We start from the raw sequence: 738557 nt of genomic DNA, 5'->3' as shown, positions 1-738557 counted from the left end.
TGTAGCTCAGGTGGTTAGAGCGCACCCCTGATAAGGGTGAGGTCGGTGGTTCAAGTCCACTCAGACCCACCAACACATCCCCAAATGTGTTGGTCAAAGCAATATCAATGTGGGGCTATAGCTCAGCTGGGAGAGCGCCTGCTTTGCACGCAGGAGGTCAGCAGTTCGATCCTGCTTAGCTCCACCACTCTTTAAAGGTTTTTGCTTAAGAATCTTTAAAAAGTGGCTTGCCTGATGGCAAACCCATGCTCTTTAACAATCTGGAAAGCTGACAAGTCATTCTTTAAAGAGTGACAGTAAAGTTCTCAATCAGTGACAGAAATGTCACTCACACAATCAAGTGTGCTTGGGCTTTGTCTTAGTGATAAGCAAAGTCTCTATTTTGAGTCCGGCAAAAACAAAACCTTAATTAGTTGATGATTCAACACTCAGTGGTTTTGCGACGTAGATTTCTTTTTTAGGCAATCTCGAGCAAAAAAGACCTCTTGGGGTTGTATGGTTAAGTGACTAAGCGTAGACGGTGGATGCCTTGGCAGTCAGAGGCGATGAAGGACGTATTAACTTGCGATAAGCCCAGATAAGGCAGTAAAAGCCATTTGAGTCTGGGATTTCCGAATGGGGAAACCCACCTGCATAAGCAGGTATCTTAGCGTGAATACATAGCGCTAAGAGGCGAACTCGGGGAACTGAAACATCTAAGTACCCGAAGGAAAAGAAATCAATTGAGATTCCGGCAGTAGCGGCGAGCGAACCCGGAGCAGCCCTTAAGCGGCTTAGGCGTTAGGTGAACAGGTTGGAAAACCTGGCAATAAAGGGTGATAGCCCCGTAACCGACAGCGCCTTAGTCGTGAAAACGAGTAGGACGGGACACGTGATATCTTGTCTGAACATGGGGGGACCATCCTCCAAGGCTAAATACTCCTGACTGACCGATAGTGAACCAGTACCGTGAGGGAAAGGCGAAAAGAACCCCTGTGAGGGGAGTGAAATAGAACCTGAAACCGTCTACGTACAAGCAGTGGGAGCCTCCTTTGTGGGGTGACCGCGTACCTTTTGTATAATGGGTCAGCGACTTAATGTTAGTAGCAAGGTTAACCGCATAGGGGAGCCGTAGGGAAACCGAGTCTTAACTGGGCGTGTAGTTGCTAGCATTAGACCCGAAACCGAGTGATCTAGCCATGGGCAGGTTGAAGGTTGAGTAACATCAACTGGAGGACCGAACTCACTAACGTTGAAAAGTTAGGAGATGACCTGTGGCTAGGGGTGAAAGGCCAATCAAACTCGGAGATAGCTGGTTCTCCCCGAAAGCTATTTAGGTAGCGCCTCGGACGAATACTACTGGGGGTAGAGCACTGTTAAGGCTAGGGGGTCATCCCGACTTACCAACCCTTTGCAAACTCCGAATACCAGTAAGTACTATCCGGGAGACACACGGCGGGTGCTAACGTCCGTCGTGGAGAGGGAAACAACCCAGACCGCCAGCTAAGGTCCCAAAGTTATCGCTAAGTGGGAAACGATGTGGGAAGGCTCAGACAGCCAGGATGTTGGCTTAGAAGCAGCCATCATTTAAAGAAAGCGTAATAGCTCACTGGTCGAGTCGGCCTGCGCGGAAGATGTAACGGGGCTAAGCGATACACCGAAGCTGCGGCAATGTCCTTATGGATATTGGGTAGGGGAGCGTTGTGTAAGCTGTTGAAGGTGTGCTGAGAGGCATGCTGGAGGTATCACAAGTGCGAATGCTGACATGAGTAACGATAAAGGGGGTGAAAAACCTCCTCGCCGGAAGACCAAGGGTTCCTGTCCAACGTTAATCGGGGCAGGGTAAGTCGGCCCCTAAGGCGAGGCCGAAAGGCGTAGTCGATGGGAAACGGGTTAATATTCCCGTACTGCTGCTTACTGCGATGGGGGGACGGAGAAGGCTAGGTGGGCCTGGCGATGGTAGTCCAGGTTCAAGTGCGTAGGCTGATTTCTTAGGCAAATCCGGGAAATCAAGGCCGAGACACGATGTCGAGCCACCAAGGTGGTGAAGTCATTGATGCCATGCTTCCGGGAAAAGCCTCTAAGCTTCAGGTAAGTAGCAACCGTACTCCAAACCGACACAGGTGGTCGGGTAGAGAATACCAAGGCGCTTGAGAGAACTCGGGTGAAGGAACTAGGCAAAATGGTACCGTAACTTCGGGAGAAGGTACGCTGCCCGGGGTGAAGTCCCTTGCGGATGGAGCTATGGGCAGTCGCAGATACCAGGTGGCTGCAACTGTTTATTAAAAACACAGCACTGTGCAAAATCGAAAGATGACGTATACGGTGTGACGCCTGCCCGGTGCCGGAAGGTTAATTGATGTGGTTATCGCAAGAGAAGCCATTGATCGAAGCCCCGGTAAACGGCGGCCGTAACTATAACGGTCCTAAGGTAGCGAAATTCCTTGTCGGGTAAGTTCCGACCTGCACGAATGGCGTAATGATGGCCACGCTGTCTCCACCCGAGACTCAGTGAAATTGAAATCGCAGTGAAGATGCTGTGTACCCGCGGCTAGACGGAAAGACCCCGTGAACCTTTACTACAGCTTGGCACTGAACATTGAGCCTACATGTGTAGGATAGGTGGGAGGCTTTGAAGCGGCGACGCCAGTTGCTGTGGAGCCATCCTTGAAATACCACCCTTGTATGTTTGATGTTCTAACTTAGCCCCGTTATCCGGGGTGAGGACAGTGCCTGGTGGGTAGTTTGACTGGGGCGGTCTCCTCCCAAAGAGTAACGGAGGAGCACGAAGGTGGGCTAATCACGGTCGGACATCGTGAGGTTAGTGCAATGGCATAAGCCCGCTTAACTGCGAGAGTGACGGCTCGAGCAGGTACGAAAGTAGGTCATAGTGATCCGGTGGTTCTGAATGGAAGGGCCATCGCTCAACGGATAAAAGGTACTCCGGGGATAACAGGCTGATACCGCCCAAGAGTTCATATCGACGGCGGTGTTTGGCACCTCGATGTCGGCTCATCACATCCTGGGGCTGAAGTCGGTCCCAAGGGTATGGCTGTTCGCCATTTAAAGTGGTACGCGAGCTGGGTTTAGAACGTCGTGAGACAGTTCGGTCCCTATCTGCCGTGGGCGTTGGATGATTGAGGGGAGCTGCTCCTAGTACGAGAGGACCGGAGTGGACGAACCGCTGGTGTTCGGGTTGTGTCGCCAGACGCATTGCCCGGTAGCTAAGTTCGGCACAGATAAGCGCTGAAAGCATCTAAGCGCGAAGCTGGCCCCGAGATGAGTCATCCCTAGAGCTTCGAGCTCTCTAAAGGGTTGTCGTAGACTACGACGTTGATAGGCAGGGTGTGTAAGCGCTGTGAGGCGTTGAGCTAACCTGTACTAATTGCCCGTGAGGCTTAACCATACAACACCCAAGAGGTTTTGGGTTGGACTTGAAATAAGCCAGTTGATTGTGGCGAGAACGAACAGCTTTCTAGATTAAGTGTTTTGACTGAAAAGTGAAGACACACAAAATTTTGCTTGGCGACCATAGCGCTTTGGACCCACCTGACTCCATGCCGAACTCAGTAGTGAAACGAAGCAGCGCCGATGGTAGTGTGGGGTCTCCCCATGTGAGAGTAGGACATCGCCAGGCTTTGAATACAATTGATTAAAGCAAAGAGATATAAGCCTTTAATCATACAGAATTGGTGCGGAGTGGTAGTTCAGTTGGTTAGAATACCGGCCTGTCACGCCGGGGGTCGCGGGTTCGAGTCCCGTCCACTCCGCCACTACTTAGAAACCCTAGCTGAAAAGCTGGGGTTTTTTGCGTTTAAGGCGTCCCTAATTCAAGAGCTTATTCATGTTAGAGAATTGCACGGCGTGGAGTGTTTCGCTCGCCTTTCACTATACGTTTTTACTAACGCATGCTTAGTCGCGGCTTGATGAATGCATAAACTGCGATATGTGCGAGCCTGAGTGTCTCAATGCAACGTCGTTACTCTAGACTGTCATGCATTATTGCTACGCGCTTATCAATAGTTCACCGTTGTAGGTTGATATAGACATAAAAAAAGCGCCTTGCGGCGCTTTTAATGGTTTAGGCCATCCCTTGAATGACCACAAACTTTTCTAGGAGTTGCTCCTCGGTCTCGACATTATCAGGGTCGGTGATAATGCATTTGGAGATCGGGCAGACTGACTGGCACGTCGGCTTTTCGTAGTGACCTTTACACTCGGTGCATAAATCTGGCTCGATCTCAAAGATCTCGGAACCCATAGAGATAGCCCCGTTGGGACACTCGGGTTCACACATATCGCAGTTTATGCATTTATCCGTGATGAGTAATGCCATACTACTTTCCTGATGGATTACGCGTATCTTGACCTGATTGTAGGTTACGCATCAGTAGTGCGTATTCCAAGTCCATATCTTCTGGCACAGGAATAAACACAAAGTGACCATTACCTTTGGCATCGTCGATAGACTCTGATTTGCGGTTTTCCATGACTTCAAGAGTGAAGTGGACGTTGCCTTTCGGCGTCATGAGCTCAAGGCTATCACCTAAAACAAACTTGTTCTTCACGGCAACTTCCGCTAAATCGCCACGGCGCTTACCGGTAAACTCACCCACAAATTGCTGTTGGTCAGAGACCGAATAGCCGTAATCATAGTTTTGGTAGCTGTCGTGTGTATGGCGACGTAAGAAACCTTCGGTATAACCGCGGTGCGCGAGGTTTTCCAGTGTGCTCATGAGGCTTTCATCGAAAGGCTTACCGGCCACGGCATCATCAATCGCCTGACGATAAACTTGGGCTGTTCGAGCGCAGTAGTAGAAGGACTTCGTCCGACCTTCGATTTTCAGCGAGTGAACGCCCATTTGGGTCAGGCGTTCAACGTGCTGAATGGCACGGAGGTCTTTTGAGTTCATAATGTAAGTGCCGTGCTCATCTTCATAGGCGGCCATTAATTCACCGGGGCGACGGCCTTCTTCAAGCAAAACCACATCGTCGACAGGCTGACCTTCACCCAATGTTGGCGTGACTTCCTGTACTTGTACCACTTGGCCGGCATCGTCTTCTTTGGCTTCGTGAACCTTATAGTCCCAGCGGCACGCATTGGTACAGGTACCTTGGTTAGGATCGCGCTTGTTGATGTAGCCGGAGAGCAGACAACGACCCGAGTAAGCCATGCACAGTGCGCCGTGCACAAATACTTCAAGCTCCATCTCTGGGCATTGTTTGCGGATCTCTTCGATCTCTTCAAGCGACAGCTCACGTGAGAGGATTACGCGTTCAACGCCTTGCGAATACCAGAACTTCACTGTCGCCCAGTTCACCGCGTTGGCTTGTACTGACAAGTGAATTGCCATATCGGGGAAATGCTCACGCACCATCATGATAAGGCCTGGATCTGACATGATCAGCGCATCAGGACCCATATCGATGATAGGTTGTAAATCGCGGATAAAAGTTTTCAGCTTGGCATTGTGCGGCTGAATGTTACAGACCACATAGAACTTTTTGCCCTGAGCGTGGGCTTCATCGATCCCGATTTTCAAGTTCTCGTGGTTAAATTCGTTATTACGCACACGTAAGCTGTAACGCGGTTGTCCGGCGTAAACGGCATCAGCCCCATAGGCGAATGCGTAGCGCATGTTTTTAAGGCTACCGGCGGGTGAGAGTAGTTCTGGAGTAAACATAATTCCTAGCTAAAGTCTGAGTGTAAGTCAGGCACCTTCATAGTGAAGGTGAGTGTGGGCGCTATTTTACTGTGACAGTGCCCACACTACCAGCAGGAATTACCTAGTCTTTGTGTGGATTAAGCCTGTTGCATCAGTATGCAAAGGCTCACTCGGGCGACTAGTCGGTTTGTAAACCGCCGAGGGTCGTGAATAATCCATCAAGTAATACATCGAGCTCACCGCACATCAACGACAAGTCAGCATCCAGTCGGGCCGCGATATCTTCGCGGTCGATATCCGCGTTTTGATCGCGTAACTCTTCTGAAAACTTCAGGCGTTTAAGGCTGAGATCATCGCCCAACACAAAATGGATTTGTTCTTGCCAGTCCATGGCGAGTTTGGTGACTTGTTTGTCGGCATCGAGGTGAGCGTGAATTTCTTCACTGGTGAGATCTTGCTGTTTGCATTTAATCACCCCACCTTCTTCAAGCAGTGCTTTGAGTTCAGCCTCATCACCAAGGTGGAAGCCCTGAGGCGCGCTGCTTTGTTTAACCCATTCTGTCATGGCGTGTTCCACCGGTGTTTGGGTTTCGACGGGCACAACCGGTAAGCTACCGATGGATTTACGGAGTAAGGCAAGTAGCTCTTCGGCTTTTTTAATACTGGCCGCATCGACCAGAACCAGCCCTTTTGCCGGCATGAGAAGGGCGCACATCTGGCTTTGGCGGGTAAAAGCGCGCGGGAGCAACTCCATGACAACATCATCTTTTAGGCTGTCTTTTTCGCGTTTTTTCAAACGTTGGCCTTGGGCTTGCTCCATGGCATCAACTTTTTCTTCTAACGCATCTTTGATCACTGAGGCAGGGAGCAGCTTTTCTTCTTTGCGTGCCCGGATCAAAATATTGCCGCCGCTGACATGGGTCAGCATGTCGCCGTGCTTACCCAATGCTTTATCCCAGCCGAACTTCTGCATGTCCTGGCTGCCGCAAGGGGTAAAGTCGAACTCTTTGAGTTGGCTTTCGAGCTGTTCGGGATCGAGAGGAATGTCACGGGTGAGGCGGTAGACGAGTAAGTTCTTAAACCAAATCATGGCGAGGCTTTATCCATCCAGTTGTGAGAAAGCCAACATGGTATTGCATTCATCCTCGAATGTCGCTGCAATTAGCGTAGAATTTTACCCGGCTCGCGACATTGGCGAGTGTCCATGACCTCGTCTTTTTTCAACCAACGGATAACCCCAGCAGTGTTAAAAATCATTCATACCTCAGATTGGCACCTTGGCCACCAATTGCATGGCTATGATCGTCAGCAAGAGCACCAAGCGTTTCTTGATTGGCTACAGCAGCAATTGATAGATGAAGAAGCGGATGCCTTGTTGGTTGCCGGAGACATCTTCGATAGTGCCAATCCGCCTGCCAGCGCTTGGCGTATGCTATACCGCTTCTTAGCGGATATGGCTAAGGCATTGCCCCAACTGAATGTGATTATTACCGGTGGGAACCATGACTCACCTAGCAAACTCGATGCGCCACACGAGCTACTCAAAGCCTTTGATTTACACTTAATTGGTGCTATCTCACGGCACAGCGATGGTAGTTTAGATACTGAGCGTATGATGGTGCCGGTGACGGACAAACAGGGGCAAACCGCCGCTTGGGTGATGGCTGTGCCTTTTTTACGTAGCAGTGATTTACGCACGGAAGGATTGGGGGAAGACGATGATCGTCTCATCGAAGGGGTGCGACAGATTTATCAGCAAACTGAACAAGCGGCGCGCGCCAAATGCACGGGGAGCCAAGCGCTGATTGCGATGGGGCATGTTTATATGGCGAGTGGGCAGCTATCAGAAATGTCTGAGCGACGCATTCTCGGGGGCAACCAGCATGCGCTGCCGGCTGATATTTTTGCCAAGGATGTTGCCTATGTGGCACTTGGACATTTGCACCTTGCCCAGCGGGTCGCGAAGCAAGAGCGAATTCGCTATTGTGGTTCGCCGATCCCACTGTCTCTGTCAGAGCGACACTATCGCCATCAAGTGCTCGCTGTCACGTTAGAGGGGGCGCAGCTTGCCGATATTCGCTCTCTTGAAGTACCGCGACAGGTCGACTTACTGCGTGTGCCAGACAAGCCTGCTCCGCTTAATGAAGTGATAGAAGCGCTGCAGGCGCTGACCCTTTCCTCACTATCGCTGGATATGCAGCCGTTATTGGAAGTGCCTGTTCTATTGGATGCCCCGCAACCGATGTTGCGTGAGAAGATCCTCGCGGCGCTAGAGGGGCAGCCTATCCGTTTGGCGAAGATAACGCCGCACTATCGTGACCGCACCCACGAGCGCCAATTTCGTGAGCAGCGCTTGTCTGATGTCGAGCCGTTTCAAGTTTTCCGTCACGGCTGGCAGCAAAAATATCAAGGTGAGCCGGATCCGGCTATCGCAGCGACTTTTTCACATTTGCTTGAACAACTGGAACAGGATGAGGACCAATAAACGATGAAAATTCTGGCATTACGTGGCGAGAACCTGGCCAGTATTCAACACCCGTTTGAGTTGGACTTTTCAAAGGGCCCTTTGGGTGATAGCGGTTTGTTTGCGATCACCGGCAAAACGGGGGCCGGTAAATCCACGTTGTTAGATGCTATCTGTCTTGCGTTATATGACAAGATCCCGCGCTTTCAAGCCAACAAAAAGAACGATGCGGATATTGGTCTCGGCGATCCTGCAACCCGAGTTAAAGCCAACGATGTGCGCAGTATTTTGTCGCGAGGAAAAGGTGAAGGTTACGCAGAAGTCGACTTCTTTGCCCATGACGGCAGTCGCTGGCGTGCCCATTGGTCGGTACGTCGCGCGCGAGGAAAAGCCGATGGCCGGATCCAAGCCAGTGAGCATTGGCTCGAAAACCTCACCACCGGCCAACGTTTTGCAGGAAAGAAACAGGAAGTGCTCAGTGAAATTGAGCGTCTGGTCGGGCTCAGCTACGAGCAGTTTCGTCGTGCGGTGATGCTCCCCCAAGGGGATTTCGCGGCTTTTTTGAAAGCGTCAGCAGATGATCGCGCAGCACTGCTGGAGCGGATGACTGGCACCGAAATTTACAGCCGTTTATCCCAAATGGCCCATGAGCGTGCCCGTGATGAAAAACAAGCACTGGATCAGCTCATGCAACAGCTCGGTGACATTCAGCTCCTGAGCGAAGATGAAGAGCAGCAATTGGTAGATGAACAAGCCCAATGCCAACAGGCGGTCAAACATCATCAACACCAACTCAAAATGCTGAACGACTACCGCCAGCAACATACCCACTTAGCGCAGGCGCAACAAGCACTTGATGACGCGCAAGTGGCACTGGATGAGGCGGAACAAGAAAAAGCGGGTGTGGAAGCGCGCCGAGAGACATTGGCACAGATTGAACGTGCCCAAGCGGCGCGAGAGGATCTCAATGCGCTGCAGCGTTACCAGTGGCAGTCCCTATCCTTGGGGAAAGATCTAGCTGCACTAGCCCGAGATGAACAGGCTGTTGCCGCCGACTATGAGCGACAAGCGGATCGTTGGCGAGAAGCCAATCGCGCATTGACCGATGCCGAGCAAGCGTGGGCTGATATAGAGCCGAAGGTGCGTGAGGCTCAGCAAATCGAGACCCAATTAGCCAGTCTTGATGAGCAAATGCGTGAGCAAAACATTACCCTCAATGAAGAACAGCAAAAATGGCGTCAAGCGCAACAGACCCTTGAACAAACCCGTGCCCATGCACAGCATTTGGTGCATCGTGAAACGATCATTGCTGAGCAACTGGCAGCGTTTGGCGATTTCGGTCACGTGGCTGAGCACTATCAGCCGGTGTTTGACAACCTCAAGCAGTTTCTTGATTGCCAAGATGCGCTAGCCGCACTGAGTGATGAGCACAGACAGCGACAGCAGCAAGCCCAGCAATGGCGCCCTCAGCGCGATAAGCTTGAGCAGGATATTGCGCAAGTGGATGCCAGCAGCGACCAGTTAAAAACAAAACGAGCGGCTGCAGAACCCGATCGCCTGATCGCGGAGCAAGAAGCCGAACAAGCGCGCTATAGCCAATTGCAGTCTACCCGTCGCCTACAAGAGGCGGTTTTAAATGAAGCACATAACTGGCAATACTGGGACGAGCGCTGTCAACATAATCAGTTGGAGTTCGAAAAATTTGATGCCATTTTCCGCAATAGCCAAACCCACCTAACGCGTTTGAAAGACACGGTAACGCGCCAACAAGCTCAGGTTGACGAAGCACGTCACAGTTTGCAGCAAGCGATGGCCGTGATGGAGTTGGAAGACTTGCGTCAGGCGCTTAACGAGGGAGACCCTTGTCCGCTTTGTGGGGCGACTGAGCATCCTTACTTACACCATGCGCCCGTGGTGGAAAGCTTGATTGATCAGCAGCAAACGCGTCTTGCTGAGCTGCAAGCGACACTCAATCAAAGCCAAGCAGAATATTACTACTGGCAAAAGCAACACCAGCAAAGTGAGCATGCATGTGCTGAGTTGCGAGAGCAGGGACAAGTATGGCAGGCGGAGCGTGATCAATACGAAAAAGGGCTGCGTGTTGCCATCGCTGAATTGGATAGTGACATCGACAGTCAGACGCCACTGCGTGATGTGCTCATCGATATTGAAGCTCGTGCCCAACAGACGCAAGCGGACTATGTGGCCTGTTATCAAGGCATGACCGAACGTCAGCAACAGCTTGCCCATATTCAGCAGATTGATGCGGCACTCAGTGAGTTGCAACAAGCTCGAGAGCAGCTTGTTGCCCGTCGTCATCACTTAGACCAAGCGCTAACCGAATGTGAAACACGCCTTAGCGCCATTGACGAACAATGGCACCAGCAACAAGCTCAGCGTGATAGTCGCTGCGAAGCACTCGATAAACAGCTAGGCAAAGGCCAATGGCAGGCCAGCTTACAACAAGTTGGCTCCGCACGTTACATTCGGCAAATGGAGCAAAAAATCCAGCAATACCGCGCTTTGCAAGCGGAGCGTGAGGGGATGGCGGAAGAAAAGCAGCGTACCGACACCGAGCTTGCCACGCTCACACAGCAGTGTCAGAGCTTGTCAGATGCCATTCAGTCACGTCAGACGCAATTGGTGAACTTGGCCCAACAACATCAGCAGCGTATGGCGGCGCGACAAGCGCTGGTGGGGGATCAGGATCTTGCGAGCTTAGAAAATGAGTACAAATCACGCATAGACGCGCAGCGCCAGCGTCGAGCTGAGGCGGAAAAGGCGTATACGCAAGCCAGTGAACAACGCGCCGGCTTGCAAGCCCGTCAGCAAACTTTGCAGCAGCAACGGCAAGATGCTAATCAGCACTATCGTACCGCCGTTAGGCGTTGGATCCATTGGCAACCTGCGCTGGGAATGAGTCAGTATACTTTGATGGCGCATTTGTCATTGAGCGAGGCTTGGCGGGCGGATGAACGCCAAGCTTTAAACCAGATTGAGGCGCGCTATCAGGAAGCAAAAACACGCTTTGAAGAACGTGAACAGCAGCTAAATCATTGTCATCAGGCCATTGCGACCGCCAAAGCGTGGTTTGATGAACAAGCGCTGACAGATGACGAGACAGTCTTGGAGACGCAGCAAGCCGAGTGGCAACACGCGCAAGAGCAGGCTGAACAGCGTGTGTTCGATATTCGTCATCGGCTGACGCAAGCCGAGCAGGCACGTCAGCAAGCGGGGAGTTTAACGGACAAAATTGATACCCAGCGCAGCAAAACGGAACAATGGCTAAAACTGGCCGACTTAATTGGCTCGGCCAGCGGTGCCAAATTTCGTAACCTTGCCCAATCACTCACACTCGCCCAGCTGGTGGAGATTGCCAACGAGCACCTTGCTTCGCTCTCCCCTCGCTACGCGCTGCAAACCGTACCCGACAGTTTGTTAGCATTGCAGGTGGTGGATCATGATATGGGAGATGAAGTGCGCAGCGTGGAATCCCTCTCTGGAGGAGAGAGTTTCTTGGTTTCTTTGTCGCTGGCACTGGCGCTCGCCTCATTAGCGGCAGATACTCGTCAGTTAGGATCGCTGTTTATCGATGAAGGCTTTGGCACCTTGGACCCCGACAGCTTAGAGATGGCGCTGTCGTGTCTCGATACCCTGCAAGCGGATGGACGCCAAATTGGTGTGATCTCTCATGTGAGTACGTTGGTCGAGCGGATTGGCGCCCAAGTTCGCGTAGACAGTCAGGGCGGAGGTGCAAGTCGCGTGCTGGTCACACAGCAAGGTGTTGGCTAGGTCACAGCATGCACAAAGGGCGGGGAATTTGCTCGCGCTGGGTCACAAAAATGTCATAATAAATCCACATAATGGCGCCAGTTAAATGATAACACTAGGTAATTATCATGGTTAGAAGGATTCTAGTTGTTGAGGACGAAGCGCCGATCCGAGAGATGCTGTGCTTTGTGCTGGAGCAAAAAGGCTACCAAACGGTAGAGGCCGAAGACTACGACTCAGCGCTGGCGCAAATTTGCGAGCCTTATCCGGAAATGATCCTCATGGATTGGATGTTACCGGGCGGATCGGGGATTAACTTGATTAAGCACCTCAAGCGCGATGAACTGACCCGACAAATTCCTGTAGTAATGCTGACCGCGCGTGGGGAAGAGGAAGATAAAGTCCGAGGCCTAGAAGTTGGCGCGGATGATTACATTACCAAACCTTTTTCACCGAAAGAGCTCATGGCACGCTTAAAAGCGGTGATGCGTCGCGTATCACCGACCACACTGGACGATGTGATTGATGTACAAGGCCTCAAGTTAGACCCTGTCTCGCACCGTGTGACGGCTAATGATGAACCGCTCGATATGGGGCCAACCGAATTTAAAATGCTGCACTTTTTTATGACGCACCAAGAGCGTGTCTACAGCCGTGAGCAGCTTTTGAATAACGTTTGGGGTACCAATGTGTATGTTGAAGATCGTACCGTTGATGTGCATATCCGGCGTTTGCGCAAAGCGCTTGAAGCGGGTGGCCATGATAAGTTAGTGCAAACCGTACGTGGCGCAGGATATCGCTTCTCGACACGCAACTAAAAAGATAGAAAGCGCTCCACATACGTTGGGGTGGATGGAGAGTAAATGGTCGAACGACTGTCTTGGAAGAAGCTAGCTTGGGAGCTGGCTTTTTTTTATTTGCCTTGGTTTATTATTGGCTGGCTGTTCGGTGGCCTGCCTTGGTTGCTATTGGGTGCAACGGTTGCCATGTTGCTTTGGCATCTGCATCAACAAATCAAACTGTCCGACTGGCTATGGAAAGATAAAAGCCTGACCCCGCCTTCAGGCACAGGCTCTTGGGAGCCATTGTTTAATGGCATTTATCGGCTTCAAAAACGTAATCGCCGCCGTCGCAAAGAGTTAGCAAACCTGATCCGTCGTTTCCGCAACGGGGCCGAATCCTTGCCCGATGCGGTGGTAGTCTTTGAAAGTGATGGCTCGATTGTGTGGTGTAACAAGCTGGCACAAGAACTCCTTGGCTTGCGAATGCCAGATGATAATGGCCAACATATCAGTAATCTTATTCGAGCGCCCGAGTTTGTCAGCTACATCGCCGAGGCAAATTACGATATACCGTTAGAAATGCGCTCCCACATCAACAGTGCGCGTACCTTAGAATTTCGTACCATGCCCTATGCCGAGGGAGAGTTCTTGATGGTGGTGCGTGATATCACCCAACTCAAACAGCTGGAAGGAATGCGACGCAACTTCTTCGCCAATGTCTCACATGAACTGCGTACACCAATGACGGTGTTGCGCGGATATCTCGAGATGACAGAAGATCCTGACATGGTGATAGGACCGATGTGGCCGAAAGCGCATGGTGTTATGACTGAACAGCTATCGCGCATGGAATCACTGGTTGAGCAACTCCTGACGTTATCCAAAATTGAGGCGGCCGCAAAACCAGAATTAGATCACGATGTTGATGTGCCAGCCATGCTGGATGTTTTGCAAAAAGAGGCGCAAACCTTGAGTGGTGATCGTGAGCATGTGCTGACGTTTGATGTTGATAAGAGCCTAAAAGTAAAAGGCAATGACGACCAACTCCGCAGCGCGATTTCCAATTTAGTCTATAACGCGGTGAAGCATACCCCAGCGCAGGCGGCGATTTCCGTCAAATGGTATCGCACCGACAAAGGTCCGCGTTTAGAAGTCACGGATAGTGGCGAAGGCATTCCTCCGCAACACCTCGATCGCTTAACCGAACGCTTTTATCGTGTCGATAAGGCGCGCTCTCGTGAAACCGGTGGCAGCGGCCTGGGTTTAGCAATCGTCAAGCACGCCCTGAGCCATCATGATGCGGAGCTCGAGATCCAAAGTGAGGTAGGGATGGGCAGTACCTTTGCATTTACGCTGCCGGAGCGATTGGCATGTTAAGGTGGGGCATACTCTGTGTCAGCCTGCTTTGGACTGCACTGGCCCAGAGCCATACGACCCAGTCAATGCTGCCGGAATATCAGCGTATCAGCGGGGTTTCGGGGAACCTAAACTCCGTAGGTTCGGATACCCTAGGCAACATGATGGCGGCGTGGTCCGACGGGTTTAAGCGTTTGTACCCGGGCGTAAATGTCCAGCTGCAAACCCCCGGCTCTGCCTCGGCGGCCCCCGCGCTGGTGGAAGGTACAGCACAACTTGGCCCAATGAGCCGTCCGATGCGGGTCAGTGAAGAAAATGCGTTCCAAGCTCGATTCGGTTATCCACCCACCGCTGTGCCGGTAGCGATTGATGCCATGGCGGTTTATGTCCACCAAGATAACCCACTACAGAGAATTAACTTCAATCAGCTGGATGCTATCTTTTCGCGAACGCTCTGGTGTGGGGCGAGTGAGCCTATTACCCGCTGGGGGCAGTTAGGGCTTACGGGGCGTTGGCAACATCGCGATCTACAATTATTTGGGCGTAACTCGGTATCCGGCACCTATGGCTACTTTAAACAGGCGGCATTGTGTCGTGGTGACTTTCGCGCCAATGTCAACGAGCAACCGGGATCGGCATCTGTGGTGCAGTCCGTGGCCTCTTCATTAAATGCGATCGGATACGCGGGGATGGGTCACCAAGCGTCGGGGGCGAAAATGCTCGCCGTCGGTCATCCCGGCAAGCCCGCTGTTCTGCCGACTCAGCAGTCAATTCGCGACGGTGATTACCCACTAACACGGTATTTATACCTCTATATCAATAAAGCACCCAACGCGCCCCTAGCTCCGCTTGAGGCCGCGTTTATGGGGTATATCCTCTCTGCTCAAGGGCAAAAGGAAGTAAGCCGAGAAGGGTATATTCCCCTCCCGGCGCAAGTGGTGCATGCGCAGCGCCACGCACTTGGATTGAATTAGTCGCTAAAACGAAGCGACCAGCCGGCCGCTTGCCAGTAGTCTTGCTCTGCGGTCAGGTCGGCCGCAAGTAAGCGATTATCACCCAGCCAGCCTTTGGGAAACTGCAGCTGCCAACCGCCGTTTTTATCGATAGTCACCGTAATCTCGGGGAGAGCTTCGTCATTGCGCTGTGAGTGCAACACACAGGCGAGCCGCAGTGCGCAGATAAGCGTTTCGATCAGTTTGGGTTTAAACAAGGTGAATTTGGGCATTTCTCCCAGCTTTAACGCTTTACGATGAAAGCGCGCGAGGGTTGCCAAGACGGTTTGTTGCTCTTGGTTAAAACCAGGTAGGTTAGTATTGCTGAGAATATACGCCGAATGTTTGTGATAGCCCGGATATCCAATGCTTAACCCCACTTCGTGCAATAAAGCAGCCCAATTGAGTAAGCCAGCCAATTCCGTTTTTTTACTGCCTTGTTCGGGCTCGGCTTGTGCATAGAAGTGGGCGGCTGTCTGTTGCACCCGCCGAGCATGATCAAGGTCGACATTGTAGCGTGCAGCCATATCATCTGTGGTTCGGCCACGGATGTCGGTGCGTTGGAAGCGCTCTTCCATCTCATACAGCAAGCCTTCACGCAGAGCACCATCTGAGAAGCGCAATTCATCAATTTTGAGCGCGTCGAGAACACCGGATAAAATCGCCACCCCAGCGGCAAAGACCGGCTGCCTGTCTTCGGTCAATCCCGGTAAATCGATGCTGTCACTGTGTTTGAACTTTAATAGCTTTTCAATCACATTATCCAAGCGCTTGCGCGTGATAATGCCATCCTCATCGCCCAACCCAATCACCACCTCGCGAATGGCTTTAATGGTGCCCGATGCGCCTAACGCGACTTGCCATCCTGCTTTGCGATATTGACTCGCCAGGCTTTCCAATTTTTGTTGGGTAGCCGTTTGGGCTGCGAGAAATTGCTTTTCACTCAGCGCGCCTTGTGGGAAAAAGCGTTCGTTATAGCTGACACATCCCATACGTTTGCTATTGACGAGCAGGGGCTGAAAGTCTTCACCAATCACAAGCTCGGTTGAGCCACCACCGATATCAATCACTAAACGGCGACCCAGATTTTGCTGAGTGTGAGAGACCCCCAGATAAATCAGGCGTGCTTCTTCTTCACCCGCAATAATTTCAATCGGGTAAGGGAAGACTTGATTCGCCCGTTCAATAAATTCATGTGCGTTTTTGGCTTGGCGTAACGTATGGGTTGCTGCGATCCGTACGTTGTCTATCTCAATGCCATTAAGGCGTTCGGCAAACATGGCTAAACAGTCGACACCACGTTGTATCGCTTCGTCGCTTAGGCGCTGCTTTTTATCCAGCCCTGCGGCTAATCGCACCCGCTGCTTGTGGCGACTGATAATTTGTAGGCCTTGCCCGACCACGCGGGCAACCACCATATGAAAGCTATTAGAGCCAAGATCGACGGCCGCAATCTCTCGCGGCTTATCATTACTTGCTTGGGGGAGTGTCATGCTGCAACTTTTCCGCGTGTTTGAGTTCCTGTCTCTCCAACTGCTTGAGGAAATCGTAAGTTTCGATTTGCGATCGAATTTTTTTCTTGTTCCCTCGTTTAACATAGGTATTCGACATCTCCTTGTCGATGATACGCGCCTTGGTCCGATCGGAAAATTGGATCTCAAGGATGTCCATGATGCGATCTTTTAAGCGCGGATCGCGGATGGGTGCCCCAACCTCGATACGGTTATCGATATTGCGGGTCATCCAGTCGGCGGAAGAGATATAGACATCACGCTCACCGCCATTTTCAAACGCAAATACACGTGGGTGTTCTAAAAACCGATCAACGATACTGATTGCCTTGATATTTTGACTCACGCCTTTTACGCCCGGCACTAAAGAGCACATACCGCGCACAATCATGCGGATTTTTACCCCTTCGCTACTGGCTCGGTAAAGTAGGTTTACCAAGCTTTTATCGACAAGGTTGTTCACTTTTAAGGTGATCCCGGCCTTACGCTTGGCTTTCGCGTGTTCGATTTCGCGCTCAATCAGCTTTTGAATGCGGCGTCGAGAGTTACGTGGTGACACGATCAAATGATTGAACTTGACCGGACGATAAGGGTTTTCGATAAACTCGAAGACCTTACGAATTTCAGACGTGATCTGCTGATCGGCGGTAAAGAGTGCAAAGTCGGTATAAATACGGGCCGTTTTTTCGTGGAAGTTACCGGTGCCAATGTGGCCATAATCACGTAATTCGCCATTTTCTCGGCGTGAGATCAGGCAAAGCTTGGAGTGAATTTTAAGCCCTGGGGTACCAAATACGACCTTGACGCCAGCATCGGTGAGCACGCGCGACCATTCGATATTGGCTTCTTCATCAAAACGGGCTTGTAGCTCGACTACCACGGTCACACGCTTGCCGTTATTGGCTGCATCAATCATGGAGTTAATGATCCGCGAGTTCTTTGCCACTCGGTACACGTTAATGCGAATGCTGCGCACGGACGGATCAAAAGAAGCCTGACGGACCAGCTCTGTCATATGACGGAAGGTGTGGTACGGATAGTAAAGCAGGATGTCGCGCTCACGAATGGCATCGAAAGCATTGTTATGTAATTGAAAATCGGCCGATTCGAATGGCGGCAGTGGCGGGTTTTCCAGATATTTTCGCCCGACGTTAGGAAAGCCGATAAAGTCGCGAAAATTATGATAACGCGCACCGGGTAGGACGCTGTCATAATCAGAAATCTTCAGCACTTGGATGAGTTTACTCACCATTTCCGGCGGCATATCCCGTTGGTAGACAAAACGCACTGGGAGGGCGGTGAGGCGTTGGTCCAAGCTTTCCGACATATTTTCGAGTAGGCTGTGCTCCACCTCATTGGTGAGATCGTACTCTGCATCTCGGGTCATTTTCATGGCATAAGCATCGATCGTGTCGTAGTCGAAGAAGCCGCTGAAAATTTGGTCGAGACATAGGCGAATGATGTTGTCGAGCAAGATGATGGTTTTGCGCTGTCGTTTCCCCTTGGGCTCAGGGACTTTAATAAAACGGTCAAGGTCATCTGTTGGGATCTCAATCAACGCATACTTGGGCTCTTCCCCTTCTTTTTTAAGCTGTACGGCGAGGTACGAGTAGGCATCTTTCAGAAAGCTCAATACATCGACGTCTTTGGTCAGCATAATAGGCGTAATGTAGGGCAGAATATTGCTGCGAAAATAGCGCTTTAGCCATTGAGATTGGTTATCGGTGAGCTGACGTTCGTTGACCAGAAAGATATTGCGGCGCGCCATCTCCAGCAAGATATCGTTGTAGAGGTGGTCGAAATCTTGGTTTAGCTTGACGACTTTCGCTTGAATTTTACTTAAAAGCTCTTTGGCATGACTGTCGACCCCACGCTCTTCGTCAATGATGATACGGCGTTTAACGTCCGCGAAACGCACTTGATAAAACTCATCAAGGTTGGAGGAGAAAATCCCCAAAAAACGAACACGTTCGATAATGGGGACGCTCTTATCGGCGGCTTCTTGGAGGACGCGTTCGTTAAAAGATAGCCAACTTAATTCTTTGTCGACGTGGTAAGTATCTAATGTCATAAAGCGTGAGAAAATCCTGTTCTACTGGGTGAAATTGCTGTCAAACTCGACGATCAAATCGTCGGACAGTGCTTCAAGGGCTTCGTGTAACATGGAGATATCCGCATCCGGCGGAATATCCAGATAAAAATCAGCAGTAAAAATTTGCCCACCGGTATTGGCTGCGCTTTGTGTTTGCGCATTGAGTTTATTAATAGTGATGCCGTGAGCCGCCAGTAATTGGCTGAGTGTTTGAACAATGCCGCGACGATCGTTGCCCGTAACCGACAAGGTATGTGTGGTCGGGTTAGGGGTGACTGGTTTGGCGTCGGTGATCAGCAGCTGTAAGCCATCCAATTCGCGAAGCGCATGGACGAGCGCATCCGCATGGGTATCAGATACAGATAGATGGATGATCCCTGCGAATTGTCCGGCGAGTTGGCTAAGGCGGCTGGCTTGCCAGCTCCCGTGATACGTAAAAATGGTCTGTGAGATTTGATCAACCAGCCCAGCGCGATCGGGACCCATCAGTGTGACAACAAAATGTTTCATGCGTGATCCTTACGGCGATTGTCGGGTCAATTATTGAGGCCGGTCAAGGTGTTGTCTATGCTGCTTTGCAGTAAAGTCGCTAAACTGTGCCCAATATCAACCTGCGCCAGCCTAAAGCCCGTTTGTTTCATTTTTATTGCGTACAGCCCTCGGTGGTATCCCTGTTCAGAGTAGGGATGTCATAAAAATGTCATTGTAATGACATACAATTAAGGGCTTGATCTAAAACAAGAGGCACGAATGACTCACACTTCACCATCACTCAAAGATGCCAATCGAGTAAGACGTTTAAAAGACACGTTTACACGGCATACAGTACGTCTTGGTGGCGTGATGGTATTGGTCACTTTACTGCTCTTGTTCTTTTATTTACTGACCGTCGTGTTACCGCTTTTTCATCAAGCGAGTATGACGCCGACCGGCCGTTTTAGTGTGCCAACACCAGCTACGCCGCACTTTATTGGCGCTGACAATCGTGAGCAGCTGGTTTATGCGCTTGATGACAGTGGCACCTTAACCGTAGCTCGTCGTCCTTTACAGGTCGACCAAGTTGCCACTGTGATGTTGGCGCGCAACTTATCAGATATTCCTCGTCCTGCGATGGCGACAGTGCCTGCCACGGCGCCCTTTATGGCTGTAGAAATCAAACCGGGGCAAGTAGGTGTTTGGCAGCTACGTTTTCGCGCTGAGTATGGCGATAGTACCTCGGTATTACCCAAGCTGCGCCGTATGGCGGCATTTCCTTTACCTGTGATACTGGACTCGTCGGCGCTACGCCAATTAGCGCTCGCTGTGCCAGACAGTTTACACGGCGAAAATATAGCCCCTGTTTTGGTGGCGGTGACACACACACAGGAGTTGGTGCTTTATCGCAGTGGACGAATTGAACGGCACTCGCTGAGTGAGCCGGTTGATAATATGGCGCTCTCGCCTGACGGACAGCGCCTCTTTGTTCGCCAAGGCAGCACACTGACGGTGTGGCGAATTCACGGGCAACAGATGGCCGTGCGTGAAACCATTAATCTTGCCAATGTGGTGGAGAGTCCGGTTCAGGCGATGACCTTGCTCGCAGGTGGGCGTTCGTTAATGTTACACCATCAAGATGGCGGCTTGAGTCAGTGGTTTGATGTGGTGAAAAGTGGCCAGCCATCGCTGACCGAAGTGCGGTTATTTCAGCCAGCCAAAGGGAAGTTTGTGGCCTCACCGGAGTTGCATCGTAAAAGTATTGCGGTTGCGGATGAGCAAGGGGGGCTGAGCTTGCTGCATGCGACCAGCGAAAAGCAACGTTATTTTGCGGCCATGCTCGATACCTTGCCGCAAGCAATGGCATTTTCTCCTCGTGCACAGGCACTGATTACCGCCACCGATGGTGTATGGCAATGGTTTGCTGTCGATAACCCACACCCAGAAGTTAGTGTTCACTCACTCTGGGAGAAAGTCTGGTACGAAGGGTACGCAGAGCCCCAATATGTGTGGCAATCCACTTCTGCGGATGACACGTTTGAAGCCAAATTAAGCGTGGTTCCGGTGATTTTTGGCACCCTGAAAGTGGCACTCTTTGCGCTTGCATTTGCCGTCCCGATGGCGATTGGTGCGGCGATTTATACTGCCTATTTTATGTCTTCGGGGTTACGTAAAGTCGTGAAGCCGACGGTTGAAACCATTGAGGCACTGCCAACCGTTATTATCGGCTTTTTAGCCGGGCTCTGGTTAGCCCCTTGGGTTGAGCAACACCTGCCCACGGTATTTTTACTGTTGCTGATGGTGCCACTTTGTTTGCTGGGCCTTAGCATGATTTGGCGAATGATCCCGCGCTATGTACGCCGCCGCTTACCGGACAACGCACAAATCTTGGTGATCATTCCGGCCCTGTTACTGATTGCCTTGGTGGCTTGGCAATTAGGGCCTTGGTTAGAGCACCTATGGTTTGGCGGCGATGCGCGTCGCTTTATCACCCATGAATTAGGGATAGGCTATGACCAGCGTAACGCACTGGTAGTCGGTATTGCGATGGGCTTTGCGGTAGTGCCAACCATTTTCTCGATTGCGGAAGATGCCATTTTCTCTGTACCACCGCATTTAAAAAGTGGCGCGTTGGCCCTAGGGGCCACTCACTGGCAGACATTGACACGTGTGGTATTACTCACCGCAAGCCCTGGTATTTTTTCGGCGGTGATGATGGGACTAGGACGAGCGGTGGGCGAAACCATGATTGTATTGATGGCGACCGGGAATACGCCCATCATGGATTGGAATCTGTTAGAGGGATTGCGCACTTTGTCCGCCAATATCGCGGTTGAAATGCCCGAGTCTGAGGTGGGGAGTTCCCATTATCGCGTGTTATTTTTAACCGCATTTATTCTGTTTGTATTTACCTTTGTATTTAACACCTTAGCTGAACTCGTACGCCAACGCTTGCGTGACAAGTACAGTAACTTATAGGTGGGGATGAGAGCTCTTATGCGCGCATGGATGAAATCAGGAACCCCTTGGGTGTGGATAACCGCAGGCATGGTCAGTGTCAGCTTGATTGCGATCCTTGGTGTGTTGCTTCTTATTGGTGCGCGCGGGTTGGGCTATTTTTGGCCTACGCCCATTACCCAGTTCACGCTCAATACACCCGAAGGCCAAGAAACGGTGATTGGGCAGATTTACCAAACGGACCGTGTCGACGCGACGCAACTGCAAGATGCAGGCATCACATTACCGGATGATGCTAACCCAGATTATGCCCGTTTAGTGGTCAAGATCGGTAATCGCGAGCGTGAGGGAGTGGACTTCCGGCAGTTGTTGGCGTTTAACATTCGCAGCCAATTTACACCGGCATCATTAGCCATGATAGAGCGGGTCGAGAATGGGGTTTTCTATGGGTGGCCTGTTGCGCTGGTAGATGAGAAAGGTACGCGCCATCGTTTAGATGAGGCAGATCTTGAAGCGCGCCTTGACGCCTTGTCCGCGCGACGTGATGTGATTGATGACATTGAACGCGTCCACCTAGCCAGTGTCAATTATCAACTGGAACAGCTGCGTTTAGAGGAAAAACGCTGGGCCTTGGCCCATGCCGCAAATCGTGAGCCCCCAGCCCATATCGCAGAGCAGCGCGCGCAGCTATTGGACCAATATTTCCAGCTCGAGAGGAAGCTGGAAAGTTTACGCCATCACCAAGATGATGCCATGTTGGTGGTCAAAGATAGCCATCATGAAGAAGTGCTATTGCCACTTCGTAACGTCTTGGCGGTATGGTACCCCAACGCAATGAGCGGGATTGAGAAGCTGCTCTTTTGGGGCCATCAAATTGGTGCGTTTGTCTCAGAGCCACCACGAGATGGTAATGCTTCTGGCGGTGTGTTCCCGGCCATTTTTGGCACCGTGTTTTTGGTGCTGTTGATGGCTGTGATTGTGACACCGCTTGGGGTTATTGCCGCGGTGTACCTTCATGAATATGCGCCAAAAACCGCGTTTACACGGATGATTAGGATTGCGGTCGTTAATTTGGCCGGGGTACCTTCGATCGTCTATGGCGTCTTTGGTTTGGGCTTTTTTGTCTATTTCATTGGTGGTTCGATTGATGAGCTCTTTTATCAAGCCGCTCAACCTGCCCCTGTCTTTGGAACGCCGGGCGTACTGTGGTCAGCGTTAACATTGGCGATTTTGACGCTGCCCGTGGTCATTGTGTCGACGGAGGAAGGGTTGGCACGTATCCCGACCAGTGTTCGTCATGGTGCGTTTGCATTAGGTGCCACCCAAGCCGAGACACTGTGGCGAGTTGTGCTGCCGATGGCAAGTCCGGCGATGATGACTGGGCTGATCCTCGCCGTTGCGCGTGCAGCCGGTGAGGTTGCGCCTTTGATGCTGGTGGGGGTAGTGAAAGTGGCACCAGCTTTGCCGGTGGATGGTAACTTCCCCTTTTTGCACCTCGAACGTAAGTTCATGCATCTGGGATATCATATTTATGATCTTGGCTTTCAGAGTACCCATATTGAATCGGCACGCCCTCTGGTATATGCCACCTCGTTTTTACTGGTGTCTGTGATTGTGGCGTTAAACCTTGCCGCTATCGGGATCCGCCATTACTTGCGTGAAAAGTATCGCGATTTGGAACAATAATGATGAGGCTCGACAACCTATGTTTTCGATAAACTCCCGAATTGGCCTGACGCCCGAGCTCGATTTGACAAATTTGCCTGAAGAGCAAACCGCGCTGTCGATCCGTCATCTCAATTTGTACTATCAGCAAACACAAGCCTTGTTTGATATTAATATGCGGATCCCTAAGGGAAAGGTCACGGCGTTTATCGGCCCGTCCGGCTGTGGTAAGTCGACCTTGCTACGCTGTATTAATCGGATGAATGATCTGGTTGATGGCTGTCGTGTTCGCGGGGAAGTGACCCTGCATGGGCAAAATATTTACGATCGCGACGTTGATGTGCCCGCATTACGCCGCCAAGTTGGTATGGTGTTTCAGCGGCCCAACCCTTTTCCTAAATCTGTTTATGAAAATGTGGTGTTCGGGTTACGCCTGCAGGGTATCAATGATCCGCGGGTGCTCGATGATGCGGTAGAGCGAGCGCTGCGAGGGGCGGCTTTGTGGAATGAGGTAAAAGACAGACTCAATGATAATGCATTTGGCTTGTCAGGCGGTCAGCAGCAGCGTTTGGTTATCGCCCGTGCGATCGCGATTGAACCAGAGGTATTGTTGCTCGATGAGCCCTCATCAGCGTTGGATCCGATTTCAACGTTGACGATTGAAGAGTTGATTAATGATTTGAAAAGCCAATACACCGTGGTGATCGTCACCCATAATATGCAACAAGCCGCGCGTGTCTCGGATCAAACCGCATTTATCAATATGGGGCGTTTGGTGGAATACGCGGACACGGACACCTTGTTTACGACGCCGAAAAATAAACAAACTGAAGACTATATAACTGGTCGCTACGGATAAGGAGCAGGCCTTGGACAACCATAACATCAGTCGCCACATTTCAGGGCAGTTTAATGCCGAGCTTGAAGCCATTCGAACCCATGTTTTAACCATGGGGGGGTTGGTCGAACGCCAACTGACCGATGCACTGCGTGCCATGCATAACCAAGATGTCGATCTGGCGCGTCATGTTATTCGTGAAGATCACAAAGTCAATGGCATGGAAGTAGCGATCGATGAGGCGTGCACGCGAATTATTGCCAAACGTCAGCCGACCGCCAGTGACTTGCGACTGGTGATGGCGATCATCAAAACCATTACCGATCTTGAACGTATTGGTGATGTGGCGGACAGCATCGCGAAAATGGCACTGGATAACTCCAGTCACTCTCAGCAGCCTTTTCTCGTCTCACTGGAAGCGCTAGGGCAACGTGCAGCGAAGATGCTGCACGAGGTACTGGATGCGTTTGCCCGTATGGATATTGAGGCGGCGATGCGGGTGTATCGCAAAGATGACTCCTTAGATCGTGAATACGAAGGGATCTTGCGTCAACTGATGACCTACATGATGGAAGACCCACGCTCAATTCCTAACGTGCTGAAAGTGATGTGGTCAGCACGCGCCATTGAGCGTGTTGGCGACCGCTGTCAGAATATTTGCGAATACATCATTTACTTTGTGAAAGGAAAAGATGTTCGCCATATTCAAAAAGAAGAGCTGGAAAAACTGCTTAAATAAGGGTTAATCGTCTGGCTCATTATTGAGCCACTCACTAACTTGATCGGGCACAAAACTTTGCTCTTCAAGTGGCATGCGTACATAGCCTTCTTTATTGATTTCAGGTAGCTCGACCTCGGGGTAGGTGATTTCTTGATACGGGATCTGCGATAACAAGTGCGCAATGCAATTGAGCCGTGCGTGCTTTTTATTGTCCGCTTCGACCACCCACCAAGGACTGTCTTTGGTGTCTGTGTAAGCAAACATACGATCTTTGGCCTCGCTATATTGCACCCAGCGGCTGCGAGACTCTAAGTCCATCGGGCTGAACTTCCAGCGCTTAATGGGGGTGCTAATACGTTCGGCAAAGCGTTTTTCTTGCTCGTCATCAGAAACTGAAAACCAATATTTAATCAAGATGATGCCAGCACGCATTAACATGCGTTCAAACTCGGGGCAGGTACGTAGAAACTCTTCGTATTCTTCGTCGGAGCAAAATCCCATCACCCGCTCAACCCCCGCCCGGTTGTACCAGCTGCGGTCAAACAGAACGATTTCACCACCGGCAGGCAGGTGCTCAACATAGCGTTGGAAATACCATTGGGTACGCTCGCGCTCGGTGGGCTTATCTAGCGCGACGACGCGACATACACGTGGGTTGAGTTTTTCGGTAATACGTTTGATCACGCCACCTTTGCCCGCGGCGTCTCGCCCTTCGAATAACACCACCACTTTGAGGCGCTCTTGCTTGACCCACTCTTGCAGTTTGACTAGCTCGGTTTGTAGCTCCGTCAGTTTCTTTTCGTAGTGCTTTTTGCTGATTTTGCTTGATGTTTTATCCGACAAGGGAAACTCCTTTTCACACCATTGTTCTTTTACGGTAGAAAACTCGCCTTTACGATGCAACGCTACCGCCTCGAGGACGGCGATCGCGCATCAAAATATCCGAGTCAGTCACAGTTCAATGTTGTGCTATAGCCTGTTGCACGCACTTACAAGTGTGCGGAAAGGGCTTTTATTTGCCGGATAATGGCAGGGTTGGTCATTGGGTAACAGGCATCATCACCTTCGCCCATGGTGGCCACGGCGCGGTGTTGCATGGCACTGGGTTGATCCATACGGGCAGATAAATGAATTTCACGCGCGCCGCAGTGGGAGAGGATCGCGGCAGCATTATCAGGCGTGACCCCCGCGCCAGGCATGATCTGTAAAGCAGCCTGTCGGGTCATTTCTACCCAGCGTTTCAGTGCCTCTTTACCTTGCTCTGCGCTGCTGGCTTGGCCCGAAGTAAGTACCCGCTCAATCGCGGGACGCGCTAAAAGCGCTTCCAGTGCTGATTCAGGATCGGCGCAGTGGTCAAACGCGCGATGAAACGTCACGCCCATGCCTTTGGCTTCTGCCAACATGTCATCGATAAGTGGCAAGTCGATCTGTCCTTGGGCTGTCAGTGCGCCGATCACCACGCCTGCACATCCAGCTTGGCGTGCCATCGCAATATCCTTGAGCATGACTTCTGCTTCGTCACTGCTGTATAAAAAGTCTCCCTCACGTGGCCGGATAATGGCATAAATGGGAATATTCGCTTGTTGGACGGCAAGTTGCATATAGCCGTAACTGGCCGTGAGTCCACCAAGGCGCAGTGCACTACACAGCTCGATGCGGTCAGCGCCAGCGCGCTCTGCCACCTTTAAAGAGCCAATACTATCAATACAAACTTCGACCAAGACAGACATACCACCCCTTAGTGAGCAACACAGTGTCAATAATAAAGGCTGTATTGTGACAGCAGGCAGGGGAATTACCTAGTAGAAGCGGTAGAAAGGAAAGGGAAGCGTGACAATCCAAGTCAGGTGTCATGGGGGAATAGATACAAAAAGGGCCCGGTTTAACCGGGCCTCATTATTATCTCACATTGTCCAGTGCGTAGGGCACGTCACCTTTTGACCGTTAATAATTACAGGTCAGCAGAGTGCTCAGACAGGTATGCAGCAACACCTTCTGGTGAGTCTTTCATACCTGCTTTACCTTCTTCCCACTGTGCTGGGCATACTTCACCGTTCTTCTGGTGGAAGCTCAGTGCATCAACCATGCGCAGCATCTCGTCGATGTTACGGCCAAGTGGCAGATCGTTCACGACTTGGTGACGTACAACGCCTTCCTCATCGATGAGGAAAGAACCACGGAAAGCAACACCTGCTTCTGGATGCTCTACGTCGTACGCTTTGCAGATTTCGTGTTTAACGTCTGCAACCAGTGGGTATTTAACCGCACCGATACCACCGTCTTCGATGGCAGTTTTACGCCATGCGTTGTGTGAGAACTGAGAGTCGATAGACACACCGATAACCTCAACGCCCTTCGCTTGGAAGTCTTGGAAACGCTTATCGAATGCAATCAGCTCTGATGGGCACACGAAAGTGAAGTCGAGTGGGTAGAAAAAGACAACAGCTTTTTTGCCTTTGGTGAACTCTTTCAGGTTGAAGTTTTCAACGATTTCGCCATTACCTAGAACGGCTGCGGCAGTAAAATCTGGTGCTTGACGACCTACGAGTACCATAACTCAGCTCCTAATTAAAAAGTTTGCCTGAAGATCAGGTTCCTATATAAGCGAGACAAACTATAGCTGACTTGCTACATTGAAAAAAGTGGAATTAATAGATTGTTATAATCGAAAAAAACGATTGTATAAAGTTTGACAGAATGAACAAATATCCATCACTTAAGCAGCTACACTATCTGGTTACCTTGTCAGAAACTCGCCATTTTGGCGAGGCGGCGAAACTGTGTTTTGTTAGCCAATCTACCCTCAGTGCCGGGATCCAAAACCTAGAAGAGTTGATTGGTGCCCAGCTCATTGAAAGAGACAATAAAACTTTGGTGCTGACTGGCATGGGAGAGGAAGTAGTACGCCGCAGCCGCGAAATTCTTGCCCGAAGCCAAGATTTAATGGAGCTCACCCACGTTCAGTCTGATCCTATGCATGGCAAAGTCCGTTTAGGCTGTATTCCGACTATCGCTCCGTTTTTACTCTCCGACGTCGTCCAGCAGGTTAACCAGCGCTATCCCAATTTGGATCTCTTGTTACGAGAAGATACCACCGCGAACTTGCTTACCGCGCTCAAACACGGCGAAATGGATGTGCTGATTTTGGCCTTACCGATGGATATCGGCGCCATGACCAGCCGCATTGTTGGCCGTGATCCTTTCAAGATGGTGATGAGCCGCAAGCAAGCCGCGCAATTAACGCTGCCGGTGGATTACGATGCCTTGCCCGATGAGTCGGTGTTTTTGCTCGAGCGCGAACACTGTCTCACGGACCATGCGGTATCTGCCTGCCAAATGACGGCCTCACAGAAGATTAACCCGTTTATGGCGACCAGCTTACATACCTTGATCCAGATGGTCGCCAACGGCAATGGCGTTACATTTATTCCGCAAATGGCGATTGATCATGGCTTAATCGATAATCTCGACGTGCACCTAGAAATTCCCCCCGGACGCGCCGCGTATCGTGAAATCGGTATGGTGTGGCGTCCATCATCGAGTCGTATTGATACCTTTAATAAATTGGCGGATCTGGTGGCGGCATTACTCAATCGGACTGACTAGCTAGCGCTCATCTTCTATTTGGAGTTTTATCTCGGTTAATAGCAAAATGATTAGCACATTCCTCTACAATAAAACCTCATCCAGTGAAATAGAATCGTTGGATTATTATCACGGCAGTGAGTCGGTTTATAATCTACGCATCTTGCTGTTTCGATTAACTGGCTGATAATCATAAATTTATTACATCTCCCACACATCTTTTGTCGCTTAATGTGTAATTAAATTACGTAATGAGTTACAAAGAGGTGACAAAAATATGATCTGCGTAGCAGGTTTATATCCTCCTAATAATTCGTACAAAAAAATCAATTCGAGCTAATGCTCTATTTTGTTTAAATGCCTGTTTTATTTATGTTTATGTGTTTTTTGTTGCGAGGTTGAAATGAATCTCTAGTTGATTTTTACGCCAAACTACGCCAACTTGATTAAACAGTGACCACATTGTCTAGAAAAGTTGCAGTGTGGCGGAATAATCATTTTTGTTGTGATTGGATTACAACTGAGGCCAGGGAGGCAACATGACTGAAGCGTGTTCAACGTTACGTGAATCGCTGGTGCTGACAGAAGCGTTATCACCGGAACAAGCTGAAATACTCACCGATGATGCGTTATGTTTCGTGGCGAGTCTCGCTGATAAGTTCGCATCACGCGTGCCTGAGCTGCTCGCGGCGCGAGAAGTCCGTCAGCAGCGCATTGACGTAGGCACCTTGCCAGACTTTTTACCCGAAACCGAATCAATTCGCCAAGGGGACTGGACCATTCGTGGGATCCCCAGCGATCTGCAAGATCGCCGGTTAGAAATCACCGGACCTGTCGATCGCAAAATGGTGATTAACGCACTGAATGCGAATGTGAAGGTGTTCATGGCAGACTTTGAAGACTCATTTGCACCGGCGTGGCCGCAAGTGGTTGAGGGGCAGCGGAATTTGCGTGATGCGGTCAACGGCACCATCAGTTATACCCACCCTGATACCGGTAAGCGTTATCAGCTCAATGATAATCCGGCTCGGCTGATCTGCCGCGTGCGTGGCCTTCACCTCACTGAAAAGCATGTAGAGTGGCAGGGCAAACCCATTCCAGGCGCTTTATTCGACTTCGCTTTGTATTTTTTCCACAACTATCGTCGCTTATTGGAGACCGGCTCGGGTCCTTACTTTTATGTGCCGAAGTTACAAGCCTATCAAGAAGCCGCATGGTGGAGTGACGTCTTCTCATTTGCTGAAGATGAATTTGGTCTAAGCCGTGGCACCATTAAAGCCACCGTATTGATTGAGACCCTACCTGCCGTGTTTGAGATGGATGAAATTCTTTACCATCTTCGCGACCACATTGTGGCTCTAAACTGCGGCCGCTGGGATTACATCTTTAGCTACATCAAAACCTTGCGTAATCATCCGGATCGCGTATTGCCGGATCGCCAAGTCGTGACCATGGATAAACCTTTCCTCAATGCTTACTCCCGTTTGTTGGTAAAAACTTGCCACAAGCGCGGTGCATTAGCGATGGGCGGTATGGCTGCGTTTATTCCCAGTAAAGATCCGGCTGAAAACCAGCAGGTGCTGGATAAGATTGAAAAAGATAAAACCCTCGAAGCCAATAACGGCCACGACGGTACATGGATTGCGCACCCGGGGCTGGCAGATACCGCTAAAGCGGTGTTCGACCGCGCACTGGGTGACAAGCCTAACCAGTTACATATCTCCCGCGAGCAAGACGCGCCGATTACCGCCGCCGATCTCCTTGCTCCTTGTGACGGAGAGCGCACCGAAGCGGGAATGCGACACAACATTCGGGTCGCGGTGCAATACATCGAAGCATGGATCTCAGGCAATGGGTGTGTGCCGATTTATGGATTAATGGAAGATGCGGCCACTGCCGAGATTTCACGTGCGTCGATTTGGCAATGGATCAAACACCAAAAGCCATTGAGCAATGGCCAAGTAGTTACCAAGGCATTGTTTGAGCAATACCTCAGTGAAGAGATGAAAGTACTGGAACACGAGTTAGGGGCCGATGTCTTTGCCCGCGGGCAATATCAGCAAGCAGCCGCCTTGATGGCACAGCTGACGACCAGTGATGAGTTGGTCAACTTCTTAACCCTACCTGGGTATCAGTATTTGCCATAGTGGCACGGAAGCAACACAACAAAATGGATTGACAGGACTGGGCTTGCGCCCGAGAAATAAGAGGAATGGAACATGACTTTAACTCGCCAACAACAAATCGCTCAACTGGAAAAAGAGTGGGCAGAAAATCCACGTTGGAAAAACGTAAAACGGACTTACAGCGCGGAAGAGGTGGTGAACCTACGCGGCTCTTTTGTCCCAGAAAACACCATTGCCAAGCGCGGTGCCGCTAAGCTTTGGGATCTTGTCAATGGTGAGGCCAAAAAGGGCTATGTGAATTGCCTTGGTGCACTCACTGGTGGGCAAGCTGTCCAGCAGGCCAAAGCGGGGATTGAAGCCATTTACCTCTCCGGCTGGCAAGTGGCGGCGGATAACAACACTGCCTCAAGCATGTATCCAGACCAATCACTGTATCCCGTCGACTCTGTGCCTGCGGTGGTGAAGCGCATTAATAATGCTTTCCGCCGTGCCGACCAGATCCAATGGTCGAAAGGGGGCAGCCCGGAAGATGGCATTGATTACTTTTTGCCGATTGTTGCCGATGCAGAAGCAGGCTTTGGCGGCGTACTCAACGCGTATGAGTTGATGCGCAGCATGATTGATGCAGGTGCCGCTGGGGTGCACTTCGAAGATCAGCTCGCGTCGGTGAAAAAATGTGGCCACATGGGGGGTAAGGTATTGGTGCCGACCCAAGAAGCGGTGCAAAAACTGGTGGCAGCGCGTTTAGCTGCGGACGTTGCAGGGACAGATACCTTAGTCATTGCGCGCACCGACGCCAATGCGGCAGACTTGCTGACGTCGGATTGCGATCCCTACGATAAGGACTTTATTGTCGGCGAGCGTACGGCCGAAGGCTTTTACCGTGTACGAGCGGGGATTGAGCAAGCCATTTCTCGTGGCTTGGCCTATGCGCCGTATGCCGATTTAGTTTGGTGTGAAACGGCCAAACCTGATTTAGAAGAAGCGCGTCAATTTGCCGAAGCCATTCACGCCAAATACCCCGATCAATTGCTGGCTTATAACTGCTCTCCGTCATTTAACTGGGAGAAAAACTTGGATGCAGACACGATTGCCCGTTTCCAACAAGCGCTTTCAGACATGGGCTATAAGTATCAGTTCATCACCTTAGCGGGTATTCATAACATGTGGTACAACATGTTTGATTTAGCCCACGCTTATGCGCAAGGTGAGGGGATGCGTCACTATGTCGAAAAAGTGCAGCGCCCAGAGTTTGAAGCGGCTGAACGAGGCTACACCTTTGTGGCGCACCAGCAAGAAGTGGGCACGGGTTACTTTGACCAAATGACCAACACCATTCAAGGTGGTCAATCGTCGGTGACAGCGTTGACTGGCTCAACCGAAGAAGATCAGTTCTAACCCATGCGGATGGGACGAAACGGGGAGTGGCGACACTCCCCTTTTTTATTCGTCGGCCTCCATGGGCTCAGTTTCTTCTTGGATTTCCAACAAGGTTGAGGCTATGGCGACAAAATCGCTGTCGGTAATAATGCCAACCAACTTCTGATTTTTAATCACAGGCAAACAACCGATTTTGCGCTCTAGCATGGTCAAGGCGGCTGCACGTAGAGAGGCTTCTGGATCCACCGTCACCAGTTGACGATGAGCAAAATGCGACAGGGGCGTATTCATTTCGTTGTCCCCGTTAGTCGCTTTACCTAGCGAAGAGGCTTGAGCGGATAGCACGTCGCGTTGCGTCACGAGTCCTACCAGTCGCTGCGCATCATCAACCACAGGTAAATGACGAAAGCGTTCGGCACTCATCAGCGTATGAGCGTCGGCCAAGGTGTGTTCCGGGGAGAGCGTATGTGGATGCCGGGTCATCATGTCATCAACGATAAACATGGCACCTCCTTACAGTCAGACAGGGAAGGGAAGCTATACTTACACTCTAGTCTACCTAGCACTAATTCGACGTGATACGCATCAAGGATAGTTGTTATAAAAGGCAGGCGAAGTGCAATAAGATGTGACAGTTTAAGCGGCGACTAATCCTCCACCTTGCTTGATATTCACCGTGGTGAACCTATACTAGCGGCCTGCTTTTTATCTAGGCAAATGTCATGCAATTATCCGATTTTCACTTTGAACTTCCCGATGAGTTAATTGCACGCTATCCGCAGCCGGATCGCAGTGCAAGTCGCTTATTGTCACTCGATGGCACAAGCGGTGAGGTGGTACATCGTCAGTTTAAAGATATCCTCGAGCTGGTTGAGCCTGGGGATTTGATGGTGTTCAACAACACACGAGTGATCCCCGCGCGTGTGTATGGCCGCAAAGCGTCGGGCGGTAAAATAGAGGTGCTAGTGGAGCGCGTGCTCGACGAACGTCGTTTCCTCGCCCACGTGCGCGCGTCTAAAGCCCCCAAACCCGGTGCCGAATTATTCCTTGGCGATGACGGACAGATCCCTGCAGAGATGGTGGCACGCCACGATGCTCTGTTCGAAATCCAGCTAAACGGCGATAAAGGCGTGGTAGATACGCTTAACGACATCGGCCATATGCCGTTGCCGCCATACATCGACCGCCCTGATGAAGAGAGCGATAAAGAACGCTATCAAACTGTGTATAACCAAAAGCCCGGGGCAGTTGCTGCGCCAACGGCGGGGTTACACTTTGACGATGCCATTATGGCTGCGCTTAAAGAAAAAGGCGTCAATATAGCGTTTGTTACCTTGCACGTCGGCGCCGGAACATTCCAGCCCGTGCGCGTTGATAATATCGAAGAGCACGTAATGCATGCAGAGTATGCGGAAGTGCCACAAGAGGTTGTTGATGCGGTGAACCACACACGTGCGCAAGGTAAACGCGTGATTGCGGTGGGAACCACCTCGGTGCGTTCACTGGAAAGTGCGGCACAAGCGGCGAAGCAAAACGGTGAGCCGTTGGCGCCATTTTTCAACGATACTCAGATTTTTATCTATCCTGGTTATCAATGGCAGCTGGTGGACGTGCTAGTGACCAATTTTCACTTGCCGGAATCAACCTTGATCATGCTGGTGAGCTCTTTTGCCGGTTACGAACATACGATGGCCGCTTATCGTACGGCAGTTGAAGAGCGTTATCGCTTTTTCAGCTACGGCGATGCCATGTTTATTACCCGTCAGCAAGACGCTGACTCATCTACAACGACACGAGATTAACTGCTCGTGCGATGCTTGCGGCAGGATAAACCTTGCACGCATAAGACACACGCCAGACTGTTTCTCTGGCACTGAGGAGGATTCGTGGAATACGAACTGAAGAAAACCGACGGACGCGCCCGCCGTGGCCGTTTGATCTTTGAGCGCGGGACTGTAGAAACCCCAGCATTTATGCCGGTAGGAACGTACGGGACCGTAAAAGGAATGACCCCAGAAGAAGTCAAAGGAACCGGTGCCGAAATCTTGCTTGGCAACACCTTCCACCTTTGGCTGCGTCCGGGTCAAGAGGTAATGCGACTGCACGGGGATTTGCATGACTTTATGCAGTGGCAAGGACCCATCTTGACCGACTCTGGCGGCTTCCAAGTCTTCAGCTTGGGCGATATCCGTAAAATCACCGAAGAAGGGGTCCATTTCCGTAACCCTGTGAACGGTGATCGCATCTTTATGGATGCGGAAAAATCGATGGAGATCCAATACGACCTTGGCTCAGACATCGTGATGATTTTTGATGAGTGTACCCCTTACCCAGCGACGCACGCCGAAGCGAAAAAGTCGATGGAGATGTCACTACGCTGGGCAAAGCGCAGCCGTAATCACTTTGACAAATTAGGTAACAAAAATGCGCTGTTCGGTATCGTGCAAGGTGGTGTATACGAAGACCTGCGCGATGTATCGGTCAAAGGGCTCACTGAGATTGGCTTTGACGGTTATGCTGTCGGTGGTTTGGCTGTGGGTGAGCCAAAAGAAGACATGCACCGCATCTTGGAGCATACCTGTCCGCAACTACCAGAAGATAAGCCCCGCTATCTGATGGGCGTGGGTAAGCCTGAAGATTTGGTGGAAGGCGTTCGTCGTGGCGTAGACATGTTTGATTGTGTGATGCCAACCCGAAATGCCCGCAACGGCCACCTCTTTATTACCGGCGGTGTGATCAAGATCCGTAATGCGAAACATAAAAGTGATACCTCGCCACTGGATCCAGAGTGTGACTGTTACACTTGCCGCCATTACAGCCGTGCTTACTTGCACCATTTAGACCGCTGTAACGAAATTCTTGGCGCGCGCCTCAATACCATCCATAACTTACGTTACTATCAACGAGTGATGGAAGGTTTGCGTCACGCGATTGACGAAGGTAGATTAGATGCCTTTGTAGAGGATTTCTACGCGCGTCGTGGCAAGGAAGTGCCGCCGCTCGACTGATTTCGAATTCAACAACTAGAACGAGGACGTGATTGAATGTTTATCTCACAAGCTCACGCAGCCGCTGAAGCCGGACCACAAGGTGGTGGTATGCAACTATTTATCATGCTTGGCCTTTTTGCGGTGATTTTCTACTTTATGATTTACCGCCCGCAAGCCAAACGTGTTAAAGAGCACAAGAACTTGATGGCTTCTATGAGCAAAGGGGACGAAGTACTGACCGGTGGTGGTTTGGTGGGTAAAATCACCCAAATCGCTGAAGACAATGATTTTATTGTCATCGCCCTGAACGACGACAACGAAGTGACGATTAAAAAAGACTTCGTGACCGCTGTTCTACCTAAGGGTACCATCCAGTCTCTTTAATTCTCGCAACCATAAAGGATGCATGCTGTGCTAAACCGTTATCCTTTGTGGAAGTACATCATGTTGCTGGTAATCTTGGTTACCGGCATCGTGTATGCGCTTCCCAATTTATACGGTGAAGATCCAGCAGTACAAATTTCCGGGGCGCGTGGCGCCTCGGTAGATATGACTGCGCTGGACTCCATCAAACAAACCCTCGAATCCAACGATCTCTCCTATCAATCTATCGCGCTCGAAGACGGCACCGTGTTGGCCCGCTTTAAAGACACTGAGACCCAAATCAGTGCTCGCGATCTTCTGATGTCCCGTTTTGATAGCAACGACTATGTGGTGGCTTTAAACCTGGCTCCGGCGACGCCGACTTGGCTAGACGCGTTGGGTGCTACGCCAATGAAGCTTGGTCTTGACTTGCGTGGCGGTGTGCACTTTCTCATGGAAGTGGACATGGACGCGGCACTCGAAAAGCTGATGACGCAGCAGGAAGACAGCTTCCGTACTGATCTGCGCGAAGCGCGTATTCGCTACCGCGGCATTCGAATTGAAGATAATACCCGCGTTGTGGTGCTGTTGCGTAATGCGCAAGACACAGACAAAGCACTTGAGCTGCTGTCGAATAACTATCTGGATATGAACTTCTCGGTAGATGACGATCAAGGCAAACTGACCGCCGTCTACAAAGAAGAGCGCCTGAAAGAAATTCGTAATTACGCAGTGGCCCAAAACATCACCATTTTGCGTAACCGTGTGAATGAGTTAGGTGTGGCCGAGCCATTGGTGCAACGTCAAGGCGCAAGCCGGATTGTGGTTGAGCTTCCGGGTGTACAAGATACGGCGCGTGCGAAAGAAATTCTTGGCGCGACGGCGACCTTGGAATTTCGCGAAGTGGATCAAGACGCCGACTTGTCTGCTGCCATGGCTGGCCGAGTGCCGCCGGGTAGCGAGCTGATGATGACCCGTGATGGTCGTCCAACCGTGTTGAAGAAGCGCGTGATCCTGACCGGGTCTCATATTACCGATGCGAGCTCGTCGCGTGACGAATACAGCCGTCCTCAAGTCAATATCTCGCTAGATAGTGAAGGTGGCGACAAGATGTCGGACTTCAGTAAACGCCATATTGGTGAACTGATGGCAACGGTTTTCGCTGAGTACAAAGACAGCGGAGAGCGCGACGAAAACGGCAAAGTGATCTTGGAAAAGCATGAAGAAGTGATCAACCAAGCGACGATTCAATCGGCGTTGGGGCGTAACTTCCGGATTACTGGCATCGACTCGCCTGCAGAAGCGCACAACCTCGCGTTGCTGTTACGTGCAGGTGCCTTGATTGCTCCCATCTCTATTGTTGAAGAGCGCACCATTGGTCCATCTATGGGGCAGCAAAACATCAATATGGGTGTGCAAGCCTGTATCTGGGGATTGGTCGCGGTGATGGTTTTCACCTTGATTTACTACCGTCGCTTTGGCCTTTTTGCTAACTGTGCGTTATTTGCGAATATCGTGCTGATCATCGGTATCATGTCTTTGATTCCTGGGGCGACCATGACGCTACCCGGCATTGCCGGTATTGTCCTCACCGTGGGGATGGCCGTGGATGCGAACGTACTTATCTTTGAGCGTATCCGCGAGGAGCTGATTGAAGGGCGTAATCCACAACATGCGATTGATCGGGGTTACTCCAATGCCTTCAGTACCATTGCCGATGCCAACATCACCACATTGATCACTGCCATCATCTTGTTTGCAGTGGGTACAGGTGCAATCAAAGGCTTTGCTGTGACGCTGTCGATCGGTATTTTGACCTCAATGTTTACGGCCATTATCGGTACACGTGCGCTGGTTAACCTGGTGTACGGCGGTAAACGCGTCAAGAAACTGTCGATTTAAGGGAGCCAAGCATGTTTCAAATTTTTAAACCAGACATGTCGATCAACTTTATGCGTTGGTCCAAGTTGGCCTTCGTTTTTTCGCTTGTCATGATTGCCGCGTCTGTGGTCACCCTGTCAACCAAATGGTTGAATTGGGGGCTGGACTTTACTGGCGGAACCCTGATTGAAGTCGGCTTCGAGCAGCCGGCAGATTTGCCTGCAATTCGTGAAGCCTTATCCGCTGATGGGTTTGACGATGCGGTGGTGCAAAACTTCGGCAGCGCTACGGATGTGATGGTCCGTTTGCGTCCGCGCGATGATATGCAGGGCGAAAATCTGGGTAACGAAGTGCTCCGTGCGATCAAAGAAGGCACGGGTGAAGCAGTTGAAATGCGCCGGATTGAGTTTGTGGGTCCAAACGTCGGGGACGAACTGACCGAAGCGGGTGGTCTGGCGATCATCATTGCCTTGGTTTGTATTTTGATCTACGTCTCATTCCGCTTTGAGTGGCGTCTGGCTGCCGGTGCGGTTATGGCGTTGGCGCATGATGTGATCATCACCTTAGGGATCTTCTCACTGTTCCAAGTTGAAGTAGACTTGACCATTGTTGCTGCGTTGCTAACGGTGGTGGGTTACTCGTTGAACGATACCATCGTGGTATTTGACCGGATTCGTGAAAACTTCCGTAAGCTGCGTAAAGGCGAGTCGGATGAGATCATCAACGCCTCTATCTCACAAACCTTAAGCCGGACCACGATTACATCCGGGACCACGTTGTTTGTGGTCATCGCCCTATTCACCTTGGGCGGTTCAATGATCCACGGGTTTGCCATGGCATTGCTGATTGGTATCACGGTAGGTACGTATTCTTCGATTTACGTTGCGTCAGCGTTGGCGCTGAAACTGGGGATTACTCGCGAGCATTTGCTGGTACCCGAGGTGGAAAAAGAAGGTCAAGAGTTCGACTCTATGCCTTAATGCTGTCGGCTACCGACTCGGTGGCCGTGGCTTTAGCATTCAGTTTGGTAATAAAAAAAGCGGCGCTCGATGAGCACCGCTTTTTTCTTGTTTCGTCTGTCGTGTCGATTATTTCTTCATCGACTCAGGCGCATTCTCACGCACTTTTGCCAGCATACCTTTCACGATACGTGGGTTACCACTGACAATGTTGCCTGAGTGCATGTAATCGGTGCCGCCACTAAAGTCGGTACAAATCGCACCCGCTTCACGAGCAATCAGCTCACCGGCCGCAAGGTCCCAAGGCTTAAGGCCAAGCTCAAAGAAACCGTCTACACGGCCAGCGGCCACGTAGCACAGATCCAAGGCTGCTGAACCGGTACGACGGAAGTCTGCACAATCAACAAACAAAGCACTGATCACGGCCATAAAGCCTTCAGCATGTTGCTTCGCTTTGAAGGGGAAACCCGTCGCGAGGATAGTGCCGTTCAGATCTTTTGCGCTGCCGGTACGGATACGTTTGTTGTTAAGTTGCGCGCCAGCACCGCGTTGTGCGGTGAATAGCTCGTTACGCATTGGGTCATACACGCAGCCGATTTCGGTGCGGCCTTTAATGCGCACAGCGATAGAAACGCTGAAGTGAGGTAAGCCATTAACGAAGTTAGTGGTGCCATCCAGTGGGTCGATGATCCATTGATAGTCGCTATCTTTACCTTCCGCAACGCCAGATTCTTCACCAACGATGGTGTGGTCAGGGTAGGACTTTTTGATGATGTCGATGATGATTTGCTCAGCACCTTTGTCCACATTGGTGACAAAGTCATTGGTGCCTTTTTGCGCGGTTTCGATGTTGTCTCTGTGTTCTGCAGATTTAGCGATAAAGTCGCCAGCCTTCCGTGCAGCACGGACGGCGATGTTTAGCATCGGATGCATACGATTTTCCCAACGGATGTTAAAGAACGAAAGCGGGCGCGAGTATAACAGAGCTGGATGAAAAGGAAAGTGGTTATTTTTTCATCGCCACGGATCAGGCAATTAGCGCGGTAACATGTTTTTCGTCAATAGTCGCTCTTGTCCTAGCTGAGAAGTATTATCGATTGCACTGTGATAAACTGCGCAGATCTTTCAGACCTCTGCTTGCGGGTAGTCAAAGCCAATGGTTACCCCGGTAGTGCAAGAGACGACGATAACACCATGCTAGATCAAATTCGCGTAGTGCTAGTGGGCACTTCCCACTCCGGCAATATCGGCTCGGCGGCACGAGCCATGAAAGTAATGGGCTTAAGCCGTATGACCCTAGTGGCACCTCAATGTGACGTTGATGGACAAGCCATTGCACTGGCTGCCGGTGCCAGTGATATCGCCAATAACGCGCGAGTGGTGGACACGCTTGAAGAAGCCGTGGCCGATTGTGGCTTGGTGATTGGGACCAGTGCACGCAGCCGAACGCTAGAATGGCCGATGCTAGATGCCCGCGAGTGTGGGAAAAAGGCCTTGTCTGAAGCACCGTCTCATCCGGTTGCGATTGTGTTCGGCCGTGAGCGCACAGGACTCACAAATGAGGAGTTGCAAACCTGTCATTATCATGTCGCCATTCCTGCCAACCCAGATTATAGCTCGTTGAATTTGGCCATGGCGGTGCAAACACTCTGCTATGAGCTGCGTATGGCATGGTTAGAAAGCCAAGCGTATCAAGGCGAGAGTCAGGTTCAAGACTATCCGCTTAATGAAGAGCTGAGCCGTTTTTACCAACACCTTGAAAAGGTGTTAACCCAAACCGGTTTTATTCGTAAACAGCATCCTGGCATGGTGATGACCAAATTGCGTCGTCTGTTTAATCGCGCAAGGCTGGAGAGCCAAGAGCTTAATATTCTGCGAGGCGTCTTGTCGTCGGTTGAAAAAGGGACCCAGCCAACAGGCGCATCACCATCCAATAAAGAGAATTCATAACGGCATTGATCGATTTCATTGGCACGACGTAATAGGGCAAATAAAACCTGACTAAATTACTCAGGTAAATACTTGACCAAAACACTCAAGTATGTAACCATTTGACCATCTATTCACCACAGGTAGCGTGTTATGAGACTGACTTCGAAAGGCCGTTATGCGGTAACCGCGATGCTCGATGTCGCCCTTCATTCTGAGCAGGGCCCGGTGCCACTGGCGGACATTTCTGAGCGTCAAGGCATTTCATTGTCTTACCTTGAGCAACTTTTTTCTCGCCTACGCAAGGCGGGGCTAGTGAGCAGTGTTCGTGGCCCAGGCGGTGGTTATCGTCTTGGTGTAGAAGCCACTGATATCGCGGTAGGTGCCGTGATCGCGGCGGTTGACGAATCCGTAGACGCCACTAAGTGCCAAGGTAAAGCTGATTGTCAAGGCGGTACTCGCTGTTTGACGCATACCTTGTGGCGCGATTTAAGTGCCCGTATAAGCGGTTTTCTAAATGACATCACGCTCGGTGAGCTGATGCAAGATAACGAAGTGAAGCAAGTAGCAGATCGTCAGGACGCTAAACTGGATGCCACCTTGGCGCCCAGACATTCTTTTAGCTCACAAGTAAAGCAAGACAGTGCCACCATTGGTGTCAATGTTCGCTCCTGATGACCATGTCGGTGTAATTGGAGAAAAACATGAAATTGCCCATTTATTTTGATTACTCAGCCACGTGTCCGGTTGACCCGCGTGTGGCTGAAAAAATGAGTCAGTACCTGACTATGGACGGGTTCTTTGGTAACCCGGCCTCTCGCTCGCACCGTTTTGGCTGGCAGGCAGAAGAAGCGGTGGATACCGCTCGTGAGCACATCGCGAACTACTGCAATGCTGATCCTCGTGAAATCGTCTTTACCTCTGGTGCGACCGAGTCTGACAACTTGGCAATTAAAGGCATCGCTCACTTCTACGCGAAGAAAGGCAAGCACGTCATTACTTGTAAAACCGAGCATAAAGCGGTGTTGGACCCATGCCGTCAACTCGAACGTGAAGGTTTTGAAGTTACCTACCTTGAGCCAGAAGAAAATGGCTTGGTAGACATGAAAAAGCTCGAAGCAGCGATGCGTGACGACACAATCTTAGTGTCTATCATGCACGTGAACAACGAGATCGGTGTGATTCAAGATATCGCGGCCATTGGCGAACTGTGCCGTGAGCGCAAGATCATGTTCCATGTCGATGCGGCGCAATCTATCGGTAAACTGCCTATCGATGTGCAAGAAATGAAAGTGGACCTGATTTCATTCAGCGCCCACAAAGCCTACGGACCTAAAGGTATCGGGGCGCTGTATGTTCGCCGTAAACCTCGCGTGCGTATCGAAGCGCAAATGCACGGTGGTGGCCACGAACGCGGTATGCGTTCAGGTACACTCCCTACCCACCAAATCGTGGGCATGGGTGAAGCGTTCCGTATTGCCAAAGAAGAGCGTGAAAAAGATTACCAACACGCACTGGCATTGCGTAACCGCTTCTACGAAGGCGTTAAAGATCTGGAAGAAGTCTACGTCAACGGTGATATGGAACAGCGTGTTCCACACAACCTAAACGTAAGCTTTGCGTTTGTTGAAGGCGAATCTTTGCTGATGGCATTGAAAGACCTTGCCGTTTCTTCAGGCTCAGCCTGTACGTCAGCAAGCCTTGAGCCTTCTTACGTATTGCGTGCACTGGGACGTGACGATGAGCTTGCACACAGCTCACTGCGTTTCTCATTTGGCCGCTTCACCACTGAGGAAGAAGTGGACTACGCGGTTGAAAAAGTCCGCGAAGCGGTTAACAAACTGCGTGAAATGTCTCCATTGTGGGATATGTACAAAGACGGTATCGACCTAAGTACCGTTGAATGGGCGCACCACTAATTCAAAAAACGCGCCAGCTGGCAACAGTGAGCAATCATATTTGAGGAAACGATTATGGCTTACAGCGATAAAGTAATTGACCACTACGAAAACCCACGTAACGTCGGTGCGTTTGAAAAAGATGATCCGTCTGTCGGTAGCGGCATGGTGGGTGCGCCGGCTTGTGGTGACGTTATGAAGCTACAAATCAAGGTGAACGACCAAGGCATCATCGAAGACGCCAAATTTAAAACCTACGGCTGTGGGTCAGCGATTGCATCAAGCTCGCTGGTGACTGAGTGGGTAAAAGGCCGCTCAATTGATGATGCCGCCGCGATCAAAAACTCAGAGATCGCTGAAGAGCTAGAACTTCCGCCGGTAAAAGTGCACTGCTCTATCTTGGCAGAAGACGCTATCAAAGCGGCAGTGAGTGATTACAAGAAAAAACACCAGCAGTAAAACCAAGGGGTTGTTGTAACTATGGCGATTACCATGACACAAGCGGCATCTGATCGCGTCAGAGCTTTTTTGGATAACCGAGGCAAAGGCATTGGCCTGCGACTGGGTGTCAGAACGTCAGGTTGCTCAGGCATGGCTTATGTCCTTGAGTTTGCTGATGAGCTGCAAGAAGGCGATCAGGTGTTCGAACGTGACGGTGTAAAGGTGATCGTCGACAGCAAAAGCCTGCTTTATCTCGAAGGGACAGAGCTGGACTTTGTGAAAGAAGGCCTAAATGAGGGCTTTCAGTTCAACAACCCTAACGTGAGCAGCGAGTGTGGTTGTGGCGAAAGCTTTAACGTGTAATTCGTGAGAGCACATGAATCATTTTGAACTCTTCGAGCTACCGTACCAGTTTGAGCTGGACGGTAGCTCGCTTTCTTCCACATTCCGGGAACTGCAACGTCAGTACCACCCCGACAATGTGGCTAGCCAAGACGATAAGACTCGTCTTCAGGCGGTACAGAAAGCATCCCAAATAAACGATGCGTTCCAGACCCTAAAAGATCCGGTGAGTCGCGCAGAATACATGCTGCTCCTGCAAGGCATTGACTTGAAAGACGAGCAACAGACCATGCAGGATCCGGAGTTTTTAATGCAGCAAATGATGCTGCGCGAAGAACTTGAGTCAATCACCGACAGTCATGACGACGCGGCATTGTTTGATTTTGGTGAGAAAGCCCAAGCGCTTTACGACAGCTTGATTGCGGATGTTAAAACCGCGCTAGCACAATCGCAGTGGCAAGATGCTGCGGTGATCGTTCGTAAGCTCAAGTTTGCGGTCAAACTTCGTCAAGAAGTGGAACGCGTTGAAGATCAGCTCATGGGCTGATGTTGCACTTATTCGCCTGTCAACGCAGTAAAGTTTAAGGATTCGACATGGCACTGTTACAGATTTCAGAACCCGGTCAAAGTGCTGCGCCGCACGAGCACAAACACGCGGTGGGCATTGATTTAGGGACCACCAACACCTTGGTAGCGTCGGTGCGAAGTGGCAAGGCGACCACCTTGAACGACCATCAAGACCGACCTTTGATCCCCTCCGTCGTCCACTACGGTGAAGAGACTGTTTCTGTCGGTTACGATGCGCTAGACAAAGTGCAGACAGACAGCGCGAACACCTTGGTGTCCGTGAAACGTATGATGGGACGCTCATTGGAAGATGTCCAAGCCCGCTACCCTAATTTGCCTTATCAGTTTTCTAAAACCGAAAACGGTCTTCCACAAGTCGAGACACGTCGAGGGGCGATTAACCCTGTTCAAGGTTCGGCCGATATTTTACGTGCCGTGCGTGAGCGCGCAGAGGACAGCCTAGGCGACGCCTTAGAAGGCGTGGTCATTACGGTGCCTGCTTACTTTGACGATGCGCAGCGCGCAGGGACCAAAGATGCGGCCAAACTTGCAGGCCTTAATGTCTTGCGCCTGCTTAATGAGCCAACTGCGGCGGCGATTGCCTACGGCCTCGACTCTGGTCAAGAAGGCGTGATTGCCGTGTACGACCTTGGCGGCGGTACCTTTGATATTTCTATTTTGCGCCTTTCGAAAGGGGTGTTTGAGGTCATGGCCACGGGCGGTGACTCGGCACTGGGTGGCGACGATTTTGACCACTTGGTTGAACAGTGGATCTGCGAGCAAGCCGGATTTGAAACCCTGAGTGGTGATGAGCGTCGTACGGTGCTTCACGCGGCGACACAAGCCAAAATTGCGCTATCGTCGGCGGACACCACTGCCATTGATGTGCTTGGTTGGCAGGGCGTGCTGACGCGAGAAACGTTCGATCAGCTGGTGGCGCCACTGATCAAGAAAACCTTGATGTCGTGCCGTCGTGCACTGAAAGATGCCAGTGTCAGTGCTGATGAAGTGCTGGAAGTGGTTATGGTGGGCGGTTCAACCCGTGTGCCTGCGGTTCGTGAGCAGGTTGGCCAATTCTTCGGGCGTGAGCCCCTCACCAGCATTGACCCGGATAAAGTGGTTGCCATGGGTGCGGCCACTCAAGCGGATATTTTAGTTGGCAACAAGCCAGACTCTGACATGTTGTTGTTGGATGTGATCCCCTTGTCACTCGGTATTGAGACCATGGGTGGCTTGGTGGAAAAAATCATTCCACGTAATACCACGATTCCTGTCGCCAAAGCGCAAGAGTTTACGACCTTCAAAGACGGCCAAACTGGCATGAAAGTGCATGTGGTACAAGGCGAGCGTGAGATGGTCGACGACTGTCGCTCACTGGCCCAGTTTAGCCTGAAAGGCATTCCACCCATGACGGCTGGCGCCGCACATGTGCGCGTTACCTATCAAGTGGATGCTGACGGCTTGCTGTCTGTCACCGCGATGGAAAAATCGACCGAGGTTGAAGCGTCCATCCAAGTGAAGCCGTCTTACGGGCTCAGCGATGACGAGATCGCTACGATGATCAAATCATCGTTTACCCATGCGGCAGAAGACAAAGACGCGCGCTACTTAGCGGAGCAGCGTGTTGAAGCTGACCGCGTGATTGAAGGGCTGCTTGTTGCGATGCAACAAGATGGCGATACCTTGCTTGATGCCGATGAGCAACAAGCACTGGTGAATGAAATAGAAAAACTGATCGCTCTGCGCAACGGTGATGATGGCGCTGCGATAGAAGCCGGAATCAAAGCGCTGGATAAAGCAAGCCAGACCTTTGCGGCACGTCGCATGGACCAATCGATTCGTCATGCGTTGGCCGGCCAATCCATTGATGAGGTGTAATCATGCCTAAGATTATTGTTCTGCCACACCAAGATTTGTGTCCAGAAGGCGCAGAATTAGAGGCCAAAGAAGGTGAAACGGTTCTCGACGTGGCGCTAAAAAACGGTATTGGGATCGAACATGCCTGTGAAAAGTCCTGTGCCTGTACCACATGTCACATCATTGTTCGTGAAGGCTTCGACTCACTCGACGAAAGTGACGAGCTAGAAGACGATATGCTGGATAAAGCGTGGGGGCTGGAGCCTGAATCACGTCTCGGCTGTCAGGCAAAAATCACGGATGAAGATCTCGTGGTCGAGATCCCACGTTATACCCTCAACCATGCGGCAGAAAACCATTAATCCAAGCCGCTAAGGACGGAGAAGCAAGATGAGCTTGAAATGGACAGACTCACGCGATATCGCGATTGAACTGAGTGATACCTACCCAGATGTAGACCCTAAAGCGGTACGGTTTACGGATTTACACCGTTGGATCACTGAGTTAGAGGATTTTGATGACGATCCGGAGCGTTCTAATGAGCGTATCCTAGAAGCGATCATCATGTGTTGGATGGATGAGCTAGACTGAGGGTTAACTCTCGTGAGTGGCTGATAATACTTGTATTTTAGCCACTGCCTCGGCACAGTATCTGTGGCCAAATACCTAACACATTATTAAAAGCGGGCCAATCGGCTCGCTTTTTTACATTCAACTGGCTGTCATCGACCTCGATTAAGATAGCCGGATGACGCTGCGCAGCAAAAAGCAGCGCGATAGTACAAGGAGTGCAACTATGTCTGAAACATTAATGGTTACTTTGTCGCATGAACCGGCAGCCGCGCATTGGGGCGAGAACGCCTTGGTCTCATTTGAGGCGGATAAAGCGGTTGTACACGCGCCAAAAGGCGAGACGCAACGCGATAAAGTACAGCAAGCCGCTCGCAAGCTTGAAGGGCAAGGCGTACCAGCATTAACGCTTGGTGGTGACCAGTGGGACTTGGAACTGGCGTGGGCGTTCTATCAAGGTTTGCGCGACCCGAAAAATACCGTCGCATTTGAACAGGCGGTGCTCAGTGGCGCCGATGCCGATGAGTTCGCCCTGCGCCAGCAAGTGGGCGATTGGGTGCGCGACATTATCAACCAAACTGCCGAAGAAGTGGGCCCTCATCAACTGGCTGCCCGCGCGGGGGAGTTTGTCAAATCCATGGCCCCAGAGGCGGTCAGTTATAAAATTATTTCTGGCACCGATTTGCTTGAGCAAGGCTGGAACGGCATTTACACCGTTGGACGTGGTTCGGCGCGTAAACCGACCATGCTGCAGCTTGACTTCAACCCAACTGGTGATGAATCTGCCCCTGTCTATGCGTGTTTAGTGGGGAAAGGGATCACCTTCGACTCGGGCGGTTACAGCATTAAGCCGTCTGACTTTATGGCGTCGATGAAAGCCGATATGGGGGGGGCTGCCACCGCGACCGGCGCATTAGCGATGGCGATTGCTAAAGGGCTGAATAAGCGCGTCAAACTGATCCTATGCTGCGCAGAAAACATGATCTCAAGCAGCGCTTATAAGCTTGGGGATATCATTACCTACAAAAACGGTGTGACGGTTGAAGTGCTCAACACTGATGCGGAAGGCCGATTGGTCTTAGCCGATGGTCTGATGTACGCCAGTGAACACAAGCCTGAACTCTTGATTGATTGTGCGACCCTAACCGGTGCAGCGAAAGCCGCGCTGGGTAATGACTATCACGCTTTATTCAGTTTTGACGACTCACTGGCGCATCGCACCCTTGAAGCGGCGCAGCAAGAAGGTGAAGGCATGTGGCCGCTGCCACTGGCAGAATTCCACCGTAAACTCTTGCCTTCATCGTTCGCGGACATTGCTAATGCGTCTTCTGGTGCATACATGCCAGGCGCGAGCACCGCGGCTGCGTTCTTGTCCTACTTCGTGGATGATTATCAAAAAGGTTGGATGCACGTTGATTGCTCCGGTACCTATCGTAAAGCCGCGAATGACAAATGGGCGGTGGGCGCGACCGGTATGGGTGTGAAAACCCTCGCTCGTGTGTTGTTGGATGAGGCGAAATAATCGCTCATTGACTGAAAACAGGCGAAGCATGTCACTGATTTTTTGTGCCAGTTAACGCTTCGCCTGATTAGGCTTAGGGCGCACGGATAAAGTCTGCTAGGGTAGGCCCGTATCGTCCCTTGAGGCCCATTATAGAGAGTGAAAGGAAAAGCGAATGACCATTGAACGCACTTTTTCTATCGTCAAGCCTGATGCCGTAGAGCGTAACCTCATTGGTGCTATCTATCAGCGTATCGAAAGTGCTGGTTTGCGTATTGTCGCAGCGAAAATGCTGCATCTGACCAAGGAGCAAGCAGAAGGGTTTTATGCCGAACACCAAGGCAAACCGTTCTTTGCGTCACTGGTCGAGTTTATGACCTCGGGTCCCATTATGGTCCAAGTGCTAGAAGGTGAGGGCGCGATTAGCCGTTATCGCGAGCTAATGGGGAAAACCAACCCAGAAGAAGCGGCCTGTGGCACCTTGCGCGCCGATTTTGCAGAAAGCATGCAATACAACTCAGTGCATGGCTCGGATAGCCCCGCGTCTGCTGAGCGTGAAATTGCTTACTTCTTCACAGCCGATGAGATCCATCCTCGTTGCTAATCCCGCTTTTAGCGCACGAGTGTTTTAAAAAGAGGCGTTGGCCTCTTTTTTTACGTCTTAAGTGCAAATAACCCTGCTCGCTGAGAGTGGAAACTGTGATCTAAAGCTTGTACAATTTCGCGCCTTGAGCGCGCACGCCAGCTCCTTGTTAGCACAACAGGGTGGACAAGCAGCGTGCCGCAATGGCGAATATACTTGTCTTTACCACACAGCTAGTTCTTACGAGGCAACCCCCAATGACAACAGAGAAAGTTAATCTGCTTGATTTTGACAGGCAGGCACTCCGTGCATATTTTGCTGACGAGCTCGGCGAAAAGGCATTCCGTGCCGACCAAGTCATGAAGTGGATCTATCACTTCGGTTGCGACGACTTCGATGAGATGAACAACATCAACAAGAAGTTGCGTGAGAAACTCAAGCGTGTGGCGGAGATCCGCGCACCAGAAGTGGCATCGGCCCAGTACTCAAAAGATGGCACCATTAAATGGGCCATGCGTGTGGCTGGTCAAGATGTTGAAACCGTCTATATCCCAGAAGATGACCGGGCTACCTTGTGTGTGTCTTCGCAGGTTGGTTGTGCGTTGGACTGTAAATTCTGCTCGACCGGTGCCCAAGGCTTTAACCGCAACTTGCGCGTGTCTGAGATCATCGGTCAGGTATGGCGTGCGGCGAAAGAAATCGGGATTGAAAAAGAAACTGGTCGCCGTCCGATCACCAACGTGGTGATGATGGGCATGGGCGAGCCGTTACTGAACATGAAAAATCTGATCCCAGCGTTGAACCTGATGCTAGATGATAACGCCTACGGCCTATCGAAGCGTCGCGTGACGGTCTCAACCTCAGGGGTTGTGTCAGGTCTTGAGCAAATGATCGGTAAAATCGACGTGGCGTTGGCGATTTCTCTGCATGCGCCGAATGATGAGCTTCGTAGCCAGATCATGCCAATCAATGACCGCTGGGACATTGAGGCATTCCTTGATGCCGTGCGCCGTTATATTGCGACATCGAATGCGAACCGTGGTCGTGTCACGGTTGAGTATATTTTGCTCGATCATGTCAATGATTATATGGAGCATGCGCGTCAGCTCGCAGAGCTACTGAAAGATACGCCAGCGAAGATTAACCTTATTCCATTTAACCCGTATCCTGAATCTCCGTACAAGAAACCGAGTAATTCTCGTATCGATAGGTTTATGAAAACCTTGATGGAATACGACTTTACCGTGACGGTACGCAAGACGCGTGGAGATGATATTGATGCCGCTTGTGGGCAATTAGCCGGCGATATCATTGATCGAACCAAACGCGCCGAGAAGCGACTGGGTGCACAGGAGGTTATCCCTGTTCGTCCAGTCTGACCGTTAGGCTCAGAAAAAAGGATAGGGACATGCACCGTACTGGCTGTGTACTCTTACTCATCATGACGTTGGCTGGATGTGCCACGCCAGTAGAAAAGCAAAAAAGTTCAGAATTTGATAGTATTCGGGCAGCGGATGCCCGAATATCACTGGGATTAGGCTACCTAAACAGTGATCGCTATCAACAAGCGCAGCAAAACTTACAACAAGCGCTACGATATGCGCCAGACTACTATCGTGCCTTGCTGTCAATGGCGTATTATCAACAACGTGTCGGTGAAAGTGAAAAAGCCGACCGTTTTTATCAACAAGCATTGCGCCAGGCGCCCGATAATGGCGACGTATATAACAATTACGGTGTATTTTTGTGTGAGCAGCGGCGTTTCGCTGCGGCGAAGCAAGCATTTTTGCAAGCCATTGCGCAACCGTATTATCATCGGGTGTCAGACAGTTATGAAAATGCCGCCTTTTGTCAGCTAACGGCTGGGGAAAGGCAAAGTGCAAAAGCCTTGTTTGAAAAAGCCGTCGATCATGACCCACTTCGAGTACGGTCAGGATTGCAACTTGCCAAACTTGAAATCGAAGATGGGCAAGAGACGCGTGCTATCGCACGTATTCAACGTCTGCAAAGACAGGTCGGCGAGCGCCCTGCGGGGTTGCTGCTTTTAGTGAAGGCACATCAACAACAAGGCAACGCGGAGCAAGCTGCCCATGATGCACAACGATTGGCGCAACAGTTTCCAGAATCCAAAGAATATCAATTGTACCTAGCGAATGAATACTGAACAGACGGAAGAACAAGCGCAAACGCATACTCAACCTGCGCCCGGGGAAGTATTAAAGCAAGCGCGTGAAAAAATGGGCTGGAGTGTTCGCGATGTTGCCGACAGGCTGAGATTGCGCGTGAGCGTGATTGAAGATCTCGAAAACAACAATCCAGATACCGATCAATTGGCCACGTTTACACGTGGCTATTTGCGATCCTACGCCAAACTGATGCAAATTGATGCCGATAGCCTGATTGGTACCAGCGATATGGAAGCCAGCAGTGCTGAAACGGTGCAAAAAATGCAGAGCTTTTCACGCAAAACACGTCGTCAGAAAAGCGAGAGCCGTTTGATGATGCTCTCAGGAGTGATTGCGCTGATCTTGGTTGGGATCACTGGTGCTTGGTACTGGCAAAATCAACAAACCGTTGAACCCATAGTGCCACAGCAAGCAGCGGACGAGTTGGTGACCACGCCGAATGACACCGATACCATGCCGGTGGCTGAGCCACTTCCAGAAGCCGCGCCGCAAGAAACACAAAGCGATGAGCCTGCACAAGCACCTATCTCGGACGCTGAACCAGAGCCATCGGTGCCGGCCTCTAGCGAAGGACAACAAGCGACACAAGCCGTGGCGCCAGAGTCAACGACCAGCGAACCGAGCATCAGCGAACAAATCGATGAAGCCCAGCGCGTTGCCAATGACAGTGTCGGCAATGATAACGAAGCGCCGGTCGCTGCGGACAACACATTGGTCATGCGCTTTAGCAGCGATTGCTGGATTGACGTCCGTGATGCCACCGGTGCGCGCTTGGCCACGGGCATTAAAACCAACGGCGATGCACTGACTTTAAACGGTGAGCCGCCTTATCAACTGGTATTGGGCGCCCCGAGTGCGGTGACCATTACTTTTAATGGCGATAATATTGATCTTGATGGCTATCCAACCGGCCAAGTGGCACGGTTGCGCCTTCCGCAGTAATCAGAGAACGTCGACATGCATACCGAATCCCCGATTAAACGCCGTCCGTCTAAACGTATTTACGTCGGTAATGTTCCCATTGGTGATGGTGCGCCGATAGCGGTGCAATCGATGACCAATACACGCACCACAGATGTAGATGCCACAGTAGCGCAAATTAAAGCGCTAGAAAAAGTGGGCGCCGACATTGTACGTGTCTCGGTACCGACGATGGATGCGGCTGAAGCCTTTAAATTGATCAAGGCGCAAACCTCGATCCCGTTGGTCGCGGATATCCACTTTGACTACCGTATTGCCTTAAAAGTCGCAGAATACGGTGTGGATTGCTTGCGCATCAATCCCGGTAATATAGGCCGTGAAGAACGCATTCGTGCCGTGGTGGATGCTGCGCGAGATAAGAATATCCCGATCCGTATTGGCGTGAATGGCGGCTCACTGGAGCGTGATTTACAAGAAAAATATGGTGAACCGACCCCAGACGCGCTAGTTGAGTCAGCGATGCGCCATGTCGATATCCTGGATCGGCTCAACTTTGATCAATTTAAAGTCAGCGTGAAAGCCTCAGACGTATTCTTGGCCGTCGAGTCATATCGAAAATTGGCGCAGCAAATCGATCAACCGCTGCACCTTGGCATTACCGAAGCGGGTGGCGCCCGTGCGGGTGCGGTTAAATCTGCGGTGGGCCTAGGGATGCTATTAGCGGAAGGCATTGGTGATACCTTGCGTGTATCCCTTGCCGCTGATCCGGTAGAAGAAATCAAAGTCGGTTTTGATATTTTAAAATCACTGCGGATCCGTTCACGCGGGGTGAACTTTATTGCCTGCCCAAGCTGTTCGCGTCAAGAATTTGATGTGATAGGAACCGTGAATGCGCTCGAACAGCGCCTTGAAGACATCACCACGCCGATGGACGTTTCTGTGATTGGCTGTGTGGTGAATGGGCCCGGTGAAGCCGAAGTCTCTCATCTAGGCTTGGCGGGTGGCAACAAACGCAGCGCCTATTACCTCGATGGCAAGCGTCAGAAAGAGCGTTTTGATAACGAGAACCTTGTCGACGCACTTGAGGCAAAAATTCGCGCGAAAGCGGCGATGATGGATGAAAAGAACCGCATCGACGTCTCACAAATTGAAAAGGAAGGCGAAGCCTAACGGCCGCCTTCTCCATTCTCACTCTTTAATCGGTAACGGAAGTTAACGTGGCTAAAACAATTCAAGCAATTCGAGGCATGAACGATTGCCTCCCGTCTCAGTCTCCCCTATGGCAAAAACTAGAGAACACGGTCAAGCAGGTGGTCAGTGCTTACGGGTATAGCGAAGTACGCATGCCAATCGTGGAAGCAACCCATCTTTTTAGCCGCGCCATCGGTGAAGTCACTGACGTTGTCGAAAAAGAAATGTACACCTTTGATGATCGCAATGGTGACAGCCTCACACTGCGTCCTGAAGGGACAGCGGGTTGTGTGCGTGCCGGTATAGAAAATGGCTTGCTTTATAACCAAGAACATCGCCTTTGGTACACCGGCCCAATGTTCCGTCACGAGCGTCCACAAAAAGGCCGCTATCGTCAATTCCACCAATTTGGTGTGGAAGTGTTTGGCATCGATGGCCCAGACGTCGACGCTGAACTGATCATGATGACGGCGCGTCTCTGGCGTGAGCTAGGCATTGCCGATCACGTCCGTTTAGAGCTTAATTCAATTGGCTCGCCACAAGCGCGTGCTGACTATCGCCAAGCCTTGGTGGATTTTTTGATGCAGCATGAATCTGTTTTGGATGAAGACAGCAAACGCCGCATGAAAACCAACCCATTACGTGTGTTGGATACCAAAAATACTGACATCCAAGCCATTCTGGTGGATGCTCCTAAGCTGAGCGATTACCTCGATGAGGAATCGAAGCAGCATTTTGCCGGCTTGTGTGAACTCTTGGACGCAGCAGGCATCCAATACGAGGTTAACCACCGTTTGGTCCGTGGCCTTGATTACTACAACCGCACCGTGTTCGAGTGGATCACAGACAGCCTTGGCGCCCAAGGTACAGTATGTGGCGGCGGTCGCTATGATGGTCTGGTTGAACAACTCGGCGGTAAAGCGACGCCTGCGGTTGGATTCGCGATGGGCCTCGAGCGTCTCGTTCTGATGCTCGAAACCCTGAACCAAGATGATGTGCGTCCTGCAGTGGATGTGTATGTTGTCACGGTTGGAGAAGGTAGCCTCGTTGCCGGTATGCAGCTGGCTGAGCGCTTACGTGAGCAAGTCCCGGGCCTACGTGTTATGTCGCACTTTGGCGGGGGTAACTTCAAAAAACAATTTAAACGTGCGGACAAAGTCGGTGCGTCTGTGGCACTGGTGCTTGGCGAAGATGAAGTCGCGAATGGCACCGTGGCAGTAAAAGATTTGAAAGGCGGCGAGCAGCAAACCTTGAAACAAGACGAGGTCGCCGCGACACTCGCAGATTTGATTTAGAGAGGACAGATCGTGGACGTCTACACCACAGAAGAACAGCAAGTTGAAGCGATTAAAAAGTGGTGGCGAGATAACGGCAAAGCCGTTGTTATTGGCGCTGTAGTCGGATTGGGTGTGCTATATGGATGGCGTTACTACCAAGCACACGTGACTGAGAGCAAGGAACAAGCCTCACAGCAATATGTTCAAGCGCTTAGTGGTCTGGACAAAGGCGAAACCGCCGCCCTTGAGAACGTGGTTAAAAGCGAAGACCACGAAGGCTATCGTGCGTTAGCTGCTATGCAATTGGCGAAAAAACTGGTTGAACAAGGGGAGCTTGCGCAAGCGAGCGAACAGCTGCGTCAAGCCAGTGCTTGGGTTAAAGACGATGCCATTCATGGTTTAATTGCCACTCGTCTTGCGCGGATTGAGGCGGAGTTAGGTAATTATGACACCGCAGTGACTGAGCTCGATAGCGTGAAGGCACCAAGCTGGCACGCGAAGGTGGAAGAGATCCGTGGTGATATCATGCTGCTTAAAGGCGACAAAGATGCGGCACGTAGCGCCTATGCGGCGTCACTTGCAGCGGCAGAGAACCCAACCGTCAATATGAAGCTTAACAACCTCAGTCAGTAAGGTCGCGGTATGACAAAAGGATTATGGCGTGGGGCGGCGATGGCAGCTGCCTTGGCGTTGCTCGCCGGTTGTGCCGGTGAAGAAGATGTGGTGCAAATGGCACCATTGCCGACGGTGAATAGCCAATTTACCCCAAGCTTGCAATGGAAAGCACAAGTCGGTGATGGCGTCGGTCATTATTACTCTGCACTGCGTCCGGTCGTGGCTTATGACAAAGTCTTTGCCGCAGATCGTAACGGCCTTATCGGTGCGTACGATTTACAGACCGGTCAGTCGGTATGGGAACAATCAGTGCAAACCGATGTACCTGCGTTGCTCTCGGGCGGTTTGAGTGCGTCTTACGGGAAAGTCTATGTCGGCGCGGAAACTGGGGTGCTTTATGCACTGGATGCCGAAAACGGTGAGCTCGTTTGGCAACAAAACGTCAACGGCGAAATCCTGTCAAAACCCTTGGTTGAAGCTGGACTGGTCGTGGTCAATACCAGCCGTGGTGAACTAGTTGCGTTGGACGCCGAATCGGGTGAAGTGCAATGGAACAACACCAACGATGTGCCCAATCTCAGCTTGCGTGGTGACAGTGCGCCCGTCACTATCTCCGGCGGTTTATTCTGGGGCATGGCCAATGGTCGATTGGGCGCGGCGATGATCCAAGATGGTCGCTCGCTCTGGCAAATTCCGATTGCCACGCCGAAAGGGGCGACCGAAATTGATCGTCTGGTCGATGTGGATGCCACTCCGGTGATTGAAGGCGACCGCCTGTACGCGGTGGGGTATAATGGTCAATTGGTGTCGATTGATTTGCGCTCTGGTCAAGCGGCGTGGAAGCGTGATTTTTCGACAGCGACAGACTTTATGGTTGCGGGCAACACCGTTTATCTGATTGATGATAAAGACGATGTCGTAGCATTGGATGCGCGCAACGGCCTAGAAAAATGGCGTAACACTGAGCTGGAATACCGGATTCTCACGCCGCCTTCGGCGAGCAGCGGTTATATCATGGTGGGTGATAGCCAAGGTTATTTGCACTGGCTTGATCCACAAACCGGCGAGTTTGTTGCTCAGCAGTCACTGGAAGGTAATGGCATCGCCGTTGCGCCAGTACAAACGGATAACGGCTATATTGTGATCACACGTGATGGTCAAATGAGAAAACTGACCATCGAGTAGAATTAGCCAACATAACTATTTTGGGCTCCTGACTGCTCTGACAGTGAGGAGCCTTGTTCATTGATAAGAGAATGAAAGAGAAGAGGTCTACATGATTCCTGTTATTGCCCTTGTAGGGCGCCCGAACGTAGGGAAATCGACGCTCTTTAATCGTCTAACCCGTACGCGTGATGCGCTAGTAGCGGACTTTCCGGGACTGACCAGGGATCGAAAATACGGTAAAGCGATGCTAGGTGAACACGAGTTCATCGTGATCGATACCGGCGGTATTGATGGCACCGAGGAAGGCGTAGAAACCAAAATGGCCGAGCAATCTTTGGCCGCCATTGAAGAAGCGGACGTTGTCCTGTTTATGGTTGATGGTCGTGTGGGTTTAACCCCGGCCGACCAAGAGATTGCGCAGCATATTCGCACCCGTGAAAAAACATCTTTCTTGGTGGTGAATAAGGTCGACGGGATGGATCCGGACACCGCCGCATCTGACTTTTGGCAACTAGGCATGGACAACATGTACCAAATTGCGGCCGCACATGGTCGCGGTGTAAGTACCTTGATCAACCGTGCGCTGATGCCGTTCGCGGAACAAGCCAAAGAAGACCAAGAAGCTGGTTTGGTTGATCTCACCGGTGAGGATGATATCGAGCCGGTAGACGAAACTACCATGACCGAAGAGGAAGCGGAAAACGAGTACGCGCGCCTCCAAGCTCAGCCGATTAAAATTGGCATTATTGGCCGTCCAAATGTGGGTAAATCGACCCTAACCAACCGCATGCTCGGCGAAGAGCGCGTAGTGGTTTACGATATGCCGGGCACCACACGTGACTCTATCTACATTCCTATGGAGCGTGATGGACGCGAATACGTGATGATTGACACCGCCGGTGTACGACGTCGTAAGCGCGTGACGGATAAAGTCGAGAAGTTCTCGGTTATCCAAACCCTTAAAGCGATTGAAGACGCCAATGTGGTGTTGCTGGTGATTGATGCGCGCGAAAACATCTCTGACCAAGACTTAAGCCTGCTGGGTTTTGCCTTGAATGCCGGACGCTCTATTGTGCTAGCGGTCAACAAGTGGGATGGATTGGATAGCGAAGTGAAAGAGCGTGTCAAATCAGAGCTCGACCGCCGTCTGGGTTTTGTCGACTTTGCGCGTGTTCACTTTATATCTGCCCTGCACGGTACGGGTGTGGGTCACTTGTTTGAGTCGATTCAAGAAGCCTATGAGTCAGCGACCAAGCGTGTAGGCACGTCGATGCTGACGCGCATCATGAAGATGGCGCAGGACGACCACCAACCGCCGATGATTCGAGGTCGCCGAGTGAAGCTGAAATACGCACACGCCGGGGGTTATAACCCGCCGATTGTGGTAATTCACGGTAACTTGGTTAATGAACTTCCGGACTCTTACAAGCGCTATTTAATGAACTACTATCGCCGGACGCTCGATATTATGGGCACCCCGATTAAGATCCAGTTCCAGAATAGTGAAAACCCGTATGAAGGGAAGAAAGAGAAGCTGACACTTTCTCAGTCCAGACAGCGCAAGCGCTTGATGGATATGGTGAAAAACCGAAACAAAAAGTAATCACTTGCCCAGCCATCGCGCTGGGCTTTTTTTGATCTTCTATGCCGGTCTACGATCTTTTTCATGATCTTTTACTGAATTTAAGTGATCTAAATCACATTAAAGTGCTGGTTAAAGTCAGTGACACGATCCGCTGTCATACCGCGCTAGGCGGGTTTTTGAGCGGTGAGAATTCAACCATCACCTGACGCTATTCTCTTTTCATTAATTCTGGATCACGTCCAAAACACACACCAAAATAGTTTTTTATATCGATTAAAATCCAAATGCAGAACATGTAACTTATGCTTTCGGGAAGTGTATTGATAAATATTCTTTTTAGGGTAGGAAGCTGATCAAGGGGCATTAACCCCTCGATCAGGCGATCACAATCAGATCAGAGAGAAGTCGGTTGTACAGAGGTTAATCCTGTGCGGGGGAGACAGAAGCCGGTGTCAGCGCGGTGACCGTACTTGTGATGTCGCCCTCACGCAGATGGGTATGTAATGTTTGACCCACGCTAAGCTGCTCGGTCTGGGTCACCACTTTGCCATCGTCCGTACGAGTGATGGAATAACCTCGGGTTAGGGTGGCCAGTGGGCTAACGGCATCTAAGGTTGCCATCAGGGTATGCAGCCGCTGTTGTGCGTGCTGTAAGTGAGCGTCCATGGCGTGATTAATACGCTGCTCAAGCTGGCTCACATGCCCTTGCTGGCGATGAATGGTGTGGATTGGCGTTGCACGCTGCAATCGGCCGTCCAACTGGCTACATTGCGCCTGAGCACGACGAATTTTGGTCATCATCGCCTGTTGCATGCGCCGTTGTAGCTCATCTAATCGCTGGCTTTGCTGTTGTAAGCGCGTGCGCGGATGCTGGTGGGACAAACGGTGCGACAATTGGGTGAGATGGCGTTGCTGACGATAAAGCACATCGGCCATCGCGCGACTGAGTGCCTGCTCGCGTTGCTGGTATTGCTGAAGCCGATAACTCAGATCGCGGCTAACCAGCTCCGCAGCAGCTGAAGGGGTTGGGGCGCGCATGTCAGCGACAAAATCAGCAATGGTCACATCCACCTCGTGGCCCACCGCACTGACGATAGGAATTGTACTGGCAGCGATGGTACGGGCGACGATTTCCTCATTAAAACACCAGAGATCTTCTAGCGACCCCCCGCCACGACCCACAATTAAGACATCACACTCTGCACGGCTATTGGCACGACCAATGGCTTGCGCGATGCTGACCGCGGCATCGCGCCCTTGCACCAGCGTAGGATAAATAACAACGGGTAGGCTAGGATCGCGGCGTTTGAGCACATGCAGAATATCATGCAAGGCAGCGCCGGTTTTGGAGGTAATAATGCCAATACGGCGTGGTTGAGCGGGTAACGGCTTTTTCTCGCTTTGAGCAAAAAGCCCTTCGGCCGCAAGCGCCTGCTTACGTTGCTCAAACTCTTGTTGTAACCGTCCATCCCCTTCAGGTTGCATACTTTCGAGGATCAACTGATAGTCACCGCGTGGCTCATACAAGGACACTCGGGCGCGGACTAACACCTGGTCGCCATTTTTCGGTTTGAAGGTAACACGACGGTTGTTACCGCGGAACATGGCACATTTCACTTGGCTTTGGTTATCTTTTAGCGATAAATACCAATGCCCCGAGACTGCGGCGGTAAAATTGGAAATCTCCCCGCTTAACCAGACAATGCCGATATCGCGCTCAAGACACAGCCGAACTTCGGCATTCAGCCGAGACACCGTCAAAATGTTGCGATTGTTTGTGCTCACGTCGCCAACCTTTTTCATTCACCTGCACGCATACTACCTGTCTGGTTTGAGGATGCCAATTGCTAAGCGTATGCCGTGCGTGAGTGGGCGTTTTCACCCGAAGTGATTGAATATTAAGCGCCTAAAATCAAAGACACCAATAAATGAAAATTCTCAGTAAAAACCTGTAGCCAAACGTTTGCGCTATACGTATAATGCTGCGGCAATATTTTGTTCCCCTTCACAAATTTTGGTGTGAGATATTGCAATGCTGAGAATCGCGAAAGAAGCGCTAACCTTTGACGATGTACTCCTCGTCCCTGCCCATTCCACTGTTCTTCCGAACACTGCGGATCTGCGAACCCAACTGACTCGTTCTATTAGCCTGAACATCCCTGTTTTATCAGCAGCGATGGATACGGTGACAGAAGCTCGTCTGGCGATTGCACTTGCGCAAGAAGGTGGCCTTGGTTTTATCCACAAAAACATGACCATTGAACAGCAAGCTGAGCAAGTTCGCTTGGTTAAAATTTACGAAGCGGGCATGGTCACAAACCCTGTGACAGTGACGCCAGAAATGACCATTGCGGATGTGAAAGCACTCACCGAACGCAACGGTTTCGCCGGCTATCCAGTGGTTAACGCACAAAAAGAGCTTGTCGGCATTATCACCGGCCGTGATGTACGTTTTGTGTCTGACTTGAGCAAGCGTGTTGATGAAGTGATGACTCCGAAGTCGCGCTTAGCCACGGTGCAAGAAGGTGCCGATCGAGAACAAGTTCAGCAAATGATGCAGCAACACCGCGTGGAAAAAATCTTGGTCGTCAATCAAGACCACCACCTAAGCGGCATGATCACCGCAAAAGACTTCCAGAAAGCAGAAAGTAAACCAAACGCCTGTAAAGACGAGCAAGGCCGTCTGCGCGTGGGTGCCGCCGTCGGTGCTGGCGCGGGCAATGAAGAGCGTGTGGCCGCCTTGGTGGAAGCCGGTGTTGACGTTCTTTTGATTGACTCATCACATGGCCACTCTGAAGGCGTGTTACAACGCATTCGTGATACACGCGCCGCGTATCCAAACCTGCAAATCGTGGGGGGGAACGTTGCCACGGCAGACGGTGCTCGTGCCCTGATTGAAGCTGGTGTTGATGCCGTTAAAGTAGGGATTGGTCCAGGGTCGATTTGCACCACCCGTATTGTGACCGGGGTTGGCGTACCACAAATTACTGCTATCAGTGATGCAGCAGCGGTTGCGCAGGAATATGGTATTCCGGTCATTGCTGACGGTGGCATTCGCTTCTCGGGCGATATGTGTAAAGCGATTGCCGCTGGCGCATCCTGTGTGATGGTTGGCTCCATGCTGGCAGGAACGGAAGAATCACCGGGTGAAGTTGAGCTTTACCAAGGCCGCGCGTACAAATCGTACCGTGGTATGGGATCGGTGGGCGCGATGTCAAAAGGCTCATCTGACCGTTACTTCCAAAGCGACAATGCTGCCGACAAATTGGTCCCAGAAGGCATTGAAGGCCGCGTAGACTACAAAGGCATGATGAAAGAAATCATCCACCAACAAATGGGTGGTTTGCGTTCATGCATGGGTCTGACTGGCTCTGCTACCATCAACGATTTACGCACCAAAGCGCAATTTGTTCGCGTGACCGGCGCGGGCATGAAAGAGTCACACGCTCACGATGTGACCATCACCAAAGAAGCGCCTAACTATCGCCTCGGATAATGTATGGCGGTGTGGCTTAAGGGTCACACCGCTTTCTATTCGTCCAAGAGGGCTAACAACGCCCCTTTGTTCCACTTAATTGAGAAAGCCAGATAATGACCAAAAACATTCATGCTCAACGTATTTTGATCCTCGACTTTGGCTCCCAGTACACGCAACTGATCGCACGTCGTGTCCGTGAAATCGGAGTGTATTGTGAGTTGTGGAGCTGGGATGTAGAAGAGCAAGATATTCGTGATTTTGCCCCTGATGGCATCATCCTTTCCGGTGGCCCTGAAAGTGTCGCTGAAGCTGGCTCACCGCGTGCGCCTGAGTATGTCTTTAATGCTGGCGTGCCGGTGCTTGGCGTATGCTACGGCATGCAAACCATGGCTGAGCAACTGGGCGGTAAAGTGGCCGGCTCTGAGCACCGCGAATTTGGTTATGCCCAAGTTAAGCGTGTTGCCAACAGTGCTTTGTTTGATGGTATTGAAGATGCGATCGCAGAAGATGGCACCGCGCTATTGGATGTGTGGATGAGCCACGGTGATAAAGTGGTCGCTATCCCAGAAGATTTCGTCAAAATCGCTGAAACCGACACCTGTCCGTTTGCTGCGATGGCTAATGAAGAGAAGCGTTTCTACGGCGTACAGTTCCACCCGGAAGTCACGCATACTCGCCAAGGCAAACGCATGCTAGAGCAGTTTGTGATGACCATCTGCGGTTGTGAGCGCCTATGGACCCCTGCATCTATCATCGAAGACGCGGTTGAGCGTATTCGCGAGCAAGTCGGTGATGATGAAGTGATCCTTGGCCTATCTGGTGGCGTTGATTCCTCAGTAGTGGCAATGCTGGTTCACCGCGCGATTGGCGACAAGCTCACGTGCGTATTTGTGGATAACGGCCTGCTACGCCTTAACGAAGGCGAGCAAGTACTGGAGATGTTTGGTGACCACTTCGGTCTCAACATTGTCCATGTCAACGCCGAAGACCGCTTCCTTGACGCGCTGAAAGGCGAAGCTGACCCTGAAGCTAAGCGTAAAATCATTGGCCGCGTGTTTGTTGAAGTATTCGACGAGCAAGCCACCAAAATGAAAAACGCCAAATGGTTGGCGCAGGGCACCATCTATCCGGATGTGATTGAATCAGCAGCCTCGAAAACCGGTAAAGCACACGTGATTAAATCGCACCACAATGTGGGCGGTCTTCCGGAAGAAATGAAAATGGGCTTGGTTGAACCGCTCAAAGAGCTGTTCAAAGACGAAGTCCGTAAGATTGGCCTTGAGCTAGGCCTGCCTTACAACATGCTTTACCGTCACCCATTCCCAGGGCCTGGCCTTGGTGTGCGTGTGCTGGGCGAGATCCAAAAAGAATACTGTGACCTTTTACGTCGCGCGGATGCAATCTTTATCGAAGAACTGCGCAACGCCGATCTGTACGATAAAGTCTCACAAGCCTTTGCCGTTTTCTTACCGGTACGTTCCGTTGGCGTGATGGGCGATGGCCGTAAATACGATTGGATCATTGCCTTGCGTGCCGTCGAAACCATCGACTTTATGACCGCGCACTGGGCACACCTGCCATACGATTTCCTTGGCAAAGTGTCGAACCGCATTATCAACGAAGTCGACGGCATCTCCCGCGTGGTTTACGACGTCTCCGGCAAACCGCCTGCGACGATTGAGTGGGAATAAGACTCGCTAGGTAGCGAAGTAAGCTTTGCCAACTAATAACAATGCCAGTCAGTTTTCTGACTGGCATTTTTTATGGGGATAATGACTGTTGGTTTTCAGAAATCAGTGTATCCAGAAAATCGACAACAGCTCTAACTCTGCGTGAGTGAGCTAAATCTGAGTGAATAGCCAACCAAATCGGCTGATCACACCCCACATTTCCTTGCACACAAACCAAGTTTTTTTTCTTGGAGGTAAAATGAGGGAGTATCGCCATCCCAACCCCTGCTTCTACAGCGCTCATTTGTGCCGATAGGCTGGTTGTGGTTAAGCGAAAAGGCTTTCCTTTTAACATTTTGGTTAACCATTGTGCTGCTGGCAAATTTTGCTGCAATTCAGACCACCCGATGAAATCATCATGTTCGAAAGATAGGCTAGTGGTGTCTGAGCTCTTTCTATTGTTTACGTAGTCTTGTGAGGCGTAAAGCCCAAACCCTAGTGTACCTAGTCGGCGGATGCTCACATTACCCCGTTCCGGTCTTACCATACGCAAGGCAATATCAGCATCGCGTCGGTGCAGGTTAACTGTGGACACGCCCGTGACTATCTCTACGGTTAAATTTGGATGAGCAGCAATAAGTTTTGGCATGGCTGGAATAATGAGGTGATCAGCTAATCCTTGCGCTGTTGCTAGGCGGACATTACCCATCACTTGATCATTATTACGATAAGTAGCATCTCCAAAAGCAAAGCCAGCTTGCTCTAGGGCTTCAGCCGGTGAAACCAGATCTCTGCCTTCATCGGTTAATGTATAGCCCTGCTGATCACGTGTAAATAAGCAAACCTGTAGCGCCGACTCCAGACGTTCTAAACGTCGAGAAGTGGTGGCAATCCCCAACTTTAATCGCTTTGCTGCGCGACTTAATGTGCCTTCTCTAGCGATGGCGAGAAATATCCTGGCATCATCCCAATTCAAAGACGGGGGGGGCTGATTTCCATTTTCGGAAAGCTGATTGCGGTTTGTGTGCATATAAACCTCCACTTTCGGAAAATATACTGAATATCTCAACGTAAACCAAGGGATATCAATCATGAAGAAACGTGTATTAGGTCAAAGTCTTGAAGTCTCCGAGATAGGGTTAGGCTGTATGGGCATGAGTGAATTCTATGGGCCCAGAAATGACGCCGAATCCAAGTCGGTACTCCATAAAGCTATTGATCTTGGCTGCACTTTTTTAGATACCGCAGACACTTATGGCCATTATCATAACGAGCAGCTACTTGGAGAGTTTTTGAAAGAAAGCCATGCTGCAATTAAAGTTGCGACTAAGTGTGGAATTGTACGTCGTCCTGAGGAGTACCAACGAGTAATTGATAATAGTCCAGATTATATTCGCCGTGCTTGTGAGAGTTCACTACGCCGCTTAGGTGTTGAATGCATCGACTTATACTATATCCATCGATTAGATCCTAATGTGCCTATAGAAACAACCGTTTTTACGTTGTCTCAATTGGTTAAGGAGGGGAAAATTGCAAATATTGGCTTATCTGAGGTCAGCGCAAGTACACTGAGAAAAGCGCATGCTGTTCATCCAATTAGTGCCGTGCAGACCGAGTATTCACTGTGGACCCGTGATGTGGAGCAAGATGTTTTGCCAACTTGTAGAGAATTAGGTATTGGTTTTGTTCCTTATTCCCCATTAGGGCGTGGTTTTTTGACAGGGAATATTACGCCTGACAGTGACTTTACTCCTCAAGATGCAAGACAATCATTACCGAGATTCACGCCTGATAACCTAAGAGCAAATCGGCCGCTAACAGAGGTGGTTGCTAGCATGGCCAGTAGTAAGTCATGCTCTTCGGCACAAATTGCATTGGCATGGTTATTAGCACAGGGGCCTGACATCGTACCTATTCCGGGCACAAAGAAAATGAAGCATTTGGTCGATAACTTGGGGGCTCCTGATGTCGTATTAACGGCAGAGGATTTGGCCCGCATTGAATCAGCAGTGCGAGAATTTCAGCCCGCAGGGGAGCGTTATACAACTGAAGGTATGAAAGGAGTGAACGCTTGAGCCCGTTAAACTACACAAATTGGCGCAGCTGGGTCGCTGTTTTTATGCTTGGTATTGCGTCATTTACGGTTGTTGCTACTGAGTTAGCACCAATAGGTATGTTGTCTTCGATTGCACAAGATATGCAGCAGAGTGCTAGCTCTACAGGGTTAGTTGTTACTTTGTATGCATGGCTTGGTGCCGCTGCCGCTTTAATTTCAGTCATGATGATTAGTCATTTACCCCGTCGACCATTGTTAGTCGGACTGATGCTATTGTTGGGGCTGTCCAATGGCGTGGCGGCTGTCAGTCATAGTTTTAGCGTATTGTTAGCTGCCAGGCTTGTCGGTGCTCTTGCTCATGGTGCTTTCTGGGCAATGATTGGCACTTTGGGCGCACAGCTGGTCTCAGAAAGTAGCGTGGGGAAAGCCACTGCCATTATTTTCGGGGGTGTTTCAACCGCGAGTGTTTTAGGTGTCCCACTTATTAATTGGATAAGCGCTGATGCTGGCTGGCGATTATCATTTTCACTTTTAGGAATATTATCTGTTGTTACGGCATTAACTCTGGCTCTAAGCCTTCCGCATGTATCAGGTACACCGCGTTTGGGAAGGGGGCAACTCTTCTCTGTGTTTCGAAATTCGAAGTTGAGAATCGTATACCTCATTGCGGCTTGTGGTATCGTTTCACACTTTGCTGCATTTACTTATGTTGAGGTGCTACTTTCTTCAGTGATTGCCCTGCCAAACAGTTGGATCTCTATCTGTCTGTTGACATTTGGTATTGCTGGCATAGTCGGCAACTTCATGTGCGGAATGTATATAGACAACCACTTAAAGAGAGTCCTTGGCACAGGGCTTCTACTTATTTCGTTGTGTTTGATGTTAATTAGCCTTCCGACTGTTAACAGCAAAATCATGACATTGCTGCTCGTATCCGGATGGGGCATTGGTGTTGCGATACTATTCGTTGGTCTTCAAACATGGATCATCCGATTAGCCAAAGACGATGCATTACCAGCTTCAGCTATTTATGCTGCTATTTTCAATGGTGCTGTTGGTACGGGAGCCGTATTAGGAGCAGGAATTTTAGACCATTGGAATATTAGTACGCTTTATTTATCTGCTTCATTAATTACGCTGCTAAGTCTTGCTTTGGTGGTTGGTAGTCGTAAAAGAACTACGGAACAAGCTACTATGGTATGAGTTTGTAATGTTATGAAATACTTCGACAATCAGCAAAAAGTTAAAAAAATTCTGCGCATGGTATAGATGATGGTATCGATAAAGGTAGCATCCCTAACCATCTGTTATTTAGATGTATTTTGTTCTCGTTGATATTCGAGTGGGAATAAGGCTCGCTAGGTAGCGAAGTAAGCTTTGCCAACTAATAACAATGCCAGTCAGTTTTCTGACTGGCATTTTTTATGATCGCTACCCATCAACTATTGACGTCATGGCTGTCCAACACCGGACACGGCCCAAAGATGAAAGCTATTGCCGACAAAATGGAGGTATTCCAAAACAAGCTGGCCGGGCGTGCCTATAAGGACATGACGAGATCGGTCGATCAAATCGACAAAATGAGACGCTAGCCGCTTACGTTTTATCTGAAGGCCTTTGCTGTTTGCGCCAAAATCAAAAAACCGCAATTGGGTATTTATTACAAATTGCAAATAGAACGTGACACATAAACCTGCCATAACCTCGAATAACTCGCATGTCTGCTAAATTGGCAAGGCTTGCACAATAAACGTGACATATCACAATGCTTGTGACGGTGCTTTTAAGGCATAGTTGATCGTTTTAACAACAAACTTCAGGATTTCGAATGGATACGGGTACATTAATAGCATTAGGCGTTATTTTCCTCCCTTGGATTTTACTCATCGTAGCGAGAGTCAAGCGGAAAAAACTTCAACGACAACTGGATAAAGCTAACGAACGCGTTGAAGAGTCGTTATCTCGACTTGCTAAGTTTGAGGAAAAATATGCGCCTATTACAAACATAGAGCGACATGCCAAAGAGCTTCTTGATGAAGCTGAAGAAGATGCTCAATCCACTAGGCATGAAGCTGAACGTATCCTTTCCGAAGCGACAGCTACTCTCAAAGAATCGAAAGAACAGGCACAATCATTAAAGACAGAAGCCTCCAACGAAGCGAAGCGAATTACCAACTTCGCGGAAGAGCAAGCGAAGGAGATAGCAGGTAGTGCCTTGGAAGCAAAAGCAAAAGCAGACTCTTACGAGAAAGCGATCATCGCCATGCGCAATACGATTGAAGGGTACCGGGATGAATACATCATACCGAACCACTCAATACTGGATGATTTAGCCGAGGAGTTTAGCCATAAAGAGGCGGGAGAAGAGCTTAAATCAGCTCGAAAACGCGTGAGGGAAATGGTCAAAGATGGACGTGCGGGTAGCTGTGATTACGCAGAGGTAAACCGTAGAACCTATGCTATTCACTTCGCCGTTGACGCTTTTAATGGAAAGGTTGATAGCGCACTATCAAAGGTCAAACACGATAATTTTGGAAAAATAAAGCAAGAGATCATTGATGCTTTTGCGCTTGTGAACCATAACGGTGCTCCGTTTAGGAATGCGCGCATCAACCAAGAGTACTTAGATGCACGCCTTACCGAGTTAAAGTGGACCGTGGCAACCTTTGAGTTGAGAAAAATTGAGAAAGAAGAACAGGCAGCGATAAAAGCTCAGATCCGCGAAGAAGAAAAAGCCATTCGTGAAATGGAAAAGGCTAAAAAAGAAGCAGAGAAAGAAGAGCGCATGCTACAAAAAGCGCTCGAAAAGGCGCGTTCAGAGCTAAATCAAGCCACTGAAGAACAAAAAGTCGAATATGAGGCGCAACTCGCAGAGCTAGAGGCAAAGCTGAAAGATGCAGAAGACCGAGGCCAGCGAGCTATTTCTATGGCACAGCAAACTCGTCGTGGTCATGTTTATGTGATCAGCAATATTGGCAGCTTCGGTGAAGAAGTGTTCAAGATTGGTATGACACGTCGGTTAGAGCCCATGGATCGCGTAAAAGAGCTTGGCGATGCTTCTGTTCCGTTCGCTTTCGATGTCCACGCCATCATTTATAGTGATGATGCCCCCTCTCTTGAGAAAGCACTCCATAAGCGGTTTGAGTTAGCATCAGTTAACAAAATCAACCCAAGAAAAGAGTTCTTTAGAACCACGATTTCAGCGATTAAGCAAACCGTTGAGGAGCATGGCATCAACGATGTGCACTGGACTTTAAAAGCAGAGGCTACGGAATATAAAGAGAGTTTGGCAATACAAAAAGATATTGATAAGGCTGCAGAACCTCATCCCGAAAGAGTTAAAGAAAACAGCATCTCTATGCCTTCAGCATAGCACGATAAAACGCACGGCAACGCAGTTGCGGTGCGACGTTCATAGCCTTGCGAAGCAGGGCGCCCCAAGATTGGGGTAGGGGTTGAGAAGAGAAAGTGTGCCCGCGATGTGCGGCGGTGGCCATGACGCTGCCCAGCGTGGTGCGCTTGCTGACCGTTGTTCGCTGGGCGATGTGCGTGATGGCCAACTTGCCGTGGAGCGCGGGCGCGGCTTTAGTCCTGTAGTGTGAGGCAGACCAAACACAGCGGCTCACAAGCTCTTTCAAATAACAGAGGTAAATCAGATAATAAGCGCCATGATTGCAGTATTGGCAGGAAGCCAGTTAACAGGGAAGTAAGGGTAGTATGGCAGGCAAGAACAAACTCGATACCTTCGAGAAAAGACTGGAATATGCTCGAAAGCGCCAATCACTCAGGGCGAGATTACGTATGCTCAAATTTCAGTCAACCCTTTGATTCCGGCCAGTACAATTTGCTCTAAATAAGCAACATTCATCGATGCCATCTTCTGCTTGCGTCTAATACTTGCCTTTTTGCTGCTCTCTAACCGAAGCATATTAAGAGCCATGTGACGCACGCCAGCGAGAATCTCCGCCGCATGCCCACGATAAATTTGGCACGCATCCTCATTCATGGTCACATCGAGAACCCAGTGGAGTCGGTTTTCTATCTCCCAATGACCACGAACTGCCTCGGCAAATCGTTCCGGTGTCAGTGTCGCTGAACTAATGTAATAGCGGTATTCCAGTGATTCTTCTCCCTTTGAGTCAATGCGATAGCTAATAGCAACACCGACCGTTTGAAGCGCTTGCCAGTCGGGGAAATCTATCGCCAGTTTCTGCGCTGGCATGACGTAATATTCGCGTGCTTCGATGCGTCCATGCCCGTGCTCAATGTCGCATTCTGGGCTTATTTTAACTAACGGTGCCAGGGCTTTTTGAACCGCTTTCTCCAAGCTTTTTTGATTGCCTTTGACTGCGAGTAAATAGTCACCACCTTGCTCAACAACTTGCTTGGCGATACCTGTTTGGCAACCCATAGCATCGATGGAAACCAAGCATCCCTTGATGTCCAACAGGTTGATGAGTTCGGGTATCGCTGTGATTTCATTCGACTTGTCTTGAGTCTTAACCTGGCCCATTACCACACCATTCGCTGTCGCAAAGGCACTGACCATGTGGAGAGTGGATTGCCTATCTTCTCGGTTATAGGAGCTACGGAGCACCTTCCCGTCGATAGCAATCAGAGCGCCGTTAGCGTGCACGTTGACGGCCTGCATCCATTTCAAAAAACAGTCCTGAAACTGGTCAGGTTCGATGGAAGAAACCACTCTGGCAATCGTGTCATGAACGGGAATGCCTTGAAGGAACAGGCCTTTATCTTGCAGCCAATCAAGGTGTGCTTCGCCAAAGTCTTCAATGTCTTCCCATCCCTCCATGCCAGCAATGGTGGCGCACACCGTTAGGAATAAGATATCGAACAAAGGGTACGAAATTTTGGCTGATTGTCGTGTGTCTTGGATAACAGAAAAGTACTGAGAAAAAGCATCGATGGACATCGTGAACTCCCGTCAAAAAGGGAGTATATGATCACAGCGATAAGTGATCGTCAAACTGATCTACTTTGCTCAAAATTCGTTCGTGATCTTGCCCTGGCCAATCACTCTCGCAAGTTGCTGCAGCGAAATCACTTCGCGTTGCGCGGATGACCTATATTGATTGGGAAAAAGGAAAGCGCTCCCCCACTCTCGAGACCGTGGTCAAAATCAGTCACTGCTTAGACATTGATAAACACTGGCTCGCATTTGGTGTATTCGGTGTCGAGAATAAACAACAACTTGAAAAGATCTACGAATAGTAGCACTGCAGGAAAGGAAGCGGGTTTCATGGAGTAAAGGATTGATAGTAATTATAAGAGAACAAGAATATCTTTAATTATTAAGAGCATTCTTGTTCTCTATAAAAGGTTTATGTTTATAGTAGAAATCACTCAGAAGAACATATATCAGGTGACAAAGCATAAGTCCGGCTAGAGTATTTTAGTCCTAAATCTCTTTTCGATTCACACTCAACATAACCACGCTCGTTAAGTTCTTTCTTTGTTTTTTCTGTTATATACCAGCCATATGTAAATGAAAGGACGACCAATGATAAAAAAATCATCAAAAATATTTTCGGCAGCCAATTTAAAGATCGACCTGAAATGAAGGTAACAACCATTATCAGAAATAAAATAACTGATAAACTAAACATAGCCAGCAAAGAAGCATTGTTAATAGGAGCGTAAACCTTAACAACACTTTCATAAGAAGAGAGTGAAGTTAACATCCTCAGAGAGAAATATCCACTTCCCCATAAAAACGGAATTAATAAAACCAAATACCCTGACGACTTGAAACGATTAATTTTCATTGATTAATTTCTCAATTTCTCTTTTCATCGGTTCGGTGAAATTATACTCGTCATCAATTTCTGAAACAATAAAGCCAATACCAAAAGCAGCGATAGTAAATACACCTAATACTGCTACAGTAGGCGGCGCAATGAAAGTCGCTATTACACCGCTAACGAGTAATGTAAAGCCTTGCGCGATGACTCCCGCCACAACGCCTTTAGCAACATCTGCAGAAAATTGACCAACCACTTCGCCTAATGTTTTTTCATTGTGAAGCATATAGTCAACGGCATTTACAGCGCCACTAAAAACAACTTCGACATAAACATTGCCTTTAAGGAAGGTGATATTACCTTTCACTGTATTGAGTGCATGTCCCAACTTTAGCATCTGGGGAGTGGCTGCTTGCCAGCGCGGGCCAATATCTAGGTAACGGGGTTTGTAGTTTTCAACCACTATGTTCATCACACCGTTGATGTTAACGGCTTTCGCTGTCGCTCCCAATCCTCCCAGCTCTTTCGCAACTTCATAGGCTCCTTTCAAGCCAGTTGCTACGCCGGTGTAGTCCTTACCCGCTGATAGCTGCCCATGCGTATCTTGCATAAAGGCGTCTAAATACTCATTTGCTTCTTCTAGCGTTAATACAGCAAGGCGAGTGTTCCTTTGTTGCGAATGATCCCATTGGTACTCTTTTGCCACTTCGCGTGCGTCTTCGAGCAACGCTTCATCTGTAAACGGATAAACCTGTTCTGACGGCTTTCTTTTGGCAAGCACCTCTGCTCTGTGCTTGGCATAGCGATCTTCGTTGGCTTGCACATACTCCCATGCTTGATCGCTTTGTTCGAAGCGAGCCTTGCGGTGGCGAGCGAGTTTTTCTTGTTGTGTTTCTTTGGCCGCTGGAGCTTCTGGCTGTGTGTCCCCTTCAATCCAGCGCGTGTTTATTCGACTGATGTCCACTTTCATCATCTCGTGTTTCTACATAACGGCATGATATAACAGAAATTCCTGAGGCAAAAACTTGCCCGAGTAAGCCAACATAAAAATAAGTGCTTATATAACAGATGTTTATGGTGGGGGATGGGGCAGCGAAAAAACGGCTATTAATTTTCTATAAATTCGAAGCTTCTCCAATTAACGCCCAAACAAGGAGAGTTATTCAGCGAATAAAAATTGGCAATAAGAAGATAGCCAGTCAACACAGCGCTCAAGGTGAGCATCAAAGAGTCACTGTGCGACGTTTATTCTCTATTACTACGTGCTTTTTTGTTTCTAAATGTTTCAGGGTTATCCCGTCATTGCGGTTTTTTGTGCTGAAAAGCAAATATATCTGATGGTTAACATTTTGCTAACAGGGTGATGTGTAGCTAACTATGCTGATTTTTGCTTTACTGGGGCCGATATTTCATTAATTTGTCATTAAAGGCAGCGTCAGGGCATGTGCTGTGGCGACATTGAAACTATATGGAGTGAGCTGTGAGCAGTCAACTTAGTCAGTCAGCCGATGCTGACGGCCCGCGAGGGTTAGACCGTTTTTTAAATATGATTGAACGGGCAGGAAACCGTATTCCTGATCCGGCACTGTTGTTTTTCTGGGGCTTGATTACCGTTTGGGTACTGTCGGCCATTTTATCGCAAGTTGAGTTCGATGCCGTTCACCCGCTGACGGGGAATGCGGTGCAAGTGAACAACCTACTGACCGGCGATGCGCTCGCACACTTTTTAGCCAACATGGTTAACACTTTTACTGGTTTTGCGCCGCTGGGCATTGTTTTGGTTGCGATGCTGGGGGTGGGAGTGGCTGATCAGTCAGGCTTTATCACCACCGGTCTGAAGAAAATGTTGAGTGTGACGCCGAAGCAAGCGCTTACACCAATACTGATTTTGGTAGCGATTGTATCCCACACTGCCGCAGATGCAGGCTATGTGCTGGTGATCCCACTAGGCGGGATTATCTTCCATGCGGCGGGACGCCACCCATTGGCGGGGATTGCCGCCGCGTTTGCCGGTGTCTCGGGGGGATTTTCAGCGAACTTTATTCCGTCTGGCATTGATCCTTTACTCGCTGGATTTACCGAATCAGCCGCTCACGTATTGGATGATACCTATCAGGTGAATCCACTCGCAAACCTCTACTTTACCGGCCTGTCATCGATTTTGATTGTGGCATTAGGCTGGTTTGTAACTGAGAAAATCATTGAACCGCGCCTTAGCCGCACGCCGATTGATGAGGATGCTGAAGACGCTCCTGACCTTGGTTCATTCACGGCGATTGAAGGCAAAGCCTTTAACCGCGCAGGCTTGGCCATGTTGGTGGGAATTACTGCGCTTGTTGCTGCTGCGTTGCCGGAAACATCGCCGCTTCGCTCTCCGTCAGGGGAACTGACCGCATTTGATGCGCCGATTATGCAATCAATCGTACCGCTGATTTTCGTGCTCTTTATTATTCCGGGCATTGTCTACGGCAAAACTGCAGGTACCTTTAAAACCAGCCAAGACGTAATCAAATCCATGTCGGATACCATGGCGACTATGGGGGCGTACATGGTGATGGCGTTCTTCTGTGCGCAATTTTTGGCTGCATTTACCCAATCCAACATTGGTACTTTGTTAGCACTCAACGGCGCTGAGTTGCTGCAATCGATGAAATTGCCGGGTGAAATGACGATTGTGGGTATGATCCTGCTCACCGCCATGGTCAACTTACTGATCGGGTCGGCATCGGCAAAATGGGGACTGATTGGTCCGATTCTGGTACCAATGCTGATGGTTGTCGGCATTTCGCCTGAGCTATCACAAGCGGCGTATCGTGTGGGTGACTCTGTCTCTAACATTATTTCGCCATTGATGGTGTTCTTCCCGCTAGTGGTGGTGTATTGCCAGCGCTATGTGAAATCGACCGGGATTGGCACTGTGGCTTCGTTAATGATCCCATACTCCATCACTATGCTGGTGGGCTGGACGCTTTTCCTTCTGGCTTATTGGGCGGTTGGGTTGCCGTTGGGCATTCAAGCAAGCTATCAATACTTGGTTCAATAACGCGTTCCTACGTGACGACAGACAAGCCGGCCTTCGAGCCGGCTTATTTGTGTCGTATACTTGGCGCCATCTCAATGGGTGAAGTTACAGGGTTTTGAATGAGCGAGTTGCAAACGCCATCAAACGAGCACGAAAAATACATGCGCCACGCCATGACGCTGGCGGAAAAAGCCGAGCAAGAGGGTGAGGTGCCGGTCGGGGCTGTGGTGGTGTACCAAGGGGAGATTATCGGGACCGGATGGAACCGTTCAATTACCCAACATGATGCTTCTGCGCATGCGGAAATCATGGCACTGCGCCAAGCAGGTCAAGTGCTGGGTAACTATCGCCTGATTGATGCTGACTTGTATGTCACTTTAGAGCCTTGTCCGATGTGTGCGGCGGCTATGGTACATAGCCGTATTCGCAACGTGTATTTTGGCGCCTCCGACCCTAAAACCGGTGCGGCAGGATCGGTGATGAACTTGCTCAGTTACGAGGGCGTGAATCATCACGTGGCATCGCAAGGGGGGGTGCTTGAGGATGCTTGCCGTGAGCAGCTTCAAGCGTTTTTTCGTCGTCGCCGAGCCGAAAAAAAAGCCGCTAAAAAAGCGGCTCGAGAGCAGGGCGAGGGTTAAAACGCATCGTCAAAGGCGGCGAACTCGCGGATGGCAAACGTACGTTGTCGCCAAAGCACTTTCTTGTGCATATTTTGACGCATGCGCTTACGCCGGTTAGCGGCGGAAATCGTGTTTTTACGGAAGTTACTTCTCACGAGCCGTTTTCTCGGAACCATACTGCCCTCATTGCTGTTGCTGGTTAGCGTCGCTTTGTGGTGACGTTTCGTCAGTGTCTGTGACGGTTTCAGACTCTTGCTCAGGCGCTGGCGCGACAATGGTTTGTAGGCCGCCTAAGTCTTCAACCTGCTCATTGTCGAGCGCTTCAATATGCGCTTTTTCATAGCCTAGAATACTTTGATAATAACGGCGGATATTTTCGACGTAGCTTAACGCCTCGTATCCACGCGCATAGCCGTAGCGTGTTTGGGTATAGTATTGGCGCTTGGCGAGCATGGGCAGACGCTTCTTCACATCACTCCACGAGTTAGGGTTGGCCCCTTGTGCCTCCGTGAGGCGGCGTGCATCCATCATGTGGCCAAAACCGATATTGTACGAGGCAAGCGCGAACCAAATACGTTCATGCGGGTTCACGCTATCCGGTACGCGTTCCAATACCCGTTGCAGATAAAGGGCGCCGCCTTTAATGCTCTGCTCGGGATCAAGTCGGTTGCGTACGCCGACAGATTTTGCGGTCGGTAAGGTCAGCATCATCATGCCGCGCACACCAGTCGGTGAAATAGCGCGCGGGTTCCAATGTGATTCTTGATAAGACAGGGCGGCGAGTAAACGCCAGTCAAATTCATTGGCGTATTTTTTAAATAGCGGCTCCCACTTGGGCAGTTTGCTCTCAATCGCGCGCAAAAAGGCGCGGGTATCGACGTAATCAAACTGATCCACGTGACCAAAGTATTTCTCTTCCAAAATCGCCAGTTCACCGCTTTGAGCAAGGTCACCAAAAAATTCCACCATCAGGGCGTAAACGCTGCTATCGCCTTGCTTTTTCATAAACCAAGCGACTGGCTCGTCTTCGCTCAGTTCCATCGCGACGGTGATATCAGGGTGGGTGCGTTGGATCAGCGCAATGTCGACGGAGTCGGCAATGGTAAAGTCGATGTCACCATTCGCGACTTGTTTGAGGAGTTCGTCGTCATCGGCATCTTGGACGACTTGCCAAGACAGTGCAGGATGGGCTTGTTTCAGTGATTGCAATGTTAAGTCATGACTGGAGCCTTCAACCACTGCCATTACAGCATCATCTCGGTTGAAATCATCGACATCACGCGGTCGCCAGTGGCCATTTTTATACACGACTTGTTGGCTAACAAAATAGTACGCAGGACCGGGGCGAAAGGCGTCAAGGCGTTGCGGTGTGATGGTCAGGCCTGCGGCAATAATGTCAACATCGCCGCGCTCAAGGGCGGGAAAGAGCCCGGAGAGCGTGTAGGTAGGCGTCATTTCCAATTTTACGCCCAGCTTATCGGCAAAGCGCTTGGCTAAATCATAATCTAGGCCGGTTGGGCCATTAGGACCGATGTAATAAGAAAGCTGATTATTGAGTGTGCCCACTCTTAGCACGCCGCGATCGCGGATTTTTTCGAGAGTCGTACGGTCATCAAAATGCCAATCACAGCCCGCCAAAGGCAGGGTTAGCAGCACAAGGGCCACGCAGGCAATCCAAGATGGCAGAGTAAATCGACGCTGTCTCAAAGGCTGTTGCTCTTGTTGCGGGCCGGCGTGAAGACACAGGCCGTGATCAATGGACCCTCCATTCTACGTGAATAGGCGTCCGACCGATAGAGGGGAAATTTTTTGCGCAAACGGTTGCGTCAGGTGTGTTGCCCGCGAGGATTTTCCCCTATAATGGCCGCCGCTTGCTTAAAAGGCCAGCAAAAAATGGGCGTAAACCTGCAGACAGCAAAGGCTGCCAGTGTGAGTTGTGATACCCAAGTTTACATGCCAACGCGTGTTAATTTGGGTATACCCCTTTCACTAACTGCTAACGAGAGACGTACGCACATGGATATTTTGCGTGGTTCCCCCGCACTGTCTGAGTTTCGTGTCAATAAACTGCTGGCTAGCTGTCAAGCGCATCAGTTGCCAGTCACGGCACTGTATGCTGAGTTTATTCACTTCGCTGATTTGCATCACCCCTTGGATAGCGCGAGTCGCGAAAAGCTCGAAAAGTTGCTGACTTACGGGCCCACTTTACCGCCGCATGCGCCTGAAGGGACGCTGTTTCTCGTTACGCCTCGTCCCGGCACCTTGTCGCCGTGGTCATCCAAAGCAACCGATATTGCCCATAACTGTGGCTTGGACGCGGTGAAACGCTTGGAGCGCGGTACGGCGTACTATATTCAGTTATCTGCTCCTTTGACCAGTGAGCAACACGCAACCTTAACCGGATTGTTGCACGATCGGATGATGGAAGCTGTGTTCAGTGAGCTTGAGGCTGCCGCGGTGCTATTCGAGCAAGCGGAACCTGCGCCGATGCATAGCGTAGACATTCTATCAGGTGGCCGCGCCGCCTTAGTCGAGGCCAACCAAGCCCTAGGGTTGGCACTGGCAGAAGATGAAATTGACTATCTGGTCGAGAACTTCACCCAGCTGGGGCGCAATCCTAACGACATCGAACTGATGATGTTTGCGCAAGCCAACTCAGAGCATTGCCGACACAAAATTTTCAACGCCGACTGGACTATTGATGGTCAAAAACAGCCTAAGTCGCTGTTTAAAATGATTAAAAACACCTATGAGCAAACCCCAGATAACGTGCTGTCGGCGTATAAAGACAACGCAGCCGTGATGACGGGCTCAAACGTTGGGCGCTTTTTCCCCAGCCCTGACAGCCACACTTATCAATATCACCATGAGCCGGCTCATATTTTGATGAAGGTGGAAACCCACAACCATCCTACCGCGATTTCACCGTGGCCAGGCGCGGCAACAGGCTCTGGCGGTGAGATTCGTGATGAGGGGGCAACCGGTGTCGGAGGCAAACCCAAAGCAGGATTGGTCGGTTTTTCCGTCTCTAACCTCAAAATTCCCGGCTTTATTCAGCCGTGGGAGCGCGATTATGGCAAGCCTGAGCGCATTGCTACTGCGCTCGATATTATGCTGGAAGGCCCGCTAGGCGGCGCGGCGTTTAACAACGAATTTGGCCGACCTAACTTGCTGGGTTATTTCCGCACCTATGAGCAATTGGTGACCTCGCATGCCGGTGAGGAAGTGCGTGGCTATCACAAACCCATCATGATCGCCGGTGGTATGGGTAACATCCGCGACGGTCATGTGCAAAAAGGCGAGATTGACGTGGGCGCTAAACTGATTGTGTTAGGTGGTCCGGCGATGAACATCGGCCTTGGCGGCGGTGCAGCATCGTCGATGGCATCAGGCCAGTCGGCGGAAGACTTAGACTTTGCCTCGGTACAGCGTGAGAATCCAGAAATGGAGCGTCGCTGCCAAGAGGTGATTGATCGTTGCTGGCAGCTTGGCGACGATAATCCGATTGCCTTTATCCACGATGTGGGCGCGGGGGGACTGTCCAATGCGATGCCAGAGCTGGTCGATGATGGCGGCCGCGGTGGACGCTTTAACTTGCGTGACATTCCTAATGATGAGCCGGGAATGAATCCGCTCGCCATCTGGTGTAACGAGTCACAAGAGCGTTATGTCTTGGCGGTTAAACCGGAAAATATGGCGCTTTTCGAAGCCTTATGCGAGCGTGAACGGGCGCCGTACGCGGTGATTGGTGAGGCCACCGATGCGCGTCATCTGTCGCTTGAAGACAGCCACTTCGACAATACTCCTATCGACATGCCGATGGATATCTTGCTGGGTAAAGCGCCCAAAATGCACCGGGATGTGACGCGTCAGCAAGTGACAGGTACCGCGCTTAACACCCAAGGCATTGAGCTAGCGGAAGCCTGTGAGCGTGTTTTACGCTTGCCGGCGGTGGCGGAGAAAACCTTCTTGATCACTATCGGTGACCGTTCGGTGACCGGACTGGTTGCGCGTGACCAAATGGTCGGCCCTTGGCAGGTACCCGTCGCTAACTGTGCGGTGACGGCGGCCAGCTATGACAGTTATCACGGCGAGGCGATGGCGATGGGTGAGCGTACCCCAGCTGCCTTGCTCGACTTTGCTGCTTCTGCCCGTATGGCTGTCGGCGAAGCACTTACCAATATTGCCTGTGCCGATATTGGCAGCCTGACTAACATTAAACTGTCTGCGAACTGGATGTCCGCGGCAGGTCATCCGGGCGAAGACGCCGGCTTGTACGAAGCGGTTAAAGCCGTTGGCGAGGAGCTGTGTCCTGAGCTGTCACTGACCATTCCGGTGGGTAAAGACTCGATGTCGATGAAAACCCAGTGGCAGCAAGACGGTGAAAACAAAACCGTCACCGCTCCGATGTCGCTGATTATCACCGCCTTTGGCCGCGTGGAAGATGTGCGTCGTACCGTGACCCCACAACTGCGTACCGATAAAGGTGATAGCCACTTGATTGCGATTGACCTCGGTGAGGGCGCGCAGCGTCTGGGCGCAACCGCGTTGGCTCAGGTTTACCACCAGTTGGGCGATAAGCCTGCCGATGTCACCAGCAGCGCCCGCCTAAAAGGCTTTTTCAATGCGATGCAAACCTTGGTAGCAGAGCAAAAGCTACTGGCGTATCACGATCGAGCTGATGGCGGATTGTTCGTCACCTTGGCAGAAATGGCGTTTGCCGGTCACACCGGTATTGACGTCGACATCGCCCGTTTAGGCGACGATGCCTTGTCGGTACTGTTTAACGAAGAACTGGGCGCGGTGATCCAAGTGGCAGCGTCAGCTCTCGAGCGTGTTAATGCGGTGTTGGATGAACATCAATTAACCGCATGCAGTCACCTGATTGGCGGCTTAAGCGATAGCGATGAGATTATCTTGCGTCACAGTGAGGAGCCTATCTATCAAGCCAGTCGCCAGCACTTACGTCAGATTTGGGCTGAAACCACTTATCAGATGCAAGCGCGTCGCGATAATCCGGACTGCGCTCGTCAAGAGTTTGACGCCAAGCAGGAGGCCGATCCTGGGTTGCACGCCAGCCTGAGCTTTGACGTGCACGAAGATATTGCTGCGCCATATATCGCGACCGGTCAACAACCGACCATGGCTATTTTGCGTGAGCAAGGCGTGAACTCGCATGTGGAAATGGCCGCCGCCTTCGATCGCGCTGGATTTAACGCTGTGGACGTTCATATGAGTGACATTCTCTCAGGACGCGTTAGTTTGGACGGTTTCCAAGGGCTGGTGGCCTGTGGCGGTTTCTCTTACGGTGACGTGTTAGGCGCTGGTGAAGGCTGGGCGAAATCCATTCTGTTTAACAGCCGTGCGCGCGACCAATTTAGTGCCTTCTTTGGCCGTGAAGACACGCTAGCACTTGGGGTGTGTAATGGCTGCCAAATGCTATCGAACCTGCATGAACTGATCCCAGGCGCCGCACACTGGCCACGATTTGTTCGTAATGAGTCGGAGCGCTTTGAAGCGCGCTTTAGCCTGGTGGAAGTGCAATCAAGCCCCTCCGCCTTCTTTGCTGGGATGGCGGGTTCACGGATGCCCATTGCGGTATCGCATGGTGAGGGACGCGTTGAGGTGCGTGATGCAGAGCATCTGGCGGCTATTGAGGCGTCAGGCACGGTGGCGTTGCGTTACACCGATAATCACGGCCAGCCAACACAAGCGTATCCTGCCAACCCGAATGGCTCACCAAATGGCATTACCGCGCTGACCACTGAGTCGGGCCGCGTCACCATTATGATGCCGCACCCTGAGCGGGTATTCCGTACGGTTGCTAACTCTTGGCACCCTGATGATTGGGGCGAAGACAGTGCGTGGATGCGCATGTTCCGCAACGCGCGGGTCACACTGGGATAAGCCTTATACCAATCAAAGCCGCCAATCTATGGCGGCTTTTTAGTGATAAGCGTGAATCGATGGATGATTTTTTATCCGGCTGCGATACAATTTCAGCTAAACAACTGATCCATCAGGACCGGCTGCGGCCAACGAGAAGGATAACGGAATGAAAAAAATTGAAGCCATCATCAAGCCATTCAAACTCGATGACGTACGCGAAGCACTTGCCGACGTGGGCATCACGGGGATGACTGTCTCAGAAGTAAAAGGTTTTGGTCGTCAGAAAGGTCATACTGAGCTTTACCGAGGCGCTGAATACATGGTGGACTTTCTGCCTAAGGTCAAGCTGGAAGTCGTGGTCGCGAATGATGTCGCAGAACAGTGTGTTGAAACCATCATTGATACCGCACAAACCGGTAAAATTGGTGATGGTAAAATCTTTGTCTTCGATGTTGAACGCGTGGTGCGTATCCGTACCGGTGAGGAAGACGAAGAAGCGATTTAATATCGCGAGTTGGACTAATTCGGTAAGAAACAAAAAGCCAAGCGCGATGCTTGGCTTTGTTGTTTGTGTGGTGATTGGCTACGCGCCAGGGTTGGCCGGATGCGCTTGATAACGACCCGGCTTATGATTCATCGCCAAGACTAAGTTGAGCACAATCGCGCCAACCACCGACCACATCAAGAGATTGAGGTCAATGAGGAAGAAAGATAACGCCAGGATGGTACAGTCGATACCCATTTGCAGTTTTCCTGCCGAGATCCCAAACTTGTCCTGACAATAAAGCACCAGTACGTTAAAACCGCCTAAGCTGGCATTGTGGCGGAAAATCATCAACATGCCGACGCCCATCAGCAAGCCACCAATGACCGCACAATAGGCGGGGGCCAACCAAGTGATTTGAAAAAAGTAGGCGATATGGTCGGCCATCACGGACACCGCGCCACCGGCGAGTAAACTGCGTAATGCAAATCGCGGACTCATACGAAACCAAGCCATTACATAAAACGGGCAATTGCAAAGAAAATACAAAGTACCGAACGATAGGTCGGTAAATTGGCTGACTAATAACGCCAGGCCTGTGGTCCCCCCGGTTAAGAGTCCGGCCTGTTGCAAGAAAAATACCCCCTGGGCGACTAAAAACGCGCCCGAGGCGATAGCAATAATGTCTTCTTTAAAGCTGTGTTGATACTGACTCACACGGCTTCTCCCTACTTAATTAGCGTGATAAAAACAAAAACGTGTTAGCAACAAAAGCCCCGCCAAAACCCAATAGGCTGGCGGTTAAAAAAGGTTAATGGGAATTGCGGGCGCGGATTTTATCGCCAAATGAAAGTAATAAAAAGTCAGCCAAGTAAATCACTGGCTGATAGGATGTCAGCAATTTGATACTCGCGTGTAAATTGTTTACAGCGCACAATCTGCGTTTCTGTATGGCGGACTAATCTGGCACAACCGACGTATAAAAAAAACGGCCGATTGACACTACCTGTTGCAGTGGTTTTTTTGTAGAATGACGAACGCAGTAATGGCGGTAGCGTAAACGTTTGCGTCAGGCTTTTAAAACGCCGACTTTTCCGCCTGTTTGCCTTGGTTTAGTCACTTTAAATGTGTAAGGCGACTAACCCAAGGTGTGGTGCACTATGCCATATCAAAACCATTCGAGCTATCGGGCCAACTTGGGTACGGATAGCATTCGCTTTAAGGGTAATAGCCCGCCACCATTGAGTCAGGAGAGACAAATGCTAAAGCGTGACATGAAAATTGCGGATTACGATCCGGCACTGTTCGCAGCCATTGAAGAAGAAACGGCTCGTCAGGAAGAACACATTGAGCTGATTGCGTCAGAAAACTATACCAGCCCACGCGTCATGGAAGCGCAAGGCTCTCAACTGACCAACAAATATGCCGAAGGCTACCCCGGCAAGCGTTATTACGGCGGCTGTGAGCATGTCGATAAAGTGGAAGCTCTTGCGATTGAGCGTGCGTGTGAATTGTTTGGTTGTGAATATGCTAACGTGCAACCTCACTCTGGCTCACAAGCTAACAGTGCTGTGTATATGGCGCTGCTAAACCCAGGCGATAAGGTTTTGGGCATGAGCTTGGCGCATGGTGGCCACTTAACGCACGGCTCTCCGGTCAACTTTTCAGGCAAACACTATGAAGTGGTTGCGTACGGCATTGATGAAGCGGGTAAGATTGATTACGAGCAAATGGAACAGCTCGCGCTGGAACATAAGCCGAAAATGATCATTGGTGGTTTCTCTGCCTATTCGCAAGTGGTGGATTGGAAGCGTATGCGTGAAATCGCCGACAAAGTGGGCGCTTGGTTCATGGTGGACATGGCACACGTTGCTGGTTTGATTGCAGCAGGCGTGTATCCAGATCCATTACCACATGCACACGTGGTTACCACCACCACCCATAAAACCCTTGCAGGGCCGCGCGGCGGTTTGATCCTGTCTAATGCGGGTGAAGATCTCTACAAAAAGCTCAACTCTGCGGTGTTCCCAGGTGGCCAAGGTGGCCCACTGATGCATGTGATTGCGGGTAAAGCTGTCGCGTTTAAAGAGGCGATGGAACCTGAGTTTAAAGCCTATCAAGCGCGCGTGATTGATAACGCCCGTGCAATGGTGAAGGGATTCCAAGCACGCGGTTATAACATCGTGTCAGGGTCAACTGACAACCACTTGTTCTTGGTTGATTTGATTGACAAAGACATCACTGGTAAAGAAGCGGATGCTGCGCTCGGTGCCGCGAATATCACAGTGAACAAAAACAGTGTGCCGAACGATCCACGTAGCCCGTTTGTCACCTCAGGCATTCGTGTGGGGACGCCAGCGATTACACGCCGTGGTTTTACCGAGCAAGACGCTGAACAGCTCGCGCATTGGATGTGTGATGTGTTAGATAACATCAACAATGAGCAAGTGATTGCTGAAACTAAAGAAAAAGTTCAGGCCATTTGCCGCCGCCTACCGGTTTATGCGTAACCGGTGAGCGTTGTAAGTGAAACAGCAAAGGCGCCTTCAGGCGCCTTTTTTGTGCGTGGTTAGCCACCGATTCTTAGCGAAATCAGCTTTGCGCACAGAATCGTTACAAACTCGCCGTTTGCAGGCTTTTTCATAATCGCAAATCGGTTACACTAACGGGATGATATTGAGGAGGCTAGCCCCATGCACTGTCCATTCTGTGGTGCAACCGACACCAAAGTGATCGATTCTCGACTCGTCGCCGATGGCCATCAAGTTCGTCGTCGTCGCCAGTGTTTGGCGTGCGCAGAACGCTATACCACGTTCGAAACGGCAGAGCTGGTGATGCCACGCATCATCAAAACCAATGGTAATCGTGAGCCTTTTGACGAAGAAAAGCTGCGCGGTGGCATTCAGCGCGCACTGGAAAAACGGCCTGTCAGTGCGGACGATATTGAAAAAGCGATCAATAGCATTAAATCACGCCTTCGCGCGACCGGTGAGCGAGAGATTAGCTCAGCCTCGGTTGGTAACTTAGTGATGGAAGCACTCAAAGAGCTCGATAAAGTGGCGTATATCCGTTTTGCCTCTGTCTATCATAGCTTTGAAGATATTCGTGAGTTCGGTGAAGAAATTGCACGGCTGCAAAAATGAGTAACAACCAACGCGATAACACCATGATGGCGCGCGCACTCGCGCTTGCCGCTCAAGGGCGCTTTACCACGACCCCGAATCCCAATGTGGGCTGTGTGATTGCGCATGGTGACGACATTGTTGGTGAAGGGTTTCATCTTGCTCCCGGCGGGCCACATGCCGAGGTACACGCTTTAAAGGCGGCGGGGGAACGTGCACAAGGGGCGACAGCTTATGTCACCTTAGAGCCTTGCTCTCACTATGGTCGCACGCCACCGTGTTGCGATGCCTTAATTGCCGCTAACGTCAGTCGCGTAGTGTGTGCCATGCAAGATCCCAATCCTCAAGTGGCAGGGAGAGGCATTGCGCGCTTACAAGAAGCAGGTATTGAGGTGGTCGTCGGTGTGATGGCGGAGCAGGCCAAGGCGCTGAATCCCGGCTTTATTAAGCGAATGCTCACCCAAATGCCGTATGTACAGCTTAAGCTGGCAGGGAGCCTCGATGGCCGGACCGCCTTAGCCAATGGCCAAAGTAAATGGATCACCGGTGAGCCCGCACGCGCCGATGTGCAAGCGTTTCGTGCTCAAGCCAGTGCCATTTTATCGACCAGCGCCACGGTATTGGCCGATAACCCCAGCCTCAATGTACGCCAAAGCCAACTTCCTCGAGCCACACTTGATGCTTATCCGCAATCGACTGTGCGCCAACCGACACGTGTTGTGCTAGATAGAGACAATAAAACTTCACCGGATGCAACCGTCTATCAGCTTGACGGTGATGTGATCCGTATTGTTGATTCACCGAGTAATCATGCGTGGCCGGATAACGTGCAAGAATGGGTGATGCCCGATGCGTCACTCACCGCTATCCTTCGCGCATTGGCGGAACATGACATTGACAAAGTGTGGGTCGAAGCGGGCGCAAGGCTAGCGGGTCAGCTTCTCACTGAATCGTTAGTCGATGAACTGATTGTTTACCAAGCCCCCGTCTTGTTAGGAGGCGATAGTCGCCCCTTGGTTGCTTTAGATGGGATGCAACGGATGGACGATGCACCGCGCTTTCACTTTAATCACGTGACGAGGATCGGTGACGATGTTCGCTTAACCGCCATGCTCTCTGAGCATGCCGTGATCACGCAAGAGTACGAATAACGATGTTTACTGGAATTATCGAAGCGGTAGGCCGAGTAGAACGCTTGACTCGCCGCGGGCAAGACATGACTTTGACTATCGACAGTGGTGAGCTTGATCTCTGTGATGTCAAACTGGGTGACAGTATCGCCACCAATGGGGTGTGCTTGACCGTGGTAGCATTGAGCGCAACGGGCTACAGCGCAGATGTGTCATCTGAAACCCTTGCGCGTTCATCACTAGGGCACTTGTCGGTCGGAGACAAGGTCAATCTTGAAAAGGCGATGCTACCCACCACGCGATTTGGCGGCCACATGGTGGCAGGCCATGTTGATGGCCTCGGTGAAGTGACCTCAGTGAACCAAACCGGCCGCGCGTGGGAATACTGGATTAGATTACCGTCTGAGCTCGCCAAATATGTGGCGTTAAAAGGCTCGATCACAGTAGATGGGATTAGCCTGACGGTGAACGATGTCAATGGCAGTGCATTTAAGCTCACCATCGTGCCGCATACTGCTGAACAAACCACGATTCAAACGTTTGCCCCTGGGCGCAAAGTGAACATCGAAGTTGATGTGATCGCCCGTTACCTTGAGCGATTAATGCTCGGTGACAAGGCGGCTGAACCCACACAATCAACGGGAGTCAGCCTTGATACGCTGGCCCGTTCCGGCTTTTTGAAATAAGGAATCCAAGATGGCAATAAGTAGTGCCCAAGAAATCATTGACGATATCCGCCAAGGTAAAATGGTGGTATTGATGGATGACGAAGATCGCGAAAATGAAGGCGATTTGATCATTGCGGCCGAAGCGATCACGCCAGAAGCTATCAATTTCATGGCCACCCATGGTCGGGGCTTGATTTGCTTAACGCTGACCCAACAGCGCTGTCAGCAGCTTGGATTACCTTTGATGGTGTCTGACAATAACGCGCAATTTTCCACTGCTTTCACGGTGTCAATTGAAGCGGCGGAAGGGGTGACCACCGGCATTTCTGCGGCCGATCGTGCACGTACCGTACAAGCTGCGGTCGCGCCTAATGCGAAAGCTGCCGATTTAGTTCAGCCGGGCCATGTGTTCCCCTTAATGGCACAAGAGGGTGGTGTTCTGACCCGTGCCGGTCACACCGAGGCTGGCTGTGATCTGGCCCGCTTAGGAGGCTTTAGTCCTGCGTCCGTGATTGTGGAAATCCTCAACGAAGATGGCACCATGGCGCGTCGCCCTGATTTGGAAGTGTTTTGTGAAAAGCACGGTATCAAGTTGGGCACCATTGCAGATTTGATTGAATACCGAAACCTTAACGAAACCACCATTGAGCGTGTCGCGTCTTGTAAATTGCCCACCGAATTTGGTGAGTTTGATTTGGTCACTTACCGTGACACCATTGATAACCAAATCCACTATGCGATGTGTAAAGGCGAAGTGACCGCTGACCCGACCTTGGTTCGCGTACACTTGCAAGATACCTTTACCGATGTGCTTCAATCTGACCGAACGGCTGAGCGCAGCTGGAGCCTAACCCGTGCGATGCAACGGATCAGTCATGACGGTGGTGTGTTGGTGATTTTGGGGAAAGAAGAAACCAGCGATGCCATTATCAATAAGGTGAAAGCATTTGAAGCGCAAGATAAAGGCGAGCAGCCAGCTAGCGCCAAATGGCAAGGCACGTCACGCCGTGTTGGCATTGGCTCGCAAATCTTGGCAGACCTTGGCGTTAAGCAAATGCGTTTGCTTTCGTCATCAACGAAACGCTATCACGCACTATCAGGCTTTGGTTTGAACGTGGTGGAATACGTCACCGAATAAAGTAACAAGAAAGGCCGCGCGATGTGCGACAGGGTTGGCGGGCACGGAACATGGTGCCATTCGCTAAAAATGTGGTAGAATCGCGCGGTTTCTCATTCCGGAAAGCAAGTCACAGGAAGGCTCATGAACGTAATCGAAGGTGCATTTGCCGCGCCCAACGCGCAGGTTGCTATTGTTATCTCTCGCTTTAATAGCTTTATCAACGAGAGTTTACTATCAGGTGCGATCGACGCACTGAAGCGCCAAGGCCAAGTCAGCGAAGATAATATTACCGTGGTCCGCTGTCCCGGTGCCTACGAGTTGCCTTTGGTGACCCAGAAACTAGCTAAAAGCGGTCGCTACGATGCGATTGTGGCGCTAGGTTCGGTGATCCGCGGTGGCACGCCCCACTTTGACTATGTGGCCGGAGAATGTAATAAAGGGTTAGCACAGGTTGCACTGGAGTTTGAAACCCCAGTCGCCTTTGGCGTGCTGACTGTTGACACCATTGAGCAAGCCATCGAACGCGCAGGTACCAAGGCTGGTAATAAAGGGGCAGAGGCTGCACTGAGCGCGCTTGAAATGGTCAATGTCCTGTCCCAGATTGAATCCTAAACGGGGGTTAGAGTGAAACCAGCCGCACGACGTAATGCACGCCAATTTGCATTGCAAGCCATCTATTCATGGCAACTGGCGCAAGGCAATATCGCAGATATTGAGGCACAATTCCTTGCAGCCGAAAAGTACGAAGAAGACGACCACAAAGACGCAGAGCCACTTCTGCGTGAGCCTGAAACCGATGTGGAATATTTCCGCAATCTGTTTAGCGGCGTGGTACTGAGTCATCAAGAGCTAGACAGCAAAATGCGTCCTTACTTGTCACGTCCATTGCAAGACTTGGACGACATGGAGCACGCTCTGCTGCGTTTGGCGATGTACGAATTGGTGAAACGTGAAGATGTGCCGTATAAAGTCGTGATTAATGAAGCGGTGGAACTGGCGAAGCGTTTTGGCGCCGAAGACAGCCACAAGTTTGTGAATGGTGTGCTTGATAAAGCGGCCCCACGACTTCGTTAATTACCTCCCTTTCAAGGCCAGCCCCGCTGGCCTTTTTATTTTTAGATGCGATACCACGAAAGCCATTATGACGCGCAACGAATTTGATCTGATTCGCGATTATTTCGCTCGTCAGCCAGTGAGCCGCCGCGATGTGGCGCTAGGCATTGGTGACGACTGTGCCATTACCCAAGTCCCCGAGGGCTGTCAGCTCGCCATTACCACAGATACTATGGTAGAAGGTACCCACTTTCTTGCCACAGCCAGTGCTTCCGATGTTGCGCACAAAGCGTTGGCATCGAATTTAAGCGACTTAGCAGCAATGGGGGCGATGCCTGCATGGTGCTCGTTGGCGCTGACTTTACCTGAACCGGATGAAGCGTGGGTGGCAGGATTCTGCCAAGGTTTCTCTGCGCTTGCCGAATACTTTCAAGTCCAGCTGATTGGCGGTGACACCACACGTGGGCCCAAAAGCATTACCATGACCTTACATGGCCATGTCCCTCATGGAAAGGCATTAACTCGCGATGGTGCTAAGCCTGGGGATTGGTTATATGTCACCGGTACCTTGGGGGATAGCCAAGCAGGACTGAACTATGTCCTTGGTAAGCCGGTGACCGATGAGGCACGGGCGGCCACATTGATTAATCGGCATTATCGCGCGCAGCCTCGCGTAGCGGCAGGCCAAGCTTTACGCGGTATCGCCTCGGCAGCGATTGATATTTCCGATGGGCTGGTGGCTGATATTCAGCATATTCTCAAAGCCAGTGGTGTGGGCGCATCCATTGATGTGACCCAACTGCCGCTGTCGGAGGCGTTATTAGCGGATGTGGACAGCTATGAAACCGCGCAAAAGCTTGCCTTAACCAGTGGCGAAGAATATGAATTGTGCTTTACCGTACCGGAAATGTATCGCGGGACGTTAGAGACAACACTGAAACACACTGGGGTCACCGCCGCTTGTATTGGTCAAATTAATGGCAGTCAGTCTTTACAATTGATGGCCGATGGTAATCCCCTAGACTGGACGCTATCAGGATGGGATCACTTTAAGGAGTTGGACAGTGACAGATCCTAAGCAGCGTTTATCGCTTAAAAACCCGTTGCATTTGCTGGCCGTTGGGCTGGGGAGTGGGCTCTCTCCGGTGGTACCGGGGACGGTTGGTACCTTGTTTGCGGTGCCTTTTTATTGGCTACTGGCAACCTACACAGCGCCAGTTGGTTTATGGATAGCCATTCTTGTCGGTAGTCTTGCAGGCATTGTGATTTGCGGTCGTACCTCTGCGGATATGAAAGTGCATGATCACGGCGCGATTGTGTGGGACGAATTTGTTGGCTTTTGGATCACCATGGCATTGGTGCCAAGCACCGACTGGCAGATTATCTTAGCAGGCTTCGTGATGTTTCGACTCTTCGATATGATTAAGCCATGGCCTATCAGTTGGTTGGACAAGCATGTTCATGGTGGGCTGGGGATCATGCTCGATGATATCCTTGCCGGCGTGATGGCCATGTTGAGCCTTTGGGCGTGGGTGACTTACGTTTAATCAACCAACCTTTAGCCACGAAAAATGCCGCGTTGAACACGCGGCATTTTTGTATCTTGGGTCAGTCGCAGCGGTTAGCGCATTGTCTGGCTGAGCTTTTTATCGACAGAGAGATTGCCAGCCCCACTGAACAGCAATGAGACGGCGGCAGCCAGTAATGCCAATCCAAACTCATACCCGTTGTTGCTTAGAAATAGGCCGTTATCCCAGTGCACGGTAACAATCGCGACCAGCATGGTGATTGAAGTGACAGCCGCAGCAGGGCGCGTCAATAGACCAATCAACAGCAGCACACCGCCAAAAAACTCCGCACTACCTGCCATCAACGCCATTAGTACACCAGGCTCAAGACCAATCGATGCCATCCATTGGCCCGTTCCTTCAAGGCCATAGCCGCCAAACCAACCAAACAGTTTTTGCGCGCCATGAGCGATCAAAATCACTCCGACAGGAAGGCGCAAAGCTAAGGGGGCAAAGCTTGATTGAGTGGAAAGCAGAGTGTGTAAACGTTGACGCATAATGGGCCTCTTCGAAAAAGTTGATAGATATTGGCGTTACTCGCCGGATTGAGAGCCATAATAAAGGTGAGACGTCGGAATAATAAGTAGTAGAGCTTGATGGATATGTTCGGATATTTTGAACAAAAACCAAATGAAACGAGGTAAAGAACAGCAAATAGCGACTAAAGAAGGAGGGGATAATGGTTTACTGGCGCTCCCACAGGGACTCGAACCCCGATCGGTCGCTTAGGAGGCGACTGCTCTATCCTGTTGAGCTATGGGAGCGCGGGCAGCCATTATACGTAAAAACAGGCGCGATTTAAGCGCCTGTTTCAATTTAGTTTACTCCTTTGGTGACAATATCACCGATCTGAATGCTGCCTATCAAGCTGTCGGGTTGGATAACCGCTTCGGCACTGCTTTCATAAACACGCGCAACGGTTAATGTCATTCCGCTTTTACGGCGCTGCGTGCGCACAATCCCTAAATCATCAGTGAAAGAAGCGAGATGCCACAGTTGTAACTGATCACCCTGTTTCACCCCATTGATTCGTCCAACGTTGATTTGTGCGATATTGTCTTTTAGTGCCACAATTTTGGGTTTGCTGGCGCGGCAGGATAGGGCCGACTCTAAATCCAGCAAGATGTTACGACTCATGCGTCGTGCCATTTGCCCGTAAGGCGATTGCCAAAAACGCGCTGTTTGGGTATCCACTTGGCTATGGCGCTCAAAAGGCCATTTGGCAACATCACGATAGCGGCGCTGGAAAATGACTTCACCGCTTTCAGCGTCCATCGCTTGTACATTGACCGCCAATTGCCGATTGTCTTGCGAACGGCCGAAGCTGCCACTGTCTGTGGTCGCAGAGAGATCGGTAATGGCTCCAGTCACGACAAATTGTGCATCTTTATCTTCCGCCAGCATCGCGACAGCTTGCGGGGCGTTTGGCGAAACATCGACATTCGCAATACCACGGCCAACAAAGCTTTGTCCGTGTTGAGTGACTTCTCGACTAAGCAGCACAGAAAAATCATCACCAAATTGGTAAATTCCTCCTAAGGCCGCTTGCTGAGGCGACACAATCGGAAAGCGTGTCATCACCATTCCTTTCTTATACTGTGTCTTGTGGCAAGCATTTGCCGATGGATAGATATCCACCCGCACATTGACCACATAATTGCCACCTTGAGTGCCTTCTTCCAGAATTAAGATCTCGCGGACTTCACTACCATTGAACTGGTAACCGGGCTTAACGGAGGTAAGAAATCGTTTGATTTGCTGCAAACTGCCTACATCGGCGCCGGAGAACTGCATGGCATCGAACGTGGCGGCTTCTAACGCGCGGACGCGTGCCGCTTGCTCGCTTTCAAGGATGGGCGAGCTGGCAGACACTTCATACCAAGCTGCCTGTGTGAGCGGCGTGATAAATAGAGAAAAAAGCAGGCCGAATCGCGCCAAACGGGTTTTCATAGTCAAGTTCTCACTTAGTAGGTATGGAAATTGCTTCGTTAACATAACAGGTAGGGTGGCAACCCTAACAAGAGCATGACGCATGAGAGATTGATGCAAGTTGTGTTCCGGAACACAAGGGTGACAATTCAAGGTAAAGGTTTGTGGTCCTTGTCCGATACTCTAAGAAGACACTTGTCTCACATCGATGACTGATCGCGGAGCATGATACGATGAAAAAGTGGATAGTGGCGGTATTAGCGCTGTTGACAGCAGGCTGTGCATATACGCCTATTTACAACGGGAAAGAGCCCTACTCGGGGAGTGAGTTCTTCCTCAAGCAGCGTCCTCGCCACACGCTGGACTATTTTTTAAATAGCATGGCCGACGAATTACTGGCGACAAATGCTTATTTAACCGCACGTACCCCGTTGGCGATCACGTCGTTTGTAGACTTGCAAGACATGTCTGAAACGAACTGGTTAGGCAATACAGTGACCGAAGGGCTGATTTATCAGATGCAAAGCCGTGGCTTTACCGTCATAGACTTCAAATCGACCGGCGCTATTCGTGTCACCGAAGAAGGGGACTTTGCCATCAGCCGTGATTGGAAAGAGTTAAACCCCGAACAGCAGATTGATTATATCTTGACAGGCACCATGCTACGACAAGGTGGAGGTGTACTGGTCAATGCGCGTATTATTGGTATGGAGTCGCGTGTTGTGGTCGCTTCTGCGCAAGGGTTTTTACCCGCAGACCGTATTGGTCGAGATATTGACACGCTTTATAAAGTGCGCATGCGTGATGGCGTCATTATTCGTGATGATCAAAACCGCATCAAGCGTGAAACAGTCGTTCTTAAGCCTTAACCAAGACAGGATGATTCATGAGCATAAAACATGGACTTTGCCTTTTAGCCCTGATGGCTTTAACCGCGTGTCAGCCTCTGACCAAGATGAAAGAGGAGAATGTTATTTCTGCGGTTGGTATGGCTTCAATCAGTGCTCAACAAGGGGCCACGCAAGAAGAGCGTGAAACACGTGCAATGCGAGCGTCAAAAGTCGAGGCATATAAAGAGCTCAGTGAGCAGGTGTATGGGCTTCGAGTCAGTGGTCGTACGCGTGTGGAGGATCAAAGTCTTGGCCGTGATAGCACACAAGGCGCTGTCGACGGGATTATCCGCGGTGCTGAAGTGGTGGCAAGCTATAAAGTCGGTGACAGCTACGTGACCGAATTGGAGCTGGATTTAGACTTGATGCAAAAAATGAAGCGTTATGGCGAGTCACAAAACATCCCCCGTAACGAAAACATTATCTTTTAATCCAACTTTTCTCCGCGCAATCAGCGAGCCAGACGGCTCGCTTTTTTATTAACTGTTATTGGTCAGCTAAGCCGCGTTGTTTTACAGATCGAGTTGTATCATTGGGAGGTGTGCACGCGCAGTGGGCATACGCGCTACGACCAATTTAAAGCGGTTAAGTAAGGAGACGTCAGTGCGCAATGTCAGGTGGCTCGGCGTATACTAAAGCGCGAGCTACGCTTTTACATTTGTGCCAAGGGTTTTCCGGCCTGACGCATTGCCGTCATGGTCATAAGTCAGCTCTGACTTGCCGCCGCTTTCTTGGAACAAATTACGTAACCGATGGATGCTTAAACTTGCGCGTTGTAGCGCCATCCCATTGGTCTCGTTTTGTTGCTTACAGGCTTGAATGTGCTGTTGGATGGTGTTGACGTATTCAACGCATTGCGGGTCGCCTTGAAGCTTTTCTCGCTCAGGGTGCTGTGCGAGTTGGCTATCAGCACGCTGTATTTCATTCACCAAGATTTGCTTTTGTTTGGCGGTGGCTTCGATGTCTTCCGACACTCGGCTGGCAATGGTTTTGGCTTCTTGCTCGAGCAGCGTTTTTAGCGACTGAACTCGCTCTAGCTGCTGCTCGAGAAGGACGGACAGGGGCGCATTTTGACTCATAAACTATCCCGCCAGATTAACTGTCGTTCAAATCGTTCTCAAAGCGCATCATATTGGCAGCGAGTTTGTCAGCATCGACTTTATACGAACCATTGGCAATGGCTTGTTTAATTTCAGCGACTTTCGCACTGTCAAAATACGGCTCAGAGGCCATTTGCTGATTCATTTTTCCGATCTCTCGGCTTTGATGGCTCAGCGACACTGCATCATCTTGACTGGTCGTACGTTGCTGTTCACGCACGGCGCTCCCTTGCGCCTCTTGTGTCTTATTCTGGTTCCCGCTATTGCGGGTTGTGGTCAGCGGTTGCTGGTTACCACGTAGTTGATCAATACTCGCCATAAACGTCGCCTTACTGTCAGTCGCTTTTGAGTCCGTTGCTCAGCGTATCGGCATTCCTTTTGCTAACTTTAGCATTTGGGCGTAAAAAATTAGAAATTTACCGTCACTTCGCCCACCGCCGAGATTGTAGCATCGACAATCCGATTGGATTTATCGTTCTTGACTTTTATTTGCTCTCCTAGAGCACCGTCACTTAATGCCGTACCTTTTGCAACAATATTGAGTCCGTTTCCACGTGCAGTGATAACAACGTCATCATTTCGACACACGGCACACACATCGTTACTGCTGATGGGCTGACCAATCCCGACCGTTCTTTTTACTTTCGAGCCTATTAGGCGCGCTGGACTGGTGTAGGTTTGGCCACGTTGAAACCGACTGTCAACCATTTGAATGGTCATATCACTCGCTGCAAGAGGCATGCCACGATCTAACGGGCGCTTGGCAACGACCAGTGGGATCATTAAGCGAATTTGGACTGGGATATACACCTGCCAGTCATCTTGAGGACACGAGACCATGACCGTTACCGAGGTATTCATACGTTGTCGCCCTGGCACTTCGGTATCCAATGGCAGCGGGCAATCGGTCAGGCGTAATCTCGAGTCAAGGTTGCCGGCTGTGATGTCGAGCTCACCGTTTTTGGGCACCGAAATGATAGACTCGACATGTCGTTCTGCCGCTTCTCTGACCGCATCCATTTGACTTACCGTCGCAGCGGCTATACTTACGCTAAAGCTTGCTAATAAGCTGACGATAAATAAACGTAATAACTGATACATAGATCCAAACCATTGATGACGACTAAAGAAGAAATTTTCCCTTCTTTCTCGAGAGTAGTGCAATAACCCACTACTATTATCATGCTACTCTACATAAAAAACGGGGCAACATGGAGTTTATCTTATGACAGGTGGTGTTCTTGATTCGGTCAACCAGCGCACGCAGCTGGTAGGACAAAACCGGTTAGAGCTGTTGACTTTCCGCCTGATGAGAAACCAACGCTTTGGCATTAACGTCTTTAAAGTAAAGGAAGTTCTTCAGTGCCCTAAGTTAACCGCGATGGCAAATTTACATCCCTTAGTAAAAGGGGTCGCACACATTCGTGGTCAAACAGTCTCAGTCATTGATATGAGCCTAGCAACTGGCGGGCCTGCTATTCCGGATCCCGAAAATCGTTTCGTGATCATTTCTGAGTTTAATCGTTCGATGCAGGGCTTTTTAGTTGGGTCGGTCGAGCGTATCGTGAACATGAATTGGGAAAAAATCCTCCCACCGCCTCAAGGCACAGGCCGTTCTCACTACTTGACCGCTGTCACTGAGATTGACAATGAACTGGTGGAAGTGCTGGATGTTGAAAAAATCCTGAATGAAATTGCACCCGTGAATGAGGAAATCAGTGAAGAGGTGCTTTCTAAGCGTCAAGAACGTGAGGAAAGCGCTCCGAGCCAAGTACTGGTCGCGGATGATTCGAGCGTGGCGCGTCGCCAAGTGAAGCGCGCTGTAGAAAGTGTCGGTTATGATGTTATCTTGGTACAAGATGGCAAAGAGGCACTGGATAAACTGAAAGAAATGGCAGCAGAAGGCAATATATATAGCCAGCTGGCATTGGTGATTTCAGATATTGAGATGCCGGAAATGGACGGTTACACCCTCACCACTGAAATCCGAAAAGATGCGAGCTTAAAAGATCTTCATGTAGTATTGCATTCATCTTTAAGTGGGGTATTTAACGAGGCCATGGTGCAGCGCGTGGGCGCCAACTCGTTTATCGCGAAATTCGACCCTGATGAATTGGGCTCTGCCGTCATCGAAGCGGTTAAGTCGTAACCCAAACAGAGCGATTGAGTTGATTAATGACAAATGTAGCAATCAGTGACCAAGAATATCGAGACTTCTGCAAGCATCTCGAATCGAAATGCGGCATCGTGCTTGGGGATAGCAAACAATACCTAGTACGAAGCCGACTTAGCCCATTGGTCAATAAGTTTGGTTTGGCGTCACTCTCTGAGTTGGTGAAATCGGTTATTACGGGCCGAAACCGAGAGCTGGCAGTGGCAGCAATCGATGCGATGACCACCAATGAAACCCTGTGGTTTCGTGACACCTACCCGTTTGAAGTGTTGGCCCATCGTCTACTTCCTGAATTAGGCAAAGCCCGCAAACCGATCAAAATTTGGTCGGCGGCGAGCTCATCCGGGCAAGAGCCGTATTCTATTGCCATGACAGTGGCTGAAACGCAGCAACGTAAGCCGGGCATGCTAGGCAGTGTGAGCATTACTGCTACCGATATATCAACGTCGATGTTGGAGGCTTGCCGTCAGGGAATTTACGATAATCTTGCCCTAGGGCGCGGACTCTCACCTGAGCGTCGTCGTACCTTCTTTGAAGATGTCGGTGATGGCAAGATGCGGGTGAAAGAGAATATTAAGCGCATGGTGACATTCCGCCCGCAGAACCTGATGGAAAGCTATAGCTTATTGGGTAAGTTCGACATTATTTTTTGTCGTAACGTCTTAATTTACTTTTCGCCAGACATGAAGGCTCAGGTCTTAAATCAGATGGCGGGAGCGCTTAACCCGGGCGGACACTTAATTCTTGGGGCGTCTGAGTCGCTGACTGGGCTCACTGATAAATTTGAGATGATCCGGTGTAACCCCGGTATTATTTACAAACTCAAGTAATCCTTTTCAAAAGCGGCATCTTTCTTGCCGCTTTTTCTTTTCTGTTTGCCTCTTCTTTAGTGAGTATTGCCGCCGTCTCATCCAGATAATCCCGCGGCTTGGTTTCTATCTCATTGAAAATATAGCGTTTAGACTGGAAGTAAAAAATTGGCATCAAGATTGCTTTGATGTGATGAGAAGAGTTTTGGAGGTTGCCCATGGCGATTACATTTGACAATGCATTAGGCGTACACCAGCACACTGTCGGCGTACGCGCTACACGGGCAGAGACGCTGTCTAGCAACATTGCTAATGCCAATACGCCAGGCTACAAAGCACAAGATATCGACTTTAAACGTGCTTTGCAGGCGGCAACCTCAGGGGCAAGTATTGGCCTAAGCCGCACTAATGAGCGGCACATTGCTGCCACCACCCACGTGGCGGGCGAGAAGAAGTACCGCGTGCCTACGCAACCTGATACTGGGGATGGCAACACGGTTGATGCTCAGCTCGAAAAGAATTTGTTTATGCAGAATGCATTGGAATACCAAGCCTCACTGGATTTTCTTGGCTCAAAGTTCAAGAACATGAAAAAGGCATTGAAAGGGGAATAACCGATGAGCTTGTTTAATATCTTTAACGTGTCTGGTTCGGCGATGAGCGCAGAGTCAGTGCGGTTGAACACCACATCAAGCAACCTAGCCAATGCCAATTCGGTAAGCAGTTCTGCGCAGGAAACCTACCGTGCACGGCATCCGATTTTTGCTGCAGAGCTTAATCGCTTCAAGCAGCAAAGTGGTGAGAGTGTGCCGGTGCATATTAAAGGTATCGTTGAGAGCCAAAAGCCTTTACGTGCCGAATATAACCCTGACCACCCGATGGCGAATGAAGAGGGTTATATTTTTAAACCCAACGTCAACGTGATGGAAGAAATGGCGAATATGATCTCCGCGTCGCGCGCCTACCAAACTAACGTGCAGGTTGCCGATGCGAGTAAACAAATGCTGATGCGTACGCTTCAGATGGGTCAGTAATGTAGGAGGCGATAATGGCCGGAATCGACGGTACAGGTTCGACTAGCGGACTGTCCTACATTGACCAGCTCAAGGCGCAGCAGGAGAAAAAACTGCAAGAGAGCCAGGAGAAAGTCACCGGACAGACTGAGCTCAAGCAGGAAGACTTTCTCTCACTGCTCACCAAGCAGCTGTCACAACAGGATCCGTTCAAGCCTGTCGACAATGACAAAATGATCTCCCAGATGGCGTCATTCGCGACGGTAGAAGGGATCGGCAAGATGAACAATCAATTTGATGCGTTCAATGAGTCGATTACTTCAAACCAAGCACTACAAGCGTCATCTTTGGTTGGCCGAGACGTACTGGTTCCTGGCTCGATGGGCGTCAAGCCTGAAGCGGGCGGAATCGCGGGCATGGTAAAACTGCCTCGCGCGCTCGATAACGTGAGTGTTCGGGTGGAGAACGAACAAGGCCAGCTATTACGAACCTTCAGTATGGGGCCGAAGCCGCCCGGCGATCACCGGGTTGAGTGGGACGGCAACGATGACAACGGCAATCCGATGCCGGAAGGTCGCTATCGATTGAAAGTCAGCGGCATGGTTGATGGCAAAACTCAAGAGTTTGATTTATCAACCTATGCCAATGTGAACAGTGTCTTGCTGGGGAATGGCGACGGCAACGTGATGTTAAATCTTGCCGGCTTCTCCTCACCGTTCAAGCTCGCTGAAGTGCTAGAAGTCGGTAATGCCGACGTCGGTAATGTGACGAAAGGCTAACCGATTTATTAGGAGTGGAAAGCAATGGGTTTTAATATTGCGTTAAGTGGCCTTGGTGCGGCCCAGAAAGACATGAATACCACCAGTAACAACATTGCGAACGCCAATACCTATGGCTTTAAAGAGTCGCGTGCTGAGTTCGGGGATGTGTATTCAACGTCGATTTTTTCGAACTCGAAAACCACCAATGGTACAGGTGTGCAAACCTCGGTCGTTGCGCAGCAGTTCCATGAGGGCTCGAGTATCTACACCAACAACCCGTTGGATTTACGGATCAGTGGTAATGGGTTCTTTGGCGTCTCGAATGATAAGCTTCAAACCAGTGACTATCACCTGACGCGTAACGGTGCCTTCCACCTTGATAAAAACAACGACATTATCAACTCGGAAGGTCAATATCTGCTGGGTTATAAAGTAGACCCTGACACGCAGCAAGTGGGATCGTACGAACCCCAAGCCCTGAATGTGCCCGATCAGTTTGGTCAGCCTCGTGCCTCGCAAAACGTTGATATTGGCTTGAACTTACCAGCCGGTGGCGCAGAGAAAGATCCGGCGCAGTTTAATTTTGAAGACCCAGAAACCTACAACAAGCAAACCTCTGCCACTGTGTATGATTCATTGGGTCAGCCTTATAAGCTTTCCACCTACTATGTGAAAGGCAATGATCCCGCCAACCCGAATAGTTGGTCGGTGTACTACACCATGACGGATCCCGAAGGGGAAAAACCGGTTAATATTCAAGGTGGTAACGTCACCAACGCCACAGGACACACGGGGCATACGGTCGATTTTAACTCAGATGGCTCCGTTAACAGCATCAACGGTGGCAACCCAATAGTGACCGATCCACTCGGCCCTGCGGGGGCGGCGCTAGAGATGAACGGTGCAAATGGTGATCAGCAGTTGACGATTAACTTCGACAACCCAACCCAATATGCCGCACCGTTTGAAATGCGTAAGTTTAGCGACGATGGCGCGACGACCGGCTATTTGACCAAGGTCGATATTGATCCCAAAGGCACCATCATGGCCACCTATAGTAACGGTGAAAACATCGCACTAGGGCGTGTCGCCATGGTTCGTGTGGCCAACCAACAAGGCCTCGCGCAAGTGGGCAACACCCAATGGGATGTGACACAAGACTCTGGCGATCCTATTTTTGGTGAAGCGATGCAAGGTGCGTTTGGCCAAGTAAAAAGCGGAACGATCGAGCAATCGAATATCGATATGACTCAAGAGCTGGTGGACTTGATCACTGCACAGCGTAACTTCCAAGCCAACTCGCGAGCCTTGGAAGTGAGCAACCAGATGCAACAAAACATCTTGCAAATTCGATAGCCGTGCTTTCCTTGCCGTCCACCCCTTGGGCGGCAAGGCTTTTCCATTCTCTCCTTCTCTTTAGCGTCTTCTTGGCGCTAAATCTTCATAATCACCTGATAAACATCAAGTTTTAATAATGGCATGCTCTTTGCTTTGTTCTAGTTAGAACGATTGTGGAGGCAACCAATATGGATCGCGCGTTATACCTTGCCATGAGTGGTGCGAAGCAGGACATGCAAGCGATGCAGCTGCGCGCAAATAACTTGGCAAACGTGAGCACAACAGGCTTTCGAGCCGATCTTGAGCAGTCTCGCTCCATGCAAGCGTATGGCGAAGGACTTCCCAGCCGTGTGTTCAACATGACAGAGCGTCCTGGCTATCGTTTTGAGCAAGGCTCAACGATTACCACCGGCCGTAGCCTCGATGTTGCCGTACAGGGACAGGGTTGGTTAGCGGTACTCGATAGCCAAGGGCAAGAGGGATATACCCGCGCGGGCCACTTGAAAGTCGACCAGACAGGGCTGCTGCAAAACAGTAACGGCAACCTAATCTTAGGGGAAACCGGCGGTCCGATTTTTATTCCACTCCCGGCAGCAAAAATTGAAGTGGGCAAAGATGGCTCGGTGTCGGTGCTTCCGCAAGGGGCGCCTGCTGATGCGATGGAAGTGGTGGATAGGATTAAATTGGTTCGTCCCGACAATCAAGACTTATTCAAAGACAAAGACGGGGTTTTCAAAGCCAAGCAACCCGGCACTATCTTTCCTGCTGATGCGGGCGTGACGCTACTCACCGGTGCATTAGAAGGCAGCAACGTTAATGCTGTGGGCGAAATGACCGGCTTAATCGACTTGCAGCGTCACTTTGAAATGCAAGTGAAGCTGATGAAAACTGCGGAAAAAATGGACGAGTCGTCTGCATCACTGTTGCAGCTTGGCTAAGTCATCTTAAGAGGAACACACTATGCATCCAGCATTATGGGTCAGTAAAACCGGACTTGATGCGCAACAGACTAACATCTCGACCATCTCGAATAACTTAGCGAACGCATCCACCATTGGCTTTAAAAAGTCGCGTGCCGTGTTTGAAGATTTGTTTTATCAAAACATCAACCAACCGGGTGGCCAGTCTTCGCAGAACACAGAGTTGCCCAGTGGCTTGATGCTAGGCGCGGGTTCTAAAGTGGTTGCCACGCAGCGTGTTCATACCAATGGTAATGTGCAAACCACCAATAACGCGCTTGATATGATGATCCAAGGCGATGGTTTCTTCCAAGTATTGTTGCCGGACGGCAATATCGGTTACCAACGTAATGGTCAGTTCACCCTAAACGATGAAGGCACCATAGTGACATCGGGTTCTGGCTACGTGCTGCAACCTGAAATCACCGTACCGCAAGACGCGGTGCAGATTACGGTGGGTACTGACGGTGAAGTGTCAGCCCGTTTGCGTGGGCAGCAAGAAAACCAAGTGTTGGGTCAGATCACCACGGTCGATTTTATCAACCCAGGTGGGTTGGAGCCGATTGGGCAAAACATTTACTTACCGACAGGGGCCAGTGGCGATCCACAAGAAGGGGTGCCTGGTCTGGATGGCTTCGGTGAAGTGAAGCAGTCGATGCTAGAAACCTCGAACGTGAATGTCACCGAAGAGCTGGTCAACATGATTGAAGCGCAGCGTGTCTACGAGATGAACTCAAAAGTGATTTCGTCTGTTGACCAAATGCTGAGTTATGTGAATCAGCAGTTATAAACAAGGTTAAGGGTTACAAGGGGGCGCTGATGACTTTCCAACGTGTTTTAATGCCAAGCTTGTTGCTTATGGCCTTGTTCGGTCTGAGCGGCTGCTCTTTGCCGGGTCAGCAAGACACAGGTAGTGATCTTGACCAAGCAACCTCAACCACGGATGCGGTCGAGGGCGAGACAGCGCCAGACAGTGAGGGGCTGATTGGCTTACTCCGCCAACGCGAAGATCCCAAAGCAGGTGATCCGGCTTGGTCACCCATTCGTCCTCAGCAACCCCCAGAGCATTACGCGACGGCGACAGGCTCCTTGTTTGATAGTACTCGCCAGCGTGACCTTTATGACGGGTCTAAACCGCGCGGTTTGGGGGATATCGTCACCGTGATGCTCGAAGAGAACACGCAAGCACAAAAAAGTGCGAGCTCTGATTTGGCGAAATCCAATGACCTTAGCATGGATCCGCTCTCGTTGGGGGGGGAAGAGATCACTATCGGCGAGCGGACCCTTTCTTATGAAGTGAGTAACGATAACTCCTTCACAGGCTCTGCCTCAGCCGATCAGAGCAACAGCCTACAGGGATCAATCTCAGTCCAAGTAATTGATGTTCTCTCGAATGGCAACCTCATGGTTCGAGGTGAAAAGTGGCTGACATTAAACTCAGGGGATGAATACATACGCCTCAGCGGTACCATTCGTCCGGCCGACATTAGCCCAGATAACACGATTGCATCGACACGTATTTCTAACGCGCGTATTCAATATTCAGGAACGGGTGATCGCCAAGATACGCAAGAGCAAGGCTGGTTGGCACGATTCTTTAATGTCACTTTATAGCGCAATAACGTGCCGGAGAGTTGACGTGAAAAAGTGGTTGTTATCGATTGTATTGCTGGTGGTGGCGTTTCCGAGCCTCGCGGCACGCATAAAAGATGTGTCGGAAGTGGCAGGCGTGCGCAGCAACACCCTGACAGGCTATGGTCTGGTCGTGGGTTTGCCGGGCACCGGTGAGAGCACGCCGTTTACCGATCAAAGTTTTAAATCTATGCTGGAAAACTTTGGCATCCAGCTGCCACCCGACATCAACCCTCAGGCAGCCAATATTGCGGCGGTGGCTGTTACGGCAGATTTACCCGCTTTTGCGAAGCAGGGTCAAAAACTTGACGTTACGGTTTCCTCGATTGGTTCGGCTGAAAGCCTGCGCGGGGGAACGCTGTTGCAAACCTTCCTGAAAGGTTTGGATGGTAACGTCTATGCCATTGCACAAGGCAACTTGATTGTGGGTGGCTTTAGCGCCACGGGGGCGGATGGCTCACGATTAGTGGGGAATACACCAACGGTTGGCCGTATCACTAATGGCGCGTCTGTTGAGCGCGAAGTGCCCAATCCCTTTGGTCGCGGCGATTTCTTGACCTTCAACTTATTCCAAGCAGATTTCACCACTGCCCAACGTATGGCGGATGCCATTAATCGCTTCTTAGGCCCTTCAATGGCCTCAGCGATGGATGCGACGTCTATACGTGTTCGAGCGCCTCGTGATGTCAGCCAGCGCGTCGCGTTTTTATCGACGGTGGAAAACATTGAATTTGAGCCGGGCGATGCCGCCGCCAAGATCATTGTAAACTCCCGCACGGGGACGATCGTGGTGGGACAAAATGTTCGTTTGCGACCTGCGGCGATCACTCATGGTGGGATGACAGTATCCATTAATGAAGATTTCAATGTGAGTCAGCCTAATCCGCTCGGGGGCGGGGAAGCGATCGTTACGCCGGATACTGATATTGAAGTGCAAGAAGAAGAGGGGCGGATGTTCCACTTTAAGCCGGGCGTGACCTTGGACGACTTGGTACGTGCCGTTAATGGCGTGGGGGCAGCACCGTCAGATCTGATGGCAATACTGCAAGCGCTGAAACAAGCAGGTGCCATTGATGGCCAGTTGATCGTGATATAGGGCAGAACAATGAAATCACCGGTTGATAGCCAGTTTGTGCATGACATTAGCCAGCTCGATTCACTACGGCAAAAAGCCGTAAGTGGTAAAGATGGTGATGAAAAAGCGGCATTGCGGGCGGCGGCAGAACAGTTTGAGTCGTTGTTTACACAAATGCTGTTCAAATCGATGCGAGAAGCGAATGAAGCCTTTGAATCGGATTTGATTGATAACCGCACGTCGAAATTTTACGAGCAAATGGCCGATGAGCAACTTGCCAGTGAACTGAGCCGGGAGGGTTCCCTCGGCCTGGCAGATATGATTGTGCAACAGCTAGGCAGCGCGCAATCGGGTGAGCCCCAAACCAACTTAAAAGAGGCCGCTTTCGCATCCGCGAACGCGCTGCCCATGAATAAAGATCAAAGTCGGCAAGCGGCAGAGCAAGCGATGGCCGAACTGGATAGACAATCTATTGCGCCGCCAAGTATTCCAGAGCGTCCTATACGTAAAGAATCGTTTGATTCGCCAGAATCGTTTGTGCAAACCCTCACGCCTCACGCACGTCGAGCCGCTCGGGCGCTAGGTACCGATCCTGCGATTATTCTTGCGCAAGCGGCGCTAGAAACGGGATGGGGTAAAAAAGTGATCGCCAACGCGCGCGATAACAGCCATAACCTATTTAATATTAAGGCCGATAAGCGCTGGCAGGGCGATAAAGTCGCGACGCAGACCTTAGAAGTCTATGATGGCATACCGGTTCAAGAAACCGCGAGTTTCCGTGCCTACCCATCGTATCAAGATAGCTTTGACGACTTCGTCTCTTTCCTCAATAGCAACCCTCGCTATCAGCAGGCACTGTCCCAGTCTGCACAACCAGAGCAATTTATTCGCGAGTTGCATCAGGCCGGTTATGCGACCGATCCGGATTATTCGAACAAGGTGCTCCGCGTGCTCGATCAAGTCCGCGGCATGATGGATCAATAACGGCAGGCAAGGGCTTGCCGTTGTCCTTTCCTTTCTTTGTCTGATGTTGAAAAATTATATTAACTCACTGATTTTTATAAAATAAAAAGCCTATATTTCTATTGGCTCAATTCTTGCTTTGATTCCTGTATCTCGTTTCTATTGCCGGGTTTTCTGGAGGCACAATGGGCTTTGACCTGCTTTCCCTTGGGTCGCAAGGTGTACTCACCGCGCAGCGACAACTTAATACCACAGGTCACAATATTTCCAATGTGAACACTGAGGGTTATAGCCGTCAGTCTGTTGAGCAACAAGTTAACGATCCTCATTATTGGGGAGGGAATAACTACGGTGACGGCGTACACGCCGCTGCCGTGCGCCGTAATTACGATAAGTTTGCCGTTAATGAGCTCAATATTGCTACCTCCAATTTAGAACATGCCGCCGCGCGTAATGATCAGCTTGGGCGCCTTGACGATATGATGGCGCACTCAGCGCGGAAAATTCCTGACAATATGAATGAGTTCTTTGGTGCAGTAAAAGGCCTCACCGATAGCCCGAGTGATATGGGAGCGCGTAAGGTGGTGCTAGAGAAAGCGCGCATGGTGTCTGCTGGATTAAACGACGTATATGGCGTACTTCAGCAGCAGTCGATTGATACCTCCTCGCAAATCGATGCCACGGTCAAGCGTATGAACGATATTGGCCGCGAAATTGTTGATATTCATAAAGCTATTCTGAAAACACCGGGCGAGCCGAACGATCTACTTGACCGTCATGACAAGCTCATTCGTGAGTTAGCTGAATACACCCAAGTCAGTGTTAATGCGCGTGAAGATGGCTTATTTAACGTCATCATCGGCAGTGGTCATATGTTAGTGTCAGGGATGAACAGCAGTGAACTCACAACCTTACCGGGAAAGCCTGATCACCAAGAACGTCAGCTGGCCTTAGTTGAAGGGAAAAGCGTGAAAGCGATTTCTAATCGCGATATTCGCGGTAAGCTCGGCGCGTTATTTGAATATCGCGATCAGACACTGGGGCAGGCGCGTGACGAACTCGGCCGTATGGCGATTGGCTTTTCTCAAGCATTGAACGATTTGCAAGGACAAGGCTTCGATCTAAATGGTGAGGTTGGCAAGAATATCCTGACCGACTTTAATGACGACCGTATTGCGGCATCCCGGGTGATCAAAAGTGGTGATTCGACCGCCGATCTTAAAGTGTACATCGATGATCTTCAGAAGCTTAAAATTGGTGACTATCAATTAAAATTTGATGGGGCGCAGTACACACTCACGTCACCTGATGGCCAGCAATCAGCGGTGACGCCAAGCGGAACACCGCCAAGTTTTAATGTAGATGGCATGCGCGTTCAAATCGACGCTAACCTTGCGCCTAACGAACGGGTCTTTTTGCGCCCCGCGCGTGCAGCTGCGGGGCAAATCCGCATGGTGATGGATGATCCTGCTGGCATTGCCGCTCAAAGTTATGTCAGCGCCAGCTCAATTAGCCATGGTGAGGGGGATGTGCGCGTACTGCAGTCTGGGGCTCAGAAAGAATTCCAAGTTCGCATATCACCCGATGGGAGTCAGTTTGCGGTCACGGATACAGACGGACAAGTATTGCTTGCTCCGCAAGCATATCCGCCAACAGGGCCGATTAACGTCAATGGCACCTTGATTGAGATTAACGATAAAGCGGCGCCTGACGACATTCTTGCCATCAGTCTGATCCCAGCAGATGGCGACAACAGTAACCTGATCCGAATGCAAGAATTGCAAACGCAAAAGCTAATGGATAACGGACGTTCTACCTTGTTGGATGTGTATGAAGGGTTGAATACCGACCTTGGCGTACAAAAGGCGTCGTATGAACGACTGCAAGATGTCAGCTTGGTGGAGCATGATGCGGCCGAAGGACGCGTTGCTGAAATCGCTGGGGTCAATCTGGACGAAGAAGCCGCGAATATGATGAAGTTTCAACGTGCCTATATGGCGGCGTCGCGCATTATGACAGCGGCAAATGAGACGTTTGATTCACTGCTCAATGCGACACGATAAGGATAGCGATCATGATTAGCCGTATTGCCAGCTTTCACAACTACCAGTCAGTGTCTAACGATATCATGCGCCAGAATATTAAGGTGCAAGATAATCAAGAACAAATGGCGACCGGTAAGCGGGTGATCACTGCAGGTGATGATCCTGTGTCGTCAATTTATATTCAGAATTTCCGCCAGCAAGACGAACAAATTGATCAGTTCATTGACTCGATAACGTTAGCGAGAAACCGCCAAACGCGTGAAGAGATCGCGATTGATGAGTCTGAGCAATTGATGGACAGTGCGAAACGCAAAGTGATGGCGATGATCAACGGGTCGCTATCCGATGACGATCGCACCGCGCACCGTCAAGACTTGCAAGGTATGTTTGATAATTTTATGGACTTGGTGAATACCAAGGATGAATCAGGCAACTTCTTGTTCTCAGGGACCCAAACCAGCACGCAACCTTTTTATCGCGACAGTCAAGGCAATGTCCGTTATGCCGGTGATAGCTATTTTCGTACTGCGCAAGTTGCCCCCGCGGTAGAAGTGCCCACATCGGATCCGGGCGATAAAATGTTTATGGAAATTGATAACCCTTATGGGGATTATCAGCCCGAATACGATTTGCAAGATGGCTCCTTGTTGCTGCTTGCTCGCGCAGAAAACAGCAATAATGCAGACAACGCCGCGTACGCCGTGACCTTTGATGTAAATGCCAGTGGAGATACAACCTATTCATTAACCCAAAACGGGACCGAAGTGAGCACTGGGCTCTACGATCCTCAAAATGGGATTGAGTGGAACACGCTTAAAATGACCTTTGAAGGTGAGATGAAGCCCGGCGATACCATTGCACTCGAGCGTCAAGACACCTTCACTATCTTTGATGCGTTTAAACATGGTGCCGCGTTGTCGTATGCTGACATCGATGATGCGTCTGCAACCGCAGAGCTGCATCAAGTCACCGATCAGTTTGCAGCGGCCTTCAAACACTTAAACAAGGCCCGTTCTGAGGTCGGGACACGTTTGACTACGCTAGATCGGCAAGAGAGCATGCACAAAGATTTCAAATTGGTGCTAAATCGCTCATTGGGCACTATGGAGGACTTGGACTATACCCAAGCTGCGATCGATATGAATGAAGACATGTTAGCCCTACAGGCATCGCAACAAGCGTTTGCGAAAACGAAAGACTTATCGCTGTTCAACTATATCTAATCCGCATCGTCAACGTGCTTTAACGGTGAGACGTTTCTATGAAAAGGGCAGTATTGACTGCCCTTTTGCTATTAGTGGTATTGAGACAACGTCGGTTATCCGGTCAATAAATCGCGATACATGGCCTGTGCCATGGCGTCCAATAGCGGCTTTTTATCGTTCAGTAAGGGTGGATAGCAGAACGCATACTCTTGATGGCCAGACATTGCGACCGCTTGCATCGGATCACTGTCTTTGTGGCCGGCAAAAAAGACATAACAAGGTGCCCCTACCGCAACGGCGGTCCGGTGAACAGCGGTACCTGCGGTAAACACGCCGTCAATGGATGCCATAACATTCGCACTCCCGACAAAATCATCCTTAAGATCCAAGCCTGGCAATTGCACAACCTCGACCCCAGTTTGCTTTTTAACTTTGGCCAGCTCTTTTGAGCAGTCGCCATACTGTAGGTTCACAAACTGAACCTTAGGATGAAGGGAGCGCATTTTTGTTAACCATTGCCCCAGTTCATCGGCAATCAAATAGTGGATATTCCGTGTTGCCGCCGCCAAGCCACTTCGCCAGCAAACGCCAATAACTGGCCCTTGTGCTTTCAGTTCATCTAGCACCGATTGCCAAGGTGTCTCTTGAGTCGCCGACGCATGAATATAGGTTTGCTGGTAAAGGTGGCGTTCGAAGTGCTGATAACAAATTCCCGCCAGTGAGCCGCCCGCGACCCAGCTATTGATATCGGCCAACACGTGATCAGGAATATGGATATCTTTCCCATCAGTACGTGAAATAGGCACGATCTCTGTGGTGGGAAAGGCAGCTTTGAGCACGGGCTCAAGACGAGGATCACAGCCAACGTAGACCTTTCGGGCACGTTCCACCACCATAGGCACATTATGAAAATAGGCGAGCTCATCCCCGACACCTTGTTCAGGCATAATGAGTACAGCATCGCTTTCGGGACGAGAAAGGTCCCAACGTGGTAACTCACCGTGATATTTCAGTCGACGCCCACATTCAATGCCAGCTTCGTTGGCCTCATAAAATGCGGGCCATGCCATCTGAGTACGATAGACAAACGCTAAGTTAAAGCGCAGCGCGTGATCATCCGGGCTGTCAGCCAATAGCGATTCGAGACGCTTTTGCGCGCTATCAATGTTGCCTAAATACCAATCTAATTCGCCTAATTGCGCTTGCAAGGTATTCGCATGCTTACCCACGACGTATTGGCAGGCTTTTTCGTGAATATGGTAGCAATGGGTCAGTTTTTCGTGGGTAAATTGGTGATGTTGTTTCAAATGCTCAAATGTGGCACGCGCCAGCGCATAATGTAACTCTCCGCGCTCAGGGTCTTCCCGCAAGCACTGCTTAGCAAGTTTACTGGCTTCTAACCAGTTTTGCTCATTGAGGTAAATCACCAATAATTGTCGGAGAAACGCTGGATCTTGGCTTTGTTTATACACGCTCAGGCAGCGTCGTCTCGCGTGGGCATAGTGGCCTAATCCCGATTCGGCTTTGATCAGAAGCAGTTGCCAAACTGGGTGAGCTTGCGCTTTATCACTGCCACGGAGTAACAACTGATGGGCTTTTCCGAAGGCTTCATCATCTAGCGCATACTGCGCCAGTGCCATCAGTGCCGGCGGGTAATCCGGCTCAAGCGTTAAGATCGTTTGATAGAGCTGTTCGCCTTGCTCCACATGCCCATCAGCCATGAAGTTCGCCGCTAATGTCATGGTTTTCTCAATTTCTTCGGCGAGCCCTTGATTTTTGAGTTGGTGTAACTCGTCACGTAATGCATGGGTACGACGGCTTTCGCCTTTATGGCCGAGTTTGTCAGTCAGTTGGGCACGTAGGTTCAGAATGTCAGGGTTGGTTGGCGCGGCAACAAATAGACGTTCGACGATCTCCATTGCTGCCGTGTTCTTTCCTTGTTGAACCAGCAGCTGCGCTTTATCAAACAGTAATGATAAATCGTCGGGAGTGAGTGCCAGTGCATGGTTGATATGCGCCATCGCCTGCTCGAGATTGCCTTCCTCCGCATCTAATACGGCGAGGACTTGCCGCACTTGTGCCGCATCGGGCGCATGAGACAAAATTTGCTCGAACACGTCGCGGGCGTCCGCTTTATTTCCTTCTTGATAAAGGTTTATGCCGAGTTTAAATGCCTCATCCAACGTCATATTGGTATGGCCATCGTTATCTTGGGTCATAGATTGCGTCGTCCTATTCTAGCTGTGGTGAGCACGGCCGTTGGCGCTGCCTGTCAAGGCAATGGCGCTGTATGGCAAGCCAAGGTTAATGCAAAAAATGTTCCTTTGATCTGTGGGTTAGCGTGTTTGGCAACTTACTTGCAGGGTAACAAAGCAAATAAAGTTGGATAGGCATTGCCGCTCGTTTGCCGCTTTCGCCGCATTTTATGGTTTAGGCGTTGCCTCTTAAGATGATTGGTTGAGCAATAAAGGTCAATAAATCATTGATTAAAATAAACTTTATAAAGTTGGCACACATATTGTATTAAATTCATCAAGCGGCCAGTTTTTGAACGGGCTGATCTTGAAACTGATTAACAAGCTGTTCCCGCAGCACCGCAAACAAACAGTGCAACACGTCGCGGGTAGGCTGTTTCGCAAAGCAAGCGAAAGTCAAAGGAGAGCAAAATGGGTGTAACAGTTAACACCAACGTGTCTGCGATGACTGCGCAGCGTTACCTGAATAAAGCGACTGATGAGTTGAATAATTCAATGGAACGTCTGTCGTCAGGTAGCCGAATCAACAGTGCTAAAGACGACGCGGCGGGTTTGCAGATTTCTAACCGTTTGGTTGCTCAGACGCGTGGTCTGGATGTGGCAATGCGAAACGCCAACGATGGTATTTCGATTGCGCAGACCGCTGAAGGCGCCATGCAAGAATCCACTAACATCTTGCAACGTATGCGAGATCTCTCACTGCAGTCAGCGAATGGCGCGAACGGTAAATCCGAGCGCATCGCGATTCAAGAAGAGGTTGCAGCCTTGCAGGATGAGCTAAACCGTATTGCAGAAACTACAGCATTCGGTGGGCGACGCCTACTCAACGGCTCTTTCGGGGATGCGTCTTTCCAAGTCGGTGCCGATGCCGGTGAGGCGATCATCATGGGCTTAACCAGTATCCGCGCGGATGATTTCCGCATGGGTGGGGTTGAATTCGTTGGCACACAGCCAAAATCGGCTGACTGGCAAGTTGACCCGACCGCATCAACACTGCAGCTACAGTTTACCACCAAAGACGGTGAAAATGTCAGCTTAACGATCGGTGCCAAGCCAGGTGATGATGTTGAAGAATTGGCCAGCTACATCAATGGTCAATCCGATGAAATGCTCACCGCGTCTGTCGATGAAGAAGGGCAATTGCAAATCTTTATCGAAGAGCCCAAAGTCGAAGGCACAGTTACCTTCGGAGGCGGACTTGCGACATCGTTAGGGTTAGTTTCCGGTAACGGTGACTTGATCACGACCAAAGACATCGACGTATCGGATGTGGGCGGTGCACAAATGGCCGTTGGTGTGATTGACTCTGCGATGCGTTATATCGACAGTCAGCGTGCTGACTTGGGTGCGAAGCAAAACCGCTTGAGCCACACCATCAGCAACTTGTCGAACATTCAGGAGAATGTGTCTGCGTCCAATAGCCGGATTCGCGATACTGACTTCGCGCGCGAAACCACGGCCATGACGAAAGGGCAGATCCTTCAGCAAGCGGGTACGTCGATGTTGGCTCAGGCCAAACAGATGCCTCAAGCTGCACTGAACTTGCTTCAGTAACACTGACAAATCAAGCAACTAAAAAGCGGCAACTGATTGCCGCTTTTTTTTATGTCATTTTTTTCGCGAATCACGCTAAAGATATTTCTCCTGTGGACGTTAACTTCCATAGCACCATGAAGCGACGGTGGTTTAGCCATCGTCAGCACGCAAAAAATATTAAAGCTTTTTGACTGTGCGCCGCTAAATGGGTTGTGAAAGATTTTCGAACTGGTTTTCCCTGGTCAGCTGGGCGAAGCCGGACCTAGAACCAAAGGAGAATAGTTATGGCTATTACAGTTAACACTAACGTCCCTGCAATGACTGCTCAGCGTTACTTGAATAACTCAACCGATGCGCTGAACAACTCAATGGAACGTTTGTCATCCGGTTATCGTATCAACAGCGCCAAGGATGACGCAGCGGGTCTGCAAATTTCTAACCGCTTGATGTCTCAAAGCAGTGGTCTGGATGTTGCCGTACGTAATGCCAACGACGGTATCTCTATGGCGCAAACCGCCGAAGGGGCGATGGAAGAGTCAAGCAACATCTTGCAACGTATGCGTGACCTATCCTTGCAGTCCGCTAACGGTGCAAACGGCGACTCTGAGCGTGCAGCTATCCAAGAAGAAGTGGTGGCCTTGCAAGACGAATTAAACCGTATTGCAGAAACCACATCATTCGGTGGTGCGAAACTACTGAACGGCACATTTGGTACGCGTTCATTCCAAGTGGGTGCGGATGCCGGTGAAGCCGTGATGATGGAATTCAAAAACATCCGTGCTGATCATGCTGAAATGGGTGGTGCTAGCTTTACTGCAGCAAACGCAAAATCTGCAGGTTGGACAGCAACAGACGGTGCAACCTTAGCCATTACTATTACGGATGCGGACGGTGCAACGACCTCTATCAACGTGACAGCAAAAGGCGGCGATGACATTGAAGAAATTGCTACCTATATTAATGGTCAGTCGCAAGACAAACTGAGCGCATCGGTTACTGAAGATGGTGAGCTTCAGATTGTCACTGCAGCAGGTTCAGATGCTACCTTTACCGGTGCATTGGCAACGTCATTGGCAATGGGTACCAAGGTGGATGAAACCATCAAAGATGTGGATGTTTCGACTATCGGTGGTGCACAGAAAGCTGTGGGTCTTATCGATAACGCGATGCAGTTTATCGACTCACACCGTGCTGAGCTGGGTGCGAAACAGAACCGTCTAAGCCACACGATTGCGAACTTGGACAACGTGAACGAGAACGTGACCGCCTCTAACAGCCGAATCCGCGATGTGGACTTCGCTAAAGAGACCACTGAGTTCACTAAGTCTCAGATTCTGCAGCAATCTGGTACGTCGATTCTGGCACAGGCCAAGCAGGCGCCGTCAGCGGCACTGAGCCTGTTGGGTTAATCACGCTTTATAACCCAGTAGCGGCGGACACTCCGCCGCTACGCTAACAGGAGGTGAATCGTAATGGACATTTCATCCGTTTCAACTTCATCCCTGCCTCATACCGGCTCTTCCGACGGCACAAAGATTGCAAGAGAAGAGAGAGTAGGAAAAACTCGGTCTGACCAGGTTAGCGTGAGTCAAAACCAGCAGGCCGTTCGTCGAGAAACGCGTGAGTCTATGCAGCAGCGACGCGTTGAACAAGCGGAGCGTCTTAACGAAACCCGCGAAATGCAACGTGAGCAGCTGGAGAAGTTGGTCGAACGTCTCGATGAGTTTATGTCCTCTTTTAACAAAGGCCTAGCATTCCGGCTTGATGAGGATACGGGCAGAAGTATCATCACTGTTTATGAAATGAGCAGTGGGGATATCATCCGCCAAATCCCAGAAAAAGAAATGCTAGAGCTGGCCAAGCAATTGTCGCAACATGCGCGAGGGCTGGTGGCAGAAAAGGTATAACGAGGTGAGAGAATCGTCATGGGTGTAAACGCAGCAGGCATGGGTAGCGGTATCGATATCAATGCCATGGTCACTAAGATCGTGGATGCTGAGCGTGCACCCAAACAAGAGCGAATCGTCAAACGCATGAATGATGTCGAAACTGACATCAGTGCGTTTGGCCGCTTAAAAGAATCTCTCGATAAACTCAAAAGTCAAATGTATGACTTTCGTCGCAACGAGTCTTATGCGGCAAGGACTGCCTCAGTCAGTAATTCTGACGCTTTAAGTGCATCAGCGAGTCCTGATGCGATCCCCGGAAAATACCAAATTAATGTTCAGCAGCTAGCGAGCACGCATAAGCTCGTTTCTGCTGGCATGGATTCTGATGCACCACTCGGTACTGGTAAGCTCACCATTACCATGGGCAACCGGACAAGCATCATTGATATCCCGCAAGGTAAAAATAGTTTAACCGACGTTGTCCGTGCGATTAATAGCGACCCAACCAACCCCGGTGTGCAAGCGTCACTGATCCAAGATGACAGTGGTGCAAGATTGGTTCTAAACGGCACTAAGACGGGGGCGGGCAATCAGATTGCAGTGAACGTTGATGCTCAAATGGGGAGCGCCCTGCATCAACTGGGATTTAAAGTCGGTCAAGCTGGCAATGGCTTGACGCAAATGCAAGCTGCGCAAGATGCGCAGATTATGATTGATGGTATTGCATCTGTCTCCAGTGAAACCAACACCTTTACCAATGCGATTGAAGGGGTGTCACTTGACGTCAGTCAAGCTGGGGCGTCACCCATTACCTTGTCTGTTGAGCATGATCGTGAGTCGGTACGCTCCACGCTGGAAAGCTTTGTTGATAACTACAACGCCTTTTTCCGTGTGGCACAAGCCGTGGGTAAATACGATCCCGAGACACAGCAAGGTGGGCCATTAGTCGGAGAAAGTGTAATCCGTACGGCCACAAGTCGCTTACGGAACTTGTTTTCATCGCCCATTGAACAAGCACCAGAAGGGATGAAGACACTCAGCGAGCTGGGTGTAACGACCACGATGGATGGGCGGTTAGAAATTGATAGCAAGGTGTTAGATAGACAGCTGCGTCAAAATTTTAACGCTTTAGAAGGTTTCTTTGGTGGAAACAAGGGGTTTGCTCGCCAGCTGGAAGAAGTTGTGAATGGCTTTACCGGGGCAGGTGGCGCCATCAGTAACCGCGAGAATACCTTGTCTGATCAGAAGCTGCGCTTACGCGATGAGCAGCAGGAGCTGGATAGACGGATGGAAAACCTTGAGGCGCGGACCATGAAACGCTTCTCTGCCATGGAAGAAGCGACAGCGCAAATGCGCTCACAGCTTCAAGCAATGCAAAACATCATGCCAGCATGATGACGAGTGAAATGACACACTGGCTTCAGCAATTAGAAGCGATTGATGAGGCGATTGCGCATTCACTAGCCGAACGTGATGCTGATCCCGAAAAACTGGCTCAGCAATTGCATGATAGAAAGGCATTACTCGACCAGATTGCAGCGTCTTCGGAGCAGCCTGATGGTCAAGCATGGGCAAAGGCATTATCAAGAACCGAACAGCTGGTTCAAGCACTCGATAATGAAAGAGCTGATGCTGCCAAGACGTTGTTGCAGCAGCGCAAGGGTAAGCAATCTGTGCAGCTGTATAAGAAATTTCAATAGGTGAGGAAGACTATGAGAGGCTCACTACAGGCCTATAAAAAGGTCTCTGTTGACAGTCAATTAAGCGCCGCGTCGCCTCATAAGGTCATACAGATGTTGATGGCCGGTGCGATTGAACGCTTGATTCAGGGCAAGGCCGCCATGGCACAAGGCGACTTATCCGTCAAAGGTGAGCGGTTAGGTAAAGCGTTGGATATCATTATTAATCTCCGCGCTTGTCTATCAATGGATGATGGAGGCGAAATTGCCAACAACCTGGATGCGCTTTATGACTTTATGATTCGCCAAGTCAGTGAGGCGAATTTGGAAAATAAACCGGAACCCATCGACGATGTGATTGAGATTTTACGTGAGATAAAATCGGCGTGGGACCAGATTCCGTCCGAATACCATAATCTGACCCAAGCGACCAGCTAAACAGCCTACCAAAAGACTGACATGGCACTGGAGTCACAGGTTTACTGTGTCTCCGGTTGCCTTATGTGCGTTCTCTATTACAATGTCTTGATTAAAATTGAGTTTGTTGCGGCTTTTTAGCACGTGACAACAATAATATATCTATCAGGGCAGACGTATCTCACACATGCAAGATTTAGCAAAAATCCTTGTTATCGATGACGATGACCAGTTTCGTCACGATCTCGGCGTGATACTCGACTTTATTGGCGAGCGTTACGCGCTTCACTCGACAGCAGATGTCAGTGACGCACTTTGGGAGCAAAACTGGGGCGCATGTTTTCTTGGCCACGTCCGCTCTTCTGCCTTGCTTGAAAAGGTACTTGAGCAGCTTGCTACCTATCATCATGTTCCTGTTATCGCGATACGTCGCCACGACCGTGAGCTTTCAGGACTGCCAAACTATGTCGGTGAACTGGGTCTCCCCCTTAACTACCCGCAATTATTTGACGCGCTTCACCACTGTCGAGAGTTTGCAGGAAAACAGGCATTTAGCATTCCGCAGCTTAGCGGTGACAATACCGCCTTTCACAACATGGTCGGTAAGAGTGAGGCGATGGGGCAAGTCCGTCGTTTGGTAGACCAAGTGGCTGCCACCGAAGCGAATGTATTGATTCTGGGTGAGTCGGGTACTGGTAAAGAAGTGGTCGCTCGACACATTCATCATGCTTCCTCACGAGCATCCGGTCCTTTTGTGCCGGTCAACTGTGGTGCCATCCCAGCAGAGCTTTTAGAAAGCGAGCTATTTGGTCACGAAAAAGGCGCGTTTACGGGGGCGATTTCCGCGCGTAAAGGACGCTTTGAGTTGGCCGAGGGCGGAACCTTATTCCTTGACGAAATTGGCGATATGCCCATGCCGATGCAAGTTAAGCTGCTAAGAGTGTTGCAAGAGCGCACCTTTGAGCGAGTCGGGGGAAATAAGAGTATTCGCGCGGATGTCAGAGTGGTTGCGGCCACACACCGCCAGCTTGAGCAAATGATTGAAGAGGGCGATTTTCGCGAAGATCTTTACTATCGCTTAAACGTGTTTCCGATCGAAATGCCGCCGCTTAGAGAGCGTCTTGACGACATCCCAATGCTGATACACGAACTGATGTCGCGTCTCGATAGTGAAGGAAGCAGCCGTGTGCACCTCTCACCACGCGCGATCAACTCGCTCATGGAGCATGAGTGGCCCGGTAACGTGCGTGAGCTCGCCAACCTCATTGAACGTCTTGCGATTTTGTATCCGGGACAGCTTGTTGACGTCAACCACCTTCCTGCTAAATATCGTTATAGTGATATTCCAGAATTTCAGCCGGAAGCGTATTCGGTGGAAGAAACCGCTGTGGCTGAACGTGATGCCTTAACGGCGATGTTTAGTGAACCCGACGATGATCCTATGATGGATGAGATGCCAGGCTTTCACGATAGTCCAGGCGCGGTCGTGCTACCGCCGGAAGGCGTTAACCTAAAAGAAATGCTGGCGGATTACGAAGTTGATTTGATTCGACAAGCTTTGGAGGCGCAATCAGGCGTGGTTGCTCGCGCGGCAGACATGCTGAGTATGCGAAGGACGACGCTAGTCGAAAAGATGCGGAAATACGGGTTAAATAAAGAAGAATTGATTTAAACCGACCGTGTGTCAAAAAAGCGGAGTCAAAAAAATGACTTCGCTTTTTTGTTTCTAATTGCATGATATAAATAGCTATTTTTATGGCATAATCCCTGCTTAATTGGATAAAACCTTTATCAAATCGTGTATTGCCGAGATGGAAAGCCAATCGTCGCCACTGGGATCAGTGGACCAACAAGTTACGCGTTATAAACAAGTATTGGATGTCATGCCTGCTGGTGTGATTTTGCTTGATTCAAACGGCCGAGTGGCAGAAGCCAATCCAGAGGCTCGTCGCTTGTTGGGTGAACCACTCACGCAAGAACGTTGGTTTGACGTGATCCAACGCGCCTTCTCTCCGCGTGATGATGATGGGCATGAAGTATCGCTAAAAGATGGCCGCCGAGTAAAGCTTGCCATATCGGCATCAGATTCTGGTCAACTGATCTTGATTACCGATATGACAGAGACCCGCTTGCTGCAATCACGGGTCAGTGATCTGCAGCGGCTTTCATCCTTAGGGAAAATGGTGGCTTCCTTGGCACATCAGGTGCGAACACCGTTATCCAGCGCCATGTTGTATGCGGCGAATTTAGGTGCACCCAATCTGAATGAAGCCACCCGACAGCGTTTCCAGTTGAAATTGCTCGATAGGCTGCACGATCTCGAAAAGCAAGTGAATGACATGCTGTTATTCGCTAAAGGGGGCGATAACAAAGTGGTTGACCGGTTTACGGTTGAGCAGCTCTTTAATGAGTTTGAGCCTATGGTGGACGCGGTCGTTCAAGGAAAGAATGTTGATTTTGCCATCAATAGTGATGACGAAAGCGTGACCTTGCTGGGAAATGTGAATGCCTTAGCGAGCGCACTAAGTAACTTAGTGGTAAATGCTATTCAGGTTGCGGGAAAGGCGTGCCAAGTCGTGGTCGATGCGCGCACGCATGAAAGCAATCTCTTGTTGTCGGTTGCCGATAATGGCCCAGGTATCGCACCTGAGCTTCAGGCGAAAGTGTTAGAGCCCTTTTTTACCACCCGTCAGCAAGGGACGGGCTTAGGGCTTGCCGTTGTTCAAATGGTTTGCCATGCCCACAAAGGCACCTTGACGCTGCAGTCAGAGCCGGGTCAAGGCGCTTGTTTTACACTGTGCTTGCCGTTGGCAGACACCCCTGCTGCAAAAAGCAGTGATAGCGTAGGAGAAACACAATGAGCCAAACAACTGTCCTGATCGTCGAAGATGACGAAGGTTTGCGTGAGGCCCTCGTCGATACGCTTGCCCTTGCCGGATATCACTGGATCGAGGCTGATAGTGCCGAGCAAGCCTTGCTGACCTTAAAATCAGAGGCGGTCGATATTGTCGTTTCCGATGTCCAAATGGCCGGAATGGACGGGCTCGCTTTGCTGCGAACCATCAAAAATAACACCCCGAATTTACCGGTGTTATTGATGACAGCCTACGCCAACATTGAAGATGCAGTGGCCGCGATGAAAGAAGGGGCGATTGACTATATGGCCAAGCCGTTCGCGCCTGAAGTGCTACTCAACATGGTCAGCCGTTATGCTCCGGTTAAAGCGGACAGCTCGGACGCCATTGTCGCGGATCCTAAAAGTGTCGCATTGATGGCGTTGGCTGACAAAGTGGCCGCGACCGATGCCAATGTGATGATCTTAGGGCCGTCAGGCTCGGGTAAAGAAGTGATGGCGCGATATATCCACGATCATTCTGTGCGCGTGGCGGCGCCTTTTGTCGCGATTAACTGCGCGGCCATTCCAGAAAACATGCTGGAAGCGACACTGTTTGGTTACGAGAAAGGTGCATTTACTGGCGCCGTACAAGCTTGCCCAGGGAAATTTGAGCAAGCTCAAGGTGGCACCATTTTGCTGGATGAAATTAGCGAAATGGACTTGGGTCTCCAAGCTAAGTTATTGCGGGTACTTCAAGAGCGTGAAGTTGAACGCTTAGGGGGCCGTAAAAGTATTCAACTGGATGTTCGCGTATTGGCCACCAGTAACCGCGATCTCAAAGAGTATGTGGCCGAAGGGCATTTCCGAGAAGATCTGTATTATCGGTTAAACGTCTTTCCTATTACCTGGCCTGCGCTCACAGACAGGCCCGGTGATATTATCCCACTGGCGAGTCATTTGTTGTCACGCCACTGTCAAAAACAAGGCATGCCGTGCCCTACATTAAGTCAAGATGCAGAGCAGAAACTCCTCCACTATCCATGGCCCGGCAACGTCCGTGAGCTCGACAACGTGATGCAGCGCGCTCTGATTCTGGCGAGCAATGCCTGCATTCAAGCGAGTGATATTTTGCTAGAGGGCCATGATTGGCATGATGCCTCTGGCTTACAGCATCGAGTGATGGATAGCCAGCCGGTGGCACCATCGGTTGCGACATCAGCGGCATCCTTTTCCGATCCAACGATAAACGGTAATGCTGGATTGGGGAATGAGCTTCGGGATCAAGAGTTTGCTATCATTCTAGATACTATTCGTGCTTGTGAAGGACGCCGCAAAGAAGTGGCTGAGCGGTTAGGGATCAGCCCGCGAACATTGCGTTATAAATTAGCCAAAATGCGTGATGCTGGGATTGAAATTCCAAGCTAACGCCCTAGGATGTGAGGCCTTTGCCAACGTGGCCTCAAAGTTGCAAGTTAGCTGTCATGGCGGAGAAAATCTGACCAAGTTGACAAAAAATTGACACAGTAAGGATCGACGATGAAAGTCAATGCCCTGTCCCAAGAGATGCAAGCCATGGCGGTGGCCGCGAAAAACGTGTCGCAACCAGCGACGGGCCAACAAGTGAGCCAAGAATTTGGCGATATGCTGGCCAGCGCGATCAACCATGTTAACGGATTACAAAAAACATCGGGTGAACTTGCCACGCGCTTTGATGAAGGCGACCGTAGTGTCAGTTTGTCGGATGTGATGATCGCACGTAATAAGTCGAGTGTGGCATTCGATGCAACGGTTCAAACCCGCAACAAGCTGGTTGAAGCGTACAAAGAACTGATGAATATGCCAGTGTAATGTAGGAATTAACCAGTGGCTGAAGAGAATCAAAACACCGATCTGGCAGTCTCCGAAGGGGCGGCAGCATTGCCATCCACGGAGCTTGGGCCAGAGATGGATCAAGACGTACAAGACCCGGATGCGTTAGAGCAGTCTGCCAAGTCTGACTCGCTATTCGGCGACTTGGACATGGTACGTCAGATGATCCTCGTGTTAGCGGTCGCTATCTGCGTCGCGTTGATTATGATGCTGTTTTTCTGGGTTCAAGAACCCGAAATGCGTCCACTGGGCTCGTATGAAACCGAGGAGCTAATTCCGGTGCTTGATCACCTCGATCAAGAAAAGATTAATTATCAGTTAGATGGTAATACGATTCGTGTCCCTGCGGATGAATACTCATCGATTCGTTTGGGACTGACTCGGGCAGGATTAAACACCGCAACCGCTGAAGGCGATGATATCCTTCTTAATGACATGGGATTTGGCGTCTCACAACAGCTTGAGCGCGAGCGCTTGAAACTGAGCCGCGAACGTCAACTTGCTGCCGCGATTGAAGAAGTCCGTCATGTCCGCAAAGCGCGCGTGCTGCTGGCGATGCCAAAGCAAAGCGTGTTTGTGCGTCACAATCAAGAAGCCTCAGCAACTGTATTTCTCACGCTTGGCGGCGCGAATACACTCGGACAAGAAGAGGTGGACTCGATTGTCGATATGGTTGCCTCTGCCGTTCCATCCCTGAAACCGACCCGTGTAACGGTAACCGATCAGCATGGACGTTTGTTGAACTCGGGGAGTGAAGATCCTGCCACGGCAGCACGCCGCAAAGAATATGAGCTTGAGCGTAAGCAAGAGCGCCAGTTACGCGACAAAATCGATTCTATTCTCATCCCAGTATTGGGTTTGGGTAACTATACCTCGCAAGTCGATGTGTCGATGGACTTTAGTTCGCTAGAAGAAACCCAAAAGCAATTTAATCCCAATACGCCCGCCACGCGCAGTGAGTACACCCGTGAAGACTACAATAGTAGTGATATGGTCGCAGGGATCCCGGGGGCGTTAAGTAATCAGCCACCGGCGGATGCATCGATTCCTGAAGACGTTCAAGATTTGAAAAATGGTGGCGCAGGAGACACGGGCTCGGTCAGTCGTGAAGCCACGCGAAACTTTGAATTGGACACCACCATCCGTCACCGTCGTGCACAGTCTGGCATTATTGACCGCCAAACCGTCTCGGTCGCGGTCAACTTTAAGCAAAGTGTGGATCCGGAAACCGGTGATGTGGTGAAAACGCCACTGACCGATGATGAAATCGCAAAAATTCGTCGTTTGTTGATGGGCGGTGTCGGTTTCAGTGAAGCGCGTGGGGACGTGATTGAAGTCATCGCGGTGCCCTTTGTTGAGCCTGAACAAGATATGGCGATGGATGTGCCAATTTGGGAGCATCCAAACTTCAACGACTGGGTGCGCTGGATGGCGGCGGCATTGGTAATTATCGTGGTTATCTTGGTGCTTATCCGCCCAGCCATGAAAAAGCTGTTGTACCCAGCGCTCGACGAAGATGGCAATACCGTGGGGCCCAATGGCGAGATCTTGGGACCCGATGGCTTACCCATCTCTCCTGACGGTGATGACATTGGCCTGATTGGCTCGGAGCTTGATGGCTCAAGTAACTTTGCGATGTCTTCATCGGATGTGTCCTTGCCAAACTTACACAAAGATGAAGACTTGTTGAAAGCGGTGCGGGCATTGGTGGCGAACGAGCCAGACCTAGCCGCACAAGCTGTGAAGAACTGGGTAATGCAAGATGGCAAATGAAGTCGCGACAACCGACGGTGAAGAGCAACCGGGCACCAGCTTTGATGTCAACTCGTTGAGTGGCATTGAAAAGGCAGCAATTTTGTTGTTGAGCCTGAGTGAGCAAGATGCGGCGAGTATTATTCGCCACCTTGAGCCAAAGCAGGTGCAACGCGTCGGTGCGGCCATGACCTCAATGACTGACCTTAACTCTGATAAAGTGGCCGCTGTTCACCGCGCCTTTCTCGAGGAAATCCAAAAATACACCTCAATCGGGATGGGTAGTGAAGACTTTGTCCGTAATGCACTGGTGGCTGCGTTGGGTGAAGACAAAGCCAACAACTTGGTCGATCAGATTTTGCTTGGCAGTGGCTCGAAAGGCTTGGATTCACTCAAGTGGATGGATCCTCGTCAAGTGGCGAGCATCATTATCAACGAGCACCCGCAGATACAGACCATTGTACTTTCGTATCTCGACCCCGAGCATTCCGCGGAGATCCTCTCACAGTTTGTTGAACGTGACCGGTTAGATCTGATGATGCGGATTGCCAACCTCGAAGAAGTTCAGCCTGCTGCATTGCACGAGTTGAATGAAATCATGGAGAAACAGTTCGCTGGCCAAGCGGGGGCGCAAGCTGCCAAAATTGGTGGCTTGAAGGCAGCAGCTGAGATCATGAACTATATGGACAACAGTATTGAAGGCGTGTTGATGGACTCGATTCGCGATCAAGACGAAGAGATGGCCTCGCAAATCCAAGATCTGATGTTCGTATTCGACAACCTTATCGATGTCGACGATCGCGGTATTCAAACCATGCTGCGTGACGTGCCGCAAGAAGTCTTGCAAAAAGCGCTTAAAGGTGCGGAAGATAATCTACGTGAGAAAATCTACCGCAACATGTCTAAGCGTGCGGCAGAAATGCTGCAAGACGATATCGAAGCCATGGGACCGATCCGTGTCTCAGATGTAGAAGGGGCTCAGAAAGAGATCCTGTCTATCGCGCGCCGTCTCGCGGATGCGGGTGAAATCATGCTTACGGGTGGTGGCGGCGACGAGTTCGTTTAGGCCATTCACGTATCAGAGGTAAATCATGAGCCTAGATAAGCGTCGTGGCTACATTCGTGCTGACGAAGCACAGACAGAAACCATTGATCGATGGGAACTGCCTCCTTACGGCGATAAGCAGTCTTTACCCAAAGAAACCGCACTCAACTATGACCCGAGTTGGGAGCCGGAGCCCGAACCGGAACCCGAAGAGTCGGAGCTAGCGCCTGAACCTTTAACCGCGGATGCGCTCGAAGCGATTCGTCAGCAAGGCTACGACGAGGGCCATGAGGAGGGCAAGCAGCTTGGTCATCGTGAGGGGTTAGAAGCGGGCCTTGAAGAGGGACGCGAGAAAGGCCACGAAGAAGGTAAAAAAGCAGGCTTTGACGAAGGCGTTGCCGCTGGGCAAGCGCTAATAGAGGAGCGCTGCCAGCATCTAGATAGAATTTTAAATCAGCTTACGCACCCGCTCGAAAAGGTTAATGAAGATGTCGAGCAGCAGTTGCTATTGATGGTGCAAGCGTTGACCAAATCTCTGATTGGCGTCGAAGTGCAGACCAATCCGCACGTGATCTTACAAACCTTACGCGCCGCCATCGAGGCACTGCCGATTGCTGATCACCCCGTTACTGTATCCCTACACCCAGATGATCACGCGGTAGTCAGTGATGCATACGGGCCAGATACCCTTGCCGCGCGCGATTGGACGTTACAATCCGAGCCAGCACTGTCTCGTGGCGATGTGCACGTAAAAGCGAAAGACTCGGTGGTGGATTACCGTCTTGCCGAGCGTGTGGACACCTTGTTACGAGAGTTTCATGGTAAAAACCAAGCGCGCCCGTCGGACGCAGTGTCCCAACAAACGGATCCTGTGACAGAATCTGAGCAAACCATGCCTGATCACGCGCAACAGGAGGCGGACGCACCGCAAGAGCATGCGTCGTCAGAGCTAGACTCTCAAGCTAGCTCACAGGATAAGCAAGCACCGTCGGCTGAGCAAAACGAATCCGTGGATCAGGGCAAAGGTGAGTCATGAGTGCATTGGCAGAGCGACTCAAGCACTGGCAAGTTGATAACCTCGCCCCCAAACCCGTCGCATCGGGGAAATTGGTCCGTATGGTGGGATTGACACTCGAGGCCATTGGCTGTCGCGCGCCGATTGGCTCTGTCTGCTCGGTCGATACCCTTAATGGCACCATTGAGGCCGAAGTGGTTGGTTTTGCCGGTGAGCTACTTTATCTGATGCCCAATGAGCAAGTGTCTGGTGTGCTTCCTGGTGCACGTGTGACGCCGCTGGCAGAGCGGGGCCATTTGGCGGTGGGGATGGAATTACTCGGCCGAGTGATCGACGGTATGGGCAACCCTTTGGATGGAAAGGGCGATATCTATACTGATAAGCGTGCTAGCTTAGAAGGGACGCCAATCAACCCCTTGGCGCGCCAGCCGATTCGTGAACCTTTGGATGTGGGTATTAAGGCGATTAATGGCCTTTTAACCGTCGGCAAAGGGCAACGTATCGGCTTGTTTGCAGGCTCGGGGGTAGGTAAGTCTGTCACGCTTGGCATGATGACACGAGGTACGACCGCACAAGTGGTTGTGGTGGGGCTCATTGGCGAGCGTGGTCGCGAAGTCAAAGAGTTTATTGACGATATCCTCGGAGAGGAAGGACGCGCGCGTGCCGTGGTGGTTGCAGCCCCTGCCGATGCGTCACCACTGATGCGCCTCAAAGGGTGCCAGACTGCGTTGACCATTGCCGAATACTTTCGCGATCTAGGGCTCGATGTGCTCTTGTTAATGGACTCTTTGACTCGTTTTGCGCAAGCGCAGCGTGAAATCGCTTTATCGGTTGGTGAGCCACCGGCCACCAAAGGGTATCCGCCGTCGGTTTTTGCGCGTTTGCCTTCGTTGGTTGAACGTGCCGGTAATGGCGCGGTTGGGCAAGGTTCGATTACGGCGTTTTTCACTGTACTCACTGAAGGTGATGACTTACAAGATCCGATTGCAGATGCAGCCCGCGCCATTCTTGACGGGCATATCGTGTTATCGCGCGAGTTGGCTGACAGTGGGCATTATCCTGCGATTGATGTTGAGCGTTCGGTCAGCCGTGTGATGCCAAACATCACCAGTGAAGAGCAAATTCTGATGTCTAAAGCGGTGCGGCAAGTGTTGTCCGTTTGCCGAAAAAATCAAGACTTGGTCTCGATTGGCGCGTACAAGCCAGGCTCAGATGCAGCGGTTGACCAAGCATTTAGTATTAAGCCGCGATTGGATGGGTATTTGCAGCAAGGTATGAAAGAAGTGGTTCCCTATGATATGTGCGTCAACATGTTACGCTCAACCTTGCAGGGGTAATCGATGGCTGATCATGCACTGACACTGCTGTTGGATAAAGCCCAAGAAGATGAAAAGCAGGCGCAGCTTGCCGTTGTCGCGGCGCAGCAATCTTTGGATAATTACTATCGTCAGCTGGAGCAAATCGAGCAGTACCGCTTGGAGTATTGTCGGCAAATGAGTGATCGCGGCCAGCAAGGTTTATCGGCCAGTGCATTTGGCCACCTAAACAAATTCATAGTCCAGCTGGATGAAACCCTAGCAAAACAGCGAGATGCAGAACATCAGTTTAAAGAGCATCTCGATAACTGCCAACAAACCTGGCATCAAGCGCGGCAGTATCGGCAATCGATAGAGTGGCTAATTGAAAAGCGTGAACGTGAGCAAGCGGAGCGAGAACGCTATCAAGAGCAGCGCCAAATGGATGAAATGGCAGCGATTATTGCTCGCCGTCGTCCTTCCCCCTTCTCTTAATCTCATAATGGCGCGATAATTGCTTTGTCATTACCACGACGAGCGAGTATTCGCCTCGCGAACAGGTGGTTTACACGGTAATGATGAGAGACCTATGACGCAGTCTAACCTGACGCTTTCTAATCTATCTGCCAACATCGCGCCAACGCCAAGCGAGGGCCAGCCTTTAGCTGGACAAGCTAAGGCGTCGCCAGAAGCGGGCTTTTTAGCGACATTACGCCAAACGCTTCAGCAAGATGGCGCGGATGGCGAGTTGCCCATTGAGTTGATGGCGGATGGCAAAACCTTACTGGTTGATGGCCAAATGATCGATGCCGAGGCAATGCTGGCCGATGGTATGTTCAGTGAAGCAGAAATGGCCCAAATTGCCGATATGACCGCGATGGAGGAAGGGGAAGCACTGCTTGCACGCTTGAATCAAGCTGCCGCAACGCTGAATGGCAAAGATTTGCCTGTCAAAGCGGGTAGTGAATCACTGCTCAATGCTGACAACATGACAGGCGCCGACAAAGAGGCGTCAAATGACAAAGCGTTAGCATCATTGCAGAAACAGATGCACGAGCATGCCCAAGCGCAAAAGGTCTCGCGAGAAGCACTGTTAGAGACGTTGTCACGGCAGCTGCCTGATGATGTCGATCCAGAACAGGCGCTGGCGCAATTGTCGCCCAACCAGCTAGCGGCACTGGTAGCGCAAGTGAGAGCGAATCAACAGGCGCGCAGCGGGACCAGTCTCAGCAGTGACGAACAAGGGATGGCATCTGCACAGCCAGACAAAGCGATGAAGCTCGCGTCGGCGTCGATCCCTTGGGCCGAGGCCAAAGCCGGCGCGGATGAAACTGAAAAAAAGGGTAAAGAGTCGGTTGTGGCTAAAGATATCGCCGCAGCGTTGGCTGCGCGTTCGGCAGACAATCTGGACAAGCAGCGTCAAGCTAATCAAACGACTTATCAATTGCATGCCGGTGACGGGGAGAGCAGCAGTAAGGCCTCTTCATCGTTGACCGCTCAATTAGGACAGGCGGGCGCGAATGCGCTAGCCAGTCAGCAGGCGCAAGCGGCAGGGTTGAGCAAAGCTGCGGTAAAAGCCATGACTGAGAAGGCGGCAAACGCGGATAAAGCAGCGGGAGTGGATGGTAGTGGGTCGACACGCTCCGATACGCTGATGCAGCAGTTAGCGACTAGCTTAGGAACGTCATCGGCGCAAGCACATACTGCGCGTCAAGATATGCAAGCGGCACAAAATGCTCAAGCCCCCTTACCCATGGGACAATCGCCTGCAGAAGCGGGCGCGGCACTCAGTGAGCGCGTTAATGTAATGCTGTCGAAAAATTTGAAACAGGTTGATATTCGCCTTGATCCACCTGAATTAGGCCGGATGCAAATTAAGCTGGGTATCAACAATGACCAAGCGACTGTGCACATTACCGTCGCGAACCATCAAGCACGCGATCTCGTCGAACAAGCGATGCCGCGTTTGCGTGAAATGTTACAGCAGCAAGGGCTACAATTAGCCCAAGGCTCGGTCCAACAGCAAGACAGTGGTGCCCAACAAATGGCATCGGGTCAGCAGCAACAAAGCGGCGCAGGCCAATCGAGTGGGGCTGCATCCGGGATGTCGGGGCTCGATGACGGTGTTGACGAGGTATTAACCAGCCAAACCATACAGGTTTCACATAGCGATAGAGCCGTTGACTATTACGCTTGATGTGGGTGTAAAGATGAGGAGCACGAATAACGATGGCCGATGATAACAATCCAGAAGCGCCTGAAGGTGGAAAGAAAAAGCTGATCATCATTATTGCTGCAGCTGTGTTGCTGCTGTTAGTGGCCGGTGGTGCAGCGTTTTTCTTCTTATCTGGAGGAGATGACAGCCAAGACGATATTGTGCTTGAAGAGCAAGCAATGTCACTGCCAGCGATTTATGTCACCTTACCGCGCCCGTTTGTGTTCAATGTGACGGGCGACGAGCAGCAACGTCTCGTTCAAGTTAAGGCTCAGCTGCTGGTGCGAGGCAATGAAATGGAAGCGCTTGCCAAAGAAAATTTGCCCTTGGTGGAGCACGCGCTGTTGAATACCTTTGGGGCGGCAACCGCTGAGCAATTGCGTACACCGCAAGGCCAACTCGAAGTGAGGCGGCAAGCGGCCGAGAATGTGCGTGCGGCCTTGATTAAAGTCACCGGTGAACCTGTGGTAGAACGGGTCCTGTTTACCGGTTTTGTGATGCAATAGGTGATGACGTGACCGACCTACTCAGCCAAGACGAAATTGATGCGCTCCTTCACGGTGTTGATGACGTCGAAGAGGATGATAACGAGCCCGAAGCCGGCGAAGGTGGTGCGGTAGGGTTTGATTTCTCTTCGCAAGACCGTATTGTGCGCGGTCGCATGCCGACGCTTGAACTTATCAATGAGCGCTTTGCGCGTCACATGCGCATTAGTTTGTTTAACATGCTGCGTAAAACCGCCGAAGTATCGATTAACGGCGTGCAGATGATGAAATTTGGCGAGTACCAAAACACGCTCTATGTCCCGACGAGCTTAAACATGGTGCGTTTCCGGCCATTAAAAGGGACCGGGCTTATCACCATGGAAGCACGATTAGTCTTCATCTTGGTGGAAAACTTCTTTGGTGGTGACGGACGTTTTCATGCTCGGATTGAAGGGCGTGAATTTACTCCGACCGAGCGACGAGTGATTCAAATGCTGCTCAAGCTCGTGTTTGAAGATTACAAAGACGCGTGGGCACCGGTGATGGAAGTGGCCTTTGAATACCTCGACTCAGAGGTAAACCCGGCGATGGCCAACATTGTTAGCCCAACAGAAGTAATTGTGGTGAGCTCGTTCCATATCGAGCTTGACGGCGGCGGTGGTGATTGCCACATGGTTATGCCGTACTCCATGCTAGAGCCGATTCGGGAGTTGCTAGATGCGGGTGTCCAAAGTGACAAAATGGACACGGATGTACGCTGGAGTAAAGCGTTACGCGATGAAATCTTGGACGTTAATGTCGAGCTCAGTGCCAAGCTGTTAGATACTACGCTGTCATTACGCGATTTGATGGAGTTGCAAAAAGGGGACGTGATCCCTGTCGATATGCCAGACGCGTGTACAGTCTTTATTGAAGATTTGCCGACCTATCGTGCCAAAATGGGTCAGTCTAACGATAAGCTAGCACTCAAAATCGTTGAAAAATTGAAACGGCCAGATATGGCTAAATCAGATATTTCACTGCTTCAGGACAAGCCAGAATTGCTTGACGACTTAGAAGAAGATTTACCGATTGATGGTAAAGGTGGCAGTGATACCAGTAATCAAAACCAGTAAACAGGGGTGAGACGTCATGGATCAAAATGATGTAGATGATGATTGGGCTGCCGCCCTGGCCGAACAGTCAGAAGTGGAAGGCTCTGATGAAGTGCAAGCGGCACCATTAGAAGAGCTGACGGACGACAGTGAACAGAGAATTGGCCCAGAAGAGCAACGCAAGCTGGATGCCATTCTCGATATCCCTGTGACCATATCGATGGAAGTCGGGCGCACACAAATAAATATTCGTAATTTGCTGCAATTAAACCAAGGCTCTGTGGTCGAGCTAGATCGATTGGCAGGGGAATCGCTTGATGTGCTGGTGAATGGCACCTTAATTGCGCATGGCGAAGTGGTTGTGGTGAACGATAAATTTGGTATTCGGTTGACGGATGTGATCAGCCAGACTGAGCGAATTAAGAAGTTACGATAAGGAAAATCATGCATCGGCTTTTGGGAGGCTTGTTGTTTGCGCCGCTGCCTGTATGGGCCGCGGCGCCTGATATTAGTATCGCGACCATGTTGGTATCACTGACATTGGTGCTTGCGCTTATTTTTGCGCTGGCGTGGTTGTTGAGACGATTAAAGCTGCCTGGATTGGCTGGGCAAGCTAATGGCATTCGTATCATCAGCCAACTGGCCGTTGGGCAAAAAGAGCGTATTTTAGTGGTCGATATCAATGGCGAGCAGCTTGTGATCGGCGTGACAGCCACCAATATTCGGTTGCTAAAAGCGCTGGATTCGCCCATGCCGACGTCGTCAAATGCGCCAGCACCGAATACGAGATTTGCTGAGCAACTCGGCCAACTGTTGAATCGAAAATGACTATCAAAACGTTACTTGCGGCTTGGCTTTTTGTGTGGGTGTCACTGTTTTCACCTGTCACATTTGCCCAACAAGAAGCAACGCCAGCACAAGAAACCATTACCACCGAATCGATTGATGAGGCCGGTGAGGCAGTGCGACTGCAGACAAGTCGCAACACCGGAGGCGGGATCCCTGCCGTGACGATGCGCGTCAATCCTGATGGCAGTGAAGACTACTCGGTGACATTGCAGATCCTCGCTCTGATGACCGCGCTGGGCTTTTTGCCCGCCATCGTGATTTTGATGACCTCATTCACCCGAATTGTGGTGGTGATGGCGATTTTGCGGCAGGCAATGGGACTTCAGCAAACACCGTCAAACCAAGTCATCATCGGGATCGCTTTGTTCTTGACACTGTTTATTATGTCACCGGTGATCGATCGCATGAACACGGACGCCATTCAACCCTACATCAATGAGCAAATAACGGCGCGAGACGCATTTGACCGTGTGCAAGTACCGTTACGCGAGTTTATGTTGCGACAGACACGCGTCAAAGATCTTGAGACCTTTGTCAACATGTCGGGTGCGCAAGTCAGTGAGCCAGAGCAAGTCCCGATGACGGTACTCATCCCTGCGTTTGTCACCTCAGAGCTGAAAACGGCTTTCCAAATTGGTTTTATGCTATTTTTGCCGTTTTTGGTGATTGATTTGGTGGTGGCATCTGTCCTGATGGCAATGGGTATGATGATGCTCTCGCCGATGATCGTCTCCTTGCCATTTAAGCTGATGCTGTTTGTCTTGGTTGATGGGTGGAACCTCATTCTTTCTACCTTAGCGGGTAGTTTTGGCTAAAGGAGGCAATGATGGCCCCGGAAGCGTTTGTTGAATTATTTCAAGATGCCTTGTATCTGGTGTTACTGCTGGTGTCGGCGATTGTCGTACCCGGTTTGTTGGTTGGCTTGATTGTGGCGATTTTCCAAGCTGCAACCTCAATCAACGAGCAAACACTCAGCTTCTTACCGCGTTTGATCGCCACGTTTGTGGCCCTTATGTTTTTCGGCCATTGGATGACGCGCATGCTGATGGAGTACTTCTACCGCCTGGTAGAAGAGATCCCAACCCTGCTTTACTAGGGCGACGGCATGGAATACCCCGCCTCTGTTATCTTGTCATGGATGGCCAATTACTTTTGGCCGTTCACTCGCATCTCCTCGATGATGATGGCGATGACGTTCTTTGGCGCGCGGTTTGTGCCGGTACGCATTCGCTTATATCTGTCACTGGCGATTACCTTTGCGGTGATGCCTGCGCTTCCTGCCGTGCCAGAAGAGATCGAATTGGTGTCGTTTGCAGGATTTATGGTGTTGGCACAGCAAATCGTGATTGGCGTGGCCATGGGCATGGTCACTCAATTTATTACTCAAACGTTTGTGGTGTTGGGGCAAATCCTCGGCATGCAATCCAGTTTGGGTTTCGCCTCCATGGTTGACCCCGCCAATGGTCAAAACACCCCATTGCTAGGGCAATTCTATCTGTTCTTGGCGGTGATGCTCTTTCTTGCCACTGATGGGCACCTGCAAATGCTTAATTTAGTGGTTATGAGCTTTAAAACGCTCCCTATCGGCGAGATGATTGGTGCAGCGGATTATCGCAGCCTCGCGGATTGGTTTGGTATCATGTTTCAGGTCGCTTTGAGCATGTCATTGGCGGGCATTATCGCGCTATTGATTGTTAACCTGTCGTTCGGGGTGATGACGCGTGCCGCTCCCCAACTAAATATTTTCTCTCTTGGCTTCGCATTTGCATTGCTGATGGGCTTGCTGATCAGTTGGTATTTACTGTTCGGTATTTTGACGCATTACGATAACCACTGGCAGACCGGGCTCAACCAAGTCTGCTCTTTGATTCGCATTAACTGTGAGCCGAACTGATGGCAGAGAGTGACGGCCAAGAAAGAACAGAAGACGCTACACCCCGAAGGCAGGAGCAGGCGCGGGAGAAAGGCCAAGTACCGCGCTCAAGAGAACTGGCATCGGTCGCTGTCCTTATATTGGGGGCGGTGAGTTTGATGTGGTTTGGGCAATCGCTCGGGGAAGCGTTAATGGCGTTGATGACGAGGCTTTTTACGTTGTCGCGCGCCGAGGTGTTTGATACCTCCGAGTTGATGCTCGTGGTAGTTGGCGAGCTATTGCACCTTATTCTACCACTCGGGCTCGTGCTGTTATTGCTGTTTTTCTCTGGTTTAGCTGGATCGGCAGGCCTTGGTGGGATCAGCTTCTCGTGGGAAGCGGCGCGCCCTAAGTTATCTAAAATGAGCCCCATTGCGGGGGTGAAACGGATGTTTGGCACCCAAGGCTTGGTCGAGCTTTTGAAATCGATTCTTAAAGTCTTGTTGGTTGGGGGCGTAGCAACCTATTTGGTGTATATCAATCTCCAAGACTTCTTCGAACTGACGATTGAAACCTTCCCGCAAAACCTCTATCACGCGATGGATATTCTGCTTAACTTCGTGTTGTTGGTATGTTGCTCACTGTTGATTGTGGTTGCGATTGATGTGCCGTTTCAGATATGGCAGCACAATGAGCAACTAAAAATGACCAAACAAGAAGTGAAGGACGAGTACAAAGAAACCGAGGGTCGCCCTGAAGTCAAAGGTCGAATTCGCATGTTGCAGCGTGAAATGGCGCAACGACGAATGATGGCAGAAGTGCCACAAGCCGATGTCGTGGTGACTAACCCCGAGCACTACTCGGTTGCACTTCGGTATAACAGTGACATGGATAGCGCACCTGTGGTGGTGGCAAAAGGCTCTGACTTTACGGCATTGAAAATTCGTGAGATTGCCGCTGAGCATGATGTAGCGATTGTCCCTGCACCGCCGTTAGCGCGAGCACTGTACTTTAGCACAGAGCTTGAGCAACAAATTCCAGATGGTTTATTTACGGCAGTTGCACAGGTACTGGCGTACGTTTTCCAGCTCAAGCAATACAAAAAAGGGCGAGGCCGTCGGCCGACGCGTCCAGAAGACGCTTATTTGCCGATTCCGCCAGATTTGCGCCACGACTAGCACTCCCTTGTCCTTTGGGCTGCGTGTTTTTGTCTGAGAAGTGACAAAATGCTGACACTTTCGGGGTTGTTTGTTGGCGCAAATATTGCTTTCTCCCCTTCCTCTTATGTTTGACGAGCGCGTCGCTTTTTCCGCCGTTCACCTATCATGGATTTGAGCTTGTAACATGCTAAAAGCCAAGTGGCAGCTGCCATTCTCAGACAAAGTTCCTTACCACCGCTTGCGTGCGATGCCCGCGGTTGGGGCACCCATTCTAGTACTAGCCACCCTCGCGATGGTGGTATTGCCCGTTCCGCCCATGCTGTTGGACTTGATGTTCTCGTTCAACATTGCCTTGTCGCTGGTGGTTTTGCTCGTCACGATTTATACCCGTCGTCCACTTGATTTTGCCGCGTTTCCCACGGTGTTGTTGATAGCGACCTTACTACGCTTGGCGTTGAACGTTGCGTCGACTCGGGTGGTGTTGCTCTATGGCCATGAAGGGCCGGATGCCGCGGGTCAGGTGATCGGCGCGTTTGGTTCGGTGGTGATCGGGGGCAACTATGCCGTTGGTCTGGTGGTGTTCCTTATCCTGATGATCATCAACTTTATGGTAGTAACCAAGGGTGCCGGACGGATTTCGGAAGTGAGTGCTCGCTTTACCTTGGATGCCTTGCCCGGTAAGCAAATGGCCATTGATGCAGACTTAAATGCTGGGCTTATCGATCAAGAACAAGCGAGAACGCGCCGCCAAGAAGTGACCAAAGAAGCGGACTTCTACGGTTCCATGGACGGTGCGTCTAAATTCGTTAAAGGGGATGCGATCGCAGGTATCCTTATCCTGCTAATTAACATAGTCGGTGGTCTGTCTATCGGGATGGGTCAGCACGACCTCCCTTTCTCTGATGCAATTGAAGTCTATACCTTGCTGACCATTGGTGACGGCTTGGTGGCACAGATTCCGTCGCTCTTGCTGTCGATTGGTGCCGCCATTATGGTGACGCGTCAAAATACTGATGAAGACATGGGGCAGCAACTTGTCTTCCAACTGTTTGATAACCCGCGCGCGCTGATGATTGCTACCGGCATTCTTACCGTGATGGGTATCGTGCCGGGCATGCCACACATCCCGTTCCTGCTGTTAGCGATTATTTGTGGTGGTTTGTCCTATTGGAAATACCAGCAGTATCAAAAAGCGCAACAAAAAGCGGATGAGCCCGAGCAGCTAGAGACGGCACCTATCACACCGAAAGAATTGTCGTGGGATGATGTGCAGCCAGTGGATGTGATTGGTCTAGAGGTGGGTTATCGTCTAATTCCAATGGTAGACAGAGACCAAGGCGGTGAGTTGCTTGACCGAGTAAAAGGCGTACGTAAAAAACTCTCACAAGACTTTGGATTCCTCATTCCTCCTGTTCATATTCGCGATAATCTGGAGTTACCGCCGCATAACTATCGAATTACCTTAATGGGTGTTGCGGTCGGTGAAGCGGAAGTCCGTCCAGAGCATGAACTTGCCATTAATCCGGGACAAGTGTTTGGACCGATTGAAGGAGAGCCGACGCAAGACCCCGCGTTTGGACTCGAAGCTGTTTGGATTGAACCAAGCCAACGCGAGCACGCACAAGCGTTGGGGTATACGGTGGTCGATTCTGCGACCGTATTGGCGACACACCTTAGCCAAATGCTGACGAATAATGCCGAGCGCTTATTGGGCCACGAAGAGGCACAAAACCTTGTCGATATGCTGGGTAAACAAGTCCCTCGTTTGGTGGAAGGGCTCATCCCTGACCAGATCCCACTAAGTGTTTTGGTGAAGGTATTGCAAAACTTGCTCAGTGAGGCGATTCCCATTCGAGATATTCGTACCATCGTGCAGACCATGGCGGAGTATGCAGGAAAGAGTCAAGATCCCGACATTCTCACCGCAGCGGTTCGGATTGCGCTGCGTCGATTGATCGTGCAGGAAATCAATGGTATTGCGCCAGAACTGCCAGTCATTACGTTAGTGCCTGAGCTGGAACAGATGTTGCATAAAACCATGCAGGCCTCCGGTGGTGAGTCGACAGGCATTGAGCCTGGGTTAGCAGAACGCCTGCAATCATCATTAGCCGAGGCAACGCAGCAGCAAGAGCTGCAAGGCGAGCCCGCCGTGTTGCTAACGTCTGGCGTGCTTCGAGCGACCTTAGCGAAATTTGTGAAGAATACCATTCCGACGCTACGTGTCTTGTCATATCAAGAAGTGCCGGATGAGAAACAAATTCGTATCGTCAATGCGGTCGGTAATAATTAATACCGTTTTTTGAGTAGGGCAGAGCTTTGAAAATCAAACGTTTTTTTGCTAAAGACATGCGTACTGCACTTGGCCAAGTCAAAGAAGAGCTCGGTGCGGATGCGGTGATCATGTCTAACAAAAAAGTGACTGGTGGTGTGGAAATTGTTGCTGCCGTCGATGCCGATACAGATCCTGTTCCTGCCAAGCCGCAGCCACAGGCTCATGCACAAGAGCAGGCGGCGCAGGCATACTCAAATGCACACCGCCAGCTCGCTGACGACAAGGTCCAATTGCGCCAACGCCAACAAGCGGCGCCGCGCAATCAGCGACCGCCCCGTTTTTCGGCCATGCTCGATGAATATCGAGATAAATCAGGCCCAGCAGACCGTGCGCCTCAAAACGAAGCCGACTCCCTGTCTGCGTTGTTGCAACGACAACAAAAACAGTCATCTCGCCCCGACCCTCAACGTCATTCGAATTCGAGAGAACCTGAGCGGCCTGCCGCATTAGGGCGAGGTTATGAACCTCGTCGCGAGTTGAAGAGCAATGGTCGTGGCAGTTGGCAAGATGCAGGGCGCCAGCATCAACAGCCGGGTAGCAAGCCTAAACTGGATCCTTCCCGGTTCGAAGCGCGCCAGTCGCAATCGTCCAATGAAGAGATTGAAGCGATGCGCCAAGAAATGGCCTCCATTCGTAGCTTACTTGAACATCAGCTGTCAGGCTTGATGTGGCAAGAGGTTGAACGTAGAGAGCCGCTGCGTGCCATGCTGATTAAACGCTTGGAGCGCATGGGATTATCGTCTGACCTATCGGATCAGCTCGCGTGTTATATCCCAGAAGACACGCCTCCCACTGAAGCTTGGCAAGCGTTGCTTGATTTGGTCGCTGACCAAATCATCACCGTGGATGAAAACATGCTTGAAACAGGCGGCGTGATTGCGCTTTTGGGCCCCACCGGAGTAGGAAAAACTACCACGATCGCCAAGCTTGCGGCCCGTGCCGCCATGGACTTTGGCCCTGAAGAAATCGCGTTAGTCACCACAGATACGTTTCGTATCGGGGCGCATGAACAACTTGCGACCTATGGACGTATTCTTGGCTGTCCGGTCAAGGTGGCTAAAGATGCCGATGAACTGGCCGACATCCTTTATCAACTGCGTCATAGACGTTTGATATTGCTTGATACTGCCGGTATGGGTCAGCGCGATCTGCGCCTTTCAGAGCAGCTCGATACATTAATGCAAAACAGCGGTTCGCATATCCGCAGCTTGCTGGTTTTGCCTGCGACGTCCCAACGTCGCGTATTACAAGAAACCATTGAACATTTTCGTCGTATTCCTTTGTCCGGCTGTGTGCTGACAAAGCTGGACGAATCTCTAAGCCTCGGTGAGCTGTTGTGTGTCACCATCGAAAATGCCCTGCCTGTTGCTTACTTAGCTGACGGGCAACGTGTGCCGGAAGATATCCGCCAAGCGACAGGACACTTCCTCGTGTCAAAAGCCAGCGAAATGCTGGAATCAGGCGCGGATCAGCACAATCACTTCTGGAGCAGTGATGTCCCAGAGTCGAATGGGGCGGACTTTTATGATTGAGACAACCATGCAAGATCAAGCAAGCGGCCTTCGCCGTCTAACCAACCCCTCACGGACTAAAGTCATCACAGTGACTGGCGGTAAAGGTGGTGTGGGGAAAACAAATGTCACCCTAGGAATGGCAGCCTCTATGGCGCGCCAAGGCAAAAAAGTCATGGTGCTTGACGCAGACCTTGGCTTGGCGAATGTCGATGTGTTGCTCGGATTACGAGCCGGCAAGAACTTGTCTCACGTCCTTCAAGGTGTTTGTGATTTGAAAGACATCATCATTGAAGGGCCGCACGGTATGAAAATTGTGCCAGCATCGTCTGGAATGCAAGGCATGACCGAGCTAACTCCCGCGCAACATGCTGGTTTGATTCGCGCTTTTGGTACACTCGAAGAAGAGGTTGATGTACTCTTAGTAGATACCGCTGCGGGGATCTCTGATATGGTACTGAGCTTTTCGCGTGCAGCGCAGGATGTGGTGGTCGTGGTGTGCGATGAGCCCACGTCAATCACTGATGCCTATGCTCTGATCAAGATTTTAAGCCGTGAACATGGCGTGAATCGATTTAAAATCGTGGCAAATATGGTCAGAAGCTACCGTGAAGGGCGAGATTTGTTCACAAAATTAACGCGAGTCACTGAAAGGTTTCTAAATGCTAATCTAGAATTAGTGGCATGTGTTCCTGTGGATGAAAGAGTGAGGCAAGCAGTGAGAAAACAGAAAGTTGTTATCGACGCATTTCCTCGCTCGCCAGCGTCGTTGGCTTTAAACGCTCTGGCGAATAAAGCACTGACGTGGCCAGTACCGCGTAACCCTGGTGGTCATCTGGAGTTTTTTGTTGAGCGTTTGCTGATCAAAAATGATGACGCAGGAGAGTTAATTCGTGAATAAAGCGCTCACCTATAGTCGCACGGGTGATAATGGCCAAGGGGTACTCGAACGATACTCAACCTTGGTCAAACGGATAGCGCACCACTTAATGGGGCGCTTGCCGCCGAGTGTACAAGTCGAAGATTTAATTCAAGCAGGCATGATAGGTTTGCTTGAAGCGCAGCAAAATTATGATCCGAGTAAGGGCGCAAGTTTTGAAACCTATGCCGGTATTCGGATTCGCGGTGCTATGCTGGATGATATGCGCCGTGGTGACTGGGTGCCACGCTCGGTCCACAAAGCAAGCAGGACAATCAGTGATGCGATAGCCTCACTGGAAAAGGAATTAGGCCGTGATCCCACGGATGTAGAAGTGGCACAACGGCTTGATATGAGCCTAGATCAGTATCATCAGGCACTGAATGACGTTAACTGTGGCCGATTAATCGGCATGGACGACTTAGGTGTCTCCGAAGATGCATTTACAACCGACAGTCATCGCAACGACAATCTTCCCTTTCAGGATGTTGCGGAGGATAATTTCAAAGCGGCATTGGCCGCGGCGATAAAAAGTCTTCCCGAAAGAGAAGCACTGGTGCTATCTCTTTATTATGATGAGGAATTAAACCTCAAAGAGATAGGGGCAGTGATTGGGGTGAGTGAATCCCGGGTCTGTCAGATTCAGAGTCAGGCCACGCAACGATTGAGAGCCAAGCTTTCCGCTTGGCATAGTGAGTAAGTAACAGTTTCGACAATAAAACGAGACCTCACCGGAGGCAACCTTGGATAAAAACATGAAAATTCTCGTTGTTGATGATTTTTCAACAATGCGCCGTATCGTAAAGAATCTTCTTCGTGACTTAGGTTTCAACAATACCGTTGAAGCGGATGACGGCTTAACAGCGCTGCCAATCCTCAAAAAGGGCGGTATTGATTTTGTCGTGACCGATTGGAATATGCCTGGGATGCAGGGAATCGATTTGCTCAAAGAGATCCGAAAGGATGACTCCCTGAAGCATCTCCCTGTACTGATGATCACTGCCGAAGCGAAGCGTGAGCAGATTGTTGAAGCTGCGCAAGCAGGCGTGAACGGTTATATCGTAAAACCTTTTACTGCTGCCACACTGAAAGAGAAGCTCGATAAAATTTTCGAGCGCATGTAATTAGCAAGCGCACAGTAAAAGGTAATCGTCATGATCAATCTGGACCAAGCGAAACAATTGGTCGCGTATCTTGAGAGTGGAGAGCAAGATAACGCTAATGCGCTTCTCGCTGATATCGCGAAAGAGGCGCGAGACCCACTGTTTAATGAAGTGGGCAAACTCACCCGCCAATTACACGACTCTATCTCCAACTTTCGCTTGGATCCCAGAATTGGTGATTTGGCGACTGTCGATATTCCTGACGCTCGCGATCGCCTCACTTATGTGATGGAGAAAACCGAGCTTGCGGCCAACCGCACCATGGATGCGGTTGAACGTACCATGCCTATTGCCAGTGAGTTGCAAGATAATTTGCAAGCGGTTAGGCCGAATTGGAACAGCTTGATGCGGGGTGAAATCGCCCTGGATGAGTTTAAAGGCCTTTGCCACAACATCGACGAGTTGTTGACCCAGGTGGAAGGCGGAGCGACAGAGCTTCACGGCCATTTAACCGATATTTTGATGGCTCAAGATTTTCAAGATCTCACCGGCCAAGTGATTCGACGTGTTATCGAACTTGTGCAAGAAGTCGAACAACAACTCGTCGAAATTCTGACTGCATTCGGCATGGAAAATGACGAGACGGCGGGAGAAGCGCCGTCTCAACAAGAAGATACCGTTGACAAGTCAGCGCCGGAAGGACCGATTATTCATCCTGAAGAGCGTGATGACGTGGTCCACAGCCAGGATGATGTCGATGACTTATTATCGAGTTTGGGTTTTTAGAGGTGCGCTATGAGCTTTGAAATGGATGAAGAAATCCTTCAGGACTTTTTGATTGAAGCGGGAGAAATCCTTGAGCAGCTGTCTGAACAGCTGGTCGACTTGGAGCGTGCCCCTGACGATTCAGACTTGCTGAATGCCATCTTCCGTGGCTTCCACACCGTAAAAGGCGGGGCGGGCTTTTTGGGCCTTAATGCGCTGGTTGACACATGTCACGGTGCGGAAAATGTCTTTGATACGCTGCGCAACCATGGTCGAGAGTTGACCTCAGATGTGATGGATACCATTTTGCAAGCGTTGGATACCATCAATGATCAATTCTCAGCGGTTCAAAGTAGTGAGGAGCCGACAGCGGCCTCGCCTGAGTTGCTAGAGGCGCTGCACCGCTATGCGAAACCTGCCAGTGCAGACGAGCAAGCGCCTGAGCCAGAAGCAGAGCCCGAACCAACGCCTGAGCCAGAACCAACGCCTGAGCCAGAACCAGAGCCGACCCCAGAACCGGAAGCTTCAGCATCGAGTGATGATGCAATCAGTGGTGATTCGGTCGATGAGATCACCCAAGATGAATTTGATCGCTTACTCGATCAACTGCATGGCGAAGGGAAAGCGCCGACAGCAGGCGGCGATAGCCAAGACAAGCCCGATGTGGTTGCAGACACAGAGGCCGACAGTGGTGATATCACCGATGACGAATTCGAGAAACTGCTAGACGATTTACACGGTGCGGGTAAAGGCCCCGCGGCAAATAGCAATGACACACCGGAGCAGTCCGCTCCTGAAAAAGCGCCTGCGAGTGGCGGTGGTGATGAATTCATCGATGATGATGAGTTCGAAAAGCTGCTCGATGATTTACACGGGAAAGGCAAAGGGCCTGCAGTGGGCGATACGCCTCCAGCAGCGGCAAAAGCAGAAGCGCCTAAAGCCGAACCTAAACCTGAGCCAAAGCCTGAACCCAAAAAAGCGGAACCTGCTAAACCCAGTGCGCCTGCTAAGGCGGGGGCCGGCAATAAAGCGCCCGCTGCGACAGAAAAAGCACCGGATAAAAAACCACCTGCTGCCCCACAACAGGAGCAAACCGTTCGCGTTAATACCTCAACCCTCGATGCCATCATGAACATGGTGGGTGAATTGGTTCTGGTACGCAACCGCTTGGTGAGTTTGGGGCAAAGTAGTAACAACGAGAGCATGTCCAAAGCGGTCACTAACCTCGATGTGGTCACCGCCGATCTTCAAGGCGCGGTCATGAAAACGCGAATGCAGCCAATCAAAAAAGTTTTTGGCCGCTTCCCACGCGTGGTACGTGATTTAGCACGTAGCTTGAAGAAAGAAATCGTCCTTGAGATGAAAGGCGAAGAGACCGACTTGGATAAAAACTTGGTCGAGGCATTGGCCGACCCCATGGTCCACTTGGTGCGTAACTCGGTTGACCACGGCATTGAAATGCCAGACGCGCGTGAAAAGGTGGGTAAGCCACGGGTGGGTACCATCACCTTGAAAGCGTCGCAAGAAGGTGACCATATTCTGCTGACTATCGAAGACGATGGTGGCGGTATGGATGCGGAGAAACTGAAAGGCATCGCGGTCGATCGTGGCGTCTTAGATGCGGATGCTGCGGCACGACTGACTAACAGTGAAGCGTATAACCTGATTTTCGCGCCCGGTTTCTCGACCAAAACCGAGATCTCAGATATCTCCGGACGTGGTGTTGGCATGGACGTGGTGAAAACGGGGATCACCAAACTCAACGGTTCGATTAACATCGACTCTGAATTGGGACGCGGTACCATTATTGAAATCAAGGTTCCGCTAACGTTGGCTATTCTCCCGACATTAATGGTGGGCGTCGGTGATAATCCGTTTGCGTTCCCACTGTCGAACGTCAGTGAAATTATCAGTTTAGATATGTCACGTACCAATACGGTCGATGGGCAGCTTACCTTGATTGTTCGAGATAAAGCCATCCCTATCTTCTTCTTACAAGATTGGTTGTGTAAAGGTCAGTCTGGTATCGATAAAACCAAGGGCCATGTGGTGATTGTGCAAATTGCTCATCAACGCATTGCGTTTGTGGTGGACACCTTGTTTGGCCAAGAAGAAGTGGTCATCAAGCCGCTAGATGAACTTCTACAAGGGACTCCCGGTATGGCAGGGGCAACCATCACAAGTGATGGACACATTGCTCTTATCCTCGATGTGCCCAACCTGCTAAAACATTACGCGGGTTAATTTGAGAAAAGGAAGCGCATGGCAGTGAAAGTTCTGGTGGTGGATGATTCAAGTTTCTTCCGCCGCCGCGTCAGCGAGATTATTAACGGCGACCCTAGGCTGGAAGTGATTGATACCGCGGTGAATGGTAAAGAAGCGGTAGAGAAGGTTGCTCAGCTCAAACCTGACGTCGTGACCATGGATATTGAGATGCCTGTTCTAGATGGCATCTCAGCGGTACGTCAAATCATGGACCAAACGCCGACGCCAATCTTGATGTTTTCATCTCTGACTCATGAAGGCGCAAAAGCAACCCTTGATGCGCTCGAAGCGGGAGCTTTGGATTTCTTACCCAAGAAATTTGAGGATATTGCGCGCAATCGTGATGAAGCGACCAGTTTACTTCAACAGCGTGTCCTCGAAATTGCGCGCAAGCGCTCTTTCTTGCGTCGTCCTAGTAAACCAGCACCGAGTGCGACAACAGGACAAACGGCCTCACCTGCGGGCGGCGCACGTGCGCCCGTCCGTCCTGCGGCGCCAAGCCCAGCCCCTGCGGCAAAGTCAAAGGCGCCTGCGCGATTTACCTCAAGCGGTAAGCGTTATCAACTCGTGGCGATCGGCACATCGACTGGTGGACCAGTCGCACTGCAAAAAGTGCTGACCAAGCTTCCCGCCAACTTTCCATTACCGATTGTGCTTATCCAACACATGCCAGCAACATTTACGGCAGCGTTTGCACAGCGTTTGAATGGGTTGAGTCAGATTACAGTTACCGAAGCCAAAGACGGTGATGCATTAAAGCCGGGCCATGCTTATTTGGCGCCGGGTGGCATGCAGATGATGATAGATGGCCGACCGGGCGCAGCGCGCTTGAAAATTTTAGATGGCGGTGAGCGCATGAACTATAAGCCTTGTGTCGATGTGACCTTTGGCTCGGCGGCCAAAGTCTATGGTGACAAGGTCCTTTCGATGGTGTTGACAGGCATGGGGGCAGATGGCCGAGAAGGCGCACGAATGCTGAAGAGCGCAGGCTCTACCATTTGGGCACAAGACGAAGAAAGCTGTGTCGTTTACGGTATGCCTCAAGCGGTGGCTAAAGCGGGTATTTCATCGGAGGATTTACCGCTCGATCGTATCGCAGAGCGTATTCTGGTTGAGCTGAATTTAAAATAAGGAGTGGGGCTTGATAGTCTGGAGTATCGCCAACCAAAAAGGCGGTGTCGGTAAGACAACCACCACAGTGACACTGGCCGGTTTAATTAGCGAACGAAAAAAGCGCGTTCTGCTGGTGGACACGGACCCGCACGCCTCCTTGTCGACCTATCTAAATTTTGACTCTGAGCAGTTGCCTGCGAGCTTATTCGATCTTTTTCAGCTGCAAACCGTGAATAAAGAAACGGTGAAGCCACTGATTGTGCGCACCCAGTTCGACAACATGGACTTGATTCCCGCGCATATGTCCCTTGCGACACTAGACCGAGTGATGGGCAATCGCGGTGGGATGGGGTTAGTGCTTAAAAAGGCGCTCGATTCACTGGCTGATGAGTACGATTATGTCCTCATTGATTGCCCGCCTATACTGGGGGTAATGATGGTGAATGCATTGGCAGCGAGTCACCGTGTGTTGATCCCAGTACAAACAGAATTTTTGGCAATGAAAGGGTTAGAGCGTATGATGCGCACCCTGCAGATCATGCAGAAGTCGCGAACCTCTAATTTTAACTTAACGATCATACCGACCATGTATGACAAGCGAACTCGCGCATCGTTAGAAACATTGCAAGAGCTTAAAGTGCGTTATAGCGATCAGGTTTGGGCATCGGCGGTGCCCATCGATACCAAATTCCGCGATGCGAGCCTAAAACATATGCCCGCGTCGTTTTATGCAAAAAATTGCCGTGGCGTTTTTGCCTACAAGACACTGTTAACGTATTTGGAGCGACTGGAGCAGGATGAACAAGCATAATGCCCTATCCAGTGGTCAGGCGCTCGATGACTATTTTGAAGCCTTACTGGATGACTTAGACGAGACCCGTGCACCTCAGCAAGATGCCGTTGCTGAAGATAGCGTGCGTCAGTCAGACAGTGAACCAAGTTGGCAGAAAACGGCGACGCCACTTGACCCAGATTATCAGCTCGAGCCTCAGCCTAAGCTTGCCCCTGATGAGACCGACGTTGAGCCGGTGGCATTTGCTGAACCAGAACGCGATCTCGCTGAGGTTGAGCGCTTGCTTGCGCAACTGAAAGTGGATGAAGAAGCCGAACTGGCGCAAGCCGAAGCGGAGGTTGAGCCTCAAGTAGAAACGGCGACTGAAACAGACACCCCTGATGTGGATACGGTGGTTGAGCCCGACCTTGAGGTTACCACTGAGACAGACATTGAGAGCGACACAGAGGTGGCAACCGAGACGTTGCTGGATGAGCCTATCGTGGACACCGAGGTGACCGAAGAGGTTACGGTTGAAACCGAGCAGGCACAGGCAATCGATCTTGATACTGAAATGATGGTTGAGCCCCAGACCGATCTGGAGGCGGATATTGCCACTGATGCTGAGCTTGACACTGAAGTGGATCTTGAAACCGAGGTAGATCTTGAAACCGAGGTGGAAGTCGAGCAAACAGTCGATGTCGAGTCAGCAGTGGAGCCAGAGACCCAAGCCGGAGAGGACCTGCCGCCAACCCAATGGGAAAATGTGGAAACCGCCTCTGAGTTTCAGGTGTTATTTTTTGAGAGTATGGGCGTGACCTATGCGGTGCCGCTCGCGGAGTTAGGCGGGATCCACCAATTGGGAGATTGCAATCACTTGATTGGTCGTCCTGACTGGTATCTGGGTTTGCAGACAGAAAAACACCAACAGCTTGATGTGGTCGATACCGCCCGTTGGGTGATGCCAGAAAAACTGGCAGATAATAGCCACAGAGATGACTATAATTACATAGTATTACTGGGTGATAGTAAGTGGGGACTGGCCTGTAATCGCTTATTGGGTACTCAGGCATTAAGTGGTAAAGCAATTCGCTGGCGCAAGCAAGCCGGAAAGCGGCCTTGGTTGGCGGGTATGGTCAAAGAAAAAATGTGTGCCCTGATCCATGTTCAAGCATTTATTGCTATGTTAAATCAGGGGATTGACGCCAAAGCGATGGCGTAATGATAAATTGCACAGCGCGTAAAGAGGAAAATCAATGTCTCAGGTAGCTGAAGTTCAAAAAGAAGGCGTCAATGACGAGGTATTGCAGTGGGTCACTTTTCAGCTCGAAGAAGAGACCTACGGCATCAACGTCATGCAGGTGCGAGAAGTGTTGCGCTACACCGAAATTGCTCCTGTTCCTGGCGCACCTGACTATGTGTTAGGGATTATCAATCTGCGTGGTAACGTGGTAACCGTCATCGACACTCGCTCTCGATTTGGTTTGATGCCAGGCGAAGTCACCGACAATACCCGTGTAATCGTGATTGAAGCGGAAACACAAGTGATCGGTATCATGGTCGACAGTGTGGCTGAGGTGGTGTACCTGAAAACCTCAGAAATTGACACCACACCAAGTGTCGGTACAGAAGAAAGCGCCAAATTTATCCAAGGCGTAAGCAACCGCAATGGCGACTTGCTAATCCTCGTTGATCTCAACAAACTGTTGACCGACGAAGAATGGAATGAAATGGCAATGCTGTAATGGTTGCGCTGTTATTGACTTGGTTACCTGTCGCAGTGACGGTGGTTTTTGCCATCGTCGCTTTGTGGCGTTTGCGGATTGAGCGACGCGCCAGAGAGCGACTTGAAAACAAGTTGCAGGCCATGGAAACGGTGTTGAAAAGTGCGCGTCAGCGCCATGACAGCCTTGCCAAACAGTTCAATGAGCTGCGTGCGGGCAGTATGGGCATGGGACAAAAACTGGCAGACATTGCTACAAATGTTGACGAGTTACTGGAAAAGCAGGTGGAACTTGAAATGCAAGATCCAGGCAGTCGCCTTTACAGTCGTGCTAGCAAAATGGTTGATCTCGGCGCCGATCTCGATGAGCTGATGCATGAGTGTGATTTGCCCAAAGCCGAGGCTGAGTTGCTACTTAGTCTACGCAAACGCCAAGCGGCCAATCAACAACGGTAGTTAGACTTTAGTGTTGATGGGCTTAGGTTCCTGCCACCCGGGTGGGGTTTTTCCTTCTAATACCCAAGCATAAGCGATCAATTCTGCAACCACACGGTACAAACTGGGTGGAATCGCTTCGCCAACCTCTAGGCGTTCTAGCCATTTAAGCAAATTCTCATCTTTGTGGATCAAACAGCCTTGGTCGGACAGTGCCTCAATGAGGGCATCTGCCAATTCATTGACTGCCTTTGCTTTGACGCTGGGCGCTTGATAGCCGTCATACCCTAGCGCAATGGCTCGTTTTGTTTTTTTCATGATCACACCTTTATCGATAAGCCTGCACGACGTGTATCTTGCTCGGGCGGCTGGCTGTCATGGTGAGGGTTGATGGCGATGTTGAGCGGGATGTGTTGCGAAGCCAAGCGCTCTTCTAGCCAAGGCAATGTTGCTTGTATTCGTCGTTTTAGCGCGTCCGTCGGCGCCGTTAGCAGTAAGCTTCCTCCTTTTCCCTCAAGGTTTACGTCTGCGCGGACATACTGCTTGCCCACAGGTAGATATAAACGTATCTGCCACTGTTGCTTCTCTGGCTTCGCCTTTTTTTCTGACTGACGCCGTTTAACATGTACCCGTACCGGAGGTTTCTCTGGTTCGGCAAATGGGAACACCCATTGCCACTCGCCACTCCGTGCAGACTCTGAGACGCGCTGTTCGGCCATCAGACGTAATACGCCGATTAAGGGACCCGCGTCTTCGTTACGATTTAGCCATTGACGCAATAGGGTTGTTAATGGTTTGTCAGCAGGGCGATGCGTCAGCCATTGCATCAGTGTCTCAGGATCGAGAGGCGGATGGCTTTTGCTACCGGGTAGTGTCCACAGCGCCAGTAACGACTGCATCATGGCTTGAGTGGCAGGGGGCTGATTCTTTATCGCATTCAATACCGCAGGGAAGAGATGAAGTTGTGCCAATGTATCAGATAGCGGTGTCGAGCTGCCCGGCGTTAACAGGGTAAATTGGGCATTGGCAAGCAAAGACGGGTCAAGTTTTTGGGCAAGTGCTGGTATCGACATTGGCGGTTTTAACACCAATTGTTGAGGGTTCGTTGTTCCGATCTTCATGGTTTCTCACAATTATTTACGCGAGTCACACTTTGCAACCCTGTGGTAACTAACAGTCATTTTGACCAATGTGGTACTATGCGTCCAATTTTGTAACACAAAGCAGGATGCAACATTTGTCATGTTGGAAGTGAAACAGCTTTGCTGTGTTCGTGATGACCGAGTGTTGTTTGATGCGCTGACATTCTCTCTTTCTCCCGGCGACCTTGTACAAATTGAAGGCCCAAATGGGGCGGGTAAAACCACCTTGTTGCGGATTATCGCGGGGCTGGGACTCGCAGATAGTGGAGAAGTCTGTTGGCAGCAACAGGCGATTACCCAGCAAAGAGATGAATTTTATCGTCACTTACTGTTCTTGGGGCACACCACAGGGGTTAAGCGCGAACTCACCGCGTTCGAAAACCTCTCGTACTACATGAAAATGCATGGCCGAGACGATCAAGCGGCTATTTGGCAAGCGCTGGCCAAAGTCGGTTTAGCGGGACGAGAAGATATTCCTGCCGCACAGTTGTCTGCGGGACAAAATCGCCGTATTGCGCTTGCACGTCTTTGGCTGAGCAGCCACCGTAAACTGTGGGTACTCGATGAGCCGCTAACCGCGATCGATAAGCAAGGGGTACAGGTGCTCGAGTCGGTATTTGAACGTCATGTCGAGCAAGGCGGGATGGTGCTTTTCACCACTCACCAAGATATGTTTGTCGGCCACCCGTTACTGCAACGTATCCGTCTGGGGGCCCTATGATCAATGCGATGTGGCTGATTATCCGCCGAGAATTGAAAGTGGCCTTCCGACAACCATCGGATAGCTTAAATCCGCTGTGGTTTTTTATCATAGTGATCACCCTTTTCCCACTTGGCGTGGGGCCAGATGCAAATTTGTTACAGGAGATTGCGCCGGGAGTGATTTGGGTTGCGGCGCTGCTGTCAGCCTTGCTATCTCTAGAGCGTCTTTTTCGTGATGACTATCTGGATGGCTCGCTTGAGCAAATGATGCTGATGCCGGTGCCGTTGCCTCTGGTGGTGATGGCAAAGGTAATCGCACACTGGTTACTGACGGGGCTACCGCTGTTGGTAGTCAGTCCGCTATTGGCGTTATTGCTATCTTTGGACTGGAACAGTTACCAGGCCGTATTGATGACGTTGTTGTTAGGGACCCCAACCCTGAGTTTTGTTGGGGCGATAGGTGTAGCGTTAACGGTTGGATTACGTAAAGGCGGCGTACTGCTGAGCTTATTGATCTTACCGTTGTACATTCCAGTACTGATTTTCGCGACATCTGCCATCGATATGGCAAGTTTTGGCGCCAACATTAGTGGGCAGTTGGCTATTCTCGGTGCTTTGCTCGCGGGATCCGTGACCCTAGCACCCTTTGCTATCGCCGCAGCATTGCGTGTGAGCGTGAATTAATAATTAATCAGGAAGTAGAGCAATTGTCATGTGGAAGTGGCTTCACCCTTACGCAAAACCGGAAAATAGTTATCGTTTATGTGGGAAACTCATCCCATGGTTTGCGGTGCTCGCCGGGCTGAGCTTAGTCATTGGTTGTATTTGGGGCTTGGCGTTCGCGCCTGCTGATTACCAACAAGGCGATAGTTTTCGCATCATTTATATTCACGTGCCCGCGGCCATTTGGTCAATGGGCGCCTATCTGTCGATGGCCATTGCCGCCTTTATTGGGCGAGTCTGGCAACTCAAAATGGCAGACTGGGCGGTGGGCGCGATTGCCCCTGTTGGTGCTGTCTTTACCTTTATTGCTTTGATCACTGGGGCGATTTGGGGCAAGCCCATGTGGGGAGCTTGGTGGGTATGGGATGCGAGGCTCACCTCAGAATTGATCCTGCTTTTCCTCTACATCGGTGTCATGGCGCTGTATAACGCGTTCGATGATGCGCGAATGGCGGCCCAAGCGGCGGGAATATTGGCAATGGTGGGGGTGATTAACCTGCCGATCATTCATTTCTCTGTCGAGTGGTGGAACACCTTGCATCAGGGCGCCACGATTACCAAATTTGCCCGCCCGTCAATTGATCCAGATATGCTCTGGCCATTGTTAGTTTGCTTGGTTGGGTTTGCTAGCTTTTTTGCCACGTTGACCTTAATGGGGCTGCGGAATCAGATTGTGTTGCGTGAGTCGCACCGCCCTTGGGTGCGAGCCTTGGTGGAGGACAAATAATGCATTTTGATAGCATGAGTGCTTTTTTGGCGATGGGAGGTTATGCCGGTTACGTGTGGAGTGCGTTTGGCATCACAGCATTGGCATTAATTGCACTGGTTATTGGTTACCATCGTACCCATAAGAAACGGCTTGAAGCCGTCAAAAAACAAATGGCGCGAGAAAAACGCATTAAAGATGCCCAAGCACTGGAGAACACCTTATGACCCCTCGTCGTAAAAAAAGGCTTTGGATCACGCTTGCCTTATTGGTGGGTGTATCAACCACAATGGGGTTAGTGCTTTATGCGCTGAACCAAAATATGGACTTGTTCTATACGCCAACCGAAATTGTTCAAGGTAAGCCGGATGGCAGTAAACCTCAGGTTGGGCAACGACTTCGCATTGGCGGCATGGTCGTAGAAGGGTCGGTCAAACGCGATCAAGAGTCGCTGCAAATTCAATTTGATGTCGCTGATGTTGGCCCTGCTGTTACCGTTACGTACGAGGGTATCTTGCCGGATTTGTTCCGCGAAGGGCAGGGGATTGTCGCGCAAGGTGTGCTGGTGGATTCGCGTACGGTGAAAGCCAGTGAAGTGCTGGCAAAGCATGATGAAGAATACATGCCACCAGAGATTGCTGAAGCGATGCAAAAAAGCCATCAACCGCTCGAATACACTGACCAACAAAAGCAAGGTAGTCAATTATGATTGTTGAGCTGGGGCATTTTGCGCTGATCCTCGCCTTGGGATTAGCGCTGTTATTGAGTTTTTATCCCCTTTATGGGGCCAGCCAAGGCCATGAAGGTATGATGAAAATGGCACGGCCTTTATCGGTCGCCATGTTCGCCATGTTGCTCTTTTCATTCATCGCATTAAGTTGGGCGTTTTATACCAATGATTTCACCGTTGCCTATGTGGCAAGCAACTCCAACAGTGCATTACCTTGGTACTATCGGCTGACCGCTGTTTGGGGCGCCCATGAAGGCTCTTTGTTACTTTGGGTGTTAATTCAAGCCTTGTGGACCGTCGCGGTAGCGGTGTTTAGTCGCGGGATGCCACTGTCTTCCATTGCGCGTGTACTCGCAGTGATGGGGATGATCTCGGTCGGCTTTTTGCTGTTTATTATTTTGACCTCAAACCCTTTCGATCGCACCTTGCCTTACTTTCCTGTTGATGGGCGCGATTTGAATCCGCTTCTGCAAGATCCCGGCTTAATTGTTCATCCTCCGATCCTCTACATGGGCTATGTAGGTTTTTCGGTGGCATTTGCCTTTGCGATTGGGTCTTTAATTGCTGGCCGGTTAGATACGGCCTGGGCGCGCTGGTCGCGCCCTTGGACAACGGCGGCCTGGTTGTTCTTAACCCTGGGTATTGCGCTGGGCTCTTGGTGGGCTTACTACGAACTTGGCTGGGGCGGCTGGTGGTTCTGGGATCCGGTAGAGAACGCGTCGTTTATGCCTTGGCTTGCGGGAACGGCATTAATGCATTCCCTAGCGGTGACGGAAAAGCGCGGCACCTTTAAAGCGTGGACCGTTTTACTCGCCATCGCAGCGTTCTCATTGAGCTTACTGGGCACCTTCTTGGTGCGCTCTGGCGTGCTTGTATCTGTTCACTCGTTCGCGTCAGACCCTGCGCGCGGGCTATTCATTTTAGGCTTTTTGGTTGTCGTTATTGGCGGGTCTCTGCTGCTTTATGCCTTACGGGCATCGGAAGTGCGGGTACGAACGAAAGTGTCACTCATCTCACGTGAAAATGCGCTACTCGTCAATAACACCCTGTTGATGACTGGGTTAGTGGTTGTCTTGATTGGTACCTTACTACCCCTGGTACACAAGCAACTCGGATTAGGGTCGGTCTCGATTGGTGAGCCCTTCTTCAATTTTCTATTCGCATGGTTGATGTTGCCTTTTGCCTTCTTCCTTGGCATCGGGCCTCTGATCCGCTGGAAGCGAGACAAGCTGAGTACCATCGCTAAACCGATGTGGATAAGCGGTCTGGTCTCGGTTGTGTTTGGAGTGGCGACCATTGCCCTCCTCGCAGACAGCTTCAAAGCGATGGCGGCAATGGGCATCACTATGGCCGCGTGGATCACCCTTCTTCACGGCTATGAGCTTTATATTCGTGCGACCCACCGACATGCCTTTATGGTTGGGATCCGTAAGCTCGGCCGTAGTCACTGGGCGATGGTCCTCGGCCATATTGGTCTTGCCATCACCATCATTGGGGTCGCAATGGTCGAAAATTACGATATCGAACGTGATGTGAAGATGGCGCCGGGGAGCAGTGTCACGTTAGAAGGTTATACCTTTAACTTCACCGATTTGTCTCACAAAGACGGCCCTAACTACGATGGCTTTGTGGCGTCGTTCGATGTCTATCGCGGCGAGCGTTTTATTAATCACCTTGAAGCGGAGAAGCGTTTTTATCGTGTTCAGCGTTCAATGATGACCGAAGCCACCATCGATCGCGGCTTAACGCGCGATCTCTATATTGCCATGGGGGAAGAACTTCCTGATGGGGCGTGGGCGATGCGTCTTTACTACAAACCTTTTGTGCGTTGGATTTGGTTTGGCGCCATTGTCATGGCGGTGGGTGGCGTTTTGGCGATCAGTGATAAACGCTATCGCTTCCGTCGCCAGACCAAATCAACTCACGTGAAGGAGGCGCGGGCATGAGATTTTTACCGCTGGTGATCTTTGCCGCCTTGGCGTTCTTTTTTGTTTCGCAATTGGAGAAGAATGCCCAAGGGGACGATCCCACCAAACTGGAGTCGGTGTTGGTCGGACAGCCTGTGCCTGAGTTTCGTCTTGAAGATCTGAAAACGCCAGACAAAGCCTACGATCAGGCCATTTTTAACGGCGAGCCTTTATTGCTGAATGTTTGGGCAACCTGGTGCCCGACTTGTTACGCTGAGCACCAATTCTTGAACAAATTGGCGTCGCAAGGCGTGAAGATCATCGGCCTTAATTACAAAGATGATCGTGCGAAGGCAGTAAAATGGCTAGATAACCTAGGCAATCCCTATCAGATCAGCTTGTATGACGGCGATGGGATGTTAGGGCTTGATCTGGGAGTGTACGGTGCGCCTGAAACCTTCCTCATTGATGCCAATGGCATCATCCAATATCGTCATGTGGGTGACGTGAATGCCTCCAATTGGGCGCAGACCTTAGGTCCGATGTATCAGTCACTCAAGGAGGAGGTGCAATGAAACGATTCGCCTTACTGTGCGTGCTATGGATGAGTGCGGCATTTGCATTGGCCAATGCTATTGATGTCTATGAATTTGATTCGCCAGAGCAAGAAGCGCGTTTCAGAGCCCTGACCCATGAGTTGCGTTGTCCTAAGTGTCAAAACAACAGCATCGCTGACTCTAATGCAGAGTTAGCGCAAGATCTGCGTCAAAAGGTACATCAAATGCTTCAGCAAGGACGTAGCGATGAAGAGATCTTAAGCTTTATGGTGGCACGCTACGGTAACTTCGTGAGGTACAACCCACCGCTGACGGCATCCACCTTGATCTTATGGTTAGCACCCGCACTGGTATTGGTGTCGGGTATCGGTGTGGTGATTGTGCGCAGCCGTCGCCATAAACAGGCTGAACAGGCCACGCTGAGTGAGGATGAACAGCAACGCTTGCAGGATTTGTTAGCGTCGTCAGACGATTCAGAACAGGCAGATAATAATCATAACAAGGAGCCCAAATGATGGAGTTTTGGAGTGCCACCTTGGTGCTGTTTATTCTTGGTGCAGTGATGTTTCTGTGGCCGTTATGGCAAAAAAAAGACCATGATCATCAAGCAAGCCGAGATGCTCTGAACAAAGCCTTTTATTTTGATCGCGTGAACGAAATTAAGGCGGAGAGTGCGGAAGGCTTGATTGAGAACGAGCAAGATCTCACCCAGGATTTACAGCAATCGTTACTGGACGATATTCCGGAAAAGGAAAAAGCACGACAAGCGCGCCATTTGCGTTTATCACCCATGCAGTGGATTCCTGGATTGATTGTGTTGGCGGTGGTGAGTTTTGGCTTATATGGCGTCAAAGGCAGTGCTAACCAAGTAGCTGATTGGCAGGCCACTGCGGAAAACTTACCAGCGCTGTCTAAGAAGCTTTTAAATAATGATCAGCCCATGTCACAGCAGGAGATGCAAGATCTGACCTTAGCGCTTCGTACCCGTTTGCAGTATGAGCCAGATGACAGCACCGGTTGGTTGCTATTAGGCCGTATTGGCCTTGCTAATCGCGACAGGGAGACGGCCAAAGGAGCGATGGAAAAAGCCTACGCGTTATCACCCTCTCGTCCCGAAATTCAGATAGGGTTGGCGCAAGCCTTATTGTTTGCCGGATCGGAGGTCGACAGTGGCCGTGCAGAAACCTTACTAAGATCGGTAGTGAGTGAAGACCCGTTTAACTTGCAAGCCATGTCGTTACTGGCCTATCAAGCGTTTGAGCAAAGCCGATTTAATGATGCGATTGCGACGTGGAAAGCAATGAAAACCTTGATTGGCCCTGATGACCCACGAAACGAAACACTGGATCAATCGATCGCGCGCGCTCAGTTGGCTCTTAACGCCGCGCAAGGAGCGGCGGTAGAGGTGAAGGTGAGCCTTGGCGAGGATGTCACCCTCCCTGACAATGGGGTACTTATCGTGTCTGCCCATGAGTCGGCGCAAGCGCCTATGCCGTTGGCGGCAAAGCGCTTACCGCTTTCTAAGTTTCCGGTAACCGTTCGTTTGTCTGATACCGACAGCTTAAATCCCAATCGTGCGCTATCTTCTCCAGAGACGTTAGTGATCAAGGCGCGCATTGACGCGGATGGCAATGTTGCTACAAAAAACGGTGATTGGGTAGGAAGCAGTCAGCCTGTTAAAATCGGTCAAGCAGCAAGCGTGACAATCGACAAACAGCAATAATCACGACAAAATAGACTTCTTTGCGTAAAAGGCTGGGCTTGCCCAGCCTTACTATTAGGGAAATGAATTTGATGTGGAAACGTCTTTGTTTGATAGCGGTCGTGCTCGGTTTGCTATCTGGGTGTGCCTCGCGACCTGAAGGTGCCGAGCCCCATCCTGAAGACCCGTTAGAAGGGTTTAATCGTGCGATGTGGACTGTCAACTATGACTATTTAGACCCTTACGTTGCACGGCCTGTTTCTATCGCCTACGTCGATTATGTTCCCAGTCCAATGCGGACCGGTATTTCGAACTTTTTAGGCAACCTTGAAGAGCCTGCGAGCTTTTTAAACAGCTTATTGATGTTGGAAGGGGAGAAAGCTGTCACTCACTTCAACCGTTTCTGGATCAATACCTTGTTTGGGCTCGGTGGCATTATTGATATTGCCTCGGATGCGGATATTCAGAAATACGATCAGCGCGAATTTGGTGACGCGATGGGGCATTATGATGTTGGCCACGGCGCCTATTTGATGCTACCAGGGTATGGGCCAACGTCTGTGCGAGAAGGCGCAGGGGAGTTTGTCGACGGTTTGTATCCGCCACTTGCCTTGCTGACTTTGCCGCAATCGGTACTCAAGTGGATGTTCGAGGGGATGGAGTCACGTGCTGCACTCGTCTCACAGGAATCGCAGTTGGATAACTCGCCAGACCCTTACGCTTTCGCGCGAGAAGCCTATTTGCAAAACCGTTTGTATCGCGCGAAAGGCGATGAGGCGCTGAAAGAACAACCTGCGCTCAACGATGAGTTCTTGGATGATTTTATCGATGACATTGACGCCGCGCCGTAAATCTTCATAAGCCGCTTGCGCGAAAAGGGATAAAAAACACCACGGCCAAAACCGTGGTGTTTGTATTTCGTCAAATCAAAATATTAGAAACGGTAGCTAGCTTGCACACCCAGCAGCCACACATTACCTGTGGTTTCACCTTCAAAATTGCCGCCAAACACAGATCCTGATTGATCGGACGCAATTCCATCACGAGGCTCCTTCACGGGAGCATCTTTGGCAAAAACATAAGTAAAGGCTGCATCTAAAGTCAGTTGTGACGTCACGTCATAGCCAGCACCCACACTCACCCAAGTCCGGTCGGTTTCAGGGATGGTCAGGGTACGGTTTTTATCGCTCACTGCTGAGGTATCGTAAGCAACGCCTGAGCGCAACGTCAGTTTTTGATCCCACTGGTAGGTAGTTCCCACGGCAAAGCGATAGTTGTCTTCCCAGTTTTCTACTTTCACCATTTTTGGATCGCTAGACAGCGAGGGGATATTGGCTTCAAGCTTGTCAAAGCTGCTCCAATCGGTCCAATTAAGGCTGGTATGCACTGCCCATTTTTCCGATAATTGATGCAGGGAAGATAATTCTGCAGTCGCTGGCAGAGTCAGATCCATGCTGCCAGAAAAATGACGGTTTGGATTGGCTGAGTCATAGCTCAACCCTTCAGCATGGCCTTCAAGTGTTAGCTCGACTTCAGAACGATAGTTAAAACCGATGCGGTTATTGTCGTTGATGTCATAAGCAACACCGAGTTGCCATCCCCATGCGCGGTCATCCCCTTCCATATATTTGAGGGTCGTCCCTTTCGGGTAAGGGCCGTATTGCGCGCTGCTTTTCGCTCCAATACTGCCTTCACCCAACACATAGCGAAGGCCGGCGCCGACGCGCAATTGCTCGGTGGCTTTCCACGCAAGGTTTGGATTGATTTCAAACGTAGTGACGGCCGCTTCATTACCAAACTGAGTACCGGTAAAGTCATTGCCCAAATCGGTTTCCATACCAAAGTTGGTGGCGAGAGCTAGGCCGGCGGTAAAGCGGTCATTGATCGGATGCGAAAAGTAAAAGTTAGGAATAACCGCATCATGAGCGACGTCACTGGCAGATGTCTTACCGTAAGTCGCATTATCACCTTCAATATCGACATTTGGGTTGACGTAAATGCCGCCGGCAGAAACTTGGGTGTCTGCTAGATAGCTCAACAAGGCTGGGTTACGAAACTGGGCGCTGGCGTTATCGGCCATTGCGGCTTCACCGGCAAATGCGCGGCCTAGGCCCGTTGCGGAGGTTTCGGCTAATTGAAAACCTGCACTGTACGCGGAGGTTGAAAGAGAGCCCAATGCCGCAGCGACGGCGAGATAAACGATCTTATTATTTTTCATCGGCTTACTTGTTCGCTATAAAAAGGGACGCTCAGCCTAAACTCTCTTGAGGTTAAATCAATTTTCCTGTCGTATATGGTGAGTAAAACAGAATAAAAATCTATTTTTAATTTTTAAGCTAGTTTTTGTTACTAATTTTAGTGGTTGGTTAGTTAGCGATGATCAGTATTTCAGCGTACATCTGTGTACACGCGTGTTCGCTAAAAAGGGACGGGCCAACCGCTATCAACGAGTGGAGCATGAAAGAAAAGCGGCGAGTATGATCGCCGCGTATTTTGTTATATCGCTTGTGGGTGCAAATGGCTTTGCAGTTGCTGGGCAAGCGGTGACAATGTCTCGTTCGCTTCACCGACGACAATGACGCTCGCATTATGAGCCGGCAGGCTTACCGACATCATATTACCATCACGCTGCTGAGCAGGAGATTGACTGGACATGGGAACCACAAAAACCGTATAGGCCTGCCCATCAGCTTCCATCACCATATGCAGCGCATGTTGGTCACCAAAACTGCAATGGTTGATATAGGTGACTTGGCCGGGGAGCTGGGTGAAGGCTTTGCCGAAAGGACGTAACTTAGCGTTAACCTGTTGAATGCTGGCATTTTCATTAACACCCTCGATAAAGGCATGTTCATGATAGTAGTGTGCCAAGGCCACACGGTTGATATCCACGCTACCCAATCCCCAGTTAAATTGCCCCAAAGCTATCCCAAATACAAACGCAATCGATGCGGCGATCGCCAGATGCCAGCGAGGTCGCTTCGTCTGAGCAGCGACATGGGATGTTTGTGCAAATACGATTTTATCCGCCAAATCCTCAGGCACATCGACCCGCAAGGCTTGGTCGATTTTACTGTCGAGATCGGCAATATCGTCGGCATACTGTTGATGGCTTGCTGACGCTGACTTATGTGCTTGGACATCTGGATCTGTGGTATGCGGATCAGCCAGAAGACGGCGACGGAATTCAAGATCGTCCATAGTGTTTGCCTCCCGGGTTGGCGTTGGTATCGAGTGCTTCTTTGAGTTGCGCTCTTGCTCGGAATAAACGTGTCATCACTGTGTTTTTATTTAAATCAAGGATCTGAGCGATTTCATCGCCACTAAACCCCGCGATCACTTGCAGCACTAGCGGCTCTCGGTACTCAGGGGCGAGGGCTGCGATTTGACGGTGTAACCAGCGCTGCTCCATCGAGGCTTCTTCACTTGGGCGAGTATTATCGACCCACTCTCCCTCTTCGACCTCGACGGTATCGAACTGTTTACGTTCGAAACGTCGCGCATTTTCTCGGCGTAAAATAGTAATAAGCCAGGCTTTTGCGGCTTTATCATCGTGCAAACTGTCCAGTGCTCGCCATGCGCGCAAACAGGTTTCTTGCACTAAGTCTTCCGCGATATGCGGGTCTTTCGCTAGCCAGAAAGCATAGCGATAGAGGTCACGGTGCCAAGCGCGCACCAGTGCCTCATAACGGGCTTGTCGGTTCATACCTGACTCGACCTTATAAGGTGACGATTAATTTCATACTGACCGTGAAAAGTGTCATTAAATTTCATCTTTTCACGAAAAGCGGCGTAACTTTGATCTGTTTCAATATAGCGTACTCACAAGTCGGTAAAGTGAACCCTGTCGTTATCGGCCATGTGTCGACACTCGTGAGGTTGAGTGAACGGCGTTTCCTTTTTGAATGATATGACTTTCTGTTCGGATCTGGGTGCGGGGAAAAGCACTGCACACTTCCCAGATTATCGTTTTGCTTTCCAATCTTTTTTGGGGCTCACGCTAGCGTGTAGCCCCTTTTTTTATTGCGTATTTTCTTTTCAATCCTCTGAAAATAAATCACTGTGATCAGCCTAGGCGCTGAATTGTGCGCCTGTTGGCAATCTTACCAATCAATTAAAACGGATGTTTTAAGCTGGTAACATTTTAGTTACACTCGTGGTCAGACCTGTAGAACATCCTAAGGAGCAGTGATGACGTCTCAGCAACACCTTAAAACCAGCAAGGGCGATCGTATCGCCATTGTGTCTGGGCTGCGCACGCCATTTGCCCGCCAGTCAACCGCCTACACAGATGTCCCCGCGGTTGACCTCGGAAAAATGGTGGTTCAAGAAATGCTCAATCGCAGTGCGATTTCGCCGAAAGACATCGATCAAGTCGTGTTTGGTCAAGTGGTACAAATGCCGGAAGCCCCAAACATTGCCCGTGAAATTGTATTGGGGACAGGTATGGACATCCATACTGACGCCTACAGTGTCACACGTGCTTGTGCGACCAGTTTTCAAGCGGTGGTAAATGTTGCTGAGAGCATGATCGCGGGCAATATCGAAGTGGGTATTGCTGGGGGCGCGGACTCGTCGTCCGTACTGCCCATTGGTGTGAGCAAGAAGTTAGCACGCACTCTGTTGGACTTGAGTAAAGCCAAAACAATGAGCAAGCGTTTGAAGCTGCTCAGTAAGCTTTCGGTGAAAGATCTGGCACCTGTCCCACCTGCGGTAGCGGAATATTCAACCGGCCTGAGCATGGGGCAAACCGCAGAGCAAATGGCAAAGTCACATCAAATTAGCCGCCAAGAACAAGATGCCTTAGCGCTACGCTCGCACCAACTGGCGAGCAAAGCGTGGGACGAAGGCTTGCTCAGTGATGAGGTGATGACGGCGTATCCTGAGCCTTACAAAGCGTGGATTGCACAAGATAACAACTTACGCCCGCAATCCACTCTTGAGGATTACGCGAAACTGCGTCCGGCTTTTGACCGCAAGCATGGCTCGGTCACCGCGGCAAACAGTACGCCGCTCACTGATGGTGCCGCTGCGGTATTGATGATGCCAGAAAGTCGTGCCAAAGCACTAGGACTCGAGGTATTGGGCTATATCCGCTCGTATGCATTCTCAGCCATTGGGGTGCAAAAAGACATGCTGATGGGACCGTCTTACGCGACGCCGCTTGCGCTCGATCGTGCCGGTATTTCACTGTCCGATTTAACCTTGATCGATATGCACGAGGCCTTTGCGGCACAAACCCTCTCGAATGTAAAAATGTTTGCATCCGAGACGTTTGCACGTGAGCACCTTAATCGTGACCGCGCGATTGGCGAAATTGATATGGATAAATTTAACGTCTTGGGGGGCTCGATTGCATACGGCCACCCATTTGCGGCAACCGGTGCCCGTATGATCACCCAAACACTGCGTGAACTGAAACGTCGTGGCGGCGGACTGGCCCTTAACACCGCATGTGCCGCAGGTGGCCTTGGCGCAGCAATGATTTTGGAGGCGGAATAATGACAGTCGAAAACCATCAAGCCTTTACGTTACATATCGCTGACAACCAAGTCGCTTGGCTAAAAGTGGATGTTCCCGGAGAAAGCATGAATACCCTACAGGCAAGCTTTGTCGAAGGGGTCTCCGAGGTACTGGATCAACTGGAAAACAACACTAATATCAAGGGGCTTGTGATCCATTCTGGCAAGCCTGATAACTTTATTGCCGGTGCGGATGTGCGCATGCTCGATGCGTGTGAAACAGCTGAACAAGCCGCAGAGATTGCCGCACAAGGACAAACGCTGTTTGCACGTATTGAGAAGCTGCCCTTCCATGTTGTAGCTGCAATCCATGGCCCATGTTTGGGGGGCGGATTGGAGCTCGCGTTGGCGTGTCATAGCCGTGTCGCGACCGATTGGGACAAAACCCGACTCGGGCTGCCAGAAGTGCAACTGGGGTTATTACCCGGCTCGGGCGGTACGCAGCGACTGCCACGTCTGATTGGTGTGCCAAATGCGCTAGATATGATCCTAACCGGCAAACAACTGCGAGCGAAAAAAGCGAAAAAGCTCGGCGTGATTGATGACTGTGTTCCGCATACCGTATTGCTGGATGTGGCAGAAGCCTTGGCGCAAAAATCAAAGCCCAAGCGCCCGCGTAGCTGGCAAAGCTGGATGCTCAGCGGTAATGCGGTGGGTCGTAACTTTGTCTTTGACCAAGCAGGAAAGAAAACTCGCGCGAAAACACGGGGGAACTATCCTGCTGCGGATGCGATTCTCGCGGTGGTGAAAAAGGGGTTAGATAAAGGCATCCAAGCAGGTCTTGAAGAGGAAGCGCGCCGTTTTGGTGAATTGGTGATGACCAGCGAGTCCAAAGCGTTGCGTAGCATTTTCTTTGCGACCACGGCAATGAAAAAAGAAAACGGTGCAGATGCTGAGCCGGGCGAGATTAAACGGATTGGCGTCTTAGGTGGCGGCTTGATGGGCGCCGGGATTGCCCATGTATCAGTCGCAAAAGCCGGCTATCCTGTCCGAGTGAAGGATGTCAGTGAAGACGGCATCTTAAACGCGCTTCGCTACAGCTACAATTTGCTCAACAAAAAGCGCAAGCGTAAGCAGATCAGTAAAGCGGAACTGCAAGCGACCATGATGCAACTGTCTGGCGATACGCAAGCGACCACCTTGTCGAATGCAGATGTGGTGATTGAAGCGGTGTTTGAAGATTTATCACTCAAGCATCGTATGGTCGAGGAAATGGAGTCAATCACAGGAAACGAGGCAATTTTTGCCACCAATACCTCGTCATTGCCTATTCACCAAATAGCTCAAGGCAGCCAGCGCCCGGAGAACATCGTGGGCTTGCATTACTTTAGCCCGGTGGAAAAAATGCCGCTGGTGGAAGTCATCCCGCATACAGGTACCAGTGAGAAGACCATTTCGACGGTGGTAAAACTGGCTCGTCAACAAGGTAAAACGCCTATCGTGGTTGGTGACAGTGCGGGCTTTTATGTCAATCGTATTCTAGCGCCCTATATGAACGAAGCGGCGCGAGTGTTATTGGCTGGCGAAAGCATTGAGCATATCGACAATGCTTTACTCGACTTCGGTTTCCCAGTTGGTCCGATCACCCTATTGGATGAAGTCGGAATCGATATTGGGGCTAAGATTGCGCCCATTTTGACTCAAGAGCTGGGTGAGCGTTTTGAAGCGCCAGATGTGTTTGATGTGTTGCTGAACGACGACCGAAAAGGGCGTAAAACAGGCAAAGGATTTTACTTATACGATACGGGCAAAAAAGGCAGCAAGGGCAAACAGGCCGATAAAAAAGTGTACAGCCTGCTCAATATCAAGCTGAATCCAACGCTCTCTGGCCATGACATCGCACAGCGATGTGCGCTGATGATGCTCAATGAAGCGGCGCGTTGTTTGGATGAAGGGGTGATCCGCTCTGCCCGTGATGGTGATATCGGTGCGATTTTCGGCATTGGGTTCCCTCCTTTCCTAGGTGGCCCTTTCCGCTATATGGACCAAGTGGGAATAGAGCGCATTGTGAGCTTGCTGCAATCTCATCAAGACCGTTATGGGGACCGTTTTGCACCGTGCGAGCGTTTGGTGATGATGGCAAAAGAAGGGCAACAGTTTTATCCCTAAGCTCGGCGTGTCACCTGAATCGAAAGGGCAGCGTTACGCTGCCCTTTTTTATAGTGGCCTGACAAAGGACCACTGTGGTTTCGCAGTGACGCGCTTATTCTTCGCTACGGCCACAAATGGCGCGAAATGCGTCAATATCGCGAATAGGATGCGCACCGTCTAATTCGGCATGTTCACGGTGCTCGCTGCCGCAGCTATGCATGACAAGCCTATCCGCGGTTCGCGGTTTGAGACGATTAACCACAAAACGCACCATGTCGGCTCGGGTTAGCGACTCCATGGCCTCGGCCACCTGTTCACGGCGTTCGTAGTGATAGTCTTTATTGCCGATACTGATCCAATAGCGCTGCGCGCGAGCGCGCAGGTTATTATCTGGCTCGCGAATTTGCGCTAACAGGCTTTGCTTACTGCTTTGCCAGCGCGCTTCGCTCATTTCCAGCAAGATCATAAATAGCGCATTGAGGAAATCATCCACGGCGGCCATCAGTTGGTTAGGGCCTGCCATTGGCGATTGGACGTAAAAGATCAGCCCTGGGTGGCGATTTAACGGTAAATTGCCAGCGCCTACCATGTATCCCAATTGTTGGCGCGTGCGCAACTCGTTAAAAAAGGTGGCTGACATCAGATGATTGGCAAGCGTGTAGGTGGCGACCGCTTCAGAGGAGGTGTCTGGACTTTGGTAGTACACCAACAACGCCGACTCCGCATGATCGAGTGCTAGCTCGTAGCTCACGGTGCCGCAGTCGTCTAATAGGGTCAGCGGCCGGACCGATTCTTGATAGGTTTGGTCGTCTACCCGCAGCGCATCTTTAACGGTTTCGGCCAAGGCCTTCGCTTGGTGACGGTGCCAGTTGCCGTAGACAAACATATCCACATGCAGCGTGGCGAACATGGCCTCAACGAACTCGGGTAAATCGGCGAGCGTGACGGTGTCGAGCGCGTCGAGTAAGGCTTGATAGGGTGGGTTATTGGGCTGCAATATCCCCGTCATGCTGTTATATAGCTGACTTAATGGCTTATTTTTGGCCCCGTTCTCCCAATTACGCTTAAGTTGGCTTTTGATCACTTCAAAGCGTTCGGGCTTAAAGTTGCGCCGTGAAAAGGTGTCGAGGATCAAGGCCAACAGCAGCGGCTGTTTATCATTAAAGCCACTGATGTTTAGTGTAACGCCACCTTGATGGGCATATAAGTTGTAATTAATGCCTGCAATTTCTGCTTGGTAGGCATGTTCGTTTAGCGCTTCAAGTAGCATTTCGACGCTCAAGCGCGTCATGACAATGTTTTTGACGCTGGCGACGGCATGTGGACTATCAATGGCAATGTAGACATGCCCTTTGGGCACCCGAAAGTGAGGCTCTTGACCATGCCAGAGCCGGAACCCTGGCAGCTCTTCTATCAATATTGGCGTATCGCTCGCATCATCTTCAAGCGGCAAGGGACGCAGCGCATCGGCAATGTAGGGATTTGGATCAGGTAACGTCAGCGCAGGAGAAATATAGGTGGTGCGCCATTTCTCACACTGCTTTTCGCTAAAGTGCTTCACCGCGTAGGGGGTGTCATACCATTTGGCTAGTTTGTCGTATTTAAAGCCTTTGGCAATCAAGGTTACCCTGAGGTTATCGACCGTCATTTGCTGCAGCATGGCTTGGATTTGGGCGTGGTCAAATCCGGCCATCATGTAATCCCCGTATACCACCTCAATCGGGTCATAATGCTGCATATTCATCACCAGCTGACTCACTGTATCAATCGGGCGCAGCGGCTCTTGATAGTAAAACGCAAGCTCTTGGACTTGGCGTTTTTCTTGGTAACGCCACGCTTCCACACCGTATTGGCGGATAAGTTGAATGGCTTGAAACACATAGGTGATAATGTCGTCGAGCTTGCTCAAGCCCAGCTCGGTGAGTGCAAGGCTTAAGGTAAACTCACGGAAATCTTTGCCACTGATGCCGCCGCCTGCAGAGAGGGTATTGATGTAGCCTTTGCTTTTGAGCAGAGACATCAAGCTACCGGGGCCTTCGTAGCCGAGAAGGTGGGCGATGTAAGATAGAGGTTTCGTGCGGTATTGATATTCGCTTTCGGGCAGTGAGAACGCGAGGGTTAACTTGCGTACCTCTTTAAGTGGCTCCACCGTGACCCACTGGCGTCGCTGTGCGGCACTAATCAGTGGTTCATGGATGCGCAGTGGCGAATAGTCGTGATTGATAATGGCACTAAAATGCTGCTGTGCCATCGCTTCTAGCTCATCAAGCGACTGTGGGCCCGTGACGGCTAACGTCATCAGGTTAGCGCTGTAATTGGCGTGATAAAACGCAATCAGATCGTCTCGCACCGACTGACCCGCTCTGTCTGCTAAGGTCTCCAAGCTTCCGACTGAGAATTTTGCGAAAGGGTGAGCAGGATTAATGGTTTCTTTATGGACTTGATAGATGCGTCGCACATCGTCGTTGAGCTTCATGCGATATTCAGCATCCACGGACTGACGCTCTTTATCGACAGCATCGGCATCAAAGCGAGGCGAAATAAAAAACGCGCTGAAACGGTCGAGAGCCGCGCGGAATTGGCTGGGGCGAATATCGAAAAAGAAGGTGGTGTTTTCAGTCCCTGTCCACGCGTTATTATGGCCACCATGCTGGCTAATAAAGCGCTGAAAGTCACCTGCTAGCGGATACGCATCCGTGCCCAAAAACAGCATATGCTCGAGAAAGTGTGCCAAGCCTTCTCGGTCGGCTGGGTCATGAAAATGGCCCACATTAACAGATAAGGCTGCCGCGCTGCGGTGTGCCGCAGGATCGGAGACTGCCAAAACGCGGAGTGCGTTGGGCAGGGTGAAATAACGGTAGCGCTTATTGTCATTTGGGCTAACATGCACAGGCAACTCGATATCGTTTAAACAAGTTATGCCTCAATTATGACTACCAGTGACCTGAGTCGCAAACCACTTCTTTGGTCTTTTGCGATATACATTGGTAGCATGCGGCTAAATCACAGATAACTGTTGTGAGTATTTCTGGCTATGAAACTGATCATAATGCGTCATGGGGAAGCACAAGCGTTTGCTGCAAGCGATAGCGAACGCGGTTTAACCGCGAATGGCGAGCGACAAAGTGAGCAAATGGCAGCTTGGCTCAGTCAACATTTGGCTGGCGAGACGATCGATAAAGTGTTGGTAAGTCCTTACTTACGTGCCCAGCAAACATGGCAAGTCTGTGCGCCGCACCTTCCTGCCCGTGAGGTTGCCACTGAGCCAGACATCACGCCTTATGGTCAGAGCGACCAAGTTTATACCTATCTGCAAGCCATGTTTGACGTAGAAGCACCGAATGTCGTCCTCGTGGTATCTCATTTGCCGCTGGTGGGCTATTTGACCAACGAGTGGTTGCAAAATGGTCAGCCGCCAATGTTCTCGACGTCAGCCATGGCGATACTTGGTATCGATGATCAAAACGATACGGCCGAGCTTATTGCAATGATGTCACCGCGCGAGCTACAAGGCTAAACCGGCTCGGGAGCTAGCGGTCGGAAACGTCGATTAACACCAAGAGTGCACCATTACCGCCGAACTCCAGTGGGGCCTGATGAAATGCCAATACATCCGGATGCTGTGCGAGCCACAGCGGGATTTTTTCTTTGAGGATCCCTTTGCCGATGCCGTGCATGACACTGGCACACTGGACGCCGTCTTTGACACAGGCAGCCAGCATCGCGCCGAGTTCACGTTTTGCTTCCATCTGTGTCATGCCATGTAAATCTAAATAGATATCGGGCACATAGACGCCACGACGCAAGCGCTTCACCTCATATTTTGAGACGCCTTGGCGAGCGTATTGCATAGGGCCAGATTCACTGAGTAAAGGCTCAAACTCATCAGAAAAGTAAAAGGCATGATCGCGGCTTTGTTGCTCGAATCGCTGCTGTTTGCGCGGTTTGCTCGTCTGGCGTTGTGGCGGGTTTATGGTATCCTGCTCCAACTTTTTTGCGCCTTTGACGGCATCACGGAATAATGCAAAATCCTCTTCCGTTATTGATGGTTTTTTGCTCATAAAAACTGTCCCCGAGGTGATAATCTGAATTGTACATTCAACCAGCTCAAAATGCTGCTTATTGTACTGACCTCGCGTCAAAGGGCGACCCTAAATTGCATGAAGCCGATGGAGGCCAATGTGGATACGATTTTTACTGAAGAAGTGGTCAGCGAATTACATACGCTGCAAGACATGCTGCGCTGGACAGTCAGTCGTTTCAATGCGGCAGGGCTGTTTTACGGTCATGGCACAGACAATGCTTGGGACGAGGCGGTACAGCTTGTGCTTCCTACCTTATATCTTCCTGTCGATGTCCCGTCTGAGACGCGTTTTTCGCGCCTGACCACCAGTGAAAAACATCGTATTGTTGAGCGTGTCATTGCACGGATTAACGATAAAACCCCTGTTGCGTACTTGACCAACAAAGCCTATTTCTGTGGCCTCGAGTTTTTTGTTGACGAACGCGTCTTGGTGCCACGTTCACCAATTGGTGAGCTGATCCAACAAGAGTTTGCCGGCATTTTACCGCATGCTCCAAGCCGCATTATGGACCTATGCACCGGCAGTGGCTGTATTGCCATTGCATGCGCCTATGCGTTTCCTGAGGCGGAAGTCGATGCGGTTGATATTTCTACCGATGCGTTGGAAGTGACCGAAATCAACATTCAAGATCACGGCTTGGAAGAGCAAGTGATCCCGCTTCGATCTGATTTACTAAAAGACGTCCCGCAAGATAAGTACGATTTGATTGTTAGCAATCCTCCGTACGTGGATGCAGAAGACATGGCTGATCTGCCTGACGAGTTCCGCCATGAGCCTGAATTAGGGCTGGCTGCCGGGACGGATGGATTAAAACTGGTTCGTCGTATCCTAGCCAATGCTCCGGATTACCTCACCGACGATGGTGTACTGATCTGTGAAGTGGGTAACTCGATGGTGCACATGCAAGAGCAATATGGCCACCTACCGTTGCATTGGATCGAATTCGAAAACGGCGGTCATGGCGTGTTCATGATCTCGCGTCAGGATTTGGTTGCCTGTGCTGAGGAATTTGCGCTTTATCGCGACTAGTCACACGTGCTTCGCATACTTTTCTAGCCAGCCTTTGTGCTGGCTTTTTTTATTTTGGCACTGACGACCAGAGGTGGATTTTTTTTGCGTCTTTGACTGCTTTGTGGTTAATTGCTAACAAAGTACGCAAAAACACAACAATGCCCATCAGGCAAACAGAGGAAGGCATGGCAGGCAACACGATTGGACAAATTTTTCGCGTGACGACGTTTGGAGAAAGCCACGGTATCGCACTGGGCGCGATTATTGACGGCTGCCCTCCGGGGTTGGCGCTGACGGAAGCGGACATGCAGCATGATCTTGACCGTCGTCGCCCCGGCACATCGAAATACACCACACAGCGTCGCGAGCCTGACGCTGTTAAGATTCTCTCCGGTGTGTTTGAGGGCAAAACCACGGGGACATCGATCGGCTTGATGATCGAAAATACCGACCAACGCTCAAAAGATTACTCCAAAATCAAAGATGTGTTTCGTCCCGGCCATGCAGATTTTACTTACCATCATAAATACGGCATCCGCGACTACCGCGGCGGTGGTCGTTCGTCAGCGCGTGAAACCGCGATGCGTGTTGCCGCCGGGGCGGTGGCTAAAAAATACCTAGCCCAAGTCCACGGTATTCAAGTCCGTGCCTACTTGGCGCAGATGGGCGATGTGACCATAGACACAGTTGATTGGGCGCAAGTTGAACAAAATCCTTTCTTCTGTCCTGACCCAAATAAACTCGATGAGTTAGACGCACTTATCCGTCAGCTCAAAAAAGACGGCGACTCGATTGGTGCGAAACTGACCGTAGTGGCGGAAAACCTGCCGGTAGGCTTAGGAGAGCCGGTGTTTGACCGTTTAGATGCTGATATCGCCCACGCACTGATGGGGATCAATGCGGTGAAAGGTGTCGAGATTGGCGATGGTTTTGATGTGGTAACCCAGCGCGGCAGCGAGCATCGTGATGAAATTCACCCTGACGGCTTTGCCTCAAACCATGCCGGTGGCATTCTGGGGGGAATTTCTTCAGGCCAGCCGCTGGTTGCCCATTTAGCCCTAAAGCCGACGTCTAGCATTACGGTGCCGGGAAAAAGCATTGATATTCACGGGGAGTCCGCGGATGTGGTTACCCGAGGCCGTCATGATCCTTGTGTAGGGATCCGCGCGGTACCGATTGCTGAAGCCATGGTGGCGATTGTGCTTATGGACCATTTGCTGCGTCATCGTGGCCAAATGGGGGCGAACCCCAGCATATAGTTTTGGAATCAGTCGATTACCCAAAAAAGCCGCACCCAGTTGTGCGGTTTTTTATGATCAGTGCAGCGATGAAGGCGCTTCAAAGCGGAAAACCGGTAACGACCAACCAAAGCGAAGGGCGGCCATTCTAAATCCAAAGCCGATCACTAAACTGACAACCGTCGCAATCAGTTCACCGACATCGAGACGAATCAAGCTAAAGTAAAGCGCACCGGTGACAAAGGCGACCAAGGCATATAGCTCTTTATGCAAGACCATCGGCGATTGACGACAGATTAAGTCACGCAATAGTCCGCCAAAAATACCGGTTATCAGAGATGAAACCATGCAAATCAGAGGATGTAGCCCCATATCCATCGCAACGCGGCAGCCAATAATACTGAAGGCGGCAAGGCCCAGTGCATCTAGGGTGACAAACAGTTTATAATTGCGTGCAACCCAGCTGGCAATCCACGGGGTAATCAAGCCTGCGACGCAAGTAATTACGAGAAAATGCGGGTTAGCAACCCAAGTGAGAGGGTAGTGGCCAAAAAGAATATCGCGGACTGTTCCGCCACCGATAGCGGTGGCGCTGGCGACAAACATCACCCCAAACCAGTCCATGTGTTTTCTGCCTGCGCAGAGCGCACCTGTCATGGCTTCCGCGGTAATGCCGATGACATAAAGCGTCAATAACAACATACAACCCGACACCTTATACTGAGATTAGAAATTGACGCGCATTGTAGTGGCCTTAACGGCCTCACACAATCAAATTTGTGATGAGGAATAAATAAAAAAGAGTGTTTAGATTGAAAGGCTTAGCTAATAGAGATGCTACTTTTTATCGCTAAAAATGTCTTTTTTGTTACTGATTGATATTTAATCCTATTAAAGTGCTGTATGACCCACGATTATCACGACTTAATTCGGCTTTTTAACCAAACATTTCTTAGCACGTTCAATACTGAACTCTTACTGGGCGGCGATGAACCCATTTATCGGCCCGCGGATGCAACGTACCCACATCATCGGGTGATTTTTGCGCGCGGTTTTTTTGCTTCTGCGTTACATGAAATTGCACATTGGACCATTGCCGGCGAGAAACGCCGTCAATTGGAAGACTATGGCTATTGGTATCACCCCGATGGCCGTGATGCTGACACGCAAGCCGCCTTTGAGGCGGTGGAAGTGAAGCCACAAGCGATTGAGTGGGTACTGTCTGCAAGCTGTGGGTTTCGTTTTCAAGTCAGTTGCGACAATTTAAGTGGTGTCGAGCCAGATCGCCATGCGTTTACTGCCAAAGTGCGTCAGCAAGTGGTGGACTACCTGAGCGAAGACAGCACAAGCCCCGCATTACCCGTGCGTGCTAAGCAGTTTTCTGATACCTTGCGAGGCTTTTACGGCATTGCCCCGTTAACGCCCAACGATTTTGCATTGCCCGAGTCAGGCTAAGAGAGACATGATGATCCAAGACTACGAAGAACGTATTTTGACCTTGATTGATGAGATGGTAGAAACCGCCTCTGATGATGAGTTATTTGCCAGTGGTTATTTACGTGGCCATGTGTCTCTTGCCGCTGCAGACTGCGAACTGGAAGGTCTTGATGACGTTGCTTCGCTCAAAGCGCGTGTGGATGCCAGCCTTAATGACAATGCCAGTGAATTGTCTCCCGGCGATCAACGTTTGGTGGGCGCATTGTGGGACTTGCTGCAGCAACAAGTAGAAAAAGACCAATAGTCTTCGCCGCTGAGCGCATGAAATAAGCGGCGCCGACAGTAAACAGCCATCGTCGAGACGATGGCTGTTTTGTCTCGTACCCGTGGTTACAAGGCTTTACCTTTTAACAGTTTACGTACCCACATTCGGCCTGGGTGCAGGCTGTCGAGCACCGTTTGTGGTAATGGCAAAGGTTCATCACACAACTGTGCGGCGAGTATTTCCGCGGCAAGCGGCGCGGACGTAAGACCACGTGACCCCAAGCCGAGTAAGCAAAATAGCCCCGGATAGACAGGCACGGAGCCTGCTTTTTCTTTGTCCTTTTGCAAATTCTGGTACGCAGTAATCAGTGCGTGATAGTCGCAAACATTGCCCACAAACGGAAGGTGATCGCGACTGGCGCAGCGTACGCCCACACGTCCTTCTTTTGCAACTGGCACGGCACGCGCCCAGTCGGTATCAATACAACCGGTGAGACGCTGTTGGTTCTCGGTTTGCTCGTCAGCTTGGAAAGTGAGGTCTGCATTATTCCGGCTGTAACTGGCCCCCAAGCAATGCTCTCCTGCTTGATTGACCGGCGTTAAATAGCCTTCGAAACACAGCACTGTATTGAGTTGACGCAGCTCAGCATTGGTGGGGACATGGCTCACTTGACCTCGCACCGGATAAACAGGAATCGGCTGTGTTTGGCCAAATTGGGCGGATTGGTGGCCATTTGCGATTACGACATTATGATGCCAAACCTCACCAAGTGCTGTACTAAGCGTCCAGCCATTGTCGGCTTGCGTCAGTGCATCCACGTGGCAATCAAAATGTGCGCGCAGTTGTCCACTCGCGATAGCCGCATCAATCACAGCGGCCGTAAATTGTTGTGGGCTCATCCACCCACCCAATGGATAAAATACGCCTGCATGACCGGTTTCTAGGCCGACCGTCTCAGCCACATCAGCCTTATCGATTGGCTTGACGAGTGTGTCTGGAAAGTCACCCTTGGTCATTTTAGCCAGCTTGGTCGCACTTTTCTCATCGTAACCCAGTTGCGTCACGCCACACCATTGGTGTTCAAACGCGATCCCTTGCTCGTGTTGTTGCTCAACAAACTGGCGAGCAAACAAAAACGCAGGAGCAAAAAATTGGCTTAAATTGTCGTTATTGCCATTTAAAAGTGGATAAATGGCACCTTGGCGGTTACCTGATGCTCCCGCCGCAGGATGTGAGTCTTGGCTATAGAGGGTGACGCGTTTTCCGCGTTGAAGTAATGCCGTGATCAATGCGGCACTGGCAACCCCTCCGCCAATCACTGCAATATCATCTGCCGATATAGCGGGAGTCCGTGCGTACCATGGTTGAAAGCTGGTCGCCGTTTTCCGCGTGGGTAATCGGCCTGCCAGCATTTCGCGTTTGTGGCCAAACCCTTTCACCTTTTTCATGTCAAAACCGGCAGCTAATAGACCACGACGGACAAAACCAGCGGCGGTAAAGGTGGCGCAAGTACACTGCTCACGGGCAAGCCTAGCCATGCCATCAAATAAATCTTGATTCCACATCTCCGGGTTTTTGCTCGGGGCAAAACCGTCGAGATACCAAGCATCGACAATCCCTGCAGCGCCAGTCGGCACCTGTGGTAACCAATCTTTAATATCACCAAACCACAAATCGAGTGTAATCTGACCTTGTGCCAGCACGATCCGTTGACAGCCCGCCAAAGGGACAGGGTAGTGAGAGCGAAGCTGCTCTGCATACGGGACAAGCTCAGGCCAAGCTTGATGCGCACGGTCAAGATCTTCTACGGTCAGAGGGTATTTTTCGAAACTGATAAAGTGCAGTTGCGTGACCGCCGCATCGGGTTGGGCTTGGCGGAACTGCGCAAAGGCGTGCCAGGTCGCGAGAAAGTTTAATCCGGTGCCGAAACCGGTTTCCGCGATCACAAAGCGGGGCGATGAGTGGGTCTCCCAGCGGGTGGGGAGTTGGTTTTGAGCCAAAAACACATAGCGGGTTTCGGCGAGGCCGTCAGCGTTAGAAAAATACACATCGTCAAACTGGTCGGCGACCGGTGTGCCAGTGTCGTTCCAACTGATTTGCGCATGTTTAATTGAGGGAGAGCTCACAAATGCCTCATACAAAAATGTCGTAAAAGCGAAATTGTACTGACTGAAAGGAAAGCTGACCACTTATCAGCTTTAAAAACGCTATCATCCACTGCGAAATTAACGTCTAGGAAAGAATCATGAAACGAGCTGTCATTACAGGCATGGGGATTGTTTCCAGTATTGGTAACAACGTCAAAGAAGTGCTGGAGTCGCTCAAAGCGGGAAAATCTGGCATTAACTTCTCTCAGCAGTTTGCCGATATGAAACTGCGCAGTAACGTTTGGGGTGACCTCAAACTGAACCCCGCCGACCATATCGACCGCAAAAAAATGCGCTTTATGGGTGACGCGGCTGGCTTTGCTTATCTTGCCATGGAGCAAGCGATTGAACACGCAGGTCTTGCACCTGAACACGTCTCTAATGAACGGACCGGCCTTGTCGCAGGCTCAGGCGGTGCGTCTTCTGTTAACCAAGTAGCCGCGGTCGATATTCTTCGAGAAAAAGGGGTTAAACGCGTTGGCCCTTACATGGTGCCACGCACTATGTCCTCGACGGTCTCTGCGTGCTTGGCCACCCCATTTCAAATTAAAGGGGTGAACTACACCATGAGCTCTGCCTGTGCGACGTCGGCACACTGTATCGGTCATGCACTCGAGCTCATCCAATTGGGTAAGCAAGATATCGTATTTGCGGGTGGCGGCGAAGAGCTTGATTGGTCATTGACCATGATGTTTGATGCCATGGGTGCGTTATCAACGAAATACAATGACGATCCACAAAAAGCTTCACGGACCTATGACGCAGACCGCGATGGGTTTGTTATCTCTGGCGGTGGCGGCATGTTGGTGGTCGAAGAGCTTGAGCATGCATTGGCGCGTGGCGCGACCATCTACGGTGAAATCGTCGGTTATGGTGCGACTTCTGACGGCTACGACATGGTTGCCCCGTCAGGCGAAGGCGCTATCCGTTGTATGAAGATGGCGATGCAAGATGTGGACGGCGACGTGGATTATATCAACACCCACGGTACATCCACGCCAGTCGGTGATGTCAAAGAGCTTGGCGCGATCCAAGAAGTTTTCGCAGGTAAGAGCCCAGCGATTTCAGCGACCAAAGCCATGACGGGCCACGCATTAGGCGCGGCAGGTGTGCATGAAGCCATTTATTCGACGTTGATGCTGGAGCATGGCTTTGTGGCGCCAAGTATTAACATCGAACAACTCGATCCTGCTGCAGAAGGGTTGGATATTGTCACTACACCGCGTGAGCAAGCACTGACGCGAGTGATGTCGAACAGCTTTGGCTTCGGTGGCACCAATGCGACCTTGGTGATCGAAAAATATCGCGGTTAATCCGCCCCTCGTTTTCCAGGTTTGCAGAGCAATTCTGCCATCAGACGCGGGCTATTATCGTTGAGAGCCGGTAATAGTCTTTTCAGGTCCTGGATTTACCCGGCTTCGGCCGGGTTTTTTTATGCCGGTTCCTGCCATCGATAATTCCACCGTCCCCCGTTGAGCAAGGGTGTTTTCTTGTAACGAGCCAGATACAATATTGCTTTCGCATTTTGCATCGGATACGCGGTGCACCGACTCACACAGGACGTTGAACGTGAAAATTGTTGTAGACGAAAACATGCCTTATGCCCAAGCCTTGTTTAGCCAATTGGGTGAGGTCGTGGCATTACCCGGGCGCGCAATTAGCGCGGCGGATTTGATTGATGCTGATGCATTAATGGTAAGAAGTGTGACACAAGTGAATCAGGCCCTAGTCAAAGGCGCGTCTCGGTTACGTTTTGTCGGCTCTGCCACCGCGGGTGAAGATCACCTTGATTTTAACGCCCTGCATGCACAAGGTATTCACGCGACGGCTGCGCCCGGCTGCAACAAAGTTGGGGTTGCTGAGTATGTGATCAGCGCGCTGCTTGTCTTGGCCCAACAACAAGGATTCTCGATTACAGACCGGACGGTCGGTATTGTGGGAGTCGGGCACGTGGGCAGTTATCTAGCCGAGCGCCTTGATGCGCTAGGGATAAAAACGGTGTTGTGCGATCCGCCTCGCCAAGATGCCGGTGATCCACGCCCAATGGTTGATATTGATACACTTATTGCATCGTGTGATGTAGTGACTTTTCACACACCATTAACGCGCGATGGCCAATACCCCACCTACCATTTGATGAACGCGACACGTTTAGCGGCATTGGGCGCGGGCAGTATATTGATTAATGCGGCGCGCGGCCCTGTGGTTGACAATCAGGCCTTGAGTGCACGACTCGATCAAGGCGACATGGATGCAGTGCTTGATGTGTATGAGCATGAACCCGAGGTTGATCTGGACCTCATGGACAAGCTGACCTTTGCCACGCCGCATATTGCAGGCTATGGCTTAGAAGGAAAAGCGCGCGGCACTACCATGGTATTTAACGCACTGTGTGAACACCTTGGCCTGCCTCATCGTGCCCACGCCAGTGACTTGCTACCGACGGCCCCCATCCCTCATGTGACGCTTGCCCAGCCATGGCAACAAAGCGATCTAATGGCATTGACACAATTGGTCTACGATATTCGTCGGGACGACAGTGATTTTCGTCGCGCAATGCATGGCGCTGGGGACAATAAACCCGCGCAACGTACAGCCTTTGACCAATTACGAAAAAATTACTGGGATCGACGTGAGTACAGTGCGATCACAGTAGCCGGACAGACGGATTTCGGGTTACAGTCGCTGGCTAAGCTCGGCTTTAGTATTGAGGAGCAAGCATGACACAAGCATTTGACGTTGCGGTTTTAGGCGCAACAGGCGCGGTAGGACGCGCGATTATTGATAGCCTAGAAGAGCGCGACTTTCCGATTGGGACACTGCACCTGCTCGCTAGTGAGCGCAGCGAAGGAGAAACCATCAAATTTAAAGGCGAAAGCCTACGTGTTCAAAACGTAGAGAAGTTTGATTGGACCCAAGTGCAAATCGGCCTGTTTTCAGCCGGCGCACAAGCGTCTGCGCAGTGGGCGCCGATAGCGGCAGACGCAGGTGTCGTCGTGATTGATAACACCTCCCAGTTCCGTTATGACTTTGATGTCCCTCTTGTGGTCCCCGAAGTAAACCCGGCCGCGATTGGCGATTTTCGTAACCGCAATATCATCGCTAACCCCAATTGTTCCACCATCCAAATGCTGGTAGCGTTGAAACCGATTTATGACGCAGTGGGAATCGAGCGTATTAACGTGTCGACCTATCAATCTGTCTCGGGTTCCGGTAAGTCGGGCATCGACGAACTTGCCGGACAGACGGTAAAACTGCTCAATAGTCAAGACGCTGAACCAGCGCTATATAGCAAACAGATCGCGTTTAATTGTTTGCCGCAGATCGATCAGTTTATGGATAATGGCTACACCAAAGAAGAAATGAAAATGGTGTGGGAAACGCAGAAGATCTTTGCCGATGAAATGATTGGCGTGAACCCTACCTGCGTGCGTGTTCCTGTTTTCTATGGCCATGCCGAAGCGGTGCATATTGAATGCCGTCAACCAATTGACGCTACAGAAGCGGTGGCAATCTTGAGCCAACATGAACATATCGAAGTGTTCGAGGGTGAGGACTACCCGACGCAAGTGAAAGAGGGCACTGGCACTGACAAGGTGTTAGTGGGTCGGATCCGCAATGATATTAGCCACCCGAATGGCTTAAACCTTTGGGTTGTGGCGGATAATGTCCGAAAAGGGGCTGCAACGAACTCAGTGCAGATTGCGGAACTGCTGGTACGCGATTACTTGTAAAATTGCCACAGCGTTTATCGCAACGATCGCAAGACGCCATGATACCCTGTCATCATTGACAGGGTATTTTTTTTAGGCACTATTTTTGCTTTGAACTCGGTGTGTCGCGGCAAATTGCCGGTAATCGTAAAGTAAAACTGAGGCCAAGCGCCCACAGTTTGATCGCACAACACACTTTTATATCATCAAACTACAGTTTTTAGCATGGCTTCCGATATAGTTAGATATTTAGTGAGGCCATTTCTGCCATAAGGGGTGCGGGTGTGTCCGACGCACAGCAAAGTGAACAGTCTTCTCATCGTAAAACGTGTATGACTACTGGAAAGTTCAGTCAGCGTCTTGCTGTCTTGCTAGCCATGGTCGCGTTTATTGTCTTCAGTTTTTCTACTGTTTCTGTGGAAGCGGCGATTCGTATTCTTGGACCGCAGGATGAAATGACCACTGAGGCGCAATCAGCGCCGCAACCAGTGAATACGCCGACACCGCAGCGTTATGGACCAACAGGGGCGAATGAAACCTTGTGGTCTATTGCCACTCAAATGCGGCCGAATAACCAAGTCAGTGTTTATCAAACCTTGGGAGCGATTTTTCGCTTAAATCCGAATGCGTTTGCGGATAACAATATCCATAGTTTGCAGCCTGGCAGTAACTTATTAATGCCCACCTTGGCGCAAATTCAGCGTGAAAGCACTAACGATGTTGTTGCGCGCCTCGAAATCGACCAAGCGAGAAAGCAAGCACAGGCAACTCCGCAAACGCCACTTAGCACCCAAGTGAGCGCACCTCGAGAACCTCAGCAACCGGCTGCCTCTCGTCCTGAAGCAACGCCTCCTTCACCAGACACTGAAGACGCCGATGCATCTTCGATGGCGGAGCCGTCAAGCGATGACATGTCACCACAGCCACAAGTGGTTGAGAATTTGCAGTCACAATTGCAAGCATCTGATCAAGAAATGACGCGCTTGGTAGAAAGTAACCATGTGCTCAAAGTCCGCTTATCGGAAGTTCAACACGAGCTTTCTGCGCTGAAAGAGCAAGTGGGCAATGATGCTGAATTGAACCAAGAAATCCGCGCGTTCTTAGAGCAACAACGCCAAGCAAAAGTCGCAAAAGAAACCCAGCCGCCATCAGCGGTGGAGTCATTGATGGATAGCCCGTTATTGCTGGCTATGCTAGCGATTCTGCCTGGCGCTGCGATTGCGGGGGCGATTTTCTTCTTCCTCTCGCGTCGTAAAAAGCAAGAGGATGACGTCGAAGAGCCAGCAGCGCTCGATCATGATGAAATTGACGATGATATGCCGGTTATCATGGTGCCTGATCCTGAAGAGGAAGAAGCCAATGAGGAGCCGCAGGATGATGAGTTAGAAATTGCCGACGACTTTGGTAGCGATGAAGACCAAATGTTCGGTGATGACACGGACCTCGACGATCTTGACTTGGATGATGACCTCGATGATATGTCGGGTAACGAGTCGAGCGTGGCACCCAATGGGGATGATGCTATTGGCCTGGAGGACATGGAGCGAGCGCTGGATGAGCTAGCGGAGGCTCCCCCAGAAGAGACGCCTGAACCATCGGTCGAAGAAGAGTCGACCCCAGAAGAGTCAGACGCTGCTCCTGAAGAAGAAATGAGTGCGGATGAAGCACTGGCTGCAGAATGGGCAAAATCACTCGAGGAAGATAATGGCGGCGATGTTGATGATATCGACGCCCTGTTAGCCGGTGAACAAGGTGAGGGTGCTGACCAGCCGGAAGAAGCAACATCAGACACAGACAAGGCTGCTGAGGAGCCAGAAGACGCACCAAATGATGCCTTGTTTGACAAGGTTCTCGAAGACGAGCCTGAGCTTGACCTTAGCCAAGACATTGATCTATCGGATGACGATAGCGACGATGACGACCTATCCCTCGATAACACCACCGAGTTGCTCGATGAGCTGGTTGGTGATGAAGAAGAGGCTGATGACGAGGCTTGGATCAACGATGACGATGATGATATCGACGAGTTTGATGAGAGCAGTGACGCACTGTTAGACGAAGTGCTGGATAAAGATGATCCTCACCTTGAAGACTCGGATGCGCTGCTTGAAGAAGTGGTAGGGGATGATGATATCGACCCACTGGCTGAGGATGATGATCCGGCTCTTTGGGGGGAAGACGACACCGATCCGAATGAAGCTGAACTAGAGCACCTGCTTTATGACAGCGACGATGGCGATGAGACTGATATCGAAAATGATATACCAGAGCCAGACAGTGACGATAGTGACGAAGCTGAGGAAACCGCCGAAGCGGATGCGTCAGCAGAAGATATCAGCGAAGAAGAGGTGCCAGCAGAAGACGGTGACGATGATCTAGATACTGAGCCAGCGGACAATGACACTGCGGATGCAGATGAAGCCGCAGAAGATGCTAGCGAAGATGATGCGCCAACAGAAGACGGCGACGACGATCTAGACGCCGAGCCAGCAGATGATGACACTTCGGATGCGGATGAAGCCGCAGAGGATGCTAGCGAAGACGAGGCGCCAACAGAAGATGGCGACGATGATCTAGACGCTGAGTCAGCAGATGATAAAACTGCGGATGCAGATGAAGCCGCAGAGGATGCTAGCGAAGACGAGGCGCCAGCAGAAGGCGGCGACGATGTTCTAGATACCGAGCTAGCGGATAATGACACTGCGGATGCAGATGAAGCCGCAGAAGATGCCAGCGAAGAAGAGGCGCCAGCAGAAGATGGCGACCATGATCTAGACGTTGAGCCAGCAGATGATGACACTGCGGATGCAAATAAAGCCGCAGAGGATGCCAGCGAAGATGAGGCGCCAACAGAAGATGGCGACGATGTTCTAGATACCGAGCTAGCGGATAATGAAACTGCGGATGCAGATGCGGATGCGGATGAAGCCGCAGAAGATGCCAGCGAAGAAGAGGCGCCAGCAGAAGATGGCGATCATGATCTAGACGCCGAGCCAGCAGATGATGACACTTCGGATGCGGATGAAGCCGCAGAGGATGCTAGCGAAGACGAGGCGCCAGCAGAAGGCGGCGACGATGTTCTAGATACCGAGCTAGCGGATAATGAAACTGCGGATGCAGATGCGGATGCGGATGAAGCCGCAGAAGATGCCAGCGAAGAAGAGGCGCCAGCAGAAGATGGCGATCATGATCTAGACGCCGAGCCAGCGGGTGATGAAACTGCGGATGCAGATGAAGCCGTAGAAGATGCCAGCGAAGATGACGCGTCGGCAGAAGATGGCGATCATGATCTAGATGCCGAGCCAGCAGATGATGACACTGCGGATGTAGATAAAGCCGCAGAGGATCCCAGCGAAGAAGAGGCGCCAGCAGAAGATGGCGACGATGATCTAGACGCTGAGCCAGCGGATGATGAAACTGCGGATGCAGATAAAGCCGTAGAAGATGCCAGCGAATACGATGCGCCAACAGAAGACGGCGACGAGGATCTAGATGCCGAGCCAGACGATGATGAAGGCGAAACTCTTGACGATCTCAGTGAGGAGGACCTTCTCGACCTAACCAGTTTGCCAGAGTATGACGAAGAAGCTGCATTAGCAGATGCTGAACCGCTTGATCCTGAAGAGCAGGCCGCGTTCGATAGCATGCCAGAGCCAGAGCCAGAGCCAGAGCCAGAGCCAGAGCCAGAGCCAGAGCCAGAGCCAGAGCCAGAGCCAGAGCCAGAGCCAGAGCCAGAGCCAGAGCCAGAGCCAGAGCCAGAGCCAGAGCCAGAGCCAGAGCCAGAGCCAGAGCCAGAGCCAGAGCCAGAGCCAGAGCCAGAGCCAGAGTCAGAGTCAGAGTCAGAGCCAGAGCCAGAGCCAGAGCCAGAGCCAGAGCCAGAAACCAGCAACCGAGACTATGAGTTTGACTCACTCTCTCTAGATGAACTTGGCGAGTTTGACGAAGACGATGCATTGAGTGCCGCTCTGGATGAGCAACGTGAGCTCGAGTCTTACTTCGATGAACAAGGCCGTGATGCGGGTCAAGGCGATAGTCGCGATATTAGTGAGCTGGATGATGACGACCATCAAGTGGGTGGTCTCAATATGGATGCTCTGTTGTCTGAACCGGATGGCGATGAGCCTCTTGATCTGTCCGGGCTCTCTGATGAAGAAGCGGCGGTGTGGCAAGCGGATAATGAACCAGAGCCCGAAGCTGAAAGCGAGGACTGGAGTCAGCAGCCTGCTATGGACCCAGAATCGCTTGAGAAATTCGAATTAGAGCAAGCGCTTGATGACGATTTGCTGAATGAAGGGGAAGCAGAGAGCGAACTCATTGATGAAGGGGAAGAGGAGCGTGATTACATCAGCATCGAGGAATTGATGCGCGATGATGGTAGCGCACCGGATATTGACCCGGATAAAGCGGAAATGAACTTAGACGTGGGGCTGGATGAATTTCCTGATGTGCTGGAAGATATCAGCGCCATCGATGTTGATGGTGATACGGCCAGTACAGAAGCGGCCACGAATCTCGATCTGGCCAAAGCCTATCTAGAGATGAACGATGTCGATGGTGCGATTTCATTGCTAGAAAAAGTCATGCAATCAGGGAATAAAGCGCTTCAACAAGAGGCACGACAGCTGCTTGAGCAGCTACGATAAAAAACAGGCAGCTTCGGCTGCCGTTTTTTATCTTTGCGTTGGCGACATCGATGATTAAAGAGGCCCGGTATCGGACCTGCACATCGCATGTATTACGTATATAATGCGGCGCCTTGATAGTGAGTAAACGAAAAGGCACAAGCATGAGAGTCGCGTTAGGCATTGAATATGATGGAGCGCAGTTTTACGGTTGGCAGCGCCAACGAGAAGTTACCAGCGTCCAAGCGCACTTGGAGCGTGCTTTATCCATCGTGGCTAACCAAACTATCGATGTTCAATGTGCTGGACGAACCGATGCTGGTGTGCATGGGACTGGTCAAGTGGTGCACTTTGATGTGGATAGCCAGCGGCCGTTAAAAGCATGGACACTAGGTGTGAACGCTAATTTACCGGATGCGATTGCTGTTCGCTGGGCAAAAGAGGTGCCTGACAGCTTTCACGCTCGGTTTAGCGCGACCGCTCGTCGTTACCGTTATATCATCTACAATCATCCTCTGCGTCCGGGCATTTTAGCCAAGGGGGTCAGCCATTATTATGGTGAGTTGGATGAAACCTTAATGCATCAGGCCGGTCAGTACTTATTGGGGGAAAACGATTTTTCCTCGTTCCGTGCTGCGCAATGTCAGTCAAAATCACCGTGGCGAAATGTGATGCATTTGTCGGTGAGTCGTCGCGAGCGTTACATTATCATCGATATTAAAGCGAATGCATTTGTTCATCATATGGTGCGAAATATTGCAGGTAGCTTGATGGCTGTGGGCCGAAAAGAACATCCTCCCGAATGGATTGAATGGCTGCTGGCCCAAAAAGATCGCACCTTAGCGGCCGCCACCGCCAAAGCGGAAGGCTTGTATTTGGTTGAGGTTGATTATCCGCAAGAGTTTGCGCTGCCCGATGCGCCGATTGGCCCCCTGTTTTTACCCGATGAGGTCATTGAACGGGCCTAAATAGTAGCGCGTCAAAGGGTAGAGCGAAGAATAGGTAGTACCAGTTTTTTATCCCAAGTCTGACTGACTTGTGATTTAATTCGGTCTAATTTGTTACGAATCCAAGATGGACGTCCTATGCGGACGCCCATGATTAAGTAAAGGTTGTCCATGAGCTGGCTTGAAAAAATCCTAACGAAAAGCAACATTGGTTCATCGCGCAAAGCATCCATTCCTGAAGGGGTGTGGACCAAGTGTACGTCCTGTGACCAAGTGCTTTATCACGCAGATGTAGAGCGTAACCTAGAGGTATGCCCTAAGTGTGATCATCACATGCGCATTCCTGCTCGTCGCCGCCTTGATGTGTTTCTCGACAAAGACGGTCGCGAAGAGATTGCCGCTGAGCTTGAGCCGAAAGATGTGCTGAAGTTTCGTGACTCGAAAAAATATAAAGACCGCCTTTCTGCGGCACAAAAGTCGAGTGGTGAGAAGGACGCACTGATCGTCATGAAAGGAACCGTGTTAGAGGTTCCCGTGGTTGCCTGTGCCTTTGAATTTAAGTTCATGGGTGGCTCAATGGGTGCCGTTGTAGGTGCACGTTTCGTGAAAGCAGTAGACACTGCGATTGAGAATAACTGTGGTCTGGTATGTTTTTCTGCCAGCGGTGGCGCGCGTATGCAAGAAGCCTTGATGTCGCTGATGCAGATGGCGAAAACTAGCGCTGCGCTGGAGCGTCTTTCTCGCCATAAGCTGCCGTTTATCTCGGTGATGACCGATCCAACTTATGGTGGCGTCACCGCCAGTTTCGCAATGCTTGGCGACGTCAATGTCGCGGAACCTAAAGCCATCATTGGTTTTGCGGGCCGTCGCGTGATTGAGCAAACGGTACGTGAAAAGTTACCTGAAGGCTTTCAGACCAGTGAATTCTTGCTCGAGCATGGTGCCATCGACATGATTGTTGATCGTCGCGAAATGCGTCAGCGCTTGGCAGGGCTGCTTGCGAAACTGAGCAATGTGAAATCACCATTGGTGGTTGACGTTGAACAAGACAAACCACAAGAAGACGAGCAATCTGCCTCTCAAGAGTAAGATTTGACCGTGTTCCTCAGCGTTATCCTTGGTATTATCTACCCATCATGTAGCAACTGACCAAGTTAATGTCTGAACAATGCATTCCTACAGCCACGTCCCCGCTATCGACGTGGCTGTCTTATCTTGAATCCATCCATACCAGCGCGATTGACTTAGGTTTAGAACGCGTTGCCCACGTTGCCGAGCATGCGCAATTGACCAAACCTGCCCCAAAGATCATAACAGTGGCGGGTACCAACGGTAAGGGAACGACTTGTGCGCTGCTCGAGGCGATCTTGCAGAATGCGGGCTATCGCACTGGCGTATATAGCTCTCCTCACCTTGTTCATTACAACGAACGCGTGCGTATTAATGGCAAACCATTAGACGATGCGGCGCATTGCCAAGCATTCGCCGCCATTGAGCAAGCGCGCGGAGAAACCAGCCTGAGCTTTTTTGAGTTTGGTACCTTGGCGGCGTTGCAGCTATTTAAGCAGCACGAGCTTGATGTCGTGATCCTTGAGGTCGGCCTTGGGGGACGCTTAGATGCAACGAATGTGGTCGAGCATGACGTATCAGTGATCACCAGTCTAGCGCTGGATCATTGTGATTGGCTCGGCGATGACATCGACCAAATCGGTTATGAAAAAGCGGGGATTTTCCGTGCGGGTAAACCGGCGATTTGTGGTCAACCTGCGCCTCCTCCGAGTGTTGCTGCGCATGCGGACGCGATTGGTGCAGACTTGTATCAAATTGGTTATCAGTATCACTATGTACAGCAAGGTGATACCTGGTGTTGGCATGCCGGTGCCTTTGATATGGATGCGCTGCCAGTTCCTCATATTCCTATGCAAAATGCGGCAACGGCATTAATGGCGCTTGGGGTCGCAGAGCTGAATATCGCTGACACGCATATCTCCGAGGCATTGCGAACCCTCACTGTGCCTGGCCGGATGCAAGTTATTTCAAGCCAGCCTTACACCGTGTTTGACGTCGCCCATAATCCGCACGCCGCGCAATATTTGGCGGATAGGTTAGCGACCATTAAGCAGGATAAAGGCGGAAACATCCATGCTGTGGTTGCTATGCTGGCAGATAAAGATATTGCCGGCACGTTAGCGTGCTTTGAGGGAATTGTTGACCATTGGTATCCCGCTTCCTTGAGTGTCGCACGGGGGGCTCCGGCGAGTGCTTTGTCCGTAAACGCAGAGGAGCGATTTGACACCCCTTATCACGCTTATCAAGCGGCCTACCAAGCGGCGGAACCCGAGCGTGATTGTGTGGTCGTATTCGGGTCGTTCCATACCGTGGGGCAAGTGAGTGAACAGATTAATTAAAACGGAGTCGATGTGGCCAGTAAGTTGCAAAAACGATTAGTCGGTACGCTGGTATTGGTGTCAATGGGGGTGGTTTTTTTGCCAGATGTTCTGGATGGCAAAAAAGAGCACTATCAAGAGAGCTATCAAAGTATTCCTCTGCGCGATGACTTTGATGCGTCTGTGACAGAAACTCCCATTGCTGAACCACAGGTGGCTGATGTTGCTGTGCCTGACACCTCGGTAAAAACAACCGACGAAGAAGGGGGCGCATCAAACCAGCGTGAAACGCCCCCTGATTCAAAGGCATCTGAGTCGATCGCCACGGTAGATGGCGCGTGGATGATTCGTCTTGGTACCTTCCGCAATCAGGACAATGCGCGCCGTTTGGTCAGCCAATTGCGTGACAAAGGTTACCAAGCCCATATTTTGCCACGGGATCTGAAACCTAATGACCTTGCCAAAGTGGTTGTGGGTCCAGATGTGTCTAAAAACACGCTGGAATCTCAATTGGCAGACTTAGAATCTCTCACCGGGCTGAAAGGGCAATTGCGCAAATTTGACCCACTTACCCAATAAGAAAACGTTTGCGTGAGCATTTTTTCTGTTAGAATGCGCGCGTCTCGAGCAAGTGAATAACATGATTTGGATTGATTACCTGATTCTTGGCGTCATTGGTTTTTCGGCGCTGGTTAGCGTTATCCGAGGCTTTGTCAAAGAGGCATTGTCTTTGGTGATTTGGTTTGGTGCTTTTTTTGTCGCCAGCCAATTTTATCCGCAACTTGCGGTGTATCTCACCAACATACAGGATGCGGTGATCCGTAACGGAACCGCTATTGCCTTACTGTTTATTGCTACCCTCGTTGTGGGTGCAGTGGTCAATTATGTGATTGCCCAGTTAGTGCAAAAAACAGGACTATCAGGGACAGATAGAGTGTTGGGGATTGTGTTCGGAAGTGTTCGTGGGGTGTTGATTGTCGCCGCCGTCTTGTTTTTCTTGGATGCGTTTACGTCAGTCTCTAAAACCCAAGCATGGGGACAATCTGAACTGATTCCTAATTTTGCTGTAGTTATTGAATGGTTCTTTAACTACCTCGAGAACAGTTCCAGTTTCTTACCTAAGATCGCGGGGTCTTAGGCTGGTTTACGCGTAACAAGGAATAGCTGACATGTGTGGTATTGTTGGAATCGTAGGGGCCAATCCGGTCAACCAGTCCATCTATGATGCGTTAACGGTGCTACAGCACCGCGGCCAAGATGCAGCCGGGATTGTCACCATCGACGACAATCGTTTCCGTCTTCGCAAAGCAAACGGCTTGGTGAAGGATGTTTTTCAACTTAAACATATGCAACGTTTACAAGGTCATGTCGGTATTGGCCATGTGCGTTATCCGACCGCCGGCAGCTCTAGTGCCTCAGAAGCGCAGCCGTTTTATGTCAACTCTCCCTATGGAATAACTTTGGCGCACAACGGGAACTTGACCAATGCAGAAGCACTCCGTCATTCCTTGTTTGAAAAAGACCGCCGCCACCTAAATACCACCTCAGACTCTGAAATCCTCCTCAACGTTCTTGCGCACCAGCTTTCTAACGCCGTGTCACATCCGCTTACCGCCGATGATATGTTTGCTGCCGTCCGCTCGGTGCATGAGCAGGTATCGGGTGCCTACGCGGTGGTATCCATGATTATCGGTCATGGCATGATTGCCTTCCGTGACCCGCATGGTATTCGTCCCCTGTGTTTGGGCAAGCGTGAAGAGCAAGGCCAAGTTGAATACATGGTTGCTTCAGAGTCGGTTGCCCTTGATGCAGTTGGTTTTGACTTTGTCCGTGATGTGGCCCCAGGTGAAGCCGTCTACATTACTTTCGATGGTCAACTTCATACATGCCAATGTGCGGCCTCACCAAGTTTGCACCCGTGTATTTTTGAATTCGTTTATTTCTCTCGCCCTGATTCGTTTATCGATAAAATTTCGGTGTATGGCGCGCGCGTTCGTATGGGACAAAAATTGGGTGCGAAAATACAGCGAGACTGGGAAGAGATGGACATTGATGTGGTCATCCCGATTCCTGAAACGTCCTGTGATATTGCGCTCGAAATTGCGCAGGTGCTCGGCAAGCCCTATCGACAAGGGTTTGTAAAAAACCGCTATGTAGGCCGCACGTTTATCATGCCCGGTCAACAAATGCGCCGTAAATCAGTGCGCCGCAAGCTCAATGCAATTCGCTCAGAATTTAAAGATAAGCGCGTTTTGTTGGTGGATGACTCGATTGTGCGTGGCACGACGTCGGAGCAGATCATTGAAATGGCGCGTGAAGCCGGTGCGAAAGAAGTGTATATCGCTTCCGCAGCACCAGAAGTGCGCTTCCCCAACGTGTATGGTATTGATATGCCCAGTGCCAATGAGCTGATTGCTCATGGACGAGAAGTGGATGAAATTACCAAATTGATTGGTGCCGACGGTTTGATATATCAAGACTTAAGCGATCTTGTTGCCGCTGTCGGTGAGGCTAACCCCGCCATCGAACGTTTTGAAACCTCTGTGTTTAGTGGTGAGTACGTGACCAACGATGTCGACCAAGCGTATTTGGAATACATACAAAGCTTGCGTAGTGACAGTGCGAAAACAGTTCGTGAACAACAACAAGAGCTCGCCAATTTAGAGATCCATAATGAAAGCTAAAAGCCCGTGGATAGCGTGATGATAACGAAAAAAGCCGCATCGATGCGGCTTTCTTATCTTTGTTGGCCCGCGCCAACGCTTTGGGCGCGGGTGGTCCAGAACACAGTGGTACGCTAGTGCGTAAATACAGGCCCAATTCCAACGTTCCACAGAATCACCGACGATGCCAATATGGCGACCAGTAACACTAAACCACAAGTGACGACTGAACTTGCGTAGATAAAGCCGCGCTCTTCGGGGATCTCCATAAGAATGGGTACACCGGTGTAGAGTAAATATACCGAGTAGGCGATACCAATCAGCCCGACGATCATCACAAACCATACAACCGGATATAGGGTTGCCAGTCCAACCATAAAGATTGGCGTGGCGGTGTACGCTGCCAGCTCCAAGCATTGGGTGTAAGTGGGAGCGGAGCCAAAGGTTCGACTCATCCACAACGTGAGGTAGGCAAGCGCACACACACCACCAATAAGTGCTAGATACATCGCACTGGCGATAAACAGTGCGCTTTGTGCAGTGAGAAAGATCGGTTCTCCTACCCCGATTTTCCAGCCGATATTTACACTGGAGTAATAAGCGCAAACTGGCGGGATCAGCGCCAATAACAGCGCATGACCGATGCTGTGTGACGCGCCTTCATGGCGCTCACCAATGGTCTTCCATTCTTTTTTCGGGTGCGTATACAACCCGATAAGATGACTCAAAATCATAGCTACCCCCACATATCCTTCCTGAATCCGTGCAAGCGCCACCACAAAAAAGGTTGCCCTGTTTGAGACTGTCCATGCACTGTGATTAACCGACGCCAATTTACTTTACATACAGTTAACATCTAGTCGGAAAGGTTTGAATATGCAAGTATTCGCACTGTAGAGCAGATAAAGTGCGCTACACCTGTATGCACGAGACAGGCAGAAAGTGTGGTGCTGCCTCTAAACGCAGACAATCAATGTACGTTGTGTGATGGCTCTCATGTTTCAGATAGACTTTTTGCCGTGTTAATACCGAGTAGCGTACTGTGATAGAGTAATTGATTTGCAAGCCTTTTTTATGCTGCCAACCATTGGCTTGAGTAAGGTGTCTAGCAAAGTGGTAATAAAAACTCCATTTTAAACAGCTGTTTATATTCCTTTATTGATTTAATTATCATTATTATCTTCCCGGGAGTTTGAGTTCAACTATTCTTATCGGGTATTGTCGAATGGGAGACAGCCGCTGCTTTGCAGTCCTGGAGGAGAGAGCATCGTGTTGCATAATAAAGAAATTTTGATTGTCGAAGACGATCCCGTGTTTAGTCGTATGATCGCATCCTTTCTCGAGCGTGAAGGGGCAACAGTGCGTGAGGTTGAAAACGGACTAGAGGGGTTGCAAGCGCTTCGCCAATCCATCCCAGACTTACTGATTAGCGATTTATCCATGCCGGTGATGACTGGTCTTGAGTTTGTTGAAGAAGTAAGTGTGGAATACCCGATGTTGCCGATGATCGTCATTTCAGGCACGGGAGGTATGGCGGATGTTGCCCAGGCATTACGGTTTGGCGTGAAAGACTTTCTGATCAAACCGATTGAAGATATCAATGTGGTCAAAAAGGCGATCGAGACAGTGATCGATGATGCTAACGATGATGTGCACGCCAATGACGACTTCAGTCAGCAGTGGTTCAAAGTGTGTGAAGATGCCGATCGCGGTGCCTCTGAAAATGAACTCAAGTGGCATTTGGATGCACTGAAGCATAATCCGGGCAGCGCGCGAGAGCTTTTAATGGGGCTGATGCCTGAGCCAGACTCCCAACAAGGCGCGTGGCGCTTGTCCTATCATTCGCTCCAATCGGCCGACGCGAATCCGATCGTGCTCGATTACACTTGGCTGATGGGAGGAAAAATGGCTTTTTATGTTGTCGATTCTGCCTCGGCTGGAGAGGATGGAACGGCAACAACATTAATGATCCGGGCATTCTTTAATGAGTTTGTACGGACCCAAGATGTCAATGAGCGTGGTTTTCTCACCCTGGTAAAACGAATCGAAGATGCAATTCGGGCTTCTTCGTATGCATCCCCCATCCGTGCCATGTTTGGGGTATTGAACACCGCCGACAATCAGCTGGAGATCTTTCCGGCGGGACTGACCGCGACGGTTGATAGTTGTGGCACAACCAGTTTATTGCATAGTGCGCACTGGTTAGGGAAAGATGCCATTCACAGTCAGTTCCAATATGTTGATATGGGGGCGGGCGATGCACGTGTGTCACTAAGCGAAGTAGGGCTTAACAGCTTTAGTGTTGATATCCAAAGAATTGCATAAAAAATAGAGCGGGAGACTCCGTATAATGGGGCTTGCGCCTTGCTGCGTTGTGTGAACATCCGTATACTCATGTCGCTGTGTTGCTATGATTAAATGGCGTAATGCGAAAGCCGATCTCAAGGACAGAACGACATGAAGCATTGGTATCTGCTCTACTGTAAACGCGCGGAACAACAACGCGCTGAGCAAAACTTAAAGCGCCAAGGCGTAGATTGTTATTATCCCATCGTCACGGTTGAGAAGCTTCGCCGTGGTAAGTGCCAGCAAGTTGAAGAGCCCCTTTTCCCTAATTATGTGTTTGCTCACTTCGATCCTGAAGAGGTGCAATACACGTCCGTCCGCTCAACGCGAGGCGTGGTCGACTTTGTTCGCCAAGGCGCGCATCCTATTCGAGTTGACCAATCGCTTATCCAGCAGCTTATGATCATGGAAGATAGCGACGAGCAGCGTGACAAGCTTAATGATGGCTTTAAACCCGGCCAAGCGGTCACGATCCAAGCGGGGCAATTTGAAGGGGCGGAAGCGATTTTTAAGGAAAAAGACGGTGAGATGCGTTCCATTCTGCTGATCAAAATTCTCAATAAGCAAACGGAGTTGCGCGTCGACAATCGTCACGTCAGAGCTGTCTAATCCACGCCGCACATGACTGCTACACTTTCTATCTAAGGACACGAGATAGTGGGGGAGTGTGTGGAAAAGGTGCTGATCGTTGAAGACAGCCGCGCTTTTCGGATGTTGGTCGAGTATGAAGCTCGTCAGCATGGCTTAGCGACCGTGGCGGTGGCCTGTATGGCCGATGCAGAAGCGGTTCTGAATCAAGACGTCGATTTTTTGTGCGCGGTTTTAGACTATAACCTGCCTGATGCGCAACACGGTGAGGTAATTGATCTTTGTCTTGCCAACCATTTAAAAGTCATTGTCTTGACGGCTTCTCAAACGGAGACCATTCGCAAGCAAGTGCTTGCTAAGCCGGTGATTGACTATATACCGAAAGACAGCAGCCATTGTGTGCAGGCAGTCTGTCAACTGCTGTTACGATTATCGCGCAATAAAGATCACCAAGTGCTCATTGTCGACGACTCTCCCTCAGTACGAAAACATGTTGCGGCCACGCTTGAACGCCAATATCTCAAAGTCCATGAGGCCAATGACGGTGAGCAAGCGCTATCTATGTTATCGATGGCGCCTGGAATTACCTTGGTCATTACTGATTATGCGATGCCGAATATGGATGGGATTGCCTTGGTCCATCAGATCAGAAAGCACCATGAAGGCGCCATGCTCGCAATCATCGGGCTATCTGGCCACCATGATGATACTCTGACGACCCGTTTCCTTAAGGCGGGCGCGAATGACTATTTACAAAAGCCATTTAGAACCTATCCCAAAAGGGATTTATTCCAAACAATGAGGCCACAAGCAAAATGCAACATGGCCTCGTAGTTTTCGATTTTCTTTTCCCAACGAACAAGCAATCTACGATAACGGTTTAGCCAGCTATGAGTTCGCTCCACAACCCAACGATGAGCCTTAAAATCATCCGATTGCTTCAAGCTCGCGGCCTCTTCAGCACGTGATTGAACATGGGGAATGTAGTTCAAAGCAACCAGTTCATCATGTAACCACTGGCCTGTATAACCTTTGTCTAGGTACAAAGGTACTTTCAGCGGCGGCCGATAACACTCTAGTGCATCTAATGTTTGAAGTACCAGCTTAATGTCGTGGACGTTTGCGCCATCGCTAACAACAGCCAGTGGCAATCCATTCGCATCCGTCAACAAACTGCGTTTTACGCCTTGTTTCGCACGGTCTGTTGGGTTCTTACCTGTTTTTTTGAGCCAGCTAAAGGTGCTTTAGTTTGGCACCCGTCCATTGATATGGAACTCCAATCAACCCCTTCGTAAATCAGGCCATTTTGCCAAAATCGCTCAAAGACTCCTGCATCTCGCCACTCTTGAAAACGACGATGTGCAGAGCTAGAGGAACAAATACCTGTCGCGTTAAGCGCATTCCACTGACAACCAGTTCTGAGAACAAAGAGGATGCCGTTCATGGCATCACGATTATCGACTCTCTTTCGATGTGTTCCTAGAGGATGGTTCGTCTTGTGGATTGGTAAAAGCGGCTCAATTTTTGCCCAAAGGGCGTCAGAGATTAGGTATTGTGTCGAATTCATTTACAGTATTTTCAATAGGTGTTGATTTACTCAGACAACACCTATTGAGATAGGTTCTTAATCAAGAAGAGTTCTATTGCCGCGTGCACTCTTGCCTAAACGCGATCGATAGCGAGCGGAGTTTATTCACATTAGCCAATACCGACTTTTTAACAGCACTTTGGAATCGACGTTACTTTTTTTCCCAGAGCGAGAAGCTGCCGGATGAGGAGATTAAACATCTAGCCATTATCGATATTGATCACTTCAAGCGCATCAATGACCAGTATGGACATCATGTTGGCGATGAGGTGTTGTCTCACGTAGCTGCAACGCTAAGTGCACACTTCGAGAATGATCTAGTCGCGCGGCTAGGTGGGGAAGAATTTTGTGTCTTATCGACCCGAGAGCAGTCTACCTTTCAACAGGCGTTAGAGCGCTATCGACAACAGCAAGCGGACATCATCATTCCTGTTTCTGGATTTGAAATAACGGTCACTGTCAGTATTGGTGTTGTCTCTGCGCAAGGTGGGATTGAAGCCATGTTGCATGATGCGGACCGAGGTTTGTATCAAGCCAAAGAAATGGGGCGTAATTGCCTGATCGCACTATCGTAATAAAGCTGACAGCCTGACTTTTAAAGCAGACAATCTGGGCGTTTTTTCGGCACAAACAATCGTCTCTGTCCCCTCACTCGGTACAAAAATGTCTCAATGTTGAGATTTTCCATCATATTTAACATTCAACCTCTTGATTAAGCGTAAGCTTGGCCGCTTCTTGCCCAAATTGCGCATTTCTCGCGCACAACTTATGCCAGATATGGTGCTTTGCTTATGGAATACAAAGTGTTGGTTGTGGAAGATAGCCGACCTTTCAGACGGTTACTTGAAACTGAAATCCGTACAGCCGGTTATATTCCCTGTATTGCAAGTTCGATCGCACAAGCAGAAACGATTTTAAATCAAGAAACAGATTTTCTTTGCGCGATACTGGATTATTGTTTGCCCGACGGTCAGGACGGTGAAATCATTGATGTGTGCTTGTCACTTGATATCAAAGTCATTGTATTAACGGCCATGATGGATGCACGTACGCGGGAGCGTGTGCTGGCGAAGACTGTGATTGATTACATCCCCAAAGACAGCCCAGCTTGTGTCTCATCAATTGCACCGTTGCTGCATCGCCTCGAGAAAAACCAGCAGCATCATGTATTGGTGGTGGATGACTCACTGACCTCGCGTCGTTATGTGCGCAGTTTACTGGAGCGCCAGTATCTAAATGTGATGGATGCGCAAGATGGGCAGGAAGCACTCGCGATGGTGCGTGCCGACCCGCGTATTTCATTAGTGATCACCGACTACACCATGCCAGAAATGGATGGGGTACAACTGGTCAAGGCACTCCGTCAGCATAAAGTCGATGGCCAGCTTGCCATTATTGGTTTATCCGGCGATGACGATCCGAGTTTGACGGCCCGTTTTCTAAAAGCAGGTGCGAACGACTTTCTGGCAAAGCCATTTAACCAAGAGGAATTTTACTGCCGTTTGCACAGCACATTAAATGCGCTGGATACAGAAAGGCGTTTGTTTCATTTGGCAAATACCGACTATTTGACCCAAACCTGGAACCGTCGTTACTTTTTCGAGCATCCTCAAACGCGGAAAAACAATGGCCCACGAGGGCTAGCCTTGATTGACATTGACCACTTTAAAAAAGTGAATGATAGCTTGGGTCATCACATTGGCGATATTGCGCTGATTGAGTTGGCCAAAGTGTTGAATCGTTATTTCCCAGACGCGTTGGTTGCACGATTTGGTGGTGAAGAGTTCTGTGTACTGTACGGTAACAATGACCAAGGCTTTGAGGCCCGCCTAAACGCGATGCGAGAAGAGCTAGCAGCGACAACGTGGACACCTTACGATCAGGCATTTCAATTTACGGTGAGCATTGGCATGGTGCACGGGGATGCGTCTATCCATCAGTTGATCCAGCGTGCTGACCATTGTTTATATCAAGCCAAAGCGAAAGGGCGTAATCAACTCGTTAAAGCGTCAGAGCCGCAACCTGCGCTGTTGGTGTAAAAAAGCCGGCGGTCAGCCGGCTTATTATCATCACACGATTAGGCGTCGTGGTATTGCTCGCAGGCCATCAAGGTATTCTCAATCAATGTTGCCACCGTCATTGGGCCAACACCGCCGGGAACAGGCGTGATATGACTTGCCTTTTCATATGCCACGTTATAGTCAATATCACCGATTAGCTGGCCGCTATCCATGCGATTAATTCCTACATCAATCACAATCGCACCAGGCTTAATCCACTCGCCAGGAATAAATTTAGGTTTACCGACAGCGACCACTAACACATCGGCTTGACGAACATGCGCTTCGAGATCTTGGGTAAAACGATGGCAAGTGGTCGTGGTACATCCGGCAAGGAGCAACTCTAGTGTCATCGGACGGCCGACAATGTTTGAGGCACCGACGACAACGGCATGTTTGCCACGCAAAGGTACGTTGTAGCGGTCAAGTAAGGTGATGATCCCTTTTGGGGTACAGGAACGCAGCGTTGGCATACGTTGGCACAAACGGCCCACATTGTAAGGATGGAAGCCGTCGACGTCTTTGTCGGGACGGATACGTTCAAGGACAGAGGTAGCATCAATGCCCGCAGGTAAAGGCAGTTGCACCAAGATACCATCGATGGTGTCGTCATCATTGAGTGTATCGATCAGCGTCAGTAATTCATGCTGAGAGCAGGTTGACGGCAAATCGTAAGAGCGAGAGACAAAGCCCACTTCATCACAGACGCGACGCTTACTGCCCACATAAACCTGTGACGCTGGATCGTCACCCACTAAAATCACGGCAAGCCCGGGCGCACGGCGTCCCGCTTCTCTACGGGCAGCAACACGTGCTGCGACTTCTCGACGCACCGTTTGCGCGATCAGTTTTCCATCAATGATTTGTGCGGCCATAAGTATCCTTTGGCTAAGAGAGCAAAAAACGGGTCGATATTGTGACAAACTTCGGGCGTAAAAGCTATTGCGCAAACGTTTGCTTTGAGTGGTTTGGTGGCAGAGAAACCGTCAAAGTCATTGTGAATCAAAGGTGTTGTGCTAGATATCGCCTTATATTGATTGGAGGAGCTCCACACAACAGGGCTTTTATGCCGCGCGAACTGGCGTGCTTTTGAGCAACTGATTAGACATTTCGGTGAAAACCGTTGACGACGCCTGACCTCGCTTTATAATCCCCGCTGCATATCTATTTTGCGCCCTTAGCTCAGTTGGATAGAGCAACGGCCTTCTAAGCCGTGGGTCACAGGTTCGAATCCTGTAGGGCGTGCCATTTCTTTCGTTTTCGCTAGCGAAGATAATCTCCCGTTTCTGCTCAAAAGCTAACCAAACAGTGCAAAAACACAAAAAGATGTGATCTTGCCCGGTTGAATTGTGAGATATCACCCCAATTTCGATATTGAAACGCCATCGGTCGCCCCTTGTCTCGACTCAGTTGACGGGTGCCGCTATAATAGCGCGTCTTAATTTTCAGTCTCGGATGAGATAGCTCGATACGCCAATTGCGTGTATCCGGATTCGCAGGGGCTATGACGGATTCATAGCTCGGATGATGACACCAGTAAAAACTGGTCAACATCACTCAGTACCCCTGAGTAAATTTGAGGTTAATTTTATAATGCAAGTTACCGTTGAAACCACCGAAGGCCTAAAGCGCCAAATGACCATCACTGTGCCTGCTGCAAACATTGAAGACGCAGTCACGAAAGAGCTACGCAACATTGCTAAAAATCGTCGTTTTGATGGTTTCCGTAAAGGTAAAGTACCTTTGAAAATGGTTTCTCGCATGTATGGCGATGCAGTACGCCAAGACGTGCTGGGCGAGGTAATGCAGCGTCATTTCATCGAAGCCATCATCCAAGAGAAAACTAATCCAGCAGGTGCGCCAACCTTTACACCGGTAGAGAATGAAGCGGGTAAAGATCTGGTATTCAAAGCTGAATTTGAAGTGTACCCAGAAGTTGAACTGCAAGGTTTGGAAGCGATCGAAGTTGAAAAACCGCACGCAGAAGTACAAGACAGCGACGTTGAAGAAATGCTGACTACCCTGCGTAAGCAGCAAGCGAACTGGGTTGAAGCTGACGGTGAAGTAAAAGAAGATAGCCGTGTAACGCTAGACTTCACAGGTACCATTGACGGCGAAGAATTCGAAGGCGGTAAAGCGGAAGGCTTCCAGCTAGTCATGGGCCAAGGCCGCATGATCCCTGGTTTCGAAGACGGCTTGGTTGGCAAAAAAGCGGGTGAAGAATTCACTATCGACGTCAACTTCCCAGAAGACTACCACGCTGAGAACCTAAAAGGTAAAGCGGCGCAGTTCGCGATCAAACTTCACACTGTTGAAGCGCAAGAATTGCCAGAGCTAACTGAAGAGTTCGTTCAGCGCTTCGGTATTGCGGATGGCAGCGTTGAAGGCCTAAAAGCCGAAGTCCGTAAGAACATGGAACGCGAGCTGAAGCAAGCGATCAAAAACAAGATCAAAGAGCAAGTCCTTGACGGCTTGGTTGAGCAAAACCAAATCGACGTACCGTCTGCCTTGATCGATCAAGAAATCAATGTTCTGCGTCAGCAAGCGGCTCAACGCTTTGGTGGCAACATGGACAGCGCATCACAACTGCCACGTGAGCTGTTTGAAGAACAAGCCAAACGTCGTGTTAGCGTTGGCCTGCTGCTGGGTGAAGTGATCAAAGCAGAAGAGCTAGAAGCAGACGACGAGCGAGTTAAAGCTCTGATCGAAGAAATGGCTTCTGCATACGAAGATCCAGCAGAAGTGGTTGCTTACTACGAAAAAGATCAGAAGCTGATGGAAAACATGCGTAATGTCGCGCTTGAAGAGCAAGCGATCGACGCGCTGTTGGGTAAAGCGAAGGTTTCTGAAGCCAACGTTGGCTTTAGCGATCTGATGAACGCAGCACCACAAGCGTAAAACGCAATAAAAAACGTGGGTGTTGTCATTGACACCCCGTTCATGTATCTGCATAAAATGGCCCTAATGACTTGTCATTTGGGCCATTTTTTCCGTCTAAGGTTCTATTCGACTGTCCGCCAATCATGCGATAGCGAAGGTAACTTTTGCTTAGAAAATTGTCGATTAATCATCCAGCTGCGATCAACGACATAACATTTTAGTGACCTGTTACAGCGTTTTATGCTAAACCTTGGTTAAGGCGAGAGTTAACGAATTCGATTAGGGATATTACGCTATGAGCAATCAAGATAAACACGCAATGCCCCCCATCATGGATGCTTTGGTTCCCATGGTGGTTGAACAAACATCGCGAGGAGAGCGTTCCTACGATATCTACTCCCGCCTGTTGAAAGAACGCATCATTTTTCTCACTGGTCAGGTAGAAGATCAAATGGCCAACCTGATTGTGGCCCAGATGCTGTTCTTGGAGTCGGAGAATCCAGAAAAAGATATTTATCTATATATCAACTCCCCAGGTGGTGTGGTGACCGCCGGTATGGCAATTTATGACACCATGCAGTTCATCAAACCGGATGTGAGCACACTGTGTACAGGCCAAGCCTGTTCAATGGGTTCTTTCCTGCTTGCGGGTGGTGCAAAGGGTAAGCGTTATTGCCTACCAAACTCACGCGTGATGATTCACCAACCACTTGGCGGTTTCCAAGGGCAGGCGTCAGATATTGAAATCCATGCCAAAGAAATGATCAAAACCAAGCATCGCCTGAATACCTTGCTGGCAGAGCATACGGGTCAGCCGATGGAGATTATCGAACGTGATACGGACCGCGATAATTTCATGTCTGCTCAAGAAGCGGTGGACTATGGCTTGGTTGACGCCGTACTCAATCAAAGAGATTAAACCAGACGAATACCCTACATGCTTGGCGTGACAGCGGAAAAGACCATGGCTCGCCGGATTACATCCAAACATGGATGTAATGCTAGAGCGCACGGAATCCGGGATTGTTGCGCCAAGTAGAAAAGGTATACCGCTATGCATTGAAATGAGAGGATAACTTCTCATTCCCACACATGTGAGCGGGTGTCGGGTCGGAAAAAGTGGCCGATTTGTTGTAAACTCAACAAAAGGCAACGATGGGCAAACGCCCCAAAGAGGTTAGCGAATGACAGACAAGCGAAAAGACGGTGGAAGCGGCAAGCTGCTTTACTGCTCGTTCTGTGGTAAGAGCCAACATGAAGTTCGCAAGTTAATTGCTGGGCCATCGGTCTACATTTGCGACGAGTGTGTCGACCTATGTAACGACATCATCCGTGAAGAAATCAAAGAAGTGATGCCAAAGCGTGAGGGGGATGCTCTTCCTACGCCGCGTGAAATCCGTGAGCATCTGGATGATTATGTTATCGGCCAAGAGCAAGCCAAAAAGGTACTGTCGGTTGCCGTGTACAACCACTACAAACGCTTGCGAAATGGCGATAAAAGCGCCGACGGCGTTGAACTTGGCAAAAGTAATATCTTGCTGATAGGCCCGACGGGTAGTGGTAAAACCCTACTGGCTGAGACGCTTGCGCGTTTCCTGGATGTACCATTTACCATGGCGGATGCCACCACACTGACCGAAGCGGGTTATGTCGGTGAAGACGTCGAAAACATTATCCAAAAGTTGCTGCAAAAGTGTGACTATGATGTCGCCAAAGCAGAGCGCGGTATTGTATATATTGATGAGATTGACAAAATCTCACGCAAATCCGATAACCCATCGATCACGCGAGACGTATCGGGTGAGGGTGTGCAGCAAGCCCTACTGAAATTGGTAGAAGGGACAGTCGCATCGGTTCCACCTCAAGGTGGCCGCAAGCATCCACAACAAGAGTTCTTGCAAGTTGATACCTCGAAAATTCTCTTTATCTGTGGCGGTGCATTCGCTGGGTTGGATAAAGTGGTTGAGCAGCGTGTCGATAAGGGATCTGGCATCGGTTTTGGTGCAGAAGTCCGAGGTGCAAGCGACAAGTCAGCAGACGAGTTTTTCGGTAAAGTTGAACCAGAAGATCTGGTCAAATACGGCTTGATCCCTGAGTTTATCGGCCGTTTACCGGTCACAGCGGTTCTTAAAGAACTGGACGAGCATGCGCTTGTACAGATTTTGCGAGAGCCGAAAAACGCGCTAACCAAGCAATACAGTGCATTGCTAGAGTTAGACGGGGTTGAACTTGAGTTCCGTGATGACGCGCTTCGTGCCATCGCTAAGAAAGCCATGGAACGCAAGACAGGTGCTCGCGGTCTACGCTCAATCGTAGAAGCTGTGTTGTTGGATACCATGTACGACTTGCCATCGAGTAAAGAGGTAAGCAAGGTGGTGATTGACGAATCAGTGATCCGAGGTGAGTCAGCGCCGCTATTGATATATGAACACGCTGATAGCCAAGCAGCTGGTGGTGAATAACCGCGAGTATTGCGTGTAACCTTATCAGTGGTAAAAGAAAAGGGAGTGATTGCTCCCTTTTTTATTTTCTGGCGGTGGAGCCGTTGAAACCTGTCCAACAGTCCCCATATACTCTTAATCAGATTGAACGGAAGAGAGAAGCATATGAACTTGGAGCGTTCCGAGCGCATTGAAATTCCGGTGCTGCCACTTCGGGATGTGGTGGTTTATCCTCACATGGTGATACCACTCTTTGTGGGAAGGGAGAAATCGATCCGCTGTTTAGAAGCGGCGATGGACAATGACAAACAAATTCTGTTGGTGGCGCAAAAAGATGCCGCCACCGATGACCCGAGCATCTCTGACTTGTACACCGTTGGTACGGTGGCGACGATCCTTCAGCTTCTTAAACTTCCGGATGGTACGGTTAAGGTGCTGGTTGAGGGGATGCAACGTGCACGTATCGACCAGTTTAGCGAAGACGACTTCTTTACGGCGGAAGCCGAGTATCTCACCACGCCAGCCATGGACGAACGTGAGCAAGAGGTATTGGTTCGCACTGCGATCAGCCAATTTGAAGGCTTTATCAAGCTGAATAAGAAAATCCCACCGGAAGTGTTAACGTCACTGAATGGGATTGAAGAAGCTGCTCGCTTAGCTGATACCATCGCGGCTCACATGCCGTTAAAACTGCAAGATAAGCAAAAAGTTCTCGAAATTATCGACATCGCTGAGCGCCTTGAATACTTGATGACCATGATGGAGTCAGAAATTGACTTGCTGCAGGTCGAAAAGCGTATTCGTGGCCGCGTGAAAAAGCAGATGGAGAAAAGCCAGCGCGAGTACTATCTCAATGAGCAGATGAAAGCCATCCAAAAAGAGTTGGGTGAGCTGGATGATGCTCCCGATGAGTTTGAAGCGCTGAAGCAGAAAATCGAAGAATCTAAAATGCCGCAAGAAGCTCGAGAAAAAACCGAGCAAGAATTGCAGAAGCTGAAGATGATGTCGCCAATGTCGGCAGAAGCGACCGTTGTGCGCAGCTATATCGATTGGATGATCAGTGTGCCTTGGACCAAGCGTTCTAAGGTGAAAAAGGATCTCGCCAAAGCTGAAGAAGTACTCAATGCCGATCATTATGGCTTGGAGCGCGTTAAAGACCGTATCCTTGAGTACCTCGCAGTGCAAAACCGAATGAACAAGCTCAAGGGCCCCATCTTGTGCTTGGTTGGTCCTCCGGGGGTAGGTAAAACCTCTCTGGGACAGTCGATTGCACGCGCCACTGGGCGTAAATATACCCGTATGGCGTTGGGTGGAGTGCGTGATGAAGCGGAAATCCGTGGTCACCGTCGTACCTACATAGGGTCGCTACCGGGTAAATTGATCCAGAAAATGGCGAAAGTGGGGGTTCGCAACCCGCTGTTCTTGCTCGATGAAATCGACAAGATGTCATCGGATATGCGTGGTGATCCGTCTTCGGCATTGCTTGAAGTTCTCGATCCTGAGCAAAACAACGCCTTTAACGACCACTATCTGGAAGTGGATTACGACCTGTCAGACACCATGTTTGTGGCAACGTCGAACTCCATGAATATTCCTGGCCCGTTATTGGATCGGATGGAAGTTATTCGTTTGTCTGGCTACACAGAAGACGAAAAACTGAATATCGCTAAACGTCACTTGATTGACAAGCAAGTGAAGCGCAATGGCTTGAAGCCTCACGAGATCACCATCGAAGACTCTGCCATTATCGGCATTATTCGTTACTACACGCGCGAAGCGGGCGTGCGTAACCTCGAGCGTGAAATCTCGAAGCTGTGTCGTAAAACCGTGAAAGAGATCTTGTTGGATAAAGATCTTAAAGCGGTCACGGTCACCGCGGATAACCTGAAAGATTACTTGGGTGTGCGCCGCTTTGACTACGGTAAAGCCGATGAGCAAAACCGAATTGGTCAGGTGACAGGACTTGCGTGGACCGAAGTGGGCGGCGACCTACTGACCATCGAGACTGAATCGATGCCGGGCAAAGGCAAACTCACCCACACAGGGTCGTTGGGTGATGTGATGCAAGAATCTGTGCAGGCAGCCATGACAGTGGTGCGTAGCCGTGCAGATAAGCTGGGCATTAATAGCGACTTTTACGAAAAACGTGACATTCACGTGCACGTTCCTGAAGGGGCAACGCCTAAAGACGGCCCGAGCGCAGGTATCGCTATGTGTACGGCGCTGGTGTCGAGCTTGACCGGCAACCCAGTCCGTTCTGACGTAGCAATGACGGGTGAAATTACTCTACGCGGCGAAGTGCTACCCATCGGCGGCTTAAAAGAGAAACTGCTGGCGGCACGTCGTGGTGGCATCAAAACTGTGGTGATCCCAAAAGAGAATGAACGGGATCTTGAGGACATTCCTGACAATGTGAAAGAAGAAATCGACATTCATCCCGTGCGTTGGATTGATGAGGTTTTGACCATTGCGTTGGAAAATAATCCACTCGGTATTGAGCTAGTTAAGCCCGAAAAGAGTGACATGCAGCAAAATTAAGCAACGTAAAACGCTGACAGACCGCAAAAGGCTTGTCAGCGTTTTTTTTGCTAGCTAACGTTAATTCGAAGCCTTGGCCTGCATGGGGTGGGCAAGGAAGCTTTCAACGTCTTTCGTCGATAAAGCGTCTTTTATTAATACCGCAAAAGAATGGGATTTGCGGAGAAGTATTGTAAGGGGATGAAAAAGTGAATAAGTCGCAACTGATTGATCAAATCGCAGAGGGTGCCGATATTTCTAAAGCGTCGGCGGGCCGTGCACTGGATGCCTTCGTAGAAGCGGTTTCTGATACGCTGAAGTCGGGTGACCAAGTTGCTCTGGTTGGCTTTGGTACCTTCTCTGTACGTGAACGTGCAGCGCGTACTGGCCGTAACCCGCAAACCGGTGCAGAGATTCAAATTGCTGCTGCCAAAGTACCTGGCTTCAAAGCAGGTAAAGCACTGAAAGACGCCGTGAACTAATCACAGCGTGAGCCATTGCCGAATTATTCAAGTTTGACTGGGTGTTAGAGCTGCAAAGCCAATAACAACCGCGTATAATCCGGCAAGAAGAGCGTAAAGGCGCATCATTCGATGCGCCTTTTTAGTTGATAAACCACCAGCCCAAATCAGTTGGAGTACCGGCCAGTTATGATGGAACGTATACGCGAAGGCACCAACAGCCTTGCGGTGAAGATCATTTTAAGCCTTATTATCTTTTCCTTTGCTTTTGCCGGGGTCGGCAGCTATCTGGCAGGGGGTTCCAACCCGCCCGCGGCAACGGTAGGCGATAAAGAAATTAGTCGTGCACAGCTTGAGCGTGCATACCAAAACGAACGCGCGCGCATGCAGCAGCAAGCCGGTGAGCTGTTCAATCAACTTCTGGGTGATCCTGAGTATGTGAAGCGTTTTCGTCAAAACATTCTCGACCGGATGGTTGACGATCTCTTGCTTGAACATGAAGCCAGTGAACTCGGGTTACGCGTCAGTGACGCGCAAGTCAAAGATGCCATTCGTGCAATGCCGCAATTCCGTCAAGGCGGACAATTCAACAATGAGCGTTATCAAGCCGCATTGCGCCAGACTGGGTTAAGCGCGGATGAGTTTGCCAACTATGTACGGACTGACTTAGTCCGTCAGCAGCTGCTTACGGCGTTGCAAGCCTCTGAATTTGTGCTGCCAAGTGAACTGGAAAGTCTTTACCGTCTAGAAGCGCAAAGCCGTGAAGTGCGTACTATCACGCTGCCGGTGGATGCATTTGCTGCCAAGGTTTCTTTGTCAGACGAGGAGCTTGAAGCTTACTATCAAGCTAATCAAGACGACTATGTGCAACCTCGCATGGTAAAAGTGGCGTATGTGGAGTTAACCGGTGAAGGGCTGGCTGACGATATTCAAGTCACTGACGAAGACATTGCCGCTTACTATCAAGAAAACCAATCGCAGTATGGTTCTCAAGAGCGTCGCAAAGTCAGTCATATTCTGATTGAAGGGACTGGTGACGACGCCAAAGCTCGTGCTGAGGCAGCACTTGAGCGCTTGAACCAAGGTGAAGACTTTAGTGAACTGGCACAGCAAGTCTCTGATGATACTTACAGTGCCGAACAAGGTGGATCACTGGATTGGATTGAGCCCGGTGTGATGGATCCTGCATTTGAAAAAGCGGCGTATGCGCTAGCCAACAAGGGTGACTATAGCCAAGTAGTAAAATCAGACTTTGGCTATCACATCATTCGTCTGGATGACATTGATGCTGCGGATATCACGCCACTGAGCGAGGTGAAAGACGATATTCGCGTTACGCTGCAACAAGAGCGCGCGGCGGATCGTTTCTATGCTCAATCAACAAAGCTTGCCGAAGTCGCGTTTGAAGATGCCAATGGTCTTGAGCCAGCTGCTGCTGCAATCAATGGTAAGGTACAAATCACTGACTTCTTTGCCCCAGAGCAAGCGCAAGGGGTAATGGCACGTCCAGAGGTGCAACAAGCGCTGGACAGCTATGACGTACGTGAAAATGGCCTGAACTCGGAATTGATAGAGCTTTCGGGTGAACATGCCATTGTGGTCCGCTTGGATGACGTCAAACCAGAGAAACAGCTGAGCTTTGCCGAAGTGAAAGATCAGGTGGCACAGACCTTGGCCGCACAAAAAGGCCAGCAGCAAGCCCAAGAGCAAGCAGATGCTTTGCTGACACAGCTTGAAGCCAATGGTGCTCTGACTGACAGTGAATACACATTCAGTGAACCACAAACCTTAAACCGCGTTGCTCAACAACGTGCGATTTCAGAGCTGGCCTTTACCTTACCTAAGCCGGAAGCGGATACCTCGAGCTACGGGGTGACCACTGATGAGCAAGGTAATGTGGTGGTTGTGGCACTGGATAAAGTGATTGAGCCAGAGGTGCCTGAAATTAGCCCGCAAAGCCAAATGGCAGCCCGTGTTGCCCGTGCGATGAGCAATATGTCTTTATCAGCAACCTTGGAAGAGCTACGTAACCAAGTGGATGTCAGTTACGCGGACTCAGACAGCCAATAAGCAGATAATGGCTCACCGCGAGAGTTAGATGTCTCTCGCAGTAAAGTGTGCGAAACAACAAAAACGGCGTAGGACTTTTGTCCTGCGTCGTTTTTCTTTTTTTGAGCACATGCAAGGCTTGTAGGAGTGGCGTAGGTTGAGAGCGAAAATTAATCAACAGAGGATATCTGATGAAACAGCTACTCACTTGCCTAATGTTTGCTCTCTCTTTGGTCTTGGCACCCACGGCGTGGAGCGCGGATGACAGCGCGACCCCTGAGGCGGCTCAAGCGCAGACCATACAGGTCAACATCAATACCGCAGATGCTAAAACCCTCGCCGAAAAGTTAGAGGGCGTGGGGCCATCAAAAGCCGCCGCGATCATCGAATATCGCGATGATCACGGCGCTTTTCGCGCACCGGATGATTTGATTAAGGTTAAAGGGATTGGGAGCGCGACGCTAAAGAAAAACCGGGATCGTATCAAAGTCTAAGTGACCCCCACGCGCAAAGGTTTTGCACAACCTTTGCGCGAATAAGGCTTGAGTCTTTGCCTGCCAAGACACACAATGACTCCATAACCGTCAATGTAGCAGGATGCGATGACTCAAAAACAAAGCCACTTTTTTGCCCACCTCGCGCGGATGAAGCTGATTTATCGTTGGCCGCTAATGCGCAATGTTTCCGCAGAAAACATCTCAGAGCACAGTTTACAAGTTGCCTTTGTGGCACATGCACTCGCGCTTATCAATAACAAGCGGTTTGGCGGCCATTATCAGCCTGATCGGATCGCGGTGTTAGCCATGTTTCATGACTGCAGTGAAGTGATTACCGGAGATTTGCCGACGCCGGTGAAGTATTTCAACCCTTCTATCGCGACCGAATATAAAAAGATCGAGAAAATGGCGGAGCAAAAACTGATTGCGATGTTACCGCCGGAGCTGCAAGACGATTACCGAAGCCTGATTGATTCAGACACGATCGATGCAGATGATTATTTGCTAGTCAAGCAAGCCGACACGCTATGTGCTTACCTCAAGTGTTTGGAAGAGATTGCGGCTGGCAATCATGAGTTTGAGCAGGCTAAAAAGCGCTTAGAGACGGCGATGGAAAAGCGCCGTTCGCCAGCGACCGATTACTTTATGGCGACGTTTGTTCATAGTTTTACCTTATCGCTCGATGAGATCAGTGACGATGGACTTTAATCTTCCTGACGCGTGGCAAGCGCGTCGCATGCGCAATGAAAATAAAAAGCGACGCAATGATAAACGCTCAGTCTATCAGCGCGATAGAGCGCGCATTTTACACTCGGCGGCCTTTCGCCGCCTGCAAGCGAAAACGCAGGTGTTGGGGGCTGAACACAGTGATTTTTATCGCACTCGACTCACGCATTCATTGGAAGTGTCCCAAATTGGTACTGGGATTGTCGCGCAACTGAAAGAAAAGCAGCCGACCTTTCGAGCGCTGTTGCCTTCAACCGGACTGATGGAAAGTTTGTGTCTAGCGCATGATATTGGTCATCCGCCCTATGGCCACGGTGGCGAGATCGCACTGAATTACATGATGCGTGAAGAGGGTGGGTTTGAAGGCAATGCCCAAACGTTCCGTATTGTCACCTTGCTAGAGCCTTATACTCAGCATCATGGTATGAACTTAGCGCGACGAACCTTATTGGGAGTGATGAAGTATCCTGCCTTAATCAGTGCTGCCCATAACGGACAATCACCCACGCCGGTGACGGACTTTCGGCACTTGAAGGCGCGCGATTGGCAACCTGCTAAGGGCATTTATGATCATGATAGTGCGCGGCGCGATTGGGTCCTCGAACCATTATGTGACGCGGATAAAGCCCTCTTTTTAACCTTTCGTGATAACCAGCCTGATGGCGAACACCGCAAAACCCGCTTTAAATCTTTAGATTGCTCCATCATGGAGCTGGCGGACGACATCGCTTATGGCGTTCATGATCTTGAAGATGCGATAGTGATGGGCTTAGTGAACCGAGAACAGTGGCAAGAAGCGGTTGCCAGTGTGCTCGCCGAGTGTGGCGATCCATGGTTAGAAAGCCATATTGGGGAGCTGAGTGAGCAGATGTTTGGCCCTCCTTATGAGCGCAAAGATGCGATTGGCGCGTTAGTGAATACCTTGCTCACGTCGGTTGAGATTGCGCCCACCGTGCAAGATGGGGCACAGTGCTTTCAATCACCGTTACTGGCGTGGAATGCGTTCTTGCCGGATGTGATGGCAGGTGTACTGGAGACACTGAAACGCTTTGTCAGTGAGTTTGTGGTTAAACAGCCAGAGCTTCAAGTAGTGGAGTACAAAGGGCAACAATTGGTGATGGAGCTTTTTGATGCGTTTGCCTCCGACCCGGAACGTCTCCTGCCCAAAGATTACCGGCAAGATTGGCTGATAGCGCAACAGGCGGATGAGTCAGGAATGCGTGTCATTGCGGATTATTTGTCGTCGATGACCGACAGTTTTGCCCAGAAGCTGCATAGCACCATGTTTACCGCCGCCAGCAATGGTCCGCTTTATGCGATTCGCTAGTCGTCCTGCCCGCCGGATGGCGTGCGTGATGCCGGCATAAATGCCAGTTGGCGCGCGATCATGGACTCAAAGCTTGCGAGCAATGGCTGATAATACTCACTGTCACCACTGAGTTCGCTAAGTGCGGCAAATCCGGCTTCTAGGGTAGACAAGGCGCCCGGCTTACGGCTTTTACGTATCCTGTATTGGCTCGATGGCATGGTGTTGATGGTGGCGGTGGGTAAATCATGCAAGTTGGTTGAAAGCTGATACATCTTGTAGGCTTTTTTCCACGTCCCGTCGAGTAAAATGATCCCCCACGGCGGCTGCTTGTCGTTCTCATCCAATGACTCGGTCAGTGATGAAAGAGAGCAAGCGTGCTCGCCCGGATACAAGACGGCATAGCGTCGCTCCGATTGCGCGAGTGCATCGTTAAGCGCGGCATGTTGGCTGAAATCCTCGCCCACCCAACACTGGCAATTATCCAGCGCAAGCGCGAGCAAACAAGCACTGTTCTTAGGGTGTGAGACCTCATCGGGATGCTGCAGAATAATCACGGGAATGGTATTGGTCAGCGGTGTGACGGCATCGCACACACAAATCGCTTTCGCTTTATGACAAGACGAGCAGTATCGAGACATGATGATCGCTGGTTGAGAACGGAATCAAGCAGCGTTTTACCGCTGCTTGATGAAAAACGCAAGTATCACGTAGCCACGGTCGTGACCTGGCTGTAGCCCGAGAGGAAGCGTTCAAAGCGGCTAATAGCCATTTCTAAGTCATCCACGCGAGGCAAGGTGACAATCCGAAAATGATCCGGTTTGGGCCAGTTAAAGCCGGTGCCTTGTACCATCAAGACTTTTTCTTGCAATAAAAAGTCGAGCATCATCTTTTCGTCATTGTGAATGTTGTAGCGCTTAGTATCGATCTTCGGGAACAGATAGAGCGCTCCTTTAGGCTTTTTGCAGCTCACACCAGGGATTTGATTAATCAGCTCGTACGCTTTATCGCGCTGTTCTAATAAACGGCCACCGGGCAGAATTAACTCGTTAATACTTTGATAACCGCCCAATGCCGTTTGGATGGCATGCTGCATCGGCACATTGGCGCAAAGGCGCATCGAAGCCAGCATTTCCAAGCCTTCAATGTAGCCCCGAGCGTGCTGTTTGGGGCCAGTGACCAGCATCCAGCCAGAGCGAAAGCCGCAAACTCGATAGGCTTTTGACAAGCCGTTAAAAGTTAAACACAACACATCAGGGGCCAAGGTGGCGATAGAATGATGCTGCGCGCCGTCATAAAGGATCTTGTCGTAGATTTCGTCGGCAAAAATAATCAGATTGTGCTGGCGGGCTATCTCAACCACCTGCAGCAAAAAGTCGCGACTGTATACCGCACCCGTTGGATTGTTTGGGTTAATGAGCACGATGCCGCGTGTTTTAGCCGAGATCTTCGCCTTGATATCATCAAGATCTGGATACCAGTCCGATTCTTCATCACACAAGTAATGCACCGGCTTGCCACCCGACAGTGACACCGCCGCGGTCCACAGCGGATAGTCCGGTGACGGCACCAATAACTCATCGCCATTATTGAGCAAGGCTTGCATCGCCATCACGATAAGCTCTGAAGCACCATTACCCAGATAGACGTCTTCAACATCTAAGTCCATCAAACCGCGTTTTTGATAGTGCTGAACCACCGCCTTACGCGCGGAATAAAGGCCTTTTGAATCGCAGTAACCTTGTGAGGTGGGAAGGTTACGGATCACATCGACCAAAATCTCATCTGGCGCATCAAAGCCAAAAGGCGCAGGGTTGCCGATATTGAGTTTTAAAATGCGGTGGCCTTCTTCTTCAAGCCGTTTGGCTTCTTTCATCACTGGGCCACGGATGTCGTAACAGACGTCATCCAGCTTGGCGGACATCCCGATGTGTTGCATTGACTTTCCTGTTTAGTAAAAGGTGAATATTGTTATTAGGCTTTTTTGGTAACTTACACTATTCGCGGTCTGATTCGAAAGAGATAAACGAATAAAGTTTTACCGGTGGCTGTCGGGCAAAAAAATCGACCAAGTTCGACAGAAGACTGATCTAGCGCATGTTTATCCCCGCAGGGGACAGGTAGACTGACAAGCATTAATTACGTGCTACATAAAGCCGTACACGATTTGCGAATAGGACTGCCGCCCGATGCGGTTGGAGGATGTCGTGACTACCCTGATTCAAGCGGCCAATCAGTTACAGAGCCAGTTGGCAATATGCCAAGCCCCCGCTCTGTTACAAGCAGACTTTGACTGGCCGAGTAACCTTTCCCCGATTGCTTGGCTGGATGCCCAACCTGTCTTTCCTAAAATGTATTGGCAGTCGCGCGATGGCCGCGAAGAGGCATTGGTGTTAGGGGCGTGCCACCGTTTTTCTCAGCTACATGAAGCGCAAGCTTCACTCACGCCACAGCAGCGAATTTGGGGATGTGTGGCGTTTGATGATGGCGCTGGGGATGGTGATTTTTTCCTGCCGGTCGTCGAGTTGATCCGCCGCGATGCCCATTGGCAGCTCTCTGTTAATGTGCAGGCGGGTGTGGATAGCCAAGCGATATTAAGCCAAGTGATCTGGTTGGGGCGGCCATTGGCCCCCATGCAGAGTCAAGTCAAATACGAAAACCATACCCCGACGTATCAGGGGTGGTGTCAATCGGTGACCACGGCGTTGGAGAAGATGGCATCGACATCGCTTAAAAAAGTGGTTTTAGCGCGACAAACACGGCTGACGTTGGATGCTCCCATTAGCGCCGGCCAGTTACTCAGTCACAGCCAGCAGCATAATGCAGAAAGCTTCCACTTTTTATTTGCGACTAGCGAGCAAGATGCATTTCTTGGCTCGACGCCCGAACGCTTGTATCGGCGCCGCGATTGTCGTGTCAGTACCGAAGCGGTCGCGGGGACCGTCAAGCGTGGCGCGACCTTCAGCGATGATCACCAATTAGGTGAGTGGTTGCTACACGACGATAAAAATATTCACGAAAACCAATTAGTGGTTGACGATATCTTGGCGGGAATACGCCGTCATGCACTCACGGTAACTGCCGATCCTGCTCCGCACTTAATGGTATTGCGTCATTTACAACATTTGCGCCGCCGCATCAGTGCGATTGTCGGCCCCGGTGTGGACGATACGGTATTGTTAAGCGCCCTTCAGCCTACCGCCGCTGTCGCGGGGTTGCCGCGTGATTTGGCGCGCGCATTTCTTGCTCAACATGGCATTGTTCGCGGACGCTACAGTGGAGCGGTGGGGTATATCTCACAGCGTGAAAGCCAGTTTTGCGTTGCTATTCGCAGTGCGCAGCTTTCAGGCCATACCATTGATCTCTATGCAGGGGCAGGCATTGTGCCAGGCTCAGATCCGGATACCGAATGGCAGGAGCTAGATAATAAACTCACGACACTGCGCCAATGTTTACCGGATGCTCCAGTGCCCCTCTCAGCCGAAAGAATGACAGGAGTGTGCGGATGACGCTGGCGCTCACCCACACATGGGCCGAAGTGATTATTGATGAGCTTACGCGACAGGGCGTGCAGCACATATGTATTGCGCCGGGTTCTCGCTCTACACCGCTCACGCTCGCTGCTGTAAAGCAAAGCCAGCATCCGCGACGCGGTGTCACTTTGCACAGTCACTTTGACGAGCGCGGGTTAGGCTACTTAGCGCTAGGGCTGGCAAAAGCGCATGCGTGTCCGGTTGCGGTAGTTGTCACCTCTGGCACCGCGGTGGCGAATCTTCTCCCTGCGGTGGCGGAAAGCCGCTTAACCGGCGAACCTTTGGTGATCTTATCGGCCGACCGACCGTTTGAATTGGTTGACTGTGGTGCCAATCAAGCCATTGAGCAATCCCGCTTGTTTTCTTCCCATGTCACGCAAACGCTCTCTCTTCCAGCCCCTGAGACTGCGATGCCCTTGTCAGCACTCCTGAGCAAGATTGATCATCTGATGGCTCAGCAGGCCCAGCATGGTGGCAGTGTGCATATCAACTGCCCGTTTCGAGAACCTTTCTATGGCGAGCGTGACCGAACGAGTGAGCAATCATTGCGGGCAGGATTGGGACAATGGCTTACTGATGACAAGCCGTATGTAAGCATGATGCCAACCAGAACGCAGTGGCAGATGCCTGCCTCTTGGCAACATATCGCGTCGCAAAGCAGCAAGGTGGTATTGATTGCTGGTGCGCTGCCGGCCAACGTAGGCGCTCAGGTGGCGCGGTTGGCAAGCGTCCTCGATGCGGTGGTGCTGGCCGACCCTCAATCCGGCGTCAAAAGCACGGCGCCGGGGCATGATTTGTGGCTCAACGCGCCCAGCGCTCGCGCGCTATTGGATGAGGCTGAGTGGGTCATTCAACTCGGTGGCCGTTTGGTATCCAAACGGTTAGGGCAGTGGCTGGCCAACATAGAAGTGCCGTACTGGCTGATCACCGATCGGGAACAAGCGCTCGATCCTGCTCATCGGCCCAGTGAATACATACGGTTTATGCCCCAGCAATGGGAGGAAGGTCTAGACGCGTTATCGGATGCGCTCACTCAGCTGCAACGACCAGTAAGCGGCTGGGCGCAGGCGGTGACCACAGCGGCACAGATACAACGGCAACACGTGTACGCAAAGGTGGAAGACAGCCTATCCGAACATCGCCTTTTTCAGTCTCTGACTAAGTGGCTGCCCTCAGAGAGTGATGTGTTTTTAGGCAATAGTTTGACGATTCGCTTAGCCGATATTTGGAGTGAGCTGAGTGATTATCGCGTATACGCCAATCGGGGGGCGTCGGGTATTGATGGCTTACTCGCAAGTGCCGCGGGCGTGCAGCGAGTGAACCAGCACCCGATGCTGGTGGTGTTGGGAGACACCAGCGCCTTGTATGATTTAAACAGCTTTGCGCTGTGGCGTCATGCACCTGCCCCAGCGGTTATTTTGATCCTTAATAACGACGGCGGTGGGATTTTCGATATGTTACCGGTTGAGCCATCTTTGCGAGATGCTTACTACCGCATGCCGCATGGCTTGGGCTTTGAACCGGCAGCAACCATGTTTGGCTTGCCTTACCACCAGCCCAAAGATTTAGTGAGTTTGAGCGAAACCTTGCAAGGGGCGTTACAGTCACCCGGCGCAGAGGTCATCGAAGTCAATACACCTGCAGGCGAGGCGGGAAGTGTGCTGAACCGTTTATTGGCGGAGGTTGCGCATGGCTAGTCGACTCACCTATCGCCAAGGCGGAGATCCCAATGGGCCGCGGGTGGTGTTCTTACATGGGTTACTGGGTTGCGGCGACGATTGGCAAGCCGTAACTGCTGCGCTCTCCCATTGTCACTGGTTATGCCTTGATTTACCCGGACACGGCGCGAGCTGGACACAGCAGTGTCAGCATTTTGACGATGCGTGTGACGCCATTTTGACAACTTGTGAGCAGGTATGGGAGCGGCAGCCAGCGCTATTGGTCGGTTACTCCCTCGGTGCGCGTTTAGCGATGCATTGCGCTACCTACGCACCCACTCGCTGGTCTGGCGTGTTGTTAGAAGGCGGTCATCCGGGACTTGCTGATAACGAGGCCCGTCAGCAGCGACTCGCACATGATAAGCAATGGGCCACACGCTTTCGTCATCAGCCGTTAGACGCGGTGCTAGACGATTGGTATCGCCAGCCTGTCTTTCAATCTCTTGATGAATCGGCCCGTTGCGCGATGGTCCAACGGCGCTTATCGAATCACGGATCGGCCGTAGCGGATACCTTATTGGCTACGTCGCTAGGTCATCAAGCCGACTTACGCAGTGCGCTTAAACACTGTTTTCAACACGGGCTCGTCATTGACTACCTTTGTGGTGAGCACGATAAAAAATTCCATGCACTTGCCAAACACTTGCATCAAACCACTGGGATTGGTGTCACGGTGATCCCTGAAGCGGGTCACAACTGTCACCAATCAAATCCACATGGCTTTGTACACGCATTACTCGCAAGTGCAGCTTTTCAGGGCGTTGCCCCAACCAACCTATAAAGGGGAGATCCTATGGCTATTACGCCGGGTATAACCGAACAAGAACTGTATGCACCCATTGAGTGGGTAGAGGCTGATCAGACATTCAGCGACATTCTTTACCATAAATCGGCAGACGGTATTGCGCGTATTACGATTAATCGCCCCCAAGTTCGCAATGCCTTTCGTCCCCAAACTGTCAAAGAAATGATGCAAGCGCTTGCTGATGCTCGTTACGACAGTGATGTAGGAGTGATCATCTTGACCGGTTTAGGCGAAAAAGCCTTTTGTTCAGGAGGCGATCAATCCATCCGTGGTGACTACGGCGGCTATCAAGACGACGAAGGCACCCATCATCTTAATGTGCTGGACTTTCAGCGTCAGATCCGTACCTGTCCAAAGCCTGTGATTGCTGCCGTGGCCGGTTATGCTGTAGGTGGAGGTCACGTGCTACATATGATGTGCGATCTGACCATCGCGGCCGATAACGCCCAATTCGGCCAAACCGGGCCCAAAGTGGGCAGCTTTGATGGTGGCTGGGGCGCCTCGTACATGGCTCGCATTGTGGGTCAAAAGAAAGCGCGTGAAATTTGGTTCCTATGTCGGTTCTATAACGCGCAAGAAGCGTTGGATATGGGACTAGTAAACACTGTGGTGCCACTTGCCGACTTGGAGCGCGAAACCGTGCGCTGGTGTCGTGAAGTGCTGCAGCACAGCCCGGTGGCACTGCGTTGTTTAAAAGCCGCGTTGAATGCTGACTGTGACGGACAAGCTGGGTTGCAGGAGTTGGCAGGGAACGCAACCATGATGTTCTATATGACCGAAGAAGGGCAAGAAGGGCGCAATGCGTTCAACGAGAAGCGCCGTCCGGCGTTCAATCGTTTCCCACGCAATCCATGAGGTGAGTATGAGGCAGGCACGGATCTACCACTATAGGTTACCGATCCAGTCGGGCGTATTTGTGCGCGACCAGCGACTGGCTGAGCGGGAAGGGTTAGTGGTTGAGCTGAGCGAAGGCGCACGTCGCGGCTGGGGCGAAGTGGCCCCTCTGCCGGGGTTTAGCCAAGAGAGCTTTGCACAAGCACGCCATGCGTTGATTGCCGCTACCGCGGCATGGTGTGATCACCGCCATGTAGCGATGACGCAATTACCGCCCTCAGTCGCATGGGGAGTGAGTGTGGCGCAAGCGGAGTTGGACCAAAAGCTACCGACGGAGGCGACGTTTGCGACTGTGCCTGTCTGTACGGGCGATCCTGATGCGCTCTTACAAGCCTTGAGTGGACCAAGTCAAACGCCATCACCGCAAGCCAAGGTAAAAGTAGGCGAATATGAGGTGGCGCGCGATCGGTTGATGGTCACGACCTTACTGGAGGCGATTCCGACATTAACCTTGCGACTGGATGCCAATCGGCGTTGGCGGCCAGAGCAGCTAAGCCAGTTTTGGCAAGGTTTGAGTGAGGCACATCAACAGCGGATTAGCTGGATTGAAGAGCCCTGTGCCGACCCCTTGCAATCACTGCGCTGTGCGCAACAGCTGGGCTTTCCTCTCGCTTGGGATGAGACATTGCGCGATCACGATGACAGTGAATTGATTGAAAGTGAATACGCTTCAGTGTGGGTGCTCAAGCCCACCTTGATGGGCGATCTTGCGTCACTAACAAGCTGGATTGATAGCGCGAAAACGCTTGGCAAGCAGGCTGTGATCAGTGCTGCGCTAGAATCAAGCCTTGGACTCACACAGCTATCACGCTTTGCCACCTGGTTAACGCCTGATGTGGTTCCTGGGCTTGATACCCTGAGTATCTTTGCTCATCAACTTGACCGTACGTGGCCGGGTGCACCGCAGCCATTAGCGCCTCTACATGACCAGCCCCTTATCTGGGTGAATACATTGTGACGGCCTCGGCGTTCGGATTTAAGGTGTGGCCGTGGCGGCACTGGGCTGGCTGTGCGCCAGACTCGCTTGCCATCGAGAGTGACACCTCACTGACGTGGCAGGCGCTGGTGGCGGATGTGGACCGTCAGCAAACGCAGTTTAATGCCGCGCCAGTGGTGGTGTTCGACAGTCGTCTTGCTCCCCAGCGCTTAGTGGTGGGCCTGCTTGCTGCATGGCAAGCGGGCAAGATCACCTTAGTGCTCAATCATGCTTTAAGTGACGACGTGAAAGCCGCCGTGTTGGCTGAACTTGGCGAATTTCAATGGCTGGACTGCGATCAAAATGAGGCAAGGGGAGCCGACGCGATATCGATAGCGCCTTGGCAACCACAGCAACCGCTCACCATGACGCTAACATCGGGATCAACAGGAAAGCCCAAAGCCGTGGTACATGCCGCGCATCAACACCTTGCCAGTGCGGCAGGTTTAACCCAGATGCTGCCGTATCAAGGGTTGTCTGAGCACGAGGAGAGGCCGAGCAGTCGCACCGATAGTTGGTTGTTATCGTTGCCGCTTTTTCATGTGTCGGGGCTGGCTATTGTGTGGCGCTGGTTATTCAAAGGTGCCACCCTCGCCATTTTCCCTTGTCAGGGAGAAGCTTTACCCGAATCACTGACTCGGGTGACACACGCCTCCTTGGTGCCCACACAGCTCTATCGCGCCTTACCTTGGTTGGCGGCGCGGCAAGTGCCTTCTCGACTTAAGCATGTATTACTGGGCGGTGCAGTGATTCCCGCACGATTGACGCAACTAGCTGAGCAACAGGGCATTGCTTGTTGGTGTGGCTATGGCATGACAGAAACCGCATCGACCGTCACGTTAAAGCGTGCCGATGGCCATGACGATGTCGGTGAGCCTTTGCCGTATCGCGCCGTTGCGCTGGCGAGCGATGGTGAAGTGATTCATCGTGGCGACACGCTCGCGTTAGGATATTGGCAAGCGGGACGGTTAAAGGCGCTTTCGGCAGAACAAGGCTTAGGCTCCCGGGATCTGGCGAGATGGGAGACGCGCCGCCAGCGGCCTGTGTTGCGCCTTATCGGGCGTAAGGATAATCAGTTTATCTGCGGTGGAGAAAATGTTCAGCCTGAGCGTATTGAAAATCACTTGCTCCAGCGAGACGAGATCAGCCAAGTCGTGGTTGTCCCGGTTATTGACCATGAATTTGGCGCGCGTCCAGTGGCGATAGTGCAAAGCACAGCGCAACTGGATCAGGCGCAATTAACGGCGCATTGTCATTCGCTAGCGCCTTATCAACGTCCCATTGCTTTTTTGCCGTGGCCGATATTAGAGCAGGGTGTCAGTATCAAGCCGTCACGTGTGCAGCTTGCCCAATGGGCAAGCCAGCAAATCGAACACTAAGGCCGGTCGGCACGTAAGCGAATCACCTCGTCGCGCATATACGCGGAGGTGGCTTTTTCCGGCTCAACGGCGGGGCCGGCCACCACAGTCACCTTTGACCAAAAGCGTTTTGGCAGTTTTAACATGGCTTTTCCTCCATGTCGGCTAAAATAACTGCCCCACAAGCCTTGCAGTGCCATGGGTACGACAGGGACCGGTGAACGCTGCAGAATCATATCCATGCCACGACGGAACTGGTCTATTTCACCATCAAAGGTCAGGTGCCCTTCTGGGAAAATCAACACCACTTCGCCATTATCTAACGCGCGTTGGATCTCATTCATCGCGGCGCGAATGGTGCGTCCTCGGTGACTGATGGGGATCACTTTTGAGGTGCGGAAGAACCAATGCAGCACGGGTAATTTGTACAAGTCTTCAAACATCACAAAGCGAATCGGACGATGACAAGCACCCGCCAGCAAAAGCGCGTCCATGTAGCTGACATGATTACAAATCAGTAAGGCTCCCCCTTGTTCGGGAATATGGTGTAAATCTCTATGCTTCACCCGATACAAGGTGTGCGTGATCATCCACGTAAAAAAGCGCAGTGCAAAAATCGGCACCAACTGACTGACATAGATAGCCACCAATAAATTGAGCACTGTCAGCAACAGGAAAAACTCGGCAATGGAGATTTTGATCACCACCAAGAGGGTGATGCCAAGAATGGCACTTGCCACCATAAACAACGCATTGAAGATATTGTTGGCGGCAATAACGCGTGCACGCGCGGCTTTATCGGCGCGCTGTTGCATCAAGCTATACAAGGGAACAATAAAGATCCCACCGAACACGCCAATCATCAATAAATCGATGAACACCCACGTCAGTGCCGGATCGGTCACAAAGGCGATTAAATCGCTGTGCACAGTTGGGCTGGCGGGCGTGGCAAAAAATAAATGCAACCCAAAGCCGGTAAGCCCAAGGCTTCCCAAGGGCACGATACCGGGCTCGATACGGTGGCCGGACAGCTTGTCACACAGCAGCGCGCCCACCGCGATACCGATTGAAAATAGGGTCAGTAAGAAGGAAACGCCGGTTTCATTCCCGCCCAGCAAGGCGGTGTATTTAGGAAACTGGGTCAGGTAGCTTGCACCAAGAAACCAAAACCAGCTGATACCTAAAATGGCCTGTAAGGTCACTTTGTCTTGGCGTGCAAAACGCAAGGTTTGTTTCATCAGTGCGATGGGTTTATAGCGCAGATTGAGGGTTGGATTACCGGCAGGCGCGGGAGGGATCGCATGTGCCGATAGCACGCCCAGCAGTGCAAAGGCTAATACCGCGGCGCCGGCAACCACATTGGCATGTGGGTGATGAGCGATAAATCCAGCGAGTAAGGTCCCGAGTAGAATAGATAAAAACGTGCCGGTTTCGACGAGCGCATTGCCCGAGACCAGTTCTTTATCGCTCAAGGTTTGTGGTAGCAGTGCGTATTTTACCGGGCCAAAAAAAGCGGACTGGGTGCCCATCATAAACAATAACCCTAGCAGCACTGTCCATGATTCGTAATACAAGGCAATCGCGGCGCTCGACATAATCACGACTTCCAGCCATTTCACGCGCCGCATGATAAGGGCTTTATCGTATTTGTCGGCGAGTTCACCGGCAAAGGCAGAAAACAGGAAAAAAGGCAGAATAAATAACCCTGCCGCGGCATTAATAAACAGAGTTGCATCCATTGGCAATTGCTCGGCGGAAGCAAATGCGACCATGATCACCAACACGTTTTTATAAACGTTATCGTTAAAGGCCCCTAACGCCTGTGTGATGAAATAGGGCAGAAAGCGTCGCTCACGCAGAAGTTGAAACTGTTGGCTCATGAGTACATCGGTCCGTTTAGCGGTGCAATAAGCGACTTATACTAGCAAGGCGAGGCGAGTGCGCAACCTTTAAACGGGTTGCGCATCATTAGGTTATGCGATTGGCAATAAGTATGCACACCCGATATTGGCTGTGTCAGCGACAAATAACGGTTATTGATTACTGCCAGTCGATAGTGGCGTTAGGCAAATTTTTGGCTGTTTTTTATCGAGACTTGATCATTCAACGTCCAAAAGTCATATAGCACGCCGAGTAAGAAGAAACCGCCCGTAAACAGGTAAATGACCCCAGTGATCCATTTCCCCATGTACATACGGTGGACCCCAAAGATACCTAAAAATGTCAGCAGCAGCCAAGCGACGGTGAAATTGGTTTGTCCGCTACGAAAACGTAGATCCGCTTCCTTATCCATTAGCGGGATCAAGAAGAGATCGATAATCCAGCCAATCCCGAGCAGGCCGAGGGTAAAAAACCAAAGCGTCCCAGTGACAGGTTTACCATAGTAAAAACGGTGTGCGCCAAGAAAGCCAAAGATCCAAAGCAGATAACCGATAAACTTGCTGTGGGTATCATTCATGGTCCAGTCCTATCAATGTAAATAAATGCGTTGTGAGCTTGGAGTCGTGACAGCGTAAATGGTTCCTTGAGTGCGCCAAACTTCGAGATGGTTCCCGAATCCGGTGGTGACGTTTGGTAACAATTAATGTCAGTCATAGGATTGACTTCACTTCCAGACACTCTAGCATGACATCAGTCATAAACCACAGATGAAGCAATCATGAAAAAATTACTCTCTGTCGCAGCGTTGATGTTTGTCTTCGTTGTTTCAGCGCCTTACGCAGAAGCCAAGCGCTTTGGTGGCGGTAAGTCATTTGGCAAAAGCTTTAAAACCGCCCCCGCCCCTAAGCAAAAAACAACCGATACCAACACCATCAAACAAAGCCCGACCAAAAGCAGCAGTAAAAAAGGCTTGATGGGTGGTTTACTCGGCGGCTTACTCGCCGGTGGTTTGTTGGCGGCCTTTTTTGGTGGTGCCTTTGAGGGTATCCAATTTATGGATATCTTAATCCTTGGTTTAATTGCCTACCTGATTATGAAGTTCTTGCGAGGCATGACACAGGCCAAAGCCAGTGCTCAGGCGCAAGGGCCCGCTTACGCGGGACAAAACAAAGGCTATTATCACGAACAGCCCTCAGCGTTTCGTAACAATGCTACAGAAACCAGCGCGACGTCGGGTGGTTTCGGGGAAACACAAACCGATGTCCCCTTTAACTTCCCGCCACAATTCGACATGCAAAGCTTTTTGAGTGGCGCGCGCGAACACTACCGTATTTTGCAAGGCGCTTGGAACCATAACGAATTGGAGAAAATCCAAGAGTACGTGACGCCAGCGCTGTATAACGACTTAGCCGCCGAACGTGCGCGATTAGGTGGGGAGCAACACACCGAAGTGATGTATGTGGATGCTGAGATTGTGCGTGCCGATTACGACAGTCGCACTGCCCAACTGAGTTTGAAATTCACCGGTCGTTACTGTGATCGTGTCGAGGGTGTAGAAGAAGATATCTCGGATATTTGGCATCTAGAGCGTGATTTGACCCAGTCCAATGCACCTTGGTTGATCGTAGGTATTCAAAGCTAAAGCGAGAACACGCGTTTCGCTACAATAACGCTAGCTCATCACTGGGCTGGCGTTTTTTATGTTGCCGCCTCGAGGTAAATTAAATTATCTAACGCTTGCTGGGTACTCTCACCGCACACGTCTTTGTCAGCGCTAAAGGCACTACACACCGCAGGTCGCTCAGGACGACCAAACAGTTTACATAAATTATGCTCGTCGAGTTGGACACATCGTGTTCCAGCGGGTTTACCGTCAGGCATACCGGGTATTGGAGAGGAAATACTCGGGGCAATACAACACGCGCCGCAGCCTAAACGGCACGAGAATGTCGGCGTAGTGGGCATAAAACCTCGGTATCGGAGAAAAACGGGCAGGCACTCTACCATTGACGTTGGTTGTCGCCAAGTCGGGAAGGGAAGGTCGCTTGCACTTTAGCGCTATGATGGTTATAACAGCGGCGCAATGTCGTTACCGCCACAAAGCGGAAAAATATAAGAGAGTACACATCATGAGCACGCCTTTTTGGCAACAAAAAACCTTGGCGCAAATGAGCGACGAGGAGTGGGAAGCTTTATGTGACGGTTGTGGCCGTTGCTGTTTACATAAGCTGATCGACGAAGAGACCGACGAGCTCTACTACACCAACGTGGCATGTAGTCTGCTCGATGATAAAACGTGCTCATGCAAAGACTATCCCAATCGCTTTTCTTATGAAGAGTCATGCCTCAAGCTTACCCGCGATAAAATAGATGAGTTCTACTGGTTGCCAGAGACTTGCGCATACCGCTTGTTGGCGGAGAATAAACCGCTGCCTGAGTGGCATCCTCTGATCACTGGCTCAAAAGCGGCAATGCACCAAGCAGGGATTTCGGTCAAAGACAGCGTGGTATACGAAATCGATGTGATTGATTGGGAAGATCATATTCAAAACTTACCTGATAGACTAAAACCTCATAATTAACTTTAAAAGTTGAGAGTGCTGTATATTCTGATTTTATGTACAGCATGAGGTTTAGTATGGTTGATAGTGATAAAAATAAGACAAAGGTCATACGAAAAGAGATAGAAATTTCGACTATCCCTAACTTTGTTTACGAGAAACCACTGGTGTCCATTGATGAAAATGGTGAACCTCAGGTTACATACCGTGCCAATGGCAATAAGAGCTCAATCAAGAAACTCCCCTTACTCTATATCGCTGGATATGACGACAAAGACAACCTGATCAGCTACCAACCATTAGATATGGTCAATGAGTTCTTATTGTTGAAAGCAATCGATGATGGAGTACTTGAACTCGGTACAGATGCACAGGGGCTTGCCCATTACTTCAGCTTTGTATTAGACAAACAGGCCGAGTGGGATGCTGAATACGATGAAGAGGACTTTGACCCTCTTTATGATGACCCCCGCCCAGAATGGAGTGCCTTTCCTCGCAACAAGCAGGAGCGGTTAACCTACCAATATCGCGATGGAATAAAGCAGCTCGCTATTGATGGTGTATTGGCTAAAACTACGGCTAGGCAATATATGAGCAGTGTCACCGGTTTCTATAAACACTGCCTTCGCCAAGGCATTCGTTTTAATAACCCTCCCTTCCAGTTTGAGACAGTTAATATCCATTTCGAGGCGTCTGCATCAAGTATGAAAGCTTACCAACGTAAGCAGGTGCATACGACGGATATGCGGATCAAGTTTTCTAAGTCATCTCGCAGTGGTGGCACAAGCCTCAGCAACATTCGCCGTGACTTAAAACCGTTTACAAATAGTGAATGGAACATTCTGCAAAACATATTAATGAAGTCTCGCAGGGTGGTTCGTCATGGTGACAATAATACATTGCACTCGTTACCGATTGAGTTTTGCCTGCACCCAATGATTTGCCGTTATACAGGGTTGCGGCGAGAGGAAGCCGCGAGTCTTCATTTGGGGCAGATAGTTAACCCAGAAACAATGATTCAGGACGGCAAAGAGGTCTTCAAAAGACCTGTGATGGATTTAGGCGTCGGTGATAAATACCAATCACTAACTAAGACTGCTGAGGGCTGTGCAGAGAAGAATAAAAGCCGTGTTACCATTATCCCAGCCTCGTTAATGAAAATGCTTTATGACTACTCGCAGACTGACAGGTATAAAAAGCGCCTTGATAAGTTCAAAGCATGGTGCAAGGAGCAGGTTGAGGCAGGTAATACGCATCTCTTTGAGGGTGATGATGCCATTAACCCTGAACTGGAATACCTGTTTATTACCCAGTCCGGGAAACCCATGTTTATCCGGCTACAAGACTTTACTGGGCGTTGGGTGGAAATTCGTAACACTGCAAACCTAACCCAAGGTCTCGACCAACCAATTGTTGGTTCCTTGCATAATTTACGGTCAACGTTTGCTGTGAATATCTTCCGCCACCTTTTAAATAAAAAGGATGAGTATGGTAATCCATCAATCACACCCGATGAGGCATTGGATAGGGTATCGGCTTTGCTAGGCCATGAAGATAGGGCGACGACCATAGAATACATGAAAATAGCACAGGACACCCCCTCTGCTGACGAAATCTACGAGGATGTACTGGACTATATTGGCGCTTTTGAGGACTTGGAAGGGGCACTATGACGCAAGGACGTAAACGTACCAAAATAGCACTTAATAAACCAAGTGCGCCTGTTATCCCACTTCGCTTTAAAGATATGGTTTTAGATTGTGGCAATGGAAATAAATCCTACACTCACCGCCTGCGTTATCTGAATGTCCCGACAGTAAATCAAATAAAATCAGGAAATGGTGTGTTGGCGAATCGGGATGATATCGTCAGGGATATTCACCAATGGCTAAATCCCTTACCTGAAAACAGATCCAAGCAGAGTTATTTTACTGGGCTTGTGAGTTACTTCCAATATCTTGACGCCATTGATTATCACGGTGACCTTTTCGCAAATGCCGTCATGATTGATTGCATTAAGCACTTCAATAAATTACGCGAAAAAGGTGAGAAGGTATCATTAGCTGTGCAAATTAAAAACAGCTTATCTATTCTGTTAAGGCTGTGGAATCGAGAGTCTGACCTTAAGGTACTGCCAGCAGTTGCAGGACGCCCTTTGGCTGCAAATAAAGCGTTTCATGTGGAAACAGAGCTGAAGCCGTTATCCAAGGTATTGGTTAAAGGCGCACTGGCCTTTCAGGAAGCGATTGAGAAAAATGAGTTGCTAGAGATTCACCCGTTCTTTGATGAAGAGCGGTTTAATGAGCAAGCAAGACGCAATGGCTGGACACCACGTCACATTGGCCTTAAAAGGCATGGCTTTAAGACGTGTATGAAACCTCAAGCTGGAACAATAAAGATTAGCCCGCTTCCACTTGAGCAACTTAATCGGCAGGTATTTTATAATCAGGGATCGCGTAATTGGTTTTTCGTGTTCTCAATGCTGACAGGCATGAATACATCGGTGCTCGCTAATGTACAGCATAAGGACGTTTCATTTAAAAGCATTGGCAGTGGGCGGTTTGTTTTTGACGGTGAGAAGTTTAGGGCAGGCTATAAGGATTTAGATAATAGCTGTGGTTTTAGCCAGCGAACTAAAGAGTTGATTACCCGCTGGCTAAAAACATCTAAAGAGATGTACCAATCTCTGGGTATCCCGCTGTCAAATGAGCTGCCACTTTGCCCTTTCTTTAATGCCAATGGTGAGGTTTGGACATTTAATGTCAATGGCTCAAATATTGGTTACATCAATGTTCAGCTAGAGAAAATTTCTGGCTTAACGGTTACTACAAGCCGATTCAGGGCAACAAAATCTGATGTACTGATGCGAGTCACTGAAGATATCTTCCTTGTGTCACAGGGGCTGAATAATTCCATGAATGTTGTCGCCATACGGTACTCTAGCGGTGTTCAGGCAGACCATGATAATAACCTCAATGCCACGTTTGGCGCGTTAAGCGCGGTTGCCAAGGGCGAGGACATTGGTGAAGCTATCGAGAATGCAAAGGCGATGCGCAGCGATATTTTGTCAGATTATGATTATAAGAATTTGCGCAGCCGTGAAAGCAAAGAGCAGCCATTAATGGCAACGCCCAGTGGTATCAAATGCGCAGGGGCAACACCAGAGAAGCTTATTGCGGAAGCGAGGCGGATGAAGCAGCTGGGCATTGATTTTTCCAAAGATACGGGGCGTTGCACGGATTTTCTTGCTTGCTTTGATTGCGACAGTCATAAATTGGTGGCGTCAGAAAATGATATCTGGTTGATGCTGTCATTTTTAGATCAAATTGAAGACCTCAAAGAGATGGTGGCGAGTAATTCCGCACCTAAAGATGAGTATTTCGTGGTGGAAGGCCTATTGAAAAAAGTCCTTCTCAGGCTGAAACAGAAAGCACCTAAAAACTACGCTCAAGCAAAACAGAAAGTGGATGACGGCGATTTCCACCCGCTTTACCAAGACCGAGCCAGCGCAAGTCAATTCTTTAAGGGGTAACTTATGTCTGAAAAGCTTATACAGCTTCGCCAAGAAGTTGCTGAAAATCCGTATGTGACGTTTGACTCTGACGGGAAAGGTGTGTCACGTGTCTTTGATATGGACTGGGATTTTCACGCCCTGAACCAGAATAAAAAAACAATCTCTTTTGGGTACATTGATGAGAAATACCGCCGCGATATTCAGTCTTACCTCTATGCGCTGATGCAATGGCAAAAGAAACAATCAAACTCTGACTCCCATGTGGCTGTTAGCACGCTCGTAGGCACAAGGAATAAATTAAACACCATCGCAACACGCTGGGGAAAAAGTGACTTCAGCTTGCTTTCGAGTGAACGAGAGTGGAAAAGGTGCAGTAAAACATTACATGGGGTCGGCAGTGAAGGTACTTGCCGAAATGTTGCCTCGTATATTAATTCACTGCATAAGGCTGGCCTTGTAACGCGTTATGTCCATAAAAGAGAGTATATCAAGTGGGCTAACCCTGATGCGGAGCGCGGTCAGGCCATCGCATTTCCTGAAGTGATTCATGTCAGTATTTTAAAAACAGTTATTGAGTTTGTAGAAACCTACCACCCCTATCGCCATCAGATTTCAGAGGCGATGGAAAAGCTATACACCTATCAGGATGATATGTTGAGTGCTGAGCTAAAAGCACTTGATGTAAGTACCTTAACCGATAAGCAAATGTTGACATTCATCACAAGGATATCTCGCAAAACAAGTATGTGGTCTGAACGAAAAGCCATTCCTAATTTTTCGTTTCACAGACGTGGAGGTTGGTTAGGCACGCTGCTCAGGATGTGCTTTATTTGTGTCGGTTTGTTCTCGGCTGCCCGAAGGGAAGAGCTGCTTTCCATGAATAAAGAGAGCTATGATGATTCACTGGCTGCTGTACCCAAGGTCTCAGGGTTTACTACAAAAGGAAATAAGGGCGAAAAGATTTATACGACGTGGAATACTGCCCCTATCGCAAAGCTGGCGCTGGAGCTGGCTTTTGATGCCACGCAAGCCGCGAGAAAATACAGTTTAAAACGACTGGATGACGGTTATCAAAATGGTCTGTTAACCCAAGACCAATATAATGCAAAGAAACAAGACCTTGAGAGTGCCTTTATTTCTTCTGAAATCCCTTATGACTGTGAAACTCTCATAAATAAAACGTCGCTAAAATACAGTATTGACGGTGCTGATGATGCATTGAATTTGAAAGAATTCAACATTATTGCGACCGCCGAAGACGTTGAGGAATTCGACCTGCTAAATCCAGACCGCGCAGGAAGCTTAAAGGTCGGAGGCGGTTTACCAAGGCTTAGTCCACATGACTTACGGCGGAGTTTTGTGGTCTTTATGGTGAAGAACCGACTTGGCAACGCGCTTACAGTCAAATACCAGCTTAAGCACCGCAATATAAACATGTCCAATTGGTACGCGAATTATTCCGAACTGGCGCGTACCAACCAACTGTTGATGGATACTCAGTTAATGAGTGAATTTGATGAAGCCATTGAAAGTTCAGCGGTCGACGCATGGGATGAGATTTACAACGTATCCGATACCTTAAGCGGTGCAGAAGGTGAGCGCATAGCCCAGAATAAAGCAGAGAGGCTAGCACAGGGGGAGGAAATTGTTATGTCCCGAAGTGAATTGGTAGCCTTGGTAAGGTCTGGTGATAAATCCATTGTGTTACTTCCTACAGGGGGCTACTGCACCAACCGTAACTGTGAGCGCCTTTGCTCACTGATGGATATTGTTGAAGCGCCCTGCGAGCATAAGGTCGTCACGGATAAGGCGGCCAAAAGGCTGTCGAGGGAGCGGAAAAAACTCATTGCGTCATTCAGGGCAATCAATGATATGGGTGATTATGCCAATGAATTGATTCTGGATGCCAGAAAAAAGAAGATTCAGTCCATTGAACCAACATTGGTCAAACACAGCATCCCATTTGATAGCTTCAATGATGATATTAAGGCGGTATGGTCATGAAAGTTGAGTATAAGGCAACCTGCAAGGCAGAAGGGTTACTGGTCAATGCATTCCAGCGCTTATTAGATGGCAAGCCGCTTCATATTAAGGCGACTGGCAAGCTGACGTTGAATCGAATCAATAATGAAGCCCAATTTGGCAATAGCTATGTCCATAAGTTTAAAGAGTTCGTGGCCTACGCCAAACCTGTTATCGATGAATACAACCACAACCGCGATAAGGCGATGACAACAGGCTTAGATATTGAGCTAGATGTCCCTTTGTCTGAGCTGGATAGGCTAAAACATGATTTGAAAAAAGCTAATGAGCTTAAAGATAAATACAGAGTGCAACGAAACAATGCAATTGAGGCCCGGAAGCAGTTAGAGGCTGAAAATGCCAGGCTCCGTTTCAGGGTGTTTGACTTGCAACAAGAGTTACTGGATGAAAATTCAGTTGTGACCCCCATAAAGTAACACTTTCCCACGCTCAAAGTGTAATGGGGCTAAGGATCGTAACGCGTTTCTGCCCCTTTCCGTGCTAGCACGCTTAACCTCACAAACCACAGTGAGGCGGTTTGACCTACTTTTTCTAATGCCATCGATCACGCCAAGACAATTGCATTGAGCGGTCAATAAACTACGGTGTTTTGGAAGGGATGTGAAACCAATTAATCTAAGGTGGTTCTAGGAATGTCTCGATTTAGTCGTCATATACAGTAAGTGTTTACTTATATTGCGGTTTATTTGTGTTTTCTATCAATAGGTAAGTGTGGTTGACTTAACTTGTAAAGATAATTTGAATACGATATGTTGTGTTTTATCCAATGGCGGGTTACTACATATAGTGCTATCACATTCGAAAGATCGAGGGGTCCTATGAGCATTCAAGCAAAATTTATCAAGTTTCACGATAAGATTAAGATAAGCCGTGAAGATAGCGAGTACAAAGATGCTCGTGAAAAGGATGACAGCATCTTAAAGACTATTAAAAGTACTTTGAAGGACGAAGGCTACCCAGTGATAGAAGACTTTCTTCAAGGATCTATGTCAATAGGTACAGGGGTCAAGAATCCGTGTGAAGATTTCGACATTGATAGAGCTATAGTGATTGCTTTTGATGGTTCACCAGATGACCCTATCAAAGTTAAAAAAATCGTTCTGAAGGTCCTGGAGGACCGAGGCTTCAAAAACGCAAAGATTAAAAAGCCATGTGTAACCGCCGACTACGCTAGTAAAAATCTACATATCGACATCCCGGTTTATCGGGAGCAATACGGTGAGTATGAGTTAGCTGTAGGCAAAAAGAACTCTAGCGAAGGCAATAGGGAATGGTCTGACTCGGATCCTAAAGGGCTAAAGGACTGGATAAATGACTCTTCAGCCTACCTTGGTTCAGCGAGTAAAAAGCTTGGGCAATATAAGCGTATTGTTAGGTACCTAAAGCGCTGGAGAGATAACAAATTTAGTACAGATGTTGCTAAGAAAGTGTTTTCCATCGGCTTAACAGTGATGGCAAAAGAGCAATTCTCGCCAAGCTTGGATGATAGTGATAAAGCTAACGATTTAGTTGCACTTAGAAACACAGTAGATGCCATGTTGAGTGGTGGTTATTTTAGTTATCAAGGTGACGATCTTTATAAGGTACGGGTTCATTTACCGAAATCACCATGGAGAGATATCTTTGATGGTAGCAGTCTAAATACCGGCACTCAGTTCTATAACAAGCTGAAGTCGTTAAGAGATAAGTTAGATAAAGCTATTGATGAAACAGATTTGGTTAAGCAGTGCAAGATACTGAACCAAGTGTTTGGCAATGATTTTGAAGTACCTAGTAGTTCATCCAATGTTAAAAAGGCTGCATACGCCACAGCCGGAGCCTCGGGCACATCACAGGGGGCTTAATGGTAGCATCTGAGCAAATTGTCGAGCATTTAAGCCGTAAAGGCTTTGATTGCAAAGCACTGGACTTTAATGGGATTGGCGCTATTGCAGTCAGCCTTGAAATTGAAGAAAAAAAAATAGATCTGATACACTTCCTAACATCAGAGATCACTGGTTTACCTGTTTTTCTTCTTATAAATCCGCGCGATGTAGGGCATTTGGCGCATGTTCTAATTTTCAAAATTGCTGATGTTGAGTATGGCAGTATCTGTGTCAATGATAAGGATTCTGTTTCAGTAAATTTCAATATGCCATTGCTGGCGATTGAGGAATCTCTTAATCGCCACATAGGTATTTTGGATAGAGCGGTTACTGATCCCGACTGGAACCGGAAAGAGCTGTTACGAGAGTTCAAGTCTTGCTGGTTAAATGTTTGTGATTTTGATGAAAGACCCGTACTTCTTACCAATGATAGCGGGGCACTGGAAGAGATAGATGTTTATAAGCCTGTAAAAAATGTTAAGTTTGGCGTTAGGTCTTACTATTTGGCGCAATCTGAAAATACTGATCTAGCAGCTGCGGCGAAAGTTTACTGGCAGGATAGTTCGGGAAGAAATCTTGCTGGTAAAGCTGTAGTTTTGCCTCTAACTGAAATGGAGCCAGCACCGTTAGAAAAAGAGCAGCTTACAACTTGGTACTTAGCAGTCTTGTTGAAGCAAGAACCTGACCTTCTGAAAAAGTTACGTGAGAATTATGGGAGGTGGAAGACTCATGAGTACTGGATTGTTTTCAATGCTCAAGTACCATCAGGAACGGTCTGGTTTTGCTTATATTTCAAAAGCAAAAAAGGTAAAAAGCAATCTCTGCCGTTAACTGAAGCTCAGTTAAGACACTGGAAGGTTAAGGCTGTTCCTATAAGGCTTTTCAATAAAGAAGCTGTGCTGCCAAGAGGTGGTGCAAATTTAGATCTAGCGACAAGCAAGGTTGCCTTGATTGGAGCTGGATCTGTTGGGAGCGAGATAGCACACAAGCTTTCTGCGGCCGGGATTCAAAACCTAGATATATATGACAATGATATTTATCAGATAGATAACTTATACCGGCATATCTTGCCCGAGGAGTATTTGAATCTAGAGAAATCTTATGGCCTCAGTTACCACCTAGCACGCCAGTTCTTATGGTCCAAAGCTGTTCCTTCGAAAAAGAAACTGCTGGAACTCAGAAACTCTCAGTTAATTAGCTCTTATGATTTGATTGTTATAGCCATTGGTAGCCCGACTCATGAGCGACTTTTTAAAGAGTATCTTTTGGAAAATGGCATAAAAGTTCCGGTCATTAACACTTGGCTTGAAGGTTTTGGCGTAGGTGGGCATGCTGTACTAGATATACCAGATAGCACTGGTTGCTTACTTTGCGCCTATGTTTGTCCTGATACGTTGACCAGAGGGCTTAACTCTAACCTTAACTTCATCGAGCCAAACCAAGATGTCACTATTAACATGGCAGGCTGTGGTGAGCAGTTTATTTCCTATAGCGCTATTTGCTCTGCGCAAACGGCTTTAATTGCGAGCGATTTGGCTATCAAATACCTGGAAGGGAAGATTACTGCCAGTTCAAAAGTTAGCTGGAAAGGCAGTGAACATGATGCAGTAGCTCATGAAGTATCGCTGACTAATAGGTTCTATCAATTTAGCGACTCTTTGCAGGTTAAGCCTTTGATTCATGAGGATTGTGATGTCTGTAACTGATGAAGATGTCTTGTTTGTCGGTTCAAGCGTCGAACTGCGAGTCAACAAGCAGGTCTATGAATGTTGGCTGGAACACCGCCAAATCAAACGGAAGGATAAGGAACAGTTTGGGGCGTTGATTGGTTCACGAGCTGAAGGTGAATGCAAGATTTGGATCGACAGGTGTACAACACCAAAGAAAAAAGATATTAGCCAGCGATCAAGGTTTGTGATGAGAGACCCATTTCATCAACAGGCAATAGACAAAGCATTTGAACAATCAAATGGTGAGCTGGGTTATATTGGAACTTGGCATACGCACCCACAATGTGTACCAGAACCCTCAATTATTGATTTGAATGACTGGGCTCAATGTACGTTGCGGAACCCTGACAGGCAACTTGTGTTTGCAATAGTGGGTAATGAGCAAGTAAATGTTTACATTAACATTAACGGTAATTTAGAAATAGCAAAGAGGAACATTGATGGATAACAAGGCGGATCAATTCTGTAATCAGGCGGCAAGCTCACCAATAGATTCGATGGATACTTTTGATCAGTACTTCGACAATCTGCAAAACTTGGTCAGTTGGAACCGTGTAGGGATTTTAACTGACGAAGGTGATAGGAATACCATCATTTTGCTAATGTTAAACGAAGAATTAAGCGCCACAATGCGCCTTTGCCTTGAGCCGAATCTGATTAAGTCTTGTGTAAATACCTTATCTGCTGAATCTGAAACAGTTACTTACAGATGTCTTCAAGGTTATGCAATAACGCGCGATGATTTAACTCATTTACATAGTATAGCGAGTATCTGGGGGAAAGCGGAGGCACAGAGCGATGAGCTAACGCTAGATGAGTTAGAATCGTTGTTCACTCGTTTTGAAGGAAAAAGGAAAAAAACGGGCCGTGGTCCAGACTTCACAAAAGGCACAAAGGAGACAGTTTGGCGGGATAGTTTTGGCCGTTGCATGTTTACGGGGTGCGGTGAAAAGCTTGATTACGATGAGGTTTCAGGTACGTCAGGTAACTATGCATACTTGGCTCACAATGTTGCTTCGTCTGAACAAGGCGCAAGAGGGATTACCGAGTTATCAGAAAAACTGTCAAATGATCCGAACAATGTGTTGCTTTTATGTGATAAACACCATCGGTTAATTGATAAGGTTGCCGCTAGTGACTATCCTGCATCGACACTGTCTGCGATGAGGAAGGAATTCGGTCTTATTGCAAATAGTTTATTGGATGGCTTGAAATACCAACCAATCCCTGTTTACGCTGTATTGTGGCCTGTAAATTCTCAAACAGTTTCTCCCCCTTCATACCTGCAAGTTGCCAACAGTCTTTCTAGAATTAAAAGAAGGATGCACCAGCAGATCAACATATTAAGTCATAATGAAGAGCTTTTAGTTGAATCACCAGACGTATTTTGGGCTCTAATGCCGAATATTATTCAGGCTTCCGCCGATAAGATTATCCAACAAACCAAAGAGTTTGGATTTAATGCTGCGTTGTTTGGTTTTGGACCAACTTCAGCGCTTATTGGCTTCGGCGCAAAAATAGGGAACAAGAATGCGGTTACTCCGATGCTTAGATTTAGAGAATCTGGTAGTTGGTCATGGCCTGCAATAGATCCTGTCGGTGAGTTTTATGAAGTGGTTGGGTTTGATGATTTAGAAAAAGGAACTGATTTTGTAATAAATATTTCCTTGACGGCTGAACCAGAAAGCTTAGTTCAAGCTTCTAATTCAGTTTGTGAGAAAACAGGTGCCCAAATGATTACAATTCGCGCGAAGGAACAGTTTATGGGCAATGGTGCCGTATCGCATCCAGATGACGGAAAGGCTTTTACTTCTGTTCTTCAGTCAATGTTTCATGTCCTCAAATCAGAGTATGGCGCACAAACTATCCATTTGTTTCCTTGTGCATCAAACGCTGCATCAGTGTTTATTGGACAAGCATATGATGTACATCACCCTAAGGTGATTGTTTATGATTTTGACAGTGGAACGATGGTGCCAAGAATATGTTTAGAAAGTGAGAACCACAAGTGTACCATATCATCAATTTGATACTGTTGTTGAACCTGTCCTATTAAATAGTAAGATCGTGGCCCCCACTGTCTGGATAGTTGTTCAGATATTAAAGTGTTCTGTTCCAATTAGACTGGGCACTTTACGACGCGATTTTATGATACAAAAAGTTATCCATATTTCTCTAATTTAAGTGGTTACTCTAAGAAGGTTCTGTCCAAAAGTTTCTTACGCGGGGTTATGGTTGTATGATGCAAAGGAGTTGCTATTAGGCAGAGTACTTTCTCGTATAGCAGAGCGCTGACTAGCAATAAAATGTCGAGACTTTCTTAGATCGAATTGGCGGGATAGTTGAGAATTTTGGGGTGATTTTCTCAGGTTTTGGTTAGAGAAAGGGCTTCTTGTAGAGAAAGTTGTGAATCCATTGGTATTACTGGCCTCTCTCATGATTCATAAAAACAAAAATTAATTCTTGTGGAGATTGAATCATCCTGCCGGGCGTTAGTGGCGGCAGACATATGATGACGTTGTTTAGCTAGGCACCGACACTTGCGGTGCCTTTTTTGTTAAGACGGCACTGTATCGACACGCAAGCCACGGTGTAAGGCGATGTTTCTTCGCGGATAACCCATTGTTTATTTTCTGTTGTTGGGCATAATGATCGCCAACTCGACAGGAGGTGGAATGCAAGAGTATGCACGTCGTTCTAAAGCTGGCTGGGCCCTCGCGGTAGCGATATGGGTTCTGGCAGTGTGCGCCTTGCAAAACCAACTGAGTTGGCAATCAGGTGTGCAAGCCGCTTGCCAAGCATTGAGTATGCAAGACCAAAGTGATGATGCGAGTGCGGTCGGGAAAAAATGTGCCCTGTCTGAGCAGCTGGTTCAGCCTACCGCGTTGACGCTCGATTGGCTTCCCGCGCCACTTTGGTGGCTGATTGTATTACTTGCGGTCATGGCGACGGTGAGCGTATCGATTACCTTACCCACTCACGACCCACCCACCTATCGGCGACGGCACCTTTGTTTTTGTGTGTTCCGAGAATAAAGCGCCTGCTTTTCAAATGGCGTATTTATTCTTAACAAGGAACAGACTTATGAATCGAATCAATGACTATTGGCACACTGTTAAACAAGGTCGCGCTTGGCCAACTTGGGTCTTGCTGCCGCTATTGTCTTTGTGCTTACTGCTACTCACTCCAACGGCACGAGCCAATGCTCCGGATACCGGCTGGCTCAGCAATCCTGATCATCCGCCGGTGACGGCACGTTTAGCGTTAACTGGGCAAGGGAGTCCAGACACACTGCGCCTCGATGGTTTACTTTCTATCCGCTTGCAAGGTGATTGGAAAACATACTGGCGCTCGCCCGGCGAAGGGGGCGTGGCTCCCGAATTGATTATCAATGACAGCCAAAACCTGAACCAGATTACTTGGCACTGGCCGGCGCCGAAGCGCTATGAGCAGCTCGGGTTGACCATGCTCGGCTATAAAGGGCAGGTTGCTTTCCCTCTGACATTGGATGTTGAACACTGGCAACAGCCGGTTTCACTGGATGCAACGCTGCGCTTGTCATCGTGTACCAGTGTGTGTGTGATCACTGACTATCCTATCTCGCTCGACTTTACGCCTAGTGCACTAGAGGCCGATGGCGAGCGGATGTATCAGTTTAACCAAGCGATGAGTCAGGTGCCCAAGCCACTCCCAAATGTGACGCTTGATTCTGCGGTTTGGGATGCCAGTAAACAGCAGCTCGCCGTCACCGTGACGGGCAACCAAGCTTGGCAGCAACCTGACCTCCTAGTGGATGGTGAGGCGGTGATTGATGACACCTTTGGGGTGCCGAGTATCCACCGTGATGGCAATACGCTGACCGCGACCTTTGATGTAACCAATTGGATTGAAACTCCCAATCTTACCGACAAGCCGATTCAGGTTACCGTCATGGATAAACAGCTACTCGCCGAGCATAGCATCACGGTACGAGCAGGCCATGTGGTTGCACACGCGGGACTTTCTATTTGGGTGATTGGCGGGATTGCACTCTTGGGCGGTTTGATCCTGAATGTGATGCCTTGTGTACTCCCTGTTCTGGGACTCAAACTCAACAGCATTGTTGCGAACCCTAACGCCACTCGTGGTGTCATTCGTGGCCAGTTTTTGGCCTCAGCAGCTGGGATACTCGTCTCCTTCTGGGCGATTGCTGGATTACTGATGGCGCTCAAGCTAACAGGACAAGCGGTGGGTTGGGGCATCCAGTTCCAAAGTCCGATCTTTATCGGGGTCATGACGCTGGTGATTTGGCTCTTTGCCCTGAGCTTATTCGACGTGCTGCGTATTGATTTACCCTCAAGCTGGCAGACGTGGCTAGCAACACGCGGGGGTCACACCCACAGTGGTCATTTTGTGCAAGGCGTGTTTGCGACCTTACTGGCCACACCGTGTTCGGCCCCTTTCCTTGGCACGGCTGTGGCGTACGCACTGGGCGGCTCTTTGACGGCACTATGGCTGATTTTTACCGCGCTGGCGATTGGTATGGCGCTGCCGTGGCTGTTGGTCGCCGCTTTCCCGGGGCTGACTCGCGCATTGCCAAAACCCGGCCCGTGGATGAACCATGTCAAACGGGTCTTTGCGCTGTTGCTGGCTGGCACCACAGTGTGGCTATTCTGGTTATGGATGCCTTATCTTGGCGTCTTAGGTGCAATAGCAGTGGGAACACTGTTGCTAGTTGCTACTGTGTGGCTGACATATCGGACCCTTGGCAAGCTGGCAGCAATTAAAGGCTCGGCTGGGTTGCTGGTTATTATTGTGCTTGGGCTGATAGGAGCGTCCTTGACCGCGCAGCAGTGGGCAACGCCCCTCAATCCTGAACCAGATTGGGTAAGCCTTGATGAAGCGGCAATCACGCGCGCCGTCGAACAGGGACAAGTGGTGTTTGTCGATGTGACCGCCGATTGGTGTATTACCTGCCACGCCAACAAAGTAGGGGTGATGCTACAGTCGCCCGTCTATGATGCGATTACCGCGCCGAATGTAGTGACGATGCAAGGTGATTGGACCCGTCCGAGTGATACCGTGACGCAGTATTTGCAAAAGCACCAGCGCTATGGCGTGCCGTTCAATATTGTCTATGGTCCGGGTGCACCTGATGGGATCGCGTTGCCGGTGATTTTGACCGATAACGCGGTGATGGCCGCGATTGAGCGGGCGAAAACACCATGACGGCCACTCAAACGAAACTGTCATGGCGTCAGCGGGTCAAACGTGGTGCGCGTGATCTGTGCTGGCTCATCGTGTTTGTATTGATATCGAGCACTGCCGTCGATTGGTGGCGAAGCCGTGATATCGATACCAGTCAGGTGCCGGTGACATCGATGCGTTTACTAGATGGTCGCCAACAAGATTTGGTTGCCATGTCGCAACAAGAGCCGGTGCTGGTCTATGTGTGGGCAAGTTGGTGTGGGGTATGCCGTTTTGTGACCCCCTCGGTAGATTGGCTAAGTGGTCATGCGCAAGTGGTCTCGATCGCGTTACGCTCGGGCTCGGATAAACATGTGGCCGGATACCTTGCTCATCATGGTTATGATTTTCCTGTGGTGAACGATCAAAGCGGGGCGCTTTCTAATGCCTTTTCAGTGAAAGTAACGCCTACCGTGATGGTGATCGAACAAGGAAAAATTACTTCAATTACAACCGGATTCACCACGCCCCTTGGCCTATGGTTGAGACTGTTGTAATGCATTTATATCAATAAAAAGGAAACCCAATGTCCTTCACTCGTTATATCGCGCCATGTGTTGCGCTCATGATGCTAGCCATGCCTGCTAGCGCCAAGAATTTAAGCGATACACAGCAAGCGCAACTGGATGAAATTGTTAGCTTGTTGGAAGATAACCCCAAGCTAATTGCCAACCTTAATCAGAGTTTGCAGAAGTTTGTTGAGCAGCAGCAAACGTTTAAGCAGAACCTTGCCAAACGTCGCGACTGGTTTGAGTCTAAGACCCATAGTTGGATTGGTGCCGAAAACCCAGCCGTCACTGTGGTGAACTTTATGGACTACAACTGCCCGTACTGTAAAAAGTTGGAAGATGAACTGCAAAAACTGGTGGCCGCGCATGATGATGTCAAAGTCATCAATATTGCCGTGCCACTTAAACAACAAACCATTGATGAGCTGGGCACCAACTCTGCGGTATATGCCATGAATGTATGGCTAGAACAGCCAGAGGCTTTTGCACAAGTTCATGAGTTGCTGATGAAAAAGCGCGGTATGCATGATGCGCGCTCGCTAGAGAAAATCGCCAAGAAAACCAAGACCGAGCAATGGCTAAAAACGCCAGAAGAAACAGGAAAAGCGGTGGCGGATAACTACCGAGCCTTTGTTGAGCTGGGGCTGCGCGGCACGCCAGCGATGATCATTGGCGATCAAGTCGCGCCGGGCTATTTACCTTATCCGCAGCTAGAGGCCATGGTTGAGGCAGCGAAGGCAGAGGGCTAGGTCTGTACCACTAATGCTAACAGTATGAAAGCCAGTCATATTTTGACTGGCTTTTTTTGTTAGCTGCGCTTTGCGGCAAAAGCTGGCAAAATAGCGCGCCTTACTGGTAAAGGTCATGGCATGAGTCAAACATATCCATCTGCCCCTCGCGTGGTTTTAGGCCCAATGGAAGGGGTACTCGATCCCTTAATGAGAAACCTGCTTACGGAGATTAATCATTACAGTCTCTGTGTGACGGAATTTGTGCGTGTGGTCGATCAGCGTTTACCCGAGAAGGTCTTTTATCGCTTGTGCCCTGAATTGCATCAAGGAGGCGTCACCGCCGCCGGCACGCCGGTGCGTGTGCAGCTGTTGGGACAAGATCCGGTGGCGATGGCGCGCAATGCCGTCCGAGCCATTGAGCTTGGCTCTCACGGGATAGATATTAATTTTGGCTGTCCGTCAAAAACGGTGAATGGCAACCGAGGTGGTGCGGCCTTGCTCAAGACCCCAGAGCATATGTTTGATGTGGTGAAAGCGGTGCGCGATGCGGTGGACTCAGCCCATGTGGTGAGTGCCAAAATTCGTCTTGGCTACAACGATTTGGATGACTACCCGGAGATTGCTGATGCGGTATACCAAGCTGGTGCCTCTGAGCTTGTTGTCCACGGTCGAACTAAGCGTGATGGCTACAAAGCGGGTACCATTCGTTGGGATTTGATCGCAGAGATAAATCAACAACTGCCTATTCCTGTCACCGCGAATGGCGATATTTGGCACCGAGAGGATGCGCTACGCTGCCAAGCCATCACGGGGTGCGACACCTTAATGGTTTGTCGTGGTGCCCTGAACATGCCCAACCTTGGCGCTCACATTCGAGACAATGTTGCACCAATGGCGTGGACAGACGTGCTTACGTTATTGGTACGCTATACCGAACTCGAGCTACAAGGTGATAAGGGCCAGTATTTCCCGAACCGAATAAAACAGTGGTTCAAATATTTACGTCAGTACTATCCGCAAGCAGACGCTTGTTTTAAAGCGATTCGCGTGCTCAATCGCGCCGATGAGATAGTGCGTGAGCTGGATAACGCTCGCCTCGCTGACGCGACTCAACAGATACGGGAGACAGAATGTCAACACTAATCACGCTTTCTTCTGAATGGGAAGGCATGCCAGCCAGCTTTGTAGAAGGCGCCCTGCTGGCCGCCAATATCTGTCCCGCACCGCTATCACCGGACACATGGTTATCGGTATTGATGACGGCAGGCCTTGATGAAGACGATGTCCATTTACCTGACGCCGATAAAAAGACGATCCTCGCGCATCTTGACGCGCAGTATAACGCTCTCATGCGCAACGACTATGAGTTGCCAGACGCGTTGATGCTGTCGTTACGTAGCGAACCGGCTCAAGCGTTTGCCGAAGGTTTTCTTGCGGTATGGCCTTATGTTGAGCCGCATTGGCAAGAAGCGACCGTCGGCGATGGAAGTCGCCGCATGTTATCCGCACTGGTGACCTCGATGCTGTTGCTGCATGACGAGGCGGGGACGCTGGCGCAAATGAAAGAAGTTGGCTTAGATATTGAGCCCGGTCGCTACATCGACCAATTGGACTTAATGATCCAAGAAGTCGCCAAAGCAGCAGATGAAGTGCAGCAAGGCAGCCATGGCGCCCATCAAATTAACCCGTTTAAGTCGATAGGGCGTAACGACCCTTGTCCGTGTGGCAGTGGCACCAAGTTTAAAAAGTGTTGTGGGCGATAAGCGATTGCAGGAGAGAACGATGACGCAAGTAAACACGCAAGCGGCGATTCGTGTGGTCGCCGGTGTGATTGGGCAAGCAAACCAAGTGCTTGTTGCTCAGCGCCACCCAGACAAGGCCTACATTAGCTGGTGGGAATTTCCGGGGGGTAAAGTAGAAGCGGATGAAAGCGATCAACAAGCTCTCGCGCGTGAGCTAAAAGAAGAGCTGGGAGTGACGGTAGCCGTCGGCGCGCCGATTGTCGAAACAGAATATGACTACGGTGATAAGCGCATTTTGTTGTGTAGCTATTGGTGCACCCTCGCCAAGGGAGAGCCTGAAGCCTTGAGTCATCAGGCCATTCACTGGAGCGAACCAAACCGACTCGATCCCGCGGTATTTAGTGCAGCGGATAGACCTTTGCTAGCCAAGCTACAAGCCGATACGCAAATCGTCTGCGAAGCCTAAGTGGCTGCAGATGCGCCGCCCTCGATTTGGAGGCGGCGCGTCAAGGTTACTAAGAAAAGATACGGCGCGGTGGTCGGCCAATAAATTGGGCGACGACGACCAACCCCCACACCACCAGCATGGCCGAGAAGATGCCTACCAACCATTGTGGCATCGAAAAGCCAAGCCATTGCCATACCACCTTGCTGCAATCACCATAAGCTTCAAATACCTGTGGAAGCCATTGATTGAGTGGGGCCCAAGCCGGGAAGTTCACCGCGACATCACACGTCGGGCCGAACAGTTGATTCGGATCCGGAAATTGGTAACTGACATGCTCAAGTGCCAGTTTTAGCCCCCAGGCAGCGGTCACCCCATAGCCGAGTAACCCCAAGGTGCGTAATGCAGCATTTTGCGGCGCAATCACGCCAACCAGTGCGGCTGCTCCCACGCCAAACAGTGCAACCCGTTCATAAATACACATCACACAAGGCGCGAGTGACTGGTGGTATTGGAAATACAGCGCTGTAGCCTCAAGACCGACAACACTCACGAGCAACAGCAGCCAAGAAAAACGACTGCGAGAAAACTGGTTTAAGGCGCGCCACATAACTCAAATTACTCCTGATACAAAAGAAGGCCCTAAACAGGGCCTTGCTATTCAATCGTTTGTTGAGCCTAAGGTCAATGGTAGAAGTGCGTTAGTGCGCACTCGGTAAGGCTTGTTGGGTCATATGAATGGTTTCAGAAATCCATCCTTGATGTAGCATCCATTCAGTGGCCGGCACCAAGAAAAACTCGATCCCCACCACGCCGAGTAGGCCCATTACGATGGTGTAAGGCAATGCCATATAGACCATGCGTCCGTAGGAGAGGCGAAGTAACGGTGCCAATGTGGAGGTGAGCAAAAACAAGAAGGCGGCTTGACCATTCGGAGTGGCGACCGAAGGCAGGTTTGTCCCAGTATTAATGGCGACGGCCAGCATGTCGAATTGTTCACGGTCGATAACGCCGTTGATAAGCGCGGATTTCACTTCATTAATATACACAGTGCCGACGAAGACATTATCAGACACCATGGACAGCAACCCGTTCGCGATATAGAACATGGTGAGCTGCATATGGCCCTCCAACGACAGGACGAGATCGATCACAGGCGCAAATAAGTGTTGGTCGATAATCACGGCGACTACCGAGAAGAACACCGCCAACAGCGCGGTAAAGGGCAGCGCCTCTTCAAATGCTTTGCCGATGTGGTGTTCATCGATTACCCCGGTAAATGCGGTTGCCAAGATGATAATACTGAGACCAATCAAGCCGACTGCGGCTAAGTGAAGGGCAAGAGCGGCAATCAACCAAACGGCGATCAACGCTTGAACCACCAGTTTAGCCACATCTTGTGGCGTGCGTTTGGCGCGTTGTGCTTTATCGTATTCCACCAGAATTTTAAGAACGTTATCTGGAAGCTGTGCGCCGTATCCGAATAGACGTAACTTTTCCACCAACACACAGGTGAGGAGGCCTGCGACAAAGACCGGCAGAGTCACTGGTGCCATCCGCAGAATAAACTCACCAAAATGCCAGCCAGCTTGATCGGCAATAATCAGGTTCTGAGGTTCACCTACCATGGTCATGACGCCACCGAGCGCGGTACCCACGCCCGCATGCATCAGTAGGCTGCGCAAGAAGGCGCGATAGTTTTCCAAATCGTTGCGACTGAGATCATCACTCAGGCTTTCATCTGAGGTGTGGTCATGCGCGGCGCCAAACTCTTTCCCTGAGGCAACGCGGTGATAAATCGAGTAAAAGCCCACGGCGACACTAATCACCACGGCAATCACGGTTAGTGCATCTAGGAAGGCGGATAGCGTCGCCGCCGCGACACAAAACGCGAGAGAGAGTGCAATTTTGGAACGGATCCCCAATAAGATTTTTGTGAAAATATACAGCAACAGCTGCTTCATAAAGTAAATCCCTGCCACCATAAAGACCAGTAGCAGCAAGACTTCAACGTTGGCGACCAATTCATGCTTTACTTGCGCGGGGCTTGTCATACCGATAGCGACGGCCTCAATCGCAAGCAGACCGCCCGGTTGCAGAGGATAGCATTTTAGCGCCATGGCTAAGGTGAAAATGAATTCGACCACCAGTAGCCAGCCGGCAATGAAGGGGTCAATCGAGAATACAATCGGGTTGATAATTAAAAAGGCGACAATGGCCAGTTTGTACCAATCTGGCGCTTTACCGAGAAAGTTCTTCAAAAACGCGGTTCTGAGTGTCATGGTCTTAGCCATAGTGAAAGTCTCATGGTTATGTATGCATCGTACAGGCGGCGCATGGCGAGAAAACACACGTACACAGAAACCATAGCAGCCCGTTTGAGAGAGCGATGGATCCAGTACGAGGAGCGGGTCACTGTACAAATTCGGTGTTCGGCAATGGCGAGCAGCGTAGGCGGTTGGTCGCAACTGCATGACGGATGTGCGCTATTTTGCCTTAGACATACTTTGTTACATCTTGTATGACATAATTTTGCGAATTATGCCCAGATTTTCATTGATCTGGTACAAAAATCTGCAGGATGTCACTTCATTGGCCCTGAAAACACGTAGCGGTTTCTGCCTGAAAAGACTAGTGGTATGATGAGTTATTAATCAGAGCAAGAAGCAAATTGGAATTAAGATTCAATGGTTATAAAGGCGGATAGCCCAGCAACGTTTGCTGAAAAATATATAATTGAAAGTATTTGGAATAATCACTTCCCGAAAGGGTCGATTCTACCGGCTGAGCGTGAATTATCAGAGCTTATCGGTGTGACCCGAACCACATTACGTGAAGTCTTGCAGCGCTTAGCGCGCGATGGTTGGTTAACTATCCAACATGGCAAACCGACCCGCGTAAACGATTATATGCGCACCTCTGGGCTGAGCATTCTCGATACGTTAGTGACGCTGGAAGGCCAAGACGTCCACGGAGTGCTGGAAGACCTGCTGGCTGCACGCACCGATATTAGCGGTGTTTACATGCGCTATGCTGCAAAAAATCGCCCGCAAGAGTGTATTAATCTTATCGATCATGTGATTAAACGCTGTGAGCAAGTGCTTGAAAGTGAGAGCTTTGAGCAGTTTATTGCCTTGATTGATGAGCAAGCCGAGGTGCTTAAAGACGTCAAGAAGATTCAAGATAAGTACGGCAAACAAGATCCCGCACTGTGTGAGCGGATTTCAATGGGACGTGCCTTTAACCACTTCGACTACATGCTGTTCCAAGGCATGGCACATTATTCTGGCAATAAAGTGTATGTATTGACCATTAATGGTATGCGTCAGATTTATTCGCGAGTGGGTGGCTACTACTTTATGGATCGCCGTGCGTGTGAGATTGCATTACGCTTTTACAGCGACTTGCGCGGTTTGATTGAAAACAATCAACATAATGCCATCAGCGATCGAGTGAAGCAGTACGGTCGTGAAAGTGGTGCATTGTGGTTTGGCAATCGTGAAACCATTGCGGCCAATATGGCCGAAGAAGAGGCCTAACCGACGCATTGCTTCAACCGAGGTGTAATGCTGTTTTGCGCCTCATCGGTTTAAACAGCAAAAAGCCAGAGGCCTTGTGCCTCTGGCTTTTTTGTCTATCTATCTTAGGGCGGACAGGTGGCAAGACTAGCTCCCGACTAACATGTCTGGGTCAAACTGCGGCCGTTTCGGACAGCTACTCAGTATTTTCCCTCGCCCTTCACTGGTTTCCTCTTCGAGGATCACTTCAAATCCCCAGAGTCGATGGACATGTTTCAGCACTTCCTCATAGGAATTGGCTAATGGGATGCGGTTATGAGGCACATAGCGCAGGGTGAGTGACCGATTACCGCGTAAGTCTACATCATAGACTTGGATGTTGGGTTCACGATTACTGAGGTTATATTGAGCAGAGAGTTTTTCTCTCAGCTGGCGGTAACCTTGTTCATTGTGAATACTGGTGACTTCGATGTAACTTTGCTTATCGTCATCATTGACGGCGAAAAGCTTCATATCGCGCATGACCTTGGGCGATAAAAACTGGCTGATAAAGCTCTCGTCTTTAAAGTTCGCCATCGCAAAATGCACCGTATCGAGCCAATCTTTGCCTGCAATCTCTGGGAACCAGTACTTATCTTCTTCGGTTGGGTTTTCACACATTCGCCGAATGTCTTGGAACATGGCAAACCCGAGTGCATAGGGATTGATCCCTGAATAATACTGGCTGTTGTAAGGCGGCTGTGCGACCACGTTGGTATGGCTGTGTAAAAACTCCATGATAAAGCTATCCGTCACCAAGCCCTCATCGTAGAGATGATTCAAAATGGTGTAGTGCCAGAAGGTTGCCCAGCCTTCATTCATCACCTGAGTTTGCTTTTGTGGATAAAAATACTGGCTAACCTTGCGCACGATCCGCACGATTTCACGCTGCCACGGCTCTAGCAATGGCGAGTGTTTCTCAAAGAAATACAACAGGTTTTCCTGCGGCTCGGCGGGGAAGCGCCGTGTCTCTTGCTCCTGTTCTTTCTTACCGCCCGGAATGGTACGCCACAGTTCATTCACTTGGGTTTGTAGGTAGTCTTCGCGGGCTTTTTGTCGCGCTTTTTCTTCAGCGAGAGAAATTTTCTGCGGACGTTTGTATCTGTCTACCCCGTAATTCATCAGCGCATGGCAAGAGTCGAGCAAGTTTTCGACTTCGGCGAGGCCATACTTCTCTTCGCATTCACTGATGTAATTTTTCGCAAACAGCAGGTAGTCGATGATCGAGCCGGCATCGGTCCATGTTTGGAATAGATAGTTGCCCTTAAAAAAAGAGTTGTGGCCATAACAGGCATGTGCCATCACCAAGGCTTGCATGGTGATGGTGTTTTCTTCCATTAAATAGGCAATACAGGGGTCTGAGTTGATCACTATCTCATAGGCAAGCCCCATATAGCCGTGCTTATAGTGACGTTCGGTCTCGATAAATTTTTTGCCAAATGACCAGTGATTATAATTAATCGGCATGCCGACGCTTGAGTAAGCATCCATCATTTGCTCGGCAGCGATAATTTCAATCTGGTTGGCGTAGGTATCGAGCCTGTAGTGCTCGGCAACGCGTTTAATTTCCTTGTGATACTGCTCAAGCAAGTCAAAGGTCCAATCCGGCCCATCATGGAGCGGCGTCTTACGTTTGCCTTTAGTGACAGCCATACCTAATCTCCCTGAAAAAACATACCGATGCAGAGATGGCGTCAGGCTTCGACCTGACGCTTAAACAATTCGCGGAACACGGGGAAGATATCTTCCGCCGAGCGAATATTCTGCATCGCAAAGTTGTCATGGCTTTCCGCGAGTGCCTCATATTCACGCCATAACGTTTGATGCGCGCGGCGCGTAATCTCGATATAGGCGTAATAGCGGCTGACCGGCAGTAAGCTTTTCTGCAGTAGCTCACGACAACCCGGTGAATCGTCTGCCCAGTTGTCGCCGTCAGACGCTTGGGCGGCATACACGTTCCACTCTGTGGGGTTGTACCTGTCTTTGATGATCTCATCCATCAAGCGCAATGCACTGGAGACAATGGTGCCGCCGGTTTCTTGCGAGTAAAAGAATTCGTGCTCATCGACTTCTTTTGCTTGAGTATGATGGCGAATAAAGACCACCTCTACATTTTTGTAGGTACGGGTTAGGAACAGATACAACAAGATATAAAAGCGTTTTGCGATATCTTTAGTCGCCTGATCCATTGACCCTGACACGTCCATCAGACAAAACATCACCGCTTGGCTACTGGGCTGTGGCCGTTTTTCGTAGTTTTTATAGCGAAGATCGAAGGTATCAATAAAAGGTACCGCGGCGATCTTGCTTTTCAGTGCTGCAATTTCCTCTTCAAGTCGCTTCATTTCCAAAGGCTGTGCTGGCTCAGAGTGACGCAAGCTTTCCAGCGCTTCCTCTAGCTCTGCCAGCTCTCGGCGCTTGCTCGCAGACATCGCGGTGCGACGCGCCAACGAGTTTTGCAATGAGCGCACAATGGCGATATTCGAGGGCACACCATTGGAGGTATACCCCGCACGGTGGGTCTTATACTCCACCATTTTTTGCATTTGATTTTTCTTCAGATTGGGTAGCTCGAGATCTTCAAACAACAAATCGAGATACTCATCTTTCGAAATTTGGAAGACAAAATCGTCTTGGCCTTCACCGTCTGGACTCGCTTGTCCGTCACCTGCGCCACCACCGCCTTCGCCACCGGGGGGACGTGCAATACGATCGCCGGGGCTAAATTGGTCGTTGCCAGGATGGACAGCATCACGCTGTCCTCCTTTGCCTTGGTGAAAGGTCGGTTCACGGATGTCGCGTGATGGAATCGAAATATCCTCGCCACTTTCGACATCAGTGATTGACCGGTTGTTGACGGCGTCGGCGATTGACTCTTTTATCTGCCTTTTGTGGCGGCGTAAAAAGCGCTGTCGATTGACGGTGCTTTTATTTTTGCCATTGAGCCGACGATCAATAAAATGCGCCATAACTCTCTCCCGTCACGTGTGTCCGCCCTGAAAGGGATGTGCTACGACGATTTACGTACGCGCAAATACCATTCAGATAGCAAGCGAACCTGCTTGCGGGTATATCCTTTTTCCATCATACGAGCGACAAAGTCGTCGTGTTTTTTCTGCTCGTCGCTAGACGTTTTGGTGTTGAATGAAATCACCGGTAGCAAGTCTTCGGTATTGGAGAACATTTTCTTCTCGATGACCGTTTTCAGCTTCTCGTAGCTGGTCCAAGCAGGGTTTTTTCCCTCATTATTGGCACGGGCACGTAGGACGAAATTGACGATCTCGTTACGGAAGTCTTTCGGGTTGCTGATCCCGGCAGGCTTCTCAATTTTCTCCAGCTCGCTATTGAGTGCCGAGCGATCGAACAGTTGGCCGGTGTCTGGGTCGCGGAACTCTTGGTCTTGAATCCAAAAGTCTGCATAAGTTACGTAGCGGTCAAAGATATTCTGACCATACTCCGAGTAAGACTCGAGATACGCCGTTTGAATTTCTTTGCCGATAAACTCGATATATTTCGGGATTAGATAGCCTTTTAGGTGCTCGAGGTAACGCTCTGCAATTTCTTGTGGGAATTGCTCACGTTCAATTTGTTGCTCAAGGACGTAAAAGAGGTGGACCGGGTTTGCGGCGACTTCTGCGTGGTCAAAGTTAAACACACGAGACAGGATCTTGAACGCAAAGCGGGTTGAGAGCCCATCCATGCCTTCATCGACCCCTGCGTAATCGCGGTACTCTTGGTACGACTTCGCTTTGGGATCGGTGTCTTTGAGGGTTTCACCGTCGTAGACGCGCATTTTCGAATAAATGGACGAGTTCTCAGGATCTTTCAAGCGAGAAAGCACCGTAAAGCGAGCGAGAATATCTAGCGTACTTGGTGAACAAGGCGCTTGTTTTAGCTCACTGTGCGACAAGAGTTTGTCGTAAATACGGATCTCTTCGGAGACGCGTAAGCAATAAGGCACCTTGACGATGTAAACACGGTCGAGGAATGCTTCATTGTTTTTGTTGTTGCGGAATGACTGCCATTCCGATTCGTTGGAGTGAGCGAGAATAATACCATCAAACGGCAGGGCAGACAGACCTTCGGTCCCGTTGTAGTTGCCCTCTTGCGTCGCAGTCAATAAGGGGTGTAGCACCTTGATAGGCGCTTTAAACATTTCGACAAACTCCATTAACCCCTGGTTGGCCTTACATAGTGCGCCAGAGTATGAGTAAGCGTCGGGATCATCTTGCGAAAAGTGCTCAAGCTGACGGATATCGACCTTACCCACCAAGGAGGAAATATCTTGGTTGTTTTCATCGCCGGGCTCGGTTTTCGCCACGGCCACTTGGTTGAGCACTGAGGGGCGAACTTTTACGACTTTGAATTGGCTGATATCGCCACCAAATTCTTTGAGTCGTTTGGCTGCCCAAGGCGACATAATGCTGCGAATATAACGTTGTGGAATCCCGTACTCTTTTTCTAATAGGTGGCCATCTTCTACGACATCAAAGAGACAGAAAGGATGATCATTCACCGGACTGCGTTCACCGTTTGCTGTCAGCACATAAATAGGTACTTGCTGCATCAAGCTTTTCAGTTTTTCTGCAAGCGAGGATTTACCGCCGCCGACAGGGCCGAGTAAATAAAGGATCTGTTTTCGTTCTTCCAGCCCTTGCGCGGCGTGTTTGAGGTAGGAGACGATTTGCTCAATCGACTCTTCCATGCCATAAAAGTCTTCAAAGGTCTTATAGCGTGAAATAACACGGTTGGAGAAAATACGACTGAGCCGTGGGTCGAGGGAGGTGTCAATCTTCTCTGGTTCACCGATGGCCATCAACAGGCGCTCGGCGGCATTGGCATAAGCGCTGCGATCGTCTCGGCACAGATCCAAGAACTCCTGAAGGCTCAATTCTTCGTCTTTTGCATCTTCGTAACGCTGACGATAATGATCGAAAATAGTCATGGTCCTGCCCCCTAAATCGTCTGATAACTCATAAAGAAAAGGTGGTCCTTTGGCTGAATTTCCCTTTTCCTCATAATAATGTTAGACCCCAATCCACGTTTTTGCGTGAAAGAATTGATTGTTTTTTCGATATTTTTTCCCCTACCATTGATAGGTAAATCAAATAGCCACTTGCAAGACAGCTTAGATTCAAGTTGTTGTAGTAGGCTGTCACGTTGAGAGGGTAATATCAGTGATGGTGTCCACGATAAGTGTGGTGTATGGACAGCTACTGGCCTAATTCTAAATTGTGCGTTGACCAGCAAATTAAGGAAGAAGAATGACTGAAAAGCTTGTTAAAGCGGCGGTAGCATCATGCCTACTACTCGCCGCGGGAAGTGTTTCGGCAGAAACACGTGTGTCAGCCGGTGTCCTCGCCGCCTTTTCTCCCCAACCTTATAAGGACACTGATACCGACCCGCTGATTGTACCGACCATTAATGTCGATACTGACCATTTCTATTTCCGAGGACTTACCGCAGGCGCGCGTTTGGCTCCCAAGGATGCTACGCATAACCTCGTCCTATCGACGACCTATGATCCACGTCGTTTTGATCCTGCAGATACCGATGACCCACAGCTAAGTTTACTTGATAAGCGCGATACGTCGGTTGTTTTGGCTCTAGCGTATCAATACCACTCGCCAATCGGCCGATTCCAAGCATTAGTCGGTGAGGGTGTGACCCATGATAGAGATGGTTTGTACGGGGAAGTCAGCTGGAAATATGGAATGAACCGCCAGCGATGGGGGATTTCACCCGAGGTGGGGTATTCCTACAACAGTAGTGACCTTAATCAACACCTTTATGGGATCAGCGCCGCGGAGGCCTCACGCTCTGGACTATCCGCCTACGAGCCCGGCTCTGCGGGACACTATTTTATCGGTGCTAGTGGTTATGTGATGCTGACAGAGCGCATCCAGCTGCTTGGTGGTGTTCGTTACACCAATTTAGATGACAACATTGCAGATAGCCCGATGGTAGACCAATCAACGGCCGCATCAGGCTACCTTGGAATGAATTATATTTTTTATTGATTCAGGCCCCAGCGAGCGGTCAGCCTATTCGCTTGGCCGCGACCAATATGCAAAAAGGCAGCGCAGGCTGCCTTTTTCGTGTTTGCAGATTATCTAGAACAGCAACTCACCATGTTTTTCGTCATGAATACAGGTAGTCAGTGTGTGGCTTTCTCCCGGTGCCAGCTGAATACTGGGTTGCTCAATGGCGGCTTCAATACAGACGAAATGTAGATAGCCGTCATCGTCCATATCAGACATTTGTACCGAAGCCGCTTGGCCTGGATTCCAGACGACTGCGCTCGTCTCGCCTTGATTATTGACGACAATACGTCGATATCCTGCCGTATCAGTCAGGGTTAATGACGAGGCTGAGTCGGTATAAATGCGGTCGACGGGCTCTTCAAAAGTCACGGTGCCAGAAGCGGGCTTTCTCTGTCCGTGGCTGAAATTGTCGAGATAATGGCTTCCCACACCCGCTACGGTTGCTTGTTCACTATCCGCAACGGAAAGGTAACTGTGCAGGGCGCCTCCGATCTTAAATGGCAGTGAGTCGGTGTTTTTTACTGTTAAAGCGACATCGAGTGTGTGGGTGAGCCTAAATGTCATAATGGCTTCAAAATCGTGTGGCCACAGTGCACGGGTTTTCGCAGAGGGGAGCAGCGATAATTGAATCGTCACACCTTGTGCATCTTCTTCAATGTGTTGAATGTCCCACATCACGCGGCGTGCAAAGCCATGAGAGGGAGAGCCCGTTTGGCCGAACCAAGGAAAGCAAACAGGAATGCCACCTCGTAGAGGCGTTTTTGCATCGTAGACTGCATTGCCACTCATCCAAATTAGTGGCGCCGCATCGCGTGGAGAAAATGACAGTAAGTGTGCCCCAAATTGACTGATAGTCGCATCACAGGCTGGATGTTGAATCCGAAGAACGGGGACGGCTTGGCGATAACATAAATCAACTGACGCCGAGAGCCGGCGCTCGAAGTGCAGAGTATGAGAAGTCATAATCGCGTCCTTTATTGCGCAGAAACGGCATAGAGCCCATAAACAAAAGGCGGCCAACGGCCGCCTTTAATCAATACTAGGCTAATTGCAACTTACTTAGAGATGTGTGCAACTAGGTCAAGTACTTTGTTTGAGTAGCCGATTTCGTTGTCGTACCAAGATACAACTTTAACGAATTTGTCGGTCAGTGCGATACCTGCTTTGGCATCGAATACTGATGTTTGTACTTCACCGATGAAGTCTTGAGAAACAACCGCATCTTCAGTGTAACCAAGAACACCTTTCAGCTCACCTTCAGACGCTTCTTTCATCGCGGCACAGATTTGCTCGTAAGATGCTGCTTTCTCTAGGTTGACAGTCAGGTCAACAACAGAAACGTTGGCAGTTGGTACGCGGAACGCCATACCAGTCAGTTTACCGTTCAGCTCAGGAAGTACTTTACCTACTGCTTTTGCTGCACCAGTTGAAGATGGGATGATGTTCTGAGACGCACCACGGCCACCGCGCCAGTCTTTCGCAGAAGGACCGTCAACAGTTTTCTGAGTTGCAGTGGTTGCGTGAACAGTGGTCATCAGGCCAGACTCGATACCGAACTTGTCGTTCAGTACTTTCGCGATTGGCGCTAGGCAGTTAGTGGTACAAGACGCGTTAGACACGATATCTTGACCCGCATACTCGCTGTGGTTAACACCCATAACGAACATTGGTGTTGCGTCTTTAGATGGACCAGTCAGAACAACTTTCTTCGCACCCGCTTGGATGTGCTGACGCGCTGTTTCGTCAGTCAGGAAGATACCAGTTGCTTCAGCAACAACGTCAACACCAGCCTCATCCCACTTAAGATCTGCTGGGTTGCGCTCTGCCGTTACACGTACTTTCTTACCGTTAACGATCAGGTTGCCGTCTTTCACTTCAACAGTGCCGTTGAAGCGGCCGTGAGTTGAGTCGTACTTCAGCATGTAAGCCATATACTCAACGTCAATCAGGTCGTTGATTGCTACTACTTCAATGTCGTCGCGCTCTACAGAAGCACGGAATACGAAGCGGCCGATACGACCAAAACCGTTAATACCTACTTTGATAGTCATTATGTTGCTCCACAACTTAATTTCTAGTGAGATGAAACTGGTAGTAAAATTACAGAATAGGACCCGTCCATGCAAGGGTAATCGCGCCCAAAATTGTTTAAAGTCAAAAAAAAGTACGGATTTTTTTTACATCACCTAAACATTTTGCGCCCCTGCGACTCTACCTGCCCCTTCTTTGACCAATAGGTACAAAACGAAAGGGTGAGGTATTGGATGACTGCTGGTGTACTGAAAAGCGTAGAAGCAGATGCGCAATCGTGAAAGGCAAGCACATCAATTCCGTTATTTATTGGCGAGCAATGGGTTGGTAAATTACTGACAGATAGAGGGAAGCGCCCGCATTCGCAGGCGCTTTGAGGTTAGGTCGGTTCTTTGGGGTCTAGCGCGTTGACTAGCGTGGCTTCGAAATCACCGTCTCGGATCGCTGAAGAGATGTCTTTTGCTAAGCTTTCCAACTGGTTGCGGCGTTCCTCTGACAGAGGATACAGCCGTGCTAACTGATCGCTATCGGCAATGGGTAAGTTATAGTCTTTACCCACTTTGGCCCATAGATACGCATGATCGAAGCGCTCTAATGCATGGTTAGTGGTCGCTAAGGATTTAATCGCTTCAGGGATCACTTCGTCACGTACCTCTTCATCGTTGCCGTCATACAGCTCAAGCACATGCAATAAGATACGAACGGTTTTGTGTCTGTCTCGGGTGACGTAATAGGTGGCGAGTCCAAGTTGAAGCTGGGGCGTTTCAAGATGCTGTGTTCCCTCAAGTTTTAGAAATTGAGGTAAAGCGCTGTTATCGCCTTGTGACCAGCGATAATAAATCACCGGTGGCTGATACGAGTCTTTCAATTCACGTTCTAAGCGTTCGATAGAATCATAGGCGTGATAGACCGCTTCGGTGCGCTTCGTTTTTCGCTCTTTTAGAGTGGTTGGTTCGATTCCCGCAACCAGCTCCATGCAGCGTAAATAGACTTGCGTCTGTTTGAGTTCGGCCAGTTTATTGAGATCACTGGGCTTTTCATCCACAGCTAACCGTTTGAAAATCAAGTCTGAACGCTCAAAACGGCATTGGCCATCACCAATGTTTAACCCTTCGCACAATTCAGGATGCGTATCACACACTTGGTTGGTGGTCGGTTCCCCCTCACAGCCAGCCAGTAGCAAAAGCATTACGCCAGCAAAGGGAGCAGCAGTGAGTGATTTAGGTAATCTCAAATGCATGGTTGTTCGTATCCTCAGTCAGTTGCGGTGAGTATACTTCAAATCTAAGTGTAGTTTATGTCCTAAAGCGTGATTTTGCGCACTGAACTCGAGATGCCGAAAGGCAGGTCGGTTAAGGCATAATAGGGACATGTCAAAAAGCGGAGCCATCCATGGATATTGAACAACTGTTAAAAGCGATGACACCAGAGGTTTACGATCGCTTGTGTTATGCCGTCGAAACGGGAAAGTGGCCCGATGGAACAGCGCTTAACCAAACCCAACGTGATCAAGCACTTCAAGCGGTGATGCTTTACCAATCGCGACATAACGAACAGCCTCAGCATATGACGGTTGCTAAAGGTGGACAGGTAACGTTCAAATCGAAAGCAGAGTTAAAACGTGAGTTTGCGAAGCCGGACGAAGTGCGTATTGATGTAAAGACGAAGCACTGATGAGTCGCTGCGACCGTGGTACGCGCCGCCTGTTAAAGCGGCGCGTTTTTGTATCATTTAGCCGGCAATGAGCAAGGCGAGGGGGATGGAAAGCATCAAACTTAATGCCGTGCGTAATGCCCAAATTACGACCAACCGGAACACGCTGATCGGAATGCTGGTAGCGAGAATGCAGGGAATCGATGCGGAGAAAAACAGTACACTCGACACGCAAGTAATCGCCGCACTAAAACGTAATACAAAGTCTGCCTCACTCAGTAACAGCGCAGGCAGAAACATTTCTGCCAAGCCAGCAGATGCAGCTTGGGCAAGCTGGTGGCCGTTATCTAATCCCCATAGCGCAGTGATGGGGTAAAAAATCCAGCCTAACCACTCAAAGACGGGGGTGTATTTGGCAGCTAACAGCCCTAACAACCCTACCGACATGATCGCAGGCAAGATTGTCATCGTCATCAACAAGCCATCTTTCACGGTGGCAAGCAGGTTGTGACTGACTCGGCCTGCTTGAGCGGCTTGAGATAAGCCAGTTTGATAAGCCAGCCCCCAGCGCTGTCCCTTGATAGCTTGTGGTTCCGGCGCTAGCACATTGTCACTTAAGCCTTTAATAGGCGGTAGCCGCACTGTAATGGCGGTGACAATAAAAGTGATGATTAACGCACTCCAAAAATACAGGTTCCAGTGAGACATTAAATCGAGGGTACGGGCCACAATAATCATAAATGTGGCTGAGACGGTCGAGAAACCGGTTGCGATAATGGTGGCCTCTTTGACCGAATATTGCCCATTTTTGTAGACCTTATCCGTAATGAGCAAGCCGAGTGAATAACTGCCAACAAACGAGGCGACCGCATCAATGGCAGAGCGGCCTGGGGTTCGCCAGATGGGACGCATAATCGGCTGGAGCAAAATACCGATAAGCTCAAGTAGACCGTAACTGACCAAAAAGGACAGAAAAATCGCACCGACGGGGACAATCACGCCGACTGAGACCACTAGTTTGTTGAACAGAAAGGGCAGGATATCAGGCTCATGGAGAAAGGCTGGGCCAATTTTGGTGAGCGCCATGAATGCGCTAACGGCACCAATGCATTTCAATAACGTGAATAGCTTTTGACCGCCGCTTTGCCGCCACTGCCCCGTCCATAGTGGCATAATGGCACCGGCTAAAATAATCATGAGCACATACAGGTTGATCAGGTTGCCAAAGGTGTTTTTTATCCAACTAACAAGGTGATCGAGCGGAATGGTGGTGTTGCCATCAATAGAAATAGGGACGAAGAAAAACACAATGCCAATGGCACTCAGTCCGAACAGGCGCCATAACACCTGCGAATGGGAAGTAACTTGTCTGACGTGCTCCATGTCAGTCTCCAGCTATACAATATCCTAAATTTGTATATACCAGAATACAGACTGTAAGGAATGCTAGTCGGTGAAAACCGTAAAGCGACTCACAGTTTCCACCAAGGGTGAGCATTGGTGCCAACTAATCATTTGGCGCAGAGAGACTGATTGGACTGGCGAAAAAAGGTGTCAGTTGGTGGTTCTCTTCCTGTGCATAATCGCCAAACAGCGGGTGCTGGCTGAGTGCTTCGAGATACTGATTTAGCTGGGTGTAGCTGCTGTCGAGCACCAGTCCTGCCATTTGAGCACAACGAAATAGACTCCACACACTGATGGTGGCCATATTGACCTTATCCGCAGGAATATGGGTAAGGAGTTGTGAAAGGTATTGGCAAGCTTCTGGTAGCGTTTTTAACGCATCATTGACGGCTTGGTGGTCTATGTCTTTTTCGAGCATATGACCCCGTACTACACGCTGATAAAACAAGGTATCCACGATTAAAGGGCTGAGATGGTGACGACAATACCACTCAATCCAGCGTATATCGGCACGGTGACGAGCATTGCCGGGATACAGCAAAGGATCAGGGTACGCATCATCAAGGTACTCGGCCACGATGGTATCGTGATAAATCGTGTGCCCGCCATCGAGCAGTGCAACGATTGTTTGCATGGGCGGGTGGCGCAGCACGACTTCATGCGCTTCAAACGGAGAAGCTGGGACCAGTTCGTAATTCAGTTGTTTAAATCGTAAAGCCAGCGCAATTTTTCGCGTTTGTGGTGATAAAGAATCACCGTGCAACACCATCATTGTGGAACACCCTGATCGGCGAAATGTATGAATAAATTAGCAGATAAAAAAGCCGACATCATTGTCGGCTTCACAAACTCATGATTTTTTGACCAAACTTGAGACGAGCTAGTAATAGCTTAGCTCACCACGTAGATCCTTTTGTACCATGGTGCGAAGGGTCTCAAAAGGCAAGTCTTGACTGAGCAAGAAATGGAGTTTGGCGAGGGCTGCTTCAGGCGTCATATCATAGCCGCTGAGTACGCCGGCATCAGCAAGGGCACAGCCAGTGGCATATCCCCCCATATTGACACGTCCAGCCAAACATTGGGTTAAGTTCAGTACCAACACCCCGCGTTCTGTTGCTTGTTTGAGTAGCGACAGTAGCTCAGGGTTCTGCGGTGCATTACCCACCCCAAACGTAAGTAAAATCATGGCATTAACAGGTTGCTTTAATGCATTGCGTACCACGTCGGGTGAGATCCCCGGATACATCATAATCACAGCCACTGGTTGGTCGTTGATGGTATGTACTTTAAACGGACCTTGTGCCGGCTGATTAAGATCGGTGGCTTTCACTTCGATATGAATGCCCGCTTCCAACAGTGCGGGTAAATTCGGTGAAGTGAACGCATTAAATCCATCTGCATGCGATTTGGTACTACGATTACCGCGCAGCAATTGATTATTGAAGAATAAAGTCACTTCATTTACCGGATAGTTCGCTGCAATATGCAGGGCGTTCAATAAGTTCGCCTGTCCGTCAGAGCGAAGCTCGGCAATGGGGATCTGAGATCCGGTGACAATCACAGGTTTTTCCAAGTTCTCTAGCATGAACGACAACGCCGAGGCGGTGTACGCCATGGTGTCGGTACCATGTAAGATCACAAAACCATCGTAGTCGTCGTAATTCGCTCCAATATCGTCAGCAATGCGTTGCCAATCCTCTGGCGTCATATCCGATGAATCAATGAGTGGTTCGTACTCATGAATGGTAAAACGAGGCATTTCTGGACGATGGAATTCTGGCATGTTTTCGAGCTGTTGCTGTAGAAACCCAGAAACAGGCACATAGCCATGATCGGATTTCTGCATGCCGATGGTGCCGCCCGTGTAGGCGATATAAATATGTTTACGTTCCATCATGACAAATCTGCATTAAATGAGCGTGAGCACAGTATACATGTAACCGTTACATGGTTGGTACTGCGTAACCACACAGAATCGAGGAAAACTTTGGGATAAAGCTCCGACCAGGACGGCCGGAGCAAAGCGTGCTACTGATACTGGCAATTTAAGCAGAACAAGTAACGCCCTTGAGGATCGTTAAATTGTTCGAGCATTGTCACCGACTGTAACTGCGGTGACGCCAGTAACTGGCTTGCAAACGTCGGGAGGTTCGCCTGCATCGCTTGGCCAAAAACCGACGCGGTTTGGCCGAGCATCTCAGTCATAAACTGCTCGAACGGCGTCAGCGGTTTTTGCATCCAATCTAGCTGATAGTTTTCCAAGCCCGCCAATTCTGCTGCTTGTATCACCGCATCATCAAAGTCGCCCAATTGATCGACTAATCCGAATTTCAGCGCATCGCTACCGGTCCATACGCGACCTTGAGCCACCTTATCTGTTTCTTCCAAAGACAGGTTACGGTGCGTGCTAACCAAGGAAATAAAGCGGTGATAGCCGTGCTCAATGCCCAGTTGCATGATTTGGCTGACATCTTCAGGCAAGGCCCGAGTTACACCAACTCCCGAGAAAGGGGTTGTGCCTACGCCATCTGTGTGGACACCAATATCTTCCAGCGTGTTCTCAAAGGTGGTGAACAGGCTAAAGATACCAATAGAGCCGGTAATGGTGGTTGGTTGTGCGACGATGCGATCCGCGCTAGCAGAGATCCAATAGCCGCCAGAAGCCGCGACGCTAGACATAGAAACCACCACAGGCTTACCAGCTTCGCGCAGTGCATCGACCTCATTGCGGATAATTTCAGAAGCAAACGCACTACCGCCTGGGCTATCTACACGCAACACAACTGCTTTAACACTGTCGTCAAGGCGAGCATCGCGTAGCATCGCCGCCGTGGTATCACCACCGACGGTTCCTGGGCGCTGAACGCCATCCATAATCGGGCCACTGGCGACAACGACGGCAATATTATTGTCACCGGGGATGGCAAAGCGAGATTGAATTTTGGGTAGATAGTCGTAGTAGCTGGTGTACTCAAAACTGTCTTCCCCGTCGCTGCCAAATTTATCGGCAAGATAACGACGGATCTCTTGACGGGTCATCAACTCATCAACAATGCCAATATGTTTGGAAAGCGACGCAAAATCTCCCCCAAACGCCTCCAATGACGTAATGAGTGTATCGGCAGAGGGAGAGAACATCGCCGCTTTAATGCCACGGTTTTTCGCCACATCGCTTACATACGCGTTCCAAAGCTGGTCGAGCCATGCTTGATTCGCTTCACGCGCCTGTGGAGACATGTCGGTGCGTGTATAAGGTTCGACAAAGGACTTATAGGTGCCGACTCGGAAAACGTGAGTCGAGACATCTAATTTATCGAGTAGATCCTTCCAATACAGGTTGTAACTGCCATACCCTTGGAGCATCACCATGCCATCTGGTGACATCAGAATTTCGTCAGCATAGCTCGCTAAATAGTACTGGCTTTGGCTATACATCCCACCAATCGCCACGACCGCTTTACCACTTTGCTTGAACTCATCGATAGCTTTGGCGATATAGCGAAGCTTGGTCAGGCTCGTGGATGGCATGTCGCCTAGGCTAAGCACTAACCCGTTAATCTTATCATCCGTCGCGGCATGGCGGATGGTATCGACGATATCAAAGAGTACGTTTTCGGTTTCAATCGGTTGTCCGAGCGCGTTGCGTGAGAGGGTATCGATCGGATCGATACGACGGCGCTGTTCAACAATGGGGCCGTTTATATTCAGTAACAACGCGTGTGGGGCGGGTTCAGCTTGAACGGCTTTTTTCGCGGTTGTGTCACCGGTTGGCAGCGGCGAGTCGGCGGTTATCGCCCAATAAATGCCCACAATAACAGCAATGAAAAGCACATTTAACAAAAGCTGACGCACGAACCCGATGGCAACCCAAAGCCATCGGAACAAAGATGCAATGAAGCGAAACAGTTTTTTCATACTCTAATCCATCGATATATGTCGCTGATATCCTAGCTGATCACTGCAAGGATCGATAGCCCAAGCTTATCCCGTATCCGACAGAGTGGGGAGGAAATTCCTACTGAGATCAACTATTCGACAATCGATGTTGCTGGTTTGTAAACGAACGTTTGAAAAACAGTAGCCGACAGCGCTATAGTCTGGTCAGACCACAACAATAAGTGAGCAAGCAATGGAACAGCACTCTTACCCCCATATGCTAGCCCCGCTAGATCTCGGGTTTACAACATTGAAAAACCGCGTTCTGATGGGCTCGATGCATACCGGATTGGAAGAAGCCAATGACGGTTTTAAAAAGCTCGCAGCCTTTTACGCAGAGCGCGCGAAAGGCGACGTTGGCTTAATTGTCACTGGTGGCTTTTCGCCGAATTTTCGCGGTCGATTGACTCCATTTAGCGCACAGTTTAGTTCTGGACGCGCCGCTCGTGCTCATCGAGCCATCACAGATGCGGTACACGCTAATGGCGGAAAGATAGCACTTCAATTGCTTCATGCCGGGCGTTATGCCTTCCATCCGTTTGCCCAAAGTGCCTCCGCAATCCGCGCTCCAATCAGTAAGTTCACGCCTTTTGCCATGAGCGAGAGGTCGATTTGGCGTACGATCAAAGCCTTCGGCCGCAGCGCCGCGCTCGCGCGAGAAGCGGGTTATGATGGGGTTGAAATCATGGGATCTGAAGGTTATCTCATCAACCAATTTTTCTGCCATCGTGCCAACCGCCGTTATGATCAATGGGGCGGCTCGGTGGAAAATCGCATGCGTTTTGCCGTGGAAGTCATGCGTGCGGTGAGAAAAGCGGCCGGTGACGATTTTATTGTGATCTTCCGATTATCGATGTTGGATTTGGTCGAGCAAGGCAACACCTTTGACGATGTGGTCGCGCTAGCGAAAGGCCTAGAGCAGGCCGGTGTCACCATTATTAATACCGGTATTGGCTGGCATGAAGCGCGCGTTCCAACCATCGCAACGCAAGTTCCTCGCGGCGCCTTTAGTTGGGTGACAGAAAAACTCAAAGGTGAGGTGTCGGTGCCTCTGGTTACCTGCAACCGAATTAATACCCCAGAGGTGGCCGAACAGATTCTCGCCAGCGGTCAGGCTGATATGGTTTCGATGGCACGTCCTTTCTTGGCCGATGCTGCCTTTGTTGCCAAAGCTAAGGCTGGGCAATCGGAGGACATCAATACCTGTATTGCCTGTAACCAAGCGTGCTTGGATCATGTGTTTAAAGGCAAGCGAGCCAGTTGCTTGGTGAACCCGAAAGCTTGCTACGAAACAGAGTTGGTGGCGACGCCAGTTCGGCAAGTGAAAACGGTGGCTGTCGTGGGAGGCGGAATGGCTGGGATCAGCTGTGCCACCGAAGCGGCTGAGCGAGGCCATACAGTGACCTTGTTTGAAAAATCTGATCGCTTAGGTGGGCAGTTTAATTTAGCGATGACCATTCCCGGCAAAGAAGAGTTCCAAGAGACCATTCGCTATTACTTGCGTCGTTTGGAGAAAGCCGGTGTCACCGTCCATCTTAATCACAGTGTTGAGGTCGACACCCTCAGGGAATTCGATGAGGTAGTGGTTGCAACCGGGGTTAAGCCTCGCCGTCCCGCGATTGAGGGCATTGATCATCCTAAGGTGATTGACTATCAAACCTTTATTCGTGAGCAACCTGAGTTGGGGAGTCACATTGCGATTATCGGCGCGGGCGGGATCGGCGTGGATGTGGCCACTATGATCACTGAACCTGCGAATCAACAACTGGATGACTGGTTGAAAGAGTGGGGGATCGATAAAACTATTTCCCACGAAGGAGGATTGTACCCTGCCCATGACACTAAGAGTGACAAGCAAGTATGGGTCCTGCAGCGTCGGGAAGGCCGCGTTGGCAAAGGCCCAGGGAAAACCACAGGTTGGATCCATCGTAAAACTTTGCAAAAACGAGGTGTAAACTTAGTGGGCGGTGTGACCTACCATAAAATTGATGATGGGGGATTACACATCAGCATCAAAGATGAGCCTCATGTCATTCCTGCCGACCAGATTATTCTCTGTGCCGGTCAAGAGTCTGTGAATGCGTTGGCCAAGACACTTGAGTCGGCAGGTTTGCCATTCCATTTGATTGGCGGGGCGGAGCATGCGGGAGAGCTAGACGCTAAACGGGCCATTCGTCAGGGCATTGAAACCGCACTCGCGCTGTAAACCCGTATAAACTGCGCGACTTTGTCGCGCAGTGGCTGTGTTAGCATAAAGCAATCAGTACGATACGCTGCGGTGATACCGTGGTTGCATATACGGGTTACAAGGAAAAGACCATGAACGCACTTGATTTGCTATTACAGCGCCGCTCTATTCCACGTTTAGCCGAGCCAGCGCCAAGCGGCCAAACGCTAGAGAACATTCTTCAAGCTGGGTTGCGCGCCCCTGATCATGGCGCATTAACGCCTTGGCAGTTTGTGGTGTGTGAAGGTGAAGGATTAACGCGGCTATCTCAGATTTTAGTGGAGGCCGCGAAAGCCGATGGCGCGGACGATACTGCGATAGAAAAAGCCAAACAAGCACCGTTTCGCGCACCGATGGTCATTGCGGTCATTGCGCGTACACGCTTTCATGAAAAAGTCCCGACGATTGAACAGCATATCTCCGCCGGTTGTGCCACCCAAGCAATGCAAATGGCAGCAGTTGCGCAAGGTTTTCAAGGGTTTTGGCGTACCGGCACCTTTGCCTATCACCCTGTTGTGCGCCAAGCGCTAGATGTAGATGGTGATGATGCGATTGTCGGCTTTTTATATCTCGGTACCCCAGATTGCGCACCGGCCAATGCGCCAACGCGTGATACCAGCAAATACGTGAAGTATCTCTAATTCACTTTTAAAGACCTGTGCATATGTACAGGTTTTTTATTGCGCCCGCCATACGCTTTGCATAACATGTGGTTCATTGCACAGAGTTAGAGAGTGATATGGCGCGCCTATTTATCGCCGAGAAGCCCAGCCTCGGCAGAGCCATTGCCGCCGGTTTGTCCAAACCGCAAAAAAACCACAAAGGCTATATCGAAACCGCCAACGGTGATGTGGTGACATGGTGTATCGGCCACTTGCTTGAGCAAGTCGAGCCGGACGCGTATGACAGCCAGTACAAGCAATGGAAGTTAGCACATCTGCCTATCGTGCCTCAGCAATGGAAACTGCGTCCGCGTAAATCAGCGGCTGGTCAATTAGCGATCGTGAAAAAACTGATCAAGCAGTTTGATCACCTCGTACACGCAGGTGATCCTGATCGTGAAGGGCAACTACTGGTTGATGAAGTCATTGATTATGCGGGAGTGAGTTCAGCGAAAAAGGCACGTATTCAGCGCTTGTTAGTCAGCGATCTAAACGTGTCGGCCGTGAAAAAAGCGCTCAACAAAATGGGTGACAATCACGCCTTTGTTCCTCTGTCCGTGTCAGCGTTGGCGCGCTCTCGCGCTGATTGGCTCTATGGGATGAATTTGTCACGTGCCTACACGTTACTCGGTCAACAAGCGGGTTACCAAGGCGTGCTGTCTGTAGGACGTGTTCAAACCCCAGTACTGGGTTTGGTGGTCCGTCGTGACCAAGAAATCGAAGACTTTGTCCCTCATCCTTTCTATCAACTCGATGCTCTGTTGCCGTATCAAGGTGAAATGATCCGAGCTAGATGGCAGCCTAGTGACGCGTGCGCGCAATGGCAAGATGCACAAGGGCGCGTAATTTCTCGCGCTCTGGCCGAGAATGTTGCTAATCGTATTACTGGCCAACCGGCAAAGGTGACAGAGGCTGAGCGTCAAACCCGCAAGCAGGCTGCGCCGCTGCCCTATAATTTGTCGGCCTTGCAGATTGATGCATCTAAACGGTTTGGCTTTAGTGCGCAAAAAGCGCTAGATATCTGCCAGCAGCTTTATGAGCGACGTAAATTGATTACCTATCCGCGTTCGGACTGTCGATACCTGCCTAAGGGCCACTTTGCGGAGGCAGGTAAAGTCGTGCAAGCGATTCGACAAGGGTGCGAACCGCTTATCGATGCGTGCGATCAGGCAGATACCTCTAGAAAGAACAAAGCATGGAACGATGCAAAGGTCGGCGCGCACCATGCCATTATTCCCACCGCAAAAGCGGCGCCTGCTGGGCTTTCTAGTGATGAAGCCAAACTTTACCAGCTCATCGCGCGCCAGTATCTCATGCAATTTTATCCACCGGCGGAATATGCAGAAGGTAAACTGGTGTTTGATATCGCGGGCGGTTGCTTTATTGCCAAAGGAAAAGTCTTGACCGTTGCAGGTTGGCGTTCGCTACTGCCGAATACGCAAGTGGCTGAGGCGTCAGCGAGCCCCTTGCCTCACTTACAGCCGGGCGAGCAACTAGTGTGTGAGCGCGGTGAGATAAAAGGTTGTATGACAGAACCGCCGGCCGCCTTTACCGAATCGAGCCTGTTGCAGGCGATGACGGGGATCGGTCGCTATGTGCAAGATAAAAAACTGAAGGATATTTTACGAGAAACCGATGGCTTAGGGACTGAAGCAACCCGAGCCGGGATCATCGAGTTGTTGTTAAAGCGTGGCTTGTTACAGCGCCAAGGCAAAACCTTACATGCGACACCGAGTGGAAAAGGACTGATTGCCGCGTTGCCGGATAGCGCGACCTATCCAGATATGACCGCGCAATGGGAGCGCCAACTGCAAGACATGGCAGAAAAAAAATGCGCCTATCAACCTTTTATGCATGCATTGACCGAACAATTACAAGGTTTGATTGAGATGGTAAAAACCGCACCGCCCCCCACATCGTTGAAGAATTTATCGCCGCCACCTAAGCGTCAATTTACCCGTAAACGTCGCACGGGGGATAAAACACCCCGGCGCAAGCGGGCACCCAAACGACAAGCGTCTACAGGCTGATACTTTGGGATTAAAACGCATAAGCGGCAATACAGCCCACTAACGTCATGACAAACAAAAAGAGTTTGAGCGTCTTTGGATTGGCAGAAATCGCAAATTTGACGGCTACGCGTGCGCCAGTCATGGTGCCGACGGCAAGGAGTAGCCCCGGCAGCCAATGCACCAGATCATCAGCAATAAAAACCAGTAACGATAAGGTGGTGAATGCAAGTGTACAAGCCAGCTTAAGCGCGTTGCCGCGCACCAGATCATAATTCAAGGTGCCGCATAAGGCCGCCAGTAACACAAAACCAACCCCAGCTTGGACAAAACCACCGTAGAATCCTGCTAAACATAAACCCAGCCATGCACTCGGTGTGTCTTTCACTTTTTTAATTGGTGTTCTCGGTGGCGGGGTGAGGGTGGCCGGTTTGACTAACATCACCACTGTCATGGTAAGTAGCGTCCCCAGTAAAAGAGGTTTCACCCAGCTGGTGGGCAGCCAAGCGGCGGCAAGTGCGCCAAGTAAGCCACCAATCAAGCTGGGTACCAGCACTGGCCAGATATCTTGCGTATCAAGTTTGTCGTGGCGTTTAAAGCCAGCCATCCCCGAGGCGCATTGTAACCACACGCCAACGCGATTGGTCGCATTGGCGACGTCGGCAGGCATCCCCATGACCATTAACGCTGGAAGTGTCAGGTTGGATCCACCGCCGGCTAAGGTATTTATAATACCGGCAATAAACCCAAGCGCGACCAATATCGCGCCATACTCCATGGTCAGTGTCATCCTTGTCTCCTGATGTCTAAAAAGCCAGCATCTCTTACTATGTCAATACGCATTATGTGTCGTGCAACGTCTTTGATGTGTTACTTGATCTAAACCATGTTGTCGGACACCATTCATCACAAACCGGCCCTAAGTGCTGGCGATTCTACGCGGCGGTTATATAATCCCGTGCTACGCCTGAAGTTGTTCATCATGTTCGCCTAAAAAAGTGGGCGAAATAAGGTTGTATTGCGTCATGCAGCAAGCAGTTCCCTCGGCGCTAGACTCTGTCGCCCGTCGTTCGGCCCGAGTAGGGTTTATATACAATATACTGATTTCTATCATGGTCTTCGTGCTTGTTGTCGCGTCAGTGGAATTCTGGCTATACCAACAAGAGCATGATAAACAGATAGATAAAGTGCGCGCGGCATTATTGGCCTATCGGTCTCGTATAGAACTTAACGTGACACAAAACATGGATTTAAGCTACGGCCTAGCAACCTATATCAGTTTAAATCCTGAGCTTACCCAAGAGGCATTTGCCGAGTTCGCGGCGCAATTGATGTCTCAATCTACCCATATTCTTAATTTTGGTGCCGCGCGAAATTGGGTGATTAGTCATGTCTATCCGGAGTCGGTGGGTGAAACCCTGCTCGGTACGGATTATCACGATGTTCCGTCACAACTAGAAAGTGTGCGTAACGCCCATGCCTCTGATAAACCCGTAATCTCAGGGCCTGTTGAGTTGCTGCAAGGTGGAACGGCGTTAATTGCGCGACAAAGCATTACCAATGCCCGTAAGCACCTGCCGTGGGGCGTGCTTTCCACGGTGCTAGACATTGAGGCGTTGTTTACCGACAGCTTTACCCAAGGGGAGCGGTTACCCGTTCAAGTTGCCTTAGAAGGGCGCCGACGGCTGACTGAGTCGTTTAAGCCTATCTATGGGACGCCGCAGATACACACGCAGGATCCGGTCATCGTGACGATGAGTTTACCATCAGGTCAATGGCGTTTACTCGGGATCCCTGAAGATGGCTGGCACGGTGTGCGTTGGCACCCGAGAGTCTGGCTAATGGGTGTCATTGTACTCGGCTTTTGGCTAGGAGGACTCTACGGTCGCTATAATGCTGGCCGCAGCTTTGCACAATCAATTGGTCGGGTTGTGGATGATAGCCATCGTTTCCGCAGTATTTTTAAGCGTCACGACGCTGTGATGTTACTGTTGGATGCCAAAAGTGGCGACATTGTCGATGCCAACGACAGTGCTCAGCAGTTTTACGGCTATGATCATGCGACACTGACATCCATGCGGATCAGCGATATTAATACTCATACCGAGAGTGCATTGCGTCAAAGCCTTTCCCAAGCGCGTCAGCGTGATAAAAACTACTTTATCTTCACTCACCGTTTAAAAAGCGGTGAGGTGCGTCAGGTTGAGGTGCACTCTTCACCCATCACCATAGGTCATGTCAAATTACTCTTTTCCGTGATCCATGATGTTTCAGAGCGACTTGAGGTTGAGCGTAAGCTGATGCTCAACGCAAAAATCTTCGAACAATCGAGCGAAGGGGTACTGGTGACGGATGCAGACGCCAAGATTGTGGCAGTCAATGGCGGCTTTAGCGCCATTACCGGCTATCAAGAAGAGGATGTTCTAGGGAACGATCCGTCCATTCTTAACTCGGGGCGTCATGATAAAGCCTTTTTCCGCGCAATGTGGGAAGAGGTTGCCCAACAAGGCCGATGGAAAGGAGAAATATGGAATCGGCGCAAAGATGGGGTGGTATATCCACAACTGCTTTCTATCAGTGTGGTAAAGAACGACGCCGGTGAGGTGGTGAACTATGTTGGCGTCTTTTCAGATATCTCCAAGCTAAAAGACTCAGAGAAAAAGCTGATTGATTTGGCGCACTATGATGCACTGACCGGCTTGCCGAATCGCTTACTATTGGCATCTCGCACTAGACAAGCACTCAAGATGCCCATGGGGGCTCATGGCAAACTGGCTCTGATGTTCCTCGACCTTGACCAGTTTAAATTTGTTAATGATAGCCACGGACACGCCGTGGGCGATGAGCTGCTAAAGCTGGTGAGTCAACGCTTGTATGGTTTGTTAAGAGAAGGGGACACCTTAGCGCGACTGGGCGGGGATGAGTTCGTGGTGCTGCGTTTAATTCACAGTGACAAAGCCGCATGTGTCAGTTTGTCCGAAGACATTATTCAGGCGATGAACCGCTTGTTTGTGCTCAGCGGGGGGGTTGATGCTCAGATCGGTGTCAGTATCGGCATTGCCCAATACCCAGACAATGCCGCCAATACCGAAGAACTACTAACCTTTGCCGATTCTGCGATGTACTTCGCCAAAAAATCGGGTCGCAACACGTATGCGTTTTATAATGATGCGCTAACCGTCGAAGCCAACAATAAATTGCGCTTAGCGGTCGAGCTACGGCAATGCGTGCAAAACGAAGAGCTTGAGCTTTTCTATCAGCCACAAGTGGATCTTGTGACCGGCAACATTATTGGTGTTGAGGCGCTGCTGCGTTGGCACCATCCTGAACGAGGCGTGCTCTCGCCGTTTCATTTTATTGACGTGGCTGAAGAGCGCTCGATTATTCACGATATCACCCAGTGGGTGGTGGAAACTGGGTGTCGTCAGTTAAAACAGTGGCAAGATGCGGGTCTGATGGTCTCGTTGGCGGTAAATATTTCACCACGCAATCTAGCGGATATTACCTTTACGCAGGTCGTGGCCGAAGCACTGGAAAAAACGGGCGCCGATCCGCGCTTTCTCGAGTTGGAGATCACCGAAAACACCCTAATTGAAAATCAAGCCAGTGCACTGAAAGTGTTGGAGCAGTTGCGAGAAAAAGGGGTGGGTATTGCGATTGATGACTTTGGGACTGGGTATTCGTCGATGGCCTACTTAAAACGATACCCGATCTCTAAGTTAAAAATCGATCGACACTTTATCAAAGATATCCAAAGTGAAGCACCGGATGAAGAGGAAGTGGCGATCGTGTCTGCGATGATCGCAATGGCCGATAGTCTCGGCATGGGCGTGGTGGCAGAAGGGATTGAAACCACTCACCAACAAGCGATATTGCGTGAGCTGGGCTGTACCTTCGGACAAGGCTTTCTGTATAGCCGACCTGTGCCCGCAGACGAGATCGCCGAGCTATTCGGCATTGATGAGAGTCTATGAAAACCGATTAACTCCGCCCTCTCTGGTTAGCCCTCACACTTTTAGGGCTGAGAGCCAAGAATGATGTTATCACCTTGCTGTTTTTTTACCCTAGTAGAAAATGGCAAGGAGCACGATCATGATCCCCTTATTTTCTTGGCGGCGCATTGCATTGGCTGTGGCGGTTGCTTGTTCAGCCTCGGTGTCTGCAGCGCCACATATCACGGTTTCAACGTCAACCACGCAAACGGATGGGCCGCTTACTGACCAGCATCCCACTGTGTTCTCATTGGGTAAAAACACTTACAAGGTCTCGGTCAGTGGGCTTGACGGTGAATGTGACGCGACCTCACCGAGCCAAGTCAAATTCAACACGCCAATTCCTTTATCGTGCCACGCGGAGAGCCACTTTGAGGTCAATATTCGCTTTGCCGGTGATTATGGCTTTTATTTCGATCCTAGCACCCACACACTGAGTATTAAGCGGGAACCTAAAAAAACCGCGACTGTATTTAAACGGCCTTTGCCCAATGTGCAATGCCCTGTTTATCGCGGTGGCCCTGTCACCCTTACTGTTGGTGAGGCATTCGCCGATGGCACACTATTGAAAGAGGCGCTCAGCGGTCAGGTTGTACGTGTTCGCGACCATCAGGTGACGCTGACCCCAGCATCAAATAGCGGTGGATTGATATTATTAGCGCCGACCGAGCGCGAACCTCAGGCATTTACCTACCGCAATGCCAATATCTACTTTGTAATGGTTGATCGCTTTCACAATGGCGATCCAAGCAATGATCACAGCTACGGTCGCCACGCCGATAATCAACAGAACATTGGTACCTTCCATGGTGGCGATTTGCAGGGGGTGCTCGAAAAGCTCGCTTATATTCAATCACTGGGTACGGATGTGATTTGGCTGTCACCCATTGTCGAGCAGGTACACGGCTTTGTTGGAGGCGGCAGTAAAGGCGCGTTTCCTTTTTATGCTTATCACGGCTATTGGGCGCGAGACTTTACGCAAGTAGACCAAAACTTTGGCGATGATGCGGTGCTGAAAAAACTGGTAGAGGCCGCACATCAACGTGGCATGAAGGTCTTTCTTGATGCAGTGGTTAACCATCCTGGTTACGCCACCTTAGCGGACTTACAACAAGATGGCATTGAGGTGGTGAATGCGGACGCGTTACCACCGCAATGGCAAGATTGGCACCCCAAAAAAGGGCAAAGTTGGCATGATTTTCACCAAGCGGTGGATTATCAAAGCGCAAACTGGCAGCACTGGTGGGGTAAAGATTGGGTACGAGCGGGACTACCGGGCTACGATGCACCTGGATCGAGCGATCAAACCCTGACTTTGGCAGGGCTTCCTGATTTTAAAACCGAATCGACCAAGTCAGTGACGCCGCCTCAGTGGTTGCTCGACAATCCCGGCACACGTGTAAAAGCTCAAGATGGCTATACGGTTAGCGATTATTTACTTGAGTGGCAAACTCAGTGGGTTGAACGCTTTGGGATAGATGGGTTTCGCGTCGATACGGTTAAACATGTCGATGGTGAGATCTGGCGAGCACTTAAGCAGAAAGCCAGTGCCGCTTTGGCATCGTGGCGACAGAAGCATCAGCAGTCCGGCGCGCCTTTTTGGATGATGGGAGAAGTGTGGGGCCACAGCGCCTATCGCAGCCCGTATTTCGATCAAGGTTTTGATGCGCTCATCAACTTTGACCTGCAAAAACAGATGGACAAAGGTGCGTACTGTCTTAGCCAAATGGAAGACACTTATCATGCTTACGCCCAAACCATGCAAAACGAAGCGGATTTTATTCCAGTGAGCTATATGTCGTCACACGATACCGAGCTGTTCTTTAGCCGCTTCAAAGATATGGCGATGCAACGCGGCGCGGCTAATGCACTCTTGCTCACACCGGGGGCTATTCAAGTGTATTATGGCGATGAGGTTGGGCGAGACTTGGGTCCCTATGGAGATGATTTCCACCAGGGCACGCGATCTGACATGGTGTGGTCACGTACTCCAAAGCAACAGCGTTTGTTAGCCCATTGGCGTAAGGTGGCTCAGTTTAGACAGCAGCATCCCGCCGTAGGCGCAGGGGTACATCGGGCCATTGCCCAAGACAATGCTTATGTCTTTTCTCGACAGCTAGGCGATGACACCATTGTTGTCGCCTTTGTCGGTCGAACCGCAAGCCAACCGTAGAAATGAAAAAGCCCGCCACTCAGAGAGTGGCGGGCGAGAAGATTGGTCGGTCTGACTGGATTTGAACCAGCGACCCCTGACACCCCATGACAGTGCGCTACCAGGCTGCGCTACAGACCGACTAAGCGCTATATTACGAATCACCCTCACAGCTGTCAATTACTCAACGACATTGTTTTCCTGTTTTTCAATCGTTTGGCTATTAATGCGCCACTTCGTGATTGAAATTAACGGTCATGCTCTTCTGGGTGATAGAAACGCTTCAATTCATGCATGACTTGCATCAATACAGACAGCTGCGGCTTGCCTTCCGGCAAAGGGGTATAGTGCTTATCATACACTTTATAGTTACCAAATTTGTCTACCACCGTGGTCTTTTGTGGCTGCACAACCACGATATCACGGCTATCTCCAGCAATAACCCATTTACGCGGGCGATTTTTCAGCTCGAACAAATTGGTCCCACTACTGTAGTTTTCAGCGGGTGAGCTCACTGACAGCATGGACTCCATCAAGGTGGGGGCCACATCTAGGTGACTGCTGTAATGGGTAATTTGTTCTGGGGCTTGGTTTGGCCAATGCATGACCAAGGGCACTTGCAACTGATAACGGCTGTAATTGGTGTTAGAACCCCATGTATTTAAACCGGTTTCGTTAAACTCCATACCATGGTTGGACGTAATCATAACCACCGTGTTTTCGAGCTGTCCCGATTGTTTCAAGTCTTCCAATAAAGCGCCAAGCTGATCATCGATATAGTGCGCGGCATTGTTGTAGCTGTTTTTCAATACCAGCGCCGTTTGGGTATCGACGCCGGCCATCGCGCTATCTAATGACGGCTGGAATGGTTGTGGATAGTCACCGCTTTGCTCGTAGTCACTCACGGTAGCGAGCTCCAGATAACCAAACCAAGGCGATGTATCACGCGCCGCAAGCCATGCTTGCATCTGAGAGACCGCTTCGGCATCGGCTTGCCAAGCGGGGAGATCGGGCAGATCATCGCTTTGTAAGTCGGCGCTAAAGATACTTTGGTAATAAATTGGATTGGTAAAGCCATCGCCACTGAATAGTCCAATCTGGTAGCGACGATTATTCAATGTATTCATGAGTACCGGACGCAGGCCTTCCGTGCGTGCACTTTGTGCATAGCTGCCGGGAAGACCATAGAAGAGCCCAAACAGCCCAGCCATATCGTCATTGCTGCTGCTGAAGTGATTTTTAAACCACAGGTTCTCATTGGCAAACTGGTAAAGGTGCGGCATGGTCACTGGGTTGAGCATGTCGGCGCGCAGCCCCTCGATCATTACCATCAATAGGTTTTTCTGATATTTACTCGCATCCGGTGCAAACGCGAGAGGCTCTAGGGGATAGCGAATGACCTCGCTATTTTCCTGACCCCGCTGTTCGCGGAGACGTTGGTATTCTTGCCTATCCAGCAAGCCATATTTTTCCATAAAGGTCTTCGCCGTCATTGGATAGGAGACAGGGAAGGTCGAGCGTTGCGCAGTCACGGGACTATAGATAAATGCGTCGGCCCAAATATGGATCAGATGGCTAGAAATAAAGCAGATTGCAAACACGGTCGCGACCGGGATCCCGATGCGCTTGCGCGTCAGTTTACGAAGTTTACGCCACACCCATTCTGACATGATTAATTGGAGAATAAAGATAGCTGGCACGGCAACAAAGAGGTATTGCCAGTGTGCATTCATGTCAGTTTTTTCGCCGCTTAACAACAGCTCCCACACCAAGGGGTTAAGATGGAGGTGGAGGGTTTCGTAGGCATAAATATCGAGCAGCAACACCATCATGCCCGTGGTTGCCACCAGTACGGCAAACAAGCGCATTAAGCGCTGTGAGGGAATGATAAAACTCGCCGGGAAGATGATCAGTATGTACAACGCAAACACAAGAAAGCCAAAATGGCCGACCCAGTTAAAAATCAGGTACGTTTGTCCTAACAGCGTTTCGGGCCATCCTGACTGGCTGATATAGCGTGTGCCAAGCAACATAGCGGCAATGATGTTAAAAAAGCTAAACCAATGCCCCCAGCTAATCAGCTGAGATACTTTGTCACGATACGATGTTCCGCTATCAACCATACGTCTTTATTCTTCTCTTTTAAGATGCTGCTGCACGGTGCGTTATTGTTTGTCGATAGAAGACAACAACGCTTGGGCGAATTTCTCGGCAAAAGCCTGACGTTGCGCGGCAGGAATATTCTGATTCAGGATATTGGTGGCGACGTTACCGACCACCATGAGCGACAAATCTGTTGACGCATCGTGTTGTTCTAACACATTGACAACATCACTGATGATGCGTTCCACTTGTTTGTCGTCATACTTTGAAGTTACAGGCATAAATTCGTCTTGTCGTAATAAAACCAAAGCTGCGTATAATAACCCACACTTTAGTCTTACTGAAAATCTTTTCAATCATGAGCCTCACGCTTTCTAACGTAATATTGCATCAAATCGTTAAGCAAGATGATGATTCGCTTAACGTTCATCTTCGTGACGGACCGTTACCGCTCAACGATCAAACTGACAATCTGATGGCCGATGTACATCGGGTATATCACGCAAAAGCAGGCAAAGGGTTTGCTTTATTTGACACTGACAGTGAATTTCAGCAGTGGTTAAAGGAATATCGTGACCAAGCCCTCGACTTTCGCACTTTTTCTGAAAAAGCTGTCGAACGTCTGCGTAATGAACTTGCTAAGTATCCCTTTGCCGACAGCGGTACTTTAATCATGGCGCATTATCGTGCGCTTGCGACCGATTATCTGTTTATTGGAGTGGTCGAATCTAAGCACAGTTTGCGGGTGACGGATGAGCTTGACGTCAATGCGACTGAGTACCTTGACGTGAGTAAGATGGATATTGCGGCGCGCATCGATCTCTCCACATGGGAGACCGACGCAGACTCCAACCGATATTTGTCCTTCATCAAAGGCCGAGTCGGACGCAAAATTGCTGACTTTTTCCTCGACTTCTTGCAAGCGCAAGTGGGCATGGACAGTAAACAGCAAAACCAAGTGTTGATGCAGGCCGTGGAAGATTACTGCGATGATGCGCGTTTGGAAAAAGAAGAAAAGAACGCGTATCGCAAGCAGGTCTTTGATTATTGTAATGATCAACTTAAATCAGGTGATGAAGTGGTAGTGAAAGAGCTTGCTCAAGAATTACCGCCAACGCCTGACGGTGTCGATTTCTACCAGTATGCCAATCAACAAGGTTATGAGCTTGAAGAGCAATTTCCTGCCGATCGGACGACCATGCGAAAACTTACCAAATTTGTAGGGGCTGGTGGCGGCTTATCGGTAAACTTCGATGCCATGCTGTTAGGTGAACGCGTCTTTTATGATCTAGAGACCGATACCCTGACTATCAAAGGCACCCCGCCTAATCTGCGTGATCAACTGCAGCGACGATTAACCAGTCGCGACGACTAATCATCAAGACCAAAGTGATCGATGAGGCTAATCAGTAATGGGTGAATTTTCGCCCATTTCTTTTTGGTCCGATCCCGTTTTCGTCGATCCACGCTGAATTGTTCCTTCTTCCTTGTTCACAGATTGACCTTGAGTGCCTAAAACGTAAACGAAACGTTATTTAAACGTCACTCAAATGTCATGAGTGACCTCACTGGCACAAGGAAAGAGGTTGAACAATGAAAAAGCTGACATTGTCTGCAATTGCACTATCGATCACGTTAGCGAGTGCAGCTCACGCTGCCCCTGAAGTGATTAAGTTCTCCCACGTGGTGGCAGAAAACACGCCCAAAGGACAAATGGCGCTGCATTTCCGAGATCTTGTCGCTGAGCGTATTGGTGACAAATACGAAGTGGAAGTGTATCCAAACTCACAATTATTTGGTGACGGCAAGGAGATGGAAGCGCTCCTACTTGGTGATGTCCAGTTTATTGCCCCTTCTTTATCAAAATTCTCCAAGTACACCAAAAAACTCCAAGTCTTCGATTTGCCATTTTTGTTTGAGGACATGGAAGCGGTTGACCGTTTTCAGCAATCAGATGCGGGGCAATCGCTGCTGCAGTCGGTCAAGGGCAAAGGCATGATCGGGCTGGGCTATTTGCATAACGGCCTCAAGCAATTGTCTGCCAGTGAACCACTACGGGTACCGAGTGATGCGTCTGGTAAGAAATTCCGCATCATGAGCTCAGACGTGTTGGCAGCACAATTTGATGCGGTAGACGCAGTGCCGCTTAAAAAGCCCTTCTCAGAAGTCTTTACCCTTCTACAAACCCGAGCCATTGATGGCCAAGAGAATACCTGGTCAAACATTTATTCGAAGAAGTTTTTTGAAGTTCAGCCTTATATTACAGCGTCAAACCATGGTGTGCTTGATTACATGGTTACCACCTCGGCGGAATTTTGGACGCAACTCCCAGATGCTGACCGTGAAGTGCTGAAAAAAGCGTTGGATGAGTCAGTGGCTTATGGCAATCAAATTGCGCAACAAAAAGCAGATGATGACCGCCAGAAGATCATTGACTCGGGACGCAGCCAAATTCTCACGTTGACCGATAAAGAGCGCGGTGAGTGGGTCGAAGCCATGCAGCCAGTGTGGCAGCAATTTGAGGATGAGATTGGCGCTGACTTGATTCAAGCGGCGGTACAAGCCAATCAATAATATCTAGCCGGGGATGCCCCGGCTTTTGTTTTGTCTCCGGTCTGACCGGGTTCATCCGTAGGGAGTGTAGGATGATCAAGTTCTTGCATCGATTCGAAGAAACCGTCATTGGGCTACTGCTGGTGGCGACGACCTTGTTGGTCTTTGTGGAGGTGGTGCTGCGTTTCTTCTTTAACGAAGGCTTACTTTGGGCACAAGAGGCCACCTTGTATTTATCGGCCTGGATGGTGCTGATTGGCGCGTCATGGGGGATCCGAGAAGGCGCGCATATTGGGGTAGATGCCTTGGTGAAAACATTTTCACCGTCACTGCAAAAGACAGTGACCTTAATTGCACTGGCGCTCGCCATGGTGTACTGCGTGCTGTTTTTCTATGGCAGTTGGGTCTACCTGAGCAAGATGAAGCTGATTGCGATTGAAATGGAAGATATTCCGATAGAAAAGTGGAAAGCCATGCTGTGCTTGCTGATCGGGTTCGCTTTGCTTGGACTGCGCATGATCACTGTGGCTATAGAAGTCATTCAAGGTAAGCGTCTTGGTTTTGGCTTTGCTGATGAAGCGAAGGAGAGCATGCATCTTGCTGAAGAGGGTGTTGAGGGTATGCCAACAAGCCGTCCAGCGGAAGGCAAGGAGGAATCAAAATGACCATTGCGGTTTTGTTTGGGTTATTGTTTTTGTGTATGTTCATGGGCATGCCCATTGCCATTGCGCTGGGGTTATCGAGTGTCAGTACCATTTTACTGTTCTCCAATGATTCCCTTGCCTCTATTGCTCTGAAACTTTTTGAAGCGACGACGCACCATTACACGCTGTTGGCGATTCCTTTTTTTATCCTATCTTCTGCCTTTCTCTCAACTGGAGGAGTGGCGCGTCGGTTAATTAATTTTGCGGTTGATTGCGTTGGCCATGTACGTGGTGGATTAGCGATGGCATCTGTCATGGCGTGCATGCTGTTTGCGGCAGTCTCTGGTTCATCGCCTGCAACGGTTGCAGCCATTGGCTCGATTGTGATTGTGGGGATGGTAAGAGCAGGCTATCCAAAAGCGTTTGCCGCTGGGGTGATCGCCAATGCGGGCACCTTGGGGATATTGATCCCTCCGTCAATTGTGATGCTGGTATATGCGGCGGCAACGGAAGTATCTGCCTCGAAGATGTTTATGGCGGGCTTTATTCCGGGTTTAATGATGGGCGGGATCCTGATGGTCGCGATTTATATTGTCGCACGCATTAAAGGCTTACCCTCGCAACCTTTCCCAGGCGTTAGCGCAGTGCTTGGCTCAGGGGCGCGAGCGATGGGCGGACTAATGCTTATCATTATTGTGTTGGGCTCTATCTATGGTGGCATAGCCAGCCCGACCGAAGCGGCTTCAGTTGCGGCTGTGTACGCATGGTTGGTGAGTGTGTGGGGATACCGTGATATCGGACCGCTGAAAGACACCCCGTGGCGTTTTGAGGGCGAGTCATCAATTCGTGCTTGGGGACGTAATATCGTCCAGCTGCCTTGGGTGATGATACGCTCGGTAACCGATAAAGAAGTGGCCCATGTGGTAAAAGATGCCGCCAAGGTTAGCATTATGCTGCTCTTTATTATCGCCAATGCGATGTTGTTTGCCCATGTGCTGACCACTGAGCGTATTCCACATACCATTGCCGAAAGCATTGTGGCATGGGGGCTGCCCGCATGGGGCTTTTTAATCGTGGTCAATATCCTCCTATTGATTGCGGGAAATTTTATGGAACCGTCGGCGATTTTGTTGATTATGGCGCCGATTTTGTTCCCTATCGCCATGCAGTTGGGCATCGACCCCATTCATTTGGGGATCATTATGGTGGTCAATATGGAAATCGGGATGCTGACCCCACCGGTTGGGCTAAACCTATTTGTGACGGCGGGGATTACTGGTGAGTCCATTGGTTGGGCAATCAAGGCGGCGCTGCCTTGGCTAAGCTTGCTACTGGTGTTCTTAATGCTGATTACCTACATTCCGCAAATTTCGCTCTTTTTACCTGAGTACCTCGATTCATTGCGCTAGCGAGAGTTGAGTACTTGGTATGCAAACAAAGAAGGCGCCGAATCGGCGCCTTCTTTATCTTCAGATTGCTCGCGGCGAGCGTCTTGCTTCGCCGCGTGGCAAAAAGATTATGCTTTCTCTGCAGCAGGCGTCATGGTTTCCGCCGCAGTTTGTTTGTCATCTACTTTGTCAACAAACCATCCCATGTAGCTGGTTACGATGGTGACAGCGATACACACAAAGCTTAACCACATAAACGGGGCGTAAGACAGGGTTGCAACACCCAGAATGCTGGCCATGTAGATACCATTGTCACTCCACGGCACCATGCCTGATGTCAGCGTGCCACCGAACTCAGCATTTCGTGATAGGTTTTTGCGTTGATAACCTAAGCGGTCGTAGTTTTTGGCACAGATTTTTGGTGTCAGGATCAGTGATACATACATCGCTGAACCAAAAATGTTCCCCATAAACGCCGTGCCAATGGTTGAGGTGGCGAGGCTTCCTGCGCTGTTAACGCGACGCTCAAACAGATTTGCGATGGTATGTAAGACGCCGACTTTTTCCAGCAATCCGCCGAAGCCAAGACCAAACACGATCACCGCAACCGAGCCCAGCATCGATTCCATGCCGCCACGGTTTAAGATGGCATCAATAAAGTCGACGCCCGAGGAGATATGAAAAGGCGCCCATGCGGTGTTAATTGCCTGCACGGGAGTCATGTCTTGCAGCATCACCGCCCATACAATACCGAGTAACGAACCAAAGCTAATTACAGGGAACGAGGGTAGACGCATCGCAAGCAATACCAACACCGCCAAAACAGGAATGAAAGAGAGCGGCGTGATCACAAATTGCTCTTCCATGGCCAACATCACGGTCTCAACTTGGCCCATGTCCACGTTGCCCGCGTAGTGCCACCCTACAGCGGTAAAGAGAATACCGGTGATGATGTAGCTGATAAGTGCAATAGGCAGCATGCCTTTAATGTGCTCAACGATCTCAACGCCTGACATTGATGAGGCCAAAATGACCGAATCTGAGAGCGGCGACATTTTGTCACCAAAGTAACAACCAGAAAGCACGGCGCCTGCGGTCATGGGGGCAGGAATACCCAACCCTTGTCCAATGCCCATCATGGCGATGCCGGCTGTACCTGCCGAGCCCCAAGAGGTTCCGGTAGCCAATGCGGTGAGGGAACAAATCAACATGGTCGCAAGAAGGAAAATAGAAGGGTGAATTGCTTTTAGACCATAGAAGATAATGGTTGGAACGATACCACCTGCAATCCATGTACCGACTAAGGCACCGACCGAAAGCAGAATAAGCACAGCGCCTAAACCATTTGAGATCCCTTTCGTGGCAGCAGCCTCAAGGTCTTTATATTGATGACCGAGTTTTAGGCCTAATACCATGATCACGAACCAGCCGATAAACAGGGCCAATTGGATCGGGAGATCGAGTTTTGCCGTAAATGAAAACGCTAGCGCGAGAAATATACCGAGCGAGAGAATCACTTGAAAGACTGATGGCAGTCTTGCTTGTTGTGTTGTCATAACCTTAACCTTCTTCACGTCGCACTCCTTGCAAAGCCGTGGGGCGAACGTATCGACATCATTATTGGAAGGTGGACCTAATGTGATAACGCGACTACTCCCTGCGCAATTTACCCCCTTTAACCAGGGCTAAACTCACATCACTCTCCGTGTGTCAGTATCCTATTCCGTTTGTGAGGCGACATACTCTAGCTAACACCACAAAGAGATGGGAAACATTTTTGCCAGTAATGTGAGTCTTCCGCGAATTAGGTTGCGATTACCGTATCCAGGTTAAACCTAGGGAAAGACTTGGTTTTAAATTGATTAAAATACAGTTTTCATTTTGTTGTTGATTGTGTGTTTTTTCGTCGTGCATACGTTAAATGTCTTCATACACGTCTGTCTGGATTCCTTTGGTTTGATGAGGAATTGAACAGTTAACGACCTTGACCTGACTATCGTAAATCGACGTGTTAGTATCAAAAGCGTTTTTTCACTGACCGAACCGTGCTTATCTGGTTAAGCGTTTGGTTCAGTCACACAACATGGAGTGTGAAATTATGATGCGAGTAGGTTTAATTGGCTGGCGTGGCATGGTGGGATCTGTGCTGATGCAGCGTATGGTAGAAGAAAAAGACTTTGACCATATTGAGCCTGTCTTCTTCAGCACCTCACAAGTTGGCATCGCGGCCCCGAATTTCGGCAAAGATGCGGGCATGCTTAAAGATGCTTACGACATTGATGCCCTCAAAACCCTAGATGCTATTATCACCTGCCAAGGCGGGGATTACACCAACGCGGTTTATCCTAAGTTGCGTCAAGCTGGCTGGAAAGGCTACTGGATTGATGCAGCCTCATCATTGCGAATGGCAGATGATAGTATCATCACCTTGGATCCGATTAACTTTAAACAGATTCAAGCGGGGATCCACGGCGGTACACGCACGTTTGTGGGCGGTAACTGCACCGTTAGCTTAATGCTAATGGGCCTAGGCGGTCTTTACCAATCAGGTTTAGTCGAGTGGATGACGGCACAAACCTATCAAGCCGCGTCTGGCTCTGGCGCGAAGCATATGCGCGAGCTGATCAGTCAAATGGGTGTGATTAATGATGCGGTTAACACCGATCTGGCCAGTCCCGCGACCTCGATTCTCGACATCGACCGTAAAGTCGCCCAGACCCTTCGCTCCGATGATTTCCCTGCCGATAACTTTGGCGTGCCACTAGCGGGCTCACTGATCCCTTGGATTGATGTGAAACGTGATAATGGTCAGAGCAAGGAAGAGTGGAAAGCGACTGTTGAAACCAACAAAATCTTAGGTCTACAAGACAATCCAATCCCTATCGATGGCACTTGCGTACGTATTGGTGCAATGCGTTGTCACAGCCAAGCCTTAACGGTGAAGCTGAAAAAAGCAGTACCAATGGATGAAATCGAAGAGATGATTGGTTCGCACAATGATTGGGTGAAAGTGGTACCTAATGAACGTGAAGTGACCATGACTGACTTGAGCCCAGCGAAGGTGACAGGCACGTTATCGATCCCGGTAGGCCGCCTACGTAAACTGGCAATGGGTGATGATTTCCTCAACGCCTTTACGGTGGGTGACCAACTGCTTTGGGGGGCGGCTGAGCCACTGCGTCGCTCGCTGCGCATTATCTTAGCGGAAACCGCGCAAGATTAATGATGGCTATTTCGCCAAACCAAGCCGCCTATTTGGGCGGCTTTTTATTGCCCATCATTTAATGGTCGTCGCCGGTGAGCTTTAGCCATTGTGTAATGATGAACATGAACCACAAAAAAGGAGGCGATTATCGCCTCCTTTTGACTGGGTATGTGACGTTACGTCATTAAGCGGCGAAGTTTTTCGCGACAAATTCCCAGTTGATCAGTTTCCAGAACGCAGCCATGTAGTCTGGACGTACGTTACGGTAATCGATGTAGTAAGCGTGCTCCCAAACATCAACAGTCATCAGTGGCGTTTCACCGTCGTGAGTCACTGGTGTTTCGGCATTCGAGGTGTTCACGATTGCCACAGAACCGTCCGCTTTTTTGACCAGCCACGTCCAGCCAGAGCCAAAGTTGTTCACTGCTGAGGTAGTGAACTGAGTTTTGAACTCTTCGAAAGAGCCAAACGCTTTGTTGATTGCATCTGCTAGCTCACCAGTTGGCTCGCCACCGCCGTTCGGGCTTAGGCAATGCCAATAGAAGGTGTGGTTCCACACTTGAGCTGCGTTGTTGAAGACACCGCCTGAAGAGGTTTTGATGATGTCTTCAAGTGATTTACCTTCGAATTCAGTCCCTTCGATCAGACCATTCAGCTTAACCACGTACGTGTTGTGGTGTTTGCCATAGTGATACTCGAGGGTTTCTTTTGAAATGTGTGGCTCTAGCGCGTCTTTCGCGTAAGGCAGTTCAGGTAGTTGGAATGACATTGCTTATATCTCCGTTTTTATATGGGGAGTGCTTCCTGTAGTCCGACACCGACAGTATCAAAAGAGGGAATGCTCTCAGCTGATACCACTGTAAAACATTACCTCATGGCGGTGTGGCTACTCTTTTTCGTTTTGCTCCGCCTAGTTTAGCAAGTTTTTACTTTATTAAAAGGATGGCGGCAAAATTTTTGTTGCTAATCCCACAATGGATTTAGGCATTTTTTTCCAATCGGTTAGCAAGTAGAATCAAGGGTAAGACTCAAAGACAGTGTTCGAGGAAGCAATGGAAACGATTGATAAGATTAAGCAGCAAATCGAAGAAAATGCGATTCTGCTGTATATGAAAGGCTCTCCTAAGCTGCCAAGTTGTGGTTTTTCATCACAAGCATCACAAGCGCTGATGGCATGTGGTGAAAAGTTTGCTTATGTAGACGTACTCCAAAACCCAGATATCCGCGCTGAACTACCCGTTTATGCCCAGTGGCCAACCTTTCCACAGCTGTGGGTTGAGGGTGAATTAGTCGGCGGTTGTGACATTATTTTGGAAATGTTCCAAAAGGGTGAGTTACAGCCACTCGTCAAAGAAGCGGCAGAGCGTCGTGACGCGAGCGAAAATGAGTGATTGAGAAGACACTCATTCGCTGAAGCATGCAAAAAGCCACGTTGAGAAACGTGGCTTTTTTATCGCTGACAGAGGCCTTTGCGATTACAGCACCATCGCCGCTAACCAGCCAAAGGCAATCAGAGGTAGGTTATAGTGGATAAAGGTAGGAACCACTGTATCCCAAATATGCTCGTGCTGTCCGTCGGCATTGAGCCCTGATGTTGGACCTAAAGTCGAGTCGGATGCCGGGGAGCCCGCATCACCAAGCGCGGCAGCCGTGCCGACCAATGCGATAGTCGCCATTGGTGAGAAACCAAACGCCAAAGACAATGGCACATAGATGGTTGCGATAATCGGAATGGTCGAGAACGATGAGCCAATGCCCATGGTCACCAACAAGCCAACGACCAACATCAGAAACGCGGCTAGCGGCTTGTTGTCGCCAATTGAGCCAGATAAGGAGCTGACGAGCGATTCAACGCCGCCGGTGGCCTTCATCACCGCCGCAAATCCCGCCGCCGTGATCATGATAAAGCCGATCATAGCCATCATATGGACCCCTTTGGTGAACACATCTTGGGTGTCTTTCCAGCGGATCACGCCGCCAAAGGTAAATACCATAAAGCCGGCTAATGAGCCCACAATCATTGAGCCCGCCATCAGCTGAACGCTTAGGGCGGCGACAATTGCGACGCCAGCGACCCAAAGATTTCGTGACTCAACCTGATTGTTTTCAGGTTCTGCATCGAGAATTGCGCCTTCCTGATACTGCCGTGGCTTGCGATAGCTAATAAAAGTGGCGATCAGTAAGCCCACGACCATGCCAGCGGCGGGAAGCAACATTGCAGTTGGTACTTGAGCAGCAACCACATCGAGGCCATTTTCATTCAGGTTTTTGAGCAAAATGTTGTTCAAAAAAATGCCACCAAAGCCAACGGGTAATACCATATACGGCATAATTAAACCGAAGGTCAGTACACAAGCCACCAAGCGGCGATCGAGCTTTAAGCGTTGGAACACATGCAGTAACGGTGGGATCACAATAGGAATAAATGCAATGTGTACGGGGATCGCGTTCTGAGACGAAATGGCGAGTAAGCCGAGTAAAATTAAGACAAGATACTTGAATGTGGTTGTCGCAGCGTCGGTTGGGCGTGCATTGAGTTTACGGATGACCGCATGGGCGAGCACATCTGTTATCCCTGAGCGGCTAATCGCCACGGCAAATGTGCCAAGCATGGCATAACTTAGAGCAATAGTGGCGCCGCCACCTAGTCCACCTTCAAAGGCGCTGATGGTGTCTGACAAGCTCAAGCCGCCAACCAATCCACCTAAGACGGCGCTAAATGTCAACGCAACCACGACATTGACGCGCATTAGCGCCAGTGCCAGCATGACACAGACCGAAATAACTACCGGGTTCATGAAAACTTTCCTGTTATGGGCATTGTGACTGCAGCTATGCTGCGGGGTCTATCTATGGTTTTGTAATTAAGCCACCCAGTTTGCGCAAAAATTTGTCTGTGTCGAGGGGGAATCGACTTTTTTTGTTATTTTATTTCATCAAAAAAAGAGAAGGTCGCTAAAGCGCTAAAAAATTGGCTTGCCCGTTTACTTGATTGTCTACCTACGCGGCAGGTTGATTGATGCAGCAGAAAAGGTTTTTATTATTTCGACGTGAACAAAAAACGGCCAACATAAAGCTGGCCGTTTGATACGAGTATTTGCTGATTGAGGTTAGAACAAGTAGTTCAACTGCAACCCGTAGATATACGCGTCACCACCGGCTGAGAAAGCAAAGCCATCTTCGCTCCCGTCTACTTGGTCACCGTCTAGGTACGCGAAACCTGCGTCGATAGAGAGGTTATCATTTGCGGTATACGTAGTGCCTAAACTCCACCAGTGACGATCTGAGTCGGGAATGCTTAATGTACGATCCTCTGCACTGACAGGGCTTTCATCATACGCATAACCTGCACGGAACGCCCAGTGCTTATCCAAGGTATAAGTGGCACCCAGTGAATAACGCCAGCTGTCATCCCAGTTTTCATCTTTTTGTAGACACTGCCCGGCGGTGCCGTCATTACAATTTGATGCGGAGCTGGTCGCTTTTAGCTCTTGGAAGCTATCCCAGCCAGTATACATGGCACTATAGTGTAGCGCGATTTGTTGGTTAAGTTGATGGAAGCCAGAAAATTCAATGACTTCTGGAAGGTTGAGTTCCAGTTCCCCTGCAACTGATTGCCCAGACTTGCCAACGGCTATCGTCGATGTTCCTTCATAGTCACCTTCTAGTGTTATATCTGACTTAGAGCGGTATGAAAGACCGAATCGGTTGTCTTCATCCAATTCCCACAGAACACCGAGGTTCCAACCAAAGCCCCAGCCATCACCTTTAAGGTGAGCGACGCGACTCGTTGCTGTATAGGAGGTGCCCAACTTAGTATTAAGGTTTGATGCGGCAGCACCAGCAAAACGGTTCAACTCTGCATCCGCATAAATCGCGCTGATACCGGCACCGATACTCCATTGCTCGTTGATTTTATAAGCGATGTTAGGGTTAAAGTTCATTGTGACGAGCGCTGTATCCCCTGCACCGACACCAGCTGCAAAATCTTTAGGATACTCGGTCGACAAACCGAAATTAGAAAATGCGGAAAAACCAACTGCAAGTTTGTCATCGATAGGATGGATTAAATGAAAGCTAGGCACGTACTCCGTCGGCGCAATATCTTTCGCTTCTGTGGACATTCCTAGAGCTTCTAGAGTCGCTTTTGGTACTGCACCATTATTAGCGCTTTGCACATCAGCATGCACGTCTGGGTCAATGATACTTAAACCACCCGAAAACGCGGTGGTATTGAAGCGGGTTAGGGCGGCAGCATTTCGTGCGCCGACTGCTGCATTATCCGCAATCGCGGCTTCACCTGCAAAGGCTCGCCCCAAACCGGATACCGAGGTTTCTGACACTTGGAAGCCGGCACTATGAGCTTGCACGGCTAGCAAAGATAAACTGGTTGCCACTAGCGATTTTTCAAATAGTGATGACATAGCGCGCCTCACTCCTTTATTAATTTAGCTTCTTGTCCTTTGGGGCCGCCCCCTTCCGCGCCCATGTTCTCTGAGCTACAAAAGTGGTCGGATGTTATTCACGACTAATAGTGGCACCGATTTGCTATTTGTTAAAGGGAGGTTTCAAAAGGGAAAACTAAGTGATATGCGAGAATTGTTAGCATGCGTTTGTATTGGACGTTTTAAGTAAAAACTCTACTCAGTGATTTAGTGAAATCTTTATTGATTTTACGCCTTTTTTCTAGCTGTGCTTTGTTGCGCATGCTTTGTGTGCCTGTTTAAGTTCTCTCTGTGGAAGTGTTTAGGTAAGGTGATAATTAGATCGCAAAAATGTGACGCCAAACATATTGTTAACAAACTGAGTAGGGCGTATTTAAGGCTTAAGAGCGCAGAGTCGAGGGAAGGTGTCTGAGTGAAAAAAGCGACCCGATTGGGTCGCGTCATGCATGGATTAATAATCTTATGTCTCCGATGTGGTCGATGTATCGCTGTTCTCGGGCGTGATGGCAAGTGGCCAGCCGCCTAGGCGTTTCCAGCGATTAACTATCTCACAGAAGAGCTCTGCGGTGCGCTCAGTATCATAAAGGGCGCTATGTGCTTCTTTATTGTCGAATGCAATCTCAGCGGCTTGGCAGGCTTTTGCTAATACCGTTTGCCCGAGCGCAAGCCCACTGAGAGCCGCCGTATCAAATGTCGCAAAAGGATGGAAAGGGTTGCGCTTTAATTGCGCGCGTTCAGCGGCGGCCATGACGAAGCTGTGATCAAAGTTTGCATTGTGGGCGACCATGATCGCGCGCTGGCACTCTGCCGCCTTTTGCTCTTTGCGGATCAGCTTGAAAATTTCGCGCAGTGCTTCCCCTTCATCAACCGCGCCGCGCAGTGGGCTAAATGGGTCTCGAATGCCAGTAAATTCGAGCGCCGCAGGCTCAAGGTTTGCGCCTTCAAATGGCGTGACATGAAAGTGAATAGTTTTATCTGTGGTCAGCCAGCCTTGTTCATCCATTTTAAGGGTGACGGCGCAGATTTCTAACAAAGCATCGGTTTTTGCGTTAAATCCTGCGGTTTCTACGTCCACAACAACAGGAAAATAGCCGCGGAAACGGGCTTTAAGACTATTTGGATCGAGATCTTGGCTCATGCAGTCGTCACTTTACTGGGAAGAATAAAAGCGTGATTATCGCAAATCGCGGCGTTAAGCTAAAGTCGGCGTGACTCACGTCGATATCTTAAGTTACACACTGCGCTAAAGCGTAAAGAGAGTATGATGCGAAAATCGGTTTTTAGGACAATGAGTCGCCCGTCGGTGCTCGGGATAGTGTTTGCAGTCAGCGGCCTATGGTTGGCGTCACCGGTGTGGGCGAACAAGCTTTACGTCGCGCCATTAGGGGCGTCTAATTGGACGGTCACGATAGATACGCCGATTGAGTGTCGCTTGGAGCACACCATCCCTCGCTATGGGCAAGCATCATTTACCTCTCGCGCCAGTAAAGAGATGAATTTAGACTTTGAGCTGGATATGCAACGTCCGATGGGAAAAACCGCAGATGTTTCTTTGCTCTCTATGCCCGCAGACTGGATGCCTGGTGAGCCGGCGAAATATATGGATCAACTGAAGTTCTTCAAGCAATTTGATGGTTATGTTGGCGGACAAACGGCGTGGGCGATGCTCAGTGAGTTAGAAGATGGGCGCTTCCCTACCTTTAGCTTTCAAGATTGGCAACGACAACAGCAGCGTGTTGATATTGCGCTGTCTGCAGTGGCGTTTGGTGCGCCATATCATGAGTTTAGCCGTTGCTTAAATAGCCTACTGCCGTATGCGTTTGAAGATATTTCATTTACGGTGCTGCGGTATCAGGAAAACAGTGATGAACTGACGAAAGCGAGTATGCAGCGCCTGACACAGATTGCAGAGTTTGTTCGTTACAGTGACGATATCGATCTTATCCTTGTGGCAACGTATTCGGACTCTCGCGGGACACGTGCCGCTAACCAGCAAATGTCTGAACGGCGAGCCAAAAAGCTACGCGACTATTTTACGTCTCTTGGACTTCCTGAAGATAGGATTACGGTGGAAGCCTATGGGGAGCGACGTCCAATTGCGGATAATGAAGACCCGATTGGGCGAAGTAAGAACCGACGCGTGGTGATCTCTTTGGGACGGACCTTGCTGTAGCCCTGATTGAATGTCAAAAAGCCCAGCATGACTGCTGGGCTTTCGATTCTCACCACGGTCTAAGAACCTATCTCAATAGGTGTTGTCTGAGTAAATCAACACCTATTGAAAATACTGTAAATGAATTCGACACAATACCTAATCTCTGACGCCCTTTGGGCAAAAATTGAGCCGCTTTTACCAATCCACAAGACGAACCATCCTCTAGGAACACATCGAAAGAGAGTCGATAATCGTGATGCCATGAACGGCATCCTCTTTGTTCTCAGAACTGGTTGTCAGTGGAATGCGCTTAACGCGACAGGTATTTGTTCCTCTAGCTCTGCACATCGTCGTTTTCAAGAGTGGCGAGATGCAGGAGTCTTTGAGCGATTTTGGCAAAATGGCCTGATTTACGAAGGGGTTGATTGGAGTTCCATATCAATGGACGGGTGCCAAACTAAAGCACCTTTAGCTGGCTCAAAAAAACAGGTAAGAACCCAACAGACCGTGCGAAACAAGGCGTAAAACGCAGTTTGTTGACGGATGCGAATGGATTGCCACTGGCTGTTGTTAGCGATGGCGCAAACGTCCACGACATTAAGCTGGTACTTCAAACATTAGATGCACTAGAGTGTTATCGGCCGCCGCTGAAAGTACCTTTGTACCTAGACAAAGGTTATACAGGCCAGTGGTTACATGATGAACTGGTTGCTTTGAACTACATTCCCCATGTTCAATCACGTGCTGAAGAGGCCGCGAGCTTGAAGCAATCGGATGATTTTAAGGCTCATCGTTGGGTTGTGGAGCGAACTCATAGCTGGCTAAACCGTTATCGTAGATTGCTTGTTCGTTGGGAAAAGAAAATCGAAAACTACGAGGCCATGTTGCATTTTGCTTGTGGCCTCATTGTTTGGAATAAATCCCTTTTGGGATAGGTTCTAAGTCGTGGTAATTAACCGCGTGAGTTAGCCGTTTAGGCCGGCAGACGCGCTTTTGTTCTGGATCAGCTCGAGCTTGTAACCGTCTGGGTCAGTCACAAAGGCAATTTCAGTACTGCCACCTTTTACTGGGCCTGGCTCACGGGTAATGTTTCCACCAGCCTGACGGATTTGCTCACAGGTCGCGTAGATGTCGTCGACACCAATAGCGATATGACCAAATGCGTTGCCATGATCATAGTCGCTCTCGCCCCAGTTATAAGTGAGCTCAATCACCGCCCCTTCAGATTCATCACTGTAGCCGACAAAAGCCAAGCTATATTTGTATTGCTCATTTTCATTGGTGCGCAGTAGGCGCATTCCCATCACCTCAGTGTAGAACTTGATGGCACGATCAAGGTCTCCTACACGGATCATGGTATGTAAAATTCTGCCGTTCGACATGACGTTGCTCCTTTTTTCGTTTACCAGTCACTAACCTGTAGCGGTTAGCTTTCGGGGTAGACTTTCTCTTTGTATTCACACAGATCTTCAATGATGCAACTCCCGCAGCGCGGCTTGCGCGCCAGGCAGGTGTAGCGTCCATGCAGAATAAGCCAATGATGAACATCAACTTTGAATTCTTTTGGCACCACCTTGAGCAGCTTTTCTTCTACGTCGTTCACGTTTTTGCCCACAGCAAACTTGGTGCGATTGGAGACGCGGAAAATATGCGTATCGACCGCAATAGTGGGCCAACCGAATGCCGTATTGAGCACCACGTTGGCCGTTTTACGACCGACACCGGGTAGGGCTTCCAAGGCTTCTCTGTTTTCAGGCACTTCGCCTTGGTGCTTTTCGACCAAGATGCGGCAGGTTTTAATCACGTTTTCTGCTTTTGAGTTAAACAGCCCGATGGTCTTGATGTACTGTTTAACGCCTTCAACGCCTAAATCCAGTAACCCCTGTGGTGTATTGGCTACCGGGTAGAGCTTTGCCGTGGCTTTATTCACGCTCACGTCTGTTGCTTGTGCTGAGAGTAACACTGCAATAAGCAACTCAAAAGGGGTTGACCAGTTCAACTCCGTTTGAGGATTAGGGTTATTGTCTCTCAGTCTTTCTAGTATCTCTTGACGCTTTTGTTTGTTCATCGTGCTACTCAGTTACTGATTCCCTGTGATCCGCGCGCGCTCGATAACAGGTTTTTGGTCTTTTTCTGTTTTGCTGGCCAAGTGCTTATCAATAATATTTTTCAGCGCAATGAGAAACCCGACCGCAAGGAAAGCGCCGGGGGGCAAAATGGCGAGCAAAAAGCTGGTGTCAAATTGAAAAATCTCAATCCTGAGCGCAGCGGCCCAGTCCCCGAGCAATAGGTCAGCACCATCAAATAAGGTGCCATTGCCCAAGATTTCGCGGATGGCGCCAAGAATCACGAGAGCGGCGGTCATTCCTGTTCCCATCCAAAAGCCATCACTGATTGATAGTCCTACAGGATTTTTAGAGGCGAAGGCCTCTGCACGACCAATAATGATGCAGTTGGTGACGATTAACGGGATAAAAATCCCAAGCGATTGATAAAGGCCGAAGGCATAGGCATTCATCACCAACTGCACACAGGTTACCAAAGAGGCAATAACCATCACGAAAATCGGGATGCGGACTTCTTTGGGCACCCAATCTCGAATGATAGACACAATGAGGTTTGAGCCGACGAGGACCGCGAGGGTGGCCACTCCCAAACCGAGAGCATTAGTAACGGTTGCTGATACCGCCAACAGCGGACATAGACCTAACAGTTGCACGAAGGCCGGATTGTTGCTCCACAAGCCGTTTTTCATCAACTCTTTATGGGCGGCGTTCATCATTGACCTCCACAATTAATCGGCTGATTGATCAGTACATCTTGATTTTGGCTGACATACCAAGCAGCCTTTTTCACCGCTTTAACCACGGCTCGAGGCGTGATTGTCGCACCGGTAAATTGGTCGAATTGTCCGCCATCTTTGCGCACAGCCCAACGATTATCGTTCTCTGCCGTCACTTTTTTACCCGCAAAGCTTTGCACCCAATCTGAAACACGAATATCGACTTTATCACCCAGCCCGGGGGTTTCGTTGTGGGCAAGAACACGCACACCCAGTACATTATGACTGGTGGCGTCCATCCCAATGAGCACGCTAATCGCGCCATTGTAACCATCGGGAGCAATGGCTTGGATGGCCACTGCGGTGACTGTGTCATTTTGGGTGGCAACGTAAAAAGGCTGTGCTTCGTCGGTACCTAGTGCATCGGCATTTTGAATCAAACGACAGGTCTTGTGTAAGGCGTTGTCGTGCATTGACTCAGGGATCACTTGGTTCAGGGCCTTCGCCAATTGTCTTTGTTGTTGCTCTTGAATCGTGTCTTCGGTGAGCGTATGCGTAATAGCAACTAACGCGGTGGAGAGCAGTGCCGCTATCGCAAGGATCCCACCGTGTTTGCGAATGGTTTCAATCATGATTGTGACTTCTTCTCTGCACGTTTATGGGTGTGGCCATAGGTACGTGGCTTGGTGTAATAATCAATCAAAGGGACGCACAAATTGGCAATAATCACGGCGAAAGCGACACCGTCTGGGTAACCGCCCCAAGTACGGATTAAGAAAACCAATACCCCAATAATACCGCCGAACCACAAACGCCCTTTATCGGTGGTGGAGGCAGAAACAGGATCCGTGGCGATAAAAAACGCCCCGAGCATGGTTGCACCCGATAAGAGGTGAACGAGCGGAGAGGCTAACTGGTCGGGCGCAATCAAATGGCCGAGTAACGCGCAGGCCAGCAAGGCGGATAGCATAGCAACTGGAATATGCCAGTTGATGATACCGCGTTGAATCAGCACCAATCCGCCCACCAAATATAGGGCATTTACCCATGCCCAACCTTCGCCAGCAATGGCACTGAAAATAGGCTGTTGAAGCGCTTCGCTGACCGTTTTACCCCCAGCGAGTGCTGTTTTAATCGTATCGAGTGGCGTGGCCATAGTGATGCCATCAGCGGTCATGCGTAATTGGTTAACGCTAAAGCCGTCTAAGGTGAAACCACTGAAAATTGCAGATAACGCATCGCCTAAGGTGAGTGGATAGGCGGCGAGACTCTCTGGCGGAAGCCAAGTGGTCATTTGAACAGGAAATGAGATCAAAAGTACCACATAGCCAACCATGGCAGGGTTGAATAGATTCTGCCCCAAGCCGCCATAAATATGCTTCGCTACAACAATTGAAAACAGCGTACCAATCACGATGACCCACCAAGGCGCGAGCGGTGGAATGGCCACAGCGAGCAGAAATGCGGTGAGTAACGCACTATTATCACGTAAATAAGCAAGCGGGGGGCGTTGACGAAGTCGCATAACGACCGCTTCAGCTGCCCATGCTGTCGAGATGGCAAGTGCCAACTGAATGATGACTCCCCAACCAAAGAAGTACCACTGGGCCGCCAAACCAGGTAGCGCACACAGAAGGACTGTAAGCATGATTTGACTGGTTGAGCGCTTGTTGTGGGCGTGCGGAGAGCTAGCAATAAAAAACGCCACGGCAATTATTCCTTATCTTCACTGGTTTGTTGGGCAGCTTTTCTCGCTTTAGCGCGCGCGACGGCGGCGGCGACAGCTGCTTTCTTATCGTTTTGTGGATCAGCAGATGGTGTTGGCGCTTGATGGCTTACCTCACTATCCGTTGATTCTTGCTGTGCTGCTTTACGGGCTTTAGCGCGGGCGACGGCCGCGGCCACCGCCGCTTTTTTACCATCCGCATCGGTGCTGTCTGACGTCGCAGAAGCTGGTTTAGCAGGCGCATCGGATTGCTCAGCCGCTTTGCGTGCTTTGGCACGGGCGACGGCCGCTGCGACCGCCGCTTTTTTATCACTTGCATCGGTGCTGTCTGATGTCGCAGAAGCTGGTTTCGCAGGCGCATCGGATTGCTCAGCCGCTTTGCGTGCTTTGGCACGGGCGACGGCCGCTGCGACCGCCGCTTTTTTATCACTTGCATCGGTGCTGTCTGACGTCGCAGAAGCTGGTTTAGCAGGCGTATCGGATTGCTCAGCCGCTTTACGGGCCTTGGCTCGGGCGACGGCCGCGGTCACCGCCGCTTTTTTATCATCCGCATCGGTGCTGTCTGATGTCGCGGGAGCTGGTTTAGCAGGCGCATCGGATTGCTCAGCCGCTTTGCGTGCTTTGGCACGGGCGACGGCCGCGGTCACCGCCGGTTTTTTATCATCCGCATCGGTACTGTCTGATGTCGCGGGAGCTGGTTTAGCAGGCGCATCGGATTGCTCAGCCGCTTTACGCGCTTTGGCGCGGGCGATTGCAGCGGCGACTGCATCTTTCTTTTCGCTGCTTTGATCTGCCTCTACAGAAGTTGCGGCTACTTTTGCTGCTTTTCGCTCGCGAGCTTGCTGCTTGCGAGCCTCTCGCAGCTTCATCATTTCGCTATTGTCGGGCGTTTCTTGTCCCGCTTTAGCGGCTTCCGCTTGTTTTGCTTTGGCGCGAGCAATGGCTGCAGCTACGGCAGGTTTTACGTCACTGTTTTGCTGGGCGGCTTTTTTCGCTTTAACACGTTCAACAGCGGCTGCGAGTGCATCATTGTTGCCTGCATTCTGCTGAGCGGCTTGCTTGCGCCGTTCTGCAGCTTGGCGGTGTCGCTCTTCACGCTCTTGCTTTTCGCGCTCCATACGTGCTTTTTTAGCCTCAAAGCGCTGACGTGCGCGCTCGGCGGCCTCTTTCTCTGCTTCTATTTCACGTATTTCAGCTTTTGCTTGGCGATAGTATTGCACCAAAGGGATTTCGCTTGGGCACACGTATGCACAAGCTCCACACTCGATACAATCAAATAAATCGTAATCTTGGCACTTGTCGTAGTCTTGATCTTTGGCGTACCACTGCAATTGCTGAGGAAGCAAATTGACAGGGCAGGCGTCAGCACAGGCGCTACAGCGAATACAGGCCATTTCCTGCTGAGCAGGGGCGATTTCACGGCGAGTGGGGACCAATATACAGTTAGTGGTTTTGGTGACGGGAACCTCGTCATGAGGCGCCGTAAAGCCCATCATGGGGCCGCCGATAATCACACGGGGTAATTTTTTATCTTGCTTGTAGCCATGCTGGGCAAGCAAAAACGCTATGGGTGTGCCTAATAATGCCCAGCGGTTTTGCTGTGTTTGTAACGTTTTCCCTGTAAGGGTGACGACACGTTGAATCAAGGGCTCGCCATCGATCACCGCACGCTTAATCGCGTAGGTCGTTCCGATGTTTTGCATCAGCACACCAATACTGGCGGGAAACGCTTTGGCGGGTACTTCTTTACCCGTGATCAGTTTGATCAGTTGCTTTTCACCGCCTGATGGATACTTGGTGGGCACTACTTGAATTAAGATCTCTTGCTCAGCTTGTGCTGCCGCTGCTTTTAATGCTGCGATGGCCTCGGGTTTATTGTCCTCAATGCCAATGACGGCAAGTTTGGGTTTGACAATATGCATGAGGATCTGGGTGCCGGTGATGATTTCGTTGGCACAATCTTGCATCAAACGATCATCTGCCGTGATGTAAGGCTCGCACTCTGCCGCGTTGATAATCAGGATCTCGGTGCGGGCGACGCCACTTTGTAGTTTGCGTGCAGTCGGGAAGCCTGCGCCTCCCATGCCGGCAATGCCCATGGCACGAATATGGTTGATCAGCTGTTCTGGAGCTTGTTCGCGATATTGACGTAAATGTGGCTTTGGTCCCCAAGTATCTTTGCCATCCGGTGCGATAACCACACATTGATCCGATAAGCCCGATGGGTGCGCGATGGTTCTGTCTTCAATCGCGATCACTTTTCCTGACGTTGGGGCGTGGATGGGAACGCATTGCTGCATATCGGTTTCGGTCAGTGGCTGGCCGGCTAAGACCTGATCGCCAACCTTGACCAGCAGTTTACCCTTGCTGCCAATGTGTTGTTTAAGCGGTAGCACCAAGGTTTCTGGCATGGCTACCGGTAAAATGGCGCTGTGATTGGACTGTTTTTTGTTTTCAGGAGGATGAATGCCGCCATGGAAGTCCCAAACTTGGCCGTGTTTGATTTGCTCAATAAGGCTTAACATCAAGCTTGTGCTCCCTGTTTATTTGTTACGTCAACCACAGGAATTTGTTCCAGTTTCCACTTCCAAGTTTCCGGTGTGTCTTGTACCGGAATCATTTCAATACAATCCGTGGGGCAAGGGGCCACACACAGGTCACACCCGGTACAGTCTTGCTCGATAACGGTATGCATCGCTTTTGTACTACCCACGATGGCATCCACTGGGCAGGCTTGGATACACTTGGTGCAACCAATACAGTCTTCTTCGTGGATAAAGGCGACTTTTTTGACGCTTTTTTCTTCGTCATGCGCAAGTTCTGTTGCTTCGACACCCATCAAGTCGGCTAAGTTCTCAATGGTTTGTTGGCCGCCGGGCGGGCACTTATTGATATCGTCGCCGTTTGCAATGGCCTCGGCATAGGGACGGCAGCCCGGATAGCCACATTGGCCGCATTGGGTTTGGGGTAAAATCGCGTCAATTTGATCCACGATTGGGTCCGCATCCACTTTAAAGCGGATCGACGCAAAACCGAGGATGGCACCAAAGATGGCTGCCAGTGCCGCAATAACCACAACGGCAATAACAATTCCACTCATGACAACTTCACCAATCCTGTAAAGCCCATAAAGGCGAGAGACATTAACCCGGCCGTGATCATTGCCACTGAGGCGCCGCGAAACGGAGCGGGTACGTCAGCGGCCGCAATACGCTCACGCATGGCGGCAAAAAGCACCAGCACCAGCGAGAAACCACAAGCTGCACCGAACCCATAGATGATGGACTCGATAAAACTGTGTTGTTGCTTGATATTAAGCAGCGCGACCCCAAGAACGGCGCAGTTCGATGTAATCAAAGGCAGGAACACGCCAAGCAAGCGGTACAGAGTGGGACTAGTTTTGTGCACTACCATTTCGGTAAATTGCACAACGACTGCGATGACCAAGATAAAACTCAGCGTTCGCAGATAACCCAGCTCAAGTGGGACCAGTATATAGGTTTCAACCAAATATGAGCTCACCGAGGCAAGGGTCAGCACAAACGTCGTTGCCAGACCCATACCTATTGCAGTTTCCAGTTTTTTTGAAACGCCCATAAATGGACACAGGCCCAAAAACTCCACCAGTACGAAGTTGTTGACCAATACCGTGCCCACTAAAAGCAACAAATACTCAGCCATGCTGTTTAATCATTTAATGTTTTTGTGATCTGCCTATTATCGGCCTTTGGCGCGGCTATAACAACCGCTGTAAAGCAGGGTTTTTGTGTTGGTTCGTGTAAGCACTGCGTAACGGACCATCACAACGCTTACTAGAGGGTAGTGGATAAGACATTGAGACGATCAGTTTTGTGGTGATGTAAAAAAGCGCAGCGGCTTGGAGAGTGATTGAGAAAGACCTGCGACATAATCTGCTCCGCAGATAGGGTAAACACTTATGGACAATATCGGTGTGATAAGGAAGGTGGCTCCCCCTGCGGGAGTCAACGGGGACGCCATGTAATGGACGCCTAGTCCTGCGACATAATCTGCGCCGCAGATAGGATAAACACTTACAGACAGTATCAATGTGATAAAGAAGGTGGCTCCCCCTGCGGGAGTCAACGGGGACGCCTAGTCCTGCGACATAATCTGCGCCGCAGATAGGATAAACACTTACAGACAGTATCAATGTGATAAAGAAGGTGGCTCCCCCTGCGGGAGTCAACGGGGACGCCTAGTCCTGCGACATAATTTGCGCAGCAGATAGCGTAAACACTTAGAGACAATATCGGTGTGATAAGGAAGGTGGCTCCCCCTGCGGGAGTCAACGGGGACGCCTAGTCCTGCGACATAATCTGCGCCGCAGATAGGGTAAACACTTACGGATAATATCGATGTGATAAAGAAAGTGGCTCCCCCTGCGGGAGTCAACGGGGACGCCTAGTCCTGCGACATAATCTGCGCCGCAGATAGGATAAACACTTACAGACAGTATCAATGTGATAAAGAAGGTGGCTCCCCCTGCGGGAGTCAACGGGGACGCCTAGTCCTGCGACATAATTTGCGCAGCAGATAGCGTAAACACTTAGAGACAATATCGGTGTGATAAGGAAGGTGGCTCCCCCTGCGGGAGTCAACGGGGACGCCTAGTCCTGCGACATAATCTGCGCCGCAGATAGGGTAAACACTTACGGATAATATCGATGTGATAAAGAAAGTGGCTCCCCCTGCGGGACTCGAACCTGCGACATACGGATTAACAGTCCGCCGTTCTACCAACTGAACTAAGGGGGAACAGATTTTTTGAAATTGGCTCCTCCGATTGGACTCAACGGGGGCGCCTAGCCCAGTGACACATTCCGCATAGCGGAACGGTTAGCTTGCATAACTAAGTCTGTCATCGGACAAAAAATTGGCTCCCCCAACTGGACTCGAACCAGTGACATACGGATTAACAGTCCGCCGTTCTACCAACTGAACTATGGGGGAATTGCTTTTCAACAATAACGCTCACGATGTGGTGAAAAGTGGCTCCCCCTTGGGACTCAACGGGGACGCCTAGTCCTGCGACATATTCTGCATAGCAGAAATGATACAGGCAATGCGAAACGCATAATTTCTCACAAAAGTGGCTCCCCCTGCGGGACTCGAACCTGCGACATACGGATTAACAGTCCGCCGTTCTACCAACTGAACTAAGGGGGAATTGCCTTGAAAGCGGGGCGAATCTTAGCGAGCAGATTTAGGGGTGTCAACGGGATGCAGTGAAGAATTTTGACCTTTTTGACTGAGTGTTGAAAAGGTGAACGCTATATGTTGACAATTCGTGCAAAACGGCAAGTTTTCCATCTTTGGCTTGTATGGTATGTCTTGACTGGTGAGAAGGCAGAGTGCACAAGGCTTCTGCGGAGTTACCCACAAATTCTGTGGATAAGTGTGTGTGCAGATCTTGAGGAAGTCACTATGGTGTTGATTTTATGCGTGCAGCGAAAATCAATCCATTTATGTTTTTTGGTTAAGGTAATGAAAATTGGTGTTTTTTCCTAAGAATGAACGTTGTGAGAGTACGGCCCGATGTATGCTTATGCACAGTCTAAAAAACAAGCGATGAGTGAATAGCGGGGATAGATTATCGAAAAAAGTCTGTGACTTTGCCTAGGTGTTGGCGTTTTGAAAGTGTCTTTAGCGGAGATTTCCTAAAGCGGAAAGACAGTCTATCTAGGTCGTTTTTTAAGGTCAACGTTTATGGATAAAAAAGATCGATTTGTCGTTCGCTTTGGTAAAATGGCTCGACAGATTGACTCGATAAAGTGAGTCCGGACAATAGCGTGATTGGCTTGTGGCCCAAAAGGATAGCTTGATGAGTAAAACATTTTCTCTTCGTTCTTCGTTCCAACCATCCGGTGATCAACCTGAAGCAATCAATAAATTATGTGAGGGGTTGGAAGCTGGGCTTGCACATCAGACCTTGTTAGGGGTCACGGGGTCGGGAAAAACCTTCACCATGGCGAATGTAATTGCAGAGCTTAATCGTCCGACCATGATTCTTGCCCCTAACAAAACATTAGCGGCGCAACTTTATGGCGAGATGAGAGAGTTTTTCCCTGATAATGCGGTTGAGTATTTTGTTTCCTACTACGACTACTATCAGCCGGAAGCCTATGTACCCTCTACCGATACTTTTATTGAGAAAGATGCATCAATAAACGATCACGTAGAGCAGATGCGACTCTCTGCAACAAAAGCGCTGATGGAGCGACGCGATGTGGTAATCGTGGCCTCTGTGTCAGCTATTTATGGTTTGGGGGATCCCGATTCCTATTTAAAAATGATGCTGCATATTCGCCGAGGCGACTTGCTTGATCAGCGTACTATCTTAAAGCGGCTCGCCGAGCTTCAGTATACGCGCAACGATCTCGCGTTTGAGCGAGGCACATTTCGGGTGCGCGGTGAAGTCATTGATATTTTCCCCGCCGAGTCTGATCAAGATGCCATCCGCGTTGAGCTATTTGATGATGAAGTTGAAACCATTAGCGTATTTGACCCCTTAACTGGCCAAGTCAGTGCCAGAGATATTCCGCGGTGTACGATTTATCCCAAAACGCACTATGTCACACCGCGAGAGCGGATTTTGGATGCGGTCGAGAAAATCAAAGTGGAGCTTGCTGACAGGAAAAAGTATCTACTCGACAATAACAAACTTCTCGAAGAGCAGCGCATTACTCAGCGGACGCAGTTCGATATCGAAATGATGAACGAGTTGGGTTATTGCTCAGGAATTGAAAACTATTCGCGCTATCTGAGTGGACGCGCTGAGGGTGAGCCACCTCCGACGCTGTTCGATTATCTGCCTGCCGATGGACTGTTGATTATCGACGAGTCGCACGTGACTGTCTCTCAAATCGGGGCAATGTTTAAAGGCGACCGCTCAAGAAAAGAAACCCTCGTGGATTATGGCTTTAGGTTGCCATCAGCACTTGATAATCGCCCGCTAAAATTTGATGAGTTTGAAGCCCTGGCACCGCAAACGGTCTATGTCTCCGCAACGCCGGGTAATTATGAGCTTGAGAAGTCCGCGGGAGATGTGATTGATCAAGTAGTGCGTCCTACCGGCCTGATTGACCCTGAGATTGAGGTACGGCCTGTTGCGACGCAGGTCGACGATTTGCTTTCCGAGGTTCGAGCGCGCCGAGAGCGCGATGAGCGGGTGTTAGTGACCACGCTCACCAAACGCATGGCCGAAGATCTGACTGAGTATATGCAAGAGCATGGCGTTCGCGTTCGGTATCTTCATTCTGATATTGATACGGTGGAACGTATGGAAATCATTCGTGACCTACGCTTGGGGGAGTTCGACGTATTGGTCGGGATCAACTTGCTTCGTGAGGGGCTTGATATGCCAGAAGTCTCTCTGGTCGCTATTTTGGATGCCGATAAAGAAGGCTTCTTGCGCTCTGAGCGTTCTTTGATTCAAACCATCGGGCGGGCGGCGCGTAACCTCCACGGTAAAGCGATTTTATATGGCGACAGTATTACAAAGTCGATGAAACGGGCGATTGATGAAACCGAACGACGTCGAGCTAAACAAATTGCCTATAATAATGAACATGGCATCACCCCGCAGAAATTGAACAAAAAAGTCATGGATGTGATGGAAATGGCGGCGGGTAAACGCGTGAAGAAAGGTAAGCCAGCCATGAAGTCGCTTCGCGCTGTGGCAGAGCCGGATGCAGATTATACACTGCAATCGCCTCAAGCCATTGATGCTCAAATTAAGAAGCTGGAAGGACAGATGTATGAAGCGGCGCAAAACTTAGAGTTCGAAAGCGCGGCACAATTACGCGATCAAATTCAAGTGCTGCGAGAGCAGTTTATCGCGAATAGCTAAATAAAAAAAAGCCAACCTAAAACGACAGGTTGGCTGTAGTGTTTCAGTGAGCATGTACTCACAAACAACGTCAGTTGGCTAGGTGACCCCAAAAGGGTCATCCTCTGTTATGCATTCAGCGTGCCAACTATTATAATGCGGCTTTACATGGACAAACCGTGTGGTTTTAGTGAGTTGTTATCATTAAACTGCAAATGTGATTGCATAATGCAACGCATTTCGCATACGCTCGCGCAATTATTATGAGCGTGACGCATAACAATTTCATCGATTATGGGATGCGAGACGCCACCCTCGGAGGACAAATGCCAACACTATCACACAGTAAACGCATACTGATGGTAGAAGACACCGCGTCAGTGGCTGCCCTTTACAAATCTTACCTAAACCCACTTGATGTGGAGGTAGAGATCGTTGGGACGGGTCAGGAAGCGCTGAATTTCTTTGCACAACAGGGTGATCAGCTCGCGCTAATTATACTCGATCTTCGTTTACCGGATATGTCGGGGATCGACGTATTGGCTCATGTCCGTGCGAACGCGCCAAGTTTGCCGGTGATCATTATGACCGCGCATGGGTCTATTGACGCGGCGGTGGATGCGATGCGCAATGGCGCCAACGATTTTCTGATCAAGCCGTGTGAAGCAGATCAACTTAGGGTGACGGTGAATAAATCACTCAAGCCAAAAGTAGCGAGTCAATCGCAGTCTGAACGGCAAGAGGGAGAATATCATGGCTTCATCGGTCGCAGTTTACCCATGCAAGCGGTCTATCGAGTTATAGAATCGGCGGCGCCCAGTAAAGCCACCGTCTTTATTACCGGGGAAAGTGGCACGGGTAAAGAAGTGTGTGCCGAAGCAATCCATGCGGCAAGTACGCGCAGCAATAAACCTATTATTGCCTTGAACTGTGCGGCGATTCCCAAAGACTTGATTGAAAGTGAGCTATTTGGTCACGTGAAAGGTGCGTTTACAGGTGCAGCGGCTGAGCGTGATGGGGCAGCGGAGTTAGCGGATGGCGGCACCTTGTTCTTGGATGAGATTTGCGAAATGGATTTGGATTTGCAATCCAAATTGCTGCGATTTATCCAAACCGGCACGTTTCAAAAAGTCGGCTCTTCAAAGGTAAAAAAAGTGGATGTCCGTTTTGTGTGCGCCACAAACCGGGATCCTTGGTTAGAGGTTCAGCAAGGAAAGTTTCGCGAAGACTTATACTATCGACTCCATGTGATCCCACTCGCGCTTCCACCATTAAGAGACAGAGGCAGTGATGTCCTAGAAATTGCCAATGCCCTGTTGGCGCTGTTTTCTGCCGAGGAAGGAAAAGATTTTTGTCGCTTTAATGAAGCCGTTGTAAAACAATTGCTTGAGTATGATTGGCCCGGAAATGTTCGCCAACTTCAGAACGTAATTCGCAATATAGTGGTGCTGCACAATGGTGAGGAAGTCACTGCCGAAATGCTTCCGCCTCCTTTCGCGCGCGCATCTGGTGTCGAAATTGCATCGTCCCATCCGAACACTCGGTCAGAGGTGGCACTGCAAACGTTGACGGCACGCGAACAGAGTGATGATAACCTGACTGTAATCAGTAAATCGGATATCGAACCGCTTTGGAAAACGGAAAAGCGTGCCATTGAAGTAGCGATTGATGCCTGTAATGGCAACATTCCGCAAGCAGCAGGGTTATTGGAAGTTAGCCCCTCGACCATTTATAGAAAATTACAAGCTTGGCAAAAAACTGCGGCGAATTAATGATAGGAAGCGGATGTATGGCCACCACAGTGAACACTGAAACATTACGTCGACTGGCTTTGGAAGTAGGGGAAGATACTGTCACCGTGCTTTTAACGGTATTCAGCGATGAGCTTTCCCAATATCATTCTCAGCTTTCAGGCTCACCGTCTATTGAACAGGTACGAGAAATTAGTCATGCGATTAAAAGCAGCGCCGCCAGCTTTGGCGCAGACGATTTAGCGGAAATGGCCCGTGAATGTGAATCTCGTGTCCGTCAAGGACAAGATGAGTGGATGTCACACCATTTGGACGAGCTGACCGATATGCTGCGCGGCACAGCCTCGACTTACCGAGACTTAGCTGTTGAGCAGGACTTCATCAATAGCTTGACGTAGCTTGTCTCTGTCATGACGCCAACTGTGATTTGAAGAGGCCAATTGGGCCTCTTTTTGTTGATAACGCTCAGCTAAACTTGCCTCTGCGGTTTCACCCAGCACCCAGTTGATTTCTCGTCCGCCCATCGCTCGTTCACACCATGTCAGCATGGTTGCCAAGGGCATCGCGCCGGCAGGCCCCAACTCTTTACCTAGGTTACGAATAAAGACGATTTTGGCTTGGCTCTGTTTGAGAGCGCGACTGAGTTCAGGAACCAGTAATGGGGGCATGACGCTGGTCAGAAAGCTTCCTGGTCCGAGCAAAATGACATCCGCCAACTCAATCGCTTCGACGGCCTCGCGTGTCGCAGGCACTGTCGGTGATAAGAATAGTCTTGAGGGTGGTTGAGGAAGCTCATCAATATGGGTTTCTCCAGCCACCGTCTCCCCATCGGCGGTCAGCGCAGCGAGATCAGAAGGGTGCTCTGACATAGGGAGAATATGTGTTTTTACATTCAGCAAATCACGGATCAACTGAATGGCTTCGAGCGGACGAACCGACAGGTTATCTAATGCGGTTAGGATCAAGTTCCCGAGGTTGTGACCGTTTAATTCCCCTTTACCTTTAAAACGGTACTCAAAGAGCATGGAGCCGACAGACGGTTCCGTGATGAGTTGATTAAGACAGTTACGCATATCTCCCCATGCGATCCCGCCTTGGCAAGCACGGATACGGCCCGTCGAGCCGCCATTATCTGTAGTGGTGACTATGCCTGTGACACGACTGCCATGCTCGCTTAGCGCCGACAGCACGCGACCAAGTCCGTGTCCGCCGCCAATGGCGACAATGCGGGTTGTTCGATCAGAAAGAGGCGATAAGGTCATGAGTAACCGTTCGATGTGCTATGTTCGTAAACGCTGAGTTTACTGAATAAGTGACCGAAAGTGTAAAAGTCAGAGCAGGGTTTTGTGAATTGGCAATAAAAAAGGGTAACTGTGGGGGTTACCCTTGCCTATAAAATCACCAAATTAAGTGAATAGGCCAAATCGCAAGGCAGCACTAAAAATAGGGGGATAAAGAGGTGACGCTCGACCCGTCACCGCTTTTCCGTTTTTTTGGCCGCGTTAATGCGGATCTTGCATCATGCTAAGAAGGTAATCCCGCGTGGTGCCACAAGAGTTGTTGGCCATCAGCTGCTGTTTCTCTGTAGTCGGAAGCGGCAGCAATTCGAGCCAACGCTGACACAGCCAGCTTAGGTTAGAAAACTCGGTTTGGCGGTGCATTTTTTGCAACTCTGGATACCGTTCAAACATCGACTGTAATCGCTCGACAAGGGGTTGGCTTTGGTCGTCTACTTGACAATCGGGCCAGCGAGGCAGCGCACGCACAGAAGCAAACAGCATCTCGCTCTGTTGTTGGTTAAAAGTTTGGATTGAAAAACGTGCAGTGCCGCGGGCGGTGACAACTAAACATCCATCTTCCTGGCTGGTGGTGAAGTCTTCGATATCGACAAAGGTGCCAATATTGGTGTGTTGCCATTGGCTGTTGCTGTCCGCCATACACACGCCCAACGGTAACCCATGCTTCATGGCGAATACGAGCGTATTCAGCGCATTGCCCGCAGGGATACGAAGCGGAATTCTACCTCCAGGTAGAATGTGGCGGTCGTTAAACAAAATCGGTGTAGATTGAGCCATAATGCACCCCCTGAGGAGCAAATAAATCGGTCTAGTAATCTAGATACTGCAAAAGGGGTGCCTACTTTTCTAAATGCCCATGTATCCTAGTAAGGACAAGAGAAGCCGGTGTTTTTAAGACAAGTAGAATCGGTTTAGTCGCATTTTGCGACGCAAATGTATGAGCTTTTGTACTATTCTGCAATGACGCTTATGAAGACGGTTGGCGACTCCACTTGCTGAGTTGACGATAACACTGAGTTTCGGCGCGATTGAGCTCGTCCATGATGGCTTGGATGTCTTCTTGTTGTTGCTGCAAGCGACGTTGACGTTGCTGAATGGCTTGAATCATTTGTTGGAGTGCGCGTGGTGTGTTTTTTTCCGCGTCGTACAGTTCAAAAAGCTCTCTCATTTCTGCCAAAGAAAAGCCGAGGCGTTTTCCCCTCACAATAAGAGACAGGCGTAAATAGTCTTGATATCGATATAAGCGCTGCTGACCTTTACGCTCAGGCGCGATTAATCCTTCAGCCTCATAATAGCGAATGGCTCGATGTGACAGGCCAAAGAGTGTTGCCAGTTCAGAAATTTTGTAGCGATGGTTGACCGAGGTTGCCATGGCATCAATGTCCCTATTGTTGCACGTTGCTGCATAGTAACCGAGCTCAGCGACATCGCAAGGTATGGCGTCGGTATTTTTGGATAAAAAAATAGCCTCCAAGGGAGGCTATTAATTCTTTACTTTCACTCGCAACTGTTAGCTGTCGCGTTGTGGTTTTTTACCCTTATTTGGGTTGTAACCATGACGAACGCGCGCGCACAGTGGGCGAGAGGTTGAACCTTGTGGTCTCATTGTCAGTTGTAGCTCTTTGTCGGAAGTGAAAACTGTGATGGTGTCGGGAACAACTCACCATCACGTGTATGATGGGCTAGATGTAATCGAATAACAATCTTATTTGCTCAAAAAAGCAACGATATTGGTATTTCGTCTAAACAGAGACTTATTATCATTTAATGTTATTAAAACAATCCGGTAAGCGGTCGATAACGCGCGGTGGAGTATCCATTGACAGTGTTTTGCTTTTCCTGTGATAAAAGTGTAGCTTAAATGTTGCACAAGCGGTTTGTACTCAAACGTCTTTTAGGGCGCCAATCGCCTTAGTTTGAGTGTCTGTGCCGAATGGCTACTTGTTCAGGAGGACACAATGAAGCACAAGCGCTATAGCAATAAGAAAATCAAAGAAATGATCCACGACGCAGTACCACAAATGGAAAAAGCCCGGGAAGAAGGGCGTTCTTTATACGATCAGGATAGAGACTCGGCTCAGGAGGACCATCCCGCTTTCGAAACCGATGAAGCCAAAAAATAGGATTTGATTTCTTTGACCTAGCCAGCGAAATTCGCTGGCTTTTTTATATCTAGGCTGAGGTGAAGACTCACTGCTCCTAACTAACATATTGATGAATATGTTATTTATTTGGTCGCTCCTATCAGCGCTGAGAGCGGTTGTTTTGTGACCGTGGTACCTCTCTGACATTATGGTAAAGCGTTAGGGTTGAGTTTTATTGACAAATAGCGTTTAGTGGCATCATTTACATATGAGTAACATTTTCGGGTTTGAGCTGAGTGTGATCGTCTGCAGATAAATAGTGTCATAGCGGTTTGTCCGTTTTTAGAGCGGAATGATAGCCGCAAATGGCTAGCCAGTACGCAGAAACAGTATAAATGGAAATTTATTCGGTTTTTTTATTCTTTCTGTGAATAAAGTGCTATCTGCGACAGCTCTTACCAGCGTAATATTCTTATTCTATGTTTTTGCCTAGTTAAATATGAGTTTTTATTGCCGTTTTATGGCAAAATACTTCAGTGTTGTGGCAAAACACAGCGCTGATTGGTAATGTTTTGCCATTAATCCGCACAGGTCGGTGAGCAATACGTGTTTAGGCACGAAGGACGCTTTATCCCCTGTGTTGATTGTCACGGATGCATATAGCGATTGTTATGGAGTTACACGATGAAGCTAAACACGATCACCCGAACCCTCTTTATGGGCGCTGGCCTATCTCTGGCTCTTACAGGATGTAGTGAACCAGAGCAAAAACAAACCTCCCAAACGAGCCCTGAAACGAAAACTGAAGCGCCTGCTGGTGAGCCGAAACTTGCTGAAGTGCAAGAGTTGGTCCGTGGTAATGGTGCAGAAGTCGCTTCACTCGACCCGCACAAGACTCAAGGCGTGCCTGAATCTCACGTCATTCGTGATTTGCTGGAAGGCTTGGTTAACCAAGACGCCGACGGCAATGTGATCCCTGGGGTCGCAGAGCGCTGGGAAAACAAAGACAACAAAGTGTTCACCTTTTACTTGCGTAAGGATGCTAAGTGGTCAAACGGCGATCCTGTCACCGCACACGACTTTGAATACAGCTTTAAACGTGTTGTCGATCCGAATACCGCGTCACCATACTCATGGTATGTCGCTTATACCCATATGCTCAATGCCAAAGATATTGTTGATGGCACCAAAGACAAAGACACTTTGGGTGTGAAAGCGCTCGACGATCACACCCTGCAAGTCACCTTAGATACAGCGGTGCCTTATTTGGTGAAAATGATGGGTCATACCACCATGAAGCCAGTCAACCAAAAAGTCGTTGAAAAGTATGGCGATCAGTGGACAAAACCCGAGCACTTTGTGGGTAATGGCGCTTATGTCGTTGATAACTGGGTAATCAATGAGCGCATTGATCTCAAGCGTAACGAACAGTATTGGGATAATGAAAACACGACGTTAGATAAAGTGACTTTCTTACCCATTGAAAACCAAGTTTCGGAAATGAATCGTTTCTTGGCCGGTGAGATTGATATGACGTATGAAATTCCCAACGAGCATTTCCGTCGTCTTAAACAGGAGCACCCTGAAGATCTTTCGATCGTCGGTAACCTGTGTAGCTACTATTACCTGTTCAACACTAAACGTGAACCCTTTGATGACGTTCGTGTACGTAAAGCCTTGTCTTACGCCATTGACCGTAATGTTGTGACTGATGCACTACTTGGCCAAGGCCAAAAGCCTGCTTACTTCCTCACGCCAGAAATTACAGCGGGCTTCTCACCAGAGTTACCGGCTTATGCGAAAATGACCCAAGAAGAGCGTGATGCAGAAGCAAAACGTCTTCTCAAGGAAGCCGGTTTTGACGAAAGTAATCCACTTGATTTCTCATTGCTCTACAACACCAGTGAGAACCACAAAAAACTGGCCGTTGCGATTGGTCAAATGTGGAAAGACAAGCTGGGTGTGAATGTAGAGCTCAACAACCAAGAGTGGAAAACTTACCTGAGCACCAAGGATGAAGGTGACTTTGATGTGGCACGCGCCGGTTGGTGTGGTGACTATAACGAAGCCTCTACCTTCTTAACACTGATGCGTAGTACCAATACATCAGGCGGTGTGCATTACGACAGCAAAGCCTACGATGCCATCATGCAAAAAGCGATGGAAACCACGGATGATGCTGAGCGTGAGCAACTGTACCTAGACGCAGAAGCGCAAATGGCGAAAGACATGCCTATCGCGCCTATCTATCAGTATGTTAAAGCGCGTCTCCTTAGCCCGAAAGTGGGCGGGTTCCCTGCGAATAACGCTGAAGAGAAGATCTACTCTAAAGATCTTTACATTAAAGCGGAATAAACTCCTGATTCACAGCTAACTAAGGGAGTCGCCATCGGCGACTTCCTTGGCTGGCTGTCGCTGTCTGTGAGGTCTATTCAGACAGCGCTCGCTGTGATTCTCAAAACGATACGGTACAGCTATGTTGAAATTTATCGCTAAGCGAATTTTGGAAGCCATTCCAACTTTGTTGGTATTGATCACTGTTTCCTTTTTCTTAATGCGGTTTGCGCCCGGCAACCCTTTTTCAAGTGAGCGTCCGTTACCCCCAGAGGTAATGGCCAACATTAATGCTAAGTATGGCTTGGATAAGCCGGTGTTCGAACAATACACCACCTACCTTGGCAATATTTTACAGGGTGACTTTGGTCCCTCATTTAAATACATCGATTTCTCGGTGAACGAACTGATCGCGGGGGCATTTCCAGTATCTGCACAAATCGGCGCATTGGCGTTTTTGTTCACTTTAGTGTTTGGGGTCACGATTGGCACCATTGCGGCACTTAAGCAAAACACCTGGATTGACTATGCCATCATGTCGACAGCCATGCTTGGGGTAGTAATGCCATCATTTGTTCTCGCCCCGGTGTTGATTTACATCTTCTCGATTAATCTCGGTTGGCTTCCTGCTGGTGGCTGGCAAGGTGGTGGCTGGCAGTTCATGATCCTACCCATGATAGGCATGTCGCTGCTTTACGTGGCAACATTTGCGCGTGTCACTCGAGGCAGCATGATTGAAACCTTGAACAGTAACTTCATTCGTACCGCTCGCGCGAAAGGACTGAGCTACCCCAAAATTATTGTTAAGCATGCACTGAAGCCGGCGATGCTACCGGTTGTTTCCTACATGGGGCCTGCGTTTGTGGGGATTATTACCGGTTCGGTTGTGATTGAAACCATCTTTGGTTTGCCTGGCATCGGTAAGTTATTCGTGAACGCAGCGTTTAACCGCGACTATTCACTGGTACTGGGCTGCACCATCTTAATTGGTACGCTCACCATTCTGTTTAACGCTATCGTCGATATCCTGCTGGCGTATATCGATCCGAAGATCCGTTACTAGGGGTGACATAATGCTGACGAAAAAAGAAAATATTGACGCCCTCGAGAGCTTCTCTGAACAAGTCGATGTGAAGGGTCGAAGCTTATGGCAAGATGCTGCGGTGCGTTTTCGACGCAACCGTGCGGCGATGGCAAGTTTGGTCATCCTGTTTTTGATTGGTCTTAGTGTAATTATTGGGCCGCACCTAAGTGCCTATGCCTACGATGCGACCGACTGGTATGCTATTCATGCTGCGCCATCATTTGGTATGGAGGGGCATTGGTTTGGTACCGATGCGCTAGGACGTGATTTGTTTACCCGCACCATGATGGGCGGACGCATTTCGATTATGGTCGGTGTCATGGGGGCACTCGTCGCGGTGTTGATTGGTACTCTATATGGTGCCACATCTGGCTTTATTGGCGGCCGCACCGATGCTGTCATGATGCGTTTGGTCGAAATCCTCCAATCTATTCCATTCATGTTCTTCGTGATTGTATTGGTTACCTTCTTTGGCCGTAATATCGTTCTGATCTTCGTGGCCATCGGCTGTATTGCATGGCTAGACATGGCGCGTATTGTTCGTGGTCAAACCCTGAGTTTACGCAGCAAAGAGTTCGTCGAAGCCGCGCATGTTTCAGGGGTGAGTACGCGCCATATCATTACGCGCCATATCGTGCCAAACGTGCTCGGTATTGTTGCGGTTTACTCGACCTTGCTTGTGCCCAATATGATTTTGTTTGAATCATTCCTAAGTTTCTTGGGACTCGGGGTGCAAGAGCCGATGACCAGTTGGGGGGCGTTGTTGCAAGAGGGCTCTCAAACGATGGAGCTCGCGATTTGGCAATTGCTTTTCCCTGCGGCCTTTATGGTGATGACACTGTTTTGCTTTAACTATGTCGGTGATGGTTTACGCGATGCGTTAGACCCGAAAGACAGATAAGTCATTTAGGGTTCTTACCGTAAAAAAGCAAAATATGGGAAAGCGCAGGTTTATCGCCTGCGCTTTTTTGTTATGGTCTAGTTACAAGTGTTTCAAGGATGAGAATAGCGCTGGCGTTATGCGAGTGCGTTGTAATGACAAGGAGCTGTCATGAAATCCCTTTCAATCCAATGGAAAGTCACGCTAGTGGCTGGCGCGTGTGTTGCCATTACGGCAGCAGCGCTGCTGAGTTTTTCGTCGTACGTGAATCAGCAATTCCATCAAACCGTCAGCGCTGCGAGTACGCAGAGCTTAAAACAATCCGCACAGCGCTTAGCGACAAGCCAAGCACAAGTGCAAGCCACCCATGTTCAACGTTCGCTTGATGAGGCGGTGTACCGCGCACAAATGCTGGCCCAAAGTGTGGTGTATTTACAGTATAACGCGGAGCAAAATTTTACGGATAGTGGTGAGCTTCGCGGCTCGATTAATGAACTCGTCCGTCGCTCGGTCATGAACTTCGACAGTGTACAAGCAGCGTTTGTCGTGTTTAAGCCCAATGCACTTGACCAAGAAGATGAGTTTTACCAATTAGACAGCGAACGTGGCGCCAATGCCGCTGGCCGCTTTGCCAGTCTATGGCAAAAGCGTGGTGACCAGTTGACGCCATCAGTGCTGAGCGAATCACAAATTAATGATACCGCCCGCACCGCCTCCGGGCAGCCCAGCAATTATTGGTATCAATGCCCACTCAGCCAAGGTACAGCTTGTGTGTCTGCTCCCCAAAGCGACACAGAAGGCTTACATGTTACGATTTCCTCACCGCTGATGCGTGATAGTGACGTGCTCGGTGTGCTGGGGATTGAGATCCAATTGAATGATCTACAAGCCTTGATTGAGCAAGCGGACCAAGCACTCTTTGACGGCCGTGGGCATATTAGTGTGATCAGCCAGCGTGGTCAGCTAGTGGCAACCGATGAGCCGAATGCATTGGGGAGTGATATCTCGCAATTGCGTTATGCACCATCTCAGCTGTCAGAGTGGGTAAGTGCAGGGGACGCGAAAACGCAGTGGCAGCAAAGCCAATTAATGACCTATGTGCCGATTGCGTTACCCAGAGCAACATGGGGAGTGCTCATTTCGCTGCCGGAACAAGCATTGCTGGCGAGTGCGACACAGCTAGCGTTGCAGATAACCGCGCAACGCGCGCAAGCCGCCACAACTGAGCGTACCTTGGGCGTGATTGCCATTCTACTGGCTTTAGTCGTCGTGAGTCTTGCTGCTCGGCAAATCGTTAAACCATTACGCTTTTTAGCCTCTCGGTTAGCGGAGATTGCGGATGGTGATGGCGATCTGACTCAGCGCATTGTCCTCAAAAACCGCGATGAAATTGGCGTATTAGCTGGGCGGTTTAATCGCTTTCTCGATAAGCTCCAGCCCATCATGGCAAATGTGATTGATAGCGTTAAAGAAGCGGAACACACCGCTAAAGAAGTATCACGCGTGGCGGCGCAAACTCGAGATGGTAGTCGTGAACAAGTCTCAAGCTTGGACGCGGTGGCAACGGCCTCGGAACAAATGACGCAAACGGCGACGCAAGTCGCCCGCCATACCGAATCCGCGCTAAGCGCGGCCAGTGCCGTGAACACTGCGACGGAGCGTGGAGAGGCGATTGTCACAACCTCGTCTGAAGCGATGGCGCGCTTGGTCGAGACCCTCAATGGTGCCACGCATGATGCGCAAGCTTTACATAAAAGCAGCCAAGACATTACCGAGATTTTAACCGTTATTGATACCATGTCAGAGCAAACTAACTTGCTTGCGTTAAACGCGGCCATTGAAGCGGCGCGCGCAGGGGAGCAGGGACGCGGGTTTGCGGTGGTCGCAGATGAAGTCCGAGAATTGGCCCAGCGAACCAACCAGTCTATCTCGCAGATCCGTACCGTTATTGACTCGCTGCAGTCAGGGGCTGACTCCGTTGTCTCTGCTATTCACGATGGCAATCAACTGGCAGATCATACCGCGGAAAAAGTGCAAGAAACCGTAACTAGCCTAGATCAAATACGTGCGGCGATGCAGGAGATGATGGATCTGAATAGTGAAATAAGTGCTGCGGCTGAACAACAAAGTGCCGTCTCAGGCGATGTCACCCAAAACGTGACGAATATTCGTCAGCGCAGTGATGAACTCTTGTCGCATGCTGAATCCACCGCCAGCATCGCTAGCCAGCTTGAAGGGTTAGCAGGCCGCCAGCGTGCGCTCACGGCCCAATTTAAAGTATAACCTTGATGAGACGCGGTTACTCTGGTGCTTCCTCTAGGGGGTACCAGTAGCCGCGATTGACCCAAAGCGTGAGCATCGGCCAAAACAGGCTATTGTCAGCGGCATCGCCGAGGGTTTCCCAATCAATAAAGCGCTGATTACATAACGCTGGGGTGAGTGACTCACACCCTGCGGGTAAATCAAAGCTTTCACCGAGCATAAAAATCATTTCAGGCTGGTCTGGGTGATAAAACGCACGCAAGCCACTGAGTTTTTCTAAGCAAAGCCCATCTTGCATGGCGGCTTTGAGGCTATCAGGCTGCCACTGCGGATCGGGGCTGAGCAAGTCGAGCTCGTGTCGAGCCTGAGAGAGAAACTCGCCAATCCAGCGCTTTTTACGGGTTTCGTCGTGCATTAACGCCATCATCATCTCATCCATTTGCGCGAGATGTTGTGGATCCAATGCTGCCGGCGCGTCGGGTTGTGCTTGCATGGCTGGCCAATGGAAATGATGGTCGCCTGCTTCATCGACGATAACTTGGTCGGCATAGCTACTCAATAGCTCGCGGGCTTTTGGTGAGCGATAGCCAATTGAGTAACTGAGCGAGGGCTCTAGCGTATCCCCTTCATGCGGAAAGCCCGGTGGGATATAAAGAATGTCGCCCGGCTCTAACACCACATCGATGATGGCATCGAAGCCGGTAATTTGCTTAAGACCTGTTTCCAAATTGGCTTCTTGATACTGTCCCTTGGGTCCGACACGCCAGCGACGACGCCCTTGGCCTTGCACAATAAAGACATCATATTGATCAATATGAGGACCAACGCCGCCATGCGGTTGGGAATAGCACACCATAAGATCGTCGAATAACCACTGAGGCAGTGTCGAAAAGGCACTGGCTAACTCGCGGGCGCCCGGGTGCCAGTGGTTGGCTGCCTGAACAATCAGTTGCGCGTGAGTATCAGGAAAGTCGCTAAAATCCTCAAACGGTCCGTGGGCAACCTGCCATTGACCATTCGCGTGTGTCACCATGCGAGAATCAATATCGGCTTCCATCGCCAAGCCTGCGACTTCCTCTGGGTCGATGGGATCCTCGAAGTCTATAAAGCCTTGGCGGATAACGGTAGGCGCTTGGTGCCAATAGGTGGACATAAAGTCGGCAATGGAAAATTGAAACTGATACATAGCATCACAGGTTAAGAAATTTGCGGCAGTATAACGCGCTGAGCGGGGCGGTGCGAGGGGGATAAAAAACGGCCTCCAAATGGAGGCCGTGAGGTATGGGAGTGTTTTGCTTAAAGTTTGTCAGTGAGCTTGACCGCATCACCAATATAATTGGCAGGCGTCATTTGCTTAAGACGCGCTTTTTCATGCTCTGGTAAATCAAGGCCATCGATAAACTGGCGCATGCCTTCACCATCGACACGTTTCCCGCGCGTAAGCTCTTTCAGCTTCTCGTACGGCTTCTCAATCCCATAACGACGCATTACGGTTTGAACGGGCTCTGCCAGTACTTCCCAGTTTTTGTCCAATTCAGCTTCGAGCGCCGCTTGGTTCACTTCCAGTTTGCTGATCCCTTTAAGGGTCGAGGTATAAGCAATCAAGGTGTAGCCTACACCCACGCCCAAGTTACGCAGCACGGTGGAGTCAGTCAGATCTCGCTGCCAACGAGAAATCGGTAGCTTTTGGCCCAGATGAGAGAAAATCGCGTTCGCCAACCCTAGGTTGCCTTCCGAGTTTTCAAAATCAATCGGGTTCACTTTATGTGGCATGGTCGATGAACCAATTTCGCCCGCAACGGTTTTTTGCTTAAAGTGACCCAGTGCAATATAGCCCCAGATATCGCGGTCAAAATCGATCAAGATAGTATTAAAGCGCGAGACGGCATCAAAGAGCTCAGCAATGTAATCATGCGGCTCAATTTGGGTTGTATACGGGTTCCAATCAATACCAAGCGAGGTGACAAAGGCTTCGCTGTAGGCGTGCCAATCAATCTCTGGATAGGCTGAGAGGTGCGCATTGTAGTTACCGACTGCGCCGTTGATCTTACCGAGAATTTCAGTGCTCTCGACTTGTTTGATTTGGCGCGCCATGCGGTAGGCAACGTTCGCCATCTCTTTACCCATGGTCGAAGGAGACGCAGGCTGGCCGTGGGTGCGAGAGAGCATAGGCACATCACGGAACTGCTGAGCCAGATCTTTCACCGCCGCTTCAAGGCGCTTCATCTCAGGCAAGATAACGGTATCGCGCGCTTCTTTAAGCATCAGCGCGTGAGACAGGTTATTGATGTCTTCAGAGGTACAAGCGAAGTGAATAAATTCGTTAACAGCATTCAGCTCAGGGTTGTCAGCCACTTTTTCTTTTAAAAAGTATTCAACCGCTTTGACGTCATGGTTGGTGGTGCGCTCAATCTCTTTGATGCGCGCAGCGTCTTGCTCACTAAATTCAGCGGCAATGCGATCCAATAATGCATTGGCCTCATCACTAAACGCAGGCACTTCTGTGATGCTGTCAGTCGCAGCAAGCTTTTGCAGCCAGCGGATTTCAACGATGGTGCGATACTTTAGCAATCCAAATTCACTGAAAATCGATCGTAACGCAATCGTTTTCGTACCATATCGGCCATCGACCGGGGAAACAGCAGTCAGCGCTGACAGTTCCATTTTATGTCTCCTGAGTTCAATCTGATTAGCTACGGGCTAGAATAGTTTTGGCCTGCTCAACCATTTGTTTACGACCAAAAATGAGATGTCGGCGTTTACCGCCTACTTGGCGCCATAGTACGGTACTACGGATACCAGATAACAAGAGGGCACGCACACGATGTTGCACGCCGGTTTGTTGTAGGTGTTGCGGGTCGCCAGAAACCTGAATACGCGGGCCCAGTGGGCTGATGACGTCGAGATAAATACTGGCAAGATTACTGATCATTTGCTCATCAAGCAGATCAAAGTGGCTCGATTGGCGCTCGATGGTTTCGATCCGATCGCCCAATTGCGCCATGGCATCACGACGGCTGGCAAGCTTGCGCTCTAAGGCGAGCAAATTGATCAGATAACGCATTAGCTCGCTACCGTTGCTGCTATTATCCAGCTGGCTGATCAGCGCTTCCAAGCCTGAATGGAGCCCTGACTCACCGCCGCCAGTGACATTACCGACCTCACCGCGAAACACATCGAGCGTCGAGGACGGGTTCGTCATCACGATGCTGCTTAAGCTGGTACTGAGCGCGTCTTGGTCACAATAGCCCTGACGGGACACATCTTGCACCAGTTTCGCTGCCTGACAAATGCTCGCAAAAGCGAGGGTGCGATCATAAATCGTCTCTGCCACTGATCACGGCTCCTTAAATACGTTGCTCGATAATACCACCACCTAAGCACACGTCGCCGTCATAAAAAACAGCGGATTGGCCAGGGGTGACCGCAATTTGCGGCTCGTCGAATGTCACTTTTATGGTGTCATTATCAACAGGCGTGATAGTACATGATATATCGTGTTGACGATATCGGGTTTTGACTGTGCAACGGCGTGTCTCGGTCACATTCTCGCGATCGACCCAGTGTAATTGGGCAGCCATTAAGCCTGCAGAGAATAAGCGTGGATGATCATGGCCTTGACCTACAATCAGTACATTGCGTTCAACGTCTTTATCGACCACATACCAGGGCGCTTCGCTACCGTTACCGCCTTTTAATCCGCCAATCCCTAAGCCTTTACGTTGGCCCAGGGTATGATACATCAAGCCTTGGTGCTCACCGATGTTCTCGCCATCGGTCGTTTCGATGGGCCCCGGTTGCGCGGGTAAGTACTGCGATAAAAAGTCAGTAAATTTGCGCTCACCAATAAAACAGATCCCGGTGGAGTCTTTTTTCTTTGCGGTCACCAAGCCTTGTTCTTCGGCAATTTGGCGTACTTGTGGCTTTTCGAGATCGCCAACTGGGAATAAGCTACGTGCAATCTGATCGTGGCTGAGTGTATATAAGAAGTAGCTTTGGTCTTTATTGCTATCAAGGCCACGCAGCATCTGTACTTTTTCACCATTGTCGGGGAAAGATCGACGCACATAATGGCCCATAGCAATATAATCGGCGTCTAGCACTTCGTCGGCAAACTCGAGAAATGCCTTAAATTTAATTTCTTTATTGCACAGAATATCTGGATTCGGCGTACGGCCTGCTTTGTACTCGGTCAAAAAATGCTCGAACACATTGTCCCAATACTCAGCGGCAAAATTAATGGTATGTAGCTCAATGCCCAACTTATCGCAGACATCTTGCGCATCGGCCAAGTCTTCTGCAGCAGAGCAGTATTCTTCGTTGTCATCTTCTTCCCAGTTTTTCATAAACAGGCCTTCGACCTGATAACCCTGTTGTTTCAACAAGTAGGCAGAAACGGACGAATCAACACCGCCGGACATTCCGACAATCACTTTTTTGCTGCTGTTATCTGACATGGTGATCACAAATGCTGCTATCAATAAACGGACGCTGAGTTTAACAGAATCAAATCGCCGGATACAGATGTGATAAGGCTCACACGTTAACCGTTATCTAAAGTAGATAGATGGTTGCGTGGACGGCGACCGATGCAGCTTATGTTGATGCGATTAAATATCAATGGCGGACATAGTCTGTGATTGGGTGCCGCGCAAAGACCCTCCGCGCCATGGATGGCGCGGCGGAGCCTCCAGGGATGGATTCACGGCGTGTCTGTGCGTGGTATCTAATCTCAGAGCGGTGACGACAATTGCTGTGAAGCTTGGCTTTATCGAGCCTTCTTCGACGGTGCGCGCTTGGACGATCGAGTGCGCCCACGCGGTGCTTTCCCTTTTGGCCCTTTGGGTTTAGGGGTGAACTGCTCAAAGCCTTTCGGCGGATCAACCTCACACCACTGGCCTGGCTGCAAATCATCCAGCTGCCAGGCGCCGAGTTGGGCGCGAATCAAGCGCAGCGTCGGGTGGCCAATATGGGCAGTCATCCGACGTACTTGTCGATTTCGCCCCTCGTGCAGCACCACCTTTAACCAGGTAGTGGGAATGTTGGCGCGATAGCGTACCGGAGGATGGCGTTCCCACACGGCGGGTGACGCCATTTTTGATACCTCAGCGGGTAGCGTTAGACCATCTTTTAGCTCCACACCGTCGCAAAGCGCTTGAATCGCTTCATCGCTGGGCTCACCTTCCACTTGGACCCAATAGGTTTTGGGAGATTTAGATGAAGGCTGGGTTAATCTGGCTTGTAAGGCGCCGTTATTGGTAAGGACCAGCAACCCCTCGCTGTCCTTATCAAGCCGACCGGCTGGATAGACATCTTTGACTGATACGATGTCGGCTAATGTGCTATCGGCGGGTTCGCCACTGAATTGCGTTAACATATTATACGGTTTGTTAACGAGAATAACGCGTGTAGTGCGTGGGGATGAAGCTTGAGTGGGCGGTGCTGTTAGCGCTTTTTTCGTTGTGTTTAAAACAGTGTTCGATGCTGGCTTGGCGCGGGGTTTCTTGGTCATAAGGACTGTCAAATAGATTAAACGGCAAATGAGACTTCCGTATTATACACGTAATAATCTGTTTGGCGTGTTGCGTGAATTCAAGTATCCTCAGTGCGCATCTTACACAAAGATAACAAATGGACGCTAGGAGATTAAAATGGAAAGTAAAGTAGTTGTACCGGCGGAAGGTCAGAAGATCACGCTCGACGGCACAAAACTGGTAGTCCCTAACCACCCAATCATCCCTTACATTGAAGGGGACGGCATCGGGATGGATGTTAGCCCTGCAATGATTAAAGTTGTTGATGCAGCAGTTGCTAAGGCCTACAACGGTGAGCGTAAGATTTCATGGATGGAAATCTACACCGGTGAGAAATCCACCAAGGTATACGGTGATGATCAATGGCTGCCTGCTGAAACACTTGATTTTATTCGTGAATATAAAGTTGCCATCAAAGGCCCACTGACAACCCCTGTGGGTGGTGGTATTCGTTCTCTGAACGTAGCCCTTCGTCAAGAACTCGATCTTTACATCTGCGCGCGTCCTGTTCGCTACTTCACTGGCGTTCCTAGCCCACTGAAAAAGCCAGAAGACACTGACATGGTGATCTTCCGCGAAAACTCAGAAGACATCTACGCGGGTGTTGAGTTTAAAGCAGGCACCGCGGAAGCGGATAAAGTGATTAAGTTCCTGCGTGAAGAAATGGGCGCCAACAAAATCCGTTTCCCTGAGCAGTGTGGTGTAGGCATTAAGCCAATCTCAGAAGAAGGCACTAAGCGCCTGGTTCGTGCGGCGCTTGAGTACACCATCGATAACGATCGCGACTCACTGACTATCGTCCACAAAGGTAACATCATGAAGTTTACCGAAGGGGCGTTTAAAGACTGGGCGTATGAAGTGGCCAAAGAAGAATTTGGTGCTGAGTTGCTGGACGGCGGTCCTTGGATGACGATGAAGAATCCAAAAACCGGCAAACAGATCACCATCAAAGACTCCATCGCGGATGCGTTCTTGCAGCAAATCCTGCTGCGTCCGGCGGAGTATGATGTGATTGCCACTATGAACCTGAATGGCGACTACATCTCCGATGCATTGGCAGCGCAAGTTGGTGGTATCGGTATTGCTCCTGGTGCCAACATTGGTGACGGTGTGGCGCTGTTTGAAGCTACCCACGGCACGGCGCCGAAATACGCCGGTCAAGATAAGGTGAACCCAGGTTCACTCATTCTTTCTGCAGAAATGATGCTGCGCCATATGGGCTGGTTTGAAGCCGCTGATCTGGTGATCAAAGCAATGGAAAAAGCGATTGCGAACAAAACAGTGACCTATGACTTTGAGCGTCTGATGGAAGGTGCAAGCCTGCGTAAGTGCTCTGAGTTCGCAGATGACATGATTGCGCAAATGTAATCGCATTATCGCACGATGATAAAACCCGGCTCGCTAGCCGGGTTTTTTGTTTGTGGTCTTGGGAATAACAATAACCTACTCAGGCTATCAGTCTATATCTTCCCACGACAACGGAGTGCCTTTAGTTAACGCGCGTGTTGCGCGCTTTCCGAGCACGGTATCATAGTGTTTCGGTGCCAACCCAAAGCCCGGACGAATACTGCGCACATTATCGGGCGTCAGTGGCTCACCGAGTGCGATATCCTCACAGACATACAAAGAACGCCTAAATTGACGGTTGCTCGACTCGGCCTCTCGTATAGTGAGGGCGCTTTCTCCTAACGCTTGCCACGCCGCGTGGGTTTGCTCACAAAGCGCACTGAGTGCAGGTGGCGTAAGCGAGAAAGCGGCATCCGGGCCTCCCGAATCTTCAGAGAGCATCACATGTTTTTCAATCACGCACGCGCCGAGTGCGATGGCTGCGATCGCGGCGATGTTAGTCAGCGAATGATCGGATAAGCCCGCCAAGGTTTGATAGCGTGTGGCTAAGGTTGGGATGGTTCGCAGATGGCTTTGTTCAATCGGCGCAGGGTAGGCGCTGATACAATGAAGCAACACCAGCTCACGACAGCCGTTATCACGGGCCGTCGCCACCGCCTCGGCAATCTCTGTCTCGTCAGCCATGCCGGTTGAGATGATCATCGGTTTACCGGTTTGCGCGGCATAGTGAATCAAGGGCAAATCAATCGCCTCGAACGAGGCAATTTTATAGGCAGGAGCGTTAAGATCTTCGAGCAAATCAATCGCTGAGCAATCAAAAGGAGAGGAGAATAAGGTGATGCCTTCTTTTCTCGCGTGATCAAATAACGGCTTGTGCCACTCAAACGGGGTTTGTGCCCAGCGATATAGCTGGTGGAGACTATAACCATCCCATAGTCCGCCCTTGATCTGAAACTCATCGTGGTCGCAATCAAGGGTAATGGTATCGGCGGTATAGCTTTGCATTTTGACGGCATCGGCACCGCAAGCTTTGGCCATGGAAATGGTTTGTTTGGCAAGCTCAAGGCTACCATTATGGTTCGCCGACATTTCGGCAATGATATAGGGAGGATGCTGGGGGCCGATCAAACGGCCTGCAATCTTAATGTCGTTCATAAACCGTATCGATATTCAGTTTGGTTTGAAGGGCGCTGGCGCCTTGCTGCCACTCATCCGCGGACAAAGACAGGCATACAATCTCGACTGTCTTTCCCTCAGGCAGGGAAAAGGTGCGTTGCCGACTTTGCGGCGTTTCACGAAAGCCAAAGCGTTGATGTAGCCGAACCACCCCCTGATTATGACTGAGCACCTCACAGTTCAATTGGGTCACGCCCAAGGTCTCAAATGCTAAACTTAATGCGCCAAACTCCATGAGTGCGCCGCTGCCACGCGGTGCATCCGGAGCCGCATAAAAAGCCCAGGTCGCACTTGTCCTATTCTCGCTATCGAGGTCAAGATTGACCACGCCAAGTGGCTTGTCCGGTTGGCCGTCTACGCACTTGTAAACGATATAGAAATAACGGTGCGTGTTGGCGAGCATATGGCTGAACCATGCTTTGTGCTCATCATGGCTAATTTCATGCTGGGTGTACATAAACTGGCGGACAGTGGGACGGTTGCGCCAATGCCATAAAGTGTCACTGTCCGCGTGACTCACCGCTTTAAAAATCAGTTGCATAAGTGATGCTCCAAGGCCGCGACCACGCGCTCTGCGCCTTTTCCATCAGTGATCGCTGGTAGGGTAGGAAGCTGATGCCAGTTTGCCGCAAGGTGCTGCAGTGCAGATGCGTAATCTTGCCAGCGGGTGTGCTCACCGCGTCCTAAGTATTGATAGCCCGGCTGTCCGGCGAGATACTCGGCCATGGCGTGTTGGTTTTCCGCCACACACACCAAGGTGCTCGGGACCCCCAAGCAGCTGCGCTCAATGGCAGTCACACCGGCCGCCCCAAACGCGTAGCGCGCCCGTGCCATGTGGGTATCAAAGTTCGAAAGAGCTTCCACTACGCGAACCCCATCGGGGACAGGCGCTTTACACAATGCTTCGCGGTCTGGGTTACGCCGTCCGGTGACAATTAATAGCGAGAAAGGCAGTCTCTCGCACTTCTGCTCTTGTGCTAGGTGTTTGACCGCGTCAACGAGCTTGCGGTTTTCACCGGTCGGGTCCGTGCCGGAGAAAAAGGCGATCACCTTATCTTCCCGCGGCGGCGGAGACTGATGTAAGGCGGCAAATGCTGGACGCAATAGTGCATAGTCTGGCCCCAATAAGCATCGGGTTTGTGAATTTAAAAGCTGTGACGCGTAGCGCGTAGTCAGGTCAGGCCAAGGATTTTGATCGAGTAAAAACGCGCAATCGTGGGGCCGATTGGCTAAATCATCGACCACCATCACCGGACAGCCCAATTGGGTGTAAATTGATTGCTCCCAGCGGGCATCTAAGGCGTAATGATCCACCACCACTAAATCCACCGGCTGGTTAGCCACGCATGCGCTTGTCTCTTCGGCATCTTGCCGCTGGCTCACACCCAGCCAATCGGTGTTGCTAAGCGAGTTTTTGGGGGCAGGCAACGCCGCCACCGTTAAGCCTTGCTCTTGGCTGACCGCTATCAAATTGCCGGGTAAATCGCGACAGACCAAGGTTACCTGATGACCAGCCCTTTGTAGCATGTTAGCCAACACGTGCATGCGGCTGACGTGTCCGGTGCCTATCGCTTGGGAGGCATCGACTCGAATGGCAATATGGCTCATAGCAAGGCTTGTTGCTCCAACAGTTGATACATTAGCTCAGCGCGTAGCCAGTCATCCGGTTCATCAATGTCTTGCACGCGGTAATGAGGGATCAACACGGCTTTCGAATGGGGGGCAAAAACCGGCTCGCGCGCTAAAAACGCACTTGGTGTGCCCCAGTAAAACATTCCCGCATCGTGGTACGCCGGTTGTAAGTCTTGTGAACGGGTGGTGAAGTGCTCGGGCCACAACATGCTGACACTGCCATCGGCATCGACATGAATACTGCGCTGAATTGGAAAGGCGTAGCGGGTGGCGGCAAAACTGTATTTGACGGTGTCGCCGTTCAGTAACGCTAAGCCTTGGCGCAAGTCATCCGTGGTGACAAAGGGAGTGGTCGCATACAGGCAGCATACCGCTTGCAAAGGCGTGTGCTGTGGCGACTGGTTCAGCCACTGGATCGCATGCTCAAGCACATCCAAGGTCGTGGCGTGATCACCGGCAATCTCGGCGGGACGTACAAAAGGCACTTCAGCTCCTGCATCGCGCGCCACACTGGCAATGTCGTCGCAATCGGTGGAAACCAAGACGCGATCGAATAGCCCACTTTGACGTGCTGTCGCAATGGCATAAGTGATAATGGGCGCACCGTTAAACAGTTTGAGGTTCTTGCCCGGAATGCGCTTGCTGCCACCTCGGGCGGGAATAATACATACATTCATCGGTCACGCGTCCTCAATGGCTTTTTGTAGCGCAGCAATCACTGTATCTTGCTGTTGCTTGGTTAAATCGGGGTAAAGCGGCAAAGTGAGTGCGCCCGCGTAATACTGTTCGGCAAGCGGGAAGTCTCCGGGCTCGAAGCCCAGTGCCTGATAGTAAGGTTGCGTATGCACAGGAATATAGTGCACGTTCACGCCAATGCCTTGCGCACACATTGCTTCAAAAACGGCGCGGCGTGTATCGGCGTGCTCAAGCTCAATCAAATACAAATGCCATGCCGACTCAGGGTCTAAAACGGGCCGCTTGACGGGCAAATCCGCCAGTGCCTGATGGTAACGCTCGGCGAGTGCAAACCGTCTGGCGATAAAGGAACGAAGCTGGGTTAATTGTGAACGGCCAAGTGCAGCATGAATATCCGAGAGGCGATAGTTCATCCCCAATGCATGCTGCTCATAACCCCAAGGCGGCAAGGCTGCGTGGCAGTCTTCTGCATCACGGGTGATCCCGTGGCTACGTAACTGACACAGCGCTTTCGCCAATGTGGCATTTTGGGTAGTGGCAACCCCTGCCTCTCCCGCGGTAACCACTTTGACAGGATGAAAACTAAATACGCTAATATCGCTGTACTGGCATCCACCCACCGCCGCTTCTTGATAGTGGGCGCCCATCGCATGTGACGCATCCTCAATAATGGCCACCTGATAACGCTTGGCAAGCGCGGCAATCTCGGCCATTGGCGCACTGGCACCGGCCATATGCACCACCACCAGCACTTTGGGCAAGGTGTGAGTAGCGGCCGCTTGCGCTAGCTTTTTCGCGAGCTGCTTGGGGCATAGGTTACGTGTGTTCGGGTCGATATCGACAAAGTCCACCTCGGCACCACAGTATCGACCACAATTGGCTGACGCGACAAAGGTAATGGGCGAGGTCCATAAACGATCGCCTGGGCCTAGTTCTAGGGCCAGACAAGCGAGATGCAGGGCAGATGTCGCGCTATTGACGGCGACCGCATGCGCAGCCCCGGTGAGTTCGGCGACGGCGGCTTCAAAAGCCGGAACTTGCGGGCCTTGCGTCAGATAATCACTTTTTAGCACCTCAAGCACAGCGGCGTAGTCTTGCTCACTAAGATGCTGCTTTCCGTATGGGATCAACGCCATACTCCTTTACTGCTCGGCGTCGAGTTGCAAAATGGCCTCGACGGTTAACACATCTGGGTTAGTGCCTGATTGATACTCAAAGCCCTCTGGCACGGGCTGTCCTTTTTCGCCCAACGCATTTTCTCGATAGTCATCATCGGCATCGTAGAACTTAATGGTGGGACAAATCACGTAATGATCGGCAAATTCGAGCGTCAGGTGCGCATCATCAGCCGGACACATCACTTCATGCATTTTCTCGCCGGGACGAATGCCTATCACCTTGACGGGAGTATTCGGGGCATAGGCGCTGGCGAGATCCGTCAGACGAACCGATGGGATCTTAGGGACAAATATTTCACCGCCATACATGCGCGAAAAGTTTTTCAGCACGAAATCCACCCCTTGCTGCAAGGTAATCCAAAAACGGGTCATTTCAGGATGGGTAATGGGCAAATGATCCGCGCCTTCCGCTGCCTTTTTCTTAAACAAAGGCACCACAGAGCCGCGCGAGCCGACCACATTGCCATAGCGCACCACCGAAAAACGTGTCTTTTGGCCCCCGGTCATATTGTTAGCGGCGACAAACAATTTATCTGAACACAGTTTGGTGGCGCCATAGAGATTATTGGGGCTGGCGGCTTTATCGGTCGAGAGCGCAATCACCTTTTCCACCCCGTTGGCAATCGCAGCGCGAATCACATTCTCTGCACCGTGAATGTTGGTCTTGATACACTCCATCGGGTTGTATTCGGCGGCAGGTACCTGCTTGAGTGCAGCGGCATGAATCACATAGTCAATGCCTTGCATCGCTTGCATTAAACGATCGCCATCACGCACATCGCCAATAAAATAGCGCATGCAAGGGGCGTTAAAGGTTTGCTGCATTTCATATTGCTTGAGCTCATCGCGAGAGAGCACCACGAGGCGACGTGGTTGATAGCGTTCAAGCAGGGTGCGGACGTACTTTTTACCAAAAGAGCCAGTACCGCCGGTGATCAGAATGGATTTGCCGTTAAACATAGGACGCCTTGTCACTAACTGTCGGGAATACAGGCAGTTTAACTGATCTGAGCTGGATTTGGCGATCTGCTACGGCCATGACGCGCGATTAAGCGACATCAAGCGGTTTTATTTTTTCTACCTCGTGTTTAATTGATTGCGACGCCTCCCAAAGATCAACGGCCCTTTGCGCATTGAGCCAAAACTCAGGCGAGTTACCAAACAGACGTGCTATAGCGATATCCACGGTATCTACCCCGAACTATTTTAGAATCGGCCTATATGATCACAGCCAGAGGAGATCATCAAACTGATCTTTTTTGGTTTAAAAGACGTTCGCGATCTCGCCTAGGTCTAGGGGCAAGCCAGCATAAATAGAATCCACCTATATCAAGGTCAACAAACCCTAGTAGTATGAAAATTTAATTGCCTATATAAATCTAATAGATACCTAATGTTACAAACCCTATTAGGAATCCAAATGAAACACCCCACACATCTGCGTTTGTTTCCAATTTTATAAGCTTACCCCATACGTATTTATTTTCTATAATCACCGATATAGCAATAATTGGAACTAAACATATGAAAAGCATAGATTTATCTTGAAAAAACGGAAACTCTCCAAGCAGTAGACGATGGAAACCTTCGCACTGCCGAGCTAAACAATAACCAACTACCGACCCGGCAATGCTGGGAATAATACACCTTTTTGGTATCAAGATAATGATCCTTCTTTGTTATTTTTATGATTTCTATTAGTCAAATATGACTCGATAATTAAGCTAACCAGTATTGACTGAAAAATTGCCAAAGTCACAAGCAATAAGCTGATTATTATAACAGGGCCACCAACAACCAATCCAGTACCAAGTGTAGAAACCAAGTAACTAGAAAGTGCATAAGAGCCAACAAAAGCAGCGGTATTTATGACTACCTGACCGACCTTTTGACTAGTGCTATATCTGGGTTTAGTATAGTGTTAATGATCGATATTGCTAAGCTTGCAGTTCCTAATATCTTTGCAATGATGCTCTAAATATCGCTAGATTAATAAATTCGATCATGTAGGGAATTGCACCGTTTTACTCATGTGTTTTTATTGCTTACTCATCAATCTGGAAGTGTTAAAGCCATTATTTATCAGTATGTTACTGTATAGGTTCTAGTTAGTTGTTTTGTAAAAGGTTTAGACTTAAGGCAACGACGATTGATGGGTTTTTCCGATCATGTTTTAGCTTATTAATTTAGTTTAATAGAATTGAAGAATAAATAATTTATAATCATTTGCAAACCTAAACTTCTATCGATCATACGGATGGGAAAATAAAAAAATAAAAACCACCATAGAAGAAAATAAACATAATGAATGTCACTAATCCAGCAAAAAAATGCGATTTATTTTCATGATAACTAATCCAACCACCAGCAAAAAATATTTCTTTTGTTACAAAAGCACATATTACATTTAACAGCGACAACGCAAAAGCAATAAAAAATAGTATTTCCATTATTCACCTTGTTTTATAAAACATAAAATAGATAGAAGAATTTCGCCTTAATATATTAGTTTGAATAACTGATTAACTACTTCTATCAATCCAGAAATAGACACTGAGAGAATAAAGCCCATAGTCTGGGGGCAAGCCAGAACGAATAGAATATCCACCTATTCCGAGATTTTACCCAACTGCCAGTCCGCGCTGACTGTTGCCGGAACCGGAGTTGAAGTCACTAAAAACATAACTACTAAAGTTAGTGGCAGGCCAAAGTAAATCATCATTTTCAGCGTTAGCAGAACAAGATGTTACAAAATTTAATAATAGTAAGAGGGGTTTCCTTTTCCTCGTAGAATAGCCTTCCTTTATAGTTTTATTTCTATAGCTAGGAGCTATTGATTTTTCGTGGTTTATTTCTACTGCGTTATCGGCTTTTCATATAGGCTAGCTACACGTCAAAAGCTCGTCTTTGTATAAATTTACCACAAAGTGCTATAAAAGATAGATAGAAAGGTCAATACCCCCTAGTAACAAGTTGATTGTTTTGTGTAAAGTTATATTTTTCTATGTTTAGTACATTACATTAATCAACAATCTCGAACATTTACAAATCGAAAATTTTCGACCAACAACACCCGAATATTGAATAAATAGACATGTGATTTACATAATGCTGCGAGCTAAAAATGTTATATAACATTTTCCTTAAATGTCAGCATTTAAGCCATGATTGGGCTAGACCGCGAGCGCTTTTTGACCCAAAAGATCGGTTTGACGAGGCGTTGTTGTTCAAGTTAGTCACCTAACTCACTGATAAGAGTGAGGTTGTTCCCATCAGTCAACTTGGCAACTAACAGGCATATCGAGTTGATTGACTTTGTTCATCACTTTTATGTTGGCCAATGCTTCGCCAACTTGTGCATCGTAATTACGTAGTGTCAGCTGAGGGATGAGTAACTTTTTGTATCGAGTTATCCCTGTTTCCGACAGAGAGCGTTGGTGATAACCCGCTTCTTGTTTCCCATCTTCCCTGTCACCGGGTTTCAAGGATTTGACGGCTGCATTGCGAGGACGGCCGTCCTCCCAGTAACCCGCATTGCTGCGCGGTGGAATGGTCGGTTTAATGCCTTTTCTCCTGTGACCTATCTTGAGGCTTTGATGATCTGATCGCCGCTAGAGTGACAAGTTCAATGATTTAGGAAACAACACCGTTTTAAGCAACTTAGCACAACTTAAAAAGCGCCGCATGTGGGCAGCGCTTTGGAGGGACCTTGTTTACACTAACGCGCGTGGCCGTTAGCCTTGATGGCGAGAGGCGAGGACTTCGGTCACTTGATGGAGGCTAAGCTCTTGGTCTTGCAGTAATACCAACAGGTGATAGAGCAAGTCGGCGCTTTCGTTTAATAGCTCGGCCTTATCGCCTGCCGTGGCCGCGAGGGCGACTTCGACGCCTTCTTCTCCCACTTTTTGCGCGATACGCTTGGTGCCTTTGGCAAATAAGCTTGCAGTGTAAGACTCATCAGGCGCGGCGTCTTTGCGGCTGGCAAGTACTTGCTCTAGGCTCGACAAAAAGCCGGGGCCGGTGTGTGGCGGTTTATTGTCACTGTCAAAGCAGGTGGTCGTGCCGAGGTGACAGGTGGGTCCATGCGGCGTCGCCGTGACCAACAAGGTGTCTTGATCGCAATCGAGTGCAATGTGCTCAAGGCTTAACACATGACCGGAGCTTTCGCCTTTTACCCAAAGACGCGACTTGCTGCGCGACCAAAAAGTGACGCGACCGGTTTCGAGCGTCGCGTTCAGTGCATCGGCATTCATATAGCCCAGCATTAACACTTGGCCGCTATCGCTGTGTTGGATAATCGCAGGCACCAAGCCGGCGTTTTTCTCCCAATCGATACGTTCTACCCACGCTGCCGTCATACTCTTACCTCGATCCCTTGTTGTTTTAATGTTTGTTTTAATTCGCTTATCGCGATGATTTGTTTGTGAAACACCGAAGCGGCCAGCGCGCCATCGACATTCGCTTGTAAAAAGGCGTCGGCGAAATGCGACATTTCACCGGCACCGCCGGAGGCAATCAGAGGCACCTGACAGCGCTCTCTTACCATGTTGAGTTGGGTTAAGTCATAGCCTTGGCGCACGCCATCGCGGTTCATCATATTGAGTACGATTTCGCCCGCGCCTCGCTGTTGGACTTCCTCAACCCAGGCAGCGGTTTGCCAAGGCGTGGCCTGAGTACGGCTTTCATCGCCGGTAAATTGATAGACTTGATATTGCCCGGTCGCTTCATCGAAGAAAGAATCAATCCCAACCACCACGCACTGCACGCCAAACTTATTGGCCAGCCGAGTGATCAAACTTGGGTCGGCCAAGGCGGGTGAGTTAATCGATATTTTATCCGCACCGAATTCCAAGATTTGCTGGGCATCGGCTTCGCATTTAATCCCACCGGCAACGCAAAACGGGATATCAATTACTTCCGCGACGCGACTGACCCAGCTTTTATCGACCACCCGGCTGTCACTGGAGGCGGTGATGTCATAAAACACCAACTCGTCAGCGCCTTCTTCGGCATAGCGTTTGGCGAGCGGGACGATATCGCCGATGATTTCGTGATTGCGAAATTGCACGCCTTTGACCACTTGTCCGTCGCGGACGTCCAAACAAGGAATTATCCGTTTTGCCAGCATGCGATCGCCTCCTCTGCGCTAAAGTTGCCTTCCAGTAGGGCGCGGCCGACGATCACGCCTGCGACGCCGGTATTGCGCAAGGCGCGAATGTCTTCGAGACTGCCAATGCCGCCTGATGATTGAAACGCAATGCTCGGATAGCGCTGACACAAGTCGCGGTAAAGCGCCACATTGCTGCCTTGCAAGGTGCCATCGCGGGAGATATCGGTGCACAGCACATGCTCTAGCCCGACGGACAAATAATCGTCGAGGAGCGCTTCAATGGTGACGCCGGAGTCTTGTTGCCAACCGGACACCGCCACGCGTCGCGTCCCGTCGCTGTCGATGTGAATGTCGAGTGCCAATACAATCCGGTCAGGGCCGTAGGTTTGCATCCAGCCTTTAACCAAATCGGGGGATTTAACCGCGGTGGAGCCGATCACTACGCGCTGCGCGCCGGTGTTCAGCAGCTCAATCACGTCCATTTCGGTGCGCACGCCACCGCCAATTTGGATGTTGGCAGGCGTTGATTGCAAAATCTCGGTGATTAAATCGACCTGACGCGCGGTGGGATCTTTAGCGCCGGTTAAATCCACGAGGTGCAACCAATCCGCGCCCGCTTGATGGTAACGCGCAAACTGCTCACGCGGGTCAAAACTGTAGTCGGTTTTTTGCTGATAATCTCCTTGATAAAGGCGCACCACTTGGCCGTCTATCAAGTCGAGTGCTGGTATAATCATCCTTGCTTACATCTCCAAAAAGTTCTGAATCAAACGCGCGCCCACTTTGCCCGAGCGCTCAGGGTGAAACTGAACCCCGAAGTAATTGCCTCGATTGATGGCCGCACTGAACGCATGACCATAATGACATTGTGCCAAGGTGTAATCACCGACCGGCATAGCGTAACTGTGGACAAAGTAAAAGTGGCTGCCTGCGGGAATGCCATCGAATAAGGGATGGTCATTGACGGTGGCGACTCGGTTCCAACCCATATGAGGCAGAGGCTGCCCAGCGGTATCCATCAGTTTGGTGGGCGCGGGGATGTGGCCGAGGCACTCAACGGGACTATCGCCTTCATCGGAGTGCATCCCCAACATTTGCATACCAAGACAAATTCCCAGTAGCGGTTGCTCTACTTGCTTAACCAAATCTACCAAGCCGCGCTCGGTGAGGTTTTTCATCGCTTCGCTGGCCGTGCCGACGCCGGGCAAAAAGAGTTTATCTGCCCCTAGCACCACGTCCGGATCGCGGCTTAGTGTGGCTTGATACCCCAAACGCTCAACAGCAAAGCGTACTGAGGCCACATTGGCGCAACCGGTATCGATAATGACAGTCTGTTTGCGCATTACAGCACTCCTTTACTGCTTGGCAGGGCGTCGCCTTCGACCTTGATGGCTTGACGCAAGGTGCGGCCAAAGGCTTTAAATAAGCTTTCCACCAAGTGGTGGGTGTTTTCGCCCGACACCGTCAGGTGCAGAGTACAGGCCAAGGTGTCGGTCAATGAGCGGAAGAAGTGTCCCACCATTTCGGTCGACATATCGCCCACTTGTGGCTGCGGGAAGCTGGCCTCAAATTTCAAATAGGGGCGTCCGGATAAATCCAACGCACATTGCGCCAAGCACTCATCCATCGGCAGGCTAAAGCCAAAGCGGCCAATGCCGCGCTTATCTCCCAGCGCCCGTTTGAGCGCGTCGCCCAACGCGAGGGCGGTATCTTCAATGGTGTGGTGGTCGTCGATGTGCAAATCGCCTTTAACGCGTACGTTGAGCTGAAAGCCGCCGTGGGTGGCAATTTGATCCAACATGTGGTCAAAAAAGCCCAGTCCGGTTTCAATGCGACTGCCGCCACTCTTATCTAGATTAACATCCACCTGAATATCGGTTTCTTTGGTGGTGCGAGTAACGCTGGCCAGTCGCGGCTGCTGGGTGAGGCGCTCGACAATCTGTGGCCAGCCCATCACCTCACGTTGATATTTGATGCCTTGTAGCGCCATATTGTTCGCTAAGGTGATATCGGTGTCGCGATCGCCAATCACAGCCGATTGGGCGAAATCAATCCGGCCTTGCTGCAAATAGTCTTTTACTAAGCCCAATTTGGGTTTGCGACAGCTACAGTCATCGCTGTCAAAGTGCGGGCAAATCAGTACGTCTTCAAAATGGATCCCTTGCGAGCGAAACAGCGCCATCATCATGTTGTGTGGCGCATCAAAGTCCGCTTGCGGGAAGCTCTCGGTTCCCAGACCATCTTGATTGCTCACCATCACCAAGGTGTAACCCGCCGCTTGCAGGCTAAGTAGTGCGGGGATCACGTCCGGCTCAAAGGCCAATTTATCCAGACGATCTACTTGATAATCTTCAGGCGGTTCCACAATCAAGGTGCCATCACGGTCAATAAATAAAATCTTGTCTTTCACAGTGGTTGTCCTTATTCACTGAGCTGCTGGCGGATAAAAGCCAACACTTTTTCACATTCGTCACGGTTGCCAATACTGATGCGTAAGCTGTTCTCGACTGCGGTACGGCGCACAATAATCCCCGCATTACCCAAGTGCTCGAACACCGCATCGGTGTCGTCCAGGCTTATCAGCAGGTAGTTACCAAATCCTGGATGTACCTTGATGCCGGGCAGCATACTAAGGCCGGCTTGCAGGTAGGCACGGTTGGCGGTTAAGTCTAAAACTTGATATTTCATCCGCGCTAAACCGGCCTCGGAGAGCGCTTGTTCAGCAATGTCTGCTACGGGGACCGGCACGGGATATGGCGGGATCACCTTGAGCATCAGGTTAATAATCGCGGGACTGGCGAGGGTAAAGCCGCAACGCAGTCCCGCCAGAGCGAACGCTTTTGATAGGGTGCGCAAAATGGCCAGATTATCAAAGCGTGCGAGCAAGTCGGCGCAGGTCGCTTCTGGACTAAATTCAATATAGGCCTCATCCAGTACCACAATCGCGCGATCTTGAGTGCGGGTAAGTAGCGCTTCTATGTCGTCGCGGTTAATGAGATTGCCGGTCGGATTATTGGGACTACACACGAAGATAAGCTTGATGCTGGCATCTGCCTCCAAGGCGGAATCAATTCCTGCCATGTCCAGCTGCCAGTCCGCGGTGAGAGGCACTTGGGTGGTCGCGATCCCTTGGTTTTCTGCACTGACCGCATACATGCCATAGGTAGGCGGGCAAATTAGCACGCTATCTTGGTTTGGCTCGCAAAAGGCACGCAGCAACAGATCAATCCCTTCATCGGCGCCACGAGTGGTAATCACTTGGCCCGTGTCTACCCCCGCATAGTTGGCATAGGCATTAATCAATGATGCCGGCTGACAGCTGGAGTAGCGATTGAGCCCTTGTCCACTTACGGTGTAAGTATTGTCAAAGGGTGACTCGTTGGCATTGAGCCAAACATCCCCGCTACCGCCGATACGGCGGGCTGACTGATAGGGAGTAAGCGCTTGTACTTGCTCACGGGCGAGTTTTTCGATGCTCATGCTAACGGGTCCTCTGAGGCTTGAGTTTGTTGTAGTTTAGTCAGACGAATTTCGACCGCTTGGCGGTGTGCATCCAAGCCTTCTGCTTCGGCAATACGCATCACTGTTGGGCCCAGTGCTTGCAAACCCGTGTCGCTAAGCTGTTGCACTGTCATTCGCTTGGTAAAGTCGGCCAGCCCAAGGCTGCTGTAGGTGCGCGTATAACCATAAGTGGGGAGCACGTGATTGGTGCCAGAGGCGTAATCGCCCACAGACTCGGGCGAGTATGCGCCCAAGAAAATCGAGCCAGCGTTATCCAATAGGGGCAATAAGTCCCTTGGCTGTTGAGTTTGCACAATCAAGTGCTCTGGCCCATAACGGTTAGAAATCGACACGCACTGAGTGAGGGTGTCGGCAATAATAATCACACTGCTGCCCAGCGCTTGTTTGGCAATCGCAGCGCGGTTGAGCGTGGTTAATTGCTGCTGCACTGCATCCGCCACTTTCTCTGCCATTTCTGGCGCGGGGGTCACCAGCACCACTTGCGAGTCGGGGCCGTGCTCCGCTTGGCTGAGTAAATCAGCGGCAACAAAGTCCGGATCTGCGCCAGCATCAGCAATCACTAACACTTCCGAGGGGCCAGCAGGCATATCCATGGCTGCGCCATTGGCGGCCAGGCTCACTTGCCGTTTGGCTTCGGTGACATAGGCATTACCCGGGCCAAAAATTTTATCCACCTTGGTCACGCTTTGGGTGCCAAAGGCCATCGCCGCCACCGCTTGTGCGCCGCCCAGGGTATAAATCTCATCAATCTCGCACAGTTTGGCGCAGTATAAAATTTCATCGGCCACCGGCGGTGGGGTACACAGCACCACTTTACGACAGCCGGCAATTTGTGCGGGTACGCCCAACATCAATACGGTAGAGGGCAAGGGGGCACTCCCGCCAGGAATATACAGACCGACGCGGTTAATCGGGCGAGTGATGGATTCGCACACTACCCCCGGCATGGTTTCGACTTTCAACGGCTGCGCTTTTTGCGCACGGTGAAAGGTGCTGATGTTATCGTAGGCTTGGCGTAAGGCGAGTTTGATATCTTCTCCCAAGCGCGCTTCAGCCTCGGCCAAGGTCCCTTTGTCGAGTTTGATGCTATCCAGTTCGACACCATCAAACTTTTGGGTCAATGCTTTTAAGCTTTCATCTCCCCGTTCACGGACATCGGCGATAATCTCCGCGACGCTCGCTTGGGTTTGGGCGCCGGTTGTGATTGCAGGGCGGCGCATTAAGCCTTCTTTTTGTGACTCTCCGAGTGATTTCCAGACTACTGTACGCATGGCGACTTACTCCATCATCTTTTCAATCGGCAGGACCAAAATTGAGCTTGCGCCCAACTGCTTCAATTTTTCCATCGTTTCCCAGAACAGATTCTCGGTGCTCACAAGGTGCACAGCAACACGGTTTTTCTCGTGAGCCAACGGCAAGATGGTGGGATCTTCCGCGCCGGGGAGTAATTCGACCACTTGCTCTAGGGTGTCGTTTGGCGCGTGGAGCATGATGTATTTAGACTCTTTGGCTTGGATGACCCCTTGCATGCGAGTGAGCAAGCGTTCAATCAATGCGGTTTTTTCGTCACTGAAGCGGCCCTCGCGCTGGATCAATACCGCTTTGGAGCGGAAAATGACTTCCGCTTCTTTCAAGCCGTTCGCTTCTAAGGTGGCGCCCGTTGAGACCAAATCACAAATCGCATCAGCGAGCCCTGCACGCGGCGCGACTTCGACTGAGCCATTGAGCATACAAGTGCTAAAGCTCACACCTTGTTTGTCCATATAGGCTTTAAGGATGTTGGGGTAGGTGGTGGCAATGCGTTGGTTGGCCAGATCTTGTGGGCCGTTATAGCTTTGGTCTTTATCGAGGGCGATGGAGAGACGACAGCCGCCGAAATCGAGTCGGCGCAGCAGTTGATATTGGCTAGGCTCGCCCAGCTTGATGCGCTCAAGGCGTACTTCCTCTAGTTCGTTTTCGCCAATTACCCCTAAATCAACCACGCCGTCCATGATAAGGCCCGGGATATCATCGTCACGGACCAGCAGCAGATCGAGAGGCATGTTTTCGGCGTGGACCACTAAACGTTCACCGGTGTAATTGATTTTTACCCCGCAGCGTTTAAGCAGCTCTTGGCATTCTTTGGCGAGGCGCCCCTTTTTTTGGATGGCGATACGTAGGCGTTGTGTTTGCATGTGTGCTTCCTTGTCTAAAAATGAAAAGCTAAAAAAGAAAAAACCCTCGGAAGACGGTGCTCCCGAGGGTCTGAATTTGTTAGCTGGCTAATGACCGACGGAAGCGCTTTTTACTCGTCTTCCAGTCGAAACCATTCCTCCCGAAAGACTAGTCAGGATGATGGTGGTGATGCATTGTCATTAGCGTTGGAGTCATTTTTTGATGTCCATTTACGTTGGTCAATCTCGTCTCTTTTTTGACAATATCAAAGTGAGCTTAGATTGCAACTCCCAATGTGGAGATTTTTTCACCGCCTACAGCGGTAAGCGGTGACGCCGAATCAAACGGTGGCGCCTATACGTAGACATCCAGCGAGCCATCATCTTTTTTGCGTGGCGCGTTCTCTTTTTCAGCTTTTGGTGACGCATCATGATCCGATGGGTCATCCAAGCGGCGTTGTTTGCGCTCTTCAATGCTAGCCTGTTTCTTAATCGCCCAAACTTTGGTGGGTGGTGCAGAGGGCTTTCGGTACACAGGACTTAGGTTGCCAAGCCAATTCATAGTGCGTCCTCCTAGCGTCTTAATTAGAGTATCGACCAGAGAACGCAAAGCTTGATTGTTTTTTGAGCAGCTTAGGGTGGGTTAGCCACAACACTTTTTAAATTTGCGTCCGCTGCCACACGGGCAGGGGTCATTACGTCCCGCTTTGACATGACCGGGGAAGACACCATCGATATATCGCCACTGAAGCTGTCCATCGATCGTTTCTTTGACAAAACGAGAGCGCTCGAACAGGCACTGAGGCTCACCGTCGGCAATAAAGTGAGCTTTGAAGGTCACAAAGCCAAGTGCACCTTGTTGCAACACCTCGCTATCGAGCACCTCGAGAGACTGCCACTGATGTTGGGTCATGGTGGCAATGTCTTCACGAAACGAGCTGGCGCCACATTCACTGTGATAGGTCGCAACAATAAAATCCACCAAGCCTTTGGGGTGTGCACTATAACGAGCGCGCATCAATTGCTCAGGATGAGACGCATTGGCAGGGTTTTGGTGAATAGGGGCGCAACAGTCTTGATAGGTTTTATGACTGCAACAAGGGCACAAGTCAGTTTGCATAGCTTTCTCTTAACAATAGGCTGAATGGCTTAACGATGGATAAAGTTGCGGGTTTGTAAGTCACACCCTTGGGCACTACACATCAAGACAGAACCGTGATCATACCAGTCGCCTAACACAATCCGTTGGTACGCGGTGCCGTGTTGGTGCCACTGATGAATATGAGGGCGGTGAGTATGGCCGTGAATCATGTTAGTGACTCCCGCTTTATCCAACTGGCGCTGCACTTCTTGTGGCGTCACATCCATGATGGTGGATGACTTTTGCTGGTTGGCATTGGCACTGCCTGCGCGCATTTTGGCCGCAATCTTACGGCGCCATGTTAGCGGCAAGCACAAAAAGAGTCGCTGCAACCAAGGCTGGTGGACTTTGCGGCGAAACGCTTGATAGTCAATATCCTCTAAACACAAGGTATCCCCGTGTAAGATCAGGGTAGGGGTGCCATATAAATCGATGCACTCGAGCTCGTTTAACAGGGTTACGCCGGTTTCCATAGCAAAGCGTTGACCAATCATAAAATCGCGATTGCCATGAATAAAATATACCGGCACGCCGCGCTCCGTCACCGCAGAAAACGCCGCTTTAATTTGTTGGTGAAACGGGCTGTTATCATCATCACCAATCCATGCTTCGAATAAGTCCCCGAGTACATAGAGCGCGTCGGCGTGTATCACTTCCTGCTGCATAAAACGTTCAAAGCAGTCGGTAATATCGGGCCGCGTTGGGCTTAAATGGAGGTCGGCAATAAAGAGGGTATGTGGCATGCGTTGGCTTTATGATGGTAATAAAAGAAAGGGTAGCCTGAGCTACCCTTGTTGACGAGTGCGGCTTAGTCTTCGATAGTCACGCTATCGATCAAGACTTCTTCAACCGGCACGTCTTGGTGGACATAACCCCAGTTACCGGTGGCAACGCCTTTAATCTTGTTCACGACGTCCATACCATCAACCACTTCTGCGAATACACAGTAGCCCCAGCCATCTGGCGTTTTAGCTTTGTGATCGAGGAACAGGTTGTCATTAACGTTGATGAAAAACTGCGAGCTTGCTGAGTGCGGCTCCATAGTGCGCGCCATCGCAACCATACCTGTGCGGTTGCTTAAGCCGTTATCCGCTTCGTTTTTAATCGGTGCGCGGGTTGGCTTTTCTTCCATGCCAGAGGCCATGCCACCGCCTTGGACCATAAAGCCGTCAATCACGCGGTGGAACAGGGTTCCGTTGTAAAAGCCGTCACGGCAGTATTGTAAAAAGTTCTCGACCGTAGCCGGTGCTTCGTCCGCAAACATGCGTAATTTGATGTCACCGAACGTGGTATGAAGAGTCACCATGATGTAATCCTGTCATTGGCTTGGCTATAAGGAGCCAAGATTTTAGCCTAACAACGTCTCTGATCAAGCTCGATCCGTGATACAAACCGAATTAATCCATATTCTCTGGTTCAAAATGATGCAGCAAGGTCTTCAAAAGGCCGGACAATTGGTCTTGTTGTGCTTGACTCAACGGGCTCAACATTTTGTGTAAGTTATCGGTGTGCGCCACCACTGCATCATCAATCAATTGCAGTCCAGCGTCGGTCAATGAAACATAAACACCACGGCGGTCATTGGGATCTGGACTGCGTGCAACCAACCCTTTCTGCTCGAGGCGATCAATTCGATTGGTCATTGCACCTGAGGTGAGCATCAGCGATTGCAGCAGCTGGTTGGGTGTAAGCGTGTGCGGTTTGCCTGAACGGCGCAGCGTTGCGAGGACGTCAAACTCCCCCGGGTTTAAGTTGAATTGATTGAACACCTGCTGAAGGCGCGGATTGATATGCCCTACCACGCGCGCCAACCGCCCGGTAATGGCCATCGGAGAGGGGTCGATATCAGGGCGTTCTTGATGCCACTGAGACAAAATCATATCGACTTTATCGGGCGAACCGAACTCGGCTGAGGATGGCGTGGCGACTTGGTGTTGCTTGGTTGATCGTGTCATGAAAATACCGTGGTTTATTTATCGGTAAAGATTCTTTACAAAAAGCTAAGCGATCTTATCCATGAGCTCAACCACTCATGACAGTTTTTAGTAACGAGATGTGAGTGAGATCGTAGACAACAATTCGCGCAAGACAGCCTGTTGCGTGTCTGTCGTGCTTGCGTCAAGCAGGTATAAAAGGTGTAATAGTCCATTCATTCTAATTTTGTCACTATCGTAACGAGTAACCAAAACCACTATGTCGACGCCAACTAACACGTTAAAGATATACAACTCATTGACGCGAGAGAAAGAGATCTTTCAACCCATCACGCCGGGAAAAATCGGCATGTATGTCTGTGGGGTGACCATTTACGATCTTTGTCATATCGGTCATGGGCGTACTTTCGTGGCGTTTGACATGATCTCACGTTATTTGCGCCATCGTGGTTATGACTTAACGTTTGTCCGCAATATTACCGACATCGACGATAAAATTATCAAACGTGCGGCGGAAAACGGCGAAAGCTGTGAGTCACTGACTGAGCGTTTGATCAGTGAAATGCATCAAGACTTTGATGCGCTCAACATGGCACGTCCCGATATCGAACCGCGCGCCACCGACTACATTGATGAAATTATCTCGCTAGTCGAAAAGTTGATTGAGCGAGGCTTTGCTTACGTTGCAGACAATGGCGATGTGATGTTCGAAGTCGCGAAATTTGACGATTACGGCAAGCTATCCAAGCAAGATCTTGAACAACTGCAGGCCGGTGCCCGTGTGGATGTGGAAGCCGCGAAGCGTAGCCCTCTCGATTTTGTATTATGGAAAATGTCTAAGCCGGGCGAACCAACTTGGGAGTCGCCATGGGGAGCCGGTCGTCCGGGCTGGCACATCGAATGTTCGGCGATGAACTCCGCGATTTTAGGTGATCACTTTGATATTCACGGCGGCGGCTCTGACTTGCAGTTCCCACACCACGAGAATGAAATTGCACAGTCTTGCTGCGCGCACAACACCCAGTATGTGAATACGTGGATGCACAGTGGCATGGTGATGGTTGACCGTGAAAAGATGTCCAAATCTTTGGGGAACTTCTTTACTATCCGCGATGTGTTGGCGCACTACGATGCTGAAACCGTGCGCTACTTCTTGCTGTCCGGTCACTATCGCAGCCAGCTCAATTACAGCGATGAAAACCTCAATCAAGCCCGTTCAGCGCTCGAGCGTCTGTACACTGCATTGCGAGGGCTCGACGAGGCAACGCCAGCCGGTGGCGATGAATACGTGGCACGCTTTGAAGCGGCGATGGACGATGATTTCAACACGCCAGAAGCCTACTCCGTGCTCTTTGATATGGCGCGTGAGGTTAACCGCTTACGCGGCGATGATATGGCAGCGGCATCCGCACTGGGTGCGCAAATGCGTAAATTGGCGTCGGTTCTTGGTTTGCTTGAGCAAAATGCCGATAGCTTCTTGCAAGGCGATGCAGGCGCGGACGATGAAGTGGCAAAGATTGAAGCCCTCATTCAAACACGTAATGACGCCCGTAAAGCCAAAGACTTTGCGGCTGCCGATGCGGCGCGCGATGCGCTCACCGCGATGGGCATTGTGCTAGAAGACGGCCCGCAAGGCACCACCTGGCGCCGTAAATAAGCAGGTAAAGCGCCATCCGTTTGAGGATGATAGCTATTTAATAAGAGCGGAGCCCAACAAGGCTCCGTTTTTTATCGCGTGTTCAATGCCGCCATACAGACGTCGCTTGGGAGGCGATCAGCTAAGGCCGGGGAACAAGGCGCGCATTCCTGAGGCAATAAACTCAATGCCTAACGAGCCTAGAATAAGGCCCATGATCCGAGTAATGACGTTGATACCCGTTTGGCCGAGAAAGCGCACTACCGCAGGGCCGACCCGGAACAGTCCCCAAATACCGGCGGCAAAGATCACTAAGGTGGCAATCAGTGTCAGCGTGCTCCACGTATCTGGGTATTGAGAGCCGTAAACAATGGTGGAGCTGATCGCGCCCGGGCCAGCTAGCAAAGGCATCGCCAGCGGCACTACACCGACTTGTTCCCGACTGATCGACTCAGACTGCTCTTGCTTGTTTTGCTTACCTTCGCCGAGCTTCCCGTTCATCATGGTAAAAGCAATACTCAGCAATAGCATGCCTCCCGCCACGCGGAACGAGTCCAGCGAAATACTGAACAAATCCAACAACATTTGTCCGGCCAGCAAGGAAACAATCAAGATGACAGCGACGGCGATCGCGGCAGTATATGCCGTGCGATTGCGTTCTTGTTCATCGAGATGGGCGGTCAAGGTGACAAAAACGGGCATGATACCAATGGGGTTAACAGCGGCAAAAAGCCCGACAAAAAACTGTACGAAGATCATGGGGTCGAAGGCTGCCATGGCGACTCTCGTAATGCGGTGAGGAAGTCCAGTTTCTCTCGGGTTAATGGTTGCGTCAGTATAGCGAGCTCAGCCCAAAAACCAACCGCTTGAGCTTGCATTTTATGCATTTACTGATTGCGTTTCTTTAAACGGATTTTTTGATGTGCTACAGGTGGCCGATCACTGTCACGCAACTTTCTCTCAGCAAACTATACTGAGGGTCGAGTGACGTGGACATAAATAACAACTTCAGCGGCTATTTGTTGAAAATTTCATACAATACCCGCCTTTGGTACTGAGATGTAATGTAAATTATATGTTGCATTGGTGAAAAATTTAGACACATACGCAGTGTGCTACAAAAATAATAAACCCAGTAACAATGGGGATTAAACGCAGAGATTATTGATATTGATTTGATAACAAATGATCGAGATCAAGTTGTTGATGCTGTGAAAATTTATACTCAGTTTTGAAAGTTATTTACTAAATGCCACGCACCAAACCGCGTCGCTAACTGTCAGAAACATCGGTTAGCCCGCAACAATGCTGCGGCAAGCAATTACTAAATGATTTTCAAATATGAACCAGGAGATGACTATGCCTGTCACTAATATTGCTGAACTCAACGCCATGGTTGAGCGTGTCAAAAAGGCACAAAAAGAATTTGCCACCTACTCACAGGAGCAAGTTGACAAAATCTTCCGTGCAGCCTCGCTTGCCGCGAACAATGCGCGTATCCCTCTGGCCAAACAAGCTGTTGAAGAGTCAGGCATGGGTATCTTGGAAGACAAGGTAATCAAAAACCACTTCGCGTCTGAGTTTATCTATAACAAATACAAAGATGAGAAAACCTGCGGCATTCTAGAAGAGAATGACGAGTTCGGCACCATCACTATCGCTGAGCCTGTAGGCCTTATCTGTGGTATCGTTCCAACCACCAACCCGACTTCTACCGCGATTTTCAAATCACTGATTTCTTTGAAAACCCGTAACGGTATTATCTTCTCGCCACACCCACGTGCGAAAAACTCAACCAATGATGCGGCTAAACTTGTGCTGGAAGCAGCGGTTGCAGCAGGTGCACCGAAAGACATCATCGGCTGGATTGACCAACCTTCAGTTGAGCTTTCTAACGCATTGATGAAGCATGATGACATCAACCTGATCCTTGCGACCGGTGGTCCAGGCATGGTTAAAGCGGCTTACTCATCAGGTAAACCTGCGATTGGTGTAGGTGCGGGTAACGTGCCGGTCGTGATTGACGAAACAGCGGATATCAAACGTGCGGTTGCATCTGTATTGATGTCAAAAACCTTCGATAACGGTGTGGTCTGTGCGTCAGAGCAAGCGGTTATCGTGATGGACGAAGTCTACGACGAAGTGAAAGAGCGTTTTGCTTCTCACAAAGCTTATGTCCTGAGCAAAGCCGAAGCAGACAAAGTGCGTAAAGTTATCCTGATTAACGGTAACCTGAACGCAGACATCGTTGGCCAGCCCGCCACTAAGATTGCCGATATGGCAGGTGTGAGCGTGCCGTCTGACACCAAGGTACTGATCGGCGAAGGCCTTGAAATCAGCATCGAAGAAGAATTCGCCCACGAGAAACTCTCGCCAACCTTGGGTATGTTCCGTGCGAAAAGCTTCGAGCACGCCGTGGATATGGCATGCAAAATGGTAGAAATGGGCGGTATCGGTCATACCTCTGGCCTATACACCAACCAAGACGTTAACCAAGATCGCATCAAGTACTTCGGCGACCGCCTGAAAACAGCGCGTATTCTGGTGAACATCCCAACCACCCACGGTGGCATCGGTGACCTGTACAACTTCAACGTTGCACCATCACTCACACTGGGTTGTGGCTCTTGGGGCGGTAACTCGATTTCTGAAAACGTTGGGCCTAAACACCTGATGAACAAGAAAACTGTTGCGAAGCGAGCTGAGAATATGCTGTGGCACAAACTACCAAAATCTATCTACTTCCGTCGCGGCAGCCTGCCAATCGCGCTGAGTGATTTGGAAGACAAGAAACGTGCGATGATCGTGACTGACCGCTTCTTGTTCAACAATGGTTACTCTGACGATATCGAAAAAATGCTCAAAGCGCAGGGCATGGATGTGACCACCTTCTTTGAAGTGGAAGCCGATCCTACCTTGAGCGTGGTACGCAAAGGTGCCGACGCGATGAAGAGCTTCCAGCCAGACGTGATTATTGCCCTAGGTGGTGGTTCACCAATGGATGCAGCGAAAATCATGTGGGTTATGTACGAGCACCCTGAAACTGCGTTCGAAGAGCTCGCAATGCGCTTTATGGATATCCGTAAACGTATCTACAAGTTCCCGAAAATGGGTAAAAAAGCAGAGCTGGTTTGTGTAACGACCACATCAGGTACAGGCTCAGAAGTAACGCCGTTTGCAGTTGTTACCGACGACGAAACCGGTGCCAAATACCCACTGGCTGATTACGAGCTGACACCACAGATGGCGATTGTTGATGCCAACTTGGTAATGAACATGCCGAAGTCTCTGACTGCCTTTGGTGGTTATGATGCGATTACGCACGCTTTGGAAGCTTATGTGTCAGTATTGGCAAGCGAATACTCTGACGGTCAAGCGCTACAAGCACTGAAACTGCTGAACGAGTATCTACCAGCGAGCTATGCACTCGGTGCGAATGACCCAATTGCACGTGAAAAAGTGCACAATGGTGCGACCATTGCCGGTATCGCGTTTGCTAACGCCTTCTTGGGTGTGTGTCACTCAATGGCGCACAAAATCGGTGCTGAGTTCCACTTACCACATGGCCTTGCTAACGCACTGCTGATTTCAAACGTGGTTCGTTTCAACGCCAACGACAACCCAACCAAACAAACTGCGTTCTCACAGTACGACCGCCCACAAGCACGTCGTCGTTATGCAGAAGTTGCGGATCACTTAGGTCTGTCTCAAGACGGTGACCGCACAGCGCAGAAGATTGAGCGTCTCCTCGCTTGGTTGGAAGAAATGAAGCTAAAACTGGATATCCCTGCGTCTATCCAAGCAGCCGGTGTCCCAGAAGCTGACTTTATTGCCAAACTTGATGAGCTTGCGGAAGAAGCGTTCGATGACCAATGTACTGGTGCGAACCCACGCTACCCACTGATCAAAGAGCTAAAAGAAGTGCTGTTGGCCTCTTACTACGGTAAGCCATATGTTGAAGGTGAAACCTTCGAAGGCACCACGGTTATCAAGAAAAAAGATGACCAACCAGCGGCCGCGCCAACTAAAGCGGGTGCAGACAAAAAAGGTGCGAAAGCAAAAGCCTAATCGCGACGCTTTCACCGAATAAAAATCAAGACCCGCCTCGGCGGGTCTTTTTTGTGCGTTTAATGGCTTAACTTGGCGGGGTGAACATACGTCTCAGCATCAGGCCTGAATCGGGATCTTGAATACAGAGCCCTTTGGTTACGGAATACGGAAAGAGACGAGATGCTTCGCTTACGAAGTACGGGAAAAGCATAAAGCCGTTTCTAGGCCCTAGGGCCTAGGTCCTCGATCCCTCTACCCACTTGCCTCTAATAATCGGCCGTTGAAAGAATCGTTGGAGACGATATATTCCGCATTACGAATCAGCTCATCATCCATTCCTCCGCTTGCGCGATTCATCGTGCGTCCGCGAGGAACAATACCGCCAACGCGAATTTTGAGCCCAGATAATTCTTTAGCCCACCGCTGAGTGAGCCCTCCAATCATGGCATTAGCGACGGTATCTGGGGTTAAATGATGGCCGGCAACATTAATAATCACACCGGGGCGTCCACGCTGTTGCATGCAAACGGCGGCGCGTTGCACGACGACATAATAATGCGAAGTAGAATCGGCGACCGTTTGTGGCATATCACCCAAGTTTCCATTGTCTAAAAGACTAGGCAGAACATCCCCTTGCCAATGATTGATGAGCACATCAATACCACCAAACAGTGTGACGATTTGAGCAAAGGCATCATTGATGGATTGAGGCTGATAATCGGCTAAACAGATCGGCTGGATCCGGCCGGGATAATCTCGGCACTGATCGGCGCTTAGGCGTAGCGTCGGCCACTCGGTATCAAGCAGTACGACATCGGCGCCTAATGAGCAAAAATGTTCAGCCATGGCACGCCCGGATGGCGAGCCGCCTGCTGTGATGACGACCACCGCGTTATCTATCTTCATGGTCATTTCCTCAATCACATCAATCCTTTACGAAAAATCACTGTCTCTACAATATGTTACGAATTTCATTCACGAGAAAGTGACAACTTACCCCCAGCTTGTTCAAGCGTGGGAAGTTAATACTGGTACAGAAATACGCGGGGTGCGCAAAAAATGTTCAAAACAAGTGGGTAAATTGGGGATCGATTGCTCGGAATATATAGAGGATCACATTTTGGAAAAGGATCGCTATTTATCGTCGGGATCGACTTGCGATCTTGGTGGTTATGCGCTCACACGCATTTTGTCTTGGCAGTGTGCGGTGGTGAGATTTTCATACAAGGTCGTCGGGTTGAGTGAGAGTCGTGCTGACTCGCTATCTGCCAATTTACGACGCTGGTGGCCAGATAAATTGTGATAGACCGCCTCATCAAATCCGTGAGTGCCTTGGGGCGGGTAGTGCATGGCAGCAGGTGCGAGCTGAAAGCGCAGATGTGCACTGGCAATCCCGCCACGGTGAAAGGCATCGGCTTGCGCACCAGCACGAACGTAATCCTCTTCATTACTGGCAGACAACGGCTGAGGTGGGGCAAGCTGAAATTGACGACGTAAAACCTCGTCATTAATGGTCTTTTCGTCAAGCGGTGTGAGTGGCGTTGACTCATTGGCATCACCGGACATCAGGGCGAGCATCAACGCAAAATCAGAGCGACGTCCTTGCGTCACTGCATGATTCAGATTGTCTCCAAACTGCACATCACTGATGATGCGTGCTTTGTCGATGGTGTGCACTGTCACTGTGGGCGCCTTACCTTAAGTATCAAACCAATGAGCCGGTTACTTTGGTTATCGGCAAGGCGCAGAGAACTTTAGCTTTTTTTCGCCGATTGAGCGTTTTAGGGCGATTTAACCTTTTAGCTGACTTTCGCTAACCGCGGCTTCAGGGGCTGAGTTTGTTGGCCGGCAAAGTGACGCATGGAAAACGCAACGCGCGCTTCGGGTAACGGTGGATAGCGACATGGCGGTAAAGACTCGATCAACCTTAGTCGGGGTAACAAGCCACAGCCGTTGGCGATTTGAATCGCAAGCCCGGGGCGGGCATTTAACTCTAACACCATTGGGCCTTTGTCTTTATCAAGCACCATATCGGTGCCCATGTAACCTAGCCCAGTCATCTCCCACGCACTGGCGGCAAGGGTGAGCAATTGCTGCCAATGTGGGACCCTAAGCGTATACAAGTCTTGGTGCGTATCAGGGTGGTGAGTGATGGGGCTGTTAAATTGAACCGCTTTTAATGCATGACCGGTCGCAAGATCCAGCCCAACCCCAACCGCGCCTTGGTGCAGGTTAGCCTTACCGTCTGACGCCGAGGTTGAGAGACGCATCATCGCCATCACAGGATAGCCTTGAAACACAATCACACGAATATCAGGCACACCTTCATAACTAAAGCCGCTAAAGCTGTCATCGAACGCGATTAAGTTCTCGACCACCGCCACATCGGCTTTACCGCCGAGGGAAAACAAGCCCGCCAAGGTGTTGGTAATATGGCGCTCAACATCATCATGACTGACTTCTTTGCCGGAGGCTTTAAAATAGCGCCCTTGGTGATTTTGCGTGATCACCATGATCCCTTTACCGCCAGAGCCTTGGGCCGGTTTAATCACAAAGCCCGGCCAGTTTGCGACCATGGCGTGAATGCGTTTAACATCCGCTTGGCTATCAATCACACCAATCAAGTCCGGCACCGTCGCGCCGGCTTGTTGTGCAATCAGTTTGGTTTTGAGCTTATCATCCACCAGTGGATACAAGCGTCTATCGTTGTAGCGACCAATATAACGAATATTACGTTGGTTCATGCCCATCACGCCCGCTTCATTGAGACGGAAGGGCGACGCCAGTTTAGCGAGGAGTGTTCGCATCATCACCTCCCGAGGTGGGCGCAAGGCCGAGACTTTTTTCATTAGCTGCAAGTGGGCGGAAGCGCTTCAGCTCAGAGAGGCGATAGCCCGTGTAGTTACCCAGCATTAAGATCAGGGCCAGAATCACTAACTGCACACCAATGAAATTAAAGGTCAGATGGCGAACTAACTCATTGGTCATCGCGAGATAGACCAGTACGGCGGTGAGAAGCGAGCCGCCGCCTTGAATAACCACTTCTTTAGCGCCTTCTTCTTCCCATAGAATCGACATCCGTTCAATCGTCCATGACAAGATGATCATCGGGAAGAAGGTAATGGTTAGTCCTTCGATTAGGCCGATGTGGAACGCAATCACACTGAACACGGCGATAATCAAAATCACGGTAATAATCACCGCGGAGATCCGCGCCACCAGCAATAAGTTGAGCCGGGAGAGATAACTTCGGATCACCAAGCCCGTACCGACAATCAGTACAAAGCCAACAATGCCGGTGATTAATTGGGTTTGTACAAACGCGACCGCAATTAGTACAGGCATAAAGGTGCCAGACGTTTTTAAGCCAACAATGACCCGCAAGAACACCACAATCAGCGCGCCAATTGGGATCAGCATGATGGTTTTGAACATCGCTTGCTCTTCAATCGGCAAGCTATGAATCGAAAAGTTGAGCAGATCGTCGGCGTTCACTTTGGCGGTGGTCGCCTGCTGTGGGCTGATATCCTGAGAAATGATTGAGAAGTTGACATGACTGTGCTCACCGCCTGTCACTTCCAGCAAAGGGCCGCCTCGTTGGTTCCATAGGAGAACGTCGTCGCGATGGCCATTTTGTCCGGTAGTGAGATCGAATAAATGCCACTGTGTGTCTTGCCACACTTGGATCATTGGTGAGATGCTTTGGCGACGGCGACCGTCTTCTAACTTCAAACCACCCACAATGCGGGCATGGATCCCTTCTAGCGCCAATGTCTTTTGAACCGCATCTGGCTTATCAAAGGCGTTAAGCAACAATGCCGCGTTTTGGCTGTCGGTGCTGTTAAATTGTTTGATCAGTTCACGGGTCAGGGTGATGTTATCCGCCGAGCGGGCGCGAGCACGGTCGAGTAAGGCGAGCGCAGCGTTTTTAGCCGCACTGTCCATTACTGGGGCTGCAACAGTGTCGTGCTCCGGCGGCGTCATGGTATAGCGAGCACTGTCATCCACCAGCATTTGGTTTTTGAAATAAAGGGTTTGTTCGCCGGTGGCGGTGCGTGTTGACCATTGCGCTTGACGGCCGTAGTCGGTATCAAGCAAAGAAAATCCATAGCCAGATGACGAGGTGCTTTCGTCAATCAGAGTCAGGCCGGGTTGGCTATCGGGCGCGGCAAGATTCACCTTCACCGGCCCACCGGTGGCATCAAAATTGATGCGCGCTTCAATCTGCCACACTTGGCGAGTTTCATCAGCGAGCCATGGCACGCCGTAAACCATATGACGGTATGCGCTTAACGCGATACCCGCCAAGATCAGAAAACCGATTAAAAAGTAAAATGGAACACGTGAAACCATAAGGTGACCTATTTTTGGTTAGCGTCGTTACTGCTAGCGTCCGGTTGCGTTTCAGGCTCGTACTTGGGGTGAATATGTTCTTGGCTGACATCGACCACTGCGAGATCTTTGAAGAACTCTCGGCCCAGTAGGACGGGATATTCCATGTTGGTGCGATCAGCGAGCGTAAATTGGGTTTTTTCGTGGATACTGCCGACACGGACCCAAGCTTCCACAACTGGACGGCGATCGGTTTTATCGGTGGAAGATTGGCGAATACGCACCCAGCGCTTCACCGGCATTTCCATAAACACGGGCTCGTCATTATTTTCGCTATGGTTAACGTTAAACTTCACCCAAGTATCACCATCGCGCTCAAATTCTTGAATCTCCACAGCATTCAATGAAGATGTTTCCGCGCCGGTGTCAACGCGAGCTTGGAAAGTGCTTTCTACCGCGTCAAACCATACCCATTCACGGGCACCCAACAAGACTTTATCGTCGTTGACCGGGACACGAACCACTTTCTCTTTCACCTTCACTTCCGGTTTGGCCTCCGCCATGTTGGCGTACACTTTCGCTTGGGTGCGCTGCATCACTTTCAGTTGGCTTTCGATCGCACTGATTTTGTCAGATAGGCGAGAAAGTGCCTCATCATGATTGGATAATGACGCGGATAGATTTTGCTGTTGCTGATTGGTTTGTGCGGCAACATGGTCGATTTTGTCCAATGTTTCTTGGTGTTGGTGCTGTGAGGTGAGGGTACAACCTGACATCGTTAACAAGAGCGCACTAATCAGTGAGCAGCGAAATAACATCATAATCTCCAACCGGTGCAAAAATGGTTCAGTCACGTCTCAGTCAAGGCGCCGAACGGTGAGCGCAAATTCTAATCGATGCGGCGAAGATGGGTAGAGGGATTCTGTCAAAAGTTAGTCAGGATTGACTGAGTGATGGTTTTATCGACGTTTTCTGTCACTTTTTGCCCGTTATCTTTTTGATCTGGATAGAAAATATGGCGTGAATGTGAAAGAAAGTCGAGGCGGTTAAATAATGTTCTGCTTGCTGAACGTCAAGCAAAGGTGCGCCCCTAGTCAAAGCAAGAGGCGCGCAATCATTAATCAGGGTTACGTGCGACCAAAATGGCACGTTTAGGGGCGGGATAGCCTTCTACCGTAAGATGCGGATTGGCAGGGTCAAGGTAATCGGGCAGCGAATTATGGGTCATCCACTCGGTGCTGCGTTGCTCGTCAGTGGTAGTGACGCACTCATCGACAATCCGAACGTCTACGAAACCGACCTTTTCTAACCAGACTTTCAGTGCACGAGCTGAGGGGAAGAAATACACATTACGCATTTGCGCATAGCGGTCAGTTGGAACCAACACCGCGTTTTCATCGCCGTCGATCACTAAGGTTTCCAACACCAGCTCGCCATCTTTACGCAATTGATCTTTAAGTTGCATCAGATGATCGAGCGGGGAGCGGCGGTGATATAACACACCCATACTAAACACGGTGTCGAATGCACGCAGGGCTGGTAGCTTTTCGATTCCCAAAGGCAGAAGGTGGGCGCGTTGGTCGTTGCCCATCAAGCGGCGGATGGCATCGAACTGCATCAAGAAAAGCTCTGATGGGTCAATACCGACGGTCAGCGCAGCGCCTTCTCCCAACATACGCCACATGTGATAGCCATTACCACAGCCAACATCCAAGATGTAACGGCCTTTGAGTGGCGAAATATGAGGAAGCACACGATCCCATTTCCAGTCGGAGCGCCATTCGGTATCAATATCAATGCCATGCACCTGATACGGGCCTTTGCGCCACGGATGGAAGCTACGTAATAAGTTTTCGAGCTTTTTGCGTTCACCAGATGGCAGGCTTTGGTCATCGCCAATACGCACCGCGTCTTTCAGCTCAACCGTCTCGGGCGCGGTAGTTGGGATCTTATTAAGCACCTTAATCCACTTCGGCATATCGCCATGCGGCTGGGTTTGCCAGTCCGCTAATTGGGCCGGGAGAACCTCCAACCAGTGGCTTAGACGGTTTTTGGCAATAAGCTGATAGAAGTCAGAAAAATCAAACATGAAACTACTCGTACCGGTTGGCTTACTTGATGGCTAGCATAGAGCCGAAGTTAAAACACTGGAACCACATGGCAACACTACTAAAACCGATATCACTCAATCGGGCTTTGTGGGTGCCAATACTGTCTGGACGCATGACGTTTTCAAGGGCGCTACGCTTTTGGCTAATTTCCAGCTCGCTGTATCCATTGGCACGTTTAAAGTCATGGTGTAGGTCAATCAAAAGCTCGTTGGCGGTGTCATCATCAAAGCAGTACTTTTCCGATAAAATCAGGATGCCACCGGGATTAAGCCCTTGGTAAATTTTGCTTAATAAGGCTTGGCGGTCGTCAGGACTTAAAAATTGCAGGGTAAAGTTAAGTACAACCATAGACGCATTTTGGATCTCGATATCTCGAATATCCGCTTCTTTGACCTCTACGTCAGCAGCACCACGGTATGCGTTCACATGGAGACGACAGCGTTCGACCATCGCCGACGAGTTATCTACCGCGATAATCTGGCAGCTTGCGTGTTCGATATGGCGACGCATCGATAAGGTGGCCGCGCCCAATGAACAGCCCAAATCGTAGATATTGGTATTTGGCTTGGCAAAACGCTGCGCCAACATCCCAATCGCCGAAATGATATTGCTATAACCCGGTACGGATCGTTGAATCATGTCCGGAAAGACTTCGGCGACGTTCGCGTCGAAGGTAAAATCACCCAGTTTTTCAATGGGCGCCGCGAAAATTTTATCCTGATTAGCCATGAGAGCCCCTACAAATCAGCCAATGCCCAGCAGTAAAAGCGGCGTATTGTAGTGAATTTTTCCCCGTCTGTCTTTATTCTGCCTTGCCATTGTCCCTAGGTGATTACAGCAGCGAGAACTGCTGTGACTGTGCCGCGCGTTGCACACTGGCGAGAGGGGTTGATAATTCAAGGCGTTGGTAGAGCGCTGCGGCAAGCGCAGGAGCCTGATCATTATCTGAAGTATGGATCATTAAATAAGGTGTTTTCCCTTCATTCATCCAGTGCTGCAATTTGGCGATCCACGGCGTAAAGAAAGCGGCATTTTCATCGAGCGTGGGGTGACCAATAAAGCGCACCATGGGCGCTTCATGGGTGGCGATAGCATGAACCGGTACGCGTGGCTTTTTCTGTTGGGCGTCAATAATCGCCGGCGAGTCCGGTTTGGCGGCGAACACGGGGCGGCTGTCCATGATCACCCGATTCGCTTTCTGTTCGAGTAGCAGGCGATTCAATTGACGCTCGGCGTCGCCTTTGGCAAAAAATGCTGGGTGACGGACTTCCACGCCAACCGAAAAATCCGCGGGTAGTTGCTGTAAGAAAGTAGCCAATGCCGGCAAGCCTTCGGGACCAAAACGGGCAGGGAGTTGGATGGTCCATTGCCCCACCTTTTCATGGAGCGGCGCCATCAGGGTGATGAAATCTTGCGTCAATGTCTGCGCATGGCGCAACTGGCACTGATGGGTAATGGTTTGCGGAAATTTAAAGGTAAACCGAAACGCATCCGGCGTGGCCGCGGCCCAATTGGCAACTGATGAGCTTGAGGGTGAGGCATAAAAGGTCGTATTGCCTTCAACCGTATTAAACACCTCCGCATAGCGCGCTAAACGATCGGCCGTTTTGGTGCCCGGAGGATAAAAGTGATGTTGCCAGCTGGGGTGGGACCATTGTGTCAGCCCAAGGCGTAGGGGCGGCACGGAAACGTGATTTAACGTCAGGGACATGGCTTGGCTTTTATCGGTCAATCGAGATGGTGATAGCCTAATCGGAAGTGCGCCAAAAAACCATTCATCGGCCAAACAGAATAAAAAAGCGCGATCGCTTTACCAAGGGAGGGGCTTTTCCTTTATAATGGCAGGTCTTTGACAGTAACGGCACCAATGGGGGCGTACCGTCAGGTACGACAGACGCTGTTACCCGAATTCCCCTCAGTATTTGGCAGGCTTGTGCCCAAGGGGGCAAGCGGAATAATCAGAATCAGATCAGGAATACTCTATGCGCACCCAATATTGTGGTCACCTGAATAAAGCCCATGTCGGGCAAGAAGTAAGTCTTTGTGGTTGGGTTAACCGTCGTCGTGATTTGGGCGGATTGATTTTTATCGATATGCGAGACCGTGAAGGGCTCGTACAGGTCGTGATCGATCCTGATATGGGTGACGTTTACGAGCAAGCGAACAAGCTACGTAACGAATTCTGTATTCAAATTCGCGGTGAAGTGCGTGCGCGTCCAGACAGCCAAATCAACCGTGATATGGCGACCGGTGAAGTTGAAGTAGTGGCAACTGGGTTAGACATCATTAACCGCAGTGCCCCGCTACCGATCGATTTCAACCAATTCATCTCTGAAGAACAGCGTTTGAAGTACCGCTATCTTGACCTGCGTCGTCCAGAAATGAGTGACCGCATAAAATTGCGTGCGAAAGCGACCAGCTTTGTCCGTCGTTTCTTGGACAGCAATGACTTTTTGGATATCGAAACGCCGGTATTGACCAAAGCAACGCCAGAAGGCGCGCGTGATTACTTGGTTCCTAGCCGTGTGCACAAAGGCAGCTTCTATGCCTTGCCACAATCGCCTCAGCTGTTTAAGCAGTTGTTGATGATGTCTGGCTTTGACCGTTACTACCAAATCGTGAAGTGCTTCCGTGATGAAGACTTGCGCGCTGACCGTCAGCCAGAATTTACCCAGATCGATATCGAAACCTCGTTCATGAGCGCCGAGCAAGTGCGCGAAGTGACCGAGAACATGATCCGCGAAATGTGGCAGTCGCTGCTTGACGTCGACTTGGGTGCCTTCCCAATCATGAAATATGAAGAAGCGATGCGTCGCTTTGGCTCTGACAAACCGGATCTGCGTAACCCGCTTGAAATCGTCGATGTGGCGGATCTGGTCAAAGACGTTGAATTTAAAGTCTTCTCAGGCCCGGCAAACGATGAAAAAGGCCGCGTTGCCGTCATTCGTGTACCGGGCGGTGCCAGCCTGTCTCGCAAGCAAATTGACGAATACACCAAGTTTGTGGGTATCTATGGCGCCAAAGGACTTGCATGGCTGAAAGTCAATGACCGTGACGCGGGCTTGGAGGGTGTTCAGTCACCGGTAGCGAAATTCCTTAATGCGGACGTGGTTGAAGGGATCCTTTCACGTACTGAAGCACAAACCGGTGATATCATCCTGTTTGGCTCAGATAAAAAGTCGGTAGTCACCGAAGCGTTGGGCGCATTGCGCGTGAAGCTTGGTCTGGATCTCGAAGTGACAGACACCCAAGCATGGGCACCGCTGTGGGTGGTTGACTTCCCAATGTTTGAGGAAGACGACGAAGGGAACCTTCATGCAATGCACCACCCATTCACCGCGCCAACTGACGTGACCCCAGAAGCGCTGAAAGCGAATCCGGCAGCGGCGAACTCGAATGCTTACGACATGGTGATCAATGGCTATGAAGTGGGTGGCGGCTCGGTGCGTATCCACAACCCAGAGATGCAAGCGGCAGTATTCGAAACCCTTGGTATTGGAGAACAAGAGCAGCGCGAGAAGTTTGGCTTCTTGCTGGATGCACTGAAATTTGGTACTCCACCACACGCAGGTTTGGCGTTTGGTATGGACCGTTTGGTGATGCTGCTGTCGGGTACTGAAAACATTCGTGACGTGATTGCTTTCCCGAAAACCACGGCAGCGGCTTGTTTGATGACAGATGCGCCTAGCATTGCTAACGAAGCAGCGCTTGAAGAACTGGCGCTTAGCATTACTGCGGCGGCGGAACAAAGCGAGTAACGTCATCCAGAGACGATAAGTCCGATCACGGGCAACAGCGTTTGCCCGTTGACCCCATGATTAAGAGCGATGCCTATCTCGCGGTATGGCCTTAGCATGCGGGAATTTTCATCAACGCGCCTCCGACTGCAAAGCCAAGGCGCGTTTTTTCTTATTACTCCTTTCACGTGAGGGGAGCGCAAAAAACGGAGAGTCGATATGGCAGGTCACAGTAAGTGGTCGAACATTAAACACCGTAAAGCCGCTCAAGACGCGAAGCGCGGTAAGATTTTCACCAAACTAATCCGAGAAATTGTGGTGGCAACCAAAGAAGGTGGCCCCGAAGCAGAAACCAATCCCCGCCTGCGTGCCGCGGTGGATAAAGCGTTGTCTAACAATATGACCCGTGACACCATCAATCGTGCGATTTCGCGCGGTGCGGGCGGTGATGGCGACGACAACATGGAAACGGTGATCTACGAAGGCTACGGTCCGGCAGGGACGGCGGTGATGGTAGAGTGCATGACTGACAACCGTAACCGTACCGTGTCTGGTGTGCGTCACGCATTCTCAAAATCAGGTGGTAATCTGGGTACAGATGGTTCGGTGAGCTTCTTATTCGAGAAAAAAGGCGTGATCACCTACGCTTCAGGGCTTGACGAAGATGCGGTGATGGAAGCTGCATTGGAAGGGGGAGCCGATGATGTGGTGACTTACGACGATGGCTCGATGGATGTCTACACCACGCCAAATGATTTCGGCAATGTAAAAGATGCCTTGGACAAAGCGGGGTTCGAGGCTGAGCGTGCTGAAGTCACACAAGTGCCGTCGACCAAAGCGGAGCTGGATGCGGACACCGCCCCTAAGCTACTGCGTCTTATCGATATGCTAGAAGACCTTGACGATGTGCAAGAAGTCTACCATAACGGTGATATCTCCGACGAAGTGGCAGCGAGCTTAAGTTAAATGGCAATCATACTGGGCATTGACCCAGGTTCGCGGATCACCGGCTACGGCGTGATCCGCCAACAAGGCCGGCATTTGGAGTACCTTGGCAGCGGCTGTATTCGTACCGACAGTGAGGATTTACCCGGCCGGCTCAAGCAAATTTATGCGGGGGTGAGTGAAGTGATCACCCAATTTCAGCCGGATAACTTTGCAATTGAACAAGTGTTTATGGCGCGTAACGCCGACTCCGCGCTGAAGCTGGGTCAAGCTCGTGGCAGTGCCATTGTCGCTGCCGTGAATGCAAACTTACCGGTGTCAGAATATGCGGCCCGTTTGATCAAACAAGCCGTCGTGGGGAAAGGCAGTGCGGATAAAAAGCAGGTGCAGCATATGGTCACCCATATGTTGAAACTCAATGCTACTCCACAAGCCGATGCTGCCGATGCGCTTGCCGTGGCGATTTGTCATGCGCATACCTATCACACCATGATAGCGATGGCAGGCAAAGCCAGCTCTGCGCGTCGCGGGCGGTATCGGTAAAAGCGCCTAGGGATTTCGAATACAGAGCGCTTCGCTTACAGAATACGGGAAGAGCAGGAAGTAGTGCCTAGGCCCTAGGAACTTTTTCTACAGGTACGATACGCTTTTCCGTAATCCGTATCCCCCTCAATCCGACTGGATATAGATCCAGTTATTATTTATCCTTGTCGACAAAGTAAAAAACTGAGAGCACATTGTGATAGGCCGATTACACGGAACCCTGCTAGAAAAGCAGCCCCCTGAGATTTTGATTGATGTGAATGGCGTTGGCTATGAAGTGAGTATGCCGATGAACTGTTTGTATCAATTGCCCGAAGTCGGTGAGGTGGCCACTATTTATACTCATTTCGTGGTGCGCGAGGATGCGCAGCTTTTGTTTGGCTTTAGTGGTAAACGTGAGCGTGCCTTGTTTCGAGAAGTGATTAAGGCCAATGGCGTCGGACCCAAGCTGGGCTTGGCGATTTTGTCCGGCATGACGGCTCACCAGTTTGTCGATAGTGTTGAGCACAACGATGTGTCTACCTTGGTCAAAATTCCTGGCGTGGGTAAGAAAACGGCAGAGCGTCTGGTGATCGAAATGCGCGATCGGTTGAAAAACTGGGAAGCGTTTGATCTCTTTACGCCTTATACCGATGCCGCCGATGGAAGCGGCGCACCGACGCGTCAGGCGCCGACCACTGTCTCATCTGCTGCTGACGAAGCAGTGAGCGCGCTGGTGGCGTTGGGCTATAAAGCCGCGCAGGCCGAGAAAGTGGTGAAACAAATCGCAACCGACGAAATGAGCAGTGAAGACGTCATCCGACACGCACTGCGTTCAATGGTGTAATCCATGATAGAAGCTGATCGTTTAATCTCCGCGCAAGCCAATCATGATCGGGAAGAAGACGTGATTGACCGCGCGATTCGTCCCAAATTATTGGACGATTACCAAGGGCAAGATCATGTCCGTGATCAAATGGAAATCTTCATCCATGCTGCACGTAAGCGACAAGAGGCGTTGGATCACCTGTTGATTTTCGGCCCGCCGGGGCTGGGGAAAACCACTTTGGCAAACATTGTCGCCAATGAAATGGACGTTAATATTCGTACCACCTCAGGCCCCGTATTAGAAAAAGCCGGCGACTTAGCGGCGCTTTTGACCAACCTTGAACCGCATGATGTCTTATTCATTGATGAAATTCACCGTCTAAGCCCAGTGGTTGAAGAAGTGCTTTATCCGGCAATGGAAGACTATCAATTAGACATTATGATTGGTGAAGGACCAGCGGCACGCTCCATCAAGATTGATTTACCACCGTTTACCTTGGTTGGTGCGACAACACGGGCAGGCTCCTTGACTTCGCCACTGCGCGATCGTTTCGGGATCACCCAACGGCTTGAATATTATAATGTGCATGACTTAACGGGGATCGTAAAACGCAGTGCTCACTGCCTCGCGCTGTCGATGGAAGACGAAGGCGCAGTAGAAGTAGCACGCCGCTCTCGCGGGACACCACGTATTGCGAACCGACTGTTGCGCCGTGTAAGAGACTATGCCGAAGTGAAAGGCAGCGGCCACATTTGCGCGGATATTGCGCAACGAGCACTGGATATGCTGGATGTGGATAGCCAAGGGTTCGATTACATGGACCGTAAGCTACTCAATGCCATCATTGAAAAGTTTGATGGTGGACCGGTTGGGTTAGATAACTTAGCGGCCGCGATTGGCGAAGAAAAAGACACCATTGAAGATGTGATTGAGCCGTATTTGATCCAACAAGGCTATTTGCAGCGCACGCCGCGAGGACGCATCGCCACCCAACGCGCTTACCTGCACTTTGGCTTTGATCTACCGCAGCCCTAAAACAGGTCAAGCAAAATAATTGATAAATCGCCCTATTGGCCGCCAACCAATGGGGTTTTTTGATCTAGATTAAGGTTATGTAGCACGTGACCCCGTATTGTGGCGACAACTGCCCGTGTCAGTCGCATCGCGTGAGTGAGAGCTAGCTTCAATAGCTGCGCCATCATCATCGCTTTTCTTTGTGGTTAATCACATTTTTATAAATTATCGTCATTAGCATGCTGGTTTTGCAGCTTGCTCGACAAACCGATAACGACAAAGTTAACGACAACACATTGTGCGTCTAACATTAGAAATGGCTTAATTAGATTTGTTTTAACTATAAAGCAACGTTAGCGTTTCAAGCGTGTAACAAGCGAGCGGTTATTGAGAAAGTGTGTGTGGCTTTCCCCGCGTCAGCAGTGGTGACAACTGCGCGCAGGGTGAGAAAGAAAAACGAACGATACCTCGTATCGGCACCGAGAAACGGTGTGAAGGAGTGACCATGATTACCGATATCGTCGATTTATCGCGGCTGCAGTTTGCGCTGACCGCGATGTATCACTTCCTGTTTGTTCCCTTAACACTCGGCATGGCATTTTTGCTGGCCATCATGGAATCCCTGTACGTGATGACCGACAAGCAAATCTACAAAGACATGACCAAGTTTTGGGGCAAATTGTTTGGTATTAACTTTGCGCTCGGTGTGGCAACAGGCCTCACTATGGAGTTTCAATTTGGTACCAACTGGGCGTACTACTCCCACTATGTAGGAGATATTTTTGGGGCCCCACTTGCCATTGAAGGACTGATGGCCTTCTTCCTTGAATCCACTTTTGTGGGCCTATTCTTCTTTGGTTGGGACCGGCTCAGTAAGCGCCAGCACCTGATGGTGACTTGGCTGGTGGCCTTAGGCTCAAACTTTTCTGCGCTTTGGATCTTGGTGGCTAACGGTTGGATGCAAAACCCAGTCGGCGCTGAGTTCAATTTTGAAACCATGCGAATGGAAATGGTTAGCTTTGCCGAGGTGGTCTTTAACCCCGTCGCCCAAGTGAAGTTTGTCCACACCGTCGCGGCTGGTTACACCACCGGCGCGATGTTCGTATTGGGCATCAGCGCTTACTATCTGCTAAAAGGGCGTGACTTGTCGTTTGCTCGCCGCTCGTTTGCGATTGCCGCGTCGTTTGGTATGGCGGCTATCTTGTCAGTGATTGTGTTGGGTGATGAATCTGGCTATGAGCTTGGCGATGTACAAAAAGTGAAGCTGGCCGCCATTGAAGCGGAGTGGCATACCGAAGAAGCGCCGGCGGCGTTCACGGTACTCGGTTTGCCGAATCAAGAAACCATGCATACTGACTATGCGATTAAAATTCCGTATGTGATGGGCATTATCGCCACTCGCTCGCTGGATAAAGAAGTGACAGGTCTGCGTGATTTGGTGACTGAACACGAGCTGCGTATTCGTAATGGTATGGAAGCTTATGCATTGCTTGAAAAATTACGTGGCGGTGAGAAAACACCAGAGAACATCGCAGCCTTCAATGAAGTGAAAGGCGATCTTGGCTATGGGCTACTGCTAAAACCCTATACCGATAAAGTTGTAGATGCGACAGAAACCCAGATCCAGCAAGCCGCGCAAGACTCAATTCCACACGTTGCGCCTTTGTTCTGGAGCTTCCGCATCATGGTGGCCTGTGGGTTTGCGATGTTGTTTATCTTCGGCATGAGTTTCTGGCAAACCACCCGTCAGCGTATTGGTGAGAAGCCATGGCTGCTAAAACTGGCGATGATCGGTATCCCGCTTCCTTGGATTGCTTGCGAAGCTGGCTGGTTTGTTGCCGAATACGGCCGTCAGCCTTGGGCGGTGGGTGAGATCTTACCTGTGCACATGGCAGCTTCAAACCTGGCTGCAGGCGATATCATTTTCTCGATGATCGCTATCTGTACCTTATACAGCTTGTTCTTGGTGGCAGAGCTTTATCTGATGTTCAAATTTGCGCGTCTAGGGCCAAGTAGCCTAAAAACAGGACGCTATCACTTTGAGCAGCAAGGCAACCGAGAAGCGGACTTTAGCCGTCAGATTGAAGCATAAGGAGAGACAGCATGTTTGATTATGAAATTTTACGGCTGATCTGGTGGGTCCTCATCGGGGTGCTACTGATTGGTTTCGCCGTAACGGACGGCTTTGATATGGGCGTCGGCGCGCTGCTTACGGTGATCGGTAAAACCGACAGTGAACGTCGTGTGATGATCAACTCGGTGGCGCCGCACTGGGACGGAAACCAAGTGTGGTTGATTACCGCAGGGGGCGCGCTGTTTGCCGCTTGGCCTTTGGTCTATGCAACTTCGTTTTCGGGCTTTTATGTCGCGATGATCATCACTTTGGCGGCATTGTTCTTCCGTCCAGTTGGGTTTGACTATCGTTCTAAGATTGAAGATACCCGCTGGCGAACGCTGTGGGATTGGGGCCTCTTTGCGGGTGGATTCGTGCCACCGATTATCTTCGGGGTGGCATTTGGTAACTTGCTGCAAGGCGTGCCTTTCCAGCTCAGCGATCTGTTGATCCCAACGTACACGGGCAGCTTCTTTGCGCTGCTTAACCCATTTGCCTTGGTGTGTGGCCTAGTGAGCTTAGGCATGATTGTGTTGCAAGGTGCGACATGGCTGCAAATGAAAACCACAGAAGCACTGCATGAACGCGCACGTGCTGTCGCGCAAATCAGTGCATTGGCAACCACGGTTTTGTTTGTACTTGCTGGTTTTTGGATCCAACACATCGATGGCTACGTGATTGTGGGCGAGATTGCCAAACAAGCCCAATCCAACCCACTGGTTAAAGAGGTTGCGGTACAAAGTGGTGCGTGGATGCAAAACTATCAAGCTATGCCAATCTTGTGGCTTGCGCCGTTAGCCGGTGCGCTGATGCCGCTGTTGGCACTGATCGCATCGCGCGTTGAGCGCGGTGGTTGGGCGTTCCTGTTTTCAAGCCTGACCATTGCCGGTGTGATCCTGACGGCAGGCATTGCAATGTTCCCCTTCGTGATGCCATCAAGCACCTTCCCAGGCCATAGCTTGACCTTGTGGGATGCCACCTCAAGCGAACTGACCCTGTCTATTATGACGGTGGTGGCGTGTATCTTTGTTCCCTTGATTTTGTGTTACACCCTGTGGTGTTACATCAAAATGTTTGGTCGCTTAGATGCCAAGTTTATTGAAGATAACAAACACTCACTGTACTGATTAAGGAGCCTGCATATGTGGTATTTCACTTGGATTCTCGGCGTCCTGCTGGCTTGCGCGTTCGGTATTATCAATGCCCTTTGGCTTGAACATACCGAGGCGATGGATAAAGACAATGAGTGATCACACTCACGCACCGAAGGGGCGGGATTTCCCCGGCCCTTGGCGCCTGCTGTCACTTGCCTCAGCCTTGTTCTGGGGCGGTCAAGTGATGTGGCACCCTCAAGCGCTTGCCACGCAGATGGGGGGCTTTAATGTACTCATCGGGTTGGGATTGCTATATGCAACCTGCATTGGCGTTATTCATGCGGTGGGCTTTAGCGCCCAAGGGCGCTGGAGCCAGTGGCTAACGTGGCCGCCTTTAGGGTGGCTGGCGAGCATGATGCTGCTTTGGGTATGGCTGATGCGTTAAATAGCGTTCTACATACGCTTAAGCAAACGTGGCATCGGCGTCAAGGTGCGTAAAGTGACATCCAAATGACAAAAGCACCCAAGTGGTGCTTTTTTCTGCATTTAAGTGCCGAAAAAGCGCGAAAGTTTGGGGCATATCACTTCTCTTGGTAAGAATTGTTCAGAATCCGAGACTCGTATCGTGCGAGCATTTCTATGCGTAAACAACTTAGGTATAGTATTTGCCTATCTCTAAGCGACAATGGGTAAAGAAATGACAGGATCTGTGCCGTTTCGCTGGCCGATTCGCATTTATTACGAAGACACCGACGCGGGTGGGGTCGTTTATCACGCCAACTACCTCAAGTATTTTGAGCGCGCGCGCACTGAACTGCTGCGCGAAGTGGGTGTCAATCAACACACACTCTTTGACGACAATATCGCTTTTGTTGTTCGCCACATGGATATCGACTTTCAACGTGGGGCGCGATTAGACGATGCCCTCGAGGTTGTCACTACAGTGTCAGGCATCGGGCGAGCGACCTTGACGTTTTGTCAAACTTTGGTGAATTCTGAGCAACAAACATTGTGTGCGGCGACGGTTAAGATAGCCTGTGTCGACCCAACAGTGATGAAACCCAAATCGATTCCAACACAGATAAAATCGGAGATATTACGTGACCGCTGAACTTTCCATTCTCGACCTGTTTTTGCAAGCAAGCCTGCTTGTTAAGGGAGTGATGTTGATATTGCTGGGTATGTCAGTGGTGTCGTGGGCGATGATTATCAAACGCTCTAAAGTCATGCAGCAGGCTTTTGGCAAAGCAGAACGCTTTGAAGACCGATTTTGGTCGGGGATTGACCTTTCTCAGCTTTTCCAAGAAGTGCAAGCACGAAAAGACGCCCTGACGGGGAGTGAGAAAATCTTCTATTCAGGCTTTAAAGAATTTGCCCGTTTGCACCGCAGTAATGGCAAAGTGCCGGAGGCGGTCATGGAAGGGACTGCACGTGCCATGCGTGTATCGCTTTCTAAAGAAGTCGAGGAGCTCGAAACGCACTTGCCTTTCCTTGCTACAGTGGGCTCGATCAGCCCTTACATCGGTCTTTTCGGGACTGTGTGGGGCATAATGCACGCATTTATTGCGTTGGGCGCAGTTAAACAAGCCACCCTTGCGATGGTTGCCCCAGGTATTGCTGAAGCCTTGGTAGCAACCGCCATGGGTCTGTTTGCCGCGATCCCTGCGGTGATGGCCTATAACCGACTGACTGCGAAAGTCTCCAAGCTTGAACACAATTACATAAACTTTATGGAAGAGTTTTCAAGTATCTTGCACCGTCAAGCGTTTGCGGCAACCCAGGAGTAATCCATGGCGTACCAACCGAAACGACGCAAAATGACGGCAGAAATCAATGTGGTGCCATACATTGATGTGATGCTGGTGCTGTTGATTATCTTCATGGTGACCGCTCCCTTTGTAACGCAAGGGGTGGATGTTGAGCTACCCAAGACGGCGGAAGCGAAAACCGCCGCAGAGCTGGCTAAAGAAGAAGACAGTGGCGCGTTTATCATTGTTGAAGTAGATAAGGACGGCCAACTCGGCTTGAGTGTGAATAATGGCGACATGGTCCGCGGATTAAGTTTGCAAGATACCTTGGTGCGCGTAAAAGCCGAGTTGCAGCTTAATCCTAATTCTCCGGTCTTAGTGGGAGGTGATGGCCGCGTGCCTTACTCGGAAATCATCTTAACGCTCGATGCGCTCAATCAGGCTGGTGTGTCATCGGTAGGCCTAATGACTGAACCTTATGAGTCATAGGGAAAAGCGATGAGCGAAACAAAGAAAGTCACCCATAAAAAAGACTCGTTAGCGCCTGCGCTGGCGATATCTGCCGCGCTCCACCTTGTGCTCGTAATTGTTCTTCTCGTTGGCGCGGACTTTGGAAAAACAGCCACGCCAACCCCGAAAGCGGGGAGTACGATTGATGCGACTGTGATTGATCCTGCGGTGGTGAATGCTCAAGCACAGAAGATCCGTCAACAGCGTGCCCAAGCCAAGCAAGAAGAAGCGGAGCGACTTAAGCGATTAGAGCAGCAAGCGCAGCGTCTTGAGCAGCAACGTGAACAAGAAGAGCAGCGCTTACGCGAGGTAAAACGGCAAAAGCTTGAGGCTGAGCGCCAAGCACGTGAAGAGAAAAAACGTCTTGCCGAGCAAAAAGCCCAAGCAGAAGAGCAAGCGCGCATCGCGCGTGAAAAAGCCCAACAAGCAGAGCGCGAGCGTCAGCGTAAGCTGGAAGAAAAACGTCAGGCTGAACTCGCCGCGGAGCAGGCAGAAAAAGCGCGTCAGCAAAAACTAGCGGAACAACGCAAGGCCGAAGAGGCAGCGAAAAAAGCAGAGGCGGAGCGCCAACGCAAGCTCGCAGAGCGTAAGAAAGCGGAAGAGGAAGCCCGCAAAGCCGAGCAAGCGCGCCAAGAGGCAGAGCGAAAAGCCGAAGAGGCAAAACGCCGACAGCAAGAGCAAGAGGCGGCCTTAAACGATTTGTTCTCTGGCCTTGAATCTGAGGCCAGTCAGCGGCAAAGCGCACGCGGACAATTTATCCAAGATGAAGTGGCGCGTTATGGCGCCATTTTTACCCAAATGATCCAGCAACGCCTGCTTGTTGACGACGGATTAACGGGACAAGAGTGTGTGGTAAATATGCGCCTTTCGCCAACCGGTCTGCTTTTGGATGTAAAAGAGAAAGCGGGCAATACACGCTTATGTCGCGCAACTAAAACCGCGGTGGTATCTGTATCTCAATTTCCCATGCCAGATGATGGTGACATTATTGCCAAACTGCGTGAGATTGAGTTAACGGTTAGACCTAACTAATTGACAGGAAAAAGACATGATGGAAGTGAGCCTAGCTGGTGGCACAAACACGATGACAAAGAGGCGTAATCAGGCCGCATGGCAGCGTGCCCTAACGCGTGGTATGGCATTGATGGCCATGCTATTTGCCTGCCTGCTTTTAGCAACGCAACCTGCGCGCGCAGCACTCAAGTTGGTGATCACTGAAGGGGTAAACTCAGCCCGTCCTATTGGCGTGATCCCCTTTCAGTGGAAAGGGCAGGGTGAATTACCGGAAGATGTGTCGGGCGTGGTTGGGTCGGATTTACGCCGTAGTGGTAAGTTCAACCCATTATCGGTGAGTGAAATGCCGCAAACCCCTTATCGCGACAGTGATGTCGACTACAACGCTTGGACTGCGTTGGGTGTGGATTCAGTACTCACTGGCACCATCACGCCAACCGCTGACGGCCGCTATCAAATTGATTATCAGTTGATTGATATCGTCCGTGGTCAACTCACCGGCGGAGAAAGCAAAGGATTGGGCGCGGACGGCCAGCTGGTCAAAACCGACGATCATTTATTGGTAAATAACCGCGCAACCGTGAAAGCCAGCGATTTACGCCGTTATGCGCATCGTATTTCAAATATTGTCTATGAAAAGCTGACTGGCGAAAAAGGCGCTTTCCTCACACGCATCGCATACGTGGTGATTGAGGAGGAAGCCGATTATCCGTATCAGCTGCGTTTGTCTGATTACGACGGATTTAACGAGCGCTTGGTGTTGCGTTCAAAGCAGCCGCTGATGTCTCCAGCATGGTCTCCAGACGGTCGCCAACTGGCTTACGTGAGCTTTGAAAATGGCCAAGCGGAAATCTTTATCATGGATATCTACACCGGTGAGCGTGAAAAGATTTCTTCGTATCCGCGCCACAATGGGTCACCGCGTTTTTCTCCAGATGGTAGCCAATTGGCACTGGTGCTTTCGAAAACCGGCAGCCTGCAGGTGTATACCTTCGATTTGAAAACGAAGAAGCTCACTCAAATTACACATGGCCGCGCGAACAGCACCGAGCCATTTTGGGATCCAGATGGTAACTCGCTCATCTACACCTCTGACCGGGGTGGCAAACCTCAGATTTATCGCGTAAATTTAGCCGACGGGACCAGCAGACGTATCACTTGGCAGGGCAACCAAAACATGGGTGGGCAACTCACGCCAGACGGTCGCTTCTTGATTATGGTGAATCAGTCAGCGTCGGGATATAACATTGCCAAGCAAGACTTAAACAGCGGGGCGGTGCAAATTCTGACCAAAACCTTGTTGGATGAGTCGCCAAGTATTGCGCCAAATGGCAGCATGGTGATTTACAGCTCGGTATATGGACGTAAAAACGTGTTGTCGCTTGTCTCAGTAGACGGTCGCTTTAAAGCGCGGCTTCCGGCAACCAACGGGCGCGTGCGTGCACCAGCCTGGTCACCTTACTTATAAGTTTTTAATTTTAAACAACGTGCGCTAACTTTCTAGAAAAGGAAAATAGAATGCAAATCAATAAAGTACTAAAAGGTCTGGCGGTGGCACTGCCGATGTTTACCTTGGCCGCTTGTAGCTCAAGCGACAGCGCAACGGGCAGCGGTGCGGGTCAATCAACTAACCAAAACGGCACCACCGTCGTTTCTCCGGTTGACGGTCAAGGCTCAATGACTGAGCAAGAAATCCGCAACCAAGAGCTACGTCAGTCGCAAACCGTTTACTTCAACTTTGACGATTCGTCAGTTCTGCCACAATACGAAGACATGCTGGATGCGCACGCGACTTACCTGCGTAACAACCCAGCGATGGAAGTTGTGGTTGAAGGCCACACCGATGAGCGCGGTACCCCTGAGTACAACATCGCGCTGGGCGAGCGTCGTGCAGAAGCGGTATCTAAGTACCTGCAAGCACTGGGCGTTCCTGCAAGCCAGATTTCAATCGTAAGCTACGGTGAAGAGAAACCATTGGTTCTTGGCCAAAGCGAAGACGCGTACGCGAAAAACCGTCGCGCAGTATTGGTTTACTAATCCTCCCTTTGGGTGATGGATAAAAGGTATGACAATGAACAGTAACTCTGTGCGAACTCTCGCGCTGGCGTTACTGGTGAGTGTGGCAGCCCCGGTGGCTGCCGCACCTGCTCCGGTGACAGAAGTAGGGTCAGGTGGCACCGCCATTGAGCGCCTAGAGCGCATGCTTCAAGCGCGTAATCAAATGCAGCTCGATATGCAGCGTCAACTTGATCAAATGGCGCAAGAATTGAGCAATTTACGCGGTAACGTTGAACGAAATAGCTACGACATTCAACAAGTGGTTGAGCGTCAACGGGACCTCTATCGAGAAATCGATGATCTGCGCACGGCGAAATCCTCAGCGCCGAAAGAAACAAAATCCACTGATGAAAACCCGTCAGTGAACTACACCAACGATCAAACCGAGAATGCGGCGTATGAAGCGGCCGTGAATCTAATCTTAAAAGAGAAAGACTACCAAGGGGCAACCAAAGCGTTTAATGCGTTTTTGCAAAAATACCCAGAGTCTGTCTACACCGCAAATGCCCATTACTGGCTAGGCCAGCTGTTCTTCTCCAAGCGTGACTTTGAACAGGCGAGCAAGGAATTTACTGCCGTAAGCCAGTTTAAAGATTCCAATAAACGCGCCGATGCCTTACTCAAACTGGGTTTAATTGCTCAGAAGCAAGGCAACACAGCGCAAGCCAATCAGTATTTCCAACAAGTCATTGATACTTATCCGGATTCTACCAGCGCTAAACAAGCGAAAAATGCGATGTAGGCAATAAGGTCCTAGGAGCCTAGGGCCTTAATGAATACAGAGTGCTGTGCTCGAGGGATACGAAAAGCGGGGACATGAGCGAGACAAACACAATGAGGTTAAAATGACGGGTATGCACCAAGAGCGCTGGCAGCTTAGACTTCAAAACTTGATTAAAGCGCAATACCGGCTTGCTAAAGCTTGTAGCCAAGAAAGCTACAATGAGCTTGAATTAGCCGGTTTGGTGCAAACGTTCGAGTTTTCATTTGAGCTAACGTGGAAGACGCTCAAGGATTTACTGAACTATGAAGGGTTCGATGTGGCATCTCCACGGAGTGTGATTCGTACAGCGTTAGAGGCAAATCACCTGTCTTCTGAACAATGTGAAACCTTGCTTGATGCGCTGATAAAACGAAACTTGCTATCACATACCTACGACGAACAAAACGCACTCGAGGCACAAAGGCTGATCGTCAAACATTACGCACCGATCATTGCCGACGTTATGCATTATTTGGAGAAAAAAAGTGGAGAATAATGCCACGCTTGCAAGGGGGATGGGGCTAAAGCCACACCAATACCAGCTGATCCATGATTTTGTATTCAGTCACCCTAAAGTCAGATATGCTTGGGTGTTTGGCTCTCGCGCAACCGGTTCATTTAGAGACAATTCCGATATCGACATTCTGATTGAGGGCGATACGTTGACACTTAATGATGTTGCCATCATTCAAGATCAGCTTGAACAATCGACACTCCCCTACACTGTTGATATTGTACTCAAAAATCAAGTCCAATCGTCTGAACTTATCAAGCGGATCAAAGAAGAAGCCAAGCAAGTCAAGTAAATAAAAAGTCCTATTAGCGGTGATGGTATAAAACTGACTACGATATACTTTTTCCGTATTCCGTTGTCTAGGACCTAGAACCTCCGCCCTAGGACTCCAGCCCCACTCACGTTATACTACCCGGACTGGAAGTAAGCATGAGTAATCCCATGAGCCAAGTGATTGAAACGTCGCAAAGGGTTTATCCCTTTCCGCCGAAACCTGTGGCATTGAGTGACGCTGAGAAAAAACAACATGTTGCACGCATTAAACAACTGCTAAAAGAAAAAGATGCTGTGCTGGTCGCTCACTATTACACGGACCCAGAGATCCAAGCGCTCGCCGAAGAAACAGGCGGGTGCGTCGCGGACTCATTAGAAATGGCCCGTTTTGGCAATCAACATCCAGCCAAAACCCTGATTGTGGCTGGCGTTCGCTTTATGGGCGAAACAGCCAAAATTCTGACTCCCGAAAAAACGGTATTAATGCCTACACTGGACGCGGAGTGCTCACTGGACTTGGGTTGTCCGGCGGATGAGTTCACCAAGTTTTGTGATGCGCACCCTGATCACACCGTCGTTGTCTATGCCAATACGTCTGCCGCTGTAAAGGCGCGTGCCGATTGGGTAGTGACCTCGAGTATTGCGTTAGAAATTGTCGAGCACTTAGACAGTCAAGACAAGCCGATCATCTGGGGCCCCGATCGCCATCTCGGCGCTTATATTGAAAAAGAAACCGGCGCTGACATGCTGCTATGGCAGGGTGAATGTGTGGTGCATGATGAATTCTCGGCCCAAGCGCTTGAGAAAATGAAGCGTCTTTATCCAGACGCGGCGATTTTGGTTCACCCGGAATCACCGGCGAGTGTGGTGAAAATGGCCGATGCGGTGGGCTCGACCAGTCAGCTGATTAAAGCGGCGCAAACCTTGCCGAACAAAAAACTGATTGTGGCCACCGACAAAGGCATTTTCTACAAAATGCAGCAAATGGTGCCGGAAAAAGAGCTCGTTGAAGCACCCACAGCCGGCGCGGGCGCGACCTGTCGAAGCTGTGCCCATTGCCCTTGGATGGCCATGAACGGCTTGAAAGCGATAGAAAACGCGCTAGAAAACGGTGGCAAACAGCATGAAATCCACGTAGATGCAGCATTACGTGAAAAGGCGTTAATCCCTCTTAACCGGATGCTTAACTTTGCCGCGGAAATGAAAGGGCAATAAAAGAAGCGCACTGCTACATGTTATGTTGCTAGCGGTGAAGCTTGAATAGAAAAAGCGTTCCTATGGGCCAGCCTTGGGAACGCTTTTTTATTATGGTAGCGACACTGATGGTTTTAATGCCATCGCATAAGTAGCGGCGTTATTCTTGCGCTTCAGCCAATGCTGCTCCATGATGTGTAAGGCCACATAACATGATTGGCATCGCATTATATATTTCTTCAAACTGTGCTAACTCTTCTGCGCCTTGTGCTTCCATGGTGGATAGCGCCGTTTCTGGATCATAGAGCAAGCTGATTGACAGCACGACACCGCCGAGAAGGGCATTACTTTCGGTGTTTTCCGGCATCAAGGTTTCCCAATCATCACGCGTTAAACTCCAGCCTTGGAGCAAGCCTTCGGCAAAATCACGTGTTGCTTGGTTGACGATCTCTGCATCATCAAGGGCACAACCTTCTGGCCAGTGCCATTGTTTGTCTAACAGCTGTTGGCGCTGTTCATTCCAAATATCGACAATCAGGTTCGCGTAGTCTTCAAATTGCTCGTGATTTTCAAACGGCGCTTGTTCTTCACCGCCCCAAAGTACAGGTAGCCACTCACTCGGGCTAATCACATGGGGGGCAGCCGCCATGGCGGTAACGACGCCACGGGTTTGCATCTCATTCAATAGCTTGTCGCTATCGGTATGTTGGGCAAGAAATTCAGATAAAGTCATTACAAGTCTCAGCCAGCTGTTATCGTTGATGGGCGGAGTTTAACAGTTTTCGTTCTCGCTTGCGTTGTTACATCATGGATTCCCACGTCTTTCCATTCCAAATGCGCCTGCGAATAAGCGAATTAGGGTGGATGTGGTGAGAAAGCAGTCATTCGCACCGATAAAGATGCTTAACCGGTTGACCCCAAGGCGGCAACTCACTATAGTACACCCCCGTTAGCGCAGATGGCTTTAGCTTATTAGCGCTAAAACAATATGGTGAGGTGTCCGAGTGGCTGAAGGAGCACGCCTGGAAAGCGTGTATACGGCAACGTATCGAGGGTTCGAATCCCTCTCTCACCGCCATATTAAAAGAACCGCCCTCGTGGCGGTTTTTTGCTATCTACCGTTCTCTTCTTACAACCACTCGCATAATGCTTGTGCGCGAAATACCAATATTCAATATTACCGGAACGCTTACATGTCGCGGTGATGTCTTATGCGGGTTTCACATTTGGTTACTGTTACTCATTGGTAGTGGTTTGAGTAATGGGTTTGCGTCTCGGCACTGATTATTGATCAGTGAAAAGCGCGGTACTGGCTTAGGCTGACAGTGTGATGCAATAGGACGTAGCTCCTGAATAAACTGATCCAGCTGATTATATTCCTCAACCTGCTGTAATAGCTTGGCTTGTTCTGCTGAGCTCATCGTTTTTATGGAGTAAACAATATAGCGAGCCGGACCTTCACATGGTGAATAACCCATTGGGAAATACCGACATTGATCGAGCGTTTCTGCGTACGTTTGATGGCTCACGGCAAGAAGCGTTTCCCTTAGGCGTTTATGCTGTACTTTAGGTGGCACACTTTCACTGACTTGGTTGTTATTAATAGCGGAATTACTCGCAGACTCTGGGTCTTTGGGTGCGATTGATTGGCATCCTAATAACATAAAACTCATTAATAGAGTGAGTGTAATCGTTTTAATGAGTGAAAATAAATTAATAGATTTCATAATAAACCTAAATAAAGCATGGAATAAAACATCCTGACATCACTAAGGATACACCAAATAACAGAAAATTATTTCAAATTGATATTTTTATGTTGAGTTTTTGTTTGACGTTACGTAGTTTAATTTTTCCTTTTACATGGAAGTGAATAATAAGGGAATTAAATGCAAAACAATGGAATGAAGCGAGGACTGCTCGCAGTACTCGTGTTATCAGCCATTTCAGGCTGTAATACGCAAGACGAGGATACCAAACCGGTTACGACCATGGAGCCTCAAACATTTGAAGCAACAGAAATGAAGCAGGGGGTGGGATTGCCACTGCAAATTCTCCCTCAAAACACCACGGTAGAGGCTATAAAATTCTTCGAGAAAAATACCGAAGTGACGAAGAATACTCGCGACCAATACCTCTTCTCACACGGTCTCGTGAATGCCGATCTCACCAATAAAACGGTGCTCTATGTGCCAATCAATGCCACCCAAAACCGAACAATCTCTTATGAGCTGACGACGGCAGATCAAATATTACGTGGGTCGGTCACTATTAGCGGCGACTTGAAGTCCGATCCGTTATTTTCCGAACAGTGGCATCTCAATAACACCGGTCAGACCGGTTACGCCATGCAAGCGCAAACGTATCAAGCTTGGATAGATTTACGTACGGCACAAGGAATGAGTGAAGAGGAAGCGCGTCGCCGTTATCAATACGACCCGAGCATTCTTGTCTCGGGTGAAGACATGAATGTGTTGGCGGCACATCAACAAAACATTACCGGCCAACAGGTAACGACTGTTGTGGTGGATTCGGGAATGGCGATTGCCCATGAGGATCTGGTTGATAATGTATTGCCGAATCGTTCGATTAACTTTGTGGATGACTCTAGTGACCCAACAGCGACCGGTACCGGTGGCGACCATGGCACATCCGTCGCCGGTTTAATTGCGGCAAAAGGCTGGAACGGCTTAGGTGGACGCGGGGTCGCGCCCGACGCCAATCTGATTGGTATGAATTATCTTGAAGAACAGTCCAGCGCAAGCGAAGCGGCAAGCTATGGAATGACAGGTTCAGGGATTAGTGAAAGCGAAAACATCGCCGCGTTCAACCGCAGTTATGGTATTTCAGCGCCAGCGTTTATTCCGACAGAGACGATGGATGAAACCATGTACCGTTACCCTACACAATACCTTCGCCAAGGCTTGGGGGCGTTGAATATTAAATCGGCAGGGAATGCCTTTGAGTCGACGCAAAGCTGGGCTGAAGGCAATCAACTTTGCGATGATGCTCAAAACGGTATTGTATCTGGACAATCACGTGTTCTTAGTTGCTATGACAGCAACTGGGATCCCGCTAATGCTAGCTTTTACACTGTGACGGTGGGGGCGACGACCACGGCAGGTAAAAAATCGAGCTACTCGACGGCAGGTTCCAGTCTTTGGGTTGCTGCGCCAGGCGGTGAATACGGTACGACAGAGCCCGCCATGGTGACAACTGATCTAATGTCGTGTCAGCGTGGTTATGCCAGTCAAGCGGCTGTCGATGAATTTGAACAATCGAACGGGGCCTTTTTGGCATCGCTTGGTGTTGAGGATTTTCATGCCCGAGTTTGGCCTTTTAATACACCGGGGACCGACCTTAATCGTGACGTGAATCCATCATGTAATTACACCAATACCTTCAATGGTACCTCTTCTGCTGCGCCGAATGTGACTGGTGTGGTTGCGTTGTTAGTGCAGGCCAATCCGCAGCTTACGTGGCGACAAATCCGTTATATTCTCGCGGCAACGTCTGACAAGATTGATGTCAACGATAAGCCTATCTCACTGTTGGTAGGGGGAGAAGACAGTCAGCGTACCGTCCCCGTCCATTTGGGATGGGTCGATAACGCAGCAGGGTTCTCGTTTAATAATAAGTACGGTTTCGGGCGTGTGAATGCCGGAAAAGCGATTGAGATGGCGACCCAGAACTCGATCAAATTACCGCCATTAGTAGAAAGTGAGTGGATTGATGTGTCCCCATCCGTGTCGCTCAGCATCCCTGATGCGGATGCAAAAGGGGCCAGCTTACGCTTTACGCTTGATGAAAGCCGTCTCGATAAAAATCTGACCATTGAAGGACTGCAATTTGGCTTTAATATTGAAAATGCCGATTTAACCGCCGTTAGCAACGGCGACCTGACTGGAAGCACAGCCGCTTCAGATATCGCAATTAAAGTGACGTCTCCGTCGGGTACCGAAGCAATCCTCGCTACGTCGCGCACGTCTCTAGGTGCCTATCAAGGGTTAGGTAACAGTGACCATCCAGGATATGCGTATCATATTAGTGGACCTATGTTGGCCAATGCATTTTTAGGCGAAACCGTATATGGCCAATGGACGGTTGATATTGTCGATACAAATCGCGCCGATTTTGGTGAGATATACAATAATCGCGTACCCAGCCAATTGACTGCAGCACAAATTCGCGTCTATGGCCACTGATCCCATTGACAGCAACCAGATTGATAGAAAGGAGTTCATCATGAAAACAGCCGTAATGATTGTTATCACTGCAATGGGAATAAGTGGTGCTGCAAACGCAAGTGACATGGGTAGCATTCAGCAACCGGCGCAATCTTCGATTGTGCAACCTATCGAGCTTAAAGCGACCACCGCGGAGCAAGCCATTGCCGAGAAGCTCGGAGAGAATGCCACCTTATCCGATTTACCTGAACTGCAAAGTTACAAAGGGGTAAACCTAAATAACCAACCGCTGCAAGCGGGGAGTACGGTTTATAACGAAGTGACTCGCAGCGTAGGGAAAGTGACAGGTAATATCACCGTTTTGCTGAGCCATGGATCCATTTATGACTTGGCAGAAAGCCTCAAGCTCAACGTCACCTACTTTGACGAGCGTGCGAAGTTAGGGCAGCTCAGTGCTGCGGGCCAGCATGATATCCTCGCCACCTTGGATAAAGTGCGCCAGTCTCCACAAGTTGCCTCGGCGCGCCTTGATATTGCAGAGAGCCGTAATCGTCCTCAGTAAATCTCTTTACGCATAATTAGGATACCCAACGGGCCATGGCGGCCCGTTTTTTATAGGGTATACGTTTGAGTTTTGTATCTAAAAACATGTTTACGTAACAATAAACTGTTTATTCGAGGTACACTCAACACTGTTGACTTGCTAATCGAAGGGAGTACCAATGCTAAAAATTGCCGTTGCAGGAACAGGTTACGTCGGGTTGTCGAATGCTATGCTATTGGCGCAACACAACCAAGTGGTTGCCCTTGATATCCTAGAAGAGAAGGTCAACCTGTTGAATAACAAGCAGTCGCCGATTGTAGACGCGGAGATCGAGCATTTTCTGAAAGAAAAACCGCTCGATTTTGTCGCGACGCTAGATAAAAAGCAGGCCTATCAAGACGCTGATTTTGTTGTGATCGCAACACCCACTGATTACGACCCCGAAACCAACTACTTTAACACCAGCTCTGTTGAGGCGGTTATTCAGGATGTGATGGCGGTTAATCCGGATGCGGTCATGGTGATCAAGTCGACTGTCCCAGTCGGCTACACTGCAAGCATTAAAGCAAAATTTGGTTGCGATAATATCCTTTTCTCGCCGGAGTTCTTACGTGAAGGCAAGGCGCTCTACGACAATCTTTATCCTTCACGCATCATTGTCGGTGAAGACTCAGAGCGTGCGCGCACCTTTGCCAGCTTACTTCGACAAGGAGCCATCAAAACAGATATCCCGGTACTATTCACGCACTCCACCGAGGCGGAAGCGGTCAAACTTTTTTCCAATACATATCTAGCGATGCGCGTTGCATACTTTAACGAGTTAGATAGCTATGCCGAGTCTCATGGTTTAGATGCAAAGCAAATCATTGAAGGCGTCGGACTCGACCCACGCATTGGCGATCACTACAACAACCCCTCGTTTGGCTACGGCGGTTACTGCCTGCCAAAAGACACCCGACAACTGCTGGCTAACTATCAAGATGTGCCTAACAACATTATCCAAGCGATTGTCGATGCTAACACTACTCGCAAAGACTTTATTGCCAATGCCATTATTGCTAAAAAGCCGGCGGTAGTCGGTGTATACCGTTTAGTGATGAAAGCAGGGTCAGATAACTTCCGCGCTTCAGCCATTCAAGGGATCATGAAGCGCATTAAAGCGAAAGGGATTGAAGTTATCGTTTATGAACCTGTACTTGAAGAGCAAAGCTTTTTTAACTCCGAAGTGATCATTGATCTGGACAGCTTTAAACAGCGCGCGGATGTGATTGTTGCCAACCGGATGGTCGACGAAATTCGAGACGTAGCAAGCAAAGTCTATACGCGCGATCTGTTTGGCGAGGATTAAGCGATGAGTGAGGGTCTAGGATCCGAGTTAGGATTCTAGACGCTATCATCTTACTTACTTTCGTATCCTGCTTCGCAAAATCCCCCAAATATCATACAAATTAACCATCGACCTTACGTATCCTCACTGTACATTCATAATCCGTCGATGATGCTATGTTATTTATCACCAGTCGTATTCCTGAACAGGGACCGAAAAGTGAGGCCAGCCGTTGGTTGAGTTTTGATCATCAAAACACCGATATATCGAAATGGGTGTATTTTTGCCAGCGCGCGGGACAGGGTGAATATCAAGAGCTGACAGCGGCGCCGTTTATGGCGAGATTAAAAGCCTTACCCACCCAAACCCAGATCCTCTTTTTACTTCATGGCTATAACAATCACATGGAGCGCCATGTTTTTCCGATGGCCCACACGCTTCAGGTTCAATTTGACAGAATTGCACCCAACGCCATTATAGTCGTACCGATCATCTGGCCTTGTGATGACGATGGTCGGCTCGGCATGATTGATGATTATTGGGACGATCAACTGGCGGCCACGGCGTCTGGTCTGGCTTTTAGTCGCTTACTGGCGATGTTTGATGAATGGCGTCGCGCTCCAGAACAACAAGCAAGCCCTTGCAAGCGACGTATGAATATACTGGCGCATTCTATGGGAAACCGAACCTTAATCAGTACCTTTCACCACTGGCATCAACACGCGGGGCTGGATACCATGCCACAATGGTTCCGACATATTTTTATGGTGGCGGCGGATGTTGATAATCAAGCCTTAGAACCTCAGCAGCCGGGCAGATCTGTGCTGGATGCGGCTAAACAAGTCCACATTTATTATGCTGCAGATGATTTAGCCATGGCTGCCTCCAAAGTGGTCAATATGCGTCATCGCACCATCACTCGGCGCCTAGGGATGACAGGGCCAGAAAACCTTGATGTGTTGCCTGCTCACAAGGTGACGGTAACCGACTGCGATGCCTTTAACGACCAATTCGACCCAAGCTGGGGACACACTTACTTTCTTACCGACGACAATGGCCACCCAAGCCCATTGATAGAACAAATGATGAATAAGATGATAAGAGATTGAATATGGGAAGAGACGCTCCAAAAAGGACAGCCTATGCCCAATACTTCCATCGATAACGACATCCTCACCGTCATCCACCATGGTGGCTATCGTACGGTGACGGGATCATGCCATCAGCTAGATATTAAACCGAGTGGTTTGCGTTTGTTGATTGATTGCGGCCAATACCAGGGTGACGAAGCGCGAGAGGCGAGAGTGCACCTCAATGGCAAGGGTATCGATGCGCTTATTCTTACCCATGCGCATATTGACCACTGTGGCTTGCTGCCTTGGTTACTGGCGGCGGGGTTTTCTGGACCCATTTACTGCACCGAAGCGACGGCGGCACTGGTGCCACTGTTGATTGATGATACATTAAAACTGCAATTGAACATGCGCCATGGCGATCGCCAGCGGATACTAGAGCGTATTAGCCAGTTGATGGTTCACCTACCTTACAATACTTGGCACCGACTAAAACCAAAGCAAAAAGGGCAGTCAGCGACGTATTTGCGCCTTCAACCCGCCGGGCACATTTTGGGTTCAGCGTATGTGGAGTTAAAACTGCCTGATGAGCGGCGCGTGGTGTTCTCAGGAGATTTAGGCCCATGCAATACGCCACTATTACCCGATCCTAAACCGCCTGCGCGCGCAGACATTCTCTATCTCGAATCCACTTATGGAGACAAAACACATCAATCCGTCGCGACGCGTTCACAGCGGCTCGAGGCAATTATTCAGCATTCATTGCAAGATGGAGGCGCGATATTGATCCCCGCGTTCAGTGTCGGCCGTACCCAAGAATTGCTCTTTGATATCGAACAGCTGATTTATCAAAAGCAGCTCGATAATGCGCTCCCTATCATTCTCGACTCCCCCATGGCCCAACACGTCACGCGCCAATATCGCCACTTTAAAAAATTGTGGAGCAAAGAAGCCAACGCTAAACTGAATCAACACCGCCATCCGTTAGCGTTTGACCAATGCATTACCATTGATGCACACAGCCAACACCAAGCGCTAGTGAATCGCCTCAAACAGACCGGAGAACCCGCCATTGTGGTGGCCGCTTCCGGCATGTGCCAAGGCGGGCGGATCATGAACTATCTGAATGCATTACTCCCTGACCCGCGCACGGACCTCATCCTTGCCGGCTACCAAGCCCAACACACCCTAGGGCGTGAGCTTCAACAAGGAAAAAAGCAAGTTTGGATAGACAACGAAGCGATAAACGTTCAAGCCCAAATTCATACCCTATCGGGCTACTCAGCCCATGCTGACCAAACCGACTTAGTCAACTTTGTGCACGGCATTCAGCCTCCCCCCGAGCAAATCCACCTTATTCACGGTGAGCCAGACAGTCAGCGCGTGCTGAGTGCTCTTTTGAAGGGCTAAAATAAAAAGGGGAAAAGCCTCATTAGTCTATCGTACTACTCTATTTCATCCCCAAGTTACTGCACAGCTTGCGTAATGTCGACTTTTTGATACTAGGCCTTTTGCTCACAAAAATTAGCAGCTAGACTGAAAGCCAATTTGACCGCTGTGTTTCTTACTCAGCTAACAACCAAGCAATGCGCGCGGGGGGAGCGAAACCTCAAAGCGGTAGCGTTAGTAAAGTCAAGGCTTACGTCCTGCTCGAAGGGAATTCTAACAATGAAATTTATAGTCACTGGTGGAGCAGGTTTTATTGGCTCTGCGGTCGTTCGTTATATTATCCAAAATACTAATGACTATGTGGTTAATGTCGATAAACTGACGTACGCTGGCAACCTTGAATCGTTAGCGTCAGTCTCTGAAAGCGATCGCTACGCGTTTGAGCAAGTGGATATTTGTGACCGTGCCAAATTAGACCGCGTCTTTGCTCAGCATCAACCCGATGCGGTGATGCATCTAGCGGCTGAATCGCACGTTGACCGCTCAATCGACGGTCCCGCGGCCTTTGTCGAAACCAATATTGTGGGTACCTATACCCTACTAGAAGCGACTCGCGAGTATTGGAACCAGCTTGATGACAGTGCTAAACAAGCGTTTCGTTTCCATCATATCTCCACCGATGAAGTCTATGGTGATCTCCCACATCCGGATGATGTTGAACAGGGCAAGGAGTCAGCGAATAAACCGCTGCCAATGTTTTTAGAAACCACGCCTTATGCACCTTCAAGCCCTTATTCAGCGTCTAAAGCCTCAAGTGATCATTTGGTTCGTGCTTGGATGCGTACTTACGGACTACCAACCATAGTCACCAATTGTTCCAATAACTATGGTCCCTATCACTTCCCTGAAAAGCTGATCCCGCTTGTTATTCTGAATGCCTTAGCAGGTAAAGCATTGCCTATCTATGGTAAAGGCGACCAAATTCGTGATTGGCTCTATGTCGAAGACCATGCTCGAGCGCTATATAAAGTCGTCACGGAAGGCGAAGTTGGTGAAACCTACAACATAGGTGGTCACAATGAAAAGAAAAACGTTGAGGTAGTCGAAGCGATTTGTGCCATTTTAGACACATTAGTGCCTAAAACGACTTCCTATGCCGAGCAAATCACTTACGTGCAAGACCGTCCTGGGCATGACCGCCGTTATGCGATTGACTCGAGTAAAATGCAACAAGCGCTTGGCTGGACACCGGTCGAGACTTTTGAAACCGGCTTGAAAAAAACGGTTCAATGGTATTTAGACAATCAAACCTGGTGTCAAAATGTTCAGGATGGTAGTTACCAAGGTGAACGCTTAGGTGTTGCTTTATCGGAGAGTAAATAATGAAAGGTATTATTCTAGCGGGCGGGTCAGGTACACGCTTATTCCCGATTACGATGGGTGTCTCTAAACAACTGCTACCCGTTTACGATAAACCAATGATCTACTATCCGCTGTCCGTGTTAATGCTAGCGGGTATTCGTGAGATTTTGATTATCACCACCCCTGAAGACCAAGATAGCTTTCAGCGCTTGCTTGGTGATGGTAGTCAATTTGGTATTCAGCTTGAATACGCCGTGCAGGAATCACCTGACGGCCTAGCGCAAGCATTTATCATCGGTGAAGAATTTATTGGCGACTCGTCAGTCTGTTTGGTATTGGGTGATAATATTTTCTGGGGGCAAGGGTTTAGCCCTAAGCTTCAACAAGCAGTTGCTAATGCAGAAAATGGGCAGGGGGCAACTGTGTTTGGTTACCGAGTGAAAGACCCTGAGCGATTCGGTGTGGTCGAATTTGACGAAGCCCAATGTGCAATTTCGATTGAAGAAAAGCCGAATTCCCCGAAGAGTAACTATGCTGTCACAGGCTTGTATTTTTATGATAATGATGTGATTAAGCTGGCGAAAGAAGTGCAGCCTTCGGAACGTGGTGAGTTAGAGATAACTTGCTTGAATGAAATGTACCTTAAACGCAAAAAGCTCAATGTTGAACTACTTGGTCGTGGTTATGCGTGGCTTGATACTGGTACTCATGAAAGCTTATTAGAAGCCGCCCAATTTGTGGAAACCATTGAAAAACGCCAAGGTTATAAAATTGCGTGTTTAGAAGAGATAGCCCACAGCCAACATTGGCTATCTACAGCGCAAGTAGCTGCGCGTGCTGAGTTAATGGCTAAAAGTGGCTATGGGCAGTATCTTTCATCACTTCTAGAAGGTCATGCATGAGTTTAATTAAATGGATCGAATTTCCTAGCTTAGGAGATGAACGCGGTAATCTGGTAGCGCTGGAGGGGTTAAAAAACATCCCTTTTGAAATAAAGCGAGTGTATTACTTGTTAGACATGCAAGCTAATGTACCGAGAGGGTTCCATGCACACAAAGAAATCGTACAAGTTGCAATTTGTGTTAAAGGCTCTTGTGATATTTTAATGGATAATGGGCAAGATAAAGAAATAGTTACTTTAGACTCGCCGAGCAAAGGCTTGTTAATTGATGTGATGCAATGGCATGAAATGAGCAATTTTAGCCAAGATTGTGTGCTGTTGGTGTTAGCCAGCGAGCATTATGATGAAACTGATTATATTCGTGATTATCCCAGATTTTTTCAAGAGGTGAATAATGAAAATACATCCACTCAGTGATGTTGCCTCTTCATCGATAGGAGAAGGAACAACTATCTGGCAATTTTCGGTTGTTCTTGCAGGAGCAAGAATTGGCAAAGATTGTAATTTGTGTGCGCATACCTTTGTAGAAAACGATGTCGTATTAGGCGATAGGGTGACGATAAAAAATGGTGTGTATCTTTGGGATGGTATTACGATTGATGATGATGTGTTTATCGGTCCATGTGTAGCGTTTACCAATGACAAGTTTCCCCGTTCTAAGCAATATCCCAATAGCTTCCCTAAAATCTATATTCAAGAAGGTGCGTCAATTGGAGCTAACGCAACAATATTGCCAGGTATAACCGTTGGCAAAAATGCCATGGTTGGTGCTGGATCAGTTGTTACAAAAGATGTACCGGAAAAAGCAGTTGTGGTTGGTAACCCAGCAAAAGTGATCAGATATATCGAGGCTTGAAAAAGTGATTTCATTTTTAGATTTGAAAGCAATCAACCAACAGTATCAAAAAGAACTAAAACAAGCTTGTGCACGAGTGATCGATTCTGGTTGGTATATTCAAGGTCAAGAGTTACAACAATTTGAAGCGGAATTTGCAACCTATTGCGGTACCAAGTGCGCAATTGGTGTGGCAAATGGTTTAGATGCGCTCACATTGGTGCTACGAGCGTGGAAAGAACTAGGTAAGCTGCAAGACGGCGATGAAGTTATCGTACCAGCTAATACCTATATAGCCAGTATTTTAGCCATTACTGAGAATCGCCTAAAGCCGGTACTGGTTGAACCGGCTATTAATACCTATAACTTGAGCGGAGACAGCATCAAAGCTGCGATTACACCACGGACAAAAGCAATACTTCCTGTACATTTGTATGGATTAATCTCACCAATGCCAGAGATTATGCAAATTGCAGAAGAACACCGGTTGCTCGTACTTGAAGACTGTGCGCAAGCACATGGTGCAGAAATTGGTGGCAAGCGTGCGGGGAATTGGGGCCATGCGGCTGGGTTTAGCTTTTATCCAGGCAAAAACCTTGGCGCACTAGGTGATGCGGGTGCCATTACTACCAACGATGCTGATCTCGCCGAAACCTTGAAAGCGTTAGGTAACTATGGTTCACACAAAAAATACCAAAACCTTTACCAAGGTATAAATAGCCGTCTAGATGAAATACAAGCTGCTATGCTCCGTGTAAAATTAAAGCATTTAGATAATGAAACTGAGAGGCGTCGGAAAATTGCTAGACGTTATATAAAAGAAGTTAAGAATCAAAAAATATCACTGCCAGTGTGGGAGAATAATGAAAGTCATGTGTTTCACTTGTTTGTGATTCGGCATGAACAAAGAGAGAAGCTACAGCGCTACCTTCAAAATAATAATATTCAGACTGTAATTCACTACCCAACAGCACCTCATAAACAAAAAGCATATAGTGAACTCAATGAAATGAAGCTTTCATTAACTGAAAAAATACATGATGAGGTATTAAGTCTACCAATTAGTCCAACGCTTTCAAAAGAAAACGTTACCTACATCATTGAAAAAATAAATGGATTTGCGTAATGCTAAAGCTGATTAAAGAGCTGTTTTATTTACTTACGCCACAGCAGCGAAAAAGATTCTATCTTTTGCAGATACTTGTGTTAGCAATGGCAATGCTGGAAGTTGTTGGAATCGCATCCATTGGTCCTTTTATGGCCTTAGTTGGCGATATTTCTTTGATTGAAAAAAACGATTTTCTCTCATCGTTTTATGCATATTCTAATTCAGAAAGCCCCTATGACTTTCTTTTTATCTTAGGGGTTTTGGTTTTATTAACTCTAGGGGCGGCATCGGCTGTTTCGATGATAACTACATGGCTGATATCGATTTTTTCTTTTAAAATAGGAACCGAAATATCAGATCGCCTTTTTCGGCACTATTTAAGGCAGAATTGGTTGTTTCACTCTTCCGGAACAACTGCGCAGTTTATTAAGCAAGTATCAACAGAGTCTATTAGAATAACCAACCAAGTTATTCTTCCCTTGATTCAAATGAACGCAAGAATTGTGCTTGCCGTCAGTATTGTGGTTGCTATATTTGCGTACAATCCAAAAATAGCTCTTTCACTTTCTATTCTTTTTTTTGTTGCGTACATCATATTATATCGGACGATTAAAAATCGTCTAAAATTAAATGGTCAAGATATTTCTGACATGTCGGTACTTAGATTTAGACTCATGAATGAAGGGTTCGGAGGGATCAGAGATGTACTTCTTCTTAATCGAGAGAAAAACTTTATAGATAAATTCGAAGAAAGTGGTGTGAAATTTGCTGAAGCTAATGGCCAAAATAATGCGCTGAGTTTAGCTCCTCGATATATTATGGAGTTCATTGCATTTGGGGCAATGATAGGGCTGATACTTTTTCTTATTCAAACGCATGATGGTAAATTAAGCGCGATTCTTCCGTTATTGGCTGTCTACGCTCTCGCTGGTTTAAAACTATTGCCTGCAGTTCAACAAATCTATGCGAGCATCGCATTAATTAAAGGGAATATTGCTGCTTTTGAGGAAATTAGGCCCGAATTGATAGCATCCCAAAAAAGTGAGTGGGAGCGCTCTAAGTCTGACGATGATGAAATAACCAGTCGTATCGAGCCTATTCAGACTATTGAGCTAAATGGCATAAACTTTAAATATCCTAATAAAAGTTCTCCGGCAGTACATAGTTTAGACATGGTTTTTCCAGTCAACAAAACAATTGGGATTGTGGGGCCGTCAGGCTCTGGAAAATCAACAGTAATTGATATACTGCTGGGACTACTTGAAGCGAATACTGGAACACTAAAAATCGATGACAAATTAATAAATTCTGATAATGTTCGGTCGTGGCAAAATATAATTGGTTTTGTACCCCAAACAATTTTTTTGTGTGAAGGCACCATAGCTGAAAACGTTGCTTTTGGACTCCACAAGAATGAAGTTGATATGAATCGAGTCTATCGTTCACTTAAACTAGCGCGGCTTGAAGACTTGGTCGAGCAGCTACCCCAAGGAGTAGATACAAAAGTAGGTGAACGAGGAGTACAGTTATCTGGTGGGCAGCGACAGAGAATTGGTATTGCACGGGCGCTATATCAGGACGCATCTGTTTTAGTATTTGATGAAGCCACTAGTGCTCTGGATGGAATTACTGAAAAACTCATCATGGAAGCAATCAACGATTTCAACGGAAGAAAAACAATTATTATGATTGCCCATCGATTGAAAACAGTTAGTAAGTGCGACATCATTTATTATTTAGATAGAGGGACAGTGAAAGATTCGGGTACCTATGATGAACTCTTTTCACGAAATCCAGACTTTAGGGAGATGGTAAACCATGCTTAGCCAAGAACAATGTTTAAGCATCAACAAAACCATATCGGAATCATGCGTACTTGTTGTTCAGTCATGTGATGCGTATGAAGATGTCTGGGATATGTTCTTTTCTGCTTTGTCAGAGAACTGGCCAGGATGCACATTAGATATTATTCTTAACACTGAAACTAAAGTTAAAACATTTGGGTCTTTGAAGCTAAATACGGAAAATGTAAATAGAACATTAAGCCAGCCTCACTGGGGGCAACGACTGTTAAATGTATTAAACCACGTAGAAAAAGATTATATAATTACATTGTTTGATGACTTCATTCTCGAGGACAAAGTTAATATTCTAAAAATCAAGCAATGCATTGAGTTAATGGAAGAAAATCGGAGGTTAGGAGTTTTTTACTTCAATAATATCCCAAACACACATATCGCGTCTTATGATGGATTCTTCAGGATAGGAAAAACAACTGATTATAAAGTTAACTCGAGTCCTGCTCTATGGAGAAAGACTGTATTGCAAGAGATGACTGGCGAAATTGATAATGCTTGGGCTTGGGAATTTTTTGGAAGTGCTAGAGCATATGGCGACAAGTATGAATTTCATTGTGCAATTCCTTCTCAAGAGGATGTGTTTGTTTACCAATATGATTTAGGTGGAGCGATTCGTAGAGGTAAATGGGTAGAAAAGGTTGTATCCCCTGCTGTCAAAAAATATGACTTGTCCTTAGACCCTGAATTAAGAGGCTATGCAAATGCATTTTCTCGTGAGGATAAGTATAGCTTTAAGTGGAAAGTTAATTTTGTTTTACTCGGACTCAGGATGGTTGGAGTGAAGGCTTTCGTTCCATTAATACGAGCAGTATACACAAAAATCCGTGTTAGATTATGTTGAGTAGTCAGAAATATAAACAGAGAAAATCCTTTTCAAAAAAGTAAAACTTGTCTTTTTCTTGTATGCTGTGCGTAAGTATATGATTTATGATGATTTTAAATGCCAAGGTCACTGATAATGTATTATCGATAACTTCTATCCTTTCATAAATCGTGAGATAAAAATAACGTTAACTATTATATGAAATGGAATAACAATGTTCTGTCAGAAAGTTCACATTGAAGCAAGCGTATTTATCTATTTTCTCTTGTGAACATGCACAGATTTAATTATATCCATTAGATGCTTAAGTTTTATGATTAACTAGAGTTAAGCCTCTACCGACCCAAAATCATTTTTGTAATAATTATATTATAAGACATACCTATCGTTGATGAATTTAGTTTTTAAAGAAGAAATAGAACGATTCAAAAAGAGAATAAGAAGAGTTCATGATTTTTAATGTTAGATGAGAGTGTTGACGGACTAGGGGTTTCAATTCTTTCTAGAGATTTAAAGAGTATGGAAAATAGAATAGACTTTACATTTGGAATAATCACATATAATCATTCTGATTATATTCTAGAGCATTTAGAGAGTATTAAGTATCAAATACTAAATTATGGAAAAGGAGCTGGAGTCAAGCTAGTTGTCTCAGATGATGGTTCTAGCGACAACACTTTAGAGATCATCAAAAAATGGATCAGTTATAACGCTGATCTTTTTATGGAATGTATAATTCTAGGCGATGGAGTTAATAGAGGTGTTGGCCATAGTTTTACAAACATTTGGAAACATATCGGTGATGAGGCTTTTAAAGTTTTAGCTGGTGATGATGTCTATTCGTACGAAAACATTTTTTTAGAAGCTAACCTTCTAGAAAAGTATGATTTTGTTTCAGGCTTGCCTTTATTACTCATTGATGGAAAGATTTTATATAAAAAAAATCTAATGTTTCACTTGTATGCGACTCAGCACATTTATAAAAATAAAACTCTTCTCTCTAAAATTAAGAATATTAGTGTTATAAATACTCCAAGTCTTCTTTACAGAAATAAGTTTATAAAAGACAAATCTGTTTTTGATTTTATCCGTCAGTTTCGTGTCACTGAAGATTTTCCCATGATGGCATCATTGTCGTCAATTTATCCTAAGTTAAAATTCTTCACGTCAGATAGAGTATACATTTATTATAGAAGAACAAAAGGATCAATTTATATTGTTGATTCTGAGAGGTATAATAAAGATAAAGAAGACGTTTTTAAGTATTTAATTAATGTTGACAAAAGCTATATTGGAAGATTTTTAACAAGAAATAGATTGTTTTGTTATAAAGCTGGCGGGCGTATAGGTAAAGTTCTCAATATTGGCTACTATATTTATCTTTTAAGACTATTAATGGCGTTGCCAAAAATAACATCTTCGATGAGAGGGTTACGTATTGACGAAGAGAAACATAGAACTCATTATAAAAAAATCGTAGAGCGTGCTAGACGTGCGAGGTGGGAACTAAAAATCTAGGAAGGAACCTGTGCAAAAATATAGAACTCTATTACCATTACTGTTAGTTGAATTATACCTAATCATAACTATCTGGTTAGTTTTTTATGGGCCGGTGAATTGGAATATAACTAATGCACCAACGTTAATTGGTTTTATTGCTTTTTACCACATTGCTTTTATCTTAGGTTACATTGTTCAATTGAGATATGGTAGGAACAATCAAAATAAAGCAAAACCTAACTTTTCCAAATTAGCAAATAAATACTATTGGACAATATTGACTTTAGCATTTTTGGGATGCTTGATTTCTTTTAAAAATATTACTATGTCAAATAGTTTCGATGTATTTAGAGTGATAGACTTGATAAAGTTAGGTTTTATTGATCCTGCTCAAGCAAGAAATCTTTACGCTGAAAAACTTTATTCGGGTGACTATGTTGGGAATAAATATCTTACTGCTCTGATGGTTTTTTTCGGTGTGTTTAAATACGCGCTTCTACCGATTTTGGTGTTCAATTGGAGAAAGCTAAATTTTTGCAAACGCTTATTTGGGATTTTGGTTTTAATCATTCCGATATTAAGTGGTGTAGCCATGAGCTTGAGTTCTATTAACTTTTTCTACCTGTTTACTATTCTGGTAAGCTTACTGGTAATATTTATGTCGAATGATTATGAAGATGGAGGTATAAAAGGAATATTACGAAGGAAAGGCGTTTTATTTTCCTTGTTAGTTATTTTCTTCTTCTCGTTTTGGCAGTTCTATGCGGTAAAGTCTGGAGCATCGTTATATAATGTCGTTGTACATGGCGCGCGGACAGCGTCATTTGATTACATGACCGCGAATGGCATAGAGTTTAAACGCAAAGATGACTCTAGTGTTCTGTATGATTTCTATGAAAAACTGACTGTATACATAGTTCAGGGTTATAAAGGAATGTCTATATCTCTAAATGAATCTTGGGACTCAACCTATGGTTTAGGTCACTCTGTTTTTCTACAACGAGTTTTTGAAGATTATTTGGGGTTTGATATACGCGAGAGAACATATCAAAGAAAAATAACAGAAATTTGGGACGAGAATATTTATTGGCATTCGGCATACAGTTACTTTGCTAATGATGTTTCTTTTTATGGTGTTATCGTGGTCATGTTTTTCATAGGATACTTTTTCTCAAGCACTGTAACTTCCGCTCTTTTCTATAACAATTTCATCGCGAAAATATTGCTTCCCCTGTTTGCTTTAATGTTTTTTTATCTCCCAGCTAATAACCAAGTGTTTAGCTTTCTAGAAAATATGATATCTTTTTGGGTCCTCACATTCGTTTATATGTATTCTTTACGCAAGAAAAGTCAGATAAACTCATGTGAAGAATTTAATTATAAGTAAAGCTACGAAGGATGACTCTACATGAAATGTAATGTATTTAATGACAAGGTTTTATTAATTACTGGTGGGACAGGATCATTTGGAAACGCTGTTCTAGAACGTTTTCTTACTACAGATATAAAAGAAATAAGAATATTCTCTCGCGATGAAAAAAAGCAAGATGATTTACGTAAGAAGTATAATAGCGATAAGATAAAATTCTATATTGGTGATGTTCGAGATTATAGAAGTGTTTTGAATGCTACTCGGGGCGTTGATTATATCTATCATGCCGCCGCGTTAAAACAGGTACCTTCGTGCGAATTTCATCCTATGGAAGCTGTGAAAACAAACGTTGTAGGTACTGAAAATGTTCTTGAAGCAGCGATATTAAATGAAGTTAATCGCGTTGTCTGCTTAAGTACTGATAAAGCTGTCTATCCAATCAATGCAATGGGAATTTCTAAGGCAATGATGGAAAAAGTGATTGTTGCTAAATCTCGTAATGTAGATCCAAATAAAACGGTAATATCAGCGACACGGTATGGCAATGTAATGGCTTCTCGTGGGTCCGTAATCCCGCTTTTTTTACGCCAAATTATCAATGATGTTCCTATTACTATTACTAATCCTAATATGACTCGCTTTATGATGACCCTTGATGATGCCGTTGATTTAGTACTTCATGCATTTATGAATGGTAGTAATGGTGATATTTTTGTTCAAAAGGCACCCGCGGCGACGATCGAAACGTTGGTTGAATCATTGCGCTATATAACGCAAAAACCAGATCATACCGTTAACGTGATTGGAACAAGACACGGAGAGAAACTTTATGAAGCATTATGCAGTCGCGAAGAGATGTTTGTCGCAGAAGATCAAGGCAAGTATTTTAGAATACCTTCCGATAACCGTGATTTGAACTATGCTAAGTATAATGATGAAGGTGACAAGAATCTATCCGTTATTGAAGATTATAATTCGCACAATACCAAACGCTTAGATGTAGACGGTATGATTACACTGCTAAGAAAGCTCGAATTTATAAGAGACATTGAAGCTGGCAGTTTAGTTGTACCTGAGGGGGTATAAATGAAAATTGTTGTGACCGGATCTAAAGGATTTATCGGAAAAAACTTGTGCATGATGCTTCGTGAGTGTGGCTATGAAGACGTTATCGAAGTTGATCGTGCAACTCCGAAGGGCGTGTTATGTGAGTCACTCCACTCAGCAGACTTTGTATTCCACCTTGCGGGTATTAACCGGCCCAAAGATGAGGCAGAATTTCACTATGGGAACACCGAATACACCCAGTTTATTCTCGAAGAATTAAGTTGTAGCGGTAAGCGTGTACCGGTAGTGTTGAGTTCCTCTATTCAGGCAAAACAAGATAACGCGTATGGGATAAGTAAACGACTTGCTGAGCAGTTGGTGGAGAAGTACGGAAATAAAACACAGTCACCTTATTTTATCTATCGCTTTCCCAATGTATTTGGCAAGTGGTGTCGCCCTAACTACAATTCTTTTGTGGCTACATTTTGTCACAATATTCTAAATGAACTAGATATCAAGATTAACGATCCAGAAGCAGTTGTTACCTTGGTTTATATCGATGATGTTTGTAGCAGCCTCATTGCGCTATTGAAAGGTGAAGACAAAAGTGGCTACAAGCGTATAACGCCAGAATACTCTACCACTGTAGGCGATGTTGCCAGATTACTACAAAATTTCAAAGAGAGTAGAACTAATTTAATCACTGAAGATGTTGGCTCAGGCTTAACGCGCGCGCTCTACTCCACGTATCTTAGCTATATGAAGCCAGAACAGTTTAGCTACTCTATCCCAAGCTACGGTGATCATCGAGGTGTGTTCAGTGAGGTATTAAAAACTAAGAGCACGGGCCAGTTTTCGTACTTTACCGCTCACCCAGGTATTACACGCGGAGGCCACTATCATCACAGTAAAAATGAAAAATTTTTGGTCCTTAAGGGCAAAGCATTATTTAGATTTGAAAACATAGAAACAAGTGAGCGTTATGAGCTTTATGCTGATGGTGGATCACCTCAAATAATTGAAACTGTTCCTGGTTGGTCACATGACATAACTAATATCGGTGACGAAGAGATGATTGTGATGCTTTGGGCTAATGAAATCTTTGACCGTGAAGCACCCGATACCGTTGCCTTTCCTTTATCTTGAACCGAGAGTAGTGAAGTGAAAAAACTTAAAGTAATGTCCGTTGTGGGCACACGTCCTGAAATTATTCGACTGTCTCGCGTATTATCTAAACTCGATCTGTATTGTGATCATGTTTTGGTACACACAGGCCAAAACTATGATTATGAACTGAACGAAGTATTTTTTAGTGATCTGGGAGTACGTAAACCAGACTACTTTCTTGACGCTGCCGGTAAAAGTGCCGCAGAAACCATTGGCAATGTTATTATTACAGTGGACCAAGTCCTTGACGAAGTCCAACCAGAGGCGATGTTAGTGCTGGGTGATACCAACTCTTGTCTCTCAGCGATACCCGCTAAACGGCGTAAAGTTCCAGTTTTTCATATGGAAGCAGGTAATCGCTGTTTTGATCAGCGCGTTCCGGAAGAAACAAATCGTCGTATCGTTGACCACACCGCAGATATTAACTTAACGTATAGTACGATTGCCCGAGACTATCTACTCGCTGAAGGCTTACCAGCCGATCGTGTGATCAAGACTGGCAGCCCGATGTTTGAGGTACTTAATCACTATATGCCTCAAATTGATCGTTCAGACGTTCTTACTCGCTTAGGTTTGTGCAAAGGCCAATTTTTTGTAGTTAGCGCACATCGTGAAGAGAATGTAGATTCTCCTAGACAGCTAGCGAAATTAATAGAAACTCTTAATACGGTCGCCCAGCATTATGATTTACCTATTATTGTATCAACACATCCCCGAACACGCAGTCGAATCGAAGCGCAGGAGTTAGAGTGCCATCCGCGCATTCAGTTGCTTAAGCCATTGGGCTTTCACGATTATAACCATTTACAGAAGAATGCCAAAGTGGTCCTATCTGATAGTGGTACTATAAATGAAGAGTCATCAATTATGAACTTTCCGGCGCTAAATATGCGAGAAGCACATGAGCGACCAGAAGGCATGGAGGAAGCCTCAGTGATGATGGTTGGCTTGGGTGTTGAAAGAGTTATGCAAGCACTGCAAGTTCTTGAATCGCAGCCAAGTGGTAATGAGCGTCTCCTTCGCCAAGTCTATGACTATAGTATGCCTAATGTATCCGACAAAATGGTGAGAATCATTCTTTCATACACTGATTATGTCAAGCGCGTAGTTTGGAAAGAATACTAAAAGTATTTCACTATAATATTTTATATTATATCTGGAGTTAAATTGAGAATTCTCGTCGTTAGCCAATATTTTTGGCCTGAAAATTTTAGAATCAATGATTTATGCATCTCTTTAACAGAGAGAGGGCATGATGTAACGGTACTTACTGGGAAACCTAACTATCCAGATGGAGAACTATTCCCAGAATATATATCTGAACCGGAATGCTATGATAACTTATCTGGTATTAAAATAATCCGCGCTAGTATATTGCCACGTAAAAAAGGAGGTTTGAACCTTTTTCTCAATTATATTTCTTTTGTTGTCTCGGCAGCATATAAAGGAGCGAAAACCCTAAGAAAAAGAGATTTTGACGTTGTACTAGCTTGTCAGCTCAGTCCTGTAACTTCAGTATTACCGGCTATTTTTATAAAAAAGAAAAAGAAAATACCTTTAGTCATGTGGTCATTAGATTTATGGCCTGAGTCATTACAAGCAGTGGGAGCGGTTAAATCTGATAGGGTAATAGGGATTATTGGGCGTTTAGTATCATATGTTTATAAGCACTGCGATCTTATTCTCGCCCAGTCTGAGGAATACTTATCTGCCATAGAAAAACGTGACGCTTCGGGTACACCAAAAGTTATTTTTCCTAATTGGGCAGAAGATATTTTTTCTATAAATAGAAAAGATAATTATGATAGAGATAATATTAATATTATCTTTGCTGGAAATATCGGCGATGCACAGGGCTTCGATGCGCTTGTTGAGTGTGCAAAGCTAATTAAAGAAAGTGATTTAAGAGTCCAGTTCAGTATCATTGGCGATGGTCGTCGACGTCAGCGCCTAGAGGAAGAAATAAAAAAATTCGACCTCGAAGAAATTATCATATTGTTTGGAAAACATCCTCTAGATGCTATGCCACGTTTCTATGCAAAAGCCGATGCAGCTTTAGTATCACTAAAGAGTAATGATGTTTTTTCTCGGACTATTCCAGGTAAAGTACAATCATATATGTTGGCATCTTTACCAATTTTGGGAATGATTGATGGATCTACTTCTAAGCTGATTGATATCGCCAAATGTGGAATTACTTGTGGGTCCGATGACTATCGTGCTTTGTTTAATAATATAAAAATATTCTGTAATTTAAGCAGCGAAAAGCGTCGTGCTATGGGATTGAGTGGCTATAGATACGCGTCGACGGAGTTCAATAAAGAAAAATTGATAACTCGGTTGGAAAAGTCCCTCAATTCATTAATCGAAGGATAAAGCGATGTCTCTTCTAGTAACTGGCGCGACTGGTTTTATTGGTCGCCACTTTGTAAAAGATGTACAGGTTAAGCGTTTAGTCGTGAGAGAGTTTTGTCCTGAGCTGGCCCGTTATGAACAATATATAATAAAGGATATTGTTCAATGTCCAGATGATGGGCTTATATTTGAGGGCTGCGATACTGTAATGTATTTTGCTGGAATTGCTCATGAAGCATTATCTAATGCTACAGACGATCGTATTGATAAGGTTAATCATCAAGCCGTATGTGATTTTGCCCGCCTAGCTGCGAGCTATGGAATAAAGCGGTTTGTTTTTTTAAGTTCAACCATTGTATATGGTATCACCACTTCTTCATCACCTATATCAGAAAAAACATCAGTTTTTCCTAACAATACTGCATCTAGAGCGAAAATAGAATGTGAGCAGAATTTATTAGAAATTTCGCAGTCTTGTGATATGGAAGTTGTTATCATTCGTTCGCCATTAGTATACGGAGAAGGAGTTAAAGGGAATCTTTTTAGACTTATCAAGTGGATTGAAAAAGCAACTTTTCTTCCATTTGGAAGAGTGAGAAACAAAAGACACTATATTTCTGTTGAGAATCTAGTGAAAACACTTGAGAACTTCACCTGTCTATCTTTCCCAGTTTCAAATGAAATCTTTGTAGTAGCCGACAGAGATGCTATCTCGACAAAAGAGCTTGTTGAGCGTTTGGCAATAATCCAAAAAAAGAATATAAAAAATTTACCTATTCCTATTGTTTTTTTTAAGTTGGCTTCATTGTTACTCGGTAAAAAATCAGAGTTTGAATTAATCTTTGGTGATTTGACTATTGACTCTGGTAAGTACAGAAAAAGATTAAGTGAAAGAGTAAAAAATGATTAGATTAATTGATTTTTTATTAGCCGTTTTGGGGCTGATTTTTTTATTTCCAGTTATCGTTATTGTAGCTATTACGGGGTATTTTGATACCGGCTCACCTATTTTTATCCAAACTAGAGTTGGTCGAAATAAGAAACCGTTTAAATTAATAAAATTCCGAACTATGAAAATTGATACTGAATCGGTTGCTAGCCATCTTGCTAACAAAGAATCGATTACCTTTTTTGGGAAAATACTAAGGAAAACAAAATTGGATGAGCTCCCTCAGCTCATTAATGTTGTGAAGGGAGATATGAGCTTGGTTGGGCCACGTCCCAACCTTTTCAATCAAGAAGAATTGATCAAAGCGCGGGACGAGCTCAATATCTATGATTCTCTACCAGGTATTACTGGCTTGGCACAAGTTTACAACATTGATATGTCTACTCCTAAAAAACTGGCTGAGATGGACAGAGAAATGTTAGACACTCTTTCTACAAAAAACTACTTCCGATATATATTTATGACGTTAAAAGGTATGGGGAGTGGCGATGCCGTAAAAAATAGAGGAGACGAATAATGACCCCCCTCATTTCTGTTGTCGTGCCTGTATATAAGGCAAAGAACTGCCTTGATGAACTTTACTCTCGTTTGGTTTCTTCTCTTGAAATTGTTAGTAAAAACTTTGAAATTATTCTTGTTGAAGACTGTGGACAGGATGGTTCTTGGGAAAAAATAGAAGAAATGTCACTCTATGACAAAAGGGTAAAGGGATTTCAGTTTAGCAGGAATTTTGGTCAGCATTATGGAATTACTGCAGGATTAGATCACGCAGAAGGTGACTGGATTGTGGTTATGGATTGTGATCTTCAAGATAGGCCTGAGGAGATTCCAAGATTATATGAAAAAGCTCTAGAAGGCTTCGATATTGTTCTTGCGTTAAGAGGAAAAAGAAAAGATCCTTTAGTGAAAAGGATCACTTCAGAGATCTTTTACAAGTTCTTTAGTTATTTGGCTGATGTGAAATTTGATGGAGACAGTGGGAATTTTCGTATAATGTCTCGACAAGCAGTAGACAGCTTCAGAGATATGCGAGAAAAGTTGAGGTTTTTTGGCGCGTTAGTATCTTGGATGGGTTTTAAAACCACTTCAATTCAAGCTCAGCACTCATCTCGATATGATGGCAAATCAAGTTACACATATCGAGCATTGTTTAAGTTAGCCTCCGAGACGATTATTGCTTACTCCGATAAACCACTTAGGCTTTCGATTCGTTTCGGCTTCTTGATGTCATTTCTATCGCTAATCTATGGTATATATGTGCTAACTTATTCATGGTTAAATGGGGTTACCGTTCCGGGTTGGACAAGTCTTATTGTGTCTTTATATCTCATAGGAGGCGTCATTATATTCAATCTGGGTATTATTGGAGTGTATGTTGGAAAAACATTTGATGAAAGTAAAAAAAGACCGCTCTATATAATAGGGAAGAGGACACATCAAAAGTGAAAACTTTCCAAGATATACGTTCATGTATATATATATTAGGTGTAGATGTTGTTAAGTAAACAGTTTTTAAAGTTTTCATTAGTTGGTATGGCGAGCAATACTGTCGTCTACTTCACCTACTTAACAGTGACATATTTAGGTGGAACACCCAAGGTAACGATGACAATATTGTATCTATGCGCTGTATTTATTAGTTTCTCAGCTAATGCAATCTGGACTTTTGAGTATAAGTCAAAGAAAAAAAAGGCTTTTAATAGATATATTGCTTCTCACGCAGTTGGTTATGGTGTTAACTTTATAATTCTTTATTTGTTCGTAGATGTCTTTCTCTTGGAGCATCAATATGTCCAGGCTGTATCTATGATAGTTGTGGCGATAATTATTTTTACTCTCAATAAGTGCTTTGTATTTAAAGAAAAGTAATTTTTTATAATTTATTCTATATGGAACTGAAAATTTCATGGAAGAGGTAAGGAATGAAGATTAATAATAGAAAAATACCATTTAATGTGCCTTACATGACAGGGAAAGAGCTCGACTATATTTCAGAGTCCAAGCAATTAGGACAATTGGCAGGGGATGGTGTTTTCACCAAAGGGTGCCATAAATGGTTAGAAAAGTATTGTGGTAGTGCTAAAGCGTTGTTAACTCACTCTTGTACAGCTGCACTTGAAATGTCAGCAATGTTACTAGATTTAGAGCCAGGAGATGAAGTAATAATGCCTTCTTATACATTTGTATCTACAGCGAATGCATATGTGTTGAGAGGTGCAGTGCCAGTTTTTGTTGATATTCGACCCGATACGTTGAACATTGATGAGGAATTGATCGAACCCGCTATTAGCGAAAAAACAAAAGCCATTGTTGTCGTACACTATGCGGGTGTAAGCTGTGAAATGCAGACGATCTTATCAATTGCTAAAAAACACGGATTGAAAGTGATTGAAGACGCCGCCCAAGGAGTATTGTCTAGCTATGAGGGTAAGCCTTTAGGAAGTTTGGGGGACTTAGAACCTATCTCAATAGGTGTTGTCTGAGTAAATCAACACCTATTGAAAATACTGTAAATGAATTCGACACAATACCTAATCTCTGACGCCCTTTGGGCAAAAATTGAGCCGCTTTTACCAATCCACAAGACGAACCATCCTCTAGGAACACATCGAAAGAGAGTCGATAATCGTGATGCTATGAACGGCATCCTCTTTGTTCTCAGAACTGGTTGTCAGTGGAATGCGCTTAACGCGACAGGTATTTGTTCCTCTAGCTCTGCACATCGTCGTTTTCAAGAGTGGCGAGATGCAGGAGTCTTTGAGCGATTTTGGCAAAATGGCCTGATTTACGAAGGGGTTGATTGGAGTTCCATATCAATGGACGGGTGCCAAACTAAAGCACCTTTAGCTGGCTCAAAAAAACAGGTAAGAACCCAACAGACCGTGCGAAACAAGGCGTAAAACGCAGTTTGTTGACGGATGCGAATGGATTGCCACTGGCTGTTGTTAGCGATGGCGCAAACGTCCACGACATTAAGCTGGTACTTCAAACATTAGATGCACTAGAGTGTTATCGGCCGCCGCTGAAAGTACCTTTGTACCTAGACAAAGGTTATACAGGCCAGTGGTTACATGATGAACTGGTTGCTTTGAACTACATTCCCCATGTTCAATCACGTGCTGAAGAGGCCGCGAGCTTGAAGCAATCGGATGATTTTAAGGCTCATCGTTGGGTTGTTGAGCGAACTCATAGCTGGCTAAACCGTTATCGTAGATTGCTTGTTCGTTGGGAAAAGAAAATCGAAAACTACGAGGCCATGTTGCATTTTGCTTGTGGCCTCATTGTTTGGAATAAATCCCTTTTGGGATAGGTTCTTAGGGGCGTTTAGCTTTCATGAAACGAAGAATATTATATCTGGAGAAGGTGGTGCTCTTATTGTTAACAATGAAGAGATGTCACTGCAAGCCGAAATCATCCGAGAGAAAGGGACTGACAGAAGTAGGTTTTTTAGGAATGAAGTAGATAAATATACGTGGCAAGATAAAGGCTCATCTTTTCTGCCAGGAGAGATTATTGCAGCATTTTTGATGGCACAGCTTGAAGACGCATCTGAGATAACAAATCGAAGGATAGCTGTGTGGAATAATTATCATACGATGTGTGAAAATGTTGAGAGTCAGGGGATTATATCTCGCCCCTATATACCAGAAAACTGTCAGCATAATGCTCATATGTACTATGTTTTACTCCCTCGCAATGTGTCAAGACAGCCAGTTTTAGAAAAGTTGAGAGACGAGGGTATCTGCGCAGTATTCCATTACATTCCTCTTCATTCTTCGCCTGCTGGCAAACGGTTTGGAAGGAGTTTTGGAACCTTGGAAGTTACAAATAGTGTTTCGGATCGATTGATAAGACTGCCATTGTGGATTGGTATTACCGAGGAGCAGCAACAGTTCATAGTTAATACCCTAGAGAAGGCGATTAAAGATGAACTTAGAGAATATCCCTTCAGGTAATCATAAAATGATGAGAAGACTCCATAATTCATTACGAATACATAGTGTTAGCAATGTAGCTTGCTTGAGTATATGCTTTCTATTCTCCTTTACCTTACTCTATTGCTATCTGATATTTCAGCAGTTTTCCCTTAAAGAGGTGATGTGGGCATCCGGACTATATCTTTCTCTTGTTATCGGCTTGGCGATAATGTTGGGCCATGAATTGAAAATTTCCTTGTCAATAAAGTCCGATGTTATTTATGCTTTTCTTTTATTTTTGCTACTCGCCTTGCTGATGACAATGCCGCTGGGTATGCATCACGCAGATTATTTTCGAACCTTTCCATTATTGGAAGCAGAGAAAGGTATAGGAACTGTTTTAAGAGGTTGGTACGATGATACCGTGTTTCATGTATCAATCATTCAGAGTATTCTGAACTTTGGCTATCCGAGTATTGGGCAACATGGTGCTCCACCAATGATATATCATGTTTTGAGCCATTACTTTGATGCTTTTATTGTTTTCGCAACGGGGTTAGACCCATTTGATGCTTATGGTATGTTCGCCTTATTAAAGCGTTTCGCACTGTTGGCTATGTTATGCCTTTTAGTATCAAAGCTAGTAGGGGAAACTCCATTTATCGCGATGTTTGGTTTTACTGTATTTATACCTCTAAACATTGACATGTGGCTTCCTGTTATTTCACATGGATTATGGTTGCCCACTCTTATTTTTCTTGGAACGCTTCCTTGGGTATATAGAAAGCTATTTATACAAGAAAGTAATTCACTAATTGACTTGATTAGTTTTTTTCTCTTGGTAATCGTTATTTCTTTCGGTAAAGTTTCTTTTGGGTTTATATACGCAGCTTTTATAGGCTGTGTTGTATTGTTCAAGCACCCTAAAAGCAGTTCAACATACGTACTCGGTGCATTATGGTTATTATTCTTTTATCTTTATTCTATGAATATGCCGATTGAGAGCAGCGCCACACACGGATTAAATCTGAGAAATGTGACGTTTTCGAGTGTATTAGATTTAGTGGCTTCTTCCCACTGGATAGCATATGCAATATGTTTTTGCGTTTTACCAGCTCTGATTATTCGTAAAACAAATATTCAACAGTGTTATTTTTTCTCGTCTTCTGGCTTTCTCATCATTATTTGTGCCATTGTCGTAAGTGTATGCACTAATTTGGGTCCGGCGGACAAAGGCTATTTTCAGTTAGCCACTTATACAGTATTGTTATCATATAGTTTTATACTTATTGGCTTGAATATTCCTATATTTGTAGATAATGCAAACAAGAATAAATTATACGAAAGTGTTCTTTATGTATTGTTAGTGGTAGTAATGTCTATATACTCGATAGTGAACTTTTCAACTTTTTCGGAAAAATTATTAGATAGAAACAGAGAACCGTACCGTGTGTTGAACAACTCACTCATGCAGCCAAATCTATCATTATTTTCGTCTATTAAAAACTGGCGTAATCGTGGGTGGTTTATTTCCGAGTCTGGAGAAATATATACTTTTAGGCGAAAAGTTAATGAAACTATTGATAGGAGTAATCACTCAAAAGCAGAGTCAGCATTATATTTACCTAGTGAGGTTTATCATGAGCTTCCTCATGATTACGGTGAGAAATGGGCTGCTGGAATGTTTTTATACTCGGTAACCGGTGTGCCTTTGCTCAATGCCATTAAAGAGGAAAAAGTAAGAGGGTACGGAATATATCTATATGGTAATGATGCAAAGAGAAAGCGTGCGGGAGACTTCCTGCTTGAGGAGGCTTGCGACGTCTCAAAGGTTAAGCAGGTTCTTGTAGTAAATTCGTTCTCCCCACCAGTGATTGAATCATTAAATTGTATTGGTAAGAACAGAAGTAAGGAAAAGCAATCTAAGCAAGGAAAAGCGTGATGAAAGATATAAGTGACATCAGTAATATTCTAGAATTAGGTGAGAATGGTATATATTTCAGTGAAACATGCGAGACTGTTTCTTTTCCTGATGATGGACACCAAATCTACGCCAGGATCGAAGATAGATCATTTTGGTTTAAACATAGAAACGACTGTATTATTTCGGCGGTATCTAATTTTCGACCACCTAATGATGGAGTAATATTTGATGTTGGTGGTGGAAATGGATTTGTTTCAATGGGTTTAAAAAGTAAAGGTTTTAAGGTGGCTTTGCTTGAACCAGGCATACAAGGTGCATTAGTGGCGAAACAGAGAGATATCGATACAGTCATTTGTGCAACGGTAGAGTCTGCTAAGATACATTCTGAATCACTTCCTGCTGTCGGTCTATTTGATGTGTTAGAGCATATCAAATATGATAAAGAGTTTTTATTCTTACTTCAGGATTTGTTAAAGAAGAATGGCCGCCTTTATATAACCGTTCCAGCTTGGAAATCTCTTTGGTCGCATGAAGATATTATCGCAGGGCATTATCGAAGATACTCGCTAAGAAGTATTGAAGAGTTAATTAAGAAAGTTGGATTTGAAATTGAATATTCGAGTTATTTTTTTAGACCGTTGCCATTACCTATTTTTTTGTTAAGAACATTGCCATTTAATTTTGGGCTTAAGTCAGTGTCATCTGTATCTAGTCCGAAAAAGGATCACCAACTTAGTTCTGGTGTTTCCACTTACATTATTAATAAGCTTCTTTCTTCAGAGGTCACTTCAATACGTAATAAAGAAAAGATGCGCTTTGGTGCAAGCTGCCTGATTGTTGCAAAGAAATTATGAAATAGACAGAGATAAATATGGCTAAAGTGACTTTATTTTGTATGACAGAAAAAAGTATTAATGTTCTAGACAACATCTTACCTCACTACTCAAGCTGGGTTGACAAAGTCGTAGTAAGCCGTGATAAAAATGTTCAATATGACTATTATGAAGAAATAACAAAAGTTTGTAAGCATTTTGGCGTCCCGTTTTTCGATAAATCAGATGTATTTACTGTGGATAGCGATTACTGTATTGCGATTGGTTGGCGTTGGCTTATAGATGCTAAACAATCGAAACTTATAGTTTTTCACGACTCTCTGCTACCCAGATATAGAGGTTTCTCTCCTGTTATTTCTGCATTAATAAATGGGGAAGAAAAGATAGGGGCAACAGCGTTGTACGCATCTAAAGATTACGACAGAGGTGCTATTCTCTATCAAGAATCAGTTAACATTACTTACCCGATAAAGATTCAACAAGCAATTGATATTATTTCTTCACTTTATGCAAAGATTGCAGTAAAGATTTTTGAGCGCATTTTAATGAACGAAATAATACCATCGCTAGAGCAAGATGAATCGTATGCAACATATAGCTTATGGCGCGATGAGAACGATTACTTTGTGGACTGGAGTTTGGATGCCAGAGTTATTCGCAGATTTATAGATGCGGTAGGATTCCCCTATAAATATGCTAAGACTATTGTTGGCGATAATTGCTACCGAATACTGGAAGCAGAAGCGCTAGAAGATGTAGTCGTCGAAAACAGAACTCCAGGGAAAATAATTTTTAAAGAAGAAAATAATCCTGTGGTTGTGTGTGGATCTGGTTTGTTAAAGATCACTAAAATGAAATGTGACAAGACTGGTCGAGATCCATTGCATGAAATTAATTTCAGGAGTCGATTCTCTTCCTACAAATAGTCTGGTAATTAGTCGTTGTTATACGATTTACTATGTCTGCGAATTTTATAATTATGAGCGAAAATTGGTAAGAGAGTTAGATGGTTATATCGAATGCATTATATGACAATAGGCGATGAAAATGATAAAAAAATGAGTTTAAAGTATTGCTCTCGTTATCATATCTTCACTACGTTAAATCGTGATGTTGTCGACCCAGTTAATAGATAGAGTAAAATAAGTCAATATGATTATAGGAAATCTGAAATTTATTTGGTCTTTACCCCGTGTTTACAAACGCTTGATTAGTATTTTTATCGATACTCTACTAATTATTGGATGTTTGTTTGGTGCGTTAGTTGTTCGATTAGGTGAACTGCCCGTCGCGTTACCAAACAATATGGTCTTAGTAGCCATTGGTACGGTGGGTGTTACAATTGTTGCCTTTTATCATTTAGGCTTGTATCGCGCGGTGCTGAGGTATCTTACTTTTCATGCGCTACTTGTGGTAGCGATAGGCGCATTTATTTCTGCAGTCACAGTCGCAACGTTATCTTTCTATTCACAAGCGGCTATTCCTCGCACTGTTCCCTTTATCTATTTTACCTTTTTAGTGCTCGTATGTGGCAGCGCTCGTCTTGCCGTTCGTCAGCTAATTGTGCAAACGCAAAAAGACAGACAATTTGATAAAGTAGTTATCTATGGGGCTGGAGAAACAGGCCGCCAGCTAGCTAATGCTTTGCGTAGTTCAAGCCAATACCAAGTTAAAGCTTTTGTTGACAACAACCCGGCCTTGGCGAGAACGGTGGTGCAGGGGATAAGTGTTTATCCCGCGACGTCTGTCGAAAGTGTGGTCACGCGTTTTAATGCTGACAAGATTCTGCTAGCTATGCCGCGAGCAACCCGTACAGAACGTAAAGAGATTATCGATAGCTTGATTCATTTACCTGTGAAAGTACTTACGGTGCCTGATTTTGACGATATTGTGGAAGGAAAAGCGTCTGTTGATCAACTTAAAGATGTTGCGATTGATGACTTGCTTGGGCGTGAGCAGGTAGCGCCGGAGCCCACGCTTATGGGAGCGAATACGTCTGGTAAAGTAGTCATGGTCACCGGCGCGGGAGGCTCAATTGGTAGTGAGCTGTGTCGCCAAATACTCGCGCAATCACCCAAAACGTTAGTGCTTCTCGAACTGTCAGAATACTGCTTGTATCAAATTGACAAAGAGTTAAATCAACTGACTAAACAGTTAAACGTTGCGACGCAAATAGTTCCTCTGTTGGGCTCGGTACAAAGGCCAAACCGATTAACTACCATCATGAAAGCATTTGACGTTCAAACGGTCTACCACGCGGCGGCGTATAAACACGTTCCCTTGGTTGAATACAATGTGATCGAAGGGGTTCGTAACAATGTGTTCGGAACCTACCACTGTGCAAAAGCGGCGATTGCTGCCAACGTTGAATCCTTTGTGCTAATTTCAACCGATAAAGCTGTGCGGCCTACCAATGTGATGGGGGCGACCAAACGTATGGCAGAGTTAGCCCTGCAAGCGTTGGCAAGAGAAAGCGGCCACTCTCATCAAACCCGATTCACCATGGTGCGGTTTGGTAATGTATTGGGCTCTTCAGGCTCGGTTATCCCTTTATTCAAGCGCCAAATTGCCGAGGGCGCTGCGGTCACCGTCACGCACCCCGATATTATTCGTTATTTTATGACCATCCCTGAGGCTGCACAGCTTGTGATTCAGGCAGGCGCCATGGGCAAGGGTGGCGATGTCTTTGTATTGGACATGGGTGAGCCGGTCAAAATTGTTGATTTAGCCAAAAACCTCATTCGCCTTTCCGGGCTCGAGGTAAAATCAGCGGATAATCCCAACGGCGATATCGAAATTAAATTCACCGGCTTGCGTCCAGGTGAAAAGCTGTATGAAGAGCTATTAATTGGTGACAATGTGGCAGGAACAGGCCACGAGCGTATTATGACGGCAAACGAAGTCTCGCTTTCATTAGTGGATTTTGAATCCATCATCACCCAACTTGACAGCGCCTGCCAAGCGTTTGATTACCCACGTATTCAAAAAATGCTTCAAGACGCACCGACGCAATTTTGTAAAGACCACACCCTCGGTGATTTGGTTTGGAAAGCGTCTGAAGCATCCGTTAATCCGAACGAGAAAAACGTCGTTAAGTTTGATGCGAAGACAAATTTTTGAAGAGCGGAAAGCAGGGCCTAGGTCCTAGGAACTTTATCTACAGCGCCTGTCACGATCGAAGTCAATATTTGGCTTTAATGTCGGATGGCGCGCGGCCGGCTTGGGTATTCATGACTCACATTGTGCTGGCGCTTATGCCGACCTACGCCAATGGTGGCATTGGTGTTTGTCCGACCTTGATTCGGGATATTGAATACGGAGAAGGGCGGAAAGCAGTTCCCAGGATCCTAGGCCCTAGGAACTTTATCTACAGCGCCTGTCACGATCAGCGCCAATTTTAACACCGGCGCCAAATTTGGCTTTGATGTCCGATGGCGCCGTGCAACGGGCGCGCGGCCAGTATTGAGATAATTATTGGCATTGTGCTGGCGCTTATGCCGACCTACGCCAATGGTGCCACGATCTACGCGAGATTCGGGATCTTGAATACAGGAAAGAACGGAAAGTAGTGTCTAGGACCTAGGATCCTAAGATCTTTCTAGTCTCTAGTCTCTAGTCTCTAGTCTCTAGTCTCTAGTCTCTAGTCTCTAGCTTCTGCCCTCAACGCTATGCTCGCGAATATCACCACCCCAAGAGAGAAAAACAGAATGCCGGAGTGGTGGTTAAGGTAATGTTGCGTCAGCATATAGCCAGCAATCAGGATAAGATGGCTGCGCAGCATCATGGTGGCAAAATGTTTGTCTGGCGTGTCGCCTGTGTTGTTTTTTTTGGTTGCTAACCAAGGAGCGGCCATTAGCACAATCAAGGTTAACCCGCCAATCAATCCTTTGACTTGTAGTTCTTCTAACAACTGGTTGTGGGCACGACTAAAGCGCATTACGATTGAGTCAACTTGGTGTTTGTCAACTAATGCCTGTTTTTTGTCAGTAAAGTCGGTATAGCCTGTTCCTGTGATGACGTTGTTGGTAAACAAGTGTAACGCCGTTTTCCATAACTCAAGTCTAACTCCTGAAGAGCTGCCAACACGCGGTGTAGAAGGTGTAGTCGCTGCTACTGGGGATGTTTGCGATGATGGTGTTGTATTCGCCTTTGTTGATTGACTTTTGTCTTGAGGTGACGATGCTTTTGGTTGACTAACAGGTTCCGGGTGCATTGGCGTTTCGGTCACTTGCTCGTATCTTGCCAAATCCGATAAGACCAAGCCAGCGCGGTTTAACGCAGGCACGAGGGCGGTGGCTATAATGAGCGCAATACTGGCTCCCATGGCGACATAATCGCGGCGCGAGAAAACCTTGCGATAATAAACCAGCGCCCACAAGGCGATAAAGGGCGTAATCACCCATGAGCCACGGCCGCCACTAAGTAGCGTGGCGATAAAGCCAAGGGTGATGCCTAGAAAGGCGATGGCCTTTAAGGTCGGTAACCTTCGTTGACAACTATAGATATAGGCAAAAATGCTAAAAACGCTTAAGCCGGCCGCCATGCCTGCCACTTGGATCGGCATAAATCCGCCGGTCGAAAGCGCGCGAATATCGAGTATGTAATGCTGATACAGTGCGATGCTTCCCGCTACAGACGCCCCTATACCACAGCCATATAAAATGGCTTTCAGCGAGGGGGGATACGTCAAGAGCAACGCAAAAATCAAAATGGCTAACAGCACACGGCTAGGCATATCCAGTTGCGTATAATGCCCGCCCGGCAGGGCAAAGGCGAGTGTGACCAAAAAGTAGAGCACCAATGAGCCACTAATCAGCATGGCGGGGCGTGTTTTTAGCGCCTGCCACGTACTCGGCAACATTATCAGAGCGGTGACCGCCAATAAAATCGCGCCATATTTGTACGAGTCGGGCGTGATAAGCAAGGTGGTGAAGTAAATCAAACACAATAAGCTGGTGAGCCGTTGGCGAGAAGTAAGCAGCAAGATCCTTTCCTTTATCTTTTGTCTGGTTTTGGTGTATCGCTTTGATTTTGGTATATCGCATGGTGCGGAAATGCGTTTGCATTATACATAGATGTTTGATGGATGCACGATTTTTGGCGGCCCTGTCGCTTGCACCAAGTGAGTGTACTGTAAGATAATCTTAGCTCGGCGCGCATCTCATGATGTGGATTAATAACAAAGGATTAATGATGAAAGTGTTAGTTACCGGTGTGGCGCGGTTTATGGGTAATGTGGTGGCGTGATATAAAGAATACGATCAAATGTAAACGCTTAAGTATGGGACATAGCTTGTGAATCACATAAACGCATCAACTTATTTTTGGGGATAACTAGCATGGCAGATTCAATGCCAACACTCGCGGTGGCGCTGATTGTAAAGAATGAAGATCAGCACTTACAAGCGTGCTTAGAGACCGTTGTTGATTGGGTCGATGAAATTGTGATCCTTGATTCAGGCAGTACCGATAACACGGAACAGATCGCTCGCCGTTTTACCGATAAATTTTTTGTTAATTGTGATTGGCAAGGTTTTGGTCCTCAGCGACGCCTAGCTCAGCAATATGTGGCCGCCGATTACGTATTGTGGCTGGATGCCGATGAACGCATTACTCCAAAGCTAAAGCGCTCTATTCAACAAGCGGTGCAAGCCAATGAAAAACAGGTACTCTACAGTATTTGCCGTTTAAGCTGGGTTTTTGGGCGATACATTCGTCACTGCGGCTGGTATCCTGATCGTGTTGTCCGTCTGTATCCCACCGCATTGACGCGCTATGATGAATCACTTGTGCATGAAAAGGTCATTATTCAGCCGGGCATGGAAGTAAAGTACTTGCAAGGTGATGCGATTCATTACACCTATACTGATATTCATCATTACTTGGTTAAGTCTGCTGGCTATGCGAAAGCATGGGCGGAGCAACGGGAAAAGCGCGGTAAAAAAAGCAGCATCAGCCAAGGTATTTTGCATGCACTGGGCTGTTTTCTTAAAATGTATGTTATTAAAGCTGGCTTTTTAGACGGAAAACAAGGTTTCTTACTTTCACTGCTATCAGCGCATTCAACCTTTGTTAAATACGCTGATTTATGGGTTAGAACCCAAACTGAACCATCCAAGGATTAAGCTCGACAAGCACCTGAGCAATATCGATTCGGCTCATGTCCGCTTGAGCCTGTTTTGGTCCTGATGGTGGTGGAGTAAACGCGATATGACGGCCTGATGAATTTAAAGGCTGCCAACGTAATGGGGTTGATGAGCGTTTGGCGGGATAAAAACCAACCGTGGGCACATCCAAAGTAGCGGCAAGATGCAACGGCCCTGTCGACCCTGCAATAAATAGATCTGCACAGGCAATCGAGCGCGTAAAATCCACCAGTCCATCATTTTTATCGTAAAGAGCTGGGTGGATTCCCTCTTGCTCAAGCAAAGCTTTCAACGCCGCCGCTTTCGCCTCTTCTCCTGGTCCAGCCGTCAGAACTACCTCTTTGTCTCCTTGAATGCCGCACAGTAGCTGAGCATATTGCGCAAGAGAAAGGTTATTCGCTGAACCCCCGCTGCCCGCATGAACAAATAACCACGGCTGATTAATGTTCAAGCTCAACTGCTCAGAGAGTTTCTGCTTCTGCTTGGCGAGCAATGCTGGCTCAAATTGTAAATACGGCGCTTGAGGTTCAATGATCGGTTGGCCAATGTCCTGCAAAAAAGTCCGAATCAAATCGAGATTGTATTGATACTCAGGTTTCGCGGATTGAGAACGCTGTTGCTTAAGCCGTTTATTATAAAAAATCTGCGCTAACTTTGTTGCAGGCGCGAGGCGATAGGGTATTCCCGCTTTCCACACTAAAAGCGCGTTGTAAGTGGTTGAGAAAAGATTAATCGAGGCATCAAACTGATGGGCTTTTATCGCTTGTAAACACTGTTTTTTTTGCTCAGGAGAGCCATTTTTCGTTGGATCAATCAACACTTCATCAATCCATGGACAGAGTTTGGCCAGCTCCTCTGTATAACGTGGCACTAATGCTGTTATATGGCAATTTGGCATCGCCGTTTTTAACATCGCAAAACTTGGCCAAGCGAGCATAAAGTCGCCAATCTTATCATTGCGAATTACCAATATTTTTTTCATATCCTCTCTTCTCACAAGCTCGATTGCGCGTTGTATCATACCGAGTTCAATAGGTTATTGTATAGAGCGTCAATTACCCTGGCCGGTCAGTTGGCGGAGGTCAGTTGGCGGGACAGGCACTTTAGTCTGAATACGGAGTACGGGAAAGAGACGAGACACTGCGCTTCTAGAGACTAGAAACTAGACAGCGCAGATCGTGCTCGCATCGGGTTCTTGCTTTTTCTGTACTCTGTATTCCGTCATCGGTATTCGGGATCTTGGATACGGAGCGCTTCGCTTACGGAGTACGGGAAAGAGCGAAAAGCAGTGCCTGTCACGATCAGCACCAATTTTAACACCGGCGCTAACTTTGGCTTTGATGTCGGATGGCGCGCGGCCGGCTTGGGTATTCATGATTTACATTGTGCTGGCGCTTATGCCGACCTACGCCAATGGTGCCATTGGTGCTTGTCCGATCTACGCGAGATTCGGGATCTTGAATACAGAGCGCTTCGCTTACAGAATACCGAAAAGAGCAGCTGGTGCTCGCATTGAGGCTCTACGCTCTTTCCGTATTCCGTATTCCGTATTCCGTTTCCTAGGATCTAGGACCCTAGGATCTTTCTAGTCTCTAGTCTCTAGTCTCTAGTCTCTAGTCTCTAGTCTCTAGTCTCTAGCCTCTAGCCTCTAGCCTCTTCATACCCATTTGGGTTCATTGATTGCCAACGCCAGGTATCCGCTACCATGGTTTGCAAAGACCGTTGTGCGCGCCAACCTAGAACAGATTCTGCATAGGCAGGGTCCGCCCAACATTCGGCAATGTCGCCGGCACGACGAGGCATGATCTCGTAAGGAATGGGACGATCTGCAGCGGCTTCAAAAGCATGCACCATTTCCAACACGCTGTTACCTTGGCCAGTACCCAGATTAAAAATATGCGTGCCCGCCTGATGCGTCATCCTATCCAATGCCGCTAAATGCCCGTCGGCTAAGTCCACCACATGAATATAATCACGTACGCCGGTGCCATCAGGTGTATCGTAATCGTTACCAAACACGCCCAATTTCTCGCGCCGGCCGACGGCGACTTGCGCAACGAACGGCAACAGATTATTCGGTGTGCCTTGTGGATCTTCGCCCAACAGGCCAGATTCATGCGCGCCGACGGGGTTAAAATAGCGCAGCAAGGTCACACTCCACTCAGGGTTAGCGGCTTGGAAATCCCGTAAACATTCTTCGACCATGAGCTTACTACGGCCATAAGGGTTGGTGGCGGAGGTAGGAAAGTCTTCACGGATGGGCACAGACGCGGGATCGCCATAAACGGTAGCGGATGAGCTGAAGATCAGTGACTTCACGTTAGCTTGCTGCATTGCTGCGACCAAGTTCAGCGTACCTGACACATTATTATCATAATACTTCAGCGGCAGTGCGACGGATTCTCCCACTGCTTTTAAGCCAGCGAAATGGATCACGCTATCAATTTGGTGCGCGGCGAACACTGAATCTAAAAAGGCACGATCGCGAATATCACCTTCAAGAAAGAGTGGGCGCTTACCGGCTACGCGCTCAATGCGATCGAGCACCAAGGGCTTACTGTTCGATAAATTATCTACCACAATCGGCGTATGGCCGGCGGCGAGTAATTGAATGCACGTATGGCTGCCAATATAGCCAGTGCCACCTGTGACGAGAACGTTCATAATGCTTGCCTAGTTTCTTGTTCAGGCGCAAGAGTTTAGCAGGCGAAAAACGAATAAACTAGCCAAGCAGAAAGATTTACCTCAGTAATATCTCTCTGCTTATTGTGTTAGTACTGTCACTAAGGCTGAGAATCCAGCAATGTCATCTCTGTCACATGCTCATTGTGGGCAATATCTTGTTCAACGGGTAAAGCCAAGGGGCTCAGCCCGCCATAGCGTGCAGCTTTGGTTTCAAGCCATGCATGAATATAGTTAATCGAAACAAAAATCGTCATTCGCGCCAAATCTAACCGCTCACCGTTATCGAGCGTGGTTTTCTCTGGGTGTGCAAACCCAACTAAAATTCCCACCAACTCGCCATTGCTGTTAAAGGCACCGCCACCACTCATGCCGCCGCGTACTGGCGCATCGGTAATGCTCGAAGGGCAATTTTCCACTTCTTTAAAGCCCGAGATCATTAAATCCATATAATAGTGGCCGCTCGCGTTAAGCACATTCCCCGCACTTGATTTACCATACACCTCTATTGCATCACCTTGATAAACTAACCCGAGTGGTGGCAGCGCTAAGCCTCGATTATCGGCCTCGATCAATGCGACATCGCATCGCGGATGCACCGCGATCACTTTATCGCGAGAAAAGTCGGCAACATGCGCCGCAGTGAGACTCAATGTTGGTGTAATCGGCACGCTGGTACCGAATTTACCACGCGCTAGCAGGGAAGAAGGTTTGACCATGTCAATCGGAGGATGGGTGGTAACTACGCGGTGATCGCCATTCGATACCGTACAACCCGCCATCCATATAGATAGATTTAATATACCGAATGCCATACCTAATTTTTTCCACAACACGAGGCGGACAAGGGACATAGGCCCTCCTTACTCTTAACCACTGCTTAAAGGTCAAGCCCCGATGCGCATCAAACGGCTTACATACATTAATAATAGATAAATAACTTAATAACGCTTCAAAAATAAGACAGGCAGGAGAAAGGAGCAGTAACTTACTAAAAAAGATAAAAAATTTTAATAGAAAAAAATGAAACAAAGATTAGAAAAAGGTGATGTATATCACGATATATAGACAGGAGTATGAAAAGCCATTCAGTCGAAATGATGAGATGAGCATGAAACTAGATAGTGTCAGCGAATAGCTAGAATTGTCAGTGGTAAGTAAGCCTTTGTTTAATATATGAACATAAAGCAAAATCAGTACATAAAATAACCGCCATATTCTTTCAACCGAAGCAAAAATGTGTAGAATACCGCAGGCATTTTTTCCACCGTGCTAGGCATCATTTTGCCAGCATTGTGAGATCACAAACAAAACGACTCAAAAAACATACAAAATCTGTGATCACCGCGCAATGGGGAGCGATACCTCCGGGCGGTAGCGTGTCTATTTACCACGGTTAAGTCCAATAACTCTCTTTTACAGCTAGGTAACCCAAGGAAAAATAAATGAAAATTGCAGTTGCAGGCACCGGCTATGTGGGCCTTTCTAACGCGATGCTGCTCGCCCAACATTTTGATGTGGTCGCGCTCGATATTAATGAAGAAAAAATAACGCAGCTCAACCAAAAGCAATCCCCTATTGTTGATGCGGAAATCGAAGACTTTCTGGCCAAAAAATCACTGCGCTTTACTGCTACCTTAGATAAACATCAAGCCTACCAAGACGCTGATTTTGTTATCATCGCCACGCCAACTGACTACGACCCAGAAACCAACTACTTTAATACCCGCTCTGTCGAGGCGGTGATTCGTGATGTAATGGCCATTAACCCGCAAGCGACTATGGTGATTAAATCGACTGTGCCTGTGGGTTATACCAAACAGATCAAAAAAGAGATGGGAAGCGATAATATCCTTTTCTCGCCTGAGTTCTTGCGTGAGGGCAAAGCCCTATACGATAACCTGCATCCTTCGCGCATTATTGTGGGTGAGCAAAGTGAGCGCGCAAAGACTTTTGCTAGCCTCTTGCTCGAAGGCGCGCTGAAAAAGGACGTGCCGGTACTCTTTACCGACTCGACCGAAGCGGAAGCCGTTAAGCTGTTCTCTAATACCTACCTTGCTATGCGCGTTGCCTACTTTAACGAGCTTGATAGCTACGCTGAAACCCACGGTTTGAATACTCGCCAAATTATCGAAGGGGTAGGGCTAGACCCACGCATTGGCAACCACTACAACAACCCATCGTTTGGTTATGGCGGTTACTGCTTGCCAAAAGACACCCGCCAACTGCTTGCCAACTACAACGACGTGCCAAACAACTTGATTAAAGCTATTGTTGACGCCAACACTACCCGCAAAGATTTTGTCGCCAACGCCATTTTGCGTCGTGAGCCAAAAACGGTGGGCATATACCGGTTAATCATGAAGGCGGGCTCAGACAACTTCCGTGCTTCATCCATTCAAGGGATTATGAAGCGCCTTAAGGCTAAAGGCGTTGAAGTGATTGTGTACGAGCCAGTCTTAAAAGAAGACACCTTCTTTAACTCAGAAGTCACTCACGACCTTGAAGCGTTTAAACAACGTGCTGATGTGATTGTCGCCAACCGCATGGTTGATGAAATCCGCGATAGCGCCGAAAAAGTCTATACGCGTGATTTGTTTGGGACGGATTAATACGCTGTTATCCTTAATTTAGGTTCGAGTAGTGTTTTTTATTGTTTTATAATAAGGGTTTGTTTCTAAAAATAAAACATTCTTTAGAGTCTGTATTAAGTTTAGATGATAGTGAGTGTGATGTGAAAATTTATCTAGCGAAGATATAAATAATCACGTCACAAAGTGATTTTTACGTCTCTGTAAATTTAAATGCGAAAATAAGATATACAATAATTATGCTTGATAATGCTAATAATAAATATATTAAAGCAATAGTCCAAACTGGCTTGTATGGAGTATTGACTAGATTTTTAGTTCAGGGGGCTCAATTAATTATCGTTCCAATTATGATAAAAACTTATGGAATGGACTACTTTGGACTGATTGCGACACTTATTGCATTTACTACAGCATCATCTATTGCAGGTTTTGGGATTAGCAAAGGGATGGTAAATAGGATTCCACTGAAAATCGCTGCAGGCTCTAATGTGGTAGACTACATCCGTCAAAATGTTTTCCTATCAATATATATTTCTATAATTATTTTTCCTGTCGTATATTATATTATTTCTTATTTCTATAGTAATGAATTAAGTACCATGAAAATGGTCGGAGAAATAATAACGATATTTTGTATCTCATTTTCGCTTTCAGTAGTAATAAATACACTATCCGACGTGTATCGCGGACTAGGAAAACAAGTCTATGTTAACCAAGTCCAATTTTCATCATCATTAATATCAATGATTTTTACTTTTTCTATCTTGTTCCTAGAGTTAGATGTGATTTACTATGCTATATCTTCGATGATACTTCCTAACTTTATTACAGCAATATACTATATTAGACGTCAAACTGGACTGAAGCATGTCTTTAATAGCTTTACTCTAAGTTTGTCGAAGTTAGAATACACAATAAAGAATTTTCAGTTTTTCATGTTGGCTATGGTTCAGTTTCTAATGACTAATGTAGGATTAGTCATTGTTTCAAGGTTTAATGGAACTGAGTCAGCAGGGGTATACAATGTTATAAATAAGTTCAATCTTATATCTATTGCTATATTTTCAGCATTTACCGCCTCTCTTTGGCCTGTTATAAGTGAGATTAAATCAAAAAATGGTAACATATCAGTAATATTAAAAAAAGGTAAACAAAGCACATTTATATATGCACTAATCTCATTTTTCGGGATGTCTTTTATAGTGCCAAACATAATATATTATGTTATGAGCATAGATCTTAATCAGCCTTTTTATATATACGTTTTGTTCGCTACACAAAATGTTGGGGTGATTGTAAGTTCATATTTAATACCGCTATTTAATTCTTTCGAGTTATTAAAGGTACAGATAGTATTCGGTATATTGTCAGTGGTGGTGAACTTGACATTAAGCGTTATATTAGTTGATGCATATGGACTGTCTGGTGTTCTAATCGCTTCAATAATATCACATTATTTTCTGGTCGTTTTACCGTTTTATTTTATTTACAAGAGAAAGATTGATGTGGGTTACTCGTAAACTAAAACTATTGAATAAAAAGTCCGAAAACGAATATATAAAAAATATTGGTTTTAGAGATTTTAATCAGAAGTCAATTTTGGTTTGTTATCTCTCCGATTGCTTTTCTAATGATATTTCAAAATTTAAAAATAATTCTAACAGACATGAATGCTTAATAATTGTCTCAGCCCTTGTCGATTTAGGGTATTCAGTGGATATTATTTACTGCAATTCTACTCTTGAAGTAGAAAAGAAATATGATGTAATTTTGGGGTTTGGTCGTTCATTTAGACAAGCATGTTTAAATAACCCCGAAGCAAAAAAAATATTGTACTTAACTGAAGCTCATCCATTAATCTCTATAGAAAATGAGATGAAGCGGATAGATAGATTTAATAAAAGTTATCTAAATAAAAAGAAAGTAAGTTTGGAACGAAGTGGGCAGTATTACCAAGAGAGTGATTTTGATCTTGCAAATGATATTATATGCATGGGGGAGAAAAATAAATATTTTCTAGTTCATAAATACCCTGATAAAAATATCTATGAGTTATGTCCTACTGGTATTGATATTGAGTTTCAACGTGTCGAATCACAATTAAATGTTTCGAACAGCAATAATTATTTATGGTTTGGTTCTAGAGGCATAATTCACAAAGGTTTAGATGTTCTTTTCGAAGTCTTTGATAAAAAAACAAACATGAAACTTTTTGTCGCAGGTGTTGACTCTCGAGAGCTTAAGAAAGTGTTTCGCTATATCCCACCAAATGTTGAAGTGTTGGGAGTAATTGATCCCCTGAGTGATAAATTTATAGAAATTGCTAAACATTGTAATTATATGATATTACCTTCAGCGTCTGAAGGAATGTCTACGGCCGCGATTACGTGTATGAAGGCTGGATTATTTCCTATACTTTCAGATTCCTGTGGTAGTAATTTTGATGATAATGCTATTATTCTTCCAGAATGCAATATTAATAATATCGAAAAAATAATCGATCAACTATCATGCAGGAAAGTCAGCCTCCGAGAAAAGAAAATTCTTAGTAGGTACGCTAATGCTAAGTTTAACAGATATGCATTTCGTGAGTCTTTCTTGAAAATTTTTGAAGTGATTAGTAACCCAAAACTTAAAGATTACGATTGAATGAAGAATAAGATGAGAGTACTGATTTCTGATTTTTATAATCATGTTAACTGTATGAATAGTGCTGTCCAGCTCTATAGTAAGTTTGGCGATATTGATTTGCATGCTCCAAAAGGTTGTGATGGATATCACGATATAAATACCTTAACTAGTTATAGCCTCATTTTTTATTTTGATCTTATAATTAAAGCGATAAGATATGAAAAGGTGGTAATTTTAACTGGTCCTGAACATCTTAAAGGACTAAGAGGTTTAATATACGCTATTTCATTTTATATCTTTGCTTATATTCATAAACGAAAGCTCATTTTGAACATAAGAACTGTTGATTCTTACGTAAGAAGAAAAGGAATTTATAAACTTCTTAAGGCTGCATCTAACAATATGGGCTTGTTGACTTTTGAATCAGATGCGTGCAAAAAAGAGTATTGTACTCAAAATAAATGTAAGAATGCTTTAGTTACATACATCTATTATCCTTCAGTTGAAAGAGTAACGTTCCTTCCTGGTTGCGAAACTACGATAGGCTTGCTTGGTATGGTAAACTCAAAAAAACGAGATTATAAAATCGTATATGATGCGCTTAATTATATTTTATATAATAAGGGTATCAAGTTTACTGTCTATGCAATAGGCGCATACAGGGAAAAAGATTGTATATTCGAATCATTAAAAGAAGTCTGCAATTTAGTATATGTAGAGCATTTTTTGTCTGAAAATGAAATGTTAGAAATGGTTAAGAACTGTGGATTTTTCATTAGCCCAAATAAGGCAGAGATGAGGTACGGTTATTCGAAAGGTACAGGAGCATTCGGAGATGCAATTAAGTACAATAGGAAGCTAATAGTACCTTCTTTTACTGATCCAATAAAAGAGTTTTCGTCTTTCTCGAGCTATTATAATAATGTAAATGAACTTGTTTCGAGCATTCTTTCAAATTATAAGAAACAAGATGATAATAGTGTCTTTGAGAAATATGAGCTTGCAGAAATCCAAAAAAGATTATCTGGGCTAATTGTTAAGGGTTGAAAATGTTCGATGTGTACAGGTTTGTTCCTTACGCAATTTTGTTTCTGTCATTTTTGTTAACGTTGATGCCAAGTAATACTAAACTTAACGCATTTAAGTATGCGTTTATGCTGTTGAGTATTTTATCTATGGCTTTGATTGTTGGATTCCGCGATCTGTCTGCTGGCTCTGATACTATAAGCTATGCTCGTGCATTCGAAGAGCTATCGGGTCTTATTTCATTTGAATGGATTGAGATAAAAAATGCGTTTGTTACTAATAATATACATTTTGTAGATTTCCTTTTTGCTATTTTTACTTTTGCTATATCTAGAATTACCGATAGCTTTAATATATATCTATCTTTTTTGCTTGTTGTCTCACTTTTTATTCTGGCTAAGTCATATAAAAGAGTATTGCCGGAAGATTATTTTTTTTCGCTAGCGATTTTTTTCTGCTCCTTTACTTTTGTTTTTATTTTTGGAAACGCAGTTCGACAGTCTTTGTCTGTCAGTATCATCGCTCTAGCGCTTATTAAGCTCTTTTTAGATAGAGACTACAGAGCATATTTTTTTCTTGTTTTCATAGCAAGTCTTTTTCACATTTATGCTGTTTTGTTTTTTTCTGTGATAATTATTTTAAGACTAAAAAACGCATCAGTTTTTCTAATGCCTTTTTACTGTATGATTCTTTCTTTTATTATACCTAAATTAGGTGTTTTAATTTTTAACTTTTTAGGTTTGCCGATATTTTCGTCAAAGCTATCCGCATACTTTAATGAACCTGCGTCCCTTAGTTTTAACTTTATCTCTGGTGTTTTTTTTCTATCGGTTTCTTTTCTACTGTCAAATTTGTTTGATGATGCCAGAGTCAACATCATTTTTAAAATATACTCTGCAACTTGCTCAATTCAATTTCTTGCATTAGGTAGTGAAATAGCTTTTGCGAGGCTCGGTGGATACCGCTTTATTTGGGAGCCAGTTTTAGCTATTATTTTGATAGCAATAATTTGTGAGTCTAAGCTAAAGAGTACCATAGCAAAATATATATTTATGTGTGTGACATGTATATACTTTTACTGGGTTTCCAGTTCGGAAAGTGTAATGTATACTTTAGGCGTTTGATGATGAATTTTAATGAAAGTAGACCATTGGTTTCCGTATATATACCAACTCGTAATAGATCAGAACTGTGTAAACGAGCGGTCAATTCTGTATTAAGTCAAGACTATGAAAATTTTGAAGTTATTGTTGTTGATGATGCAAGTACTATCGACGATTATAACTCTTTGATAAAAGCTTTTGACGATAATCAATATGTTAGTATCTTCCGTATGGAAACTTCTCAGGGAGCTTGTTTTTGTCGTAATTTTGCTATAAGTAAGGCAAAAGGAAGTTTTATTACAGGATTAGATGATGATGACTATTTCGAACCTGATCGTATTAAAAAGTTTGTTGATTCATGGAACCCCAGTGATAGCTTTCTTTATACCGAATCAAAGATGTTACGTAGAGATGGATTAAAAATCACATCTAGGCCGCCGATGGTTGGTTTTTTCGACTTATTACCATCAAACTCTATTGGCAATCAAATCTTTAGTCGTAGATATAATTTTATTAAAGCAGGTTGTTTTGATACCCAGCTCCCAGCGTGGCAAGATTATGATTTGTGGCTTAGAATGACTTATTTGCTTGGGCCAGGACGTAAGATTAATGTAGTAAATTATGTGATGGATATATCCCATGAAGAGGATAGGATATCGAAAAAGATTGAAAGAATATCTTTTGCTAAAGACTATCTTATAAAAAAATACATTGATTTGGGATATGTGACAAGATCTCAGGCGTTTTATTTTCAGCACTCTTTCAATAACTATCCTGGTGTAAGTATTAAAGACATCAATTGGTTAAGCTATCTAAATAAAAGTTATTTTAAATTTGGTTCTAGATTAATGGCTAAAAAAATAGTTGAACTATTTGGCTATAAAATTTTTTCTTAGAGGTAGTCTTGATTATTCTAATAGGTCCAAAAAACAGTCCGATCACAGGGCAATCATTAGCTTTTTCTGTTTTGGTTGACAGTCTAGATGTTGACTCTAAAGTTATATTTTATCCGGTTTTTTTTCGTTCTAAATTAGTCCTGGCTTTTTCTACATTATTTTTTTTAATTCGATGCCTGGCTATTTTTTTAAAAAATAGCTCTAGAGTGAGCACTGTCTATATTACAACAAGTAGGACTCATTTTGGGTTTCTTCGTGATTTTGTAGTAGTATACTTATCTAAAGCTTTGGGGTTTAAAGTTGTTAATCACCTTCACGGTTCCGACTTTTTGGAGTTTCACAAAAACGCTACTCCTCGCAAAAGGAAATACATCGATTATTTATATAACTTAATTGATACGTCTATTGTATTATTGCCTAATATGAAAGAGCAGTATTCAATGTATCCTAATATGGAAATAAAAGTAGTGTCTAATGGATGTACGCTTCCGAAAAATGTTTATGAATTCGAAGAAAAGAATAAGTTAGAGATACTCTACCTTTCAAATATTATGTATTCTAAAGGTATTGTGCACTTGATTGAAGCTGTAGCAAAGTTGAATGCTAATGGGAAAAAATTTAAGTTATTAGTGGCTGGTAAGATTTTGGGAGATGAATATCTTTCTCAACAGGAGATGTCCGACAAGTTTTATCATTTATTGGATAATTACGGGTTTATAGAATATCTGGGAGTTGTGAAAGGAGATAATAAAGAGAATCTTTATAATCGCTCAATGTTTTTTGCACTACCTACGTTTTACAAGACAGAGGCTCAACCACTTTCGATTATCGAATCAATGATGCACGGAAACGTAGTTATCTCTACAGTCCACAAATATATGCCTGATTTTCTCTCTGAAAAAAATGGTGCATTGGTTGATGTCATGAATGAAGATCAGATTGCTTCATCAATCGCATCACTCGTAGAGGATAATGATAGATTGCATAAAATTTACGAGCATAATTTGGAATACTCAAACTCTAATTTCTCTTCTAAAACGTATGTTGAAGAGATTGCTAAAGTACTTAGGTGAAAACAATGAAAGTAGCTTTTATTACAGGTATCACAGGTCAAGACGGTTCTTATTTGGCTGAATTTTTGGTGGAAAAAGGATATGAAGTTCATGGCCTAGTCCGTCGCGCTTCATCGTTCAATACAGAGCGCATCGATGCTGCGATTGCTGAATCTAACCACATCCATTTGCACTACGGTGATCTAACAGATTCATCAAATTTGATTCGCTTAGTGAAAGAAATTCAGCCTGACGAGATCTATAATCTGGGTGCCATGTCCCACGTCGCGGTGTCGTTTGAGTCGCCTGAGTATGCAGCGGATGTCGACGCCATGGGTACCATTCGTTTGTTGGAAGCTATCCGCATCAATGGTTTAGAAAAGAAAACCCGTTTCTACCAAGCGTCTACCTCTGAGCTGTATGGTGAAGTGCAAGAAATTCCTCAACGAGAAACTACGCCATTCCATCCTCGCTCGCCTTACGCAGTGGCAAAAATGTATGCATATTGGATCACGGTTAATTATCGTGAATCTTATGGTATGTATGCTTGCAACGGCATTTTGTTTAATCACGAGTCCCCTCGTCGTGGTGAAACATTTGTAACCCGTAAGATTACACGCACCTTAGCTAATATCTCTCAAGGGTTAGAGTCGTGCTTACATCTTGGCAATATGGATGCATTACGCGATTGGGGTCATGCAAAAGACTATGTGCGCATGCAGTGGATGATGCTACAGCAAGAAGTTGCCGATGATTTTGTTATTGCCACCGGCAAGCAAATTTCGGTACGAGAATTTGTTCGAATGTCTGCTAAAGAGGCGGGGATCGAACTTGCATTCTCTGGTGAAGGTGTTGACGAAATTGCGACAGTTGTATCAGTCGATGAGCATAAAGCACCAGCGGTGAAGGTGGGTGACGTCGTTGTTCGTGTTAATCCTAAATTTTTCCGTCCTGCTGAGGTCGAAACGCTCTTGGGAGATCCAAGCAAAGCGAAAGCGAAGTTAGGTTGGGTACCAGAGATTACTGTTGAGGAGATGTGTGCGGAGATGGTTGCGGCTGATATAGCAAAAGCGAAACAGCATGCGCTGCTAAAATCACACGGCTTTGATGTCGCCATTTCTAAAGAAAACTAAGAACGGGTGATTGTTGTGAAAACACGTATTTTTGTCGCAGGACATAACGGAATGGTAGGGTCTGCTATCGTTCGTCAGCTGATGAAGCGCGATAATGTTGAAGTGATTACGCGCTCGCGCCAGGAACTAAATCTCCTTGACCAAGCCGCCGTCAATGCTTTTTTTGCGACTGCGAATATTGACCAAGTCTACCTCGCTGCTGCAAAAGTAGGTGGCATCCATGCGAATAACACTTACCCTGCTGACTTTATTTATGAAAACCTAATGATGGAGTGCAATATTATTCATGCTGCACACCAACATGACGTTCAGCATTTGTTGTTTCTAGGGTCATCCTGTATTTATCCCAAGTTAGCAACTCAGCCTATGAAAGAAAATGCGTTGCTAACTGACACGCTTGAGGCGACGAATGAGCCTTATGCGATAGCGAAAATTGCGGGTATCAAACTGTGCGAGTCGTACAACCGTCAGCATGGCCGCGACTATCGTAGTGTGATGCCGACCAATTTATATGGAGAAAATGATAACTTTCACCCCGAAAATTCTCACGTAATCCCTGCACTAATGCGACGTTTTCACGAGGCGAAACTCAACGGTGACGCTGAAGTTGTTGTGTGGGGAACGGGTAAGCCTATGCGAGAGTTTTTGCATGTAGACGATATGGCTGCTGCCTCTGTACATGTGATGGAACTTGACGCTAAAACGTATCAAGCTAACACAGAGCCTATGCTATCGCATATTAATGTTGGTACTGGCGTTGATTGCACCATTCGTGAAATGGCAGAGACCATGGCTAAGGTTGTCGGTTATGAAGGGAAGCTTGTGTTTGACAGCTCTAAGCCAGATGGTACACCCCGTAAACTTATGGATGTGTCCCGGTTAGCCGCGCTAGGTTGGCGTTATCGTATTGGTTTAGAACAAGGCTTGGCAAGTACCTATCAGTGGTTCCTTGATAATCAAGACAATTTCCGGCAATAACAAGCGAGAAATTTATGCAACGATTGGAGCATAATTTATTTAAAACCATCGTTGCCGCTACGCCGCTAATATCTATGGATCTGATCATCCGTAATGCGAATGATCAGATCTTGCTTGGTTTGCGAGCCAATCGACCAGCACAAGGATCTTGGTTTGTACCCGGCGGCCGAATAGGCAAAGATGAAACATTCGAACAAGCATTCTCTAGGTTAACACGTGAAGAATTAGGGCTGACGCTTGCGTTAAGTGAAGCAACATTTCTCGGGCCGTATCAGCACTTTTATACTGATAACTTTTCAGGCAATGACTTTTCAACTCATTACGTTGTGCTTGGATATCAACTATTCTTAGATATTGATCTTACGACGCTTCCGAATGAACAGCATCAACACTACCAGTGGTGGAGTGAGGAAGCATTGCTTAGCTCTGATGATGTGCACGCCAATACCAAAGCGTATTTCTCTGAAAAATATAAATAAAATTAGGTAAGTAATATGTTATTACCTGTCATTATGGCTGGTGGCTCTGGAAGCCGATTATGGCCACTATCACGAAGCTTATACCCTAAACAGTTTATCCGCTTAACCAGTGATAAAAGCATGCTGCAAGAAACGGTTGCGCGTTTAACGGGTATAGAGCATCAGGCCCCGTTATTTATATGTAACGAGGATCATCGGTTTATTGTGGCCGAACAACTCAGAGAGACGAAGCAAGCGCATACGGGAATATTGCTAGAGCCGGTTGGGCGTAATACGGCTCCAGCCATCACGCTCGCGGCATTACAAGCTCGCCATCAAGGCGATGATCCCTTATTGCTCGTTCTCGCAGCTGATCACGTTATTGAAGATGAACGAGCATTTCAGCGAGCCGTTCTTGAAGCGCAGCATATTGCTGAAGAGGGAAAGTTGGTGACGTTTGGTATTGTTCCAAATGCACCTGAGACGGGCTATGGCTACATCAAAAAAGGTAAAGCTTATTCTGCCACGAGTTTCCACGTTAATGAATTTGTGGAAAAACCCTCCCTCAAAACCGCGCAACACTATGTACAAACAGGTGAGTATTGTTGGAACAGTGGAATGTTTATGTTTAAGGCATCCCGCTTTCTTGAGGAACTCAAAGTACATCGACCTGATATTCTCGAAGCCTGTCATCAAGCGATCGAACATGCTAAGCCAGATCTCGACTTTATACGCATTAACGAAGCGATTTTCCAAGACTGTCCTGCAGAGTCGATTGACTACGCGGTAATGGAGAATACGCAAGATGCGGTAATGGTTCCCATGGATGCTGGTTGGAGTGATGTAGGCTCATTTAGCGCGCTCTGGGAAATATCGAAACGTGACGAGGCAGGAAATGCGCTTGTAGGTGATGTGCTGACAGCGTCCGCAAACAATAACTACATCTATTCCCAAGACAAACTCGTGTCAGCCGTCGGCGTTGATGATCTTGTTATTGTTGAAACGAAAGATGCCGTTCTTGTTGCTAATCGCCATAAAGTTCAGGACGTAAAAAACATTGTTAGCCAGCTCAAACAATTAGATCGTACTGAATATCAACAGCATCGCGAGGTCTACCGCCCTTGGGGTTCACACGACGAAATCGCTGCGGGTGAAAGGTATCATGTTAAGCATCTGAAAATTAAGCCTGGTGAGCGAACAGCGTTGCAACAACACCATCATCGTGCCGAACATTGGGTGGTCGTTCAGGGCACTGCGAAGGTCACCAATGGTGATAAAAGTTACCTCGTTGCTGAAAACGCATCAACATTCATACCGGTTGGTGCCCCTCATCGGATAGAGAACCCTGGTAAAATTGATTTGCATTTAATTGAAGTCCGTTCTGGGTGCTATCTAAATGAAGACGATGTGGTTCGGTTAGAAGAATATGGTGTAGGCTATTAATGAAAGTCACTATTATAACGGCAACCTTTAATAGCGAGAATACTATTAAAGATACGCTGGCCTCATTAGATAGCCAAGACTATCCAGATATAGAGTATATTGTTATTGATGGGGGGTCGACAGATAATACAGTCCAGCTTGTAAAGAATCAGTCTAAGCGTCTTACAAAAATTGTTAGTGAACCAGATCAAGGCATATATGATGCATTGAACAAAGGGATCGCTCTTGCAACGGGCGATATTATCGGCTTTCTACATTCAGACGATATCTTAGCATATCCTACAGCAATATCAGACGTGATCACACAGTTTTTAAGACATGATGCTGACGCAGTGTATGCTGATTTAGATTATGTTGAGACAGATAACGTTGCTCGTGTAGTAAGACGCTGGCGGTCTGGTGAGTATAAACGAGCAAAGTTAACGAAAGGCTGGATGCCACCGCATCCTACATTTTATATGAAGCGCTCGTTATATCGAACTTATGGTGGGTTTGATCTTAGCTATCGAATCGCGGCCGATTATGAGTCGATGTTAAGATACTTATTTGTCAACCATGTTAAAGCCGTCTATTTACCGAAGGTTACAATTAAAATGCGGCTTGGCGGTATTAGCAATCGTAGTTTAAAGAGTGTGTTAAAGAAGACTCAGGAAGATATAAAAGCACTCAAGGCGAATCGTATCGTATGGCCTTTCGCTCTAATATGGAAAAATATTTCTAAAATCCCACAATTCTTTTGAGAAACTTATGTTGTTATCCAATAGTGTAATTGCTAACTCTAACATTCAATTCGGTACCAGCGGTGCGCGCGGGTTAGCTACTGACTTTAGCAATAATGTGTGTGCTGCGTTTACTGTGGCGTTTGTGGCAAGCTTGGAAAATAAAACACCGATAAAGCAAGTGGCGCTGGCGATTGATAATCGTCCAAGTAGTCCAGATATGGCCCGAGCTTGTGCCGCTGCCTTGCTGCAACAGGGTATTGAACCTGTTTATTACGGAGTAGTGCCGACGCCCGCGCTGGCTTATGTTGCGATGCAACAGGGGGTTCCCGCTATTATGATCACTGGTAGCCATATTCCTTTTGATCGCAATGGTTTAAAGTTTTACCGCCCCGATGGTGAAATTACAAAAGCAGACGAAAAAGCGATTTTAGAAGCTGATGTGGCTTTTTCCTCAGTGGACGAACTACCTGTGTTGTCTGTAAATGAAACTGCTGCTAAACAGTATATTGAACGCTATACCAGCTTGTTTTCAGACTCAGTTTTACAAGGTAAACGCGTTGGTATTTATGAGCACTCCAGTGCCGGCCGTGATTTGTATCGAGCAATTTTTGAGGCTTGCGGGGCAGAAGTGGTAGCGTTGGGCCGCAGTGATGAGTTTGTCCCAATTGATACTGAAGCTGTTTCTGATGAAGATAAGGCTAAAGCTGTTGAGTGGTCAAAAAGTTATCATTTGGACTTTATTTTCTCGACAGATGGTGATGGTGATAGGCCACTGCTTGCTGACGAGCAGGGTACATGGCTACGAGGTGATACCTTATGTGCATTGTGTGCGCAAGATTTAGGTATTGAAGCTATTGCGATGCCTGTTAGCTGTAATACCATGATCGATGGCTTGGCTGGATTCACGCACGTAGCGCGAACAAAAATTGGCTCGCCATACGTGATTGAAGCTATTAATGCACTCAATCAGAGTGGTGCTGCGGTAGCAGGCTTTGAAGCGAATGGTGGATTTCTGCTTGGTAGTGATATGCAGATCAATGGGCAAACGCTCAAGGCATTGCCAACACGGGATGCTGTATTGCCGGCGATTATGGTTATGGCAAGTACGGTTGGTCAGTTAGAGAATCGTGTTGCGGCATTACCTACCCGTTATACAGCCAGTGATAGATTAAAAGAGGTGGATAAATCTATCAGCCAAGTATTGATCAAAGAGGGGATTGAATCACCGCAATCACTTTTGGCTAAGCTTGATATAGCAAGCTCGGCTGTCGCCCATGTTGATACAACCGATGGATTGCGTCTTACGTTAAGTAACGATGATATTGTTCACCTACGACCATCAGGTAATGCACCGGAATTACGGTGTTATGCGGAAAGTGACAGTGCTGACAAGGCGCAGATGCTTGTTACAACAGTACTAGAAGCGATATATCGAAGCTTGCTCGTTTCTTAAACCGTTATTGTTATTAGGGTGGGAATTTCCACCCTTTTTCTTTCCGCTTTCCGCTTTCCGCTTTCCCTTTATATAAATACCTCTCGACTATACCTTTCTGCCTTAGGTTGACGCTTTTATTTCATTGGGTCTCACGTACCTGCATTCTTAAAAAAGGAAGCAGCACCAGTCCGATGGTCACTGCGCATAGCGCTATGGCGATAAAAAAGCCTTGCCACGAAAAAGCTCCAATAATCAGTGCTAACGGATAGCCAGCGGCAGCTGCACCCAAGTAGGCAAAAATCCCGACAAAGCCTGTTGATGCGCCAGCCGCTTGTTTGTGCGAGCATTCGGCTGCCGCCATCCCAATAAGCATTTGCGGACCAAACACAAAAAAGCCGACGCAAAATAGCAACAGCGCGTGAATGACGATATCGCTAAACGGAAATAACCAGAATGCTGCTACGGAGAGAAATATACCAGTAGCAAATAGAATACACATAGGCCCTCTGTTTCCGGCAAAGACTCGGTCAGAGCCCCAGCCTGCGACAAGTGAACCGAGTATTCCACCCACTTCGAACATGGCTAAAGCGATATTGGCTTGAATCAAGCTGTAGTGGTGTTGTTGCGTAAGGTAGATATTACCCCAATCGTAAATTGCGGTGCGGACGATATACACCATTATATAGCTCACGGCGAGTAGCCATAAATAACGGTTTTTAAGCACGTACCGATAAAAAATGGTGCGATAAGTGAAGGAAGGGCTGTCCTTCTCGTGAAACAGTTCGAGCTTATCTTTGCGCCACTCACCAACACTCGGTAACCCGAGTGACTTAGGCTTATCGCGCAGATAAAAAAGCAATAGCAGCCCAATGACTATCGCCATGACGCCGGGTAAGGCAAACCCTGCTTGCCAGTTCACATGGAGGACCAAATACGCGACAAGCACCGGCACAACAGCACCGCCAACATTGTGAGCGGTATTCCAAATAGCCCACCATACGCCTCGCTCGTTGCGCGAGTACCAGCTGGTGGTTTGCACATGCTGGCCATCCCCATCCTTGAAACCAAGCATTTGCCACCCACAATGTGGTTAACGCTGCCACACTCTGCATCTGACTAAAGATAAGGCTAATTACGCCTGTTAATATCAGCCCGATACTCATGAAAAAACGAGAATTCGTTTGGTCAGCAACCATGCCTGACACAAACTTCGAGACGCCGTAAGTCAACGAAAATAGCGTGCCCATAAGGCCGATATGGGCTACATCAATCTCTAGGTTGGCAATAAGCGCTGGTGAGGCAGCACTGAGTGTCTTGCGGGTTAAATAGAATCCTGCATAGCCCAGATACATACCTACCATAATATGGCGGCGCCAATAGGTATAGAGTGAGTCGTGGTATGTCTGTATTGTCATACTATTCATAGGTTACGGAATGTGTGGCAATGATACGGCAAGGTGAGTTCCGCTCGGTGTCGATTGAATATTACAAGCACCGCCCATGGCAACCACACGCTCACGGATCCCTTTTAGACCAAAGCCGTTAACCGCATCTCGTGGTTCAAAGCCGCAACCATCGTCAGTGACTTGCAACTGAGAGATTCGATCGAGTGTTATGGTGACTTCGACACGTTTGGCATTAGCGTGCTTGTGGATATTGTTTAATGCCTCTTGGCAAATACGATACACAGTGACGCGCACAGTATCACTGACAGGGTGGTGTGTGATTGTAAGGTCGACCTCAACGTCTTTAGCAGCAAATCCCATTTCATGAATGAGTTGCGCGATAGCATCATCAAAACCCACGTCATCTAAAACGGTAGGTCGCAACTGTGATAGGAGTGTTTTGGTGGATTGATAGATGTTCATCGACATATCGTCAATGACTTGAAGGTAAGGCATGTAAGTTTTAGCACCATCGAGCCGTTTAATGATGCTTGCGTGGGTTTTGATGGCCGTGATGTTTTGACCCACTTCATCATGCAACTCACGTGCAATATGGCGGCGGATTTTTTCTTCGGTACTGACGAGTTGGCGCGATAAATACTGGTTTTTGTTTAGCTGTTGTTGCAGATCTTGAGTGAGATTTTGCTGACGTTGAACCGCAAGCCCCAAGCCAATGCCGGTGACGGTTTGTACTGAAAGGGATAACAATAATTCTATTGTTTGCGCGGTTGCATCGCCACCTACATGCGCTGAAATTAAGGCTAAGCTATTAAATAACGTCGCAAGAAATGCGCCTTGCCAGCCATATTTGAGTGCGAACAGAATAATAGGAATCGTTAAACAAAATGGGGCAAAACGGTTAAGTGCCGGCGGTAATTGAGTTTGAATCAATAAGTTAAGAATAAACGCTGTGGTGCAAATTAGGCCGTTTCGCCAATGAAAATGTATCGGCGCGTCTGCAATACGCGCAGAAATGACGCCCCACGGCTTTGAGAATAAGTAAAATTTTATTAAATAACAGCATGGTAGAGCAATGAGCATTGCTGTTAATGGTGCGAGCAGTAACAGTGTTTTATCGTCTGTTAAACTGTACCCTACAGTGATAATGGCGGCACTATGGATAATCGTGGCAACACTTGCGAGTGACAAAAACGACCAGTGACGCGGAGTGGTATAGACGATCAGCTGATGGCAGATTGGCCAAGAAAGTACACTCAGCAACCACAAGTGGAACGTACTTTGAGCCGGAAGGTAGCGATAGAGTGTTATTAATGCGAGCCACTCGGCTAAGTATGTTGCGGCCCAATAAATACGACGGCTATTCAGAATAAGCCCAAGACGGAGCGCAAAAGGAAAAAACACGACCGCAAGTGTATCTGATGGCAGTAAAAAACGACCGATCACCCATAGGCTTATCCAAGCACAAAAGACAAAGCATAGAATGCCGAGCGTGTTGATAGCCCAAGTCATCGTTGTTCTGTTCATACATCCTGCTGGAGTATTTTCGCTAAACATACGTTATTGTCGACTGCGAGTTTTTCCATCGCGTTAGCACGGTGAACATGTACAGTTTTCGGGCTAATCCCTAGTTCTTCAGCAATGTGTTTGGTGGTATATCCCTTGGCTATTAAGGTAGCGACTTGTTGTTCGCGACGTGTGAGGCTCGAGAGTGGGTTAGACATCGCTTTTTCGGGTGAGGCCAGCTGTAAGGCGATCTCTTTGGTGACAAAAAAGCCGCCATGTGCGACGGTTTTCACCGCTTGAATAAGTTCATCTGGATGGCAGTTTTTACTTAAATATCCTTTCGCGCCTAACTGTAGCGCTCTTTCTATCATGCTCGCTGAGTCATGTACGCTTAGCATTAGCGCGTTGATGCTAGAGGGGAGTTGCTCGAGCAGGTGCAGGCCGCTTTCTTCAGGCATGGAGATATCCATGATACAAACGTGTACCGGTAAGCCGGGAAGCTGGTGATGTGCTTCTTTTGCCGAGCCAAATTCACCGATCACGGTAATATCAGGTTCAATGTTTAACAGTTGAGCAAAACCGGACCGTACGATTCGATGATCGTCAATCAGTACAACGTTGATCATAGTTTGCCTGCAAAAAGCAGTACATTAGCGCCAGTATGACGCTAATGCAATGTGGTATATCAATAGATAGCTATCTAGCCTTGAGAGGCTCTCATCATGAGTAGCTAGAGTTGAGCATTTAGCTTCATGGCTTTTTTCTTTTTGCGGATTTTATGCTCTTCAGCAATCGCCACCATCGCGAGTAGACCCAAGCAGATGAGTGCTGACGCATCGAGTGCAGCAAAGGTGCCTTTCCATCCTGTCAGTCCAAAAATCGGCGTACCGTCGGCTACCATCCCTAATCCCAGTTTCGCAAAGCTATCGCCAATCAAATAAGCAAAGGTACCTTTTACGCCATCAGCGACACTGATCGCCTTTTTCGGTACAAAGCCTACGGCGGCAACGCCGATCAATAGCTGTGGGCCAAATACCAAAAATCCGAGTGCAAACAGTGCCGATAAGTACATAAATTCACTTGTCGCGTACTGATAGAACTCTAGGGTCATCACAATCAGCCCCAGTGAGACACACGCCACAAGTGCTCGGCGCCCGTTAGCAAGATCAGAGAGATAGCCCCACATCAGCGTACCGACCAACGCTCCGACTTCAAACATGGTAAAGCCAGAAATAGCGGTTTCTTTCGAAAAGCCAAGCTCTTGATAGGCATAAACGGTCGACCATTGGTCAATACCAATACGTACGATGTATAAGAAAATATTGGCAAAACAAAGTAGCCAGATCACCTTATTTTTCAAGACATACTTGAGGAACATCTCCTTCTTGGTCATCTTGGTCTCTTCGGCTTCTCGGTCCTCATCACTGATTGGTTCTTCGAAAAGCTCCTCGACAGGACCGAGTCCATAGGCTTCCGGTGAGTCACTGCCATATCGCATCCCTATGGCACCAACGATAATCGCGATAACTGCAGGGAAGACAAACATGCCAATGACATGACCGTCGAAAAAGACGTTAGCGCCAAATAAAGCGACACCCGCAGCACCTGCACCGCCGACATTATGCGACATATTCCAGAGTCCAAGGTATGAACCACGCTTATTGCTCGGTGTCCATTTTGTAATGGTTGAGTAGCTTGATGGCCCGCCTGTGCTCTGGAAGAAGCCACTAAGAGAGTAAAAGGCCACCATTAAAAAGAGGCTGATGCTTCCGCCCCCCAAGCTCAAACTGAAGCCAAGCATACAAAGACCAGATAGGATCAGCATAAACGGGAGGAACTGCTTTGTATTCTTGCCGTCGGCGTAGTAGGAAACGACCGTTTTACCAATGCCGTAGGTGACGGAAAACCCTAGGCCTATCATACCCAACTCGGTCATGGAGAGACCGTATTGATTGATCATGTCGTTCTGGGCAACATTAAAGTTTTTGCGCACCAGGTACATGGTTAGGTAGCCAATAAACACCACTAGGTAGGATTGTAAGAAAGGCTTTAGCCACATTTTTCTGCGCTGTTCGACAGGCAAATCTAATGTGGGCTTTCTGACTTGGTCGAGAAAGTTCAACATAAGTACGCTCGTTAAGTAAGTAAATAAGACGCTAGGCAGTATACGGCGATAGAAAGCCGTGCTCTTGAGAAGACGGCTTAGTTGAACTAGGAAAAACTCTTAGTTTTTATTGAGTGAGTTGTAAATCGTGAAAGGCATCACAGGGAGTTTGTGGCTACGTACGTTAAGTGGGTTGCCAACTGCCAACTGCCAACTGCCAACTGCCAACTGGATACTGAGCTTGCAGGCCCCAATCGCAACCTTGATCCTCATGGGGCATACTCATCCAGTTTTATTGGCCAGCGACCGAGTTTCAGCGCGTTAGTTTACGCGCTGGTGGTATTACTGACCCTAACTGCATCTCCGTCACAATGCAGTGTGTAGACTTGGGTGCACGCGGGAATAAAAATTGACTCACCTTTTTGAATGGTGAGTTCGTGGTCGCCGTGAACCACTGTGAGCGGTGCGTTGACGGCAAACAAAATTTCAGCGCTTTGCATATTGCACTGCACATGCTGTGCTTGGCTGTATCGAACAATATTAAAGTCAGGCACTGTCACTGGATAATATTCACCCTGTTCAGTCGGTTGAGCGGTAAGTTTTATCTGTGTCTCAGCGATAGGCGAGAAGCTTGTACATGCAACTAACTCGTTGACGTCAATATGCTTTGGCGTCAGTCCAGCGCGTAACACATTATCGGAATTAGCCATCACTTCTAAACCTACGCCATGGATATACGCATGGGGAGTGCGTGCGTGTAAAAACATAGCTTCGCCGGGGTTTAGCGTCACGACGTTGAGCAGTAGCGGCGCGAACAAACCAATATCGCCCGGATACTGTTTTGCCAAGCGTGCAATAGTACTAAACGGTGCAACAGTTTCGTTCTCAGTCGCCGTTGTCATTAAGGCGTCAAGGGCTGCCATTTTTTCTTTTTGTTTGAGAGCAAGGAGTTGACCGAAGGCGTGCTCAAGAGACGTTGCTGTTGGTGCGTCGATAAAGGACTTGAATAAGGCGTTTAGGGTGTCGTTATTGATTGTCTGGATATGGTCGATAATGACGGGATAGTCGCGGAATCCATTCATTGCTTCAAAGCTCGTAAGCGCATAGATCAACTCAGGCTTGTGGTTCGCATCTTTGTAGTTGCGATGCGCGGCAGAGAGTGGAATACCTTGTTGGTTTTCTTTGTGGAAGCCAAGTTCAGCTTCTTGTTTGCTCGGATGCACTTGAATAGATAGCGCAGTCTCGGCTGCGAGCACTTTAAATAAAAATGGCAACTCACCAAACTGCGCGAAGGTTGCTTCGGACAGAGCTGCTTGTGGGAATGCTGAAATTGTATCATGGAGTGATTGCCATGCGTCGCCGACTTTGATTTCGGAACTGGCTTTAGGATGAGCGCCCATCCAAACTTCCGCTTGTGGTTGCTGGGTTGGATTTGGAATACCAAACAGTGCTGTTAGTGCCGTTTGGCTACCCCATTGATACGTTTGGATTGGGTTACGCATTAGATAAAAAGGCTGAGAACAAAATAGGTTGTTCATGAGATGATGACCTTTGGAAAAGAAAAGCGGCCTCTTGGGAGAGGCCGGAAGATGAAAATATAAACCAAGTATTTATATCATGTTTAGGCGGCTGATTGCAGCCACTGGGCTTTTCGGGCTTTTTTTAGGCTGACACAAACAAGCGCAGTGACAACCGCACCCACTACCATACAAATTAATGCAATGAATGGCTTGTTCATTGCGCCCAGCAATGCAACCACGGGACCTCCGTGTGCAACACTGTTGGTGACACCAAAACTAAAGGCCATGACTGCTGCAACCATAGAGCCGATCATATTGGCTGGAATGACAGCAATAGGATCTTGAGCGGCAAAGGGAATTGCCCCCTCTGAAATACCAACCAATCCCATTGCGCCTGCGGCTTTGCCTGCCTCGTGCTCTGTCGCTTCAAAAATATTAAGCTTGCGGCCTAACACGGTCGCCAAGCTCATCCCAAGAGGAGCAACTGGAATGGCGCAGGCCATGGCTCCCATAAACTGAGTTTGACCACTGGCAATCATTCCAACCGAGAACAGGAACGCAACTTTGTTGAAAGGGCCGCCCATATCAAAACCGGCCATGCCACCGAGCACAATACCTAGCAAGATATAATTACCGGTACTCATCGCTGTTAGCATGGCAGTGAGAGAGTCCATTAGACTTGCGATAGGGGCGCCAATTACAAAGATAAATAATGAAGCAATAAATAGCGTGCCTGTAATAGGGGCAATCATAATGGGCACGAGTGGTTGGAGAAATTTATGGTAATTGATTCCGCTAACCCATTTAACAAAGTAACCGACCAGTAGACCGGCAATAATAGCGCCAATAAAACCTGTGCCGGCTTCCGCGCCGTAAAAGCTGCCAGTGTTCGCTATCCATCCGCCAATTAATCCCGGAGCTAAAGCTGGTCGGTCGGCAATGGCATATGCGATGTAGCCAGCAAGGACAGGAATCATTAGTTGGAAAGCAATCACACCGACATCAAGCACTTGTTGCCATGCGCTCCCCTCTGGAATAGCCATACCGGCTTCGGTAGGTTTACCACCAATGGCAAGGGAAAGCGCAATTAACAGCCCACCAGTGACCACAAAAGGAATCATATGCGAGACGCCGTTCATCAAATAACGATATAGATTACTCCGCCAGTTTTGTGACCCTGAGGACGATGAACTTGTTGCTGCGCTCTGCGTAGACTCACCGGTGGTCTGATAAGGCGCGGCATTTAGCGCTCGGTTAATTAAGCCTTTGCCATCTCGAATAGCCTCTTTAACACCGACTTCGATAACAGGTTTGCCTTTAAAGCGAGTCATATCGGTTTGTTTGTCACAGGCAACAACGATGGCATCAGCACGCTGAATTTCCTCTTGAGTTGGGGTGTTTTTTACACCGATAGAACCATTGGTTTCGACTTTAATATCAAAGCCTAACTCATGAGCGGCTTTCTCTAGCGCTTCCGCTGCAAGATAGGTGTGCGCGACGCCTGCCGGGCAGCCAGTGACGCCAATAATCAATCCCTTTGTGGGACCATTGTGGTCGGTCCGCTGGCTCGGCTTGGTTAAGAGCGCCATAACGTCACATGGAGTATTCGCGGCGAGTAGTGCTTGAGTGAAGCCGGGCTCGATTAACTTGGAAGATAAGGATGCGAGCACTTCAATATGATGGTCTCCGCCATTTGTAGGAGACGCTATCATGAAAAAGATGTGTGATAAGCCGCCATCTTCGGCACCATAATCAATACCTGCACGACTAATCCCAATGACAACACCAGGTGCGATAACCGCATCACTTTTTGCATGGGGGAGGGCGATGCCATCCTCAAAGCCTGTGTTCCCCAATGCTTCGCGGGCATTTACATCGTCGACAAACGCTGCTTTATCTTTAACTCTGCCATTGTCAACAAGGGCTTGACTGAGTTCATTAAATACATCTTGCTTGCTGGTGGCATTAAGGTTGAGGAGTATTAATCGCTCGTTAATCAGTTCAGCTATCATGGTGGGCTCCTGCCAATTCGTTTTGAACACAGTGATTAGTTTGCGCCTACCAGTAGGTGGAAAATAGTGCAAAGAAATAGCATTTACTGGATGATTGTGACCAACCCTTTTTAGTGTGATCTTGCTCATTAGTCGAGAGGTGACATGAAAGAGGTATAATGGCGGTATTGGTGATACGCGGGGCGCGCGCGCCCTCACATTAGCCTAAAACATCAGATAGGGGTATCGATGAAAGCCACAACACCGACAAGTTTTTCTAACTTACTTGCATTGCTAAAGTCTCCGGACGAGATCTTTGGTTGTGTGGTTTTCGCGAATGATTGGCAAGCCCCTGAACCATTTAGTTATCAAGTTAACTTCCCGCGTTTAGAAATTGTGGTCTCTGGTGAGTATACAAATACTATTTCGACACCTGAGGGAATTCAAACACATACGTTGACTGGCGGTGACGCCTTGTATGTCGCACCTAACTGTTGGAATAAGCCTGATTGGCTGCATTCTTGCTCGGTACTTAGTTTGCTTTATGGTCGCCGGCAACTGGGCTTTAGCTTGGTGAATAAACGTAGCAATGTGGCAGGATTTTACGGTGTACAAAAGTTTTCTGTCCCCATGCGGGCGGGCTTTGCCGTCGATAATATTCTCGAAGCGCTCAATGCACTGGCAAAAGAGCCAAATAAAGCGTTTACCGATGAGTACTTAATCAAGGCTTTATTAGCCTATACCCACCAACTCGTTGATAGGCCTATACTTACTGCACACTCTCGCGGTGAAGATCTCTATCAAGGGATCTGTATTTATATTCAAGAGCATTATCAGCAAGCACTATCCCGTAACGAAATTGCGTCTCACTTTCATATTAGCCCTAGTCATCTGTCGCGCTTGTTTAAACAGTATGGCCATATGACCCTTGCAGATTACATTGTATGGGTACGCATCGATCGAGCTAAGTTTATGTTGATGCGGTATGAGTTTCGTTTAGTTGATGTTGCATGCCGATGTGGATTTAATGATGTGAACTATTTCTGTAGAGTATTCAAGGCGAGAACAGGAAAAACCCCTTCTGAATATCGAAGGTTGAGCCATCAATCTTGATCTAACACAGCGCCGAGTAGAGTCAACTGGGTGGGTGCATCATCGCAGTGTGTTAACCATTGTCGGAATGCTGATGACGACAAATGACGAGACAGCTGGCTAATGGCACGTAATGTTTCTCGCTCACTCTGACTCGGCAGCGCGATCGCAATACAGAGTACAACGGATTTGTCGTTCGACCATATAATCGGCTGCTGACAGCGAGTCAGCACGATGGTGGGATAGACAATACTAGTGTCAATAATGTGAGGTAATGCTATATGATCATCAATATAGGTGGACGACTGCGCTTCTCTTCTCTGAAAAGCGGCGCAAGTTTGCTCTAAAATATTTGCCGGCGCGACAAGGTTAGCTATTTCCCTTAAGAGAGTGTCGTATTGTGTAGATTGAGCCTGAAGGCTCTTTAGCTGTATGGTTGAGTTAGCGACGTTGAATGGCGGTACCGACTGGCGGCTTGCTGAAGCAGCAAAAGCGGATGTGCTAAGCAAGTGCCAATGCTTACTGGTGTATTCTGCAAGCACCAAGCACATTAACTCTGCGTCATCACCTTCAATCAAGAGTAAGCAGACATCGTTAGGGCGTGTGCCAGTAGCGAGTATCGACAAGGTCTCAGTACAGGAAACCTCACGGCCTTTACGAATATTGACAAAAGTGCTGTGGCTTTTAAAGAGTGAGCATAGCCTTGCTAACTCCCTAGCTTGCCAGCTCACTATACCTTGTTCTGGGGAACAAAAGCAGACAAAGGCGCCTGTCATTGGGGAAGTTGCGTTTTTAGCGCCGTTTCGGCGTCCGTAAGGACGTCCTCCATGGCAAGATAAATGATCGTTGAGTTACTGAATCGTTCTGCTTTTTCAAGCGCGATATCAGAGACGACCACTACGCAGTCTGCTTGCAAGATCTCGTCAAGCGATAGCGTGTTTTCAATGCCCATCGCACCTTGCGTTTCCACTTTAATATCGATACCTAAGCTTTCAGCTGCTTTCTCCAGTTGTTCTGCAGCCATATAAGTATGAGCAATGCCGGTCGGGCAGGCAGTGATTGCGACGATTCTCATCATTTATATCGTATATAAAAAGATAACGTTAACCATTAAGCGCATGTTCTGGCTTATCTTGTTTGCGAAATGCGCGGATAAATGTGGTAATGCGCCACACGTAGCTTAGCAGAGTCGCATAGAGAATAAAGCAGAGAATAAAGCTTGCAAACATGATGCTTTCACTGATTTCAGCTAACTCGCCATAAATGCCGAAACCTGCGAAAAGTGCAGCAAAGCCACAAATAACTAGCAAAGTTTGTTTCGAGCTTAAACCTAAGCGTTGGAAAATATGGTGTAGATGTTCGCGATCTGGCTTAAAGGGCGAGTGGCCGCGACGTATACGACGGATCATAATCGCTGCCATATCCATGAGCGGAATCGCGATGAGCCACAAGCAGGTGACAGGACGAATCGAGGCCTGTTGACCGGTTTGGCTTGAGAGTAGCAAAAACCAGACGATGGTAAAGCCAATCACCATGCTACCTGCATCACCCATAAACACTTTACGTTTGCGGCCAAGTAGGCCCAGGTTAAATAGAATATAGGGTGTCATCGCGACAATAATGGCGATAGATAGATAAGCCAGATCGTAATGGTTGACGGTGGTCATCATAAAGGCGATACCCGCAAATGTGACAATAGAAAGACCACCCAGCAAACCGTCAATACCGTCTACCATATTAAAGGCATTAATAGCACCAATCACGGCAAATACGGTGATAATATAGCCAGCAATTCCTAAGTTTATATTGCCTGTGCCTAATATATTGCCAATCGTGCTTAATTCAATATTCCCGACCACTATCATGGCAATAGAGAGCAAGGCCTGTACAAAAAAGCGAATTTTATAACTAATATCAAATTTGTCGTCTAGGGCGCCAATAATAACAAGAACAAGTATACTGAGACTGTATAAATCTGTATGCGGAATTAGGTCGGCATTATCCCAAAGGAAATATAATAATGAGATGCAGATAGAAATGCCGCCTACCAATGGAACCGCGCCTGAATGTAGCTTACGGGCGTTGGGCTTATCGACGAGTCCCACAATCCTAGCGAACCTACGCATTAAAAAAAGCACACACGTTGACAACACGAAGAGTGTTATCAAGTCCGTTGCAGAAAAATACACAGTGTCTCTCCTTTATAGTTTGTGGCGCGATGTTACACCAGTCTGTGATATTAATAAAGCTGGGCAGTGTGCATGGTATTTTTTTGACCAACATTTGACAAAAAAATCACCAATTGATGGCAGTGCCTTCGCTGATATAAATGAGAGCGATGTATTTGTCTCAAAAATAAAACACTAATGATGTTGTTAATAATAAAAAAGCCCGCATAAAGCGGGCGGTTTTATTATTGAATAGGGCGAGTGCTCCAAGGCGATCGGGCATCTGTCATATCATAAAGCGAATATTTTTTGCCCAGTTTTTGTCCGCCATCGCGTTGTAGCGGCAGCCAAGAAATGGTTGCACGGCTGGTGTTGGGTTTAACAGACAATAAGTCGAACGGAATCGAGATGTAAAAGCCTTTGGTAAAGCTACCTTCGCCAAACTCTTCGGCAGAGAGATCGGTTTTGGTTGCAAATACGCCAGCAATGATCCCGCTATCAAACTGTTTGGAGGCATCAATCGTGACACCAATATCATCGGTGAGGTAGCGCCCCGCACTTATTTTCGCCATAGTGCCTTCAAACAGGCCAAGTGGCTCTCGCCAATATAAGGTCGCATGGCCGGTCGTAGTGCCGGTTTGAACGCGGTAATAGCGTTGGTCTTCGTCACTGTACTGGCGCTCTTGGCTGAACAAGCCAAATACGGAGCTTGGATCACGCTGTTTTACATAGTTAATGTCTACCCCTAGCGCAAAGTCACTGTTGTAAGGACGATAAAGCACTTCGCCACCCACACCAGCAAACATATCTTCAAGGTAGCCGCCGTACGCTTGGGTATACCAATTGGCGCCAAACTTATCAAAGTAGGTGAGCTGTAAATTGGTGATGCGGTAGCGCTCATCAATGTACTGGCGGGTGAGTGTGCGGACTCGTTTTAAGTCTGTACCATCGGGCGGCACGGTGTAATTGAACTTGTCATAGTTATCGAACAGGTTGGCGTACACCTCGCCAGAGGCGACGATGTGATCGTTCATAAACCATTCCGCGGTTCCGAGTACCCCGACAGCATAAAGATAAAAGTCTTCCGCCCCACCAATCGATTGGCGCAGTTTAGGCGCAAGGCCGGCGCGGAAATTATCATCGGCATGGCCCATCAACGCACCTTGTGGTGAGCGTGCAGCGATAGTTCCAGTGGCATCCTTGATGTCGGCGCCGACGTAATCGTAGCTCGCGATTTGCGCGTAACGGTCGGCATCAATGATGGTTTCTGTCATGGGTTGGCGATTTTTGGTTTCAATCAGCTTATAGCGCGTGGCATCAATGCCGGTATTCGCCAGTAAGCGCGCCGCACGATTATGGGCTTCACTGCGTTCTCGGTACTTATTTTGCTCGCCAGCGACGGTAATTTGTTCACCATCGTAATAAACGCGATTGTCGGTGTAACCGGCATTTTTCGCGAGCTGCTCACTTAACTGCTGCCATTCGGCCTCGCTTAACTCACGGGTTGTCGCGTTTGGGTTGTAAGTTGCTATCGGGTCGTCAAGCCAAAAAGGATCCGCTTCACTGAAGTTATTCACCAGCGTTAGTCCTGCGGTGAACGTATTCCCACGTTCATAGCTAAGGCGCATATCGGCCCACGGCGCAAGCTGATAGACCAAGCCTACATTCCATGGCGAGTCGGCTGGCAGTGATACGCCTTCTCTTGAGGTTGGAAAATCTGAGCGATAGTCATTGCCATCGTATTCAAGCTTGAGCGACAGGGGGGCAAAAGGAGTTTGATATTCTACCCCGCCAAACAGTGCCACACAGCCTGTAAACATACGATCAAGGTCGACGTTGCCGCCAGTCCCCGTATAACCGGTATTACGGTCGCAATCGTTGCCAAGGGTTTTATCGCCGCGTAGGTTGGCACGGTTGCCTAAATATCCCCAACCCACTCCCAGGGTAAAGTCAAAGGGGCCGGCGCGTTTGGAGCTTACGATGTATTCGCCGTCAAATAAGCCTGTACCGCCTAAGTCGCGCACCCCAACTGCCAGTTCAGGCAGCCAGTAGCTTTCGTTCAGCAAAGTGAGCTTGGCATCGATACTTTTATCGGTATAGCTGTTGTCGTCGCTAAAGTCGGGGTTGGGGCTATACAGCACATCGTGCACTTGGGTATAGCGAATAGTCGTTTCTAGCCAAGGAAACAGTTGCAGTGACGCATGATAGTGCAAGTAATCTTCGTTGTAGGTGGTGCCTAGGCTAAACCCCCCTTCGGGCGCGGTACGAGCCGAGGGCATTTGCATTAAGCCAACACCGCCAAAGTCTGTTTGTGAATACGAAAGACTTGGATACGAAAAACTGTCTGCATGCGCGGAATATGCACAGATCAATGCGGCTGCTAGAGCAGAATGGGTAAATACAGCGGTTTTCATTCTGGAAGCCTGTTACTGAGATAGTCGAGAACAAGTTGATTGGCATCAACCGTGTCAGGATAGGACGCCAGTCCTTTTACTGGCAGGGGCAGGTAGACCACCGCACCCGGCGCAATATCTTGGTGTGATGCATTCCAATATGCGATAGCGTGTTTTTCAATCGCGCCATCAGGCTGTACCACCCAAGCGTAAGATTTGCCCAGTGTATTGGCATTGGCGTGATCGAGATAATCAGCCGCACCTTGTCGCACTTTCCAAGGGTATTGACCGGGAGCCGCGACGTTACCCAATACCCATACATGATCAGGACGCCGAGGAAAGACGAGTCGCCACTGGCCATCTAAACGTGGATTTTTACTGATGTCGACGCGCGTGAGATCAGGGTCGAGTGAGACTTTGGCACGACGCTCCACGGTAAATGTTTTCAGCGTGCGGACCAGTTGTCGCCAGCGTTGCTGTGGCTGGCCGGTTTGGATGATCACTTGGTTCTCAGCGGCAGCCATCGCTGTTAGTGCGAGGCGGCTAGGTAGGGTAATGTCGTACAAGCCCGCGCCGGGCCAGTAAACATCAGCGATGTTGGTTTGAGTGCGTTTGAGCGCTTCCATCACCGCATCGCTGAGTCGTGGCGGCGTGTCGTAGTCGATGGTCTGATCGCCAACGGTGATTTGATGTTGCAGCGGGGCAGGCTGTGCGATCGCCTGTGGTGACAATATCAACCCGACGGCCATACTGCTCAAGAGCACGAGATTAAAAAAACACCGTATGATGGGGTGAGACGAGGTTTTAAAAAAGTCTGTTGTCATTGACTGATTCGTCATTTTATTGCGCCCCCTGATACGCTTTTAGGAAGCTGATGCTTATCGCGTCCATATTGGGAGCGGGGTACTGAATGGTTTTGAGCACTTTTCCTGAGGTTGGCGCAAGCCAATACTGATTGGTGTAAGTGTGATTCAGTGCGGAGATAGTGACGGTTTCTTCAAAGAAAACAGCGTCACGCATGATGCCATTAATGGCCACTTGGTCCGCGCCTTTGTTTTCAAAGGTACTGGATGCGTCGTAGCCGAAATGATAACCGGGGACAAAGTCGATGCGAAATTGCCAGTTAGCAGGCGTCGTCGGGTTAAGCAGACCGAGCGCGAGTGGGTCGGGCGTGTCACTGTCGAGCTTGGCTAAATTGGTCCCAGGAAGTTTTAATGTTTTAACAATACGACCAGAGACAGTTTCAATCACCTCGCTGTCGGCAGACATCCATTTTAACGCGGTTTGGTTGTGCGAGAAGGGCTCAGCGTAGGCTAAGACCAAAAAACCGCGTGGGCCATCTCCTAAGCGTGCATAGATACTGGCATAGGGCAAGGCTTGGATCTCTTCTTGGCTGTATTGCGCGTCTGGGAAGCCTTTGTATAGCAGGCTATAAGTGTCGGCTAAGTTGCTGGCTTGCTGTGTACAGCCGCTAAGCGTGAGAAAAAGTAACGTGGAGAAAAAAAGCTTGAAGTGTGTCATGTGGGTAGATACGTCGAGGTTTAAGCAAAAAACAGCCGCCCGAAAGCGGCTGTTGGGTTGAGCATCACGATTACTGAGAAACAGTCGTTGTGGTGCCAGTGGTACCAGTAGTACCGCTGTCGCCCGCTGCTGCAACCACTGAACCGACTGCTGCTACAGCGGCAGTGCCGGCTGCAACTGCACCGATGCCTAGACCACCAAATGCAGCTGAACCTGCACCTGCAGCACCTGCCGCGCCTGCTCCTGCAGCGCCAGCAGTACCGGCTGTGCCTGCGCTTGCTGAAGTGGCAGCACCGCTTGCGCTAGCACTTGCACTGCTGCTACCTGCTGCGGTTGAGCTTGACGCTTCACCGGCAGCCATGGCGCTTGCAGCAAACAGCATGGCAATAATGCCCGTTGCTACTTTTTTCATAATTCTCTCCATGGAAGATTTGCTTAAACAACGTCTACTAATGCAGACAGAGCATTAACCTAACGATTTAACTTTAGCTTGTAAATGCAAAGTCTACGTCTTTTGCGCATTCTGCCATAAATATCGATAAGTTACAGCAGTATTATATCTTGCGGTCGGGCTTTGAGATGAAATCTGGTGGGGTTTATTTCATTCACTAATGTCTGTATTATCCGCACTCTGACATGACTGGGCATAGACCCAGTACCACTTTTTGTCAAAAAAATTGGCTGTTTATTGTTCGATTTGACTCTGCAAATGCATGTGAAAAAGCACTTTTGTCAAGAAGACAACAATAACAAGCCTTTGAATTAAAAGTATTTCAGCGGAATAAACAACAAAAATTAGGATGACGTTGTGCTAAAACCTATTTGTTTTGTCGCTATGAGCTCACTGGCTCTGGCAGGATGTACAATGCCGGGTTCTCATTTTGATCCGAGCGATAAAAATATCGTGGGCCAGCCCGCTGAGGATTTATCTACTCAGGTAAATATCTATCCACTGACTCCGTCTTATATCAAGCAGCTTAATAGCCAGCGTGCTCGCGCGCTAGCGCAGGTGAATCCTGAACTGGATTCACAAATTCAAAACTATGAATATCGCATTGGTCCCGGTGATGTCCTGAATGTCACTATTTGGGATCACCCTGAGCTGACCATTCCAGCGGGCTCGTACCGTAGCTCGGCTGAAGCAGGTAACTGGGTACATGCTGATGGCACCATTTTCTATCCATACATCGGTCAAGTTGCCGTCGCGGGTAAAACGGTACAAGAAGTGCGCGATGATATTGCTAAGCGTCTGGCGACTTATATTGAAAAACCGCAAGTTGATGTCAACGTGGCGGCGTTTCGCTCGCAAAAATCTTATATCACGGGTGAAGTGAAAAAGCCGGGCTATCAGGCGATCACGAATATTCCAACCACCATTTTGGATGCGGTCAACCGAGCTGGTGGGATCACCGAGTTTGCAGATTGGCGCAATGTCACCTTGACCAAACGCGGCGAAGAAGAAAGTGTGTCTTTGTATGCATTAATGCAAAAAGGCGACTTAACCCAAAACCGCCTACTCAAAGACGGTGATATCTTGCACATCCCTCGTAATGATGGCCAGAAAGTCTTTGTGCTTGGAGAAGTGAACGATCCGAAAATGTTGAAGATTGATCGTACCGGCATGAGCTTGACTGAAGCCTTAACCTCTGTGGGTGGCATTGATGAGCTAGAAGCCGATGCAACTGGTATTTTTGTGATTCGTAGTACAGCTCGTCAGACGCCAAACAGCCCACGTTACGACAAATCTGAGCCCGTTGCGGATGTGTTCCAGTTGAATGTTAAAGATGCGACTGCCTTGGCGGTCGGCACTGAATTTGATTTACAACCGTATGATGTGGTCTATGTAACCGCCGCCCCGATTGCGCGTTGGAACCGTGTCATCCGTTCACTACTGCCAACTATCTCTGGCTTTAATGAGCTGACCGAAGGTGCGCTTCGTGTCGATACTTGGCCACGATAAGCGAGTCCGTCATGTTTAATAAGATTCTTGTCGTGTGTGTTGGTAACATCTGCCGCTCTCCAACTGGAGAGCGGCTATTACGCCAAGGCTTACCGACTAAAACCATTTATTCTGCGGGTGTCGGTGCTTTAGTTGGCAAACCGGCCAACGAGCAGGCATCACGTATTGCTGCCAAGCATGGAGTAGATTTAGGCGGCCACGAAGCTCGACAGCTGACCGCATCGATGTGCCATGAATATGATTTGATCCTGGTGATGGAATCGAAGCACAAAGAAGACGTGTGTCGCATCGCTCCTGAAGCCCGAGGGAAGACCATGCTATTTGGTCACTACCTGACGCAAACGAAAGATATTCCAGACCCTTATCGTCAAAGCGATGAGGCGTTTGATTATGCGTACGATTTGATCGCCCAAGCGGCACAAAAATGGTGTGATGTACTGCGTTAACCGGGCCCTCTGCGTTGCTGCAGTGGTCATAACGGGAAAGTGAGTGCCTTAGAGGACCCAAGAGCATAAAATGAACCAAAATATAAAAAATACAGCGTCATCAGACGATGAGATTGATCTAAGTAAACTGCTTGGCCATTTGATTGATGGCAAATGGATAATTGTTGCCTGTACCTTGTTGTTTGCTGTGGTGGGAGTGGCGTTCGCGATCTTAGCGACTCCAATCTACAAAGCCGATGCATTGATTCAAGTCGAGCAAAAAGAAGGTGGCATGTCTTCGCTACTCGGTGAAGGGGCGAGTGGTTTGTTTGCCACCGACAGCTCGGCGAGTACTGAAATTGAGCTGATCCGCTCACGCATGGTGTTAGGCCAAACGGTCGATAAGTTTAATCTTACCACTGTGGCGTCTCCGGACTATTTTCCTCTGGTAGGCAAGGGGCTGGCACGCCTCACTGGCGACCAAAATCAGATCGCGATCAGCCGGTTCGAGATCCCTCAAGATTATCAGCAGCAACCCTTCCATCTAACCGTTGATGCCCCGAGGCAATACTCGCTGTATAACAGTGATGATGAACTTGTTCTGAAAGGGCAAGTGGGCAAAGCGGCAATCAATAACGATTTTCATCTATTTGTTACTGAGCTTACTGCTGACCAAGGTGACTCGTTCACGGTGTCTAAAATGAGCCGTCTGCGCGCCATTAAAGCGATCCAAGACGAGTTGTCCGTCAGTGAGCGTGGTAAGCAAACCGGTATTCTGACGCTTTCCTATCAAGGGGAAGATAAAGCCCTGATTGAAAAAGTGCTCAGCGACATTGCGCAAAACTATTTTATGCAAAACGTGAAGCGTGATGCGGCGGAAGCGGAAAAAAGCTTAGAGTTTTTGAAAGGGCATTTGCCTGGGGTGAAAGCCGAGCTGACGACAGCAGAAAACAAGCTCAACAAATTCCGCCAAGAAAACGACTCGGTTGATTTGTCGCTAGAAGCGAAAGCCTCACTTGACACTATGCTGTCGGTGGAAAAACAGCTCAACGAGCTTACGTTCAAAGAAAGCGAGTTGGCGCAAAAATTCACCAAGGAACACCCGGCCTACTTAGCCTTGTTGGATAAGCGTCAAACCTTGCTGGGCGAGAAAAAGCGTGTTGAAGCCCAAACACAAAAGCTTCCCAAAACGCAGCGTGAAATTTTACGCATGACCCGTGATGTTGAGGTGAATCAAGCCATTTACGTGCAGCTTTTAAACAAGGTGCAAGAGCTCAACATCATGAAGGCGAGTACCGTTGGTAACGTGCGTATTATTGACGATGCGCAAACCTTTGAGCTGCCGGTTAAACCGAAAAAGCCGCTTATTGCTGTGATTGCAACCTTGCTTGGCGGTATGATCGGTGTTGGTGTGGTGCTATTAAAAGCGGCGTTCCATCGTGGTGTTGAAAACCCAGACGATGTTGAAGCCATTGGCTTGCCCGTCTATGCCAGTGTGCCGCTTTCCGAAACCCAGCAAGAGATAGAAAAGAAACGCCAGAAAAAGGCGCTGCATACAGCCGGTGAAAGCTTGCTTGCTTCCGCGAATCCGGCGGACTTGTCTATTGAGGCATTGCGTGGTCTGCGAACCAGCTTGCATTTTGCGATGATGGAAGCCTCAAACAATATCTTGATGTTCTCGGGGCCAAGTCCCGGCATCGGTAAGTCGTTTGTTTCTGCCAATATGGCGGGTGTGTTGGCGAAAAGCGGACAGCGCGTGCTGGTGATTGATGCGGATATGCGCAAAGGCTTCTTGCATCAGCAGTTTAGTAAGAAGGCAGACAACGGACTTTCCGACTATCTAGCTGGCAAGCTCGATATTGACGGCGTTGTGCAAAAGCAGGTCCTAGAAAACTTGGATGTGATGACGCGTGGTCAGGTGCCGCCGAACCCGTCAGAACTACTGATGCATCCGCGTTTTAAAGAGCTGCTCGATTGGGCGAGCGCGCACTACGATATTGTCATTATCGATACACCGCCGGTATTGGCGGTGACAGATGCCGCGATTGTTGGTGCTCACGCGGGAACAACCTTGCTGGTGGGACGCTTTAGTGTGAACCCGATTAAAGAAATTGAAGTCACTAAACAGCGTTTTGAGCAAGCCGGCGTCAACGTGAAAGGCTTCGTGCTCAATGGGGTCGTGCGTAAAGCTGCAAGCACCTACGGTGGGAATTACGGCTACTACAACTACAGCTATCAGTAAGTTACCCCTCTCTATGCAGCAGGCAATGTATTGATGCATTGCCTGTTTTTTCTAACGGAACACTGAACGATTCCGAACAATAACAAATGTTAGACAGCTAGGAGCGAACATGATCAAGCACTGCTTATTCCCTGCAGCAGGCTATGGAACGCGTTTTTTACCGGCCACCAAATCTATGCCTAAAGAAATGATGCCGATTGTGAATAAGCCTTTGATTGAATACGGCGTTGACGAAGCCATTCAAGCTGGCGTAAAACATATGGGCATTGTGACTGGTCGCGGCAAGCATGCCTTGATGGATCATTTCGATAAAAACTACGAACTCGAGCATCAAATCAGTGGCACCAAAAAAGAAGCCTTGCTGACAGACGTGCGTGCGCTGATCCAATCTGCTTCATACACCTATATTCGCCAAAACGAAATGAAAGGGTTAGGCCACGCGATTCTCACGGGCAAACAGTTGGTGGGGGACAATCCGTTCGCCGTCGTGCTTGCTGACGACCTTTGCTTGAATCTTGGTGGTGACACTGTGCTTAAGCAAATGGTGGAGCTATACAACCACTATCGTTGCTCGATTGTGGCGGTGCAACGTGTTCCCGAAACTGAGACGCATAAGTACGGGGTAATTAGCGGCAGTAAGTTAGAATCAGGTTTGTTCCGGGTGGACAACATGGTCGAAAAACCCGCGCCAGAAGAGGCACCGAGTAATATGGCAATCATAGGTCGCTATATTCTGACGCCGGATATTTTTGAGATTTTGGAAAACACGCAGCCAGGCAAAGGTGGCGAAATCCAAATCACTGACGCCTTACTCGAACAAGCGAAACGCGGCTGTGTGCTTGCGTATGAATTTGAGGGCGAGCGATTCGATTGTGGTTCGGTTGAAGGCTACATTGAAGCCACAAATTACGCGTATCAGCATGTATATCTCGGTAAGCCAACCGAAAGCGCTGAGCAAGGCCAAGAGACACCTGTCCCCGCGTAACGCAAGACTCTTCTATTGACCGATTATGGCGCCTTAATGGCGCCTTTTTCATGCTCATTTTATGAGGACAGACACTCTTTCGTCGCTTTTTCGTTTACCGTTTATTGGGACAGACACTCTTATGGCCGCTAATCGCTTATAGGCGCTTATAGGCGCTTATGGGGAGGGACAGGCACTTTTATAAAAGTCGCATATCACTCGAAACTGCGCTTATGGGGACAGACACTTTTATAAAAGTCGCATATCACTCGAAACTGTGGTTTTATCTTGGCTATCTTTCCGGTTAGTAGTCTTATACTAGCGGGCAATTTTAACGACGCCTTGGCGTGATAGAGTGTAATGATAAGGGGGCAATGATGACTAAGCTTTTACTACCAGCATTGGTAGCGATGATGATTACCGGTTGCGTGAGTCAACCCACCTCAGACGTTGTTGATACATTGATAAGCAAGACATGGGTAGTAGAGTATCTAAATAACCAAGGTATCATCGACAACTCACGTATTACGCTAGATTTTAACAATGAAGGGCGAGTAGCCGGTATGGCCAGTTGTAATCGGTATTTTGCAGGCTATTCGATTGATAATCGCGCGATCAAGGTTGAGCAAGCTGCTTCTACGATGATGGCATGCTCCGATGCGTTGATGACGCAAGAAAATCACTTCCTAGATACACTGCAAAGTGTTCACTCTTTTGATATTGATGGCACAGGTGCACTGATACTGAGCGGAGACAACATTCGCATCTTGGCACGCTAGTTTAAGACGGTTCACCGGCTTCTGATGGTGGGCGAATGAGGTAAATAATGACTGATAGGCCTACTAAAAACATCGTCCCCGAGCGTGACCAGCGGCGGTTTGCGGTGTCGGCTAACCGAGGCAAAGCGAGTCATCGTATTCGCTACGTCGAGTCGGGTGGCGCCTCGGTGGATAATGATGAGTGCACATTTTGCCAAGCGGTGCCGAGTGAACCACGGGAAGCAGACAACGAAGCCGAACACGATAATTAACTAAATTAAATTAATAAATTAACGGGACAGGCACTTTTTCTGCTTTTCATTATCTCTCATCCATCGTTTATCGGGCGCAAGATATTCTCGGGACAGGCACCTCACTTTTTCCGCAACGCGCAAAACTGTACTGCCAACACAGACTGTGTGATTTATCTCTCTCTTTGCTAATGACTCCAATATCAATAGTCGATCTTTCTCACATCTGTGATGTTTACAGATGGTGAAACTTTTCTTTCATCTGCATTATTCGTCCATATCGAAACGTTTCGATAGCGTTTTTCCTGAGGGAAAACGCTGATCATAAGAAAACGTGCCAGCGCACAGTGAGCGCTGATTAAGTCCATCGTGAGTGAGAAGGTGATGAATGAATAAGCATGGTTTGCTCCATCCAGAGCTTGCACGGCTCGTAACCCAAATTGGACACACCGATGAATTGACGGTGTGTGATGCGGGGCTGCCGATCCCCAGCTCGGTGACGCGTATTGATTTGGCGCTAACCCAAGGGGTGCCGAGCTTTATGCAGACGGTCGACGCGGTGTTAACTCACACCTGCATTGAGTCGGTGGTGATTGCAGAAGAGTTTGCAGCGGCCAGCCCGGCGCTGCACCAAGCCTTGCTTGCGCGATTAGAGCAAGAGAGTGCTGCGCGTCAGCAGCCGATCACTGTGACCACTATTAGCCACGAGGCGTTTAAAGCACGCACGGTGCAGAGCAAAGCGGTGGTGCGCACCGGAGAGTGCACGCCTTATGCCAATGTGATTTTTCAAGCCGGTGTCACCTTTTAGGTGGGCCTAAGTGAGTAACCACAATGACGCAACCTATATTACAACTCAGCCAAGTCGTAAAAACCTTTCCCGGGGTGCGCGCCCTCGATGAGGCGAGCTTAAATGTCTATCCCGGTGAGGTAATGGCGCTACTCGGCGAGAACGGCGCGGGTAAGTCTACCTTGATGAAGGTCCTCACCGGGATTTATCACGCCGACAGTGGCGACGTGAACTATCAAGGCGAGCCGGTTTCGTTTAAAGGTCCGCGTGATTCACAGCACGCGGGGATCAGTATTATTCACCAAGAGCTCAATTTGATCCCAGAGCTGACCATTGCAGAGAACATCTTTTTAGGCCGTGAGTTTACTAACCGGTTTGGCAAGATTGACTGGAACAAGATGGCGGAAGAAGCCGATAAGCTGTTGGCACGTTTAAATGTGAAAGCCCGCAGCACTGTGCCACTTGGTAGCCTGAGCTTGGGCGAGCAGCAAATGGTGGAAATTGCCAAAGCGCTGTCGTTTGAGTCGCAGGTGATCATTATGGATGAGCCGACCGATGCCTTGACCGACACGGAAACCGCCTCGCTGTTTGCGGTGATCAACGAGCTACGAGCGCAAGGCTGCGGCATAGTTTATATCTCTCACCGTTTAAAAGAAATTTTTGAGATTTGCGATCGGATCACCGTATTACGTGACGGCAAGTTTATTGGTGAGTGTCCCGTGAGTGATACCGATGAAGACGGCCTGATTGAAATGATGGTGGGCCGCAAACTCGCTGAACAATACCCACGAAGTGATGTCACCCCTGATGGAATAAGCCTTGAGGTGGAAAATGTCAGCGGTCACGGGGTAGAAGCGGTGAGTTTTCAGCTGCACCGTAGTGAAATTCTGGGTATATCGGGCCTGATGGGCGCCGGGCGCACGGAATTAATGAAGATTATCTATGGCGCCATGCCGCGTGAAGCCGGCACGATTCGACTGGATGGCAAAGTGATTAACCCCGTGAGCCCACAAGATGCGCTGGCCAATGGGATTGTTTACATCTCTGAAGATCGTAAAGGCGAGGGCTTGGTGCTGGGTTTATCGGTGAAAGACAACATGTCACTCAGTGCACTCGATAAGCTCACGCATTGGGGAAAAATCCAGCCGCGTGATGAAGTGATGGCCGTCGATGATTTTATTCGTCTGTTTAACATAAAAACCCCAAGCCGTGACCAAATCATTGGCAACTTATCGGGCGGGAATCAGCAGAAAGTGGCGATCGCCAAAGGGCTGATGACCAAACCAAAAGTGCTGATCTTGGACGAGCCGACGCGCGGTGTTGATGTTGGCGCCAAAAAAGAAATCTACCAGTTAATTAATCAATTTAAAGCCGAGGGCATGAGCATCATCTTGGTGTCGTCAGAAATGCCCGAAGTGCTTGGCATGAGTGACCGCACCTTAGTGATGCACGAAGGCCGCGTATGCGGTGAATTTGATGCCAAGGACGCTAACCAAGAAACTCTGCTTGCCTGTGCGGTAGGCAAAGATGCCAATGAGGATGCAGCATGAGCTCAAATGCAATGAATAAGTCCCAGCCGTCAGAAGGTGGACGCAAACCCCTGTTTAGCAAAGCGTGGTTGATTGAGCAAAAATCACTCATTGCCCTGCTGGTGCTGATCGTGGTGATGTCATTTTTAAACAGCAACTTTTTCATGGTCGACAACCTGCTTAACATCCTACGTCAAACCTCGGTGAACGCCATTATCGCCGTGGGGATGACATTGGTGATTTTAACCGCGGGTATAGACTTGAGTGTTGGCTCGGTGTTGGCGCTGTGCGGCGCGTTTGCCGCGAGTTTGATTGCAGTCGAAGTACCGGTGCTGGTGGCTGTGCCAACGGCTTTGTTTGCAGGCGCGGCAATTGGTGCCATGACAGGCGTCGTGGTGGCCAAAGGCAAGGTGCAGGCATTTATTGCCACCTTGGTCGCAATGACGCTCTATCGTGGCGTGACCATGGTGTATACCGATGGCCGACCTATTTCCGCGGGCTTTACTGAAACGGCGGACGCCTTTGCCTGGTTTGGTACCGGCTACCTGTTGGGCATTCCTGTCCCCGTGTGGCTGATGGCTATCGTGTTTATCGGCGCTTGGTATCTGCTTAATCACACCCGTTTTGGCCGTTATATTTACGCTCTCGGTGGCAATGAATCGGCGGCTCGGTTGTCAGGCATCAATGTCGATCGGATTAAAATTGGTGTTTACAGCATTTGCGGCATGCTCGCAGCTTTGGCTGGGATCATCGTCACCTCGCGCCTGTCCTCCGGACAACCGACTGCCGGTACAGGCTATGAGCTTGATGCGATTGCCGCAGTGGTGCTGGGCGGCACCAGCCTGATGGGCGGTAAAGGCAAGATCATGGGCACATTGATTGGTGCGCTGATTATCGGCTTTTTGAACAATGCTCTCAACTTGCTGGACGTGTCGTCTTACTACCAAATGATTGCCAAAGCGGTAGTGATTCTGCTCGCCGTGCTGGTGGATAACAAAAACAAATAGCTGTTTGAGACAGCGCTTTTTGCAGAGCTTATTGGGACAGGCACTTTAAGTTAGCGGGACTAAGTTAGAGGGACAGACACTTTAAGTTAACAGGACAGACACTTTTATTTCTGTTGAATTAGCAATTAAAAACAATACCCTACAAACACAAAAGGACTGAACGCATGAAAAAACTGACTACCTTGATTACCACTGCGCTTTTGTCGTCCACGCTGAGCATCAGTGCGCAAGCGGAAGATAGAATGGCAATCGTGGTTTCAACCTTAAACAACCCATTTTTTGTCACCATGAAAGAGGGTGCGGAGCAGAAAGCGCAAGATCTTGGTTATGAGCTCTTGGTGCTTGATTCGCAAAACGACGCCAGTAAAGAGCTATCGAATGTGGAGGATTTAACCATCCGTGGCGTTAAAGCCATTTTGATTAATCCGACTGACTCTGACGCGGTCTCGAACGCCATTCGTATTGCAAATCGCGCGGACATTCCGGTTATCACCCTAGACCGTGGCGCGAGTCGAGGGGACGTGGTGAGCCATATTGCTTCTGATAACGCTCAAGGGAGTAAAATGGCGGCGGAATACATCATCGGCAAAGTCGGTGAGCGCGCCAAAGTGATCCAACTTGAGGGTATTGCTGGCACGTCAGCAGCACGCGAGCGTGGTGAAGGCTTTATGGATGCCATTGAAGGTACCGACGTTGAACTGCTCGCCAGTCAGCCGGCGGATTTTGACCGCACCAAAGGTCTGAACGTGATGGAAAATCTGCTTGCCGCACACCCAGATGTGGAAGCGGTATTCGCCCAAAACGATGAAATGGCATTTGGCGCGTTGCGCGCGGTGCAGGCATCAGGCAAAGATGTCACCATTGTGGGTTTTGATGGCACCAAAGATGGTATTGCGGCCGTTGAGCGTGGTCAACTGGCAGCCACTATTGCCCAGCAACCGGGTATGATTGGCGAATTGGGTGTTGAAACTGCCGATAAGGTGCTGAAAGGCGAGTCGGTAGACAGCTACATCCCTGTACCGCTAAAAGTGATTAGCCAAGAAACGATCGCTGAATAAGCCGTCAGGGAAACGTATAGTGAGCACCATCGGGTTCGCACTGGGTGGTGCTTTTTTGATTTAAAAACGGTAAGGAATAGTAATGAGCCGATTGGTTGTTCTTGGCAGCGTCAATGCTGATCATGTTTTACGTGTCCCTCACTTTCCGCGTCCGGGCGAGACATTACACGGCCACGATTATGCCGTAATTGCCGGTGGCAAAGGGGCCAATCAAGCGGTCGCGGCGGTGCGTTGCGGTGCCGATGTTGCCTTTATCGCCAGCGTGGGTGATGACTCATATGGACAAAATATTCGTCAATCTTACGCGCAAGAGGGGATGGATGTCAGTGCGATAAAGGTACAGCCTGATACGCCGACTGGGATTGCGATGATCCAAGTGACTGATCAAGGTGAGAACAGTATTGCGCTTTCGGCAGAAGCCAATGCGGCTTTGACAGCAGAGACCATCACCGCCGATCTCGACAAAATAGCTGAGGCTGACTATTTGCTGATGCAGTTAGAAACGCCGATGTGTGGTATCGAAAAGGCGGCGTTTCATGCCAAAGCGGCAAAGACTCACGTGGTGCTTAATCCCGCCCCAGCCGCACCGCTGAGCGACGTGCTTCTCACCGTGGTCGATATTATTACCCCGAATGAAACAGAAGCCCAAAGCCTGACCGGTATCGCGGTAACTGATACTGCCAGTGCGCAAGCGGCTTCGGACGTGCTCCATGAAAAAGGGGTAGGGATTGTAATGATCACCCTCGGCAAACAAGGCGTGTGGCTGAGTGAAAAAGGCGAACAAGCGGGCCAGCTTATTCCTGGGTTCCGTGTCGATGCCGTCGATACCACTGCCGCTGGCGATACCTTTAATGGAGCATTGGTGACAGGACTGATAGAGGGACAGACACTTTATCAGGCGATTCGCTTTGCGCATGCCGCGGCGGCATTATCCGTAACTCAGCGTGGCGCACAAACCTCGATTCCTTCTCGTGCAAATGTTGAGGCGTTTTTGGCCCACCAAGATGCTTAATCGTTATTTTACCTTAGTCAGCGGAGCGCGATAAATGGCGACCATGAAAGATATTGCCAAACGGGCGGGCGTGTCGACATCGACGGTCAGTCATGTCATTAACAACACCCGTTATGTGAGTGAGGCCATTGCTGAGAAGGTAAACCAAGCCGCGAAAGAGCTTAACTATTACGCTCCGTCGGCGTTGGCGCGCAGCCTGAAAGTGAATCGTACTAAAACCTTTGGCATGCTGGTGACCACTTCCACCAATCCGTTTTTTGGCGAGGTAGTAAAAGGCGTCGAGCGCAGCTGTTACCACAATGGCTACAGTTTGATTTTATGCAACACGGAAGGCGACGCTGAGCGTATGCGTGCTTCAGTTGATACGCTGTTGCAAAAGCGGGTCGATGGCTTGATTTTGATGTGCTCGACCTTGGAAGGTGAGCGGATTGAAGGCTTTGATCGTTATCCGGATATTCCCGTGGTGGTAATGGATTGGGGACCGATTGATTTTGCCTGCGATAAAATGCAAGACAATTCCTATCAAGGCGGCTATTTAGCGACCCAGCACTTGATTGACTGTGGCCATCGCCAGATTGGTTGTATCAGTGGTCCTTTGCTTAAACAACAAGCACAGCGGCGTTTTCAAGGCTTTAAAGATGCGCTGCGTGATGCTGGACTTACTGAGAACGCTGATTGGATGGTAGAAGCGGACTTTGAGTGTGAAGGCGGCTATCAAGGCATGCAAGCGATCGCTGCGAGCGGCTCCTTGCCGAGCGCGATTTTTGCAGGCAATGATATGATGGCGATGGGCGCGATCAATGCTGCTAATGCACTCGGCATTCGGGTACCCGAGGATCTTTCTATCATGGGATACGATGACATCCACCTCGCAAAATTTGTCTCGCCCTCCCTGACCACCATCCACCAGCCCAAGTACCGTCTCGGTCAAGCGGCCGTCGAAACGCTACTCCACAAACTGGATGACCCTCAAAGTGATAGCCAAACTGTGCAGCTCGAGCCAACGTTAGTGGTGCGCGAGAGTGTGAAGCGGGTATAGCTACCGGGCGAGCTATAACTAAGCTATCGGGAGCTATCGGGAGCTATCGGGAGCTATCGGGGACAGGCACTTTAAGCTAACGGAACTAACGGAACTAACGGGACAGACACTTTTGAACACTCGGGGGACAGTCACTTATATGATTGCCCTAGCGGTGTAAGGGTGAAGCCGTTATGATGCCTGTCCTCAATGATCAACCGGTAAATCGCCTCGTTATGTTTTCAATTGTCGACCAAAACCAACACTTTGTGGTGATCAACAAGCACCACGGCGTTAGCGTGCAAAAAGAAGCCGATCACGCGGCACTGCTGCCGGCGGTCGCGGCGCTCATTGGGGTTGAGAAAGTCTACCTTGTGCATCGGTTAGATAAGATGACATCGGGCTTGCTGCTGCTGGCAACCTCTTCGCATGCGGCGTCTGTCCTCTCAGGGTTGTTTGCTTCGCGCGAGATAGAAAAGTTCTATTTGGCATTAAGTGCCAAAAAGCCGCGTAAGAAGCAGGGGCTGATCGTTGGGGATATGACGAAGGGACGGCGAGGTAGCTGGAAATTGTTAGCCAGCAAAGATAACCCGGCGAGAACGCGTTTTACCTCTATTGCTGGTGGTGAGGGGCGGCGACTTTTCCTCTGTCGGCCTTACACAGGCAAAACCCATCAAATTCGCGTGGCGATGAAAAGCATTGGTTCTCCGCTTATCGGTGATGATTACTATGGCGGCGAGCCTGCCGATCGTGGCTACTTACACGCTTATGGACTGCAATTTACGTGTCGTTTTTCCGACGATCAGCCTGAAACACGCTATCGCTATGTGCTGCCCCCGAGCCAAGGCGAGTTGTGGCCAGCCTTACCAGTAGAGTGGGAGCAGCCTTGGCACTTAATTAGCTAGCACACCCGGGGGCATCGATAGCGTTTTTGAGGATTTGTCGGCCGCGGGTGTCGCGAACCAAAATGGTATAGCTGATACCAATGTCTAACATGCTGCGGATATCGTTATCCTCGCAATATCGACGTTTTAAGCCGGAAAAGAGCTGCCCCGGTGCTTTTTTGGCATTCTTCTCCAGAAGTGTCAGCTCGATGATGGCATCTTGCGCACGAGCGCGAACCAGTGAGTAGCCTTCAATATCCATCGGCAGTAACTGTGCAATCATGTCGGCACGTTGGATTGCGGCTTCTGCGGCTTTATCATGCTGGGTGCTACTACAGGCACTGAGCACTAGCCCCAGGCAGGCCATCATCAGTATTTTTACATATTGCATTAGGCAGGATCCTGAGGAAGTACTTTTTTGAAAGGTTTAACGGTCACGTCTGCATAGACGCCAGCGGCTACATAAGGGTCTTTGTCAGCCCAGGCTTGGGCGGCTGATAATGACTCAAACCAAGCAATAACGGTCGACCCCGTAAACCCAGCTTCGCCCGGCTCGTCGCTATCAACGGCAGGGTTTGGTCCTGCAATCATCAAGCGGTTTTCTTTTTCCAGTTGGCGTAAGCGCTCAAGGTGTGCGTCACGCGCTTGCTTGCGTAGCGGTAGGCTGTTCTCTACGTCTTGCGAATAGATGAGATACCACATCGTCATTGTCCTTGCTAGATGTTAATAACCACTAGGATACAGAGTCCAGATTTCTGAGTACAGTGTATTAGTGAGTGTATTGGGGGGACAGGCACTTAAGCATCTAAAGTGTCTATCCCACGATCTACCTAGTCGAAAATAGGTGGTACTTCTTCTTTTAATCTCTGATTCACTTCGTTCTTATCAAAGAATTTTGCGTCCCAGTCCTGCATGTTAAAGAGGTCCAGGATCTCTCGATCATCGTCGTTGAGTGGAGCGCGTTTTGAGAGTCTGAGTAGGTCTTTGTATCTGTCTATACCGCCGCAATCTTCTGGCGGGCATACGCCATTACCTGCCGTGACTTTAGGCTGCGTGTAATTGCGGGTATTCAGTTTCTCAAGGGTGATGGTGTGGTGCCAGTTATCACCAAAATCATACACATACGCGATGGTGTCTCCGGGTTCTCGCAGTACTGCCCCAATGGGTAAATACGCCGCTTGGGTATCGGATTCATCGTCAAGGTCAATATGACCAAAGGGTGTGATGAACATGGCAAGGTGTTGGTGCTCCCAACCCATAATAGCCTGAATGTAATCGTGTAGCGCGATAAAAGGTAAGGCGTTTGAAATGGTAAAACGGCGCCATATTTTGGGACGGCTATTATCGAGCTCAATGTGCAGTACGATGCCTTGGGGGCGTTCTATTTCCTGCGGGCCGTGCGCCATCGGGTGATACTCCGCTTGCTGTTGTATACTCAGCTCTGTGAGTTGGTCGAAAAGCGGAAAGGTTTTTCTCATGCGATCAGGTGCTTGCAACGCATACGCTGCGGCAAATATAAATAGGTTGCTCGGTGAGAACGGTGTGCTTTCTTGTTTGCTGTAATGCGTGATTAGCCCACTCAACGCGAGTGCTTTGATATAGGGGTCAGGGTGTTCGAGATAATAGCGGTTCCGGACTTTGCGTATGCTCTCCAGGGCTGGGTCGATCGATTCAGCGATCGTCCATGTCTCTATCAATGGGGTATTGACTAACAGTTTGCTGGATCGATGTCCTCGCGCTATCGCGTCGGGATGTTCTCCTGGGAAGTCACACGTGGAGGCGAGTTTATCTAATGAGAACGGTTGCGGCTCGGTCCATTGGGACGGGAGAAGCGCCAACATATGTAGCGTGTCAGGATCGAGGACCTCATGCTGTTCGTCCAGGGCCCAACAAAGTATGTGTCGCAATATATTGGGATGGCATTGAACGACGTCGACAGCGGTGTCCATTTCTGCGGTCATTTTTTTATATTGCACAGTGTCGACGGGATTGGTATCAAAATAGCTATCCACTAAACCGAAACCTAAGCGAAAAACGCCACCGAATACGTGTGCATTTTTAGTCGTTGGGTCGATGAGCAGTCCGTTAAATAGTATGGCATGGTTGCCGTCTGGATAGGACAGGTAAAGCTCGGTCACTTGATGTTGTTCTGCTTGTTTGCTGTATTGCATGGCTGACTTTTGCCACGCTGGTAGGTGATTTTTTACGCTATCGTGACCAAAGCGCTGGATTAGGGTCAGGTATTGACGCTGACCAAGGGACTCCCATCTTTTTGCTGGAAGGCTACTGAGTACACTCGCTGCGCTGTCGGCGACTTTAGGCTCGGGATTGAGGCTCAAAAGCAAAAGCGCATCAATTGACCAAGGTTGACGGCTCATCATCGTGAGCAGCCCTTGAACCTCCTGTTCGGTGAAAAAGATAAGCTCACCGCCCACAAACTGACAAAAAGCAAGCCCAGTGTCGACGCCAAATTTATTGAGGTCAGCGACAAGATTCTCGGTAACCTTTTCAGGGTCTTGTGCCAATTGTTCTTGTTGCTTAGTGATCGGCTGCTGACTGCGCTCACGCACTTTCATAATGATCGCATCGTCGACATGCAGTTTAAGGTGTTTCATGCATCTGATGATTTCTCTGGTGAGCATCAAGTTAATTTGAGCATCGTCTAGCTCAAGTGCGTTAGTGAGTATTTCATTCGCGATATTGATGATTTCAGAGACGTCATTACTACGCGAATAAATACGTAGGTCATTGGCCATTTGTGAAAAGTAATCGACAAAAAGCTCCTCTTGGCTTTCGTCGAATGTCGTTGATAGTGATAGACCAATCGGTAGCGCGGCAATAAACGACTCTGGTGAACCATTTATCAACTGACGTTGATCTGCGCTGATATCGGTGATGGGCGTGTAGTGTTGGATAGCCTCAAGGAGCGCTTGCGCAGACGGTGGAAGTTCCATGTTCTTGGCCTAGGTTGAGATTAATTAATTGTTTAAGCGTACAAAAAATCACTCTGAAACACGACTGCTTTTTGTTGGGACAGACATGGTACGTCTGATATGTCTGGTATCGATCGAACCGAGCCATCTGGGACAATTATCAGTATTGCGAATGTGCCTGTCCCAACAAGCTCTAAAATCAAACCTGAATGTCTCTTTACCTTCCTGTTACTGGAAGGCTTATTCTTCTGGGAAAACGGTCAGGAGATAATATGGGATGTTGTAATCAACCCCCGGAAGGTGGAGCTAAAGGGCTAAAGCCGCTCTTAAAAGCGGTAGGTGTTTTGTTCGTGTTTATAATGGTGCTGGCTTATTGGGTAGGGTAGATTTTCGGGCTAGTATGACGATTCCCTTACGCATTGATGCGTGTTTTAGTGCTAGCCTCAACGATTTGGGATCATGACGCCTGTCATGCGTTTTAGGCCCAGTGTCGGTAATACGGCTTGGATACTCGACAGTGAGCCCACAACATTTCCGCACTCTAAACGAGCGCATGTGGCCAGCCAGGTTTCACTCGACATATTCAGCTGTGTGAGTAGGGGAGGCCGCTGATTTGAGCCCGCGTCTTGTCTCTTGTGGCAGGTCCATTCAACAAGTGCTAAATAGTCCATTAGCCGAAACGGAATGCCGTCGGGCATAGATTTCCTCGGATTTCCTGCAAAGGCGAATAAGCCTGCTGGGGTCGCTTTATTTTGCTCGAGTGATTCAAGTCGCTTTTTTATCGATGTATAATTCGAATGCTTGGGCTGTTTGGCGATACCTGCTCTCACGGGGTTTAAATCGACATAGGCCATTGCCGCAGCAAGAGCTTTGTCATCCAACAAGGCCTGACTTTTAAAGCGTCCCTCCCAAAAATGCCCTGAACATTGATCCTCTCGGTTCGCTTGCGTCGAAATATATTGATTAAGCAGCTTCATAAACCAGCTGACAGACATCAAACGTTCGCGCCAGTTCTCAATGATCCGACAGCACGCTTTGTACTCCGATTTGGAGAGGGATTCTCCCTGACGAAAACGCTGGATGAGTACCGGAGCCTGGTGAAAGGCTAGCCAGCGGTCGATAACGTCGGTATTTGTCAGGGATTGGGCGGCTTTTGCATTGATATGTAGGACAACGTGATAGTGATTGCTCATAATGGCGTAAGCGCAGATATCGATGCAAAAAGCTTTGGCTAGTGTAAGTAAACGCGTTTCTATCCATGCGCGACGATGCTCATAGCTTTTTTGCGACTGAGCATCATAGCCGCACAGGAAAGAGCGGCGCACGCAGCGTGAGACGCAATGATAATAGGGTGTGGCTGATAGGTTCACTAAAGATGCGCGAGCTTTGGTCATCGTCAGTCCCTTTTGGTATATGGGTATATGTAAAAGGTACTGTATAAATGAACAGCCATCATCTTTTCTGGCCTGGTTTTTCGTGACAGTACAAGAAATACTGTAACTGTGAGATTGGTTAGTTACTAAAGGCGTCTGTCCCGATTAGTAAACAACGGGGACAAAGTAAACAACGGGGACAGGCGAGCTATAAAGCAAACTACCAGGACAGTCACCAAGAGGTGTTTGTATCCGGCGAAAACTAAAAGTGCCTGTCCCTGGAAAGGAAACTTAGTAGGGACATGTGTAAAGGTGCCTGTCCCCGCAGGAAATCCCCACAGGAAATCACGTTGAATAAAAGTGCCTGTCCCCACAAAGAGAAGCTGCCATAAGAAGTTAGGCAGGGGCGCCGCTGTGAAAGCGGAATTGGTTGTCGGGCGCTTGGATCAACTCGGCTTCGCGCTCGCCGATGGCTTGAATGCGGTCGCGAATGTCTTCGCCGGCGATGGTTTCTGCGAGCGTCAGGTAATCTTGATAATGGCGTGCTTCCGAGCGCAGTAGCGAGATGTAGAACTTTTGTAGTTCATCATCGAGGTGTGGGGCGACTTTGGCAAAGCGCTCGCAGGAACGTGCTTCAATGTAGGCGCCAATAATCAGTTTATCGACCAAGGTTGCCGGTTCGTGAGTACGTGCCGCGCGCATTAATCCTTTGGCGTAGCGACCTGCTTCTAACGGTTGATAAGGAATACCGCGTGCGTCCATGATTTCAATCACTTGCTCAAAATGATGAAACTCTTCTTTGATTAACCGGACCATTTTATCAATCAAGGCTTGGCCGTGGGCAAAGCCGGCTTTAGGGGTTAAAGGCGCGCTGAGGCCGTTTTTGCGCGCGTGGAAGATCCCATCGCGAATGCGGCGATAAACAAAGTCTTCATAGGGTTTGGCCCATGCCAGCAGTTGCTCGCCACTCGCCGCGTCGACTGCATATTTACGGATCAGCCACATCGCGGTTTGGCTGGCTTTTAATTCGCAGTTTGCGTGATCGCGCAAAAGAATCGATTGATTGTCAGGCTGAATGGCCGCGTCAATCCAACTGTCGGGGGTTTGACAGTGCAGAAAACCATGAATAGGGGTGAGTAGGGTATTAATTTCTTGGCGTAGCATGCCGGAAACACTCTCAGACTGACAACAATGGCTGGGCATTATAAACAGATGGGATGCGAGCGCAAAGAGCTGGCAGCGCAGGAGGCACTGCCAGGTGGGCGAATTCGGCCTACTTGTTCGATGCCCAAGGGGAACGGTATTGAATACCGAACTTGTCTAAACGCGGTAATTGCGCTTTGAGTCTGGCCAGATAATCGAGCCAGTCACGGCGCTCACTGTGGCTCCAGGCCGCTTCTGCAATGGCGGTAAGCCTTGGAAACACCATATAATCGAGCCTGTCCTGATTAGTGATCAGTTCACTCCAGAGTGCACATTGTACGCCTAGCATATGCTCACGAGCTGGGTCATCACTGGCGAGGCTTGCTAGCGGCTCATATTGGTAGGCTTTTTCTAATGGTGTGACGCCCGCCCAGTCGAGCCCGGGCTCGGTGGCAGCATAATCTTGCACCATATCGAGATAGGTCGCTTGACCCGGGGTTAAAATCACATCAAACCCATGCTGCGCACAATGCAATGCGGCGTCTTCGCTTTGCCATGAATAGATCACGGTGTTTTTGCTGACTTTATCGCCGTGCTGCACTTCTTCCCAGCCAACCATACGTTTGCCCAAGGCGCGAAGCTTTTGCTCCGCATAGGTCAGTATCTGTCCCTGTAGCGAAGCGGTCGTTTCTCCGTTCATGCGCCTGTCCCGATAAATTGGGCTATCGGTCCATACCCCGTCAGGGACTTCATCGGCACCAATATGAACCCATGAGGCGGGGAAAAGCTCGGCGACTTCACTTAATACCGTATCTAAAAATCGATACGTGCCATCGAGGGCTGGCGATAATACGTTATCGGTGTAGTGTTGTACGCTGCGGTAAGTAGAGCGGTCGTCGGCATCGTGTAGCCAATCAGGCAGTGCTTTGATGGCTGCGCGACAGTGACCGGGAATATCAATTTCTGGAATGACGGTAATACCGCGGGCTGCGGCGTATTCAATCACGGCACGTACGTCTTCTTGGCGATAATAACCTTCGTGACGTTCTGCAATATGGCTGAATTGCGGGGCAAGGCGGGTATTGGGGCCGCGTTGACTCCCATAGCGCGTCAATTCAGGCAGGGCTTTAATCTCCAGTCGCCAGCCTTCATCGTCGGTTAAATGCCAGTGAAAGGTATTGAACTTAAAATAGGCTAGCTGGTTAATCAGTCGCTTTACCGTGTCCACCGAATGAAAATGGCGCGCGCAATCGAGCATCATCCCTCGGTAAGCAAAGCGTGGTGCATCGCTGATTTTTATTGCCGGTATTCGAAGCTGTGTGTTTTGCTCTTGGCAAAGTTGTAACAGCGATGCGCAGCCGTGAATAAACCCGCGTTCAGCACAGGCTTGGATCACCACGCCTTGGTCGGTGACGGTGAGCTGATAGGCCTCATCACGGTGTGTGATATCTCGAAGTGCAGAGTCGGGTAAAGGCCGTAAGATAATGGCATGATCGCCAGTGACCGCATCTTGGTGGCGTGGGTCGAGTGCAATATCAGCTTGCGGATACATACGAACCCATTCGTTGCTTAGCCACTGCGCGGCGGGAAGGGCCTGTGAATCCACCGCGATTAACGGTGTTGTGGGTGAAAGCGTAAAGTATCCTGGCTGGTGGCGCACCGATTTGGGCACCGGAATAATGGCGTGCTCGGCGGGATGAACATCTGGAATCGTTGATCGTGTGGTATGAGTATGCGTCAAGTTAATGGGGGTGAGCATCACTGAATATTGCTCGCCATTGGCATAGAGCAGTGCATCTTTAAAGCCCGCACAAAGAAACCGCAATGGCGGCGTGTGGGCATCAAACTCGATGTATAAGCTTTGATTGGCATCGAGAGTTTGATGCGCCGGTGTGATGACGCAATAGCTGCCAACTTGCTCAATACTGCCTTGTGACAGGGTATTGGGGTTGATGAAGCGATCAAACAGTACCGCAATGGATAGCGCTTCCAACGAACGGTCGGTGAGATTATGCAAGGTTAACCCCATTCGACTACGTGGTGGGGTGTCATTGGGATACTCGTTGATCACACTAAGATCGAGGCGGTAAGTCATCACGCGTTCTCCTTGTTCGAGTGGCCGTTGCCAATCAGTGTTTGCGCACTGATGGCGAGCATAAACCAGCTTGCATGTGGCAACCACTGCTCGCCCCATCGCCAGTTTTGCGCCATATCATCGCAATATGGTGCGGGGTTGAATGCAATCTGTGTTTCATCCTCCATTCCTGAGGTAATGCCATTGCAGATCCCCCCTTTGGCATTAAAAAAGCCCAAGTGCGGTAGGTAATCTGGGTTGTTGTGGCCATGTCCATCGAGCATACAGATATCAAATGGGTTTAAACCGAGGATCCAATTAAGCGCCCGTTGGCTAAAGGTGTGGAGAGCAGCATTTAGCGCATCGTCTTGAATATGGCGCGTGGCATGACATGCAAAGGTCGCCAGTGACCCCAAGCGTGCATTCTCGCCTTGCCACCAATAGCCGGTTTCATTGTGGTGAGGAATAAAGTGACGCACCTGTTTAACGCCATCGACGGGTTTGACGTACTGACGCGGATATGCGAATGGATTATCGGCGGTTTGTGTTAGGTTGAGCTCAAACTGGCAGGCGCGTTCCAGGGCTGTTTGTGCGATAGCCTGATGGCTGGGGTCGGTTTCCACATCGAGGTAGCGAACTAATGCCAACCCGGGTAGACCCGCATCGGCGGCATGGTAAAAGGGGCGGCTCCCATCAGCATTTGCTGACCAATAGTACTGGCAAGTTTCATCACTGCGTTGCCGTGCGACCAGCTTTTGCATCCAGCCTCGAGCCTCGCTCAAGAAGGGACCGCTCAAGAAGGGACCGCTCAAGAAGGGACAGGCACCGTTCGCACTAATGTGTCTGTCCCCAGAACCTAAAGGTGCCTGTCCCATTAAATAAGCGTGACTGTCCCCGGTAGATTGCCCGGTAGATTGCTCCTCGGTAGATTGCCGAGTGGCGTGATGTAACTCGCATGCGGCGAGAAGGGCGCAGGTTTCGTCAATAATGTTTGGCTCACCGTCATCAATGTAATGATGGTTATGTTCAACCAAATGCCAGTAGCCGCGAATGGCGGCGTCTAAATAGTGTGTTTGTTGGTCTGGCTCGGCGCAAAGCGGGGCTCGGCTTGCGGCGGCAAGGGCAGCAATCGCCATGCCGCCGCCTTGACGAAAACCGGCTTGGTAAGCCTCACGCATCACGCCATCTTGCGTCTCATAAGCGCAAAGGGTGCGGCGCTCCGGATCTTTCGACCATTGATCAAACACCGTCATGTAAAAGAAGCCACTGGGGTGTTGCATACGGAGAAGAAAATCGGCGCCGTGTTTCGCTTCATCGGCTAATCGCGTACGCATAAACGCGGGCAGCGTGTCCGAGCTAAGTTGGCTGGCAAGATCGGCCAGCCCCCAAGCCAACAGCGGGATTTGTTGCGGATTAAAGTAATTGGCATAGGAAAGGTGGCTCAGGTATTTGCTCACATCGCCAGAGGCATCGTACCAACCGCCGGATACATCCACACGTTCATCAGAGCCGAATACCTTAGCGTGCTGATCCGCGTGTTCATAGATGCCGCTACACCGCTGCGATTTAAAGTAATGGAGCAGATCGGAAAACGTAGTGTGAAACAGGCAATTGTCCCTTATCTCAAACGGATGGGAATATACCGGTGTGTCTGTTAACAGCACGAGTTGATAGCGTCCGCGATGCGCAAAGGCAGAAAAATCGAGGGTATAAGCTGTGCCCATCTGCCAGTTGTTTAACTGTGTTCCTTGGTGTAATTCAAACTGCGCGACCACGTTATCGAGTGATACTGCGTCTGTCTCAACAACAAAAGTGTCTGTCCCGGTAAGATTCTCGCTTTTTTCTGCATGTTCTGCGGCATCGTTAAAGTGCCTGTCCCCAGAAGAGGAGGCAGTTTTACCGGCAGTGCTAAATGTGCCTGTCCCCTTAAGAGGAGGCAGAGAAATCAGTGCCACGGGCGTGCCGGTGAGGCGGTCGCTGTCACTGACGATCACCGCGCATTTGTCTCCGCGTAACGAGTAGCCAATGTGATTGGTCAGCACTTGCATGATGGTATCCTTATTGGTCGCTATTGCTCGTACAAATAGCAGCGCACGTAGTGGTTGTCGGCGAGCTTGGTCACGCCGGGTAGCTGCTCGGTGCATTTAGCGGTGGCATGCGGGCAGCGGCCGGAAAAAGGGCAGCCGACGGAATCTGGTGTCCACAGTGGGATCTCACCCTTGTTGCCCTTTAATTCTTCATGAATGGATTTGCTGGGGTCGGGCACGGCCGAGACCAACAACTGGGTATAAGGGTGTTGGGGATGATGAATAATCTCTTCGGTGTCTCCCCATTCGACCATATGGCCGACGTACATCACTGCCAAGTCTTCGGCAATGTAGCGCGCGGTGGCGATGTCATGGGTGATGTAGAGCAGCGACATTTGCTTCTCCACTTTCATCTCTTCCATGAGGTTAAGCACACCGGCACGAATCGACACATCCAGCATCGAGGTTGGCTCGTCGGCAAGTACCACTTCCGCGCCCACGGCGATGTTACGTGCTAGATTTATTCTCTGACGCTGGCCGCCCGACAGCTGGTGGGGGAATTTCTCCGCCGTTTCTTTGGCTGGAGTGAGGCCCACTTGCTCGAGCAGCTCGAACACCCGCTCTTTCAACTGCGCTTTATCGCGCTTGGCGACTTTTTTGTGGATCAATAACGGACGCGCAATATGGTGAAACACATTATGGGTGGGGTTGAGCGAGCCAAAGGGATCTTGCCAGACCATTTGCAGGCCTTCGCGATAGCGCATCAGCTCATCACGTTTTTTAATGGTGGTGATATCGCGGCCCCGGTATTCAATGCAGCCGTCGGTCGGGGCGTACATTTTTGCAATCATTTTCGCGGTGGTTGATTTTCCCGAGCCCGACTCACCCACCACGGCAAGTCCACGGCCTTTGTACATTTTGAACGAGACATCATTGATCGCTCGCATCATGGGTTGTTTAAGGGCGTGGCTGTTAATGGGGAAATCTTTCACCACGTTTTTCCCTTCAACCAGCAGTTCTCCAAGACCTGTACTCATCACTGACTTCCTCACATTGGCGCGTTATTAGAGTTTTTGTTGGGCGATGGGCTCGCCGTATAGATGGCAGTTGGAATACCGGCCCGGTTCGATTTGGCGCAGCGCCGTTTGCGTGGTTCGACACCGCTCATGCACCTGAGCACAGCGCGCTTGAAAGCGGCAACCGGTCGGGATTTCGAGCAAGTTGAGCGGGTTGCCTGGGATCCCAGTGAGCTGGCGCTTAGGTCCGGTGAGTGAGGGGAATGAGCTGCCCAGTCCTTCGGTGTAAGGGTGGTAGGGGTTGTTGAGCACCTGTTTGGACGGCGCGACCTCAATCAGCTCACCGGAATACATGATCCCAATCCGATCGGAAAACTCGACCATGAGCGATAAATCATGGGTGATAAACAGAATCGAAAAGCCAAACTCTTCTTTTAACGCGTAGATTTTTTGCAAGATCTCACGCTGCACCACCACATCTAATGCTGTGGTGGGCTCATCCATGATGATCATTTTCGGGTTGAGGGCCAGTGCAATGGCAATTACCAAGCGTTGACGCATCCCGCCCGAAAACTGATGCGGATAATCGGTCAGACGGCTGGGATGAATATCGACAATTTCTAGCAAGCCTTGAGCCCGCTTCACCGCTTGTTTGCGGGTCAAGTTGGTGTGGCGCATCAGTACATCGCAAAACTGTTCTTCGAGCGTCAGCACTGGATTGAGGGCATTCATGGCGCTTTGAAACACCATCGACATCTCGCGCCAGCGAAAGTCGCGCATCCGAGCGTCGCTGTAATCGAGGATATTCTCGCCGTTAAAGATGACTTCGCCGCCGGTGATAAAGGCAGGTGGCTTATGCAGACGCATCAGCGAAAAGGCAACGGTGGATTTACCGCATCCCGATTCGCCAGCCAGGCCGAATACTTCACCGGGGGCAATGTCAAAACTGACGTGATCGCAGGCTCGGACATCACCAGCATCAGTAATGTAGTCGACGCACAGGTCACGGATTGAGATAAGTGGGGTGCGACTCATGATTTATCTCCACTGATCAGCATGTGTTCGGCAACGGGATTCTCGTCGCGGGCTTTCTTTTCTTGCTGGCTGAGTTTTTTCCAGCGCTTCATCCCTTTTTGCGCACGTAATTGCGGGTTGGCAATTTCATCCACCGCGAAGTTGAGTAACGCAAGCCCCGTCACCAGTAAGGTCAGCGCAATACAAGGCGCGAGCAGCTCCCACCAAGCGCCGATCAGCATGGATGAGGAGGTTTGTACGTTGTAGAGCATGATCCCCCAGCTGATGGTGTTGGGATCGCCAAGGCCTAAGAAAGAGATAATCGACTCCATGGCAATGGCATACATCACCGAGCCAATAAAGCTAGCGCCAACAATGGGCACGAGATTAGGCAAGATCTCGACAAAGGTGATACGAAAGCGCGATTCCCCCAGCACTTCGGCGGCTTTCACGAACTCTTTTTCGCGCAGGGCAAGGGTTTGTGAGCGAACCACTCGTGCTCCCCAAGCCCAGGAGGTACAGCCAATAATGATGGCGATCGTCAGCGGTCCGGCTTCGCCGATAAACGCGGCGAGCACGAACAGGAGTGGGTATTGCGGGATCACCAACATAATGTTCATTGCGGCGGTGAGCACATCGTCAACCCAACCGCCTAAATAGCCGGCGGTAATGCCGATTAAGGTGGCGAGCACACACACGGTGATGCCGGCCCCAAAACCCACCGCTAACGAAACACGGGCGCCATGCACTAACTGGGACCAGACATCGCGGCCCATACGGGTAGTGCCGAGGGCATGCTCCGCGTCTTTTGACATTAGCAAGGTACGAGGATGGTCTGCTAAGTGGGTGGCGACCCAGCCATCTGGGTTGGCTTGTGCGGCTTTAACCACAAAGCTTGGGTATTCATGCGGATTGCCGGTGCGTTTGTCTGGCGCATGCTGGGTCAACAACGGCGCGAAGACCGCCATCAAAATAAACAAGCCAACAATGATCGAACCGGCGCGGGCAATCTTATTGCGCACGATAAGCGTGAGGAGATCTTTCATATTATTTGCCTCCTTTGCGCAGGCGAGGGTCAAGGACCACGTACAGCATGTCAGCAATTAAGTTAAACGAGAGCATAAACAAGGTCATAATGAGTAGCTGGCCTTGTAGGACTTGATAGTCGCGCGCGTTGATCGCATTCAAAAGCACCGAGCCAAGACCGGGATAGTTAAAAATAATTTCCACAATCAGCTGGCCACCGATGGCGATACCCAGCGACATCGACAGCGCAGTGACACTGGGCAAGAGCGCGTTACGGGCCGCATAGTTAAACACCACGCGGTTTTCGCTTAACCCTTTGCCGCGAGCCATGGTGATGTAGTCTTCCGCAAGCAGGTTAATCATGTTGTTACGCATGTTGACCAAAAAGCCGCCGACTTGAATGATGGAGGCACAAAAAAGCGGGAGTACAGCGTGATAGGCCACATCTTTAATAAAGGTCCAACTGGTCCAGTCTGGGGTCACGCCTGGCGTGTAGGCGTATCCGGTTGGAAACCACTTCAACCCAATCGCGAAAATAAACAGCGCCAGCATCGCGATGACCACTTGAGGCACTGCTTGGATAATCAGCATGCCTGGGGTGATCACAGCGTCGTATTTCCCGCCGCGCTTCCAAGCGGCAAAAATGCCCAAAATCGAACCTAGCGAGAACGACAGCAGCACCGCACTGCCGGCGAGAAACAGTGACCAGCCAAAGGCTTTGCCGAGGAGCTCGTTAACCGACAGCGGATAAAATTGGATGGAGGTGCCTAAATCCCAGCTCAACACGTTTTTCATGTAGGTGAAATACTGCATATAGAGGGGACCATCGACAAAGCCCAGCAGTTGTTTCATTGCCTCAATCCGCTCTGGAGTGACTTGCACCGAGGCGTTGGCAAACATCATGGTGACCGGATCACCGGGCATGGCACGAGGAATAATAAAATTGAGTGTTGCTGCCACTAAAAGGGCAATCATGTAAAAAGTTAGCCGTCGGAAAAAATAACCCATAACCCACACCTTACACAGCGAAGTGGTGATGTTCGTGGCGTGAACACCGTGGAAAAGCGGGCGCGCAAGGCGCCCGATAGTGGTTACTGGACGGGCTTAAGGTCCAGCACGTGAAGAAGACGCTCAGGAATGCCGGCCCAGATAGAGGGGCGACCTTTCGGGTTGTCTTCGTTCCACCAACCGGTGAAGCGGGCTGTGTTGTATTGATACATTTGTGCGCCAGAAAGCACCGGAATGGTGACCTGATCCTTGGCGATAATCGTTTGGATTTGGTGGGCAATTTCCAGTTGCTCAGCTTTATCCGCGGTTTTGTAGAAGCTGTCTAACAGCTTGTCGAGCTCAGCACTTTGGTAATAATGCATCGCGAACCGCGGCATGCCATCCCCTTTCTGTAGGTTGGAGTTATACGCGCTATTCCAATAGGTGTAAGGGTCCGCACCGTGGAAGTAGTTGGTGTAGGCGACGTCGTAGTCGGCTTCAAGCATCGCTTGGTTATACACCGAGAAATCAGGCGTACGTGCCTTGGCTTTGATGCCGGCCTCGGCAAGTTGCTCAACCGCAAGCTGAACGGTGTTGTTGAAGTCGGTCCAGCCATTAGGGGATTGGATTTCGAGCTCAAACGATTTGCCTGATGGGGTTTCCACAAAGCCATCACCGTCTTGATCTTTAAAGCCGGCTTTCGCAAGCAGTGCTTTGGCGCCGTCTAGATCGTAGGTATTGTATTGGCGATATTTCTCATGCACCGCTTCGTCGGACCATGACTCAAACGCATAACCTAAGCCAGACGCGAAGTCGTTCACTGTACCACCGCCATAAAACGCGATATCAATGATGGTTTGACGGTCTAGCGCCATCGAAAATGCACGACGGAAGTCGACATTGGTCAGTGCTTCACGCTTGGCCGGATCAGGGTCATTAAAATTGACCATAAAGGCTTGGGTGCCGGCGGCAGGATACCAATAGTGATGGTTTGGATTGGCCGCGGCATAGGTGCGATCAATGTCAGGAATAAACGAGGAGGTCCAGTCCATTTCGCCACTGATCACTTTACTTAAGAACTGGTCGTTATTGGCGATTTGCGGCACGCGCAGACAGTCGACATCAAGGTTGTCGTTATCCCAATAATAGGGGTTACGACATTGAATATAGAGCTGAGAGGTGAAGGTATCGATAGTGGTGAAGGGGCCAGAGCCTACCGGGTTTTCATTGGTGTAAGATGCTGGGTCTTCGATGTTTTTCCAAACGTGCTCGGGCACCACTGGCACTTTGACGATCTCGTACGGTACGTTGGAATTGGCCTCGGTGAGTTCAAAGCGGACGGTATAGTCGTCGACTTTTTTCACATCATCAATCCATTTATTAATCCCAGATTGGTCGAGCTCCGGATGGTTTTTAACCAAATCAAATGAATACACCACATCGTCGGCAGTGTAGGCTTCGCCGTCTGACCATTTCACCCCTTTGCGTAGGGTAAAGGTGACACTTTTCAGGTCATCCGCCATTTCATAGCCGCTCGCGATACGAAAGACAGGCTGGTTGCCTTTCATTTCGTTAAACACCACTAAGGGCTCATACACGAAATCAGTCGTGGTGTGCAGATAGGTTGCGCCAAGGAAAGGGTTGAAGTTACGGACAAAGGTATTGAATTCTTTCGGGTGGATAGTGAGCTCACTGCGCTCGGCGGCACTGACGCCAGCACTTGCGCTCAGCGCACCAATAATTGCAGAGGCAAGTAGGGTCTTGCTGGCAAATCTAATGTTACTCGAAAACATAGCCATTCCTTACTGTTGCTTTCAGTTCACGTGATGGATAGTGAGCTCGTTGCTTACAACCTTCGCGAGCTCAAGCTTGCCGATGCACCGGCATCTAGTTGTCTGTTGTCTGGTCATCGTATACATCAGCAATCGATAACACAGCGGCCGGTGAACCTCTTCAAATAAGCATGCCGATAGAACGCCTCGCAACGTCATTAATCGTTAAAATCGTAAAAAACCACTTTCATGACGTTAAAACCGTTAAAATCGATCGGGATAAATTGAAGATGTATTCTGACTCGCTTTCTCTTCTGAGATAAAAACCAGAAACGGAACTAGATTATACCAATAAATATCAATGACTTATTTGTTACCCTCTCAAGGGCGACACATGTCACATGTTTCTTTGAGCTTATTTTTAATCAAGAATTTAATCTTGCCGTTTTGTTGTGACACCCCCCACAATCTTGGTTTTTAGCGCCAACTATCGCTCAGGCTTGGACTGATATCGGCATCAAAGGCCCCGTTTATTTGCGTGAATTATTATCGCGTAGGTTGGTGGATCCTTGTTGGGACAGGCACTTTAGATTTATGGGGACAGACATTTTTGTTGCTCTTTTGTTGCTTTTGTTGGAGTGCTTAATGGGACAGGCACTTTAAATGTATAGAGTCTGAATATTTAAAGTGTCTGTCCCCATTGGAAAGATAAGAGTGTCTGTCTTGATTAATTGCTTATTGGGCAAGGAAAGAGAAAAGTGCCTGTCCTCAATAGGAGAGGCACGTTGGGGAGAAGGTGGTACGGGGTGTGTTAGTCTTCGAGCAGCAGCTGACGCAGCTGTCGGTAGTAGGTTTCTAACTGAGTACGATCGGTATTGTGTTTGTCACAGTGGTCAAGAATATAGCGAATAGAGCTGAGTACTGTGCGCCACCTTGGTGTTTTGGGTAAGGTTTCCAGCAGTAAGTACTTATCCAATGTGCGGGTTTGTAGGCTACTGCGGTCGAGGTAGACCCGCCAAAGCCCGCTTTGTTCGGCAAAATCGAACTTACTTTTGCCCGTCGTTTTTTCCCAATATTCGAGTCCAGCCACCATCGCATCGACAATGAGTTGTCGGCGCGCTTGCGCTTTATCCTCTTGCTGGCTCTGGGCTTGGCTCACTAAGGCTTCAAACTCACCGCCCATGGCTTTTAATTTATCCAGTTGGCGCGCATCACCGCGGAATGCATAGCCAGACAAAGCCTCAATCGCACTTTCTAAACTTTGGATCCGCGCTAGCGAGACGGGCGTATCAGTGTTCATCACATATAAGGTGGTTATCTCAGAAGCCGCCGGGAAACGCAAAATCATGCCTTCTAGATCACGATGCTGGTCGCCGATATAAACAGTCAACTTACCTTGATAGCGCTCGAGCTGTTGGCTCTCATCCGGCTCGTGGATCAGGGCATGACTATGCATACGCTTGAGGTTGGCATCTTGCTGTTGAAATAACGCAGCGGCAGACGCATTGGCAAACCGGATTTGACCATCGCTGCCTGCCCCGATAATCGCTTCAGGGGCGAGGGATAATTGTGAAATCAGCCATGACTGGGTTTCGAGTAGACTCGCCTGTCGCTCTGCACTTTGCGCTAATGCGGCTTCCAATCGTTGATTTTCTTGCTGACGTCGCTCGGCATCACAGGCGGCAAGGTGCGTGGCAATACGAGCGGCAAGTTCTTGCTTATTGAACGGTTTACTCAAATAGTCATTAGCACCCACGTTAAAACCATGAATGCGATCATCAGGTTGATTAAGGGCAGTGAGCATGATGATGGGAAGCGCCCCATGATGATACTGCTGGCGTAATCGCTCACAGACTTCAAAGCCACTTATCCCGGGCATGAGTATATCGAGCAATACCAGCGCAGGACGTTCTTTTTCGACCTGTTGTAGCGCCGTTTCGCCATCGCTAGCGGTAATAACCTGATAACCCTCCATTTGCAAAAAGCTGGTTAATACTTGTTGATTGGTGGGTTCGTCATCAACCACCAAGATCAGTAAGCCATCATCGCAAGTGGCGGTGGTTGCGTTCGCCTTATTCTCGACGTCCTGTGGGGTAAAGGGTTGCCAGAGGGGAGAAGGCTGTTCGTCATTGGGTAAATGAGCAACCGGTTCGTCAGGCGCTTCGATCGCGGGTAGGGTAAAACTAAATGTGGTACCGATTTGTGGCTGACTGCTTACATAAAGCTGACCGCCCATAAGCTCAATCAGCTGACGTGTGATCGATAAGCCCAGCCCGGCACCATGCTGATAGTGGTAGTGATCGCTGACCGCTTGAGTGAGTGGCTCAAAGATCACGTTCAGTTGTTCGGGCGGGATCCCTTGCCCGGTATCGACTAACTGAATACGAACCCTGTCATCAATTTTTTCCGCACTCAACACTATCTTACCGGCATCAGTAAACTTCACTGCATTACCAATCAGGTTATACATCACTTGCTCAAGGCGCTGGGTATCGGCACAGACCCACAAAGAGGACGAGGGGAGCTGATTGATGATACGGATTGGCTTATCTTTTTTGAGATGTTCAGCCAAAGAAAGGACAAGACGCGCTAGGCTGGTGATATCGACCGCTTCGTTTTCGAGCGAGAGCTGACCATAACGCATTTTATGATAATCGAGCAGATCATCGACTAATTTCGCCAACCGTTGGCCGCTGTTGACAATGATCGAAAGTTGATACTGATGATCACGACTAATTGGACCATTCGCACCAGCAATCAAGGCGTCGGCAATCCCAATCATGCCATGCAAAGGCGTGCGCAACTCATGCGAAGTGGTAGCTAGAAACTCGTCTTTGAGCTTGTTAGCCAACTGCAACTCTTGGTTTTGCTCTTGAATCGTCGCCAAGCTTTGCTCAAGTGTTTGATTTTGCTGGTGGATAAGCTGAAGCTTCTCACGGATAGCGCGCCGCATACGAGAAAAGCTGACCGCCAACCGCCCGATTTCATCATGCCGACGCGTGTGATGAATTTTTGTATCTAGATCGCCTGCACTCACTTTCTCTGCGGCCCATGTCAGCTGCAACAAAGGGCGAGTAATAAAGTTCGACATACTGTTCGATGCAGCCACCACGGCAAAGCCAGCCAACAGCATCGCAACAATAAACAGCTGTTCGAGTTGGCGAACTCTCGCAAACGCAATGTCGATTGGCACTTCAGCGACAAGCGCCCAATGCAATCCATGGGTTGAGATAGGCGCAAAGGCCGCCAGCATGGTGTCGCCGGATGCATTGTCATAGCGTTCAACACCTGTGTGATTGCCCAGTGCCTTTTCAATCACTGCCAGACTGTTGGCAATCGTCTCTGGGGTCGATGAATGGCCGCGCACTTGCAGATCGTCTCCGACTAACAAGGTTTGAATGTCGGATGAAGAGGAAGGGGTCATTAACGCGGTCAGCGCGTGATTGGGAAGCCGAAACAAGGCATAACTGTGCAGGTAGCCTTGCTGAATAATGGGAGCGCCGAGCCATGCATAGGCGTTGCCATCCGGATCTTGGGCAAAGTCTGACATGACGACATTAGGGTGAGGGTCGCGTTTACCTTTCACCTGCCTATCTTGGCGCTTTAGCGCGGCAAAGGTGCGACCCAGCTCGCTATCTTGGTAAGGGCCCGTCAATAAATTGGTCCCATAGTTCGAATGCTTTTTGACTGAATAGGTGACATTACCTTGTTTATCGACGAGTAGAAGATCGTCAAAGTCTGCGCGTGCCAATAGTGCCAAATAGGCGCGATGATAACGTTTGTGCAGTAAGCGGTAGCGTTCTACACCGGGGTAATTCGGCGAGCCTTTGCTAACGGGCGTCTTTATCGCGTGACCTGAACCGGGATGGTAGCGAGTTTGTGCATACTGCCGGGCGGAATCAATATCAGGGCCTAGGCTGCGGAAGGCATTCACTAAGCCATAAAAGTGACCGCCACTGGCATAGGCGAGCTCTGATGCGACGAACCCTAACACTTCAGATTCTTTAGCATCAAAGTAATCACGCACTTGTTGTTGTTTGCTATCGCGTACAGAAAGTAAGTGTGCGGTGCTTTGCTCTTGCAAATCCTTGCTGTGAGCATTGAGAAAAAAAAGTGCCACGAGAATCAGAGGCAATAAGCTCAGCAGGAGAAAAGCCAACATCAAGGTGTGATGAAGGCGCTTAAACGGGGGAGCGATAAACAGCTTTCTCATGATCAACAGCCTTGTCCTTAAAGCAGCTATTTGATGATTCTGTCTGCAACGCTAAACAGGCAGAAGGAATGCTACACAGTGACGTTACTTCCTTTTTTGGCTTTGACAAGCAAGTTGGTCGAGAAGCGTGTGGATCGGCGCATTTTTATCACATTTCCCGATAGTTAGTGGTTTTGTTGAAAAAAAAGCCCCAGCGCTGCTGGGGCTTTCTCATCACGTTTAAGCGTCAGTATCGATTCAATACTGAGGCTTAGTTGCCGGTGCTTGAGCCGCAGCTCGCGCTTCAGCACTGCCAGCCGCTTTCGCGTTGGCATTGGGCACTTTAAAGGCGGCGATGCGCACTGGCGCATGATCAACCACTTGGTTTGGTGCAGGCGCTTTCATCATTGGTGATGTTGCGCGACGATAACGAATGGTTGATTGAGGCGCTGTGATAACCGCTTCACGCTCAATCACTTTCTCCGTCACCAAGGCCACATTTGGATCATGTTCTGGCGTGGTCGCTGGTGCCGGTGATGCGGCTACCGATGGCGTAGCCTCAACCACAGGGGGTGTTGGCACTGGCTCAACGACTGGCTTCTTCTCTGGCGTTGGCGTTGCGGCGACACTCGGTGTGCGCATCACAATCACTTTACCCATCGCCATTTCAGGACGTGCAACACCGCTTGCAATCACAGGTGCGGCTTGGCGTTTGTCTTGGCGACGACGGTCCTGTTTGACTTTGATAGGTTGCTCGGTCGACCAGACTTTACCCATCGCCATTTCTGGCGAGGCCATGCCGGTGGTGAGTGGCATCGGGCTTTTCACCATTGGACGGCGACGACGACGCTGGCCGCTCGCGCGCAGGTGACGAGGAGAACGACGATTACGGCGCTTCTCTTCACGTGCAGGCTTGTCTTGCTGACTTTGGCCGTTGTCTGTTTGTTGCTGTTTAGCTTGCTGCGCCACATCGGCACCGACTTGTTGGAGATCTTTCCCTTTTGCCGGTTCTTGTGGTTGTGCTGACGCGGTCACTGCATCGGGCTGGTCTTTGTTGACACGCACGCTGCGGTTTAGCTTACGGCGTTGGCGACGTTGTTTCACCTTCTCCGTTTTTTCTGCCTTGTTATCCGCGTTATTGTCCGCTTTCTCAGGCAGTTTCTTCGCGGTTTCTACCTTGTCAGCTTGGGCTGACTTTGGCTTCTCGTTACGGTTTTTCTTGCCTTTACGGTTATTGTCGCGACGCTCATCTTGCGACTTGTTACTACGGCGTGGCTTGTTGTTACGGTTGCGATCTTGTGCGTTGTCATCTTGCTCGTCTTTTTGCGGCGCGGCCTGATTTTGACGAGGTTTATTGCGTCCACTTTGATCACGTTTGCTACGTTGTTGACGCGTCGATGAACCCGATTGGCGGTTGCTCGATTGCGTGCTCGCTTGACTTGGCGTTGCCTCAGACGTGTTTTTGCGTGCAAACAGGCAAGACAAGAACTTACCTAACTTGGCCAACAGACTTGGCTGTTTAGGTGCTGTCTCGGTGGAGGGCTTCGCGGCTGGCGCTGGTGAGCTTGGCGCGGCAAATCCTTGTAACACAGGTTCTTCACGCTTTTTCGCCGGACGCGCTTGTTGTGGTTCTTCGCGCGTTTCCGCTTCTTTTAGCGACTCAAGCTGGCCTGGCAGATGATACGACAAGCTTGCCATTTCTTCGCCGCCGCGGATGCGCACCACATCGAAGTGTGGGGTTTGCAGATCCGCGTTTGGTACCACAACCACTTTAACATTGTGGTACTTCTCAATATGTTGTACCGACCGACGCTTCTCGTTAAGCAGGTAAGAGGCGACAGGCACAGGGACAATACCTAGAACTTGCGCCGTGTTTTCCTTCATGGCTTCTTCTTCCATGAGACGCAGAATCGACAAAGAAAGCGATTCGTTGTCACGGATAACACCCGTTCCTTTACAGCGTGGACAAATATGGTGGCTGGCTTCGGCGAGAGACGGGCTCAAGCGTTGGCGTGACATTTCCAGCAGACCAAAGCGTGAGATACGGCCAATTTGCACACGTGCACGATCCATGCGAACCGAATCACGTAGCTTATTTTCCACTTCACGTTGGTGGCGCACAGGCGTCATATCGATAAAATCGATAACCACCAAACCGCCCAAATCACGTAAGCGAAGCTGGCGAGCGATCTCTTCCGCGGCTTCTAAGTTGGTTTGTAGCGCTGTTTCTTCAATATCACTGCCTTTGGTGGCCCGTGCCGAGTTGATATCGATAGACGTCAAGGCTTCGGTCGGGTCAATAACAATAGAGCCGCCTGACGGGAGACGTACTTCGCGTTGGAAGGCCGACTCAATCTGGCTTTCAATTTGGTAGTGGCTGAACAGCGGCACTTCGCCTTCATACAGTTTGATGCGGCTGACAAAGTCTGGGCGTATTAACTGGATGTGTTCTTGAGCGCGTTTGAAGACTTTTTCGCTGTCGATCAAGATCTCACCAATATCGCGACGTAAGTAGTCACGAATCGCACGTGCAATCACGTTACTTTCTTGATGGATCAGGAAAGGGGCAGGGTTGGATGATGCCGCTTCTTTGACTGCTTGCCAGTGGTTGAGTAGTACTTTCAAGTCCCACTCTAATTCTTCGGCCGATTTACCGACACCAGCGGTGCGTACAATCAGGCCCATACCTTGCGGTAATTCAAGACCTGACATGGCCTCTTTGAGCTGGTTACGTTCTTCGCCTTCGATACGACGCGAAATGCCACCGGCACGTGGGTTATTTGGCATCAAGACCAAATAGCTACCAGCTAAAGAGACAAAGGTCGTCAGTGCCGCGCCTTTGTTACCGCGCTCTTCTTTGTCCACTTGGACAATCACTTCCTGACCTTCTTTCACCACATCTTTGATGTTAGGACGGCCTTGATAGGTATAACCGGAAGGGAAGTATTCGCGGGCGATTTCTTTTAGCGGGAGGAAACCGTGTCGTTCAGCGCCGTAATCAACAAATGCCGCTTCCAGGCTAGGTTCAATACGGGTGATACGTCCTTTGTAGATGTTAGCTTTTTTCGATTCATGGCCAGGGCTTTCGATATCAAGATCGTACAGCCGTTGACCGTCAACCAATGCGACGCGCAACTCTTCCTTTTGAGTTGCGTTAATCAACATTCTTTTCATCAGATTGTTCTCATTTATTTATCGTTGTTATTAGCGGTTGATGACGAGAGCAGTCGCCAATGTTGCCTGACCCCAAGTCTGATATGGTGCAACCTCTCGGCTGGAGAAAATCAGGGGTGCGCTCGGGCAAATTTTTATCGGCCAGCTGCGACGGTTATTGTGGCTCACCGGATTATGCAGTTGGCGTCCGCCGTGTTTAAACTCATGACGGATATCTCTGACACTGGCAAACAGCCATCGTGTCAACACACTAACGGGTGCTTTTGGCTTACGTCTTACGCCGAGTGCTGCGTAAAGCACGAAAAGCATTCGAAATTATGGATATTTTAACAGGCAAGCCCGTTATGTCGCCGAAAAGTGATTCCCTTTTCTGACTAACGGCGCAACTATAGCAGCCAGACCAGAGTCCAGCAATCGGCTTTCGCTGCTTGTGTCGGGTTGGTAGAAAAAGCGGACGAATGTGCGCGTTTTTTGCACGATTATCTTTGCTGCCATGTATTCAGCGGTGTTGAGGCCAGGGTTTAGATAGGTGCATGTCCCGTCGCTTAGAGGTACAATCACTCGCTATGACAGAACAAAAATCAAAAGTGCGATTTATCGAAATTGACGATGACATCGCCGGCCAACGTATCGACAATTTTCTGCGAAATCAGCTGAAAAATGTCCCAAAAAGTATGATTTATCGCGTTCTTCGTAAAGGAGAGGTGCGAGTTAACAAAAAACGAATAAAACCAGAATATAAGCTTCAAGCGGGCGATCTGATCCGCGTGCCGCCTATTCGGCTTCCTGAGCGCGATGAGCAAGTGGCGCCAAGTACAAAGCTAGACAAAGTGGCAGAGTTAGAAAACTGCATTCTTTATGAAGATGACCATCTTTTGGTGTTGAACAAGCCATCGGGTACAGCGGTGCACGGCGGAAGTGGGCTACAATTCGGTGCGATCGAAGCCATGCGTGCGTTGCGCCCTAAAGCGCGTTTTTTAGAGTTGGTGCATCGTATTGACCGTGATACCTCTGGGATCTTGTTGATTGCGAAAAAACGCTCGGCATTGCGGCATCTTCAAGCACAATTTCGTGAAAAGACAGTGCGAAAAGATTACTACGCGCTCGTCATGGGGGAGTGGCCTGCGAAACAGCGTAAAGTTACGGCACCTCTATTAAAAAATGAAGTAAATAGCATTGTGCGTGTGAACCCCAATGGCAAGCCGTCGGAAACTCGCTTTAAAGTGATTGAGCGTTTTGCTGAGGCGACGCTGGTGCAGGCTAGCCCAGTGACAGGACGAACGCACCAGATTCGCGTACATGCACAGTACATGGGTCATCCACTCGCGTGGGATGACCGCTACGGTGATCCGCGCTTTGATGCGTATACCAAACAAGTCGGACTTAATCGACTCTTCCTACATGCGGCGAAAATTCGCTTTGTGCATCCGGGCCGTGAAGAGACCATGGATCTCGACGCGCCGATGGAAGCAAAGTTACAACGTGCGCTTGAGGGGTTGCGGAAGAAAACCGATAAATAAGTGCAACCGGACGGTCCCTATCTGGCACTTTCCGTTAATCTGGCACTTTCCGTTAAGTAGTGGAATAACGAGGCAAGCATGAGTGAAAGCGGACAAGTGATAGCGCAAGACGTGACGGCGATGAGTGAGGGTGAGCAATCACTCTCTGTGCATCCGTTACTTAGACCCTATTCGCTGCTTATGTTTGATTGGGATGGCACCGTGATGGACTCTATCGGACGGATTGTCTCGAGCTTAGAGGCCGCCGCTGCGCTCACCGGTCATCTACCCACGCTTGCGCCGGAACAACTCAAACAAATGATCGGGTTGAGTTTAGAGAAGGGCTATTCGTTGTTGTATCCAGACGCGGATCCTAAATGGTATCCGCACTGGATTGCGCATTACCGTCAACAGTTTGTGCATGATAATCCAACCCCTTGCCAGCTTTATCCTGGGGTGAAGGCCACACTCAGAGCATTAAGGTCAAACGGATTCAAGCTCGCCGTGGCCACTGGAAAATCGCGTGCAGGGCTTGACCGTGCGTTAGCCGAAACAGGAACGGCTGACCTGTTTGATGTGACACGCTGTGCCGATGAAACAGCCTCTAAGCCTGATCCGATGATGATCGAAGAAATATTGACACAAACAGGTGTCGGCGCAGCGCAGGCGTTGATGGTGGGTGATACACATCATGATATGCAACTGGCAGCGAATGCGATGGTCGACCGTCTTGGTGTGACATGGGGAGTGCACGACCAAAACACCTTACAGGCTTACGCGCCGATTGCGGTGGTTGACTCACTAAATCGCCTCATTCTATGAGGCCCCAGTAAAACGGCGATCTTTCACACTATACTCCGGCGCACAGTCTATGAAGGGCACTGGACCAAGCGTCAGGCTTGCCCGGGGCATGGGATGGCGCCTTAGCCACTCATCTAGGCACGGCGCTACTTTTAATCGGCAGTATTAAATAACTGAGACGCCTTCTTTCTCGAGCATTTCGCGCAGGCGGATCAGCGGCAGTCCAATTAAGGTGTTGGGGTCGCGGCCGTGCATGGCATTAAATAACGCAATGCCCAATCCTTCGCATTTGAAACTACCGGCGCAATCTAACGGCAATTCTTTATCGATATAACGTGTGATCTCGGCTTCGCTGAGATCACGAAAGTCGACATGAAAGGGCTCGACATCGGATTGATGGTGGCCGGTTTTACTGTTAATGACTGCAATGCCGGTATAAAAAGTGACTTGCTTGCCACTGGCTCGCAGCAATTGCTCAATGGCCTTTTCACGTATGCCGGGTTTTCCGAGCACCTCTTCATCAATCACACAGACTTGATCAGAGCCAATGATCAACGCGTCACCATACAAAGGCATACCGGCCATGGCTTTCTCTAATGCGAGACGTTCGACCAAGTCAGTCGGGCGCTCATTTTCTTGCCGGCTCTCATCAATGGCGGGTGAAAATGCGGTAAAGGGTAGGGCGAGTTTCTTAAATACCGCTTGTCGATAAGGGGAACTGGATGCCAACACGATTTTAGGTTGCATGACATGTCCTTTCATGTATGTGAGTCTTTATGCGCACAAAAAGCTTGGTTTATCTTCATGTTTCAGTCTAACCTGAAAGTCGTCAACGTGCGATGTGCATGATGCAGTATGGCCGGATCTCGGCTAGAACCAAGGCGTTGATGGTAAGATGGTGAGAGGAAAGCCTTCTCACTCTCGTGATTCGTTGTGTCTTTTGCCAAGAAGACAACAAAGGGCCTGAGCACAGGCAACATTTTCTTTGACTCCAGCGCATTTGGAGGCTAATATTCGCGCCCTATGCAGAAGGTAAAGCTACCGCTGACGGTTGATCCATTCCGCAGTGCACAAAAGCGGCTTGACTACGATGGCATCGTAGATAAATCGCGTTTGGCGCGCCTCGGTGAGGCAGCCCAAAGCATTGATAGTGATGCTGAGGTCACGCTTTCTTTCGACATTGATGCCCAAGGGTTAAAAACCGTGTCTGGCCATGCGGCCGTCACAGTAAGTCTTGAGTGTCAGCGTTGTTGGGAATCGTTCTCCTATCGCTATGAAACTGAATTCGTTTATAGCCCGGTTTTCAATGAAGACCAGGTTGGCAACTTACCGGATGCTTATGAGCCGGCATTAGTCGACGAAAACGGTGAGATTGATCTGATTCAGCTCGTCGAAGACGAGTTGATTGTGGCCTTGCCACAGGTCGCCATGCACGAAGACACTGACTGCAAAGTGAGTGCTGACAACATGGTGTATGGGGAAATCCCACTTGCTGATGAGCGTCCAAATCCGTTTGCCGTACTAAAAAACTTAAAGCAAAGTAACGAGGAGTAGGGTCAATGGCCGTACAAAAGAACCGTAAAACCCGTTCTAAGCGTGGTATGCGTCGTTCACACGATGCACTGGGTACTCAAGCAGTATCAGTAGACAAATCTAGTGGTGAAACTCACCTGCGTCACAACGTGACTGCTGATGGTTTCTACCGTGGCCGCAAGGTTATCAACAAGTAAGGTTGAACCTTGACTGGGCTAACCATTGCACTTGATGCGATGGGCGGGGATTTCGGTCCCCAAGTGACAGTGCCTGCCTCCGTGCAGGCATTGTCTCGTTTTGCGGACCTAAATGTGATTTTAGTGGGCGACCAAGCACAAATTGTCGCACAGCTCACTCGATGCGACGCACAAAATCACTCCCGACTTTCCATCGTTCATGCCCCAGACGTGATCCCTAACGACATGCGCCCGTCAACGGCGTTACGCCGTAGCACTGGCACATCCATGCGTATCGCGCTAGATAAAGTGGCGCATGGTGAGGCAGACGCTTGCGTCAGTGCCGGAAACACCGGCGCACTGATGGCACTTTCCAAACACCTTCTAAAATTGCTTCCCGGCGTTGACCGCCCCGCGCTGGTGACCGCCTTACCCGGCGCAAACCAACAACGTAAATGGTTGTTAGATCTCGGCGCGAATGTGTCTTGCGATGCAGATACGCTGTTTCAGTTTGCGGTCATGGGCGCGGTGTTGGCCCAGGCAGAGCTCGGGCGTATGCCACGTATTGGCTTATTAAATATCGGTGAAGAAGAGATCAAGGGAAACGACTTGGTAAAGCGATGTGCCGATATGTTGCAATCTTGCCAAGCAGTGAACTACACCGGCTATATAGAAGGGGATCAAATATACACGGGCCAAACTGATGTCATTGTTTGTGATGGCTTTGTCGGTAATGTCGCGCTTAAAACCAGTGAAGGAGTCGCCAGCTTGGTGATTAACCAAGTAAAAACACATCTCAATCAGCATCCCATCAAGCGCTGGATCGCGAAATGGCTATTTTCTGATCTTTTTAATCAACTAAAACAGCTGAAACCCGACCAGTACAACGGCGCAAGTTTGCTAGGATTGCGCGGCATCGTTGTCAAAAGCCACGGACGCGCTGATATCGCCGCTTACGAAAATGCTATTTGTGAAGCGGTGCACGAGGTCGAACGGCAGATACCAACCAAGATAAGTGACCGTTTAGAGGCAGTTCTTCTCGAGAGGCATTAGTAGTCTTCATGTATAGTAAGATTTTGGGCACAGGCAGCTACTTGCCTGAACAGGTTCGCACCAATGCTGACCTTGAACAGATGGTAGAAACCAGTGATGAGTGGATTGTCACTCGCACCGGTATTAAAGAACGTCGTATTGCTGCGCCAACAGATACGGTTGCCTCAATGGCTTATCAAGCTGCTGTGCAAGCAATTGACATGGCTGCCATCGATAAACATGACATCGACCTGATTATTGTGGCGACCACCAGTGGTGAACGCGCTTTCCCAGCGGCGGCCTGTGATGTGCAAGCCATGCTAGGCATTCAAGGCTGCCCGGCGTTTGATATTGCCGCAGCCTGCTCTGGCTTTGTGTATGCGCTGAGTGTCGCTGACCAATACGTTAAAAATGGGCTGGCTAAAAATGCCTTAGTGGTAGGGTCTGATCGCCTTTCACACACCTGTGATCCTGATGATCGTTCAACCATCATCTTATTTGGTGATGGTGCTGGTGCCGTGGTGCTTTCTGCCGATGAAAATGATGGCATCTTGTCCACTCACCTCAAAGCCGACGGTAAATTTGGTGAGTTATTGAAACTTAAATACCCTGAGCGTGGTCAGTCCTTACCAGCCGATGAGGCTTGGCTGTATATGGCCGGCAATGAGGTATTTAAAGTCGCGGTAACCCAGTTGGCGAATATCGTGACCGAAACACTTGCCGCCAACCAACTCGAAAAATCAGACATTGATTGGTTGGTGCCGCATCAGGCTAATTACCGGATTATTAAAGCGACGGCGAAGAAGCTGTCGATGTCGATGGATCAAGTGGTGTTGACGTTAGACCGCCACGGTAATACGTCGGCAGCATCGGTACCGACCGCACTCGATGAAGCCGTACGGGATGGGCGTATTCAACGCGGACAAACCGTGTTACTCGAAGCCTTTGGCGGTGGTTTTGCGTGGGGTTCCGCGCTGGTCAGGTTTTAAAATTAATAGGAAAACAGCTATGTCTGCTACTGCGATTATTTTTCCCGGTCAAGGTTCACAAGCCGTAGGTATGCTGAGTGAATTGGCCGACCAATATGGCGTTGTGCAACAAACGTTTGCCGAGGCGTCAGAAGTCTTAGGGTACGATTTGTGGGCGCTTGTGCAACAAGGGCCAGAAGCGGATTTAAATGAAACGCATCGCACGCAGCCTGCGTTGCTGACCGCATCTGTGGCTATCTGGCGTGTATGGCAATCACAAGGTGGTGCAACACCGTCATTGCTTGCAGGCCATAGCTTGGGCGAGTACTCAGCCTTGGTTTGTGCAGGTGTATTGGACTTTAAAGAAGCCGTTAAGCTTGTCGAGCTGCGCGGTCAGTTGATGCAAGAAGCCGTCCCTGCAGGCGTAGGGGCGATGTCAGCGATTATTGGCTTGGATAACGATGCGATTGCGGCAGCCTGTGAGCAAGCAGCGCAGGACCAAGTTGTTTCACCCGTTAACTTCAACTCGCCTGGTCAAGTTGTGATTGCAGGTAATAAAGAAGCGGTTGAGCGTGCCAATGTACTGTGTAAAGAAGCAGGCGCTAAGCGTGCACTGCCATTGCCGGTGTCTGTTCCATCGCATTGTGCGTTGATGAAACCAGCTGCGGAGAAATTAGCGCAAGCACTTGAGCAGGTGAGCTTTAATACCCCTGACATCCCTGTGATCAATAATGCGGATGTAGAAACACCGACTGATCCAGCGGCGATCAAAGACGCTTTGGTACGTCAGTTATACGGCCCTGTTCGCTGGACAGAAACTGTGGAGCGTATGGCTGCAGAAGGCGTTGAGCAGTTACTAGAGTTTGGTCCGGGCAAAGTGCTGACTGGGTTAACAAAACGCATCAATAAATCGCTAAGCAGTGCGGCGGTTAATGATAGCGCGAGCTTAGCGTCTGCCAACGCCTAAGCGTTGAGCTGGCAATAACATTCTGTGACTGCCGACCGAGGTCGGCAGAATCAACTAAAAGGGTAACCGAATGAAACTAGACGGAAAAGTAGCGCTAGTGACTGGCGCGAGTCGAGGCATCGGCCGTGCAACGGCAGAGTTACTTGCTGAGCGTGGTGCCACTGTGATTGGTACGGCAACCAGCGAAAACGGTGCAGCAGCGATTAGCGACTATCTCGGTGAAAAGGGTAAAGGGTTGGCGTTGAATGTCACCTCACCGGAGTCGGTCGCTGAGGTGCTCGACACAATTAAAAAAGAATTCGGCGATGTTGACATTCTGGTTAACAACGCAGGCATCACGCGTGATAACCTATTGATGCGTATGAAAGACGACGAGTGGCAGGACATTATGGACACCAACTTGACGTCGATTTTCCGTTTATCTAAGGCGGTATTACGTGCGATGATGAAAAAACGCTGTGGCCGTATTATTAATATTGGCTCAGTGGTTGGTGTAATGGGTAATGCGGGTCAAGCAAACTACGCTGCAGCGAAAGCGGGTGTGATAGGCTTTACCAAATCCATGGCACGAGAAGTGGCTGCACGTGGGATCACCGTTAACACAGTTGCACCTGGTTTTATCGAAACCGATATGACCAAAGCACTGAACGATGATCAGCGTTCAGCAACATTGGCACAAGTGCCAGCTGGTCGTTTGGGCGACCCTCGAGAAATTGCTGCAACTGTTGCATTCTTAGCCTCTGACGATGCTGCCTATATCACAGGCGAAACATTGCACGTCAACGGCGGTATGTACATGATTTGATCTCTAACGTTGCAATCTCGAATGACACACGTCAAACTCCGATTGATTTGTCCCCAAATCGTGGTTTGACCAGCGGTGGGGGTCTTGCAACTTCCACATTAATGAATAAACTACAGCACATATCGCATCTGCGAATCTTGTAAGGACTAGTATTAATATGAGCAACATCGAAGAACGCGTAAAGAAAATCATCGTTGAGCAACTGGGTGTAGACGAAGCAGAAGTGAAAAACGAAGCTTCTTTCGTAGACGACCTAGGCGCGGACTCTCTGGATACCGTAGAGCTAGTAATGGCTCTAGAAGAGGAATTCGATACAGAGATTCCAGATGAAGAAGCCGAAAAGATTACCACTGTTCAAGCGGCTATCGACTACGTAGTTAGCGCTTCTGAGTAATCCCTGATTCCCACCAGGCGGTCTCCTTGACCGCCTGTGTTCTTTTTAAGCTATTCTAATTTCCAAACTTATATTCTCCGGAGAACATCATCGTGTCTAAGCGTCGTGTTGTTGTGACTGGCATGGGTATGCTATCACCCGTGGGTAACTCAGTTGAGTCGTCATGGAAGGCCCTGCTGGCTGGCCAAAGCGGTATTTCGGCTATCGAGCACTTCGATACCACCAACTTTGCCACTAAGTTTGCCGGCATGGTAAAAGACTTCAACTGTGAAGATTACATGTCGAAGAAAGATGCACGCAAAATGGACTTGTTCATCCAATACGGCATTGCTGCCAGTGTTCAAGCCATTCAAGACTCCGGACTAGCTGTAGATGACAACAATGCACACCGTATTGGTGTGGCAATTGGTTCTGGCATCGGTGGTCTTGGTCTGATTGAACAAAACCATCGTGCATTGGTGGAAAAAGGCCCACGTAAAATCAGTCCTTTCTTTGTTCCTTCTACCATTGTGAACATGATCGCCGGTCATGTTTCTATCAACTATGGCATGCGTGGCCCGAATATCTCGATTTCAACGGCCTGTACCACAGGTCTTCACAATATTGGTCATGCTGCTCGTATGATTGCGTACGGTGATGCCGACGCAATGGTTGCCGGTGGCGCAGAAAAAGCCTCCACAGAGCTCGGTATTGGCGGTTTTGCGGCAGCGAAAGCACTGTCAACCCGCAATGACGATCCGCAAGCGGCGTCGCGTCCTTGGGATAAAGATCGGGATGGTTTCGTGCTCGGTGACGGCGCCGGTATTATGGTGCTGGAAGAGTACGAACACGCCAAAGCGCGTGGCGCGAAAATTTACTGTGAGCTGGTTGGCTTCGGTATGAGTGGTGATGCTTACCACATGACCTCACCGAGCGAAGACGGCTCCGGCGCTGCATTAGCGATGGAAGCGGCGATTCGTGATGCGGGTATTACGCCAGACCAAATCGGTTACGTGAATGCTCATGGTACATCGACGCCTGCGGGTGACGTGGCTGAAAGTAAAGCCGTTCGCCGCGCGATGGGTGACGCAGCAGACCGTGTTCTGGTGTCTTCGACCAAGTCGATGACAGGACACCTTCTTGGTGCGGCCGGATCCGTTGAGTCGATTATCACTGCGATGTCATTGATTGATCAGGCGGTACCGCCAACGATTAACCTCGAAAATGTCGACGAAGGTTGCGATCTGGATTATGTTCCGCATGAAGCCCGTGACGTGAAAATGGATTACGCATTGTGTAACTCATTCGGCTTTGGTGGCACCAATGGTTCTCTGATCTTCAAGAAAATCTAATTGTACGCGTGTTGAGCGCAAAGTGATTAAAGATTTTGATATAGTAACGGTCCGATTTATCGGGCCGTTTTTATTTGTGGAGTGACGAGGCATCATGCAGTGGGTCAATGGACAACCGAGCGCAACAGTACCGATCACCGATCGGGGACTGCAATTTGGTGATGGTTGTTTTACCACGGGCCAGAGTGCTCAGGGTGTGCTGCAGCATGCTGATGCGCACTTCGAACGATTGATGTCGACCTGCCAACAGCTCGCGATCGATGGTGTCGATTGGTTACGGCTACAGCAAACGGTCGCTTACGCTTGTGCGCAGTCAAACCAAGAGCAGGTGGTCAAAATCGTGATCACGCGTGGGCAAGGTGGACGCGGCTACAGCCCCGCGGGGTGCCAGCAGCCAACCGATATCGTGACCCTTCATGCTTTTCCTCAGCATTACTATCAATGGCAGCAGCACGGGATTTCGTTGGCGACCACTGAAAGACAGCTGGGTGCCTCCCCGTTGGCAGGCCTGAAACATCTGAATCGGTTGGAGCAAGTGTTACTCAAGCGCGAACTTGACCAACGCAATAAGCAATCTTCAGCCACTGTCGACGATCTGGTGGTATGCGATCTGTTTGGCAACCTTGTCGAGACCACAGCATCGAATCTATTTTGGCGTCAAGGCGCCGATGTGTATACGCCCGCGCTGCACTATGCCGGCGTGGATGGGCTGATGCGTCAGCGCGTTATGGCGATGCTTGAGGAAATTCCTGGTTATCGCTGTCACTTGGTGCAACAGGGACCGGATGTGCTTGATCAAGCAGAGGAAGTCTTTATCACCAATACCTTAATGAAAGTGGTCCCTGTGAATCACATTGACCACATATTGTATTCTGATCATACGTTGGCAAGCGCATTACAGCAGAGGTTAAACGCGTGCTAAAAAAGCGAATATTCGGGCTGATCAGCCTATTTATGTGTCTGCTTGTCGCGCTGGCAGGCTGGACGCTTTGGCAGACAAAAGCCTATGTGGCGTCACCGTTAAATCTTGAGTCACCACAACTGGTGACGATTGCGAAAGGGGCGCATTATCATAAAGTTATCAATCAGTTTGAAGATAAAGGTTGGCTGACGGCGACAGTATGGGCCAAGGTAGCACCTCGGGTGTATCCTGAGTTGACAAGGATTCAAGCGGGTACCTTTCAAATTCAGCCGGGGCAAAGCTTAGGTGAGGTGTTCGCAACTTTACGTGAGGGGCAGCAATATCAAGATGCCATCACCTTTATTGAGGGAAGCACCTTCGCACAGTGGCGGTTACAAATGGCATCGGCACCGCATCTCGAGCAGACATTGACGGCGCTTGATGAAGCTGACATCGCCAAGCGGTTAGGGGCGGAGTACACCAAGCTTGAAGGCTTGTTACTCCCCGAAACCTATGCCTATGATGTGGGGGATACGGATTTGTCCTTGTTGCGTCGCGCATACCAAGCGATGCAAGCGTCGCTCGATAAGGCATGGCAAAATCGGGCCGATGACCTGCCGATCGACTCGCCGTATGAGCTGTTAATTTTGGCCTCCATTATCGAGAAAGAAACCGCGATCGATGCCGAGCGCACCAAGGTGGCTTCCGTCTTTGTCAATCGGCTGCGTCGGGGAATGCGTTTACAAACCGACCCGACGGTGATTTATGGCATGGGCGACAACTATGATGGCAATATTCGTAAGCGAGATTTACGCACCCCGACGCCTTACAATACCTATGTGATAAAAGGGCTACCGCCAACGCCGATCGCCATGCCGGGTATGGCATCACTGATGGCGGCGGCACAGCCTGCCACCACTCAATACTATTATTTTGTCGCGACAGGGAAAGGCGGCCATCAATTTTCTACCACGCTGGCCGAGCATAATCGAGCGGTGCGTGATTACCTAAAAGTGTTAAAGAGCCAATGAAGAACCATTTTATTGTTGTAGAAGGCCTCGAAGGGGCGGGTAAAAGCACGGCTATTGCAAAGGTGAAGCAGGTGCTACACCAACATGGCATCGATGACGTGATCACCACCCGTGAACCCGGTGGCACACCGCTGGCCGAGCAAATGCGTACCTTGGTTAAGCAAGGTCACCCGGATGAGCCTCTCACCGACAAAGCCGAGCTATTACTTTTGTATGCGGCGCGCGTACAGCTGGTAGAAAACGTCATAAAACCGGCTTTAGCGAACGGCCAGTGGGTGATTGGCGATCGCCATGATATGTCCTCGCAAGCCTATCAAGGTGGTGGCCGTGGCATGGATGCTGCGCTGATGCAAAGCCTTAAAGCCACGGTATTGGGGGATTTTGCGCCCTCGCTGACCTTGTATATGGATATTGAGCCTAGTCAGGGGCTTGCTCGTGCTCGCGGTCGTGGCGAACTGGATCGGATTGAAACCATGCAACTCGACTTTTTTGAACGGACACGAGCACGTTATTTGGCCCTTGCTATGGCGGATCCGAGCGTGGTGACTGTCGATGCGGGACAGCCACTCGACACGGTTTCTCGCAGCATTGAACAGGCCTTAACCCAATGGCTAACGACACAAAACACGCCATGAGTGACACAGTAACGCCATCTATCCCAGCACCGGAGGTGTTGCCTTGGTTTGCACCGATGTGGTCTCACTGGCAACACTTACTGACGCAACAACGTTTGCCGCATGCGCTATTGCTCGCGGCGCCAATCGGCAGTGGCCGTGGCGAGTTGGTAAGCGTGCTGGCAAAGACACGCTTATGCCAAACACAGACAGAGCAGTCTTGTGGGCACTGCCATAGCTGTCAGCTTTATGCAGCCGGCAATCACCCGGATGTACATTGGCTAAAGCCAGAAAAACCCGGCAAACAAATCAGCATTGATGCGGTGCGTCAAAGCCAGCGTAAAGCGACTGAAACGTCTCAACTGGGTGGCGCACGATTCATTATTATCGAATCGGCAGAAATGCTCGGTGAAGCTGCCGCCAATGCATTACTCAAAACGCTTGAGGAGCCACCCTCAGCCTGTCATTTTGTCTTGCTCAGTGATTCGCTAGACACCTTACTGGCGACAATCATCAGCCGTTGTAGCGTGTGGAAAGCTCCCCAACCGGAGATGCAGGTGGCTAAGCAATGGGTCGAGCAAGCATTACAGCGAGATGTGCCTTATCATGCGGTTGCGCTATATCGTGGCGCACCATTGGCGGCAAAAGAATTTGTGGCCTCAGGGGGATTGGATCATCACCATGCGGTTGTGACTCAGCTAGCGGACTACTTGGTCACACGCTCGGGCCTATTTGACACGCTCGACCAGTTGGTTTCACACTATCCCGCTTCATTGGACTGGGCCAGCTACTTTTTGCTTGATGTGATGAAGTGGCGTCAAGGGGCGACCAACGCGCTCATTCATCACCATCACCAACCCGTGGTAGTAAAAGTGGCTGAGGCGCTAGAAACCCATCAATTACACAGTCAGCTGCGCGCGCTACATCATATGCAACGGCAACTGACCAAGCATTCAGGGCTAAACACGGAACTTGTGATTAGCCAGTGGTTATTAACGATTGGAGAATAACGTGTTAATAGACTCTCATTGCCATCTCGACAAACTGGATTATGACGCACTACACCAGAATGTCGCCGATGTATTAGATAAAGCGAAGGCAAGGGGTGTCGATTACTTTCTCTCGGTGGGGGTTACGCTGGATAGCTTCCCCGCGATGTTGGAGATGATTCGTCCTTACCCCGAAGTCTTTGCTTCGTGTGGTGTGCACCCACTCGATATTGAAAACGGGTTCGATTATGACCGTTTAAAGGCCCTTGCCGCTGATGATCGTGTGGTGGCCATTGGCGAGACAGGATTGGATTACCATTACCAACCTGAGTTAGCCGAACAGCAACAAGAGATTTTCCGCCAGCACGTACGTTTAGCGGTAGAGCTTAATAAACCACTGATTATTCATACCCGCGCGGCACGTGAAGATACACTGACGATTTTACGTGAGGAAGGGGCTGAACGTGTGGGTGGCGTGCTACACTGTTTTACAGAGAGTTACGAGATGGCCGAAGCGGCTATTGAGCTAGGCTTTTATATTTCTATCTCAGGTATCGTAACCTTTAATAAGGCGACCGAGCTTAAAGAGGTGGTACGTCGTTTACCGCTAGAGCGCTTGTTGGTAGAAACTGACTCGCCTTATTTGGCGCCGGTGCCTTATCGCGGTAAGCAAAACCAGCCTGCTTATGTGCGGGAAGTTGCTGAGTATATCGCGCTGCTCAAAGGGGAAACGGTTGAGACGGTTTGTGATGTCACAAGCCGCAACTTTTTTGCGCTTTTTAGCGGCGCGAAAGCTAATTAATTCAAATAGCCCGGCAATAATGCCGGGCTTTTTCTTCTTTTGCCATTTCATTGGATATCGGGTGAGTAAAATAAAATCGTTTCACGCCGTATGATGCATGTAACCCACCTGATGACGTGCAGATACGGCTGTTATTTTTTGGTCAAAATCACGTCATATTGACGTCAAAGTCACCACACAGACAATGTCGTTATCGATTTTTGATTTGAATCAAAAACACCGTAAACGGTTGAAATTAAACAGTTAATAGGTGTTATTGCATCGCTATTACGCAATGTATTAATTCGTTACGTAAAATACCATATGAATCATAACCTCATGTTTTTAATGCTATTTACGATCTTTTGATTTTCCAATGGGGCACGTATGGGACACGCTTGCAAAGCGTTTGTTTAGCTTTTCAACCTGCACACCGCTCTGACTAGGCATAAACTTGCCATATGTTGTCATCACCATTCGCGCATCTTTATGACCCATCTGGCGAGCTATCCAACTTGGGTTCGCGTCTTCGGTCAACATCCAACAAGCATATGTATGTCTCGTTTGGTAAGGCGTCCGGCGTCGTATACCTGTTCGTCTCATGCAACTATCCCAGACGATTGCCAAGCCGTTTTTGCTGTAGTGGCTTCCAGCATTGATTTTTGGTGCTGCATTCCTTGTTGGCTTAAATACCCATCGACAATAGTCCTGTCTCTTCTTGCCGGGCTCACGGAGTAAGACCGTTACACTTTCTTCGGGCATCACGTAAGTAAGGGCCTTTTGCCGAGTCAACGCATCAATAGCAGGGCCAAGCAAGTTGATAGTGCGTTCACCGGCTTTGGTTTTTGGCACCTTAAAGTAACCGGCTACCGACAAATTACGACTTACTCTGATCACGCCTTCACTAAGATCAATATCTTCCCATGACAACGCGCAGAGTTCGCCGTGACGTAATCCGGTGTATACCGCTACTGTCCAAAGATTTCTCTCTTGTTCAGTAATGGAGGGATGATTAATCAGCGACAGGAATTCATCATATTCAAGTGGGTCCGGCTCGGTATCGTCACTACGTACTGGCTTGATTGTCTCGAACGGGTTTGAGTTTATATAGCCTGATAGGCAAGCGAAGCGCCACACCTCGGCGCACAATGACATGTAAGAGTTAACCGTCCCCGCTGAACGCCCCCTCTTATTGCTCCGATGGCTATAAAGGGTCTGGCCAGAAATGAGCTGGCTTCGTAGAAGCAACCCATCTTCATAGTTGACGTTAATGGCTAGCTTCTCTGGTTCAAGAATTTGAATACAGGTCTTGGCCACTGAACGCTTATTTCTCAGCGTTGTTATCGAGTAATCCGCTGCTTTTGCGTTGAGCCACTTCTCAAAGAGCTCCTCTACTGTCATTGATTTACTAACTGATGCCACATTGCCGAGCTCTCTCGCTTTCTTGGAATTTGGGAATCGTGCGAGATAATCAAATGTACCATCAGAGATCTCAGAGACGATGACGGCGCGCAACCGTCCCGCTTTACGAATATTAGCTGGCGTTGAGTACCAGCCTTTAAGAGTCTCCTTGCACCGTTTTCCTTTATACAAAAACCAGATACGGATTGATGTGCCACGTACTTCTATGCCTTCCGGTGTCATCACGCAATCCTCTGGTAGTTGTAGAACGATTTATCGATAGCTTTACGGTTGTATAGCACCTTTCTTGCATTGAGGCGTCCAGAAGGAGATACCTTGATGAACTCAACACCTTCAATCCAGACGTTGAGTCGAAATTCTTCTATGGTCTTCCTGCCAAGCCCGGTCAATTGACTTAGCATCTTTTCTTCAACCCAATCGTTGGGTTGCACTAGTTCTACCAGTGTGGTCATTTGGTCGTTACCTCGAAGAGTTGTAAAAGCCGTTTCCGGCCGTAGTCGTTGTACCAAAAGGTTTCGATTTGCTTTTTGCTATTGGCGGCCTGGTCGAGCCGCCACTCACCGAACTCTTGGCGTTTAAGTTGATTTGCATTGGCCACTCGGCCCACTTTCTGAGGAGAGACATCGATCTCTTTTGCTATGTCAGTTGCAGAGTAGTGGGGGAGTGTGATGACTGGCATATCCCAGCCAGACGCAATCAGGGCTTTGATTGCGGTATCAGATAGCCGACAAGCAGAGAGCAGGCCCAGTGCTAAGTCTGAGCTACAGTTTTCGCAGTATGAGTCGAAGCGTGTATGGGCAATGGCTTCGCTGGTTTGGCATCGAGTGCAGAGCATGGGCTACCTCCTTGGGCGAAGGTAAGCCCCGTCATGTGGTTATGGAAGGGGCTCTGATTTAGATTTCTCGAGATGCATTTCTATTACATTACAGGATCTTTGATGTTTATATTCATTTCATGTTTTTTAAAATATCTAGTAATGAATTATCGCAAAATGAAGATATCTATCATTTTTTGAAAGGTATAATGATTTATCTCTTAGCTTTTTTAGATGCCTATCACGTAACTATATATTTGTTTGTGTTTTCCAAAAAAATACGTTAATAGTCTATTTTTATAGTGAGACTGAGAAGTTCGACGTTCAATTCTTAGAATACGAAAATCAAACCTCACTAAAAGGATAATTGCTATGGATACAAAAATAGTCGAGCCTACTTCTCACGAGGATAATGCAACAAACACAAAGTGCGATATATGTGTTACAAATCAAAGTACGGTAGAACTACATAATGTTGTTGCTAAGTACTGGCAAAGTAACTCAATAACAGGTCATCCTGGAGAGAAATTAGCTATTGCTGATGGTATAACTCTAGATAAAAATGAAGAATCACCAATCGTAAAGAATGTATCTTATGATTCAACACCTAACCCTAGATATGATCATTGGAGCATATCTTTTGAATTCTCGGGGGAAAAATATCAATATAAAGACAAGCGATGCAATATAGCACCAGAAGATAATAATCAACTAGTCAAGGTGAAAGTTACTGGAAGCCCTAAAAAAGGCTTTAAATTTCATGTCGATATGCCTAAGTCAAGCAGTTGTTCTGGAAGTATTAGTTAGTAATCACGAAAATGAGGAGCATTTGCTCCTCATTTATACTTATCATAGCCTATCAAAAATTGAGCCTTTTTGAGGTGTGAATATTTTCTCATAAAATCGTGTTGCATAGTCATCTGTCATTCCCGATATAAAATCACAGATCACTCTTTCCTTCATGTGCCGATTTTCATTTTCTTCCAATTTTTCAAGTGTTACTTTTGGTAAAAATCGCTCAGGATCACTTGATAAAACTTCAAATAGCTCAACAACAAGCTTCTGCCCTTTAAACTCAAGTTGTTGAACATTCTCATGTTTTATTACCTTTTTATTCACTAGAGAGAAAATTTCCTCACGAAGACTCTCTGTTTTTTTGTCTAAAAAAACACCATATCTGAGTATTGGATGAGAGCAACCTGAACCATTATATTTTATCTTAGAGTTAGAGATCATTAGGTTGACAAGTGAACCGATTGCATTTTTTCTTCTATAGCTATCACTAAATAGATCTTCAGTTATTTCTTTATAAGAAATTCCAACTTTTTCAAAAGAATCTTTGTTGTGTCTGAAGTGATGCTTCCAGTCGTTTTTTGTTATCATTTTTAGAGAAAGAGCATCTTCTAAATCGTGTAGACTGTAAGAGATGTTGTCCGCCAAGTTCATTATAGATGCATCTAATGATTTATACCTGCTATCGCTATGTTTATCTTCGATATCATCTTTTTCAGTGAACTTTTTTATGTCCTCAGAGGAGAAAGGTTTGAAAATGAAATCTATAATATCCTGATCACAATCGTGATAGCATTTTGGAGGTTTTTGATATTTGGATTTAAACAGCCAGTTAGGCAGTCTAAAATCTTTATCTTGATAGAATGAATTGTTAACGACAGAACTGTATTTGTTTGGATACTTTAAGACGCCTAATAACATTCTTCTAGTTGGGTCCATGCCATATCCACGCTTGTATTTATCCAATTTCCCCAATATTCTTAATGTCTGCCCATTACCTTCGAAACCGCCATGTTCTCGCATACAATAGTTAAGAGCAACTTCTCCACCGTGGCCGAAAGGAGGATGGCCAATGTCATGGGCTAGGCAAATAGCACTAATTAGTGATGTGTCAGGCAAATATTTTTTTTGCTTTGGGTTGGTTTTGGATAAATTTAGGACAATACCTCGCCCTATTTGAGCAACCTCCATTGAATGAGTAAGCCGTGTCCTGTAAAAATCACTTTCACCCAGACCTAGAACCTGGGTCTTAGACTGCAATCGTCTGAATGCTGCTGAGTGGATTAGTCTTGCTTCATCTCTATCGTACTCGCTCCTAACATCTTGCGACCTTTTCTTTGTATCACCAGATCTCCTTGCTCTTAATTCCTTATCTGACCAGCCCATGCTATCTCCCTGAACTTTTGATATGTTTACAGAACCTTCAAAGCACTGTACCACCAGACATATAAAGAGACTGTCTCATTTGTTGGACTTTATGTGTTTTTTGGTTGACATTTTGTGTTGTGGATGGCGAACATACCGCATTCCATCAATATTGATAACCGCTGGCTGATAGATCTCGCCAGAGCTCTCTCCAAACGCAAGCCAGTTTTTATCGACGCCAATAATTTTGGATAGCGCCTCGATGCTGCTAAGCCGCGGCTCTGTTTTTCCCGTTTCAAGATCTAGATAGGTTTGACGGGCGCAGTCGAGCTGCTTAGCCACAGATACTTGAGTGAGTCCGGCGTCAATGCGCGCTTGATGTAGTCGTGCTGAAAATGGTGTGGTCATTGGTCGTTACCTCATGTAGGTCGTTTGAAAAGGGGCCGGAGCCCCAGGCTTGGTTTAGCTTGCGAATTGGCCGATAAACGTCTTGATGTGTTTAGCGTCTTCGTTGGATAACTTATCGATGATGATGCCCTTGAACTCTTCGCCCATGGCCTCCACGTGCGTTTCGATCTTCTTGATGCGAAGCACTAAGGTTTGATTGCCGATTGTGCTCATGCGCAGCTCGAAGCCACGCTCTGAAAGTCCGTGGTAGGGTATGCACGTGAATTTGAATACTGCAGGCATGGGATATTCTTCTTTGGTGCGAATAGCCATAGATTCGTATTCAGACTGGCTGGCACTAAAATCATCTACCGATGACTCTCCACCTCTTTTGTGTTCAAACGTCATGTTTCGAATAGCTGCGCTCGCTACTGCTATATCAATTGTTGTTCCATCGCGCTCGAATGCTTGCAGATTGTCACTGAAATCTTCAATCCATTCGGCTAGTACTTTCTGAGACAGACGTTCGTCGTTTATGTCTTTGAGCTCCTGAAAGTCGGCTGTTGGCTTGAGCTTTAGATGAGCTTTGTGATTGCAATGGCCGGGCATTGATTGGGTGCCTAGGTCGAAGATAGCTTCAGCTGTCATTACGTCTGGATTGATGAAGCACTGTGATCCGTCAATTTCATACTTGATGGAGTAGTTAACGAACTCTTCGATATGACTTGTTTTCATCGTGCCACGAAACTGGTTTCGTTGTGGCATGAATGGTTCAAGTGAATGAAGATGAAAATTCTCTGGTAGTGCTGCAACTGGAAAGCCCGTTTTCGCAAGTTGCTCTAAGAGTACCGGGGCAGAGCCAAGTGTTTGTATTTGTGTGATTGCAGACTTATCCATCATTATTAGCGCACCTCTTTAAGTTTACGCGGTTGATTATCAAATGTGAGTTGGCCATTTACGTCCTCTTTGGGGCGGTCATAGGTCAACTTTCCGCCTTTGCCTACATAGGCGATTGACCGATATTGAAAATCTTCTTTCTTTTGGCCGAAATTCATCTTTGGCTCATTAACCGTGATGCCAGCGATAAGATCTAGGAAGGAGTTATCGCTGCTACCTCCGGGTTTGAGCTTTATTTTTACTGTGATTTCCCCTTGTTTGTTCGATGCGGCGACTGCGCGGCCAACGTTTGATAGCGCTAGTCCAAGCACGTTTGATACAACCCCTCCATCAATGTCTTGCATTAGTTTGGGGAAGTTCGTGATGCGCTCGTTTTCAAGGGGTCTCTTTTCCTCAGTCATGGTCGTTACCTTGTTAGTGTTGGAATTGACCGCCAACGCCGAATCCGGCGGCCGTATGACTTGGCTTGTATTCGGTTGTGTTCCAAATTGTTAAAGAGCGGGATTTAGAAACACACTCACCGAATGCATTTCTAAATACCCCTGAACAACAGGGGCCGTTGTTTTATGCTGCGCGGTCGTTTAGTGATGCCATTGCATCGGCGTAGCCAGACCAGTTGTCAACGCCAAAGGCTTTTAGGGCCTCTAGTTCTGCCTCGCATTGCTGCAAGTGGCGGTATTCGCGCATCGAGATTGAAACCATGCCACTCTCTAGTTGGTGTTGAGTCGTTGATACTAAGCTCGCACGCTTGATGGCGGGTGTAGCTGATTCAACTTGCTCGCTGTTCAGCGTGATAGGAGTAGAGCCTTGGCTTTCCTCAGATTTTGAGTTGAGCAGTATTTGTAGTTGCTGCAAGGACGTATCCGCCGCCTGCTGCGCCTCTGTAAGGCGATCACCAAACGAATCGGCAGATAGACTCATGCTTTTTTGTTTTAGTTCACTGATCATTAGAGCAATTTCGCTAGCACACTTAGAGAACGCTTCTGTCGGAATAAGTCTGATCTCATTGATTGCAATAGTGACTTGTTGCTCTGCTAGTGCATTGGCGCGAGCTTCCTCTTGGACTTGATGAATAATGGCGTCGTTAATGCTTCTTAACGCCTCATCACGAGCTGAAATCGCGTCAACGACGAACTCCTCAAAGTGCTCTATGGTGATCGGCATAGCTTCGAGAGCGTTAGCCATATCTTTCAACTCAGAAAGATCAGCGATGTATTGAACGTTGCCCATTTGTCGAATGTTTTCGATGCGTAGGAAAATTGCTTCCTCTCGCTCTTTCTGTATACGAGCCTGTTCCTCTTCCCAAGCTTTACGCGGAGCCAGTACTTCATCACGTATTTTATTCAGCTCATCTTCTGCATATTTGCAGGTCGCTTTGACATCTCTGACCTTTGTTTCCATATCGGCAATCGCAGCCTTGATTGCCTTAACTAGCGTCGTTTTGCTAGTGCTAACCGTCCGAGCGAGTGAGCCCATGCGTTCGCGGTCTTTCTTTTGGTTTACATCTAGGACTTCACTGGTAGCCTCTACTCGAACTCGTTCGATAATGGACGTCAGGCTGTCCTTGTTGCGGAGCACATCAACAGCCTTAGAAGGAGGCATGTGCGTAATTTGGTCTAGGGTGATTAGTGCAGTGTTATTGGTCATGGCTGTTACCTTCATCCATTCGGTGTTTCAGTGATTTATAGGTTTCTCTCAGTGTCTCGATTGCACCTACCGAGGAGATACCGTCCTTTTTGCCTTGGTTCGTCAGTTGAAGAACGCCCTTTTCAAAGGCATTAAACAAAGCTCCCTTAGTCGGGATGTTCCGAAGCAGTGCTGATAGATCGAGTGACTTGGCCATAAGCTCTCTAGTTTTCTGTTCTTGTCGCTCACTATCTTTCGATTCAAGTTCTTCGATTTTCTCAGCGCGGAGTATTTGTAGTTCTGCCTTTGCTTCCATGTCTTGCGAGGCTTTGATTGCTTTAATGGCCTCGCTAAGTGCCATGGAAAGCTGGTCCATATCGGTCGCGGCGCGAATATCGTCGAAGTAGACAGAAAAGTTTCTTCTCGGAATCGCCCAGTGGGGTAGGTTAGGTGTGCGCCAGTCGATATACATATCCGGCTTACCTTTGCTCTTGACCACATGGATATTGCCCATCACCTTGTCTCGAAAGCTCAATGCTTGTCGGCACTCTGCAAAAGTGGTGTCCATTTGATAGAGGTACCGACCCACGCCCCATTGAACGGCAGCACGTTTCATCGAAGTAGAACGACCACTCTTTATCGCGTCGATGTTGGTGTTGTTGGTATTCTCACTGGCATCCCACTTAGTAATGCTACGTGCTTCGGTGTGGACGGTAATACCGCATTGACAACCGATGATCCGGCCCTCGGATACTATGTCCCGAAAGGCGGGTTCCCAGCCGAAAGCACCAAACACATCATCAAAGCGTTCTTGCACTGCACGAGCTGTTATATAAGGGACTGCCATTACCCAAGGTTTATCGCCGAAAAAGCCAGCGCGCTGAACACGCCACTCAATATCCTCGGGTTCGAACATGGCTTGGAGCAGCTCTTGTTGTTGGCTTGCGTCCATATCAAGCAGCCTCAGTCATTTCACGATCGAATTCTGCTTCGATACGTTGGCGCTGTTCGTCCATAAATGAATCGAGAGCGCTATAGGCGAATGCCTGAAGGCTTAATAGTTTCTGCATTACATGAGGTTGGTCGGGGTCGTAGTCCATTAAGAACTTAAGCAGACCATCGGCGGCGCGTCCCTCATGGAAGTCGCCAAAGTAGAAAGATCCAAAGTCGCTAAATGAAAGTCGGCAGAATTCTTGATTACCCAGAATTCGATCTTTTCCGTGTGTGATAAATGCTTTGATGGCCTCTTCACGAGCGTCTTGGCGATCGAGTTGCTTAGTGTGCTCTGTAAGTTGTGTATCTAAGTAGTTATCAAATCCAGAAATCATGATAAAATCCTCGTGTTTATGGGCTTTCTTGGTCGTTAGCCCGTGAGCTGACCAGATTTTCTTGGTCGTTAATCTGGTTAATCCAATTCCTCTAGTTGGGATTGGTTGTTACCTTTAGTTGCGTAAGCAACTGGGAGAGCATGATTTGGTCGTTATCCTCTCCCCGAATAGGCCCCGCCATAGTGCGGGGCTTTTTCGTATGTGTATTGAACTGCTCTTGTTACAGTGGTGGTTAGTTTCCCTACATCGAAATGTACATAAACCTACATCTCTGTGTCAACGATTATTGTAGGTAAACTTACATTTTTATCTGGGGCAGCGGTTTTTGAACAAAAAAAGCCCGCAAAGGCCTGGCTTTCCTACACAAATCCCTCGATGAGAATCGAGGGATTTTTTTTGAACCTTTATCTGCCTGACTGATCTCAACAAAAAATCATAAGTTGAGGTAAGTGACTATGTTTTCAACAGATGCTGAGCAATGGGCCAAGGATACCTTCTACCATACCGAATTAGGTGATAGCCGCCGAACCAAGCGTCTGGTTAAACTTGCCTCCTCTCTGGCCAACCACTTAGGACAGTCCCTCGTGCAGTCTTTAAAATCTCCCGCCGATATTGAAGCGGCCTATCGTTTTACTCGGAATCAAGCCATTGATCCACAAGCCATTGCTGAAGCGGGTTTTGCCGCAACAGTTGAACATACAAAGCACTATGATTGCTTACTCGCCCTTGAAGATACAACTTCGCTCGAGTTTTCCCATCAGACCGTTCGGGGAGAAATGGGGCATACCACATCCAATAAGCGCTCCCGAGGGATGCATGCCCATTCTGTCTTGCTGTTTGCGCCAGAAGAGCAACATGTCGTTGGTCTGATTGAGCAAGAACGCTGGACCAGAGATCTCCAGGCCTACGGGCAGAATCAGCGCCATGCGAGCAGGCCTTACATAGAAAAAGAAAGCTATAAATGGGAACGCGCTTCTCGAGCTATGGAAACTCGTCTCGGGAACGGAATTCAGAAGGTTATCTCGGTCTGTGACCGGGAGGCTGATGTTATCGAATACCTGACCTACAAGATCTCGCATCAGCAACGCTTTATTGTGCGTTCAATGCAAAGTCGCTGCATCAAGGAAAGTGAGGAGAGACTTTACCAGTACAGCGACTCCTTGGCGCATGCTGGCACTAGGACGGTTCAGGTTAGGCAGAAAGGCGGTCGCAAGGCTCGTAAAGCCAGCTGCGAAGTGCGTTACGCACCGGTGACGGTGAAGATCCCTGCCAATAAAACAGGTGAGCCTGTGCCGTTATATTACGTGGGTTGTCAGGAAGTTGGCCATGAGAAAGGCCTGAACTGGCATATTCTGACATCAGAGCCCGTCCGGACGAAAGAAGATGCTGCACGCATATTGGATTACTACGAAAAGCGCTGGTTGATTGAGGAGTTTCACAAAGCATGGAAGAGCGGCGGAACTCAAGTCGAAGGCCTGCGGATGCAAAGTAAAGAAAACTTAGAGCGAATGGTCGTGATACTGGCTTTCATCGCGGTGCGGTTGCACCAACTGCGTTACCTCGGACTCAATAAAGAAGAGGCCGAAAAACAGAGTTGTGAAACGATATTAAGCCCGCTGGCTTGGAAGCTTCTGTGGTCTAAACAGGAAAAGAGTAAGCCGCCAAAGCATGCTCCCAGTCTGTATTGGGCGTACATTAATCTCGGGAAGTTAGCCGGTTGGCATGACTCAAAACGTAATGGCCGAGTTGGCTGGGAAAGGTTATGGGAAGGATGGTTTATGTTACAAACCATCCTTGAAGGTTACCTACTAGCCCAGTCTCTTGACCTCTGAGATGTGATCAAGAGACAGGCAAAGGCGGGCTAAATGACAGAACTGCGAACTATATAGATGTTAGATCGGTCTAACGTGGGCGATTACTGTACCCACTAGTCTGCAGTTACCATTGATCTGTATATATTTAAGTTCAGGCGGATAATCTGGGTTAAGAGCTTTAAGTAGCTTCCGTCCATCCATGACTTGAAGCTGTTTAAAAGTTGCCTCAGGGGAATCCTCTAGTTGAGCGATAACAAATTTTCCGTGATCGGCTTCTACTTGGTCAGGGTCCACATATATTAAGTCCCCTTCTTCGAAACGAGGCGACATCGAGTCCCCTCTAACTTCCAGTATATAGGTTCGTGGGCCACACCGAGTGGGACAAGGGTAGTAGGAGTAATCTTGTTCCGGAAACTCTTGAATTGATGTAAATACACCAGCTTGTACCCAACTGATTAATGGACACTTTTGTTCTACTTTTGGTCCGGTTGATACGTTGTTTCCAAACGTTGCAAGTTCCTTATCTCCTTCCCCATAGACTAGCCAATCAGGTGAGCATTTTAAAACTTTTACTAGTGCCAGAAGGATACGGTCTTTAACGCTCTTTTGGGTTCCATTTTCAATATTGGATAGCGTTACTCGGTTAAAAGAGAGTTCAGGAACGAGCTTTTTGACGCCAGCCGCAACTTCGTCTTGGGTCAGCTCAAGCTCGTCCCTTCTTTGTTTTAGCCTACCGCCGAAATCCAGCATTTGGCCGCTCCTAAGTTAAACCATAAATTATCTACATTTTCACATATTCTATGAATCAAAAACCTACGAAAGAAAACTTGCGCGAAAATGTAGAGAAACATACAATTGGTTTGGATGCCGGAGGTAAATATGGATTCTAAAAACGACCAACTGTATGACCTATTGCTCTGTACTTTTGGGACAGAGGCAAACATTGCTAAAGCCTTTGACGTTGAAAGAGCCACACACTGGAAGCGTAAAGTCCCTGAACGCGTAGCTCTTTTATGCCACCTAAGTGAGGCTATCCCATACAGATATGATCCTATCCAGTATGGAAGAAATATGAAGGGACTCAAACTTGTTTTAGAAAAACAAACGACCAACGAGGTAACGACCAATGACCAAACCATACATTCAGCGGCGGCTTGATCAGCTTGAGAGAAACAGGCTGATCGGTAAACCCGGGCTATCGATGAAAGATGTACGAGATAGCCAAGTAAAAGTTCGGTTTACTGAGCAAGAAAGCGACTTGCTCTCAGTATTGAGTAAACAGCTTGGGCAACCCAAAGCAGTGCTTTCAAACGTTTTACTTATTGACGCAATCATCGATCTTCTTGCTGAAGATCCTGAGCTACATCGTGAAGTGTTGGCCGCATGGCGCGACCAAGGCTTTCCTGACCTCGACTTTTTCCCTGAAATTGACAAACGAGCCAAACGCCAAGCTGAGCCAATAGAGGGTGAATTCGTTCACATGCCTCCGGCAAGCCATCGCTTGGAGCTAGTTCGTCGTGAGGAGGAGCTGTGAGCAGCATCCTTATGCAGTATGTACGTGGAGTACGTAAGATCGACAACCTAGATGCACATGATGCATTTAGCGAGTTAGTCATCAATGCTGCGGCTAATCGCCGCGGCGTTCGTCCTGACCAAATGCGACTCTCTCTTACCATCAAATCTATTTCAGCCCCTTCAATGATGGGGCCTGAAAACTATGTCTGTATGCCACATACGAATCAATGGCAGGGGCTGCACTAATGAAAGATCACGTCATCATAGGCGAACTGCTGGGGCAGGGCGCGAACCTTTCCATATCGCGTGTTGTTGTTCGCATGTGTGGAGGCAACTACACCGTAGCGGCCGTTCTGAGTCAGCTTATATTTTGGTCGAATCGCGCTTCTCAAAAAGGTGGGTGGTTTTACAAAAGCCAAGTTGAATTGGCAGAGGAACTGGAGCTTAGTCGTGATCAGGTTAAGCGTGCCATTTCTAAAGCTAAATCACTGCACTCTGATGTTATTGAAACGAGAGTTAGGCGCGCCAATGGTGCACCGACAACGCATTTCAAAATCAACTTTGAAGCACTAATAGAAGCTGCAAAAACCGTTTTGGCGAAATCGCCCAATCGTTATGGCGAACCCGCACAATCCATTGGGCGGAATCGCCCAAACCACGGGGCGGATGCGCCCAATCCACAGGGCGGAACCGCCCAATCAATAACAGATCCGATCACAGATCCGATCACAGATCCGAACAACAGTAATACGCGCAAGCCTGCGTTCGATTTCTCAACTTGGCCGAGTGAACCCTCTTCGGAGATTTTCAAAGACTGGAAAACTCTTCGGGATAAAAAACGTGCTCCCATCACCCAGACCGTGATTAATCGACTCGGTACAAAGCTCACGGAGACAAATCAGCGTCTCGGGCTCACCGTCGATGACGTTCTAGGTATTTGCGTCGAGCGTGGATGGCAGGGCTTTGAAGTTGCTTGGCTTGAAAACTACCAGAAGCAAGCAGTTGGGCAATCAATGGGCAAACAAGCGCAACTCGAACAGCGAAACCGCAGCGCTGTTGACGAGTGGCTGGGCGAGAGTGACTGCGGAATCGTGTACGACCACGAATAAAACACGAGGTAACGACCAATGACTAACAACGACCGAAAACAGTTTGCTACTGAGCTTACCGATGTGCTCGCAGTGTATGGCCGAGAGGCCTCCAAGGGTGTGCTGCGTGTGTATTGGGAAGCCCTAAAACACTACGACTTGAGTGCCGTTACCGAGGCACTATCAAGGCATACCCAAAACCCTGATAACGGCCAGTTTGCACCGAAACCAGCAGATCTCATCAAGCTGATGGGTGGCACGAGCAACGATAGGGCCCTTATCGCTTGGGCAAAAGTTAGCCGCGCAATTGGTGCCGTCGGTGGGCATAGCTCCATCGTGTTCGACGATGCGCTAATTCATGCAGTGATCCATGATATGGGAGGCTGGCCAGCAATTTGCCGCTACCCAGAAAGTGAGCTCAAGTTCGTCGCGAGAGAGTTCGAAAACCGGTACCGGACTTACTTGTTTCATCGGCCACAAAACTATCCGCCCAAGCTGGTTGGCATCGCTGAAATGGGAAACGTACAAGCTGGTTTTCCCATCGACCCACCGCTAACTGTTGGTAAAACCGATGCCTGCCGTTTGGTATTCAAAGGCGGCTTCGAAAAGTGCTCTGCACCAACCGCACTAGCCAATACTTGCAAACTGATCACTGGAGGTAGCCATGCAGCCTAAAAATGAAGAAATGCGCCGAGAGTTGGCGTCTGATGCTTTCCTAGCATATATGCGTTTGTTGTCGCTACACGCTGGCGATAAGACACAAGCGGTGAAAGATATCGCGGGTTGCACCGGCAAGTCTGAGATCACAGTTCGTGGTTGGCAACGACGAGGAGTCCAAGGCCGGGATAATGCAATCCTCATGTGTCAGCTGGCCAAGTTGCGTGGTTTCTATTTTGGCATTCATATGTTGATGCCAACAAAAGCCATTGTTTCGCGTCACGTTGCTATCGAGAACGCCCGCTCTGGGCTAGTCGCGTGAGGGATAAGTATGCCAATCACTAAACCGCATCCAGTGAAAACACCAATCCGCGAGGTTGTAGACATTCGCAAACATATTGCGCGTTGGATTAAGTCGGGCAGGTATCCTATCAATTCTAAGACGCAGTTCGGCCGCGTTGTCACACTCACGCGAGGCCCTGCTTGGAAGACGCTTCGAGAAATTGAAGCCGACATTCAATATTTCTTCCCAGAGACACCCGATACCCAAGCCGCGATATCTGCTCGTTTACGCGACGTTCGACCTTTCAAACATGGTCTGGTGAAGCAGCGCGTCTATTACACAAGTGACCGAGGCACGATCGTACATGTTTACCGGTTGGTACCGGTGACTTGGTTGCATGCTCAAATAGAACAGGAGGCAGCATGACGGCACAGAGTATTGGCCTGATTGTATGGGCCGTCATCGTGTTAGTTGCTTATTTGCTATGGCTTGGGACGTTCTTCCGCAGCGATGAGAGAGACCACGACTGATGCAATTGTCTCTAGTTAAGTTGCCGGGCGGTGCCCTCATGCCGCTAACCGACGACGATAAAGCCTTAATCGATAAAAAACGTGTTGGCTCGGTATTGGAAGGGATCATCAAAGAAAATCGGAACCCGCGGTTACATAGAAAGTACTTTGCTTTATTGAACCTTGGATTTGACTACTGGACTCCTTCTGGCGGTGCTATCTCACCACAAGAAAGGAATTTAGTGTGCCGGTTTGCAAGAGAGCTTTCAAAACTAGGAGGCGCGGAGAATGTTTTATTGAGCCTTGCAAACGACTACCTGAATGCATTGGCGGGAAAGCGTGCCAACATCGAGGTCGAAAAGAGTTTTACCGCGTATCGAAAATGGGTAGTGGCCGAAGCTGGTTTCTACAAAACGGTGACGTTACCTAACGGCACTGTTAAACGCGAAGCCAAGTCGATTTCTTTCGCCAATATGGATGATCGCGAGTTCGACGAGCTCTACACAGCCTCATTGACGGTTATCTGGAATCACATACTGCATAGCCATTTCACAACTGAGGCCGAGGTGGACAGAGCAGTCAATATATTGTTGGGGTTTGCATGAAGGCGAAAGCACCTGCGTTACGCAGCAAAAAACTTACCGACGCGGCGCGTGGACAGCAGTGCGCATTGCAGGTTTTGGGAGTATGTAATTACAACCCGGAAACTGTCGTGTTTGCGCACTTGCCAAGCGAGACACATGGAATGGCTTACAAGTCGGATGATATCTGGGGCGTTGATGCGTGCTCTGCTTGTCATGATGTCATCGATGGTCGAATCGGTTACGAGTTCGAACCGGGCGAGCGTGAGCAGTATATGCTGCGCGCATTGCACATAACTCTGATGCGCCGTGTGCGTGACGGCGTTATTGAGATTAAGGGGGCCAAGTATGTTTGATGACAACGTTTATTCCCTAGAGCGCCAGCTGGGACGGATTAAGCAACAGAGTGGCAGTGTGAAGAAAGTGCGCCGCGAGGCCGAAACCGAAGAGTGCGCAGAACTGGTAAAGTGGGCGCGCAAAACCATGCTCGCTGGCATTACCGTGGGTGATTTTCTAACGCATATACCGAATGAAGGTAAGCGCGGCAAAAAAGCACGAGCCGACTTCTATCGCCTTGGCGGCCAGCCAGGCTACCCGGATTACATTCTCGACGTGGCTGCGTGTGGCTATCACGGCCTGCGCATTGAAGCGAAAGAGCCAAATGGCGGGCGCATTAGTGTTGAGCAACGCAAATGGGAAATGCGCCTGACAAACCAAAACTATCTATTCGTCTACTGCTACAGCGCAGACGAAATGAAAACACTTATTACTGAGTACTTAACTGGCCAATTGCAGGGGCCGACATTGGGAGGTGCCGCATGAGCCGAGGGTTAGAGCTATTTATTCGTATGCATTTGGAGAAGACGCCGAGTATGCAGCGTGGGCGCCAGACACTTACGGGTGATGTGATTTTGGGTGTGCTGGGTAAATTGCAGCGTGAACACCCGTTGGGCAGTGATGCGATCATGTGGCGATGGCTTGATGATGCGCAGGCTCGGGAGCGGATTGAGCAACGACTGCTTAACAAGCTGAAGCTGGGAGAGACTGTCCGTAAAGATCTAGGTAAGTACATTGTTCTGACCGCGATAGATGCGTTTCACGGTACCCCGACTCCTAGCCAGGCGCGCAAGCTGAAGACGCTGTGGAAAGCGCACAGTGAGCAAGCCAAACGCAGCAAGCGGCTTATTCGTGGCTACAAATTGAGCATAGCTAAAGTTGAGAAGCAGGAGCTAGCGGCGACGAGCGAGTTTAGGCAAAAGCATTATCAGGGAGAAATTTCTCGGCTTAATGGGCTTGTAGAGGCAGAGCGGGCGCGGCTTGATACATACGCAGAGAAGCAGGCGAGTAAGAGTACGAAGTGTCCGAAATGCGCCGGGACGGGGCAAGTGAAGATGAATGCCTGTGGCGCATGTGAAGGGCATGGTGCCTTGTGGCTGACAGCGGATGGCTTGAAGAAGGTGCTCCGAAGTAATGGGATGCGATTGTCGGAGAAACTTTGGCGTGATGAGCTGGAGCCTGCGTTTACGCAGACGCTGTGGTGGCTTGATGTGGCGCACGATGAGGCGGCGCATGCGTTGAGTAAGTATTTGATGGGGGAGAAGGCGGCTTAAAAGCCGCTTTTATATAACTTTCTATTGTAGATTGCGTAGTAGATAACAAATTGGGCATATATATAATGAAAGGCATACAGATAGTTTGTTATTTTGTCCTTCCATTTAAGTAACTTACGGAAATATAGAAAGTGTTTTTTGCTTTTTCTTTGAAGGTGCGTGAATGAATAATCTAATAAGCTTTCTTTTGACAATTATGTTAATTGGTACGAGCTGCAATGCATTTGCCCAAACAGGGAAAAATGGTGTTAACAGTTCAAAAAAAAATGTCATCATTATATATGCTGATGATTTAGGATATGGTCAAGTTGGATGGAATGGGCAAAAAAGAATCATCACTCCAGAGCTTGATAAGTTTGCAGCTAATGGTATTAGATTTAACAACTTTTATACATCAGCTCCATTTTGCCCACCTGCACGTAATAGTTTGCTTACTGGCTTACATACGGGAGAGTCGGTATGGAGAGTCAATGACAGCGCTTTTGGTAGAGAGCCTACGATCGCTCAAATGTTCAAGCAATATGGCTATGATACGAGTGTGTGGGGAAAGTATGGGATGGGGATCCCTAAAGGGCACCCTTCTGATCATGTTAATTGTTCTAATATGGACAATTTGGGTGATTTACCTGATGAGTGGGAGCGCCTTGGAGATCCTATTGATGCAGGTTTTGATCACTTTGTAGGCTTTATGAGTCATCGAGACGCTCATGTATACTACCATGACAGTCCAGAAAACCCCAGTGAAGGGACACCTGAGCGTCCTTATTACGGAGACGCTATTAGGCAAGACCTATTTCAAATAAAAGATGGACGTATCCAGCGATTTAAGACTCGTCCAGATGATTACCTTCCTGATTTGATTATACATAAGGCATTACTCCATATTAATAAAATGGCAGATCAGGGTAAGCCATTCTTTATGTATTTACCTAGTCAACTTCCCCATGCAGAGTTGGTAACTCCACCCAACTATGAGATGTTATATACAGACGGAAAAGGCAACAGTAACTATCCTGAAAAAGCATGGAAAGGAAGCGATATATTTCGTCGCCATGTAGACGATCCAAGAGCAACGCTAGCGCGCATGATCACTCGACTTGACGTCCATGTAAAATGGATTGTTGACGTATTAAAAGAGCGAGGCTTATACGAGAATACCATTATATTTTTTAGTAGTGATAATGGACACCATACTGCTGGAGGAGTAGGAAGCTATGACTATTTTGACAGCAACGGAGGCTTGCGTGGACATAAATGGTCGCTGCATGAAGGAGGCATTCGCGTACCTACGATTGCCTTTGGCGGCGGCTTACAAAGTAGAGATATAGATACACGCCTAGCACAATATCAAATAAAGGATACCTTGGACCAGATGTTATCTGGGATCCATAAAGCTAAGAGTTTCTGGAATGTGTTTAGAGGGGGCAATGCCCAGCAGCTTGATTATTTATACTTTCAGTTTCTCCATGAACCAAAGCTGTACCCAACTGATGGGAGCGTCCAAGCTGTCATTAAAGGTGACTGGAAGCTTGTACGCTATGGGAAAGAGGGGTCTTATACTCGACTATATAACCTCCGAAATGACCAATACGAGAATAAGTCCTATAACGGTGAAAGATGTGACATAGTGCTGGAACTGAAACAAGTTATGAATCAGTATGCTCTAAAAGATGGTCTTGAGCTATTGAAAGATAATTGTGACTAGCAGGCGGCATGCTTGAAGTATACCAATGCTATCCAGCTTTAGAACATGTGTTAGTTGTACTCTACGCTAAAAATTAAATTTCGTTGCAAATAAGGCGGCCTGAAGGCCGCTTTTTTTGTTTGCCCAGCGAAGCTGGCAAACGGCAGGGTCTGAAGGAAGTGATAGGAAGTTAGAGGCACACAACGAGAGTGAACTTGTTTCGGCTTGATAGGTGGATAAGCGTGCAAAATAACGCGAAGCCTAGTACTTCAGAACGAAATTGCTTGGCTGAATGGATTTGTCGAGGCTGAGCGAGTAAAGCAGGCGAGCAAGAGCACTAAGTGTCCGAAGTGCACCGGGACTGGGCAAGTGAAGATGAATGCCTGTGGCGCATGTGAAGGGCTCGGTGCGTTGCGGCTGAATGCGGATGGTTTGAATAAGATGTGCGGTGCGTGTGTTGAGTAGGATCTTGAGGAGGGAAAGATCTTCAGAAGATATTGTGTTAGCAACCTAACTTTGTGAGCATTCTTGCTGAAAAAACTAGACTGAATGATAGAATAACCCCATCTTTTACTGTTCAAAAAAGTTCTAATGGCAATCTTTAAATTTTATAATATTCAGTTACTTCCGATTGATAAGCAGTCTTCAGAGGTTGGCTCTGAAGGCTACTGTAAACTTTTCAAATCAGTGGCGGATTTAGTTGATCAAACACGAGCTAACAAAGATAGGTTAAGTGCTATTGGTGTTGGCTTGAGCGGGGGCTTATTCTTTTCTCCATTCCATGTAGAGCTCGTAGAGTTTAAAGACCTGGATGTTAGAGACCTAATACATGGACACTTTCTGAAGTTTGATGATGTTAATGAATTAGTGGATACGAATAGTGGGGAGCTAGAGTATAAATCTAGTGGCAATACGAGCAGTAAAAGGTTTGAGTTTGAGTTTGTTTTCGATCCAGTTTGCCACATTATGGCTATTCATGATGTCGCAGGGTTGCCGACAAATCGCCCACTTATGAATGCCTTGTCTAAAACGCTAGAAGGCCATGCTAGACGATTATACCCGAATCATAGTTTAGAGGTTTCGGAGTTGACGGAAGCAAACTCTGTTGAAGCGTTCTTACATGAACCTAAGCAAGGCATAACAAGTTATACCGGCTCTATCTCATTCTCTAACTCAGATGACTGGGATGAAGAGATAGGTAAGGAGTTGATACCTAAAGCAAAAGAAGTTGAAGAGGAACTAAAATCAAAGCGTGTTGGTAAATGGGAGGCTAAGTTCAGAGCTTTTAAGGGGAGCCTAATGAATGATTTGCCTATGAACGCAAAAATACAGCTTGTACTCGCTACCCTATACGGTAACGCAGAGGCTGCATATACTGCTGAAGATGGAGAGAAGAAAAAGTATCATATGGACGACCACCCCGTGAGAGAGAAGTTGACTCATCATAAGGGTGGTATGAAGAATCGAATATTGGCGATAGCAGACCTTATTAAAACTGCCAAGAGGAAAACTAGAGTTTCCTCAGCGTCTTTATTAGAGAATAAAGGCTTTATATCCGAATATGAAGATAAAGAGTAAAAAATGACGCTGCAAAAACCGTTCTCGGTATATAAAACTATAAAAAAAGTCCCAGTAATAGGGTCGGTTTTTGCCATAGCTAATTGTTATGCACATAAAGGGAGCTACTTTTCTGAGGTTTCGGTGGCCGGTTTTAGTATGTGGTGGAAGAGAATACTAAAAAAAATGCTTTATGTTTTTCTCTTTACACTCCTATTGATTTATTGGTCGCCTGGTTCTTCAAATTGGTCGCCTGCAGATACGATCCTTTCTGCATTCCCCAGCATTCTTGGTTTTGGCATCGGTGCTTACGCCCTATTGTTTATAATGCCGAGAGAGTTTCTACAGTTTTTATGGAAGATGAAAAATGAAAAAGGTAGTTCAATTGGTCCAGAAATGGTACCAGCAGATATGGCCTACCCACTCACAACTTATGCTGTAGTAATTATCATAGCGGCTGTTGCAAAAATATTTGAAGATAGTTATTCACTATACGTTTTCTCGATGTGGAGTCTCTTCTATGGGCTTGCGATGACTATTGAGTTGATATCATTTTTATTTAACTCGTCAAAGATGATTAATAGAATAAGGCTTGATGCATCTGAAGATGGCAAGGAGGATGATTGAGTATATAGTGATCGCCGGTTAAGGGAAGCACTTGGTTGATAACCACATATCTATTGAAAAGTAAACTCAATAGATAGGCCTGCTCTTAAAACGAGTTTTATTATTTAATTTCTGACTGCTTGGAAGGTTTAATAGTATCATATGACAACAACGATATCTTTGCTTGCTGGTTATGTGATTGCAGTTTCTATGTTCTACCTTATGGGTTACTGGACAGAGTTTGGAATTAATTATCTGGAGTATATAACTCTATCAGAGATAGCAATTATTTCTTTAGATTCTATCTTTTCGGCGTTTGGTTTAACGGCCTTTGGTGGTTTACTCAGTTATATATATTTAGGCAATCTTTTTCGAGTTGGTGCAGGCAGAAATACCCCTGAAGGGAAATTCGCACTAAAGTGGTGGAAGGCAGCTCTTGCGCCCTTCGTTATTGCAATCTTTTATTCAATATACATCGGCAGCCCCTTGGCAATGTTTTTGATTGCGCTTATCTTCTCTCCTATTGTAGGACTTTGGGTTGCGAATCAGGGTTTTTTGACTGAGTTTATAAATAATGATGAGATTAGATTTTTGTTGATCAATATGGCTGTTCTTGTACTATTCATGTCTTACCCTAAAGGTTTTCTAGATGCGTACTCATTAAAGAATGGTGGAAGCGAAAATCAAGTTGTAGTGGCCGGAGAGCAGTACACTTATTTGGGGAAGCTAAATACAAGTGTATTTTTATATAAAAAAGAATCAAATAGTGTTCTACAACTAACAAAAATGCCCCAAAAAATACAGTATCTCTCGACTCAATCTAAAAATGGAAAAAGTAAAGATTGATAGGGACGCTTCCAGCCCGAACGTTCTTGTGGCATTCTTGTCAAGAGAATGGTTTTTTACCCACCTCACTAAAAGCCCCTTTCGTAGCCTGGAAATTGGCGGTCAAAGTTATAAAAGTATTTGAAAGCATTAATGACTTGGCTTGTACGCTATGAATACGTGATTTATGCCCAAGATTTCGTTGCGTATGTTGATTGTAAGCGCAATAGTGCCTTCAATGCTACTGACGATGAGGTTTATGGGTTTTTATTATCAATTGGAGTTGTGCAGTGGGAAATTTGGCTGATGTCATACATTTTATTTCTTTTTCTTCTATTATTTTTTTTGTCTTTATTGGGCTGCTCGCAGGAACTTTTACGAAGTTTACTCTAGTAGTAATAGGTGTTCTTTCATATCCAGCTTATCTGGTTCTCTATGGTGTAGAGCTTGTTTTTAGTTGGAAAGAAAACAGAAAACTATTCAGATTCAACCTTCCTCGGAGTGGCAACCTTCGGTACGCGAGTCACAGCCTAGCAGCATTCTTTACAATTACACTTGTTTGGCCGATGGTTTACGCTCTTTGGTTTTTACCAGTATCATCACTAGAAAACATGGAATTAATGGGCAACGTCGTGTACGAAAAACTTTTTCCTCCAATTCTATTATTTTTCCACTATGCCTTTTTGATCGGACTTTACTCTATCAGTTGGCGAGCAGAGTATGATGAGCGGAGCCCGCTAGAGAAAATTACAGCTTTGTCGATTCCTGCTATCTGGAAGTCTCTTAAGATTAGCTGATCTAGGTATACAGCCAAAATGTGACGACACGGATTGCTTCGTGATACTACCAGGCGTCATCTGCAGAGAATTAACGTAGGCTTCAAGGCACGAGTTTAGCTATATTGGCAGGGCTTTGGTTTATTTAATTACGACGAGATGATTTGGTGCATGCGTTGAGTAAGTTCTTGGAGGGGTATTACAAGAAGAAAAAGTAATATAGGGTTGGCTATATTTAAGGTTTCATTATATGGAATCACCACCAATAGCCAAACATTATATCGTTTGGGTCTTTGGGTAAACGTAACATTGATTCTCGATTTTTCATATAACGCTCTCGGAAGTTAAGACGTTTTGCACCAATAGGAGCAAGTCCTATTATTTTTTCTATAAGCCTTTTTAACTGTGGATCTGACATAGGAATATCATTTCTGAGTGCTTCATGAAGTTCTGGTACAAGTGTTTTGTACCACTCATTGGCATCCTTTTTTCCTGATATTTGTTCATAAATCATTTCTGCAGTTGTAAAAATAAATGATATTGACATGATAATTGTTTGCCTGATTTTTTATCGTTTAGTCTAAATTAGCTATTTGCAAGAAACAATACGAGATATTTATGCTTGAGTTAATCCGCTAAAAATGACGTCAGTAGGAACCTTACGACTACAACCGATGAGATGTCAGAAAGTCTTTATCTGCCCGCCACTACACAGTATCAAATAGCATCATCATGATGAATAGCTAATTGCCACAGGTGTGATTATCACATCGAAGTTCTGAGATGAAGGGCTCTGTAGAGCCCTCGATACTCAGCTGGTATGGCATGGTTCGCAGCAATAGTAGCAGCCATTTACTCTTTTCCCTGGCAGCTTGTTTTTAGCGCTTTTTACCGCGTCAGAGCATGAGGTGTGGAATCCTAGATCCATTCTGTTGACCGTGTCTGGCAAATGATTACAGCCAGCGGTGGTGTTGTGCACTTCGTGATCTCCATTGGGTTGGGGGTTCTTGTTGACAATGAACTTTGGCATTCCTCTATCTCCATTTAGCGTTGAAGGAATGACGATCCTAACTGCTTTTTGTATGAATTCTTTGACTCGCGTGACTGATTTGGTAGTTTTGTTAGGTAAAATATCTTTGTGTGACTGATTACTCATACTTGAAGTGTTCGCAAGGACTTTCAAGGAGCTTACAGGTGTGAGTGCCAATTTTGATGAGTAAATATGACTACGGTAAAGCGAATTGAGGCCGGACAATACTCTGTCTCAGATGGAAGGATGATTGTAAAAAGAGGATCCGGATGGTTCGTGCTGACTGCTGAGGGCGGACATGATTTTGGGCCACTTACTACACTCGCTTCAGCAAAAGAGTATGTTACGAATGGGACTATTTCTCTTGGTAAGCACGACGCACGATCAGCTTATGGACGGAAGCAGAGTAAGAAGGAGTTCAATGCTTACTTAGGTGCTGAGGCAAAGAACGGAAATCCGGGACCACTAATTCTCTACTTGATTACATTGATAGCGATCGGAGTTTTTTTCACAGTTATCGATTCCTAGAACTTGCGAGCGATTCGTATTCTTCCTTGTGTACCACTACGTCATTTTACTTGATCGGAAAGTCTAACTAGTTGGTCATATATAGACTAGTATCTAATGCGAATATCGTTGTGTGGTTTTTGCGGTTGCCTAGAGGGTAACATCGCGATTGCTTTATGTTGTCTAGTTATAAGTCGCTAAGAATTATTGAAATTTTAATATAAAAGGAGATTATATATGGCTTATGTCTTTGCACAGGCTCAAGACGTTATGCGCATCGCAGAGCAGGAATATGGCTCCGGGAATGCCATTAGGTTTTCGGCGTTCACCTCATGCATAGGCTTGATTGCTAGACATGGCGATCAAGTTACCGGTGTTCACTTGGTTATGTTTTCGAACGATGATAGTCCATTCGATAATAATGCCGCCAACGCAGCGGTGAACCTCCTACCCCCATACACTGAAGTAGTTGTCATTGGTCAGGCAAACATGTGGGCGGATAACCTACCAGGTCCATATAATCATTTGTTAGGCTTGCTGAACAACCCTATTGTGATTGATGTGAATGATGGCACTTACGGCGGGAGAGTGGCCGGTGGCGTTTTCCAAACTTATCAAAATGGGAACTACATCAATGTATGACGCTCGTTTCGATGAGTGCGTTTCATCAGTTTAAGGATATCTAATACACAAGTTGCATGCTCAATTTGTACTTAGTCGCATCTCATCTATACAAGGTTTTACTCAAAGTGACTCTTGAGTAGGGTGGTCATGCAACACGCTGTTTGTAACTTCTATATTCTCTTTTGCCCACCCTCGGTGGGCTTTTTTCTTGATGACACTAGATGATTCTATAATACTGTTCATATATACAGTATTGTGGTGTCGTATGAGACGGACTAAGACAGTTCAAGCTAGATTTATCGAGTACATCTGCGATTCGTGCACACACGGAGTTTATCGCGTTGACGGTGAACCAGAGGTTAGAGAGGAAAGCCCCTTCCTTAAGTCGTCAACCAAGCTATGGAAGCATGTTTGCACCAACTGTGACAGCGTCGCTTATCTAGCAGCGCCATATCCACTTATTGAGTATCGCGATAGACCATTCGTTCTTGCGAGTCGGGCAGGGGTTAAAGGGAGCCCGATATTGAAGATTGGTAGGGCTAAGTAGCGATCAGATCTGTGTCTTTGTTTCTCTCACTCCAATGTGTTATTTATTAGTCATTCCCCATGGAACGACTGCTCTTATATGACTAAACAGCTTTTCTCTGTCCTTCCGCTGCTATTTACCTTGGCGCTGTTTTCTAACCATGCTGACGCCGCTACGGTGAAAAAGAGCAAGTCTGGCATTTGTCATGATACGTATAGCTCTTACTACGGCCGCACAAAAAATTTCACTCCTTTCGATACCCTTCAAGCTTGCTTAAACAGCGGTGGCCGGTTACCCAAAAATTATTCTGGTCCAGGTGTCAAAGCAGCCGTGAGTCAGGCTACTGACGAGGCCGAGTTAGAAAACCGAGCATACAGTAAGCTTTACAATCGCGATGACTGGCCACATTGGTCTGATCATGATGGAGATTGCCAAGACACACGCGCTGAGATTTTAATTGAGCGTTCAGAGGTTCCTGTGACGTTTACCAATGACCGTGATTGCACGGTTAAGACCGGTCGTTGGATAGGGCAATTCACCGGTAAGGTATATACGCAGGCCAGTGATGTTGATATTGATCATGTTGTTGCTCTGAAGTGGGCACACGGCCATGGCGGTCAAGATTGGTCACGCAGCCAGAAAGAGCGGTTTGCGAATGATCCGGACAACTTGATTATCGTCGATGACGGGCTCAATTCTCAGAAGGGCGCAAAGGGGCCGGATGATTGGTTGCCTGAAGCGCAGCCGTATCGCTGTGATTATCTGCGGCAGTTTACGAGTGTTATAACCGAGTACGGGCTTGCTTATGTGGATGTTGAGCGAGCGAAGGTGGCTGAGTTGCGGTTGAAATGCTCTTTATAACGCCAAGCAGATAAGAATTATCCATGGAGAGGTGTCATGAAAATACTATTCAATTTGCTTAGAAACATTACTTTCTATCCAATGTTGTGGCTGAGAGGGATATTCGTGGGATTGGGGAGGCTTATAAGTGCGCTTTTCATGATAGCAGCAGCCATATCTTTTTTCTTCAAGGAAGTTGAAGCGTCTTTGACTGTCTGGATGGCTACAGCAAGCTTCGGTTTTTTATGTTTGGAATGATATACGACACGATTTTGTTAAAGCTCAATCCGACAGGGAATATGCTGATCTTAGATTGAGTTTATGTAACGCATTGCAAGCCATAAGGAAAAGATATGAGTCAGATCATCTTGGTTCGAAGCCCTGAAGAGTTAATTTCAGAAAGCCTGGCTGGATACGGGTGGGGCTGTATTGATATGTCATCTTTCAGTGAGTTTAGCGACTTGATGCAATATGTAGAGGATGAAAATATCGATATTGGTCGTCAACGGAATCAGATTTATCGATTTTTTCATGCCAAACCAGGGGACGTAGTCGTGGTTCCAATATCTAGGGCTATTGTTATCGGGGTTGTTCGAGAAGGGAAGGTTCATAAAGAAAATGGTGGATATGGCTCGAACTGCATCAACGTTGATTACTTCAAGGATGAAAATGGCGAGCCGATTAAAATCCCTCGAGCACAGCTATCAGAGCGACTGGAAAGTCGGTTAAAAATCAGAATGACTATCGCTCCGCTGAATGAATTTGCAGATGAGATTGATGAGTACGTCAGGGAGCTGAAAGACAACAAGAAAGTTTGTTTTGACAGCATTTTTCAACAGAAGAAAGATGCGCAAGTCGCTGAATTTAAGCGTGGTTTGCTGTCTAGACTGAGAAACGGTGAGACAACGCTAGAAAGTGGCGGCTATGGCTTAGAGAAGTTAGTCAAAGAGCTTATGGAGCTAGAAGGCTACTCAGCTCAGATAGCTGCCAAAAACAAGACTTCTGATATTTCCGATGTTGATATCGAGGCGAGTCGTACTGACCCTGTATCTAGCAATAGGGTCTTCATTCAAGTGAAACATCATCGTGGTGAAACTGATGGGTTAGGAATTCGTCAACTTGCCGCTATCGATGAAGATGAGCATGTTGATAAATGGCTTATCACGACGGCAGACGTAGCTGATGAGACTTTGGAGTTTGCCACAACAGCTAGCGTCTCGGTAATGGATGGCTCAAAGCTTGTCGATTGGATTTACGATAGAATTGATGAGCTATCTGTTTCCAGCAAAGAGCGGTTGGGAATAGGAGTCTTGCCCCAAATCATTGCATCTTAAGCACTTGTGTATTGTATGGAAACGGATGATCGGCTGCCTGAAGCGCAGCCGTATCGCCGTGGTTGCCAGCTGTAGTTTACTGGCATTACGACTGAGAACTGGCTTGATTATGCGAATGGGCAGAGGATATGGTAATAGGGATGCTGATATTATGGTTCTTATAAAAACGAGTATTGCATTAGATAGTATTTATGCCCATTTTAACGCTAATATATAGGTGAAAATATTGATACTAATACTCATGCTAGTATTACTTACCTCCACCAACATAGCCTTAGCCGAAGAACGGACCGCTGAGAGGGTAATGGAGATAGCTACACGCAATCTAGAAACTCATCCTAAAGACTTTATTCAGCTGTGTGACGAAAAAAGTAGCGTTGAATGGTGCAATGGCTTTTTTTCTGCAACTATTCTATCCCTACAAGCTAAAGGGATAGAGTTGTGCATCCCAAGAAATAAAGCAGGGCGATACATTTTTGACGGCGTATGGACTATAACAAAGGCTTGGCTATACCGGCAAAACACTACGAATAAAGTGACTTTTTTCAATGCTATAGAGCGCTCCCTATCTGACAAGTCACTTTGTAAGAAGAAACAATACTTTCCGATAACTGAATCTCATTCATAAAACAATGCTACATGATTTTCACAGTTCATAATGATTGCGTTCTAGGATAGTATTTTGGGTTTTAGGATTATCAAGTATTTATTGTAACTCTTATGCGTGGAAGCATACAAATAATCGGAGAAGTAATGCAGTTAGACGAGTACATAAAAGAGACTTTGGTACAGATAGCAAAAGGGGTTAGAAACGCTGCTGAGGAGGTGAAAAGCTATGGTGGAAGAGTTAATCCAGCTCAAGAAAAAAATGAATATGGTGTAGGAGGGTATGATAACAACCTGACGGTGAGGGCAATTGAAGAAAGACCTGAAAGGCAGATGGTTAAATTTGATATTGGCCTCAAGGTTTCTGAAAAATCAGGAAAGGGAGCAGGTGCAAAAGCTAGCGTGTCTGTGCTGTCTTTCTCGGGAGGGGTCAATAGTTCTGACGAGGCTCATTCGGCTCATCGAGTACAATTTGATATTCCGATAGACCTTCCATCTCAATTCTCTGAGTAGCTTAGTAGTATGAGAGATGTGAATTTATGTCATTAATATACTATATAATGGTTGCATTATTCCGTTGGGACTTGAAATGGATTTTCAGACTAAAAGCAATGTGGGGCATTACTAGGTTATCGTTAGTTATTGCAATGACTTTAACGCTGATAATCGATGGGTATTACCTCTATGAAAGAGCTAACAGTATTTATCTCGTCAGCGCTCAGTTAGATCGTCAGGAATCCTGTAGTCGTATAATTAAAGAAGATCCTAGTTATATTCTTGATAGAGAAGCAATTAAACATGATTATGACTCTTTTGGGGCTATAAAGGATCTTACGGATAAGTTGTGTCGAAAAGCGAGAGCTGCAAGACTTTCAAGAGCCATATCAGAGGTACTAGGAGCTCACAAGTTACCAACTGATCGTGGCACAATATCGGTTAGGCTTCCCAACGGAGAGGTGATGGAGCAGATTCCAGAAAATGCCACGAAGCAACAGGTAAAAGAGATTGCTATTAAAGCGGGCCTAGCTAAAAAGACAGACTTCATAGGTTTTTACACCGAAAACTAGTGTTGGTCCGTATTCAGGACAATCCATTCCTCGCTACTTTTGTTTGTAGTATTGAGTCGTAACGACTAGTGCAGTATTATTTACCCATAATGTTGAAGCCTCGACCTTAACCCGGTCGGGGCTTTTTTTATGCTTAATCGGGACAGATTATGAACGACCTATTCGACAAAGTGACTGGGTACCTCACGTACTTCTTCAGTGCTCTTGGTATGGTGGTAGGCGGCCTATCGCTAGAGCAGTGGTACTTCCTTTCATCCATCATTATCGGCTTAGCCATGTTTATTAGTAACCAATGGCATAAGCGTGAAATGCGAAAGATTGCCCGTGAAAAAGGCATTATCCTCGAGCGAGACTAAGGATTAACTTATGCGCTTCAATAAGCTCACGAAAGCGTTGCTTGTGGGGGCTGTCGCGTTAACCGGAGGGTTTGAAGGGTACCGGCAAGTCGCTTACCAAGATAGCGGCGGCGTATGGACAGTTTGTTACGGTGAAACCCTCGGTATAGAGCAAGGCGACGAGTTCACAAAAGCCGAGTGCGATAAGATGTTTGGTCAGTCACTAGAAAAACACAACACCCCAGTCGAAGACATTCCCCAGCAACTACCCGCGAACGTCCACCTGGCATCCCTCGACATGGCTTACAACATTGGTACCGGTGCGTTTCAACGCTCAACGTTGTATCAGTACCTGCTAGCTGGCCAATATCCCGAAGCATGCATGGAAATGCCGCGGTGGCGCTACGTCACTATCAAGGGTAAGCCACGAGATTGCCGAATAGCCAAATGGAATTGCCGCGGCATCGTCACGCGAAGAGAGATTGTATCGCAGCTGTGTTTGGGTCAGCTATCTATCAACGATGCGCTAGCGCGGTTGGGGCAGTTGCCTCTCGATGAAGAGATTATCGAACGGATTAAAGCCGATGCTGATACCGAGTAAGACGACGCTTATCACCTCTGTCGCTGCTATAGCTATCGTGGGTTTTCTTTGGCTGAGCATAGACACACTGTCCGCTCGCAACGAAATGCTTACCGCAGAACTGCGCAATGCAAAAGCCACAAGCCAAGCCCGCAAGAACATCATTACGCAATACAGCTCAGAGCGCGCGTACATGACAACGCTACTCACCAAGCGCCAACAGCGCGCAAACAAAACACAGGAGAAGCTACGCAATGACATCAAAGCGATGGAAGCGTCGATGGCTGACGATGCATGTCTATCTCAGCCTTGGCCTAGCGCTGTTATTGAGCGGCTGCACGAGCCGTACTGAGACAGTCGTCGATACTCAATACATCTTACCGCCTGCCGGCCTAATTGTTCCCTGTAATAAACCTCAACTTACAGGCATCACCCCAGAAGAAACAGCCAAAGAAATCCCTTACCTGAAGTCAGCCCTGAGCCAGTGCGCAGCTCATGCTGATGAGTATCTAGAGTGGCGAAAGCAGCGAGAAGACGGGCACTGACACGAATAGTAATGAGTAATGCGCATAACAGGGCGCTCTCGCGGGAGAGAGCGCCCGATTATGTTCATCACAAGTCACATGCTGATTAAGCGAGAAGCCATGAATACAGGAGTCATTGTGTCAGTACTTGGCTGGAACGGTGAATCAGCCTACGTAGAGCTATCAAGCGGCAGCACTATCAGCATCAAAGCCTCGCATCGTCCCAAGTTAGGTGACTGGGTCGTCGAGGGAGAGTTAAGTACGGAGTTATAAGTAGTAATGGCAACGCAGGATTGGAAAGCGCTACAAGCTCAATTCGAGCATGACCATGCTAAATACGGCACTGGCGCTAAAGAGTGGTGCGAGGCAAAGGGGCTTAATTACTCGAGTGCTAGACGTTATATCAAAGTGCGCAAAACTGCGCAGAAAAAGACTGCGCACTCGCAAACTGCGCAGCCAGTGCGCAAATCAACTGCGCAAAAGAAAGCGCGCAAAAATGTTTCTAAAGACAAATCCAATAAACCATCCGCCCCCGCAAAATCCCCCGAAAAACCGCACATGGCTGAGTCTGAGCGTGATGAGGGTGGACGGTTTAAGCCTGGACACACTGTGTCAGTGGGGAATGCTGGCAATACGAACGTGCCGGTGAATGCGTTTGAGATGGGTAATCAGGCGGCAAGAAAAGGCGGCATCTATGCGCGGTACTTTCCCGAGCAGAAACAGCACATGTTCGACTTGTCGCAGATAGCAACGCTCAATGATGAGCTGATGCTAACGCGTGCGCGGTTGCAAAGTGGCATTGAGTATCTTGGGAAGATTCACTCTGACATGGAGAACGCGAGTTCGCTGGACGAGCGCATTGCGCTGTACGAGTCGTTTACGCGTGTGAATACTCAGCTGGATACGTTGACGGGTCGCATTGAATCGATGACACGCACGCTTAGCAGCCTCGGTATTGATGCAGTGAACAAAGACAAGATTATTGCTGACACAAGCCGATTGAGAAGCGCGACACGCAAATTGACTCTCGAAGCCGATCGTTTGGCCAAGGAAGGGAAGGGTGACGACACACCGATTAGTCAAATGCTTGATGACTTGCAGGACAGCGGTACAGGCGGGTTGATGTCGAAATGATAGCTGTAGCCGAAGAGCAAGAGCTGGCAGAGATTGAGCGACTACTTAGCGACAAATGGTGGCGCATGGACAATCTCTACAAAATAGAGAACGAACGCGGCGAGCTGGTCACATTTAAATTGCGTCCCGCTCAACGTTTGCTATTTGAGCTTATGCACTGGCTCAACATCATACTGAAAGCGCGTCAGCTTGGTTTCTCGACAGCCATTGATATCTACCTGCTAGACGAAGCACTTTTCAATAAGAACATGAAGTGCGGGATCATCGCCCAAGACCAGCAAGCGGCGGGCGAGATTTTCCGTACCAAGATTGAAATCCCATTCGATAACTTGCCAGCTTGGCTGAAATCTCGGTTTAAAGTCAAAAGCCGTCGCTCTGGTGCGCACGGTGGTTACATTCTTTTTGAGCACGGGTCGAGTCTGCAAGTCGCCACCTCATTCCGTTCCGGCACAGTCCAACGCTTGCACGTTTCGGAGTACGGCAAGATATGCGCGAAGTATCCGCAGAAAGCTAAGGAAGTGCGCACGGGTACGCTTAACGCGATTCATGAAGGCTGCGTGGCGTTCATCGAATCAACGGCAGAGGGTGTTGGTGGCGATTTCTATGGCATGACCATACGTGCAATTGAACTGACAAAGCTATGCCAAGCGCTCAGCCATTTAGATTGGAAATTCCATTTTTTCGCGTGGTGGCAAGATCCCAAGTATCGCAGCCCTGTTCCTGCTACTGGTGTCACGATGAGCAAAGCTCAGCGTGAGTATTTTGAAGCGGTTGAGGAAGCCATGGGCTGCACCATCGACGATGAACAGCGTCAGTGGTATGTGCTCAAAGAAGTGGAGCAAGGCGCGGAGATGAAGCAAGAGTTTCCGAGCACGCCGCTCGAAGCATTCCTTGTATCAGGTCGCCGTGTATTCAATGCCCAAGATGTGATGCGCGCTGAATCTCGATGCAAAGCGCCACTGATTGTCTATGACATGGACCCGGTTACCGGTGAACGTCATAAAGTGAGCAAACCAGAGCGCTTGGACGAACAAGGTCAGCGCAGCTTGGCGAACATGACGCTAGTTTGGGAACTGCCGGACGAGGATGAGGAGTATGCGATTGGTGTCGATATCGCAGAAGGCTTAGAGCACGGTGACCGCTCTAGCATCGACGTTGTTAAGCAATCCAATGGTGAGCAGGTATTGCACTGGTTTGGACATATCGACGTGGAATTTCTCGCAGAGCTCACTGCGCACATTGGCCGTTGGTACAACATGGCTTACATCGGCCCAGAGCGTAACAACCATGGCCACGCCTTTATCCTCAAACTTAAAGACATTTACCCGGGCTCGCGCATTTACGCAGAGCAGTACATCGATCGCGAAGATGAAGACGAAACCGTCAAACTTGGTTGGCTCACTACGCGGCACAGCAAACCGATACTCACCGAAGGCATGAAAGTGCTACTCAAAAATGGTCAGTCGGGTATGCGCTGGATTGGCACCGTCAGCGAGGCACATACGTTCGTCTATGACAAACGAGGCAGCATGAATGCACAGGAAGGCTGCTTCGATGATCAGCTTATGAGCTACATGATTGCGCAAGAAATGCGAGTACGCATGCCGAAGCGCGTGAAGAAACAAGAAACACAGCTTGAATATAGGCATTGGATGACGCGATGAAACTGAATAAGAGCTCAATTGATACTGAAACTCTGATGAGCATTATGGCTGATATAGATGGACAGCCTAACTGGCGCACCAATGCGAATAAGGCTTGCGCGTACTACGATGGCGATCAGCTTCATCCAAAAGTGGTAGCAGTCTTGCGAGAGCGGGGCCAACCGGAAACGATGCATAACTTAATTGCGCCGACAGTGGACGGTGTCTTAGGCATGGAGGCGAAGACACGCACCAACTTACTTGTCATGGCTGATGATCCGGATGATGAAACTGAGCAGTTAGCTGAAGCTATCAATGCACAGTTCTCTGACGTTTGCCGTCTTGGCCGGCTAGATAAAGCGCGCTCGGATGCTTATGCAGGCCAAATCAAGTGTGGCATTGGGTTTGTAGAGGTCTATCGAAACCCTAATGCGTTTGGTCCTCGTTATAAGATTAAGAATGTGCCGCGGGACGAAGTCCACTGGGACTGGTTATCCGTCGAGCCAGACTGGTCTGACTGTCGCTGGGTGATGCGTGAGCGCTGGATTGATGCTGATGAGCTCAAGTCATTGGTGCCAAATAAGGCGGAAATAATCGATCACGCAGTTAATGAGTGGAAGGGATTCGTTGACGTAGACAGCATTGAAGGTCACGAGGCTGGGCTAGTGTCAGCGTGGGAAGAATACCAGAGCTGGAGTCGCCGCGAAGCTGAGTATCTAAGTTCTGATCGCAAACGACTTAAGTTACAAATCGTCTATTTCCGTAAGATTGAGCGTAAGCCGATCATTCGCCTGAGCAATGGCCGCGTGATTGAGTACGACAAGAACAATACCATGCATGCCACGGCAGTGGGTATGGGGAAAGTGCAGGTCGAGATGACGCAGGTATCACGTATTATCGAAACGTGGTTTGCTGGGCCACACAAGCTGGGCGAGCGTAATTGTGATGCGCCCAACGGCATGTTCCCGATTGTGCCTTTCTTTGGTTACCGGAAAGACTCGACAAATGAACCCTACGGCCTGATTGCGCGTGCTATTCCCGCACAGGACGAAGTGAATTTCCGTCGTATCAAACTGACCTGGTTACTGCAAGCGAAGCGAATCATTGCAGACGAGGATGCGACGAACTTGAGTCGCCAACAGGTCATTGAAGAAGTAGAGCGCGCTGACGGCTATATCCCACTTAATCCCGACCGTCGCAATAAAAAGACGATAAGTGAAGCATTCAAAGTCGAGCAAGACTTCAACATTGCGAACCAACAGTTCGCAGTTATGCAAGAGTCCATGAAGCTTATTCAGGATACGATGGGGATTTATTCAGCATTCCTTGGCCAAGAAAGTAGTGCGGATTCCGGTGTGGCTATCGCTAACCTAGTGGAGCAGGGCGCAACGACACTCGCTGAGATTAACGATAATTATCGTTATAGCTGCCAGCTTGTCGGTGAGTTGATCTTGGGTTATCTCATCGAAGACATGAAGAAGCAGCGCAATAAGAAAGTGACGCTTCATAAAGAAGACAGACTCAAACGCAAAGCCATTGTGATTAACCAAGAAACCGATGATGGCGGACTCACTAACGACGTTACTAGACTACGTGCACATATCACATTAGCACCAATACAGCAGACAGCTGCGTATAAATCACAGCTTGCTGATCGCATGATGCAGCTTACTGCTCAGCTGCCTCCTCAAGTTCAGGCAGCCGTGATCGATTTGGTCGCTGAGTTATCCGATATTCCGAACAAGTCCGAGTTCATGGAGCGAGTTAGGGGGGCGCTGCAGGTACCAAAAGATCCAGAAGATATGACGGATGAAGAACAACAGGCCTATCAGCAACAGCAAGCTGAACTGCAAGAGCAGAAAGAGTTAGCGATGCGTGAGATGGTGGCTAAAGTTGCGAAGCTAGAGGGTGAGGTTGAGAAAGTTCGGGCTGCGGCTAATAAGGACACTGTAGATGCCGATAGCAAGCGATACTCGAATGCTAAGATGCAGGCAGAGACTGGTAAGATACTCAAAGAGATGGAGCGGCTCTCCCAAGAGATTAGGCAAGCGAGAGCCGGCTATGAGGCGTTACTGAGTCAACAGATTGAGTCCTTAACGCTATAACTCGTTTCTGGGAGGGTTGATCCTATTGTTTATTTCGGGCGCGTATACATAGCCATCTAGGTAATTCGAAGTGAATCCGCAACCATGTGCAATTCCGATCCAAGCTAGCGCGGGGTAGACCATGAGCAACATCAAACATTTCGCTGTATCAACTGATAGGAGGCCGGCGTTGTAATCGAAGTGAGTTGCTATGTCGATGATGGTTCGAGTACTTTCAGTAGATACAAGCCAGTTACATACTGAAACCAGTACAAAAGCAAAGCTATATTTTTCCATTTGGCGCTTTTCTTGGTTTTCAACGCTTTGCTTTGTGGCCATCTGATACGCGACTTCATTGCAATTGTTCAAAGCGTATTGAGATAGGGAAAATGGAGATAAATAATCTCTACCGTGTTTGCGAGTTGCACCAAAAGCATCAACGACCTTATAAGCACGTGTCTCGATCACAATGAATGTGATAAAGCTCATGATACTTGGTATAACAAATACCATAAAAAGACTGAAAAAACAGAGAAATACGAGTGCAGCCCCTAGTGTGAATGATGAACTAATGTAGTCCCAGCTGATACTCAACACTGATACATTCCGAGTGTAAACAAGGACAGAATCGAGTAATAATGTAAATGTTGATAAGGCAACGAAATAACGTATGTCATTAGCTCTGCTCATCACTGTTTCCATCTGTTCTAGTAGCTTTCCCATCTTGATACCTGTCCCTCTATTAGTTCTTTTAAGACTATTGTTTATCTCAATTTGTTGAGATAAATTAATCCCATATTGCCAAGGCCTCACCTGTACGGGTGGGGCTTTTTTGTTGCCGGTATAAAAAAGTTTGAGTAGGGTTCCATTTTGGCTAGGTTTTTAGGCTTTAGTGTCTGAAGGGTAACCATAAATAGGCTAGGATTGTTGCCATGTAGTTCCCGCTGCATATCTACTCCATGAGTGAGAACTGCTTCTTGTACTCCACTCACACCTAATGTTCGTTCTGGATTTCAGAGCTATCCCTAATTTTTGTGTTCGCCTCGGTTTTTACCGAGGCTTTTCTTTATTGAGATCCGTTTGAACATCGGTGGGGTAAATAGTTTATGCAACTGGTTATTTGGGCCGGTTGTTGAGTTCCTTGGTGGACAATTCCTTATTGTTTCAAACCACAATTGGCTCTGCTTATTGGAGCAACACGTTCAGCCTCGGCATTTGCCGGGGCTTTTTTGTATGTGTCGCTAAGCGCTTTCACGAGAGGGCTTAACCGCACAGACAGCGATACGTCTACACACAGGAGAGGCAAATGTTTGAAGTAACCGGTAATGAAACAGTTGAAGAGCTAGAAGCGCTAATGGAACAGTTCGATGATGCTGAGTTAGCAGACGATGACGATAGCGAATCTGAGCAACCAGCGTCTAACGCGGAACAACCAAGCGTAGATAGCGAAACACAGTCAATATCAGACAACGTCGATAAAGCGGATTCGGCACCCGCATCTGAAAAAGACGGTGGAGATACTGAAGAAGGCGAGAAACCAGAGGGTGTTGCAACTAAAGACGGTGCGCACGTTATTCCATTTGATGTGCTAGAACGTGAGCGTCGAGAGAAGCAACAACTGAAAGAGCAGATTGAAGCACTACAGAAACAGCAAAGTGAGTGGGAGCAATCTCAACGCTTGCTTGATGTGCGCAACAAGCAGCTTGAAAAGCTTGGCGTCGAGCCTGAAGACTTACCAGAAAACTTCAAAATCTCAGAGGAGCAGCTGGACACGCTGGCAGAAGACTACCCCGAAATCGGTCAAGCCATTCGAGGTCTATTCGCCAAAGTCGAAGCTGTGAGTCAGCAAACACAATCCGCACCAGAAACGAAGCCAGCCGACACCGATCCGGCATCTGAACGAGACGTCGTTGGGGAAGCCATTGCCAAACATCCCGATTTAGCAAAGTGGTCAAACGAAGGCGGCGAACAGTGGAAAAAGGCGATTGAGTTTGATGACAAGCTGCGTGCTGACCCTAACTGGGCTGAAAAGTCCATTGATGAGCGATTTGCTGAAGCAGCTCGACTGACCAAAGAGCACTATGCCGAAAGCGCAAAAGCCAAGGCAGCTAAGGCTGAAGCAGACGCAAATAATTCGCTCCCCCCATCACCGAGCGAGACTGGCTCCACGACCAGCCATAAAGGATCTATCTTGGACAAAATCGCCAACGCTGACGAGAGTGAGCTTTACGGCCTTATGTCTGAAATGACCGAAGACCAGATCGAGGAGCTTCTCTCTCAAGTTTAACGCCGTAGACGGCATCGAGCACCCGCCCATTGTGGCGGGTGTTTTTGTTTGAGGGTTTTATTAACATGACCACGATTACCAAAGCGCAAGCTAAGAAGCTGCAGGAAGTCGCGCTATTTACCGCGGCAAACCGTAATCGAAGCATGACAAACATGCTGACAGACTCTGCGCCGCAAAAAGCGCAAGGCGATAAGAAAGGAAATAAACAATCATCACCCGGTGCGCCAATTGTCACTGTGAATGACCTGACAAAAACAGCTGGCGATACCGTGGACATGCAGATTGTTCACAAGTTGTCTAAGCGCCCAACCATGGGTGATAAGCGTATCGCTGGGAACGGTGAAAGCCTTGATTTCACCAGCTTCGAGCTTTCCATTGACCAAGGCCGACATCAGGTTGATGCCGGCGGCAAGATGAGCCAGCAGCGCACCGGTCATAACTTGATGAGCACAGCGCGCACGTTGCTCGGAACCTACTTCAATGATGTTAAGGATCAGCTTGCTACGGTCCATATGGCGGGTGCACGGGGTGATTACATTCAAGATGACATCATCGTGCCGCTGAGTAATCATCCAGATTTTGGCGACATGCTGGTCAATCCCATCATGCCGCCAACTTACGATCGCCACTTTTTTGGTGGTGACGCGACAAACTTCGAGCAGATTGACCAGGCTGACGTGTTCGGCATGGAAACGGTGGACAATATCTCGTTGTTCATCGATGAAATGGCGCACCCGCTCCAGCCTATCCGTTTCAAAGATGACAAGCTGGCGGGCGATGAGCCTTTCTTTATTCTTAACGTCACGCCGCGCCAATGGCACGACTTTAAGCGTACATCCACTTATAAAGACTGGCAGCAGCTGATGGCGAACGCGATGAAACGTCGTAGCAGCTTCGATCACCAAGTGTTCCGCGGTGAGTGCGTGATGCACGGAAACATCTTAGTGCGTCAGTACAAGGGCATGCCAATTAGATTCAACCCTGGCTCAACCGTCGATGTGTCGAAAAACGACAATAAAGCGACAGTTAAGCAAGTTGAAGCCGGCACAACTATCGATCGCGCAATGCTCATCGGTGCACAAGCACTGGCTGATGCGTGGGGTAAAACCAAAAACGGCAGCCAGTTCTCAATTCATACCGAGAAAACCGACGCGGGTAACCGTGATGAGGTCACCATTGCTTGGATGAACGGCCTCAAGAAAGTGCGCTTTGCGGACAAGACTGGTCGCCTCAATGACCACGGCGTGATCGCGCTCGATACCGCGGTTTCAACCGGCTACTAATCGGGATGCGGTATAGCGCCGCACCCTTTTGCCCAATTCATTTAAGAGGTTTATCTCATGGCAACGATTAAAGCACCGAGCATGCACGACCGCATTTACGTTGGCGCGCATGGCAATGTATCAATGGCACTGACCAATGTGTCACTCAAAGCAGCCGCCATTGGCGATGTAGTGGAAATGGTTGAGCTGCCTATCGGTTTATCGCTCACCGGCTTCCGTGTTCACACAAACGGCCTTGGCGAGTCAGTCAAAATTGATATCAAATCTGGCAGCGACGTGCTTGCTGCTGACGTGGATGTGTCTGGCAAAACCGATGAAGCCTTGGTGATCCCACCTACCTACAACGAAGAAAAGCGAGTTTTGAATGTGGTGGTCAAGGGCGGTAAAGCAACGGGCACACTGCAAATCAATCCTGAGTACCGAGTGATCGGCTACTAAATCAAACCTGGGGCGCAATCGCGCCCCTTTTGTTTCTGGATAAGCAGGTACACCAATGAAAATCGCAATTGCCTATGTCGGTCCCAAAGAATTTAAGCGAGACACTATCACTGGCTCTCGCCAAGTATTTCCGCAAAACAAGCCTATCGAAGTATCAGAAGAAGTCGCCGCAGTATTGATGCGTTTTGACAAAGTGTTTGTAGAAGCGGATCAGGTTGACGATGTGCTGAAAGCGCGAGAAGAAAAAGAGCAGGTGCGCAAAGAAGCGGAGGCCAAAGCCGAAGAGGTACGCAAAGCGGCTGAAGCTGAATCATCCATGGTCGTCACCCTTGGCGGTGAAGAAATAGACTTGAACAAGCTAAATGGGGCGCAAGTTGCCACCTTGGTCGAGTCGCACGACTTAGATATTACTAAGGAGCCACAAGAGAAAGTAGACGCATTCAAAAAGCGCGTTCGTGACGCTATCCGAGCAAGCGAGGGCGAGTAATGCGCACCGTCCCCGTTGATGACTTCCTACCTGCACTGCGGCAGATTGCGCCGGCAGCTATGCCTATCACCCTCAAGAAAGCGATTGTCTACAGCGCAGGTCGCTTTTGCCGCCTGACCGGCATTATAAGAGTGGAACACACCATTGGCCCTGTTGTTGAAGGGCAGGTAACTGATGTCTTTGGGCAGTTAGGCCTAACGACATTTAATCTGACGGGTGAAGTTGATGTTGTCACAAAGGGGGAGAGGTTAGCCGTTGGCATGGACTTCAAGAGTCCCTCAATGGGAACCATTCAATTCCTCCGTGATGTTAGCAGTGATGTTCGAATTAGGGCTGCGATTGAGCCAGTTACCGATGCCACGCAGCTACCTACTCCGCTTATGGATCATTGGCTCATAGCAATATGTGAAGGCGCTGCGTCATGGCTGTATGTGTTGCCGGAGTTCTTCAATGGGGATCTGCATAGCTACCATGAGCGAGAATTCGTTGAGCATACGCGTCGTGCTAAACGCTGGTTGCTCGATAATACGTCTATGACAACTCGGCCAGTCGCACCAAGGGAGTTCTTTTAATGGCAAAGGTAATTTCGTTGATAGAGCGCGTTGCCGATGAGTTGATTGATCAACGCTATACGCGTTGGACCAAAGCCAACCATCTACACAATTTGAACGACGCCATTGCTGTTATTTTGATGTCTCGGCCAGATCTGGGAAGAGAAACGAAGAGCCAAACGGTAAAGAAAGGCCAATCGCGTGTTGATCTACCTGATGACGCCTATCGGCTATTAAACGTAAATCATGCGAATGGCTACGGCCTGCAATTTGTAGACTTATACCGGCTCAATCAGAACTATCCGTTATGGCGAACGATGATTGATGCACAGCCCACGAACTGGACCAGAAACGACAACGACAGCCTTAGCTTTTATCTTTTCCCTGTGCCGGAGCAGGATGTTGATATTGAGTATGACTATTCGAGACAGATCATCATTAAAGTAGATAGTGATCCTTTTCCACTGCCACCTATCTACGAAGCTTTGGTGTTTGATTTCATGCTTTTTCGAGCATATTCAAAAGACGGTCGCTCCGAAGCAGAAGCTGCCAAAGCAACATACCACCTCAACAATTTTCAGAACGCGTTAGCGGGTAAAACAAATACCGATAACGCGGAAACGCAGCGTATTCATAGCACTGAGCGCCGAATCTAGTCGCGGCTAGTGAAATCCGTTCACGTCTCAATGGTCTGAAACCTCAATATGCTCATCGATATTTTTATGATGCGTGGCGAAGTACCTCGCCTCAAAGATTACTTGTTGCCCAATGAAGCAGCGACGCTGGCAAGAGATTGCGAATTTGAGCGAGGGGTGATCATGCCGATAAACGAAAACCTCCATGCGCGGTCTCTTCCTTTTCCGGCAAAGACACTGCATCGCTATGATGATGCTTGGTTGCTCTGGCCAGATAGTGTGGTCAGCGCCATAGATAGCCCGCTCGGGCAAGATCAGTGGCAGCGAGTGTATTTTACTGGAGATGGGAAACCCAAGGTTACTGCACAAGATATTGCCATTGATGGTTCAGGCTTTGGACCTGCGGCAGCCTATGATCTGGGCGTTCCTCGACCTGAGTTTCCGCCGGCAGTGATCAGTATCGATACATCTACCGGCGAAGAACCGCCCTTAGGTGAACCAGCACTGATTGACGATGAAGATCGTGTCTATATCCAGACATATGTGACGCGATTTGGTGAAGAGGGCGCCCCGGGTGAACCGTCTGGTTCGGTGTTGATTGAGAAGCCTGGCTCGACAATCACACTTGGGCTCTCTCAACCGACAACAAATACACATAATATTACTCATACTCGCGTATATCGCTCAGTAACGGCAGCAGGTGTGGGCGCCTATATGTTGCTTGCGGAACTTCCAATTTCAAACACCGAGTACAAAGATTCAACACGTGATCTGAATAGCGCAGTGCTTGAGACATGGGATTACGACGAGCCTCCTGAGAACATGCAAGGCTTATGTACCATGGCCAATGGCATTTGTGCTGGCTTTGCAGGCAATGAAGTTATGTTCTCTGCTGCTTACCTGCCTTATGCATGGCCGAAGTCTTATCGACTGACGACTGAACATACGATTCAAGCAATTGTGCCAGTTGGTACTTCTTTGGTAGCTGTAACGAGAGGGTACCCTTACGTCTTTTCGGGTGTAACTCCGGATGCCATGACTGCTACCAAACTAGACATAGAACAATCATGTGTCAGCGCGGATTCCTTAGTTGTTGTTTCTGGTATGGCTATGTATGCAGCACCAGATGGTCTCGTAGTAGTCAGTTCTGACGGTGCAGCTATTGCCTCTGAGGAAATCATTGATCGCAAGCAGTGGCAGGCATTGAAACCTGAAACCATTCGGGCGGTCGCCGTAGAAGGGTGGTATGTTGCCCAGTCAGAAACTGGCGGTTTCATTTACGATCCCTTATCTAAAGCGTTCACTCGAATTAGCGATAGATGGGACGCTACCTATGTTGATTTGCTCACCGATACACTATTCATCGTGCATGGCGATAAAGTCAGCATGTGGCGCCAAAGTGAAGCATTGAAGTCGATGACCTGGCGATCCAAGGTATTTTGGGTGCCAGATGATGCAGCCCTAACTTCCGCTAGAGTTCGCTCCTCTGAACCGGGAAAACTCACCGTGAAAGTCATTGCAGATAACCAAACCATTCTCACTGTTCCGCAAGGCGAACTGACGAATATGCCATTCCGATTACCTCCCGTTCGGGCGAGTTATTGGCAAATAGAAGTATCAGGAGCTGCAGGTGTAGACCGCTTGATGTTGTCAGACTCAATGCAGGAGTTGGCCTAATGCATAAGTCAGGGTTTCACAGTGGTCGCAATCAAGCCGCTATCGTAGAGAATGTCGAAAAGCTAACAGGACAGCGCGGGAATGGCCTTGATAGAGCAATTACCCTGAGAGAGCTAAACGCACTCGGGTTGATTACTGTACGTCGCGGAACGGGTGGCAGAGTACTTCCTATGCCAGCACCGTCATCAAGTATTAATGCTACTAAGCCCGTTGAAATGCCAACTACGCCTGAGCGATTCGCTGGATTCGGGGGCTTTAGTTCAATCATGCTTGAGTGGGATCGGCCAGCATATTCCGGTCATTCTTACACAGAAATTTGGCGTTCTGATAAAGACGTTCTTGATGAGGCTGTACTTATTGCAACCGTCTCGGCAACGGTTTTTGGAGATAGCGTTCGTCCAGGCTCACAGTATTTCTATTGGGCTCGGCATATTAACATCAAAGATATTGCGGGTCCCTTCAATGACCGCCATGGCCTATCGGTAAAAACAAGCACAGACATTTCGGAAGTGATCAATGAAGTCGCGGAGCAGCTGCGCGACTCAACGCTTTTCAAAGATCTCAACGCGGGCATTGGCCAAGCCTCCGAATCTGCCAGCAAGGCAATAAGGGAAGCGCGCAGTGACCTTGAACGCGTTAATAACGTTTTAGATTCGCGTATTAAGGAGACGCAAAAAAGCATCGAACAGTCTCGGCAAGAGTTAGCCGAAACGGATAAAAGCCTCATAGAGAGCATTCACGGTACTCAAGAGCAATTATCAGAAGCTCGAAATGACCTCAAGTTAGCAGATGAGCGCACCAGTAAGCGGCTCTCTGAAACAAATCAAACACTTGAACAAACCCAAAAAGAAATTGCATCGGCAAAGAAAGCACTGAGCCTAGCGCGCTCAGAGTTCACAAGTTCTTTGTCTGATGCGAAAAAGCTCATCGCGGGGGAGACTGCCAGACTAGAGAAACTGAGTAGGGAAGGAGACCAATCAAACGTTGCTCAGATCAAAGGTGTCGAGCACGCATTAGCCAATGCTGAACGTGCTTTAACCGAACAAGTGGAGCAATTGAGTGCATCCTTGATTAGTAGTAGTGAGGAACAGCGCCAATTTACGACAGCAATGGTAACCAAAGCCCAGAAGGCTTTTTCTGACGCTAATACAGCACTAACGCAAGTGATAAGTGCGCTTGAAGCTGCAATGCAGCGTGGCGATGCGACTATGGAAAGCAGCATAAAAGACCTAGAAAAGGTAGTTACGACTAATAAAGACACAGTTGCGAAACGCCTAAATGAGATCAACGCCAACTTCTCTAGTGCACTGGCAGGTACCAAGGGTCAAATCCAGTCTTTGTCTAAAGCTGTCGCAGATAGAGAATCAACGACCGTTCAACAGCTTGGCGACATCCGTGCTGAGTATAGGGAATCCGATAGCAAGCTTGGTGCAGAGCTAAATCAGATCAGTCGGGCTTTCGCCGACGGTGATAAAACGTTGGCCACAAGAGTCGATAAACTCAATAGTGAGTTTACGCAAGCCAATGCCAAAACAAACGCGTTGATAACGGATACACGCAAAACTATCTCGCAGAAAGATAATGCGCTTACGAAAAAGCTCTCGAGCCTAGAAACCGGTCTCAAAGATGTTAGCAATGATATTAATGCCCGAATCGATGAAACGAGCAAAGCCCTGTCTGACGTTGATAAATCATTGGCTGAGCGCGCCGATCATATAGAAGCGAAAGTGGCACAAAATGATGTCAGCTTGAACGGTCGTGTCGATACCTTGTCGCGAGTTATCTCCAATAACCATAAAGCGCTGGCGGAACGCACCGACAACATAGATGCGAGCTTTAAGGCCGGAGATGATGCAATCAAGGGCAGTATTCAAGAGCTATCTCTCTCTACAGCAAATGCTGATGAAGCATTGTCTAAACGTGTTAGTGAGCTCGCTAATTCGTTCACGACTGAAAGTAGTAAAACGAACACACGGCTTACTCATGTACAGAAAGTACTGAGTGATGCTGATAAAGCGCTGGGTTTAAAAATTGAAGGCGTTGAGTCGGCTTACAGGAAGGGAAATAGCGCGACGAATGCGAAGATTGATACGGCAACTAAGACTCTTGCAGAGGCGGATAAAGCTTTAGCCAAGCGCGCAGATCACGTCGAGGCAGCATACAAACAGAGCGAAGCTAGCTTGAAGAGCAGCATGGATACTCTGTCTCAACTTGTTGCAGATAATCAAAAATCCCTTGTGGAGCGGACCGATAAGCTTGAGGCCAGTTATAAAGACGGTGACAAGGCTATTATTGGGTCTATCGATTCTTTATCTCGCACAATGACAAATGCCGATCAGGCCTTATCGAAGCGAATCACGGAGCTAGGTAGCAAATTCAGTACGGATATCAGCAAAGCTAATGCGTTGTTCATGGATACTAAAAAGACGCTTAGCGACGCAGATAAGGCATTAGCGCAGCGGGTTGGTCGTGTTGAAACCGACTATCGCAAAGCAGATGTTGCGACGAATACACGCATTGATGAGACCACTAAGACGTTGTCTGACGCGAATAAAGCACTTGTTGAACGTACCGATCACATCGAGTCAGCATTTAAGAAAGCTGACGCGGGACTTAAAGGAAGTGTCGATTCCTTAACTCGAGTGGTATCGAACAATCATAAGGTATTGACGGAGCGAGCTGGCCGACTAGAAGCGAGTTATCAGAAGGCTGATAATGATATTAAAGGTTCAGTACGGGAGCTTTCTCTCACTGTTGCCAGCGCTGATGAATCTCTCTCAAAACGAATTGCTGATTTAAGTGTTGAATTCAGCACCGAAAAGACAAAAACAAATGCGCTTATAACCGACACAACCAAATCGCTCACTGATGCTGATAAGGCGCTATCAGAGCATGTCAAACGTGTTGAGTCTGCTTATAAGTCGGCAGACACCAAAGCGAACGCAAAGATTGATAGCGTATCCAAGACGCTGACGAGCGCGAATCAGTCTCTTGCGAAAAAGACATCCTCTCTTGAAGCGAAGGCCGGCGAGCTATCTGCAAAAACTGAATCTCAGTCTAAAGCAATCGCAAAGCTGGATAAGCAAGGCTCTGCAGCTTTTCAAGCAATATGGGAACAGAAAGCCCAAGCTGGGGATATAAAAGCTGGAATTGGCTTAATCGCTGGCAGTGATGGCAAAAGTCAGGTCGCGGTTAGTGCCAGTCAGTTCTATGTTTTTGACCCGAGCTCTAAGCAACCTGCAACGCCAGTCTTTGCCATTGATAAAGGCAAAGTGGTCCTACCTAAAGCAATGATTGAAAAGGCGACAATCCAGATATTGAACAGCCAGAAGATTGTTGCGGATGTCGTTAAAGCGGGTATTTCTCTCTCCTCGCCCAAGATCAAGAGTGCTGTCATCGAGGGAGGTCAAGCCGGCTTTGGTTCCGGAGGTCCTTATGGTGGCTACCATACGCGTATTTCAAAAGATGGCACGATTGAGACGAGTCGTTTGTTTATGCGCTCCAACCAAGGCCCGTCTCGGCTCGAAGTAAATGGCGACAGATTAAAAGTGTTCGATAGTAATCAACTTGTTGTTGTTCTGGGTGATTTAGAATGAAAATGTATGGTCTTCGGATTTATGATGCCCAAGGCACGGTCGTACTCGATGTTACCGACCGCACGCCTCGTATACTGGGCTCGTTTACAATTCCCGCGATAAAGTCCAAGCGCACCGTTACTGGACAGGTTAAGCATGAAGGCCTGCGTGGCCGCACCGCACTATGGTGGCTAGAACTCGCGAAGCCGGCTTCTGCAGCTCACCAGTACGATTACAGTATTCATCAAGACAATGACACGCTCATCTGGTCTATCACGGTGAATCGTCTGCTATACAGAGGTCAGGTACCGCCCTTATTGGTTCATTATGGGGTGTATTGATGGCATACGGTCTCAAAGTGTTTGGTATCCACGGGGCGGAAATTATTGATGGTGAATACCAGAACCATTGTTTTCACAACCGCATCGAACTTCAACTCTCACGCAAAGATAGCTTTGGCGTGGCGCTATATTCTGCGGAGTATCAGGTGTCTGTCCCTGACCCCATGATATTTATCTCTTCACCGGTCGATACGGCCATTATTGGTGGGATGTATGGTCATCGGTATCACTACCGCTTCGTTGCCAAGCACTCAGCTAAAATCAGCGTGTACGTCTTTTCGTCGAAGCCCCATAAAATTGGCAATGAGACTTATGGGTTGCAGGTTTTTGGGAAAAATCAGTCGCTAGTTTTTGATAGCCGTTGGCGGCTACTGAGGTTAGCGGCGCTTCATACCCTGCAGCCGACTGAGCCTCCGGTGAAGCCTCTCGACAGTAACTCAAATGGCCCTGAACGGTCGATCGTATTACCTGAGGGGAGAGAGTACGCAGCACGTATTACTGTAGCAAGAGCTTACAATTTCCTGAAAAGAGGGACAGGTAAGTGGCGTGTTTTAATGGAGTGGTCAGCTGACGATGCTCTGCGAGTAGAGGGGAACAAAGTCACTTACAGAAAGCTAGGTACTCCGTCTTCTGCCCCCGGCTATGATGACCCTATTGCACCTGAAGGATGGATGAGTAAAGGAAGCTCTATGTTAGCCATCGCAGATGTTACAAATTACAGGTAATCGTGAATCAAGTGATGTACTCAAAGCCTTGGTTGAACTATCGCCTCCATTTACTCCCCATCATACGTAAAACGCAGTCTCGGAATAATCACTTCTTTGCCGATGAAATAGATGACGCCCTTTTAGATGAGAGGGCGTTTTTGTTTCTCGCCGAGGATGGTTTTGTTGTGTTGCAGCCAACAGCTCGAAATGGCTTGTCTTGGTTGAATGTGATGTTCGCGTTCAATTGGGGTGGCAACGCAATTACTCGTTACCAAAGTGAAATAGAGCTCAAAGGCAGGCAAATGGGCGCGAGAGGTGTGGAGTTATTCACGGCTGTTCCTGGTCTTGAGCAAGCGTTGCTCGCCAATGGATATGTTAAAACGTCCGGAGCAGCCAGAGTTCAACATTGGGAGAAGTTACTCTAGGAGGTCAATATGGGTGGCGGCGGTAAACAAAAAGTCAAAGAAACAGCGGCACAAAAGGCAGCTGCAGACGTAGCGAGGAAGCAGTGGGACCTCTACCAAAGTGACTTTAAGCAGTTTGAAGATAACTTCATTGAGCGTGTCAGTGCGTTTAATAGCGCGACAAATATGGCTGACGTCAAACAAGCGGTCGATGTTGGATACAACAAAGCATATACAAAGAGCCGAGACGAAACGGCGCAGTCGCTGTCGGCAAGTGGCATCAATCCTAATTCGGGTAAGTTTCAGTCAACGATGGCCAACATGGCTACCGATCAAGCACTTGATCAATCGGATACTACCAATAGAGCTCAGTCTTCAGAGCAGGACAAGTACTTAGCTGGTCTGAGCGATGTTACAGCTATCGGGCTTGGCCAAAAGACGGGAGCACTCGAGGGAATAGGTGACGTAGCCAACACGAGTTTAAGGAAAGCGACAGAAGACGCGGAAAAAGACTTCAATAAACGCTCATCAAACCTTCAGCTAGCCGGAGCGGCAGCTGGCGTAGGGCTTAGAAGTTATATGGGCCAGTCCGCTGGTTCATTGGGCAAAGCCGGAGTAGATGGTGTGAGTACGAAAGCATCTACGTTGAATGACTATGATCCGCTAAACAACCCTAGTGGTTCATTGGTGGCATAAGGAGTAGTTATGGGAATCGCGGCAGACACATATGCGCGTATCACTCGGCAGCAATATGACGATTGGTATCAAAGGTTCTATCCAGTTCAGAAAGATCTCATGCAGAAGTCTCAAACCGGTGAGTTGTTGGGAGAGCAACTAGGGAGAGTCGATCGCAATGTTAATGGCTCTATTCAGGCTGCGCGCTTGGGGCAATTAAATAAAATGTCTCGTTACGGGGTAACACCACAGGGTGACCCCAATCAAGATGCTCAGCTTGCGTTAGCTTCCGTCTCTGCGAAAAACGGCTTGAGAGCATACGAGCGAGATCGATCAATGAAGACCCTTTCCGGTGCTGGTATGGGTTTACGTAATGTGCAACAGCAGTAGGTGTAACCATGGGATATAGCTTACTCAGTATGGGGCAGCATCAGAAAAGTACCGCTTTGAAGGGGCTGCGTGATGTTGCTGAAAGAGAAGAGCGTCGGAATGCAGCTAACAAACACTTGAAGTCTGCTGAACGTCAGCAATCAATCAGTTCTGTAGCGTCAGGTGCAGCAATAGGGGGGATGGTAGGTGGCCCCATTGGAGCCGGGGTTGGTGCGGTAGCGGGATTTGTCGTAGGCGAGCTGTTCTAGCGGAGGTGGAGATGGGCCTAGATACACGTGGTTTTATGGATGGTGCTTTGCGCGCTTTCGATGTTGCAGACAGATACATGGAGCGTAAGGAGGATCGCGCGCTTCGTAATCAGGAGAACCAGGAGAGACGAGAGTCTCGTGAACAGCAAATGTCACTGCAACAAGCGGAAGAGCGGCGCAGACAGCAACAGTTTGAGCACAACTATGGCAAAGATGGTCAGGGTGGAGCATTACGCGAAAAAGAGGCCCGCGAGCAGAAGCTTGTTGACTCACAGCTGGAAACTCAACAAGCACAGCGAGCACTTTCCGAATATCAACTTGGACAACAAAAACGAGCAAGCTACATTCGGGAAAACCTGCCCGTCATTCAGAATAGTTGGAAACGGTGGATAGACACCGGTGACATTGACCCCATCCTCGATAATGAGATGATTGCCGGAGGTGCTTACGACCCACGTCGCTATCTTCAGCCTGAAGTAGTAAGAGCCGGAGAGACGTTAGAGAACAAGTTGCCCGCGGTACTAGATGGTAACGCCGATTTCAACGATTCTGAGCTCAAAGAAGCGCTTAACACGTTCTACAGCCAGAACATCAAGGCTTCAATTGGTCAAAAAGATCCAAGAACCGGTCGAGTAATTAAAGATGCACGATGGGGTGGCGTGACGTTGGCTGCAGATATCAATCCTGAGCTTGACGGCGACCAACCAGGCTTGGTGATCACAACTGAAGTGAATTATGGCGATGGTCGTTGGGTACCAAAACCCGTTACTGACGGACGCGGGACGGCTGATGAACAGGTGAAAGTAATACCATTAGAGCAGGCAATGCGGGATTTGACTGGTCAGTTGGAAATGCGCAGGCGTGCTATGGCTTCACCGGCATACAAATCAGTCTTTGGTAGCAAGGACGAGATGAAGGGTTACAAGGAAGAGGTTTCCTCAATAGAGAGTGACCGCAGCAAAGCTCTTGCCAAGCTGTACAGTGAACAAGATGGATTCAGTGCTGATAGTCAAAACCCTGATATGTTGAAACGAAAGGAAGACGAGATAAATCGAATTTATGATCAGCGTCTATCACGTATCGCTCAGCATTATGGTGGCGAGGAACCGAAAACAGGTAGTTCTGAACACCAATCAGCTTTACCGAAAGACGTAGAGCAATGGGCGAGTAGAGATCCTCGGCGTCAGTATTTCCTTCAAGCTGTGAAGCAAAAAGGCACAGATTTGAGTGGATATGATTTGGATACTATCGAGCGTGCTTTTAATGATCAGTTGGCTAAGCATAAAGCGGAGAAAAGCGCTGAGGTGGCTAACAAATTGAGAGAGCAGAGCATCCAACATTATGTAACCAACTTATAAAGCAGATCTTAGTCCAGAATTAGTAGACTCTTGGTTGCTTTTTTAATCAGTGCTGCTTAGATGTTGCTCGATTTTCTGGACGGATGGATCTGATGGCTAAAGCAGTTAGAGTGGGTGATAAAGGTACGGAACATGATGGCTTCCCACCAACACCAGTGACCGCGGGGTCTCCCGATGTGAAAATAGATGGTATACCAGCAGCGCGCGTTGGTGATCCACTCGCACCTCATAGCAAGCCCAAACATCCTCCTCACGGTCGTTCGATAGCGTCAGGCTCTTCAACTGTGTTCATAAATGGTAAACCCGCTGCGATTACAGGAGGGTCTGTCAGTTGTGGAGGAGTTACCGTGGGAGGAGGGACAATCAATATAGGGGACAGCCATACTCCTGTTCCTTTTACCCCGATAGATGTCACTCTTTACGATATTAATGCGATCGTAAAGGATAACAGTGGAAACGTATTTGCCAACCAAGATGTTATCTGCCAACTAGAAGACGGCACTGAAGAAGAATTTAGAACTGACGCTCAGGGACAGATACTCGGAATCAAGAAGGGTGAGATAGCCACAAAGGTGAAGTTCAAATACAAGAAAACGAACATGTGGTTATTAAAGGGGGAGTAAATGACAGATACTTTATCAGCAACACCAGTAGATGATACTACTCCCTATGAAGTCTATATATCCGGAAATGAAGATTTTCTGATTCCGATTGTGTTTCCAGATTATGATGTTCAAGTTGTCGGTGAGCAATCTTTTGAAGTTTTCGGCTACAAAATATCCACACCCAAGATCAAAGCGCCCTACTTGGGTCATGCTGGTGTCATTCTTATCAATGGCGAGACCGGACTCACGAGATATTATGAGTATGGGCGTTATCCAAACCCTAACTCAGATATACCCGGTAACGTTCGCAAAATTGATGTTAGCGACGTTGTAATAAAAAATGGCCTCATTACTGAAAGCTCTTTGAAGCGTTTACTTCGAGAAGTATCTGGTAGGGCTGGTGATAGAAGCAGAATTTCTGGTGTCGTACTGAGAGGGGACTTTTTTTCAGAGGCTGATGATTGGTTAAGGACTATACGTGCCCAAAACAATAGTCCTGATAAGATCGAGTACGATGTGGATAGTCATAACTGTATGACTTTCACCATTGATCTAGCTGATCATTTAGGGCTAGATACATCATGGCGTCCTCCGGTAGTTGTGCCTAGCGCGTATATTGAGCAGTTTCAGCTTTCACAGATCGATTTAGACTACGATTATGAGACAGATACTTTAGAGGTGTCTGAATAATATGAAGAAAATAATCAAAAGAGTGGCTCTTTTCACTATTGCTTTGTTGGTTTCCACAGTTTTCTTGTTTGTTTTATTCGCCAAGGTTTCACCTGTCGAGGGGACGTCGGAAGGGCAGATGGTTGGCGATATTCTTTGGTATACAGCTCCTGATGGGGGAGTTGGATTTAAACTTCTTCAAGAGAATCATCCGCATTACAGGATCAAAATCATGATGAATTCACCTGACATTCTTTATTACGAGGGGGTGTTTGAATACCAAGGTACCAAGCTAGATCACGTAGAATTATCTGACCTCGGTGGGTATTTCGGTGAAAATATACACTTAACAAATGGGGAAGAAATGACGCCGGTGACGGATTAGATCATAGCAGTCGGTTGCTTCATGAAGGTCGTTTACCTATAGCTAAATTAAAGCAATAATAACCCCATCATCAAATACTTATACTTAGCCGCTGGCTCCTTTGGAGCTGGCGGTTTTTTTATGCCTGCTCGGAGCGGATATGAAAGACGACAAGCTTCTTGGTAAGACAGATGGTGCCACTGTTAATGCCCAAACTGATATGACGTTTCAACTTAGCGACAACTTTAATTTAGATGCATATAAACCGCAGGAAAACGTGGAAGTTGGTGCGGGTGATGTAGCAATAGGGCTGGCTGTAGGCGCATCTGGTGCAATGGAGGGGGCTGCGGAAACCACAAAAGCTGTTGGCCAAGGTATCGGGGAGGGTATGACTGATTTAGCGCGGTATGTCGGGGTTCCTGACTCTGCTATTGAGACGGCGAAAAGTGCTGCAGCTTATACCCCTCAAGGGATGGCTTTGTCGTACGTTGATAATCTCCGTAAAGCCTATGGTCAGGCTAAAGACTGGCTGGGTGATAGCTTATCCGATGGAGGGAAACAGGCTCTTCAAACTTTGCCTATTAACGAATCCCCCGAGGGTAATTGGCGAGTATCTTCCGACCCCGCGGTGTGGGGGATGCAGATTGCGCAAGGGTTGGGCTACATGGCGCCGACTATTGCTTCTGCAGTCGCGACTGGGGGAATGTCTGCTTCATCTGCAATACCGTCACTAACAAAGTTGGCAATCAAGTCAGGCGCAAACCCCCAACTTGCTGCTAAAGCAGCGGAAAAGGCATATCAGGTTCTACGCAACACACCCGCGGCCACTGTCGGGATCTCCTCAGATATTGGTAGTCAGGGGATTCAGGCTAAGGAAACGGTCATGAATGCTCCTTTGGACCAGCTTGCGGAAAGTAATGTCTTTCGCAGCAATTTTTTCACGGTTGATGAGGATCCTGAAAACGTTGGCCGTAGTGATTCGGAAAAGCTTGATATGGCTCGTCAGATGACAGCCGAGCAGGCATCACGCGCAACAATGTCTGATGAGAAAGTACTAGCCACTAGTGCTTTGGCGACGATGTTGGGCGACGTTCCGTTAGCCAATATGTTAACTCGTGGAGCAAGTAAAGCGAGCTCGTCTATTACTCGAGGAGTTGCAAAAGGAGCTACTGAGGGTGCAATACGGGAGGGTGTAACGGAAGCCATCCAGGGAGGTACGCAGCAGTATGCCGCCAATGAAATATCAAACGAGTATGCGGGCACCAATGTCGATTTGATGGATGGTGTTGCGATTGGAGCGGTGAATGAGGGCGTACTGGGTGGTGCCATTGGAGGCACCTTGGGCGCGGCAGGTGGTACGCGAACTCGAGCCGACAAGGCCCGCGACAACGCTGACGCCATTGAAAACGACATGGCTCAAGCCGGTGAGCCGGAGGGCAATACGAAAGATACTGACGACTCACAATTAGTGGAAGATGTTCAGGGCATGGAGAGCGTACGGCTACCAAGTAATGATGAAACCATGATCACTGATGGTCCATCTGAAGCTGCCGAGCGGGTTCGTCGGCAAGTCCTGGATAAGACTCTATCCGAGGGCAATCAGGAATGGGAAAAGCCGGAGGTTGATGGACAAGGTGATCTGGCCTCCCGTTTTAAAGCCTCGCAACAATCATTACGGGACAAAGGTGTACTACCAGATAATGACAATCACTTTGTAAAAACCGTCAAGCTGGCTTACGCCATGGATCAGGACAAAGCGGAAGCTCTACTTGAGCGTATAGAACAAGGAGATCAAGAGGCAGAGCAATCGCTGTACGTTCTCGCTGAGCAGGCGTCAGAGCTCGGGCTTGACGAAACAGGTGTGCAGCAGGCGTTCAACGCTGCCAGAGAGAAGCAGCAGGCCGCTCAAGACAAGCGAGACTCCAAGATACAGCGCTACATTGAGGCCATAGAGCAGGGAAGGGAAAACATTACTGCATCAAGTCAGCCGGAAGCGCAGCCTGATTTAGAGGATAGCCTATCTTTTGACGAGCCAAAGGTCTCAGACCTGCCCACTGAGGCTGACTACCAGCAGCAGGCAATACAAGAAAGCGTTAAGGCCAACGTTGAGCAAAGCGCACAGTCACGCGGCGAGTTTTCCAATCGCCCGAATACAATGAAGATGCGCGAGGAAGGCAAGAAGCCAATTGCTGATTATGCCGCGTTTACTAAAAAGACCAAATCAATGCGCAAGCGCCTTAAAAAGCGCATGGCCCAATCTAATCCCCAGCTGCGCGACGCGCTATTGGAATCACTGCGTAACGCGCCGGAGCGCATTGCCGCTTTTGAGCAAGAAGCCAAGGAGCGCAAAGCGCGATTTGATGCCCTGCCTGAGAACCAAGTACGACGCCAGCAAGTTGAAGCACTATTTGACCCGCAGCAGCCAGAGCCAGCGAACGAGCCCGACTTTAGCCGTAATGCTATCAAGCAAGTGATGGATGACATGCGCGAACGTGGCGAGCCCATCATTCAATCTCTACCCAAAGAAGAGCAAGCAGAAGCCAGAGCCGATCTAAGAAAGGCGCAGTCATTTGCAACCACAAAGCTGCGAATGATGATTGATGAGGCCCAGTCCGACAACACCCAAAAAGAGCAGTTAGTTGATGGCGATAAGATCATTAACGCTTCTGGCTTGAAGCTGGTTTTGCCAGAGATCAGTAAGGAAACAGAATCAACCTACAATCGCGCTACTCACATTGGGAAGGGGCGAGACTTTAATGCAGAGCTAGCTGAGGAAGCAAAAAAAATCGCAGGCGACTTGGACGAGAAAGGCTTGCTTGATACTGAAGATCGACAACAGAAAGCGCAAAGCCTGATTGAAGACTACCTCAACGAAGAAAAAGCATTTATTGAGCGAGAATCTGCACGGGCTGCCAGTAACCCGAGTTGGTTTGTTACCGGCCGAGGTGGGCGCAATATGGCGAAGTATTCCGCCAAAGCTGATAAAAACATGGCGGCATTTAGCCGTGAGGTCGAAAAGCTAAGCGCGATGCGTAAGCGCATATCTCAAGACGTAGAAGCCGTTATGAACGAGGAGCAGCGTCAGGCTAGGCAAGAGAAAGAGCGTCGCGACAATCTTAGTCGCGCTGAAAAAAAGGCAGTTGAGTATCTAGCCACTATTGCGCAAAACATGCGCGAGGGTAAGTCAGCGCTGGCAAAGGATGATCGCAAATGGGCGGGCCCAAAAGCACTAACTCACCTTAATTTGCTAGCATCGGCAGATGAAGCTAGGGCAAAAGCACTGGCAAAAAAAATGGAGGAAGGCTTTAAAGACGTTGGCGGCGTACTCAAGGTGGCAGGGCCTCGCTCTAAACTTGCCGCTCGACTTAAAGAGCTGCTTGACTACCAAGATGCCCCTAAAAACTCTCCTGCTACGCCAACCGTAAACTCTGCCATACCAACGCTTGATGCCTTTTCCGCTCTTAACAAAGGAGACATGAGTCTTGCCGAGGTTAAGGCATTATCGGAGCAGTTAACTCGCAACGAGCAAGGCGTAAAAGACGCGTTTTACTCGCTCACTATTCCGAAAATTAACGAGAAGATGGGTGCCTACTTTGCGGCGCGCTGGAAAGGCGAAAAGAAAGACCGCATCGTGCAAGCTGCTTTTGATCAGCTCTTATCTGATTTGGAGTTCACCATGGCAGGGGGCGCACAAACCATTACCTTGACTCAGGAAGGGAACGGAAAGACACGCGCTGAGCAGGTAAATGAAAAAATCCAAGCGATGGACGATGGCACTTATCAGGCGTTCATTGATGCGCGTAAACAGGCTGAACAAGACCGAAAAGAAGCAATAAGGCAACGAAAGGCCGCGCTAAAAGATCCACAAACAATAAGCGACTTTAATCTATTTGTTCAAAACGGTGGCAAGTTTTCACCCGAACTGTGCGCCCGTTATGACAAATTGGTCACTGATGAGATCTTATCTCGCCGAAAATCAGAGCAAGAGACCGCAGCCAAAAAGTCAGGCTTGGAAACTGATGGTGAAATCGAGATTGGCGACATCACCGAAGGCACACACGGCAAGACAGGAGCGACCATTTTTAATGTGTCGCTAGAAACACGTTTAGGCAAGGATAAGTTCAAAGAAGCAGCCGGGATGGCGCGCTCAATGAAAGGCGGTTACTGGCGTGGGAGTTTTTACTTCCCCACACGCGAAGATGCCGAAATATTCATGGGGTGGCTACAAGGCAACGAAATTGATCGCTCCGAAGTAGTCAACGCCAAGCGCGAAGAGAAGCGCCAATCAAATGCGGAAAAGCTAAGAGAGGCAAGTGAAAAGCTCGCAGAAAAAGCGAGTGTGGAGTATAACGCAGAGCGCAAAGAAAACACCACCAAGCGCATGGCTGAAGGAGAGCGAGCGAGATCTCGAGCGAGAAAAGATGCAGAAATCGCCGCGCTAATGGCTGAGGTTGCCGACAAGATAGAATCAGGCGATCTCTCTGTATTGGCGGGTATCAATGCGAAAACGCAAGTTGAAACACTCAAACGAATTGAAAACGGATTGCTGTGGGAGGCAAGCAAGAAAAACAGTGATGCTGTAGAGCGGGGCGACTTTAGCGATCCTGTTTGGAAAGAGGGCGCGACGATTGATGAAAAGGTCATGTTTGCCAAATACCCAATGGCAGATACAGACACTCGCATGATCAACGAATTAGCAAGCCGAATGTTGGATGAAAAAGGCTACGCGAAGTCTGGCAATATTTTGCTGGCCAAGTACAAGAACAGCGAATTCAAAGAGGTCGCGTTAAGCACGGAAAACGAACACGTGATTAAAATGGTGGAGTTCGCGAAAAAGGAGGAACTATACGGCGACTTGCCCGCTATGTTCCAGCGGCTTCAACGCATGGGCCTCACGCGACGCGAGTTACTTCGTGAGGCGCTGCGAGAGATGGACAGCACTACAACAAAGACCGGTCTTAATGAGAGCAAGGTTGCCAAGCTGGAGCGCGATCTTAAGAAAAAAGTGCTTGCCAACCGCAATGCGTTTGTTGATTTCTTCCCTACACCAGAGTCTCGAGCACGTCACATTGTTGAGTTGGCCGATATAGAGCCCGGCATGAAAGTGCTAGAGCCCAGCGCAGGGAATGGCATGCTAGCAGACGCCGCTAAGTCTCAAGGCGCCGAGGTTGAGGTGGTAGAGATAGCAAGCGACCTTCGCGACATCCTCACAGAAAAGGGTCACAAAGTCGTTGGTAATGACTTCCTAGCGTTTAGCGGTAAAGGCTATGACCGCATCGTGATGAACCCACCGTTTAGTAATGACATGGACATTGACCATGTTCGTCATGCCTACGACATGCTGAAACCTGGCGGAAAAATGGTGACAGTGATGAGCAGTATGGCGGGGGAACGCAGTAACAATAAAAACCGAGCTTTCAAGGACTGGTTAGTTGAGCTGGATGCTAAGGAAGAAATGGATCCCGTGGGTACGTTCAAGGAGTCCATGAACCAAACAGGAGTTCGCACTAAAACCATCCAAATTGAAAAGCCGCTGTCTGACGCTAAAAAGGAAAGCGAGGCTGAGGCTGTGATGTTTTCTCGTGAAGGAGTCACTCAAGGAAACACACCACCCAAAGGCATGCCACTCAAGCAGGCCCAACTTGGCGTTAAGCAGTGGCTCAAAGAGTACAGCGGTGGAGCAGGAATTAAAACCAAGGTGGTCCAGACTCAGGCAGAAGCAGAAAAGCTGCTTGGACAATCCATTCCCGGCGCCACTATTCACGGTTTTTACTCTGATCGGGATGGAGCCGTAGTACTTGTTGCCGACAACCTGCCTGATATGAAAACTCTGCGCAAGAAGCTGCGCCATGAAGTACTAGCGCACCACGGCTTAAAAGCAGTGGTAGGGGATAGCGAGTACCAGAAAATTCTCGAGCGCATCGCTCGCGGTAAAAGCTCACCGCACGTAAAAGAGCTGTGGGATCGCATAGAAATAAACTACGGTGATCAAGCTCCTATAGTGCAAGTTGAAGAAGTGTTAGCGCATGCAGCGGAAATTGAGCGCAGCACGATTCAGCGTTGGTGGGACCGTGCCATCGAGGCTATTGCTAGAGCGCTTCGTAAGGTGGGATTCATGCGTCAGCATGATATTACCAAGGCGGAAATCAACAACATTGTGCAAACGCTGATTGACCGCATAAAGGCCGTCAATCACTGGGATGCTAATAACTCGCCACGTTCGGATGGTAAATCAAAGCTCTCTCGTTCTAAATTAAGCCAGGCTAAGTTCTCGCTTCAACAAGAATCAGCACGCTTTTCTGATGAGTTACGCAAAGCGATGGGCTCACTCAAAAGCCGCGTTGCTCCAATCAAGGTAAGTGATACCCCCGATGTACTCAAAGCTTTGGGCATGCCCGAATTACCGCTATATATCGATAGAGATGTAGTGAGAAAGGCTACCAATGGTGTGAAAGACGATCATGATATCAGTATGGAGAGCATCTACCGCTTGCCGGAATTGTTGGCCGACCCTATTGCCGTTTTTAAGCCGAAAGCACCCAACATCGCAGCCAACGGAAGCAAAAACATTATTGTTGCAGCGCAGTCTGATACAGGGAAGCCGGTACTCATTGCGATTCATGCGGATAAAACGTCACATCGTATTCGAGTAAACAGCGTGGCCAGTGCATATGGTAAGAACGAGAAGGCGTTAACGCAGTGGATTAGGGATGGGTTGCTTGAGTATGTAAAAGAAAACAACCCTGAGTGGCTGCGTTTGCAAGGGCTCCAATTGCCCGAGGAGCGCACCTTCCATCAGGGTTATCTAGACAAGATAATGAGCCACCAAGATGTTGTCAATATGGGTGGCATCAAGTTCTCAAAGACTAGTTCCCCAACGATGGACGAGGTCATTCGTCAAATTGATAGTGAGCCAACTGCTCACGGTAGACTGAGAACCGTATTGAGCGCAGTAGCAACCGCAGTTAAAGGTGAGCTAGGTGGCAAGAAGGGACTGGGTGCTGTGACATTGCGGCAGTTAGCCGATCTTGCTAAAGACAAGTTGCCTCAAATAAAGGGCTACGTTGATACGGTGCATAGAATGATGGAGCGCCGGAATCAAATGGCATTTGAGTCAGCTGAAATTGCCCAGAGCATTCGTAAATGGGCAGCGAAAAACAAGCCTATGGCTGATGAAATGTTTGATATCGCGCATCAGGCCACAGTTGAAGGCGTCGATCCCGCTGAAAGCTTTGTCTCAGCCGCTGAAGCCATTCAAAACCGAATTAGACACATTGAAAACGTGGCTAAAGAAGACGCACTTACGAACGCTCAGGCCGACGAGCTGAGACAATTACGCAATGATTTGAATAATGAACCTCGCCGACTTCGCAAACATATCGCTCTTCGAAAGCGTTTCGACAAGCTGCCTGCGGAAGCCAAAACGCACTATCGTACGATGCGTGACAATTACAAAGCTCGGCATGATGACTATCGCAGACTCCTAGAACAGCAAATTCAGAATGCAGAGATCGATGGCCGAGTGAAGAAAAAACGTCTGGCGGAGCTTCGTTCACTGTTCGACCTTCAGGAAGTGAATGCACCGTATTTTCCTCTCGCCCGATTTGGAGACTACTGGGTGCATGCCATTGATGAGAATGGAGAGAGTCGTTATCTCATGTTTGAGTCAGAGGCAGAACAACAACAAACAGTGAAAGGGCTACGAGAAAAAGGTTTTGAAGTGAGGTCTGGCTACAAGATGGAGGGTAACCCAGCCATTGATGGAGCTAGTCTTAGCTTTGTGACTGATCTGATGGGCCGTATTGATGAGACTTCCCTCAACGATAAGAAAAAAACAGAAATCAAAGACCAGATTTATCAAATGTACTTACAAGCTCTGCCATCTCGTTCGATGCGTAAGCAGTTCATCCACCGGAAAAAAACACAAGGCTGGTCCAATGATGCTCTGCGTGCGATGGCAGAAAACATGATGAAAGGCGCCTATCAGCTCTCACGAATGGAGTATGCCGAAGAGTTAACTAAACAGGTAAAAGAGACGGAGAAGGCTGCTAAGTCATCCAATGACAACCAGGCAGGCCGTTACGCTGAAGAGTTAATTAAGCGCCATCAGTGGGTAATGAATCCAACGCATTCAGTAGCAGCCCAGAAAATTACTTCACTGGGCTTTCTCTGGATGCTTGGCGTTTCTCCTGCTGCCGCGGCGGTAAACACCACGCAGAACTTTGTTGTTGCACTTCCGATCATGGCTAGCAAGTTTGGTAGTGCTGCGTCTACTAAAGCACTCAATGGAGCAATGAGGGAGTTCGTAACCTCACGAGGACAGATTAGTCGTAAATTCCGCAACCAGTCCGAGAAGGACGCATACAATGCTTGGCATGACATGGGTTTATTGGATTCGACAAACGCTCATGACCTGGCTGGCATGGCAGAAGCAGAAAACTGGAAGTACAACGAGGCCTATGAAAAAGCAATGGGCGTTGTCAGTTGGTTATTCCACAAAGCAGAGGTATTTAATCGAGAGACGACTGCCATCGCTGCATATCGTCTTGCTAGACAAAATGGGCACGAACACGACGTAGCGACTAAGATGGCAGCCGATATTACGTGGGACGCGCATTTTGATTACACCAATGCCAATCGTGCCCGCTACATGCAGGCTCCCAGTATGAAAGTCATCATGCAGTTCAAGCAATATAGCCAGAACATGACTTACTACTTATTGCGAAATCTTTATTTGAGCATGAAGGGAGCCAGCAATAGTGAAAGGGCAGAAGCCAGGAAGCAGTTGATTGGCACACTTGGTATTACTGCGTTACTCGGTGGTGCAACTGCATTGCCATTGGGCACTTTGTTTGTACTTGCTAATGGGCTGAACGCAGCATTTGGTGATGATGATAAGCCTTGGGATGCGGAGATCGAATTTAAAAACTACTTGGGTGAGCTGTTGGGTGAAGGACTGGCGGACAAGGTGATCTATGGAGCAGGTGGAGCGGGAGTATCTTCTCGGATATCACTTGATGGCCTTTGGATACGAGATCCAAGTCGTGACTTAGAAGGTGAGGACCTTTGGACTCACTATGCTAAGCAGGTTGCCGGCCCTGTATTGGGGGGTATTGTGGTGAGTGCAATTAGTGGGGGGCACGATATCTCAGACGGCAATATCTACCGAGGGGTAGAGAAGATGATGCCTAAATTTGCCCGTGACCCAATGAAGGCTTATCGCTACTGGAATGAAGGCGCGCTTAACTATCGTGGCAATGCATACAAAGAGGCTGATCAGTTCAGTGGCTTGCAGTTACTGCTCCAAGCCAACGGTCTCACTGACGGTGAGCTAATGAAACAGTACGATGTTAACAATGCGATTAAAGGCTATGAGAAACATATCCTCGACCGACGTCGCGATTTGATGACGGCCTATTGGTTGGCCTATAAGCAACATGATGAGCCGATGATGCTTGAAGCGAAAAGGAGTATTTACAAGTTTAATCAGGCGAACCCTGGCGTAGCGATTGATAGTCAAGCGCTTCGTAACTCAATCAAAACACGCAGGCGATATAGTCGAGACAGTAATCGCGGGATCAATGTCAGTAAAAAGCTCAGCTACCTTCATGACGAGTTTGCTTGGTAGGTTAGAAAGTGATTTATCGATGAGCCTCGCATGCAAGCGAGGCTCCTTTAGAGGGTGATTAGTGTGTTAGCTCTTTGATTGCGGCGCCCGGCGCATTAGCTTTCACTGACTCGATACCCTTGTCTCGTGCTTGGGTGGATGAGTAGGTTTCACTTGTGCCAATAATCTCATGGTTTGCAGCTTTGAGATTAAACATTGGATTAGGCGTGTCTTTTCTCTCATAGCGGCTGTCTATCGGCGCGTTAGTCTTCACGGAGTCAATGCCATTCTCACAACCTTGCTTGCTAGAGTACCCCTCACTCTTCAAGATGATTTCTCCGCTTCCAACCTTTAATCTGAAACGGTATTCGTTGGCTTTATCTTTATAGATTTCAAAAACACCAGACATCTTTCTCTCCTTAACAATTGCAGTGATACAAGATGTATGGACGACTCACTCATACGGACATTAGGTTATCTAGCTAAGCTTGATGTGTAAGTGATGAGGGTCTTGAAAACTATACTTTGTGTATTATTTTTTTGTTAAAGGAGTGTGGAGGATTTAGGGCTTGAGTTGGTCTACAGTGATATGAAATCGAAAATTATACTCGGCTGCAAATCTGCCGAGGAGATTTTGGTGTTTTTGAAATGGTTGGAAAGAAATCTTTAATCAGATCGTAAAAGCAAAAAGGGGACTGTTGTTAGAGGCTGGATTTGGAGTTTTTCGAGGCTTCAATTAGCAGGAGAAAATGGGACAAAAATGGGACACTTTTTGGGAATGGGACACAATTTGGGGCATATTTTGGGGGTTTAATAGGACTAATAAGGATTTGCATTATAGCAATAAAGTGTTGAAAATAAACGAATTACCCTATTATTAACGATCTTAGCAATAGGGAGATATTTCGTTACGTAAAATTACTTTCCGCTTCGTTCTCACCGCACAGGTTGTACTTTTCCAATTTTTGCTTTTAAAAACAAAAAATACTTTTATATCAGTTTCTTATGAGTATTTTTGTTGATTTTGTCAGCATGTTTAATTGTGATCTATATTTACTTTTTAATCAGTAAAATCATCGTACGTAGGCAGGGTGATGATTCGCACCTTATAGTTTGGGTGAGTTCAATAATCACAAATCGCAATGACTCTCAGGCGTCCGACGTTTTCGGGCCACCTGTAGCGGGGGAGCCGAATGGTTAGCCACGAGAGCATGCATTGTTAACTTCCTTGTCAGGAGCAAGACTATGTCAAAAAACCTCTTTGCTAACCTGCAAAAAGTCGGTAAGGCGCTGATGCTACCAGTATCCGTGCTACCGGTAGCAGGTATATTGCTGGGTGTTGGTGCGGCCAACTTTAGCTGGATGCCAGATATTGTTTCTCATCTGATGGAACAAGCTGGTGGGTCTGTGTTCGGCCAAATGGCACTGCTTTTCGCTGTGGGTGTCGCGCTAGGCTTTACAAATAATGACGGTGTTTCCGGTCTGTCTGCGATTGTCGGTTACGGCATCATGGTGGCAACACTTAACGTGATGGCTCCTGTGATGGGCGCCGAAGAAATCAAGACGGGTGTACTCGGCGGTATTCTTGCCGGTGCCGTGGCTGCGTGGACGTTTAATCGCTTCTACACTATTCAGCTGCCTGACTACCTTGGCTTCTTTGCGGGCAAACGTTCGGTGCCAATTATCACCGGTTTCCTCTCTATCGCACTGGGTGTCATTCTTTCTGTTATCTGGCCACCAATCGGTGGTGCGATCGCTACCTTCTCTCACTGGGCTGCTGAGCAAAACCCTGTTACCGCATTTGGTATCTACGGTATCGTCGAGCGTGCATTGATCCCATTCGGTCTGCATCACATCTGGAACGTACCTTTCTTCTACGAAGCAGGTAAGTGTGTTAATAATGCAGGCGAGCAAGTGAATGGCATCATGACTTGCTTCTTGACCGCTAACGACGTGACTCGTGAAGCAGGCAACGGCTTCGGTCAGTTAGCCGGTGGTTACCTGTTCAAAATGTTTGGTCTACCAGCCGCTGCGTTTGCGATTGCACACTCTGCAAAACCAGAAAACCGTGCCAAAATCATGGGTATCATGGCGTCAGCAGCACTGACTTCATTCCTAACGGGTATTACTGAACCTATCGAATTCTCGTTCTTGTTCATCGCACCTGTACTGTACGGTATTCACGCGGTGATGGCGGGCTTGGCTTATGTGTTGACCAACGCACTGGGCGTGGTACACGGCCATACTTTCTCTAACGGTTTCATCGACTTTATCGTACAAATGCCACGTGCTGAGAACGTGACCACATTGGTACTGCTTGGCCTGGGTTATGGTGTTCTTTACTACATCGTATTCCGCGTGGTGATCCGTGCCCTTGACCTGAAAACGCCAGGTCGTGAAGACGAAACCACTGAGACCTCAACAGCGACTGGTTCTGAGCTAGCGGGTGACTTGGTTGCAGCCTTCGGTGGTAAAGACAACATCACAGGTCTGGACGCATGTATTACACGTCTACGTGTTTCTGTGGCAGACACTGAAATTGTTAACCAAGACAAGCTTAAGCAACTTGGTGCAGCGGGTGTTGTAGTTGTATCTGGTGGCGTACAAGCTATCTTCGGTACGAAATCAGACAACCTGCGTACGGAAATGGATGATTGGATGCGTAGTCACTAACCAGTGACAACACCTTCCAAGAAGATCAAGGAGAGCCGATGGCTCTCCTTTTTTTATGTGTATTTTCCCCGAGGAGAAAAGGTGAGGGGCGTTATGCGCCGAGGGAGAGAAAAAATAGCATTAGTACCGGAACCAATAGACTTAAAATAAAGCCGCTAACGATCGCAATCGGCACACAGCGAATCCCGCCAGTGCTTTGAATAATGGGCAAGGTAAAGTCCATCGCGGTTGCGCCACCATAGCCAATCGCCGTGAGTGGATAACGGCTAATAATCATAGGGATCAACATAATGGCTACCAGCTCGCGGGCAAGTTCGACAATAAATGAAGCGCCACCATAGACGGGACCGAGCCCATCTCCCATTAAGATCCCTGCCAATGAATACCAGCCGAACCCGGATGCCATCGCAAGGCCGTGATGATAAGGCAGATCGAGTAACCATGCGGCCAATAAACCACCCGGCAGTGAGGTGATGACGATGAGCGTTGCGATCACCACGCCTTTTTTATTCAGCACAATTTGTTTAAGGGTCATGCCACTATTGCGTAATTGAATACCAATCAAAAACAGCAGAAGTAGCAGAATGATCTCGCTGGCGGTATCGACCCAAGATAAGTCCATTTCTACGATCAGGCCAACGGCGAGCCCCACGAAGACGGCGGCTATCAGTTTGCCAGATTCAGACATCATGGTGCTTAGCTTTAGTTTGTGTTGATGGCCCTGCGTATCCGTCGGCCAGATTTTATCTAAAATCGGTAACGCGAGGAGGTTGGCCCCCCCGATACAGACAAAGAAGGTTGCCGCGTAGACACCAATAGTGGAAATGTTACTCCCTAGGTTGTCGAGAGCGGCTAAGCTCAGGCCCATCAGCAATAAAATCACGATCACCAGTCGGACGGTTAGCGTATTAACCCAATGAACATGCTGTGGCCGCTTAAGGGGTATGAGGTAGCCCACGATAAGGGGTAAAAAGATCAGTAACATCCCTGAGAACATCGATTTTGCTCACAATAAAGAAAGAGTCCATCGAGGTTATCAATCGGTTAATAGTCTGGTCAATAAAATCAGACAGCTGTGATATGGAATCACACCACAGCGTGATAGGCGCATTGGCAGTTAGATGCTGCTCGCTTCGATGACAGCGTCAAGTTCACGGGTAAAGTCCAACTCGTTCAAGTTAGACAGTTCATAAAGGGCTTCAGCCCCGGGCGCGGTAAGCTCAACGTCATGGTCGTCAATGGCGTCATCATGGTTACGGAACATGAGCAAGTGATTCGCCATGCGTGCAATATCTAAATAGGTAATGTCTGGGCGAGCCTGTGTGTATAGCTTGGTATTAATTGCTACTTCAATGTAATCACGCTCAAAGTGCCAATTTTGAAGGATGAGTCGACTGCAATCGCCCGATAAGTTGAAGAATACTTGTTCGGCAATATCAAACTTAAGGTAGTGGCCTTCATCGAGAAAACGTTGGAATTCGCCAATGATGCTGTACAAACCAATATCAGCGAGTAGGCCAATGATTAAGGCTTTTTCTGGCTCAACCGACAAGGGCTCATCACAATAGCTATGAATTTTCTGAGTCACCAACGCCATAGCAGCCGCAAACTCACGGGATTTTTGCGCGCTTCGCTTCAGAATGTGATTACACTGCGGACCAAATTTGGCTTGGCTTTTTAATTGATAAATGGCTGCGGCGGTCACGATCCCTAGCACACGGTCAACTCCTAATCGGGAAACCGCGGTTTGGATATCTTTGCATTTGCCGGTGGCCCGCGGTGCAAATAAAGCGGAGTTTGCCGCCTTGAGTACCGCACCGCAGAGGCTAGGATCATCGATCAATAAGTTGGCAATGTCGCGCATCGTGGTATGAGGCTGTTTGCTGGCGCGCTGGATTGACAGAACGACATCCGGTAAAGGAGGAAGGGCAAGGCGATTGACACGGATGGTTTCAACGGCGCGTTTGTAAAACTCAGTTTCTATGCCGCGTAAGTATTTATCGCGATCGGGGGAGACCCAAAAGAATGACAGATGGTCCATAAGTCCTGATTCTATTTTTTACCGTCTTGTATGGTAATGCGGACGCACAGGAAAGAGAACCGCGAACACGTGGATTACTCGTTTTTTCCGTTCCTTTGTTGATACTTTGAACAACTTGGAGTAGGTGCTAGCGTTACTCGTCGTTTTCGAGCGGGTAACGTAGCAATTTATCGATAAACTCCGCGACCTGATTTGGGCTAGGTTGTGACAGCAATAGCTGTTTTTGTTTGACTTCAATAGGCAGCAGCTCGAGCCAACGCAAACACACCCACCCAAGTTCGTCATATTGCGCGAGGTTAAAATGGTGATGTAACGCAGGGTTGGAACGATAGTATTGCGCAAGTTTGTTGCTTAAATATTCATATTCCTGTGGTGTATTTTGCTGTCGCCATTGGGGGAGTGGCGAATACGTGCCTAGCTTTACGTCATTGTCACCCAGTGTAATTGATTCGACTTTTACACATTCGATACCTTGCAGTGTTAGCGCCATATGATGGGTATCGTGGCGATCAAAATCCGCGACGTGGCAGAGGGTCACGATGGGAGAAATCGCACTGGGTGTCTCGAGCTCGTACCCTTCTTCTTGCATCGCAATCAGAAGTTCAGGCGGGTTACCCGCTTGCGATAGCACACTTAGGTAAAAGGCTTCTGGCACAATATATGTGTGCAAGCCTCCGGGGAGTAAGTGACTGGTTTTAATTAAAACGGGCTTCGTTGACATCGTATCCTCGAGTAGAAAACATCCTTTCTTTAAATTTAGCGCACTTAGCTAACTTGGTTAAGTCTTCATCACTATTCCTGTCTGTTTAAAACGAAATACGAATGCTTGTTAAAGTACCCTTGATAATTCCATGTCTTTTTAGGGGTCAAATTTCTGTACAGTGATCTAATGCATAGAATTTCATATTCACATCATGCACTATTTCGCGTGTCGAATTATTAGGCTTGGTGACCGCTTTTTTGGTCACTACTTTTTCGCTCAGGAGAGAAATAGGAGTTACCGATGAGTGTGGTATTTAAAGCCCATATTGTTAAGTACTTGAGCAACTTCGGTGCAATGGAACAACGCTCAATGTTTGGCGGAACAGGGTTTTTCTACGACGGCGCGATGTTTATGTTGCTGACAGATAAGCGACTGTATTTGCGAGGCGGTGGCGCGTTATCAGAAAGACTACTCGATAAAACCTGTCGTAAATTTGTTCATGTCAAAAAGAGTTCAACCGCGGTTGTTAATTATTACGAAATTACCAGCTTATACATCCAAGACGATCCCGAATTAGGTCAGCTTGTCAAAACATCGATTGATATTGCCGTGGCAGATAAAAAACGTAAAGAGAGCTTAGAGAGCCGACGACTTCGCGACCTGCCTAACCTGCGATTGACCATTGAGCGCATGTTGAAGAAATCGGGCGTTGAAGATGTGCGCACATTTAATCAGCTTACGCCCGAGGAGCTGTTTCGTCGTGTACAGATGACTCATGGCAAAGATGTGGACGTCAGTCTGTTGTGGAAATTTGCTGGTGCGCAACAAGGTTGTCACTGGAAGCTGATTGAAAAAGAAGAGCGCGATCGTTTACTTGCCGCTGTTTAACACCCATTTTTCGCGTATACAGCCGACCGAATAGGTCGGCTTTTTTATGTTTAGGGTCCAGCAAAGTGAGGCGGGTGGCGCGAATATGCTCAGATTGTGCGAAAAATGTGACGCTTGGATAAATAATCGACGGTTAAACCATAAAAGTGCAATTTATACGTGACAGGCGAAAAAAGTTATGTAGAATTCAAACCACTTAGCCGAGAGGTGAAACGTAAAGGCGCGTTGGCAGAGTGGCTATGCAGCGGATTGCAAATCCGTGGACCTCGGTTCGACTCCGGGACGCGCCTCCATGCACTTGGCTAAAACAATACGGACGCGGGATGGAGCAGTTTGGTAGCTCGTCGGGCTCATAACCCGAAGGTCGTCGGTTCAAATCCGGCTCCCGCAACCAATTTTAGGTTGTAGAAATAGTTTGTCTGGTTGAAGTTCATTCAACACGACCTACGGTCGTCGCAATTGCATTGCGCGAATTGCATTCCGCGATAAATCCGGATACCGCAACCAGTTTTCTAAAGCGTTATAAAACGCTTGTTAAAAAGCGACATTAGCTCAGCTGGTAGAGCGCAACCTTGCCAAGGTTGAGGTCACGAGTTCGAACCTCGTATGTCGCTCCAAATTACAACAGTGGCGTAAGCGGCTGAAAGAATTGTGTGCCCCGGTGGTGGAATTGGTAGACACAAGGGATTTAAAATCCCTCGGCGTTCGCGCTGTGCCGGTTCAAGTCCGGCCCGGGGCACCATTAAAAAAGCAAACGGCGACCAATTTGGTCGCCGTTTTTGCGTTTAACGGCTGGCGAGTTTGCACGCTGTGTTAAAAGCCCTATCCCAGTCACAATATTGTCTAAGTGATAAACATATCACCATTGAATTTAGATGCTTTTTTGCCTAAAATTTAACCATAACGAACGAGGGCAGTATGCACAGGCCAGTGATGCAAAAAAAAGCAAAACAAGTCACACAAAAAATGATTGATCGCGCGGTGGCAAGCTCGACGGCAATCGAAACGCAAGCAACCACGGAAGAAGTAGAAGCTAAATTAAAAGAAAACCGACAAAAGTACCAAGCGCTCGCATTGGCGGATTAGCTATTCACTGCAGTAAGGACGGCGAAAAGCCAAGGGTTATCGGCAATAGACGATGACCTTGTTAACCCATCGGTGAGCTGGGTGGCAATACATCTTTTACTAAGCGTTCCATATGCTGGTAATCATGGCCGACGCCCGCCTGAATAGCGGCAATATAAAAATCTTTGTTTTCCTCCCATAGTCGATAATCTAGCAACCCTATCCCTGCCTTTTGACACATCACATCAATCAATAAGCGAGAAATGCGTCCATTTCCCTCTCGAAATGGATGGATAAGAATGAATTCAACATGGCTTTGCGCTAAAAAGTGAATGAGCTCTGTGCGTGTCATCGTTGGTAAATTGGGATAATCCGTTAAGTAATCTCGTTCAAACTGAGTGAGACAAGGACCAATTTGTTTCGGTGAGGTGAAGCGAAATCCTGCCTTGCTCAGTTCGACATTTCGCACCTGTCCGGCCCACAAATAGACGTTCCCGAGCCATTGCCGGTGCCAACTGGCCATAGTGTTAAAGCGCAGTGCGCGAGGAAAATGTCCACCGGTAAAAACCCTTTCGTAGAGTTTAGACAAAAGCACTGCCTCAATATCTTCTATGTCGTGCAATTGCGTGATACCGAGTAAGTTACGCAAGACTTGCTCATTCGAGCCAGGTTGATATTGCGCCTCTGAGGCTTGCGTCTCATAACGTGTCATACCTGTCTTCCTTGCTTATCCACAACCATGAACGTTTGCCCTTATCCGCCCTGTTACGGTGGCGCTGGCTGTTATGCCATTGGCTTTAAGTATAGTGGATAGGCAATGGGCTTTACGCTGGATAAAGGAGTAAAAAAAGCAGCGTCGAAACGCTGCTTGAAAAGGGAAGGGGTTAGACCATGCTGAGGCAATGGATCTCATTGTGATGTGCCAAGCGATAATGAATATCGGCAGGATCCTGACAGGGGCACTGACGAACGATGGTCCCCCGTTTTATCCACGTTTCCATCATGGCGTCCACGCCGTCCGGGGTCAGACCATACTCTTTGGCAAGCGCCTCGGCACTAATGACACCCGCCTGAGTGACACTGGCTTTGAGCTTTTGCAGGATCATAATAGGTCTCCTTAAACCAATGAGGATGCTTACCGATGTAGCGCATTGCGGCAACTACCGCGATGAGTAGCGCCGAAATACCGCCAATGTAGAGTGAAGCTGAAACCGGTGAAACACTGATCTGACTGAGTTGGAAACACAGGGTCGCACCGCTGACGGCCAGTAACATTGACCAACTGGCAATGAACATGGCGAAACGGCGACCAAACTCGCGAGTGTAAGCGCCCATCGCCGCTACACAGGGGGTATAGAGCAAAATAAACATCAAGTAGGCCAGCACGCTGGCGGTGGAGCTAAAGTGGTGATGCAGGTTATCGAATGTGGCGAGACTGACTTCTTGCTCTTCTGCTGCCAATTCGGGATTATCGATATCACCCACGCTAACCGCCAGTGGATCACTAAAATCAATATCAAACAAGTTAGCAGGAATGCTTTGTACCGCTTCTAGCAAGGCATCACCAATCGTGGTGGAGGCTTCCTCAACATCTGAGGGGGCGTAGAGGTTATTAAGCGTACCAACGACGGCTTCTTTGGCAAACAAACCGGTGACAAGGCCTACGGTAGCCGGCCAGTTATCTTCTTCGATACCAATCGGGGCGAGGGCAGGCGTCACGACTTGCGCGGCTTTAGACAGCACGGACGTATCGCTGTCTTCGTGTCCGAACGTGCCATCTGTGCCGAGCGAGTTGAAGAAGGTTAAAATGGTTACCACCAGTACAATGGTTTTACCGGCACCCAACACAAAACGGCGTAGCTTCTGCCAAGTATTGCTCATCACATGGCGTAATCGCGGCAATTCATAGTCTGGCAGCGTCATGAGCAAGCTTTCACTGTGGCCGGGGTAAAGCGTGTGACGCAAAATCAGGCCGGTGATGATCGCCACCACAATGCCCAGTAAATAAAGGCCAAAAACCAGGTTTTGCCCTTGTTGTGGGAAGAACGCGGCCGCAAATAAAGCGTACACCGGCAGCCGTGCACCACAGGACATAAAGGTAGCCATGGTAGCCGCGGTTTTGCGCTCATTGATTTGTTCTAAGGTACGGGTTGCCATCACTGCCGGCACCGTGCAGCCAAAGCCCAGAATTAAAGGGACGAAGGCCTTGCCCGGCAAGCCGATCTTTTGCATCAAACCATCGAGTAAGAATGCGGCGCGTGCCATATATCCCGTGCTTTCGAGAACGGTGAGGAACAGGTACAAACCCGCAATGACGGGAATAAAGGTCGCGACAGTTTGTATCCCGCCGCCGAGGCCATCTGCGATAATGGTGACGATGGCGGTCGGAAGTACCCCATCCAGTAGCTGGTGGGTGCCATCGACGAGAATTGCGCCAGCGGCAATATCAAAAAAGTCGATAAATGCGCCGCCGATATTAATCGCAAACACAAACATGGCGTATAGCACGGCAAGCAAAATAGGCAGTGATAAGAAGGGGTTAAGAATAACCTTATCAAGCTTTTCAGTATTATTGCGACTTAAGTGGCGATGCTCACGACGGGTGTCATGCACCAAATCGCGGATATAGCTGTAGCGTGCATCGGCAATCAGAATATCGGTATCATGCTCGGCAAGCGATTGGCAGGCTTGCGCAAAGATATGTTGCTGCGCCTCGTCACTGCCATCAGGTAGGCGACCACGTTCGAGACATTCTAACAGGTGCGCGCGTTGGTTCACTTGTGCGGTTGCGGTACGAATAAAGCTGGCGCCAAGATGGGCTTGTATCCAAGCTTCGATGTGCTCACCATAGTTCAGCCGCATGGCGTCGCACTGAGGGATATCGCTCACAATATGGGACAGTTGGTGGCGAAACGTCGCGACGCTATCGGCTTGGCATGCGGTGACGGTAAGGACAGGACAGCCTAACCACTCTTGCAGTTTAGCGATATCCAGTTGTTGTCCGTTCCTATCGAGCAGATCCATTTTATTGATCAGCACCACCATAGGCACACCGCGCTCGCGCAACTGCACCGTTAAGTACAGCCCGCGCTCCAAGCTGTTGGCATCCAGTACGTTGATAATGACGTCACTGTCACGGCTATCAATCGAAAAGGTAGCGATTTGCTCATCTAAACTTGCGTCAAAGCCAGCGTTTAGTGCGTATAGGCCGGGTAAGTCGGTGATTTCAGCTTCAGTATTGTCGAGCGAGAGCTGGCCGACTTTTTTATCCACCGTCACGCCCGCCCAGTTGCCGACCTTTTGGCGAGAACCGGTCAATGCGTTAAACAAGGTGGTTTTACCACAGTTGGGATTACCGGCAAGAAGAATGCGTGTTTTACTCATGACATAGCCTCCACATCGATCAGCTTGGCGATTTCACGACGGACAATGAGTTGTTCGTTGTCGAGGCGTATTTGCAATGGGTCGCCCAAAGGTGCTCGCCGAACCAGCTCAACGGCGGTGCCCGGGATCAATCCCATGACGGCAAGGCGATGGCGGATAACAGCTGGCACATGATGGACACTGGTAATGCGTGCGGCTTGGCCGCGACCGAGAGTCGACAGTTTCATAGTGCGAGATCCAAATAAGAATGGTTTGCATTGGATATTACGCTTAAATTTCACGTGGTTTCTTGCTTAGGATCAAGCAATTTTTAGTGAGCATCTTGTCCTGAAAGTAAGACGATGAAAGAAATGGTGACAAAGAGGTAGGTATCTGAAGGGATAAAGCAAAAATTAGCCGCTAACTTTGTAAGAAAATATTTCACTCGCTGGCAATCAAACGACTGCCAGCGAGTAATAGGTTAGCGTGTGTGATGCGATGATGACTCTTTTTGTGCTCTACGCCGCTGATCATTTAAGTTGGCTTTGGCGGTTGCAAGGAGGTTGTCTGTGGTGATTGCATCTGGGCCAAACCCTGCGTTTTTTCCGGTAAGCAGCGAGAGTGCTTCAGCCACATGGGAGACCGCATAGATATGAAACTCGCCTTTCTCAACCGCATGGACCACATCCTTTCGCAGCATTAGGTTTTGGATATTGGCGGCGGGAATGATCACTCCTTGCTGCTCCGTGGGACCTTTAATGGTGCATACATCAAAGAAGCCCTCGATTTTTTCGTTCACGCCGCCAATCGGCTGCGCCTCGCCAAATTGGTTCATGGAGCCTGTAATCGCCAGATCTTGACGCAAGGGCACGCCCGTAATCGCCGAGAGAATCGCACAAAACTCCGCCATTGACGCACTGTCGCCATCGACGCCCCCGTAAGATTGCTCAAAAGTGATATGCGTTTTGAGTGGGATTTGCTCTGTTTTGCCGAGGAGGGTGGCGAGGTAGGCGGACAAGATCATCACCCCTTTTGAGTGGATTCGTCCCCCGAGTTTAACGCTACGCTCAATATCAAGCACTTCGCCTTCACCATAAGCGGTCGTGGCCGTTATTCGGTTGGGGAGTCCGAAGCTAAAGTCGGATGTGCTCAACACCGATAGGCCATTGATTTGACCGAGCGCAGAGCCGGTGGTGTTGATTAAGGTGGCGCCGTTTTCAAAGTTCTGCATCATGCTATCGCGCACGCGGCTTACCCGCATATTGCGGCTTGCCAAGGCTTTTTCAACATGCAGAGCACGAATACTATTGGCGTTGGCTTGCGTGGCCCAGTAGTTGGATTCGCGCAAAAGGTTAGCAATATCAGCGGAGTGCAGCGATAAGCGATTTTGATCTTCGGCTTGTCGGGCACTGTGCTCAATAATGCGCGCAATCGCACCGCGACTGCAGTGTAGCAAACCGCCATCGTGGATAATGCTGGAGATAAACTTCGCGTACTGTTGTTCTGTGCTGTCGTTACGTGGCATGTCGTCTTCGAAGTCCGCGGTCACCCGAAATAGCTCGCTGAACTCGGCATCATAGCGTTGTAGCAACTGATAGGTTTGGTAATCACCAAATAAGATGATTTTCACATCAAGTGGAATGGGGGCAGGGTCGAGCGACACAGTGCCACTGAGGGTGACTTCGCGTTCAAGGGCGCTCACGCTGAGCTGTCTTGCGCTTAGGGCGCGCTTGATGCCGTCCCAGACGTAAGGCTTTTCGAGTACCTTGATTGCATCCATCAAAAGCACGCCGCCATTGGCGCGGTGAAAACTGCCTGCACGGATCAGCGAAAAATCGGTAAACACCGTACCTTTAAAGGTGGCATTTTCAACATAACCAAATAGGTTGTGATAACTGGGGCTGTCTTCCACCACGACAGGTGCTTGATTGTCGTCTTGGCTCACCAGCACATTAACTTGATAGCGGCGTGGTAGTTTTTTATCGAGCGCCGCGTAAGCAAGTGCCGCTTGATCCTCGCTGTCTTCGAGAAAGATATCCAGATGCTCTAGCATATCCGCTTGCATCGCCTCCAGAAATGCCAGCACGTCAGGAAGATCTGCAAACGCTTTGGTGACAGATTTCATCTGGGCGGCAATCACATCGCGCGCCACTTCTTCATCCAGGGCTTGCTGCTTTTCCGCATAGTCTTCTTCCCATTCGCCGAGTTGACGCACAATGCTGCGCAGTTCGGTTTCGAGTTTATCGATCACCTTGCCGAATGCCATTTGCTCTTCTTGAGAGAGCGCATCGAAGGTGTCTTCAGTGTGAGGCTCTTCGCCGTTCAGGGCAACAAACTGGTAATCGCCTTGCGGGGTGATCGTCAAACTAACATTGTTTTGTTCTGCACTATCGCTGAGTGCTTTTAACACGGTTTGTTGGCGCTCGGTGAGCTGGTTTTTGAGTGTTTCTGCACGCTGGTAATACATCTCGTTGTCGAACGCGAGGGGCAGCGCATTGGCGAGTTTTCCCATCAACTGCTCAACGTGCTTTTTGAGTTCATTTCCTCGCCCTGCAGGAAGCTTCAGGACTTGAGGCGCACGGGCTTCTTGGAAATTAGCGACGTAACACCAATCATGGATCGGCGTATCATTTTTCCAATGGTGGTTTAAATAGCGCATCACCATGGTGCGCTTGCCTAATCCGTTCTGACCGATGGCGTAAATGTTATAGCCCTTTTCCTTGATCGACATGGCAAACTCAACGGCATGTCGTGCTCGGTCTTGGCCAACAATTTCATCCAACGGCGCAAGATGCTTCGTTGAGGTGATGTCACTGTGTTTAAAGCTAGATTCGCGATACAAACGTTCGCTGTTCACCACGGTAGTCGCCATAATCGATCCTATTTGGCCTTTTATCGATTGATGCTTTCAGTGTAGCGAGTGTAAGTGACTGTTTTAGTGATGCTGGTGGAGAAAGTCGCGACAGGGTCACAGTTTAATACTGGGTGGCGAATAAATGAGCAGAAAAAAGGGCCGTTGAAGGCCCTTTTGAGTACGTTGTCAAAGTAGGACTGATTAGAGCGATTTTTTCATTGCGTTTATCAATGCGTCGATACCTTGGCGATTGACGTCTTTGTGAGTGACAAAGCGAGCCGGTGCGCCATTTAAGCTCACTCGAAAGCCGTTATCCATCAGGCGCATATTGAGACGAACCCGATCGATGTTGTCGGCAATATCGACATACACAATGTTGGTTTGCACGTCATAATTGTGGGTAGAAAAGCCTTCAATCTCATTAATTTTATTGGCTAAGTAATGGGCGTTAGCATGATCTTCAGCGAGACGTTCGACATTTTCTTCGAGTGCTTTTTGTCCGGCAACGGCGAGAATACCGGCTTGACGCATACCTCCGCCCAGCATTTTTCGTAGCCGTCTAGCTTTTTCAATGAAGGCTTTCGAGCCCAATAGCAAAGAGCCAACCGGTGCGCCTAATCCTTTTGACAAGCAAACAGTCATCGAATCGAAATGGCAGCTTATCGCGGTAATATCGACATCCAGTGCCACAGCCGCGTTGTAAACACGTGCGCCATCAAGGTGAAGGCTTAGCTGATGCTTGTTGCAAAACATGCGGGCTTCGGCCAAGTAGGAAAGGGGTAGAACGCGGCCGCCGATGGTGTTTTCTAAACTGAGCAATTTGGTACGTGCAAAATGAAAGTCATTAGGTTTAATGGCTGCGGCAAGCTTCTCAAATGGCAACGTACCGTCTGGGGCATTTTCAATGGGTTGAGGCTGAATAGAGCCTAATACGGCTGCACCACCGGCTTCATATTTGTAGTTATGCGCTTGCTGACCACACAGATATTCGTCACCGCGCTCACAGTGCGACATTAGCGCTAATAGGTTGGCTTGCGTTCCCGATGCGGTAAAGAGGGCGGCATCAAAGCCATGACGCTCTGCGGCCCAGCGCTCTAAGGCATTGACACTCGGGTCATCACCATAAACATCATCACCGACAGGCGCGTTGGCCATTGCGTCTCGCATGGCTTGGTCGGGCTTGGTGACGGTATCAGAGCGAAAATCAATCATGTATTACATCCTTGCTGAATGAGGGGGAGCGTGTTGCCTAATAATACACACAACCTGCGTTAGTTGGCAGTCGGGGACTCCAATTATGATTAGCGTTCAGCGATAAAGCGAAACAGGCTTTGCCGCACGTGCACGAAAAAGGCCATACCCGTGGGCATGGCCTGATTAATTACTGGGGGAGCTTCCTAGATATTTGGTGAGAATACCAAAGAGGTGAGGCTCTCCGTTGATGATTAGCTTTTTAGCATCTGCCAGTATTTTTGGTAGATTTTCACCGCTTCACCTACATCGTCGGTGAATTCGCCACTGTTGACCACATCATCATTAGGGAAAATGGTGGTGTTTTCTTTCAGTTCGTCATCCAAGTACTCTGCCGCACGTGTATTCGGGGCCGGATAGCCAAACTCTTCGACCAATTTGGCTTGATTTTCAGGACGATACATAAAGTCGATGAACTGATGAGCCAGCGTCTTGTTCTCCGCATTTTTAGGGATAATATAGTTATCCATCCAGAGAATCGCGCCTTCTTGCGGATAAACAAACTCGATACCATCAATTTCTTGTTGTGCCATGTAGGCGTTGCCGTTCCATTGCTGACCAATAGTCACTTCACCGGTCACAAAAGGAACGTGAGGCGCATCCGAGTTATAAACTACAACGTTGTCACGTAATTGACGAAGATACTCGTACGCTTGCTTGATCTCGTCTTCGTCTTTGCTGTTAATACTGTGTCCTTGCGCTTTTAACGCCATGCCAAAGACATCACGCACATCGTTGAGAAGCATCACTTGTGCGTTAAAATCATCACGCCATAGATCGGCCCACTTAGTGACTTTGTCCCCGTCGACATACTGATTGTTATAACTGATACCCGTCACACCGAACACATAGGGTAGGGAGTAGTCATTCGCTTTATCGAACGGCTGACCCAGTAGGCCGGGACGTAGCTCATCGAAGTGGCTGATCTTTGATTTATCAATTTTGGCCAGCATGTCTTCTTTGATCATGCGATCGATGAAATAGGTTGAAGCGAAAGCGAGGTCATAGCCTTTTCCATTCAGTAGCTTCAACTTGGCATACATGGCTTCATTACTCTCAAAGGTCGAGTAATTGACCGTCACCTTGTATTCTTCTTCAAACGCATTGATCACATCCATGGGCATATATTCCGCCCAGTTGTAGAGATTCAATACTTTATCGTCAGCGCTGACCCCACTTGCAAATACAGCTGAAAGTGCGAGTGCGGTCGCGGTAATTCCGTGAGTGATTTTGTTCATTATCATGGTCCTTCAATGGCTTGCTGGCCGAGTACACGTCGGGGCGCATCATATTGCACCCAGCCCTTGTGTCAATGACTTTTTTTTAACCAAAGCACGTTTCGTGAAACGTTCGGCTAACGGTAGCATAACCCTTGCGTCCCCCCCCCAAATTATTGGGCAGTATCCGGTCATTTTTGGCTTGCGAGTCGCGCACGACAATGCGACTATCAGCGCGCTTTGTGTGCAAGCTTTACACTGACACCTTGAGCTTGTGCCCCATTTATTGAATCACCTAAATGAGTAACCATTGAGAGCATGGTCAAAACGTACCGCCCTGACATCAATTACTATGTTGCGACGCAAAATCAGTCGTTATCTTTTCCGCCTTTAACCGGTAGTCACCAAGCCGATGTTTGTATCATTGGCGCCGGATTAACCGGATTAAACGCCGCGATTGAATTACGCCAACGCGGCTATCAAGTGATTGTATTGGATGCCAAGACGATTGCGTGGGGCGGCTCTGGGCGTAATGGCGGCCAATGCTTAGTGGGATATTGTCTCGGGCTCAGAGAGGTACATGAAACCTATGGCGCGCAATGGGGTAAGCAACTTTGGGACCTTTCTGTTGAAGCGGTTGATATCGTGCGTGAAAGGATTCATAGCCATCAGATAGCCTGTGACTTCCAACCGGGATACATTGAGCTGGCGTTAAACAAAGCACAACAAACCGAGTTACAAAGTTGGCACGCCTTAAAGCAAGGTGACTATCAGTATCCGATGGCGCAATGGTGGGATCAGGCTAAGGTGGCAGAAGTGGCGAATACGGAGCGCTATTTAGGGGGATTATACGACCCGAATAGTGCGCATATTCACACCCTCAATTACACACTCGGGTTGGCGAAAGCTGCGCAGGATTTAGGGGTGCAAATCTTCGAGCACAGTCCGGCGCAGTCGATAAAGAAGGGGCCGACTCACTGTGTTCGTACCCCTCAAGGTGACGTGAATGCTCCCCGCATATTGCTGGCATGTAATGCTTATCTCGATGGCCTAGAACGCAAGGCGCAAGCGAAAGTCCTCCCTGTTGCTTCCTTTATTGCGGTGACCGAGCCATTAGGCGATCGCATGCCCATTACTAACCGCATGGCCATGTCTGATCTCAACAACTGTCTTGATTACTACCGTCCCACCGCAGACGGACGTCTCTTATTTGGTGGCGTGAACCACCCGTTTAATCGTGAGTATAAAGACTCCGCTCAACGTCTACACCAACGAATGACAAGGGTTTTCCCCCAGTTAGGCAATGTGAAGATGGACTACCATTGGGGCGGGTTGTTTGCCGTGACGCGCAGTTACATGCCACACATTGATCACCTCGGCCAAGATATTTATACCGCGCATGGATACACAGGTCATGGGGTGGGACTGACGAATATTGCAGGACGCGTGATAGCCGAAGCGATGGACGGGCAAGCCAGTCGCTTTGATGTGTTTGCACGTTTGAAGCATGGTTGGATCCCGACCCCGAAAATGCTGCGTAGCCCTGCATTGGCTCTCGCGATTTGGAAAGCGAAGCTTGCCGATCTACTCGGTGGGTAACCACGACGTACAAACCGTTAACGATTAAAAATACTTGTCGTCACGATAAAGATCTCGTGTTGCTCCCCGCTAGGAAGACAGTAATGTAGCCCTTCAAATAGCGGGGGGTAAGTGCTTGAACACTCTGAGCATCATTGATGATTTAGCGACACACGGACTAAGCGTGTGCGACCAATTCTTAACAGCACAAGAAGTGGCTGATTTACACGCATGTTTGCCAGAGCAGTGGACGCAAGCCAGTATTGGGCGCGAGCAGAAGCAACATACTAATACTCAAATCCGCACCGATAAGATCCATTGGTTAGAGCGCGGCCATGTCCCAGCCATTGATGCGTTACTCGATAAGATGTCTGAACTGCAGCTTGCGCTTAATCGTCACCTCTTTCTTGGTCTTTTTGAATATGAAGCGCATTTCGCCAAGTATAATCCCGGTGATTTTTATGCTAAACACGTGGACGCATTCAAAGGCCGCTCAAACCGAAAAGTCACTACAGTGCTCTATTTGAACCATGACTGGTGTGAAGAAGACGGGGGCGAAATCGTTATTTACCATGCTGATGGGAGCCACCTGAAAACATTATGGCCCCAGGCCGGTCGCCTTGTAACCTTCTTATCGGAAGAGTTTCCTCACGAGGTATTACCCGCGAAACGACAACGATTTAGCATTGCGGGCTGGTACCGTATTAACGGCATGAGTGGCCATCGGGTTGATCCAATTCGCTGACAAACTGCATACTGACAGCTATGAGTGATAACCAGCAAGCGGTCAGTATGAGGGGTTCTCCGCAACAGCAAAGCTTTTTTAACCATGCCGAGTTCGACGCTCAGCAAGCCGTTGCTATGCCACAAGCGACTGTCAATTGGCAGCCAGATTGGTTGCCATTGGCTGATGCCGATAACCTAATGGCGGCATTGCATCAGCACACACCTTGGCAACAATTACCCATTTCGATGTTTGGTCGTACCGTGATGCAGCCGCGTTTATTAGCTTGGTACGGCGATCATGCTTACACCTACAGTGGACTCACGTTATCTCCCCGTCCTTGGACACCTGAGCTATTGGATTTGAAAGCCCGTGTTGAGGCTGCCACGCATGCCCGTTTCAATACCGTGTTGCTTAACCTCTACCGAGATGGCAGTGATTACATGGGATGGCACAAAGATGATGAAGCCGAATTAGGGGAGCAGCCGACGATTGCATCGGTGAGTTTGGGCGCAAGTCGACGGTTTTTATTCCGTCATACCCAAAGTAAAGAAAAACGCGAGTTTTTGTTGAGTCATGGCGCGTTACTGGTCATGGCTGGGCAAACACAAACGTATTGGCAACATGCGCTACCCAAAACACAAAAAACCGTGGGCGCTCGGATTAATTTAACCTTCCGATGGATAACGCCATCTTCAGCAAGAGAATAAAACCACTGCCGCTGAGCGGCAGTGGTTATGGAGCTACTCGACAATCAGGCTGACGTTGTCATAGGTACGGTACCCTCGCAGCATCACTGCATAGTTACCGGGCGTTGCATTGTCGAACCGGCAAACTTCATCATTGCCACTGCGATAAGGGCGACAATCCCAGTTCTCCTTACTGACATCGCCGTTGGCTTTGACGTACAAGTCTACATCACCAAAACCGCCATAGGTTCGGATCACTAGCGCACCGGATTGTTCTAACTGGTAGTTGAAGTACTTTTCATTCCCACGAGCGCCAGAGAGTCCATTGATGGGCTCTCCGAGTTTCAGCTCGTTACCCTGATTGGGCGAGCTGTCGGCGTTCGCGAGCTCCACCGTATAGGCCAAACCGAGTTTCGTGAACTTCGCGGCGTGAGCCCCTTCGCTATCGCTGTTTGCCAAGGTGTCTTGCGGCGTATGGATGTTAGGGTTGTAATCATTAAATTTGGCTTCAAACGGCATGGCGGCTGGATAGCCGACTTGGTGCCACGAGGCGTGATCGGAACAGGCATAGCCACAAGTATCGAATCCGTAATTTAAAGTAGGCAAGTATTCGTCAAGCAACTGCGTGAGATACTGAGTGAGCTGACTGTCGGTATAGTCGGTGATAAAGACAATGTCTTCAGTAGACCCTTGATAGTTTGTCATGTCCAGTTGTAAGACACCACGAACCTCTTTGCCCGCTTGCTTAAATTGGTTGGCAACGTCTTGCGAACCACGCAATCCAACTTCTTCTGCTGCGTAGGCAACAAATGCGATACTCCGCTTAGGCTGGAAGTTGTTTTGCGCCAAGACGCGGATCACTTCTGTGACGGCAGCAATCCCCGAGGCATCATCATCGGCGCCAGGCGCAATACTTTGCTCATTGGTGCGCGAGCCAATCGTCGAGTCTAGGTGGCCGCCGACGACGACCCATTCGTCGGGCGATTCTGAGCCCTCTATGGTTAACATCACCGACGCTTGATTATACCCACTGTGTGAAATCTGAGTGACGGACGCACCGACTAACCCTGCACTGAGCGATTGCCAACGCTGTTTTATCCAATCGGAAGCCTGGGCCCCTGATGTTGTGGTGTAGAAACGGTTGGGGAAATCGGTAAGGCGATCAATGGTATTAACAATGAGTGCGCTATCAATTTGGCTAATCCAAGGGGTCACTAACGCTTGCTGGCTAATTGCTGGAGCGATAAAGCTTGCGCGCGAAAGTGGCATGTTACTCGCTGCCATCGCACTTTGGGCGGATGAATGCACGATATAACCACCGCAGCGGTGATGGTTTTCGTGCATTTCGTGGGAGAGGGCGGCTAACTCAGATTCACTGACTTCACCAATCCATGCTTGACCATTATGAGCAACTGACTGTGCTAATAAAGGCTGTGCACCAGAAGACAACGCGGTTTGTTGTGCATCTGCACCGATCGAGATCCAGACTTTTTTATCTTCAGCCTGCGCGAAGGTGCAGCTTGTTGCAAGGACAACGGCCAGAGCCGTGCGTTTATAATGCATAGTTCCTCCTTGAGTGAATAAGGGTCGCTAAACTCCATGCGACCTTTTGACTGTAGAGCAAAAACACAAATTGTTGATAAATTTATAAAACCATTAGTGGATGGTTTGGTTGTCATAAAATTGTTAATAGCGATGGTTTTGTTTTTAACAGAGGAGGAGAGAGGAAGGTAGGTTTATGCACGTAGACCTAATCATCCCCAGTGTTGCACAAAGGAAAACGCGGATTGGGTTGATGACAATAAAGATAAAATGCTGAAAACTGCATCAAATCGCGCGAAGTTTGGCTTTTTCGTTTACAAAGCAGGCAGTTGAAACTTTTATTAAATAATAAGTGTTGACTCGATCACGTTAATCCGTAGAATGCCTCCCCGTACCGCAGCGGCGGAAACAAAAAGAAAGGCGCGTTGGCAGAGTGGCTATGCAGCGGATTGCAAATCCGTGGACCTCGGTTCGACTCCGGGACGCGCCTCCATGTTTCCACTAGGCGGAGTAAAAATCGGACGCGGGATGGAGCAGTCTGGTAGCTCGTCGGGCTCATAACCCGAAGGTCGTTGGTTCAAATCCAGCTCCCGCAACCAAATTTTACAAAGCGTTATGAAACGCTTGCGACAAAGCGACATTAGCTCAGCTGGTAGAGCGCAACCTTGCCAAGGTTGAGGTCACGAGTTCGAACCTCGTATGTCGCTCCAAGTTTTGCCCACATCAAGCAGTGATTGATGTTACGGACGCGGGATGGAGCAGTCTGGTAGCTCGTCGGGCTCATAACCCGAAGGTCGTCGGTTCAAATCCGGCTCCCGCAACCAAATTTTAGGTATGTGAAGTCATAAACGTAGGCAAGTTTATCAATAAGACCTACGGTCGTCGCAATTGCATTGCGCGAATTGCATTCCGCGATAAATCGGCTACCGCAACCAAATTTTACAAAGCGTTATAAAACGCTTGCGACAAAGCGACATTAGCTCAGCTGGTAGAGCGCAACCTTGCCAAGGTTGAGGTCACGAGTTCGAACCTCGTATGTCGCTCCAAGTTTTGCCCACATCAAGCAGTGATTGATGTTACGGACGCGGGATGGAGCAGTCTGGTAGCTCGTCGGGCTCATAACCCGAAGGTCGTCGGTTCAAATCCGGCTCCCGCAACCAAATTTTACAAAGCGTTATAAAACGCTTGCGACAAAGCGACATTAGCTCAGCTGGTAGAGCGCAACCTTGCCAAGGTTGAGGTCACGAGTTCGAACCTCGTATGTCGCTCCAATTTCCTTCCTTAGCACTTATCTTTCTCTTGGTAATGGGTAATGTCTTACTTCATTGCTAGCATCGAGCAACATAGTATCCAACGTGACCGTATGGTCAACGGCACTGAAGTGCGCAAGTCCCGCGGTATAACTAAATGGGTAGCGATACGAAGAAAGCTGTTGTGAGAGCCTGCTATATAGTTGTTCTAGCTGATTATCAACGGCATCTGCATCTTGTTGTATCAATAACGCAGCAAACTCACACCCCTCTATACGTCCTATCCAGCCCACATCATCAAACACATCATTCAAACAACGCGCAAAGGTTTTGAGAATCTGATCGCCGGCGAGCTTACCATAGTCATGATTAAGTTGGTGGAGTTGGCGAACGTCGAAGTGCAATAGGGTGTAGCGATCCTCGATCACCAAGTCGTCATTGAGGTATTCGCTAATTTCTCGCTTAAAACCGCGTCGGTTTAACAGACCGGTTAGGGGGTCCAGTACATTCTGTTGGGTCATGGTCAACTCGTGTTCCACAATGTGCGCAAGATCTGCCAATGCGCGCTGACAGGGGCCATCGAGCTCACGAGGCTGTCTATCTATTACGCAAAGCGTACCGAGAATATGCTCGTTATCCAGACTAAATGGGAAGCCGGCGTAAAAGCGAATAAAGGGAGGGCCTGTGACTAAGGGGTTGTCGGCAAAGCGCTCATCAAGATATGTGTCACTAACCACAAGCGGCTCTAGCTGGTGGATAGCGTGTCCACAAATGGACTCTGAACGTCCTGTCTGATTCACCGCCAGTCCACGCTTTGCTTTAAACCACTGACGATGCTCGTCTACTAAGCTTATCGCCACAATGGGGCACGCTGAGATATAGGCAGCAACGCGAACAATGCGCTCAAACCTGTCTTCACGACCGGTGTCTAAAATGCCTAAATCATGAAGTAAATGAAGCCGTTGCACTTCGTTGTTCGTTGGCTGCGCCGGTGTCATTTTATGCCCTCCATCCCTGTATATTCAGTATAGACCCTCAGTTCAATAGCTATACAAAAAGCGCAATCGCTGCTTGTCGGATACCGACGGTCCACTTCATAGGTGACTGACAACTCAATTACACTCAATTACCGTCAGTTTTTTTAATGTCACCGAGAGGTGTCATCGTTATTTGGCTACATTGTTAATACGATAGATAAGAGGCCATTTAATGAGAGCATTGATTTTAGGCATTATTTTCGCCTTTGGGATGCTGAGCCAAGCCGTCGCTCAGGATCACAAATTATTGATTATTGATAGCTATCACAAAACATTCTCGTGGACCGAGAGTTATACCCTTGGTCTGAACAAGGTGCTCGATAAAAGTATCCATGTATCGCGTTTTGAGATGAACGCCAAAAAGCTACCTGTATCAGCGCATCAACGCAAAGCTGACGAAGCATTTGCCTTTTATAAAAAGGTAAAGCCTGATGTAGTGTTGCTTTGTGATGACATTGCACTGAATCACATGCTGCCCAGGCTACAGCATGAAAATATTGATGTTGTTTTTCTTGGCGTAAATGGTGATCCCCAGCCGTTGATTGAGAGACTGAATGGCCCTGTCCGTGTGACCGGTATTCTTGAGCGGCCTCATTTTTATCGCTCGCTGTCTGATGTGATTCAGCTTTATAATCAACCAATTAAAAATATTAAAATTCTCTTTGATGATGGTCCTACTGCAAAAATCAATACAGCTTACTTGCAAAGCCAGGCCAACCTTTTTTCCAAGTTAAATCAAACGATCACGAGGATTGAAAGGTTTACAACGTTTCCAGATTGGAAAGAAGCAGTCTTAGAGGATGAGTATGATGTGCTTTTTGTGGGTAGCTACCAAACATTGCGCGATAGGAAGGGAAGGAATATCGATGCAAACCAAGTGATTACTTGGACGAATCAAAACACGAAGCATCCTGTTTTTGCTTTTTGGAAAGTGGCGGTTGGTGAGGGTATGGCGGCTGGTGGATATGTGTTAGATGGCGAAAAGCATGGCATTCACGCTGCGGTCTACATCCATAAAGTGTTTGCTGGAATGCCTGCTGATCATATCCCTATCTCTGTCGGGCACCAAGGCACCGGTATTTACAGCAAAGCGGAGTTTGCTCAGTTGGGGCTAACCCCTCCTCGAGAGTGGGTGCCGATTCGTTGACGCTACTTTATAGTTACTTTGACGGTGCACTAACGTTGGGCGAATACTGATTCAGTTCGGAAACCACACAATTACTTCCCTTTCGCTTGGCCTCGTAAAGTCTAAAATCGTCGATAGAGAGCATTTCGCTGCTTGTCGCGGGACTTTAGGTTTCGGGCGATCCGGCCGCATCAAAAAAACTCCGTTTGTAAAAGAGTTGTTTCAATGATATTTTCCTGCGGTTATCAAATTTATCAAGCATTCTGGCCAGTGTGCACTGACAAGTGATCGTGTACGCGACAGGCCATCTATACTCTTTTAATCATGATGTTTTGGAAGGTTTGCTTATGGCGTTTTTAGCGAGCTGTGATACCCAATATCCGCTTACACATCCACACGCAGCGTCTGCGGTGGTCATGGTGCCACCTGTGCACTTTAAATTTAATGCACAAACCAGTGAAGATAATGGTTTCCAGCATGCGCTGGCTTTGCCTGATGAGGAAGTGAAAACGCGCGCCATGGCAGAGTTTAATAATATGGTGATGACGCTACGTCGCCATGGTATTGATGTCGTGGTGATGGAGTATCCAGACTCCGACCCAGCCACGCCTGATGCCGTGTTTCCTAACAACTGGTTTAGTACATTGCCAAGCGGTGAACTGTATCTGTACCCAATGGCATGCCCTAACCGCCAACTTGAAGTGAAGCCTGAGCGTTTGATGGCGGCCCTTGATAAAGCGGGTTACGCCGTTAACCATGTGCACAAAGTAAAGTGTCATGATAAAGACGAAGCGTTTCTAGAAAGCACGGGTGCGATGGTGATTGATCACCTAAACCAGCGTGTCTATGCCGCGCTTTCCCACCGCTGTGACAGCATTTTGTTAACCGAATGGGCTGCCAAAGTGGGAATGCGTCAAGTCGTCAGCTTTAACACGGAAATGAGCGATGGCAATCCGGTGTATCACACCAATGTCATGATGGCGGTGGGTGAAGCATTTGCTGTGGTGTGTGACGAGGTTATCGAGCCTGCTCAACGCGATCTCGTGTGTAATACGCTCGCTGAAGACAAAACCCTCGTTTCAATCAGCGAAGCACAGATGAATCGACTGTGTGGCAATATTTTGCAGCTACGTAACCGTCATGGTGAGTCGTTAATTGTGATGTCCCTTTCGGCGTATAGTGCGTTTACTGAAGATCAAAAGCGCACCTTACGTCAATTTGGCAAGCTGGTGCCGATTGATGTAAACACCATTGAAACCGTCGGCGGAGGGAGTGTGCGTTGTATGATGGGTGAAATCTTCCTGCCTCGGCACCAAACTGTGTAGATTGTCGCGAAGCGTGTAAAAACGGCGATCACTTGATCGCCGTTTTTTATGAGTTATGAATGCACACCTGTTTTCGCTTTAAGTGGCATTTTGTCGAAGTCGACACCTTTCCAGCCGGTGACCATAAAATTACGGATGTTTTGGTGGTCGTTGCCTGATGGGTTGCTGAGTACATCTTCACGATAATACCCGCCAAAACACGCAAGGGTCTGCTCTTCGGTTAACTCGTGCAGTTGGCAAAATGCCAATACTTTACACGAACCGGTATTTTGGCCCGCTTTATTGGCGAGATTGCCATTAGTAAAGCGCGTCGGGGCGTAATCGTAATGTGCATCGATCACGGCCAAGGTCTCATCAAACGTCACCATCTCGGGTGTCTTTGTGATTTTGACGAGAAAACTATCTATGGTCATGTCTGTTCCTGAGTTATTAAAACGCGGCTGCTTCAAGGAGAATAGATACGTTGTACCAACTTGCTCCTCCGATGTGAAGTCACCGCGTGCGAATAATGGATAAATATCCATCACTTAAACAAAAAAGAGTGTTGCAGTACTTTACATTGCGTAAGGCCATCATTAGTATACAACCCTGTTCGGAGGGATGGCTGAGCGGTTGAAAGCACCGGTCTTGAAAACCGGCAAGGGTTAATAGCCCTTCCAGGGTTCAAATCCCTGTCCCTCCGCCACATATCGAAAAGCCGCTGATTACTCAGCGGCTTTTTTGATCGCATAAAGACAGATCTCATCAACATATTCCACACCTTGTTCGGATCCTGCCGCTTCTGTTTGATATTGTAAGCTTACTCTGGCGCTTCTTGACATTGATCGCCTCCAAAAGTTGCCCCAATACTGGAGTGTGAGGATGATTAATTACTTACCACTCGATGCGATCACACCAAACGACTTTATCCCCATACTCAATAAACCCAGCACTCGGCAGCATCTTATCGAACATGCCCCTTTTGATGCACAGAGCATCAAAGCATGGGTGAGAGAGAAACGGCATATTGATGCTCAAGACGGGTGTTTGGTTAGGGCGGTGAGTGTCAACAACTGTCTCGTAGGATGGTGTGGTATTCAGCGTGCGGAAATGGGGGTTGAATTGGCGATCGTGTTGGATAACACGCACTGGGGACTTGGGCGGCACGTGTTTAAGTTTCTACTCTTGCGCGCTGAACAGCTTGGTCATCAGGTTATTTATCTTCATTTACTGCACACTCGTCGGGATTCTAGGTTTTTAACGCAACGTGCTCGACGAGTATTTAAAACACACATGCTGGGTGAATGCTTTACCACTTACGAGATAAAAGTAGGGGACTAGCGGCGTGTGACGCGAGCGTCTGGTTGACGCCATAACAAAGAGTCAGTATTTCACTGGCAACGATTTCCCCCTTGTTCTTTACTTTGTTTGCTGCGGATTGCGAATACAAAGAGGAACGTCCATGAAAACATTACTCTGTCTTTTAGGTTTTTTCTTTAGCTTTGGTGTGTTGGCCGATGCGCAACCCAGCGTTGTAAACGGGCAAGTAACGGACATCGCAGAAGACCACATGATGGTATCCACCAGTGATGGTCTTTATAAGGTTGTGGCTGACCCTGACATGCTTGATGAGCTTGAACCTGGCATGAACGTTGAGGTCACTGGTGAGCATCATATGCAGGCCAGTGAGGTGCGTATTGATCATAAAAACCGTAAAAACCCATTGGGGGAATAACCTAGCCTGAAAAGTTGGGCGATGGCGTGCTAGAATTCACCTTGATATGCAAATATATGAATATTCGCGTTTTTGTTTGAGCATTATGAACACGGAACTGTCATGTCTGAATTTACACGTACGCCGTTGCCTTTGCCGCCTGACTTTGATCGCGACAACGACCAGTTACTGCTTCACTCTTGTTGTGCCCCTTGTTCGGGCGAGGTGATGGAAGCCATTGAAGCGAGTGGGATCCGTTACAGCATCTTTTTTTATAATCCCAACATACATCCTGCTAAAGAATACGAAATTCGCAAGCAGGAGAATATTCGTTTTGCAGAAGACCATGACGTGCCGTTTATCGATATGGATTACGACACCGATAACTGGTACGCCAGAGCAAAGGGGATGGAGTTTGAACCCGAGCGCGGAATACGCTGTACCATGTGCTTTGATATGCGGTTCGAGCGTACCGCGCTATATGCCGCCGAACATGGTTTCCGGTTTATCAGTAGTTCACTGGGTATCTCGCGCTGGAAGAACATGCAGCAAATTAATGATTGTGGCCATCGCGCAGCGGCTCCCTATCCAGATGTCCAATACTGGGATTACAACTGGCGCAAGCAAGGCGGTAGCCAGCGCATGATAGAAATCAGCAAGCGCGAGCGTTTTTACCAGCAGGAATACTGCGGGTGTATTTATTCGCTGAGGGATACAAATAAACACCGCCTAGCGCAAGGACGCGAGCGAATTAAGCTCGGCGTGCAATACTACGGCGACGATTAAAATTAAACGGCTGACAATAGCGAAAGGCGCCGTTTGGGCGCTTTTCACCATTGATGAAGAACACTCACCGCATTGCAATGTGTGCGCAAACTAACAGCTTGGTGATGCTTTTCCTTACAGGTTGGGCAGAACCTCCTAACATGTTAATAATTTGTACCGTGCGATAAAGGCCCCGTGACCGAACTGATTTCCCATCCCGAATGGCTACTGCTTGTGCTGGCTCCCGTGTTCTTCTTATGCATGTTGGGAGAGTACTGGGTGGCGCTGCGCCACGGAAAGCTGGGTGACAATGCCCGTTATTACGTGCCAGAAGTGCTTTGTAATTTTACCTTAGCGGGGTTGCATCAAGCTGCAGATTTACTGACTGGGTTGCTGATTGCCAAGGTGTATTTGTGGTGGTTTGGCTGGCGGCTGTTTGATATTGAGATGTCGGTAAGCCTGTTTTTATTACTGATGATCGCGCAGGATTTTTGTTATTACTGGTTTCATCGCGCTAGCCATCGTGTGCGCTGGATGTGGGCGGCGCATGTGGTGCACCACAGCTCAGAGCGGATGAACTTTAGTACCGCGTTTCGCCAAAGCTTAATGTACCCGCTGGCAGGGATGTGGCTGTTTTGGCTGCCGCTGGTGGTGATCGGATTTCCGCCGCAATGGGTGGTGTTTGTTGTACTGCTGAATTTAGGGTTACAGTTTTTTGTTCACACTCAATGGATAAAGACACTGGGGCCTGTGGAGTGGATTTTTAATACCCCGTCTCATCATCGCGTTCATCATGGCGTAAATCCTCAGTACATCGACAAAAACTACGCTGGCATTTTGATCATTTGGGACAAGTTATTTGGCACTTTCGAGCCGGAATCTGAGCCGGTGCGCTATGGGATCCCCAAGCCAGTGAACAGCTTTAACCCTCTGGTGGTGACTTTTGCAGAATGGAAACAAATGTGGCGAGACGCCACGCAGCCCAATCTGAGTTTTCGGCAACGATGGCAGTGCTTGTTTGCACCACCAGAACAAACACAAGGTCACACGACAGACGTGGAAGTATCACGTGAGAGGTAGCGGTTTTCCATCGTGTGGACAAGCTAACATATTCTAAGAAAATAACCCTTTATTCTCATAGGGTTATTTTTAGAACTCAGCTTGTCAGGAGCCCCGCATGACCGACGCTATGCATGCCATTGTTACCCATCCGCACTTAACCCCTTCGCAGAAAACGTTAGCGCTCGCTGCGCAAGCCGATGCGGCTTTACCCTATGTCCCTTGCAGCCGAGCGCTCGTGGCTGCGATGGAGCAGGGTGTGATCGGCGATATGTTTGAGGGTCACGCTCCCTTTAAGCCGCGTTATGTGTTGCCCGATTATGCCCGCTTTTTAAAACGTGGGTCGGAGTATTTGGCGTTAACGCCGGCAACCGATCTAGAGGACGCGCTGATGAAGCTCATGGTGCTTTACCATCATGTACCTTCGGTGACCAATATCCCGGTGTTTTTGGGCTACCTCGATCAACTCTTGCTGCCATATTGCGATGATGTGAGTGATGAACATTTGTATCAAGCGCTGAAGCGATTCTGGATCCAGCTTGACAGAACACTGCCAGACGCATTTATGCATGCCAATATTGGCCCAGATGATAATCGTGTTTGTCGCATGATTTTGCGCATCGACGCAGAACTGCAGCAAGTCGCCCCCAACCTGACCTTGATGGTGGACCCGTCTCGCACCCCACGCACCCTAGTTCGTCAGGCGACGGATAACATCATTGCCTGTAGCAAGCCACATATTGCTAACTGGCCGGTACATCAAGCCACATTTGGTGATGCAGAGGCTCACTCGCCCAATGTGGGGATTGTGAGTTGCTACAACGCGCTACCGATTGGAGGCGGCGCGAACACCTTGGTACGCCTTAACTTAAAAAAAGTCGCAGAAGAAGCAAATGATCTCTCGACATTGCTCTCGCACACCTTGCCGCATTACGGCGCATTGATGGTGGAGCTGATCGATGCACGCAGTCACTTCCTGCATCAAGAATCACACTTTTTTAATAGCTTTCTAGTGCAGGAAGGCTTGATTGATGAGAAAAAATTTGTACCCATGTTTGGCGTGTATGCGATGGCTGAAGCGGTCAATACCCTGATGGCACGCCAAGGCCTATGTGGCGAATATGGCCACGATGCAGCGGCGAATGAGATGGCACACGATATCACCAAAGCATTGAGTACGTTTGTAGCAGAGACGCCAGTGAAGTATGGCTGGCGTGGGCGAGCGTTGCTGCATGCGCAAGGTGGGTTATCCATTGACCAAGGGATCACTCCGGGGGTGCGGATTCGTTACGGTTATGAACCGGATCCTGTCACCCATTTACAGGCGCTTGCGCCGTTACACTCTTACTTTGAAGCGGGTGTGAGCGAGATCCTGACATTGGATGACACCATTAAAGGTAATCCTGATGCATTAACCGATTTATGTTTAGGGGCGCTGCAATCCGGGCTGCGTGAATTCACTGCGAATACAGATGGGACTGATCTTGTGCGTATCACCGGCTATATGGTGAAAAAGTCCGAGATTGCCCAGTTTAAACAATCGGGCTCTCGCACCAATACCACGGTATTGGGCGCAGAAGCTTCTGAGATGACGACAGTGACAGCGCGGCAGCCGAGAGTCGTGAGTGCAGAATTTCTCGCGGGCGCGCGTTGGACAGACACACATGAGCCATCCTAAGCAGGAGAAAATATTGGGGCCAGTGGCTCGGGTGGCGAGTGTGTTGCCCTATTCCTGTGTTGATGGTCCCGGTAATCGGATGGTGTTTTTTCTGCAAGGTTGCCAATTTCGTTGCCTAGGGTGCCACAACCCTGAAACCATTGAACGTGACAGTGCAAGCGCATTCGATATGTCTTTGGCCGAGGCGGTGACGGCGATTTATCAACAACGGCACTTTATTCGTGGCATTACAGTCAGTGGTGGTGAGGCCAGTCTGCAATGGCGCTTTGTCCGCGCGCTTTTTCATGCGGTCAAACAGCACCCTGAATTAGCCCACCTTACATGCTTAATCGACACTAATGGCGGTGTGTCATGTCAGCGTTGGCAGGCGTTGTCATCCTACATGGACGGTGCCACGGTGGATATGAAAGCATGGGGTGATGACACGCATCGGGCTTTGACCGGACATTCGTCTCGCCGTGTGCGTGACAGCCTAACTTGGCTCGCAAAGCAGGGAAAATTGCAGGAAGTGCGGCTGTTACTGATCCCCGGGTATACCGACTGGCAAGCTAATCTGTCGCCACTCTGTGCCTATTTATATGATTTGCAGCAAATGCAGTTGGCGCAGGGAAATGTGTTTTCCGTGCGTTTAAATGGCTTTCACCGCGCAGGTGTGACGGGTGATGCCAGTAATTGGCCAGAGGCAACACAAGCGCATCTCGATACCATGAAAACCGCCTTGCAAACGGCAGGACTGCAAACCGTGAACATGCCACCACCTGAATTACTGCCTGCAATGGGGGACCAGCGAGAAGTCTGAATCAGCGAGATAGCTAAACGTGTGTCGTCGTGTTCATTAAGCGAACTCCATGACGTGACAAGGCCTCCGGATGAAGCGGAGGCCTTATTGAGATAGTTCTGATCTGAGCTCGGGATCTTAAAAATGATAACTCATGGTCACTTGTGCATCCCACTGATTAGCGCTATCTACAATTGGCGAATCAGCAATGTCACTGCCCAAACGGGTGTATTGCGTACTTTGGCTGATATCCCAGTTTTCGCCCATTGGCATCACAAGCTTGTATCCTAAGTTGTAAGTAAAGCTGTTATCGCCTTTATAAGCCGAACGTTGCATGGTCGCTTCACTGTCTTTTACACCAAAATAATGATCAACATAATCATCACTTAGCCAGTTCACACCCGCGAATGGAACGAAGTCGATTTTACCAAAGTGTGTGATATGCATGTACTTCATGCCAGCGTTTAGACCGTCGTATTCGCCCGTGATGTCGTGTCCTACAAATGTAGAAAGAACACCACCCATACCGGTATTGATATCCACATTAAAACCGCCATTGATCCCTGCCTTACGATCTTTCATGCCTGCCAGGCTATCAGCGTCTTTGCTCTCGTAACCCTTTGATGCATGACCGATAAAAGCGTTGATATTCACACTGTCATCATTATTGCCGAAAAAACGGTAGTTAAGGCCATTTGTCAGATCAGCGTTGAAGTCTTCACCGCGATAGCCAAGGTTTAGGTTCAGATAGGTAGTGTCATCTTGGCTTTTGTAAAGATCACTTGTCGTGCTGATACCCACTTCAGCGACCGCTTGTCCTTCATGTGAGTAGATATTGCCGTTGCGGATATATGTGTCGCCCGCATAGGCTGCATTTGACGCGATCGCTGCGATAATAATAGCTAGTTTTTTCATGTGTTTTACCTTAAAAGTGTCTAACGCTCGGATTGGCAGTACTCTAAACGCAGCGATGCAATAAAAGTATCTTAAGTTGGTATGGAATTGTCTGGTGTTTGTAAACGAAATAATCAGTAGAAATTAGACTACAATTGAGGTAACCATAGGTAAGGTAATCACGTTGTTATGAATGAAAATGGAAGAAAAAATACATTTGTTTGTGGTTGAAGATGATCCGAAAATGCGCGAAATGCTGACAGACTACTTCGAGGCACAAAATTACACAGTAACGGCATTAGAGCAGGGTACGGGGGCGGCAGAACGCATTTTAGCGGATCAGCCTCATTTAGTCTTGCTGGATTTGATGCTGCCTGGCGATGATGGATTGACAATTTGTCGACAAATACGTAATGATTTTCACGGACTTATTATGATGTTAACCGCCAGTGATGACGACTTTGATCATGTCGCGGCACTGGAAATTGGCGCCGATGACTTTGTTAGTAAACCCATTAAACCAAGAGTACTGATGGCGCGAGTACGGATGTTATTGCGTCGTCAATCAGAAGTTATCCTGCCATCAACACCGTCAAGGCTGTTGCAATATGGTGGGCTTGTGCTTAATCAAGCGCGCCGACAGTGTCAGTTGGATGAACAAAGCATTACGTTAACGGAAAGTGAGTTTGACTTACTGTGGCAGCTCGCGTCACACCCCGATGCGGTTCAGTCTCGAGATACACTGACCAAAGCGCTACGGGGCATTGAATATGACGGTATCGACAGAACGGTAGACAATAAGATTGTTACACTGCGAAAAAAACTGATGGATGACGCGGCGAGCCCGCACCGTATTATCACGGTACGGGGGAAAGGTTACTTATTTGTTCCTGACACTTGGTAAGCTTGCTCTGACGTGACGACCCTTGTTTTAATCAACGCGTAGAGCGTAGGCGCATTTTCACCAAGGGTTTGTTTCCACGTCTCTGAGAGTTGGTCAAGTATGAGGCATAGCGCCAATCCCTTTTCGTAAGACATTCTTCGTTCGAGTAAATGGTGATTGTTACTGCTAATGATCCAATTAAAATAGTCATTAAATGAGAGAACAGTGTCATTTGCGGCAGGAACAAACATTTCATCATAGTGTAGAAGAAAGGGTTTGAGCTCTACGTATGTTGCTGTTCCTTCCATTGTTTCACTGTTCGTCTCCGCGACGAGTTGGGGCCATAGCTGATAGCGTTTTTCTCTAATCGCAACCCAGTCTCGTAGCGTGCTTTTTAATACGTTTTTGTCTGATAAATTGTCTAACGCTTGGTCAAGTAGCGTCATTTCGCGCGCGAGTAGCTGATAGTGTTCATGATTATGTGGGTATTGTGCGATAAATTCATTACCATTTTGATCATAATGCCATCTTTTTTGGTGATACAGGTGGAATGCTTCATGAGACATGAATTGTGAGAACTCTGCACCTTTATTGTCATTAATGAGGAAAGACCCTTCAGAATAATAAAACACTAATGCGTCTTTACCCTCAATCATTGTGTTTGTGAAGTTCGCAATAAATCGCCATAACAGCGTGCTTAGATCATACCAGCGTGTGCTGTAGAGGTTGCTAATGTTCTGGTATGGTGAGGTATCGACTTTTTTTAGCCAAACGCTATCGTAGTTGTCCGGTTTATTGACGATAAATATTGTGCTGTATATATTCCACTTTTTTTTACTCACCAATACTATAGGGTGATCCTGTAACACATACTGATTGTTCCATATGTCCTGAGGTGGAAAAGAAAATAATGCGTCTAATTCATTGAGCATAACGCGATCAACAAGCGTCATGTTTCGTTGGTTGTCAGGCGAATAAGTTGTTGATATAAAATAACAATATAAAACTATAACAAGTGTGGCAATGAGGGCTAATGTTCTGTTTAACATGACCGTATGACTAGTAGAACTAGACAGCCATGGTATGACTGCCTAGTGGAAGATTAAAAGTGATAGTTAAGGCCGAGATAGATTTGGTTTGACTTTTTGAAATCAAACTCGTCATCGTATTTGTTTTTATTGAGGCGTTGGTGTCTTAACCCTAACTCAACGTCTACATCTTCGTTTAAGTTAACACCTGCACCAATAAATGCGGCAGTCATTAGTCCAGATTTGGAGGTTTGACTTTTTTCGGTTTCGTAGCAATAGCTGCTATTACTGCATTCGGTTATCGCCTTATGCTTGAGCGTGTCTTTATAATGACCTACTTCCAATCCAGCAAAGCTATAAAGAGTAGCACTGATCGAATACTTATATTTTCCGCCTAGACCGAAGGTATCTATATGACGTTTGGTTTCTGAACGGTCTTTCAAGGACGTAAACGTAGAGCCTCCCAAATCATAAAAACCATACATGTCGATACTATGGCTGCCATGCTGATAAACGTTTTTCCCGATGTTGATCGATGTTGTTGACACTTCATCAAAGTCTGCACCTGACGGCGAGTCAGGATGACTGCTCCATCCTTCTGCTATGTCCCAATGCCTTATTTTCGGTGATTTGGCGTCTGTAAAAATAGTGTTGCCGTGTTTAAAACCAATAAAGTAACGATTTTCTTTATTTTCTTTTGCATTGACACTCATCGCAGAGGCTGATGACGTTAATGCTAAAATAACGAGCATTGAATGTGTTTTCATGATTTACACCCCTGATTGGTATAGGGCTGCAGGGTACTCAATATAAAGGGCGATGAATGTCACTTTTTTGTCTGTCTATGTCGACAAGTGGTCAATGGATGTCGCCATCAAGGTAATGCGCTGAAAAATAAGGTTCAGGATCGTGACAAACCACCGACAGAAGTCGATGCGCAGATGATTTAGTATCATGATATCGTCTGGTTCTGCATAAGCATTATCTGCATGAGCACTATCTGGACAAGCAGCAAGGGCTGTCTATTCATACTCATCATTCGCGTTTTAAGGTACGGGCATGCGCAGAATATATATTGAATTCTATGTGGGGTTAGTGGTTGTTTTTTTTATCACCATGACCTCTTTTTTTGTCTTTGAAGAGGGCGTGCTCGGTGATTATGACGCCATACTCGAACAAAGAAGAGCGGATGGCATTGTAGATATGCTCGATGCCATTGAAGCGACGTCTGGTACAGAGGCTGCCTTGCAGGTACTCCGAGGCTACGTTGACAAGGTCGAATTAGAGCTGGATGTGTACAACACGCACACCGTCCCGGCAACTGTTGCAACCTATTTTAACCAGCAAAGCCGTGACGCTGATGTCTTTTACGATGATGAAGACACGCTATGGCTCAAGCTATCGGATCATCAAACGTTTTACAGTATGCAAAATGCGCCAGATTCTGAGCTACATCAATCCGTTGCGTTTAATGAAGACTTGCTGGTTGTGTTTTTATTCGGCGGGTTTGCCATCTATAGCTTCTTTATGGTGTGGTTTTTAAGTCGTCGTGTCCGTGCGCTCGAGAAAACAGCACATCAGTTTGCAGACGGTAATCTTACCGCGCGTGCGTCCACGCGGAGCCACCAGCGTGTTGGGTCACTGAATCGCACCTTTAATCATATGGCCGATCGCATTGGTCATTTAGTTACGAGTAGCCGAGCATTAACCAATGCGGTGGCGCATGAATTGCGATCGCCGTTATTTCGAATTCAATGGCAAGCTGAATTGTTGGGAGAAAGCCAGTTAGATAGCAAGCAGCAAAAAAAAGTGGCGAGTATTATTGAAGATACTGATGAAATGACGTCACTGGTCGATGAGCTTCTGTATCTGGCCCGTGTTGATCATCCTAACACGCTATTTTCGCTGCAAACGCTCGATACGTCTGTGTGGATGAATGCACAATGGCCGCGTTGGCAAGCGCTGAGCACTAAGTCCGTAAGTTTGGATGCACCACAAGATTTGCCCAGTGTTAAGGCCGACCCTCACCTGCTCAAGCGAGTGATCACAAACTTAATCGGTAATGCGGAGAAGTATGCGACCAGTCAAATAGCCGTGCGTGTTTATTGTGAGGACACTCAGCTGGTGATCGCGGTACACGATGATGGTGAGGGGGTCGAATCGTCACACTGGCCGTTTATTTTTGATGCCTTTTACAGTGCGGATCGTTCCCGCGATAAAAAGCGTTCCGGCTATGGTTTAGGGCTTGCGATCGTTAAACAAATTGTCACTCGTCACGGCGGCCATGTTGAGGTTGACCATAGTGATTTAGGTGGGGCGTGCTTTCGGGTGATTTTTCCCTGTTAACATGGATGTGGCACTGCCAGTATAAAGTTGAGCGGGCGATATTCGTCGCCAACGGGTATTTCGCGTATAATACCGCTCACATCGACAACATCAGGGGCATCATGAAACATCGTAACTTTGTCTTGATTGGCATGGCTATTGTTGCTGTGGCTATCACCATTTTGATCTCGCGTCAGCAGCCCAAAGCTCCCCTTGTGCCCGATTTCCAATCGTTTGCCGCGGGGGCAGAGCGCAAGCAGGCGTTTTTTGATTACTTCACGCCCGTTGTCAATACGATTAATAGCCAAATACGGGCCGATCGTACCGCATTGTTGGCATGGCATGCGCGTAAAAATGTGTTAAGTAGCCGAGAAACAAAACGCGTCCAAGCGTTGGCGAATCAGTACGAGTTAGCAGACTTTGATGTTAGCCAGGAAGCGAATTGGATGGCGCTGATCCAACGAGTGGATATCATTCCGCCGTCGCTGGTGTTAGCGCAGGCAGCCAATGAGAGTGCGTGGGGCACCTCACGGTTTGCACGTGAAGGCAATAACTACTTTGGGCAGTGGTGTTTCAGCAAAGGCTGTGGTCTGGTGCCTAAGCAGCGAACGGAAGGCAAAACCCATGAAGTGGCTGCGTTTGAAGGGCCACAAGCCTCGGTACAAAGCTACGTCAACAACTTGAATACCCATGCCGCGTATCAAGGGCTACGCGAAATCCGCGCCAACCTGCGTGAGCAGAATAAACCGTTGTCAGGTGCAGCACTTGCCAATGGGTTGGTACGCTATTCAGAGCGAGGCCAAGCCTATGTGGACGAGTTACAAGCGATGATCCGCCACAACCAACTGGACATGCTCGACCAGCCATCCTCCTCATCCAATAACGACTAGGAAAGCCAATGATTACCCGTTTGCCTCGGTGGGTTGAAGCCGGGGCGTTTGTGTTAGCGCTGATCGCCGGTACCATCAATGCGATCGGTTTGTTGGGCTTTGAACATCAAGCCGTCTCCCACGTATCAGGCACCGCGACGCAGTTTGGCTCGGGGTTGTTTGCAGGCCAATGGACACAAGTTATCCAATTGGGTGGCTTATTGTTGGCTTTTTTCCTCGGTGCCGCGATTTCCGGATGCTTATTGCATGGCAGCACGCTTAAATTGGGCCGCCATTATGACTCGGCACTGTTTGTTGAAGCTGGGCTGATTATGGTGGCGTTTTATTTTCTGTCTCGCGGGTTTGCCATTGGTCAATTGGCAGCCTCGGCAGCATGCGGCTTGCAGAATGCGATGGCGACCACCTACAGCGGCGCGATCGTGCGATCAACCCACTTAACTGGCATCTTTACCGATTTAGGATTGATGCTAGGGGGGAAGCTGCGCGGCAATCCAGTGGATAAGCGCAAACTGATGCTCTTTTTACTGATCGCGTCTGGCTTTATCGTCGGCGGGGTAGTGGGCGCAGCGCTCTTTGCGCACTTCCATTTTGCTGCCCTGCTGTTTCCCGCAGGGTTATGTTTTGTGGTGGCTCTGTGTTATCGCGGGTATATGACACGCCAGCGTTTAGTGACCCGCACTAGCAGCAAGTAATTATACAACCTATTAACAATGCGCGTTTTCGCGCATTTTTTAAGGTATTTGTTGTGCATCGCATCGCATCGATTCGGATCTTTTCACCCACGCTTCACGGTGATTGTCGAGCCAACTCCTTGTGGCGGCGGTTTCCCGTGTCACCATTCGCGCGTCTTTTGGCGGCTAAAAGTTTGTCTTAAATCAAACAAGTGTGAGTTTGCGTTTCGAATTCGCGCATTATGTGATGATCTTACCGTCTTTGTGACACGGAAAATGCCACACTCCCGTTACGATACAGTAACAAGGAGGCCCCATGCCAAATAGCCAGTATATTGAAACGGATGTGGTCATCATCGGTGGGGGTGCAACCGGCACCGGCATCATGCGAGATTGCGCACTGCGTGGTATCTCATGCATTTTGCTCGAACGTGACGATATCGCGGCTGGGACATCGGGGCGCAACCATGGCTTGCTGCATTCTGGGGCTCGTTACGCGGTCACAGATACCGAATCGGCCCGTGAATGCATTCAAGAAAACACCATCCTTAAATCCGTTGCTCGCCACTGCGTGGAAGACACCAGCGGACTTTTTATCACCTTGCCGGAAGATGATTTAGCGTACCAAGACACCTTTATTGCCAGTTGCGATAAAGCCGGTATTCCGACCCGAAAACTGACACCACGTGAAGCGTTAGCGTTCGAACCCAACGCGAATCCAGCGATGATTGGCGCGGTACAGGTGCCAGATGGCATTATCGATCCGTTTCGCTTGTGTGCCGCGAATGTGTTGGACGGCAAAGAGCACGGCGCCAAGGTGTTTAACCATACCCGAGTGATGGGATTAATTCGTCAAGGGGCGACGGTGCAAGGCGTCCAGTGTTTGCATACCCTCACCGGCGAGCGTTTTGCCATTATGGCCAAGCAAGTGATCAATGCGGCAGGTATTTGGGGGCAGACAATCTGCGAGTATGCCGATCTGAATATCAAAATGTTCCCCGCCAAGGGCTCATTGCTGATCCTCGACTATCGGATTAACAACCGAGTGATCAACCGCTGTCGGAAACCGGCAGACGCTGACATCTTGGTGCCTGGTGACACCATTTCCTTAATCGGCACCACCTCTGAGCACATCGAGTACGATCAGATTGATAAACTCGCGGTGACGCCACAAGAAGTGGATGTGCTGATGCGCGAAGGGGCTAAACTCGCCCCCATCATGGCCAATACGCGCGTGTTGCGCGCCTACGCGGGTGTGCGGCCGTTGGTTTCGGTAGATGACGATGGCAGTGGACGTAATATCAGTCGTGGCATTGTGTTACTCGACCACCAAGCACGCGATGGGCTGGAAGGCTTGATCACTATCACTGGTGGTAAGCTCATGACCTATCGTTTGATGGCCGAGCAAGCCACAGACTTGGTAGCTGAAAAACTGGGTAACCGCAACCGTTGCCAAACTGCGACTCGTCCGCTACCGGGCTCTGAGCCTTCTAAAGGGATCCGTAAAGCCAGCGCCAGCTTGGTGAAACCTGTCTATCAATCCGCCTATTACCGTCATGGTGAGCGCGTTAGCCATTTTTTAGATGAAAGTGACGATAGCCAAGCGGTAATTTGCGAATGCGAAATGGTGACCAAGGGCGAGGTGAACTATGCCATTCAATCGCTGGATGTGAAAAATCTTACCGATCTGCGTCGGCGCACTCGTTTGGGTATGGGGCCTTGTCAGGGCGAGCTGTGCAGCTATCGTGCCGCTAGCTTATTTAGTGAACTGGCTGGGATAGATGGCCAAGCCAGTGCAGGGCTGCTGGTGGACTTTCTCGAAGAGCGCTGGAAAGGCGTGAAACCCATTTTTTGGGGGGATGCGCTACGCGAAGCCGAATTTAGCTATTGGATTTATCAAGGATTATTTGGCGCCGGTGAGGTGCCAACGCCGCCGAAGACACCACATAGTAGCGCTGAGATAAAGCGTGCTACATCGACATCAGCGGCTGATCAGGAGGTATCACAATGATCCACTACGATATCGCAGTGATTGGTGGCGGCATTGCCGGGTTTACTGCCGCATTGCGGTCACTGGAAGCGGGAAAGAAAACCGTGATGATTAGCGCCGGACAAAGTGCGCTGCATTTTTCGTCAGGCTCGATTGATGTATTGGGCCATTTCCCCAATGGCGAGCCGGTCAGTCAGCCTTTTGAAGCGATTCCGAAACTGGTGCGCCAGCACCCTGAGCATCCGTATGCCAAAGTCAGTGTAGATGAGATCACCCAGTCACTCGCTTGGTTCCAACACCAACTGAGTGCGCAAAAGGTGTGTCTGTATCATCAAGAAGATAATGCCAACCACGGCCGTATTACGCCTCTAGGCACCGTGCGCCCGACGTGGCTATCGCAAGGGCATGTGTATCAGCATCGCGGCCCGCGACGTTTCTCTGGTTTGTGTTTTGTCGCCATTGAAGGCTATCGCGATGCACAGCCGACCTTAGCGAAAGATACCATTACCGCCCAGCGTGATTTTGCATCCTGCCCAAGTCGCACTATTACTTTGTCGATTCCGGGTGCTGAACGATTACGCCGTAACCGCAACGAGCTACGCTCGGTGGATCTCTCCCGTTTATTGGCGGAACCTGAGGCCTTTGACAGCCTGTGCGAGCAGTTAATTGCGCAATCCGGCCCAGATGAGCTAGTGATTTTACCCGCCATCATTGCCGATGTGGCGGGTGAGCGAGGTATGGATGCGCTGAAACAGCGCACCGATCGCTGTTTTCACGAAGTGCCAACCATGCCGCCCTCGCTGCTGGGGATCCGTATTGAGCGTGCGTTACAGCGGGCCTTTGCTAGCGCGGGTGGGGTATTGCTGCGTGGCGATCAAGTGACCGGTGGCGAGTTTGACGACAACGGTCGCCTTACCGCCTTGCATACGCGTCAGCTCGAAGATATTCCCTTAACTGCAGACGCAGTGATCCTGGCCACGGGCAGCTACTTTAGCCGCGGTCTCAATGCCGACCGCACCCAGGTGAGCGAACCGACGTTGGGGTTAGATATGGTGCAAAGCCCTGATCGGAGCGAGTGGCGCAACGACGACTTTTTCAGTCAGCAAAGCCACCCCTTTATGGCGTTTGGCATTAACACCGACAACCAACTGCGGCCCACCGCACGCGGCAAACGTTGCCAAAACCTGTTTGTGTGTGGTGCGGTACTTAGTGGTTACGACCCCGTCTATGAGGGCTGTGGCGGTGGCGTCGCGATTGCAACCGGCTACGCCGCCGCGCAACGTGCGCTCGGTGTGATAGCGAATGCTAAGGAGGCGTCCCATGCTAACTGAATGGCTGAAACAGCGTGATTATAGCGACCATGCGCCGCAACCCACCAGTTTTGACCAATGCATTAAATGCACGGTCTGTACTGTGTATTGCCCGGTATCAAAAGCGAACCCAGCGTATCCTGGCCCCAAAGAGTGCGGCCCAGATGGTGAGCGCCTGCGGATCAAAAACCCTGAGTATTATGATGACCTGCTCAAGCTATGTACCAACTGCAAACGCTGTGAGACCGCCTGTCCTTCAGGGGTAAAAATTGGCGACATCATTGCGGTGGCACGCGGCAAACACGGCAAGAAAAACATCAATCCTAAGTTGATGCGTGATTACGTGCTGAGCCATACCGATTTGTTTGGCACGCTCGCTAATCCAGTGGCACCGTTGGTGAACGTGATGACGGATCTGAAACCGGTGAAAGCGGTGATGCATGCCACGATTGGGGTGGATAAACATAAATCCCTACCCAAGTATTCGTTTGGCACCTTTCGGCGTTGGATGAAAAGCCAAGCAGCGACACAAGCGGATTATCCCAAACAAGTCAGTTACTTTCATGGCTGCTATGTGAATTTTAACAACCCGCAGCTTGGTAAAGACTTAGTGAAAGTGATGAATGCGATGGGGTATGGCGTGCAATTGCTCGAGAAACATAAATGCTGTGGCGTGCCTCTAATTGCCAATGGCTTTTACGATAAAGCGCGCCGCAACGCGACCGCCAATACCGCGATGATTGCTGATGCAGTTGCCGAGCATCGCCCTGTAATAGCCACCTCCTCATCGTGTGCGCTGACGTTAAAAGAAGAGTACCCCCACGTACTGGGAGTGGATAACGCCCACGTGGCAGGGCAAATCAGCTTTGTGACCCGCTTTTTACTCAAAGCGGCCATGAATGGCGAGATGCCCAAGCTCAAGCCGATTAATAAGCGAGTGGTTTACCATACCCCTTGTCACTTGGAGCGCAGTGGTAATGCGATGTTTACCATTGAGCTGTTGCGTATGATCCCAGGCTTAGAGGTGATTGTGCTCGATAGCGAGTGTTGTGGCTTGGCAGGTACCTATGGGTTTAAAACCGAGAACTATCAAACCTCGATTGCCATCGGTAGTGGCTTGTTTGCTCAGATTGAAGCCGCGCAGGCGGACTTTGCGATCACCGACTGTGAAACCTGTAAATGGCAAATTGAAGAAAACACATCGCTGGAAGCTTTGCATCCGGTGAGTGTGCTAGCGATGGCGGTTGGAGAGCCAGTAGCGTCGTAATATTCGTCGCAAAGAAAAACGCCACCCAATGCGGTGGCGTTTTTGTTGCGTGCCCAGTGTCATTTACTGCTTAGCTTGCGATGTGTTCGATGTAGTCGATTTGCCCATCGACTCTTCAAGCAAGGATTTCAGCACACTGATTGTCATGAGGATCAGAAGGATACTGATAGGCAATGCGGTGACCATATTGGCCGTTTGCAGTGCCTTCAATCCGCCTGCGACCAACAGCACGGCGGCAACCGCCCCGATCATCGACCCCCAAAAAATACGGAAACGCTTCGGTGGGTGCTCATTGCCCATTGAAAGGATCGTGGTAAGCACCAGCGTGCTAGAGTCGGACGAGGTGATAAACCAGCTAAACAGCAAGAAAATCATCATGGCATTGAGGATCCATCCCGTGATGCCACCGCCGGTGATCCCATCGGCACTGGCAAAGAGTGCAGCGGGTAAGTCCCAGCTATTCACCAAATCAATGATCCCTGCGCTACCAATCCCAGTGTCAGCGACAAGCTCTTGATGTAGGGCATTACCACCAAAGATAGCGAGCCAAGCAAAAATCATCAGTGTCGGCGCGCACAGCACACCAAAGATAAATTCGCGTAGGGTACGACCGCGTGAAATACGCGCAATAAACAGGCCAATAAAGGGCGCCCACGCAATCCACCATCCCCAGTAGAAAATGGTCCACGCATTTTGCCATGCCGAGGGTCCTTGCTCATCAGGGAACCACAGCCCCATTGGCATAAAGTTCACCAAGTAGTCACCCAGCGAGACGCCAAAAATCTGAATCAGCCAAGCTGTCGGGCCACCAAACAGGAAGTAGGCGATCACAAGGGCAGAAACAATAATGTTCCACTCAGAGATAATCCGAATCCCTTTACCCACGCCAGATAGCGCAGACATAATGGAAGCCACAGAGATCAGCGCAATGAGTATCACCTGAGTGACCACACCGGGATCAATCCCAAATAAACGATCCAGCCCCACGGCAATTTGGCTGACGCCTAACCCCAGTGAGGTCGCAACCCCAAATACACAACCCAGTACGCCAAGAATATCGATGGCATGCCCCATCGGGCCATAAATACGCTCACCAATGAGTGGATAGACGGTCGAACGTAGGGCCAGAGGCAGTTTCTTACGAAACGAAAAATAGGCCAACGCAAGCCCGACAATTACATACACCGCCCAGCCATGAAAGCCCCAATGGAAATAGGTGACTCGCAACGCATCGGCGGCACGATCAAAGCCCATGGTGGTTGCCCCAGCCATATCGGCATACGGGTTGTTGGGGTAGCCGAACGCACCACTTGTATCAAAGTAGAACGTGGGTTCGGCTACCCCAAAAAACAGTACGCCAATTCCAACACCGGCGGAAAAAAGCATGGCTAACCAAGAAAACGTGCTGAACTCGGGGCGATCGTCGTCATCTCCCAGACGGATGCTGCCTAAGCGCGTGACGGCAATGATCAAACTAGTAGTGAGAAGCAGCACCAGCACCATCATGTAGTACCAACCAAAGGTGGACTCGACCCAGCCTCGAGCAGTCGCAAAAATCGTGGCAGCAAGATCGGTGTTAAAGCCTGTAAACAGAACGAAGGCGAAAACCAGAAGGGTAGCGGCGATCATCATATTTTTGTGAACGCCTTTGAAAAGGCCGCTTTGGGTTACGCGGTTTTCAAATGGGTGATAAGTCGGGCGCATTGATTCGGCGCCGGGTGTACTTCGTGTACGTTGCGTTGACATGAATAACTCCTCTTTCAAACGCGAAAAATTAGGGTAGCGGTAAGCGCTAATGGTGCTCCTTAAACAAGCGGAAAAATTGACGAACTATCGGCTCGCCGCATGGCTGCTGTCGGCAAAAATTGGCAGCCTGTGAAAACGAATTCGGGCAGCAATGTACTCAATATTCGCTATATTTGCAAAAAACTGAGGGATAAATCACAGCTAAAAGTTGTAAAACGCCGAGAAAATCAGCAAAAAATGTCGATAAGACGACCAAGTCAGACTGGGATTCGTATACTGAAAACAGACCTCAACGTGACCGTTTTTTTGATGGGAGTAGCTTCATGAAACCTCAACCTTCTGCGCGCGATACCATGCTGCAACTTGGCTATCTGGGTTTAGTTCCGTTTCTTGGCGGCGTGCTTATCACGTGGGCCGATTTAACCTTATTTGGACTCAGTGGTGAGCAGCTATTTTTAAGCTACAGTGCGGTGATTTTAAGTTTCTTATCTGGCGTGCTGTGGGGCAATGGTATCGACCATTTTTCCCATAAACTCAGTCGCAATGCATTATTGCTGAGTAACTTATTCGCTCTACTGGCATGGGGTGCGCTCATTCAAGGGGCAACGCAATACGTGATCGCCACTGGCATTCTCACTGCGGGTTACTTGGCGGTGTGGTTGGCTGAAAAATGGATCCGAAAGAGCGAACGTGAGGAAGAGCAGCCCGCCGCTTACCAAGTGATGCGCGGCCGTTTGACTGCGGGTGTTGTGGGCTGTCATGGTTTACTGTTACTGGTGGCATAACGTCTGCTTTTGGCTTACTACAGTCAAGAGTTTTTGTGACAATGAAAAATGGACTTAGATTGAACCTATCACAGTGATTGGTCGTACCCGTTAGCTTACTGATAAAAGAATAATTAGTCTTTTATCAATGCCAATAGGTGTAGCGGGGGCAAAATGACAATCATTCAATACCTACGAGTAATCTTTCTCACATTAGGCGTCGCAAGTCATTGAAGCTTTGAGCGCAGACAGTGAGAGTATCGGCAAAGTGTCTGAAGTGATCAGTACAATTGCAGAGCAAACCAACCTGTTGGCACTGAATGCTGCGATTGAAGCGGCGCGAGCGGGGGAGGCCGGCCGTGGCTTTGCGGTGGTCGCTGACGAGGTTCGTGGATTAGCCACTAAAACCCAGTCATCCACGGATGAGATCAATCAAATCATTGAAGGATTGCAAACCAAAGCGCGTCAGGCCTATCAAGTGATGACGGATAGCCAAACGCTTACCCAAAAAAGCTTGGATGATGCGAAACGCGCGGCAGAAGCAATTGAAACGATTAATGCAGCGACACAGCAAGTGTCCGAAATGACCGGAGCGATTGCTACCGCGACCGAAGAGCAAACCACGGCGGCGGGCGATCTGAACCAAAATGTGTCGGCGATTCACCGTGCCGCGGAGTCGCTCGCAGAGACTGCAGAGAAAACGCGGGACGCCTATGAGCGACTGGAGAAAGAAAACGCCAGCATTCGCGAGCAAGCCCAAGCGTTTCGACTCTAACATCTCACAGTAGCCATATATGCAAAATGCGCCTAACCGGCGCATTTTTTGTGGGATGAGCTGAATTAGCGAAATAAATAAAGAGACAGAAAGTAATTCACGTTGTGATTGATGGTTCGCAGCACCGCGGTTGTGCTGGCGTTGGTCTGCTCGGAAACATCCCAGGGTACAAATTTGCCATAGCTGGGCAGTGCAAGGCCCGATTGCACTGCGGCAGGCGAAAGGGCGACTAAATAGTCAACATAGTTTAACGATAAGCCGGCCAAAGGCACCGGCACAATGTCCGCGGTTGAGATTTGAAATTGAATCAACGCCCGTGCGGCCGGCTCGGTTGCCATGTCAGGACTGGTGTGACAGCACACGATCTCAAAAAACGCTCCGGCTTTGTTCTGCATAATAGCGCTTGCCATTAGCGAGGCGCCCTGAAGCCCATCACACAAAAACAGAACCGACGGTTTACTGGGTTGGGATTGGGTGTTTTTTATTCTCGCCCGATGCGACTTAATTGAGCGCGCGAGGCTATCGTTTGGCTCCGCCATGATGAATCCTTACGGCTGTTCCCTGTTTTACGCCAGGATGCTGTGCAGCCCCATGCCACACGACTTAAATAGTGCTTATACCCGTTTCTAACCGGCGTTGCAGCACGAAAAAGCTTGGCTATATCCTAGCGATACCGCCGCGCAACGCGAGCGTGTGAGCGCCAATTTTTGCGTTGCTTACCAAAGGATCGGCCTGTCATTAAAGCTTCATCGTCTCATCAAGGAAGTGTCACGAACCCTGCTTAAGGTGTTTCACAGCTAACCGAGTTCTTCGTCATGTGCAGGTTGGACAATTTGCACAGCACTAACTTAAACAATCGACTTGGAGGTTGATGTGAAACTCAAAGCTCTCTTTGCTGCTACTACAGTATCAATGGCCGTATTGGCCGCGGGTAGCGCAACGGCCGCAAACCGTGACTACATTAGCATCGTTGGCTCTTCTACCGTTTACCCTTTTGCTACTGTGGTTGCTGAGCGCTTCGGTCGCACGTCGCAATACTCAGTACCCAAAATCGAATCAACTGGTTCAGGCGGTGGCTTGAAGCTGTTCTGTGCAGGTGTGGGTGAAAATACACCAGATATCACGAATGCATCACGCAAAATCAAAAGCTCTGAGATTGAGCGTTGTAAAGCCAATGGCGTAGACGACATCGTCGAAATTAAAATTGGTTATGACGGCATCGCCTTTGCGAACTCAAAAGCATCGCCACAATATGACGTATCACTGAAAGATCTTTACACCGCACTGGCTAAAACCGTGCCAGACGGCAAAGGCAACTTCATCGACAACCCACACAAAACGTGGAAAGACGTGAACCCATCGCTGCCGAAAACCAAGATCGAAGTGCTAGGTCCACCACCAACGTCAGGTACACGTGATGCGTTTGTTGAACTCGCTATGGAAGCAGGCTGTTCTCAATATCCTGAAATCGCCGCGCTAGAAGACAGTGATGAAGATAAATTCAAAGCCATTTGTCACGGTATGCGTGAAGATGGTGCCTTTATTGAAGCGGGCGAAAACGACAACTTGATCGTGCAAAAGCTTGAAGCGAATCCAGATGCGTTCGGTATCTTTGGTTACAGCTTCCTCGAGCAGAATGCCGATAAAGTTCAAGGCGCAAAAATTGCCGGTGTTGAGCCGACGTTTGATGCGATTGGTAGTGGCGAGTATCCCGTATCACGCTCACTCTACTTCTATGTGAAGAAAGCGCATGAAGATGTCATTCCAGGCTTGAAAGAGTATGTGAATGCCTTTACGGCAGAAGATGCTATCGGCGAAATGGGCTATTTGACCGACCGTGGTCTGATCCCATTGGCAAGCCAAGAATGGAACAACGTACGCACTGCAGCGGTGAACCTAAACCCGAATTTGTAATTGCAGTGTGAACGCGAAAAGGTGGCACACGCGCTGTGTCACCTTTATTCGTGTTCAGGAGGAACAATGACCACATCCATGTTGATGACCGTAATTGCGCTGATTGCAATTTCAGGCTTCTTTCTTGCTCGAACACGTTCAATCAAACTGGCCGATATGGCTGGTGGATTGAGCAAGCTTCACTCTCGCCCCAACTACTATGGCTCCTATGTTGCGATTCTCGCCGCCATTCCGGCGTTGATTCTACTGCTGCTATGGCAAGCCGTGGAGCCGAACTTGATCCACAGTTTGGTGATGGCACAGATCCCAGATAGCTACCTTGTGCGCATCAATAGCCATGATTTGGTCTACAGCCAAATCGGGAACATTGCCAGTGGCATCACCCAAACTGACGATGCTGTCTTGTTAGCAGCGGCTGAACACTATCAATCCCTCCATGCGTTAGGGAACACCTTGCGTTTTACCGCCATGACAACATTGGCGTTGGCCGGATTTGCCTTTGGATGGCGCTCGCTGCGGCCGCGGCTAAGGGCCCGCAACCGTGTCGAGAACGTGATGCAGGCGTTTTTGCTGCTGTGTTCGACGTTAGCCATTCTGACCACGCTAGGCATTGTGCTCTCAGTGCTGTTTGAAGCCCTGCGCTTTTTCCAGATGATCTCGATTACCGACTTTATCTTCGGGACGGAGTGGTCACCGCAAATTGCTTTGCGCGCAGATCAGCAAGGGGCAAGCGGCTCTTTTGGCGCGATTCCGCTGTTCACTGGCACCTTGATGATCTCGATTATCGCCATGTGTATTGCCGCACCAGTGGGGCTGATGAGTGCCATCTATCTCGCTGAATACGCCTCACCGCGCGTGCGCAGTATCGTGAAACCGATTCTTGAAATTCTCGCTGGTATTCCGACCGTGGTGTATGGCTTTTTCGCTGCATTAGTCGCGGCACCGGTGATCCGTGACGTTGCGCAAGCGATCGGGTTTGAGAGTGCATCCTCGGAAAGCGCGCTGGCGGCAGGGTTTGTCATGGGGGTGATGATCATCCCATTTGTGTCTTCATTATCCGACGATGTGATCACCGCCGTGCCGCAGTCATTGCGCGATGGCTCACTCGGGCTGGGGGCGACGCCATCTGAAACCATCCGCCAAGTGGTTATTCCAGCCGCGTTACCGGGCATTGTCGGGGGGCTCTTGCTTGCCGTATCCCGTGCCATTGGCGAAACCATGATTGTGGTCATGGCCGCTGGCCTTTCGGCTAACCTCACCGCGAACCCACTTGATTCGGTCACCACGGTTACCGTGCAGATCGTGACTCTTCTTGTGGGCGACCAAGAGTTTGATAGCCCGAAAACTCTGGCCGCATTTGCATTGGGTTTGACGCTCTTTGTTGTGACGTTAGCGCTGAACTTTGTTGCGCTCCGTATTGTGAAGAAATATCGAGAACAATATGACTGATAAAATTGCACAGATCGCGCAAAACAAGCGCGCGCGAGTAAAAGCAGGCCTTGCCAAACGACGCGGACGCGAAGGACGCTTTCGTTGGTATGGCATTGGGTCGATTTTGTTGGCGTTTACGTTTTTGGTGGTATTGCTTGGGTCAATCATCTCGCAAGGCTATACCGCCTTCTACACCACAGAAATTCGCCTCACGGTCGATTTAAGCGCCGAAAAGCTTGGCATTGAGGGCGAACCGCTCAATGACGAAACATTGCAATACCTGAGCTATCGCTCGGTACTGGCCGATGCCATTTTTGCTACCTTGCCAGACGTGACGTCACGTACAGATAAGCGCGAGCTATTCCGCTTCCTTTCCACGGGGGCGGAGTACGATTTGCGCGACCGCGTAGCCGCCGATCCTAGCCTTGTTGGACAGCAAATCGATATTTGGGCGCTTGCTGGAGACAACGTCAACCAGTTCAACAAAGGCAATATCGACGGCAACTTACCGGAGTCTTATCGTCAGTTTAAAGACAAGCACATTGGTTGGTTTAACCAACTGCAAAGCGATGATCGGATCCGTACCGTGTTTAACACCCGCTTTTTCACCAATGGTGATAGCCGCGATGCCGAACTCGCTGGAATTTGGGGGGCGACGGTTGGATCCTTCTACACCTTATTGGTCACCTTAGTGCTGAGCTTTCCGATTGGGGTAGCCGCGGCGATTTACTTGGAAGAGTTTGCGCCACGCAACCGCATTACCGAGATCATTGAAATTAATATCAATAACCTCGCGGCCGTGCCTTCGATTGTGTTTGGTTTGCTGGGGCTGGCGGTATTCCTCAACTTTGCTGACTTACCGCGTTCTGCGCCGGTTGTGGGCGGCTTGGTGCTTACCCTTATGACGCTACCAACCATCATTATTTCCAGCCGTGCCTCTATTAAAGCGGTGCCACCCTCGGTCCGTGATGCCGCGTTAGGGGTAGGGGCCTCTAAGATGCAAATGGTGATTCACCATGTGCTGCCATTAGCGATGCCAGGCATGCTCACCGGCACCATCATCGGAATGGCACAAGCGCTGGGTGAAACCGCACCGCTTCTTATGATCGGTATGGTGGCGTTTATTGTCGACATTCCATCTGGGCCACTCGATGCGGCGACCGCGCTACCTGTACAAATCTATTTATGGGCAGAGAATCCTGAAAAGGGCTTTGTCGAAAACACCTCTGGCGCAATCATGGTGCTGCTGGCATTCCTTGCTTTTATGAATGCCTGCGCCGTGATTATGCGTAAGCGTCTCGAGCGACGCTGGTAAGTCGGGAGAGAAAACCATGACGACAACAACCATGACTAACGGAACTCTTACAGAGCAAACAGTGAACACGACGCCCCAAAATACCGCAGCCCCCAAAGAAACCTGTGGTGTGCCCTTTGTTGATAATCCGCGAATGACGGCGCGCAATGTCTTTGTGAACTATGAGCATGGCGCGAAACCGGCGATTGCAGACGTGAGCCTTGATATTGGCGAGAAAGAAGTTCTCGCGATGATCGGTCCATCAGGCTGCGGCAAATCCACTTTTTTGCGCTGTTTAAATCGAATGAATGACACCATTCCCGGCTGTGTGGTGACCGGCGACATCATTCTCGACGGTGAAGATATTCACCACAAAGAGACAGAAATTGTGGAACTGCGCTCGCAAGTGGGCATGGTATTCCAGCGTCCTAACCCGTTCCCGAAATCGGTGTATGACAACGTGGCCTATGGCCCGAGAATTCATGGATTGATCGACAGCAAAGCCGATCTCGATGAGTTAGTGGAGCAATCGCTGACCCGAGCCGGGCTATGGAACGAAGTGAAAGATCGCCTCGACCAGCCTGCCACAGGCTTATCTGGTGGTCAGCAGCAGCGGCTATGCATTGCTCGCACCATTGCTGTCGCGCCAGAAGTGATTTTGATGGATGAACCATGCTCAGCCCTTGACCCAATTGCTACCGGTATTATTGAAGAGCTGATTGCTGATCTGAAGAAAAACTTCAGCATAGTGATCGTCACGCACTCCATGCAACAAGCCTCGCGTGTGTCTGACCGCACGGCCTATTTCCACTTAGGGAGCTTGGTTGAGGTGAACAGTACCGAAAAAGTGTTCAACGACCCAGAACACAAGCTGACTCATGATTACATTAATGGCCGATTTGGCTAAATAAACGGCGGGGTAAAAGAGAGAAAAGCGCTGAAAATAGGCTTTTGCTGATAATTTCAGCACTTAAGTGCGAAAAAGTAAAAATAGACTTTACATCGTTCTTAGCAGCCTCTAGTATACGCCCCGTTCCGGAGAGATGGCTGAGTGGTTGAAAGCACCGGTCTTGAAAACCGGCAAGGGTTAATAGCCCTTCTAGGGTTCAAATCCCTATCTCTCCGCCACATACCGAAAAGCCGCTGATAAGTCAGCGGCTTTTTTGCATCTGTGCCCCCGCAAACTTCCAAATCCTGACCTCACCAACATTTTAGGCGCTTGTGTCTAAACAGCTATTCTGCACTCTGGTATTCTAACCCTTTATATTTCTGCCTCTTACATGGCCTTTTGGACGCCGCCAACCGAAGGGCGGTAGCGTGGAACGCAACAAAAGCGCCCACATGGATGCACGCTTTCTCATGACCGATTCACACTTTCCCTAGCCGAAAAAATAAAAAACACGAATAATCAATCGGTTAAAAGTACAAGCGCGGGGATAATGTGAATACCTCAACCGGAATAGGCGGCATGCACACTATCACCGAAGAGAGCTTGATGAGGTAGATAAAAAAATGTATTTGTATCAGTAGTTTATGGATAAAACAGGGCGTATAACGATTTTGACAAATCGAGCACGCGCACTAATAAAATGTTAGCATACTTTGATAGGTATTCAGATGACTACGATAGTCGAACAAATTGTTAATCGTGAAATTGACTCGATCATCGTTTACGAATCTGACCAAGTTATAGCTTTTGCGGACCACGACCCAATCAACTTTGGACACATTTTAATTTGTCCTAAGACTCAATACCGTACTTTTATTGACCTGCCTGAGTCTGTGTTTTTAGAGATCACCGACGTTGCAAGAGATTTATATAAACGTATAGAAGCTAAGTTCAATCCCGATGGTATAGGCTTTATGCAAAACAATGGAGAGGCCCCTCATTTCAATGAGCTCGACCACTACCATTTGCATATTTTCCCTAGATTCCATGGCGACCAGTACGGTTGGGTTAGTAGTGAACTTGGAATTCAAACTATGGATAAACTGAGAGAATCACTTAAAGAACTATGAGCATTGAAGAAGTATGCTAACAAAGCAATTCACGCGACAAGCGCGTGATTGCGGGCGTTATACGAACTCGCAAAATTTAGGGTGGAACGTGAATTGAAAGAATACGAAGTTTACCTGTTCGATATGGACGGAACATTAGTAAATTCAGAGCCTTTAAAGGGCAGAGCGTTAGCAAGGGCTTGCTTAGATTATGGTGTTCAAGTTGACAACAATATCTATAAAGATGTTATGGGTGAAAGTTGGCAGGTTGTGACGGGACACTTCTTTGCTCATGCCAATATTTTGCCTGATTTAACAGAGTTTAATGGGTATTTTCGGTCTCACTATGAAAAGATGCTAAATAACGAACTAGAGCTCAATGTCGGCGCTAAGGTGTACATAGATCAATTGAAGAATGCGGGTAAAAAATGCGGAGTTGTGAGTTCAGCAGCAACTTGGATGGTTGAAAATATTTTATCTTCTCTGCAACTAGAGAATGCTTTTGACCTTGTTATAACTCAAGAGCACGTAACTAAGCACAAACCAGACCCTGAAGCCTATACTCTCGCACTTACTAAGTTGAACGTATCACCAGAACAAACCATCGTGTTTGAAGATTCCACAGCGGGTATTCGCGCAGGTAAATCTAGTGGTTGTGATGTCATCGCAGTTAAGCATGACTTTAATGGTAAAAATGACCTAAGTGATGCAATAAAAGCAATTAGCACGTATGAAGAAATGTTCGTATAACACATATGAGCCCTTCTCCAGTCAATAGGCAATAGCATTTTATTTGGCTGCGCAGTAGCCAATGCTCTTGAACAACAAAGTCGTCTACTTCGTTCTGTCATTTCCGCCATTAAGTCATTGCTTACGGCAAACACATATAGAAGGTCTCTTACTGCGGTCTCACCGCTGCCTGCCAATCATGTGACAGGGCCATTAGACATTATTCGGTTAACCCAAGCTGGCGCTATTTAAAAAGAAGGCTAAACGTTTGTTTTCCAGTTATCTTCAGGCTCGGTTTGGGTGTAAGCAACTTTGTTGTTCGCTTGGGTGCGCAACAATGAGGCGGCTAATCAAAGCAAAGGGGCTGGGACAACCCTTGGCATAGCAGACCATTGGGGCTTAATGCCCAATGAACTCAGTCAGCAGCGTGCTCCTTCTCAGCACCAGTTAGACGTTCAGCTCACCCCATTGTGCGACTTACTCGGGTAAGAACTTGTGTTCGTCAAACACGGTTTTGTTCCTCAACATGAAGTAAACGCAGTGCCCGAGCTTGTGGGCGAGTGCATAGAGTGCTGTAGCTTTACTCATGTGTGTCTCAAACGAGGGGATTCGCTAGTGTGCGGCTTTATGCGCACCGGAAAACAATGAAGCTTCATAGAAGGAATTATAAGTGGACGATTTTTACATAGACCCAAAAGGATTAGCGTCATACTATGAAGTTCAATGGCTTGATAAACTTCGCTTAAGTGGAGTGTCTGAAAAATTAGAGAGTAAATCTAAGTACGTACCTGAATCGTTTATCTCCTCAAACCACACACAAAGTGTAGCTAAGTTTATTATTGATTCCCTCGAAGATGAAAGTATTAATCCTATAAACGTATTAGAGGTAGGGCCAGCTTTGGGAAGAAATAGCTACGAGTTAGTTACTAACGTACCAAGCATTAGTTCTGTAACTGTTGTTGAGCCGTCTCACCGCTTACTATCAAATCTCAAACAAATACTAATTGACGGTACGAAATGTGAATTTCCTTATATCAAGAGCTTGAAAGAGTTGGGGTGTTTGGACTTCGATACTTCAACCATAGCAAAAGCGTGTGATCATGTAGAATTTAATTTAATAGAAGCACCTTTCGAACGTGGTGTGGTTAAGAAAGAGTTTGATTTGACAGTTTGCCTCAACGTACTGGATCAATGTGAATCACCTAAAACTTTAGTAAACGCATTAAAGGATGCAACTGTCTTTAATGGCGTGTTAGCTTTATCATGTACATATCAGTGGAACAAAAAGCATTTAAAAGAAGAAAGTGAAGTTGTCAATGATATAAACGACTACTTTGGAGAGGATTGGGAAAAGTTATCTGAAGGTGAACATGAATACAAGATAAGATTTAACGAAAGGTATTCATTACTATTTCTTTCCCATATAGTCGCTTACAAAAAAATTGGTAGATAACACTTGGTCATGTACATAATAAGCGAGTATATCTTCAATCGCTAAGTTTAGGCGACTTTTTCTGCTGTCCGGCGGTGGCTAGTCGGGATACATCGCTTTTAATGTTTGATAAATTAACGTGTGAAAGATATGTATGGTAGTGACTTTTCCGTGTGCGTCCACCGCGTGAAGAGAAAAGTGGTGCTTGGCGAGATCAACGCCACAAAAGAATTGAGTAGACATGGTTACCTCCGATATTAAAGGCCGCACCTAAAGTGTGGCAGATCTTCAAGAGGGGGAATCCATGTCATTCGTTAGGCTTCAGGAGAGTTCAGGTTGAACTGGGAAATAATCACTGGTGTAGCAAGTTCAATTATCGCTTTATGTGCGCTTGTGTTTTCAATTTGGCAAGGGGTTCAGGCTCGCAAGCACAATAGAATTTCTTTTCGTCCACATTTAACCTCCTGGGCCCATAATGAACACACAAAAGGGATTTACGCAGTAGACCTTTTAAATAATGGTCTTGGGCCTGCACTAATTAAAAGTTTCACGATTAAGGTTGATGGAAAGAAAATTTCTGGTGAAGGTACAGATCCGATTGATAAAGCAGTTAAAATTCTCTTTCCAAATGAGAAATTTTATGCCCACTACGTCTATCTTGGTGAAAAATATGCTATGGGCGCCAAAGATAAGTGCAGGGTTGTAGCCATCCAATTTTATGGTGAAAAACCTCCCTCCAGTGATTATGTAGAGCATACAATTAATCGAGCAGAATTAGAGGTGGAGTATGAGTCATTCTATGGTGAAAAATTCTTTTTTAACTCCGCAGATGAAAAGCCTAACAAGTAAAGGCAGCGGACAGCTAAAGCTGCCGCTGCTTTAGGCGTTATATTTTTTGAGGGACTATGAAGAAACAATTAGCGGTAATTCTGACATCAGCTACAACCGTATTGAGTGCAGTTTGGTGGTGGAAAGAAGGGGGTTATGAACCAGCAATTGTGTTTATTAGTGGTGTTGGTGCCTTGATTCTTTCCATGTACCCTACTAAGGATGGACATTCTGATCAGTTACCGGCACCGACACATATAGAGCATGAAGTTTTAGATGATCTCTATACACACATCTTGCATGTTGAAGGAACTATTAATAAGAGTTTTCTTGACCGACGACTTTGGAATGAGCTTCAAGACAACTTAGATCAACTAAAGCGTTTTTATCATGAAAATAAGATCAAATTTCCGGATACATTAGATCAAAAGATACTTGAAGTAATTATGGTTGGGCGGAGCGTGATGAGTTCGGAAATTAATCAATCTATACCTGCAGAGCTAGCAAGTGCTTATCGTAGTTCAAAAGACAATGTTATCGCTGAAATTCGATTACTAAAAGGTATCGAGCGCTAAAATATAACACATATGAGCCCTTCTCTGGTCAATAGGCAATAGCATTTTTTTGGCTGCGCAGCAGCCAATGCGCTCGAACAACAAAGTCGTCTACTTCGTTCTGTCATTTCCGCCATTAAGTCATTGCTTACGGCAAACACATATAGAAGGTCTCTTACTGCGGTCTCACCGCTGCCTGCCAATCATATGACAGGGCCATTAGACATTACTTCCCGTTCCCACTCAGGAGTGTGATAACGAGTTAAGGATTGGCGCGCGTAATCAGATGCGCATGCCAGCGATAAATGAGATTTTTCTCTTGATGTAACAGCGTATTGCCTAATAGGGGGTCGATACGTTTAATCCCATGTTTAACTGAGGTTTGTGTCTCAAGTGCGCCCAAGCTTGGTGAGGGTTAAATCAGCGCCGTCGAGCAAGGTTTTAGTAGCAAGAGTAAGAGAAATAAGCCGTTTTTTGTGAATGTCGGGGCACTGTTTTGACAGTGTTTGTAGTAGGATTTGGTCATCACGCATCGTTAGCATCGCTATTGAATCTGTCTGTATCGAGTGTGTTTTTGGCGAAATTCATTAGATCAGAGGGAGCGATGCGTGTCTACCTCATTGTTTCAACTGATATTTATGAGAGGATTCGCTAGAGCAAGGCGTTATGCAGGGAAGACAATATGACAAATACTACTGACGTAAAATTTATATCAAAACTTGAAGAAACTATTAGTAGATCAATTCTGAGCTTTTTCCCGTCAGAGTGGGAAGAGGATACAATTTCGCTGATTCTGTTAAAGAAAATAAGGGAAGCATTTACAAATTACCATGTATTTTATGGGCGCTACGAACCTGAAGGGGTTTTTTGGTCAGCTTACAAATACAAAGGTAAGATAGAATATAAACACGGTGATATTGGTGTTTTAGTTAAGATTGTTTATAGGGATGGTAGCCATATTGAAGGTGTTGGCTTCCTAGAGGCAAAGAAACGCTATCCTAGAAAACTGACCTTTGATTCTTTTAGTATTCCGCAGCTTAGAAGAATTAACAAGCTTTCACCATATACAAATGTTTTACTATATGATTATGAAGATATAACTGGCTTTATTGCTAATTCAGCAATTCCGTTAGGAATACTCGAAGAAAAAAACGTTTCCCAGGGACTTGCTATAAAGGCTGTAACTAATGCACTTGTGGTACAAGCAGGTACAGTATTATCAGATGGAGCGAAAGATCTCACTTTGTATAAGTTTGGTATACCGTTGTCCCACCAGATTGGATTGCGATATATACAAGGCCTTGATCTTGATTTTAGAAAAGAGGTCGTTGATTCGGTGAAAGGGTTCAACGAAAAGAGAGGCGTGTGCAACTATGTTCTACAGATAACTGTTTCGCATATAGGTGATGATATACCTGAGTATGATATAAAACTTAACAATAATTACTATGAAGAAATCTGAGCCTAACACATATGAGCCCTTCTCCAGTCAATAGGCAATAGCATTTTTTGGCTGCGTAGCAGCCAATGCTCTCGAACAACAAAGTCGTCTACTTCGTTCTGTCATTTCCGCCATTGAGTCATTGCTGACGGCAAACACATATAGAAGGTCTCATACTGCGGTCTCACTGCTGCCTGCCAATCATGTGGTAGAGCCATTAGATATTTCTCGGTTAAACGAAGCCATATTTTCCAAGGGACGTAAAGGTGTGAAGTTTGGTAATCAAAGAACAAACTTTCAAAATTTTGGGGGGCAGGAACCGAGAAATAAAGCAAGAGTAAGTTCTGGAGATTTTTGCTTGATGTCTGCTGGTCTTTATATAAAATTTTTAGTCATTTATTTGAAGCAGGAATAGAAATATTTAAGGGGCCTTTTAATAAATTTTATGCAAGTGGTATAATTAAATCTGTTTAGTTTTCTTGCCTAGGATAAATTTAATCAAGATCAATGTTTTTTAATAAAAAGTGCTTTAATAAATAGTTTTAGAGTATTTTCTATTCACGCAATTTTTCCTGAATTAATTTAATTTTTACGGCATGACGGCTTAGATTTTGTGGTGGCGTTATGCCCACCCTAATTAGTTGTTCCTAAAATCATTAACAAGGATATGTAATGAGAAATAGAAAATGGATATTTGCAGCTATTTTCCTCATTGGAGGACCTTCACTGTTACCATTTAGTATAGAAGTGATAGCACTAGTTGAATTACTTGGTTTTTTAGGGATATGGACAATGTACTCATCCTACGCTGAGTACTTGGTGAATCACCCTAGGTATAAAAGAGGTCTGTGTTTAGCTACAAGTTGGGATCTTCAACCGCAAATGTTGTTCTCGGCGAGTGAGCTTAAGGCATGTCCTCAGTTAGTTTTTCATATGTTTCCAGTTCAGAGTGTAATAATCTGGACTTTGAATATTCTGTTTTGGAGTGGCCTAGTTTGGTGCCACATTATTTAAGCCAACAAACTTTTCAAGAGGCGTTCGAAACGCGCTGGCGGAATACCAGCGATGCATGAGGGTTTTCTCTTGATACAACAGTGTATTGCCTAACAGGCAGTCTATATGTTTAATCGCATGTTTAACTGAGGTTTGCGTCTCAAGCGCACGCCTAGGCTGGTTTGGGGTAAATCAGCGCCGTCGAGTAATGTTTTAGTGGCAAGAGTAAGAGAAATAAGCCGTTTTTTGTGAATTTTGGGGCACTGTTTTGACAGTGTTTGTAGTAGGGTTTGGTCATCACGCATCGTTAGCATCGCTATTGAATCTGTCTGTATCGAGTGTGTTTTTGGCGAAATTCATTCGATCAGAGGGAGCGATGCGTGTCTACCTCATTGTTTCAAAAGATATTTATGAGGGGGCTCGCTAGATAGCGGCGTTATAACACCGGTTAATTTTTTATAGTTAGTGAGGTATTCGTTGAAAGTAGGTATAGCCCAAATGCCTATGGATTGGACTGTTGAGGGGAACACAAAAACGATTTGTAATGTCGTTAACAAGAATCATGACTTGGATGTTCTTGTGTTTCCTGAACTGGCAATTACTGGTTTCCATCGAGATATTAAAAATCAGGCACAGAAAAATTTGGTCGAAAATGCACTGAATGAAATTTCAATTCAATGCCAACTGTCAAATACATTGGTCTTCATCGGCTACCCATTAAATGAAAATAATAAGGTTTATAATGTGTATTCTGCTATTAATGAGATGGGAGCTTTAGAGATAGTTTGGCGAAAAGTAGGGCTAACTCCAAGTGAGTGTACATTTTTTGAATCTGGTGATAAGCGTAGTATTTTGGAACATCCACTTGGGACGTTCAGCTCTTATTTGTGTCGTGAGGCAAGCGACTTTAATTGGGTTGTTGAACAATTATCAGTTCAATCGCCATCTTACATTCTATGGCCAAGCTATATTGGGCAATCTGAATTCTCCGTAAACACTGAAAATACAAATTATGAGGAGGGCTCAAAAAAGATAGCTCAATCACTCTCTGCTATGGTTATTCAATGTAATTGGCCTAATTCTTTGAATAACTCCAATGATAAAGGGTTAGGCGGTAGTAAGATAATCTCAAGTCATGGTGATATTATTGCTCAATTGCCCTTCGATAAAAATTGTATTGGCGTATTCGATACAACCACTCACGAGTTAGTAATTCGATAAGTGGACGTAAGTGTTATAACAAATGCATCGACACGATTTGCTACACTCGGCATTGTCAGTTTGTCTTTAGTTTCAGTGATTAAGGCGTTAAAACTCAGCTAAGCCTGCATAGTAGCAAACGCATTATGTTGGAATTATAGCGCACGATCAAACTAACTAGGTACTCAAGATGAGCGATAGGGTAAAAGAAGCATTGATTTGGTTTAAGGGGATCTTGGAATCAGAGCAAATTGACTATCAAATTGTTGGTGGTTTGGCTGCAAAAATTTACGGTGGTAGCCGAGCAGTTGCCAGGGCGAGATTACGTATGCTCAAATTTCAGTCAACCCTTTGATTCCGGCCAGTACAATTTGCTCTAAATAAGCAACATTCATCGATGCCATCTTCTGCTTGCGTCTAATACTTGCCTTTTTGCTGCTCTCTAACCGAAGCATATTAAGAGCCATGTGACGCACGCCAGCGAGAATCTCCGCCGCATGCCCACGATAAATTTGGCACGCATCCTCATTCATGGTCACATCGAGAACCCAGTGGAGTCGGTTTTCTATCTCCCAATGACCACGAACTGCCTCGGCAAATCGTTCCGGTGTCAGTGTCGCTGAACTAATGTAATAGCGGTATTCCAGTGATTCTTCTCCCTTTGAGTCAATGCGATAGCTAATAGCAACACCGACCGTTTGAAGCGCTTGCCAGTCGGGGAAATCTATCGCCAGTTTCTGCGCTGGCATGACGTAATATTCGCGTGCTTCGATGCGTCCATGCCCGTGCTCAATGTCGCATTCTGGGCTTATTTTAACTAACGGTGCCAGGGCTTTTTGAACCGCTTTCTCCAAGCTTTTTTGATTGCCTTTGACTGCGAGTAAATAGTCGCCACCTTGCTCAACAACTTGCTTGGCGATACCTGTTTGGCAACCCATAGCATCGATGGAAACCAAGCATCCCTTGATGTCCAACAGGTTGATGAGTTCGGGTATCGCTGTGATTTCATTCGACTTGTCTTGAGTCTTAACCTGGCCCATTACCACACCATTCGCTGTCGCAAAGGCACTGACCATGTGGAGAGTGGATTGCCTATCTTCTCGGTTATAGGAGCTACGGAGCACCTTCCCGTCGATAGCAATCAGAGCGCCGTTAGCGTGCACGTTGACGGCCTGCATCCATTTCAAAAAACAGTCCTGAAACTGGTCAGGTTCGATGGAAGAAACCACTCTGGCAATCGTGTCATGAACGGGAATGCCTTGAAGGAACAGGCCTTTATCTTGCAGCCAATCAAGGTGTGCTTCGCCAAAGTCTTCAATGTCTTCCCATCCCTCCATGCCAGCAATGGTGGCGCACACCGTTAGGAATAAGATATCGAACAAAGGGTACGAAATTTTGGCTGATTGTCGTGTGTCTTGGATAACAGAAAAGTACTGAGAAAAAGCATCGATGGACATCGTGAACTCCCGTCAAAAAGGGAGTATATGATCACAGCGATAAGTGATCGTCAAACTGATCTACTTTGCTCAAAATTCGTTCGTGATCTTGCCCTGGCAGTTGCGGACATTGACTTGTTTATCCACAATGCCAATGCAGAAAAACTGTTAGCAAAGGTTGGTTCATATGTCTCCAAACCTTTAACGCATTACGTGGAATACGGTTGGGATTTAGAGTATTTCCAATTAATCTACCATTCTCAAAAAATCGAAGTTGGTTTGTCTAAAGGAACTAGAATTCAATCGGCTCTTGATGGTTCATGGCACAGGTTAGGAATTGATATTTCTAATTCGGTTTCAATGTGTCACCAAAATGTCGAAGTGTCAGTAATCCCTAAAGACGAGTTAATAAAGTACAAGTGCTTACTGAAAAGAGAAGTGGATTTAATCGACATACAGGAACTGACTGAAAATCGAGCGCCATAACAAAAGTGTATGTCATCAATTTTTTGATTTCGTCGAGGTTATTATTCCACACGTCGCTCTGCCGCACCTAAGTATGGTAGAGCATCAAGAGAGGGAATTATGTCATTCGTTAGTTTGTTACAAAGAATCGGGAAGTATTAAGGAATATATGGAAATAGAAATAAGACCAGCCAAGGAAGACGAACTGGAACCTCTCCATTCTTTGGTTGTTTCAAATGATGAATGGACACAGTTTAATGGCCCTTACTTTCCTTACACACATCCATCACTAGAACAATTTGAGAAATCTTCATTTCAAAGATTATTAAATGGTTCAGACTTACAGGTAATCACTGTGGATGATGTACCTGTTGGGACAGTAAATTGTTACTGGGAATGTGAAGAAACTCGCTGGCTTGAAGCTGGTATTATTATTTATGATTCTACACATTGGGGGAGAGGTATCGCAGCGCGAGCAGTTCCTCTCTGGGTTTCGTACTTATTTAATACTAAAGAGCTTGAACGCGTTGGTATGACAACCTGGTCGGGTAACCCTCGCATGATGTCGCTAGCATTGAAATTAGGCTTCCAGCAAGAAGCTAGATTGCGAAAAGTGCGTTACTACGAGGGCAAGTACTACGATTCAGTTAAATATGGGATGCTGCGTTCGGAGTGGTTAGAACGCAACTGGCAAAGTTTTTAAGAGAAATCTTCAGCGTCTGGCATTTTCAGTTTTAATCAGCTTTGGTACTTACGCACAATGGATTAGCTAAGGGATAAGCGTTGTTCACACCTTAATTTGGCTCACTTTATTGGAATATTGAACGTTATGGATGATACTTCAGCAACTTGGCGTCAGTACTACGAAAAATCATTGTTACGCCCCCACAATTCACGCACTGAACTCGCCATTGAGTTGGATCAGTCTGGACTGAAAACCGCTGTTGATTGCGGTTGTGGAACAGGAAGTGAGATAGCATATCTAGAGCAGCAAGGCTATCGGGTGTATGGCTTTGATATTAATGCAGACTCTATTGCGATATGTTCAGAAAGGTTTAGTTCAAAGCCGCTGGTTAAACTTTCAGAGTGCTCCTTTGAGTCTTTCAATTATCCTTCTACTGGCATAGTGATAGCAAACTCAAGTTTGTTCTTTGCTGATCCGATAGAGTTTAAAAATACATGGCGAAAACTTGCTTCTTCTATCGTAGTTGGTGGTGTTTTTGTAGGTGATTTTATGGGGCCTAGAGATACTTGGGCAACGAATTTTCGGTTACCGACGGCTCCGTTGAGTAAAGAACAAGTTGAGCTCTTATTTGAAGAGTTTGAAATAGTCAGTTTCAAAGAACGCGATGAGCCTGGCGCGACAATGGTTGGAGCCCCTAAGCATTGGCATATTTTTTCAGTGGTTGCTGTAAAACGTACATCATAATATGGTCATGTGATATACAACATTGGTAATGTAAGCTTTTTTATTAGATTGTAATGCTGGGCATTTTTCTTGTGCGTTGGCATTAGTGATAGATATAAAAAGTATACGGTTTCTTTACTATTGCGTTTCTCCTTTTTCCACAGAGAAGAATGGTAACGAGCCCCACATTACTTTCAAATACAGGGAAAGGTTTTTTGAAGCAGAGTAGAAGTGAGTTTTGGTCAGGTGAGGAATACGATGCCCAGTATGGTAATTACTGTTCGGATGAAATATCGTTCTTTCAGGATTTAATGCTTCATCGAAATGTCTTATCCCTACTAGATGTCTGCTGCGGGACTGGCCTAGTAACAATTCCATTATCAAAGAAGTTATCTCATGCAGTAGGTATTGATTTTTCTCGTTCAATGGTTGATTTTGCGAAGTCTAAGTCATCAAATATTAGTAATGTCACCTTTTATGAAAAGGATGCTGTAAGTTTCGACTTAAAAAGCGTCTTTGATCTGATTATTATGACGGGAAATGCCTTTCAAGCATTTCTTGCAGATACAGACCTTTCATCCATGCTCGAAAATGTAAAAAAACACATGCACGGAAATAGTTTTTTTGTATTTGATTGTCGACTTCCATGTCCTAAGTACTTTGAAACAACACATAATTACGAATATTGGTCTTCCTACACGAGTTACAGCGGAGAAAACGTCGATGTATATGGTTTGGACAGCCGGCACCCAACATTAAGTAATACGATGTTGCATCGTGTAAGAAGAGAATATGAAAATGGTATGCAATATCAAAGCTATATCGAACTGAAATATCGTTCAATTAACGAGATAGGCGATCGCCTTGAGCAACACGGTCTGCAGTTAGTAGAACGTTACGCAGATTGGAAAAAGACGCCTTTGACTGAATCATCGACAAGCTTTGTGGGGGTTGTTAGGCCGCTATACCGAGATCATTGAGATCTCGCTGGACTTTTCCTTTTCTTCAAAAGGTAGCTTTAGGCTGATTGAAGTTGATGGTTACGATGTCATCCACCACTTGAGCACAGACTGGCGTATAGCAAGTGCAACGCTAAAAATAGTGATATGTCTCACCTTGAGATTCAAAGCCGCATCTTAATATGACAGCGTTGTAAGAGGGGAATCCATGTCATTTTTATGCAATAAGGAAATAAAATAGATGCAATACCTAGAGGTAAATGTCAAGACAGCGATTATCGTTCACGGTTATGACGAGTCAATCGACAGCATCCGTCAAAAACTGGAAAAAGTAGGTGTGCGCGTCGCATAACAAACAGAAGGAGCTAGCACCGACTCTCGTGTGCTAGCATCTGTAGGTAGGTGGAGTCTAGCTTATGTCACTTTATGACAAACAGAAGCATATAAAGAATCAGGAAGATACAATGTTAGTTGCTTCGGATTCTTGGTTGACAGTTAAATTTTCCCAAGAAGCAGCAAAGTCTTGGAAACGTATTCTCGCACTATTCGTTCTTGCAATTCTATGTTTGTTCGCACCAGCATTGGGTTTGATTATATCAACCATAAATGCATTCTTTTCGTAAACAACTAGGGAGTCGCTGGTTCAACTGCGAAATGCCCATAAGATACCCACGATTTTTGGTGGTTACAGTGGCTGCAAAAGCGATGGTATGAGAATTTTAGAAACACTTAGGGGTAATTAACGTAGAAGTTAAAACAGATAAGACAAGTATCCATATTGGTATGGATAAATCATTTATAAGAGACACAATGAACACAATAAATATCCAGTATTATAAACATCCTTATGCCGAATTTATCCTTGGTTCGTATCAAGGTAAGCTTTGCTTGTGTGACTTCCGATATCGCAAGATGAGAAGTGCTGTTGATGAGCGCATTAAACGGATTCTTAACGCTGAGTTTGTAGAAAAGAGCGATGATGTTTTAGCGGCTACTCAAGCTCAACTCGAGGAATATTTTTTGGGTGAGCGAAAAACTTTTGATTTACCTTTACTCTTGGCGGGTACCGATTTCCAACGGTCGGTATGGAATGCATTAAGCAACATTCAGTACGGTGACAGGGTGACGTACCAAGAGTTGGCAGTATCGATTGGTAATGAAGCCGCAGTACGTGCGGTTGGCAATGCCAACGGGGCAAATGCGTTGGCGATTATCATTCCTTGCCATAGGGTTATCGGCACCCAAGGGGAGCTTATTGGCTATGGTGGCGGTCTGTCACTGAAAAAGCGCCTTTTAGAATTAGAGCAGAACCTATTCATTTAAGGATTGAAGTGGGCGCGTATGAGAGCGGAACTGAGAGCGAAAATCCTCGCAGTATGTGATCAAAAAATCAAAGCGAAAGGTGAGAATGTCGGTGTGTCATTTTATGCGTTCTTCAAAAACAAAAATGACGATCCAGAGCAGTTGATGGAAGCCGCAACCTGGTGGATACAGACCCATCAATTAGATCATTTTGTTAAGGCAAGAACCATCAAAGAGATGGTGAAAAATAATTTATGACGACTGCAGAAATCATGGCCTATTTTGCCGACAAGGTGTAATTCAGATTTACAAGGATGGTAGTGGATAGCGGGGCACGGGCCCAGATAGTCAGATTGGCTTGGGCACACGGATGTTAGAAATCCCGCGACGGTTGAGGTAGCATTGCCGACTTTTTCTGCGGTGAGAGGCATTTATGTATATCGGCTTTGACTATGGTACAGCAAATTGCTCGGTGGCGAAGATTGAAAACGGTCAGCCGACGCTGTTACGTCTAGAAGGAGACAGCACGTTTATTCCTTCCTCCCTTGCCGTACCTACGCGCGAATCGGTGTCTGAGTATTTGTTTCGACACCGTGGCATCAAGCCGCTAGATACGATTGGCGAGCAGATGTTGCGCCGCGCCATTCATGTAAACCAAGAGGAAAGCATTGAACTTGAGGCGGAGGACATGGCGTTTGGTCAAGCGGCGCTCGACCGCTATCTCGCTGATCCGCGCGATATGTACTACGTGAAATCGCCTAAATCTTTCCTTGGCGCGTCAGGTTTACGTGATGCCCAGCTTCGGTTTTTTGAAGACCTCGTATGCGCAATGATGGATAACATCAAAACGCAAGCCGAACACCAAACCTAACAGAGTATTCATGATGCGGTGATCGGTCGGCCGATCAACTTTCAAGGTTGTGGAGGCGAGACGGCAAACCGCCAAGCCGAAGCTATTTTGCTCAATGCGGCTAAGCGGGCGGGCTTTAAACAGATTGAATTTCAGTTTGAGCCGGTAGCGGCTGGCCTGGACTATGAAGCCACACTGAGCGAAGACAGAATTGTTCTGGTGGTCGATATCGGTGGGGGAACCACAGACTGTTCGTTGATTGAGATGGGGCCATCATGGCGCGGTAATAGCGATCGTAGTGCAAGTTTGTTAGCGCACAAAGGCCAGCGTATTGGCGGTAATGACCTAGATATTGCGTTGGCATTCAAACAAATGATGTTTCCGTTTGGGATGGGCAGCAAGATGGAATCTGGTATTGAAATGCCGATTACGCAGTTTTCCAACCCTATCGCGATTAACAACGTACAAGCGCAAAACGATTTCTATGCGTTTGAAAATTTGGCGGTGCTCAAAGGGCTGCACAAGCAAGCGCAAGAGCCACATAAACTGGCCCGTTTGCTTGAGGTGTATCATGAGTCGCTGGGTTACAACATTGTCCGTCGTGCGGAAGAGGCAAAGATTGCGTTGTCGGATCAAGTTGCATACCGAGCGGGTATTCAATTGTTCTCCGAGCGCGTGGACGTTGATGTATCGCGCGATAACATGATTGATGCGATTGAGGCGCCCAAACGTAAGATGATCGCCTTAGTTCACGATGTGGTCGCTCAGGCCGGTGTAAAGCCCGACGTGATTTTTATGACAGGTGGCTCGGCACGCTCGCCTTTTTTACGTGAGGCTGTACAAGCAGAGCTGCCGAACATTCCTGTAGTGAGTGGTGACTACTTTGGCTCAGTCACCGCAGGTTTAGCGCGTTGGGCGGAAGTCTGCTTTAAGTAAGCCCAACAGCCGTTGCGGCTCGTTCAAAACAATAAGGAAATATCTATGATTCAGGATGACATAAATGGACAGCATTTACCTTTGCAGCAGGCATTGATTGAATCGGCCTGCGACGCATTTGCTTCAGAGCAGGATGTGATTGCGGCAGTATTGGTCGGCTCTCTCGCCGCGGGTAAAGGCGATCGCGTGTCCGATGCGGATATTGTCGTGTTTACACAGCACGGCTTTCATCGCTCGGCAGCGTCATGTTTTGCGCGTTTTGAGTCCGGGAAAGACATTTTCTATTGCTTGTTCAGTGATCACAATGAACAGGCGATGTTTAAAAAATATATTTTCACGGATCTAACCAGTGCCGAAATCCATTGTTTGGACGTGAGCGAACCATTTCAGCTCGCGCAGCCCTTTATGGTTTTATTTGATAAAGCAGACATCGTTCCAGCGCGAGTGACGGATGAGCCAGCCCCTAAGCACGAGAACTTTCCTGTTTACACCAGCGGGGATGAAGGGCTGATTTGGGAGCTTTTTGATTGCATCAAATGGCTGAGCCGTGGCAATAACTCGTTGGCAAAAGGCTACCTTAAAAAGCTGTCAGCCGCACTGTAACTGACAGAAACAATACTGCTTCCTACCTTGTCATTGAGGCGTCGAAAGGAGAGCCCCATGGACCATTCTACATTTAATCAGTATTGCAGCGCGTTTACGGCCGCGACACATGTGGTGCAGTGGGGCAACTCAGACGTCTGGAAAGTGGGTGGGAAAGTCTTTGCCATTGGCACCAGTAGTAAAAGCGGTCAACCGGCGTTTACCTTTAAAACCTCGCCAATAAATTATGCCTTTTTGTGCGATCTTGAGGGTTACGTACCGGCGCCGTATTTTGCTAACCGGGGTATGAAATGGATTCAACAAACCCATACCACTGGGGAGCTTGATGAAGACTTAAAGTACTATGTGGCGCAATCGTATCAGCTTGTTTGTCAGGGCTTGAGCAAAGTGAAACAAGCCGAGCTCGGCGTCGATGAGAACAGTCTTTGATAGAGGCGCTGGACAAGCCATTCAGGGTTGGCAAACGCCGGCAATAATAGGAACCAATCTTAGCGAAGACTTCCGCATTTTGACTAGAAATCATGCACCAAGGTAGGTGTGTTGGCGCGAAATAATTTTGTTAAGACAGACTTATATCGCCAACCCAGTGCCAGTAGCCGTTTCGCTAAGCTTTGATTTTGAATGGTGGCAACTTCAATGCCGCGGTAGTGATGCGGGTGCGCCTGAATATAATCGATAAACGCCGTCAGCACCCCTTGGCCGCGAACGTTGGGGGCAAATTGTAGCGAAACAATCGATAATCGCTGACTACCGATCGGGCAGTGAACCAGACAATAGCCGAGTGGGTGCTTGATCGCGGTGGAGAGCTCTGGAAAAGCGCGCGTCTGGTGACGTTGGGCTAATTGGTCATAGCCTTGGCATAGGTGGTTAAGCAGTTGCCGAGCGTTATCATCCATCGAAGTGTCTCTGAAGAGGTCGAAACGTAGCCACCATATTAGGGATTTTATTTTTTCGAAAAACAGAAAAGCGCAAGCCACGTATTTACCTCTTTTGGGCACGATAATCGTGCATAAATGGACCTTATTGCAGGCGCATGAATGCGTGTATATCAAGCAAAGCGGATAGGTTAAAAAAGGATTTTTATGCAAGAGATAGAACAGTCACTTTATGATGCGGCGTTGGCGTTACTGCAAACGCGTTACCCTACGGGGTGGGGAGGCGCGGCTGCCGTCAGGCTAGCATCTGGTGACATTGTAACCAGTGTGGCGCCAGATGTGAAAAATGATGCACTATCGCTGTGTATGGAAGTCGGTGCCTATTTAGAAGCACACAAACGCCATGAAGTCGTTACACATTCTTTATGTCTTTGTCGTGAGGACGAACATAGCCAAGTTTTGATACTTAGCCCTTGTGGCGTTTGCCAAGAACGCTTAGTGCATTGGGGCGGTGATGTAAAAGCTGCGATTTCTACGCCAGACAACCAGCTAGTTTTTAAAACTGTGCGCGAGCTCATGCCGCACCATTGGTCGTTAGTGAATGACGAGTTTTTATAAATTTATCAATCATGTACATTATGTGCTGATTTTTTAATACGGACGTTTAACGATTACGACAATCAACAAGATTCTTTCTGCGGTGGCGATGTATAAAGGATTGCACCGCAATATTTACTACGTTGCACTGGCCCGCATGATCCTCGGGATGGGCAACTTTATTATTCCTTTCCTCGTGTTGTTGTTTACCGATAAGCTCGGCTACTCCGCGTCGCTGGCGGGTACATTAGCGATGAGTATTACTGGCTTGTACCTGCTGGGGAGTTGTATTGGTGGCAAGCTTTCTGATTGGGTAGGTCATAAAAACACTATGGTGGCGGGGGAATGTGTCGGCGCTATCTTGCTGCTGATATGTGGGTTTGCACCCGATTCCCCTGTGATGGTGCCGGCGTTATTATTCGCCGCTTACTTTTTTATCGGTGTAGCGTTGCCGGCCAGTAATGCATTGGTGGCCGATTTATCTCACGCAGGTAATCGTGATGCAGTGATGTCGCTTAGTTACCTTGCCTATAACTTGGGTTCAGCGATTGGCCCCATCTTAGCGGGTTATTTGTTTTGGCAGCACACTGAATGGATTTTCTTTGGTAACGGGCTTGCCGTTTTAGTGGGTATTCTTGTGGTTGCTTTTTTGGTCAATGTGACCGAGCAAGCCGTCCCCGAGTCTGACTCTGACCTTGAACGCGCGGTAGAAGGCAGTGTCTGGTCGGTGCTTAAATCACGTCCTTATCTCATTGTGTTCACTTTACTTTGCGGCATGCTTTGGTTTGCGTTGAACCAAATGACGATGGCTAGCCCGCTTTATCTGAGTCATTTATTTGGCCAAGAAGGGCCCGTGCGTTTTGGTCAACTGATGACGTATGCGTGCGTGTTGGTGGTGATCATAACGCCACTATTGCTCCGCGCCACATCTGGACATACTGAGACGATAGGGTTGGCCTATGCAGGGCTTTTGTTTGTGTTGGGTTATGGTCTTGTGATGTTGGCACCTACGATTCCCGTTCACTTTTTAGCGTGGTTCTTCCTTTCCGCTGGCGAGGTGTTGGTCCTGACCAAAGAAGGCGTGTATCTTGCCAACAACTCACCGGCGAGTCATCGCGGTCGTATTCAAGGGGTATTGATCACGTTGCGTAGCTTATTGCTGATGCCAAGCTTTGTATTGATTGGCTATGTCATCGACACGTTCGGTTATTCGGTGACTTGGTCGCTTGTTATCGCTATGGCTATGTGTGCCAGCATCGGTATGTTTTTATTGTCGATGCGCAAGAAAACACGCCTCGCAGCGACGTCCTCATAAGATTGATGGCTTTGTGACCAAGGCGGAGTCATCATCCATGCGGTTAAGGTAGGTTAAAAGGTATACCATCAATACACCGGTGTGGAGGTGAATATGGCCTACTTAACCTTAACCCCAGAAACCTTAGATGATGCGCATATCTGCTGTGCGTTCTCGGATAAAAAGTGCCAAGCCAGCTATCAGGCGAAAAAGCAGTGGCTAAAGCAGGAGTATCAGCACGGATACCGTTTTCGCCGTTTAGATGAACGCGCCAAAGTCTTTATCGAATATGGCCCAGCAGAGACAGCTTGGCAGCCCATACAAGCGGATGGTTATCTGGCATTGGGTTGCTTTTGGGTCTCTGGGAAATACAAAGGGCATGGACACGGCAAGCAACTGTTAGCTGACGCCATTGAAGCGGCTAAACAGCAAAATAAGCAAGGCTTAGTCGCCGTGGTCGGTAAAAAGAAATACCACTTTATGAGCGATACAAAATGGTTAAAAGGCCAAGGCTTCAACGTGGCGGATGAGGCCCCTAATGGCTTTGTGCTGTTGTATTATCCGTTGAATGATGCAGCTGAAATACCGCAATTTAGAGAATCCGTTCATACCGCCAATGTATCAACCGAAGGGTGTGTGGCGTATTACTCCCATCGTTGTCCTTATGCGGAATACCATGTGTTGAACTCGCTACAACAGAGCTGTGCGCAGCGTGGTATCCCGCTTGAAGTGCATCATTTAGAGACATTGAGCCAAGCACAAGCATGTCCTTCACCGGCCACCATTTTCAGTTTGTATTATCAGGGGGAGTTTATTACCACCGATATCAGTGCCAGCATGGAGAGCCGCTTTGATAAGTTTATTCCTCATCACCCTTAACCTGTGAAATAGATAGCCCGTATGTTAGAAATCATTACCGCGCCAGATCCAAGGCTGGCCATAAAAGCAGAGCCAGTCACGGATATTACCGCCGTACAGACGTTGATTGATGATATGCTTGAGACGTTGTATGCCACTGACAACGGTATTGGATTGGCTGCTACGCAAGTGGGTCGTAAAGAGGCGATTGTCGTCATCGATATTTCTGAACGCCGGGATGACCCTTTAGTGCTCATTAATCCGGTGGTTGTATCTGGCGTTGACAAAGCCATTGGTCAGGAGGGTTGTTTATCCGTGCCTGGCTATTATGCAGATGTCGAGCGATACTCGTCTGTTGTGGTGTCTGCCCTTGATCGCAATGGTCAATCGATCACGATAGAGCGCGATGATTTTCTTGCCATTGTTATGCAGCATGAAATCGACCACTTATCTGGAAACCTTTTTATCGATTATCTCTCGCCATTAAAACGACAAATGGCCTTAAAAAAGGTGAAGAAGTATTTAAAACAGAGCGCTTAGTAAAATCTTAAACTTACATGGATGTAAGGACAAACGATGAATATTGGTATTTATGTGTATGAGCACGCAGAGGTGCTCGATTTTGCCGGACCTTTTGAAGTATTTAGCACCGCAAAACGTTTGGGCGCGGACAGTTGGCAGGTTGGACTGATTGCTGAACAAGACTCACCTTTGCTCGCGCGCGGCGGTTTGCGTGTTGTGCCGGATTATCATCTCGCCAACCATCCCACGCTGGATGTGCTGCTGGTTGTCGGCGGCGTTCACCGTGAGCAAGTCACGAACTCGTCGGTGATCGATTGGGTGAAGCAACAAGATGCGATCACCCAATGTACGGCCTCTGTCTGTACTGGGGCGTTCATACTCGCAGAGGCCGGACTACTCGATGGTCGAAAAGTGATCACACATTGGGAAGATATGGACGACCTCAGCCGTGCTTATCCGCCATTAAGTGTGGTATCAGGTAAGCGCTGGGTGAGGGATGGAAAATATCTCACCTCCGCGGGCATATCTGCGGGCATTGATATGAGTTTGCAGCTGGTGGCTGATCTGCACAGCGAAGATTTAGCCCAGCGCGTGGCCAAGCAAATGGATTACCACTGGCAGCGTTGAGTGGAAACCGACAGGTAAACCATTTGCGGCGCCATGTTAGTGATCTGACCGAGCCTCTGGCGCTGTCGAGACCCAATTCAGATGGACGTCTTGTTGCGGGAATGGAATCGAGATGCCTTCTTCATCAAAGCGCAATTTGACTGTTTTGGTGACATCCCAGTAGACGTCCCAATAATCATCGGTTTTCACCCATGGTCGGACAATAAAATCTACCGAGGAGGTATTCAGAACATGTACTTTGATCATGGGCTCCGGTGTACGAAGTACCGCAGGATGTGACTGGACAATCTCGGTGAGCACGGCTTCTGCTTTAAGAAGGTCATCTTTATAGCCAATACCAAACACCATATCCACTCGACGAATCCGCTCTCGAGTGACGTTTTTAATCACATCGCCCCAAATTTTGCTGTTCGGGACAATGATAATTTGATTATCAAACGTGCGAATCGTGGTATTCACCAAGCTCATATTGCCTACTTTGCCATCCACGCCACCGGCGTAGACAAAATCACCTACATCGAAAGGGCGGTAGATCAGTAGCATCATCCCCGCAGCAAAGTTTGATAGTGTATCTTGCAGCGCAAAGCCGATAATGACCCCAGCGATACCAAAGCCAGTGAGTACCGGAGTAAGATTGACCCCAATCTGCGAGAGACCGACCAAGATCCCAATTACCCACACAGCTTTGCCTGACATTGCGACGAAAAACTCTTGCATCAACTGCGAAAACTTAAAGTTTTTATTGGCGACCGCGGATTTCACAACGGAGCGGGTAAGTCTTGCGAGCAGTTTTGCCACCAACAAAATCAGCACAAAAATGATGAGCTGGAAAACCAACTGTGGTGCGTTGTCTTCTGCCCAGTTCAGGGCATTTGCGGACCAATGGGAGAGGATCGAATACGCGACATCCACATCCAGAATATCCTGGGTGATGTTGCCGGTAACGCCAAATAGCTGGCGTTTATATTCTGCGGTTTCGATCCCCAACTGATCGGCGAGCTGATAGGTGCGCTTTAAGCCATCAGTAGCGATAGTCAGTCGTTGTTGGGTGTTCAACTGCGTCAGCTGTAACGCGGGTTTTTCGGAATCAGGACTCGATTTGATTTGTTTCTCTTGCGCTGTGTATTGCTGACGTAGGTAGTCGATAGATGCCGAAAGGAGTCGTAAACGCTGGTTAAGACGTTGCTCTAAGGTGTTTCGCGTTTCCTGTGTCGGCTGATCGAGCTGCTCAAGCCAGCGTATGTTTTCCCAACTCGCCTCAAAGACAGAACTGAGGTATTGCTGTAGCTCCGCATACTCATTGATGAGTGGTAAGCGTTGCTCTTGGCTGGCTTGAGTGATTTGCTCATTGAGGGTATTAAGACGGACCGTGATGTATTGATACGCATCTTGCGTATACCGCCGTTGCGCCGTGACCAGTTGAACCAACTGCGGGTTATCCAAGCTTTGTTGATTGATGGCGTCGGCGAGCAGCTCTCTTAGCTCCTCGTTTTTGTTAAACAGCTGCAATTGAATCGCATCTTTGTCATCGCCTTTTGCTTGTTCAAGGCTTTCTACAAGGGTCTGAATATATTGTTTGGTGCGCGCTATTTGATGCGCTAATGAGGAGGTATCGCTCGACGTGACACTTTGCTCAGTCGGCGCCGGTGCTTGGTCGGCATAGGCCGGCGGAAGAAACAGAAGGGGAGTTACCAGTACTAGCATGATCGTATTCATGCGTTGACGGCGATGTGATAACGTTTTTATCCAATTCACGTTTCTTTCCTCTTGCCTGTTGGCGATTGTGATGGGCAGCGATGGCAGCAATCCAATGCCCAACCGAGCCTTGCCCCTGCGCTTTAATAGCGTAGCGAGTTTAGCCTTAACTGCCTATACCGTCAGCCATTTTTGTGACGCACTGGTTTTTATGATGCGTTAGCTATTGCTTGTGGATCGCGTGTGTCGGTGTCTGCCAACGGGTAATGAGAAAGACGGTCTAGTGAACCACGTGATAACGCTGACTTTGTCGCATCACAATACTGGCAGCTAACAACGTCATTATTACCGCGATCGATAAGGTGTTAGCCGGGAAGAACTCTCGCCGTTGGCTAAGGCGCGGAAATGACATCGCTGCGGGCCATTTTGACGCGATTGCTTGAGTTGTTGCGGTTTCGGATACTGAAAAAGAATAGGCGGGTAAACCCATCATACTGCATGCCTCAATAATCCAGTAAGCGGGCCCTAACGAGCCCGCTGTCGTGTTTGTCGTTAATGATGTTCTCGTAAATTAGTCAGCGTGCTTGGCGTCGGTCACCATCGTTTCGGTGGTGATCATGAGGCCGGCAACGGACGCTGCAAATTGGAGCGCCGAGCGCGTGACTTTCGCTGGGTCCAAAATGCCCATGTCAATCATGTTGCCATATTCACCGGTTGCGGCGTTGTAGCCATACTGGTCGCTGCCTGCTTTGACCGCGTTTGCAACCACTGACCCTTCGTGACCTGCGTTTATCGCAATTTGACGCAGAGGCTCTTCAAGGGCGCGTAAGGCAAGCCGGATCCCCACGTTTTGATCGTCGTTGTCACCTGTCAGATCACGCAGCGCATGCGCGATTTGAATCAATGCGACACCGCCGCCGGCCACGATCCCTTCTTCAACCGCAGCACGGGTAGCATGCAGAGCATCATCCACGCGATCCTTTTTCTCTTTCATTTCGACTTCGGTCGCGGCACCGATTTTAATCACTGCGACGCCCCCGGAGAGCTTGGCAATCCGTTGCTGAAGTTTCTCTTTGTCGTATTGCGAGCTGGTGCTCTCAAGCTGTCTTTCGAGAGTCGCAATGCGATCTTTGAGTGCACTTTCCTCTGCGGCACCGTCAATAATGGTGGTGGTGTCTTTGCTGATGGTGACTTTTTTCGCGCTGCCTAACTGCTCTAGCGTGACGTCTTCAAGCGCAATGCCCAGCTCCTCGGTGACAAGCGTACCTGCGGTTAATGCGGCAATATCATGCATCATGGCTTTGCGATTATCCCCAAATCCGGGCGCTTTGACGGCGGCGGTACGTACAATGCCGCGCATATTGTTGATCACCAAGGTCGCGAGGGCTTCACCATCGACATCTTCTGCAATAACCAGCAGTGAGCGTGATGATTTTGCTACCGCCTCGAGGATTGGCAGCAGTTCACGAATATTGCTAATTTTTTTGTCGACTAACAGGATGTAAGGATTGTCGAGCTCGACGGTGCCACTGTTTTGATGCGTAATAAAATAGGGTGACAAATAACCGCGGTCGAATTGCATCCCTTCAACGACCGATAATTCATTCGCGAGCCCTTGGCCCTCTTCAACGGTAATGACGCCATTACGTCCGACTTTGTCCATGGCTTGCGCAATGAGTTCGCCAATGTCGTTGTCGCTGTTGGCTGAAATGCTACCGACTTGTTGAATAGCGTGCTTTTCACTGCACGGTTTCGCCATTTCACGTAGCTTTGCGATGGCAGCCTCAGTGACCTTATCAATACCGCGTTTGAGATCCATGGGGTTCATTCCCGATGCAACCGCTTTCAAGCCTTCGTTGATAAACGCTTGAGCCAGTACGGTTGCGGTTGTGGTGCCGTCTCCCGCCTCATCGTTGGCTTTGGAGGCGACCTGTTTGACCATTTGGGCGCCCATGTTTTCAAATTTGTCTTCTAAGGTGATCTCTTTGGCAACCGATACCCCATCTTTGGTGATGGTTGGCGCGCCATAAGACTTATCAAGCACAACGTGACGGCCTTTAGGCCCTAAGGTCACTTTTACTGCGTCGGCGAGGATATTGACACCGCGTAGCATTTTTTGACGAGCATCATCAGAATATAAAATCTCTTTTGCAGCCATGATATTCTCCTAAATACGCTGAAAATAATTACGCAACAACCGCTAACACGTCAGACTCAGACAGGATCAGATACTCGTTCCCATCAATTTTCTCTGTCTTAACGCCATAGCCATCGTTGAAGATGATGGTGTCACCTTCTTTTACTGCCATTGGGGCGCGTTCACCGTTGGCGAGGCGCTTCCCTTCGCCGACAGCGATTACACGACCACAGGTGGATTTTTCGGTCGCTTGAGAAGTCAGTAAAATTCCTCCTTCTGTCTTGTTATCAACCACTTGTCGTTCAACAAGGAGTTTGTCGTGCAAAGGACGAATTTTCATATCCGGTGTCTCCTACGTAAGCTATCAAACTAAAAGACAAGATGATGATGCCCAAGAGATCAGGGATGGGGCATCAAAGTCGTCTCCATGGCGACTTCAAGGTTATAGATTGGGCCTGCTGTATTAAGTTCAAGACGCTGTTTCATTGAATATTTTTATCGATAAGAGAAATTTTTTTTGCCTATTACATGCTGAATCGCGAGGCGCAAAAAACGTATCTCTTGGTGCGCGAAGCGCTTTGGCACGTGTATGATGAATCACGCTGATGTCAGTCATCGACGGGCGCTAGCGGCTCATGATTAATGGCAGTCATAGGATTAAAAGGAATAGGAACATGTTTCCAGCAACATGGCGGTCTGAACGCCTGTGTTTTAGTGCGTTTGAGTACAGTGATGCAAAGCGCGTTAAAGCGCTGTTTGAGCAAAATCAGCATCTGCAATATCAAGATCCCACGTTTAAACCTTGGTCGTTGTCGACCTATCAAGCATTGATAGCGGATAGTGCGGAGAAAAAGGCGCCCGACGTCGAAGAGGCCTTTTACCTTCGTCGCATTCAGACCCATGACGGTAAAGATATTGGCTACTTACAAATCTCGCTCAATGCGCCGGATGCACAGAGTGTTTGGTTGCCCATGCTCACTATTTCCCCAAGATATCAAAAACATGGCTATGGCAGCGAAGCGGTTGCGAGCGTGATTGAAACCGTGCAAGCTTATGGGGACTATCGACGCATGGGTGTGAATGTTTACGCCGAAAACATTCGCGCGTTTCGATTCTGGTATCAGCAAGGGTTCTGTCGTATTTCCCATTTTGAACCCGAGCAAGATGAAGGACGAGATTACCACTGTTTGGTGCTCTATCGCGATTTAGACGTGAGGACACCATCACGATAGTGAACAAGGAAAGTGACTGAGTCATATAGGAAAGGAAAATGATAAAAACACCGAAAAAACGTCTGTTACTGACGCGTGTCGCACTGAGTGTTGTACTTGGCATGGGGCTTAGCGTTTCATCAACCGCGGTGCAGGCGGCTGACGCTGCACAAGTTCAGGAGCAGCGAGCGTCTGGGCTCCATCTGCAAGATTTTGATCGATCGGTTCGTCCACAAGATGACTTGTTCCGTCACGTGAACGGCACGTGGTACGACCAAACCCAAATCCCCAGTGATATGTCCAGCTATGGTGCGTTCCGTATCTTAGCGGAAGAGAATGAAAAGCGTCTGAAAGGCATCATTGATGAGCTGGTGGCGCGTGATGATCTTAAGCCTGGTTCCAACGAGCAAAAGCTGCGTGATTTTTATCTTAGCTATATGGACCAAGATAAAATTGATGCCTTAGGAGTCACGCCAATCAAACCTGAGCTTGATCGTATTGCGGCGATTTCCTCGAAGCCTGCGTTGATTTATGCGATGGCCGATTTGCGACAAATTGGTGTTGGGATCCCGTTTAGTTTTTATGCGTGGGCCGATGCGAAAAACCCTGACTATAACGCTCTGTATCTGAGCCAAAGCGGGTTAGGCTTGCCGGATAGAGACTATTATTTCCGAGACACCGAGGACGCTGAGCGTATCCGCACCGCTTACAAACGCTATCTCGAAGACATGCTGCGCTTAGCGGGCTACGATCAGGTCAAACAACGCGCGGATAGAATTTATCAGCTGGAAAAAACACTGGCAGAGCACCATTGGACACGCGCTAAACGCCGTGACGCGCAAGCCACCTACAACAAAATGCCCATTGAGGCGCTCAACCAGTTGATGGGTGAGTTTGATTATGCCCGCTTTGCCAAACGCGCGGGTATCGACAAAGCCGATGAGGTTGTGGTGCGCATGCCGTCTTATTTTGAGGCGCTAGGGCAGGTGTTTGAGCAAACCAGTCTGCAAGCGTGGCAAGATTATCTAACCATCCGCACGCTCAATGCGTTTGCACCGCGTCTAAATCATGAGTTGGTTGAACGTCAATTTGCGTTCTATTCCAAAACCCTTAACGGTATTCCTGAGCAGCGTGACCGCTGGAAGCGCGGCGTGCAAGCCACTGAAGGGGTATTGGGTGAAGCGCTTGGCCAAGAATATGTCGCCCGCTACTTCCCACCGCAAGCCAAAGCACGTATGGAAACCATGATTGATAACCTGCGTGCCGCGTTTAAAGACTCGATTGAATCATTAGCGTGGATGAGCGATGAAACCAAAGCGAAAGCATTGGATAAGCTGAGTAAATTCACGCCTAAAATCGGCTACCCAGAGCAATGGGAAGATTACAGCGCGCTGACCATCAACGCCGATGACTTGATTGGCAACAGCAAACGTGCCGCACGCTGGGGCTATCAAGATATGTTGTCGCGGATTGGTGCGCCCGTTGATCGTAAAGAGTGGGGTATGACCCCGCAAACGGTCAACGCTTATTACAGCCCAACTGCCAACGAGATTGTGTTCCCCGCCGGGATCTTACAGCCACCGTTTTTTGATATGAATGCGGATGACGCCGTGAACTATGGCGGTATCGGCGCGGTGATTGGTCATGAAATGGGACACGGTTTTGATGATCAGGGCTCGCGTTATGATGGCGATGGCAACCTATCCAATTGGTGGACGGATGAGGACCGGGCGCGCTTTGATGCACGCACCCAAAAGCTGGCTGAGCAATTTAGCCAGTTTGAGCCATTGCCGGGCTTGTTCATTGACGGCAAAGTGTCTTTGGGTGAGAACATTGGTGATTTAGTCGGCTTGACCACGGCCTTCCGCGCCTATCAAAAATCGTTGCACGGAGAATCGTCACCAGTGATGGACGGGTATACCGGCGAGCAGCGATTCTTCCTCAGCTGGGGGCAGATTTGGAAAATGAAGATGCGTGAAGATGCTCTGCGTGAGCGTGTGTCGCTGGGCCCACATGCGCCACCGCAATATCGCGTGCTTGGTGCGCCGCGCAATGTCCCTGCATTCTATGAAGCCTTTGATATTAAAGAAGGTGATGGCATGTATTTACCCGAAGATCAGCGGGTGAATATCTGGTAATCTCGGATGCCGCCGCAAGGGCGGCATTTTTTGCGATAGATATTGGTACTGTCCGTCGCGCGAACCGATGCAAGGAGGCTCCAAGTGCTAAGCACGCCAAGGACGAGACTGGTTTTACTTCCCCCAGAAAAAGCCGACATGATGGCGCAGTTTTATCAACGAAATCGTGCTCACCTTTCCCCATGGGAGCCCATACGTCCTGCCGCATTTTATCGCGAAGACTATTGGCATAGCGCGCTGCAAGAAGCGAAAGACTTGTTTCAACAGCAGCAAGCCTTCAAGTTTGTGATTTTGCATCATGAACGGGACGATGTGATAGGGGTGTGCAATTTTACCAATGTCATTCACGGCGCCTTTAAAGCGTGCCTGTTAGGTTATGCCGCTGACAAGCATTATCAAGGGCAGGGCTATATGCACGAAGCCATCCAAGCAGGTATCCGTTTTGTATTTGATCAGGTTGGGTTGCACCGTGTGATGGCCAACTATATTCCGGACAACACGCGCAGTGAGCGGCTACTTACCAAGCTGGGGTTTGAGCGCGAAGGCTATGCTCGCCGTTACCTCAAAATCAATGGCCGCTGGCAAGATCATGTCCTCACCGCCAAACTCAATCCTGCAATGGAAGAGTGAGTCGTGGAATCGCCAGTCGGACATTCCGTTTTATCCATTTAACTGTTAGGAGAAAAAATGAGTCAGTTTACCGAGTACAAAGTCGTTCATATTGTTGAAGGTGGTTGCGGCACCTTATTGCTGGGCTCAAGTGGCTTGCCGTTGCAACGCCTCGAAGCCGAACTCAATCAATACGCGCAAGATGGCTGGCAGGTTGTTTTTCAAGTCATTGAAAAGAAAAGATACATGCTGTTTTGGCAGCGTGAGGCAGTGATTGTTACCCTAGGTCGCTAATGCTCAAGTATTTGTCGCTTACGTTGATCCATCGTTACCAAGCTAAAGGTGGATCAAAGAAACTGTTCAATATTGAGTGTAATTTCGAGCCGAGCTGCTCGGAGTACACGCGCCAAGCGATCGAAAGATACGGCGCACTCCGAGGCTGGCAACTCGGATTGGCGCGCATTCGCCGCTGTAATAATCCCAATGCGATTGAAAAAATTCACGACGAGGTGCCTTAATGCGTTTTACCCAACCGATCGAAGCGCTGGAGGCGCAAGAAGAAGCACTGAGGAAGCAGGTGAATGGCTTGACCCAAAGCCAGAAAAAACGCTATTTTGCCGAGCAAGCCAGACAGCTCAAAGATCCCGATACCTATGCGGCGCTGAATTGGGCATTCCTTGGTGGCTTTCATCATCTTTACTTGCGAAGGTATGGGTTGTTTGTCGTAGAATGTGCATTATTGGTGATCGCCGTTATCGGCTTAGTGATGAGTCAGCCTTATTTTGCGTTGATTTTGGTTGGCTTAGTGCTATTTGAGTTACCACAGCTGTTTTTTGCCCAGAAAATTGCCAGGCAGTATAACTATCATGTATCACGCGAAATATTCGAACACGTCCGTCGTGGTGACTAATTCATGAAACGTCGTCGGATCCGTAAACGTCACCAGCACCATTTCTTTTTATGCCAGAAGACATATCGTCGCGCCTTAATTGATTTGATTGAGGCAGATCCTGTGAGGATGCGTGCGTTACGATGTGTTCAGTCCCTCAATTTACCCCAGTGCTATATCGCCGCCGGGTTTGTTCGCAACTTGGTCTGGGATGCATGCCATAAGTACCCGCCGAGTGCGCTCAATGATATTGATGTGATCTACTTTGATCCCTCAGACACCAGCATTGAGCACGAGCAATACCTTGAAGCCTTGTTGCAAAAAACCATGCCGGAGATGACTTGGCAGGTGCGCAACCAAGCAAGAATGCATGAAAAGCATCAAGATCGGCCGTATGCGAGCACACTGGATGCGATGCGTTTTTGGCCTGAAAAGGAAACGGCCATTGCGGTTCGCCTCGATATGAATCAGCGCTGTGAAGTGATCGCTGCATTCGGTGTACAGTCTTTGTTTGAACTGAAACTCAGCCATAATCCCGCTCGCCCTTGGTCGGTATTCCAGCAGCGAATTGATCACAAGCAATGGCTAACTCATTGGCCAAAGCTAACGGTAACAACCCAATGTTCGGTGGCAGCTAAGCCAATCAATGCGGAGTAAGAACCGATAAAGTGCGCATGGACACAGATTGTCCATGCCACCCAAGGCATACTCGTTTCTGTGTTAATCAGTATGGATACGTAAACACATGAAATATCGTATGGATGCTAACCCGAGTGATGATGATATTACAGCCATTCGCCAAGGGTTAAAGCAAAGTAATCACCCGTTTCTTGCCGGGATCCCAGAAGGGTCGTTAGCCGGTTATGCCTTTAATGATCATGATGAGCGAGTGGGCGGAATTATAGCCAACACCTGGGGACAATGGCTGTTGATTAAATACCTTTGGGTGGATGACGCTTTTCGCCAACGCCATGTTGGTAGTCATCTATTGAGCAATTTGGAAGAGTACGGCAAAGAGGTAGGTTGCAAGATGGCCTTTGTCGATACCTTTAGTTTTCAAGCTAAACCTTTCTATGAAAAGCATGGCTATCAATGTCAGATGACGTTAGATGATTACCCCCTCAACCATTCTCTGCACTTTATGACTAAAAAGCTTGCGGACTGAGTCGAACATTGAGCGGGTTAAATTCTCATTCCGACAAGCAACTGACTGATTTGTCGTGATAAAACAGTGATAAAGATTCCAAAAAACGGGTCGCGTTGTGTGGTTTATCAACGGGCTACGGCTGAGATCAATATACTTGCGAGTAACAGGACTAGACTCGCAAGTTTTTGACTCACAGATAGAAAGGAATCATGAAGACATCACGTTCATTTTTAGCGGCCTCCCTCAGCGTGCTGCTTTCCACTTCCGTTTTCGCGACCGTCAGTAATGATGAAACATTACTGGCTAACCAGCATCAATCCCTTACTGAAGCGACGTTAGGTAAGGGCTTTGGTCCTCAGTCACCCCGCGATATCGATCAACTCTCAGGCACTAACCCACAACGGTTTCAGTATGCACCTGCCGCACCGCAGATGAATTTGTGCAATATTCATTTTCATAAAAACGCAGAGCATAAAGGCGGCGAATTTACGCGATATGCTGGGATCGGGGATGGGCAGGGTTACCAATCCGGTTACCTTTATACGGGACAATTAACCGATGCTGAGCGCATGGCATATCACCAGCCTGTGTGTGCCAGTGAGCATCAAAGTGTGCAGGTTGGCGACACTTTGGAACTTCACTATGTGTATAGCACGGCGTCCGTCGCGCCGGGTCCGACGCTGGGTGCGTGCTTAAGTGATGCGACGGTGAATCCACAGTTGCGGGTTGAGGCACAAGTGCTTGTGGCGGTGAATGATGACAGTGCCGCTGATTTCACGCGCCTAACGGCGGTTGGTCAGCGCAAAGGGCGCTATCAAGCGATTCACCTGCCCGAAGATAGTGGTCAGGCGGTAAGCTATCTAGGCTCAACGACCGGCCCGGCCTACAACGAGAAAGGATCGCCGTACCAAGTAACATGGCGGGTCCGCCCGAAGGTCAAAAAGGTCAACATCGCAAGTATACAGCGCTGGTGTCAGGCAAACGTATTTGAAGAGCATCATGCGCACGGTGTACGTAATTTGGTGGTCCAGCCTGCGTTACTCTCCGAGCAATAAAAAGGGAACAGTATGTCAACGACGGCGTCCAATCGATTAACCATTCGTCGTATGCGGCCGGACGATACGGAGCCGGTTCTAGATATCTGGTTAAATGCCTCACTGCAGGCGCATGATTTCATTGATGAGGCGTTCTGGCATCAGCAACGTGATGCCATGCGTGCCTCTTACTTACCGATGGCTGAGGTGTGGGTAGGAACCCATCAAGAGGTTATCCTTGGCTTTTATGCATTGCATGGTAATACGCTGGCGGCGATTTTTGTCGATCCTGTCCATCAAGGCGCCAGTGTGGGCAGTCAATTGCTCGATCATGCCAAACTGCAAAAGCCCACTATCGACCTCACTGTGTATCAGAAAAATACCGCCAGTTACGCTTTTTATCTACGTCACGGTTTTGTGGTTGATAAAGAGCAAACGGATCCACATACCGGAGAGCGTGAGTGGCGAATGGTTTACCAAAGTTAGTTGTCGTCTGCAGACAGTGAAAAAATCCCGCTTCGGTAAAACCAAGCGGGATTTTTTATTTTTATCATATTTATCAATCCAATAAGTTGATTTTCTATTATGGGTAATGGTCGTACCAAAGCGAGGCTAGCGAGATGAGATTTGACTTTAATGGCAAAGAATTGTTAGTTTGGTCCTACCAAAAGAGAGGGTGATGATGAACACAACCACACAAAGCCTTTTTCATCCGGTGCAAATGGGCCGGGCCAGTGAAGATGTGGCATTACAAATTGAGTCAGCGATTCTGTCTGAGGCGCTAAAGCCGGGTGACAAACTACCCAGTGAGCGTGAGCTTCAGCAACAGTTCGGAACAGGGCGTGGTGTGGTGCGTGAGGCGATTCAGGCACTCAAGCAAAAAGGCTTGATTGAAATCCGCAAGGGTCAGAAAGGCGGTGCTGTCGTACGCCAAGTGGATGTTCATCATATCAGTGAATCACTGGCGCTGTTTCTCAAGCAAAGCCATATCAATGCAGAGAAAGTGGCGGAGTTTCGTGAAACGGTCGACCAAAGCTTGGTATTGCTTGCGATGAGTCGTGCGAGTAAGACGCAGAAAGTCACACTGCAAGAAACCGTCGAAGCTTTAGCGGCTGAAGCGGCGAGTGTGAGCCCAGATCTTGATCGACTAGGGGAGCTAGATCGGGCGCTAAACCTGCTGATTGCTGAAATGTCAGGCAACCCAATCTTTGAGTGGGTGATGCATGCGCTGCAACAAGGCTTTAGCTCGCACGATTATGCCCTTTATCAGGTGGCGGAGTATCGTCGCCAAACGGTGGAAAACTGGCAGCAGACCGTCCACCACATTGTTGCCGCAGAGCCTTTTAAGGCGCAGGCAACGATCAGCCACCACTATCGGTTGCTGCAACAATGCATTGATGCGCAAGCATCAAGCAAATAATAAAAAACACTTCAAAAAGGAAACCTCTAACTACATTCACCCATAACCGCGCCACCAAGATGGCGAACACGTCACTGCGCGCGGGAAGGAAAACTGGAGGTTTTATGGGACTGCAACAAAACTACGATTACATCATTATTGGCGCGGGTTCAGCAGGCTGTGTGTTGGCGAACCGTTTGAGCGCCAATCCAGATAACAAGGTGCTACTTCTTGAGGCGGGTCGTCCTGATTATCGACTTGATTTTCGCATTCATATGCCCGCCGCACTGACATACTTGCTGACTGATGGTACTTATAACTGGTTATATGAATCCGAGCCCGAGCCGAACATGCATAATCGCCGTATCGCGCAGCCTCGTGGCAAAGTGCTTGGCGGCTGCAGCAGCATTAATGGCATGATTTACATCCGTGGTAACGCCATGGACTATGAGAAGTGGGCCAACGAGCACGGATTGAAAAAGTGGGATTATGCCCATTGCCTGCCGTATTTCCGCAAGTGTGAAACACGTTTGCAGGGCCAAGATGACTACCATGGCAACAATGGCCCACTGGCAATCAGTACAGCAGATTGCGATAACCCTTTGTTTAGTGCTTTCTTTAATGCCACCCAGCAAGCGGGCTATCCATTAACCGACGATGTGAACGGTTATCAGCAAGAAGGGTTTGGCATTTTCGACCAAAATATCTATCGCGGTCGTCGCCACAGCGCTGCGCGAGCGTATCTTCACCCGGTGATGAATCGTAAAAATCTTACCGTGATCACGGGCGCGACAACCGACAAAGTGCTGTTTGAAGACAAAACGGCTATCGGTGTGGAATACCGCAAGTGGGGACGGAAGAAAACCGCCTATGGCGCTGAGATTATCAGTTGTGGTGGTGCAATCAACTCACCGAAGCTGTTGCAGCTATCGGGTATTGGCGATGAGATCATGTTGAAAAACTTAGGGATTAAGCCGGTTCACCATTTGCCGGGGGTGGGTGAAAACTTGCAAGACCACCTTGAGCTTTACGTGCAGTATGAATGTAAAGAGCCAGTCAGCATGTATCCCGCGCTTAAGTTCCATAATCAACCGAAAATCGGTTTTGATTGGCTGTTCCGTCGTAAAGGTGCTGCCGCGACCAATCACTTTGAAGCGGGTGGCTTTGTACGCGGTAATGATGAGGTGGCGTACCCGAACTTGCAGTTCCACTTTTTACCTCTGGCAATTCGCTATGATGGTTCGGCACCCAACAAAGGACATGGCTTCCAGTTGCATGTGGGGCCAATGAATACCGATGTGCGCGGTTACGTTAAAATTCGCAGCACTAACCCAGATGAGAAGCCAGAGATCTTCTTTAACTATCTCTCTACGCCACAAGAGCGTAAAGAGTGGGTGGAAGCGATTCGCGTATCGCGAGATATCATTGCGCAACCTGCGTTTGACCACCTTCGCGGTAAAGAGTTATCACCGGGCAGCGATGCGCAAACCGATGAAGAGATCCTCGACTTTGTGGCACGCGAAGGGGAAAGTGCTTACCACCCCAGCTGTACCTGCAAAATGGGCTTGGCGAGCGATGAAATGGCAGTCGTGGATGAATCATTGAATGTGCATGGGGTGAAAAATCTACGTGTCGTTGATGCGTCTATTTTCCCAGCGATTACCAATGGTAACTTGTACGCGCCGACGATCATGGTGGCTGAAAAGGCGGCAGATATGATCATGGGGCATACGCTCGCACCCGCGAAAGACGCTGAGTATTACCGTTATGTGCCAGAAACTGGATCTCAGTCGGTAGAAAAAGCGACGGCTGACGTGGCGTAATCGGCCGCTGTTTTCGGATGAAAGCCAGCAGAATGCTGGCTTTTTTATGGGGCGTTGTCCGTGTTATCTGAAGGGCTTGTTGACTGGTTGAGTTGGTACTTTGCCGCGCTATAGCTTGCCACACTGTAGGGGACGAGATAGTTGAGTAGGGCATGGCCGATACTAAATGAGCCATCGGCCCACAGCGCATCGCCTTGATTGATAATGTTGAGTATTGTCCCCACCACTAAAGCTATTTTGATCGCGTTAATGACCAAGCTTCGCTCTACGAGTATACGGATGAGCGGTTGCATCAGGTGTCCAGATCAAGATGACGTTCATTCGCCCGAGCAAGTAGCGCTTGGGTGGGGATTGTATCGATGGTTTCTTGGATCACCCGACGAATTAATGCCGTATCAGGCTTGCGACGCTGCTTAGCTGGTGAAAGCTGAATCCCGGTGGGCGCGAGGGTGTAAGCGCCGTCGTTCTTCACCAGTTTCGCTTGCTGCAAACAAACGGGGCAGTGTAGGAGGTGTCCTGATTTATCAGAGCGATACCGTGTAATGGTCGGGCCGCATGTGGGGCAATGATATAAGGGGATCCCTTCGTCGGTGTGCGCAATGATCGAATCCAGTTTACCGGCCTTGGCTAACGCAACGAAGCGCGCGCCCAGCTTTTCATCGAACTGAGTGCCGAGGTTCTCTTCAATAATGGCAATGGCTTTTTCTTTTGGCATGGCATTGCGGTAGGGGCGTTGACTGGTCATTGCATCAAACGCATCACAAATGGCAATCACCTTGGCATCGGCTGGGATAAGGTGGTCGTGAAGTTGATTGGGGTAACCTTTACCATCAATGCGTTCATGATGAAGTCCAACGGCATTACTGACAATAGTAGCGAGAGGGTGGCCTTCAAGGATATACAAGCCTTCATTGGGGTGGTTCTGGATCACGGCAAACTCGTCATCAGTGAGTCGAGCTGTCTTGCGCAAGATCTCATCGGGCACACTGACTTTACCTAAGTCGTGTAAAAAGCCTCCGAGTGTCACCGCAGCGCGATCTTCCTCTGACCAGCCTTCTTCTTTCGCCAGTGTGTAAGCAAAACGCGATACTCGCCAAAGATGCCCACCGGTATACGGGTCTTTCGATTCCACGCTCCACGCCAAAGTGAGCAGACTTTGAAATAAGCGCTGTGCTTGCTTATCGCTCGGTGCGGCGGCCAGCCACTGACGTAACCATTTCATCACGCGTACCTTTATTAAGCAGATGTAGAGAATAAGACCAGGTTTATCGTGAAACGCTTTCGCTTTCCGATGGGGCGGATACTTGTAAGAACTTCGGTAACGTGAGCACCACCATCACGCCTTGGTTGATATCTGAGTCAAAACTGAGTTTGCCTTGAAGCTTTTGTCTAACCAGATTAAACACTAAGTTGAGGCCAAGCCCCGAGCCTCCTTTGCCTCGCTTACTGGTGTAAAAAGGCTCAAAAATTCGCTGATGCAGTTCAGGTGGTACACCTACACCATTATCGGTGTATACGACTTGTACTTCGTCGCCTAAGTCACTGACTTTAACATTTATTTCTGGGTTTTCGATATTCTCAAATGCGTGCCGCACGCTATTCATTACCAAGTTTGAGACGACTTGGGTCAATACTCCGGGCAAGCTACTCATTTCTAGGTTGGCATCACCTTCGATAATGGGGACGACGGGCACTTTTTTGGTTTCAGGGCGTAAACTCCCCATCAGCGCGTCTAGCGCTTGCACGACGCGAAACTGACTGCGGCTCTCTGAGACTTGGTCGACGGCCGTTTGTTTGAAATCACGAATCAAGCGGGCGGCACGATTGAGGTTGTTTTCCAACATGTTGGAGCCATCGACGATCTGCTTCATCACCGCTTCAAACTGTTGACTGGTGAGGGATTGGTCCGCGAAGGCATGATTGAGTGTGGCTACCGCTTCTTTTATCACGGAATTTGCAGTCACCGCGATCCCCAGTGGCGTGTTCACTTCATGCGCAACACCGGCAACGAGACTTCCCAAAGCAGCCAGCTTTTCTGATTCCACTAACTGATTCTGTGCCGCTTTCAGGTTTTCCATACTTTGCTCAAGATCCTGAGTCCGTTCATGGACGGTTTTCTCCAAGTTCTGGTTCAGTAGTTGCAATTCAAGCTGGGTTTGCTTTAGCTCGGTGATATCAATTGCCGTGCCGCGAAAACCGACAAATCCTTCATCGCTGAAGTGAGCAATGCCCTGAAAAACAAAGTAATGAGGACGCTTATTCAATAATATTTTCTCTTCACACATGGTGAAGTTCTCGTAGTCTTCTAGATGGTCAAGTAACGAGTGGCAGTTCGCGAGTAAAGGCAGATCGCGGATTTTGGGCGTATTGTGTATATCAATATCAAGCGCTGTCTGCATGGCATCTGAGCAAAATGTGAGACGCTGTGCGGCATCGGTTTCCCACAACCAATCTGATGACGCGCTGGTAAAGTCCGCAAGACGCTCCTGCTCCAAAATAATATTTTGGTATAGGGTTGCCATACGTTGGGTAATTTTGTTGGTCTCTTCGGCAAGCCAGTCAAGTTCGTCATCTCTTTCCATGATGAACTTGCGATGCTTAAGTTCCAGCGGCTGATGAACGGGAGCTAACGGATCAAAATGACGCAGGTGTTTGGCAATAGAGAAGACCCGCTGGCTGACACTTTGGTGGAACACCCACAAAATTAAAGAACATACAATCAGGGTTTTTATACCGTTGAGGAGTAGCGTGATCACGAACTGACGTAACAAAATGTCGTAGATTTTTTGAGCGTCTGACTCGACAAATAGGGTTCCTAACTCAATGCGCCGCCCTGTATCTGGATGAAAATAAATCAGTTCGGTGCTACTCATCACACTGTTCTGGCTAATAGGCTGACCCGCATCAAGGACGACACCATCGAACTCAATTGACAAATAGTCGATATAAGGCAAGTTCACGAGCCCATCGAGGCGATTTTGTGCACTCACCAAGTCAAAAACCCACAGGGAGGAGGCAATCAAATCGGCATGTACATTTTCAATTTCGTAGTGACGACGATCGACGTTATCGAACGCTTCTTCATAGTCCCATGAAAGCTGCAGCAGGGTCGTCATGATGGTAAAAAAGCTACTCAAAAACACCATCAATAAGATGATCCGCCGTCCGACAATGCTGAACAGCGGGTGATTAATGCTCTCCTCAAACTTCTGCAGTTGACTCATTGCTTCCCTATCGTATGCTGATCATCTTCGCGTTGTTGTTGCGAAGTGATATTGGCGAGGTTCAACGGAATTAAAAACATAAACTTGGCGCCTTCTCCGGGCGTCGATTCAAACTGTAACTCGCCTTGTAGCTTTTGCTTGACCAAGTTAAAAACCAAATTGAGTCCAAGCCCTGAGCCACCACGTCCGCGTTTGCTGGTATAAAAGGGCTCAAAAATGCGTTGATGCAACTCTTCGGGAACGCCACAGCCGTTGTCTTGGTAGCACAGATAGAGGTGCTCATCTTGGCGTTCAAACTCAATCAGAATTTGTGGTGTGTTGGTATCGTCGAATGCATGATTAATACTGTTCATGACCAAATTGGAAATAACTTGAGTGAGCACGCCGGGAAGGCTGTGCATGATGACTTTTTCCTCGCCCTTCACTATCGGCTCGACGGGCACTTTACGCGTTTCAGGATGTAAACTGGCAATAAGTGCATTGATGGTTCTTTTTACATCAAATTCAGTATGTGCTTCTGAAACTTGGTCGACGGCGGTTTGCTTGAAGTCGCGAATCAAATGAGACGCGCGATTTAGGTTGTGCTCGAGCATGTTGATACTGTCATCTACCTGCTTCATCAGTGACGCAAACTGAGCGCTCGTCAGTGTCTTTTCCTTGAAGGCATCGTTGAGCGTCGTGGTGATTTCTTTCACCACCGAGGAGGCGGTGACTGCAATGCCTAGCGGGGTATTCACTTCGTGCGCAACGCCAGCCACCAAGCTCCCTAGCGCGGCTAACTTCTCGGACTCCACCAATTGATCCTGCGCTGCCTTTAGTCTCTCCATGCTTTCTTGTAGCTCACGGGTGCGTTCATCGACCGTGACTTCGAGGTTCTGGTTTAACGTTTCGAGCTCAAATTGGGTCTTTTTGAGCTCCGTAATATCGATACCAGTTCCGCGGAACCCACGAAATCCATCAACACCATAGTGGGCGAGTGCCTGAAAGACGAAATAGCGGGTGTCATTATCAATTTGGATGATTTCTTCACACATCGCAAAATCTTGCTGACGCTGCAAATTACCAATGAATTGATTACAACCAATGGTGGTGAGCACGTCATGCAAATAGGGAAAGTGTTTAGCATCGATACCCAAAGCGTGACGCATCGGGTCAGAGCAAAAAGTGAGTTTGAGGTCGGCATCGGTTTCCCACAGCCAATCCGAGGACACATGGGTGAAATCAGAAAGGCGCTCTCGCTCTAGCATGATGTTGCGATACAGCGTTGACATGTTGTCGGTAATTTTATTGGTTTCCGCGGCGAGCCAATCCAGCTCGTCTTCCTTTTCCATGATGTATTTTTTTCTCGGGAGCGCTAGTTTCTTCTGCCCTGGATCTAACGGGTTATAACCGCGCAAGAATTGCGCGACATGAAACACACGCTGACTCACGGTGTGGTGAAAGACCAGTAGAATCAGATAACACACCAGCAAGGTCTTAATCGCGTTGAGCAAAAGCGTGAGGAAGAACTGCTGAATCAGGTGGGCATAAATCGTGTTTGTGTCGGATTCGACATAAATCGTCCCGATACGCTGTGTACGTCCTGTATCTGGGTCGTCATATTCCAACGGATATTCATTAACAAGTTTGCTTACTTCAACCGGTGAACCCGCTTCGAACAAATAATTCTCTGAACGTACGGAAAGGTAGTTCACATGGGGCAGGTTAACGAGGCCATCTAAACGCTCTTGTACACTACTCAGATCATAAATCCACAGTGAGCTTGCCAATAAGTCGGCATGAATATTTTCGATTTCATAATGGCGACTTTCGACATTATTGAATGCGTCGTTATAGTCCCAATAGGTTTGCAAAAGCGTGGTAAAAACGGTGAAAAAGCCACTGAGCAAAATCATGATCAGCAAAATTCGACGGCCCACGAGGCTGAAGAAGGGATTGCGGATACTTTCATCGAATTTATGGCTTTTGCTCATACGTCTACGATCATCGATGGCGAGAAATAAAATTTAAGTGTAGATGAAAAAACTGTTTGCAATGGCAAGGTTGTCTGTCTTGACTCGCCTACACTAAAAAAGTCAGATTATTGAGGAGAGCATCATGCACTTGTTGATTAAAGCACTCACTAGCTTTTTGCTGTGCGTCACCGCTTCTGCATGGGCGACTAACGTGATGCTGATTGAAAGCTATCACTACGGCTATGATTGGGATAAAAGCTATATCGCCGGTTTAGAGAGGACATTGGGCAGTGATTACACGCTATCTCGGTTTGAAATGGATACCAAGCGATTGCCGCCCAGTGAGTTTGAAAAGCAGGCGGATAAAGCCTTTGCCGCATACCAAGCAACCAAGCCTGAGATTGTGGTGCTTGGTGATGACAATGCGCTGAAATACATATTGCCAAGGCTCTATGACGAGCCTATCTCGATTGTATTTTTAGGGATTAACTCGAACCCTCGCCATTTACTTGCCGAATATGAGGGGCAGGCAAAAGTCACGGGTGTGCTGGAGTTGCCGTTATTTGTACGGAATATGCGTGAAATCAGCATGCTGCTAGGTAAGAAAAACATCAAAGTAAAAGTGATGTTCGATTCGGGGGTGACTTCCGAAATTGCTGCCGAGTATATATTGCGTCAGTACGAGCAAATTCGCCGCAGCTTGGGTATTGAAATCGACATCGTGAATGCCGTGACCTTTCAAGGCTGGCAACGAGAAATCGCCGCCACACAATCCGGTGGCTTTGATGCAGTGATTGTCGGCTTATATCAAACCTTGGTGGATAGTGAAGGAAACAATGTTGATTCAAATCAGGTACTTAGTTGGACCAATCAACATGTGGAGGTGCCGACCTTTGGTTTTTGGGATTTTTCCGTAGGCAAAGGAAAGACGTCTGGCGGTGTCGTGTTATTTGGTGAGTCACAAGGCCAGCATGCAGCCGATCTTGTTAAACAAATTAATGCTGGTGCTGACGCAAGCACGATACCGATTCAAATTGGTCGCCAAGGACGTGCGATTTATAGTGCCAGTGAAATGGAACGCTGGTCGTTGACGCCTTCCTCACGGTGGCAAAACATTGATTGATGGCGTGAGGGTCAAAGCCTAAGTGCTGACGATGCCGTTGGTCAGCACATTTTGGGATAAGCAATCGCTTTGGATAACACGCACAAAAAACGCGCTCAGACGGCGCGTTTTGATTGCTGGGTAAAAGCATACGGTTAGTCTGGATGCGCTTCGCGGATTGCAATAAAGTCGTCCCAGTTATCGATCAGTAAGTCGACCAGTTTGGGCTCAAAATGTTTGCCGCGCTGCGCGACCAGCTCGTTACGAATGTCGTCATCAGTCCACGCATCTTTATAGGACCGTTTTGACCCGAGTGCATCAAACACGTCGGCCAATGCAGAAATCCGTCCACTGACAGGGATGTTTTCCCCTGCCAATTTATTGGGATAACCACAGCCATCCCATTTTTCATGGTGAGTCGCGGCGATTTCTTTGGCAACCAAAATTAAACGGCGTTTGGAATGGCTTAGAATTTCAACACCATATTCCACATGTTTTTGCATGATCTCCCACTCGTCAGCATCGAGTTTGCCAGGTTTGTGCAAAATGGCATCAGGGATAGCTACTTTGCCCACATCATGCAGAGGTGAGCCGTGTTTAATCATGGTGGCCTCTTGCTCACTCAGACCATAAAGCTCAGCGAGACGTTCACAGAACAAAGACACCCTTTGCACGTGCGCCCCCGTTTCTTTACTCCGCGCCTCCACCGCATTGGCGAGGTTGTAAACCAGCTCTTTGGAGGTTTCACGTAAATCCACCATCAGGCTGAGATTCTCGAACGTGAGCCCAATGTTTTGCATATATATTTTCAGCAAATGTTGGTCGAGCTCGGAGAGTGTTTTCGCGTGATTCACGTACAGGAGAAATTCAACATCCTCCTCGTCACGATGGAACAGCACAAACCCATCATCAAATTGGATGCTTTGTTGTTTGTTCAGGGCTTGTTGGCAACGCTCTGAAACTGTTTTAGGCAACTTCTCAAACGCACATTCACTGTAGCAATCGACGTATTCCCCTGTCGCGGCGAGGGTCAGTGCGCGTGACTCTTCTGCGCCAGGGCGAGGTTGTACCACGCAGTAAAAGGCTGAGTCATGAATGTGTAGCAATGAGGTAAGTTGCTCCAACACCGCGGTCGCATAGTGTTGCAGGTTAGTAGTGTTTTGGACGTTGGCCGACGCCTCAATCACCCGCTTTAATCCTTGTTTTTGCTCCTCAATCATGCACAAATCGCGATAAGAGCGCAGCATCGAGTAGAGTAAGGTTTTTAGCTTTTGGGTGGTGAGTTCAGTTTTTTCTTTGTAATCGTCAATATCGTATTCGCGGATGACTCTGTCTTCGGGGGCTTGTCCCGCTTGGCCAGTCCGCAATACTAACCGGATCACGTGGTCATTTTTCTCATCGCGGATATATCGCACCAGATCTAAACCAGCGTGCTCGGTTTCCATCACCACATCCACAAGTGCCAGGGCGATACCTTCCTCTTTTGCGAGAATGTCTTTTGCTTCTTGCCCTGATAATGCCGATAAAATCTCGAGCGGGCGATCTTGAAACGTAAACCCTGTTAACGCCAAGCGCGTCACCTCGTGCATCAAATCATCATCATCCACCAACAGAATACGCCAAGGCTCGTGAGTGGAAGCCTGATTCGCTTCTGGTGGGGATGGAGATGCGTTGTCACGCAGATCCGCAAACAAGTCCATGATCTTCGCCTCTATTCGCGTACTTCTTAATTAACTAAAGCGTAGTTGAGCAAAATAAAAGTTGCGAGTTGGGATAACGCACTCAATGAGAATCATATTGCTGCATTAGTGAGTTCGTTTCGATACGTCATTAGATATCACTGATCTAGCACATAACAGCTCTATTTGCCTTTGATACCCTGGAGAACGCACCCGCTTATCGGATGTAGTCGATTGCACAAGTTTGGCGGTTTGGCAGACAAAACAGCGCCGTCATTCAACGTGTTGCGTAACGCATCAGTAAGATTGTTGTGATGCGTATACCATTTGACAATAAGCGGTTTTGCGGGTTTTTGTGATCACTGTTTTACTGACTAGACAACAATCACAATCAGACTTTGATAAACAAACAAGGCAGTTATGTTTAAAAAACTTTCATTAAAAAATAAGCTTGCGCTATCGGCGAGTGTCGCCATCATCATTGGTGGCTTATTGGTTGAAGCTCTCTCATTTCGGGCGTCACTATCACGGCTTGATACCGAGGTATCGCAACGTCTCGAAAGCACGACGGCCTCATATAACCAATATGTGGCCGATTGGATCGTGTCGAAAGAACGTGCGATGACGTCGCTAAGTAGTGAAGCCAACCTTAATAGCATTGTGACGCACCTAAAACAGGTTCGCGATTCGGGTGGGTTTGATAATGTGTTCCTCGCGTATCCAGATGGTAGTCAAGACAACGCCAATGGTGTGGTCCTCCCACCCGGTAATGATGATCCGCGTAAATGGGGTTGGTATATCAACGCCAAAGCCGATCCGTCCAGTGTGTTTATGGATAACCCTACGGTAGCCGCAGCAACGGGCGCCAATGTGGTCTCATTAGGGAAAGCCTTGCAACTGGGTGGCGACATGGTGGTGCTGGGTGCTGACGTTGAAATTGGCGACATCATTGAGGGGCTTGAGAAGGTTATCCTACCTGGGCGTGGTTATATGTTTATTGCCAATGGCGATGGCAACATCTTTACCCATGCCAATACGGATCTTCTTAACCAACCCGTCAGTGATTTAGGCCTATCGTTAAGTACGATAAAAAATGCCGCTAATTCGGGCCAAGATCTCATGGCAGAGGTGAACGGTGAGCAAAGTGTGGTGTATGCCAAACCGATTGCCGATACAGGGTTAATGACGGTCACAGTGATCAATTATGACTCGCTGGTAGCGCCTTTGTTCGATGCGGTATGGGGACAAATCGCCGTGACCATCGGGGTGGTGATTGCGTGTACTTTGTTATTTAACCTGCTGGTTAACGTCCTGTTTAAACCACTGACCAATGTGTCGAATGCGCTTGAGCAAATTGCCCATGGTAGCGGTGATTTGACCCAGCGGATTGAAGTAGAGAGTGAAGATGAGGTCGGGCAGTTGGCGCACAATTTCAATACTTTCGTCGGAAGTATGCACCAACTCATCAGCCATATTCGAGAGCAGGCCGGTCAGCTGACATCGCAATCAAAAAGCAGTACCGATCGTGCACAACGCAATGTGGATGATATTAATCAGCAACAACAAGAAATTACCATGGTGGCGACGGCCGTGACAGAACTGGCCTCGGCGACGCAGGAAATTGCCTCTCATGCAGAGCACACCGCAAGCACCGCACAAGATTCAACCGCAAGCACCAATAATGGTCGGGCGGTGGTGGAGAACACCAAGACGTCAATTACGCGCTTGGCCGATGAGTTGAAGCAGGCCAGTACCATCGTGGCGGAGTTGGATAGTCACTCCCAAGAAATCTCGACCGTTCTGTCGACCATTCAAGATATTGCTGAGCAAACCAATTTGTTGGCGCTGAATGCGGCGATTGAGGCGGCGCGTGCAGGCGAACAGGGCCGTGGTTTTGCGGTAGTTGCCGATGAAGTGCGCATCTTGTCTCAGCGCACCCATGCATCGACTGAAGAAATTAAATCCACGATTGAGACATTGCAAACCACCACAGCCAATGCCGTTTCTATTATGGAAAGCAGTTCATCACTGGCGGGTGATTCAGTCGCGGACGCTGATAAAGCCACTGCGGCATTGAGTGAGATTGACGCGGCGGTTAACCAAATTAGCGATATGGCGACTCAAATTGCAACGGCTGCTGAAGAACAAACCCATGTGACTAGCGAGATCACGCAAAATATTACCTCAATTAAAGATGTGTCTGAGCATCTTGTTCATAGTGCGAACGATGCGTCTGAAGAGGCGGATGGGTTGCGTATTCAAGCGGCGAACCTTAGCGAAAAAGTGGCAACCTACAAACTTTAAACGCACATCTGGCTACCCTGACATTAAGGGTAGCCAGCTTTTTTGAAAAAAATGAAGATAAAACTGAACTTTATTCAGTGAGATTGGTCACACTAAGCACTGAAGCAACAACAAAAAGGTTTTATGCTAACCCTATTACGAAATTTTCGTACCTCATTTATCTTCTTTCTGCTTGGCATTGGATGCCTCTTAGCGTTCAATTTATCCACTCCGAACATCGCTGCCAACGGCATGCTGCAAGAACCCTTTGCGTTTATCCCTCTTGCATGGCTATTCCTCGCGGTGAGCGCGGTGATTTTTGCGTTTAAAATGGTGCAAACGGTATTGATCGTTAAACGCCAACACCTCGATTGCTGATACCAAGGTCCAGAGGAGGCAACATGATTGAACGTCACGGCCGAGAACTGGATATTGATATCGGTAATAAACATTTGGTGATTCAACGTCGTTATGAGGCGTGTGGGGCCTTTAACGACCTTTTAATCGCGATTTGGTTTTTGATTGGCAGTTTTTTCTTCTTAAACGATGCATTGATGGAGAGTGGTACCTGGCTTTTCATTGTTGGGAGCGCGTAGCTGCTGTTAAAACCGAGTATCAAGTTGATGAGTTTGGTCCATGTCTCGCGCGTGCAACAACGGGCACAGAACACAGCATAACCAACGGTTACTCAATCAATTATAAATTCATTAGCCTCTGAGCCAAGAGGCGAATAAACCCAAGAGGCAGGGTGATGACCCTGCCTCTTGCTATGGTGGCATCGCACTGGTTGGTTTATTATCGCTATTTATCCCAGAATCCAGAGCTGAAGGGCAATAAAAAAGCCAATCGATAGCCCGACCACTAACAAGGTGGATAAACGTGTACAGGCTAAACCGATCGCTAAAAGTGCACTTAATAAGTAAGGATTGGTTAAGGTGACAGAGAGGTGTCCTTCAGGGAAAAAGACAATCGGTACCCATAGCGCGGTCAGGACCGCCGGTGCAGAGTAGGTCAGGAGTCGTTGTAACCGCGGACCTATGCGTACAGGGATACTTCGTGCAAGCAACAGATAACGTACCGAGAAGGTGATCAGCGCCATCGCGACAATGATAAACCAGTAACTCATGTTGCTGCCCTCCGTGTCGGTAGAGACTCAGCCATTAGCCCCGCGACCATACCTACGCCGGTTGCAATGATTAACGCATTGGGGATGTGGTAATAGGTGAATAGCAGCATACTGACACCGCTCGCCAAGGCACAAAGCAGCACGGGGCGGGTTTTTATACTGGGCACGGTCAGTGCGATAAAGGTGGCCGCAATGGCAAAGTCGAGCCCGATGGATTCCAAGGCTTTCAATTGAGAACCGGCGAGAATCCCTGCTAAGGTGGCAAGGTTCCAACCGACATAAAATGCGGCGCCCGTATACAGGGCGTAGTGTTTAGAAAATCTACCATGCTTGTTGGTGTGTGCGGTTGAAAGCGCATACATCTCATCAGTCAGTAAAAAACCGAGGCCGAGACGCCACTTAAGTGGCAAGGGAGTAATGTACTGACGAAAGTGGGCACCATAGAGAAGGTGCCGTGCGCTAATTACCAGTGTAGAACCGAGCACCGCCGGTAAGCCCGCTGCATTGCCCACCATCATGGTGCCCGACAATTGCACCGCCCCTGCAAAAACCAGTAATGACATGGCTTGTGTTTGTAGCGCACTGAATCCCATTTGCAGCCCTAATGAACCGCAGAGTATCCCCCAAGGCAGGACGGCGAGGCACAACGGACTCACATCGCCTAATGCGCGCCATACTGATGCCTCAGGCGCATGCACCTCTTGTGCAGCCTTATGCATAGATCACCTTTTTGTTGTATTTGCTTAGTTATAAATTGTTTTTATCGGTAAGGTGCTAAAAGGTCAGGTAACGTACTGATTAACAAACTTACCAGATGTTTGTATCACATCACCGCCATGCCGCAAAGAGATGGGATTATCAACAGCCAGAGTGGCTCACTAAGACACAGAAAGGAAACACGATGAAAGCACCGCATCGCCTGAAGGGATCAACATCGCCAAGCGTGCATTTTCTCTATGTTTGGTTAGTGTCAACGGCAATAGCCAGTGCCGCTGTGGTTGGTGCATGGCAGGCGGGGTGGATAACATTGACGACGTTTGGGGATGGTGCATTTTACGTCGGGGGGCTCGTTTGGTCGGCAGCGGGGCTTGTGACGTACAGTCGTTACAAAAGCCGCTATTGGTATCGTGATTCAGTAACACGGCGGGCGCTCACGGCTCAACAACACGCGATGGTGATCGATTCATCGTCACCGCCCGATGACAAGCTCGGACTGTGGCTGCTTTTAAGAACCTATCCCAAAAGGGATTTATTCCAAACAATGAGGCCACAAGCAAAATGCAACATGGCCTCGTAGTTTTCGATTTTCTTTTCCCAACGAACAAGCAATCTACGATAACGGTTTAGCCAGCTATGAGTTCGCTCCACAACCCAACGATGAGCCTTAAAATCATCCGATTGCTTCAAGCTCGCGGCCTCTTCAGCACGTGATTGAACATGGGGAATGTAGTTCAAAGCAACCAGTTCATCATGTAACCACTGGCCTGTATAACCTTTGTCTAGGTACAAAGGTACTTTCAGCGGCGGCCGATAACACTCTAGTGCATCTAATGTTTGAAGTACCAGCTTAATGTCGTGGACGTTTGCGCCATCGCTAACAACAGCCAGTGGCAATCCATTCGCATCCGTCAACAAACTGCGTTTTACGCCTTGTTTCGCACGGTCTGTTGGGTTCTTACCTGTTTTTTTGAGCCAGCTAAAGGTGCTTTAGTTTGGCACCCGTCCATTGATATGGAACTCCAATCAACCCCTTCGTAAATCAGGCCATTTTGCCAAAATCGCTCAAAGACTCCTGCATCTCGCCACTCTTGAAAACGACGATGTGCAGAGCTAGAGGAACAAATACCTGTCGCGTTAAGCGCATTCCACTGACAACCAGTTCTGAGAACAAAGAGGATGCCGTTCATGGCATCACGATTATCGACTCTCTTTCGATGTGTTCCTAGAGGATGGTTCGTCTTGTGGATTGGTAAAAGCGGCTCAATTTTTGCCCAAAGGGCGTCAGAGATTAGGTATTGTGTCGAATTCATTTACAGTATTTTCAATAGGTGTTGATTTACTCAGACAACACCTATTGAGATAGGTTCTAAGTGGGCTTCCCGCCATGATACTCAGTGGTATATTGATGTTGGTGGCTTAACCCACCCAGTGATAATGGTGGTTCGGCTTTTTGGCGACCAATCCCTGTTGTTGTAAGTGGGTAAATAGGGCATCGACAGCCTCTTGGCTGAGCGCATACTCCGCCATTACGGCTTTCTTGCTACAACGTAGCGTTTTGGCGGCTAACGCGGCTTTGATATCGGCATAAGGCGCATCCGCATCCTCGTGAGGAGACGCTGAATCCGGCGTGGTGGATTCCGCGTTTATCTCATTGGCACGAGGAAACGCCTTGGTGTTCACTGGCGTAGGAGGCGTGGCATGCGGATGACGATACCAATGGCGGAAACGCTGCTCTTCACCAATCACGCCGACAAAGAAAGCGGCGAACAAATCTAGCAACACAGAGAGAAAAATCACCAGCCAAGATTGGGCTTGATCGGCGCTGATGCCTAATGTGTTAGCAAGGTTGCTAATCAACCCCAAGATGGATCCCTGTGCCACTGCGGGCAAACTATCGCGCTCGAACGCGAGCTGCTGTTGCTCTTTACGTAATTGGTTGTTTTCTTTTTGTAATCGCGCCACACCAGTCGCAATTCTATCCAATTCGATATAACGCTCAGCGGCTTGATTATTCAATGTGATTTGTTGCTCGATAGCGTCGATTTGCCGATTATAAGCGTCAATCTGCGCTTGGGCTTGGCGCTGCTCACTTTGCGCAGCATTGGTGGCACTATTGATACCGCCAATACTGCCTCCAATCGAGATTAAGGCCAAAATGAGATAAAAAGCCAAGGCTGATAAGGCACCCACATAGTTGCCGTGCGCCCGGCGCTCACCAAACTCGTACCATGCGTAAAACTTACCCGCTTCAAAAATCACTGCCAATGCCCCGAACAACCATTGCATTAGCGGGTTGTCGTCAAGGGATAAGAACAGCAGCAGGGAAAAAATGGTAGAAGCCACAATAGCGGCACCGGTAAAGCTGTACACACTCAACATGGCGAATCGCCCTTTTGGGAAGCGTAACGCCATCTTGGTTGGCGCTGACATGACTGGATTCATATTGTTGTTATTGTCTGTGATATTGAGAGGGCGCAAAGCCTAGCGCATCTCAGTCCGTTTGTGTGTCAGTAAGCGGTGAAAACATGAATAAGCGATTGATTCATCGCCAATATGGATTAAAAGGCATCACAAAACCGACGCAAGCAGGTCGGGTTTCATTTCTTCTTCCGTGCAGGCATGTCATAGTCAGCTTTCATCTCATGCATTAAGTAAACCCTTGAAGGCGTGTTGATATATGACGTTTCAAAATGGAATGACAGGGGACAACGGGGGCGTATGCTAGCGCGATCGTATGTGACATTAATTAAGCACCAATGGCCGTTAATTGCCTTTGGCTTTCTATCGATCTTTTTTGGCAACATTGGTCAATCGTTTTTCATCAGTTGGTATGGCAGCAGTATTAAAGATGCGCTGTTGTTGAGCGATGCAACCTACGGCGGGGTTTACGCTATTGCGACCATGACCAGCAGTGTGTTGGTGATTAGCTTTGGTGGTGTGGTCGATCGGGTGCGGGTCGACAAATTACTGATCTTTTTTGCCACGTTACTCATGGTCGCGTGTGCGTTGATGTATTCGGTTGATAGTGTGGTAGAGCTGCTGCTGGTTTTTTTCTTACTGCGTTTTTGCGGACAAGGTTTTTTACCTCACATTGCGCAAGCCACTGTGATTAAGCGTGCGCAGCAGGATAAAGGTAAAGCCATTAGCTTGGTCGGCAGTGGTGTCGCCATTGGCGAGGTGGTTTTACCCTCAATCGTCATTGGCTTAATCGCGTTTTTAGGCTGGCGTGAAAGCTGGTTGTTCATTGGCGCCACCCTGTTAGTGGTGTTTTTACCATTAGTGTTATTGCTAGTCAGAAAAGCAGATCTTAAACGGACGCGTATTGAGGCAGATAATCAAAACCACGCCAGTGATGCGAGTCGGCGTCAAGTTATTCGCGACTGGCGGTTTTGGATGATCATACCGATAGCCTTGGTGACGCCGTTTTTGGTCACCGGCGTATTTATCCAACAGGACTTTATCCTAGAAGCGAAACGGTGGACACCTAGCGTGCTAGCAGGCAGTTTCGTATTTTACGGTGCCGTGCATTGGCTAAGTTCAGTGATATCAGGCAGCTTGATTGATAAATACCGTTCGCGAAATGTACTTATCTTAATCCCCATTCCACTGTTGCTCGGGTTGATGGTGATTGCCAACGTCAATCACACCTTAGCGGCGCCGCTTTTTATGTGCCTTTTTGGTTTAGCGATTGGTGCAACCAATCCGGTGATTAATACCTTATGGGCGGAAATGTACGGAGTCTCGCATATTGGTGCCATTCGTTCTTTGGTGACAGGCATGATGATCCTTTCCACCGCGTTAGCGCCTTGGGTGTTTGGTATTGTTATCGATATCGGCTGGACGCTTAATGAGATGACTTATGCACTCATTGGAATGATTCTTTCCTTTACCGTGTTGCTGGTCCCCGTCTATCCACGCCTATAAACCGCAGCGCTGAGCGTAATGTACGAAAACCAACCTTGTCTGATGGTCAAAAACAAGCGAAAAAAGGGGTTGGCGAAAAGATTGAAATAAATCTACGTTAAAAATACCACAGAGACTCATTAACTCTATGATTTATATGGATAACGTATTTTTTTGATAAAAATGTGACGGTTGACGCTTGGTTAATAACTGACTAGGATCACGCCTTTTGATTTTCTGGGTTGCAGCAGGCCCGAGATCAGAACGCGACATCACTTTTTAATCCCAATTTATAGAGACGTTCATGATAGATAGAATTCAGCGTGATTGGTTCTCCAATGTACGCGGCGATATCCTCGCGGGTATCGTAGTGGCATTGGCTTTGATTCCTGAAGCGATTGCCTTTTCGATTATTGCCGGCGTTGATCCCAAAGTCGGTCTGTATGCCTCGTTCAGTATCGCCGTGATCATTGCCTTTGTAGGCGGTCGTCCGGGTATGATCTCGGCAGCCACCGGTGCGATGGCATTGCTGATGGTCACCTTGGTGAAAGAGCATGGCTTGCAATACTTACTTGCCGCTACCGTGCTAACCGGTATTCTGCAGATCGGTGCGGGTTATCTAAAACTCGGCAACCTGATGCGTTTTGTCTCGCGCTCAGTGGTGACAGGGTTTGTGAACGCCTTGGCGATTTTGATTTTTATGGCGCAACTCCCTGAGCTGTTTGGCCCCGAGATCATGCGCGAGGGCGATATCCTCTGGCATGTCTACCCAATGACGTTAGCGGGCCTTGGCATTATCTATTTGTTCCCTTATATCCCGCGTATTGGTAAAGCCATTCCTTCTCCGTTGGTGTGTATTTTGGTCCTTACCGGTATCGCGATGACATACAACCTTGATTTACGTACTGTCGGAGATATGGGTGAGCTGCCGGATACCTTACCTGTATTCTTGTGGCCGGACGTACCGCTAAACTGGGACACGCTGGCGATTATCTTCCCATACTCTGCGGGACTGGCGGTGGTTGGTCTGTTGGAATCGATGATGACCGCCACTATCGTGGACGATTTGACCGATACCAGCAGCGATAAAAACCGTGAATGTAAAGGCCAAGGTGTGGCTAACATTGCGACCGGTTTTCTTGGTGGTATGGCCGGTTGTGCGATGATTGGTCAGTCCGTTATCAACGTGAAATCGGGTGGCCGCGGACGTCTATCGACCTTTATCGCCGGTACTTTGCTGCTAATCATGGTGGTGTTCCTCAGCGATTGGATTAGCCAGATTCCGATGGCTGCGTTGGTCGCGGTCATGATTATGGTTTCGATCGGTACCTTCTCTTGGGAGTCCATCATTAATCTGAAGTCGCACCCACTGTCGACCAATATCGTTATGCTGACGACCGTTGCTGTGGTTGTATTCACCCATAACTTGGCGATTGGTGTGTTTGTGGGTGTGTTACTCGCGGCGCTATTTTTCGCCAACAAGATTGGTCGTTTTATGGTGGTCAAAAGCGACAATGCAGACAATGGCGACGAGCGCACGTATCGCGTTGTTGGCCAAGTCTTTTTTGCCTCGTCAGATCAATTTTTATCATCGTTTGACTTCAAAGAAGCGGTGGAGCGTGTCACCATCGACCTTTCTGCAGCGCACTTCTGGGATATTACGTCCGTGTCTGTACTCGACAAGGTGGTGATTAAATTCCGTCGTGAAGGCACTGAAGTTAACATCGTGGGTATGAATGATGCGACGGCGACCATCGTCGATAAGTTCGGCGTGCACGATAAGCCGGAAGAAGTAGAAAAAATGATGGGTGGCCACTAAGGAGACCGACCATGGAACAAATTACCGCGTGCGTAGATGGCCCGCATTATTCAAAGCAAGTCGCAGATTTGAGCGTTTGGGCAGCCAAGCGCTTGTCTGTCCCTTTGACACTTTTGCATGTGCTGGATAAATCCTCACACCCAGCGGAACCTGAGCTTTCAGGTAACCTAGGAGTCGGGAGCCGTGAACAACTGTTGCAAGAGTTGGTGGAGCTGGATGAGCAGCGTGCCAAGCTAGCCATGAAACACGGCACAGCGCTGCTGTCCGAGCTGGAAGACGACGCCAAAGCCAAAGGGCTGGACGATGTGCGTAAACTGCAACGCCACGGCCATTTAGTAGAAACATTACTTGAGCTTGAGCCACAAACTCGTGTTTTGGTATTGGGTAAATCGGGTGAATTGCATCAAAACGATACCAAAGCGATTGGATCGCAGCTGGAAAGTGTGATCCGCTCTATCAAGGCGCATACCTTGGTCGCGAATGGTGAGTTCAGTGCGCCAGAGTCTTACTTATTGGCCTTTGATGGCAGCGACATCAGCGAAAAGTTGGTAGAAAAAGCCTTGAGCACGCCGCTGTTGGCAGGGATGACATGTCATTTGGTGATGGTAGAAGACTCACAAGAAAAGCTGGCAGCGTTTAAACGTGCGGCAGAGCGCTTGAAAACGGCGGGTGTCGATGTGGTTGAAGTGCAGTTAACCGGTGAGGTGCACCGCGCTATCCTAGACTATCAAGCGGCCAACCAAGTTGGACTGATTGTGATGGGGGCTTATGGTCACTCGAAACTGCGTCAGTTCTTTTTGGGCAGCAACACCACCAAGCTGCTGGTTGAATCAACGGTGCCTATGCTGTTGATCCGCTAACCGCGCCGGATAGCAAGCAAATAAAAACCCGCATGATGCGGGTTTTTTTGTATCGGTTGACCGTTTGTCTTTAGTACGTTTGGGGATCAGTACTTAAAGCGTGTGGTAAACATAAATTGGTCGCCATACCACTCGTTTACACGATACTCGGCACCCAAAGAAAAGAGTTCGGTGGCGTGGAAACGACCGTATGCGGAGCCAAAGGTATCTTCTTCATCATCGACGGTGAGCAAACCAATTTGGCCGCCAACTTCTACCTGTGGGCCCAACCACTGACGGATACCTAGATTCACTTCTAGACCCACATCACTGTCGTAATCCTTTTTGTTCACCCCACGAGCAAGTAGCTCACCGGTCAGGTCTGCCCAGTTATTAATCGGGGCATGAAAGCCAATCCCTGCTGATGTATCCCAGTCTGAATCAAACTCGGTGTCTGCCTCAACGCGAATGTGTGCATTAGGATGGATAGACATGCTAAATCCTGCACCATAGGTGAGTGGGCTGACACCAATGCGCCCTTCAACGTAATCGTAACTGAAGTTACTCATGGTGCTCAGGCTGGCGTCGTCTTCATTGGCCGCGGCGCTGAATGAGGCCAGAGCGACAATAGCGCCGGCTAATAGAGATTTACGCATTATCAATTCCACTTGTTATTGGTGTTGAAATCATTCTATAAGACGATTGAACGAATAAACAAGCACATCCGTGTGGCAGACGTGGCTTTTTTACCGATTTCTGACCCAATGGCGGGTATTAAGGCAAAAAGCGCTTATTCGCCGCCCACCTCGAATTTATGCTTGTTGATGGCGTCCACGAGTCTTGGCGTATCAAGTACACTGGTCCATGGCAACAGGTTTGGTTCGTGCTCAATCATAAAGCTGGTTAATTGATCGGTGACTACGCTGGTAAGCGTCGCTTTCTGCCATGGTTTGGCAATGTAGTAATGTAAACTGGCGTGGTTAATTGCCGATACAGTGTCCTCTAGCCCCGCTTGGCCGGTGAGAAGCAGTTTACGCGCCCCTGCGGTTTGCGGTTGTTTCGCCAGCTCAATCAAAAAATCGACGCCAAGTTCGCCAGGCATAATGTGATCACACAGGATAAGTGCCAATTGCGTGCCTTGCGCCGCCATTTGCTCAATCACATCGCGCGCTTCTGTAACCGACTCTGCGGCTTCTAACTCAAAATGATCAGAAAAGCCTTGTAAGTCATCCATGACGCTATCAAGCACGTCACGTTCGTCATCCACGCATAAAATCATATACTGGCTCATAACTGGGGCTCCTTACGGGTAGCAGGGGAGAGCGAAACGGGTAGTGTCACCGTCATTGTGGTGCCGTGTTGCTGAACAGATGACACACGAATATCACCACCATGTTGCTGGATAATTTGTTGGCACACGGTTAGACCAATGCCCAAGCCAAAGTGACCCTCGCGTTTGGTGGTGTAGTTTAAGGCAAAGATCTTTTCTTGTTGCTCTGGCGTCATTCCCACGCCGGTATCTGAAATCGCGACTTGGATGTAACTTGCTTCATCATTATCGACAAGGTCGGTTTGTACCGTAAGTGTGCCGGGCTCTGGCATGGCGTCGAGCGCATTGGCGATTAAGTTAGTCCACACTTGCGCCAGCGCGTAGGGCTGGGCGACAATTTCCGGCAATGGGTGGTAGCGTTTATCCAATTGATGGGGTTTCAGTCGATGCTCAAATAAGGTCAGGGTGTCTTCAATGCCTTCCAGCAGCTGGGTGCGCTGACGCTGCTCAGTATCTTGGCGCGCATAGGTGCGTAAGCTTTTGACTAAATCGGCAATGCGTTGGGCACAGACATGGTTTGAACGCAGCAAGCGGCCGCAGCGGGCGTATTGTCGCCAGATTTCCACCGTGGGCGAGAAGGCATCGCCCAGTTGCTGTTGCCAGTGCGAGACCTCATCAGCTTGATACAGTCCCATTCCGACTAAATCACGGGCAAGATGACGTTCGCTGACTTGGTCGGTTAAGTTTTGAGTGTAGGCGCGTGCTTGAGCAGTCGAGAGAGGCGTAGCTTCGCGGTTCGTCTGCAATAATGTGAGTGCTTGCTCAAGGCTATCAGGCGTTAATGGTGCTTGTGCGACCGCTTGTAATGCATCACCGAGGGCGTCGCTATTTCTCAGAATGGCCGACACGGGATTATTTAGCTCATGGGCGACACCGGCCACGAGTTGCCCAAGCAACGCCATTTTTTCCTTCTCGACCAATTGCTGATTGGCGGCGTCCAATGAGGCGAGGGTTTGTTGCAATTGAATTTCGGTGCCAATACTGCGCTTTAAGCGCTGGTTAAAATGCAGTAGTAGGTGCTGGATAAACAGCGGCAATAGCTCCGAGCGGCTACGCATGATTTTGGCAAACAGTTCGTGGTCAATTTTGATCACCTGGGTGCGTGTCAGGGTGCGGGCCGTTGAGAAAGACACTTCGCCGGTGACAAATGACATGCTGCCGATCAAGCTGCCTGCTTTTAGAGTAGAAACATGATGCTCTTGGCCATCGTCATCGGTTTTGTACAACCCCACTTCGCCTTCGGCAATAAACCAGAGAAATGCATTGGGTTGATTTTCTTTGGTAAGAACATGGTAAGGGCTGTAAGTGCGACACGCTTTGCTTTCATCATTCCCTTCGAAAAAAGCATAGAGACCTTGAATTACTTTGTCGGCAATGGCGCGGGTGTCACTACTTGAGGGGGAGAACAGCTGAGATTGGAACTGGTTAATTTCGCGTTCCACTTGTGCATCAAGCAAGGCGCGGTGATCGAGCGCTTCAGCATAGCGGAGTAAATCATGCTGGCAGTAGCGTAACACATAGGTGGTTAGCTCTTTTTCGGCCACGCGTTGTAGTTCATCCCGACGCCAAGGCTTGTGCATGCAATAGTTTAACCGTCCCTCATTCACCGCCTGCAAAATGGCATCATACTGTGGCGCATCACTGAGCAATAGAGTGCGCGCACCGATACTAGCTGGGTGATTATCGATGTTGACGAGCATATTGATGCCACTGTCATCACCGGGTTGATTATGACAAATCAACATTGCCACTTGTTGACCTTGATGCTGACATTCATCAAGAAGTGCGTTGGCGTCATCAGGGTTATCGGCACTACACAGATCGAAAACATCCCGAAAAGGGGCTAAATCGTGAGTGAGCTTCTCGATAATGATGGGATCGTGGTCGACGCACAAAATCACGTAGGCATTCATAAGGAATCGCTGAATTTCTGCTCAATGCTTTGCATTGTAAGCGGATTTAGCCAGCGATGATGCGAATCGGTCGACAATAACGCACTTTGTCACATCCTTACACAAAATAGGCGCCAACCCATGATGTGCTGACGCCTTGTACTTAGTATTACTCGATCAAGGTTTCCTGTTCGGTGGTGAGTTGGCTGCGGCGTTTACGGGTGCGGCGGTGGAACAACCATCCGACTAACAGACTGAGGCTGGCAATCACTAATGTCATCAGTGGCGCAATAATCAAAAGATGATTGACGAAACCAGCCAGTTTGGGCGGCAGGTATGAAATGGCATAGCCTGATAAGACCAACAGACAGATCCAAAAAACCGCGTTGCAGAGCGAACTAATCAAGAAACGGGGCAGTGATAGCCCTTGCCTTAACCCTATCATCATCGGGAGTAGCGACCGTACCACGGGTAAAAAACGTGCGACAAACATGGCATGCAGACCATATCGGCCGATTAACGTGTCGGCTCGCTGCAAATGCTTGGCAGGCACTTTATTCAACCAATGAGATACCCACCGCCACTCTTTTAATCGTTGTCCTTGATAAAAGGCCATTGCGCTGCCTAACCAGCCAGCCATGATTAGAATTACTATGATCACGTAGAGGTGGAAGACGCCAAAAGCCGCCAAACTCCCACAAAGCACAATAACGCTGTCGCAGGGTAAGGGCGCGGCGGGTAAAAAGCCGCTTTCTGCGAATACTAACAAGCCGACACAAACATAAAGCAATGACAGATCCATGTGCTGCAGTGCAGCGAGATCATGATTCCATAATGCAGAAAATACAGATAAAGCGTCCAAGACTATTTCCTCATCAAACCTATTCACGTTTTTCAACAACTTATGGTGAAAAAACTAGGCATGTGCATAGCGTGCGAATAGGTGAGGAAATTGCAGTAATCGAGGCACAACAACCGTTAATGTCTGTTGCTGTCTTTGACACGCCAATACTTGCATGAAGTGTGTCGCAAAGCGCAAAAACGCGCCACACGTGCCGGCAAGGTGACTAGCCGGGTGATGTGGGTTTCTGTCATCGCCGGGACTGTCGCTGTCATTTGTTGCTCGTGATAGTCCAAGGCGACTTACCAAGCAAGCAATATCAGGGCGATGGTGGCTATGGGGTGCCACGGTCGAATCAGCAATGAGATGGCCTAAGGGAGAGGCGATGTATGGCGCGGCATGCAAAGGAGGTGGCGACGCGGCGAGGATCAACACGCAAACGGCCAGCGCAGCCATTAAACACGAGAGGCCGACGCTGACGCCGCGCTGTCCGCTATTCCACGCATACCGAAAACGCGCGAATACATACATCGAAATGTGCCTCTGAGAATCAAACGTCGATCGCATTGAACACGCGATAGGCAAAGTGATGGCCGTATGAATAACTTGAGCCTTCATCTAAGCGGTGAGAGACGCGTCAATGGTAGTGTTTTCCTGCCTCATTATGCCGGGAGGGCTTGCAGGTAGGATGAATCATCATAGCGTGAGGTGGCTGGGAGATCTAATGCTATTTTATAAAATAATTACCGGTGCGGATTTGCTTTTTAACTGATAAAAATCAGTGATATATATGGTTTTTCATGTAAAAAGATTCGGAATGTTGTATCGGCAGTTGTTGCCCGTTACGCAGGATGCCATGTCAGTGTTATCGTCACCGTCTATTTTTGGTTACACTAGAGCTTTTCGAGTGCCTTGAGGGCAAAAGATATGTTTCTAGGAAAATACGGCGCCATGGCTGGCGCTGTTGCGGTGGCGGCATGTTGGCCGTTTGCCACCGGTCAAATCGCGCAATCTATGTATGAGCGCGAAGTGGCACAATTTAGCTCGCCAGATATTACGGTAGAACAACGGGAATACCATCGCGGTTACCTTGATTCTCGTGCTGTGACGCGTTTGCACTTTAAAGGTGACGTCAAACTAGCCTTAGAAGAAGCGGGCCTGCCCAGTGAGTATGATCTTGCCTCAGAGATCACGCATGGTGTGCTCGGCGTATCATCGACGAATACCTTAGTGTTGACCCCCGAGCTACAAACACTCACCCAGCGCCTATGGCCGGGTAACCCGACTCCTATCCGATTGGACATGGAAACGCTTGTGACAGGAGCGTCTGATTATCAGTTGACCGTCGCGCCTTTCTCATTCACGAATGAAGGCAAGAATCTGACAGCCAGCGAGCTAACCTTGATGGGGAGCTTGGCACGCGATGGTGAAATTACCTTCGATTTTAACTGGCCAGCGGCGGCGCTGAACGCCGATAACGGCGAGCAGATAAAAATCGATACGGCTAAAGGTCAAGGACGGGGTTATTTACAAGATGATCTTTGGATTGGTGAGCAGGCATTTTCGGTTGAAGGCATGCGTCTGGTTGATACCAGCAATCAAGCTTATCGAGTCGGAAAAAGTCAAATTCAGATCAGCAACCAAATGGTCAATGCAGACGAAAACACGCGTGCGCGCATTGATAATGCGAACCGCATTACCGTGTCTTCATTTACGTTGCCGGATAACAGTGAATGGCGCAACATCGCGTTGGTCTTTGATGCGAAAGGGCTAGACTATCAGGCGATGGCGACCATCGCCGGCCTATCATCTGATCTTGAGAACCCAGAGCAAGTTGACGCACTGGATCAAGCGATGATGACGCTATTACAGCAAGGACTATCGTTAGATATTGCACCGGCGAGCATCACCTTACCGGATGGCGATGTAAGCGCTAATGTTGCGCTGAACTTAGCCAAAGCGGACCCACAAGCCGCTGCGCAGTTAGACTTAAATGCCTTGGTCAGCCGTTTGTCAGGCAATATCGACATTACCGTGCCAGATGCATTGCTAAGCCAGCCGCAATGGCAGGCGAAAAAACAGCAGTTGATCAAAGCGGGATACGCGACGATGAATGAGGGACAGTTTGAGCTCACTGCCACTATTGAGGGTAATCAAATTGTGTCTAGCAATGGCGAGTCGATGCCGCTGATGCTATTTGCGATGTTAATGATCTAACACAATCAGTGATGGAGCACAGTCTTAGTGTGCTCCATTGTTGACCCCTTATTTCGCTAGCTGTATAAATAGTTGATAACTATAACGCTATAAGATAATTCATGACCCAAGCACTCCCCGATCTTAAAGCCAAAAAGTATAAAACAGTGCGTGAAGAAGCCGTGATTGGCTTACGTGCGGTTGGCTTTCTTAAACATGGCACCGCCACTCACGTACAAATTAAAACCCCGGTTGGGCAAATTTTTAGCTGCCAGAGTACCTTCATTGGCTTTGATGGCGACCAGCGACTGTTCTTTACCATTCCCACTCGTAACATTAAGCAGTTAAACCAGTTCTTTGTCGAAGGGTATCGCATTGCGGTTGATGGCGTATCGGATGAGGGAGAAGGCACCAAAATTCGTTTTGCCTCACGGATCTCACACATCATGATGTCGCCAGTCGCGATTATGCTGGTGGAATTACCGCAGCAAGCCAAGCTGATTCAACAGCGGAAAGAAAGCCGTTATGAGCTCAACGTCAAAGGTGAAATCCCACTTGAGAAGCGACGTTTGTCGGTCAACCTAACCGATATCTCCGCCGGTGGTTGTGGATTTAGTTTTGATGCTATTGCTCCCGTGTTTGAAATGAAGCACCAACTCGCGATTCAAGTCCGGCCTTCTCACGGGGATGACTGTTTTGTACTGAGTGGACAAGTAGAGAATCGTCAACAAAAGTGGGGCATGCAGCGCTACGGCTTGTCTTTTGATCAATCGGGACTTCAGCACTGTCGTGAATTGATTAAACGCTTAGTCTTTGACGGCTCACGCTACATTTTTAATCCCACCGTTGAAAGTGATGAGTGACAGTGTCACTTTAAGCTCCCTCCACTCTCTTTAGGCGAGGCCTTGCATCGCCATGCGCTGTCCAGTAATCGCATCATTATCACTGCGGGCAGCGCTGCACATAGATGACTTTTGCATTGATGGCATGATGATTAAAAAAGTGCAGCCAGCGTTTTTGATGGTGCTGGAGCGTATCGCCGGGTCCTTTTACTTCGACCCACTGATAGTCATCGGCTCGGCACATAAAAAGATCAGGCTGACCGCTGCGATTATGCCGTCGATCAAACAATATTCTTTCGAAACACGCTTTGAGTTGGTGGGTGGAGAGCGCGCGTAACGCTGCATCCAGTAACGGCCATTCGATAACTCCCCAGTGGACCCAATCATTGGTTATGCCGTGCTTTTCTGCATAATGCTGCTTTATCAGCGCCCGCGCGTTATCTATGTCACTGAGGCGATCGTCAATGGCAGGTTGGCGCGCAGTGCAAAACTCCTCGCTGTATAAATCACGTGGCCCGCGTTGAAATGGGTTAAGAAATGCTCCTTGGACGGGCATAAAAAGGATGTCCCAAAAAAATAGTCCAAACAGTGCGTTCAATAAGCAATTTTCGCTGTACCAGACTGTCCAACCTTGAGCACGATAATAATCGGCGACTTCCCACTCAACGCGATCGTGCAAGGGTAAAGTCAGGTGCTCTGTGTGTATTTCACTGATCGGCGTCGCAGGCCATTCATGGAGCCCAATATGTTGTTGGATCTTTTTTTGTTTGGCGAGGCGACAGGCGATGTCACGTTCATCCTCATCATGAGGAGCGCGCAACATGGTGCCGATCAGTGTGGAGGCCAAGTCGATATCGTCTTGCTTGATGGCTATCCGCGCTTGTCGTTCACGGCTTGGAGGCTGTGTGGTGGTTTGATAGAGCATTTGTGCCGTATCAAGGTTTGCATGGCGCTCGTGTTCACGGGCAATGCGATTCACTAACCGTTGGCGTTTCCGTTCCAGTGGTGGCCATGCGTACCGCGCGGGAAGCTGGTCAGTTAGGGCGAGAATGATGTCGGGTTGCTTGGCTTTTTTCGCTTGCCAATAATGCTCATTCAATGCCGACAAGTGCAACCAATGGTCGATATGTTCACGGCATTGAAAGAGGCGCTCTGATTGACGGAGCGCGTAAGATTCAAAGGTTTGAATACCCAGCTCGGCCACCACAAACTGACTTAGATCTTGACGCGAGTTACCAAAGTAGAGCAGTAAAAATACGGATAACAACTCAGGTTGCAGACACTCAATGAGCATGGTTGGGCTGTTCAAGGTGTCGCCATAAGTCGCTTGAATCGCGACTTGCCATTGCGCTTTACTGGCGCTTTTGGGCACGTCAGCCTGCGGATAAGCGTGAGCCATTTGGGGTTTGGTCAGGAGATTCAGCACCACCTCGGTGGCCGCCTGATGGGTGAGGCGAACATAGCCCTGCGTGGCTAATTCGTCGAGCAAAGGAGATAAGTCGCCGAGTTCGTGATACACCAATTTTTCGGCGACAAACCAATCATGACGACGCATCAATAATCGGATCAGCAAACATTGCGCCTTAAAGCTAAGCTGTTGAAAGGTGGTGATCCAATGACGCTCTGCGTGATTGAGCAGATCCCAATCACGTTCAGACACTAAATCCATCAAGCATAGGAAGTTATGATGATAATAATAGGGAGAAAGAGGGTCAGGCTGCGTCATCCGTTGTCCTTTTTTGTTTTGTTACGACACATGCATTCAGGAGCTGCCGCATGAAATGGAGTATCGCCTTACTATTGTCAGTTGTTAGTTGGTTGGTGTCGAGTTCTGTGTTAGCCGACGCAGAGAATACGTTTTCACCTGAGCAAGGGATCGCTGGCGTGGCTTGTATGGTGGTTGATCCTGCAGGGCGCTTGCTGCTGGTCAAAGACCGCGTCAGTGGCCGCTATGGATTACCGGGCGGCCGTGTAAGCCTTGCGGAATCCCCGCAAAAAGCATTAGCACGAGAAGTGTTTGAAGAGACCGCTATTCGCGTCGATGTTGGTAAGGTGCGCTATCAGGATCATCGCGGCGTCTTGTTTGATTGTCGCAGCCTCGCCCCATTACCGGTTGTCTCCCAAGCGGATGGCACTGGCATTTTGCCTGCGTGGCTGGCGCCGAACTTTGCCTCTGAAATTGACGAAGCCCGACTCGTACCCAAAGCGCACGCTGAAGACTATCAATACCGATTTAATGATAGGGGAGCGCTACTGTGGTCTTTAGTCGATAAAGTGCCAAGCAGCGATGTGACCGCGTTGGCAGACTTTAGCGCACTTGCCCCTGCCTTTTATGTGAGTCAGTACGGGTTAGTCTCGGGTGTCCAGCAAGCCGTTGCCGCAATGGGCGAGACCATGGCTTCGTTCACCACTCAGGTCTTTTGGCTGGTCAATATTTTAGGGGAAACGGCATTCTATCTTGCTTTTGTGCCGCTATTTCTCGTCTTCAGGGGCCATAAATCGGCCTTGTCTTTGTTGTTTTTGCTGATCAGTGCTGCCGCGGTATCAACCCTTCTAAAAAGCGGCTTTGCAATGCCCCGGCCTTTCTTTATTTGGCCCGAGTTAAAAATCGGTGATGCGAGAGGTTTTACAGTACCGAGCGGCCACACCTTACTGGCAGCAGCGGTAACAACGGCCTGGTATCTTAAGCGGCGCGCTGAGCATCCGCCCGCCTATGGAGCGTTGGCGCTGACAGTATTAGTGATTGTATTGATGGGCCTGAATCGGATGTACCTCGGTGTACACTTTGCCAGTGATGTCATCATTGGCGGCTTGATTGGTGCCGGCATTGCAAGTGTGACCGTCAAACTCGATAGTCTGACGGTAAAAAATGCGCGTCCTCTGCTCAATACCGCACGGATATGGCTGTTGGTATGCATCGTATTGGCGCTTGCAGCATTGGCGGTGAAGTTGCCAAATTTGCTGTATCTCGCCGCACTCGCGGCCGGTGTCTATACCGGTCAAGTTTGGCATAAGCTGTTCCCAACCCGTAAACCCGCACAAACACGAGGCGGAAAAATACTCACTTTTGCGTGGATTATTCTCGGCGCGGGGATCATTCTCGGTATTGCTTATGGTGTCAGCCAGTTAACTGGGGTCAGTTGGGTGTTGCTGATTTTCACGTGCATGGCAATTTGGAGCATACCGCCTTGGGCATTGATCGCCAGCCCTGAGTTAGCACGTTGGTTAGCCCGAAAAATAGGCATGCAATCGTTATAGATACGTTTGGCGAACGGTGCTTTGTGATGGGTTGATGGTGAATTATGGGTGATCGCTTTGGCTGCGCGTAGAGTTAAGGTAAAGTGACAGCACAACAAAAAGTCACACCAGGCATGGTGGATACTGCGCACAGGAACAGCAATGATACCGGCAATACACCCACAGGCGGGCTTGTCGTCCGCCGTCGTTGATTTTCTAACCGCTTTGCAGCAAGCAGGCTTTGACGGCGATATTGAGTCAACTTACGCGAGCCGATTGGCGGTGGCGACCGATAACAGCGTCTATCAGGCACTGCCACAAGCAGTGCTTTTCCCCGCGAGTGTGGACGACCTCGCACTCATTGGGCACACCGTACAAGCGCCGCCTTTCAATGCGATTAAATTCTCTCCTCGCGGTGGCGGAACGGGCACTAACGGTCAGTCACTGACGAAACATGTGGTGGTAGATGTTTCTCGCCACATGAATCAGGTATTGGAGGTAAACCCAGAGCAAGGCTGGGTCAGGGTACAAGCTGGCGTGATTAAAGATCAGCTCAATGACATCCTGCGGCCTTACGGTTTCTTCTTCTCGCCCGACCTTTCGACCAGTAATCGCGCCACCATTGGCGGTATGATCAATACGGATGCATCGGGACAAGGCTCGCTTCGTTACGGGAAAACCTCTGACCATGTATTGGGGTTAAAGGCGGTACTCGTCGATGGCAGTGTGTTAGATACGCAACCTTTAGATAGTGACCAATTAAATCATGCGATGGAGCGAGACGATCTTGCCGGTCGTGCATTAGAGACGGTCTCGTCGGTGTGTCGAGAGCACCGAGATTTGATTACGCGTACCTTTCCGCCTTTAAACCGCTTTCTCACTGGTTACGATCTTAAGCATGTCTATGATGACGCATTGAGTCGGTTTGATATCGGCCGCGTCCTATGTGGCGCGGAAGGTTCGCTGGCCTTTATTGCCGAAGCGACCTTAAACATTACTCCGATTCCGACCGTGCGCACCTTGGTCAACATCAAGTACGACAGCTTTGACTCGGCCTTGCGCAATGCGCCCATGATGGTCGAGGCCAAGGCGTTATCGGTAGAAACTGTCGATGCCAAGGTGTTGGATTTGGCACGCAACGACATTGTTTGGCACACCGTGAGTGATTTGTTGCAAGATGTGCCGGGTAAAACCATGCATGGCATCAACATGGTGGAATTTGCAGGCAATGACGCTGACGATATTGACCAACAAATTACCGCTCTTTGTGACAAGCTGGATGCCTTGATTGAGCACGAGCAACAGGGCGTGATTGGCTACCAAATCTGTCGTGATCTCGCGTCGATCAACAAGATTTATGCGATGAGAAAAAAGGCGGTCGGCCTGCTCGGGGCGACGAAAGGGAAAGCGAAGCCGGTGCCTTTTGCCGAAGATACCTGTGTGCCGCCTGAACACCTAGCCGACTTTATTAGTGAATTTCGAGCCTTGTTAGACAGCCATGATCTGCATTACGGCATGTTTGGTCATGTCGATGCGGGTGTGCTCCACGTTCGCCCCGCACTGGACCTATGCGATCCGGAACAAGAGCGAATCATGCAAACTCTGTCAGACCAAGTCGTTGCGCTGGTTGCGAAATACGGTGGCCTGATGTGGGGGGAGCATGGCAAAGGATATCGTTCAGAATACGGACCGGCGTTTTTTGGTGACACCTTGTTTACCCAATTACGGCGAGTTAAAGCGGCATTTGATCCGCAAAACCGCATGAATCCCGGCAAAATTTGTACGCCTATCAATAGCGAAGATGCGTTGGTTCGTGTTGATGACACCAAGCGTGGCTTTTATGACCGGCAAATCCCCGTTGAGGTTCGCGACAGCTTTAAAGGAGCGATGGAGTGTAACGGAAACGGGTTGTGCTTTAACTATGACACCGCGTCACCGATGTGTCCGTCGATGAAAGTCAGCTACGACCGTCGCCATTCTCCCAAAGGACGCGCGGGGATCGTACGGGAATGGTTGCGTCTATTGGCCGAGCAGGGGGTTGATCCGCTCGATGTGGAACAGGCCTTAATGACGCAATCTCCCTCGGTGCGTGAGGTGATGAAAAAATTTGGCCGCTATTTTACGCGACGTAAGCAAGCGGACGATTTTAGCCACGAAGTGATGGAAGCGATGAATGGCTGTTTGGCGTGCAAAGCGTGTGCGAGCCAATGCCCGATTAAAGTCGACGTTCCCAGCTTTCGCTCTCGGTTTATGCAATTGTATTACAGCCGCTACCCGCGCCCGATCAAAGACCACCTCGTGGCGAACATTGAAACGTTATTGCCCCTGATGGCAAAAGCGCCCAAGTTGGTAAACGCCGTCACTCAACCCCGCTGGGCACAAGGGTTGACGGCAAAATTGGTGGGATATACTGATACGCCTGCGTTATCGGTGCCCACCTTAGCAGCGTCTTTGGCTGGCGATCATGCGCTAAAATTTGATCTAACTTGGCTGCAAGCGCTGTCTGCACAAGAGCGTGAAAATTATGTGTTGATTGTCCAAGATCCGTTTACCAGCTTTTATGAAGCACCGCTTGTGCATGATCTTGTTCAGCTTGCGCGCCAACTAGGAAAAGTGCCGATGTTGGTTCCGTTTAAGCCCAACGGCAAGGCCCTGCATGTGAAAGGCTTCTTACGCCGGTTTGGGGCAACGGCACAGAATACCGCGGCGTTTCTTAATCAACTTGCTGCGCTGAATATTCCCTTGGTGGGCGTCGATCCGGCCTTGGTGCTTTGCTATCGTGATGAATACTGCGAAGCGTTGGGCAAAAAACGAGGCGATTTTAACGTTCAACTCAGTCACGAGTGGTTGATGTCAGTGGTGCCAGCATTGCCGCCAGCGGACACTATAGATGCGGGAACCTGGTACCTGTTTGGCCACTGTACCGAAAAAACACAATTGCCACATGCAGAGCAGCAGTGGGCACAATTGTTCGCTCACTTTGGTGCCGAGCTAAAACCGGTATCGGTTGGATGCTGTGGTATGGCGGGTACCTATGGCCACGAAGCTGATAAGCGTGAGACCTCGCAAGCCATCTACGATTTAAGTTGGTCAGGCAAGTTGGCCGAATTGCCGGCAGAGCGGGTCCTCGCGACGGGCTATTCGTGTCGCAGTCAGGTCAAACGGTTTAGTGAGCAACAATTGCGGCATCCATTGCAGGTATTGCTGCGTTTAGCGTGCACTCGCAGTGATCGTGTCCATACTGAACACGTAAAGTAACATTGAGCTTGCACGCAAATGGGTTTCGCGTACAGTGAAATAATAGCTAAAAACGAAGGCAAAACAGATGCTTAAAACGATTGTTATCATCTTGCTGGTTTTGGTTGGTATCACCGCGGCACAGTACCTTGATGAGGGCACGCAAAAGAAAATCGCGTGGGTTGTCGGGGGTATTGCGGGCGTGCTTGCGCTGCTGGTTATTGGCGCTGAGCTATTTCGTTAATCACCCATTTGCTCGGCAAACGATTAAACGCCCCCATCGCGAGATGTTGGGGCGTTTTTTTATCCTGTCGCTAAACGGTTATTTACGCTTGCGAGACGGCTTATTGGTAGTGGCCGACGCACGGTTTTTACCGCTGGGGCGACGAATGTCGGGTTGATTTGGGTGCTTGGTCGCAAAGCGCTGGGTGCCATGACGTCCAGAGCGGCGCTGACGTCCCACTTTAGCAGGGGCGTCTTCTTCCGGAATCAAACATTTAGGGCCGTCACCGATAAGGTGACTTTTACCCATACGCACCAAAGCGTCACGGATCAGTGGCCAGTTAGCAGGGTCGTGGTAACGTAACAGTGCCTTGTGCAGTCTACGTTGACGCTCGCCTTTGGCGACGATGAGATCTTCGCGTTTTTTATACTTCACTCGCTTCAGTGGGTTGGTCTCAGAGTGATACATCGCGGTGGCATTACACATCGGTGATGGGTAGAAGTTCTGCACCTGATCACACTCAAAGTCGTTTTCTTTCAGCCAGCATGCTAGATGCACCATATCCTCATCCGTACATCCGGGATGTGCGGCAATGAAGTAGGGGATAAGGTATTGTTTTTTTCCTGCTTCTTTGCTGTATTTTTCAAACAGGGCTTTAAAGCGCTCATAGGCGCCCATCCCCGGCTTCATCATTAGATCGAGGGTGTTTTTCTCGGTGTGTTCGGGGGCGATTTTGAGGTAACCCCCAACATGGTGGGTGACCAACTCTTTCACGTATTCGGGCGATTCAATCGCGAGATCGTACCGGACGCCTGACGCGATCAAGACTTTTTTAATCCCTTCGACTTGACGAGCTTTACGATATAAATCAATCGTATGACGATGATCCGTGTTCAACTTGTCGCAAATTTTAGGAAACACGCAAGACGGTCGCCGACAATTTCGCTCGGCTTTCGGGTCCGAACAGCCTAAACGATACATGTTCGCGGTAGGCCCACCGAGATCAGAAATGGTGCCGGTAAAGCCGGGCACTTTATCACGAATATCGTTGAGCTCTTCAATGATCGAGGCTTGCGAACGGTTTTGAATGATCCGTCCCTCGTGCTCGGTAATTGAGCAAAATGAGCATCCGCCAAAACACCCACGCATAATGTTTACCGAGGTTTTGATCATGTCGTAGGCGGGAATTTTCGCCTTTCCATATTTAGGATGAGGAACACGTGCATAAGGAAGACCAAACACGTAATCCATTTCTTCGGTAGTCAGTGGCACGGGAGGTGGATTAATCCAAAGCAGCTGATCGCCGTGTTGTTGGGCTAGTGCCCGCGCTGAATAGGGGTTGGCTTCTAAGTGCATCACGCGACTGGCATGGGCGTATAAAATACGATCGTTTTTGAGCTTCTCAAATGATGGCAAACGCACATAGGTATTTTTCGCATCGTGGCGAGAAGGACGAATCGTGATCGGTTTTACCGTGTCAGGTTCTGCTTTCTTATTGGTTTCACATTGCGTTTCGGTGGCATAAGGATTCGGCATCACCATGGCTTTACCCGGCTTATCGATGCGCGTTGAGTCAACTTCGGCCATGCCTTCTGGGGGATGCTTCATCATCACGGCTGTCCCCGCGATCCGTGTCATATCAGCCAGTGCTTCGCCCCGCGAAAGACGGTGAGCCACTTCAATCAAGGCACGTTCCGCATTGCCAAACAGCAGAATGTCGGCTTTCGCATCGCACAATACTGAGCGACGGACTTTATCGGACCAATAATCATAATGGGCAAGGCGACGCAGACTCGCTTCAATGCCACCCAGTACAATCGGTGTTTGCTTGTACGCTTCTCGACAACGCTGTGAGTATACGAGTACAGCGCGATCGGGGCGCTTTCCACCTTCATTGTTAGGCGTATAGGCATCATCATGACGCAGTTTTCTATCCGCGGTGTAGCGGTTGATCATGGAGTCCATGTTGCCCGCGGTAACACCAAAAAACAGATTTGGTTCCCCCAATGCCATAAAGTCATCTTTGCTGTGCCAATTAGGCTGCGCAATGATCCCGACTCGAAAGCCTTGTGCTTCAAGCGCGCGACCAATCACCGCCATACCAAAGCTGGGGTGATCGACATAGGCATCACCGGTCACAATGATGATGTCACAGCTGTCCCAGCCGAGTATATCCATCTCTTCTCGGGTTGTAGGCAGGAAAGGCGCCGGTCCAAAGCAAGCGGCCCAGTAGGGGGTGTAATCGTAAATAGCAGTTGGTGTCACGTTATCGTCTCTTGGTCAGCCCAGAGGCCTTGAGGATGTGTGATACCCCAAGACGGGCGATAAATTAGCCGGCGATTTTAGCGGTATTCCTGCATGGAGTATAGGGGCAAATGATCCCAGCGGGTACTCTATTACGTGGAGGGGTTGTGGGTTTTTACATAATCAATAAAGGCACGATCAGCCAAAGACAGATAACCATCCTTACGCCATGCCATTGAGATATCGAGGTTAATCGGCTGAGTGAATGGGATCCCCACAATGCCATGCTCGTGCTCGGTTACCATCTCAAGCAATGCGCTAATCGCAACGCCATGACGCACAATGTTTAAAATCATCGCCAGCAAATTCGTTTCCAAAGACAGCTTGGGGCGTATCGCGTATTGATGGCAAATATGATCCAAATAGTCACGATGGAAATAGCCGGGGCGAAACATGATCAGCTCATGATCGAAAAAGGTCTGATAGTCGAGGGTTTGGTACCCGGCAAGTGGGTGTTCCTCACTGACCACTGCAACCATTTGCGAGGAAATGAGGGGCATGGTTTCTAACGATGAGGGCACATCACTGGCGGTGATCACCGCCAGATCTAGGTCACTCTCCAGTAGCATCTTTCGCAACGAGTGGGTGCCAGCTTCGATAATGGTTAACTTTAAGTCAGGATAGCGTCGCCGAAACCCCATCAATAAGTCCGGAAAAAAGTAGGAACCTAGCATTCCGGGCACACCAATCCGAACCTCGCCTTTTTGCAACCCTTTCAGCTCATCCATTGCGGTGGACGTATCGCGCATCTGTTGCACCACACGATGCGCATGAGTGAGCAGCACTTGGCCTTCTTGCGTTAGCTGAATCCGCTTCTCGCTACGTACGAAAAGGGGCATAGAAAGATGGTGTTCAAGCTTTTTGATCGCGATACTCAACGCAGGTTGCGCAATGTGAAGCTGCTGTGCGGCGTGGGTAAAGCTCCCAGCCTCCGCGACAGCAATAAAGTAACGCAGCTGTTTAATGTCCATGTATAAATAATAGATATGGATAATATAAATTTAATATATTTTATTAATCCCATTGCCGTTGCTAGCATGATCACAACTTAATGAGATGATGAGGTTGTCATGATTGAGCTTGGCTCATCGCGTTACCGATTAACGGCCTTTGCTCTGGCATTCGGCTCCTTCCTTATTTTTTGCAACTTATATCTCTTTCAGCCGATGTTGCCAGTATTTGCGAGCAACGATGGGATCAGTGAAACCCGTGCCAACTGGTTGCTGGCTGCCGCGACCTTAGGTCTTGCCTTCTCACTCGTCCCGTGGGCGGTATTGTCCGAACGACTCGGACGCCGTCCGATTATGCTAGTCAGCCTCTGGATGCTCCCTGCGATCGGCCTTCTGATGGCAGCAACCAACAGCTTTTGGTTGATTGTTGGGTTACGGGCGTTGATGGGCGCAGCATTAGGTGGCTTTGCCGCGGTTGCGGTCGCGTATATGGCTGAAGAATTCTCTGCTAAAGCGTTTGCGATCGCGGTAGGCAGCTATATCAGTGCCAACTCTCTTGGCGGGATATCCGGACGCGTTGCGGGGGGAATGATGACCGATTGGTGGGGCTGGCAAGGGGCGGTGCTAGGAATGGCGGTATTGAGTTTGTTGGGCGTCGCCTTGGTGACGAAACTATTGCCGCGTCAGCAATACTTTACCCAAGGGAATACCTCGTTATTGACTCACTCGCGAGGCGTGCTATCCCATCTTCGTACTCCAAGGTTGTGGCTAGCTATGTTAATTGGCGGTATTAACTTTGCGTTATTCGTCAATTTGTTTTCGGTAATGGCGTTCCGGCTGGTGGCGCCGCCTTATCAATTGCCGGTGAGTTTGGTTTCATCGGTCTTTATCTGTTATCTCGCGGGCACCGTTACATCACGATTGAGTGGACGCTGGGTACTTAGGTTCGGTGCGATTCGTGGCATGGCATTTGGCACTATTGTTGCCATGTTGGGCATATTAGTGACCTTACACCATGACATCACTTGGATGATTGTTGGATTACTGGTGGTTAGTGGCGGGGCATTTTTCACTCACTCTCTCGCTTATGGTTGGGTAAGCCGACAAGCCAATCAGGGTAAAGCGACGGCAACGGCCTTGTATCTGGTGCATTACTACACTGGTGGTAGCTTAGGTGGCTTTTACCTGATTGCCGCTTGGCAACATTATGCTTGGGAAGGTGTGGTGGTCGCTGCGTGCAGCTTGGGTTTTGCTGTACTGGCACTTGTGCTTGCGCTGTACAAGTCAACGGGAAAAAGCAAACCCGCCGCCTCTTCATCAGAAACGGCGTTGAGCCATTAATGGCACTAGCTGGTTTCTAGGGCGCTATTGATATAGCTTGCCGTTTCTCTGGCATCGTTGGGACAGTGCTGGCCGACTTGATATTGACGCGTACAGTTGCGACCTTCTGCTTTCGCTTGATAGAGTGCGCAATCCGCCCGCTCAATTAACGAAGATAGGGTATCGCCAGTTTGATAGCTGGAAATGCCAATTGATGCCGTTACTTTCAGAGGCGCGTCTCTTTCGTCAATAAACACATCCATCGCGCGAATTTCATTCAGCAATCGGTCTGCAATCTGCTGTGCGCTGTCGACATTGCATTTGGGAAGAAAAACGATGAACTCTTCACCGCCAAAGCGACCAAAAATATCTGACTTGCGCAGTCGCTCTTGCACGGCACGAGTGAAGGATTGCAAAACTACATCACCCGCGTAGTGTCCCCATTTATCATTGATACGTTTAAATTTATCCAAATCCAGCAATAGGACCGAGAAAGGAGAGTGCCTGTCTTCACTGATCGCTAAGGCGCGCATCGCTAGTTGCAGAAGCATTCGGCGGTTATAAATACCGGTCAGCGGATCCAGCGTGGCTTGGCGATACAACCTGAGAATCATATGCAACTGTGAGAGCTGTGACCATAACACCATCATGGCAATCACTGTTTGTAGCCAGTAGGACGAAATATTATCCGGATTGAGCAATACACCGCTAAACGAGTCCACCCACAAATGACAGGCGAGGGTGACGCTCATCAGCGTTAAGCTCTCTTTCATGGTGAGCGGGAAAATCGTCAGCATGACTATTTGGATAATGGGCAATAGGGTGTAGCTGTATGAAAAAACACTGTTCTCAGATGGAAAGCCTAATGTATGACTGGCTGAGAAATAAAAAAGGTTGGTGACACAGACCATCGCCATCACGCCCAGCTTGGCCGCTTTAAGGTTATTCACTTTATTGACTGAAAAGCCAATCGCAATCAGGAACGCGGCAAGAATCAAGCGCTGAACGGAAAGTTGCGCCGCGATCGTTTTGTCTCCGAGAAAAAGAAAGTCTGCGGGAGACCAAGCGATGGTAAGCGCCGCCCACACATAGCAAAGCACACACAAGCGACTACGCAAATAGGTACTGCGAGTATTGTTAAAGCTATTGGCATGCTTTTTTGCGCTCCAAAGCTCGAGAAAGGAGATTTGAAGCTTATAGACAACATGACTCATGTTTTCAGTCATTGCGCTCATGTCTGCTCCTGCGTGTACAAAGGTTCCGGTAGCGCGCCTATTTTTGTTATGATCGCGATGTTGTTTTGATTCGTTTTCAATTGTCATAAGTGTGGTGTTTGTGCGCAAACCTTCCAGTTTGTTGTACATATTTACAGTATTTATTCAATCTAATGTGATCCCGCCAGTTATTTACCGTAAGAAGTAGTCACAGTTGCGGGTTTTTTATTGATCGCCATAAGGTGTTGTTTCTATGTACGCGTATGTTGCTCCTTCCCTCGTTTCGGCTATTTTGGGTGCGCAACTGGTCTTGTCGTTGGCATTACTCAAAGGTGAAATCTGTCCGGGCCAGCGAGGCCGTTTCCACCGTGCATATTGGGTGCTGGTGTTCGCATGGGTGATATTGGTTCCATCTAGCTTTTTAGCCACTATACCCTTTCTGTTTTTAGGCTTATTTGCGTTTCGATCAAAAACGGGCAAAACGCGTCACTCCGGTCCCATTCCTTTGCTACATGTCGCAAACTTAACGGCATGTGTTGCATGGTTAATCATTACGGCGAGTCAGGGCTGGATGGTCGCTGTATTTGGCTTGCTGCAAATAGTCCTTCTGGGAGCCAGTGCCGGACACGGCCTTTTAGTCAGAGCCAAATCACGCTTACAAGCGTTTGATAACTTATTGCCTCTGGCGAGCGTACTGGCCTTGATGGCCACGGTATTACTGGTTGCTGTGGCAGCATCGCTCACAACATTCACCACTTTGAATATTAATGCCTTATTTGCAGGGGTTGGATTAGGCTTGTTGGGTATTGCTGCATCCATTTGGCATTTGCTCAAAAACACCAAACCTGCATGGTGGCGTTTAATGATTGGGTTTGGTTTTTTGTTTGCTGCCAGTGTTAGCCTAAACACCATTGTGATGGGATGATTTGGCGAGTGGCCTCGAGTGTTTCTATACTTTAAACCGAGCTTTGTTGACCCAACGGGTTCAGCTGAGAAAAGGAGCGGCCACTATGGACATCAACAATATTCATCGTTTGGATGGGGCAATATTTTTCAGTATTGCGAATGAACGTTTGCGTTTAGAGTGCGATAGCCTTGAATCATTGATGGCTCATTTCGACCTAGACGATGAGCAAATCCGAGACAAATTTAACGACATTGGTTGTGAGTACGATCCGCTAACCAACCAATTGAAATTGAAATAACCGATTGTTTTAGTGACTCACCGTTTTAGCGAAGGCTCACCCAGACCTGGAGTGGGCCTTTTCTGTCTTCCTTGATTAGCATTCTGTTCAAAGTGCGCTGACCTTATTCGTGACAATTGTTTTGTTTTTGTTAAAAAATTGATCGCCCGAGCTGTGAAGCACTACGCTTAATGTGGCGAAATTTTATATAAAAGCGGCCGAATTCTCGGCAACAGGATACAGACAGAAGGACGTTTGGAATGCCGCGACGCGCTTGGAGCATCATTGTGATAACAGTCCTCGTGGGGATAGGTTTCTCTGCGCTGACTGGACATTTGCTGTTCCAGTCTGAGCAAAATGCGATTCGCAAAGAAGTCCAAAAAGATGTCAATAATGCTGCTATGGCACTGGGCAGGGAAGTCAACCTTGGTCTCGAGTTGCTGTACGCAGTGAAAAATCATTTTGATGCGGGCCATCGCCTCAGTGCACGCAACTTTCAACCGATGACATCAGGTGTATTGGAGCGTCACCTAAGTTTTAAGTCGATTGAGTGGGTGGATATAGTGATGCATCATCAACGACGGCACTATGTTCAAGATGCGATGCAAGAAGGCTCTCAACAGAGAACGGATATTGTTGAGTTTGATGAGACAGGAGCATTGATCCCCGCTCAGCGAAGAGACATGTACTTTCCTATCCGTTTTACGTCGAGCGCGAGCAGTAATCAGTCGGTGATTGGATATGATATGGGATCGACTGCCGTGACTCGCCAAGCGCTTAAAACCAGTTTCAACACCGGAGTGCCTGTTGCAACGCCTGCGACGACGGTCAAAAGGGCGTATGGCAGCGTACAGGGCTTTTTGCTGATTATGCCGATTCTCCGTGACCCAGAACAGTTAAGTGGCGAAGAGACGAGTGACCTTCGCGGCTTTTTAGTCGCGGTCATTGATATTGGAGAGCTTGTTAATCTCGCGATTAATACGGTGATTAATGATGGGATTAACTTCTCACTTAATGATATTACCAATGAGCGAAACCCTCAGCTTTTGCATAGCGAAATAGCCACTCTCAGTTCACCGGTGAACAAGACGTTAACCCAGCAGTCACTCCCGGTATTTTTCGCAGGCAGAGAGTGGCAAGTGGAAGGATATCCAACCGCTGAGTATGTGGAAGCACGCCAGTCCTACATGCCTTATTGGGTGTTCGCTGCAGGCACCATCATTTTTATCATCATCAGCTATCTGCTCTATCGACTACAACAGAGAACCTTAACCGTGCAGGCACAGGTTGATCAGAAAACCCGTGCATTACGAGACGCAAACACCAAACTCGAGTCGATGACGAAGTGTGATGGTTTAACCGGACTGTATAATCGCAGCCATTTTGAAGCGGAGTTAGAACGTGAGATTCAGCGAGCACTGCGAGAAGAAACCCCGCTGAGTTTAATGATTGTGGAAGTTGAGCGTTTATCGGATTACAACCTAAAGTATGGCCGTTTATCCGGCGATCAAGTACTTCGCCGTCTGTCAGAAGCATTAGACAATATGCTGAAGCGCCCGGGTGATTTGTTATGCCGATACAGTGGCAGCCAATTTGTCGCAATACTACCGCGCACAGAGGGCGCCCAGCGACTGGCTGAGGAGTGCTTACTGACGGTAAAACGCTTGCAGCTACCGTTTGAACGGGAAGAGGGTGCCATGTTAGTCGACGTTTATGTCGGTGGGGTAACGCTGAGTGATCACGAGCAAATGACGGTGGCGAGAATGTGCTCTTACGGGGAGATAGCCCTCGCTCGGGCAAGAGCGGATGAACCAGAACGCTGGCATTGGATGGAGATAGAATAAAGCGGCGCCCGAAGGCGCCGTTCGGTTTATCTATGGCGTGTTGCTTTGCACGGTTTTAAACGTCAGCGTCGTCTTATGGTTAGTAAGTGTTAGCTGATTGTCGGTTATGTTGATTTGACTCCAGTTGTTGAGTACGTCACTGACTGTGAATTCCATATCCATCGCTTGAGAGGCACATGCCATACGTGTGCTCGCCATCCGGTCGATACGAAAACGGCTGTTTTCGAGCTGGGCATTACCAAAATAGCGGTTACAACCGGTATAACCACTCGCGACCATATCAGTGCTAACCGTAAGGGTTGGTGCCTCTTCCGCATTAATGGCTTGGTCATCGACCATCGCCAACTGCCACTTTTGAGCGATATTCTCAACGGTGATCGCGTTTTGGTTTGACGGGCCAGCGGTGAAATCGTTGCTGCAAGCGGTTGCACCGATGCTCGCCAACGTAGCGACTAATAACACTTTTTTCATGATGATTTCCTCCTACACGGGAGAGGTGACCTGATGGGTCTTATTGTGGCAATGAAGTGATGCATCAATGTCAATTTCTTGTCTATTTTTGTTCCGCGTAAAAAAAGGCCCCGGTAGAGGGGCCAAGATATACCATCGCGTGAATTATTATCGTTATGTTTGGAGTTAGAAACCGATGCAAACAAGTGCCTAATTAGTTAATCACAACTCTATGACACTTTGTTGGCAGCGACGTATTTAACCGAAATCACCGTTCACATAGCCTCGCGTTCGGTCATCTTGTGGCTGTGCAAAGAGCGTGGCAGTTTCATCATGCTCCACCAGCTCTCCCATCAAAAAGAACGCAGTGCGGTCGGAAATACGACGGGCTTGCTGCATGGAGTGCGTCACAATGACAATGGTGTAGTCTTGTTTTAGTGACTCCATTAAGTCTTCAATTTTTTTCGTCGCGATAGGATCGAGGGCAGAGGTGGGTTCATCCATCAAAATCACTTCTGGCTCCATCGCAATCGTGCGAGCAATACATAGGCGCTGTTGCTGACCGCCAGAAAGCCCAAAAGCATGGGCCTTGAGACGATCTTTCACTTCATCCCACAATGCTGCGCCACGCAGTGATTTTTCAACCACGGCATCTAGGTGCTTTTTATCTTTAATGCCTTGAGCACGTAAGCCATAAGCGACATTGTCGTAAATGCTCATCGGGAAGGGGTTAGGTTTTTGAAACACCATGCCCACTTTAATCCGAAGGCCAGCCACATCGATATTGCCATAGATGTCTTGATCATCCATGGTGAGTCGACCGTCAATTTGGACACCTTCAATTAAATCGTTCATGCGATTCAAGCAGCGCAAAAGTGTTGATTTCCCACAACCTGAAGGGCCAATTAGCGAAGTGACACGCTTAGCAGGAATGGGCAAGTTGATGCTTTTAAGCGCGTGGTTTTCACCGTTACCGTAATAAAGATTTAAATCATTGATTTCAAATTTGTTCATGTCGGGCCTCAGAATGCGTTAATAAGTCGCTTTATTGAATCGGCGTGCAATGAGTTTGGTTAGCATGTTGATAACCAGCACGACAACAATCAGTACGGTGGCAGTGGCGTAGGCTTGGTGCCACTCATGGACGGTGTAAAGCTCTTGCGTGAGCTTGTACAAATGCACCGTAAGCGTGCGTCCTGAATCAAGCAATGTATCAGGGATACGCGCCACCATACCGGCAGTGAGGAAAACAGGTGCAGACTCGCCAATCACGCGCCCCACACTCAGAATGATTGAGGTGATAATCCCTGGCATCGCGCTGGGCAGGATTAACTTCCAAATGGTGTAGATTTTGGACGCCCCGAGTCCGTACGACCCCTCGCGATAGGTTTGAGGAACAGCCATTAAAGCTTCCTCAGTGGTACGGATAATTACCGGAAGGATCAAAATACTGAGCGTCAAGGCACCGGAGAGAATCGAAAAGCCGAGCCCCAGTACCGCCACAAAAAACGTGAGGCCAAACAGACCAAAGATAATCGAAGGAATGCCTGCCAGTGACTCGGTACAAAAGCGGATGACTTTGACTAGCTTACTGCCCACTTTCGCATATTCGGTGAGGTAAATCGCGGTCATGATCCCCAGTGGTGCCGCAATGGTAATCGAGGCCAGTACCATATAGATGGTGGAGACAATCATCGGCCAAATCCCGGATGACTCACCAATGCGCGTGTAGTCGCTGGAAATAAATGACCAGTCAACATACTGCAGGCCGTTGCTCAGAATGTACCAGATTATCCAGAACAGAAAGCCGACGGTTAAACCTGCTGCTGTCCAAATAAACCCTAAAGCTAATTTATCTTGTAATTGACGTGACAACATAACTTATCTCGCTTTCTCGCGGTTCAGGTAAAGCAGCGCGCCGTTGAGTAACATAATGAAAATCAACAAGACGACACCGGTCGCGTACAGGGCACTGGCATGCACGCCCGTGGCATAAGACATTTCTAATGCGATATTGGCGGTAAGAGTACGCGCGGAATCGAGAATCCCTTCTGGCATCGCTGGGGCATTACCCATCACCATAATGATCGCCATGGTTTCACCCAATGCACGTGCGATCCCTAAAATCACACCCGTCATGATCCCGGAGCGAGCAGCAGGCACAAGCAGCTTAAAAATCGTAAACATCGATGATGCGCCAAGTGCGAGAGAGCCTTCTTTATAGGCTCGAGGTACGGCGCGTAGTGAGGTTTCAGACACCGTAATAACCGTTGGTAAGATCATGACGGCCAACACGATGACACCGGCAAGCAGAGTGTTGCCCGCTGGAACATTAAAGATGTCTTGGATCAACGGGACGATGATGACCAGACCAAAGAAGCCATAAACCACCGATGGAATGCCTGCGAGGAGCTCAACCGCCGGGCGGATGATGTTGGCGAGCCATTTCGGTGCGACTTCTGCGATAAAGACAGCGGTGAGTACGGCGACAGGCACACCCAAAAGGACAGCCCCTGCGGTGGAGGCCAATGACGCCACAATCATGGGCGCAATGCCGTAGAGCGCGGGCGGAAGCCACTCGCTACCAAAGACGATATCGGTGAAGCCAGCGGCAGAGAGTGCAGGAATACTCTCGCGGAAAATGAAGTAGCCAATGGTGGCAAGTGATAACACGCCTACAATGGCACTGAATAAAAACAAGGCGTGAAAAATCTTTTCTCGCCAGTCAACTCGAGTGCGTTTAGTGAGACTCGAGTCCGAGACATTATTTACCTGTTCGGATGCGATGGTCATGATAACAACTCCATGCCAAAAATGGCTAAGGATGTAACAAAAGAAGGCCCAGCCATTTGCTGGGCCAAAAATCTATTTACTTAACAGCGATATAACCTTGGTTTGCAACAATCTTCTGGCCATCAGCAGACAGTACCCAGTTGAGGAAGTCGTCTGCGGCTGCTGAGGTAGTGCCTTCTTTATGAAGTACTAAGAAAGGGCGTGCGACCTTGTAGTCACCGGCTGCCACGGCTTCAGTGGTCGGTGCATGACCGTCTACACTCAGTGCTTTTAGGGAATCATCCACAGAGCCTAGCGAGATATAGCCAATCGCGAGTGGGTTGTTGGCGACAATGGTCTTCACGACGCCGTTACCATTTGCGACTTGTGCTTTTTGTGAAATCGCTGACACTTTCATGCCGTTCACTTTGCGTTTCAGACCCATGATGCTTTCAAATGCACCACGCGTGCCTGAAGCTGTGTCACGTGTCACCAGAACGATAGGTTTGTTTTCGCCACCGACGTTTGACCAGTTGGTAATTTCGCCACGATATATTTTAGCGATTTGGTCAGCAGTGAGGTTTTTGACGCCGTTGGCGTTATTGACAACAACCGCGATGCCGTCGCGAGCAATCACAGTTTCTTTAAGTGACGATTCTTTTTCAGAGGCTTTCAACTCGCGAGAAGCCATGCCGAAATAGCTGGTGCCGTTTTTAGCGGCTTTGATACCTGCTGACGAACCCGTGCCTTGTACTTCGATGTAGGTGTCTTGGTGTTGCTGATGATAGGTTTCAGCCAACACTTCCATGACTTCGGTTACTGACGTTGAGCCAGAGATTGAAACAGTTTCTTGTGCACTTGCTGAGGCAGAGAACATGGCACCTGCCATCACGATGGCGCCAAAGACCTTAGATTTCATATCGTATCCCTTATTTGCGATGAGTCGCGGTTTGTTGTTTCGAACGAGAGGCACTTTAGGAAAGAAACATGACAAATATGTTTCATTAACTTGAAGCCTTGATGACGGCCAACCGATTTGACGTCACATCGAAAAGAAAAAAACAGACCTTGTGGAATGAATCAGACATGCAAACCTCCCGTGTTCACTTGGCTTGACACTTAAGTGCGCATTTATGGGTCAAGTAGTAAAAGCCATAGTATTCACAAGGTGTATTTTTAAATGATTAACGTTATTCTTCTATTAAATGACAGCACTGATCCGTTCGCGGGCAATGTGTGTACTGAAAAGAACAACTTAGGCCAGACCTAAAAGGAATCCATCATGGCATTGAGCGATGCTGCAAAAAAAGTTCAGGAAGCGCTGGTTGCTCGTGGTATTGAGACACCGATGACAGCAAAGTCAGCGTTGTCTGCGGCAGAACGAAAAGAAAAAATTGAATTTCACATGCGTGAAATCCTGCAATCTATTGATCTTGATTTGACTGATGACAGCTTGGCGGAGACACCAGCAAGAATCGCAAAGATGTATGTGGACGAGATCTTCTCGGGCTTGGATTACACGCAGTTCCCTAAAGTAACCATGATTGAAAACAAGATGGGTTGCGACGAGATGGTACGTGTGAAGGATATTTCAGTCACCAGTACCTGCGAGCACCACTTGGTGACCATTGATGGGCGCGCAACGGTTGCCTATTTACCGGATAAGAAAGTGATTGGGCTATCCAAGATTAATCGCATTGTTCGTTTCTTCGCTCAACGTCCCCAAGTACAAGAGCGCTTAACGCGTCAGGTGCTGGTGGCATTGCAAACCTTACTTGAAACCGACAATGTCGCCGTTCGTATCGAAGCAACACACTATTGTGTGAAATCGCGTGGGGTGATGGATGCGAACAGTGAAACAACTACCACAGCGTTAGGTGGTCAGTTTAAAAAGAATGCCGCGACGCGCGCTGAATTCTTGCACGGTATCAATTAGTAAGCGAGACGCGTAGTAAGCGAAACGATAAAAAAACGCCCCCATCGCGAGATAGTGGGCGTTTTTTATCGCCTCAATGCTGAGCTTAATCGGTAAGCGACGATGAAACGACCAAGGGATAACTATTCAAACTGCTTGGCAATATCGTGGAACTGGCGGACTTTGTCGCGCAGCTCTGCACTTGCTTGTGAGACATCATTCACTTCATTGAGGTTTTGCTGCGATACCGACTCAATGGCATGGATATCACGATTAATATCATTAAAGGTCTGCAGTTGCGCCTGTGCTGAGTGATGAGTTTCACTGGTACGCGCCACCACATCGTCAATCGCCGTCGTCACCGCGTTCAAGCTGACAATGCTATGTTCTGTGGTATCGACACATTGTTGGGTTTGCTCGTGACTGACATGGATCTGCGCTTGCCATTGTTGAATGGTTTCGTGCATCTCTTGGATGGATTGCTGAATTTGTTCCGTAGCGCCTTGCGTGCGGCTAGATAGGGCGCGTACTTCGTCTGCGACAACCGCGAATCCGCGGCCTTGTTCACCGGCGCGTGCGGCCTCAATTGCGGCATTTAAGGCCAATAAATTCGTCTGCTCAGCGATACCACTGATTTCACTCATGGAATCGGTGACCCGCTCTGCGGTGACAGAAAGCTGCTGTGTCGCGGATAACGAGCTTTCAGACTGCTTGGCTAGGGCTTGAAGCTGCTCACCGGTTTGATGAAGCAGCGCTTGTGTCTCTTGGCTTTGTTGCTGTACTGATTGCAGTAGCTCAGCACTTTGCTGCGCGTTCTCTAACACTTTATTGGCTGAGTCTGAGGCATGGTCAATATTGCTGGCCACTGAGGTGATTTGATGGCTTTGGGTATTGATCGCCTGAGAAACACGCTGCGAAAGGGCGCTCAAATCATCAGAAAAACGATTGAGAGACAAGGAGGCATCCAACATACGGCCGAGGATGGTCCGAATCCGCGCTTGCAGCATCTTAATCTTGTAATCGGCGATTGAACTCAAGCCAGTTCCTGCATAAATATAGCGGCTAATACTGTCATAGTCGGCTTGATAACCACGAATTAAAGCGGGCAGAGTCAACAGCTCATCACGAAATAGAGCACCCAATATGGCTGGCATAGCGACAGCGCTGGCGATATCCCACCCATTGATATTGGGATCAAAGGCGAGGGAGAGCGGCGCAACAGCGAGGCCGGCGACAAGTAGTGCCAGTTTAGCGGCGCCGGGAATGCTCTCAATGGAGAAACCACCCAGTGATTTGCCTCCTTTTTCGGCGGCACATAGCTTTTTGTAGATCTGGGCAGCACGGTGTTTCACCGCGGGATCTGGCTTGACCCGCACCGACTGATAGCCTGTTACCTGACCGCGTTCATAGATCGGGGTCACGTAAGCATCAACCCAGTAATAATCGCCGTTCTTACAGCGGTTTTTAACGATACCGCGCCAAGGTTGATTGGCTTTGAGGTTCCGCCACATGTCGGCAAAAGCGGCCTTGGGCATATCAGCATGGCGAATGATGTTGTGGGGTGCCCCCATCAATTCGTTGTCGTCAAAGCCAGCAATGCGAATAAATTCGGGATTACAGTAGGTGATAACGCCACGTTTATCGGTGGTCGAGACGAGGCGTTCATCGTCACCAAATACAACTTCATTACCACTCATAGTATTTATCTTTCTGGTCACAGTTCATAAGAGCCTTATTAGTTTTAGTCTAGCGGCTATGGGCTTTTTAATGATATTTTTGTTAATACAATGTTGCTTCAATGAGTGCATCGACAAAAAAAAGGGCCTGTCGGCCCTTTATGACATTTCGATGACAGTGGCGCTTAGTCTAAAACCTTTGCGATGGCAGTGCAAAGTGGCCCCATATTGGTGTGCGTCATACCCGCTACATTGAGGCGGCCTGAGCCGACGATATAAACACCGTGTTCGGCTTTTAGCGCGTTCACCTGATCTTTGGTCAAGCCAGAGAAAGAAAACATCCCATTTTGTTGCTCGATAAAGCTAAAGTCGCGATTCACGCCTTTTTCTTTTAGAGTTGCTACAAACTCGGTGCGCATGGTTTTAATACGATCGCGCATATCAGCAAGTTCTTGATGCCATTCTGCTTTTAGCGTGGGGTTATTGAGGATCTCTGTCACAATACCTGCACCGTGGGCTGGTGGGTTAGAGTAGATCACGCGCGCGATGGCTTTCACTTGGCTAAAGGCGGTTGTGGCTTGTTGCTGATTTTGTGCGACCAGAGTAAAGGCACCCACACGCTCGTTATACAAGCCAAAGTTTTTCGAGAAAGAGCTGGCGATCAGCAGCTCTGGGCAGGTTTGCGTAAAAATACGTAGACCAGATGCGTCTTCTTCAACACCTTGCGCAAAGCCTTGATAGGCAAAGTCGAACATCGGCAGTAAGCCTTTGCGCTGACATAGCTCAGCCAAGACTTTCCATTCCGCATCGGTCGGATCAATACCGGTTGGGTTGTGACAACAGCCATGTAGCAAGACCACATCACCACTGTTTGCTTTTTCAAGATCCGCGACCATGCCAGCAAAATCTTTGTCATTCTTCGCGGCATCGTAGTAGGTGTATTCAGCTAGAGGTAGGCCTGCGGCAGTAAACACGCCCTTGTGGTTGGCCCACGTTGGGTTACTGATCCACACTGTGACATCACCGAGGTGGCGCTTAATAAATTCCCCAGCAAGGCGTAACGCCCCGGTGCCACCCGGCGCATGTGCAGTTTGAGCGCGTTTATCTTTGATAACTGAAGCCTGTTCACCGAATAGAAGCTGCTGAACGGCAAGGCCGTATTCCGCAGTGCCTGGGATGCTTAGATAGGATTTGGTGCTCTCTTTTTCGAGCAGCAATGCTTCGGCTTTTTTAACGGTTTTCAGCACAGGAGTTTCGCCGTGCTCGTTTTTGTATACGCCGACCCCCAAGTTGATCTTCGTTTCACGAGGATCCGCTTTAAATTCTTCAGTCAGTCCTAAAATGGGGTCGGCGGGAGCGGCAGAAATTTTCTCAAACATTGGTGTCGTCCATGGTTAATGATGAATGAAACTCAGGCTGGGATCGTTATACCACTTGTTTTCTTGGATAGAAACCGCCAGCCATGCCTAGAGATACCAAGCGTAGCAATAGGCAAGAAAAAGGCTGCGTACTCGCAGCCTTCGAATGGTTTTTTACTTAGAAGCTCGCGTTACGTGGCGAACGAGGGAATGGGATCACGTCGCGGATGTTGCTCATACCAGTAACGTAAGATACCAAACGCTCAAACCCGAGGCCGTAGCCGGCGTGAGGCACGGTGCCGTAACGGCGCAAGTCGCGATACCACCAGAAATCTTCTTTCTCGAGGCCCATTTCTTCAAGGCGCTGATCCAGCACCTCAAGACGCTCTTCACGCTGTGAACCACCGATAATCTCACCAATGCCAGGCGCCAATACGTCCATTGCAGCAACGGTTTTGCCATCATCGTTCATACGCATGTAGAAGGCTTTAATATCTTTTGGATAGTTCTTCACCACAACAGGTGCGTTGAAGTGTTCTTCTGCTAGATAGCGCTCATGTTCGGAGGCGAGATCAATACCCCATTCGACAGGGAACTCGAACGTCTTACCGCAGTTTTCCAAGATAGTGATCGCGTCAGTGTAGTCAACTTGGGCAAAATCAGCTTCAACAAATTTCTCAAGGCGCGTGATCGCCTCTTTGTTGATGCGTTGCTCGAAGAACTGCATGTCGTCACGGCGCTCTTCCAACACGGCCTTGAAGACGTATTTCAGCATGGCTTCTGCTAGCGCTGCAGCATCATCAAGATCGGCAAAGGCCACTTCAGGCTCTACCATCCAAAACTCGGCCAAGTGACGGCTGGTGTTAGAGTTTTCAGCACGGAAGGTTGGGCCAAAGGTATAAACTTTACTCAGCGCACAAGCATAGGTTTCAGCGTTTAATTGACCGGATACGGTCAAGAAAGCTTCTTTGCCGAAAAAGTCTTGGTCGAAGTCGACATCGCCTTGCTCTGTTTTTGGCACATTGGCCATATCCAGTGTCGATACGCGGAACATTTCACCGGCGCCTTCACAGTCTGATGCAGTGATCAGCGGGGCAGACATCCAGTAGTAGCCTTGCTCGTGGAAGAAACGATGAATAGCTTGAGAAAGGGTATGACGTACACGAGCAACCGCACCAATCACGTTGGAACGAGGGCGCAAATGAGCCACTTCACGCAAGTACTCAATTGAGTGACGCGTCTTGGCCATCGGATAAGTGTCTGGATCGTCAACCCAACCGACTACCTTCACGGCAGTGGCTTGTAGCTCATACGCTTGACCTTTCCCTGGTGATTCCACCACATTACCGGTCACTTCAACAGAACAGCCTGCTGTTAAACGCAGAACGTCTTGCTGATAATTCTCCAGCTCATTGGGGACCACGGCCTGAATAGGGTCGAAACAAGAGCCATCATAAATGGCGAGGAAAGAAATACCGGCTTTGGAATCTCGGCGAGACCGAACCCAACCGCGAACAGTCACTTCAGTGTCGACTGCCGCCTTGCCGCGCAGGACGTCTACTACAGGCGCGTATGTCATAATTCGCTTCTATCTCCGTTTAGGGCAACTCGGTGGTCAATGCCACCGAGAAAGTGGATTTGCAAGTTAGACTAGCAAGTTTACCTGTATCTTGTGTAGCTTCAAGGCTTGAGGCGGTCTGAAAGTTGAAATTGTCCAATTAATCCTTCTAACTGTTCAACCAGTTGTTCGAGATTTGCACTGATTGCTTTCACTTCATTCGCATTATTGGCGGTATCGTTAGCGTGATTTTGAATCCGGCCGACTTGCTCGAGTAAGGCGTCAGTCATTTGTGCTTGATGTTGGCTTTGTTGGCTAATGTCGTCCGTATTATTGTTCACGGTGGTCACTTGCTCAGCAATATCCGCCAAGGCGTCAGAGAGTTGCATCACCGTCTCGGCACGTTGATTCGCGCTTTCTGTGGTGGCTTCGACTGCTTGAGCGGAGGCTTCACTGCCTGAGCACAAGTTTTCAATAATGGTTTGGATTTCCCCGGTTGCATCATGGCTACGGCTGGCCAAGTTACGTACTTCTTCAGCGACCACGGCGAAGCCGCGACCTTGTTCACCAGCGCGAGCGGCTTCTATCGCCGCATTCAGCGCGAGTAGGTTAGTCTGCTCAGCGATTTCGCGGATCACGCCCAAAATGGTTGTCACTTGTTGGCTTTGCTGGTTTACATCCAAAATCTGGCTGCGTACTTGACCAATATCATCCATCAGTTTGCGGATATCATTGGCGGCGACGTTGGCCAGTTCACTGCCTTGATTGGCGCTACCGGCAGCAGACTCGCTCAATTGTGCAGCCTCGCTCGTACGGCTTTGAATGTCATGTTGATGTTGCTGAACATCGTTGATGGCCACAGACATTTCATTGGTTTCATGACGTTGGCTATCGGCGAGTTGGTCGGTATGCCCAGAGACGCGAATGAGGTTTAACGCTTCAGACGACAGCGTCTCTGAGGTACGTTGCACCTGTTGTAAGCTCGCAGAGAAATTATCGAGTAATTGGTCACAGCTGTTACATAACTCGCCAATCTCGTCATTGCGTTTGTCATTCAAACGCTCAGCCAAGTTTTTGTCGCGACTCGTCCGCTTCATAAAGGCCGATACATGCTTGAGGGGTGACACCACCCAACGACGGATCACAGTCAGTGAGATCAGAAAACCCAATACGGCGATACTGCCCATGATCCCGGCAGTGATCAGCATTTCTTTATCAATGGTGCCATAGAGCGGCTGTAAGTCATATTCGAGTCGAATAACGCCCAGCACGGTTCCCTCTTCGGCAACATGACATTGTAGGCAATTGGTCCCGCGATAATCACTGCTGGCTTTCATTGGCAGTGCCACAACCAACCCCTTGCCGGATTCAGAGTCAAAGGTTTCAACAATGGTCTCGCCATCAAGTGCACGTTGGTCAATATTATCTTTTGGGGCTTGTTCAGGGTTGCCTGGACCGAAAAAGCGGGTGATCGCTTCTGCCCGAATAACACGTGCCTCTTCAATACCTTTGTGTGAAAGCATTTTATCACGCAGTGTATTGCGTTGGCTGATTGTGCCGGTCAGCATCAACATATTCAGGCTATCGAAATAGTTGGATGCTTTATCGAGCGTTTGTTCACTGACTATCGAGGTCATCAGCGCTTTTTGCTGATGTGATTGATAGGCCAACGAGGTCACAAGCACCAGAGCGAAGACGAGAAAAAGCGAAAGGAGAAGTTTGCTCGCGAGAGTCATGCGCATGAGTCAACCGTTTGTTATTAAATTATATGTATGTCAATTGAATTCTGTCAGATCTATGTTAAACCGTGTCTCACCAGATGCCGCGATTCCCATATAAAATGTGTGATTTCATCGACGTAAATTGTCGCACCTTTGCGACGGGCAACGGTTTGCGTTGGCTATAATCGCGCTGATCTCAGGGATAGAGATTGTGTCGGTCAGGGAAGTTGAGTAGCATGCGCCATCTTGTTGTTGATGGGATTTGGCAGTATGACAACTGAACTGTTTAAAGAATTTACCTTTGAGGCCGCACACCACTTACCGAATGTGCCAGAAGGACATAAGTGTGGGCGTTTGCACGGTCACTCGTTTATGGTGCGTTTGTATGTTGAAGGAGAGGTTGACCCACACACAGGCTGGGTGATCGACTTCGCTGACATCAAAGCCGCTTTCAAGCCTATCTATGATCGTCTTGACCACTACTATCTCAATGAGATTGAAGGGCTGGAAAACCCAACCAGCGAAGTGTTGGCGCGTTGGATTTGGCAACAGGTCAAGCCAAACCTGCCTTTATTAAGTAAGGTAATGGTGAAAGAAACCTGTACCGCAGGCTGCACTTATCGCGGTGAATAAAAAAGAGCCGAGTATCATCACTCGGCCCTCTTATCGATACACTTCATATCGGCTAATACGATGGCTCCCATTGGCGCTAAGCAATGTTTAAATATTTGTGCGTTTGTATCGACAAGCGCCAGCCGCGCGCAATACAGGTATCAATACATAGCTTGGTGGCTCGCGGCTTTTGACTGACCGGTTGTAGCGCAATGGTTGCCTTCGGTGACGGTGGGCAGTGCTCAAGTAGGGTATCTAACTGTGCAATGTCTTTCTCGGTGCCCACAGGATGTTTGATTTCGTTCGCGCGCGCCATCGCACTGGCCAGTACCGGTAATTTGCCGCGCATATTGATTTTAGGTGATACCGTGACCCAAGTCTGCGGACTGGCTTTAACCTCGTACGTGCCACTGGTTTCAATTTGGCACTGACACCCAACCGCTTCTAGCGCCTCGGTTAAGGGCACCAAGTCGTATAGGCAAGGCTCCCCCCCAGTAATCACAATGTGTTTAGCCTGATAGCGTTGGGTGATTTCTGTCGCAATATCTTTCGCACTCAGCCAGCACCAAGCAGGCGAGTCTTCTGACTTATCGATAATAAATATCTTGTCTTGCTGATCGTTATCATCGGTTTCCCATGTTTGCTTGGTATCGCACCAAGCGCAGCCGACAGGGCAACCTTGCAAGCGGACAAAGACGGAGGGCACGCCAGTAAATGTGCCTTCTCCCTGAATAGTTTCAAAAATTTCGTTTACTCGGTACATCATGCTTTCTGGCGGTTCGATTCGACGGCGCATTATGCCAATTTATCCTCCGCAGATCTTGCTTTTTCACGATTGATTGGATTTTTACCATAGTTACTAAATCGTATGGTTTCGTGAGGCTAAACGCGATTTTCACACCTTAAAGTGATAGATATCACGCGGCGACCTTATTGTGCTTCACAATTAGTTCGCAAAGTAAAAAAATTCAATTATACGCATCATCATGAATAGGATCGCCAGATCCCAGCAGTAATAGGACAGGGCATGATTATTGGGCAGCCGGGGCATATTGATCATATCAAGCGCAAAAATGCCGGCACAGTGTACAACTTGATCGACCGCTTTGGGCCTATCTCGCGCATCGAGCTCTCCAAACGCAGCCAGCTGGCACCTGCCAGCATTACTAAAATTGTCCGTGAGCTAATGGACGCACACCTTGTCAAAGAAACACAAATTCAAGAAACCAGTATGCGTGGTCGACCCGCCGTTGGGTTGATGCTGGACAATGACGGGTGGCAATTCTTATCGATGCGTTTAGGGCGCGGTTACCTCACGATGGCTTTGCACTCGTTAAGCAGTGACATTCTGGTACAAGAGCGCCATGAGTTGGCGGTGATGCCTCAAGAGGCCTTGCTAGCGACCGTTGTCGAGTACGTTAAAGCCTTCTTTTCGCGTCATCATGAAGTGGTGGATCGCGTGACAAGCATCGCGGTGTCGTTGCCGGGTTTAGTGAATAGTGCGCAAGGAACGGTCATTCAAATGCCGCACTTTGAGGTTAGCCATATGCCATTGGGACCCGTCCTGCATCGAGAAACAGGATTACCGGTTTTTGTGGGTAATGATACCCGCTCGTGGGCGCTGGCTGAAAAGTTATTTGGTAACGCGAAAGAATCAGATAGCGCGGTGCTGATTGCCGTTCACAATGGCGTTGGGGCTGGGATCATCCTAGAAGGAAAAGTACTCCAAGGGCGCGTGGGGAATGTTGGTGAGCTGGGTCATATTCAAGTGAAGCCATTTGGTAAGCGATGCTTTTGTGGCAACTATGGCTGCTTGGAAACCGTAGCAAGTTTAGCCGCGGTCATTGAGCAGGTGGAAACCTTGCTCGCAGAGGGGCACCCTAGTCAATTGCGCGGTAAAACCCTCACTATCGACGCGATTTGTGATGCCGCCGTCGCCGGTGATGCGTTGGCGCAACGCGTGATTACAGAGCTTGGCCATCACCTAGGGACAGCGATCGCCATCGTGGTGAATTTATTTAATCCGGAAAAAATATTATTCGGCGGCGAGTTTAACCGGGCGAAATCGGTGCTCTATCCAGCAATCATGGAATGCTTAAAGACGCAAACCATCCCCTTATACAGCCAAAACTTAGTGCTAGAAGAAAGTTATTTCTACACGCAAGCGACCATGCCGGGCGCCGCGATGGTGAAACAAGCCATGTACGACGGCAAACTACTCATGAAGGTACTGGAAGGCTAAAGCTAGAAACGAGGCTATAAACGAAAAAAGCAGGTGCCAAGCACCTGCTTTTTGTGTCAAGCCTGAATGGGAGCGCTATCCGCCTTGTGCCGATAAAACGCCCTTTATGGCTTATCCGTTTTTACGCTCTTCACCCATACAGGCTGCGGCGGTAAAGACTACGTCTGTTGAGCTATTAAGCCCCGTTTCTGCCGAATCTTGCAACACACCAATGGTAAAGCCAACACCGACCACTTCCATAGCAATTTCGTGCGGGATACCAAACAAGTTACACGCCAGTGGGATCAGCAAGAGCGAGCCGCCTGCAACGCCTGAGGCACCGCACGCAGACACCGCGGCAACAATGCTAAGCAGAATTGCAGTGGCAATATCCACTTCAATTCCCAAGGTATGTACCGCGGCGAGTGTAAGAACCGTGATGGTGATTGCCGCGCCACCCATGTTGATCGTTGCCCCGAGTGGAATCGAGACAGAGTAAGTATCTTCATCAAGCTTGAGCTTACGGCACAGCTGCATATTCACAGGGATGTTCGCGGCTGAGCTGCGGGTAAAGAAGGCGGTAAGGCCACTTTCACGCAGGCAGCGGAAAACCAATGGATACGGATTTTGGCGCGTTTTATAAAACACGATCAGTGGGTTAACGATCAACGCGATCGTTGCCATACTGCCAAGGAGCACGCCAAGCAAATGAATGTAGCCAAGCAGCGCATCAAAACCACTTTGTGCCAAGGTGTTGGCGACAAGGCCAAAAATACCGATGGGCGCAAAACGGATCACGAAGCGCACAATCATAGACACGCCTTCAGACACGTCAGAGAAGACGCGTTTGGTCTCGCTTGATGCATGGTGTAAGGCAATGCCCAAACCAATCGCCCACGCGAGAATACCGATATAGTTACCGGACATCAGAGCGTTGACTGGGTTATCGACAATATTAAAAAGCAAGGTGTTTAATACTTGGGTAATGCCTTCCGGTGGCGCGACAGCTGCATCGGTTGCGGCAAACTGTAAGGTCGTCGGAAACAAAAAGCTCATGGTAACCGCGGTCAAGGATGCCGCCAGCGTGCCGAGCAGGTAGAGGAAAACAATCGGGCGCATGTTGGCGCGCTGACCTTTCTTTTGGTTAGCGATAGAGGCAGCAACCAAAACGAAGACCAAAATGGGTGCAACTGCTTTCAGTGCGCTAACAAAAAGCTTACCAAGTAAACCTGCTGTGCTCGCCAACTCAGGCGACAGATAGGCGAGTACGCCCCCAGCAAGAATACCTATAACGATTTGAAGTACCAACGAGTGACCTCGGCTGATACTGGCGAGTTGTGTTTGACTCATGTGTGTCTCACTTCACTGTGTTTTTTATCAATGGCTGTTAATGAATCGTTAGAAGTGGGGAATTAAACCAGTTTGATTCACCCTATGTAAAGTGAAAATTGATACTTTGCACTAGTTAGGTGGGATTCTGTCAGTCAGTTGGCATTAAATGAAAGTTTCTTTAGTGTAATTATTCTGTTATCACGGCGCTAGATGTGAGGAAATCGTTTTAATGCGCCGAGCATTTGTACGCATTTATTGTCTTGAACAGCATAAAAAAAGGCGGCTTTCGCCGCCAAAGATAGGATAACAACTAGCACAAGGATTTTTAGTAAATCGCATGACCCACGGTATTAAGTAGCTTACTTACGCCCTTGGTGAAGTGCAGTGGCGCATTCGCGACCGTGTAACACAGACACCCGTCTTTGGTGGAGGGGGTGTGATGATGTCGACTATCCAACAAAATAAAGTCACCCGGCGAGTATTGCCCGCTTTCATCTTCAAAGGTGCCATCGAGTAACAGCGTCAGCTCATAGCCTTTGTGTGTATGGGCTGGAACCGAGCCGCCTTCGTCGATATGTAAGAAACTCGCACGTGTGGCGCCTTCTTCAAGATTCAGCCTAGCGCGTTGCACCTTGCCGAATGATAACCAATTCGAATCACTAAAACGCTGCAGTGCGCGTGGTAGTGTGTAGGTTTTGTCTCCAACCCGAATCTCGTTAGAGCGAGCGACTTGAATGCGTGATGCCTCGTCTTGTTCAGGGGCGTCAAAAATCGCACTCATCATGTCCGCTTCTAGATCATCGTCCCAAGGCAGAGTGCCTGCCGCGAACTCGTGATCGGTCTCAGCCTCTTCAAACGCGGCTAATGCTAGCGCTTCTTCTTTCGCACTCACATGCTCACGGCATTGTTGACATAATTCAACGTGTGCAGAGAGAGCAATCGCCATGGATGTCGGTAATTGGCCGGCTGCAAAGGCATCCAGCAGTTCGGAAGAAGGATGATATTTAATCATTGTTGACCTCCAGATGATTGCGCAGCTTCTCGAGCCCGAGTCGCAAACGCGACTTCACGGTCCCTAATGGAACATTAAGTTGGTCCGATAGCTCTTGGTGGGTGAGTTGCTTTAAGTACACACCACGCACCACCTGTTGTTGTACTTCAGGTAATTCATCAATGAAGGATAATAATTCCTGATCCATCATGTGCTGAGCACCTGAGTCGGTTTCATTGTCTTGTTGACCGGATTCCAGTATCGGCCAAATCTCGTCGCTAAAATTATCTTCGCGGTTCGATTGCACCTTACGAAGCATATCGAAGCTGATGTTACGCATGATGGTAAACACCCAGGTCGTTGCCGCCCCTTTCTCGGCGTTGTAAAGATGGGCTTTTCGCCACACCACCAACATGGTTTCTTGGACTAGCTCCATCGCCTGTCCGTCCGCGCGTAGATGTTTGGTTCCATAAGATCGGATCTTCGGGCCAAAAAAGCGAAACAAACGCTCAAAGGCGACACGGTCTCGCTGTTCCGCAACGCGTAATAATAGCTCCGCCAACTCTTCCTTCGTCACGTCAGTCATTGTGGTACGTGTATTCCGTCTCGAGGTTGAAGCTTCAGTATACATGGTTTGAGGCGCAGTCATAGTTGAGTCCTATCTGTCAGTGCCGTCCATCTGACACCCCAATACGCACCACAAATCATTTGGATCACTCGACGTGTTCTTCAAGCAGTTGGTGAATGAATTGCTTGGCCTCATCGGCAGAGTCTTGTGCGATAAACCATTGTCTTTGCGCACTCGTGAGGGGCAGAATCTCTAACCAACGCTGACACGCCCAGGTGACATCCTCGAAATGAGGCTGTTCATACTGCTCGGCGTGATCAGGATGGGCAGCAAATATGTGCTTGAGGCTGGTGGCAATGCGCGCTTGCACCTCATCGTCCGTATTATCGACATAATCATCGTGTGGCCAATCATGCAGGGTACGTATTTCACCCAACCACAATTTGTCGGGCGCTTGTTCGGTTGACATAATTTCCACCCGTTGTCGGCCCGCAATGGTTATGCCCAGCAATCCATCGGGAAGCGTCTCGAAATCAACGATATCGACCAAAGTACCGTATTTATAAAGCCGCTGACCTTGCATCATTGCAAGGACAAACCCTTCTCCGTTGGCGGTACATTCGCGTACCAACCGTAAATAGCGGGGTTCAAAAATACGTAGTTTTGCTCTGCCACCCGGTAACAAAAAGAGGGGCAAAGGAAACAGCTTGGTCATATCCGCGCCTCCTGATAATCGATTGAACATGCTGACTAATACGCGCCCTTAGCGACAAGCGATCAAGCGTCCAGAGAATCGCAGAAACAATGATTGACATATTCTTCTCATTTGGCAGTATAGATGTCTAAGTGGCTTTTCGGAAAGGATTACCGATTGATGAAATCTCTACGTGCTTCTTTTATTCTCATACTCGGACTCACGCTCACGCTGGTTGGCTGTTCAGAATCACAAGATAAGGTGATCAAAATTGGCGCCACAGTGGGGCCGCATGCACAGGTGGCTGAAGCGGTTGCCAAGCAAGCAAAAGCCGAAGGTATTGCGGTCGAGGTGGTCGAATTTTCCGACTATATTTCCCCCAATGCTGGCTTGGCGGATGGTAGCTTAGATCTAAACAGTTACCAACATCAGCCGTTTTTGGATAACTACAACCAAAACAACGGTAGCCAGTTGGTATCGATGGGACGTTCCATTTTGATGCGGATGGGGATCTACTCTGATCGCGTTGAGCATGTTGATGCGCTGCCGAATGGCGCACAAATTGCGATCCCCAACGATCCTACCAACGCGGGACGCGCATTGTTATTGCTGCAAGAGGCGGGGTTAATTACCTTAGCCGACAGTGTCGGCTTTAAAGCTACCTTGCAAGATATCATCGCCAATCCTAAACAACTCGAATTTGTTGAGGTTGAGGCGGCACAACTGCCACGCAGCTTACAGGATGTCGATGCGGCGGCGATTACCATGAACTATGTGATGTCATCGGGATTAAGCCCGAGTGAGCAAGGTATTTTCTTGGAGTCGAAAAATGCTCCCTTGGCGGTGATGGTTGTGGCCGCCCGCGAAGAAGATAAAGACAACCCCGACCTACAACGTTTGGTGGCGCTGTTTCAGTCTCAACAAACCCGTGACTTTCTTGAAAAGACATTTAAAGGGACGATTGAACCCGCTTTTTAAATGCGCGTCGCGCTCAATAGTTAAGATGCCCGATTCGTGAAACCGTATCGGGCTTTTTGGATCCATCGCATGCCTTTTATTTGTGCCATGTTGCCAGTCTTGCTGACATGCGATCTTTGTCGTTAGCCGCGCTTTCCGCCATCCAACCCAACGCGAGCGAATTTTAAATTTTTGTTACCACTCAGTTGCTTATTGCGTTACTATGCCAATCAAAGTGTGATTTATGCCGCGTACTGGCTTGACACTTGCCTTTCTTCCCTCGACGCAAATGCACAGGAAATTGGATGCAATCGGCTACTCGTCCATTTAATTGGTCGCCCGTATTGCTGGCATGCTTAACCGTCAGCATTGGGCAGTTCAGTATGGGATTGGTGTTCCCGTCTTTGCCGTGGATAGCCCGAGACTTTAACCTCAGTATGGATGATGTCCAACTGCTGATCTCTGCCTATCTACTCGGCTTTGGGCCATCACAGTTTATCTACGGGCCTATCTCAGATGCGCTTGGCCGTCGCCGCGTGTTATTGGCTGGGGTATTGCTCTCCTTGATTGGTTTAACCGTGATGGTGAGCTTTAGCGCCAGTTTCACTGGCCTAGTCATTGGCCGTTGCATCCAAGGAATGGGCACCGGCTGTTGTGCCGTGCTCTCACGAGCCTTTACTCGTGACTCTTATTCCGGAGATCAACTACCGCAAGCCATGTCATATTTGATTATGGTGGCGTCGTTGACCCCCATCGTCGCTCCTGTGATTGGCGGGTTCGTTAACCACAATCTAGGCTGGCTGGCGATCTTTATTTTGCTGATGGTGTACACCAGCTTGGTGTGGTGCGTGTTGTTTTTCCTGTTCAAAGAAAGCATGCTCGCTCGTTCGCCGTTGCCTAATGTGAAGGTGATCCTCGGCCGTTATGGCGCACTGCTAAAAACACCGTATTTTCTTTATTTCGCCAGTATTAGCTGGGTGAATTTTACCTTGGTGATCACCACGGTGTCGCTGATGCCATTTTTAATGCAAGAGCGCATCGGTATGACCTCGGATCAATATGCGCTGTGGGCGCTTATTCCAACATGTGGCTTATTACTGGGTAGCGCGTTGGTTTCGCGCATTCGGCCGCGTTTGGGCACCAAGCGCATGCTGTTGATGGCACCTGTGATGCAGCTCATCTCTGCGGTTTGGCTATGGTTCACTCCGATGGATCCGTTACTGCTGATGATAGGGCAGTTCTTTATGGTGTTTGGCAACGGGATTGCGCTGCCGTGCGCCCAGTCGCAGGTGATGCAACCTTACTCTAACCAAGCCGGCACCGTCGCTGCGCTCTCCGGTGGTGGACAGATGATTATTTCCGCGTTGATGAGTATGGCGTTATTGAGTTTGGGCGTTAGCGAAGCCTGGCACCTTGGCGTAGTGGTGGGCGTGTTTGCGTTGCTTTCTGTTCATAATATCTTTCGCGGGTTTGCCGCCCCGAAAGTCAACGTCGCCAGTACCCCGAGTGAGGCATCATGACAAAGTCACGGTTAGAAAAAGGCCTGTTTCCGCTGACAACCCCACGCCTGAGCATGCGGCCAATGATCAAAGCGGACTGGCCGTTGTTCCACCGCCTACACACCGACAACGCCGTCATTGCACAATGTTTTGATCCTATGTCACTGGATGAGATTGAAGCCCGATTTGAGCAACGGCTCACACCCTGGTCTCCTGACGCTAAGCACTGGCTGTGTTTGGTCATCGTAGAGGCGGAGACACAAACGCCAGTCGGCGTCACCGGTTTTTTGCTTGAGCAGGGTGTCGCGGAAGTCGGCTATTTACTGTTGCCGCCTTATCACGGGCGTGGTTATGGGACTGAGTCTTTGCAGGCTGTCACCGATTTTGCCATCCATCATGGTGGTGCGCGAACCATCAATGCGACAGTGACTGCGGGTAACCTTGCCTCTGCGCGTGTGCTAGAAAAGGTCGGGTTTCAACTCAGCCGTATTGACCCTGATGCTTTTGCAATTGGCGGTGTTTGTTATGACGACTGGATCTACACCTACACCGCAGTGTGATTTAAGTGTTTCCCCAGACCACTGATTTTGTTTTTGTTCGTTGACCTCAAGTTATATTGAGGTTTTATCCTTGTTCTCGATGTTTAGCTTTCCAAGCTCAGTTTTCGATAGCACGGATAAAGGGAATGAATGATGACAACAATCGAACACGTAAATATGACTGTGGTAGACATGGATGCAGCGTTAGCGTTTTTGGCGGTGGCTGTCCCCGATTTTAAAATTCGTCAAGATGCCCAATCGCCAAAAGGATATCGTTGGGTGCATGTGGGCAATGAACACTGCTACTTTGCACTGCAAGAGCCCAACCCAAGTTCAGAGCCCAGCATACAGCCACGCAGTACCTATAAATCTCAAGGCGTGAACCATATTGGCCTGATCATTGATGACATCGATACCATCCGCGAACGCCTACTTGAAAAAGGTTATCAACCCAATGGTTCAATGGCGCACGAAACCCACCGCAAGCGAATGTACTTCTATGATAAAGCCGGTTTTGAGTGGGAATTGGTCGCTTACTCATCCGACAAACCGGAAGAAAGATATCTCTACGAGTAACGCACAAAGCTGCACTGCTCGCTTTTCCAGATAGAAACACACCGCTCCATATACAACGGGGCGGTGTGTGTTGATTTGGGACAATCAAAGCGTCAACAGATAGACAGTTTTACTCAAACTATCAGGGGCTAAAGCTAAATCATAGCTAAGAGCGAATTTAACAGCATCACTAGCCCTATTGTATTATTTTTAACGAAACAGCATGCTTATCAATATTATTAATAGGCTTGCCAAGCAGATATCCATTAAACGTGTCTTTATCAAATAAAGAGGAAAATCTTTTCCCAATATAGACTGAATGCTTTTTCTCCAAAGATATATATCTGACTGAGAAATTTTCCATGCATACCTTAGCATCACATATCCAAAGATTTCGAACGCAAAACAACTCGCAGCAAGCCAAGATAGATTACTTTCCATCATCATTTTCGAACGTTCACGGAATCGAGCTGGAGCGGTATCTGAAATGCTATGTATCAATGCATATTTATTCTTTCTAAACTTAATAGATAGGTATATTAGTAGCGTTATCCATGGAAAAAAAGTAAGCAGAAAAATATATAAACTTACTTCAGGTACTGTATCAATCAAAAAATCACTTTCTCCGCGAACATGCCCACTTTATCAGATATTTCACCGCCATATAATCCCCAAAAGAGAGTTCCTCCTGCAACTAAAGCTATCGATAAGCCTCCTGTTACAGGAATGGCAGCTAAAGCTATACCTATCCTAATACCAGTACCAAGATTTACAGCACCGGAAACAACATTATTCACCAAGCTACGATTGCAAGTTTCATCAAACCAACCACTACTGTTACATATATTTACCACATCAGCAGTGTTTCCATATAACCCAGCTCCAATTACGAGGCCGTTAGCGATACCTAATGAGCGGCTGAATGACATCGTCTGTTTATACAACGCGGTCATTTCAATACCGGAAATTGCTTTAGAAAAGTCTAGATTACATGGCTCTTTTTCTAATTAAACTAGGATTACAATAATTTCGCTATAATCGCTATACATAATATTAAAAAAAACAACCAAAATCCAATGCAATTCAACCACATAAATGCATTAAACTTCCAAGAGTGAACTTTCACTCTATAACGTATAAAAGGGTACTTTAAGCAATACACCATGAATCTTGTCAAGATATTATAAGACATCATATTCTGATAATCAGAGTGAAGTTTATCGACATCTTTTGCTAACTGTTTGTCAATAAAAACAATGCGTTGAGAATCTCCTAAGCTCAATACGGCTCCCGATATAGCACCTACTACACACCAAATGACAAAGTACCAAAATATGACTATTGACAATAAGGCTAAAACTAATTTAAGAGTAATCATCAATAACTTTCCTGAGTGGCTTCGAGCTGCTCTTGTCCCCACTGATAAGCAATATAAATAACATCGCCGACATTCTTTCCTATAGTAGAACCAGCGATACCACCTACAGCACCACCTGCAACAAAAGCCCCTATTGAAGCAATCGCTAAGATCGGAGCAGAAGTTACACCAACAACCCCTAAAGCTAATAGTGTCGCACCGACTGCAGCATTACCCATGAAGCCTCCACCGTAAATTCCACCAAAAAATCCGGCTACTTCACGAGTAGTGACTTTGCCACATTCCCCTGATCCATCAACGGAGCAGGCGTCATAAATATTCTTCACGCCACTTGCGCCGCCAAGCAACAGCCCCACATAGCCGACGCCACGGGAAGCTCCAATACCGATTGCGACATTTGCCATACGTTTACCTAAATTAGGTACGAAGCCTTTTGCGATAATTTCATCGGCATGATGAACGACAGAGCGCGTGGATAGTTTGAGATTGCGCTTAATTTGTGTATAGACAGGGATTTTAACGCTACGTCGAGATAATGCAGCAAAGCTTCCATCTAGTTTTTGAAATAGTGAGGCTCGCTCAGCGACAAAAGAACCATAGTTAATACCACCAACACGGCTCGCCATCGCCACCTGAGAGACGTAGAGGTGGTTAATTTCCAAAAGTATGTTATTGATATTTTTTAAATGTTGCTCAATTCCTACAGCTACAGCACCAACTCCCATGGAAGCATAAGCATATAAATCACTTGGTAAGCCATCTTTGCTTACTTTTTTCATGGCTTCGTCAGCATAAAAATCTAGCAATTCAAAGTGACGATTAAAGGTAGAAACTTGCTCTTCAGTTAGTTTTGCTAACTCTGTACTTGCTGCTGTTGCTTCTTCAATAAGAGCCGACAGCTTACTTCTCTGTGCTTCAGTGGATGGCTCTTTGGTTAGTACGACTACAATTTCCCCTTGACGGACAGGATTGTTCAAATGTGCATTGTATTTCGTCAAAAGCTTCTGGGTGTCGTCACTTGTATCTGAGGAAAAAAGGTTTTGCCAATAGTCGTCGAGGGGCTGAGTTTTTTCTACTTGAGTGAAGCCAAGCTCAAATTCAGTTGCAACATCAGATACCTTTTTGATATTAACAACGGTCACCTCTTTTGGGACTAATCTTTTATGATTAATAGCGACTGTTGAAGTATCAACTAAACAGCGCTCTGTATAGTCATAGTAAGTGTTCAGAGGATGATTAAATGGCTTAGGGCTCTCAGGTGGTAGCTCATAAATAGATTTCTTTTCAATGTCTTGTGGTTGCGAACCCTTCACAGTTAGCAAATCACCTACCGCCAATGACATCGGTTCAGCGTGATAGTGTGGATTTAATTCCAACAGCTGCTTAGCGGACAAGCCATATTGAGCGGCAATAGCAGGCCATGATTCACGCTGGCGGGTAGTCGGATCAAACTTAACGGTATGGGTTAATGGTTGCGCTGAGTCACGAGTTTTATCGCTATCCGACTCTGCCGGTGAGTCGTCTCGATTCGCAACGGCTTGCTTAGGGGCGGCGAGCAAATCGCTGATAGATAGCTTTACGCCGTTTTCTGCTAGCCATTCATCATCTAAATTATCGAGCTCTTCACGAGTAATTGCTTCTTTAAGATAGACGAGGTGTTGATCTTCGACGTTTTTACCACCTAACTTCCAGTAAACCAAAATAGCACTCTGGTGCTTGTTAAGGCCTTGGTCATGATTGAGTTTTTCATGGGTAGAGCGCGTGGCATAAAACTGCCACTTGCCATTGCCTAACAGCTTATATTCTTGAACAAGGCGCTTTTGGTTGAAGTGATAATAATATCCCTCTGTGGGTAAACCGAGTCGTTCGCCCAACTGAATAGAGGGCGTCACCGGAATAAAGGCTTCTCTGACCACAGCGGAGCCTTCAGGTTTCATCACTACGTGGTCAGGAACACTCACACCCATGGTGTCGGCAGAGATTTTAGCCACTAGCTTTTTAGGCTCATCAAATGCGGCGTAAGCGGTGTACTTAGTACCGTGTTCGGTAGGCTTAGTTTGCCACTGGCCAATTGTGCCTTCTTGCTCTGTTTTCGCTAATTGGAAAGTACAGCCTACCGCCTTACGAAACGTGCCGTCAGAGGCTGCAATCTCAAAGCAGTTCTCATATTTCAAGGCTGGCGGCACGTCTGAACGGTCAGGCTTTACTGGCTCAGGGACATAGGTATCTTCGATATTTGTTGTCGCAGCTTGCGAGCTGTCATTCGCGCTACCCGAACCACTCGCTCCCGCTGCAACATTCCCAGATTGATTCGCTCTAGCAGAAAGAGCCGATTGGGCTTGTGGCGAAAGCGTTGTGTTAGTGCTCGGAGCAACGGACCATATCTTGTTAACGCTATCATGCACCATCGCTGATTGCTTCGGCGCATCGGTCAGTAATACATACTCACCGCTATCAAGCTTTTCCTTAAACTGAGAAAAGCTCACGCCATCAGGGATGATACTGCTGACATCGCGCTCGCTCAGCGAGCTGATATCGCCCTCTACTTGACTAAACTCATACGCCATAAGTTCGGTCAATCGCACTAATTTGTAAGCCACCTTTCTGTCCACCAGTCAATGATCATGACGCAGCATTCTACGCAACAGGCCAGAAATATGGATAGGGTTGTTGTCATGGTTACGTTAGCTATGGCTAATTTGTGAAGTGTGTGCAAGAACTTTGGTTGACGTTTTCTTGAATCAAACGAAGATATTCGTGCCAGTATACATGGATTAGATGCCGCCCCATATATAACGGGGCGGTGTGTGCGTCATCGACTCTCTACTCACCAAAAAACTGCTTAATTGCGGTGATCATCCCATGGGTGAGTTGGTGGAGTTGGTCGTCGCGGATGCAATAGGGTGGCATCACATAAACCAGTTTTCCGAAGGGGCGAACCCAAATGCCTTGGGCGGTCATTAAGGGCTGGATATCAGCCAGATTTACCGGATCGGTCAGCTCTATCACGCCAATTGCGCCAAGCACACGCACGTCTGCTACACATTCCAATGCGCGAGCAGGCGCTAAGCCAGTTTTCAGCTGCTGCTCGATATGCGCGACCGTTTGCGGCCAGTCACTTTCTAGCAAGGTATCAATGCTGGCGCAGGCCACGGCACAGGCGAGAGGATTGCCCATAAAGGTGGGGCCGTGCATAAAACAGCCTGCATCACCGCTACAGACGGTATCAGCCACATGGCGGGTGGTTAGCGTGGCGGCCAAGGTCATGTAGCCGCCGGTCAGTGCTTTACCGACGCAGAGTATATCTGGGCTGATCCCCGCATGGTCGCAGGCAAATAGTTTCCCTGTTCGGCCAAATCCGGTGGCAATTTCATCCACAATCAGCAGCACATCAAATTCGTCGCACAGAGCGCGCACTTGACGCAGGTATTCGGGGTGATAAAAGCGCATACCGCCTGCGCCTTGCACGATGGGCTCTAAGATCACCGCGGCCAGTTGGCCGTGATGGGTGGCGAGTGCGTCGCGCATAGGCTGTATGTCGCTAGGATCCCACTCACCGTCAAAGCGGCTTTGTGGGGAGGGCACAAAATGATGCTGAGGCAGAAACCCTTTGTAGAGTTTGTGCATCGAATTATCAGGATCCGTCACCGACATGGCGGCGAATGTGTCGCCATGATAGCCATGACGCAAGGTCAAAAACTGTGCGCGCGACTCACCGCGCCCCTGCCAATATTGCATCGCCATTTTAAGCGCCACTTCTACCGACACAGAGCCTGAATCGGCCAAAAACACTTGCGTGAGCGGGGCGGGTGAATGTGCGACCAAGCGCTCGCAAAGCGATACCGCGGGCTGGTGGGTGAGCCCGCCAAACATCACATGCGACATGTTATCGATTTGCTGATGCGCTGCGGCGTTTAAAGCAGGGTGGTTATAGCCGTGAATGGCTGCCCACCATGACGACATGCCATCAATCAGAACGGTGCCATCTTCAAGATGCAGTTCCGCGCCGCTTGCGTGTGAGACGGGCAAGCAAGGCAAAGGATCGAGCGTTGAGGTGTAGGGATGCCAGATATGTTCACGGTCAAAATGGGTGTTAATGCTCATAAATAAATCAGATGTAAACCAGTGTGATCTCGTTGTGTTGACAGGTTAACGTCTGTGGGTAGACTAGCCAAGCATTAAAACGACAACAACGGGGAAAACCGCGTGGAAATAAGACACAACTGGACCGCACAGGACGTGCAAGCATTGTTCGATAAACCCTTTATGGATTTGCTGTTTGACGCGCAGCAAGTCCATCGTGAATATCATCCTGCCAATCAAGTGCAAGTCAGCACGCTGTTATCGATCAAAACCGGCGCGTGTCCAGAAGATTGCAAATATTGTCCTCAAAGTGCGCGGTATCGCACCGATGTTGAAAAAGAACGCCTGATGGAAGTCGAACAGGTGCTCGAAGCGGCAGAAAAAGCAAAAGCCTCAGGCGCGACGCGCTTTTGCATGGGGGCGGCGTGGAAAAACCCCAAGCAACGCGATATGCCATATTTGCTCGATATGATCCAAGGCGTAAAAGGCTTAGGGTTGGAAACCTGCATGACATTGGGCATGTTGGATGCCGAGCAAGCCAAGACTTTGTCGGAGGCGGGTTTGGATTACTACAACCACAATCTCGATACCTCGCCTGAGTTTTACGGCAACATTATTACCACGCGGACGTATCAAGAACGCCTTGATACCTTATCTAACGTGCGAGACGCGGGAATGAAGGTGTGTTCCGGCGGCATTATTGGGCTGGGCGAAAGTGCTCGCGATCGCGCTGGTTTGCTGGTTGAGCTGGCCAATATGCCGGCTCACCCAGAAAGCGTGCCGATTAACATGCTGGTCAAAGTAAAAGGCACACCGCTTGAGAACGTCGATGACGTTGACCCGTTCGATTTTGTCCGCATTATCGCGGTGGCGCGGATTATGATGCCCAAATCGGCAGTGCGGTTGTCTGCCGGACGCGAAGACATGAACGAGCAAATGCAAACCTTGTGCTTTATGGCGGGCGCCAACTCGATCTTCTACGGCTGTAAGCTGTTGACCACACCAAACCCTGACGAAGACGCGGACATGCAGCTATTTAAAAAGCTGGGTATTAATCGAGAAGCGGTCAGCCAAAAGCCCGATCAAGTCACTGAGCACGACTTACTTGAGCAAGTGGCCGAGCGAGTGGCATCGCGCCCGCAAGAGGGCGATTTGTTCTACGACGCCAGTGTCTAAGCACCATGACTGACACAACATCAGCGCTGACCCGCCGTTATCAGGATGAGCTGGCCGCACGTCAGCAACAAGGCCTATGGCGGCAAAGTGGAGACAATGCCGTCGCCGAGTCATGGCGCAACTTTGCGGGTAATGATTATTTAGGCCTCGCGCAAGACCCGCGGCTGGTCAAAAAGGCGCAGCAGCACCTTGAACGCTGGGGCGTGGGTGCAACGGCGTCGCCGGTAGTATCTGGTTTTACCGCAGCGCATCAATCCCTTTGTGAACAGCTGTGTGACTGGCTGGGTTACCCGCAAGCGATACTGTTTAACAGTGGTTTTGCTGCCAATCAGGCGTTGTTGTTTACGCTGTTGGGTAAAGACGATGCCTTGTTTCAAGACAAGCTCAACCATGCCTCCTTGATTGAGGCTGGCGTATTGAGCCCTGCCACGCAGCGGCGTTTTCGTCATAACGACATGGCACACCTTCGCCAACTGCTCGCAAAGCAAATCCAGCCTTCCGCATCGCTGATTGTCTCGGAAGGGGTATTTAGCATGGATGGTGATGTGTCGCCAACCGAGAGTCTTGCCGCGATTGCCAATCAATCGGGCGCGCTCTGGGCTCTGGATGATGCGCATGGGCTTGGCGTGTTAGGGCAAGAAGGCGAGGGCAGTATCAGTCGTGGCGCACGGCCGGATATTTTAATCGTGACGTTTGGAAAAGCCCTGGGCGTTGCTGGGGCGGCAGTGTTGGCTTCTCCCACCATCATTGACTATTTACGCCAGTTCGCGCGCCATTATGTGTACTCGACGGCTATGCCACCCGCGCAAGCGGCACTCATTGAGGATGCGATTAGGCTGGCACGAACAGAGCACTGGCGGCGAGAAACACTCAGCGCTCATGCCGAACAGTTAACGCAAGGGCTCCATGAGTGGTTGGAGACGTCTACTGCTTTCGAACCGCACGCTGATAATCGGCAGCATTTACCGCGACTACTTGCGACGCCTAGCCCGATCAAGCCGCTGATTATCGGCGATTTGGCCGCGTTACAGCAGGTGAATCACGCTTTGATGAAAGCCCATATTCGGGGGGGAGCGATTCGGCCACCGACTGTGCCTGCTAACACCGCACGTCTGCGGATCAGCCTGTCCGCGCAGCATCATAAAACAGATATTACCGCACTGATTGAGGCGCTTAAGCCGGTATTAGCGAGCGACAAAGCGTGTGGGGTGACAGCATGACCGTCGCCGATAAACAAGCGATTGCTCGAGCGTTTGGCCGAGCCGCGCCCCACTATGACGACAGTGCGACGCTGCAGCGCCGTGTCGGCCATCGGTTAATGGCATTGGCTGAGTCAGAGCAAAAAGCTATCCATCTCAATACCGTCTTAGATGTCGGTTGTGGCACCGGCTATTTCACCCAGCAGTGGATGACTCACGCTAAAACAGTGATTGGACTGGATCTCAGCGCTCCTATGCTTGCAACGGCAAAAGCGCGCTGCGGTGATGCCATGCTAGGCGTACAAGCAGATGCGGAGCATATACCGCTGGCTGACAACAGTGTCGATCTGGCGTTTAGTTCGTTAGCGCTGCAATGGTGCGACGATTTGCATGTGCCATTGGCGGAGCTGCGTCGGGTCGTCAAACCCGGCGGGCAAATCCTTGTTTCGACATTGCTCAACGGATCCTTGTGTGAACTCGACAGCGCATGGCAACAAGCATGCGGTACGTCACGAGTGAACCGCTTTATCTCCTTCTCAGAGTTACAACAGGCGACCCAACGCGCCGGGCTGATGAACGCGACCGTGTTGCAAGAAAGCGAACAGCTGACTTTTGCCAATGCCCATACGGTGATGAAAAGCTTAAAAGGCATTGGAGCCACCTATCGCCCGCAAGGGGCGGGGCAGCAAGGTCTGGCGACAAGAGCGCAGTTTAGCGCGGTAGAAAAGGCGTATCAGCGTTTTGCACTTGCCGCCGGCACCTTACCGGCGACCTATCAAATTGGCTACATAGTGATTCACCACCATGCATGACAGTTACTTTATTACCGGCACCGACACCGAAGTGGGGAAAACCTATACCACGGCGGCACTGTTGCACGCTTTTATCGCAAAGGGCTATCAAGCGGTGGGCTACAAGCCTGTTGCCGCTGGTGCCGATTTAGCGCCTGACTACCAACTCAATAGTGACGCTGTCACTTTACAGCATGCCAGTACGATCGCATTGCCGTATGCCGCAATAAACCCAGTGTTGTTGGAAACGCCATGTTCGCCGCACTGGGCGGCCGTTTTAGCCAACAAGCCTATCGATACCCAGATGTTGAGCGATGGGCTCGCGCATTTAAAACAGCAGGCCAGTCCGGTATTGGTAGAAGGGGCTGGAGGCTGGCAAGTGCCACTGAGTGAGACTGAAACGCTTGCCGATTGGGTGGTTGCCCATCAACTGCCAGTGATCATGGTGGTGGGAATAAAGCTTGGCTGTTTAAACCACGCTTTACTCACCGCAGAGGCCATACGTGCACGCGGGCTTACGTTAGCTGGATGGGTGGCAAACGCCGTGGATCCCAAGGCGCAGCACAGTGACGAAATGGTGCGCTATCTTGATGCGCATTTAGATGCGCCTTGTCTGGGGCACTTGCCGTTTGCTGCCGATGCCTCGCCAGCACAACGGGCGTCAACGCTGGATATCCGTGCGCTTTTAGCGCCTTAAACGGTGGGCGCATTGAGTCATGCCGGACACAAAAAAAGCCAGTGAAAACTGGCTTTTTGCTAATGTAGAGGCGGGCTTGTAACAGGAATGACTGACAATGACCGCTTACTTTTGATCGTCCAGTAATCCCATTAGACCTTGCTGGACTTCTGCAATTTGTCGCGCTGCACTGGCGTCATCCGATGCTAACCCAAGTTCTGAGCAGGCTTCGTCGAAGCTCATGCCGAGATGACAGCATAAGATGTCGATAGCGACACGGTAGTTTTCTTTTTCTGCCATGGTTTCACTCCATTGATAACGCGTTGTTTTAACGCGGCTCTTGATCAGGGCTTCACACTTTGTCTCATCTCATTGACGCTTCATCGCGATGTGAACAATGAGTGAGAAAATGTTATCTAGTTTTAAACAGCTGCAGCCAAATTAGCGCCCTCTTAACGCAATTACAACTCGACTAAAGTCTATAGTAGCTTGGATTTGTCTAAAATGCTGGCTCTATGTGTTAGGTTTGTTTTTAAATTACTGAATTAGTTGTGAAATTTTATCAATCGGCCTAGCTCACATTTTATCTATATCAGATGGGAATAACGTGCCACACTAACTGGTCAGCGGAGTGATGCGGCTGTCTGTATCGATGGACGGATTCAATCATTTTATTCGTAACAAATTGCATCAAAGGATTGTTTTTATCTTGAATGCCCATACTATTTTTACCATTACAACAAGTAAGCGCTAAACACTGGGTTTAAGCGACGGAGACACACGATGAAACGCATAGGATTATTTCTTGCTACCAACCTCGCGGTACTGATCGTATTCAGCATTGTGCTGAACATCATCTACGCGGTCACAGGCATGCAGCCGGGCAGCTTGTCTGGGTTGCTGGTACTGGCGGCTGTATTCGGTTTTGGCGGCTCAATTATCTCGTTGCTGATGTCAAAATCCATGGCACTTCGCTCTGTAGGGGCGCAAGTGATTGAGCATCCACGTAATGAAACCGAGCACTGGTTGATGAACACGGTCAGTCAACAGGCTCAGCGTGCTGGCATTGGCATGCCAACGGTGGCGATCTATAACTCGCCCGATATCAACGCGTTTGCCACCGGCGCAAAACGTGACGACTCCGTGGTCGCTGTATCAACGGGTTTACTACAAAACATGACCCGTGATGAAGCGGAAGCGGTACTGGCGCATGAAGTCAGTCACATTGCCAACGGCGACATGGTCACCATGACCTTGATGCAAGGGGTAGTGAACACCTTCGTGATCTTTATCTCTCGTGTCATCGCTGGCGCGGTCAGTGGCATGAACAACGACGAAGAAGGCGAAGGCGGCGGCAACTGGATGATGTACTTCTTGGTGTCGTCAGTGCTAGAAATCGTGTTTGGTATTTTGGCTAGCATTCTCACCATGTGGTTTAGCCGTCATCGCGAATTCCGCGCCGATGCAGGCTCAGCGCAGCTGGTGGGCAAACAGAAAATGATTGCAGCACTGGAGCGTTTAAAAGTCAGCCACGAGCCGAAACTGGAAGGCTCAATGATGGCATTTGGTATTAACGGTAAGAAAACGCTGAGTGAGTTGTTTATGACTCACCCACCGCTAGAAAAACGTATCGATGCCTTGCGTCGTGGCGACTATCTCTAACCGGATAGCGTTTACGTCGAATCACAGATTAAGCGGCCTGCGGGCCGCTTTTTGTTTGTGTGCGTCGCCACTTTATCCCCTCACTGGCGAGCACCGCCCCGAATACAATCAACGCCATCGCCACCACGGTGAGCAGACTGACGGTTTCTGAGAACACCGGAATGGCGATCAGCGCAGCCACCACAGGCGTGAATGCACCTATTGCGGCACTCATTTCTGCCCCTAAGCGGCGAATCGCAAATGCATAGCTGTAATTAGCAATGATCCCCACGCCTAAACCTTGCGCCAGTACATGGTAGCCAAACTCGTCAAGAGGGGCTTGGAGCAGGTTAAAGGAGACAAGTCCGCTCATCGCACCTACCGGCAGCAACAAGACGGCCGAAATCGCTAATACCGCGCCGGCTTCTGCGGCATTCAATCCTGTCACACGCACGCCAATGGTAAACCATGCCCAGCTGATACTGGCTGCAAGCAAAATCAAATGGCCTTGCGTGACGCTCCATGGTGAGAAGAACAGCGAATGCCATAAAAACGCACCTATGCCGATCACGATAAGCCCAATGCCTAATCGCCGTCCCACTGAGAGCGATTCACCGTAAACGCCCCAAGCAATTGCAGAGACAAACAGCGGCAAGATCCCAGGAATTAACGAGGCGCCATCGGCGACCGGGGCAAACTGCATACCTGTGGCAGCGAGCAGATAAAACGGTAAGCCTGCGCCAAAGGCAATCGCAAACAGATAACGTTTGGGCACAGAGATAATATGACGGATCCGATGACGGCTCAGCCAACCAAACAGGATGGCGGCAGGCAAAAAGCGAAGCAGGGCAATATCGCCACTGGTTAACACCGATTGGCTGGCCTGACGCAATGAGATAAACAGGCTCGCCCAAATGGTGACGGTGACAAGCATAGCGGCGAGGCCTAATACACGTTGAGAGGTGGCAGGCATGGTGGGTCACTTCCTTGTTCAACAATAGAGTTAGTGTGGCAGCGTCAAAGGAGGGATTGGTGGCAAATTAAAGAGTGATTTGCCATCATGTTAGCGTTTATCATCTTTAACTATTCTTTTGTTGTTGAAAATCACCAAGGAAGCGATTTGGACAGTAAAGACAAAGCCATTTTGGCGCTGTTGCAAGACGATGCGCGGCGTACCACCGCGGAAATCGCTGATGCGGTTGGGCTGTCGTTTTCACCGTGTGCAAGACGAATCAAAAAGCTGGAAGCCGATGGAGTGATAGCGTCCTATCAGGTCACGTTAAATCGCCAACGGATTGGGCTAAACATGACCTTTTTCGTTAACGTGAGTTTGAGCAATCACCGAGAAGAGGCGATTGTCACCTTTGAAAAGGCGCTGGTAGACATGGATGAAGTGATCAACGGCCACGTCATTTCTGGCACTTATGATTATTTACTGGAAGTGGTGACACGCGATTTACCGCACTATGAAGCCTTTATGCGCCAGTTACAGACCTTGGCGATGGTTAAAGACATCAATACCAATGTGGCGATCCGCGCGGTCAAACAAGGCGCGGCGCTAAAAGTGTAGCGCCGCGAGATCATCATGAAAGGATGGTTAGCGATTAGCTAAGGTGCTGGCTTAGCCAGTCACTAAAGGCATTTTGAGGCAGGGCGCCGTTCATCATGTCAACGCGCTCGCCGTTTTTAAACACCATTAGCGTCGGAATGCTGCGAATGCGATATTGTGCTGCCAGCGCCTGCTGCGCTTCAGTGTCAATTTTCACAAACAGCGCACGCCCCTCTTCCTGCTCGGCGACGGCCTCAAAAGCAGGCGCAAAACTTTGGCATGGTCCACACCAAGGGGCCCAAAAATCTACCACCACGGGCTTGTCGCTGTTAAGTAAGGCAGCAAAGTTATCGCTCGTGCCTTCAATGGGCTTTCCTTCTAATAGCGCTGATTGACATTTGCCACACTTGGGCGCGTCATTCACGCGTTCGCTCGGAATACGGTTCATTGCTTGGCAGTGAGGGCAACGTGAGGTTAGGGTTGTCATTATTGTTCCTCGTCGAATGATTTGTGGCTAGTTTACGAGCCTTTACCGAGGAGCGAAAACAGAAATAATCTATGACAGACATAGAAAAAGCCGATGACGCGGCATCGGCTTTTGCGTCTCGCGCACATTGGGTGCGTTACAGTGTATCCACCACCGCGAGGATGGCACTGAGCATATCGCGACCAAAGGCTTGGCTGCGCGCCGGTGACCAGCCAAAATCTGGATCCGGTTGGTCGTTGTGATCTTTAAACGGCATTTCAACCGTGTACGACAAACACTTAAAGCGCTCGCCAATCCAGTTTGATCCTACGGTTAAATTGGCTTTACCGGGCGCATCTTTTTCATAGCCATGCTCATCTTGAAACTCCGGCGTTACGGTAAGCAGCGCACGTTTGAAGCGGTTTTCGAGGTCAGCCATACGTTCATCGTAAGATGGGATCCCCTCGCAACCGGCAACAAAGTTATACGGAATTGCCTCATCACCGTGAATATCGAGGCACATTTTCACCCCAGTTTGTTCCATACGGGCACGAACATGATACACCTCAGGGCTACGCTCAAGGCTTGGCGTTTCCCATTCGCGGTTTAAGTTGGCGCCGACGGCATTGGTGCGCAAGTGGCCGCGTACGCTGCCGTCGGGATTCATGTTGGGCACGATGTAAAAGTCCGCTTTTTCCAACAGTGCACGGGCGGTAGTGTCCGTGTCGTCAAGCAATCGGTCGAGTAAACCTTCCATAAACCATTCCGCCATGGTCTCGCCGGGGTGCTGGCGGGCAATCAGCCAAATGGGTGTTTTCGGTTGGGCGGATTCCCCTAAATCAGCGCGAATTTTCAAGAGGCTAATATCGCGACCATCTAGGGTTTGGCCAAGCGTTTCTAATTGGCACTGTGGGTAGGTTTGCGCTTGATGAATCAAATCCAAGTGGCGCTCATAGCTATACGGTGCGAAATACGCAAAGTACATCGAGCCGTGTTGCGGCGTCACCTTAATGGTCAAGGTATCGCCGTCGAATTCAGTAGGGACACGGAACCAGGTATCACGGTCGTATGAGGCAACCGCTTGGTAGTCTTTCCAGCCTTCAGGGTAGGCCGAGCCTGCAAGCTGCTGAATATGGAGCGTATGGGCCTGATTGACCTCAGCTTCAAGGCGAAAGTGGAACCACTGATAAAACTCAGATTGATTGTCTTGGTGAATGGCAAGCTGGATATTGTTGATGTTGTCGTCATTCAGAACGCGGATATTCCCGCTATCGAACTGGCTAAAAATACGCATAGAGCATCCTTTTTCTGTTGAAGGGCCAGCTGTGTTTGCGCCGGTATCTATAAGCCGTTGTGATTATTTGCTGTCTACTTGGGCAGACATTGTGCAGTTGCTGGCTTATAGTCGTTGATCTCAGCGAATATCTTGCCGTGCTATTCGTGAGCTGGCAAGGTGCCAGTATGATTTGGGTGAACGCGCGACGCCTTTGAACAAAAAAGGAGCCATTATGCAATTGCAGGACATGACGCTGCTTAAGACACAAGCACTGATTAACGGTCAATGGAAAGATGCCCATAACCAAAAAACACGCCCGGTGACCAATCCTGCCAATGGCGCGTGTTTGGCAAACGTACCCAATATGGGCGCCGAGGAAACACGACAAGCGATTGATGCCGCCGATGCGGCCTTGCCCGAGTGGCGAGCGCTAACGGCGAAAGCCCGTGCCGATGTATTGTACCGCTGGTACGAGCTGATGCTTGAACACAAAGACGACTTAGCGGCGATCATGACCGCTGAGCAAGGCAAACCGCTGAAAGAAGCCGCGGGAGAGATCCAATACGCGGCGTCATTTTTACAGTGGTTTGCTGAAGAAGCGAAGCGGGTGTATGGCGCGACCATTCCTGCTGAGCAGGCCGACAAACGCATCTCTGTGATCAAGCAGCCGATTGGCGTAACGGCAGCGATTACGCCTTGGAATTTTCCAGCCGCGATGATCACCCGCAAAGCCGCGGCAGCACTGGCGGCAGGTTGTACTATGGTGGTGAAGCCGGCCAGTGACACACCGTTGTCGGCGTTGGCGCTTGGAGAGCTGGCACTGCGCGCTGGTGTGCCTGCCGGGGTACTAAGCATCGTCACCGGCACAGCTGGGCCGATTGCCGATACGCTTTGCAGCGATGATCGGGTACGCAAGCTCTCATTCACTGGCTCGACGGAAATTGGCGCACAACTGATGGAAAAATGCGCGCCAAGCATTAAAAAGCTGTCGCTGGAGTTGGGGGGCAATGCGCCGTTTATTGTTTTTGATGATGCGGATATTGATGCAGCGGTTGAAGGTGCCATTGCGGCTAAATATCGCAATGCGGGACAAACATGCGTTTGTGTGAACCGAATCTATGTGCAATCGAGTATCTATGACACCTTCGCAGAAAAATTCACACAAGCGGTTAGTCAATTACGTGTCGGTCTTGGCACCGATGATAAGGTGGACATTGGCCCGCTGATTAATCGTGGTGCGATCGACAAAGTGAAAGCACATTTGGACGATGCCAAGCAACACGGCGGCGAGATCCTGCTTGGCGGCGATTGCCCAGAGCTAGGGGAAAACTTTACTCAGCCTGCGGTCATCAAACACGCGACACCGGCGATGCGGATTGCTAAAGAAGAAACCTTTGGTCCGGTTGCGCCCTTGTTTGCCTTTAATGATGAAGCAGAAGCTATCGCAATGGCGAACGATACCGAGTTTGGTCTGGCGTCGTACTTTTATGCGCGAGACATTAGCCGCGTGCATCGTGTCGCAGAAGCCTTAGAGTACGGCATGGTGGGGATTAATACTGGCCTTATTTCAACCGCGGTGGCGCCCTTTGGTGGGGTGAAACAATCAGGCTTAGGCCGAGAAGGGTCACAATGGGGCTTGGATGAATACCTCGAAATGAAGTATCTGTGTTTGGCGCTATAGCCTAAGGGGTTAAGCTCTCTCGCGATCACGGACAGGAGGGCAATGTGTTCAAAAATGCTGACATGTCAACATGACGTTACTCTGTTTATGGCTAGCAACTTGGTGCAAATATCACCGCGTTGGCCATAATTTAGACGGGTTGACTGTTTTTTGACAGCTTGGTGTATGAAAATTTGCGATTCGGCACATCGCCCCTGTTGTTGCCTTTTCATCCGTGGTAAAACTCAAGTAATATGCGTTAAGACACGTCCAACCGTTGCGGTGAAGCAACAAGTTGGCGAACCAAACCAAGTGGAGATACAAGATTGATCACTGTTTTCCTTGTAGATGATCACGAGCTGGTTCGCACAGGGATTCGACGTCTATTAGAAGACGTCCGTGGAATTAAAGTGGTAGGGGAAGCCGACAGCGGTGAAGCCGCACTCAAGTGGTGTCGGCAAAATCACGCCGATATTGTCCTGATGGACATGAACATGCCGGGCATCGGGGGTTTGGAAGCCACACGTAAGTTGCTTCGCTACTCGCCGGATGCCAAGATCATCGTACTCACGATTCACACTGAGAACCCATTCCCAACTAAGGTGATGCAAGCGGGTGCCGCGGGCTATCTCACCAAAGGGGCGGGCGCAGACGAAGTGGTGAATGCGATTCGCATGGTCAATAGCGGCCAACGGTACATTTCCCCGGATATTGCCCAGCAAATGGCGCTTAGTCAGTTCTCCGCTTCTTCTGACAACCCTTTCAAGGAGCTGTCTGAGCGTGAATTGCAGATCATGCTGATGATCACCAAAGGGCAAAAAGTCACGGACATTTCCGAGCAGCTCAGTTTAAGCCCCAAAACCGTTAATAGTTACCGCTATCGCTTGTTTAGCAAGCTAGGCATTAACGGGGATGTGGAGTTGACTCACCTCGCCATTCGTCACGGGATGTTAGATACCGAGACTCTGTAGTGCCAGACACATTTGATTCAAAAAGCTTTTTAAAAACGGTGCCTCACCAACCGGGCGTTTATCGCATGATGGACGCCTCGGGTGAGATCATTTATGTGGGTAAGGCGAAAGATCTGAGCAAGCGTCTTGCCAGCTACTTTCGTGTGCAAGTTTCTAGCGAAAAAACCAAAGCCTTGGTACGTAACATCGCCAATGTGGAAGTCACCGTCACTCACACGGAAACCGAAGCGCTGATCCTTGAACACAACCTCATCAAGCAACACCTGCCTAAATACAACGTGTTGCTACGCGATGATAAATCCTACCCCTACATTTATCTAAGCGGCCATACCCACCCTCGCTTGGCGGTTCATCGCGGTGCGAAAAAGAAAAAGGGCGAATACTTCGGCCCGTTTCCGGATGCGAGCGCAGTAAGACAAAGCCTGCACCTGTTGCAGAAAATATTCCCCGTTCGCCAATGTGAGGACTCCGTTTACGCCAACCGCAGTCGTCCCTGTTTGATGTACCAAATTGGTCGGTGCGCGGGGCCTTGTGTACCCGGATTGGTCAGTGATGAGGAGTACGCCGAGCAGGTGAATTTTGCGCGGTTATTCTTGCAGGGTAAAAATCGCCAAGTGATCGATTCGCTGGTGGAAAAAATGGAAACCGCCAGTCAGCAGCTTCAATTCGAAAAAGCCGCCGAATACCGCGATCAAATCCAAGCCTTGCGTCGCGTGCAAGAGCAGCAGTTTGTCTCGCAAGATAGCGACGAAGATCTGGATGTGATCGGGTTTGGGCTTGAGAACGGTGTGGCCTGTATTCATGTGCTGTTTTTACGCCAAGGTAAGGTGTTAGGTAGCCGCAGCTATTTCCCCAAAATGCCGGCGGAGACAGAACCTGCCGAAGTGGTGTCTAGCTTTGTCAGCCAGTTTTATTTGGCCCAAGCAGAAGGGCGCACCATTCCTAGCCACATTTTGATTTCTGATGACATCGGCGACGATCTTACCTGGCTGTCAGATACCTTGAGTGAAATCGCCGGGCGGCGAGTGCAACTGCAAAGCAAACCACGCGGCGCGCGGGCACGCTTCTTAAAGCTAGCTAACACCAATGCGCGTACGGCGTTAACCAGCAAGATAAACCATCGCATGACCATCCAGCACCGCTACAAGGTGCTGCAAGAAACGCTAGGGTTAAACCCCGTCAAGCGCATGGAATGTTTTGATATCAGCCACACCATGGGCGAAAAAACCGTGGCGTCGTGCGTGGTTTTTAACCAAGATGGCCCGCTAAAAAAAGAGTATCGCCGTTACAACATTGAAGGGATCACCGGCGGTGACGATTACGCCGCAATGGCCCAAGTGCTGACCCGTCGTTACAGCAAACAGCTCGAGCCAGAAAAAATCCCCGATATTATCGTGATTGATGGGGGTAAAGGGCAGCTCAATCGCGCGTGGGAGGTACTGAAACCCCTGATCGCCGATTGGCCCATTCATCCGCTTATTTTGGGTGTTGCCAAAGGGACCAGCCGTAAACCGGGCCTAGAGACACTGATCAAAGTCTCTGGCGAGCAATTCTCGTTGCCAGCCGACTCACCAGCGTTGCACCTGATTCAACACATCCGCGATGAAAGCCATGATCACGCTATTGCTGGACACCGTGCCGCACGTGGAAAAGCGCGCAAACAAAGTGTGCTGACCCAAATCGAAGGTATTGGCCCGAAACGTCGCCAAGCTTTGCTGAAATATCTTGGTGGGATCCAAGAGTTGCGCAACGCCAGTGTCGAAGAAATCGCCAAAGTCCCCGGGATCAGCCGAACACTGGCAGAGAAAATTCATTCCTCATTGCAAGGTTAGAGGCAATGGGGCAACATAACGTAGTCAATCCAACAATAAAAAGCTGAGCATGCGCCTTAATATACCCACCATTTTGACCTTTTTGCGCCTTGCGCTAATTCCGGTCTTTGTCATCGCCTATTATTTGCCCTACGAATGGGCTTCGTTTGCCGCGGCACTCGTTTTCGTGATTGCCGGTGTTACTGATTGGTTGGATGGGTATTTAGCTCGCCGTTTAAAACAATCGACCCGGTTTGGCGCCTTTCTCGATCCTGTTGCCGATAAGGTGATGGTGGCAATTGCCATGGTGCTGATTGTCGAGCATTACTACTCCATTTGGGTCACGATTCCCGCTGCGACCATGATTGCGCGAGAAGTGATAATTTCGGCTCTGCGCGAGTGGATGGCCGAAATTGGTAAACGCGCCAGCGTTGCTGTCTCTTGGGTGGGGAAATTTAAAACGGCTTCACAAATGTTTGCTCTGACGATGCTGCTTTGGCATGCCGCGCCTTGGATTGAATGGCTGGGTTATGTCGCGCTCTATGCCGCAACTGGCTTAACCTATTGGTCGATGTACCAATATATGATGGCTGCCAAGGACGATTTGTTAGCAGACCCAGACAGCGATTAGCCTGCGTTGGTGTCTCGGCCTTAGCGAGTGGGAGATGCGCAGCCTCGCCGAGTCCGACATACCCGCAGCCCAGTAAAATGCAGCTTAATGAAAAACGCAGCCCAAACGGCTGCGTTTTTTGTTGGCATCAAACACTGTGTTAGCTAGCGTTTAGGCAGGGTGAGAACAAACGCGGCGCCTTGTAATGAGGATTGGGCGACTTGAATAGTGCCATCATAGCTGGCAATAATTTCATCGCACACCGCCAAGCCAATCCCCGTGCCCGGATTTAGCTGATCGGCACGCACGCCGCGCTGAAAAATACTCTCGCGATAGCACTCCGGCACGCCGGGGCCGTCATCCTCAATAGAAAGCTGCCACGCATCCCCTTTATCTTCCAATCGGATCAGCACCTGCTCCAGACAAAAGCGGTACGCGTTCTCGAGTAAATTCCCCAACAGCTCCATAAGATCGCTGCGATGAAGCGGGAGGGTGGCATCGTCAGCAAAACCACGGATCACTGTCACTGGTTTATCTCGATAGGCTTTATCTAACATGCCCGTCAGACTATCGACAGGAATGGTTAGCGAGCTGTCATCACGCTTTAGGCCGCGTTGCCCCACCAAAGCCCGTTTAAGCTGGTACTGAACCATGTCATCCATTTGGCTGACTTGCTCCAAAATACGCTTGTTCAATTGCTCGCGACTCAGGCTATTATCATCGAGTAGGGCGTTGGTGGCCGCTAAGCGTGTTTTAAGGCTATGTGCCAAGTCGTCCATAGCGTGACGATAACGCACTTTTTGCTTTTCCCGCTGCGTGATCATCTGGTTGAGTGCTTGGGTGAGATCTTGCAGCTCATCAGGGTAATCACTGTCCAAGGTTTGTTGGCGCGATTCGGTGATTGCAATCAGCTCTCTCGCCAAGCGGCGCAGTGGCGAAAAACTCCAATGGCAGGCCGCCACAACCAGCGCAGAAGCAGAAAAGAACAGCAAACTGATGTAAAACCATGTCTCTGTTTCCAAGTTGGCGAGCTGTTGCTTCTCTTGCCCCACATTACGCAGCACATACAAATGATTAGGGCTATCGCTTGGCTGCTTATCAGAAGATAGCCGTTGGGCCACCACGTTAAACCCGGCAATCGAGAGATACTGTGGCGTGGTAGCTTGCGAGGGGAAGAGGGCACAAATGTCATCCACCTCAAAGGCTTTGACATCTCGCGATGTCCATAACGTGTGATTTTCTGGGGTGCAGAGTACCGACATATAATCCGAGCTCGACGGATCAAGCGATTGGATCCACGCGGTGAGCTGGTCGGCTCGGATTAAGCCATCGCGGCTGAGCTGCGCCATCACCATCGGAATTTGCGACACCAAATCGCGCGAGTACGCCGCCATTGAGTTTTGCTGGTACAGCTTATTTATCAACGCCGCAAGGGCAATCGAAAACAGTAAAATAATACCGATCGAGGTAGCAAGCACACGGGTTCGCAACCGCGTGCGGCAACGACACAAAGCGAATTGGCCTAATTTCATGAATTACTCAGCTTGAATTTCAAAAAGATACCCTTGACCACGCACGGTGGAAATTGGGTTTTCATGACCGCTTTGTACCAGTTTTTTGCGTAAACGGCTAATCATCACCTCGATGGTATTTGGATCGCCGTCTTGGTCGTGATACAGCACATCGAGTAAGCGTTGTTTGGAGATTACTTCGCGGCTGTGGCGAATCAAGTACTCAAACAGATCATACTCAAAGGCGGTCAGCTCTAAAGGTTGGCCTTTGACCGAGACGGATTTGGCCAGCAAATCGAGCTCGATATCGCCTGCAGTAATGGTGGGCTTCACAAAACCGGCACTCCGTCGCACCAAGGCATTCAGCCGTGCCACCAATTCTGGCTTTTGAAACGGCTTCACCAAATAATCGTCCGCGCCGGCATCTAGCCCGGTGACTTTATCCTGCCAATTCGCCCGGGCGGTTAACACCAAAATAGGCAAACGCAGCCCCTTGGCACGAATGTCGCGAATCAAACTAATACCATCTTGATCAGGCAAGCCTAAATCAATGATTGCGATGTCATTTGGAAATTGATCGGCGTAATACAGCCCCTCGCTGGCTGTGCTGGCACAGCGCACATGATGACCCAGCTCAGTCAGCTCCGTTTTCACGTGATGACTGAGAATCGAATCATCTTCGATAATAAGCACCTGCATGCGTAACCCCTTGTGAGCAAAAAAGCGCCCAAATTGGACGCTTTCATTATATGCATAGTCGCTGAATTATTGCTGACCGAATAGAAGGTTAGCCAATAAATCACACCAGAATGATCAACAGAGTACCGGCCAAGGTGAGGATCACGTTGGCAATCGCATAGGTGCCTGCATAACCCAGCGCCGGAATGGTGCTGCGGGCATGCTCGTTAATCATATCCATTGCAGGCGCACAGGTACGCGCACCGACAATGGCGCCAAACAGTAACGCGCGGTTCATTTTCAGCACATAGGCGCCAATCAAATAGGCGATAATCACAGGGATCACGCTGATAAAGATACTGGCAATGATCACTGAAAAGCCCATATCGGCGATGTATTCAAATAAGCGGCCACCGGCACTTAACCCAATGCCAGCCATAAATGTCATCAACCCGAGCTCTTTGACCATATTCAGCGCCCCTTGCGGCACATAACCAAACGTGGGGTGATTGGCGCGCAAGTAGCCCAAGCTAATTCCCGCCAACAACAAACCAGCGGCATTACCCAAACCAAAGGTCACTTGGCCGAAGGTCATGGTGATCATCCCCAGTCCAAGGCCGAGAATAAAGAAACAGCAGAACGCGAGCAGATCGGCCATTTGGCTGTGAATCGAAATAAAACCAATGCGCTCAGCCAGACCTTTCACGCGGCTTTTCTCGCCGCTGATCTGCAGCACATCACCTTTATTGAGAATAATGCCTTGGTCCATCGGCATTTCCACCTGTGCGCGCACCACACGGTTTAAGAAGCAGCCATATTCTGACAGATTCAGATCGGATAGCTTCTTCTGCGCGACGCTGTCGTTCTTTACCACGATTTCTTCTTCGACAATGCGCAAGTCGAGCAGATCGCGATCAAACACTTCTTTGCCGTTACGGAAACTGGGGTCGAGGCGGGCATGGCTATCGGGATAGCCCACTAGTGCAATCTCATCACCTTCTTGCAAAATCGCGTCACCATCTGGGTTCGCCAAAATGCCATTACGACGAATGCGCTCGATGTAACAGCCAGTTTGACGATAAATACCCAGCTCGCGCAGATTGCGGCCATCAATCCACTGAATGAGTTCAGGGCCGACCCGATAGGCGCGAATAATAGGTAAATAGACTTTACGCTGCGACTCACTCCCCAAGCCGCGTTCAATGGCGATTTGCTGTGCAGAGTGCTCTAAGTTGTGGCGCTGTAACTTCGGCATCAATTTCGCCAGCACAATCAAGCTCACCAAACCGGTTAAGTACGCCATGGCATAACCGACACTGAGGTTATCGATCATCATGCCCAGTTGCTCACCCTCAACGCCCGTGAGTCCGGAATTTAGGGCATCTTTCGCGCCTACCAGTACTGGCGTTGCAGTCAGCGCGCCTGCCATCATGCCGGTGGCAATGCTGATATCCAGCCCCAATTGCTCTTGGAAAAACAAGGTTAAGCCAATGGCACTAAGCAGCACGGTGAGCGCCAGTAGCAAATACGACTTACCATCGCGGAAGAAAACGCCAAAAAAGTTCGGGCCTGCCTCAATACCTACACAGTAGATAAACAGCATAAAACCGATGCTGAGCGCATCAGGCGAGAAAGTGAACCCAGCGTTACCGAAAATGATTGCGGTAAACAGTACACCGATGGATCCACCCAATTGCACATTACCAATTTTGACCTTTCCAACCGCAAGGCCCATGGCAAGTACCACAAAAAGGAGCAAAATATCGTTTTGGAGCAGGAGGTTATTGACGTCTATATTCACAGCACAAATATCCAACAGCGTGCGGAGGAGGTTAAAGTGGTGAAAATTATACCAACCTAAATCACAATTTGTTGTACAAATTTAGTGAAATAATCATTAATTTTGCGTAAAAAAGGACCAATTAACCGAGTTTGGTCAAATTAAACCAAAGAATTCACCACCGCCGAGTTTCTAGACGCCAGCTGTCACCTCCGCTAACACCCAGCTATTGCGGCTTTCTGCCTCCCCCAAACACCGCTAAGACGACACTTTTACACCTGCTAGTTTTTCCATCCTACGCCCGCCAAACGCGACATCTGTAACCGACCGCAAAGTAATTTTTTGGAGCGAATATCACAGAACAAGCGCTAGCTAACATTTTAGACACTAGCGTATGAAAAGGTATTTAGACATTTGGTAGGCTAAAAAGTAAACAAAGAGACAGATCGCTTACCGGATGCGGACAATCGATGGGCGGTAGCGTGGGGAACTGGGCCTGTCTTCAAAGGTAGGCTTTTTTGTCCAATTTCTCGAAAGTGAGACAATAGTAAAGAGCTGTAAGTATTTTAATAACCGTCAGTTTAGAAAAAAGCGCGTGTAACGGTGTTATATTTTAATCAAATTAAGGAGAGTTATATGAGTATTAAAGATACCATCCATTCAGCAGGTAAAAATCTTCATACGATTATGATTACTGCTCGAGAAAAAGATGGCTCTGTCGAAACAAGAGAAGCTGAACCTTATAGTTACAGAATGACCGCTGGGACTGAAAAATTTTTTTGCTATGACATCCAAAAAGATGGGATAAGAAATCTACTCGTTTCAAATATTCTTTCAGTAGAAGAAACTAATAGTTCATTTGAGCCTCGTTGGCCTGTAGAAGTTTAAAATAATATAAAATGTGACAAGTTTTTTGAGTGGAAAGTAATAGTTGGCCATCGCTTCACGATAATAGTCAATTATTGTCTTCCTCTTCGGAAAACCTTAACCAGGGACGAATGCGATGAGAAATTGGTTGAAAACCCTGCTGTTTGTATCATCTTTTTCGCCAACCCTTCTGGTTCTTGCAGGCGTTAGGTACTACACAATTAGAACTATAGATTCTTTGGTTATTCAGCTATCAATCATATCAATGTTTGGAATGTTATTGCCATTTATTATATTAGCACTAGTCAGAAGAGAGGCACAAAGAGAAAGATTTTCTGCAAAAAAAGTGGAGTCGGCTGATTATTATCTTTTGGTGTTTTTAGCCAGTTATGCGTCACCAGTGGTTATGAAAATCGCTGAAATTGATTTTTTAATGGCCGTTATTACTATTAGCCTGATATTTGTTGTCGCATGGTTTGTTTCCAATATACCGTCACACCCAATCTTATATCTATTTAAATTTAGATTTTATAAGATAGAGTCGAGCGATGGTATGGTTTACACATTGATAACCAAAAGAGTCATAAGAAGCCCTAGAGATGTAAACCGGGTTATGAAGCTAACAAGTTCTATGTTAATGGAGTAGAAAATGTCTTTAAGTCTTTTTGCTTTGACAAGCGACCCCTCTAGTCGGATCGTTAAATTTGAATTATCAAACCCAGTTCAAACAGAACTTACTGATTATATAAAAAACCAGGAAGAAATCTTCGATAACGTTGTCGATGAATTTGAGTTCGATGGAAAGTACAAGCCAGATGAGGGAGAAATTCTATACATCAATAATTACGATGATATTGATGGTCTGGCTCTGGCTATTGAAAACCCCTTAGGAGTGGAGCCTGTAGTTTCTACTGAAGACTTTTTTCTTGATATAAAAGCATTGTTCACTGGCTACCAAAAACCGAATGGTTCTGTGAAAATATTGCTTCAGAATTTTGATAGAAGAAAAGTTATTTCAACCAATGGCCTTTCTATCTTTCACGCGAACAATGTTTATAAAAAAATAGAGGGAATAGGTCTCACGGTTGATCACAAACTTACCGCAACGCTTGAAGAAGGAAAATTAAAGTTTTACAGTTTTCATTCGACGCGGCAAATGTTCGACCTTAGTGAGTATTACAAAGAAGCCACGGATGCTGATGTTGTTGATTTTGTTAATATTGATTTAATGCAGACTGTGAATTCCGATGATTTTATTCCTCTCGCGGACTCATGGGTGAGAAGAAAGATATCCTTGGTTCAACAAAGTGGAATTCTACAAAATGTTCCTCTTCATGAAATGAAAGCAGTTGCCACTGATTTTGGAATACCGTTTACGACAATCGATGAAAATGGATCTGAAGTAATATGTGTTCCTGATAATAAGTCAGACCTTAAAAAGCTTCTAAGATTCCTTGATGAAGACTATTACAAATCGCCGCTGTCAAAAACTCACTTTGTTACTAGCTCCAAGCGGGCCGTGGGAGAACAGTCCTAGAGATTAACAAGTGCATATTGTCGAAATGGTTGTCTGCTGTGCTCCAAATTAGGTGCAAATGTGGGCGTTATATTTAAAAGGTGAAAATAATGACATTGAATGAATATTTAAATCAAACAGAAGAAAAGATACTTCGTGCTTCTAGTCTATATGAAGTTGAATCTATTTTAAAAAGTGCTCAAAAAGTTCTGAATGAATCGAAGATTAGTGAAGAAGAACAAAGGCAGTTTTGGGCTGACTTATATAAAAAGTTAGGTGGTGATCAAGATGTTGTACTTGAGAAGCAAGGCGCAGACTCTCTGTCAGATATTTTAGCAGCTGCAAAAAGAGTTATTGCCGATAAGGTTAAAAAGTGATGGCTGCTGAAATATATAACTTAGTGACGGTTATTATTTACACTGTATCGGCCATCATTGCTTTGGTTATGCTGGGTATAGCTCTTTCTCAACTTAGACAACTAACAGCTCAAGTTACTCAAGCAGTAAAATCAAACTCAATAAGTCAACTTAGTGCACTTCTGGCTTTGGAACAACAGATCGCGGATAGAAGACTTGTGCTTAGTGAGGCAGCCATAGCTGTATCTGAAGCTAAAAATGCCGGAGAGGAGGAGTTCACAGCATTAGAATTGAGGCTCAATGAAGCAAAGCAAATGTATTTAAACGCATTAGATAGATTGTGCTTTTGTGTCAACAAAGAGCTGCTTAATGCTGAGGATATGAGATTAGAGTATCGAGATATTATTAAAGCTGCTGTAAATGATTTTCCTGACGACTTTACAATGGCAACTACGTATAGGAATATCAAAAAAGTATATGAGTCTTGGGCCGATAAATAAATATGATAAATAAGAATAAGTGTCGCGCAGTCGACACTTTATTTCTCGTTCCCACGCTCTTGCGTGGGAATGCATATCTAGCTCTTGCTATCATTCAAACACAAAAAGCACCATAACCAGTGTTATATTATTCCTCCTAGGGCATTACAGTGGCTTGCTTGCTAAAGGTACTGACGCTGTCCGCTAGTGTTAGAACAGAGGTCAAGTGTAGTTCGGTGATTTTATGGAGAACCCTGCCTATGATTCAAATGCATATACATTCCCACGCAGGAGCGTGGGAACGAGTTAAGAAGAATTTAACGAGATATGTGTTCGTTAAAAAAATAGAGCCTTATATACTTGCATGATATTAATAATTCTTCCTATAAACAATTGCTTGGTGGGTGATAGTTTTAAAATAGTGCGTGGTTATTTATAGGGATGTTTTTTAATTTTCAGTACTGACAAGGATTAGTTATGTCGAAATTAGTTATAGAAACAAGTGATGATATTAAACAAGCCAAAGAACTGTTGGGAAAAAGCATCCCAATGTATCGAGAGGCATATAGTGATAGAACGGCTTGGTTAATGGCATGCTTTGCTGAACTTGCTTACTTTAAATTCAATCCGCCTGTTATTACAGAAGATGTTGGTAAAAGAATTGAGAATATGCTCTTGGTGGGGAAAGAAAGCAGCCATATACTAAAGGAGGCAATTCTATTAGCTATAGAAAAATTTTCTTATGATTATGAAGAGGAAAAGCGGCTTCTTGAAAAGCAAATTGAAATTCTCAATGCTGAGTTAGTCGCTACTTTCAACGCAAATGGTAGCCAGGCAATACTGATTAAAACTAATGGTTTTGTCGTCTTATCATTTCGTGGTACTGAGCCTCTCGAGTTAAAAGATATAAAGTCAGACGCTCGTGCCACTCTAACTAAATGTGTGACTGAGGGGAGAGTTCACTCTGGATTTCATGATGCGTATAACTCAATCGAAGTAGAAGTCAATCAGGCACTCGAACAGTATCGAGAACTACCATTATTTATCACAGGGCACTCTCTTGGAGGAGCACTGGCAACAATAGCTGCGAAGAGGATAACTCATAGCGGCGGTAATGCAGCATGTTATACATTTGGCGCACCTAGAGTGTCAGACGATCATTGGCTTATGACAATGAAAACACCAATTTACCGAGTAGTGAATTCGTCTGATGGCGTAACTATGGTACCACCACCCAATATGTTCATAGAGCCTCTTTCTTGGATTTTAGGTTTTATACCTGCAGTAGGAGATAAATTAAAATCTTTTCTTCGAGACAAGTTCGGAGGTTATATTCACGGTGGTGATATGCGTTTTCTCACAAATGTCAAAACTGGTGAATACGATAAGGCTAGGTTACTCACTCATGTTGATATTTGGTATCGGCTTAAAGGATGGATGAGGAAGCAGTTTACCTGGAAAAAGTTTGGAACAGACCATAGCATGTCAGTCTACCGTTCGAAGCTAGCATTTATAGCTTTGCGCAGGAATTGAAACAGTAACAGCGTGACACTTTCCCTAGGCATTCAAGTAAGGATCCGTTTAGACAGCGTGCCGATGGAAAAACCACTGCAAACACAACATCGATAAAAAGGAGCAAGGATGACTGACGTTTTATCACTCGTTTCAATAGGGTTCGCATTTTTTTCTCGTTCCCACGCTCCTGCGTGGGAACGAATTATGGAGAATGACTTTTCCGTGGTCATTCACCGCGTGAAGAGAAAAGTTGTACTTGGAGAGATCAACGCCACAAAAAATTGAGTAGACATGGTTACCTCCGTTATTAAAGGCCGCACCTAAGAACCTATCTCAATAGGTGTTGTCTGAGTAAATCAACACCTATTGAAAATACTGTAAATGAATTCGACACAATACCTAATCTCTGACGCCCTTTGGGCAAAAATTGAGCCGCTTTTACCAATCCACAAGACGAACCATCCTCTAGGAACACATCGAAAGAGAGTCGATAATCGTGATGCTATGAACGGCATCCTCTTTGTTCTCAGAACTGGTTGTCAGTGGAATGCGCTTAACGCGACAGGTATTTGTTCCTCTAGCTCTGCACATCGTCGTTTTCAAGAGTGGCGAGATGCAGGAGTCTTTGAGCGATTTTGGCAAAATGGCCTGATTTACGAAGGGGTTGATTGGAGTTCCATATCAATGGACGGGTGCCAAACTAAAGCACCTTTAGCTGGCTCAAAAAAACAGGTAAGAACCCAACAGACCGTGCGAAACAAGGCGTAAAACGCAGTTTGTTGACGGATGCGAATGGATTGCCACTGGCTGTTGTTAGCGATGGCGCAAACGTCCACGACATTAAGCTGGTACTTCAAACATTAGATGCACTAGAGTGTTATCGGCCGCCGCTGAAAGTACCTTTGTACCTAGACAAAGGTTATACAGGCCAGTGGTTACATGATGAACTGGTTGCTTTGAACTACATTCCCCATGTTCAATCACGTGCTGAAGAGGCCGCGAGCTTGAAGCAATCGGATGATTTTAAGGCTCATCGTTGGGTTGTGGAGCGAACTCATAGCTGGCTAAACCGTTATCGTAGATTGCTTGTTCGTTGGGAAAAGAAAATCGAAAACTACGAGGCCATGTTGCATTTTGCTTGTGGCCTCATTGTTTGGAATAAATCCCTTTTGGGATAGGTTCTAAGTGTGTGGCAGATCTTCATGAGGGGGAGTCCATGTCATTCGTTATGTTCTCGGAGGTTTATGGAAAATTTCAAAATTAGCAGAATCCATACAAAGTCAGGTATTTTCAGGCTAACTGGAGTCATCAACGATGAAATTGATCTTAAAAGTATTAGATATATTTCTGCCGAATACATGGGAACTGACGGTTGGTGCGAACTCGATTTACAGTCAGAACATACTCAAAGCTTGTTACGAAGCATTCAAATTGAAGTGTTACAGCATCTAAGTTGAGGAAGTTTGTCTCATCTAGTAGACGTAGTTTTTAAACGGTCAAGAGCCTCAATTAGCTACAAACATAGCAAAGGCATTAAGGTGATACTGGACTTGCTCCGCTTAGCCAGACAAGAATACAAACTCTTTACCTTCACCACATAACAGAAAGTCACTCAGCTTACACAAACAAGGACGCGTTTTGATCACCATTAGAAAAGCTAACCAAAGTGATGCGCAGGCTATTTTTGATTTAAGAAACCGAGCTATTTTAGCTAAGTGTTCAGCACATTATACGGAAGAGCAGCTTTCACTTTGGACGCAGGGTAGCGTGTCTGAGCGTTTTATTGCCGACGTGGTCGATACGTTTTACGTCTCTGAAATAGACGGGCAGGTTATCGGTAGCGGTAAGCTCAACGCACAAACTGGTCTAGTCGATGCCATCTTCGTAGAGCCAGATTACAGCGGCAGGGGCGCGGCGAAAAAGATGCTCCAGTTTTTAGAGCAACTAGCGAGAGAGCAGGGCTTGCTATTGCTAACGCTCGAGTCCACGCTAAATGCAGCGCCTTTTTATCGCGCATGCGGCTTTGTGGGCGATGAGGTATCAACGTATCATTCCCCAAAAGGGATCCGTTTGGATTGTGTGCCGATGGAAAAACCACTTTAAACACAACATCGATGATAAGGAGCAAGGATGACTGACGTTTTATCACTGGTTTCAATCGGGTTCGCATTTTTTGTTGTCGCGGTTTCTCCGGGGCCGGCGAATATCTCCAATGCAACCGTCGCCATGAGTAAGGGGAGAAAAATCATCCTTTAACGCCGCCGCGACGGTCTCCACAACCGATAACCAAGAAGTGGGATACCGAAAATGGTTTGTTCGTGGCGTGGTTTTAAATTCCTCTAATCCTAAAACCGTGGTGGCTTGGATGGCGGCTTTGTCGGTTGGGATGGGTTCAAGCAGTGATGGGCTATTTTTTGTCGCGGCGGTGCTGACTTGTATGCTGGTCGGCTTTTTGGTGAATGGGATGTACTCCCTGTTGTTTTCAATCAACGGCGTGATGAACGTCTACCAAAAAGTGGCGCATTGGGTCGAGAGAGTAGTGTCTGGGATCTTTGCGCTGGCAGGATTAGGATTGCTGCGCTCTGCTTTTAGTCGCAATCCTGCGTGAGGCTTTACCTCAACCCTACTTGAGGGGTTAATCTGGTGCCATTCACATAAGGAGTCGACGATGACATCAGCACCCATGATTGAAGAGTATTTACACCGCCTCGCGTTGAGTGAGGCGAAGGGCGTGGCACTGGTCTCTGAGCTTATTGAAAAGCACTTGGCACGGTATGCGTTTTCTAGCCTTAATGCCTTGGCAGGGCAGCCGCTTTCTTTACAGACGGATGCTTTGTTTGAGCGATTGGTGGTGAACCAACAAGGCGGCTATTGCTTTGAGCACAATAAAATTGCCTACCTTGCCCTGAAACATTTGGGGTTTAAGGTGCGCAGTGTGCTGGCGCGGGTGATGCTTAATGGTAAACCTACCAATCCACGTACCCACCGTATGAATGTGCTTGAGCTCGATGGCGAGACTTATCTAGTGGACGTTGGTTTTGGCAATAAAACCCCGCGCGGGTTACTCAATATCAACCAGCGCACCTGCACAATCGGGCACGATACCTATCAAATCACGCGCAATGGCGATGTGGTGACGGTGGTATTACACGAGCCCGACCAACTGCCATTAACACTGTACGAGGTTGAGCTTTATGACGTGGTCGAGGCGGACTTTGAAGTGGCGCATTTCTATTCTCATCAACACCCCGAAGCCATTTTCGTCAATAACCTCGTGGTGTCGTTGATCACCGCTTCACACCGCTATTTGATTCGTAATCAGCAGTTTTTGGTGTGGGATACGGCAGGGCATCTCATTACCGAGAAAAGCATCGATAGCGTCGAGGCATTAACCCAGTTGGTTCATGAGGTGTTTTTATTGCAACCGCCGAAAGCGGTGTTGGAAACCGCGTTTGCACAGGTGATGGCTAACGCGGCGGCTTGAGTGAGCGGATATTAACGAGTACGTTCGTCTTGACGTACGTACTCGATGTCGTACAATTGTTTAAAAACCAATCACTGGAGAGGCGCTATGACGGGGATCACTGCCACTGAAGCGCGTAGCAAATTGTATCGGCTCATTGATGAAACCGCCGAATCTCATCAGCCCATTGTTATTGCGGGCAAACGTAACAAAGCAGTGCTGATTTCTGAAGAAGACTGGTCAGCCATTCAGGAAACACTCTATTTGCTTTCTGTACCAGGGATGCGTGAGTCAATTCGCGAAGGCATCGCCACGCCGACGGATGAATGCGATGAGGAGTTGGACTGGTGACATGGAAGTTGGTTTACACCAAACAAGCCCAGAAAGACGCAAAAAAGCTGGCTTCTAGTGGCCTCAAACCAAAAGCGCAAGAACTGTTAGCACTGATTGAAGACGACCCCTACCGTAAACCTCCTCCATTTGAAAAGCTTGTCGGCGATCTCACTGGTGCCTATTCACGCCGTATTAATATTCAACATCGCTTGGTCTATCAAGTCCTCGAGGATGAACAAGTGGTGAAAGTGCTCAGGCTCTGGAGCCATTATGAATAGTGGCTAATTCGAATACTCTTCTCTCATTTTTTTTAAGGAACAAAGTGTGAAATCTATCTTCTTTTTTAATTCGATGTTGACGCCAAAACTGGTCACCGGACTGTATTGGCTGCTGTTACTGATTGCGTTGTTCTCTGGACTGGGCACTATGTTTGGTAGCTACGGTGGGATGCGGTTGGAAAACGTTGCTATTGGCCTGTTTACTATTGTTGCCGGTGCAGTAGGAGCAAGAATTTGGTGTGAGTTGATGATTGTGATTTTTAAAATCAACGAAAATCTTCAAAGCCTCAAAGAGGTGAAAGAGCGTTCAGACGTGTAAATGCGTTGATAGCGTTGAGGATTAAAAAAGCCAGCGAGATGCTGGCTTTTTAGCAAGATTGTCGGCGCCTTATTCTTGATACAGGCCGAGGTTTTCTTTGGCATAGGCTTCAAATTCGGTAAAGCCGCCAACGTGCTCTTGGTCAACAAAGATTTGTGGCACGGTTTCAACCGGTTTACCGACGGTTTTTTCTAGGTCGGCTTTGCTAATACCTTCTGCGTGGATATCCACATAGCGGTAGTTGAAATCTTCACGGCTTGTTTTCAATTCTTCAGCCAAATCTTTTGCGCGAACACAGAACGGGCAGCCAGGGCGGCCAAAAATTACGACGAACATAGTCATCTCCTTTAGCGTCAATGGGTTTACTATGCCCGATCCCTGGGTAAGAAAAAAGACGAAATTACCTTTTGCATTGATAGAAAAAATCGATTGTTCTTTTTCACCGCACGTAAGGTCTTGTGTGACGCGGATGGCTAACAATATGGCGAAATAGTAGGCAGAGCAGTGGTTTGCGACACCGTATAGAAAAGTGTATACCCGTATCACCTGATGTTATACCGATTGAAAGGACCCATCATGAATCCAACGATTGAGACACTGCTTTCTCACCGCTCTATTCGTAAATTTACTCAAGACGCGATTTCTTCCGAGCAATTGACCCAGATTATTGATGCGGCGCGCGCGGTATCCAGCTCAAGCTTCTTGCAATGCACCAGTATTATCCGAGTGACTGATAGCGACAAGCGACGTTTATTGGCGGAATACGCGGGCAACCAAGCGTATGTAGCCGACTGTGCGGAATTTTTAGTGTGGTGTGCCGATTTCCATCGCCATGAGCAAATCAGTCCTAATGCCAAGTTAGGCTTTACCGAGCAGATGCTTATCGGTGCGATTGATGGCGCTATTATGGCGCAAAATGCCATGGTGGCGGCAGAGTCGATGGGCCTAGGCGGCGTATATATTGGTGGCCTACGTAACCAGCCGAGCAAAGTGGCTGAGTTGTTGGCATTACCTAAACATGTGTTGCCTTTATTCGGGATGTGTTTGGGGGTGCCCGCTCAAGATCCGGAGCGCAAGCCTAAGTTGCCTGCATCTTTGTTAGTGCACGAGAACAGCTACCAAGCGATGGATGAAAAAGCGCTTGGTGAATACGACCAGCAAGTACGCGAGTATTATCAAACCCGCACGGGGGGCAACAAAGATATGTCTTGGAGTGAGCAAATCTCGGCAACATTGGAAAAAGAGTCGCGCCCATTTATGAAAGATTTTGTGAATAAGCAGGGCTTTAGCACCCGCTAAACGCATCAAGTTTCCCTTTCATATTCAACGAGTAAAAAAGCAGCATCACGCTGCTTTTTTTATGTTTTTGGGCGCAATGTGCCTAAGTTTTCTCACTGTTTTGTTGGCTTAAAGTTGGATTTTTCCTTAATGCGCCAAAACCTATTTACATCCTTGGTATAACCCGTAATATTGCCGCGTTTTTGTGCTGTACGATCATTTTTCCTTAGGGTCGTGAGCACAGTTTTTGACTTTTGAATCATATTTTTTCGAAGTAGGGTAACTATGGAAAACAAATTGGCTAATCCAGCGCCTTTGGGGTTGATGGGTTTCGGTATGACAACCGTGCTGTTAAACATTCATAACGCCGGGTTCTTTCCGATTGATAGCATGATTTTGGCGATGGGCCTGTTCTACGGAGGCCTCGCGCAAGTGATCGTGGGCATCATGGAATTTAAAAAGGGCAACACCTTTGGCACCACAGCGTTTACCTCATACGGCCTGTTTTGGTTGACGCTGGTTGGTTTGATTGTGATGCCAAAGCTTGGCATTGCTGAGGCCAGCCCAGCCGCATTTATGGGATGGTATTTGGTCATGTGGGGTCTGTTTACCGGCTTTATGTTTATCGGCTCACTGCGCTATTGCTTCGCCAAGCAGTTTGTTTTCGGTAGTTTGACTGTACTGTTCTTCCTACTTGCCGCGCGTGATTTCACCGGCAGTGCCTTTATTGGCACCATTGCAGGCTTTGAAGGGATTCTGTGTGGTTTAAGCGCGATCTATTTCGCGATGGCGCAAGTGCTAAACGAAGAATATGGTCGCACTATTTTGCCAGTGGGCGACAAACAGCCACAGGCAGCTGTGGCGCAACACGCCGCTTAATGGCTATACCGCGATGGGCGTATAGGCTCACGCAGTTATCGTGGCTTCGCTGAGGCGTAATAGGTTAGCGCTAAGCCCAAATAAAAAGCCCGAGTTCATGACGAACTCGGGCTTTTTTATACCGTGTGAACGGTGCTTATCGCGTCAAAGACGGTTAGCACATCACCTTAACCGCAAGACCGCCTTGCGATGTTTCACGGTATTTTGCATTCATGTCTTTACCGGTTTCCATCATGGTTTCGATGACTTTATCCAAAGAAACACGTGGCTCGGAAGAGCGTTGAAGCGCCATACGAGAGGCGTTAATCGCTTTCACCGCGGCAATACCATTGCGCTCGATACAAGGCACTTGCACTTGGCCCGCAACTGGGTCACAGGTCAAACCGAGGTTGTGCTCCATAGCGATTTCTGCCGCCATGCACACTTGATGAGGGCTACCACCCATTAGCTCGGCCAAGCCTGCGGCAGCCATAGAGCAGGCAACGCCTACTTCGCCTTGGCAGCCGACTTCTGCACCAGAAATCGAGGCGTTTTGCTTATACAAGCCACCAATTGCACCGGATGCGGCGAAATAGCGCGTGTAGGTTTGCTTGTCGACGGTTTCAATAAACTTATCGTAGTAGGCCAGTACGGCGGGGATAATGCCACACGCGCCATTGGTTGGTGCGGTTACGACACGGCCACCGGCGGCGTTTTCTTCGTTGACGGCAAAGGCGAACATGTTCACCCAATCCACTACGGCCATCGGATCAATGTTGTATTTTTCGCTGGTTTTTAATTGGTTACGCAGCGCAGCGGCACGGCGTGGCACACGCAGTGGTCCCGGAAGCACCCCTTCGTTTTCCATGCCGCGGTTCATACACGCCTGCATGGTTTTCCAAATGTCAGCAAAGTAGGTATCGATTTCTTCTTGGCTGTGCATGGCTCGCATGTTGGCCATGACCAAACCGCTGATGGAAAAACCGGTTTCTTGCGTGAGCGCCAACAAGCCGTCTGCAGTATTGAAGTCGTAAGGGACCTCCACCGTTTGCATGGCAGGCTGACCGAACTCGGCTTCTTCGACAATAAAACCGCCGCCGATCGAGTAATAGGTTTTGCTCAGCACACATTCATCACCTTGCCACGCATGAATTTGCATGCCGTTTTCGTGCAAGGAGAGGTTAGAGGTATGGAAGTTCATTCCACCGTCACGCGGAAAAGCGACCACATGCTGCTGTTCGCCCAGCGGCAGTTGCTCGGTGTCTTCGACGCGTTTGACGAAGCCAGGAATAGAGTCAATATCAACGGTTTCAGGGCTGTTGCCTGCAAGGCCCATGATAATGGCGATATCGGTGTGGTGGCCTTTACCGGTGAGAGACAAAGAGCCGTAGACATCAACGCTAATCCGGTCGACGTCGGTTAAACGTTGATTCGCGACGAGCTCATCAATAAAACATTTACCGGCTTTCATTGGGCCAACGGTGTGAGAGCTGGAAGGACCTACACCAATCTTAAAAATGTCAAAAACACTGATCATGTGTCTTACCTCAGTCAATGCCCTAAGGGCAATGGATTTAGTGTTTACGCAATCCGTCCGTGGTATTGACTGTGATAACGAGCGATACCGCGCTCGTAATGAGAATCAGGAGCAGGGCAAGCCCCACTCCTGATTTTTTGGGAATCACCGCAAACATCGATGGATGCGGTTGACTGAGTCATCCCGATAGTCACCTCTATGACTATCACGCATTTTATTGCGATTTAGAAGAACAAACCGTAAAGAATGGCTGAGATTGCAATCAAACCCATGACCAATACAAAGGCGTTGCTAATTGTACCTGAATACTTCTTCATTGCTGGCACATTTTTCACGGCGTACATTGGCATAATGAATAGGATGGTGGCAATGATTGGGCCGCCAAGTGATTCAATCATACCCAGAATGCTTGGGTTTAGGGTCGCAACCAGCCAAATGGTCAGGATCATGAAGACCACAGTGAACACGTCGATTTTCTTGCGGTTAACTGGTTTGTTATCGGCGCCACGCATCACCTTGACGATCAAACCGTTCAGACCTTCACGAGCACCTAAGTAGTGACCGAAGAACGAAGAGACGATAGCTACGAACGCGACGATAGGACCTAGGTACGAAATGAATGGGCTTTCGTGCTTGTTAGCGAGGTAAGAAAGAATCGCGATGTTTTCTGATTTCGCCGCTGCCAGATCGGCAGGGGTCAGTGACAGTACGCAAGAGAACACGAACAGCATCACGAAGCCAAGTAGCATACCTGCCGCACGCAGCAAGATTTGCGCAGATTTCTGCTCGGCATCTTTACCGTGGTCACGGCTTTGTGCCATTGAGAACGCTGAAATCGCTGGGCTGTGGTTAAACGCGAAGACCAACACTGGGATAGAAATCCAAAGAGTGATGGTAAAGTCACCAACAGAAGGGACTTGTGATAGCGCCGCCGTGTTCCACTCAGGGATCAGGTATAGCGACATAAACAGCAAGATACCGACCAGAGGGTAAACCAAGAACTGGGTTACGCGTAGCATGATTTTCTCACCCAGCAGCATGATAGCCATCATACCGAGGATCAGAACCAGTGACAGGATCACGCGTGGCGGTGAGGCCATACCTAGCTGGTTGACTAAGAAAGAATCAACGGTGTTGGTGATACCGACGCCGTAGATCAACACGATAGGGTAAATGGCAAAAAAGTAGAGCAGGGTGATGATCTTACCCGCGGTCGCGCCAAAGTGTTCTTCAACCACTTCGGTGATATCGCTGCCGGGCTTCTTTGAAGATAGGACAAAGCGAGATAGGCCACGGTGGGCAAAAAAGGTCATAGGGCCAACAAGCAGCGTCATAACTACTAAAGGCCAAAATCCGTGCATGCCGGCGTTAATTGGCAAGAACAGGATACCTGCGCCTACCGCGGTGCCAAAAAGAGAGAACGCCCAAGTTGTATCTTGTTTGGTCCAGCGCAGGCGCGATGTCGCACTGGTACCTGTGGTCGAGGTCGTTTGCATAACAATACTACTCACATTGTGTAGGGGAACAGAAATCAGGGATGGCGAATTCTGGCGATTTCCACGTAGAAAACCAAGAGCTGGATCGCTATATGAAAAAGAGAGACGAGACTATTGCACCAAAGTGTGACGATAATCACCTAACTTGTCAGTAATGGCCAACAATGTCGGCAAAAGTGTCAAGTTTTTTGTTGGATAAATAAGCACCAATATGCACTAAAAGCCATGCTTGTTGCATGGCTTTGCACTTAACCAGGATGTGTAGAGGGTAATGATAATTGCGTGACCAGCGCACGTAAAAGTTGTGCCGTTGCGCCCCATATTAACCGGTTTTGATGATAAAACGCGGCAACTGGATGCCATTGTCCGTAGAGATAAAAGGATTGTTCGCGGATATGGCCGGGTTGGCACAGAGTATCAAGAGGCACTTCAAAACATTCGGCCACTTCGTTGTCATCCAGTATCGGTTGGTACTGGGGATCCACCCATGCCAGCACCGGATGAATGTAGTAACCGGTGACGGTGGGCAGAGGACAAAGCTCGCCAATGATGTGTTCGCGGCCAACCTGAATGCCGGTTTCTTCCCACATCTCGCGGGTTGCAGTCGCGATATTGTCGCAATCGACCGTTTCGCGCTTACCGCCGGGAAAGCTCACTTGGCCCGGATGATGCTTTAAATGATCGGCGCGTCGGGTCAAAATCAGCTGAATGCCGTTGGGGCGCGCCACTAAGCCGATCAGTACTGCTGCCGGTTGAAAGTCTAATCCGCGTAGAATGCGGGGGGCGAGTCGAACGCGGTTAAGAATACGATTGTCGTGACGTGCTAGTGGGCTGAGGCTAAAGCGTTGGAGAATGTCACCCGGTTGCAGTGGTGTACGCGTTTTTCTCTCTCCTCGCTCCCAATGCTGGGGCACCGCCGACGACAAGCTCTCTTGGCTGGCGGCAATATGGCGGCTGTTTATTGTATGATCGCTGAAATAAGCAGGGGTTGCAGCCACCTGCTGCAAAGGATGGTCGATAAACAGTGGGTTATGATCGAGCCCATATTGTGGTGCTGAGGCAGGTGCTCCCTCACCTTGGCTTGAGGCACGCATGGATGCCGCGAAGCGGTGTGATGTCCACATTCGTGGGGGAGCAATCTCTGTCATAACAACCTCTCTTTATTCCTGCCGCTTACCCATCAGACTGTGCTAGAACGGGCAGGATACGACTGACCTTATCGAGTGTTTCTTGATATTCCGCGTCGGCTTCACTGTCGGCAACCAATCCACCGCCTGCCCAGACATGGAGCTGGCCTTGATGCCCCACCAAGGTGCGGATGGTGATGCTAGAGTCCATTCGGCCACAACGACTGAGGTAGGCGAAACTGCCGCAATACACATGACGTCGGTGCGGCTCAAGCTCTTCGATAATTTCCATGGCACGCACTTTGGGGGCGCCAGTTATCGATCCGCCCGGAAAGGCGGCGCGTAGCAGTTCAAGCGCACTTTTGTCCTCGGGCAGGGTGCCGGTGACCGTGCTGACCAAGTGGTGTACCGCAGGAAAACTCTCTATATCAAAGAGTTTAGGCACAGAAACGCTACCTGGCGAGGCGACACGACCGATATCGTTACGTAACAAGTCAACAATCATCAAGTTTTCCGCCCGATCTTTGCTGGCTGATTTCAACGCGTGAGCGCTGTCGGCATCTTGTTCGGGGTCGCTAAAGCGTGGTCGTGTGCCCTTAATGGGTTTGGTTTCGATGTGTTTGTCGTGTACGGATAAAAAGCGCTCCGGCGAGACCGAGAGCACAGCGCTGTCTGCTAAGCGGATAAATCCAGAAAACGGCGCGCCATTGCTGGTGGCGAGTTTGCGGTAGGCTTGCCACTCGTCGCCTTGATAGCGTGCACTAAAGCGTTGGGCCAAGTTGATTTGATAGCAATCGCCGGCATGCAGGTAGTCTTTGACCTTGGCGAACTTGGCGGTGTACTCCGCTTCGCTCATGTTGGCTTGCCAGGTTTCGGTGAGCTCGAATGGTGTGGTTTGCGGCGCCTGCTGGCGGCTAAGCCATGCCCAACGTGTGTCACTATCCGGTGCAATCACCACTGCCGTTTGCTGATGATGGTCCACAATCAGCGCCCAATCATAAATCCCCACGGCCATGTCTGGCACATCGAGCTCATCGAGAGCAATGACGGGCAAGGTTTCCACACATCGGCCTAAATCATAGCCGAAATAGCCCAGCGCCCCGCCAATAAAGGGCCAAGGCTCGATAGCGTCGATATCGGGGAGTAGCTGCGCTTGAAGCGAACTTACCCATGTAAATGGATCGTCGATGTGTGTTTGGGTGTCGCCACTGGCGGTGTAATGGGTGGTAACCTGACCGTTTCGCGCCGTCACGGTGGCAAGAGGATCGGCGACCACAATATCAAAACGACTGTCCGGATGGGTACGGGTTGCCGAGTGCAACAGCATGGCCCAAGGCTGGTGGGCAATGTTATTAAACAGGGTGAGGGCCAAGTCTGTTGCGTAAGGAATCGGTGTAGTAGTCAGCATAGTGGCGTTTTGTGGCTGCATTCTTCTTTTTTGTGATCACGATTGATGCGCTGTATGGCGCGAGAATAGCGCTAAGCGTATCATAGCAAGGCCTTTTCCGGCAGACGCACACTGAATAAACCCGCCGAGGTCATGTAAACCCGCGGCTTCTATAATCACAGGGTGTGCGTGCTCAACAGACGTAACGATAATAACGAGGGGAAGGCTCCCCCACACTGGATACCCGCTTTGGGTCCTGCAAATGACACCAGAGGCAATGATGACCACAATTAAACAGCAAGACGTGATCGAAAGTGTTGCAGATGCCCTGCAATATATCTCTTACTACCATCCCCTTGATTTTGTTCAAGCCCTAGAAAAAGCCTACCACAAGGAGCAAAGCCAAGCGGCGAAAGACGCCATTGCACAAATTTTGATTAACTCCCGCATGTCGGCAGAAGGGCAACGTCCGATTTGCCAAGATACCGGCATTGTGACCTGCTTTGTTAAAGTGGGTATGGCGGTGCAGTGGGATCGCCATGATATGACCGTTCAGCAGATGGTCGATGAAGGCGTGCGACGCGCATACACCAACCCAGATAATCCACTGCGTGCCTCTGTGGTCGCCGATCCTGCTGGTAAGCGTCAAAACACCCGCGATAACAGCCCAGCGGTGGTTCACATTGATATGGTGCCGGGCAATACGGTCGATATTCAAATTGCTGCCAAAGGGGGCGGGTCAGAGAACAAAACCAAGATGGTGATGCTCAATCCGTCGGACGATGTGGCCGAGTGGGTGGAAAAAACGCTGCCTGCAATGGGCGCGGGCTGGTGTCCTCCGGGGATGTTAGGCATTGGTATCGGCGGCACGGCGGAAAAAGCGGCGGTATTGGCGAAAGAGTCGCTGATGGAACACATTGATATCCAAGAGCTTATCGACCGTGGTCCAAGCAATGCCGAAGAAGCGCTACGTCTCGATATTTTCAATCGTGTGAACAAGTTAGGTATCGGTGCCCAAGGGCTTGGCGGTTTAACGACTGTGGTTGACGTAAAAGTGAAAACGGCTCCCACGCATGCTGCCTCAAAACCTGTGTGTTTGATCCCCAATTGCGCCGCGACTCGCCATGTGCACTTTACGCTTGATGGGACTGGGCCGGCGGACCTGACTCCACCGAAATTGGAAGAGTGGCCGCAAGTGACGTGGGAAGTGGGCGACAACGTCCGCCGCGTAAATCTTGATACGGTCACCAAAGAAGATGTACAGAGCTGGAAAACTGGTGAGACTGTCTTGCTCTCGGGCAAAATTCTGACCGGGCGCGATGCGGCGCATAAACGTATTCAAGAAATGCTACGCAATGGCGAAGGATTGCCTGATGGAGTCGATTTTAACGGCCGCTTTATTTATTACGTCGGCCCTGTGGATGCGGTTCGTGATGAAGTTGTCGGTCCGGCTGGGCCAACCACCTCAACACGTATGGATAAATTTACCGATATGATGCTCGCCGAAACCGGCTTGATGGGCATGATTGGTAAAGCCGAGCGCGGTCCAGCGGCGGTAGAATCGATCAAAAACCACAAAGCCGTTTACTTAATGGCTGTTGGCGGTGCTGCCTATCTGGTATCGAAGGCGATTAAGAAAGCGCGCGTGGTGGCGTTTGAAGATCTGGGTATGGAAGCGATTTATGAGTTTGAAGTCGAAGACATGCCGGTGACCGTCGCGGTTGACTCGCAAGGGCAGAACGCGCACCAAATTGGTCCGGATACTTGGAAAGTGAAAATTGCGGAAATGGACAGCTAGTCTGTCATAAGCAGCAATAAAAAATGCGCCAATTTTGGCGCATTTTTTTAACCGTATCACCACGCGTCTGCGTTAGGCGACTTCCTCTTCGTCGAGATCGAATGAGGCGGAAATCAAGTTACGTGTGTATTCGTGTTGCGGGTTATGGAAGATTTCTTCTGGCGTACCTGCTTCCATCACTTTCCCTTTTTGCATCACCATCACGCGATCAGACAGGGCTCGAACCACACTCAAATCGTGGCTGATAAACAGGTAGCCGATGTTGTGGCGTTTCTGAATATCTTTCAGCAAGTCGATGACGGTCAATTGGACGGAGCGGTCCAGTGCAGACGTTGGTTCATCGAGCAGAATGAATGCTGGGTTGAGGATCAGGGCACGCGCAATCGCGATACGTTGACGCTGGCCGCCTGAAAACTCATGCGGATAACGGTTAATTGCAGAGCTATCAAGGCGTACTTCATAAAGCGCATCTTTAACGCGATCGAGGCGCTCTTTTTTACTCAGCTCAGGGAAGTGAGTACGAAGGCCTTCGGCGACAATCTCACCCACCGTCATGCGTGGTGATAGCGACCCAAATGGGTCTTGGAACACCATCTGCATATCACGGCACAGCGCTTTGTTTTCGCTGTTTTTAATGTCGTGAATGTCTTGGCCTTTAAAACGCACACTGCCTTCCGCGACGGGAAGCAGACGCATAATGGCACGCCCAAGCGTGGATTTACCCGAGCCTGATTCACCAACGATACCGAGGGTTTCGCCGCGGCGTAGTGACAAACTGATGTTGCTCACCGCTTCAAAATAGCGCTTATTGCCGCCAAAGAAGTCAGCGCCCAAGAAATATTTGATGGTGACGTTATCCACCGACAAGAGATTTTCTGCGTCCTCTTGTGGGGCTTCTTTGCGCCCGCGAGGCACTGCATCAATCAGCATCTTGGTGTAGTCTTCTTGCGGGTCTGCAAACAGTGCTTGGGTTTCGTTAGTCTCTACCACTTCACCTTTACACATCACCACAACACGGTCAGCCAAGTGTTTCACCACGCCTAAATCGTGTGAGATGAACATGATCGCCATGCCCATTTTCTTTTGTAGATCGCCGATCAGGTTCAATACCTCGGCTTGCACGGTGACGTCCAATGCGGTGGTCGGTTCGTCGGCGATCAGCAAATCGGGCTCGTTGACCAGCGCCATTGCGATCATTATCCGCTGTAACTGGCCGCCTGAGAATTCGTGCGGATACTTTTCAAGTGCGCCAGTTGGGTTAGGCAGCTGCACTAATTTCAGCAACTCGATAATGCGCTCTTTGGCTTTCGCAGGTGTGGTGCGGTGGTGGCACTGAATCGCCTCGGTCAGCTGTTCACCGACACGCATGTAGGGATTCAGTGATGTCATCGGCTCTTGGAAGATCATGGCAACATGGTTGCCGCGCATCGCTTGCATCTGCTTGGTGGAAAGGCGTAACACATCGGTGTCGTTAAACGAGATTTGTGACTCTGGTTTGACGATGGCGTTGTTGGGGAGCAAGCCCATTACGGCACTGCTAGAGACGGATTTCCCCGAGCCTGACTCACCCACAATGGCGAGTGTTTCGCCGGGCATGATGTCAAAGCTGACGTTTTTTACAGCATCAACGATGCCATCGTTCGTGGTAAATGACACGCTTAGATTATTGACACTAAGCAGTGGCTTAGAAGCAGATGAAGACATCATCACCTCACTGGTTGATTATTCGACGTCACTCGCCAGCCCAAGATTGTCGTACAAGGTATCAAGGCATTACACGTGCATGCTCGATACAGGGCTAGCGCTCGATTGTTAGAGATTAAGCGAGTGGGGATGCCACTTGCTCTGGTTCAATCATGTTGGGTTGATATTTGTGAGCCAAGCTCATCAACATATCCCCTAGATGCGGATATCAGCCAGCTGGAGCGACTCATTACCCATTTAGGGAGAATGAACAGCTTGCGCCAGTGGAAGAGGTAGGATACGAGTGCCGCGATAACCGAAATGCGCTTCAGGTTACCTCTCCTTGCGAACACGGCTTTTCAACATAATCAGATGTTGATACCAAGCAGCGTGAATATCCATATATCACCCACACAATATACGATTCGGATATAAAAGCAAACTGTTATTAACTGCAAGATTTGCCATGTCAGACTTTGACCTCGCAGACAAAATCACGGCTTTTAGCGTTCGCGATAGTCAATAATCAGGAGGATAAGCAAGGTTTGGGGTGTTTATCTTGCGGGCAATATTTGGCAGGGAGGCTCAGACATCGGGCGTATAAAAGGCGTGCGAATCGAGCAATTCGCACGCCCTGTTAGGTTAGCTGCGATCGAACTCTAGGCGTGTCGCGTAGCGCTCGTCACTATGCTGACCGTGCTCGAATGCGACTTGACCGTTCACGATCGTCATATCGATGCTTGAGCCAAAGGTATGGCCTTCGAATGGTGACCACTGGCATTGGTAGAAGAGGTTGTCTTTATCGACCGTTTGCGTCTGGTTGAGATCAACGAGTACCAAGTCGGCCCAATATCCTTCACGGATAAAGCCACGCTCTTTCACCTGATAACGTACCGCTGGCGCGTGTGAGACTTTTTGCACCACCAGAGGCAAATCGAAAATACCACGATGATAAAACTCAAGCGCCACTTGAAGCGCGTGTTGGACAAGCGGTAAGCCTGCCGGCGCTTTAAAATAACTGTTTTGTTTCTCTTCAAAGGTGTGAGGGGCGTGGTCGGTGGCAATCACGTCAATCACACCGTCTTTCACCGCTTTGATCAGCGCTTGTTGGTGGTGGGCTTCTTTGACGGCTGGATTACATTTGATCAAGGTGCCCTTGGTCGCGTAGTCATCACGGTTAAAGAATAAGTGATGTACACAGGCTTCCGCGGTGATTTGTTTTTGCTGAAGCGCTTCGAGCGTTTTCGCGGGCTCAAACTGATACAGTTCATCTTCAGTGGTCAAGTGCAGCACATGTAGGCGTGTACCGTGCTTTTTAGCGAGGTTGACCGCCAGCTGGGATGACTTAAGACACGCTTCTTTTGAGCGAATGTGCGCGTGGGCATCAATCGGCACGTCCTCACCATATTTCTCGCGATAAATGTTCTCGAGTTCGGTGATCATTGGAGTATCTTCGCAATGGGTTGCAATCAAGGTCGGGCAATCGGCGAAGATAGCGTCAAGGGTGTCAGGGTCATTGACCAGCATATTGCCGGTGGAAGCCCCCATAAAGACTTTAACACCACAGGCACTGTTCGGATCGAGGCGACGAATTTCATCAATGTTGTCATTGGTCGCGCCCAAATAGAAGGCATAGTTAGCGTGGCTGGATTGAGACGCACGTTGATACTTTTCTTCTAAGGCGTCGAGTGTCGTGGTGGGGGGATTAACGTTGGGCATCTCCATATATGTGGTGATACCGCCTGCGACGGCCGCTTTGGACTCGGTCGCGATGGTTCCCTTTTTGGGAAATCCCGGCTCACGGAAATGCACTTGGTCGTCAATCATACCGGGCAACAAATGTTTGCCTGATGCATCAATCACACGGCAGTCCGCCGCGGCAGGGGCACTAATATCGCGG

The 738557-nt window shown here is 48.8% G+C and carries 673 protein-coding genes, 23 tRNA genes, 2 rRNA genes, 10 pseudogenes and 1 other annotated feature (2 of these 709 only partly in view); of the genes and pseudogenes, 469 read left to right on the top strand and 239 right to left on the bottom strand.

Annotation, left to right across the window (positions count from 1 at the left end; all coding sequences use genetic code 11):
• The 5 genes from N7E60_RS11345 to N7E60_RS11325 form a co-directional block, all read left to right on the top strand.
• Positions 1 to 72, top strand: a tRNA-Ile gene (locus tag N7E60_RS11345); it begins 5 nt to the left of the window's first position.
• 39 nt (positions 73 to 111) lie between these two features.
• Positions 112 to 187, top strand: a tRNA-Ala gene (locus N7E60_RS11340).
• A 310-nt stretch (positions 188 to 497) separates the two neighbouring features.
• Positions 498 to 3385: ribosomal RNA gene (locus tag N7E60_RS11335) — 23S ribosomal RNA — on the top strand.
• A gap of 115 nt (positions 3386 to 3500) precedes the next feature.
• Positions 3501 to 3616: ribosomal RNA gene (gene rrf, locus N7E60_RS11330) — 5S ribosomal RNA — on the top strand.
• 59 nt (positions 3617 to 3675) lie between these two features.
• Positions 3676 to 3752: transfer RNA gene (locus tag N7E60_RS11325), tRNA-Asp, on the top strand.
• Between the two features lie 308 nt (positions 3753 to 4060).
• On the opposite strand, the gene N7E60_RS11320 is transcribed toward N7E60_RS11325, so the two are convergent.
• From N7E60_RS11320 to rdgC, 3 genes are all read right to left on the bottom strand, one after another.
• A complete protein-coding gene (locus N7E60_RS11320; RefSeq protein ID WP_069590579.1) occupies positions 4061 to 4315 on the bottom strand; it encodes a YfhL family 4Fe-4S dicluster ferredoxin in 255 nt (84 codons plus the stop codon).
• Position 4316: 1 nt separating this feature from the next.
• Positions 4317 to 5663, bottom strand: a complete 1347-nt coding sequence (trhP, locus tag N7E60_RS11315) for a prephenate-dependent tRNA uridine(34) hydroxylase TrhP (RefSeq protein WP_069590581.1) — start codon at positions 5661 to 5663, stop codon at positions 4317 to 4319.
• 160 nt (positions 5664 to 5823) lie between these two features.
• Positions 5824 to 6732 carry a recombination-associated protein RdgC gene (rdgC, locus tag N7E60_RS11310; RefSeq protein WP_198532228.1) on the bottom strand — a complete coding sequence of 303 codons (909 nt, stop codon included), beginning with the start codon at positions 6730 to 6732 and terminating at the stop codon, positions 5824 to 5826.
• 117 nt (positions 6733 to 6849) lie between these two features.
• Here rdgC and N7E60_RS11305 point away from each other — a divergent pair, with 117 nt between their 5' ends.
• The 5 genes from N7E60_RS11305 to N7E60_RS11285 all read left to right on the top strand — a co-directional run bounded on the left by N7E60_RS11305 (position 6850) and on the right by N7E60_RS11285 (position 14992).
• Positions 6850 to 8130 carry an exonuclease SbcCD subunit D C-terminal domain-containing protein gene (locus N7E60_RS11305; protein ID WP_269597517.1) on the top strand — a complete coding sequence of 427 codons (1281 nt, stop codon included), beginning with the start codon at positions 6850 to 6852 and terminating at the stop codon, positions 8128 to 8130.
• Between the two features lie 3 nt (positions 8131 to 8133).
• Entirely contained in the window at positions 8134 to 11901 is a 3768-nt protein-coding gene (locus tag N7E60_RS11300; protein ID WP_269597516.1) for an AAA family ATPase, read from the top strand.
• A gap of 107 nt (positions 11902 to 12008) precedes the next feature.
• Positions 12009 to 12698 carry a phosphate regulon transcriptional regulator PhoB gene (gene phoB / locus N7E60_RS11295; protein WP_069590589.1) on the top strand — a complete coding sequence of 230 codons (690 nt, stop codon included), beginning with the start codon at positions 12009 to 12011 and terminating at the stop codon, positions 12696 to 12698.
• 45 nt (positions 12699 to 12743) lie between these two features.
• Positions 12744 to 14039 (top strand): phosphate regulon sensor histidine kinase PhoR, encoded by a 1296-nt coding sequence (phoR, locus tag N7E60_RS11290; protein WP_077481289.1) that lies wholly within the window; start codon positions 12744 to 12746, stop codon positions 14037 to 14039.
• Positions 14033 to 14992 (top strand): PstS family phosphate ABC transporter substrate-binding protein, encoded by a 960-nt coding sequence (locus tag N7E60_RS11285; protein WP_096629675.1) that lies wholly within the window; start codon positions 14033 to 14035, stop codon positions 14990 to 14992. The genes phoR and N7E60_RS11285 overlap by 7 nt, the downstream gene beginning before the upstream one ends.
• Here N7E60_RS11285 and ppx read toward each other — a convergent pair.
• The 3 genes from ppx to N7E60_RS11270 are packed head-to-tail and all read right to left on the bottom strand — an operon-like array spanning position 14989 to position 19123.
• Positions 14989 to 16503, bottom strand: a complete 1515-nt coding sequence (gene ppx, locus N7E60_RS11280) for an exopolyphosphatase (RefSeq protein ID WP_269597515.1) — start codon at positions 16501 to 16503, stop codon at positions 14989 to 14991. The two genes, N7E60_RS11285 and ppx, sit on opposite strands and share 4 nt — an antisense overlap.
• Entirely contained in the window at positions 16481 to 18592 is a 2112-nt protein-coding gene (ppk1, locus tag N7E60_RS11275; protein ID WP_077456415.1) for a polyphosphate kinase 1, read from the bottom strand. Before ppk1 ends, ppx begins: the two co-directional genes overlap by 23 nt.
• Positions 18593 to 18613: 21 nt before the next feature.
• Positions 18614 to 19123, bottom strand: a complete 510-nt coding sequence (locus tag N7E60_RS11270; protein ID WP_269597514.1) for a glycine cleavage system protein R — start codon at positions 19121 to 19123, stop codon at positions 18614 to 18616.
• 240 nt (positions 19124 to 19363) lie between these two features.
• On the opposite strand from N7E60_RS11270, the gene N7E60_RS11265 reads away from it, so the two are divergent.
• From N7E60_RS11265 to phoU, 4 genes are read left to right on the top strand one after another with little or no spacing between them, the layout of a single operon-like run.
• Entirely contained in the window at positions 19364 to 21565 is a 2202-nt protein-coding gene (locus tag N7E60_RS11265; RefSeq protein WP_077456419.1) for an ABC transporter permease subunit, read from the top strand.
• 18 nt (positions 21566 to 21583) lie between these two features.
• Positions 21584 to 23230, top strand: coding sequence for a phosphate ABC transporter permease PstA (gene pstA, locus N7E60_RS11260; protein ID WP_269597513.1), 1647 nt, complete (start codon positions 21584 to 21586; stop codon positions 23228 to 23230).
• A 19-nt stretch (positions 23231 to 23249) separates the two neighbouring features.
• Positions 23250 to 24068: a phosphate ABC transporter ATP-binding protein PstB gene (gene pstB / locus N7E60_RS11255; protein WP_269597512.1), complete on the top strand. Its 819-nt coding sequence runs from the start codon at positions 23250 to 23252 to the stop codon at positions 24066 to 24068.
• Positions 24069 to 24078: 10 nt separating this feature from the next.
• Complete coding sequence (phoU, locus tag N7E60_RS11250; protein WP_069590609.1) at positions 24079 to 24786, top strand: phosphate signaling complex protein PhoU; 708 nt, start codon at positions 24079 to 24081, stop codon at positions 24784 to 24786.
• A gap of 3 nt (positions 24787 to 24789) precedes the next feature.
• On the opposite strand, the gene ppk2 is transcribed toward phoU, so the two are convergent.
• The 3 genes from ppk2 to N7E60_RS11235 all read right to left on the bottom strand — a co-directional run bounded on the left by ppk2 (position 24790) and on the right by N7E60_RS11235 (position 27322).
• Positions 24790 to 25611, bottom strand: a complete 822-nt coding sequence (gene ppk2, locus N7E60_RS11245; protein WP_077456425.1) for a polyphosphate kinase 2 — start codon at positions 25609 to 25611, stop codon at positions 24790 to 24792.
• Between the two features lie 146 nt (positions 25612 to 25757).
• The gene (locus tag N7E60_RS11240; RefSeq protein WP_269597509.1) at positions 25758 to 26498 is read right to left on the bottom strand and encodes a copper homeostasis protein CutC; all 741 of its coding nucleotides are present in this window, start codon (positions 26496 to 26498) and stop codon (positions 25758 to 25760) included.
• Positions 26499 to 26719: 221 nt separating this feature from the next.
• On the bottom strand, positions 26720 to 27322 hold the full coding sequence (locus N7E60_RS11235) for a peroxiredoxin C (RefSeq protein WP_069590615.1): 603 nt from the start codon (positions 27320 to 27322) through the stop codon (positions 26720 to 26722).
• A gap of 143 nt (positions 27323 to 27465) precedes the next feature.
• On the opposite strand from N7E60_RS11235, the gene N7E60_RS11230 reads away from it, so the two are divergent.
• The 3 genes from N7E60_RS11230 (at position 27466) to aceA (ending at position 31877) form a co-directional block, all read left to right on the top strand.
• The gene (locus tag N7E60_RS11230; protein WP_069590616.1) at positions 27466 to 28374 is read left to right on the top strand and encodes a hydrogen peroxide-inducible genes activator; all 909 of its coding nucleotides are present in this window, start codon (positions 27466 to 27468) and stop codon (positions 28372 to 28374) included.
• A gap of 518 nt (positions 28375 to 28892) precedes the next feature.
• Positions 28893 to 30500, top strand: coding sequence for a malate synthase A (gene aceB / locus N7E60_RS11225; protein WP_269597508.1), 1608 nt, complete (start codon positions 28893 to 28895; stop codon positions 30498 to 30500).
• A gap of 72 nt (positions 30501 to 30572) precedes the next feature.
• A complete protein-coding gene (aceA, locus tag N7E60_RS11220) occupies positions 30573 to 31877 on the top strand; it encodes an isocitrate lyase (protein ID WP_069590620.1) in 1305 nt (434 codons plus the stop codon).
• 45 nt (positions 31878 to 31922) lie between these two features.
• On the opposite strand, the gene N7E60_RS11215 is transcribed toward aceA, so the two are convergent.
• Positions 31923 to 32363 (bottom strand): CBS domain-containing protein, encoded by a 441-nt coding sequence (locus N7E60_RS11215; protein WP_069590622.1) that lies wholly within the window; start codon positions 32361 to 32363, stop codon positions 31923 to 31925.
• 218 nt (positions 32364 to 32581) lie between these two features.
• On the opposite strand from N7E60_RS11215, the gene queA reads away from it, so the two are divergent.
• The 5 genes from queA to secF all read left to right on the top strand — a co-directional run bounded on the left by queA (position 32582) and on the right by secF (position 38073).
• Positions 32582 to 33661 (top strand): tRNA preQ1(34) S-adenosylmethionine ribosyltransferase-isomerase QueA, encoded by a 1080-nt coding sequence (gene queA, locus N7E60_RS11210; protein ID WP_069590624.1) that lies wholly within the window; start codon positions 32582 to 32584, stop codon positions 33659 to 33661.
• Positions 33662 to 33745: 84 nt separating this feature from the next.
• Positions 33746 to 34867, top strand: coding sequence for a tRNA guanosine(34) transglycosylase Tgt (tgt, locus tag N7E60_RS11205; RefSeq protein WP_069590626.1), 1122 nt, complete (start codon positions 33746 to 33748; stop codon positions 34865 to 34867).
• 36 nt (positions 34868 to 34903) lie between these two features.
• Positions 34904 to 35233, top strand: a complete 330-nt coding sequence (yajC, locus tag N7E60_RS11200; protein WP_069590628.1) for a preprotein translocase subunit YajC — start codon at positions 34904 to 34906, stop codon at positions 35231 to 35233.
• A 27-nt stretch (positions 35234 to 35260) separates the two neighbouring features.
• Positions 35261 to 37114: a protein translocase subunit SecD gene (secD, locus tag N7E60_RS11195; protein ID WP_269597506.1), complete on the top strand. Its 1854-nt coding sequence runs from the start codon at positions 35261 to 35263 to the stop codon at positions 37112 to 37114.
• 11 nt (positions 37115 to 37125) lie between these two features.
• On the top strand, positions 37126 to 38073 hold the full coding sequence (gene secF, locus N7E60_RS11190; protein WP_077678135.1) for a protein translocase subunit SecF: 948 nt from the start codon (positions 37126 to 37128) through the stop codon (positions 38071 to 38073).
• Positions 38074 to 38181: 108 nt separating this feature from the next.
• Here secF and suhB read toward each other — a convergent pair whose 3' ends face one another.
• Positions 38182 to 38985, bottom strand: a complete 804-nt coding sequence (suhB, locus tag N7E60_RS11185) for an inositol-1-monophosphatase (RefSeq protein ID WP_069590632.1) — start codon at positions 38983 to 38985, stop codon at positions 38182 to 38184.
• A 261-nt stretch (positions 38986 to 39246) separates the two neighbouring features.
• Between suhB and trmJ the strand changes: the two genes are divergently transcribed.
• From trmJ to der, 19 genes are all read left to right on the top strand, one after another.
• Positions 39247 to 40002, top strand: a complete 756-nt coding sequence (gene trmJ / locus N7E60_RS11180; RefSeq protein WP_077456437.1) for a tRNA (cytosine(32)/uridine(32)-2'-O)-methyltransferase TrmJ — start codon at positions 39247 to 39249, stop codon at positions 40000 to 40002.
• Positions 40003 to 40134: 132 nt separating this feature from the next.
• Positions 40135 to 40656, top strand: coding sequence for a Fe-S cluster assembly transcriptional regulator IscR (gene iscR / locus N7E60_RS11175; protein ID WP_069590637.1), 522 nt, complete (start codon positions 40135 to 40137; stop codon positions 40654 to 40656).
• Positions 40657 to 40685: 29 nt separating this feature from the next.
• Positions 40686 to 41900, top strand: coding sequence for an IscS subfamily cysteine desulfurase (locus N7E60_RS11170; protein ID WP_077456440.1), 1215 nt, complete (start codon positions 40686 to 40688; stop codon positions 41898 to 41900).
• Positions 41901 to 41954: 54 nt separating this feature from the next.
• Positions 41955 to 42338: a Fe-S cluster assembly scaffold IscU gene (gene iscU / locus N7E60_RS11165; protein ID WP_069590641.1), complete on the top strand. Its 384-nt coding sequence runs from the start codon at positions 41955 to 41957 to the stop codon at positions 42336 to 42338.
• Positions 42339 to 42359: 21 nt separating this feature from the next.
• Positions 42360 to 42683, top strand: a complete 324-nt coding sequence (iscA, locus tag N7E60_RS11160) for an iron-sulfur cluster assembly protein IscA (RefSeq protein WP_069590643.1) — start codon at positions 42360 to 42362, stop codon at positions 42681 to 42683.
• 13 nt (positions 42684 to 42696) lie between these two features.
• Positions 42697 to 43209 carry a co-chaperone HscB gene (gene hscB, locus N7E60_RS11155; protein WP_069590645.1) on the top strand — a complete coding sequence of 171 codons (513 nt, stop codon included), beginning with the start codon at positions 42697 to 42699 and terminating at the stop codon, positions 43207 to 43209.
• A gap of 47 nt (positions 43210 to 43256) precedes the next feature.
• Positions 43257 to 45107 (top strand): Fe-S protein assembly chaperone HscA, encoded by a 1851-nt coding sequence (hscA, locus tag N7E60_RS11150; RefSeq protein ID WP_069590647.1) that lies wholly within the window; start codon positions 43257 to 43259, stop codon positions 45105 to 45107.
• A gap of 2 nt (positions 45108 to 45109) precedes the next feature.
• The gene (gene fdx / locus N7E60_RS11145; RefSeq protein ID WP_069590648.1) at positions 45110 to 45448 is read left to right on the top strand and encodes an ISC system 2Fe-2S type ferredoxin; all 339 of its coding nucleotides are present in this window, start codon (positions 45110 to 45112) and stop codon (positions 45446 to 45448) included.
• Between the two features lie 34 nt (positions 45449 to 45482).
• Positions 45483 to 45677 carry a Fe-S cluster assembly protein IscX gene (gene iscX / locus N7E60_RS11140; RefSeq protein ID WP_175418670.1) on the top strand — a complete coding sequence of 65 codons (195 nt, stop codon included), beginning with the start codon at positions 45483 to 45485 and terminating at the stop codon, positions 45675 to 45677.
• Positions 45678 to 45882: 205 nt separating this feature from the next.
• On the top strand, positions 45883 to 47178 hold the full coding sequence (gene pepB / locus N7E60_RS11135; protein WP_269597503.1) for an aminopeptidase PepB: 1296 nt from the start codon (positions 45883 to 45885) through the stop codon (positions 47176 to 47178).
• Between the two features lie 154 nt (positions 47179 to 47332).
• A complete protein-coding gene (gene ndk / locus N7E60_RS11130) occupies positions 47333 to 47761 on the top strand; it encodes a nucleoside-diphosphate kinase (protein WP_077456448.1) in 429 nt (142 codons plus the stop codon).
• Positions 47762 to 47997: 236 nt separating this feature from the next.
• Entirely contained in the window at positions 47998 to 49119 is a 1122-nt protein-coding gene (locus N7E60_RS11125) for a bifunctional tRNA (adenosine(37)-C2)-methyltransferase TrmG/ribosomal RNA large subunit methyltransferase RlmN (protein ID WP_077456450.1), read from the top strand.
• A 29-nt stretch (positions 49120 to 49148) separates the two neighbouring features.
• Complete coding sequence (gene pilW, locus N7E60_RS11120; RefSeq protein WP_077456452.1) at positions 49149 to 49904, top strand: type IV pilus biogenesis/stability protein PilW; 756 nt, start codon at positions 49149 to 49151, stop codon at positions 49902 to 49904.
• Positions 49894 to 50868: a cytoskeleton protein RodZ gene (gene rodZ / locus N7E60_RS11115; protein ID WP_269597502.1), complete on the top strand. Its 975-nt coding sequence runs from the start codon at positions 49894 to 49896 to the stop codon at positions 50866 to 50868. Before pilW ends, rodZ begins: the two co-directional genes overlap by 11 nt.
• A 15-nt stretch (positions 50869 to 50883) precedes the next feature.
• The gene (gene ispG / locus N7E60_RS11110; protein ID WP_069590662.1) at positions 50884 to 52017 is read left to right on the top strand and encodes a flavodoxin-dependent (E)-4-hydroxy-3-methylbut-2-enyl-diphosphate synthase; all 1134 of its coding nucleotides are present in this window, start codon (positions 50884 to 50886) and stop codon (positions 52015 to 52017) included.
• 47 nt (positions 52018 to 52064) lie between these two features.
• Positions 52065 to 53333, top strand: a complete 1269-nt coding sequence (gene hisS, locus N7E60_RS11105; RefSeq protein WP_269597501.1) for a histidine--tRNA ligase — start codon at positions 52065 to 52067, stop codon at positions 53331 to 53333.
• A gap of 12 nt (positions 53334 to 53345) precedes the next feature.
• Positions 53346 to 53948: a YfgM family protein gene (locus N7E60_RS11100; protein ID WP_077456458.1), complete on the top strand. Its 603-nt coding sequence runs from the start codon at positions 53346 to 53348 to the stop codon at positions 53946 to 53948.
• Positions 53949 to 53957: 9 nt separating this feature from the next.
• Positions 53958 to 55115, top strand: a complete 1158-nt coding sequence (gene bamB / locus N7E60_RS11095; RefSeq protein WP_069590668.1) for an outer membrane protein assembly factor BamB — start codon at positions 53958 to 53960, stop codon at positions 55113 to 55115.
• 91 nt (positions 55116 to 55206) lie between these two features.
• Positions 55207 to 56700 carry a ribosome biogenesis GTPase Der gene (der, locus tag N7E60_RS11090; RefSeq protein ID WP_069590670.1) on the top strand — a complete coding sequence of 498 codons (1494 nt, stop codon included), beginning with the start codon at positions 55207 to 55209 and terminating at the stop codon, positions 56698 to 56700.
• Positions 56701 to 57102: 402 nt separating this feature from the next.
• On the opposite strand, the gene xseA is transcribed toward der, so the two are convergent.
• Positions 57103 to 58467: an exodeoxyribonuclease VII large subunit gene (gene xseA, locus N7E60_RS11085; RefSeq protein WP_269597500.1), complete on the bottom strand. Its 1365-nt coding sequence runs from the start codon at positions 58465 to 58467 to the stop codon at positions 57103 to 57105.
• 247 nt (positions 58468 to 58714) lie between these two features.
• Here xseA and guaB point away from each other — a divergent pair, with 247 nt between their 5' ends.
• Positions 58715 to 60178 carry an IMP dehydrogenase gene (guaB, locus tag N7E60_RS11080; RefSeq protein WP_069590671.1) on the top strand — a complete coding sequence of 488 codons (1464 nt, stop codon included), beginning with the start codon at positions 58715 to 58717 and terminating at the stop codon, positions 60176 to 60178.
• Positions 60179 to 60273: 95 nt separating this feature from the next.
• Positions 60274 to 61851 carry a glutamine-hydrolyzing GMP synthase gene (gene guaA, locus N7E60_RS11075; protein ID WP_069590677.1) on the top strand — a complete coding sequence of 526 codons (1578 nt, stop codon included), beginning with the start codon at positions 60274 to 60276 and terminating at the stop codon, positions 61849 to 61851.
• Positions 61852 to 61921: 70 nt separating this feature from the next.
• Here guaA and N7E60_RS11070 read toward each other — a convergent pair whose 3' ends face one another.
• Complete coding sequence (locus N7E60_RS11070; protein WP_269597498.1) at positions 61922 to 62923, bottom strand: LysR family transcriptional regulator; 1002 nt, start codon at positions 62921 to 62923, stop codon at positions 61922 to 61924.
• Between N7E60_RS11070 and N7E60_RS11065 the strand changes: the two genes are divergently transcribed.
• The 4 genes from N7E60_RS11065 to N7E60_RS11050 all read left to right on the top strand — a co-directional run bounded on the left by N7E60_RS11065 (position 62922) and on the right by N7E60_RS11050 (position 67488).
• Positions 62922 to 63905: an aldo/keto reductase gene (locus N7E60_RS11065; RefSeq protein ID WP_269597497.1), complete on the top strand. Its 984-nt coding sequence runs from the start codon at positions 62922 to 62924 to the stop codon at positions 63903 to 63905. The genes N7E60_RS11070 and N7E60_RS11065 overlap by 2 nt on opposite strands.
• The gene (locus tag N7E60_RS11060) at positions 63902 to 65089 is read left to right on the top strand and encodes an MFS transporter (RefSeq protein ID WP_077458360.1); all 1188 of its coding nucleotides are present in this window, start codon (positions 63902 to 63904) and stop codon (positions 65087 to 65089) included. The genes N7E60_RS11065 and N7E60_RS11060 overlap by 4 nt, the downstream gene beginning before the upstream one ends.
• A gap of 625 nt (positions 65090 to 65714) precedes the next feature.
• Entirely contained in the window at positions 65715 to 67259 is a 1545-nt protein-coding gene (locus N7E60_RS11055; RefSeq protein WP_269597496.1) for a DUF4041 domain-containing protein, read from the top strand.
• A 97-nt stretch (positions 67260 to 67356) separates the two neighbouring features.
• Positions 67357 to 67488 carry a hypothetical protein gene (locus N7E60_RS11050; RefSeq protein WP_269597495.1) on the top strand — a complete coding sequence of 44 codons (132 nt, stop codon included), beginning with the start codon at positions 67357 to 67359 and terminating at the stop codon, positions 67486 to 67488.
• Positions 67489 to 67691: 203 nt separating this feature from the next.
• On the opposite strand, the gene N7E60_RS11045 is transcribed toward N7E60_RS11050, so the two are convergent.
• Entirely contained in the window at positions 67692 to 68816 is a 1125-nt protein-coding gene (locus N7E60_RS11045; protein ID WP_269597162.1) for an ISAs1 family transposase, read from the bottom strand.
• Between the two features lie 146 nt (positions 68817 to 68962).
• Here N7E60_RS11045 and N7E60_RS11040 point away from each other — a divergent pair, with 146 nt between their 5' ends.
• Complete coding sequence (locus N7E60_RS11040; RefSeq protein ID WP_269597494.1) at positions 68963 to 69115, top strand: helix-turn-helix domain-containing protein; 153 nt, start codon at positions 68963 to 68965, stop codon at positions 69113 to 69115.
• A gap of 128 nt (positions 69116 to 69243) precedes the next feature.
• Here the strand turns inward: N7E60_RS11040 and N7E60_RS11035 are convergent, their stop codons facing one another.
• Both N7E60_RS11035 and N7E60_RS11030 read right to left on the bottom strand, forming a co-directional pair.
• Positions 69244 to 69669, bottom strand: coding sequence for a hypothetical protein (locus N7E60_RS11035; RefSeq protein ID WP_131825264.1), 426 nt, complete (start codon positions 69667 to 69669; stop codon positions 69244 to 69246).
• The gene (locus N7E60_RS11030; RefSeq protein WP_332301850.1) at positions 69659 to 70618 is read right to left on the bottom strand and encodes a hypothetical protein; all 960 of its coding nucleotides are present in this window, start codon (positions 70616 to 70618) and stop codon (positions 69659 to 69661) included. Before N7E60_RS11030 ends, N7E60_RS11035 begins: the two co-directional genes overlap by 11 nt.
• A gap of 507 nt (positions 70619 to 71125) precedes the next feature.
• On the opposite strand from N7E60_RS11030, the gene N7E60_RS11025 reads away from it, so the two are divergent.
• Positions 71126 to 72688 carry an AbgT family transporter gene (locus N7E60_RS11025; RefSeq protein WP_269597493.1) on the top strand — a complete coding sequence of 521 codons (1563 nt, stop codon included), beginning with the start codon at positions 71126 to 71128 and terminating at the stop codon, positions 72686 to 72688.
• Positions 72689 to 72786: 98 nt separating this feature from the next.
• The gene (gene tadA / locus N7E60_RS11020) at positions 72787 to 73305 is read left to right on the top strand and encodes a tRNA adenosine(34) deaminase TadA (RefSeq protein ID WP_077455538.1); all 519 of its coding nucleotides are present in this window, start codon (positions 72787 to 72789) and stop codon (positions 73303 to 73305) included.
• Here tadA and N7E60_RS11015 read toward each other — a convergent pair.
• Together N7E60_RS11015 and mltF are read right to left on the bottom strand one after the other, a co-directional pair.
• On the bottom strand, positions 73302 to 73463 hold the full coding sequence (locus N7E60_RS11015) for a hypothetical protein (protein WP_167314748.1): 162 nt from the start codon (positions 73461 to 73463) through the stop codon (positions 73302 to 73304). The two genes, tadA and N7E60_RS11015, sit on opposite strands and share 4 nt — an antisense overlap.
• 7 nt (positions 73464 to 73470) lie before the next feature.
• Positions 73471 to 74940 (bottom strand): membrane-bound lytic murein transglycosylase MltF, encoded by a 1470-nt coding sequence (mltF, locus tag N7E60_RS11010; protein ID WP_069590696.1) that lies wholly within the window; start codon positions 74938 to 74940, stop codon positions 73471 to 73473.
• A 363-nt stretch (positions 74941 to 75303) separates the two neighbouring features.
• Between mltF and purL the strand changes: the two genes are divergently transcribed.
• Together purL and glnB are read left to right on the top strand one after the other, a co-directional pair.
• Positions 75304 to 79194, top strand: a complete 3891-nt coding sequence (gene purL / locus N7E60_RS11005; protein ID WP_269597492.1) for a phosphoribosylformylglycinamidine synthase — start codon at positions 75304 to 75306, stop codon at positions 79192 to 79194.
• Positions 79195 to 79342: 148 nt separating this feature from the next.
• The gene (gene glnB, locus N7E60_RS11000) at positions 79343 to 79681 is read left to right on the top strand and encodes a nitrogen regulatory protein P-II (RefSeq protein WP_069590688.1); all 339 of its coding nucleotides are present in this window, start codon (positions 79343 to 79345) and stop codon (positions 79679 to 79681) included.
• A gap of 78 nt (positions 79682 to 79759) precedes the next feature.
• Here the strand turns inward: glnB and N7E60_RS10995 are convergent, their stop codons facing one another.
• Positions 79760 to 80377: a YitT family protein gene (locus N7E60_RS10995; RefSeq protein ID WP_269597491.1), complete on the bottom strand. Its 618-nt coding sequence runs from the start codon at positions 80375 to 80377 to the stop codon at positions 79760 to 79762.
• 542 nt (positions 80378 to 80919) lie between these two features.
• Here N7E60_RS10995 and glyA point away from each other — a divergent pair.
• From glyA to N7E60_RS10950, 9 genes are all read left to right on the top strand, one after another.
• A complete protein-coding gene (gene glyA / locus N7E60_RS10990; protein WP_069590692.1) occupies positions 80920 to 82170 on the top strand; it encodes a serine hydroxymethyltransferase in 1251 nt (416 codons plus the stop codon).
• A 183-nt stretch (positions 82171 to 82353) separates the two neighbouring features.
• A complete protein-coding gene (gene nrdR, locus N7E60_RS10985; RefSeq protein ID WP_069589271.1) occupies positions 82354 to 82803 on the top strand; it encodes a transcriptional regulator NrdR in 450 nt (149 codons plus the stop codon).
• Positions 82800 to 83933, top strand: coding sequence for a bifunctional diaminohydroxyphosphoribosylaminopyrimidine deaminase/5-amino-6-(5-phosphoribosylamino)uracil reductase RibD (ribD, locus tag N7E60_RS10980; RefSeq protein WP_269597490.1), 1134 nt, complete (start codon positions 82800 to 82802; stop codon positions 83931 to 83933). The genes nrdR and ribD overlap by 4 nt, the downstream gene beginning before the upstream one ends.
• A gap of 2 nt (positions 83934 to 83935) precedes the next feature.
• Complete coding sequence (locus tag N7E60_RS10975; RefSeq protein ID WP_069589274.1) at positions 83936 to 84598, top strand: riboflavin synthase; 663 nt, start codon at positions 83936 to 83938, stop codon at positions 84596 to 84598.
• 10 nt (positions 84599 to 84608) lie between these two features.
• On the top strand, positions 84609 to 85718 hold the full coding sequence (ribBA, locus tag N7E60_RS10970) for a bifunctional 3,4-dihydroxy-2-butanone-4-phosphate synthase/GTP cyclohydrolase II (RefSeq protein ID WP_069589276.1): 1110 nt from the start codon (positions 84609 to 84611) through the stop codon (positions 85716 to 85718).
• 123 nt (positions 85719 to 85841) lie between these two features.
• On the top strand, positions 85842 to 86312 hold the full coding sequence (ribH, locus tag N7E60_RS10965) for a 6,7-dimethyl-8-ribityllumazine synthase (RefSeq protein ID WP_069589277.1): 471 nt from the start codon (positions 85842 to 85844) through the stop codon (positions 86310 to 86312).
• Positions 86313 to 86324: 12 nt separating this feature from the next.
• On the top strand, positions 86325 to 86774 hold the full coding sequence (gene nusB / locus N7E60_RS10960; RefSeq protein ID WP_069589278.1) for a transcription antitermination factor NusB: 450 nt from the start codon (positions 86325 to 86327) through the stop codon (positions 86772 to 86774).
• 67 nt (positions 86775 to 86841) lie between these two features.
• Complete coding sequence (gene thiL, locus N7E60_RS10955) at positions 86842 to 87831, top strand: thiamine-phosphate kinase (protein WP_269597489.1); 990 nt, start codon at positions 86842 to 86844, stop codon at positions 87829 to 87831.
• The gene (locus N7E60_RS10950; protein ID WP_069589281.1) at positions 87818 to 88300 is read left to right on the top strand and encodes a phosphatidylglycerophosphatase A; all 483 of its coding nucleotides are present in this window, start codon (positions 87818 to 87820) and stop codon (positions 88298 to 88300) included. Before thiL ends, N7E60_RS10950 begins: the two co-directional genes overlap by 14 nt.
• Positions 88301 to 88374: 74 nt before the next feature.
• On the opposite strand, the gene N7E60_RS10945 is transcribed toward N7E60_RS10950, so the two are convergent.
• The 3 genes from N7E60_RS10945 to N7E60_RS10935 form a co-directional block, all read right to left on the bottom strand.
• Complete coding sequence (locus tag N7E60_RS10945) at positions 88375 to 88818, bottom strand: DoxX family protein (RefSeq protein ID WP_077455532.1); 444 nt, start codon at positions 88816 to 88818, stop codon at positions 88375 to 88377.
• A gap of 191 nt (positions 88819 to 89009) precedes the next feature.
• Positions 89010 to 89085, bottom strand: a tRNA-Arg gene (locus N7E60_RS10940).
• A 52-nt stretch (positions 89086 to 89137) separates the two neighbouring features.
• A complete protein-coding gene (locus tag N7E60_RS10935; RefSeq protein WP_269597488.1) occupies positions 89138 to 90271 on the bottom strand; it encodes a flagella assembly protein FlgT in 1134 nt (377 codons plus the stop codon).
• Between the two features lie 212 nt (positions 90272 to 90483).
• On the opposite strand from N7E60_RS10935, the gene N7E60_RS10930 reads away from it, so the two are divergent.
• Entirely contained in the window at positions 90484 to 91119 is a 636-nt protein-coding gene (locus tag N7E60_RS10930) for a FlgO family outer membrane protein (RefSeq protein ID WP_269597487.1), read from the top strand.
• A gap of 17 nt (positions 91120 to 91136) precedes the next feature.
• Entirely contained in the window at positions 91137 to 91571 is a 435-nt protein-coding gene (locus N7E60_RS10925; RefSeq protein ID WP_102136080.1) for an LPP20 family lipoprotein, read from the top strand.
• Positions 91572 to 91784: 213 nt separating this feature from the next.
• On the opposite strand, the gene N7E60_RS10920 is transcribed toward N7E60_RS10925, so the two are convergent.
• The 3 genes from N7E60_RS10920 to flgA all read right to left on the bottom strand — a co-directional run bounded on the left by N7E60_RS10920 (position 91785) and on the right by flgA (position 93341).
• Positions 91785 to 92219, bottom strand: a complete 435-nt coding sequence (locus N7E60_RS10920) for a flagella synthesis protein FlgN (RefSeq protein ID WP_077455530.1) — start codon at positions 92217 to 92219, stop codon at positions 91785 to 91787.
• A gap of 16 nt (positions 92220 to 92235) precedes the next feature.
• Positions 92236 to 92559: a flagellar biosynthesis anti-sigma factor FlgM gene (gene flgM / locus N7E60_RS10915; protein WP_069589288.1), complete on the bottom strand. Its 324-nt coding sequence runs from the start codon at positions 92557 to 92559 to the stop codon at positions 92236 to 92238.
• A gap of 89 nt (positions 92560 to 92648) precedes the next feature.
• Positions 92649 to 93341 (bottom strand): flagellar basal body P-ring formation chaperone FlgA, encoded by a 693-nt coding sequence (flgA, locus tag N7E60_RS10910; protein ID WP_269597485.1) that lies wholly within the window; start codon positions 93339 to 93341, stop codon positions 92649 to 92651.
• Positions 93342 to 93465: 124 nt separating this feature from the next.
• Between flgA and N7E60_RS10905 the strand changes: the two genes are divergently transcribed.
• Positions 93466 to 94389, top strand: a complete 924-nt coding sequence (locus N7E60_RS10905; RefSeq protein WP_077639644.1) for a chemotaxis protein CheV — start codon at positions 93466 to 93468, stop codon at positions 94387 to 94389.
• A 26-nt stretch (positions 94390 to 94415) separates the two neighbouring features.
• Entirely contained in the window at positions 94416 to 95243 is an 828-nt protein-coding gene (locus tag N7E60_RS10900) for a CheR family methyltransferase (protein WP_069589292.1), read from the top strand.
• On the opposite strand, the gene N7E60_RS10895 is transcribed toward N7E60_RS10900, so the two are convergent.
• Positions 95236 to 95442 (bottom strand): hypothetical protein, encoded by a 207-nt coding sequence (locus N7E60_RS10895; protein ID WP_269597484.1) that lies wholly within the window; start codon positions 95440 to 95442, stop codon positions 95236 to 95238. The two genes, N7E60_RS10900 and N7E60_RS10895, sit on opposite strands and share 8 nt — an antisense overlap.
• On the opposite strand from N7E60_RS10895, the gene flgB reads away from it, so the two are divergent.
• The 11 genes from flgB to flgL all read left to right on the top strand — a co-directional run bounded on the left by flgB (position 95441) and on the right by flgL (position 106231).
• Positions 95441 to 95836 (top strand): flagellar basal body rod protein FlgB, encoded by a 396-nt coding sequence (flgB, locus tag N7E60_RS10890; RefSeq protein WP_077455526.1) that lies wholly within the window; start codon positions 95441 to 95443, stop codon positions 95834 to 95836. The two genes, N7E60_RS10895 and flgB, sit on opposite strands and share 2 nt — an antisense overlap.
• A gap of 3 nt (positions 95837 to 95839) precedes the next feature.
• Positions 95840 to 96256 (top strand): flagellar basal body rod protein FlgC, encoded by a 417-nt coding sequence (gene flgC, locus N7E60_RS10885; protein ID WP_069589296.1) that lies wholly within the window; start codon positions 95840 to 95842, stop codon positions 96254 to 96256.
• A gap of 14 nt (positions 96257 to 96270) precedes the next feature.
• Positions 96271 to 97014, top strand: coding sequence for a flagellar hook assembly protein FlgD (locus tag N7E60_RS10880; protein ID WP_069589298.1), 744 nt, complete (start codon positions 96271 to 96273; stop codon positions 97012 to 97014).
• Positions 97015 to 97038: 24 nt separating this feature from the next.
• Positions 97039 to 98352 (top strand): flagellar hook protein FlgE, encoded by a 1314-nt coding sequence (gene flgE, locus N7E60_RS10875; protein WP_077478929.1) that lies wholly within the window; start codon positions 97039 to 97041, stop codon positions 98350 to 98352.
• A gap of 170 nt (positions 98353 to 98522) precedes the next feature.
• Positions 98523 to 99272, top strand: coding sequence for a flagellar basal-body rod protein FlgF (flgF, locus tag N7E60_RS10870; protein ID WP_269597483.1), 750 nt, complete (start codon positions 98523 to 98525; stop codon positions 99270 to 99272).
• 22 nt (positions 99273 to 99294) lie between these two features.
• On the top strand, positions 99295 to 100083 hold the full coding sequence (flgG, locus tag N7E60_RS10865) for a flagellar basal-body rod protein FlgG (protein WP_069589302.1): 789 nt from the start codon (positions 99295 to 99297) through the stop codon (positions 100081 to 100083).
• A 29-nt stretch (positions 100084 to 100112) separates the two neighbouring features.
• The gene (locus tag N7E60_RS10860) at positions 100113 to 100907 is read left to right on the top strand and encodes a flagellar basal body L-ring protein FlgH (protein WP_408642324.1); all 795 of its coding nucleotides are present in this window, start codon (positions 100113 to 100115) and stop codon (positions 100905 to 100907) included.
• Between the two features lie 25 nt (positions 100908 to 100932).
• On the top strand, positions 100933 to 102021 hold the full coding sequence (locus N7E60_RS10855; protein WP_069589303.1) for a flagellar basal body P-ring protein FlgI: 1089 nt from the start codon (positions 100933 to 100935) through the stop codon (positions 102019 to 102021).
• Between the two features lie 9 nt (positions 102022 to 102030).
• Complete coding sequence (flgJ, locus tag N7E60_RS10850; RefSeq protein ID WP_077674320.1) at positions 102031 to 102984, top strand: flagellar assembly peptidoglycan hydrolase FlgJ; 954 nt, start codon at positions 102031 to 102033, stop codon at positions 102982 to 102984.
• A 164-nt stretch (positions 102985 to 103148) separates the two neighbouring features.
• Positions 103149 to 105026, top strand: coding sequence for a flagellar hook-associated protein FlgK (flgK, locus tag N7E60_RS10845; protein WP_167314737.1), 1878 nt, complete (start codon positions 103149 to 103151; stop codon positions 105024 to 105026).
• Positions 105027 to 105037: 11 nt separating this feature from the next.
• Positions 105038 to 106231, top strand: a complete 1194-nt coding sequence (gene flgL / locus N7E60_RS10840; RefSeq protein ID WP_069589307.1) for a flagellar hook-associated protein FlgL — start codon at positions 105038 to 105040, stop codon at positions 106229 to 106231.
• A 95-nt stretch (positions 106232 to 106326) separates the two neighbouring features.
• Here flgL and N7E60_RS10835 read toward each other — a convergent pair whose 3' ends face one another.
• Positions 106327 to 108432, bottom strand: a complete 2106-nt coding sequence (locus N7E60_RS10835; protein WP_269597482.1) for a tetratricopeptide repeat protein — start codon at positions 108430 to 108432, stop codon at positions 106327 to 106329.
• Between the two features lie 447 nt (positions 108433 to 108879).
• On the opposite strand from N7E60_RS10835, the gene N7E60_RS10830 reads away from it, so the two are divergent.
• From N7E60_RS10830 to N7E60_RS10655, 36 genes are all read left to right on the top strand, one after another.
• Entirely contained in the window at positions 108880 to 110022 is a 1143-nt protein-coding gene (locus N7E60_RS10830) for a flagellin (RefSeq protein ID WP_269597481.1), read from the top strand.
• A gap of 266 nt (positions 110023 to 110288) precedes the next feature.
• Positions 110289 to 111413 carry a flagellin gene (locus N7E60_RS10825; protein WP_167314735.1) on the top strand — a complete coding sequence of 375 codons (1125 nt, stop codon included), beginning with the start codon at positions 110289 to 110291 and terminating at the stop codon, positions 111411 to 111413.
• Between the two features lie 63 nt (positions 111414 to 111476).
• Positions 111477 to 111911: a flagellar protein FlaG gene (locus tag N7E60_RS10820; RefSeq protein ID WP_167314734.1), complete on the top strand. Its 435-nt coding sequence runs from the start codon at positions 111477 to 111479 to the stop codon at positions 111909 to 111911.
• An 18-nt stretch (positions 111912 to 111929) separates the two neighbouring features.
• The gene (fliD, locus tag N7E60_RS10815) at positions 111930 to 113288 is read left to right on the top strand and encodes a flagellar filament capping protein FliD (RefSeq protein ID WP_096629600.1); all 1359 of its coding nucleotides are present in this window, start codon (positions 111930 to 111932) and stop codon (positions 113286 to 113288) included.
• Between the two features lie 11 nt (positions 113289 to 113299).
• On the top strand, positions 113300 to 113593 hold the full coding sequence (locus N7E60_RS10810) for a hypothetical protein (RefSeq protein ID WP_131825260.1): 294 nt from the start codon (positions 113300 to 113302) through the stop codon (positions 113591 to 113593).
• A gap of 12 nt (positions 113594 to 113605) precedes the next feature.
• The gene (fliS, locus tag N7E60_RS10805; protein WP_069589317.1) at positions 113606 to 114010 is read left to right on the top strand and encodes a flagellar export chaperone FliS; all 405 of its coding nucleotides are present in this window, start codon (positions 113606 to 113608) and stop codon (positions 114008 to 114010) included.
• Between the two features lie 166 nt (positions 114011 to 114176).
• A complete protein-coding gene (locus tag N7E60_RS10800; protein ID WP_077479283.1) occupies positions 114177 to 115661 on the top strand; it encodes a sigma-54 dependent transcriptional regulator in 1485 nt (494 codons plus the stop codon).
• A 139-nt stretch (positions 115662 to 115800) separates the two neighbouring features.
• Complete coding sequence (locus tag N7E60_RS10795; RefSeq protein WP_077455547.1) at positions 115801 to 116850, top strand: sensor histidine kinase; 1050 nt, start codon at positions 115801 to 115803, stop codon at positions 116848 to 116850.
• On the top strand, positions 116847 to 118250 hold the full coding sequence (locus N7E60_RS10790) for a sigma-54-dependent transcriptional regulator (protein ID WP_269597480.1): 1404 nt from the start codon (positions 116847 to 116849) through the stop codon (positions 118248 to 118250). The genes N7E60_RS10795 and N7E60_RS10790 overlap by 4 nt, the downstream gene beginning before the upstream one ends.
• 111 nt (positions 118251 to 118361) lie before the next feature.
• Complete coding sequence (gene fliE / locus N7E60_RS10785) at positions 118362 to 118673, top strand: flagellar hook-basal body complex protein FliE (RefSeq protein ID WP_269597479.1); 312 nt, start codon at positions 118362 to 118364, stop codon at positions 118671 to 118673.
• A gap of 15 nt (positions 118674 to 118688) precedes the next feature.
• The gene (fliF, locus tag N7E60_RS10780; RefSeq protein ID WP_069587135.1) at positions 118689 to 120467 is read left to right on the top strand and encodes a flagellar basal-body MS-ring/collar protein FliF; all 1779 of its coding nucleotides are present in this window, start codon (positions 118689 to 118691) and stop codon (positions 120465 to 120467) included.
• On the top strand, positions 120457 to 121512 hold the full coding sequence (fliG, locus tag N7E60_RS10775; RefSeq protein ID WP_269597478.1) for a flagellar motor switch protein FliG: 1056 nt from the start codon (positions 120457 to 120459) through the stop codon (positions 121510 to 121512). Before fliF ends, fliG begins: the two co-directional genes overlap by 11 nt.
• 25 nt (positions 121513 to 121537) lie before the next feature.
• Positions 121538 to 122527, top strand: a complete 990-nt coding sequence (gene fliH, locus N7E60_RS10770; RefSeq protein WP_269597477.1) for a flagellar assembly protein FliH — start codon at positions 121538 to 121540, stop codon at positions 122525 to 122527.
• Positions 122524 to 123843, top strand: a complete 1320-nt coding sequence (gene fliI / locus N7E60_RS10765) for a flagellar protein export ATPase FliI (RefSeq protein WP_077639657.1) — start codon at positions 122524 to 122526, stop codon at positions 123841 to 123843. The genes fliH and fliI overlap by 4 nt, the downstream gene beginning before the upstream one ends.
• 3 nt (positions 123844 to 123846) lie before the next feature.
• Positions 123847 to 124296 carry a flagellar export protein FliJ gene (fliJ, locus tag N7E60_RS10760; RefSeq protein WP_069587140.1) on the top strand — a complete coding sequence of 150 codons (450 nt, stop codon included), beginning with the start codon at positions 123847 to 123849 and terminating at the stop codon, positions 124294 to 124296.
• Positions 124297 to 124390: 94 nt separating this feature from the next.
• Positions 124391 to 125998, top strand: a complete 1608-nt coding sequence (locus N7E60_RS10755; RefSeq protein ID WP_269597475.1) for a flagellar hook-length control protein FliK — start codon at positions 124391 to 124393, stop codon at positions 125996 to 125998.
• 32 nt (positions 125999 to 126030) lie between these two features.
• Positions 126031 to 126522, top strand: coding sequence for a flagellar basal body-associated protein FliL (gene fliL / locus N7E60_RS10750; protein ID WP_077479275.1), 492 nt, complete (start codon positions 126031 to 126033; stop codon positions 126520 to 126522).
• An 8-nt stretch (positions 126523 to 126530) separates the two neighbouring features.
• The gene (fliM, locus tag N7E60_RS10745; RefSeq protein WP_077662865.1) at positions 126531 to 127616 is read left to right on the top strand and encodes a flagellar motor switch protein FliM; all 1086 of its coding nucleotides are present in this window, start codon (positions 126531 to 126533) and stop codon (positions 127614 to 127616) included.
• Between the two features lie 16 nt (positions 127617 to 127632).
• Positions 127633 to 128031, top strand: a complete 399-nt coding sequence (fliN, locus tag N7E60_RS10740) for a flagellar motor switch protein FliN (RefSeq protein ID WP_269597473.1) — start codon at positions 127633 to 127635, stop codon at positions 128029 to 128031.
• A gap of 8 nt (positions 128032 to 128039) precedes the next feature.
• On the top strand, positions 128040 to 128423 hold the full coding sequence (gene fliO, locus N7E60_RS10735) for a flagellar biosynthetic protein FliO (protein WP_269597472.1): 384 nt from the start codon (positions 128040 to 128042) through the stop codon (positions 128421 to 128423).
• Complete coding sequence (fliP, locus tag N7E60_RS10730) at positions 128420 to 129259, top strand: flagellar type III secretion system pore protein FliP (RefSeq protein WP_069587147.1); 840 nt, start codon at positions 128420 to 128422, stop codon at positions 129257 to 129259. Before fliO ends, fliP begins: the two co-directional genes overlap by 4 nt.
• An 11-nt stretch (positions 129260 to 129270) precedes the next feature.
• Entirely contained in the window at positions 129271 to 129540 is a 270-nt protein-coding gene (gene fliQ / locus N7E60_RS10725) for a flagellar biosynthesis protein FliQ (protein WP_069587148.1), read from the top strand.
• Positions 129541 to 129549: 9 nt separating this feature from the next.
• On the top strand, positions 129550 to 130338 hold the full coding sequence (gene fliR, locus N7E60_RS10720; protein WP_269597471.1) for a flagellar biosynthetic protein FliR: 789 nt from the start codon (positions 129550 to 129552) through the stop codon (positions 130336 to 130338).
• The gene (flhB, locus tag N7E60_RS10715) at positions 130338 to 131474 is read left to right on the top strand and encodes a flagellar biosynthesis protein FlhB (protein WP_269597470.1); all 1137 of its coding nucleotides are present in this window, start codon (positions 130338 to 130340) and stop codon (positions 131472 to 131474) included. The genes fliR and flhB overlap by 1 nt, the downstream gene beginning before the upstream one ends.
• 166 nt (positions 131475 to 131640) lie before the next feature.
• A complete protein-coding gene (gene flhA, locus N7E60_RS10710; RefSeq protein ID WP_269597469.1) occupies positions 131641 to 133746 on the top strand; it encodes a flagellar biosynthesis protein FlhA in 2106 nt (701 codons plus the stop codon).
• Positions 133747 to 133772: 26 nt separating this feature from the next.
• Positions 133773 to 135320 carry a flagellar biosynthesis protein FlhF gene (flhF, locus tag N7E60_RS10705; RefSeq protein WP_077455501.1) on the top strand — a complete coding sequence of 516 codons (1548 nt, stop codon included), beginning with the start codon at positions 133773 to 133775 and terminating at the stop codon, positions 135318 to 135320.
• Positions 135313 to 136200 carry a MinD/ParA family protein gene (locus N7E60_RS10700; protein ID WP_069587159.1) on the top strand — a complete coding sequence of 296 codons (888 nt, stop codon included), beginning with the start codon at positions 135313 to 135315 and terminating at the stop codon, positions 136198 to 136200. The genes flhF and N7E60_RS10700 overlap by 8 nt, the downstream gene beginning before the upstream one ends.
• Positions 136193 to 136918, top strand: a complete 726-nt coding sequence (locus N7E60_RS10695) for an RNA polymerase sigma factor FliA (protein ID WP_069587161.1) — start codon at positions 136193 to 136195, stop codon at positions 136916 to 136918. Before N7E60_RS10700 ends, N7E60_RS10695 begins: the two co-directional genes overlap by 8 nt.
• Positions 136919 to 136973: 55 nt before the next feature.
• Positions 136974 to 137342 (top strand): chemotaxis response regulator CheY, encoded by a 369-nt coding sequence (gene cheY / locus N7E60_RS10690; RefSeq protein WP_069587163.1) that lies wholly within the window; start codon positions 136974 to 136976, stop codon positions 137340 to 137342.
• A 30-nt stretch (positions 137343 to 137372) separates the two neighbouring features.
• Positions 137373 to 138107 (top strand): protein phosphatase CheZ, encoded by a 735-nt coding sequence (locus N7E60_RS10685; RefSeq protein WP_269597468.1) that lies wholly within the window; start codon positions 137373 to 137375, stop codon positions 138105 to 138107.
• A 9-nt stretch (positions 138108 to 138116) separates the two neighbouring features.
• Entirely contained in the window at positions 138117 to 140330 is a 2214-nt protein-coding gene (locus N7E60_RS10680; RefSeq protein WP_269597467.1) for a chemotaxis protein CheA, read from the top strand.
• An 18-nt stretch (positions 140331 to 140348) separates the two neighbouring features.
• On the top strand, positions 140349 to 141482 hold the full coding sequence (locus N7E60_RS10675) for a protein-glutamate methylesterase/protein-glutamine glutaminase (protein ID WP_077455498.1): 1134 nt from the start codon (positions 140349 to 140351) through the stop codon (positions 141480 to 141482).
• Between the two features lie 10 nt (positions 141483 to 141492).
• Positions 141493 to 142275 carry a ParA family protein gene (locus tag N7E60_RS10670; protein ID WP_069587171.1) on the top strand — a complete coding sequence of 261 codons (783 nt, stop codon included), beginning with the start codon at positions 141493 to 141495 and terminating at the stop codon, positions 142273 to 142275.
• Entirely contained in the window at positions 142262 to 143458 is a 1197-nt protein-coding gene (locus tag N7E60_RS10665; protein WP_269597466.1) for a chemotaxis protein CheW, read from the top strand. The genes N7E60_RS10670 and N7E60_RS10665 overlap by 14 nt, the downstream gene beginning before the upstream one ends.
• A 34-nt stretch (positions 143459 to 143492) precedes the next feature.
• Positions 143493 to 143981, top strand: a complete 489-nt coding sequence (locus N7E60_RS10660; protein ID WP_069587175.1) for a chemotaxis protein CheW — start codon at positions 143493 to 143495, stop codon at positions 143979 to 143981.
• A complete protein-coding gene (locus N7E60_RS10655; protein ID WP_069587178.1) occupies positions 143981 to 144415 on the top strand; it encodes a DUF2802 domain-containing protein in 435 nt (144 codons plus the stop codon). Before N7E60_RS10660 ends, N7E60_RS10655 begins: the two co-directional genes overlap by 1 nt.
• Here the strand turns inward: N7E60_RS10655 and N7E60_RS10650 are convergent, their stop codons facing one another.
• Together N7E60_RS10650 and N7E60_RS10645 are read right to left on the bottom strand one after the other, a co-directional pair.
• The gene (locus N7E60_RS10650; protein ID WP_269597465.1) at positions 144416 to 144712 is read right to left on the bottom strand and encodes an EscU/YscU/HrcU family type III secretion system export apparatus switch protein; all 297 of its coding nucleotides are present in this window, start codon (positions 144710 to 144712) and stop codon (positions 144416 to 144418) included. It lies immediately after the preceding gene.
• Between the two features lie 2 nt (positions 144713 to 144714).
• On the bottom strand, positions 144715 to 145515 hold the full coding sequence (locus N7E60_RS10645; RefSeq protein ID WP_269597464.1) for a hypothetical protein: 801 nt from the start codon (positions 145513 to 145515) through the stop codon (positions 144715 to 144717).
• Positions 145516 to 145636: 121 nt separating this feature from the next.
• On the opposite strand from N7E60_RS10645, the gene ccmA reads away from it, so the two are divergent.
• The 10 genes from ccmA to N7E60_RS10595 all read left to right on the top strand — a co-directional run bounded on the left by ccmA (position 145637) and on the right by N7E60_RS10595 (position 153414).
• A complete protein-coding gene (gene ccmA, locus N7E60_RS10640) occupies positions 145637 to 146257 on the top strand; it encodes a cytochrome c biogenesis heme-transporting ATPase CcmA (protein WP_077455493.1) in 621 nt (206 codons plus the stop codon).
• The gene (gene ccmB / locus N7E60_RS10635) at positions 146254 to 146922 is read left to right on the top strand and encodes a heme exporter protein CcmB (RefSeq protein ID WP_269597463.1); all 669 of its coding nucleotides are present in this window, start codon (positions 146254 to 146256) and stop codon (positions 146920 to 146922) included. Before ccmA ends, ccmB begins: the two co-directional genes overlap by 4 nt.
• 28 nt (positions 146923 to 146950) lie before the next feature.
• Entirely contained in the window at positions 146951 to 147688 is a 738-nt protein-coding gene (locus N7E60_RS10630; RefSeq protein ID WP_069587184.1) for a heme ABC transporter permease, read from the top strand.
• Positions 147688 to 147894: a heme exporter protein CcmD gene (gene ccmD, locus N7E60_RS10625; RefSeq protein ID WP_069587186.1), complete on the top strand. Its 207-nt coding sequence runs from the start codon at positions 147688 to 147690 to the stop codon at positions 147892 to 147894. Before N7E60_RS10630 ends, ccmD begins: the two co-directional genes overlap by 1 nt.
• Positions 147891 to 148376, top strand: a complete 486-nt coding sequence (gene ccmE, locus N7E60_RS10620; protein ID WP_069587187.1) for a cytochrome c maturation protein CcmE — start codon at positions 147891 to 147893, stop codon at positions 148374 to 148376. Before ccmD ends, ccmE begins: the two co-directional genes overlap by 4 nt.
• A complete protein-coding gene (locus tag N7E60_RS10615; RefSeq protein WP_269597462.1) occupies positions 148373 to 150343 on the top strand; it encodes a heme lyase CcmF/NrfE family subunit in 1971 nt (656 codons plus the stop codon). Before ccmE ends, N7E60_RS10615 begins: the two co-directional genes overlap by 4 nt.
• Complete coding sequence (locus N7E60_RS10610; RefSeq protein WP_269597461.1) at positions 150340 to 150879, top strand: DsbE family thiol:disulfide interchange protein; 540 nt, start codon at positions 150340 to 150342, stop codon at positions 150877 to 150879. The genes N7E60_RS10615 and N7E60_RS10610 overlap by 4 nt, the downstream gene beginning before the upstream one ends.
• Positions 150876 to 151376, top strand: a complete 501-nt coding sequence (locus tag N7E60_RS10605; protein ID WP_269597460.1) for a cytochrome c-type biogenesis protein — start codon at positions 150876 to 150878, stop codon at positions 151374 to 151376. Before N7E60_RS10610 ends, N7E60_RS10605 begins: the two co-directional genes overlap by 4 nt.
• Positions 151373 to 152584: a c-type cytochrome biogenesis protein CcmI gene (gene ccmI / locus N7E60_RS10600; protein WP_077479255.1), complete on the top strand. Its 1212-nt coding sequence runs from the start codon at positions 151373 to 151375 to the stop codon at positions 152582 to 152584. The genes N7E60_RS10605 and ccmI overlap by 4 nt, the downstream gene beginning before the upstream one ends.
• A gap of 71 nt (positions 152585 to 152655) precedes the next feature.
• The gene (locus N7E60_RS10595; RefSeq protein WP_069587196.1) at positions 152656 to 153414 is read left to right on the top strand and encodes an MlaA family lipoprotein; all 759 of its coding nucleotides are present in this window, start codon (positions 152656 to 152658) and stop codon (positions 153412 to 153414) included.
• 83 nt (positions 153415 to 153497) lie between these two features.
• Here N7E60_RS10595 and N7E60_RS10590 read toward each other — a convergent pair whose 3' ends face one another.
• The 3 genes from N7E60_RS10590 to N7E60_RS10580 all read right to left on the bottom strand — a co-directional run bounded on the left by N7E60_RS10590 (position 153498) and on the right by N7E60_RS10580 (position 156269).
• On the bottom strand, positions 153498 to 154781 hold the full coding sequence (locus tag N7E60_RS10590) for an outer membrane protein transport protein (protein WP_269597459.1): 1284 nt from the start codon (positions 154779 to 154781) through the stop codon (positions 153498 to 153500).
• A gap of 278 nt (positions 154782 to 155059) precedes the next feature.
• Positions 155060 to 155764, bottom strand: coding sequence for a DUF3379 family protein (locus N7E60_RS10585; RefSeq protein ID WP_269597458.1), 705 nt, complete (start codon positions 155762 to 155764; stop codon positions 155060 to 155062).
• Entirely contained in the window at positions 155751 to 156269 is a 519-nt protein-coding gene (locus N7E60_RS10580; RefSeq protein ID WP_269597457.1) for a sigma-70 family RNA polymerase sigma factor, read from the bottom strand. Before N7E60_RS10580 ends, N7E60_RS10585 begins: the two co-directional genes overlap by 14 nt.
• A 485-nt stretch (positions 156270 to 156754) precedes the next feature.
• On the opposite strand from N7E60_RS10580, the gene fadI reads away from it, so the two are divergent.
• Together fadI and fadJ are read left to right on the top strand one after the other, a co-directional pair.
• Positions 156755 to 158065: an acetyl-CoA C-acyltransferase FadI gene (fadI, locus tag N7E60_RS10575; protein ID WP_069587203.1), complete on the top strand. Its 1311-nt coding sequence runs from the start codon at positions 156755 to 156757 to the stop codon at positions 158063 to 158065.
• Positions 158065 to 160194: a fatty acid oxidation complex subunit alpha FadJ gene (gene fadJ / locus N7E60_RS10570; protein ID WP_108743115.1), complete on the top strand. Its 2130-nt coding sequence runs from the start codon at positions 158065 to 158067 to the stop codon at positions 160192 to 160194. The genes fadI and fadJ overlap by 1 nt, the downstream gene beginning before the upstream one ends.
• 94 nt (positions 160195 to 160288) lie before the next feature.
• On the opposite strand, the gene N7E60_RS10565 is transcribed toward fadJ, so the two are convergent.
• A complete protein-coding gene (locus N7E60_RS10565) occupies positions 160289 to 163066 on the bottom strand; it encodes an insulinase family protein (protein WP_269597456.1) in 2778 nt (925 codons plus the stop codon).
• Between the two features lie 144 nt (positions 163067 to 163210).
• Here N7E60_RS10565 and sixA point away from each other — a divergent pair, with 144 nt between their 5' ends.
• Positions 163211 to 163693, top strand: a complete 483-nt coding sequence (gene sixA / locus N7E60_RS10560; protein WP_269597455.1) for a phosphohistidine phosphatase SixA — start codon at positions 163211 to 163213, stop codon at positions 163691 to 163693.
• 13 nt (positions 163694 to 163706) lie between these two features.
• Here the strand turns inward: sixA and smrB are convergent, their stop codons facing one another.
• A complete protein-coding gene (smrB, locus tag N7E60_RS10555; RefSeq protein ID WP_069587210.1) occupies positions 163707 to 164237 on the bottom strand; it encodes an endonuclease SmrB in 531 nt (176 codons plus the stop codon).
• Positions 164238 to 164357: 120 nt separating this feature from the next.
• On the opposite strand from smrB, the gene prmB reads away from it, so the two are divergent.
• Positions 164358 to 165290 (top strand): 50S ribosomal protein L3 N(5)-glutamine methyltransferase, encoded by a 933-nt coding sequence (gene prmB / locus N7E60_RS10550; protein WP_077455546.1) that lies wholly within the window; start codon positions 164358 to 164360, stop codon positions 165288 to 165290.
• A 167-nt stretch (positions 165291 to 165457) separates the two neighbouring features.
• Entirely contained in the window at positions 165458 to 166531 is a 1074-nt protein-coding gene (gene aroC / locus N7E60_RS10545) for a chorismate synthase (protein WP_077765042.1), read from the top strand.
• 57 nt (positions 166532 to 166588) lie between these two features.
• Here aroC and N7E60_RS10540 read toward each other — a convergent pair whose 3' ends face one another.
• Positions 166589 to 167212: a trimeric intracellular cation channel family protein gene (locus tag N7E60_RS10540; protein WP_269597453.1), complete on the bottom strand. Its 624-nt coding sequence runs from the start codon at positions 167210 to 167212 to the stop codon at positions 166589 to 166591.
• Positions 167213 to 167413: 201 nt separating this feature from the next.
• On the opposite strand from N7E60_RS10540, the gene N7E60_RS10535 reads away from it, so the two are divergent.
• Positions 167414 to 167965: an elongation factor P hydroxylase gene (locus N7E60_RS10535; RefSeq protein WP_269597451.1), complete on the top strand. Its 552-nt coding sequence runs from the start codon at positions 167414 to 167416 to the stop codon at positions 167963 to 167965.
• A 10-nt stretch (positions 167966 to 167975) separates the two neighbouring features.
• Positions 167976 to 168251 (top strand): YfcL family protein, encoded by a 276-nt coding sequence (locus N7E60_RS10530; protein WP_069587231.1) that lies wholly within the window; start codon positions 167976 to 167978, stop codon positions 168249 to 168251.
• An 86-nt stretch (positions 168252 to 168337) separates the two neighbouring features.
• Here the strand turns inward: N7E60_RS10530 and mnmC are convergent, their stop codons facing one another.
• On the bottom strand, positions 168338 to 170338 hold the full coding sequence (gene mnmC, locus N7E60_RS10525) for a bifunctional tRNA (5-methylaminomethyl-2-thiouridine)(34)-methyltransferase MnmD/FAD-dependent 5-carboxymethylaminomethyl-2-thiouridine(34) oxidoreductase MnmC (RefSeq protein ID WP_269597450.1): 2001 nt from the start codon (positions 170336 to 170338) through the stop codon (positions 168338 to 168340).
• Between the two features lie 119 nt (positions 170339 to 170457).
• Here mnmC and fabB point away from each other — a divergent pair, with 119 nt between their 5' ends.
• The 10 genes from fabB (at position 170458) to purF (ending at position 184712) form a co-directional block, all read left to right on the top strand.
• On the top strand, positions 170458 to 171672 hold the full coding sequence (fabB, locus tag N7E60_RS10520) for a beta-ketoacyl-ACP synthase I (RefSeq protein WP_069587218.1): 1215 nt from the start codon (positions 170458 to 170460) through the stop codon (positions 171670 to 171672).
• Between the two features lie 256 nt (positions 171673 to 171928).
• Positions 171929 to 173083 carry a 4-phosphoerythronate dehydrogenase PdxB gene (gene pdxB / locus N7E60_RS10515; protein ID WP_077641379.1) on the top strand — a complete coding sequence of 385 codons (1155 nt, stop codon included), beginning with the start codon at positions 171929 to 171931 and terminating at the stop codon, positions 173081 to 173083.
• A complete protein-coding gene (locus N7E60_RS10510) occupies positions 173080 to 174093 on the top strand; it encodes an aspartate-semialdehyde dehydrogenase (protein ID WP_077455475.1) in 1014 nt (337 codons plus the stop codon). The genes pdxB and N7E60_RS10510 overlap by 4 nt, the downstream gene beginning before the upstream one ends.
• A 311-nt stretch (positions 174094 to 174404) precedes the next feature.
• Complete coding sequence (locus N7E60_RS10505) at positions 174405 to 178715, top strand: FimV/HubP family polar landmark protein (RefSeq protein ID WP_269597448.1); 4311 nt, start codon at positions 174405 to 174407, stop codon at positions 178713 to 178715.
• Positions 178716 to 178858: 143 nt separating this feature from the next.
• Positions 178859 to 179662, top strand: coding sequence for a tRNA pseudouridine(38-40) synthase TruA (gene truA / locus N7E60_RS10500; RefSeq protein ID WP_167314712.1), 804 nt, complete (start codon positions 178859 to 178861; stop codon positions 179660 to 179662).
• Positions 179663 to 179812: 150 nt separating this feature from the next.
• The gene (gene accD, locus N7E60_RS10495; protein WP_077455684.1) at positions 179813 to 180730 is read left to right on the top strand and encodes an acetyl-CoA carboxylase, carboxyltransferase subunit beta; all 918 of its coding nucleotides are present in this window, start codon (positions 179813 to 179815) and stop codon (positions 180728 to 180730) included.
• Between the two features lie 68 nt (positions 180731 to 180798).
• Positions 180799 to 182049 (top strand): bifunctional tetrahydrofolate synthase/dihydrofolate synthase, encoded by a 1251-nt coding sequence (gene folC / locus N7E60_RS10490; RefSeq protein WP_269597446.1) that lies wholly within the window; start codon positions 180799 to 180801, stop codon positions 182047 to 182049.
• A gap of 12 nt (positions 182050 to 182061) precedes the next feature.
• On the top strand, positions 182062 to 182607 hold the full coding sequence (locus N7E60_RS10485; protein ID WP_269597445.1) for an SPOR domain-containing protein: 546 nt from the start codon (positions 182062 to 182064) through the stop codon (positions 182605 to 182607).
• A gap of 61 nt (positions 182608 to 182668) precedes the next feature.
• Entirely contained in the window at positions 182669 to 183166 is a 498-nt protein-coding gene (locus N7E60_RS10480) for a CvpA family protein (protein WP_269597444.1), read from the top strand.
• A 31-nt stretch (positions 183167 to 183197) separates the two neighbouring features.
• Positions 183198 to 184712, top strand: coding sequence for an amidophosphoribosyltransferase (gene purF / locus N7E60_RS10475; RefSeq protein WP_096629521.1), 1515 nt, complete (start codon positions 183198 to 183200; stop codon positions 184710 to 184712).
• A 113-nt stretch (positions 184713 to 184825) separates the two neighbouring features.
• Here purF and N7E60_RS10470 read toward each other — a convergent pair whose 3' ends face one another.
• Positions 184826 to 185425, bottom strand: a complete 600-nt coding sequence (locus N7E60_RS10470) for a Yip1 family protein (RefSeq protein WP_069590572.1) — start codon at positions 185423 to 185425, stop codon at positions 184826 to 184828.
• 535 nt (positions 185426 to 185960) lie between these two features.
• Between N7E60_RS10470 and N7E60_RS10465 the strand changes: the two genes are divergently transcribed.
• The 3 genes from N7E60_RS10465 to N7E60_RS10455 all read left to right on the top strand — a co-directional run bounded on the left by N7E60_RS10465 (position 185961) and on the right by N7E60_RS10455 (position 188459).
• The gene (locus N7E60_RS10465) at positions 185961 to 187016 is read left to right on the top strand and encodes a response regulator (RefSeq protein ID WP_069590571.1); all 1056 of its coding nucleotides are present in this window, start codon (positions 185961 to 185963) and stop codon (positions 187014 to 187016) included.
• Between the two features lie 132 nt (positions 187017 to 187148).
• Complete coding sequence (gene rfaH, locus N7E60_RS10460) at positions 187149 to 187646, top strand: transcription/translation regulatory transformer protein RfaH (RefSeq protein WP_069590569.1); 498 nt, start codon at positions 187149 to 187151, stop codon at positions 187644 to 187646.
• A 60-nt stretch (positions 187647 to 187706) separates the two neighbouring features.
• A complete protein-coding gene (locus tag N7E60_RS10455; protein WP_269597443.1) occupies positions 187707 to 188459 on the top strand; it encodes a response regulator in 753 nt (250 codons plus the stop codon).
• On the opposite strand, the gene N7E60_RS10450 is transcribed toward N7E60_RS10455, so the two are convergent.
• A protein-coding gene (locus N7E60_RS10450; protein WP_269597063.1) for an IS5 family transposase occupies positions 188396 to 189192 on the bottom strand; the annotation gives its coding sequence in 2 pieces (ribosomal slippage) (positions 188396 to 188851 and positions 188854 to 189192; 795 coding nt in all). The two genes, N7E60_RS10455 and N7E60_RS10450, sit on opposite strands and share 64 nt — an antisense overlap.
• 83 nt (positions 189193 to 189275) lie before the next feature.
• On the opposite strand from N7E60_RS10450, the gene N7E60_RS10445 reads away from it, so the two are divergent.
• Both N7E60_RS10445 and N7E60_RS10440 read left to right on the top strand, forming a co-directional pair.
• The gene (locus N7E60_RS10445) at positions 189276 to 189788 is read left to right on the top strand and encodes a GGDEF domain-containing protein (protein WP_269597442.1); all 513 of its coding nucleotides are present in this window, start codon (positions 189276 to 189278) and stop codon (positions 189786 to 189788) included.
• 216 nt (positions 189789 to 190004) lie between these two features.
• A complete protein-coding gene (locus N7E60_RS10440; RefSeq protein WP_269597441.1) occupies positions 190005 to 191252 on the top strand; it encodes a response regulator in 1248 nt (415 codons plus the stop codon).
• Between the two features lie 38 nt (positions 191253 to 191290).
• Here N7E60_RS10440 and folD read toward each other — a convergent pair whose 3' ends face one another.
• Complete coding sequence (gene folD, locus N7E60_RS10435) at positions 191291 to 192148, bottom strand: bifunctional methylenetetrahydrofolate dehydrogenase/methenyltetrahydrofolate cyclohydrolase FolD (protein ID WP_269597440.1); 858 nt, start codon at positions 192146 to 192148, stop codon at positions 191291 to 191293.
• 296 nt (positions 192149 to 192444) lie between these two features.
• On the opposite strand from folD, the gene N7E60_RS10430 reads away from it, so the two are divergent.
• From N7E60_RS10430 to N7E60_RS10385, 10 genes are all read left to right on the top strand, one after another.
• A tRNA-Arg gene (locus N7E60_RS10430) sits at positions 192445 to 192521 on the top strand.
• 345 nt (positions 192522 to 192866) lie between these two features.
• Positions 192867 to 194171 (top strand): trigger factor, encoded by a 1305-nt coding sequence (gene tig / locus N7E60_RS10425; protein WP_077480677.1) that lies wholly within the window; start codon positions 192867 to 192869, stop codon positions 194169 to 194171.
• Between the two features lie 277 nt (positions 194172 to 194448).
• Positions 194449 to 195072: an ATP-dependent Clp endopeptidase proteolytic subunit ClpP gene (gene clpP / locus N7E60_RS10420; RefSeq protein WP_069590560.1), complete on the top strand. Its 624-nt coding sequence runs from the start codon at positions 194449 to 194451 to the stop codon at positions 195070 to 195072.
• Between the two features lie 265 nt (positions 195073 to 195337).
• Entirely contained in the window at positions 195338 to 196615 is a 1278-nt protein-coding gene (gene clpX, locus N7E60_RS10415; RefSeq protein ID WP_069590558.1) for an ATP-dependent protease ATP-binding subunit ClpX, read from the top strand.
• Between the two features lie 144 nt (positions 196616 to 196759).
• Positions 196760 to 199132 carry an endopeptidase La gene (lon, locus tag N7E60_RS10410; protein WP_069590556.1) on the top strand — a complete coding sequence of 791 codons (2373 nt, stop codon included), beginning with the start codon at positions 196760 to 196762 and terminating at the stop codon, positions 199130 to 199132.
• A gap of 188 nt (positions 199133 to 199320) precedes the next feature.
• Positions 199321 to 199593, top strand: a complete 273-nt coding sequence (gene hupB, locus N7E60_RS10405) for a nucleoid-associated protein HU-beta (protein WP_069590554.1) — start codon at positions 199321 to 199323, stop codon at positions 199591 to 199593.
• Positions 199594 to 199761: 168 nt separating this feature from the next.
• The gene (gene ppiD / locus N7E60_RS10400) at positions 199762 to 201642 is read left to right on the top strand and encodes a peptidylprolyl isomerase (RefSeq protein ID WP_269597438.1); all 1881 of its coding nucleotides are present in this window, start codon (positions 199762 to 199764) and stop codon (positions 201640 to 201642) included.
• A gap of 170 nt (positions 201643 to 201812) precedes the next feature.
• Positions 201813 to 202115: a ComEA family DNA-binding protein gene (locus tag N7E60_RS10395; protein ID WP_096629505.1), complete on the top strand. Its 303-nt coding sequence runs from the start codon at positions 201813 to 201815 to the stop codon at positions 202113 to 202115.
• Positions 202116 to 202223: 108 nt separating this feature from the next.
• Positions 202224 to 202826 (top strand): 5'-deoxynucleotidase, encoded by a 603-nt coding sequence (gene yfbR / locus N7E60_RS10390; protein ID WP_069590549.1) that lies wholly within the window; start codon positions 202224 to 202226, stop codon positions 202824 to 202826.
• Entirely contained in the window at positions 202816 to 204171 is a 1356-nt protein-coding gene (locus N7E60_RS10385; protein WP_269597436.1) for an anti-phage deoxyguanosine triphosphatase, read from the top strand. The genes yfbR and N7E60_RS10385 overlap by 11 nt, the downstream gene beginning before the upstream one ends.
• Here the strand turns inward: N7E60_RS10385 and N7E60_RS10380 are convergent.
• Both N7E60_RS10380 and N7E60_RS10375 read right to left on the bottom strand, forming a co-directional pair.
• Entirely contained in the window at positions 204168 to 204791 is a 624-nt protein-coding gene (locus tag N7E60_RS10380) for a tRNA-uridine aminocarboxypropyltransferase (RefSeq protein ID WP_269597434.1), read from the bottom strand. The two genes, N7E60_RS10385 and N7E60_RS10380, sit on opposite strands and share 4 nt — an antisense overlap.
• Positions 204792 to 204856: 65 nt before the next feature.
• Positions 204857 to 206089 carry a pyridoxal phosphate-dependent aminotransferase gene (locus tag N7E60_RS10375; RefSeq protein ID WP_069590543.1) on the bottom strand — a complete coding sequence of 411 codons (1233 nt, stop codon included), beginning with the start codon at positions 206087 to 206089 and terminating at the stop codon, positions 204857 to 204859.
• Between the two features lie 268 nt (positions 206090 to 206357).
• On the opposite strand from N7E60_RS10375, the gene N7E60_RS10370 reads away from it, so the two are divergent.
• The 6 genes from N7E60_RS10370 to N7E60_RS10345 are packed head-to-tail and all read left to right on the top strand — an operon-like array spanning position 206358 to position 213455.
• Positions 206358 to 207659, top strand: coding sequence for an isochorismate synthase (locus N7E60_RS10370; RefSeq protein WP_269597429.1), 1302 nt, complete (start codon positions 206358 to 206360; stop codon positions 207657 to 207659).
• Positions 207656 to 209380, top strand: coding sequence for a 2-succinyl-5-enolpyruvyl-6-hydroxy-3-cyclohexene-1-carboxylic-acid synthase (gene menD, locus N7E60_RS10365; protein WP_269597427.1), 1725 nt, complete (start codon positions 207656 to 207658; stop codon positions 209378 to 209380). Before N7E60_RS10370 ends, menD begins: the two co-directional genes overlap by 4 nt.
• Positions 209373 to 210182, top strand: coding sequence for a 2-succinyl-6-hydroxy-2,4-cyclohexadiene-1-carboxylate synthase (gene menH, locus N7E60_RS10360; RefSeq protein ID WP_269597426.1), 810 nt, complete (start codon positions 209373 to 209375; stop codon positions 210180 to 210182). Before menD ends, menH begins: the two co-directional genes overlap by 8 nt.
• Positions 210183 to 210194: 12 nt before the next feature.
• Entirely contained in the window at positions 210195 to 211061 is an 867-nt protein-coding gene (menB, locus tag N7E60_RS10355; RefSeq protein ID WP_269597425.1) for a 1,4-dihydroxy-2-naphthoyl-CoA synthase, read from the top strand.
• A 7-nt stretch (positions 211062 to 211068) separates the two neighbouring features.
• Complete coding sequence (gene menC, locus N7E60_RS10350; RefSeq protein ID WP_269597424.1) at positions 211069 to 212058, top strand: o-succinylbenzoate synthase; 990 nt, start codon at positions 211069 to 211071, stop codon at positions 212056 to 212058.
• 23 nt (positions 212059 to 212081) lie between these two features.
• Positions 212082 to 213455 (top strand): AMP-binding protein, encoded by a 1374-nt coding sequence (locus N7E60_RS10345; protein ID WP_269597422.1) that lies wholly within the window; start codon positions 212082 to 212084, stop codon positions 213453 to 213455.
• On the opposite strand, the gene N7E60_RS10340 is transcribed toward N7E60_RS10345, so the two are convergent.
• Positions 213452 to 215314, bottom strand: coding sequence for an MFS transporter (locus tag N7E60_RS10340; protein ID WP_269597420.1), 1863 nt, complete (start codon positions 215312 to 215314; stop codon positions 213452 to 213454). The genes N7E60_RS10345 and N7E60_RS10340 overlap by 4 nt on opposite strands.
• A 182-nt stretch (positions 215315 to 215496) precedes the next feature.
• Positions 215497 to 215892, bottom strand: a complete 396-nt coding sequence (locus N7E60_RS10335; protein WP_074212203.1) for an NINE protein — start codon at positions 215890 to 215892, stop codon at positions 215497 to 215499.
• A 201-nt stretch (positions 215893 to 216093) separates the two neighbouring features.
• Here N7E60_RS10335 and N7E60_RS10330 point away from each other — a divergent pair, with 201 nt between their 5' ends.
• On the top strand, positions 216094 to 216957 hold the full coding sequence (locus N7E60_RS10330) for a Tim44 domain-containing protein (RefSeq protein WP_269597418.1): 864 nt from the start codon (positions 216094 to 216096) through the stop codon (positions 216955 to 216957).
• Positions 216958 to 217013: 56 nt separating this feature from the next.
• Here the strand turns inward: N7E60_RS10330 and N7E60_RS10325 are convergent, their stop codons facing one another.
• The gene (locus tag N7E60_RS10325) at positions 217014 to 217280 is read right to left on the bottom strand and encodes a YkgJ family cysteine cluster protein (protein ID WP_077455707.1); all 267 of its coding nucleotides are present in this window, start codon (positions 217278 to 217280) and stop codon (positions 217014 to 217016) included.
• 164 nt (positions 217281 to 217444) lie between these two features.
• Between N7E60_RS10325 and N7E60_RS10320 the strand changes: the two genes are divergently transcribed.
• The 16 genes from N7E60_RS10320 (at position 217445) to N7E60_RS10245 (ending at position 235702) form a co-directional block, all read left to right on the top strand.
• Positions 217445 to 217897 carry a YcgN family cysteine cluster protein gene (locus tag N7E60_RS10320; protein WP_167314699.1) on the top strand — a complete coding sequence of 151 codons (453 nt, stop codon included), beginning with the start codon at positions 217445 to 217447 and terminating at the stop codon, positions 217895 to 217897.
• A 56-nt stretch (positions 217898 to 217953) separates the two neighbouring features.
• Positions 217954 to 219549 carry a site-specific integrase gene (locus N7E60_RS10315; RefSeq protein WP_269597416.1) on the top strand — a complete coding sequence of 532 codons (1596 nt, stop codon included), beginning with the start codon at positions 217954 to 217956 and terminating at the stop codon, positions 219547 to 219549.
• On the top strand, positions 219546 to 221408 hold the full coding sequence (locus N7E60_RS10310; protein ID WP_269597415.1) for a hypothetical protein: 1863 nt from the start codon (positions 219546 to 219548) through the stop codon (positions 221406 to 221408). Before N7E60_RS10315 ends, N7E60_RS10310 begins: the two co-directional genes overlap by 4 nt.
• Positions 221409 to 221411: 3 nt before the next feature.
• Positions 221412 to 223394, top strand: a complete 1983-nt coding sequence (locus N7E60_RS10305) for a site-specific integrase (RefSeq protein WP_269597414.1) — start codon at positions 221412 to 221414, stop codon at positions 223392 to 223394.
• The gene (locus N7E60_RS10300) at positions 223391 to 223849 is read left to right on the top strand and encodes a hypothetical protein (protein WP_182039096.1); all 459 of its coding nucleotides are present in this window, start codon (positions 223391 to 223393) and stop codon (positions 223847 to 223849) included. The genes N7E60_RS10305 and N7E60_RS10300 overlap by 4 nt, the downstream gene beginning before the upstream one ends.
• Positions 223850 to 224251: 402 nt before the next feature.
• Positions 224252 to 225277 carry a nucleotidyltransferase domain-containing protein gene (locus N7E60_RS10295; RefSeq protein WP_213970510.1) on the top strand — a complete coding sequence of 342 codons (1026 nt, stop codon included), beginning with the start codon at positions 224252 to 224254 and terminating at the stop codon, positions 225275 to 225277.
• The gene (locus N7E60_RS10290) at positions 225277 to 227004 is read left to right on the top strand and encodes a ThiF family adenylyltransferase (protein ID WP_213916799.1); all 1728 of its coding nucleotides are present in this window, start codon (positions 225277 to 225279) and stop codon (positions 227002 to 227004) included. The genes N7E60_RS10295 and N7E60_RS10290 overlap by 1 nt, the downstream gene beginning before the upstream one ends.
• Positions 226991 to 227476 carry a Mov34/MPN/PAD-1 family protein gene (locus tag N7E60_RS10285; RefSeq protein WP_213880959.1) on the top strand — a complete coding sequence of 162 codons (486 nt, stop codon included), beginning with the start codon at positions 226991 to 226993 and terminating at the stop codon, positions 227474 to 227476. Before N7E60_RS10290 ends, N7E60_RS10285 begins: the two co-directional genes overlap by 14 nt.
• The gene (locus N7E60_RS10280; protein WP_269597410.1) at positions 227469 to 229058 is read left to right on the top strand and encodes an SAVED domain-containing protein; all 1590 of its coding nucleotides are present in this window, start codon (positions 227469 to 227471) and stop codon (positions 229056 to 229058) included. The genes N7E60_RS10285 and N7E60_RS10280 overlap by 8 nt, the downstream gene beginning before the upstream one ends.
• 645 nt (positions 229059 to 229703) lie before the next feature.
• Positions 229704 to 230063 (top strand): hypothetical protein, encoded by a 360-nt coding sequence (locus N7E60_RS10275; RefSeq protein WP_077455709.1) that lies wholly within the window; start codon positions 229704 to 229706, stop codon positions 230061 to 230063.
• A gap of 49 nt (positions 230064 to 230112) precedes the next feature.
• On the top strand, positions 230113 to 232236 hold the full coding sequence (locus N7E60_RS10270; protein WP_269597409.1) for a protein-disulfide reductase DsbD family protein: 2124 nt from the start codon (positions 230113 to 230115) through the stop codon (positions 232234 to 232236).
• Complete coding sequence (locus N7E60_RS10265) at positions 232233 to 232751, top strand: protein disulfide oxidoreductase (RefSeq protein WP_069590516.1); 519 nt, start codon at positions 232233 to 232235, stop codon at positions 232749 to 232751. Before N7E60_RS10270 ends, N7E60_RS10265 begins: the two co-directional genes overlap by 4 nt.
• Before the next feature lie 29 nt (positions 232752 to 232780).
• Positions 232781 to 233512: a DsbA family protein gene (locus N7E60_RS10260; RefSeq protein WP_069590514.1), complete on the top strand. Its 732-nt coding sequence runs from the start codon at positions 232781 to 232783 to the stop codon at positions 233510 to 233512.
• Between the two features lie 120 nt (positions 233513 to 233632).
• Positions 233633 to 234637, top strand: coding sequence for a tRNA dihydrouridine(16) synthase DusC (gene dusC, locus N7E60_RS10255; RefSeq protein WP_069589999.1), 1005 nt, complete (start codon positions 233633 to 233635; stop codon positions 234635 to 234637).
• Positions 234625 to 235257: an SEC-C metal-binding domain-containing protein gene (locus N7E60_RS10250; RefSeq protein WP_269597408.1), complete on the top strand. Its 633-nt coding sequence runs from the start codon at positions 234625 to 234627 to the stop codon at positions 235255 to 235257. The genes dusC and N7E60_RS10250 overlap by 13 nt, the downstream gene beginning before the upstream one ends.
• A gap of 19 nt (positions 235258 to 235276) precedes the next feature.
• A complete protein-coding gene (locus N7E60_RS10245; protein WP_077455714.1) occupies positions 235277 to 235702 on the top strand; it encodes a (deoxy)nucleoside triphosphate pyrophosphohydrolase in 426 nt (141 codons plus the stop codon).
• A gap of 49 nt (positions 235703 to 235751) precedes the next feature.
• On the opposite strand, the gene dsbB is transcribed toward N7E60_RS10245, so the two are convergent.
• Entirely contained in the window at positions 235752 to 236291 is a 540-nt protein-coding gene (gene dsbB, locus N7E60_RS10240; RefSeq protein ID WP_269597407.1) for a disulfide bond formation protein DsbB, read from the bottom strand.
• 91 nt (positions 236292 to 236382) lie between these two features.
• Positions 236383 to 237975, bottom strand: a complete 1593-nt coding sequence (gene nhaB, locus N7E60_RS10235) for a Na(+)/H(+) antiporter NhaB (RefSeq protein WP_269597406.1) — start codon at positions 237973 to 237975, stop codon at positions 236383 to 236385.
• A 393-nt stretch (positions 237976 to 238368) separates the two neighbouring features.
• Between nhaB and fadR the strand changes: the two genes are divergently transcribed.
• Entirely contained in the window at positions 238369 to 239220 is an 852-nt protein-coding gene (fadR, locus tag N7E60_RS10230) for a fatty acid metabolism transcriptional regulator FadR (RefSeq protein ID WP_069590007.1), read from the top strand.
• Positions 239221 to 239346: 126 nt separating this feature from the next.
• Here the strand turns inward: fadR and N7E60_RS10225 are convergent, their stop codons facing one another.
• From N7E60_RS10225 to N7E60_RS10215, 3 genes are read right to left on the bottom strand one after another with little or no spacing between them, the layout of a single operon-like run.
• Positions 239347 to 240891 carry a SpoVR family protein gene (locus N7E60_RS10225; protein WP_269597404.1) on the bottom strand — a complete coding sequence of 515 codons (1545 nt, stop codon included), beginning with the start codon at positions 240889 to 240891 and terminating at the stop codon, positions 239347 to 239349.
• A 41-nt stretch (positions 240892 to 240932) separates the two neighbouring features.
• On the bottom strand, positions 240933 to 242207 hold the full coding sequence (locus N7E60_RS10220) for a YeaH/YhbH family protein (protein WP_069590011.1): 1275 nt from the start codon (positions 242205 to 242207) through the stop codon (positions 240933 to 240935).
• A 41-nt stretch (positions 242208 to 242248) separates the two neighbouring features.
• Positions 242249 to 244183: a PrkA family serine protein kinase gene (locus tag N7E60_RS10215; protein ID WP_077455717.1), complete on the bottom strand. Its 1935-nt coding sequence runs from the start codon at positions 244181 to 244183 to the stop codon at positions 242249 to 242251.
• Between the two features lie 319 nt (positions 244184 to 244502).
• Between N7E60_RS10215 and N7E60_RS10210 the strand changes: the two genes are divergently transcribed.
• The gene (locus tag N7E60_RS10210; protein ID WP_269597402.1) at positions 244503 to 245258 is read left to right on the top strand and encodes a MipA/OmpV family protein; all 756 of its coding nucleotides are present in this window, start codon (positions 244503 to 244505) and stop codon (positions 245256 to 245258) included.
• Positions 245259 to 245351: 93 nt separating this feature from the next.
• On the opposite strand, the gene N7E60_RS10205 is transcribed toward N7E60_RS10210, so the two are convergent.
• The 3 genes from N7E60_RS10205 to N7E60_RS10195 all read right to left on the bottom strand — a co-directional run bounded on the left by N7E60_RS10205 (position 245352) and on the right by N7E60_RS10195 (position 248553).
• Positions 245352 to 246245 (bottom strand): D-hexose-6-phosphate mutarotase, encoded by an 894-nt coding sequence (locus N7E60_RS10205; RefSeq protein WP_077640611.1) that lies wholly within the window; start codon positions 246243 to 246245, stop codon positions 245352 to 245354.
• A 92-nt stretch (positions 246246 to 246337) separates the two neighbouring features.
• Entirely contained in the window at positions 246338 to 247333 is a 996-nt protein-coding gene (gene gapA / locus N7E60_RS10200) for a glyceraldehyde-3-phosphate dehydrogenase (protein WP_069590018.1), read from the bottom strand.
• Positions 247334 to 247692: 359 nt separating this feature from the next.
• Positions 247693 to 248553, bottom strand: a complete 861-nt coding sequence (locus tag N7E60_RS10195; RefSeq protein WP_269597401.1) for a DUF2989 domain-containing protein — start codon at positions 248551 to 248553, stop codon at positions 247693 to 247695.
• Positions 248554 to 248705: 152 nt separating this feature from the next.
• On the opposite strand from N7E60_RS10195, the gene N7E60_RS10190 reads away from it, so the two are divergent.
• The gene (locus N7E60_RS10190) at positions 248706 to 248987 is read left to right on the top strand and encodes a YeaC family protein (RefSeq protein WP_069590022.1); all 282 of its coding nucleotides are present in this window, start codon (positions 248706 to 248708) and stop codon (positions 248985 to 248987) included.
• A gap of 57 nt (positions 248988 to 249044) precedes the next feature.
• Here N7E60_RS10190 and N7E60_RS10185 read toward each other — a convergent pair whose 3' ends face one another.
• The 4 genes from N7E60_RS10185 to sppA all read right to left on the bottom strand — a co-directional run bounded on the left by N7E60_RS10185 (position 249045) and on the right by sppA (position 254285).
• Complete coding sequence (locus N7E60_RS10185) at positions 249045 to 250349, bottom strand: YjiH family protein (protein ID WP_096629447.1); 1305 nt, start codon at positions 250347 to 250349, stop codon at positions 249045 to 249047.
• Positions 250350 to 250473: 124 nt separating this feature from the next.
• Positions 250474 to 251142 carry a glutathione S-transferase family protein gene (locus tag N7E60_RS10180; protein ID WP_077455723.1) on the bottom strand — a complete coding sequence of 223 codons (669 nt, stop codon included), beginning with the start codon at positions 251140 to 251142 and terminating at the stop codon, positions 250474 to 250476.
• Positions 251143 to 251250: 108 nt separating this feature from the next.
• The gene (ansA, locus tag N7E60_RS10175; protein WP_069590079.1) at positions 251251 to 252264 is read right to left on the bottom strand and encodes an asparaginase; all 1014 of its coding nucleotides are present in this window, start codon (positions 252262 to 252264) and stop codon (positions 251251 to 251253) included.
• Positions 252265 to 252398: 134 nt separating this feature from the next.
• Positions 252399 to 254285, bottom strand: coding sequence for a signal peptide peptidase SppA (gene sppA / locus N7E60_RS10170; protein WP_269597399.1), 1887 nt, complete (start codon positions 254283 to 254285; stop codon positions 252399 to 252401).
• A 214-nt stretch (positions 254286 to 254499) separates the two neighbouring features.
• Here sppA and N7E60_RS10165 point away from each other — a divergent pair, with 214 nt between their 5' ends.
• From N7E60_RS10165 to N7E60_RS10155, 3 genes are all read left to right on the top strand, one after another.
• On the top strand, positions 254500 to 256512 hold the full coding sequence (locus N7E60_RS10165; RefSeq protein WP_269597398.1) for an NADPH-dependent 2,4-dienoyl-CoA reductase: 2013 nt from the start codon (positions 254500 to 254502) through the stop codon (positions 256510 to 256512).
• A gap of 113 nt (positions 256513 to 256625) precedes the next feature.
• Complete coding sequence (locus tag N7E60_RS10160; RefSeq protein WP_069590027.1) at positions 256626 to 257174, top strand: NAD(P)H nitroreductase; 549 nt, start codon at positions 256626 to 256628, stop codon at positions 257172 to 257174.
• A gap of 98 nt (positions 257175 to 257272) precedes the next feature.
• Positions 257273 to 259225, top strand: a complete 1953-nt coding sequence (locus N7E60_RS10155) for a DNA topoisomerase III (protein WP_269597397.1) — start codon at positions 257273 to 257275, stop codon at positions 259223 to 259225.
• A 10-nt stretch (positions 259226 to 259235) separates the two neighbouring features.
• On the opposite strand, the gene N7E60_RS10150 is transcribed toward N7E60_RS10155, so the two are convergent.
• Positions 259236 to 259994: a sulfite exporter TauE/SafE family protein gene (locus tag N7E60_RS10150; protein ID WP_269597396.1), complete on the bottom strand. Its 759-nt coding sequence runs from the start codon at positions 259992 to 259994 to the stop codon at positions 259236 to 259238.
• Positions 259995 to 260229: 235 nt separating this feature from the next.
• Here N7E60_RS10150 and N7E60_RS10145 point away from each other — a divergent pair, with 235 nt between their 5' ends.
• Together N7E60_RS10145 and N7E60_RS10140 are read left to right on the top strand one after the other, a co-directional pair.
• Positions 260230 to 263178, top strand: a complete 2949-nt coding sequence (locus N7E60_RS10145; RefSeq protein WP_269597395.1) for a bifunctional diguanylate cyclase/phosphodiesterase — start codon at positions 260230 to 260232, stop codon at positions 263176 to 263178.
• Positions 263179 to 263296: 118 nt separating this feature from the next.
• Positions 263297 to 265369 carry an alpha-amylase gene (locus tag N7E60_RS10140; protein WP_269597393.1) on the top strand — a complete coding sequence of 691 codons (2073 nt, stop codon included), beginning with the start codon at positions 263297 to 263299 and terminating at the stop codon, positions 265367 to 265369.
• Between the two features lie 43 nt (positions 265370 to 265412).
• On the opposite strand, the gene N7E60_RS10135 is transcribed toward N7E60_RS10140, so the two are convergent.
• The 3 genes from N7E60_RS10135 to N7E60_RS10125 all read right to left on the bottom strand — a co-directional run bounded on the left by N7E60_RS10135 (position 265413) and on the right by N7E60_RS10125 (position 267732).
• Positions 265413 to 265489: transfer RNA gene (locus tag N7E60_RS10135), tRNA-Pro, on the bottom strand.
• A 107-nt stretch (positions 265490 to 265596) separates the two neighbouring features.
• On the bottom strand, positions 265597 to 267471 hold the full coding sequence (locus tag N7E60_RS10130) for a DUF3413 domain-containing protein (RefSeq protein WP_269597391.1): 1875 nt from the start codon (positions 267469 to 267471) through the stop codon (positions 265597 to 265599).
• 42 nt (positions 267472 to 267513) lie between these two features.
• Positions 267514 to 267732: a YejL family protein gene (locus tag N7E60_RS10125; RefSeq protein ID WP_069590037.1), complete on the bottom strand. Its 219-nt coding sequence runs from the start codon at positions 267730 to 267732 to the stop codon at positions 267514 to 267516.
• Between the two features lie 77 nt (positions 267733 to 267809).
• Between N7E60_RS10125 and yejK the strand changes: the two genes are divergently transcribed.
• The 4 genes from yejK (at position 267810) to N7E60_RS10105 (ending at position 272057) form a co-directional block, all read left to right on the top strand.
• Positions 267810 to 268826 (top strand): nucleoid-associated protein YejK, encoded by a 1017-nt coding sequence (gene yejK / locus N7E60_RS10120; protein ID WP_269597390.1) that lies wholly within the window; start codon positions 267810 to 267812, stop codon positions 268824 to 268826.
• Positions 268827 to 269044: 218 nt separating this feature from the next.
• Positions 269045 to 270025 (top strand): TRAP transporter substrate-binding protein, encoded by a 981-nt coding sequence (locus tag N7E60_RS10115; RefSeq protein WP_269597389.1) that lies wholly within the window; start codon positions 269045 to 269047, stop codon positions 270023 to 270025.
• A 71-nt stretch (positions 270026 to 270096) separates the two neighbouring features.
• Entirely contained in the window at positions 270097 to 270669 is a 573-nt protein-coding gene (locus N7E60_RS10110; RefSeq protein ID WP_077455732.1) for a TRAP transporter small permease, read from the top strand.
• Complete coding sequence (locus N7E60_RS10105) at positions 270666 to 272057, top strand: TRAP transporter large permease (RefSeq protein WP_077674226.1); 1392 nt, start codon at positions 270666 to 270668, stop codon at positions 272055 to 272057. The genes N7E60_RS10110 and N7E60_RS10105 overlap by 4 nt, the downstream gene beginning before the upstream one ends.
• A gap of 107 nt (positions 272058 to 272164) precedes the next feature.
• On the opposite strand, the gene nhaC is transcribed toward N7E60_RS10105, so the two are convergent.
• Positions 272165 to 273592 (bottom strand): Na+/H+ antiporter NhaC, encoded by a 1428-nt coding sequence (gene nhaC, locus N7E60_RS10100; RefSeq protein ID WP_077674225.1) that lies wholly within the window; start codon positions 273590 to 273592, stop codon positions 272165 to 272167.
• Between the two features lie 545 nt (positions 273593 to 274137).
• Here nhaC and asd point away from each other — a divergent pair.
• The gene (gene asd / locus N7E60_RS10095; RefSeq protein ID WP_077458486.1) at positions 274138 to 275259 is read left to right on the top strand and encodes an aspartate-semialdehyde dehydrogenase; all 1122 of its coding nucleotides are present in this window, start codon (positions 274138 to 274140) and stop codon (positions 275257 to 275259) included.
• A 166-nt stretch (positions 275260 to 275425) separates the two neighbouring features.
• Here asd and sodB read toward each other — a convergent pair whose 3' ends face one another.
• The gene (gene sodB / locus N7E60_RS10090) at positions 275426 to 276010 is read right to left on the bottom strand and encodes a superoxide dismutase [Fe] (RefSeq protein ID WP_069590049.1); all 585 of its coding nucleotides are present in this window, start codon (positions 276008 to 276010) and stop codon (positions 275426 to 275428) included.
• Positions 276011 to 276293: 283 nt separating this feature from the next.
• Here sodB and N7E60_RS10085 point away from each other — a divergent pair, with 283 nt between their 5' ends.
• Positions 276294 to 276632, top strand: coding sequence for a Grx4 family monothiol glutaredoxin (locus N7E60_RS10085; RefSeq protein ID WP_069590051.1), 339 nt, complete (start codon positions 276294 to 276296; stop codon positions 276630 to 276632).
• Positions 276633 to 276716: 84 nt separating this feature from the next.
• Here the strand turns inward: N7E60_RS10085 and N7E60_RS10080 are convergent, their stop codons facing one another.
• The 3 genes from N7E60_RS10080 to rnt form a co-directional block, all read right to left on the bottom strand.
• The gene (locus N7E60_RS10080) at positions 276717 to 278039 is read right to left on the bottom strand and encodes a Na+/H+ antiporter family protein (protein ID WP_069590053.1); all 1323 of its coding nucleotides are present in this window, start codon (positions 278037 to 278039) and stop codon (positions 276717 to 276719) included.
• Between the two features lie 312 nt (positions 278040 to 278351).
• Positions 278352 to 279665 carry a porin gene (locus N7E60_RS10075; protein WP_269597388.1) on the bottom strand — a complete coding sequence of 438 codons (1314 nt, stop codon included), beginning with the start codon at positions 279663 to 279665 and terminating at the stop codon, positions 278352 to 278354.
• 481 nt (positions 279666 to 280146) lie between these two features.
• Entirely contained in the window at positions 280147 to 280824 is a 678-nt protein-coding gene (rnt, locus tag N7E60_RS10070; protein WP_096629419.1) for a ribonuclease T, read from the bottom strand.
• 150 nt (positions 280825 to 280974) lie between these two features.
• On the opposite strand from rnt, the gene motY reads away from it, so the two are divergent.
• Both motY and N7E60_RS10060 read left to right on the top strand, forming a co-directional pair.
• Entirely contained in the window at positions 280975 to 281859 is an 885-nt protein-coding gene (gene motY / locus N7E60_RS10065) for a flagellar protein MotY (protein WP_077455463.1), read from the top strand.
• 120 nt (positions 281860 to 281979) lie between these two features.
• Positions 281980 to 282776 (top strand): IS5 family transposase gene (locus tag N7E60_RS10060; RefSeq protein ID WP_269597063.1). Its coding sequence is split into 2 segments (ribosomal slippage): positions 281980 to 282318 and positions 282321 to 282776, totalling 795 coding nucleotides; the frame shifts between segments, so codons are not numbered across the junction.
• A gap of 30 nt (positions 282777 to 282806) precedes the next feature.
• Here N7E60_RS10060 and gloA read toward each other — a convergent pair.
• From gloA to N7E60_RS10005, 11 genes are all read right to left on the bottom strand, one after another.
• Positions 282807 to 283223 carry a lactoylglutathione lyase gene (gloA, locus tag N7E60_RS10055; RefSeq protein WP_069590061.1) on the bottom strand — a complete coding sequence of 139 codons (417 nt, stop codon included), beginning with the start codon at positions 283221 to 283223 and terminating at the stop codon, positions 282807 to 282809.
• A gap of 44 nt (positions 283224 to 283267) precedes the next feature.
• A complete protein-coding gene (gene nth / locus N7E60_RS10050) occupies positions 283268 to 283909 on the bottom strand; it encodes an endonuclease III (RefSeq protein ID WP_069590063.1) in 642 nt (213 codons plus the stop codon).
• Positions 283910 to 283921: 12 nt separating this feature from the next.
• Positions 283922 to 284623, bottom strand: a complete 702-nt coding sequence (locus N7E60_RS10045) for an electron transport complex subunit E (protein ID WP_077455460.1) — start codon at positions 284621 to 284623, stop codon at positions 283922 to 283924.
• Entirely contained in the window at positions 284620 to 285255 is a 636-nt protein-coding gene (rsxG, locus tag N7E60_RS10040; RefSeq protein ID WP_069590067.1) for an electron transport complex subunit RsxG, read from the bottom strand. The genes N7E60_RS10045 and rsxG overlap by 4 nt, the downstream gene beginning before the upstream one ends.
• Positions 285252 to 286331 carry an electron transport complex subunit RsxD gene (rsxD, locus tag N7E60_RS10035; RefSeq protein ID WP_077455458.1) on the bottom strand — a complete coding sequence of 360 codons (1080 nt, stop codon included), beginning with the start codon at positions 286329 to 286331 and terminating at the stop codon, positions 285252 to 285254. The genes rsxG and rsxD overlap by 4 nt, the downstream gene beginning before the upstream one ends.
• Before the next feature lie 5 nt (positions 286332 to 286336).
• Entirely contained in the window at positions 286337 to 288874 is a 2538-nt protein-coding gene (gene rsxC, locus N7E60_RS10030) for an electron transport complex subunit RsxC (protein ID WP_269597387.1), read from the bottom strand.
• Positions 288874 to 289449 carry an electron transport complex subunit RsxB gene (gene rsxB, locus N7E60_RS10025; RefSeq protein WP_069590072.1) on the bottom strand — a complete coding sequence of 192 codons (576 nt, stop codon included), beginning with the start codon at positions 289447 to 289449 and terminating at the stop codon, positions 288874 to 288876. Before rsxB ends, rsxC begins: the two co-directional genes overlap by 1 nt.
• A complete protein-coding gene (gene rsxA / locus N7E60_RS10020) occupies positions 289446 to 290030 on the bottom strand; it encodes an electron transport complex subunit RsxA (RefSeq protein WP_069590073.1) in 585 nt (194 codons plus the stop codon). The genes rsxB and rsxA overlap by 4 nt, the downstream gene beginning before the upstream one ends.
• A 1019-nt stretch (positions 290031 to 291049) precedes the next feature.
• Positions 291050 to 291125 (bottom strand) — tRNA-Asn (locus N7E60_RS10015).
• Positions 291126 to 291244: 119 nt separating this feature from the next.
• A tRNA-Asn gene (locus tag N7E60_RS10010) sits at positions 291245 to 291320 on the bottom strand.
• Between the two features lie 140 nt (positions 291321 to 291460).
• A tRNA-Asn gene (locus N7E60_RS10005) sits at positions 291461 to 291536 on the bottom strand.
• Positions 291537 to 292191: 655 nt separating this feature from the next.
• On the opposite strand from N7E60_RS10005, the gene uvrB reads away from it, so the two are divergent.
• The 3 genes from uvrB (at position 292192) to N7E60_RS09990 (ending at position 296347) form a co-directional block, all read left to right on the top strand.
• The gene (uvrB, locus tag N7E60_RS10000; RefSeq protein WP_269597386.1) at positions 292192 to 294219 is read left to right on the top strand and encodes an excinuclease ABC subunit UvrB; all 2028 of its coding nucleotides are present in this window, start codon (positions 292192 to 292194) and stop codon (positions 294217 to 294219) included.
• A 305-nt stretch (positions 294220 to 294524) separates the two neighbouring features.
• Positions 294525 to 295970 carry a quorum-sensing sigma-54 dependent transcriptional regulator LuxO gene (luxO, locus tag N7E60_RS09995; RefSeq protein ID WP_269597385.1) on the top strand — a complete coding sequence of 482 codons (1446 nt, stop codon included), beginning with the start codon at positions 294525 to 294527 and terminating at the stop codon, positions 295968 to 295970.
• Between the two features lie 17 nt (positions 295971 to 295987).
• Positions 295988 to 296347 carry an Hpt domain-containing protein gene (locus N7E60_RS09990; protein WP_069590917.1) on the top strand — a complete coding sequence of 120 codons (360 nt, stop codon included), beginning with the start codon at positions 295988 to 295990 and terminating at the stop codon, positions 296345 to 296347.
• Here N7E60_RS09990 and N7E60_RS09985 read toward each other — a convergent pair.
• From N7E60_RS09985 to N7E60_RS09975, 3 genes are all read right to left on the bottom strand, one after another.
• Positions 296309 to 297211 (bottom strand): YvcK family protein, encoded by a 903-nt coding sequence (locus N7E60_RS09985; RefSeq protein WP_269597384.1) that lies wholly within the window; start codon positions 297209 to 297211, stop codon positions 296309 to 296311. The two genes, N7E60_RS09990 and N7E60_RS09985, sit on opposite strands and share 39 nt — an antisense overlap.
• A 240-nt stretch (positions 297212 to 297451) precedes the next feature.
• The gene (locus tag N7E60_RS09980) at positions 297452 to 298024 is read right to left on the bottom strand and encodes an LON peptidase substrate-binding domain-containing protein (protein ID WP_077640055.1); all 573 of its coding nucleotides are present in this window, start codon (positions 298022 to 298024) and stop codon (positions 297452 to 297454) included.
• A 190-nt stretch (positions 298025 to 298214) separates the two neighbouring features.
• Positions 298215 to 298619, bottom strand: coding sequence for a MerR family transcriptional regulator (locus N7E60_RS09975; protein ID WP_069590921.1), 405 nt, complete (start codon positions 298617 to 298619; stop codon positions 298215 to 298217).
• A gap of 586 nt (positions 298620 to 299205) precedes the next feature.
• On the opposite strand from N7E60_RS09975, the gene N7E60_RS09970 reads away from it, so the two are divergent.
• From N7E60_RS09970 to N7E60_RS09950, 5 genes are all read left to right on the top strand, one after another.
• Positions 299206 to 299370 (top strand): hypothetical protein, encoded by a 165-nt coding sequence (locus tag N7E60_RS09970; protein ID WP_157893162.1) that lies wholly within the window; start codon positions 299206 to 299208, stop codon positions 299368 to 299370.
• 645 nt (positions 299371 to 300015) lie between these two features.
• On the top strand, positions 300016 to 301686 hold the full coding sequence (locus N7E60_RS09965; RefSeq protein WP_269597381.1) for an ABC transporter substrate-binding protein: 1671 nt from the start codon (positions 300016 to 300018) through the stop codon (positions 301684 to 301686).
• Between the two features lie 121 nt (positions 301687 to 301807).
• Positions 301808 to 302728, top strand: coding sequence for an oligopeptide ABC transporter permease OppB (gene oppB, locus N7E60_RS09960; protein WP_069590926.1), 921 nt, complete (start codon positions 301808 to 301810; stop codon positions 302726 to 302728).
• Positions 302729 to 302738: 10 nt separating this feature from the next.
• On the top strand, positions 302739 to 303650 hold the full coding sequence (gene oppC / locus N7E60_RS09955; protein WP_069590927.1) for an oligopeptide ABC transporter permease OppC: 912 nt from the start codon (positions 302739 to 302741) through the stop codon (positions 303648 to 303650).
• A 150-nt stretch (positions 303651 to 303800) separates the two neighbouring features.
• The gene (locus tag N7E60_RS09950) at positions 303801 to 305912 is read left to right on the top strand and encodes a methyl-accepting chemotaxis protein (RefSeq protein WP_269597380.1); all 2112 of its coding nucleotides are present in this window, start codon (positions 303801 to 303803) and stop codon (positions 305910 to 305912) included.
• 16 nt (positions 305913 to 305928) lie between these two features.
• Here the strand turns inward: N7E60_RS09950 and N7E60_RS09945 are convergent, their stop codons facing one another.
• From N7E60_RS09945 to N7E60_RS09925, 5 genes and pseudogenes are all read right to left on the bottom strand, one after another.
• Positions 305929 to 307077: a ribosomal protein uL16 3-hydroxylase gene (locus N7E60_RS09945; RefSeq protein WP_096629403.1), complete on the bottom strand. Its 1149-nt coding sequence runs from the start codon at positions 307075 to 307077 to the stop codon at positions 305929 to 305931.
• Positions 307078 to 307187: 110 nt separating this feature from the next.
• Entirely contained in the window at positions 307188 to 308555 is a 1368-nt protein-coding gene (gene purB / locus N7E60_RS09940; RefSeq protein ID WP_069587347.1) for an adenylosuccinate lyase, read from the bottom strand.
• Between the two features lie 25 nt (positions 308556 to 308580).
• A complete protein-coding gene (gene hflD, locus N7E60_RS09935; protein ID WP_269597378.1) occupies positions 308581 to 309225 on the bottom strand; it encodes a high frequency lysogenization protein HflD in 645 nt (214 codons plus the stop codon).
• A 13-nt stretch (positions 309226 to 309238) separates the two neighbouring features.
• Positions 309239 to 310348 carry a tRNA 2-thiouridine(34) synthase MnmA gene (gene mnmA / locus N7E60_RS09930; protein ID WP_269597376.1) on the bottom strand — a complete coding sequence of 370 codons (1110 nt, stop codon included), beginning with the start codon at positions 310346 to 310348 and terminating at the stop codon, positions 309239 to 309241.
• A 425-nt stretch (positions 310349 to 310773) separates the two neighbouring features.
• Positions 310774 to 311403 (bottom strand): annotated as a pseudogene (locus N7E60_RS09925) (pseudouridine synthase); the annotation flags it as partial.
• Positions 311404 to 311542: 139 nt separating this feature from the next.
• Here N7E60_RS09925 and icd point away from each other — a divergent pair.
• The gene (gene icd, locus N7E60_RS09920) at positions 311543 to 312793 is read left to right on the top strand and encodes an NADP-dependent isocitrate dehydrogenase (protein ID WP_069587345.1); all 1251 of its coding nucleotides are present in this window, start codon (positions 311543 to 311545) and stop codon (positions 312791 to 312793) included.
• Between the two features lie 87 nt (positions 312794 to 312880).
• Here icd and pseI read toward each other — a convergent pair whose 3' ends face one another.
• The 21 genes and pseudogenes from pseI to N7E60_RS09815 form a co-directional block, all read right to left on the bottom strand.
• On the bottom strand, positions 312881 to 313927 hold the full coding sequence (pseI, locus tag N7E60_RS09915) for a pseudaminic acid synthase (protein ID WP_269597374.1): 1047 nt from the start codon (positions 313925 to 313927) through the stop codon (positions 312881 to 312883).
• A complete protein-coding gene (pseH, locus tag N7E60_RS09910) occupies positions 313914 to 314489 on the bottom strand; it encodes a UDP-4-amino-4,6-dideoxy-N-acetyl-beta-L-altrosamine N-acetyltransferase (protein ID WP_269597372.1) in 576 nt (191 codons plus the stop codon). The genes pseI and pseH overlap by 14 nt, the downstream gene beginning before the upstream one ends.
• Entirely contained in the window at positions 314480 to 315556 is a 1077-nt protein-coding gene (gene pseG, locus N7E60_RS09905; protein WP_269597370.1) for a UDP-2,4-diacetamido-2,4,6-trideoxy-beta-L-altropyranose hydrolase, read from the bottom strand. The genes pseH and pseG overlap by 10 nt, the downstream gene beginning before the upstream one ends.
• Positions 315553 to 316257 (bottom strand): pseudaminic acid cytidylyltransferase, encoded by a 705-nt coding sequence (gene pseF / locus N7E60_RS09900; protein WP_269597369.1) that lies wholly within the window; start codon positions 316255 to 316257, stop codon positions 315553 to 315555. Before pseF ends, pseG begins: the two co-directional genes overlap by 4 nt.
• A gap of 3 nt (positions 316258 to 316260) precedes the next feature.
• Positions 316261 to 317412: a UDP-4-amino-4,6-dideoxy-N-acetyl-beta-L-altrosamine transaminase gene (gene pseC / locus N7E60_RS09895; RefSeq protein WP_269597368.1), complete on the bottom strand. Its 1152-nt coding sequence runs from the start codon at positions 317410 to 317412 to the stop codon at positions 316261 to 316263.
• Positions 317413 to 317418: 6 nt separating this feature from the next.
• Positions 317419 to 318414: a UDP-N-acetylglucosamine 4,6-dehydratase (inverting) gene (gene pseB, locus N7E60_RS09890; RefSeq protein ID WP_077484836.1), complete on the bottom strand. Its 996-nt coding sequence runs from the start codon at positions 318412 to 318414 to the stop codon at positions 317419 to 317421.
• A 1289-nt stretch (positions 318415 to 319703) separates the two neighbouring features.
• Positions 319704 to 319904, bottom strand: coding sequence for a hypothetical protein (locus N7E60_RS09885; RefSeq protein WP_269597367.1), 201 nt, complete (start codon positions 319902 to 319904; stop codon positions 319704 to 319706).
• Positions 319905 to 320726: 822 nt separating this feature from the next.
• Positions 320727 to 321029 (bottom strand): annotated as a pseudogene (locus tag N7E60_RS09880) (IS5/IS1182 family transposase); the annotation flags it as partial.
• 159 nt (positions 321030 to 321188) lie between these two features.
• A complete protein-coding gene (gene hisIE / locus N7E60_RS09875; protein ID WP_077460403.1) occupies positions 321189 to 321812 on the bottom strand; it encodes a bifunctional phosphoribosyl-AMP cyclohydrolase/phosphoribosyl-ATP diphosphatase HisIE in 624 nt (207 codons plus the stop codon).
• Positions 321809 to 322582, bottom strand: coding sequence for an imidazole glycerol phosphate synthase subunit HisF (gene hisF / locus N7E60_RS09870; protein WP_269597366.1), 774 nt, complete (start codon positions 322580 to 322582; stop codon positions 321809 to 321811). Before hisF ends, hisIE begins: the two co-directional genes overlap by 4 nt.
• A complete protein-coding gene (gene hisA / locus N7E60_RS09865) occupies positions 322564 to 323301 on the bottom strand; it encodes a 1-(5-phosphoribosyl)-5-[(5-phosphoribosylamino)methylideneamino]imidazole-4-carboxamide isomerase (protein ID WP_077669612.1) in 738 nt (245 codons plus the stop codon). The genes hisF and hisA overlap by 19 nt, the downstream gene beginning before the upstream one ends.
• A 6-nt stretch (positions 323302 to 323307) precedes the next feature.
• The gene (hisH, locus tag N7E60_RS09860; protein ID WP_269597365.1) at positions 323308 to 323907 is read right to left on the bottom strand and encodes an imidazole glycerol phosphate synthase subunit HisH; all 600 of its coding nucleotides are present in this window, start codon (positions 323905 to 323907) and stop codon (positions 323308 to 323310) included.
• Positions 323907 to 324974, bottom strand: a complete 1068-nt coding sequence (gene hisB, locus N7E60_RS09855; protein WP_408642323.1) for a bifunctional histidinol-phosphatase/imidazoleglycerol-phosphate dehydratase HisB — start codon at positions 324972 to 324974, stop codon at positions 323907 to 323909. Before hisB ends, hisH begins: the two co-directional genes overlap by 1 nt.
• Positions 324975 to 324985: 11 nt before the next feature.
• Positions 324986 to 326038 carry a histidinol-phosphate transaminase gene (gene hisC, locus N7E60_RS09850; protein WP_269598576.1) on the bottom strand — a complete coding sequence of 351 codons (1053 nt, stop codon included), beginning with the start codon at positions 326036 to 326038 and terminating at the stop codon, positions 324986 to 324988.
• 2 nt (positions 326039 to 326040) lie between these two features.
• On the bottom strand, positions 326041 to 327357 hold the full coding sequence (gene hisD / locus N7E60_RS09845; RefSeq protein WP_269597364.1) for a histidinol dehydrogenase: 1317 nt from the start codon (positions 327355 to 327357) through the stop codon (positions 326041 to 326043).
• 6 nt (positions 327358 to 327363) lie between these two features.
• Complete coding sequence (gene hisG, locus N7E60_RS09840) at positions 327364 to 328260, bottom strand: ATP phosphoribosyltransferase (RefSeq protein ID WP_077455436.1); 897 nt, start codon at positions 328258 to 328260, stop codon at positions 327364 to 327366.
• 34 nt (positions 328261 to 328294) lie between these two features.
• Positions 328295 to 328433 (bottom strand) — a sequence feature (His leader region).
• Between the two features lie 161 nt (positions 328434 to 328594).
• A complete protein-coding gene (locus N7E60_RS09835; protein WP_269597363.1) occupies positions 328595 to 328801 on the bottom strand; it encodes a hypothetical protein in 207 nt (68 codons plus the stop codon).
• 81 nt (positions 328802 to 328882) lie between these two features.
• Entirely contained in the window at positions 328883 to 329359 is a 477-nt protein-coding gene (locus N7E60_RS09830) for a YchJ family metal-binding protein (protein ID WP_096629367.1), read from the bottom strand.
• Between the two features lie 29 nt (positions 329360 to 329388).
• Positions 329389 to 330123 carry a UDP-2,3-diacylglucosamine diphosphatase gene (gene lpxH / locus N7E60_RS09825; RefSeq protein WP_269597362.1) on the bottom strand — a complete coding sequence of 245 codons (735 nt, stop codon included), beginning with the start codon at positions 330121 to 330123 and terminating at the stop codon, positions 329389 to 329391.
• Between the two features lie 65 nt (positions 330124 to 330188).
• The gene (locus N7E60_RS09820; protein WP_069587326.1) at positions 330189 to 330686 is read right to left on the bottom strand and encodes a peptidylprolyl isomerase; all 498 of its coding nucleotides are present in this window, start codon (positions 330684 to 330686) and stop codon (positions 330189 to 330191) included.
• Positions 330687 to 330777: 91 nt separating this feature from the next.
• Positions 330778 to 331335, bottom strand: a complete 558-nt coding sequence (locus N7E60_RS09815) for a MarR family winged helix-turn-helix transcriptional regulator (protein WP_077455431.1) — start codon at positions 331333 to 331335, stop codon at positions 330778 to 330780.
• A gap of 238 nt (positions 331336 to 331573) precedes the next feature.
• Between N7E60_RS09815 and cysS the strand changes: the two genes are divergently transcribed.
• Entirely contained in the window at positions 331574 to 332971 is a 1398-nt protein-coding gene (cysS, locus tag N7E60_RS09810; RefSeq protein WP_069587325.1) for a cysteine--tRNA ligase, read from the top strand.
• A 117-nt stretch (positions 332972 to 333088) separates the two neighbouring features.
• On the opposite strand, the gene N7E60_RS09805 is transcribed toward cysS, so the two are convergent.
• Positions 333089 to 333727, bottom strand: a complete 639-nt coding sequence (locus tag N7E60_RS09805; RefSeq protein WP_077455429.1) for a YchE family NAAT transporter — start codon at positions 333725 to 333727, stop codon at positions 333089 to 333091.
• Between the two features lie 582 nt (positions 333728 to 334309).
• On the opposite strand from N7E60_RS09805, the gene adhE reads away from it, so the two are divergent.
• Positions 334310 to 337018: a bifunctional acetaldehyde-CoA/alcohol dehydrogenase gene (gene adhE, locus N7E60_RS09800; RefSeq protein ID WP_269597360.1), complete on the top strand. Its 2709-nt coding sequence runs from the start codon at positions 334310 to 334312 to the stop codon at positions 337016 to 337018.
• A gap of 234 nt (positions 337019 to 337252) precedes the next feature.
• On the opposite strand, the gene N7E60_RS09795 is transcribed toward adhE, so the two are convergent.
• The 8 genes and pseudogenes from N7E60_RS09795 to N7E60_RS09760 form a co-directional block, all read right to left on the bottom strand.
• Positions 337253 to 337906, bottom strand: a complete 654-nt coding sequence (locus N7E60_RS09795) for an SDR family NAD(P)-dependent oxidoreductase (protein WP_158011250.1) — start codon at positions 337904 to 337906, stop codon at positions 337253 to 337255.
• Positions 337907 to 338170: 264 nt separating this feature from the next.
• Positions 338171 to 338683 (bottom strand): VC2046/SO_2500 family protein, encoded by a 513-nt coding sequence (locus N7E60_RS09790; protein ID WP_269597358.1) that lies wholly within the window; start codon positions 338681 to 338683, stop codon positions 338171 to 338173.
• 116 nt (positions 338684 to 338799) lie between these two features.
• Positions 338800 to 339807 carry an alpha-L-glutamate ligase-like protein gene (locus N7E60_RS09785; RefSeq protein ID WP_069591045.1) on the bottom strand — a complete coding sequence of 336 codons (1008 nt, stop codon included), beginning with the start codon at positions 339805 to 339807 and terminating at the stop codon, positions 338800 to 338802.
• 46 nt (positions 339808 to 339853) lie between these two features.
• Positions 339854 to 341353 (bottom strand): annotated as a pseudogene (locus N7E60_RS09780) (inactive transglutaminase family protein); the annotation flags it as partial.
• An 8-nt stretch (positions 341354 to 341361) separates the two neighbouring features.
• Complete coding sequence (locus N7E60_RS09775; RefSeq protein ID WP_269597357.1) at positions 341362 to 342153, bottom strand: ATP-dependent zinc protease family protein; 792 nt, start codon at positions 342151 to 342153, stop codon at positions 341362 to 341364.
• A 296-nt stretch (positions 342154 to 342449) separates the two neighbouring features.
• Positions 342450 to 343421 (bottom strand): tRNA 5-methoxyuridine(34)/uridine 5-oxyacetic acid(34) synthase CmoB, encoded by a 972-nt coding sequence (cmoB, locus tag N7E60_RS09770; RefSeq protein ID WP_269597356.1) that lies wholly within the window; start codon positions 343419 to 343421, stop codon positions 342450 to 342452.
• Between the two features lie 22 nt (positions 343422 to 343443).
• Positions 343444 to 344172 carry a carboxy-S-adenosyl-L-methionine synthase CmoA gene (cmoA, locus tag N7E60_RS09765; RefSeq protein ID WP_077455422.1) on the bottom strand — a complete coding sequence of 243 codons (729 nt, stop codon included), beginning with the start codon at positions 344170 to 344172 and terminating at the stop codon, positions 343444 to 343446.
• A gap of 103 nt (positions 344173 to 344275) precedes the next feature.
• Entirely contained in the window at positions 344276 to 345154 is an 879-nt protein-coding gene (locus N7E60_RS09760; RefSeq protein ID WP_077455470.1) for a DUF72 domain-containing protein, read from the bottom strand.
• A gap of 271 nt (positions 345155 to 345425) precedes the next feature.
• On the opposite strand from N7E60_RS09760, the gene aspS reads away from it, so the two are divergent.
• The 19 genes from aspS (at position 345426) to nadA (ending at position 361792) form a co-directional block, all read left to right on the top strand.
• Positions 345426 to 347201: an aspartate--tRNA ligase gene (gene aspS / locus N7E60_RS09755; protein WP_269597355.1), complete on the top strand. Its 1776-nt coding sequence runs from the start codon at positions 345426 to 345428 to the stop codon at positions 347199 to 347201.
• 198 nt (positions 347202 to 347399) lie between these two features.
• Positions 347400 to 348146 carry a YebC/PmpR family DNA-binding transcriptional regulator gene (locus N7E60_RS09750; protein WP_069591057.1) on the top strand — a complete coding sequence of 249 codons (747 nt, stop codon included), beginning with the start codon at positions 347400 to 347402 and terminating at the stop codon, positions 348144 to 348146.
• Complete coding sequence (ruvC, locus tag N7E60_RS09745; protein WP_069591060.1) at positions 348147 to 348668, top strand: crossover junction endodeoxyribonuclease RuvC; 522 nt, start codon at positions 348147 to 348149, stop codon at positions 348666 to 348668.
• A gap of 196 nt (positions 348669 to 348864) precedes the next feature.
• A complete protein-coding gene (gene ruvA, locus N7E60_RS09740) occupies positions 348865 to 349494 on the top strand; it encodes a Holliday junction branch migration protein RuvA (RefSeq protein ID WP_069591062.1) in 630 nt (209 codons plus the stop codon).
• Positions 349495 to 349497: 3 nt separating this feature from the next.
• Positions 349498 to 350511 carry a Holliday junction branch migration DNA helicase RuvB gene (gene ruvB / locus N7E60_RS09735; RefSeq protein WP_069591064.1) on the top strand — a complete coding sequence of 338 codons (1014 nt, stop codon included), beginning with the start codon at positions 349498 to 349500 and terminating at the stop codon, positions 350509 to 350511.
• 487 nt (positions 350512 to 350998) lie between these two features.
• The gene (gene cydA / locus N7E60_RS09730) at positions 350999 to 352582 is read left to right on the top strand and encodes a cytochrome ubiquinol oxidase subunit I (protein WP_269598575.1); all 1584 of its coding nucleotides are present in this window, start codon (positions 350999 to 351001) and stop codon (positions 352580 to 352582) included.
• A gap of 11 nt (positions 352583 to 352593) precedes the next feature.
• Positions 352594 to 353730 carry a cytochrome d ubiquinol oxidase subunit II gene (gene cydB / locus N7E60_RS09725; RefSeq protein ID WP_096629336.1) on the top strand — a complete coding sequence of 379 codons (1137 nt, stop codon included), beginning with the start codon at positions 352594 to 352596 and terminating at the stop codon, positions 353728 to 353730.
• 15 nt (positions 353731 to 353745) lie between these two features.
• Positions 353746 to 353853, top strand: a complete 108-nt coding sequence (gene cydX, locus N7E60_RS09720; protein ID WP_069591070.1) for a cytochrome bd-I oxidase subunit CydX — start codon at positions 353746 to 353748, stop codon at positions 353851 to 353853.
• Positions 353846 to 354142: a cyd operon YbgE family protein gene (locus N7E60_RS09715; RefSeq protein WP_096629333.1), complete on the top strand. Its 297-nt coding sequence runs from the start codon at positions 353846 to 353848 to the stop codon at positions 354140 to 354142. Before cydX ends, N7E60_RS09715 begins: the two co-directional genes overlap by 8 nt.
• Positions 354143 to 354394: 252 nt before the next feature.
• Positions 354395 to 354808, top strand: coding sequence for a tol-pal system-associated acyl-CoA thioesterase (gene ybgC, locus N7E60_RS09710; RefSeq protein ID WP_077480368.1), 414 nt, complete (start codon positions 354395 to 354397; stop codon positions 354806 to 354808).
• On the top strand, positions 354798 to 355484 hold the full coding sequence (gene tolQ / locus N7E60_RS09705; protein ID WP_096629330.1) for a protein TolQ: 687 nt from the start codon (positions 354798 to 354800) through the stop codon (positions 355482 to 355484). The genes ybgC and tolQ overlap by 11 nt, the downstream gene beginning before the upstream one ends.
• A 3-nt stretch (positions 355485 to 355487) precedes the next feature.
• Positions 355488 to 355934 carry a protein TolR gene (gene tolR, locus N7E60_RS09700; RefSeq protein ID WP_069591075.1) on the top strand — a complete coding sequence of 149 codons (447 nt, stop codon included), beginning with the start codon at positions 355488 to 355490 and terminating at the stop codon, positions 355932 to 355934.
• A 9-nt stretch (positions 355935 to 355943) separates the two neighbouring features.
• Positions 355944 to 356987, top strand: coding sequence for a cell envelope integrity protein TolA (gene tolA / locus N7E60_RS09695; protein WP_167314650.1), 1044 nt, complete (start codon positions 355944 to 355946; stop codon positions 356985 to 356987).
• A gap of 103 nt (positions 356988 to 357090) precedes the next feature.
• Complete coding sequence (tolB, locus tag N7E60_RS09690) at positions 357091 to 358437, top strand: Tol-Pal system beta propeller repeat protein TolB (protein ID WP_096631465.1); 1347 nt, start codon at positions 357091 to 357093, stop codon at positions 358435 to 358437.
• A 50-nt stretch (positions 358438 to 358487) separates the two neighbouring features.
• On the top strand, positions 358488 to 359006 hold the full coding sequence (gene pal / locus N7E60_RS09685) for a peptidoglycan-associated lipoprotein Pal (protein WP_069591079.1): 519 nt from the start codon (positions 358488 to 358490) through the stop codon (positions 359004 to 359006).
• Between the two features lie 34 nt (positions 359007 to 359040).
• A complete protein-coding gene (gene ybgF / locus N7E60_RS09680) occupies positions 359041 to 359769 on the top strand; it encodes a tol-pal system protein YbgF (protein ID WP_269597354.1) in 729 nt (242 codons plus the stop codon).
• 112 nt (positions 359770 to 359881) lie between these two features.
• A complete protein-coding gene (locus N7E60_RS09675; protein ID WP_408642349.1) occupies positions 359882 to 360286 on the top strand; it encodes an HI0074 family nucleotidyltransferase substrate-binding subunit in 405 nt (134 codons plus the stop codon).
• Positions 360276 to 360596: a nucleotidyltransferase family protein gene (locus N7E60_RS09670; RefSeq protein WP_269597352.1), complete on the top strand. Its 321-nt coding sequence runs from the start codon at positions 360276 to 360278 to the stop codon at positions 360594 to 360596. Before N7E60_RS09675 ends, N7E60_RS09670 begins: the two co-directional genes overlap by 11 nt.
• 149 nt (positions 360597 to 360745) lie before the next feature.
• Entirely contained in the window at positions 360746 to 361792 is a 1047-nt protein-coding gene (gene nadA / locus N7E60_RS09665; protein ID WP_269598574.1) for a quinolinate synthase NadA, read from the top strand.
• Positions 361793 to 361931: 139 nt separating this feature from the next.
• Here the strand turns inward: nadA and N7E60_RS09660 are convergent, their stop codons facing one another.
• Positions 361932 to 362504 (bottom strand): UPF0149 family protein, encoded by a 573-nt coding sequence (locus N7E60_RS09660; RefSeq protein WP_269597351.1) that lies wholly within the window; start codon positions 362502 to 362504, stop codon positions 361932 to 361934.
• A gap of 257 nt (positions 362505 to 362761) precedes the next feature.
• Here N7E60_RS09660 and N7E60_RS09655 point away from each other — a divergent pair.
• Positions 362762 to 362849, top strand: a tRNA-Ser gene (locus N7E60_RS09655).
• A gap of 142 nt (positions 362850 to 362991) precedes the next feature.
• Here N7E60_RS09655 and N7E60_RS09650 read toward each other — a convergent pair.
• On the bottom strand, positions 362992 to 363435 hold the full coding sequence (locus tag N7E60_RS09650; RefSeq protein ID WP_096629299.1) for a hypothetical protein: 444 nt from the start codon (positions 363433 to 363435) through the stop codon (positions 362992 to 362994).
• A 225-nt stretch (positions 363436 to 363660) separates the two neighbouring features.
• On the opposite strand from N7E60_RS09650, the gene N7E60_RS09645 reads away from it, so the two are divergent.
• From N7E60_RS09645 to N7E60_RS09510, 29 genes and pseudogenes are all read left to right on the top strand, one after another.
• The gene (locus N7E60_RS09645; protein ID WP_269597350.1) at positions 363661 to 365976 is read left to right on the top strand and encodes a S8 family serine peptidase; all 2316 of its coding nucleotides are present in this window, start codon (positions 363661 to 363663) and stop codon (positions 365974 to 365976) included.
• A 40-nt stretch (positions 365977 to 366016) separates the two neighbouring features.
• Positions 366017 to 366520, top strand: coding sequence for a hypothetical protein (locus N7E60_RS09640; RefSeq protein WP_269597349.1), 504 nt, complete (start codon positions 366017 to 366019; stop codon positions 366518 to 366520).
• 160 nt (positions 366521 to 366680) lie between these two features.
• Positions 366681 to 367850, top strand: a complete 1170-nt coding sequence (locus N7E60_RS09635) for a nucleotide sugar dehydrogenase (RefSeq protein WP_269597348.1) — start codon at positions 366681 to 366683, stop codon at positions 367848 to 367850.
• 155 nt (positions 367851 to 368005) lie between these two features.
• Complete coding sequence (locus N7E60_RS09630; protein WP_269597347.1) at positions 368006 to 368938, top strand: alpha/beta hydrolase; 933 nt, start codon at positions 368006 to 368008, stop codon at positions 368936 to 368938.
• 33 nt (positions 368939 to 368971) lie between these two features.
• Positions 368972 to 370312, top strand: a complete 1341-nt coding sequence (locus N7E60_RS09625; protein WP_269597346.1) for an MBL fold metallo-hydrolase RNA specificity domain-containing protein — start codon at positions 368972 to 368974, stop codon at positions 370310 to 370312.
• 258 nt (positions 370313 to 370570) lie between these two features.
• Positions 370571 to 371674 (top strand): dTDP-glucose 4,6-dehydratase, encoded by a 1104-nt coding sequence (rfbB, locus tag N7E60_RS09620; protein WP_269597345.1) that lies wholly within the window; start codon positions 370571 to 370573, stop codon positions 371672 to 371674.
• Positions 371674 to 372555 carry a glucose-1-phosphate thymidylyltransferase RfbA gene (rfbA, locus tag N7E60_RS09615; protein WP_269597344.1) on the top strand — a complete coding sequence of 294 codons (882 nt, stop codon included), beginning with the start codon at positions 371674 to 371676 and terminating at the stop codon, positions 372553 to 372555. Before rfbB ends, rfbA begins: the two co-directional genes overlap by 1 nt.
• Complete coding sequence (locus tag N7E60_RS09610) at positions 372552 to 372971, top strand: sugar 3,4-ketoisomerase (RefSeq protein ID WP_269597343.1); 420 nt, start codon at positions 372552 to 372554, stop codon at positions 372969 to 372971. The genes rfbA and N7E60_RS09610 overlap by 4 nt, the downstream gene beginning before the upstream one ends.
• A complete protein-coding gene (locus tag N7E60_RS09605) occupies positions 372949 to 373410 on the top strand; it encodes an acyltransferase (protein ID WP_269597342.1) in 462 nt (153 codons plus the stop codon). The genes N7E60_RS09610 and N7E60_RS09605 overlap by 23 nt, the downstream gene beginning before the upstream one ends.
• Positions 373411 to 373414: 4 nt before the next feature.
• Entirely contained in the window at positions 373415 to 374515 is a 1101-nt protein-coding gene (locus N7E60_RS09600) for a DegT/DnrJ/EryC1/StrS family aminotransferase (RefSeq protein WP_269597341.1), read from the top strand.
• Positions 374515 to 376323, top strand: coding sequence for an ABC transporter ATP-binding protein (locus N7E60_RS09595; RefSeq protein WP_269597340.1), 1809 nt, complete (start codon positions 374515 to 374517; stop codon positions 376321 to 376323). The genes N7E60_RS09600 and N7E60_RS09595 overlap by 1 nt, the downstream gene beginning before the upstream one ends.
• Positions 376316 to 377197: a hypothetical protein gene (locus N7E60_RS09590; RefSeq protein ID WP_269597339.1), complete on the top strand. Its 882-nt coding sequence runs from the start codon at positions 376316 to 376318 to the stop codon at positions 377195 to 377197. The genes N7E60_RS09595 and N7E60_RS09590 overlap by 8 nt, the downstream gene beginning before the upstream one ends.
• A 441-nt stretch (positions 377198 to 377638) precedes the next feature.
• A complete protein-coding gene (locus N7E60_RS09585; protein ID WP_269597338.1) occupies positions 377639 to 378697 on the top strand; it encodes a glycosyltransferase family 2 protein in 1059 nt (352 codons plus the stop codon).
• 10 nt (positions 378698 to 378707) lie between these two features.
• The gene (locus N7E60_RS09580; protein WP_269597337.1) at positions 378708 to 380066 is read left to right on the top strand and encodes a hypothetical protein; all 1359 of its coding nucleotides are present in this window, start codon (positions 378708 to 378710) and stop codon (positions 380064 to 380066) included.
• A gap of 21 nt (positions 380067 to 380087) precedes the next feature.
• The gene (locus N7E60_RS09575; RefSeq protein ID WP_269597336.1) at positions 380088 to 381137 is read left to right on the top strand and encodes a polysaccharide biosynthesis protein; all 1050 of its coding nucleotides are present in this window, start codon (positions 380088 to 380090) and stop codon (positions 381135 to 381137) included.
• Positions 381138 to 382244 (top strand): UDP-2-acetamido-2,6-beta-L-arabino-hexul-4-ose reductase, encoded by a 1107-nt coding sequence (wbjC, locus tag N7E60_RS09570; protein WP_269597335.1) that lies wholly within the window; start codon positions 381138 to 381140, stop codon positions 382242 to 382244.
• A gap of 15 nt (positions 382245 to 382259) precedes the next feature.
• Positions 382260 to 383390 carry a non-hydrolyzing UDP-N-acetylglucosamine 2-epimerase gene (wecB, locus tag N7E60_RS09565; protein ID WP_269597334.1) on the top strand — a complete coding sequence of 377 codons (1131 nt, stop codon included), beginning with the start codon at positions 382260 to 382262 and terminating at the stop codon, positions 383388 to 383390.
• Between the two features lie 42 nt (positions 383391 to 383432).
• The gene (locus N7E60_RS09560; protein WP_269597333.1) at positions 383433 to 384641 is read left to right on the top strand and encodes a glycosyltransferase family 4 protein; all 1209 of its coding nucleotides are present in this window, start codon (positions 383433 to 383435) and stop codon (positions 384639 to 384641) included.
• Between the two features lie 4 nt (positions 384642 to 384645).
• Entirely contained in the window at positions 384646 to 385530 is an 885-nt protein-coding gene (locus N7E60_RS09555; protein WP_269597332.1) for an NAD-dependent epimerase/dehydratase family protein, read from the top strand.
• On the top strand, positions 385523 to 386086 hold the full coding sequence (locus N7E60_RS09550) for a sugar transferase (protein WP_269597330.1): 564 nt from the start codon (positions 385523 to 385525) through the stop codon (positions 386084 to 386086). Before N7E60_RS09555 ends, N7E60_RS09550 begins: the two co-directional genes overlap by 8 nt.
• Positions 386086 to 387015: a glycosyltransferase family 2 protein gene (locus N7E60_RS09545; protein WP_269597329.1), complete on the top strand. Its 930-nt coding sequence runs from the start codon at positions 386086 to 386088 to the stop codon at positions 387013 to 387015. The genes N7E60_RS09550 and N7E60_RS09545 overlap by 1 nt, the downstream gene beginning before the upstream one ends.
• 45 nt (positions 387016 to 387060) lie before the next feature.
• A complete protein-coding gene (locus tag N7E60_RS17415; protein WP_408642322.1) occupies positions 387061 to 387438 on the top strand; it encodes a GtrA family protein in 378 nt (125 codons plus the stop codon).
• A gap of 53 nt (positions 387439 to 387491) precedes the next feature.
• Positions 387492 to 388037, top strand: a pseudogene (locus N7E60_RS09540) (aminotransferase class I/II-fold pyridoxal phosphate-dependent enzyme); the annotation flags it as partial.
• A 45-nt stretch (positions 388038 to 388082) separates the two neighbouring features.
• Positions 388083 to 388879, top strand: a protein-coding gene (locus tag N7E60_RS09535) for an IS5 family transposase (RefSeq protein ID WP_269597063.1) whose coding sequence is annotated in 2 segments (ribosomal slippage) — positions 388083 to 388421 and positions 388424 to 388879 — 795 coding nt in all. Because the reading frame shifts where the segments join, the coding sequence is not laid out codon by codon here.
• A complete protein-coding gene (locus N7E60_RS09530; protein ID WP_269597328.1) occupies positions 388851 to 389525 on the top strand; it encodes a DegT/DnrJ/EryC1/StrS family aminotransferase in 675 nt (224 codons plus the stop codon). The genes N7E60_RS09535 and N7E60_RS09530 overlap by 29 nt, the downstream gene beginning before the upstream one ends.
• A gap of 142 nt (positions 389526 to 389667) precedes the next feature.
• The gene (locus tag N7E60_RS09525) at positions 389668 to 391428 is read left to right on the top strand and encodes a hypothetical protein (protein WP_269597326.1); all 1761 of its coding nucleotides are present in this window, start codon (positions 389668 to 389670) and stop codon (positions 391426 to 391428) included.
• Positions 391428 to 392264 (top strand): class I SAM-dependent methyltransferase, encoded by an 837-nt coding sequence (locus tag N7E60_RS09520; RefSeq protein ID WP_269597325.1) that lies wholly within the window; start codon positions 391428 to 391430, stop codon positions 392262 to 392264. Before N7E60_RS09525 ends, N7E60_RS09520 begins: the two co-directional genes overlap by 1 nt.
• A gap of 17 nt (positions 392265 to 392281) precedes the next feature.
• A complete protein-coding gene (locus N7E60_RS09515) occupies positions 392282 to 393169 on the top strand; it encodes a methionyl-tRNA formyltransferase (RefSeq protein WP_269597324.1) in 888 nt (295 codons plus the stop codon).
• Positions 393170 to 393401: 232 nt separating this feature from the next.
• The gene (locus tag N7E60_RS09510; protein ID WP_269598573.1) at positions 393402 to 395363 is read left to right on the top strand and encodes a nucleoside-diphosphate sugar epimerase/dehydratase; all 1962 of its coding nucleotides are present in this window, start codon (positions 393402 to 393404) and stop codon (positions 395361 to 395363) included.
• 520 nt (positions 395364 to 395883) lie between these two features.
• On the opposite strand, the gene N7E60_RS09505 is transcribed toward N7E60_RS09510, so the two are convergent.
• Complete coding sequence (locus N7E60_RS09505) at positions 395884 to 397227, bottom strand: O-antigen ligase family protein (RefSeq protein ID WP_269597322.1); 1344 nt, start codon at positions 397225 to 397227, stop codon at positions 395884 to 395886.
• Between the two features lie 355 nt (positions 397228 to 397582).
• Here N7E60_RS09505 and N7E60_RS09500 point away from each other — a divergent pair, with 355 nt between their 5' ends.
• Positions 397583 to 398368, top strand: coding sequence for a glycosyltransferase family 2 protein (locus N7E60_RS09500; protein ID WP_269597321.1), 786 nt, complete (start codon positions 397583 to 397585; stop codon positions 398366 to 398368).
• Here N7E60_RS09500 and N7E60_RS09495 read toward each other — a convergent pair.
• The 3 genes from N7E60_RS09495 to N7E60_RS09485 all read right to left on the bottom strand — a co-directional run bounded on the left by N7E60_RS09495 (position 398337) and on the right by N7E60_RS09485 (position 401925).
• The gene (locus tag N7E60_RS09495) at positions 398337 to 399371 is read right to left on the bottom strand and encodes a glycosyltransferase family 9 protein (protein WP_102505142.1); all 1035 of its coding nucleotides are present in this window, start codon (positions 399369 to 399371) and stop codon (positions 398337 to 398339) included. The genes N7E60_RS09500 and N7E60_RS09495 overlap by 32 nt on opposite strands.
• Before the next feature lie 659 nt (positions 399372 to 400030).
• On the bottom strand, positions 400031 to 401053 hold the full coding sequence (gene galE / locus N7E60_RS09490; protein ID WP_269597319.1) for a UDP-glucose 4-epimerase GalE: 1023 nt from the start codon (positions 401051 to 401053) through the stop codon (positions 400031 to 400033).
• Between the two features lie 119 nt (positions 401054 to 401172).
• On the bottom strand, positions 401173 to 401925 hold the full coding sequence (locus N7E60_RS09485; RefSeq protein WP_269597318.1) for a S1 family peptidase: 753 nt from the start codon (positions 401923 to 401925) through the stop codon (positions 401173 to 401175).
• 591 nt (positions 401926 to 402516) lie between these two features.
• Between N7E60_RS09485 and N7E60_RS09480 the strand changes: the two genes are divergently transcribed.
• The 13 genes from N7E60_RS09480 (at position 402517) to N7E60_RS09420 (ending at position 416560) form a co-directional block, all read left to right on the top strand.
• Positions 402517 to 403683, top strand: coding sequence for a nucleotide sugar dehydrogenase (locus N7E60_RS09480; protein ID WP_269597317.1), 1167 nt, complete (start codon positions 402517 to 402519; stop codon positions 403681 to 403683).
• Positions 403684 to 403901: 218 nt separating this feature from the next.
• Positions 403902 to 405185 carry an oligosaccharide flippase family protein gene (locus tag N7E60_RS09475; protein ID WP_269597316.1) on the top strand — a complete coding sequence of 428 codons (1284 nt, stop codon included), beginning with the start codon at positions 403902 to 403904 and terminating at the stop codon, positions 405183 to 405185.
• Positions 405169 to 406314 (top strand): glycosyltransferase, encoded by a 1146-nt coding sequence (locus N7E60_RS09470; protein WP_269597315.1) that lies wholly within the window; start codon positions 405169 to 405171, stop codon positions 406312 to 406314. The genes N7E60_RS09475 and N7E60_RS09470 overlap by 17 nt, the downstream gene beginning before the upstream one ends.
• Before the next feature lie 12 nt (positions 406315 to 406326).
• A complete protein-coding gene (locus N7E60_RS09465; protein ID WP_269597314.1) occupies positions 406327 to 407343 on the top strand; it encodes a hypothetical protein in 1017 nt (338 codons plus the stop codon).
• Positions 407344 to 407450: 107 nt separating this feature from the next.
• Complete coding sequence (locus N7E60_RS09460) at positions 407451 to 408446, top strand: EpsG family protein (RefSeq protein ID WP_269597313.1); 996 nt, start codon at positions 407451 to 407453, stop codon at positions 408444 to 408446.
• Entirely contained in the window at positions 408446 to 409321 is an 876-nt protein-coding gene (locus N7E60_RS09455; RefSeq protein WP_269597312.1) for a glycosyltransferase, read from the top strand. The genes N7E60_RS09460 and N7E60_RS09455 overlap by 1 nt, the downstream gene beginning before the upstream one ends.
• Positions 409322 to 409329: 8 nt before the next feature.
• Entirely contained in the window at positions 409330 to 410394 is a 1065-nt protein-coding gene (locus N7E60_RS09450) for a glycosyltransferase family 4 protein (RefSeq protein WP_269597311.1), read from the top strand.
• 5 nt (positions 410395 to 410399) lie between these two features.
• Entirely contained in the window at positions 410400 to 411506 is a 1107-nt protein-coding gene (gene gmd, locus N7E60_RS09445) for a GDP-mannose 4,6-dehydratase (RefSeq protein WP_269598572.1), read from the top strand.
• A gap of 15 nt (positions 411507 to 411521) precedes the next feature.
• Positions 411522 to 412484 (top strand): GDP-L-fucose synthase, encoded by a 963-nt coding sequence (fcl, locus tag N7E60_RS09440; RefSeq protein ID WP_269597310.1) that lies wholly within the window; start codon positions 411522 to 411524, stop codon positions 412482 to 412484.
• Between the two features lie 14 nt (positions 412485 to 412498).
• Positions 412499 to 412963 (top strand): GDP-mannose mannosyl hydrolase, encoded by a 465-nt coding sequence (locus tag N7E60_RS09435; protein WP_269597309.1) that lies wholly within the window; start codon positions 412499 to 412501, stop codon positions 412961 to 412963.
• Between the two features lie 15 nt (positions 412964 to 412978).
• Positions 412979 to 414385 carry a mannose-1-phosphate guanylyltransferase/mannose-6-phosphate isomerase gene (locus N7E60_RS09430; protein WP_269597307.1) on the top strand — a complete coding sequence of 469 codons (1407 nt, stop codon included), beginning with the start codon at positions 412979 to 412981 and terminating at the stop codon, positions 414383 to 414385.
• Positions 414385 to 415125 carry a glycosyltransferase family 2 protein gene (locus N7E60_RS09425; protein WP_269597306.1) on the top strand — a complete coding sequence of 247 codons (741 nt, stop codon included), beginning with the start codon at positions 414385 to 414387 and terminating at the stop codon, positions 415123 to 415125. Before N7E60_RS09430 ends, N7E60_RS09425 begins: the two co-directional genes overlap by 1 nt.
• A gap of 7 nt (positions 415126 to 415132) precedes the next feature.
• The gene (locus N7E60_RS09420) at positions 415133 to 416560 is read left to right on the top strand and encodes a phosphomannomutase (RefSeq protein WP_269597305.1); all 1428 of its coding nucleotides are present in this window, start codon (positions 415133 to 415135) and stop codon (positions 416558 to 416560) included.
• A gap of 121 nt (positions 416561 to 416681) precedes the next feature.
• Here N7E60_RS09420 and uhpC read toward each other — a convergent pair.
• From uhpC to N7E60_RS09385, 7 genes and pseudogenes are all read right to left on the bottom strand, one after another.
• Positions 416682 to 417966, bottom strand: a pseudogene (uhpC, locus tag N7E60_RS09415) (MFS transporter family glucose-6-phosphate receptor UhpC).
• A 3-nt stretch (positions 417967 to 417969) separates the two neighbouring features.
• A complete protein-coding gene (gene uhpB / locus N7E60_RS09410) occupies positions 417970 to 419472 on the bottom strand; it encodes a signal transduction histidine-protein kinase/phosphatase UhpB (RefSeq protein WP_269597304.1) in 1503 nt (500 codons plus the stop codon).
• Positions 419469 to 420077: a transcriptional regulator UhpA gene (gene uhpA / locus N7E60_RS09405; RefSeq protein ID WP_269597303.1), complete on the bottom strand. Its 609-nt coding sequence runs from the start codon at positions 420075 to 420077 to the stop codon at positions 419469 to 419471. Before uhpA ends, uhpB begins: the two co-directional genes overlap by 4 nt.
• 104 nt (positions 420078 to 420181) lie before the next feature.
• Positions 420182 to 421576 carry a hexose-6-phosphate:phosphate antiporter gene (gene uhpT, locus N7E60_RS09400; protein WP_077641238.1) on the bottom strand — a complete coding sequence of 465 codons (1395 nt, stop codon included), beginning with the start codon at positions 421574 to 421576 and terminating at the stop codon, positions 420182 to 420184.
• Between the two features lie 99 nt (positions 421577 to 421675).
• A complete protein-coding gene (locus tag N7E60_RS09395) occupies positions 421676 to 421828 on the bottom strand; it encodes a hypothetical protein (RefSeq protein WP_269597302.1) in 153 nt (50 codons plus the stop codon).
• 53 nt (positions 421829 to 421881) lie between these two features.
• Entirely contained in the window at positions 421882 to 423093 is a 1212-nt protein-coding gene (gene manA / locus N7E60_RS09390; RefSeq protein WP_269597301.1) for a mannose-6-phosphate isomerase, class I, read from the bottom strand.
• An 83-nt stretch (positions 423094 to 423176) separates the two neighbouring features.
• Entirely contained in the window at positions 423177 to 425087 is a 1911-nt protein-coding gene (locus N7E60_RS09385; protein ID WP_269597300.1) for a PTS fructose transporter subunit IIABC, read from the bottom strand.
• Between the two features lie 228 nt (positions 425088 to 425315).
• On the opposite strand from N7E60_RS09385, the gene N7E60_RS09380 reads away from it, so the two are divergent.
• Positions 425316 to 426179 carry an AraC family transcriptional regulator gene (locus N7E60_RS09380; RefSeq protein WP_077641237.1) on the top strand — a complete coding sequence of 288 codons (864 nt, stop codon included), beginning with the start codon at positions 425316 to 425318 and terminating at the stop codon, positions 426177 to 426179.
• Here the strand turns inward: N7E60_RS09380 and N7E60_RS09375 are convergent.
• From N7E60_RS09375 to N7E60_RS09345, 7 genes are all read right to left on the bottom strand, one after another.
• On the bottom strand, positions 426170 to 426889 hold the full coding sequence (locus N7E60_RS09375) for a PTS sugar transporter subunit IIA (protein WP_269597299.1): 720 nt from the start codon (positions 426887 to 426889) through the stop codon (positions 426170 to 426172). The genes N7E60_RS09380 and N7E60_RS09375 overlap by 10 nt on opposite strands.
• 41 nt (positions 426890 to 426930) lie before the next feature.
• On the bottom strand, positions 426931 to 427233 hold the full coding sequence (locus tag N7E60_RS09370; RefSeq protein ID WP_269598571.1) for a PTS fructose transporter subunit IIB: 303 nt from the start codon (positions 427231 to 427233) through the stop codon (positions 426931 to 426933).
• Between the two features lie 28 nt (positions 427234 to 427261).
• Complete coding sequence (gene wecA / locus N7E60_RS09365) at positions 427262 to 428284, bottom strand: UDP-N-acetylglucosamine--undecaprenyl-phosphate N-acetylglucosaminephosphotransferase (protein WP_244323489.1); 1023 nt, start codon at positions 428282 to 428284, stop codon at positions 427262 to 427264.
• Between the two features lie 287 nt (positions 428285 to 428571).
• Positions 428572 to 430740, bottom strand: a complete 2169-nt coding sequence (locus N7E60_RS09360) for a YjbH domain-containing protein (RefSeq protein ID WP_269597298.1) — start codon at positions 430738 to 430740, stop codon at positions 428572 to 428574.
• On the bottom strand, positions 430737 to 431468 hold the full coding sequence (locus tag N7E60_RS09355) for a capsule biosynthesis GfcC family protein (RefSeq protein ID WP_269597297.1): 732 nt from the start codon (positions 431466 to 431468) through the stop codon (positions 430737 to 430739). Before N7E60_RS09355 ends, N7E60_RS09360 begins: the two co-directional genes overlap by 4 nt.
• Positions 431469 to 431559: 91 nt before the next feature.
• A complete protein-coding gene (locus tag N7E60_RS09350; RefSeq protein ID WP_269597296.1) occupies positions 431560 to 432240 on the bottom strand; it encodes a YjbF family lipoprotein in 681 nt (226 codons plus the stop codon).
• A 70-nt stretch (positions 432241 to 432310) separates the two neighbouring features.
• Entirely contained in the window at positions 432311 to 432652 is a 342-nt protein-coding gene (locus tag N7E60_RS09345; RefSeq protein ID WP_167314604.1) for a hypothetical protein, read from the bottom strand.
• A gap of 423 nt (positions 432653 to 433075) precedes the next feature.
• Between N7E60_RS09345 and N7E60_RS09340 the strand changes: the two genes are divergently transcribed.
• The 13 genes from N7E60_RS09340 (at position 433076) to N7E60_RS09280 (ending at position 446156) form a co-directional block, all read left to right on the top strand.
• On the top strand, positions 433076 to 434200 hold the full coding sequence (locus tag N7E60_RS09340) for a polysaccharide export protein (protein WP_077456024.1): 1125 nt from the start codon (positions 433076 to 433078) through the stop codon (positions 434198 to 434200).
• Between the two features lie 11 nt (positions 434201 to 434211).
• Positions 434212 to 434646, top strand: coding sequence for an arsenate reductase/protein-tyrosine-phosphatase family protein (locus tag N7E60_RS09335; protein WP_269597294.1), 435 nt, complete (start codon positions 434212 to 434214; stop codon positions 434644 to 434646).
• A gap of 70 nt (positions 434647 to 434716) precedes the next feature.
• Positions 434717 to 436867 (top strand): polysaccharide biosynthesis tyrosine autokinase, encoded by a 2151-nt coding sequence (locus tag N7E60_RS09330; RefSeq protein WP_269597293.1) that lies wholly within the window; start codon positions 434717 to 434719, stop codon positions 436865 to 436867.
• A gap of 109 nt (positions 436868 to 436976) precedes the next feature.
• Positions 436977 to 437852, top strand: a complete 876-nt coding sequence (galU, locus tag N7E60_RS09325; protein ID WP_269597292.1) for a UTP--glucose-1-phosphate uridylyltransferase GalU — start codon at positions 436977 to 436979, stop codon at positions 437850 to 437852.
• Positions 437853 to 438205: 353 nt separating this feature from the next.
• Positions 438206 to 438610 (top strand): META domain-containing protein, encoded by a 405-nt coding sequence (locus N7E60_RS09320; RefSeq protein ID WP_269597291.1) that lies wholly within the window; start codon positions 438206 to 438208, stop codon positions 438608 to 438610.
• 47 nt (positions 438611 to 438657) lie between these two features.
• Positions 438658 to 438861, top strand: a complete 204-nt coding sequence (locus N7E60_RS09315; RefSeq protein WP_269597289.1) for a hypothetical protein — start codon at positions 438658 to 438660, stop codon at positions 438859 to 438861.
• A 367-nt stretch (positions 438862 to 439228) separates the two neighbouring features.
• A complete protein-coding gene (rbsD, locus tag N7E60_RS09310; RefSeq protein WP_269597287.1) occupies positions 439229 to 439648 on the top strand; it encodes a D-ribose pyranase in 420 nt (139 codons plus the stop codon).
• Positions 439649 to 439671: 23 nt separating this feature from the next.
• On the top strand, positions 439672 to 441177 hold the full coding sequence (rbsA, locus tag N7E60_RS09305; RefSeq protein ID WP_269597286.1) for a ribose ABC transporter ATP-binding protein RbsA: 1506 nt from the start codon (positions 439672 to 439674) through the stop codon (positions 441175 to 441177).
• On the top strand, positions 441174 to 442163 hold the full coding sequence (rbsC, locus tag N7E60_RS09300) for a ribose ABC transporter permease (protein WP_269597285.1): 990 nt from the start codon (positions 441174 to 441176) through the stop codon (positions 442161 to 442163). The genes rbsA and rbsC overlap by 4 nt, the downstream gene beginning before the upstream one ends.
• Positions 442164 to 442327: 164 nt before the next feature.
• A complete protein-coding gene (rbsB, locus tag N7E60_RS09295) occupies positions 442328 to 443221 on the top strand; it encodes a ribose ABC transporter substrate-binding protein RbsB (protein ID WP_269597284.1) in 894 nt (297 codons plus the stop codon).
• Positions 443222 to 443303: 82 nt separating this feature from the next.
• On the top strand, positions 443304 to 444233 hold the full coding sequence (gene rbsK / locus N7E60_RS09290) for a ribokinase (protein ID WP_269597283.1): 930 nt from the start codon (positions 443304 to 443306) through the stop codon (positions 444231 to 444233).
• 34 nt (positions 444234 to 444267) lie between these two features.
• Positions 444268 to 445272, top strand: a complete 1005-nt coding sequence (locus N7E60_RS09285; protein WP_269597282.1) for a substrate-binding domain-containing protein — start codon at positions 444268 to 444270, stop codon at positions 445270 to 445272.
• Positions 445273 to 445487: 215 nt separating this feature from the next.
• A complete protein-coding gene (locus N7E60_RS09280; RefSeq protein ID WP_269598570.1) occupies positions 445488 to 446156 on the top strand; it encodes a TIGR01621 family pseudouridine synthase in 669 nt (222 codons plus the stop codon).
• Here the strand turns inward: N7E60_RS09280 and gspS2 are convergent.
• The 14 genes from gspS2 to rne form a co-directional block, all read right to left on the bottom strand.
• Positions 446149 to 446526, bottom strand: a complete 378-nt coding sequence (gene gspS2 / locus N7E60_RS09275; RefSeq protein WP_269597280.1) for a type II secretion system pilot lipoprotein GspS-beta — start codon at positions 446524 to 446526, stop codon at positions 446149 to 446151. The genes N7E60_RS09280 and gspS2 overlap by 8 nt on opposite strands.
• Positions 446526 to 446837 (bottom strand): YciI family protein, encoded by a 312-nt coding sequence (locus N7E60_RS09270; protein WP_069589532.1) that lies wholly within the window; start codon positions 446835 to 446837, stop codon positions 446526 to 446528. The genes gspS2 and N7E60_RS09270 overlap by 1 nt, the downstream gene beginning before the upstream one ends.
• 128 nt (positions 446838 to 446965) lie before the next feature.
• Positions 446966 to 449089, bottom strand: coding sequence for a plasmid pRiA4b ORF-3 family protein (locus N7E60_RS09265; protein WP_269597279.1), 2124 nt, complete (start codon positions 449087 to 449089; stop codon positions 446966 to 446968).
• A gap of 422 nt (positions 449090 to 449511) precedes the next feature.
• A complete protein-coding gene (locus N7E60_RS09260; protein ID WP_269597278.1) occupies positions 449512 to 450462 on the bottom strand; it encodes a transposase in 951 nt (316 codons plus the stop codon).
• Between the two features lie 375 nt (positions 450463 to 450837).
• Positions 450838 to 451605 (bottom strand): tRNA isopentenyl-2-thiomethyl-A-37 hydroxylase MiaE, encoded by a 768-nt coding sequence (miaE, locus tag N7E60_RS09255; protein WP_269597277.1) that lies wholly within the window; start codon positions 451603 to 451605, stop codon positions 450838 to 450840.
• A gap of 109 nt (positions 451606 to 451714) precedes the next feature.
• Positions 451715 to 453679, bottom strand: a complete 1965-nt coding sequence (locus N7E60_RS09250) for a beta-N-acetylhexosaminidase (RefSeq protein WP_269597276.1) — start codon at positions 453677 to 453679, stop codon at positions 451715 to 451717.
• Entirely contained in the window at positions 453679 to 455706 is a 2028-nt protein-coding gene (locus tag N7E60_RS09245; protein WP_269597275.1) for a glycoside hydrolase family 9 protein, read from the bottom strand. Before N7E60_RS09245 ends, N7E60_RS09250 begins: the two co-directional genes overlap by 1 nt.
• Before the next feature lie 20 nt (positions 455707 to 455726).
• Positions 455727 to 456722 (bottom strand): ABC transporter ATP-binding protein, encoded by a 996-nt coding sequence (locus N7E60_RS09240; protein WP_269597274.1) that lies wholly within the window; start codon positions 456720 to 456722, stop codon positions 455727 to 455729.
• A 27-nt stretch (positions 456723 to 456749) separates the two neighbouring features.
• Complete coding sequence (locus tag N7E60_RS09235) at positions 456750 to 457736, bottom strand: ABC transporter ATP-binding protein (protein ID WP_046075426.1); 987 nt, start codon at positions 457734 to 457736, stop codon at positions 456750 to 456752.
• Positions 457733 to 458761: an ABC transporter permease gene (locus N7E60_RS09230; RefSeq protein ID WP_269597273.1), complete on the bottom strand. Its 1029-nt coding sequence runs from the start codon at positions 458759 to 458761 to the stop codon at positions 457733 to 457735. Before N7E60_RS09230 ends, N7E60_RS09235 begins: the two co-directional genes overlap by 4 nt.
• Before the next feature lies 1 nt (position 458762).
• The gene (locus tag N7E60_RS09225; protein ID WP_046075428.1) at positions 458763 to 459749 is read right to left on the bottom strand and encodes an ABC transporter permease; all 987 of its coding nucleotides are present in this window, start codon (positions 459747 to 459749) and stop codon (positions 458763 to 458765) included.
• An 83-nt stretch (positions 459750 to 459832) separates the two neighbouring features.
• Positions 459833 to 461521: an ABC transporter substrate-binding protein gene (locus N7E60_RS09220; protein WP_269597272.1), complete on the bottom strand. Its 1689-nt coding sequence runs from the start codon at positions 461519 to 461521 to the stop codon at positions 459833 to 459835.
• A gap of 790 nt (positions 461522 to 462311) precedes the next feature.
• Positions 462312 to 465713, bottom strand: a complete 3402-nt coding sequence (locus N7E60_RS09215) for a response regulator (RefSeq protein WP_269597270.1) — start codon at positions 465711 to 465713, stop codon at positions 462312 to 462314.
• Positions 465714 to 465950: 237 nt separating this feature from the next.
• Complete coding sequence (gene rne / locus N7E60_RS09210) at positions 465951 to 468866, bottom strand: ribonuclease E (protein WP_269597269.1); 2916 nt, start codon at positions 468864 to 468866, stop codon at positions 465951 to 465953.
• A 566-nt stretch (positions 468867 to 469432) separates the two neighbouring features.
• Here rne and rluC point away from each other — a divergent pair.
• Positions 469433 to 470386, top strand: coding sequence for a 23S rRNA pseudouridine(955/2504/2580) synthase RluC (gene rluC, locus N7E60_RS09205; protein WP_269597268.1), 954 nt, complete (start codon positions 469433 to 469435; stop codon positions 470384 to 470386).
• A 78-nt stretch (positions 470387 to 470464) separates the two neighbouring features.
• Positions 470465 to 471187 carry an HAD-IA family hydrolase gene (locus tag N7E60_RS09200; RefSeq protein WP_269597267.1) on the top strand — a complete coding sequence of 241 codons (723 nt, stop codon included), beginning with the start codon at positions 470465 to 470467 and terminating at the stop codon, positions 471185 to 471187.
• Positions 471188 to 471331: 144 nt separating this feature from the next.
• Here N7E60_RS09200 and N7E60_RS09195 read toward each other — a convergent pair whose 3' ends face one another.
• Positions 471332 to 471913 (bottom strand): Maf family protein, encoded by a 582-nt coding sequence (locus tag N7E60_RS09195; protein ID WP_269597266.1) that lies wholly within the window; start codon positions 471911 to 471913, stop codon positions 471332 to 471334.
• A 276-nt stretch (positions 471914 to 472189) separates the two neighbouring features.
• On the opposite strand from N7E60_RS09195, the gene yceD reads away from it, so the two are divergent.
• From yceD to N7E60_RS09130, 13 genes are all read left to right on the top strand, one after another.
• Positions 472190 to 472720 carry a 23S rRNA accumulation protein YceD gene (gene yceD, locus N7E60_RS09190; RefSeq protein WP_069589094.1) on the top strand — a complete coding sequence of 177 codons (531 nt, stop codon included), beginning with the start codon at positions 472190 to 472192 and terminating at the stop codon, positions 472718 to 472720.
• Positions 472721 to 472725: 5 nt separating this feature from the next.
• The gene (gene rpmF, locus N7E60_RS09185) at positions 472726 to 472896 is read left to right on the top strand and encodes a 50S ribosomal protein L32 (protein ID WP_069589095.1); all 171 of its coding nucleotides are present in this window, start codon (positions 472726 to 472728) and stop codon (positions 472894 to 472896) included.
• A gap of 9 nt (positions 472897 to 472905) precedes the next feature.
• The gene (gene plsX / locus N7E60_RS09180) at positions 472906 to 473928 is read left to right on the top strand and encodes a phosphate acyltransferase PlsX (protein ID WP_077456000.1); all 1023 of its coding nucleotides are present in this window, start codon (positions 472906 to 472908) and stop codon (positions 473926 to 473928) included.
• 8 nt (positions 473929 to 473936) lie between these two features.
• On the top strand, positions 473937 to 474896 hold the full coding sequence (locus tag N7E60_RS09175) for a beta-ketoacyl-ACP synthase III (RefSeq protein WP_069589098.1): 960 nt from the start codon (positions 473937 to 473939) through the stop codon (positions 474894 to 474896).
• 19 nt (positions 474897 to 474915) lie between these two features.
• A complete protein-coding gene (fabD, locus tag N7E60_RS09170) occupies positions 474916 to 475842 on the top strand; it encodes an ACP S-malonyltransferase (RefSeq protein ID WP_069589100.1) in 927 nt (308 codons plus the stop codon).
• Positions 475843 to 475912: 70 nt separating this feature from the next.
• Positions 475913 to 476647 (top strand): 3-oxoacyl-ACP reductase FabG, encoded by a 735-nt coding sequence (gene fabG / locus N7E60_RS09165; protein WP_077455999.1) that lies wholly within the window; start codon positions 475913 to 475915, stop codon positions 476645 to 476647.
• Positions 476648 to 476804: 157 nt separating this feature from the next.
• Complete coding sequence (gene acpP / locus N7E60_RS09160) at positions 476805 to 477041, top strand: acyl carrier protein (protein WP_002541727.1); 237 nt, start codon at positions 476805 to 476807, stop codon at positions 477039 to 477041.
• Between the two features lie 92 nt (positions 477042 to 477133).
• On the top strand, positions 477134 to 478372 hold the full coding sequence (fabF, locus tag N7E60_RS09155; protein ID WP_069589102.1) for a beta-ketoacyl-ACP synthase II: 1239 nt from the start codon (positions 477134 to 477136) through the stop codon (positions 478370 to 478372).
• 94 nt (positions 478373 to 478466) lie between these two features.
• On the top strand, positions 478467 to 479294 hold the full coding sequence (gene pabC / locus N7E60_RS09150; protein ID WP_269597265.1) for an aminodeoxychorismate lyase: 828 nt from the start codon (positions 478467 to 478469) through the stop codon (positions 479292 to 479294).
• A 32-nt stretch (positions 479295 to 479326) separates the two neighbouring features.
• On the top strand, positions 479327 to 480304 hold the full coding sequence (gene mltG, locus N7E60_RS09145) for an endolytic transglycosylase MltG (protein ID WP_408642348.1): 978 nt from the start codon (positions 479327 to 479329) through the stop codon (positions 480302 to 480304).
• Positions 480301 to 480939 carry a dTMP kinase gene (tmk, locus tag N7E60_RS09140; protein WP_269597262.1) on the top strand — a complete coding sequence of 213 codons (639 nt, stop codon included), beginning with the start codon at positions 480301 to 480303 and terminating at the stop codon, positions 480937 to 480939. Before mltG ends, tmk begins: the two co-directional genes overlap by 4 nt.
• Positions 480912 to 481928 (top strand): DNA polymerase III subunit delta', encoded by a 1017-nt coding sequence (holB, locus tag N7E60_RS09135; protein WP_269597261.1) that lies wholly within the window; start codon positions 480912 to 480914, stop codon positions 481926 to 481928. The genes tmk and holB overlap by 28 nt, the downstream gene beginning before the upstream one ends.
• A 1-nt stretch (position 481929) precedes the next feature.
• Entirely contained in the window at positions 481930 to 482709 is a 780-nt protein-coding gene (locus N7E60_RS09130) for a TatD family hydrolase (RefSeq protein WP_077639917.1), read from the top strand.
• A 330-nt stretch (positions 482710 to 483039) separates the two neighbouring features.
• Here N7E60_RS09130 and N7E60_RS09125 read toward each other — a convergent pair whose 3' ends face one another.
• The 3 genes from N7E60_RS09125 to N7E60_RS09115 are packed head-to-tail and all read right to left on the bottom strand — an operon-like array spanning position 483040 to position 484945.
• On the bottom strand, positions 483040 to 484332 hold the full coding sequence (locus N7E60_RS09125; RefSeq protein WP_269597260.1) for a tyrosine-type recombinase/integrase: 1293 nt from the start codon (positions 484330 to 484332) through the stop codon (positions 483040 to 483042).
• Positions 484332 to 484562 (bottom strand): excisionase family protein, encoded by a 231-nt coding sequence (xisR, locus tag N7E60_RS09120; protein ID WP_096629114.1) that lies wholly within the window; start codon positions 484560 to 484562, stop codon positions 484332 to 484334. Before xisR ends, N7E60_RS09125 begins: the two co-directional genes overlap by 1 nt.
• Entirely contained in the window at positions 484559 to 484945 is a 387-nt protein-coding gene (locus N7E60_RS09115; RefSeq protein ID WP_269597259.1) for a hypothetical protein, read from the bottom strand. The genes xisR and N7E60_RS09115 overlap by 4 nt, the downstream gene beginning before the upstream one ends.
• 351 nt (positions 484946 to 485296) lie before the next feature.
• Between N7E60_RS09115 and N7E60_RS09110 the strand changes: the two genes are divergently transcribed.
• Positions 485297 to 485731, top strand: coding sequence for a hypothetical protein (locus N7E60_RS09110; RefSeq protein ID WP_269597258.1), 435 nt, complete (start codon positions 485297 to 485299; stop codon positions 485729 to 485731).
• 42 nt (positions 485732 to 485773) lie between these two features.
• Here N7E60_RS09110 and N7E60_RS09105 read toward each other — a convergent pair whose 3' ends face one another.
• The 7 genes from N7E60_RS09105 to N7E60_RS09075 form a co-directional block, all read right to left on the bottom strand.
• Positions 485774 to 487102 carry an anti-phage deoxyguanosine triphosphatase gene (locus N7E60_RS09105; RefSeq protein WP_269597257.1) on the bottom strand — a complete coding sequence of 443 codons (1329 nt, stop codon included), beginning with the start codon at positions 487100 to 487102 and terminating at the stop codon, positions 485774 to 485776.
• A 75-nt stretch (positions 487103 to 487177) separates the two neighbouring features.
• Positions 487178 to 487489, bottom strand: coding sequence for a helix-turn-helix transcriptional regulator (locus tag N7E60_RS09100; RefSeq protein WP_269597256.1), 312 nt, complete (start codon positions 487487 to 487489; stop codon positions 487178 to 487180).
• Positions 487490 to 487543: 54 nt separating this feature from the next.
• Entirely contained in the window at positions 487544 to 488368 is an 825-nt protein-coding gene (locus tag N7E60_RS09095; protein WP_269597255.1) for a DUF2303 family protein, read from the bottom strand.
• Between the two features lie 2 nt (positions 488369 to 488370).
• On the bottom strand, positions 488371 to 488766 hold the full coding sequence (locus N7E60_RS09090; protein WP_096629098.1) for a hypothetical protein: 396 nt from the start codon (positions 488764 to 488766) through the stop codon (positions 488371 to 488373).
• 163 nt (positions 488767 to 488929) lie between these two features.
• Positions 488930 to 490012 (bottom strand): hypothetical protein, encoded by a 1083-nt coding sequence (locus N7E60_RS09085; protein WP_269597254.1) that lies wholly within the window; start codon positions 490010 to 490012, stop codon positions 488930 to 488932.
• The gene (locus N7E60_RS09080) at positions 490002 to 490943 is read right to left on the bottom strand and encodes a Rad52/Rad22 family DNA repair protein (RefSeq protein WP_269597253.1); all 942 of its coding nucleotides are present in this window, start codon (positions 490941 to 490943) and stop codon (positions 490002 to 490004) included. The genes N7E60_RS09085 and N7E60_RS09080 overlap by 11 nt, the downstream gene beginning before the upstream one ends.
• 1 nt (position 490944) lies before the next feature.
• Positions 490945 to 491319, bottom strand: a complete 375-nt coding sequence (locus tag N7E60_RS09075; RefSeq protein ID WP_269597252.1) for a hypothetical protein — start codon at positions 491317 to 491319, stop codon at positions 490945 to 490947.
• 455 nt (positions 491320 to 491774) lie between these two features.
• Between N7E60_RS09075 and N7E60_RS09070 the strand changes: the two genes are divergently transcribed.
• Positions 491775 to 493151 carry an IS4 family transposase gene (locus N7E60_RS09070; protein ID WP_269597251.1) on the top strand — a complete coding sequence of 459 codons (1377 nt, stop codon included), beginning with the start codon at positions 491775 to 491777 and terminating at the stop codon, positions 493149 to 493151.
• A 60-nt stretch (positions 493152 to 493211) separates the two neighbouring features.
• Here the strand turns inward: N7E60_RS09070 and N7E60_RS09065 are convergent, their stop codons facing one another.
• A complete protein-coding gene (locus tag N7E60_RS09065) occupies positions 493212 to 493883 on the bottom strand; it encodes a helix-turn-helix domain-containing protein (RefSeq protein ID WP_269597250.1) in 672 nt (223 codons plus the stop codon).
• 129 nt (positions 493884 to 494012) lie between these two features.
• Here N7E60_RS09065 and N7E60_RS09060 point away from each other — a divergent pair, with 129 nt between their 5' ends.
• The 16 genes from N7E60_RS09060 to N7E60_RS08985 all read left to right on the top strand — a co-directional run bounded on the left by N7E60_RS09060 (position 494013) and on the right by N7E60_RS08985 (position 504845).
• The gene (locus tag N7E60_RS09060) at positions 494013 to 494291 is read left to right on the top strand and encodes a hypothetical protein (protein WP_269597248.1); all 279 of its coding nucleotides are present in this window, start codon (positions 494013 to 494015) and stop codon (positions 494289 to 494291) included.
• On the top strand, positions 494260 to 494667 hold the full coding sequence (locus N7E60_RS09055) for a hypothetical protein (protein ID WP_269597247.1): 408 nt from the start codon (positions 494260 to 494262) through the stop codon (positions 494665 to 494667). Before N7E60_RS09060 ends, N7E60_RS09055 begins: the two co-directional genes overlap by 32 nt.
• Positions 494664 to 494894: a hypothetical protein gene (locus N7E60_RS09050; RefSeq protein WP_096629080.1), complete on the top strand. Its 231-nt coding sequence runs from the start codon at positions 494664 to 494666 to the stop codon at positions 494892 to 494894. The genes N7E60_RS09055 and N7E60_RS09050 overlap by 4 nt, the downstream gene beginning before the upstream one ends.
• Positions 494894 to 495757: a hypothetical protein gene (locus N7E60_RS09045; RefSeq protein WP_269597246.1), complete on the top strand. Its 864-nt coding sequence runs from the start codon at positions 494894 to 494896 to the stop codon at positions 495755 to 495757. The genes N7E60_RS09050 and N7E60_RS09045 overlap by 1 nt, the downstream gene beginning before the upstream one ends.
• An 18-nt stretch (positions 495758 to 495775) precedes the next feature.
• Positions 495776 to 496411, top strand: coding sequence for a DUF6475 domain-containing protein (locus N7E60_RS09040; RefSeq protein ID WP_269597245.1), 636 nt, complete (start codon positions 495776 to 495778; stop codon positions 496409 to 496411).
• Positions 496401 to 496715, top strand: a complete 315-nt coding sequence (locus N7E60_RS09035; RefSeq protein WP_096629072.1) for a hypothetical protein — start codon at positions 496401 to 496403, stop codon at positions 496713 to 496715. Before N7E60_RS09040 ends, N7E60_RS09035 begins: the two co-directional genes overlap by 11 nt.
• 9 nt (positions 496716 to 496724) lie before the next feature.
• Positions 496725 to 497102: a hypothetical protein gene (locus N7E60_RS09030; protein ID WP_269597244.1), complete on the top strand. Its 378-nt coding sequence runs from the start codon at positions 496725 to 496727 to the stop codon at positions 497100 to 497102.
• A gap of 103 nt (positions 497103 to 497205) precedes the next feature.
• Positions 497206 to 497790 (top strand): DUF1367 family protein, encoded by a 585-nt coding sequence (locus N7E60_RS09025; RefSeq protein WP_269597242.1) that lies wholly within the window; start codon positions 497206 to 497208, stop codon positions 497788 to 497790.
• Positions 497787 to 498122 (top strand): nuclease domain-containing protein, encoded by a 336-nt coding sequence (locus N7E60_RS09020; protein ID WP_269597240.1) that lies wholly within the window; start codon positions 497787 to 497789, stop codon positions 498120 to 498122. Before N7E60_RS09025 ends, N7E60_RS09020 begins: the two co-directional genes overlap by 4 nt.
• Entirely contained in the window at positions 498115 to 498588 is a 474-nt protein-coding gene (locus N7E60_RS09015; RefSeq protein ID WP_269597239.1) for a PDDEXK family nuclease, read from the top strand. The genes N7E60_RS09020 and N7E60_RS09015 overlap by 8 nt, the downstream gene beginning before the upstream one ends.
• Positions 498585 to 499376 carry a TIGR02642 family protein gene (locus N7E60_RS09010; RefSeq protein WP_269597238.1) on the top strand — a complete coding sequence of 264 codons (792 nt, stop codon included), beginning with the start codon at positions 498585 to 498587 and terminating at the stop codon, positions 499374 to 499376. The genes N7E60_RS09015 and N7E60_RS09010 overlap by 4 nt, the downstream gene beginning before the upstream one ends.
• Positions 499377 to 499539: 163 nt before the next feature.
• Positions 499540 to 501081, top strand: coding sequence for a sulfatase-like hydrolase/transferase (locus N7E60_RS09005; protein WP_269597237.1), 1542 nt, complete (start codon positions 499540 to 499542; stop codon positions 501079 to 501081).
• Positions 501082 to 501651: 570 nt separating this feature from the next.
• The gene (locus N7E60_RS09000; RefSeq protein WP_269597236.1) at positions 501652 to 502638 is read left to right on the top strand and encodes a DUF4747 family protein; all 987 of its coding nucleotides are present in this window, start codon (positions 501652 to 501654) and stop codon (positions 502636 to 502638) included.
• Between the two features lie 3 nt (positions 502639 to 502641).
• A complete protein-coding gene (locus tag N7E60_RS08995; RefSeq protein WP_269597235.1) occupies positions 502642 to 503244 on the top strand; it encodes a hypothetical protein in 603 nt (200 codons plus the stop codon).
• A gap of 141 nt (positions 503245 to 503385) precedes the next feature.
• Entirely contained in the window at positions 503386 to 504069 is a 684-nt protein-coding gene (locus tag N7E60_RS08990) for a hypothetical protein (RefSeq protein ID WP_269597234.1), read from the top strand.
• Positions 504070 to 504338: 269 nt separating this feature from the next.
• On the top strand, positions 504339 to 504845 hold the full coding sequence (locus N7E60_RS08985; RefSeq protein ID WP_269597233.1) for a hypothetical protein: 507 nt from the start codon (positions 504339 to 504341) through the stop codon (positions 504843 to 504845).
• 235 nt (positions 504846 to 505080) lie between these two features.
• On the opposite strand, the gene N7E60_RS08980 is transcribed toward N7E60_RS08985, so the two are convergent.
• On the bottom strand, positions 505081 to 505371 hold the full coding sequence (locus tag N7E60_RS08980; RefSeq protein WP_269597232.1) for a hypothetical protein: 291 nt from the start codon (positions 505369 to 505371) through the stop codon (positions 505081 to 505083).
• Positions 505372 to 506046: 675 nt separating this feature from the next.
• Here N7E60_RS08980 and N7E60_RS08975 point away from each other — a divergent pair.
• The 14 genes from N7E60_RS08975 (at position 506047) to N7E60_RS08910 (ending at position 517679) form a co-directional block, all read left to right on the top strand.
• Entirely contained in the window at positions 506047 to 506382 is a 336-nt protein-coding gene (locus N7E60_RS08975; protein ID WP_269597231.1) for a hypothetical protein, read from the top strand.
• 216 nt (positions 506383 to 506598) lie between these two features.
• Entirely contained in the window at positions 506599 to 507003 is a 405-nt protein-coding gene (locus N7E60_RS08970) for a hypothetical protein (protein ID WP_269597230.1), read from the top strand.
• 607 nt (positions 507004 to 507610) lie between these two features.
• Positions 507611 to 508372 carry an HNH endonuclease family protein gene (locus tag N7E60_RS08965; protein ID WP_269597229.1) on the top strand — a complete coding sequence of 254 codons (762 nt, stop codon included), beginning with the start codon at positions 507611 to 507613 and terminating at the stop codon, positions 508370 to 508372.
• 332 nt (positions 508373 to 508704) lie between these two features.
• Positions 508705 to 509685 (top strand): restriction endonuclease, encoded by a 981-nt coding sequence (locus N7E60_RS08960; protein ID WP_269597228.1) that lies wholly within the window; start codon positions 508705 to 508707, stop codon positions 509683 to 509685.
• A 753-nt stretch (positions 509686 to 510438) separates the two neighbouring features.
• Positions 510439 to 510804, top strand: a complete 366-nt coding sequence (locus tag N7E60_RS08955; RefSeq protein WP_269597227.1) for a hypothetical protein — start codon at positions 510439 to 510441, stop codon at positions 510802 to 510804.
• Positions 510805 to 510830: 26 nt separating this feature from the next.
• Complete coding sequence (locus N7E60_RS08950; RefSeq protein ID WP_269597226.1) at positions 510831 to 511358, top strand: hypothetical protein; 528 nt, start codon at positions 510831 to 510833, stop codon at positions 511356 to 511358.
• Between the two features lie 149 nt (positions 511359 to 511507).
• Positions 511508 to 511714: an HP1 family phage holin gene (locus N7E60_RS08945; RefSeq protein ID WP_096629013.1), complete on the top strand. Its 207-nt coding sequence runs from the start codon at positions 511508 to 511510 to the stop codon at positions 511712 to 511714.
• A 10-nt stretch (positions 511715 to 511724) separates the two neighbouring features.
• Positions 511725 to 512294, top strand: a complete 570-nt coding sequence (locus tag N7E60_RS08940; RefSeq protein ID WP_269597225.1) for a lysozyme — start codon at positions 511725 to 511727, stop codon at positions 512292 to 512294.
• Complete coding sequence (locus N7E60_RS08935; protein WP_168174040.1) at positions 512278 to 512625, top strand: hypothetical protein; 348 nt, start codon at positions 512278 to 512280, stop codon at positions 512623 to 512625. Before N7E60_RS08940 ends, N7E60_RS08935 begins: the two co-directional genes overlap by 17 nt.
• Positions 512528 to 512818, top strand: coding sequence for an Rz1-like lysis system protein LysC (gene lysC / locus N7E60_RS17460; protein ID WP_456300286.1), 291 nt, complete (start codon positions 512528 to 512530; stop codon positions 512816 to 512818). The genes N7E60_RS08935 and lysC overlap by 98 nt, the downstream gene beginning before the upstream one ends.
• A 99-nt stretch (positions 512819 to 512917) precedes the next feature.
• Positions 512918 to 513070 (top strand): hypothetical protein, encoded by a 153-nt coding sequence (locus N7E60_RS08925; protein ID WP_168174039.1) that lies wholly within the window; start codon positions 512918 to 512920, stop codon positions 513068 to 513070.
• Positions 513071 to 513076: 6 nt separating this feature from the next.
• Positions 513077 to 513931 (top strand): hypothetical protein, encoded by an 855-nt coding sequence (locus N7E60_RS08920; RefSeq protein WP_269597224.1) that lies wholly within the window; start codon positions 513077 to 513079, stop codon positions 513929 to 513931.
• Entirely contained in the window at positions 513928 to 515595 is a 1668-nt protein-coding gene (locus N7E60_RS08915; RefSeq protein WP_269597223.1) for a terminase, read from the top strand. The genes N7E60_RS08920 and N7E60_RS08915 overlap by 4 nt, the downstream gene beginning before the upstream one ends.
• Entirely contained in the window at positions 515592 to 517679 is a 2088-nt protein-coding gene (locus N7E60_RS08910; RefSeq protein WP_269597222.1) for a portal protein, read from the top strand. The genes N7E60_RS08915 and N7E60_RS08910 overlap by 4 nt, the downstream gene beginning before the upstream one ends.
• Here N7E60_RS08910 and N7E60_RS08905 read toward each other — a convergent pair.
• Entirely contained in the window at positions 517674 to 518381 is a 708-nt protein-coding gene (locus N7E60_RS08905; protein WP_096629000.1) for a hypothetical protein, read from the bottom strand. The two genes, N7E60_RS08910 and N7E60_RS08905, sit on opposite strands and share 6 nt — an antisense overlap.
• A 583-nt stretch (positions 518382 to 518964) precedes the next feature.
• On the opposite strand from N7E60_RS08905, the gene N7E60_RS08900 reads away from it, so the two are divergent.
• The 18 genes and pseudogenes from N7E60_RS08900 to N7E60_RS08815 all read left to right on the top strand — a co-directional run bounded on the left by N7E60_RS08900 (position 518965) and on the right by N7E60_RS08815 (position 543980).
• On the top strand, positions 518965 to 519945 hold the full coding sequence (locus N7E60_RS08900) for a hypothetical protein (protein ID WP_269597221.1): 981 nt from the start codon (positions 518965 to 518967) through the stop codon (positions 519943 to 519945).
• Between the two features lie 65 nt (positions 519946 to 520010).
• On the top strand, positions 520011 to 521228 hold the full coding sequence (locus N7E60_RS08895; RefSeq protein WP_269597219.1) for a phage capsid family protein: 1218 nt from the start codon (positions 520011 to 520013) through the stop codon (positions 521226 to 521228).
• Between the two features lie 57 nt (positions 521229 to 521285).
• Positions 521286 to 521666 carry a hypothetical protein gene (locus N7E60_RS08890; RefSeq protein WP_096628994.1) on the top strand — a complete coding sequence of 127 codons (381 nt, stop codon included), beginning with the start codon at positions 521286 to 521288 and terminating at the stop codon, positions 521664 to 521666.
• Between the two features lie 55 nt (positions 521667 to 521721).
• Positions 521722 to 522153 carry a hypothetical protein gene (locus tag N7E60_RS08885; protein WP_269597218.1) on the top strand — a complete coding sequence of 144 codons (432 nt, stop codon included), beginning with the start codon at positions 521722 to 521724 and terminating at the stop codon, positions 522151 to 522153.
• Positions 522153 to 522725: a hypothetical protein gene (locus N7E60_RS08880; protein ID WP_269597217.1), complete on the top strand. Its 573-nt coding sequence runs from the start codon at positions 522153 to 522155 to the stop codon at positions 522723 to 522725. The genes N7E60_RS08885 and N7E60_RS08880 overlap by 1 nt, the downstream gene beginning before the upstream one ends.
• A complete protein-coding gene (locus N7E60_RS08875) occupies positions 522725 to 523360 on the top strand; it encodes a phage adaptor protein (protein WP_269597216.1) in 636 nt (211 codons plus the stop codon). Before N7E60_RS08880 ends, N7E60_RS08875 begins: the two co-directional genes overlap by 1 nt.
• A 48-nt stretch (positions 523361 to 523408) precedes the next feature.
• The gene (locus N7E60_RS08870; RefSeq protein WP_269597215.1) at positions 523409 to 525016 is read left to right on the top strand and encodes a hypothetical protein; all 1608 of its coding nucleotides are present in this window, start codon (positions 523409 to 523411) and stop codon (positions 525014 to 525016) included.
• Positions 525016 to 528612 (top strand): phage tail tip fiber protein, encoded by a 3597-nt coding sequence (locus N7E60_RS08865; protein WP_269597214.1) that lies wholly within the window; start codon positions 525016 to 525018, stop codon positions 528610 to 528612. Before N7E60_RS08870 ends, N7E60_RS08865 begins: the two co-directional genes overlap by 1 nt.
• Positions 528609 to 528932, top strand: coding sequence for a hypothetical protein (locus N7E60_RS08860; protein WP_269597213.1), 324 nt, complete (start codon positions 528609 to 528611; stop codon positions 528930 to 528932). Before N7E60_RS08865 ends, N7E60_RS08860 begins: the two co-directional genes overlap by 4 nt.
• Positions 528932 to 529657: a hypothetical protein gene (locus N7E60_RS08855; protein ID WP_096628975.1), complete on the top strand. Its 726-nt coding sequence runs from the start codon at positions 528932 to 528934 to the stop codon at positions 529655 to 529657. The genes N7E60_RS08860 and N7E60_RS08855 overlap by 1 nt, the downstream gene beginning before the upstream one ends.
• A gap of 2 nt (positions 529658 to 529659) precedes the next feature.
• On the top strand, positions 529660 to 530064 hold the full coding sequence (locus N7E60_RS08850; RefSeq protein ID WP_240531896.1) for a hypothetical protein: 405 nt from the start codon (positions 529660 to 529662) through the stop codon (positions 530062 to 530064).
• Positions 530065 to 530073: 9 nt separating this feature from the next.
• Positions 530074 to 530739, top strand: coding sequence for a hypothetical protein (locus N7E60_RS08845; protein ID WP_269597212.1), 666 nt, complete (start codon positions 530074 to 530076; stop codon positions 530737 to 530739).
• 9 nt (positions 530740 to 530748) lie between these two features.
• A complete protein-coding gene (locus N7E60_RS08840; RefSeq protein WP_096628966.1) occupies positions 530749 to 531108 on the top strand; it encodes a hypothetical protein in 360 nt (119 codons plus the stop codon).
• A gap of 259 nt (positions 531109 to 531367) precedes the next feature.
• Complete coding sequence (locus tag N7E60_RS08835; RefSeq protein ID WP_269597211.1) at positions 531368 to 532714, top strand: hypothetical protein; 1347 nt, start codon at positions 531368 to 531370, stop codon at positions 532712 to 532714.
• Positions 532715 to 532806: 92 nt separating this feature from the next.
• Positions 532807 to 533088 (top strand): annotated as a pseudogene (locus N7E60_RS08830) (type VI secretion system PAAR protein); the annotation flags it as partial.
• 249 nt (positions 533089 to 533337) lie between these two features.
• Positions 533338 to 534009, top strand: a complete 672-nt coding sequence (locus N7E60_RS08825; protein ID WP_269597210.1) for a hypothetical protein — start codon at positions 533338 to 533340, stop codon at positions 534007 to 534009.
• 1 nt (position 534010) lies between these two features.
• A complete protein-coding gene (locus tag N7E60_RS08820) occupies positions 534011 to 534373 on the top strand; it encodes a hypothetical protein (protein WP_269597209.1) in 363 nt (120 codons plus the stop codon).
• A gap of 139 nt (positions 534374 to 534512) precedes the next feature.
• Positions 534513 to 543980 carry a PLxRFG domain-containing protein gene (locus tag N7E60_RS08815; protein WP_269597208.1) on the top strand — a complete coding sequence of 3156 codons (9468 nt, stop codon included), beginning with the start codon at positions 534513 to 534515 and terminating at the stop codon, positions 543978 to 543980.
• 58 nt (positions 543981 to 544038) lie between these two features.
• Here N7E60_RS08815 and N7E60_RS08810 read toward each other — a convergent pair whose 3' ends face one another.
• Complete coding sequence (locus N7E60_RS08810) at positions 544039 to 544368, bottom strand: YegP family protein (RefSeq protein ID WP_269597207.1); 330 nt, start codon at positions 544366 to 544368, stop codon at positions 544039 to 544041.
• A gap of 836 nt (positions 544369 to 545204) precedes the next feature.
• Between N7E60_RS08810 and ptsG the strand changes: the two genes are divergently transcribed.
• Positions 545205 to 546632 (top strand): PTS glucose transporter subunit IIBC, encoded by a 1428-nt coding sequence (gene ptsG / locus N7E60_RS08805; protein ID WP_269597206.1) that lies wholly within the window; start codon positions 545205 to 545207, stop codon positions 546630 to 546632.
• 91 nt (positions 546633 to 546723) lie between these two features.
• On the opposite strand, the gene N7E60_RS08800 is transcribed toward ptsG, so the two are convergent.
• The 3 genes from N7E60_RS08800 to N7E60_RS08790 all read right to left on the bottom strand — a co-directional run bounded on the left by N7E60_RS08800 (position 546724) and on the right by N7E60_RS08790 (position 549394).
• Positions 546724 to 547629 carry a lysine exporter LysO family protein gene (locus N7E60_RS08800; RefSeq protein ID WP_269597205.1) on the bottom strand — a complete coding sequence of 302 codons (906 nt, stop codon included), beginning with the start codon at positions 547627 to 547629 and terminating at the stop codon, positions 546724 to 546726.
• A 120-nt stretch (positions 547630 to 547749) separates the two neighbouring features.
• Positions 547750 to 548673 (bottom strand): HDOD domain-containing protein, encoded by a 924-nt coding sequence (locus N7E60_RS08795; protein WP_269597204.1) that lies wholly within the window; start codon positions 548671 to 548673, stop codon positions 547750 to 547752.
• A gap of 133 nt (positions 548674 to 548806) precedes the next feature.
• Complete coding sequence (locus N7E60_RS08790) at positions 548807 to 549394, bottom strand: LON peptidase substrate-binding domain-containing protein (protein WP_269597203.1); 588 nt, start codon at positions 549392 to 549394, stop codon at positions 548807 to 548809.
• 282 nt (positions 549395 to 549676) lie between these two features.
• Here N7E60_RS08790 and N7E60_RS08785 point away from each other — a divergent pair, with 282 nt between their 5' ends.
• The 6 genes from N7E60_RS08785 (at position 549677) to N7E60_RS08760 (ending at position 551350) form a co-directional block, all read left to right on the top strand.
• Positions 549677 to 550264, top strand: coding sequence for a TfoX/Sxy family DNA transformation protein (locus N7E60_RS08785; RefSeq protein ID WP_077639921.1), 588 nt, complete (start codon positions 549677 to 549679; stop codon positions 550262 to 550264).
• A 219-nt stretch (positions 550265 to 550483) separates the two neighbouring features.
• Positions 550484 to 550557: transfer RNA gene (locus tag N7E60_RS08780), tRNA-Cys, on the top strand.
• A gap of 24 nt (positions 550558 to 550581) precedes the next feature.
• Positions 550582 to 550658 (top strand) — tRNA-Met (locus tag N7E60_RS08775).
• Between the two features lie 147 nt (positions 550659 to 550805).
• A tRNA-Gly gene (locus tag N7E60_RS08770) sits at positions 550806 to 550881 on the top strand.
• 38 nt (positions 550882 to 550919) lie between these two features.
• Positions 550920 to 551006, top strand: a tRNA-Leu gene (locus N7E60_RS08765).
• Positions 551007 to 551182: 176 nt separating this feature from the next.
• Positions 551183 to 551350 (top strand): hypothetical protein, encoded by a 168-nt coding sequence (locus N7E60_RS08760; RefSeq protein WP_167313777.1) that lies wholly within the window; start codon positions 551183 to 551185, stop codon positions 551348 to 551350.
• Positions 551351 to 551411: 61 nt separating this feature from the next.
• On the opposite strand, the gene N7E60_RS08755 is transcribed toward N7E60_RS08760, so the two are convergent.
• The 7 genes from N7E60_RS08755 to N7E60_RS08725 form a co-directional block, all read right to left on the bottom strand.
• Positions 551412 to 552041 carry a Fic/DOC family protein gene (locus N7E60_RS08755; protein ID WP_269597202.1) on the bottom strand — a complete coding sequence of 210 codons (630 nt, stop codon included), beginning with the start codon at positions 552039 to 552041 and terminating at the stop codon, positions 551412 to 551414.
• Positions 552042 to 552213: 172 nt separating this feature from the next.
• Positions 552214 to 552435 (bottom strand): FeoC-like transcriptional regulator, encoded by a 222-nt coding sequence (locus N7E60_RS08750; RefSeq protein ID WP_069589117.1) that lies wholly within the window; start codon positions 552433 to 552435, stop codon positions 552214 to 552216.
• Positions 552386 to 554713: a Fe(2+) transporter permease subunit FeoB gene (gene feoB / locus N7E60_RS08745; RefSeq protein ID WP_269597200.1), complete on the bottom strand. Its 2328-nt coding sequence runs from the start codon at positions 554711 to 554713 to the stop codon at positions 552386 to 552388. Before feoB ends, N7E60_RS08750 begins: the two co-directional genes overlap by 50 nt.
• Positions 554710 to 554940: a FeoA family protein gene (locus N7E60_RS08740; RefSeq protein ID WP_077455986.1), complete on the bottom strand. Its 231-nt coding sequence runs from the start codon at positions 554938 to 554940 to the stop codon at positions 554710 to 554712. Before N7E60_RS08740 ends, feoB begins: the two co-directional genes overlap by 4 nt.
• A gap of 233 nt (positions 554941 to 555173) precedes the next feature.
• Positions 555174 to 557564, bottom strand: coding sequence for a Lon protease family protein (locus N7E60_RS08735; RefSeq protein WP_269597199.1), 2391 nt, complete (start codon positions 557562 to 557564; stop codon positions 555174 to 555176).
• Between the two features lie 183 nt (positions 557565 to 557747).
• The gene (gene ltaE / locus N7E60_RS08730) at positions 557748 to 558758 is read right to left on the bottom strand and encodes a low-specificity L-threonine aldolase (RefSeq protein ID WP_269597198.1); all 1011 of its coding nucleotides are present in this window, start codon (positions 558756 to 558758) and stop codon (positions 557748 to 557750) included.
• A 233-nt stretch (positions 558759 to 558991) separates the two neighbouring features.
• The gene (locus tag N7E60_RS08725; protein ID WP_269597197.1) at positions 558992 to 560035 is read right to left on the bottom strand and encodes an ABC transporter substrate-binding protein; all 1044 of its coding nucleotides are present in this window, start codon (positions 560033 to 560035) and stop codon (positions 558992 to 558994) included.
• Between the two features lie 297 nt (positions 560036 to 560332).
• On the opposite strand from N7E60_RS08725, the gene N7E60_RS08720 reads away from it, so the two are divergent.
• The 3 genes from N7E60_RS08720 (at position 560333) to N7E60_RS08710 (ending at position 563026) form a co-directional block, all read left to right on the top strand.
• A complete protein-coding gene (locus tag N7E60_RS08720) occupies positions 560333 to 561613 on the top strand; it encodes an NAD(P)/FAD-dependent oxidoreductase (RefSeq protein WP_269597196.1) in 1281 nt (426 codons plus the stop codon).
• Between the two features lie 115 nt (positions 561614 to 561728).
• Positions 561729 to 562337: a 2OG-Fe(II) oxygenase gene (locus tag N7E60_RS08715; RefSeq protein ID WP_269597195.1), complete on the top strand. Its 609-nt coding sequence runs from the start codon at positions 561729 to 561731 to the stop codon at positions 562335 to 562337.
• A 116-nt stretch (positions 562338 to 562453) separates the two neighbouring features.
• Positions 562454 to 563026: an alpha-ketoglutarate-dependent dioxygenase AlkB family protein gene (locus N7E60_RS08710; protein ID WP_269598569.1), complete on the top strand. Its 573-nt coding sequence runs from the start codon at positions 562454 to 562456 to the stop codon at positions 563024 to 563026.
• Positions 563027 to 563059: 33 nt separating this feature from the next.
• Here the strand turns inward: N7E60_RS08710 and N7E60_RS08705 are convergent, their stop codons facing one another.
• Positions 563060 to 564568, bottom strand: coding sequence for a M28 family metallopeptidase (locus tag N7E60_RS08705; protein ID WP_269597193.1), 1509 nt, complete (start codon positions 564566 to 564568; stop codon positions 563060 to 563062).
• Between the two features lie 398 nt (positions 564569 to 564966).
• Between N7E60_RS08705 and N7E60_RS08700 the strand changes: the two genes are divergently transcribed.
• The 7 genes from N7E60_RS08700 to N7E60_RS08670 all read left to right on the top strand — a co-directional run bounded on the left by N7E60_RS08700 (position 564967) and on the right by N7E60_RS08670 (position 565818).
• Positions 564967 to 565040 (top strand) — tRNA-Cys (locus N7E60_RS08700).
• 29 nt (positions 565041 to 565069) lie between these two features.
• Positions 565070 to 565146, top strand: a tRNA-Met gene (locus N7E60_RS08695).
• Positions 565147 to 565181: 35 nt separating this feature from the next.
• Positions 565182 to 565257 (top strand) — tRNA-Gly (locus tag N7E60_RS08690).
• Positions 565258 to 565294: 37 nt separating this feature from the next.
• A tRNA-Met gene (locus N7E60_RS08685) sits at positions 565295 to 565371 on the top strand.
• A gap of 146 nt (positions 565372 to 565517) precedes the next feature.
• Positions 565518 to 565593 (top strand) — tRNA-Gly (locus tag N7E60_RS08680).
• Between the two features lie 37 nt (positions 565594 to 565630).
• A tRNA-Met gene (locus N7E60_RS08675) sits at positions 565631 to 565707 on the top strand.
• 35 nt (positions 565708 to 565742) lie between these two features.
• Positions 565743 to 565818, top strand: a tRNA-Gly gene (locus tag N7E60_RS08670).
• 17 nt (positions 565819 to 565835) lie between these two features.
• On the opposite strand, the gene N7E60_RS08665 is transcribed toward N7E60_RS08670, so the two are convergent.
• A complete protein-coding gene (locus N7E60_RS08665) occupies positions 565836 to 566795 on the bottom strand; it encodes a GGDEF domain-containing protein (RefSeq protein ID WP_269597191.1) in 960 nt (319 codons plus the stop codon).
• Positions 566796 to 567006: 211 nt separating this feature from the next.
• Between N7E60_RS08665 and N7E60_RS08660 the strand changes: the two genes are divergently transcribed.
• Together N7E60_RS08660 and N7E60_RS08655 are read left to right on the top strand one after the other, a co-directional pair.
• Complete coding sequence (locus tag N7E60_RS08660) at positions 567007 to 567981, top strand: ABC transporter substrate-binding protein (protein ID WP_269597190.1); 975 nt, start codon at positions 567007 to 567009, stop codon at positions 567979 to 567981.
• Positions 567982 to 568307: 326 nt separating this feature from the next.
• Positions 568308 to 569285 carry an arginine deiminase-related protein gene (locus N7E60_RS08655; RefSeq protein WP_269597189.1) on the top strand — a complete coding sequence of 326 codons (978 nt, stop codon included), beginning with the start codon at positions 568308 to 568310 and terminating at the stop codon, positions 569283 to 569285.
• Between the two features lie 53 nt (positions 569286 to 569338).
• Here the strand turns inward: N7E60_RS08655 and N7E60_RS08650 are convergent, their stop codons facing one another.
• Positions 569339 to 569698 (bottom strand): HopJ type III effector protein, encoded by a 360-nt coding sequence (locus tag N7E60_RS08650; protein ID WP_077455976.1) that lies wholly within the window; start codon positions 569696 to 569698, stop codon positions 569339 to 569341.
• A 181-nt stretch (positions 569699 to 569879) separates the two neighbouring features.
• Here N7E60_RS08650 and N7E60_RS08645 point away from each other — a divergent pair.
• The 7 genes from N7E60_RS08645 to N7E60_RS08615 all read left to right on the top strand — a co-directional run bounded on the left by N7E60_RS08645 (position 569880) and on the right by N7E60_RS08615 (position 575279).
• Positions 569880 to 569970, top strand: a tRNA-Ser gene (locus N7E60_RS08645).
• 176 nt (positions 569971 to 570146) lie between these two features.
• Positions 570147 to 570605, top strand: coding sequence for a hypothetical protein (locus tag N7E60_RS08640; protein ID WP_077455975.1), 459 nt, complete (start codon positions 570147 to 570149; stop codon positions 570603 to 570605).
• 121 nt (positions 570606 to 570726) lie between these two features.
• Complete coding sequence (locus N7E60_RS08635; protein WP_077455974.1) at positions 570727 to 570999, top strand: hypothetical protein; 273 nt, start codon at positions 570727 to 570729, stop codon at positions 570997 to 570999.
• A gap of 102 nt (positions 571000 to 571101) precedes the next feature.
• Positions 571102 to 571764, top strand: a complete 663-nt coding sequence (locus tag N7E60_RS08630) for an epoxyqueuosine reductase QueH (protein WP_077639940.1) — start codon at positions 571102 to 571104, stop codon at positions 571762 to 571764.
• Between the two features lie 174 nt (positions 571765 to 571938).
• Entirely contained in the window at positions 571939 to 572823 is an 885-nt protein-coding gene (locus N7E60_RS08625) for a sterol desaturase family protein (RefSeq protein WP_269597188.1), read from the top strand.
• Positions 572824 to 572920: 97 nt separating this feature from the next.
• Positions 572921 to 574480: a YjjI family glycine radical enzyme gene (locus tag N7E60_RS08620; protein WP_269597187.1), complete on the top strand. Its 1560-nt coding sequence runs from the start codon at positions 572921 to 572923 to the stop codon at positions 574478 to 574480.
• Positions 574467 to 575279: a 4Fe-4S cluster-binding domain-containing protein gene (locus N7E60_RS08615; RefSeq protein ID WP_269597185.1), complete on the top strand. Its 813-nt coding sequence runs from the start codon at positions 574467 to 574469 to the stop codon at positions 575277 to 575279. Before N7E60_RS08620 ends, N7E60_RS08615 begins: the two co-directional genes overlap by 14 nt.
• Positions 575280 to 575396: 117 nt before the next feature.
• Here the strand turns inward: N7E60_RS08615 and N7E60_RS08610 are convergent, their stop codons facing one another.
• On the bottom strand, positions 575397 to 576173 hold the full coding sequence (locus N7E60_RS08610; protein ID WP_269597183.1) for a MipA/OmpV family protein: 777 nt from the start codon (positions 576171 to 576173) through the stop codon (positions 575397 to 575399).
• A 178-nt stretch (positions 576174 to 576351) separates the two neighbouring features.
• Between N7E60_RS08610 and N7E60_RS08605 the strand changes: the two genes are divergently transcribed.
• Positions 576352 to 577056 carry a response regulator gene (locus tag N7E60_RS08605; protein WP_269597182.1) on the top strand — a complete coding sequence of 235 codons (705 nt, stop codon included), beginning with the start codon at positions 576352 to 576354 and terminating at the stop codon, positions 577054 to 577056.
• On the opposite strand, the gene N7E60_RS08600 is transcribed toward N7E60_RS08605, so the two are convergent.
• Together N7E60_RS08600 and N7E60_RS08595 are read right to left on the bottom strand one after the other, a co-directional pair.
• A complete protein-coding gene (locus N7E60_RS08600; RefSeq protein ID WP_269597181.1) occupies positions 577029 to 577988 on the bottom strand; it encodes a hypothetical protein in 960 nt (319 codons plus the stop codon). The two genes, N7E60_RS08605 and N7E60_RS08600, sit on opposite strands and share 28 nt — an antisense overlap.
• A 149-nt stretch (positions 577989 to 578137) precedes the next feature.
• The gene (locus N7E60_RS08595; RefSeq protein WP_077461239.1) at positions 578138 to 578830 is read right to left on the bottom strand and encodes an outer membrane protein; all 693 of its coding nucleotides are present in this window, start codon (positions 578828 to 578830) and stop codon (positions 578138 to 578140) included.
• Between the two features lie 292 nt (positions 578831 to 579122).
• On the opposite strand from N7E60_RS08595, the gene N7E60_RS08590 reads away from it, so the two are divergent.
• The 6 genes from N7E60_RS08590 to glpC all read left to right on the top strand — a co-directional run bounded on the left by N7E60_RS08590 (position 579123) and on the right by glpC (position 586516).
• Complete coding sequence (locus N7E60_RS08590; RefSeq protein WP_269597180.1) at positions 579123 to 580409, top strand: ATP-binding protein; 1287 nt, start codon at positions 579123 to 579125, stop codon at positions 580407 to 580409.
• A gap of 101 nt (positions 580410 to 580510) precedes the next feature.
• Positions 580511 to 581278 (top strand): glucosaminidase domain-containing protein, encoded by a 768-nt coding sequence (locus N7E60_RS08585; protein ID WP_269597179.1) that lies wholly within the window; start codon positions 580511 to 580513, stop codon positions 581276 to 581278.
• A gap of 8 nt (positions 581279 to 581286) precedes the next feature.
• Positions 581287 to 581970, top strand: a complete 684-nt coding sequence (locus N7E60_RS08580) for a YoaK family protein (protein ID WP_167314565.1) — start codon at positions 581287 to 581289, stop codon at positions 581968 to 581970.
• 295 nt (positions 581971 to 582265) lie between these two features.
• The gene (gene glpA / locus N7E60_RS08575; protein WP_077607420.1) at positions 582266 to 583960 is read left to right on the top strand and encodes an anaerobic glycerol-3-phosphate dehydrogenase subunit A; all 1695 of its coding nucleotides are present in this window, start codon (positions 582266 to 582268) and stop codon (positions 583958 to 583960) included.
• Entirely contained in the window at positions 583957 to 585270 is a 1314-nt protein-coding gene (glpB, locus tag N7E60_RS08570; protein WP_269597178.1) for a glycerol-3-phosphate dehydrogenase subunit GlpB, read from the top strand. Before glpA ends, glpB begins: the two co-directional genes overlap by 4 nt.
• Positions 585260 to 586516, top strand: coding sequence for an anaerobic glycerol-3-phosphate dehydrogenase subunit GlpC (gene glpC, locus N7E60_RS08565; RefSeq protein WP_269597177.1), 1257 nt, complete (start codon positions 585260 to 585262; stop codon positions 586514 to 586516). The genes glpB and glpC overlap by 11 nt, the downstream gene beginning before the upstream one ends.
• A gap of 63 nt (positions 586517 to 586579) precedes the next feature.
• Here glpC and N7E60_RS08560 read toward each other — a convergent pair whose 3' ends face one another.
• The gene (locus tag N7E60_RS08560) at positions 586580 to 588262 is read right to left on the bottom strand and encodes a BCCT family transporter (protein WP_269597176.1); all 1683 of its coding nucleotides are present in this window, start codon (positions 588260 to 588262) and stop codon (positions 586580 to 586582) included.
• A gap of 323 nt (positions 588263 to 588585) precedes the next feature.
• Between N7E60_RS08560 and N7E60_RS08555 the strand changes: the two genes are divergently transcribed.
• Positions 588586 to 589047, top strand: a complete 462-nt coding sequence (locus N7E60_RS08555) for a DUF3429 domain-containing protein (RefSeq protein WP_269597175.1) — start codon at positions 588586 to 588588, stop codon at positions 589045 to 589047.
• 256 nt (positions 589048 to 589303) lie between these two features.
• On the top strand, positions 589304 to 589801 hold the full coding sequence (locus tag N7E60_RS08550) for a methyl-accepting chemotaxis protein (protein WP_269597173.1): 498 nt from the start codon (positions 589304 to 589306) through the stop codon (positions 589799 to 589801).
• 65 nt (positions 589802 to 589866) lie between these two features.
• On the opposite strand, the gene N7E60_RS08545 is transcribed toward N7E60_RS08550, so the two are convergent.
• Positions 589867 to 590340 (bottom strand): hypothetical protein, encoded by a 474-nt coding sequence (locus tag N7E60_RS08545; RefSeq protein ID WP_069588283.1) that lies wholly within the window; start codon positions 590338 to 590340, stop codon positions 589867 to 589869.
• A 334-nt stretch (positions 590341 to 590674) separates the two neighbouring features.
• On the opposite strand from N7E60_RS08545, the gene N7E60_RS08540 reads away from it, so the two are divergent.
• The 7 genes from N7E60_RS08540 (at position 590675) to N7E60_RS08510 (ending at position 597188) form a co-directional block, all read left to right on the top strand.
• Entirely contained in the window at positions 590675 to 591715 is a 1041-nt protein-coding gene (locus N7E60_RS08540) for a substrate-binding domain-containing protein (protein ID WP_069588285.1), read from the top strand.
• Positions 591716 to 591781: 66 nt separating this feature from the next.
• Positions 591782 to 593164: a phosphate ABC transporter permease subunit PstC gene (pstC, locus tag N7E60_RS08535; RefSeq protein WP_069588287.1), complete on the top strand. Its 1383-nt coding sequence runs from the start codon at positions 591782 to 591784 to the stop codon at positions 593162 to 593164.
• On the top strand, positions 593157 to 594461 hold the full coding sequence (pstA, locus tag N7E60_RS08530; protein WP_269597171.1) for a phosphate ABC transporter permease PstA: 1305 nt from the start codon (positions 593157 to 593159) through the stop codon (positions 594459 to 594461). The genes pstC (N7E60_RS08535) and pstA (N7E60_RS08530) overlap by 8 nt, the downstream gene beginning before the upstream one ends.
• Before the next feature lie 133 nt (positions 594462 to 594594).
• Entirely contained in the window at positions 594595 to 595347 is a 753-nt protein-coding gene (pstB, locus tag N7E60_RS08525) for a phosphate ABC transporter ATP-binding protein PstB (protein WP_232112143.1), read from the top strand.
• Between the two features lie 130 nt (positions 595348 to 595477).
• A tRNA-Ser gene (locus tag N7E60_RS08520) sits at positions 595478 to 595568 on the top strand.
• Between the two features lie 489 nt (positions 595569 to 596057).
• Positions 596058 to 596459, top strand: a complete 402-nt coding sequence (locus tag N7E60_RS08515) for an HIT family protein (RefSeq protein ID WP_269597170.1) — start codon at positions 596058 to 596060, stop codon at positions 596457 to 596459.
• 81 nt (positions 596460 to 596540) lie between these two features.
• Positions 596541 to 597188 carry an HAD family hydrolase gene (locus N7E60_RS08510; RefSeq protein WP_269597169.1) on the top strand — a complete coding sequence of 216 codons (648 nt, stop codon included), beginning with the start codon at positions 596541 to 596543 and terminating at the stop codon, positions 597186 to 597188.
• A 456-nt stretch (positions 597189 to 597644) separates the two neighbouring features.
• Here the strand turns inward: N7E60_RS08510 and N7E60_RS08505 are convergent.
• A pseudogene (locus N7E60_RS08505) lies at positions 597645 to 597764 on the bottom strand (IS110 family transposase); the annotation flags it as partial.
• A 73-nt stretch (positions 597765 to 597837) separates the two neighbouring features.
• On the opposite strand from N7E60_RS08505, the gene N7E60_RS08500 reads away from it, so the two are divergent.
• Positions 597838 to 598620, top strand: a complete 783-nt coding sequence (locus N7E60_RS08500) for an SAM-dependent methyltransferase (protein ID WP_269597168.1) — start codon at positions 597838 to 597840, stop codon at positions 598618 to 598620.
• A gap of 78 nt (positions 598621 to 598698) precedes the next feature.
• On the opposite strand, the gene N7E60_RS08495 is transcribed toward N7E60_RS08500, so the two are convergent.
• Positions 598699 to 598842, bottom strand: a complete 144-nt coding sequence (locus N7E60_RS08495) for a hypothetical protein (RefSeq protein ID WP_269598600.1) — start codon at positions 598840 to 598842, stop codon at positions 598699 to 598701.
• A gap of 93 nt (positions 598843 to 598935) precedes the next feature.
• Here N7E60_RS08495 and N7E60_RS08490 point away from each other — a divergent pair, with 93 nt between their 5' ends.
• From N7E60_RS08490 to N7E60_RS08475, 4 genes are all read left to right on the top strand, one after another.
• Positions 598936 to 599448 carry a hypothetical protein gene (locus N7E60_RS08490; protein WP_269597167.1) on the top strand — a complete coding sequence of 171 codons (513 nt, stop codon included), beginning with the start codon at positions 598936 to 598938 and terminating at the stop codon, positions 599446 to 599448.
• Between the two features lie 56 nt (positions 599449 to 599504).
• Positions 599505 to 600002: a hypothetical protein gene (locus tag N7E60_RS08485; protein ID WP_269597165.1), complete on the top strand. Its 498-nt coding sequence runs from the start codon at positions 599505 to 599507 to the stop codon at positions 600000 to 600002.
• A 661-nt stretch (positions 600003 to 600663) separates the two neighbouring features.
• Positions 600664 to 601443, top strand: coding sequence for a hypothetical protein (locus N7E60_RS08480; protein ID WP_269597164.1), 780 nt, complete (start codon positions 600664 to 600666; stop codon positions 601441 to 601443).
• Positions 601444 to 602892: 1449 nt separating this feature from the next.
• Positions 602893 to 603636, top strand: coding sequence for a nitrilase-related carbon-nitrogen hydrolase (locus N7E60_RS08475; RefSeq protein ID WP_269597163.1), 744 nt, complete (start codon positions 602893 to 602895; stop codon positions 603634 to 603636).
• A gap of 311 nt (positions 603637 to 603947) precedes the next feature.
• Here the strand turns inward: N7E60_RS08475 and N7E60_RS08465 are convergent, their stop codons facing one another.
• Positions 603948 to 605072 (bottom strand): ISAs1 family transposase, encoded by a 1125-nt coding sequence (locus N7E60_RS08465; protein ID WP_269597162.1) that lies wholly within the window; start codon positions 605070 to 605072, stop codon positions 603948 to 603950.
• A gap of 27 nt (positions 605073 to 605099) precedes the next feature.
• On the opposite strand from N7E60_RS08465, the gene N7E60_RS08460 reads away from it, so the two are divergent.
• The 9 genes and pseudogenes from N7E60_RS08460 (at position 605100) to N7E60_RS08420 (ending at position 612003) form a co-directional block, all read left to right on the top strand.
• The gene (locus N7E60_RS08460) at positions 605100 to 605537 is read left to right on the top strand and encodes a MazG-related protein (protein ID WP_269597160.1); all 438 of its coding nucleotides are present in this window, start codon (positions 605100 to 605102) and stop codon (positions 605535 to 605537) included.
• A gap of 148 nt (positions 605538 to 605685) precedes the next feature.
• Positions 605686 to 606219: a GNAT family N-acetyltransferase gene (locus N7E60_RS08455; protein ID WP_269597159.1), complete on the top strand. Its 534-nt coding sequence runs from the start codon at positions 605686 to 605688 to the stop codon at positions 606217 to 606219.
• A gap of 126 nt (positions 606220 to 606345) precedes the next feature.
• Complete coding sequence (locus N7E60_RS08450; protein ID WP_269597158.1) at positions 606346 to 606945, top strand: class I SAM-dependent methyltransferase; 600 nt, start codon at positions 606346 to 606348, stop codon at positions 606943 to 606945.
• Positions 606946 to 607139: 194 nt separating this feature from the next.
• A complete protein-coding gene (locus N7E60_RS08445) occupies positions 607140 to 607904 on the top strand; it encodes a class I SAM-dependent DNA methyltransferase (protein ID WP_269597156.1) in 765 nt (254 codons plus the stop codon).
• Positions 607905 to 608666: 762 nt separating this feature from the next.
• Positions 608667 to 609206, top strand: coding sequence for a methylated-DNA--[protein]-cysteine S-methyltransferase (locus N7E60_RS08440; RefSeq protein WP_269597155.1), 540 nt, complete (start codon positions 608667 to 608669; stop codon positions 609204 to 609206).
• An 18-nt stretch (positions 609207 to 609224) separates the two neighbouring features.
• Entirely contained in the window at positions 609225 to 609443 is a 219-nt protein-coding gene (locus N7E60_RS08435) for a DUF6500 family protein (RefSeq protein WP_077481137.1), read from the top strand.
• A gap of 175 nt (positions 609444 to 609618) precedes the next feature.
• Positions 609619 to 610971, top strand: a pseudogene (gene yegD / locus N7E60_RS08430) (molecular chaperone).
• Positions 610972 to 611016: 45 nt separating this feature from the next.
• Positions 611017 to 611574, top strand: a complete 558-nt coding sequence (locus tag N7E60_RS08425) for a nucleotidyltransferase domain-containing protein (RefSeq protein ID WP_269597154.1) — start codon at positions 611017 to 611019, stop codon at positions 611572 to 611574.
• A 57-nt stretch (positions 611575 to 611631) separates the two neighbouring features.
• Positions 611632 to 612003 (top strand): MmcQ/YjbR family DNA-binding protein, encoded by a 372-nt coding sequence (locus N7E60_RS08420; protein WP_269597153.1) that lies wholly within the window; start codon positions 611632 to 611634, stop codon positions 612001 to 612003.
• Between the two features lie 83 nt (positions 612004 to 612086).
• On the opposite strand, the gene N7E60_RS08415 is transcribed toward N7E60_RS08420, so the two are convergent.
• Positions 612087 to 612470, bottom strand: coding sequence for a hypothetical protein (locus tag N7E60_RS08415; RefSeq protein ID WP_269597152.1), 384 nt, complete (start codon positions 612468 to 612470; stop codon positions 612087 to 612089).
• Positions 612471 to 612656: 186 nt separating this feature from the next.
• Between N7E60_RS08415 and N7E60_RS08410 the strand changes: the two genes are divergently transcribed.
• The 5 genes from N7E60_RS08410 to N7E60_RS08390 all read left to right on the top strand — a co-directional run bounded on the left by N7E60_RS08410 (position 612657) and on the right by N7E60_RS08390 (position 616347).
• Positions 612657 to 613067 (top strand): cytidine deaminase, encoded by a 411-nt coding sequence (locus N7E60_RS08410; RefSeq protein ID WP_269597150.1) that lies wholly within the window; start codon positions 612657 to 612659, stop codon positions 613065 to 613067.
• Positions 613068 to 613155: 88 nt separating this feature from the next.
• The gene (locus N7E60_RS08405; RefSeq protein WP_269597149.1) at positions 613156 to 614361 is read left to right on the top strand and encodes an MFS transporter; all 1206 of its coding nucleotides are present in this window, start codon (positions 613156 to 613158) and stop codon (positions 614359 to 614361) included.
• Between the two features lie 93 nt (positions 614362 to 614454).
• Positions 614455 to 615219 carry an N-acetyltransferase gene (locus N7E60_RS08400; protein WP_269597148.1) on the top strand — a complete coding sequence of 255 codons (765 nt, stop codon included), beginning with the start codon at positions 614455 to 614457 and terminating at the stop codon, positions 615217 to 615219.
• A gap of 21 nt (positions 615220 to 615240) precedes the next feature.
• Positions 615241 to 615738 carry a peptide deformylase gene (gene def, locus N7E60_RS08395; protein WP_069362669.1) on the top strand — a complete coding sequence of 166 codons (498 nt, stop codon included), beginning with the start codon at positions 615241 to 615243 and terminating at the stop codon, positions 615736 to 615738.
• Between the two features lie 36 nt (positions 615739 to 615774).
• Positions 615775 to 616347: a DJ-1/PfpI family protein gene (locus tag N7E60_RS08390; protein ID WP_269597147.1), complete on the top strand. Its 573-nt coding sequence runs from the start codon at positions 615775 to 615777 to the stop codon at positions 616345 to 616347.
• 36 nt (positions 616348 to 616383) lie between these two features.
• On the opposite strand, the gene N7E60_RS08385 is transcribed toward N7E60_RS08390, so the two are convergent.
• The 4 genes from N7E60_RS08385 to N7E60_RS08370 all read right to left on the bottom strand — a co-directional run bounded on the left by N7E60_RS08385 (position 616384) and on the right by N7E60_RS08370 (position 620519).
• The gene (locus N7E60_RS08385; RefSeq protein WP_408642347.1) at positions 616384 to 618051 is read right to left on the bottom strand and encodes a mechanosensitive ion channel family protein; all 1668 of its coding nucleotides are present in this window, start codon (positions 618049 to 618051) and stop codon (positions 616384 to 616386) included.
• Positions 618052 to 618322: 271 nt separating this feature from the next.
• Positions 618323 to 618454 (bottom strand): hypothetical protein, encoded by a 132-nt coding sequence (locus N7E60_RS08380; protein ID WP_269597146.1) that lies wholly within the window; start codon positions 618452 to 618454, stop codon positions 618323 to 618325.
• 159 nt (positions 618455 to 618613) lie between these two features.
• Entirely contained in the window at positions 618614 to 620200 is a 1587-nt protein-coding gene (gene groL / locus N7E60_RS08375; protein WP_269597145.1) for a chaperonin GroEL, read from the bottom strand.
• 28 nt (positions 620201 to 620228) lie between these two features.
• Complete coding sequence (locus N7E60_RS08370) at positions 620229 to 620519, bottom strand: co-chaperone GroES (RefSeq protein WP_269597144.1); 291 nt, start codon at positions 620517 to 620519, stop codon at positions 620229 to 620231.
• 334 nt (positions 620520 to 620853) lie between these two features.
• Here N7E60_RS08370 and N7E60_RS08365 point away from each other — a divergent pair, with 334 nt between their 5' ends.
• The 12 genes from N7E60_RS08365 to betA all read left to right on the top strand — a co-directional run bounded on the left by N7E60_RS08365 (position 620854) and on the right by betA (position 630429).
• Positions 620854 to 621411: a GNAT family N-acetyltransferase gene (locus tag N7E60_RS08365; RefSeq protein WP_077662070.1), complete on the top strand. Its 558-nt coding sequence runs from the start codon at positions 620854 to 620856 to the stop codon at positions 621409 to 621411.
• Between the two features lie 38 nt (positions 621412 to 621449).
• On the top strand, positions 621450 to 623528 hold the full coding sequence (locus N7E60_RS08360) for a M13 family metallopeptidase (RefSeq protein ID WP_269597143.1): 2079 nt from the start codon (positions 621450 to 621452) through the stop codon (positions 623526 to 623528).
• Positions 623529 to 623612: 84 nt separating this feature from the next.
• Positions 623613 to 624158, top strand: a complete 546-nt coding sequence (gene rimJ, locus N7E60_RS08355; protein WP_244323484.1) for a ribosomal protein S5-alanine N-acetyltransferase — start codon at positions 623613 to 623615, stop codon at positions 624156 to 624158.
• 57 nt (positions 624159 to 624215) lie between these two features.
• Complete coding sequence (locus N7E60_RS08350; RefSeq protein ID WP_069362674.1) at positions 624216 to 624431, top strand: DUF4177 domain-containing protein; 216 nt, start codon at positions 624216 to 624218, stop codon at positions 624429 to 624431.
• Positions 624431 to 624655 (top strand): membrane protein insertion efficiency factor YidD, encoded by a 225-nt coding sequence (yidD, locus tag N7E60_RS08345; protein ID WP_069587062.1) that lies wholly within the window; start codon positions 624431 to 624433, stop codon positions 624653 to 624655. Before N7E60_RS08350 ends, yidD begins: the two co-directional genes overlap by 1 nt.
• Positions 624655 to 625047: a hypothetical protein gene (locus tag N7E60_RS08340; RefSeq protein ID WP_069587063.1), complete on the top strand. Its 393-nt coding sequence runs from the start codon at positions 624655 to 624657 to the stop codon at positions 625045 to 625047. The genes yidD and N7E60_RS08340 overlap by 1 nt, the downstream gene beginning before the upstream one ends.
• Positions 625048 to 625155: 108 nt before the next feature.
• Complete coding sequence (locus N7E60_RS08335) at positions 625156 to 625683, top strand: nucleotidyltransferase family protein (protein ID WP_269598567.1); 528 nt, start codon at positions 625156 to 625158, stop codon at positions 625681 to 625683.
• Positions 625684 to 625771: 88 nt separating this feature from the next.
• Positions 625772 to 626191: a GNAT family N-acetyltransferase gene (locus tag N7E60_RS08330; protein WP_069587065.1), complete on the top strand. Its 420-nt coding sequence runs from the start codon at positions 625772 to 625774 to the stop codon at positions 626189 to 626191.
• Positions 626192 to 626382: 191 nt separating this feature from the next.
• Complete coding sequence (locus N7E60_RS08325; protein WP_069587066.1) at positions 626383 to 627228, top strand: delta-class carbonic anhydrase; 846 nt, start codon at positions 626383 to 626385, stop codon at positions 627226 to 627228.
• Positions 627229 to 627240: 12 nt separating this feature from the next.
• Positions 627241 to 627693 carry a GNAT family N-acetyltransferase gene (locus N7E60_RS08320; RefSeq protein WP_269597142.1) on the top strand — a complete coding sequence of 151 codons (453 nt, stop codon included), beginning with the start codon at positions 627241 to 627243 and terminating at the stop codon, positions 627691 to 627693.
• Between the two features lie 193 nt (positions 627694 to 627886).
• Entirely contained in the window at positions 627887 to 628627 is a 741-nt protein-coding gene (locus N7E60_RS08315) for a FadR/GntR family transcriptional regulator (RefSeq protein WP_269597141.1), read from the top strand.
• A 104-nt stretch (positions 628628 to 628731) separates the two neighbouring features.
• Positions 628732 to 630429 carry a choline dehydrogenase gene (gene betA, locus N7E60_RS08310; protein WP_269597140.1) on the top strand — a complete coding sequence of 566 codons (1698 nt, stop codon included), beginning with the start codon at positions 628732 to 628734 and terminating at the stop codon, positions 630427 to 630429.
• Positions 630430 to 630473: 44 nt separating this feature from the next.
• Here betA and nrtS read toward each other — a convergent pair whose 3' ends face one another.
• From nrtS to N7E60_RS08290, 4 genes are read right to left on the bottom strand one after another with little or no spacing between them, the layout of a single operon-like run.
• A complete protein-coding gene (nrtS, locus tag N7E60_RS08305; RefSeq protein WP_269597139.1) occupies positions 630474 to 630722 on the bottom strand; it encodes a nitrate/nitrite transporter NrtS in 249 nt (82 codons plus the stop codon).
• Positions 630722 to 631651: an HD-GYP domain-containing protein gene (locus N7E60_RS08300; RefSeq protein WP_269597138.1), complete on the bottom strand. Its 930-nt coding sequence runs from the start codon at positions 631649 to 631651 to the stop codon at positions 630722 to 630724. Before N7E60_RS08300 ends, nrtS begins: the two co-directional genes overlap by 1 nt.
• Before the next feature lie 43 nt (positions 631652 to 631694).
• On the bottom strand, positions 631695 to 633653 hold the full coding sequence (locus N7E60_RS08295; protein WP_269597137.1) for a PAS domain-containing sensor histidine kinase: 1959 nt from the start codon (positions 633651 to 633653) through the stop codon (positions 631695 to 631697).
• Positions 633650 to 635626, bottom strand: a complete 1977-nt coding sequence (locus N7E60_RS08290) for a sensor histidine kinase (RefSeq protein ID WP_269597136.1) — start codon at positions 635624 to 635626, stop codon at positions 633650 to 633652. The genes N7E60_RS08295 and N7E60_RS08290 overlap by 4 nt, the downstream gene beginning before the upstream one ends.
• A 124-nt stretch (positions 635627 to 635750) precedes the next feature.
• Between N7E60_RS08290 and N7E60_RS08285 the strand changes: the two genes are divergently transcribed.
• The gene (locus N7E60_RS08285; protein ID WP_269597134.1) at positions 635751 to 636731 is read left to right on the top strand and encodes an ABC transporter substrate-binding protein; all 981 of its coding nucleotides are present in this window, start codon (positions 635751 to 635753) and stop codon (positions 636729 to 636731) included.
• Between the two features lie 134 nt (positions 636732 to 636865).
• Here N7E60_RS08285 and N7E60_RS08280 read toward each other — a convergent pair whose 3' ends face one another.
• Positions 636866 to 638410 (bottom strand): DUF3369 domain-containing protein, encoded by a 1545-nt coding sequence (locus N7E60_RS08280; RefSeq protein ID WP_269597131.1) that lies wholly within the window; start codon positions 638408 to 638410, stop codon positions 636866 to 636868.
• 399 nt (positions 638411 to 638809) lie between these two features.
• Here N7E60_RS08280 and N7E60_RS08275 point away from each other — a divergent pair, with 399 nt between their 5' ends.
• From N7E60_RS08275 to N7E60_RS08265, 3 genes and pseudogenes are all read left to right on the top strand, one after another.
• Positions 638810 to 640693, top strand: coding sequence for a methyl-accepting chemotaxis protein (locus N7E60_RS08275; RefSeq protein ID WP_269597130.1), 1884 nt, complete (start codon positions 638810 to 638812; stop codon positions 640691 to 640693).
• Positions 640694 to 640816: 123 nt separating this feature from the next.
• A complete protein-coding gene (locus tag N7E60_RS08270) occupies positions 640817 to 641050 on the top strand; it encodes a DUF3955 domain-containing protein (RefSeq protein WP_269597129.1) in 234 nt (77 codons plus the stop codon).
• A 23-nt stretch (positions 641051 to 641073) separates the two neighbouring features.
• Positions 641074 to 641349: pseudogene (locus tag N7E60_RS08265) on the top strand (YrhK family protein).
• Positions 641350 to 641477: 128 nt separating this feature from the next.
• Here N7E60_RS08265 and N7E60_RS08260 read toward each other — a convergent pair.
• The 4 genes from N7E60_RS08260 to N7E60_RS08245 form a co-directional block, all read right to left on the bottom strand.
• Entirely contained in the window at positions 641478 to 641798 is a 321-nt protein-coding gene (locus N7E60_RS08260) for an AzlD domain-containing protein (RefSeq protein WP_269597127.1), read from the bottom strand.
• Positions 641795 to 642517 carry an AzlC family ABC transporter permease gene (locus N7E60_RS08255; protein ID WP_269597125.1) on the bottom strand — a complete coding sequence of 241 codons (723 nt, stop codon included), beginning with the start codon at positions 642515 to 642517 and terminating at the stop codon, positions 641795 to 641797. The genes N7E60_RS08260 and N7E60_RS08255 overlap by 4 nt, the downstream gene beginning before the upstream one ends.
• A 514-nt stretch (positions 642518 to 643031) precedes the next feature.
• Positions 643032 to 643828, bottom strand: a protein-coding gene (locus tag N7E60_RS08250) for an IS5 family transposase (protein ID WP_269597063.1) whose coding sequence is annotated in 2 segments (ribosomal slippage) — positions 643032 to 643487 and positions 643490 to 643828 — 795 coding nt in all. Because the reading frame shifts where the segments join, the coding sequence is not laid out codon by codon here.
• A gap of 106 nt (positions 643829 to 643934) precedes the next feature.
• Positions 643935 to 644948, bottom strand: coding sequence for a Preprotein translocase subunit SecY (locus tag N7E60_RS08245; protein WP_269597123.1), 1014 nt, complete (start codon positions 644946 to 644948; stop codon positions 643935 to 643937).
• 288 nt (positions 644949 to 645236) lie between these two features.
• Between N7E60_RS08245 and N7E60_RS08240 the strand changes: the two genes are divergently transcribed.
• The 3 genes from N7E60_RS08240 (at position 645237) to N7E60_RS08230 (ending at position 649100) form a co-directional block, all read left to right on the top strand.
• Positions 645237 to 646442 carry an MFS transporter gene (locus N7E60_RS08240; RefSeq protein WP_269597122.1) on the top strand — a complete coding sequence of 402 codons (1206 nt, stop codon included), beginning with the start codon at positions 645237 to 645239 and terminating at the stop codon, positions 646440 to 646442.
• A gap of 283 nt (positions 646443 to 646725) precedes the next feature.
• Positions 646726 to 648240, top strand: coding sequence for a SulP family inorganic anion transporter (locus N7E60_RS08235; protein WP_077455651.1), 1515 nt, complete (start codon positions 646726 to 646728; stop codon positions 648238 to 648240).
• 11 nt (positions 648241 to 648251) lie between these two features.
• Positions 648252 to 649100 (top strand): universal stress protein, encoded by an 849-nt coding sequence (locus N7E60_RS08230; RefSeq protein WP_269597120.1) that lies wholly within the window; start codon positions 648252 to 648254, stop codon positions 649098 to 649100.
• A gap of 86 nt (positions 649101 to 649186) precedes the next feature.
• Here the strand turns inward: N7E60_RS08230 and N7E60_RS08225 are convergent, their stop codons facing one another.
• The 5 genes from N7E60_RS08225 to N7E60_RS08205 all read right to left on the bottom strand — a co-directional run bounded on the left by N7E60_RS08225 (position 649187) and on the right by N7E60_RS08205 (position 653673).
• Complete coding sequence (locus tag N7E60_RS08225; RefSeq protein WP_069587087.1) at positions 649187 to 649735, bottom strand: hypothetical protein; 549 nt, start codon at positions 649733 to 649735, stop codon at positions 649187 to 649189.
• Between the two features lie 134 nt (positions 649736 to 649869).
• Positions 649870 to 650370 (bottom strand): response regulator, encoded by a 501-nt coding sequence (locus N7E60_RS08220; RefSeq protein WP_077675431.1) that lies wholly within the window; start codon positions 650368 to 650370, stop codon positions 649870 to 649872.
• Positions 650367 to 652322 (bottom strand): ATP-binding protein, encoded by a 1956-nt coding sequence (locus tag N7E60_RS08215; protein WP_269597119.1) that lies wholly within the window; start codon positions 652320 to 652322, stop codon positions 650367 to 650369. The genes N7E60_RS08220 and N7E60_RS08215 overlap by 4 nt, the downstream gene beginning before the upstream one ends.
• 148 nt (positions 652323 to 652470) lie before the next feature.
• Entirely contained in the window at positions 652471 to 653103 is a 633-nt protein-coding gene (locus N7E60_RS08210) for a DedA family protein (RefSeq protein WP_408642346.1), read from the bottom strand.
• Between the two features lie 114 nt (positions 653104 to 653217).
• Entirely contained in the window at positions 653218 to 653673 is a 456-nt protein-coding gene (locus N7E60_RS08205; protein ID WP_269597117.1) for a hypothetical protein, read from the bottom strand.
• A 396-nt stretch (positions 653674 to 654069) separates the two neighbouring features.
• Between N7E60_RS08205 and N7E60_RS08200 the strand changes: the two genes are divergently transcribed.
• The gene (locus tag N7E60_RS08200; protein ID WP_269597116.1) at positions 654070 to 655359 is read left to right on the top strand and encodes a DUF945 family protein; all 1290 of its coding nucleotides are present in this window, start codon (positions 654070 to 654072) and stop codon (positions 655357 to 655359) included.
• 101 nt (positions 655360 to 655460) lie between these two features.
• Positions 655461 to 656201 (top strand): PilZ domain-containing protein, encoded by a 741-nt coding sequence (locus N7E60_RS08195; RefSeq protein WP_077455656.1) that lies wholly within the window; start codon positions 655461 to 655463, stop codon positions 656199 to 656201.
• 79 nt (positions 656202 to 656280) lie between these two features.
• Here N7E60_RS08195 and N7E60_RS08190 read toward each other — a convergent pair whose 3' ends face one another.
• Positions 656281 to 657906 (bottom strand): VRR-NUC domain-containing protein, encoded by a 1626-nt coding sequence (locus tag N7E60_RS08190; RefSeq protein WP_269597115.1) that lies wholly within the window; start codon positions 657904 to 657906, stop codon positions 656281 to 656283.
• A gap of 50 nt (positions 657907 to 657956) precedes the next feature.
• On the opposite strand from N7E60_RS08190, the gene N7E60_RS08185 reads away from it, so the two are divergent.
• The 3 genes from N7E60_RS08185 (at position 657957) to N7E60_RS08175 (ending at position 662898) form a co-directional block, all read left to right on the top strand.
• On the top strand, positions 657957 to 659438 hold the full coding sequence (locus N7E60_RS08185; protein WP_269597114.1) for a bifunctional NUDIX hydrolase/phosphatase PAP2 family protein: 1482 nt from the start codon (positions 657957 to 657959) through the stop codon (positions 659436 to 659438).
• A gap of 141 nt (positions 659439 to 659579) precedes the next feature.
• On the top strand, positions 659580 to 662675 hold the full coding sequence (gene ydiJ, locus N7E60_RS08180; protein WP_269597113.1) for a D-2-hydroxyglutarate dehydrogenase YdiJ: 3096 nt from the start codon (positions 659580 to 659582) through the stop codon (positions 662673 to 662675).
• 67 nt (positions 662676 to 662742) lie between these two features.
• Positions 662743 to 662898, top strand: coding sequence for a hypothetical protein (locus N7E60_RS08175; RefSeq protein ID WP_158011253.1), 156 nt, complete (start codon positions 662743 to 662745; stop codon positions 662896 to 662898).
• Between the two features lie 78 nt (positions 662899 to 662976).
• On the opposite strand, the gene N7E60_RS08170 is transcribed toward N7E60_RS08175, so the two are convergent.
• Together N7E60_RS08170 and N7E60_RS08165 are read right to left on the bottom strand one after the other, a co-directional pair.
• Complete coding sequence (locus N7E60_RS08170) at positions 662977 to 665055, bottom strand: YgiQ family radical SAM protein (RefSeq protein ID WP_269598566.1); 2079 nt, start codon at positions 665053 to 665055, stop codon at positions 662977 to 662979.
• 218 nt (positions 665056 to 665273) lie between these two features.
• Positions 665274 to 666152, bottom strand: a complete 879-nt coding sequence (locus N7E60_RS08165) for a LysR family transcriptional regulator (RefSeq protein ID WP_269597112.1) — start codon at positions 666150 to 666152, stop codon at positions 665274 to 665276.
• A gap of 99 nt (positions 666153 to 666251) precedes the next feature.
• Between N7E60_RS08165 and N7E60_RS08160 the strand changes: the two genes are divergently transcribed.
• Positions 666252 to 667472: an MFS transporter gene (locus tag N7E60_RS08160; RefSeq protein ID WP_269597111.1), complete on the top strand. Its 1221-nt coding sequence runs from the start codon at positions 666252 to 666254 to the stop codon at positions 667470 to 667472.
• A 5-nt stretch (positions 667473 to 667477) separates the two neighbouring features.
• Here N7E60_RS08160 and N7E60_RS08155 read toward each other — a convergent pair whose 3' ends face one another.
• Positions 667478 to 668686, bottom strand: coding sequence for a GGDEF domain-containing protein (locus N7E60_RS08155; RefSeq protein ID WP_269597110.1), 1209 nt, complete (start codon positions 668684 to 668686; stop codon positions 667478 to 667480).
• Between the two features lie 232 nt (positions 668687 to 668918).
• Here N7E60_RS08155 and N7E60_RS08150 point away from each other — a divergent pair, with 232 nt between their 5' ends.
• The 3 genes from N7E60_RS08150 to N7E60_RS08140 all read left to right on the top strand — a co-directional run bounded on the left by N7E60_RS08150 (position 668919) and on the right by N7E60_RS08140 (position 671693).
• Positions 668919 to 669590: a hypothetical protein gene (locus N7E60_RS08150; protein WP_269597109.1), complete on the top strand. Its 672-nt coding sequence runs from the start codon at positions 668919 to 668921 to the stop codon at positions 669588 to 669590.
• A gap of 85 nt (positions 669591 to 669675) precedes the next feature.
• A complete protein-coding gene (locus N7E60_RS08145; protein WP_069587103.1) occupies positions 669676 to 669870 on the top strand; it encodes a DUF4250 domain-containing protein in 195 nt (64 codons plus the stop codon).
• A 266-nt stretch (positions 669871 to 670136) separates the two neighbouring features.
• Complete coding sequence (locus N7E60_RS08140) at positions 670137 to 671693, top strand: CHASE domain-containing protein (RefSeq protein ID WP_269597107.1); 1557 nt, start codon at positions 670137 to 670139, stop codon at positions 671691 to 671693.
• A 30-nt stretch (positions 671694 to 671723) separates the two neighbouring features.
• Here N7E60_RS08140 and N7E60_RS08135 read toward each other — a convergent pair whose 3' ends face one another.
• From N7E60_RS08135 to N7E60_RS08115, 5 genes are all read right to left on the bottom strand, one after another.
• Positions 671724 to 672164, bottom strand: coding sequence for an META domain-containing protein (locus N7E60_RS08135; protein WP_269597106.1), 441 nt, complete (start codon positions 672162 to 672164; stop codon positions 671724 to 671726).
• 237 nt (positions 672165 to 672401) lie between these two features.
• On the bottom strand, positions 672402 to 673157 hold the full coding sequence (gene pstB / locus N7E60_RS08130) for a phosphate ABC transporter ATP-binding protein PstB (RefSeq protein WP_069587106.1): 756 nt from the start codon (positions 673155 to 673157) through the stop codon (positions 672402 to 672404).
• An 18-nt stretch (positions 673158 to 673175) separates the two neighbouring features.
• Complete coding sequence (pstA, locus tag N7E60_RS08125) at positions 673176 to 674021, bottom strand: phosphate ABC transporter permease PstA (RefSeq protein WP_269597104.1); 846 nt, start codon at positions 674019 to 674021, stop codon at positions 673176 to 673178.
• A gap of 3 nt (positions 674022 to 674024) precedes the next feature.
• Entirely contained in the window at positions 674025 to 674936 is a 912-nt protein-coding gene (pstC, locus tag N7E60_RS08120; RefSeq protein WP_069587109.1) for a phosphate ABC transporter permease subunit PstC, read from the bottom strand.
• A gap of 76 nt (positions 674937 to 675012) precedes the next feature.
• Positions 675013 to 675834 carry a phosphate ABC transporter substrate-binding protein gene (locus N7E60_RS08115; RefSeq protein WP_069587111.1) on the bottom strand — a complete coding sequence of 274 codons (822 nt, stop codon included), beginning with the start codon at positions 675832 to 675834 and terminating at the stop codon, positions 675013 to 675015.
• A gap of 360 nt (positions 675835 to 676194) precedes the next feature.
• Between N7E60_RS08115 and folE the strand changes: the two genes are divergently transcribed.
• A complete protein-coding gene (folE, locus tag N7E60_RS08110; protein ID WP_069587112.1) occupies positions 676195 to 676851 on the top strand; it encodes a GTP cyclohydrolase I FolE in 657 nt (218 codons plus the stop codon).
• Positions 676852 to 676973: 122 nt separating this feature from the next.
• Here the strand turns inward: folE and N7E60_RS08105 are convergent, their stop codons facing one another.
• The 4 genes from N7E60_RS08105 to N7E60_RS08090 form a co-directional block, all read right to left on the bottom strand.
• Complete coding sequence (locus N7E60_RS08105) at positions 676974 to 678527, bottom strand: methyl-accepting chemotaxis protein (RefSeq protein ID WP_269597102.1); 1554 nt, start codon at positions 678525 to 678527, stop codon at positions 676974 to 676976.
• Between the two features lie 164 nt (positions 678528 to 678691).
• Positions 678692 to 679885, bottom strand: coding sequence for an amino acid aminotransferase (locus N7E60_RS08100; protein WP_269597099.1), 1194 nt, complete (start codon positions 679883 to 679885; stop codon positions 678692 to 678694).
• A 157-nt stretch (positions 679886 to 680042) separates the two neighbouring features.
• Entirely contained in the window at positions 680043 to 681443 is a 1401-nt protein-coding gene (gene asnS, locus N7E60_RS08095) for an asparagine--tRNA ligase (RefSeq protein WP_269597098.1), read from the bottom strand.
• A gap of 101 nt (positions 681444 to 681544) precedes the next feature.
• On the bottom strand, positions 681545 to 683164 hold the full coding sequence (locus tag N7E60_RS08090) for a methyl-accepting chemotaxis protein (protein ID WP_269597097.1): 1620 nt from the start codon (positions 683162 to 683164) through the stop codon (positions 681545 to 681547).
• A gap of 249 nt (positions 683165 to 683413) precedes the next feature.
• Here N7E60_RS08090 and queD point away from each other — a divergent pair, with 249 nt between their 5' ends.
• Positions 683414 to 683776, top strand: a complete 363-nt coding sequence (queD, locus tag N7E60_RS08085; RefSeq protein ID WP_077455681.1) for a 6-carboxytetrahydropterin synthase QueD — start codon at positions 683414 to 683416, stop codon at positions 683774 to 683776.
• A gap of 76 nt (positions 683777 to 683852) precedes the next feature.
• Here the strand turns inward: queD and queE are convergent, their stop codons facing one another.
• Complete coding sequence (gene queE / locus N7E60_RS08080; RefSeq protein WP_269598565.1) at positions 683853 to 684518, bottom strand: 7-carboxy-7-deazaguanine synthase QueE; 666 nt, start codon at positions 684516 to 684518, stop codon at positions 683853 to 683855.
• Positions 684519 to 684782: 264 nt separating this feature from the next.
• Here queE and mlc point away from each other — a divergent pair, with 264 nt between their 5' ends.
• Positions 684783 to 685997 carry a sugar metabolism global transcriptional regulator Mlc gene (mlc, locus tag N7E60_RS08075; protein WP_077455670.1) on the top strand — a complete coding sequence of 405 codons (1215 nt, stop codon included), beginning with the start codon at positions 684783 to 684785 and terminating at the stop codon, positions 685995 to 685997.
• 111 nt (positions 685998 to 686108) lie between these two features.
• On the opposite strand, the gene sstT is transcribed toward mlc, so the two are convergent.
• From sstT to N7E60_RS08055, 4 genes are all read right to left on the bottom strand, one after another.
• Entirely contained in the window at positions 686109 to 687326 is a 1218-nt protein-coding gene (gene sstT / locus N7E60_RS08070) for a serine/threonine transporter SstT (protein WP_269597092.1), read from the bottom strand.
• Positions 687327 to 687633: 307 nt separating this feature from the next.
• Complete coding sequence (locus tag N7E60_RS08065; protein WP_269597091.1) at positions 687634 to 688320, bottom strand: ChrR family anti-sigma-E factor; 687 nt, start codon at positions 688318 to 688320, stop codon at positions 687634 to 687636.
• Positions 688313 to 688948, bottom strand: coding sequence for a sigma-70 family RNA polymerase sigma factor (locus N7E60_RS08060; RefSeq protein WP_077479724.1), 636 nt, complete (start codon positions 688946 to 688948; stop codon positions 688313 to 688315). The genes N7E60_RS08065 and N7E60_RS08060 overlap by 8 nt, the downstream gene beginning before the upstream one ends.
• 64 nt (positions 688949 to 689012) lie before the next feature.
• Positions 689013 to 689582 (bottom strand): LON peptidase substrate-binding domain-containing protein, encoded by a 570-nt coding sequence (locus N7E60_RS08055; protein ID WP_269597090.1) that lies wholly within the window; start codon positions 689580 to 689582, stop codon positions 689013 to 689015.
• 159 nt (positions 689583 to 689741) lie between these two features.
• On the opposite strand from N7E60_RS08055, the gene N7E60_RS08050 reads away from it, so the two are divergent.
• The 4 genes from N7E60_RS08050 to N7E60_RS08035 all read left to right on the top strand — a co-directional run bounded on the left by N7E60_RS08050 (position 689742) and on the right by N7E60_RS08035 (position 693132).
• Positions 689742 to 690539: a MetQ/NlpA family ABC transporter substrate-binding protein gene (locus N7E60_RS08050; protein WP_269598564.1), complete on the top strand. Its 798-nt coding sequence runs from the start codon at positions 689742 to 689744 to the stop codon at positions 690537 to 690539.
• Positions 690540 to 690823: 284 nt separating this feature from the next.
• The gene (locus N7E60_RS08045) at positions 690824 to 692038 is read left to right on the top strand and encodes a multidrug effflux MFS transporter (protein ID WP_269597088.1); all 1215 of its coding nucleotides are present in this window, start codon (positions 690824 to 690826) and stop codon (positions 692036 to 692038) included.
• Positions 692035 to 692577 (top strand): GNAT family N-acetyltransferase, encoded by a 543-nt coding sequence (locus N7E60_RS08040; protein ID WP_269597087.1) that lies wholly within the window; start codon positions 692035 to 692037, stop codon positions 692575 to 692577. Before N7E60_RS08045 ends, N7E60_RS08040 begins: the two co-directional genes overlap by 4 nt.
• Before the next feature lie 129 nt (positions 692578 to 692706).
• Complete coding sequence (locus N7E60_RS08035) at positions 692707 to 693132, top strand: VOC family protein (RefSeq protein WP_254659643.1); 426 nt, start codon at positions 692707 to 692709, stop codon at positions 693130 to 693132.
• A gap of 587 nt (positions 693133 to 693719) precedes the next feature.
• Here N7E60_RS08035 and N7E60_RS08030 read toward each other — a convergent pair.
• The 3 genes from N7E60_RS08030 to bioA all read right to left on the bottom strand — a co-directional run bounded on the left by N7E60_RS08030 (position 693720) and on the right by bioA (position 698587).
• Positions 693720 to 694064 (bottom strand): hypothetical protein, encoded by a 345-nt coding sequence (locus tag N7E60_RS08030; protein WP_269597085.1) that lies wholly within the window; start codon positions 694062 to 694064, stop codon positions 693720 to 693722.
• Positions 694065 to 694488: 424 nt separating this feature from the next.
• Positions 694489 to 697089 (bottom strand): MIX and LysM peptidoglycan-binding domain-containing protein, encoded by a 2601-nt coding sequence (locus N7E60_RS08025; protein WP_408642321.1) that lies wholly within the window; start codon positions 697087 to 697089, stop codon positions 694489 to 694491.
• A gap of 223 nt (positions 697090 to 697312) precedes the next feature.
• A complete protein-coding gene (gene bioA / locus N7E60_RS08020) occupies positions 697313 to 698587 on the bottom strand; it encodes an adenosylmethionine--8-amino-7-oxononanoate transaminase (protein WP_269598563.1) in 1275 nt (424 codons plus the stop codon).
• 108 nt (positions 698588 to 698695) lie between these two features.
• Here bioA and bioB point away from each other — a divergent pair, with 108 nt between their 5' ends.
• The 4 genes from bioB to bioD are packed head-to-tail and all read left to right on the top strand — an operon-like array spanning position 698696 to position 702435.
• Entirely contained in the window at positions 698696 to 699748 is a 1053-nt protein-coding gene (bioB, locus tag N7E60_RS08015) for a biotin synthase BioB (RefSeq protein WP_269597083.1), read from the top strand.
• A gap of 5 nt (positions 699749 to 699753) precedes the next feature.
• The gene (locus tag N7E60_RS08010) at positions 699754 to 700968 is read left to right on the top strand and encodes an aminotransferase class I/II-fold pyridoxal phosphate-dependent enzyme (protein WP_269597082.1); all 1215 of its coding nucleotides are present in this window, start codon (positions 699754 to 699756) and stop codon (positions 700966 to 700968) included.
• Entirely contained in the window at positions 700965 to 701759 is a 795-nt protein-coding gene (bioC, locus tag N7E60_RS08005) for a malonyl-ACP O-methyltransferase BioC (protein ID WP_269597081.1), read from the top strand. The genes N7E60_RS08010 and bioC overlap by 4 nt, the downstream gene beginning before the upstream one ends.
• Positions 701752 to 702435, top strand: a complete 684-nt coding sequence (gene bioD, locus N7E60_RS08000) for a dethiobiotin synthase (RefSeq protein WP_269597079.1) — start codon at positions 701752 to 701754, stop codon at positions 702433 to 702435. The genes bioC and bioD overlap by 8 nt, the downstream gene beginning before the upstream one ends.
• A 105-nt stretch (positions 702436 to 702540) precedes the next feature.
• Here the strand turns inward: bioD and N7E60_RS07995 are convergent, their stop codons facing one another.
• Positions 702541 to 702714: a hypothetical protein gene (locus N7E60_RS07995; protein WP_167314491.1), complete on the bottom strand. Its 174-nt coding sequence runs from the start codon at positions 702712 to 702714 to the stop codon at positions 702541 to 702543.
• 483 nt (positions 702715 to 703197) lie between these two features.
• On the opposite strand from N7E60_RS07995, the gene htpX reads away from it, so the two are divergent.
• Positions 703198 to 704076 (top strand): protease HtpX, encoded by an 879-nt coding sequence (htpX, locus tag N7E60_RS07990; RefSeq protein WP_077479714.1) that lies wholly within the window; start codon positions 703198 to 703200, stop codon positions 704074 to 704076.
• A 28-nt stretch (positions 704077 to 704104) separates the two neighbouring features.
• Here the strand turns inward: htpX and N7E60_RS07985 are convergent, their stop codons facing one another.
• Positions 704105 to 705028, bottom strand: coding sequence for a DMT family transporter (locus N7E60_RS07985; protein WP_269597076.1), 924 nt, complete (start codon positions 705026 to 705028; stop codon positions 704105 to 704107).
• A gap of 147 nt (positions 705029 to 705175) precedes the next feature.
• Between N7E60_RS07985 and N7E60_RS07980 the strand changes: the two genes are divergently transcribed.
• Positions 705176 to 705625: an Lrp/AsnC family transcriptional regulator gene (locus N7E60_RS07980; RefSeq protein ID WP_269598562.1), complete on the top strand. Its 450-nt coding sequence runs from the start codon at positions 705176 to 705178 to the stop codon at positions 705623 to 705625.
• Between the two features lie 34 nt (positions 705626 to 705659).
• On the opposite strand, the gene trxC is transcribed toward N7E60_RS07980, so the two are convergent.
• Together trxC and N7E60_RS07970 are read right to left on the bottom strand one after the other, a co-directional pair.
• On the bottom strand, positions 705660 to 706091 hold the full coding sequence (trxC, locus tag N7E60_RS07975; RefSeq protein ID WP_069591020.1) for a thioredoxin TrxC: 432 nt from the start codon (positions 706089 to 706091) through the stop codon (positions 705660 to 705662).
• Positions 706092 to 706227: 136 nt separating this feature from the next.
• Positions 706228 to 707364, bottom strand: a complete 1137-nt coding sequence (locus N7E60_RS07970) for a M14 family metallopeptidase (protein WP_269597075.1) — start codon at positions 707362 to 707364, stop codon at positions 706228 to 706230.
• 214 nt (positions 707365 to 707578) lie between these two features.
• Between N7E60_RS07970 and N7E60_RS07965 the strand changes: the two genes are divergently transcribed.
• The 4 genes from N7E60_RS07965 to pgsA all read left to right on the top strand — a co-directional run bounded on the left by N7E60_RS07965 (position 707579) and on the right by pgsA (position 712419).
• A complete protein-coding gene (locus N7E60_RS07965) occupies positions 707579 to 709027 on the top strand; it encodes an NAD-dependent succinate-semialdehyde dehydrogenase (RefSeq protein ID WP_269597073.1) in 1449 nt (482 codons plus the stop codon).
• 305 nt (positions 709028 to 709332) lie between these two features.
• The gene (gene uvrY / locus N7E60_RS07960) at positions 709333 to 709977 is read left to right on the top strand and encodes a UvrY/SirA/GacA family response regulator transcription factor (protein ID WP_069591014.1); all 645 of its coding nucleotides are present in this window, start codon (positions 709333 to 709335) and stop codon (positions 709975 to 709977) included.
• A 65-nt stretch (positions 709978 to 710042) separates the two neighbouring features.
• On the top strand, positions 710043 to 711809 hold the full coding sequence (gene uvrC / locus N7E60_RS07955) for an excinuclease ABC subunit UvrC (protein ID WP_408642345.1): 1767 nt from the start codon (positions 710043 to 710045) through the stop codon (positions 711807 to 711809).
• 49 nt (positions 711810 to 711858) lie between these two features.
• Positions 711859 to 712419 (top strand): CDP-diacylglycerol--glycerol-3-phosphate 3-phosphatidyltransferase, encoded by a 561-nt coding sequence (gene pgsA, locus N7E60_RS07950; RefSeq protein WP_269597071.1) that lies wholly within the window; start codon positions 711859 to 711861, stop codon positions 712417 to 712419.
• A 143-nt stretch (positions 712420 to 712562) separates the two neighbouring features.
• Here the strand turns inward: pgsA and N7E60_RS07945 are convergent, their stop codons facing one another.
• The 3 genes from N7E60_RS07945 to N7E60_RS07935 form a co-directional block, all read right to left on the bottom strand.
• Complete coding sequence (locus N7E60_RS07945; RefSeq protein ID WP_269597070.1) at positions 712563 to 713930, bottom strand: ATP-binding protein; 1368 nt, start codon at positions 713928 to 713930, stop codon at positions 712563 to 712565.
• A 3-nt stretch (positions 713931 to 713933) separates the two neighbouring features.
• Entirely contained in the window at positions 713934 to 714608 is a 675-nt protein-coding gene (locus tag N7E60_RS07940) for a response regulator (protein WP_069587235.1), read from the bottom strand.
• A 100-nt stretch (positions 714609 to 714708) separates the two neighbouring features.
• Positions 714709 to 716388, bottom strand: a complete 1680-nt coding sequence (locus N7E60_RS07935) for an aspartate:alanine antiporter (RefSeq protein WP_069587238.1) — start codon at positions 716386 to 716388, stop codon at positions 714709 to 714711.
• A 615-nt stretch (positions 716389 to 717003) separates the two neighbouring features.
• On the opposite strand from N7E60_RS07935, the gene N7E60_RS07930 reads away from it, so the two are divergent.
• The 6 genes from N7E60_RS07930 (at position 717004) to N7E60_RS07905 (ending at position 721118) form a co-directional block, all read left to right on the top strand.
• On the top strand, positions 717004 to 717255 hold the full coding sequence (locus tag N7E60_RS07930) for a WYL domain-containing protein (protein WP_269597069.1): 252 nt from the start codon (positions 717004 to 717006) through the stop codon (positions 717253 to 717255).
• A gap of 115 nt (positions 717256 to 717370) precedes the next feature.
• On the top strand, positions 717371 to 717880 hold the full coding sequence (locus N7E60_RS07925; protein ID WP_269597068.1) for a hypothetical protein: 510 nt from the start codon (positions 717371 to 717373) through the stop codon (positions 717878 to 717880).
• Between the two features lie 3 nt (positions 717881 to 717883).
• Positions 717884 to 718771 (top strand): Kiwa anti-phage protein KwaB-like domain-containing protein, encoded by an 888-nt coding sequence (locus N7E60_RS07920; RefSeq protein ID WP_269597067.1) that lies wholly within the window; start codon positions 717884 to 717886, stop codon positions 718769 to 718771.
• Between the two features lie 89 nt (positions 718772 to 718860).
• Positions 718861 to 719127 carry a hypothetical protein gene (locus N7E60_RS07915; protein WP_269597066.1) on the top strand — a complete coding sequence of 89 codons (267 nt, stop codon included), beginning with the start codon at positions 718861 to 718863 and terminating at the stop codon, positions 719125 to 719127.
• On the top strand, positions 719127 to 719606 hold the full coding sequence (locus tag N7E60_RS07910; protein WP_269597065.1) for a hypothetical protein: 480 nt from the start codon (positions 719127 to 719129) through the stop codon (positions 719604 to 719606). The genes N7E60_RS07915 and N7E60_RS07910 overlap by 1 nt, the downstream gene beginning before the upstream one ends.
• Before the next feature lie 456 nt (positions 719607 to 720062).
• Positions 720063 to 721118: a lipase family protein gene (locus tag N7E60_RS07905; RefSeq protein WP_269597064.1), complete on the top strand. Its 1056-nt coding sequence runs from the start codon at positions 720063 to 720065 to the stop codon at positions 721116 to 721118.
• A gap of 156 nt (positions 721119 to 721274) precedes the next feature.
• On the opposite strand, the pseudogene N7E60_RS17410 reads toward N7E60_RS07905, so the two are convergent.
• A pseudogene (locus N7E60_RS17410) lies at positions 721275 to 721382 on the bottom strand (IS110 family transposase); the annotation flags it as partial.
• Between the two features lie 99 nt (positions 721383 to 721481).
• Here N7E60_RS17410 and N7E60_RS07900 point away from each other — a divergent pair.
• The 8 genes from N7E60_RS07900 (at position 721482) to N7E60_RS07865 (ending at position 725493) form a co-directional block, all read left to right on the top strand.
• Positions 721482 to 722278 (top strand): IS5 family transposase gene (locus N7E60_RS07900; protein WP_269597063.1). Its coding sequence is split into 2 segments (ribosomal slippage): positions 721482 to 721820 and positions 721823 to 722278, totalling 795 coding nucleotides; the frame shifts between segments, so codons are not numbered across the junction.
• A gap of 460 nt (positions 722279 to 722738) precedes the next feature.
• Positions 722739 to 723203: a GNAT family N-acetyltransferase gene (locus tag N7E60_RS07895; protein WP_269597062.1), complete on the top strand. Its 465-nt coding sequence runs from the start codon at positions 722739 to 722741 to the stop codon at positions 723201 to 723203.
• Positions 723204 to 723230: 27 nt separating this feature from the next.
• Positions 723231 to 723356: a hypothetical protein gene (locus tag N7E60_RS07890; protein WP_269597061.1), complete on the top strand. Its 126-nt coding sequence runs from the start codon at positions 723231 to 723233 to the stop codon at positions 723354 to 723356.
• A gap of 67 nt (positions 723357 to 723423) precedes the next feature.
• Positions 723424 to 723708: a hypothetical protein gene (locus tag N7E60_RS07885; protein WP_269597059.1), complete on the top strand. Its 285-nt coding sequence runs from the start codon at positions 723424 to 723426 to the stop codon at positions 723706 to 723708.
• Positions 723709 to 723768: 60 nt separating this feature from the next.
• Entirely contained in the window at positions 723769 to 724584 is an 816-nt protein-coding gene (locus N7E60_RS07880) for an arylamine N-acetyltransferase family protein (RefSeq protein ID WP_269597057.1), read from the top strand.
• A gap of 87 nt (positions 724585 to 724671) precedes the next feature.
• Positions 724672 to 724914: a type II toxin-antitoxin system Phd/YefM family antitoxin gene (locus N7E60_RS07875; RefSeq protein ID WP_021022842.1), complete on the top strand. Its 243-nt coding sequence runs from the start codon at positions 724672 to 724674 to the stop codon at positions 724912 to 724914.
• A complete protein-coding gene (locus N7E60_RS07870) occupies positions 724911 to 725174 on the top strand; it encodes a Txe/YoeB family addiction module toxin (protein WP_069587257.1) in 264 nt (87 codons plus the stop codon). Before N7E60_RS07875 ends, N7E60_RS07870 begins: the two co-directional genes overlap by 4 nt.
• A gap of 46 nt (positions 725175 to 725220) precedes the next feature.
• Positions 725221 to 725493, top strand: a complete 273-nt coding sequence (locus N7E60_RS07865) for a DUF4282 domain-containing protein (protein WP_269597056.1) — start codon at positions 725221 to 725223, stop codon at positions 725491 to 725493.
• Positions 725494 to 725562: 69 nt separating this feature from the next.
• Here N7E60_RS07865 and N7E60_RS07860 read toward each other — a convergent pair whose 3' ends face one another.
• Entirely contained in the window at positions 725563 to 725829 is a 267-nt protein-coding gene (locus N7E60_RS07860) for a GrxA family glutaredoxin (RefSeq protein WP_069587260.1), read from the bottom strand.
• A 240-nt stretch (positions 725830 to 726069) separates the two neighbouring features.
• On the opposite strand from N7E60_RS07860, the gene nfsA reads away from it, so the two are divergent.
• Both nfsA and N7E60_RS07850 read left to right on the top strand, forming a co-directional pair.
• Positions 726070 to 726792: an oxygen-insensitive NADPH nitroreductase gene (nfsA, locus tag N7E60_RS07855; protein ID WP_269597055.1), complete on the top strand. Its 723-nt coding sequence runs from the start codon at positions 726070 to 726072 to the stop codon at positions 726790 to 726792.
• A gap of 264 nt (positions 726793 to 727056) precedes the next feature.
• Entirely contained in the window at positions 727057 to 727650 is a 594-nt protein-coding gene (locus N7E60_RS07850; RefSeq protein WP_269597054.1) for an acetate uptake transporter, read from the top strand.
• 154 nt (positions 727651 to 727804) lie between these two features.
• Here the strand turns inward: N7E60_RS07850 and N7E60_RS07845 are convergent, their stop codons facing one another.
• From N7E60_RS07845 to pabB, 4 genes are all read right to left on the bottom strand, one after another.
• A complete protein-coding gene (locus N7E60_RS07845; protein WP_077639407.1) occupies positions 727805 to 729166 on the bottom strand; it encodes an L-serine ammonia-lyase in 1362 nt (453 codons plus the stop codon).
• Between the two features lie 224 nt (positions 729167 to 729390).
• Positions 729391 to 730662 (bottom strand): serine/threonine transporter, encoded by a 1272-nt coding sequence (locus N7E60_RS07840; protein ID WP_269597052.1) that lies wholly within the window; start codon positions 730660 to 730662, stop codon positions 729391 to 729393.
• A 248-nt stretch (positions 730663 to 730910) separates the two neighbouring features.
• Positions 730911 to 731810, bottom strand: coding sequence for an NUDIX hydrolase (locus N7E60_RS07835; protein WP_269597051.1), 900 nt, complete (start codon positions 731808 to 731810; stop codon positions 730911 to 730913).
• 25 nt (positions 731811 to 731835) lie between these two features.
• On the bottom strand, positions 731836 to 733218 hold the full coding sequence (gene pabB / locus N7E60_RS07830; protein WP_269597050.1) for an aminodeoxychorismate synthase component 1: 1383 nt from the start codon (positions 733216 to 733218) through the stop codon (positions 731836 to 731838).
• A 238-nt stretch (positions 733219 to 733456) separates the two neighbouring features.
• Here pabB and N7E60_RS07825 point away from each other — a divergent pair, with 238 nt between their 5' ends.
• Positions 733457 to 734974 (top strand): fumarate hydratase, encoded by a 1518-nt coding sequence (locus N7E60_RS07825; protein ID WP_069587318.1) that lies wholly within the window; start codon positions 733457 to 733459, stop codon positions 734972 to 734974.
• A 72-nt stretch (positions 734975 to 735046) separates the two neighbouring features.
• Here the strand turns inward: N7E60_RS07825 and N7E60_RS07820 are convergent, their stop codons facing one another.
• Both N7E60_RS07820 and N7E60_RS07815 read right to left on the bottom strand, forming a co-directional pair.
• The gene (locus N7E60_RS07820; protein ID WP_269598561.1) at positions 735047 to 736678 is read right to left on the bottom strand and encodes an ABC transporter ATP-binding protein; all 1632 of its coding nucleotides are present in this window, start codon (positions 736676 to 736678) and stop codon (positions 735047 to 735049) included.
• Between the two features lie 621 nt (positions 736679 to 737299).
• Positions 737300 to 738557, bottom strand: the 3' portion of a protein-coding gene (locus tag N7E60_RS07815; RefSeq protein ID WP_077480383.1) for a dihydroorotase. The gene runs 98 nt beyond the window's last position; 1258 of the gene's 1356 nt are visible here — the last part of the coding sequence; the start codon falls outside the window, past its right edge — the gene reads right to left on this strand; the stop codon is at positions 737300 to 737302.

Origin of the sequence: Salinivibrio proteolyticus (assembly GCF_027286365.1) — a bacterium.
Taxonomy (GTDB): domain Bacteria; phylum Pseudomonadota; class Gammaproteobacteria; order Enterobacterales; family Vibrionaceae; genus Salinivibrio; species Salinivibrio proteolyticus.
The sequence above is the reverse complement of the archived record's forward strand: the minus strand, read 5'-3'. Positions and strand labels throughout refer to the sequence as shown.

Coding starts and splice junctions, on each gene's coding strand:
- N7E60_RS09250 (WP_269597276.1), bottom strand. CDS start 453,679: ATGACTTACCGCCTCGATCTTAGTGTGATCAACGAGTATCCCAATGAC.
- N7E60_RS09000 (WP_269597236.1), top strand. CDS start 501,652: ATGGCAATCTTTAAATTTTATAATATTCAGTTACTTCCGATTGATAAG.
- flhA (WP_269597469.1), top strand. CDS start 131,641: ATGCTAAAAGCCAAGTGGCAGCTGCCATTCTCAGACAAAGTTCCTTAC.
- N7E60_RS11045 (WP_269597162.1), bottom strand. CDS start 68,816: ATGTCCATCGATGCTTTTTCTCAGTACTTTTCTGTTATCCAAGACACA.
- glpA (WP_077607420.1), top strand. CDS start 582,266: ATGCCAAATAGCCAGTATATTGAAACGGATGTGGTCATCATCGGTGGG.
- ansA (WP_069590079.1), bottom strand. CDS start 252,264: ATGGAACGTAAACATATTTATATCGCCTACACGGGCGGCACCATCGGC.
- rfbB (WP_269597345.1), top strand. CDS start 370,571: ATGAAATTTATAGTCACTGGTGGAGCAGGTTTTATTGGCTCTGCGGTC.
- guaB (WP_069590671.1), top strand. CDS start 58,715: ATGCTGAGAATCGCGAAAGAAGCGCTAACCTTTGACGATGTACTCCTC.
- tmk (WP_269597262.1), top strand. CDS start 480,301: ATGAAGAACCATTTTATTGTTGTAGAAGGCCTCGAAGGGGCGGGTAAA.
- N7E60_RS07995 (WP_167314491.1), bottom strand. CDS start 702,714: ATGGCAGAAAAAGAAAACTACCGTGTCGCTATCGACATCTTATGCTGT.
- N7E60_RS07965 (WP_269597073.1), top strand. CDS start 707,579: ATGCAATTGCAGGACATGACGCTGCTTAAGACACAAGCACTGATTAAC.
- N7E60_RS08945 (WP_096629013.1), top strand. CDS start 511,508: ATGAACGACCTATTCGACAAAGTGACTGGGTACCTCACGTACTTCTTC.
- N7E60_RS10185 (WP_096629447.1), bottom strand. CDS start 250,349: ATGGAGCACGTCAGACAAGTTACTTCCCATTCGCAGGTGTTATGGCGC.
- N7E60_RS08030 (WP_269597085.1), bottom strand. CDS start 694,064: ATGACCGCGTTGTATAAACAGACGATGTCATTCAGCCGCTCATTAGGT.
- ribBA (WP_069589276.1), top strand. CDS start 84,609: ATGGCAATAAGTAGTGCCCAAGAAATCATTGACGATATCCGCCAAGGT.
- fadR (WP_069590007.1), top strand. CDS start 238,369: ATGGTTATAAAGGCGGATAGCCCAGCAACGTTTGCTGAAAAATATATA.
- dusC (WP_069589999.1), top strand. CDS start 233,633: ATGAGTCAAACATATCCATCTGCCCCTCGCGTGGTTTTAGGCCCAATG.
- N7E60_RS08835 (WP_269597211.1), top strand. CDS start 531,368: ATGGGCCTAGATACACGTGGTTTTATGGATGGTGCTTTGCGCGCTTTC.
- N7E60_RS10190 (WP_069590022.1), top strand. CDS start 248,706: ATGGATATTGAACAACTGTTAAAAGCGATGACACCAGAGGTTTACGAT.
- N7E60_RS09455 (WP_269597312.1), top strand. CDS start 408,446: ATGATGAATTTTAATGAAAGTAGACCATTGGTTTCCGTATATATACCA.
- N7E60_RS07825 (WP_069587318.1), top strand. CDS start 733,457: ATGACCACAATTAAACAGCAAGACGTGATCGAAAGTGTTGCAGATGCC.
- N7E60_RS10215 (WP_077455717.1), bottom strand. CDS start 244,183: ATGACTATTTTCGATCATTATCGTCAGCGTTACGAAGATGCAAAAGAC.
- cydX (WP_069591070.1), top strand. CDS start 353,746: ATGTGGTATTTCACTTGGATTCTCGGCGTCCTGCTGGCTTGCGCGTTC.
- N7E60_RS08040 (WP_269597087.1), top strand. CDS start 692,035: ATGACAAAGTCACGGTTAGAAAAAGGCCTGTTTCCGCTGACAACCCCA.
- icd (WP_069587345.1), top strand. CDS start 311,543: ATGGAAAGTAAAGTAGTTGTACCGGCGGAAGGTCAGAAGATCACGCTC.
- N7E60_RS09835 (WP_269597363.1), bottom strand. CDS start 328,801: ATGAATTGGCTTGGCAACCTAAGTCCTGTGTACCGAAAGCCCTCTGCA.
- N7E60_RS10605 (WP_269597460.1), top strand. CDS start 150,876: ATGAAACGATTCGCCTTACTGTGCGTGCTATGGATGAGTGCGGCATTT.
- N7E60_RS08325 (WP_069587066.1), top strand. CDS start 626,383: ATGAAGACATCACGTTCATTTTTAGCGGCCTCCCTCAGCGTGCTGCTT.
- rne (WP_269597269.1), bottom strand. CDS start 468,866: ATGAAAAGAATGTTGATTAACGCAACTCAAAAGGAAGAGTTGCGCGTC.
- purF (WP_096629521.1), top strand. CDS start 183,198: ATGTGTGGTATTGTTGGAATCGTAGGGGCCAATCCGGTCAACCAGTCC.
- N7E60_RS08755 (WP_269597202.1), bottom strand. CDS start 552,041: ATGACACGTTATGAGACGCAAGCCTCAGAGGCGCAATATCAACCTGGC.
- N7E60_RS09075 (WP_269597252.1), bottom strand. CDS start 491,319: ATGATTTCTGGATTTGATAACTACTTAGATACACAACTTACAGAGCAC.
- N7E60_RS09080 (WP_269597253.1), bottom strand. CDS start 490,943: ATGGACGCAAGCCAACAACAAGAGCTGCTCCAAGCCATGTTCGAACCC.
- N7E60_RS08295 (WP_269597137.1), bottom strand. CDS start 633,653: ATGAGTCAACTGCAGAAGTTTGAGGAGAGCATTAATCACCCGCTGTTC.
- N7E60_RS10045 (WP_077455460.1), bottom strand. CDS start 284,623: ATGATGAACGCCGCCCATAAAGAGTTGATGAAAAACGGCTTGTGGAGC.
- N7E60_RS08105 (WP_269597102.1), bottom strand. CDS start 678,527: ATGAGTGGTAATGAAGTTGTATTTGGTGACGATGAACGCCTCGTCTCG.
- N7E60_RS08890 (WP_096628994.1), top strand. CDS start 521,286: ATGGCAACGATTAAAGCACCGAGCATGCACGACCGCATTTACGTTGGC.
- N7E60_RS10300 (WP_182039096.1), top strand. CDS start 223,391: ATGAAAGTTGAGTATAAGGCAACCTGCAAGGCAGAAGGGTTACTGGTC.
- N7E60_RS08545 (WP_069588283.1), bottom strand. CDS start 590,340: ATGGCGGAGCCAAACGATAGCCTCGCGCGCTCAATTAAGTCGCATCGG.
- phoB (WP_069590589.1), top strand. CDS start 12,009: ATGGTTAGAAGGATTCTAGTTGTTGAGGACGAAGCGCCGATCCGAGAG.
- N7E60_RS09885 (WP_269597367.1), bottom strand. CDS start 319,904: ATGGAAATACTATTTTTTATTGCTTTTGCGTTGTCGCTGTTAAATGTA.
- hisA (WP_077669612.1), bottom strand. CDS start 323,301: ATGATTATACCAGCACTCGACTTGATAGACGGCCAAGTGGTGCGCCTT.
- glnB (WP_069590688.1), top strand. CDS start 79,343: ATGAAAAAAATTGAAGCCATCATCAAGCCATTCAAACTCGATGACGTA.
- rbsK (WP_269597283.1), top strand. CDS start 443,304: ATGAGCCGATTGGTTGTTCTTGGCAGCGTCAATGCTGATCATGTTTTA.
- sstT (WP_269597092.1), bottom strand. CDS start 687,326: ATGAGTCAAACACAACTCGCCAGTATCAGCCGAGGTCACTCGTTGGTA.
- N7E60_RS09095 (WP_269597255.1), bottom strand. CDS start 488,368: ATGATGGATAAGTCTGCAATCACACAAATACAAACACTTGGCTCTGCC.
- ndk (WP_077456448.1), top strand. CDS start 47,333: ATGACCATTGAACGCACTTTTTCTATCGTCAAGCCTGATGCCGTAGAG.
- N7E60_RS09055 (WP_269597247.1), top strand. CDS start 494,260: ATGACCAAACCATACATTCAGCGGCGGCTTGATCAGCTTGAGAGAAAC.
- N7E60_RS10385 (WP_269597436.1), top strand. CDS start 202,816: ATGGACTTTAATCTTCCTGACGCGTGGCAAGCGCGTCGCATGCGCAAT.
- pseB (WP_077484836.1), bottom strand. CDS start 318,414: ATGTTTAACGGCAAATCCATTCTGATCACCGGCGGTACTGGCTCTTTT.
- suhB (WP_069590632.1), bottom strand. CDS start 38,985: ATGCATCCGATGCTAAACATCGCCGTCCGTGCTGCACGGAAGGCTGGC.
- N7E60_RS10630 (WP_069587184.1), top strand. CDS start 146,951: ATGTGGAAGTGGCTTCACCCTTACGCAAAACCGGAAAATAGTTATCGT.
- thiL (WP_269597489.1), top strand. CDS start 86,842: ATGACGCGCAACGAATTTGATCTGATTCGCGATTATTTCGCTCGTCAG.
- N7E60_RS07905 (WP_269597064.1), top strand. CDS start 720,063: ATGTCGAAATTAGTTATAGAAACAAGTGATGATATTAAACAAGCCAAA.
- purL (WP_269597492.1), top strand. CDS start 75,304: ATGGATATTTTGCGTGGTTCCCCCGCACTGTCTGAGTTTCGTGTCAAT.
- N7E60_RS08170 (WP_269598566.1), bottom strand. CDS start 665,055: ATGGATATACTCGGCTGGGACAGCTGTGACATCATCATTGTGACCGGT.
- N7E60_RS09425 (WP_269597306.1), top strand. CDS start 414,385: ATGAAAGTCACTATTATAACGGCAACCTTTAATAGCGAGAATACTATT.
- nhaB (WP_269597406.1), bottom strand. CDS start 237,975: ATGGCTAAGACCATGACACTCAGAACCGCGTTTTTGAAGAACTTTCTC.
- N7E60_RS08665 (WP_269597191.1), bottom strand. CDS start 566,795: ATGACACCGGCGCAGCCAACGAACAACGAAGTGCAACGGCTTCATTTA.
- N7E60_RS08630 (WP_077639940.1), top strand. CDS start 571,102: ATGTCTGAATTTACACGTACGCCGTTGCCTTTGCCGCCTGACTTTGAT.
- N7E60_RS11240 (WP_269597509.1), bottom strand. CDS start 26,498: ATGTCTGTCTTGGTCGAAGTTTGTATTGATAGTATTGGCTCTTTAAAG.
- tolB (WP_096631465.1), top strand. CDS start 357,091: ATGGCATTGATGGCCATGCTATTTGCCTGCCTGCTTTTAGCAACGCAA.
- rbsA (WP_269597286.1), top strand. CDS start 439,672: ATGACGCAACCTATATTACAACTCAGCCAAGTCGTAAAAACCTTTCCC.
- N7E60_RS08620 (WP_269597187.1), top strand. CDS start 572,921: ATGACCGACGCTATGCATGCCATTGTTACCCATCCGCACTTAACCCCT.
- hscA (WP_069590647.1), top strand. CDS start 43,257: ATGGCACTGTTACAGATTTCAGAACCCGGTCAAAGTGCTGCGCCGCAC.
- N7E60_RS10315 (WP_269597416.1), top strand. CDS start 217,954: ATGGTTGATAGTGATAAAAATAAGACAAAGGTCATACGAAAAGAGATA.
- xisR (WP_096629114.1), bottom strand. CDS start 484,562: ATGACCACACTGGTAGAACTAGTGCAACCCAACGATTGGGTTGAAGAA.
- tolA (WP_167314650.1), top strand. CDS start 355,944: ATGAGCGAAACAAAGAAAGTCACCCATAAAAAAGACTCGTTAGCGCCT.
- groL (WP_269597145.1), bottom strand. CDS start 620,200: ATGGCTGCAAAAGAGATTTTATATTCTGATGATGCTCGTCAAAAAATG.
- N7E60_RS08155 (WP_269597110.1), bottom strand. CDS start 668,686: ATGAGCGCAATGACTGAAAACATGAGTCATGTTGTCTATAAGCTTCAA.
- accD (WP_077455684.1), top strand. CDS start 179,813: ATGAGCTGGCTTGAAAAAATCCTAACGAAAAGCAACATTGGTTCATCG.
- N7E60_RS09420 (WP_269597305.1), top strand. CDS start 415,133: ATGTTGTTATCCAATAGTGTAATTGCTAACTCTAACATTCAATTCGGT.
- N7E60_RS08425 (WP_269597154.1), top strand. CDS start 611,017: ATGATTCAGGATGACATAAATGGACAGCATTTACCTTTGCAGCAGGCA.
- N7E60_RS10115 (WP_269597389.1), top strand. CDS start 269,045: ATGAAAAAGCTGACATTGTCTGCAATTGCACTATCGATCACGTTAGCG.
- N7E60_RS10380 (WP_269597434.1), bottom strand. CDS start 204,791: ATGTCTCGATACTGCTCGTCTTGTCATAAAGCGAAAGCGATTTGTGTG.
- N7E60_RS11030 (WP_332301850.1), bottom strand. CDS start 70,618: ATGATGAAAGTGGACATCAGTCGAATAAACACGCGCTGGATTGAAGGG.
- N7E60_RS08435 (WP_077481137.1), top strand. CDS start 609,225: ATGAGAGCGGAACTGAGAGCGAAAATCCTCGCAGTATGTGATCAAAAA.
- N7E60_RS08560 (WP_269597176.1), bottom strand. CDS start 588,262: ATGTCAACGCAACGTACACGAAGTACACCCGGCGCCGAATCAATGCGC.
- yejK (WP_269597390.1), top strand. CDS start 267,810: ATGAGCCTCACGCTTTCTAACGTAATATTGCATCAAATCGTTAAGCAA.
- pilW (WP_077456452.1), top strand. CDS start 49,149: ATGCACCGTACTGGCTGTGTACTCTTACTCATCATGACGTTGGCTGGA.
- ydiJ (WP_269597113.1), top strand. CDS start 659,580: ATGATACCGGCAATACACCCACAGGCGGGCTTGTCGTCCGCCGTCGTT.
- N7E60_RS08975 (WP_269597231.1), top strand. CDS start 506,047: ATGACTACGGTAAAGCGAATTGAGGCCGGACAATACTCTGTCTCAGAT.
- N7E60_RS10535 (WP_269597451.1), top strand. CDS start 167,414: ATGACCCACGATTATCACGACTTAATTCGGCTTTTTAACCAAACATTT.
- rnt (WP_096629419.1), bottom strand. CDS start 280,824: ATGAGCCAAGATCTCGATCCAAATAGTCTTAAAGCCCGTTTCCGCGGC.
- N7E60_RS08090 (WP_269597097.1), bottom strand. CDS start 683,164: ATGCGCATGACTCTCGCGAGCAAACTTCTCCTTTCGCTTTTTCTCGTC.
- N7E60_RS08940 (WP_269597225.1), top strand. CDS start 511,725: ATGCGCTTCAATAAGCTCACGAAAGCGTTGCTTGTGGGGGCTGTCGCG.
- N7E60_RS10800 (WP_077479283.1), top strand. CDS start 114,177: ATGCAAGATTTAGCAAAAATCCTTGTTATCGATGACGATGACCAGTTT.
- N7E60_RS09830 (WP_096629367.1), bottom strand. CDS start 329,359: ATGCAAACTGACTTGTGCCCTTGTTGCAGTCATAAAACCTATCAAGAC.
- queE (WP_269598565.1), bottom strand. CDS start 684,518: ATGTACCGAGTAAACGAAATTTTTGAAACTATTCAGGGAGAAGGCACA.
- N7E60_RS08885 (WP_269597218.1), top strand. CDS start 521,722: ATGAAAATCGCAATTGCCTATGTCGGTCCCAAAGAATTTAAGCGAGAC.
- N7E60_RS10660 (WP_069587175.1), top strand. CDS start 143,493: ATGTCTCAGGTAGCTGAAGTTCAAAAAGAAGGCGTCAATGACGAGGTA.
- N7E60_RS08480 (WP_269597164.1), top strand. CDS start 600,664: ATGACAAATACTACTGACGTAAAATTTATATCAAAACTTGAAGAAACT.
- fliH (WP_269597477.1), top strand. CDS start 121,538: ATGAGCCTAGATAAGCGTCGTGGCTACATTCGTGCTGACGAAGCACAG.
- pseH (WP_269597372.1), bottom strand. CDS start 314,489: ATGCAACTGATTTTTAAAGCGGTGAGTCACGCGGACAGTGACACTTTA.
- N7E60_RS07850 (WP_269597054.1), top strand. CDS start 727,057: ATGGAAAACAAATTGGCTAATCCAGCGCCTTTGGGGTTGATGGGTTTC.
- N7E60_RS10615 (WP_269597462.1), top strand. CDS start 148,373: ATGATTGTTGAGCTGGGGCATTTTGCGCTGATCCTCGCCTTGGGATTA.
- N7E60_RS09970 (WP_157893162.1), top strand. CDS start 299,206: ATGAAGCACAAGCGCTATAGCAATAAGAAAATCAAAGAAATGATCCAC.
- N7E60_RS09545 (WP_269597329.1), top strand. CDS start 386,086: ATGACCCCCCTCATTTCTGTTGTCGTGCCTGTATATAAGGCAAAGAAC.
- N7E60_RS10140 (WP_269597393.1), top strand. CDS start 263,297: ATGATCCCCTTATTTTCTTGGCGGCGCATTGCATTGGCTGTGGCGGTT.
- N7E60_RS09950 (WP_269597380.1), top strand. CDS start 303,801: ATGAAATCCCTTTCAATCCAATGGAAAGTCACGCTAGTGGCTGGCGCG.
- tig (WP_077480677.1), top strand. CDS start 192,867: ATGCAAGTTACCGTTGAAACCACCGAAGGCCTAAAGCGCCAAATGACC.
- N7E60_RS11285 (WP_096629675.1), top strand. CDS start 14,033: ATGTTAAGGTGGGGCATACTCTGTGTCAGCCTGCTTTGGACTGCACTG.
- N7E60_RS10130 (WP_269597391.1), bottom strand. CDS start 267,471: ATGGTTGATAGCGGAACATCGTATCGTGACAAAGTATCTCAGCTGATT.
- N7E60_RS09645 (WP_269597350.1), top strand. CDS start 363,661: ATGCAAAACAATGGAATGAAGCGAGGACTGCTCGCAGTACTCGTGTTA.
- N7E60_RS09815 (WP_077455431.1), bottom strand. CDS start 331,335: ATGACACGATCAACCAAGCAACACCAAGTCGCCACGCCATCCTCAGCC.
- fliR (WP_269597471.1), top strand. CDS start 129,550: ATGGAATACCCCGCCTCTGTTATCTTGTCATGGATGGCCAATTACTTT.
- N7E60_RS10790 (WP_269597480.1), top strand. CDS start 116,847: ATGAGCCAAACAACTGTCCTGATCGTCGAAGATGACGAAGGTTTGCGT.
- N7E60_RS09465 (WP_269597314.1), top strand. CDS start 406,327: ATGAGAGTACTGATTTCTGATTTTTATAATCATGTTAACTGTATGAAT.
- N7E60_RS08010 (WP_269597082.1), top strand. CDS start 699,754: ATGACTGACACAACATCAGCGCTGACCCGCCGTTATCAGGATGAGCTG.
- N7E60_RS10510 (WP_077455475.1), top strand. CDS start 173,080: ATGACACAAGCATTTGACGTTGCGGTTTTAGGCGCAACAGGCGCGGTA.
- N7E60_RS09200 (WP_269597267.1), top strand. CDS start 470,465: ATGAGTGAAAGCGGACAAGTGATAGCGCAAGACGTGACGGCGATGAGT.
- N7E60_RS09285 (WP_269597282.1), top strand. CDS start 444,268: ATGGCGACCATGAAAGATATTGCCAAACGGGCGGGCGTGTCGACATCG.
- N7E60_RS07845 (WP_077639407.1), bottom strand. CDS start 729,166: ATGATCAGTGTTTTTGACATTTTTAAGATTGGTGTAGGTCCTTCCAGC.
- N7E60_RS11230 (WP_069590616.1), top strand. CDS start 27,466: ATGAACAAATATCCATCACTTAAGCAGCTACACTATCTGGTTACCTTG.
- N7E60_RS09360 (WP_269597298.1), bottom strand. CDS start 430,740: ATGAAAACCGCTGTATTTACCCATTCTGCTCTAGCAGCCGCATTGATC.
- trmJ (WP_077456437.1), top strand. CDS start 39,247: ATGCTAGATCAAATTCGCGTAGTGCTAGTGGGCACTTCCCACTCCGGC.
- N7E60_RS08840 (WP_096628966.1), top strand. CDS start 530,749: ATGGGAATCGCGGCAGACACATATGCGCGTATCACTCGGCAGCAATAT.
- gapA (WP_069590018.1), bottom strand. CDS start 247,333: ATGACTATCAAAGTAGGTATTAACGGTTTTGGTCGTATCGGCCGCTTC.
- fliL (WP_077479275.1), top strand. CDS start 126,031: ATGGCCGATGATAACAATCCAGAAGCGCCTGAAGGTGGAAAGAAAAAG.
- bioC (WP_269597081.1), top strand. CDS start 700,965: ATGACCGTCGCCGATAAACAAGCGATTGCTCGAGCGTTTGGCCGAGCC.
- N7E60_RS09550 (WP_269597330.1), top strand. CDS start 385,523: ATGATTAGATTAATTGATTTTTTATTAGCCGTTTTGGGGCTGATTTTT.
- N7E60_RS11035 (WP_131825264.1), bottom strand. CDS start 69,669: ATGAAAATTAATCGTTTCAAGTCGTCAGGGTATTTGGTTTTATTAATT.
- N7E60_RS10290 (WP_213916799.1), top strand. CDS start 225,277: ATGGTAGCATCTGAGCAAATTGTCGAGCATTTAAGCCGTAAAGGCTTT.
- flgL (WP_069589307.1), top strand. CDS start 105,038: ATGATTAGCCGTATTGCCAGCTTTCACAACTACCAGTCAGTGTCTAAC.
- N7E60_RS10925 (WP_102136080.1), top strand. CDS start 91,137: ATGAGCATAAAACATGGACTTTGCCTTTTAGCCCTGATGGCTTTAACC.
- N7E60_RS08135 (WP_269597106.1), bottom strand. CDS start 672,164: ATGAAAAAAGTGTTATTAGTCGCTACGTTGGCGAGCATCGGTGCAACC.
- N7E60_RS08555 (WP_269597175.1), top strand. CDS start 588,586: ATGAAACCTCAACCTTCTGCGCGCGATACCATGCTGCAACTTGGCTAT.
- nrtS (WP_269597139.1), bottom strand. CDS start 630,722: ATGCAACCGCTCATCCGTATACTCGTAGAGCGAAGCTTGGTCATTAAC.
- purB (WP_069587347.1), bottom strand. CDS start 308,555: ATGGAACTGTCAGCGCTGACTGCTGTTTCCCCGGTCGATGGCCGATAT.
- N7E60_RS11235 (WP_069590615.1), bottom strand. CDS start 27,322: ATGGTACTCGTAGGTCGTCAAGCACCAGATTTTACTGCCGCAGCCGTT.
- N7E60_RS10645 (WP_269597464.1), bottom strand. CDS start 145,515: ATGAAGATCGGAACAACGAACCCTCAACAATTGGTGTTAAAACCGCCA.
- N7E60_RS08610 (WP_269597183.1), bottom strand. CDS start 576,173: ATGAAAAAACTAGCTATTATTATCGCAGCGATCGCGTCAAATGCAGCC.
- lysC (WP_456300286.1), top strand. CDS start 512,528: ATGACATCAAAGCGATGGAAGCGTCGATGGCTGACGATGCATGTCTAT.
- N7E60_RS11040 (WP_269597494.1), top strand. CDS start 68,963: ATGACCTATATTGATTGGGAAAAAGGAAAGCGCTCCCCCACTCTCGAG.
- pseG (WP_269597370.1), bottom strand. CDS start 315,556: ATGAGCCATATTGCCATTCGAGTCGATGCCTCCCAAGCGATAGGCACC.
- fliO (WP_269597472.1), top strand. CDS start 128,040: ATGCATCGGCTTTTGGGAGGCTTGTTGTTTGCGCCGCTGCCTGTATGG.
- menB (WP_269597425.1), top strand. CDS start 210,195: ATGGCTATTACGCCGGGTATAACCGAACAAGAACTGTATGCACCCATT.
- ppx (WP_269597515.1), bottom strand. CDS start 16,503: ATGACACTCCCCCAAGCAAGTAATGATAAGCCGCGAGAGATTGCGGCC.
- fliS (WP_069589317.1), top strand. CDS start 113,606: ATGAGAGGCTCACTACAGGCCTATAAAAAGGTCTCTGTTGACAGTCAA.
- N7E60_RS11320 (WP_069590579.1), bottom strand. CDS start 4,315: ATGGCATTACTCATCACGGATAAATGCATAAACTGCGATATGTGTGAA.
- N7E60_RS08965 (WP_269597229.1), top strand. CDS start 507,611: ATGACTAAACAGCTTTTCTCTGTCCTTCCGCTGCTATTTACCTTGGCG.
- flgF (WP_269597483.1), top strand. CDS start 98,523: ATGGATCGCGCGTTATACCTTGCCATGAGTGGTGCGAAGCAGGACATG.
- N7E60_RS08035 (WP_254659643.1), top strand. CDS start 692,707: ATGATGACAACAATCGAACACGTAAATATGACTGTGGTAGACATGGAT.
- rsxC (WP_269597387.1), bottom strand. CDS start 288,874: ATGTTAAGCCTTATTGAGCAAATCAAACACGGCCAAGTTTGGGACTTC.
- wbjC (WP_269597335.1), top strand. CDS start 381,138: ATGAAAATTGTTGTGACCGGATCTAAAGGATTTATCGGAAAAAACTTG.
- N7E60_RS09750 (WP_069591057.1), top strand. CDS start 347,400: ATGGCAGGTCACAGTAAGTGGTCGAACATTAAACACCGTAAAGCCGCT.
- fliE (WP_269597479.1), top strand. CDS start 118,362: ATGAAAGTCAATGCCCTGTCCCAAGAGATGCAAGCCATGGCGGTGGCC.
- N7E60_RS09500 (WP_269597321.1), top strand. CDS start 397,583: ATGGCAGATTCAATGCCAACACTCGCGGTGGCGCTGATTGTAAAGAAT.
- pabB (WP_269597050.1), bottom strand. CDS start 733,218: ATGCAGCCACAAAACGCCACTATGCTGACTACTACACCGATTCCTTAC.
- N7E60_RS08065 (WP_269597091.1), bottom strand. CDS start 688,320: ATGATTAAATATCATCCTTCTTCCGAACTGCTGGATGCCTTTGCAGCC.
- N7E60_RS09475 (WP_269597316.1), top strand. CDS start 403,902: ATGCTTGATAATGCTAATAATAAATATATTAAAGCAATAGTCCAAACT.
- N7E60_RS10530 (WP_069587231.1), top strand. CDS start 167,976: ATGATCCAAGACTACGAAGAACGTATTTTGACCTTGATTGATGAGATG.
- N7E60_RS09330 (WP_269597293.1), top strand. CDS start 434,717: ATGAACCAAAATATAAAAAATACAGCGTCATCAGACGATGAGATTGAT.
- N7E60_RS09525 (WP_269597326.1), top strand. CDS start 389,668: ATGTGGGCATCCGGACTATATCTTTCTCTTGTTATCGGCTTGGCGATA.
- N7E60_RS09335 (WP_269597294.1), top strand. CDS start 434,212: ATGTTTAATAAGATTCTTGTCGTGTGTGTTGGTAACATCTGCCGCTCT.
- gloA (WP_069590061.1), bottom strand. CDS start 283,223: ATGTCGAACGGCAGAATTTTACATACCATGATCCGTGTAGGAGACCTT.
- N7E60_RS10165 (WP_269597398.1), top strand. CDS start 254,500: ATGGAACAGCACTCTTACCCCCATATGCTAGCCCCGCTAGATCTCGGG.
- N7E60_RS10685 (WP_269597468.1), top strand. CDS start 137,373: ATGATCAATCTGGACCAAGCGAAACAATTGGTCGCGTATCTTGAGAGT.
- N7E60_RS08865 (WP_269597214.1), top strand. CDS start 525,016: ATGCATAAGTCAGGGTTTCACAGTGGTCGCAATCAAGCCGCTATCGTA.
- N7E60_RS09015 (WP_269597239.1), top strand. CDS start 498,115: ATGTTTGATGACAACGTTTATTCCCTAGAGCGCCAGCTGGGACGGATT.
- sppA (WP_269597399.1), bottom strand. CDS start 254,285: ATGAAAAAACTGTTTCGCTTCATTGCATCTTTGTTCCGATGGCTTTGG.
- pstA (WP_269597171.1), top strand. CDS start 593,157: ATGACTGATAAAATTGCACAGATCGCGCAAAACAAGCGCGCGCGAGTA.
- N7E60_RS09195 (WP_269597266.1), bottom strand. CDS start 471,913: ATGCAACCTAAAATCGTGTTGGCATCCAGTTCCCCTTATCGACAAGCG.
- fadJ (WP_108743115.1), top strand. CDS start 158,065: ATGACAGTCGAAAACCATCAAGCCTTTACGTTACATATCGCTGACAAC.
- N7E60_RS09005 (WP_269597237.1), top strand. CDS start 499,540: ATGAATAATCTAATAAGCTTTCTTTTGACAATTATGTTAATTGGTACG.
- N7E60_RS08235 (WP_077455651.1), top strand. CDS start 646,726: ATGATAGATAGAATTCAGCGTGATTGGTTCTCCAATGTACGCGGCGAT.
- N7E60_RS08855 (WP_096628975.1), top strand. CDS start 528,932: ATGGCATACGGTCTCAAAGTGTTTGGTATCCACGGGGCGGAAATTATT.
- oppB (WP_069590926.1), top strand. CDS start 301,808: ATGTTGAAATTTATCGCTAAGCGAATTTTGGAAGCCATTCCAACTTTG.
- queA (WP_069590624.1), top strand. CDS start 32,582: ATGCAATTATCCGATTTTCACTTTGAACTTCCCGATGAGTTAATTGCA.
- nfsA (WP_269597055.1), top strand. CDS start 726,070: ATGAATCCAACGATTGAGACACTGCTTTCTCACCGCTCTATTCGTAAA.
- N7E60_RS09355 (WP_269597297.1), bottom strand. CDS start 431,468: ATGGCCGTCGGGTTGATATTGTCACCACAGGCGATCGCACAGCCTGCC.
- N7E60_RS09990 (WP_069590917.1), top strand. CDS start 295,988: ATGGCCACCACAGTGAACACTGAAACATTACGTCGACTGGCTTTGGAA.
- N7E60_RS08495 (WP_269598600.1), bottom strand. CDS start 598,842: ATGTCTACTCAATTCTTTTGTGGCGTTGATCTCGCCAAGCACCACTTT.
- pstC (WP_069587109.1), bottom strand. CDS start 674,936: ATGACCATCGCATCCGAACAGGTAAATAATGTCTCGGACTCGAGTCTC.
- N7E60_RS10295 (WP_213970510.1), top strand. CDS start 224,252: ATGAGCATTCAAGCAAAATTTATCAAGTTTCACGATAAGATTAAGATA.
- N7E60_RS08600 (WP_269597181.1), bottom strand. CDS start 577,988: ATGACGCTTGTTGATCGCGTTATGCTCAATGAATTAGACGCATTATTT.
- N7E60_RS08230 (WP_269597120.1), top strand. CDS start 648,252: ATGGAACAAATTACCGCGTGCGTAGATGGCCCGCATTATTCAAAGCAA.
- N7E60_RS10270 (WP_269597409.1), top strand. CDS start 230,113: ATGAATCGAATCAATGACTATTGGCACACTGTTAAACAAGGTCGCGCT.
- N7E60_RS09340 (WP_077456024.1), top strand. CDS start 433,076: ATGAGCTCACTGGCTCTGGCAGGATGTACAATGCCGGGTTCTCATTTT.
- aroC (WP_077765042.1), top strand. CDS start 165,458: ATGGCAGGCAACACGATTGGACAAATTTTTCGCGTGACGACGTTTGGA.
- pstB (WP_269597512.1), top strand. CDS start 23,250: ATGTTTTCGATAAACTCCCGAATTGGCCTGACGCCCGAGCTCGATTTG.
- N7E60_RS08460 (WP_269597160.1), top strand. CDS start 605,100: ATGATCACAGCGATAAGTGATCGTCAAACTGATCTACTTTGCTCAAAA.
- N7E60_RS11015 (WP_167314748.1), bottom strand. CDS start 73,463: ATGGTTCCGAGAAAACGGCTCGTGAGAAGTAACTTCCGTAAAAACACG.
- N7E60_RS10810 (WP_131825260.1), top strand. CDS start 113,300: ATGACACACTGGCTTCAGCAATTAGAAGCGATTGATGAGGCGATTGCG.
- feoB (WP_269597200.1), bottom strand. CDS start 554,713: ATGAGTAAAACACGCATTCTTCTTGCCGGTAATCCCAACTGTGGTAAA.
- N7E60_RS10480 (WP_269597444.1), top strand. CDS start 182,669: ATGATTTGGATTGATTACCTGATTCTTGGCGTCATTGGTTTTTCGGCG.
- N7E60_RS10085 (WP_069590051.1), top strand. CDS start 276,294: ATGGAAACGATTGATAAGATTAAGCAGCAAATCGAAGAAAATGCGATT.
- N7E60_RS08815 (WP_269597208.1), top strand. CDS start 534,513: ATGAAAGACGACAAGCTTCTTGGTAAGACAGATGGTGCCACTGTTAAT.
- N7E60_RS10280 (WP_269597410.1), top strand. CDS start 227,469: ATGGATAACAAGGCGGATCAATTCTGTAATCAGGCGGCAAGCTCACCA.
- N7E60_RS08900 (WP_269597221.1), top strand. CDS start 518,965: ATGTTTGAAGTAACCGGTAATGAAACAGTTGAAGAGCTAGAAGCGCTA.
- N7E60_RS10920 (WP_077455530.1), bottom strand. CDS start 92,219: ATGAGTCAAAATGCGCCCCTGTCCGTCCTTCTCGAGCAGCAGCTAGAG.
- N7E60_RS08810 (WP_269597207.1), bottom strand. CDS start 544,368: ATGTCTGGTGTTTTTGAAATCTATAAAGATAAAGCCAACGAATACCGT.
- fliQ (WP_069587148.1), top strand. CDS start 129,271: ATGGCCCCGGAAGCGTTTGTTGAATTATTTCAAGATGCCTTGTATCTG.
- N7E60_RS08455 (WP_269597159.1), top strand. CDS start 605,686: ATGGAAATAGAAATAAGACCAGCCAAGGAAGACGAACTGGAACCTCTC.
- N7E60_RS10105 (WP_077674226.1), top strand. CDS start 270,666: ATGACCATTGCGGTTTTGTTTGGGTTATTGTTTTTGTGTATGTTCATG.
- sixA (WP_269597455.1), top strand. CDS start 163,211: ATGAAACTGATCATAATGCGTCATGGGGAAGCACAAGCGTTTGCTGCA.
- N7E60_RS09785 (WP_069591045.1), bottom strand. CDS start 339,807: ATGCGAACACTCCTCGCTAAACTGGCGTCGCCCTTCCGTCTCAATGAA.
- N7E60_RS07860 (WP_069587260.1), bottom strand. CDS start 725,829: ATGTTCGTCGTAATTTTTGGCCGCCCTGGCTGCCCGTTCTGTGTTCGC.
- N7E60_RS08910 (WP_269597222.1), top strand. CDS start 515,592: ATGAAACTGAATAAGAGCTCAATTGATACTGAAACTCTGATGAGCATT.
- cysS (WP_069587325.1), top strand. CDS start 331,574: ATGTCGACGCCAACTAACACGTTAAAGATATACAACTCATTGACGCGA.
- N7E60_RS09035 (WP_096629072.1), top strand. CDS start 496,401: ATGCAGCCTAAAAATGAAGAAATGCGCCGAGAGTTGGCGTCTGATGCT.
- N7E60_RS08920 (WP_269597224.1), top strand. CDS start 513,077: ATGGCAACGCAGGATTGGAAAGCGCTACAAGCTCAATTCGAGCATGAC.
- rfbA (WP_269597344.1), top strand. CDS start 371,674: ATGAAAGGTATTATTCTAGCGGGCGGGTCAGGTACACGCTTATTCCCG.
- N7E60_RS08580 (WP_167314565.1), top strand. CDS start 581,287: ATGATTACCCGTTTGCCTCGGTGGGTTGAAGCCGGGGCGTTTGTGTTA.
- N7E60_RS08870 (WP_269597215.1), top strand. CDS start 523,409: ATGCTCATCGATATTTTTATGATGCGTGGCGAAGTACCTCGCCTCAAA.
- glyA (WP_069590692.1), top strand. CDS start 80,920: ATGCTAAAGCGTGACATGAAAATTGCGGATTACGATCCGGCACTGTTC.
- N7E60_RS08335 (WP_269598567.1), top strand. CDS start 625,156: ATGCGTGCGTTACGATGTGTTCAGTCCCTCAATTTACCCCAGTGCTAT.
- guaA (WP_069590677.1), top strand. CDS start 60,274: ATGACCAAAAACATTCATGCTCAACGTATTTTGATCCTCGACTTTGGC.
- N7E60_RS10905 (WP_077639644.1), top strand. CDS start 93,466: ATGACAGGTGGTGTTCTTGATTCGGTCAACCAGCGCACGCAGCTGGTA.
- fliI (WP_077639657.1), top strand. CDS start 122,524: ATGAGTGCATTGGCAGAGCGACTCAAGCACTGGCAAGTTGATAACCTC.
- N7E60_RS08735 (WP_269597199.1), bottom strand. CDS start 557,564: ATGGCGACTACCGTGGTGAACAGCGAACGTTTGTATCGCGAATCTAGC.
- N7E60_RS08415 (WP_269597152.1), bottom strand. CDS start 612,470: ATGGATGATAACGCTCGGCAACTGCTTAACCACCTATGCCAAGGCTAT.
- uhpB (WP_269597304.1), bottom strand. CDS start 419,472: ATGAACAGAACAACGATGACTTGGGCTATCAACACGCTCGGCATTCTA.
- mlc (WP_077455670.1), top strand. CDS start 684,783: ATGATTATTGGGCAGCCGGGGCATATTGATCATATCAAGCGCAAAAAT.
- N7E60_RS09380 (WP_077641237.1), top strand. CDS start 425,316: ATGAAAGCCACAACACCGACAAGTTTTTCTAACTTACTTGCATTGCTA.
- N7E60_RS09495 (WP_102505142.1), bottom strand. CDS start 399,371: ATGAAAAAAATATTGGTAATTCGCAATGATAAGATTGGCGACTTTATG.
- glpC (WP_269597177.1), top strand. CDS start 585,260: ATGCTAACTGAATGGCTGAAACAGCGTGATTATAGCGACCATGCGCCG.
- N7E60_RS08145 (WP_069587103.1), top strand. CDS start 669,676: ATGGACATCAACAATATTCATCGTTTGGATGGGGCAATATTTTTCAGT.
- oppC (WP_069590927.1), top strand. CDS start 302,739: ATGCTGACGAAAAAAGAAAATATTGACGCCCTCGAGAGCTTCTCTGAA.
- N7E60_RS09805 (WP_077455429.1), bottom strand. CDS start 333,727: ATGGCAGCCTTCGACCCCATGATCTTCGTACAGTTTTTTGTCGGGCTT.
- N7E60_RS07840 (WP_269597052.1), bottom strand. CDS start 730,662: ATGCAAACGACCTCGACCACAGGTACCAGTGCGACATCGCGCCTGCGC.
- N7E60_RS11215 (WP_069590622.1), bottom strand. CDS start 32,363: ATGTTTATCGTTGATGACATGATGACCCGGCATCCACATACGCTCTCC.
- N7E60_RS10080 (WP_069590053.1), bottom strand. CDS start 278,039: ATGAACCCGGTAGTTATTTCGGTCTGTGTCATGCTGGCACTGGCGCTA.
- ccmA (WP_077455493.1), top strand. CDS start 145,637: ATGTTGGAAGTGAAACAGCTTTGCTGTGTTCGTGATGACCGAGTGTTG.
- rsxG (WP_069590067.1), bottom strand. CDS start 285,255: ATGATTGAAACCATTCGCAAACACGGTGGGATCCTTGCGATAGCGGCA.
- N7E60_RS11065 (WP_269597497.1), top strand. CDS start 62,922: ATGAAGAAACGTGTATTAGGTCAAAGTCTTGAAGTCTCCGAGATAGGG.
- N7E60_RS10880 (WP_069589298.1), top strand. CDS start 96,271: ATGGCCGGAATCGACGGTACAGGTTCGACTAGCGGACTGTCCTACATT.
- galE (WP_269597319.1), bottom strand. CDS start 401,053: ATGAACGTTCTCGTCACAGGTGGCACTGGCTATATTGGCAGCCATACG.
- N7E60_RS09085 (WP_269597254.1), bottom strand. CDS start 490,012: ATGACCAATAACACTGCACTAATCACCCTAGACCAAATTACGCACATG.
- N7E60_RS08935 (WP_168174040.1), top strand. CDS start 512,278: ATGCTGATACCGAGTAAGACGACGCTTATCACCTCTGTCGCTGCTATA.
- hisH (WP_269597365.1), bottom strand. CDS start 323,907: ATGCGCAAACAGACTGTCATTATCGATACCGGTTGCGCCAATGTGGCC.
- N7E60_RS09280 (WP_269598570.1), top strand. CDS start 445,488: ATGTTTTCAATTGTCGACCAAAACCAACACTTTGTGGTGATCAACAAG.
- N7E60_RS08410 (WP_269597150.1), top strand. CDS start 612,657: ATGCAAGAGATAGAACAGTCACTTTATGATGCGGCGTTGGCGTTACTG.
- N7E60_RS10150 (WP_269597396.1), bottom strand. CDS start 259,994: ATGACACTGACCATGGAGTATGGCGCGATATTGGTCGCGCTTGGGTTT.
- N7E60_RS09820 (WP_069587326.1), bottom strand. CDS start 330,686: ATGGTGACTCTTCATACCACGTTCGGTGACATCAAATTACGCATGTTT.
- ruvB (WP_069591064.1), top strand. CDS start 349,498: ATGATAGAAGCTGATCGTTTAATCTCCGCGCAAGCCAATCATGATCGG.
- folD (WP_269597440.1), bottom strand. CDS start 192,148: ATGGCCGCACAAATCATTGATGGAAAACTGATCGCGCAAACGGTGCGT.
- N7E60_RS10825 (WP_167314735.1), top strand. CDS start 110,289: ATGGCTATTACAGTTAACACTAACGTCCCTGCAATGACTGCTCAGCGT.
- N7E60_RS09595 (WP_269597340.1), top strand. CDS start 374,515: ATGCTAAAGCTGATTAAAGAGCTGTTTTATTTACTTACGCCACAGCAG.
- N7E60_RS10210 (WP_269597402.1), top strand. CDS start 244,503: ATGACTGAAAAGCTTGTTAAAGCGGCGGTAGCATCATGCCTACTACTC.
- gspS2 (WP_269597280.1), bottom strand. CDS start 446,526: ATGCAATATGTAAAAATACTGATGATGGCCTGCCTGGGGCTAGTGCTC.
- betA (WP_269597140.1), top strand. CDS start 628,732: ATGGGACTGCAACAAAACTACGATTACATCATTATTGGCGCGGGTTCA.
- N7E60_RS09435 (WP_269597309.1), top strand. CDS start 412,499: ATGCAACGATTGGAGCATAATTTATTTAAAACCATCGTTGCCGCTACG.
- fabG (WP_077455999.1), top strand. CDS start 475,913: ATGAAACTAGACGGAAAAGTAGCGCTAGTGACTGGCGCGAGTCGAGGC.
- N7E60_RS09045 (WP_269597246.1), top strand. CDS start 494,894: ATGAAAGATCACGTCATCATAGGCGAACTGCTGGGGCAGGGCGCGAAC.
- adhE (WP_269597360.1), top strand. CDS start 334,310: ATGCCTGTCACTAATATTGCTGAACTCAACGCCATGGTTGAGCGTGTC.
- pseI (WP_269597374.1), bottom strand. CDS start 313,927: ATGAACGACATTAAGATTGCAGGCCGTTTGATCGGCCCCCAGCATCCT.
- N7E60_RS08315 (WP_269597141.1), top strand. CDS start 627,887: ATGATGAACACAACCACACAAAGCCTTTTTCATCCGGTGCAAATGGGC.
- yceD (WP_069589094.1), top strand. CDS start 472,190: ATGCAGAAGGTAAAGCTACCGCTGACGGTTGATCCATTCCGCAGTGCA.
- N7E60_RS08365 (WP_077662070.1), top strand. CDS start 620,854: ATGTTTCCAGCAACATGGCGGTCTGAACGCCTGTGTTTTAGTGCGTTT.
- fabB (WP_069587218.1), top strand. CDS start 170,458: ATGAAACGAGCTGTCATTACAGGCATGGGGATTGTTTCCAGTATTGGT.
- N7E60_RS09215 (WP_269597270.1), bottom strand. CDS start 465,713: ATGAGAAAGCTGTTTATCGCTCCCCCGTTTAAGCGCCTTCATCACACC.
- bioD (WP_269597079.1), top strand. CDS start 701,752: ATGCATGACAGTTACTTTATTACCGGCACCGACACCGAAGTGGGGAAA.
- N7E60_RS09675 (WP_408642349.1), top strand. CDS start 359,882: ATGCACCAAGAGCGCTGGCAGCTTAGACTTCAAAACTTGATTAAAGCG.
- N7E60_RS11300 (WP_269597516.1), top strand. CDS start 8,134: ATGAAAATTCTGGCATTACGTGGCGAGAACCTGGCCAGTATTCAACAC.
- N7E60_RS08340 (WP_069587063.1), top strand. CDS start 624,655: ATGCGTTTTACCCAACCGATCGAAGCGCTGGAGGCGCAAGAAGAAGCA.
- N7E60_RS10675 (WP_077455498.1), top strand. CDS start 140,349: ATGGCAGTGAAAGTTCTGGTGGTGGATGATTCAAGTTTCTTCCGCCGC.
- N7E60_RS08405 (WP_269597149.1), top strand. CDS start 613,156: ATGTATAAAGGATTGCACCGCAATATTTACTACGTTGCACTGGCCCGC.
- N7E60_RS09345 (WP_167314604.1), bottom strand. CDS start 432,652: ATGAAAAAAGTAGCAACGGGCATTATTGCCATGCTGTTTGCTGCAAGC.
- N7E60_RS10145 (WP_269597395.1), top strand. CDS start 260,230: ATGCAGCAAGCAGTTCCCTCGGCGCTAGACTCTGTCGCCCGTCGTTCG.
- N7E60_RS10320 (WP_167314699.1), top strand. CDS start 217,445: ATGAGCACGCCTTTTTGGCAACAAAAAACCTTGGCGCAAATGAGCGAC.
- N7E60_RS08150 (WP_269597109.1), top strand. CDS start 668,919: ATGTACGCGTATGTTGCTCCTTCCCTCGTTTCGGCTATTTTGGGTGCG.
- N7E60_RS07930 (WP_269597069.1), top strand. CDS start 717,004: ATGAGTATTAAAGATACCATCCATTCAGCAGGTAAAAATCTTCATACG.
- N7E60_RS08160 (WP_269597111.1), top strand. CDS start 666,252: ATGATTGAGCTTGGCTCATCGCGTTACCGATTAACGGCCTTTGCTCTG.
- cheY (WP_069587163.1), top strand. CDS start 136,974: ATGAAAATTCTCGTTGTTGATGATTTTTCAACAATGCGCCGTATCGTA.
- N7E60_RS08915 (WP_269597223.1), top strand. CDS start 513,928: ATGATAGCTGTAGCCGAAGAGCAAGAGCTGGCAGAGATTGAGCGACTA.
- N7E60_RS10340 (WP_269597420.1), bottom strand. CDS start 215,314: ATGAGCCAACAGTTTCAACTTCTGCGTGAGCGACGCTTTCTGCCCTAT.
- fliD (WP_096629600.1), top strand. CDS start 111,930: ATGGGTGTAAACGCAGCAGGCATGGGTAGCGGTATCGATATCAATGCC.
- N7E60_RS10225 (WP_269597404.1), bottom strand. CDS start 240,891: ATGGCTGTCACTAAAGGCAAACGTAAGACGCCGCTCCATGATGGGCCG.
- N7E60_RS11125 (WP_077456450.1), top strand. CDS start 47,998: ATGACAACAGAGAAAGTTAATCTGCTTGATTTTGACAGGCAGGCACTC.
- fliN (WP_269597473.1), top strand. CDS start 127,633: ATGGATCAAAATGATGTAGATGATGATTGGGCTGCCGCCCTGGCCGAA.
- N7E60_RS08720 (WP_269597196.1), top strand. CDS start 560,333: ATGGTCAAAACGTACCGCCCTGACATCAATTACTATGTTGCGACGCAA.
- N7E60_RS08255 (WP_269597125.1), bottom strand. CDS start 642,517: ATGCATAAGGCTGCACAAGAGGTGCATGCGCCTGAGGCATCAGTATGG.
- N7E60_RS09485 (WP_269597318.1), bottom strand. CDS start 401,925: ATGTCCCTTGTCCGCCTCGTGTTGTGGAAAAAATTAGGTATGGCATTC.
- N7E60_RS08795 (WP_269597204.1), bottom strand. CDS start 548,673: ATGGACCATCTGTCATTCTTTTGGGTCTCCCCCGATCGCGATAAATAC.
- N7E60_RS10195 (WP_269597401.1), bottom strand. CDS start 248,553: ATGCATTTGAGATTACCTAAATCACTCACTGCTGCTCCCTTTGCTGGC.
- N7E60_RS09060 (WP_269597248.1), top strand. CDS start 494,013: ATGGATTCTAAAAACGACCAACTGTATGACCTATTGCTCTGTACTTTT.
- rbsB (WP_269597284.1), top strand. CDS start 442,328: ATGAAAAAACTGACTACCTTGATTACCACTGCGCTTTTGTCGTCCACG.
- ybgC (WP_077480368.1), top strand. CDS start 354,395: ATGACAGGATCTGTGCCGTTTCGCTGGCCGATTCGCATTTATTACGAA.
- N7E60_RS07820 (WP_269598561.1), bottom strand. CDS start 736,678: ATGTCTTCATCTGCTTCTAAGCCACTGCTTAGTGTCAATAATCTAAGC.
- iscR (WP_069590637.1), top strand. CDS start 40,135: ATGAGACTGACTTCGAAAGGCCGTTATGCGGTAACCGCGATGCTCGAT.
- pal (WP_069591079.1), top strand. CDS start 358,488: ATGCAAATCAATAAAGTACTAAAAGGTCTGGCGGTGGCACTGCCGATG.
- rsxB (WP_069590072.1), bottom strand. CDS start 289,449: ATGAGTGGAATTGTTATTGCCGTTGTGGTTATTGCGGCACTGGCAGCC.
- N7E60_RS08245 (WP_269597123.1), bottom strand. CDS start 644,948: ATGTCAGCGCCAACCAAGATGGCGTTACGCTTCCCAAAAGGGCGATTC.
- N7E60_RS08515 (WP_269597170.1), top strand. CDS start 596,058: ATGACTACGATAGTCGAACAAATTGTTAATCGTGAAATTGACTCGATC.
- N7E60_RS10125 (WP_069590037.1), bottom strand. CDS start 267,732: ATGCCTGTAACTTCAAAGTATGACGACAAACAAGTGGAACGCATCATC.
- N7E60_RS08100 (WP_269597099.1), bottom strand. CDS start 679,885: ATGTTTGAGAAAATTTCTGCCGCTCCCGCCGACCCCATTTTAGGACTG.
- N7E60_RS08385 (WP_408642347.1), bottom strand. CDS start 618,051: ATGCTAGTACTGGTAACTCCCCTTCTGTTTCTTCCGCCGGCCTATGCC.
- N7E60_RS09650 (WP_096629299.1), bottom strand. CDS start 363,435: ATGTTATTAGGATGCCAATCAATCGCACCCAAAGACCCAGAGTCTGCG.
- wecA (WP_244323489.1), bottom strand. CDS start 428,284: ATGCGTAGGTTCGCTAGGATTGTGGGACTCGTCGATAAGCCCAACGCC.
- N7E60_RS08380 (WP_269597146.1), bottom strand. CDS start 618,454: ATGTCATTTCCGCGCCTTAGCCAACGGCGAGAGTTCTTCCCGGCTAAC.
- ptsG (WP_269597206.1), top strand. CDS start 545,205: ATGTCAAAAAACCTCTTTGCTAACCTGCAAAAAGTCGGTAAGGCGCTG.
- N7E60_RS08285 (WP_269597134.1), top strand. CDS start 635,751: ATGCACTTGTTGATTAAAGCACTCACTAGCTTTTTGCTGTGCGTCACC.
- N7E60_RS09395 (WP_269597302.1), bottom strand. CDS start 421,828: ATGAGGATCAAGGTTGCGATTGGGGCCTGCAAGCTCAGTATCCAGTTG.
- uhpT (WP_077641238.1), bottom strand. CDS start 421,576: ATGTTGAACTTTCTCGACCAAGTCAGAAAGCCCACATTAGATTTGCCT.
- N7E60_RS08710 (WP_269598569.1), top strand. CDS start 562,454: ATGCCACAAGCGACTGTCAATTGGCAGCCAGATTGGTTGCCATTGGCT.
- N7E60_RS10835 (WP_269597482.1), bottom strand. CDS start 108,432: ATGACCCAAGATAACGATGGCCATACCAATATGACGTTGGATGAGGCA.
- N7E60_RS08585 (WP_269597179.1), top strand. CDS start 580,511: ATGAAACATCGTAACTTTGTCTTGATTGGCATGGCTATTGTTGCTGTG.
- yidD (WP_069587062.1), top strand. CDS start 624,431: ATGCTCAAGTATTTGTCGCTTACGTTGATCCATCGTTACCAAGCTAAA.
- uhpA (WP_269597303.1), bottom strand. CDS start 420,077: ATGATCAACGTTGTACTGATTGACGATCATCGAATCGTACGGTCCGGT.
- N7E60_RS09625 (WP_269597346.1), top strand. CDS start 368,972: ATGCCCAATACTTCCATCGATAACGACATCCTCACCGTCATCCACCAT.
- N7E60_RS08995 (WP_269597235.1), top strand. CDS start 502,642: ATGACGCTGCAAAAACCGTTCTCGGTATATAAAACTATAAAAAAAGTC.
- cydB (WP_096629336.1), top strand. CDS start 352,594: ATGTTTGATTATGAAATTTTACGGCTGATCTGGTGGGTCCTCATCGGG.
- nhaC (WP_077674225.1), bottom strand. CDS start 273,592: ATGACAACACAACAAGCAAGACTGCCATCAGTCTTTCAAGTGATTCTC.
- N7E60_RS10305 (WP_269597414.1), top strand. CDS start 221,412: ATGTCTGAAAAGCTTATACAGCTTCGCCAAGAAGTTGCTGAAAATCCG.
- N7E60_RS09010 (WP_269597238.1), top strand. CDS start 498,585: ATGAGCCGAGGGTTAGAGCTATTTATTCGTATGCATTTGGAGAAGACG.
- N7E60_RS10755 (WP_269597475.1), top strand. CDS start 124,391: ATGACGCAGTCTAACCTGACGCTTTCTAATCTATCTGCCAACATCGCG.
- N7E60_RS08740 (WP_077455986.1), bottom strand. CDS start 554,940: ATGAAACTGTCGACTCTCGGTCGCGGCCAAGCCGCACGCATTACCAGT.
- N7E60_RS08210 (WP_408642346.1), bottom strand. CDS start 653,103: ATGGATCTGTCATTGCTTTATGTTTGTGTCGGCTTGTTAGTATTCGCA.
- N7E60_RS09175 (WP_069589098.1), top strand. CDS start 473,937: ATGTATAGTAAGATTTTGGGCACAGGCAGCTACTTGCCTGAACAGGTT.
- N7E60_RS08950 (WP_269597226.1), top strand. CDS start 510,831: ATGTCATTAATATACTATATAATGGTTGCATTATTCCGTTGGGACTTG.
- N7E60_RS11055 (WP_269597496.1), top strand. CDS start 65,715: ATGGATACGGGTACATTAATAGCATTAGGCGTTATTTTCCTCCCTTGG.
- asnS (WP_269597098.1), bottom strand. CDS start 681,443: ATGACATACGCGCCTGTAGTAGACGTCCTGCGCGGCAAGGCGGCAGTC.
- N7E60_RS10155 (WP_269597397.1), top strand. CDS start 257,273: ATGGCGCGCCTATTTATCGCCGAGAAGCCCAGCCTCGGCAGAGCCATT.
- N7E60_RS08330 (WP_069587065.1), top strand. CDS start 625,772: ATGAAATATCGTATGGATGCTAACCCGAGTGATGATGATATTACAGCC.
- N7E60_RS08465 (WP_269597162.1), bottom strand. CDS start 605,072: ATGTCCATCGATGCTTTTTCTCAGTACTTTTCTGTTATCCAAGACACA.
- flgM (WP_069589288.1), bottom strand. CDS start 92,559: ATGGCGAGTATTGATCAACTACGTGGTAACCAGCAACCGCTGACCACA.
- acpP (WP_002541727.1), top strand. CDS start 476,805: ATGAGCAACATCGAAGAACGCGTAAAGAAAATCATCGTTGAGCAACTG.
- N7E60_RS07945 (WP_269597070.1), bottom strand. CDS start 713,930: ATGAAATTAGGCCAATTCGCTTTGTGTCGTTGCCGCACGCGGTTGCGA.
- N7E60_RS08860 (WP_269597213.1), top strand. CDS start 528,609: ATGAAAATGTATGGTCTTCGGATTTATGATGCCCAAGGCACGGTCGTA.
- N7E60_RS09965 (WP_269597381.1), top strand. CDS start 300,016: ATGAAGCTAAACACGATCACCCGAACCCTCTTTATGGGCGCTGGCCTA.
- pstA (WP_269597104.1), bottom strand. CDS start 674,021: ATGTTGTCACGTCAATTACAAGATAAATTAGCTTTAGGGTTTATTTGG.
- N7E60_RS09220 (WP_269597272.1), bottom strand. CDS start 461,521: ATGTTTTCGAGTAACATTAGATTTGCCAGCAAGACCCTACTTGCCTCT.
- yajC (WP_069590628.1), top strand. CDS start 34,904: ATGTTTATCTCACAAGCTCACGCAGCCGCTGAAGCCGGACCACAAGGT.
- fliG (WP_269597478.1), top strand. CDS start 120,457: ATGGCAAATGAAGTCGCGACAACCGACGGTGAAGAGCAACCGGGCACC.
- N7E60_RS08390 (WP_269597147.1), top strand. CDS start 615,775: ATGAATATTGGTATTTATGTGTATGAGCACGCAGAGGTGCTCGATTTT.
- N7E60_RS10505 (WP_269597448.1), top strand. CDS start 174,405: ATGACTACTGGAAAGTTCAGTCAGCGTCTTGCTGTCTTGCTAGCCATG.
- N7E60_RS08635 (WP_077455974.1), top strand. CDS start 570,727: ATGAAAACATTACTCTGTCTTTTAGGTTTTTTCTTTAGCTTTGGTGTG.
- rodZ (WP_269597502.1), top strand. CDS start 49,894: ATGAATACTGAACAGACGGAAGAACAAGCGCAAACGCATACTCAACCT.
- N7E60_RS09040 (WP_269597245.1), top strand. CDS start 495,776: ATGACTAACAACGACCGAAAACAGTTTGCTACTGAGCTTACCGATGTG.
- flgC (WP_069589296.1), top strand. CDS start 95,840: ATGAGCTTGTTTAATATCTTTAACGTGTCTGGTTCGGCGATGAGCGCA.
- N7E60_RS10265 (WP_069590516.1), top strand. CDS start 232,233: ATGACGGCCACTCAAACGAAACTGTCATGGCGTCAGCGGGTCAAACGT.
- aceB (WP_269597508.1), top strand. CDS start 28,893: ATGACTGAAGCGTGTTCAACGTTACGTGAATCGCTGGTGCTGACAGAA.
- N7E60_RS10580 (WP_269597457.1), bottom strand. CDS start 156,269: ATGAACCGACAAGCCCGTTATGAGGCACTGGTGCGCGCTTGGCACCGT.
- N7E60_RS08200 (WP_269597116.1), top strand. CDS start 654,070: ATGTTTCTAGGAAAATACGGCGCCATGGCTGGCGCTGTTGCGGTGGCG.
- N7E60_RS10935 (WP_269597488.1), bottom strand. CDS start 90,271: ATGAAAACCCGTTTGGCGCGATTCGGCCTGCTTTTTTCTCTATTTATC.
- aceA (WP_069590620.1), top strand. CDS start 30,573: ATGACTTTAACTCGCCAACAACAAATCGCTCAACTGGAAAAAGAGTGG.
- phoR (WP_077481289.1), top strand. CDS start 12,744: ATGGTCGAACGACTGTCTTGGAAGAAGCTAGCTTGGGAGCTGGCTTTT.
- der (WP_069590670.1), top strand. CDS start 55,207: ATGATTCCTGTTATTGCCCTTGTAGGGCGCCCGAACGTAGGGAAATCG.
- N7E60_RS09520 (WP_269597325.1), top strand. CDS start 391,428: ATGAAAGATATAAGTGACATCAGTAATATTCTAGAATTAGGTGAGAAT.
- N7E60_RS08970 (WP_269597230.1), top strand. CDS start 506,599: ATGGCTTATGTCTTTGCACAGGCTCAAGACGTTATGCGCATCGCAGAG.
- manA (WP_269597301.1), bottom strand. CDS start 423,093: ATGAACAACCTATTTTGTTCTCAGCCTTTTTATCTAATGCGTAACCCA.
- aspS (WP_269597355.1), top strand. CDS start 345,426: ATGCGCACCCAATATTGTGGTCACCTGAATAAAGCCCATGTCGGGCAA.
- N7E60_RS08895 (WP_269597219.1), top strand. CDS start 520,011: ATGACCACGATTACCAAAGCGCAAGCTAAGAAGCTGCAGGAAGTCGCG.
- hisF (WP_269597366.1), bottom strand. CDS start 322,582: ATGCTGGCAAAACGGATAATTCCTTGTTTGGACGTCCGCGACGGACAA.
- N7E60_RS10680 (WP_269597467.1), top strand. CDS start 138,117: ATGAGCTTTGAAATGGATGAAGAAATCCTTCAGGACTTTTTGATTGAA.
- flgB (WP_077455526.1), top strand. CDS start 95,441: ATGGCGATTACATTTGACAATGCATTAGGCGTACACCAGCACACTGTC.
- N7E60_RS08165 (WP_269597112.1), bottom strand. CDS start 666,152: ATGGACATTAAACAGCTGCGTTACTTTATTGCTGTCGCGGAGGCTGGG.
- N7E60_RS07920 (WP_269597067.1), top strand. CDS start 717,884: ATGTCTTTAAGTCTTTTTGCTTTGACAAGCGACCCCTCTAGTCGGATC.
- N7E60_RS08055 (WP_269597090.1), bottom strand. CDS start 689,582: ATGACCAAGCTGTTTCCTTTGCCCCTCTTTTTGTTACCGGGTGGCAGA.
- N7E60_RS09575 (WP_269597336.1), top strand. CDS start 380,088: ATGAAATGTAATGTATTTAATGACAAGGTTTTATTAATTACTGGTGGG.
- N7E60_RS09715 (WP_096629333.1), top strand. CDS start 353,846: ATGAGTGATCACACTCACGCACCGAAGGGGCGGGATTTCCCCGGCCCT.
- N7E60_RS08195 (WP_077455656.1), top strand. CDS start 655,461: ATGACCCAAGCACTCCCCGATCTTAAAGCCAAAAAGTATAAAACAGTG.
- N7E60_RS08320 (WP_269597142.1), top strand. CDS start 627,241: ATGTCAACGACGGCGTCCAATCGATTAACCATTCGTCGTATGCGGCCG.
- tadA (WP_077455538.1), top strand. CDS start 72,787: ATGAGCGAGTTGCAAACGCCATCAAACGAGCACGAAAAATACATGCGC.
- N7E60_RS08045 (WP_269597088.1), top strand. CDS start 690,824: ATGCAATCGGCTACTCGTCCATTTAATTGGTCGCCCGTATTGCTGGCA.
- N7E60_RS09515 (WP_269597324.1), top strand. CDS start 392,282: ATGGCTAAAGTGACTTTATTTTGTATGACAGAAAAAAGTATTAATGTT.
- N7E60_RS10830 (WP_269597481.1), top strand. CDS start 108,880: ATGGGTGTAACAGTTAACACCAACGTGTCTGCGATGACTGCGCAGCGT.
- N7E60_RS09090 (WP_096629098.1), bottom strand. CDS start 488,766: ATGACTGAGGAAAAGAGACCCCTTGAAAACGAGCGCATCACGAACTTC.
- flgK (WP_167314737.1), top strand. CDS start 103,149: ATGGGCTTTGACCTGCTTTCCCTTGGGTCGCAAGGTGTACTCACCGCG.
- N7E60_RS09105 (WP_269597257.1), bottom strand. CDS start 487,102: ATGGGCTGGTCAGATAAGGAATTAAGAGCAAGGAGATCTGGTGATACA.
- N7E60_RS10610 (WP_269597461.1), top strand. CDS start 150,340: ATGAGATTTTTACCGCTGGTGATCTTTGCCGCCTTGGCGTTCTTTTTT.
- N7E60_RS09270 (WP_069589532.1), bottom strand. CDS start 446,837: ATGTGGTATCTCATCTATTCGCAAGACGTAGAGAACAGCCTACCGCTA.
- miaE (WP_269597277.1), bottom strand. CDS start 451,605: ATGCTACGCCAAGAAATTAATACCCTACTCACCCCTATTCATGGTTTT.
- ribH (WP_069589277.1), top strand. CDS start 85,842: ATGAACGTAATCGAAGGTGCATTTGCCGCGCCCAACGCGCAGGTTGCT.
- clpP (WP_069590560.1), top strand. CDS start 194,449: ATGAGCAATCAAGATAAACACGCAATGCCCCCCATCATGGATGCTTTG.
- N7E60_RS08060 (WP_077479724.1), bottom strand. CDS start 688,948: ATGACTGCGCCTCAAACCATGTATACTGAAGCTTCAACCTCGAGACGG.
- menD (WP_269597427.1), top strand. CDS start 207,656: ATGACGCTGGCGCTCACCCACACATGGGCCGAAGTGATTATTGATGAG.
- N7E60_RS09985 (WP_269597384.1), bottom strand. CDS start 297,211: ATGACCTTATCGCCTCTTTCTGATCGAACAACCCGCATTGTCGCCATT.
- N7E60_RS08605 (WP_269597182.1), top strand. CDS start 576,352: ATGGAAGAAAAAATACATTTGTTTGTGGTTGAAGATGATCCGAAAATG.
- uvrC (WP_408642345.1), top strand. CDS start 710,043: ATGATGGACGCCTCGGGTGAGATCATTTATGTGGGTAAGGCGAAAGAT.
- luxO (WP_269597385.1), top strand. CDS start 294,525: ATGCCAACACTATCACACAGTAAACGCATACTGATGGTAGAAGACACC.
- N7E60_RS10895 (WP_269597484.1), bottom strand. CDS start 95,442: ATGGGCAACCTCCAAAACTCTTCTCATCACATCAAAGCAATCTTGATG.
- N7E60_RS11305 (WP_269597517.1), top strand. CDS start 6,850: ATGACCTCGTCTTTTTTCAACCAACGGATAACCCCAGCAGTGTTAAAA.
- pstC (WP_069588287.1), top strand. CDS start 591,782: ATGACCACATCCATGTTGATGACCGTAATTGCGCTGATTGCAATTTCA.
- N7E60_RS10795 (WP_077455547.1), top strand. CDS start 115,801: ATGGAAAGCCAATCGTCGCCACTGGGATCAGTGGACCAACAAGTTACG.
- nadA (WP_269598574.1), top strand. CDS start 360,746: ATGAGCCAAGTGATTGAAACGTCGCAAAGGGTTTATCCCTTTCCGCCG.
- N7E60_RS08420 (WP_269597153.1), top strand. CDS start 611,632: ATGGACCATTCTACATTTAATCAGTATTGCAGCGCGTTTACGGCCGCG.
- hisD (WP_269597364.1), bottom strand. CDS start 327,357: ATGCGTACAGTAGTCTGGAAATCACTCGGAGAGTCACAAAAAGAAGGC.
- iscA (WP_069590643.1), top strand. CDS start 42,360: ATGGCGATTACCATGACACAAGCGGCATCTGATCGCGTCAGAGCTTTT.
- motY (WP_077455463.1), top strand. CDS start 280,975: ATGAGTCGCCCGTCGGTGCTCGGGATAGTGTTTGCAGTCAGCGGCCTA.
- N7E60_RS09370 (WP_269598571.1), bottom strand. CDS start 427,233: ATGAGAATCGTCGCAATCACTGCCTGCCCGACCGGCATTGCTCATACT.
- N7E60_RS08785 (WP_077639921.1), top strand. CDS start 549,677: ATGAGTGTGGTATTTAAAGCCCATATTGTTAAGTACTTGAGCAACTTC.
- N7E60_RS07835 (WP_269597051.1), bottom strand. CDS start 731,810: ATGACAGAGATTGCTCCCCCACGAATGTGGACATCACACCGCTTCGCG.
- N7E60_RS10220 (WP_069590011.1), bottom strand. CDS start 242,207: ATGGCGCATTTTATTGATCGTCGGCTCAATGGCAAAAATAAAAGCACC.
- ispG (WP_069590662.1), top strand. CDS start 50,884: ATGCATACCGAATCCCCGATTAAACGCCGTCCGTCTAAACGTATTTAC.
- N7E60_RS08485 (WP_269597165.1), top strand. CDS start 599,505: ATGAAGAAACAATTAGCGGTAATTCTGACATCAGCTACAACCGTATTG.
- htpX (WP_077479714.1), top strand. CDS start 703,198: ATGAAACGCATAGGATTATTTCTTGCTACCAACCTCGCGGTACTGATC.
- N7E60_RS09245 (WP_269597275.1), bottom strand. CDS start 455,706: ATGCAAGTGCTGACCAATCACATTGGCTACTCGTTACGCGGAGACAAA.
- N7E60_RS08260 (WP_269597127.1), bottom strand. CDS start 641,798: ATGAGTTACTGGTTTATCATTGTCGCGATGGCGCTGATCACCTTCTCG.
- N7E60_RS08360 (WP_269597143.1), top strand. CDS start 621,450: ATGATAAAAACACCGAAAAAACGTCTGTTACTGACGCGTGTCGCACTG.
- iscU (WP_069590641.1), top strand. CDS start 41,955: ATGGCTTACAGCGATAAAGTAATTGACCACTACGAAAACCCACGTAAC.
- N7E60_RS10860 (WP_408642324.1), top strand. CDS start 100,113: ATGACTTTCCAACGTGTTTTAATGCCAAGCTTGTTGCTTATGGCCTTG.
- N7E60_RS09605 (WP_269597342.1), top strand. CDS start 372,949: ATGAAAATACATCCACTCAGTGATGTTGCCTCTTCATCGATAGGAGAA.
- N7E60_RS10260 (WP_069590514.1), top strand. CDS start 232,781: ATGTCCTTCACTCGTTATATCGCGCCATGTGTTGCGCTCATGATGCTA.
- N7E60_RS08240 (WP_269597122.1), top strand. CDS start 645,237: ATGCTAGCGCGATCGTATGTGACATTAATTAAGCACCAATGGCCGTTA.
- N7E60_RS08440 (WP_269597155.1), top strand. CDS start 608,667: ATGGATAAATCATTTATAAGAGACACAATGAACACAATAAATATCCAG.
- N7E60_RS09320 (WP_269597291.1), top strand. CDS start 438,206: ATGATGACTAAGCTTTTACTACCAGCATTGGTAGCGATGATGATTACC.
- N7E60_RS09265 (WP_269597279.1), bottom strand. CDS start 449,089: ATGGAACTTCCACCGTCTGCGCAAGCGCTCCTTGAGGCTATCCAACAC.
- flgE (WP_077478929.1), top strand. CDS start 97,039: ATGGGTTTTAATATTGCGTTAAGTGGCCTTGGTGCGGCCCAGAAAGAC.
- N7E60_RS08790 (WP_269597203.1), bottom strand. CDS start 549,394: ATGTCAACGAAGCCCGTTTTAATTAAAACCAGTCACTTACTCCCCGGA.
- N7E60_RS10250 (WP_269597408.1), top strand. CDS start 234,625: ATGTCAACACTAATCACGCTTTCTTCTGAATGGGAAGGCATGCCAGCC.
- N7E60_RS09460 (WP_269597313.1), top strand. CDS start 407,451: ATGCTGTTGAGTATTTTATCTATGGCTTTGATTGTTGGATTCCGCGAT.
- N7E60_RS08655 (WP_269597189.1), top strand. CDS start 568,308: ATGGCGTTTTTAGCGAGCTGTGATACCCAATATCCGCTTACACATCCA.
- N7E60_RS09610 (WP_269597343.1), top strand. CDS start 372,552: ATGAGTTTAATTAAATGGATCGAATTTCCTAGCTTAGGAGATGAACGC.
- gmd (WP_269598572.1), top strand. CDS start 410,400: ATGAAAGTAGCTTTTATTACAGGTATCACAGGTCAAGACGGTTCTTAT.
- N7E60_RS10110 (WP_077455732.1), top strand. CDS start 270,097: ATGATCAAGTTCTTGCATCGATTCGAAGAAACCGTCATTGGGCTACTG.
- N7E60_RS11170 (WP_077456440.1), top strand. CDS start 40,686: ATGAAATTGCCCATTTATTTTGATTACTCAGCCACGTGTCCGGTTGAC.
- N7E60_RS08955 (WP_269597227.1), top strand. CDS start 510,439: ATGCAGTTAGACGAGTACATAAAAGAGACTTTGGTACAGATAGCAAAA.
- N7E60_RS08450 (WP_269597158.1), top strand. CDS start 606,346: ATGGATGATACTTCAGCAACTTGGCGTCAGTACTACGAAAAATCATTG.
- ltaE (WP_269597198.1), bottom strand. CDS start 558,758: ATGATTGATTTTCGCTCTGATACCGTCACCAAGCCCGACCAAGCCATG.
- N7E60_RS08225 (WP_069587087.1), bottom strand. CDS start 649,735: ATGCGTAAATCTCTATTAGCCGGCGCTATTGTCGCTCTGGCCTCATTC.
- rbsD (WP_269597287.1), top strand. CDS start 439,229: ATGAATAAGCATGGTTTGCTCCATCCAGAGCTTGCACGGCTCGTAACC.
- N7E60_RS10160 (WP_069590027.1), top strand. CDS start 256,626: ATGAACGCACTTGATTTGCTATTACAGCGCCGCTCTATTCCACGTTTA.
- N7E60_RS08115 (WP_069587111.1), bottom strand. CDS start 675,834: ATGAAATCTAAGGTCTTTGGCGCCATCGTGATGGCAGGTGCCATGTTC.
- secF (WP_077678135.1), top strand. CDS start 37,126: ATGTTTCAAATTTTTAAACCAGACATGTCGATCAACTTTATGCGTTGG.
- N7E60_RS11070 (WP_269597498.1), bottom strand. CDS start 62,923: ATGATTGATATCCCTTGGTTTACGTTGAGATATTCAGTATATTTTCCG.
- def (WP_069362669.1), top strand. CDS start 615,241: ATGTTAGAAATCATTACCGCGCCAGATCCAAGGCTGGCCATAAAAGCA.
- nrdR (WP_069589271.1), top strand. CDS start 82,354: ATGCACTGTCCATTCTGTGGTGCAACCGACACCAAAGTGATCGATTCT.
- N7E60_RS11265 (WP_077456419.1), top strand. CDS start 19,364: ATGACTCACACTTCACCATCACTCAAAGATGCCAATCGAGTAAGACGT.
- N7E60_RS08300 (WP_269597138.1), bottom strand. CDS start 631,651: ATGAAATGGTTACGTCAGTGGCTGGCCGCCGCACCGAGCGATAAGCAA.
- asd (WP_077458486.1), top strand. CDS start 274,138: ATGCGAGTAGGTTTAATTGGCTGGCGTGGCATGGTGGGATCTGTGCTG.
- queD (WP_077455681.1), top strand. CDS start 683,414: ATGACAACTGAACTGTTTAAAGAATTTACCTTTGAGGCCGCACACCAC.
- N7E60_RS09025 (WP_269597242.1), top strand. CDS start 497,206: ATGCAATTGTCTCTAGTTAAGTTGCCGGGCGGTGCCCTCATGCCGCTA.
- N7E60_RS08875 (WP_269597216.1), top strand. CDS start 522,725: ATGGCAAAGGTAATTTCGTTGATAGAGCGCGTTGCCGATGAGTTGATT.
- hisIE (WP_077460403.1), bottom strand. CDS start 321,812: ATGACGGCAGCGTGGGTAGAACGTATCGATTGGGAGAAAAACGCCGGC.
- rpmF (WP_069589095.1), top strand. CDS start 472,726: ATGGCCGTACAAAAGAACCGTAAAACCCGTTCTAAGCGTGGTATGCGT.
- pabC (WP_269597265.1), top strand. CDS start 478,467: ATGCAGTGGGTCAATGGACAACCGAGCGCAACAGTACCGATCACCGAT.
- menH (WP_269597426.1), top strand. CDS start 209,373: ATGGCTAGTCGACTCACCTATCGCCAAGGCGGAGATCCCAATGGGCCG.
- N7E60_RS08185 (WP_269597114.1), top strand. CDS start 657,957: ATGAAATGGAGTATCGCCTTACTATTGTCAGTTGTTAGTTGGTTGGTG.
- mltG (WP_408642348.1), top strand. CDS start 479,327: ATGTGTCTGCTTGTCGCGCTGGCAGGCTGGACGCTTTGGCAGACAAAA.
- cmoB (WP_269597356.1), bottom strand. CDS start 343,421: ATGTTTGATTTTTCTGACTTCTATCAGCTTATTGCCAAAAACCGTCTA.
- N7E60_RS09795 (WP_158011250.1), bottom strand. CDS start 337,906: ATGAAGATAGATAACGCGGTGGTCGTCATCACAGCAGGCGGCTCGCCA.
- N7E60_RS10590 (WP_269597459.1), bottom strand. CDS start 154,781: ATGAAAAATAATAAGATCGTTTATCTCGCCGTCGCTGCGGCATTGGGC.
- flgG (WP_069589302.1), top strand. CDS start 99,295: ATGCATCCAGCATTATGGGTCAGTAAAACCGGACTTGATGCGCAACAG.
- pgsA (WP_269597071.1), top strand. CDS start 711,859: ATGCGCCTTAATATACCCACCATTTTGACCTTTTTGCGCCTTGCGCTA.
- N7E60_RS08820 (WP_269597209.1), top strand. CDS start 534,011: ATGAAGAAAATAATCAAAAGAGTGGCTCTTTTCACTATTGCTTTGTTG.
- N7E60_RS09640 (WP_269597349.1), top strand. CDS start 366,017: ATGAAAACAGCCGTAATGATTGTTATCACTGCAATGGGAATAAGTGGT.
- lpxH (WP_269597362.1), bottom strand. CDS start 330,123: ATGCCACATACCCTCTTTATTGCCGACCTCCATTTAAGCCCAACGCGG.
- N7E60_RS08705 (WP_269597193.1), bottom strand. CDS start 564,568: ATGCATTATAAACGCACGGCTCTGGCCGTTGTCCTTGCAACAAGCTGC.
- N7E60_RS10275 (WP_077455709.1), top strand. CDS start 229,704: ATGCAAGAGTATGCACGTCGTTCTAAAGCTGGCTGGGCCCTCGCGGTA.
- N7E60_RS08400 (WP_269597148.1), top strand. CDS start 614,455: ATGGCCTACTTAACCTTAACCCCAGAAACCTTAGATGATGCGCATATC.
- N7E60_RS09020 (WP_269597240.1), top strand. CDS start 497,787: ATGAAGGCGAAAGCACCTGCGTTACGCAGCAAAAAACTTACCGACGCG.
- N7E60_RS10330 (WP_269597418.1), top strand. CDS start 216,094: ATGAAAAAATTACTCTCTGTCGCAGCGTTGATGTTTGTCTTCGTTGTT.
- N7E60_RS10930 (WP_269597487.1), top strand. CDS start 90,484: ATGAAAAAGTGGATAGTGGCGGTATTAGCGCTGTTGACAGCAGGCTGT.
- N7E60_RS08275 (WP_269597130.1), top strand. CDS start 638,810: ATGTTTAAAAAACTTTCATTAAAAAATAAGCTTGCGCTATCGGCGAGT.
- N7E60_RS10900 (WP_069589292.1), top strand. CDS start 94,416: ATGACAAATGTAGCAATCAGTGACCAAGAATATCGAGACTTCTGCAAG.
- N7E60_RS08175 (WP_158011253.1), top strand. CDS start 662,743: ATGCTTAAAACGATTGTTATCATCTTGCTGGTTTTGGTTGGTATCACC.
- N7E60_RS09350 (WP_269597296.1), bottom strand. CDS start 432,240: ATGACACACTTCAAGCTTTTTTTCTCCACGTTACTTTTTCTCACGCTT.
- flgA (WP_269597485.1), bottom strand. CDS start 93,341: ATGTATCAGTTATTACGTTTATTTATCGTCAGCTTATTAGCAAGCTTT.
- dsbB (WP_269597407.1), bottom strand. CDS start 236,291: ATGTGGCGCGCCTTAAACCAGTTTTCTCGCAGTCGTTTTTCTTGGCTG.
- N7E60_RS10180 (WP_077455723.1), bottom strand. CDS start 251,142: ATGATGGTGTTGCACGGTGATTCTTTATCACCACAAACGCGAAAAATT.
- nth (WP_069590063.1), bottom strand. CDS start 283,909: ATGAACAAACAAAAGCGTCAAGAGATACTAGAAAGACTGAGAGACAAT.
- N7E60_RS10595 (WP_069587196.1), top strand. CDS start 152,656: ATGTGGAAACGTCTTTGTTTGATAGCGGTCGTGCTCGGTTTGCTATCT.
- N7E60_RS08590 (WP_269597180.1), top strand. CDS start 579,123: ATGCGCAGAATATATATTGAATTCTATGTGGGGTTAGTGGTTGTTTTT.
- rfaH (WP_069590569.1), top strand. CDS start 187,149: ATGAAGCATTGGTATCTGCTCTACTGTAAACGCGCGGAACAACAACGC.
- fabD (WP_069589100.1), top strand. CDS start 474,916: ATGTCTGCTACTGCGATTATTTTTCCCGGTCAAGGTTCACAAGCCGTA.
- N7E60_RS09230 (WP_269597273.1), bottom strand. CDS start 458,761: ATGAAAGATCTCCTCACGCTTATCGTGCGCAATAAGATTGCCCGCGCC.
- N7E60_RS09125 (WP_269597260.1), bottom strand. CDS start 484,332: ATGACACCGGAAGGCATAGAAGTACGTGGCACATCAATCCGTATCTGG.
- rluC (WP_269597268.1), top strand. CDS start 469,433: ATGACAGAACAAAAATCAAAAGTGCGATTTATCGAAATTGACGATGAC.
- smrB (WP_069587210.1), bottom strand. CDS start 164,237: ATGAGCAAAAAACCATCAATAACGGAAGAGGATTTTGCATTATTCCGT.
- N7E60_RS10665 (WP_269597466.1), top strand. CDS start 142,262: ATGAACAAGCATAATGCCCTATCCAGTGGTCAGGCGCTCGATGACTAT.
- N7E60_RS09635 (WP_269597348.1), top strand. CDS start 366,681: ATGCTAAAAATTGCCGTTGCAGGAACAGGTTACGTCGGGTTGTCGAAT.
- lon (WP_069590556.1), top strand. CDS start 196,760: ATGAACTTGGAGCGTTCCGAGCGCATTGAAATTCCGGTGCTGCCACTT.
- N7E60_RS09945 (WP_096629403.1), bottom strand. CDS start 307,077: ATGTATCAGTTTCAATTTTCCATTGCCGACTTTATGTCCACCTATTGG.
- N7E60_RS10585 (WP_269597458.1), bottom strand. CDS start 155,764: ATGGACGATCTTGAATTCCGTCGCCGTCTTCTGGCTGATCCGCATACC.
- trxC (WP_069591020.1), bottom strand. CDS start 706,091: ATGACAACCCTAACCTCACGTTGCCCTCACTGCCAAGCAATGAACCGT.
- uvrB (WP_269597386.1), top strand. CDS start 292,192: ATGAGTAAAACATTTTCTCTTCGTTCTTCGTTCCAACCATCCGGTGAT.
- hisG (WP_077455436.1), bottom strand. CDS start 328,260: ATGCAAACACAACGCCTACGTATCGCCATCCAAAAAAAGGGGCGCCTC.
- N7E60_RS10470 (WP_069590572.1), bottom strand. CDS start 185,425: ATGATTTTGAGTCATCTTATCGGGTTGTATACGCACCCGAAAAAAGAA.
- ppiD (WP_269597438.1), top strand. CDS start 199,762: ATGATGGAACGTATACGCGAAGGCACCAACAGCCTTGCGGTGAAGATC.
- fliP (WP_069587147.1), top strand. CDS start 128,420: ATGACTATCAAAACGTTACTTGCGGCTTGGCTTTTTGTGTGGGTGTCA.
- N7E60_RS09110 (WP_269597258.1), top strand. CDS start 485,297: ATGGATACAAAAATAGTCGAGCCTACTTCTCACGAGGATAATGCAACA.
- N7E60_RS08205 (WP_269597117.1), bottom strand. CDS start 653,673: ATGTATGTATTCGCGCGTTTTCGGTATGCGTGGAATAGCGGACAGCGC.
- mnmA (WP_269597376.1), bottom strand. CDS start 310,348: ATGTCAGATAACAGCAGCAAAAAAGTGATTGTCGGAATGTCCGGCGGT.
- N7E60_RS08190 (WP_269597115.1), bottom strand. CDS start 657,906: ATGACGCAGCCTGACCCTCTTTCTCCCTATTATTATCATCATAACTTC.
- ccmI (WP_077479255.1), top strand. CDS start 151,373: ATGATGGAGTTTTGGAGTGCCACCTTGGTGCTGTTTATTCTTGGTGCA.
- fadI (WP_069587203.1), top strand. CDS start 156,755: ATGACGTCTCAGCAACACCTTAAAACCAGCAAGGGCGATCGTATCGCC.
- N7E60_RS09555 (WP_269597332.1), top strand. CDS start 384,646: ATGTCTCTTCTAGTAACTGGCGCGACTGGTTTTATTGGTCGCCACTTT.
- tolR (WP_069591075.1), top strand. CDS start 355,488: ATGGCGTACCAACCGAAACGACGCAAAATGACGGCAGAAATCAATGTG.
- N7E60_RS10945 (WP_077455532.1), bottom strand. CDS start 88,818: ATGCGTCAACGTTTACACACTCTGCTTTCCACTCAATCAAGCTTTGCC.
- N7E60_RS08050 (WP_269598564.1), top strand. CDS start 689,742: ATGAAATCTCTACGTGCTTCTTTTATTCTCATACTCGGACTCACGCTC.
- N7E60_RS09760 (WP_077455470.1), bottom strand. CDS start 345,154: ATGTCCCTGACGTTAAATCACGTTTCCGTGCCGCCCCTACGCCTTGGG.
- pstA (WP_269597513.1), top strand. CDS start 21,584: ATGCGCGCATGGATGAAATCAGGAACCCCTTGGGTGTGGATAACCGCA.
- N7E60_RS09235 (WP_046075426.1), bottom strand. CDS start 457,736: ATGAGTCGCACCCCACTTATCTCAATCCGTGACCTGTGCGTCGACTAC.
- N7E60_RS08290 (WP_269597136.1), bottom strand. CDS start 635,626: ATGAGCAAAAGCCATAAATTCGATGAAAGTATCCGCAATCCCTTCTTC.
- truA (WP_167314712.1), top strand. CDS start 178,859: ATGAGAGTCGCGTTAGGCATTGAATATGATGGAGCGCAGTTTTACGGT.
- N7E60_RS08595 (WP_077461239.1), bottom strand. CDS start 578,830: ATGAAAACACATTCAATGCTCGTTATTTTAGCATTAACGTCATCAGCC.
- N7E60_RS10285 (WP_213880959.1), top strand. CDS start 226,991: ATGTCTGTAACTGATGAAGATGTCTTGTTTGTCGGTTCAAGCGTCGAA.
- N7E60_RS09470 (WP_269597315.1), top strand. CDS start 405,169: ATGTGGGTTACTCGTAAACTAAAACTATTGAATAAAAAGTCCGAAAAC.
- ccmB (WP_269597463.1), top strand. CDS start 146,254: ATGATCAATGCGATGTGGCTGATTATCCGCCGAGAATTGAAAGTGGCC.
- N7E60_RS09590 (WP_269597339.1), top strand. CDS start 376,316: ATGCTTAGCCAAGAACAATGTTTAAGCATCAACAAAACCATATCGGAA.
- N7E60_RS08750 (WP_069589117.1), bottom strand. CDS start 552,435: ATGATCCTGCAAAAGCTCAAAGCCAGTGTCACTCAGGCGGGTGTCATT.
- N7E60_RS09240 (WP_269597274.1), bottom strand. CDS start 456,722: ATGAGTACAGGTCTTGGAGAACTGCTGGTTGAAGGGAAAAACGTGGTG.
- N7E60_RS10335 (WP_074212203.1), bottom strand. CDS start 215,892: ATGAATGATACCCACAGCAAGTTTATCGGTTATCTGCTTTGGATCTTT.
- N7E60_RS08800 (WP_269597205.1), bottom strand. CDS start 547,629: ATGTTCTCAGGGATGTTACTGATCTTTTTACCCCTTATCGTGGGCTAC.
- menC (WP_269597424.1), top strand. CDS start 211,069: ATGAGGCAGGCACGGATCTACCACTATAGGTTACCGATCCAGTCGGGC.
- bamB (WP_069590668.1), top strand. CDS start 53,958: ATGACAAAAGGATTATGGCGTGGGGCGGCGATGGCAGCTGCCTTGGCG.
- N7E60_RS08270 (WP_269597129.1), top strand. CDS start 640,817: ATGCTAACCCTATTACGAAATTTTCGTACCTCATTTATCTTCTTTCTG.
- N7E60_RS08990 (WP_269597234.1), top strand. CDS start 503,386: ATGACAACAACGATATCTTTGCTTGCTGGTTATGTGATTGCAGTTTCT.
- folC (WP_269597446.1), top strand. CDS start 180,799: ATGTCTGAACAATGCATTCCTACAGCCACGTCCCCGCTATCGACGTGG.
- N7E60_RS10395 (WP_096629505.1), top strand. CDS start 201,813: ATGAAACAGCTACTCACTTGCCTAATGTTTGCTCTCTCTTTGGTCTTG.
- pepB (WP_269597503.1), top strand. CDS start 45,883: ATGTCTGAAACATTAATGGTTACTTTGTCGCATGAACCGGCAGCCGCG.
- N7E60_RS09430 (WP_269597307.1), top strand. CDS start 412,979: ATGTTATTACCTGTCATTATGGCTGGTGGCTCTGGAAGCCGATTATGG.
- N7E60_RS07940 (WP_069587235.1), bottom strand. CDS start 714,608: ATGCAGGTGCTTATTATCGAAGATGATTCGATTCTCAGTCATCACGTG.
- fdx (WP_069590648.1), top strand. CDS start 45,110: ATGCCTAAGATTATTGTTCTGCCACACCAAGATTTGTGTCCAGAAGGC.
- ruvC (WP_069591060.1), top strand. CDS start 348,147: ATGGCAATCATACTGGGCATTGACCCAGGTTCGCGGATCACCGGCTAC.
- N7E60_RS10375 (WP_069590543.1), bottom strand. CDS start 206,089: ATGCAACACATCGGGATGTCCGCCAAGCTGGATGACGTCTGTTACGAC.
- N7E60_RS10310 (WP_269597415.1), top strand. CDS start 219,546: ATGACGCAAGGACGTAAACGTACCAAAATAGCACTTAATAAACCAAGT.
- N7E60_RS10820 (WP_167314734.1), top strand. CDS start 111,477: ATGGACATTTCATCCGTTTCAACTTCATCCCTGCCTCATACCGGCTCT.
- N7E60_RS08615 (WP_269597185.1), top strand. CDS start 574,467: ATGAGCCATCCTAAGCAGGAGAAAATATTGGGGCCAGTGGCTCGGGTG.
- rsxA (WP_069590073.1), bottom strand. CDS start 290,030: ATGGCTGAGTATTTGTTGCTTTTAGTGGGCACGGTATTGGTCAACAAC.
- N7E60_RS07985 (WP_269597076.1), bottom strand. CDS start 705,028: ATGCCTGCCACCTCTCAACGTGTATTAGGCCTCGCCGCTATGCTTGTC.
- N7E60_RS10700 (WP_069587159.1), top strand. CDS start 135,313: ATGATTGAGACAACCATGCAAGATCAAGCAAGCGGCCTTCGCCGTCTA.
- N7E60_RS08640 (WP_077455975.1), top strand. CDS start 570,147: ATGATTAATTACTTACCACTCGATGCGATCACACCAAACGACTTTATC.
- ribD (WP_269597490.1), top strand. CDS start 82,800: ATGAGTAACAACCAACGCGATAACACCATGATGGCGCGCGCACTCGCG.
- N7E60_RS10205 (WP_077640611.1), bottom strand. CDS start 246,245: ATGACTTCTCATACTCTGCACTTCGAGCGCCGGCTCTCGGCGTCAGTT.
- N7E60_RS09630 (WP_269597347.1), top strand. CDS start 368,006: ATGTTATTTATCACCAGTCGTATTCCTGAACAGGGACCGAAAAGTGAG.
- N7E60_RS10440 (WP_269597441.1), top strand. CDS start 190,005: ATGGAATACAAAGTGTTGGTTGTGGAAGATAGCCGACCTTTCAGACGG.
- galU (WP_269597292.1), top strand. CDS start 436,977: ATGATCAAGCACTGCTTATTCCCTGCAGCAGGCTATGGAACGCGTTTT.
- N7E60_RS10650 (WP_269597465.1), bottom strand. CDS start 144,712: ATGAAAAAAACAAAACGAGCCATTGCGCTAGGGTATGACGGCTATCAA.
- N7E60_RS11270 (WP_269597514.1), bottom strand. CDS start 19,123: ATGAAACATTTTGTTGTCACACTGATGGGTCCCGATCGCGCTGGGCTG.
- trhP (WP_069590581.1), bottom strand. CDS start 5,663: ATGTTTACTCCAGAACTACTCTCACCCGCCGGTAGCCTTAAAAACATG.
- N7E60_RS08905 (WP_096629000.1), bottom strand. CDS start 518,381: ATGGGAAAGCTACTAGAACAGATGGAAACAGTGATGAGCAGAGCTAAT.
- cmoA (WP_077455422.1), bottom strand. CDS start 344,172: ATGGCTAATCAGGATAAAATTTTCGCGGCGCCCATTGAAAAACTGGGT.
- N7E60_RS17415 (WP_408642322.1), top strand. CDS start 387,061: ATGTTGTTAAGTAAACAGTTTTTAAAGTTTTCATTAGTTGGTATGGCG.
- N7E60_RS08880 (WP_269597217.1), top strand. CDS start 522,153: ATGCGCACCGTCCCCGTTGATGACTTCCTACCTGCACTGCGGCAGATT.
- N7E60_RS07875 (WP_021022842.1), top strand. CDS start 724,672: ATGACGGGGATCACTGCCACTGAAGCGCGTAGCAAATTGTATCGGCTC.
- pseF (WP_269597369.1), bottom strand. CDS start 316,257: ATGAATGTATGTATTATTCCCGCCCGAGGTGGCAGCAAGCGCATTCCG.
- pstB (WP_232112143.1), top strand. CDS start 594,595: ATGACGGCGCGCAATGTCTTTGTGAACTATGAGCATGGCGCGAAACCG.
- rbsC (WP_269597285.1), top strand. CDS start 441,174: ATGAGCTCAAATGCAATGAATAAGTCCCAGCCGTCAGAAGGTGGACGC.
- N7E60_RS07925 (WP_269597068.1), top strand. CDS start 717,371: ATGAGAAATTGGTTGAAAACCCTGCTGTTTGTATCATCTTTTTCGCCA.
- N7E60_RS09775 (WP_269597357.1), bottom strand. CDS start 342,153: ATGATGTTATTTCGCTGCTCACTGATTAGTGCGCTCTTGTTAACGATG.
- N7E60_RS09070 (WP_269597251.1), top strand. CDS start 491,775: ATGTTTTCAACAGATGCTGAGCAATGGGCCAAGGATACCTTCTACCAT.
- N7E60_RS09030 (WP_269597244.1), top strand. CDS start 496,725: ATGCCAATCACTAAACCGCATCCAGTGAAAACACCAATCCGCGAGGTT.
- N7E60_RS08215 (WP_269597119.1), bottom strand. CDS start 652,322: ATGAATGCCTACGTGATTTTGTGCGTCGACCACGATCCCATCATTATC.
- N7E60_RS10655 (WP_069587178.1), top strand. CDS start 143,981: ATGGTTGCGCTGTTATTGACTTGGTTACCTGTCGCAGTGACGGTGGTT.
- N7E60_RS08725 (WP_269597197.1), bottom strand. CDS start 560,035: ATGAACAAAATCACTCACGGAATTACCGCGACCGCACTCGCACTTTCA.
- holB (WP_269597261.1), top strand. CDS start 480,912: ATGGCTAACGACACAAAACACGCCATGAGTGACACAGTAACGCCATCT.
- N7E60_RS07890 (WP_269597061.1), top strand. CDS start 723,231: ATGACTGACGTTTTATCACTGGTTTCAATCGGGTTCGCATTTTTTGTT.
- N7E60_RS09225 (WP_046075428.1), bottom strand. CDS start 459,749: ATGGGTTATTTTTTCCGACGGCTAACTTTTTACATGATTGCCCTTTTA.
- N7E60_RS07880 (WP_269597057.1), top strand. CDS start 723,769: ATGACATCAGCACCCATGATTGAAGAGTATTTACACCGCCTCGCGTTG.
- N7E60_RS09980 (WP_077640055.1), bottom strand. CDS start 298,024: ATGGCTCAATCTACACCGATTTTGTTTAACGACCGCCACATTCTACCT.
- N7E60_RS09065 (WP_269597250.1), bottom strand. CDS start 493,883: ATGCTGGATTTCGGCGGTAGGCTAAAACAAAGAAGGGACGAGCTTGAG.
- N7E60_RS07970 (WP_269597075.1), bottom strand. CDS start 707,364: ATGCGTATTTTTAGCCAGTTCGATAGCGGGAATATCCGCGTTCTGAAT.
- sodB (WP_069590049.1), bottom strand. CDS start 276,010: ATGTCATTCCAACTACCTGAACTGCCTTACGCGAAAGACGCGCTAGAG.
- N7E60_RS09385 (WP_269597300.1), bottom strand. CDS start 425,087: ATGATAGCTGAACTGATTAACGAGCGATTAATACTCCTCAACCTTAAT.
- hscB (WP_069590645.1), top strand. CDS start 42,697: ATGAATCATTTTGAACTCTTCGAGCTACCGTACCAGTTTGAGCTGGAC.
- N7E60_RS10540 (WP_269597453.1), bottom strand. CDS start 167,212: ATGTTGTTATTGACGCTTTATGTCATCGGCATTACCGCGGAAGCCATG.
- N7E60_RS10325 (WP_077455707.1), bottom strand. CDS start 217,280: ATGCCCACTACGCCGACATTCTCGTGCCGTTTAGGCTGCGGCGCGTGT.
- N7E60_RS08925 (WP_168174039.1), top strand. CDS start 512,918: ATGAATACAGGAGTCATTGTGTCAGTACTTGGCTGGAACGGTGAATCA.
- N7E60_RS10245 (WP_077455714.1), top strand. CDS start 235,277: ATGACGCAAGTAAACACGCAAGCGGCGATTCGTGTGGTCGCCGGTGTG.
- N7E60_RS10075 (WP_269597388.1), bottom strand. CDS start 279,665: ATGTCATCACTATTTGAAAAATCGCTAGTGGCAACCAGTTTATCTTTG.
- flhB (WP_269597470.1), top strand. CDS start 130,338: ATGGCAGAGAGTGACGGCCAAGAAAGAACAGAAGACGCTACACCCCGA.
- N7E60_RS09315 (WP_269597289.1), top strand. CDS start 438,658: ATGACTGATAGGCCTACTAAAAACATCGTCCCCGAGCGTGACCAGCGG.
- N7E60_RS08660 (WP_269597190.1), top strand. CDS start 567,007: ATGAGAGCATTGATTTTAGGCATTATTTTCGCCTTTGGGATGCTGAGC.
- N7E60_RS07910 (WP_269597065.1), top strand. CDS start 719,127: ATGGCTGCTGAAATATATAACTTAGTGACGGTTATTATTTACACTGTA.
- N7E60_RS09260 (WP_269597278.1), bottom strand. CDS start 450,462: ATGACCAAAGCTCGCGCATCTTTAGTGAACCTATCAGCCACACCCTAT.
- N7E60_RS08825 (WP_269597210.1), top strand. CDS start 533,338: ATGACAGATACTTTATCAGCAACACCAGTAGATGATACTACTCCCTAT.
- pseC (WP_269597368.1), bottom strand. CDS start 317,412: ATGGCGTTGATCCCATACGGAAAGCAGCATCTTAGTGAGCAAGACTAC.
- N7E60_RS09100 (WP_269597256.1), bottom strand. CDS start 487,489: ATGACCACACCATTTTCAGCACGACTACATCAAGCGCGCATTGACGCC.
- N7E60_RS09480 (WP_269597317.1), top strand. CDS start 402,517: ATGAAAATTGCAGTTGCAGGCACCGGCTATGTGGGCCTTTCTAACGCG.
- N7E60_RS10975 (WP_069589274.1), top strand. CDS start 83,936: ATGTTTACTGGAATTATCGAAGCGGTAGGCCGAGTAGAACGCTTGACT.
- ybgF (WP_269597354.1), top strand. CDS start 359,041: ATGAACAGTAACTCTGTGCGAACTCTCGCGCTGGCGTTACTGGTGAGT.
- N7E60_RS08980 (WP_269597232.1), bottom strand. CDS start 505,371: ATGTCAATATCATTTATTTTTACAACTGCAGAAATGATTTATGAACAA.
- N7E60_RS08350 (WP_069362674.1), top strand. CDS start 624,216: ATGAGTCAGTTTACCGAGTACAAAGTCGTTCATATTGTTGAAGGTGGT.
- N7E60_RS09660 (WP_269597351.1), bottom strand. CDS start 362,504: ATGACTTTATCTGAATTTCTTGCCCAACATACCGATAGCGACAAGCTA.
- fliJ (WP_069587140.1), top strand. CDS start 123,847: ATGGCTGATCATGCACTGACACTGCTGTTGGATAAAGCCCAAGAAGAT.
- N7E60_RS09115 (WP_269597259.1), bottom strand. CDS start 484,945: ATGCTCTGCACTCGATGCCAAACCAGCGAAGCCATTGCCCATACACGC.
- N7E60_RS08760 (WP_167313777.1), top strand. CDS start 551,183: ATGCACAGGCCAGTGATGCAAAAAAAAGCAAAACAAGTCACACAAAAA.
- N7E60_RS08650 (WP_077455976.1), bottom strand. CDS start 569,698: ATGACCATAGATAGTTTTCTCGTCAAAATCACAAAGACACCCGAGATG.
- N7E60_RS08960 (WP_269597228.1), top strand. CDS start 508,705: ATGAGTCAGATCATCTTGGTTCGAAGCCCTGAAGAGTTAATTTCAGAA.
- N7E60_RS08845 (WP_269597212.1), top strand. CDS start 530,074: ATGGGTGGCGGCGGTAAACAAAAAGTCAAAGAAACAGCGGCACAAAAG.
- ppk1 (WP_077456415.1), bottom strand. CDS start 18,592: ATGACATTAGATACTTACCACGTCGACAAAGAATTAAGTTGGCTATCT.
- N7E60_RS08370 (WP_269597144.1), bottom strand. CDS start 620,519: ATGAAAATTCGTCCTTTGCACGACAAACTCCTTGTTGAACGACAAGTG.
- N7E60_RS07915 (WP_269597066.1), top strand. CDS start 718,861: ATGACATTGAATGAATATTTAAATCAAACAGAAGAAAAGATACTTCGT.
- ccmD (WP_069587186.1), top strand. CDS start 147,688: ATGCATTTTGATAGCATGAGTGCTTTTTTGGCGATGGGAGGTTATGCC.
- flgJ (WP_077674320.1), top strand. CDS start 102,031: ATGAAATCACCGGTTGATAGCCAGTTTGTGCATGACATTAGCCAGCTC.
- N7E60_RS09975 (WP_069590921.1), bottom strand. CDS start 298,619: ATGGCAACCTCGGTCAACCATCGCTACAAAATTTCTGAACTGGCAACA.
- yfbR (WP_069590549.1), top strand. CDS start 202,224: ATGACTCAAAAACAAAGCCACTTTTTTGCCCACCTCGCGCGGATGAAG.
- glpB (WP_269597178.1), top strand. CDS start 583,957: ATGATCCACTACGATATCGCAGTGATTGGTGGCGGCATTGCCGGGTTT.
- clpX (WP_069590558.1), top strand. CDS start 195,338: ATGACAGACAAGCGAAAAGACGGTGGAAGCGGCAAGCTGCTTTACTGC.
- pstB (WP_069587106.1), bottom strand. CDS start 673,157: ATGAACAAATTTGAAATCAATGATTTAAATCTTTATTACGGTAACGGT.
- N7E60_RS09585 (WP_269597338.1), top strand. CDS start 377,639: ATGTTAGATGAGAGTGTTGACGGACTAGGGGTTTCAATTCTTTCTAGA.
- N7E60_RS08220 (WP_077675431.1), bottom strand. CDS start 650,370: ATGAGCCAGTATATGATTTTATGCGTGGATGACGAACGTGACGTGCTT.
- N7E60_RS08280 (WP_269597131.1), bottom strand. CDS start 638,410: ATGGACTTGTTTGCGGATCTGCGTGACAACGCATCTCCATCCCCACCA.
- ccmE (WP_069587187.1), top strand. CDS start 147,891: ATGACCCCTCGTCGTAAAAAAAGGCTTTGGATCACGCTTGCCTTATTG.